A 922,746-nucleotide genomic window follows, 5' to 3' on the forward strand; every position below is an offset into this window, starting at 1 on the left:
TCCATTTTCACCATTTCGAGATAAAACGGTCTGAGTCATTCTTGCTGTATCATTTCGTTTGGTATAAGTACTAAAAATTAAATTAAGAAGGTCTTTGGGCATATTACCGGTCGGATCAGAATACCTCAACGGATTATTATGCACATAAGTATACACATTCTGCGTCAGCGGATTATCAATCTGCCCCTCATACGTATCCTCATTTAAAAACCGTCCCATACTCGGATCATAGTACCGTGCCCGCAGATAATACAGTCCGGTCTCATTGTCATACATCTCTCCGGTGTACTTAAAGGAGTTAGACGTTCCCTCCACCTGGCTAGTAATATTCCCCCACTCGTCATAGGTGTAATTATTCACGACTGTTCCGCTGGTATCGACAATCTGTACCACGTCACCATGGCCGTTGTACAAGTAATAATAATCCTTAGCCGCTTTTTTATCCTTCTTCACCAACACCCGGTCTCCCCGGACAAAGTTTGCCTGTTCTACAATGGTGCCATTGATGAGCTTCTCTTCCGAGATCACTTGACCCTGGAAGTTGTAGTTCACCTGGGTTTCGGTATTCCCCTTGGTTTTCATGGACCGCATTCCATCAGCGTAGTATTTGAAGCTAGTGTTGGTTCCGCCTTTGGTGACGATTGTTAATGTATTCTGCAAGTCATAGGTGTAGCTGGTATTCGCAGAATCCAGACTAAGGGTACTCGTATCGGACAAGGTTAGGCGGTTGCCCCGCACATCATAAGTATACGTCGTTTGTCCGCCGTCTGGGCGGCTGATGGAGATCAGCCGGTTCAGCGCATCGTAGCCGTAATTCGTTGTTTGGGCAGAGGCTCCGTTGCGCGATTCACTGACAGCGACCCGGTTCCCGTTGTTGTCATAGCTGTAGCTGTAACTGGACAGGCTACTGCTCACTTTGGTATTGGTCATCCGCTCCGTCCAGCCCAGTGCCGGGTTGTAGGTGTATTCTGTCTTCAGTGTGCTGCCATCCGTCAGGGTCGGATAGGTGATCGACTTCACTTGATCATTGCCGAAATAGGTGTACTGTGCATTAGCTGATGCTGCCCCAGTCACTGCGGCACTCCCGTTGGCCTGTACCTGAGTCACCCGTGACTGCTGATACGTATAGTTGGTGAAAAAGCCCATGTACTGGTCGCTAATCTGTGTCATTCTTCCCAGCACATCCACCTCGTTACCAATCGCTACGTAGTGGCTTCCAGAACGCCCATAGATCGAACGGGCTTGCCCCAAGCTATCGCTCGTCAACGTCTGGTAAGCCGTCTCCTCCTGATTGAGCAGCGTTTGGATCGTCTGCTTCTTCGGACTTCCATCCCCCGTAATCATGACGGTCTCCAACGTTTGGGCTACGTTGTTGATCTTCCCTTGTATCGTGCTCTTCTTCAGTTGACCCGCTTCATCGTAAAGATACGCGAAGCTGCTGCCATTGCGGTCGGTTTTAGCGGCTAACTGCCCTGAGCTGTTATACGTGTAGCTTTCGTTTTGGGAGGCTGCATCCTGCTTCACGCTGAGTAGACCCAGTTCGTTATACGTTTTGCTGTTCAGCACCTGGGGAGTCCCATTTTTGGCTTGGATTGTCACCAGTGACAATTGCCCATGACCATCATAGTTATAGCGTGTCGTCTGATTCAACGCATCCTTCAGGGCAATTAACCGGCCTAAGGCATCGTATTGATAACTGGTTGTCACGCCATCCTCATTCAGATTACGATTCGGATCGGTGTATCCCGTCACCTGCCCGGCAATGTTGTAGCGATATGATTCGCTGATGGACTGTTGCTTCGTCGGCCAGTCTTTATAGGTGGACACAGATAACTTATTCCCCCAGGGGTCATAGCTCTCCTGGATATAGTTCAGAGTCTGGCCGGTGGTATGGTCCTGAATATAACTGGTCGCGGTGCGAGACCCCGAATCATAGTCGCTGACCATCACATCCCCGCTCGGTGTCGTCGCCCGATTCTGCCGGCCCCAGGAATCATAACTGGCGGTCAGTGCATTTCCTGCGGGATCGATGGAATAGACCGGACGTCCCTGATCATCATAATGATATTGGGTAAACACCCAATTGCTCACGTTCTCATCATAATGCTCTTCCAGCAAGGCGAGACCTAATCCGTTATACAGTACATTTGCATAGGTTTTCATGCTCGTGCCACGGGTAATGTTGTTGACCGTGGTAATGGAATCGACCTTTAATACCTGTGTTCCTGCATTTGTCGCATCGAAATTAGGAGAGCTCCGGTTATAGTAGTTGTAGTCTACGACTTTCTGAACCCGTTCACTCTTGGCGTTGTTTATTTCAGGATAGGTTTCTTTTTTTAATCGCCCTACAGCATCGTATTCATAGGTAACGGTCTGATTGTTGGCCTCGGTTTTCTGAATGACCTGGCCATTGTCTTTATTGTAGAGCATTTTGGTGGTGACAGCTTTTTCGTCAGCGGTCCCGATATTGAACCATTGCTGCTGCTCTGTAGGATACGCATAGTTGTTCTCACTGCCATACCGCACTACCGATTTTGCCACCCGCTGATTATTTGCCCACGTCTGGGTAACGGCCTGTTCCAGCTTATGTTGTCCATCCTCATTCACATAGGTGTAGTCATACTTAGTTTGTTCACCTTTGGCATTCGTAATCGTTGCTGGCCGGCCTTCCGCAGTGTAAGAATATGACTCTGTATAAGGCACGCTGTCTGTTTCATTCTGGTATTTGGATACAGAAGCCGGAAAACGGTAGGTAGGTTCATACTGATAGCTAGTGGTATAGTGCTGCTTCAGATTCGGATTATTCCATTGCTCGGCCGTTAGCGGCTCCGTTTGGCTCTGAACCTGGCCCCAACTTGTATAGGTTGTCTCGGTATATAGATGTTTCGCCGTAGCGTCACTGTCCTGCGCGGCATATTCCGAAATCGTTGTCCGTGTGGGAGACTGGATAAACAACCCGTGGAACGCTGTATTTTCGGTTATTTTCCTCTCTCCGTTACCGGCAACCGTCTCTGAACGAAGGACTCTGCCTTCTTTGTCAAATGTATGGGTCGTACTTAGCCCGTTACTTGGTGTACTACTCATCACCGCGGATGTGGTGCTGTAACGGAAATCATCCGGCAAATGACCTGGGTACTGCTCTGGGGTATTCCCCGTATAATCTCCCGTGTAAGTATACCGGAGTTGCTGATAGGCCTTTCCTCCCATATAGTCACTTCTAGACGTCGCCCGGTATTCTCCAAACGAATCGGAGTTACTCATATGCCGGCTCACATATTCATAATTATACTTCGTGCTGGAATGCGGATAGTTGACTTCACTTAACAGTGCCTCAAAGTTAAATCCGTTATTCGGGATTAGCGTCAGTTGATTATCATAGTTAAAGTACGTGCTTTCTCCTATTGAATTTGTAATGCTAGAGAGAACCGGCTGATACACTTTGATCGCTGGCGCAAAATTTTTCGGGACATCCACAGCTACTCTGCCTTTCGTGAGAATGACCTTCTGAACTTCATTCGTCCCATTCATCACCCGGAGGGTAACCCGTTCACCGTTAAAGGGTTCTTCGTGAAGATTATACTCATAGGTGAAGAGAACCATACGACCCAGCGTATCGGTAATCGAAGACAAGCGACCATTATCAGCATTCGAATACCTAAAAGTGATCGTGTTGCCGAACCTGTCTTTAATACCAAGCAATTTGCCTCTTGAAGAGAAATACTCCCGTTTCATATCCGAATATTCCATGTAATAACTTGATTCGTCTTGCCCGTTATTGAACTGGCCGGAGTACCTCGATTCAAAGATAATCCGTCTATCTTTTCCTTTGTAGTTAATTAAGTAGCTGTAATTGGAGAGTTCATCGCCCTGTTGCCCGATGGCATAGACACTGCCACTTCCGTCATGATAGAAGCTTTGATTCTCTCCCATTTGAACGTATGGGAACTGGAAGGACCACCCATTCCCTAACTCAGGGGTCGCGTATTCATATACGGACTCATTCATCTGCCAGTATTCGCTATAATAGGTTCTATAGATAAAAGGAGTCCCCTGATTAGAGTTGTACATCAGTCCCACATTCAAATCCAGCCCATCCACGCCTGGCAAATGAAGCAGACTTTCTTTCCGGGTCACACTTCCCGCCACAGGATCAATGGTTTCACTGGAGGTATTACGGTCACTGAATTGTGGTTTTTGGACCTGATTGATTTGCGCCTCTATGGCTCCTCTATCAATCACACCCGAGACTGCCGCATCAAATGCGGTAATCGACATCACCGATAACGGATCTGCACTGAAATTCATCTCCGTCTTTGATGGCTCATAGACCGAGGAACGCACTGTGAATCTTCCAATCGCTTCCTGCTGCAGTGAATTCGGGTCGTATACATCTTCTCCAACTGTAGGAACATGGAGCGTCTGCATTTCGTGATCCAGTGTGGCTTGAATGTCTTCCCAGGATGCTTGTTTATCCTGCTTCCATCTCAACAGTTCGATGGCCGTCCACTTCGTCTGCCCCATCACCAGCAGGTTCAGCCAGTACACATCAATCTTGGAGGCTCCCGCTTGAACAAGTTGTTCAATATCTGCTTGTTTCAAGTCTAGATCCTCATTATCAGGTACACTCGACAAGATCCCCTTAGCTTTCAGACCCGTCAGGGCTGGTTGCAACCGTTCTTTCTTCTGAAGAATCTTCTTCTTCAATTGAGTTACAGGCAGCAGGTTGATATCATAAGCATCTTGAGTTACAGAAACAACCTCGTCTGCAATCAAGGGCTGGGAGGGTGCATTCCTTTGGGCTCCTGGTGTTATGGTCGGCTCAGGATTTTGGGGCAGGAATAGATCGGAGGGTCCTGAGGGTACTGGTGAGGGAGACGGACTACCTTTGGCTAATTCTGCTGTGCTTCTGGATGCAGTTGTCATAGCAGGATTAGCTGACGCTCTCCCCATAAGGTTAGGAAATCCGCTAAATAGTATAGCCAAGGATAGGACATAAATGAACAATGATTTTGCTTTTTGGTTAGACTTCACTCTAAAACTCCCCTGTCTTGTGTTAATTATAATGGTAAAAATTTCGTAAATCAGTTCGTTCTAACCCGCTTTAGAATCAAATTCCCATTTGCGTCATAGTCATAGTAAACGGTCTTCCCAGAAGTAAGTTTCACCGATTGAAGTCTTCCAGAGGAGTCATACGTATATGTATTGGTTTTAGAAGGATCAATAACCGTAACCGACTTCACCAGCGTTTCGCCAAACCAGGTTAGGTGCTCCTGCAGCATTTCCCAATCGGTAACATAGGTACCTGGTACAGCAGGAGCTGTCATTGTAAAAGCAAAAGTATACTCTTCACCCGGTCTAATAATGGTGCCGGGAGGCAAATAATAACGTCCTTGGGCAAACGGGTCATTGTCCCCGGCCGCCCCTAATCGGTACATTCCTGGAGCGGTTCCCTCTTCGTACCAGGATGTCTCACCCTCGTTGCGCATGGTTACAGACACATTATAGGTTTGTCCTACTTCCATGGTAGAAGGAATCGTATGTGTGATCACCCTGGCGTTACGTGTCCCCTCTACGACTTGGACATTTTTCGTGAAAGTCTGACCGAACCAAGTGACCCCGTCATGAACCATTCTCCAATCGGTCATATAGGTTCCGGTCTCAGCCGGCGCCTGCATGATGAAAGTAAAACTTTGAACTTCTCCTGGCTTCACTCTTCTTCCATCAGAGATCATTTGCCTGGCATACGCAAACGGATCTTGATCACCTACACCCCCTAAATTATACCAAGTCTCTTTCGACCACGTATCTCCGCCATCGTTGCGGAAGGACAAAGTGACTGGATACTTATGCCCTTTGGCCATGACAGACGGGATATTCTCATCCATCAGTGTAGCTGAACTGGAGGGTATCTTAGAGACAACAGAGACATTTACGGTCACCGTATCTCCAAACCACTCGACATGCTCCTTCACCATTCTCCAATCGGTAATATAGCTTCCAGTTGTGGCCGGGGCGGTCATATTGAAGTAAAAAGTGAAAGATTGTCCAGGGTTGACACCCTGTCTATTAGGGATAAACTTCCTCCCATAAGAAAATGGATCGCTGTCCCCCACTTCACCCAGCCGAAATAGATTCTGCTCTGACCAGACTTCTGAGCTATCATTACGAACCGTCACACTCACTGGATAAGTGACTCCCGCTTGCATCATCGAAGGGATTGTGTGGTGCAGAATTATCGCCCCTCTGCCCGAAGCATGAGTGGTTGAAGGAACCAACACCGCCGAGAAGCTAAGCAGCAAGATGAACAATAGGCTGATTTTATTCCAATACTTTTGCATATTACCTCCAGAGAATTGTCTTATAGGACTTACTCAAATTATTTCGAGACTTTGATCAGATTCCCATTGGCATCATATTCATAACGCACCATACTACCATCTGAGAGACGCATAGAATTGAGCCGACCATTAGAATCATAAAGGTATTCCACCGGAGAATAGGTAGGGTATGGCAGATATAGCTGGGACTGTGGGACAATCTCCTTCAGTTGGTGCTCACCGGACCGCGATAAGCCAAAGGACGCACCGCCCTCATTCTCAAAATACTCAACTCTAATCTCATAATTCTGCCCTTCCATCAGGACAATTGGAAGACTCGTTAATTCACTGGCCTGGGGAATCCACTTATCAATAAGCAACTGACCATTTACCCATAAGCGAACACCATCATCTGAATTCGCGTAGAATGTGTATGTCCCGCTAGATGAAGGGCGGATTAACCCCTGCCATCTGACTGAGAATTTATCTGCTGCCATGCTCGAATCTGGAGACTCATTTCCCCATCCGAAACTCAACCCTCCATCTGTGCGTGTTAGCTTCAGGTCAGTCAATTCCATGTTGCTATAATAATCACCTTTCAGACCTACGCCCGAACTCTCCACTGGAGGATATAATTGACTTTGGGGAATGAACTCCTTCGTCTGGGTAGGACTTTCCCACAAAAGCCCAATCGCTGCTCCGCCCAGATTCTCAAAATATTCAATCTGAATGTCGTATTGATTGCCCGCAACCAGTGGGATAGAGTTGCTGCGGAATTGATCTGACTGATTAACCCATCGATTGAGCACAAGCTTGCCGTCTATCCATAAACGTACCCCATCGTCAGCATTAAGATAAAAGGTATAGTTGTCGCTGTACCTTGGTTTAATGGTTCCTGTCCATCTGGCAGAGAAGGTATCCGGCCCGATCTGGCTATCCGGCGAACCCTCTATCCAATTGAAATTAATGTTTGCATCGGTACGGGTCAGTTTTAACTCATTCATCTCCAGATCATCGTAGTATTCACCTTTTAACCCTACCCCTTGGACATCCGGCAGATGATGCAATTGACTTTGCGGCACAACCTGTTTCACCTGGCTAGCACTTGACCACTGTAAAATCGCTGTTGCTCCCCCGCCATTCTCGAAATACTCCAGACGGATGTCATAGTTGTGTACAGCGGTTAATGTAATGGGCTGGCTTGTCAGTTCACCAGCTTGAGTTATCCACTTATCAAGGATTAAGTGGCCATCCACCCATAATCTGACCCCATCATCTGCTATTACCTGGAACGTATAGGTTTCGCTATATTTAGGTTTAATAGAGCCTGTCCACCTTACTGAAAAAGTATCAATCCCCATGGTGGCATCGGGCGAGCCTAATCCCCAGCCAAAATTCACGTTTGCATCCGTTCGTGTCAGCTTAAGACCGGTAAGGTCGATATTGTCGTAATACTCCCCTTTGAGACCAGTAAGCGACGATTCTACAGGTGGAGTGAATTGTGCCTGCGGCACAACCTGTTTGACTTGGCTGGCACTTGACCACTGTAATATCGCTGTTGCTCACCCGCCATTCTCGAAATACTCCAACCGAATATCATAGTTTTGTCCGGCTTTTAATGTAATAGGCAGACTTGTCAGTTCACTGGCTTGGGTTACCCACTTATCCAGAATCAGACGGCCATCCACCCATAGACGGACCCCATCATCCGCTATAACATGGAACGTATACACTTCGCTATATTTGGCTTTAATGGAGCCTGTCCATCTTACAGAGAACGTATCGGGTTCAATAGACGCATCAGGAGAGCCTAATCCCCAGCCAAAATTCACGTTTGCATCTATCCGTGTCAACTTGTGCCCGTCAGGTTAATGTTATCGTAATACTCCCCTTGTAGCCCGCTGGTACCAGCCGCTGCTGCAACAGAATTACTTTGGTCTGGGGAATACACTAAGCTTCCTCCTGTATAATAAATCAGCGTGAATACGATGAAGGATACTAGAAATCGCTTTAGCATTTTCAATCTGCCCATTTTCCTCTCCATGTGTAATCAATTTGCACCTTCAATCCACAGTAGTCTTCACCAAGTTCCCGTTCTTGTCATAAGAATACCGCACCACTCTATTATCCTGAGTTCTGATCTGCGTTAATCTTCCGCCGCTATCATAGCGATAGGTTGCTAACTGCCTAACGATAATATCATCTATGGAAAGAGCACCCCCATTGCGAATGCCCCATATCAAGTAATAATTTTCCTGCTCTCCAGTGGTAAAAGTAACCGTCTTCACTCCGCTTGATCCGTTGCTATCATTCCAGCTTGTCCAGTTTACAACTTCAACATTGTCCAGCCCCCGCACCAAAAAATAAAAATGCCGGTTAGGATTCTGAGGTTCCATATCAATAGACTTATAAGCAAAACTCACAGTATACGTGGTGTTCTTCTGTAACTTCAATCGGCTGCTATTACTCGCTATCAGATTTGCCCATTCTATCGTTTGCGGGGAATTCAGGTATGCTGAATACATTCCGTTCACTACTTTGGTTGGATCATTGGTGAGGATTCCAGATGCAGGTATATAATCCGTTCCACTATAAGTACCTCTCTCAAAAGATTCACTATCTTTATGAATCGTAATATCGTCTAGCGAGATCACCCCACCCCCACGAATCCCCCAGATCAGGTAGTAATTATCCTTGTTCCCGGTCGTAAATGTTATACTTTTTCTCTTGGTGCTTCCGATGCCTTCATTCCATGTGGTCCAGCCCTTATCTTCTTGGTCATCCATGCTTCTCGCCAAAAAATAAAAGCAGCGTCCAAGGTTCATCGGGTCCATATCCAGCGGCTTGTAAGAAAAGGTTACGGTATAGGTGGTATTCTTTTCGAAGCGGTATGTAGTCGGATCTGTGGTGAGAATAGTCTTCCATTCCTCATTCTGTTGGGATGCAAGATAAGCCGAATATTGCCCGCTGATGACCTTTGCCGGTTCCTTGGTAATCACACCAGAGCCTGCCCGGTAACGAGTGCCTGCAAAAGTTCCCTTCTCAAACGACTCACTGACCTTGGTGATTTCAATATCATCAATCGAAAGTGCTCCACCGGCATGAATGCCCCAAATGAGATAATAGTTATCTTTATTCGACGTGGTAAAAGTTACAGTACGGCTTCCCTTGCTCCCGCTGGCTTCATTCCAGGTTGTCCATCCTTTATCTTCAGCGTTATCTGTGCTCCTTGCCAAAAAATAAAAGTAGCGATTACTGTCTGCTGTAGCTATCTCAATAGACTGATATGAAAAGGTTACCTGGTATGTAGTATTTCGCTCAAACTTCACTTGATTCGAATCAGAGTAGGAAAATTCTTTCCAATCTTCGTTATGTAATGAACTCAAATAAGCTGAATATTGCCCACTCACGGTTAGATTTGGATCATTGGTGATACGGCCGGAGCCCGGCAAAAATGATGTCTGATTATACGTTCCCTTCTCGAAGCCCTCACTCTGGGATGAGACTGCTTTTACGATCTGAATATCATCCAGCGCCAAGCTTCCTCCCGCATGAATGCCCCAAATCAAGTAATAGTTCTCCTTGTTGCCGGTGGTGAACGTTATCGTCCTAATCCCTGTACTTCCGCTTGTATCATTCCAAGAAGTAAAGCCCTTATCCTCTTGACCATCCGTACTTCGGGCAAGAAAATAGAAAAAACGGTTGGAATCCAGCGGCTGCATATCAACGGATTTATACGAAAACGTTACCTGGTATGTAGTGTTCTTCTCAAATTTAACTTGATTGGAATCCGTATAGTTAAACTCCTTCCATACGTCTGTAGAAAGAGAACTCAGCAGAGCTGAGTATTTCCCGCTCACTACTTTTTGCGGATCACCTGTAATTGTTCCTTGAATAGGCAGATAGTTCGTCCCCGAATAAGTACCCCGTTCAAAGGACTCGTTGGCCACTATAATATTCTCTGAAGCGAAGACCTTGCCCGGACTAAATAAAACTGTGAAGATCACAAAGCAAATAAACAAACTGCAAACAGAATATTTGATGCTTTTCAACAAATCCACTCTCCCCCTATACTTCCTCACCCATCATAAGGGAGTTAACCAAGGTTGAGAATGGTTGTATTTTATCGAATCATAACTTGTTTTGTCGATTGAGTAATATTTCAGCCACATTTAGATTTTAGAATTAGACTTTTGGAAAAGGGAGCAATTATCCACATTAAAAAACCACATGGAGTAGATACTCATATGTGGTTCGATATTAAATTAAATTTATCCATACAATATGTCTCATGGTGTCTAATGATTAAACTATTGCAAAGTATAATTTATAGATGGAGTCCATTTGGTAGCATCATACTCATAGTTACCATTTTGGTTGACGATAAAATAGATGGAATCTCCCTTTGTCACATTAATATTCAGGTTCGCCGTCACTCCAATAGCATCTTCGCCTTTTATACTCTGCCAACCTGTTGAGGGCCAAATTTGGGTACTGTTTTTCATGATTTTCACGCGAACCCCGTCCCCTTGCAAGTTAACCGGGTGTTTGGCAACTCTTCCTGCGATGCGTATCGAACCCGTTTGAGGTGCAACCCATTTAAGCACAGCATCATTACCTTCTGGATGCATCCAATCCTTGCTGACGATGTTCCAGTTTTGTTCCCCTCTCCATCTTAATTCAGCCGGGTCCCATGTCATGTCCTTGTATTGGACTCCGTCCCATAGCTGGTAGTACCAGTTGTTCTCTCCTTGTTTGGAACCGAAGGCTGTCTGTAATTCAAAATACGGTTCTCCAGAATTCTTAGATACTAGATTCCCATTGTTATCGTAGAAGTAGCGTTCCGTGTCTCCGGTCAATTCACTTTTTTGTCCCAATCTACCATTAGCATCATAATAGTAGAAGGTAGCCGCAGACGCAGAATTCAAAATAGTGAAAGAAAGCATTAAGAGAACAATTGTGAAAACAAATGGATTTGCAGATAAAAATTTACGCATTAGACTCCTCGATTCTTAGGTTAAAATAGATACTCTTGTATTATTTAGATTTATTGATCCCGAACTCGCTCAGTTGAAAATAAAATCCTCCGTTATCATCGGTACCCAGTTTGGTCGCATATACACGTACATACCGTGCCAAGATGGGAGCATCGAAGGTGAATGTCTTAATATTCCCATTGTTAACATAGCCGGTGTAAGACTGTCCCTTTACGTCTGTCCAAACTTTACCGTCTACGCTGCTTTGTATTTTAAAATCGACCGGAAATCCCAATGTTGCTCTTGGAATCAGTTGAATGCCAGCAATTTTTTGGAGCATACCGGAATCTACAGCTATCCACTCTGTACTTGTTGACGGATAGCGTGCAATACTTGACCACATGGTTGAAGTGTCTTGGTCTACCACTCTAGATGCGGACCAGCCACTTATTGCAGAAGAAGCTGCTACAGTTGACAAATTGACCTTAATCTCAGCAAGCTGAAAATAGTATCCTCCATTATCATCCGTCCCAAGTTTGGTTGCATAAATTCTCACATAGCGGTCAATAACAGGGGCATCAAAGTTAAAGGATTGAACAGATCCATTGTTAATATATCCTGTGTAGGACTGCCCCGGGATATCTGTCCAAGACTTAGCATCGCTACTGCTCTGTATTTTAAAGTCAACAGGAAATCCCAATGTTGCCCTTGGATATAACTGAACTCCTCCTATCATCTGTATGCTCCCAGAATCTAAGACGATCCATTCTGTACTCTCAGCCGGATATCGCGCTATGCTTGACCAGGTTGTTGTAGCATTCTGATCGACCAATCTGGACGCAGGCCACCCATTTATTGCAGAAGACACTGCTACAGTTGACAAATTGACCTTAATCTCAGCAAGCTGAAAATAGTATACTCCATTGTCATCTGTACCAAGCTTTGTAGCATATACCCTTACATAGCGGTCAATAACAGGGGCATCAAAGTTAAAGAATTGAACAGATCCATTGTTAATATATCCTGTGTAGGACTGTCCCGGGATATCTGTCCAAGACTTAGCATCGCTACTGCTCTGTATTTTAAAGTCAACAGGAAATCCCAATGTTCCTCTTGGATATAACTGAACTCCTCCTATCATCTGAGTACTCCCAGAATCAAAAATGATCCACTCTGTACTCTCAGCTGGATAACGAGCTACACTTGACCAGTTTGTTGTAGCATTCTGATCCACCAGTCTGGACGCAGGCCAGCCGCCAGTTGTGGATGAAGTCGCAACGGTAGAAGGGATAATCTTAATTTCAGCAAGTTGAAAATACAATTGTCCGTTATCGTCCTTCCCCAACTTTGTGGCATATACTCTTATGTATCTTGCAATTACCGGTGCTTCAAACTGAAAAGAATGCGTTGAACCATTATTAACAAAGTTGTTATAGCTCTGACCAGGAATATCTGTCCAAGCCACTGCATCGTCACTAGACTGTATTTTAAAGTTAACCGGAAAAGACAGCTTCCCCCTTGGAGTTAATTCGACCCCGCCTACAATACCACTTGTGCCTAGGTCAGCAGCTACCCATTCCATATCGTCTTCGTTACCTCTATTTACACTTGACCATACCGTTGCTGCATTGTTGTCCCTTAGTTTGTAAGGCTCCCAGCCCTCTATACTAGAAGAAGTGAAAACAGTGTATCCTGTAGAAGCAATCTTTCGTTTGAGATTCCCGTTACGGTCATATACATAATAGAAACTATTGTTGTTTGAATCTATTGTGTAATCTAGTCTGCTACCCCCAGAATCATAATGATAGAATGTCGTGTAAAATTGATTATTTCTTTTCCACTTTCAGCAAATTCCCGTTCTTATCATATGTATATTGGATTGTTGATCCGTCCGGCAGAGTAGTACGCAGAAGTTGGCCTGCTGCATTATACTCATACTGAATTTGATTAGGATCCGTACTGACTGCAACACGAACAAAACCTGCTTCCCTGCCGCTTCCCTTAATGATCAAGTCCCCTCTTCCGTCGCCGCTCACATCGCTGAACCATAGATCATTACTATCAATCATTCTACTCCCAGAGTTCCAGGTCCAGTATGGATAGCCACTTCCAGTACTCAGGGAGGCGTACAACCAGCCATCGTTATAACCCACATTTTTCCCTACCGATATCATATCGGCCTTACCATCTCCATTAATATCTGTGAACCACATGGTTCCGCTGTCGTCGATCATTCGTTTGCCACTGTTCCAGGTCCAGTACGCATAGCCTGTTCCATTACTCAATGACACGAACACATATCCAGCATTGGCTGTTCCGGGCTGACCTTTGGATATCATATCGGCTTTGCCGTCTCCATTCACATCTGCAAACCACTGAACATCGTTGTCATTAACCATCCGTGATGCAGATGTCCAGGTCCATGGATTATAACCGCTGCCGGTGCTTAAAGAGACATACATCTGACCAGCATTGGTTGCGCCCGGCTGCCCTTTTGTGATCAAATCAGCCTTACCATCCCCATTCACATCTGCAAACCATGCTGTATCTAGAGAATTGAGCATTTTGATTGAGGACGTCCAGGTCCAAGGCTGATAGCCTGCTCCTGTGCTTAAGGATACGTATATTCGCCCCTCGTTCCAGGCCCCCGCCTGTCCAACTGAAATTAAATCTGCTCTGCCATCCCCGTTCACATCCTCAAGCCACATTGGACTGTGATCATCAAACATACGTACACCAGAGTTCCAGGTCCAAGGCTGGTAGCCATTCCCTGTACTCAAAGAAACGTAGATGACACCGGCATTCCAGGCCCTTGGTTCACCTTTTGTGATAAGATCAGCCTTACCATCCCCATTCACATCAGCGAACCACATCGAACTATTGTCGTCGATCATACGGGAACCGGAATTCCACGTCCAAGGCTGAAACCCCTTTCCGGTGCTTAAGGCAACGTATACAACTCCAGCATTCCAGGCTCCTGCTTCGCCCTTGGAGATTAGATCCTTCTTCCCGTCCCCGTTAACATCCTCAAACCACATCTGACTATTGTCATCGATCATTCGGCTAGTTGTGCTCCAGCTCCATGGGACGTAGCCGATATGCTTATTCAGATTGGAGGCTCCAGCTGCGGAAGTATTTGTACTGATAATAAATGAACAAAGTATAGTGCTGACCAGAAATAGTGTTTTGTGTTTTTTGAAGTACATGTTAGTTTTAAGCCCTCTCTTTAATTGAATGACTTCCTCACTCATCATAATTTACCGCCCCGCACATTTAAACGGTTGTATTTCGTCGAAATACAACTTATATTGTCGATTGCGTACTGTTTTAGTCACATTATCAGAATGGAGACTTCTATAATTTACAGAGATTGCCGAAAAGGCTATAATCCTCTAAGAATTTGATTTAGGGGATAAAAAGAAATGCGTGTAATCGTAAATAAATGTTGTTTGTCCACTTAGCATCCTGTACAGCAGACAACAGCCCGGACCAGCGCCGCACCCATACCAAAACAAAAACCCCGCAGCAGACATCACATCTGCTGCGGGGTTCTCTCCATACAAGTCACTCCAGCCTACTCCGTCTTCCCCCGAAGCAAAGCAATCGCTGCCAGCAGGAAGGAGACCAGGGAGATGCCGAGGGTAATGTAGAGCATCGGCGAGGTGCCGGTGCTGGTGCCTTCCTTCTCCACAATGGCCTGATGCTCGTCCATGGTCATGGTGCCGCTGCCGGACTTGTCTGCGGCACCGTGGCCGTGGCCGCCGCCGGCGCTACCGGAGGCTTCAGCGATGGCGGTGATGGAATGCGGGGATTCTGAGCCGGGTTCGCCGGACCATTGCACGAGGCTGCCATCGGCATAGTGCTGATAGGCATCCCAGGCAATATCGCCTGCAGAGTCCGGGTTCTTGGCTGTGAAGTAGAAGCGCTGGAACTGTCCGGCCTGGATGCCGCCGTCCTTGGCAATCCAGCTTACTTTATTCCCGTCCACTGTTACCTCCCAGCCGGGAGTGGCTTCGTATTGCTTAAATTCCGCGCCTGCCGGAATCCGCAGATCTACCTGGACGGTGGCGCTTTCTTTTTCAGACGGTACTTTCAGGGTATACGTCTCCCAGGCCCCCGTGCTGGACTGTGCAGGACTAACGGTTACGTGGGCGCTCGCCACAGCTGCGAACAACAGTAGTGCGGCGGCTGCCGGTGCGGCCAATGCGGCTATTTTGCGAAACATTCTATTCAATGGAATCTCCCCTTCTCTCTTGTGTATGCCTATCTCTTCCCCGGAAAATCCCGCTCCCGTGAAGCCAGCCCCTGCTCCAGGGCGTATCTTGTGAGCTGCGTACGATTCTGAAGCTGAAGCTTCTGCAGAATGTTCTTCAGGTGATTCTTGACCGTATGCTCGGAGATCCCGAGGGTGGCGGCAATCTCCTTATTGGTGGACCCGGAGGATACACAGCCCAGTATCTCCTTCTCCCGCGCCGTTAATGCCTCCCGCTCCTCCTTGACGGAGGTGAGCGCGAACTCCTTCAGGATCTGGAACGCCAGCTCCCGGCTCAGCGGCACCTCTTCGCTCACAATCGCCAGCAGATATTCGATCCAGGTAGACGGGGCCAGGTTCTTCAGGAGATACCCCTGCGCCCCCTGCTTAAGCGCTTCGAACAGATAAGAGATCTCATCCGACACGGTGACGATGACAATCCGGACATACGGATATTCCAGCTTAATGCGCCGCGTGGTCTCCAGACCGTCCATTCCCGGCATCTCGATATCGATCAGGATCAGGTCCGGCATCCATTGCCCGGTCCAGACGATCGCCTCCGCTCCGCTGGCCACCGCACCGATCACTTCAAACCGTTCATCCAGTCCCACAATCTCGGTCATCGCTTCACGTGCATGCGCATGGTCATCGACGATCAGCACCCGGCAGCGTTCCATCCTGCGCACCCCCTTTTACAATTTCTACAGTGGTTCCGTCCGCTCCTGAGTGAAGCCTAAGCGCCCAGCCCATACTGCGGCACCGTTCTCTCATAATCTGCAGGCCATAGCTGCCGCTCACCGCAAAAGGATCATCATGCTCAATCCCCGCACCGTCATCTGCAACGGTTACACGCCAGCCGTGCTCATTCCCTTGACCTGATACGGATACCCTGCCTGCACGTGTGTGCTTACGCACGTTGATTATCGCTTCGCGAATGCAGGATAAGAGCTCTGCCTGTTCGGCCGGTGTCAGCGCCTGCTCTTCCAGATGCCAATCCAGGGATACCTCGATCATGACTTCTCCGGCTATGGCCGCCAGCTGCTCATGGATAGAACGCTCCAGCGAAAAGCTCTCCGCGCCGCTCACCGGCACCTTCAGATTGGCAATAGCCTGACGTACATAACGGTTAACCTCGTGAACGGTCTTCTTGATCTGATCCACACTGTCCGCGCTGATACCGCCGTCCTTACGGCTGTGCTCCAGCCGGTCGATCCGCACAGAGAGCAGGAACAGGGACTGGGCCATGCCGTCATGCAGCTCTTTTGCCAGCGCCTCCCGTGCTTCCATCGCTCCGGTGGCCGCCCGCTCCTGCTCCAGCTCCCGCTGATTGCGCTCCATGAGGCGAAAGAGCGGCAGCAGCAGAATAATACTGCACAGAAATACCAATACAGGTGTTAAGAAGTTGCCTGTGTCCATGGAGATATACGGCATCAGGAACTGATGTCTCACCCATTCCCAGATGCCGACCATGACCGTTGGAATCAGCAGGATTAGCACTTTAATTCGGGTATACGTCACAGTTCCCTCCCTAATTTCTGTTCGTTATTTTACCATTTCCGGGTGACCGGCGGCATGACTCTTTAGGGCTATGCCCGTCCGCATTTGTTACAGAATTAAGTATTTAAAAGTTAAATCGTCCCCTCGATAGCTCCCATCTTCCTATCATAACAGTTAGCGAAACCATATCCGATAGGTTACACTAGGAGTGACATGCAATCAAGTATACATTCATGCTGACACTATAGGAGAGATAATGAAATGAAACGGATTACGATTCTAATCGCCGACGATGATCCCGAGATTGCCGATCTGATCGGACTGCATTTGGAAAAAGAAGGCTACCACCCCATAAAGGTTACAAACGGCCCGGCGGCGGTGCAGGTCATCCAGTCCAGGCATATCGACCTGGCGATTCTGGATATTATGATGCCCGGGCTAGACGGGTATGAAGTGACCCGGCAGATCCGGGAGCAGCATGGGCTGCCGATTATTTTTGTGAGCGCGAAGACTTCGGATCTCGATAAAATCACCGGTCTTGTCATCGGTGCTGACGATTATATGACCAAGCCCTTCAATCCCATGGAACTGGTCGCCAGAGTGAACGCGCAGCTCAGACGTTCCATGAAGCTTAACCAGCCGGTTACCGAGCAGAAGGCCGTGGTGGAAGCCGGGGGGCTGATCGTTGATCCGGACCGCCGTTCCGTGACCTTGTATGGAAATGCTGTGGAGCTGACGCCGAAGGAATTCGATATCCTGTATTTGCTCGCCAGCTACCCTAAGAAAGTATTCAGCGCCGAGCAGCTTTTTCAGCAAATCTGGGGTGAGGCTTATTATGAAGGCGGGAACACCGTGATGGTCCATATCCGCACCTTGCGCAAAAAGCTGGGCGATGACCAGAGTAAAAATACATGGATCAAAACGATCTGGGGTGTGGGGTACACGTTCAATGGCTAAACTTGTCCGCAGCTTCCGCTTCAAAATGATATCACTGCTGGTACTCAGCATGATTTGCTCCGGCGCTATTACCTTTGTACTCTACAAAAGCCTGCAAATGTATTATACCTCTCAGGTGAAGTATGAAGACAAGCTGACCCGCTTCCGTTATCTGATTGCCGATTTCGGCGACCTGAATTTCTTCCTGATCTTCTTCATCCCGCTGGCGCTGCTGTTCTTCTTCCTGTTCACCAAGCCGTATGCCCGCTATTTCAAAGAAATCTCGCACCATATCCGCCTGCTGGCTAACGGGGATTTCAAAAGCCGGATTCAAATCCATTCTAACGATGAATTCGAGGATATTGCCGCCGATCTTAACCAGGCCAAAGACAAACTCGAAGAAGCGGTGGAACGCGGGGACTTCGCGGAGAACAGCAAGGACAAGCTGGTGCTGAATCTGGCTCATGATCTGCGGACTCCGCTGACCTCTGTACTCGGCTACCTGGATCTGGTGCTGAAGGACGGAGAATTAACCGCCGAACAAGTTAAACATTACACCACGATTGCCTACACCAAATCACAGCGGCTGGAAAAGCTGATCGATGAGCTGTTCGAGATTACCCGGATGAACTACGGCATGCTTACCGTGGAGCAGCGCCCCCTTGATCTGAGCGAGCTGCTGGTCCAGCTGATCGAGGAATTGTATCCTCTATTGGAGAACAACGGGCTGACGGCCCGGATTGAGGTCACTCCGCAGCTCAAAATTACCGGGGACGGGGAACTACTGGCCCGGGTGTTCGAGAACCTGCTGACCAATGCGGTGCGTTACGGCAAAGACGGCCGTTATGTCGATATCCGCTGCTACCCGGAGGGTGAGCAGGTCGTTGTCCAGGTCATCAACTATGGAGACAGGATTCCTGAGGAGGACCTGCCTTTTCTATTCGATATGTTCTATACGGGCGACCGGGCGCGAACCCATCAGGAAGGCAGTACCGGGCTGGGATTGTTCATTGCCAAAAATATCGTCGAGCAGCATCAGGGGACGATCTCCGTACAGAGTGACACGATCCGCACGCTCTTCGAGGTCCGTCTGCCGGGTCTGATCCACTAGTCTGCTCCAGCTATAGCCGAAGTGTTGCCGTCCTTTTAGAAGGACGGTTTTTTTTGCATGTACATTTCAAGCTGGAACACTTTAAGCGGAGACGTTTTAAGAAAAACTTTATCTTTCCCCCACTTCTATTTAAACACACTCCTCTATGCTTAAGTCATTGAAACAAGGAGGAAGAGAACATGAAGAAATGGTTATTGGTAATTGTGATTGCCTTACTGGTCGGTTATGAGTGGATGTCCAGAGATCAAGAGGATGCTAAGGAAGACCTGAATATTAAGACGGTACAAGTCTCTACAGATAAAGGTTCGAAGAATCTGACAGTGATCCCGAAGGGCCAGATCTATCAGGGGAACCTGCTCCTGGTCAACAAGGATTATCCCGTTCAGCCCTCGGGTGTCAGCGCGGATATTGTAAGGCTAGCCGATTATGAAGAGCTGACTTCCGGCTACGTGCTGCTTGATCACAAAACGCTGCTCTCCAAGCAAGTGGCAGAGAAATTCACCAAGATGGTACACGCCGCAGCCGGGGAGGACATCAACAGCTTCCTGATCAGCAGCGGCTACCGGGACAATGAGAAGCAGAAGCAGTTATATGAGGAAAAAGGAGCAGATTACGCTCTTCCGCCCGGATACAGCGAGCATAACCTGGGCTTGTCGCTTGACATCGGCTCCTCCCAAATGGCCATGAGCCATGCCCCTGAAGGGCAATGGCTGCGGGACAATGCATGGGATTACGGCTTCATTCTACGCTATCCTGAGGATAAAACAGATATCACCGGCATCAAGTATGAGCCCTGGCATTTCCGGTATGTAGGACTTCCGCACAGTGTGATTATGCGCGACAAGAACTTTACGCTGGAAGAATACCTTGAATTCCTTAAGGAGCAGAAGTCGATCGCCACTACCGTTAACGGCGTCGAATATCAGATTTCCTATATCGAAGTTAACGGGAACACTCCAGTTCCCACCCCTGACGCCCAGCACATTGAATTCTCTGGCGACAATATGAACGGTGTGATTATGACGGTATATCCTTAATGACTAAGCCATATAACATTACAATCTACAGAAAGCGGTGATCTGAAATGAATCAGGCACACAAGCGGACAAAATACGGTTTGCAGGTACTGTTTACCGTCTACGTATATATTCTGTTCAAAATTATTTTGTTCAAATTCGGTTCGATGGATCTCCCATTTCTATGGCAGCAGCTTCAACACAGCCCGGACCATGTTGCCGCCAGTCTGAGAAGCGGAAATCTGGTCCCGCTGGCCACCTTATCCAATACCTATCACCATCTCAGCACAAGCACTGTCGTTAATTTCCTGGGGAATATCGCCTTATTCATTCCTTATGGCATCTTCCTGGTGCTGTTATCTCCGAATGGAAAAGGCAGCGGCTCCTTCACCGGAGTCCTGCTGTGGTCCTTCGCGTTAAGCGCGGTGCTGGAATGCTCACAAGCCGTCTTCTATATTGGAACGTTTGATGTAGATGATCTTCTGCTGAATACATTCGGCGGGATGTTGGGATATCTGCTGATTCGCCCCATCATGATGATGTATATGACAGGCAGACAAGGCTCCTCCGTCACCCAGAAGTGACGGGGAGCCTTGCTTTCCGTTCGCCCTGCTCACAAGGGAGAGGTATAGCGGCCATATTCGATCGCAAGCTCTGTGAAGCCATTGCCTTCCTGCTTCAGGAAAAAGCTGTTCACACCCTCCGCTCCCCACCAGTTCAGCCCCAGCAGCAATCCGTCTGCTGTATGTGCCGCGAACAGCAGGGAGAACATCTGCGGGTTCACCTCACCGCCGTCATCGACACGCCAGACTGAATATTCATTATCTGTAATCTCAGCAGGATAGTCCTTGAAGCTGAGCTTCCCGTCTTCCTCCAGTACAAGGCTAAACAACATCTCCTTATCTTGTCTTACGAACTGCACCAGATAGAGCTGTCTGTCCGGACCCAGCCCGGCCAGCTTCCAGGCGGACTGGATCTTCCGGCCTTTGGCAGCTGCTACACTCTTGCGAAGCGGATCACCGGCTGCAAGCTGCGGGCCTGCCGGATCGGCGGGCTGAAGCTCCAGCAAGGCTGCCTGCGGAAAGACCGCAGAATCAACCAGATAATAGGTCTCATCCCGCATTGCTGTGTCACCCTCTACCTTGAATAGATAACCGGACATATTCGGAATATTATTCGCCAGCTCACGTCCGTTGTTGTTCTCGTTACCCGTCTGCCATTTCTCCAGCTTCACAGCCAGCACCTGGCCCCCGTTCCCGATGGCAGTGTTCAGGGACTTCAACTGCTCCCCGGCTCCCTCCTCTTCCCTGGAGACGATAATATGACTCCCGGTCTCACTGGCGAATCCGAAGACCGGCTGGAGCTTGGCAGGGTCGAGCAAGGCAGCCGGGGCCGGAGAAGCCGTAGCTGACGCCGAAGCAGTCGGGACCGCACTTGGCGGGCTATCCGTCTGCATTACGGCTGGCGATGGACTGGCGAAAGACGGCCCGTCCGTAGCTGCTGCACTGCTGGCAGCGTCATTGCTATTCGTCCGGGCACACCCGGTCAGGCTAGAAACTATGGCTGCTGTAAGAATAAGACTTCCAGCCGCTGTTACCCCGTGCCGGAAACTGCGCTTCGCTTGATTCATAACGGACCTCCAGTATAATTTAGTCGAAAATTCCCATGCTGAGGTAACGTTCCCCGGTATCGGGCGCGATACATAACACCCGCTTGCCCCGACCCAGGTGCCGTGCCTCCTGCAAGGCTGTCCAGACTGCGGCTCCGCCGGAAGGTCCGAGCAGAATTCCCTCGGTACGGGCCAGTTCTCTTACCATCTCCAAGGCATCCTCATCGGATACCTGCACGATCTCATCGTAAATGGCGGTATTCAGAATCGCCGGCACGAAGCCGGGGCTGGTCCCCACCAGCTTATGCGGCCCGGGCTGGCCGCCGGACAGCACCGGCGAACCCTGCGGCTCCACAACAACCACACGCAGCTCTGGCAGTCGCGCGCGCAACGCCTCGCCGGTTCCGGTGATGGTGCCGCCTGTCCCGGAAGTGGCAATGAAGACATCCAGCCGCCCTTCCATCTGCTCCAGGATTTCTGGCGCGGTGGTGGTGCGGTGAATGTCCGGGTTCGCCCGATTCTCGAACTGCTGCGGTATGAAGCTGCCGGGGATCTCCCGTCCCAGCTCCACCGCCTTGGCAATCGCGCCGGGCATCCGCTCCGCCGCCGGAGTCAGCACCACTTCCGCCCCGTAGGCCTTCAGGATATTGATCCGTTCCTTCGTCATATTATCCGGCATGATCAGGATCGCCTTATATCCCTTCGCTGCTGCGTTCATCGCCAGTCCAATCCCGGTATTCCCGCTGGTCGGCTCAATGATTGTCCCGCCCGGCTGCAGGCGTCCGTCCAGCTCCGCCTGGAGGATCAGATTATAGGCCGCCCGGTCCTTGACGCTGCCGCTGGGATTGAACATCTCCAGCTTTACATACAGCTCCGCATCCTCCGGTCCGGTTACCCGGTTCAAGCGCACAACCGGCGTGCCGCCGATCAGCTCCGTAATATTACTTACTACCCGATTCGTCATGGGTGTGCCTCCTTTGTTTCTGTCCTTATCCTATGCACAATATAACACCCATTGTATAGTTACGGGATAGCATTTGTCGATTTTAAGGAATTGCGGCTGCAACACCGGCAATGTTGTACATTGTGCAGGATTTCCAGCCGCCGAGTAGCTCTGGTCCCCGATTGTTGCACATTTTGCATGATTTCCAGCTTCAGAGTAGCTCAGGTCCACGATTGTTGCACATTTTGCAGGATTAATCAGCAGATTGGGAAGTCTGAGTTCATATTGTTGTAATTTGTGCAGGATTTCCGTTTTGGAGGCTATGCAGAGACTAATTTGTTGTAAAAGATGCAGGATTTCCCGTAGCCAGGCGTGGTATGAAAGATAACCTATGTGGTCGAGTAGTCATGCTGCAATCTAAGCCTAAGGACCCCGCAGCGATTTAGCACAAAAAACCGCCTCTCCCGGACACACGGGCGGCGGTTTTTTGTGGTACGCTGCTTCACAGAAGGCGGTGCTTCGTCCCCCCTACGGATTCACCGTTATAGTGAACGTGGAGGTTGTGTTTTTGATCGGCGTTACTGTGTTCAGGATCTTCAGGTTGTTGAAGACTACATTACCCACCGCCGGGCCTTGGCCGGGCTCTGCCGACTCATTCGCCCAGATACCGACACCGGACTTGGCATCGAAGGCATCTCCGCTCTTGAGGGCACCGGAAATGGTAATGTTCGAGAAGATCGTATCGGCCACAGGGAACTGCGGCGATGAGCCGACATAATTGGTCTGGAACATAATCCCGTGATAGGTCGGGTCCACAATATCCACATCACTCACCCGGATGCCCTGGAACACCTTGGAGGCGGAGAACACCCAGATGGCCGGGAAGGTCTGGGAGCCCCAGAAATGTCCGCCTGCCCGGACGACCGAGATATTCTGGAAGTTCGTCGGCGGCGAAGCGCCGAAGCCATTCATCGCATAACCGAAATCAAGCGAGCTGATCGTAATTCCTGAGTAGCAGAGCGTATCCGCGATGTAGATGTTGCGGAAGGTATTGGCATAACCGCCGTATACCGCTACCCCGGCTGCCCGCCAGGTCAGGATCGAGGTCAGATTCTCATAGACGTTATCCTTCATATCCGAGCCGCCGGAATCAATCGCCGAGAACAACGCGAAGCTGTCATCTCCGGTAGCCCGGGCTTCATTATTGGACACGAGATTATTCGTGCTGCCGTTCGTCATGTTGATCCCGTCGGCGAAGGTGTTGCGGATACGGGAGTTGCGGATCACCATATAATCGGTATTGGCCCCCCAGTACATACATACCTGATGTTCAGTCCAGATATTGTCGATCGTTATGTTCGCCACATTGGAGAAGTCGAACACCTTGCCGGGACCGTCAATCCGTGAAGTATAGTTGCCGAAGTAGGCAAACCCCGAGAAGGTCGAGCCATTCGCTGAATCTGTCGCCCGGAAGCCGATGTCTGTATTCGACTGGTTGAGCGGAGCATAGAACCGGGTATACCACGGTCCGGCTCCGATGATCTTCACTGCCTTGCCGTAGACCTGGAATTTATTCGAGGTCTCATAGTTTCCGGCAGGAAGATAGACACCCGCAAGATTACCCGTTGTATCCATACGGACCTTATCCAGCGCATTCTGCACATCCTGATGTGTGAATCCAAGCGGAACGGTATACTTCGCCGGATCAGGATTGGCGATCGGCGATACCTGCTCCAGGCTCACGAAGTCTATCGCATATTGTGAGGTGTTGGCTGCATCCTTCTGCAGCCGGATCGTGCTGCCTGCCGGAATGATACTGTCGAACATGATGTTCGCTTCATCATAGATATGGCGCGGGGAACCGGCGCTTGGCGAATTGCCCGGACTGGTCTCTGAGCCATAGAGCCAGGCATACTTGGAATTCAAGGTGATGGCTTTGTTAAAGACACCATTAACATAAATATTCAGGGTCGCTGTTGTGCCGTCACCGCTGGCCGAGTCGGGAATAGAGAACCGGGTGACCAGGGTATTCGTACTGGCTTTGGTGGTGAATTCGACATAGCTGCCTGTGGTATTCAGCGTAACGGCCCGTCTGCCTGAAGCTTCACCGGCCAGATCACCGATATTCCGGTTCGGTGCCAGCTTGACCGCTCCGCCGCCGATCACTCCATCTTCTGCCTCATACATATCGTAAGGCATATTGGCCCCGCGTCCGATGTAGAGCGGCTGATTCTGGATGTTGTTGGCCCGTTTTACCGCCAGTTCGTTGCCATCCACGGCAATTTCTGTTTTTACATTATATTTACCGTTCACAGCCGTCCAGGTTCCAAGAGCCACAGGAGCGGTAGTACTTCCGGCAGCAATGACACCGTTATAAGTGCCGGTCAACGTTCTGAGGACCGCGCCGGTCGTAGCATCGGACAAGGTCAGCGTGATGTTATGAGCGCCGCCTGCCGAGGAAGCTGATCCCTGATTCTTGATGGCTAACGCGAAGCTGACCACGTTCCCCCCTGCCGGATTGCTTGGAGACCAACTGACCGGAGAGGCGATCAGATCTGAGCTGGATACCGGATTTACTGTAAGGGCAGAAGGATGCGTATAGCTGTTATTGCCTTCATTCAGCTCTACAACATTGCTCATCTCATCTACCTTGGCGCTTACCGTATAGGTTCCGGCATCCTTGGCACCAACACTGAAGGAGACATTGGCCGAAGCTCCTGCGGCCAGGGTATCCACGGGGGCATATCCGGCAAGAACGGTACCGAGATAAAAGCTGACATTGGTAGCTGCGGATGAGGCAGTGCCGCTATTCTTCACTGTAGCGTTCAGTGTCAGAGAATCTGTCTCTACCGGAGCGGAAGGACTCCATGACATCCCGGTCACCGTCAAATCCGGGTTCGCCCCCGGTGTGCCGATGATCTGGAGCTCCGCCACCTGTCCGGCGCTTGATCCGGAGTTCGCTGTGAATTTCAGCTGCAGCTCACTGACGGTTGCTGTGACCGGAATGGTCACTGTGTTGCCGCTGGCCGGATTGAAGGTATACACAGCTGCCGGTACCAGACTGGAGAAGGTGCCTGTCGACTGATTATGCCCCAGGACTTGAATAGTTTGGGTACGGGTTGACCAGGCTGCTGCCGGATTCAGCTTCACAACTACCGAAGTTATATTGGCGTTTGCACCAAGGTTAACAGTCAGCGTATTCGGATAATCTCCCCCTGCTCCTTCCCAATAGGTCGTGACATCTCCATCATTGGCGTTGGCCGGAACAAAGGTGAAGACGGAGGAGGAAGCATTCACAGCTTTGCCGGTCGCCAGGTTCACGCCGGGACCTGTGGTTGGGGTTGCTGTAGGGACTGGTGTAGATGTTGGCACAGGTGTAGTAGTTGGCGTTGGAGCTACAGTTGGTGTGGTAGCCGGCCTTGCAGTTGGCACAACCGTTGGCGCAACTGTCGGCGCTATCGTTGGAACGGGCGTAGGGGCAACCGTTGCCGTTGGTGCCGTTGAAGCTGTCAGTACAAGCTGATCCAGATTCACGTTCCCGGAGTCGGACGCATCATATTTGTAGGCAATGGTGTTATTTCCGGCAGTTAAAGCCACCACCTCAGCCTGCGTGGACCAGTTGTCCCAGCTTGGCAGATTGGCAAGCGAGGTCTGCTTGACCTTCGTGCCGTTCACGTAGATACTCAGCGTCTTCGTACTGCCTGAGGCATTGGCATACCTCAGAGCTGCGCTGTAATTCCCTGCCGCCGGAGCGGTTACCGAGAAGGTTGTGGCTGCTCCCTGAGTCAGGTAGCCATCTACGAAGGCAGCACCGGTATACCCGCTGTGATCGGTATTCGTCTTGGCCCCGCCGGATAAGGCGGCAGCCTCCGCTTCATAAGTTCCGGGTGGAGAGGCCGTGGTGCCGTACACCTCAATCTCCGACAGCTGCGCTGCGGGCCAGCCGGTGTTGCCCGTGAAGTTGATTTTGACATACCGGGCGGTTGCAGCTGTGAAGTTGATGGTGACGGAGTTCGCACTGCCCGGATTGAAGGCATACCCCGCAGACGCCGCCAGATTGCTGTAAGACGCATCATCCGTACTGCCTTGCACAGACAGCGTTTGTGTTCTGGCTTCCCAGCCCGCAGGCAGCTTCAGTACAACCTGATTCACACTGCTGCTGGCACCCAGATCCACCTTGATCCATTGCGGAAAAGCATTGCTGGCACTCTCCCAGTACGTACCCTGGTTACCGTCATTAGCATTCGCTGCTACATACACATCACCGACTGAGCTTGCGTTGATCGTCTTGCCCTGAGCCAGATTGCCTGCCGCCGCTCCCGTTGCCGGAAATAACGCGAGCTGTCCCACACATAACACAAGCATCAGACCGTACATCAGGAATGTCCTTGCTACCGAAGACCTGGTTCTACTGATCATTTGACAACCACCTCCCATAGATTATGGTGCCACCTTCGAGTATGCGCTTTCATAAAACAAATTATGGTAATAATATAAGATAGAGCCTGGCTCAGGTCGATGGCGTATTCTATGAAAAGTATGTGCGTACATACGGAGCGCTCAGGGAGAGAATGGACCTAACTGAAGTCGGCATACCCGCGGACGGCAGATCCTTTTACAATGAATACAACAACAAGCCACAGCGCAGGAGGAATCAGCTATGAATGAAAGTACCAGGCAGGAGCTATTATCCAAAAACGAAAAATTGATCAACATGGTGATCGAGCGGGCCAAACGGGATTATCCAGAGGAGATTGCGGTGATCGGGCTTACGGGCTCTTACAGTACCGGGGATTATCATGAGAAAAGCGATCTGGATCTGATCATCATCAATAATAACAACCAAGGCTGGGGCATCTCGTCCTGCTTCATTCTGGGGGATATCGGTTATGATATCTACTGCACTCCTTGGGAGACCCGGATCGAAGATCAGGCCGCTCTTGAAAGTCCGATGATCTCCTCTCTAATAGATTTGCAGGTGCTCTACTATGCCAAGCCTGAGGATCTGGAGAAGCTTAGAGGCTACCAGCAGCGGGCGCTGGATGCTCTGGCGAAGCCCATGGGACGCGATTCTCTGGAACGGGCGAAGAAATGGATCGATCTGGCGAAGCAGGAATATGCGAATATTTGTCTTGCGGAGGATAAGGGAGCCGTTAGGCTGGCTTCAGCGGAGTTGGTCTACAATCTGGTGAACGCTTTGACGCATATGAACAATACTTATCTGAAAAGAGGGCTGAAAAGATACCTGGAGGACACCGCAGCTTACCGCTACCTCCCTGAGAATTATGAGAAGATCTATATGAATGTGATCTGCGCGATGACGACGGACGAGATCCGAAGTACCTCCGGCATTCTGCTTAAAAGTATCCTTGATCTATACAGCACCCTATATCAGAAATATGTGGAACAGCCTGTTCCTACCTATGATAATCTGGCGGGCACCTATGAGGAATTATGGTGCAACTACCGCAACAAGATCATTGCCAGCGCTGAAAGTAAGGATGCTTCTTACGCCTTCTACGCCGCCATGGGAGCGCAGGGTCTGCTGGATGAAATGACTGAGTCGCGGGGAACACGGAAGTTTGAACTCATGCAGTATTTTGATGCCGCCAATCTGGATCTGTTCAAGGACCAGTTCCTCCTGGCAATGGACGACTATCTGGAGGAATATCACCGGACCGGCCGGCAGCCCCAGCGTTACGATACTTGTGAAGAGCTGTACCGGCAATATATGAACAAGTAACAGATAAGCAAGACCAAGCCCCCTCCCCCTACGCTGAGATAGGGAGAGGGGGCTTGCCTAATTATACATTGAACCGTGCTACCAAACCTTGCAGCCCTTGCGCCAGCATGCTGAGTGCACTGGCAGAAGAGGCGATCTGTTCCACTGAAGCCATCTGCTCTTGCGATGCGGCGGATACTTGCTGTGTACTTGCCGCTGTGGTCTCGGAGATATGCGTAACGGTGCGGATGGAATCTACAATCTCCTCCGTCGCTGCCGTGATTTCTTCTACCGCACCGGATACCTCCTGAACCTGTCCCGCCAGTGAATCAATCGAATAGCGGATAGCGTTGAAAGACTGCCCGGCCTCTTCTATGATACGGGTTCCGCCCTGCACTTCGTTCATACTGTTCTTCATCACCTTCACTGCATGGTCAGCATCCGCCTGGATTCCAGTCGCCATTTCTGCAATCTGATTGGCGGAATCTGCGGACTGTTCGGCCAGCCTGCGCACTTGATCGGCTACCACAGCAAAGCCTCTGCCGTGCTCTCCGGCCCGGGCCGCTTCTATGGTTGCATTCAGTGCCAGCATATTCGTCTCCGAGGCAATCCCCTTGATCACCCCGACAATGCTGCTTATATCCTGTGAACGATTCACGAAGCCCGTCACCTTCTGCGATAACGCCTGAATGGATTCGTTGATCGAATCCATCTGCCGGACGGCAGATTGCAGGGATAGATCCCCGGCCACCGCATAATCTGCAGAACGCTGGGAAGCTTCCGAGATATCCTGTACACTGGCAGCAATCAGCTGAATGCCGTCCGACATTTCAATAATCGTGTTCATGTTAGTCTGCAGGTCATTCATCTGCATGCCCGCACCACTTGCGACCTCACCCATAATTCCGGCGATCTTCTCGGTAGTTCCGGCGGTCATTCCGCTCTCCGAGGTCAGCTTCACTGCAGAAGCCGCCAGACCGTTCGCAGATAGCTTCACCTGGGTAATCATCGATGACAGATTATCGGTCATTTTATTGAAATTCCGGGCCAGCTCACCAATCTCATCCTTCGTCTGCACACTAAGCTTGCGGGTTAGATCGGCATCGCCGCCCACAATCTCCTGGAGCTGCCTGTTGATATCCTTCACCGGCTTCAGTATCCGTGCGGACAATACGAATGCGATCAACAGAGCCAGTACCACGGATAAGCCTGTAACGCCCATGCTGGTAATCATAGAGGAGCTGCGGTGGGTTGCCGCCTGGCTCTGTTCCTTCATGATTTCATCATGCAGCATCGTCTCGAACACCAGCTGTGAATCGATGATAGTCGTAAGGGAGAGGCTTGTGAACGACTTTTGCGCTTGCGGGAAGTTCCCTTCCTTGGCCAAGGCAAAAGCCTGCTTCAGCACTGTCAGATAATTGCCCCACTCTCCCTCCAGATTCTGAATTCCCGCAAGCTCCGCCTCATTCAGGCCGGCTCCCTTAAGCTCTTCGACTGCGGCTGTAATCTCCGGGATCTTGGCTTCATAAGCGGTTAGATTGGCTGTTCTCTCCTCAGTGGTATTACTCATCACATACCTTGCGGCCAGACCGTCCGCCGTCCGGATCTCATCGGTTAATTTCTGTACCATCGAGAGCTTGCTGTAATTGCGGTTGATCTGCTCTGTAAGCATGGTCACTTTACCCTGAAATATAGTACTGCCGGTAATTGCGAGAATGAACACGATAATAACAGCGGCGAAACCAAACATGATTTTGGCCCGGATTCCTCTAAGTCTGCCCAACATGATAACTACCTCCATTCGATATGTAAGCTCTGCTATGTAATCTCTACGTATCGTACTTCATCATTCTTAAATAAATCTGAAATACGCTGCCGAGCGCACAAAGAAACCTCCATCCCTGTCAAAAGCAGAAATGGAGGTTCTATGAACTACTTCCTATCATCCGGTTCAATCGTACAAATTCCCGTTCGCCAGCAATGCCAGACGTTCTTCGTCCCGCACTATCAGTCGGCCGTTCCTGCGTTCAATAATCCCGTCTTCAATCAGGCGGCGCACTACCCGGTTCAGATGCCGGTAGCTGGTGCCGAGCAGATCGGCGGTCTCAGTCAGCGTGGAGGTGCGAATCTCCTCTACGCGCTGGGCGCCGGTGTTGTCCGCGAACAGCGACATCAGGTAGCTGGCGAACCGGTTCTCCACCGGATAGAGAACATTCATGGCTGAGGTCTGGCCGAGCGTGTACATTTTGTGGCTCAGCTCTCCTACCAGGAAGCGCAGCAGCGCTGTATTGTCTTCAATCTCCCGGAGCAGCAGCTTCCTTCCGGCAACAAGCAGCAGGCTGTCCCCTACAGAGACCACCTCATTCTTAACGGGATACTGGCGCAGCAGCTCCACATCCCCGATCACCGACATCGGCCGGGCGAACCGGACCAGCATCGACTTGCCGTTAGGCAGCAGCGTATGAATCTTCAGCTTGCCCTGCATCAGGAAAAACATATGCTCCAGCCGGTCGCCAACCGAGCAGACTGCCTCTCCTCCGCCGTAACGCCGAAGCTCCATCTGGGCAATGGCGCTGCTGCTGAACATGGCTGTGAGACCATTCTGCTCGGTAAGGCTTCGAACCGCCTCCGGATTTATAATCGATTGCATGAGGTTCTTCTCTCCTTGTGTCATTTCTGCTGAAATTACTGTAACACAAGCCTGAGCACAGAAGCTATTTCTGCGTTACCTCTCCGACAAAATACTCCTCAAGCGCTTTACGCTCCCGGTGGTTCGCCAGATTGAACGACGGCCAGCTCTGCTTAGGCTGAGTACGTTCAGACAGTCTGCTGCGCAGCGCCTCGTCCAGAATCCCCTTCTCCTGCTTGCTGAATTCGATCAGCTCTGGAACCACATCTGCGGAGAGCCCGGCCAGATAACCGGCATCCAGTGTGCCGCTTGCTTCATAACGCTGGATATTCTGCTGCGCAATGATATGATCCATCCCTATATAGTTCATCAGCACATAGGAGAGCAGGCCGAGCACGATGTAACATTTTAGAAGCGGGAAGGGTTCCCGGCTAATCCTTACGGCCGCCAGCACCAGCAGCAATCCGAGGAAGATCATGAAGGCATGCACCAGGAACCGGATGTAGGTGTAACCATACGCCTCTTCATATAAGTTCAGCCGCGAGTATGCAGAATACAGCATGACCATGGAGCATAACACCAGAATATACAGCAGGAGCTGAATCACCCGCTTCAGGATACCTCCAGCTTTGCGCACTGCCAGCAAGGACAGCAGCAAGATCGCGAAGTTAATGGATGTGACCAGAATCAGCTCCAGAAAACCGCTCCGCGCATAGTCCGCATACGTACTGTTCTCCGGCAGAATCCCGTCCCAGGCTCCGAACAGATACGAGAACTGGACACTCACAAACAGCATGTACACTGCATTGATTGCAGTCAGCACGGTAGTGATAATGACCGGGTCATCAAGACCGATCCCCTCCTCCCCTGCTTCAGCTGCTACCAGCTTCTGTCCCATCGCATCAAACTCACTGACCAGAGGAGTTCGGATATAGAATTTACTCTGTACGAACCCCCAGACGAAGCCGAACATGAAGAGGCCGAGCAGCAGAACCCACAGAGCCCGGAAGACCCAGTCCCCCAGCGAAATGTTGTCAAAAATCCCCGGGAGTGCTGACAGCAGCTGACTGAACACTCCATCCGCCGTAGAGAGCAGCGAGATCACGATCAGCAGCAGCGGCACCGAAATCAGCAGGCCGATCATCACCCGCATCAATACCTGCTTGCGTTCATTCGCCATCCCGCCTTTGCCCCGGCGCAGCAGCCTCAGTGCCGTAGCCCAGTTGCGCAGACTTTGCGGGAACAGATGCTCAAATGCCGCGCCGATCAGCGCGATTCCACTCCAGGTGGGCTTACGGTAACTAAGCATATACGTCATATGTAATAGAATAAGCACCGGAATAACAACGAAATTAAGCGCAAAGAAAAACCTGTTGCCAAACAGCATATAGGTCAAGGACAACAGAAATATGGACACCATCCAAACATAGCTGAACCAGTTCTGCTTGCGCAGCCTCTCCTTGGCGAAATAGAGCATAAAAGCATAAAATAAGACCACAAAAATCGGGTAAGAGATCCCCGGCATTTTGTCGTAAAACAGGTACTGATGCACAATTGCAAGCAGAAATGCGGCCAATAAGGCTACACGCCCATGCCCCGGTTTGGATACCGTTTGTTCGTCCATGGTAAATTCCCCCATCTTTTTACTGTCCTATCCTGATTCTAGCTGATAAAATAAGAAGAAAAAGAGAAATATAATAATATTAATTTCCTATTTTATAGATGAGGCAGGAGGAGAATGTCCCAGATGAAGCTGCATAGTCAATTCCTGAAGCTGCATTCGCAGCATGGAGGTCCGGCTGAGATCTCCATCACCCTTGACGAGCTGGCCTTGACCCTTGGCTGCACCCACCGCAATGCACTGCATGTGATCCGCAAAATGGCCGATCTCGGCTGGATCACCTGGACCCCCAGCAGGGGACGGGGACGGCGCTCCAAGCTGGTATTCCTCGCGGCAGCCGAGGATATTGCCCTGGAATCCATGAAGCAAGCCATAAGCAGCAAGGATATCAGCAAGGCGCTGGAGGGCATTCGCAGGCATGCCCGCACTTCATCGCTGCAGGACACGCTGCAAGGCTGGCTGCTGGCCTATTTCGGGCATCATGCTGAGGTGCACAGCGATAAGCGGATCGATACGCTGCGGCTGCCGGTCACCCAGCAGCTCCATACCTTCGATCCGCTCTATATGAATTTGCTGGCGGAGTCATTCGTCTCCAGCCATGTTTTTGACGGGCTGGTCTGCCGCAGCGGTGAACGCGGCAAGGTGATCCCCGGCCTGGCCCATGCCTGGGAGACAGACGGCAGCCGGACGGCCTGGACTTTTCATCTGCGCAAGGAGGTCTTGTTCCATCACGGCAAGGTACTGACCCCGGAGGATGTCGTGTACTCGTTCGAACGGATGATGTCCACTTCGCAGCGCATGCTGTACAGTTATATTGTCAAGGAGATTCAGGAGGTCCAGGCCTTGAATGCCTCTACCGTCCGCATTCTGCTGAAGAAGCCGAATGAACTCTTCCTTCCCTTCCTCTGCACCAGCCGGGCGGCGATTGTGCCCCGCGATCTGGAGTCCATAGGAGAGAATCTGTTTGGACGCAGGCCGGCGGGCACCGGTCCGTTCAAGGTCGTGGAGATGAATGAGGACACCTGTGTGCTGGAGGTGTTCCCTTATTACTTCCAGGGGCGGGCCCATCTGGACCGTGTGGAGATTATCTATGTCCCGTGGAGCCTTAACCGTGAGCCCTCAGAGACCGGCTCTGCCTTCCATATCATCCCGAATCCGTCAGCAGCAGGCGCAGACTCCCTAAGCAGAATCCACTCTGAGTCCTATGTCCGCAAATTCGTAACCTGCAACACGAAGAAAAAGGGACCGCTAAGCGATCCCCTTCTTCGTGCCGAGCTGCTGTCCTGTCTGCACGACGCCCCGAGAGTGCCCTTCCGGCATTTCGCAGCGCCTCCGGCTGAAGTCTTGCAGATTGCCACGATCCCGCAGTATGCCGGAGATGCCGAATACATCGCCGCAAGACTAACGCAGCATGGATATTCCTGCAAGGTGTTATCCGTGTCGCCAGAGGAATTCAAAGGTCCGATCCGCCTGAAGTCCGACCTGATCGTCTTCTCGCTGCTCCGCGACCAGGATGAGCAGCTCCGTCTGTACGATCTGTATCTGACCCTCTCGCAGCACATCGAACCACGCACCCGTGCGGGCATTGAAGGCAGGCTGCGCCAGATCTCGCGGGAGCCTGACGCCTCCGTTCGGGCGGAAGGCTTCCAGGTGATTGAGGATACTCTAACCCGTGACCACCAGCTGCATATTCTGTACGAACGGCCTGCCGAGACCGCTTATCTGCCCTCCGTGCGCGGGGTGACCTTTAACAGCCAGGGCTGGGTCGATCTGCGCCATCTGTGGTTTCCGCCGGAGCTGTAGTGAAGACTCCCAGCAGCACATAGGGTTGGAGACGCCCTACGCTCTGCCGGGCAGATACTCCACCAGCTCCCGGCCTATCAGATTAGGGGAGACCGGCTTCCGGCCAAGTTCCCTTGACCAGATGGAGAGCTGGCCAATGTGATGAATCTCATGCGCTGCAACATGGCGTATCACTTCGCCCCATCTATGCTGGGTAACCTGTCCATCCGGCTTATCCTCCCTTAGAATCCTCCGTTCCAATCCCTCATTCCAGGCCACTACGAAGGACTCCACCTCCGGCCGGAAGCGTGCGTCCACCTCTCTGATTTTCTGCAAAGTATTGTACTCCGTGAAGTCTAAACGGATATCCGGCTTACCTTCCATATCCCGGACCCAGCTTAATTCCACATCCACAATATGCACCAGCGTCTGCAGGATTCCGCCCACTCCGCCAATGCGTGTCTTCACCTGTTCTTCTTCCGGCAGCTCCTCACACCATTGATACCATTCCTCGCGGACCTGCCAGTTATAACGAAATAAGGTTTGCATGGTTGTCCTCCTTTTGACTTGTACACCTAAGAATTGAACTCAAATCTTTTGTCGTCACTGCGGTGAACATTTGGCCCTCCGGCCGCTGCCCAGTTTGGATTTCTTCATTTTAACCGCTATTAGCGGTGGGAATCCAAACACAGCTGTTGCTTACGATGCGAGCTTTCCTTCGGAAAGCTTTCAGGCGGACGCTTTCGCTCCTACAGTTCCAAATTTCCCCTCCGCTTCTTTTGCTTTTCGTTAATTTCATTAGTGCTTCCTAATATCTTACCCTTTCTTGCGCCGGATGCTATAGAATCTCATCGCTGTGGGAACGCCCTTGATTTCCAGCACCCCGCTGTAGATCAACTCCCTCACCCTATGCTCGAAATAAGTATCACCGACATACTGCTCACAGTATCCGATCGCCTCTCCAACTAGCCGTGCTGATTTCAGGAACCCGTCTTCTCCTGGCGGGGGTGTCAGTGAATCCAGCTTCTCCAACAGATAGCCGTCATAATAATCGGCAGGCACCTCCAGCAAGGCGTCCTCTTGCCAGATTCGCAGAGCCCCGGACTGCTCTGCGATCTGCTGCCATTCCCGGGCCAGCCGCATGATATCCGCAGCAGTCAGCCTGCTGGCGTCACCGATCCGCAGAAGCGCTTCCCGGAGCTTGTCTGACGGAATCTCACCGGAATGGCAGTAGTTAATGAAAGCATCCGGCCGGTTGAACAGCTCCTCACAGATGGCCCCGGCATCAAGCACTACAATCTCATTCTGTCTGTTCGCCAGCAGATGAACGGTTAGACGCAGCGCAGTCTGCTCGCAAGCATTGCCGCTGGTCCAGATCACAACCTTGGCCTGTTCGGGAATCTGCTCGAGATTGTCCAGCAGCTCCGTATACTCTCTTTCGCATTCATCAGAGACCGTGAAGTATTCATGGATATGCTGGCGGAACCAGTCGCTGCGCAGTTTCCTCCCTACTGGCGTATCCAACTGCTCCAGCGGACCTATAGCATAATTCTCCCGCAGGATAATCAACTTATGTGTGTCCGTCCAGCCTAGTCCTTTCAGTGCCTGTTTCATACTGCCCCCGAAGGAGTCACCGCAGACGATGTGAATATGGGTGCTGTCAGGAGCAGGGTCCCAGAATGCACGCAGTGCCGGAAGACTCATCAGCGACGAGTACTGGTCAATCAATCTAGCAACCGGCTCCGCCATGCGCTCCTCCAGCGCGCTCTCCAGCAGTTTGCTCTGCTCCTTCAACTCGCCAATTCCCGCCAGAAGCTGCGTCAAGTACGACTTTACTTCCTCATCCCGCAAGGTACTTACTGCCTTTTTAATCGCCAGCATGTCCTTCAACGAATTCACCTCTGATTCAAAATCGAAATTGAAATTAATTTCCGGAGCGGTCGAGCAGGCGCCCTTTTACAAGTAAATAAGCTGGAGTACTCGGTGTTTCGGTTTTAACGGTAACCTCAATCGTTCCATCCTTACGCACAGCCGGTCTTTCACGTTCCTGCGGCGGCAATTGAATCAGTTCATCATAAAGTATATACGCGGCAACATCCGCCGCCCCTTCAGGTACATCCTTACCTGTTATATTCTTCGCCTTCACCGTGAAGCTGCCTTTTGCAGGGTCAAAGGTGTAAGAAACTGGCCGGAACGCATCGTTGCTAATGATCTTCCCTGGTGGGGAAGTGAAGGGTCCGTTCTCATTGTCCTCTAAAGAAAGCTTGATGATATCCGTCTGCATCAGGGTTTCACCCGTCAGAGTGTATAGTTGATTCGCCTGATCCCATTTACTCACAATGCCCAGACGTCCGGCGAGCACACTGACCGGGATGAACATCGAATTCTGCTCCATCACCGGAACCGTGTCCATCGACCCGGCAACCCCGTTAACCGACACAGATTTGGAACCAATGGTGAACTTAACCGTTACACTATCCTTTTCGATGGCAGCCGTTCTAGCCTTGGCATCATAGCTGACCTTCGCCCCCATCAGCTCGCTAATTGAGCGAAGTGGGATCATCGTACGGTAGTTGGAATCCACATATGGCGCCTTTGGTGCTGTATAGAGCACATAATAATCGTTGATTTTCAGCAGCGCAGGGTATTTCTTAGCCGCCGCCTCTACCTTCCCCGGATTCACACCCGTCAACATGGCGAAGCTCAATCCCGCAGCCAGTAAGGCTGTCCACACTTTTTTACCTGTCTTCATCCCAAAAATCCTCTCTTTCCCTCTATTTCATATATTTTTATCATCTTTCTTATTACTCCAAATCCCCTCATCAGTTGCGCCTCTCTAGTAAAATTTAACAACCCACACAGGGAAGCAGTGTCTTTTCGTGACATGCTCTTTCTCAGCTTGAACAAGTAGAAGGCGTTTGAATACTTTCTTGATATATTTATAATTAAAATGAAGTTATTGCAAAGGAGATTAGTGTTATGAGCTATGATATACATATTACAAGAGCACGTCATTGGGCAGAGAACACCGTAGAATTACAGTTTCCGGAGCCGATGAAGGCAATGTGATTGATAAGATAAGGGAGATTGCAATTGAACTTAATGCCAAAGTACAAGGGGATGAAGGAGAATTATACTGAAATTGTCCAGAATTTATACACCGCTCAATGATCTTTCCAGCGAGGAGATAAAGGACCGTCTAAAAAGAAATGACGCCGCTGATCTTCTGACTCTCCCTCTTTCTGTCGGTGAGTACCACCCGAACTGGAAATTCGCTCAAGACATTTGCGCTCAGCTTGCGAATCATGAGTCTGCTGCTATTCGAGCCAATGCTATTTTGGGATTCGCATATATTGCCAGGACGAAAGGGCTGTTAGAGAAACACATCGTTAAACCCCTCGTTCTAAGAGAGCTTCGTGAGAATAAAGAGTATGAATGGAGAATTCTAGATTCTATCGAGGATATTAATTTATTCATGAAGTGGAAGATCGGAAAAAGAATCATATACGAATGCGAGGGATAAACATATTGGGTGTTAATACAAAGGGAAAACGAAAGTTCGTTCATGGCGAAAAGAGTTATTTCTGGTACGTCAAAGAAGATGATGAAGATTACGGACGAATTAAACTATTTATTGTTTCGGAAGATAAAAAATTTAACGTTTCCTATGAAGTTGTGGGATGACAACGTTATAACGCCGGGCCTTGTGAAAACTATAATTGAATGGAGCCTGATGGATAAAGAAAATCTCAATTTCGTGGATTGGGAGGGAAATACACTAACGGGAGGCATTAAATGAAGACAAACAGCAGCGACTAAAACATCCATGCGCCTCCCCACGATAAGCGTATTTGGTCCCCCTTTTTGGGAGGAGTGGCGGAAGGGATGTTTGGAACTGTAGGAGTAGCAGCGGCGGAAAGTCCAAACGATCCCTGGAGCTAAGACTATTCCCAAAGTAAAGCGGCTCCAGCTCAGATGACCACCTGACAATATGCTGCACGGATAATCAGGCTACGATTACTACCCGATGATATGCTTCTTACGAAAGGAGGGATTGCGGTGGAGTGGCTGGAGCGAATGAATCGGGCGATCGGTTATATTGAAGATAACTTAGAACAAGATATTGATTACGATCAAATCGCTAAAATTGCCTTATGTTCGGTTTACCAGTTTCAACGTATGTTTTCATTTGTACTTGATGTCCCGTTATCCGAGTATATCAGGCGCAGAAGACTGACGCTGGCTGCGTTTGATCTAAAGGACAGAAAGAACACTGTGATGGAGATAGCCTTGAAGTACAGGTATGAATCACCGGAAGCCTTCTCCCGTGCATTTCACAATCTGCATGGAATTACGCCTACATTAGCGCGCAATGCCGGAAGTGAGTTAAGAGCCTATCCGCGCATCTCCTTTCAAATCATCTTAAAGGGAGTGACCGGAATGAATTACCGGATGGAGAAACGGGATGCTTTTCAAGTGTACGGGCTGGAGGATATCTACCACTACGACACTATTGCGAATGAAGCGGGCGTAACGATCCCGGAGGTTTGGCAAAATATCTGCAAGAATGGTGAGTTCGAACGTTTAGCCCAATCGGTAAGCGGGGCTTGGAGAGACGAAGGCAATTTCAGCAAGGAACTTGGAGCAGTCTTTGCATTCGATGCCTATACATTCACAAGCAACTCGACCTTCCCTTATTTAATCGGATGCTACAAAGCGCCAGGCAGCCAGGTGAACGGATACACTGTGGTTGATGTTCCCGCAGCTACGTGGGTCGTATTCTCAACACTCCATGATGGGAACGGCAGCGGCAAGTATGATTTGCGGTCTTTGAAGAATCGTATCTTCTCTGAATGGCTGCAAACCTCAACCTATACGATTCTAGATGGCGGTAATTTCGAGATGTATGGTACAAGCGCAGATGGCTATGAATATTGTGAACTATGGTATAGAGTCGGGGAATAGTATAAAATAACCCCACAAAGTGGGGCTTTAGCGTAGGTGGTAACTCAGGTATTTTGCGGGGACCCCAAAACATAAGCGCGGTGGCCGGGCATTCCGGCCGCCGCTTTTTTGTCACCAGAAGTATTTCTGCAAGATTAGTAACATTCACTGGTTTTGAACTAAATGTTGAACATTCATCTCTAATTTAGAATTCATTCGATATAAAATGAGCGTAGCGATTATAGCAATCGCAACCCCAACAGCACCAATCCATGTAATCGATGCAAGCGAGACCGTTTCAATAGCTACCCCGCCTATACCAGCACCCGCTGCCATAGCAAGCTGTATCATCGACTGATTAAGACCAAGCATAACACCTGAGGCTTCGGGTTCAATTGTCGTTAAATGATATTGCTGCGTCGGACCAGATGACCATGCGGAGAACGACCACAACAATAGCACGACCATTACACCAATGAATGTATTCGTCGCCAAAGACAGTAGGATCAGCATTACAATATGGAGGATCAATCCGCTGAATAAGGTTCGGTTAACCCCCCACCGGTCCGTGCTGAAGCCACCGATTTTGGAGCCTATCATGCTGGCTATACCAAATATAAGCAGAGCTCCGCTGAGATATTTATCACTTATGCCCGATACTCCAAGCAAATACGGTGAAAGATACGTATATGCTACCGAATATCCGCCAAGCCAAAAGAAGGTAATCGCGAGTCCCAATGCGACCTTAGGCTTTTGTAGCAAACGTAATTGTTGCCGTAATGGAATAGGTTCATCTCCCTTAACACGCGGGATGGCGAAAGAAAGTATAATCATTGCGATAATCCCTAAAAGGGCAATACCCCCGAACACAGATTTCCAGCCGAGCGTATCCGCTGCAATGCGCCCAAGTGGTACGCCAATGATTAAGGATGCTGTAAAGCCCATTACGACTGTTGCAATCGCGCTTGCTTGTTTACCCTCTGGGGCAATTTTCGCTGCAATGTTTAAGGCGGTAACAACCACTACCCCTGCGCCTATGGCCATAATGATGCGGGCAACTACAAACAATCCATACCCGGGCAAAAGAACAGCGAGAATGTTAGATACCACAAACAAACCTAGACCCGTCATGATTAATTTCCGTCTGTCTATACCTGCGGTTACAGCCATAAGAATAGGAGTAAATATAGCGTAGACTAGCGAAAAAATCGTAATTAATTGCCCGGCGGCGGCAACTGAAACACCAAGAGAAAGGGATACCTTATCTAAAATACCAGACAGAATATACTCGGACGTCCCTACCAAAAAACTAACAATGGCTAAAATATACACCTTCCAGCTTAGCGACATAAAATGATACAGCTTCTTTGATTTTGTCTATTGTACATACAATTCACGAATTATCGATATGATAATTAAATTGACATATCGCGAATTGTCGATGCATAATGCCAAGATAACGCCGAATTCCTGGTAAAGAACTCAGTGTTATCTCTCTTACATATCTGTCATCGTATACTGCGCTAACTGACGTATGGCTTCCTCGTCTCTCTGGTAATACGTAAATTTGCCTATACGTTTTGTGGTGATTAGCCCTGCCCGCTGCAACATCGTAAGATATTGAGAAGCTGTGGACTGAGTCATGTTCAGCTTGTCGGTTATTTGACTTACACAAACCCCGATCTCCTCCATATCCACTCCTTCGTGGGGTTTAAAATGAACGTATGGCTCTTTAAGCCATTGTAAGATCTGTAACCTGGATTCATTCGACAAAGCCTTAAATACATCAATTGGATTCATAATCATTATTATATCGATGATTTGCGATATGTCAATACGGTATCCTTATTAGATTTCTCTTCATTATATCTGTTATTGATTTAGTTAAAGTATGAAGCTGCGTTCGTAGCGAACGTTCAGCGATAGAGCTCTTGCCTTTCCCCCTGCCCTACCCCCACAGTAAGTGAACTTGAGCTTCCCCCTATTTGGGAGGAGTGGCGGAGGGGATGTTTGGAACTGTAGGAGCGAATGCGTCCGCCTTTGTCTCCGGATTTCAACCGCTGGAAGCGGCTTGAATCAAGAAATTTGGAGACAACAGCGGCCGAAAGTCCAAACAATCCCCGGAGCCTCGACTATTCCCAATATAGAGAGGTAACTCCTGTTCACATTACTTCACCGACCCGATCATCCCAGCCACAAACTGCTTCTGCATCACGAAGAACACCAGCGCAGTAGGAATCGTGCCGATTACAATCGCGATCATAATCATTCCGTAGTCCGGGGCATATCCCGAGCCGAGGGTGGAGATCAGCAGCGGCATGGTCTTGGTCTGCGGCGTCTGCAATACGATCAGCGGCCAGAGATAGTTGTTCCAGCTCGACATGAACGTAATGATGGCTCCGGCGGCGTAAGTCGTCTTCATCGTCGGCAGGTAGATGCGCAGGAAGATGCCCAGCTCGCTAAGCCCATCCATCCGGCCGGCCTCCAGCAGCTCCTTCGGGAACATTTTGGTGCTCTGGCGGAAAAAGAAGATCAGGAACGCGGTAGTCACGGTAGGCAGAATGACCGAGACAATCGTATCGATGCCCATCCACGGGAAGACGTTCGAGATCTGGCCGAACATCCGGTACAGCGGAATCATCAGCGCGGCGAACGGAATCATCATCGACAGCAGCAGAATGTTGAATACGATATCCTTCGAGCGGCTGCGGAAGACCTCGAAGCCGTAGCCGGCCAGCGAAGCAATCAGCAGCGCCAGCAGCGTGGTAGTTATGGAGATTTTCGCTGAATTCATCAGAGATAACTGCAGGTCCGTGGTATCCAGCAGCTTGCGCAGATTCTCCAGCAGATGGGTACCCGGCAGCAGCCGCCCGCGGGTGACATCCACCGACTGGTTCGTCGAGCTGACGACCATCCACAGGAATGGAAAGATGGAGACAATGGCCGCGATGCTCAGGAACAGATACATGAAGAAACGTTTACTTTTAGCCATTCTTATCACCTGCCACTTTAAACTGGATGACCGACAGCAGCGCAATCATAATCACGATCGAATACGATACGGTGGCTGCATAGCCGAAGTCTGCTGCATATTTGAACGACAAATTGTAGATGTACTGGGAGATCGTCTGGGTCGCGTTGCCCGGGCCGCCCTTCGTAATATTCATGACCTCGTCGAACAATTGCAGGGTCCCGATGGTTGAGGTAATCGAGGTGAACAGGATGATCGGTTTCAGCAGCGGGACCGTAATTCCGAAGAATTGCCGGGTAGACGATGCTCCGTCAATTTTGGCGGCCTCATAGATGGAGTGATCGATATTTTGCAGGGCTGACAGGTAAAAAATCATATTGTAACCCGTCCAGCGCCAAGTGATCGCTATGATAATGGTGATTTTGGCCCAGAACGGATCGGTGATCCATTCAATCGGGGCACTGACCAGATGGAGCTTCAGCAGCATCGTATTCACCAGGCCATTGCCGGAGAACAAATACTTGAATACCACAGAATACGCAACCAGCGAAGTGACACAGGGCAGGAAGATCGCCGTCCGGAAAAACCCCTTGAATCTCAGCTTGCTGTCATTCAGCAGCACCGAGATAAATAGCGCAAGGATGATCATCAGCGGCACTTGAACAAGCAAATAGATGAAGGTGTTCTTAACTGATACAATAAATGTCTTGTCAGACAGAAGCCGTGAATAGTTATCGAAGCCGGTAAACGTAAGATTGCTGCCCGTTCCCGTCTGGAACGACAGAATGAGTGCCTGAAGCATCGGGTAGAAATAGAAGACGAAGATCAGAATGACCGCAAGCAGGACGAAGGACCATCCGGTCAACACGCTTTTGGTGCGGAATCTTAGTTTGGAATTTGTTTGATGCACAGTGCCCAGTCCTTTCCTGATTATTAATTATTATAAAATAAACCCCGGACGCCGCCCGCCTCCTGAACTCCCGGAAGCTGCAGGCCACGCCCAAGGTTCACGGTGTGCACAACCTAACTATTTAATCTGTGACTCGGCCTGGGCCTGGGCATCGCTCAGCACGCTGTCAATATCCTTGCCGTTCAGATAATTCTGCATCTCTACAATCAGGATGTCTTCAATCGCATACGTGTTGATTCCGTAATTGACGCTTGGGATCTGCTCCGTCCAGGCAGCGAAATCCGATACAACCTTCTGGCCGCTGAAGAATTCATTGGCCTGGCTGTAAGCCTCTCCGCCCGCAGCCGCTTTGAAGGTCCCAATGACACCGATGTCCGTGAGCAGCTTCTGGTACATTTCCACATTCGAGCCGAAGGTCTTCGCCATGAAATCTGCAGCCGTCTCCTTACCATCCACATTCATGACATACCAGGAGCTTCCGCCCAGGTTCGAGGCATGAACGGATTTGTTCACCGTCAGCTTCGGAAGCGGTGCAATGCCCCACTTGCCGGATTGTGACGCTTCAGCCGTAATCGAAGGAGTGATCCAGTTGCCTGTCGGCACGGAGGCTACATCGCCGCTGTTCAGGGCGGCTACGAACTGGCTCCAGTCTGCATGCACCTTGGCTACGTTCGATTCGGTCAGCTCCTTATAGGTTTCAAAGGCTTCCTTAAGCGGTGCATTCCCCGCGATATTCGGCGTCTTGCCGTCTTCCTTCAGGTACCACTCGCCTGCGGATTGAATCATCACCCGGATCAGGCCGAGGTCGTTCGGGTCCAGTGTAATCAGCGCTTTGCCGGTTTTCTCTTTCACAGCTTTGCCGATTTCAATATATTTCTTCCAGTCGATATCCTGCAGATCGGCCAGCTTGTAGCCTGCCTGCTCCAGATAGTCGGTTCTTACATAGAGACCGGTAACGCCGGAGTCAAAAGGAATCCCATACTGCTTGCCGTCCAGGCTGGTCGGTCCGCTTTTGTAATCCGCGAAGTCGGTGCCCTTGATCGAGCTGCTTAGATCGTAGAAGGAATCCTTGTACGACTGCAGGAAGCTCTGGGAACGGTAATCCTCAATCAGCACGATGTTCGGCAGACCCTTGGTGGTTCCGGAATTCAGCCCCGTGTTCAGCTTCTGGATGATATCCGCCTGTGCATATTCCACAATGTTAATTTTTACGTCAGGGTTCGTCTTGGCATATTCTGCTTTAGCCACTTCCAGTGCGGCGATGTTGAATGCAGGGTCCCAAGCCCAAATCGTAATTTCCTTCGCCTGTGCAGGCTCTGTAGCTGCTGTATTCTCTGTCTTTCCCTTGTCCCCAGCAGTATTGCCGGAATTCTTGGACCCGGAGTTCGAGCTGCAGGCCGTAAGCAGCAGCAGGCAAATCAGGACTAACGCAAAGCCTTTTTTCATTGGTAAGCCTCCCCTTTGATGCGCTTTTCGGTATCTCGCTTGAATGTAAGCGCTTATTTATTACATAAGTAATCTTATCACCCGCTCCGTGGGACCCGTTAGAACTTACTTTATGGGGATTGGTCATTTTATCGCCTGATTGTAAGCGTTACCTTATTAAGTATTTGTTCTTTTTTTGGAAAATGGTAATAATCTCACTTCTTCATCAGCGGCAGGCGGATTCGGATCGCAGTTCCCTCCCCCGGCGCACTCTTAATGGTGACTCCATATTCTTCGCCGTACATCAGCACCAGCCGGTCATGCACATTGCGGATACCGATTCCGGTGAACAGCTGGCGCTTCCCAGCCAGGCCGGACATAGGCAGATCAGCCGCTCCGGTATCCATTCCATCCCCGTTATCCACCACCTCACAGAGCAGTGATCCGGCATCCTGGGAGATGAGGATATGGATATATCCGCCGCTTTTCTGCGTAAACGCATGGAAGAAGGCATTCTCAATGAACGGCTGAATAATCAGCTTCGGCAGATGACAGTCCATACAATCCGGGGAGACGAAGAAATTCACCCGGATCCGTTCACCGTACCGCACATGGTTGATGAACACATAGGATTTCAGATTCTCCAGCTCCTGCGTCACCGTAATGCTCTCACTGACATTGCTCAGCGCATTCTGCAGCATCGAGATCAGGGCATGAATCGTATGGACCGCCTTCTCCTGACTGCCTTGCTGCACCAGGAAGTTGACTGAAGCCAGCGTATTGTACAGAAAATGCGGGTTAATCTGATGCTGCAAGGCCGCAAGCTCGGCATTCCGCTGCTCCTTCTGCGTCTCCACCAGCTTCTCGACATATTCATTCAGCTCGTCCAGCATATAGTTATAAGCATGCCCCAGCTCCTGAAATTCAAAGCTCCCTGTAACCGTAATGTAATTGTGGAAGTTACGCTCGGTGATTTTGGACATCTGCCGGGTAAGCAGCGTGAGCGACCGGGTTAGCCTTCTGAAGATCAGGAACACCACGATCAGGGCCACGGCCACGATGGCTGAGCAGAACAGCACGACCATTTTACCGTTGACCATCTGGCCAAGGGCCGTCTGCTTATCGATCAGGTTCACAATGTAGAAATCATAAGACGAGAGGTAATCCGCAATCAGGATCGTGTCGGTGCCCTGGAATTCAATGTTCTGGTAAGCAAGCTGCTGCTCCTCAATCTCCTTCGCCCCCTGTAGCAGATCCCCTGCCTGCTGGCCCATCAGATCACTGCGGTTGCTGGACACAATCATCCCCTGCTTATTCAGGATCACTACATCGTTCCCGGTACTGACAAAGCTCCCGTAGAAGGAGCGGAAATCCTTTTCATGAATTGTGAAAAAAAGCGTCCCGTAAATATCGCCGGTTGTCCGGTCCATCAGCGCTTTGCTGCCTACAATCACCGCTTCCTTCTGCGCCGAATCCGGCATCGTCTCCTCATAGAACTGGTACATCAGCCGTTTCGGTTCAGCCAAAGTATTCCGTGTCAGCTCATGCTGCTGCAGCTCCCGGTCACTCATTAGCAGATTGTTCGTATTGGTGGAGTAGCTGCGGCCGTTTTTGCCCATAATTTTGATCCCGACCTGGTAGGCATCGAGCGTGGACTGAATCTTCTTCATCTGCGTGGTCATATTGTAATAGGTCCGCAGCATCCGCAGAGAGTCCGAGTCCTCCTCAGACAGGAAGGAGCGGATCGTGCCGCTTAGCTGAGTATTATTGGTAGCCGTAACGATCGAATAATGAAAAGCTTCAAAGCTCGCCTTAATCTGGCTGATCACCTTGGAATTCGTAATGCTGAACGTATTCATGAACAGCTTCTCCGACATGCGGACGGTCGTCCAGGAGGAAGCGATGGCTACGGCGATGATGCTGATCAGCATGACGATGAAGATTTTGATGAACAGGCTGTGAAATTTGAACCGCTCCCAGTATCTGCGCATACGCTCTACTCCTGCCCGTAATGCTGACGCCGGTAGCCGCTCGGGGACAAGCCGTAATACTTCTTGAACACTTTGCAAAAATAGCTGTGATCGCCGTATCCGACCATACTACTGATCTCCGCTATGGGTGCCTCCCCGGCCCGCAGCAGCTCTGCCGCCTTGCCCGTGCGGACCGTGTTGAGATGCTCCTTGAAGCCTTCGTGATTGTAGGTCGTGAACAGGCTCGACAGATACGAAGGGTTGAAATGAAAATGACGGGCCAGCTCCGTAAGGGTTAACGGCTCGGCATAATGCTCCTCTATGTACTGGAGCAGCTTCGTCATATTGGCATTGCTGCCCGGTGCAGGCGCTGCCGATGAAGTCAGCTCCATGATCCGGCTCAGGTAATCATTCAGGATCTGCACGGCCTGCTCGGCTGTGCCCGCTTCATCGATGGCCCGGAACAGGCCGTATTTCCCCTCCTCCAGCTCCTGCAGATGGCTGAGCTGATTCGTAATATTGAAGATAATATTGCCCAGGAAGGACTTGAACTGATACACATCCCCGTCTTTCTGGCGGCTGAGCGCATCCACATGCTGATGCAGATCACCGAACGCTTCCGTAAGCTGCTGCCGCTTCAGCTGTTCTGTGAACTGCGTCAGATTGAACTTGGGCAGCGGGGCCTCCTGATCTGGACGTTCCGGCTGGTTGAGCAGGATCTGCTCCGGCCGGAAAAACCGGCACTGCTGTAATCTTGCAACGCTCTCCTGCTGGATGGCCGCCAGCTCGCTGAGCGAGCTGAAGCTCCGGCTGAGCGTCAGCCGTATTTCCGTTTCTTGCCCAGCCAGCGTATCGGCTAACTGGTGTAGAGTCTCCAGCAGCTGCGGCCAATGGGCTTCCTCCAGATTAATCAGCATGAATGTAGTGCCCGAAGACTCTGCGCCTGGAATGATGCACTGCTTCAATCCGGCAACATGCTGGTTGAGTTCACCGGTGATAGAGCTGAAGATGGTGGTGTCATGGACGCTAAGGGCGTTGCTGCTTGCGGCAGCGTAATCGCTGCTACGGTTAATGGCGTTGTTGCTGCTGGCAGCGTGTATAGCTCGATGGCCGCTAGCGTTGCCGCCTGCTGCTGGCTGTGCCGTTTGGGCCGGCTCCCAGCCCAGCAGCGCGTAGCTGTTATGCGGAAGCTGCTGCTTCACATACGCTTCGCTCTCCGGCGGCAGCCGGTAACCGGATATCATCCGGCCGAGCAGGGCATCCAGCGGCTGCGTTTCTGCCTCCGTTTCTTCCCCGGCGCTGCTCAGGCCCGGGATGCGGTCCCGGGTTTTTTGTAACACCTGCAATAAGGCACCGGCTTCCAGCTTCGGCTTCAAAATATAGTCCGCCACCCCATGCTGGAACGTCGAGCGCACATAATGAAACTCGCTGAAGCTGCTTAACACAATCACCTCAGTAGCCGGATAATCGCGCTTCACCAGCCGGGTTAACTCCTCGCCATCCATCACCGGCATGACAATATCCGTAATGATGATATGCGGCTGCAGGGTCTGCAGCGAATTCAGCGCTTCCCGCCCGTTGGCCGCTTCACCTACAATCTGAAATCCTTCCTGTTCCCAGTCCAGCACATACTTAATCCCTTGCCGGACCAGGATTTCATCGTCCACAATCAGCACCTTGCATATCGGATTCATGATTCTCCCCCGCCTTCTCTATTCTTAACCTCTGGCCCTAGCCGCTATGAACGGATTATAAAGCGCTATCATGGAGATGGTCAAACTTAAAATAAGAGCAGGGAAGCTTTCCCAGCTCTTGTCTTTGTTAATTAGCTAATTGCATTTTGTACAGCAGATAAGGATAAAACGTCCTTCAGAATGCATTCTGCTGTATTTGGTGCAACAGATTTTCTCAAAAGTGCTACTTTCAGGCCGAATTCCAACATTCTAATGTATGAACTACAACAGAACGTGAAAATACGATGGTTTCTTGGCTTTTGATTGTACAAAGTACAATAGAGCTGGAACTTAAAGATCCCAGCTACTGCGAATATTCGATGGTTAAGGGTTGGCATACAGCTATGTTACATCAAATTAATCAAGTAAGAATTCCAAGCATCTGCTCTATTGCATCGATAATAACCTGCGGTTTCTCTATATGTATATTATGCCCGCTGCCTTGTGCTTCAACCAGGTGACCATTAGTGGAGGTATGCTTCAGCTCATTTGCCACTTTCCCCAGCTTCTCTCTTATGATCCGCTTCGTATCTTCCGGAGTCCCCGGATAGAAGTCATTGACTATTTCCGATTTGATAACGGTCAATGGAATATCGGTTTGCTTCAGTTCCCTAACCTGATCATAGCCGGGCTGAACATTAGAGAACTCGCTGTGCATGGCCGCTATAGTCTTTTTTTGAAAGGATAATCTCCATAACAGCGCTTGCGTCTGCTTCGAAAAAGGCTTAATGGCAGCAGAGAAACCGGGGAAGCTTCTCAATGCGGATAAGACCTTTAACAATCCGGTTCTGGACAGCAAATCCAGCACCCGATAGAACCTCGCCGCCAAAAGCTGCCCCTTCACATGCTCTTGCGGAAATCGTGCTGTAACTTCATCCTCATGCATCGAATCTACCAGCACCACTCCCGCCACTAGCTCTGGATATCTCCCGGCAAACAGCCTTACATTTAAACCTCCATAGGAATGACCGACCATTAGATAAGGACCTTCCATTCCAGATAGCTGCAACAGCTCATACAACTCAGTTACACACTGCTCATTGGTACGCGGGAACGGTCCTGGCTCACTCCAGCCATAGCCTGCACGATCATATACGATAACTTGGGTGAGCTTAGCAACCTCAGGAGCAACAAGCGACCAGAACAACGCGGAAGAACCACAACCATGCTCCAACACTACTGGAGGAAAGCCTTTGTCCTCACCAATAACACTGTGATACAACTTATGATTTCCTACACTTGTAAGTTTCCCCTGAATCATATGTGTCCCACCCTAATGCGAGCTGAGATGCTTGCGGTACCCCTCGACCTTTTCCTCCCTATACCCCATCGCCTCATAAAAAATATGCGCTTCCTTCCGCTTCTCTCCCGACACGAAAATGATGTAGTAGCAGTCCCGTTCATGCGCAATATCTTCGATCGCAGTCATCAGCTTCTTGCCAAGCCCCTGCCGCCGTGCGCGCGAAGATACGACCACATTCTCAATCACCATGAACGGACGGCAATCCCCCACCAAGTCCTGGCAGACGATCCCCATCAATGAGCCTAGCAACTCCCCGTCGGCAAAAGCACCCAGCAGCACATACCGCTCATCCTCCCGGATTGTCCGAAAGGCTTTCTCCAGCTTCACCGGGTCCGCCCTTCCGCCCATTAATTCATCGTAGAGTGTGTTCAAAGCTTCCAGTGATGCTATTTCGATTTGTTCGATGGTTACCATAGCAGGTCGCCTCCGCGTTCATATTGTTGTGGTGCAATTACTTCATTTCATACATAAATATTTGACCATTACGTGGGTAACGCATCCGTTCTGCCTCGTAGCCCCTGCGCCGGAGCCTGCGGTCTAGAATTTTCATGAACGCACCATGACTGACAATTAGTACACAGCCTTCTTGCGCAGACGCCTCATCATCAATAAGCAGGGAGTCAATTACTTTATCCGCTCGCCGCAGAACAGCTGCTTTGCTCTCCGCTTGAGAAGAATGACCTACCGACCAGAACAAACGTCCAAGCACAAGCCATAGGTTAACCGGCAGTCGCAGTCCGCTAAGTCTAATTGTCTTGAGCCGCGGTGCAGTTACACTAATCTCCCTCAATAGCTCTGTATACACAAATTTTCGAGCCTCAAAATAACTTGCCGTAAGTACCGCCCTCTCCTGATCACTACACAGACAAAGTGTCCAGCGCTGCCCGCCTATCTCATGTTCAGGAGCCTGAATAGGTGCTAATTCATACTCTTGGACCCACTGGTTGAATTGTTCCCCTGTCAGCCAAGTCCGCTGCGGTTTAAGATCTACTTTGAAATGCCTAATCAGTCCCAGCTTCAATCTCCTAATCCCCTACTTCTCATACTTCAGCTCAAACTCCTCACTCTTCCCGTCCCACTCGGCAGTGACTTTAATGACGGAGTCCTCTTTCTCAGCAGATCCATTTCCAGAGGCACCCATTTTCAGCATAGCTACTTCAACAGGCCCTTCGATAGTCTGGCTGCCGCTGCTATGCTTAGCTTTGAACGTATATTTCATCTGTTTAATCGTTTCGAGATCAGACTGGTCGCCTTTGTAACGCAGTACTAAGTTATACCGCTTGGAGCTTTCACTGGTTACTTTATTCTTTTTAGTAATCAGCTTCTCATTTGCCTCCTGCTTATAGACACCTGACCAGGTGTCCCCCTCGCCCTTGAACGTATAGTTGAAATAGGTCGTTTCTGTATTGCAGGACGTCAGCAGCAGTAGCAGAATTACAGGAAGCAACAGCACACGCAGTATCTTCCTCATGGTCAGCCCCCTTTTCCCACAGATTCAATTAGCTTGAACGGGATAGGAATTGCAGTACTGCCTCCACCCGCTCCTCCACTGTAAAATCCCCTTCCAGCCGCAACAGCTCGCCGTTTATCCCAGCCATCCAATCCTCATGCAGCGTGCGGCTGCGGACCTCAGGCCCTGCCGTATCGTACTGCGCCGCCCAAACCATGAACTCCTGTACATCCTCATATTTATCTCCGCCCGGCAGACCCTCATCACCGTATCGTTCATACTCCCGCGCCCGCAGCCGATCCAGACGGACCTGCTCAGGAATCCACAGGAAAATCACCAGATCGAAGGTGTCCCGCAGCGAATCCCCCCAGCCGCAAACCGCACCGGACAGAATCCATGGCTCATTCTGCGCCATGTCAGCCCGCAATCTACTTAGACGCTCTGTTACATCACTTGGCCTGCTGTACTTCTGCTCCCAGAAATAATCGTCACTATCCAATTGAACATGCGGAAGCCTCGCTGCCAGCGCTTTACCCAGGGTACTCGTCCCGGCCCCGGAAGCTCCCATAATATGAATTCTGCGGTACATAAGCCCTCCTGAATGATGAATCATTGTATCCATTTGTATATTTTACCATGCTTCTCCTTATATTTAAACAGCGTAGCCTGTCTCTGAAGGACCCGCAGACGCAAACAAAGCCGCAGCCCCAGGCCACAGCTTGTTTGCCTTTCACCCTCCAGATGCCCAGCCCGCTCCTCAGCTCACATCCGGCGGAATGCGCCGGGCGATGCCGGTAGCGATAGCTGCCTTAATTACAGCCAGACGTACCTGCTCCACAACCTTCTCATTGAAAATGCTCGGAATAATATATTGCTCATTCCGTTCATCCGGGTGAACCACCGATGCAATGGCCTGCGCCGCTGCCAGCTTCATCTCCAGATTCACCGTCTTCGCCCGGCAGTCCAGCGCTCCGCGGAAAATCCCCGGAAAACACAGCACGTTATTAATCTGGTTAGGGTAATCGCTTCTGCCGGTTGCCAGCACCCGGACGTAAGGCTCGGCCAGATCCGGTTCAATCTCCGGGGTCGGATTAGCCATAGCGAACACGATGCTGTCCTGGGCCATGCTCTGCAGATGGCTTACCTGCAAAATCCCTCCCCTGGATACGCCAATGAAGACATCCGCTCCGCGCACCGCCTCATCCAGTCCTCCGCTCAGATTCTCGGGATTCGTACTTTCGGCCAGCCAGCTCCATTCGGCATTGGTGTAGGAAGCGTTCCGGTTCAGTATCCCCTCCTTATCTACCGCGTAGAGCTGCTTCGCGCCAGCCGCCAGCAGCAGACGGCAAATCGATACGCCAGCGGCACCGATGCCGACGACTACGATTCTGGAGTCTGCAATCGACTTTTCCACAACCTGAAGCGCATTCAGCAGACCAGCCAGCGCAACTACGGCCGTTCCGTGCTGATCATCATGAAAGACAGGAATATCCAACTCCGCTGACAGCCGCCGTTCAATCTCGAAGCAACGCGGCGAGCTGATGTCCTCCAGATTAATGCCCCCGAAGCCGGGAGCAACCGCTTTCACGATCTGAATGATTTCTTCCGGGTCCTTAGTGTCCAGACACAGCGGGAACCCGTCAATATCCGCCAGCTGCTTGAACAGCATGGCCTTCCCCTCCATCACCGGCATCGCCGCCTCCGGTCCGATATCGCCAAGCCCCAGCACAGCGGTGCCGTCGGTGACGACGGCTACCGTATTTCTTTTCATCGTCAGGGAATATGCCTTGGACGGATCTTCGGCAATCGCCGTGCAGACTCGGGCCACACCGGGGGTATACACCAGTGACAGATCCTCCCGGTTCTTGATCGGCATCTTCGGGGTAACCTCGATTTTGCCGCCAAGATGGGCCAGGAAGGTGCGGTCGGAGACATTGATGACTTTGATTCCAGGCATATTCTTCAGCACGCTGATAATCTCTTCATTCGCCGCATCCTGCACATTCACGGTCAGGTCACGGGTCGTCACATCCTTGCCGCCACGTATAACGTCAATCGCTACAATATCGCCGCCGGCTGCTGCCAGCCTGGACGCCACATCGCCAAAAGAAGCTTCGGCCTTACGGATTTCAAGCCGGATAATCATCGTTGTTGCAATGGACATAGAGTATGCCTCCCTCATCAGACGAATGAATTCTACCCTCAATATACTACAGTTCACTTGTTGTTCACAATTAAATCCGGGTTAACCGGGAATTTCCCAGTTCTCAGCCAGCTCTAGCAGCTCTGCTTCCGCAGCCTCTTCATCTTGCCCCAATACTTTCGCTTCTATATAGTAGGTGACGGTATCATCGCTCGCTCTCTTGCCGGGACGCTGATAACAGAGCCAATAATAAGTAACTTCAGGGGCTGGATAGACCGCACTCCCCTCCTGGATGAACTTGATCAGTTCCCCTTGGCCTGCCGGTGTCTGCACAGGCTTCCTCCATAGCAGCTCTGTATGGTTAGGAATACTGATATAATTACCCGGACGGCTCTGATCGCCAAGCGTCAGCTCCAGCTGATCCAGAGTCACAGCCGCAAGCCCCTGCAAATACCGCACGGGCTCGTCCTCACTTAGACGCAGCCGGTGTACCGCCGGGGCGGAATCAGATGCTGCAAACCCGTATAGTGCTGCCCCGCCCAGAACGAGGAAGATTGCTGTGGTAAGCACGGTTTTACGTATTTCCGCTCTCATATGAACTCTCCTTTGTAGCCAGTTAGTGTAGGATATCATTGTGTTTCTGAAGTTGAACGGGCACAATAGTAATGGCGCGAAGCCTATGGATTCTTATTTAAGAACAAATACAGCACGGATTAGGAGCGAGAAGATATGACTAACCCTTTTCAAGCATTGGTAGTGGACAAGACAGAACCATTCTCCGTTGAGATCAGACCGGTATCCCTGGAGGAACTGCCCGCCGGTGAAGTGTTAATTAAGGTAGCTTATTCCAGTGTAAACTATAAAGACGGGCTGGCAAGCATCCCGAATGGGAATATTGTGCGAAATTATCCGTTCATTCCGGGGATTGACCTGTCAGGGACGGTAGTCTCATCGAAGGACAGCCGCTTCCGCGAAGGCCAGTCTGTTATTGCCACCAGCTATGGGATCGGCGTCTCCCACTTCGGCGGCTTCAGTGAATACGCCCGCATCCCTGCGGACTGGGTTATTGAACTGCCGGAAGGCTTGACGCTGCGGGAAGCGATGATCTACGGCACAGCCGGATTCACGGCGGCAATGTCTGTACAGGCACTGGAAGCACAAGGCATGACCCCTGATCAGGGAAAAGTGCTCGTCACCGGGGCCACCGGCGGTGTCGGAGGTGCGGCAACCGCCATCCTGGCGAAGCTGGGCTATCAGGTCACTGCCAGTACCGGCAGAACAGATGAAGCCGGTTATCTGCAGGCGCTGGGTGCTGCTGAGGTAATCTCCCGCGAAGAGGTTGCTGGTAGTGCGTTGAAGCCGCTGGACAAGCAGCTCTGGCAGGCCGCAGTAGATTCAGTCGGGGGCGCCCCGCTTGCTGCGGTCCTGAGCAAAACCGCTTACGGCGGCGCAGTGGCCGCAAGCGGTTTAACCGCAGGCACCGCTGTCCCGACCACCGTCCTGCCGTTTATCCTGCGCGGAGTCAGTCTGCTCGGCATCGATTCCGTAGCTTGCCCTATGGAGAAACGGGTCAAGCTTTGGCAGCGCATGGCAGGTGACATGAAACCGGAGATGCTGGATACGCTGGTGGACCGCGAGATTCCCCTTACTGAGCTGCCTGCGGCGCTTCAGGATATTCTCCAGTCGGGCACCCGGGGCCGCGTGCTTGTCCGCTTATCTTAGTCACACTTGATGAGAGTGTAGCAGTATCGATGGCAGTTCGCTTCCGAATCTGGAACGGGCTGCCGTCTTTTTTTTGCATATGTGCCCGGCATCATAAATTAGGCCTTGACCTTGAAGCATACTTCAACCTTTATACTCGAATTGTTCCAGATGAATAGAGTTGGAGGGAGTACAAATGAGAATATTTGAGATTGTAGTCATTGTGGTAATTCCGGCTGTTAAAGCAGGAATGATAGGGGCCAAAAAAAACCGGAGGCTGGATACCCTCATGCTGCTGGTTGTCGTTATAGCTGTGCTGCTGCATGGGGTGCTCGAGAATTATCGTATCCAGATGGCTCCGGCCTACGCCGCAGCGCTGGGACTGTTGACCATACTAGGATTCAGACTTATGAAGTGTGCCCGGACGGGCCAGCCTAAACGGTATGCGAAGCTATGGAAGAGTCTGCTGCTTATACTCGTCCTCCTTCTTTCAGGAGTATCCGTCTATGCGTCCAGACTGCTGCCGATGTTCACCTTGCCAGAACCCACAGGGTCCTATGCCATCGGTACAATAGCGCGGGAGCTGACCGACGAGAAGCGTGAAGAGACACTGACTCCGCAAGCAGGCGGCAAACGTAAGCTGATGGTCAATGTATGGTATCCAGCCGATCCTGACCAGACTGAGGATAAGCCTAAGGAGCATTACCCCTCTGCACTGGGTGAAGCGATCAGCCTTGTATTCGGATTGCCGAAGCAGCTATTCAGTCATGTCACCCATATTCCTACACATGTTACAGACGGAGTGCAGCTATCGGCACAAGAACCCAGCTATCCGGTCCTGCTGTTCTCGCCGGGAATCCGCTCTACCCGATTCCAGAGTATGTCGATTATCGAAGAATTGGTCAGCCACGGCTATATTGTCGTTGGGATCGATCATCCTTATACCTCAGCCAAGGTCACTTACCCGGACGGCGCTTCGGTCTACTACGTGCCTGATCCGAAGTTCAATACTTCCGCAGAGCTCTACAACTACAATGTGAGCGGAATTGCCATCCGTGCAGCAGACGCCAGCTTTGTGCTGGACACCCTGACGGCTTGGAATACCGAAGACCCGAATGGATTGTTCCAAGGCAGGCTGGATCTCAGCCGTGCAGGGATCTTCGGCCATTCCTATGGCGGGGCGACAACCGCCGAAGCTTTAGCCCAGGACAAGCGGTTCAAGGCCGGTGTCAGTCTGGAGGGCGGGTTCTGGGGCAAGGTTGCCCATGAAAGGCTGACGCAGCCTTTTATGTACATGATGTCCGGAACGAGTGCTCAGCATCTTGCACATCCTGAAGCGAGCACAGAGCCCCTGATCTATGAAGAATTTACACCGGATCTGAAGTCGGTCATGAGCCGCAGCACCAGGGATACCTATTATCTGACGGTGGATCATTTCATTCACCAGAGTTTTACGGATATAGCCTTGCTGTCACCCTCCTTATTCGCCAACGGCCTTGATCCGGTGCATACTGTAGATATAAACAGAGCCTATGTCCGGTCGTTCTTCGATCAGTATCTGCTAGATGAGCCGCAGACACTGCTGAACGGTCCGTCGGCCGAATACCCGGAAGTGACCTTTGACCCGGCTTACACGCACAAGAGACCATAAGACAGATAGATATTGAATACAGGAGGGGATGCCAGATGAAGAGAATGACCCGTGGTGAGCTGGCGCGGAAGGCAGGGCTGAGTGCAGCAACCATCCGTTACTATGAAGACAGCGGCATCCTGCCCGCCCCGGAGCGGACCGCTAAGGGATACCGGATCTACTCTGCAGATGTTCTGGTCAAGTTGAAGTTCATTAAGGATGCCCAGTCCCTGGGCTACTCACTGAAAGAAATCCAGGCGGCGCTTGCCCTGCTCGGCTCGAAGATGGATGAAGACACCTTGAAGGAACTCGTCCGCGACAAAATCACCGAAATCGACGAAAAGGTTGCCTCCCTGTATGCTATCCAAAGTATGCTGGCCGGTCTGCTCGAGACCCCGCAGGAGGATATTCAGAATTATCTGCATTCCTTCCAGGTTCCAGATCAGAAACATTGAACGCAGGGAACCCCTTCTTAGCTTACAAAAAAACGGCAGCGTCATTCTGCATACACAGAATACGCTGCCGTTTGTGCTGTGTGGATTTCTGTTATTCGGCTCCAGCCTCATGCACAGCTTGCGGTGGAGCCTGGAAGTAGTGCTGCTGGCGGTAGGGCTGGGCATACGGTTGAGCACAATAACCGTGCACCGCCATCGGCTGGTAGCCGAAGGATTGCGGAGCCTGTTGCTGGTGCATGTAAGGCGGCATGTTCACATTAGCCATCATCGGCGCCATATTGACAGGAGCGGTGTGGGCTCCCTTCATATTCTCGGCTGCCGCCTTCACAGGGGGACAGCAATCCGCAGGCGGACCAATGAAGGTCTGAGGCTTCACCGGAGCGAGTGCTTCCTTAACCAGCGCTTCATTCAGGCAGTAGGTATGTGCCAGCACATTAGCCGGAGTTAGGCTCAGAAGATCCGAGCCGAGGATAACTTCCGGTGTAGGAGCATCGAAGATCGCCAGCAGATGGGTGCAATCCATCGTGGCCACTTCATAATGCCACCAGCCCTGCGGCACATTGGCAACCTGGCCCGGAGTGATCGGAAAATGCAACAGTTCATTGGTAAACGGGTTAATCAGCGACACCACAGCCGCGCCCGAGATACAATACACCAGCTCAGCGGCATTTTGATGATAATGCGGCTCGACTACATTGGATCTGCTGAGATAGATATCGAGCAGCGAGGTATTCTCCAGGGTGTTCAGATTTTTGATGCCCAGCACGTTGATATAATTGCAGTCATCCTTCTTGAATAAGGTGTTGCCGTTCATATCAAACGTAAACTGTGTATTGGGCGACGTATAGTCCATATAAGAGGTCACACATATCCGTCCTTTCCTCGGGGCCGTTTTTATCGTTCTGCTTATAGGATATGTATCCGCCCATGCCCAGGTGACGATGAATAGCTCCGCCGTATAGTAAAATTGCCCCTTAAGCCGAATAATTAGCTGGACTGGGCCTCCAGCTCCTTTCTTGTCCCGGACAAAATAAAAAGACGGAGGGTACACACCCTCTCCGTCTGTTCATGGTAAACCAAAGTTGTCCTTTACCAGCCGCTTCGCTGGATCAATGCTGTAATCTGGGCGATGTGATGGCGGCTGTGCCAGATGTACCTCTCCACTGCGGTATCCAGTGTCATCTCACCAAGACCGCCGCTTACGAAGGTCCGGTCATAATCCTCTGGCTGCAAGGATTCCAGTAAGTTCGCGAATCTGCGGTTAAGCAGTCCGATGAGCTGGAGTGAGGATTCCACAGGTTCGTTGGAAGAATCGCTCAGCTCCGCCCACAGATCCTGTCTGTAGCTTGGAACCAGCGGTGCTTCCTCCGTCAGCCCCCGCTTGAAGCGGAGGTACGCATACATACCCGTATCGGCGAGATGATGTACGACCTGAATCACGGTCCAGCCGCCCGGCCGGTAAGGGGTATGCTGCTGTTCACTCGTTAGAGGCTCAACGGCTGCCCGTAGCTCCTCTGCCAAATGCTTAAAGACCGCAATTGATTCTTCCCGCACTTCTGCTGTCCGGTTCCCCTTAGCGGCGAATCTTCCAATCGGGTATTTTAACAACTCCAGCTCCTGCTCTTCCCCATTGTCGTTCATTTCGCTCACAGCTCCTTTGTTATTGTTCATTGGATATCAGCCCATAGGCCTCTTCCAGTGTTCCCGCTGTAACATCAGGCTTGACTTCAAGCTCCCAGGGCTGACCGTTCCGGTTGAGCCAACAGGACTTGATTCCGGCTCTGGCCGCTCCAAGAATATCTGACGCAGAGTCTCCAATATGGATAATTTGCTCCGGCTCCACCCCATAATGGGCTATCACCTCAGTAAACATACGGTTATGCGTGTCATTCTTATACGACTGATACGTCTGCGAAGTGAACAGTAAGATTGGATAATTCCGGTAGAACTCAGGAAGCATAAGATCATCAGTATCACTTACAATACATACCTGATAATCCCGGCATATGCGCTGTAAGAAGGCCTCGGTGTCATCGTACATTTCAGACAGCCTGTGCTGTGCGAAGAGGTTATCCACTGCCTGCTCACAATCATAATCCAAGCCGGACTCCTGGAATACGCTCTGAAACCCTCTGTAATAAATCTCTCTGCTGCTGATAAAAGTACCCGCCTCCCGGGCTTCGCAGGCTGCGGCATAATAACGGCCCAGCAATTGCTTGCCGAGCTGCAGTGCCCTTGCTTCACTGAAATTCTGCTGGAGAATCGGCCTCCAGACCGCTGCCCGCCTGCTCTCAATATTCACCAGGGTCTGGAACATATCCAGACTAATCACTTTGAATGACTGCATGGACCCGTCTCCTTATCTGATCAGCTATTGAATCTCGCCGTCACGAACACTGCCGGTGAATTCCAGTAGATCGTCACCTCATTCGTGGAATAACTGTCCTCGTGATCCGCGTAACACTGGGCTGCGGGTTTGCGCCGCAAATGCTTCTTCACATATTCATCATGCAGTCCCCGGTCCGGGCCGCCAACCACCAGGCCCGGAACCGGCTCAAGCACATGATCGCCCGCAGACGGGCGGTGATGGGGATACATGACTGCATGTTCGCCGAACCCGCTCACATAGCTGATCCCCAGCACATTGCGGCCCAGCAGGTAATGCAGATGATCCAGAGCACAAACAGCATATTCCTGCTCCCCGCTGAAATGTTCCGCTGCCAGCAGCAGCATGGCATGGTTCATGACCAGCATATTGCTGCCCCAGATATAATCCTGCTCCAGCAGCGAGATTCTGTAGCCGTCATGACGGCTCTGCCGCAGCAGGCGCTCTGCTTCTGCCAACAAGCCCTCTCTTAGCTCTGCATAGAGAGATGGCTCCGTGCCTGCTTCCCCTATGAGCAGATAAGCCAGTGTGCCATAGCCGCCCATATCCCCCCAGCCGAAGCTGTATTTGGGGAACGGCAGCTTGGCAAGCTCAAGAGCTGCACTATGGAACTGTTCATCTCCCGTCGTGCGGAATAGCTCCGCCGCTGCCCAGAAGCGCTCGTCACTGTCTACTTTATCGCCATATTCCCCCGTGGTAATCCCGCGCGGATTGGTGAAGCCCGGCACATGCGGATGCGCAGTCAGCCAGCTCCAGGCAGCCTGTGCGGCTTCCAGACACCGCGCCGCATATGCCTCATCGAACGGCTTGTAAATCCGTGCCGCCATAGCCATCACCCCGGCGAAGTCCCCGGTAGCAGCCGCAGAGACCGGCGAGAAATACAGCTCCGCAGTATCCTCCTCCGGCATCACATCAAGTCCGGGGAAATGCGCTGTAGTCAGCTTGTGGTATACCCCGCCGCTGCCGGACTCCTGCATTTTGAATAGCCAGTCCAGCTCCACGGTGCATTCCAGCAGGACATCCGGCAGGCTGCCGTCACTCTCCGGCAGTGTATGTACACCGGCAAATGCCGCAGGATACAGCTCCCAGGCCAAAAGTAGATCCGCTACGGCCTTCGCACCAGGCCCGGAGTATTTTCCATAGTCTCCTGCATCATGCCACCCTCCGCTGCTGTCTTGTCTCAACCCGGGCTGGCCGATGACTGTACCTTCTGCCAGATGGCAGGCCTTATGCCCCCAGGCTCCCGCATACTCTCCTTCAAGTTCCAAGCCGCAGCGGTAGTAATAGAAGGCTTTCAGCAATCCCCGCTGCAGCTCCTGATACGGCTTGTCTGCAATAACAAATGCAGCGGACTGCTCCCCCTGCGCCCCCTCGATCCGGTACTTCCCGGGTGAGGTAAGCGCCGAGAAATCTCCGCTGCACACACGGCAGCCGCTGGGCTTATCCTCAATATAAGACCCGGTCTGTCCAGTGAATACCACATTTCCGCTTGCTATGTCAATTATATGGTAAAGTGGGGTGTCCCCGGAGAACATAGCCAGCTTATCTCCTCCGCTTGAATAACCCGCCTGGTTCACTGCAATGGTACGAAGACGCTTGTCACTCATCCTGTAGTCGCTCCCTCGATAACTCCTGTATGTATATGTCTTTCTGTCAAACCATCATCTATTCCTTCAACAGCTTAACAAAGTTATCCGGCAGACTGAACTGCTGATTGTTAAGAATCATATCCCGCAACTCGGAGAATGGATCTTCGTCCTCCTGCGAATCCTTGATTTCCTTAATTTCACGGTGCAGCCGCTCCATCTGCAGATCGAGCTCGTACGCCTTGTCAGCCGCATTCTTAAGTTCACGGGTCAGATGCTCGGGAACCGCCTGGCTGTATTTATAGAAAATTTTATGCTCCAGACTGGCCCAGAAATCCATAGCAATCGTGCGGATCTGTACCTCAACACAGACATGCTCCTGACAGTCCGACATGAATACGGGCACCTCGATAAGCAGATGCAGACTTTGATAACCGTTGGGCTTCGGGTTCTTAATATAATCCTTCACCTCAAGCACCTTGAGATCGTCCTGCTTCTGCAGCATGGCGCTGACCTGATAAATATCCGAAATGAACGAACAGGTGATCCGCAGCCCGGCGATGTCCTTAATACTTGCTCTGATCTGGTCGAGGGACAGCTCACTGTTCTTGCGCAGCATTTTCTTCATAATGCTCTCCGGAGATTTGATCCGGGACTTGGTATGCTCAATCGGACTATAGTCGTGAAGGAGCTGGAATTCCTCTTTGAGGATATCAATCTTGGTCTCCATTTCGGCAAGAGCGAACTTGTAAATCATCATAAAGCGGGTAAGCTCGTATTTGAGCTGCTTCAATTTCTCTAACTGGTTGTCGGTATGCATCTTCATTTCTCCTTTATGCTGCTGCACAGAATGACTAGAATCTCTATGCAACTCTTCCATCTCTCATTAATCATAGCCAATCTATGACTTGAATACAAACCTTCCACTGGTCACAGGGACTCCTGCGCGCAACCTCCTTTCTTCTCTCTGCACACGAAAAAAAGCCAAACCGTCCAAAAGGACAGTCTGGCCGTTCATTAAAAGCGGGCGCTGTTGACAGTGCCTCTTCATCCGGTTATTCAGTTAACCACTTCATCAATGGACAGGCTGCGTTCACGCGACAAATCCCGGAAGCCCTCGCCTACTTTGACCAGCGGCTTAAAGAGGTCCAGCGGGTTATTCATGACGATCATACCCACTTCGCCGTTGCTGAGCTGTACATTCTTGCCCACGAAGCTTGGCAGTAAATGGCCGGTCAATGCCTGCACCACCGTCTCATTCAGCTTGCCGAAGCCCATCTCATGCACCTTGCGCAGCACGGTAACCAGCCCCTGCTTGGGACGGTTCGCAGTAGAAGTGGTCAGCGACATATAAATGTTGGCTACCGAAACAATCTGGGCGTACGGATGAATCTCTTTTTTGAGCAGCTGATTCGGATAACCTGAGCCATCCTCGTACTCATGATGCTGGAGAGCTACCAGCGCGGTAACCTCGTCCATTTTGGAGCCGCGGATCAGATCATAGCCATAGAAGGTGTGGCGTGCCAGCTCATCCTTCTCGGAATCCGTCAGCAGACCCTGCTTGTTCAGGATCGACAGGGACACCTGGCTTTTGCCGATGTCATGCAGATAGCCCGCACGGCTGATCTGGTAACGCTCCTCCTTGGAGTAACCCATCCACGCAGCAATATAATAAGATAATAAGCCCACCTGTAATGAGTGGTGATATGTATCGATGTCATCCCGGTCCAGCAAAAGCAGCAGGGAGACAACATCCTTTTGCCCTTCCAGCGTCTCCAGAAGCGGCTTCAGCGTATCATCGACTGCCGACTGCGAGAAGCTGCCCTTCGTCAAGGCTTCCAGAAAAATCGCTTCATAATTTAAAATAGCGAGATCAAAATCATCGTGCAGCCCGTGGCTGGGCCCCGGTTCAGCGTCCGTATACAGCCCGCTGCGCGGCTCGATATCAACATAATCAATTTTGTGCCGGATCAGGATACTAATCTCTTCCCGTTCCACACGCGTCCCCTTGGGGAGAACGTGCAGCCCTACACCATTGAAAGTGTCTGCCATGAGACAATCACCGTGCTTCAGATCCGTGACATGTACTTTCAAGTACCAGCACCCCTTTTGTACTAAATATAAGAACTTACAGGTTTCACACGGTAACTTATCCTTCTATTTCTCGCTGAAACGGATGCCGCCCTTGAAAGGACGGCCAAGCCGTTTCCGCTTGATTAGGAATATTCCGTTATGCTCCACTTGATCATAGTCAACAGACGGTAAAGTAACAATCCGGTGAAAGTCACAAACTCCAAGCAATCTAGTTCTATAGAATCCCTGTCTTTAGACGCCTTTCCATATTCTGTTCAGAGCCATCTGACAAATCTCTTGTATTTTATCCTAATTTCGTTCTCTTCTGCCCAGTACATTAGTCTCTTCCTCACCGCTACCGTGTCTTCTGTGAACCTGAAGCAGAGATTAACCGGGACAATCCATTTGCCTGCAGGCAATATTCCTACTATCGGACCATCTATGTAAATGGCTTTAATCCCTTGCGCGGAGATGCGCTTTTTGCGAATAATAAGCGAATCTGTCCCCCACTGAAGAAGGCCTTCTTTCCGCAGCGCGTTGATAATAATGAAGAGGCAGGCTGCGATGCTGAGTCCAATCCACACCAGTCTGACGTTGTATAAATAGAAATGTCTATCCGGATCGTCTCCATCCGTCCGATTTATAGTATAATCGCTAATGCAGTCCAACATTTTGTTCAAGGGGGATCCATTATGTACGAGCATCTCGTCGTCTTCCGCTTCAATGAGCAATTCGATAAAGGCCAGGAACAAGACCTGTTACAAGCACTGCTGGCGCTAAAAAAGCAAATCCCCGGCATTATTGACCTTACAGCAGGCATTAATGTAACCGAAGAGCAGCAGAATGTCCACGGCTATACGCTGGGGCTCCGCGTGACCTTTGAGAATCAGGAAGCCCTGCGTGAGTACGGGCCGCATCCGGCCCATCAGAAGTTCGTGTCCATGCTGGAGGGAATTCTGGAGAACGTTGTGGTGGTAGACTACCCGATTTAGAACAACTGGTTCACATCGAACAGCACTTTGCCGATCAGCGCATCCTTGTCCACGAACGGAGTCTCCCATAAGTGAGCGTCATAGCTGACGTTACGGTTGTCGCCCAGGAAAAAATAATGGTCTGCGGGAACGGTGACCGGCCCGAAGGTATAGGTCATCGCTTCCTGGAGATACGGCTCGGCAATAGCCTCATGGTTGCGGTACAGCTTGCCTTCCTTGATCTCAATGACATCGCCCGGCAGGCCGATCAGCCGTTTTACATATCTTTTCTGCGCATCTTCGGCAACCGGCGGATGGAACACCACGATATCGCCATGCTTCAGCGAGGTATTCCAGAGCATTTTGTCCACCACAAGGCGGTCGTTAACCGCTATAGTCGGAATCATCGAGCCGGTAGGCACACGCATTGCTTCCGCTACGTAGGTGCGGATAAATAAGGATAGAATAATGCCAATGGCAATACTCGGCACCCACTGCTTCAAGAATTTCTTCAATTTCTTTCACCTCAGATTCGTATAATTAGCCTTCAAAATGCTCAATAATCCGCGACATTTCCAGCTCCGCGTCTATAGCAGAGTGCTTCGGCAGATAAATTACCAGTAAGCCGCCGAAGATCTGCTCCCATTTGCCCCCATGCTCTGTAACCCGCTCCTTGAAGCTGCGGATCTCGCCGGAAGCCGCCGCCTCTTTGCTGAGCAGCCAGGCATACCGGACAAGCCCGGACCTTTTCACCGTCTCAATATAATACGCGATCCCCTCACGCTCACTCACCCGGATAATATCGCCAAGCGCAATCCCCGGGTTAAAAATCGGCGTCTCCTCAATCCGGTAGATATCCTTGTCGACCAGGGTCACATCCAGCACCTCAATCTCCCGGCCTTGCTCATCAAAGCATATATGTAATCCAACTGTCCCCGGCAAAAGCATCCACCCCAATTCTGTTCTGTTCTGTTATGCTATCATTTCATCGCCCGAAGTGACCTCGAAATGATGCCCTCGAGCACCTTCCAGGGAAGCAAGGCCTTGCCGATCATCAAGACCCGCGAGCCCCGGCCAACAGGATAGCGCAGCTTCGGCGCACGTATCGCAGTGATCCGTCCAATCAGATCAGCCACCTCCTGCGGATCGGGAGCCGTCTCAGACGCACGCCGGGAGTACCGCAGTACCTCCTCAAGCCTGGTGTGATACGGGGAGCCTTCATTTCCATGCATTCCCGTAATCCCTTTGTCCCAGATAGGGGTACGGAAGGAGCCCGGTTCAACCAGTACAACGCGGACGCCAAAAGAGAGCATCTCCTGGCGCAGACTCTCGCTGAACCCTTCCACCGCAAACTTCGAGGCGGCATACGGACCATAACCCGGGAATCCGCTCAGGCCGCTGACACTGCTCACGTTAATGATCAGACCGCTGCGCTGGACCCGCATGTGGGGAAGCACCGCCTTCGTCACAGCAACCAGTCCGAAAAAGTTGGTCTCCAGCTGCCCTCGCCATTCCTCCATGCTGACCTCCTCCACGAATCCGCCTACAGCGAAGCCGGCGTTGTTCACCAGCACATCCATTCTGCCGGCAAGCTCAAGACTAGACTGAATGGCAGATGCAATCGAGGCTTCGTCCGTCACATCCAGTGCCTGCAGATGAATGCGCTCCCGTACCCCCGCCAGCTCAGCCTTCTGAACCAGCTCCTTGCTGCGGCTGAGATCCCGCATCGTGGCAATGACCCGGTACCCTCTGCGGGCCAGCGTAATTGCAGTCAGCAGCCCGAATCCGCTGGAGGTTCCGGTAATCAGTGCAACCGGCTCATGCCCCTGGGGCTGGCTTGGATTAGTGTTCATGAGGCACCTCCTTCTAATGATGTGTTGAATGAGTCTCCAATTGCAGCAGCAGATAATTGTTCTTAATGTAGTTGTAACCCGAGTATACAGTTATGACTAATGCACCATACATCAGGGTTAGGTCAACAGGGAAGGAAGTGAACAGGCTAAAGGGCGCGTTGTTCAAAAGAATGGCCGAGATTGCAGCAACTTGCAGGACCATTTTCCATTTGCCGTATTTATCGGCTGCCAATGCTACCTTCTGCGCTGAAGCGGCAATACGGACACCCATCATTATAACTTCCCTCGCTAATATTAAAAAAGCAATCCAAGATGGGATCATGTGCTCACTAACCATTAGAATCAGCGCGGCAGCAACAAGCAGCTTATCTGCCAACGGATCAAGCAGTTTTCCAAAATTGGTAGTCTGGTTATATTTTCTCGCCACGTACCCATCCAGCTTGTCTGTTATAGAAGCTACAATAAAAACTATGGCTGCATAAAAAATACCATGTACATCTAAATATTCCAGGATCGGGAATTGGTTGACCCATGCTTCGGGGTAAATGGGAAAAAGCGCAATGAACAGCGGAATCAGCAATATCCTGAACAAGGTAATACGGTTAGCTAAGTTCATCTTCTGCCTCCAAGTCTCACATTCATGATTACGGCCTACAGCTTCAGCCTCTGAATAAGCGGCATGCCGATCCGGCGGAGCAGCAGCTCCAGGAGGGACCAGCCGCAGCGGTTCAGCAGAGAGGTACCCCGGTCATACACCGCCGAATATTCGGTGGCTCCGGCCGCTCCCCGGTTGCGCTTGAACTGGCCGACGCCCGAGCTTTCGTGCAGTAATAGCTCTCTGCTGCCCGCAAGCCCGATCAGGACGGCGGACAGCATACGGTAGAGTCCTAGGGACTGAGGCAGACTCGTGTCATAACCGAACAATGGCGCCGTCATTGCGCCATCCCGCTCATAGAAGCCCAGCACCGCATCCAGTCTTCCTTCCTTGCGCAGACCGCAGATTTGCAAGGTCCGCCGTTCCAGCGCCAGGGCAATATAGGCTTCGGTGAACTGCGGATTATAGGCCGAATATTTATCGATATACAGCAGTCTGTACAGCTCCACGATCCGGGGAATGTCTTCCTGCGTGATCTCCTCCGGACCAACCTCAGTGTAGCCGTGCTTTGCCAGCAGATTTCTGTCGCGTTTGACCAGCCATCTGGCCTTCGAGCTGGAGGTATTCGGATGCAGCAGATAGATCTGCCGGCTTGGAACGAGCTTGCAGCCATACCCCTGCAGTCTGGCAATGAGTTCTCCCGAGGTCTCACGGCTAAGCGAACGATATATTAAGGTATAACCCGGATAAGTCTGGCGGAGGAAATCGAGTACCGCCGTCAGCTGTTCCGCACTTAAGGCAGGATACAGATTGGTGGACAACAGCCAGTTATTCACCTGAACCACCCGGTTGAAGCGTGCTTGCCGCAGCATCCAGCCCATTCCTGTGAGCATTAGCGACAATAAGCCCTCTAGCAACCGGTTATTGAGCAGGGCCAGCTCCTCACGCGCATAACTGACATAGTGGGTATAGGGTGAGCATACATACGAATTGTCATAGTCTGCTTCGTTGACCGTAATCGGAACGGGCAGACCATCGATGGTCAGCACCTTAACAGTTGTACTCACATTATCGATAAAAGGTTGCGCTCCCCGCTCCAGCAGCGGTGTAAGATACTCCCGGGCATACTGCCCATACTCCGTATCCGGCCAGTCCAGCCCCTGAGCAGAATCGCGGTCATACTGCGTTACCCGGTTCTTCACGGCTTCCAGCTCCTCTCCACACGGCGCAGCTTCACAGTTCCGGGCACGAAGCTGTAGGCGGTAAAAGTCAGCTTCGGAGGGATACAGGATAGCCTGGCGAACAAGCGCGTCAGCTCTGCTGTAATCTGCTGCTCCGTGCCATGATCGGTGCCGGTTCGTGTACGATAGGAGATTTCCAGCTCAGTCAGGCTGTGCTGGATGACCCTGTAATGCTCAATATCTGTGGAAGCCGCCAGCACGGCCCGGGTAACGAAATCAGGGAAAACCGTGACCTGCATGCTCTCTGCCGCATGAGGCAGATAAAGAATATCATCGCAGCGTCCTTCGATCCGCTCAATGGCCGTGAACAGTGAACCACAGGGACACGGCTCCGCCGCTTCGGTCAGAATATCATTCAGGCGGTAACGGACGATGGGCTGCACACTTCTGGAGAAATCGGTCACGATGGGCACGAACCGGCGTGATTGTTCCTCCAGCATTTCTTTTTCGATATGTACAATATCTTCATTGAGATGGAGCGTTCCGTGACTGCAGGTCGCACCGAGGAAACCCTCGGTACACTGATAAGCCTGATGCACCTTCTGCCCGAAGGTTTGTTCAATCTGCTGCCAGTCAAGCGGGTCCAGCACTTCCGCAACCGCAATGATCCGGCGGGGATGCAGCTTCATCTCACCTGATTGCTGTGCCTCAGCCAGCATACGCAGCATGGACGGCGGTGCGATCCAGATATCCGGCTGGTATTCCTTCATACGGGCCAAGAGCTGTGGTAGCGGCTCCAGCAGATCGAAATACCGGAACTGCAGCCGTCCCTGCTTCACAGATTCATACAAATTACTGTTTGCCCGCAGAAAAAATGCAATGCTCGCCCGCTTCCATAGTCCACCCGGCAAAAGCTTTGCCAGCACCGTACCGGTCCAGGCAGCCTGCTCTTCTTCTCCAACGAGAAAAATACCCCGGTTGCCGGAGGTTCCCGAGGATAACCCGACGGTGACGCCTTGCAGCGCAGGCTTGAAGTTCCTGCTGTTCTCCGCTTCATAGGCTTCTGCAAAAGCCTGCTCCTTCGTAATGCCCGCTGTATTGAGCTGATCGAAATTCTCCATCATCTCCGGCTTCCCGATCACCGGGAAACTCCGCCATTCCTTGGACGGAATACCTGCCCACAGCTCCCTGTAGAATTCCGAGCGCTGCCTCACCTTCTCTACATGAAGCCGGATACGCTTCTCCTGCCACTGCTCGAGTGCTGCCCGGTTCTTCCAGCGTCTGCCCCACTTGGTAAGAATATAATGGGTGATCACCAGTCTGATGCGCTTCATGTCACACTTCCCGTTCCCCAGTGCGCAAGCGCCTCGCGGCAATGGCTGGGCACAATCCGAAGCTTAGGAAATTGTTCATGCAGCTGGCGCAGCCGTTCGAAATTTCGGTGGTATTCTGTGCGGCTGGACATGATCAAGCCTGCTGCCGGATGCGGCTTGCGGTTCTCCCGGAACGCCCGGCTCGACCAGACTGTATCTGCGCAGAGCAGATAATCATGCTCGCCGGTGGAGACGAATACGCCAATCATTCCGGCGGCATGGCCTGACAGCTCAACCGCCAGCAGGCTGCCGTCTCCAAGCAGATCATAGGCTTCCGTGAACGGAAGGCCTTGCGGCAGCGCACGCTTCGCCGAAGAATCATCCACAGGAATGGAGCGGAGTCTGAAATCCTCCGGCAGCAGCCCGGGCAGGAATCCCGCCTTCGTCGCCCGCACCGGACCCAGCCCGCTTACGGCATCGTAGGATTTCTGCAAATATATATACTGCGCCTGCGGAAAATCCCGTACCCCGCCGATATGGTCGGCATGAAAATGCGACAGCACCACATACCGCACCTCCTCCGGCGAGATCCCGCCTGCCTGCAACCGCCGAACTGCACTCTCTTCCTCCTTGTAGACAACCGGAGTAATCTTGCGGTATAGGGAGGCCGGCAGACTTGCTGTCTCTTGGAAGAAACGCGCGCTGTAGCCCGTATCGAACAGGATGGGTCCGTATTCCGGATGCCGGATCAGGGCGTAACCTGCCGGGAAGGCAACCGGCTTCAGTGTGCCTCCACGCAGCGTCAGCCGCTCGGGATGCAGGCAATAGCCCGCAGACAGTATAGATAATCCAACTGGAATTTCTGTAATCATTGCTGTTCCCTCCACCATTCTGCAAAGGCACGAAGTCCCTCGTCTGTTGTTATACGCGGTTGATAACCCAGCTGCTCGCGGGCCAGTGTAATATCCAGTGTCTGGGAGATGCCGAGTGCGGCTGCAGAATAACGGGTCAGCAGCGGCTCACCCGGGATAGGCAGCACCTTGTACATCCCCTCCATTAAGGCCGCTGCGGTATAAGCTACCGGGTAGGGCAATCGCCGGGTGTGCAGCGGAAGGCCGAGCAGCGAGAATAGCCGGGTGACCAGCTCCTCGAACCTTAGCGGCTCACCATTGGTAATATTGTAGACGCTGCCGGAAGCAGAGAGCGGGGCTTCACAGCAGAGCAGCATGGCATCGACTACATTCTCTACGCAGGTGAGATCAAGCTTGGCCTGTCCGCCATTCATCAGCGGCACTCCCTTGCTCTCATTCGCTGCCAGCAGCCGGGGGAACAAGGCGTTGTCCAGCGGGCCGAATATGGCTCTGGGCCGGAGCATGAAGGCAGTAAGCCCTTCTCCCGCTGCCTGACGGACAACCTGCTCGGCAATCAGCTTCGTTGCAGCATAAGCATTGGCCGGCCGCCCGGGAAGCGGATCACTCTCCCGGATGCCAAAGCGGGACCGCTGGCTGGAATACACACTGGGCGTGGAGATATGAACCAGCCTTCCTACGCCATGCCGTTTGCACCCCTCAACTATATGGCTTGTCGCCTCCACATTGCATGTATAGAACTCCTTGTATTTGCCCCAGGGTGACGACAATGCTGCACAATGGAACACCACATCCATTCCCCGGCAAAAACTATAGGCAGTCTCCGCGTCACGCAGATCCCCGGACAGGAACACTGTACCTTCCTGCTCCAGCTGCTTTCCCTGCTCCGGGTTGCGTCCCTGCGCGTAGACCTCCCAGCCCATCCTCGCCAGCCTCCGGGCGGTATGCCGTCCAAGAAATCCGGTTGCACCTGTTACCAGCGCTTTGGTCATGCCTCACCATTCCATTCTATATCTTCAGTTAACGCCTCTGTGATCGAGATGCGGTGCCGCCTGGCTGTCTTCCAGGCGGCGTATACGATGCGGAACTGCTCGCGGGCAGGGCGGCGGTCATCCTTGCGGCAGACCACATCTGCTGCTCCAAGCAGCGCTTGCCGCCAGTTGCGGAAGCCCCCGGGTCCCGGCTTCAGCCCGCAGCCCAGCATGGGCAGCGTCAGCATGGCTGTGCGGGCTGAACGCGGGACAATGACTGTTCCGCTCTGCACGAGCAGACCGGGCTTCAGCAGAGCCTCCGTCAGCCCTTCCTCCGGCGTGAACAGATGAATACCGCTTGTTGCGCGCGGATTGCATTCAATCGGATACAGCATCCCATTCTCCGGTTCGATGAAATCGAATCCGATCTGGCCGCTGAAGCCGGTTGCTGCGGCGAACCGCTGCACCCACTCCAGAGCCGCAGGATGCTCCAATGGTTCAAAATACACGCTGGCCCCGCTGCGCCCCGTCCTGTACCTGCTGTCATACGCAGCATGCGCCACAACTGTGCCTTCGTGAATAATACTGTACGTACAAACCGCTCTGCCTTGAATGTACTCCTGGGACACCCAGGGAGCCCCGGCCGATAGTCCTGCTGGAGGCTCGACTTCACCCGAAACGCGACTATGCGGATTAGTCGAAGGGGAGCTTTTACCCGGAAGAATAACTTTAGAGGCAAAGCGGGAATAGGCGGGCTTGTAGACCCGCTGCCTCCCCTTCTCGGCTGCCTGCTTTACGGCTCTCCGCCATTCGTCTGCACTGCTGATCAGCAACGTGTCCGGGATCTTGAAGCCGAGCGAACGGAGCAGGACCATGAACTCCCCTTTATGGTGCAGCCCGGCCAGAATCCTCCGGTCTGATGTAAGTACGCGGCACCCCGTTAGCTGCTCAAGACCAGCAGAGACATAGAAAATCTCCTCACAGGTCGGAATCAGGCAGTGAATGCCCAGTTCTTCTGTTAACGCAGCCAGCCGCTGGACATATGCCTGCGGCTGATGCCTTGGTGCAGGCACCCGGAAGCTGGCCTCGACAGCAGAGGATACACGGCATAGATGATATTCAGCACTTTCTGCCACGTATACCCGGTGGCCAGCCGCCTTGAACAGCCTTGCCAGTTCCAGGGCCACCGGAGCGCGTCCGCCGGTAATCAGAATACGCCGGGCCTCAGTACTCAATAATCATGCCTCCCAGAGACAGCCCTGCCGCTGTGCCGATCAGCATGATCCGGTCTCCGCGCGATATCCGGCCCTGACGGATCGCTTCATGCAGTCCCATCGGGATGGATGCTGCAATCGTATTGCCATGGCCTGCGGTATTGTCGAGGAAGCGGTCCTCGGCAATTCCCAGCTTTTTACGCAGGAGACGCATCGCCATTGCACTGCCCTGATGGGGAATGACCAGCGCGAAGTCATCCATCTTATTGCCTGTGGCGCCCAGCATGTCAGCAATGAAATCCGGAAGCAGCTTGGACGCTTTGCGGAATATAGCCTGTCCATCCATATGGAACAGATAGGGCAGTGCATCCTCTGTTGTATAATTCTGGGGATGCAACCTGGTCCCACCCCCGGCAATCTCCGAATAACGTGCACCGCTGCTGTAGGTTTTGAGCGAAGCATGGAGTATCCGCGAGGAATTGCCGGTCTCTGCAGGTCCGATCACCACCGCCGCTGCTCCGTCTCCGAACAAGGCTGAGCTCTCCTTATCCTGCCAGTTCAGCCCCACCGAGGCAATCTCAGTGGCCACCAGCAGCACATTCTTATACCTGCCCGCTTCGACCATGTAGGACATCACATCAAGCCCCACCAGAAAGCTGAGACAAGTCGCATCGATATCAAAAGCCGGAACACCGGAATCCGCCTGCCCCATGGCCTGCTGAATGAACACGGCGGTACTCGGCAGCGGCTGCTCCTTGGTTCCGCTCGTACACACCAGACAATCGACCTCACTGAAGCTGAGGCCTGCATCGGCGAGGGCCGCTTCAGCGGCTCTTGCACCCATGAAAGAGGCGGTTTCATCTATGCCGGCATAATGGCGGGTGCCGACGCCGGTGATTTTGTTCACCCAGCCCGGTGCTGTGCCAAGGATCTGATCAAGCTCTGCATCACTGACTACACGCTCCGGCAAATATTTGCCTGTTCCTTTTATTTTCACATGTCTAAGCTGCATAAGGCATCTCCTATTCCTGTGAGTACCAAGATGTCGAACATTATATAATATTGTAAACTACAGATACATTCTACTAGATTTTCCGGCTGAGTCATATACAAAAAAGAAGATAAAATTCCCATTCCACGAACTAACGTTCCTAAAAATGCTTGACTATACGGGTTCACCGGGGTTATAGTAAATGCACAATAGCACACGTTAAGCGGGAGAAGCACCTCGCAGGACAGGCAGTTCATGCCTTTCTTGGAGGTGCTTCTTTGTGTCTATTGGTGCCTATTGGCAAATTAACAATCAGAGGAGCTGAACGCAATGTTTAAATTCATGGGTTTGACGAATTGGAGAGGTATGGGAGTTGTTACACCTTTCTCGGGAAGAGCTGTAAGAAGGCTGTTTGTGCTGGTGATACTGCTGTCACTTTGTACATATCCTTTGTCCGGTGTCTCTGCCGATTCCGGGTGGGATGCTGCGCTGGACGAGATTCATAATCTGTATACAGACTATACGGGTCTTCAGGCATCGCTGAAGTCTGACCTCCAGCGGAATCAGGAATTGCGCAAACAGAATAACGCCGCACTTGCCGCAGTGAACAAGCAGCTTCAAGCCACTAATGCTGCCCATCTCGCCAAGCTTAAGGCTGCCTCGGAAGCGGTGCAGAAGAAGCATGCTCCGCTCCTGGACCAGTATACTGCTCTCAGCAAACAGATCACCGCTGCCCGCAAGGTAAGCAATCTGAAGAGTGCCACTGTGCTTGAGTTGAAGCGCAATAAGCTTAAGGCTGCCGCTGCCGCAGCACGGGCTGAAGTGAAGAAGGCCACCTCAGCCTTGGCAGAAGCCAAAGCGTTAACTGCCGCGAAGAACAAGCCGGCTAAGGACGCCCTTGCCCCCGTCACCCTGCTCAAGAAGCAGATTGCCGCCCAGAACAAGCTATTCTCAGCCGCACAATCAGAGAGAACCGAGGCCGACAAGCGTTACAAAGCCGCTGTCCAGGCGGGGGACGCCACCCAGGCTGCCGCTGCAATGAAGCTGTCATATAACCGGATGAAGGAGATCCGTACTATGGCCGGACAATTGTACAACTGGGAGCAACAGATCAGCACGGCACTCCGTGCCGCAGAGCTTAGGCTGCCGAAGTAGCCGAAGCAGCATATTCGTGAGGGTCAGAGCAGCTTCACCAGCCAGGTGATAATGAAGGCTCCCGGTACCAGCAGGGCTTGGCCCAGCAGAGATCCCAGGAAGCGCGAGCCCATCAAGAGTACATAGATCTTCCCGAGCTGGTCACGGTATTCCACATTCTCCGTTGCCTTATGGGTGATGATTCCCAGCTGCGGATCGATGAACACCGTCAGCAGTATCGTTGCTATCCCGTTAATCAGTCCGGATGCCTGGGAAGCAGTGGTGCTGAATTCCGGCAGCAGCTTGGCCGCATACATCGAGGATAATACGCCAACCGTGTAGAAGGCCGTCACGAAGACATTCATCACGATAAAGCGCTTGGGAATTCCAAGATAACGGAAGCTGCTCAGCCTGACCTTCGGTCTGCGGATATATTTGCGCGTATTCTTGAGCTGGCTGACCGTTACACTCGTCAGAAGCTTAGGGATGGAGCCTTCGATCTCAAGCTTGGAAATCACTCTTGCGAATAGTCCTACGAAGGTCGGGAACAAGGCGATAGCGATCAATGTCCCCAGTGAAGAGGCCAGCATAATAATCCGCAGATAGTTGAGCAGCGGGAAGCTGTCGTCAGCTTTGGCATAATCTACGAACTTCGCCGTTAAGGGACCTTGTACCATATTTGCGGTTCTGGAGACCAGCACGATAATTCCAGTCAGGGATAAAGCGATGGCGATCTTGTTCAGCTTCACTCCGGCAAACCGCACCGAATACGACAAGGTCTCCGCCGTATGAATAATCAGTGTCAACAGACATACCACTAATAAGCTGTTCGTCATTTACGGTTACTCATCTCCATATTAAGCAGCATTCGGCAGATGACCGGCATGCTTGTTCCAGATTATTACAGACCGGATCGCCTCACTTAATATATATTCTTCTTCCTATATAATCCAGAATCAATTTTGTAAGATTTGGTCCACCGTCCAGCAGAACAGAATTCCGGCTGTATACCGGACCAGATCCATCCAGAGAAAGCCGTGGCCGAGAATCAAGCTGCCAAGGGTTGTAGCACGAACATGCAGAATCCACTCTGCCTGATAGAGCTGGCTGAACTCAATTCCGAAGCTGAAGCACAGGCTAAGGACCAGCGACATCCATAGCGGATGCCGGATCAGCAGCACACGGGAAGCAAGGTAGATCATCCCTGCCCAGATTGCATCCCCAAAGTGTTCGCTGACAAAGTGCGGCAGCGAGTTCCCGTATGCCCTGGTCCCAAGACCCAGCAAGACGGACAGGAGTACTGCGCCGCAGTAGATCATTCTGGATTGTAAATTCAAAATCCGCAATCGTAACTACTCCTTCATTAATTAAATACATTCTTCATTCCCATATAACCTTGCGCGATGCAGCACCATCCCGCACGAACAGCTTCGGAGGATAAGGGATTGTCAGCCCCGGCAGTTCATCTTCCTTGAAGAATCTCAGCTCCTCCGCTTCTCCGTCCAGGCTCCTGAGCTGACCTTTAACAATGACACATTCAAATACAATAACCGTGTACTCTACCTGATCTCCATTACTATATTCATATCTGAATTTCTCACCGCCGAAGACGCCGATAATCTGTTCAGGCGTAACCATTAAGCCGCTCTCTTCGAACACCTCTCTGCGCAGCGCCCTGGACGGGGTCTCTCCAGGTTCAACCGCTCCGGCAGGCAGACCCCATAAGGTCTCATCCTTTTTGCGGATCAGCAGAATCCGATCCTGTTCATCCCTTACTACAGCTGCTACGGACGGCATCATTAACAGCCCGTTGCCCGCCTTGCCCCGTAGTTCCCGGTAATACTCAGACATTGACATGAAGCTTCCTCCTGACTTGAATTCAATTAGTCCCTATATCCTTCTTAATTCCAGCCTATAGCTCATCCTTGCGGAAAGAAACCGGATGAACCACGAAATCATTCGGCTGATTCTCACAATCCGTCAGCTTAAATCTATGTATCATTTCTGTAATTCTGTCCAAATCCAGCTGATCAAAATGCGTAATCAAGTCCTGCTGGTCCCTGACCAAAGGGACTGGTTTGTTGACTTCCCGTATCAGCAATAGTGAGAGTACTGCAATAAGTAGCGTTTCAAGAATAATAATACCCCGGCTGTATTTGCTGAAAAAGTTGTTCATGTGCCCTCCCGCTCCACGGTTAATGAATAAACCGGGTTAGCACTATATTTGACATGGTTGTATGATATTCCTTGTCTGACGCACAATTGTGATGCAAGTGAATAAAAACTGTTACGAAACAAAAAGCCATGCAACCCAAAAATACCTCCAGACATACGCCGGAGATATCTTTGGTTTTTTTTGTTTTTTTGTATTCACGTTCGTCACTAATTCCTTAGCCTTCGCCAAGCTCCGGTGGCTCCAACAAATGATCCAGCAGTTGCAGCCCGCGGCGGCGGGTGCGGAAGGTCCACAGCAGATCCACTGTGAATACTAGCAGGGCGATGGGCAGTATAGGCATCCATACCCGCTCCATCTGCAGATACAGGAAGTGTACGAGCGGTTGCAAGCCGAAGATACAAGCCACTGACAGTCCCCACCAATACAGCGAGAATTTCAGGCAGATATGCCCTTGCAGCTGAAACGGCATCCCTGAATAATCCCACCATTGTCTACGAAAGATCCCCTTAAGCAGCCAGCCGCTGACAAACTCAACCGTAGAAGGGACAATCAGCGCAAGCAGCAGGAATAATGGAAAGGGAAGCCTAATTTCATGTGCCGCCAGCAGCAGCAGCGGTGCGAAGCCATACATGGGCTTAAATGGCCCTTTGAGGAAGCCTTCTTTCCGAAAGGTCCCCGTGCTGTAGAGGTTATAGCTGCCTTCAAGGATCCACCCCAGAAACGAGTATACAGTGAAATAGAACAGATAGGGACTTGCCGCAGCCACTACACTGTAACTATGCTGTAAAAGTAACGGTGTCATCGTAGTTATTCCCGCCTCCGGTCCCAACTATTTTCCAATTGGAGCTAGTATGTCTCCAAGAACGGGACATTATGACGGGAATATCTGGCGGATCTGCGCATGGCTGACCCTGTTGATTCCTATGCCAGAAAGAAAAAAAGACTGCTCCGTGAGGAACAGTCTGCTACGTGCATTTGTCTTATACCCTATTGCCCTATTTACCTTAATTCTTAGGCAGCGGGTCAGGATGGGCCGTTTCGGCCGGTTTGGCTTCCCAATCATCGGCTTCCGGTTCAATATCCACACCATTCTCCATCTTTTTGCGTTCTGCGAGTGAATCCCCGTCTTTATTCTCCTTGTTGCGGATGTCTGCTTCATTATGGGATTGATCCGACATGTGAATTCCTCCTTGTATGCAAGTTGTACGCGATTTGGATTACTTAGTTATAGTTACCCGCGGACCCCTTTTGCAAACATCCCATCTGAACAAAGCTATTTATTCCTTGTCTTTTCCACTTGCCATTCGGCGGACAGGTCCCGCTTACTCATAATACACACGAAATACAATGTCCTGCTCATAATTCCCGAAGCCGCGCCCGAATAACGTTAAGCCGCCCCGCCTTCGGGTGGTGTCTTCTGCCGTGAACCTGAAGCTCCACTGATCCTGCTGCCAGCCCACCTGATTAATGGTCACTGCCGATATCTGCTGGCCGTCTATATAAGATCCCCCTGCATTAATTCTGAGCACCTTCAGCAGCCCGTACTGGTTCACATCCGATTTCCACCAGGCGGGGGTCAGCCGGCCTCTCATTACGCCAAAGTCACCGGGACTGGTCCATTTGCCAAGCGAAATGCCATTCATCATAAAAGAAATATCCGAAGGCCACTTCTCGTTCACACTCGGCGCCTCCGAGCCGATCTCCATTGAAATCTCAATCTCCTGCACCGTCTGATCCATGAACAGATAATTTGGAACCTTATATTCCGCGTATCCTTTGGCGAACCAGAGAATGCCGGCATCCACCCGCTGCGGGTCCAGGAAATAACGCGGGTCGTCATAATACCCGATCAGCTTCTCGGTGGTGGCAATGCCGCAGGTCGGTGAAGCTTCCAGATCGGTGTAATGCCCGACAGGGACAGAGACCTCGACCACCTTGCGGGCAATTCCTTTGGCCCCGGATAATTTAATCTGCAAGAAATTCGCGGAAAGTGAGCAAAATTTATAAGTCCCCCCGTCGATCCGCTTCATCTGGGAGCTGACGATGCCGGCCTTCTGCAGCTTCGCTACATGCGAGCTGACAATGGCGCTGCTGAGATACAGCCTGCCTGCAATCTCCTTGATATGCATCTCCTCGTTGCTAAGCAGATCGATAATCCGCAGCCGCACTTCGCTGGCAAGTGCTTCATAGACCTTCAGCGATTCGGAATCTGTGGTTAAATACATCGGCGTGGCCCTCCGCGCTCTTTGAATTAGTTATTATATTAATCCTAAAATTAGTTATTGCTTAGTATACCCCGTAATTCGTATCATGTAATCATAAACGGGCTTGAACGATTAGCTATTTCATTAATCTAACACAAAGGAGCTTCTAACTATGAGCATTCAATCCAAGATGATTGTCGACAAAGACTTTAAGCTGGCCGAGGTAGATCCAAGGCTGTACGGTTCCTTCATTGAACATTTGGGCCGGGCCGTGTATGGCGGAATCTATGAGCCGGGACATCCTACCGCTGATGCGAACGGATTCCGCGGCGATGCCCTCCAGGCCATTAAGGCACTACGCGTACCGATCATCCGTTATCCGGGAGGCAACTTCGTATCCGGCTATAACTGGGAAGACGGCGTTGGACCCAAAGAGGAACGGAAGCGCTCTCTTGAACTTGCCTGGTGGGTTACAGAGACTAACCAGGTAGGCACGAATGAATTCGCCGATTGGGCCAAGCTGGCCGGTTCTGAAGTGATGATGGCAGTGAACCTCGGCACCCGCGGGATCGATGCTGCGAGGAATCTGGTCGAGTACTGCAACCATCCCTCCGGCTCTTACTGGAGTGACCTGCGGATCTCCCATGGTTACAAGGCTCCGCACAATTTCCGCACCTGGTGTCTGGGCAATGAAATGGACGGTCCATGGCAGATCGGAGCCAAGACTGCGGTCGAATACGGAAGACTCGCCAATGAGACCGCCAAAGCGATGCGCTGGGTGGACCCTTCCCTGGAGCTTGTCGCCTGCGGCAGCTCGGGCAGCAACATGAGTACTTTTGCCGAATGGGAAGCTACAGTTCTGGATCTCACTTACGATAATGTCGATTTCCTCTCACTGCACACTTACTACAATAACAATGATGGAGACACAGCGAACTTCCTGGCCCAATCGCTTGATATGGATCAGTTCATCGACAGCGTAGCAGCAGTATGTGATTATATCAAGGCTAAGAAGAAAAGCAAGAAAAAGATTTATCTCTCCCTCGATGAATGGAATGTGTGGAAGTCGCAGGGCTCTAGCCGTGCCGAGCAGCACTGGCAGATTGCACCGCCTGAATTCGAGGATGTCTATACCCTGGAGGATGCGCTGGTGGTGGGCTGCTGCCTGATCAGCCTGCTCAAGCATGCAGACCGGGTCAAGATGGCTTGTATCGCCCAGCTCATTAATGTCATTGCACCAATTATGACGGAGGATGGCGGACCGCTCTGGCTGCAGACCACTTATTATCCTTACATGCATGCCTCCATCTACGGCCGGGGAACGGTGCTTCACCCGCTGATTACAAGTGCGAAATATGATTCCAAGGATTTCACCGACGTTCCTTATCTGGAAGCGGTCAGTGTATATAACGAGGAACTGAACGAGGTTACTGTGTTTGCAGTGAACCGCCATCTGAGCGAAGACATGGAGCTGGCGGTTGATCTGCGGAGCTTCGGCGCTGTAGAGGTTATTCAGCACACGGTTCTTGAGCATGAGGATCTTCAGGCGGCCAATACCCGCTCCAACCCGTCGAATGTGCTTCCGCACAACCGGGGAACGGCAGCCGCAGACGGCGGCCGGGTGAGCGCAATGCTTCCGGCTGCTTCCTGGAACGTAATCCGGCTGCGTGTGAACGGCTGATTACTTAAGGCATGCAAGCTTAATGGTACATGACCCATGCGACTAGCGGTCCGGCGATGGAGCCGACAATAGCGCATACGGTCATGGCTACTGAGCTCATGGACACTGACTCCTCGCCGTATTCCAGCGCTTTGGCTGTGCCGAGGGCATGGGAAGCTGTGCCCAGGCCAATGCCGATCCCCGACTCGCTGCGGATTCTGAACAGCTTGATAATATAGGGGCCGCCGATAGCTCCGGTGAAGCCGGCAACCATCACGAACACGGAGGTCAGCGATGAATCTCCGCCGAGATTGCTGGAGATCTGGATCGCTACAGCGGTGGTAATCGACTTGGGCAGAATGGACAGCACATACAGCTTGGAGAAGCCGAGTCCGGCTGCCATCAGCAGTCCGCTGAACATTCCGACCATAAGTCCGGTGACCGTTCCGCCGAGAATGGCGGGAAGGTTCTTCCACAAGACATGCCGCTGTTTGTATAAGGGATAAGCCAGCGATACTACCGCTGGTCCCAGCAGGCGGTTAATCCAGTCGCCGCCGATCATATAAGTCTCATAAGAGATATGGAAGCCCATGAGCAGCACAACAACCGTGAATGTTGCCGTCAGTGCAGGCAGCAGGACAGGAAGACGGTAGCGTCTGTACAGCATGGACATGACCAGATAGATCACCACGTTCATCAGCACGAAGCTGGCAGCCAGCAGAATTCTCATGCTTCCTTCCCCTTCCCGTGGAGATTACGGGCACGGTACGTCCGGCGTGTTAAGCGTTTGACGCTGCGGGCAGCAATCCACTGGCTGGAATGTGCTGTAACAACCATGGTCAGCACACTGCTGATGACAAGAATACCTATCAGGAGCAGTCCTCTTCCGCTGAAGATATCCAGATGGTTCATAATGCCTGCGGTGGCCGGGATGAAGAACATAGGCAGATACGCCAGTATAAAGGACGAGCCGTTCTCGATCAGCTTCACGGGCACAATCTTAAGCAGCAGCAGGACGAACAGCAGCAACAGTCCCACGATACTTCCTGGAATTGGCAAATGAAGAAGTTCTTGCAAATAGTCTCCGGCCAGGAAGAACACATACAGCAGGCCGACCTCGGCGATAATGCGGATGATTTTCATAATGCAGGAATCCCTTCAATCTTGAAATGACGATCTTAAGCAGCTGCTTACCGGCAGCAAGTTGACCTCCTAAGAGTAGCAGAATTTTCAGCAAATTTTCAATAAGTTTTCGACTCTTCTATGTACTTTCATAACGTTTATCGAAAAAAACGGATGACGCCCTGAGGGGCAGCATCCGTTTCTTATTACATTCTCATTATTTAGATTCCTAGATCCACTCTATCACCTGGGAAGCGGTCCGCCGGGTCTTGGCACGCGGCTCGCCGGTCCGGTAGCCGAAGGCTACCATGCAGGCCAGCCCGAAATGTTCAGGGTCCATAATCCCCTCATCAACCAGAAGCTGCTCCATCTTCAGCTTATCGAAGCCTTCAATCGGACAGGAATCGACGCCGATCAGCGCGGCTGCGGTCATCATATTGCCAAGGGGCAGATACGTCTGACGCGCCCCCCACTCGAAGATCGCCCGCTCATTGCCAGCCAGGCCGAAATCGTTTTTCAGGAATGCGCCGAAGACCCGCTGCTTGCCCTCTGCAATCTGAACCGGCAGCTTCTGCACCTCTGACATCATACTCTGAATATATTCCGAGTCAGCTGCCAGATCACGCGGCTGTCTGGCCAGAATAAGCACGAAATGGCTTGCGGTCGGAAGCTGCTTCTGAGCTCCCCAGGCGTATGGCAGCAGCTTCTGCCGGAGCTCCGGATTCTGGACCACTACAAACTTCCAGGGCTCGAAGCCGAACGAACTCGGTGACAGGCGTCCCGTCTCCAGAATGAAGCCGAAATCCTCCCCGCTAATCTTTCTGCTGCTGTCGAATTCTTTGGTCGCATGTCTGTACTCATAGGCCGCCAAAATTTGCTCTTTCGTCATTTGAGTTGCTGTGCTTGTGTTCTCCATCCTCCATACTCCCTTTCTGTGTACCGTTCATGATAAGGAATTGACGTTTTCCTGTTCCCATGCCTATAGTAATGGATATACAACACATTTAGAAGTACGCACATTTTTGTGATGTAGTATACAAAATGATACTAAGGAGCGTGTTCAGTGATGCGCGACCGTAAAGGCGGTTTCGGCACTTGCCCGGACGGCAAGGGCCCTGCTTGTCCTGTAGAATTCACCCTTGATGTTATCGGCGGCAAATGGAAGGGGGTGCTCTTGTACCATATGATGGATTCCACAGTCCGGTTCAATGAATTCCGCCGTATCTGCCCCGGCATCACCCAGCGCATGCTGACCCTGCAGCTCCGCGAGCTGGAGGAGGATGGTGTTGTACACCGTGAGGTCTATCATCAGGTGCCGCCGAAGGTCGAGTACTCCTTGACTGATTTCGGCCGGTCTCTGATTCCGATCATCAAGCTGATGAGAGATTGGGGTCTGGAGTACCAGGCGAAGCAGCAGACTTCAGACAGCCGCCCGCTTGATGCCGGAGTATAGGCGAAGACGCAGAACAAGGATGCAGCAGACCGCCGCATCCTTGTTCAATCATTCCCCAATTCACGGATTCTCAAAAAACTTCTCCGCCTTCTGTTTATGCTCCTCTTTGACCTGTCCGGCAATGGCCCGGATACCCGCAGCCATGACGGCAGCATCATCTGTGAAGCCCAGACCGATCAGCGCATCGGGAATGGCATCGATCGGGGAAATGAAATAAGCCAGCGCTCCAAAGGCAATCCCTTTCGCCCATAGCGGTGTTTTGGCATCCATAGCACAGTAGTACATGGCTATCGCTTCTCTGGTGAAGGGGATTTTACCAGCGGCTTTCTTAGTTTTGCTCCAGAAGCTCTTCTTCACAAGCTCCTCATTCTTCTTGTCATACTCAAAGCTCTCCACCAATACTCCCGCCGGCAGCTTACCTGTCTGATTGTCCATCCGTAATTCCCTCCCGGTGATTAGACTGCCTATACATGGCTTCGCGCCAACTCTTACTATATCTTCACACCATTCCCTCGCTGCTAATCACTGTGGCTTAGAACGCTTCACTCAGGAGCCCAGATGCTCCTGGAAGAACAGTGCCGTCTGTCTGCGCTGGAATTCGCTCACCTCATGCCCGGAGAACGGATAATCCTTAATCTCCTTAGGCGACTCTATCCGGTTATAAGCGGCATAGATCGTCTCTGGCATACATACTGTATCCTTCCAGCCTACGGACATCTGAACAGGGATGGTGAAGCGGTGAGCCAGATTGACGATGTCGAAAAAGGCCAGGTTCCCCAGCACACGCTCCAGATGCTCCGGATAGCGCTTCAGGTAATCCGCAATCTCAGTAAGTGAGCTGGTGGAATTCAGCACTCCGAAATCCAGCCGGCACAGATTAGGAATGTCTGCGGCTACCGCAGCCACGCGGCGGCTGAGCGCCCCTGCCAAGAGCGCGATTCCCCCGCCCTGACTGGCTCCTGTAATCACAATGCGTGCCGGATCAACCCCGGGCAGCTGCGCTGCCGTCTCGATAGACCGGACCGTATCTATAGCTAACGCCAGATAATAGGATTGCTCCTTCTCCAGCAGCCCCTGGCTGATCCAGCCTTTGACTACGCCATGCTCCTGAGGCAGCAGATTGCCGGTCTCCCCTAGCTGTCCACGTACATCTACAGCCAGGACAGTGTATCCAAGCAGCAAGAAATGTGCGTAACGTTCGGGATATCCCCGGTCTCCGGTGTAACCTGGAAAAGTCACAATACACGGCCGGTCCCCCGTGTCCTCTGTAACACCGGCAGGCTGGATATACCAGGCATTGATCGTAGTCTCCCCGTAGCTCATGTAGCTGACCTTGCTCACCTTCATGCCCGGATACGGGGTCTCTTCAGGAGTGAGGGTCACCTCCAGCGGCTGCTCCTCATCTTCTGAGAGCAGCTCATTCCAGAATTCATCAACCGTCTCCCGGTCCAATGTAGGCTCTGGACGGCAGTTCTCAAGCTCTTGCTTACGCACTTCTATTGTATTCATCTCTATTCCTCCTGTGCTCTATGCGCTCTTTAACCTTGCATGTCTATGTAAGCGTCATTAATATTATAGATATAAATTCATAGAATTCCAAAGGAGTTGTTTATTATTCGTTACGGAACGTTGGCGCATACTGCCGGCTGCCTGCCGCTTAAGGAATTGACTGCCGCTCTTCAGACCTACAATATTGATTTCGTACAGCTCGCTCTGTCCAAAGCCATACAGGATATCGACCTCTCCCCGGGCAAGCTGAGTCCCGGACTAGCTTCCTATATCGCTGAGCAATTCGACAGGGCTGGTATCCGCATTGGCGTGCTTGGTTGCTATATTAATCCCATTCACCCCGATCCTGCGGTCCGCCGGGCGGAGATTGACCGCTTCAAGGAGCATCTGCGATATGCCCGCCTGTTCGGTGCCCCTATGGTCGCCACGGAGACGGGAGCACTTTCGACCTTCCAGGAGCTCGACCCTTACCGCTATGAGGAGCTCGGCTGGGATGCCCTTAAGGCAACGGTCGAGGAACTGGCAGAGGAGGCGGAGAAGTGGGGCGTATTCTTAGGGCTTGAAGGCGTCAGCACCCATACCCTGTCCTCTCCGGCCAAAATGCGGCGCATCCTCGATGAGGTACCCTCCAGCTCCATCGGTGTCGTATTTGACCCGTGCAACCTGATCGGTGAAGAGGTCCATCTCCAGGATGAGATCGTCGATCAATCCTTCAGTCTGTTCGGCGACCGGATCATCCTCGCCCATCTCAAAGGAATCTATGAGGACGGCGGACGCATTCGTCACGGCGCTCCCGGAGCCGGGCTGTTCCACACCGCTGAGTTCCTGGACAAGCTTGAGGCGCATAAGCCGATGATCGATGTCTCGCTCGAGGATGTCACTAGTCTGGAGATCCAAGACTGTGTGAACCAGCTGCGCAACCTGCGCAATTCGTGATCATCCTGCCATAACCCCATTTCCTCCAAAAGTACCGCTTAGCGGTACTTTTCGCTTTTCACTGAATAAAATAGTATACCTATCGCATTTTTGCAGGGCGATTGTGCAGAAAGGAAGGGATCACAGATGCGGTTCACTTTCCCCATTCTTACCTTATGCCATGGCGGGGCGCAACGCATGCTCGTGGAGCTTACGAACGGTCTTACGGCCCGGGGCCACCAGGTTGTGATTGTCATGCCGCTGGGAGGGGATGTTTCCTATGACGTCCGTTCCACTCTGCTGATTACCGACTACACGCTGCTCCGTGAATCCGATTTTCCGGTCAGTGATATCATCGTCTCCAACTTCTACACTACGGTTCCGGCCTCACAGGCAGCCAGCCTGAACGGCAAAGGCATGCATCTCCGCCTCTCCCTGTGCTATGAACCTCTTTTTTTGCCGCAGAGCGAGATATCCTTCCCCTCCTACCACATTACCGACAAACTCATTGTCCTCTCGAGATGGCAGCAGGAGTTGATTAGGCTGGGCCACGGAATCAGCGGAAGCATTGTGCCGGTAGGGATCAGCGCATCATTCCGAAACATGAACATCCGCAAGGAGCTTCAGGAGCCGCTGAACATAACAGCGATCCTGCGCAAGGTGGAGCACGGCTTCTCCTGGCACCGCGAGCAGGATTACCTGGTGAATCAGCTGGATATCGTGAAGCAGCACTTCCCGTGGGTCAACATTAATTTCATCAGTCCGCCGGATGAATGCTTTACCTCCGATTCGCTGAGAAGTATGATGGACAGCGGCAAATACCGCTTCTTCACCCCGCTCAATGACGAGGAGCTATGCTATCACTATAACGGTGCTGATATTTTTGTCAGCTCTAGTATTTTCGACACCGGTTCATTGCCAGGACTTGAGGCGATGCGATGCGGGGCGGCGTTAGTCTCCGTCTATTCGGGAGGAAATCTGGAGTATGCCCGCCATGAGGAGAACTGCCTGTTGTCCTACCGGTATGAGAACCGGCTGGCGGCGGATGTGATGCGGCTTATTCAAGATCCCGGACTCCGGAGCCGGATTGCCTCACGCGGTGAGACCGATTCAAAATCATGGACCTGGGAGAACAGTGTTAAAATCCTGGAGCGGACGGCTGCCGCCTTTTTAAGCGGGAACGGTGCGGGGAAAACACGCGTTGGACGCCCTTTTGCAGAGAACGGGTAGGCAGTTCCGAAGAATGAAGATGATAGAAAGCAAAACAGGCCCGGCTTGGAGGAAGCGGCAGGACCTGTTTTTTTTATTACGAATTAGTCATTCCCTCCCCTCTACAACTGAGGGCAGACAACGTCATGGCTTACACCAGGGAGAGTCCCGAGAAATCTATAGGACCTATCAGATTGGCTGAATTCAGCGTAGAGGAATTCACTTGTGAAATCGTCAACGTATAAGTGAAATACCCTGGTGGAAAGTTAAAATCCACATAGGAGAGACTTAGCGGATCATATCGCTGCCCGCCGGACGCCGTTGCCATCAGGGTAAACACGGGTGTTCCCGAACGTAGGATGGTGAGCAACAGATTGGGATTGCCCAGTGTAGTCTGAACACCGACCGTGGCATTGAGCAGGACACTCCCGCCTTGTAAGGTGGCAAGCCCGAATTCGGTCAGCGTATAGCTGGAAGGGGACAGGGGAACAGGTATAGTGATCGATTGACTGAAGCTGTTAATTGCACTTCTGCTGAAATCAATGATTTGCGTCATCAACATGGCCTCCTGGTAACAAATTCACTCTCCATTATTCTATGGGGAATTCAGTCTGCTGACTGGACTAACAACAGGTGATTACAGCCCCCTTAAGAAACCATGACATCTATACATAGGCACGGCTGCACGTATGGTTTACACTGATTGTATATACACTAGGGTTATCGGAGGCGGGAGCATGAACAGGAATGAGGAGCACGACGAGCCCAATGGGTCTCAGTTCAAATATATGGTCAGCGGGGATTCTATCTCCAAGGGCGTTGTGTATGACGAGACCCGAAGCAAATATGTCATTCTGGAGGATAATTATGTCTCTATGCTTCAGGGCAAGCTTAAGGGAGCTATGCGCAACACAGCCAGATTCGGCAATACGCTGATGAAGGGCTTCGGCAATCTGAAGCGCGATGTACTGAAGGAGAAGCCGGATGTGGTGCTGATTGAATACGGCGGCAATGACTGTGACTACCACTGGAGTGAGATTGCGAGCAATCCTGAGGCAGAACATAGTCCCAAGACGGATTTCCCGGCCTTCGAGGGGATGCTGGTGGATATGATTCATTTCCTGAACAATCAGGGGATTACGCCAATCCTGATGAGTCTGCCACCGCTGAATGCGGACAACTACTTCAAGTGGGTCAGCGGCAACAATCCCGATTCCGAAGTGAACATTATGAAATTCCTCGGCAGCGTCACCAAGATCTACTGGTGGCAGGAGCGTTATAACTCCGCTATCCTCAAGGTCGCCGAGAGCACCAAGACGAAGATTATTGATGTCCGGGGCGCCTTCCTGCAGCAGCCGGATTACACTAAGTTCATCTGCCGGGACGGCATCCACCCTAACCGGGACGGCCACCGGATTATCTATGACAAGGTGCTGGAATTCATCCGCACGAGTGAACCTCAGCTGCTGCTGGAGCCTGCGGCAATGCCTGGACATCCTTAGACAATAATAAGCGCTCCCCCAGCCTCGGCGGGGGGAGCGCTTATTGGTGTTCAGAGCTGCTGCAAGGAGACATACTTGTCGCCCAGAAGCTTCTGGAAGTAATTCCGGTTATACAGCATGCTGGGATGGCCGGGGGAATGAAGCAGCGCAGTCTCATTATACCGGTTGGCCCGTTCATGCTGCCCCAGCCGGTCATAACAGAGCGCAAGCTGCAGATTCGGAATCCAGGTGGCGAAGGCTTCATTCTTCATCGCCATAGATTCCGCCTGTCCGGGCAGCTGAAGGGCAAGCTCAAACCAGTAGATTGCCGGGTGAAGCTGGCCCTTCTCCAGATGCCAGGTTCCCAGCCGGCAGCAGCCCTCGGCACGCGGGGCATCATATTGCAGCGTACGGGTGACCGCAGTGAAGGCCGCTTCCTTGTCCCCCAGCGCTTCCAGGCATTCAGCCAGCCGCAGGCAGGCCTGAATATTGTCTTCAATCCAACCCTGCCCGCCGCTGAGGAACAACTCATAATACCGGCAGGCCTCCCTGTGAATTCCGTGGTCACGCAGCTCATTAGCGAAATAATATTGATCGCGTGCAGAGAAGCTCTCCCCTTCCGCTTCCCGTTTGCGGTAGATCCGCAGATTACGGTCCGTGTACGCTTTATCCTTCTCATGGGTCACACAGACGGCACTTGCCAGCGACGGGCCGTACACCTCCAGATATTCATGCACCGGACCGATCCAGCGGAACCCGCACGCCCGGCGGACCAGCCGGTTGCGCCGCAAGGAGGCCGTCACCCTCCCCTCCCCGTCAAAAGCGAGATTATACTGCATATTCACACTGTCCACTTGTTCCGGCAGCGAAGACTTCAGCTCCCTGAACAGCGCCTGATCCTCTTCTCTCAGATAGTCATCCGCATCCAGCCAGAAAATATAATCCCGGGTCGCCTTGCTGAAGGCGTGATTACGGGCAGCGGAGAAATCCTCAGTCCAGGTAAAATCATAAATCGCGGCTCCAAAGGCACCGGCAATCTCCTTGGTGCGGTCTGCCGATCCCGTATCGACAATGACGATCTCATCGACCAGCCCTTCCACAGAAGCCAGGCAGCGGGGCAGGCTCTTCTCCTCATTGCGGACAATCATGCATAAACTGATCTCAATCATGGCAGCCTCCTGAATAAAGAATCCACTAGACTACCATGATATGCAGTGCAGCAACCGGCAAACCCTTGCTCTCACCCAAGGCTGCGGTGCGATTTTGGAGCTTATACTTTTTTTGCGGACTAAGCCGATGATTTTTGTTATAATAAGCAGCATACTATTCATATACAAGAAGGGGACGTTACCTTTGTCAAAAATCATTAAGACATTAACCATTGCCGGCAGTGACTCCAGCGGAGGCGCAGGCATTCAGGCAGACCTCAAAACCTTTGAGGAATACGGCACTTACGGCCTTAGTGCCCTGACTACAATTGTAACAATGGACCCTGACCGGGGCTGGCATCATAATGTATACCCTGTCGATGCTGCCATCGTTGCCGAACAGCTCAAGACGATCTTCGCCGGCGGTCCTGTGGATGCCATGAAGACCGGGATGCTCGGCAGTGTGGAGATTGTTAAGGTTGCTGAACAGGCCCTGAAGAGCAACAAGCAGACCAATGTCGTGATCGATCCGGTTATGGTATGCAAAGGCGAGGATGAAGTACTGAACCCGGAGAGTGCGGATGCCATCCGCGATCTGCTGCTGCCGCTGGCTACGGTGGCTACTCCGAATCTGTTCGAAGCCGGAGTACTCTCCGGTCTCGGCAAGCTGACTACCCTTGACCAGATGAAGGAAGCTGCCCGCTTGATCCATCAGCTCGGCACCCGGAATGTTGTCGTCAAGGGCGGCAAGGCGCTGGGCGGAGACAAGGCGATTGATATCTTCTACGACGGCAGCGAATACCTTGTCCTGGAGACTGCAAAGATCGAGCCTGCCCATAACCATGGCGCCGGCTGCACCTTCGCCGCAGCGATTACCGGCGGACTGGCTAACGGCTTGTCGGTGAAGGATGCTGTGGTGAAGGCGAAGGATTTCGTCTCTGCCGCCATCCGTAACGGATATGCTTTCAATGAATATGTCGGTCCTGTATTCCACGGGGGCTACCGTCTGGAGCAGTAAGGCTGAACGTATAATCAAGCAAGCTAACAACCAGCAGACAAAAACCTCTCTTCCAGGTCGCTGTAACCAGCCATGGAAGAGAGGTTTTTGTTGTTTTTTCAAAAAGAATCCAGATCCAATTCCGGCTTACTTGACGGGCGGTTCCTCCGCAATATGCTTCACGAACTCCAGCATCTTATCCTTGTCCTTGTCATTCAGGACACCGATAATGATGGATTTCGCATTATAATTGATAGGCAGCTCCGAGATGAACGGAGATTTAAGAATATCCACACCGTACAGCTCATTCTTACCCGTGTCCTCATTGACTCCCCACTGCATGCGTGTATCGTCCGCAGCAAGCTTCCCGTCCGCTGTGATTGCCTCCAGATTCTGGAATCCGGTCTGGCCGCCGATCCACTTGACAGTGGCCTCATCCAGAACGAGGATATCCGGTCGGTTCGCCGCCAGCTCCACGACTGCCTTTTGCATATAATTCATGTCCAGTGAATCGGAGCCGTCGCCCGTTCTGGGCAGATAAGTCATCACCGTCTCCACCCGTTTCCACTGCGGGTAAGCCGCGATGATTGCCTTCTCCAGCTCCTCGGTCTTGCCGCTCGTATCCGTGACACCGAAGCTGCCGATGAACATAATCTTCGCATCCACGGGCGGCAAGGAAGCTAGATATTGTCTATGCTGGTAATTGTCATAGAGAGCCTTCCCGCCAAAAATCACCACCAGCAGCCCGATAATGCCGAGGATCACATGTGTTTTGTAAAGCCGCATGAAGGTCTCCCACTTGCTCGCTGTACCGGAGAAACGTCCATACTTGGCAAGCCGATCATCTTCGGCCTTCTGGATCTCCTGCTCATCCCAGGTATCAAGAATCAGCTTGTACGCCCGGAAATCGGCTTCGTAGGCTGCTATCTCTTCCTCTGTGGTCAGGGCGCGTCTTCGCTTCAGGAGCATATCGAACCGCTTGTTCAGTTCCTCTCTGGTTACGGTTTCAGGTAATCCTAACTGCACATACGCTTGCTTCAGGTTCTCGTTCACATTGAATTCTCCTTTGATATGGATGATGCCATAATTCTATATTAACAGACTTCACCCTGTATTCTCCACTCGCACTATAGGCGGGCTGCCATGTCCGGGGTCTCCATCAGCAGAAACTCCATTTCGCTCTCCCCGTGTTGATACACGAAGCTATGTAAAAGGACGAAGCCTGCCTTCTTATACAAGCGGACTGCCCTCAGGTTAAACGCTGCCACCGACAATCTGAAGCGCTTCGCGTCATACGTCTGCTCTGCAAACCTCATCCCCGCCTGCAGGAAAGCCAGTCCATGGCCCTGCCCGGTCAGATCCGGTCTTAGCCCTAAGCCGATATCGAGGGCCGTTCCATCGAGGTAGAGTCCGCTCTCTATCCCTTCCCCCACCTGCGCGTTCTGACCGTAACAGAAGAAACCGATCAACGCTCCATCAGCAGCTGTTACACTAAAATAAGAGCCATCCAGCAGCTCCTCGATATCCTCTGCGGCATCAGCCGCATCCATCATATTGTACAGGGTATATGGCAGCTCGTACCTCCAGTTGACAATCTCTCTGGCCGCCGGCTCATCCATTAACCGGATCTGATAACCTCTGCTTTGTCCCAGGATCACTATAATATCCCTCCTCTCTTTTGTTTTTTGAATTCGGTGGGCGTAAGCCCGGATGATGATCCAGATGTATAAATGCGCTGTCTCTAATTATAGCAGTCTCTAGTCCAGTCCGTGCAGTCCTCTCCACTCTTCCGGCTGCATGCCGGTAATGCGTTTGAACACAGCGCAGAAATAGCTGACATTCTCAAAGCCTGCGCGCTGGGCGATTTCATAGATCCGCTGCCCCCGGCTGCTGAACATCAGCTGCTTGCTCCGGTTGACCCGCTGCTTGTTAATGTAAGCTACCGGCCGTTCACGGACGGTCCGCTGGAACAGCCGGCACAGGTACTGCGGCGAGACTGACGCTACCTCGGCCAGCTCCTTCAGCAGCAACGGGCGGTGCAGGTGAAGCTCGATATATTGCAGCACCGGCTTCATCCGAGCAAGCTCGTTGTCCTCATTCGAGGCCGGAAGCAGGCTGCGCTTCAGATCCAGCAGCAGTCCATACAGCAGCTTGGAACGCTCCAGATTGTCCTGCAGCTCATTGCCCGAGGAGAGGGTTAGCATCTCTTCCAGCGGTGCAAGTATGGGCTCTGCCCGCAGACGTCCGACCCCGGACTCGCGGATTCCGGCGTAGAGCAGCATCTGGGCTGCTTCTCTTCCGTTGAACGAGATCCAGGCCAGCTCCCACTCCCGGCTAAGCGGGGTATAGGAATGGGGAACATCGGGGTAGAGACAGAACAGGTCGCCCGCCCCTGCAAGGTAGGACTTGCCCTTGATATTGACTTCACCCTTCCCGCCGAGGACCTGGTGCAGCTGATAATCCGGGAATCCCGCAGGCCGGGCCATCTCCCCCTGATGCTCCCAATACCCGATGGTCGTGGCATACAGCGGCAGCAGAAGCATATCTTCCATCTCGCAAAAGATCATCGTGCTATCCATAGCGGTCTCCTTCCAGATGCATCTCGCTTTAATCTGTTGTTTCATATTTTATTATAACTGAAGAAAATCATTATATATACCCAGAACATTTACCATCCTATAATATGAATATAACAATATAAGGAGATGTTAACTTGCGCAATAAACTCTCATATCAGCAGCCTGCCAACGGATATCCCGAATGGAACAATAATCCTGAGATTTTTCAATTGAACCGTATAGACGCCCATGCCTCCATGATGTCCTTCCCGGCAGCGGCCGACGCCCTGCAAGGGGACAAAGCTTCCTCATCCCGTTACCAGTCGCTGAACGGAACGTGGAAATTTGCTTTTGCCGAAACACCGGATGCACGGATCAAGGACTTCTATAAGACCGGATACGACGCTGCCGGCTGGGCAGATATCGCCGTTCCTTCCCATTGGCAGTTCCAGGGATATGATTATCCCCAGTACACCAATGTACGTTATCCTTGGGAAGTGTCCGAGCCGGATCTGAAGCCTCCCTTCGCTCCGACGGTATACAATCCGGTAGGCTCCTATATCCGTTCTTTCAGCATTCCGCAGGATTGGGACGGACAACCTGTATTCCTCAGCTTCCAGGGTGTGGAATCGGCCTTTTATGTATGGGTGAACGGAGAACTCGCCGGATACTGTGAGGATACCTTCACACCGTCAGAATTCGATATCACTGCCTACCTGCTTCCCGGCGAGAACAAGCTGGCGGTTGAGGTCTACCGCTGGTGTGATGCGAGCTGGCTGGAAGATCAGGACTTCTGGCGTCTGAGCGGAATTTTCCGCGATGTCTATCTCTACACTGCACCTCCAGTACGGGTAGCCGACTTCTTCGTCCGTACCGAGCTGGACAAGAGCTTCACCGATGCGGAGCTGCAAGTTGACCTGACCCTGGAGAACTATTATAACCGGGTCACCTCCGCACATTCCGTAGAAGTACAGCTCTACGACAGCAAGCAGCAGCCGGTATGGGCAGCGCCGGTGTCAGCCGGATTTGCTTTTGAACAAGAGGGAACTCAGCTCGTTAAGCTGTCCGCAGCCGTGAAGAACCCGCTGAAATGGAGCGCGGAGAAGCCTAATCTCTACACCCTGCTGATTTCGGTGAAGGATGATCAGGGACAGCTGCTGGAAGCGCTCAGCTGCAAGACGGGCTTCCGGACCTTCGAGATCCAGGACGGCCTGATGAAGATCAACGGCAAACGGATCGTATTCAAGGGAACGAACCGCCATGAATTCTCCTGCGATACCGGCCGTGCGCTCTCCAAGGAAGATATGATCACCGACATCAAGCTGATGAAGCTTCACAATATCAATGCCGTGCGGACCTCTCACTATCCGAACCAGTCGGTATGGTACGAACTGTGCGACGAATACGGTCTCTATGTGATTGACGAGACGAACCTGGAGACACATGGCTCCTGGCAATACGGGCAGAAGGAACTGCATGATGGCAACGTTCCCGGCAGCCGTCCGGAATGGCGCGCGAACGTCATTGACCGCTGTAACTCCATGATGCAGCGCGACAAGAACCACACGTCCGTCATCATCTGGTCGCTTGGCAACGAATCCTTCGGCGGCGATAACTTCCTGGCCATGCATGACCACTTGAAGCAAGCTGACCCGACCCGTCCGGTGCATTATGAAGGTACTTATCATTACAGACCTTCGGACGCGGCCAGCGATATTGAATCAACGATGTACATCAAGCCGGATGAAGTCGTGGAGTACGCACTCAGCAATCCCAAGAAGCCGTACATTCTCTGCGAATACAGCCATGCCATGGGCAACTCCTGCGGCGGCCTGCATCTGTACACCGAGCTGTTCGACAAATATGACAGTATTCAGGGGGGATTCATCTGGGACTGGGTGGATCAGGCGATCCGCACAACTACTCCTGAAGGCGTGTCTTATCTGGCTTACGGCGGAGATTTCGGGGAAAAGCCGCATGACGGCAACTTCAGCGGCAACGGGCTGCTGTTCGCGGACCGCAGCGTGACGCCTAAGCTCTACGAGGTGAAGAAATGCTATCAGAATATCGCCATCACCGCCCTGGATCTGAAGAGCGGAAGCTTCGAGGCCCGCAACCACTTCCTGTTCACGGACCTGGCAGACTATCAGCTGAGATGGACGCTGGCTCTGAACGGCGTAGCGGCCCAGGAAGGACAATTGCCGCTCTCCGCAGCGCCTGGCGAAGCAGCCGGCTTCACGGTTCCGCTGGATTCAGCGCTGCTGGAATCTGACAAGGAAGCTGTGCTTACGGTGTCGTTTGTTCAGGAGAGCGCAACCGCCTGGTCTGAGGACGCGCATGAAATTGCCTGGGAACAGTTCGTGTTAAGCCCTTATATTCCGTCCCGCAACCCGGAACTTTCGGGCGGTACCCTGCAAGTGAAGGAACAGGATGGCTTCGTGAACTTTGAGGGCAGCGGATTCGCGCTTGCCTTCGAGACAGCCACCGGCGCGCTTGTCTCACTGAAGTCCTCCGGGAAGGAGGTTCTCGTCGCACCGGCCAGACCTAACTTCTGGAGAGCTGTAACAGACAATGATCTGGGCAACAAGCATCCCGAGCGCTGTGCGGTCTGGAAGGAAGCGTCCTACGAGCGTCAGCTGGCCCGGTTCAGCTGCCGTGTGGAAGGGGGCCTCGGCTTCGTGACTGCCGACTATCTGCTGGGTGCGCTGCCGCAGTCTACCCTGCGTGTTCATTACGAGATTCGTACGGATGGTTCGGTTGAGATCGTACAGGAGCTTAACCCGGGCAGCAGTACCCTGCCGGAGATCCCGGAATTCGGGATGGTCTTCGAGCTGGACAGCAGCCTGGACACGGTCTCCTGGTACGGCCGCGGGCCGCATGAGAACTATTGGGACCGTAAGTCCGGAGCTCCGTTGGGACTGTACACAGGCAAGGTCAGCGAGCAGTTCACGGATTACCTCCGCCCGCAGGAGTGCGGCAACAAGACGGATGTCCGGTATGCTTCCGTCACCGCAGGACGCGAAGGACACGGATTATCTGTGGAGGGCGCGCTGCCGCTTGAAGTCAATGCACTTCCTTGGTCTCCGGCTGAGCTTGAAGCCAGCGACCACGGCTACAAGCTGCCAGCCTCTGACAAAACCGTGCTGCGTGTCAATTACAAGCAAATGGGCGTGGGCGGCGACGACAGCTGGGGTGCGCCAACCCATGAGCAGTTCACGCTGCCAGCCAACCGTCCATATACCTTCAAGTTCAAGCTGACACTTATCTAAGCAAGCATAAGACTTAATACAGAGGGCAGTCCCGCAAGCCGTAAATTGGCTGGCGGGGCTGCCCTATTTTATCTTTTGGGGCTCCTGCAAAGTACCTGAGTCATCATCGAAGCTAAAGCTCCACTTTGTGGGGTTAGTTTCGTGAACAGGCTGGTGCAGATTTATCTTGATAATCCCCGGAAATCCGGCGAGAATGGAGTCATAATCAGTCTCTTATTCGGTCAGGTGAGGAGATATAGGTATGTCAGATACAGCCGCAAGAATCCGGGATGAGATCCTGGATTCTATGACAGAACGATTTGGGATGCATGTCACTGAAGCAGTCCAGATTGATCAGGGCTTCCTGAATCTGAAGTGGAGGCTGGACAGTGATCAGGGCCGTCTGTTCGTGAAGCAATACAGCAAGATCCGTTACCCTGAAGCGCTCACCCGCGGACTGGAGGTCTCCTTAAGTCATCAGGACCATCTATACCTCGAAGGCCTCCCTGTTCCGAAATTATTTTCACACGCGGGGAATTATGTCTTGAGAACGCCTTCACAGGAACGGTACGTGCTGATGACCCTGTGTGACGGGCACAGTATTGCCTCCGGCTCGGCCACGGAGCAGCAAATGTATGCGCTGGGCAGGGTAGTCGGCCAGATGCACAAGCTGCTTAATGCACAGCCTGCTTCTTTGCCGCCGTATTGGGAGGTCCGCAGTCAAGCGTCTATGGTGAGAAATTGGGAGGTACGCTATCTCCAGGCCACCGCCCGGAAGAGCGAGGATACGATATCGGCGCTTGAGCTTCAACGGAGTATTATCGACCGGATGGACACCAGCATCTTCGCGGACTGCGAACGGGGCTGGGGGCACCGGGATTTGTTCGTGGATAATATCCTGTTCAGCGCAGGTCAGGTGGCGGCGATCCTGGATTTCGACAGGCTGCATTTCGTCTACCCGGAGTTCGATGTAGCCCGGCCTATCCTCTCCTGCGCGTTGTCTGAGGGCGGGATCAGGCTCGACCGGGTACGGGCCTTTGTGACGGGCTACCGTGAATATACCCCCTTGCCTGCAAGTACACTCATCCGGTCACTCAAATTAACCTGGTGGAAGGAAGCCGAATGGATTGCCGTGCCCGGGCAGGATGAATTCCCTCCGCTCGTCCGCTTCCGTCAGGAGAATCAGTGGGTCGCGGCCAACTGGGACCGCTTGAATGATATGTTCGCCGGAACCTGAGGGGGATTGTCTTTCGGCAGCTTCTCCCGCCGCCCCGTATAGAATTCTGCTTACCATTCCCCCCGCGGGAGGAATCTGAAGAATTGGGATAGGGCCATTAATCATGGCCTTTTTTTGCTGTATCAGGATGAGTTTATCGCAAGCAGAATAAATTCCCGGAAACAAAATGTGACCGGATGCCGTCCTAAAGGGTGTTATAGATAAAGGAGGGCATAACCTCATGCAGCAACCCATGACCCGGCCGGGCCATCCTGTGATGAAGAGCTACGAACAATATGCAGAAATGCTATACCGGATTGCCCTGGTTCATCTGGGCAGTCGCCAGGATGCCGAAGAGGCTACGCAAGACACCTTCATCAAGCTGATGGAGAAGGCTCCCGTATTCAAAGATGACGAACACCAGAAGGCCTGGCTGATCCGGGTCATCACCAATCATTGCAAGAATCTGCTGGGCAGAGGCTGGCGCAAGCGCGAGGTCAAGCTCGAAGGGGTGGAGCCGGTTACGGCCGATAATCCTGAAGAGCTGGCGGTATTGCAGCTTGTGCTGTCCCTGCCGGTGAAGGTTAAGACTGTGATTCATCTGTACTATTACGAGGATTATCCCGTCCAGGAGATCAGCAGAATTCTGCAGATCAGCGAGTCGGCCGTGAAGATGAGACTTCAGCGCGGTCGTCAGCTGTTAAGACTGGAGCTGGAAGGAGCAGAAACGGAATGAAGGAAGATCAGTTTCGAACCCAATATAAGAAAGCGGTGGATACTATGAGTGCAAGCCAAGAGATGAAGCAAGGATTAGCCGATAAAATGGAACAAAAGCGCCGTCCGCGTAAAATGGTCTATATTGCAGCAAGCGTGCTCGTTGCTGCCGGAATCGGCTTGGCCGGACCAAGCCTGATGAAGCAGCTGGGCGGAACGGCTTCCCCGAATCAAGTAGCCCAGGTAGATCCGGGCACACCTGCGGCAGGGAATTCTGCCGGAGTCTTCATTCCCAAGATCGAGCTGCCGGATAAAAGCTCCGGTGCTGCGGCCGATATGATCGGCCTAGTCGTCTACCAGGGCAATATCTATACCCAGGCTGCGATCCGCATTGAAGCGGCCGATGCAGCAGCACTGCGCGGAGAGAAGCTGGGCCGCACGACCAGCGGGATTGATGAATGGAGCGGCAAGGATGCGTATACGGAGCTGGCCTCGAACATCGGGGAGACGGATATCTATGCGGTCAAAGGATATGATTCCGGCTTCCTGGTCATGTCTTATACAGAGGCAGACGGTCAGGTGTTCGCGGAGCTGTACGAACACACAAACGGGATTACAGTCCATAGCGGTGCCGATCTCATTGGCAAGCTGAACCTGGACGGGCGCATCGCCTCCGCCCAGTGGGAGAGCTTCGACAGCTGGAATAACGGCAAGCAGCAATACCTGCCGCTGCCCGAAGGCGCAGCGCTTGACGGCTTCCTGAGCGCCCTCATGACCGCCAAGCCCCTAGCCGCTGATCCGCTCATGGAACAAGGCATCTATGACCAAGGTGACCGCAAGCTGGTCTACCTTCAGCTGGAAGACAAAACCCGGGTGGAGCTGACCCTGTTCGGCCAGGGACTCGTGCGCTACAGCAATGCTCCGGTATTCTTCGAGGTTGAGCCCGGTGCCTTCAAGGCGCTGTGGGATAGCATGAAGGCGTAACCGGGCAGCTGTAAGGCAGCGGGCGGCGGCCGGATTAACAATCAACTGGCACCCGGGCGGGTCTCATAAGATAATCCAGTTGCAGACGGGGAAGATGCTGAGCAACTCCCCCACCTCGGCGGTGGCTCAACTCTGCCGGCAGCGGAAAATTACCGGCACAGCAATGACGGATAACAAGTGGAAAAATGTATCCTAATTCATCTATTTCTGAAGGATAAAAAGAAGCAAGTGGAAAAACAGCATCTAATATAGTTGGTTTCCTTGATTTGGGTTAAATGAGCTAATTTAAGTGTTGTTTTTCCAACTATTGTCTTTGCGACTCCCCATTCGTCATCAGCAAGTGGACGAAATCCACCTATTTTCCCCTCAAGAAGCAACGTAGTGGGTCCACAACCTAACTATCTGACTCCCTTAACTTTCCGGCTCTCCGGTAGGCTAACATAGCTAACACATTTGAAAGGCCATCCCGGCAGGGATGGCCTTAAGCTTTTACATACCCTTCCATTTCGACCCGATGTACTCCTTGATCTGTTCTGCCAGCACGGCCGGAGGTGTCGAATTGGAGTCAAAAGTTGGCATCGGCGGATCATACTCCGTATCGGCATGGTCCAGCAGCCACTGTGCGAATTCCTCGTGCTGCCTGAGCATATCTTCAGTCCAGATCGCTGCATCCTCCCGGCCCCGCAGGCGGTCATTTCGGGTGGCATCGTCACAATGCAGGTTAATAAAGTGTACTTCACTGAAGGCATCATAAACATCGCATTTCTTGGCGTCCCAAGGCATCATCGTCCCGCAAATAATCGTCCCTCTCCCGGATAACGCAACGGCACGCGCACAATGAAACAGCACATTATACCGGTCCTGATACTCCAGCTTCTTCCCCGTGCTTCCGAAGTTATCATCATCCGTACTGAACAGTACAAATTCCGTCATCTGCTCCCTCAACTCGTGCATGACTGTTGTCTTCCCTACCCCACTTGCTCCGGTGATAATGAATAATGGCAACTTGGTAGTCATATGTCCTCCGTCCTCTCTTCACTCAAATATTCCGATATGTAGCGCTGATCCGCCTCCGAGCTTGTCCAGAAAACCACGGGTGCATGCGTAATGTTCATCCGGCGCAAGGCTATATTCCGGTGGCGGCCATCATTGATTGCAAACTTCCCGCCAGCATAATTTACAATTAACGGAGGCATATCCCACTTGCTATAATAGGCTGTCATCGTCTCTACAATACTGAAGAAACGGGCTTTTTCATCTAATTCAGTCAGATATGAGGGTGCGCCTTCCTCTATTCCGAACCTCGTGATATCTACAACTACCGGCCCTGTGTAGATTCTGGGTTCCAGCAATAATCCGTCTGCCAACACCACATTCTTCCCTTCATTCCGCAAAAAAAGCTGCACCCACTCGTGGGTAGCCCCCCGCCGGGCATATTCCATTGCACAACCAGCCGTCCCGTATATCATCCTGAATGCCTGCCTTTCCTCGTGGGATATCTTCATCATAGCTGTGAGAACAGCAAACATTCTATATCGAGAATAATTTAAGCTATTCCTGCCATATCCGCTCAGTCCGGTCTGTACATAGCATACTGTTTCAGATATTGCTCATCATCGGCTAATTCCGTCATCCAGACAACGACAGGATATTCGCTTACCCCAGCACGATGAAGCGCTTCCAGTAACGGATTATCGCAGTTCAATTCCATTCTCCCTTGCGCAATCTTCGCGATGAGGGGCGGAGTGGCTTCACCCGCTTGAATCTGTTTGGTCCAGTGCATCACCTTTTGCTCAAAACTCTCCCGGTCCACCCTCCATTTCATCCCTCTCTCCGGTCCGCTCGTTCTACTCAGCAAGGAGAGCGGCATCCATAGTGGACCCTCATACGTTCTGTTCATCAGCGCAAGGCCTTCGGAGAAATTCTTGTTGCGGCGGCCGAACAGCACATAGGTATGCACCCACTCCTCCTGCATCCCTGCTTCTGCGTATGCTGCGGCGGATGGTGCTGTGGGATCGTAATCCAGTTTGTTGGTGTCCTTTTTGGAGTATACAATACGTTTAATTGTCTCCTGGGATAAATAATATTCCTTCGACAGCTCAGCGATTGGGGTTCCGTGAAGATACTTATTGTAGATCAGCTGATTGCGTCTGACGAGAACCTGGCGGTAGCCCGAAGCCTCACCCCACGCCTTCTTCTCATCATCCAGCGGAATATACAGCAGCTTGCCCGCCGCATATTTCTTCACTTCCTTAAGCAGCTTCTCCGGCAAAAGCTCCCCGGCATTCTCATATTTCATAGGTTCACCTGCCTGTAGATCAATTACAATTCTAGAGCGCCTTCCACGCGGTATTTCTTCTCCCATTCCGATACATGGCTGGAGTCTATGCGAATCAGCTTCGCCGGAGTATATTCGATAGACGTAGATGAATTAGCCCCGCCGCCGTCCGTCAGGAAGCGCAGCGCTTTAATTCTGCGTACTACCTCTTCATCCGTTCGGATCTCAGCCGCCTCTTCCTCGGACAACACCGGCAGCGGAATATCCTCCCGCACAGTAGTGAACACGCCATTGTTGTCCGTGTAAGACAATTCGGCCGCCAGACTGTACTCCCCGCAAGGAATCGGCTCCCGGGTGAAGATTTCAATATATAGGTCCGTTACTACCAGCGCCTCATTGATCCTTATTCTCCCGCTGCCGTCTTCAACAGCACCACTCAGATCAGGGGACCGGTGAAGCCCTGCCGGAAGGATTAGCTGTAGGCGGATATTTTGTGCAGCGCCGGGCGGCGCGATCTGAAGCCAGAGATGATTCATCCCTTCTTCATGCTCAATAGCAGATTTTGCAAAACGCATTTGGATCATACCTGTCCCTCCTCTTGAAGTAACCGGGTGACGGCCTCAACCATTTTCTCCTTCAGAACCGCAGAGATCCGCGGGCTAACGGAGAGAATTACATCTTCACTGATGACATGCAGCTCACTGTGGAGCATCTGATCCGACTGGTACAGCCGCAGATTATCCCCGAGCTTGATGATTTCGTCTATCGTCAGTTCGGCTAATTTCTCTTGGGCCGAGGCCAGCGTCTCGCCGCTCTTGGACAATACAAGGATCGCCCGTAAATAATGCAAATGACTATCTGTATACGCCCTCTTATTGCCCACCAGTTCAAGCGGCGGCAGCATCCCGATCTGCGTATAGTACCTGACTGTCCGCAGATTCATCTGCGGATCTTCGCGGTGAAGCACCTCAGCTACTTGCTTGGCGGTGTAGGTATTCATTGGATTCTCCTTTCTTAAAAACAAAATAAAGTTACACTTAACTGTATATGTTACAGTGTAGTGTAACTCAATATTGATGTCAATAAGTTACTCTCCTTATATGCTATAATGCCAAAAGGAATCGTGGAACTTCTTGTGAGCATTCATGTAAAAACAGCCTTCACGACTCGTTCAGTCATTATGCACCGGAAAGAGGTCCACAACAATGGATATACGAAAATTACAATACTTCATTGCGGTTGCGGAAGAGCTTCATTTCCATCGAGCCGCCGAGAAATTAAATATGACACAGCCTCCGTTGACCCAGCAGATTCAGGCTCTGGAACAAGAGCTTGGTGTGAAGCTATTTGAACGGAACAAGCGTCAAGTCCGCCTCACACCAGCGGGGTCTGTTTTTTGGGAGGAAGCCACCCGGATCTTATCTCAACTGGAGCGGTCTATTCAAACTGTACGATTGGCTAGCCAAGGCATTATTGGACATTTGAACATTGCATTCATCGGTTCAGCAGAGGGCGGTATCATAGTCGATGTGCTCAAAATATTCCGGCAACGCTTCCCTCAAATACAGCTGAACCTGCTGGAGATGACTTCTGCCCAGCAATGGCAGGCCTTGCATGACGGTACCATCCATATTGGATTCCTTCGCTTCATTGAGCCGGCCAAGAATATTAGTCATTGCAGCTTGATCAACGAAACTCTGGTTGCCGTGTTGCCTGATCAACATCCGCTCGCCAAGCTGCCTGCATTGCCAGTCTCCGCTTTGCGTTCCGAGCCTTTTATCTTCTTTCCGCGTAAGCACGGTCTTCCTTTTCATGATCTGATTATGGGCTTTTGCGCTGAGCATGATGTCTACCCTCAGGTTGTACAGGAAGCCGTGCAAATGTATACCATTGTGAACCTTGTAGCAGCGAACCTGGGGGTTTCCATTGTCCCTTCTTCAGTTTCCGTCTTCCAGCGCAGCGGAGTCGTATTCAGACCCTTTGAAGACAATGTCCCGCCTGTCCCCTTCTATGCTGCCTGGAGAACGGATACGAATCAGGCCATCCTCACTGCATTTATAGAGATTTTACAAGAACATAATTCCAGGTGAAAGGTGAGCGGACAACGTTATTCACCCGGTTTTTGCAGGATCACGCTCAACTAGCCCCTCTAATATTCTGTCAATCTCACTCAGCAAATCAGGTTCAAGACGCACGCCCGAAGCCTTCACATTCTCTTGTACCTGCTCTGGTCTGGATGCCCCAATGATTGCAGCCGACACCTGCGGATTCTGCAGCACCCATGCGATGGCCAATTGCGGCAGTGTCAGCCCCGCTTCGTGTGCAAGTGAGGACAGCCGGGATACAGCCGTAAGAACCTCTGTATGCAGCCACTGGCCAGCCAATCGTTCAAAAAACGGAGAACCCGCTGAAGTCGAAGCACGGGACCCCTGCGGGACAGGTTGATTCGGCAGATATTTTCCCGACAGAATGCCTTGGGCCAGCGGTGACCAGACAACCTGCCCGATTCCTTCCTGCTCAGAAGCCTGGATCACCTCCGCTTCGATCACCCGCCATAACATCGAATATTGCGGCTGGCTAGCCACCAGAGGAACCCTCAGCTCCCGGGCCAACACCGCAGCTTGTGTGATCTGTTCAGCCGTCCATTCGCTGATCCCCACATACAGAACCTTCCCTTGACGCACCAGATCAGAGAAGGCCAGGAAGGTCTCCTCCAGCGAAACCTTTTTGTCAAATCTATGGGCATAATAAATATCTATATAATCCGTCTGCAACCTTTTCAACGAGGAGTTACAAGCTTCCATAATATGCTTCCGGGATAGCCCACGGTCATTAGGTCCTGTTCCTGTAGGGTGACAGACCTTGGTGCATAACTCGATGCTTTCCCGCCGCACTCCTGATAAGACTTGCCCCAGCACCGTCTCCGCCTTCGTATCCGAATATACATCTGCTGTATCAAATGTAGTGATTCCCGCGTCCAATGCAGCATGAACACAAGCTTTGGCTGTGTCATTGTCCACTTGCGCACCATGCGTAATCCAGTTTCCAAAAGCAATCTCACTGACCGATAAGCCACTAGCACCCAATTTCCGATATTCCATCCTTCTTACCTCCTTTTAATAGCCAAAGCGTAACAAATCACTATTAATAGGTGAAATATCTTTTAATGAGTCTTTTGATACGAAAAAAGTATCACAGAGCCATTCACTGTGTTCTCATAGTTGAACCAAGCTCAACATGCAAAGACCCCTCCATTAAATTGGAGAGGCCTTCTTAGTTCTATAGCGTAGCTACTGTCTGCTCATACAACGCCCCATCTACCTCACCGACAAACGGCGTCCACTCCCCCGCAGTATACAACTGCAGCCGGTGCATAGCCCGAGTACATGCCGTATAAAAAAGCTTCCTCTCGCTCTCCCTTTGATACGTCTGCGGGGACGCGTCGTAGATCAGTACGGCATCGAACTCCACGCCTTTGGCAAGATAAGCGGGGATCACCTGTATTCCTTTTTCAAAAGTTGGCGTATTCTTCGTAATCAGCCTCAGCTCCAGGGCGCCACCTTGGGCAGTCAGGCACTCATAAGCTTCTCTGCTCTCTGCGGCCGTCTTCGTAATCACAGCGATGGAGCTATAGCCTTCAGCCTGAAGCTCCGCGAGATCTTTCACGATGCGCTCTGCCTTCAACTCACGATTGTCCAGTTTAGCTAATACCGGCTTCCGGCCCCTCCGTTCAAAAGCCACAATCGCCTCGCCGCCGGGCAGCAGCCGCTTCGTAAACTCCACAATCTCAAAGGTCGAGCGGTAGCTGCGGACCAGCAGGAACTGGCTAGTCTCTTCTTCTCCATAGAGCTTCAGCAGCGGCGAGCTGCTTCCATACAGATTCGTCGCCTGCGTGAAGATCGCCTGGCCGAAGTCTCCCAGCACCGTCATACGGGCACGCGGAAACAGCTTTTTGAGGAACTCATACTGGAACATGGAATAATCCTGGCCTTCATCCACAAAAATATGCCGCACCTGCGTATTCGTCCGCACACCTTCGATTAGCTCTTTTAAATACAAATACGGGGTCGCATCTTCATACCAGAGTGTCCCGCTATCCAGCATCTCCCGGGTCTGCGCACAGATCTCCGGCCATAGCTCCGGCACCTCCGCTTCACCCGTCATTTCCCTGTAGGCCGTTTCATCACTGAACAATTGACGGTAGAGCCCGGCCATGTCGATAAAGTTGAACTTCCTGATCCCCCGTCTCAGCGGTCTGAACTGCTCCTTCACGATCATCTGGGCCAGCAGCTCTTCCTCCCGTTCGGCGAAATCAAAGTCACTCTCATCCTGCTCGCGCTTGTGGACCAGCAATTCCTGAAGGCGGAGGTATTTCTCGGCAAAATCAAACACGCCCCGTTCCCTGTGCAGCATCCGGTATACTTCAGCGTATTGGTCATTGTCGAGGTAATTCATCTCTTCCTCTACCCAGGAGGCTCCCTGCTCCAGCTTTTGCAGTCTGGTCAGCTCTTCGAGCAGCCATTTCTGCACCAGCGTAATCCGGTTAGGCAGACGAATCGAAGGATCAAAGCTGTATAGCTTGCTCTTGATTAGCTCCCCCGAGATTAACACGCGGTCCCGGAAGCGAATGTCCTTGAACAGCATTCCCTCCAGCTTCAGCCACTGCGCATAACCCTGAAGTGCCCGGAGGAAGGCTTCCGACGCCTTATATCCGACTCCCTTGAGACGGGCTTCATACCCCTCTTCCTGCTGAGCGGTAAGCACGTATTCCATCTGATCGAACGAATCTTCAATCCGGTAATCCTGACCCAGCCACGTTTCCAGATATTCCTGAAAGGTCGTCTGCTGCATATTCTCTTCACCCAGCTCCGGAAGAACGGTAGATACATAGCTATTGAACATCGGGTTAGGGGAAAATAACACAATCTGATCCGCCGTAAGCCGCTCGCGGTGTTTGTACAGCAGGTAGGCTACGCGCTGGAGCGCTGCCGAGGTTTTGCCGCTGCCCGCCGCTCCCTGCACAATAAGCATCCGGCTGGTATCGTTACGGATAATCGCGTTCTGCTCGGCTTGAATCGTAGCGACGATGCTTTTCATTTGTGAATCTGCGCCTTTGCCAAGCACCTGCTGGAGCAATTCATCTCCGATGGTAACGCTCGAATCGAACAAATGCTGAAGCTGACCGTCACGGATCTGGTACTGCCGCTTCAGTTCCATCGTGCCGGTGATCCATCCTCCCGGTGTGTCGAAGGCCGCGTGTCCCGGCGGATAGTCATAATACAGGCTCGCTATCGGGGTACGCCAGTCATAGACAATGAAGCTCAGACCATCCTCTTCGATGAAGGAGGACACTCCGATATAGACCTGTTCCGTCTCCTTCTGCCCTTCCTCGTGAAAATCAATCCGGCCAAAATAAGGCGACGGCAGCAGCCGCTGCATATTCTTCCATTGCCGCAGCTTCCGCGCATGACTGCGTTCCCGTTCTGACAGGACTGCGTCCTGCTGGGTAATGGTGAAGAAGCTCTCTTCGAAATCCTCCTCCGTACTCGTATTGACCGTAACCTCTTCCCAAAATCTCCGGCGGATGTCTGTGGCCTGCTCCTTCAGCTGGCCAACCTCTGGCTCCAGGTTTGCGATCCCCGATTTCAGCTTCTCTTTGACCTGCTCCAGCCACTCCTGCTCCTGCTCCCAGCTGCTTACCTTCTCCATCACCTGATCACTCCTCATTCTTGAAATAGTCCCAAACAGGCGGGTTGACAAACCGGATGTCCCTTTGCTATAATTAAAATATAAATAAGATGTGTTACCTCCGATCTAATTCTTGAAAACAGTCAACAGTCTTCTAACATTAGCATATTATTTCTTTGTATGCAATACTTCCTGAATCACAAATAACCCTGGCGCTCGCGCCAGGGTTTTGTTGTTTAGGTGATAACCTGTCCTATTACACAGGCCGCTCAAGCTCAAAAATCTCCCCAATCCCCGCATAGCTATTCCCGGCCAGACGGCTGACCGCCCCTAATGCCACCGGATTAATTCTCCCCTGCCCGTAGATCGCCTCGTCCAGATGAAACTGCACGATCCTGCCAATCAACAGATCATTGTTAGGCAATTCAAGACTATGCTCAAGGACACATTCCATCCGCACCTTCGCTTCCTGAATGCCGGGAACCTTAATGCGCAGACTATCTACAGGCGTCATTCCGGCTAAGGTGACCTCGCTCTTATCAGGCGGCAACGGCGCAGCCGTCATATTCACTTGTCCGACATTCTGCACATCCACAATATGAACTACAAACTCCTTCATTTGCTTGATGTTGCGTGCAGTATCCTTGGACCGCCCCCCGGCATGCTGAATAGAGAGGGAGATCATCGGCGGGTTGGAGGATACGATATTGAAATAACTGAATGGCGCACCATTCAAGACCCCATCCTCCGACAAGGTGGTTACAAAAGCAATCGGACGCGGGATAATCGTCCCAACCAGAAGCTTATAATTATCCCGTTCGGTGCCCTGCTGCGGATCAATAGGGATCATGCTCATGCCTCCTTTTTTAATGTCAAAGCAGATTAGTCAAGCTCTCTTACCGAAACCGGCAGCAGAACTTGTTCAATCTGTCCTCTGTGCGGCTCGTATTGTTCCGGCAGCATCAGACTGGTCCCCATCGTCTCCGGTGTCTCGTCATGGGCAAAGCCCGGAGGATCGGTAGCAATCTCGAACAGAATCTCCCCATGCTCTCTGAAGTAGATGGCGTTGAAATAATTCCGGTCCTGCACCGGCGTTACCCCATATCCATTATCATGCACATAATCCTGCCATTCAAGCTGATCCTGGTCATCCTTCGCTCTCCAGGCGATATGATGGACAGTGCCGACCCCCATTTCACCCCGTGGTACAGCCGTTACCTTCAGCTCAACCACATTGCCCAGATCCGCAGCCGAGCGGTAGCGGGCGACATCGCCTTCCTGCCCCTCGAATGTAAGTCCCATCACCTTCTCCAGCAGCTCCGCCGTTTGTTCAGGTTGAGTGGACAGCAGTGTCGCGCCGCCGAAGCCCTTAATTGCCACCTCCGGTGTTACTCCGCTGAAGGTCCATTCATTACGCTCACCCGCCTCCCGTTCCACCAGCTCCAGATGCAGACCGTGCGGATCATCGAATTCCAGGTACAGCTCCCCGAACCGCTCCATCTCTGTGTAAGCCACCTTGAACGCCGTGAGCCGCTCTCTCCAGAACGCCATCGCCTGGGCCGGAATCACATACGAAGTAACGCCAACCTGGCCCCCGCCGATCTTACCCTGATACGCATCCGCCCACGGGAAAAAGGTAATAATGGTTCCCGGCTTCCCGCCATCATTGCCGAAGTAGAAGTGATACGTTCCCGGATCGTCGAAATTGACCGTTTGCTTCACCAGCCGCAGCCCCAGTACCCCTGCATAAAAGTCCATATTCTCCTGCGGATGCCCGACAATAGCGGTGATATGATGAATACCCATGGTTTGTTTGTTCATTTGAATTGCCTCCTGTTTGTTTGATTTGCCTAAATTATCTTCATATTAAGATATTAGCTTTAATATTATCTTTAAGTTAAGATATTATATGTTCTCACTTTACTTTTTATTGCTCCCCTTGTCAAGCGGATAACAATATTCAATCCTGCACATAGCGCCTGCTTGATTTCCTTGAACGAGTGCCTGAATATGCTCCATCTTCATCCTCCTGAATCAAGCCTGCCAAAATCCCGAAGCAGCTTGGTTTTCTCAATGGCCTTAGCCGCCTTCCACCAGTTCTCGCTGATGGCAAACTCTTTGGCGTACACTTCATTGTTTTGGAACCAGCTCCAATTGATCCCCCATACATCCTCCCCCGGCTTTGTATCAATGAGGTAATCCAGTTCTTGATGTATCCAAGCTTCATTACCCGAATAGAACCTGCTGCCAGGGGAAGTGATATAATTCGAGGGCCGCACACCATAATAAACCCACTTGCAGATGTCCTTTTCAATAGACTCATAGACTAATTTTCTTAAGGTATCCTGTAAAAAATCATACTCCAATATATCTGCTAAGCTACACTGCTGTACGGTGTCCAGAAGAGTGCAGCAGCCTGCTATACCCATGTCCCCATAGTTGTCCAGCGTTTTGAGCTTGTTTATCAGTTGATGTGATACCTGCATGGCTTTTTGGTATATGCTGCTGCCGGGGTCCGTAAAATTCAAGATGAAGCTGACGATTTCTGCCGTGACGCCTATGCTTTCCACCTTGTTGGACTCATCATTGAAGGTCCACCATGGGGCATGCGGGTAATCATTGTTAGACGGAACACTGAAGAACCAGTAATCATTCGAGAAATAGGCCCCGCTTTCAAGAAACCTTATTATCCCTTGCATAATAGGGTGCTTGGTATCGGTATAATTTACATTCCTCAGGATATGGATGGCAGACACGGTTGTATACGGTGAGGAATGTGGATTCCAGCTATCTGCCTCGAGTCCGTTTCCGAAGCCTCCATCTCTATTCTGGTAGTAAGCTAATTCCGCGAGCACCTCTTCCTTACTACCTCTTTCGAACTCATATTTCCAAACGGAGAGTTCAACAGGCCGGGCGTTGCGATGCATCCACTGCCGAATTTCCTCAAATGCCTGCCTGCTTAGCTTCTTACTACCGTTCGGTGTTGTTACTCCAGCGGTTGAGCTTGTGTCTTCTCTGTCAGCTGCCATGATCGGTTTCCTCCAAGGGTTATGAGATTAACTGCCATTTCAAGCCAAACTTATCTTCAATAGACCCGTACATAGGGCTGAAAAATTGTGGCCCCAGCTCCACCACAACCTTGCCGCCTTCCTTAAGCCGTTGGAATACCTGGCATACCTCGTCACCAGACTGGAAGAAGACATTCAGGCATATCATGTTCCCGGCTGCTAGTTTCTCTTGCGTGTCGCTCATGTTGAGCCTTGATCCACAGATTGTGATTTCACTATGCATAACCTGATCATGTATATCCTCTGACACAGGGAAGCTCGGATCCGGCGGGGCATTCCTGAAGTAATCTATGCTGACATCCGTCACATCAAAAACCTGCTGATAAAACTCTATAGCTTCTTTACAATTCCCCGGAAAATGTATCGCTGGTACGATCATTACAAAACCCCTTCCTATAAGGAGCAGCAGGCTATGGGATGAACACGGCTCCATGCGCTAATTGTAAGCTACATTTTGAAGCTGTCATTGTAAAAAACGGACATGTTCTTCAGATAATCCTGCGGGGTCAGACCGCAAAGCAACTTGAAGTCCTTATTGAAATGCGGCTGATCGAAGAACCCGGCCTGTACAGCAACTTCCGTGAACGGCTCTGGCTTATTCTGCAATAGCTTCAGCGCGTAATTGACACGGACTATCCTGGAAAACATCTTCGGGCTGGTTCCAATATGTCTTAGAAACAAACGCCGGATGTGCTTCTCGCTATAGTAGAATTCGGAGGATAATCTCTTAGCGCTTACATTCCCATGCTTGCTAATTATACTGTTCATGATCGCAGAGACGTCCTTGCTTATAGGACGAGCATATAGCCTATGGATGAAAATTCTGTTAACTGTATTCAGCAGCGAATCGATACTCTCCGATTCCAGCAGTATGTCCTCCAGAGCTTGCTTCAGAGTCTTATCCAGCTGGTCCAGCATAAAGGAGGCATCCAGCAATTCGGACTGGTCAGCCTTAATGAAAGGATGCAGTCCGCCCGGATGAAACTCAATCAAAAATAACAGCTTCAGCTTATTAGCAAATGCTCCGACATGGCACACCTTGGTGTTTGTACCCCGCAAACTTGAGATGATGTTATGATGTGTCACCGATAGCACCAGTGTAGAGCTTGCAGACGGCAGAACAGCATACTCATTCGACATTGTCTGCACCGTTGGAGTGGAAATCGTATAGCTAGAGATAAAAGGCCGCAACAAGAGATGCGGGGAGACATACAAAAAATGCTTGTCACGAATGAGAGATGCTCCCTTATAGCCTTCAAGACTAGTTTGAGAAATCATCTGTCGGCCTCCCCCGCTTCATTTTGACGATCCGAAAACAGAACAAAGATAGTTTACATTCGCTAAAATACTTAGGTTAATTAACCTCTTTCTCGTAATAGCACAAGGTCATCTTATCATTGATTTCCCGGGTTTCATTGGTCCTTCTGTAACCCATCTTCTCATACAAGTAGCAGTTTCTTTCCTCTTGCACGATGGTAGCCAGTCCCCAGACTGTAGCGTCAGCATACATTTGCTCGATTTGGGCGAATACCTGCTGGGCTATGCCTTGGCCTTGATATTGCGGCAAGATAAATATTTGGCCTAGCCAATATTTCTGCGCATCTGTCTTCTTGACCCTAATGCTACCTGCTGCGACACCGGCATTCCGGATGATGTAATAATCTACAGAAGCCTGATTAAGCCGTTCCGCCACTCTCTCCACCGTTTCATTGGCTGGGCTTGTCTCATAATCCTGATATTTCTCCAAGAGCGGCATAAAGGCCTGAAGCTGCATCGCATGAATATCCTCTGCATCCCCCACCGTAGCTTTACTTAATGTAACCTCTGACTTTTCCATTGTATGTACCTCCTGGCTTTATACCCTATATACGTAATCCCAATGTTTACCCTTAAGTACGGAGCCAGGCCCCATGTCCCGCTTCTGCTGCAAAATAAAACCAACGCGCTCATACATCCGCTGCGCGGGGATCAGATCATCATTAGTGGTCACCCGAATCTGCCCGACTTCATTCCGCAGGATTCGGTCGACCGCTTCTTGAAGCTGCATGGTGCTGTAGCCTTTGCCTTTGTGGGCAGTCGCAATACAATTATGGCCGATTTCAGCGTATCGGGGCATCTGCCTCGGGTCCCAGGATACAAAACCAATCGCCTTACCATTCAGCACAGTCATGAACCCATATTTATCTGCAATTTGCAGATTGTCAAAGAAAAAGTTATCGAACTCCTGCCAATTCTCCAGACAGCTCTGCTCATACCTGCGGTCGAAGGAATAGGCATCCTTCAAGAATTCAAGCAATGTTCCCCGTTCAAACAGGCTGATCTTACTGAACTCAATGTTCATTTACTCCCCTTCTTTTCTTGGGTTTGGCTACAAAGTTTTTAATACTACAGGTTCCAGTAAAGATAAATCGTACAGGTTGCCACCGCCCGCAGGGCTGTCATTGCGTATATGCTCTTCCAGGCAGAGTCTGCTGCGGTCAGAACGGTACTTTGGGCTATGCGCTAATTGATCCATCAACAGCTTCCAGGAACCTCCAATATCATCACTGCTGTCCAGCTTGGCATATAGCCCGCCGGGCAGGATCATTTCCTTGAAAGGCTCAGGGACGCTGATTCCTTCAGGAATTGTCGCACACATTCCATAGCCATAGGGTTTACCAGCACTACTTGGCATAGGCTTCATATTCCCGCCGAATAACCGCGCCGTGCCCAGAAGATTAGCAGATTCCAGCCAATCCATGATAGGACCCATCGCTTGGTCTTCCGGAGAAACGTCTACCACGATATGAAAGGCTACCCTCATAGTTGGCAGTGTAATCACTTTAAATGTGGACTGCCCGGTTACATTACTCATAAAGACATTCTCCATTTCGCTAAGCAGTTCCTCCTGAATGGAGGTCCTCTTATTGGAAGTATTCAGGTAATCGAGTACCTGTTGTAATTGCTGTCCCATCCGTTCGAGTTCTTCTTGGTGCATTTGTAGAGCAATTATCCTGTTCTGTATAACCTGCTTAAGCACAGGCACAGAACTTTTATCCAAGACAGCCTGTATTTCTCTGATCGGGATATCCATTCTCCGCAGCAGCGCTGTGATCCTGATACACTTAAGCGCATGTTCATCGTAGGTACGCCAGCCGGAAGATACCTCTCTCATACTCTGAAACAATCCTTCCGCTTCCCAGTGCCGCAAGGTACGGCTCGTCAGCCCCAGTTGCTCCGACAATTGCTGTATGGTAACAACAGTCCTGTTCATTTCTCCCTCCTTCCTGTGATCACATCTCTATCCTATCACTTGACGTCACGGCAACTTCAAGGGGCAAATCGTGTATATCCGAAAAAAACCTTCTCCCCCTGCGTATTCTCAGTGATCTTATAGGGGTGGAGCTGGTCATAATAGCGCTGAACAAATTCTCCTTCGCCTACCGGGTAGAGCTCAATATGGACGTTGCCGGTGAATCTGGTGAAGTACAGCTTCCCGCCGGTCAGCTCAAGCTGAATTTTGTCTGCGAGATAGGTTCCGCAGTACGCTCTTAGGCTGGATTCACTGAGCTTAAGCTCAGGATGCCGGTCCGGAGCCTTCACCTCCACCTGATGCATTATCCGCGAGCGCATGGCCCAGTCTGTACTGATTGATGCCTTCATTGTTCGAGAGAATGATAATGCACAGATCTTCAGCGTAAAAATGCTGCATATACGTACAAATCCCCGCAGTCCGAAACAACCGCAGCAGCACCGATGCTGAACTTCTCGTTATAATACGGGCATTTGACGGTTTCCGCGAAGTCTGTGATATAGTTGCTGGATCTGTTCTCAATCACGGCGCCCCCGTCATCCACCATGCTGTTCGTCATACCAAGTGGCAGGAAGAGATGACGATGCAAAAACTCACCGTACTTCTCACCCGAGACATGCTCAATGATCCAGGCCAGCAAATTGTAGTTGGAGTTATTATAATCGTACGCTGCTCCTGCCGGCTTGGTTGGCTTCTTGTTAATGTATTGCCCGAAGAACCTTGTCCGGGAATAATCCAGCCGGTAGTCTCCGCCGAAGAAATCGTTCTCAAAATTATAAAAGTTGTATAGACCGGAGGTATGTGACAGCAAATGATGGACAGTGATCGACTCATCAATGGCAAGCTCTGCCGGGAGATAGAGGCGTGCAGGCTGGTCAACATCCAGCAGGCCCTTATCATGCAGCAGCATGACGGCAAAGGCCGTAAATTGCTTCGACATAGAGGCGAGCGAGAAGCGTGACGCCAGCGTATTTTTAATTCCAAACTCCATGCTTGCATACCCACAGGCCCTCTGAAAGAGCACCTCGCCCTTCCTGATGACCTGAATCACGCCGAACATATCCCACAGCTTCAGGTACTGATTCGTATACTCCTACAGCTTCTGAAACAACCGTTCCCCGTTGATCTGGATATATCTGTACATTCCGGCGCAGACGGCCACCAGAAGCACACCGTATCCCAGCAGGATGAGATTTCCGCCCACCCCAGGAAGAAGCATGAACAGTACGGCGGGAACAGCCAGCGTGAGGACACCGATAATCATCGTTACCAGCACCGACGCACTTTGCTTGATCGCCGCAACTTCACTTGTCCAGTCGAGCTTGGGCAGCTTCAGGTTCACCATAACGCCCAGCAGCGCGGAATAGCAGGCATAGACTACCGGAACGGCCAGCATGAATATACTCTCCATCCACCCGGCTTGCAGGGTATAGGTCAGCAGCCCCCAGCTTACGGCAATCACCGGTAACGTAATGGTGAGATTCACCGCCACCTTGCTGAATACAATCGCCGGTTTGGGCACGGGGGAGCTGGTCAAGATCCACAGATGATTGCCTTCCAGCGAAATAGAGCAGGCTGTTGTACAGCTCAGAACAACGAATAGAGAGATAACCAGCGGACTCAGCGTACTTAGGGAGTCCGACAGCTGCGGGATGTCAAGTATAGTTCCCAGCTGCTTGGAGCTGACGAATAATAAGGAAATGGACATCATCAGGAGCAGCACCATGCCGATCCCTGTGTTCAGCACATAATTGACTGAGCTGAAATAACGCCGAAGCTCCTTATTATACAGGGCTTTGAAGGCTGAATTAGCCTGTAGCGGCTTCATTGTATATCCGCGGCTTGCCCGGCTGGTCATAAGCCCTGTATGAATCGCCTTATACCGGGTCGCCAGCAGGATTGAGAACAGCATGAAGACCAGCACAGACACCGCGATGAAGAAGAGCAAGGCACTTACCCGGTACGAGCAGACCGCGTCAACATACACGGAAGCCGGAGGATACACCTTGAAGATCATATCACCCAAGGCGGCTCCAACATCTGCAATCGCCTGCTGCCCTTGATTGAGCGTGAACGAGCCCAGCATCAGTACAATGATGAAGGCGAACGTGAGGATCATATTCAGGATTTTGCTCGCCCGGAACCGGGACGAGACCCAGCTAATGAGGGTGCCCACAAGCGCAGCCGCTATAATCGGCAGCAGATTAATGAAGAAGAGCGTCAATAGGAAAAACAGGTAGAACAGCACGCCCGGCTTCACATGTATCGCATACACCACCCCCGCCGGAAGCATGACCAGCAGCGTGAAGAACAGATTCATCACATAGAGCTGAAGCACCCGGCTCGCCACCACATGGCTGGTCTTCACGGGAAGCGACATGATCATATCGTAGTCTTTATAACTGAATAATACCCCGCTAGCCTTATAGACCGTAGTGAAGAAGCCGACCAGCGAAGTGACCGCCATCATCACTGCCAGCAATAAGTCCATCCGTCCAAGCTGCTCGAACGACTGCGCCATCATGAAGCTGTACCCGTAAGACACGAATCCTATCATGAGTATCCCGGCTATCATCGCGATGCTGAGCAGCAGCGCCTTCCGTCTCTCCGCAGGGTCCTTCGTATGCAGCGCTTTATTGAGGCCGAAGGAGGACAACAGCTGCAGCTTCGTTAATCTCCAGACATTAATCATGATCGATCAGCTCCATGAATACATCCTCCAGGCTATTCTCGCCCCTGACCTCTTCGGTCTTACCATGGGCAATCAGCCGACCGCCTTTGATGATCGCAATCTTATTGCAGAGCTTCTCAGCGGTATCCAGCACATGCGTGGAGAAGAAAATCGCACTGCCTCTGCTGCACACATCTGCCATGATCGTCTTCAGCGTATGCGCCGCCTTCGGATCAAGGCCGACAAAAGGTTCGTCCAGCACCAGCAGCTTCGGCTCATGAATCAGCGCCGAGATAATGGCCAGCTTCTGCTTCATGCCGTGGGAATACGAGGAGATCAAGTCGCCCAGACTGGCTGTGAGCTGGAAGGCATCGCCGTATTGCCCGATCAGCCGCTCCCGGGTGGACTTCGATACACTGAAGAGATCGCCGATGAAATTCAGGTACTGAATCCCCGTCAGGTGATCGTACAGGTCCGGGTTATCCGGGATGTAGGCAATTTTCGACTTACAGGCTAACGGATCTTTCTTAATTGAGATGCCGTCAATTTCAATCTCCCCTTGTTCAAAATCAAGCACGCCCACCACAGCGCGGATGGTAGTAGTCTTGCCTGCGCCGTTATGCCCGATGAAGCCGTAGATGTCACCCCGTTCAACTTCGAGGCTAAGATCATTCACCGCTTTAGCCCCGCCTTTGTAACTCTTCGTAAAATTCTTGATGGTCAGCATTTCCTCTCACCTCTTCCTTAGTGTTAGAAAATAACTATAATACGAACAGCCCGGGCTAATGGTTCATTTCAATATGAAATCCCAATCTCCCGCATTTTCTATATAATACAAAAAAGAAGACTTCAACCCTGTGAGAGTCTCCGTCTTTTTTAAAGCTATTTATATTAATTTATCGGCAGTCTGCAAGCTGATTTAAAATAATACATAAAGTACACTTTATTCTTAATCAGGTTACCTGATGGTTCTTAAATGCTCTAAAAGTAAGTGGAAGCAATGCTGCTATAATAATAATAGCAAAGCCTGTCATGAACTTATACTCTAGAATTAATGCGCCGAATAGATCAATCACTTCATATGAAGTGATTTTTTTGAAACCATTAAACATATTAGCCGGTAATAAATCCATCAGTTGATTAAACAAACGGCTGCTCTTGCTTGCAGGAATAAAGAATGGACCAATTACAAAAATACCAATTACAATAATAACTGAAAAGGGACTATTCATCCTGCTAGACAGCCATAACGTCAATGCTCCTACCATCAGACAGGCTAAACTACCAATCAAGATCGTCCACAGATATGCTTGAATTACCGTATAGGGGACGGGAGCTAAAAGATCAATGATCTGTACATTGGCTCCCGCGCCTTCAAAACCAAATATCCCCAGAAGAAGAAGTGTGTATAGCATAAGCACTAAGAAGAGTAAGCCTAAAGATAGGATAAAGCCCGCCTTGAGTTTGGCTATAATCACCTTATTTCTGCCATAGCGGGTAGACAATATTATGGCATCGGTGCCCCGCTGATATTCACCAGCAAAGATTGGAGCAAGACATATTCCAGTAGCTAAAGCAATCACTAAAAAGAGATTTTGAAGATTTTGAAATACCTTCTCCCAGCCAGTAACATAATCCATCTGAAAGGGAACGCGGAGTTCTTCGTTCATTGCTTTAAAAAAAGCTTTCTCCTTATTTGAATAATTACCATAAGAATAATCGTAATCTAAATATCCGATCATTTTTTCTATCCGTTTCTCATAAAATCTCTTTGCATCATCCTTATGTAATCTATTCATTACAGAATATTCGTACTGACTTAAGGGTGAAAAGACATACCGTATTAACGTATTGATCTGTTCATCTGGAACTTCATATACAGCATAAGCATGCTGATTTAAATTCCCATTAGCATCAATATTTTTCGGATCAAGCAAAATTTTATTATGGCGTTCAATCGCATTTGCTATTTTTTCCGTTGACAAGGGTCCGGCATGCTGAAGCGCATATTTTTTCCCCAAAGCAATTGCTGCAATTCCTTTAATTTCCTTCCCCGTTTGATCGGTTATGTATGCCCCAGTAAACCTCATGTTGACCAAAAGTAAGACAACAGCCATCACAAGTCCAATGGCGACATAAAACAATTTGCCCCTTGTTATTTTCCGTATTTCAAAACGGGTTAGCGTGTCCATGATTCATCCCCCTATACAACCTGATGCTTTTTGAATGCCCGGTAAGTAAAAGGTATCAGAAGTGCTATAGCAATTATCGAGAACACAACCATTATTTTATACGTTGGAATCAACTGTCCCCCGATATTAAATACTTCATAACCCGTTATCTTTCTATAGCCGTTAAACATATTTCCGGGAAGCATATCTGTCAGATAGCTTAATAGACGACTATTTTTGCTATCGGGAATAAACTGGGTACCTACAAGCAGGACTCCGGCTGCTACAATAACTGAGAATGAATTGCTCATCCGGCTGGAGAACCAAAGTGTCAAGGCTCCTACCATAAGACATGCCAGACTGCCGATCAATACCGCCCACAGGTAGGTCTCAATAACAGTGTAGGGAACAGGGGCCAAAAATTTGATCATTTGTACATGGGCACCCGCACCATCAAATCCAAACACCCCTAAAATCAAAAAAGTGTATATCAAAATCGGAAAAATAATAAGTCCTACAGAAACTATAAAGCTTGCTTTTAATTTAGCAGCAATGGCTTTGCTTCTTCCATAACGGGTAGATAAAACTATAGCATCCGTTCTATTCTGATACTCCCCGGCAAAAACCGGTGCGAGGCTAAACCCAATAACAAAAGCAATAATTAGAAAGAGGCTCGGTAAATTCTCGAATACATTTTCCCAGCCGGTAACGTAGTCCATCTGAAAAGGCACTGGAATTTGCTGGTTCATTTTAATAAAGTAAGCTTTTTCCTTATCAGTATAGTTGTTATCAGAATCATTGCTACTTAAAAACACCTGGACCTTTCCCAGCCGTTTCTGATAAAAATCCTTCATTTCTTCAGGGTTGATTCTGTCGATTAAATAATAATCGTATTCACCTACAGGAGAAAAGGCATACATTATTAAAAATTGAATTTGATTATCCTTCGTATCGTATTTTGCATTTGCTTCGACAGTCATCTCCCCCTTCTTGTCCAGGTTATCAGGATCATGAAGTAAGTCCTGATGCCTTCTTACAGCGGCCTCCATTGCTGCTATAGTTAACGGACCGGCAAGCTGCCGATTGTACTCTCTTTTTAGCCGAATGGCTGTAACTCCATTCACAAACTTTCCATCCTTACCGGTCATTTGCATATTTTCAACCAGTACAATAGATAAAAATAACGCCACCGCTACTAAAATTAAAATTCCTGCATAAAATGATTTTTTACTGATAATCTTTCGCAGTTCAAACCGGGTTAGTATGTCCATGGATCATACCTCCTATTTCCCCTTAGCCGTGACAGCTTCTTCTTCATCCTGAAAATGATATAAATAGAAGTCCTCCAATGAGGGTACGACTGATATCGCCGTCTCGTTCGGTTGATCTGCGGACACAATTCTCAATTCCACCTGATCCCCTTCATGGCGCAAATTGCTTACACAATATCGGGCATTCCATTCCTCAGCATCCCGCAGCGGGACATGACAAGTCCATACGCATCCTTTCATCGTTGCTGTCAGTTGATCAACCGTTCCGCTTTTCATCAACTCCCCTTTTTTCATTACAAGAATTTGATCGGCAATATATTCCACATCGGATACAATATGGGTTGACATAATTACTATTTTATCTCTGGCCAGATCAGCAATTAAATTACGGAAACGGACCCGTTCTTTAGGATCAAGACCTGCCGTGGGCTCGTCCAGTACCAGAATGCGGGGATCATTAAGAAGAGCCTGTGCAATACCCAGCCGCTGCTTCATTCCTCCAGAAAAGGTACGAATTTTCTTCCGGGCCACATCCTCCAGAGCCACTGTGCCCAGTAATTCCCGTGCTTTCCCTTTTGATGCCGCCAAAGTCAATCCCTTTAGCGATCCAACATACCACAGAAACTCCTCTGCACTGAAATCAGGATAATAACCGAAGTCTTGGGGCAGATAGCCAAGCAAGTCACGATAGCGCTCCCCCATGTCACTGATATCCTCTTTATTCATCTGAATCGTACCCGATGTAGGGTTCAGGACTCCGCAGATCATTCGTAGCAGTGTTGTTTTTCCTGCACCATTTGCTCCCAGTAGGCCATAGACACCATTAGAAATCTGGATTGAGATCCCGTTTACCGCTCTTTTAGCAGAAAATTGTTTGCTCACTTGATTTAATTTCAGTTCAAGCATTCCACACTTCTCCTTATAATCACAATTGATCTGTCTACTATAAACTTAATAATGTAATTTCACGGCTGTTTCCAGACTTTTGAAGTTCCTGCTAACCCCTCGAGTCTCGTAGACAATCCCGCCCAAAGAAAGCACCAGTAATATCTGCCAAGATCCGGTTGCTGATGAAAGAAATAAGGATAAGGAAGGAGTAAATGAACAAATAACCTGTGCTATAATCAACAGTCCGCAATATGCCAGACAGTAATATCCACAATTTGTGTTACGAACTCGGTTCATTAACCAAAGGGATCCAAGACATGACACATTGAACGGTACCAGAAGATATAGCAGGAGGCTCACAATCTCCATCTCTATCCAAACGTTCAAGAGAATGGCCAAAATGATCAGACCGATTAGATCCGCAATGCCAAGCAGACTCATGCGCACCAGTGTCAGCTTCTCCAGCCTCCGCCAGGTGCTTAATTCAATCTCCATCATATGACAAGTCAAGGATCGGGTCAGTGTCTGTAAACCCGCAATCACTAATAAAGGAGCAGCAATAGAAGCCAGCATGACAATTTCAATATCTCTGTGAGGTCGATTAACAAATTGATATAGAAGTACGCCCATTCCAGCGACAATTAACAGTTGTAGCATCCAGACTTTCCAACTAATAAAAGAAAGTTGAGCCTTATAAAACTCTGAAAATGAGGTTCTTCGCGTGACCTGTGCTTGTCGCAGCATCTCATTAGCCCCATGAATGGTTTGTTCTACTCGCTTTTGATCAACGGGAAACGAAGGGTAGTCTCTTAGTGTGGTTGTGATGAAATGTTGCTTCTTCTTTTTCAACAAACTCACTCCTTTCTAAATAGTTTCTAAATACAACTAGTCCGCGATTCACCTTATATTGGGCCATGCATACATTTACTCCCGTAACACGGGCAATGTCGCGAAAAGTCATGTCCAGACAGTATCGCATAAAGACCATTTCCCTCTGTTCTTCAGGCAGCAGCAGAAGCAGTTCAGTCACCAGCTGCTCTCCTTCCACTTGCTCTTCAATAGAAGGGGTTTGCCGTGTATACACTTTTTCTGTTTCCTGCACTTGCTCCCAAGACAATGAGCGTCGTTTTTGCAGGTAATCATTACAAAGATTCCGGGCGATTGTGTATAAATAGGCAAGACATTTTCCCGCATGCCTATACTTGTCAATACCTCTGCAGAATCGATAGAAGGTTTCCTGAGTCAGATCTTTTGCTTCTTCCTCACTTCGGACCCTGTAGTAGCAGTACTTCTGAATCCCTGGGTAGTAATGCTCGATCAGCGGTGTAAGATACTGCGTCTCCCCCTCCTGTATTTTTCGGATCCACTCTACCTCATCCACCAAGTTCCCTCCTCTCCTTATTATGTCTAACTGATTTATCCGTAAAAAAATGGAATTATAATGTGACTTTTTCGTGAATCTCCTGAAAAGATTCTTTTTCATATGAATCTGCCTGCATTCTGTACAGATGAGCATACAATCCTTCCTGCTGCATAAGTTCGGCGTGCCTGGAACCGCTGCCAAGAAATCCCCTATTTCTTTTGTCACTAATGTCAGATTTGTGGTCAAGGAGAACGTTATATAAAAAAATATTACTAAGCATGCTTAGTAATATTTTTTCTATCAGTAATTTTGCAGCTTCAGAGGACGTGTTGAACTCAAATATTTTACCATCATATCCCAATCTCCCGCATTTTTGCCGTGATTAAGTTCATGCGGGGCTCAAGCGTCCCTCCGCTGTATTTCGGCAGGCGTATCTCATCGACGATCCGGCCGTCACACATGAACATAATCCGCTGCGTCCTGGCTGCCACAGTGGCATCATGGGTGACCAGCATGATGGCCGTACCTTCTTCATTGATTCCGGACAGCAGGTCCATGATCTCCTCGGCAGCCTTCAGATTCAGCGCACCGGTCGGCTCATCCCCGAAAATAATGCGCGGATTGCCCATCAGCGCGCGGCAGATCCCAGCCCGTTGCAGCTGTCCGCCCGAAGCCTCTGTAATATCACGCTTCGCCAGCTCCGCGATCCCCACCTTCTGCATAAGCTGCTGCGCCTTATCCGTAATCGCCGCAACCTTCCGACGGTTGCTGCGCATCGACGGCAGAATAATATTGTCCAGGATGTTCAGATTCTTCATCAGCGTCGGCTGCTGGAACACGAAGCCCATTCCTGATCTGCGGAGATCGGCAAGCTCATCCTCGGCAAGTATCGCCAGGTCCCTGCCTTCAAAAGTTACCAGCCCCCAGTCGATCCGGTCCATACCGCTCAGTGCAAACATCAGCGTGGACTTCCCTGAGCCTGAGGGTCCCATTACCGAGACGAATTCACCTTCGTGAATCTCGACGGATACCCCGTCCAGCACCTTGCGCTGCTCCTCGCCGGTGCCATATTGTTTGGTTATATTTTCTCCCGAAATGATCTTCTTCATCTGCTTGATCTACTCCTTAATATTGCCGGATATTTGAATTCTACCGATGCCCGATGTGCCGATAACCGCCCCGATGAGTACAGAACCAGTCATGATTAGCGGACACAGCAGATACGCTGAGAGCGGATTCACCACGAACTTGAATGACGAAGCCCCGAAGGAGGAGATTACTGCTCCTGCAAGAATCTGCCCTATGGTGTTCGCCAGCAGGATGCCCAGAGCCATTCCGGTCACAAGTACAAAGATAGAACGCGCATAATACTGTACAGTCAGATCTGAATTCCGGAAGCCCATGGATTTCATGACGGCTATAGGGTAACGGTCCTTAGCTACCAGCATACGCATAAACAGCAGTGTAATCAGTACATTAAGGACCAGCATCACGGCTAGAGCAGCCCATGCAGCCTTACCGACTGAGCTAATGGTAGAGCCGAGGGTCTGCGTCACATATTCCCCGATATCGGACACCTTCGCATAACTGAACCGCTCTGCATATTCACTCACCTTGCTGCTGATCAGCATGGAATCGGCAAGCTCCGCATAAATCACGGCCCACATGGCCTGATCAGAAGTCGTAGTGAAGGTGGCCTTGGCTGTTTTCCCGCCATTGGTCACATCCGAGTAAATCCCGGACACCGTAAGCTCCTTCGCTTTTCCGTCTACGAGCAGGGTCAGGGAATCGCCGGCTTGCTTGCCCAGCTCCTTGGCATTCGCGGCGGAGAGGGCAATCTCATTCGCTGCAGCCGGGCCATGTCCTTCAGCATAGGCCACCGGAAAAATGGAATGGTCGCCCAGCTCAACCTTTATCCGCTCAAGGTCGCCATTGTCCAGCTTCACATTCAGCGCGTGAGTGGTCAGCACCGCAAAGCGGAAGATCATCACATCCTGCTCCATCACCCGCGCAATATCTGCGGCCTTCTCTGCAATATGGTCCGTCTGCTGGATATCCAGGCGCAGATCACTGTCACCGATGCCCATGTATGTAATGAAGCTTGGAGAGGAGATCGTATGATAGAGATTCTGGGGCACAATCATAAGGAAGGAAGAGATGACGAGTACTGCAAGCATAGTTGCATATAGAGCTTTTCTCGACAAGACATCCTTAACGCCTAGATAAACATTCGTGTTCAGCAGCCGGTTGGCGCTCAAGGTAAACCGCCCTGAGCCCGCCCGGGTCTGCTGGGATGTGCCGAAACGGATGGCTTCGACCGCCGAAATCTTCCGGAAACGCTTCAGCACCCTGTTCACATAGGCAACAATAATGAGGAATACGAGCAGTACGCCAAGTATGCCGCAGGCCAGAGCAAGTGCCGGATGCCCACTTTCGCCCATATACAGCCTGATATTCTCAAGCAGCAGACCTCTGAAGCTGAACGATAATGCCAAGCCGAGGATACTCCCCAGAGCTGCTATCGCTGCGTATTTGGCCAGATAGATTCTTTTGAGATCCGAGACGCGCAGACCGATGGCCTTCATGACACCGATCTCCCGGTAATCGCTCTCGATGGTTGCCATGAGGGTGAACCGTATACATAGAAAAGCAATAATAACGACCAGCACGCTCGCCAGCAGGATCACCGCAATCATCAGCCCGTCAGAAATCGCATTAAGCACTCTGAACAGGGGGTACGTAATCACCGGGCCGTTCCCCTCAAGTCCTGCTGCAGTATAGTCGGTTTCGAAGGCTCCCAGCATCGACAGGTCCTTCAGTCTGAACTCAATCAGGTATTCCGTGGTTCCGTACTGCGCCAGCTCCGCATAATCCGCCGGGCTGACGAGGAACCGCTTCGACGAAGCAAGCAGTGAGTTCATCTGTGAATCCCGCAGGAACCCCGCTACGGTGAGACTTGTGTCTCCCACGGTAACCGTCCCTCCGGCCTTGACGGAGCCATCCTTCATATAACTGATCGGGACATACACCTCACCGCCCCGTACATTAATCACATTCCCGTCCAGATCAAGCAGATAATCAAACCTCCCGCTCTGCGTGCTGAAGCCGTTATCCTGAACACTGTCCGTAAGCGTATGGCCGTCCATGACAATCTTTGCACCTTCTACATTGAGGAAGTTAAGCACCTGGTGATCTTCAACCTTGCTGTTCTGCTCTGAAAAAGCCTTGAGCCGGGCTTGATCCAGCTGGCCTGAATGCATCTGCAGGAAATGCGGCGTCTTCGCCTGTGTCATCAGATGATCGATGGCCCCGCTCAGATTGACGACCAGAATGGCTGACAGAGAGACGAGCATGGCTGCAGCCGCTACGAACAGCATTGTCGTGAGTGTAATTCCCTTGCTTGTGCGGATATCTCTGCGGATGATTCGGTAAAACATAATTTACCCCCTGCTCTCAAGACTTGTAATGGATTTGAGCCGATAGATCATGACCGAAGCGGCGCTTAACAGCAGCCCGGCAATGATGATGAGAAGTCCCATCCCCCGCCCGCTGCCTGTGCCGATGATCCGCCCCACACTATCCGCCAGAACTCCGCCGCTTACCAGCAAGGGAGTAAATACGTAGTCTGCCAGCACACCTGCCAGCATATAGGCCGCCACGAAGCCCAGCTGTGAGAGCAGTCCGATCAGTGACCAGGCTCTCCCCTGAACGGAATTGTCGATGTTGGTGCGGACCAGATAATCCAGGGCAGTATTCGTAAAGGGCAGCATGGCAAAAAACATAAAGCCCGCAGCGCCGATCAGCACGATGTTCTCACGCAGTCCGAAGACGGCGATACTGATCCCTGAGCAAAAAAGCGACACTGCCAGCATGCGCACAAAATTCTTTTGTATATGTAGCATTCCTATAATGACACTCGACACCAGCATTCCTGATGCCATGACCGTCTCAAGCGTCCCCAAGACCGCACTGCTTGAGAACGCCAGAATCATCGGCATGGACAAGGTCTCAATGAACCCGATGAAGAAGGTCATGACCGAGGTCATAATCACCAGCACCAATACTCCCCGATTCCCGGAGACTGCTCTCCAGCCTTCTTGAAATTCACGGATAAAGGCCGGTGCCTGCTCCGTCTTCTTGGAGGTAAGACCGCTGCGGACCGCAAGCGTAGTAGGCACGGTTAGAAAAAAAGTACAGATGTCGATAATCAGCAGCAGCTTCACATCAGAGACTGTAAGCAGCAGCCCGGCAATGAGCGGCGAAATCAGATATTTGGCGGAGCCGGCAATCTGCACAAACCCGCTGGCCTTCGTATACTGCTCCTCTGTAAGCAGATCGGTTATCGTAGCCTTATAGGCGGGATCAAGCAATGAGGAGAATACCGAGCTGACGGTCACCCCTAAGCAGATCTGCCACAGCCGTGCGTCTCCATTCAGCAGGCAGACCAGAATATAAATCAGACCTAAGGCAGAGAGCGTATCCCCCACCACCATCAGCAGCCTGCGGTCATAACGGTCTGCTAGCACGCCTGCGACTGGACTGAGCAGCAGTGAAGGCATGAATGCCAGCAGGGTCACCAGCGCCATAGCCGAAGCTTGCCCGGTCTGCTGTAAGGTATAGATCCCCAGCCCGAACGCGGTGAGCCCGCTGCCGATGGCTGAGATCAGCTGCCCCGACCACAGAAACAGGAATCTGCCGAAGCCAGTGCCGGATCTATTCACCTCCATTGCCCTTACCCTCTTCCACTCTGCCCGCTCCGACGAACATCTGCATCACACTCATCAGACTTCCGCTCCCGGCACCGAGCAGCCGTTCCACATTGGAGATGAAGGCCAGAATGCGTGACATTCGCTCCTCCTCCGTCATTTCGACCATATCTTGGTCAAAAATGGTGGTGGCGTAGACCACAACCATCTCCATACATTCATACGGATAAGGCGTATTGAATATCCCCTGCTCTATTCCCTCGCTGATGATGGAGGCCAGAATCGGCGGAACGCCATGAATGACCGCCTTCTGAATCTTTTGATGCATCAGCGCATTCTGCGGCTTGTGGATATGCTCCATAATCTCTGTGCTGCTGCCGTCTCCGCTCCTGATATTCAGCGCCATGACCGCACGGAGAATCCGGTCAATGACGGGTATGCTCTTGTCTTCAGCAATCTGCTGCGCAGCATGAAGGATAGTGGCATTCGTCCGCTCAATCAGCGCGTCCATAATGTCCTCCTTCGATTTGAAATGATAATACAGCGTCCCGCGCGCAATGCCGACCTTGCCCAGAATATCGCCCGTGCTCGTACCGTCGAAGCCCTTCTGCCCGAATAGTTCCTCGGCTACATCCAGAATCTCATTTCTGCGGGCTTCCGCTTCTTTTACAACTCTCATGGTCATGTCTCCTTATGGTGAAGTCGGGATGATCCTAACTTTGGGTGTAACGGTGATTGTGGCTTTGGAGGTAACTTTGACTGTAAGTGTACATGTTGCTTTGGGTGTAACCTTGGCTGTAACCGTAGCTTTATTTGTAACAAGCCCACTCACCGACCGACTGTCTGTCGGTTAGTGATTATAGCATAGCACGCTTGGATGGAACATGGTAGCTTAAATTATTCGCATACATTTGGCCCGCACCCTCACAGCAGCGTTTGTATTCGGTTTTCGCATACCGCAAAGCAGGGATTCTCCATGATTAGAGAATCTCTGCCTCACGCTCGCATTGTGCCAGAACCTTCTCCAGCCCGCTCACCAAGCTTTTGAGCACCATCAGCTTGCTTCCGGAGTCCAGCCGGTAATAGTTGCGGGTGCCTTCTTTGCGGACGCTAACAATTCCGGCCTCTATCAATATTCTAAGGTGATGGGACACGACCGGACGGGAAAAATGGGTGATCCCTCTTATCTCGCCTACACGCATGCCCGGGTCTTGCGGCCCTTGCAGCAAGGCCATCAGGATAGCTTGCCGGGTCTCGGCACCGACCGCGTTCAGCACCTTCAGCGAATTCTTGAATTGAGACGCCAGTTCATCCATAAGCTCCTGATCCATGAAAATCCCTCCTATGTGCTTCATCGTCACGAATCCTATCGTTTCGTTCAGCGGCTCATCCCTGGAGCAGTGACCAGAATCTTGCTGGCCAGGGCAATCATCTGTGCCCGCTCCTCCCCAGTAAGACCATCGGTTACCGCAGTAATCTGCCGCTCGATCTGCTCCCCGACCTCGTGGATGATCTTCCAGCCTGCCGGAGTAGCCCTCACATTGAACGCCCGCCGGTCACTCTCTGATATGGTACGCTCTACCAGCCCTCGGCGCTGCGCCCGGTCAACGAGTCCTGTAATGCTGGATTTGTCGAGGCCCAGATGCTTGGCCAGCTGCAGCATTCCCGGCTCCCGGTCGCGCAGAATCCCCAGCAGACGAATCTGAATGATCGACAGGTCATGCTCCGTCCCTATTCGGGCAAGGATATTCTGCACCAGGAAGGATAGCTGCACAAGGCTGTCTACCATCGACAGATCATCCAGCTTATCCAAAGAATTATCGTAACTGCTCATTGATTTCACTCCGCACTTTTGTATATTTCAGACCTGCTTGCTCCTATTGTACCACAGCAGCCGTTGACTTTGTACGTAATACAAACTATTATTGTTTGTATTCCAAACCTTTTAGTTTGTTCCACAAACCAAAAACACTCACTCGGGTAAATATCCGGGTATATGGAGGCCTATTTATGTACGCTGCTGTTGTAAGATCATTCGATTCAGGTCCGAAATACGAAAAGGTTGAAGCTCCGGCACCTTCAAGAGAACACGAAGCTCTGGTGGATGTGCTGGCTGCCGGATTACATCTCCGCGTCCGGGCACAAGCCAATGGTTCTCACTATACGAGTACGGATGAACTGCCGCTAATCCCAGGTATCGACGGAGTGGGACTGCTCCCGGATGGCAAGCTGGTCTATTTTGTAGCCACCGATAATGCCCTGGGATCTTTCGCAGACCAGACCCTCATCGATATTCGCCGCGCAGTCCCGCTACCCGCAGATGCTGATCCCGTGCTCATCGCCGCCGCGATGAATCCGGCCATGTCCTCCTGGGTAACTCTCCGCCGCCGGGTTCAGGCTAAACCCGGGTTCAAGGTTCTCATTCTGGGTGCTACCGGCAACTCCGGGCAGATGGCCGTGCAGATCGCCAAGCTTATGGGAGCCAGTCAGATCATCGCTGCCGGGCGGAACCCGGAACGTCTGCGTTCGCTTACACAGCATGGTGCAGATGTAGTCATATCGCTTACCGGAGATCCCGGGGCAGCGGCCCGGAACCTCGGCGAAGCCTCAGCTGAAGTTGATATCGTTCTCGACTATCTGTGGGGTGAGCCTGCTACACTCGCCATGCTCCCGATATTAACCCGCCGGTCCGACCGCAGCCGGCTGTTAACCTGGATTCAGATCGGTTCCATGGCAGGTGCGGATGCCGCGATTCCTTCTGCTGCGCTGCGCTCTGCCAACTTCCAAATCATAGGCAGCGGCCAGGGTTCCGTCACGCCAGCCGGATATCTGGCTGAATTCCCAGCGTTGATCCATGCCATTGCAGAGGGTCAGCTAACAGCGAACCCTATCGTTTATCCGCTATCCCAAATTGAACAAGTATGGAAGACTCCGCCGGGCAATCAGCAGCGTGTTGTCTTCGTGCCGCAAGCAGAAACGGATTGCCGTCCTTTTAAAGGACGATAACGTTTCAGCGAGAAATAGAAGGATAATGCATTGCGTGAAACCTATACATTCTTATATTTTAAAATAAGTAATTCCCGAACCCTCCAGGCAAGCTATGTCCGGGTATTGTCAATCTGTGCTACCAAGGTTGTAACTTCTGTTCTTGAACATTCTGGAAAGTAAGTGATAGACTTAGCAGGATATCCTTTTTGAAGGAACCTTTTAAGGAATCATACTTACGCATCATAGAACAGGGGGCCGAGGAGCAGTTGGCGATATATCTGGTAAGACACGGCAAGGATGACGAAGGATATCGCGGCGGATGGAGCCAGCGGGGGCTAAATACCCAAGGCTACAGACAAGCCGAGAAGCTGGGCTGTTTTTTGAGAGAGAATTCGGCATCATTCCCTATACAACGTATAGTCAGCAGCGATCTGCAGCGGGCGCTGGATACAGCCGGCGAGCTGGTAAGAGAGCTAGAATTACCCTTAGAGCGCAGTATGGACTGGCGGGAGATGAACAATGGTGTGATCGCCGGTATGCCGAACGAAATCGTGAATGAACGTTACCCCGGCTTATACTTCTCAGGACTGCGGATGGACGAGCGTTACCCTGACGGAGAGAGTCCGCTCGAATTCTTCACCCGGATTCAAGAGACCTTCACCCGGTTGTGCGAAGAGTATGAGGACAGCGGCCCCGATGATAACATAATTATTGTTACACACGGCGGTGTCATAAATATCATCTATCACATCATTAAAGGGATCGACTGGAATAACCGTGGCAGTAAATTCCCGGCTTCCTATGCCAGCCTGCACAGAATTGAGCTTGTGGACGGAAGATGGAGCCTTTCTCTGGAAAATTATACGGTCTAGCTGCCGCCGCTGACTCGAAGTTACGCAGGCAGCCTAGACCCAATCAACACAACAGCACACGCCCGGCTGCCGAGCTTCTGCTCTCTGCTGCCGGGCGTGTGCTGTTAATAATGCTCAGGACGTATAATTCTGCCCCAGCCCTAGACTGCTTAGCAGCTGTCTATAAGCAATGGAGGTGCGGTCTGCCGGAATATGGGCTTCAGCCTGCAGATCCAGCGGCAGATCCTCCGGCGTCTGCGACTCCACCATCTCCGCATCCTCCTGGAATACCTGCAGATTGAATTTCACCGTGTCCTCTAAGGGCGCATTCTTATCAAAATTCCGCGAGATCGGGCAGAACAGCCGGGTATAACGGGCCGACACCGGAGAAGCACAGTTCAGAATCTTCAGCCTGCCCTCATCCGGGAAATAGACAGTTAGCGAAGCGGCGAACGGTGCGAATACACGGAACTCCCGCAGCCACTGGAAGCCTTCCGGCGCAGGATTCTCCTGCCCTTTGCCATAGTTGCTGACCGTGCTCCAGTATTCGGCCACCAGCTCCGTCTCCCCTTCACGCCACACCTTGTACTGGGGAACCTCTGTATTATTGCGGTCACCGAAGGTTGCCGTATGCACGTAAGCGAAATGGGATACATCAAGGAAGCCTTCCATCTGCCGCCCGGAGGAGCCGGCAATATCGAAGCTCGGGATCAGAATATTAATATAGTCGGGATCATCCCAGGCCGGGAAGGCGGGAATCTGCTCAGGCGCATCTGCCAGGCAGGTCCAGATCAGACCGTAGCGTTCGACGGCCGGATAGACAATCAATTTCAATTTGGGCGAGATTTTGGCGCTTGGATGTGCCGGTACCGCAGTACATTTCCCCTCACAATTATAGCGGAACCCGTGATACGGGCAGACAATCTCCCCGTTCTCCACCCATCCCTTACTCAGCGGAGCTCCCCGGTGAAAACACAGATCCCGGGCAATAACCACCTTGCCTCCGCTGCGGTAGCATACCAGCTTCATATCCAGCAGCTTCACGGCCACCGGCTGATCCTGTACCTCTGCTGCTGTAGCCACGGGATACCAGTACTGGGCCAGAATACGCCAGTCTTCAGGCGAGAAGGTGCAATCACGCGGGAGTTCAAGCTCTGCCTGCCGTTTCTTTTCCTCTATCATGGCTGCCCCACCTCTCCATATATTATAGATACATAAGATTCCTTAATTATATGTCAGAATAACTGACTTGTTGAGTGTATTTTAAGCTAATTCCATCATGACAATCAATTATTTAGCTGAATATTTTGTATTCGAGCCTAAAATCAGCTATTCAATGTTATGCAAAATGACATATAAATTGATTTCTAATACCCACAAAATGCATGATTGACTTTTCGAAGCTGCTGATTATAATAAGGTTATATTCCTTACACGGACTGTTACTGGGCAACCAGGCATGACCGAAAACGATTACATTTTTTTGTAATCCTTTTCGGTCATTTTTATTTGGCGGGAGGTGAGTAAGTATGAAGGTCATCAAAAAAGTGAACAACAATGTAGCTATTGCTATTAATGACAACAATGAGGAAGTGTTTGTGGTTGGCAAGGGCGTTGGTTTCCTAAAGACCCCCTATCAGTTGACTGAAACCGATATGGTGGTGGAGAAAATCTTTGTCGCTCCCAAAAACATCCGCATGTACGACTTGTTGAACAGCATTCCGATTGAGCATATCTATCTGGCGGAAGAAGTCATTACCATGGGCAGCGACATTCTGCATAAGACGTTCAATACCAATCTGCTGCTCACTCTCTCTGACCATATAAGCTTCGCTCTGGCCCGTACCCGTGAAGGTGTCTCCATCAAGAATCCGCTGGAATGGGAAGTGCGCACCCTATACCCGGATGAGACCCGTGTAGGTGAAGCTGCAGTCCGGTTAATTGAAGCTACAGCGGGAGTCCGCCTCCCGGCAGCCGAAACGACCCTGATTGCCTTACATTTTGTGAATGCCCAGGTGGGGTCTGGAGAAATGAGCGATACAACCAAAATTACCACCGTTACCGGCGAGATGCTGTCCATCATCAAATACGCGCTGAAAATTGATTTTGAGGAAGAGTCCATTCACTTCATGCGCTTCGCCACCCATGTCCGCTATTTCATCATGCGGCAGATGAGCGGCAAGTCGCTGAAGAAAGAGAATGAAGCGTTGTTTGAGATGGTAACAGAGAAATTCCCTCGTGAACTGGAGTGTGTGGAGAAGATCGCGGCATTCCTGCAGAACAATTACGGCTGGAGCTGCACCAATGATGAGAAGCTGTATCTGATTCTTCACATTCAAAGGTTAATCTCCAACGACTAGCCGGCTCTGCCCGATAATTGCATACTATGAATTGGACTGTTACTGATTCGATCAGGCATGACCAAGCACACGGGAATGACGATTCCCTTGGCTTGGTCATTTTTTTATTCCCAGACTACTTTATGTAAGGAGAATGGTCATGAACAACAAGGAATTGGCCCAAAATGTACTGGAGCTTGTAGGCGGCGAACGTAATATCTCATCGCTCACCCACTGTGCAACACGGCTGAGATTCGTGCTTAAAGAAGACAGAAAGGCCGATCTGAAGGCGCTGGACCGACTCGAAGGCGTACTGAAGGCGCAGAATGCAGGCGGGCAGGTTCAAGTGGTGGTCGGGAACAAGGTAGATGCTGTGTATGCTGAGCTGCGCAATCTCACCTCGGAGAACCTCCAGAGCGAAGACGGGGATGCAGCTCCCAAAAAGAAACAAAATCCGGTAAATGTGGTCCTTGAGACGATTGCAGGCATCTTCACTCCAGTGCTCCCGGCCTTGATCGGCTGCGGTATGATCAAGTGCGTGGCTACAGTATTGGCAGCGCTAGGATGGATGGAAGGCTCCGGGTTCCTGTCCATCGTCAATATGATTGGCGATCTGATTTTCTACTTCCTGCCCTTCTTCATCGCTGTAAGTGCTGCCCAGAAATTTAAAACCAATCCGTATCTGGCCGTTGCGCTTGCTGCCGGATTAATGCATCCCGTGATTCTGGATGGCGCAGCCAAAATTGCCGAAACCGGCGTGAAAACAATCGATTTCCTCGGCATGCCGATCCTGCTGATGAAATATTCCTCGTCGGTGATTCCAATTGTCCTGGGCGTGTGGGTCATGAGCTACCTCTACCCTGTAGTGGACAAATTCATTCCCAAGTTTCTGCGGGTGCTCTTAACTCCAATGATTGTATTGTTCATCATGATCCCGCTGGAACTGATCGTACTTGGACCGGTCGGCTCTTATATCGGTACTTGGCTGACCGACGGCATCAACTACCTGTATGCAACCGTTGGCGTATTGGCAGGTACGATTCTCGGGTTCTTCAAGCCCATTATGGTTATGTTTGGCATGCATTACGCCATTATGCCGATCCAGATTCAACAGATTGCCAGCATAGGCTCGACCATGCTGCTGCCGGCCTCTCTTGCAGCTAACCTGGCCCAGGCGGGAGCCGCCTTCGGTGTCTTCGTCCTCACCAAGAGCAATACGATGAAATCCGCAGCCGGGTCAAGCGGCTTCACCGCCCTGTTCGGCATTACCGAGCCGGCGATTTACGGCGTCAATCTTCGTTACAAACGGCCGTTCTTTGCCGGGTGTGCGGCAGCCGGAATCGTAGGCGGTTTCTACAGTATTGTTCATGCGAGTGCAAATGCCATCGCCCTTCCGGGAGTCTTGGCCCTGGGAACATATACAGCAGACCGTTACGTCTATATTGTGATCGGGTCCATCGCAGCAGTCGTTCTGGGATTTGTATTCACCTTGCTCGCAGGCATCAAGGAAGATGCGGAAGGGCAAGCCACTACGAAGGCTAAGAAGAACGCCGCTTCGCCGGCAGCCGCTCAGGATGCCACCCCTTCGGCATCCCGCGCTGCGGATACCGCTGGTATGCTGATCGTCAGCCCGATGACAGGTGAAATTAAGCCGTTAGCCGAGGTTGAGGACCAAGCCTTTTCTCAGGAGCTGATGGGTAAAGGCATTGCCATTGTGCCGAGTGAAGGCAGAGTGTACGCACCTTTTGACGGAGTGGTTGAGGCATTGTACAGAACCAAACACGCCATCGGGCTTAAAGCAGCGAACGGCGTGGAAATACTGATTCATATCGGCGTAAATACGGTGAGCCTGAAAGGCAAGCATTTCAAATCCTATGTAGAGCAAGGTCAATCCATTCAGGCAGGCGACCTGCTGGTGGAATTCGATTCCGAAGGAATTATTGCCGATGGCTACCCTACAATTACCTCTATTGTCGTGACCAATATGCAGCAGTTCGCCGATGTACTGACGGCCTCTGATAGCGGTCCCATCCAAGAAAGCGGAGCACTGCTCAAACTGATTCCATAACTCATACCAATCAAGGAGGAACAATATCATGACACAATCTATATTTCCGGAAGGCTTCCTGTGGGGAGGCGCTCTCTCCGCCTGTCAGGCGGAAGGTGCATATAATGTAGACGGGAAGAGTCTGACCATTCCTGATGTGATGCAATTCAATAAGAATAATGATCGTAAAGTAACCAAGCAGTTGAGAATTAACCGCGAAATGATCGAGGAAGCCAAAAACGACCCGGATACGGTTAAATATCCAAAACGCCGCGGCATCGACTTTTACCACACGTTCCGTGAGGATATCGCTCTGTTCGCCGAAATGGGCTTCAAGGTCTTCCGTTACTCCATCGCATGGGCCCGTGTATTCCCGGGCGGAGACGATGCCGCCCCGAACGAGAAGGCATTGCAATTCTACGATCAGGTGATTGAGGAGTGCCTGAAGCACGGCATGGAGCCGCTGATCACCATTAGCCATTTCGATACGCCGATCGTGCTGATTGACAAATTCGGCGGCTGGTATAACCGCAGGCTGGTGGACTTATATGTCAACTACTGCGAGGTGTTATTCAAGCGTTACAAGGGCAAAGTAAAGTATTGGGTGACGTTCAATGAGATCAACATGAGTGTCAAAGCCGGAGCAAAAACGCTCGGAATTATCGAATACGATGCACCGAATTATGAGGAAATGCTGTTCCAGGGGTTACACCATCAGTTCGTGGCAGCCTCTAGAGCGACCAGACTGGCGCATGAGATTGATCCGGGTAACCAAATCGGCAGCATGGTCGCTTACTTCACGACCTATCCGTACACCTGCAAACCGGAGGATGCCCTCCAGATGCAGAAGGATGACCAGATGAAAAACCAGTTCTTCCTCGATGTCTTGAACCTGGGCGAGTATCCTTATTACGCCAAGACGTATTTCAAAGACAAAAATATCACGCTGCACATCGAGGATGGCGATCTGGATAGCATCCGTACACATACGGCAGATTACGTCGGCATGTCCTACTACAATTCCATGATTTCCAGCAGCGATACGGAGCAATTGGAATTGACCGCAGGCAACGTACACAGTGTATATAAAAACCCGCATTTGCCTGAAAATGAGTGGGGCTGGCAGATCGACCCTGTAGGCCTGCGTTACACGTTGAACCTGGTGTATGACCGCTACCACAAACCGGTATTCATTCTGGAGAACAGCTCAGGCTTCTACGACAAGTTAAATGAAGACGGTACTGTGAACGATCCTTACCGCATTGAATTCTTGAGAAAACATATCGAACAGATGGGGCTGGCCATTCAGGATGGTGTCGAAATGATAGGCTATACCATGTGGGGGCCGATTGACATGATCAGCTCTTCTACCTCGGAAATGAGCAAACGTTACGGGTTCATCTATGTGGATCAGGATGACTACGGCAACGGGACGATGAAGAGAACCCTCAAGGATTCCTTCTATTGGTATCAGAATGTTATCCGGACGAACGGGGCCGAGCTGTAAACAGTATGAATATACTACGGTCTGTCCAAAAAATACCTGGCGGTCTGCTCATCGTCCCCATGCTGCTGGCAGCCGCCGTCAACACGGTATTTCCGCAGCTGTTCGGCATTGGTGATCCTACAACCGCTCTGTTTACCTCCAGAGGAACGATGGTGCTTATCGGCTTGATCCTGTTTGTATCCGGGACGCAGTTGGACCTCCGCCTGCTCCCTGCTACACTGAAGCGCGCCGGGGTGCATGTTCTGGCAAGAATCCTGATCGCCTGGATGTTTGGATGGGCATTCGTTTATGGATTCGGCATCGAGGGCTTTGCCGGTATTTCTGCCATTGCCTTCATCGCAGTGCTGACTAGCTGCAATCCGGGCCTTTACCTGGCGCTGATGAATTCCTACGGAGATGAAATGGATCAGGGAGCCTTTGGTATTTTGAACCTGATCGCCGTTCCGGTCATTCCGGTCATGATTCTGAACTCGGCCAGCGAGGCAGGAATTGATTATCTTAGCGTGGCGGCCACGCTGCTCCCTTTTGCCGTAGGTATACTGCTTGGCAATCTTGATGCTAACCTTCAGAGGATGTTTGCTCCGGGAACAGTGATCCTATTGCCATTCCTCGGCATCAGCTTCGGGTCTAGCATCAACCTGAGCCTGGCCTTCCGGTCGAGCTTATCCGGCCTGCTGCTAACCTTACTCTTCTTCCTGCTTTGTCTGCTGCCGCTGGTTATGATTGACCGTCACTTGTTAAAACGCCCGGGGTATGCAGCGGCGGCTACCTGTTCAGTCGCCGGTCTATCGATGGTTGTGCCCGGGATAGCTGCCGGTTTTAACCCGGCTTATGCACCATATGCGGATACAGCTATAGCACAGATTGCTTTTACTGTCATCCTGACTTCCATCACCATACCTTATGTGGTTAAACGGCTGGCTGGAAAAGTGAACTCGGCCGAAGCCGGCCATTAGCTGCAACCAGAGACATAATACCAATTGCGGTCCATTGCCTTCCCAGATTCGGGTCTGCGATTGGGCCGCTTTAATTTTTAGCTAAAAATTTAACTAGGTTTCAAAATTTCACTTGCTTTATTAAAGTTATCAGCTATAATAAAAAACATATCAAGCAAAACAAATTACGGAAAACAAAATTCGAGGAGGAATTACAATGACAACACTTAATATCGGAATTATTCTTGGAAGCACACGCAAGGGCCGCGTTAGCCCGCAGGTAGGCGAATGGGTGAAGGGGATCGCTGATGCCCGTGGAGATGCTAATTACGAAATCGTAGATATTGCTGACTTCAAGCTGCCGCTGCTCGGGGAGAGCGACAGCTACGCTGAAGCTCAGGCTTGGGCAGCTAAGCTGGCTACCCTGGACGGATTCGTATTCATCGTTCAGGAATATAACCACAGTCTCTCCGGTGCACTGAAGAACGCACTGGATTCTGCCCGCGAAGAATGGAACAACAAGGCTGCCGGAATCGTCAGCTACGGCTCCGCCGGTGGCGCCCGCGCCGCTGAGCATCTGCGCGGTATTCTCGGCGAATTGTCCGTCGCCGATGTTCGTGTCCACCCGCTGCTCTCGCTGTTCACCGACTTCGAGAACGGCTCGGTGTTCAAGCCGGCTGACCTGCATGCTGCCAATGTCAATGCTATGCTGGATCAGGTCTTGGCCTGGAGCGGCGCGCTAAAGACACTGCGCCAGTAAGAATTCATTCGAAGCAGTTCCAGATCTATACAAGTCCGAACATGAAGCAAGGGGAATCTCCAGCCAAAGGCTGTGGAGATTCCCCTTATTTGTTTTACATTAGTAATTCTCATAAGTAATTCTCGACCCTTATCGCGGAAGCAGCCGGCTGATCAGCTCTCTGCGGCTGGATACGCCTGTCTTGGCGAAGATGGATTTCAAATGATCCTGTACCGTGTAGGCGGAGATATGCAGCGATTCGGCCAGCTCCTTGGTCGATAACCCCAGCGCCAGCAGCTCTGCCAGCTCCTTCTCCCGCGCGGTCAGGGCGAAGGCTTCGGCCAGCAGCCGGAAAACATCGCCGGAGCGGGCACTTACCAAGGATACGGCGAGCTGTGTCTGCGGGCCGCCAAGCAGGCTTGCGGTAACTGTCAGATACGCCCCGTCTCCAATTGGAAGACTTATTCTTGCCTGAGAAGTCCCGGCTCCGGCGGGCTTCTTCGCGCCGAGCACCCGCAGGCAGACGGCACGCACCGGGCCTGGAAGCTGCCCTTCTTCCAGCTGCTCCAGGTTCCAGATCTGCTTCAGCCAATAACGGGCTGCTGCATTCGCACTGACCGGGACCAGCCGCTCACTCAGCACCAGAATACCGTTATCCTCCGGCACTGCCCGATCCGCTCCGGATACCGGCAGGACAGAAGCATACGCACGCAGACGTTCAGCGATCAGCGGAGCTACCGAAGCCAACAAGGCACATTCCTGCTCCTGAAACGCCGGCTGGCCCAACTGACGGAATAAGGTCAGGAACCCCCAGCAGACCCCGCCTGTGCGCAGCGCTACGCGCAGCTCATCCCCGAATCCGGCGGGCTGCAGCACCTTGCGGTACCGCGCGCTTTTCTCCAGGCTTCCCCCGGTCACTCCGCTTAAGCAGACTGCCGGAATATCCGACACCGCTAACTGCTCATACTTCATATAATCCTCATGCAGATATTCATATTCGAACAATAGCGGATGAACCTCTTCAAGTCCCTGCTCCGTGACTGCCCCTGTGGTTAAAAGCGTGTGCGGGTCTACTGTCGTACAACAGGCCGCAGCGAACGGAACCAGCAGGCGGAGCCTGGCAATTACCGCTTCACGGTACTGCTGTGAATCCAGAACCGGACCACCCCGGACAGGGTCAAGCTGTAATAGGCTATGTACTCCCTTGTTCATCTTCTGTCCTCCCCGAAATCCCACAAATGTGGGATAGTCTGCCGCCCGCCTTAGCAGGATAATGATACGTAACGTTAATTATACCGCAGATTCTGCAATCCACCACGAAGGACGGGAATACTTATGAAAACAGATATTGTAGTAATCGGCGGCTACGGGCATGTCGGGTCACAGATATGCCGGCTACTCGGGGCACAGCACCCCGGCAAGGTCTACGCGGCAGGAAGAAACCTGAACAGGGCCGAGGAATTCTCCCGCAGTACCGGCGGATATGTGAAGCCGCTGTGCCTGTCAGCAGAGAAGCCGCTTCCCCCAGAGCTGCTGGGGAAGGTCAAGCTGGTCGTCATGTGTCTGGATCAGCAGGACACCCGGCTGGCCGAAGCCTGCCTCCAGAGCGGCACCCATTATGTAGATGTCTCGGCAAGCGGAGACTTCCTGACTATGCTGCAAAGGCTCGACCCTGTGAAGCATAAGCTCAAGGCGGCAGCAGTGCTGAGTGTCGGCCTCGCACCGGGGTTAACGAACCTGCTTGCGGCACGGGCTGTCCAGGAGCTGGACCATACAGAGCAGATCGACATCTCGATCATGCTGGGACTGGGTGACAGCCATGGACAGGCGGCTATGGAGTGGACGGTGGACAACCTTGGAGCCGACTTCGAGATTACCGAACACGGCAGACCGCGCACCGCCTCAAGCTTCACGGAGGCTAAGACTGCGGATTTCGGGTTTGCTCTGCGGACGCATAGAGCCTACCGTTTTCCTTTTTCGGATCAGATGACTCTGCCTCAGACCCTTGCCGTACCTTCCGTCTCGACCCGGCTCTGCTTCGATTCACGGAGCATGACCTCAGCCGCAGCGCTGCTGCGCCGCACCGGACTCTACCGTCTGCTGCGTAACCGGACGCTCCGCAACCTCGCGGTCCAGGCGTTCACCCGCTTCCGCTTCGGGTCCGAGCGCTACGCGGTCAAAGTCGATGCCTGTGGCATGAAGGACGGTATACCCGCCTCCAGAGAATACGGAATCACAGGCGTACATGAAGCATCCATCACAGCAGCAACGGCTGCTGGAGTCGCCTTGAGACTCTATGAGTCAGCACCGTCTCCCGGTGTCTATCACATTGAACAGCTATTCTCCCTTGATTCCAACGGGGAACAATGTTCGCTAATCCCTTCCGTCTCCGGCGGAACGGGACCCTCCTTCCGTTATCCGCTGGACGGACTGGCTATCTGGACCCGTTCCGGCCGGCCTTCACATGCTTAAGCTGAGCGACAATAATCACGCTGATAATCACCAGCAGGAACCATGAGCTGATCTTGCCGAAGCCTACCAGCTGCCAGCTCTCGTGCTGGTCCGGGTATTGCCACGCCCCCAGGAAGGTCGCAATATTCTCGGCCAGCCAGATGAAGAAGCCTACAATGGCAAAAGCCAGCACAAGCGGCATCCGGTACGTCTTGCCCTGCACCCGGTAGATGATCCAGGTTCTCCAGAATACCACTACTACCAGGGCTGTCAGCCACCAGCGGAAATCTGGAATATAGTGGTGGGTGAAGAAGTTCAGGTAGATCGCTCCGCCCAGTAGTCCCGCAGCGGCAAGACCCGGCCAGCCGGTCAACTCCATCTTCAGCCTGCGCCAGATCTGGCACATGTAGCTTGCCACACTGGCATACATGAATCCGCTGTACAGCGGCACACCGAGCAGCTTCGCATAACCGGGTTCCGGGTAGGCCCAGGAGCCCATTCTTATTTTATACATCTCCAGCACCAGTCCAATTCCATGAAACACACAGATGACCTTGATCTCATCCAGCGTCTCCAGCCCGCTCCGGTACATCAGGTACTGCACAGTAAGCAGGATCAGCAGAATCAGATCATAGCGGTGGATGAACGGCAGCTCGATTGTGCGGGTCAGGATTAACGTTCCAAAGATCGCTACAGGAAAAATACAGCTCATCGCCTGATGATACCCGAAGTGCAGCAGCCGTGTCATGGTTCTCAATACCATTCCCTCCCCGCTCCCGGTGCCCATTATTCTATAGCATCCGCTGTGTATTCCAGAATATCTCCCGGCTGGCAGTCCAGCGCCTTACATATCGCCTCAAGCGTTGAGAAGCGGATCGCCTTGGCCTTGCCGTTCTTCAGAATGGACAGGTTCGCCATCGTAATTCCCACCCGCTCCGTAAGCTCGGTTACGCTCATTTTCCGCTTAGCCAGCATGACATCAATGTTGATTATAATCGCCATGGTCGTCACCTCAGACTGTCAGATCATTTTCAGATTTCAGTTCAATAGCGTCTTTCAAAAGCTTCTGGAGAACTGCCGCGAACACGGCAATGACCAGCGAGGCAAAAATAAGGATCATCCCGATGACGATGATCCCCGGGGCATCATCCTTCTCCGCCATCAGATAGAACAGCGGCAACCCTATAACGAATATCCCGCTGATGGCCACTGCGCAGTGCTTGATATTCTTCAGCACCTGTACCGAAGCCTCCGAGAAGGCCATGTTCTGGTCAATATACCCCAGCAGTCTGAAGGTCTGATAGAGCGCAATGTAGAAAGGTACCGCCGCCCCGTATAAATCAATCATGACCAGAGCCTTGAGGTACGCATGCTCCGGATACAGCTCGGCTGCAAAGCCGGCGATGGACGGAACCGCAAAGATACACAGGGCCAGTGCACCCATGCCCAGCAGAAGAATCACAGCCTTCAAAAAAGTGGTTGAAGCGGGTTTACGTTTCATCAAGACAAGCACCTCACTCATTAATTGTGAGTTCAATTTAACACAGTATTTATTGTTTATCAATATATTTAGATTGAATAATAATATTTAATTATTGTTTTATCATTGCCGGCAGATGTCAATAAACCGCTGTAGCCCGGCTGACAGGGTCTCGTTCTTGCGTGTACAGACAGCAATATGATTGCTAAGCTGAATGCCCTCCACCTGTACCCGGCATAACTGCTTCCACTCCAAATAGTCCCGCACAGCCAGCGAGGAGATGAAGTTGGCACCATACCCTGCCATGACCGAACGAATGACTTCGCCCAACCCGCTGAATTGCAGGGTCACACGCGGCGGCTTCAGGCTGTAGGTTGTACAGAGCGAGACCAAACGTTCCCGCCGGAAGATAGGTGGCGGCAATGCGCAGCTTCCCCTTCCGTCCCTGGCGGTAATCCTCTACGAACTCCTCAATCCGTTCTTCATAGGTGAAGAGATTGCCTGCCTGCTTCGCCAGCTCTGTCCCGAAGGGAGTCAGCGAGATTCCCCGGCCGCTGGGACTACACAGCGGCAACCCCAAATCCTTCTCCAGCCTCTTGATCTGGCTGGTCACCGCCGGCTGGCTGATCCTCAGCCGGGCAGCCGCCTTCGTAACGCTTCCCGTCTCGGCTACATAATAAAAAAGCCTCAGTGCATGAATGTTCATAAATGCGCTCCTATTCATGGGTTGCATTCATAACTTATACTTATGATTATACCATTAACATATATTAGTATTATGAATGATAATCCTTTATATTTAAAGCAGTTCTAATACACCAATACAAAAACACAACTAACGGAGGGATTCACATGGAAGAACAGAACAAATGGAGCAACGTAGACGCTTATTTCAATGACCGATTATTGGCGGCAGATCCGGTCCTGGATGCTGTGCTGGATGCGAATACAGGGGCCGGCTTACCGGCGATTGATGTCGCTCCGAATCAGGGGAAGCTGCTGCATCTGCTCGCTAAAATGAAGGGAGCGTCCAACATTCTGGAGATTGGCACCCTGGGCGGTTATAGCACCATCTGGCTGGCGCGGGCGTTGCCGGAGACGGGCAAGCTGGTCTCGCTGGAATTCGAGCACAAGCATGTTGTAGTAGCTGAGGATAACCTGAGAATGGCGGGGCTGGCAGACAAGACAGAGGTAATTGAAGGCCCGGCGCTGGATTCGCTGGCGCTGCTGGAAGCCCGGGGCTATGAGCCGTTTGACTTCATCTTCATTGATGCCGACAAGCCTAATAATCCGCATTACCTGAAGTGGGCGCTGAAGCTGGCCCGGCCGGGCGCAGTCATCGTAGCCGATAACGTGGTGCGTGACGGCGAGGTTATTGACCCGGGCAGTGCGGATGACCGGGTTCAAGGCATCCGGCAGTTCATGGAGCTGCTCGCCGCAGAGCCGCGTATAGATGCTACTGCAATACAGACGGTAGGCAGCAAGGGCTATGACGGCTTTGTGTTAGGCATTGTTACCGCTTGAACAATGAACAATAACAGAAATAACCCGCCAAGACTGGATAAGCAATTCATCCATGTTGGCGGGTTATTTGTTGCAGCCTATCGGGACAAGCCCTCAATCACCTGATCGATATTCCACTTAATCATCTTCAGATAGGTGTCTCCGTCTTCGCCTTCCTTAGCCAGAGAATCCGTGAAAATCTTGGAGTGGACCGGCACCCCGGTCTCACGGGAAATCGTCTCCATCGTCTTAGGGTTGACGCTCGTCTCCAGGAATAGCGCCGGAATCTGCTTCTCCTTGATAATGCCGATGATCCGGTTCATCTGCTCCGGTGTTCCCTGGCTGTCCGTGTTGATCTCCCAGATGAAAGCGGACTCGAAGCCATAGGCCCGGGAAAAGTATTTGAAGGCCCCTTCACTGGTGACCAGCACGCGCTTCTCCTGCGGGACCTTGCTCACAGCTTCCTTGGCATACTGATCCAGCTCCGTCAGCTCCTTCACATACGCGGTCTGGTTATCCAGATAATACTGCTTGTTGTCCGGGTCCCTTTCGATCACACGAGCGGTAATGACATCCACATACTTGACCGCGTTCTGTATATCCAGCCAGGCATGAGGGTCAACCTGGGACTCCTTCCCCTTCTCGGTTAGGTACATCGGCGTGACCTCTTCGGAGACGGCAAACGCGGCCGCTTCCTTCTTCGTCACCTTGAGCAGATCCTGGAACCAGCCCTTGCCGGTCTCCAGATTCAAGCCGTTATAGAAAATAAGGTCCGCACTGGAGACCTTGCCTGTATCTGCGGGCAGCGGGTCATACATATGCGGATCTGTGCCTATAGGCACCATGCTGTAGACCTCCGCTTTATCTCCGGTAATATTCCGGGTCATGTCTGCAATGATTGAATACGTGGCCACAATCTGCAGCTTGCCGTCATCCGCTCCCCCCTTACTGGTGTTGGAGCATGCTGCTAGTAGTAGAATGAGTACGGATGCCGATAGTATTTTGACAAAATGGATTGGACTTGTACGCTTGCTGTTCCGGGGTAGCCGCGGCTCCAAAGAATGTTTGGCCCTCCGGCCGCTGTTGTCCCCAGATTTCCTGATGAATACCGCTAATCGCGGTAGAAATCCGGTGACAAAGGCGGACGCTAACGCTCCTACAGTTCCAAAATTCTCCTCCGCCGCTCTCCCCTCTCTATCTGTACCCAGGTTCAATCGGTATCGTCTCATGCTTGCTTCAGTCCTTTCCGCAGAAAATTATTCTTGGGCGATATGATGAATGAAATGCTGAACAGGGTGACGCCTACCAGCACGATTGTTGCACTTGTCGGCAGATTGTAGCGGAAGCTCACGTAAACGCCAATGATCCCCGAGGCTGCCCCTACTGCAGAGGCTAATACAATCATATGCAGCAAGGAATTAGACCACAGATACGAGGTGGCTGCCGGGATGACCAGCATGGCGATGACCAGCACAATGCCAACCTGGGACAAGGAGGAGACGGTCACTACAGAGAGCAGCATCATCAGCAGATAATGATAGAAGCCGGTCTTCAGCCCGTATGCCTTCGCGACCACCGGATCGAATGAGCTGATCAGCAGCTCTTTGTACAGCAGTGCAATAATGGCAAGCACCGCCAGCATGATGATGAAGGATTGCAGCAGCTCGGATTGCGGAACGGCCAGAATGTTGCCGAACAGAATATGAGTGAGATCCAGCCCGCTGCGGGCGAACGTAATCAAGACAATGCCGAGTGCAAAGAAGGAGCTGAGAATGATACCGATGGAGGTATCGCTCTTGATATTGCTGCGGCTGGTGATGAATTGAATGAGAATAGCGGCTAACAAGCCGAACAACGAAGCGCCCAGCAGGATGTTGATGCCCAGAATATATGACAGGGCGACGCCCGGAAGCACCGCATGAGATAAGGCATCACCCATCAGTGACATTTTGCGCAGAACGATGAAGCTGCCGAGCGCCCCCGAGACAATCCCGAGAATAATCGCAGATAACCCGGCGTTCAGGGCGTATACCGGAATATTCAGCAGACTGGATAAGGACTCAAGCATGAACGGCACCTCCTGCCCCCTGGATCATTACATTGCCGAGGGATGTACCGTAAGCTCTGCGGATATTCTCCGTGGTGAAGGTATCCTGCACATCTCCGAAGGCGATTAGCTGCTTATTGAGCAGAATGATTTTGTCAAAATATTCTTCGACCTCATGCAGATCATGATGCACCACCAGGATGGTCTTGCCTTCCTCGCGGAGCTGCTTGAACAGGTTCACAATGATGCGCTCGCTGACCATATCAATGCCCACAAACGGCTCATCCAGGAAAAACACACTGGCCTCCTGGGCCAGCGCCCGGGCGATAAACACCCGCTGCAGCTGCCCGCCGGACAAATTGCTGATTCTCTTATCCGCAAGGTCACCGATCTCCACCATCGCCATGCTGCGCTCCGCAATATTCCGCTCCTTCTTACCTGGTCGCCGGAACAGCTTTAGGTTCGGATAAGTTCCGGTCAGCACCGTATCCTTAACTGTAATGGGAAAAGTCAGGTCAATATCGTTCTTCTGCGGCACGTAGGCGATATTCCGTCTGTACAGGGCAATGTCCTTCCCCTCCGCCTTCACCGTTCCGCTTCTCTTCTTGATCACGTCCAGCAGCGCCTTAATGAATGTGGATTTACCGGCGCCATTGGGCCCGATAATGCCTACCGAATGCCCGAAGGGGATATCGAGCGTCACTCCTTCCAGCGCCGAATGGCCGAAATAATCAACATTTAAACCTTTAATCTGAATCATATGAACACCCCGTCTCTTCTTTGGTCTATCTGGCTAAATTGAACTAATGATTTTTTAGGTTTTGGAATTGGCTGTTCGCCACTTTTCCCTAAACTTAAATTTTTTAGTCCAATCTATATAGCCTATTAACGCGTCTATTGTTTCACATATACACATATGTTTCCCTTGGGAAACTTTTATTCTTATGGATAATATATTTGATCATAGGCAAATTGTCAACGGTAATTTAAATTTCAATTTGTAGGCGTGGCGAGCTTGGGCAAAGTTCAGGGGCACAGGAATCGGTTAAGGGAAGGCGGAGGACGTTCAGGGGCTCCCAGAATATCGAGGGACTACGGGGATTGGAGGGAGCGCGGGCATGCTCAGGGTCACAAGAAGGTACTTGGATACGGAATTTTCTAGTGGATGCCTAAGAGTTTACGGACAACGGGGATGTACAGGGTCCGGAGGCATGTCCACGGGCAGGGCGTCTCCCTCTTAGCTGCAAACAGGTGGAAAAACGTATCTTAATTAGACCACTTCAGGCAAATGCATGGAAACAAGTGGAAATAGTGCAACTAAAATAGTTTATTTGGGCTTCTGCAGCTGAATGGGCTGAAATTAAGTGTTGTTTATACAACTGTTGTCCGGGAAGCGCTCATTCGTTCATCAGCAAGTGGAGGAAATCCACCTAATTCCTTAGGTAAACGTCTTTCTACTACGCGGGAGCATATTGTGTTCTCTTTTCCGCATACATCCAGCTTGCGTGCACCCGCTCCACACCTCCGCATAAGCTAGCTATCATCATATGTGCCTCTGCAATCAACAAAAAAAGCCCAACCCGGCTGCCGCGTGCGCGGACAACCTGATCAGACCGATGGAAGTTGCTCTTTTCACCATTCATACTATCCCCCGCTATGCCTGAAAAATCTCCTCCAGCACACGCCCGTCCCCCGGCACGAACCTCATCCCCAGAATTCGTCCCATCGTCGGGGCGATGTCGACCATCTCCAGATCACCGATGGGATATTCCTGCTTAATCCCTGCCCCTGCGATGACGACATTGCAGCGGTATCCGCTTGCATCCGGGGAGTAGCCATGCGTAGCATAGCGTATACCCTCAGCCTGCAGATCGGTGACCAGCGTGTCCGCCAGCGCCTCATCGAAGCTGTAACCCTGCTGTGCTTCTAGCATGACTTTTGCCACCGGGCTGGCATGGAGTTGCTTCAATGTCTCTTCCGTATATACACTCTCTATTCCTGGTGCACCGTCACGCCTATATTCATCCACCGCCGCCAAGGCCAGCTGCTGCGCTTCCTCATCTCCGGGCTGCACATGCAGGTATGCCGAACCGCCGCCGCTCTGGAAGTAGGCCCTCCAGTGCATGACGCCGTCCTTCTCATAGATCAGCCCCTTAGCCTGCAAAAGATTGTTCAAATGCACCTTGTAGCGCACATTGAACTGACCATGGTCACCCAGCACCATAATCACCGTCTCCTCGCGGATTCCGGCATCCTCTACCGCCTTCATGATCTCACCCAGCCGGTTGTCCATCCGCAGGATGACATCGTCTACTTCCCCGCTATCCGTGCCGTACATATGCTTGGTGTCATCCAGGTCGATTAGATGCATCAGCAGCAGGTTCGGCTTATGCCGCTTAATTGTATCGGCGGCGCATTTCGTGGTGAAGTTATCGAGCTGCGGCTGGGCGATGCCCTGCCTGATCCGTCCGTATTTCAGCTCCAGCCGGGCGCAGTACAGGGGACTGCCGCTTCGCAGTATCTTGAGCGCCTGATTCTCTCCTTTTAGCGCACGGATCTCCGGGATATTATACTGAATCGAGGACTTGCCGCTTACCGGCCAGAGCAGTCCCGCCGTACTCAGCCCCGCCTTACGCGCCGCATCATAGATTGTTGGCACCTGGACCGCCTCCCGGAACCAGAACCAGCGCTGCTCCTCCTCCGGCACGAACGGCTGCAGCGGATTGTTGTGATAGATGCCGTGTTTATCCGGGTAGACGCCGGTAGCGATGGTCGTATGCACCACGTAAGTGAGTGTAGGATAGACACTTCTGAGACGGTTGCTATAGGCACCGCCGGTGATTAGCTTCGACAGATTGGGCAGGCGGCTGGCCATCTCCCAGTGATCTTCAGAGAAGGCATCATAGGAGATGACGATCAGATGCTTGGCTGCCGGGGGTGGTTGCGGTTGCAGTCCAGTAGATTCCATACTATGTCCCCTTTGGCAATGTGATGAAGATGAAGAAGCCGATCAGAAAGAGCGGAATAATCGACAAAATACTGTAGCGGGCATCCCCGCTCAAGGTAGTGGTCAGAGACATTAAGGCAGGGCCGAGAATCGCCGCGAACTTGCCGAAAATATTATAGAACCCGAAGAATTCGTTGGAATTCTCCTTCGGGATGATTTTGGCGAAATAGGACCGGCTCAGCGCCTGAATGCCGCCCTGGGCCGAGCCGATCAGCGCACCCAGCAGGAAGATATGCCACACCGAGCTAATGAAGAACGCTGCGATACAAGAGATCACGTAGGTGAAGATCCCGGCAATAATCAGATTCCGGGCGGAGTAGGTTTTGGCCAGATTACCATAGAGAATCGCGCAGGGAAAGGCAATAATCTGGATGATGAGCAGAATTCCCAGCAGCGTGAAGGTGTCGAGGGCATCTGTGCCGAGGACGGAAGTGGCGTAGGGGACAACCATTTTGATAATCGTATCCACTCCGTCAATATAGAAGAAATAAGCGAGCAGGAACACAAAGACGATGCGGTGCTGGCGGATATTCCTGAAGGTGGCAGCGATACGCTGGAAACTCCGGGCCACAGGCTTCGGCTCAGGCTCGATGTAATATCTCTGCTTCACATCCCGGATCATCGGCACCGTCAGCAGTCCCCACCAGAGCGCCGTAATGATGAACCCGATCTGGTAGCCGATGGCCTTGTCCATTCCCAGCAGGAAGATCAGCAGCAGACTGATGCCGAACGGAATACAACTGAAAATGTAGCCGTAGGCGAACCCTCGGGTAGACACCTTGTCCATCCGTTCATCCTCCGTAATATCCACGAGGAAGGAATCGTAGAAGATATTGGACCCGGCGAAGCCGACCGCTGACAGAATGTAAAAGGCAATAAGCAGTTGCCATAGCCCGCTATCCGGGGACACGAAAGCCAGGGAGGCGGTGGCAAGGATACCGAGCGCAGCGAAAAAAATAAAGAACCGCTTCTTCCGGTCTTTATAATCGGCAATTGTACCGAGAATCGGGCTGAGGACCGCGACCAGAATACTGGCGATGGAGTTGAAATACCCCAGGTCCATGCTGCTGCCCACATTATCGAACATCCCGAAGATAATCGGCAGCAGCGCCGTAGTCACGGCCATCGAATACGCGGAATTCCCGCAGTCGTATAGAATCCACGATCTCTCCTCTTTGCTTAGCTTCATCTCATCTTCTCCTCTTATAACCGATTGTTTCAGTTATATCACGCGAACATATGAAGCATGTTAATGGGATGTAAAATCATTGGCGGATGATTACACAGGAGCAGCTTTAATGATCTTCCCGGTAAGCCCCCGGGGTGCTGCCGGTGTATTTTTTGAACACCTTGTTGAAGTAATGCTTGTTCTCATACCCGACCCGGCGTCCGATCTCGACTACCGGCAGATCCCGGTGGAGGCTCAGCAGCTTCTGCGCTTCCTTGATCCGGGTGGTATTCAGGAAATGGACGAACGTATCACCCGTGACCTTCTTGAACAGGCTGCTAATGTAATTCGGATGAAGGTTCATCAGCTCGGCCAGATGATCCAGGGACAGGTCATTCATATAATTCAGCCGGGTATAGGCAAGAATCCGCTTGGCATGGGGCGGACAGTCCGAGCTGTCCACGGAGGGTAGATTCCGGTTCACCTGACTCAGCAGCCGGGCTACCTCCTCCTTATCCACCGGCTTCAGCAGGTAATCCACTACCCCGTAGCGGAGTGCCCGGCGGGCATATTCGAAGTCATCATGTCCGGTAAGAATAATGAAGCGCTCACATAAACCGTTCTCCTTCGCCTCCTCCATCATCTCGAACCCGTTCTTCTCCGGCATATGCAGGTCCGTTACCGTCACATCCGGCATATATTCCTTCATGATCTGAAGCGCCTCGAAGGCGTCGCCGGCCTCGCGGATCTCAGCTCCGACCGGCGCGGCTCCGCCAATCACCTTCACCAGCCCTCCAAGGATAATCGGCTCATCGTCTACGATCAGAATTCTCATGCTTGCTCTGCCGCCCCTTTCGATAGGATGATGGCCAGGCAGGTCCCCTTGCCCTCTTCACTCTCAAGCTCCAGCCGTGAAGTCCCGCCATAGAATGATTTAATCCGCTCGCTGACATTATACAGGCCCACGCCTCCCTCCGCCTCTTCCCGAGTTTTCACCTCTTCCCCGCGGGATAACCGGGCACGAAGCTGCTGCACCTGTTCTTCAGGAATGCCAAGGCCGCTGTCCGACACGCTGATTCGGATCTCCTCCGCCGTCTCCTTCGCCTGAATCAGGATATGGACCGGCCGCAGCGTCACGGCAGCTCCGTGAACAATACTATTCTCGACCAGCGGCTGGAGGATGAATCTTGGACAGATCAGGGTCTCGGCAGCCACAGCGACATCGACCTCATAGGTAAGTCTTTTTTGCAGCCGCATTTTGTGAATATTGAGGTAGAACACTACAGTCTCTAGCTCTTGGGAGAGAACGGTATGATCGTCTTGGGCGGACAGGCTGTAGCGCATCAGCTTACCGAACCAGTAAGAGATCTCCGCCACTTCCTTGTCGTTGTTCGATTCGGCCAGCATGCGGATGGTCTCCAGTGTATTATAGAGAAAATGCGGCTTGATCTGGGCCTGGAGCACCTTGTAAGCGGCTTCCTTATTGCGCAGCTCGGCCCGGTGGACATTGTTGATCAGCTCATCCATGCGCAGGAGCATCGAATTATAGGTCTCGGTCAGGAAGCTGATCTCATCCCTGCGGCCCGGCTTATCCTCCTTGCTGACCGATTGCTTCAGGTTGTCATCATTCAGATTGCGCATATGTCTGGCGAGGCGGAGAACGCGCTTCGTAATCGTTGAAGCAAGGGTGTAATAGGCAAACGACAATAACGCAAGCAGCACCGCAAATGTCGTAATCATCACCAGCTCCTGGCTCCGGATCGAGTGGAACACCTCGGATACCTTGCCGATTACGGCGACACGCACACCCAGTTCCTTCATATATAGCTGATTAACAATGACCTCCCGGTTAATGAAATACGTCTGCGCTTCTCCCGAAGCCAGTCTGCTCCAGGTGGCATCGTCCACCGCTGCGGGGATACCTGCCCGCATAAGCGGCTCGCCCTCTGCCGGCAGAAGCAGCGCGGTCCAATCCCCTCCGCCTGTTGCCCGGTAGAATTTGCGGATCAGCTCACTGCCAACCCGCAGCTCCAGCAGTCCCACAATCTCGGTAAAGTCATTATTATATATTTTCTGGTAGAATACCAGCGGGGGCGCTTCCACCTCAGGATCGGGAATGATCCATTTGCCCTGTCCCGGCCGCAGCATACGGGTAGCCTCGGCACCCTGTTCGTTCAGCGCCGATAGTTCGAGCAGCCGGTCAGTAATGGGCAGCACGCCCGGCTTGGTTATATAGATTCTGAACGTGTCGATCTCAGGACTGATATTAAGCGATTGCAGAATCACCGGATTGATATAACGGTTATAGGCATATACGCTCTCTGAGTCCGTCTCATAGCTGCCGTCCAGATAGTCTGTGACATACGGGTTGTACTGGAGCATACGCTGGGTGGAATCAATCCGGGCCAGATCCGCCTTCATATTGGCATAGGCCTGCTCCAGTATCTTTTGACGGCTCTCCACAAACTGGCTGCTTACACTGTCATAGATCTTACTATAATAATAGTAGCCAAACGTAACTACAGGAATAAAAATCAGAAAGATATACCCTACTATCATCTTGCGTACAATGCTCACGGCAGACTGTCCCTCCGGTGCCCGACTTGTGTTCTCTAATCCTACCATGAACATGTAAAACCCGGTAGAGACAGGTCTCTACCGGCAGGAATTCGCTTACTTGAACAGTTCTTTCTTCTTCTGATAGGTCGCATTCGCCCAGTCGGTCAGCTTCTGCAGGCCGATGTTCTCTGCGTTCTTCAGCATATTCTCATAGGCTGCTACTGCGGCTTCCTCCGATTCAGCCAGATAGATTTTGACCTTCTCATTTTTGACCATCTCATCGATCTTGGTCTTAATGGTCTTCTCCTGTGAATCCGGCTGGGTCTGAATCAGGCCGAGCTCCGGCTTGTAGATACGGACCGCCTTCAGTTCCATCAGCGCCTGGGTCTTCTGCAGCTCAGGAACATAGGACAGCATACCCTCAGTAACCCCATCGTTATAGAGATACCACCATTTAATCCCGTTGCTGTTCACGAAATCGGCATCGGACGGATTATATTTGAAGTCGGGGTGGCCCTCTTCATTCCAGGTCCAGTGTACCCCTTCGACTCCGAACATCGTCAGCTTCTTGCCTTCATCGCTCGCCAGATACTGAAGGAATTTGATGGAGGCCTCCGGGTCCTTATTCTTCTTGGTGATGAAGGTTCCGGAGAAGCCGAGTCCTGAGCTGACTACCTTGGCATCCTTCGACAATACGCTTGGCAGCATCTTAAAGGAGAAGTTCCCCTGATTGCTCTTGATCTTGATGTTATCGGTATCTGCCGTGGATACAGTATGGCTATGGGCGAAGGCTTTGCCGCCCGTAGCATATTGATCATCAATCTGGTCATTGGCCAGTGCGAAATTCTCAGCCAGGATATAGCCGTTGCGGTACAGGCTATTCATGAACTTGAAGAAGTCCAGCATCTTGGGCTGCCTGATCGCATATTCCACCTTGCCGTCCTGTTCATACCAGCCGTCGAGCAGGGTCTCCGTACCGAACTGGGCCAGGAAATACTGTTCAATCCAGTCCTTGTCCATGATCAGCGGGACCATCTCGGGATATTTCTCCTTGACCATGCCCAGCACCTTGACGAAATCATCCAGGGTCTTGATCGGCGGATTCCCCAGCTCCTTCAGAATATCCTCCCGGACCGCGATGCCCGGGTTGCCGTCGCTGCCTAACGAATATTTACTATTCTTCATCTCCTCCTGGGTCGCAAAGGAGTTCCGCACGGTATAGAACTTGCCGTCATCCATGGTATGAATGGCAATCCGGGTCTTGTCAATCTTGAAATCCGGCGCATATTTCTCAATCAGCTCATTCCAGGAATATGACAGCTTCGAGTCGGATAACCGGTCTATGTTGGAAGAGGTGAACACCAGGTCCGGCAGGTCACCGGAGGCAATCATCAGCGGAAGCTGCTTATCATCGGTAGCGACCGTAACCTTGAGCTTCACTCCTGTCTTCTCAGTAATCATGTCGGCGACCGGGCCCTTCCATTCCGTAACCGGGTACCACGACGCATCGATGAAGAGGCTTAACTCCTTCACCTGTCCGGGCTTGGCCGGCGCATTCCCGCCTGCTGCGGCGTCCGGGCTGCCGGACGGGGCGGGCTGGCCGGTATTTCCCCCGTTACCGCCGCAGGCGGATAACACGACGGCCATTGAGAGTGCGGCTGCAACGATCTTGAAGCTTCTGCTTTTGTTCAAGCTAATCCCTCCATGATTGAATTAATGAGCTGTATGTGCAATGGAACATTTGAACACTGAAGCACTGGCCTAGCCTTTTACCGAACCCAGCATGATGCCATGTACGAAATACTTCTGCAGGAACGGGTACACACAGATAATGGGAACAATGGACACCACCATTGAAGTGACCTGTAAGGAGAAGCTGGTCACACCCGCCGAGGCACTGTTGGCTACCGCCAGCGAATCCATCGGAGAGTTGCTCTTGTTGATGACCTCCATCATGCGGAAGGCCAGCGTACGCAGCTCCTCGGACTGGACGAAATAAGCCGAATCCAGCCAGGAATTCCATTGCCCGACCCCCATGAACAAGGCCATAGTCGCCAGTACCGGCGTTGAGACCGGCAGGATGATGCGGAAGAATATCGTAAGCTCGCCGGCCCCGTCTATATGCGCAGACTCTTTTAGCTCAGCAGGAATTTCGCGGAAGAATGAAATCGCAATGAGCAGGAAGAACGTGCTGAGCATGGACGGGATAATGTACACTGCAAAGGAATTTAACAAACCTAGTGAACGCAGGACTACATAATATGGGATCAGTCCGCCGGAGAAGTACATGGCGAAAACGATCACTGTGAAATAGACCTTGCTGAATAACAGATCTCGATGGGATAGACCGTAAGCGACGATGCTGGTGAGCAGCAGTCCGAGCAAGGTGCCGGACACCGTCCGCAGTACGGAGATCAGAAACGCCTTCACCCACTTGGGATCATCCATGAACACCCGGTAATTCTCCAGGGTAAAGTTCCGGGGCCACAGATACACACCGCCCAGCAGCGAGTCCGAGCCTTTATTGAAGGAAGCAATTAACACATAATAGAACGGATACAGCATCGTGAGCATAATAATGAACAATACCACATAGATCACGCTGTCAAAAACAAAATCCTTCTGCCGCTGACTCTTCAGCATAGCCTTCCCTCCTCTCTCTAAAACAGACTGGAGCCTGACACCCGCTTGGCAATATAGTTACTGGAGAATATCAGCGCTACCGAAATCACCGATTGAATTAAATCTATCGCTGCTGCATAGGAGAACCGTCCGTCGCTTAATCCCACTCTGAATGCGTAGGTCTGGACAATCTCAGAAGTTGGATTATTGATACTGTTGCCTAGCAGGTAGGCCTGCTCGAAGTTGGAGCCCACCAGTCCGCCGCCGAGAATACTTCCGATGGTCAGCACCAGTACAACAACGATGGTTCCCTTCATCCCCGGCAGGGTGATATAACGGATTCGCGCCAGCCTTCCGGCACCGTCAATCTCAGCAGCCTCATACTGGGAAGGACTGATCCCCGATATTGCCGCCAGAAAAATAATCGTCCACCAGCCCATCTCCTTCCACACCGCACTCCCTACCGCCAGCCCCCAAAAGTAATTCGGACTGGTCAGGAAGGCTAGCGGCTCATCCGTGAAGCCCATCGCCATCAGCGCCTTATTGACCACACCGACATCGGCGGACAGAAAGGCATAGGATACGCCAACCACGACCACCCAGGAGATAAAATGCGGCAGATAGCTGATCGTCTGCACAAACCGCTTGAAGGCCATGTGCTTCACTTCGTTCAGCATGATCGCCAGCAGAATCGGCGCCGGGAAGGCGAAGATGACCTTCAGCAGACTAAGGACCAGCGTGTTGCGGACCAGCTTGCCGAATTGATAGTCATGGACGAATTCATCGAAATACCTCAGCCCGACCCAATCGCTGGTGAAGATTCCTTTGATGCCGCCGGAGATGCTGTAATCCTTGAACGCCATCAGAATGCCGAACATCGGAGTATACGCGAAGATCAGCAGATAGATCATGCCTAGCCCGACGAACAAATGCAGTACTTTCTGTTTTTTAAACCGCTTCCATAAAAACGACCGCCGGCCGCCGCCGGTTCCGGGACTTTTTGGCTGTGTTTCCAATTCCATATGCGCTCCTCCCTCTTACCTTCAGTTTACCTGCAAGCCCGGGGACGGCGTAAGCCAACATTCTTAAGAAAGCGTTGTCATTTTTGAATACGCTTCCTTTGTTTATTTGTTGTATTCGTCTTATAGTATAGAAGACAGACTTAAGATTCTAATAACAGAAGCTCTAAGATAAAGGATATAGGTGCCAACTATGAACTCTAGGGAATACGGACTTGGCGAGGGTCCAATGGTAAAAGGGAACGGGTACAAGCCCCCCAATCTGCACAGATGGGGACCCGGCGTCCGGGATGTATATGCGCTGCATTATATCGTAAGCGGCAGAGGTTACTTGAAGACCGGCCAGACGGTACACCCTGTGGAGACGGGCGAGAGCTTCATGATTTTTCCGCAGACGGAGGTGTATTATTATCCTGATCCGCAGGACCCGTGGGCGTATTGCTGGATTGAGTTCAGCGGGGCGGAGGCTCTGCGCTTGCTTGCCATGATTCATATCTCACCGGACCAGCCCGTTGTAACGGCTGCCCCGCAGGATTTCAGGGCTATGTTCGATCAGGTCGAGGGGTATCAACAGGAGCCGTATGCACGGGAGCGCTCGGATGCGGCGCTTCATCTGCTGCTGTCGTATTACATGGAGTCTTATCCGAGTGAGCAGGCCAGTCTCAAGAAGGACTATGTAGGGTCAGCGAAGGCCTATATCGAGAGTAACTATTGGAAGTCTTCCTTATCGGTGCTGGATGTGGTGGAATATGTGACGATTGAGCGCAGTTACCTGTTCCGGCTGTTCAAAAAAGAGACGGGCACCTCCATCTCCGGCTACCTGACCACCGTGCGCATCCGGCGGGCCTGCGAGCTGCTGGCGGAGTCGCGGTTGTCGGTGAAGTCGTTGTCTTACTCGGTCGGCTACCACGACCCGCTGTACTTCTCGAAGATATTTAAGAAGGTTACTTCGTACACGCCTTCACAGTACAGGAAGGGGTATAGGGAGGGGAAGATCATTCTTCCTCCGGCGGATGGGGGTGGGGGGGAGGGGCCATTGTAATCGGTTTTCCGATTACATTTCCAGCTACGCCACCCATCCGGCCGATTGTAATCGGTTTTCCGATTACATTTCCGGCTACGCCACCCATCCGGCCGATTGTAATCGGTTTTCCGATTACATTTCCGGCTACGTCCCCCGCCCGGCCGATTGTAATCGGTTTTCCGATTACATTTCCGGCTACGCCACCCGCCCGGCCGATTGTAATCGGTTTTCCGATTACATTTCCGGCTACGTCCCCCGCCCGGCCGATTGTAATCGGTTTTCCGATTACATTTCCGGCTACGTCCCCCGCCCGGCCGATTGTAATCGGTTTTCCGATTACATTTCCGGCTACGCCACCCATCCGGCCGATTGTAATCGGTTTTCCGATTACATGCAGGTGACACTGTTTATCAGACCAGATCCGGGCTTTGAATGGTACCTATGTACTCGTAGTATGTAACTCGTGGAGATGTCCCTCTAGCTACAGGACGGAATTTCCCCTTATCCACCAGCATACGGCTGTACTTGATAATTGTCGTGTAATGTAACTCAAGCTCTCTCGCTGCATCAACGGGACGAAGGACACGATAGTTACGGATAGCTAACCTCATCAAATCTCGTTCAATTCTGGAATAGGACTTCTCTGTGCTTCTATTAGCAGTTCCTGCCAACAAACAAGAAGACAGAACGTTCCGCAGTGTGTAGAGGACAAAAGACGGATTCTCTTTCATCTCATCCAGCGAGATATAGAGAACCGTGTAGTCCTGTGATTGCAGGAAGAGACCGCGATTCAAGTCCATCCGGTATTTGCTCCGGTCTGTGCCATGCGATCCGTAATCCATTATCTCAAATGCAATACGCGAGGAACCGACCTCCCAAAGCAAATCGATCAAATAGGATCTGCCGCGCCAGTCCTTAACTTCATATTCCGGATGGAGTCCGTGAAAATGTCCGGTAAGTGGCCACCACACACATTCAACGAACAAGCGGTTACCATAGCTATACCCCCGCTTAAGTGCATCGAGCCGCTCCCCCTTTCTTCGTCTCAAATGCTTGCTTAACCATTGGTCATGTTCTTCTGTAAATCCCACTTTAATTCCCCCGCTCAGCAATGAGATTAATCCTAAACGCACAAAACCCCGCCTCCTTCTACAATAAAAGGGAGCGGGGCATTCTTTGCCACGTTTAATATATATTACCAGTGTGCCACTTTTGGTCAGCGAACGCAAGAAGAAGATCACAAGCTGCCTTACGCTCCGTCTGCACACACACAATGTGTTCGGTTTTTCGCCTACATTTGGACCTCACGCCTCCACACTGCCCATCCCACCAAAAAAAGGCTGCTCCCGGCGCGCAGTGCGCCACGGAGCAGCCCTTAAGTAATGCTTTTAATACATACCGCGTGCCTGCTTCAGCTTATTCGGCAGGAACGGGTTCCAGCACAGGCTGGAGATCCAGTTGCAGGTCTGGCTCAACCACACTTTCCGGCTGGATCACACTGTCAGTGATAGTGAGGTCCTGGGCGTCTGTGGTTTCCATCAGGGCTGACGAGCCGCCCAGGTATTGCTTCAGCCACTTCAGGGCAGGGCGCTCTGTACCGTTGGAATTCACCAGATGGGTATTGGCTGCCCAGGTCTGATTCTGGATGTAGCCCCACAGGGTTACGCCCTTAACGGAAGGATGGTTCCAGAGCACAGGGAATTTCTGTTGGTATCTGGCAAGCTGGGTGTTGTCATCACCGGTAATATCCAGCTCGGAGACATAGATTGGCAGGCCTGTTGCAGCAAGCTTACCCAGTACAGTATTCATGGTGCTCACACTAACATTATCCATATTGAAGTAGTGGCACTGAATGCCGATCCCGTCAATCAGTCCTCTGGACTTCAGGTGATTGATAATGGTCACATACTTATCGGCCGCGCTGGGGTCACCGATAATGCCATATTCATTGATGAGCAGCTTGGAATTCGGGAACGCTGCCCGGGCTTGCTGGAAGGACCAGATGACCCAATCCCAGCCGGTGCTTCCGTCACCGCCGATGGCATTGCGATACGAGGGCTTGGCATGCAGCGGTTCATTGACAACATCCACGAAGGCTGACTTGGCCGAATAACGCTGCCCTGCCTGAGTAATGAACGAGCTGATCTCCGCCTTCTGCTCCGCTGCCGGTAAGCCGGCAACCCAGTTAGGCTCCTGGCTACCCCAGACCAGGGTATGGAACTTGAACGGGATGTTTTTGCTTATAGCATAGTTATAGATCATGTCCGCATTGCCCCAGTTCATCTGGTTGCGGTTGCCTTCAATGGCTCCCCATTTGGTGCCGTTCTCAGGGGTGACCTGATTCCAATAAGTGGTGAAGTTGCTGGGAGCACTGCCTGCAATAATATTCCCCAGGAACTTCGATCCGTTGGTAATTGCTGCGCTGGCATTGCCTGCCATCACAGAGGTGAGCAGAACACTCGCTAGGGCGAGCCCGCCCACAACCTTCTTGATTCTATTCTTCAATTGAATACATCTCCTTTTTCGAATTGGGTTCAAATTCAAACAAGCTATTCCAGACGCAGATAATCAAAATCCGCATAGCCGCCCGCTGACTTCGTCGCATAATTGAACAACGCAAACCGGTAACCCATAAAGTGAGGCAGCGTATAAGACATCTGCAGCGTATTCCCTATGGATGTCCAGTTGTTGCCGTCCAGACTATAGGAGAAGTACGCCTTATCCGTCTGATTGGTGAAATCGCAGACCACCTTCAGATAGACTCTGTTCTGGCTGAGCGGCACATTCGCCACTTGAGTCATGGACCCGGAGCTGGCATTGACCATCACTATGGACTTGGAATTGCCGGACATCTTCACACCTACGAACCCGTATTTCGCCTGAAAAGCAGCCAGTCCGGCAACGTCCCCGTCCTTCATTCCGCCCGTCTCCAGAGCCGTGACGCCTGTGCTCTTCGGTCCGAACGTCCGCTGGGTCAGCGTGTTCCGGGCATCCAGCAGACTTGTGTTTACCTTGCCGGTCGTCAGCCGCATGAAGCCTTGGCGCTGAGTCAGCGACCACTTCGAGTTATCAGGATTGTGGTTCCACTGCCAGACCTTAGCCAGCCCTGAGCCTGAAGCAGGCGCCGTGAACTCGTCTGACGCGTACACCTTCTTCACCGGATACCCTTCGGCTGGCAGGTTCAGCGTCCGCGGCGCTTTACCCCCGCTTCCGAAGACCGGCCAGTTACCGGACCAGGTTACCGGCACCAGATACGGCATTCGTCCGACAGCCCCGCTATCCCTGAAGAGCATCGCGTACCAGGAGCCGGAAGGCGTGTCCACGATGCCGCCCTGGGCAATGCCCGAGTCGTTAAGCGACACTTGCCCTGTGTAACCTCCGGTTAAGCTGGTAGAGCGGTAGGTCAATTGGGTACGTCCGCTTCCCGAAGGCCAGCAGATCAGGAACACATAATAATAGCCGTTGATCTTCTGGATATGTGCGCCTTCGGCCTTCACAATGAAGTTCGAACCGGCAATATTGCTGGAATTCGGGATGATCACCTGACTGATTCCGCCGGACTTAATGGCCTTGGCATCTGCCGTCAGCTCAATCAGGCTGATATTATCAACTCCGTACACCAGGAAGACACGCCCATTGTCGAACAGCAGCGACGCATCGTGATAATAGCTGCCCAGGACCGATGAGGTCCACGGGCCATTTTCAATATTGGTAGTCTGATAGATATAAGTCCGGCCGGTTGAATTGGACCCGAAGGACACATAGTAGATCCCGTTATGGTATCTGAGGCTGCTTGCCCAGGAGCCCTTGCCATACTCATTCTGTCCATTGTTCAGATTCTGTGCATCGCCGTTTGCATACGTATCGTAGACATAATTCACGATCTCCCAGTTCACCAGATCATAGGACTTCATGATAGGGACTCCGGGGGTCATATGCATGGTTGTGCTGGTCATGTAATACACATTGCCTACCCTGATGACGTCATTGTCCGGGGCATCGGCATAAATGAACGGATTGGTAAAGGTCGCCGCCGCAGCCGTTGACGGATTGAACAGGATACCGAGCATGAGCGAGATTGCCAGCAAGTACAGCCCTGCCTTTTTAGCCATAATCCCATTCCTCCCGCCCCATTCCCTCGTCACTGGTTCCATTCAATATAATCCACATAGGCATCCCAGCTTCCATTGTCCGTGGTTACGACCAGCTTGACCTCCTGATTGCCGGTGGCATGGGCCACATTGGTCAACGTCTGTACCGAGGGCGTTGTTCCGCTGAAATTGAAGGAGCCAACGTTCACTCCGCCGATCAGCAGATCCACCCGCGCCGTAGAGGAATTGTTAGAAGCCCCCCGGACCGAGAAGTTATGCGTGCCGTAGGCATAATATTGATTGAACTGAGCAGCGTCATCATTCCCGTACAGCGCCACTCCGTTAAAAGGGGAAGTGATCTTGCCCGCATAGGTTCCGCTGAGCGTCATGTCCTCCGCTTCCACCTTGCTCACCGGAGGAGGTGTCGTGCCGCCATCACCGCCCGTCGAGAACTGCCAGTAATCGAAGTTGAACAAATTGCCGGAACCTGATCCGGTGAAGACCAGATAGAGCCTGTGCACCCCTGTCGCATTACTGACCGTGGTCTGCACCTCCTGCCAGGACTGCGCTCCTCCTGTATTAGGAACATTCAGCGTGCCGACCAGCGGGCCGGTTGCGCTGTCGAGCCGGATTTCGATCCGCCCGCCGCCTGTGGCTGAAGCCACATTCGCCTTGAAGCTGGAAGCGCCGGAGCCGAAATCGGCATTGCCCACGGCAACCCAGTCTCCATTGTTAATATTGGTCACATTCATATTGCTGACAGGACCGCCCGCAGCCTGCGTACGTTCCGTTGTAATGCCCGCGTTCCAGCCGATCGTCTCGGCTTCGACTCTGTTATATGGATTCAGATTGGAAATCTGGGCGATGCCCGCCATGTCTCCCTGAACCTCCTGGATGGTTCCGTTCGCATTATGGACCAGCTTGTTGATATGCGGAGAACGGTAGCCTTTGCCGTCACCGAGGACAGCCTTCGCCACAGTCTGAGCGTGATAGACTACATACCATTGGTTGTTGAAGTTAAATACCGCATGGTGGTTGTTGCCGCCTACCCCGAAGAAGGTGTAAGGATTCTTCAGGAAATGTCCGGTGTACGTAAAAGGTCCCATCGGACTGTTGCTGACCATATACCCGATTTCACCTGCCGGATAGGCAGCCGGGTGCGTACCGGAGAAGTTGAAGCAATACGAGTAATAATATTTGCCGCCGTACTTGTGGATGCCCGAATCCTCGAACATATAGGGAGCATCAATAGTGGAGGCGCTTCCAACAATGCTGGTCATATCCGCACCGAGTCTCAGCACGCGGGCTGTCTTGGGACTTGCAACAGATGCAGGGTCCGAAGTGTTGGGGATGCCCCCGCCCGCATACAGGTAGCCGCTGCCGTCGTCATCGACCAGCACCGCCGGGTCAAACAGCCAGGTCACCCCGGACATTCCCGGCGTACTGCCTGTCACCAGCGCTTTGCCCAGCGGATCGGACCATGGGCCAATCGGAGAGTTGGCTGTCAGTACCCCGATGCCTGATGCCCCGTTGGCGAAGTACAGGAAGAACTTGTCCTGTCCGTTGATTTTCTTCACGGCGGCTGAAGGCGCCCAGGAGAGCGAGGCCCATTTGGCAATACCTGCAGAACCGTTAACATTATTGGCTCCGGCTACCGGGATGGCGCCATGGTCTGTCCAGTTCACCATATCTGCCGAAGAGATGACATTGATTTTGTTCAATGCGCTGAAATCATTATCCTTCACGGTTCCGTTGCTGTTATAGACATAGGCATCACTCGACATATAGATATAGACTCTTCCGTTATACGTCAATGCGAAGGGATCGGCACCCAGTTTGTGGTCCATCAGCGGATTGGAATTTCCCGGCTGTTTGGCTGTGGCATTCCCTGCCGCCTGAGCAGACAGCATAGGCAGACAGCCCAGCAGCAAAACAAAGGTCATTGCAAGCACCGAGAGCTTTTTGAACATTGGCATTCTCCTCCATAACAATTTGTGTAAACCCTTTCAATCGGATGCGTTACTTATGCCGGAAGCTCACAATCCTCCCCTCCTATTGAATTACTTGAATGAATCTACTAATATTTGTTATTCGAGATCATCTTAATATACTTCTGCCCAATGAACAATGTAGATTTTTGTTTGAAAAGTTGAAATTTTTTGGTTTTTTGTCTTAATATTTACGGTTGTTGATCTCCATAGCGGCTAACTCCCGGGTGTATATATCCTCCGGGGTCACCATCCGCTTCGGCAGAGTCCGGCCAGCCATAATCTCCTTCACGGCCTGCATGAGCAGGGGACCGAGCAGCGGATTACATTCGACCACAGCGTTGATGCTGCCCGCCATCATCTGCTCGAATGCCCGCCGCGTCCCGTCCACCGACACAATAATAATATCCTCTCCCGGCACAAGTCCGGCCTCCTTAATAGCCTCTACCGCGCCAATTGCCATATCGTCATTATGGGAATAGAGCACCTGCGGCCACTGCTCCTTCGGCTGCTGCAGAAAGGTCTTCATCACTTCATGACCGCCGCTGCGCGTGAAATCCGCTGGAGCACTGAGGGTAATCTGCAGGTTCAGCTGATCGTCAAGCATCTTGCGGAACCCGCGCCCGCGGTCGATGGACGGCGTTGAGCCTACGGTTCCCTGCAATTCGGCAATGCGGATCTCCCCGTTGTGATGGCGCATCTTGTCCCTAACATACTTGGCAGCCTTCACTCCTTCTTCATAGAAGTCAGAGCCGATGAACGTGACATAGAGCGAGCTGTCCGGTACATTCACTGAACGGTCCAGGATAATCACCGGAATTCCGGCCTGCTTAATCTCCAGCAGAATCGGCTCCCAGCCGGTCTGCACCACAGGCGCAATGGCAATCACATCGACTCCGCTGCGGATAAAAGAACGGATGGCTTCGAACTGCTGCTGCTGATCCTGCTCGGCGTTCTTCAGCAGCAGCGTAATTCCCGCCTCCCCGGCGGCTTCGCGGATCGAGGCGGTGTTCGCTTCCCGCCAGGTACTCTCCGACCCGAGCTGGGAGAAGCCCAGCACGATTGGCTTGTTGTCAGCGGCGATCTCCGCTGCCGATGGCAGCAGGCCTGTAAGGGCCGCAGGAGAAGGCCCCTGCATTGGCAGCGCCTGTTGCCCGCCGTTATTCCCGCCACCCGTGCAGCCGCCTGTCAGCATCATTGTTAGGACGAAGAACAACAGCACCAGGCACTCTTTTACCGTTCGCAAGCAGATCCCCCCTTCCGTATGATAGCGATTACAATTATATTGCAAGTGGAAACGGCTTTGCCTTCCTTTTAAAGGACGGTACCGTTTCGGCGAGAAATAGAAGGATAATGTATAGCGTGAAACCTATACATTATTATATTTCAAAAAAATGGGGAGACAAGTATAATTTGTCTCCCCACTCTGCTTATTCTTTTAAAGTCAGCCGCCTGGAGCTTAGCACCCGCTGCAGCAGGATGAAGATGAACAGCAGCAGGCCGATGACAATCTTCGTCCACCAGGAGCTGAGTGTGCCCTCGAAGCTGATAATCGTCTGAATCACACCCTGAATCAGTACCCCGAAGAAGGTACCCAGCACATATCCGACCCCTCCGGTCAGCAGTGTGCCGCCAATGACGACCGCTGCAATGGTGTCCAGCTCGAAGCCAACGGCATGCAGCCCGTAACCCGACAGCATATAAAAGGTGAACACCACACCTGCCAGCGCCGAGCATAGCCCGCTAAGCGTATAGACCAGCACCTTGGTTCTCGCCACGGGCAGCCCCATCAGCAGCGCTGACTGCTCACTGCCACCAAGTGCATACACATTGCGTCCGAACCGGGTATAGTGAGCCGTGAAGATAGCAACTGCTACGACAAGTATAGCGATAACAGCGCTGATGGACAGGAAGCTGCCGCCCGGCAGTGGAATCCGAGTCTGGGCCATGGCGGTATAGAAGGTATTATCGATAGTAATGGTATCGATGCTGATGACATAGCATAAGCCCCGGGCCAGGAACATTCCGGCCAGTGTGACGATGAATGGCTGGATGGCGAAATAATGGATAATCGCTCCCATAATCGTGCCAAATACAGCGCCCATCAGGAGTACCAGCGGGATGACCACGGCGGGCGGCCAGCCCTGCTGCTGCACGAGGCTCGCCGAGACCATTGTGGATAACGCAATCACAGAGCCGACCGACAGATCGATGCCGCCAGACAGAATAACGAACGACATGCCCACCGCCGTGATTAGCAGAAAGGCATTGTCAACCAGCAGATTCATCAGCACCTGAAGGGAGAAGAAGCCGGTGTACCGGAAAGAACCGGCGGTGAACATGACGATGAAGAGCAGAATGGTGACAACAATCGGAATATACTTGCGGTTAAGAGACATGACGGCTCATCTCCTTCTCAGCGGGGTAATGCCGCGACTTCCAGCGGGCGGCAACCGCGGCGCGGAAGGTGTCAGACTGGATCAGGCAGACGGCCAGGACGACACAGGCCTTAACAACCAGCGTAATCTCCGGCGGGACGCCGATCATATAGATGGTGGTGGTCAGCGTCTGGATGATCAGCGCTCCGATCACAGTACCGGTCAGATAGAAACGGCCGCCGTTGAGCGACGTCCCGCCGATGACCACAGCCAGAATAGCGTCCAGCTCATACCAGAGACCGGCATTGTTGCCGTCAGCGCTGGAGACATTCGAGCTGAGCAGCAGGCCGGCGATGCCGGCGCATAGCCCGCAGAACACATAGACGGCCAGTATAACTAAGTGGGCACGGATGCCGGACATCTTGCTGGCGGCCGGATTACAGCCCACCGATTCGATGAACAGGCCGAGGGCCGTCCGCCGGGTAAGCAGCAGGGCAATCACCAGAACCAGCGCTACGACAAAAATAGAGAAGGGCAGCGCAGCAAGTGAACCGGACCCGATATACGCATACTTAGTGCTGGTTACCGTAATAATCTGTCCGCCGGTAATGAGCTGGGCGATACCCCTTCCCGCAACCATCAGAATCAGCGTGGCAATAATCGGCTGAATCCCGGCCCCGGAGACCAGCAGTCCGTTCCAGGCTCCCAGCATCAGGGACAGGCCTGCGGCCAGCAGCACTGAGGTCAGGATCAGCCCCATACTGTTCTGATCCGCTCCCCTGCTGATACTCAAGCATGCGATAGCGCCCGAGATGGCTACTATGGAACCGACCGACAGGTCGATCCCCTTGGTAGCGACTACCAGCGTCATTCCGATAGCTACGAGGATCAGCGGGGCACCGAAGTTCAGTATATCGATCAAGCTGCCGTATAAATGCCCGTCATGGACGGTGATGGAGAAGAAATCCGGCGAATAACACAGGTTGAACAGCAGCAGCGCAGCCAGTACGCACAGCGGCCAGAATAAATGATGCTTCATTACTACGCTCATGATTGGTTCAGCCTCCCGCAATCGCCTGCATAATCTGCTGCTGGCTCATGTCTTTCTCTGATATTTCCTTCACCTTGCGGCGGTCGCGCAGAATGGCGATCCGGTCGCTGACCCGCAGCACCTCCTCCAGCTCCGAGGAGATGAACAGGAACGACATTCCCTGCCGGGAGAGCGTCAGCACCAGCTTCTGAATCTCTGCTTTGGCTCCGATGTCTATCCCCCGCGTCGGCTCATCGAGGATGAACAACTCCGGCTCCGTCAGCAGCCAGCGGGCCAGCAGCACCTTCTGCTGATTGCCGCCGCTGAGATTCTTGATCAGGTGATCCGGGCTGGGAGGATTGATATTCAGCATGCGGATGTATTCTCCGGCCAGCTGCTCCTGCCGCCCACGCGAGATCGTCTTGAACATTCCATCCTTGGCCTGGAGCGCCAGAATAATGTTCTCTCTTACCGTCAGATCGCCGATGATCCCCTCGGTCTTGCGGTTCTCCGAGCAGAAAGCGATCCGCCGTCCTATGGCTTCCCGGGGAGAGTGCACCCCGCCGCCAGTTGACGGCAGGATCACTTGCCCGAAGTCCGGCTTGTCGGCACCGAACAACAGGCGTGCCGCCTCCGTCCGCCCGGAACCCAGCAGCCCGGCCAGTCCGACGACCTCTCCCTTACGGATATTCAGGTCGAACGGCTCGATCCCGCCCCGGCGGCCCAGCCCTTCCGCCCTCAGCAGCTCATCGCCCAGGCTGTTCTTGTCCTGTGCCGCAAGCGTTGGCAGCTCATCCAGCAGATGAAGCTCCTTGCCGATCATTTTGAGTACGAGATCCAGGCGGCTTAGCTCGTTCGCCATGTATTCACCGACCAGCTCGCCGCCGCGCAGAATAGTGACCCGGTCGGAGATTTCATACATCTGGTCCAGAAAATGCGTCACAAACAGGATCGACAGCCCCTCCTGCTGAAGCTTCCTCATAATACGGAACAGCTGATCCACTTCGTTCTGATCCAGGCTTGAGGTCGGCTCATCCAGAATCAGCACCTTCGCCGAGATATTCAGCGCTCTGGCTATGGCAACCAATTGCTGAACTGCAACAGAGTAGCTCTGCAGGGGAAGAGTGACGTCAATGTTCAGATTCATCCGTTCCCGGAGCAGCTCCGCGGCCCGCAGGTTCATCTGCTTCCACTGGATGCAGCCGAACCGCCGCGGCTCCCGGCCGATGAAAATATTCTCGGCCACGGTCAGGTTGGGGCACAGATTCACCTCCTGATACACGGTGCTGATGCCCGCAGCCTGCGATTCCTGCGGGCTGCGCATGGAGATGGCTGTGCCCTCCATTTCCACAAGGCCTTCATCAATTGAATAGACGCCGGTCAGCACCTTGATCAAGGTGGATTTACCGGCGCCATTCTCGCCCATCAAGGCATGCACCTCGCCGGGGAACAGGCGCAGACTCACATCTGTCAGGGCTTTCACCCCCGGAAACCGTTTATGTATCCGGGTCATTTGCAGTATGGGCTGCTGTGTGCTCATAGCTATATCCGCTCCTTATTCTCCATAGACAACCGCTCCGGCGGTTCAAGGACCGCCGGAGCAAGTTTTCTACCCGACTTACTGCTATATAAAACGCACTTAAGGTTTGAACTCGAAGCTTGGTCGTCACTGCGGTGAACATTTGGACTTCCGGCCGCTGTTGTCAACAGATTTCTTGATTTAATCCGCTCTTCGCGGTTGAAATCCGTTGACAAAGGCGGACGCTGCCGCTCCTCCAGTTCCAAATTTCCCCTCCGCTTCTTTTTGCTTTTCGTTAATTTCTTTAGTGTGTCTTATATAGTATTTAATACTGGCGGCTAGGCAAAGCTTCCTTGGCCTGCTCGGAAGTGAAGGTGGTCTCCTCGGTCACGATCCGGGCCTCTACCGGCTTGCCGTCGACCACATCTTTAACTACCTGCATCAGCTGAGGTCCAAGCAGCGGGTTGCACTCAACGATGAAGTTGATTTTACCTTCACTGGCTGCCTGCATGCCGTCCTTCACGGCATCGACAGAGATGATCTTGATATCCTGGCCCGGCTTCAGGCCTGCTGCTTCAATCGCCTGAATCGCCCCCAGCGCCATATCGTCGTTATGGGCATACAGCACATCGATATCCTTATTGGCCTTCAGGAAGGCCTGCATGACTTCCTTGCCCTTGGCGCGGGTGAAGTCGCCGGTCTGTGAAGCAATGACCTTGAGGTGCGGGTTATCCTTAATGGTCTCAGCGAAGCCTGCCATCCGGTCATTGGCCGGAGCAGAGCCTGTAGTTCCCTGCAGCTCCACAATATTAACGTCCTCTGAGGCATCCTTATACTGCTCGGTCAGCCACTTCCCTGCCTTGCGGCCTTCTTCCACGAAATCGGAGCCCAGGAAGGTAACATACAGTGAGGTATCCTTGGAATCCACCGCACGGTCTGTCAGAACAACCGGGATGCCCGCAGCCTTAGCCTCCTTCAGCACCGTATCCCAGCCGGATTCTACTACCGGAGAGAAGGAGATGACATCGACCTTTTGCTGGATAAAAGAACGCAGTGCCTTAATCTGATTCTCCTGCTTCTGCTGGGCATCCGAGAATTTCAGCGTGTAGCCTGCTTCCTTGGCTGAATCCTGAATGGACTTCGTATTCGCGCTGCGCCAGCCGCTCTCCGCCCCAACCTGTGAGAAGCCGAGCGTGATGTCCTTGGCCTCTTTGGTGGCATTTGCCGCCGGCGCCTTCGTTGCTGCACTGTCTGTCTTACCCGCATCCGCCGCCGTGTTCCCGCCGTTATTGCTGCTGCATGCCCCTAACAGGGTCATGGACAGGGTCAGGGCCAGCACAGCCCCCACTTTTCCAAGCTTCTTCATATCTCCTTATTCCTCCCCCTTGACGTTCACCTTGTTCCGGTGTTGTGCCCATTATAGAACGCTTACAGAAGAGCATTATACGGGCAGCCTTTGGCGTTTACTTTCTAATTTTGGGTTTATTCCCTCCGAATAGGTATTTTGGTGTACTTTTTTATTCAAAAGGTGGATATTTTGTTTGCGCTTTCTTTTTTGTTTCGGTATTCCAATATTTGTTATAAAATAGAGTTAGGACCGGCATCTACTCTACTTGTGAAAGGGAATTCCCGATAATGCGGATTACACGCTGGATCTCCTCCAGTCTTAGAGCCAAACTGCTGGCTTTGTTCATAGTGCTGTCCACCATACCGCTGATTGCCGTCGGCCTCATTTCCTACCAGAAATCCTACCAATCCATTTCCAGTCACAGCAAGGCTTCAAGCATGCTTCAGGCCGATATGCTGGGAACGAATATGGACAACCTGTTCAAGGATACCGAGCGTCTGCTGGAGCTTAGCAATAATCCTCAGGTCATCCACTTTCTGTTCTCACAGTCGGAGACCTATCAGGAGGCCAAGGACATTCTGCAGACCTTCACCCTCTACCGGGACACCTACAAGTATGAGAATGTGCTCAACATCAGCCTGATTAATCTGTACGGCAAAGGCATCAGCGAGCGCCGGGGAATCTTCCAGTCGGCCAGCAACCCGCTGCGCAATCCGCATTTTCAGGCATTATCCCAGAATCCGGAGCTGATCCTCCGGGTGCCTCCACCGCTGATTACCGGCTATGACCGGGTAGACGGCTTCACCTACGGGGATGAGGGCGTGATCTCGATTATGAAGGCGGTCAAGCAGCGGATTACACATGAGGTCATTGGCTATATCATTGTGGATCTGAACGATTCCTTCATTAAAGAGTTCTGCGACAAGGTGACGATCGGCACTACCGGATTCTTCTACCTGCTGGACGAGCAGAACAATCCCCTCTATGTCCCTCCTGTGCGGGCGGGGGAGCTGGCCGTTATTCAGGACAACCTGATTCCTGCGGGGGAACGGGGCAGAAGCGGCAGCTTCGTGCTTCAGACGGGCGGACCGCCCCGGTTCATCGTCCATACCTCGTCGCTGGCGACAGGCTGGACGATTATCGGCATAGCCCCGCTGCAGGAGATTGTGGCCGAGGCGAACCGGATCAGGCAGCTGATTATTATCAGCGTGGGCTTAAGCATTATTTTTGCAATCACGCTCCATTATCTGCTGACCCGGCGGCTAACCCGGCCCATCCAGCTGCTCCAGCACAAGATGCGCCTGACCGCAAGTGGCTATCTGGAAGCCAAAGTCAAGCCGGACGGTACCGATGAGATCGCCGATCTCGGGCAGAGCTTCAACATCATGGTCGAGCAGATCAAAGAGCTGCTGGCCCAGAGCATCCGTAAACAGCAGCAGCTGCAAAAGGCGGAGCTGCGGACGCTTCAGGCGCAGATTAACCCTCATTTTCTATATAACACGCTGGATTCTATTGTCTGGATGGCAGAAGCGGGGAATCACGATGGCGTGATCAGGCTGGTGAAGGCGTTATCCGCGTTCTTCCGGCTTAGCCTCAACAACGGGCGCGACTGGGTACAGATCCGCTCCGAGCTTGCCCATGTGCAGAGCTATCTGATTATTCAGCAGATGCGCTACCACGACATCCTGGAGTTCAAGGTGGAGGTGGCGGAGGAGCTGCAGGAGTATCCGATTCTGAATATGACCCTGCAGCCGCTGGTTGAGAACGCCCTCTATCACGGAATTAAGAATAAGCGGGGCAAGGGACTGATCCGCATAGGCGGGTACACCGACGGCGGCACCATTATGCTTACGGTGTCGGACAATGGCATCGGCATTCCCGACGGGCGGCTTGCGGCGCTGCGGGAATCGGTTGAGCAACCCATCCAGTCGGAGGAACCCGAGGACACCGGCCAGGGCGGCTTCGGCCTGCAGAATGTGCATCAGCGGCTGCGGCTGTATTTTGGGCCCGAATATGGTATCCGTCTGGACAGCACGGAAGGCTATGGCACACAGATTACGGTTCGCATACCCAAGAACAGGGGGGTCTAGTGATGAAGAAGATTATGCTGGTGGATGACGAGATCCTGATCCGCGAGAATATCCGGGAATGCATCGATTGGGAGAAGGAGGGCTTCCTCTATTGCGGTGACGCTCCCGATGGGGAGCTGGCGCTCCCTATCATTGAAGCGCAGCTGCCCGACATTCTGATTACCGATATCAAGATGCCGTTCATGAACGGCCTGGAGCTTACCTCTGTCGTCCGCCAGAAATTCCCGCAGATCAAAATCATCATTCTCAGCGGCCATGATGACTTCCAGTATGCCCAGAAGGCGCTGCGTCTGGGGGTGGAGGACTACTGCCTGAAGCCGTTCAGCGCAGCCGACCTGCTACAGCTCCTGCGTAGCGTCAGCGCCAGAATTGACGAGGAACTAAGAATCAGGCACAAATATGCCTACACCCCCGAGAATCTGTTCGCGGATCTGTGCGGAGGCCTGATCAGCACCGCTGCCGCCTACGAAGCGGCGGCACAGCTTGAGCTGCAGTTAACAGCTCCTTACTACGCCGCCGCTATATTTACTCTGCAACCGCAGAATATGGAGCAGTCTCCGGAGCCTCCCCCCGCTTCACCAGATGCAGAGGCGCTGTTAGCGGGTCTGCTGAAGGAGGCGATTGACAGCTTCATTTACAAACGCAGCCGCACAGAGATGGTCCTGATCTATAAAGGCAGTGATCCGGTCCAGATGAACCAGACTCTGGATGACCTGTGCGCGGCTGCGAAGCATCGTCTAAGGGAAAGCTGCGGGCTGGAGCTGTCCGTCAGCCGGGGCAAGGTCTGCGAACGTCTTCAGGGCATCCACCTCTCCTATCTGGAGGCCGAGAATGACCGGATGTTCAAGCAGATGTCCAGAATGCATTCCACCGCCATGCTTGAGGCGTATTATGACCCTAGCGCCCATGGGGTTCTGCTCGACAGAAGCCGGCTGGTCCAGTTCCTGAAGTCAGGCGACCACAGGCAGATGTCCGGCTTCCTGCTGGAGCTGTCCAAGGAGCTTGAGCAAATGAACTGGAACTCAGGATATGCCTGTTACCTGATGAACGATATCACCCTGGAGCTGGTCCAGACGGCGAAGAACGGATTCCGTGCAGCTGCGGGCCACGCCGGCATACTCCAAGAATTGCAGACACAGCTGAAGCAAATCTCCAGTAGTGACGATGGCCTTCAGTATCTCAAACAGTTATACGAGCGGCTATGGGAATGGCGTTCCGAAGGAGCAGACAAGCACCGTGAGCTGATTGACCGGGTGAAGCAATATATCCTTGAGCAATACGACAAGGAGCAGCTCTCCCTGAATGACATCTCCAAAGTGGTCAGGGTCAGTCCCAGCCATCTGAGCAAGACCTTCAGTCAGGCGACCGGGCAGACCATCACGGAATTCCTGACGGCTACACGTATGGACCGGGCCAAGGAGCTGCTGAAATCCACGGGGCACAAAACCTTTGAAATCGCTTATCTGGTCGGCTATAACGATCAGCATTATTTCTCCAACCTGTTCAAAAAAGTAACGGGGATGACGCCCATGGAATTCCGCAGGCAGGGAAATACCGGGGAGCAGCTGCAAACGTTCCGCAGAGGGGCGGGAAATGCGTGAGTGTTAACAGGCTTCGGGGATGGTCCGTGGTTCTCCTGCTGCTGACGGCAGGCTTCCTGCTTGGCGGCTGTCTTAAGGCTGCCGGAGCAACGGATACTCCTCCGATAGGCGCGGGAGATTCCCCGTCAAGCACGAGTGAAGAACCTCCGCTGACCTTCGGCATTATCTACCCTATGGTGAATGCCACTTACGAGATGATCACCGGAAAAGCGGAAGAAGTAGCCCGGAAGCATAACGTGGAGCTGCTGGTGCAAGCTCCCGATGAAGCCAATCTGGAGCAGCAGATCCGCATCATGGAGATGATGATTAAGCGGGGGGTAGACGGCATTGCGATTGCACCGGTGGATTCGCAGGCAATCACCGCCATGATTAACAAAGCGGCCGCCCAAGGGATACCCGTGGTCTGCTTCGAATCGGATTCACCTGCCAGCCGGAGAGCAGCCTATATCGGGGCGGATAACCGGGCAACCGGCACAGTGATGGGACAGACGGTGGAACGTCTGCTAAGCGGCAAAGGAATGATTCTGGTGGAGTCCGGGATGTCCCGGATGCAGAGCACCCGGGAACGTCTGCTTGGACTTGAGGCTTACCTGACTCAGCATACAGACATCGATGTACTGGAGATCCGCCACAATGACGGCAGTGAGGAGCGGGCTGCCGGGCAGCTGGAGCAGATGATCTCAGACCATCCCCATTTCAGCGCGCTGGTCAATCTGGATTTTGTCTCCAGCACCAGCTCTGTCCTGGTCTGGAAGGCCAAGGGTCTGAAGCGTTATAACCTCGCCCTCGGCCTCACCCCTGCCTTGCAGCAGGCGCTGGATAACGGCCAGATTACCCGGGTGATCTCACAGAACGAGCAAAACTGGGGCGAGGATATCATCAACACGCTGCTTCTGCAGGCCAAAGGCTTAGACACAGCCAAATGGATCAACACGGATATTGCGATTATCGGGGAGTAGCCTTTAATAATCTCCGGCGCTCAGCTTCAGAATCGTGCCGGTGGAAGCCGGAATGACATCCGCATAACTCCCCAGTCCGAAATAGAAATCGCCACCCTGTTCCTCGAAGGAACGGGCGAATGTATCCCGGCTGAAGCGGAAGACTTCACTCCAGTCTTCCCCGGCGGCTGCGAAGCTGGCAGCATTTTTGCGGTAAACAACATTCATATATTGTCCTGAGGCTTCCTTCACGTAACCGAGCACATATACCGTCTCCCCGCGCTCCAGAATATCCATTGGCACTACAGCAGAGTCAGGCAACTGTTCCTTGCGCACATTCTGGAAGTTAGTCCCGGCCGAGAACAGTCCCTGGGGGATAGCTTGATGATCGTTATAGATCACCCCTGCAATATAGAGCAGCCGGTCGTTCACCGGGGTCGTACGCAGGAGCTTCAGCCATGGCTGGCCGCTGACACCGGGAACATTCACTTCACCCGCTTTGATAACGAAGCTGAGCCCCGGGAACAACTGGGTACTGGTAAAAGTCAGCTTGGACGTCTGAATCCCCCCGCTGGTGTTCTGCTTGATGGAGGTCATATACCCCTTCTCATTTGCAATTCCCTGGGTCTTCCCTGCCGTAGCCGAGGAAGCGAACAGTGTGTCGCCAAGCTCGAACAGATTGTAAGCACGCATAATACCGTACTGGGAGACCAAGCCGAAGCGGGTCCAGGTTGCTCCCCTGTTCGAAGACACGTAAATCAGAGGCCCTTCGTTAGCACCCAGTGCTGCGTAGAGCTTGCCTTTGTAGTACGCCATGTCGTACACATGGATACCTCCGGGAATGTTCATGTATTGATCCCAGTGATCTCCGTTCAGCCGATAAAAATTCCCGTAAGCCCACCCCGGTACTCTGGAGTCATGCCCGGGAATATACAGCTCCCCGTTCAGCACCTTGAAGGTATCGATCTGCTCATCCATGACATAGACATTGGTGGTCACCTTGCCTGTCGCCGGGTTCGTATACGTAACGTCCTGGACAGAGAATTTATTCTGGGCAAGATCCCAGTAATAGATTGGAACCGGCCCCGCATTGGGCGAAGGCGCATTGTTGCTGCTGTTGCCGTGGCCCAGATAGATTTTGCCGCCAAAAAGCTGCATGTCCCAGACATTACGCGCGTAAGCCGCTTTCTTGAACGGGCTGCCCAGCACTGTAATGGAAGAACTGACGTCCACAGCAGCCGAAGCTGCAGCCTCTGACCCGGTAACCTGTCCACTCTGGACAGGCGAAGCCAGTACCTGCTCCCCTCCTGGATATGATACAGCACCCAGCAGCATAACCCCCGCACACAATCGGCTTATATGTTTTATTACTCCACGCATAGTAAATCCTCCTAATCTTTGGAATGAAGCAATGATAAACTAATTATTTGTAAAAAAGAAGCTGTACAGGAAATATTAGTACTTCTGGTATAACAGCAAGGTAAACGCGTAGCGGCTGGGCTGGGCGGGAAGACCCAGAGTTGCGGGATGCGGGATGCTATGTATTAGAGAGGATGAATAGTTGAGTAATTCAAGCAGTAAACAAATGGAAAAGTGTATCTTAATTCGCCGGTTTCCGTGAAATGTCCGGAAGCAAGTGGATAAACAGCATCTAATTTTTCCAGTTTCGCTACTTTGGATGAAATGGGATAAATTAAGTGTATTTTTTCCAACTGCTATTGTAATAGAGTCTATTGGTTCATCAGCAAGTGTACATTATCCAACTAATTCCGTTCTTGTTAGCCTCCTGTTTCCGGGATCATTAGTATCTGGGTTCGTTCTGTGGGAAGGTACCCTGAAATATGACACTGGTCAGTGATGTGCGGGTTGTGTGCGGTGTAAATCGGGGTTACTGTCTGTGATGGATGTGAAGTATGCGCGGAATGTGCGTGTGACGGAATATGCAGGACGGGGAGTTGGCGCCCTGTGGAGGTATGCGGAAGTTCATACTACTCCAAAAACCCTCCGGCCAGCCAACGTCTATCCCATCTTCCGATGTCTGTAGACGTTGACTGCCATAAGGGTTGTGCTTCTACGTATCTAACTATGGAGTGTTACTTCTGCAATATCCGGAAGATTATGACGGCAGCTTCCGCCCGGGTGGTGGCTGCGGCGGGATGAATGGATATGCCGTCTCCCCGCACGATGCCTTCTCTAACAAGAGCGGCTACACTATTTACGGCATACTTCGCTACCTTACTGCTGTCCGTATAGCCGCTTAAATCTCCGGCACTGCCGCTAACCGTTAATTTGTTCACCGCCTTCAGTGCTCTGGCAGCGATGACCATCATATCCTGTCTGGTGATTTCTCCCTTCGGATTGAAACTGCTTCCGTCTACTCCCTGGATGATTCCCAGCTTCTTGGCAATGCCCAATGCTTCATAATAGTAGGCTCCCTGATTGACATCTGCGAAGCTGGAATCTGCCTCCGCTTCAAGTCCAAGAGCCCGCACCAGCATCAGCACAAAATCCGCTCGCGTGATGTTTTTCCCTGGATTAAAGGTCGTATCAGAGGTTCCTGTGATAATACCCAGCCCGTATAGCGTGTCAATCGCCTCGGAAGCCCAGCTATACTTGGCCTGCACATCCTGGAATGGGCTCGCAGGCACAGGTGTTGGTGCAGGAGTTACAGCTGGTGACGGCGATGGCGACACTACTGCTCCAGGCACAGGGGTAGGCGTTGGTGCTGGTGACGGCATAGATGTCGGCGCTGGTGTAGATATTGGCGTCGGTGTTGGTCTTGTTGTTGGCGTCGGTGTCGGCTCAGACGGGCCGCCGCTGTCTTTTAGCGTAGTTACAGAGAGTGCAGGACCATTCTTGCTCCAGTTCCCTGTCTCGTCCCCCGCCTGCACCGAGAAATGATACTCTGTTCCCGCAGCAAGCCCGGTTACCTTGTACCGCAGCTCTGTTCCTGGCAACGCCACAATCTCCTCAGATCCCCTATAGATTCTATAGGCTGTCACTCCCGTATCGTCGTCAGCGTCCGTCCAGGTTAAGGTAAGTCCGGTTTCTGTTATCCGTGAGGCTTCGAGCCTGCTTCCTGCTGTCCAAGCCGGTGGTGTCGTATCCGAAGCGGGCAGTGTCGTTGCGGAAACCGAAGGTCCATCGGTACTCCAATTGCCGCCGGTATCTACTGCCTCCACTGTGAACGTATACTGCGTATCCGGCTTGAGTCCTGATACTTGCTGACTGTACACAGCCCCGGTTACCGTCTCCGTGTACACGGCATCCGTAACTGTAAGCGGCTTGTCACCGTTTCCATTCGTAATCCGGTAACCAGTGATGCCGCTCTCGTCCGTTGCTGTAGCCGACCATGTCAGCGTCAATCCCTTGCTCGTAATGCCCGAGGCTTCGAGCGTACTTCCTTCTGCCCATACTGGTGGCGTAGTGTCTGAAGTCGGCAGTGTTGTCACCGGAACGGAAGGTCCGTCGATACTCCAATTACCGGCTGCATCCCCTGCTTCCACCTTGAAGGTATACTGCGTATTCGGCATCAGTCCGGTAACCTGATGGCGATATACCGATCCGCTTACGGACTCCACCGGTTCACCGCCGGTTACCACCATCGGTTCCGAATCAACTCCGTTATAGATCCGGTAGCCGGTAACTCCAAGATTATCCGATGCCGCCGGCCACGATAAGGTGACCCCGGTACTGGTAACTTCGGAAGCTTCAAGCTTACTTCCCTCCCCCCATGCCGGTGGAGTCGAATCTCCCTTGCCGCTGAGGGTCAGGCTGCCGAATACCTCTGTCGATTTCGCAGCTCTGCCAAGCAGATCATTCCAGGTGGCTACGCCGATCAGATTGGCTCCGTTTGCGTTATTCACCTGCGCATCGAACCGGATCTGTGTCCCGTTCTCCGGAGTGATGGTTTTGAACGGAATCTTCATTTCCACGGTATAATCCGTTCCGGCGGTTACCGCTGCCGATTCGAAGCCCGGGGAGGTCGCCGGAGTCGAATTACTGAGGAACTTGAAGGACTGCTCTCCGGCATAGTTGACCCGGTATTGCCCATCATCCTCAAGGTACGGCCAGGCGTTGACGCGGTCTTCATCCACGTAGGCCTCTACTGAATCCTGCTTCGTCTTATCTGTATTGTTTTTGCTCAGCTGCTTATCCTTCACCTGGAACAGCACATACAGATTCTCCTCGTCCCACAGCATCCGGGCTGTGCCGGCCGCTTCCGCTGTTGCCATCAGGTGGTTGTCAATTGGAATCTCGGGTGCATTCTTCCAGAGTTCATCGACCGTTCCGTCGATATCCGGTGTGCCGTACAGTGCCGTAGAGCTCCGGGTCTGCGGCGCTGTGTAGAGCGGATGCTCCGCCAGATATTTCTCAGGATCAATAATCGCATAATAGGCAGGCTTCGGCGCCAATGAACCGGTGAACGGCAGCGGGTTCTGGCTGGCTCTCCAGCTTGTGTTGTCCGTGTAACCCCACAGGGTGACACGCGCGATTTTATCGGCATGCTTGTTATAGATCTGGAATAATTGGGCGTACAGGCTCGCCTGCTTCTCCGCCCACTCTGCCGAGAGGGAAGAATTCATCCCCGCCAGCACATCCAGCTCGCTGATGGAAATCTCAACGCCCAGCGAAGCGTACTTCTCAATAGCGGCTTCCACATTAGCCGGACTGGTTCTCATGTCATAATGCGACTGCAGCCCTATCCCGTCAACCAGCAGCTTGCCTGGATGAGTCTGCGCATAACGGTCATTCATCTCTTTGACCATGTCGTAGATCGCATCCCGCTTCTCCGGGAATTCATCATTGAAATCATTGTAGTACAGCTTGATTCCCTTCAAATCCTGGTTGCTGTCCAGCACTTCCCGTGCGGCCAGGAAGGCCTGCTCCACGAAGTCTGGACCCACGGAATAGTACCAGGGCGATTTCCGCAGCGCATCTTTCCAGTCGGATACTGCCGGAGGTCCGTCCTGCATGGCCTCATTGACAACATCCCATGAGATCACCTTATCCCCGTAGTGTTCCATTACGGTCTTGATGTGGGTTCGCATATTCGCAAGCGCCTCACTGCGGGTGAGATAGAGCGGATTACCCGCCTGGTCCTTCAGTGCATTGCCAGAAGCGTCCACTTGCTGGGTAAACCACGCCGGAGTCTGGCTATGCCATACCAGCACATGACCGTGTACTTCCATCCCCATAGCCTGAGATTTGGCAACCATATCGTCAGACCTCGTGAACGTGTAGGTCCCCTTAGTCTTCTGCAGAGCATCCGGCTTCATCTCATTGCCGAAGGTCACGCTGTTGAAGTGATAATTGAAGAACGCATTCTGTCCGTTGCCCGGATTAAGATCACTATTTCCCGGCACATTTCCCAGCAGGAAGCCATTCTTATACACATCCTTGAGCGGAACAATCGTCTGCAGCCCCGTATTCACGAAGCTGAAGTCATCAATATAGTAGGATGCAGCGGCACTGTTAGGACTCTCTACATATAAAGTGACATCCTTGTTCAGATAACGGTACGTTCCCTCCAGCTTCACCCAGTCTCCGCCTGCATTGACCGTCTGAGTGGCTAGACTGACATAATATGGCGTAGTATCATTGACCAGTGCGGTCAGCTTCAGCTGTGCGCTTGCCGGGCTAATCAGCTTCACCCATACTGTTGTTGTGTACTCATTGCCAACTGTGACCATGTCCTTCAGATTGACGGACGGTCCGTCTGAATTAGCAGCTCTGCCTGTAACCTTCAGGGCATAAGCTCCGCCTGGGGTACGATTGGCTTCCTGGGTAGATGTAACCGTTACGCCTGCACTCCCCTTCGGCTTAAAGCCCTGAACCGTCTGATCCTCGAAATCTCTTATCGCCTTAATCCCCGCCACAATGGTAAACGGGTTAACCGTGACGCTGACGCTTCCCTTTGTTACCCTTAGCGTAAATCCGCCGTTCTGGAAGGTAATGGCTGTCGTCACTCCCAGCAGGTGAAGCTCTTCATTTTCATCCAGTAAAAGCTGTGCTTTGGCCATTAGCTTGGCGTTATCTTCACCCTCCACTGCGTTAGGAACGGTAATCCGGTTGCCAATCAGCGCCGCTGCTTGTTCCACAGCCTGCTGATCAGGGCTGAGTTCACCCGCTTCCCCCAGAGTCTTGACCAGGGTCACATTGGAAAAGGTTACTTTGAAATCCGTTACTGTACTGGTATTGGTTCCGTACAACTGCACCTTGGCATACTTGAAGAAGTCCGGGGTATACGTTGAAGGATTCCCCATCGCCAGCCAGGAAGCACCACTGTTCGTGGAGAAATACCCCTGAACCACATTGCCCTCTTTTACAATCCGCAGATAATAGTTGGTGCCACTTAGATTAGTCTGACTCGTATTGTTCGTGAAGGGCTGAGTACCTATTAACCCCGAATTATTCACTTTGATATTGGCGCTTACCTTTCTGGCATTGATTCTGTAAAATTCACCGTTTGTAGTCCGGCTGATGCCAAGTCCTGCTTGGGAATTCTCACCCACCGACGAATCATTAAGCGGTTTGTCTACCGTAAGCTTCGCTGTAAGTGTCCAGTTACCTTCGGCCGAACCCGGCATCTGCAGCATATTATGACTGCCCGGATATTCCGTGTCGCCCTTCAAGGTCTGAATTGCCGCCCCCTCCGCGCTATAGCCAAGGGCAGTCTGCGGATCAGCCGGATTGATGACTTCCCAGCCCGCCGGAAGGCCAGCCGCGAAATCAATGACTTCGTTCGTACTGAAGAAGATTTTATAAGTCTTGATCTGTTCTCCTTTGACGAACCGGACCACTGCCGTGCCTTGCGCACTGTCCGCCTGGGAGATGCTTATGATTTCAGACGGGTCATTGGTTGATGCTGTTACCCTCGGCACGGTGTTCCCGGTAACCGTGTACTTGTATTCATACTTCGCGGCATCGAAGTCAGACGGCTGAACGCCATCCACGAAAATATTGCGCGAAGCCACAGCCTCCGGCGTCAGTGATAGCTGATCGGCGTAGAGAATGTTGGCATCCTTCGCATACACTGCCATCACCACCTTGGCCGTACCCGACGGCTCATCATAGGTAAACGGGGCATTAGGCGTCTCATGCCAGTCCGCCACCTTCACATCCACAGGCTGGAAGGAGCTTAAGCTGAGCGGCCCGCCCTCCAGGATACGTCCGACAAACTTGCCACCGATCCAGTATGCAGGATCACCCGCTTCCCGGGCTGCATAGGGTTCAGGCATATCGCGCCCATTGATCGGGGTCATGCCGAGCTGGGTCCCGTTCTGGTCGTAGTACACCAGGGCCACTTCCACATCACCCGGATGCTCCGCAGCGAGATCATAGCTCTCCGGCCGGCTCATCATTGAGAGGAAGTAACCCTTGAAGTTATAGCTCTCTCCCTTGTTCAGCTTACCGGTAACGTCCTGCCACATTCCGTCATACTGCTGCGCAGCGTCGATGCGGCCAGCAAGTTTGCCGGAACCGGCAACCTTAGAGGTAGAGCTGTTCTTCAGGTAACGGGAGAGTCCCGAGTAGCTCTGAATGGTATCCGCCGTTAAGACGGGTCCAGCGGTAACAGTCTCAAAGCTCCCCTTGTTGTAACGGCCTGTAGACCATTTGTCTGTATTGGAAGCGTTTGCCGTATCAAAATCCCCGTTGAGCAGCAGGTTGCCCGGAATAGATACTGTTGAATTGTTGGCGGCAGTACTCCAGTCGGCATCTCCTGCTCCGAACAGGAAGCGGTCAACGGTGATCGTACCCGCAGTCCCATTCGGTTCGGCGACAATATACAGATCTTTATGGCCGTAAGCACTAAGATCGCCTGTATCGACCATGTCCTGGAATTTGCCGTATACGTCATTGGCCGGTACCGGAATTTCTGCTACGCGCGTCCCTTGGGACAGGATATCGGCGCTATTGCCGACAGCGGTTCCCACCGGAAGCACATATGCGGCCAGCTTACCTCCTTGAGCCGACTTACTCTGGGCGGTCAGATACAGCAAGTGTCTGCGCACAACGCCGCCGTTCGCGGAGCCATCTGCAAAGTTCAGGTTTCTATAGCTGAGGTACCCGCCAGATCCCAGTGTCACTGCCTCATTCGCACGGCCCGCATTACCATCACTGTCGCCTGGCACATTGTTATCATTTCCCTCTGCCTCCAGCGTTGAGAAAATATCACGCTCCCCGTCAAGTCCCTGGTACGAGGCAAATTTGCCTTGGGACGGTACAATAGTGACGATGCTGGCAGACGGGACGCCGATGACGAACTTGCCGCCCGTTACCGGAATCGTGGCCAGCTTCTTCTGATTCTCGCTGCCTGAAGTTCGGAACACGGTTACGCTTGTTGTCCCTGCCGGGAAGTCCTTCAGATTGAATTCAAGCGGCTGAAGGCTGTCATCATTCTTGGCATTCGATACTGTCATCGAGAAATCATTGGTATCCGGGTTCTTGAAGGCGACCACGTTGATATCGGCCGCAGGTACCCGTGTCACATCAAACCGAACATCTCCGGGATTCATAAACCGGGAGAAATGCCCATAGCCGTAAAAGCGCTTGAACAACCGGTATTCACCCGTCAGCGTGCTGATCCGACCAGGCTCCTGCTGGGAGTTGGTCGTAGCGAAGCGGATCAGGTCAGAGCCGTCCGCACCGTTGCTATCCCACATGCTCCACCAGACAAAGCCGTTAAAGCCGGGGTTGCTGCTGAACATATTCGTCAGCAGATTGGACCAGCGCACGGCGTCGTTGATGTTCTGATTGCCGTACCGCTGAGTATAGGCACCGGCCGATCCGTCACTGGTATCCTGATTCATGAATTCGGCCTGCCAGAGCTTATATTTGGTCAGGTACTCGGGATACTTGCTTCCATCCTTGGAGTAATCCAGCGGATTCTGGGAAAAGTCGCCGGTATGGTACAGCTTGTTCTCATCCGTGCCGATCCCGACCGTACCATACAGATGAGTAGTAAATACGTCGAGGTAAGGGTTTTTGTCCAGTGCATTGTCAGGGTCGGTCTGATTGAACACTTCGCCGCCTCTGCTTAAGGAAGCGTTCAGATTGGTGCCGTCCACGGCGGCAAGCTGAGGAATGAAGTCAATGAGCTTGCCGTCCGGATTCTGGATATCATAGAGGGCACCGCCCGGCTGCATCGACTTCTTCAAGGCAGGGCCGATGTAACCACTAATCAGCTCGGTGACATATGCGGCTGACCCGCCCGCGAGGTCAACCTCATTGAAGGGATTGATGTGGGTGATCGGAATTCCATATTGCTCCCACATTCCGCGGATATAATTCACGAGGTAATCCGCATATGCCTGGTAGTAAATTTTCACCACTTTACCATTAATAGTGGCTGTATCACTGCGGACAATCTTGTTAGGGGAGCCTGTCGAGGATTGGCTCATCCAGTAAGGCACCGTCCATGTACAAGCGTAGAACTGCTTGACACCGTATTGCATCGCCTGGCGCATCGTCCAGACCTGATCCACATCGAACAGCTCTTTACGGGTACGCGGCGAGTTCTTAATCACCACAGGATGATCCCCCGGTGCGCTCAGGAGATTGGTCGGGCCTCCATCGTCATTCGCGGCCGGCTGATCCCAGGAAGGATAATCCCATACAAAGTCATGCACAGGCACCAGCGTACCTGGAGCGTGTTCCGGTTCAACAGGCCAGATACTGTCGGTATTGCCATCGTAATAGCGGTTCTCCGCTTCTATTTTGTATCCATATTGCCCGCCCGTTCCACGCAGGGGAATGGCATTGCCTTCAATATCGAAGCCGGGCTTGCTGACATCTGCCAGCAGACCGGTCAGAGGATTGAATCCCGGGCTGGCGGCGGTGGCATTGGCAGTGGTAAGGCCGCCGTTATCGCCGATGATGACCCGGACAATATCGTGGCCAGTGCCTGCTTGTTCACTGAAGGTCAGATCCAGCAGATGCCTGACGGTATCTTGATGACCGGCCGAAGCCAGCTGCAGCATATGGACGGAATCCGTATAAGCATAAGCGGCCCCTACGCCATCCATCCGCTGGTAGGTTTTGTACCAGTCAGCGGTTACCTGCGCCGGGACAGCAATTGCAGGAGCAGCCTGAACCGGGGGGGAAAACGGCACCGGGGTAATCATGCTCAACACCAGAGTACCGCTTATTGCTACTGCAAGTGTCTTTCTCCAGATCTTTTTACTCATTCCGCGTGTTCCTCCTTTTTGTATACGCTTACATCAAATTGCTTGGTTATAGCTTAACAATTCAAAATTAAAATTTGTATGAGACTGATGCACGATTCATTTTAAAATAAAACTAAAAACCTTTGATTTTTAACGAAACGGGAACTTCAGGTATCTTTGGTCTCCTGATAATACAAACGGCTGCACTGTCCTTTAATAAGGACGGTGCAGCCGCAAACGTACCCGTAATCAGCCCTTCACCCCGCCAACCGTCATCCCCTGCACGAAATATCTCTGCAGGAACGGATAGACCATCAGGATTGGAACACTGGCGATGATCGTCATCGTCGCCCGCAGCGAGGTAGGCGTTACCCTCACAGCATTTTCTGCGGATTGGTAGGCGTCAACAGCCCCTCCGGTCGCAGAGGTGTTGGTGGTCTGCAGGATTTTCATCAATTCGTATTGCAGGGTACTTAATTTGATATTGGAGGAGTTGTACAAAAAGACGTCGAACCACGAATTCCATTGTCCCACCGCGACGAACAAGGATACGGTTGCCATTGCGGGAATGGTTAGCGGCAATACCACACGGATAAAGGTAGTGAATTCTCCCGCACCGTCAATCCGGGCCGATTCCAGAATCCCTTCGGGAAGTCCTTCGATGAAAGAGCGGATAATGATCATGTTGAACACGCCGATCACCCCCGGAACAATATAGACCCAGAAGGAGTCTGTCATGCCCAGATTGCGGATCAACAGATATCCGGGGATCAGGCCTCCACTGAAATACATGGTAATGACGAAGAAAAGAGTGACAAACTTGCGCAGCACAAACTCCTGGCGGCTGACAGTGAAGGCCAGCATTGCCGTGCAGAAGACGGATACCGCAGTTCCAATTACCGTGCGCAGCAGTGAAATTAAGGTCGCGTGATAAATCTCCGATTCTCCGAAGATATATTTATAGTTGTTAAAGGTCCACTCGCGCGGCCACAAATAAATACCGCCTCTCACGGCATCATTGGCGTCGTTGAAGGACACGGCGATCATATTGACAAAGGGATACATCGTGACAATCATCAGACAAATCATAAAGATTACATTGCAGATATCGAACACCCGGTCCCCCAGACTGGAGTTCCGTAAGCGGGACGCTTTACTTGATTGCATGACATAAACCTCCTATTAGAATAATCTGCTTTCTCCCATTCTCTTGGCAATATGATTGGCGGAGAAAAGGAAGATAAAGCTGACTACGGTTTTGAATATGCCTGCCGCGGTCCCTAAGGAAAAGCTGCCCATTCCCAAACCATACTTCAGAACGAAAATATCCAGGTTCTCCGAGTATTCCAAATTCATCCCGTTCCCCAGCAAATATTGCGGCTCAAATCCAGATTCAAGAATATTACCCAAGTTCATAATCAGCAGGATAATGATCACCGGCTTGAGTCCGGGAAGCGTAATATTGAGCATCCGCTGAAAGCGGCCCGCCCCGTCGATTTCAGCCGCCTCATATTGGGAAGGATCGATTGATGTAATTGCTGCCAAATAGATAATGGTGTTCCAGCCTACGTCTTTCCATACCTGGGTTCCCGCGAGAATTCCCCAGAAATAATTTCCTTTTCCCATCCACAGCACCGGTTTGTCCAGGAGATGCAGCTTCGTCAGCAGCAGATTGATAATCCCGTCCGGGGATAACACGGTCAGCACTATGCTTGACGCGACAACCCAGGAGATAAAGTGCGGCAAATAACTGATGGTCTGAACCACACGTTTAAACACAATATTTTTAAGCTCATTCAGTAAAAGAGCCAGCGTAATTGCGGTTACGAAGCCCAGGATTAGCTGAAGGGTACTCATTACCAGGGTGTTGCGCAGTACCCGGTAGAAGGTGCTGTCTTCAAACAGAATCCTAAAATGCTTCAAACCCGCCCATTCCTGCTCGGAAAAGCTTCTGGCCGGCTTATAGTTCTGAAAGGCCATGGTCCAACCCCAAATGGGCAGGTATTTAAACACAAACGCCCAGATTACGAATGGAATACACATGAAAGCCAGCGTTCTCTGCTGGATAAGGCGGTTGAAGAATAAATTGGTTTTATTTATGCCACCTCTATTATTCTTAAGGCTTGGGGGTACAGAATTCACTGGTTTCTCCACTTGATTTTACTCCCTTCCGGCTCCTTGCTGATTAATCTCTATATCACCATTTGCCTGCGACGCGGTCCTGTACCTTTTGTGTAATGAAATCCTCATAGGTCTTCTTATCCAGCTTGTTGAGCTGATTCATGTAGTCGTCCCAGTTCTTGCCGAAATTGGCCGGTGTGTCCAGAATCATCGAAGGCAGGTGGTTCCGCTGCAGATCATCTGCTTTGGTGATGAACATCTGCTGGGGCGATCCCTGTTCAAGGGCAATGGACCACGCAGGGAACCATGATCGCTCGTCCGGATTGCTGAACAGCTCACTGAAGGTCTTCACGCCGTATGCTGCAAGGAGCTTCTTATCGCCTTCTGTGTAGCTGAAGGTTGCCACCTCCGGCTGGCTGCCGGGGCCATAAGCGTTGCCGTCCTGCAGAACGGAGGCGTTTCCATAACGGGGCCAGCTGTAATTGAAGTAGTCGAACCCGAATTTCATGCTCTTTTCAGGATCTTCATGCATTTGGCGTTGCTCATCGTTGGCATACGTGAAGCGGCCGTTCTCGTCAATTGCATAGCTCTGGTCCTTGATGCCCCACTGAACCAGAATCTGATTCTCTTCTTTCAGCAGATTATCGAAATACTTGATAATGCGGACCGGATCTTTGGCTTTGACGGTAATGCCTACCCCGTAATTGTTGACAAATCCGGGAGGATCAATATATTGATCCTTGGTCCCTTTATCGAACACGATCGGCAACGATACATAGCGCTTATCATCATTGCCCGCTTTCTTCAGATTGTTGGTTGCGTCCCCAACCTGCCAGGAATAGCTGAAATAACCGAGGACGCGTCCGGAGGTCAGCTTCGCCAGATACTGGTCCTTGTTCATGGTGAAGGACTCCGGATCAACCAGCCCTTCGGCATTGGCCTCATTCAGCTTCCCGATCCACCGCTTCTGATAGTCAGAGCCCGCGACCAGCTTGGCCTCATGGGTCTGCATATCTATGATGGAGCTGCCGTCGTTAGGAGAGCCTGCCAAGTGCATGGCCGGATTCTGGAGGGTATAGAAGCTGCCCTGCTCACCGGCAAGGGTAGCGAAACCGATGGTATCCTTGCCCTCTATCTGCGGGTGCTTTTCCTTGTACTGCTTGATCAGGTCGAAATATTCATCCAGAGTGGTGATTTTAGGGTAATTGAATTCCTTCAATACGGAACGCTGGAGGTAGAACCCCGTCTGGAAGTTAGGCTCGGACAGGTAACCGATATTGGCTCCGTAAGGGAAGAAGTAGATTTTACCGTCCTTCTGTCTGAATTTATCAAAATAAGGGCCATAAACACGCTTGATGTTGGGTCCATACTTCTCAATCAGATCATCCAGCGGAATGAAAGCCCCTGCTTCCATCAGCTTGGCCATTTGGCCGCTGGAATCAATAATGTCAGGGTAATCTCCACTGGCAATCATCACTCCTGCCTTTGTATCGCCATCGCCTACCAGATATTCAATGTTCCAGTCCACGCCGGTTTGTGTCTGCAGTTCTTTCCCGATCGTGGTTTCACTGCCCAGAACCTGCTTCTTCGGCCCGCCGAAGCTGAAATACTTGTACGTAACCGCTGCGTTATCTTCTTTTCCTTGATCCGTGGTACTGTTCGCCGCACTGTCAGACGAGTTCTTGCCGTTGCCGCAACCTGTCAAAGTCGCCGCCAAGACAAGTGCCAAACTAGCGGTCATAATTCTGCTTTTTAACATTTCGACTAAATCCCCCTTACGATTCTTAAATTCCTTCAACGCTGTAAGCACTTACAATATATCAAGTAACCGCTTTCCTGATTACCCGCCAAACCATACCTCATCCTTTGAAAAGCATACCCAATTCCGCCTCGGACGGGCCCCTATCCTGCAAGGGAAGAATAATAACAATTGATGTCCCCCCGCCGCTGCAGGAATTCATTGTGAACGAAAAGCCCTCGGGGTAACACAGCTTCAGGCGGCAATACGCATTCTTCATCCCTACGTGCTCACCGATATCATCGTTATCCTCCAGATACCGGAGCAGTTCCTCCAGCTTGTCCGGGGCCATGCCGGTCCCGTTATCCTCGAAGCTCAAGCTCAGCCGGTCCGCCTGCACGGTGACCGAGATTACGATATTCCCCTTATCCGGGCTTGATTCAATGCCATGAATACTGGCGTTCTCCACGAACGGAAGCAGAATCATCTTGGGAATCCGCTGCCTAAGCGCCGCCGGATCAGCAACAATGCTATATTCCAGCTTGTCGCCGAAGCGGTATTGCTGGATGGTAAGGAAGCTCTCAATCACTTCCAGCTCCTCGCGGACAGTAACATCGTTATGACTCCAGGAGAGCGATTTGCGAAACATTTTGGCCATATGCTGAATGATCTTCGCGGTCTCCTTCTCCCCCTTGATGATACTGCGCATACGGACCGATTCCAGCGAATTGAACAGAAAATGGGGATTGATCTGGCTGTGAAGGGCATGAAGCTGTGCCTGCTGCTGCTTCAGCTCCAGATTCTTCTTCTGAATATCCGCGACATAGACTTCATTAATCAGACTGTGGATCGTTTCGGTCATCCGGTTGAATTCGGCTGTCAGCTGCCCGATCTCATCCCTGGCATCTTCAGGGGGAATCGTCTCGAAGTTCTGGGCCTTCACCTTCTTCATGTGCCTCAGAATCCGCACCAGCCGCACATGAATGGACCTTGACATGACAGCTATGATAATTGTAGGCAGTACAAAGTTGATGCAAGCCAGCCAAATGACAAAGGACCGCGACTTGCGTACCTCCTTCAGCACACTCCCCTCGTCCATAACACCCTTCAGGGCCCAGCCCTCCAGATAATTAATCCCGCTGTACGCTTCAGCAAAGATCCGGGAGCTGCCAGGAAAGCTGATCTCATGAAAATAAATATCCTTCGTAAGGTTCACATTCTCCCCCCCGAACTGCACTCTGCCCTGAGGGTCCACCAGATAGACCTTGCCGTCAAATCCGCTTCCATGAAAAATTTCGTGAATCTGCTCCATATTCAGGTCAATCTTGACGAGCTGCTCGAAGCCGCCGGTATTGTAATTATTCAATCTCTGAATCAGGCTAAACTTCCGGTCTGTATAGACAAAGGTTGGATAGGAAGCAGAGGAGGCCAGGGACCGGGTATACCAGCCGGACTTTCGGATCTCGCCGGTTAACCGCTCCATATAGCCGGAGACTAAGATGGTGGGATTATCCGTATACACCTGATACCAGCGGACCCCCTGCATATTCTGATCGGCCAGCGCGCCCCTCAGGTAAGAATTGAAGGTCTCCACGTATTCCTTTTGGCTGGCAAATTTGCGGGTAATGGTTTTGTTGAAGATGGCGTCGGTATACAGCGAATACGAAAGGCCAACCCCCTGATCAATCGTCACCCGCAGGTCGTTTTTCAGATTACTCAGCGCCATATCCGCGTCACGGATTTTTTGATTTCGTATATTAGAAGTGGTCACATTATAGAACACGACATTCGTCAGCACGATAGGAATAAAGACCGACAGCACGTACATCAGCAGCAGCTTGTCGCGCAGCTTCAGGTAATTCAGGAGGTTCTTCATAGGCCCCCCTTATTCTTTGCCGATCAGCATATTCCGGTATTCAGACGGCGTCAGCTGTTCCAGCTTTTCAAATTGGGTTACGAAATAATCGGCATTCTGAAAACCGACCCTGCCTGCAATCTCATACATTCTCAAATCGCTCTGCCGCAGCAGCTTCTTGGCTTCATGCACTCTAAGCTCCAGGAGATATTCATTGAAATAGACGCCGTAGGTCTTGCGGAATAGACGCCCCAAATAAACTGCATTCATATAAAACATGGCCGCTATACTCTTAAGGCTGATATTCTCGTGGTAATGAGTGTCTATGTATTGCTTGATCGGCTTGATCCCCCCCAGGCTATTCTCTCTGCGGAGCCGCACCATATATTCCGCCGCTTCTTGTATGGCCTGCAGGAAATGCTCCTGCAGCATCGGCAGACTCCACTGCCCATGACCCTGTTCTGCCAGTCCCTTAAGCCGGAGGATTTCCGCCTCGTTGCCGTCCATCGCTGTAATCACGCCAAGAATGCCCGTCATACACCGGGCGAGCGAGCCGGTCACGGCTTGCGGGGTGAAGCGCTGTTCCTGGAATAAGGTGAACATGTTGTTCACCGTCTGCTGATAGTCTGTCATGTTGCCCTCCTCCAGCTCCAGGATCAGCTTGCTTGCCAGTACCGGACTCATATCAAACACGTACAGTGCTTTCTCCCTAATCTGTGCATATGTAATGACTCCAGTATTCTCGGCATATTTGTGCCTTGCTGCTTCGTTAGCCTCCGAATAAGAGCGGTGGACATGGGCCAGCATGTCCACCGGATCACCCGCATACAGGCTCAGCTCTGTATGTAGCCGTTCTATTAGAGCTGTGCGCAGCCGCTTCAGATGAAGCGCAAGTCCGCCGCTTTCGATCCGGTCCAGGCAGAGCAGCATTCCGAACACCCCCGGCTGCTGCTCAAGGACGGGAATGCCGGCTCCTCCCGCTTCAATAGAATGAAGCACCTCCTGGAATTGCTTCAGGGTGACCGGCCTCTCCTGCGGGTCCATATGAAGCTCGGTCACCGTGTAGAGAAATCCGTGTTTACCCTCCAGCCCCAAGGCTGCTGCATAAGGTTCGGCCTCCTCCGGCTGGAGGCTCTCTTGCACCAGTGCTTCCATAATTGCACTTGTCGTTAGATCATCATTGGTCAGCGCGGCAATCCGCTTCCGGCCCATGGCATACGACAGCTTCCGGAGCGCAGCGGTCATCTCCTCTTCATCGATGGGCTTCAAGATGTAATCATGAACCCCGTAGCGCAAGGCCTGCTGCGCATACTTGAAATCGTTGAAACCGCTGATTATGATGAATATCAGAGGCAGTCCAGCCTGTGTATACACACTGCGGATCAGATCCAGCCCATCCAGAGTGGGCATACGGATATCCGTAATCACGAGGTCAGGCTCCAGTTGTTCAATCATCTCCAGCGCTTCAGCGCCATTATTGGCCTCTCCCACAACGCTGAATTTCAACGCTTCCCAAGGAATGATTTCCAGGAGCCCTTTGCGAACATACACCTCATCGTCTACCAGCAACACTTTGAACATGATACCCCTCCTTATTTTCCAAAAAAATCCCGGCCCGTAAACGCACTGTACAAGCTGCTGTTTACAGGCCAGGATAGGGTTGCCTATTGAAACTGGAGTGAATGGTTTCTATTCTGTAACGATTAAGGTAGTGTCGGCTTCGACTTCGGTGTCGGCCTCATAAGTAGTATCCGTTACTGAGCTTTTGCTGCTTCCGAGTGTGGCTACGAAGGTAGTTACACTAAGCGCAGGCAGTTGGGCGGTGAAAGCGCCGTTCGACACATTAATGTTAGCGCCGGCAGCCACCTTCCGGTTGGCGTCGGTAATCCACGAAGCAAAGCTGGAGGCTGTGCCGTTCTGCAGGACGAACCGCTGGCTGACCGCCGAAGTGCTTTTATTAATAGCGACAATAACTGCCTTGTTACTGCCCTTGTAAGCCGAGACATAGACATTGGTATTCGGGTTCTTCGTGGCGTCCACTCTTACATAACCCGGGCGGACGAACTTGGAGAACTGGGCCATGCTGTCCCCGCGCTTGCTGATACTGCCGTCTTCATTCATCGGGCTGTATTGACGGCGGATATACCACCATACATAAGCCTGGAAATCCCCTTCCACCAGCGCATTGTGCATATGGTACGCTACTTCCAGCGCTTCCGGCCACAGGTTGGCCGAGTTGTTATTGCTGTTCGGGTAATAGACCTCGGTCATCCACAGCTCTTTGCCTGCGCCTTTCTGCTTGAAAAGCGGATAGGCAAAGTTGTTCACCTGTGTTCCATACAAATGCGCCCCCAGAATGTCCATATTGGCCAGTGCCTGGGAATCATTCAAAATCGGGTCGGACATATTCTTCAGATATTGAAAGGACTCGGGAGCAATGACCCTGCAGTTAATCGCACCGGCATAATTCTTCATAAAGTTCAGCATTTCGGCAGGCGTCCACCAGGTCCAGGTCTCAGCATAGTCCGGTTCATTCTGCACTGAGATTGCATACAGGTTAACCCCGTTATTCTTCATGTACGTCACGAAATCATTCAGATGCTGGGCGTATGCACCATACTTGTCATATCTGAGCCGCTTGGCTGAGGTATTCCCATTGTGGTTGAAGGTCTCCGTCATACTTGCAGGAGGATTCCAGGGTGAAGCGAAGACGATGGCTCCCTTGGCAACGGCCGCCTTGGCCGTGTCCAGCTCCTTAGACCAGTTGTTCTTGTTATCGTCCACAGAGATTCTCAGAATGGATAATCCCAGCTGGTTTGCCCCGTTGCCGAAGGCGGTCTCCCGCTGTGCCGCTGTCAGATCGCCGATCCAGACCGGATGGTTGATGCCCCCGAATCCGCGGATCACCTGCTTCTGGGCGGACAGATTGACCGTCACATCGCTGGCTGCTGAAACTTTGGGTGGCGGTGGCACCACCAGCATAGACAACATAGTTACCGTTGCCAGCAAGGTACATAGTGATTTTTTAAACGTTGATCTCATTGCTTCATCTCCTTATTATATGATTTCTGCACAACATTCCTGCCGAATCCTGCCTCTGGTCGCACCCCCTGTCTACTGAAGCGGCAGCTGTACCCTGTACAGGCTTGTCCTTTTTCCTTGCAACACTTGCAAGCGCTTCCTATTCCTGTATTATATTAAATAGTTGCTATATCGTCGTTGCATATCAGCGATACTATATTGCGCGGATACCAATAATCCTTATATATCCAATTAGAGGAATGGATGCCATGGAGCAGCTTGCCCAGTATGTGTTCTCCCCGATCCCCGAAGAAATAATCTGCTTCCACAAATCAACCACCACGGAGCAGCTCAGCCCGGCTCAGCCTTACCACCGGCACGATGCCTACGAAATCTACCTGTTCCTGAGAGGCAATACCTATATGTATGTGGAGCAGTCCTGCTATAAGCTCTCCCCCGGCGATCTGATTCTGATCCGTCCAGGTGAGATGCACCGCTGTGTCTGTACCGACAACCAGACCTATGAACGGATCGGGCTGAACCTGAGAAGATCCGCCCTGCGGCGGCTGTCCAGCAGCCGCACGAACCTGATGGCCTGCTTCAACGACTTCCCCTCGGGGCTGAACACGCTGATCCGGCTCTCCCGCGACCAGTGCGCCCTCTATTCCAGACTGGCGGACCAATTGATCCATAGCCTGCACTCCGAGGAGTACGGACAGGATCTGCTGGCCGATTCCTATGCCACCCGGCTGCTTGTATTCATCAACACTCTGCAGCAGTCTTCCGCCGCCCTGCCGCATAATCTCATGCCGGAACTGGTCCGCAAGACGATGGCTTACATCGAGGAGCATTTGCTCGAACCTATTTACTCCGCCCAGCTGGAGCAGGAATTTCATTACAGCGGCAAATATATCAGCCAGCTGTTCAAAGAGCACACGGGACTTACCGTCCGCTCCTATATTGTGGGCAAGCGTGTCTCTCTGGCCATGAGCCACCTTACCTCCGGCAAGAGCGTCGCGGCCGCCTGTGAGCTGTCCGGCTTCAGCGATTACGCCAACTTCATCCGCAGCTTCACCAAGGTAGCCGGGATGTCCCCGGGCAGATACCGGGCCAGTATGCTGTCCTGAGTGCCCGGGCATTCTTTTGAACAAGGTAACGTTAATTATAGCTGTCTTTTCACCTTACGTTCGTCGTAATGTGTGATACTGTATCGTTAGGGTGCTGTCGCTTTTGGGACAGCCCCATATTTTTGGCAGAATATCAGCATTGAGAATTAATAGCGCTACTCGCTGTCCTCCTCCCAGTACTCGCCAACCAGACCTTCAATAATACTGCTGCTGGCCCAAGGCATCAGGCAGAACCAGGTGCTGGCCGGTGAACCGTCACTGTAGGTCTCGGTTACCAGCCCCTCGGAATGGCAGAATCTCTCGGACATCCAGCCCGTCAGGCCGTGATCGAACTCCCGGTCATACCGGTTGTAGGTCTGACAGCCCCAGCCGACGGTATCCAGCATCCGCTGCTTCACATACGGATCTTCACACCGCTTCACATAATAATACAGCTCATCTACCACGCTGCTCGACATAGGATGAATATGCGGATTGGCGACGGAAGTCACGCTTCCCCCGCAGCTCGACCACCCCACCGTGCTTAGCGGCGGCACCTGAACTGGTGAATTGTAAACAAATTTGAAGGTGAACTCGTAAGCAAGCGCATCTCTCATATGATCCAGATACAGCTCATCCCCAGTGAGGGCGTGCAGATATCTGACCGCTCTGATGTACGCCAGAATCCCTTCAGAATCTACCGCCTTATCCGCATCAAGCGGCCCCCCATAACATTCCATCCGTTTCACATAGGTCTCATAATAATGCCGCTCGCTGCGCTTCAGGCTGTCCAGATGCGACCGGTTTCCGGTTAACCAGCTATAGTAGGCTATGGCAGCCATGATCCAGGTCCCGCCGAAGGAATCATATTCAAGCCCGGCACCGGTTCGCTCGGAGAGAATCGTAGGGTATTCACCGTCCGAATTCCGGCTTCGTTCCAGTACGGGGAGAATCTTCCGCACGAAGTCCACCCACTCCTCGTGAACGACATGCTTGAGCCGTTTCTCGTATTCATAGGCCTTCATAATATAGAACAAGGCCTGTCCGCATAGATAAGCGGAATGTCCGGGCGTGCGCATCCCGTCAAACCACCAGCCGTGAATGCTCCATTCCCCGTCCTGATAGGCCTCGTAAGGGAGACCTGAAGCCGGGTTCAGGGAGTTCGCGATGATATTCTCAATGCAGGAGAGGGCCTGCCCGCGCATAGGCTCATCTCCCAGCCGCAGCGCAGCCATCAGCATAGGAGTGGCTACAGTTAGACCGTTTGTCCAGCTGGTGGAGATGATTTTATTGTACCGGTATCCGCCTGTCTCCTTGTCCTCATAGACAAAAGTTGTGTAACTCCGGTCCTCAGGCAGCCACGCATATTGATAGATGGCCTTCGACAGATCGGCCGCAGCGCTCCTGATCCCGCTGCCGGGTCTTGGGGGCTGATAATAGCGGAAATAGATGTCTTCCAGCGCAGCATTAATGCCCAACTCAGACTCAGCCTTGTAGTCATACAAATCCAGCATGAACGCTACTGACTCTGAGGCCGCCAGTTCAAAGCAGTTCTCCTCCAGCGGTGCCCGTTCCTTGACAAGACGCGATTTGATGAACAGAAGCGGAGCATTCTCATACCCCAGCGTATAGCCTACCGTTCCCTTGGCAAGCGAACAGGTGAAGCCGCCATACTGGTAGAACTCCCCTTCATGCCCGGGCCTCCACTGGGACTTCACCCCATCTTGGTGTACAAAGTAAGGGCTGGCACACAGTCCCCATACCTTGCCGTTGTCATATACCAGCGCCGCCGGATGCGATAACCGGTCGCTTCTGACCATCCACCAGGGGGAAGAAGGACGCAAGGGCTGCCCCTCCCTTAATCTCGGAAATTCGTTCGGGACATTCTGCGGAGCTTCTCCCCGGTTGCGGCCATACATAAATGCGGGAAGAAAAAAGCGCGGATCAGCCTTGGCGAACGGCAACTCCACATGAATGACGCCTGACCAAGGCGTGCTGTTCAGATTCGTGATCTGTACATGAGCCTGAAAGGGGTGCCGAGCACTGCCTGTCCCGTCTGTTATCTCAACGGATGCATGTAGTCCATGCCCGTTAAGTCCGGTATATTCAGGATCTTCCTGAGCCTTGCTTCTTGCCGTTATGATCAGTTCCACTATCCTGTCCTCCAGTCTGTTGTAATACGATAAAAGGGTTGCAAATCATATTCCTAAATGCTAGGATAATGTCATTTTAAAGTAGTTCCAGAGAAGAATCATTGCAGGTTCCGCTGTTATTATTGCGCGAAATGATCCGGAGGTTACCCATGAACGAGCCATTTGAGCTTCGCTATGACCCTATCCATAAAGATTACCTCTACCTGCACAGGACAACCACCTATAATATGGGAACCTTCTATCACCGCCATGAAGCGTATGAGCTGTACTTATTTCTGCGCGGCAACGTCAAGTTCTATATTGAGAACAGTTGCTACCACCTGCAGCGCGGAGATCTGCTTGTGCTGAACCCGGAAGAAATGCATCGTTCCTTCAGCCAGGATGAATCGGAATATGAACGGATTACGATCAATCTCCAAAAATCTTATCTGCACCGCCTGTCTACTCCGGCTACCCCTCTATCCTGGTGCTTCGACTACCGCCCGAAGGGTAAGGGCAACATCGTGCATCTGGAGGAAGCCGAGCTTCAGCAGGTTCTCCGGTTGACCGGCGATCTGGAGGAGGTCCTCTCATCGGATGCGTATGGGGCAGATATCCTCGCCAATAGCATGCTTGCTCAATTATTGGTGCTGACCAACACCGTGTTTCATAGATCAAGCATCGTTCCTGCAGATATCATGCCGGAGCTGGTCCGCAGGACCATGGAGTATATTGATGCCCATCTGGGCCAGACCCTCACGCTTGAACAGCTTAGCAGCACCTTTCATTTGAACAGCACCTATATTAGCCGCCAGTTCAAACAACACACAGGCTTAACGCTCCGTTCCTATATCCTGGACCGCAGGATTTCGTTAGCCAAGGCTTACCTCCGCGACGGGCTTAGCCTTACCGAGGCATGTTATCAATCCGGCTTCAGCGATTATGCCAATTTCATCCGCAGCTTCACCAAGGTGGCCGGAGTATCCCCGGGCAGATATGCCAAGCAGGAACTGTAGAACGTCTCGCGGGAAGTGGAGCGGGCGGGAGCGGTGTATGCGGAAGGCGGGACTGGATCATTAGGGCTGGGGATTTACAGATTGCGAGGAGTGTTGCATACAGTTGAGAGCGCGGCGGACTTATACAAGTGGAAATTGTACATCTAATTTGGCGGTAAAGGGGTACGTAAACTAATTAGTTGGAAAAATGCAGCTTGCTCAGCCCGACTTCTGCTAAATCCATCGGATTCCAGGAATTAAGTGTACTTTTTCCAACTGCTTGCTCTCAACCCTCGATTTCGGCAAAATTAAGTGCCTTTTTTCCAACTATATCCGCCCTTCCCTCTTGCTACGAATCACATAAGGCTCCCAGCCAAGCCAGTGGTTATTGTATAAAAAAAGCCTCCCATAACGGGAGGCTTGAAGGGTTGGAGACTTGCAAGCTTCGAGGCTTCGAGGCTTGCAATCTTGAAGGCTTGCAAACTTACATTGCAACTTAAACTCAATCTACTTCTTATACCCAAAATCCGGGATCTTCGTCCATCTCCGGCGCAGCTCGTGCGCTGCCGCCTTGGGCTTGCGGTCACGGGTGAAGATGCCTTTCTTGTTCCCCTGCACCCGGATGATACCCTGGCTGGTGGCAAAGTCGGCAAAATTCCATACCTGCTCGCCCACAAACTCCTGGAACTCGTCAAAGACCTCGTGGTTAGCCTTGTAGAACGCCACCTGATACTCCTCTGTGAACATGATCGGCTCCACATCATGCAGTCCGGCCACGGTATCGGTTCCATATTCGGTCATCATCATCGGCTTGCCGGGGCACCGCCGGCTCCAAGCTTCCAGCTCCATCCGCAGCTTGACCTTCGCTGACTCCAGATCTCCCCCGTCCACATACCAGCCGTAGTAACGGTTGAAGGCAAGCACATCGATCAGCTCAGAGATTCTATCGTTCGCCGGGGATGCCTCAATATGCGTCACCAGGGTCACCGGACGGTGCTGCGGGTCTTCTTCCCGCAGCTGCTCAATCAGCGGCTTGAAGTATTCGTACGCTCCGTCCTCATAAGATGCCGGTTCATTAGCAACATTCCACATCACAACACAGGCATGGTTCTTATCCCGGTTAATCAGCTCCCGGATCACCTGCTGGTGATGCCCGAAGGTCTGGACCTCTGCCCAGGTATCCTTCTTCGAACCTCCTGAGAACATCACCAGGAAATTAAGATCCAAGCCTACCGCCGGGGTCTCATTGATCACGACGAAGCCTTCACGGTCGGCCAGACGCATCACTTCCTCGGCATACGGATAATGCGCCGTGCGGAAGGAGTTGGCCCCGGACCATTTCATCAGATTGAAATCCATAATGTTCGCCGCTTCATCCAGGCCCCGTCCATGGAACGGGGTATCCTCATGTCTGCCGTAGCCCTTGAAGTAGAACGGCTCGCCATTGATCAGGAACTGTCCGTCCCTCACTTCGACCGTCCGCACGCCGAACGGCAGCTCATAGACATCAACCAATTGCCCTGATTGCAGCAGTTCGATTCTCAGGGTGTACAAGTAGGCGTTCAGCGGCTGCCATAGTCTGACAGATGGAATATCCATTACACCGGACGGCTCCGTCCCTGAGCAGACCGCCTTCCCCTCTTCATCTAGTACCGTAACCCGGATATCGGCTTCGCCGGTAATATCAGTACTATATCGGACGGTTCCGTTTTCGCCCTCGTAAGAAGTGACTAAAGTGACGTCCTCCACGAAGGTTCGCGGCGTAGAGTAGATCCGCACCGGCCGCTGCAATCCGGCAAAGTTGAAGAAATCAAAGTTCGGCTGGTTCTTCACCCTAAGCTTCCCGTCCGGCCCTTCGGTCTCCGTGTACAGGCCAACAGGCAATGTGGTGTAATCCACGACATTATGAACAGCCACCGTCAGCCGGTTCGTTCCAGGCCGGATATAGTCATTAATCACGCCCTCGAAGGGAAGGAAGCCGCCGGCATGCTCCATCACCAAGCTTCCATTGATAAATACCTTCGCCTTATGGGTCGCCGAGCCGAAGCGCAGCACCAGCCGTTCATTCAGGATGTTCGCCGGGAGCGTCAGCTCCCGCTCGTACCACACCCAGCCGACATGATTACGAATCTCCGGGCTTACGCCAAGATCATTGTAAGCCGAGGGCACCGCCATTGGGATCGTATCTGTGAGCTTCGATGCCTGCCAGCTCTCGTCCCAGCCGGAGCCATCGTCCAGCTTGAAATTCCATACCCCGCCCAGATCATACAGACTGCGGGTTTCCGTCATTATTGGATATAGCACGGGCAGCACTCCTATCTAATCTGTGATATCTGCTTCTTAGGATTTGGAATCAATAATCTTCTGAATCTTGGTTTGAGCATGCTGAATCGTATCATCAATACTTTGACCGGACAGCAGCATTTTGTCGAACTCCTCCAGCAGCACCTTCTCCAGCTCAGCGTGATAAGGCACTGCCGTAGCTGCAGTAGTAGATTTGGTATTCTCCAGAACATAGAGCAAGGAAGCTTTGTCGATCATTTCCGGGGTCTTGCTGCCTGCAATGATCCGGTCCACCACATCATTCAGATTCGCTTTTTTCCAGGACGGGATATTCTTCCCTTGCAGTACAATCCCTTCAGTGGAGAACCAGCGGATGAAGGTGTAGGCTTCGTCTTTATGCTTGGACTTGCTGTAGATGCTCAGGACATCCCCGCTCACGTTCGATGACATTGGATCTTCCGCTTTCATCTTAGGCAGCGGAGCGAACACGGTCTTGAAGGTAGCTGGAATGGTATCCGTTCCACCAGTCTCCGGGATCAGGAAGGTCCCCGTAACAAGCATACTGGTGTCCTGGTTGAAATATTGCGGTCTGTAGTTCAGCTTCTGGCTGACCACCTCGGAATACGGGGTTGCGGAGCCTTCCGCTTCTCCCCGAAGCCGCAGCTCAAGCGACTTGCGCATGAACGGATTGTCGATATTGGCGGTCTTTCCGTCATCGGTAGTCAGATTGGCATTCACCGGCTGGCCGAAGTTCTGCACCACGTAGCCATATTGAATCCAGCTGTGGAAGTAGGTTCCGTACCGGGTTTTATCGCCCGTTTTCTTCGTCATCGCCTTGGCGTAATCCATGTACTGATCCCAGGTCCAGTCCTTAGGCAGCTCAAGTCCCGCCTCCTTCAGATGATTCTCATTAATAATAACCAGACCCTGGGAGGACTTGCCGGGCAGTCCATAGACCTTGCCGTCAATACTGGTATCGGATGTATATTCGTCCTTGAAATTAATGCTGTCCTTGGCCAGATAATCATCCAGCGGCTCAATCATCCCCAGGCCTGCACGCTGGGACAGGAAGGTCATGTTACTGAACATGAGGATATCCAGATCATCGCCGCCGGCCACCGCAAGGTCCAGCTTCTTATAATACTCGTTGGAGTTGTTGTCCTCCGCAGAGGCGAATTCCACCTTGATGTTCGGATGCTGCTTCTCGAACTCGGCAATGACGATATCCCAGTTGTCCATTTTTTGGGCATACCAGTTGCTCAGCTTAATGGTTACCGCTTGTTCTGCATCTGTTCCGGCACCCGTTGCCGCCGGCTCCTTCTCTGCATTGCCGGCCCCTCCGCAACCGGATACCAGCAGGGATAACAGCGGTACAGCGATGAATAGATTGCGTTTTACTTTTGACATGATTTGGCCCCCTGTAATGTAATTAGTCTAGCCTTTGACACTGCCCATCGCAACTCCCTCAATCACCTGCTTCTGGCCGATCATGAAAATAATTAACAATGGCAGAATGGCGGATACGGCACCTGCCATCATTAAGGAGTAGAACTCGCCGCTGAAATCAGCGAATTTCCGGATGCCCAGCTGCAGGGTAAACAATGAATCGGAACGAAGGAAGATCAGCGGATTCTGGTAATCATTCCAGGTCCAGATAAAGCGGAGAATCATATAGGTAGCAAGGGCTGGCTGCACCAGTGGCATGGCAATCCGCATGAAGATCGTCCAGTGGCCCGCTGCATCAATCCGCGCCGATTCAATAATTTCATCATGGATTCCCAGGAAGAACTGTCTCAGCAGGAAGGTTCCCAGCACGCCGGAGGCGGCAAGCAGCACCAGCCCGAAATGGCTGTCGAACAATCCAAGCCAGCGGTACATGATGAACTGCGGAACCAGAATGGCCTGCGTCGGAATCATGAAGGTGGCCAGGACAACCAGGAAGAGAATGTCCCGCCCTTTGAACTTGATTTTGGAGAAGCCGTAAGCCGCCATAGCAGAAATAATCAGCGACAGCGCTGTAGACATCAGGGTAACCTTCGTCGTGTTCCAGTAATAGAGTGTGAACGGCACGGCTCCCGCCCATACCTGCTTGTAGTTCTCCACCGCATTCCATTTCGATGGAATCCATTCTATCGGATATTTCATGACATCCAGCTCGGGCTTGAAGGAGGCGGAGAGCATCCATAAGAACGGCATGATGAACAGGATGCCCGCAACCGCCATGAAGACGGTGACAATAACACGGTTAAGCTTGATCGATCGCATGTGTATACCTCCTAGTAGTTGACCCATTTCTTTTGTCCGACCCATTGAAACAAGGTCACCAGCAGGATGAGTATCAGCAGAATAATGCCCATCGCAGAAGCATAGCCCGACTCCAGATTGACGAACGCCACCTCGTACAGATAGTAGACAATGACTGAGGTTGAGCCTGCCGGGCCGCCGCCGGTTAACACCATAATCAGATCGAAGACCTTAAAGGACCCGACAACTCCTGTGATAAGCAGGAAGAAGGACGTAGGCGACAGCATCGGCAGTGTAATTCTGAAGAATTGTCTGAGCGGTGAGGCCCCGTCCACATCGGCGGCTTCATACAAATCCCGTGAGATATTCTGAAGGCCCGCCAGATAGATGACCATATTGAAGCCTAGTGAAGTCCACACCATAATAATCATGACCGAGATCAGGGCGAACTTGGGATCAGCCAGCCACATGGGCGGATGCTCGAACCCTATAGATCTGAGAAAACCGTTGATCGGACCATTGTTCGGGTGATAGAGTACTCTCCAGAGCAGGGCGATGGCCACGAAGCTCGAGATGAAGGGCATGAAGTAGATTACTTTGAAAAAGGTTTTGAAATACGTTGCCTTGTTGATCAGCACCGCCAGCACCAGCGCCAGGAACATCGCTACCGGAACGACGGCAATCATGATCAGGTTGTTGTAGAGCGAGCGGTGAAAGGACTCGTCCTGCACCAGCCGGGTGTAGTTATCCAGACCGACAAATTGAAAACCGTCCAGCCCGGATACAAAGTTCCAGTTCGAGAAGCTGATTACACCGGATAGTAGAATCGGAATAATTACCAGCGTTACGGTCAGAATGAGCATGGGGGCAATGAATAAATACCCTGCAATATTGTCGTAAAAGGATTGCTTGCGCATCTTGCTTATCCCGGGGCTGCCGGACCGTTTTGCCGTCCCCTCTTCAGTAATAACCTCCACTTTATCCACCTCTTTTTATGTTTGTAGCTTTATTATAGAAGGGCAAATTTTATTGCACATGCAACGAATTTATCTGTGGTGAAAACTTTGTATAGCATTATTTTTTCTAAATTGAAAAATTTATTGGATGAGCCGAACCGCAGAATCAAGTACCATAAGTCTGTGAAGGTCTACTACTGGAGGGATATTAATGAAAGAAAAGCACAGGCTCAGTCAGCTCTCCTTCCGGCAAAAGCTAATCCTTACCTCCATCGCCTGCCTCGTGATTCCGGCACTGGGAATGCTCTATATTACCAACGTCTATTCCAAGCTGATTATCCGGGAGCACTCCTTGGAGAAATCCACGCAGTCCCTGAGAATTGTCCAGTCGCAGATTGATGTCATCTTCGAAGAAATGGTGTCGGTGTCGAACTTCGTCCATTTCGATCCGGAGATCAAGACCCTGCTGGAGGATGCCAAGACCAATCCCGTAGCTGCGCGGACCCTGACCAGCCGCCTGGAGCAGGTGGCCGGAGACACCATCGATCTGCGGATCACCCTGCTGGACAAGGAAGGACATGCCTATTCCGATTATTCCTTCTATGATTATGATCCCCGGCAATTTCTGAAACGGCGCTGGTTCTCCACTCTGGAGCAGCTCCCGCCGTATGACACCTTATTTATGGGAGCAGAAGACAATTACCTGACCTCCCTGCAGGCTGAGCAGCCGTATATCTTCATGACAGCGCGTGCCTTAAGAGAAGAAACGACTGCCGCTCCCTACGCTTACCTGATTGTCAGCCGCAGCGAGGCTTCGATCCGTGAGCGGTTTGCTTCACTGGAAGAGGATGTGTATCTGCTGGACGAAGAGGAGAACATTCTGTCGAACCGGAACCAGGAGCTGATAGGCACAAGCTTTGACCATCTGCTGCCTGTAGATGAGCTGGTCTTCCCTGACATCGTCAAGTTCAAGGGGGAGAATCAGCTCCTCCTCTCGCTGCCGCTGAAGTTTGCCAGATGGAGACTCATCAGTGTCGCTCCCTATGAGCAGCTAACGGAAAGGTTGAACGGGATTAACCGGACCGGCCTGATTATTCAGACGATATTTGCGGTCAGCTTCTTGTTCGCGCTGACGGTTCTGCTGCGGAGATTCACCAAGCCTGTGCTTGTCCTGGGTAAGGCGGCCCGCCGGGTGGAGGACGGGGATCTCATGGTTCGCTCGGGCATCCGGGGAACCGATGAGATCGGCAGCCTCGGGCACTCCTTCGATAACATGCTGGACCGGGTGCAGCTGATGCTCAGGCAGGTGGAGACGGAGCAGGAACTCAAGCGCCAGGCGGAGATTGCGATGCTGCAGGCCCAGATTAACCCGCATTTTCTATTCAATGTGCTTAGTTCGATCCGGCTGAAGCTGCTGATGAAGCAGGATGAGGAGAATGCTGCGATCGTCGGCTCCCTCTCCGCTATGCTGCGGGCCAGCTTCTCCAGCCGGGAGGAATTCGTCTCCATTGCCAGTGAGCTTGATTTCACGAAGCAGTATATGGAGTTAATGCGGTTCACGATGAGATATCCTACGGAATATGCAGTGCATGTGGACAAAGAGCTGCTGCTGGAGACGGTGCCGCGGTTCATCCTGCAGCCCATTATTGAGAATGCTTACAAGCACGGGTTCTTGCAGGGCGGAGGGCGGGTCGTCATCACCATCCGACTCGTTCAGTCCAGGCTGACCATTACCATCGAGGATAACGGCACGGGAATGGAGGAGCATACGCTCGCAGCCCTGCTTCAGCACATCAGGCAGAAGGATGCGGAGATAGGCGCCCTGAGTGCTGACGGGACGCCAGTGGCAGAGTCCGCTCACGGCATCGGATTAATCAACGTCTACCAGCGGCTCAAGCTAATCTACGGGGAGCGCTTCGAGATGAACATTGAGAGCATTCACGGGGGGCGCACCACCGTACAGTTAATCATGCCCGTGAAGCGGATAGGAGCAGATAACCATGACCTATAAAGTAGTACTGGCAGACGATCATTATCCGGTGTTGGAGTATTTAAGCACTTCGATTCCCTGGGACACCCTCGGCCTTGAACTGGCGGCTTGCTGCTCGGACGGCAGACAGGCCTGGGAAGCCTGCCAGCTGCATCAGCCGGATATTCTGCTTACGGATATCGGCATGCCGGCGATGAATGGACTGGAGCTAATCCAGAAGGCGCGGGAGGTGAACCCCCAGCTGCAGACGATCATCCTGTCCTGCCACGGGGAATTCGAATATGCCCAGAAGGCTGTGAAACTGAATGTGGCCGAATATATATTGAAGGAGAGTCTGCAGATCGATCAGGTGATTGCCGTATTGACGGAGGCGGTGGCCCGGCTGGAGGTGAAGCTGAAATCCCGTAACCACTATCTCCAGATGGAGAAGCTGGTCAGCCAGAACCATGCCGCCATCCGGACCCGATTCATCCGCATGTTCGTGGAGCAGCCGGTCTGGGATGAAGCCGAGTGGTTCGGACAAGCCGAAGCGATGGGCATCAGCCTGCACCAAGGCACCCCGTATCTGCCCGTACTGGCCGTCCCGGAGCGCTCCTATGAGCTGGAACGGCGGTTCGGCGGAGTGGTGAACCTGCAGTTCGTGATGGATAATGTGCTGCAGGAATTCCTGGAGATAGACGGCATTATCCAGTTCTCGCTGACGGAACGGCAGTTCATCCTGTTCATTCCTTTGCCGCATATCCTCGTCCGCAATCTTTATGAGGAGTTCCGTGATAACTTCCGGCATGTCCAGAGAATGGCGAAGCTGCATCTGCGGATGGGGATTTCCTTCTTTTACGGGGAGGCTACTCCAAGTCTGATCGACATTAAGAAGCAGATTCAGGCGCTGCTGGATTCCCATGCCCTGCGCTTCTATACTGCCGAGGGAGCGGTTATGAAGTATGCGCCTGTCCAGACCAGCGGCGAGGACCTGTTCGTGCATTATTCGGAGATCCTCCAGCAGCTAAGGGACTGCATTCAGCAGGAGGACAGCCCGCAGCTTGCGGCCAAGGTCAGGGAGATCAAGCAGTATATCGGGGACCAGAAGTATCCGGTGGAGAGTGTGAAGAGCTGGCTGCTCAAGATGGTGATGGAGCTGGAATTGAAATATGTAGTCATGCAGAACTTCGTCAACAACTTCAACAGTGAGCGGCTCCAGCGCTCAATCCAGGAATTCGAAACGCTGGAGCAGCTCATGGAATGGCTGGAGGACTTCCTGAAGGATAAAATACTCATGCTAAGCTCCATGTGGAAGCAGAATGTCCGCAAAGAAATAGCCGAAGCCAAACGGTATGTAATGAATCATATCAGCGAGAAGGTTGGCATGGAGGAGATGGCGAAGCGTCTGGGCCTGAACCCCACCCATTTCAGCCGGTTATTCCGTCTGGAGACCGGGCTGACCTTCATCGAGTACGTGACCAGGGTGAAAATGGAACAGGCCCGCGATCTCCTGAATCAGACGAATCTGACCATCGTGGAGATCGCGGAGCAACTGGGTTATGACAACGTCAGCTACTTCATCAAGCTGTTCCGTAACTTCTCCGGCATGACTCCGGCGGAATTCCGCAAGTCCTTCTAGACTGGTGTATAACAATAAGCCGGAGGCAGACTCTAAGGGTCCGCTCCCGGCTTGTCCATTGTCTTATTTAGAATTATCGTGAAGTATGATACTCAGTATTTATCAATCTTGTACCAGAACAGAGGCAGCGGGAACCAGCCTACAGGTGCATCCACTGCCATATATCGGCCATGCTGGGTAAGCAGAAGCGTCTGAGCCTGCTGCTTGCTGAGGACAACTGCATCCGGCATGGCAGACCGCTCGACGCTCACGCCCTCTCCGTCCACCCGCGCCGTCACCGGCTGTCCGTCCATGACTGCGGAGAATTCTCCCGGGATAATGCCTGTGGTCTTGTACTTCAGCGTGAGGTAAGCCTTCAGGATGTTGGCGAAATCCAGAATATGATACATATCCGAGTTCTCGGTCACAAAGTCTTCCGCAATGCCGCCAAGAGCCTTATTCAGCGGGATGTCATATTCCGGCGCGTGCAACGTTATTCGCCCGGCTCTGCTGTAAGCCATGTAAGCCTTAATTGTCCGCAGAATATCGTCCGGATTCTCCACTGCGAATTCAGCTATATCATCGCCCGCTTCGTTGACAACCAGATAACCGATCAGCTTACCCTGATCCAGAATGCCGAGTGCCTTTTGACAGAGTGTACCGAAAATCAGCGGCAATTGCTCTAAGCTGCGTTCAACATAAGCAAGCCGCGAGGTGTTCATGTTATGCGCAAATTCTGCTCCTCCTTCAACCTCAAACAGCGGATGGAAGGAGATCCCGGTGTTATCCAACCCTCTTAAGCTGTGGCGCACATTGGCCTCTGTCACGATATACTTGAGCATGACACCGCCAAGCGTGAAGCCGAAATACTCATATCTCTGCCGCTGTCCATATAATACAACCATATCACATGTACCGCGCAGCTCTTCAAGCCACAGGTTCATCAGCGCTTTCATATGCCCTTCGCCGCGCGAACGCGGATGAACGGATACCGTACCCAAGTAGCCGGTGCGCAGCGTATGATCACATACCGTCAGAGACTCTGGAAAAACAGCCACCAGCGCGCGCAGCCTGCCTTGCTCATCCACAGCAACCTTATGCATCGCTGATGAATCTACGCTCTTGTCATACGCCTTGGGCATCAGAATTTCAAAATCAAAGCGGAAGGCAAGGTTGGCCAAGTCTATGTATTCCTCGCGTTCGTGCGGAGCTGCCATTCTGTATTTAACCATTGTGTCCTATCCTCTCAGTCTATATATTCAACTGCCTCCCTGACTATATTCTAGAGGCATCTCCCATCTCCTGCTCAGGTCACTCTGATTTCCGCCGCTTAGCCGCAGCCTCATCAATCGCCTGCTGGATATTGGCCAGTGCGGTCTCCATGGGCTGTCCGGCAAGATACTGGTTGACGCCCTCCAGAATCTTCACCTGGAGCGACTCGGTCGATACCGTATGCGGCCAATAGAGCGTGGCGTCCTCGCGCGTTACCGCAGCGGCAATGGACGAGACCGAATCGCTCCGGTCCGTCGGGGCCGAGATGACCGAAGGCACGGCCAAAGCGCCTGCGGCCAGCTTCTCCTGCGTAGCCCTGCCGTTCATGAACGCCACGAACTGCTTGGCCTCCTCGGGATGCTCCGTCCGCGAGCTGATCACCCGGTACGTGCCGACATTGATGTTCGGCACCGTCCGCACACTGCCCGGCACCATCATGAACCGGATATCCTGAGCCGGATTCCGCTCCTTGATGCTGGGGATGTCCCAGGTTCCGGTAATAATCATGGCCGCCTGCCCTGTGCCGACCAGATCCTTGGCCTGCTCATGCTTCAGGCTCTTCCAGTTCGGCGGCACGAACCCCCGGTCGATAATCTCCCGGTGCTTCTGGATGGCATCCACGAACACCGGATCATGGGTCCGGATCTCCCCGCTCTCCAGCTTCTTCGTCCAGGCGGCATCCGCCCCGTTATCCGACATGATAGACCCCCAGAAGAACTGGGCTGTGGACCACTCCGCATCCATTGCCACCGGAATAAGCCCTTCCTGCTTCAGCTTCACGCAGAGCGCAAGGAACTCGTCCCAGGTGCGCGGAACCTCCAGCCCGAGAGAGTCGAACAAGGTTTTGTTGTAGAGCAGCCCGTCACTGTGCATGACCTCCGGCGCTCCGTATACCCGGCCGCCCACCGTAACCGGCAGCAGGGAGTTCGGGTAGAATTCCTTGAGAAAATCCGCTCCGGTCAGGTCCAGGTACATATCGCTCCGCAGAGCGCGGAATTCCTCGAACAGGCTGGGCGACCACGTATCGAATACATCCACCTTCTCACCGCCAAGCAGCCTGATCTTAATCCCCGCCGTATAATTATTGTTCTGGATGAAATCTGCATCGATCTGGATATGGGGATACAGCTTCTCGAATTCGGCAATCGCATCAAAATACACTTTGCCTGCTTGCGCCGTATCCAGCAGATAGCTGGAGTACCGGAGGATGACGGGTTCACGGATGTCTGCCGCTCCGCCTCCGCCGGACAGCAGGGAAGCGTCTGTACTGCTCCGGGTATCACAGCCGCCAATCGTGAACAGCAGCAGAACAATGCTGACTCCGATACCGGGTCTCCACTTCTTCATGACGCTTCCCCTTCCTTAATCTATTCTCCGTTCGCTTCTGTAACGTTCTTGCCCTATCGTTATATTCTGACCGATCCAATAGATTGCAGTCAACGGACAATCAGAGCTTGCCCCCCGAAGTTGCAATCCCTTCGATAAATTGCCGCTGGAACAGGATGTAGATGAGCAGCATCGGCCAAATCGCCAGCACGGAAGCCGCCATCAGCTCCGGGTAGTCCACGGCGAAGGCGCTTTGAATCTTAGCCAGGGCCGAAGAGAGGGTCGCCGCGTCCGAGCTTGTGTTGACGATCATCGGCCACATCAGGTCCTTGAAGGAGAAGAGGGCCGTGAATATCCCGAGGGCCACCAGACCGGAGCGGACCAGCGGGAGCATAATTCTGGCAAAGGTCTGGCCGATATTGCAGCCGTCGATCTTCGCCGCCTCCTCCAGCTCCTTAGGTAGGCCCATGAAGAATTGTCTCAATAAGAAGGTGCCGAAGGCACTGACCAGCCCTGGAAACAGCAAGGCAAAGATCGTATTGCGCATCCCCAGCGCATCGACCATCAGATATTGCGGGATGATGAAGATCTGGGTCGGCACCATCATCTGGAACAACACCAGACTGAAGCAGAAGTCACGCCCCGGAAATCTTAGTCTGGCAAAAGCATACGCCGCCATCGCGCTGAACATCACCGCGCACAGCACCCTTAGAGCCATCATCGCAAACGTATTCCAGTACAGGATCAGGAAGTTATTCTGCCGCCATACCTCCAGGTAATTCTCCACCCGCCAGGTCTTGGGGAAAAAGATAAACGGATTCATCGAAGTGGACTCCGTAACCGACTTGAACGAGGTCAGCACCATCCAGACGAACGGCAGAATCATCGCGGCTGCTCCCAGGAGCAGCACAAGGTGGGCTAAGATACGGTTAAAGTGTTTATGTTTGGCCATCGTGCCGCCTCCTACATGTAGTTGACCCATTTTTTTTGCGCTCTCATCTGGAAGAAGGTGATGATCATGATCAGCGCGAGCAACACCATTACAATTGCTGAGCCATAGCCCTTATTCGAATACTTGAACGAGTTATTATAGAAGAGATACACAAGTGATACTGTATGGTCATAGGCCGGGTTACTCACATCGATCATCATATAGATGACATCGAACACTTGCATGGCCTGGATAATCGTGGTCACCACAACAAAGAACAGGGTTGGCGTTACAAGCGGCAGGGTGATCACGAAAAATTGGCGCACCCGGCTGGCTCCGTCGATATCCGAGGCCTCGTAGTAGTCCTTCGGGATCTCCTGCAGACCAGCGAGCAGCAGCACCATATTATAGCCGATGACACTCCAGATTCCGATCACCGCGATGGATAAGATCGCTACCCCCGGGTCCGTCGTCCAGTTGACGGCTGGAAGGCCCAGCTTGGATAGCCCGAAATTAATGAGGCCGTAGTGCTGGTTATACATCCAGCGCCATACCATGGTGACTGCCGCAGGAGCGGCGACCATCGGGATGAAATAGATCGTGCGGTACAGCGAGCGGCCCGCGAGCTTGCCGTTCAGCAGCACGGCCACCAGCATGGCGATGGCAATGCTGACAGGCACGACCAGCAAGGTGTAGAGCAGTGTATTACCGACAGCATGCCATACCTGGGGATCATGAATCAGCTTGCGGTAATTCTCCCATCCGATGTAGATATTGCCTCTGCCGAAATCTCCGCTCTTGAAGAAGCTAAGGTAAGCGGTCTGTACTATTGGAATGAAGTTGAGGACCATAAGGCCGATCATCGTTGGCGCGATCAGGAACCAGCCCCAGGACCATTCATTCCAGGTTTTCGCTCCAATTTTCCTCTTGACGGTATGATTCATCTGCGTTCCTCTCCTATCAAACTTGCGGCAGCCCTGAGGCTGCCGCAGGTATATGACTCTTGCTTATTTCTCTTCCGCCAGACTCTCATTCATCACTTTGGCTGCATTACGGGCTGCTTCCTCCACGGTAACCTTGCCGGAGAACGCCGGCTTCAGCGCTTCATAAGCCTTGTCTTCCCAGACAGCCGTTGTATTGGAATATGGACGGATTACACCATAATCCACCATATCGACGAATGCCTTGATGTTGAAGGTCTTGTTCGAATCCACCCACTTGTCAGCTGCACCTTTGTACGCCGAGATGGCAACGCCCAGCTCCGCCTGGCGCTCCTGGCCGCTCTTCGAGCTTAAGTACTCCACGAACTTCCACGCTTCCTCGGGATGCTTCGTCTTGGCATCAATGGCATTGCCAAGGCCGTTATAGATCGAGGCCTGCTTCTCCTTCTTCGGTAGCACAGCCACATCGAAATTCTTCGCCATGAACTCGTTCTCTGTGAAGCCGCTCAGGTTCCACGAGCCGAACAGGCCCATTGCCGCCTTGCCGTTCTTCAGCAGATCAGCCCGCTCGGCATCTCCGTACACCTCAGGGGATAGTCCGTCACGTACGAAGCTTATATAGAAATCCAGCGCTTCGATCGTCTTCGGATCGTCATAGCCTGACTTCTTGTCCGCTGTAATAATGGTGCCGCCGTTCTGATAGACGAAGTTGTAATACCCCTCCTGGTTGTGCATCGGCGCAAGGAAGCCGTATACCCCGTCCTTCGTGAGCGCTTTCGCTGCGCTGTGCAGATCATCCCAGGTCCAGTTCTCATCCGGGTATTTCACACCCGCCTGGTCAAACAGCGTCTTGTTGTACCACAGCCCGATGGTGTCGAAATCCTTCGGTACCGCGTACTGCTTGCCGTTCAGATTGTAAATCTGGTTCAGCCCTTCGGGGTAATTGTCCAGCTTGACGTCAGTGCTCTTGCCGATGCGGTCCGTAAGATCAAGCAGCATGCCGTTATTCGCATAGCGGTAGATCTCATTGGAATGCATCCAGAAGACATCCGGCAGCGAGCCGCCGGTGGCTCCCGCTTCCAGCATCGTCCAATAATCGGACCAGCCGGTCACCTCGATATCGACCTTGATGTCCGGGTTCTTGCTCTCGAATTCATCGGCAATGGTCCGCAGACCCTTCTCCTGATTGGAATCCCAGATCGCGTAGGTCAGCTGGACCTTCTCTCCGCTTGCCGCCTGGGTGGCCGCTGCGGCATCCGTTGCCTCTGCGGGTGGTGAAGCCGATGTACTGCTGTTGCCGTTGCCGTTGCCACTGCCGCAAGCGGTCAAGGTGGCCGCTGCAAGCAGGATGGACAATACGGTTGCTAAGCTTTTTTTCTTCACTAGAATTACCCCCAACTTCCATTTAGGATGTGCTGCATCTGCTGCACCTCCAATAGTAGGTGAAGGGGGCAGGTATCGAAATGGCTGTTTTTTACGGAACATTTCCTTTTTTTGACCAATCCCCGGAAGCGGCAAAAAGTGCACCCGCAGCGGATGCACTTCTTTTACAGACTCTGTTCTTTTTTTGACAATTGCCATTCTAGTACAGCGGCAGATTTATACTGTTGGATGGGGCACTATCCTGCCTGAATGACTACAGGAGTGGGGCCCCCCTTCAGGTGCCCTTCCCAGATGAAGACGGGAGTTGTCCATTTAAGGCGTATTGCCCGGCGTACCGGACTGAGGCGCGCTTATTCTGGTTTAACGTCACCACTTGGGCAAGTAACGGACCTCATGGTGCTTATTCTTGGAATCTCTACTCCTAAACCTCTCGTAGAGAGACGATAAGGGCTACTGTGGACTTCTGTCAAGAAAGTAGACTGTTACGCAACGGATTTTTTAGTGAATTGCTTAGCAAAGCGGGCGGGGGAAAGATACCCCAGTGAGCTGTGCATTCGCTTGCGATTGTAATAGAACTCAATGTATTGGAAAATAGCATCATATGCCTGTTCCGGGTTTTTGAAGCGCGGATTACAGTAGATGAGCTCTTTCTTTAAAATACTGTGCCAAGACTCAATGCAGGCGTTATCGTAACAGTTTCCTTTACGGCTCATGCTGGATTTCATGTGGTATGTCTTTAGTTGGTCGACATATTCTTTTGAGGTATATTGAGACCCTCGGTCAGAGTGGTGCAGTAGGCCCTCGCCGGGTCGCTTCGCCGTGTACGCCGCCTGCAGCGCGTCTAAGACCAGGCTCGTCTCCATATGGTTATACAGCCGCCACCCTACAATTTCTCGCGTGCATAGATCCATGACGCTAGCTAGGTATAAGCGACCTCCACGACAAGGGATATACGTGATGTCGGTGACCCATACGGTATTGGGCTTAAGCACCTTAAACTCTTGGTTCAGTGTGTTTGGTGCAATGGGATTATTATGCTTGGAATCGGTCGTCTGCACTCGGTATGGCTTAGATACAATAGAGCGGAGCTTCATTTCTCGCATGTACACACTCACTGTGCGTTCCGTGACCGTATAGCCTTCCTGATGCAGCAGGCGGGTGATCTTCGGACTTCCATACCGTTTTTGATGGTCGTCAAAATGGTACCGGATTCGCTCCATAACAGCAGCCTTGCGGAGGGCTTGCACACTGGCTTTGGCGTTCAGCCACTTGTAATATCCGCTCCTGGATACCTGTAGGGTACTGCACATCTTCTCCAAGCGAAATGCGGAGCGATGGTCCTTCATAAACTGGAATCTTAATTCCTTGGTTTGCTGAAGATGTGCACTGCTTTTTTTACGATTGCCAATTCTTCCTCTGTATCGGCAAGTCGACTGTCTTTCTCTTGGAGCTGACGGCGCATCTCTTGGAGCTCGGCTTCGAGTTCCCGTACCCGATCCATACTGGCTACCGGTTCATTCTTTAGCTCCCGGTATTTCCCCATCCACTGGTGCAGCGTACTTTTCGGAATGTCCAGCTCTTGCGCGATGTCCCCTATGCTCTTCGTCTGCTCTTGAATGAACTTTACCGTTTGCTTCTTATATTCTTCGTTGTACCGTTGTCGTTTTTCTCCCATAGGGATGCACCTCCGTTGCCCTTATTATCCCTCCGTCCGTTAACTGTCGTCTACTTTCAATTCTAATCCCACTGAGTCCGTTAATCCGCAAAAGGTGGCGTTTTGCTGGGAATAGGGTCTCTCAGGTCCGTTAATCTGATACTGTTCTAGCCCCGGTATTCCTCCGGACTCATCCCGCTCAGCTTCTTGAACAGCTTGCTGAAGTACGCGGTGTTCGGATAACCCACACGCTCAGCAACCTCATAGACCTTGATGTTCCTGTCCCTGAGCAGGCTCTTGGCCTTCTCCATGCGCAGCCGGGTCAGGAAGCTGACGAAGTTCTCGCCGGTCTCCTGCTTGAATACCCTGCTGAGATAGGAGGCGTTCACGTTGATCCGGTCCGCCACGGATTGCAGGGAGATATCCTCCGCATACAGCTGCATGATGAGTTCGCTCGCTTGCTCTGCATAGCTCCGGGAGGATTCGCCTTCCGACATCTGCGCCCTGCACTGCTCCAGATAACTAGCGACGGTCTGGTGCAGCCCCTCCAGACTCTCTTCATGGAGAATGCTCTCGTACACCGTAAGCCCGGCTTCATTCGGCTCGGGAAGCGCCGGGAAGCAGGACAGAATCGCGCCAAGCATCCGTATGTAGGTCGAACGCGCCGCCTGCTTCGTGCAGCCCTCCAGCAGCATAGTATCCTTCAGGCTGTTCAGGAAGGCAAGCGCCCCTTCGCTTCCGCTCTCGGTATCCTGCCTGAACTTCCGCATGCAAGGCTTGTCGATGAACAGCCGCTCCCCCCTTCTCTGACGGCTCCTGGCCTTATCATAGAAGGACAGGCCGCTCCCGCTGGCGAAGAACAGCTCGTCAAGCGCCATGTCCGCCTCCTGATAGGCCTGCTTCAGGCCGCCAAAGCCGGGAGCCGGACCGCTGACGCCGATAGACAGCGTCAGCTTCAGGAAATCCTTCATAGCCGCCTGAATCTTGGCGGCCGCTCGTTCAATCTCCGCGCGGACAATCCGCCCCTCCGGCCCGAGGTCCAGCAGCAGCACATATTCCGCAGAGTTCATCACAATGATCTCCTTCGCCCGCTTGCGCGGAAGAATTTCTTCAAGAATATTGGTGACTGAATAACGCAGCAGCTTCTCATCCTGCTCCACATACTTGCGTCTATGCTGTTCAAAATGGTTAATCCGCAGCTTCAGGAGCACCATCGGCTCATCCGCCAGGCGGATGCGCAGAGATTCGCGGTTAACCCGCACATCCCCGGCGGCCTTGAAGCCGCTGATCAGCTCCTTAAAGAGCGTTTCCTTCAAATACCCGATGCTCTCCTTGTAGGAGCCGGGCGGCATTACGGAGGAGCTGCCTGCGGAGAGGCGGACCGCCCGCTTCTTAACCGTCTCCAGCACATGCACCAGCTCGTGCGGCTTCATATCGCTCTTGATCAGATAGTCCGCCGCCCCGAGCCTGAGCGCCTCCTGGGCATACTGGAATTCCTCCAGACAGCTAAGAATGACGAATTGCCCGCCGATGTCCAGCCGCCGGGCCTCCCGGATCAGCTCCAGACCGTCCATCACCGGCATTTTGATATCCGTAATAATCAGATCCGGCTGGTGCGTCCCTGCCAGTTCCAGTGCTTCGCGCCCGTTTGCGGCCTCCCCCAGAATCGTAAATCCTTCATTTTCCCATTGAATAATCGATTTCAGGCCGATACGCATTAGCAGCTCGTCATCCACGATAAGCACACCCAGCATACTCAATAAGCCCCCTTCCTGTCCCGAATGGGAATTGTGATCACGAATACCGCACCTTGCCCCGGAATGCTCTCGAACGATACCCCGTACGGCTCGCCGTATAACCGGCGTATCCGCTGATGCACATTGGTAACGCCGATGCCGCCGCTGTCCTCTGCACCGCCCAGTCTGCTGCGCAGCTTCGCTGCCGCCTCAGCGCTCATGCCCGCACCGTTGTCTCTGACCGTAACGGTGAGTTCCGCATTCCCGGCCCGCCGGACCTCGATAGACAGCAGCCCGTCCTCCTGGTCGGCAATTCCGTGGAAGATCGCATTCTCGACCAGCGGCTGGATGCTCAGCTTCGGAATCTCCTGCTCCGCAAGCGTCTCCTCCACTTCCGAATGGAACTCGATCCGGTTGAAATACCGCACCTTCTGAATGACTATATAATGGCCGATGTGCTCCAGCTCCTCACGGATCGGCACCAGCCGGTTGTCCGTCTTGGCGGTATAACGGAGCATGGAGATCAGCGCCCCGGTCATCTCAACAATCTTCTCCGACTGCTGCATGGTGGCGATCCATTTGACTGAATTCAGCGTATTATACAGGAAATGCGGACTGATCTGGGCCTGCAACGCGCGAATTTCAGCCTCGACCTTCTGCTCCTGCTCCACGTAGATCCGCTCCACCAGCTGCTTGAGTTCAGCGGACATCTGCTCGAACCGGCTGGCCATGACACCGATCTCATCATTCGAGCGGACCGCCGGGAGATTATCGAATTTCCCTTGCTCCACCAGCGTCATATTGCGGATCAGCTGCTTGATCGGCCGGGTGATCAGATTCGACATGTACACCGAGCTGGCCAGGGCGAACAGGATAAGCACGACAGCAATCGTCCACAGATTCCGCTTCAGGATGTCGCCTTCCACCGCGAGCTCTTCCACGGGCATATACATATAAGTCTTCCAGTTATGTTCCTCAAATGGCGACTGGATCAGAATATAGTCCTTGCCGGATACACGGACAATCTGCCTGCCTGAACCTGCGGCAAGTTCTTCCTCGCGGACCGGGAAAAGTGTCCTGAACGGCTTGCCGATCAGGTTATAATTGTTGTTGAATATAATCATGCCGCTGTCATCGGTAACGGTGAAGGCCGAACGGTTGCCTGCCTCCATCCGCTTGTTCAGCCGGTTGATGAAATCTATGTCTACACTTACCGCCATGACGCCGATCAGCTTGCCGTTCTCCATATCGAAGATTTTGCGCAGATTATAGATCGTCCAATTGCTGTCCGCCTTGGTCTGCAGGTCCAGCCGGGTCGGCAAATCGCGCGTAATATCGTCAGAACGCAGGAATTCGGTGAACCAGTCCTCCTTGCGGGGGTTGTACGTATAGTCGACAGGCTTGTTCGGGGCCACATAGAGGTCGCTGCCGTTCACCAGATTGTAGACATAGATAGAGATGGCGCGGTCCTTCATAGTGATGTAATTCATCAGCAATTGCGTGGCCTGCAGTTCGTTCGTCACGGAGCTGTCGTGCAGATAGTTCTGCACCGGGTAGTTCTCCTGCGAGACCGCTGAGATGTAGCTGTTAATCCCGTAGCTTGCGATGAGCGAAATCTGCTTCGTGTCCCCCAGGAATTCCTCGATGCGGATATTCGACTGTCTCGTCACATCGGCCAGCAGATCCGTATATTTACGTTCAAGCATCTGCTGGGAGGAGATATAGGAGTTAGCGGACAGAATCACAACCGGAATCAGAATGGCCAGCAGGAAAAAGAACAGCATCTTGTTCTTCACGCTCACAAAATGGCGGCTGGGCTTCAAGGTGAAGGGCGCTTTCAAGTCATAACCTCCGGCGGCAGAGTTGGTGGAATACCTTTGTAGAATACCTTTGTAGAATACCTTTAATGATAGACTCCCGGCTGCTTTCCCGCCACCCTGCTCTGCATGTCTTTTTTTTACTCTTTTTGTTCCCTTTTTTACATGTAGGGGGATTACGGGGAAAGGGCTGGCAGGATTCTACGGCTCCCGCCTCAGCTTCTCTGTCTGCCCGCTCCAGGCAGTAACCCAGAGACGTAAAGAAAGGAACAAAAACAGTAAAAAAGCTTGATTTTATAGTAAGGGTCATTCACTTAACATTCTCGGTGAAGCGAACAGCCATGACAGGGAGGTTGCGGTGCCTATGCGGAGATAGTGGAGATAAGTGTTAGTGAATAGAGAATTGTTTCAAGTGCGCAGACCGTTCTATTAGGACAGGTATCCCCAAAAAACAAAAGAGGTGAGTATCTATTGAGGCTATATCTTAAGCGTTCACTGATATCTATACTGGCAATTCTGACTCTCCTGCCCTCCAGTTTGGCAAGCGCTTCCACAGCTCCGTCCGCAGACCCGGTTCCTGTGGAAGATTCTGTATGGGTGACTGATTCGGAGTTACTGACCAATCCGGTTACGGCACCTGATTCCGATGAAGTGCCTGCTTCCCCGGCGGAGCCGGAGGCTGCTGCGGTGGCGGATGCTGCTGCAATGCCGGAGGCTGCTCCTGTTCAGGAGACTGTGCCGGATCAGCTCCAGCTGAAGACCGCTGCTGAGGCGGCCCCGCTGTTCCAGTGGAGCTTCCGCTCCGGGCAGGTGCTTGACCGCACCTCGGTGGTAAACAGCGTCTACCCCGATGCGGCCGCTGAACGCGCCGAGCTTAAGGGAGTAGCTGCCATTGTCTATGACGACCAGCGCGGAGATGTCCTCTCTTTACCCGGCGGCGGGAACGGTACCGCCTGGCTGAAGCTGCCGGATCAGCTCTACAGCAGGATCAAGGATGAACTGTCCATCTCCTTTTGGGCCAACATCGACTCTTCGGCTAACGCCTATAACCGTCTGCTGTCCTCCACAATTGCCGGGAAGGGGCTGAGCAATGCCGGGGTAAGCGGCTGGCAGGACTCCGAGTTCATTATCATCGCCGGGGACGGCACGTTCAGCAACCGGATCTATACCGGCACGAATCCAAGTCAGATTGCCAGCTACAAAGGCGATATCGTCTGGAACCGTAACCCGGCCAAGGGCAAGTGGCAGCAGGTGACCGTCACTATGACCAGCAGCGGGGCCTACGAGGTATACCTGGACGGTGTTCCTGTTGGCATCAAAGGTCTGGATCAGAGCAAAAGCTCATCAGGAGCGACCATGCCCTCCGTTCTGGAGCATTTCTTCTCGCGTGATTATCTGAACGCCCTGAAATTCAATGATTTCGGCAGATCGCTCTATACCTCGGATGGAGATATCAAGGGGAAATTCGACGATCTGCGGATCTACAATATCCAGTTAAATGCCGCTCAGGTAAGCGCACTCTATGCGGCGACGAAGCATGAAGAGAACACTTCAGCCAAGCCGGCCAAAATCTCGGTTGATCTGGCAGACCGCTCGCTCGGACCTGTATTCCATGGCTCTTCCGGCGCACTGTATGCGATCAGCGAGCCGAATGTGCCGGATATCAATACACTCATTCCGATCAAGCCCTCGCATATCTCCCAGAAGCCGCCGAACGGCATCCAGCACCCGACTGGTGACGCGCTACGGGTGTCGGACTATTTCTTCGAGGCCGGCGGGGAAGCTGTCAATATTGTCATGCAGGATTATTATCAGCATTGGTACTATCCGTCCAGAACGGCTGACGAATATATTCAGGAAGCCGTCATTCCGATTACAACAGCTGTCAAGGCCTACAAGCAGCAATGGGAGGCCGCGAATCCGGGGCGGGATGCGGATGCCAGATTCATCTATATCCCGTTCAATGAGCCTGAGCAGAACAATACCCGTTATCCCCAGCTGCTGGCGGATAATCAGACAGGCAAGAATTCAAGAGCCGTATTCAACAGCGACTGGCTGGCGGTAACGAAGAAAATCAAGGAGATTGACCCCGGTGCAGTCATTTCGGGAGTGAATCTAACCCAGTACGGAGCCAAGGTATTCGAGGATTTCATTCCCTACTGCGTAGAGAATGACTGTCTGCCGGACATTATCAGCTGGCATATGCTGTGGGACAAAGCCTTCAACCAGGCTCCCTCGAACGTAGCCACCTTCCGGACCGTGGAAGCAGGGTCCGTGCAGCGCTATAAAGAGCTGTACCCGGACCGGACGGTTCCCTTCCCGATCAAGGTGGACATCAACGAGTATGCCGCTACCTCGGAGATTGCCGTAGGCGGCTCGCTGATTCATTACATCGCACGTTATGATGAGCTGAAAATGAACAGCATGCTGCCGTATTGGAACACGGCCAACTCCTACGGGTCCCTGCTCGCCGGGCAGAACGAGCCTAATGGGGCATGGTGGCTCTACAAGTGGTATGCCGATATGATGGGCGGCGACATGGCCAAGATTGAGGTCATCAACGCGAGACATGAGAAGGACGCCTTCGGCCCCGGCTTGTACGGGCTAAGCTCCATTCAAGACAACAAAAAGCAGGTCAGTATCGCGTTCGGAGGCACACAAGGAGACGGCCAGATCGTGTTCAACAACGTGACCGGCAATGGGAACAGCCCCTCCTTCCTCACAGAAGCAGAAGCGGTGCATATCACCGTATGGCATGCTGGATATACGGGCTTGACCGGATTTCTCGTAGAGCCTACCCAGATCCTGGACCGTGATTATCCCGTCAAGAACGGCTCGGTCACACTGGATGTCAACCTGAACGATTACACCTCGGCGTATTATGCAGTCATTACTCCGGCTGTAGATCATGCCCCGAAGGAGACTTTCTATAAGCGCTTCGAGGCTGAGAATGCGCAGGTGCGGACCAATGTGACCCTGACGGATCACTATCCGCGCAAGAGTACCGGACGCTCCGCCTCGAACGGCCAGTACGTCCAAGGCATCAAGGCTGCGGACAGCCTGGTGAAGTGGACCGATGTTACGGTTCCGGCAGACGGGAGCTACCGTCTGGATCTGATTGGCGGCAGCGGCGCAACCTCCACCCTGCGCAATCAGTCCAATACCGGAGATGCGAATCAGCGCATCAATTCCGAATGGTTCATCAAGATTGACGATCAGCCGGCAACGAAGTTGGTTCTGCGTGCGGATTACAACATGCAGCTGCTGGGAGGCAATACGATCTTTGCCGATCTGACGCAAGGGACACATTCCATCGGCATCAGCAAATACAACCCGGATACGGGAGAAGCAGGCCAGGGCGAATCCACCCTTGACGCAATCGAACTAACGTATAGCGGCTTACCGGGCGCACACCCCAACTACCGTGTGCAGGCGGAATTCGCCGACTACGACCCTGCGCTGGGGTTGTCGAGAGAGAGCAGCCTTGAAGGCTTCGAGGGAGCCGGATATGTGACCGGTTACGGCAGCAGCCAGGACGCCAATACCCGCTTTGTGGTAAGTGTGCTGCAAGACGGCATGTATGATCTGCAGATCCGCTATGCCGCATCTGGCGCGGGCAAAATTCAAATTCAACATGACCGCAAGCCGCTCGTGGATCTGCCTGTTACCAATACCGGCGGACAATGGCAGACTGCTACAGTACCAACCTTCTTACGCACAGGCATCAACCTGGTTGATGTTCGTTCCAGCGCTGCGCTTAGTCTCGATTATATTAACGCAGCCTTCGTCAGCCAGACTTCTGTATATTCCGTTGAGGCAGAGGCGGCAACGGTCGTAGGTACTCCGGCCGGCTCCGAGCTGCCGCTCATCCGTGAGGATGCCTTTGCCAAATACGCTTCCGGCGGCAAATATGTGAACGGTATCACCTCCTTCGACGGAGCAGAGCGGTATCTGGAGCTTAAGGACATCACGGTGTCCAAAGCAGGCACTTATAAACTGGTTGTTACCTACGCGAACGGTGAAAGTGCGGGGACACATGCCTACAACAATGACGTTGTTGAACGGTATGCGCAAGTAAGCGTTAACGGCGGCGAGCCGCAGACCGTCTTTTTCAAGAACACCATCTCATGGCAGCAGTTCGCCACACAGACCTTTGATGTTGAACTGAAAGCAGGCACCAACAGCATCCGTTTCTCCAACAATAATACGTATGACGGCGGCTCCAATCCTTATGGAGGAACCGGGGCACAAGGCTTCACTCCTTACACGGCGGTTCCGCGCCAATACGCGCCTGCGTTCGACCGGTTCGATATTTATGCGCGGCATACGCTTGCGACTGACGGCGGCGGTGATCCTGGCGGCGGCAATAACGGCGGCGGTGATCCTGGCGGCGGCAATAACGGCGGCGGTGATCCTGGCGGCGGCAACAACGGCGGCGGCGATCCTGGCGGCGGCAATAACGGCGGCGGTGATCCCGGCGGCGGCAATAACGGCGGCGGTGATCCTGGCGGCGGCAATAACGGCGGCGGCGATCCTGGCGGCGGCAATAACGGCGGAAGTGGCAACGGCGGTGGCACTTCCGTTGGTTCGGTCACCCCTGTTCAGCCGGAAGCACCAAGCGGCAGCGGCCATTTGACCGTTGAAGCAGAGGTTACAGGAACTACTGCTACAGCCACACTGGATGCGCAGAAAGTAAAAGCGGCAGACCAGATCACCGTCTCGTCTACGCTCGGCACCTTCCACTTCCCTGTAAAAGCGGTTGATACCGCAGCTTGGGGACAGCAATTGGGAACCGGGGATTGGAAGCTTAAGGTCAGTATGACGGTCCTGCCGGAACAGCGGCAGCAAGAGATCCTTCAGGCTGTTCTGGCAGCCCAGGGCAAATTAATCAGCCCTGCCATTGAATACACGGTAACGGCTGAAGCCAACGGACGCACAATCGAGATTCCAGGGTTCAAGGGCAGCTATTCCCGGGGCACCCTGCAGCTCGACAGTCCGGCAGACAGCCGGAATACGACCGTGGTCCGGATCGGGAAGGACGGAAGCTTCACCTTCGTCCCGGCGGTCTTCAACGGCACCGGTGTCACGTTCTATAGTCCGAGCAACGGCACGTTTGCAGTGATTTCAAGCAACAAGACATTCGCGGATATCAAGGGGCACTGGGCAAAGGCATCCGTCGAAAAGCTGGCCTCCAAGTACATCCTGACCGGCTTAACAGACAGCAGGTTCGCACCGGACGCTACCACTACCCGCGCGGAATTCGCTGCGATGATGGTTCGTGCGCTGGGCTACTCCTCCTCTAGTTCGGCAGATGTTGCGTTCAAGGATATCGCCTCCGGCGTGTGGTACACCGGAAGCGTCGGAACAGCCGCAGATCTGGGTCTGGTGCAGGGCGGAACGGACAATACCTTCCGGCCAAACGACATCATCACACGCCAGGAGATGACTGTTATTCTGGTTAAGGCGATGGCCCTTGCCGGCTCTCCGCTCCCAGCTTCAGAGGAGCAACCCGCAGCGTTCAAAGATGCCGAAAAGATCGCGGGCTGGGCGAAGCAGGATGTCGCCAAGGCGGTGCAGGCCGGCCTGATCACCGGGACACCGGCGGGGCAATTCCAGCCGGGTCAATCCGCAACCCGTGCGGAAGCGGCAACCGTCATCCTCCGCTTGCTGATGCAAGCGGAATTAATGAACTAAGCTATGCTATCGACACCATAAAAATCAAGCAGAGCAGCGATTCTCCAATAACAGGAGAATCGCTGCTCTGCTGTTTTTGGTTTATGGAGGCTTGTTTTAGGCGAAGCTCATGCTGCTGCAAGTAATTTATTCCTCGGCACTAGCTTGTATGTTATAATATATTATAAAATGTTATGACATACGTCAGGAGTGATGCAGTGCAATCGCCAGTATTAGCTATTGGAGAACGGTTAAAAGAAATACGAGCAACTAGAAATCTTACACTTGAAGATGTTTCTAAACTTACCGATGTAAGTAAGCCCATGCTTGGACAAATTGAAAGAGGGCAGTCTTCACCAACTATTACAACTCTTTGGAAAATCGCAGTGGGCTTAAAAGTTCCTTTATCTTTATTATTGGAAGAGCTAGAAGAGGAGTGTAGTGTGGTTGATACACTGTCCAAAAACGCTATCCTCGAAGAGGATGGGAAAATGAGAGCCTTTCCTGTTTTTCCTTTTGACCCTACCCGTAACGTTGAAATATTCTATATCGAATTTGATCCCGGATGCCAGCATCCATCTAAAAAGCACCTTGATGGTGTGGAAGAATATGTTTTTGTGGAGCAAGGTATGTTAGAAATGGTAGTCAACAATAAAAAAATTGTTCTAAAAGAAAAGCAAGCACTCCGCTTTCGGGCTAATGTTTCTCATTCCTACAATAATCCCTATCAAGAACCATGTGTTATTTACAACATGATTTTTTACCCAAGAGCATAGGCAGGTTTCATCTATAATCTTCTGAAAAATATTTAAAAATGAGGTGTGATGATTATGGCAATTGAAAAAGTAAAAGATTTTTTCAAGCAATATGGTATGGATTCTCAGATTAAAGAATTTGAAGTATCTAGTGCAACCGTGGATTTGGCTGCATCTGCATTAGGTTGTGAGCCAGAGAGAATCGCAAAAACACTTTCTTTTATGGTAAATGGACAAGCTGTTTTAGTAGTTGCCGCCGGTGATGCACAAGTGGATAACAAAAAATTCAAAGAGTATTTCAAAACAAAAGCAAAAATGCTTTCTCCTGATGAAGCCATTGATAGGGTTGGTCATGCAATTGGAGGTGTTTGTCCATTTGCTATTAAAAACGATGTTTCTGTTTATCTAGACATCTCTTTAAAACGTTTTGAGACAATCTATCCAGCTTGCGGGAGTAGCAACAGTGCTATTGAACTTACAATAAAACAATTAGAACAATACTCTAGTTATTCAGAGTGGATTGATGTATGTAAAGGATGGAATGATTGCACATAAAACTGGTTTCCTTGGTATCTAAGCGCATAGCAAGGCACTGCAGCTCATTTCGCTTCTACAGCTATCTTAGCCAAGTTTTCATCCATGGGGACGCTCTCATAAGTGAATTGGAGGTGCGATTAATGAAACTAATACGTTTAATGAAATCATTCCGATTGTACGAAAAACAGACATTCCAATAGCAGTAATCTATCTCACAACATTAGCTTTCTGGTATCTTGTTGGTTTCATTTTAGATCGACTGTTACAAAAAATAAGGAACAACAAATCCTAAATAAAGGGGCGTCCCAAGCAGCCATTACATGGCTTATGGGACACCCCCTGCTGTTTCGGCTTACTACACCTTGCTAAGGTACACTTCAAACCCAGACAGTGTCGGGCACCAGCGTGATTGATCAATGGTGAGGCGTATATGCCGTGCCGTAACCTCCAGGAATTTGAGAATGCGCTTATGTCCGACAATTGTACATTCACTGAATTTTTTCCAGGAATCCCCGTCCAGATACTCCAGATGAAGCTGCTCTATCCGCTGGCCCGACTGAATATGCTCTTTAAGCACGATAGTATCGAAGGACTGCTCCACATTCAGGTCAAGCTCAATGGAAGCCTGCTCCGTTCCTTCCTTGGGGCACCAGAATGTATCTCTGTTCCCGTCCAGTACCCGGCCGGCCGCATTGGCCTCTCCCGCCGTCTCCGTTGCGGTAGCCTGAGCTCCCGCAGCCAGATTATACTCGAAGGTGGACCGGATTACCTCTCCCAGTTCGGCCATTCGCCGGGCATCGTTCTCATGAATGAGACCGCGCTTGTCGGGCGGAAGATTGAGGAGGAACGTCGAGTTGCCGCCAACCGACTTATCATAGATGTCCAGCAGCTCTTCGAGGCTGCGGACCTGGTCGTCCTCAGCAGCGTGGTAGAACCAGCCGGGCCGGATCGAGGTATTCACTTCCGCCGGATACCAGACGAGCTCCTTCCCGGCGATGGCTTCCCGGCTGCCCAGATTCTCATCGCGGGAGTTGCTGCGTCTGGCGAATTCGCCGTCGTCCACATGCTGCGACTCTTCCTGGATTTTCTCGCAATCCTGCAGCTCTGCCGGAACGACACTCCACTCGGACTCACGGGTATGGCCGGCCTCATTGCCGCACCAGCGGACGTCCGGACCGCATACGGAGATCACCGCGCCCGGCTGCAGCTCCCGGATCACCTCATAATATCCGTCCCAGTCATAGACCTGCTTCAAGCCATTCGGGCCTTCACCACATGCACCGTCGAACCAGACGCAGAAGATGTCTCCGTACCCGGTTAACAGCTCACGTAATTGATCCTTGAGATATTCGTTATACTCCGAAGTCCCGTACCGTCCGTCATGGCGGTCCCACGGAGACAAGTACACCCCGAATTTCAGTCCTCCCTCACGGCAGGCATCCGCTACCTCCTGTACCATATCGCCTTGGCCATCACGCCATGGACTGTGCTTCACGGAATGACCGGTATGGCTGCTGGGCCAGAGACAGAACCCGTCATGATGCTTGCAGGTCAGGATCAGGCCTCTCATTCCCGCCGATTTACACACCTCCACCCACTGTTTGGCATCAAACTCTTCGGGATTGAAGATCGCCGGTGCTTCGTCGCCGAGCCCCCATTCCTTATCGGTGAACGTATTGACGCCAAAATGTATAAATGAATAGAATTCCAGCTCCTGCCAGGCCAGCTGCCGTGGAGAAGGTACTACTTGCGCTGCGTTTCTGATATTATCATTCATCCCTATGCTCCCCTTTGATAGTAGTTTAGTAAGTTACCAGCTCTACCTCATAAGCGCCCAAAGTCAGCGAATCCGCGAAGCGGCTGCCGGACAGCAGCCCGGATGCCTCCCTCTCCAGCTGTATCGTCTGCTCTATACCGGTGGTGTTCACACAGAGTAAAGAGCCGTCTTCCAGGCTGCGTGCGACCACGCCTGAAGGGGTAACCGGACCTTTCTGGATGCCAAGCGCCGGGTACAGCCTATCGAGAAGCAGACTTAGAAAATCGGCATCTGCCGGTATCGCGACATAGATCGCCTCTCCCTTGCCATAACGGTTCCGCGTGACTGCGGGCGACTTCTCGAGTGTATTCGTGAACGAAGCCACAGTCTCTGCCGTGCGGGCTTCCAGTATCTCGTAATAGCTTATCTCAGGCTGACATTCCTGCTCCCCGAGGAGAATAGCCGGCTTTTCCCGTTCCAGATGAAGCTCTGTCTTCTCAAGACCTCCGGCATTCTCCGAAGGCGTATGGCTTCTGGTTCTCATGAAGGCTCCGCTGCGGATGCCGAAGACATCGCTTAGCCCGCCGGGCATCGGGGTATCGAACGCGCGGTTATGCTCATTGACCTTCGCAGCATACGCCGTCATCACAGCGGTGCCTCCTGCCTCAACGAAGGTGCGAATGGCGGCCGCTGAGGCTGCATCCATGACGGCATGTCCCGGCACGATCAGAAGCTTGTAATCCTTGCGCAGACTGCGCAGATTCACAATATTACAGTCCAGATTGGCCCGCTCCAGAGCCTCATAGGCCTCCAGGACTTGCCGGGTATAATCGGTTTTGTAGTAGCTCCGGTTGCCGTCCATCACCTTCAGGCTCTCGTACGAGTAGGCGATGGCAATCTGCGGAGAGGTCTGTCTGGGAAGCCCGCGTTCCTGCAGCAGCTTGAATTCCTCCGCGATTTGTTTGAACTCCTCATACTTCCAGCCCGGCGTGCCGTCATGATCCACCAGACCGAATACATATTGCTCCTCACCGCCCAGCATCGTCCGCCAGGTCCATGCGCAGACAGCCTGAGCCCTGTGGACAAGCGAGAGATAGGCATACATTCTCATGGCCAGGCGCGGGGAAGCGTAGCCTCCGAAGTCGCCAGTCTGGAATTCAAGGCACCAGATGGGCTGGTCAAGCTCGCCAATGCGGTGATCCATGAAGAAGCAAGCGGCGGTCAAGGCCCGTCTGTCCTCGGGATTGGTGCCGGGGTAGAACCCGATACCGGGGAGATCAATGATCTCCTCATATTGCTTCAGATAATCGAACCCATAGCCGGGATTCTCTGACCAGTGATTCGTCGATTCCCTGGCTTCAGGCGCGAACTGCCTGACAATCCGGCTCAGACCCTGCATATAAGCCAAGACTTCATCGGAATAAAATCGCCACATGTCCAGCACCCGTTCCGGCGCGCCTTGAATCTGGCCGGAGACTGGAAGCACGACATCGTGGAAGCTGCTCAATTTGCGCGACCAGCGCTGGGTAGTCCATGCCCGGTTCAACTGGTCTACCGTGCCGTACTTGTCTTTCAGCCAAGCTTCAAAGCGGTCTCTGGCCTCTCTGGAATAGGAAGGCGCTCCCGAGCCCAGTTCATTGCACAGTCCGAAGGCATACAGGGCCGGATGATTCTGGTATTTACATACCAGTGTCTCGGCGAACTTATACGCGTATTCCTGGAAGGCCGGGTGGCCGATATCCTCCATATAGCGTGTTTGCGCTTCCATACGGATGCCGTTTGTATCGGTCCGGTCAATCGCCGGATACTTCTTGTGGAGCCATGTCGGAGCCGGGCGGGTTGCGATATCCAGCACGACCTGTATACCCGCCTCGTGAAACAGATCCATGACTTCATCGAACCATTCAAACGTAAAGTTGCCTTCAGAGGGCTCAAAGCTGTCCCAGCACAAATGCCCCAGCCGGACAACGCTAAAGGATGCTGCCCGCATCCATTCAATATCTTGTGCCCATCTCTCCCTGGACCAGTCATGCGGATGGTAATTCGCTCCTGCATACAACAATCTAATCACCGCCATATAAAAATAGTAAAATACACAAACTATATTAAATGCTGCCTTGATATTATGAAATATAATAAATGAATTAATTCATATAATAAAATGAAAGTAAAATAGAACGGCCAATATATTTGCATGAATCTCGCAATATTGTTATTTATCCCTGGGTCCCATGGGCGATATACTAAACAGCATCACATACAGGGAGGTCAATACATGAAGATAAAGTTTGCGAAGCAGGCGTCTATCGCCCTTGTGGCCGGAGTCCTGATGACAGCTGTTGCCGGCTGCAGTGCGGCATCCGATCCGGGTCAGGCTGCACAGGGAGATCAGGGAAATACCGGGCAACAAGCAGCTACGATTACCTTAGGCCGTGTAGTCGGCTCCGACAACAAATTCAAGAATGGGGAGACCATCGAAAATAATGTCCACACCAAATGGGCCAAGGAGAAGTTCGGCATTGACTTTAAGGTAGATTGGACCGTAGGAACCGGAGATGCTTACACGACCAAGCTCCGCCTTCTGCTTAACTCCAATGAAAAGCTGCCGGATGTCTTCACCCTGAACGATCCGACGCTTGAGAATCAGGTCGTCGATTCCGGCAAGGTGATGGATATCGACGAGGCTTTTGACAAGTACGCTTCGCAGCGGCTTAAGGATCTGTACGCCCAGTACCCCGAAATATGGAATACGGTTACTTATGACGGCAAGCATTACGGCCTGCCCACCTTCAACGCCAACAGCTCTTTCAGCGTGCTCTGGATTCGCCAGGATTGGCTGGATACCTTAGGCCTGAAGGCGCCCAAGACTATCGCGGATATGGAAGCTGTAATGGATGCGTTCGTCAACCGCGACCCTGACGGCAATGGGATCAAGGATACCCTCGGATTATCCCTGTCGCTCAAAAAAGGCGTCACGGCCGTGAAGGACACCTTCATGGTATCCAGCGATTTCCTGTTCGGACAATCTGCTATCCCTACTTACTGGACAGAGGGGCCGGACGGCAAGCTTCAGTACGGCTCTGTTCAGCCTACAGTCAAGGAGGGCCTGATCAAGCTTAGCGAATGGATGAGCAAAGGCTATCTGGATAAAGACGCCGGGATCATGGATGAAGCCAAGGCGGCGGAGAGCTTTGTTCAGGGCAAATCCGGCATGGTCTTCGGCCCGACCTGGATGGCTTCCTATCCGTTCAGTGCGGATATGACCTTTGATTATGTACCGGTTCCCATTCCTGCAGGCATTGACGGAAAAATGGGCTTTGGCAGTGAACCGCAATCCTCCGTCCGCTTCTATTTCAACAAGGATTTCAAATATATGGAGGCCTTCTTCAACTATCTGGACGCCATCATGGGACCCGGCTTCTACGATCCTTCCTCCGAACTGGCTAACGGCTGGGCCGAGGGCTACGACTATGTCATCGAGGACGGCAAACCGGTCTATGACCAGGACAAAATCCCGGGCGGATGGATTGATGTGAAGAAATACACCATCTACGGCAACGACATTCAGACGCCCAAAAAGGAGCTGGAGGTCATGGCCAAGCTCGGCCAGGGCAAAACACCCGAAACCCCTTACGAAATGTATTTCTCGGCCAGACCGAAGAAATGGGCAGAGGCTGCTGCCGTACTGCAGACTTACATCGACGAAGCTTCCGTATTCGATAAATATACCGGCCCTCCGACAGCAACCATGGCCCAGAAGGGAGAGCTGCTCCGCAAAATGGAAAGTGAAGCTTTCCTGAAAATTATTTACGGGCAAGAATCGCCGGATTCGTTCGACAGCTTCGTGGAGAAATGGAAGTCCTCCGGCGGAGATGATATGACCAAAGAGGTGAACGAGTGGTATCAGGCGCTTAACCATTAGAAGACTTTTGCCAAATGAACCTATAGAGGAGTTGTCCGGATGATGGAATGGAAGAAGAGCAAGACGCGATTTACTCGCCAGCTACCTCTTCATTTGCTCATACTGCCATCTGTAATCTGTCTGCTGATCTTCAATTATGCGCCTATGGCGGGGCTTTTGATGGCTTTTCAGGACTTCAAGCCACGGCTTGGGTTCCTGCATTCACCCTGGGTTGGCTTCGAGCATTTTCAATATATGTTTACTTATCCTGACAGCGTGCAGGTCATCTATAACACCCTGCTTATCGCTTCGCTCAAGATCACGGCCAACATTATAGTTCCGATCCTCTTTGCCTTGCTGCTGAATGAGGTTCGCGCGCTGCTGTTCAAACGGTTCGTGCAGACACTCGTGTATCTCCCGCATTTCCTGTCCTGGGTGATTCTGGGAGGGATTCTGACAGATATCCTCGGCAACAAAGGAATTGTCAATCACCTGCTGACGCTCCTTGGCGCCGATACTGTATTTTTCCTTGGAGATGGAACCTGGTTTCGGATCACCGTAGTGGTCAGTGATGTCTGGAAGGAGTTCGGCTTCGCCGCAATTATCTATCTCGCCGCCATGAGCGGCATCAATATGTCGCTGTATGAAGCCGCCGAGATCGACGGCGCAGGCCGGTTCAAGCAGACGCTCCATGTCACCTTGCCGGCGCTGGTTCCCGTTATCCTGGTTGTGGGCACGCTCGCGCTGGGCAATATCCTCAATGCAGGCTTCGACCAGATCTTCAACCTGTACAATCCGCTGGTCTACCGGGAAGGGGATATTATAGATACCTTTGTATATAGGGTAGGTCTCATGAACGGCTCTTTCAGCTTCGCGACCGCCGTCGGCTTATTCAAATCGGTCATCAGCTTCATCCTGATCGTTACGGCTTACCGGCTGGCCTACCGGTTCGGAAATTATCGCATCTTTTGAGTAAAGGCAGGCGGAATCTATGTATCGGAAAACAATTTCTTACCGCTGGTTTACAGTGCTCAACACTGCGCTTCTTGCAGTTCTGGCCGTATTATGTATCCTTCCCCTTGTGCATGTTGCGGCCGTATCCTTCAGTTCCAGTGCGGCGGCTACGGCTAATCAGGTGTTTTTCTGGCCGGTCGGATTCACGGCTGAAGCCTACTCCAGAACACTTACGAATCCCTTGTTTCTGCGTTCCCTAATTCTATCTGTGGAAAGAACGCTCGCCGGAACCCTGCTGTCTATGGCGTTGACCGTTACCGCCGCTTATACCCTGTCGCGTTCATTTTACGGCAGAAGCTTCTACTCCTGGTTCTTTGTCTTCACCATGCTGTTCAACGGCGGCCTGATTCCAACCTATCTGCTGATCACGCAGCTTCATTTAACCAACACACTGTGGGTACTGATTCTGCCGTCTGCGGTGAACGTGTTCAATACCATTCTGATGATGCAATTCTTCCGCGCCATTCCCAAAGAGCTGGAGGAGGCGGCAAGCATTGACGGGGCGGGTTATCTGAGGTCTCTGATCACGATCTATCTTCCCTTGTCGCTTCCCTCCCTGGCCACCTTATCCTTGTTCTCGATGGTCTGGCATTGGAACTCATGGTTTGACGGGCTGATCTATATGACTGATTACCGGCAGTATCCGCTGGCGACATTTCTGCAGACGATCATTCAGAGCGGCGACATGCGCAACACGAACATTGACCCCAGTCAGCTGAAAATTCTGTCGGAACGCACGGTGCGTTCTGCGCAAATCCTGATAGGAGCATTGCCGATCCTGCTCGTCTATCCGTTCCTGCAGAGGTTCTTCGTACAAGGGTTGACGATGGGCGCGGTTAAAGAATAAGATGAGCACAAAACTTAGGAGTCAGAAGCAGATGGGCAACAAGGAACGTAGTCTCTTCTCCAAGCTGGTCGGCTCGCTGGTGTTATTATTGCTGCCTGTTCTGATCTTGTCGGTGTATTCGAGCAGAGTCAATGAGAATGTCATCACCAGCCAGATCAAACAGTCGGGCATCAGCAGGCTATCTACCTTAGCCACACAACTGGACAGTATTATTACGCAGCTGGAGACCTTCACCTACCTCCTGATCCGTGATCCGAACGTCATTGAATTTCAGGATCTGTCCCTGCTGAACTCCAGCTACTACGAACAAATCAGCCGCAAAAAGCTCATTCAGGATAAGCTGTATCTGCAAAGCGCCTCGACGGAATGGATCAATGAAATCACGGTCTATTCGCCGCGTTCAGGGCAGACCATATCTACGGTCAACGGAACCTCCTATGATCTGGAGCGTCTTCAGCGGCTGAGCAAGGACAACTGGAATTTCATTATGGATGACGATCACGGAGATAAACAGGGCACGGTCATCCACTTGACCTTTGAACCCTACCAGTCCAGCAGCGGCATCGCCAGAGCCAATTCGATCATCGAAATCAGCTTTCACATGAACCATGTGATCCGGATGCTGGAGCAGTTTCAATCACAGGGAATCGGGGAAGCGCTTTTTTATAAACCTGATGACATCTTCTTATCCACGCCCTCTTGCCCGCCTGAGCTTCTCCAGGAGGCTGTATCCGCCTTAAAGCGGACGCAGCTGACGCATGAGGGCAATATTACTCTGGATGTCAGCGGAATTTCCTACCTTCTATCCTATTCCGATGTGCAGGTGCTGGACGGGTATGTGGTCAACATTGTGCCTTTATCCGAAATTCTGACGCCACTTAGGGTAACCAACCGGTTCGCCTATCTTGTCCTCGGACTGATCCTTATCGTGGGTATTGCCTTATCGTGGCTGCTATACCGGAATGTTCAGGTCCCGCTGCGCGCTCTGGTCAGAGGGGTTCAGCTCATCAAGATGGGACAATACAAGACCAGAATTCCGCTTCAGGCAAATAACGAATTCCGGCTCATTGTATCCAGATTCAATGAAATGTCGGCGCAAATTCAGCAGCTGATCGAGAATGTGCTGGAGCAGCTGCTGCTCACGCATGAAGCTGAGCTGAAGCAGCTGCAGTCACAGATTAATCCCCATTTTCTGTATAACAGCCTGTCCTACGTGATCAGCATGACCAAGCTGGAACGGAAGGATGCCGTGCTGCAAATGGCCTATCACCTGTCCGATTACTACCGCTATACGACCCGGTTGGAGAATCAGGCAGTGAGGCTGGCGGATGAGCTGAAGAACGCTGCCGATTACCTCAGCATCCACCGGATGCGGATGAGCCGCATCCGCTACAGCATCGAGGTGGCGGACCTCATGCGGGACCTTGAAGTGCCCCGGCTGATTCTCCAGCCGATCGTCGAGAATGCGCTGATTCACGGGATTGAAGCCCTGGAGGGCCCCGGGAGGATAACGATTAGCGGGAGCCTGGACGGCAGCGGATATTCGTTGATAGTTGACGACAACGGCGGTACTATGACCACTGGCCGGCTTCAGGAGCTTCAGCAGCTGCTTGCGAACCGGTATGGAGAACGGCCGGAAGCCTGCGGCCTGCTGAATGTGCACCGGCGGCTCCAGCTCCGGTACGGGGCGGATTCAGGGATGAGGCTGTCGGTCAATGCGGACTCGGGACTGCGGGTAGAGCTGTACTGGACAGAGAAGGCGGTGGAGAATGAAGCTGTTAATCGTGGATGATGAAGAGCACTTAGTGGAGAGCATGACCGCAAGCATTGCCTGGGAGACGGCTGGCATTACCAGCGTATTCTCTGCCTATTCCGGCAAGCAGGCTATGGAGCAGATGGACAAGAACGCCGCAGACATTGTGGTGACCGATGTCCGTATGCCCGGCATGAACGGCATTGAGCTGATCCGGGCAGTCAAGCAGAAGTGGCCGAGGACAGTTAGTATTCTGCTTACCGGCCATGCCGAATTTGAATATGCTCAGCAAGGGCTGAAAGCTAAGGCGGCACATTATTTCCTCAAGCCTGTGAAGGATGAGGAGTTGCTAGCTGCCGTCTCTGATGCGGCCCGTGCGCTGCAGGCAGAACGGGAGCAGATGACTGCCTACGTGCAGTCGCAGGCAATGGTTCACCGCAATCTGCCTATCCTGCGCTCCAACCTGCTGAACCATCTGATCCAGGGACGCATGTGGACTGAACGCAAATTGACAGAGCAGCTCCAGTTATACGGCCTTCCAATCGGATTAGGCGATACGATCTCCCTGATTCTGATCCGCATCGAGGACCCGCAGAAGCGCTACGATCCGTCCGATATGTCGCTTCCGGGCTTCGCTGTTACCAATATCGTGGAGGAGCTGGTGTCCCAGCACTTCAAAAGCTGGAGCTGCGAGGATGTATACGGCCATCTTCTGTTCATTGTGAACGGCGGCGGGGACGCAAGCGGCCGTCAACTGGAACAGACCGCGGATGAGATGAGGCAGATTGTCAGCCGGTTGCTGCATCTCACGGTCTCGGTCATTCTCTCCCCTTCCGGCACCTTTCCGGCCAGTGTGGAGGAGCTGTATCAGCGCTGCGTAGCCACGGTCCGCTCGCAGATCGGCTACGACAACGACTTCGTCGTTCAGCTCGGCGGTCATCATATCAAACCGGCCTCCCTGGTGGTCGCTTCCCTCTACTCGCCTCCCTTGTTTCCGCATCTGCTTGAGGCCGGGAACTGGGAGGCGGCAAGAGAGAAGCTCCAGGAGGTGTTGCTGGAATGGGGCACGAAGTATAGCGGCTCGCATGAGCATTTATCGGAGATTGTTTACGCCTTGAAGTCCGCGTTCTCCTACTTTGTGCATAAGAACGGCGGTCTGCTGACAGACTACCGCCTGCATACGCCGCTTGATATCAGGAGCATCGGAGAACTGGAGTACTGGGCAACGGGCTTGCTGGACAGACTTCAGCATGAGATGAACACCGAGCTGTCCGCCTCCCGTCACTCCGTTGTCGCACAGATTCATCAATTCGTACAGGAGCATCTGTCGGAGGATGTCTCCCTTCAGGCTATCGCCGAATATGTATATATGCACCCAACCCATGTATCCAAGGTCTTCAAGCGGGAGACGGGAGAGAACCTGTCCGATTACCTGCTGCGTCTGCGGATGGAGAAGGCTGTATTCTTGCTGAAGGACAGTAAATACAGAGTTTATGAAATAGCGAACCGTCTGGGATATAAGAACCCCACGTATTTCATCAAGGTCTTCAAGGAGCATTTTGGCGTCACACCCCAGGAGTTCAGGGAGAGCACGCTTCTCTAATTGAGATCCCGGTAATTCTGGGGAGTCATGGCTTCGATTTTGCGGAACGTGTACACGAAATGACTGCTGTCCAAAAAGCCCACCAAAGAGGCAATCGCCTTGACGGTGAGCTTTTTGTCGTTGATCAGGTACTCCTTGGCCTTCTGGACCCGCAGGTGGATCAGGTATTGATACGGACTCATTCCTGTGGTTCTCTTGAACAGGTAGTTCAGCCGCTGTGAGCTGATGCCGGCATACTCCGACAATTGCGCGAGGCCGAAGGCCGGGTCGGCATAATTCTCTTCCAGAAAACGGATGAAGGGCAGCATTCGTTCCGTATATTGGGAGAAGGAGCGCTGATTGTCCACCTGCCCGTATCTTTTGAGGTCCATCAGAAAACGGTATACAAAAGCGGAGCCGTCCATCCCGTTGAAATCGAAGCTCTGTCTCGCCAGATTCCGGCTTCTCTTATGCAGAGCAGACAGCCGTGATCCGGGTTCCCAGCCAATTACTGTGGAAGTCGGTAAGCCAAGAGAAGATACAATGAAGGGAGCAAGGTTCCCGTTAAAGGTAATGTACCAGGTGGACCAAGGGTGTGAGCGGGTTACATAGCGGTGTGGAGCCTGGGGCGGCAGCAGAATACCCTGATTGGACGCAAGAGTGACAGTTGTATCCGAGATTTGGAATTGTCCTTCCCCTCCGGTCGTCTGCAGCCAATGGTAACAGTGATAGCCCTGCGGACGGCTGAACTCCTCCTGCCATTCATTCCACCCCATCGTCTCGATGAACAGGGGCAGCGAACGGTCCAGGGAGGTGACGAACATCTGCTTCATGTAGTGTTCCATTCCATCACAACTTTCATTTTATTATATAGTAATTGAATTATACCTGATGTTCCTGAGTTCAGTCATCCTGCTCTATATGCCAAAAACCCCCTACCGGCAAGCACGCGGTCCGCAGCAGTCTGTCCGCTGCTGTCTTCCGGTGTCTGCCAATAGAGGGTCATGCAAGGGTACAACTAACGGAACAGCACACATTTCCCCGATTCCCTGAAGTACTTGATCAGCTTCTCAATCGGCTCACGGCCGCATTTCAGCTGCTCGCCAAGACAGTCGATGCACAGGAAATCCTGGGCATTGCGCGTGACCAGCTTCAGGTAAATCGCCACATCATCGGTCATTAAGGGGACGCCGCATTGTCTGCAGGTTCTGCTCATGCTCATACGCTTCTCTTCTTTCTTATCTCTAGACCAATGAGACCAATTTCGCCCGCACGATCAGACAATCATGGGCCGGAACGACCGGAGCGAACCGTTCTCTGAACACCCCAAGCTCCTTCTGCTCCCAGCAGTCATACAGCGACAGCGATTTGCCGGAGGCATATGGAAGCCCGAAATCCCAGAATTGCAGCGACATCTCTCTTTGACCATCACTCAGATTGAAGAATCCGATCGCGAGGTCACCATCCGCCAGCACTTTGACCAGCATGAATACTTCATTAGTATGGAACCACTGCGGCTCAGGCTTAATGCGGTAAGCTCCGCGGCCCTCGATATCCTGGTTGATGGCAATCAGATCCGGGTTCAGCAGAATGTTCTTGGTAGCTTCATTCGCCTTGCGGATGTCACTGCCGATCATCAGCGGAGAGCCCAGCAGGCTCCACAGCGAGAAGTGCGTCTTGTACTCCACATCCGTGCAGCCGCCGATCTGGCTGCCGATGAAGTCGCTGTTGCTGCCCCCGTACATGCCGACTACCAGCATATCCAGATCGTTATGGCAGTAGGCCCCGGTGTAGGCGGCTTTATCAAGCTGTGACAGCGCCAGCGTCTTGATCGATTCCCAGCTGTCTTGGATATCGCCGGTGGAACGGTACATATGCGCGCCGGATTCACGAATCCACTGGTAGACGTTATCTTCACCCCAGTTACATGCGGAGAAAAGAATATCTCTTCCGCAGTTCTTAAGTGCGAGACTCATCCGCTTATACAGCAGCTCCCCCGACATATGTCTGGGTTTGAAGCAGTAGTCATACTTCAGGAAGTCTACACCCCATTCCGCCAGCGATGCGGCATCCTGGAATTCGTGCTCGAAGCTGCCCGGATAACCTGCGCAGGTATGCGTTCCCACACAAGAGTACATCCCGAACTTCAGTCCCTTGGAGTGAATATAATCTGCAACCGCCTTCATTCCGTTCGGGAATTTGTCCGGGTCAGCCACCAGCTTGCCATCCTTGTCCCGTTCCTTCAGGCTCCAGCAGTCGTCAATGACAATGTATTCGTACCCTGCATCCTTATAACCGTCCGCCACCAGCGTATCAGCCGCTTCCCGGATCAATTGCTCATTGATATCCCAAGTAAAAGTATTCCATGAATTCCATCCCATCGGCGGCGTTAAGCCGAGCTGTTGCTGTTTGTCCATCATTCGTATTCATCCTTTCGCATTATGACAGGAATTGATCCCTGGGAAAATGCTGTATTATTTATGTATTTAAACACATCCGCCCCTTGTAATCTATAGCTTGACGTTGCTTTCATATGGATGAATGTTGCTTTTCTTATATAATGAGTGAGAGAGTCGAAGGTGTAAAGATCTTGGTTTGTTTTATGCGGATTGTGATGCTTGTGGGCGCATATGCAGCAATTTCGACGGGAGTGGGCGGGAGTAAGTGTTGTTTTTCCAACCGTTGCTGTAGGAGAAGCCTTCCATTCATCAGTAAGTGTATAAAAGGCAATTGTTTCCCTCCGCACATTTCCGCCCGGCGCTCCAGCCTCCGCCACCCGTCTCCCGCGCCTCCGCACACGCCCGATGTAATCGGTTTTGCGATTACATTTCGCCCGCACGCCTCCGCAGCGCTAAATGTAATCGGTTTTGCGATTACATTTCGCCCACATGCCTCCGCAGCGCCGAATGTAATCGGTTTTGCGATTACATTTCGCCCACGCGCCTCCGCAGCGCCGAATGTAATCGGTTTTGCGATTACATTTCGCCCACGCGCCTACACACACGCCCGATGTAATCGGTTTTGCGATTACATTTCGCCCGCACGCCTCCATCCTGCCCAATGTAATCGGTTTTTCGACTACATACGGCACTCGCACCTCCCGCACGCTCAAAAAAGCCCCCTTTCCCCGCGCGGCAATCCGGTACTGTCCCGGACCGCCCTGCAGATGGAGAAGGGGGCTCTTACCATAAAGCTCTAGTTCACCTGGACCAGCTTCCATTGCTGGTGCAGGTCGCCGCGGTAGAGGTTCTGCTGGAGCTTCGCGCCGTCTGCGGTGGAGGCTCCTGTGACTTCGACTGCCTTGTTACTGTTCACATTGAGAATGCTCCAGTAGCCGTTGCTCAGCTTGATGAGCCGGAACTGCTGGGCGGTGTTGTTCAAATCCTGCATCAGTTGAATGGCTTCGCCGTTATTCTTCGACCCGTTACGCACATCCATCACCTTGTTGTCAGAGGAGTTCACACTGCGCAGCCGGTAAATATTATTGTACGTGCCCATATCCGTGACTGTCCATTGCTGAGCCAGCGCGGTGTTCTCCGGCCACTGCTGGAGCTGAAGGGAGTTCGTATTCTGCCCGTTCGGAACATCAATCGCTTTGCCTGACGCCCGGTTGATCAGCTTATACTTCGCATTGTTGGTGACTCCGTTCCACACCCCGTTCCAGGGGTTGAACTGTGCCCGCTCGTAGTACCATTCGAAGATAAAGCGCGCCATGCCGTCGCGGACCGTATTGCCGTCATAGAGCAATCCGCCGTCCGGATCGGCGAAGGAGCTTTTAGGACCGGGGTCGAGCAGGAAGCCGTTCATATGGACGGCAATGCTGACATTGCCGGCGGCAGTGAAGATCGCTTTGGTATTCTTGCCGAAGCCTGCGTTCGTACCGTTGAACAGATCCCAATATGAGGAGTCGCCCGGCTGATTCTTGAACCAGGTGGTTTCAGTAATATTGATCGGGTAAGCATCGGCCGCTGGCTTGATGCTGCTATCCCAGATCTGCTGAAGTGAATTGAAATTGTCATACGCGCCATAGCCCGGGTACCAGTGAACGGCATACCCGTAATTGTTAAGCGGATCGGTCAGCGGACTGGATGCCGTCAGCTGATAATGCTGATCCCAGCCTAGTCCTGAAGCCCAGATCACATTGTCCGCGCCCTTGCTGCGGATGGTCGAGATCATCGAGTTCTGGAAGTTCTTCAGCGAATTCCAGAACGCCGCGAAGTTCGGCTGGGAGGGATTTCCGCCCCATTGTCCGTTCACATCGCTCAGCACCGGCTCGTTCACCAGCTCGAACATCACATTATCCGCACTCTTGAGGCCAGGCTGTGAGGCCAGGTAACCCCAGATCTGATTGAACTTGTCCAGATTGGCCTGGGTGGTCGCCTTATTGTCCAGCAGGGTGAAGTCCAGCCCCAGCGTGACATACAGCCCCTTCGTCTTCGCATACTCTACATAAGGAATGATCAGATTCTGGGTAACTGCCTGAAGGCCCGCGAAGTTATACGTTCCTGCTGCGACATCGCCCATATCCTCCCGGTCGATGAACAGGCGAACCTGATTCGAGTACCAGCCGTGGCTGTTGCCGTATTTGCCGGAGGTGCTGGTGAAGGTATCCGTGATCTCCTTCAGGTACTCCAGAGTAGCTTTATGCCGGTTCCCGCCGTTGCGGTTCAGATAATAATTGCTGTTCTGATAAGTCCAGTAAGCCCCGGTAGGCTGATGCCAGCCGCTAAGCAGCACAGGCTGCCCGCTGCTGTTCACCAGCTGATTGCCGCTTACATGCAGCTTGGGAACAGGCGAACCCTCCCAAGCGCTTGCAGGGCCGCCGCCGGACTGCATCGGCGTCAACAGCAGGGCCAGCATCACCAGCAACTTCATGGATAAGCTTAACTTCCTTTTTCTCACAGATACCCATCTCCTTCTCATGAACGTGAAATCGGCGGATGCCGTCTTAATGAAAGCGAATACATCTGAATTGTACTCTGCGCGGAGACGGGCGGAAACCTGTGTGATTATAGTTGATAGACTTACAGATTATAGTTAATACACTAACAAATTATAAATTTATATGCAGAGACTCCCTGTATTCCTGGGGGGTCATTCCCGTCATTTTTTTGAAGAACCGGGTGAAGGAATGGTGGGCTTCATAGCCGACAAACATGGCTACATCGCGGATTTTGAGCACTTCATTTCCCAGGAGCTCCTTCGCCTTGACCGCCCGGCATTGATCGATGTACTCTGACAGGTTAATGCCCTGCTCCTGCTTGAAGAAGCGGGACAGGTACGACGGATTGAAATAATGGAGCTCGGCCAGCCGCACCAGAGACAGGTCTTCGCCCAAATGGCTGTGGATATAATCGCAGATCCGCTCAATGACCTCCGAGGAGCGTTCCTTCTCGGCTGTGCTTCTCCGTTCGAAGAGATCTGAGGCCAGCCTCTCCAGATAATAGATGCCCTCCCCAAGGGACGAATGTTCGTCCAGCCGCATCAGCTTGCCGTATTCATTGACTAGGCTGTAGAGCTCCGAGCGGTTCATATGGGACAGCAGCACAAGGGCAACCGTATAATACAGCTCGGCCGCTTCTTCCACAGAGACGCCCGAATGAATGCCTTCCCGGATTTCCTCCAGCGTCTCCGCGAACCGCTCCCGCCGTCCGGCATCCAGATGGGCCGCAAGATTCTCCACCCGCTGGTGAAGCCGGACCCCCGTCTCACGGATTACGTCAGGCTCGGGCGGTCCGCTGCGGTCAATCTGCACCATAGAGATGCCGTCCCCGATCTTCATCTGCTGCAGCCGGTGAAGCCGCTCGTAATGGCGGCCGGTCTCTGTCCAGGCACAGGCTGAACCGCTGACGGTAAAAGCAACCGGCAGGCCCAGCGTCTGCCGGCAGGAATCCTGAATCATCTCCAGCGTTCCCTCCAGATACCGTGCGAAATTCCCGCCGAAGGCAGCCTCAGCATTATGCAGAGGCTGCAGCAGCCACAAGAGATCCCCGTGTCTGTCAAGCATCCAGACATGCCGGGTCATTTCCGCCAGATAGGAATTCCAGATCAGGCGGGAAGAGGTCAGAAGCTCGCGCCGGTCCATGTAAGAGATGCCTTCCGGGTATGTAGGCCGTCCAAGAACGAGCATCACCGGGGATTCTGCCTTAAGAGTGATGCCCAGCTTGCTGAAATCTGCACGTAACGTGTCCGTATCCGCACACAAGGCCTGACTGTCCTGAAGCAGATGGCGGAGATACTCGCCCTGCGCCGCCGTCTCCATGGAATCACGCTGCTCCCTGGACTGCTCCAGCAGCTCACTCAGCATATTGCCCTGCTCAATCTCCTGCAGCACCTCCTGCACCGTCTCAATAATCTTGTCGAAACCTTCCGTCTTCAGCAGATAACGGGCCCCGGGAAGCTGCAGCGCACTATAGGCGTAATCGAATTCGCTGTAGCCGGTCAGAAAAACAATCCGCGACCGCGGCCAAAACTCCCGGATCTGCTCAGACATCTCCAGCCCGCTCATGCCGGGCATGCGGATATCCGTCAGCACAATATCGATCCGGGTGCGCGAGAGCCACTCCAAGGCTGCTTTTGCCGAATAGACCTTGTAGACATCAAGCTTGTCCGGAAGCAGCTGGTTGAACGCCTCGTATAAGCCGTCCGTTATAATCTCTTCATCATCAACGATCAATAGTCTGTACAAGACCTTCACCTCCCGTGAGCCTGATCCGGATTGTAACCCGGAGGCCGTTCAATGTGCTTCTGTACAGGAACAGGCCGCTGCCTTCCCCGTAGATTAACTGGATGCGCCGGTGAATATTGCTCATGCCGGTGACTTCATGCGTGCCGCCGTTCTGATTCAGCCGCCTTCTCAAGGTCTCGATCCGTTCATCGGTCAACCCGCTTCCGTTATCCTCAACAATAATGCGGATCTCCCGTTCATCCTGTTCAAAAGAAACCCGCAGCTCCCCATCCTCCGCCTGCTTCTCCAGACAATGCTCATAGGCATTCTCGATAATCGGCTGGAGAATCAGGCGCGGAACCCGCAGCTCCTCCATGGCTTCCGGCAGCTCATCGAACTGAACCTGAATGCGCCTGGAGAAGCGCATCTTCTGAATCTCCGTGTACATCCGCGAATGGCGCGTCTCCTCCGCAAGCCGGACATTATCCTCTCCGTTACGGGTGATGAACCGGAAATATTCGCCCAGCATGCCCGCGAACTCCTCAATCCGGGAACTGTCCCCCTGCTTCGCCAGAGCGCTGAGAATGAAGAAGCTGTTATACAGGAAATGCGGGTTGATCTGCGACTGGAGCTGCTTCAGCTCCGCCCGCTGCATCATCAGCTTCTGGGTGTAATCCTGGTCGATCAGCATTCGCAGCCTACTGAGCATCTGGTTGAACCGGAGATACAGATAGCCGAATTCATCCTTGCGGCCATGGTCAATCTGAATATCTAGCGAGCCGCTCTCCATCCGCTTGAAGCTGCGGATCAGCACAAGCAGCGGCTTCTGGACGAACTTATAGGTCGCGTAAGAATAGATCAGCACCGCCAGGAAGGATACCGCCGCGAACAGCCACGCCCAGACCACGAACTTGGTCAGCGGGCGCTTGACCGCCTTCTCCGGCAAATACGTGGCAACAGCCATCCCCAGCTTGTCGGAGGTGAAGCTGTCGATATGATACCGGATCCCGTCCAGCTCCCAGTTGTACAGGTTCCCATCATCAACCGCCTGGTGATAGCTCTCAATCAGCTCCGGGGAGCTGTTCTCTGTACCGAGTGCATAATCTGTCAGCCGTGAGACCAGCAGTGAGCCGCTTTCTTCGTACGCGTTAATCGACCGGAGCGAATCCCTCAGCTTCTCGTTGTCCAGCTCAATCTGAACGATGAACAGCGGCGGCTCATTCTTCCTGCCGCTGGATTGGGTAACGCTTAGCTCCAGGAAGTTGTTCCAGTTAATCAGCCGCCCTTCTTTTCTAAGATCGACGGTCTGGAAGAAATTGAACTTGCTGCTGTCAAACTGATCAATGCCGTTCATCGCGGACAGCGTCTTGTTAATGGTACGGATATGAACGAACACATCGCCGATATAGGCGCTGCTGTTCTTCAGGGAGGTGAGCCGCTGCGTGATGTAGTTCAGGCTCTCCCGCTTCTGAACATCATCCATGTAATTCCAGGTGACAGCAATCTTGTTCAGCTCGGTATCCTGGGCAAGATCATACTGCTGGATCTCCATCCACTCCACCTCGCGGTTCAGGTCCTCCAGATAATAGGTTAATTGCGACAGAGTCGCTCTGGACAGGTCCTGGCTTGCATTTCTGTAGCTCCAGTTGTAGAGGTAGAGTCCAAGCAGCAGAATCGGCAGAATAATAGCCAGATAAGTGACAACCATCCGGATAAAAATAGTGTGGCGCATCGACACCGCAGGAAACTTAAGCACGTGTACCGCCTCCATTGCTCTCCTCATGCCCGATCATTTGCCGCTCCCGCCCTTCTCTGCATACCAGTCGTTGACCTCAGCCGTAATCTGCTCGCCGCCCAGCTTGTTCCACTGTGCCACGAAATTATCGAACTCGCTTATCGGTCTGCCCTGAATGATATCAAGAAAGGCATCAATCTGAAGATTATTTAGAATATTCTGCTTCTCGATCATCGTCTCTGTAGGTGCACCGACGAAGCTCTCATAGAGCAGCTGAGATTTGCGCTCATACCCGTCCAGGATGGAAAAAGCGCCCGAAGGCCCATACGTCCGCTCCCAGCCCCAGCCTGTCTCGCTGTCCGCACCTCCGGCCTCGTAAGCGGCAATCCGCTTCTGGATCGTCTTCGCTTCATCCTGAAGCAAGGAGGCGTCGCCGGTACGCCGGAAGGTCTCCAGCTCCCGGAAGGCCTCCAGGTTCTTCTGCACCGGAAACGGCGTCACCGGCGACAGCTTCCACACCGCCTGCGGAGCGTTATAATACCGTTCCACCTCACTCGTAGTCCCCCAGTTCTTCTCCAGATGCAGGTTAATCAGCTTGATCAGTGCTTCAGGATGCTGGACGCCTTGCTTGACCGCCAGGAACTGGTTGGTGCTGAACGGAAGCGGCACCTTCGGCGCGGCCCCGGACTCCGAGACCAGCGGGAAGGCCTGCCACTCGGCCTGCGGATTATGCTCACGGCTGACCTGCACGAGGAAGGAGCCCCACTGCTCCCCGTACATCATTCCGACCTGCTCTTGCTCAATCCAGTCACTGGCCTTGACCCCGTCCTTGAAGGCGAATTCCCTGTCAATCTGTCCCGTCCGGTACAAATCCTGAAGCACCTGCAGGGCATGCTTGACCTCCGGCTGGATACCTCCATAGACCAGCTTGCCGGTCTTGTCCTTAATCCAGATTCCTGGATAAGCACCATAACCGGCCATAAATCCGGTAAGTCCCATGACCGGGTCCCACAGATATTTGGTTGCCGCAAGGCCGTAGGTATCGTGCCTGCCGTTACCGTCAGGATCTTGCTGCGTAAACGCTTTCGAAATAGCCAGCACCTCTGCCATCGTCTGCGGCGGCTGCATGCCGAGCCGCTCCAGCCAGTCCGTCCGAATCCACAGGAACATCGCGCCCTCAATGGAGGAATTGGTCTCAGGGATCGCCATAAGCTTGCCGTCAAGGGTAGCCGTCTCGAACGGACCTGTCCCTTCCTCGCTCAGCACCTTGCGGGTTAACGGGGTTGCATACTCGTCATAGACTCCGCTCAGGTCCTGGATCAGCCCTGCATTGCTCAGCACCCTGAGCTGTGAAGCATTCACCCGCACAATATCAGGGATATCCCCGGAGGCCAGAGATACCCCCAGCTTACGGGAGTAGATGGAGCTCCACTCCGTCCAATCATAAGTAATCTTAATACCGAGCACCTCTTCATACAGCTCGGTCCAGCGGTTATGCTCCAGCGACTCCCCCGGCAATTCCTTCAGTATTTCTTCCAGTGCATCGTTGTTCTCACGTACGAACGACAGCTGAATCGGCGGATCATATTTGCTTAGACCCGGCTCCTCATAGAGCGGAGCGCTCCCCGGCTGTCCCTCAGGGACCGGAGAACGCTCCGCAAGGCTATCGCCCCTCTCACAAGCGGTCAACAGTTGTACGGCCATGCACGCAGCGACAGTCCAGGCCATTGTGTTCTTGAATGTTATGGGCACCAGTTGCAACCTCACTTTGCAAGATTATTACTACCAGAATATTATATTATCCCGGCAAAAATAAAGGAATTGTAAGGTGCAATTCTTGTTTGGCTTACCCGTTCTTTACCAATCAAGTGGAAACGGCTTTACCGTCCTTTTTAAGGACGGTACCGTTTCAGCGGGAAATAGAAGGATAAGTTATCGTGTGCAACATATAAATTCTTATATTTTTAGAAATCGGTGACCGCCTGGAAGGCCGGTTTGGGCTGATGCTGCCTGTCGAACAGCATCGGGGCCTCGGTCCGCTCGGTCGGGAAGGTGCTCAGCCAGGTATGATCATCCGCAATGCCCCAGAACATGACCCCGCTTACAAGCTCCTTCCGGTCTCTTAGAGCAGCGAATATCTCGCCGTACCGCGCTGCCTGCCGCTGCAGGATATCCTCAGGAACTACAGGGCCGACATCGCTGAGATCATTATAGATATACAGGCTCATATCCAGCTCGGTGATCTGATTATCCAGGCCCAGGGAATGGAACTTCTCCATGGACTGGATAATGCTCTCCACCGAAGGATACTCCAGATTAATATGGGTCTGGTGGCCAACCCCGTCAATCGGCACTCCCTTCGCCAGCATATCCTTGACCAGCTCGTAGAGCCGGTCCCGCTTCTCCGGACTCTCTGTGCCGTAATCATTGATGTACAGCTTAAGCTCCGGTCCTCCAGCCTTACGGGCCGCCCGGAAGGCGGTCTCAATGAATCCGGTACCGGTAATCTTGTACCAGTCGCTGGCCCGCATACCGTCAGGGTCGTTCGGCTCAATCACCTCATTCACTACATCCCAGGAGGAGATGTTGTCCTTGTAACGGCTGACAACAGCGGTGATGTAGCTGTCAAGCCGCTTCAGCAGCAGCTTCTTGTTCGCTTCGCGCCTCGCCGCATCGGTCTCATCCGCCATCGCCCGGCCGGCTTCATCCCGGAAGAACCACTCCGGGGTCTGGCTGTGCCACACCAGGGTGTGGAAGCGCAGCCCCATGCCGTTCGCCTTCGCGAAGGCGACGATCCGGTCGGCCCGTTCCCAGGTGAAGGTGCCCTCAGCCGGCGCAATCGCATCCGGCTTCATGGCATTCTCGGCCACTAACCAGTTCACATGCCGCTTCAGCAGCTCTGCCGTGGCTCCTTCTGTCTGGTCCGGCTCCACCGCGGCGCCTATGGGGAAGTAATCCGCATAGGCTGCCGCCAGCGGTGCGGCCTCCTGCTGCACCGGAGCTTCCGCCGCAGCTTCAGCCGAAGCTGTAGCGGAAGCTGCCGGAGTCCCGGCAGGTGAAGCGGCCGGGGATGACACTGCACTCTCCTGCGGCTCCGGCGAGGGGGCAGCCGGAGCCGCATCCCCGCCAGAAGCGGAGCAACCGGATAACCCTAGAAGCGCCGCTGCGAAGACTATACTCCGTGCCAGTCTGGCCGGAGTGCTTGTTCTGTTATTTTGGCGCACAGTCATCCTCCTTCTATGGTTAACCGACAATTCCGGTACGCTCAATACTCTCTACGAAATACCGCTGCACGAACAGGTAGATAATGATCAGCGGCAGAATCGCCAGCAGAATCCCTGTATCCTGAACCATGCTGAGGTAGAACGGATCGGCCTTGGAATTGGCGCCGTCCTCCAGCAGAATCTGCAGATTATACGGCAGCGAGCCGAGCTGGGTCGCCATCACCTTGCTGGATGTCAGATAGGTCGTGGTGAAGAAGCTGTCGTTCCATTGCCACACAAACGAGAAGAGCAGCACCGTAACAATAGACGGTATCGCGTTAGGCAGCATAATCCGGTAGAAGGTCTTGCCTACCCCGGCCCCGTCGATATAAGCCGCTTCCTCCACCTCTTTGGGAATCCCCCGGAAGAACTGCCGGAAGATGAAAATGTACAGCCCCGCCTTCAGCGAGTTCGCCGTAGCAGAGGTTAGAATAAACGGCCAGTAGGTGTTGAGCAGATTCACCGATTTGCCGGTCAGCAGCGGAATCAGCCCCATCAGGCTGAAATCCTTCAAATTCAGGTAGACCGGAATCAGAATTGTGATCGGCGGAACCAGAATGGTCAATATGACTCCGGCGAACAGCAGCTGGCTTCCCTTGAACTTCAGGCGGGCGAAGCCATACCCTGCAAGCGCGCAGGAGATGGCGGTCAAGATCGTAGTCAGTGCCGACAGGCTGAAGGTATTCAGCAAGGCCTGCCAGTAATCCATAATTCCAATCGCTTTGACGAAATTGTCGAGCGTGTAATTCTCGGGAAGCCAGACGACAATCGGCGAATACAGATCGCTCTTGGCCTTAAAGGCCGTGGATATCTTCTGGAGCACCGGATAGAGGATCACGAACGACAGGCCTGCAATGAGCGTCAGCCGCACGAAGGACCATACCCATTTCTTCCAGTGTTCGAGCGACAGTAAGCGGGTCGCATGCATTAGTCCCATCCTCCCTTTAATCATAGTAGAAGACCTTCTTCGAGATCAGATAGCTGCTGACGGCCAGAATTAAGGCCACTGCGGCGAAATACAGCCAGGCCATCGCAGAGCTTAGACCGAAGTTGAACTGGGTGAAGCCGGTCTCCCGGATCAGGTCAGTCATGGCGTTATTCGAGAAGGAATCAATAATCGTATAGATAGAATTTACCAGAATGAGCGGGCTGACCATCGGGAAAGTGATTTTCCAGAAGGCCTCATAGCCGGTTGCCCCTTCCATCTTGGACGCCTCATACAGCTGCGGCGAGATGGTCTGGATGCCGGCCAGGAAAATCAGAATCTGTACGCCGGACTGGCTCACAATACTATAGATGCGGCTCACGGCGCTGGTCAGATAGTTCACTACCCATTCGCTTAAGCCCGCGTCCAGCATCAGCCCCTCCAGCTCGAAGGTGCCAAGTCCCTGAATCGCTCCCGCACCGGCATTCTGATCGTTGACCGCCTGAATCAGGCTGGTGCTCTCCAGGCTCAAAATGACTCCGGAGGCCAGAATGACAGGCAGGAAGAAGATCGAGCGGGCCAGCGAGCGGCCGATGAATTTCTGATTCAGCAGCACTGCCAGAAACAGGCTGAAGATCACGATCAGCGGCACATTGATGACCATATTCATAATGGCATCGGCCAGCGAGCGGTTGAATTCGGTATTCACCGTCAGCGCTTCCACATAATTCTGGAAGCCGCTGAAATGAACAATCAGTCCGTCGGAATTGGCCTGCACCGAGCTTAAGCTGTAGCGCAGCGAAGACAACAACGGAATCAGGAAGAAGAAGATGAACCCCAGCAGCCAGGGCAGCACATAGAAGAAGCCCATTAATGCCTTTTGCTCATTGTAGGATCTGCGGTCCAGTCTAAGTATGGATTTCAAGATTGCTCACCACCCGTAATATAGCTTTCGGCCTCAACCGTCCGGCCCTCTGCAAGGACTGCGGTCTTATTGTAGTTGACGATGACAGACATCCCGTTACCGTAAGTGCTTTTATAGACACCGTCTGCCAGCTTCTCATGACCGGTCAGCCGCTGATGCTGAACGTTCTTCATCACTCCGTTCACTTCGGTGTATATCTCAGCCGCCTGGTCGATCCACTGCTCATAATGGACCGCATACAGGTTATCGAAGTCGGTATCTTTCACCTTGTAATTAGGCGCATACATCCATTCATAATAGAGGCCGGAGCCATACTCCAGGCTCTTCAGGATATATTGCCTTGGATTCGTGAACGTGGACAGGTTAAAAGGCTTGCCGGTGTAATTCACATATCCCCGCACCACCATCGGATAGAACGGAATCTCCTCATCCTCCAGCTTGAACCGGCTGCTGGACACCGGAGCATCCGTAATGTCAGAGAGATACGGAAGGGCGTAGGCATTCCCGCCGTCCGCGAGAATGCGCATGGACGCTCCGGTGATCTTCTCCAGCGACTGGACCGATATCTGTTCGGACGCAGACCGGTCAATCTCCTGGTTCTTGCGGAAATCGCTGTTCAATTGATCGGCCATATCCCTTAGCGAGATGCCGCCGGTCTGAAACGGCGCTATCTCCTTCAGCGTGGCATCGACATATCCGCCGATCCTGCTTGGCGAAATAATATAGGCTGGGGTAAAGGAACGGTCCCGCCGGTTCAAGGCCATATTGTATGGATAGACGGCTGCCGGAATCTCACTGAGCATCCGGGAAGCCTTCTGGTTAATCCGGAAGCCTGAGGTCTGGTTCGCCCGCAGCAGTGCCACGTCAGGGAAGAGCTCAATGTCTTGCTCCTTGGCGTATGCTGCCAGCCGGTTCAGCCCCTTGCTGCCGCCGATTGCCTTATCCACCGACAGCCGGTCCGGCACCTTGTGATCCAGGCCCCGGTTGAACCAACCGGCATATTTCAGCCTGATATTATCAATGCCGCGCTGCTTCATCTGCTTCAGAATGCTCTCGGCCTCTTCGAAGGTGGTCAGTGCCTCCAGCGATTGATAAGGAATGCCCAGGACATGCTTGGTCTTCGTGATTCCGCCCACCAGCTCCAGATAGAACGGCGTATTCATAGGTGCTTCTGCGGAAGCGGCCGGTTGTGCCTCAGGCAGTCCGCCATGCTTCGCCAGATAGCTCTGGTAATAACGCGCCATGCCCGGATAGGAAGCTTCCTCTCCGCTCAGGAACGCATAACGGACAACGTAATCTGTCTTGGGCGGCTCCTGCTGGAATTTCGGCAGGGTGCGGTTCTGATCGCTTGACGTCAGGGTAAGATCTCCCTTGGCAATCAGAGTAAAGCTCGGATACACATAGTTGTATCCGTTCAATCTGCCGCTGGTATCTGCGTTGATGGTGGCAAGAGAAGCCCCTTGTTCAATAATGCCCAGCATGGCGCCTTCCTCCCGGATCAGGCCGAACACCGGCAGCTTGACCTCCTGCTGCTGCGCATAGGCATCCGTGGTCTCCATCGTCCCGTCCACACCATACACCGCCTGCTTATAAGCGGGATAACGGGTCTTGCCGTTGTTGAAATGAATCAGCGCTCCTGAGCCGTCCGGCACCAGGATGGACCCGGAATCCTTGCTCCCTCCGGCACCCAGGAAGCTCAGCAGGGAGATGTCATTCACCGGATAATCCGCAGGATAGCGGATATCCGCTGACGGAACCTTGACGACCAGCTGGTCCCCGTCCAGGGCATATTCAATGGCGAGCTGGAAAATACGCGGCGCAGGCTTGGTCTGGCTGAGGTTGTTCTCGGCGATATCCTGCTGCAGATCCTCCTCGGTATATCCCGCCTTCTCGAAGCCCTTCAGCGTCCGCTCCAGCTGAAGCCCCTTCAGCGCTTCATCGTTTCGCGTATAGACTCCGTTCTCCTCATCGAAGGTGTAGGCAATTTTCATCGTCCGCTGCCCGGTCTTATCCATCTTGCTCATGATCTTCTCCTCGAACCGCTCCTTGCCCATCTTCATCGGCAGGTCCTCCGCTGTTGCAGCGGTCGTTCCGAACTGGTAGAAGACCTTGACGCCCTCAGGCGTCAGTTCCAGCTTCATTTGCTTATGGGCCACGCTGTCCGTATATGAATTCACAGAGCTGACCTGACCCAGGTTGTTATAGAAATCCAGCTTGAGCTGCGCGGACAGCAGGTCTTTATTATCCCCGCTGGCCTTGGCATCCGCTTCACGGTCCAGCGGGTTGCTGTACCAGACCGTCCCGTCCGACAGATTCTTGACGGCGATCCCTCCGGTAGCTTCATCCATGAACAGGCGGAGCTGCGCGTTCTCGAGCACACCTGTCATCCCGCTCACCCCAGTATCAGTGAAGGCAGATTTCAGCGCGCTCCCTTCCGTAAAGGACACTTCAAGATTCGGTTCATGCCCGCTGGCCTGGCTGTCTGAACTTGATGCCGAACAGCCAGCCAGCACACTCATACTGAAGAGAATCGAGAGCAGCATGATTAACGGCTTCCTCATTCCCGGTCCTCCTCCTATCTCCTCAAGACAATTTCTTGGTATATGGTCGAGACGAATGCAATCATCTGCTGAACCAGACTGAAGAACAGCAGGGTCAGGAAAGCCATGAAGGCCATAGCGAGCAGCGTCAGCAGAATCGTCCCGATCGTTTTGGACGGGGAGAACTGATGAACGGTCATAATGCCCACATACAGCAGCAGTCCCGACCAGAGGATGGCAAAGTTTTTGAAAAAGTAATAAAAAGAGCTCTCCTGGGCCGAGATGAAATTGCTGATCCAGATCCATGGGAAATTAATCAGCACGATCGGAAGCAGTGCGAAGCAGGTGGTAATAAAAATCTCCACGAACTTCCCCTCCCCGTCCATCAGCGTGGTCAGCGACCAGTTCGCCACACACCAGAACAGAACAGGAACCAGCACATAGACCGCTTCCAGCAGGCTGTTCAGATACCGCGGATTATTCATGTTTACCAGGAATCCGCTGTATTGATCGCCCAGAACATTCGTCAGAATCAGCATAAACAGAATGCCGAAGGAGATGATCAGACTGGTTTTTTGACTGCGTTCATATTTGAGGTCCCAGTATCCGTTGAACGGATGAACCATCACATACAGCGGATGTTGCAGCGCTTCTCTGTTCAATGGAGCTCCACCTTCTTTCTGGCCTTCATTTTCCGGTACATTCTCAGGCCCAGCCATAGGGCTAACAGTGCGATCAGAGCCGTCATAATGGTGGAGAAATGTCCCCGAAGCACTTCTTTACGGTAGAGCAGGAACGCTTTGGAATAGTTGGTCCGGTCCATGCTGCGCTCGAAATACTCCGCCGATTCCTTGTACTCGCCTTGCCGCAGATACGCCTTGCCTATACCCGCATATGCATATTCCATATTCGCATTCAAGTTGACGACCTTGCTGAACTCCTGGGAGGCCAGCTCCTCATCACCGTTATAGTAGCTGCGTACTGCACTGTTCAGCGTTCTTCCGTACTCTGTGGTCTGGAATACCGTAATCTCACCCAGTGCCTGGTCCAGCACCAGAATATCGTCACCGCTATGCTCAATGGCAACCGGAGTGTTGAATTCGCCCAGACGGTTACCGATTCCGCCGAAAATGTACAGCAGATAGCCGTCCCCGTTGTACGTGAACACCCGGCCCCGGCTGGCATCCAGCACTGCGTATATTTCACTGTCGCTCACATCAATATCCACGAGCCGCGGGGCACCGCCTGAGCGCGTGGAGTAGAGCAGATCACCGCTGGGCTTGTAATAGCCCTCTCTCCGCAGAATATCTGCTCCCTGCGCATTCAGCTTCTTGATCGGGTCCCCGTAATCGTCACCGTTGGTAGCGTACAGAAAGCCTTCGTCATTAATGTCCAGATTCGTGAACTCGGTTGGCGTATACATGACCATCTGCTCGCGCTGCGCCTTGGTGGAGATCGATTTCCAGAAATACTCCACCGCATCGACATGCACCCGGTTCGCGCCAATGAACGATTTGAACACACCATCCGCCCCGAATTCCATGAATCCGTCGAAGACGCCGGCTGACATCACATAGATGCGGTCCGCCTTGTCTACAGCAACACGGACAGGCTGAAATTCAAAGTTCGCCTGCAATAGCTCGGACTTCGGGGCTTCAATGATCCCCACAGCCTTGAAGCTGCTGTCGAGATGGACGATACGCTTATTGCCCGTATCCGCGACATATACTTCCTTCTGCTGCGTCACATAGATACCCTGCGGATTGTTGAACTTCTCCGCCTTCCCCTTGAACTGGAATGCGTCTACCGCCTTGACGGATTTGTAGTCCTGATCCAGTATTACAAACCGGTTATTTCCGCTATCCAGAACATAGATCTGCTTATCCGCCGTAACCTGAATATCCTGCGGATTGTTGAATGGGCCCGCACCGGAGCTGGCACCCGTGATGAGCTTAGTAGCCTCGTAGGCGGACGGAGCCGCCACCGCATTCCCCCAGTATGAATAATTGTAGGAAGGGGCTGCGCTCTCTGCCAGGGCCAGCTCTCCGCCAAGCCCCAGACTGACCAGGCAGCACAAGGCCAGCAGACCGGTTCTCAGTTTCTTTATCCTTGCGACCATTGTCACCGTTCCTCCTCTCTACTCTTTCATACCGGATGTGGCCATCGTCTGGATGACACTGCTCTGTGAAATAATGAACAACAGAATCGGCACGGTCATCAGCAGCAGAGCGACTGCCGCTCCGACCCCGGCACGCGCAATCCCGCCTTGGATGACCTGGCTGAGTGCGTAGTGAAGTGTCTTCAGGTTCTCACTGTAGATGAAGCTTCCTCCATCGGTACCCCACAGCGCCGGAAATTGCAGAATCATCAGCGTCAGCCAGGCCGGCTTCACATTCGGCATTACGATTTGCCAGAACACGCGGTACTCGTTCGCACCGTCGATTTTGGCCGCCTCAATCAGTGCATCCGGGATCTGCTCCATGAACTGCTTCATCAGGAACAAACCTAGCGAGAAGGCCAGTGACGGCACGATAATCGCCGCTTGGGTATTGATCCACCCCAGCTGTGACATGACCAGATAGTTCGGTATTGCCGTAACATGCGGCGAGAACATCAGGGACAGCACTACAATTTTGAACAGGACGCTTGAGCCCGGGAATTTGAACTTGGCCAGCGGATACGCCGCTGCCGACGCCAGCAGGATATGTCCTGCGGTTCCTACCAGTGTGATCAGCAGTGTATTCGCAATGTATCTGGTGAACGGCACCCAGGAATTGCCCATGATCACCATCAGATCGGTGAAGTTCTCCAGCGTCGGGTTCCGCACCAGGAATCTCGGCGGGAAGATGAACAGCTCATCCAGCGGCTTAAAGGCATTGTTCACCGTGTAGATCAGCGGAAGAACCATGAACGCACCGAAGCCCAGCAGCAGGCCGAAGAGCATAAAGCTGACAGCAAAGGACCGGTTCAGTCTTTTTTGAGGGCGAAGGGCCCCTATCACTCTTGAATACAGGGTCATTCACCCACCTTTCTGAGCAGCTTCTGGGTCATCATGTTAGTTCCGAGCATAATTGCGAAGAGAATGGTAGCAATAGCAGAGGCATAGCCCATCTCAAAGCGCAGTGTCCCGTAATCCATCAGATGCGTTACCACCGTATGTCCCGCATAGTTGACGCTCGGGAAGCCAGCAAGTGCAATGGAAACCTCAGCCACCGCGAAGGAGGCGGTAATCTGCATGACCGCGCCGAACATCAGCTGCGGACGCATGGACGGCAATGTAATGAACCACAGCTCCTGCCAGCGGTTCCTGATCCCGTCCATCGCTCCCGCCTCGAACAGCGTCTGGTCCACGGTCTGAAGTCCGGCGATGAACGCCAGGAAGCTTGTGCCGAGACTCAGCCAGAGCTGCACAATAATGACAATGGCGAGAATGTACTTCTCGTTCTGCAGCCATTGAATCGGCTCCAGCAGCACCCCGATCTTCATCAGGAAACCGTTGAGATAACCATAGCTGTCTCCCGAGAAGACGATCAGCCATATGAAGAACACATTGCCCGAGATGGAAGGCGCATAGAAGACCAGCGTCATCAGCGACCGGACAAAGGGCGACAGCTCATTGATCAGCCAGGCGAACAGGAAGCATGCAATATAGCTTAACGGGCCTGTGATGACAGCGAACAGAAAGGTGTTCTTCAGCGCGATCATGAACACATCATCGCCCAGCAGCAGCCTGGAATAGTTCTCCCAGCCTATGAATCTCGGCGTCTCCAGCATATTGAAGTAGAAGAAGCTCAGCCCGAAGGAGACGACCACCGGGATCACCGTGAACAGGAAGAAGATGATCATATAGGGACTCATCATGAAATAATAATGCTTGCTCTTCTTGATATCTTTCCATAGTTGCGCCAGGCGGGATTCCTTGAGCGGACCGCCAGCCAGCCCTTGCAAGGCTGGTTCAGTGGTATTGTGTATTTGTACCATCAGCTTGCAGCCTCCAACCTAATACGGAAGTTTGAATTCCTTCCGTTTGATCTGAATTTCATCGTTAATGTAGATCAGATAATCCGACAGGGCTTCACGCGGATTCACCTTCCCGTTGACCACCTTGCGGAACGCATTGTCCAGATGCCGGCCTGTGAAGTACCCGCCCGGAACCTGAGGGTTACCCTTCACCCATTGCCACTGGCTCTCCAGCTCCTTGTAATCCTTCACCGGCCACGGCAGCTCCTCCAGCGCTTCAATGTTCGCGGTCGGATAACGTGCCGCCGCGCCCATCAGCCCTTCCATTTCCCGGCCGTACTGGACCTGCGTGTCCTTGTCTGTCCACCACTTCATGAATTCCCAGGACGAATCCTTGTCCTTGGCATTCTCCAGCAGCATGACGCCGGTTGTATGGCTGGCCACGCTATGGTCCACCGTGCCGTCCGCCTGCTTCGTTCCCGGCACCACTGTGAATTCCCACAAATTACGGATTTCCGGCGCCATTACCGTCAGGCTGTTATAGATGGTATAATCGGCAATCCCGATCGGGATCTCGCCTGTACGGAAGCGGTTCGGAAAGTCCACCTTCACCGGGAACTTATAATTGGTATAGAACTGGGTCCACTTGTTAAATTCACTCATGGAGGTCTCCGAGTTCAGCGCGCTTCGCTTCTGGTCATCTGTGTAGAGCTGCCCGCCGTTCTGATAGAGCAGCATGGTGAAGGCCGCATTGGGCACCAGCGTCGCGTTGTTCAGTGTATCCTCCAGCGGAAGATAGAACTCCAGATTATGTCTCTGCAGAACAGAGACCACATTGTAGACTTCCTCCCACGTAGCAGGCGGCTCCAGGCCAAGCTCCTGCAGAATATCCTTCCGGTAAAAAAGCATCGGGAAGATCTGCTGCTCAGGCAGCCCGTAGACACTTCCGTTGTACTTATAAGGCGTAAGCGCACTGTCCCGGAAGCGTTCAGCCACTTCTTTGAAGTCGGCGAACTGGGACAGATCGGCCGATGCTTTGCGCATCGCATAGTTCACTGGAAGGTCCTCGCCAATCTGCATGGCTACATCCGGCCCTTCGCCCGCCAGGGTTGCCGGCAGCAGAATGTTCGGAGGTACCAGCCGCAGCGCCACGGAGATGCCCGTATCCGGTGTAAAGGTATCGTCAATCATGCTCTTCATCACTTGAGCCTGATCCCGGCCGGTCGAAATCCAGACCGTAATCGCCTTCTGGTTCTTCGTCACGTTACCGATACTGTCGTAGTCTTCGGTATACGAGGCTCCATAGGCTCTCAGCTCATGCTTCAGCTTCTGGAGGAAGGTCGCCTGTGCAGACGGAAGGGGCTTATCCGGCGCCGAGACCACCAGCGAATCCAGTGTTAGCGGCTGTTCCCGCACGCTAAGAATCCAGGTCCCCAGACCGCCGACATTTGTCTTGAAGGAGACCAGCCGTTTGGCTACCGTATCCGGGTGTTTAGCCATATCTTCCAGCTGGGTGACCATCGAGTACAGCACTGATACCTTATCGCTGCGTTCTCCGGTGGCCTGCTCCAGATATTCGCCGACACTGCGGATTATCTCCGCTTGCTCCCGGAATACCTTGGTCATCTCCGGTATCCGTTTCTCCAGCTGATAGTCGCGGAACTTATCCGGGTTATTGGAGGTAATCGCCAGAATATTGCGGTACATTTCATTCAAGGTCAGGACACTGGACTGGATGGTGCGGACCAGCGGCGCGATATCGCCCAGGGTCACGGTCAGTCTCAGCTTGTGCGTCCCTTGTGTAAGATGGAACAGGTAAGGCTCTTCCCCGCCGAGTACATTCATCTGCCAGCCGGGAGAGTAATTGAAGCGGATCTGCTTCATCTCGGTGAACGGATATTCACCGTCAATGGTCAGGCTGCGGTTGGCATAGACGCCCCGGAGCTGATTCTGCTTCTCCTTGAGCGCTATCCGGTACAGACCTTCTTCAGGGACATCAATCTCCCATTCGATCCATTGCCCCGGAAGCTTCCAGTTCACCCCGCCGATGGTGTTGATCCTTAAATTTGAGACGGCATAAGGAACCACTGCCGGGCTGGAGCGGTCGGATAACGGGTATAAGGTCGGTGAGGATTTGGCGGATGCCGCTTCGGCCTGGACCTCGATATAAGGCTCTTTTACCGGCTGAAGGCCCTTAGTCTCATACTGCTGCTTAGCCTCTGCGTAAGACTGCACTGTCCGGTCCTGGAACAGCTCAATATAATCAATGGCCATCGGCTCACGGAGCGCGGTCAGCGACAGGGTCTGGTTTCCCTGCTCCAGATAGAAGGCATATGGCTCCTCATAGAAGCCTTCACTGTCCGCAATGACCGTGGACTGCCACACCGGCTGCTCCACCTGTCTGGGGCGCAGATCATTGCCGCGGTCATCCTGCTTAATGACCTCTTCACGGTTCCCCCAGACCCGGTCGAAGAGCAAGGTATCCGCTCCCTTGAAGGGCACCTGCCCGTTAATGGAGAGGGAACGCTCAACCGACGAGCTTTTACCTTCCACCGGATAATAATGAACCCGGAGGTTATACAGACCGGATTCCGGAACCGGCACCTCCCAAGAGATGGTTCCCGATTCCGGAGTAATGACTGCTGTTCCGTCAAGCCCCTCGAATTGCTGCTTCACCTCAAAGGCATCTCCGCTGCCAGGGGAATACATCTCCCCTTCGATGCGGATCTCCCGGTCAGGGCGCGGAGCGTCCCCGTGTTGCTTCAGATAGGCTTCATAGCTGCCTTCTGCGGCGTCCTGCGCGGCTGCCGTGAACTTGCCTTCTGCGGGAGAGTCGGAATGCACAGGCTGCCCCGAGGAATTAAATATCCAGATCGTCCCGGCCAGCAGGACAACAACCAATATAATCGCTATGTTCCTGATTCGAATATTCAACGTACTCCTCCCCTTAAGCGATGGATCATAAGTTGGTATATTTCAAGCTCCAGCTTAATTTCAGCAAGAATGGGAACAACAGTCCGCGGGGGACTGTTGTTCCATGCGGGTATCCGTTTATTTTTTGTAGACCGCGTCTACAGAAGCCTGAACCTTCGCCTTGTACTTCTGAATGACAGTAGATGCCGAGGTTCCCTTCTTAAGCTCGTCAATCATCTCGTAGTACGGCATGGTCGAGAAGGTGTTATGGTTCGTTAACAGCATGCCGCCTTCGACCAGCTTGGCGTTGTTGATATCATCCTCATTGTCATACGTACTCTCCAGGGAAGCCTGCTTAGGATAATCGTAGATCGACTCGATATCGTTGATCTTCTCCCAGATATACAGCAGCTGGTCCGGATTCTCGGCCTTCTTCGGGATCGTCAGGAACTGGACATTGGATTCCACACTGTGGTATTCGGTAGCATTAGGCCCTTTTGGAAAAGGAACAAAGCCGATGTCATAGTCCTTCATATCCGTCTTGAAGCCGTTCGCCTCATAATCTGCTCCCGCATACATCAGTGTGTTCCCCTGGCGGAAGAACTGCGCCGGTTCCTGCCAGTCCCCGCCTTCAGTCGGCCGCGCTACCTTCTCAGCACCCAGCTTAGCGATGAACTTGAAGACCTCCAGCAGCTTGGGATCATCGAGATTCTGTTTGTCCTCAATGGTCAGATCGGTCTCATTGGAGGCCATTGCCATCTCCAGGAACCCGCCTGAGGCCAAGCCCCAAACATCAAGTTTTCCGTTGTTATCTGTATCCTTGTTCGCTTCTTTGGCGACTTGGGTGAAGGTCTCCCAGTTCCAGTTATCCTCATTCACATATTCCTGGAGCGGCTTCATGCCCAGCTTCTTCATCAGAGTGCGGTTATAGAATACCCCGCTGATCAGGTTGCCCGCATTCTCCGAGAAGCCATAGCCCCGGCCCTCATATTGCGAGAATTCCGTAGTCATCCGCTGATTGAAGGCATTCTCATTCTTGGTGTACTCGTCAACCGGCCAGAACATATCCTGCTTCGTCAGCACCGGAATCATATATCCCTTGCCCATTCTGACAATATCGCCAAGCGGTTCACCGGCGACCAGTGAAGCCACTACCTTCTTCTGGTATTCACCGAAATCCAGCGCTACATATTCAACCTTGAAATTATGCTTGGCCATCAATTCCTTCAGATTCTTCGAGCGCTGGATATTGTCAGGATTGTCCTCGGGAATCTTCATATCCCACCAGGAGACAATCTTGATCGTTCTGCCGCCCATATCGAAATCCTTTTCCGGTGTAGCATTGCTCGGCTCTGCAGCCTCTGTAGCTTCCGCAGTGGCTTCAGCTGCCGGAGCCTCCGTGGCTGCCGCCGGCTGGGCTGATGCTCCCCCTCCGGCGTTCCCGCCGTTCCCTGCTCCGCCGCCGCAAGCCGTTGTTGCAGCTAATAACAACATACTAATGAATACTGACATTACTTTTTTTGCCCGCATGATCTGTCCCCCCAAGTATGAATGACTTACCTCGAAAGTTTAGCGCTTACATTTTCAGGCAGCAACCCGTCTAACTTCAGGTGTTCACCTGTCAAATTATAGGTCGGGTCCGCAAGTCCTTATCCACCGGGCAACCGGATTTCGATCAGGTAAACAAATGGAGCCTGGTGCAAGAATTGCACATTGTAGCGCCCGGCTCTGTTGCACATAATGAATGAAGTAAGCTTAACTTCTCTCTGAAAGCGGGGTCTTCATGTTGTACAGAATCTTATGTGTAGAGCGAAACCGTCAGGTGCGGGAGATCGCTTCTTATATGGCAGGGAGCAGACTTAAGAATTTCATTATTCATGCGCATGCTGATTATTCATCCGATATTCTGCGGCTGATCCGCAGCGAGGGGATATCACTGGTTCTTCTGAACATCAGGGACGCCCATGCGCCGGGCATGAGAGTCTGTGAGCAGATCAGGCAGGGAAGCTCCGTTCCGATTATCCTGCTCGGAGGCAGCGGGGATTTCGGGCTGGCGCGCCAAGCTTTACTCTATAATGTAAGCGATTACTTGACAGACCCGGTGGACCCGGCTGAGCTGGGCGGAAGTCTGGAGGCGGTTAGGCGGTTACTGGCCCCGGCCGGCAGACCGGCTGCTGCGGAGCAGGATTATGCGGAGTTCCCCCTTCAAAAAGATCCGCCCTCCCCGTCTCCAATTGTCAGTACGATCAAGCAATATGTGGATGAGCAGCTCCATCGTAATATTACGCTTAAGCAGATTTCCGACTCCTTGAACTTCAATTGCGCTTATCTTGGACAGAAGTTCAAGCAGCAGGAGAATATGTCCTTCAACGAATACCTCCTGCGCCAGCGGATGGAGAAGGCCAAGCTGCTGCTGGAAACGACCGACATGAAGATCTATGAGATTGCAGACGCTGTGGGGTATTCGGAAATCGACTGGTTCTACAAAAAATTCAGAGAATACACGGGAACCAGTGCCAATGAATACCGCAAGCAATGCTTCGTCATTGCCTGAGACAGAGGGGGTAGAGGGAGCGGCCTGTACGAAATCTGGAGCAAGGCTCTGAATAAGTACGGCCTCTGCCTGCCAGACCATAGAAGCGCTGCTCCCCGTCCATTTGATGAAATCAGGTGTTAAAACCCCTCATTTGGCTCATCCGCCCACTTTTTCCGAATTAAGGTGCACTAATACCCCTCATCACTCTCTGGGTTTCCGTTTAGCCTCTCGTACTCCTTTCTTCCCACTCCTATAAAGTCCCGTTTTGTCTGCGCCCCTTGCTTCTCTCGCTCCCCCTCCCATGCACTTTCCCTTCTCGTCCGCGTTTCCTTCACCTGACAATAGATCAATAATTGGTGAGGATCGGTCATTGTAGGAAGATAGACGATAACTTATTATAGTTTCATACATGAAAGCGTTATCAATTGCTCCGAATTTGCTTTTCATTGCTTTTATTATGAAGGGGGATGACAGCCAGACAAGTTACTCAGGATTGCTTGCCCCGGCTTAGCTTCAGGAAGCAATCATACAAAGAGAATACGATGAGGAGTGAAACAATGCGCAGCCAGAGCATGAGAAGCAATTCGTTCCGGAAATTCCTTTACATCTCTCCCTTTATGCTTTTACTCGCTGTCTTTGCCTACTATCCGCTCTATGGATGGGTATATGCATTCTTTGACTACACCCCGCCTATCCCATTGTCACAATCCGAGTTTGTCGGCTTCAAATGGTTTCATTCCCTGGTTGAGAATCAGGTCAAGATCGATCAGCTGATGCAGGTCATCTGGAATACCTTCGGCATCAGCGGACTGGGTATCCTCTTTTCCTGGCTCCCGATGATCTTCGCCATCTTCCTGACCGAGATCAAGGCGGTACGTTTCCGCAAATTCATCCAGACGGTCACCACGCTGCCGAACTTTATCAGTTGGGTGCTTGTGTACTCCCTCGCCTTCTCCATGTTCTCCAGCGAAGGGATGGTCAACGGCTTCCTGCATATGACCGGGCTGACCGATTCTCCAACCATGTTCCTGCAGAGCTCTGAGCATGTCTGGTGGACGATGTGGGCATGGGCTACCTGGAAGACACTCGGCTGGTCCGCCATTCTGTACATCGCGGCCATCATGGGCATCGACGAATCGCTGTATGAAGCGGCTTATGTAGACGGGGCTACACGGATGCAGGTTATCCGCCATGTCGTATTGCCAAGCATGATGCCAACCTACTTCGTCCTGCTGATGCTCCAGATTGCAAGCTTCCTGAACAACGGATTGGAGCAGTATTTCGTCTTCCAGAATGCGTTTAACAAGGACACTATTCAGGTTCTTGATCTATATGTGTATAACCTCGCCATGGGCGGCGGCAGCTATTCTGTCTCTGTTGCGATCAGTATGCTGAAGAGTGTAATCAGCGTGGTGCTTCTCTTTTCGGTGAACGGGCTGTCCAAAATGCTGAGAGGAGAGGGCATTGTATGAGTGACAACCAGACCAGTCTTACTCCAAACACCCGTGAGATCGATATCACCAAAAAAACGGTCAAAATGCAGGTCAGCGCTACCGATAAAATCATCTCTACTATTATCTACATCCTGTTCTCACTGTTCGCCTTCATCTGCGTTTATCCGTTCTACTCGATCATTATCAATACGATCAGCGCGAACGACCTCAGTGCCAAGGGCGAAATTATTTTCTGGCCGAAAGGGATTCATTTCCAGAATTATATCGATGTGTTCAAAATCCCGGGTCTGGGCAATGCCTTTATGATCTCTCTCGGCAGAACAGTAATCGGTACGTTACTGACGGTCGGCGCCTCGGCCTTCCTCGGATTTATGTTCGCCCAGGAGGACATGTGGGGCAAGAAGTTCTGGTACCGCTTCACCATTATCACGATGTTCTTCAACGCCGGGATTATCCCTTGGTATCTGACCATGAGATCGCTGCATCTGACGGACAACTTTCTGGCTTATATTCTTCCGTCCGTTGTTGCTCCTTTCTTCATTATCCTGGTCAAAACCTTCGTCGAGGCAACACCAAAGGAGCTGCAGCAGGCGGCAAGCATTGACGGCGCAGGAATCTTCACGATTTTCTATAAAATCATCCTGCCGATCAGCAAGCCGATCCTTGCAACCGTTGCCATTTTCTCCGCGGTCAACCAGTGGAACTCCTTCCAGGATACGCTCCTGCTGGTAACGGACAGTAAGCTCTACAGCTTACAGTTCATACTGTATAACTACATCAATCAGGCCAGCTCATTGTCCACCATGGTCAACCTGCAGAATGCCGGCTCAACGGCGATGGCTACTCTGGCGACCAAGCAAACCTCTACCTCCATCCGCATGACAGTTACCATTATCGTAGTCGCACCTATTCTGCTGGTATATCCGATCTTCCAGAGATTTTTTGTCAAAGGAATTATAATTGGCGCCGTGAAAGGCTAACGGACCTGCGCCATTATGATACATTAATCATTCGGGGGGCTACACATGAAAACACACATTAAGCTGGGCAGAAAGTCCGCGCTGTTACTAGGGACGACCATCCTGCTGGTAACAACGGCGCTAAGTGGTTGCAGCGGTAATTCCAACAATGGAGGAGCTGCTGCGGGGACGGCCGAACCCGGAACACCTACTGAGTCATCCGATCCGGGCACAAGCAAAGGCATCGATCACAGCAAACCTCTAACCATTACGGTATTCGACAACGCAGCTAACTATCAAGGCGAGCAGACGGGATGGTACGGCAAGCTGCTGAAAGACAAGTTCAATATCACACTGAACATTCTGGCTCCGCAGGTAGCGGGTGACCAGCTGTACAAGACCCGCTCGGCATCCGGTGACCTCGGCGACCTCCTGATTATCGAGAACAGCCAGCTCGAGGAACTGATTCCGGCAGGCATGATTATGGATCTAACCGACATGATTAAGAACACGGAGCATCTGTCCCAATATGTAGACAATCACTTTAAGCCGTTCAATGTGGCCTTCGAGAAGCAGAATCCGGACGGTAAAATCTATGCTCTCCCGGCCTTCACCGCCGATACTTCGCCAACGACCTTTTCGGAAGAGCTGCCTTACTCCAGCCCGATTATGCCTTGGGATTATTACAAGGGAATCGGCGCGCCGAAGCTGAATAACCTGAACGACCTGATGACAGCCCTGAAAGACATGCAGGCTAAATATCCGAAGACTCCGGACGGTAAGCCGATTGTTCCGATTACGCTGTGGAAGGACTGGGACGGCGGAAGTATGGAGAATGTCCGGTGGCTGAGCAACTGGTATGGCTATGAGCAGCCGAACGGCACGACAACGATTCAATTGAACGCCAAAGGCGATATTGTTCCGATCGTGGACGACAACAGCATGTACAAGAAGATTCTGCAGTTCTATTATGACGCTAACAAAATGGGTCTCGTCGACCCCGACTCCCCTTCCCAGGACTGGAACAAGGTATCTGAGAAGCTGACCAACAAGCAGGTGCTGCTCCTGTGGTACTCCTGGCAGAGAGGCTTCTACAACACGATTGAACGCGGCAACCAGGGTGACGGCAACGTAGCCGTTCCGATCGGCGATACCCATCTGATCCAGAACAGTGATGCTTACTTCGGGAACGGCAGAGTGTTCGCCATCGGCTCCAAAGCGAAAGAACCGGAAAGAATCATGGAACTGATGGACTGGATGTCTTCACCGGAAGGCCTGCGTTACTACACCAACGGCTTCGAAGGCTTCAACTATGAAAAAACACCGGACGGCAAATTCAAGCTGACCGAAGTCGGCCAAACTGCATTCCAGGAAAACACCCCGGTCCCTGCTGAATACGGCGGCGGCGGTTACCAGGATGGCCAAAGCAAGGTCAACTCGATGATTATGAGTGATTTCGTGACCGACCCGGAAACCAAAGAATTCTACAACAGTACCTACTGGGCTTCCACCATTGAAGCGAACAAGACTGCACTGACTACAGATTGGCAGAAAACCTATGACGCCACTACTCCGACCGAGTACTATACGAAGAACAACATGATCGACATCGTGCCGAACATCAACACGAGTCTTGGCTCCGATTCCTCTGACGTCAAGAACAAACGCAGCCAGATCTCGGATTATGTCAAGAACACCTCCTGGAAAATGATCTTCGCCAAGGACCAGGCCGAATTCGACCAGCTCTGGACCAAGCTGAAGAGCGATGTCGAAGGACTCGGCTGGAACGATGTCTTCGCCGTAGACAAGGAAAGAGCAGACAAAATCGTTAAAATGCGTGCCGATGCGGTTGCTAATAAGTAAGCAAATGAACGTTACTGCGTAAGCTGTAAAAGTAAAAGAAGAGGCAGCCCCGGAGCCATGGAGATGGCTTGGGGCTGCCTTTTTTTGAGTTTCAGTGTGTTAAGAGACACTAAAGATTAGGACTGAAAGCATCATCGTCACTGCGGTGAACATTTAGACTTCCGGCAGCCCCCTACACCAATTAGAAAATAAGCTGAGCGAACTGATACAAGCCGTTCTTCCAGACCGGCCAGTCATGGTCGCCCTGCTCTTCTACCCAGATATGCGGCACGTTATGCTCTATGAAGTAAGCATGGGTGCGGTCGCTGACATACTTCAGGCTGTCGAGGTCTCCGCAAGATAACCAGAGAAGGTTAAGCGCGTCCGCTACCTTCTGCGGGTCGGGTGCCAGCAGCTCAGACTCCTTCGTGTTAGGTGCCGGAGAAAAGGCTCCTACCCACGCGAAGCGGTCCAGGTTATTCAGACCCATGTTGAGTGATTGCCCTCCGCCCATGGACAACCCGGCCAGCGCACGGTACTCCCGGTCCGTCAGCACGGAATAATTCGCTTCAATATAAGGGATCAGATCGTTCAGCAGATCAGACTCAAAGGTTGCAAAGGCTTCCAACTTATCAGGCGCGAAGATGTCGCCTTCAGCACGGTCATTCTGCATCGCCCGACCGTTCGGCAGCACAACAATCATCGGCTTCAGCTTGTGATCAGCATACAGATTGTCCAGGATAATCTGCGGTGTGCCGTGAGTGTACCATTCGTTCTCATCTCCGCCGATACCGTGCAACAGATATAAGACATTATATTTCTCTGTGCTGGAGTAGCCAGGTGGTGTGTATACTCTAGCCTTCCGGGTGTTGCCAACGGTTGCAGAGGGATATTCAATTATCGTGATCTTACCACGCTCGATCCCTGCTCTCTCCTGATCATATCCCGCTGCTTGTGTTGTATACTTCTGATGGTTCATGTCCAAAGCTGCTCATTCCTCTCATAGATTATATGTATATCCCAACACTTTGTTTATTCGATAAACTAAGTGTGGAATCCTGCTCAGGAACCTGCTGCGCAAAAAAATATATGGAGCATCGAAATCCATCAATAACACCTGTACGGACTAGATTTGAGGTTCATACACATACGAATGCATTGGAATGATCTCCACCGGACGCAGAGATTGATAGAGGGCATTAGCCTCAGCAGAAAAACCCGTAATGTAGGCCATTGTCACCCCTTGCTCTTTCAGCCGCATGAAACATGCTGTAATCACCGCTTTGCCGAAGCCGCTTTGCCGGTAATCCGGGTGGGTCCCAATCGTCTCTATAACCGCTATCCCGTTATCCTGATCCACGAACCCGAAACAGAAGGCAATATGCCGGCCCTTATCATCAACCACAGAGAAATCAAGCTCCGCCTTATAGGACTTTAGATCTTTTCTCCAGTACTCTATGCTCCCTACATTGGAATTCCCGGGAGAGAAGGTCTGCTCAATCAGTTCACTCTTCGCGCCTTCGTCTGTCCCTTCCGCCATGCAACGGATATAGAATCCTTCTTCCAGATTCAAAGTGTAATCCGTATGCGCAAGATCGTATCTTCGGGTATTCCCGATATGAGAATCCTGCACAAATCCTTGATCTAATAATGCCTGAACCTCCAGACCATAGGGATAGCAATCGGTGTTGAGCTTCTTTTTCCCCTCGCCCCATACATTCCGGGTCCATTCCACCATCTCGCCTGCCAGCTGCGGATAATCCGGGTGGACAATTAAGCTGAAGAAGCTGCCTCCGGATTCGGAAATGAACAAGCCTATGATCTCACCAGCTTCATTCTTCCATAGGTGTGCATTCTGCTCCTTGAAATTAGGGTCTGCACTCTTGGACTTTTCGTACCGGTTCCAAAACTCGAATCTGACGAATTCCCAGGTCTGAAGCTTTCCCGTCAAAGTTACCATTTTTCTCAAAAAGGCATGAACGTTGTTGAAGTTCTCCTCGGTGTCTACGTACTTTTCATTGAATGCCTTCATCTACTCATCTCCATTCGGCTCTCATCATTTCATCCTTCTTCCATTATATGTAGAGCCACTTCCCCTTTGTAGGCAAAGATCTGGTAGGATCATTTATTACATTGCTTTGTATAGAACAAATTCACCCTGCGGGTGAAGGATGCTTTGTGCCTCATTGTATACTGTGACTTAGGCCGCATTGCTGCATTTCTTGCAGGATTTCTTTAAAAGGGTACGGGCTGCGGAGACGGGGCCCCATCCCTCAGAGCAGCCGCACCGATTGTGGTCGGTTTTTCGACCACATTCGGCCCGCGCCTCATTGAGAGGGCATTTACGCACAGATAGCCGCAACTCATAAATGTCTTTAAAAAACACAAAAGCCCGTCCCTCACGGACAGGCTTTCAAGTATTCTAACTTACAGTACAATCTTCACCGGACTGTTCTCCGATAATTCAAACGGTCCGGGCGTCACATTCGAATCCGGGCGCTGCTTACCGAAGAAGTCGCGGTCGAACCGGTACGCCGAGCCGTCCGGCTCCTCGTAGCGCATCTCGGCGTGATAGCTTCGGCCCAGCAGATTCGTGGTGACCACGGTAGGCGCTGCGGCACGCAGCAGCTCAGGGCTCACAATATGCACCTGCACCTTGCCGGAAGCCGGATCAACCTCAATCTCAAGACCCTTGTCGGCATAGACCTTCGCGTTCGGCTCATGTGTACCCGGCACTGCATCTTTCAGATACAGATTGCCGTGGATGGCTACAGGAAGGGCCATCTGTTCAGGATGAAACGGCTTCCCGGAATCAATCATCGCTTTGATCTCTTCCTTGTTGTATTCCCACCACTGCTTATGCAGCGCATTCGGGTGCTCATCATAGCCGCCCAGTCCAACAGGATGCAGATAACAGCGGGAATTATCCGGGATACCATCCATCACCCGTTCACCGTTATCGTTAAGCTGCTCTCTCGGGGCCAGCGGCAGATGCTCGAAGAACGTCATCGGCACTACCTCATTGTCCTTGTCCTCATCACGCAGGAAGATGTTGTTATAATATCGGTCATCACCGCCTGTGAAGTTGCTGTAACCGGCAATCGCTGTCTCATGCGGCATATGGTACGGCGTATAACGGGTAAGCTCGGGGCGCACCACGAACCTGCCAGCGAACAGATTATGGACGAACGCGCCGCCCTGGGCCATATTGCGGAAGTTCATCGGCGACAGGAAGAGGTTGTGATCGACCATATAAGGACCGTGGCATACCTCCATGAAGAAATCTTCTGACAAATTGTCAAAAAACACATTCCGGCTGATACGTGTGCCTTGTGCCTGCCAGTCCAGCCATAACGCCCGGTAGGAGCTGTAAATGACATTGTCGCAAATCTGGGTATCCAGTGAAGCATGAAGCTTGATTCCGCCGACCTCTGCCCCGTGGAAAATCCGTTTATGATGAATATTATAAATCCGGTTCTGGAGAATCTGGCTGAAGGCCCCGCCCAAATGGCCGACAACCCCGGCCTGCTCACAATCATGAATTACATTATTGCGGACGATATGACTTCCGATGTTGTCCTTATGCCAATCCTGGCGGAGTGCGCGGAAAATAACCTCCTGCTCCCGCTGCGTCCCACCCTTCATCCGGCCATTCGACCACTCGTTATGCCCAGTCGAGATTTCCTTGCCCAGGCTCACCCCTGTACATTTGGACTCGCAGATGTGGTTGTCCTCAATGATCCAGCCCTTGCTCCAGTGGGGTCCGATCAGCCCTTCCTGCAATGCCGTTGGCGGTGCCCATTGAGGAGATGCCTGGCGTAGCGTAAAGCCCTTGACGGTTATATAACCCCGTCCCGTCTGCTCCGGCCAGAAGCAATAAGGGCGAACGCTGATCTCCACATTCTCCCGGCGCGGGTCCTTGCCCCCGAAGCTCGCCCAGATCCTGGTGGAAGCCAAGCCTACTTCTGCATACCACTGGAGCAGAGAGTCCGCCGGGTACTTGGCCTGCGGCCATACCTGGGGATCGCGCAGCTTGGTAACGCTATCACATTCATACAGCGATTTGCCGTCGAGATAGACCTCCCCCAGATGCGGCTCGAACGCCCCTTCGAACAGCCAGTCACCATATAATTTTTCTTCAAAAGGATTGCGCACAGCAAACAGGCTGTTCGGCACTTCTGTACTCCATACACCGTCCCCTTCCTCTCGCCAGTCTGCCACCGGCTCAGCGCCTGTGATGACGACTTCCCCGTCCCCGGCAGCCTGATAGACAATTCTCTGATCCTCTGTTCCTCCGTTAGCCGGGTTCACCCATTCCCTGTATGTCCCCGCATGAACGGTGACCGTATCTCCAGGCTCCGCCAGCGCCGCAGCGCGGGATATGGAACGGAAGGGCTTGTCTGCTGTACCGGGAGCCTGATCGCTCCCTTGCATTGCAACATGATATTCCATATGATAATCCTCCTCTTTCTTGTATGTCATTTGGACATTTTAAATGAATATTCTATATTTTGCTATAGCCTTGTATACAACCCTGATAGAAAAGACCGTGCAGGAGCGGGTGCACCATAATAATCGGCACAGATGCCACAATCGTCATGGTTGCCCGAACGCGGACATTGGCGTGACCGCAGGGGGTCCCGGATGACAAGGAATATTATAGAGTTAGGCGGGCCAGGATTCTAGCCTACGATGACTTGCATGGATACCTGCTTCAGGCCCGGATTCAGGTCCTTCTCCTCGGTGAGATCCAGAACTGGAGCACCATCAATGTCAAAATGCACGCGCCGCAGGCCGGAGCTTCGCGGTCCCTCGATTCCCGGTCTGGCGTGGTAGGCGTTCCAGATCACCCCGTCCTCGTCCGTCACATAGGAATTGTGGCCAGGCCCGTATTCCCCCGGCACACTTCTGGAGGTCAACAGCGGATAATTGCCCTTGGTCCAGCTGTTAATATCCAGCAGATCTGCCCCCTTGTCTGCGGTCAGCAGACCCACCACATAAGTAGCATCCACCGCTGCACTGGCGAAAGTCACGAACAGCTTGTCATCAGTGTACAGAGCAAACGGACCTTCGTCCACGAACGTATGGTTATTGGCCCAGCCGTAATCCGGCCGGGTCAGCAGCACCGGATCACTGGTTAGCTTCCACGGCTCCTGCGGGTCAATCGTGGCGATGTAGACCCAGGCTCCCAGATCCACCGGCAGGAATTGGCGCTCCGACCATGCGGCATAGAGCTGGCCGTTCCAGCGAATGACGGTCATATCCAGCGAGATTGTTTTGCCTGCTTCACACAGATAGCTTCCGTCCTTCTTCACTACCCGGCGGGGCCTGGACCAGTCCGCAGCATTCATAGGGTTTCCGCCCGGACTCAGTTTCATCACATGTGATTCCTCATGGAAGAACTCGCCGGGTGTTGCGGCATGGAAGATATACAGCTCTTCTTCAATGATATGGAGTTCCGGTGCCCACAGCAGGCCGCCGATCTCTTCATACGTGGAGGAATCAAGGATCAGGGATTCCTCGGCTGTCACCAGCCCGGGAATTGTATCGGCTTCCCTAATATACAACGTATGTTCCTTATCCGCGTCATTAGTCGCAATGAAATAGTATTTCCCCTTCCACTTCGCGATGCAAGGGTCCGCACGGTTAAGTGCAATCGGGAATGGAAAGTGATCCTGATGGATCTCCCCGGAGATGCTGTAGGTTCCGGCCTTGTCCCAGTTGATGGCATCCGTGTTCCAACGGACTTTTTTGGCAGCCTGCGTTCCATCACTGTATAAGGCCGTTGCCCGGACCGCCTTCACATCATCAACCGATGCCGCATTTACATGGTCCGGTACTACGACAGCAATGTTCTCCGGCACCGTAAGCTTGCAGAAAAGTCTGCGGGCTATCTCGGCGGAGACAGCGATCCTATTACGCGGCTGGATTCCCTCGATATCAGCCTGCACGGCTTCCAGCGTGAATGGCTCCGCTTCTACCGGTGCTGAGACATTCGTGAGGCTCAGGATGTCGGCAGTGAAATTCTCATAGCCCTGGCCCTGCCCGTCTATCCATTGGATCAGGTAACCGTTCCGCTCCGGGTCATAGGTGCAGGAGACATCGCTTACATGAGTGCCCGCCTTAAGCTCCACCAGTCCAATCTCACTGTATTGCAGGAGATCGGCTGATGAGAACAGCAACACCTTCCCCATGCTTTGTTCATCTACTCCCCCGTCAGCCTCGGTACGCACAGCAATGACGCCGAAATTCCCGTCTGCCAAGTAGAAAAGATACGGCTGCTTCAGGCTTTTGGCCCGGAGCGTCCCATCCACATTCTCCGTCGCTTTGGCGAACAGGATACCCGAGTTATGATTCAATGCCTGATACTGGCCCCCATCGGTCTTGTAAGCCAGGTGCATACTGTAAGCCAGCTTCGAAGCATACACGATATCCTCCTGCGGCAGCCTTGTATAACAAAGGATATCTTTCCGATCTTCGTTTTGTTGTGGTATCATGAATTCATAATCTTCCTTCCTATTGATAATTTCTAATAACTATAATTACACACTGTTTAGTCAACCTTCAGATTTACTCTTATGTCCACTACAAATTATAGAGATTCACTGAAATACTAACAATGATATTTACTGACCATTAATTGATCTATCCGAAGAAAGGAGAAGCCCATGCCCACAATTCACTACGTGGAATACGATGCCGCACATCCGGCTAATTTCGTCTACAGTATCCCCAAAGGACTGGACGCCTGGCTTCTTGTCCTGACCCAGACTCCGGCGGTGTTCGAAGTGGACGGTGAATTGAAGGAATTTCCCGCTCACTCTGTCGCTCTGTATCCTCCAGGGCACAACATCTATTACCGCGCCTGCTCCAAAAGATATGTCAACGACTGGGTCCGTTTCGATGCGGATGAATCGTATATCACTGAAAGCGTCCTGCCGCTGGGCAGCCCGTTCTCCCTGCCCGACCCCGGATATTGCCATCAGCTGTTCCAGCTGCTGACGCTGGAGAACTCGTTCCAGAACGATTACCGGGAACTGTCCATTGACTACCTGTTCCGCCTCTTGTTCAACAAGCTGTCCGAAGCGTCCCAGGACAAGCTGACGCCGCAGTATTATAATCTGCTGGAGCTTCGCAAGACGCTGTACAGCAATCCCGGCCACCCCTGGACCGTATCCTCGATGGCCGGATATCTGCACATCAGCACCGGCTACCTCCAGACCATCTACAAGTCCGCTTTCGGCATCTCCTGCATGGAGGATGTCATTCAATGCCGGATTCGGCTGGCCAAGGAGAAGCTCGGCTTCGGCCAGCACAAAATCGCCGAGATCGCCGCTCTCTGCGGCTACGCCAATGTCGAGCATTTCTGCCGCCAGTTCCGGCAGCTTACCGGCTTCTCTCCCCGCGCCTACCGGGAGCGGCTGGCTTCCAAACAACCGCTGATTCGGAAGGGGGAATAGCGGGAGTGTAATAGGGTCGGAGTTAGTTAGGAGTATGGCAAACGGTATGTGGAAATGTGAATACATCGTTGCTCCAACTATCGGCAATCTCTCGCCACCGCCCAATGTGATCGGTTTTTCGATTACATTCCATCTTCGCGCCTCCGCCAAACCAAATGTAATCAGTTTTTCGATTACATTCCATCCTCGCGCCTCTGCCACGCCCAATGTAATCGGTTTTTCGACTACATTCCATCCTCGCGCCTCTGCCACGCCCAATGTAATCGGTTTTTCGATTACATTCCGCTCTCACGCCCCACGCGGCCCAAATAGAACGGTTTTTCGCACGGGGGTATCCCAGTAAATCGTCCGCCCTTTGATTTGTATATGTAGTGTTGACGACTACAGCATCATTTAGAATGGATGCGACGGATGCCACCCACTTATTTTCATTCCTGGGGGTGACAAGGCCTCTGTCTTGTCATGTCTGTTTTTCGCATACATTTGGCCCATACGCACCCGCGCCACCCAATGTGTTCGGTTTTCCGCATACATTCGGCCCACATAACAGAGCAGCGACCCTCCACTATCAGGAGAATCGCTGCTCTACTTAGCTTGTACAGTTGTGAACAATGCAGAGTGAGTATAGCCATAATTAATGCCCTACACTTCTTGCATTATATTTTCCGCCTTACTCCTCAGCCCCGCCAAGCAACGGCAACACGGCCCCGTCCCGCACAAACAGCGGAATCTGATTGAGCGGCGCGTCCACCATAATAGCCTGTCCGCCGGCATAGGCAGTGCCGGTATAGACATGGGTCCACTCTGAGCCGGACGGGAGGTACACCTTGCGTGCCCGTTCACCTTCGCCCAGCACCGGGGCGACCAGCAGATCGGGACCGAACATATACTGATCCTCGATATCCCAGGCAGCCGGGTCCTGAGGGAAATCATAGAACAATGGACGCATAGGCGGCGTGCCCTTCTCATGTGCAGCCTCCATCAGCCCGCGGATGTAGGGCTTCAGCCGCTCCCGCATCTGCATGAACTCCTTGAAGATGACATACGCCTCATCCCCGTAGCTCCACACCTCATTATCCGAGCCGCTTCCGCATACGCCCCCGCCCCGTGTTCCGGTAGGCTCAACAAAAGGCGAACGGTCCCCGTGCAGTCTAAATACCGGTGAGAACGCGCCATACTGGAACCAGCGGACCATCAGCTCCCGGAAGGAGGCGTCTGCCGGATTACCGCCGTGGAAGCCGCCGATGTCGGTGGTCCACCATGGAATCCCGGCCACGGCCATATTCAGTCCGGCCCGCACCTGAATGCTGAGCACCTTGAAGCTGGAGTGAATATCTCCAGACCATACAAGCGCCCCGTAGCGCTGGCTGCCCGCCCAGGCGGTACGGACCAGATTGATAATATTCTCCTGGCCTTCAGCGGCCATGCCGTCATAGAAGGTCTGGCTGTATTTCATCGGATAGATATTGCCGATCTGCTTACTGGAGCCGATATGATAACGGTAGATATCATGGTCATAGACCGTCAGCTCCGGCTCCGCCTCATCGAGCCAGAAGACCTTGATTCCTTTGTCATAATAATTCTGCTTAATCAATCCCCACAGGAACTTGCGGGCCTCCGGATTAGTCGCATCGAAGATCGCGTTCTGGCCGAGGAACTGGAATTGTGTCCGCACCCCGCGGTCCGAGCGCAGCAGGTACCCTTTTTCCAGCATCTCCTTATAATTCTCGCTCTCCGTCTGGACAGTCGGCCAGACCGAAACCATCAGCTCAATGCCCAGCTCCTGCAGCTCCTGCACCATCGCCTCCGGATCAGGCCAATATTCCGGGTCGAACCGCCAGTCTCCCTGATTCGTCCAGTGGAAGAAATCAATGACGATAACGTCAATCGGCAGCCCCCGCCGTTTATGTTCCCTTGCCACCTCCAGCAGTTCCTCCTGCGTACGGTAACGGAGCTTGCATTGCCAGAACCCCATACCATAATCCGGCATCATCGGCACGGTTCCCGTAGCCTTGGCATAAGCCTCCTCGATCTCGGCAGGCGAGTCACCGGCAGTGATCCAATAATCCAGCTGCTTGGTTGACGGGGCTGTCCATTCGGTCACATTCAGACTGAAATGCGCTTGTCCGATCGCCGGATTATGCCACAGGAACCCGTAACCGCTACTTGACAGCACGAACGGAATGCTGATCTGGCTGTTGCGGTGGGTCAGCTCCAGCGAACAGCCCTTCAGATTCAGGAAGGAGTGCTGATACTGGCCCATGCCGTACAGCTTCTCTTGCGGGTCCGCTTCCAGCCGGAGCTTCACGGAGAAGTCACTGCTGCCGGGGATGGCGCTTAGCTCTCTGCCTCCGTATTTTAACTGATAGGTATCCTCCGTCTCGTTAAGGAGCAGCTTGCCATGCTGGTTATAGAAGAAGATCTGTCCCTTGTCCGTTATTTCCGCCCGGATATTCCCGTTTACAATCGTTGCGCGCTCTTTGGTAATCGATATATGACTCAGCGTCTGCACAGCAGGCAGAAGCGCCCACTTCTCATCGGTAATCTCCGCATACGAAGCCCGGATACGCAGCGAATGCTCTCCCCAAGGCTCTATCCAGACTCTCTCATGATCATATTCTCTGATTAGTCTGCCATTCTCTTCACGAAACATAGCGCGATCCCTCCAACAGTTCTATAATAAGGTTGCAACCACATTATAAAGAGTGCAAAGCCGCTATACTATACATAAAAGTACGCATCTATCATACGATATTACGATTATGTGGAGGGATTAAGATGAGTGGAGCGTTCGAGGACAAGCCTTATCCATGGAAAAAAGAGCACACGGAAATTCCCGAGGGCCTGTTCCCCATCAATGTATTTCATATCTGCTTTCCGGACCGCAGTATTATTCCGCCTCACTGGCATGACCATCTCGAATGGATTCTCGTTACCAAGGGCCGCTTCCGCGTCCAGGTCGGCCCCCACTCCAGAGAGCTGGTGCAGGGTGAGCTTGCCTTCGTCAGCCGTCCGCAGATTCATGCGGCCTACCCGACAGAGGATGGCAGTGAGCTGTATGCGGTTGTCTACAACGAAGCGCTGCTGAACGGAATGCGGGACCTGACTGAGCTTCAGCATATCCGGCCGCTGCTCTCCGGTGAAATCCGGCTTCCTGCCTTCTATGGGTCGGACCAGCCGGTTACCCGCCAGATCAGAGGATGCATCGAACAGATTATTTACAGCTACCAGAGCAAGAGCCCCGGGTATGAATTATGTATTAAAGGCGGCCTGTTCTCTTCCCTGGGTCTGGCTTATCCCCTGGCCGAGTTCACAGCACCGCCTTCCAAAAGAGACCGGCAGGAGACGGGCATCCAGCCCCTGCTGATTCACCTTAGCAACCATTTCCATGAACCGCTGACCGTGGAGGAGGCCGCACGGATCTGCTGCGTGACCCCCAACTACTTCTGTCATCTGTTCAAAAAGAACACCGGCAAGACCTTAATCGAATATGTGAATATGCTGCGGGTGCATGAGGCCAGCCGCCTGCTCCAGCTGCGCCGGCATTCGATTCAGGAGGTGGCTTTCCGGGTCGGGTTCACGGGCCTGACGTATTTCGGAAGAATATTCAAGCAGCATACATCGATGACACCCAGCGAATATGCTTCCCATTTCCAGACCCGGTCTTAATCCTCTCTGTGATAACGGAGATAATCGAAATCGGCATAGCCCCCCGGCTGCCGGGTCGCATAATTGAACAAGCCGATCCGGTAGCCCATGAAATGATCCAGCTTATATTCCATATGCAGCGTCTGCCCGATGGGGTGCCAGGCCTCACCGCCTCCCGAGTAGAAGAATCGGGCCTCGTCCACACCATCCTTGAAGTTGAACTCAATCCTGAGGCAGATGCGTTCACCCGCGAACGGGATACTCTCCACCACTTCAACGCCATCTTCACCCTGGATACACATATCCACGGTGAACTGTCCCTGCTCTCCGGCGGCGACCTCAACCGTGCCGTACCCGGACTGGAGAGCAACCATGCCGGCCCGGTCCCCTTCATTCATGCCGCCCAGATACATCATCGTCTCGGCACTGCAAGCCGGACCCTCCGTCCGCTGGGTCAGCGTATTGCGCGCCGTTACGACACTATCAGCTGCCTTGCCTGTACGCAGCCGCAGACAGCCCGGCCGCTCGGTAACCGACCATAGCCCGTTATCGGGATTATGGTTCCATTGCCACTGAAGCGCCAGCCGGTTCTCCGTATACTCGAACTCATCGCTGATTACAAGCGCCTTCGGCTCCCCGGCGGGAAGCTTCGTATCGAAGGCCAGCAGAGCCTTGCCGCCATCCCCGATCACCGGCCAGTCGTTCTCCCAGCTCACAGGGAACACGCAGGGAACGCGTCCAACTGCCCCGTGATCCTGGAATAGCACAGCGTACCAGTCGCCGTCCTCAGTATCGACCAACCCGCCTTGCGCTACACCGCGATTCTCGTAGCCCAGGTTATCGTCCAGAATAACCTTGCGCTCGTAAGGACCCAGCAGCTCCCGGGACCGGTAGCACAACTGGCGTCTGCGCATGTTGCCCTCTGCCGGCCATTCAATGAAGAACAGATAATAGTACCCGCCGCGCTTATGGACGTGGCAGCCTTCCATCCGCAGCATGATTCCCTTCCGCTCGCCTTCCAGCAGCAGCTGCTCCGTTCCGTGGCGCATCCATCCGGTCAGGTCCTCATTCAGCTCCCGTATGCGGATATCCCCGTTCCCGTAGATCACATAATTGCGGCCGTCATCATCCAGCAGCAGTGCCGGGTCATGGTGCAGGTCCGGGATGACCGAACGCTCCCACGGTCCATGCTCAATATCCCGGGTCTGGTAGATATAGAACCGGTCCGTATCATTGGAGGAGAAGCATACGTAATAGATTCCGTTCTTGCATCGCAGCGAGGCAGCCCAGGAACCGCCGCCGTATATGCCTTCGCCGTCCTCCAGCCGGAAGGCCGGAGTGTCCTCGAAGGTATCAAAGACGTAACTTACAATCTCCCAGTCCTTCAGATTCACCGATTTCATAATCGGGCAGCCCGGCATGGAGTGCATGCTGGTGCTGACCATATAGAACACCGGGCCGGCCCGGATGACATCCACATCCGGGACATCTGCCCATATCACTGGATTGGTAATGATGGCTGTATTCAAAGTACCCGCCCCCTTGATGTTAGTTATGCTGTGGTGTGAATTGCCAAGAAGCCAGCTTGAACAAGCCCGTATCGCTCTCTCCTGCGAATACCAGATGGAGGTTGTGCACTCCCTCCGCTCCCTGGACCCCCGTCTTCAGCTCCAGCCATTCCTGCGAGCCGTCCGCCGCCGGAACCGTCAGTCTGCCGATAACCGGACCCGCCGGCTCATCCAGGTGCAGCTCCAGCACGCCGCCCGCTTCCAGGCTCAGGACTGAGGCCTGGAACGAGCCGGCTCCGCTACCGAAGTCTATCCCGGAAAGTCCGATCCAGCCGCCGTGCTCCACATCCGTTACTGCCTGAACTCCGCCCTCGGCCAGGTATTCTGTCTTCACCCCTGCGCTCCAGCCCATCGTTGCCGCCGGAATACGCTCATACGGGTTCAACGTTGCAAGCTGCTGCACACCTTCGTAATCCGCATGGATCTCCGGGATGGACCCGTCTTCATTATGAGTCAGGCGGTTAAGATGTGTGGAGCGGTAACCGTTCGCAATCCCTTGGGCCTTGGACAAGGTCTGGGCGTGATAAGCAATATACCAGCTGTCATGGAATTGGAAGACCGCGTGATGGTTATTCCCGGATACGCCGAAGAAATGTCCCGGATTCTTCAGGATCGTGTGGTGATACGTCCAGGGACCCATAGGATGCTCACTGGTCATATAGGCGATCTCTCCCGCAGGAGGGCTGCCTTCCGGCCGTTCCCCGTCATAGAAGTTCGAGCAGTAGGTATAATAGTAGACTCCGTTCCATTTATGGATTCCGGCATCCTCGAACATGAACGGGGCCGGAATCACTTTCGCGCTGCCCACCACGCTGGTCATGTCCTCACCCAGCGGCATCACCCGTGCTGTGCCCGGCTCGGCGAACTGTCCTTCCGGGACGCCGCCTCCGAAGTAGATATACCCCTTGCCGTCATCATCCAACAGCACCGCCGGGTCGAACAGCCAGGTAACATCCTCTACCCCAGGTGTAGAGCGCAGAATCAGTGCCTCCCCGATCGGGTCCACCCATGGACCCACCGGACTGTCACTCGACAGAACGCCGATGCCGCTGGCATTATTGGCGAAGTAGAGGAAGAACTTGTCCTTGCCGTCAATTACAGTATGAAGCGCTGCCGGTGCCCAGGACTGGGTTGCCCACTTCGCTGCACCCTCCGGTCCGGCTACGGCTATCGTACCATGATCGGTCCAGTTCACCAGGTCAGCGGATGAGATTACGGTAATCGTATTAATGCTGCTGTAGGAGTTCTCCTTCACCACACCGTTCTCATCATACTCCAGTGCATCATTAGTCATATACAGATAGACTCTGTCTCCGAATACCAGGGCATAAGGATCGGCTCCGTATCTGTGTGCTACCAGCGGATTGCCGCTTGGCGGTACCTTGCCGGTTGCCTGCTTCAGTTGAGTTGTCATGTGATTCCCTCCAGATATAATAAGGTGTCGAGCTTGAAATAATATTAGGATTGCAGTGCGGCCAGTTCGGCCAGCCGGGTGAATGAAGCCTTCGGCTGCTTCTGCTCATCGAACAGGAACGGCCAGTTCTTGCGTCCCCGGACGGGGAAGCCGTCCAGCCAGGTATAATCATCGGCCACGCCCCAGAAGGTCACCGAATCAATGGAGTCTCTGAATTCCAGCAGTAGGGCGAAGATCTCGGCATAACGCTCCTCCTGAAGCTTCAGCATTTCAGCTGTTGGCGCTTTCAAATCCGTGCGTTTGTCGTCATGACGGAACACGGAGAGATCCAGCTCGGTAATGTGGATCTTAAGCCCCAGTGATGCGTAGAGCTTAAGGGCACTACGAATTTCCTCAATGGAAGGGCCGTAGATATTCCAGTGTCCCTGCATTCCGATTCCGTGAATCGGCGTATTCTGGTCCAGCAGGCTGCGTACGAGCTTGTAGATTTTGCCGCTTTTGACAGGATCGGTCTCATTATAGTCGTTGTAGAACAGCAGCGCTTCTGGGTCTGCCTGATGTGCCATTTCAAAGGCCTGGCGAAGATAATCCTCGCCGATGATCTCAAGCCACCGCGTATCCCGCAGGTACTGGTCTGTTTTATCCTCAATCGCTTCATTTACTACATCCCAGGCGTACGCCCGTCCCCGGTAACGGCCCACTACTGTGTTAATGTGGGTCTGCAGGCGGGTAAGCAACTTCTCTCTGCTGCAGGTTCCGCCTTCCGCATCCTGGAACATCCAGTCTCCGGTCTGGTTATGCCACAGAAGCGTATGCCCCCGGACACCGATCCCGCGCGACTCTGCGAATTCGAAGATACCGTCCGCAGCCTCGAAGGTAAATTTGCCTTCCTGCGGCTGAACCAGAGCCGGCTTCATCTCATTCTCGGCGGTGATGCTGTTGTAATGCTTCGCGATGAAAGGACCCTGGGCAGCTATAATGCTGGTACTGACGGCAGCCCCTATTTTAAAGGCCTCCCGGAACATTTCATGTAATGCAGGAATTTCGCTGCTGGCTTGCTTCATTTTTGCTAACCTCCTGTATTGGACAACATTTTTTGGGACAACTCTCTCTATCATAACGCATTTGTATGCGTTTACCATCACCAAAGTAAATAGATGGACCCCAAATAAATAATTGCACCCTATTTCTGATTTCCCTGAGCCTGTAAGCGGAACTGAACGGGCTTCAGCGCCGTCCGTTTCTCGAACTCTCTTAAGAAATGGTGATAGTGTACGTAACCGACGCTCTCCACAATGCTTCTGACTGTGTCCTGAGTGTCAACGAGCCGCTGCTTGGCCGCTTCAATCCGCAAATTATGAATATATTCAAGAATGCTGATACCGTGCTTTTTAATGAAGGCCTGGCCCAGGTACACCGGATTAATATAGAAATGCTCAGCAATCTCTTTTACCGTCAGATGCTCTGCGTAATGATCTCTCAGGAAGCATTCAACGCGGATCAGCGGATGCTCGGAGTTACGCTCCTTGTGCTGGCGGATATAGTTCATACTGGTTCCCAGCGCCGTCTCCAAGGTGACCTGCAGGTCTTCCAAGGACCTCGGCTCGGTTCTGAAAAAATCAAGCGTGCCGATCCACTGATCGTCCGCGCCGCCGAATTCCTTCAGCAGCTCCATGCTCCGCAGCATGATATCCATGCCCGTCATCTGGACGACTCCCGGATCTGTCCGGTTCTCCTTGAACACACTGAACAATTCGCTCAGCTTCTCTGCGGCCTTCTGCTCCTGCAGCCGCTCCACTGCGCTGATAATCTCCTCAATCAGCTCTGCGGAAGGTAGCGTGTAATTCACCTGTCCCTCAGCTTCACTGGCCGAGTCCACCGGGCCGCATTCATCCGAATAGAAGTAGTGGCGGGCCGCAGCGTCTGCCGCTTCGCGGTAGGAGACCGGCAGCTCGCGGAGGGAACGCACACTTGGCCCAATGCTGACCGAGCCCTTTACCCCGCTGCGGGTCAGTCCGGCGTATAGCTGCTCCGCCAGTCCAGCCGCCGCCCCCCCCGAGCTCTCCACGACCAGCCCGGTCTGATCCCCGGGCAGATCAATGAGCATCGCACCGGCCGGTGCGGCCAGCTCCCGGCACAGCTCCGTAATCCGGCTGCTATGACCCTCCACATGCACATACGTCCACCCAGTGGCCGCCTCATCCAGGCGGTCCATCTGCTCCGCTGCTTCTTCATCCGGCTCCGCCCAATGCCCTTCAAGCATGCGCGCGATCGCGAGCGGCAGCAGCCGGCTGGACAGCATGCTCTGCTGCATGGTCTGCTTAAGGCGCAGCTCCAGCTCATCCGTAATGTCCGTAAGCACCTTATCCCATTCCGCATCCATGGCCGGCTTCAGCAGGTAATGCCTTACCCCGTATCTGATGGCTGTTCTGGCATACTCAAATTCGCCATAGCCGCTAAGCACGATGAAGACCGGCTGCTCCATATCAAGGCTGCGTACGCGCCGGATCAGCTCAAGCCCGTCAATCTCGGGCATGCGGATATCTGTAATCACAAGATCGGGCGAGCTGCGGATAATGGCAGCCAGCGCCTCCTCCCCGTTCTCACAGGCTCCGCATACCTCGAAGCCCAGCTCCTCCCAGTCGGTCAGCGTCCGCAGCCCCTCTAAGGCAATCGTCTCATCATCAGCAAGCACTACTTTATACATGAGCTCCCTCCCCTATCGGAACCAGACTCAAATCCTCGGGAATCTGGATGGTAATGACCGTTCGTTCGTACTCGATGCTCTCAATGCTGAATCCAGCCCTGCCGTCATAGTACAGCATTAGGCGTTTATACACATTGCGAAGCCCGACATTCTGTCCCGTATCCTCCTCTGTCTCCAGATGGGACTTGATCCATTCCAGCTTCTCCTTCTCAATTCCTTTGCCGTTATCAGTCACCATAATCAGCAGACCTGTCTCATTCCGCGAAGCAGACACGTGGATTTCTCTTGCCCATTTGACCGACTGCAGGCCATGCTTGCAGGAATTCTCCACCAGTGCCTGTATACTCATCTTGGGAATCCGGCAGTTCAGCACCTCAGGCGCAATATCCAGCACATAAGAGAACCGGTTCTGGAAGCGGAACTTCTCAATCTGCAGATACATCTCGACGAAGGATACCTCCTCCTCCACCGTAATCAGATCATCCTTCCAGCTGAGCAGCCTGCGCATAATCAGGGCCAAGTTGCGGATGACATCGGTAACCTGTTCATATTTATACTTCTTACAGATGACCAGGATCGCATTCAGCGTATTAAAAAGGAAATGAGGGTCCACCTGGCTCTCCAGATATTTCAGCTCCGCCCGTACCCGTTCCAGCTCCAGATCCTTCTTCTGGATCTCCAGCTTATAGACATCATTGATCAGATTGCGGATTTTGCCGGTCATCAGATTGAAGCTGCGGATCAGACCTCCGATCTCATCCTTCCCTTCGTACATATCTATGCTCTCGAATTGTTCATATTTGACCAGTTTCATATGCTTGTAGAGCAGCCGTACCCGCAGATTGTAGGAGCGTATAATCACGATCATGAGCAGCGTGGGAATGATAATCGTCAGCAGGACCAGAATCAGCGAGTTCCTGAGCGCGCGGTCCATCTCATGGCTGATCTTACGCCCTTCCGGAGTTCCTACCAGCTGCCACCCCTTGGTGTAGGCCGCACTGCTGAGCGCCCGGACAATCTGCTTGGAAGGCTGGTCAAGACTGGTGTCCACATTCAGCAAGGCACTCGCATCCAGCGAGGAGAAGGAACGGTCCGAAGCCAGCACGACCCGGTTCTTCTCATCCAGCAGCTTGAAATCCAGATAGTCACGCTCCTTCTGGAACAGCTCCTGCATGTTGTTCAGCCGCAGATCAATCCTCAGATATTTCGTGTAGGGCTGGCCCGTGAAGTTATCCAGCTTGCGGATCAAGCTGACCAGCACCTCCTGCTGCGGCGGATTCAGCGGGTTGGTCCCCTGATAAGAAGTCAACAGCACCTTATTGGAGCTGCTTGAGATTTTGCGGTACCATTCACTTCTCTTATCTGCGTCCGACAGAATGAAGTAACTGTTGCCGTTCTGAATCGTCGGATTAGAGGTGTATATGCCCATCCAGTAGATATAAGAATGAAGATTGCTGTACTGCCGCAGCTTGTCCTTCAGAGAATCATTATAAACATCATAATAAGCCTCATTATCCGGATAGGCGTAGTCCATCATCTCCATATAAGGCCGGTCCGCAGCCACCGTGTTGCTGATCGCCACGCATTCGTTCACGATCTGCATCAGGTCATAGGCCACCCGGTCTACCGAAATCTCCAAATTCCCCCTCTCCCGTGCCTCCACATTACGGCTGATTTGCACATAAAAGAGGGCATTGATACTAAGTATGGGGACAAGCACGCACAGTAAGTAGATGAACAAAAACTTATATTTGAGCGGAATATCATTGATGAAGGCAGATGGCTTCCGGTTATTCTTCATGCAGGCCCCCTCCTCCCTCTTGAATTAACTCTTCTTGTACACGGAAGGTGTAACTCCGTTAAGCGCCTTGAACTTGGCGGCGAATACATCGGCGTCTGAATAGCCCACTCTGCTTGAGATATCGGAAATCCCCATATCGGTCCGGCGCAGAAGCTTCTTCGCCTCTTCAATGCGGTATTCATGAAGATAATCGTTAAAAGAGCTGCCGTAGTATTTCTTGAAGCGTTGTCCCAGGTAGGCCGAGTTCACATGCAGGTGCCCCGCAATATCCTGCAGCTTCAGCTTCTCCTGATAATGCCCGCGGACATACTCTATCGCTGCGGCCACGATCTGATCCTCTGCCCTGCCGTCCGCAGCCGCAGCGAACCACTCTGCAGCCTCGCACAGCTCCTCCTCTATCTGACGCTCAAGCAGCGGCAGACAATTGGCCGTATGCCGGGACGGGAACCATTTCTGCACCCACTGCGCATAGTCTCCCCCTCTGGCAGTAATTTCACGTAGCAGTTCTGCTTTGATATTCGCGAGAAACGCGTCGATCCATGAGCTGGAAGCCACATCCGCCGAGAAAATCTTGAACACCTCGCCAAGCTGATCCGTGAGATGCCGTGCCTTCCCTTCGGTGACGGATTGCAGCAGCGATCGTCTCAGCTCTGCCGGAAGCATGGCCATCTGTGTCTTATCCTGCTTCTCGAAGAAGCCGGCTCCCCCGCGCCCCGGCCCATCCGGTCTGCACAGCTCAGCAGCCAGCGCCTCCTGGTATGCCGTCTTCAGAGCCTCCGGACCCTGATGCTGAAGACTTGCTGTGAAAAAGACCGCCGTGCTGTACAGCGGCCGCATCTCCTCCATCCACCGGGTAAGCAGTGCCTGGTCAAGCGCCGGTCCTTCCTGCGGGGACACCAGCAGATAGCCGTGCTTTCCGCTGCCTGCGGTGAACGGATAGACCGCGAGGCTGAGCAGCCGTTCCTTGCTTCTCATGGCGGCGAGTTGCTCACGCATATGAACGCTGTCCGGCGCTGCTCCATGGACCAGAATACAGCATAGCCGCGAGGCGGGGGAGATTCCCAGCGTCTTCAGCCCCTGCTCCCGCTCCTCCTCCGTATTCTCCCGCATCAGGAGCCGGGATACCATATCCTCCTGCATCAGAGCCGAGAGCGCATCACGCCGAGAGGACGCCTTGCGTTCCTTAAGGATCTGTTCCGTGACCGTCCGCAGCGCCTCTGTCAGCTCCGTTTCATCCAGCGGCTTGGTCAAATAATTGGATACTCCGTATTTCAGGGCCCGCTTGGCATACTCAAAGTCAGCATAGCCGCTAAAAATAATAAATTTCGGCTGGAATTCGCTCTCAGAGGTTCTTCGGATGAGCTCAAGTCCGTCGATGACCGGCATCCGCACATCGGTGATGACCAAGTCAGGGCGGGTGGTGCCAATCAGCTGCAGCGCATCCTCCCCGTCCAGCGCCTCGCCGCATACTTCATAATTTAATGCCTCCCAGTCGACCAGGAAGCGGAGCCCTTCCAGCATAATCGGCTCATCGTCAGCAAACAGTACCTTAAGCATGGGCTCACCATCTTTATATAAGTTATCATGTGCAACATTAAATTCTTATATTTGAACAGGAGAAACCGCTTCGGCTGCACCGAAACGGTTATAATATACATATTTCCCTTATATAATACATAGTGACAATTACTCTTTTACGCTACCCAGGTTCAATCCTACCACGAAATACTTCTGCAAGAAAGGGTAGACGAACAGAATCGGAACCGCTGTAACGATCGTAATGGCTGAACGCATGGAGGCTGGCGTAACCAGCGACTGGACCTGATTGTTCTGGCCTCCCGCAAGCATCGACGGATCATTGTTCGTACTCATAATGGAGCCGAGCATCTTCATCATTTCGTATTGCAGCGTGCTAAGCTTGATATCCGAGGAGGCATAGAGGAATGTGTCAAACCAGGAATTCCATGAGCCTACCGCGATAAACAGTGCAACAGTTGCCAATACAGGCGTACAGAGCGGGAAGATGATTTTCCAGAAAATTCTGAATTCTCCTGCCCCGTCAATCTTCGCTGATTCGGTAAGGCTGAACGGAAGCCCGCGGATATATGTCCGCATGATAATCAGGTTGAACGCGCTGACCAGACTCGGCAGGATATAGACCATGAAGTTATGCAGCAGGCCCATATTCTTGATCAGGAAGTAGTTGGGAATCAGTCCGGCATTGAAATACATGGTCAGGATGAACAGCAAGCCGATCTTTTTGCGGAAAATATATTGCGGCTGCGCCAGTGCATAAGCCAACATCGTTGTAAGGAATACACCGAGCACCGTTGAAATTATAGTACGGGATACCGAGATAAATGCAGCATGATAGATTGTTCCTGATACAAAGACCGCCCGGTAATTCTCCAGCGTCCATACACGGGGCCAGAGGTAGATTCCCCCGGTAAGCGTGTCACTGCCGTCATTGAAGGATACCGCCAGCGTCTGGAGGAACGGATAGAGCGTGACAGTAACCACAAAGAGCATAAATATCGTGTTGAACGTATGAAATACAACCGGCTCAATCCGGCTTGAACCTTTGGTCCTGGCTTTCATATGGGCTTCCTCCTCTATAGTAATCGCTCTTCGCCGAGGCGTTTTGCGACATTGTTTGCGATGAATACGAGAATGACACTGACAATCGTTTTGAAGATCCCTGCCGCCGTAGCCAGCGAGTAGTTACCCATGGCCAGACCATACTTCACTACAAAGATATCAATGGTTTGCGAATAGTCCACAGTAAGTCCGTTGCCCAGCAGATATTGAAGCTCGAAGCCGGCATCCAGAATATGTCCAATGTTCATAATCAGCAAAATAACGAATGTAGCCTTGATTCCCGGAAGCGTGATATAACGCATCTTTTGAAAACGTTTCGCGCCGTCAATGGAAGCTGCCTCGTACAGGGAAGGATCAATGGAGGTAATGGCCGCCAGATAGATGATCGTGCCCCAGCCCACCTCTTTCCATACGTTCGACGCCCCGATGATGCCCCAGAAGTATTTCCCTTCACTGAGCCACATAATCGGATCTTTAATCAGGTGAAGCTTCATTAGAACGACATTGACAATCCCGCCATCGATGGAGAGTGAAGTGGACACAATCCCTGCAGCGATAACCATGGACAGAAAGTGCGGCAAATAAGAAATCGACTGAACTGCGCGCTTGAAGAACTTGAGCTTGATCTCATTCAGCAGCAGAGCCAGACCGATAGCCGTAACCGTACCCAGTACAAGGTTAATGAAACTCATGGCAATGGTATTGCGAAGTACCAGCATAAAGGTATCATCAGAGAATAAAAACTTGAATTGCTGTAAGCCTACCCATTCCTGCTGGCCAAAGGACACCGCCGGGCGGTAATTCTGAAAAGCCATAAGCCAGCCCCAGATGGGAACATAGTTGAAGATAATCAGATAGAGTGCAATAGGCACGGACATAAAAATAAGCTGTTTCTGTGTTTTCAGTGTTTTCCAGCTTAGACTCACACCGATTTCCGGATCGATTTTGCTTTTTCGGGTCTTCTGTTTTTTGACCTGTTTGTCCAGTACGGCATCAGACATGTTGTATTCCCTCCTGTAAAAATCATTCTCTCCACGCTGTCCTATTCACGCATTCTTATTTAGGAAGAGCGGGAAACAGCATTTCCCGCTCCTATTTCTGTACTGAATGGTTTATTTAACGCTCCATTTTTCGATACGCTGCTGAATGCCCTCATTCATCCGGTCTTCATAGGCCTTGATGTCCAGCTTGTGGATTCTGTCCACATAATCCTGCCACACGCCTTCGAACTCAGCAGGGCTGGCCATAATGGCTTTCGGCAAATACTTAATCATGAGGTCATTCAGTTTGGACTGTGCGAGCTGGGCTGGTGAACCATCCTTAAGCACGATGGAATACGCAGGGAAGTAGATATTGTTCTCTTTCGGTTCCTTGAAGAATTCGGACCATGATTTCTTGTTGTACGCCTTCAGAATCTTCTGGTCGTAAGGCTTCAGGCTGTCGAAGAATTCCTGAGGCTGTGTACCCGCATCTGCTGAGTTACCGTCGCTGTACGTACCTTGAATCTTAGGCATGTAACCGAACATCCCTGTGATTTTGTTGGCAACCTGCCAGCTGGTCTTATCCGCATTCGCACGTTGCTCAGGTGTACGGTAGAAGGAACCGTCTGCGTTCACTTCATAATCTTCGCCTTTCACGCCCCATTGAAGCGTCTTCTGCCAATCCTCGGTGATCATCTTATCCCAGAATTTGATAATGCGGACAGGGTCCTTGGCATTGATCGAAATTCCGAATCCGCGGTTAGTACCAACCGCTCCGCGGTCACGATACCATTCTTCTGCGCCCGGATAGAGCAGAGGGAAGCCGATATACGTATTTTCCAGCTTGCCTTGGGAGATCAGGGATTTCTCGCCGTCCTGGAAGTTCCAGTGCTGGTCGAACATCCCGATGACCTTGCCGCTTGCAACCTTGGCCAGATACTGGTCATAGTTCTGTACGAACGCTTCTTTATCCATCAGGCCTTGAGCGTTGATATCATTAAGCTTCTTGTAATAGGTCTTAGAGATATCCTTGTCGGCAAAAATCTGTGCTACATTGTTATCTACAATAACGGCTCCGTCATTCGGATGCCCCGACAGATGCTCTGGGGGATTCTGCAGCGGGAACACGCGCCAGTCGAAGTTGAGTGATTCGAATCCGATCATGTCCGGGTGTTTTTCTTTATATTTAGCAATGATGTCGAAATACTCATCCAGGGTCTTAGGAGTAGGGTAGCCCATTTCCTCAAGCACGCCTTTTTGCAGCCAGAAGCCTGGTCCCTGATAAGTAGGCTCAGTAATTTTACCTTGATAAACGCCATAACTTGGCAGAACGTAGATGTGGCCGTCACTCTCATCCTTGATCTGGTTCCAGACCGCACCGTAATGCTTCTTCAGGTTAGGAGCGTATTTCTCAATCAGATCCTCAAGCGGAATGTATGCCTTGGCATTGATTAATTTGTCGTCACCCGACATGATGTCCGGGTAATCGCCCCCGGCAATCATGACCCCGAGCTTCTGCTGCAGGTCGCCGACCAGGAATTCCTGGTTGAAGGTGATTCCGGTCTCATCTTTGATCAGCTTCAGAATCTTATTGTCAGGCGTTGGCTGTTGTGCGGGACCGTTCATGAATACCGAGAACGTTACCGGAGCCGTGTCGTCTCCGGCTGCTGCCGGGCTTGCGTTGGTTCCGCTGGTGGTATCCTTGCCTGCAGTATCCTTACTTCCGGTGTTGCTGGTGTTATTGCTTGATCCACAGCCTGTCAGTGCCAGTGTGAGTGCTAATACACCGGCCGCAGCGGCTGCTGCTGAACGTTTTGCCGTTTTGTGCATGTTGTTATGCCTCCCCTTTTTGGCTAATCGCTTATGCTTCTAATTTCTCCTGGTGACAACTTTAATTATACGTTTTCAGAATGCGCTTACAATTCATAGAATATAGGTCTTCCCCCCTATAAATTCATAAAAAGAAAACGGTTGCTTGAATCGCGGCAGCGGAATTGCCGTTGTGGGTGGGGGCGTGGTGCCTGCGGGGGTTCGGCTTCTGGCTGCTTTGCAGACGCGGTGTTATTCAGTGGATTCTGATGCACTTGTGCGCCTCATTCACGCTGGAGCTCGCTTTCGGCGGATTCGGGAGCACTTGTGCGCCTCATTCACGCTGGAGCTCGCTTTCGGCGGATTCGGGAGCACTTGTACACCTCACCATTAGGCTCGTCCTTTGCGCACCCACCCGCACCTACGCCACTGCCAAATGTAATCGGTTTTTCGATTACATTTGGCCCACACTCAACGTTCTAGCTAACCACACCAAAAAGGATTGGCACAAATACGCCAATCCTACATAACTATATTATCCTATTCGTCAACTAGCTATCCTAAAGTTACTCTACCCGGTGAAGGTATAAGAATGCCCCGCTTCCCCGGTGAAGGACACCGGAGCCAGCCCCGGGCCTTCCAGACGGCATAGGCCGGATACCGTACAGGTGACCACTACTTCAGTAACGAGCCCGTCTGACCAAGTGAAATCGAGGGTATAGCCGCCTCTTGCCCGCAGTCCTTTGACACTGCCCTCATTCCAGTCGGCAGGCAATGCAGGCAGCAGTCTGATCCTATCTGTATGACTCTGCAGCAGCATCTCAGCGATGCCCGCTGTTCCTCCGAAGTTCCCGTCAATCTGGAACGGCGGATGATTGTCGAACAGGTTAGGCAGAGTCGAATGCTCCAGCAATGCCCGCACATTGGTATACGCCTTGCCCTCATCCTGCAGTCTGGCCCAGAAGTTAATGATCCAGGCCCGGCTCCAGCCGGTATGTCCGCCGCCGCTGGCAAGTCTGCGTTCCAGCGTCGTACGGGCTGCTGCCGCCAGCTCTGGCGTATGCTCCACCGTGAAGGCATCCCCCGGATACAGCGCAAACAGATGCGAAATATGCCGGTGCCCTGGCTCTACCTCTTCATAATCCTCCATCCATTCCTGAACCTGGCCGTATTTACCGATCTGAGGCCCCGGCAAACGGTCCAGCGCTGAGCGGAGCTCTTCGCGGAATACCTCGTCCCGGCCGATAATCTCCGAGCTCTGGACACAGGCCTTGAACAGGGCTTCAATGATCTGGAAGTCCATAGAGGCTCCGGCGCACAGCACACCTGATTCCCCGCCGGGAAGCTGGTATGTGTTCTCCGGCGAGACGGACGGGCAGGTAATCAGCCGGCCCGACTCATCCTCTATCAGGTAATCCAGCAGGAACTGTGCAGATTCCTTCATCGTCTCATAGGCATTCGCCAGATACTGGCGGTCCTGGCTGAACCGGTAATGCTCCCACATATGCAGACACAGCCAAGCTGCTCCCAGCGGCCAGAACGATGCTGGCAGATACGTATCCTGAGGAGCAGTATCTGCCCAGATGTCCGTATTGTGGTGTGCCGTGAAGCCCCCGCAGCCATACATGACCTTCGCAGTCACCCGTCCAGGCTCACGCATCCGTTCGATCAGATCAAACAGCGGCTCATGGCATTCCGCCAGATTACAGAGTTCAGCCGGCCAGTAATTCATTTGCGCGTTAATGTTAATCGTGAATTTGCTGTCCCACGCCGGGGTGAAGCTGTCATTCCAGATGCCTTGCAGATTCGCAGGCAAGGAGCCAGGACGGCTGGAGGCAATCAGCAGATAACGGCCATATTGAAAATAAGTCGAGATCAGTCCGTGGTCTTCTCCCCCCTGCCGGAACCGATTTAGCCGTTCACTGGTCGGCAGTCCGCTCAGCTCCGGGTTCTCCGGGAGCGTCAGCGAGGTCCGGCCGTACAAGCTGCGGTAGTCCGCAACATGGCGGGCAAGCAGCTTGTCATAAGGTACGCTACTCAGCTCTTCAAGCTGCCGCTTGGCATACAGCGCCGGATCGGGATAGCGGAACGTGGTTCCTGCAGCAATCAGCAGCGTAACCGAGCTTGCCCCCTCCACCAGCACATATTCACCAATGTTGCGGCAGGTCCCGTCTTCTGTGACGGCCTTCAATGCAGCAGCGAAGGAGCTTCCCCCGCGCCCGCCGCATTCTCCGCCCATCACCAGTCCGCTGTCATTCCATTTCTCGGTCTTCTCCAGCATTCTCCAGTTCTGGCGGTTGAATCTGGCCTTCAGGGAGATTGCGTTCTTCCGGTCAGAGGTAATCCGCACCACGATGGCTTGATCCGGGTAGCTGGCGAACAGCTCACGGGTATAGCGGACTCCGCCGGTCACATAACTCACCCGGGATACGCCGGATTCGAGATCTAGCTCACGCTGATAGTCAACAGCAGGCTGCTCATGTCCGCTGAATGACAGCAGCAGGTCGCCAAGCGGCAGATAATGGCGCTGCGCTTCCGGCAGCCCCACCATCGTCATGGCCGCCAGCTCCTCCGCCTCCCGCAGCTTGCCTTCCAGAATCAGCTGGCGGAGCTTCGGCAAGTGGGGCAGCGCATCTTCATTGTTGCGGTCACGCGGACCTCCGTACCAGACGGAATCCTCATTGAGCTGCAGCTTCTCCTCAGCCACCCTGCCAAAGATCATCGCCCCCAGCCTGCCGTTGCCTACCGGCAATGCCTCATTCCATTCCTGTGCCGGCTCTGTGTACCATAACCGCTGGCACTGTTCCGTGCTTGTCATCGCTTTTCCGCTCCTTCGCTGTTAATTCAGTTCCACCAATGCCTTGATCACCTTGGATTCAGGATTCAGCCAGCTCTCGAACTGCAGGGTCATCTCCCCGAAGGAGCAGCGGTGGGAAATATAGCGGTCCACATCAATGTAACCGTCCCTAATTGCGCTAATTACCCGCTCGAAGTCCTCACGGGTCGCATTTCTGCTGCCCTGCACCGTCATCTCGCGGGCATGGAAATCCGGGTCGCTAAAGGTAATGTTCCCTTTGACCAAGCCGACATAAGTCAACGTACCGCCATGCCCAACCAGTCCGAAAGCCCCTTCCATAGAGGAGATGTTGCCTGTGGAATCAATGACATGCGGCAGGAAGTTGCCCTCCGTCAGCGCCGATAGCTGCTCCTTCGGCTCCTTCAAGGCGCTTACCGTATGCTCCGCCTGCGCCCAACCCTTGCAGAAGGCCAGACGTTCATCGTTGACATCCATCGCAATGACCTTCGCCCCAGCGTACCGGGCCATGGCCATCACGCCCAGTCCGATCGGGCCTGCGCCGATCACCAGCACCTGATCCCCGGCGCTGATACCTGAGCGCCGAACCGCATGGGCACCAATCGCCAGCGGCTCCAGCATGGCCGCCTGATCCAGCGTCAGCCCGTCTGTCTTCAGCAGATTACCTACAGGCAGACTCACCCGTTCCCGCATCCCGCCGTCCAGATGAACACCGAACACTCTCATTTTCTGGCAGCAATTCGTTTTACCGCTCAGACAAGCCCGGCACTCTCCGCAATGCAGATACGGAATGACACTGACCTGGTCACCGGCGCGAAGCCCTTGCGGGTTGTCGCCAATGCGCTCAATAATCCCGGACAGCTCATGTCCCAGCACACGCGGATACGTGAAATAAGGCTGATTGCCCCGGTAGGCGTGCAGGTCTGTACCGCAGATTCCGATGCGGCGGATGCTTACAACCGCTTCCCCGTCCAGCAGCTCCGGCTCCGGCAGATCCTCGCGGAATACGAACTTTCCGACTTCCTCACAAATAATTCCCTTCATTATAAGCGCTCCCCGTTCCGGCTCTGTGCTTCATTCCACTCCGGATGTCCGCTCGGCCAGGTCGCCCCGTCGATCGGCTTCAGAATGTCGCGCACCTCTGCCAGTAATTGTTCATTGATCGGCTCTTCGGTCCATTTAATATTGTTGCGGATATTCTCCGGCGTTGCCGTACTGACCAAGGTGGTTGGAATCTGCTCGTTCGCCGTGGAGAACTGGACCGCCAGCTTGGCGATGTCTTCCCCCTTATCCCTGCAATATTCAGCAGCACGCTGACACGCGGCCTGAATCTCCGCTCCCGCCGGGTGCCAGTCCGGCACCTTGCGGTTGCTGAGCAGCCCCATCGAGATGGGCGACGCATTCATCAGCCCCGTGCCGCTCTCCTCCAGCAGCGGAAGGAGCCGGAGCAGTGTGGTATCGTTGAGCGAATAATGGCAATAGGACAGAATGACATCAAGCTTAGTCTGCGGCAGCACCTTCTCGAACACACTCAGCGGCAGGCCGCTGACGCCGAAGTAACGGATTTTGCCTGCCTGCTTCAGCTCTTCCAGCGCCGGAATCCCCTCCTCCATCACCTGCGTAAGCGAGCCGAATTCAACATCATGCAGCAGCAGAATATCCAGGTAATCCGTGCCCAGACGGCCCATGCTCTCTTCCGCGCTGCGGATGATCCGCTCTCTGGAGAAATCGAATTCCCCCTCACCGTAACGTCCAGCCTTCGTACTCAAGATATACTTGTCACGCGATACCGTCTGGAGTGCCTCTCCCAGCACCGTTTCCGCTTTCATCAGGCCGTAGTATGGGGAGACGTCAATGAGGTTAATGCCCAGATCAATCGCCGTATGAACCGTAAGGATGGCCTCATCCTTCGGAACCTCCCGGAACACGCTGCCCAGCGAAGAGGCCCCGAAGCTTAATGCTGAGACCTCCAGTCCCGTATTGCCCAGCTTTCTGTATTTCATATCGCTCAACCTCCTATAATTAGTGAAGCTATATAACAGACACTTAAGTTTTGAACTTGAAGCTTAGTCGTCACTGCGGTGAACATTTGGCCCTCCGGCCGCTGTTGTCAACAGATTCCTTTGATTTTCCCCCGCTATTCGCGGATGAAATCCGTTGACTGCTGATGCTTCCGTAGCGAGCTTTCCTGCGGAAAGCTTTTAGGCGGACGCTACCGCTCCTACAGTTCCAAATTTCCCCTCCGCTTCTTTTTGCTTTTCGTTAACACCTTAGTTCTGCTTATCCAGCTTATAAAATCTAGCAGCATTCGCTCCAAACACCGGCTCCATCTCTTCCGCAGACAAGCGGTCTTGCAGTGCTGTGCGCAGAATCCCCACAACCTCCTCATAGGTTGCCGCCATCAGGCACACAGGCCAGTCGCTGCCAAACATCACCCGCCCGGGTCCGAACAGCTCCAGCACGGCACTTACGTAAGCAGTGAAATCCTCCTGCTTCCAGCCCTGCGGATCAGCCTCCGTAACCATCCCGGACAGCTTGCAGTAAATCCCCGGATACTTAGCCACCTCCGCCATCAGGCTTCGCCACGGCTCTAATTGGCCCGAAGCAATCCTCGGCTTGGCCAGATGATCAATAACTCCCCGCAGTCCCGGAACCCGTTCCAGCATCGCAATGAGCTGCGGAAGCTGATCGGCCAGCACCAGCAGGTCCACCGGTACATCCCGCTCCGCAAGATATGAGAGCGCTTCTATATATGGCCGGGTCAAAAGCACACCGGGGTCTGCCATCTCCTGAATCATCACCCGCAGCCCGGTGAACTTCGGATGTCTGCTGAGTCGCTCGAATTCTGCCTGGAAGGAAGGGCTTGCAAGATCCAGCCAGCCAATGACACCCGCGACAGACTCCGCTTGCCCGCTGAGTTCCAGAATGTATTCCGTCTCCTCCACAGTCGGCGCAGCCTGTACCACAATGGTGCGGCTGATCCCATGCTTCGTCAGCTCCGGCTCCAGATCAGCAGGCAGATAATCCCGGAACAGCACCGGAATCTCCGGCGTAATCCATCCATAATCATCCCTGTCTATCTTCCAATAATGCTGGTGAGCATCAATATACATGATAACGCCTCCATTCCACCTTATTGTAAACATCCGATAAAGGAATAAAAATAGCTAAAACAAACAAATCTATACCTTATTTTGATATGATGTGGGTAAGAATGCAGAGATATAACTCAGGGGGAGACTTCATGGAACCGATCCGCAGGCATTTTGACCATCAATTGCCAATTACGCTGCTGCTGGACTATAAGGAAACGAAAAGCCCGCAGCGCGAGCTGCCCGACCACCAGCATGACTGGTACGAATTCATCTACGTATACGGCGGCAAAGGAAGCTTTTTCATCGATCAAACCTTTTATGAGATGCATCCGGGCGACATCATTGTTGTTCCCGGAAACACGGTGCACCGGGGATTTCCCGACAATGAGGAGCCGGTGACCTCCTCCGCCCTTTTTTTCAGCCCGGCTCTGATCCATAACCATACCTACAGTGAGTCTTATCCCTATCTGAAGCTGTTCGACGCTGCCAAGACCAACAAGCAGTACAAGTATACCCTGTCTCCAGAGCATGCTGAGATTCTGCAACATGATATCGATGCGATCCACCGGGAGCGCGAGCAGAATCAGCCGGACGGCGGGCAGGCGCTTACGCTGCTGCTTCACCTTACCCTGCTGCATCTGAACCGCTACTGTCTGCCGCAAGCCGCCGAGCCGGTTGCTTCAAATCCCTTGCTGCCGGAGTGGTTCCGTGAGGCGCTCAGCTATATCAACGATCATCTGGTTCAGCCGCTGGAGCTAAGCTCCCTGGCTGCACGGGCCTCGATCTCACCGGCCCATTTCAGCCGGGTCTTCAAGCAGCGTCTGGGCATGAATGTGACGGATTATATTGCCACCAAGCGGATTTTTGCCGCCAAGGACAGCCTGCTGCAATCAAGCTATACCATCGAGCAAATTGCCATGGCCTGCGGCTTCGAGAGCCTGCCCCACTTCTACCGTACATTCAAAAGAATCACCAGCATGACACCCGCCGCCTACCGCAAGAGTAACAGAGCCTAGTAGAGCTTCTCTATTTAGCTTACAAAACGTTCAAGTTGGTTACAATGCTCAGCCTTAGCTCTGAAGATCCTCCTCGCGGACGGTTACAGCTTCCCCTTCATAAGTGACAATGCAGCTTCCGGCATGCCCCGCCAGCTCTACGGCAAATTGCCTTACCTCCTGCATTCCGGCATAGTCTCCGGCCCGCTTCCCGATAGTCAGGCTGCGGTCCGCTTCACACCAGCTCAGCTCGATCATGGCATAGGAGCCGGTCTCATAGTTATAATTATCGCCTTCATCTTCATACAGGGTGAAGGCTGCATCCTTCCCGCCGTATACCTTGAGCCTCGTCACCGCCTCCGGCTGTTCATCCGTATATTGAACATCGGGGCCGAGCGGAACAATGGACCCGGCGCGGACATACAGGGGAAGCGTCTCCAGATCTGCTTTTGCTACAATCGTCACGCCGCCATCCAACCGTTCATCGCTCCAGTAATCGTACCATTCGCCTTCAGGAAGATACACACTGCGCTGCTTAAGTACTCCTTCAAGCTCACGGGAGCCGGGACCGTAATACATGGCCTCTGTCACGGGAGCCACCATGAAGGCCGGACCGAACATGAACTGATCGGCGATGGCATGGACCTGCACATCCTCCCGGTAATCGAAGGCCAGCGCACGGAACATAGTATAACTGCGGTGTGCTACAGCTCCGGCGAGGGAGTAGATGTATGGCATCAGCCGGTAACGGAGCTTCAGGTATTTCACCAAGGTATCATACATCGGCTCACCCTCCTGGCCGAACTGCCAGATCTCTCTCGGCGTATCCGTGCCATGCGCACGGAACATCGGCAGGAAGGCCCCAAGCTGGAACCAGCGGACATATAGCTCCCGGTAGCCCAGATCCGCAACACCCTCGTCATAATCCCCGCTCCAGAACCATTGCTCCTTGTGATTCTTCACGAAGAACGCTCCGATATCCAGCGTCCAGTATGGCGAACCGGTCAGGCAAAAGTTAAGGCCGTCTGCAATCTGCTTCCTCAGCGTCTCCCAATTGGCGGCTATATCACCAGACCATGTAATCGTGCCATAGCGGTGCTGCCCTGCGAATGCGGAGCGTGTCAGATTGATTACCCGCTTCGCTGAGGTCGCTGCACGCTGGCCTTCATAGATTCCTTTGGAGTGCTGCATGGAATAGGCATTGATCAAGCCCGGATCGAGATACCGCTTCGATTCTGCCGTATTAATCAGCAGCCGCTGCTCCGGCTCCGGCTTGACCGCCCCCTTCCAGTCCGCTTCGAACGGCTCGGTGCAATCGCACCACCAGGCATCAATGCCGTGGGCGAACAGCCCTTCGTTGGCCTGCTTCCAGTACAGCGCACGAGCCTCCTCCGAGAAGGCGTCATACGTCGCCTGATTGCCGAGCAGGAAACCGCGTGCCTTCATCTCTTCATGATTCTCCCCGCCCGCGCCCATAATCGGCCAGATGGATACCATCAGCTTGGCGTTCATAGCGTGCAGGCTGCTCATCATCTGCGAGGGATCGGGGAAGCGCTCAGGATCGAAAGTCTTTTGCCCCCACAGATTCCCCGTCCAGGACTGCCAGTCGAGTACGATACAGTCGAGGGGAAGCGAACGTTCACGATACTCTTGTACGATGGCAAGCAGTTCCGCCTGGGAGACGTATCTTTCCTTGGACTGCACATACCCGAAGGACCACTTCGGCAGCATCGGCGCTTCTCCGGTCAGATAGCGGATTCCCGCCGTAATCTGATCGAATTCGGGTCCATAAATGAAATAGTAATCCATCTCTTCATCCGCATCACTCCAGAGGTACGAGCCAAAGGCATCGTCATGAAAAGTCATATAAGACCCCGAATCTACCAGAATCCCGTAGCCGCGTGTAGACACCAGTACCGGTACAACCGCCTTCATATTCTGCTGGTACAAGTATTGCTGCCGTCCCCGGAGGTTCATCATCCCCTCTTCATGGGAGCCAAGTCCGTACAGGGCCTCCCCTTCCTGCCATTCGAATTCCAGCTTCGTATGAAAAGCCTCCCGGTCCAGCCTCCGGTTAACGCCCTCCGCTCTGGCACGCAGCCCATCAGCACCCTGCCCAGTCTCTACTGTGTCTGCTGAAGCATCGAAGACAGTATGATAGACCTCTGTACGCTCCAGGGTTTTGCCGCCTCTGGCCGGCTCCCGTGTCAGCAATGTGCCGTCCGCAGCTCTGTAGCTGAAGGCACAGGTCTCTTTATCCACTTCAATCGTTAGCTGCGCCGTTGAGATCTCCAGATGACCGGGCAGCTCTGTGACATTGTACTCTACGTTCTCTGCCGCTGGCCGGCTCACCACCATCAGACTCTCTTTGCCGCTCAGCCCAGCATTCAGAGTATAGCGGATTCTGGCAATCTCCGGCGTACACCAGCCGATATGCATCATTCCCTCACTAGTCTCCAGCCTTACACCAGCCTCGCCGGATTGAACAGTTATCAGTTTCACAATGCTTCCACCTTTCCTTATGACTTCCTCTGATGATAATGATATTATTATTGGTATCGGTTCATCTAGCATATATTTACGCGATATCAACACAATATAGCGATTCACAGGAGGGCATCATGTACGAACACCGTTACCGGGAGAATAAGCTGCACGGGCAGCCGGAATTTCCGCTACATATCTACCGGGTGGAGCATCAGGCCCGCGTGCATTCCATTCTTCCTGTGCATTGGCATAACGAAATGGAGATTATCTATCTGGCGGAAGGCCTCGCTACCTTCCATATCGAGAGCCGTGAGTTCGACATCCAGGCTGGAGATGCCCTGATCGTTCATCCCGGTGAACTTCATTCAGGCATGGACACCGCTATGGGCGGCACCTGTTATTATTCCATCGTGTTCAAAGGCTCCTGGCTGTCTTCACCGCAGCCCGACCGGGTACAGGAGCTGTTCCTGGACCCCGTCCTGCAAGGGTCGGTCCGGCTTCCCGCTCTATTATCTGCTGCAGATGCTGCCCACTCCCCCTTACTTCTGCTGATCAGGGAGCTGCTAAGCCGCTATGAGCGTAAGGCCGGGGCATACGAAATGGGTCTGAAGGCGCTCTTGCTGCTATTCATCGCGGACAGCTATCAATACGGGCTGACCGGGCTGAACCCGGCGGCGGAGACCCGGCACGGCCGGGAATATAACCGGCAGATCCGGGAGGTGCTGAGCTATATGGAGGCACATTCCCGCGACCGGCTGGAGCTGGATCAGCTTGCCTCTGTCGTAGCGCTGAGCCGCTCGCATTTCTGCAAGTTTTTCAAGGCTCAGACGGGGATGCGCCCGATGGAATATCTGAACTATATCCGCATCAGCCAGGCGGCCAGTCTGCTCCGCAGCGGATCATACAATGTGCTGGAGGCTGCACTGGAATCAGGCTACCAGCATGTCAGCTACTTTTCCAAGTGGTTCAAGCATTATATGAACATGACGCCCTCAGAGTACAAGGCCCGGTATTCTTCAGGCGTGTAGTGTCCGGGGCATTACTCCATTACCATCTGGTGTGGGCGGGAGCGGACAACAAATAGGCCCCGCCCTCTACGAGCTAGATTACTAGGCAAGAGATTTCTTGCACCTGGCTGCAAGCCATGCGGACTCAGATGCCGCTATCTTCCTGAAAACCGAAGAAATGAGCTTTTCACGGACTCAGTGGCCGTTAATTAACTGTTTCTGTCTCATTTGGCTTCCATATCGCCCATTTAAGGTCCACTGAGTCCGTAGCTCGTGAATAATCACACTTTTGGACAAAATAGCGGCACCTGTGTCCGTGCACTACTCCAGATGTTGGAGCTAAGGCTTAAGTTGCAAATGAGAGGAACCCTCGCTGTCTTCAACTAACTATCCTCCATCCAATAGAGCAGCAGCGCCTGAGAGAGTTCTCGGGCGCTGCTGCTTGTCATGCTCTATTCCATTCCATCCCGTCCCGCCCGCGACCGCTTAAGCTAGTGTAAACGATGCAAACTGCGCGCCGCCGCCCCCGGTATACGTGAAATACAGCGCCTGAACACCGTCCGGAATCGTCACTTCCGCAGCATATTCTTTCCAGACATTCGTAAAGCCTACCGGAATAGAAGCAAGCGCAGGCCCGTCCCAAGCTGTCTTCACCTGGAACTCACCATGGCAATATCCCCGCACCTTGATGGAGACCCGGCTAACCCCCTTGCAGTCAAAATACTTGAACCCCGCGGTCGCCGACTCCGTCATATTGGCAATATAGCCAACCTCTTCCTCGCCGTCTCTGCCGTCCTGGGTAATCTTCGGGAACCGGCTGTCCATCCAGGCACCCATCTTGCCAAACCCTCCGGTATACATCTCCTGATCCTTGGTGAACAAATGACAGGCCAGGCAGGCCGGATATTCTCCGCGTCCTTCCAGCGGGCCGCCGTTCGGGCCGGAGGTTGTAATCTCCACCTGCGGGATGGTGCCGTCTTCACGGAACGTAATCGGCTCGATGCAGCCCTGGCGCGAGAACGCGGTCCCGTTGGTATGCCGGTGATAGAAGATATACCACGCTCCATTAACCTCCACGATGCTGCCGTGGTTATTGCCGCCGTAATACATCGTCCGGTCCGCAGGCTTATACGTATCGATATGCAGATCACAGTTGCTCACAATGACTCCCTGATACACGAAATCCCGGGTAGGATGACTGCTGGTGGCATAACACAGCTCATGCATGGAGATGGAGGAATAGATCAGGTAGTAGATATCTCCTCTTTTGCGGATGGAAGGGGCCTCGAAGAACTCATAGCCCTCGAAGCCGGTTCCCTGGCTGTAAGGCTGGCTCGGTGCCACGAACACAGGCTCTTCAATAATCGTCAGCATATCTGGACCCAGTACGGTAGCCATCGCGCCGTGTCTGGACTTGTCGCCGTATCCGCAGAAGCCGGTGTACAGGTACGTGGTGTCGCCTTCGGTCAATACCCCCGGGTCAAACTGCGGCTCATCGCCTTCCCGTTCGCCCAGACGCGTGCCGTCCCCGTAGGTTACATAGCCGTAGAATTCATATTTGCCGCCCGGCTTATCGCAGACCGCTACCGATACGGCAGAAACCTTGTCCAGTACATAGTAGAGATAGTAGCGCCCGTCCGGTCCCTGCGTCACATCCGGTGCATAGAGACACATGCTGCCTTCCGGGTTGAGCGGGTCATCTGTCGTCTTGTAGATCACCCCTTCATACTGCCAATCGCCCAGATTGTCCTCCGGCGCTGACCAGCAGACGTAGTCGTTCAGACAGAAGGCGTGTCCATTGAACCGGTCATGCGAGCCATAGACATATACTCTTCCTTCAAAAACATAAGGTTCCGCATCCGGCACGTACTCCCAGGAAGGCAGGTATGGGTTGAATCCTTGTTGTTGTGTTGTCATTCTATAATCCTCCTATTATTTATATATAGATTGAACTAATGATTTTGATGTTTTGGGATGAGCCGTAACTCCAGAGAAGTTTTGGACTTCCGGCCGCTGTTGTCACCAGATTTCTTGATTCAACCGCTTTTCGCGGTAGAAATCCGGTGACAAAGGCGTTCGCTACCGCTCCTCCAGTTCCAAAACTCCCCTCCGTCACTTTTCCCTTAAATTAAATGCTTAAGTTCAATCTATATAGATTGTAGTTGTAAGTTGGCACGACTAAGCAAGCACCGTCACCTGCATCGTGCAGTCGGCGTAATCCGGATGTACATCTCTCTCCCCGGCCACATCGAGCAGTGGAACCCCGTTACTGTTGTAATGGACTCTGTGGATCGCCGAGCATCTCGTTCCATGCTTCACCAGTTGCTCTTCCCCGTGGTAGAGGACTAGCGTTGTACCATCTGTATCCTGGAAAAAGGAATTATGCCCCGGACCGTACACCCCGTCCAGCGAATAATAAGAAAGTGCCGGCGTACCCGCCTTGCTCCAGGCACCGGCATCCAGAACATCGCCGCCCCGTGGAATGCTTAACCAGCCTACCGCATAGGTATATCCCGTTGCCGCCCCGCCGGAATAGGCAATATACACGGTATCTTCCGTAAGAAGCGGATACGGGCCTTCGTTATTGATCGTGCCCTGAACATTCTCCCAGCCGAGCAGCGGACGCGACAGCAGCACCGGCTCACTGGTTAACACCGCCGGGTTCGCTTCATCTACCGTGGCGATGTACAGCATAGAGCCGGTATCCAGCGGCGTTCCGATCCCTTTGCGGTAAGACCAGACTACACAGGAGGTGCTGTCTGCCTTGAAATAAGTCATATCCAGCGTAATGCCGTCTGCGGCCAAAGGAGTTCCGTCCATTCGCTTCGTCCGGACCGGCGTGCTCCAATCCCCGGCCTTCATAATATCACCGCCGGGGTTCAGCTTCATAAGATGGCATTGCGGTCCCCATACCTTACCGCCAACGGCGAACAGGATGTACAGCTCCCCGCCGATGACATGGAATTCCGGCGCCCAGAAGGTCTGGATGAAATTCAGCTCCTCATTCAGGTCCAGTATAACGGCTTCCTGGAAGCCCGGAACGAATAAGTCCTGCAAGGTATCTGCCACGCGGACATAGATGCCGATATTATTGACATTGTCGTTGGTAGCCAGGAAGTAATACCTGCCGTTCCAAGGAAGAATTACCGGGTCTGCATAGCCGCTTGCCAACGGGAACGGCAAGTCATATGTGACTACTTTTCCATGTATGGTATGCGTTCCCGGCAAGGTGAAATCAATCTCTGCGGTGTCCCAAGCTACCTGCTTATCGGCAGTGGAGCTGTCAGAATACAGCGCTGTGGCTCTGACCTTCGCCAATTCGCCTGCGGAGCGGACACTGACCTGTTCCGCTACGCGAATACCGGTGTTATACACCGGGGTCCAGGCAGCCTGAACCTTGCGGCCGGCTGGACCATCCACTGTCAGCACATTCCCCGGACGGGTTCCGGGCAGCGGTCTTGCGGGCTGCTCTACCGTGTATGCTTCTGCAGGCTCCGGTGGCGAGATCCCTTCCGGCTTCCACAGGTCAGCCAGCCGGTTCACATAATAGTTGCCGTCGTTGTCCTGCCAGCGGATCTCATATCCGCCGGTACTGTCCAGTGCGCAGACGGCTTCTTTTACATAGCGTTCTTTATCCAGCCGGACAAGCCGCTGGGCATCGAAAGTCACCAGATCCGGCGAGGTCCACAGCAGAATCTGCCCTCTGCTCTCCCCGTCATCCTCCCCCGAGGCGTCAACCCTTACGGCAATAATCCCGAAAGCACCATCCTGTGTGCGGAACAAATAGGGATTTTTGAGTCCTTTTTCATGGATCACATTCTTCTCATCCACGGTGGCCACGGCAAATAATAGGCCATAGTTCCGGTTAAGCGGCTGAAATCCGTTATGATCATCTGTGCAGGCCATATGAACACTGTTGCTGAGTGACCCGGTGTAATCCTGGTTCGGTATGCGCGTATAGACTGTAAGCTTTATTAGCTCTGACACCTCATTCATAGCTCTATCACCCTTACCTTGTTATTCATCTTGCAGCATGTCCCTACCAGTATAGAGAAGCTTTTGGCTTGAAGTCCATGACATATAGACACCTAAGATTGATCTATCCTTAGATTATGGGCCGGAGCCGGAATCGTCTATAAATTATCCGGAAAACGCTTTAATCTCTATACCGCCGCTTATGGTATACTTGGGCAAAATAAAATTCACCTGGAGGATGTTATGATGAATACTACAGAGGGCTCTTTTTATACAGGAGAGTACAGAAATCTGTTCCTTGAGAACGGACTGCGTCCGGAGGCGATTCAGCAGCGGCTGGAAGATACCTGGAACGAAATGTTCTACGGCGCCCCTGATGTACGGCTCTACCATACTATGGATGACGATAAGGGATATATCATAGATACAGGCAATACCGATGTGCGCACAGAGGGCATGTCGTACGGGATGATGATGGCGGTTCAGATGGATAAAAAGGAGGAGTTCGACCGGCTCTGGAAATTCGCCAAGGTCTTCATGCAGCATACGGAGGGCCGTTATAAGGATTATTTCGCCTGGCATTGTAAGCTGGACGGCACCCGTCTGTCGCAAGGACCTGCCCCGGACGGAGAGGAGTTCTTCGCGATGGCCCTGTTCTTCGCTTCCAGCCGCTGGGGTGACGGGGCCGCGCCGTTCAATTATTCCGAGCAGGCCAGAAGCATTCTCCGCGCCTGTGTGCACAAGGGAGAAGACGGGGAAGGCGATCCGATGTGGGACCCCGAGACCCGGCTGATTAAGTTCATCCCGGAGACTCCGTTCAGCGATCCCTCCTATCATTTGCCGCATTTCTATGATCTGTTCGCCCTGCAGGCGGATGAAGCAGACCGGGCATTCTGGAAGGATGCGGCCGCCAAAAGCAGAGCCTATCTGCACAAGGCCTGCCATCCCGAAACCGGACTGTCGCCGGAATACGCCAATTATGACGGGACTCCGGCTGAACCCCAGCCGCATGGCGACTACCGCCACTTCTTCAGTGACGCATACCGGGTCGCCGCCAACATCGGGCTGGATTATGAATGGTTCCGCTGCGATCCTTGGCAGGTAGAGCAGTCTAACCGCATTCAGGCGTTCTTCCTGGGCATCGATCCGGCTGATTACCGGCGGTATACGATTGACGGCCAGCCTTTTGACGAGCTGTCCCTGCATCCGGTCGGCCTGCTGTCCACTCTGGCAATGGCCTCGCTCGCTGCTGACGGACCGGATGCCGGGCACTTCGTCAAGCTGTTCTGGAACACCCCGCTGCGCACTGGAGAACGGCGCTATTACGACAACTGCCTGTATTTCTTCACCATGCTGGCGCTGAGCGGGAATTATCGGATTTATATGTAAAAGAAACTAACTAAACTGGCCTCTCTGTCCTCCATTGGCCTACTTCTGACGGAGCCGAGTGAAATCAGGGGCGCTTGTGCTCCTGATTTATTCATTTCGTCCCCACTAGGCAAATCCAGGTGCACTTCTGCTCCTCATTCGCTCACTAGACCCTCATCCACCATATCCAGGCACTCCTTTAGCCCAAGTCCAGCATCACCAAAGGGATTTATCCCTCATTTTCTCTCCTCAACGAACAATCGCTCCCCCGGACGATGGAGGCAACGCCATCCATCCCGAAGGAGCGATTATTTCTTCCTCAATTCCCCCTATTCGTTCCCACCACTTCACCCGCCAACCACATCCGCTCGGTATTCCTGCGGCGTGGTTCCGGTCCATTTTTTGAATACCCGGGTGAAGGACTGCGGGGTGACGTAGCCAATCAGCGAGCCGACCTCGGCGACCTTGAGCTCCCCTCTGCGCAGCAGCTCCTTGGCCTGGCGGACGCGCATATCCTCGATATACTCGGACAGATTGATTCCCCGTTCCTGCTTGAACAGGCGGGACAGATACGAGGGATTGAAGTGGATCACATCGGCCAGACGGACCAGCGACAGGTCCTGGTCGAGATTCTCTTCTATATATATGCAGATCCGGTCGATGACACCTGCTGCCCGCTTCTGCTCCCCGCTCTTCCTGACAGAGAACAGCAGCTCTGCCGTGTCCCGAAGATATTGTAAGGCTTCGCCCAGCGTCCGGTAGACCTCAAGCTGCATCAGCCCGCTTGCCCCAATCTCCCCGTCGGCTTCCCATCTGTTCGTATACGACATGAGCATCAGGGCAATGGTGTAATACAGCTCAGTCAGATAAGGATTGCCCCGCGTGCATTCCTGCCCTGCCGGTTCAGCCATCTCCCCGAACAGCCGGAGGAACTCCTCCTTGCGGCCCGCCTCCAGATGTGCAGCCAGCGTCTCCACCTTGTCACGCAGGAAGCGGTCACGCACGGTATCCGGCACTGCCGCTTCATTCAGCTGCACCTTCTGCACCATCCGCTCCCCGTCCCCGGCCCGGTAATGCTGAACCTGCCTCGCTTTATCGTACACAAGCGGAAGCCTGGACCAGGCAGACTCCTCCCTACTAAGCGTGATGGCCATCCCGACCTCCAGCGATTCCCGGCACGACTGCTGAATCAGCTCGAAGGTGCCTTCCAGGAATTTAATCATCTGCTCCAGATCCTCCGGCTGCGAAGCCTCTCCCGAACCACCCGGCTGAATCAGCCAGATCAGGTCACCGTACCGGTCGATGACCCCAAGGCTGACCGTCCGCTCCTTCAGCAGCTTCTCTGACAGGAACTTCACCGCGAGCGCCGTCTCCCGGCGGTCCATATACGTGCGCGAGGATTCAGGATCACTGATGCTGCCCAGTGCGATCAGCACCGGCCGCGAAGCATCCAGCGGAATGTTCAGACGGACGAAGTCCCCGGCCATATCCTGATCCGCCTTGACGCTGTGAATGAGATGGCGGAAATAATCGCCCTGCGCCAAGGTCTCCAGCGTGTTAAGCTGCTCCTTGGATTCACGGATCAGATCATTCACCTGCATGGCGTCGTTCAGCTCCTGGAGCGCACGCATTACCGCCTCAATCAGCTTCGGATAGCCTTCATTCTTGAGCACATATTGGACACCCGGAGCCTGAATCGCCTGGTAGACATAATTGAAGTCGCTGTGTCCGGTCAGGAAGACGATTTTGCATTGCGGCCAGCTCCGGCGGATATGCTTCATCAGCTCCAGCCCGTCCATCTCAGGCATGCAGATATCAGACAGAACAATGTCCACCCGGGTCCGGTGCAACAGATTTAGCGCTTCGTGGCCCGAATAGGCCTTGTAGATGTCCAGTTCAAGCTCCATTTTGCCGAAAATAACCGCCAGGCCATCTGTGATAATCTCTTCATCATCAACGATAAGCATCCTGTACACCAGCATTCTCACCTCCAGCTCTAAGAAGAATGGTTACCCTTAGTCCGCCCAGCTCACTCCGGTCCGCCAGCAAGCCGCTCTCTTCCCCGAAGGTAATGCGGATGCGCCGGTGAATGTTCACTAGACCCGTTGTCTCCGCCTGCTCCCGATAGACATTAAGGGACTCTTTCAATTGCACTAGCGTATCATCACTCAGCCGGTCCCCGTTATCCTCTACGATAATGCGGATGTCCGGTCCTTCCTGTGCGAAGCGGATAATGATCAGGCCCTCCATGGATTTCTTTTCCAGGCTGTGCTTGAACGCGTTCTCAATAATCGGCTGTACAATCAGCCGCGGAACGGACACCTTCTTCAGCTCCTCGGACAAGGCATCGAACCGGACTCCAATTCTGCGGGAGAAACGCATGGCCTGAATCTCTGTATACATTCTTGCATGGTGAATCTCCTGCTCCAAGGACACCAGGTCGGAAGCGTTACGGGTGACAAACTGGAAGTATTCGCCGAGCATCGTAGTAAGCTGTTCGATCCGCTCGGTATCACCGGTCTTCGCCATCGTGTTCAGAATGAAGAAGCTGTTATACAGAAAATGCGGGTTAATCTGTGACTGCAATTGCTTCAGCTCTGCCCGCTGGGCCATAATCTTCTGCTTGTAGACCTGATCGATCAGGGAATGCAGATTGCTCACCATCTGGTTGAAGCGGCTGTACAGATAACGGAATTCATCCTTCGACTCATGCTGGATATGAATATCCAGATCGCCCTGCTCCATTCTCCGGAAGCTCTTCACCAGCGTCAGCATCGGCTTATGAATGAACTTGTAGGTTGACAGCGCAAAAGCAATGATGATGGCAAGCGCAGCCACACCAAACACCCAGGCCCAGGTATAGAATTTGCTAAGCGGATTCTTGATAATATCCTCCGGGATGATCCGGTAAATGGACAAGCCAAGCTCCTGCGAGCCGGTCTGGACGATGTAATAAGGCGCGCCGGCGATCCTCAGCCTCTCCCCGGATGCCACCGTGCGGATATCCCGGGCGTACTGGGAAGGTTCCGCCCCTGCCAGCTCGCCGGTCATGCTGTATAGCGCGAATCTCGCACTATCGGAGAGCAATAGCGTTCCACTGCCGGGATACGTATTGAATTGGCCCAGCGCCGCCCGCAGCTCTTGGGTGTCCAGCTCAATCTCTACCGTCAGCAGCGGTTCCGCCCCCTTGATGCCCCGCTGCTTCATCGCACTAAGATACAGACCACCATCCCACTCAATCACCTGGGAACGGCGGTCCCCGAAGACCGAGCGGATCTCGCGGAAGCGCTTCAGTTCAATCTCACGCACGCCGCCGACCGATGAGATAGTCCGGCCTATAGTCATGATATGAACCCTGACGTCCTTAATATACGTACTGCTGTTCTGCACGATGAACAGGCGTTTCATCAGCGAATTCAGATTCTCCGTGCGGTCAATGGTCGGCAGCGTCTCCCAGGTCAGAGCCAGCTTGTTCAGATCCTCATCCTCCAGCAGACTATACTGCAGCAGCTTCATCCGCTCGATCTCATTCTCCATATCATTTAAGTAAAAGACGGTCTGGGCGCTGGCCGAGCTTCGGATATCGCTGCTGGCCGTTTGCATAATCCATTGATACAGATAAGCGGCGAAGACAAGAATAGGCAGCATAATGAGCAGAAAGGTCACAATCAGCCGCAGAAATATCGTATTGCGCAGTGAGTAATCCTTTTTGAACAATAATCCCAGACCCCCAGCAATCATTTTCACCATTATAGCCTGAATCCGGAGGGAGCCGCAGGCTTATGCATAACTTCCGGGTGGTTAACCTTTGACACTGCCGAGTACAATTCCCTTCACGAAATATTTCTGCAGGAACGGATACGCCAGAATAATCGGCAGGGAGCCGAGGAAGATCTGGGAGGACTTCAGCGTCCGGTCCGAGATCAGCGCCAGATCAAGCATGGCATCACGCGACATATTCGACAGGTTCTGCTGGATGACAATCGTCTGAATATAGCTTTGCAGCGGATAGTTGGCCGGATTCCCCATAAGCAGCAAGCCGTCGAACCAGCTGTTCCAGTGCTCCACCATCGAGAATAAGGCCAGGGTTGCCAGCGCGGGCTTTGAGATCGGCACGAAGATGGACCAGACCGTCCGGAAGTGGCCGGCCCCGTCAATCAGCGCCGCCTCTTCCAGCTCCTTCGGAATCTCCCGGAAGAAGTTAAGCAGCAGCACTACGCTGAACACTGGAACTGCGCCGGGCAATACCAGTGCCCAGATGGAATCGAGCAGGCCATACTCCTTGAGTGTGGTATACCAGGGGATCAGCCCGCCGTTGAACAGCATCGTGACGAAGAAGGCCCAGGCATAGACGCTGCGGAACCGCAGAGCGTGCGATTCCTTGGATAGCGGGTAAGCTACAAGGATCGTTAACAGAAGATTCAGCGGCGTGCCGATGCCGATCCGTGTCAGGGAGACAAGCATCGACTGCCAGAATTCAGTCCGGCTCATCGTATACATATACGAGGCGAACGTGAAGTCTACCGGCCAGAGCCTGACATACCCTGCGGAGGCTGCAGCACTGGAGCTGAAGGACACCGCTATAATATGAATGAGCGGCAGGATACAGAGCAGTGAGACCAGAATCAGAAAGGTTGCGTTGAGTACCGCAATCCCGTCAAAGCGTTTTTTGGGGCGAATGGGAGTCCATTCCTCCGGTTTGGGCGTTAGCTGTTGCTCCAAGGGTACTCCCTCCTCTAGAAGATCCGGTATTTGGCAAAACGGTAAGCCAGGAAATACGAGCTGGAAATCAAGGTGAGCGATATGATCGATTTAAAGAAGCCGACGGCAGTCGCTACGCCGTATTGGGCGTCCAATAGACCGATCCGGTAGACGAAGGTATCCAGGATATCCCCGCTCTCATAGACCTGCGGACTGTATAGATTGAAGACCTGATCGAAGCCCGCGTTCAGCAGTTGTCCCAGACTGAGTACCGACAGCAGGACGATGACCATACGTATGCCCGGAATAGTAATATGCCAGGTCTTGTGCCAGCGGTTGGCGCCGTCAATGGTAGCTGCTTCATATAACCCGGGATCAATGCCCGTTATAGCCGCCAGATATACAATCGTTCCGTAGCCGAAGTTCTTCCACACATCCGAGGCAATCAGCGTGAAGGGGAACCAGTCATTGTCGCCGAGGAAGAAAATCTTGGAGACACCGAACCATCCGAGGAATTCATTCACAATCCCGCCCGATGGAGACAGAATATCAATCAAGATGCCGCCAAGCACAACCCAGGACAAGAAATACGGCAGATAAATCGCTGTCTGCACGGACCGTTTAATCACATTACTGGCCAGCTCGTTCAGCAGAATTGCGAACACCAGCGGAATAATCAGGCCCAGAATCAGCTTGAGACTCGAAATAAACAGCGTATTCCACAGCACCTGTGTGAAGCTTGGCAGGTTCATCACATATTCAAAGTTATCCAGGCCCACCCACTTCTGATCCCCGAACAAGCCCTTGGCAGGGATGAATTTCTGGAACGCGATCATGACACCGGCCATGGGGACGTAGGAGAACAGAATGATCATCACCAGTCCCGGCAAAAGCATCAAATGAAGCGGCAGTTCTTTTCGCAGTTTTGCTCTCATCGTTATCCTCCACATCTGCAGGGCAAGAATGGAATGGAGGAAGAAAAGGTCGTTTTCTTCCTCCAGGGGCGCCTTATTTCTTAGTCGCTGCGTACCATTCGTTGACCTCTTGCGTAATTTGATCGCCGCCCAGCTTCTTCCAATCCTTCACGAACTGGTCGAACTTATCGATAGGATCACCCAGAATGATTTTGACAAACATTTCATTCTGCTGCTTCTCAAGCGTTGTCTTGCGCTCAACCATGGTCGGAGTCGGAGCGCCGACGAATTTCTCCTGCAGGAACTGGTCATTCTTGATATACTGGTCGGCTATTCCCATGGAGCCTTGTTCTCCATAGATCCGTTCCCAGCCCCATAGGGAGAAGCCCTCCGTTGAACCTGATGCGAAGGACTCCAGCTTCTCCTGGATCGTCTTGGCTTCGCCCTTCAGTGTAGAGAAATCACCGGCCTTGCGGGCGGCATCAATCTCACGGAACGCGTCTACGTTCTTCGTGACCGGATACGGCGTAACCGGAGACAGCTGCCAGACACTTTCCGCTTCCGGCGGTGCATAGTATTTATCGAATTCAGCCGTCTCACCCCAGTTCTTCTCCACATGCAGATTGAATAATTTGATCACCGCTTCCGGGTGGGCGGCACCCTTCTTGACTGCGAAGAAGCGGGTTGTGCTGAATTTGAGCGGCACCTTCGGCGTGTCGCCCGATTCCGAGACAATCGGGAAGGCCTGCCACTGGGCTTTGGGGTCATTGTCACGGTTAAGCTGCAGCGGCCAGATGGAATTCCATTGCTCGCCGTACTCCATCCCGATCTTGCCGGCTGAGATCAGCTCGGACACCTTACCGCCGTCCTTCACGCCGAACTCCTGATCCAGCTGTCCCTTCTTCGCCATATCCTGCAGCACCTGAAGCGCTTTCTTCACCTCCGGCTGAATGCTGCCGTAGACCAGCTTGCCGCTGCCGTCATCCACCCAGATGTTCGGGTACGCATTGTATCCGGCCATGAAACCTTCCAGTCCCATGGCTCCGCCCCACAGATCCTTGGTAATACCGAGGCCATAGGTGTCTTTTTTGCCGTTGCCGTCGGGGTCCTTACCGGCGAACGCTTCAGAGATCGCCAGGACATCCGCCATCGTCTTCGGCGGCTGCATACCTAGCTTCTCCAGCCAGTCGGTACGAATCCAGATGTACATCGACCGTTCAATCGAGGATTCCAGGCTCGGAATAGCCATCAGCTTGCCATCGAAGGTCGCGGCATCGAACACACTCGTTCCTTCTCCCGACAGCACCTTCTTGGTGAACGGGGAAGCATACTTTTCATATAACGCCGTCATATCCTCAAGCTGGTCCGAATCGGCCAATTGCTTAAGCTGGGTGGCGTTGACCGGTGTTACATCCGGCAGATCCCCGGAGGCCAGGGTGACATTAATTTTCTGCAAGTATTGATCCGAGGTCTGGCTCCCCTTTACAATCCAGTTATATTTGATCTTGATGCCGAGCTGATCCTCATACAACTTGGTCCAGCGGTTGTTATCAATCGTCTCGTCCTTCAATACGCCAAGCACGTTATTCTCTACCACATCGCTAAGATCTCTGACGAACGACAACTCAATCGGAGGATCGTATTTGCCGAGCGGACTCTCATCTACAGCTGCACTTGGCTTCGGATCATTACCGGCTGCCGCTTCCTTTCCTTCGTTACCGGATTCCAGCTTACCCGAGCATGCGGATAACAGCAGTGCAGACAACAACAGGATGGAAGTACTCTTCAGTAAGCTCTGACCTTTTCTTGTACCTGTGTTCATAGTCAACCCCCAGTTCAATTATTGTGGTCTTTATTTGGTTACGCTTTCATTATGGGGGAGGCGCCTATTTATTGACAACGCTCACATCTTTACTTCACTTATCCGGCATTGACAAAAACAGAAAAAAACCATGCTATAATTAAGCATGGTTGCCGGAAGGAGTACGGAAATGGCCCTTATTCACTATGTCGAGTGCAATACGATACACGCCTCTAACTTCGTTGTAGATGTTCCCGCTGGTGCGCACTGGCTCCTGGTCATTACCAAGACTCCGGCGCTATTCTGGGTGCATGGCGGACTCCAGCAATACCCTGCCCACAGCGTAGTTCTCTACCAGCCGCAGCAGAAAGTGTATTATCAGGCATGCGGCGGCCAGTTCATTAATGACTGGATTCGCTTTGAATCCAATGAGCCTTATGTCACGGAATCGCCGCTTCCCCTAGGTATCCCTTTTGCGCTTAGCGACCCTGACTATTGTCAAAAGCTGCTTGAACTGCTCGTCAGCGAGCACCATATGGGCGGGGACTGCAAAGCCTCCTCCATCGATCTGCTCCTGCGCGCGCTGTTCAACAAGCTGTGGGAATCCTATTTCCAGGACAATATTACCCCGCAATACTATAAGCTGCTGAAGCTGCGCACGCTCATTCAGACGAACCCCGGAGAATACTGGACCGTGGCCAGAATGGCCGGTGTGCTTGAGATCAGTCCAGGCTATCTCCAGAGTATCTACAAAAAAAACTTCGGACTCTCCTGCATGGAGGATGTCATTAACAGCCGCGTCCGCATGGCCAAGGAATACCTCGTCCACAGCTCCGAGAGCATCGCCGATATCGCAGCACGGTGCGGCTATCCGAATGTGGAGCATTTCTGCCGGCAATTCAAGCAGGTGACCGGGTATACACCGCGAAATTACCAGAGACAGGCCAGAGGTTAGATATATTTAACTAATGATTTTTATGTTTTAGGATTGCCGTGACTCCAGAGAAGTTCTGGACTTCCGGCTGCTGCCCTTCTGCAGATTTCTTGATTTATAACTTAAACTTTTTACCGCGCGCTTCCTGCGCTTCTCAGCTCAGACCGGGCTGCCAGCCTTCTTGAAATACTGCTGCACCAGAAAATTCATAATCTCGCCCGGCTGTTCTCTGGAGAACTCAGCCTTGTCTGCGAACAGCATCCCGTAAGGTGCTTCCGGGGTGTACGGCTCCCAGCGCGGCAATTCTTCGCCTGTGGAATCCTTGCCGTTCGGGTCACCAGTGCAGATGAAGTGTGCGGTGTAATTGCACATCTGGCGGGCCAGATCGTAATGCTTGCCGACAAACGGCCGCCAGCACTTAGCCAGCGTCTCGAAGAAGAACCACAGATCCACCGAGTGGAAGGTGCCCGGGTTATCCCATCCCGGAATCTCGGCATCGAAGTTATAGTAATAGAGCGGCGTTTCGCTTCCGGTATCCGCATTCGCCTGCCCGGCGATACGGATGGCGTATTCGATCCCGCTGACCGCTGACCGCTCCGCCGCTTCCTGAACGGCATCCGGGCGTGCGCCGCTAAGCCTCAGGAAGGTCTCCTCATCCTCCCCGAACATGTCTGCCGCAAGCTGCTTGAGCTCCTCGTAAGACTGCACATTCGGAGTGCTGAAGAACTCGGAGGAGGTATGGCCGAGCATAACCGGCACCTTCAAGCGTCTATTTTGCACGAACAGATCGAACGGATTCCCCACTTGGAACTTCTGGTCGGCAACAGTCCCCCAGAAGCCGCCAAGCGCCACTGCCTTGTCCCGCAGATAGGCTGCATCCAGCTTCCGCGCTTCCGCAAGAGTGGATACACCCAGATACTTGAAGAACTCGATGCCGTCCTTCTCCGCCTCCTGCAGCGTACCCCGGAGCGGCGGCAGCAGGGTTCCCGGATACAGCTTCGTGAAGATACCGCTTTCAACAATCGCCCGTTGAAACAGTCCTTCATTCTGCGGAGAGGTAAGCTGGCTCATGACACTGCCGCCGCCCGCTGACTGTCCGCCGATAGTAATGTTATCCGGGTCGCCGCCAAACGCTGCAATATTGCGCTTCACCCAGCGGGTTGCCGCCTGTTGGTCAAGGTTGCCGAAGTTAGCGGGCGACTCCGGCGATTCCGCCGTAATCTCAGGATGGCAGAGGAAGCCGAAGATATTCAGCCGGTAGTTAATCGTCACAACTACAATTCCTCTGCGGGCAATCCGTTCGCCGTCGAATTCCATCTCTGCCGGATGACCCACCTGCAGCCCGCCGCCGAAATACCATACATAGACGGGAAGCTTCTCGTCCGCCTGCTTGGCCGGGGTCCATACGTTCAGGTACAGGCAATCCTCACTCATCGCAATATCAGGCTCCACCGCCCATTCACGGGTATAGATATTGTTATCATCCAGCTCCTGTCTGACCTGCATGGAGACCGGTGCGAACTCGTGGGCTTGCAGCACACCTTCCCAGTCTTCAGCAGGCTGCGGTGCCCGCCAGCGGTTCTCGCCTACAGGCGGAGCAGCAAACGGTATTCCCTTGAAGCTCGTAATCCGCGGATCGGCTGCGGGCAAGCCTTTTACCGTACCGTTCTCCACATTGACCACTCTAAGCATATTACCGTCTCCTTTACATCCACATAATTGCTTACCCCCAAATTCTAATAGAGCCCCTGCCCCAAAACAATGATCTAAGCAGGATCATAATTGATATATCCTAACATACCGGTACACGCCAATAACCCCCTCCGGGTGGAGAGGGTCTAATTGAAATAATTGTTAATAACTACTGATTAGAAGCCGAGGCTTCATCACTCTTCACACAGTCAATGGCAACTACAATCGCGATGATGATCGCCTCCAGCTCCTCACTCAGCACTTGCACACTGTAGCTGTCGCCCCAGGTGAACCACTTCTTACTCACTTCTCCGACGACGGCCCCGCGCTGCAAAACCTGGAAATCCATGTCCCACCAGTTCCCGTATACCTCAATATCCGCCGAATCTATCGAATAGCGCGCCTTGAAGAACGACAGCTCCTTCTTAATCGTCAATACCTCACGGCCATCCACTTCCACGAAGAACTTGGGCAGGAAGCTGAACACCTTCTTCGTAATCTGCGCAACTTCCCTTCCGCCGGCATTCATAACCGAGAAGGTCTTGGGAATCCGCATGAAGCTGCCCTCCACGTAATACACATCCTGCTCCTGCTCATTCTTCACCGTGAACTTCTCGCCTATGCTGAATACCTTTTGCTTGATGTAGAGTTGTTTCATGGTGTGTCCCCTCCAATCTTCTTTATATTTCTTACCCGCAAACGGAGATATAACTCTAGCTTAACCCTATTTTGGCTAAGGTGCATGTGCCTTTTTTAACTAAATCGCAGCAATTTAATGGCACATCATATAATGCATATCCGCCAAATTCACCGGAAAGACCTGATCGGCTTCGGCCGTGAGCTGGACGGCGCCGAGAATATCTGCATCCTCTGGAATCGGCCCGTCTCTCTTACCATTCAAACGTCACTGTAACCTCTGTTCCTTCACTTAGAGTGAATAGAATATATTTCCCCCGTGAGTCCTGCACCACATCCGCCCTCTCCCCGTTGATCCGGGCCTCCGTCCAAGGAAGTCCCGCGCTTAACCGGATGACATTGTCATTCCTGTGGGAACGCAGTACCAGATGCACCGATTTTGCAGGAAGATTCCAGGTTAATGTCTTGACTTCAGCCCAGGTTCTTGCCATAAGCCCATGTATGGAACCCGTCAGCCAATCGGAGGGCAACGCTGGCAGGACCTCTATTTCGCCTGTATTTGAGAATAACAGCGCTTCATTAACAGCTCCCACGGTACCGAATAAGGTATCCGTACAATAACAGTTGCATCTTCTGTTAGTATCATGATCTGTCATTAAGGAGCTGTAATAAGCCGCATCGCTCATCATTGGCAGAAGTGATGCGAGTACTCCGTCACCATTTTTCAACCTGGCTTGCACCAGTGCCTTATGCATCCAGCCGTGCCCTGCTGTATCATCGCCGGTATTCAACCGGTCTCTATTATCAATCGCTATCTTCGTTGCCCGTGTCAGCGCAGGATCGGTTTGTGTCTCATAAGCAGGCCATGCCGGATACAGATGGCTCAAATGACGATGGTTGTTATTTTCTGTGTATTCATTCATTGCCCATTCGCGCAAAGCACCATCGTAGTCATATTTATAATCCGGCAGCAGCTCAAGTAATGCCATCCACTTAGCGATAGCTGCTTCATAACCCTCGCGTTTGACTTCCCTTTCCATTGCAATAACCATAGAGAGACCATCCCGTGCAGCTGATATATCCATCGTGGCATTCGCCGTAATGGTGCTGTTATACCCGATAGGATGGTTTTCCGGAGAATATGCAGGAATAATCATGTATTTCTCTCCCGGATTCAACTGCGCTTTTCCCTGCTGATAACAGGCCTTCCCGTTAATATCCGTGTAATATTCCGGTGTGCAGATCTGCTCCCAAAAGTTGGCCTGCCTGGTAAGCAAGGGGAGCAGGACATCTGCTGCAAGATCCAGATAACCTTTGTCCAGCAGCTGGGTGAACTCCTCATCACTCATGCCTCCATCTTGTACACTCAGAATGGGCTGAAGCTCATGAATCCGCATCTTATCATGAAGGGGTATCTGCTGATTCCCGTAGCATTGCCAATATTCATAAATGGGCACAAGGCACCAGCTTGCCCCGGCATTCCAGTATTCAAACGGATAATCATTGTCATATTCGACATGCATTGCCCGGTCCCCGTCAGAGTTAACGGAGACCTGAATTGCATCGTGCATCCCGTATGCCATCCGCGCATTAGCTTCAAAGTCGGGAGTATTCCGGAGGAAAAATGTAATATACCCGAGCGGCGCTTGAGTTAAATGACCAGTATTCATGGCAGCCACCTGCAGATTCACATTGGCATCCAGCGTATAAATCCCCCGCCAGCCAGGATTCCACTCCCCGGTCCACATTCCATATAAGCGTGGTGCGCTTGAGCCGCTGCAGCAGATCAAGGCATATCTCCCCTGGTTGTATACCTGCTCCAAGAAAGCATGATGGATTCTCGTTCGGGACGCCTTCTGCGTGTTGATCAACGTTACATTGTCTGCGGACTTGTCGCCTTCATCGCCTGCAAGAGAGAAACGTACGGCGTTAAATTCTGCGGCGTGCTTCCGGGCATGAGGCGCAAGGGCTGTATTGTAATCGAAGATGCCCGAAGCGTCCTGATATTTTACCGCAACAGCATTCGTATTCTGCAACAGACCATCAACGATAGCATAGCTCGTCTGGTCTGCAAAATCACCAATCTTACCCAAATTAAAGGTCCGGTCCGACTGCGTAATTAAGTACACGGCTTCCGCACCGGTCACTTGAATCGCCGGATTCTGGTCTGCTCCGACATTCATCAGTTCATTCGTGTCTGCAAGCAGCACTCTCCTGCGTGTTCCATTAATGACCACAACCCGGGTCAAGCCGGCGTATCCCCCATCGGCCAGCTCGCTTCCCGGGTAGGAAGGGTAATGGGCCACCTGTGCGATATAGTCCGCATTCGGATCAACCAGCTTCTTGTATTGGAGTGCTGTCACCTCGGTCGCCCCATCCTGCGCTTTGTACATCCCCGAAATGTCATCAATCGAAATGATCATGTTGATCTTGGTACCGGCCGACGATTGCGAGATCTTCGTAACCGATACATTGTCTTCCCTGGACGTAAAAGAGGTTCGGATCCACTCGCCGCCTTCATCGGAGTAGCGCACGCCGGTTTCCGCTGTCTCATAGTTGGTCCATCTTTCATAACCGGACACGGTTCCCTTATTCATGGCGCTTAACCGGAGCTGGTGCCCCGGATGAAAGCTGTAGAGAAAGGTTCTTGCCCTGGTAGTCCCGTCCGCAAATGTAATCTTCCATTGATCATTAAGCTGGAAGACATTTCTCCTGGCCTCGGCCAGCTGTCCGGTCAATTCTTCCGGAATCACTCGCGGATCGCCAGACGGATAGTTGAACCACATATATTGATAAATAAAGCTGTCCTCATACGGCGCTCCCGATGTGACATATCCGTTCTCCCCGTTTCCGCTGACCATTCCGTCCCGCCATGCCCGGCCGGGATTGGACGCTGGGATCTCCGTATAGGTGCTGGCATAATTCCCTTGTTCGTACAGGCGTATAGATTGCAAATCATTCTTCATGCGATAATTCTCCCTCCCCCTCATTTGCCTCTATTATAAAGAAGACCTGGCTTCAAGCGGCATTCACAGAAACGACAGATTCCTGCTTCGCATGTCGCAATTTCGCAGATCTGTTATAATGGGGGCACAGCCTTGAATGAGGAGCGGATAACCCATGAATTTACCGCCGATTCACCTGGAGAATATGAACCTGAGGATTACTGTCGGAGGACTAACACTGAATGTGCCCTATATACTGTTCGGCACGTTTCACCGTTCTTTTCCCGAGCATATCCACAGCAAACGAAGCTATGAACTGCATTATGTCCCGGAAGGGCAAGGTACGCTGATCGCGAACGGCCACAGTTATCCGGTCACCCCCGGCACCTTGTTCATGACAGGACCTGATGTCGTCCATGAGCAGATTACGAATCCTTCAGACCCCATGTCGGAGTACTGTATCTGCTTCGAGCTGCTGGAACATAAGCCGGCCCGGGATCAGAAGCTTGATAGCATCACTGGAGCATTCGTACAGACAGCATTCTGGATCGGCCAGGATACACAAAACCTGATGCCGTTGTTTGAGCAGCTATCCTTCGAGACTACCCGCAGATTCATCGGCTATCACCGGTATGTAGGCACCCTTCTCGAACAGATTATCCTCAAGCTGATCCGGAACTACAGGGGTGACCAGCCGGATGTCTCTGTCCCACAGGCCCCCCTGCAGACACTGGACGACACCCGGCTGGCTGCCATCGAACACAGCTTTCTGTATCAATACCGCTTCATTACCGTACAAGGGCTGGCGGACACCTTAGGCTTAAGTGTTAGACAGACGGAAAGAACGATCAGACAATTTTACGGCATGACGTTTACTCAGAAACGTACTATGGCCCGGTTAAATGCAGCGGCTCATTACCTGACCATGACCGCCATGACCATCAGCCATATCGCAGAAACGGTCGGTTACTCGTCGCTTGAGCAATTTTGCTCAGCTTTTAAGATACAGTATGGAATGCCTGCGGGCAGGTACCGGTTATTACGTTCTGCTCAAATCTAAACATAGTATGAATAAGCAAGGATTATAGGTATTGACAATTTGTTGAAGCGATAATAACATATGTTACATAACAATTGTTATTTTTATTTTTTTGTTGAAGGAGTTGAGAAAAATACCGCCAAAAGCAGAAGTTACTCGAGAAGATATCTCCCTTGCAGCATTCGAACTAACCCGCCAAGCCGGATTTGAAGTGCTGACAGCCAGAAATATCGCGGTAAAGCTAAAATGTTCTACTCAACCTGTCTATCGGTTGTACAAGAATATGGAAGAGGTCAAGGAAGACATATACAAACGTGCTGTTGATTTCGCATTAAATGAGATCAAAAAATACAACAATGAGAAGAATGAACCAGCAATGAACTTGGCAGTAGGTTGTTTATTTTTTGCTCAAGCTGAGAAGCATCTGTTCCGATTGTTATTTTTATCTGAGTACAGCAGTGACTACACCAGGAATAATGATGATCTGCTCACAGAAGAGATATATCAGGCATTCCTCCAGTTAGATCCTGAGCTATGTAGGATGAGCAAAACAAAAGCCAGGGAAATGTTTAAGAAGCTTTCGGCATATTGGCTCGGAATTGGAGTTATGATCCACATGGACTCGCAGGAACTAACCATTGACGACGCGATAGTCATGCTTGAAGAAATGTATTCTATATTGAAATGTAGTGTACTTTCTAAAAAATAATTACTGAAGAGGAGAATCATGATTACATTTCTGACTCATTATTATAGACAGGGTGATACACCGTTCCGCAGCCTATCTGCATTAAGTGATTCTGATGCAATTCAAGTTATGGAGTCTTTATATGTAGATAACCCGGTAGCCGATAGATTCAAGGAACCTGCCCAATATTTGTATAATAGACGGCAAGCTGAACATTGGGTAATGAGTGAATTCATAGCACAAGGGGGAAATCCCCAAGAAAATTATCCACTCTACGCAGTGCTGGGCTACTCTCAATGGATGGAAGATAACTTGTCTGCCCTTGAATTAAGCAGAGTTCGTGTTCCTCTCAGTGTTTTTTCGCACCAGGATATCAGCTTCACTTATCCCGATAGCATGGTTACCTATTGGCTGGGAGCAGATAAGGAATCTGCTCATTACCAATCACAGTATCATGGGAAAATCTTTACTCTCTCCGACTTAGAGATGTTAGAGGATATTTACGGTGTACCAGAGAATAAAGGCAGAACTTCACTTTGGGAAGGTATGGGCCCTTATATTGAATACATCGAAGCTCAAATCTGGAATCCACAGCCACTTTACGATTACTTAAATTCAAAATCATTTTAACTAAACTTAAAACACGACAGCATCAAATTACATGCTGTCGTGTAAATGTGAATGAGAATTCACTATTGCTCTCCAATCATCTGCAGCTCAATCTGCTTCATACGGTACAAGTAGCCCTTTTGCTCCATTAGCTCCGCATATGAACCTGTTTCGATGACCCTGCCTTGCTCCATGACGATAATCCTGTCCATACCTTCCAGTCCGGTAAGCCGGTGGCAAATGAGCAGTAAAGTATCTCCGGCGGACTGTTCGTAGAGATGGGTTAACACGCGCTCTTCCGTTACATAATCCAGCGAAGAGGTCGGTTCATCCAGCAGCCATAACCGCCCTTTGCGGAGCATAACCCGCGCCAGAGCCAGACGCTGCTTCTCGCCGTCGGACAGGTTCTCTCCTTTTTCGAATACAACATCGGTTAATGCCACATCCGGCAGTTGGGCCTTCGCGAGAGCTTCTAACAATGCTTCGTCAGACTGTTCTTCTCCATTCAGCAACAGATTGTCTCGAACCGTTCCGCGGAAAAAATGACTTTGCTGCAATACGACATTAGAGGCTTCCCAAATGCCTGTCTCATCCAACTCTTGTACCGAAACACCGTTTAAACGTATGTCCCCGGATACAGGCGTGCGCAGTTTGAGCAGCAGATCAACTAGGGTTGATTTGCCGGACCCGCTCGGTCCGACCACTGCCGTTCTGGAGCCTGCCGTGAGCTGCAGCGACACCTCTGTCAGCGCGGGCCGCCACTCCTCTTCATATTGGAACGTAACGCCGGACAGCTCCACCGAGACAGCATATCCTGCCGGCAGGGTGCGGCCCGGCTGCACAGGTAAGTCACCGGCAGGCATTACGGTTTCAGTCAGCCTTTTGGCCGCGTGCTCGCTGTCTTGCTTATAGACAGGCAATGTAGCCATGGCCGCTGCTTCTTCGAACACCGTCTGTGAGGCCATAACAAGCATCGCTAAGAATACGCCTGCCAGCGCACCTTCCATAATTAGATAGGCCCCTAGCGTCAGTACACCCCAGGAGATAAAAAATGTGACAAAGGTGTGCATCGCCTGTCCGCGTAACAGATGGCCTGCTGCACGCTGCTGCTCTGCTGTCAGTGCTGCCGAAGCCGCCTGAAGCTGCTGCTCCCGCTGCGGCAATTGCCCGTACACCTTCAGATCGCGGTAGCCATACAATACCTCGGTGACTTCCGTTGACAGCAGCGCCCGCTGCTTACGGACGCGGCCGTGTATCGCCCGCTGGCCCAGCAGTACGATTCCCGGTACAACCCATGCGGTCAGCAGCATTCCTGTTACAAACAAGCAGGCCATCCAGAATGAATAGGAAGCACTGAACACCATGGTTGCCAGAAACACCGTGATGACGATCACCGGCGGATAAGCAACACGCAAAAAATAATTCTGCAGGCTCTCTACATCCCCGACAATCCGCGCAAGCAGATCTCCGCTGCGGTTCTTATTCAATATACCGGGCGTTAACGGGATCAGCCGGGCAAAAAAGCCTGTGCGCAAACGGCTAAGCATGGAAAAGGTAGCTCTGTGCGAATACAGGCGTTCCCCGTAACGGCTTGCCGCGCGGAGCAGACCCAGCAGCTTGACCAGCGCGGTAAGTACGATCAGGGTATAGAGCGGCGGCATGAAGACCGTCTGTGAAATCAGATATCCGCTCGCGGAGAAGAGAGCCACACCGGCTGCGCCGGCAATAAACCCTCCCAGAATCGACAGGAGAATATCCTTACGCTCTGCTATCATGGCCTTGGACAACATCGCCAGCTCGTTCATGCTGAACCTCCTTTTCGCTGCATATCAACCATCTCGGCATATTGCGGCACACATTCAAGGAGCTCCTCGTGAGGTCCTGCCGCCGTCAATACTCCATGGTCCATAAACAAAATGTGATCCGCTTGCCGGATCGTATATAACCGGTGTGCGACTGTAATCATCGTGGCATTTTTGGCCAGCGCTGTTATGGAGCTTTGCAGGATTTGTTCGGTCTGCAAGTCGAGGCCTACTGTAGGCTCATCGAACAAGATCAGAGCCGGACGTTTCAAGAATGCCCGCGCCAAAGCAAGCCGCTGCTTTTCCCCTCCCGACAGTCCCCTGCCGCCTTCCCCGACGTAAGTGTCCAAACCCTGCTCTAGCCCGGCAACAAGCGCTACAAGTCCCGCTTCCTCTGCGGCCTGCCTGATTTCTTCCCTGGAGACCTTACGTCCGGCACCGATGGCAATATTCTCAGCAAATGTCCCGGCAAAAATATAAGGATGCTGTGTAATGTAGCTGACCTGCTCAAACCACGAGTCTTCCTCCCACTCTGTCAGCGGGCTTCCATTCACCAGCACTGTCCCGGATACCGGCTTCAGCAGTCCGGCAATGAGATGGAGCAAGGTTGTTTTGCCCGAGCCACTGTGCCCGACAATCGCAACATGCTCTCCCGGTCCTATGGAGACGGGTCCGGCCTTAAGCTCAAATGAACCGGGTGCATAATGGAAATGCACCTCATTCAGCGCAATGGAGGGCGGCATCTTGAAAAGCTTGGCTGAGGACTGCCCGCCCCCTTCCGGCTGTGCACCGGTGCCGCTGCCTATTTCCGCAAGCATCTGCTCCACCTTACGGACCGCCCCCATACTGGTCCGCCCGCTGTGAAAAGCGGTTCCTGTATTCTTGAGCAGGTTAAAGAACTCGGGAACAAGCAGCAGCACAAGAAAGGCCGTGTGGAACGGCATCGATTTGAATACGAGCAGTTGAATAGCCAATTCAAGGGCAACAATCCCGATGCTCAGCATGACGATGGATTCCAGCATAAAAGTATTCGTAAAGGCAACCTTCAAAATATCCATGGTCGCGTCACGGTAACCCAGGCTGCTGCGCTCAATCTGCTGCTGCTGGCGGCGGGATTGTCCAAATATTTTCAACGTCACGAGCCCTTGAAGCGAATCCAGGAACGTACCGGAGAACTCTGCAAGCTGCGCATATTTCTCTTCGGATTTGTTCTTCGTTTGCAGTCCCACCAGAATCATAAACAGCGGGATGAACGGTGCCGTAAACAGCAGAATGAAGCCGGTATTCGCATGTAAAACAAACGTAACCGCCAGAATCAGAACCGGGATGATCGCTGCTTCCACCATCCGCGGCATGTAGTGACTGAAATAGCTGTCCGCCTCGTCCACTGCATCCAGAGCCACACTGACCTTCCCCCCTGTCTGCCCCCGCAGCGTTGAAGGCATGGAGGCACGGGTAAGCTTCTGCAGCACGGCTGAACGCATATTTGCCTTAGCGGCGGCTGCCATAGCCAAGCCTATTCTTCCATTTCCGTATAACAGCAAAGTGCGGATCGCCATCACTGACAGCAGAAGAGCGAGCAGCAGAGCAACCGAGGATAAGGAAGCCTTCTCCACGAACACCCGCTGGACCGCTTCCGCCAGCAGCCCGGCCTGACTTACAATCGCAATGCCGAGCATGAGCGACAGGAGGGTCAGCATAACAAGCCGTTTTCGTTGCCCCGACATTTGCTCAGCGATCAGACTTGTTTTGCTCTTCATTTATTTCTTTCCTTTCACATAGTCTGCGTCAAAGAGGAACAGCTTGAACACCAGAATCAGGGAAGGAATGAGCAAGCACATACCCCCGATGAACACAATGACCAGCGCCAGACCCATAGCCGGTGAAGTGATGCTGTTCTCAAGCGTAATGAACGGGTCCAGAATATAAGGATATTGCCCGATTCCGTAAGCGAAGAAGGCGCATAGGAATTGCAGCATGATGCTTATGAACGCCAACCCGTAACGGCGTCCGCTGTACAGCAGCCACATGGCAAGCATGAAGAAAGCAACAGACAGCGCAAGCAGCCACCATAAATCCATCATATTTTGAAAATGCCGCTCATTGTGCTGGCCCAGATAAATAAAGGCCGTCAGCGCGATAACAATGGTCGGCGTGCTCCAGAACAGCGCATAAGTACGCATAAGCTTCAGCGCGGGTTGATCCTCTGCCCGGGAAGCATAAAAGGCCAAAAAGGAGGCGCTGATGAACAACACAGATACAATCGCCAAGCCTACAATGCTCCAGGATAACGGGTTAGTGAACAATGCCCAGTAATCCAGAGACACGGTCTCTCCCCGCTTAAAGATAAAGCCGCCTTCCGACAGGGTAAGTGCCACTGACAAGGACGCGGGAATCAGCAGGCCCGAAGCGCCGTACAGGAACAGATATACGATGTTATTCTTGGAGCCGTAATTCTCGAACGCATAGAACGAACCGCGGATCGCGATCAGGATAAGCGCAATGCTTCCCGGAACAAGTAGCGCCGAGCCGTAATAATAAGCGGTATCCGGGAAGAAGCCGACAAGTCCAATATAAAAAAAGACGAAAAAGACATTCGTAATCTCCCAGACCGGCGATAAGTAGCGGGAGATCAAACGGTTAATCAGATGATCCTGCTTCGTCAGCCGGGCATAAAAGGCAAAGAACCCGGCTCCAAAATCAATAGAGGCCACAATTAAATAGCCGTATAAAAACAGCCAGAGCACTGAAATTCCAACCAGCTCATAACTCATTTTGCGTGCTCACCCTTTACTGTTGATTTGCCGCCGGGATGCTGATTCCACTTCTCCATCTCGGTTTCTGCCGGATTGTCCTTGAACATGCGCCGCAGCACAAGCACACATACCGTGCCTAACAGGATGTACAGCAACAGGAATACAAAAAACAGGATCCTTACGCTCGGTGATGTCGTAGCCCCCTCTTCTACACGCATGTATCCCCTTAAGATCCAGGGCTGCCGCCCGATCTCAGCGTAGAACCAGCCTAGCTCGACTCCCAAAAAGGCAAGCGGTGCGCCTAACGCGATCGCGCGAAGCAGCCATTTGTTATGCTCATTGCGTTTTTTCCAGAAGACAAACAGGAAGTACAGGAATGAAATGCCTAATAGGGCAAACCCGACACCGACCATCAGATCGAATAAATAGTGAACCAGGAGCGGCGGCTGCTCATCCGCAGGGAATTCATTCAGACCGGTCACCTCTGCATTGAAATCGCCAAAGGCGAGGAAGCTGAGAAATTTGGGAATGTGCAGTGCGCCCAGCACCTCATGCTCGGCGTTAAGCCACCCCATCAGAATCAGATCGGCTCCGCTTTCCGTTTCAAAATGCCACTCCGCCGCAGCCAGCTTCTCCGGCTGATGCTCAGCCAAAAATTTCGCCGACGTATCTCCAGCCAGAGCGTTCAGCAATCCAAACACCATCACCACAGCCATCATCAGCTTCAGCGCTTTTTTATGGTATTCCGAGACTCCCTTTCTGAGGAGTGCAAACGCGGCGATACCCGCCAGCAGTGCGGCTCCGGTCAGATAGGCAGAGCTTAAGACATGGAACACCTTGGAGAACGTCGCTGTATTCAGCATCGCCTCCACCGGATTCACCGCTGTGAATTGCCCTCCGGCCATAGCAAAGCCCTCAGGCTGATTCATGAACCCGTTTACGGTCGTGATAAAAACAGCGGACATCCCGGCACCGGCAACAATCGGGATCGTAAGAAGCCAGTGGATATACGGCTTCTTGAACCGGTCCCAGGTGTAGAGGTAAATGCCCAGGAAGATCGCCTCAAAAAAGAAAGCAAACACTTCCATAAATAACGGGAGCGCAATCACGTTACCGGCCAGCTTCATGAAATTAGGCCAGATCAAGGCCAGCTGCAACGAAATCGCCGTACCGGTCACCACGCCCACGGCCACAGAAATGACAAACCCGCGGGCCCATCTCTTGGCCATCAGCGTGTAGTGAGGGTCTTTTTTGCGTATGCCCATGAATTCAGCAATGGCGATCATCAGCGGAACCCCAACGCCAATTGTTGCGAAAATAACGTGGAACCCCAGTGTCAAGCCTGTCACCAGTCTGCTCCACAGCACGGTATCGATGCCCATTACGTTAGTGCCTCCTTATAAAAATCGTGGATATTTTGAATTATTATATCTTTAATTTTAAGTAAATCGGCTCCGGTCACCTTTTTGCCTTCAAACGTTCATGAAAGCATCAACTCTTTATTACATCTTGGTGAATACAGCCGAAACTACTCTATCGGGCTATTGTTTGATAGAGAATAACATGCTACGGGACTGTCCAGTAATAAAAACAGCGGCAATCTAAGACTCAATAAATAAAGTCTTAAACTGCCGCTGATCCTATCAAGAGCAGAATCCCCTCAGACCGGACTGCCAGTCTTCTTGAAGTACTGCTGCACCAGAAAATTCATGATCTCGCCGGGTTGTTCTCTGGAGAACTCCGCCTTGTCTGCGAACAGCATCCCGTAAGGTGCTTCCGGGGTGTACGGCTCCCAGTGCGGCAATGCTTCGCCTGTCGAATCTTGTCCGTTCGGGTCGCCGGTACGGATGAAGTGGGCGGTATAATTGCACATCTGGCGGGCCAGATCATAATGCTTGCCGACAAACGGCCGCCAGCACTTGGCCAGCGTCTCGAAGAAGAACCACAGATCCACCGAGTGGAAGGTGCCCGGGTTATCCCATCCCGGAATCTCCGCATCGAAATTATAGTAATAGAGCGGGGTTTCGCTTCCGGTATCCGCATTCGCCTGCCCGGCGATCCGGATAGCGTGTTCGAACCCGCTTACCGATGCCCGCTCCGCCGCTTCCTGAACCGCATCCGGCCTTGCGCCGCTAAGCTTCAGGAAGGTCTCCGCATCCTCCCCGAACATGTCCGCCGCAAGCTGCTTGAGCTCCCCGTAGGACTGCACCTTCGGAGTGCTGAAGAACTCCGAGGAGGTATGGCCGAGCATAACCGGCACCTTCAAGCGTCTATTCTGCACGAACAGATCGAACGGATTCCCCACCTGGAACTTCTGGTCCGCAACGGTGCCCCAGAACCCGCCAAGCGCTACTGCCTTGTCCCGCAGATAGACCGCATCCAGCTTCCGCGCTTCCGCAAGTGTGGATACACCCAGGTACTTGAAGAACTCGATGCCATCCTGCTCTGCCTCCTGCAGTGTCCCCCGGAGCGGCGGCAGCAGGGTTCCCGGATACAGGTCCGTGAAGATACCGCTTTCAACAATTGCCCGCTGAAACAATCCTTCGTTCTGCGGAGAGGTAAGCTGGCTCATGACACTGCCGCCGCCCGCTGACTGCCCGCCGATGGTGATGTTGTCGGGGTCACCGCCGAACGCAGCAATGTTGCGCTTCACCCAGCGGGTAGCGGCCTGCTGGTCAAGGTTGCCGAAGTTAGCGGGCGACTCCGGCGATTCCGCCGTAATCTCAGGATGGCAGAGGAAGCCGAAGATATTCAGCCGGTAGTTAATCGTCACCACCACAATCCCTCTGCGGGCAATCCGTTCGCCGTCGAACTCCATCTCTGCCGGATGGCCCACCTGCAGCCCGCCGCCGAAATACCATACATAGACGGGTAGCTTCTCGTCCGCCTGTTTGGCCGGGGTCCATACGTTCAGGTACAGGCAATCCTCGCTCATCGCAATGTCAGGCTCCACCGCCCACTCACGGGTATAGATATTGTTATCATCCAGCTCCTGTCTGACCTGCATGGAGACCGGTGCGAACTCGTGGGCCTGAAGTACACCCTCCCAGTCTTCGGCAGGCTGCGGTGCCCGCCAGCGGTTCTCGCCTACAGGCGGAGCAGCAAACGGTATTCCCTTGAAGCTCGTAATCCGGGGATCGGCTGCGGGCAAGCCTTTTACCGTGCCATTCTCCACATTGACCATTCTAAGCATATTACCGTCTCCTTTACATCCACATCGTTGCTTACCCCCAAATTCTAATAGACCCCTTGCCCCAAAACAATGATCTAAGCACGGCCGTAATTGATCTATTCTAACATGCTTGTGCTCCATACCACCTTTGTAGTAACATATTCGTATGTCCCGCTACCCACTTTATATTGATTACCGTCAGGCAGTCTAATGTCAGCTGTACAGTTTCCAGGAACTTTAATGATATAGGTTACTTCATGCCCTTTTATTTCCCACCCGCTTGTTACTTTTCCATATACACTTGAATAAGTAAGCTTGGCATAGTTCAACTCGCTGCATGGTGTGGGTTTAATGACAAAATGGTTCTTTTGACCAGAAGTATTTATACCGCAAAGACCACTAAACAACCATTCACAGCAAGCCCCCTTTGAATAATGGTTAAGCGAGGCATCCGGTGTCCAGTTCTCCCACATGGTTGTTGCTCCGTTGATTACCTGATACATCCAGCCCGGATTGTCCGGCTGGGTTAACATCCTCCAGGCATCCTCTGTATATCCATACTCACTTAGGATTCCCAATACAAATGGAGTGGATAAAAAACCGGTGCCGATTTTATGTTTCCGTCTTCTTGTTAATTCAACAAGTTTTTCCACCAACATTCCCTTGTCTTTATCATTCACCAGATCCAGTGCAACCGGTCTGACCAGCTTGGCCATTCTTTCAGTTTCCAGAGCTTCTTTGCTTATAAAATAGTGCTGATACGCCTCTTTAATCTTCTGTGAAATCTCCGCGTATTCTCCCGCTTCCTTGTGCTTTCCCAGATGCTCGGCCATCTCAGCAAGGCATTTCAGGGAGTAGGCCAGATAGGCTGAGGCCTCTTCCGGTCTTGGATACAGTAGAGCCATCTTGCCTTCCGTGCCTTTGGGTTCACTCCATTCTCCGAAATGTCTGCCTTGTCCTACAATGTAGGCTCTGTGTTTATTAGAAGCCGGAAACTTTAAAAAGGAGAATATATTATACTTTCCTAACCTAGTCATGAAGAATTCAATCCAGCGTACCATAGAATCGTAATGCTCTTTCATAACACTGTCATCCCCATAGCGCTTCCAATAACGATAGGGTATCAATACGATAGCATCCCCCCACCCGCTGGACCCCTCCACGGACAATGAATTGCGGAAGTTGCTGACTCTCGGAGTAATGTTATACACCAACCCGTTCTCGGCCTGTTCGTCACATACATCCCGCATCCATTTTCTATAAAATGCAGCCTGATCCATAAATATCGTGCCTGTATCAAAGAATAGCTGTGCATCCCCGGTCCATGCAGCCCTCTCACGGGTAGGGCAGTCGGTTGGCACATCCATAAAATTCCCTTTCACACTCCATAAAGTGTTCTCCACAATTTTGTTGATTCCCTCATTGGAGCAATTAAACTCAGCCGTAACCTCCATATCCGAATATACGGCAATTGCCGTAAAAGCGTCAGGCTTAACCTCACCCGGCCAATTTTGCACCAAAGCGTATTGAAATCCCTGGATGCTAAACTTTGGTTTATAATATTCTTCACCATTGCCACTACAGATATATTCGATTTTTTGCAGGTGTGATTTCGTATATTCTCCATCATAGGAGATATTTTTTATCGTAAAATTCCCTTCATCATTTAACTTTTCTCCCATAACCATTGTTATTTTATGACCCTTAGGCGCTTTCACAAAAAATTCAACATAACCTGCTATATTCTGTTTAAAATCAAGAACAGTCTGTCCATCTGGTGTTCTGATCACTTCAGGCCGAAGTCGCTCCTTTTCTACAACAGGAACATTATTAGAACAACAAACCACACCGTTATATGAGGTTTCCAAGGCAACAGAAGAATAAGTTGGCTTCCTCCATGCTTCAACAATCTCTCCATCCTTCATATCAGCATAGCAGATGGGTCCATCATTACTCCAAGTGAAGCTGTTATCGGAAGTAATGATCATCCTATTTCCTTCATCATCTGTGATTTCCAGCTGTGCCAGGAGTTTCGGTTCGTACCCAAACACTTTACTCCCCCCAAAGACCCCTGCCTTACTGGCGTACCATCCATCCCCCAATTCAATCTCCATCGTGTTCTGAGCGGACAGCAAATCCTTAACATCAAAGGACTGATAATGTGTACGGACATCATAATTGGTGGAGCCTGGCGTGAAATATTGATTTCCAACACGTTTTCCATTCAGCTTCGCTTCATAAACTCCATTCGCAGTAATGTATAATCTGGCTTTTACAATTCCTCCGGGGGTCTGAAACTCTTTTTTAAAGCAATCCACCGGATAACGGACTTTCTTTTTTTTACTGTGAACGTAATTCCCCATGATCCACTTGGCCTTCCAGTCCGCAGGCTGCAGCAGACCCATTTCAAAAAACGCCGGTTCACTCCAAGGTCCTGCTTCCCCTGATTCATCATAAAGCTTCACTCGCCATGATACGATATCCCGGCTATTCAGTGCAGTCGTTATCCTGGCCGACATTTCACCCGTTTCTATCTTGTCACCTGTAGATATCAAATCTCCGTTAATTTCCAATTGAATGACATAGGCAGATTGTTTAATTCCGTCTGCAACATTCCACATCAAACGCGGTGAAGTGATATCGATTCCAATAGGGTTCAACAGATATTCAGTCTTTAAATTCACTGCATGAATCATGATATTAACTCCTTTTCCTTACATACTATTCTCCATTTCTTTCTCTGAGCTCGCTTACAATTTGAGGGTGTCTCTTCTCCAGCTTCCAAAAGAGCATACACACAAAAGAAATAGCTGCTAAAATAATTGGCAGATAAATGCTAATCATTAAGACTCCACCGATTGCCGAACTGGACTGCTGAGCTGCCGCTCCATCAAAACCGGTCGCACCCAGTATCCACCCAATGCCGGAAATGCTCAGAGAATTTGCTAAAAGCGTAGCTATACCAACCAGACTCATCATCATCCCAGGTACACGGATACCGCTTTTCCACTCCCCATAATCTATAGTGCTGTTTACAAGAACTGTAATTACCGCTGCTAATGGTATAGACCCTATTCCGGAGATCATAAACCCTAAGAAGGCAAGGGGTACGCTGCTTGTATCCATTAGACGAATGAATCCGCCTACTATTCCAAATATCCCCCCACAAGCCACGATCCATCGAACACCTATCTTTTTGACCAGAGCCGGAAGAAACACAAAGACTAGTATTGCTGGAGCCGCACCAACCATTGCCAGCACACTCTGCAGCTTTATATCTCCGAGAATATAGCGGGCATAATAAACACTGGTTGCATTATTCAAAGAAAGAGTAGCGGTTACTACGAAAAGGACTAGGCAAGAAACAAGGAAATATGGATTTCTCAAAATGGATTTCATTGCATCCTTAAAGGGAACCTTCTTTTCAACGCCTTTCTCATCACGGTTAATCGTCTTTACATTCTCATGTGAAGTCCTGAATTGATTGAACATAAGCAAGGAAGCTACGACTATCAAGACAGTGGTGACGATAAAATATGCCCGTTGATCTCCCCCCATTAGCTCAACAACTGGCACATAGCCTAAAGTTACAACCATAGCCCCACCAATGGTGCCTAATGCTCGCCCTGAGCTCATCTTTGTCAGTTCCAGCGGGTTTCGGGTTGCCATTGGTATTAATGAACCTGAAGCCGAAGTGAACATGGAGGTTCCTACATTGAACAGGATTATGCAGGCACCCGCCCATAACATTTTGCTGGACAGCTCAAGACCTTCCGGAATGGAAAACAGCAGCATGAGGGGCAATGCCAGAGGCAGGATAGATCCCGCTAACCAGGGTCTTACCTTGCCATGTCTGGAGTCGAATTTATCAATCATTACTCCTGTAGCAAAACTTGTTACCGCGCCAAGGATAGATCCAATCAATATCAGAGTGCCTAGCAGAGTACTATCTAAATGAGCAATAGTCGTTAAATAGTACATGGCAAAGGAACTAAACAGAATTGCAATTAGCGAATTCCCAGCCAGTCCCAGGCTATCGCCGATCAGTTGCCCTTTTCGAAGTTGTAATGGGATATCATCACCAGGACCAACAGGCTCTATAGTCCGTCCTTCCTTTACATCGTTTTCTGCAATCATCTTAAATTCCCCTTATGATTTGTATTGGTTGTATTTTTGATCAAATCAAAACTGATCAGATCTAGTTTACCCTTTCCTTCAAAAGTAAAATAAAGCGGATATACCCTGTTAAGCGAAGTCATTTCCCCTTCAAAATGCTTCCATTGCTCAGATGAGGAGACCTCTATCTCCGCTACGGCCTTTCCGCCCAGTTCGGTTGAGACCTTTACTTTTCCAGTCGCATTTCCGCGTGTTACAATCCCGATCCGGTTCGTGCCTTCAAATTCAAAATACTTAAACCCGGCAGTTGCACCATTCCTGAAATTTGATATATATTGATTGGAATTCCCCTCTCTGTCTTCGCCTTCCTGAGTAAGATATGGGTGCCCTTTTCCTGTCAAGAATAAGAGAAACGATCCTCTGGCGCCTTTCTTGCTCATAAGGTTACAGGCAATTCCTGCTTCATAAGTCCCTTCACCCTTTAATGGCTTTCCATTTAATCCGCAAGATGTCATTTCAACCTGCTTTATTGATCCATCCTCTTCAATTACAATTTTCTCTGCACAGGCTTGCCGGGAATACGGATTTTTATTGGTGTGCCTATGATGGAATATATACCACGTACCATTAATCTCCACTAAACTTCCATGATTATTACCGAAGTAGTTTAACGCTTCTTTCTTCTGTCTGCCATTCAAGTAAATATCCGCATTGGATATAATTGTGCCGCCATACTTGAAGTCTCTGTCCGGGTACTGGCTAGTAGCATAACAAAGCTCATGACTATGCCTTGATGAATAAATAAAGTAATACGTACCCTTGATCTTGCGGATTGAGGATGCCTCAAAGAAATGATGGGACCCGAAGCCCTCTTCCTTCCTGTCCAGAACTACCTTTGGACCCTCTTTCACCGTCAGCATGTCACTTTCCAATTCCATTACAAAGGCTCCCACTACTTTTCTGCCTGAGTAACTGTTGACAACTGGAGGATTATATCCGGAATATAAGTAAACCCTTTCATCGTCATCTACCAGAACAGCAGGGTCAAACTGAATATATTCTCCCTTATCAGAACCAAGGACATGACCAGCTTTATCCTGCACATGACCATAAAACTCATATTTGCCTGCAGGTGTATCACATACTGCTACTGATAAAATATGTGTGCCGCTCAAACTGTAATATAGATAGTACCTCCCATCTACACCTCTTGCGACATCGGGAGCGTAAAGATAATGATTTCCTGTTTGTTTGCTCAATGGATCTTGGACTTTGTCATAAATTACACCTTCATACTTCCAATCTCCAAGATCGTTAACGGATGCGGACCAGCCTACATAGTTGTTCATACAGTAAGTTGTGCCGTTAAATTTGTCATGTGACCCGAAGACATATATTCTACCGTCAAAAACATACGGCTCAGGATCGGGAATGTACTCATAGCTTGGAATAAATGGATTGTACGCTTGCTTTTTCATGGCTTCCCCCTACCCCAAATCTTATAAAATTCTTTTGATTAATGTATAAAGTAAAACAGGAATCAATTTGCACCGATTCCCTATTTACAGTACGTGCTTTAAATTGTATGAATAAAGCATCTGGCTGCCGTTAATCCGTCAGTTGTTACTTCGACTGAAATTTCTCCAGCGCACCCATTGCTGCGGATGACCGCCAGTACCTTGCCTTTGAATAATTGTCTATGATTAGCCGTGAATGACTCTTCAGTTACTGGATTACCAGAACCCAGAGCTATTAAGTCACCAGTCCCTGATACATTAAAATAGATATCATTTTCTGCATAACTTATTAAATCACCGTTCCCGTCTACTACTTCCGCAGTAATATAAGCTAAATCCCCATACTCAGCTTTAATATTCTCCCGATCCACAGTAAGCCTTACAGCTACAGGAGCGCCGGTAGTCTTCAGGGTTTCTCTCCCCGACTCAATTCCATCTATATAAGCAATAGCCTCGATTATACCTCCGCTGTAGATAACGTCAAAGCTTGTTTTCAGCTTCACCGCAGCACCCGCAGGTTTTCTCCCTTGTGAGATGCCATTAATCACTAACTCTACTTCATCAGCATCGGAGTATACATTCACACTAGTCGGCTTGCCTTCGTATTCCGGATAACTCCAGTGATTCTCAACGGGTTCCCAGCCCCAGGGAAGGTGATTAATTTGCTTTCCATACAGTTCAGGCGGCAAAACGCCAATGTATGGTTTATTTCGGTTCCCCCACATAATATCCCGGAAATAGGACTGGGGACGCTTGAATCCGCATACATCCATGTCACCGACATTAGCGTAAAACCACGGATAACTAGCCCCAAGAAAACCAGCTTCCTTATCGATTTCCACTCTGCCTATACCAACCTCGCCGAGATAGTCTATGGCTGTCCACACAAAATCTCCGGCTACGTTCGGATTATTCATTGTGGAAATCCAATTATCATATTGTGTGTGAGGATAAGATTCTGTACCCACAATTATTCTATTAGGAAAACGGATAGCATCGTATTCATACCTTGAATTAAGGTAGTTGTAACCAACGACATCTACGTCTTCCAGAAATTCCTCCGTTCTATCGCCCCAACTGTCATTGTCAGGATCGACACCGTTTCCCGCAAGATTCGCCCCTAAATTCCCCATAGCCATATTAATGGCAACATCTTCCATAAGTCCGCAAACTGCTAAACTTACAGGTCTGGTGGAATCTAGTTCTCTGGCATATTGAATAAGCTTCTTTGCCCAAGCGTAGCCCTCTGACTGACCATCCCGTTCCATGATCTCATTTCCGACACACCACATGATAACAGACGGATGATTATAATCCCTTAAGATCATAGAGCCCAAATCCTCCTGCCAATCCTTCTCAAACCACAGGTGGTAGTCATTAGCACTCATACCTACTCGCCACACATCGAAAGCCTCGTCAATGACCAATAATCCAAGCCTGTCACAGGCATCCAGAAATGCGGGTGAAAAAGGATTATGGGCCAGCCGCACTGCATTAAATCCTGAAGCCTTCAGCAATTCAGCTTTGCGTTCCTCTGCCCTGTCATAACTGGCCGCACCCAGGGGGCCATGGTCATGATGGACGCTCCCTCCCTTAAGCTTCATACTAACTCCATTTAAGCTGAAGCCATTCTTCGGATCAAAGGATATGCTGCGGATACCCATGTTACTTTGGATAGTATCAACAACTTCCCCGCCTACAGACACTTCACAAATCATCTTATACAGATTGGGGACATCGGTGCTCCACAGCTTAGGATGATCTACTGTTATCAGGGTATCCGCTAATTTCTCTTCACTTTGAGCCAGTGTTACCTTTGCGGTACCTTCTGCTACTTGGTCAGAACCATAGTATAATTTGAAGACAGCTGTTGCCTCTACATCACGGTCTTCCGCATTCGTAATCTTCACGCTGGCATCCACTATCGCGAGTTCAGCACTAACCTCTGAAGTAGACACCTGTAAGTCCCAAGGCTTCACATGAACCTTCTCTCCCGTATGCAGCCATACATGTCTATACATCCCGGTCCCTTGATACCATCTGGCACTTGGCTTGGCACTGTCATTTACGATAATGATTATTGTATTCTCACCAGGCTGGAGCTTCGTTGTTAGATCAACTATGAATCCCGTATAGGCATAATGGTGGGTAGCTATCAAATCCTTGTTTAAAATCACTTCCGCTATGCCACACACGCCTTCGAATTCCAGGAGAATGTGCTTACCGACTAATTCATCAGTGAAGCTGATAGTCTTCTTGTAGTAGACAACACCTCCGGAAACAAAACCTTCTCCACTTCCTGAAGGGTTGTTGGCATTTCTAGGCTTTGCTATGCATGCATCATGCGGTAAATTAACCGGTTGCCAAGGCACTAGAGCAGCCATCTCCAATGGCATAAAACCATACTCATGATATTCCCAGCCACTATCAAAAAGTTGTTTGTTCATTAGGCTCTCCTTTGATTACCAAATATCAATAGCTGTTACACTGTGGGGTTCAACAGCAAGCTCAAGGATCCATTCCACGCTTGGAAGGGACTTCAGTTCAAAAGGGGTACTAATCATGTCAGCAGCCTGGAACAATTCCTGCAGCTGATGCTGTGTAGGATATACCGGACTGCCTTGCTCCAGCCATTTTGCTTTTGGATTGGCATGAAACTCATCGATAACCCGAATTGTTGCTTGTTTCCCTGTTAAATCACCCTTAAATGTAATGTAAACCTCCATAAATGGCTTCATCCCGATACTGAGAAGGAAATCAATGAGGGAATGCTTCTGTATTCCCCAATTCATCTTACCTTTATTTATCTAATGGGTTAATGGATAGGATTAGCCAGTAATCTTGAATAGGATGAAACAATAGACTAGACTAGATTTAGGTCGAAATGTGACACAGGAGGTTACCGTGCTTACAGAAAAGATGGATCACATACTTCAGGTATTAACAAATTTAGAGGAGTTCTACAAAGAAAACTCCGACGGTAAGCTATCCTTACAGGAATATTCAACTTACACCAAATTTCTATCCAGTAATTATATTAAGAAAAATAAATTAATCCGCGTATATTGGCCCCAATATTCTGAACCAACCCCTAAATACATTACCGGTTTAACGGAACTGGATGAAAATATGCTTATTTTGGCAGACCTCAACATGGCCATAACCAAACATATCAATTTCTCTCTTGATCTCATGCACTCCAATAACTACTTTCAGTGCATCTATATTCATAAAGGCAGCGGGATTCTTACACTGTCAAATAAGACATTTCAGTTGTCAGAGGGAGACCTGTTTGTTATGCCCCCCGATACAATGCATTCCATAAAAATGTTAGATGGAAGTATTTGTATTTATGTGATGATAAGACGTAAATATATTGATTCTGTTTTTTTTGAATTATTCCACCATAATCCTCCCCTGATTAGTTTCTTTAACAAAGTACTTTTCGAAGAAACCAAGCAGGAATCGAACTATATCCTCTTTCATACTGGCGATAACGATGATGTAAGAGAAACCATGCTACGCTTATTTAGTGAATACTTATGGGGAGATGAATTCCGAAACCAGATTATGGAATGCTACTTGAAGTTATTGTTTAGCTTCTTGTTTCGCCACAAGCAGTCTGACATTGAAACCCCAACTTCATTTTCAAATATTGAACTGCATTTCAATGAAATTATGAATTATATAAGAAAAGACTTCAGATCAGCAACTCTATCGTCAGTAGCCGAATACATGCATCTAAGCAAACAGTACATCTGCAGGATTATACAACAGGTATCCGGCACTAGCTTTTCCAAGCTGTTAATGGATGTAAAATTAAGAAAAGCGGTCCAGTATTTAATGGAATCCAATCTGAAACTCGAAGATATTGCGGATTACACAGGTTTCTCCGATGTCTCCCATTTTAGCCGCACATTTAAGACTCATTATGGTCTTTCACCATCGAAGTACCGAACGCAGAGCAAGGTCCAGCTGTAAATAGCAAATAAAAAAACAACCCCGGGATGGAGGTTGTTTTTTGGGTTCATCAGTAATCTGCTAGATTGCCCGGGCGACTTCATGGGCTTCACTTACAGCATTTTTATTTAACTGCGACATCTAATTCTGATACAATTTTTTTATACTCGCGTCCATCCTCCTTACCTTGAATCGGGTTCCACACTTGGGCAAAGAACGGTTCCCGCTTCGCACGCTCTTTGTAATTCCAGCTCTCCTGTTCGCACTGCGGGCAGAAATGTCCGCCCTCTAGGACCAGCTTGGGACTGGCGCTGAAGGTATGTCCAAACGCACATTTGAAATCAAGCTGCCCCGTCCAATCTCCCGTTGTCATGTCCGTAGAGAGACATTCACCACCGCGGAATTCCGCTGCCCCCCTCATATCTTCAATATTTAATTGCGAAGCCGGCTGATCCTCATCGTAACCATGGTCAAGCTTGATGGCTTGGTCCCACTGGGAGAAGCCCTTCATTTCAGACAGCTTGGCAGGAATAGCCTCCCAGTTCTGTTTGTTGCCCCAAAAAGCGTCAATTTCCTCAATGGCATTGTCTTCAATAAAACGCAGAGTTCCGCGCTTCTTCAAAGCCTGCTTTTTCATCGTCCGCTTAATCATTGCCCCCATGAATTTCTGCCCGCCGGGCAGCTTTGTGATGACCTTCGCAACGGGTACAAGTGCCCCAAGATTATCGAGGTAGCATTGATAGAAATACTCCATGGAGTCACGGCGGAAGTGCAAATAATTCTCCAGCTTATCGGAGTCCAGATAGTATTGTCCATGAAAGTTCCTCGTTGCATACCATTTAGGGTCGATCACATGATCGAGATTCGTTATACCAAGCTTGCCATAGAGCACCCGGTACATGTCCAGTGTACTGACCCGGCAGCTTTCACCCCCGCCAATGTTGTAAATATGCTGCCAGAAGCCTTGATCCAATTCTCCGTCAATATCCTGAATGCACAGATTCCGCATTAAGCGTCCTGAATCCCGGTCAGACACGTATTCCAGTACATTGTCCAGACAATTATGGAACATAATCGGATCTTGAATCTTGCTCATCTTCGGACCCATAATCCCCGTCTGCCGGAGACTCACCCAATAGCTTAGTCCTGATTCAATGACCATACGCTCGGCAGCAATCTTCGATACCGCATAGTAATCATAGACACTTGGCTTAAGCGGGTCTCCCACACGCCCCCAATGAATTGGCGGCATACGGTCACCTGTTTGTGCAACTGTACCTATACTTACCAAGCGGGTGATCCCGGCACGGCCGCTTTGCTTAATGGCATCGATGATGTTTCTCGTTGAACCATAATTTATCCGCATAGCCCGTTCGGGGAATTCGTCAGCCGCTGGAGATACAAAAGCAGCAATGTGGAGTACAATATCTGCTTCCTTTACACATTCGTAGACCAGGTCCCTATCGAGTAAATCACCGTAGACAACCTTAACACCTTGTATTCCCTCATATGCTTTCAGGTTCTGACGGCTGTTAGGATGATCTAAATCGAAGAGTATTAACTCGCATTTTCCCAAATCGTTTATCAGCAGCTTCAGCGTTTCATTCCCCATGTTACCCGCTGCACCTGTGATCATGACCCGTTTTTTCTCCATCCTCATTCACCTTCATCATCATTGTATTGACAATTCATTCGTCTACCTTCAGAATACAGACACAGTGTCTATTTAACAACCATCAGTCTATCGTCAATTTGCTGTAATCTGGACACTTGCGTGGATTGTGTCTATTGTCATAAATAAATTTTTCATGGAGGCGATACCGCAATGAATCAACGGGAACGATTAACCAAGTTGCTCTTGAAGCAAAGTCTGATTCGCCTGCTACAAGACAAAGAGATAAGTCAGATCAGTGTGAAGGAATTATGCACTTCTGCAGGCATCAATCGGTCCACCTTCTATTTGCATTATGCTAATGCATACGAGTTGCTTGATAATGTAGAGCAAGAGATTATTGACAACACTAATGAGTACCTGATCAAAATAGAAGCCAGTGAAAGTGCAGTCACATATATCTTAGCTTTTCTAGATTACATCAAAGGAAATGAAGAACTCTTCACCGTTATGCTGTTCAAAACAAATGATGATGTGTTCTTCCCAAAGCGTTTGCTTAATGAAATACTTATGAGCATTGACAATCACCTTCAGCTTAAGATTCCTGAAGATATGAAGCCTTTTACTTACGCATATTTAGTGAATGGAAGCTTAGCCATCATTAAGGAATGGATACGGACAAAATTCACAGTATCAAGCCATGAGCTGGCTCAGCTCATTTGCGCTTTGGATGATCATGCTTTAATGGCCTTTAAGGCTTCTGATAAGAAGTGATAATTGGGAAGCTTCCAACGCAGCTCTTGCAGCCGCACCTTAGCCGTTATATTTAACGCGGCATCCTTCTGTATACGCCGTGCTTCCATCCTTGGCCGCTGAAAACAGGCTGTCAGGATTCAGTTCCCCTTTCAAGTCCAGATAAACTGTATACACCTCTTCCTCGATACGATATAACGGGATGAATTTTACCGGATGGCCAAGTAGGTCAACCACCTCAAATTCCAGCAGCTCACTTGGAAGTCTGGTGAATTTACTATTCATAGTAACCGCTGAAAGGTCCTGCAAATGCGCAGCTTGACCCATCTGAGCGAGCAAGATGCTGCCATACATCACTGCCGCACGATTCTCAGAGCCTTTTAGCGGAACTAAATGCAGGGAGGCATTGATGTCAATTTCAATCGTATCCTGATCATAGAATACACGCTCAATAATGAAGTAGTTATTCTCCTTCTTAGGGGAGCAGGGAACCGTGTTGATTTTAACAGCTTTGACTGCATGCTCCTTGAATATCATCCGAAATTCAACAGGTTCGGCAACTTGAATGGTAATTGTCGAGGTTGACCCATCAGGGAAAGCAGTTTGCTGAGTAATTGCAGCATTCTTTTCCTTCCAGATTACACTTGAAGAGATAAAAGCATTCAGCAGCAAGGCATCCCCGTTTTTAAACCAAATATTTCTTTGGAGCTCACTCATAGCTTCAATTCCAGATGCCGTACAGCACCAGAAGGAATCGTACGGCGTGCTGAAATTTTTGACGGCGGAGCTCCCCATAGGCTGATGATACTGGGATAACCCGGTTTGGCTGCTCGAACTGTTTAGGATCGCGTTATATTTCAGCGATTCCAGATGATCCAGATATTCTATGGAAGCAGACCACTTCAACAACTGTTCCAGGATCCTTTCGGTATTGTGTGCACAGCAGCTCTCGCTTTCGCCGCCGGTCAATGCATCTTCCAACTTGTTATATTCCCCCCAATGTTCTGACTTCTCCGATACTTTATCTTTGATAAAAGCCGTTGCTTTCGAGCTGTTATTGCCATTCGCAAATGTTCTTCCCTTCAAAAAATCATAGAAATTCAAAGACGCCGACTTGTACTTCTCCTCCCCCATAAGGTTATAACGGTGCATCGCAGCAAGAACCATGGGTAAGTGAGTGTTGGCATGCAGGTTATCAAGTACATCCTCACCGGCTGCCAGGGGCTCCAGGAAATAATCCCGGTCGAACAGCTTGGCCAGCTCAAGGAGCTGGGGATCTCCTGTGATCTCATGCAGGGTGTACAAGGCGTCGCCAATCCCCCCGAATTCGTTCACCGGATTCAGCTTCGTACAACGGAGTATCCCGTCAATTTTCCACAAGGATAACTTCTCGAATCGTCTGCGTATATAATGCGCCAGGTTCAGGGCCAGGGTCATGGCTTTGGAGCTGCCGAGACAGATGTGACAGTCCACCAGTCCCTGTATGATTTTGTGCAGAGTATAATAGGGCGCCCATACATTCCTGTTCTCTTCGAACTCCAGAATATCGAGTGTATCTTCTTCGAAGGCACTCAAATACCCGTTTGGCTTCGCACATAACTCCATAATATCAATAATCTCAAGTGCTTTTGCCTTCAAAACCTCATCCCGGTCCCCAAATCCGAATTTGGCACAAGCCGACAGAAAATGCCCGGCTAAATGTCCCCGGAGGCCAACCTCCACGGCTTCCCATCCGCCCAGGGGCTCTGCAGAAGACACCATTCCCGCATTGATTCTAAATGTGTGCATAAGCCGGTTCGTATCAAACTCAGTAATATACTTTTTAACGAGCGCTCTGCGGCACGCAAAATCCCCGTCAGTCAGCCCTACTTCATCCAGACCAAAGTTAGCATACAAGCTCGGACACCTCAGTTTCTATAAAATAATAGTGCAGCGGAGAACTCTGCATCTATATTTTATAATGCCGGACATCTATAATTGAATTCATCACCTTTGGTTAACCTATACTATTTTCAGATTTTGTATCTGTTTATGTAAGGAGGATAAGGCATGCACAACAACGTGATATTACACTTCGATAAAGTATTGAACGTACAAGATTTGGGTTCCCATAGGACTGAAAGCTTATATACGCATCCTGACAGGAGGCTGGAGTGGGAAGTTTTCCTCTATTTGGCCGATGGGCAAATGGAGGTCTGGGAGGAAGAAACGGAGTATCTCATCCGCAAGGGAGAATTTCTGTTCCTGAAAAGCGGTCTGCATCACTGGGGAGAACCCCGCACACCTGCGGGCACTTCATGGTACTGGATTCATTTCTTCTGTAATTCCGAGGGAGAAGCGGAGCAGAACAGTAATCCATTAAAAGGAAAACCATTATTAGAAGAATTCCGTAAGTGCATTACACTTCCCAAGCACGGAAGGATCTCACACCCCGAGAAGCTCGAGAAGCAGCTGAAAGCCGCCGTTCAACTGTACAATACAACAGATCCGCTCCGCACCATCACGCTAAGCCTGCAAACGATGGAGCTGTTCATCACTCTCTTCAGGCAGTCTCTTCACCAGTCCCCGCTGAGCAAGTCGGACCGGACGGTAAGCAGAATTATCGAATTTCTTGAACAAAAGGACAGCTACACCCTCAATTCACAGGAGCTTTCCGCTTCTCTGGAGATGAATTACAGTTACTTGTGTGAAGTCTTCAAACATAAAACAGGGAGCACCATCCAAATGTACAATGCCCAATTCTTCATGGACAAAGCAGCAGGAATGATGCGCAACACAAATCTGAATGTCTCCGAGATCAGCGAGCGGCTCGGCTTCAACTCCCCCTTTTACTTTAGCCGGGTATTCCGCAAAGTGAAGGGCTGCTCCCCCTCAGAGTATATGAGCAGGATTTATTGAGAAATTGTATGGAGAGCTTGTTGTGTCTATTACACGCGGCTTTTCGAACGAACCCTGGAAATTGAACTCCGCGTCCTCCTTAGAGATACAGCCGGGAAGCCCCGGCTGTATCTCTGTCTTATTCACCTGTATCAGCGAATTGCTTGATGCGCTCGCCCACTTGATCACGAACCCGCTGGAAGACTGCCCACCTGGTTCCCCCGCCTCCTAATAAGGAATTCAGCGATCAACTATTATTTTACAGACGTTTCCTTGCTTTCTTCCCCCAGCACCTTCAGGTCATCCTGAACGCTTCCCTTCCATAAGGGCACTCCGGAACGGTAGGCAGCCCGGCCATTTAAGTGACCTGCTACCGGTGAAGTGATGAATACAAATACAATCGCCAGCAGAAGCTTGACATTAACCGTTCCGTCTTTGAACCAAAAGTACAGGAAACCTCCTGTCAGCAAACACAATACCCCGAAGGTTGCACTTTTGGTAGCCGCATGTGAACGCAGATAGACATCGGGCAGCCGGACTAAGCCGAAGGCACTTAAGCCGCAGAAGACTGCACCCATTACCACAAGAATAGAGCTAATCAGTTCACCTGTCATTGGGGTTCCCTCCATCCTCTATAACGGCTCCCCGTTCAATATATCTGGCCAGTGCCGTAGTACCAATAAACGTCAGAATTCCGATAACCAGAATGACTTCTATAAAATCCTGGGTATCCAGCAGCATACTGAAGACGGTTATCATAGCGAGTACATGAATGCCGATCGTATCGAGTGCGGCAACCCTGTCGGAGCGGGTTGGCCCTTTCAGGAGACGGAACAGGCAGGCCAGCATCGCCAGAGCCAGAATGATCATGGCCACGGTTAGCATAACTGGGATCATTAACGGGTCACCTCCCTGATCGCTCGTTCGAAGGTGCCTCTAATCTGCGTGACCAGCAGCTGTGCATCTTTAATATCAATAGCATGAATGTACAGCGTCTTGCCATCCTTCGACACATCAAGAGTCAGGGTTCCCGGTGTCAGACAAATCAGGCACGAGAGCAGTGTGACCTCCCAGGGCGTGGCCAAGGCAGTCTCATAAGCAAAGATACCGGGACGTATAGCCAGTTTTGGACGGATGATATGGCCAATGACCACGAAATTCGAGACCGTAAGTTCACGGGCAAAGATCAGCAGAAGCTTCAGTACAGCCCATATACGTATGAGATAGAAGGTCCGGGGCTGGGACCTGGATTTCCTAAATAACAGTAAAAGTCCGATGCCCAGCAGATAACCTACTAAGAAGCTTGAGCCAGAGCCATTGTTATTGATCGCCATCCACAGAAAGGCAATCAACAGATTAAACAGGAATTGTAAGGCCATATTCACTACTCCTTCATTATGGCTTCAATATATAGCGCAGGTGAAGCCAGAACCTCGCCAGCCTGCGATACATAAGTATACACATACTCCGCTCCGATCCCCATTGCAATCACAAGCAGCAGCAGGCCGGCAGCCACAGCCGAAGCAACCTTCAAGCTCACCTTAGGCTGCTCTTCCTTGGGTTCATTTCCCCAGAAGGCCAGCCTGAACACCTTCATCAGGGAGAACAGCACCAGAAAGCTTGATCCCAGACCAATGAGGGACAGCGTCAGCATCCCCTCGGACAACGCTCCACGGAGGATCATAATTTTGCCGGCAAAACCGCTAAGCGGCGGAATCCCCACCAGGGCGAGCGCCAGAATAAAAAACATCCAGCCGAGGAGCGGATACTTTCTGATCATCCCGCCCATACTGCCTAGCCGGTCAGTTCCGGCTGCGGATATAATCATCCCGCCCAGAATAAACATAAGTCCCTTGGCCAGCATATCGTGCAGCAGATAGAAGACTGCCCCATTCATTGAATCTGCAGTCCCTGCAGCAAGCCCAAAGGCTACAAATCCAACGCTGATAATGACGTTATAATTCAGAATCCGCGGGATATCCCTATAAGCCACTGCCCCCAGGCTGCCCAGGATCATGGTAGCAGCAGCCATCCAGGCGATCCAGTCATGAGTGAAGCCGGGATCGTTCACGAACAACAACGTGAAGGTGCGGATGATTGCATAGAGTCCTACTTTGGTCAGCAGGGCACCGAACAACGCTCTGACAGCCGCCGGAGGTGCACTGTAGGACCCTGGAAGCCAGAAGAACAGGAATAGTCCTGCCTTCAGGGAGAATACAATCAAGAACAAAACAGCAATCACATTAAGCACGCCGCCTTGTCCCGCTTCAGCGATACGCTGGGACAGGTGCGCCATGTTGAGCGTTCCTACCGCTGCATAGAGATAAGCTACCGCAGCTACGAACAGTGTCGAGGATACGATATTAATAAGCAGGTATTTCGACGTTTCTCTTAGCTGAAGCTTGGTCCCACCGAGTGAGATGAGCGCATAAGAAGAAATCAGCATGACCTCAAAAAAGACAAACAGGTTGAAAATATCCCCCGTAAGAAACGAGCCGTATACCCCGACCAGCAAAAACTGAAAGAACGTATAGTAATAGAACCGCTCCCGCTGCTCTCCAATACTGCTGAAGGAGTAGCACAGAATCGCAAAACTGACGATCGAAGCCATCGTTACCAGCAATACAGCAAACATATCACCTACAAATACAATGCCATACGGAGGAGCCCAGCCCCCCATCTGCAGGGTCAGTATGCCCTCGGAGTGGACACGTGTAACCAGCAGCACCGCAATCAGAATGTTAAGCAGGCCGCTGAGCGCACTAATCACGCGCTGAAGCCGGATCTTCTCTTTGAGAAAAATCAGGATGACAGCCGTAGCCAGCGGAATGAGAATCGGGAGCACCAATAGATTACTCATTCGTTGTCCTCCTTAATGCTGTCCATTTCATCAGTACCCCGCGTCTGATAAGACCGGTATGCGAGTACGAAAAAGAAGGCTGTGACCCCAAAGCTGATGACAATGGAGGTTAGAATCAGCGCCTGCGGCAGCGGATCAACATAGGTATCCGCCTTGCCTAGTACAGGGGCTGCCCCCCTTTTGAGCCCGGCCATCGTGAGCAGCAGCAGATGGACTCCATGCGTCAGCAAGGAGGTTCCCAGCACAATGCGCAGCAGGCTTTTGGAGAGAATCAGGTAAACACCGATCATGAAAAGAATTCCGACCGCTACCGCCATTACGAGTTCCATTTCTTCTCCCCTCCGATCGATAAAATGATGGTCATCGTCACGCCGACTACGGCCAGGAATACACCAAGGTCAAACAGGACAGCAGTCGCCAGCTCCGTATCCCCAAGTACAGGCAGATGGAAGTGGCCGAACGTGTGACTTAGAAAAGGAGCGTCAAACAAGAATGAACCTGACGCTGTCAGAATAGCCAGCATGAGCCCGGAAGCTGTAAGCAGCCGGTAATTCACAGGGAGCACCTTACGTACCTGATCCATTCCAAATGCGATTGCAATGAGCATAAGCGCAGCAGAAGCCATCAAAGCCCCGATAAAACCTCCCCCGGGATGATTATGCCCGGCAAAGAACAGATACAGGGAGAATATCAGAATGACAAGGACAATCCCCTTGGAGATCGTCTGTAGAATCACATCATTGCTGCGCAGCGGCAATAGTTCTGTCTTGGCGGGCTCCAGCGGCGGCAATTCCGTCTCCATTCTCAGATGAATCAGACCATAAATGGCCAGTGAGGCGATGCCAAGCACCATGATTTCAAACAAAGTATCAAACCCGCGGAAATCTACCAGGATGACGTTGACCACATTCTTTCCGCCAGCCCGGTTGTAGCTTTCCTTCAAGAAAAACTCGGAAATCGGTTCAAAAGGACTGGTACCCATAGCCGCCAGAGCAATCAACGTCATCGTGATACCAGCTCCAGCCGCAATAATCAGATTGGGCAGCTTAAAGCGCAGAGGCTCCTTCTGCTTCTTCAGCTTCGGTAAATACCGGAAACAAAGAAGGAACAGAATGACCGATACGGTCTCTATAATCATCTGTGTGAGTGCAAGATCCGGTGCCCGGAAAAGAACGAAGAGCAGCGTCACCATATACCCCACACCACCGGTGAAAAGAATCGCGCTCACACGTGACTTGGCAAATGGAACTGCAAAGGCAGCCAGCAGCATGGCTGCTACAACAGCCAATTCATAAAAAGACAATGAGGCATACTGATCCATACCAAAGCTAATGCCCTGCTGCCGCAACAGAACTGTGAGTGAGGAAATGATGAAAAAGCTGAAAATATAGAGCAGGTAATGGCGACCCGAACCAGTCATATAAGCATCGGTTAAGCGTCTTGAACCATTCTCGAGCAGTCTTAACGAGAAGTCATACATACGGCTCAGTGCATTGGTTCCGCCGGCTTCACGGTCTAGAACACGTAACCGGGTATAGATTCTAAACAACAGCGTACCTGCTGCTATAACACCGAGGGTCATGAAGATTTCTGGTGTCCATCCATGCCAGAAATGAATAGAAACCTCAAAGGCTTCTTCCGGTGCGAGCAGCCCCGTATGAATGGAAGACATCGCCGGTTCAATCAGCGTGGCAGAGACCAGATCAGGGAAGAAAGCGAACACTACTGCAAGTGAAATCAGAATCACGGGTGACAGTAAGAGACCCAGTGGAGCTTCATGCGGAACTTTATCCAGTTTGTCTTCCCTCAGCTTGCCGCGGAAGGTCTTGAAGACAAAGATCATGCTGTATACAAAGGTAAATACACTGGCAATCCAGGCAATCACCGGAAAGAGCTGTGTCCAGTATCCTGAGCTCAGGATGTCAAACTCCCGGATATTGAGTACAGAAGTGAAGAACATTTCTTTACTAAGGAATCCGCTGAATGGCGGCAATCCGGCCATAGAGAATGTCCCGATCAATGCGATAGAGAAGGTGACCGGCATGAGAGACATAAGCCCTCCAAGCTTGCGCAGATCACGGGTACCCGTCTCATGGTCAATGATGCCCACAACCATAAACAGACTGCCTTTAAATACAGCATGGTTAATGAGATGAAAGAGCGCAGCTGTAGTAGCCATCGTATAGAAAACCGCATCCCCCGTACCGGTAAAGAAGGCTGCCGCCGACCCGAGTCCTAGCAAAGACATGATCAAGCCGAGTTGACTGATCGTGGAGTATGCAAGTAAGGCCTTGAGATCGGTTTGCCGGATGGCTTTGAACGACCCATAGATCAGAGTTACCAGTCCTGTGACAGAAACCAGCCAGAACCACTCGGATTGTCCGGCATACAGCGGGGTGAGCCGCGCTACCAGATAGATCCCCGCCTTAACCATGGTCGCCGAGTGAAGATACGCACTGACCGGAGTCGGCGCTTCCATGGCATCAGGCAGCCAGATATGGAACGGAAATTGGGCGGATTTCGTAAAGGCTCCCAGGAGAATAAGCAGCATGGACGGGATAAACATTCCACTTTCTGTTAAGGTCCCTGCCTGTGCAATAATCTCGCGGATACTATAGGTGCCGGTCATTACATATAGCAGATTGAATCCAGCAAGCATCGCCAGACCGCCGAACACCGTGATCAGCATGGACTTCATTGCTCCATAGGAGGATCTTTCCCGGCGGTGCCAGAAGGCAATGAGCAGGAACGAAGATATGCTCGTCAGTTCCCAGAACCCGTACAGCACCATCAGATTATCTGACAGCACCACTCCTAACATGGCTCCCATGAACAGGAGCAGGTATATATAAAACTGGCGGATTCCCTCCATGAGCTTATCGAGATAATAAATCGAATATAGAACAACCAGGGCACCCATTCCGGTAATCAGCAGGACAAAGAGCAAGCTGAGCCCATCCAGCACGAGCGAAATATTTACCCCAAAGGACGGCATCCAAGTGATACTGTTCACAATAGGCTCTCCTGCCCGGATGGCTGGAATTCTCGTCAGGAAATAAATAAAGAGAGCTGCGGGAAGGGGCAGAGCGATCCAGCCCAAGTGAAACCGTTTATTTTGCTTCAGCAGCAGCATTAGCGCAGCAAGCAAAAACGGAAGCAGGATAATCATATGCAGCAAGGCTTAAGCCCCCTTTCTAGTTTGTATAATCCTCTTAACGGGGCTTCACCCATTCGTTCTGTACAATTCTCAAATATTGCGCTTCGCCGTTGCTGACGATTTTGAACAGGCCGGTATTGAAATCTGTATCAAGCTCACGAAAGAAAACCCCCTTCATGGCTTCATTCCCATCCGGTTCATCCATAAGGATATGGCGGTCGCCTTCTTTGACCAAATAAGCAGAGAACCCTTGCTCATGGGACTGCTCGAGCAGCTCCGGATACCGCTGGACCGCAACGATATGAAGATCAATCGGACCCATCCGCTCCAGCAGCTCATTAATGAAGCTTCCCCGTGTAATCTCCTGCCACAGCGTTTGGCTTGACTGTCCGAGTACAATTTGTGTAATTTTGTTATCCTTTGCAGTCTCCACAATCACATCAACCGTTTTTTTGCCGTTACATTTGCGGATCACAAATTGTCCGCCAGCCTCCTTGGTCTGATGCTCCCAGCCAGACAAGTACTGCTGCTTCTCCCTGTTGTATTCATTCTCCCCGGATGCATCTACAGTGAGTACCATCAACGGGGCATTGAGCAACCTGGCCAATTGTCCTCCCCGCTGTATCAACCGCTGCCCGTGCGGCCCATAATGCACACACACCATGATGCTCTCATTGTTCATTTCCATTTCCATTTCAAACCCTCCACAGCAGTAAATTTATTCCAGGTAAAAAACACAAAAAGAGCCCGCTGTTGGCAGGCTCCTCCGGTTAACTCCGTATACAATTATTGCAATTATATAGTCATCGAAGGCGAAAGTAAAGGCAATTTGCGGTGAATACTCATGGAAGCCTCAGGGGAGGCTGTGTGAAAAGGAGGAATTCCTCATGTTAATACGTAAAATAATATGCTGCATTTCCCTGTTCGCCGCTATGTTACTACTTGGCTGGAAAATGGATAAGTTATTAACTCCTAATACGGCAGTACCGCAAACAAGCAGCTTTTCCTTTGAAGAATTTAGTTTCCGTACCGAAAGCTTCACTGATCCGGTTCCCATTAGCGTACCCTATCTCCCCCGGGAATATGTTAGAATCAGACTAAACCCGTGAAAAGAATGGCAGCAGATACAAAATCTCATATCTCCATAACCTGAGCCGTAGCGTTAGTTAAATAAAAATACAAACAGTCCCGATGAAATATAAAAGACTCTCACCGGGACTGTTTATATAGTTTGTTGCTTGCTTTATAAAAATAAAATTTTATTGTAATTGTGGTGGATCACCAAAGCTGCAAAAAAAGAGAGTTAATACCCTTAATCTATTAGGAATGATGGCTCACCAAAAATGAAAAAGCGGTTACTCCGTCTTTAAAAAATCCTAAAATGGCTCAAAGAAAGCGCAAAATCCCGCTGATGAAAAAACAATACCATATGCATGATATTCATCATAATACAATGGAGGTTTTGTCAAATGAATTTTATGCATATGAAAAGTTTTCCCCACCATCTTGTATATCCTTTATTTATTCAGAAAGGCTCATGGCTACACAAAATTGGACCGTCCAACAATTCGTTACTATTGTACATTTTATATATATGAGGTGCATTTCCAAACTGATCCTTCATCAGATTACGTGTCTTTTCTTGCTTATTTTGAGGAAGAAGGTAAAACTTTTCGCCGCCGCAAGTTCTTCTAACTGTATCGACGATATTAAATGCATTCTCCACAATAAAATTATCTTGATAATACATGTCATCTTTGTTGTAATAATATATCTTCATAAGGAAACCCAAGATTAACGACGATAATTTATAAACATAAACGGAATCATTAAGAATTACCTTCTCTACGATTTCTATTCTTCTTGAGTTAAGCTTCTTATAATTAATTTGTTCAAAATTAAATGCACTATCAATCACTGGTGTTTCAATAGAAATAATCTCTTTGTATTTTTTTCCATCCAATGAAATTCCTTCGTAAATAGTCTGTCCATATTTCTCGTGATTATGGTAATATTTACTTCTGTGATTTTTTATATTTGAAAACCTTGACTTCCTATATATTGGTTTTCTAAATACATAAGAGTAATCACCAAATACTGCTGAAAGATCGTTCAGACAAGCTTGTTCATATGAAATCTTATAACAAGAACTTTTCTCTGAAAATGCTTCAATTGAATTTATAGTCCACTGCAATCTATTTCGCCAAAAAACTGCAAAAACAAGAGGGTGCGGAGAGCTATCTTCATAATTTTTAAGTACTTCATATGTATTTTTTAACAATTCAAAGCTTTGCTTATTTCCATCAACTAATTTAACTTCTACAAGAATTTTTTTTAATTCTCTTTGAGATCCAACCTCATAAGTGATTTCATAATCCGGTGTCTGTAGATTTTGCTTCGAAACTTCAGGATATTGTTCTTGTCCTAAAGGAGTAATTAATCTTACCCACGGAAGTAGTGAAAAAATTCTTCTGAAAAGCTCTTCAGCAGAATAGCCTTTAGAAAAATTATTATACCTCGATCGTATTTTCTCATCAGAAACCGTTGCATCTAATAACTGTTGTATCATTTCGTCTGAAAACGGATTCTGATTGTCTCTCGCTGCTTTAACTATATCAAAAACATGCCTAACACCTTGAATTGGATTCGTCATAAAAACTCCTTTCAGTCCTTTTAATAAACACTCGATGATACAAATATACAATCAAAAGAATCGCCCAATTATTGTGCGATTCTTTTGATTTACATATCTATAGTGGGCAATATTAATGAATAACTTGATCATTGTTATGATCATCAGCATTAGGATACTTTGGGTACACTAGTACATCATTAGATACAACTTCAAGTGAAATCCCTTTACTGATCTGCTTTTTTAACTCGGCTGCTTCTTGATTCCAATCAACCGCAGGACCACCTTGAACTTTAATAACAATTTTCCCTCTCAAACGATTATTTCTTTCGTTTAAGTCCCAAAAGATCTCATTCAAAATAAGGGTATCATCAGTTATATCATCCAACCATTTATTAATTATAGGGGATATCCTTTTTGACATAACATTATTTTTTCTCTTTTGAGCATATGCTTCTCTAACAATCACCATCGAATACGATAACCATGTTATTAAAAGAATACTGCAAGGTAATATTCCAAGAAGAAGGTGTTCTCTTGAGCTTCTTAGCACGTACCCAATTAACCAAAAAAGGACCCAAGTACCTTCAGCTATAGTGAAGTACTGTAACAATCTTGGAAATGAACTAATAAGATTGAATCGCTTTTTATTAATTATAAGATTATCAAGGATTAAAAGACCGAAAAAGGGTACTCCACCAATGATATATAGGATCCAAAAAACTACATTATCTCCCATAACTTCGGCCCCTTCCTTACTGGATTTTAAACTCCTTGATCTTTAATGGGCTAATACGAGATGCAGTGTCTCTAAATTCAAATTTTATCTTATTAACTTCCTTCGGCAAAGATTGTACAGAAATTGTAAATGAATATAGACCTTTTTCATCATTTGAAACAGTTGCTTCTTGTGTGTCCATTGTAGCATCCTTTGCAGGTAAATAGGTATATTTCACATGTGGTTTTAAATATTTTTCTCGATTTCCTTCAGAATCAAAAACCATAAATGAAATTTGCACTTCTTCCTGTTCTCTGTTTATTATTTCTGAATGATAATCCAAATAAACATCATATTTTGGTATTAACGCAATATTGTACATAACATCATCATAATCAAACACAATATTTTTCGCATTCCGTGGTAATTTTTCAAAAAGTTCCTTTTCGGAACTACCAATACTTACTTTTACAAGATCATCAGGGCTTTGAGGGAAATACTCGTTCACCTCTCCGATTGTATTATTTAATTCAATACCCCAAATGAACTCTGTAATCGCAGTAAAGTCAAGATCAATGGTTTTCCAAGCCGAATGCGTTTCAAACTTATTAGTTGCTTTCACACTTATTTTTTTCACATCTTTAAACCTAAGTTCCAAAGGTTTATTATATTCCTGTACTTCTTCACTATCATTAAGCTTATAAACAAAACTGTAATCCCACAAACCGTGATAATAAGGTTGGAATTCAACGTTTAGTTCAAAGTCAGGATGTAGTTTAATTAATGTTAAAATTTCAGGGATTTTAGATTCAACAGAAAAATCTCTGGATTTTATTTTTTCCACATTATCGTAAATATCTCGAGAGTAGTAAGTAACAATGTTTTTCCCGGCAACAATGTCCCTTCCGAGTATTAACTTAGTGGGATTATTTTTAAATCTGACTTGCGGTCCATCATTAATAGAATACAACGTTTCGAGAATAGTTGTGTCATTTGCTCCTTTTGCTGAAAAATTTATTATTACTCCATCGTGTGAGAAATACTTGTTCCCACTTTTTTCAGATACTTCTTTCAATAAGCATCTTGTTGTAGGAGCCTCATTTGGATTATCTACTTGACTTGGCACAATTACTCCTTCAACTTTAAATGACTCCCCTGTATTGGCAACAGATACAACTTCTGTTTTGGGTTCTCCTGTTGTATCGAAACTTATTTTAACAGTTGCCTTACTTGCCGGTTCAACTTCAATTGATGGATACTTCTTCACAACGGTCTCCTTACCACCACAAATGCTTATTGTTTCTAAGGAAGTTAGACCTTCATCATAGGGTTCAATTGTGAGTTCAGTGGCAACTTTATCGTTGTATATTACATAAGTAACATCCCCAACACGATGTGATGTAAATGCATGAACTGGTTCATCAAAAATATCAATTTCTTCTTCAATAGCCACTTCGACTGGACACGCAATTCTTTGGGCGACCCAATTCATCCTTTTCGTATAATTCTTGGTTAACCCTGGAGTATTAGCGTAGTCAAAGCCAAAGAGGATATTTTTAATCCAGTTATGAACTACTTGTAATTGTGTTACCCCTAAATGTGTCCCTCTTACATGAGATACCTCTGTATTATATATTGGATCTGGAGTTGCATAATCAACAGGAACTGTCTCATCACCATCGGTTACATCTGCATAATCTTCATCGAAGGAGGATAGTCTAAAGGATTCGAATGTTCCATGATCATGGCCAATCATATGATAATGTTTAATGTCTTCAGGCCATGGATTTCTTAAAGAATCATGAAGATCCTTATTAAGGATATGCGCATCCTTAACGTTGCAACCCTGTTCAGACAAAAAATTAAATATTTCTGCCCATCTTAATTGCCTTTTATCTTTTTCCAATAGTTTTCTAGTGCTTAGCATCTGTCTTGATGGTAACAGTTGGTATACGCTGGGAAAAGTCTTTGCAACTTCGGCAATGACCTCAGGATCCGGAAAGCACCGTTTTTCAAGACCATACATAATCGCTATATAGGCATCCGGAGAACCATGCCATGGGGTTGCTAACGTAATTACTTTGGTAATATTAGGTTTGTCTTCTCTACCCATCGCCCACTGACAATAGCTATGAGTTAGCAAACCTCCCATGCTATGAGCAATAACAATAATTTCATCACCTAAGAAGCCTGAGAGAAATTCGTCTAGCTTCATTCGGTTATCTTCAATATTAATTCGCCAGTCGTATCCAAACTCTTCATAAGAATAATCTTCATTCTCTTTTTCAATAGAACTAAGAAAGTTCATTATCGGACTGTAAACTCGGGCTTTCTTCACAAAGTTATGTATAAAAAAAACACCATTTTCCAGTGGTCGCCCAGCTGATATCTTATTAGGTAGGGCAGGGTCAAATTTCAACCGCTTAAGATTTTTATTTTTGGGACTATGCCACCTCTTATTCGTTTGTCCTTCAAATAAAGTAGAACCCATTATTCCAGGAATAAACACTAAACGTTTCAACGAACATTTCCCCTTGTATATAAAATTGTCTGTCTCTCACATATTCTATAATTTTATGACAGTTATTATGTTTTCTATTATATAGTACAAAATACCTTCTTTTTCGCATAAAGTGTTAAATTTAAATGTCACTCCATCATATAAATCCTGATTAGAATGGCTATATACATCAATAAAAGGAACTTTGGAATAAACTCATCGTATTTATTATGACAAGTTAGTGGAGGTAGAATTATGAATAAAAAGATTAAAAAGAAAAAGACTGCAGCTTATCAGTTCAATCACAAAGAGATGCCATCCGCAGCAATACATATACTTAAGGCCAGAAAAAAGATGGCCCACTTTCAAGATCGATTGTTAATCATTGCACAATGGGATAGAATGTTACGCCTACCGCTCGCCCGAAAGATCCTTTCACCAATTGTTGTTTTACCTGGAATTATCTCGATTTTCAATACAACACTAATTTTCTTAACCAGAAAACCGTATGCATTAGAATCTCATTTTCAGATTATAGATCAGCTACTAAAATTCAACCTGATTTGTTTACTCATTTTGAAGTCTAGCGGTCTTCTCCCTTTTGTCCCTCTCATTTTATTGATTGGAATATTTCAACTACTTCAAAAAGACGTAGTCATAGGGTCTGAAATTCGTAGTAGATCTACTCGGAATAAAAACATTGCACTATTATGGAATTACTACGTCATGTACAACACTACGAAGTACTTTCCACTGTTTCTTCAAACATCTTTAAGGGGAGCTTTACTTCTTAGCGTGGCAATAACAATTATGTGGTTGTTAGGAATAAACCGATTCCAAAAGTCCTATGGCTCCTTTAATCCAGAACAATTGCTTAAGAGAAACGAGAGAAAAATAAATAGAAGAAGAAGAAACAAGAAGTTAAATTAAATGTATTTAAATAGATGTATTCCAGTTTAATGTCTCAATAAGTAGTCGAACAATATACTGTCCCTATACTTTTCTTCTCTTTCTTTTGAGCAGCAACCAGTCAGTAATTATCCGGAGAATCGAGGTCAGTATGATAAAAGGAAAGGTCAATGACTGTACCAGGAGTTGCATAAATTGCTTCAAATCATCAGACGTCATTTTTGGGTAATCTAAAATGACATACTGGAAGAATGTATAGTTTCGATTTAATTAGGCCGAGTGCTATAGCGAAAATAGTTCTTACAATATCTAATGCAATCTTTATATTTTCCATAAATATATCTGACCATTTTGTTCTCTGGCCTTGTAGAAAAAACATGATCGCATATACGATAGTAATAGCGATAAAGGGAACACTCATATTTAATTTACCAGTGATTGCACCAAATACAAGGACAGAAGACAAAGCGATAATCAAAGGCAGCACTAAATATGTAATGAATGCCATCATTAATATATTTGTACTTAAGTATAACTTGTAATTTACATATGTAATAATTGTCATTATAGCTATCCATAAAACTAACCCTTGACTGAAGCTTGAATTCCCCCTCAGTATATCAGCTGAAATAATGCTACCCATTACCAAAGCGTATACATATATCAATAAATGTTTGCTTTTTATCATAGCAGTTAGACTCTTTTTTATATCAATAACTGTATTCAAATTAACTCCACCTTAATAATATAGATTTTAATAATTTTAACTACAAGTGGCTCTTCCATATCTATATAATTGAAATTCAAAAGGCCTAACATGTTTAATGTCAGGCTCTTTTCGTTATAAAATAGCGAATTAAATCCATGATAATTTTAGATCGAACGGTCAATCTAGTACTTTCATCAAAGGTTACACACAAGTTAGGTTTAATATCCATATTTGCGCATCCCCTTCTAAAATTATATTTTAAATGCAAATTGGTACTTAGGTTCATTCCTGCCTTCGTAATTATAAAGATGAACATATGGCCACATACTTTCATTAATACAACGACCTAATTCAACAGCTAGTCCAGCTGGACCAGCATAAAATAAATGAAGGTCCTTATATTTATTTGTTACATGCAGTTTAAATACATTTTCATAGAAAAGCTTCTTTATTACTTCAACATCATCGGCATACAGTACTCTATCAGGCCTCGGATCATCAATCTTAATATTAAATAAATCAAATTTCTGTTCAGCAATAACAGCCTTAACATCTTCTAAATTAACAATACCACTAAGTCCAATAGTGACCACTAAAGTTTTATTTTCACTTGAAATTATTTCAATCTCAGGTTCAAGTCCACTCTGAATTTCTTGAGGTGAACTTAATACCCAGTTTTGATTATTACGGTCATATTGATAGACCGTCAGTGGAGTCGTGTCTGTCAATAAAAAACCAATATGGATTAACAAAGGAATATGGGAAAGTGGAAACATCTCAACTCTAGTTCCTGAATGCTGTCTTGTTGTTAAACGATAACTCTTCATAAGCTCTTCATTATTTCTCTTTGCCAACTGCCAGGATTCCGGTGTGAAGTCTGTGAATTCCTCTTGATACTGCATAGACGCTACCAAGAAACTCTGTAGCTCTCTGCTAATGACAATTTCGTCAATAGGTCCGCCTTTGGTTTTATGAAGAAAAGCAATTGACTTTTGCTTTTTAGATAATTGCGATTTCACCCATGCTTCGTGTTCTTCTTTCATTTCGTAAAGAAGAGAAGGTGGATAGAGGTCCTTAGATCCCTCAGCATCAATAATTTTATGATGCTTTAAACAAGTAAGCATAAGGTTAGGTACTTCATCCACATTAAATTCCGTTATCCCATACTCACTTCTATATTCATTTCTTGGTCCTTTTCCTCCATGACTAATAATATGAGCTGCGTTCGAGGTATTTACATTGATACCATTGATCGTAAAGATAAGTTCCTCTTCGCAACCCCGTATAGCACAGATGCCACCTGAATTCCCCCAAAGAGCAAACTTGTCTGGGTCACTAAGATTTTTTCGGGTCATATATCCATAGTCTCCTTCTCTAATAATTCTAAGGGAATGATTTGATTTAGCTTCTTATTCCCTTGCCAAATTCTAATTCGTGTGATTCCTACAATAATAAATAAAAAGAGGTTAGATTCAGTAATGGTCATGAACATAACACGATGCCAGTTTTTTAAATCAATATCTGAAGGAGAGGGGTCATTCTCGGGATGTGTATGCCACTCTCCTACATAATGGCATGTGCCGCTACTTTCTTCATAAACAAGATTTAAAACCTCTTGATGATTTTTCACACTTCTATGAAAATATGTTCTTTTTCTAATATCACCTTTCATAGGTACAGATAGGTCATCAATTACAATATCATTTGAATCAATAATAAAACGACCAAATAACATACCACCTGCTTCAGCATCTGTACGCTTTGATTGGCAGTATGAATTCATTATTTTAAGTGGTTCTTCTGATATCTTCACTCGGCCCTCATTAGGTGCTGAAAATACTAAACTTTTCATTAGATCTTCTCTATATACGCTTATGGCATACTGGACAACTGTCGTCCTTATAGTGATACCTATAAGTGTATAAATCCTCTACAGTGGATTTTAAATATCTGCTCGAAAGTTTATACCCTGATGATAAAAATTCTTCTGCGTTCCCCTTCCAAGATAATAGAGGATTATCTTCTTCCTTCCCCATCAATACATTCACTGCCAGCCTTGTTGCAAGTACAGCAGTTTGTACAGCATCCAGCGAACTGAAAGGAGTAAAAGCCGAAGAGCAACCTGACATCGTTTTCACGAAATTTTGCCCTGATTGTGCAAATGAAGCTTTATTTACCATCGGCCCGTATAAGGTCTCTCGATGTAATAAACATTTGAAACATCCAGTTCTATTTTTATTTAACGTCAGTAATGCATGTCCTCCTATTCCTAAGGGGTCAAGCCAAGTAAACACTGTCGGTGGTGCACTAATCTCATCCTGAAGAAACTTGTTAATGAATACTTCACCGCTCGAATCCCCTGTTGCAACTATAATCAAATCCACTTCACTTATATCAATTAGTTCCTCAATCAGTGCTTCTTCTAGTGTGTTAGGAAGCTCATAAACTTGAACATGTGGAAACTTTGCCTTGATTTCTTCTGCTAATGCCCTTGTTTTCATAGAAGGTTGAGTACTTACTTGTTCTTTATTTTTCGCACGCAAATATACCTTATCAGCGCCTAATTCATTTCGATAAATATTATCCAAGCTAAGCACATCAGGATCAATCAGAGTGAGTTTATTAACACCACTTCGTATAACTTCCATAGCAATACGGCTTCCCACTGATCCAATTCCGGCAATAACTACATGCCTGCTGGACATAACCGGAATTGCCCCGCCTCTAATTCTCATGTAATCGACATTGTGTCTAAAAAAGTGGATTGGAAGTAACTTTGTATTACCTGAAAAATGGTGTAACGGGTGCATCCAGTACTTTAGGTGACTCTTTCTTCTGTTTGGTCTTCCCTTATACTTGTTTAGCGTGAAGTTAAAGCCTATCAAAGTTGTATTTCTATCCACATGAGGAATTGAAATGACTATAAATCCTGGATTGGTACTTATTAATTTGTTCCTCAACAATTTGTATATCTTGTTTTTATTCCCTACGTTTATGTGATTAAAGACTACATCCCTAAGCTTAGAGGCAGTCCAATTATCATCATATCCGGGGGGATAAATTCCATCGTGATTTTCAAGAGGAATATATATTCCTGTAAAAGGCTTGGCATCCTTGAAATCTTGCTTTAGAACTTTCTCAAAGTGTCTTTTAGCTTCTAATTGACTATCAGATGCTAGAAGCGTCTCCCTATGGCCCTTCACACTTTTCCAAACAGTGATTAATTTTACTTTATCATTTAGGTTCATTATAGAGTCAGAAAGTATTATATTAGGTTGACCTAACCAATAACTTTCGAACTCTTTAATGAAATCAAATCTATTTTCGCCACTCTCCCCTTTCTCCAGTGTAGAAATACTTAATTTAATTGATTCAAGAAGTAGATCTCCAGGGAAATCCTGATCAAAAAAAACTCCCTCTTGTTGAACAAAACAGATTTTTCCGTTCTTTTCAACATGAGGGATGAATCCAAGGCAATCATAATTTTGAAGAAAAATTTCAGGAAGTTTCCTCGGAAATTCGTCTGGAATTGATAGTAATATAGGTACGCCTTTGTTATTAACTATAACAGTTCCTTTTAAGACATAGCCATTTGGTTCATTAACTTCCATTCTTTCTAAGTCAGTAATTAGGTCTCTTCCATATTCTTGAAGAAATTCAAAATAGATTTCCATAAATTCACCTATGCCGAATCGTTAGAAGTACCAATTACCCTCGACTGTGTCTTCCCAGTAGTGGGCTTAGGCGGGATTGGAAAATCATCACCAAATTGCTTTTCAAGTATTTCTGCCGCCTTTACTGGGTCAACTTCACTTTTCGCTTCTTTGAGAGCATCCTGTAGCTTTCCTAACTTCTCATAAAAATTAGTCATTTGATGATCAGTCATTTTTACAAACAAATCATTATACGGAGATAAAGGTAGCAATATTTCCATACAATAATCAACGATTAATTTACCTTCATTATCAAATGAGTATTTAGGACTAAATTTCCCCCGTATCACCGAAATAAACTTTTCAAGGGCTGCTAAATCATCATATTTTTTCTTTTGTTCAAAAAAATCGTAATTATACGAAGTAGTGAAATGATGATATGCACAAATTGTTAAAGCAATACCAGTCGGTTTTCCTGCACTGCCTGCTGTGAACTTATGATCTTTCCATCTTTTAAGAAAGCGAATTATGCGGCGAAATTGCTTGCGGTCATCAGCATCATCAAAATGCTCTGAAATAAGTTCTATTAAGTCTTTAGGATTTGATTCTTCCCATTTTTTATTTTCTTCCTTACTACCCGGTTTGCCTTTCGCTAAATAAACTTTTCCATCGTTATTATTCACTGCATAAATAGTTACATCAACATGGAACTTCGATTCCCTGTTCTCCTTATATGTAACTGTTACGCATGGATTCTTGTAGCACACCTCATCAGTGTGGTTAACCAATGCATCGTACACCCATTTTTTTGCTGCCATAGGTTTAATATCATCCTTAGACATATCAAACCATAGACCAACATCAATGTCATATTCACCAGCTAGGGGTATGATTCCAGTAGCCATTGCATAACTTCCCTGGTTGAAGTGCGTATAGCTTTTTGCATCAGAGGAAATTTTGTGACTCAGACGATTTAAAATGATATCTCTCTTCTCTTTTAGCTTGGCATTCTCATCATCAATTTTCAACTTTATTAAATCATGAAACTCTATAAACTCTTTTTGGAGATTTGCCATCGTTATACCTCCATATTTTAATAAGAACCTGCAACACAAACAATTGTTCCCATTTATTGAATTATAGCAAATATAATCAGTTACTTCAACTACATATAGTGTTCTATTTACTTTATACACTATATATTGTTTAGTTTTATTTTTTCTAATGATCTAAAAAGATAGTCAGTCTATAATTGAATGTTTTTTAGAAATTCATGAAAGCCCTTGTATTCATTAAATAAACAAAAGAACACGGCAACATAATGAAATATATTGTCGTGTTCAAGATGTTGAAAGGTAAAAAATAATTATGCATAAATATTCAAATTCCATTGAATTATGGAATTTCAGTGCATTGAATTCTGTTACAATTCCATTTAATTATGGAATTTCACAATTTTTAATTAATCATGGAATTCAAGTCCGCCCTCACCCGCACCGGCTATACCCACAATTCCCACAAGTCTTACAGCCCTCAATATTAATCAGCGAGGCGCTGCCGCAGGAAGGGCAAAGATCCCGCGAAGCGGTGGCGTGGCTATGTGCGTCATGACCGCCGTGGCTATCGTTGGTAGCCGCCGCAGGAACCGTGGATTTCAGCTCGGCGTTCAGCGCCTCGTTGAAATCAAGCTCCAGCGTTGCTGCGATTGGCGCAGGAATATGATCGTCATGGGCGTTATTCAGCACATGGGTCTCCAGGGCCTTCGCCACCGCGTCGGCGATGGACTCGACGCGGTTCGCACCGAAGCCGATGGCGCCGGAACCGCCGATGCCCTTGAGGTGCTTGATCAGCAGGCCGACCTTCTCACCGTGATCTCCGTAGCGCAGGAATAGCGAGCAGACGCGGCCCAGGGCTTCCGCCATGGCGAAGACGTCAGAGCCAGCCTTGCCCACATTCAGGAAAATTTCGGCCGGGATACCATCAAGATCGTTGATCGTGATATACGCCATGCCGAACGGCGTGTTGATCTTATAGGTCGCACCGCGCAGCACCTGCGGACGCTTCTTGTATTGCTTGTCTACTCCGCTGGTCCCCGGCTGTAGACCCGGAGCAGCTTCCATAGTCATTGGTTTTGCCGTGACATTAACCGTAGCTTCCGGTGCTGCTTCCTTGGCTTCCACTGGCTTAACTTCTGCCGCAGTATCCTTCTTCTCTTCCTTCTTCGCCGTCTCCAGCACCTGCACATCACGGCTGCCGTCACGGTAGATCGTCACGCCTTTGCAGCCCAGATCAAAGGCCATTTCATACAGCTCGGCGGTCTCTTCCACCGTGAAGTCAGACGGGCAGTTCGCGGTCTTGGAGATGGAGCTATCCACCCAGCGCTGAATAGCGGCCTGCGCCCGGATATGATCCTTAGCGGACAGGTCCATCGAGGTGACGAAGTAGTCCGGCAGTTCCTCTCCCGGATGGGCTTCCAGCCATTCCTGGGCAATAGGTACGAATTGCTCGTCATAGCCGAGACGGCTCTGGCGGAAATATTTGAAGGCGAAATACGGTTCGATTCCTGTGGAGGTGCCGACCATAGTTCCCGTGCTGCCGGTAGGGGCCTGGGTAATCACAGTTACGTTACGCATACCATGTTTGCGGATCGACTCGCCCACTTCCGGGTAGACCTCGGTGATATTCCGCATGAAGCCGCTCTGCAGATATTTATCCGTGTCGAAGGCCTGGAACGCCCCCTTCTCGCCAGCGATCTCGGCAGAAGCCAGATACGCCTCGCGGGCCATGAAGCCGTAGAGCTTGTCCAGGAACTCCAGGGATTCGGGACTGCCATAACGGATATTCAGCTTGATCATCAGCTCAGCCAGACCCATGGTGCCGAGACCTACGCGGCGTTCGAGCTTCTGGTTGGCTTCATTTTCCGGGAAATGATATGGTGTCTTGTCGATGACATTATCCAGGAAACGAACGGAATAACGGGTCGTTGTCGCCAGATCTGCCCAGTCCACATCGTGGTTCTCCGCATCGTAGAACTTGGAAAGATTGACGGCGGACAGGTTGCACACGCCCCAGCCGGGAAGGCCTTGTTCACCGCAGTTATGAGCAACAACACCACCAGCTATCAGCGAGTGCGTAACAGGCTCAGTAATATCGTATACCGTCACAACCTCGCCTGCTTCGATACCAACGACTTTGGAGATAAACTTTTCATTTTTGCGGGAAGGCCGGGCAATGCGCTCCAGTGCTTCTTGTTTTCTGGTAATCAGCTTGAAGCCGATCTTATTCTTGAACTCCAGGATGTTGTTGCCGCTTAAGATAAGCTCATAGAATCCGCTGTGTTCGTCGTTATAGATTGAGCTGTTAATTCCGAAATTAAGCAGCAGCAACTGAACGCCTTGAAGAAGTTTCTTTGAAGCTGAGGTCAAGCGGACAGTAGGATGCATCTCATCTCGGTCATATACTGTTCCGTCTGCGGAGAATAATCCTTGCAGGAACGCTACAACAGTCTGGCGTGAAGCGGTATACACCGCAGCCGGAACCTCTTTGTCGGCGGCTCTAACTGCCTTGACTTCGAGTTCCTCAAGTTGTTCAATGACCCAATCCTCACCAAGTGTATCCTTAGCCGCGAACCCGCCCTCACCGGACTGCAAATAAACGCAATCGTCTGCACTCAGAGTCTGAGCCTCTTTCCAGCCGGAGTCAGTAAATAAGCGGTGTTCAGGCGTTACGGACAGCTCCACCCCATTTTGCAGCGAGATCTTCAAGGTTTCTCTGGTCCCGGTTGGGAACACTGTCGCCCGTCTCATCTGTAGACCTGGAACTTCATAGCTTCTTCCGCCAACCACTTTGGCCTGCTCCACCAGTCTCGAATCGGTTCCCACCAGGAAGGATTCCGTTCCGACCTTCTTATACAGCTCTTCAATGGTTAAGAGACCGTATTCCGTTGCAATCCGGGTGTCCGGGTGGAAGCACGGATTGGTACAAATGATTGGATTGAAATACCAGCTATTCGACATCTGATTATAATACTCCATGAAAACAACGCCCGGTTCTGCGGACTTCCAGGCCGATTCGATAATCGTATGCCAGATATCGCGTGCTCTGACGGTGCGGTAAGGGATGACGCGGCGGTTGTCGGACTTCCATTTATCCAGATCGCCGTCCCAGAGGGTGTCGTAATCCGGATCGGTGGTATCCGGGAAGACCAGCTCCCAGTCCAGATCCTCCTTGACGGCCTTCATGAAGCCATTGCTGACGCAGACCGACAGATTGGCATTGGTAACCTGGCCCATCGTCTGCTTCACGGTAATGAAATCCAGCACATCCGGGTGCCAGTCGTTGATCATCAGCATCAGCGCGCCGCGGCGGCTCCCGCCTTGTTCAATCAGTCCGGTTGTATAGCTGAACAGGCCGCCCCAGGACACGGAGCCGCTGGAGGAACCGTTCACCCCTCTGACAATGGCACGGCGCGGGCGCAGCGAGGACAGATTGATGCCTACCCCGCCGCCGCGGGCCATAATCTCGGTCATCTCGGAGAGTGTCTCCATGATGCCGCCCCGGCTGTCTTTGGGAGATGGAATCACATAGCAGTTGAACAGTGTAAGCTCCTCGCTGGCTCCGGCCCCAGCCGCAATCCGTCCGCCGGGAACCAGCTTCCAGTCATCCAGAATCGAGCGGAATTTGCCTGTCCATTCTTCCTGAAGCCCGGGAGTCTTCTCCACGGAAGCCATCGCTGCCGCAAGGCGGTCCCACATCTCCTCCGGCGTCTTCTCAATGTTCAACGTCAGCTTTTCCACATCCGACTGCACCAACTCGCCGCTGCGGGTTTTTACCGTAACCATCCGGCCTGTACGCTCTACAATCTCGCCAACCTCCTTGGTTGGGAACTTCGGATCATCCTTCGTCAGGACAAGTACTACATCGCCTACCTTGGCATTATTGCTGTCCGCGTCCTTCCAGGCATAACGGTCCAGGAATATTTTCTCGCTCAGACCCTCTAGACGCTTGTTGTGTTCCACTGTACTCAATAGCAAAACCTCCCAGGATATAATAGGTCATGCTTCCGGCGGCTGGGCAGCCGCAGCCTGCTTGTCCGGCGGAAGCTCCTCTTGTCAATAACAAACAGCCGAAAAAATCCGCATACCCGCTAAATTTCATGCTTTTGTAACAATATATGGTGTGCGTTAACTTTTAAACTATACCACATGTTGTGGATAGAGGTCTTTTTTGAAAAAGCAGCCCCAGGCAGGAATAACGGAAAAACAGGAAAAGAAAGGCTCATTTCCTCCCTCTTTCTCGTTTTTTTGCAGACACTGGAACTGAAAGCTTTCAAGGCGGATTACAGCGTTCCTCTGTGAATTCCATACCCCTCTGGTTATGAAATCTCTCTGAAACGAGCATACTACTGCTACGCATTTCGATATGAAAACTGCGACGGAGGAGGCTGCAACATGACGCAATTATTCCGCAATTCCTTGCCCCAAGAGAAGGTAACTTCTGCGCCGCTGCTGCCTGTTCCTTTATCTTTTGAGCGCAACTGGCTGCATGATCTGGAATCTAGACTGGATAAAGGGGGGCCGTGGGGCGACTGGCGCTTATCCCGCCTTGCCGTGCAGGGAGAGCAGTCGGGCCTCGTTACCAGCTTCGATGAGCTGCAGTGTATGAAGCATCTGTCCGGGCTGTCTCCGCTTCCCCATCAGCTGGATACGGCACACAAGGTGCTGTTCGAGATGTCGGGACGGGCGATTCTGGCCGATGAAGTCGGACTTGGCAAGACCATCGAAGCCGGGCTGGTGCTGAAGGAGTATCTGGTGCGCGGGCTGGTGGGCAAGGTTCTGATTCTGGTGCCGGCCTCGCTTGTCCTGCAATGGGTGCGGGAGCTGAATACGAAGTTCGGAATCTCTGCCGTAGCACAAAAGAAAGCCTATTCCTGGGGCAATGACATTGTCGTCGCCTCGATGGATACGGCCAAGCGTGACCCGCATAAGGAAATGCTGCTGAGCCAGGAGTACGACATGCTGATTATCGACGAAGCCCATAAGCTGAAGAATAAGAAATCGACGAATTATCTGTTCGTCCAGCAGCTCCGCAAAAAGTACTGCCTGCTGCTCACCGCCACCCCCGTGCAGAACGATCTCGGCGAGCTGTTCAATCTGATCACGCTGCTGAAGCCGGGCCAGCTGGGGAATCAGGGCGATTTTGCTACCAATTTCGTGGTGGATAAGCGCCAGCCCAAGAACGAGGGTAAGCTTCGGGGCGAGCTGTCCAAGGTTATGATCCGCAACCGCCGGGGCGAAGGCCCGGTGAATTTCACCAAGCGCAAGGTGCGCAATATCCCCCTAACCCTCTCCGCAGAGGAGAAGGCGCTGTATGACGGCGTGACCGCTTTTGTCAAAGAACAGTATCAGGAGGCGGGCGGCAATCTCAGCAGTATGCTCTCCCTGGTCACCCTTCAGCGTGAGGTGTGCAGCAGCCGGGATGCGGTGTTCGTCACGCTCGTGAATCTGATCAAGAAGCTGCCGGCCGATTCGCCGAAGCGCGAGCGGATGATGGGGTTGCTCCAGACGATCCGTACAGTCAAGACGAATACCAAGGCAGAGAAGACGATGGAGTTAATTCAGCAAATGAACGAGAAGGTGATCGTCTTCACCGAATACCGGGCCACGCAGGAGTATCTGCTTCAGTATTTCCGCGAGCATGGACTGCAATGTGTGACGTATTCGGGCGGGATGAACCGCGGCAAAAAGGACTGGATGATGGACCTCTTCCGCGGACGCGCCCAGGTGATGATTGCCACCGAAGCCGGCGGCGAGGGGATCAACCTGCAGTTCTGCCACCATATGATCAATTTCGATCTGCCCTGGAACCCGATGCGGGTCGAGCAGCGGATCGGCCGGGTCCACCGGCTGGGTCAGGAGAATGATGTGGTCATCTATAACCTCTCCACCGAAGGGACCATTGAAGAGCATATCCTCCACCTGCTGCATGAGAAAATCAACATGTTCGAAATGGTCATCGGCGGGCTGGATGTCATTCTGGAACGCTTCGAGAAGAAAGAGTCGCTGGAGAAAAGCCTGTACAAAATCGTCCTTGAAGCCCGCACGGATGAGGAGCTACGCAGCAGTCTCGATGATATTGGCGATACCCTCAGCGAGCTGACCCATGCTGATCTGGATGAAAGCGAGGTGGCTCCTTGATGCTCTCGCCCGTGGAAGTACGCAAGCAGGTCATGGATTATCTGGAAGCAACCGAATGCACCATTCTCGAATCCTCTCCGCTGCATGTGACGGTGAAGCTCTCCCCGCGCGCGGACCGGATGCTGACGGACCGCCCTTATTATTGGGGCTTCGTGGAGCGCACCGGCGTAGATCCCGAGACCCTGAGCTTCAGCTTCGTCTTCGACCCGCAGAAGTACGATGAACTGGCCGCGCAGGCTGCGGCGCCTGCGGCCCGCCCGCGCGGCGGGGCCAGCCGCCCGGCAGGGGCGGGAGCGCCGCCGGGTCTGGCCGGGGCGGCGGATGCCGAAGCTGCTGCGGAGCCGCTCGGCGCAGCGCAGGCACCGGGATCTGCGCTGCCGCCCGGGGTCTCTGCTGCGCCGGAGGACAGCATCCTCGCGCGGTACTTCGGCATCGTTCCGGCGCTGCCGCGCCTCGGACCGGGCATGATCCGCCGCGAGGATGTGACCTACGGCAGCAAGCGCCTGCGGCAGATCTGGTCGGCGGCACGGGACGAAGGCCGGTGCCTCCAGCTGTTCGAGGACCCTGGCCTCAGACAGCGGACCACGCTGTTCTCGGCCGCCTACGAGCCATGGCTGGCGGTCTGCTACAAGGTCGAGATGACCTGTGACCTGAAGCGGGAGGAGCTGCATTTCATCGCGGTGTCGTTAACCTCCGGGCTGATCGTCCCGGACTTCGAGGCCCGGCTGGCCGGCAAGGAGCTGACGCCCCGGCTGCCGGAGAACATTCATGTCCAGCCGTTCGAGCTGGGGATTACGGACGGGGCCGACCGGCTAGAGGGATATCTGACCTCGAAGCTGGCGCTGCTGGATTACACCTGGGCGGAAGAAGCGCGCGAACGATTGGAGCTGGAGCTTAGCATCGTGGACATCTACTACGCGGAGCTGCTGAAAGAACCGGAAGAAGAGAAGCGCCTCGCCATCCTGGAGCAGTACAACCGCCGCCGCCAGGAGACCTCGTGGCAATATGAGCCGCAGATTGCAGTTTCTGCCGTAACATACGGATTGTTTCATCTGCGCAGCACATAGAATGCGACCTGGTCCGCTAAAAGCAGGCAAAAAAACAGCGAAACTCCCGCCGCCTGGCGCGACAGCAAGCAACAGCCTTTTCAAGGCTTGTCCCCTACAATGAACAGTAAGAAGCGTAAATCCCCTCTATACAGGAAAGGTGACTGAACCTATGAATATCACTGCGAGGCAGAAGGGCTTCCGGCGGCGTGGCCGCCTGCTCCTCTGTCTGATTCTTGGCCTGACTCTGTTGGCTGCCAGCGCCTCCTCTCCCCAGGCGCTAGCGTCAAAAGCCAGCCGACTGAGCGTGACGCAGGCCGTCACGCAGGAGGTTCTTCCGGGACTGGAGATGAAGCCGATTCCAGCGCCGGAAACGCTGCAGGCCTTCACCCGCCAGACGATTAGCCAGCTCTCGGCGGATGCTCCGTTTAAGGAATGGAAGGATGCCGGCACGGAGGTCTACCCTCTTGGTCCGGGAACGCGCAGCTGGCTGGTCAATGTGATGCACAGCGGTCAACGGATCGGCTATCTCATTATCTCCGCTGCGGATCAGGGCGGCTATCTGCTTAGCGAATACGGAGCCGGAACCGATGGTCTCCCTTACAGTATGACTGAACTGCGCCAGTATCTGGTGCAGCAAGGACTGATACCCTCTAATTCTTCAGGTGCCATCGGGGTTACGGCGCTCTATGCTCCAATGCTGCCTGTCTGGAAAATCACTACGGAGAACAGAACGTTGTATCTGAATGCTACCGTTCTGGAGACGCTGCCCTGGAGTCAGAGCCAGGCTGAGCATATTCTTAATGCTGCACCGGAAGCCTCAGCCATGCTGTCCTCCGGCCCGGGCCAGGCGCGCACTCCCCAGCCCGCTCTGCGGAGCGGCGGAGAGGATGACCCGTATGCCGATCTGCTGTGGCTGACCGCACCCGGGCTGAAGACGTTGAACGGAGCAAGCCTGAGCGCTCTGCTTCAGGAGCGGGGCAGTCTCGCCTTCCAGTCCCCGGGGCACAACGATACCCTGGGCGCGCCATTCATGATTACAGGCAGTCAGAGCTGGCTGAAGCCAGGCGCTTCCCGGGACCAAGGCAGCACTGAAGCCGCCGTAGTCTATGCCGCCGCCGGTCCCGGTGGCATCCGCTATCTCCCGCTTAGCGCCCTTCAGAAGGCAGGCACCTTCCACAAGCTGCCGGTGCAGCTGCCCGGGGGAGCCACGCTGGGCTCGGCTGTTCTGCCCGGCTCAAGCCGGTAGACTGGCACTGGCCAGAATTCCTGCTCCATACTGAAACAGCCTTCCCGGGTGCCGCCTGCACGACGCCACTTGGGAAGGCTGTTTGCTTATACACCTAAATTCTACTCAGCGTCCGCTTTCTCCAGATTCAGGTGCATTTATACACCTGAATTCCTCTCAACGCCCGCTCACTGCTGAAGCGCTACTCCTTACGCTCCCCTCCCCGGCTCCATTTGCTGCGCCACACGGACCAGGCGAGCGGCAGCGTGCCGAACCATTTTTCCGCCCACGGCTGCTTCTCTGCCTTTCGCCTAGCATGGACAGCGCGAGGGTTCTCAATGTAGACGACTACCTTTTCCGTAATATACTTCACCAGATCATCTCCGCCGGATGCCATCTCATACACCTCCCAGGTGAGTGCCGGGGCGGGCTCCCGCCCCTTGACCTTATGCCTATAGTGTGCTCAAATCCTCCGATCTCTAAACCGGAATCCGAAGCTTCGTATAGGTTAGGCCGTTAAGGCACAATCTAACAAGACTACACCTGTATAAACCGTCATTAAGTACAAGTAGCTGTTGATTATTCCGGCAGGGAGGTTATTCACTTGAGACAGTCAGAAGCATTAGAGCCCCATACGGCTACACATTCCCATCATTCAAAAGAGCAGCCTGAGCTGAGATCCGGGCGGCGGCTTAAGCGGATCATAGCCGCAGCAAGCGTTCTGCTCATGTTAACGGCAGGAGACACCGCAGTGATTCACGCGGCTGCCCCCCGCACTAATCCGCAGGCAGAGCAGCCCGGACAGCGCCAGCATATGCTCGGCCATGACCAGCGGATCATTCTGATTGATGCCGGCCATGGGGGGATTGACGGCGGAACCTCCTACGGCAGCATTCTGGAGAAAGACATCACCCTCGCCATCTCACGCCGCCTCTTTCTCCTGCTGCGTGCAGATGGCTTCGATACGATTCTGAACCGGACTGGCGATTATGCGCCCAGCGATGAGAATCTGTGGCTGAGGAACAGATCCCGGCATTTACGCGATCTGGCCCAGCGCAAGGAACTGGCAGAGACGCTTCCGGCCAATGTCGTGGTCAGCATCCACATTAACTGGGCGAAATCCCCGTCCAAGCATGGTCCGCTCGTCCTGTACCGCCAGGAAGGGCGCAGCTTCCTGCTGGCCCGGACCATTCAGGATCAGCTCAACCAGCTCTACGGAATGAAGAATGATCCTGTCCGGGGCAAGCCCTTCTACCTGCTCAACAAAATAACCGCCACAACGGTGATCGTTGAGGCGGGATTTGTCAGCAGTCCGGCTGACCGGGAGAAGCTCTGTACACCGAAGGGCCAGGAAGAGATCGCCGAAGCCATTGCGAACGGGATCGCTGCCTACCTTATGGAAGTGTAAGCCGGGAATTCCACTTCCATTCCTCACGGACCAGATCGGAGATGCCGACGAATTGCACCTTGTCCTTCATTCCGGCAATGCCGCTGCGGATGCCCGCGGCGGTCTCTTTGCCCTGGATGCCGACATGACCGATGGTGACGCAGAACTTCTGACTCAAGGCCCGCTCCTGCACCAGCTTCATCTGCTTCGCCACATGACTTGCCGAATGCACATCATCCAGGAAAATATGATTCTCCACCGGCGGCATTCCCAGCTCCCGGGCCATCCGTCCCGCGACTGAACGGTAATTGGTATGGCTGTCTACGAAGAATAGACCGCGCTCCTTGCAGACCTCCAGCACAATACCCATGACCCGTTCATCTCCGGTCACCTTGGAGCCCATGTGATTGTTGATTCCAATCGCATAAGGGACATTATCGAGCGCTGCCTCCACCCGCCCCCGGACCTCGGCGTCATTCATGCTGGTCAGCACGGCCCCCGGCCCCAGCCATTCCGGCTTGCCCTGGCGCGGCTCCATCGGCAGATGGACCAGCACATCGAAGCCCAGCTCATGGGCGCGCCGGGCATCCTGCTCACTGGAGCGCAGGAATGGCATGACCGCGACGGTGATTTTGACGGGCAGCTTGAACATTTCCTCTGTCCCGCGCATGCTGTTGCCGAAATCATCGATAATGACCGCCACACGGCTGAGCGATGGTTGCTGCTGATTCCCGGCTGTCCGGTTGCCCGATACGCTGCTCCCTCTGCTATCCGCAGGTGCGGGTGTTGAAAGTGCCGTGTCTGCCTGTGCAGCAGACACGGCAAGCGGGGCTGACGGGATTAGCGCCGCTGACATAATCACAGCTGCGGCCAAGGAATATAGAAGGACACGCTTTGCTCTGTGGTTGCTTGTATTCATACTGGAACACCTCCTTCGTGATTGAACAATTGTACTCATTGTTTGGTTCACGAAGGGTAAATATGTACGGAGCGCTTACGCAATTATTAACAATGGGATGCGGATACGGCACGGGCGGCCTGTCAGCATTTAATCCCTCCGCTTCGCATTAACCCTCACTCTTTAGCTTTGGCTTTACGTCCTCTTGGCATCTGCTTACGGTCTCCGGTCAGCTCGCAGGTCTGCGGGCCCAGATTTCCCTGCTCTATTTTGACGTCAATGAAATCAACAATCTGCTGCAGCGATGCGATCTGCTCGATAATCTTCTGCCGGTGATTCAGAATCATCACGTGGAGCTCAGGATACTGAGACAGGTCTGCATCCAGAGACAAATCCAGATAGGGCCGCATGTCGTCCAGCGACATTCCTGTTTTTTTGAGGCATGTCACCAGCAACATCCGGTTCAGGTCCGAATCGCTATAGATGCGGTGGCTGTTCCCTTTGCGCTTCGCCCGGGGCAGCAGCCCAATCTTCTCATAATACCTTATCGTATCCTCAGACATACCCGTCCGCTCCGCCGTTTCCTTAATCGAATATCCCTGCTGGAGATCTGCTTCCGCCAGACTCATAGAATCACTCCGTTTCACTGGTCTAATGGTGCCTTCGTTCTATTATATAACTTGGAGCTGGCTCCAAGTCAATGACACATTTTATCGCTTGACTTGGACTTGGCTCCAAGTTATACAATGAGCACCATTCACCACTTTCCATGTAAAGGAGTAACCAATATGAGACGATCACATCCCCCGCGCACCGCGCTGATTACCGGAGCCAATCACGGCATCGGGCTGGCCCTGACCCATAGACTTCTGAACGAAGGCTGGGAGGTTATTTCGCTGATCCGCTCTGCTTTTGCTGAAGATGATCCGCTTATCGGGCAGGCGCTCAGCAGCAGACAGCTGCGAATTTATAAGGCGGATTTAAGCGATTTTGGCCAATTGCGGAGTGCATTGCAGGACATTAACCGCCACGAAGCGTATATTGACCTCCTGTTCAACAATGCCGGGGGCAGCTTTCCCGAGTTATTCTTGTCCAAGCAAGGACGCGAGCTGCATTATGAGCTGCAGACGGTGGTCCCGTATATCATTACGATGGAGCTGAAGCCGCTCCTGCTGAAAGGTACACTTCACACAGTCGTGAATACGTCCTCCAACGCTTTTATGATGAAGCGCAGCTTCGACCCGGCTTCGCTGGAGCGCCCGGCGAAATTTCAGATGCTGACTGGCCCGTATGCCGACACCAAGCGGGCCATGTCCTTGTGGACGGAGGCGGTGGCCTCTGAGCTTGCAGCAGAAGGCATCCTTATCCGCAGCGCGGATCCCGGAGGCAATAACACCCTTCGCAGCGGCAAAAAATCAGGCATCCCCTTCTGGCTGCGGCCGATTACGCGCATGTTTTTCCCGGCGCCAGCCCACGGCGCAGGCTTGCTGTATCAGGCGGCCCTCGGCGAACACAGCGGCAGGTCCGGGGTGTTCCTGCACAAGAACCGGGTCACCCCGCTGAAATTCTCTGAGCACGGCAGCACCATTCTGAAGAACGTGCACTCCATATATGAGCGGGAATTCGTTCAGACGGACAGCGCACAGTAACGGCCTCTGCCTGCAGCCATTGCGGGTATCCGGCACGAAATCAAGCCACAGCCCCTCCATCCGGAGAGCTGTGGCTTACATGCGCTGCATTATTTTGTAACTGTAAACTATTGTTCCTGTGGCAGCTCCGCCATCCGCCCGAAAGCCCGCAGCAGCCGCAGGTTCTCAATGACAATATGCGCCTTCCACCAGTTCTCACTGACGGCAAATTCCCGTTCATACCCCGCCCAGCCCCAGGTCAGGTCCCAGATTCCTTCGGAGTTCCGGGTCTCCAGCAGATAATCCAGCTCCTGATGCAGCAGCCCGCCAAGCTCTGCATATTCAGGGCTATGCGGCGAATGGATGAACACAGACGGCCTGCAGCTATACCCGTTCCATCCACCCGCATCCCGGCTGATTAACTGCACACTCTGCACCTTGAGCGCTTCTCTTAGTGCAGCGTAAGGGAACTCCTCCTGCAATTCTGCCCAAGCGATACATTCCAGCAGGGTGGCCACGCATTTCAACGGATGCATCTCAATCACAGGGTCATGCAGGAAAAGCTCCGTCAGCTCACGGGCAATCCTTAGTCCGGTGGCATACAGCCCGCTATCCTTGGGAGCAGCCTTCAGAATGAATCCGGCCAGAATAGCTGTCGGGTTATACATACTGTGGGAAGTACTGTCCGAGCTTGTATGCCACCAGGGGGCATGAGGATAATCGTTATTGGAAGCTACGACATTCTTCCATGTGCGGCCATCCATATCCACACCGCTGTCCAGGTATTTCAGAATTCCCTGCACCAGCGGATGCCCGTTATCTGCAAATTCCAGCTCCAGCAGCCTCTCTACCGCCGTAGCGGTCTGGATGGGCGTGGAATTCGGATTCCACGCGTCCGCTTCCAGGGCATGGCCGAAGCCCCCATCCTCATTCTGATAGGCGGACAGCGCTTCCAGTACCGGCGCAGACCCGCCGCCCTCAAAGTGAAATCTCCATCGCGCCAGGTCCAGCGGACGGGCATTGCGGTACATCCAGCGCCTGATTCCCTCATACTCCTCCAGCAGCAGCTTCATATACACTCTCCTTATATTCCTATATTGTTATCTTTCCTACTATTCTAAGAGTTTTCCAGTATAATACAAGTAAATTCCCTGCTTGAATTTTCACTGCCCAAAATCCAACTAATCCCGGTATGATACAATAAAAACTACCTCGACGGACTAAAGGTTACTTTAACGGGTATACATATATATGGAACGATTTGGCTAACAGGTTAGGCTATGCGGGAATTCATGAAGGAGGGTCCTATGAACAGCACTTCCGGCAGTAGAAGCGGCACTTTCAAGTTCATCAAGCAGCTATGGGTGAAAATCAACGACGATGATGTCCAGGGCATCGCTGCGCAGCTGACCTATTATTTAATCCTGTCCCTGTTTCCTTTTCTCATCTTCATCATGACCCTAATCGGGTATGCGAATATCTCCCTGGAGAAAAATATAGAGCAGCTGGAGCAGATCATGCCCGCCGAAGCCATCTCTATCATAGAAGAGATTCTGCAGGATGTATCCGCCGGACGCAGCCAGACACTGTTATCCTTCGGGATGCTGGCTACCCTGTGGGCCGCCTCCAAAGGAATCAATGCCATCATCAAGGGGCTGAACCGTGCCTACGAGATTGACGAGAGCAGAGTGTTCTGGAAAATCCGGGGGATCGCCCTGCTCGCAACCTTGACGATCGGGTTCGTCGTACTGCTCAGCATTCTGCTATTGGTCCTTGGCAGCTGGCTCAAGACGCAAGTCTTCCTGCTGGTTGACCTTCCCTATGGGTTCCAAAAGCTCTGGGATCTGCTGCAATACGCGATTCCGCTGCTTGTGATGTTCATCGTCTTCACCCTGCTGTACTGGATTGCTCCCAGCCGCAGACTGGCGCTGCGGGAGGTTATGCCTGGGGCGTTGTTCACCACCATCGGCTGGATTACGACCTCGATTCTGTTCTCGGTATACGTCAATCAATTCAGTGATTTCTCCAAAACCTACGGCAGTCTCGGGGGCGTAACAGTGCTGCTAATCTGGCTGTACATCAGCTCTTTTATCATCCTGGCCGGAGGCGAGATCAATGCCGTGCTGCTGAACCGCAAGGTGAAGAGTATGCCCTTCAGCTCCTTCAAAGGACAGAAGCTCCCATGAACCCCTCCCTGATTGATGCCATCACCAAAAGCCCGCTCCGCACCGCCTTCTATCATTTCACCCGGGCAGTGAATCTGCCCGCCATGGCTGCCCTTGACGCCATTTATTCCTCTGCGGTGCTGAGCCCCGCTCATGCAGCCGGAGTGCGGCGGAGTGCGGCGCACCGGGTAAGCTACGCCGGGCAAGCCGCGACTCTGAATGCCCATCTGCGCATTACGCCTGAGGCAATGGCTCCTGGGACAACGGCGGAAGAGTTCCGCCGCTGCCTGGACTGCCATGTGTTCCTGTGGCCGACCTGGCGCGACTGCCTCGCAATGGCTGCGATGTATTCGCGCAGAGAGCCGGGTGAGGTCTTCGCTGTGCTGAAGCTCGATGCCCGCAGCGTCCTGGCGGGTCACTACGCCCGCGTCAGGCTGTCCAAATACGATTCCGGCAGCTCCCCCAGGTTCCCGCACCGCATGTCATACCGCAAGAGCTGCGCTATGCTGCTCCCCCTAGCCGAATTCATGTCCTCCACCGGACAAGCTATCCCCGTCAAGCCTTCGGAGATTAAAGAGGTGCTGGTTGAGAGCAAGCTGGCCCCCATCAGCCAGTATGTACAGACGGTCTACTGTTCACAGCCGCAGCTTGTGCCTGAGCTCTGGCAGCCATTGTGCCAGCCTCTGATTCTTTCGCCAAGCTAGTGCCGCTGCCCCTTAGCTTCCTCACAGAGGTTGAATTATATGTCGCATCGTGATATAGTCACACTATGACATAGTCACATCATGACATATTTTCTTTTTGCCGTGACATGGCACAACGAATTGACGAAGCAGGTGAACACGGTGTCCGCAGCGCAAAAGGTTCTAAAAAAGTACGTGCCCATGACCGAGACGGCGTTCTATATTCTGTTGGCCTTAACCAAGCCGCGCCACGGATATGGAATTATTAAGCATGTGGATGAGTTGTCGGAAGGACGGCTCCGGCTGGGCTCCGGTACAGTGTATGGAACCTTGACCAAGATGAATAAGGATGGACTGATTACCGTATTTGCCGATGAAGAGAGAAAGACGGTGTATGAGGTGTCTGAGCTGGGGAAGGAAGTCATGCGCGCTGAAATCGGCAGATTAAAGGAACTTCACCGCAACGCCGTCACCAGTGAGGAGGAATTTCAATGAGAACTGTATTTCGGCCCTTTTGGAGCTATGATCTCCCGGGGACAGAAGCCTGGTTGGCCGATATGGCCGGCAAGGGATGGCGTCTGGAGGAATGGAGCTTACTGCTGCGGCGCTTTACCTTCCGGGAGGCTGAGCCCATCCGGCTAACTTATCAGCTGGCTTATCATTCAGCCAAGCATTCATCCATGTCTCCTTATCTTGCCGCAGAGGGATGGAGCAAGCCGCTGCAGCAAGGAAAGTGGAGCCTGTACGAGAATGATAGGTCACCGTTACAGATTAGCGCCTATCCTTCACGTAAGGATGTCCTGAAGCGAAACCGCATCATCTCCTATCTTTTCATGGGAATCCTGGTGTATTTGCTGCTCATTGCACTTATTCCATTGCTTGTACTGGGGCTCACCTTCAATCAGGATACTCCAGTGCGTATTCAGCCAAGTCCGATGTGGGCTGTCACCTGGGTTGCAGCAGCGGGAGCCCTGGCCCTGCTTGTTCTTGCAATCTACTCTATAGTGAAGCTCCAGGCTGCCAGTAAGGTATTTCTGCCAAACCATCAGGACTTGAAGAAGGCTCCCGGACCACAGAAGCCTGCCGGCACTACGATGGCTCGGATGAAGTTAGGCTGGATGTACGCCCCTGACCGGCTGGAGCAATGGCTGGAAGACAAAGAGAAGCAGGGATGGAATCTCTATAAAGTAGGCTTCGGGGGAACGCGGTTCCATTTCAGTAAGGGCCGTCCGCGCCGCATGACCTATCACGCCGACTATCAGGTCATTGCCGATGAAGGATATTTCGAGCTGCATCAGGAGGCTGGCTGGACGAGGCTCTACAGCTCTCCCTTCTCTCTGCAGAAATGGACCCTCTGGAGCCGGGAGGAGCAGAACGCTGCGGAGCAGCAGGAAATCTATAGTGATCCGGTCCACCGCCTGAAGCAGGCACGTAAAGTCGCCATCAGCTATACCCTGCTGTTCCTGCCCATGATCCTGCTCTACAGCTTTAATCTGTCGGCCTTCATTGATGGCATGCTACGGGGTGGAATCACCGCTTTCCAGGCGTGGAACACTTCAATTATGTTCCTTTCCATTCTGCTCTTCGGCTCGTTCGCGGGCAGAACCTGGCTATATTACCGGCGGCTCAAGCAGGAATAGGAGCTATATCATTTCTTATATCACAACAAAAGGCGTATACCGGAAGTCCTCCTCCATAGAGAGTGGCTTTCGGTATACGCCTTGAATCTTTACAGCGTGTATGATCAGAAGAATTGCGGGTACTGCCCCGACATGCTCTGGACCCGGTCCAGCAGTGTATTGGAATGCTCCATCACGACCTTGCGCATCCCTTCCACATCCCGCTTGCGGGTAGCCGCCACCATCTTCACATGCTTATCGATATCGGACGGCTGCACCCCCTCCATCTTCCCATAGAGCAGACGGATACGATTGTAATGGGATGCTACCTCTTCGATGGTAAACCAGGACAATTCCTCCCCGGCCGTCTGGAAGATCAGCTGATGGAACCGGTTGTCCTTAATATAGAATTCTCTGAAGTATTTCTTGTCCATATATTTCTTCTGCTTATTAATCAGTTCCTGCATCGTATCTGCTACCAGCTCGCTGCACTTGCGGATGAACTCATCGATCACCGCAGATTCAAGCGAGGTGCGGATGAACCACTCCTCACGGACCCGTTGCAGATCGATCTTGGAGACTACGGTTTTGCGCTGAGGATATATTTCCACCAGTCCTGACTGTTGAAGGCGGACCACTGCTTCCCGTACCGGAGTACGGCTGACGCCATAGCGTTCAGACAGCTTCTGCACACTGACATCCATTCCCGGCTCGAGCGTCATATTCATGATGTCTTCTTTTATTCTATTGTAAGTTACATCATTCAGTGAATTACTGTTATTCATAATCTTCAACGGCTTCCCTACACCTTCCCTGAACTCACTCCTAGTACATCACGGGTTATTGTCTCCGCACTGGCTGAATCGTAGCTGTAATACAACAGAACATCCAGAATAAACGGCGAGTATCGCAGTCTGTTCAGCTCTTGTGTAAAAGCCATGGCTCCAACTTCACTTAAGGTGCGTATTGTAGAATAATTCTTCAGGCCCAGCAGCTTCCATAGCAGAATGCGCTCGGTCCGGGTGTATATGTCCTGTGCAAACCGGTCTTCTACAAAATGATAAATTTCGTGGCCAAGGATAGTATTCATTATACCAGCTTGCCGAAAAAGTTCAACTAGACCAGGCCCCGCCTCCCGCACCTGCTCAGCCGCTCTGCGCAAGGGTTCCTCCATGATTTCGATCCGGTCCGGAGGGGTGTAGGAGGCGAACAGCACACGCTTGCCGGTCATGAGCGCATCCTTGAATTCCAGCTTCAGGTTCATACGTTCAGCAAGCACCCTGACATCACGGGTCCCATATTCAAGTATCATCCGCTGTGCATATTCTATGCCGCAAGCTCTGGCCTGCTTCAGCATTTCCCGCTTCGTCTCCGGCGAAATACGCCGGTTCAGAATATCTCTCGAGAAGGCATACATTCCCCAAGCTTCATGGTCAACCTCCAGTAATGGATACAGCAGCTCTCCCAGCTTCGTCTGTACTTGCATACGTCCTCCTGTCTACACGCTCTTCCGCGCGGCTCTTAGCTCTGCTTGATATTCGCCGCCACCACAATAACCTCCGTGTCCGGCTCGAACGTGGATACCTCGATGTCCATCAGCAGCTCCAGCTGTTCGAAGTCTGATGCGGTAAAGTCCATCACACGGGCACCGATACACAGGTAAAAGTCAGGCCTTGCAATCAGCTCCGTCTGATACACAGCCATTACCTCCCACAGCTGCTTAACAGCACTCAGGTAGTCACCCGCAGTGGTCTTAAGCGCCATAGCCCGGCCTCTCTGCACTTTGATGAAGCCCTTAGTGTCCAGGATGCGGACTGCCCCGGCTTCACCGGCTTTATCCATCTTTTCGCCGAAAATACTGACATACCGGGTCTTCTCCAGCAGCTTGGTCCGTTCAAGCGGGATACGCATATCCTGGGCAGCCAGCTCCCGCAGCTCGGCCTCATCGCATTCCTTCAGCAGCTCGGTCGTCTTAACTTCAGTAGAACCGGTAGCGATAGCTGTCACCTTGGAGGTCTGTGGATCAATATCGATATGAATCTCGATGCTCTCCGGTGTAGCCCCGCTCTGGATGGCCTTGTTCAAGGCTTCCATCTTCAGGGCGGCAATCACTTCCTTGGACGGGGACGGAATAATCCGCTCCACCACATCCCGGACCATCGACAGGGCGACACCTATCGAAGAGATAACCTCTGCATTCTCGGGGATGCTGTATTTCAACCCCATTTTCTCCGAAAAATAGACAATCAGCGAAGCCGCTCCGCCGCCCACGCCGACGAGGGAGATCTGATCCTTCTCCAGCTTGTATTTCTCAGCCAGCGCCAGGATGATCGGCTCGATCTTGGCATAGGCCTTCTCCATAATCTGCTTGGCAATATCCTCTACCGTTGTTCCGCAGTAATCCGCCAGCGCCTGCATCGCTCTTCGGGCCGCTTCCACATTCCCGTAGGAGAAATGCTCCGGCTTCACCAGTCCCAGCACATTCGCTGCGCAGGAGTTCGTGATCGTCACCCGTTCCCCGTTCTCCAGCCGGATGGCCACATAATCAGCAGGATCACCCGGCTTTGGTGAGAAGAATTCGACCTGCGCTCCCTTGATCTTGTCCGGGTCGGTGAATACGGAGTAATCCAGACCGCCGATATGCGCCGATCTGGGTCCGACATCGACCACTCCGCTTTTGTCCGCCCGGATCATGGACCCGCCGGCCACGCCGAGCACCCGGACATCCAGTGAATTGACATAGGTCGGATGGCCGCCGACGATGGAATAGTCGATGGCCGGGCGGCCGTTTTTGATCACACCGATATTGGTAGTCGTGCCGCCGACCTCGAAATATACCCCGTTCGAGGCTCTCAGGTACATCAGCGAGCCCATGACCGAAGCCGCCGGTCCCGACAGCATCGTCAGCACAGGCCGTTTCTTCATCTCACTGATCTCCATGACGCCGCCGTCGCCTCTCATGATCATCAGCGGAACATGGACCCCGGCCCCGCGCACAGAGTTCTCAGTGGAATTGGCGGTATCCAGCATCTTCGGCAGAATGCTTGCATTGATCGCAGCCGTCCGCGTTCTCCGGGTAAGCCCGTATAATTTCGTAATGTCGGAGGCCATGGTGGTCGGCATCCCTTTTTTCTCCGCTTCGATATAGACCAGTTCTTCGGGCCGTCCGTTATCTACGCCAAAAGCCATCGAAGGCACTATCACCTGTGCCCCCTGCTGCTTCAACTCGTCGATGACCGCCACGACGGAGGCTTCGGACATTTTTTTAACATTCAGGAAGCTGTTGTAGATCTTGATCTCCTTACTATTGCCCAGATCGATATTCTGCAGCTTGGTCTGCCGCTTGGCGAGCCACCCCTCCAGACCGCCCTTCGCCAGGCCAATGATGCCCACCTGGGCAATATCGCCCTCGATCAGCGCATTCGTTGCCTGCGTCGTACTGTGGGCCACGAACACTACATCCTCCGGACGGATATTGTTCTCCTCCAGGCAATTCTGGAAGCATTTCACCACACCTGCGGCTACGCCTGTGGCATGATCATGCGTCGTCTTGACGGACGATTTCCCGATAATCTCATGTGTCGCATTATCAATCGCAACTGCCTTGGTATGGGTTCCCCCCACATCGATACCCATTCTAACCATTGTACTCATATGATTTCTCCGTTTCTCTTCATTAATAGTGTGCTACACCAGATTGCCGTACATAAAGAATACAACCGCACAGAGGATAATCCCGATGATCCAGCCGGTAGGAATCGACATCTTCATGTATTCCTTGGCCGGAACCTTCGTATAGCCGAAGCCCCAGGCAACCCAGGACTGCGTAACGTCCAAATGCTGCGGTGCAACGGTAGTAATGGCGAACAGCGGATAGAGGAATTGCACCGGCCAGGCGGCAGTCGCTACGACCACAGCCAGAATCGCGGAACCGGAGCCGACGAGGTTCATCGGGCCGCGGAAGAAGCCGAGCGGTGTCAGAATGGCGAAGACAATACACAAGAGCAGCGCGGTCTGCGGCATTGCGCCATCCAGCAGGGTTTTGAAATACGGGGAAGCATAGGTAGCCGCATTATTGAACATCGACAGTGTGAGCAGGAAGCCGATCATCGGCGCTACATCAATGGCTCCGTCCGCGAACTGCTTCGACAGCATTCTGCAAACGCTTGCAAAACCACCCTTCAGCTTGCCGCAGGTCAGCAAGGCGAACAGGGCGGCGAAGATAAATCCAAAAATGATCGGAACCTTGAGCACCACCACACCTACTACCGGCAGAATGATCGAGATCCAGGAGATAGCAGGTGCATCTACAGTAGCTCCGCTATCCGGTGTGGCCGCCCAGGCCCGTGAGAGCTTCCGGTTCATCATCACGTTAGATACCACAAGAACCACGATCAAAGATACAGCCATCGCAATCATGCCGAATTTGAAATATGTATTATAGTCGTAGCTGGCATAACTTTCGTTGGCTGTTGCAAATATCGCCTGATATTGCTTAAAGTTCACGATATTCCCGAAGATTCCCGCCATGATCGAGCCCATGAAGGAGAACAAGGCAATCGGTGAAGGAATCCCGAGCGACAGCATGATCGGCAGCACGATGACAGCAATGGAGATTACCGGGCCGATCCCCGTCATGGATGTGAAGATTACAGCGGTAACGATACATAGCAGAGACATGGTGATTCTAGGTTTGTCTCCTCCAAGCTCAACGACCTTACGGATCAGCGTAGCGGCAATCCCGGTGTCGATCAGGACTCTTCCGAAGAAGGCGCCGAAGAAAATATTAACCAGTATCGCCTTCCCGTAATTCTCAGGCCCCGTCTGGAACACATTCGTCAGTACGTCAATGAAGGTCTTACCCTCCATCACGGAGGTAGGATGAATGCTATTTCCGATCAGAGCAATCGAGGTCCACAGCACCGACATGACGAAGAAGCCAACCATGAGGTTATACCCCTTGACGCAATACCACACCAATCCAAAAAATGATAAGACCATAATGAAACCGATTACAACATTAGCCACATCCACAAAATAACCTCCTGAAGTAGGATAAATGAGTTAACATGCTAACATGCTATTTGGGTATACTGACATGTTAGTTTGCCACGTGAAAATATTAACATGCTACTTCATTGGGCGTCAATACCCTTCTGCATGTTATTTCCAAACACTTCAAAACGCAAAACAGAGGCTGCAGATGTGATCCCTCCTGCGCCTCTGTTCACTTCAAGCTCTTCAGTTATGATTGTTAATCACCTGGTCACGATACTTCTGAAATTGCTCCCAGGATTGCTCCGCTGCTTCAGGCTGATCAAAGTCGATATAGCCGGAATCCGATGTATCCAGCGCAAAAGCCTCCAGTGTCTTACAGACCAACCGGATCGTCTCCATCACCGCTCCCCCGCCCCGGACATGCAGCATGATGGAATCCACGAGCTCCTCATCGCCTGTGTTGAACTCAATCGAAAACCCTTCGCCCTCAAGGACGCCCCAAGCCTTATCCCGGTAATCCAGGTTCGGAAGGCGGCGGGTCAGCTTCTCAATGATTTCATCACGTTGCCCCAGGGGAGGCACTGGGGGCTGCTCTTCCTCCGGCGCTTCAAAATCGTATTTCGCTTTCATAATAAATACATCCCAGCTCATGGTTGCTCACTCCTTGGTTTAATTGAAGCAGAATTAGTTGTACAGGCAGTAGTTATGTAATACACTTAACCATTTTTCGCAGGCTTTAATTGTACAGCATGCGACTATCCGGTAGCAGCCAATTTATGCTTTCATCCGCCGTTCTGCATAGATAGAAATTCCGTCAGATCATTCTGTAGCCGCACAACCTCCTGATTCGCAGCATACGCATAATCCGGCATCATCATATCCTTAACCATGTTCGTGCGCAGCCAGGCAATGAAGAGAACATCCAGCATGAAGCTTGGGAGTTTGGGGACTATTTTAAAAACGGGCGGATCAACAGCAATACCCGCTTTGCGGATTGCCCTTAGATACGCTTTTAAAGTAACTGTTATTTTGCGTGCAGTCTTTCTGGTTCCCGGTGTTATAGAGTTAATCTCCTGATTGCCGGAATACAAACCGCCCAGTAGAGCAATGTCTGATACAGAATGAGTAATTAGATATGCCTGCATATCCTTTTTTATAGCGTAGGGAAGCTTGGCGGCTTGAAATACTTGTGAGAGCTTTACGATGCGCTCTGTCACTGCGCCGTTCATTTCTCCAAATGAAGTAGCCACTAGAAACTTGGGCATGAACCGGGCGTACAGGACCCCATCTTTGATCTGTCCGCCGAAGCCCGGAAATGCCGGTAAAAGTCTATCCCCTACAATCCCAAGCCACGAAGAAAATCCAATCGGACTATTGGTCATCGTAATGATATTCGGGCTTTGGTTATCTTTTAGCGCTAACAACGCGGATTCGGCCCGGTCATAACGAACGGTAACGAAAATAAAATCGTAAACATCATCATTTTCGAGTGTATCAATGACCTTCACCGGAACCGTTCTGACTGTACCTTTGTCATTATATTGCAGGCCTTTTTCTTGTAAACGTCTGAATCTGTCCGAACGTGCAAACAGACTAACATCATATCCCGCTTCCATAAACTTCATTGCGTAAATACTCCCGATGACACCTGCACCGAAAATTAAAATTCTGACGGGCTGTGCTGCCATTTCAATTCCCCCTGGCTACTCGTATTCCTTTGAATCATCCAACATCGTGTTGCATGATATGATCATAAAGCTTTAGAATTCCCTGATCAATCATCAATATCTTGCGATGTGTCGGATGGTAGCCCTCCAAGATACCTTCAGCCTCGTAGCTGCTTCTCTAAGGTTGACAGGAATACTTCCATGGATTCACTGATATCAATCTCCATCCGCTCCGACAGAATAATAAGCCACCAGATACACTCGCTAAGCTTATGCTCCAGTTCAGGCCGGGTATCACCACCTTTGGGCCAACGCTTCTGCTCAGACATTGTCAACCGTCCAACTAACGCGGCATCTGTCAAAAAAGCAAGCGCATCCTCTTCCACACTCCACTCTGTCCCATGATGCTGCTCCAGTCTGTGATAGCGTTCTCTTATAACGAGAGAACGCTCAATCATTTCTTTAAAGCTCAGCCCCTTCTTCATTTCGTCCATTTTGTTTAACCTCCTCCTGGTTCATATTGTTGCTACAGCATTTGCTTAGCGGACATAACGGTTATTTCCAGTACCCGGGTGACAAAAGCATATTTCCGCTTCATGTCATCAAATTCAGCGCCGGAATCAAAAAACCGGGCAATCCCCTCATGCTTCAGAACTTCGTGAAATGTATTAGTTAGCAATTAAAATGAAATAAATTCATCGCTGGAGCACCATGGCAACGCCTAAGCGGTTGTTGACGAAATTTATTTTCAACATTAAGATCTAATTATGATAATAATTTTCAACATGGCGACCCGGGAGGAAAGAACAGATGACGACAACACCAGAACAAAATATCAGCGTAACCAACAGGCCGAGCAGAGAACAGCTTGAACAGATTTACGATATTTTAGATGAATGTTTTGCCGTAGGCCGGGGGTATTTCCAGGAAAGATTAGACCTCGACACCTCATATGACCCGGATACCACATGGTTTGCGACGGTCGGCGGCAAGGTTGCTGCCAATGTTCAAATCTTTCCCCTCTCCATCAGAGTCGGCCAAGCGGTCTTGCACACGGGTGCCATGGGCAGCGTCGCTGCAGATCCCAATTATCGCGGCATGGGGCTGACACACAAAATTCTTGCTGCACAAACAGACTACATGAGAGAAGCCGATTATGATATAAGCTTACTTCTGGCCAGCAAGCATGCATTTTATGAGAAGGCCGGCTGGAGACTAATTCCTGAGACTGCTTACGCTGTTGAAAATCAGGCGTGGGGCGGGCAGCCGGACGGTTACGCAATTATACCCTTTGAGCCCCGTTATCTTGATGATATCCGTGGTATTTATGAACAATTCAATCAGAACCGCACCTATACCGTAGTACGTAATGAAACCTACTGGAAGGATCTGATCCGCTGGCCGGAATGGAACAAGGCGGACTGTCTGCTGCTTCAGCATCATCATAAAATTGTCGCTTATGGCATTATAGAAAAAAAGGACACCGAACAGGTATTTATCAACGAATTCATATACCTAGATGAAGCAGTTGACGGCGCCCAGTACTTATTTCATGAATTATGCCGTCTCCGGCCGAATGCCAAGCACATCATGGCGATGCTCCCTGAGGATCACAAGCTATATGCCTATTATCAGCAGCTTCAGGCAGAGCCCGTTCCCATCCATATGGCAATGTGGAAAATGATCAACCTGTATTCTACCTTCCACAAGCTTCAGCCTGAACTGGAGCAGCGCCTTAACGGCAATGACCAGATGGCAGAACAGGAGCTGTTCATAACGCTGCAATGCGGGGAGGACAAGATCAGCCTCGACTACCGCCAGAAGCGGCTTTCCGTTTCCGAGAATAGTCAGGCCGGGTCCCGGATATCCATAGAAGTGGATGAGCGGGATCTGATCTCTTATATCATCTTCGGCTATTCTGCGGAAGGCGCAGCTGAAGCTGGGGCCTCTGCTCGACATGCTGATATTCTGCAGGCCCTGTTCCCGAAGCAGCAGGCCGTGTTTTATTTAACCGACAAATTTTAACCGGTACATTTTGGCTGATAGCTGGTTTACTAAAAGAAAAAAGGGTGTGCCGCAAGTCCAAAACTGCCGGACTTATAGCACTCCCTTTCTTTGCTTCATTCATAGGATTACCCGTTACTCATTTTTGATTTCCCAAGCAGTACCGCACCATAGGCAGCATTATGAACAGGCATAATCAGTTGGGTCTTCGGGTAGCTGCGGACAAGCTTCCGCTCTAATGCCTCTCTTACAAAACGCGATTTCTGCAGCACACTTCCGGCAATTGCAACCTTGCTCTCATATAATTCCAGCCGCTCAATCACAGGCACCACAAGCTCAAACAGACGGGCTGCACATTGCTCCGCCAGTTTTAGCGCCCGGGCATCCCCGAGCCCGCATGCTGCCGTCATCACCGGGGCGAGCGCTGCAATATCTTTTTTCGTTGTGTTTTTGTCGTAGACAAAACCTATCACCTCTTGCACCGTACCAAGTCCAAGCTGCTTATAGACCAGCGCCGGAATCATCGTATCCGCTATTCTTCCGTCCTCTGCCTGAACCAGCACGGACAAGAGCTCACGTCCGATATAGTAGCCGCTTCCCTCATCATCAATCAGATGGCCAAAGCCTCCTGTGCGGTGCCGCTCTCCTGTTTCATTAACTCCGAAGCAAATGGAGCCTGTACCGGCAATGAGAATAATGCCCTGCATCGCATTCTGGGCTCCATATAGTGCGGTTTCCTGATCACCGGTAATCGTTAGCGGCCCTCTATAGCCGTTATCTCTCACCTGTTGCTCCAAAAAATCGGCTACTGCCGGATTGCTTACGCCTGCCGCTCCTATACATACATGAAGAACTTCCGCAAGGCTTGTGCAGCAGGACCTGATCTGATTAAAAATCTCCCCGAAAGCAGCAGCAATAGCCCCGGCATCACCGCCATTATAATTAATAGGCCCAACGGAAAAGGATAGTACAGGCTCTTCCTGATCTTCATGAGTAACAATGACAGCTGTCTTGGTGCCGCCCCCGTCCATGCCAACAATAAATGCCATACTGATGTCCCCCTATAGCTGAATCGTAATACTGGCAGCAGGTGTAATCTCACCATTCAGGATGGGGATAAGGGACTTGAACGCATCTGGAGTATATTCAAAGGCGGCAATGCCGCAAAACCCGCCTTCGATTAAAGCTAAATCATACGGCCGACCGAGTGTAATTGCCGTTACTTTACAGTTTGCTGCCACAAGCTTCTGCACAAGCGCCAGCTGGCCTGTATTTTCACGCGCATTGAACAGCCCGATAACCACATGCTTGTACCCTTCAGCCTTTTGTAGCACTTCGCTAATCTGCTCCTCGTCCGGATCAATACTGATCAGCTCATACGCTGCAGCAAAATGCTCACCCATATACTGCGGGAAACTAACCTCCTGATTCACACTGCTGGAGGCCAGGTCGGTCCGGTAGGCATAGGAGCCCACAAACAAGACCTGCCCATCCCCTGCCTGAACGGGCTGGGTCTCACCTTTAATCAGGCAGATCGTTTCCGTACGCATCAGCTCGTTCGCCCGGCGGTGAACTTCGCAGCCCACGATCCCGTAATCCGGTTCCCCAACATGCGTATAGCGGGCTTTATAGGCTAAAATTTTGGCAACAGCTGCATCAATAACCGCTTCATCCAAATCACCCGCCGCTACAGCTTCTTCTATTAAATGAACCGCTTCTTTAACCGTTGCAGGCGTGTGACTGATGAATACCAGATCAATCCCTGCTTTAACGGCTTCGAGTGCACCTTTTGCCGTCCCGTAATAGCGTTTAATCGCATCCATTTCCAGACAATCGGATACAACCAGCCCCTTAAATCCCAATTTCTCTTTAAGCAGCTCTGTAATAATGGTATAAGACATTGTTCCCGGCACGCCGGACCTTTCGATTAGGGGGAATAAAATATGTGCGCTCATGATGGCCTGGGCACCCTGCCCGATGGCAGCCTTAAACGGCAGCAGCTCAAGCTGCTCCAGCTCCTCCACCGTTTTGTTAATGACAGGCAAGCCAATGTGTGAATCGACATCAGTATCCCCATGACCGGGAAAATGCTTCAGCGAGGACATAACGCCGCCGTCGAGCAAGCCCTTCATCATTTGAATCCCGTACTGCGATACCGTCTCCACAGAATCCCCGTAAGAGCGGATGTTGATCACTGGATTGAGCGCATTACTGGTAACGTCCATCACGGGCGCAAGATTGAAATTAATGCCTAATGCTTTTAGCTCCCGGGCCGTTATTCTCCCCGCTGCATAAGCATTTTCAGGGCGTCCTGAAGAGGCAATGGCCATGGCTCCGGCTACATTCGTCGCGTCCTTGGGCATTCGGGTCACCCGGCCGCCTTCCTGGTCAATCGTAATGAAGCCCGGAATGCCTGCATGTGTGGTGAACCATTGCTGCAGTTCAGCAACAAGCCCGCCTAATTGATATTTATTGTTGATATTATGTGAGAATAAAATAATATTCCCGATCTTGTACTGCTCAATGACTTCCTTCAGCTCAGGGGACATCTCCGTTGACGGAAAGCCTGTTACGAACATTTGCCCGATTTTCTCACGCAAGCTCATTTCTTCTATCGTTCTCATCCGCTGCTCACCACCCGCTAGTAATATAAATGATACTGCTGCTTCATTTGTGCAAATTGCCTGCTGTCCTCTGCGAACTGTTCGAACACTTGCTTAGCCTGAATATTCTTTGTCCGGTAGACGCTGCTTCCGCCCAGCAAATCAATAAAAGGACGTGAGCCCTCCTTCACGGGAGGCAGAAATGCAAAGGGCTCAAACATGTCCCTGATCGTAAATAATAAGGTTACGCCAACCTCTAACGGCTTGATCACCTGGCGATCTGTAATGTATAATTGAACGCCGCCGCACAGCTCTCCAGAATGCTTGGAGGCCGTTGGCTTGAAATGAACCGGACGAAAATACACGCCTGGAAGCCGCAATGCGTTCATCTCATCTGCCAGCTGCTGCGCCTCAATAAAGGGAGCTCCAATCATTTCAAAGGGGAAGGTTGTACCCCTTCCTTCGGAGCAGTTGGTTCCCTCAAATAAACAGGTGCCTGTATATAATAACGCTGTTTCATACCGGGGGATTCCCAGTGAAGGATGAACCCAGGTCAAGGCTGTATCCGGGAAGGACATGCTCCGTTCCCAGCCTTCCAGACGAACGACATGAAGCGATGCCTTCCAGTTCATCTGATCATTGGCCATGACAGCCACTTCACCTGCGGTCAGGCCGTACCGGACCGCCAGCTCATAATTCCCGACAAAGGACTTGAAGCCGGGCTGTAGGATATTTCCTTCCACGTTCACCCCGTTCAGCGGATTCACCCGGTCGAGAACAACAAATTCCACACCTGCCGCAGCACAATCCTCAAGGGCATACAGCATCGTATAAATGAAGGTATAATACCGTACACCAACATCCTGGATATCATACACAAGGATATCTACCTTCTCCAGCATTTCCTTTGTTAACCGTTTGGAATCTTTGCGGTACAGGCTGTAGACCGGAACATTTGTAAGAGGGTCCGTATACGTCTCCACGCATGCCCCTGCATCCAGATCTCCGCGGACACCATGCTCAGGCGAGAACATGGCCGTAAGATTACAATTCTCGTGTAATATCGTAATGGTGGATCTGAAATCTTTGGCAAGCCCTGTCGGCGCTGTAATTAACCCCACACGTTTACCTTCAAACAAATGAAGATACTTCTTAATAGAATCAATCCCGTTTAATACCATATCACGCAAGCCCCGATTGTCTGATTTTCATCGTCTCGGCAGGGACCATGAAGGCTTCGGCATAAGTTTTTCTTGCTTCACAGCCCCGGACAACGGCCAACGCTTTATAGTAATCCATATATTTAAAAGATTTGCTGTTCGTCACAAACCAATGCCGGCCTAACGCCTCAATCCATAAATCATAAGCCGCCTGATCGAAATCCACGTATACGTAAGGGACATAGTCTACAGCATCTTCCCAGTTTTCGGAATAATACAGCTTTGCTGCAAAATGAGCAGGAAGCTCACGTTCAAAAGAGGGCTGGCTGGCAAAAAACCTTGCATCGTTCACGATATAATGGGTCAGTGCATGATCCTTATGCATGCTGTTTTTCCAATGGGTGATGATCATGTCCGGCTTCACGCGGCGGATCACATCGCAGACCTCCATCCGAATCTGCTGATTGTCAGGCAGCTCTCCGTCACAATAATCAAAAACAACGGCTTCACCGCCCAGCATATCCGCAAAACGCTCAGCCTCTTTGATTTTTTGCTGACGGTACTCTTTCATATCCTGCCCGGCCGGTACGCCTCTTTCACCAGGAGTTAAAGCCAGGGTTACGATACGGTCTCCTCTCAAGCTATGGCTGGCCAGTACACCGCCGGACGCCAATTCTACATCCCCAACATGCGCTCCAATCGCTAAGACTGTCAGCTTTCCGCTCATCCTTACAGCTCCCTCCGCAATATGGCAAATTGTTTCTCAATCTGAAACCCTGCTTGTTGATAGATTCGAAGAGCCGGGTTATTGCTGCCAGTAAACAAAGAGATATATTGACAGCCTGAAGTCTGAAAAGCTTCTACCATCCGGAAAAACAAGACACTGCCTAGACCATGTCCCTCATACTCCGGGTGTACCCCGATCCCGCAAAAAAATGCCCGGCCATCCGGTTCGACCATAATTGGACCTGCAAAACCTATAACCTCACTGCCATGAACAGCCACCACAAGGGGTTCACCATTCTTTACATGCGCAGCTACATCCTTTTCCCACTGCGGATTCCGCAAGGCAGCAAGCATGGCATCAAGCCCTTTATGAACAGCGGGGGCATAATGAGTAACCTGATAGCCTTCTCTGCTTGCTTTGCTTTCTTTGCCGGCAATATCTTCAGGAACACTAAAGTCACCCAGCTTCAGGTACATGCCGCATTGTGTCGCCCGGTCTGCATACCCTCTGGCGATTAAAGCATCGTATAACGGCTGGTCTTTACTAATACCCGGGGCATTATTGTGTTCATGCTGCGGTGCGCTGGGAATCGTCCATTTCAGCTTAACAGGGTTAAAGAACAGGACCTCCGCCTGACTTTTCCCAAGCTGCTGAAACCTTGTTTCCATGCGCAGCACAAAGGCATCGTACAGCTCTAAAGAAGCGGCACCCGGATCGATAATTACGGTCGTAATATAGCCCGCCACATCGCCGAGCGGAAGATCATCCCCGCTGCAGCCAGCTGCAAAACCGGCAATCCCTTGTTCATTACAGCCTACCCACATACACTCCGCATCAAAATAAGCATGATTTATGAATGTGTCCTGAAAATCCTGCTCTGTAAACGGCTTGTAGTCATACTTCGTAGCCTCCCGGTTCCAGAGCGCTACCACTCCAGAAAGATCTTCCATGGAGAAGAGTCTGATTTGCATTATTCAAACCCCCTGTGTTCCGGGTAGGGCCAAGAAATTTTGCCCATGACTACCGGCCGGGAAGCTCCGGTTACCTGGGGGATATTATTCGGCAGACGTTTCATCGTATGATAAGCCAGCACAGCAAAAGCAACGGCTTCCTTGGCATCGCTGTTGCCGCCAATATCCTCCTGTGTCAGCACCTGCACTCCGAAGGGAGCAAATAACTGCCGCAAATCACGCAATAACGTCAGGTTATAGCTCCCGCCGCCGCCAACCAGCAATCGCTGAGCCTGATGCTGCGGGGCAATATACCGTTCATAGCTGTCGGCAATGCTCCATGCCGTCAAGCGTGTTGCCGTGGCAATTACATCCTCAGCTTTCCAGTGATGCTCCTCCATCAACTGAAGTATTTGGGCAACATATTGTTGTCCAAACCGTTCTCTGCCCGTCGATTTCGGGAAAGGCATACTATAATACTCATCCTGCTGCATCCATTTCAAAAGCTGATCAATAACCTCACCGCCCGCAGCAATTTCACCGCCGGCATCCATCGTCATTGGCGCGAATAAATGGGACACAAGACCATCAATAATCATATTCCCGGGCCCTGTATCGTAAGCATACACCTCTTCGGAAGAAGCATTTGCAGGAAGAACAGTTATATTCCCTATTCCTCCAATATTCTGCAGAAGTGATGTTTTCTCCGGATGGTTAAACAATAAATATTCAGTAAAAGGCACCAGCGGCGCCCCCTGTCCATCCATTGCCATGTCAGCAACCCGAAAATCTGATATGCAGGGAATGCCCGTCCGGTTCGCTATCACTGCACCTTCCCCGATCTGCACCGTACAGTGCAGGTTATAGCCGTCCATCGTCTTCTCTTCCGGTGCATGGTAGATCGTTTGGCCATGTGATCCTATCGCAAATATTTGGGAAGGCACAAGTCCGCAGTTGCGGATCACCGACACTACTGCCCGGGCGTATAATTCCCCAAGCCACATGTTCATTGCGCCTACTTTATCCACCGTAGCCTTGGAAGGATCAAACAGCTCGAATATCGAGCTTCTGACATGCGCGGGAAACGGAGTGTTCTCAAAAGCCAGCAATTCCGTCTCTATTCCGTACTCTTTGTCCGGCCTAGACGAAAGTTTAATTACCGCTGCATCAATACCGTCTACCGATGTGCCGGACATCAGGCCAACCAGATAGGTAACCTCTACTTCAGCCGGGCCGCCCATTACCCTTTCACCGCTCCGACGGCTACTCCTTCAAGGAAATACTTTTGTAAGCTGAAGAACAAAATAAACATCGGAACGGCAGAAATGGTTGCCCCGGCCATCATAGGTGCAAAGTAAGTGGTGTTCGCAAAACGGAAGTTTTTGAGCCCCACCTGAATCGTCTGCATATCCATCGTGTTGGTAACCAGGAACGGCCAGAAGAAGTCATTCCATGCTGCCATAAACGTTAGAATCGCCAGCACGGCCATAACCGTTTTGGACAGCGGCATAATGATATACCAGAAGATTTTAGGCTGGGAGCAGCCTTCGATTTTGGCAGCTTCAATAATTTCCACCGGAATGGAAGACATGAACTGCTTGACCAGAAAAATGTTATACACCGTGACAATGCTTGGCATAATCAGCGCTGTATACGTATTTTGCAATTCAAAAATATTGACGATCAATATATACAGCGGAACCTGGGTGACTTGAGTAGGGATCATCATGGACCCCAGCAGAATAGCGAACAGAATGCCTTTTCCTCTAAATTTCATTTTGGCAAAAGCGTATCCTGCAAGCGTGGCGAAAAATACGTTGGATACCGTAATACAAGCTGCTACAATAAAAGAATTTTTTAACCAGTCCCAGGAATGGGCGCTGAAGTTAAAAAAGAATTTATAAGACTCGAAGGAAATCTTCGACGGGATAATCGAATAGCTCATAGCGCCAGCTTCTACCGGATCACCGAACGAGGAAATGATCATAAAGTATATCGGGAAAATGGTCGCTGCGGCAAACAGGAGAAGGCATGTAATGATCAGACCATTACGGGCGAACAGAGACCCTTTGCTTTTGATACTATTGTTGAACAACCCCATAGGTTTCTGCCCCTTTCCTAGTATTCTATGTCTTTACCTAAAATCTTAAATTGAACGAATGAGATCAGGGCAATAACCGCTGCCAGAAGTAAGGATTGGGCCGCTGCCTCACCAAACTCGAAATATGTGAACGCATTGTTAAAGATCAACAATCCTACCATAGTTGTGGCATGGTCCGGTCCGCCGCCTGTCATCAGATAAGCGTTCTGGAACACCTGGAAGGAACCAATGGCCCCTGTAACCAGCAGGAATAGCGTGGTTGGCTTAAGGAAAGGGATGACAATAAACCGCAGCTTTTGCAAAAATGTCGCTCCATCAATGTCAGCTGCTTCATAATAACTGTTATCAATACTGAGCAATGCAGCCAGATAGATAATGATCGCTGTACCATGACTTGACAGCCAGGACATTAATACAAGTGAAAACATGGCCGTTGCACTGGAACCAAGCCAGTTCTGATTACTGATTCCAAAAAATCCAACCACTTGATTGGCAATACCTGATTTTAACGGATCAAAGATCCACAGCCATACGACAGCAAGCGATACCCCTGAAGCTACAGCCGGCAAATAATACACTGCTTTGAATATAGTTTGTGTTCTTTTCTTAAAAGGCATAATCAGAATGGCCACAAGGAACGACAGCAAAATATTAAATGGAACGGTTAACAGCGTATAGACTAAGGTATTCTTCAATGCTTTCCAGAACAGCTCATCTGAAAAGGAATTGACGAAGTTCTCCAGGCCGACATAAGTGGACCCTAACGGACGATATTCCTGCAGGCTGATTATAAAGGCATTGATTACCGGATAGGCAGTAAATAAAGAAAACGCGATAAGTGCTACTGCGATAAACGCGTATCCCCAGCCAGAGTCACTTTCGAGCTTCAGCTTCTTTCTTTTGGTCAACATTTGATTCATTGGGCCGCACCTCTCTTCTTCAAAAAAATACCTTCTGCTTGCTTACATTCAGAAGGAAAGCTGTACGTCTAAGCTTCGTACAGCTTTCACTTTACAGGCCAGTCTATATGGCAATCTAGTCCGCGACCACACCATCTTCACCGAAGGATTTGACGGCAGCTGCTTTAACTGCATCATACATCTCTTGCGGGGTAATCTCATCGGCAAGCAAGGCCTGCAGTTTAGGAATGATCACTTCTGTTTCAATTTTGAGCGCTTCAGCAGCCTGCTCCGTAGGAATATCTGTACGGGCCGGGAGCGCTTTGGCCATCATAGCTTGACCTGCAGCAACGTTGTCTTCGTTACGCGGGAACTTTTCAAGCACTTCTGCCTTACGTGCAGACTCGGTAATTGGTGTTAAGAACAGCTCATTACTGTAGTTGGCAGCAATCGAACCGGAGGACAGGAAGTTCATCGCCAGGGCAATATTTTTGATATGCTCTTCTGAAGGCTCTTTTTTACCGCGGAGTGCGATATAACCATCCACTATGGAAGTAGGGATATAATCGGCACCGTTGAAGGTTGGTACCGGAAGTGAAATGTAATCCACTTCGATAGAATCCGCAACAGCTGATCCATCGTTCGCTTTAATTTTCTCATTGTTCAGACGGGCGGAGTTTTCAAATGCCGACAAGCCTTTACCGGTGATCATCGTTTGGCCGGTCAGGAACATATTCCAGCGTTTGCCGGCATCGATGGAGCTTAGCTCTTTAGGCATAGAACCATCGTCGATCATTTCACGGATCGCTGTCAGCAGGCCCAGGAATTTTTTGCTTGTATACGTGTATTTGAGGTCATTGTCGAAGTAATCCGGCAGACCTGCCGTTTTAGCAAGAATCGCCAGGTAATCTTTAGAGGTTACACCGGATGTCGCGAATACGAAACCGTAACGGCTGGTTTCACCTTTATCATTTTTTACTACGCCTTTTGCAATAGCTTTCCGGAACTCATCATAGGTCCAGCCGTTTTGCTGAACACTCTTCCAGTCAATTCCGGCTTCTTCAAGGAATTGTTTATTACCGCCGATCGTGTGGATTTCCATATACGCCGGCAGGCCGTACTGGGCGTCACCCAATTGAAAGTATTTCATTGGAACTTCGTCATAATCCGCTTTAATTTCGTCAGATAGGACTGGGTTCAGATCGATTAGTACATCTAGTGCTGCATATTTCGAAAGTCCGGATGCACCGATCCAGGCAATATCCGGAGGGGAGCCTGCATTGACTTGTGTATCCAGCTTTTGTGTCATATCTTCCCAGCTGGCCGGTTCGATTTTCAGCGTCAAATTAGGATGCAGTGCATTAAATTCTTTTTCCATATCAGCAAAACGGGCCTGGTAATTAGCCGATACCGGAGGTAATAATGCGGTGATCGTATCTTTTCCCGCACCGCTGCTGCCTGTGTTTCCGGAGTTTGAAGAATCCGCAGTGTTATTTGCTTTCCCTCCACAGGCGGATAACAGCGACATCATCATGATTGCGGACAAAAGTAGCTTTGAACCGTTTCTTTTTTTCATCGATAGCAGCCTCCTTAGTTTTCAAAAGCATCCATCCGGTGATTCCATTTCCTGCGCCTTAATTCAATGATAGGATCGCTTGTTTCAGGCGTCCTCCATTGGCTTCAAGCGCTGCTTCTGCCGCCTTTGCGTCTAACCCCGTTTTAATCATCATGATGGCCAGCTTACAATTCATTCCTGCCTTTTCAAGCGTCTCTGAGGCGGCTTGGGTGTCTACACCCGTCGTATTCATAATAATGCGGAGGGAGCGGTCTACCAGCTTGAAATTGCTGGCTTTTAAATCAACCATTAAGTTGTTATACGTTTTACCTAACTTGACCATAGTACATGTGGTCAGCATATTAAGCACCAGCTTTTGAGCCGTTCCCGCCTTTAACCGGGTCGAGCCGCTAATGACCTCCGGTCCTACAACAGGTGAAATACAAATATCTGCAATGGGTTCAAACTTGGAGTCCTTGTTGTTGCACACCCCGATGGTAGCTGCCCCAAGCTCCTTCGCCTTCGCCAAAGCTGCAATCACAAATTTGGCACTCCCGCTTGCCGAAATGCCTATAACTACATCCTGGTCTGTCACCCCGATGCTTTCGGCTAATGCGGTCCCTTCCTCCTCATCGTCTTCACAGCCTTCAACCGCACTCCGTAAAGCAATATCACCCCCAGCGATATATCCTTGTACCATGGAAGGATCTGTACCAAAGGTAGGAGGACATTCGGAAGCGTCCAAAACACCCAATCTTCCGGATGTGCCGGCTCCTATGTAAAACATTCTCCCGCCAGCAGACAGCCTGTGGTGCAGAATATCTACCGCCCTTGCAATCTGCGGGATTTCGTTGGCGACGGCTGCGGAGACCAGAGCATCCTGCTGATTCATTAACTGGACCATTTGTTCAGTCGTACATTCATCAATCATCAGGGTGTCCGGATTTACGGCCTCTGTGGTTAATCCCGCAAGGTAGTCATTCATAGTCATCCTCCTTCTGGTTAAATATAAATTACAAATATCTAACAACTTGTGTTAGAATACCATACATTTATTAATTTTATACTAATGTATATCCCAAAAATCGTCAATAGATTTTGAAATAAAATTTTATTTATGAGTATTATTCCGATTTTTTATTTCATTGTCTTGCATAATCAGTTATATCACATTTATAAAGCGCTTACAATATACAATTTCCACTTTTGTCAAACGTTATTATCACTCCTTCTGCCGTATTCTTGAAAAACGAATCATCAGATTCGTCAAAACCAATCATTTGATGATGCAGATAATCTGACATGGCTAAGGGAATTAAAAAAGCATTGACCGATGATCGATCAATGCTTCCTCCAAATCCATTCACTTGTCAGAACTTAATATCTGAGTTTTTTCTTCAAAATATTATGCGTATTGGTCAAAGAGGTTTTTACCTGCTCGTATTCTGCACTGGCAACCCCGGCAAACAGGATGTCGATGATCGTCAGCATTGCAATACGCGAGCCCATGGCGCCGCTGCGGATCGTTATTTCAGGGGTAGATATGCTAAGAACAATATCCGCCCGCACTGCAAGCTCACTTTTGTTGTACCGGGTAACCGCAATACAAGTCGCTTTATTCTTCTGGGCAATGATCAGGGCATCGATAATGTCACTGGTTGCACCAGAGTTCGAAACAAAAATGGCCACATCATCTTTGCCGAGTAAGGTTGCTGCAGTAAGCTGGCTATGGCCATCCGTATAAGCATGACACATCTTGTTAATGCGCGAGAATTTCTGTTCCCCGTCCATACACACGATTCCTGATGCCCCTATGCCAAAGAAAACAATTCTTTTGCTATGGCACAGCACTTCTACTGCTCTTGCAATCTCTTTCCGGTCAACCACACTAAGTGTGTCCTCAATGGATTTCATGTTATTAAGTGAAATATTTGAAATAATGGTCGAGAGCTCGTCACCCGGCTGAATATCTGTATATTGGGCCTTTGCATCCTCATCACGGGAACCCAAAGAAGCCGATATACTCACAATAAAATTGCGGTATCCGCTGTAGCCCATTGTTTTACAGAACCGCAGGACTGAGGCATCACTTGTTTTACTCGATTGGGCCAATTCCTTAATGGATAAATGGGGAATCTCTTCTTTGTTCTCCAGAATATAATCCCCGACCAGCCGTTCAACCGGAGTAAAGCTGTCCCGCATTTCACGAATCTTGATTAATATATTGTCATTTAAATTCATAATCTACCTACTCAAGATTTATTGAATATCATAGATATTATCATAAACAATACAGGTGGCCCATTTCAATAGCAAAACCATATTGGCACACTTAATTCCTATTATCAATCAGAACTAACCAATCAAACAAAAAGCTCCTGAACCGTCAAAAAGACGGATTCAAGAGCTGATTCATTCTTAAGGTAATGCGGTCAAGAGGACTCGAACCTCCACGATATTGCTACCACTGGCACCTGAAGCCAGCGCGTCTGCCAATTCCGCCATGACCGCATATTCAGTTGACTTGCTTGCGCAGTCACAAGATAGATCTTACCATGCCGGAATTATGAAGTCAAGTTTATTTTAATGTAAATTTCGTTCCATAAATTGCAAGTAAAATATTGCTTTTATTTGCGGATCCGGTGTATAATGAGAACAAAGGTTCGCATACTATAAATGAGGTGATTTATAATGGCGATTACCAAGAGACACCCCCTAAATACACCAACAATCCCTGAGAATATAACCAAAGATGAATTGTCCCTGGTCAGAAGCTATCTGCTGCTAACGTTTATTCATAAAGTATTTGAACGGGACTGCCGTGCCATCGGCAAGAGCGGTCTGTTCAAGACTCCCCAGCTCTACATGGAGCTGGTATCCAGCGCTACCAAGAAGACATCCCTGATGCTGCAGGAGGTTACCCGCGAGCTGACCGTGAGTCAGCTCAAGATCAGCACTGTGCGCCAGGATCAGCGCGGAGTTACCGCCGAGTATAACTGCCGGGGCTATGTTGGCGAGATCCATATTCTATGGCCCGGCTTCCGTAATGAAATGATGCAGCGTATGCGCGCCTACCTCGGACTGGGTGCCGAGCTTGCCTCTGTCCTTCCCCGGGAAGAACAAGTCGAACAGTTGGCCATGTCCATCTAAGCCGCACCTTGTAATGGATTGTACTGCTGACATAAGAGCCTCGTCCTATTCTGGACGAGGCTCTTGGTGCGGGTGCAGATCAATATATGATACGTTGACGGGGAGTGGTTTGATTAGACTTTGTCGTCTGGAGTACAGGTACAGGTAGCTCCACGCGAGCAATTGTAATCGGTTTTTCGATTACATTTGGAGCAGGTGCCTCCACGCGAGCCATTGTAATCGGTTTTTCGATTACATTTGGAGCAGGTACCTCCGCGCGAGCAATTGTAATCGGTTTTTCGATTACATTTGGAGCAGGCACCTCCGCGCGAGCAATTGTAATCGGTTTTTCGATTACATTTGGTCCAGCTACCTCCACACGACCCATTGTAATCGGTTTTTCGATTACATTTGGTCCAGCTACCTTCGCGCGAGCCATTGTAATCGGTTTTTCGATTACATTTGACCCAAGTGGCACCCCGGCCCTTTCCTGCCGTTAACCGGCACAATGCTTTTCCTTACTTCACAACCTTCTCGAGCTGCTTCGATCCTGCCTCCGGGAACAGCTTCGCCGTATGCTCCATGATTCGCTCCCTGGAAGCCCCGGGCTGATCGTTGTAACGTGAAGTCACATAGTCTGCTCCGAATACATGCTCACTCACGGCATAACGCCCGATTCCCCAGCCGTAGGGACGGCCATGCTTGTCCTTCTTATAGTCGAATTTGCTGGCTGTAATGTAGGTCTGCATCTGAAGCAGCGTCATGGCTGTGTCGAAGCCCTTGGCACCTTTGGCCGCGAAGCCGGACAGTCCTTTGAGGTCACTGGAGAGCAGCCCCTCCTCATGCTCCAGCAGCACATCCATGATTCGTTTGCTGGCCATGGAGGCCAGTCCGTCATCATATCTGGCATCGAAATCATAACCGTCCCGGCGGTAATTGGCGAAGTCCGGATACCATTCTCTGCTGATGAAACCAGCCTTCTTGTTAAAAAGCTTCGCATAAGCGATCTCGCCCCCGGCCGCAATCTCCTCGCGCCATTCCCACGGCCCGATTATATCCTTCACGAACCAGTAGCCCGCAGGCGTGCATTCCTCCAGAGAGAAGCCTGCGATCTCACAGCGGAACAAGGGCAGGTACCCGATCTCCCGCACCAGCGCGGCCAGTTCCCCGGCATTCTTTATAACCGGCAGCTTCATAATTGCCCTCCTGGGTGGTAGGTCCAGCCCCCGTCTCCGTGGTAAATCATCTGCTTGCTCATCCCGCCATCGATTGTAATATTCTCGCCCGTTATGAATCCCGCAGCCTCACTGCACAGGAACAGCACCATGGCCGCGATATCCGCCGGAGTTCCGACCCGTCCCGCAGGATGCTGCAGCCGGTCAGGCTCTGTATGAACCGGCTCCGCCGATTCCTCTGTACCGTGATAAGCGGTGGTATCAATCCAGCCCGGGCTGACGGCATTAACCCTGGCCTTACCGGCCAGACTTACACTAAGGGCGTGGGTCAATGCACCGATTCCGCCTTTGGCCGCAGTATAACTCTCGGTATCCGGCTGCGACATCCGCTCCCGGCTGGAGGAGATATTCACAATAGAAGCTCCTTGAGCAAAATACGGCTTAAGCCGCAGCGTCAGATAATATGGCGCTGTCACTCCGATCCGCTGCACATACTCGAAATCCTCATAGCTGCACTCGGACTGCAGCCCTTTACGGCTGATACAGGCATTGTTAATCAGGAAATCCACCCGTCCGTAGCGGCTGATTACCTGTGCGGTGAAATCATCCAGCACGGACTGCTGCGCAATATCGCCCGCATAGAAGAACAGCCGCTCTGTGCCATACCGCTCCTCCAGCCAGCGCCCGGCGGCTGAATCCGTATCGATGCAGGCAACCACTGCTCCGGCCTTCAGTAATTCCCCGGTGATGCAGCGCCCGATTCCGCCCGCCCCGCCGGTGACGATCGCTATTTTATTATGATGGCTCATCGTGGCCTCCGTTCTCCGCTCATTCTGGGGTATAGGCTTCCGGTCTGGGTTCGCTCACCGGCTGATACAAGTATCTCCGGTCCAGCTTCACCACATGCTTGTTCGGACGCCGGATCATCACCTGGGTCTCGTCCCAGGCCAGCACGATCCCTCTGATATCATTGCTCGCCAGCCCGTCGCGCACGACTCTTACCCGCTCACCGGAAATCCGGTAGGCATCCAGTTGTTCATCGCTGATCATAATTCTCTTTCCCCTCTCTAGCCTTAGCTTGTCCAAACTTAACCTGAATCCGGTCATGAAAAAGACCCAAATGAGTATCATCCGGGTCTAGTTACGTTTCAAAGCAATCTGTATGTCTTATGAAGTTCCTATATCAGCGCTTCATTCTTCTCAAACCAGAAGTCAAGAACTTTAGCGGACATCACACGTTGTTCCAGATATTCGACCTGATGCTCTGTGAATGTCTGTCTCCAGCTGAACGACAGCTCTTCACACAAACTTGTGATTGTCAAAAGCTCTGACCAAGCAACATAACGTTTGTACCAGAAAAACTGAGGATGTTCGATCATATAGGGATACAAATCGTCGAACTCCGTGTGTTTGCAATCCAGCGCACGTTCGAAGTGATCCTTAGCCTCGGTTAGTTTATCAATAAAAAATTGCTCTGTCACCGGTTCATTCCCCATTGTGACGCCTCCTCTCTCATGTCTAATTTTTATTATAAAGGAAAACTTATAGGGTGAAAAGCAGATGTTTGAAAAATAGGCTATGTTCCTGTTATTGTCACTTACACCTTATCCAAAAACGATGGTCCCGTCATTAAGGGAGGTAATATCAACAAGGGATTCCAGACGGATTCCCTGTTCGCGGATCGTGCGGGCACCGGCCTGGAAGCTTTTTTCGACCACTACGCCAAGGCCCACCAGTTCGGCTCCTGAACGCTGGATAATCTTAATCAGGCCGCGGGCCGCGTCGCCGTTGGCGATAATATCATCGATGAAGAGGATTTTGTCATCCTCCGAGATGAACTGGCGGGACAGCATGATGTCCGTAACAATTCCTTTGGTAAAAGATGGAACCCGTTCGCAAAGAGCATCGGGATCAGCCAGCAGCGTTTTTTTGCGGCGGGCAAACACCAGCGGCACTTTCATCTCATACGCGGTGGCAAATGCCACGGCAATCCCCGAGGATTCCACAGTCACTACGCGAGTAACTCCAGCCTCAGCAAATCTGCGGGCAAATTCCCGTCCCATTTCCATCGTCAGCATCGGATCGACCTGGTGGTTAAGCAATCCGTCCAGCTTCAGCACCTGATCCGAGACGACTACGCCTTCCTCCAAAATCCGCTGTTTCAATAATTCCATAATTGTAAACCTCCATTACCCTTTATAGACGTTCCACCGAAATCGCACCTGTTCGTCCAGGCGGAAGTCATGTCCCTCTGTTCCTCATCATAACCTGTACTATGCGGACTACACAAGGCTATATCCTTGCAGGCCCCGCGATTATAAACTTCGCAGCATTCATAAGGAGGCTAAGCATGAAGTCACATGTCCGCACATTACAGATCGCTTTCACTTATATCGGCACCATTGTCGGCGCCGGATTCGCTACCGGCCAGGAAATCCTCCGTTTTTTCACCAGATACGGCCACTGGGCGCTGCTGACGATTCTATTCTCTGCCGCTCTCTTTATCTGGCTGGGCACCAAAATGATGATCATCGCCCGGAAAATCTCTGCTGACTCGTATGAGGATTTCAACCGCCACCTGTTCGGAGCCAAGGCCGGGACCATCATCAGCCTGTTTACCATGATTATTCTGATCGGGGTGAATAGCATCATGCTGGCAGGCGCCGGGGCGATCTTCAAGGAGCATCTCGGCCTTCCCTATCAGGCGGGGCTGCTTCTGACTATCCTCGGATCTTACTTGCTGCTGAAGCGCGGCATTTCCGGCATTCTGCAGATCAACAGCCTCGTGGTGCCCCTGATGCTTACTTTGTCGCTAATCCTTGTCTGCAATACGCTGGGCGTTGCGGGAGCCGAACGCTTCCTCTTCCTGCCCACCGATTACAGCAGCATCAACGCCTGGATCTCTCCGCTGCTCTATACCTCGTTCAACCTTGGCATGGCCCAGGCTGTGCTGGTTCCGCTGGCCCGTCATACGGATGACGAACGTGCGCTGGTGCGCGGCGGTATTCTGGGCGGAGCGGGCATCGGGTTCATGCTGCTGGCAGCTCATTTTGCCATGAGCTCGCAGATGCCGGGCATCCTGCAGTTCGAGATTCCGATGGGAAGCATCGCCATCCGGCTGGGTCCGGTGGTGCAAATGATTTTTCTGCTGCTGATCTTCATGGAAATCTTCAGCACCTTCGTCGCGGGTATCTACGGGGTAAGCGTACAGCTCCAGCAGCGGCTCCCCGTCGCCCCTGCGCTGGTCGCCCCGCTGCTGATGCTGATCTGCTATGTGTTCAGCCAATTCGGCTTCAGCTCGCTGCTGGGCATCTTCTACCCGATCTTCGGCGCGCTGTGTCTAATATGGGTGGTCATGCTGGTGCGTTCCCCCATGTCTCCGCCGCCAGGGCAGGGCAAGCCCCCAGCAGGAGGAGCGGGCGGCAAAAAGCAGGGGATTACGATTGTCAGCATCAAGCCTGCGATCCGGACTACACGGAAATAACTGCTGCCGCAGGGATGATGCCCGCCACAGCTTCGGCGACATGGCGGTGGCAGGTCATCATGACGATCTGCCGGGAAGCCGACAGCTCGCCAAGGAGAGCCAGAGCCGCGTGAAGCCGGTGTTCATCGAAGTTAACGAACAGATCATCGAAGAACAGCGGCAGATTCACCTTGCTGCTCATCGTTTCTGCCAGTGCCAGCCGGATCGCCAGATACAGCTGCTCCGCGGTTCCCCGGCTGAGCAGCCCGCTATCCAGCAGTCCGGCATCTTTATGTTCAGCCTTCAGCTCCTTATGCCCCAGCGTCATCACGATCCGGCGGTATTCCCCGTGCGTGAGCTTCGAGAAATACACGGAGGCCAGTTGCAGCACCTGAGGCTGCTTCTCCTGTTCATAGATCCGGCGCGTCCGGCCCATCAGCTCGGCGGCCAGCACTGTTACCGCATATTGCCCGGCCAGGTTACGCAGTGCCGCCCGCTGCTCCTCCAGCTGCTGGAGGGCAGTGTCTTCCTTGCCGCGCTCCGTCAACGCTTCCCGTTCCTGCAACAGCTTGCCGCGCTGCTCAAGCAGTGCGCTCCGCTCCTCTTCAAGCTCGGCCGCCGCTTCTTCCGCAGCCTGACGCTCCTGCTCAAGCCGCCCGGCATCCAGATGCTCCAGCAGACTAAGCAGCTCCGCCCGGCCTTCGTCATCCCATCCGCTGAACATCGCCAGCTCCGCTTGACGCACGGACCGCGCAACCTCTATCCGTCTTAGCCACGCAGAGGAACGGCGCAGGAACTGCTCTCCGTTCCCGGCACCGCCTTCCTCCAGCAGCTTCGAGCACCGCAGGTTCAATTCCGTCTGCTCTCTGTGATTCGCTGTCAGTTCCTCCCGGACTTCAGCCAGCCGCGCCTCCACACTCTCTCTGCGCAGCAGCTCCGCCTTCAGCTGATCCCACTCCCGCTTCCGCAGCTCCAGCCAGGTTAAGAGGGCGGCTGGGGTAGGATGATAGGCAGTAGGATTGGTGGCGGGTCGACGATGCTGATCAGTAGACTCGGTAGCGGGTAGCTGGTGCTGTTCAGTAGGTTTGCTAGGTGATGGCGTCTGATAAGCAGATAAATCACTTGCGGATAGCAGCTGCTGGTCAATTGACGCGGTTGCCGATAGCGGATGCTGCTCTGTAGACTCCCTAGCGCGCTGCGATTGCTGCTCAGCTATATAGGGAATAGTATCTGGCCGGCCGGTCCCCGCAGCTGCAAGCAGCTTCAGCCCTTCCTGCTCATATAGCGCACATTCCGCCGCCAATCCGCTAAGCCGCGCAGACCATTTGGCCTCCTGGCGCAGCAGCTCATGGCCCTGCTCTGCCAGGGCGAAGATATCCGGCAGGCCGTCCGGCGACAGCCCTTCGGGGAGTCTCCGCTGACGCAGCCATTCTTCGTAGCGTGCCGCCAGCTCTGTGAAGCGGGCCTCCGCTTCCTCCAGCTCGCCGGTCAGCACCTGCTCCTGTCCGCTCAGCTGTGCAAGCTCCGTCCGGCAGGCCTCGACCTCAGCGGCCTGCCGGTCTACGCGCTGGCGCCAGGTGCCCCAGGCCTCCATCAGCCGGCGCAGCTCGCGCATCCCGGCCTCCAGCCCGCTGGCGTCCGGGCTGTTGCCGGTTGCTGCGCTGCCGCGCTCCCCGGCAGCGAGCAACTGCCCGCGCAGCCGCAGCATCTCCGCTGCGGCCTTGCCCGCCTCCCCGCCGCCCGGCTCCGGCGGGGAACTAGCCGCCCCCGCTGCGCGCAGGGCGGCCCAGAGCCACAGGTCCGCTGCGGCCAGCAGGCCGAGCGCGGACCACGCGCTGACCGGCGGCGCGCCGGTCAAGAGCAGCGCAGGCGGCAGCAGCAGCGTAAGCGCTGCGACCGCCTGCAGGAAGCGCCGGTAGCGTGCCGCCCGGCGCCCGTTCGCGCCGGGGCGGCTGCCCCCGGCGGTATCCCCGCGGCGCGAGGCTGACGCGCCGCCCTCCAGGCCGAGCTGCGCTTCGCGCCAGCGCTCGGCGGCCTGCTGCAGCTCGTCCCAGAGCTGCACCAGTTCACGCGGGCTGTGCGGAGCTAAGCCCGCGAAGTCCGCCGCGCCGCTGGCGTGCTCCTGCGCCAGCAGGCGCTCGGCCGCCTGCAGCGCAGCAGCGGCGGCGGCCTTGCGGGCGCGGAGGCTCAGCAGCTCCGCGCCCCGGGTCTCCATTTGCCGGTCATACCCGGCAAAGGAGGCGGCGTAACGCCGCGCGGCCTCGCGGTCTGCGGCGGCCGGGGTGAAGCCCGCAAGCTCTGCGGCATCCCAGCCTGCGCCAATGCTGCGCAGCAGGCGTTCGAGCTGCTCCTGCAGAGCCGTCAGCTCCGCCTGAATCCGCTGCTGCTCCGCCCGCTTGTCCTCATAGCTGCTGCGGCTGCGGTCCAGCGCTTCGAGCGCAGACCCCTGCTCCGCAAGCAGAGGATCAGGCGGATTCGCCGCAAGCTCTGCGGTAAGCTCCGCCGTAAGCCGTTCCAGCCGGAACGCTGCACCCTGCAAGCTGCGCAGATCGGCTTCCAGTGACCTCCAGCGTTCCGCCCCGTTATCCGGGAACGATGCAATCACAGGAAGCTCCTCCAGCTCCAGCCGGCCTTCGCTCCATTTCAGCCACAGCTCCCGGATGTCCTGCGCCTTGCGCAGCTTCATCAGCCTTGCTCCGGCGAGCTCGCGGTCCAGCTTCATCTGCTCCAGCTGCTGCTCCGCAGCTTCCAGAGCCAGGGTGTTCCCGTTATATCTCGGCAGATAAGAGCGGCTCTCCGCTACCTCCTGCTCCAGCTTCCCGATAGACTGTAGAATTCTGGCCGCCTCCTGGACCTTGCCACGCGGCTTGTAGAGCTTCTCGGCCTCCTGGACCAGACGCTTCTCGGCCCGCATAATCTCCCCGCCGCCGCCCATCCCGGCATGGAACAGGTAGCTGCTCATTTCCCCGGACTGCAAGGCACCCAGCTCCTGCAGCTCGTCAAGCGAGACAGCGAACAGCTGGCGGAACATGCTCCGGGAGATGCCGCCAAGCAGACGCCGCTCCAGCTCCGCCTGATTCAGCTCCTCCGTGCGGCCATCCGGATGGAGGATGGCAATATGCAGCTTCTCCGCTCTGCCCGGCCCGGCGCCACCGGAAGCATACCGGCGGATGGTCCATAATGCGCCGGACTCGTCCCTTGCTTCCAGCACCCCGCCGTGCGTCCCTCCTTGCAGCGGCTCGTACCGTTCAGCCGGATTCCCCCGGCCGGGGATGCCGTACAACATGGCACGGATGAACTGCAGGGTCGTGCTTTTACCAGCCTCGTTGCGTCCGAACAGAACCGTGACCCCTTCATTCAGTCCGATCTCCCGCTGAGCCAGCCTTCCGTAGCCGCCTATCCGCAATGAATCGATCTTCATTCCTCTACCTCCCCGCCTGGCTGTCCATCGCCATCTCCTGCATGCGCAGCAGAATACGCCTTGCCTTCTTCCTCAGCATTCAGCAGCGTCCCGCCCTCTTCCAGTCTGCTCAGCAGGGTGATTCCCAGCTCTGCTGCACCTCTCAGCCATTCCTGCTTCTCTTCGGCTCCTACGGATAACAACAGCCTGCGCAGCTCCTGATTCTCCATCAGCGGTCTCAGCGCAGTAGCGACCAGCTCGTCAAGCTCTGCCGCATTCCCGCTACTGCGCCCGGCAAGCCGCAGCATTTCACCCAGGAAGCTGTCCTCCAGAAGCAAGTGTTCCCGGTCAACCGCAAGTCCCGTTTCGATGGAGAAGCCTTCCGTCCAGACCAAGCCCGCATATTCCTTGCGCACCGCGCGCACAGTTTCCCGCCGCTGGAGCTCGGTGAGCAGATCATCCGCCGCCCCCTTTTCAGCCAGCACCTTATGTATTTCGCCCCGCCCGGTCAGACGGAACCTGACCACAGACATCATCTGCGGAGTCTCTCTGCGGATATCTTCCACTGCATTCTCTACAGCTAGGGTCCACTCTGCCTCGTCAGCCAATCCTTCAATAGAGAGCTCGCGGACCTGCCAGCGTACACTGTCCAGTTCATGGAAATCCAGCCGGGCGGCACCCTCTGCACTGACATCCACCGTATAACAGCCTTTTGGCCCGGTCTCCTTAATGCTTCTTCCTTGAATGTTGCCCGGATATACGATAGGCGGATGCTCATGGAGAATACTCCGCTTATGAATATGCCCCAGCGCCCAATAGTCATAGCCTCTGCCGATCAGATCCTTCCGGGTGCACGGGGAGTACGTCTCATGCTGGAGATCCCCGTCCACATTGCCGTGCAGCAGGGCGATGTGGAACAGGCTGCTGCCCGGCTGGCGGCTGAAGCGCAGAGCTGTATTCTCTGTCACTTTGGAGGTCGGATAGGAGATGCCGCTAACCACAGCTACCTCCCGTCCGTCTTCCCTGCGGCGGGCAGTAACGCGCTCCGGCTCACTGCCGCCGAATACCGTAACATGGGCAGGCGATGCCGAGCTAAGGCGAGGGCCGTCCAGCGGATCATGGTTACCGTGGATCAGGAATACCTGAATCCCGTGGCGTCCGAGTTCCTCCAAGGCCTCCCGGAACCGGAGCTGCCCCTGAAGCGAAGCATCCGAGACATCGTAGACATCGCCGCTAATCACCACGAAATCCACCTTTTGCAGGATGGCTACGCCAACAAGCCGCCCGAGGGCGGCAAAGGTGGACTCCCGGAGATAGGAGCGGATATCCTGCGGGAGATGGACCAGACCGGCGAACCGGCTGTCCAGATGCAGATCCGCAGCATGCAGGAAACGAAAAGGAATCATAGCCTCACCCCTTCATTCCCGGCTGGAACTGCAGATAGGTTTTCTTCAGTTCATTGGCTACACGTGTCAGGGAATAGAGGCTCTTTGCTTTATCCCAAGCCGAGCGCGACAGCTCATAGCGGTAGCCGGGGTCAGTGATTACTTTTTCCAGAGCATCTGCCAGTCCCAGTTCATCATCCGGATTCACCAGCAGCCCGTTCACCCCGTCCTCAATCTGCTCGGGAATGCCGCCCACATTCGTCCCGACCAGCGCCAGACAGCTCAGCGCAGCCTCGGCAAATACCGAACCGAACGCCTCCGCCCGCGAAGGCAATACAAAGATATCGAAGAACGGCATGAATTCCTCAGGATGCAGCGTATAGCCGTAAAAAATAGTCTCATTATATATACCCAGCTCCTGCGCAAGCCTCTCCAGCTCCGCCCGGCTCGGTCCGTCACCGATAATATGCAGCACATATTCATGCCCCCGCTTCTTCAGCTCGGCACAGGCCTTGAACAGAATATCGATGCCTTTGGCCGGCACCAGACGGGTAACCGTGACCAGCTGCGGAATGTCATTCTCATGCGGGACAGGCTTGAACCGCTTCTCATCGAATCCGTTCGGGATCACTCCGATGCTGTCCGGCCGCTCAATATAAGGAGTCATATAATCAGCAAAAGCACGCGAAACCGTCATCAGCCGGTCACTCACATGCTCCAGCTCCCGGTAAATGGCGACCAGAAACTGATGCTCAAGCCCCCCCTCGCGGATCAACCCGTTCAGAATCAATTCACGCTCATAGCTGGAGTGCAGCGTCTGAATCAAGGGGACATCCGGATAAATTCTCTTCATCGCCAGACCCGCAATCGGATGATGGGCATGGATCAGATCATAATTTTTGCTCATGCGCAGCTTGGTCCACCAGATATAATCCCGGTAGGTCTGAATGTATTTTTGTACAACCGGACTTTCCCCGTACACGGTCCAATCGAAGGTCTCGAAGACAATGTCTTCACGTCCCTTGCCCCGGATGCGCTTCGGCAGCCAGAACAAATCCATCTCCCAGCGGCTCGAGCGGAAGCGTTCCTGCAGATAAGGGATCATAGAAGATACACCACCGGGCTGCTCCGGCGGGAAGAATAGCGCTTGCAGCAAGTTCATATTGGTACATCTCCCTTTACAATTGCCCTATTTACGGTGAAGGCCGGCAATTATGATATAGTTGTGTATATGTACAATAATAAATACGGGTACAGCTACAGGTATAGGTACGCTAAGGTTCCATATCCTAATTTTATCGGTATCCACCCGAAACAGCAACTAAGATGACAGCTTTACTTATCTTGGATTTTGACTAGAGGAGAATGAAAGATGAATGAAGAACGGCTGCCTGCCGCTTACACCGCTAACATTAGAGAGATGCTGGGGGATACGGCGGACGCTTTTCTGGAGAGCTATCTTGCTAAGCGGACCCAGGGTCTGCGGTTCAATACGTTAAAAAGCAGTGCACCTTCCGGCCGCGCCGCAGCGGAGCAGGCAATCGCACAATTCGGCCTGTCACAGGTAGCATGGTGCCCATCAGGTTTCTACTATGAGGAACCGGTTCGGCCGGGAAGACATCCTTATCATACCGCCGGACTATATTATATTCAGGAGCCCTCCGCAATGTCCGCAGCCGAGCTGCTGAAGCCGCTTCCCGGAGAGATCGTACTCGACCTGGCGGCCGCTCCCGGCGGCAAAACCACCCATATCGCCTCACTGATGCAAGGTCAAGGGCTGCTCATCTCCAATGAAATCCACCCGGAGCGGGCCAAAATCCTGGCCGAAAACGTCGAGCGGCTCGGCATAAGCAACACCCTGGTTACCTCCGCAGCTCCCGGTGATCTCTCCAAAAGATTCCCTGAGGTATTCGACCGCATTATGCTGGACGCGCCTTGCTCCGGCGAAGGGATGTTCCGCAAAGACCCTGCAGCGATGGACGAATGGTCCCCGAAGCATGTGGAGATCTGTGTAGCCAGACAGTGGGATATTCTGCAGGATGCGTATCTGATGCTGAAGCCTGGCGGTCATATGGTCTATTCGACCTGTACCTTCAACCGCCAGGAGAATGAGGAGACGATGGAGCGCTTCGTGCAGACCTATCCCGAGATGGAGCTGATCGTTACGAAGCGGCTGTGGCCGCATCTGGAGCGGGGTGAAGGGCATTTCGTGGCTCTGCTCCACAAGGCTTCTTCCGCTGACCAGACAGAATCCACTCCACGTAAAAGCAAAGGCAAGCGCGATGAACGCGGCAGTAACGGCCCGAAGACAAGTTCTACGCTTAGGGAGGCCTATCAACAGTTCATGAGCTGGTCGGAGGCAGAGCTGCCCGGATTCGCCGGACACGGTGTACCGCTTCTCTTCGGCGAATCCCTGTATTTGCTGCCTGAGGCATTCACTGAGCGGTTGCACACCGGGATACTGGACGGGCTCAAGGTGCCGCGTGCCGGACTTCATATTGCCCATCTCAAAAAGAACCGGATTGAGCCTGCCCACGCTCTGGCCATGGCTCTCCGGCCGGATCAGGCGGCGCGCAGTTATGATATGTCTGCGGATGGCCCGGAGATCCAGGCCTGGCTGCGCGGCGAGAGTCTGCCGGTTCCGCCAAGCCTGCACGGCTGGACGCTGGTAACCGTAGACGGCTTGCCCGTAGGCTGGGGCAAAGCCAGCTCCGGCCAGCTCAAGAATCATTTGCCCAAGGGTCTGCGGATTCTAAAAGCCCATCTTGACGAGGTTTAGGCAGTTGACCAGTTCATGAAGCCTCCCTACGCATATGATGTCATTATCCCATGGCAGTCCGCCGGACTTAAGCGGCGGCAAGTGGGAACAGACATGAATCAAGGGAGGAATCAGACATGGGTGCAGGTGTAGGCTTCACTTCGACCGGTGCGATTTTGGTACTCTTCATATTGCTCGTAATCATTTCCCGTTCGTTGTTCGTCTAATTCCGCTATAAGCAGCACAGCACACGGACCTCAAGCAGCCCGCTCCCTTTTATGGGGGCAGGCTGCTTTTTCGATTCTCCTGATCGCGGGTAATAATTCTAAAATATGGAATTTTCACTTAAACCATACCTGTTATAATGGAGGTGATTATTTATATTAGAAGTATCGGAGGGATTACTCTGAAATTGTCTAAAAACAAGACTATGATTGTGTGCTCTGCGGTTGTAGTTGTCATGGTTATCATAATAATGCAACATTTCCCTACTCAAGAGAAACTCTCCGACTATACCGTTGTAAATGATGGTGTTGTGCTAACTAAGCAATTTAGTATCAGATCCAAAACTGCACAACAAAACACATCAGCAGTAGGATCGATTTTTGTGTGGGGCGAAAAAGCAATGGCCAAGCGCATACGAATTGTTACTTCGTTTGAAATTGATCCTAAAGATTTCGGCGGAATGACTATCTACATTCCGAAGAAATGGTATATCGCCAACATTCTAAGCAATTTCCCTGAGAATCAAAAAACATCACTACAGCCATTTACTTCCGAAACTGATATGAACCTAGGTAAGGAGTGGAGAAATAAGGTTGAAGTCGGTGTAACAAATCTACAAAATCCGGCAGGCGGTGGAAGTGGAATGATAATTATTGATCTAGTATCCGATAGCAAAACAATTTTACCTTCGGAAAATTTCAACATTATGGTTTCCGTTGGCTCCGATACCAAAGGCGGCGTAAGGTCGGTAGGCGTCAATTCAATTAAAATCCCAATCTCTGTGAAAGCTGAGATCTCTGCTCCCGAATCTTCAGGATCTAACCTATACAGCATTAACTCGTCAGTGGAATTAGTCAACCGACATTGCTGATACAAGTATTCAATTATGCAACGAAATTTCCAGTCACTGAATCAGAAGCTTAAGCGAAATTCAATTATCATTGTCGGACTTGAAGTAGAGTAGCTTCTTAAAAGCTTAAAGCGGCAAAAAAAGGGCGATTCTCCGTTATTGGAGGATCGCCCTTTTGCATTTTTGGTTGTTCGCTACTTAGCAAGAAGATTAGATATGCTGAGTGTTCAAGCAGTCAGCAAGACAAACAATACTTCACCAGTGCATCGCGCACGCCGTTCGCATTATTGGTGCCGGTGATCACATCTGCGGCTGCTTTGACCTCCACCGGAGAGTTATCCATCGCCACACCCAGACCGGCATAAGTCAGCATGGAGATATCATTATAATAGTTGCCGATCGACAGCACCTGTTCTTGCGGGATGCCAAGCTCGGCTGCCAGGTGCTTCAGGGCATTGCCTTTGGAGGATTCCGGGTGCATCAAATCAACGAAGAACTCTCCGCTGCGCAGAATATTGTACTGCTCTCCCCAAGTAGCCCACTCCCGCTGCGCTTCATCCAGAATATCAGACTGCGTGAACACAGTGAATTTCACAATCGGTTCGCGGAACTCATCCCAGGCCGGAAGAGATGCAGGCATAATGCGGAAATGCTCATACATAAAGTGGGCTTCCTTGGTCAGGTTCTCCACATTGTCCACATACATCTCAAACGCAGTGTTCACATCAAAATGGATATCGCGCTCGCGGCAATAGGCAATGTACGGGTCCAGCCCTCTGGCGTCCAGCCCATACTGGTGCAGTACCTTACGGTCCTTTACACTCACCGTAGCCGCTCCGTTATGGCCCAGCACATACCCCGACAAGCCCATCTCCTCCATAAAAGGAATCGAATTCTGCGGACTGCGTCCTGTGCAGAGTACAATCTGCCCGCCCTGACGCGTAACCTCGGCAATCGCCGCTTTGTTCTCTTCACTGAGTTGATGATCATCATTCAGCAGTGTTCCGTCTACATCCAGTGCAATCAGTTTGTATTTCATACCCCATCATCCTATCTCTGTATAGTATACCGCCAGGCATTTCCCTGCTTCACCATTCATTGGCAGCTCATTGAGATCAAGCTGCTCCCGGCGTACCTAATCCCTATAAACTAAGCTTCTGTTTAACGGACTCCAAAGACGCTAATTCGGCACAAAAGGTTATTTTAAGCGTCTAACGGACCCGAGTGTACTTATCTCCTCACCAGTGGTTGAAATTACGCCAAATAGCTGCCAATAAAGGCCGTGGAGTCCGTGAACAGATGAAAATCAGCCTTTTTGCCGAAATAAGCGCATCTTAGTCCGTTACGGGCAGTCAGGCAGTCGGGCAGTCGGGCAGTCAGAGGTGTATGCCCTAACGCTTCAGCAGCTCCAGCTCACGGGCCGTGAGCTCCCGGCAGGCTCCCTCAGGCAGAGTCTCATCCAGCTTCAGTTCGCCCATTGACACCCGTTTCAGGAACACTACCTTCTTCCCGACAGCCACGAACATCCGCTTCACCTGATGGAATTTGCCTTCCGTAATGGTGAGTGAGATATACGACAGCACGCGGCTGCCCCGTTCTCTGCTTAGAATGCTAAGCTGCGCGGGCAGGGTCACATAACCATCCTCAAGCGTAACGCCCTCGGCAAAAGCAGCCACATCCGCTGCATCGACTTCACCCTCGACGGTAGCCTCATAGGTCTTGGGGACATGCTTGCGCGGGGACAGCAGCTCATGTGCCAGCTTGCCGTCATTCGTGAGCAGCAGCAGACCCACGGTATCCTTATCCAGCCGACCGACCGGGAACGGCTCGAACAGCGCATGCTCCTGCTTCAGAAGATCCAGAACCGTACGGTCCCGTTTGTCTTCGGTGGCGGATAATACGCCCGGCGGTTTATTCATCATCAGATAGATGAATTCCCGGTAGAGGACCGGCTCCCCGCCAACCTCTATGCGGTCCTGCTCCGGGTCTACATGGAACCCGCTGTCTTTGACGACAGCTCCATTTACTGTGATCAGACCCTGCTTGGCCTGCTTGCGGATATCGCTGCGCGAGCCGATCCCCATGTGGGACAGCACCTTGTCAATCCGTTGCTTCTTATTCGCAGTTGCTCCTGTAGCCATACTCTAAGTCCACCTCCAGCCTGCGGGATATTCGTTCTTCAGTAGTCCGTCCTGCCATTTGCCCCAACCCACGCTGAAGCCGTCGATGCAGACGAGGGTATAGCCTTTGTAAGCATGTCCTTCCTTAATCGACAGGCGCTCTGCGGGGATCGACAAGGTCTCCCCCTTCAGGTAGGACACCGCTTCTCCGCTGGCGCTGGATAGCGATACCCAGCGGCTGCATTCCTCAGGACGCAATGCTGTAGCGAGCGGATGACCGGGAACGAATCTGCCGCTCTTGATCTGCCCCACATACCAGCCCGGCCGAACCGTCTTCAGACCATCCAGCCCTTCACGCGGCAACGGAGAGATATATAGATGGTCGCCGAACCATATCGCATGTCCGGGCGGCTGTGTCCCCAGCAGCTCTTGAATAAAGTCTGCATAGACCGCGAACGCTATCGCTTCCCCGCCAGTTCGCTGTGACTGCGGACCTGGACCCGTTCCGGCTCTACCAGAGCCGGAGCCGTGTCCAGATCCGCGTCCTCCCTTGCCGCCCCGGCCGTGATCTGCCCTGCCGGGAACTGCCTTACTGTGAAAGTCTGTTTTCGCAGCCTTGCTCCGGGGTGCGGCAGACAGACTTCTCTCTCTCTTATCATTTCTTGCTTTTACATTCTCTAAAGTGTCTGTCACCGTAGCTCCATTCTCTGCGGCCCCGGCCTCAAATGCCTCTCTCGCAGGTCCGCCACTTCCGTCATGGCGCAATACCGCCATGAAATGCCCTTCCCCCTTGACCTTATGCGGCCACAGCCGCGCCGCACCCGGCAATGGGCCGAGTCCGGCAGCGAACGGACCGGTTCCGCCTACGGGAACCAGCGAGAACTCAGGATGCCCGGACAGGAATCCGGCAATCATCTCCTCGTTCTCCTCCAGAGCGAACGTGCAGGTGGAGTACACCATAGTACCGCCGGACTTCAGCGCTGAAGCAGCGGCCTGCAGAATTTCCCGCTGCATCTCCGCATATTTGGCCGGTGTCCCCGGCTCCCATTGCTTGACCATATCCTCGTCCTTGCGGAACATGCCCTCTCCCGAGCAGGGGGCATCGATTAGAATCCGGTCGAAGAACCCCGGGAAGGCCGCCGCAATCCGCTCAGGGCTTTCGTTGAGTACAATGCCGTTCCGTACTCCGTACAGCTCCAGATTCTTGGCGAGCGCCTTCGTCCGTTCAGGATGCAGGTCATTGCTGACCAGCAGGCCTTCGCCCTGCAGCTTGGCGGCAATCTGGGTAGACTTGCCGCCCGGGGCTGCGCACAGATCGAGCACCCGGTCCCCCGGTTGAACGTCCAGCAGTTCAACCGGGGCCATGGCACTCGGCTCCTGAATATAGTACAGTCCCGCATGATAATAAGGGTGCTTGCCGGGTCTGGCTCCCTCTCCGGTATAGAAGCCCGAAGGGCACCAAGGAATCGGCTCAAGGGTGAAGGGGGAACGCTCCCGCAGCCCGTCCAGCGTTATTTTCAGTGTATTGGCACGGATTCCCCCGTAGGGTGACTGCTGATAGGTATCTGCGAATTGCTCATATTCCGGTCCCAGCAGCTCTTTCATACGCTGCGCGAAAGCTCCGGGCAGTTGTGCTGTCATGATGCCTTCCTCCCGCTCAAATAATCAGGAACACCCCTGCGGGTGCTCCTGTTGTACCTTACTATAGTCAAGCGCCACCCGGGCTGTGCCTGGGTCTGTCCGGCCGCTGCGGCCCGCGCCGCTGGGGCAGCACAGGCGGAGTAGACTCAGCCGCCAGCCTGACCTCTTCCTCCAGCACAGGGTCTACGATGCGGATTGTGAGATCATAATAATCAAAGGACTGATCGTTGTAAGCCTCCAGACGGGCAACATACTCCCCAGCTTCCCGGACCAGCTTCGCCAGATCAATACCCAGCGTCACCGCCGGATATCTGCCCAGTACCTCATGAGACTGCTTCAGCAGAATCAGGCCACCGCGCACATTGGTATTACGGAAATGGTACAGCCCGACTGCCACCTGCAGCAGAGCTTTGTATAACGGATCACGCTGCTTCTCCAGCCATAATTCCTCAAGCACCTCATGACATTCGAAATAATCCCTGTCCCGGTTGAAGTAAATGAGGTAGGCCAGATAGAGCGGCTCATAAGCCATCCGGCTCGCTGCCCTTCTTGGCATTCGAGAGCAGCTCGCGCACATGGTCCAGCAATTCCTTCATTGCATCCATATCCTGAGCCTGCCAGATCGCATTGAACCGTTCCTGGCTCTCAATCGCTTCATTCACAAGATGATAGAAATACAGCTGATGAATGGCCTTCAGCAATTGGGTCGTCATGTTCGAGTTCTCCTCGAAGGTCTTCTGGGCCTCCAGAATCTCTTCCCGGATGCTCGACATCTCGCTGTCCAGAATGGAAGCCGCTTCTGCTGCCGTCTTCAGGCGCACCCGCATTTCATCGGGCAGGCTCTCCCGGTATTTATAATTCAGCGAATGCTCAATGGTTGCCCAGAAGTTCATCGCCAGTGTACGGATTTGAATTTCAGCCAGTACAATCTTTTGACCCAGCGCAGTCTGTACCGGATACCGGATGATCATATGGAAGCTGCGGTAGCCGCTTTCCTTATAATTGGTAATGTAGTCCTTCTCATATAATACTTCAAGGTCCTTGCGGGCGCGGATGTATTCCGCCACTCTGCGGATATCCTCGACGAACTGGCACATAATGCGAATGCCGGCGATATCCTCGATGCCCGTTTCCAGATCCTCCATTTTTACGTTTAACCGTTTGGCCTTCTCAAGTATGCTAGACAGCCGCTTCACACGGCCGGTAACGAATTCAATCGGAGTATATTCTTCCCTTTTCTTGAGTTCGGAGCGCATCGTCTTGAATTTAACCTTCAATTCCTCCACCGTTTGTTCATAAGGAAGCAGAAAAGTTCCCCAGTCCCTGACGTCCATCGCCTTGTCCTCCTGTCCATTCATCCTTCAGTGATGATCAGCGCCTACCGCATCAAGGAGCCGCTGGAAGCCGTCCCGCCGCAGCAATTGCCGTAATCCGGCATGCACTCTACGGTTAACCTCCGGCCCTTCATAGATGAGTGCTGTATAAATTTCGACCAGACTGGCGCCCGCCCGTATCTTATCGTAAGCATCCTGGGCTGTAAAAATCCCGCCCGACCCGATAATCGGCAGCTTGCCGCCAGTCTGACTGTAGATTCTGCGGATAATCTCTGTAGAACGTTCGCGCAGCGGCTGGCCGCTCAGCCCGCCCGTTTCACCGGCTTTGTCGCTCTGCAGCCCTTCACGGGAGAGTGTCGTATTGGTGGCAATAATGCCGTCCATTCCGGCTTCCGTGATGGTATGTACCATATATTCCAGCTCAGCGTCACTGACATCGGGAGCGATCTTGACCAGCAGCCCCTTCGTGATGCCCGTCTTCACCCGCTGCAGCTCCATCTCTTCCTTAACCTCGCTAAGCAGGTTCGAGAGCTCGCTGCCATGCTGAAGACTCCGGAGATCCGGGGTATTCGGCGAGCTGATATTAACCACAAAAAAATCACCGTACGGATACAGCGTACGGATACACTTGCGGTAATCCTCATGCGCCAATTCATTCGGGGTGGCCTTGTTGCGTCCGATATTGACCGCCACCGGAATTCTGCGCTTCTTCAGCTTCTTGAGGCGTTCAGCCATGGCCTCCGCGCCTTCATTATTGAAGCCCATCCGGTTAATGAGCGCCTTGTCGGGCAGCAGCCGGAACAGCCGGGGACTGTCATTGCCGGGCTGGCCTACCGGAGTTACCGTGCCTACCTCCATAAATCCGAAGCCGATCGAAGAGAACCCTCCTACCGCTTCCGCATTCTTATCCAGTCCTGCCGCTAAACCCACAGGGGTCGGGAAATGTACCCCGAACAGGTCCACTGCAAGATCAGCCGTCTCAGGAACCCCGTACATCAGGCGCATGGCTGCGCTCCCGCCGGGAACTAGATCTGCTTTATTCAGTCCGCCGATGACGAGATGATGCGCCGTCTCCGGGTCCATTTTAAAGAAAATTGGTTTACCAAAATGTCGATACAGCACCGTTCTCGCTCCTTCAAGGGAACCACAATTGACATAACGACTCCCGTATCTATAGGTTTCTTCTTAATTTTATCCGTTTCCGGGGGAAAAGAAAAGTTTTTTGCCGCAGCGATTGTCCCCGCCCTGCCATACTTCCTTGACGCCGCCGCCAATTCTCACAGATTCCCCGTAATTTCAATTCCGTCTGCGGTCCGCAGGTGATTCCTTGCCCAGCCTATGAACTGGTTCAGGAAATCCTGTAGTTCAGAGTCTCTAACCCGCTGCTGCTCAAGCTCAGACAAGATGGACTCCCACAAGCTCTTCGGAATAGGATTCTCCCAGCAAGGGTCCAGCGATGTCTGCTCTTCTCCAGTGAAGGGATTCGTTACAGGGAACACCCTGCCCACCGCAGGCTTAAGATACTCGAAGTCCTCTTCATACATAAACAGCATCTCTTCCGGTGCACTCCCGCCCTCTTCCATGTTCATATCATACCGGGAAAAGGTAAACCCTATATTCCTCCGGGGACCAGCATAGCGGTATAGCAGCACCGGAATTTTGCTTTTGGATCTGCTTGCCATGGCAGCATCACTCCTGTTTCTGTGTTCTTCAAGCTCCAGCATAAAACCTTCCTTATAATACTCCAGCCGGTATTCCTGTGTATAGACTAAGGCTTCGGCGATCCATTCCTGCCGCAAGAGATTGCAGCTAGACTTGTCTTTTCATCCAGACTAGAATAGAGGAGCGGGCACAAGTTCCATGCACCGCCGGCAATCCTCACATGTAAGGGTTATCACAGACTAAGAGAGAAAGAAGGGTGACCTAATGTCAACCAAACGTAAGCCTCCTACACTCCAGCAGAAAAAAGAAGAAGTGAACCGCAAAGCCATTCTGTGGATCAGCGCCAGTCTGGTACTGCTGATTGCGCTTATCGCCGTTTTATTTGTCGTTGTCGGGAATTAGTTCAGCCAATGGTACACTTTATGGGGGTTGGTCTGATTACGGGGCGAATCCGAAGGGAAACGTTCCTCCGGTACGACCAGCTCCTCAGGCAGAACCCCTTGACTGATCAGAACCTTCGTGCCCATCGGCACCATCGCGAACAGCTCCTCGACATCCTTCCGGCTCATCCGGATACACCCCAGCGACTCATCCTTGCCGATGCTATCCGGCTCATTCGTCCCGTGAATTGCATAATTACTGTCCGAGAGCTGCATGCCGCGGCTGCCGAATTCCCCGTTATCGCGCCTGTTCGGGTTCACGACCTTGTCCTTAATGAAGAACTCCCCTTCAGGGGTCTTATCTCCGCCGAGTCCTACGGCATAATTCCGCAGAATCACATTGCCGCTGGTGACCGCCAGACGGTGGTTTTGCTTATCTACAATAATAGCAAGCGGTTCTCTGAAAAAAAGCTTCTCCCCCGGCCCCGCCGCCGGACGTCCACCGCCCGTCTGCTCGTGCCCGGGAGTACCTGACTCTTGGCCACCAGACGGCTGTGGTGATGCAGAGAGCAGCGGCGCCTCTCCTCGTGCAGTGGCCCGCAGCGGTGCGAAGGCTTCCTTCATCAGCGGGGTAATGCCGCCCAGCACGTTCGCCGGGAACGGCTTCACTAATTCCTGTACCGCTTCGGGATAAGTCCCCTTGCTGCTCTTGTACGCACGCAGCGCACTCCAGAGCACAGCCAGCTCCTCCTGCTGCTTCTGCCAGCCCAGCCCCTGCTGCTTGAGCTCCGCCGGATCCGGCGGCTGGCATGCGCACGCTGCCGGATTATAGGACTGATAGACTATGCGCCCTTCTCCGCTCTTGGCAAGGGTAGCCTCCAGCGGCAGCCCCTTCTTCCACAGCAGCCATTTGCCCGAGCGCTTCATACCGAGCAGTGCGGTGGCGGAAGGCGTCTTCGCCGACTTCAGGATGGCTGCCAGGCCCCCGCCCCCTGCAGCAGCATCCGCCGCTACCGCCGTGAAATCCAGACTTGCCGGTTCTTGCGGACTTACCTGTGTCTCTTCGGCTGTCTCCGGCAGCACGGCTGAGATATTCGCGACCGGAGCAGCTGCCCCCTTACTGTCCGGCAGAATTCCCGGTGCGACGGCAGCAGGAATAAGCATGAGCAGCAGCAGCATTAGAGCCAGAAGCACCCGGCGCTTCCTGAGCCCCGCAGTCTGCCGTTCCCGGGCCGATTCCAGCAGCCCTTCCTCGTACTGCTGCAGCATATCCGCCGGCACCTTGCTGCGTTCAAATGCCTCATACACTTCCCCGGCCTGATTATAGCAGTAATTCGCTTTTCCATACTGCCCGTTCTTATAGTATTCCTTACCAAGCAAGTACCATGCCATCTTATTATCCGGATGCATCTGTACATAGGCTTTTAGATGCTGAGCATTCTTCATGTTGGCCTCCACTATCGGTGGTATGGTTATGTATTCGTATGTACCTTCTATTGTATATCGGCAGTGGATGCAAAAAAAGACACCTCAAGCCGCATTTATCGCGGTCAGGAGATGTCTTTATGTAAGAAGGCAGAAGCTTAGCCCTCTTTGTTGAAAGGTGCATCTGCAATCTTAATGGAGTCTGTAGGGCATCCGTCAGCTGAATCCTGCAGGTCATCGAACAAGTCGTCCGGAATCACTACATTACCGTGGTTGCCGTCGTTCTCATAGATCACTTCTGCCAAACCTTCATCATCATAATCAAAAATATCAGGGGCCGTCGCGCCACAAGCACCACAAGCGATGCATGTGTCCTTCTCGACCCAAGTGTACTTAGCCATTTTTTCTCTGCCTCCCGCTTAACTATACAGCCTGCAGTCGCAGCCTGTTATTTTTCTCATATTAATATAAATAGGATACAATTTCAATGAATTTTCAATGTGTTGACATTATTGCCTCATTCTCTGCGATGCTCCAGGCGGCTGATGACGGGCCTTAACTCAGTCTATATCCTTGTCAGCGCCGCCCAGATTGTCCTTCTGCAGCGAGGTGCCCCGCTCCTTATGATTACGCAGCCGCGCCGAGTGGCTGTCGCTCAGCATCCCTGCGGTCAGCACTGCATTCTCGCCGAATTTATTGCGCAGCATATCCATCGCTTTATTGAGCGATTCCTTCTTCGGCTGCCGTTCGTAGTCGAACAGGTCCAGCTGAATGGCCGACTCCTCTTTGGGTATCAGCCCCTGGAGCGTTACCCCCAGCAGCCGTACCGGCTTGTCGCCCTTCCAGTGGCGCGCGAACTGGTCGCATGCCACCTTATAGATGTCCTCGGCGCTCTCCGTGGGAGCCTCAAGCTTGCGGGAGCGGGTAATCGTCTTCATATCCGGCGTGCGGATCGTCAGCTGTACCCCCGCTGCAACCAGCCCCTGCTTCCTCAGCCTCCGCGCAACCTGATCGCTCAGGTTCAGCAGAATCGGGCGCGCCTCAGCCAGCCCTACCACATCATGCGGCAGCGTGGTTGTATGGCCGATGGATTTGCTCTGCTCCCGCTCAGGATTCACGATCCCGTGATCAATCCCGTTCCCCGCCCGCTTCAGCCAGGCGCCCATGACGCCGAAATGCCCGACCAGCATCGCCTCGTCCGCAGCCGCCAGCTGTCCGATGCTGTAGATACCCAGCTTTCGCAGCTTCTCGGCCGTCTTGCCGCCAATGCCGAACATCTCATTGCACGGCTTGTCCCACAGCACGGACTGCACATCGCGCAGCCGCAGCACGGAGATGCCGCTGGGCTTCTTCAGATCAGAAGCGATCTTCGCCAGCAGCTTGTTGGGGGCAATCCCAATGGAGCATGGCAGACCCAGTTCCTCCATAATCCGCCGCTGCAGTGCCTCTGCAATCTCCAGCGGCGTTCCAAATTGGCGGGAGCCGGTGATATCCAGATAACACTCGTCTATCGAGACCGCTTCGAGCAGCGGAGTATAGCTGTAGGCAATTTGCATAAATGCATTCGAGTACTTGCGGTATAGATGGAAATCCGGCTTAATAAGCATTAAGGAAGGACAAATCCGCAGCGCCTTCTGCACCTGCATGCCGGTGGAGATGCCCAGCCTGCGCGCGGCGTAGGAGCAGGTGACGATAATACCTCTTCTAGCCTCCACGCTGCCCGCCACTGCTGTCGCCTTGCCTTTATATTGCTCCGGATCTTCCGCCTCATGCACAGAGCAGTAAAAGGCATTCATGTCCACATGCAGAATAACCCTGCCGCTTGCCGGATAATATTGATCCACGCTCTGCATGGTATCCACCTTCTTATCTTCGGGGTTCCATTGTTATTGTCAGCATACCTCTACCCCGGCGGGAGGTCAACTTGCCAGAGAGCCGCTTGTGACAGCGGGGTGAGAAAAGTTCTTTGTTACTTTCCCGCGTAAAAATGCTATAATATAAAAATTAATTTCCTATGCGAAGGCTAATAACACTTTTAGGAGGACACTCATGTCTAAGTCTATCTCCATCTTCGATACCACCCTGCGCGACGGAACACAAGGCGAGGGGATCAGTCTGTCGGCGGATGACAAGCTGAAGATTGCCAGGAAACTCGACGATCTGGGTGTCCATTATATTGAAGGCGGCAATCCGGGCAGCAACAACAAGGACATCGAATTTTTCAAAAGAGTCCAGGAGCTTCATCTGAATGCCAAGATTACCGCATTCGGTAGCACCCGGCGCAAGAACACGGTGACTGAGCAGGACGAGGGGCTGCAGCGGATAATTAACGCCGGGGTTCCGGCGGCTACCCTGGTGGGCAAATCGTGGGATTTCCATGTTCATACTGCCCTGCAGACCACTCTGGAAGAGAACCTGTCCATGACCTTCGACTCCATCTCTTATCTGAAGCGCAAGGGGCTTGAGGTCATCTTCGACGCAGAGCATTTCTTCGACGGCTTCAAGAACAACCCTGAATACGCCGCTGCTGTTCTCACCCGTGCCCGCGAGGCCGGAGCAGATTGGCTGGTGATGTGCGATACGAACGGCGGCACCTTGCCGCATGAGATTCATGATATTGTGACAAGCATCGGTGTGCTGCTCCCGGAAGCATCGCTCGGTATTCATACACACAACGATTGTGAGCTTGCGGTTGCCAACACCCTAAGCGCAATCGGCGCCGGTGCCCGGCAGGTCCAGGGGACCATTAACGGCTACGGAGAGCGCTGCGGCAATGCCAATCTGTGTTCCATCATTCCAACACTGCAGCTGAAGATGGGCTATCACTGCATCCCTGGTGATTCCCTCCCGCAGTTAACCAACACGGCCCGGTTCATCAGCGAGGTCGCCAATGTGAACATGCCGGTGAATCAGCCTTATGTCGGCACAGCCGCTTTCGCCCACAAGGGCGGCATCCACGTATCCGCCATTTTGCGCGATTCACGGACGTACGAGCATATTGCCCCTGAACTGGTCGGCAATAAGCAGCGCGTCCTGGTCTCTGAGCTTGCCGGACAGAGCAATGTGCTGTCCAAAGCGCAGGACATGGGACTCAGTCTTGATCCAAGCAGCGAGCAGGCGCGCAAGGTGATTGACAAGATCAAGAATCTTGAACATCAGGGGTATCAGTTCGAAGGCGCGGATGCTTCGCTTGAATTGCTGCTCCGGGAAGCGACCGGCGAGACCAATGAGCTGTTCACCTTCGAGTCGTTCAAGATGCTGGTTGAGAAGACCGCCGGCCGCCCTGTCGTCTCCGAGGCCTTCGTCAAGCTGAGGGTCGGCGGCGAGAGCCTGTACACAGCCGCCGAAGGCAACGGACCGGTCAACGCGCTGGATAATGCGCTGCGTAAGGCGCTGCAGACCTACTTCCCTCAGCTTAAGGATATGCACCTCTCCGACTACAAGGTCCGTGTGCTGGATGAGCAGGATCAGACTGCCGCAAAGGTCCGCGTGCTAATCGAATCCAAGGACTACAGCGACACCTGGAGCACCGTAGGCGTATCCAGCAACGTGATCGAAGCGAGCTGGGAGGCTTTGGTCGATTCCATGCGTTATGCCCTTCTGGGACAGATCTCACTGGACCAGGAAATTCCTGCCAGCAGTGAACCAAGAGGTCTGGTCAATCACTGACCTCCTTGGCTTCGCTCTATGCACTCCACAAAGCCCTCCGATGCGGTGAACTTTCTCCGCACAGGAGGGCTCTTTATTTTGCGGCTGATCGCCTGTGCTAGGAGCCGGTCAGCGCGATAATCTTTTTTTCCAATTCCTCAGCGCTCAGAACCCCTAGAATAATCTCACTGATGACACCGTTCTTATCAATTAACACATTGGTCGGGAACACCGCCCCGTTATACTTGTCGAAGATCTGGCCCTTCAGATCATACATCACCGGGAAGGTCAGCATGTACTTCTTCACGAAGCGTTCCGCATTAGGCTTATAGTCCTGGCTGGTCACGTTAATTCCGTATACATCCAGCACCTTGCTGTATTTCATAGCCAGCTTATTCAGCTCAGGAGCCTCCTGCCGGCAAGGATCACACCAGGAAGCCCAGAAGTTAAGAATGACCGGCTTCTCCCTTGCCCCATCGACCCCATATTGCTTATCCCCTTCCTGTACTGTAAAAGGAGGCGCTTTGAGTCCGGCGGAGGCACCAGTCTCCGGTTCCGCCGTCTGCTCCAGGACCGCAACCGCTTTAGGCTCCGATTTCACTTTATGTTCTATGGCAAGAACGGCCAGAAAAACAATCAAGGCCAGAATTGTTACATTCCGTTTATGGACTGCTTTCATTGAGTTCAGATCCTTTACATGGAGGATTTTCCTCTATTGTACCCCCACTTGCTCCAGTTTCAAACGTTATTTACATAAAAAAGAGGATTCCGTCAAAGACGAAATCCCATGAAGAGAGAGGGGTAAAGCTGACAGCGGCCAGGGAAGCCTCCGGCTGTTCAGACCGGACTCTTCCGTACAGCAGAGGCTGGGGAAGCTTCTGCGGCCCGGCTGGCGCAGGAGACCTGCGGACAGCTGCTGGTGCTGCCGCAGCGGGTGGCATGTGTATTGGCCCTTAGGCCGACACGCAACGTAGCGCCTGACCCGCCGCCGTCCTGAAATACCTTAATTAAGCCCCCGCTTTGCAATGCAATCCGGCCAGTCTTACACAATAGCCCTCATGTCCTGCTTAGATAGGCGTACAAGTCGCCTAGTGTATCCACCTGGTTCTTTTGTAAGATCTGGCGGATGTAAGCAACCCACAACTTCGCCGTCATCTTGGCATCCTCCAGCGCATGATGGCGGCCCTCAATAGGAATCTCATGGATCGCCAGCAGCTCATCCAGCGTGTAATTGCTGCGGTGCGGCTCCAGCCAGCGGGCCAGCATCATCGTATCAAGCACCCGGTGGGTCAACTGGACCTTGGAGGTCTTCCATAAGGCAGCGTTCAGGAATGCCTTATCATGGGCACTTCCGTGCGCCACCAGCACCCGCTGTCCGACGAAGGACATGAAGTTATGCAGGCCATCCATCAGCGGCGGAGCAGCGGAGGTCATCTCTGCTGAAATTCCGGTCAGTCTCGTAATATTGTCAGGAATCGTTGCCCCGCAGTTCACCAGTGTATAGAAGCATTCCTCTGCCTTGATCTCTTCCCCTACTACCCGGATCGCCCCGATGGACATAATCTCGTCCCCTCCCTGGTGGGAGAAGCCTGTAGTCTCAAGATCGAATATTACCGTCTCCAGTTCAGACAGGGGAGTATGCAGCACTTCGGGACGCCGTTTCTCGCGCATCAGAGAACGGATAAAGGCCATTTGCTGGGCGGTCTGCTGCGCCGATTCTCCGCCTCTCATGGAAGCGATGGCAGAGGGCATTCCGCCTTGCCGCAGATTATTCCAGAATCCTCCGCCTTTGCTCGGCTCCTTCATAGCTGTCTCCTTTCCGCTGACCGGAGCTGCCGCTGCAGCGCCTTGTGCAGGCGTCTGATCAGCAGCAGGCTTTCCCGCAGCTCCGCCCGAAGCTGCTTATTCTTCAGATCATTCTCCGCATAATAATCACTGCTCACGAGCAGGCCGTCTGTCACCGTAAACGGTGTATTCACCCGCATCCTGAGCGCTGTCAGACAAGCACGCCTGATCTCCTCCAGATGCTGATACTGCTCCAGCTTAGCCAGCTCATCCAGCCGCTTCAGTGTCGAAGATGCTTCGATTCCATGGAGCAGCGACAAGTGCCTGACAATATTGACAAGCGGAATGTAGAGGCCATATTTGACATCGAAACCGCCGGCATTATCACCGAACCGTTCCGTGAGCACCTGCCCCAGCAGGTTCAGCGTTGCCTTATGGCGCACTGTATTGCGAAGTACCGCCATCGTCAATTTGCTGTTATCCGTGAATCCGTTATGCAGGGCTTCCCGCCACTGCGCAGACAGCGTCTCACTTCCCGCTACATGCCGCATATCCGAAGCTATAATCAGGTACCTCACAGGCTCCCATTCGAGTTGCTCCATCCAGTCTGCCAGTTGGAGCTTCCAGTCAGCCAGTGACTTCCGCCAGAGCGGCTCAGAGCACATGACCCTGCCCTCACACTTCTCATAGCCAATTGCCTCAAGAACATCCGACAGCATGCTGCCAAAAGCTTCGAAATACCTTTTCCGCTCACCCTCCAGCGCTTCCTCAACAATCAAGCCGTTATCCTGATCGCTCCATAGCGTAGCTTCCTGCCGGCCCGCACTGCCGAATACAATAAAGGAATAGGCGCAGGGAGGCAGGCCGTAGCCCGCCTCCTTCATCTGCGCCTCACATATCCGTACCGCCGTCCCGGCAAGCTGGTCATGCATCGCATTGACCCGGTGCATCCATTCCTGAACGGGAATCACGCCCAGCTGCTCCAGCAGCGCTTGTTGACAAGCGGTACGCCTCCTCTTGAGCTCCTCCGGCGAACCGGCTGTTACGATGGACAAGTAACTTTCTTCTTCGTTCCAATCTGCTGCCTCCATCGAAGCCACTCGGTCCGCCTCCCTGCCTGAGTAAAGATATTAGTGTTTGAGGGTTTTGGATTCTGATTCACTGATCAGCTTCATTTGCTCAGGATAACCGTAAGTACCGTGCTCACTGATATCCAGACCCATCAATTCTTCTTCTTCCGTTACACGGATACCCATAACCATCTTCATTACATACAGGATGACGAAGGACATCACGGCTACGAACACGAACGTTCCGACTACACCAAGCGCCTGCACGCCGAGCTGATGGAAGCCGCCCCCATAGAACAGACCGGCTTTACCTACAAGTGCGCCTTTTTCAATCAGATCAGGTGCTGCGAAGAGGCCTGTAGACAACGCCCCCCACATACCGGCGATACCATGTACAGAGAAAGCATAGATCGGATCATCCAGTCCTGCACGCTCCAGCCACTGTGAAGTCATGAAGGTGAAGGCACCGGCAACGAGACCGATAACAATGGCTGCCCAAGGCTCTACGAAGGCACAGGCACCGGTGATGGCAACCAGGGCTGCAAGTACGCCGTTAAGCATGGCCGGAATGTCGGATTTGCCGAAGTACAGCCAGGAAGCTGCCAGTGCTGCCAGACCGCCTGCCGCCGCTGCAATGTTAGTAGTCAGTGCTACGTGTCCGAAGAATCCGCCCATAGGAGACAACGCGCTGCCCGGGTTGAAGCCGAACCAGCCGAACCAGAGAATGATAACCCCAAGCACAGTGAATACCTGATTATGTCCCGGAATAATAACCGGCTTGCCTTCTTTGTTGAATTTGCCAAGACGGGGCTTAAGAAGAATGGTCGCCACTACAGCCGCCGTTGCACCTGTAAGATGGACTACTGTAGAACCTGCATAATCCTGCATGCTCAGCTCTGCCAGCCAGCCGCCGCCCCATACCCAGTGGGCTACAACCGGATAAATCACAACCGAGAAGAGAATTCCGAAGATAATGTATACGCTAAGCTTAGCACGTTCAGCCATACCGCCGGACACAATCGCCAGGGAGACTGCCGCAAATGCCATTTGGAACAGGAATTTCGTATTTAGTGTAACATCGGAGAAGGCCAGGGATTCGAATGCAGAGGCGGCCGAATCGCCGCCGTAGAAGAAGCCTGTAGTTCCAAAGAAGCTGTTGCCGTTACCGAAGCCAAGACCAAAGCCCAGTGCCCAGAAGCACAAGCTTGCAATTGCCAGTGTCAGTACCGTCTTACCGGCCACATGACCGGCATTCTTCATCCGGACCGAACCGGCCTCAAGTAATGCGAATCCTGATTGCATGAAGAATACAAGGATAAATGCCAGGAACGTAAATGCTGTGTCGAGTCCGATCTGCAGATCCGGTGCTGCCGGACCCTCTGCTGCGAAGGCGCTGACCGGATAGATCATCAGTGTAATCATACCCAGGAACATCATCAACATCTTTTTTTTCATAGTGTACCCCACTCCCCAATGTTATATTTTCTAACAAAGCGTGAAACTCTTAATGTCATTATAATCAGAAGTCAGGTAAATTGACAAGACTATTTTTTTGAATGTTCTAATTTAATTTTGGAAGCTGTGCCATTCTGAACCCAAGGCCCCCTCCCGAGCACGATTACCGGTAACCTGCCAGGATTAACGCGCTTCCTTACGCATCAATTATGCAAACGCATACAGTCAACAGAGCTTTCTCCTACGTTTCATACTGTATTTTTATTAATGTCTATTAGTAAACATGCCTTTTATTATCCCTTGATCACACCACACCACACTCTCCGCCCACCGCGATCCTGATGTTTTCCAGATGTGCTTGGCGCTTAATCATATAACACGTTATGTCATGTTTCAAATGAATTCTTCCCCTCTAAGGAATATCCTCGCTTCGATTGCCTCCCAATCATCTTTATGAAAAGTCAGCATATACTTTAAAGTAAGCGTCACGTTTGACTGTACGGTTTCCAATTTGATATGATTATTTCACGCAGGAAATAGCGAGGTGAGATAACTTGGAGATATGACCCTTTACCGGATCGGAGAGCTGGCCAAAGCGGCCGGCATCAGTGAACGCACCATTGATTATTATACGAAGCTTGGACTGATTACACCGGAATCCAGGAGCATGAAGAATTACCGGCTCTACAGTCATGAAACCTTAGTCGTTCTGAAACGTATTAATCAGCTTAAGCAAGAGAAATATACATTGGAAGAAATCAAATCCCTGATGGGCAAGTGGAATGCAGCCACACCTGAGGCTGAAGTCTCCGGCAAGCTGGTCCAGCTTGAGCTTCAGATGCAGCAGCTTGAACGGGAAGTGAAGGCCCTGGAGCCCGTGATAAGCGGTTTGAAGCCCGGTCAGGCCAACCGGGCACTGGCAGCACTGATTCCTCAGGGCGTCGCCTGTATGGAAGCGATCCGGCTTCTGCTGACGCAGGGGCCTCCAATGTAACAGCTTGTAATTTATAATGGAGGAATGAGCACCTATGATGCCACTAATGTATGTATTGTTAGCTGTCGCTTTTATCTTTTCTGTATGGGCCCAGTTCAGGGTCAAGGGCAATTTCAAGAAATGGGCCAAGGTGCCGAACATGAACGGCTTAACGGGTTACGAAGCAGCCCGGCGTATGCTGGATGCCAACGGACTTTACGATGTTCCCATTGAACCGGTTCAAGGAACCCTCACAGACCACTACGACCCGATTAACCGCGTTGTGCGGCTGTCGGAGCCTGTATATTATGAAAGCTCCATCGCAGCGGTCTCTGTCGCTTGTCACGAGATCGGCCATGCGATTCAGCATAAGGAGCATTATCCGATGCTGGCACTGCGCCACCGGATGTTCCCGGTCGTGAACTTCGCTTCCGGGGTCGCTCCCTTCATGCTGCTTGCAGGCTTCATCTTCAGCTCGCTCAACCTTATTGGGCTCGGTATTATCTTCTTCTCTGCCGCAGTTGCCTTCCAGCTGGTCACGTTGCCTGTTGAATTCAACGCAAGCAGCCGTGCGCGCCAGATTATGGTACAGCAGGGCTTCATCCGCAATGATGAAGAGCGCGGCGTAGCCAAGGTTCTGAATGCCGCAGCGCTCACCTATGTTGCTGCAGCGCTGGTATCCCTGATCGAACTGATCCGCTTGATCCTGATGTTCCTCGGCAACCGCGATTAAGATCTATATGACTACACAGACAATACCCCGGTCGGCTATGAGCCGACCGGGGTATTGTCTGTGTGTCTGTCTTTGAAATAGGTAAGCAGGAAGTTACGGAAGGACTGGGCGACCAGCGGCAGCTTGCCTTCTGCCCGGTGAATCAGACCCACGGTTCTGGTAATCGTAGGCTCCACCACCCGGACCTGCGCAGGCTGCATCGGGTTCGTCTGGTAGAGCGCCATCTCCGGCAGCAGGCTTACTCCCATCCCGGCAGCTACCAGCCCGCGGATCGTATCGGTCTCCCCGCCTTCAAAAGCAATCTGCGGCTTGAACCCTGCCGCAAGGCAGGCCTGCCACACAATCGGCCGTAGTGAGTAGCCTTGGCTGAACAATACGAATTTCTCGTCCCGCAGCTGCTCCAGCCGGATCACTTCTTCGCTGGCAAGCGGATGATTCTGCGGCAGAATGGCGAACAGCTCCTCGGTCATGACGATATCTCCGGCCACATGTCCCACATTCTCGGGGAACGGGGAGATGAATGCCAGATCCACCTCTCCAGAGATCACATCCTTGATTAAGGATGGATAGGCTCCCTGCTTGAAGCGGAATTTTACATGAGGATAATGGCTTCGGAACTCCGCCACAATTGAAGGAATCAGATGAGTCCCGAGGCTGTGCGGGAAGCCGATGCGGATCTCACCACGCTCCGGGTCAAGGAATTCATGCACCTCCGCCACAGACCTGTCGAGTTCATTCAGGACCGACTCCACTCTTTTGCAAAAGAGCTGCCCTACAGGCGTAAGCTGCAGGTTTCTCCCCTTCTGCATGAACAGATCCACCCCCAGCTCCTGCTCCAGCTGATGAATCTGGCGGCTCACCGCAGATTGTGCGACATGCAGCTCCTCCGCTGCTCTGGTGACATGTTCCTTCTGGGCAACCTTCAGAAAATACTGCAGCTGTCTAAGCTCCACGATTACACCCTTCCTTATCGCCGGTTTCGTTTGAATACACGGATGATTAGCCCATAGATGAAGAATCCGGCGATCAGGCCGCCGATATGAGCCATATAGTTGATATATGGAGTGGCAAAGGACATGATAATCCCCATCACCAGAAGTCCATAGAGTGTCTTGCGCGAGCCCTCATCCATCATCGCCCTCTGGAACAACGCAATATAGAGGAATGCGCCATAGACGGCGTAGATCGCTCCCGAGGCCCCTACAGAAACAATCCCAATCTCCACAGTCCCGTGGCTGACAACTCCAAGCAGATTAGCAATGAAGCCTCCGCCCAGATACAGCAGCGCATACCGCCACCAGCCCATTAGCCGCTCCAGCGGCGGGGCGAACACAAGCAGCGAGAAGCTGTTGAAGAACAAATGGGCGAAGCCGTTATGCAGGAACATCGCAGCCGCGTAGCGCCACAACTCATCCTTTTCAGGTCCCACATTGACTGTAGCCCCATACTTCACCAGCGTGTACAGGTTGGTGGAGCCGCCATTCAGGGACAGCACGATGAACATAACCACGTTGGCCAGAATCAGCGCACAGGTTACAGGATAATACCGGAGATAACTTCTCCACTTCTCATACCTTATAAAAATCATAACACCCATCCTTTTATGTATGTTGTCCAGCTCGACATCCAGCTTCTAAAAAGATTATAATTTATTCTGGCAGGTACATGCCAATAATGCAATTCAAGGAGGAAACAAGGACATGACGCAAGAAAGAACAGGCGTAGCCACTTTTAAGGGCAACCCCATCACTCTGGTAGGCCCGCAGCTGAAAGCCGGAGATCCCGCACCGCAATTCACGGTAAGCAAGAATCTCCTGGAAGATGTTACTCTTACAGATTACGCTGGCAAAATCAAGCTGATCAGCGTTGTACCTTCCCTGGATACCGGTGTGTGCGATGCGCAGACCCGCCGTTTCAACAGCGAGGCCGCCGGTCTTGGCGATGATGTAGTCATCCTCACCATCAGCACAGACCTTCCTTTCGCCCAGGCCCGCTGGTGCGGCGCCGCAGGCATCGACAGTGTAATCACCCTGTCCGACCACAAAGAGACTTCCTTCGGACAAGCCTACGGCGTCCTGATCAAGGAATTCCGACTCGACATGCGCTCCATCTTCGTTGTAGACAAGAACGACACTTTGGCTTATGTCGAGTATCTCGGTGAAATGGCTGAGCACCCGGACTACGAAGCGGCGATTTCCGCAGTTAAAGCTCTGCTGTAAGATTGACTGACAGCACTGATATGTTATACAGCATCCAAGCCTATAGATGTCCACATTTTTGAAAAAAAGCGGCAGAAGGTCTTCCTTCTCCGCTTTTTGCGTATGATGATCAATAAGGATATCCGTGCCCGGAACAGGCTGTCCCACTCCCGGAAACCGCATACAATCCCGGCAATACATGCCCGGATTCTCGTCCTCAATCCACCTTATATTTGCCCAGCTTCTTATCCAGAGACTGATACAAACGCTGAATGACACGGTAATTGGCACCCAGATCGCCAAGCGAACCTCTGGATGCTGAATATATATCTACGGCACAGCGTACGGGCGTAGTGCTTAGCACAGATACGGTAATATCCAGCGAGCGGCCTAACGCCGTTCTTTTCTCCAGGGTAATCTCCCCTACAGACTGTACTTCATGCAAGACCTTAAATCCAGGAATTTTCTTCAGCGTTGCGGATACTTCATCCCACGCCTTGTCTCTTGAAAGATTGTAATAACGCGTTTTCAATGCCGGATCTTTGGCACGGTCGCTTGTTCCGTCATGACTGCGAAATAAACCGACCAAGGTTCTTTTCAACGACAAAATTCTTCCCCCTCTTCAAATCCCAAGTTCACTACCCTAAGTGTAACACTCTTGTCCGCGGAACAAAAGGGCATTGCTCACTTTAGCCTTGAAAAAGGCACCCTCTACCCGCAGTAAGCAGGTAACAGGGTGCCTTGTCAATTCCATTAGAAAACCCGCCTATGCCGTCCGGCTGCAGTGTCTTCTGAACCTGCTAGAGCAGGTGGGTGACCGCAGAAGTCGTTTTTGAATTCCCCAGGTCATATAGACAGGGCTGTTCAGCCGCGCTTCATGTAGATCTCCCAAGACATTATCATTGGTTCAAAACAACGAGCAACCATAACGTACATCGCAGGATTTATAAACATTATAGTGCGTTTTGACGAAAAAGTAAACCTGTATACGCTTTATTTAACGCCGGAATGATTTTCTGTTGACATTACTGCCCGGATGATCAAAGGAATGTTAAGTCCGCTTGAAATCCTTACCGGCGTCCTTATCTCTGTTATCTTCATCCTCGTCTTCGTCATCATCGTCGTCATCGTCGTCATCGGACGCAAGACCTTCATTCTCAGCCGCTTCCAGCGCGGCCTGTTCTTCAGCCAGCTTCTTTTTCTCCACCTGTAGTTGCAGCTTATTGTATGTAGCGAAGAAATTAAAGAAGGCAAGCATAGCAACCAGCGTGGGAATACAAATCACGTATAGAACGGGATACCGCAGACCTATATAGAGTAGAACGCCTGAACCAATCAACGTCGAGAACACACGGATCGGCCGGGCGATCGTGAGCAGAATCGAATTGGTTACCACTTCCTTGAACGTCATCTGGTAGTGAACCACGATGGAGAAGAAGTTAAACATCGATACGAACAAAATAATCATCAGCACCAGCATCAGGATACCGACGATCTTGAAATTCGGCATTTGCGTCATGTATACGGTCACATCAACGTACATCACGACAAACAGCAGGGTGTAGATAAGCCCTCCCAGCATGCTTTTCAGATAATTCTCTTTGTACCCCTGAAAAAAAGTGCGGAATGTACTTACATCGGTATTGCCCATTACCCATTTGCGCACCACTGTGAATAACGCCGACGTCGCCGGAAATACAGTGAATGGCGCGAATACACCAAGTACCCAGTTCAGCATAATCTGCTCATTCGGTCCGCCTGCTTCTGAACCCAGCATGAGGATCTTCATAATTCCTGCGAACAGGAACGGTATCGAACACAATGCCCATAAAATATTGCTGAAGGCGATGCGTGAGATCCATTCCGTGATGCGGTATATACCGCCCATTGCTCCTTTAAACTCCAATTCCCTTCCTCCTGTCTATCTTATGCATACTGCGTATCTTAACTATACCTGTTTGTACTGGACTTTTCCAGCGCCCAAGTTTACAAGTTCTAGGTAAGTGTCTAAGCAAGCTCTGCAATACGTCCATATATTACATTGTAACCACAACAAATCCCCCATGCTCAAAGGAGGTTGACCTCATGTCTGCACCTGGCTGCTGCAATCCCTGGACTTCCACTGGAACAATTCTCGTGCTCTTCATCCTGCTGGTCATTATCAGCCGTACCTTCATCTAAGCGAATCCACAGTAAAAAAGAAGACGGGAACCGGTAACGGTTGCTCGTCTTCTTCAAGGTGTTCTGTTATGGCTTAAGCGTCAAAATCCTGCTTGGCCGGGCGTGTGCTTGTGCTGCTCGGACGCGAGGATGGTCTTCCGTCTGTGTTACGGCTCGCTCCATCACGGTTGCCTTTGTAGCCGCCCCCGTAGCTGCTGCCGCTTCCGCTGTTGCCGCCATAGCCGCTGCTGTAGCCGCCACGGGTGCTTCCGCCGCTGCTGGCGTTGTCACGATTTCCGCGATAGCCGCCGCCGCTTGCATTGTCACGGTTACCGCGATAGCCGCCACCGGAGCTAGAACCGGAACCTGAACGGTTGCCGCCATAGCCGCCGTTAGGCTTACGCCCGCTGCGGATGTCATTCTTGCCGCCGCGGCGCTTGGCACGGATCGGATCTTCAGGAGTCAATTCAATTTGCGCATCCTTATTGTCGCCGGTAAGAAGCTTCATAGCTGCGGACAGCAGCTGTACAGAATCATATTGCTCCAGCAATTGAATGGCAATTCCTTTATATTCATTCAGTTCACCAGTCTCAACCATTGCCAGCAGACGTTCAGCAGTAATGCGCTGTTTGCCTTCAATAGCCTCGGCCATTGTAGGAAGCGGTTTACGGGTAATGCGGTGACGGGTAACGCGTTCGATCAGGTGCAGGTGATCCATTTCGCGCGGAGTTACGAAGGACCAAGCCGTTCCTTCTTTGCCGGCGCGGCCTGTACGGCCGATACGGTGTACATAGCTCTCCGGGTCCTGTGGAAGGTCGAAGTTGATTACATGCGTTACGCCGGATACGTCCAGGCCGCGTGCAGCTACGTCCGTAGCAACCAATACATCAATGCTGCCGTCGCGGAATTTGCGCATTACAGCGTCACGCTGGTTCTGCGACAAGTCGCCATGCAGGCCGTCAGCGGAATATCCGCGCTTCTGCAAGCCTTCAGCAAGCTCGTCTACCCGGCGCTTCGTGCGGCCGAATACAATTGCCAGATCTGGCGATTCCATGTCAATCAAGCGGCTAAGCGCTTCGAATTTCTGGCGTTCAGGAACTTCAACATAAGCCTGGTCGATAAGCGGTGCGCTAATCTGCTTAGGAATTACGGATACATGCTGCGGGTTCTTCAGGAACTGCTGGGCAAGGCGTTGAATGTTAGGAGGCATAGTAGCCGAGAAGAGCATGGTCTGACGTTCTTCAGGAACGAGCTTGAGGATAGTCTGGATATCCTCCATGAAGCCCATGTCGAGCATTTCATCGGCTTCATCCAGTACGATCGTCTGAACATCATCCAGGCGGATGGTCTTGCGGTTGATATGGTCCAGGAGGCGTCCTGGTGTACCAATGATAATCTGTGGTTTTCTCTTCAGTCCGCGGATCTGGCGGCCGATATCCTGCCCGCCGTAGATAGCCAGTGAACGAAGTCCTTTGAAGCGGGTCAACTTACCGATTTCTTCAGCGACCTGGATGGCAAGCTCACGAGTTGGCGTCATTACCAGTGCCAGGATTTTCTCTTCTTCTCTTGCGATCTTGGAGATGAGGGGAATCCCGAAGGCTGCGGTTTTACCTGTACCCGTCTGTGCCTGTCCGATAAGATCCGATCCGGCCATGGCAAGCGGGATAGCCTGCTCCTGGATTGGTGTTGCTTCCTCAAATCCTAGCTCTGTGATTGCTTGAAGTACTTTTGGCTCCAAGCCGAATTCTGCGAATGTTTTCAAATTATTCATGCTCCTTCTATACAGTGGACATTCCACATGCTTGTCTGTATTCTTAAGTAGCGGTAAACACATTTATAGGCTGTCCAATCATGCCGTATTTCCTGCATGGTTTAGCGCGTATTGGGACAAAAAAATGTCCTATGATCAGGCCACTACTTACACCTGACAATTGCAGCTTCGCATTCTAAGCAATGCAAAAATACCATTGTAACGTCCTACTCAAGAATATCCTATACATTATATCACAAACCCAATCAGGAATACCAGTGTATTCCTTACTTTCATTACTTACATGACACTCACACTATACTTCAGAGGTGAATTTGCTTGGTTAAACTAAGATTATTCGGGAGCTTTCTTGCCGTTCTTTTCGGGTCAGCGATGATCGCAAGCGGCTTTAATCTGTTCCTGATCCCCCACAGACTGCTCAGCGGAGGCGTATCCGGCCTTGCCATGCTGGCCGGTTATTTTACTCCTTTTAACATCAGCTTACTGTATTTACTCTTCAATATCCCGCTGCTTGCTGCCGGATGGTTCCAGCTCGGCCGGAGATTTATCATTCTGAGCATTGTCTCTGTAGGAGCAACAACCTGGTTGATGACAGTCGTGCCTGTCGTTCAGGTGTCCTCGGATATGCTGCTCGCCTCTGTATTCGGAGGGGTGCTTGTAGGTGTCGGGGCTGGTGTATCCTTCCGCGTAGGAGGCTCCTCGGGCGGCTTCGATATTCTGGGCTCTATTATAACACGGTACCGGGACTTCCCGGTAGGCAGTGTGCTGGTCGGCCTCAACGGTCTCGTCATTCTTGCTGCGGCTTATTTTGACGACAACTGGAATCTGGCGCTTGCATCTATGGTGTCTATTTACGTCACTGGTAAGGTGGTCGACCTGATCCATATCAGCCACATCAAAGTTACCGTGTACATCATCACCAACCGGACTGATGAGCTGCTGCAGCAATTGCTGGGCCTTCAGCGCGGAGTTACAAAATTCAAGACAGAAGGTGCTTATTCTCATGTGGAACGGGACATGCTAATGACAGTGACCACACGGTATGAGCTTGCAGAGCTGAAACGCATTATCAAAACAAGCGACCCGCAGGCTTTTGTGAATATTGTTGAAACAGTCGGTGTGATGGGCTCTTTCCGCAAACGGTAATTCATAAGAAAATGCTTATCCGTTCAAATTATGTTATATTATAGCTACGCAGGACCTTAACAATTTCATGAAGATTGTGATTTACCCTCTTTTTTCCAGGCACTTCGTTTTTCCGGGTGGACCCTGAATTCTGATTCAGTTCGATTCGAAAAAGGAAAGGGTGATTGTTGTGGAAATGGAAACGGTAAAACTGTCAGCAATCGTCATGAGGTGGTATCCGGATATGATACCGTTCCTGAAGCAGGACGAACTCAATTCTGTAATCGTACTGCGTGACGGTCTGAGTATTCTGGAACCGGCAGATGCTATGGATATCATCCATTACAGCATTTGCGAGCATCAGAATTCTGCGTATCTTCATTGAGCAAGCTGCCCTAAAGAGCAAGTTGTAATAGTTGCCGCCCTGGTCATTGGCCTTCGTGCCAGTCCGGGGCGGCATTTACTTTTATATTCAGCGGTTCAAAATCTGTACATCCCGTTTATAAACAACAAGAGCGGAAAGATGACATCAAAAAATTACGGGTATTGTTACAAGTCTGTTCTTTTTGGGTGCATCCGTTACCTTATACTTTATAAGGAATGTACATAAAGGGAGCGAATAAGAAATGAATATCACCTGGGCTTTACTGATGATGGCACTGGGAGGCGTGGGTGTCCCGAATCAAGGACATGAAGCCGATGTGGCAGCAGTACTGCAGAGCGCCATGAATCCCCCCATCGTCTCAGAACACACAACGAATCCGGACGCAGCAGCATCACCGAACGGCGGCGGCACTGCCTCTCCTGCACCTTCACCAAGCGCATCGCCGGAGACAGCACGTATTGCCGATCCGCAGCCGGATGCTCCCAAGGTTAAAGGGATATACGTGACTGCCTACAGCGCCGGGGGCGCACGGATGGAGACACTGCTTGCCCTGCTGGACAAAACTGAGCTCAACTCCATGGTCATCGATATTAAGGATGATGCCGGATATATCACCTACAAGACGGACAATGCTGAGCTTCAGCAAATGGGACATCCCCAGCCGTTCATAGGGGATATCAACAAGCTGATGACCCGCCTGAAGGAGCATGATGTATACCCGATTGCGCGGATCGTAGTATTCAAGGATTCAGTACTCGCCAAGAAGAACAAGGAATTATCCTTCGTCAACAAAGACGGCTCTGTCTGGGCCAACAAGGGCGGAGACAGCTTCGTCAATCCTTATAATGAAAATGTGTGGAAGTATAACGTAGACATTGCCAAGGAGGCCGTTAAGCTTGGGTTCAAGGAAATCCAGTTTGACTATGTACGCTTCCCTGAAGGCTTCGAGAAGCGTGCGGACACTCTGAAATACACCAAGAGCGACAGACCGCGCGTGGAAATCATCGCCGACTTTGTCAAGTATGCCAAAGCTGAGCTGGCCCCGCTGGGAGTTCGGATCTCTGTGGATATCTTCGGCTATGCCGCCTCGGTACCTGCTGCAGAAGGCATCGGCCAGGATTTCGTGAAGATCTCCAAGAATGTTGATGTCATCAGCCCGATGGTCTATCCGAGCCATTATTCCACCGGCTGGTTCGATGTGAAGGATCCGGACAAAGACCCTTATGCTACAATTAAGGGCTCAATGGTCGATACACACAAGAAGTTGAATCCGCTAGGCAGCTTCAAACCGGTGATCCGCCCATGGATTCAGGATTTCACCGCCAGCTGGCTGGGCAGCGGGCATTATGTCAAATACGGCAAGAAGCAGGTTGAAGATCAGATCCGTGCCTTGAAGGATCAGAATATCGACGAATTCCTGCTTTGGAATGCCAATAACCGCTATACCGCCGATGTGAAATACGACCAATAAGCTTTCTGCAATTATCCGGATGTATCTATAGCCGCAAGATATCCAGAGCCCGGCAGCTGCCGGGCTTTTTACTGGGACTATTTACACTGGGAATATAAGTATCTAAAATTAAGATAACGGGGCATTGATAATTATGAAACAGACTTCCTCCATTAAACAAAAGGCCGGGCAATTCCTGCATATATTGCTTCCGATTCTGATTACTCAAATTGCCTTGTCGGCCATTACCTTCTTCGACACCAATATGTCCGGCAAATTCGGTACGAATGATCTGGCCGGCGTAGCCATCGGCACAAGCTTGTGGATTCCGATCCAGACAGGCCTCAGCGGTATTCTTATGGGGATAACGCCCATTGTGTCTCATCTCCTCGGCAGCAAGCGGGGCAAGGATGTGGCTAATCAGGTAATGCAGGGCATTTGGCTCTCCCTGATCGTATCCGTGCTCGTGCTGATTCTTGGCAGCCTCGCTCTCACACCGATCTTGAATTTCATGAATCTGGAGCCTGCGGTACGCAATATTGCCTTCCGCTTCCTCGGTGCCATCTCCTTCGGCATTATCCCGCTGTTCGGCTACACCGTTGTCCGCAGCTGCATTGATGCCCTGGGCCAGACCCGTGTCTCCATGTTCATCACCCTGATTGCCCTGCCGGTCAATGTGGGGCTTAACTATCTGCTGATCTTCGGCAACTTCGGCTTCCCCCGCCTTGGCGGAGTAGGCGCAGGCGTTGCCTCTGCGATCACGTATTGGGTCATCTTCCTGATTGCCCTGGTCTTCGTCTACCGGGCCGAGCCTTTCCGTAACCTGCAGATTTTCCGTAAATTTCACGCGTTGTCCCTGGTAAGCCTCAAGGAGTTGCTGAAGATTGGTGTGCCGATCGGCTTTTCAATCTTTTTCGAGACGGCGGTGTTCTCGGCTGTAACCCTGCTGATGAGCCGCTTCGATACCATTACAATCGCTGCCCATCAGGCCGCCATTAACTTCGCATCCACCCTCTACATGATTCCGCTGAGCATCTGCATGAGTCTGACGATTCTCGTCGGCTTCGAGAGCGGATCCGGCCGGCTGAAGGATGCACGCCAGTATGGCATTATGGGCATTGGTACGGCGGCTGTCCTCTCCCTGCTCACAGCACTGGTGTTGCTCTTCGCCGGGAATCATGTGGCCGGGCTGTATTCGGATGACCATGAGGTTATCTCGCTGATCCAGCATTTCCTGATCTATGCGATCTTCTTCCAGATCTCCGACGCTATCGCAACCCCGACCCAAGGCGTGCTGCGGGGATATAAGGATGTTAATCCTGCGTTCGTCATCTGCTTCATTGCCTATTGGGTGATCGGTCTGCCCGTCGGATACGTGCTCGCCACTTACACTGAGCTTGGGGCCTACGGCTACTGGATTGGCCTCATTACGGGCCTTGGAATCGGTGCAATCCTGCTGCTGGCCCGGCTCGTCAGGGTGCAGCGCAGATTCGCCCCGGAGAAGGCATAATTCCCCACAGCAAAGTGAAGCTATAGCTTCAATGTATACTCAATTCTTGTATGGTAATAAAAACAGCCACAGACATTCGGGAGATCCCCTTCGTCTGTGGCTGTTCTTCATCACCGGCTTTTTACAAGCAGATCCACCGCTTCCTTAATCACTTGCTCAGGGGAATTCCCCTTCGCCAGCTCTTCCTGGATACAGTGCTCCAGATTGTCTCCGATCACTGCACCAATAGAACGGTCTACAGCTGTCCGGATCGCTGTCAACTGAGTCACAATCTCACGGCAATCCTTGCCTTCCTCCAGCATCCCCAGCACTCCCCTTACCTGACCTTCAATACGTTTCAAGCGGTTGGTAATGGCTTTATCATATTCCACTGTCGATCAGCTCCCTCTAGATAAATAAGTTCACGCCGGAGTCCTCGGCAGCTCCAAGATAGCTGGCAACACCGCCGAAATCCACACCTTCAATCAATTCCTCCTGCTTGATGCCCATGATATCCATACTCATTGTGCAGGCCATCAGCTTAACCCCCGCATGCAGTGCGCCCTGCATCAGATTCTCCAGGGACTCCACATTCTTGCGGCCCATCGTATAACGGATCATTTTGGCGCCAAGCCCGCCCATATTCATTCTGGATAAAGGAAGCTTCCGCGTTCCCTTCGGCATCATCAGGCCAAACATCCGGTCGAGAGCATTCTTCTTCACCTGCGGAGACTGCCCCCGGCGCAGAACATTAAGCCCCCAGAAGGTAAAGAACATGGTTACCTGCTTGCCCATCGCTGCAGCGCCTGTTGCAATAATGAAGGAAGCAATGGTTTTGTCCAGATCACCGCTGAATACAATCATCGTGGTTCCTTCGGAGACTTCTGCCTGTCCCGCCGGTACTGCGGCTCTGTCTGCCGGGTCTTGTCCCTTGCGCACCATTGCCTGAACCTTGCCTCCGGATACATCCACAGCTTCCAGCGTATTCCCCGTCTTACTGCACCACTGCCTGATATCAGCGGCAAAGCCGAAATCCGTTGCAGTGATCTCTACCCGCTGGCCTTCCTCCATAGAACGGATAGTCTCATATACTTTGAGTATAGGGCCAGGGCACTGTAATCCGCAAGCATCCAGCAAGAGCGGCGCCTTACTGCTAAGCTGTTCCTGGATATGGACTATACTGGCGGGAGACGAGTCCTCTTTTTTCAAAACCGGTGCTTCTGTCTTCCCGGAATCTCCAGTGTTATTCCTTCTTGCCATTGCTGCGTATGTTTTGTAGCCTCCGTCAACGTTTCGTACTGCATATCCATATTGAATTAACATCCGGGCAGCAATGTAGCCGCGTAGCCCTACCTGACAGGATACGGCGATCTCCTGATCCCGCGGAATCTCTGCAAGCCGGTCTCTCAGCTCAGCCAGAGGAATATTGATAGAACCGGGTACATAACCGGCTAACCGCTCTACTTCGTCTCTGACATCAATGATAAGACCGCCACTGCGGGCGAATTCGTCCACTTCATGCCATTGCAGATTGCGGACGAGTCCTTCTATCAGATTGGAGGCAACATAACCCGCCATATTGACCGGATCTTTGGCCGAGGAATACGGCGGCGCATATGCCAGCTCCAGATCCGCCAGCTCATCAGCCTTAAGCTTGCTGCGGATAGCGGTGGCAATGACATCGATTCTTTTGTCGACACCGGCACTTCCGACCGCTTGCGCTCCATAGATCTCTCCGGTCTGCGGGTTGAACAGCAGCTTGAGCGCTATCGGTGCAGCACCGGGGTAGTAACCGGCGTGGGAATTCGGATGGATATGCACAGCTTCAAAGGGAACGCCCAATGAACTAAGCGTCTTCTCATTATTTCCGGTCAGCGCAGCCGTCATATCGAAGAGCTTGATAATCGCAGTACCTAATGCTCCCGTATACGAGGCTTGCCGGCCATTGATATGATCAGCGGCCAGACGCCCCTGACGGTTGGCACCCCAGGCAAGGGACACCATGGTATCGAACCCCTGAACACGGTCCTTCACTTCAATGACATCTCCAACAGCATAGATAGCCGGATCACTCGTCTGCAGTGAAGCATTCACCTTAACAGCCCCCCGGATGCCCAGCTCAAGTCCGCAGCTTCGTGCCAGGTCATTCTCAGGACTGACCCCGATCGCCAGAATAACCATATCCGTGCTAAGCTCCCCGCCGGAGGAGAGGCGAACCAGACGGCCTTGTTGTTCAAAAGCCTCTACGCCCTCATTCAGCCGCAGCTCGACCCCATGCAGACGCATATGCTCCTCCAGCGGACGAACCATCTCCAGGTCAAGCGGGTTCAGAATCTGCTCCCCCCGGTCAATTACTGTTACGGCAAGCCCCCGTTCCCGGAGATTCTCAGCCATTTCAAGGCCGATAAAACCTGCTCCAATTACAGTGGCATGCCGGGGCTGACGGCTGTCCACATATGCCTTGATACGGTCTGTATCCGGAATATTCCTTAAGGTAAACAGGTTATCAGCCTCGTTAATACCCGGAAAAGGAGGAACAATCGGCTTAGCCCCGGGAGAAAGTACAACAATATCGTATGGAATCTGCTGTGTCTCTCCTGTCGTTACATTGCGGCAGTACACCTGCTTGCGTTCGCGGTCAATCTGTGTCGCCTCAGTAAAGACTTTCACATCGATATTGAAACGCGCCTGTATACCAGCTGGTGTCTGCAGGAACAGTTTATCTCTTGAATCAATAGTCTCGCCTATATAATAAGGCAAGCCGCAATTGGCAAAGGAAACATGCTCTCCCCGTTCCAAAATAATAATCCGGTCTTCTTCATTTAATCTTCTTAAGCGTGCAGCCGCCGACGCCCCTCCGGCAACTCCGCCAATAATGACTATCGTTCTACTCATTCTAATTCCCTCCTATTTGCATACCCCTATGGGTATCATAATATACGGGTGGGGGTATACTGTCAAGTCAAAAAAGAGCAGCCCCTTCCGGTGATGGAAGGATTGCTGCTCCGCTGAGAGTTGAAAATCGTATGAATCCTGTGTGTTCTTACTGGGATAACCGGGAAGCCAATTCGTACAGCTCGATATTGAAATCCTTCTTCGTGTTCACTACCTTGTCGATATCGGTAAGAACCAGTTCCCCTTTAATAATCCCGCATGCCTTGTCTGATTCGCCTTCGATCAGCTTACGAACCGCGAAATCAGCCAGACGGCTGGCGAGGTTACGGTCTCCTGGTGTTGGAGTCCCTCCACGCTGAATGTGTCCCAGTACCGTAACACGGGCATCCAGGGAAGCATGGCGGTCTTTGAGTGCCTGAGCAACATCCTCACCCTTGCCGACGCCTTCAGCTACAATGACAATACTGTGACGTTTGCCGCGTGCGAAATTATCCTTCATCCGGTCAGCTACCTCATTCAGGTCATAAGGCATTTCCGGCACCAGAATCGTCTCCGCCCCGGAAGCAAGGCCTGCATGCAGAGCGATATCTCCACAGTGACGACCCATAACCTCTACGATGGAGGAACGTTCATGGGAAGACATGGTGTCGCGCAATTTATTGATCGCATCCACTACTACGCCTACGGCAGTATCGAATCCAATCGTATAGTCTGTGAAAGAGATATCATTATCAATAGTTCCCGGAAGAGCCATCGTCTTGATTCCCAGCTTACTGAGTTTGTTGGCGCCATGGTAAGAGCCGTCTCCGCCGATAACAACCAGACCGTCGATACCAAGCTCATTCAGAATGTCAGCACCCTTCTGCTGGCCTTCCGGCTTCATGAACTCCAGACAACGTGCAGACTGCAGAACGGTACCTCCGCGCTGGATGATATCTCCGACACTGCGCAGATCCATCGGGAAAATGTCGCGGTTCAGCAGGCCCTGATACCCGCGCTGAATGCCGAATACTTCAATTCCGAAGTAGATCGCGCTGCGGACAACCGCACGCACTGCGGCGTTCATCCCCTGGGAGTCTCCACCGCTGGTTAATACTGCGATTTTTTTTACGTTTGACATTCTGTTAGTTCCTCCTTAAATTTGTGCCGGTTTCTCCCCTTACCCGGAGAAGACCCAGCAGCATCTAATACATGTGTTTGCGTATCCAGCGGCTGTTGACGAAGAAGAAGAGTCTGGTCAGCGGACTATTCTTCATCAGCCTCCGGGATACCGAGCGGACCTCCTGCTGCTCACTAACCTTGGGATCGGATAAATACAGGGCCAGCAGTCCTTCGATGATCATACGGTGCATGGAGTTCTCGGGAAGACTCCGGACATCCTTGCGGGCCCACTCCACAATGGAAGCGATCCGGTTCAGCATCATATCCGTATTCTCATAATAATTGCAGAAATTGAGATCACCGCCGGCCCGGTCTTCATCCTGATCAATCAGATAATCCAGCATGATATGCAGACCGCACACATGCGGAAAATAAGCAGCACGAATGGATGATGAGGCCACTGTACTTAGCTTAGGATCACAAGACGCCAGAAAAAGCATGAATACGCCCAGGGTTGAACCGGTTGCGGCCGCAAACTCATTCCACTGGAGATGAGGCGCCCGGTGCCCTTCCTTTTCCCACCATTCCTTGAGGGCAGCTTCTCTAAGCTCCGGGTGAATGTGCTTATAGACCTGAAGGTCGGTGTACAATACGGCCAGATTATAGACCTCTTCAGCAGCAGCACCGTATCCGGGTAGCCGGGAGGTCATCTCCTGGCATTTGCGGACCAGTCTGTGCAGGTATCCGCCGTCATTCTGTTCCGTGCGCAGCGCGTAATAGTTCACAGGCTCTGCGCCGGGGGTAACAGCATCCAGCATGGACTTATGCAGCAGCCGGAAATCAGCCGGGTCAAGCGAAGTACTGCGGTCACACAGGTTGTCCAAATAATCACTGATCGTCTGATAAGCAACAATTAGCGGAATCAGTATATGTCTCATCGACAAATTGCCGGCGGCATAGATTCCGCCGCCTTCGCAATGAAACTGCTTCGTTTCAATGCTGGCAAGCGCTTGCTTGCGGAGCTCGGGATCGGGAATTCCTTCTGCATCCTTGCGCCAGGAATCGAGACATGATCGCACTTCCGGCAGCACGTACTTATAGACTCTCTTCATGAGTCCAATAGGACCGCGCGGACTACGGTTACGGCCTTGCTCAAATTCATTCAATGACAGTGCCTCCACATTGTTGTCTCCTTATCCAAATCATGATTATTATAATATGCAGAGCGGATTTGTACAAACAACAAAATCACTTTCGCAAACTCTTGAAAGATTCAGAAAATCGATATTTTACGAAACCCCCGGCTTCTCCGCTTTATGCTATACTATACTTTTCTATATCCCGAAGGAGTGCACAATCATGAATGCGAGGCGGAGCGGCGGCCAGTACAGTGATCAAAACTGGCTGCGATCCTTTATGTTTACGCTGTACGGCACCAGTGTGCTGGTTGTTTCTTATTTCCCGTTATTTTATGCCCACCTGGGCTTCAGCAGTCCGCAAATGGGTCTGCTCTACTCCGTAGGCCCGTTAATCTCAATTCTCTCTAACCTGTTCTGGAGTATGATGAGCGACCGGCTGGGTACCGTCCGTAAGATTATGGCCCTCCTGCTTGGAGGCCAGCTGATTACCGCCATTATTCTGGCCAGAGCCACCGATTTTTCTAGTGTCATGCTTATTTTGTCCTTTTTCTATTTCTTCTATTACCCTGTCTTTCCGCTGGCAGATACGATGGCTATCAAAATAGCCCAGCGCCACGGACGGAATTTCATCGCCATCCGTGTATTCGGCTCGCTCGGATACTCCTTCTTCGCCCTTACAATCGGCTATGTACTCAGAACACTGGGACCTCAGTACAGCGTAGCGATTTGTATTGTGATTGTCGTAACAGCGCTGCTGATCACGGTAGGGCTGAAGGATGTGAAGCGAACCGAAGCGGCACCGCGCTCTGTAGAGAAGGAATCTATAGACAAACCGCTGAAGGGCTCCGGACTCCGGGAGATTCTGCTGCAAAAGGAAGTGCTGTGGTTCTTCGGCTCTGTCTTCCTGCTGGCCATCGGCTACCGGATGAATGAGGCCTTCCTGACGATCAGCCTCAAGGGCATGAATGCAGGAGATGAGATTGTGGGCTGGGCGCTGCTGGCTTCTGCGCTCAGTGAGATCCCTATCTTCTTCCTGCTCAGCAGATATGGCGACAAGTTCAAGGAGCTGCCGCTGCTCGCTTTTGCCAGCCTGATGTTCACGCTGCGCTTTCTGTTCATGTCGCTGGCCCAGGAGCCGGGTACCGTGGTTGCCATTCAGGCCATGCACAGTATTTCGTTCGGCATTTATTATGTAACCGCCGTCCGCTACATCACCCGGATCATCCCTGATCACCTGCGGGCAACCGGAATGGCACTCTTCACCGTCGTATGGTCCAGCGGCGCAGGTCTGCTCAGCGGCACCTTCGGCGGGCTGATCTACCAGGATGCCGGCCGGTTTGTATTCTATCTGGTTGCTACCGGCTTCTCGGTTCTGGCCTTCATCGGCTTCCTGTCCAAGCATCTGATGGACCTCGGGGGCGGCGCAGACCGTCCGCTGCGGCGTAAGAGCAAGACCCCGCTCTGACTGATTATGAGCGGGGAAGGATATATCCACACCGGACGTAAATCATAATTTCCTAATCAATAAAAAAACACAGCCCCCGGAGGAACTGTGCTGCTCAAGCTGCCTGATGCTACTTATGCCAGTGCGTGCTAGATCAAATATATATATTGCGGCTGACAGAAGCTCTGCCTTGGCCGTATTTTATAATTTAACTACGTTTGCTGCCTGTGGACCACGGTTACCATCAGTAACATCGAATTCTACCGCTTGGCCTTCGTCCAAAGTCTTGAATCCGTCGCCTTGAATTGCTGAGAAGTGAACGAATACATCTTCGCCGCCTTCAACTTGAAGAAAACCATAACCTTTTTCTGCGTTAAACCATTTTACTGTACCTTTCAAATGAACAACCTCCTAAAAATACCGCCATATATGGCGTATGCTTACATTATACTCTTTCTATACTTGTAAAGCAATCCATCTTTTCCCTGATTTCATGATTTAATTTGCTTTTCCCTTCTCCGGTGCGTTATCATTGACCCAAAAGCCAAAAATCGCCAGGGTGGTAATGATAATGATCAAAAAACATGAAATATACAAAACAGACAAATGGAACATGATGACGGTGGAGGTTCAGGGACGTTATATTATCCTTCGTGAAATCTCTGACCAATGGGGAGAAGAAACGCATACCTTCATGAGCCGTCCGGCTATGATGCAGTGGGTGAACAACCGCTTCAATAAAGAATCCTACAAGGATAATGAAGAAGAGTACAAGAATATCATCGCAGCCTTCAAACAGGTGTAGCCCGGCATGGATAATGAAAGTCTTGTCATTTATGTAGTAGTCGTCCTGTGTCTGGGTGCCGTACTGATTATGAGCAAGGACAAAATGCCCCCGCGCATGAAGCGCGGGATGGCATTGACCGCAGTCATCATGATTGCGCTGGCTTTTGTCTTCATTATTTATAGCCTGCTCACATAACTTCATCTGTAAGCACACTTATGATTTAATAAACATGAATTGGCAGGGCATACTAAGCAGACTTTGAGAATCAGGAGGCTGCCGTCATGTCCGTTACCGCCAAATCACTCCCGCTCCTGCTTGCGCTCAGCCTGCTGCAAGGAACTCTGTCCTCAGCGCTCCTGCAGGCGGAGAGCAGCCCAGCCGCATCCCATCTACCGAGGAGGATTTCTATGGAACAATTACCTAAGAGAAGTGAAGTGCCCGCCGAGAACCGCTGGAAGCTTGAAGATATGTTTGCTTCAGAGGAGCAGTGGGATGCCGAATATAAGGAAGTGAAGGCGCTCATCACAAGCGCTGCCGCCTTCCAAGGGAAGCTGGATTCTCCCGAAGCCCTGAAGAAATGCTTCGAGCTGGACGATAAGCTGTCCCTGCTGACTGAACGTCTCTATGTCTATGCGCATATGCGCCAGGATGAGGACACAGCGGCTCCGAAGTATCAGGCTCTCTCCTCCAAGGCCAAGAAGCTTGGCGTTGAAGCGGGTGAAGCTCTTTCTTTTGTCACACCTGAGATTCTGGCCCTGCCTGACACCACGCTGGACCAGTTCATCGCCGACCCTTCACTCTCCGACTACACCTTCACCTTGACTGAAATGAAGCGCGAGAAGGCCCATGTCCTGTCCAAAGCGGAAGAAGCGCTGCTGGCTCAGGTCAGCACGATCGCCCAGGCCCCGCAGACTGTATTCAGCATGCTGAATAATGCGGATCTGAAGTTCCCGAAGATTAAGAACGAAGAAGGCAAGGAAGTCGAGCTGACGCACGGAAGCTATATTCAATTCCTCGAAAGCCCGGACCGTGAGGTCCGCAAGAACGCCTTCAAAGCGGTCTACGAAACTTACGGCAAGCAGAAGAACACCATTGCCGCCACGCTGAGCGCGAATGTGAATAAGAATGTCTTTTACTCCCGTGTGCGCAAATATCCTTCCGTGCTGGAGATGTCGCTCTACGGCGACAATATTCCGAAGGAAGTCTACACGAATCTGATCGATACGATTCACGAGAGTCTGCCGCTGATGCACCGTTATATGAAGCTGCGCCAGAAGCTGCTCGGGGTAGATGAGCTACATATGTATGACTTGTTCGCTCCGCTTGTGGACGAATATAAGCTGGATATTACTTTTGACGAGGCCAAGAAAATTACCAAGGAAGGCCTGAAGCCGCTCGGCGAGGACTACCTGAGTGTTCTGCAGGAAGGCTATGACAAGAGCTGGATCGATGTCTACGAGAACGAGAATAAACGCTCCGGCGCCTACAGCTGGGGAGCTTACGGCACCCATCCTTACGTGCTGCTGAACCATAATGACAATCTGAACAGCATGTTCACACTGGCGCATGAGATGGGTCACGCCCTGCATTCCTACTATTCGGACACCGCGCTGAAATACCGGGACGCACAGTACACTATTTTCCTGGCGGAGGTTGCTTCTACTACCAATGAGGCGCTGCTGATGGATTACCTGCTGAACAAATCCACAGATCCGAAGGAAAAAATGTACCTGCTCACCTATTATGCCGACCAGTTCCGCACGACGGTATTCCGGCAGACGATGTTCGCTGAATTCGAAAAAATCATTCACCAGCGTGCTGAAGAAGGCGAGTCGCTCACACCGCAGGATCTCTCGGCCATCTACTATGACCTGAATGTCAAGTATTACGGCAAGGATATGGTGGTCGATCAGGATATTGAGATGGAGTGGGCACGGATTCCGCATTTCTATAACAGCTTCTATGTCTATAAATATGCTACCGGCTTCTCGGCGGCGACGAGCTTCGCCAAACAGATCCTGGATGAAGGCAAACCGGCGGTTGACCGTTACCTCGGCTTCCTGAAGAGCGGCGGCAGCGATTATTCCATTAACATCCTGAGCAAGGCCGGGGTGGATATGTCGTCTCCTGAGCCGATCCGTGAAGCCATGAGCGTATTTGAGAGCGTCATTGAGCAGATGGAACAGTTGACCAAGTAAGCCAGAAGGCTTAGTATTACAGTAATCCCTTGCCCCTTGCGGGCAGGGGATTTATATTGTCACACACCGAAACTAGGAGGAAGAAATATGAAATTTCAATGGTCACTTATATTAGGCTTGTTCTTTGCCTTGTTAACCGCTGTATTCGCAGTCATGAACGTAGATCCGGTTCCGGTGAATTTCGGCTTTGACTTTGTCAGCATCCCGCTGATTCTCGTCATCCTTGGCTGCGCGCTGATTGGTGGCGTGGTGGTAGGTTCGTACGGGATTTTCCGCCAGTATAAGCTGCAGAAGCAGATTAAGAGCCTGAATGCCGAGCTTGCCAAGCTGCGTGACGGGGGAAGTATTAATATGGAGCCTATCCCTGCTGAGAGTGCTCCTTTTACTCCAGAAGGATCATCCCAGCTGTAACCCATAGACGAATAGGAGGAACTGTCCTTGCTTAACATCCAGCCCAATGAAGAATATATTCTGAATCTGCTCAAAAAACTGCTCGACACCCCGAGCCCCAGCGGCTTCACCGCCCAGGTGATGGCTCTGGTGGCCGAAGAAGCGGCAGCGCTCAGTATTCCGCTTACCTGGAATGAAAAAGGCGGCGCGATACTCACCGTACCCGGACTTGATCCTTCGCGCACAATCGGCATCAGCGCCCATGTGGATACGCTCGGTGCCATGGTCCGCTCCATTAAGTCTAATGGTACCCTCCGCTTAACCTCTGTAGGCGGATTCAGCATGAACAGCATTGAGAATGAGTATTGCATCATCCATACCCGCAGCGGCTTAACTTATACCGGTACGATCCTGACCAGTCATCCATCTGTGCATGTGTATGCTGATGCCCGTGATTTCAAGCGTGCGGAAGAGAATATGGAGATCCGGATTGATGAACTGGTCTCCACCAAGGATGATGTGCTGAAGCTGGGGATTTCGGTAGGTGACTTCATTTCGTTCGATGCAAGGGCGGTGCTTACCCCCAGCGGATATATCAAATCCCGCCATCTGGACGACAAAGCCAGTGTAGCCGCCTTATTCGGGCTGCTGGAGAGCATCCGGCGCGAAGGCTGGAAGCCGCTGCACAACCTATCGCTGCTCATCTCCAACTATGAAGAGGTCGGTCACGGCGCTGCCTGGATTCCAGGGGAGATCAATGAGATGATCGCTGTGGACATGGGCGCGATGGGCGATGACCTCAGCTGCAAGGAGACGGATGTCTCCATCTGTGCCAAGGATTCCTCCGGCCCGTATGACTATGCCATGACCAGCCGCATGATCGAGCTGGCCAACGGTCTGGCTATTCCATTCGCGGTCGATATCTATCCGCAATACGGCTCTGATGCTTCTGCTGCGCTGCGCGGCGGAAATAACATCCGGGCCGCACTGATCGGACCGGGCGTACACGCCTCCCACTCTATGGAGCGTACCCACAAGCAGGCTGTGCTGAATACCGCTAAGCTGCTTGCGGCTTATGTTGGGGCGAACTGATCGGGCTGCTCGCCACGGCGGGTCACTTTCTATAGCAACACGACCTGGATATTAGTAAACAAGTACAAAAGGCAGCACCAGCTCATTTCAATAGCTGGTGCTGCCTTTTTAGTAGACTATATTAATCTTGACCAGGCCGAAATGTTGCAACTATTGCAACCTGGCCCGCCCATAATTGGACATTTGCAGGGATTCCTGCATAAACTGCAACAATTCCCCTACCCATCGGCTCCGGTGAGGATTTATCCTGCATTTTGTGCAACATTTGCGTATTAGAGCTAAGATAACGAGCGAGATCTTGCATTTTGGGCAGGATTTTCGCATAACCCTCTGACCTTGAGGATTAGAGCTGCGATGACGAGTGAGATATTGCATCCCCCGGTTAAGGCCATACCTGCTCCAGCTTGTCCGCATAATACTTGATGGCCTTATGGTAATCCCGGATACCGGGATCAGCCGATGTATCGGCAAGCAGGTTAAGCAACAGTTCCATCGCCTCTGTATGCGCACCGAGATTATGCAGCGTCATGGCCAGAAAAGCCTTGAATTCCACACGCTGCGGGAATTCAAGCGTACCCTTCTCCAGCAGCGCACGGGACTCTGTATACTGCCCCAGCGTCCGGTACGTGCTGCCCAGGCCCAGCATCGCGCCTGCCTTCTGCTCCGCATCCGGAAGCCCCAGGGCAAGACTCTGCTCGTAATAAGCTACCGCCTCGCGTTCCAAGCCCAGCACATCATGCGTCCATGCCAGCTGATAATACAGTTCGGCATTACTCCCGTCTGCTGACAGTAGCTCTATCAGCATGGTCCTTGCTTCTTCTGCCCGGCCAGAGGACCGGAGCTGCACAGCAGCTTCTATCGTATGAGTCACAGCCACTGTCCCCTCCTTCTGCACCGCGGTGTTACTTACCCGCGATCTTCTCCGCCAGCTCACTCAGATACGTCCAGCGCTCCATCAGACGCTCCAGCTCTGCCTCGGCCAGCCGCTGCTTCTCCACCAGCTCCTGCAGCCTGCCGGAGTCGGCAAAGGCCGCTTCCATCTGTGCCGAGATATCTGTCAGATGCTGCTCCGCCTGTTCAATGGCCGCGTCGATTCCCTCGTACTCGCGCTGCTCCTTGAAGGTGAATTTCAGCTTCTCGCGCGGCGCTGACCCGGCCTGAGCATTCCCGCCCTGCTCAGCAGCGGCACCAGCCCCGCTGGCACTGCGGCTGGAGCCGCCTTCTGCCTTGCCGGAGTTCCCGCTGCCGGACGGGACGTTCTTCGCCAGCCACTCTTCATATTCACTATAGTCCCCGACATGCAGGCGGATCCCCCCATCCTCGAAGGCAATCAGCTTATCCACAGTACGGTCCAGGAAGTAGCGGTCATGCGATACGGTGAAGACTACGCCGGGAAATTCATCAAGGTAATCCTCCAGCACAGCGAGTGTGCCGATATCCAGATCATTCGTCGGCTCATCCAGCAGCAGCACGTTTGGCGCTCCCATGAGGACACGCAGCAGGTAGAGACGTCTTTTCTCGCCGCCGGACAGCTTGGAGATTGGCGTCCACTGCATCGCGGGCGGGAACAGGAAGCGCTCCAGCATTTGCCCGGCGGTGATGACACTGCCGTCTGCGGTCTTGATGATCTCCGCTTCTTCCTTCACATACTCGATCGCCCGCAGGCTGAGATCCATGTCCTGATGCTCCTGGGTGAAATAGCCCAGCTTCACGGTTGTCCCGAGCTGCACCTCACCGCTGTCCGGGGTAAGCTTACCGGCAATCAGGTTAAGCAGCGTGGACTTGCCGCTGCCGTTCTTGCCGACAATCCCCACCCGGTCCTGCGGCACAGCAATATAATTCAGATCCTTGATTAAGGTCCGGCCGTCCAGCGATTTGGTGAGATCCTGAATCTCAATGATTTTGCGGCCCAGTCTGGTGGAGGCTACAGAGATATCCATAGATGACGCCGATGCGCCTCCCGTGCTCTCCTTGAGCTTCTCGAAGCGGTCGATCCGCGCCTTCTGCTTCGTGGAGCGGGCCTTAGCCCCGCGGCGAATCCAGGCCAGCTCGGTGCGCAGCAGATTCTTGCGCTTCTGCTCGGCCGAAGCCTCCCGTTCTTCACGGTCTGCCTTCAGCTCCAGGAACCGCGAATAGTTCGCTTCATACCGGTACAGATTCCCGCCGTCCAGCTCAAGCATTACACTGGCTACCCGTTCCAGGAAATAACGGTCATGCGTTACCATCAGCAGAGCCCCGCGCCGCTTCTGCAGATACTGCTCCAGCCAGGCTACGGAATCCGTATCAATATGGTTGGTAGGCTCATCCAGAATCAACAGCTCCGACGGTGTAATCAGTGCCGCCGCCAGCGCTACGCGCTTGCGCTGTCCACCGGAGAGGCTCTCCATCCGGGCATCGAACCGGGTAATCCCCAGCTTCGTGAGGACCGTCTTGGCCTCACTCTCCAGCTGCCAGGTGCCGGCGGCGTCGATGGCCTGTCCAATCCGGACAAGCCTGCTCTCCAGCCCTGAGTCTCCCGGATTCTGCTCCAGAAGAGACATCACCTCCATGTATTCCCGCATCGTCGCAAGCTCCGGGTCCTCTCCGGCAAATACCTGCTGCAAGACCGTATTTCCAGGCTCATAAGGCGGATTCTGGGCCAGAAACTGCACCCGCACATCATTGCCGATATTAATTTGCCCTTCATCTGCTGTATCGAGCCCGGCGATAATCTTCAAAAAGGTTGATTTTCCCGTGCCATTGACGCCAATTACGCCTATCTTATCCCTGTCGTCCATGCCAAAGGAGGCATCACGGAACAGGGTTTTCTCCCCGTAGCTCTTGGAGAGATGTTCCACCGTCATAATATTCATCAGTTGTCCTCGCTTGCCTTATATTTTGAAACCGGAATTGGCTGTTCTCCTTTAAGATTCAGCTTCAGCAGGGAAGTCCCCCAGCGCCGAATCCAGGCTGCCCAGTGCCCCAGTGATAAAGAGCCTGGCCGCAAATTTCGCCCGCTTATCCGCATCTGCCTCGGCAAACTCAGGGTCGAACAGGATGTCCATCTTCAGACGGTCCAGAATCCCGATATACGACTGCGCCATCAGCTCAGGCTCGGTAGCCCCGCCTTCCAGCAGCACCTTCACCACAGCCTGCATATAGGCTTCCATGAACTGCGCCATATAAGCCACCAGCTCAGGGTTATTGTTAGGCGCACGGAAGAACAGCTTCGTATGCTGCTTGCGCTCATAGTAATAGAACAGATGATGCTCTGCAATAACGGAGAGCTTGTCTGTCAATGCGGAGCGGGTCCTCAGCTTGCCCTCAAGCTGCTCAAGGAAGCCTTCACAATCGCGGCGGGTAACCGCCATGAAGAGCTCCTCTTTGCTTTTAAAATATAAATAGACCGTACCCTTGGCAATGCCGGCACGTTCGGCCACTTCCGACATCTTCGTTTCATAAAAGCCGCCTGAACCGAAAAGCTCATAAGCGGCATCCAGAATAGCTGCATGTTTGTCTACGGATGCACTGCTCAACGGTTCACCTCCCAACCCATAAAATCCAGCATGTTACCGGATAACGCAACGGCCGGCTTAACCTATGGCCGTCCTTATCCTATGTAACTGATATAACTGACCAGCAGCGCTACAGCACCGCCTATTATAGAACTTACAGCATTTACAGTGTCATTGTCCATCCAGCGCCAGCCCCTGGCGTATTCCGTAGGCTTCCCGCAGTGCATAGAGGCTTCGACCTCGCGGCCGCAGACCGTGCAGCGGTTCATCCGTTGCACGGTAGCACCCAGAACCGAGTCGGCAAAAGCTCCTGCAAGCCCGCCCAGCAGTCCGGCCAGCACCAGCAGCCAGAAGGCATGCGGTGTCATGCCGGAGGCCGCCCGCAGCAGCCAGGAGGCTGCGCCGATGAGCGCCCCTCCCGCAGCCGCGGCCAGCGTCCCTGGCAGGGATACGCCGCCGGAGGTGCCTGCCTGCAGCACCTTCCCGGTCAGCACCGACCGGGGAGGCTTCCGGGCCAGCGTGCCGATCTCTGTCGCCCATGTATCCGAGGTCACGGTAGCCATCACCCCAATGAACAGGAAGCTCCAGAGCTCCAGCGGATAGACCGCGTTCAGCAGAACGGCCAGCATCCCAAGTCCGCCGTTGGCGAAGACCTGGCCCGCGTCGCGGCGTCCGGTTTTATCATACGTGGCCTCCAGCTCTGCCTTATTCTCATGATGCAGCTTCGACAGCAGGGTTGAGGAGATGAAGAACACGAGCAGGATACCGAACCAGAACAGATTCCCCGCACCGAAATAGATCGTCCCCATCATTACTGCCGCCACCATCCCTGATAAGCTAAGCGACTGCTTCCAGTAAGCGGCCCCGGCAACCAGCAGCGCACCGCAGGCCCCGATCAGCCATTGCAGCACTTCAAGTCCTGAGAGCATCGCCTTAACCGATCAGGCAGGTGCCCATGAGGCGCGCGCCCCAGAACAGCTCGAACGAATCTCCTGCTACTACGGGACCTACGCCGGCTGGAGTTCCGGTGAAGATAATGTCGTCTTTGCCCAGCCCGTAACGGGCGGCAATGAATTCAACGATTTTTTGCAGGGAAAAAATCATGTTCTTCACGTTCCCGCGCTGAACCTCAATTCCGTTCTTGCGGACGGTGAAGTCGGTGGCCTCCAGCTCCTCTTCCTCAGGCAATGCCATGTACGGGGTCAGCGGAGCTGCGTTCTTGAAGCCCTTCGCGGCTGTCCACGGCAGACCCTTGCGCTGCAGATCATTATGCACATCACGGAGCGTGAAGTCGAGGCCCAGCGCCATGACATCCACCAGCTCCTGCACACTCATCCCCGGCACGTAATCACGCGCAATGCGCAGCACCAGCTCCCCCTCGTAATGAATCAGTCCGGCGTCCTTGGGCAGATGGATGATCGCTTTATCCAGGGCCACAGCAGCATGAGACGGCTTCAGGAAGATCAGCGGCTCGGCAGGCACCTTGTTGCCCAGCTCCTCCGCATGTAATTGATAGTTGCGTCCTACACAGTATACATTATTGATCGCACTGCTCATTGTTCCTTCAGCTCTCTTCCTCTATGAATTGATATTCATACTGCAATGCTGCAATCCTTATTAGGCCTTCCAAAAGAGTTCGCCCCAAATATCCGGACGGTTCGTACAGATCATAATATCGGAATGAATCTCCGACAGGCGGCGCATCTCCTTGCCCTTGTTCAAGGTCCAGGCCATCACCTGCACCCCGCGTTCAATCAGGGATTTGGCCAGAACCGGGCTAAGCCGGTCGAAGCTGATGGATAAGAAGGAGCAGCCCAGCTCACTAAGCTTACCCGCAGGGTCGCCGGATCTGGAGTCATAGATCAGCCCTGTATGGAACCGCGCGTCCAGCTCCTTGATCCGCCGCAATACACCGGCATCGAACGAGGTCAGCACCACTTCCTCGCGCATTCCCTTGGCATTCACCAGATCAATGACCGCCTGCGCAAGACCCGGATACATCTCACCCACCGTCTTCAGTTCAATATTCAGCCGCAGCCGGCCTGACGCCAGAGCGAGCACCTCTTCAAGAGAAGGCACACGCTCTCCGCGAAAAGCACGCCCTTTCCAGCTTCCCGCATCCAGCCGCCGCATGTGTTCATAATCCATATTCTTCACCTTGCCGTGTCCGTTGGTCGTACGGTCCAGGGAATAATCATGGATGACCACGGGGACCCCGTCCTTCGTCAGCTGCACATCAATCTCCATCCAGCGTACAAAAGGCAGCGCAATCGCCATCCGCACAGCGGAGAGTGTATTCTCAGGAGCTTTGCCGGAAAAACCGCGGTGGGCTACACACATATTGTTCATCATTGATACGCACCTCCGGTTATTTCACCGCTTGGGTTACGGTACCGTCATTGCGGACCTTGATCAGGCCGGAAGAAATAGACTGTATTCTGTGCAGCAGCAGCTGCCCGTCAGCATCATTCATCGGCACCGGCTGCGCCAGCTCGGCATCCATCGGCTTCAGCTTAAGAGAGCATTGCCCCTGCTTGCTGCATTCCGCCTGGAATACCGCCGTCTCCCAAGTAGCCGGGATGGAGCCGCGAGTGAAAATAAAGTTGCCTGTGCTGTAAGCGATCCATTTTCCTTTATATGGCTCAATTCCCTGCAGCACGTGCGGATGACCCCCCATCACAAGATCCGCTCCGGCATCAATGAAGTTATGTCCGAGCGCCTGCTGGGTCTTGTCATACTGCTCCATCCGCTCCCGTCCCCAATGGACGACGACAACGACAACATCGGCCTTTTGCTTGGCTGCGGCAATCGCCTTGAGCGCTTCCGCACTGTCATACACCGAGGCAAGGCCGGGCTTGCCCGCTTCCGCCTTCCATTCAATCACCGGCATCACCCGTGTGAAGCCCAGCAAGGCAATCTTAATTCCATTACGTTCGAAATACTGCGCCGAATATGCCTCCTGGCTGTTCCGCCCTGCCCCCACATGAGGGATTCCGCGCTCGCCCAGATGCTTCAGGGTGTCCAGCAGTCCTTCCTCCCCCTGATCCAGCGTGTGGTTGTTAGCCAGATTGACAGCGTCCACACCGGCGGCTTTGAGCGCATCCAGCGCTTTCGGCGGGCCCTTGAACACAAACTGCTTGTTCTTGGCCCCAACCCCGCGTGTAGTAATCGGAGTTTCCAGATTGACTACCGTCAGGTCATCCTTTTTGAACATTCCATCCAGGGCGCTGTAGGAATAATCGTAGCCCTTCTGCTCCAGCAGTGCGCCTGCTTTTCCGCTGAAGATGATATCTCCGGCAAAGCTCAGCTTCACCGTGCCGCCGGAGGTATTCTCCGGCAAGCCTGCGACCAGCCCGCTGCTGCTTCCCGTTGTGGCCTGCGGCGCATCCGTTGGGGTTGCCTGATCCGTTAGCGGCGGTGTAGGCGTAGCCGAGGCTTCCGTGGCCGCCGCAGGCACTGGAGAAGCCTCCGGTGTCTCCTCCGGAGCAGGCTCAGCAGTGGCTGTAGCCTCTGTCCCTGGCGCTTCCTCTGTAGGGACGGCTTCTGTAGGGGTTTCTGTAGGGGCTGCCGCCGTTGCAGCAGCTTCCGGTGAAGGCGAGGTAACGAGCGCCGCTTGCGGAGCAGCAGAGCCCTGCGGGTCCTTGTCGTCCATGAATGAATAAGCGAGCGCAGCGGTAATCATCAGCAGCAACGCCACATTGACCCACGCCCACACCCTTCTGCGCCGTCGCCTGCTATGTTGTCTCTTGCCTTGTCTATTGCCTGATCTCGGCGGATACATGAGTGCAAGTAATCTCCTTTACCCTTAAAGTGTTTCTATTATAGCATATCTATCAGCTGCCGCTCCAAGCCGGGAACGGAACCATTTACTAAATAACCCCGCAAAGTGGGGCTTTAGCTTCGATGATGACTCAGGTGCTTTGCGGGGGAGTCCCATATCTAAAAACGGTGGAGCGCCACTGCTCCGCTCCACCGTTGCTTTTATACTGTAGCTCCCGCCGGTTCCGGCAGCTTCGGGAGGCTGGTTGCGGCACTCTCAGCCGTAAGCTTCGCCTGCTTGATGCAGTCCGGCATCCCGATGCCGTCATAGCCTGCGCCAAAGGCATAGACCCCCGGCAGCTTCTGCGCCAGCTCGCTGCGCAGGCCGGCAATCCGGCCGGGATGGCCGACCGGATACTGCGGCATGGACGACCTCAGCCGGGTGATCTCTGTGAACAGCGGCGCTGCGGTGATCCCCATAATCTCCTTCAGGTCCTTGCGCACCAGCTCCGCCAGCGCGTCATCCGGCAGCTCCACATTCTGTTCATCCCCCGACCGTCCCACGTAACAACGCAGCAGTACCTTATCGTCAGGGCTCGTATGCAGCCATTTGGTAGAGGTCCAGGTACAGGCGGTGATGTTCCGCCCTTCCTTACGCGGAACAAGGAAGCCCGATCCATCGTACTCGGTAACGATATCTTGCCTTGTGAACGCCAGAACAACATTAGCTACTGATACATAGTTCACTGCATCCAGCGCCGAGACATCCACATGGGGACGCAGCAGCTCTGCGGCTGCAAAGTTCTGCACTGTAATATAGATGTCGTCTGCTTCCAGCAGCTCACCGCCCTCAAGCTCCACCTCATAACGGACAGCGCCGGAAGAACCGGCGCCTCCCAGCACCCGGATGGACTTCGCTCCTGTCCCCGTGATTTGCCGGACATCCTGCAGATCATGGATGAGCGCATGCACAAGACTTTGCAATCCTTGACGGAAGGTGAGGAAGGCACTTTTCTTCGTCCCGGTATGAGTCTCCACCGGCTTCCTGCCGGTCGTCATTCCACGGATCAGGCTGCCGTACTGGCGCTCGACCTCACCGAACTGCGGAAAGGTCGCCTGAAGGCTGATCTTGCGCATATCCCCTGCATAGATTCCTGCCAGCAGCGGCTCCGTCATATTCTCCAGCACCTCTGTACCAAGACGGCGCTCAATCAGATCGCCAAGCGACTCATCCTCAGCACTGCGGCGGGGCGGAAGTACGAAATCCATCATCGCCCGCATTTTGCCGCCGAAGGAGACCAGTCCGCTCTTGAGGAAGGGCTTCAGCTCGGTCGGAATGCCCAGTACAAGACCGGCAGGCATCGGATGAAGCTTGCCCCGCTGCAGGATGTAGGTCTTCTTGGCGTTCGGATTCGTGCTTACCAGCTCATGGTCCAGCTCGAGTTCCCTGGCCAGATCGCTCATCGCCGTCTTGCGGGCCAGGAAGGAATCCGGGCCCTTCTCAATCACGAAGCCATCACGGTGCAGTGTTTCGATTTTGCCGCCAAGGACCTTGTCCTTCTCAATAAGGGTAATCTCCGGCTGTACGGCCGCCTCACGGTAGAACTTGCGGATATAGAATGCGGCGCTGAGCCCGCTAAGGCCTCCGCCGATAATAACTACCTTGCGGGGTGATGCGGTCATGGCAGATTCACCTTCAACTGGTTCGCCTTCGTACGCACCACATCGCTGAGCACCGTCATATAAGCCGGATCACTGTTCAGCGAGTCAATCCGCAAGAGACGCATATCGAGCTCGGAGGCAAGCTGCTGCGCTTCAATATCCAGATCGTACAGCACCTCCAAATGGTCGGAGACGAAGCCGATCGGGGCTGACAGCACGTATTTCACCTGACTCTCGGCCAGTTCACGCAGCGTATCAAGAATATCCGGTCCCAGCCAAGGCTCAGCCGTCCGGCCCGCACTCTGCCAAGTGAACTGCCAGGATTCTACCCCTGCCTGTGCAGCAATCGCCTGAGAGGTCTCCAGCAGCTGGTCACGGTACGGATCGCCCATCGCCAGAATGCGTTCAGGAAGACTATGTGCACTGAACAGCACGCGCACTTCCTCGCGCGACGCTCCGGTCTCTTCGAACTCGTCCAGCTTGGCAGTCACTCTCCGGCTAAGCACATCGATCAGCTCGGGATGCATATGGTAGTTCTCTACGAACTCCATATGAATGCCGCAGGCTTCGGCTTTTTCCTTGGCGCGCTTGATATAGGTCCCTACACTCATCACAGAGTAATGCGGAGCCAGCACGATGCCAATCGCCTGGGTAATACCGTCCCGGACCATAGCCTCGACACCATCCTCGATGAACGGTCTGGCATGCTTGAGACCCTGGTAGCAGACATACTGGATCTGCCCGCTGTTCAGCTTAGCCTGCAAGGCTTCCACCTGACGGTCCGTATTCTCTCTAAGCGGAAAAACCCCGCCGACAATCGCCTTATAGCGGTCCTTCAGCTCTTTGAGCTGCTCAGCTGAAGGAGCGTTCCCCCGGCGGATATGCGTATAATAAGCCTCTACATCCTCAAGACTCTCAGGCGTGCCGTACGACATCACGAGTACTCCAATTTTGTTGGCCACGGTTTCCATCCCCTTTTATGAATAATTAACGTCCTATACAGCAAAGAGAGCAGCAAAGGCTGCTGCCATCTTGATGCTATTTCTTCAACTATGCCAGCGGCGGTGCCGACTGTTTCATTGCCGCTGCTGAATACTCATGCACATAATCCGTTAATTCCTTGAGCGTATCGAGTGAAGCTTCAGGGAATAATCCATGTCCCAGGTTAAAAATATACCCCGGTCGCGTAATGCCTTCATCGATCAGTTCCTTGGCCCGGGCTTTGAGCATATCCATCGGCGCGGTCAGCAGATATGGATCAAGATTGCCTTGAACCGCATAGCCTCCGCCGAGTCTGCGCCGTCCTTCGGTGATGCTTACCCGCCAGTCCAGTCCGATCACATCGGCCTGCAGCTTGGTCAAGCTGGGGAGCAGCTCCCCTGAGCTGACACCGGGGAAGTAGATCTTCGGAACCTCCAGATCGGACAATTCGGCAAAAATCCGGGTGATCGTAGGCAACACATACTGCTCGAAATCACGCGGAGCCAGCGCCCCGACCCAACTGTCGAACAGCTGGAACGCCTTCCCGCCGCTGGCGACATGGGCGCGCAGATAGGCGATAACCATATCGCCCAGCTTCTCCATCAGCTTCTCCCACACCTGAGGCTGGCTGAACATCAGCTCCTTGGTGCGGTGATAGGTCTTGGACGGTCTGCCTTCGATCAGATAACTGGCGATGGTGAACGGAGCTCCGGCAAAGGTAATCAGCGGAACGTCCAGCTCCTTATCCAGTATGGCGATGGTCTCCAGAATATGGCCCAGGTCGCCTTCCACATCAATCGGCTTCAGCCGGTCCACATCGTTTGCAGAGCGGATCGGATTCTCGATAACCGGCCCGATATTCTTCACAATGTCAAAATCCACACCGAGGGAGGCCACCGGATTCATGATGTCAGAATACAGAATCGCTGCGTCCACGCCCAGCTTGCGCACAGGCATCAGGGTCACTTCAGCCGCAAGCTCAGGCTGCCTGCAGATCTCAAGCAGCGAATATTTCTCCTTGATCGTACGGTAGTCGGGATCATACCGGCCAGCCTGCCGCATGTACCATACGGGGGTGTACTCCGTGTTCTGCTGTCTGCAGGCACGGATAAAAGTGTCGTTGTAGGTCATGATAAGATCTCCATTAGATTTGATAGATTGCTGTGAAAAACACATATCATTATTATGCCCCTTTTGTAAGCGGCTAACAACCGCATCACCCAAAAGGGAATGACAATCCCATGACATTACTATGACAAGTGTTGCATTGTCCGGCTGAAAAACTATGATATACTGATATAATGTCAATTTTTCGTGAACACTGTATCTTTGAATCCCCTGAAAGGAAGTGAAAGCACTTTGAAGAATTGGGAGACCTGGAAAGTCAACCTCATGGTGCTTTGGTTCGGCCAGTTTCTGGTGAATGCAGGCATGACTATGATTACCCCGTTTCTGTCGCTTTATCTCGCCAAAGATCTGGGGGTGACCGGCGACCGCGCGATCGGGATGTGGGCCGGGCTTATTTTTGCCGCCAACTTCTTGACCTCGTTCATCTTCCAGCCGCTCTGGGGCAAGCTTGCCGACAAATACGGACGCAAAATTATGCTCCTGCGCTCCAGCTTCGGCATGGCGATTGTTATTGTGCTGATGGGCTTCGCCCAGTCCCCGATGCAGCTGCTGCTGCTCCGGCTGCTGAACGGAACCATCTCCGGCTTCAACCCCGCCTCTGTCGCGCTGGTCTCAGGCACCACACCGAAACCGAAGATGGGCTTCGCAATGGGTCTGATGCAGTCCGGCGCGGTAGCCGGAACGATTCTGGGGCCGCTGATGGGCGGCTTACTGGCCGACTGGATCGGGTTCCGCCCGATTTTCTATGTGGTCGGCGCGCTGCTGTTCGTTGCTTCATTGCTGGCGTTATTCCTGGTCAAAGAGAAATTCGACCGGGCAGAAGCAGCACAGGTGCCTCAGGTATCCGTGCTGGAAGGCTTAAAGGAACTGGCGAAGGTGCCGCAGCTTCCCGCCCTGTTCGGCGTGACCTTCCTGCTGCAGTTCGCCATGGTCAGCCCCATGTCGCTGCTACCGCTCTATGTAGAGAAGCTGCACGGCACCACCGTGGACCTTGCCTTCTGGGCAGGTATGGTCAGCGCAGTCACCGGTATCTCGAATATGCTCGCTTCGCCGCTGCTCGGCAAGCTCAGCGACAAGGTAGGGGCGCACCGGATACTGACCTTTGCGCTGATCGGCGCCGCTCTGTTCCTGATCCCGCAGGCGTTCGTGACCAGTGTCTGGCAGCTGATTCTCGTCCGCTTCCTGATGGGCGTCTTCATGGGCGGCCTGCTGCCTAGCGTCAACGCCCTGATCCGCTCCTATACGCCTGACGGCAAGGAGAGCCGGGCATTTGGCTTCAACAGCAGTACACTCGCGCTCGGCAATATGCTCGGTGCGGTGATCGGCGGATTCCTGTCCGGTTATATCGGGATTGAGGGCCTGTTCATTGTCTCCGGTGCATTCCTGCTGATCAATACGGTCTGGGTGCGGATCAAGCTGTACAAGAAGACTGAACCCCGGCTATTCCGTTAACAGGCTGCTTCTCTTATGGGCGGGATAACTGGTGTATGCGGTACGAGCGGTACGACTGGCATGAACGGTATGGCCGGTGCGGTCCAGGCTATTTCACCATCGCCAGCGCCAGGCCGTCATAGGCAGGCAGCAGTGTGCTGGTCAGGCGGGGATCGCCCGCAATCATCTCATTGAAGCGGCGCATGGCCTGGACTGCCGGTCCGTTCTTCTCTGAATTGAGCGTGCGTCCGCGCAGAAAAATATTGTCCCCGGCAATAATCGCCCCCGGCGAAGCAAGCCGGATCGCATATTCCAGATAATTCGGATAGTTCTCCTTATCGGCATCGATGAAGAAGAAATCATACCTGTTCCCCTGTGCTTCGAGCAGCTTCAGGCTATCCAGTGCAGGGCCGATCCGGTATTCCACCCGATCGCCGAAGCCCGCCTGCTGCAGATGGCTCTGTGCCAGCTCTGCATAGTCAGCCTTAAGCTCCAGAGACGTCAGACGGCCTTCCTGCGTGAGTCCCCGGCACAGACAGATTCCGCTGTAGCCGCCAAGCGCTCCGATCTCCAGCAGGTTTGCTGAGCGGGAGAGGGACACCAGCATCGTCAGCAATCTGCCGTAGCCCGGGGCAATGGACACCTCCGGCATGCCGCCCGCCGCGATGGCTGCTTTTACTTGGAGCAATAATTCATCTTCTGTATATAGCTGTTCGCTGTACTCTTCCTGATTCTGCATATGTATTCTCCTCTTGAATGGGTGTGTGTGCCTGCGGACAGGCATTGTGCAGAACTCTTCCTTACCCTATACTGTAAGCTGAACGTTCTGCAGGTCAGATGACAAACCATATAAATTGAACTTGAAAATATACAGGCAGGGAAAAGTGACGGAAGTGAATTTTGGAGCTGTAGGAGCGGCAGCGTCCGCCTGAAAGCTTTCCGCAGGAAAGCTCGCTACGGAAGCATCAGCAGTCACCGGATTTCTACCGCGAACAGCGGTTTAAACAAGAAATCTGGGGATGGGCAGCGGCCGTAAGCCCAAAACTTCTCTGGAGTCACGACGATCCCCTACTGAAAAACTTACAAGTACAATTTATATAGTTACTCTTATTGTACTGGCTATACGTATTTATCCACAAGTTAAACGGAGTTGAGCGCACTTGGGCAAATTACAATTGATCGCCACCGCCCCCATGGGGCTGGAGGCTGTAGTAGCACGCGAATTAAACGAGCTGGGTTATGAGACCACGATCGAGAACGGACGGGTCCTGTTCAGCGGGGATTACATCGACATCTGCCGCTGCAATCTGTGGCTGCGTACCTCGGACCGTGTACTGGTGAAGATGGGCCAGTTCCCGGCCCGGACCTTCGATGAGCTGTTCGAAGGAGTGAAGGCAATAAATTGGGAGGACTGGATTCCCGAGAACGGCGAATTCCCTGTAGAGGGCCGCTCGCATAAATCTCAGCTGACCAGCGTACCTGCCTGCCAAGGGATCGTCAAGAAGGCCATTGTCGAGAAGCTGAAGCTGTCATACCACACCGAATGGTTCCCGGAGAACGGGCCCCGGTATGTGGTAGAAGTGATCCTGCTGAATGATATCGCGCTGATCACCCTGGACACCACCGGCCCGGCCCTGCACAAGCGCGGCTACCGCCGCCAGGCTACGGAAGCGCCGCTGAAGGAGACGATGGCTGCCGCTCTCATCCAGCTCAGCCGCTGGAATGGCCATCGTCCGCTCTATGATCCTTGCTGCGGATCAGGCACGATTCTGATCGAAGCCGCGATGATTGCCTGGAATATCGCGCCGGGGTTGCGCCGCTCCTTCCCGTCCGAGCACTGGCCGGAGATTCCCCAGCGCCTGTGGGAGGAAGCCCGCGAAGAAGCCTTCGATGCGGTGCGTGACGATTACCCGCTGCAGCTGACCGGAACGGATATCGATCCGGCGGCGATTGAGATCGCCGAAGCGGCGGCGAAGAGCGCCGGACTCTCCGGTGAGATCACGTTCAAGCATATGGCGGCGGCGAAGGCCCGGCCGGAAGGCGAATACGGCTGCATCATCACCAACCCGCCTTACGGCGAGCGGATCAGCAATGACAAGGAAGTGGAGAAGCTGACCCGCCAGTTCGGCGAGATGATGCTCTATCTGCCCACCTGGTCCTTCTTCGCCATCAGCCCGTACAAGGAGTTCGAGCAATACTACGGACGCAAGGCGGACAAGCGCCGCAAGCTCTACAACGGCCGGATCGAATGCCAATACTATCAATACCTGGGGCCGCTGCCTCCACGGAAGTAGGCAATATTCAGTCTAAGAAGCCTTAAGTCCCATGAAGCACTCTGTGCTTGCGGACTTAAGGCTTTTTTGCGTTTGCGGGGCCAATTTTCATCGGTTTTTCGATTACATTTGGTCCGCACACCTCCACGCTGCGCATTGTGATCGGTTTTCCGATTACATTTGCCCCGCGCACCTCCGCACACCAAAACAACCCCCGCAAATAACGCGGGGGCTGTGCGATGCTGCAGGGCGCAGCAGATCTGAATTACTTCTTCTCCACCGGCCGTTTGACGAAGGCTTCCGCTTTGGCCAGCACCTCGTCTTCCGTCGGTCCGCTGATGTAGCGGCCGTTGATGTAGACAAACGGGCGTTTGCCGCACGGTCCGCAGTAGGAGATGCAGCCTGTCTTGATCTCGGCATCCGGTGCCATCTTCAGCAGCTTGGGCACGATGCTTTTCATTTTGATATGATTGCACTCGTCACAAATTCTAATATCGTTAGCCATGAAGCAACCCTTCTTTATGTCCGTAAAATACGGGCGGATCAATTAGTGATCGCCATGATTTCCTTTAGACGGATTAGTAATCACAAAACCTTCTTCCGGCAAGTACAGATAATCAATCTTCACACCGTCCAGCAGCGGCTGGTTCGGATCAAGAATCACATCGATATCCTTGTCGGTGGAGACCACAACATCGTTCTCCTTGGGCGTGTCCAGATCCAGTCCGTAGTGGGCATGGTCGCCATGGGCATGTGTAATCGCTACACGAAGCTTAAGCTCGCTGTTGCCTTCAAGTTCCATGGTCTTCTTTATCACTTTAGCCGCGTTGCGGGTAATTTTGACGTTCATTCGATTCCATCTCCCAGGCCTCTATATTTTAAATACTCAATAATTCATTTTAAGGAATACTGGAGGATAAAGCAACCATTAGGAGATGGACATCCACAGTTAAAGGAGCAATCGTCGCTAAAATGTCATCTTCCGCTGTGCAGCGCTGCGTATTTACGGTCCATCCGCGAGACGAACCAGCCCATCAGCAGCATCGTTACGCCAATATCGTCAACCGGTACAAACGGCATGATATCGGGCAGCACCCAGTACAACAGCACCGGAATAGTGAACAATAGCTTGTCGGCCATAGCCACATTAGGCGAAACGATATAATGCCAGGAGCTGCGGAATATATGAGACCATTGTTTGAGTGACAACAGTTTTCTGAATTTCATGAGTTATGCCTCCCTGTGTAATCTGTGTAAGCAGCAAAGGACACCGCCGCTAAGCACCTGTAAAAGGATTGCGGCTGTGCCCTTTGCTGTTATCTTACGCGAATGCGCAGGATTCGTTTCGCTTTTAAGTAGAATTTTATCGAATTCTCCCGAACCGGACCAACATTCACTCCGTCACCTTAACATCGTCGATCCGTGCGGTGCTGGAATGCATCCGCAGTCCGATCTTCCCTCCGGCCGGCTGCGCCGCCGTATCGGTCCACTGGATCAGCTGGGTACCGCCCGCAGATGCCGTAATCGTACTGCCGCTTACCGTCACCTTCAGCTCAGTCCACTGGCCGGGCGTGACGGCAAAGCTTACGCTGCTGACCATCGTGAGCGTTCCGGCTGTTTTTTTGAACAGCTCCGCCTTGTCACCGGAATCATTCAGCCGGAACATGTAATAATTGGAAGCATCCGCATACCGGAACAGCAGGCCGGCGTTGGCGAAGGTATTCAGCAGCTTGACTCTAGCCGAATATGTGTAATTCCTCCAGGAGGCGTCGCCTGTATAGGCAAGCGCTTCTCCTGTCCCGGAGTTCTGTGATAGAGCCTTCGTGCCGTCATCCTCCACACTCCAGGCTCCCCCAGAAGTCGTCCATCCGCTGGAATTGCCATCCTCAAAATCATCCTGGAACAGCGTAACCGGCGGTGTGATCGTACCCTGGAATTCAAATGCTCCGATATCCGGCACGCTGTTATACAGCGGATTCCCGAAGAAGTCCTGTCCTCCGTTGCCTGTAACCGCCGCCCCGGCATTGATCAGCGGAGAGGAGAGCGCAAGCTTATAGCCGTCTGCCGAATCAAGTCCTGTGGCCGTGCCGGGACTTACGAATCCGGGGTTGCCTGTGATTTTATTGGGATCGCTCGGAACATTTGAGTTCAGCCCGTAGAAGCTGTTGTGATCATACGTCATTCTGGGGCTGTTCGTGTATTGTCCGCTGGCACCATTATAAAAGATATTGTTCGTGTAATAGGCCATTCCTGTATTGCTCGCATGGGTCAGCGCCTTATTCTGCGTTCCCGAACGATAGATGATGTTGTTGTAGACATAGAGATTGCCCCCGCCGTTCACCAGATGGAACACCCCGTTAGCGTCCTTATCGTTCTGGCTGATATTATAGCGGAAAATATTATTGTTCGTGTTGTTCATGACCAGCAGGGTACCGCCCTCATTGTCATAGCTGAAATTGTACTGGTAGATGCTGTCGTGCACCTCGATGTCGAAGTCCCAGGGCTGGCCGTCTCCACCCAGCATCCGGGTATCGGAGGCCTCGTTGTACTGGAAAATAGCACCCTTCGTATAATAAGCCCACTGCGCCGCAACGACAGTGATATCCTCAAGATAGTTGACGATGGATGTGTTCACATCGCAGGCTTCTCCGATGGACTTCGTCTTGTTGTATTCGATCAGCGGCGAGGCGCCGGCTCTGACCAGGATGCCGTCCCGGTGGATCTTCTCCACCACATTGCCCCGGATGACCACACCCCGGAAGGCGTCGAACTTATGTGTCCAGGCACTGTTGAAAAAAGCATCCGTCATCGTCTGTATCCCCGTGTCCGCCACGTTAATGACCGTATTGTCCTCGATCAAAATATCTTCCCAGGTGCTCTCAAGTGCTGTATTGGCTCCCCGGGCATGAAAGTTGATGCCGCCTGTGCGGCGGTCTGTGCCGAAGATATCGTGGATGTCGAGATTGCGGATATACATATGCCGGAAGTTCCCAGCCCCTGCTCCTTCGCCTACGACCAGCACGCCGTTTCTGCGCATATCTGTAGGCTGCTGTCCGCTTGTAATCTCCAGATTGTTGATCTCCCAGTAAGAGACATTGCGCAATCTGACCCCGAAGCCTTCACCGCCCACTGCGGTGTTGCCGAAATCAATCACCGGCTTGGCTCCGCTCCCGTAGCGGTCTACCGTAATCGGATTCCCCTCTGCGCCTGAGCCCTTGAGATCCAGATACTGCTCCTTCCATATACTGCCTGCCTTGAGCAAAATCCGGTCCCCCGGGCTGAAGGTCACGCTGTTGACTTTGCCCAGCGTCTTCCAGGCTGCCGCTTCACTGGTGCCGGAGCTATTGTCACTGCCCTGGGCAGCATCGACGTAATACGTGGTGCCTGCCGCCTCTGCAACCGGACCCGATATTCCTGAGATAAGACTGAACAGCAGAAAGCCGATGATACCAAGCAAGGTCAGCCTGCCCGGCCTGCCTTGTCTTGATCTATGCTTCATACGATACCTTGTCATTCGGATCACACTCCCGCAGATTAGTCATAAAGCGGCCCAGGCCTCACCCAGCCAGGCTCCCTGCTGCACCAGCCCGTTCTGAAGCTTGGCGAGATCCACCTTCCGGCTCTGTCCCTCCGCTTCGGCCGCCATCGCCGCCGCCATACCCGCCGCCTGCCCCATGGCGAAGCAGTTCGGCATCACACGCAATGAGCCTTGCACGACACGGTCCGAGGAGGCGGCGCGCCCCGCCACCCATACATTGTCCAGGCCCACCGGCAGCATGCAGCGGTAAGGGACACCGTGCGACTTCCCGGGCGGAAGATGGTGGATATGCATCGCCCCGCTGCTGCGGGCCATATGAATATCGATGAAGTAGCTGTTGCGGGCAATATCATCCGGGAAGGAAGCCATATTCATGAAATCCTCCTGGGTCAGCACGTAATCGCCCACAATCCGCCGCGTCTCGCGGATACCGATCTGCTCCCCGGTGGACACCAGATGGGCCTGTTCAAATCCGGGTACATAAGCCCTGAAGAATTCCAGCTGACGGTGAACCAGTTGGCGTCCCTCTATGGCGCCCCGGGTCAGATCCTCTGCACGGGAGCCGTCAATGCCGAACACATGGCCGAAATTCACACCGACCAGATAATCGGCAATCCAAGCCAGGCCTGAGACGGAGTCCCGGCCCTGCGGCAGCTTCCCGTCCGCCTGCGCCTGCTGGACCGCCTGATGAATCTGATCGGTGTCACCGCTTTCATTCCGGTATTCTTCAAAACGCTGCCGGTCCACATTCGCCAGCAGATAGCATATGGTCGCGGCCTGAAGCTCGCCGGATTCTCCGCCCTTATGGAACGGCGCTCCCGCCAGAGCGGCCAGATCTGCGTCCCCTGTCGTATCAATAACCGTTCGGGCGCGGACCAGACTCCGGCCCGACTTGTTGACGATCACCACGCCCTCAATGCTTCGGCCGGTCTCATCCATCACCGTCTGGCTCGCCACGGTATGGAGCAGCACTTCCGCTCCGCTCTCGGTGGCAGCCTCGTCGTATACACGCTTCAGCACCTCCGAGTCGATGGGCACCCAGTCCAGCTCCGCCCCGAAGCGCTCGCGGAACTCCGGCTCACATCCGGCCTTCATCCGGTCAAGCAGCTCTAAGCCAATACCGCGCACGACAGCCTTCTCCCCGTCGCTGTAAGGACAGAAGGCCGGCACCAGGGCAACGGTGCCCATGCCGCCCAGGAAGCCGCGCTGCTCAATCAGCAGCGTCCGCGCCCCGCTGCGGGCCGCAGCTATCGCCGCCGCCACACCGGCAGGCCCGCCGCCCGCAACCAGCACATCCACCTCGCGGGATACCGTGATCTCCTCCGCAGGCAAGGTAAATACAGTTCTCTTCATCGTTCTTCCTCCTTGAAGCTATACTTAGTACTCCTCACCATTATAAGAAGGCGGAGGCTGCAACAGCGTGCAGACTGATTGCCTGTTGCAGTGGACAGTTTTGACCTTTATGGCTTGGCGTCATCCGTGGATGGCTCTCTGCCCTGCTCCTCCACCGGACCGCCCTTGAATTCGCTGGGATTCCGGCCGCTATATTTCTTGAACACCTTGGAGAAGTACGCCCGGTCGGAGAAGCCGAGGGTATAGGCGACATTCTCGACGGTCTCCTGCGGGCGGGCCAGCATGGTGATGGCCATATTCATCTTGTACTGGTTCACGTAATCGGTGAAGTTCACGCCGGACAGCTTCTTGAAATAGCGGGAGAAGTAGCTGGCATTCAGATGCAGATGCTCTGCCATGTCGGTAGAGGTGACCATCCGGTCCACATGCTCCTCCAGAAACTCATCCACGGCCTGAAGTCGGATATCCTTCTCCTCAGCAGCTGCGGGGGCCAGTGTATGCTGCCGCCACAGATGCCTCAGCTCCCGCTTGGTCAGGCTGGCCGCCTCCCCGATATGAACCGTCTGCTCCAGCTGCGTGAAGAAGTCCTCCTCGGCCAGCCCTCCGGCTTCGAAGGCCAGCTGGCGCACCAGATCCCCGCAGGTCTCCTTCACCAGCCGGGGCAGCAGCCGCTCTGCCGATGCCTGCTGGGTCCACTGATTCACAGCCAGATCAATCCAGGCGGCCTGTTGATCAAGAAGCGCCAAAGACAGCATACCGCGTTCCTTTTCCCCGCGCCGTTCTAATGTCTGCCCGAAATCCGCATGCTCCTCAAGCAAAGATACAAGCTTCACTGACTTATAAAAGTTATTTTCCCGGCAATCCGTAAATGTCTTGTATAACACATCGAAGCTGCGGACCGGTACACAGGACTCCGAATAGAACCCCCGCAGGGTAATCTTCAGATACTGCTCCACCTTATCCTGTACCGCCTGCATGAATTCAGCCAGCTTGTTCTCTGTAACGCCGGGGTCCGCCACATTCCAGACCAGATAAATATCGGCGTCCCTGCTCATAATCGGTGTAATGGAAGCCTCAGCAGCAGACAGCTCCAGTGCAATATTGTTCACGGCTGAATGGATCAGCGGAATATCCTTGTACCGGTAACGCTCAGTGACAGATGCGGCATCCATATGAAGGAATCCATGACGCAGAAAGGGGTGCTTCCAGGAGATGCCCAGCCGTTCACCGAACTCCAGGGTATTCTCCTGGCCCGCCGCACCCGACAGCAGCTGCTTCAGGAAGCTCTGCTTCAGCACTTCCTTATTGCGCTCAATCGCCTGACGGAAGGAGTAGCGCTCCAGCAGTTCCTCCCGGCTTTTGAAGCGGCTCATCGCTTTGGCGAGACTGCTCTTAAGCTGCTCAGGCGACAGCTCATCCTTGATCAGATAATCATCCGCCTCCAGTTGGATCGCCCGCTTCGAGTAATGGAAATCCTCATAGCAGGTCAGGAAAATCAGGCGAACCTCCGGCTTCGTGATCCGGAAGGCATCCGCCAGCTCCAGCCCATCCATCCCCGGCAGCCCGATATCCACAATCACAATATCCGGCAGTGTGGTATGGAACTGCTCCAGTGCATCCTCACTGCTATAAGCCGAAGACACCAGCTGCAGATCCAGCCCGAGCGGCCCGAGCAGATATTCCACATATTCCAGCATCGGGACATCATCGTCAATCAGCATCAGGGTCATCAAGGGGAACCGCCTCCTTCTCCCGGGTCACTGGGATATATAGGGTGAACGTCATGCCATCTTCATCTTCTCTTGCCTGCGCGCTCAGCCGTGCGCGATACCCGTACAATACCTGCAGACGGCGTGCCGTGTTGACCAGCCCGACTCCTTTTTCCGGCCAGAGCGCAGTGTCTTCACTTCCTTGCAGACGTCGGTTCAGGCGCTGGAGCTTATCCTCCGGCATCCCGCGGCCGTTATCGCTGATGCTGATGCGCAGCAGATCCGACTCGAACGCTGCTTCGAGCCGGATCGCCGGATGGTCCGGACGGGCGGAGAAGCCGTGACTGATTGCATTCTCGACAATGGGCTGGAGCAGTAGCCGGGGCAGCATCACAGCACCTTCCTCCTCTCCCACCTCGCATTCCCAGGCGATATCCAGACGGTTGCGGATCTGCATCACCTGCACATAGCTGCCCAGCACCCTGCATTCCTCCGCCAGCGCCAGCGGCTTATCCACATGCACATACACGCGCAGCAGCTTCATGAGCGCATCGATCATGGCGCCATGCGCCGGGTCCCCGCTCAGCAGCAGATCCACCTTGATCGAATTGAGCGTATTCAGCAAAAAATGAGGCCGGATCTGCGCCGCCAGCGCCTGAAGCTCCAGCTGCCTTTTCTCCTCCTGCTCACTCTCGACCTGCTGCAGCAGGCCGTTCATATCCTCCAGCATCTGATTGAAGGCCGCCGACAGCACCGCCACCTCATCCTTGCCCTTGACGGGTATCCGCACCGCACGGTTGCCGCCGACATACTGCTTGACGCTGGCCCGCAGCAGGCTGATCGGCTTGTTCATATATCCGGCCCACAGCATGGACAGGACCAGAAACGCCAGGAAGAATAGTCCAATCAGCGAGATTGACACCAGAAACTCCCGGTTGATATGGCTGTCGATGGAGCTGCGGGGCGTCTTGCTGGTCAGCAGCCAGCCGACCTTGGGAATACGGACCTCACTGACCAGCAGCGGGCCTTCATCTGCATTAGCCGCTTCTCCGGTGACAGCAATGCTTCTCCCCTTCTGGTCAACCAGCGTGAGCCTGCTTACCGCATTGCCTGTGTCGAGCAGGCTGCGGAAGTAGTGGCTTGGAATGCCTACATACAACGTGGCAAGCTTGTCCTGATTCAGCGGGTCGGTAATGAAGCGTACCGCATAATAATAATCCGGTGCAGCGGGGGTGCCGCCGTAGGGGAACCATTGCAGCGACACTTTTTCCCGCTCATCCAGCCTGCTGCTCTCCTTAAGAAGCTTCTCAGGCAGTACAGAGAACACCGGAATATTCTGGTTGCCGATCAATATCCGGTTCTCCCGGTTGACCAGCATGATCTGAAGATCAGCATCGAGCGACTGCACCGACAGGATATTGGCCGTAGTCTTGAGCTTGTTGTAATGGGTATACACTCCGTAATTTCCGAAGCTCCCGGTATTTTTGAGATAACGCAGACTCTCCAGCACGGCCGGATCATAAGCCTCAGAGAAATACACCGAGACAAACGAGATGCTGTCCACCGTTTTTTCCATTTGACTGCCGATGACCTTAAGTGTCTCCTCATTCGAACGGGCGATCTTCTCACTCACATTCTCCCGCACAGAGGTATACGACCAGAACGTAACGACAACAAAAGGCAGCAGGATCAGGATCAGGAACGTGTATTGCAGTCTGCGATGGAAGGAAAAACGGCTTAACCATTTCATAAGAATTCCACCCCGCACTGTAATGAAAGCTTCAACGTCCCTATTATAATCCAAAATCCCTGCTGCCTTTGCACTTCATCCGTTATTTCTGATTGGCAGAAACTACCTTCTCGACTTCCGCTGTCATCTCATTCTTGACCTCATCGAAGCTGCGGTTATCCAGGATGAAGCTGGCGAAGCCGTTCTCCACAATCGCTTTCAGTTCGCTGCCGTAGGGCACGCTGAAGGTGTCCGGCATTTTAATATTCGGATCGAACAGCGTCTTGGAGAGGGAGGCGGTATCGATCAGGTCTGTATTTTCCCCGAAAAAGCTGTTGATCAGCTCCGCTCCGTCCACGCCCTTGAACGAAGGAATCTCCTTGGTGAACTTGTAGGCTTCCTTGGACATCCAGCGGATGAAGTCATACGAGGCTTCCTTATTCGCTGATTTCGCGCCCATGGCCAGGCCGCCGCCGGAGATATTCGTCATGCCCAGTTCCTTACTGTCCACCGAACGCGGCAGCGGAGCGTACATGCTCTGGAACTCATGCGGGAATTTCTCCAGGTTCAGCGCCGCCCGGACAGCATAGCTTGGCACGGCCAGCATACTGGCATTTCCGGCAAAAAACTGCTGCAACACATGGTAGTTCGAGGCCAGCACATCGGCATACGGCTCAGCGCTCTTATCTTCCTTCTCCATCGTGCGGCGGAGGTTGAAGAAGTATTCGAAGGACGGATCGTCAAAAATCGGCTTCAAGTCTGCGCTAAGCTGCGGATGCGGCTTCTCGGTGTATGCGATAATGTTCGGATATTCGCCCCAGGTGTGGAAGTACGTTCCGAAGTGCTCGGGTGTCGTCAGCTTCTTGGCATACTCACGGAAATCATCCCAGGTCCAGCCCATCTCCGGCAGGGTCAGCCCTGCGGCTTCCAGATGATCCTTGTTGAAGACCGTCAGCCACTGCGTGGAGCTGGGCAGAATGCCGTAGACCTTGTCGTCCAGCTTCAGCAGCTTGGAATATTCATCCTCGGGTTTGATGCTCTCCTGTTCAAAAAAAGAGTTAAGCGGTTCCACAACTCCCCGCGAAGCGCGCTCCAGCAGCTCATCCTCGTTACCGGTCATAAAGACATCGACCACTTCGCCGCCTGCTACCAGGATGTCCAGCTTCTTCATGAAATCCGTACTGTCGCTGTTCTGGACCAGGGATTCATATTCCACTTCGACTTTATCCTGAGCTTCGTTGTAAGCCTGCACGGCCTGGTAGATCGGCTCTTCCGGCTTATCGGCCTTGAAGGTGTAGAATTTGATCTTGGCTTTGCCTGCGGGCTGGGCTGTGCCGGCGGTTCCGGCAGACGGATCAGCCGAGGCTGGTGCATCGGTTGCTGCTGAGGTGTTGCCCCCATTCCCGCCGCAAGCGGTGACGGAGAGCATGAGGAGCATACTGGCAAGCATTAATGGTAGTTTTTTCAAAGCAATTCCCCCTTGATTTGTTGTCTGCAGGCTCATTATACAATCTAAGCTTTGCGCACACCGTGTACAGCTATGCGGTGTGCGCGTACACTTTTTTGACCTTTATCCTTTGACCCCGCCGATGGCAATCCCGTTAATGACCTGCTTCTGGAGGATCAGGAACAGCACCAGCAGCGGCAGAATCGCGGCGACGGAGGCCATCATCATGACGGAGATCTGTGTACCGAATTCCTCCTTGAAAAATTGCATCCCGAGCGGAATCGTATACAGCTTGGTCGAATTCAGCATAATCAGCGGCCCCTGGTAATCATTCCAGGTCCAGATGAACTTGATAATCCCCACTGTTGCCAGAATCGGACGGCTCAGCGGCAGCACCACGCTCCAGAAAATCCGTAAGAACCCGGCGCCGTCCAGCTCTGCAGCCTCCAGCATATCATTATGAATCCCGATCATGAACTGGCGCAGCAGGAAGGTGAAGTAGCTGGAGAACATCCCCATCAGGATGAGCGCGGCGTGAGAGTCGTAAAGGCCCAGCTCTTTAATCATAATATAGCGCGGCACGAGCGTTGCCTGCTCTGGAATCATCATGAACGCCAGCATCAGGGTGAAGATCAGAGCTCTGCCCTTGAAATCCAGCTTGGCGAGCGCATACCCGGCCATGGCCGAGATGACGATTGTCGCCAGGGTGGAGATCAGGGCGATTTTGAGCGAGTTCATATAAAATAATCCGAATGCCACATCACCCATCCATACCGCCTTGAAGTTAGAGATCAGATTCCAGTCGGTGGGAATCCACTGAATCGGGAAGGTCCAGACCTCCTTCTCCGTCTTCGAGGCCGCCGACAGCATCCATACCAGCGGCATCAGGAAGAATACCGAGCACAGGGCGAACAGGACCGTGAAGATCAGATTGCCGGGCTTAAGTTTTTTCATTGTCATTGCCTTTCGTTCCTTTCGCCTTGGACTAGTAATGGACCTTGCGGTTCTGGGTTATCCAGGTAATGGAGGTCACCAGCATAATGATCAGGAACAGCACCCAGGACATCGCGGAGGCATAGCCCATTTTGAAGCGCTCGAATCCTTCTTCGTAGATCTGGTACACGATCACAGTGCTGGAATAGTTAGGCCCGCCGCCGGTCAGGAACTTGATCATATCGAAGATTTTGAAGGAAGAGATCGTGCTCGTTATGGCCAGGAAAAAGGTGGTCGGCCCCAGCAGCGGCAGCGTAATCCGCCGGAATTGTCCGATCCCGCTGGCCCCGTCAATCGTCGCCGCCTCATACAGCTCCTCGGGAATATTCGTCATCCCCGCCAGGAAAATAATCATCTGATAGCCCAGCAGCTGCCAGACATAGATAATCATAATGGCAATCAGCGAGAAGCTGGTATCGACCAGCCAGCGCGGCGGTTCGGATACTCCAAGCTGCATCAGGATCTGATTGACCGGCCCCTTGGACGGATGGTAGAGCGCTTGCCAGACTGCGGCGATGGCTACCGTGGAACAGATATAAGGTACAAAGAAGGCAACCTTAAAGAACGTCTTGGCGTACAGCTTCTTATGGATCAGCGCCGAGAGCACCACCCCCAGCAGCATCGTGACCGGCACCGTGCCGACAGTAAACAACACATTATTCTTCAGGGCCAGCAGGAAGCGGTTGTCCCTGAACAGTTCAATAAAGTTATCTAGACCGACAAAGTTAATCGCCGACAAGCCGCCGACCAGGTTCCACTCCGTCAGGCTGAGGAACAGGCTGAACAGCAGCGGGAACACGGCGATGACGAGCATCCCGATGACCTCCGGCGCAATGAACAGCCATCCGGCTAGCTGCTCCCGTCTCTTGCGCGTCCAGTAGGTTCGCGCTGCGGGCTTAACGGTCTTGCGGGTAACGGCAGATTGACTCATCGCGCGCTCCCCTCAGCTGCTGCGCCGCAGGAGGCCGTCAGCGGGCTTTTACAACTAACTAATGCATATGTTTCGTACTCCATCTCGCCCTCACTTTCCCGGCAGACACTTGGGCTGTCCTATAAGCCTAGGCCGCCTGCCGCTCATCTATACGCTAATTTTAGCAAGAGACCCGGAGGAGTACGGTATAGCTTTCATACGGGTTGATGTGTATTATTTTGACTCTTGGGGGGATGGGGATGGCAGAGTTGGATGGATGGGAGTGGGTATGTTGGGACGTGTGGGGCTGGGGAGGTGGGGAGGTGGGGGATTGACTTTGGCTGGGTGGTTGGTGATGGAATGATGGGGATTGATAATGGGTGCTGATGAGTGGATTACTTGCAGGTTGACAGCAGGGAGTTGGGCTAGCATTGGAGGTGTGAAAACTAACTTTGGGGTTGGGCAGCCTGATCAGCATACTCAGAGGGATTTATACACTACATTTACTCACCTGGCCCACTTTTGAGGAATTCAAAGGGATTTATACACTACATTTGCTCGCCTGGCCAACTTTTGAGGAATTCAGAGGGATTTATACACTACATTTACTCACCTGGCCCACTTTTGAGGAATTCAGAGGGATTTATACACCACATTTGCTCGCCTGGCCCACTTTCAGGGAAATCTAGGGCACTTTTGCTCTTCATTTCCTCATCTAGCCAAACCTAACCCACTTTTGCTGAAATTCAGGGGCACTTATGCACCTCATCCCACGCAAAAAAAGGATACAGCCGCAAAGCATCAATTGGTCAGGATTGCGGCCGTGCCCTTTGCTGTTATCTTACGCAAATTTGCAGAGATTGTTTCATTTTTATTTCAAATTTGACAAAATCGTACTGAGAATTAGGCCTGTGTCCAGCGCCATATCCTCAAAATCAGCCACGGGCAGCGGATTCTTGCCCACTCCCAGCTCAACGGTGAAGCCCGGCTTGCGGAAGCGCTCGATGAACCAGTCCTTGTAGCCGGCATCGCTGCCGGTCAGCTCCACCGCCCGGTAGCCGCTGGCTGCCGCCAGCCGGGCCGACCATTCTTTACTCTCCGGCGGCTCATAGCCCCGGTAGTTCCAGTAGATCTCAGCCCCCTGGCTGTGCAGCGAGACGGCCGCATCGCCTGGAACCCGCTCGGCCAGCGCCCCCAGCGCCGCCGCCTCCGGCTCACTGAGCGGTGCCGGGCCGCTGTAATCGCGCGGAGCCGGGCCGGGCACCTGCCGCCGGTCACGTTCCTCTTCCCAGTGCGCGGGGAACTGGTCTCCCAGATCGACGCCGCGGATGTTCGCCTTCCAGTGCCTGAAGCTGCGCCTGCCGCAGTTCCACCTCATCAGCTGCGCATAATGAGGATGGTCCGGCATCGCCCCCTCCTGCACCAGCTCAACGCCGTCGGGATTCGCCATGGGCACAGCCCAGAGCGTCCAGTCCCGGTGCCAGTCCGCAGGCTGACGCCCATGCCAGTCCGCACCTGACGCATAGGCAGCGGCATATTCTTCAAGGAAGCGCATCAGACAAGGGGCCGTCAGCCACTCATTGGCATGCAGCGCAGCATTCACATGCAGGTGGCGCGGGCCGCTGCCGATCCGCAGCAGGCGAAGCGGCTTGCCGAGTACACTGTGGCCTATAACTTCGCTGCTGACACAAGAATAGCGGGCTGCAAGTCTTGCAGCATCCGCCTCTATCTCAGCCGGTCCGTATTCCCCGCGCAGATAGACCTCTGTCCCCCTGGTGACTGCCGGAATTACCAGCACCTTACCCGGCAGGCAGATGCGTCCCGAGCTTATCCCGGGATTCAGCATCTCCAGCTCATCTACGCCCACCCCGAACAAGGACGCGATGCTCTGCGCATCGTCCCCCGCCTGCACCGCATACCGCTTGCGCGGTGCAGACGGCAGGAACAGTACCTGGCCCGGATATAAATAGGGCTGGCTTCCAGCCCATGGATTTCCTTGAATGACGTGCTCTGGTGTCAATCCGTGTCTTGCGGCGATACGGCTTACGGTATCTCCTCTGCGGGCAATGTATTGCTGCATAGGTCTCATCCTCCCGGCCCTCTTGTGCCGACGTCCCTTACATCCTGCGTGATGACATGCGGGACCCGGCCCTCATGCCTAGTATATGAGCAGCAACAGCGGGTCATGTGGAAATGTAACAACTTGGAGGTTTGTCCCTATTCAGTTCGCCGCTGTAATGCTATCATCCTACAGAGTGGATACTTGCCATACAACGGGCGTCCGGCTGATCTGCTCTCCCAGCCAGTCCCGGGCGATCCGCTGGAAGATCTCCGCATCTCCGCTGCAAAAGAACTGGTGAATCGGACTCTCATCCCCGCGCGCCAGCTGGCCCTTATCGTAGAGGATGGTGCTGATCTCCCGCGCCGTCTCATCGGCCGAGCTGATCAGCTTGACGCCCGGCCCCATCACCTTGCCAATCGGCTCGACCAGGAACGGATAATGGGTACAGCCGAGAATCAGCGTGTCAATCGGCTCGTACTTGATGCCGTTCAGTGATTCAGCCACCGCCAGATGGCTCTCCTCCGAACGGAATAACCCCTGCTCCACGTAGGGAACAAGTGCCGGGCAAGCCTGGCTGACCACCTGAACAAAGGGAGACAGCTGCTTCAGCGCCGCCGTATAGGCACCGCTTGTAATCGTACCGATAGTCCCGATCACGCCGACCTGTCCGCTCTTGGATGCGCTGATGGCAGCGCGGGCACCGGGGTGAATGACTCCGATCACAGGAATGGCTACCTTGGCGGAGATATAATCAAGAGCTGCTGCTGTTGCTGTGTTGCAAGCAATGACGATCATTTTAGGATTAAATTGAATTAAGTAGTCCACGATTTGTTCAGTGAACAATTTCACTTCCTCAGTGGAACGGGGTCCGTACGGGGCTCTTGCCGTATCGCCGAAATAGATGATTTTCTCCCGGGGGAGCTGTCGCATCACTTCCTTGACAACGGTCAATCCTCCTACACCTGAGTCTAATATTGCTATTGCCTGCTGCACGAACACACCGCATCCTTTAACTCGTTTTGTGTAGCTTATGTAAGGCTGGAATAATGTGTACCAGGATTTCATCCCCAATTGCAGATAATACTCCATTTACGGGTTCAGTTCAAGTAGGGAGCTAGAGGAGCCACAATACAGACCCGCCCGAAGCATGCCGTAACACACAAAAGCCGCCTCCCGCCTGTGCAGCGGAAAACGGCTCCATTCCTTTTACATCAAGCTTAGGACAGCTTCCCTGCGGTCTTGCCGTCCTCGATAGCCTCAGCTACAGCTGCATCTGTGCCAGTCACAGCTTCGATCTCAGCCTCCACCACTGCCGCTTCCTCAGCAGCCTCATATGCAGCCACCTCGTCGCGTACAGCTTCCACTGCATCGGTAACTTCCACAGCCTGCTCCGCAATGCCGCTTACGGTAGCCACATCTGCTTCTTCCACCGCATCCTTGACGGATTTGCTCCATTCCTTGACTTCGCTTACTACGGAGACTACTGCTTCTTTCGCCTTACCATAGATCTCTGTAGTTTTCTCGCTGGCCTGGCCGGCAATCACCTGAACCTTATCCACCGCATCCGTTGTGCCTTCGGCAATATCCTTGCGCAGCTCCTTACCCGGCTTAGGGGCGAACAGCAGCGCTGTCACCGATCCTACAATACTGCCGGCAAGTACGCCCCAGAGCAAGCTTTTGCTATCTTTTTTCATCATCAATCTCTCCTTTGGATTCTATTGTGCCTCTGCCCGGCCACCCGGGCGATCGCCTATTTCTGCTATATCATAAGCATAGAGAGGATGTCCTGTGACTGCTCAGCCCTTGATTTCGGAAGTTTTCTGCCTGGGATTCGGCGTAATTGCATAACGGCAGCATTGGCCGCCTTCCGCCATACACTCACTGCGCGTCACCTTCGCCTCCAGCAGCTCCTCGAACAAATGCTGCTCGCACTGGCAGGCCTTGCGGTACTGGGTAGCCACCTGACGGATGGGACAATTATACTCCCGCAGTGTGTATGAGCCGTCCTCTTCCTTGCTCCACTCCGCCATATAGCCCCCGGCATTCTGAATCGTTGACAGCTCTGCAACCCGTTCCTCCAGCTCACGGCTCTGCATCACCTTACTATAATGGGCAAGCATCCGCCGCTTGCGGCCTTCAAACAGCATATTGACCGCATCCGTCCCGCTCCCGTGGTCCAGCTCCCGCAGCAGCTCCAGTGCCAGATTGTGATAGCTTTTGGGAAAATGATCCTCCGCCTGCTCGGTAAGCGAATATACATGCATCGGACGTCCCATGGCCTGGCGCACAACCTTGGTCTTGGCAAGGGACTCCTGCTCCAGCTGAAGCACATGGCGGCGGACACCCATCTCGGTAATTCCCAATTCCTCAGCAAGAGCGCTGATCGTCAGCGGACCTCTCATCTTCAGCAGCGTCATAATCATCCGCCGGGTTGAACCGCTCTCCTGACTCTTCTTCGCCATAAAGGACCTCCTTTCTGTCTGTATGCACACAGCCCCGGCTTCAGTTAGCCCGTGACCCCGCTGCCCAGCTCCTGATCCAGATACCTGCGAACCTCGCAGGCGAACTTCTCCAGAATATCCGGCAGCGTCCGGGTCATGGGGTGCAGCTTCTTGCGTTCCCACACGAAATAATCCTGAACCAGCGGCTTACGCAAAGCGACCAGCGAAGTCAAATCCTCGTAGATCCCGCTGTCTCCCAGCACCTTTTCCTCATGAATAATAGATATAATATCCTCGTAGCTTCCGGCATCACGCATAATGAACCCGTCAATCAGGCAGCTGCCCACATCCGTCACGACTTCAACGGCCAGATGTAAGCACCGTTCCTGCACCAGACCCAGTAGCGTACTGCCATCCCAGGAAGTAGCTGCATATGCTAGACCTTCGTTAAGATCAGGGATCTGTTCAAGGATAACTTCTATTTGCTTCCGGTTGACATAATACACAGCTGACCCTCCACCCTGCGGTATATAGTGACCTTCCTTAACATGAACTGCCGTTATTTCCCCCGTCTGCCCCGGCGCTTCAGCCAGAACACCATCACAACACATGCCGCCATAAAAACAATCAAATACGTCAATGCTTCCATCGGATACTCAAGCTCGCGCATTCCGCTCACCGCTTTCCGTGATTAATGGATTCCAGCCTTGTAAGTACGTGCCGTCTCAGATCTCGTAATCGACCGCTACCGACAGCTCCTTGACCTCATTGATATGGGCAATGACTTCCTTGTGGGCCGGATGCACCTGATACGCCTGCAGATCCTCCATCGAGGCCACAACCGTGACCAGGGCAATATCGAACGAACGCTCCGAGTGAATCAGATCGGCTCCGACTTCAATGGACAACAGCTGCGGAATTCTTCCTTCCATATTACGGAGGACTGCAACAGTCTCAGCGACCTTGTCCGGGGACCGGTCCTTTAATTTGAAGAAAACAATATGCTTGATCATCTATCCCGCTCCCAGTCTGTTTAATGTGAAATGGATTACTCAAAATATATCATAAACCGCAGCATTACTGAAACAATCTTGGTTCATGACCAAAACAGGAGCTTTGCACTCTGGACGAATGCCGTGATGAAATGGTAAAGTCATAACAGTTAAACTAGATGATCCGTCACTTCATTAAATCAGTACACCCGGAGGTATTATGGCTAAAAATCAGCAAGAAACACATAAAATTCAGGCCTGGTCTCTGATCAACCGCAAATATCTTGGACAAGGCGTACGGGTCAAAAGATTTCGCCGCCCCAAACGCAGCCAGATCCGCAACCGCGTTCTGCTGGCCATCCTGATGGCCAAGGACATGAAGCTCTCCCGGCTTGCAGAAGAGCTCTCCGTCTCCTCACGCAGCGTAAGCGCATGGGTATATGAAGGACGTATTCCCTCCAGAACCAATCTGGACAAGGTCTGCCGCCATTTAGGCTATCCGCCCCATATCCTGTTCAATGAAGCTCTTCTGCGGCAAAGTCCGATTGTGTGCCAGCCGACCCCATCCCGTTTCATGAAAAGAACGCTCGCCCATTCACCGCAGCACAACGCGATTCTGACCGGACTCTGCATGGTTTATGATTTCTCCGTCACCGATGTCAGCATCTGGATCGGCGTCCATCCCGGCACCTTCCGCAAGTGGCTGCACCATTGTCATCTGCCTACCCTGGCGCTTCAGGAGAAAGCCGAGAACTTCTTTCGCATTCCCCGGCATATCCTGTTCGCCGACTGCGAGCTGCATTAACTTCATTTAATAGGAAGCCGCAGGAAGAAGAGGGAACACCCACAGCATCAGGTTCACAGTAGGGTCCTTCCCGCCGCAGGGAGGGGCCATGTTGACGTTTCTTTCGCAGAAGGCAGTTACCGTTTGAGCGCAAGGATCGTTCTTAGTATGTATTCATGAGTCCCGCCCTGCGGACTCTGTAGCGATTCGGTAAAGGAACCTGTCTCCAGAATCTCCGTCCCGGCAAAATGCTCACGCAAATCGGCATCGCTGAAGAAGTGGGCATATTTATTCTCTTTATATTCAAAAGTGCCCGGCTCCAGCTCTCGTCCGCAGCCTTTATGGGGGTCTTCATCGGAGAAGCTGGTGAAATAGAGCAGCCCTCCGGTCCTGACCTGACTGAGACTGGCCTCAATCAGCCTGCGGCGGTCCCCGGCGAGGAATAAATGCAGAACATCGTAGCAGTAGACGGCATCCACAGGCTGCCCCAGCTGCGGCTCCAGTGCCGAGCCTGCAATAAAGCTAGTTCCCGGGTCCCATGCTGCGCCCAGCTCCAGCGCCGGCTCACTTAATTCTATGCCGTATACTGTAAAATCAGCAGAGAACACCTTGGTATTCCGCCCATACCCGGCACCCGGAACCAGTACAGTGGATACTCCTGCCTCCTGGAATTTCCGCTTCGCCCATTCTGCCGACGGACTTGGCTCACTGCCCCAGATCATCCCCTCCTGCGCAAATCTTTTACTCCAATACTCGGTCATGCAGCTCCTTCTTTCCTGCCTTAGAATAGGTATCTATGTAGTTCCAGCTTCTCTATCATAGTCCACTCTGCCCGATCCGGCAAAGTCTTTGGACACAGCAAAACGGCTGTCTCCTGTAGCACAGAGAGATCAGCCGCCTTGCCTTTATAGCATCTATGAAGTCAACAGCCTACCAGCTGGACTTGGTAACGCCCGGAATTTGGCCCTTATGGGCCAGCTCCCGGAAGACGATCCGGGATATCTTGAATGTACTCAGATAGCCACGCGGTCTGCCGGACACGCTGCATCTGTTCTTTTGGCGGGTGGCTGAGGAATCCCGGGGCAGCTTCTGCAGTGCCATTACATCGCCTGCCGCCTTCAGCTCTCTGCGCTTGTCAGCGTACTTCGCCACCAGCTCCTGCCGCTTCTGTTCCTTCACAACCTTTGATTTCTTGGCCACTATAGATCAGCTCCTTCGTTCTTATTCGTTCAGCGCCTGGATCAGCGCTTCAAGATTCTGCCGCATCAGACTCAGGTAATCCAGATTATGGGCAGCGTCTTCCTCTGTTAATCCTTCGATTGGATTCAGCAAGGCGGTCTTGGCTCCTATTTCCTGGGCAATAGTATCAGCGACACTGGAGGAGACCAAGGTCTCGAAAAAAATCGTAGTCACCTTATTCGCCTTGGCGAACTCCACAATCTTGGCCATCTGTGCAGCAGACGGCTCCTGCTCCGGCGACAGCCCGGCAATCGGCACCTGCGTCAAGCCATATTGCTGTGCCAGATAACCAAAAGCGGCATGCTGCGTAATAAAGTCCTTGCGCTTCGTGTTCTGAAGCCCGGCTCTGAAATCCTGATCCAGCTTCTCCAGCTTGGCGATATAAGCATCGCTGTTAGCGTGGAAGGCAGCAGCATTTCCGGGAAATGCCGCGGAGAGTGCTGCTTCAATGGTCTTAACCTCCTGGATAGCCATCACCGGGTCCAGCCAGACATGCGGATCGAGACCGCCATGGTCGTGATCATGGTCGTGGTCAGCTTCTCCCGCAGCTCCCTCTTCATGGCTGTGCTCATGCTCATGCTCGTGCTCATGTTCATGCTCTGTTCCTTCGATAATCTGGAGTCCTTTACTCGCCTCTATCGTAATCAAATCACTTCCGGCAGCACCGTCCACAATCTGCTGCGCCCAGCCCTCCATGCCTGCGCCATTATAGACAAGCACATCTGCATCCGTAATATCGGCCATATCCTTCGCCGTTGGCTCCCAGTCATGCGGCTCGACTCCGGGCGGGACCAGCACCTCCACATTGGCGAGGTCACCGGTAATGCTTTTCGTAAATTCATACATCGGATAAAAGCTAACCTTAATGTTCAATTTATCTGCTGCGGGTACAGATGAAGCTTCGGCCGCAGCCGATGGTGAAGCCGCCGGACTACTAGACGCAGCTTTCGTCGCAGTGTTGTTGCCGCAGCCGGAGATCACCAGCATGGCGGTCAGGGACAAGGCGGCAAGATGACGGATTCTGAATGTGAATGTGGACTGTGCGCTCGAATTGGATATTGCTATGGATTTGAATTTCAACATATGTTCTGAGACCCCTTTTCTTCATTGGCTTTGGAGGAATACAGGCTCCGGCGGCTTTGCAACCGGATCAGCTTCTGTACGGTAATGGCAGCTAGCAGAAATACCAGCAGAATGAGTGCAATCGTGCCTCCTGGAGGCGTGTTGATATAGTAGGAAGCTGTAAGCCCGCTGAACACACCGGTCAGCCCCACGCCGACGGAGATCATTATGGCTGCCGTGAAGCCCGATGCAATCCGCAGCGCTATAGAAGCGGGCAGCACAATCAGAGCGGATACGAGCAGCACACCCACCACCGGCATAGCTGCGGCAACGGTCATGCCGGTTAGGACGGCGAACGAGAAGGACAACCACCCGGTACGTACACCGCTGATAGCGGCCGTCTCTTCGTCGAAGGTCAGGCTGTACAATGGGCGGCGCAGAATGATGAAGTAGAGAAGACCGGCTGCGGCCACCACGGCGATCAGCTTAAGCTGAGTATCACTTACGGCAACGATGGAGCCGAACAGATAGGAGCTGAAGCTCTTGGTCAGATTCTGCTTCAGGCTCATCAGAACGACGGCCAGCGCCAGGCCGGAGGTCATAATAATAGCAACCGGAAGCTCGCTGTATGTACGGTAAGAGCGGCGCAGCTGTTCAATAATCAGCCCTCCTGCTACAGCTACAGCGAATCCGCTCAGAGCAGGATTCCATCCCAGTACGGAACCCAGTGCTACTCCGGCAAGGGAGACATGAGACAGCGTATCGGCCATCAGTACCTGCCTGCGCAGCATCAGGTAGACTCCCAGCAAGGGTCCAATCAGCCCGATCAGGCCTCCTGCCCAAAATGCGCGTTGCATGAATTCGTAACCAAGCATGTCCAGCCCTCCTGCTCCTTGCGTTCCAGCGTAATCACGGTATCCAGATAGGAACTTGTCTCTTCCAGGCCGTGTGTAACCATAATGACGGTTCGTCCGTGGCGGCTGACATAATGCCGCATCAGCTCATAAAATCCGGTGCGGCTGGCAGCATCCATCCCGGTTACCGGTTCATCCAGTACCAGCACCTGCGGCTGCTGGGCCAGCGCGCGGGCGATACAGATCCGCTGCTTCTGCCCGCCGGACAGCTCACCGATTCTCCGGTTACGGTACTCCCACATCTCCACCTGCCGCAGGCTGCTCTCGACCAGCGCCTCCTGTTCCTTAGTGAAGCGGCGGAACAATCCCAGCCCTGAATAACAGCCGGAACGGACCAGCTCAATCACCTTGCTCGGAAATCCGGCATTGAAGGAGGCTACCTGCTGCGGCACATACCCGATTGTAAGCCTGCCCCCTCCGGTAATTTCCCGGTTCAGCGTAACCGTTCCGCTCCAAGGTTTCAGCAGGCCCAGCATCAGCTTCAGCAGCGTGGTCTTCGCTGCCCCGTTCGGACCGGTAATCCCAATGAACTGTCCGGCCTCCAGATCCAGCGACAAGCGGTCAATGACCGGCTCATCCCCGTAACCGAACACCACATCCCTGATGGATGACAAAATCATCGTTCCTCCCCCTTTCTTTCCGGCACGTTGTGGCACTGCCGTGCTTGCTCCGTGCCTGATTCCGTGCTTGGTCCTACGGCTGCGTCTATTGTTAGACACTTGTAATTCGGCCCAACCCTGTTCCACGGATTAAACAAACGAAGTATTAATTATTATTCGTAATATTTACGATTACGTTTCAACTTCATTGATATTATCGTAATCATTACGATTTGTAAACTGAAAACTGCAAATTAATCGTAATCGCACTGATTAACCTTATTCGATCCGAGTTTTTCGCTTACATTCGCCTTTGTCCACGCGCCTTCGTAGCGCCTAATCCTTATACAGCACAAAGCCGGAATCCGCACAAAGGATTCCGGCTTTGCAGACTATCATTTACAGAAGCAGCTATTCCTGTCCGGCAGCAAGCAGTTCCTCGACAGGCCAAGGAAGCGGGTTGTTGAATGCCGTCCAGTCCTGCTTCATCTCCTCTGCAGTCAGCAGGCAGCGGTCCAGGCGGGCTTCGATATCCTCGCGGTTCATCTGGACTCCGATGAAGACGATCTCATTCAGCCGGTCTCCCCACTGATCGTCCCACTTCGCCAGCACATCCGGCTCCGCAGCCAGCACCTCCTGCTGCTGCTCCTCCGGCAGGGTAGCCAGCCAATAACCGGCGGGTCCGAACTGGATGGACGGCCCTGCCTGGCTGATGGTCGCTGCCAGATCACCGCTGGCTGCCAGCCAGACCAATCCTTTTGCCCGGACAACCTCGGAGGGCCAGTTACTGAAGAAGAAGCTCAGCCGCTGCGGGTGGAATGGTGCTCTCCGGCGGTAGACGAAGGAGGTGATGCCGTATTCCTCAGTCTCCGGTGTGTGTTCCTCTTTGGCAAGCTCGGCGATCCAGCCGGACGACTGGCTGGTCTGTTCGAAATCGAACAATCCCGTATTCAGAATCTCGGATAGCTCCACTTGTGCGTTCACCGTACGGATAATCTTCGCCCGCGGCTGAAGTCTGCGCAGAACGGCCTCCAGCTTGTTCAGCTCTGCTTCCTCCACCAGATCGCACTTGTTGAGCAGCAGCACATCACAGGTCTCGATCTGATCGATCAGCAGATCGACGATATCCCGGAAGTCGCCTTCACCGGCCGTCATATTGCGGTCCAGCAGACTGTCGCCCGAGGCGAAATCATGCCAGAAGCGGTTGGCATCGACCACCGTAACCATCGTGTCCAGCCGGGCCAGTTCCGTCAGGTCGATATCCAGCTCAGGGTTCGGGTAAGTGAAGGTCTGGGCCACCGGGACCGGCTCGCTGATGCCGGAGGATTCGATCAGTATGTAATCGAAGCGCCCCTCCGAGGCGAGATGATTCACTTCGCGCAGCAGGTCATCGCGGAGGGTGCAGCAAATGCAGCCATTGGACATCTCCACCAGCTTCTCCTCTGTGCGGGAGAGGCTGCTGCCGGATTTCACCAGATTCGCATCCACATTCACCTCACTCATATCATTGACGATAACGGCTACCTTCAGGCCCTCACGGTTATGCAAAATATGGTTGAGCAGTGTAGTCTTGCCGGAGCCAAGATATCCGCTTAGTACTGTTACAGGAATTTTGTCCATTGTAGTCTCCTTGTACATTATATTTTCAGAATAACGCTGCTAAACAGCTTAGCGGGTCTCCCGGTGCAGTGTGACACGCTTCAGGCGCGGGCAATATTTTCTCATCTCCAGACGTTCCGGTGTCGTTCTCTTATTCTTCGTGGTGGTATAGTTGCGGTCGCCCGTCTCCGTACAGGCCAAAGTAACGATTACTCTCATTTCAATCAAGCTCCCTTCTATTTAATCGTAATTATTACGATTTACACATTCTACACGCTCCATCCCTCCGCTGTCAACAGCTGTCCCCGAACATTTCGGCTCTCTTAGATTAGTGTTCTTTCCTGAATAAGCTTGACGTATAGATGGAATTACAAGCGGAAGCGGCTTGGCCGCCTTCTTATGGGGACGGTACTATTGGAGCGGGAGAGTGAGCCATGAAGATACCTGTGATTATACTTAGCGGATTTCTGGGGAGCGGAAAGACAACCCTGCTGCTGAGTCTGCTGAAGGAGAGCAAGCGGAGAGGGCTTAACCCGGGGGTAATCATGAATGAGCTGGGCGCAAAGGATGTGGATGGCTATATCCTGCAGGAGAGTACCGGCACAAGTGTGGAAAAGCTGCTGGACGGCTGCATCTGCTGCAGCCGCAAAGAGGAGCTGCCGCGCAGCCTGAGCGCCCTGCTTATGCGCCGCCCGGACATCATCTACATCGAGCTTACAGGGGTAGCTGACCCGGATGAGATCGCGAAGTCACTGCTGGCACCCTCGCTGGCAGACCGGCTGCAGCTGCACCACGCCATTACGCTGCTGGATGCAGAGAATACACTGGAGTACAGCAGCCGCTTCTCGTCCGACAAGCAGCTCGTCCGCACCCTGCGCAAGCAGATCACCACCGCTGATCTCATCATCGTCAACAAAAGCGATCTGGTAGAACCGGAGACTCTTTGGAAGATTGAGAAGATGGTCTCCAAGCAAAATTCGGAATCCGAGATTGTCTTCACCCACTACAGCCAGATTAATCTCGCTCCGCTGTTGACAGGCATCGCCGTACGCGGATATAAAGGCTCTGCTCCCCGGCGCGGCCCCGGCAATATCAGCGGCGTCACCCTCCAGCGGATGAACACGGGCAGTAACAGCGGCGGCAGCATAGCGGCAGTACAGGAGCCTGAACTCGGGACGGACGCCTCTTTTTCCCAAGTCGCAGCAGTGACGTTAACCGTTCCCCAGGCATGGGCCGGTAGCCTCCGGCAGGAGGAGCTGGAGCAATTTTTGCGGCAATGGGGCTACAGTCTGCTCCGGGCCAAAGGCCATGTGCGGCTTGCAGGCCGGGATTCCGTGCAGCTGGTACAGCTCGCGGGTAACCGCATCTCCTGGGAGGCTTCAAGCTACCCGGGCCAGCCTTATATCGTCTGCATTGGCCTGAATCTGGACGAGAAGGCAATCAGCCGCAGCTGGGCGGCCTTATTCAGCTAAGCCCCCTGTGCGGGAAGGAGCCGATAAACCCTTGACAACCCTTACTCGGATTAAAATATTGCCGCTGCTCTTTTCCGCCGCTTTTCTGCTCACAGCGGGCAGCCTGTGGCTGCCCGGGCATCTGAGCCTGCTGGACAACGGCTATGTCGACACGTTCAAAACTGCATTCCTCGGCATTCTGCTGGAGGCCTTGCCGTTTGTTCTGCTGGGCGCGTTGCTCTCCTCCCTGCTCCGCGTCTTCGTGCCGGACGAGCTGATCTCACGCTGGATTCCTCGCCGCGCGGTTCCGGCGATTCTCTTCGGCTGCCTGCTCGGGATCCTCTTCCCCGTCTGTGAATGCGGGATGATTCCGCTCGTCCGCCGCCTCATGCACAAGGGTATGCCGCTCTACGTGGCCATCGTCTTCATTCTGTCCGGCCCGATTCTCAATCCGGTCGTCTACGGGGCCACCCTAACGGCCTTCCGCTCCCATCCGGAGTTGGCCTACACCCGGATGGGACTGGCTTTTGCCGTAGCGGCATGCATTGGTCTGATTATCTACGGCACCGTCCGCAGATCGCCGCTGCGCCTGTCCATCCGCCGGGAGGGAAGCGAAGAGCAGCATGGCACACTACGCGGGGGCCGGGCGGCGGCGGTCCTGGTGCATACGTCGGATGAATTTTTTGAGATGGGCAAATTCCTGATCATCGGCTGTCTGCTGACTGCGGGCATCCAGACCTTCATGAATCAGAGCAGCCTGTCCGCCATTGGAGACCGTCCGCTCGGCTCCTACGTGTTCATGATGGGACTGGCCTTCGCACTCTCGCTCTGCTCTACCTCCGACGCCTTCGTTGCGTCCACCTTCCTGCATACCTTCCCGGCCGGGGCGCTGCTCGCCTTCATGGTGCTGGGACCGATGCTCGATTTCAAGAACGCACTGATGCTGCTCTCGCTATTCAAGACCAGATTCGCCCTGTACCTGTTCTTTCTCATTGCCGCGGCCGTCTTCACCGGCTCCGTGTTCGCTTCATTCTGGCTGTAGCTGCCCCCAAATCCCGAATATCTGGAGGAGGATTTGCATGAATAGCTCCGGAAGCATCCGGTTTCACTATGTACTTAGGGCGGTTATTCTGCTCGCCTTCGCCCTCTATATCGGACATCTGGTCCAGCAGGACGCCCTCCATTATTACGTTGCGCCTAAGCTGGCCCGCTGGATCCGGTTATGCCCGGTTCCGCTCTCTCTGATGGCGCTCAGCCTCGGGCTCCAAGCTGTGCTTGGCCGAAGCTCCGCCCTCTGCGACTGCGAGCACCGCCTGCCCCGCTCACTCCTGGGCAGCTCAGCGCTGTACAGCCTGTTCCTGTTTCCGCTGCTGCTCGGCTTCCTGCTGCCCGACCGGGCACTCGGCAGCGCCGCAGCGGCCAAGAAGGGCCTTGCCCTGTCCTACACTGCAGTAGAGTCCGTCACCGGGGCAGGCTTCACGCCGGCCAACCCCTATGAGGCCGAATTTGCAGAGCTGGCAGGACAGCTCTACAGGCAACCCGTCATCCCTGTGTTCCCTGAGATTTTCTCGGAAACGCTGGGCGCCCTTAATCTCTACAAATCGCAGTTCGAGGGCAAGGAGATCTCCGTATCCGGCTTCCTGTACCGTGAGCCGCAGGGGTCCGGCCAATCCGGCTATGCAGTCAGCCGCTTCCTGGTTCAGTGCTGTACGGCAGATGCCACCCCCTTCGGTATTCTTCTTACGCCGGGTACACAAATAAGCCTGCCCGCCGATACCTGGATTGAGGTTCGGGGCAAGCTTAATGTGACGCTCCATGAGGGAGTAGAGACGCTGCAGATCGCTCCGCAGAGCATAACCGCAGCGGCAGCACCGTCCACACCTTATGTGTACACGAACGCCGATGCCGCAGCGGCTTGGAAAGAGCTGCAGCCTTAACTAGATGACCGCGTCGAGCGCATCGTCATCCTCCAGCGAAGACTCCGGGTTCGAGATCTCCACCAGGAGACGGGCCGGAATACAAATAATCTGCTGCTTCGGCCTGGAGATGAATCCCATATCCAGCGCAATGGTGAGCGTGGCATCGGAATAGGTCATCTGAATGCCATAATCGTATACCTTCAGCGTATTGTGACCATATTTGGTGCGGATATCAATAATCTGCTCTTCCTTGGTCAGCTGTACAGTCTTGTAGGCATTGCCGTTCACGGTGATTACAGCCTCCAGCTCCCCTTGCTTATACGGATGATTGTGGTTAGAGAACCACTTGTAGCCGTAGATGGAACCGGAGGCCAGCAATACAATGAGAATCAGCAGGAAATCTCCGCGCTTCATCGTTTTCACTCTATTGACCCTTTCGCTTGCCATTATTTATTCGTAATATTTACGATTTATATAATAGTAATGCAGACAAGGGAAAGCTGTCAACGTGAATAGCGCTTGCTTTGCCTGCCAGCTATCCGGCCTTTTATATTACAAGACTATCTGCGGATGCTGCCCGACCATTCCCTCAGCACTCTGTCCAGCTCTTCTCCACGGATCGGCTTGGGGATAAAGTCCTGCATCCCTGCCCGGAGGCACATCTCTTCATCTTCCTTCCGGGCAAAGGCAGTGGCGGCAATAATCACCGGGGACAGCCCCATCGCCTCGCGGATCTGCCGGGTCGCTTCAATTCCGTCCATGCCCGGCATCTGAATATCCATGAACACCAGATCATAATGCCGGGACCGTACAGCTTCCACCGCCTGCTCCCCGTTCACTGCCAGGTCAGAGGTGTAGCCGCGCTTTTTGAGAAAAGTCTGCAGGATCTGCTGGTTCACCGGATGATCCTCCGCGACAAGGATAGACAACGGGCCGTATTGACCCTCGGGATGATCCAGATTGAAGATTCCGCCCTTATACTCCTGAGTGGCAGCAACTCCTGTCAGCAGTGCTTGGCCCGGCTCCTCCACCGAATACATCACGCCGATGGTGAAGTAGAATTCCGAGCCCTCCCCTTCGACGCTGTTCACACCGATAGCTCCGTCCAGCAGCTCGACCAGCTTCTTGCTGATCGCCAGCCCCAGTCCCGTCCCGCCGTACTTGCGGTTGATCGAAGGGTCCAGCTGGGAAAAGGACTGAAATAACAGGTTCTGGCTGCCCTGCGGAATGCCTATACCGGTATCGGTTACCGAGAACCTCAGAATCAGTGAGCCCGGCTCCCCGGCAGCCTCCAGCTTCACACAGACGCTAAGCTCGCCTTCTTCCGTGAACTTGACCGCATTGCCGACGAGATTCACCAGCACCTGTCTCAGCCTGGTTTCGTCGGTGATGATAACAGCCGGAATACCCGGCTCAATATGGCTGCGCAGAATTAGCCCTTTCTCCTGGATACGCGGATAGAATAGCTCACATACATTTTGAACAACCTGCCGGATATCGACCGGCTGAAGATCCAGCGTCATCATACCGGATTCAATTTTGCTGAAATCCAGCACCTCGTTGAGAATATGTACCAGCGCGGCACCGCTTTTATTGATAATCTGGGTGTAATACTGCTGTTCCTCCGTAAGCTCCGTTCCCGACAGAAGATCGGCCATCCCGATAATTCCATTCATCGGCGTACGCAGCTCGTGGCTCATAATCGCCAGGAACTCCGACTTGGCCCGGTCAGCCTTCTCCGCAGATTCCTTGGCACGCTCCACGGCCTTCTCCTCGGTGATATCCCGGAAGACCACCACAGCCCCCTTATGCTCTCCGTTATCATATAGTGCCGTCATCCGGTATTTGACCAGGAAGCTGGAGCCGTCCTGACGCCAGAAGATCCCTTCCTGCTCCTGCTCATAAGAGAGCTTGGTCTTGAGCAGCTCCGCCAGCGTCCGGTGTCCCCCGGGATACAGCTCACCGTCCATCCAGGTCTGCGCTATCGTATGCAGCTTGATATTGCCGGCCAGCTCACCCGGGTTATATCCGAGCATGACCGACGCAGCGGGGTTGATAAATACAGTCTCCCCCTCCAGATTCATGCCAAAAATCCCCTCAGATACAGAGTTCAGGATCAGCGCATGCTCGTAGCTAAGCTTCTCGATCTGCTCCAGATACCGCTTAGGCTCTGTAATATCACTGGTAATGGCGAATACGCCGACCACTTCAGAATCAATGAGCATAGGGACATAAATCATCCCTACCTCCACCCTCTCGCCGTCGTGACGGATCACCCGGGTATCGAAGGTCTGGGCCATGCCTCCGGCTGCCGCCAGAAACCGCATATTCACATGCTCCAGCTCATCCTCTTCAATAATCTCACAGTAACTGGAATGCATCAGGGTCTCCCTGCTGTATCCTGTCAGCTGCTCCAGACTGGCATTCATTGACTGTATGTATCCCTGCAGATCCATGGCACTGATGGCAGACGGGTTATATTCGAAAAGCGACTTATACCGGTTCTCGCTCTCACGCAGCTGCTCCTCCATACGCTCGCGCTCGGTCACATCCTGCACCATACCGCGGATCAGCTGAACCTTACCGGAGGCATCCAGGATCACCTCCCAGTGTGCGTAGAGAGACTTACGCTCCTCACTACCCTTCACTCTGAAAATCGCCTCGCCCTTAGACCCGGACTTCAGCGTATAATGCAGCTCTTCGCGCAATCTGTCCAGGTCCTCCGGCACTACACAGTCAAACAATTGAGCATAATGAATCACGGTATGATTTCCGCAATTCCCGCCTAATTCAAAGATAGCCATCAGCTGGCTGGAGGCGATCAGCTGCTCATGTACGGAATTCCATTCCCAGGAGCCCATTTGTCCCAGCTCCTGCGCGGCAGCCAGCATATCTTCAACCTTCTTCCGCTCGGTGATATCATGGGCAATCGTCAGGATCTGCCGCACTTCACCTTCACGGCCCCGCACCACCTGAAAGGAGCTCTGGGTCCAAAGATAATGGCCGTCCTTATGCCTGACCCTACGTGTAAAGGTGTCACTGTCGGAGTAGAGCTTCCCCGGCTCGGTCATTTCCAGCGCATCCGCTTCATGGTAATATTCCGTTTTGTTGCGGCCGATCATTTCGCTTGCCGGATAACCCAGCAGCGATTCGACTGACGGGGAGACGTAGCGCAGCGTTCCATCGGGATCGGCGAATGAAATCATATCCGGGGTGTGCTCCGTAATCAGCTCGAAGAGCTGGTGATCTTCCTCTATCTTCTTCTCCGCCATCTTGCGCGCGGTAATATCAGTCATCTCCGCAACCAGATGGGAGGGACTTCCAGTCTGTTCATCAATGATCAGAAAAAGATGCAGGGCAACCCAGAGCATCTCACCATTCTTATGTACGAACCGCTTGTCGGTATCTACAGCCATATCAGGACTGTTTATTAAAGCATTCATAATCTGCCCGTGATCCAGGGTATACCCTTCATCCGGAAAGACGATATCCTGGTAACGCAGCTCCTTGAGTTCGGTCTCGGTGTATCCAAACATCCCGCAAAGCGCAGGGTTGGCCATGAGCATAGTACCATCCGTAATGGCTACTGCCGCATATCCTATTGAGGACCGCAAGTACAAGTGCTTAAATAGTGTGTCGGACAAAGCTAGAGCCTCCTCTGAGAAAATGGGGGACATAATTTAGTAACATTATACCTTTATTTCGGAATTTATGCTCCAGACCTAAAGTCCCGCTAATGAAGATACACAGGGCAAGCTTGCCGCTGGAAATGTGCATATCCACACACAAAATAACCCCACAAAGCCATCCATGCCGCTGACGCGGCACCACAGAAAATGGAAATGGGGAAGTAAAGTTATTTCCAGGGTAGGCTTCGCAGTATTTTGGTACATGAAATAAATAATTTGGGTGATTGCCGGACTGGGCGTCTCTTATATTGCCAAAAAGACACCTATTCTGCTGATTGCGGACTGAGTGGCCGTTATTGGGTCTAGACGAACCGAAAACAAGAGCAAATAAGTTAGTTAAAAGCACCTCAGTCCGCCGAGCGTGCAGAATAGCCCAAACGTCTGAAATAACGGCCTCCCAGTCCGCATGGATTGCAGTAGCATGGATGATGTATGGCTGCGATAGGCAACAAAACTACTGAATTCTACGTACGTACCCAAGACTTTACAAAATAACCCCACAAAGCCATCCATGCCGCTGACGCGGCACCACAGAAGATGGAAATGGGGAAGTAAAGTTATTTCCAGGGTAGTGGGGCTTTAGCGTAGGTGATGACTCAGGTACTTTGCGGGGACCCCAAAACATATAAATTCTACAAGTGGAAACGATACCGTCCTTTTAAGGACGGTATCGTTTCAGCGAGAAATAGAAGGATACTTTATCGTGTGCAACATATAAAGTCTTATATTTTCAAAAAAACCGCCCTGGTCACTTTCATGACATCAAGGCGGCGGTTATAGGTTAGTCCAGTCTCCTGCGCGGTAGCCAGAAGGCACAGAAGAGTACCAGCGTCAGCGATAGACCGGCAAGCAGCCACTTGCCGTTATCCCATGGCTCTTTAAGCAGGCCGAATAGGTAAAAGGGCCCGGTCAGCTTGCCCTTGGTGGTGAAATCCAGCAGGTACCAGGAGAATCCGGCAATATATCCAGCCGAGAGGTTACCGGCCAGAAGAGTGGCCGTCAGACCGGCTGACCCGATCACAATGGCGGTGATTGCCGTCCCTCCCACCATCGGCCACAGCTCAAAATCTGCGCCGCTTCCATGTATCCATGTGAACAAAGCAGCAACTGCAAGGAAGATATAGAGAGCGGTAAGCAGCCAGCGGAACAGAAACAACGGAAGATGACGTACCCGCTTGGCATACAGTACCTCCTGGATGCCTCCATCCTCCAACAGACCTAGATGAGGGTAGACTATCAGTCCCAGCAGGCTGACTAGGAATTCTCCCAGCTTCGCAACCTGGAGCCTGTCCATTAATACAGGGTCTATGAATATCGGTACGGCTGCCAAAAGTACCGCTGACAACAACCAGGAATAATGCACTGTCAGCTTGAGGTTGTAGCGGGCGAGCGGAGCGATGATCTGCCGGCTCATCTCAGTGCTCCGGGCGCGGAGACTGCAGGAGTCCGCTTCGTCTTTTTCCTGCCAAGTGACTGTGCCGAATCCAGACGGCTGCGGTTTCTTTCCCAGAGCCAGGCTGCTCCGGCGGTCAGAAGAATGGCCAGCAGCAGATAAAAGCTGCGGTTAAGGGCAATCTCATCTGCCCAGCCCTGATACAGATTATAGTCATTAGGTGAATTGAAGCGGATGAACAGCCGGTTCAGCCCATAGGAGCCCATAAGCGGCAGTACGGATACGAACCACCAGACGATCTGCAGGGCGATCGGCACAATGCCCCGGCGGAACAGCATGGAGCCGAACATCCCGAAGGATACCGAGATCCATAGGGTGGGCAGCAGCCACCAGGCCGTATAACTGAGAAAGGTCCCTATGGCCTGCGCCGTCTGACCTGTAAGCCCAAGCGTATCCACCGTCTGCCAGCCCCCGATGACAGCCAGAATGAGGTAGACCAGAGAGAGCATGATCCCTTGGGCGATAAACTTAGACCCGACATATACCCACGGGGAAACCCTGCGGCTGTAGATCAATTCATTCATCCGGCTGGAACGGTCCCGCAGCAGCAGGAAGGCAGACAGAAAGACCGGGAAGATCCCTGCCGGCAGTGACATATAGTCACTGAAGTAACGTGCGGCTCCGGGCAGCAGTTCCCCCCCGTCCACCTTCGCATTATACTCCGCAAGCTGCGCTTGCTGTGCCTTCATGGCTTCGTCTACAGACGTTATAGCATAACCGTAGTTACTCAGCCCTTGCTGATACATACTGCTTCCGCCCAATTCGCTGTTCAATGCCTCAGCGATCTGGTAAACCTCATCCATGGTATATTGGCCGGGGTCCTTCAGGACTTTATCCAGCTGCGAGATTGCAGCAGTGAAGGCCGCCTTCTCTCCCGCATCCAGCTCCACCTCCATCGGGAAGCCCAGCCTGAGCTTCTCACCGGTTCCCGCATTCAGATCCCGCTGCATATGAATCTTCATCTGTTCAGCCAAGCTGCGGGTATCCCCCGGAGTAGCCCAGCCGTAATAAGGCTGTTCCGCAATCCCCATATTCTGCGGCGTATTTATTACAGGAGGGCCGAGCTCTCCCCAGGTCTCCTCCGTAGCATAAGAAGTGAAATAGAAGAACACGCTGGCGATCACAAACAGATAAAATACCAGGCTGCGCAGCGTCATGCGCATCTCCTTGCCAATCAATGCCATCATACGAACGATTCCTCCCTGCGCATCAGGTGGAGATATGCATCTTCGATGGACGGTGCGGTCTGCTGCGCCCCGGCAAAGGGCTGCTCCCCGGCCAACACCCGGACCCGCATGCCTGCACCCTCCGGCACGGCCGACAGTACCGGGAAGCGGTCGCGGTCCCGCTCCCACTGCGCCCGGTCCAGCTCAGCGATCCAGACACGGCCGGCCGCAGCGGCGGTAAGATCGCCTATTCTGCCGTGATACCGCAGACTTCCCTTTTGCAGTACAGTCATCTGCTCGCAGGTGGACTCCACATCTTCAACGACATGCGTGGAGAGGAGAACGACTCTCCCTTCGGCGAACCGTCCCAGCAGCCGCCGGAACCGTATGCGCTCCTCGGGGTCCAGCCCCGCTGTCGGCTCATCGACGATCAGCAGCTTTGGCTCATGCACCATGGCCTGGGCTACGCCCAGCCGCCGCTTCATCCCGCCGGACAGCGCCTTGACCTTCGTCCGGCGCTGCTCCATAAGGTTCACTTGCTCCAGCAGATCATCTATTCTCCGCTTCCGCCCGGAACGGCCGCCTATCCCGGACAGCAGCGCAAGATAATCCATAGCCTCATAGACAGTCATTCCGGGATAGAAGGCAAACTCCTGTGGCAGATAACCGACCATCTCACGCACCCGGGCTTTATCCTGCAAGGGAACCCCGCCTATCTCTACCGTTCCTGAGCTTGGCGTTAATAGGGTGGCGAGCAGCCGCATCAGCGTAGTTTTGCCTGCCCCGTTCGGCCCCAGCAGGCCGTGAATGCCCTCGCCAACCCGAAAGCTGATATCCTGCAGTGCCGTCTTGCTTCCGTAAGTCTTGGTCAAATGATTAATGATTAGCTCCATTTCATCTCTCTCCCTTTCCTGCAACTCCCGTTCAACCGTCGTTCTCCAGACCCCACAGCAATTCAAGCTTCTCGATCAGCAGACCTGCTGTAATCAGAAGGAGCGACAGCGCAACACAAAGCCACTGATCCACCTTACCGATCCAAATCATCAGGGCGAATATGGCTGTAACGATTGTGATGCCTGAGACTGTAAGAATTTGGCGTCTGGCCAGCACCTTGCGGTTATGCAGCACTCTCTGTGCTTCACGCTTGTCGTATTCCAGCAGACGGGCCTTGCGGTAGACCTCATCCAGAAATAACTGTTCCTGTTCCGTTGACTTCACAATCCCACTCCTCCTTCTCGTAGATCTGCCTCAGCTTCTTGCGCGCCCGGTGAAGCAGCACCTTGAAGCTCACTTGATTCCGGCCCATCACTGCGGCCGCCTGTTCATAAGACATCTGTCCCACATCCACCAGATAGACTGCCTGTCCGTAATCGGGCTTCATCTGATGCAATCTTCTTCGCCATTCCACATCCTCTTCCCGGATGATAGCCAGCCGTTCAGGATTCCCCTCATCCGGGTTATGTACGCTGCTGCTCTCCGCCGTATACGGCAAGCTCTGCTGCCTTGCACGCTTACGGACCGAGTCAATGCTCTTGTTGCGGAGAATGGTAAACAGATAGGTTTTGAAGGATGCCCGGTAATCATACTTCTCCGGGTACACCAGCAGATAGGCGAAGCAGTCCTGCGCCAGATCCTCGGCGGTATGATAATTCCCGGTCAAGTGGTACGCAAACCGCACAGCAGGCTCCCGGTATTGCCGGACCAGCCATTCAAACGCCTCCCGGCTCCCTTCCGCGAACCTGATTAGCACCGCCTCTTCAATCAGCAGAGAAGCCGCCGCCTCATCCTCCGTCACCTGATCCACTGCCACAAGACCTTCTCCTCGCTCACTTTCGCTCCCGTTCGTCTCACACGCCTCCTCTCCTGCTCAGCCGTCTATTGCTTATTCGTTCAAGTAAGGCAAAAGGTTACAGTTTGTCCGTGAAAAAGAACAAAATCACCCTAACGGGTGAATGATGCTGATACCTCATCGCTTTCTGGTGACACACATTCAGCCCATATGCCTTTTTGGCTACACCTTGTAGCCGGTTTTCGCATACGTTCTGAAGTGTTTCTTCCTTTCCTGGCGGTGCTCCGCCTATCTCTCGCCAATTCTGAGAGTTTTCTTTCACGGACTGCGGAGCATGGGGCCCATCCCTCTTCGCGGCAATACATCTTACTATCGCAAAAGAAAATCATAATCTACTAAATAATAAAAAACGGTTCAACCATCCTTACTGGCTACACCGTTTCATAAAACTTGCAGAATATTCGACAAATATCTTCATTTGAAGGCATAATGATTCAATACATACAAAATGGAGGATTCATCAATGCAGAATTTTGTCCACTTATCTGAAGGTTATTTAGATTATTGTCAATATCAGAAAAGATTAGATTCCAAAACACTGAAGGCATATAGAATTGATATTGCGCAGTTATTACAGTATATCAAAGGGAGCGATGGCTGTTTAAGTAAAATAAATCTGTCAAATTACGTGATTAGCCTTCACAATATTTTCAAACCCAAAACCGTAAAACGGAAAATCGCCAGTATCAAGGCATTTTGCAACTGGATGGAGTATGAGGAATTCATTGCAAGCAATCCATTTTCAAAAATGAACCTGAAATTTCATGAGCCGCACATCCTACCCAAAACCATACCACTGGATGTAATAAAAACTTTACTTCAGTCAGCGTATCAAGAGTATGAAATGAATCATAAATCTCCTTATAAGATGGCTACCTGCTTGCGTAATATTGCCGTCTTAGAGCTTTTATTCGCAACAGGTATGCGTGTTTCCGAGCTTTGTTCATTACAATCGGATAACCTGAATCTGCCCGACAAACAAATCCGGATCTATGGCAAAGGTTCAAAAGAGCGGATGATTACCATCAGCAATTCTGACGTACTCTCAGCATTACATAGATATAAACTGGCTTATAGCGAGCAAATTGAAAATGTCGGATTTCTCTTTGTGAATAGACTTAACCATCGCCTTTCAGAGCAATCCGTCCGATTCATGATTAAAAAACTCGCATTAAAGGCCAAGGTGCAGCAGCACCTAACGCCACACATGTTTCGGCATTCCTTTGCAACGCTATTATTGGAGGAAGATGTGGACATTCGCTACATCCAGCAGATATTAGGGCATAGTTCAATAACAACAAGCCAAATTTATACACATGTCTCAACCAAAAAACAGAACGATATACTCAGTCTTAAACATCCGCGAAATCGTGTTTCTATCAATTCATAGGAACTACAGGTTATGCCAGCTTCACCCTGCTTTTATTGCTCTTTATGAAGGATAATTACATATTATCCTTCATCTATGAATATAGTAACACGGTATTTTGTATGATTCACTAATTTTCCCAATAAAACGACATATTTTTACTTGTCAGGGAGGGGAATATGTCTTTTTCTTGTCGAAAATTAATTATGCAGCAGAAACGCAAAAAATAACCCTTCCGAAGAAGGGCTATTGAGTAATGCGGATGCGGTCAAGAGGACTCGAACCTCCACGATATTGCTACCACTGGCACCTGAAGCCAGCGCGTCTGCCAATTCCGCCATGACCGCATATTATGTAATTCAGTGATTCAATCACCGTAATTAAGAATATACTCTCTTTGGCGGGGAATTGCAAGCATTTTAATATTTATTTCTGCAGGGTGGTCATCTTCAAGCCAATACCTTGAGCACATCCGAGATCTTCCGCTGATGCGACAGCACACCGTAATTCATCCAGGCCATGAAGTCCACCTCGTATACACAGCGGTTGCGCACCGCAGGCAAACCTCTCCAAAGCGGGGTATCGAGCAGTTCCCTGCCTTCGCCCTCCTGGAGGTCAAAGGTAATGAACAGATGATCTGCGCTCAAGCCAGCCAGCTCTTCAGAGCTGAGATTCACACGCTTCTGTCCGCGGGTAAGCTGCCGGACCAGGGGATGCCGCTCTAGTCCCAGATCATCGTATAGTACCCCCGCTGCATAGCCCAGATGCTCGCTCCCATACAGGGTAATCCCGCAGGCGGAAATCCGCAGCAGAGCTGCCGTCTGCCCCCGGACACTGCGGCTGAGCAGCCGTCTGGCCTGGCGGGCCTGCTGTTCATATTCGCTGATCACCTCCTGCACCCGTCCCGTTCTCCCGAAGACAGCCGCTGCGCTGCGGAGCGTGGCACGCCAGTCCTCCTGGTAGAACGGAAGCCGGAACAGCGGGGCGACCCGTCTGCATTCCCCGAGCTGCCAGCGCTGGAAGCCGTCATCCAGCATGATCAGCTCAGGCGAGTAACGGCTGAGCCCGTGCCAGTCTCCGCTTGAGATATCGAACGCCGGTACCTGATCCAGCCCGAGGTATTCCTGCTTGCCCCACTTGGCATGGCAATACTGCACAACCGGAGTAATGCCGAGCGCCAGCAGATAATCCTCCAGAAAAGGGGCAAATACCCGGACGCCCTCCTGATGGAGGCTTCTATATTGTCCGGGAGTCACCCCTACCGTTCTTTTGAAGCGCCGGTTGAAATAATACTCATTGCTGTAGCCCGCAGCAAGTGCGACCTCATGCAGCCGGTCCCGGGTGAGCAAAAGCTGCTGCTGTGCCCGTTCAATACGCAGCCCGTTCAGGTGCTCCAGAGGAATCCGGCCGGTAATCTCTCTGAAGATCTGCGTATAACGCGCACGCCCGATCCCGGCAATCTCAGCTAATTGTTCAACAGTTAACGGTTCACTGCAATGCTCTTCCATATAACGGATTGAATCTTCCACGGCCTCACGGTCGTCCTTAGGCTTCAGTACCGGAGCATTCGCCCGCATCAGCAAGAGCAGCAGCTCCTGGAACCGGGTCTGGGCCGCGAACCATTCCATATCCTCCTGGCGCTGGAAGCTATAATAGATGGAGTCCAGCAGCAGGGCACACTGTGAGAACGGCCGGCAATCCAGATATCCCGGAAGGAGTAAATATTCTCCTTGTCCCTCCTGTCTCTTGTCGCCGGTAAGAAGCTTACCCTGCCCTGCCGGGATCAGCCTGAACTCCAGCTGGTACCAGCTGATCCCCTGCTCCCCGGCCTGAATCCGGTTCAGCGATCCGGCTTCGATCAGGAACCCGGCCCCTTTTTGCAAAGAATATCTTCTGTCCTCTGCCTTCAGCCACCCCTGCCCTTCGGACACAATGATTAGAGTACGCTCCTGATAGACTGCGGTCTGATCCTTCCGGGACGAGGAGCGTGTAACTACTTCTATATTCATCAGGCTGTGGAGCAGCCTTCTCTTGGTGTGTTCCTGCAACTGTTCCGTCATACTGCCGCCCCTCCTGACTGAGAATCATTATCATAGACTCAAGTGTAAAACAAAAAAGAAGATCTATCAACCTTGCGGATAGACCTTCTTTTTGCTCATAGTCTCACTATCATTCATCGCTGAATTACTTCACCATTACTTTAAGCAGATCATCCAGCTTCATCTGATTGGCTGTAATTGCGCCCGACTGCCAGTGGGAACGCTCCATCCGGTAGATGTTGCCGTTCTTCACCGCAGACAGGTTCTTCCAGAGTGGCCCGTCCAGCATCTTAATGGCTTCCTGGTTCATCGCACTGTCCCAAGCGCCATTGTCAGGGAATATAATGATATGTTCCGCCTCAAGCTCCGGGATAACTTCTTCAGAGATGATCGCCTGATAGTCCGTCATCTCGGCAGCCATAAGGACAGGTGTCAGACCGAATTGATCATAGATCATGCCGGTATAGCGGTTTTTGACTCCAAAAAGAGCAAAGGTCTTGTCCGCAACATTCAGCCGGATCACCGCCACCTTCTCCTGGCCCAGCGCCTGCTGCAGCGCGGCTTTGCCGTCCGCGACCTTCTTGTCGTAGTCCGCGAGTACGGACTTCGCCTTATCCGGGATGCCGAGTGCCTCTGCTATGGCTGTCAGGGTCAATCTCGAATCCTGGAGCACAGCCTCCGGCAGGCGGTAGGTAGGCGCTACCTTGGAATATTGCTCATACCGCGCCTCATCCGCTCCGCCGTCGGCAATGATCAGATCCGGGCTTTTCTCAAGCAGGGCTTCAATGCTTCCGGTAATATCGTATTCCGGCACATCCAGATTCAGATAATCCTGCTTGCCCCAGCTTGGATGGTACCATTGCACAACCGGGGTTACGCCGAGCGCCTTCAGATAATCCTCCACATAGATACCCGCCACCCGCTGAGGGTTGGCCGGAATTTCCACCTCCCCGAATTCCCCGGTTACCGTCCGTGTTGCTCCTTCTGAAGCTGCCGCTCCGCCAGTCTCCGCAGGAGCTGCGCTGGCAGCCGCCGTATTCCCTGTCTGGACGTCCTTGCTGTCCGCAGCTTTATTATTCGTTCCGCAAGCCGCGATAGCGGACATCGCCAGGATCAGTACTGCAGTCCAAACAATTTTCTGGCCCCTATTGTTCATGTCTCTCTTCACTCCTGTGTCTAATTTCATTGATAATCATTCTCAGATGATCTTAAACACAATAGTAGCATGCCATGATCAGCTTACAATGCACTTTCTCTGCGAAAATCTTATACAAACTTGTCACGCCCCGCCCCCATACCGGCTGCGAACAGCAGTAAGCTTGCTAAGGCAAGCAGCGCAAGCGGTACATTCCAGCTCCCCGCAGCATCATGCAGCAGGCCAAACAGTGCAGGTCCTGCCGCCGCCAGCAAATATCCGGCAGACTGTGCCATCCCTGACAGCTCGCTGGCCTCCTGTGTGGTCCGGGTGCGCAGGCTGAAGAACATCATCGCCAGACCGAAGGCGAAGCCCCCGGCAATCCCTATGCAGATAGCCCATAATGCCATCAGCGCAGTACTGCCCAGCCAGACGCCAAGGATGCCAGTGATAAACAGAACCGAAGTAATCACCACCGGCAGCCGCTGGTTCTTCATCCTTCCCACCCAGAGCGGTACGAAGAAGGTGAACGGCAGCTGGGCCAGCTGCATCAGCGAGAGAATCCAGCCGGCATGGCCGGCAGACATCCCCCGCTCCCCGAGGATCACCGAGAACCAGGCGATCAGCACATAATAGAGCAGGGATTGCAGCCCCATGAACAGCGTAACCTGCCAGGCTAGCGGGGAGCGCCAGACCCGTGCCGCTGAAGAGGAGGCAGTGTCTGCCTGCCCCGCGCCCAGACTCTTCAGCTGCGGAATCCAGAAGATCGTAGCCAGTGCAGCAATCATGAACCAGAGCGCCAGCGTCCCTCTCCACCCCAGCCCCGCACGGGTGGCCAAGGGAACACTCAGCCCCGAAGCCGCCGCTGCACATATGTTCATGGACACGGTATAGATTCCGGTCATCAGACCGATGCGGTGCGGAAATTTACCCTTGATCAGTCCCGGCAGCAGTACATTGCAGACGGCAATCGACAGACCGATCATCGCCGTACCTGCGAAGAAGGTTACCGTGCCGGAAGCCGAACGGACCAGAATTCCCATGGACAGCGTGAGCATGGCCAGCATCAGGATATTGGGCAGTCCCAGCTTGCGTGCAAGCCGGGGCGCGAACGGTGACAGCAGGGCAAAAGCCAGTAAAGGCAAAGTCGTAATCGCTCCCGCCAGAGTATTAGACAACCCCAGGTCATCCCGGATCATCTTCAGCAGAGGTCCGACGGAAGTGAATGGAGCGCGCAGGGCAGCAGCCACACAGATGATTCCGGTGACGAGCATCCAGCGGCTGCGGATATGTGCAGCAGATGCGGACAAGGCCGGGCTTGTCCTCTTGTTCTTTTCACGGCCGGACTTCATGTTGTACCTCCAGGATCGCAGCAAAACACCCGTCAAGCCTGGAGCTTGTCAGGGAATAGCCGCTATATGTATTACACCCTTCAACCCAGGCGCATTATTTCATTATATCATATCGCTTGCCGGAGCAGTCTCCCGGAGCCAGAAAACAACCCCACAAAGTGGTCTTTAGCTTCGAAGATAATTCAGATACTTTGCGGGGGCTCCAATCTTAAAAAAACCGCCGGTCAAGTGACCGGCGGCAGTGCAGCAGGTGAAACAGAATTAGAGACAGAAGGATTTCGTGATGATTACGAGCAGGATGAACAGAACCAGGATTGCGCCTGTGGAAGTGAAAACTCCGCCGTATCCTCCAACATTTTCGCCCATGTTAACTCCTCCTTTATACCTGAATACTGTTAAAATATGTATAAACCATACCCTTGGTATGGGTTAAACGGCAATCAATTCCGCAGTATATTTCAATTTTTACGATTCTCACCGTTGACAAAACATGTAACCATCTTTAGTATCCTAAGCAGAAGGTTTAATTGAGAATCACTCTCAGTAACCAGATACATAACCTATTACAGAAAAGAGTGAACAAGAGATGCTGCGTCGTTTTTTCTCCTATTACCGTCCTTATAAGAAGCTGTTTGTCCTTGACTTCACCTGTGCGGTGGGTGCGGGCCTGCTGGAGCTTGCTTTTCCGGTGGCTGTCAATAAATTCATTGATGACCTGCTGCCGGGCCAGAACTGGTCGCTGATTCTGATTGCCTGTGTCGCCCTGCTCGCCATCTACGCCTTGAACACGGCAATGAACTATATTGTCACCTACTGGGGTCATATGCTGGGGATCAATATTGAGACCGATATGCGTAAAAAAATGTTCAACCATATTCAAAAGCTCAGCTTCCGCTTCTTCGACAACAACAAAACCGGTCATTTGCTCGGCAGAATAACCAATGATCTTAACGATATCGGCGAAGTTGCGCATCACGGGCCGGAGGATGTATTCATTGCGGTCATGACGCTGGTCGGCGCCTTCTTGCTGATGGCAGATATCAATCTCAAGCTGGCGGTAATCACATTCATCATCGTGCCGATTATGGCCTGGGTCATTATTTATTTCGGACGCAACATGACGGACACTTATCACCGCTTATTCGGCAACGTCGGGAATTTCAACGCCCGGATTGAGGATAATGTCGGCGGAATCCGCGTGGTCCAGTCTTTTGCCAATGAAGAATTCGAGAAAGAGCTGTTCGCTGTGGATAACCAGAAGTTCCGCGAGACCAAGCTGATGGCGTACAAGCTGATGGCCAAAAGCTTCTCGGTCAGCTATATGATGACCCGTCTGATTACTGTTGTGGTGATGGTATGCGGCGCCTGGTTCTTCATTCAGGGCGAACTTGCAATCGGTGAATTCGTCGCCTTCATACTGCTGGCTAACGTCTTCTTCCGGCCGATTGAGAAGATTAATGCGGTTATTGAGAGTTATCCGAAGGGAATTGCCGGATTCAAACGGTATCTGGAAGTCATCGACACCGAGCCGGATATCGCTGACAAGCCGGATGCGGCAGAGGTGGATTCGCTTCGCGGGGATATCTCCTTCAGCAATGTCAGCTTCGGGTATGAAGCAGAGCGGACCGTGCTGAAGGAGATCAGCCTGAAGGTAAATGCCGGGGAGACCATCGCTTTCGTTGGCCCTTCCGGTGCCGGGAAAACCACGATCTGCAGCCTGCTCCCCCGCTTCTACGATGTAACCGGCGGCGCAATCTCTATCGATGGAATGGATATCCGCGACATGAAGCTGAACTCGCTGCGCAAGCAGATCGGGATCGTACAGCAGGATGTGTTCCTCTTCTCTGGCACGATCCGCGAGAATATCGCCTATGGCAGACTGGATGCCGGGCTTGATGATATCTGGCAGGCGGCCCGCCAGGCTCATCTGGAAGAGCTGATTAACAGCCTCCCAAATGGGATGGAGACTGTAATCGGCGAACGTGGCGTGAAGCTGTCCGGCGGACAGAAGCAGCGGCTGGCTATCGCCCGGATGTTCCTGAAGAATCCGCCGATTCTGATTCTGGATGAGGCTACCTCGGCACTCGATACCGAGACTGAAGCAGCGATCCAGCAGTCACTGGCCGACCTGTCGGTAGGCCGTACCACGCTGGTCATTGCCCACCGCCTGACGACGATCAAGAATGCCGACCGCATTATTGTGGTGAATGAGGACGGCATCTCCGAGGAAGGCCGCCACGAGGAGTTAGTGAACGCCGGAGGCACCTACAGCCGCCTGTATCAGGCGCAGTATAATGCTTAGAATATCGAAGAGTTAAGTGCAGAGCAGGAATCTAGCAGCTGGTTATTGCTGGTCTATATACAAATGAAACCCTTCCGTGACGCAACCTTAGGCTGCGCGGAAGGGTTTTTTGTTCAGATAACACTCGACACTTCGGATAGTTGCGACACCAGAACCGTTATGTGCAAATCTTGCTCAGTTTTTCCCGTCTTACGGACTCCAGAGCGCTTATTGCCCAGATAAATGTCCGAATGAGCACGTTTTCAGGCAAATAACATCTCTGGAGTCCGTTAGCTACGCAAAAACAGGTTTTTTCGCCGAATAAGGTCACTGGAGTCCACATGGCTCCTGACTTAGTAGAAACCAAGTGTCACCGGCCTGGCTTATGTCTTATGCTGCTCCAGCTTATTTCTTGGCAATATGACATTTCAGCAGCTTGCCTTTGACCGTAGTCTCCTTCATCGTCTGTAGTACAAGCGGTCCCTTACCGTTCAGAATATCGACGTAGGTCACGTTATCCTGAATCGTGATGATCCCGATGTCCTCAGCCGTGATTCCCTCAAGCTTCGCAATGGTGCCGACAAAATCCACCGCGCGGAGCTTCTTTTTCTTGCCGCCATTGAAATACAGCTTCATGATATCCTGGTTCATGACCTCGGTTTTGCCCGCTTTGCGGACCTGCTGCTTGCCCAGCTTCTGGTCGAAGGCCGGTTTGGCATAGGCCACTGCATCGTCCGACGGAGCCTTCATGACCGGCAGGCTGAAGCCGATATAGCCTTCGATTTCTCTAACCCATTTGTGTTCATTCGGCGTCACGAAGGTGATCGCTTTGCCGCTTTTACCTGCGCGGGCGGTGCGGCCGGTACGGTGGACGTAGCTCTCTTTTTCCAGCGGGATATCGTAGTTAATCACATGGGTGATGTTCTCGATATCAATTCCTCTGGCCGCAACGTCGGTGGCAATCAGATAACGGAACTGGCCGCGCTTGAAGGCATTCATTACCTCGAACCGCTCGTCCTGCTCCATGCCGCCGTGGATCTTGTCCACCGGATATTCGAGGTCAGCCATCCCGCGGAAGAGGGCGTTCACCTGCTCCTGGGTCCGGCAAAAAATAATACAGCTATCCGGGTTCTCCACCGTCAGCAGATCGCTGAGCAGCCCGAACTTGGCAGCTTGGACAACCTCAATCAGTGCATGCTCAATCGATGCTGTCGTAATTCCGCTGGCTTCAATCTCAATATCCACCGGCTCCGTCATATATTTCCGGCACAGATTCTTGATTACTTCCGGCAGTGTCGCCGAGAACAGCATCGTTACACGTTCCTTGGGCAGCTGCTTAATAATCTTCTCGATCTGCTCGATGAAGCCCATGCTGAGCATCTCGTCCGCTTCGTCGATCACCAGATACTGTATGCGGCTCAGGTTCAGCGTACCACGCTCAATATGGTCGAATACACGGCCCGGCGTGCCTACAACGACATGCGTCTTCTGGGTCAGCTCCAGCTTCTGCGGGGCGAACGGCTGCTTGCCGAACAGCGCTACCGCCTTGATCCGCTTGAAACGCCCGATGTTCGTAATATCCTCTCTCACCTGCTGGGCCAGCTCCCGGGTGGGAGTCAGCACCAGCGCCTGGGGTTTGTTCTCCGCCCAATCGGCCAGCTCGCAGAGCGGGATGGCGAATGCTGCGGTTTTGCCGCTGCCGGTCTGGGACTTGACGATCAGATCCTGCGCCTTCAGCGCCACCGGAATAACCTTCCGCTGCACCTCTGTAGGGTCCGTGTACTTCAGAACCTCCAGCGCGCGGATAATCTCCTCATTCAGACCATAATCACTAAACTTCACTTGTACTTCACTCATTATCTACTCAACCTCTTCTATGCTGATTGTTCCGGTGGGGGCGGGACCTGCCCGCGTTCCATCATTCTTGCGCATACCTTCATTATAACAGCTACTCCGCCCCTTGATTCCATTCCTTATAGAATTGCTCCAAAAAACTAAGCATAAACTGATGCCTCTCCTCCGCAAGCTGCTTGCCGTAAGCGGTGTTCATCAGATCCTTCAGCTTCAACAGCTTCTCATAAAAATGGTTGACAGCCGTCCCTTTGGAATAATCCCGGTATTCCTGCTGCAGTGATTCGTCACGCGGAGGGATCGCCGGATCGTAGACCGGCCGGCCCTTGGCTCCCGAAAAGACCATAGTCCGCGTGATCCCGATAGCCCCCAGGGCATCCAGACGGTCCGCATCCTGGACCACCTGCCCTTCCAGCGTTGACATGGGCTCGCCCCCGCCGCCGCTGAAGGACATTGTGGCGATGATCTCCATAATATGCTTACGCGCCGCTTCATCCGGCAAATGTCCGTCCAGCCAGTCACTCACCTTGAGGAGCCCCGCCTCCTTGGAAGGATTCAGCTTCTCGTCTGCTACATCATGCAACAAGGCGGCTATGGTACAGATTACCACATTGGCCCCTTCCATTCCGGCAATCAGGGCTGCCGTATTCCGCACCCGGCTCAAGTGAAACCAGTCATGTCCGGTGGTGTCCTGGCCTAATTGCTCCTGCGCAAAATGCTCCGCTGCTGTGATCAGCTCTGTATCATTCATCATGATTGCTCCTTCGCGATAAAAAATGTTACTCTTGCGCCGCTGCTCCCCATCCGCTATAATGTGCTGTAATCCAGCCGGAAGGGAATTGATTCCTATGAACCGCTTGTCCATCATAACGAATCAGCTTCATCATCACAAGCAGCGTTAGCACACCTGAATTCATTCAGGGAGGGCTAACGCATTTCGCGTTCGACCTCCCTGCGGCATAGATAAGCGCGCAGGACCATGAGGTCCGGCGCGTTTTTTATTTTACTGGAAACTATAGAACAAGGGAGCTGCTTAGGATGCAAAATATTAAAGGAACTTATGATTATTTCGGCCGCGAACAGGCCATCCGCCAGAAGGTACGGACTACGCTGCAGGAGCTCTTCGAGCTGTACGGCTTCGAATCGATGGATACCACTATGCTGAATGAGCTGGAGCTGCTGACCTCCAAATACGCCGGAGGCGATGAAATTCTGCGCGAAATGTATCAACTGGCCGATCAGGGCGGGCGCAGGCTGGGGCTGCGTTACGATCTGACGATTCCTTTTGCCAAGGTGATTGCCTTAAATCCGGGGATTGAATTCCCCTACCGCCGGTATGAGATCGGCAAGGTATTCCGGGATGGTCCGGTCAAAAAAGGCCGCCTGCGCGAATTCCTGCAATGTGACGCCGATGTCGTCGGTATTGCCGGACCACAGGCGGAGGCAGAGCTGATGCAGCTCGCCGCAGAGGTGTTCCGCAGACTTGGGATTCCGGTGGTGCTGAAGTGGAACAACCGCCGCTTCCTGGGCGAGATCCTGGGGGCAGTAGGTGTGCCGCAGCAGGAGCAGCTCTCGGTGATGCTCACGCTCGATAAGCTGGCTAAGATCGGCAGCGGCGGGGTTCTGGGTGAACTGACGGACAAACAGCTAACCGCTCAGACGGTTACGCTGATCTCGGAGCTGCTGGAGCTGCCAGACCCGGGGTTCCGAGAACTGGTAGAACGGTATAAGCTGGACGGGCAGCCAGGCACGCTCGAAGTGCTTGCCTTGCAGCAGCTGGTGGATGCGGTTGGACTTGCGGATATGTGCGTCTTCGATCCTTTTTTGTCACGCGGGCTGTCATTCTATACAGGGACTGTATACGAAATCTTCGATGCCACAGGCGGCTACTCGTCCAGTCTGGGCGGCGGCGGGCGGTATGATGCCATCATCGGCAAGCTTGTCGGGCGTGAGGATATTGAATACCCTACCGTCGGGATCTCCTTCGGTATGGAGTCGATCATGGCACTGCTGGGCGAGCGCCCGGCAGATACGGCGGACCGTTCCGGCGTGCTGATCGTTCCGATCGGCGGATATATGGCACAGGCGCTGGCCGCCGCAGCTAGCCTGCGTTCCGCCGGTATCCGGACCACGGTGGACAGCGGCTTGCGCAAGCTCAAAAAAACGCTGGCCACAGCTTCAGCCAAGGGCATCCGCTACGTGATCATGATCGGAGAGAGCGAAGCTGCGGAGCTGAAGCTGCGGCTGAAGGATATGGAGCTGGGGAGCGAGGAACTGGTTACGGCGGTGGAGGCGGTTCAGTTGATTTCGATATGATTCTGGTGGGGCAGCCCAGGATGAGTTATATCTCTCCCCTGGGCTGCAGCGGTTAAACTCAGAAAAGTACGCATTGTTGTATTTTTTGCAGGAATACCAGCAGTTCAGCAACTGAGGAACATACATTGTTGTATTCTGTACAGGACTTCCTTAAGCATGATGTTGAGGAACGCACAATGTTGTACTTTGTGCAGGATGCTGATTAGTCGTACTCAAAAAATGCCGCCTCCTTACGCAAACTGTGCTTTACTCTATTATCACAGGTTCAATTCTCTTGAACAAAAACCTGGAGTCCGCCAGATACTCTCTAAGATAGGCCAGCGCATACGGCTGTTCCTCCCGTAAGCTGGGGAGTTCGTCCGGATTAGAGATGTGATGGCTATAGTTTCCGATCATGATCTTGACAAAGAAGCATTCCAGCTTCCGTTCATAATCAGGCTCCAGCGCACGGACGCTGCTATATCCTCGAATCAGGCTCCTGCGCTGCTCCGTGGAGAGCTCCAGCAGAGCAGCGGCCAGATCATGGAGGTAGAAGCCGTAGCCGCAGAGGCCGAAATCGATGGCACGCGGCTTGCCTTCAGCGAACACCACATTCCCGCCGTGCAGATCACCGTGGATCAGGCCATAGCTGCCGGGGTCCGGCGTCATAGCATCGAGTTCACCAAGGATTCTTATAGCAGCCGCCTGATAGAGCGCCCATGAAGCTTGTGACACCATAGCCGTATGATACTTCTCCAGCTTGTCCCATTCCTTGCGGAAGCTGTCCGCTCCCCAAGCCGGACGGGTGAACTCTGCTGAGGGAACAAACTGTTCACCCGCTTCATGCATCCCGGCCAGCATAACGCCTACAGCGTATAGCTGCTCATCCGGCAGATTGCCCGCTGAATGCTCCCCTTCGACCCAGCGCATCAGGGTGACATAGTTAAGCTGCTGCGCTTCACCGCCAGCTTCACTTCTAGTCTCCAGGATATAACTGCCGCTTGAATCGGGCAGCCCTTCGGGAACAATCAGGCCTGCTGTCTGACTGAGATGTCTGAGCCATTCCAGCTCCGACAGAATCTCCTCCCGGCTGCAGCGTTCGCCATGTATCCGCAGCAGCAGCTTCTGCTTGTTTTCCGTCTCAATCTTGAACGTGATACTATCGGATTCCTTGATATATTCAATTTTTGTCCAATCTAATTCGTATGCCTTGAGCGCCTGGAGTACTATATTCCTTGTTGCTGCTTCTATTTTCATCTGCCTGTCTCCTCCTATGAATGTCTACATTCATTATAGGGTCGGCGGTGGCGGCGGACATAGATAATAGACAGGTATAACCTGACTTTTGCACAAAAAGAAAAGGCTGCTCCAAAAGTCATGACGCGACTTTTTAGGACAGCCCTCTTCGTTAAGGGTGGATCAGCATGAGTGGATGAGTGCTTGTATGCTTGTGTGGACGCTGCGATTGTATTTTCTGCAATAGATTATGATTTAATCGGTCTAAAAACTCATTCTGCTGTATTTCATACAATAGATTTCTGCATATATGCTCCAAAAGGCCGCCTGTGCAAAATTCTACTGTACAGAGTGCAGTAGATGCTATTTTTCGAGGGGGATTAGAGGTATCTAGTGTACATAATGCAATCGAAGCCAGCCTAGGCTGAATCTCACAAGCAGAAATGGCTACGTTACGCGCCCTTAGACCTCTACCCTCTCTGCTTGCTTCCATACACAATCTTCTTGATGCTGTCGCCCGACAGGCAGAATTGCTCCGCCAGTTCGGTTACGCTCAGACCGCTGGCATAATGCTCACGAATGGACTGGTTCCGGGCGCTTAAGTAAGATCTGCCGCCTGAATTCTCCCCCCACCGCTTGCGCTGTCCCTCAGGCTTCGGGATATAGAGCATCCCGCCCTGCATATATTTCTGAATCTCCTGCAGCAGCTGCTGCGGTAATACCAGGTCTGCATTTACATATTTCATATAGCTCCGCTCCTCTTAAGTTATTCAACTTATCAAGGCAGCAAAGTCTATAGCACAGAACCTTATCCGGCCAAACGTTACAGCGGAGAATGGCTGTCCGCTCTACACAATAACCGCTGTCTGTTGATCCATAGACTTTGCGTAGAGCTGAGCATTAATCTTGTCATGATGCGTCCTCCTTCCAGTATCTAACATAGCTTAGATTGACTATAGCATACCAGTATCGGTCTTTCAAAAAAAAGGGACCCCGCCAGCGTCCGGCGGGGTCAAAAGTTATATTAAAGGGGGGTATGTGAGTACTATACCCCCTCAAGCTTAAAAACAGATGAAGCCCAGGTAAAGATCTGCTGAAACGAGCTTAGATTATAAATTTCTCTACCAGCTGTTGCATCTCCTTAGCACTCTGCGTATTCTCGTCGGCCATTGTGGCTTCATGGAAGGTCTTCTCCACAATGTCCGCCGTCTTCTCGGCGATATCCTGCACCCCGATAGCCCCCTCGTTCACGGTAGCTGCCACTTCGTTGACGGCGATGGCGATGCTGGAGACGGTCTCGTTCAGATGATCGGCCGCTTCCTCGAACTGGTTCATCAGCCCGTTAATCGTGGAAGCATCCTCATTATACTGCTGGCTGACCTCGGTCAGGCGCTCATAATCTCCCAGCACATTGCGGTCGATGAAGCTCAGTACGGCCTCGGAATGCCGGGTCATCTGCTCCACGGAGGCATAGACATTTTTGACCACCTCTTGAATGCCTGACGCCGTCTCGGAGGACTTCTCCGCGAGCTTGCGGATCTCCCCGGCTACTACGGCGAAGCCCCGGCCCGCCTCGCCTGCCCGCGCGGCTTCAATCGCCGCATTCAGCGCCAGAAGGTTGGTCTGGCTTGTAATGGAGAGGATCGTATCGGCCAATATATTGATCTCGTGAATCGCTCCTGATTGCTCAATAGCCTGCTGCATCTCACTGCGGACCGAGCTGTAGATCTGCTTAGCGTTCTCTGTGGACGTCACTGCATCATGCTGAAGCTCCAGGGCCCGCTGCGTAATCTGGCCCGATACATCCGCGCCTTCTTTTACCTTAGCGCTGATCATTCTGACGTTGTTCAGGGTCTCGTGGATGGCTGCCGTCATCTCCTCGGTAGAAGCCGCCGTCTCCTCCATCCCTGCGGACAGCTCTTCTGTCGTGGCTGAATTATCATGCGCATTCTCTCTGACCTCGTTCGACAGCTTCTCCAGCGTCTCGGCATTGTCCAGCACCTTGGAGGAGATCGCAATCAGACTGCCCGCCATCTCACGCAGCGCCGCACGGGTACGGAACATAGCCTTGGCGATGGTTCCTGTCTCGTCTTTACTTTTAGTCAAATATTCATATTGATGATCATACTTGAGATCCAGCTCTGCCGTGCGGTTCACCAGCTCCGTGAGCTTGATGATCGGCGAGGAGATCCGGGTTGCCACCGTAGTCCCGATCAGCAGAGTGAGCAGCAGGCTCCCGAGACCCAGCAGCAGAATGAAGTTCGTCATCTCGCTTACCGGCTGCAGCACCTCGTCCACATCTCCGGTCAGCACCAAGGTCCATTTCGTCTCCGGGAGCACGGTGAAGGCGGCTTTTTTCTTGGCCCCCTCGAAGGTGTATTCCACAGTGCCATCCGCAACCGTCTCCCCCGCCTTCACCCGCTCGACCACGGCTTGAATGGATTTGTTCTCCACCGGTGAACCGATCTTCTTCTCGTCGGGATGGTACAGCGTATTTCCCGTTTCATCCACCAGGTAGGCATAAGATGAAGGGGCACCCGCCACCTTGGCATCAGCCAGATAGGTCACCAGACTGTCCGCCCTGACCGCCGAAGCGACGAACCCGATCATCTGCTCTCCGCTCTTGACCGGATGGACAAAAGCCAGAATATAAGCCCCTGTTGACTTGGATTTCAGCGTCTCGCTGATTACAGGTTTGCCGGTCTTCAAGACATTCTTCGTATAATTTCTGTCGCTGAAGTTGGCGCCGACCAGCTTGGTATCGCTATCCGCAACCGCCGTTCCCTTCAAATCAACCACAAACATATGCTCCAGGTTGCCTGCATCCTTCACCAGACCCTGAAGCTTCACATTCACTTGATTCTGCAGGGGATTTCCCGCGCTTAATCCGGTATTTCCTGCCTGCGTCAAAAGCTGCACAATCTCGTTATCCCCGGCTACCAACTGCATACTCCGCTTCTCTTTATCAATCATGGCAGCAATGGTCTGCGCTTTATTGGTGTTCGCCTGTTCCATGGAAGATTCGGTCAGATTCATGATGGTGCCTGTAGATTTGGTATACGTAAAAATCCCCATTAATGCTGTAGAAATAAGTGTAACGACAATCATCATAACCGATAGCTTCATTCGAATCTTCATGATCTTCTACTTCCTTCCGCCCTTTTCTAATGCACTAGCTTCTAATCAGCCAAAATGCTAACTTTATTACAATAATTATCGGATTTTCCTCAAAAATTATGAATATTCTTTGTAGTATTTTCAGAAATATTATCGTTTTTTGTCGAATCGTAACCTATTATATTTATCTTCGTGAAAACACATTGTATTCGGTTTCTGTGAAGATACGTCTGGCACAACCTGTGATAAACACACGGCCATAGTGACACATATAGTCCAATTGTGATCGGTTTTTCATCCATCTGGCTCAAATGCCTTCGCGGCCAACTGGTGCCTGCTTATCCACGACAGGCGCAAATCATAATTTACCAAATAGCAAAGAACCGCCCTCCTCAACAACCGCATACAGCGGTTGATTTAGGAGAAGCGGGTTCGCATTCCGCATATGAAGCTGGTGTTCTACTACATGCCCGGGCTGTCCGGCGAAGCTGAGGCACCAGTCGGCACTGCTACCGGCCTGACTTGCTGCTGCCGCCGTCTCACTCTGCTACGGATGAACATACCCGAGCAGGCAGCCAGAATCTGCTGGAACAGCATTCCGGAGATTACGGGCAGCGCCACGGCTGGCGGGAAGTAGCGCACAGCCAATACTGCGCCTGCACTGAGATTACGCATGCCGGAGTTGAACTGCACGGCCACGGAGCTCTCATGATCATAATGCAGGCGGTGCGAGACGAATGCTCCAATAACGTAGCCAAGCGCGACCGTAACGAAGGTAACAGCGATAATCAGCACGAGCTTGCCGTCCGGATGCTTCAGATACCGGGCAATGCTTGCCCCGTTGATCGAGACCACGGTGAACAAGCCCACCTTGACAAACGGGGCCAGCGGCGGACCGCAGGCCGTGCTGATCTTGCCTTTGCTGAATTGATTCAGCAGCATTCCCGCTACGGATGGCAACACCACCATCCAGAGCAGACCCCGCATCATCTCACCGGCATCCATCTGTACGCTTGCGCCCATCAGCACATATAGGGTAGCGGGTACAATCAACGGCGATAACAACGTATCGATCAGAATCAGCGCCAGCGTAAGCGCGATATTCCCGCCATGCATGGATACCCAGACTACACTGACCACCCCGGTTGGAATCGCGAACAGCAGCACATACCCTGTAACCGTATAAGGATCGCCCGGGAAAAACAGCATCGCGGCCAGCCAGCCGATCAGCGGCATTACCACATGCAGGATCACCAGCAGAAGAATCAGCTTCTGCGGCTTGACCAGCACGGCAAGCAGATCCCGAAAATTGGATTTCAGACTGCCAATCAGCGTCATACCCGCAAAAATCCATGGCACCAGCCAGGTTAACGGAAGCAGCAAACTCTCGTTAAGCACACCGACCACAATGGCTGCGGGTGTAAGCAGCGGCATGATCCGCTCCAGTACACGGTTGGATGATACTAATCCGCGTCTTACTGCACCAAGCATGTATCTCATCCCTCCATGTATTCTATGCCATCATACGCCGCTGCACTGACTATCTCTGCTGCAAGGTCCGTTAACGGAGCTATACTCCTTGCGGGAACAAGGCGTCCAGCGCCGGGCAAGGCCGTTTCTCCAGATAGTCCGACAACGGTGCCGGCATATTACTGTACAAGTCCTTAAGCGAAGTTCCGTTATAGATATTGCCGATAATGACCGGGTGGCACAGCTCGGAGATCAGAATGTCGCCGTTGCCGTGCAGATGAAGCTGCTTCATGCCTTCAATACAATGCGGGAAGTAGACGCCCGGCTGCTCCTCGAAGCCCATTGCGTCCATGAACCGGTCCATACAGGTGAAGTAGAGAGTGGTGTCCTCCGGCTTCCGCGCAATCAGTTCATTGACGGCATTCTTCAGCTGCTCGCGGGCGGCAATCGCCTTCCAGCCGGTATGTCCCATGATAATACTATTCTGGATTTCATGCGTTCTTACGCCCATGGAGTAGACATGCTCGCTGATTTCCTGCATATGATCCTGAGTCTCATTGAACAGCAGTGTCTCCAGCACGACATTCACGTTTGTTTTGGCAAACATAGTGATGTTCTCTCTGATTTTGTGATAGACACTAGGATGAATATTATAATACCGCGAGAAGCCTTCAGCCGTGGTGAAATTAAAAGAAATATGAATTGTCGTCAGACCTGCGTCCACCAGTTGCCCGATCCGCTGCTCATTCAGCAGACTGCCGTTCGAGTTGAGCTGGGTCTGAATCCCCCGGGAAGTGCAGTATGCCACAATCTCCACGCAATCCTGAAACTTCAGCGTAACCTCTCCGCCCGACAGGCGCACACGCCTCAGATTAGGCAGCTCCTCCAGAATGCGGATGACCTCCTTACCGTCAAGGGTCTGGCCGTCATTTCTATTGTAAGCGCAGCAGTAATCACAGCGGAAATTGCAGTTCGAGGTCACGCCGACTTCCAGCCCTTCCAGCTCGTAAGTCATCGGCTTATCCAGTTCCAGTGCTTTATATTTCGTACTCATATTCTATAGTCCTCCTTGGATATGCAAACATTCGCAATAAAGTTAACTATAGAATTATACAGGTTAGCCCGGAAGGTTAATGTGACATTTGATATTTGATCTTTGCAAAAAGACTGCTGCACGGTTATAGGTTCACCGTACAGCAGTCTTCATTAAGATAGATTAACCTGCTACAGCTCGATAGCTTCTCCCATCCGGTTCAGCACCGGCTGGCCGATGATCCCCAGACGCCAGACCGCAATTCCCTTAAGGCCATAACGCTTAGCCAGGCCGATCTTGGCATTGACGGAGGCTTCGTTCTCACTGTAGACCGATATCCCGAGAATCAGCTTCTCCTTGCTGACCTGATCAAGTGCCAGCCGGATGCTCTCATCGACCTTATTCATCGGCTCCGGCCCGGTCTCCCCTTCGTAGGCATACGCCATAATGACCAGATCGTCCGCAAGTGTCCCCAGCGTCTTGTAATCATACCCCTTGTAGGAGCTGTTCAGCGGATGCAGAATGACGGTCAGCTTGAGGCTGGCGGCACGGGCGGCTGTGGAGAGATTTTTGACAAAAGCGTTATATTGGCTCTGCACCAGCGCCTTATCCCCCGTCAGCCCCAATCCTTCCAGATCCAGTCCGATGCCCTTGAAGCCCTTCTGCGAGGCTAAATCAACGATACTGGCAATCGTCTGCTGCTGAAGCTGCGCGTCCTCCAGATTCTTGCTCAGCTCCAGTGACGAGTCACTGGAATAGATCATCAGGTAGGGAGCGGTCCCTCCCGCCGCAGCATTCTGCACAATCGACTCCGGCGTAACCTCGCCTGCCGCCTCCGGCCACCAGAAATCCTTGCCGGTGGTGGTGAACTGGCCGTTCTTGTCAATCCGCGCCCAGCCAAAAGCAACCGCATCGAAGCTTGGAATGAGCGAGACCTCACTGTAGGCCTTCTGTGCGTAGAAGCCCAAGGTATACATGTCCCGCTTCGGGGAGGTAATGGATACGGTCTTGGACGCCTGATCCCAGGAGGCAGCCGCCCCGAACTGCTGGCTGAAGAATTTGAGCGGAAGCATCGTCGTCCCGCGGATATCCTGCGGCGCTACCGCAAGCTTCACTCCGGTCCCGTTCACGACAGCATTTTTGCTGCCGAGAGTCAGGACCACAACGGTTGGAGCACTGCCAGCTGCGTCCTTCCGGGTGGCTGTGATTTTGCGGGCCTTCTGATTCCATTCCACCTGAATTCCCAATGCTTCAGAGATGGCGCGGAAGGGCACCATAGTCGTCCCGTTCATCATGACCGGCTCTACCGGGAACGGCAGCGGATAACCGTCCAACATGATACTGACACCCGCAGGCGCAGCATGGACCTCACTTGCCGGAAGTGCCGAGAGGCTGCCGAGTGAGATCGTTACGCATAATACTATTTTGGCCAGATGCTTCATATAAGTAAGTTCCCCATTCTCTTAGATAGATTGTGAATCTCTCAACCTTACATCCCCTACTATTCTAGCAAACTAGATAAATATAGCAAATGAAGGTATTGTAACCATTGCAGATTCACCCGTCCGGGGTTCCCTTAACACCTATATGAACACGCTCAAAAAGACACCAACCGCCCGCTCAGCATCCACCTCTACTGCCACTTCGATGAATTCGCCTTCTTTGGGCTGTGCCCGCAAGTCTGCTACGACCATACCGGAGGTGAACGCCCCCTGATGCTCCACACGGACCTTCATCCGGCGGCAGGTTACCAGATCCGGCTGCAAGGCAGCCATCAGGGCCAGCGGATCATGCAGCGGAGCGCTGTTAATCAGATAGTTCGCCTCGCGGTAAAATTTAAAATAATACGCCAGCGACTCTTCCATGAAGTCAATGACCGCCTTATTCTCTTCCCGTCCATGGTGCTTCAGCAGCTCCAGATGCTCAGAAGTGATCCGTGTCTGCAAGGTCACATCCAGCCCGATCATCATTACAGGCAGCCCTGAGGTGAATACGCGGTCAGCCGCTTCCGGGTCGCCCCACAGATTGGCCTCGGCCACCGGCGTGACGTTACCAGGCTTAAAGACCGTACCTCCCATAACCACTACCTTCTTCAGCTTGGAGGTCAGCTGCGGGTCCAGATCCAGTGCCAGCGACAGGTTGGTGAGCCGTCCAAGCGTCACCAGCACAATCTCTCCCGGATTCTCGTCCGCCATCCGCACAATGAACTCCGCTGCCGTCTCTTGAACCGGCACCTGCCGGGCGGGAGGAAGCTGAACGCCGCCAATGCCGTTCTCCCCGTGAACATGGGTGGAGAAGCCGGTTAGCTCGCGCACCAGCGCCCGTGAAGCTCCCAACGCTACCGGTATTTCATAGCCCGGAGCCGCAAGCTCAAGCAGCCGCAGCGTGTTATCCGCTGCCTGCTGCACATCAATGTTGCCGAACACCGTCGTAATCCCCTCGACCACTACCCCCGGCGCCCGGAGCGCATACAATATCGCCAGTGCATCGTCTATTCCTGTATCACAATCGATGATGATTCTAGTTGTGCTGTTACTCATTTCTATCTCTCCACTCCCTATATTTACTTTGCTCTCTCAGCTTATTCGCACTGATCATCTTAACATGGGGCTACCTGCGGCTCAATATGGTTTGTACACAAGCAGAAACGGCTAGGCCGTCCTTAAGAGGACGGTATCCGTTTCAGCGAGAAATAGAAGGATAATTTATCGTGTGAAACATACAAATTCTTATATTTAAACAAAAAATCCGCCAGCCTCATTAGGCGACGGATTCTTCATAACAGATTATCGGGTTACATAAGCGGCCGCAGCCTTCACGAACCGCTCCAGCGCTTCGGCCAGCAGAGAGCGCGGGCAGGCGAGATTGATCCGCAGATGGCCTTGGCCTTCCGCTCCGAAGACGGAGCCTTCATTGAAAGCCACCTTAGCCTCACGGTACATCAGCTGCTTGAGCCCGTCCGCATCCAGCCCAAGGGCACGGCAGTCGATCCACAGCAGATAGGTGGCTTCGGGCTGCATCGGCTTCACCTGCGGCAGATGCTCGGCAAGGTAAGAGACGGCGTAATCAGCATTGCCGTTAATGTGCAGGATCAGCTCATCCAGCCATTCTCCCCCTTCGTTATATGCCGCTTCCACAGCCTCCGGCGAGAAGAATGCCGACATATGCAGGCTGAGCGTCTTAATCTTATAGTCGAACTTCCGTTTCAGCTCCGGGCTGGAGGTGACGATATAAGAGGTCTGCAGCCCAGGCAGATTGAAGGTCTTGGTAGCCGCCAGTGTGGTCAGCGTAATGTCTGACAATTCTGGAGACAGGGAAGCGAACGGAATATGCTTGTGTCCGGGCATGATCATATCGCAATGAATCTCATCCGAGATCACCGTTACCCCGTACCGCAGGCATAGCTCGCCCAGACGCAGCAATTCCTCCCGTTCCCATACTCTGCCGCCCGGATTATGCGGACTGCACAGCAGCAGCAGCTTCGCGCCGCCGGCCATCAGCTCTTCCAGCTGGGCATAGTCCATGACATAACGGCCTGCTTCCAGCTTCAACGGATTCACCGCCACCTTGCGGTCATTCATCCGGATCACATCATAGAAAGGATAGTAGACCGGCGATTGCAGAATCACCTGGTCGCCCGGCTGGCTGAACAGCTCCACAGACAGGCTGAGGGAGGTTACAATCCCCGGAGAATCCGAGATCCACTCCTCCTGAATCTCCCAGTCATGGCGTCTGCGGTACCAGCCGGCAATCGCCGCTTTGTAAGAGTCTCCCGTCACGCTATAGCCGTATATTCCTGACTGTACGCGGCGCAGAATCGCTTCCTGTACCGCAGGAGGGCTCGCAAAGTCCATATCTGCTACCCACAGCGGAAGAATCTCCTTGTCTCCGAACAGCTTCTCGGACTGGTCCCATTTGTAGGAACGGGTATTGCGGCGGTCTATGATACGGTTAAAATCATACTTCAACTAAAATCACCCATCCTTTCTGCTTGTCCGTACATTGTACCATGGGCAAAGACATCCGGCATCCTGATTCCATCCGCCAGGCACGCTTCAGCTTCCCTGACGCAGCCGCTCCAGAGACTGGCCCAGCCGGACCTCCTCCAGCGGCTTCAGCACATAATCCACAATATCCTGGTCGAAGGCCCACAGGGCATGCTGCTTCGTCTCTGTGACCACCACAATCTGAATATCCGGCAGCCTTTTCTTCACCAGCTCGGCTACGACGACTCCTTGGTGGCCGGGCAGCTGAAGATCCAGAAACAGCACATCGGGCTGCAGCAGAACAATCCGGTCCACAACATTCTCGGGATAAGCAGACATGCCGATCACATTCACCTTGCCTGTATGCTGAAGCATCGATGACAGCTTATAGAGATCCTTCTGATTCACATCCAGCAAATAGGCCTTAATCACCCGGGTTCCTCCTCCTTCCATACGGTGAATTGCGGTTACAAGAGCAGCCCATACATTCTAATTTTAAAAAAATTGCTGTCCCCGCGTTTTCAACGAAACGCCTGAGGACAGCCATAGTCGGTATTATATTGCAGCCGCAAGTGTAAGCTGCTTCTGGTAATGCTTTTAGTTGAAGGAAGCCGGCAGCAGGCTGCGCAGATCCTCCATATTCACAATCAAATGAATGTTATTCATCGTCCGCAGGGAACCAGAGATAATACCCGCCAGCTCGCCGTGCGTATCCAGCAGAGGCCCCCCGGACATTCCGCTTGCCACCTGGGCCGAGGTTAGAATCCTGCTTCTGCCGTTAATGTCAGCTGCCGGAGTGTTGACAATCCCCTCCGTGATGATCGCTGTATTCTTGAGCGGATACCCGAGGGCATACACCGCTTCACCATGTCTCAGCTTGTCCCCCCGCAACGGCAGATAAGCATAGGCATTATCCTTTTGCTTCATCGCAGCGGGACTTGGCAGTTCAAGGATGGCCACATCCTTCAGCTCGTCGGACTTCATGACTTTAATCGGACTAATCACCGTTCCATCTGCCATGACTCCTTCAATGCGCTGTGCGTTTTTGACCACATGATACGCCGTTGCTGCGGTACCGGCCGGAGACAGGATCATTCCTGTTCCGGTGGAGCTTGCAGTACCGTCGCTTTTCAGCACACGCAGATAAAAAATCGCCTTACTCGCTATTCCATAGCTTTGTTCAGCGCTAAACGCCTCAGGTGTATCCGCACTGGTGGTACCTGAATAGAAGAGTATCGCCGAGATCAATGAGAGGACCAGGCTTACGGCAAGCAGCTTTGTTTTCATCCGCCGAGCTCCTTCACTTATGAATTTCTGTTATTTCACAACCGACATGATGTCTTTGTAAGCCCAGTGGGTAGCCGGAAGGTCTTTGAACCGTGCAGCGGTTACCGTCAGCTTCTTCGTGCCGGCAATCCGGTTGATCAGCACTACGGCCTGTGCACGGGTAATCGGTGTTCCCGGCTTGAAGGTTCCGTCTGGGAAGCCTTGCACATATCCCGCCTGCGACAGGGCATTCACGTATTTCTCTGCCCAGTGGCCGCGGAGATCCTTCTGCTTCGTAACGCCTGCCCCGGTCACATCAAGCTTCAACACGGTGGTCATGATTTTGGAGAACTCGGCTCTGGTTAAGCCCTTCGTTCCGCCGAATCCGCCTTCCGGGAAGCCTTCAATAATGCCGGCCGAAGCGAAGAATCCGGTCAGACCTTCATTCTCGGCATTGACATCATTGAACAGATTGCCTACATTCACTTCTTCCATATCGAGCAGCGGTGCAAGGGACTGGATCAGCTCATATCGGGTAATTGCAGCGTTCGGCATGAACAGGCCGTTCGGATAGGCTGTCATATACTTGATCTCGCCGCTGTTACTCTTCAGGCTGTACTTCGCATTCTCCACCGCATACTCGATGGTAATAACTTTATCGTCTTTGTCCGTAATCGCTTTGATCGTCATACTCTTGGTAATCAGCAGCTCACCGGTGTATTTCGTGCTCTTGGTAGTCGGAATGCTGCCGTCCGTTGTGTAATAGATCGTCTGCCCTTCTGGAGCCGTCAGCGCAAGCTTGCTGTTCTTAGCAATCTTGACTGGAGCTTCACTGTCACCAGTTACTGTTGATGTTCCAGCAACCGCGGTAATCGCGGGAGCTGCCGGTACAGGTGCCGGGCTCGGAAGCGGAGCTGCCGGACCAGGGCCACCTCCAGGGCTGGTACCAGGGCCCGGATTAGTGCCGGGATTAGGGACTACAAGCGTCCAGGTCCAGGCTGCAACCGGACTGTACTCTTTCCCAGGAGCAATGGTAACGGCTCTAACCGTTGTTGTGCTCTTAAGATCGATAGGTCCGCTGTACATCTGGGAAGTCTCAGTAGGTGTTGTACCGTCCAGTGTATAGTAGATGCTTCCTCCCTGTTCACCTGTTGCCAGCTCCACCTTCACTTCAGTGGTGAAATTCTTATCTGCTGGAGTTGCAGTTGGTGCAACTGCTGCACTCGGGTACTGAAGTGCTGCTGTATTAATAGCAATATTTCTGCTCTGTCCTCCAGCGGTTGCTTTCAGCACTGCACTGCCGCCTGATATCAGGCTGCCGGTTGTACCGTTCACTACAGCCTTGGACGGATCAGCGCTCCAGGAGAGTGCTCCGCCGCTGCTCATGTGGAATGCCGAACCCACGCGGTTAATCAGATCCTGCGGGTTCAGGATAACAGCGGCTGAAGCCAGTGTCCCTTCGGTTGTTCCGTTAAAGGATGCAAGTACTGGATAGAAGGTGTTCTGGGCTGTCCAGACTCCGGCATCCAGGCCTGCCGGCAGATTCGCACCGGTCAGCTCTGTGCCGAGAAGTCCCATTGCACCGCTGCTGGCTCCAGCTACTGGCTGGCCATTCAGATTATAGTAAGCAATATTATTCTTCAGCATTTGTCTGTTGAACAAGGAGCCGCTGATCGTGGCATTGTCCGATTTCTGTCCGGCAATCCCGCCGAAGAAGGCCTGCAGCGGTTGAATCTTGCCCTTCACTCCAGCCTTCACTTCTCCGGTATTCAGGGAAGAAGTAATGGAGCCGCTCTCTGCCAGACCGGCAATTCCGCCAGCCCATGCAGTAGACATGCCTTCGGCGAGAACTGTGGCGGCAGAGTAGCTGTTCTTGATCTCTCCAGCATTCAGTCCGCTGATCCCGCCAGCGATTGCCTGGGCCGAAGCTACACGGATATCGCCATAGACAAGCGATTCAGTGATGGAGCCTTCCGCACTGTTCTCACCGGCAATTCCGCCTGCGGCCAGTGCAGATGAACCATCAATGTTGCCCTTCGATACAGCCTGGTGAATCACACCAGCGTTGCTTCCGGTAATTCCGCCAATCCGGCCTGCTCCGGCAAGCTTCACTCCTTCATTCGTGACCTTCTCCAGAGTGCCCTGATTCACACCAGCACCCCCGCCTGCGGCAGCACTGCCAGCCACGGAACCGCTGACCTTCACATTCTGGATGACTGCACCTGTGTGGTTGATCCCGGCAGCAATACCTGCATTTACTGCGCCAAAGAGCTCTGCTCCGGTAAAGTTCACATTCAGGAGCTGTCCACGATTATCCTTGATGAATCCGGCGGTTTGCTGGCCGGAGGCTTTCAGCGAAAGTCCGTTTAGCGTATGGCCTTGACCGTCGAACACGCCTGTGAAGCTGTCGAATGCCGTCCAGTAGCGTCCGGCAAGATCGATATCCGCACTGAGCAGGATCGTTGCCAGCTCCGGCTTGTCTTCAGCCGTTCTGTTGAACAGCTTGTAATAATCCAGTCCAGTCTCGTTATAGAACATGACTGCCCCCGCCAGCTGCAGCGGCGTCTGTACTGTAATGGCCCCATCCGTCAGGTCGTTCAGGAAGGTAGTATCATAGTCGATACTCCAGAGTCCTGAAGCCAGCGGATTAACTGCTGCTGTATTTACGGCTGCTGCGGCCGCGCCTGTGTTACGTCCTACAGCAGCCAATGTGCCTGTATAGGATGAACTAATGATTTTACCGTCCCGGAAGTTGTAGCCGACCAGTGCGCCAGTAGAGACATTATTGCCTGCTACCGCAACCGTGATCTGCGGCACATTCGCGTACACACTTGTAAGCGTTCCGTCATTATAACCGGCAAAGCCGCCGTTGTATGAACGGGTCGAAGACTTCACTCCGACAGTAGACAGCTTATTCTGCAATGCGTAAGACTTGCTGATGCTGCCGCTTCTCTCCACGGATGCTGCGAAACCGCCGCTGCGTGTGTCGAAGCCGGTATTGCTGATGTCACCGGATGCATAGGAATCTGTGATCGAGTAATGATCTACAGACCCGGCGAATCCGCCGACATAGGAGCCTAATCTGCCGCTGACATTCAGCTTGCCTGTGGCATAGGAATTCTTGATTGCTCCCGCAGTTGTACCGTTCTCACCCAGGAGTCCGGCAAAACCGCCTGCATACATCGTATTATCCTGATTGGTATCTGTGATCACTACCGGAATATCCGTATGGGTATTCGTAATCAGGACATGATCGGCCATTCCGATCACCCCGCCGACGCGTGTATTCGGTACCGATTCACCCAGTGTAACCGCCGATCCGATAGTGATGGACTGTCCTGAGCCGGAGATGACTTTACTGTAATGAATCTCTCCGCCGTCTCCCCAGCCGACAAGTCCGCCGGCATTAATTACTCTGCTGTTATCCGTGTTCACACCGCTTCTGACAATGGTATCCACAATGATACCGTTACTGTATCCGGCTACTCCGCCTGCACTCACGGTATTGCCGCCGGTTACCTTCAGACCGGAGGCAACCTCTGAGCTGTAGATGGAGGCATCCGTATTCTTGCCTGTCAAACCACCTGCATAGAGGTCAGCACGATGGTCTGTTCCGGTGACTGTGATCTGTCCATCATGAACCTTAGCAATGTAGATCCCTTTATACAGCGGATATGCCTTGCCAAAATCAAAGCCCTGATTGATATCCTGGGCTGAGATCGTTCCGGCGATCCCGCCGACAGTGGCCTCACCGCTCTTCGCCGCAGCTTGAAGCTCAGGTGACGAATCTGCGTTGTAGATGATGGAGTTATCACTCTCTCCCACAATACCTCCGGCAGTGATCACCTCACCGGCAGCCTGCAACGAAGCCTTGAACTTGGCGTCATTGATCGCCGTCCGGGAAGCTGATCCGGCAATCCCGCCGAGCACAGCCTTCAAGCTGTCGCTGGTCGTAGCCAGCTTCACGCCTGACACTGCTGCACGTTCAAGATCGAAGCTGCTGCTGTTATCTGCAGAACGGGCCAGCATTCCGCCGAGTCTGCCTTCCTTCGCGCCCACAACACCGCCAGCCGTACCATTAGCTGTCAGCTGCACACCGCTGCCGGAGCCGGTTACTGTAACATTGCGGATGATGTTCCCTTGATCGGATTGACCGATCATACCGCCAAGGCTGGAGCCAAGCCCCCGCGCTTCCAGGGTTCCGTCTGCAAAGCTCACGGTCAGCCCTTCAGCTTGACCGCTCTGGTAATGTCCAACCAGTCCGCCAACAGTGGCTTCCATTCCTGTTGAAGAGATCCGGTATCTTGAGTTCACTTCAAGGGCCAGGCCTGTCACATTACCATTCTGAACTCCGATAATTCCGCCGATAACAGCACGGTCAGCCGCACTGCCGATGCTGCCGTCCTTATCGTGAATAACATAAGTGTCAGCTGTAATATCCGCTGTGTTGTCGCCGATCAGACCGCCGGCGATACCGCCTTCAGCTACCGTCTCAATCCGGCTTCCGCCGTCCAGCGTAAGCTGCAGACCGGCAACACTGCCTGAGTTCTGGCCGATGATGCCGCCAACAATACTGCCGCTGACCTTCACGCCGCCAAGCAGCTTAAGGTCGACATTCTTGACTGTACCCAGATTCGTCCCGGCCAATACGCCGGTGTAGCCGTTGCCGCCAACCGCGAGCGGCTCAAGGTTCATGTTCTGCACTGTAGCAGTAGCTCCAATGATTCCGAACAACCCGGAATGCGTGTATACCGGCTGCAGGGTCAGGCCGTCGATTAGCAGGCTTTTCCCGTCGAACATTCCTTCAAACGGATTAGCCTCTTTGTCACCGATAGGCACCCACTGCTTGGATTGGATATGGATCGGATTCAGCACGGTCACCGTTCTGTCCTTGAAGCTGAATTGCTCTACACCGGCAATGGTGCCGTTGACAATTCCCGCCAGACCGGCAAGCTCAGCCTCCGAGGTGATCTCGAAGCCGATTGCATCCTTATCCTTCGTGTACCAGTTGATATTGGCATTTACGTTATTGCCGTTGTCTCCGCCGCCGGTATTGGCAGTGCGGTTGACTTCAGGATAGCGGTATGCCGCGCTCAGCGAGCCGTATTTCCAGGCTCCCTCGAAATCCCAGCCCGACAAGCCCGGGAATACCGTTCTGTCCTTCAGTGTCTCCGACAGAATAGTGGTCAGCCGGACATGCACATTCAGCCAGCGGTGATTGCCCTCTGCGAAATCAGGCAGATCGCGGTTGATATTCAGTCCTTCATCTTTAATATAGTAGGATTTATAGAGCAGTTCTTTACTTGCATTATCATAACGTCCGGCGAAACCGCCGGCATAAGCGGTCTTTTTCTCCGCTACATTAACCTCTGCTGCTGAGTAGACGTTGCTTATTTTACCGTTTGTAATTCTGCCAACGAAGCCGCCGGCGTAAGAATTATCGTTCGCAGCGTTAACACTTTTCGCTACATAGGAATTCTTGACCGTTCCGCCGGACAGCTCTCCGATCAGACCGCCGACAATGGTATAGACTTTGTTCGCTGTAACCTTGGAAGCGGAGTAGGATTGCTCCACCGTACCGGCTGTATTTCTGCCGATCAGTCCGCCCAGGTAGACCGAACCGCTTGATGTTCCTTGGGCATTGCCCGTCACATCAATATCTACATAAGAGCCAATGACTGCACCAGCATTGCTGCCTACTAATCCTCCGGCATGTGTGCCTGTCCCCTCAATGGTCAGGTTCGCATTGGAATACGTGTAATAGAGTGTTCCTGAAGCCGTGTTCACACCGGCCAGACCGCCAATGAGGGAGGAATTGCCTCTGGAGATCACCGAGATTTTATCGGTAATGCTGTTGTTGGCAATCAGCGTACGGTTCTCACCGACCATACCGCCCACAATGGCATTTGAGGAGGTAGCTGAGACCGTACCCAGTGTCCGGGTATTCTGAATCGTGCTGACCGAGGTTGCAGGACTCAGCACCGGATCAATACTCTGGGCCGCATTGAGGCCCACAATGCCCCCGGCATAAGAGGACAATGCACCGTCGTTAGCCTTCAGATTCAGACCGCTGATATAAGTGTCCACAATAATGCCTGTAGCACTGCCGTGGTTATATCCGGCCACCCCGCCTGCTGTAGCGCGCGGCGCGTTAATGGTCAGACTCACCGCTGATCCTACCAGACGTTCCAGCCTGGAGGACTCATTGTAGCCTACAATCCCGCCAATATAAGCATCTGCAGCCGCTGGCCCCGCCAGAATCAGCATATTCTCCACATTGATCTTTTTGCTGTCACTGCTGATGCTGCTGTTCGTAAGGGTGCCTGCCAGACCGCCGACAGACGGCTTCGCCGCTTGCGCCTGGATAAGCATCAGAGCGCCATTTTCCGCGTTCACTTCCGGCATTGTAATATCTGTCGTTGCCGCTGCTCCAACGATCGCTCCAGCTTTGGCATCCGCCGCTGTCAGCGTAATCATCGGTTCAGCACCGGGAACATTCAGTACAGCAGATGCAATGCCTGCACGTGCTTCAGGCGCCGATGCTCCTTCGGAATGTCCGGCGATTCCGCCCGCTAACGCACGGACACCGCTGGCTTCAATAGACAACTGGGTCACTGTAGCGTTAACCAGCTGTCCGGCATTGAAGCCGGTATTCCCGCCAAGCTGGTTATCCGCACCACTTGCAGTGATAACTACATTCTCTGCATGATTGTAAGGAGTGGCTGCGGCCGAATGGTTCTCGCCGAACATACCGCCGGCTTTTACCGAAGCGCCTGTAGCCTTAATCTCAATACGATTCGTGTGCCCGTTGAACTGGGCAGCCGAGTTATGCCCTGCGCCGCCGCCGAAGCTTACCTTGTCGGCCTTCAGTTCTGTAACGATATCCTGGACATCTACAGGCACAGCTACAGTACCGATTACCGCATCAGCAGTCAGCTTGCCTGCTACGCCGCCGATTGTATATCCGCTGGTTCCGGCTTCATTCAGGAAGCTGATCCGTGCAGCTTTACCGCCGTTCAGCGTCAGAGGCTTGGTGTTCAAGCCTACAAGTCCGCCAAACGTGACATTATACTGCCCGTCTGCCGCACCTGCTACCGCAGCCTGGAGCACCAAGGTGCTGTAGCCTGCCGATTCAGCATCTCCCGCAATAACTCCGGTTACCGTTCCCTGTGCATTACCGGCAATCCCGCCGACAACGCCGCCAGCCGAAGTCACTTGAAGCGTTGCATATTTAATAGAAGAATTAGTCACGGTTCCTTCCAGATAACCGGCGATTCCGCCGATGGTACCATCGGAAGTGATATTCAGATGACCCGCTGTAGTCTTGCCGGTCACTGCCGATGCAATGGTTCCGCCGATTTCGTAACCAACGGTACCACCTGTGTATACATCCGCAGTACCATTAACCTTCAGTTCGCCTGTGGAAGAGGTCTGGGTGATGTTCCCGCCTGCATCATAACCGGCAATCCCGCCTGTGTAGACTCCTTTACCGCCGTTAACTGAGATCAGCTTTCTATTCTCGAATACTCCTGCCGTAGCGTTGCTGGTAACCAAGCCGCCTGCGGCATATCCGACGAATCCGCCGGTAGCTACATTCTCTGCGCCTGTTGCTGTAATCTGCTGAATATTCGCATAAGGATGCGTCCAGGTGAATTTGCTGCCGGTATATCCGGCAATCCCGCCTGTATATACGTTCTTGCCGCCGTTATTGGTAACCGGCGCTGTATTTACAAAGGTAATGGAAGCCGCTTCGCTTGCTACCGTACCAGTTGCACCAACCAGTGCCCCGGCTGCCGAGTTCACTGCCGCAGCTGCATTAACGGTAACTGCACCATTATTGGTAGTCATGTTGGAGAACACGACGGTGTTGTCTACTTTGCCGACAATCCCGCCTGCCGCAACCTGATTCCCGCCGGCAATGGTAACTGCCGCCGTATTGATGATTGGAGTATCTTCATCATTTAGACGAAGCGATCCTGTCGTATGCCCTGCGATCCCGCCCGCGGTGAGCACGGAACTGTCCGTCCCCTGGGCAAGAATCGCTCCATTGTTGACCACTTTTTTGATGATAATGCCTCTGGCGTCACCATAGCCCAACATTCCGCCAACATCGGCTGAACCATACGCTGTCACCGCTGCGTTATTGATAGAGTTCGAGATCATCCCTTCGCCCATCCCGACAATACCGCCCGTGTAGGAGTGGTACAGAGAAGCGTCCGAAGTGATATTGATCTGGTTAGTAATGTCAAAAACAATGCTGCTGCCGCTCATTTTACCTACGGCAGAGCCGGCATAGACATCATAGGTTACACCGGTCACAGAGATGGTGCCTGATTCAAAAATCAGGCCGCCTACTGTACCGCCTACCATGTTCCCTACCAGACCCTGGTAAGAACGGTTCGCTACTACATTCAAACCGTTAATCTTCTTCATTAATCCGCCTTCCGTGATTAATGTTCCCCGGAAGGGATGCTCGGCTGTACCGATTGGCACCCACTGGTAAGCGGAGAGATCCAGGTTGCCGGTAATCTCCATAATTTTACCTCTTAGACCGTTTACGGTACCTTCATTGACGAGCTTGGCTACACCTGCCAGCTCTTCAGCAGTCTTTATTTTGAAGGTATCATTCGTTGGCACGTACCACTCGGTCCTAGCCGCGCTGTCCCAGGTCTGCGGATCAGCCTTGGCCATGATGCCTCCGGCAACTGCGGCAACGACAATTACCGCCAGTGCTATTAGATAACCTATCCATGATTTTCGCTTCAAAGCCATATTGACACCACCTGAATAGTATTGTGACTTAAGGATTTCCCAGAGAAGTGTGCCCGCCCGCTTGCGAGCGAACGGGCACATCCTTGTTATTGCTTGGCTGTAATGAACTGATCAAGCCGGATGGCAATGGCTGCCGCCTGCTCACGCGTAAGCGGAGTGGACGGGTTCACCTTATTGCCTTCTCCGAGAATAATGCCGTTCTTGATGCTAATTGCCACTGCTTGTCTTGCCCATGCCGGAACCTTGCCCTTGTCAGTGAAACCGCTGAGGATCGAAGTGACTTCGTCCTCGCTAAGTTCACTGCCCGGATTAACCTGATTCAGCAATCTTCCGAGCATCGTCATCGCTTCAACTCTTGTCAGCGTATCCTTAGGCGCATACTTGCCGCCTTCAAGACCAGTGACAATACCCAGCTCTGTAGCAATGGAGACGCTACGGTTATACCAGCTGCTGGCGCTGACATCACTGAAGCCTGCCGAAGCTGCCTGCTTGTTCATGAGACCTGCAACACGCAGCAGAATGGTTGGATATTCTGCCCGGGTCACTTTGCCTGCCGGATCGAACAATTCCGCAGATTTCCCTAGAACGAACAGCTTGGCGGATGCCGCAGCGATGCCTTCCTTACCCCAGCCTGAAGGCATATCCTTGAAGGTCTTCAGGTTGCGTATGAAGAAGAGGCTGCCTTCGCCCGTCAGCTGTACATTCACTGCCGTGCCGCTGCTGTCAAGCTTCCACGGTACCGTTGTCCAGTTGCCGTCTTTATCCTTAAGCACCATGGCCGTAATCTCCTTGGCCGCAAGCGGCGCAGGAATGGCAATCTTGGCTGCAAGCGCCGGCGTCCAGCTGCTCTTCAGCAGGTTAACGTTCACCGTTACGCCTTGCCCTGCCGCCATCAGCGTGAAGCCTTGCTGATCCGCAATTGCCTTCATCGCCTGCTGGTCAGCAGTACTATTACCGCCAATGCCGATAGTAAGTCCGGCGGTTACACTTGCAAGATTCTCAGGATCAATGACCAATTGGCCCATAGGAACTTCAATCACAATCTTCTTCTTCGCAGTCAGCTGCTGCTGAACCACACTCTGGTCTACACGGATACTGAATGCTTTGGCATTCGGATCGGTGGAGCTTACTGTGAGGTCACTGCCTGCTGCAGCTTCTTTATCCGTAATCCGGACGATAGCCGTAAGTCCATCCCACTCTGCTGTCACGGCCTGGCCGTTGACGGTAATCTGGGCTGCCTGTTCCGGTGCTTGTTCTTCAACAACTCCCGGTACGGCAGCGCCGCCTCCACCGCCAGCACCGCCTCCACCGCCTGAACCACTGCTAGTCCAGACCGATGCAGCTACACTGCCGGAAGCCTTAACCAGCTTGTCCACAGAGGTACGCTTAGCCAGCACAATGGTGGCACCTGGATGAGCAGTTACTATACCATCGAGGGGAAGCAGACTCCATGAGCTTACATTATCTTTATATATCAGTACTTCAGGACTTGACGAGAAGACCTTGTAAGCGATCTGCTGTCCAGTCATATCTCCGGCGGAAGTCACCGTAATCTTCGTGTGGTTGTTGTCTCCGCTAATCGGAGAAGATACGGCTTGCACAGTTCCTAATTTTTTGGTATCCGGAACAGCTACAGTTGCCGCAAGCATGCCCTTAAGCGTTACACCCTCGGACACCTTATACTCTGCCTCAATCAGGCTGGAGCCGGTGGCAAGTGCGGTAACATTGCCTTTGGCTGACAGAGATACCGCATCACCTACAGCAACTTCATAAGTCAGGTTATCCAGATCCTTACCGGTAACCGGCTCTTCCTTGAATTTCGGCTTGCCATTGTCATCCTTGCCATCCGAAACCTTGAGATAAGCCTGGATTTGGCCTGCCGCACCCGGTGTCAGCGTCTCCGCACCCTTCAGGATCAGGGCAACCGGTACTTTGAAGCCGGCATTGGTAATATCCACAACCGCTGTGTTCTGATTGCCCGCTTCGTCCTTAGCCACAATGCTGAGGGCTACGGAAGGGTCAGCCGAGTTAATCTTCACAGTTCCGTTGAAATCACCGTTTAACGAGTCCACGGTAAGCGGAGCAGAAATCTCAACATCCTTGTATTTCCCATCCGGCTGTAACTGACTCACAGTATAAACTGCGGCCAGCTTCGTTCCTGTAGTTGTTGTTCCGGCTACTCGAACGGCACCCTGTTCAGTACGTTCACCCGTTACCGGCTCTGTGAGATACAGCACTGGTGCGATCGTATCTACCGTCAGATACAGCATGGTTACTGAGATATCCTTAGTTGCCGTATTTCTGGCCCTGAGTTCAATCGCATACGGCCCGTCCGTCTGGAACTGGTCAAGATTCAGGATGCCTTCGCTTCCGCCGCCGGCCTTGTTCGTCAGGGCTACAGTCGCAATGGATTTGTCAGCATAGAATGCTTCCACCGTTACATTGGACTGTTTGGAAGAGAGCGTCAGCTTCTGCTTCGTTTCATTCGTTAACAGGTTCACGTAGTTCCCGGAGGAGGCATCTACCGTCCCCGATGAACTCAATACCGTCAGATCCGGCAGATTCGGAGTTGGCAGCAAGGTGCTGCTGCTCTCCCGCCGCTCGGCATAATGATAGTTCTGATGCTTGTCGGCATCCTCGGTTGGAACCGTTGCGGCACTGACGCCGATGACGTAATTCTTCTTCACTTCCAGGCCGACATATTTCACCTTGCTCAGATCAATCACTGAGCCTTCAAGGCTGCCCTTATAGACTTCATCTGTTGTAGATACAGCCTTCCAGCCGCCAATCAGCAGACCTTCGTATTTGCCTGTGGATGCATTCCAGTAAGGCTTAAGCTCTTGTTCGGTATACAAAAGCTCTCCAAACGGAGCATATTCACTCAGTTTGCCTTCAGCATCCAGCTTCGCATCGACCACGTAGCTATGCTCGAAGCCGCTGTGTCCCCATTTCTTCGCTCCCGGCTTGAAGGAGAGTGAGAACAATCCGTTGCCGGCAGGCTCAACCTCGACATCACTGACACTCTGCGGTGCCAGCGGATCAATGACTTCAAAGCGCTGCGGCGAAGTCTTCGTCCCGAAGTTCGAGCTGGATTTCAGCTCGGCGCGCAGGTAGTAATTGCCTTGTCTGAGCAGCCCGCGGATATCCTCGGGATTGCCCATCAGTGTTACATTGGTGACATCGATCACTTGGCTGCCGCTCGTGATTCCGCCGCTAACCGAGCCGCCGGCTCCGACTGGTACATCCTTGGCGATCAGCATACCCGGATCACCCGTCTGCAGAATCTCTTGACCATTCAGCATTTCCTTGCGGTTCGTCACCGCATCCTCAGCCAGATACAGGTTCACTGTATCGCCTTCGGCTGCGTTAGCCACTTTCCAGGAGGCTGTGAACTTATTCGCATTGGAGCTGTCCTTTGCCAGGTTGACTTCACCCAGAGTAGGCAGAGTAGGAACGTTCAACAGCTTAGTGTCAACCGCCGAGACGGCTGTCAGCTTCCAAGTGCCGCCCTTTGTGGCTTCATTCTCAGGAATAATGATATAAGCTCTGCGAATATCCACTTCATTGTTCAGTCTGGATGTATCCCCAGATTTGAAGCTTGCAGGAATATATTGTGTAAAAGCATTTGCCGTAGGATCAGTATTCGTGTTATCGAACTTCACCGGATAATTTTTGCCTGACGCATCCTGCAGCTTGAATTCCGGCATTTCCTTGCTGCTGTACTCCATCTCAATGATTGCATTGCCGGCTACGCCGTCCATCGGAATCTCATGGATTCTGCCGCCGTTCTTGACCGTAATGCCGCCTACGCCGACATTGACCGATCCGTTCTCGACATATTTGACGCCTTCTTCTACTTCGCGGTAGATAATTTCCTGGTTCTCATCCTCGGTAGCTACCTTGGATGTGGCCAGCGTCTGTACTCCTGCACCAATTACCATCAGGCGCGGTCCAAGCTCAGGATCATCCACCACCAGATGGATCATGCCTTCCGGCAGCTGATCGGTCGATGTGCCGAATTCGATGCCTCCACTCCAGTAATAGGTGATGCCTAAGGAGATGAACAGAATACCGATGCTGCCCCAGACCTTGTCATTGTTGACCCCAAGGAACATACTGGACAGCGGCATGCCGCCGACAACCGGTACATCGTTCGGAATCTGCACCTTAGAGCTGATATAGCCTTCAAAATCCGTACGGTTCTTCTCCAGATTCTGTCCGACGAAGATACCCGCCTTCCCGATGATGATATCCCATCCGCCGATATCCATCTCTGCTTCCACGCGCACGAACCATGGGGTTACCCACTGCGCTTCGAGCAGCGCTTTGGTCAGCATTGGAAGCCGGTCATCTTTCTCCGCATCGGCTTTGGCAGCGAAATCAAGCTTGCCTTCCACCTTAAGGCCGGTACGCTTCACCGTCAGGTCCACATCGCCGAAGAAATACGCCGGAGCAATCCCGAACCGCATGCCTACGCCTGCTTGAATCGTCAACGGGAACGGGTCTTCTGCTGTGCCGCCAGCAATGGTGTCCGCCAGTTCACGTACAGCTCCCCGTATTGCTGTCAGGTATGTTGCACCCGTCACCAGGATACCCGGCTGCGGAAGCTCTGCCCCGAAGGCAATCACATCCGGAAGAATCCGGCCGTCTTTTACTTTTTTGAGCGAGAATTCAATCTCCACGCCCATCATATTCTTCAGCTGTGCTGCGAACTCCAGGCCGTATTCATTACCGATCCCCTTGCCCTGCACCGCGTGTTTGATCGTAACTTTACCGCTTGGTTTATCCGGGCCCTTCTTTTTGTCCGCGTCCTTCTTCTTATCCGGTCCGAACAAGCCCATCTCCTGATTGAGATCGAAGCCCAGAGAGGCATCAACGCCATAGAAGCCGGCACTGTTGAAGATGACATTCTTAATTTCGGAGTTAATGATCTTCAGGGACAGCGAGCCGCCGAAGGAAATCCCATTCTCTCTAAGAATGAAGTCATTGAAGGAGAAGCCAAAACCGTCGATCGAGAAGCTTGGTGCTCCGAACAGAGACTGCTTGTTGAAGTACACATCCTCAATCATGACCTGGCGCAGCGGATTCAATCTGTCGCCCACGCCGCCGACAGCCCATTTCAGACTGCCGTTCTGGCTGTCGTCTTCCGGATTGCCGTCATTGCCTTTCTCATCCTTCTTATCGTCATCTTTGCCTTTATCATCATCGTCTTCCTTCTCCTTAGGATCGAAGTCCTCTTCTCCAAGCGACTTGTTGAAGCCGTTGAAGAAGTCGAGCGTCCATTCGCCTTTATGGAAGACGAATCCGCTGCTCGCTACGCTCAGCGTTCCTTCACCCTTGATGAACAAGGTATCCAGGAAAGGAAGATCGCCGGGAAGGGTGTTGCCGAAGATATCCAGCTTACCGCGTACAAAAGACAGGTCCTTACCTTTATAAGCTACAGCATCATTAATAATTGCCGGTTCTGTCTTGGTATCCACGATGACCTGCTCTTCGTCACCTGTGCCAACCTGCTTGATCATACCGCGGACAGTTACCAGAATCTCACGGTCGAATTTCGGGTCCTTGGCTTCCGCTTCTTCCTTGAATTCCTCAAAGTCCTCTTCCGTTGCAAACAGCTTGTAAGCATACATCGGAGTCTCCTTCAGCGCTTCTTCATCCATAAATTCACTGATATCGAATTTCGGATCAACTGCTTTGCTCGCTGCGCCGAACAAGGCCTTGGTTTTCTTATATTCGGTAACAGCCTTGTACAGGAACGAACCGTCCTTGAAAGGCTTGCCCGGGAACAGAGAGTTCAGCTGATCCACGAGCTCATCCTTTACAGAAGCACCGTTCGCAAGGCCGCTGATATCCACAGCTTCCTTGTACACTGCCATTACTCCCGCTTCACGGATACGCGTGTCATTATTATCGGTGACCAGGAAGGATTGCGGAGTCGTCATATCATAGAGAGCCGCTACCTCCTCATCCCCGCCGGCATCACCTTTGTAATCAATCTCCACCTGGTATTCACCGAGCGGCAATTCCGGTCCAAGCCCGGCTTCCAGCACATTGCCGCCTGAATCCACCTGGTCACCGCCGCGGTACGTAATCCGCATGGCGCCGGAGAATCCGTCATCGGTCGGCTGCATCACCACTGCATCCTGAACATTGACTTTGTACCGGTTACCGTCTGCCTTATTCTTGAGGTACAGGTCAAAGTTCGGAGCGGTCGTTGCATTGCCCGTATTGTAAGCTTCAATATTCGACAGATTGACCGTCAGATATTTCACATCTGTGCTATACAGCTCTGCCGGAGCGAGTGCATAGGAATACGTAGCGGTTGCTTCTCCCACCGGCGGCAGGAGAATGAAGTTGGTACGGGTCGATTCATACTGGGCTTTAATACCCTCATCCTTGACGCCTTCGATTTTGCCTTGCGTTTCCGGGCTTCTCGCGGAGATCATATACTCCCGGGTAACCGGCCAAGGTCTGCCTTTGGCTTGAACGCGGAAGGTCGCAGTAATCGCGTCACCCGGCTTGTACTTCGGCTCAATGCCCATCGCCGCTTCATCAGGTGTGGCTGACTTTTTGAACTCCAGCATTTTACTGCGGGAATTCTCCAGGACCGGATTCCCGTTTGCATCCAGGACAGTTTCTCCCTTTTCATTCTGCCTGACGAAGCTGAGGCCGCTCTCCAGGGTCATCTCTACTTCAATTTTGGAGTGCTCCATATTGAAAGCCTGAAGGTTCTCTACTTCTGCTATAACGTCGAAGACACCATTTTTCTCATATTTCGTCGGTACGCCTCCGCCTTCAACCGGCTCGGTAGCCAGTTGCTGTACCTGATCTACATAACGGATCGAGAACACTTTATCCGGGGCTGTGAGTTCACCCAGGCCGTATACGGTCTCGAAGCTCTGGAAGCCTCCCGGTGCCAGCTTCTCCGGGTTCCAGTAGAAGGCAACGGCGGAATCCGCCGTACCGAAATCATTGGTATCTCTGGTGAAGTCCAGATTCGGATTAATTTTATAATCCCATTTCGTATTCGCCAGGCCGTTCCAGTGCCCGACGATCATTTCATCCACAATATTAATATTCTGTTCGGCAAAGTTATTGAAGCCGTAGGCCACCACATTGGTTGCCTGAGGATTCGTCAGATCCAGCTTGTCACGCATCACCCAATAAGCAGGAATCTTGAAGTAAGCTCTATCCTCAAACGGAATGCCCGGATCATCCTCCGGATTATGCACCAGCTTCCGCTCTACCTGCAGCGGTGACTTGTAGGCTGTGCCAATCTGGAACTGTGGTCCGTCGTTACCGCCGACCATCGTATCCAGCAGAATCCGGCTGCCGATCTGCACCTGCGCCCCGCTCTTGTTATTCACTTCATAGCGGATGTTGACGTTACCGGAATTCACAGCATCTTTGCTGTCGGTGTAGAGCATCAGAATCTGCTTGATCTCTACGCCCTTCATCTTCCAGATCATCTCCAGCTGCTTGGTGCCGTTAGAATTCTCCACCACTTTAGGTGCAGTAGTCTCTGAATAATGGCTGCTGTCGAACTTGTATTTATTGCCGTAAATATAATCCGTTCCGTCGATCCGGAACGTCGTGAACGACGTCTCCGGGTCATCCCCCTGGAACAGCAGATTAACATTATTGTCGTTCTTGCGGATCGGTTGACCCTCTACAGTGCGAATACCGTAGCGGCCTGTTTCGTTATCCACAGTGACCTTAATAAACTCATTCTGGATCATGGTTGTCTTGGTACTGCTGGCCGCCTCAACGAGAGCATGGAAGCTCTCGGAGGTGGACAGAAATACCATAATTAAGGTGAGCATTACCGCTACTGTGCGTTTCAACAACTTCACCAAGTATTCCCCCTGTTCTTGTTTCAACTATTTCAGATTGCCGACAAAGAAGGTAGCAAATTCGCGGTCCCGCTCCTGGGTTCTCACCACAATCGTGTACCAGCCTGTTTTCGGGAAGGTGACCTTGAAATTACTGCTCACCAGCTCAGCATAAGTCAGCTTCTGCTTCACCAGCTTCAGCTGTCCTTCGCGGTACAGACCAGGGTAATACAGAATGTCGAACGTTCCTGCCTGATTGACCTTGTCTACTCCGCCTACCTTCATCAGGTTGAAGCCGGATACCTTGAAGGTAATGGTGTTGGTATTGAACAATGCGGATTCGCCGGATGAAGCCGAGATTAAGGTATCGTTACCGAACACCAGCAATCCGCCGTCCTTCACGACCACCACATCCTGATAGACCACCGTCTTATTGCCTACCTGATCAACTGCTGTGTAAGCTACGCGCTGGCGTCCAAGCTTGCTCAGATCCAGCCCGCTGACCGATACTTTCAGGTTAGTCTCAGCCGATACATTATCAGATACGGTGAACCCGCCGAGATCCGTACGGAAGCTAAAGTCTTTCTTGTTCTGAACGATCCCTACTGTTTCCTTGTTCAGTGTCAGCTCAGGTGCTGTGTTATCAAGTCCTGCAATGGTCACTGGAACCTTGTTCACATTGCCCAGCAGATCTGAGATGGCAATGACTGCTGATCCGCTGCTCTCAAAAGCACGCGAGTAGCTGTACGTTCCATCCGCTTTACTGATCTGGTTCGTATAGGCGGCTCCATCTGAAATAGGTCTTACGCCTGAGAACATTTGGTTAGGGGCAGCAACTGTGCCGCTAAGCGTAACCTTCACTTTGCCTTTGGCATATTTCTGTCCGCCGATGGTAACAATCTGATCGGCCGGAACCGCTTTGCCTTCGGCATCTACAAAGGTATAGGCCACTTTGTCCGGTACTGGCGGTGCAGAGAGAATATTCGTTACCTTCTCTTTGATAACTGTTGTATTGCCGTACACATCCACCACAGTGAATGAAGCTGTTCCATTCTCCATGAGTGTAATGCTCTTATCGGCACTGATAATGTTGAACGCTTTAGCCGAAGCATCCGCCTTCTCTACCGTAACCGTAACGCCGGTGGAGAACAGCACATTGCCGCTGTTATCCTTCAGGGTGCCGAAGGTCTGGCTTCCATTCTCGCCATATTGGTAGGAACGGACCACTTTCACCCTAGGAACTTCCTTGTTAATGTTCGCAACCGTTGCTTCAACCTTATTGACATTTCCGGCAGCATCCTTAATTTCGAATTCGAACTTGCCGTTCTCCGTGAAGGTGTAGGCGGTCTTGCCGCCATTGTTCACCACCGTCACCGGCTCAGAGGTGCTCTGGAGAAGCGCAACCACATTACCGTTCGTACTCTCCATGTATGAATATTCAATGGTTCCTTCAGGCTTAGTGCCGTCAATATTCTTCACGACCAGATACAGAGTATCTGTCCGGTCCGGATCACTAAGATCGGTCAGATCGAAGCTGTAGTAACCATTCTCGTAGATCTTGAAAGAATTCCCGGTCCGTACAGGCACCGAAGGGTTAATCTTCGACGGCATTACGCGGATACCCGGCGGGACCGTGATCTCAATATCCGCACCAACCTTGGCATTAACCGGGCTGTTCACGCTGAGTGAAGCAAGCGCATAGACCGGCTGTACACTGGTAGAAGCTCCATCGACATCAAGCTTGGCCGGTTTGCTGATCAAACCTCCCGGCGTTCTGTACTTCACCCACACCTGAAGCTCCTCAGGCTTACTCGTCGGAACCTTCACTGCTACGAAGTTGGTGTACGGCTTCCAGTTCAGCCAGCTCACACCGTTATCCGGTGATACTGAATATTCATAACCGGTCTTGTCCTCCGTTTCGAGACTCAGCTTCACAATGGCCGTGTAGCCGTCCGCTGTATCACCGGACAGATAGATCAGAGAAGACTTGGCATCCGACACCGGCGCATCCGGCTTGGTCGTTGCCGAGACTTTGAAGGTTCCTGCACTTGCCTTGATCGTGCTGTTACCTGCTCCGTCAACTGCGAGTACATATAGGCGGAACTCAGAGATTTCTCCCGATTTCAGTGATTGGTCATCGATGGAGACTGAGCCGCCTGCCGGGACATCTGCCCATTTTGTCGACGACTCTGTAGGTACTTCTGCGCCTGCTTCTTGTTTGACCCATTGATATTTGCTGACCAGTCCTGTTTTGCTATAGAACTCTGACACGCTGATCTTCGTCTTCTGCAGCGGCAGCGGGTAAGCAATACTATCAGGGCTGAAATACACTACCGGTGCTTCATTGTCAAAATAATAAGCCTTCGAGTAGTAGTACGTTTTGTCGCTGTGCTTCACCATAAGATGAATGTATTGCGTTCCGTTTAATTTTAATTTTTCAGCAGGAATGACATAGCTGTAAGTGGCTTCACTTACAGAAGCGCCAAGGCCCTTGGCTGCCAGCTTGGTATCGGGGCTGGCCTCTGGCGAAGCAGCAGGCGTCGCTGCCGGTTCAGATGCTTCGGCTGAAGCAGCAGGTGTTACTGCAGGCTCGGCACTGTGATCCGGTGCCGGAGTCTCTTCCGCTGGAAGCGGGGTCAACGATGGCTCTACTGGCCCGGAGGACAAGAACTTCATAAGGGCCACTGGCCCGATATTTGCTGTAACTTCCGGCTCGACCGGAGAGTTCGGCTCTGCTGGCGCTCCAGGCTCCGCCGGTTCGGCTCCATCTTCAAGCAGGCTTTTCTCAGACAGTAGGGACATGCCGGAGGACTTGGAGACCTCAAGCCCAGTGAATTTACTATCATTATCTGGACGAATGGAGCTGTCGCTGATGGCATAGCCCACATAATCCGGGTGCACACCGCTGATCTCGAAAGTAACATCATGACTCTTCACATAGTTAGGATTGGCTTCCGGTGTGAACTGTGTCGGAATTGCCGCCTCAGAACTCACGACTACCGCTCTTTCCTGCGGTGTCTTGACCGTCTCATTGCCCGCTTTATCCAGCGCCTTCAGATAGAGCCAGTAGGAGCCGTCCTCATCAATATCCTCGTAAGTAGACCGGGTAACGGTCGAACCAGTGTATGGCGTATCTGCCCACTTGCCGGATGCCGGAGAATCCCCGTCTTTTACCCATTGGTACTGCACGCTGCTGACTCCGCTATGCGGGTCCTTCACCAGAGCCTGTACCGTGGCGGTATCCTCGCCGGCCATCGTAATCGCAGGTCCCTGGTTGTCCAGCTTCAGAACGCCTACTTCATGCTTCCAGTTCGAATCGTCTTTCTTGAAATCTTCAAGCGGCCAGACACTCAGATCACCGTATTGTCCTACCGCGGCCATTGCCTGATTATCGGCGTAGAAGGTCTTATCCGCCTTTTCGCCTGGTGCCTCTGCGTACCAAGCATCATACTGTGCCTTATGAGTAGCCACATACACTTTTTTCTTCTCGTACTGCATCAGCTCTCTGGCGGAATCCCAGGACATATCGGCTGTCCAGGTATGCAGGTACCACTCCCCGCTGTTCCCTTCCTCGAAGGCTTCCGCCGGAGGAGCGAGCAGGTTCGTTTTGTTATTCACTACTGACAGCTCTACATTCTCGAATTCTCCCGAATACAGCTCATCCGACGGCTGCTTGGCAGATAGTGCATAACGCTTAAGCGCTGCATAATGATCTCCGGCTACACCGGCGAACGGATCAGCCTTATCCTGGCTCCACCAGTAGTACACCAGACCCACCGAAGGCGAGGCTTCCGCACTCAGATTCGAAGGACGGTAGATTCCGCGGCTCGGCCGTTCCGTACCACGGTCAGGAACGGTAGGATCAAGATGCGGCACTTTAATGGAAGGATCGTTGGCGTCAATCGTAACCTTCCCTTTTTTGGCATATTCCTGATCAGTAGCGCCGCCAGTCTCGAACCGGTAACCGATCACCGGCTCCGTATTGTCGATGAACAGGTTCGCCCAGTCAATCTTGGAGTTGGCGAGTGAAAAGTCACTACCGTAAGGATTGATCTTCTCTTCATGGATTCCATCGAAGTTTGCAGGCTGAATCATCAGGTTCCCTGCGTAATCCTGAATGACATCGGTATCCATCTGGATCGGCTCACTGCCACCCTTGGCATCATTAGATATAGCCACAGCTTTGAGGAGCGGGGTTTCCACCGTTTTGCCGTCAGGCACAGTCATGCGGAAGCTCCAATTCGGTGTATTCCGGCCTGCAACATAATAGGCTTTCATTCCGTTATTGAAGAGGATGAAGGTTTTCTTCTCCTCCCAGCCGGTTTTGGCAATGGCCTCTTCCGTCATCTGGAGGGTGAAGTCAATCACATCTCCCTTATTGAGCGTAACCCCGGTCAGAATCTCCGGTTGAATGCCGTTCGCGGTCTTGGAATACTTCGGACGCACAGCATCGACAATGACGCGGAAGCCGCCCCGGTCGAAGTCAAACGGATTCCCGCTCTTCCGGTCCAGCCAGGCATTGCTGCCGCTGCTCGGTACAGTGTTGAGATTGACAACCGCTCTATTTCCTGCCGCATCACTAAGCTCGGCTTTCTTCAATTTATTATCCAGCGACAGATCCATCTGCGCTCCGCCGGTGGTCCCGCCGGTAATTAAGGGTCTCAATGGAAGGTTGCCGCTGTTGTGAAAAGGAACTCCCGTATATCTGTAGGCAATTTTTTTCTGGTAGGAATCCAAACTTTCCTTGGTATTGGTAAAGCTTGTATTCTGCAGATACTGCTGCTCTCCGGCTGCCGGAAGTCCTGTGCCCGGATCATTAACGAACAGCTTTTGCCGCAAGAAGTAATCAGAATTTGCTGTCACTACCGAAGTCGGTCTGACCGGCTCGCTGAAGTTGTAGCTGAGCGTGATATTCTCGTCTCTTTTGACATACAGCTCTTTCTGGTTAATATTCTCGTTAAGCCGTTCTGCACCGTTGCCGGTGAAGGTATAGTTATCAATTACCGGACGCTTGAGATCCTGGAACTTAAGGTAGAATCCGCGTACACCGGCTGCTTCACCGTCGTCGTCGCCTTCGCCCCAGACCCTAATGTTAATAATAGAATCAGGTTTGATGAGGGCCTTAGCCGACTTGTTATACCGCTGGCTGCTGCCGGTCCGTTCATTGATAATATCTTTTCCGTCAATGTTTACTGTAATTTCAGAATGGCGCGTCCATATGAACCCGGAGTGACGCCGCAGCACGGAAAATCCTGTAAGCATCTCAGCATGCCCGCTCTCGGCCATATTTTTTAGAATCGGGTTATCTGCTACCTTCACCTGGAATCGAACCGTGGTCTTTTTATCATTGACACCGGCAAAAATATCACCCTTGGCCCAATCATATTGGGCATTTGCACTTGTCTCTGTCTGCTTGAAGCCTTCCACCTGGTTATTGAAAAAGTTAATAAACGTATTATCTGCGGGGTAGGACAGATTCCCTACATGGGCTCCGCTCTTGAATGTAACCTCAAAATCATCACCCGCAGCCTCTGCCAGTCCGCTAAAGGAACTGGGTATTAACGATAACAACATGCTAAGAATCAAGCTTAGCGAGGTATATCTCTTCAATCTCCTGCTCATTAACAATTGATGCTCCCCCTTATTCATTCATCAAGTCCTGTCCGGCGTGCAGCAAGCTTCGCTGTAGTCTGGATTCACTCCCTGTGCTTCCGCATTCTCCTCTCGCCCTGCCCTCCCGTGGACAAAACATACGCGTCATAAACTACCTATTTTTTCATATCTGCGTTTATTCTATCAGGCAGCTCTAAACAAACTCTTAACAAATCTCGACAAAAGCTGCGTCAAACGCCTCGAAATAAGGTTAATATACTCGAAAAACGAAAAAAGTCCTGGGATTTTTGAAAAAATGTCTAAAAAATAAAATAAACCGCACTGATCTGGCTCAGTTACGGTTGGTTTGGTATGTCTTTGTTATGGATTTCGACAGGTTACTCTACCATGCCAAAAGATAGTATATGAAATTTAATAGCTATCCCTAAAACTGCTAGACTTCTAAGCATTTCATTGGAAAGCATAAAGCCCATCTGACCATAATCTGATCTCATGTAACTATTGATACTTACTTCGTTATACTCATCGATCATTTCAGTAATTGTTTTTAAGTTCGGAGTTAATTGCTGAAGAAGTTCAAGAATATCTTCCGGTTCACTTTGCTCTGTTGGTGACAAGTGTAACTTGGTACTGATCCCGTCAAAATCTAAGTTATCACCACGAACGATGAACGAGAAACTTCCTTTCACATAGCTCACCACCTGTTATCTTGCAAATTCTCCAGACGAATACCAAAGGTTTGAAAAGCTTTCTTAAGATCCTCTTCCTCGTCTTTCCCGCATTGAAAAATGAAGTTTATCAGAGCAATTGCTCACAGCTTATCTGTTCAACCTGCAGACCTCTGAAGACGGGTAATATTCTGTCCAGATACCAGCTAAAATCAGTGATGTCGGTATCATCTTGTACTATCATTTTCTATGCTTATTGAAGCCGATATCGAAATAGGGTTCTCCTCCTATTTATAAATTTATTGTTTCTCTCATTAAAGTAAAAAACAGCCCCCAGATCATCAATGAACTGTGACCCAATTTGAGGACGGTTTAAAAGAAATACCCTAGAGCTAGCTCGCAAGGAGATGACTTCTGAATTCGTCAGGAGTCATCTTTTTTAATGTCCATTGGTATCGCTCGGAGTTATAGTAGGCAATATATTCCGAAACACGAGCCCTGACTTCCGTAAGATTCTGACAATCTCGAACGCTCATTTCATCTTTCATGTGCCCAAAGAATGACTCCATTGATGCATTGTCCCAACAGTTCCCTTTACGGGACATGGACTGTTGAAAACCTGCCTGCTCCATTTGGAGACGAGTTTTAGGATGCGTGTAGTGCATGCCCTGATCGGAGTGGAAAATGGCTTCTGGATGAAGGTTTCCATCCAGCCGTTCCAGCAGGCGCCGAATGGTCTTTTCAACGAGTGGTAACTCTAGTGTCCCTGCTACACAGTCGGCAAGAATTTGTCTTGTTGCTCCATCTTTTACGCACGATAGATAAGCCCACTGTCCGTTTCCGTACCGCAGGTACGTGATATCGGTTAGAAAGACTTTCTCCGGCTCTTTCTGGTCAAATTGGCGTTTCAGTAAATTGGCACAGGTCTGATGCTCCTGCGTAGCCTTTGCCATCTTACGGTACGGGTTCGCTTGCCGTATGGCCGCGACAAGGTTAAACTTACGCATTAATCGGCGAATCTTCTTGTGGTTCATGGTGACCCCGCTGAGATGCTCCAAACGCATCTTAATCACCAAAGCGCCAGCTCTTCCTTGTAAGGCGTCGAAGTGTTGCTTAATGAGAACAAGGTCACGCTCGTCGTCGGCTGTACGAAGTTGGCGTCTTTGCTCGGAGCCCAGCCATCTGTAATAGCCACTGGTGCTCACGGCGGCGACTTCACAGAGATAACGCGTCATGCGGTTGAGTCCATGGGCTCTCAGGGTGTGATAAATGATCTCGTAGCGCTCCGAAGGGGTTAAGGTCTTCCTTTGTTCCGTTCGAGCGCTTCGAGCTTTTTTAGAAAGTCGACCTCAGCTTCTAGTAATTTGATCTTCGCCTTTGCGCGCTTCAGTTCTTCGTCAGCAGACAAGGGACTCGCAGGCTTTCGCCCAGCGCTGCCTTTGCCACGCCGTTCTTCCAGTAGTCCAAGTTCACCATATTTAGCAAAGCTATCTCTCCAGCGTTTCAAACTATGCTTTGGTTTTTTAGAACCGATGAGATCCAGGTCAAAGCCCGCCCTAAGAAATATTTCTGACGGGGGTGTCCCCTCGTTGTAGGCCTTCACTGCCGATAACTTAAACTCAGCAGTATACGAAATATTCGTCTCGGATACTCGCTGAACATTTGGATTCTTCTCTAATCTTCTGATGCTATCCTCCGTAAATAGGGTTCGATTTAAGTTTCCCACAGCCTTATCCCGCTCCTTTTCCAATATTCTGATTAAAACACAAAAGACCCACAAGAAGGTCACTTTTTTCAAAGTGTCTTTCTTGTGGGTCACAGTTCATAATTCTGTGCTGCTTCTTTACATCAACTATTTTATTTTCTTTGGGGTAAGCTCTTCTGGTTTATAGTTCCACCAATTACTTTGTTCATAATAAATCGTTTTGGCCCAGTACTCTGGACCTTCATGAAATACAATATGATCTTCAGAAGTGTGATCCATTCCTTTCCAGTTCAAATTACTTAAATTCCCATTCCTTCAAGTCCACGCCCCTCTCGAATTTTTTTGCGGACAATTTATAGATAAGCGATGTATATTAGAGTTACAAAAAATTTTGAAAAATCGGTAAGTAAACAAAATAACAAAAGAACAGGTCAATTACGGTGGTATCTTACCATAATCAACCTGTTCAATGAAATGGATTACATAGGTTATTTTGTTATTGGTTAAATATTGGGTTCATTATTCGGTTAACATATTTAAAAACTCATCAAAGCTATTACTTGTAAAATAAGTTACAGGGTCTAAATCTGAAGATTCTTCATGATTCCAAACGCAAACAGATGGCTCTGTTTTATCAGTATTCCTGTAGTCTAAACACACAAAGTCACCTGCAAATAACACGGCTATTGGCAACAACTCAGTACCTACTAAATTTTCGTCTGAAACAATTCTCTCATCTAACTGAGTTCTAACTACTCCTATATCGTAGAATTCATCATCCCTCTCCCCGGTTACCTTCAAGATGCATAAAAACCTATCAATTGCATAACTATGGTTGTTACACTTAAAACTATCTTTTACAGGAGAAGCACCATTAAATTTTTTAATAAATTCTTTATATTCATCCGGCAATTTAATTCTCCACTTATATTCTTTTTCAGTCAGCAGAACATCATCCGGCAATGGATATATTATAGTTTCATCCTTAACTTCCATTTCTCTACCTCCTAAAAAATATTATCTCGGAGCGTCAGCCCACATACCTGCCGTCCGCCCACCATTATGAGGTGTAATATTGTGAATACCGAATGGAACAAGTTCCATTTTACCAGGGATTTCCGTATGATGCCACGTCATTCCTTTTCTCGTGCCACCTATCTGCTCATCTAACCAACTAAACTGTTCTTTATCCGATAACTTCCAAAATTTTTCTGGTAGCTCAACAGTTTCTTCAACTACATTTGCACCGGCAAAATCAGCAAATCCATATCTCATTCCATCAACTTTTGTAACTTTTATTTCTGGAATATGTCCATTCGCTACTGCGATTTCTTTTATCTTTCTTTTTTGAGCAGCAGACAAGCTATCCCCACCAGGGATCGTATCATCCCAAGACCAAGGTTTGTTTGAGTCAACTTGTTCTTTGTATATTTTTGCATAATCATCAATTACTTCATTAAATTTCTTATTCCCATTTAAAAACTCATCTATATTTTTTAGATTCGCTTTCCCCCTACCCTCACTCCGCCACACCTGCCCCGGCACTTCGACCGTGCCCGGGCCACCCGGGGTTGCCGGGATTAACCGGTTCGGGTAAGGGTTCATTCCTGGGAAATCCCAATTTTTCAGAACATCCGGCACTTTCTTCACCGCATCAGTCAGCGGGTCCATTACCGCGTCGGCCAGCTTGCCGACCATGCCGCTCTTGGCGATGGGTACGCCCGGGACGAGAATGGAAGCGGCGTTGCCGAGCATTTCGGCTTTTTGCTCCGGGGTGCCTTCATTGAAGTCATGATACATGGCTTTGGCTGCATCCACCAGAACTTCGGGGTGATTGACGAGATAGTTCACCTTGTCGATCGTCTCCTGGGTCGTCTTCTCCGGGTCAATGACGAAGTCGAATGCGAACTTGGCGGTGTCCACCACCCCCATTACTGTAGATTCGATCAGACCGCCGACAAAGGCCCGGGTGACCTGATCGGCCTGCACCACTTTTTTGCGCCATTCGGTCATGCCGTACGTGTCTTCCAGCCAACCGTAATAGGCGGTATACATGACTTCGGAGTGTTTTCTGGGATCATAGACCTTCTCCTTGAAATAGGCAAAGGTAGTCTCATTCTCTTTGTTCTTTGCGGTGATCGGCGTGCCGTCCGGCAAAGTCATCGGCGGCTCATGGAGCCGCTTATATTCTGCCACCTGACGTTCCAACTCGCGAATCTGTTCCGCTCTAATCACCGCTGCTTCAATGTCCTTATAATTACTCTTCGACCACGCGCGGTATTTCTCATTCACCAGCCCCAAGGCGATAGCGAACCGCAGCTCATCACTGGCTGGCACCGCCGATCCGTCCGTTAACAGCGGATTATACGTGCAGGCCGATAAGGGGGAGCCCTTGTATTGCGTCCGCAGGTCAGTCTTTACATAAAATCCCGGGTCCACGCCCAGCTTCTGCAGCCGCTCCCGCTGACGCTCTGCATGCTCATTCGCGGACTTCATATAGCTCTTGTTCCCGTACTTCTCATAGACAGAGTACGCCGCTTGGCTCCGTCCGATTTCCCGCAACGCTTCGGCAATATTGGACAATTGCTCCCGTGCCTGCTGCTGTTCGGCGGGACTGCCGGATTCTCTCTGCTGGAACAGTTCAGAGATGACTGCATCTGCTGCAAAAGACTGCAGTTGTCTGTCCACCGAAGCGTCCCTGACGTTCCGCAGCAAATCCTGAATCATGCGGCTAAGCGTCGGCGGATGACGAAGGACATCCTGAATTCCGTGCGCGGCCTGATCCCGTATGCCTTGCAACCACCGGCTGAACAGGCTGCCTGCCTTCTTCCAAGTGAAGGCTGGTGTAGCCTTTAGCAAACTCTGCGCCTTCGTCTCGGCAGCTTGATATTGCCCGGCCGCCCAGCGTAACGCCGATTGCTTGCGCTCTATCTGGTCACTAAGCGACTGTGCCTCCCTTGCCAACTCCTGCAGCAACCGGACGGCCTCGCGGGAGGGAGACTGCACATAACTTTCCGGGTAAGCAGCCTGCACCGAACGAACCTGACCGCCAACGCTTCTGTCCATTCCCGTGACCTGCTCCTCCAGTATACGATTCAAGCGCTTCAGTCCCTGCTCCTGCTCCAGCATACGCTTGATGTCCACCTGCTGCTGCATGGTTCACCTCCAGAGATGCATCAGTCATACAATGAAATTATAAATTCCGAAAGTGTATCACTAACTTTCCTGAAATCAGTTAGATCCAGACTTTCATCATAATGATACACAGACGGATTATCACTCTCATCCAAGTTAAAATACCAAAACATATATCCTTGGTGCATCATAAATACAAACTGATTATCTGTTAATTTTTTCGGGAAATTATTCTCATCCAGTAGTTCAACTGCCCATTCCTTAAGTTCTGATATATATTTCATTGAATAAATAAGTTAAGGGGAGTTCTTTGGTTGGTATTAGTTTCTTCAATCTTAAAATGTCATCTTCATTAGATATAAATCTACTTATAAAACAAATTGGAAAGAGCTTTGTAAGTTTATCAAGTGTTCAATGAAGATATTATCCTCTCATCTGCTCCATTAACCACTTTTTAATATCATCACCTTCCAACCTTATTGGTTTCTCTTCTGTTCCAATAAAAATATGTTTGGCAGACACTTCATCAATTCCGTATATTTCTTCAAAACTAGTGCCATAAAGAAGTGCTCCATCAAGTAGAGCGTTTGTTATATCAACATTAGAAAACTTTGCATAGCTTAAATTTGCTCTTCGAAATGATGCTCGCCTCAAGTCAGATTGAGATACATTAGCAAAGCTAAGGTCTGTATCATCAAAAGACGCTTTTATAGCTACACAATTTCTTATATCTGAATGTTTTAGGGATGCGTAATCAAATACTGTTTTACTCAGTGTGCATTCTGAGAAAGTCGTTCTTTCGAATGAGGTACTTAAAAAATAGCAATCACTCATATCATTATTTGTCAGAAACGAATTGCTCATATTTGACTCTACAATCTCTGAACAACTCAGGTTCATCCCTGTAAGATTCAGTTGTTTTAGTTCTTCATTCACAATTTCTAATTTCTCTCCAATACTACCATCCGATTCTGCCCATTTATGATGTTTTAAAAAAATATTATCATCCATGTAATACTTCCTTTCGCATACTTTATGGCCACCATAGCAATTTATCACTTAATCCTAATTCTTTCACTGCTTCGCGTACTTCGTCTATATGTTCTGGGAACATTTTTGATGAATCGATGATAACATTCTCACCTTTTGAAAGAGATTCTTCTATATCAGCAATTGCCTTTTCCAGAGTATAACCCTTTGGTGCAAATTTTGAATACCAACCTTTAACGTCCCACTTTATACCTGTTGCATCAATAAATTCTGCACCTGCTGGATTGCTATCTCTAACAATAGGACCAGGTAGGTCTCCTCTCGCCTCTAACTCTAAACCTGCTAGTCTCTCAACTTTTGATTTTTCGTTTATTTTAAAGTTTTTTGCTGGATCTTTTGCCAAACTTTCATACTCTTCTGGTGACCTAGCATAGTATCTTCCCTTATCTCCATACTTGTCTGTCAATTCTTTATAGTAATCCGGAGCAGTTTCTCTAATTTTGTCTAAGCCAGCTTTTGGTCTCCCCTCACTCCGCCACACCTGCCCCGGCATCTCAACGGGGCTTGGACCGCCCGGCATTGCCGGGATTGACCGGTTCGGGTAAGGGTTCATTCCTGGGAAATCCCAATTTTTCAGAACATCCGGCACTTTCTTCACCGCATCAGTCAGCGGGTCCATTACCGCGTCGGCCAGCTTGCCGACCATGCCGCTCTTGGCGATGGGTACGCCCGGGACGAGAATGGAAGCGGCGTTGCCGAGCATTTCGGCTTTTTGCTCCGGGGTGCCTTCATTGAAGTCATGATACATGGCTTTGGCCGCATCCACCAGAATTTCAGGGTGATTGACGAGATAGTTCACCTTGTCGATCGTTTCCTGGGTCGTCTTCTCCGGGTCGATGACGAAGTCAAAAGCGAACTTAGCGGTGTCCACCACGCCCATGACTGTAGATTTGATCAGGCCGCCTACAAAGGCTTGGGTTACCTGATCGGCCTGCACCACTATTTTGCGCCATTCGGTCATACCGTAGGTCTCTTCCGCCCAAGCATAATACGCGGTGTACACGGCTCCGGTATGTTTACTGGGATCATAGACCTTGTCCTTGAAATAGGCAAAGGTCGTCTCATTCTCTTTGTTCTCCGCTGTGATCGGCGTGCCATCCGGCAACGTCATCGGCGGCCCATGGAGCCGCTTATACTCTGCCACCTGCCGTTCCAGCTCGCGAATCTGTTCCGCTCGAATCACTGCTGCTTCAATGTCATTGTAATTACTCTTCGCCCACTCGCGGTATTTCTCATTCACCAGCCCCAAGGCGATGGCGAACCGCAGCTCATCACTGGCTGGCACCGCGGATCCGTCCGTTAACAGCGGATTATAGGTGCAGGCAGATAAGGGGGAGCCCTTGTATTGCGTCCGCAGGTCGGTCTTCGCATAGAAGCCTGGGTCCACGCCCAGCTTTTGTAGCAGCTCCCGCTGATGCTCCGCATGTTCATTCGCGGACTTCATATAAGTCTTGTTCCCATACTTCTCATAGACAGAGTAGGCTGCTTGACTGCGTCCGATTTCCCGCAACGCCTCCGCAATCTTGGACAACTGTTCCCGCGCCTGCTGCTGTTCAGCGAGACTGCCGGATTCTCTCTGCCGGAACAGTTCAGAGATGACTGCATCTGCTGCAAAAGACTGCAGTTGTCTGTCCACCGAAGCATCCCTGACGTTCCGCAGCAAATCCTGAATCATGCGGCTCAGCGTGGGCGGATGACGAAGGACATTCTGAATGCCACGCGCTGCTTGGTCGCGTACGCCTTGCAGCCACCGGCTGAACATGCTGCCTGCCTGCTTCCAAGTGAAGGCCCGTGTCGCATGAACCAGACTCTGCGCCTTCGTCTCGGCAGCTTGATATTGCCCGGCCGCCCAGCGTAACGCCGATTGCTTGCGCTCTATCCGGTCACTAAGCGACTGTGCCTCCCTTGCCAACTCCTGCAGCAACCGGACGGCCTCGCGGGAGGGAGACTGCACATAACTTTCCGGGTAAGCAGCCTGCACCGAACGAACCTGACCGCCAACGCTTCTGTCCATTCCCGTGACCTGCTCCTCCAGTATGCGGTTCAAGCGCTTCAGTCCCTGCTCCTGCTCCAGCATCCGCTTGATGTCCACCTGCTGCTGCATGCTTCACCTCCAGAGTACTAATCCGCCGTCTAGTTATTCAAGTCGTCGAACATGGAGCCTTTTACCGTTACCGTCATGCCGTCAAGTGTCGTAATACCTTGAATGGAGCCTAACGTGCGATAAGCCAGCTTGCTCTTGCCAAGCTCCACATTCCCAACCGACACTTTAATCGGATACTCACCGTCCGCCATATTGGCGTGGGTATACAGATAGCTGTTCTTTGGGTTGATCACAATCGTGACGCGGGTCTCTTCCGTAATCTGATACATGTTCTGCCCGTCTTTTACGAATTCCTTATACTCAAAAGCCGTATTGCTCCCTGCCGTAGAGGACTGGCTATAGCCCTCCATCACCTTTTTCCAGTATTCATGGGTATCGCCCTTTACGTCCTGTGAATGCTCCAGCTCCACTACCTTTTTGCTGTAACGGCTGCCATCTGTACTGCGGTCCATTACGGCCAGCAGCACTTCACCATTCACACCCTTTGGACTCGCGGCAGTCAGTATGCCGGTTTTACGGGCAAACCCTCCGCCCTGCTTGGCAAGCGGCTCATTGCTCAGGTTCACGGCAATCTTTTTGTTGTTGATATAGATCAGATCATTCTCATAACGGAACGAATCAATGACCCGCTGCACCAGCTCTTTATGATCCTCGGTATCGTCCTTGACCGGCTTGTACACTACGGTCTTTACCTTGAAGGAATAGGACCCTGCCGGGTTAAAATAGTAGCCCGACTTCACCGGATAATTGAAGCGCTGCAATTCCCGGTCCGTGGCGAACACCGCTTTATCATAGCCAGCTTTACCCGCTTGTCCTTCTTTGGCCGCAGTCCGTGAAGTCTGGTATTCTTGGCGCTGCGGAAGGTCTGCACTCCATGCAATGTCGCCCATACCTTGCTGCGTGAACGAACGCTTGTATTGCCCATTTACAGCTACAGCCTGATAGGCTTGATTATTCTTATCTAAATGGTACATCCAGCGGATGACATCCACCGGATACGGCTCGGTTCTCCACAGCAGCTTCTTGGATAGAGAGGTCCCGGTGTTCTGCTCGATCTTACTATCTACCACAGGCTCTGGTACTTCCTTGCGTCCATGATAGAAATACATCTCATAGAGCTTCCGGTCCGTTCCCTGCGGGAAGCTGGCGGTTGCCGTATCAGTTACTGTCCGTGTGGTGCAGGTACCATTGCTGCAGCTCGTCACGTCATACTTATAGGTTCTTTGGACTCCGCCCTGGAAGTCCACCCGGCCTTCTTTCACGGCAGGGGAGTATGGATTAGCCGGATTCAGCCATTTGCCATGCTCAGGGTCATCGCCGAAATCCTTCCGGTCAATCACCGCGCTGACGATGGGCTGGCGCGTAATACGACTCCCCGGATCATCCACCACAGGATTGCCCGAAACATTATATTGCCGGAATACATCCGGGGTCGCATTGGTCACATGCAGTTGTCCGGTAGCATTGTTGATCCAGCTTCCGCGGGGTAAGTACAACTGGGCAACTAACGGTGCACCGCCGTAGATCGGGAATTCCACCTGCCGGGTCAGCACATTATAGCCCAGCGGCTGCGGCTTCAGCAGCTTGACGGCGATCGGATGCGAATCGAGCACGTTATTAGCCAGTTGCTTCTCCTTGGGGGTCTTCCCCTCCGGGTTCACACTGAACTTAATTCGCACCTCGCTGTCCGGCATTTTGAAGCTGGCTTTCAGCAAGCGCTCCCCGTTCTTGGGAATGACGAGCTCCCCGCTCCCCTTCTGCGCATGACCGGTGAACATCAGCTTCGCCGAAGAGCTATTGATGGCCTTGCCTGTACTCACCTGAATAATCTCCCAACGGAAGGGGGTCTTAATCTCTTCAGGAAAAGATGAATCCACCCGGATCTGTACTTGCACCTGTTCACCGGTCTGCGCCTGCAGCGGCAGCTGCTCGAATTCAGCCTTCAAGTCGTATTCCTGCTCGACTAATGCCAGTGGTGCAATCGGAATGTCCAAATACGTGATATTCCCGCTGTTATGGGAGATATAGACGGTTCCATACCCCCACGAGAAATACGTAGGCGGCTGAAGCACATGAACATAGTCAATCCACTTCCCTCCCTTGGAAGGAGTGGCGTTATTGGTATATACCTTCTTATCTTGAAGCTCTTTATTCTGATTGCGGTACATGAAGTCCTTATACGTATGGTTGCCGCCGTATTCAATATTCAAGCCCTCGATAATCGCCTGCTCGAAGGTCCCGTCCGTGAGATAGGCGGTGAGCTTAGGGTTGTTAGTGTTTTGGTAGCGGTCAAATTTATTTGTATTAACTTTGAATTTTTGCTGAACGGCATCATCCTCCCAGGATTCCTTAATCAGGGAGAGATTCTGAATCTGCGTGCCGCTCCACCCGGCGAACCAGGGAACATTCTCTGTCGGTATAGAATCTCCTTCCCGGGTATAGCCGGAATATTCATAGAGCCCTCCGTCCAATTGGGTGCCATGACTGGTCCCGTAGACGATTTCATAGTAACGTTCGGCACCTGAAGCAATCCTTTTTTGCAGCAGATCCTTCCGGTAGCTGCCCTTGGAGGTCTCCTCCTTGAAGTAATCCTTCACACCATATAAGTCCAGGTAATCTTCGTTGGCGAATTTCAGCACTTCGGCCGGAGTGGCCGGCTTCCCGCGTGCATCCGAATACGTATCCATTTGGAAGACGGCAGCGACAAAAATGACCGAAAGTATGGCTAGAACCAGGGCTTTCTTCATCCATCTACACCTATTTTCTGTATATAGTAAAAACCAACGCGTTATATTCGGTAGATGACACATTAATTTTGTATTTTGCATCTTCAAATGTTCTAAAGGGCAGGTTATACTCTACTGTCTTCTTGGGAGCAACATAGGCCAACATGGCATCTACAGTAGCCGGCTCAATCTTTTGCCGCATAATCGCTTCCGCTTCCTTCATTTGCATGGCATAATCGGCACCCTCGATCTCGAAATCGACCAGAATGACAAGCACGGCCTTGCCCTTGGGAGGATTCTCAGTAGAAGAATTAACCTGAAGCATAGAGCCTGTATCCGTATAATAAGTGAATCCGTTAGATGTCTTAGGAGTGCCCTTAGCGGGTGCGGAGCTGATCACAGGCGTCTTGCCATCCGTAGAAATATAAGCGGTGCTGACCCGCTGATCCCAGTTCACGCCTACGCCCAGTCCTTCGCTGACAAACTTCAGCGGCACGAACGTTCTGCCATTCTTCATCAGGGCGGCGGTATCCATCGTTTTCTTGGCGCCATCCAGCGTAAATTGCCGGTTCCCAATGACCAGCACCAGCTTCTTGCCATTGAGTTCCACCGTTACGGTGTTGGAAGCGGGAGTCCAGCCTACCTTCGCCCCCAGTGCTTCACTCACGAAACGGACCGGTACCTGCACCCGGTTCTGCTTATCGAGAAACGGCTGGGCATCCGGGAAGCTGATTTTGGAGCCGTCTACCACCACCCGGACAGACTGGGCGGCATGTGCCGATACAGGCAATAGCGAGATTAGCAGTAATAGGGCTGTAAGCCAGATTGTTATTTTTTTCATTTTTATATCCTCCTCAAATGGGGTTGTGACAAGATTTATCTTTACTCCTTCTACTGGCGCTGCAGAATTACCGGCTCTCCGTCTAACTCTATCTTAATTACAGGATCGTTGATCAGGGTGCCCATGAAGCCGAAGGCGTGCCAGGCTCCGCTTGCCAGTACAAGGTCTGAACTCTGCTTACGGCTGTATTGAGTCAAGAGCGGTTCCAGGTCTTTGCCTGTAAAGGGCACCACCTGCTCTGCTCCGTTACTGCTGTCCGAGACTGTAATCGAGCTAAGCTTAATCTCCTGACGCGAGCCTGCCAGATCCTCTGCATACAGATCGAGTCCAACTTCAAGTGAACGTTCATCCGATGCATCTGTAATCGCGGATAGGAAGGCATATTCATCCTCTTTGCCGCGCAGCTGGTTCATCGCAGCTTTAAATTTCTCATTCCCCGGCGTAGTTGGCGACAGAATCGCCATCAGATGCACACCCTGCGTCGAATAGCCGGTATAGATGACAGAGTCATTCAGCAGCGGCTGAACCTGTTCTTGCTGATCCAGCATCTCCTCCACTTCCGCATCGCTGAGCACGATGGACAGGATGCTCTGCAGCCCGCGAATCCGGTCAGAGGCCAGTACGGCGGCCATCAAATCATCAGAGTTTTGCTCCACCTTCTGCATATTGGCCTGAAGCTCTCCATACAGCTTCTCTTTCAGTGCAGTGCCTTCATGATCTCCGGCAGGCTTCACCTGATCATAGCTCTCCGTAACGGGACTATTCGTCTGCCATTTATACGAGGAGACACCCCAGCCGCCAACCTTCTGTTCCTGCAGCCATACCGTGAAGTAATGATCCTTCATTACATACTCCAGGACCCGGCTTCCATCGTCAGCCCCTTCATAGGTGTGGAATTCCTCCCCATACAGCCGGAGCACTTCTGCTTCCGCATCCCCTGCCTTAAGGCCTGCTGTTGTGGGGGATTCATCCGTCACATCAATCCTGTAGAGCCGCTCATGCTCATCAAAGGTAAAATCAGCTTGGTCCGTCATAACGGTACGGTGTCCCTGATTCCAATCGGCGGGATCACCGGCATTCTCAATTTCATTGCTGTCGTCCATGCCTTCAGCTTCCAATTGTTTGCGCACTTCATCCAAGGTCATTCCCAGTTGGAACATGCCATCTTCTCCATTCTTCTGCTCATCGGCAATGACCTTCTTAGCCGGGACTGCTGAAGGACTTGGAGCAGGGGTTTCGATTGCCTGACTCTGCGTGGCAGTCTGACCCGTTTCATGGGCTGGAGCCTTATCTGTCCGTGCGCAGCCTGTAATCATAAGTATTGTGCTGAGGCTGATGATCCAGAACATTTTTTTCATTTTGCCGTTGCCCCTTTCCGAGTGTTGCTGCTGCGCCTGCTTCACTTCTATGTCTGAACCATCACTTTCATGATGTCTGATATTCTGAAGTTATGTATAACAAGCATAGCCGCGCCGGAAGCCTATGCTTCCGGCCGCCTATACCTATATTCCGCCTGCTTCTATCTGCGAAGCTGGCTGGCAATATCACGATCGCTTTGCTCCTTGATCTCTGCTACCTTGTTCAATTGCATACTGATGCCATTCACACACTCGACCAGTTTGTCGAGCGACGGCTTCAACTGGTTAAATTCCTCAATGAAGGCCTTGGAGGATTCACCTTGCCACCATGCTTCAGCAGCTTTGATCTCACTATCCAGCTTGTTGATGATATCTTTAGCACTTTGGCCTTTAGCTTTAATGGAACTGGCTACACTTCTAGCCTGCTCAGGACTGAACACCTGTTTCACCATTCGATTCACCTCCCTTCGTGGAATCTATTGCCGTTACTTCTTCCTCGCAGCGGCTGCGGCCAGCGCGCGGCGGGCCTCTTCTTCCGCCTTCGCCTTCGCCCTGCGTTCATCGTCAGCCCGCTGGACAGCGCCCGCCAGGGCCTGCAGCTGATTCTGCAGCTCCCGCATCTGTCCAAGCAAACGGGTTACATCCCGGGTAATCTCCTGATACTCGCTGCGATAAGTATCCCCGGCTCCGCCCTTCCACCAGCTGCTGCTCTGAGCGGCACTGCTGTCATTCTTACTCTGCTCCCGGCGGATATCCTCCGCCGCACTGCTTACATTTCCTGACTGCCGGCGGATTTCTTGCGGCGTAGGCAACAAGCTCACCTCCTCAAATGGGTCCATTCGAAGGCCCTAAGTAGCCGTGCGGATACCCGAGTATTTATTCTTCATAATCAGGTAGCCATCCCCCGGCTCCAGCTCCTTCTCCTTCTCACCGTAAGGCAACCGGACGTTGAACAGATTCTGATCCTTCAGGCTGCCCAGCTGAAGTCCGCATTGTTCCTCGCGGATCGCCTTTCCGAGTCCGTCCCAGTTCCCGGCCAGCTCCGACGTGTTATCTCCAGCAATAACGGCAACCTTAAGCGCCCGTTCCTGCTTCACCATTCGTTCCAGCAATTCTTTCAAGGCATAGAGATCACCATTCGTGAACTCCGTAAGCCGGTCAATGACGAAGACGATACGCGGCCATGAGGTATACAGCTCTGCGGCTGCACCGCCGCTGCTCTTGACCTCCAGCAGGGAGCGGCGTCTGCCCTCAAGCTCATTCTTGATTTCCTCTGCAAAGGCATACATATCATCGACGGCTGCCAAATCCGTTACACCGGGCTGCCCCAGCACACTGTAGATTCCCATGCTCCCCGAATCAAGCGCATAGACGGCTGTCTTCCCAGACTGTCTCAGCAACTGTGTGACCCAGGATACCAGCAATGTACTTTTACCGGACATAGGATCTCCGGCTACCATGACGATAGGTGTTGTGTCCAGATCCAGGACGGCAGGCTGAAGGTCGTTATCTGATAGTCCAATCGCCAGCCGCCCTTCCGGCAGTGCACAAGCCTCATTCAGCTTACGGATATCAATGGAAGCCGGCATCACCGGAATCCGCGGCGCTTCCGTTAACAGCCCGGTGTCTGCCTGTTTACGCAGGTGAAGTATCCACTGCTCCACTCCTCCATGCTTCTGCTCTGGCAGGAGCGGCAATGCCGTCTGGAACTCCAGCGGAGGCTTGCTGCGCACAAGTCCCCGGCCGGCCGCGCGTGATGGCTCCAGGCCTTCCGTACGGCCGACAATCATTTCATATTCGCTTTTCTCTGTCATCTGCAGGCTGATGGCATTCTTGAAATTGATAGCGAATTTATAGCGTACAAGCGAAGCATTGGTAGCCGTAACCACCATGTAGATTCCATATTTGGTCCCTTCCCGCGCTAGCACCACCATCTGCTCATCCAATTCCTCATAGGTCTCCGATAAGGCGAAATAGTTGTCAATCACAAGCACCACTGACGCCAGCTTGCCGATCCTTGCCCGGTAATCGGCAAAGCCGTCCGCCCCGCTGTCTTCAAAAATCCGCTTGCGCTCATTCATGGTGCGGAACAGAAACTTAGTAAACTGGAGAATAGTCTTCTCCTGCTCCAGCGTCATCACACCCCCGCAATGGGGCAGCGCTTCAAGCGCTTTGAACGAAGAGCCTCCGCAATCCATCAAGTATAGATGTACGTCTTCCGGTGAATACCGGTAAGCCGCTGACAAACATAAGGTTCTCAGCAACACCGTTTTGCCCGTGCCCGGCGCACCGTAAATGAAGAGATTGCCCTCCCCGGCCAAATCAAGCATCAGCGCTTCCTGCCTTTGCCCGCGCGGGTCATCTACAAGACCAACAGGGATACTCAGCGTCTCCTGGACGGACGGCCAGCCGCCGGCTTCCTCCCAGCCCCCGCCAGCCTTATACAATTCCGCTAAATGTACCGATTCAGGCAGCGGAGGATGCCAGGGTCCGGGGAGCGGGTGAACGTCTGCGCTCCGGGCAGAAGCTGCCAGCGATTTGACCACGCTCTCCAGTTGGCTTGGCACCTCCATCTCAGGCAGCTTCTCTTCATCCAGCGGATAGATCTGCTCCTGTTTGCCGTTGAGCTGCAGCCGGTAAATGCGCTTGTGCCGGAGGTGATGCCTTTGCACGTTGCCAGGATCATACATCGCTCCAGAGTAAGCCGACTGGAACATCTCAAAGATCTCGTCATTCCCCACCTGGATAAACGCCCGCCCCGGCTCCTTGATCATGGCCGCATCCGGACGCTTAATAACATCCTTGCTGTCCGCTTCATCCTGGACCTTCAGGCAGATCTTGAATTTGGCATTGCTCCAGATCTGATCATCCACGATTCCTGCCGGCTTCTGCGTAGCCAGGATCAGATGCACCCCCAGGCTTCGGCCTACTCTCGCGGCACTGACCAGTTCCTTCATGAAGTCGGGCTGATCCTGCTTCAGCTCCGCGAATTCATCGGCGATCATGATCAGATGCGGGATAGGCGTCATGCCGCGTTCCATGCCTCCGTTATAATACAGCTTCTGATAGCGGTCGATATTGTTGACCCCTTGTTCAGCGAACAGCCGCTGGCGGCGCAGCAGCTCGCTTTTGATAGAGAGCAGAGCCCGGTTCGTCTCATTCCCGCCCAGGTTGGTAATCGTCCCCACCAGGTGCGGAAGCCCCCGGAATACATCGGCCATCCCGCCGCCTTTGTAGTCAATCAGGACAAAGACCAGGTCATGTGGATGATAGTGGATCGCCAGCGAAATAATCAGGCTCTGAAGCAGCTCGCTTTTGCCTGAACCCGTGGTCCCGGCAACCAGGCCGTGGGGGCCATGCCCGCTCTCATGCAGATCCAGACGAAATGCGGTTCCGCCTGCGCGTACACCGATAGGGACACCCATTCCCCTGAACGTCTTGTTGCGGCTCCAAATGGACGGGAAATCCAGTTCCTCCACGGTACGGACCCCCAGCATGTCCAGCAGTGTGACCGAAGCAGGAAGAGCAAACGCTGCTCCCGTAGACCGCAGACGCAGAGGGGCCAGCTTACGGGCCGACTGTTCAAGCGTTCTTGTATTCACCTGATCGGGCACGAAGGTCAGCTTGACTCCCGATATTTTGTCCGCGAGTTCAGCACTCTTACTGTTCATATGGATCACTACGCGGCTGTTCATCGGAAGATAGGCTTTATTGGCTGCAATGAACATCGAGGATACGCCAAGCCGGGAATTCCCGTTATAGAGATAATTGTAAATAGGTTCATTCTCCAGCAGCGAAGGATCTTCGATGATAAAGACATAATGCGGATGCAAACTCCCGGGCACCGTGCGCAGCTCCCGTTCTCTCAGAATCTCCTGTAATTCACCCAGTACAGGGTGAGCCATGGGCCTGCCGCAGAGCAAGTAACGGGTGGTGAAGTCTTCATTCCACACATGGGGCAGATGCTTCAGCCAGCTCCAATCTTCAACACGTTCTTCCGGCACCAGCAGCACGAGCTTCACATCATCGTATCCGTGATGCGTCACCAGCTGCAGGACCATTTGCTGCAGCAGATGCCGGGTTCGCTCTGCCTCTCCTGCGAGGCCGCAGATTTCAGCTTCCAGCAGGTTAACCGTAACCGGTGCATCAGGAACCTTGGCGAACTCCAGCGCCAGCCGGTGCGGCTCCATCAGCAGCGGGTCATTCTCCAGCACGACTGCCTGCTTGTTGTATACAATACGTAAGGCGGACGGCACACTGCCTACCCCCAGCCGCAAGGAGAGAAAATCCTGGTGAACCGGCGTCCGTTCCCACAGCTTGCTGTCATGCTGCTGAAGTCTATGCAGACAAGCTTCAGGCTCCGGGTTCATTTCGTGCAGCGCCTTGCTCTGCTGAGTCCGGGCCAGGGACAGCTCGGTACGGACATCGGCAATATATTGCAGATACTTCTGCTCCCGCTCCTTCTTCTGCCGGTTATACTTACGGATCTGCGACGCTGCACCCGTGAAGGAGAACAGAAGCGTGGTTACCGTCATGGCAATGGAGAGCATCATATACATAGACTGGGCTGTCAGTGCCAGCAGCACGGTAATGACGAGCATTACGGCAGGGGGCACCAGCAGGGCCATCCAGGCGATCTCCGGTTTAGCATACGCATGCGGAGGATTCGGAATTTCCAGTTCACCGCCAGGCATATCCGGCAAAAATCTGGGCTGGCGGCTGAATTCGTATACTTTTGCCATCTTCATCCCCCTTAACGGCTTCTGTCTGCCTCAAAGCGAACCGCTTGTCCGCCTGACATGGGCATGGTGTACCACAGCTCTTGATGTACGAAGAACAGTTGCCCGTCTGCCTTATGCACGCGGTCCGCACGCTCTCCATACATGCGCAGGCTCTCACCAGACTTCAGATCCAGCCTATAGATCGATCCGTCATTGCCCGCATTGCAGCAGTAGATGTAACCACCTTCGCTGATCATGCTGAGCGGAATCAGATCCGGGTAGGCTTCCTGCTCACCGGACAGCGGATCAAGCAGCGTCAAGGCATATCCGTTCGTCAAATCCGCATACAGGAGCCGCGCTCCGCAAGTTTGCAGATAAGCAGCGCCTCCCTCAGTCAGCCGGGCAGAGCGGTTACCCTCCAATGGACAACTGTAGATCCCTTGTGCGCAAGTATAATAGAGCTGTTCTCCCAAGATCGTATAGCACTGCACCACACTGTCCGTAAGGCGTTCGGGCTTGCGTCCATCCGGCAGACAGCGGTACAATCTTCCATCCTTTTCATTAATGTAAAACAGCCAGCCTGCTCTGAGCCTGATCTCACGGCAAGGCTCATGCAGCACCACCATAACCTCTTGCGTTCCCGTATCCACTCTAACCAGGGCATTGCCACGGCTCTGGTCACTGGCGAACAGCAACCCTCCCGCTTCATTCATGAACCAGAGAATTCCCGGCAGCCTTTCAGCTCCTCCTTCATCCCGGTTCAGTATGTAAGTTCCGGGTTCCGGTTCCAGCGTCCCGCATAGATCCGTTATGTAGAACACACCCGGAGTCTGTAAGAGGAGTCCGCCGCCTGCAATATTATCATTCATGCTGTCATTCCTCTCCTATCAGCGTCAGCAGCGCGCCGTGGCTGACACCCTCTTCCTCAAGTGAACGTGCGCTCTCCAGAATACGGCCCAGCGGCTCTGCCTGCAGTCTCCTTCTCTGCGGCTTCTTCAGCGCAAGCGGCTCCTCCAGCATCTCCAGCAGTTCAGATACCGGGATTTCCGAGGGCAGCTTCAGATCGGCTTCCACCGTTCCTGCCTTCAGCGTAACCATCACATATTCCATAAGAATCCTATCCTCCGTTCCCTAGTTCTTCACAGAGAGTACGGTCATCCGCTCGCCTGTCATGACGAAATCCACATCCTGCCCGGCTTTCCGGGCCAGCCGTAAATATCTGGTCTTGAACACATAAGGGACTTCCGCCAGGACATGCACTTCAGTGGTTTCCCGCCCATTCCATGCCTCAGGCTCATGTCTAAATTCAAGGGTTACCTGTATCGCCTGCTGCTCCCCTGCGAAGGTTAGCTGACCTCCATCGTTGCTTGTAAGCCCGGCTTTCATCGCTGCACCGAACGCTTCAGCGAAATACTCCGCGAAACGTTCTTCATCCACCTCCGCATCTAGCCCCCGCAGCTTCTCATAGACCAGACTCCGGTCCTTGGCAGAACGCAGCGCGTTATTAAGCGCCGTACTCAGCACAATCTGCTCGCGTGAAATATTGAACACTTCGGTCAGCGGTGCAATCAGGATGGACAGCATCACAGCGATCAGAATGGACACCGCGATTGTTCTCAAGTCCTTCAGTCCCCGCTTCTCATCTCAGTGAGTTAATCGAAATAATAGTCCAGATCCTTATAATGCTTCAGCCCGACTGAGGTTAGCGAAAAAAACACGGGAATCTCCGTGCGGATCTCTTCCCCCCATAGCTTAACGCTCAGCGGATAAACTGCGCGTACCGTGACCGTCACGGGCTCTCCCCGCTGGCGGTAGGGCTTCTCCAATTCGGTCGCATTGGCATAGACCGTCTCGTCATCGTTCCCGACGGCCCTGCCCTTATCTTCATTAAAGGCTTCGACCTCGATCTGATCCGGATGCTCCCGGTAGATCGGCCGCTCCTTCAGACGCTTCAGCGCATCATCATAATAGGATTGCTTGATGTAATTATCGCCGGCAGCAACCTGTGACAGGTTGAAGGTCTCGATGACCAGCGTCATGTACCATGGGAAGAAGAACACCAGATTGGTGAACACCATAATGCTGGCTGCCACCACAATCGCGACCAGAAAGGATTTTGCGACTCCCCGCATAGCCGGTGTACCTCCTTCGGATTACTGTGTGAATTTCTCAATCTGATTCATGAACAGTTTCCAAATATCACCGATCCAGGTTCCCAGATTGTCTTGCACAATTACGATAGCCGCACCGATTATGACAATTGCTGCTACAGTAATTGCAATCTGCTTCACCCCGATATCCCCGCGTTCTTCTGTCCAAAAGCTCTCTTGACTCTTCTTAGACTTAGCCACGTTCTGCGAATTCTTCTCCATATTATTCAACCTCCGAATGTAAAATTTATTGAAACATTTGCAGTGAACCTCTGACCAGGAACAGATAATAAATGGCAATGTACACGAACAAGATGATAATGAGTATCCATTGGATTCGTGCATTGCTGCGCTCACGCTGCAGCAGTTCCTTCTCCAGCGCTTCCACCCGGAATTGATTGACCTCATTCTTGAGGTACACCATCTGGGAGACATTGTCATAGCCTCTAAGGCGGGTCTCCATGATATCGCAGAACTTGATCACATAACGCATAGGAACCCGTTTCTTAAGCTGCTTCAGCGCATATTCCTCGCCGTATTCAATATTGTCCAGCATCACACCCAGCTCTTCGGCCATATCCTGGCCCGCATGGGGAAGGTAATCACGAATCACATCCGCCAGATAGATATTGATGGATTTGGAGTACTGGTAGTAGACCATGCTGTAAAAGGCAGGGAAATCAAGCGAGATATTGCGGTTCTTCTTCTCGATCTGTTCTTCAAGGCTCTTCACCGGATAGATCCAGCCCAGCAGAATGAAGATGGCGGTCACACAGCCGAGCAGCCGGTTGGCACTGCCCAGCACAAGGGTCAGCAGCATTCCGCCCGAGGCATAGAGCAATTGATTCAACCGAATCTCCTCCGGCCGGACCAGCAGCTCCAGCCGGTCTATCATCTTGCGGAAGCGGATGCGGTCAGCTGTGCCCACAAAGCCTGTCATATATTTCAGGGCAAAGTTCTTTTTGTACAATGCTACCCGCTGCTTCAGCTGCGTGCTTTTTCGTTCGTTCATGAACCGGCGTGCGCGCTTCTTCTTTCGTCCGCTGACCGGCTTCAGCATGGGCAGGAGAAACAGCTTAATCAAATACAGAATGGACGTTAAGGCACACACCTTGGCGATAAAGATCATTTACGGTCACTTCCTCCCCCAAGGTTACCCTGGAGCGCCTGGGTACGGGCGAAGCTCAGACAGATCACACAGATCATCATGGTGTTAATCAGCTTCCCGGCCTGTGTGTACAGCATGAACTCGCGAAATCCGTCAATGGACAGGGCGTAGATGAAGAACAGCAGTACGATGACGGTTTTCATCAGGAAATCACGGTTCATTTTGCGGAAAATCGTCTCCTTACGCGCATTGATCTCCCTCAGCACCGCATTCTCATCTACAATATCCAGGAAGATGTCGGCCATTCCCTTGCGTTCGTTATATTCAAACACAATCGCTTTCTTGGTAAAATCATCGAACTTAGGACCGAGCTGGCGGTTCAGCAGGGTGATGGCCTGCCTGAAGCTGTATCCGTTATTCTCGCAGTTATCTATGAACTGCCGGAGATAGACCCGGATGTTAGGGCTGATGTATTCATCACTCTCCATCACCTTCTTGATCGCGACCAGCACGCCGTCCCGTGCCAGCGGACAGATCAGATCCTCTGCGTCCATAATATTTTCGATATCCTGGGCCCGTATAATCTTGGACTGCATCACGAACCAGGTCATCAGGCCGACAAAAATGGAGATGGTTACGACTACCGACAACGTTACGCTATTCATGAAGAACACAATGACCACGGCTACCAGCGCGAAAGAAATGCAGAGCAGAGAAGTGAAGCTCTCCAGGGTAACCGGGAGGTTGAAATCCAGAATCAGTCCTTCCACCAGCCGATTGTATTTCGCGATCGGGCTCTCCTTCCGCTTGACGATACGCTCCCGCTTAATCCGGGCAACGTAACGCTTGGTATTGTATTTACCAAGATGGTCAGCTACCGTATCCAGCAGATCTAACAGGCGGTGAAGAGAGCCCTCGAAGAAGCGGACCTGGAAGATCGTATTGAACAGCACGAAGGCCGCAGCGCCGAGCAGCAGACTAGTGAGTAAGTTCACATTCATCGAATGCATAACCCTCCGTTTCGTCCTCGAGGGGCTCCCGGGTGAGGAATTCAAACCGGCTGCGCTTAATGCCGGCCTTGAGCATAGATTCCTGGGCACGCAGGGATAGCTTGCCCACCCGCTTGTGCCGCCCGATAATTTGGACCACCCTTGTGCCGCCCGCCTCCTCCACCACATCATCATAGATGAACTTATAAATCGGATTGATCAGCGGCTTCAACCCTTCTGACCCCAGAATCTCAGATATCGAAGTGACCTTGCGGGTTCCGTCAGCCAGCTTCTCCTGGTAGATTACGAATTTGACTGCACTGCAGATGTTGCGCAAGGCAAGCTCAGCCGGTTCATTGGACACCATCAAATAGGCAGTCAGGAAGCGGTAGATCGCCTCCTCATCCCCTTCGGCATGAAGTGTGGTGAAGAAGTAATGCCCCGTCTGTGCCGCCCGCAGCGCAGTCGCGAATTCACCCGGGGTCCGCAGCTCGCCCGGTCCGATCCAATGCGGAGACTGCCGCATCGCATTAATCAGCAGGTTCTCCATCGTAGCCGGACTGGCATCATCCTCTTCAGGCACGGATTCGTACTGCAGCACATCATTGATGATGGGGCCGAATTCTCCCCCTTCCCGGCGGTGCAGCCGCATCTCGGAAGGATTCTCAATCGTTATGATCCGGGAGAGCGGATGAATCTGCTTCACTAACACCTCATTCAGCGTCGTTTTACCGCTGCCGGTTGGCCCTACAGTAATCCATGACTGATCTGCCTTGGGAATCAGAGAGAGCAGCCGAAACATATTGACAGAGAAGCTTTGTTCATGAATCATCATGGCGGGAGTAAGACTTTTTTTGCTGAATTTACGGATGACAAAAGCAGGCAGCTCATAGGGCGAGATTTCCGCATGTGTGGCATTCACCCGGTACCCTTCCACCGTCCGGGCATTCACCATCGGAACCTTCGGTGTTAGGCGCATCTTGGACACTCCAATTAACTTCGATATGATACGCTCCATATGTTCGCGGTCTGTGAAATGCTGGTCCCAGCGCAGCGTTTTACCGCCGGTCTCCACGAAGATCTGTTCCGGCCCGTTGGCCCGGATCTCGTCAATTTGCGGGTCCTCCATGGCCTCGGTTATCGGGCCATAATGCGTGATTTCGTTAATCAGCGCATTCTTTAAAGACTGCAAACCGCCATACCCCTCCACACTAGGCTTCTGGGAATCGACGAACTCCATAATATACCCCTGGGTCATTTCCCGTTTGCGGATCGGGTCTCTCTCCCGGCGGAAGGCATTCGTTGCTGCCTTGCTAATGTATTTCTGGCATAATTCCAGCGCTTCCTCGAAGCTGATGGTGGTGTATTTATTTTTGAGTGCATCCATATCTTCCTCTTGCGTGCTGTGGTGCGAGAACTTCTGCTGCATTTCACTTACTTTTGCCCGGGTTAGCAAGGCTCAGGCCTCCTTCACTGATTAATAATGGAATCCCGCAAACGGTTCATTTCCTTCATGAATGCCTTATTTTGCAGCGGATGATCTTTAACATATAGCTTGCCGTCCTGGGTGTACGCCGTTGCGGCCTTCACGAAGGGCAGCGCTGCTGCGATCTGAAAGCCCATCTGCTTAAACACCTTATAGTCCAGCCCGATCTCATGCAGGTTCATCATAATCACACTGGTGAACTTGGCTGTGCTGATGCCAATGGAAGCGGCAAAGTCCAGCAGCTTGGTCATATTGCCCGGCGCCTCGATCCGCTCGGCTGCTGTAAAATATCCGATATGGCAGTGCTTCATCGCCCCCGTGCAGAATTCGAGTGGAGGATTATATGGAATGTCCAGCAGGATAATATCGAACATTCCCTTAAGTGTGGCTAATACCTGTTCAATATGCGCGAAACCAAATTCGAAGTATTCCTCCAGCAGATCATAGGGACTGGGGGAGAGCAGATACAGGTTCTCTTCTGAAGTAGAAGCAATATCTTCACGCATATCCGCTTTATCGCTTTTGAGCACCCGGATCAGCCCTTTTCCTCTGGCGGGAGGGTCTACACCAAACAGATAGTAGAGGTTCGGATTGAACACTTTAAAATCCACGATGCAGGTGTTGAAGCCTTGCTGCGCCAGCAGATAGCCTAAATTGCCGATCAGCATGGCCTGATCTGTCCCTTCACAGGCCGGCAAGAAACCAATAACACTATAGATCAGCGGGCTGTCCCGAAACTCGGCTCCGACCAGCTCCTTGGAGGATATCTTGCGGAAGATGCTCTCCAGTTTTTTTACTTCTTTTCGATCCATGATTCCACCTCATTTTGCAGTGTAGGCAGCTCATCCATAATTACCGTGCTGCCGCTTCTGCTGAGCATCGTAATCAGAAAGCTTTTGCTGTCCAGGCTTTTGTATTTGGCATACTTGTTAATCTCCTCACCTGAGCCTTCCAGCAGCAGAGCCTTGGGCTGAATGCTCTTCAGGAAATCGTCGCTGCGCATAACCTCCTGCCGCTTGTCCTCGCTCAGCTTCAGCACTTCCTTGTATACCTCATAGATCGAATGACTGTTCGCGTTGAGCATATCCTTGATGACGATACTGTCGAACAGAATCTCGGTCTTCGTAACGGAGGACTGTGAGGGGTTGAATACGGCATTGGGATTGCCTCCTGCACCGGAAGCTGCAGCTTCTTCCACATTGTAAGACACCCGGATACGGACACGGTCTCCCGGCATCAGAATGTCTCCGCCAGCCTCAAGGAAGTTGTAGGGCAGGGTGAGGACTTCCTGCTTCTCACCCAGCTTATACAGCCATTCATTCTTGACCGGCTTCTCATCCAGCAGCTGATCCTCATACAGCACACTATTATCCCGAATATAATATTTCGTGAACTTGCCCAGTACTTCAGGGAGCTTGTCCGCCAGCACCATATCGGATGTATACTCTGTGCGGATAATGTTATAGGTCTCCACTTGCTTCTCTGTCAGCACCGTAAAGGCGGGCAGCCCTCCCTTTTCTGTGAGCCGCAGCACCTCTACCGTATCACGGGCATCCTGGCTGGCGTTGGTGATGACTATGTATGAAACGACAATGACGATCAGACTGAACAGTACTGCAACTATTCGTTTCAACAGGTTCCGGTTGGGAGCCACATTTTTTACACCTCTGATATCCATCTACCCCGAACCCTCCATCAATCTAAGAAGTATGGTGCCGAACGCCCGCTCGAACGCCGGTCCGCTGTTCACAATCGGGATATCACTTTCGATCTGCTGGTCAAATTCGGCACTGGCAGGCACGTAGCCGGCCAGTGCCGGTTCGTACCGGAAGCTGTCACTGAGGCCCGAGCCGAGCAGCTCACCGACCTTCTCCGGGGTAAACAGGTCACCGTGATAACGGAAGCTGTGATTATAGCGGGTGACAATCACTTTGGTCTTGGCATTGAGATAGGCGGCAGAATCCCGTTCAAGCACTAATTCAATATTCCGCAGGGTGCTTAGCACCGAATACAGGTTGTTAGGAACACACAGTCCGAAGGTATCCATATGAATCAGCGCACTCTCCATCTGCCGCATGGCATCCAGGGGAAGATCGAGTACGACAAGGTTGAAGTTATTCCGCAGAGCCGATAACAATCCGGCCAGCTTCTCGCTGGTGTAGAATTGCTGAATCGCCCGCTTGTCCTGGAATCCGTAGCTGAGTGTAGTCATCCACAGATTCCCCTGAACAGGAAAAGCATTGGTCCTGTAATCCTGCGGCTTCGCCAGCATCCGGATCAAAGAACTCCCCAGATGCTCATCCTTGTGCGCCTGTTCATCAAATCCGCTGAAATACAAGTTAATCCCTCTGTATTCAGTATCCATATCCACAAGAATAGTGTTCAGTCCGCGTTTTGCAGCTTCTGCCGCCAGATTGACCGCGGTGCTCGTCAGCCCGCTGCCCCGGTGTCCGGTCACCGCCACGACCCGGCTCATCCCCCGGCTGATGTTCGCCAGCTCCCGGGAGAGCGGGTCAGTGGACTGGATCGCTTCTGCATCCTTCCCTTTGGAACGGAACCTGTCCAGAAAAGAACGCTTCTTGCCCTTCAGCTCACCCGGTTCACTCTCCCGGGCTGGCGTGAAGCGCATTTCTAGGCTGCCTGATCCTAACCCATTATTCCTCTGACGATCTGCAAGCTGTGCCAAAGCCTGCTTCACCAATGCGATTGGCAGCCTGGGCGTATGATATTCAAGAACGCTGAGCCCCAGATATTGTCTTGCAAGCGATGACCAGGCTTCTCTCTGACCCGGGTCTCTCGTTAATATAATTACCGGAGTGTCTTCCCGTGCCTGGGATAGATGCTCTAACAAAGTATGAACAGACTCCTTGTCAGCAGCCAGTCCGTCCGGCAATCCTTCGTCTGTAATCACAACAGCTTCCGGTCCGGGAAGGGTGGAATTCTGCAATAATCCGGCGGCTTCCCGGACCCGCAGGCTCCCGTCATTCATCGTGGTCCACGGATCTGCGATATGGGCAGTGATGTACCCGTGAGCTGTACCTGCGAGTAGAAGTACCCTCATTTTCAATCCTCTTTCATTGTGAATTTGCCTGGTATAGAACCCCGGCCTTCAGCCTTGACACAATACGGCACATCATGAGAACATTTTCCATAAAACGACTAATAGTGCAGAGCACAAAACCCAGCACAGCACACAGAATCCGAGGCGGTGTCCTATATGAAACTCCTATTGTTATCCAGCCTTATGCTAATACTGATCTTATGTAGCTTAAGTGATATCCGCCGGCGCAAGATTCCCAATATGCTGACAGCCTTAATTCTGGGAGTGGGCATTCTTCATATGATCCTGTACGGGTCTCTGCTGAACTCGCTTAACGGTTTGCTTCTTCCCGCCGCCCCCCTTCTTCTCTTGCGCAGGTACTCCCGTTCGATTGGAGCAGGAGACATTAAGCTAATCTCGGCTGTAGGGGTATGGCTGGGAGGACTCCTCAATCTGGCCCTGTTCGGTGCGGCTTGTCTGTTATGTGCTGCGGTTCTGCTCTTGAAGCGGACCTACCGGCAGGAGTTTCCCGGCTCCGTGCCCTTCGCTCCTTTTCTTACTGTTCCAGTCATTCTGACCGTGTTAATTATGTATTAACTTGATTTGATTTAGCTTTTTTCAATTGGTAATATTTCCTTCTGTTTTTAATTAATCCAATGGCAGGTGATTTGAAACAGGCCCTATTACCCAAATTAAGGTGCAAATGCGAAATATTATACAGACCTATAGACAGCATAATTTTCCGGCGAACCGCTTATTATGATGTAGATCAATCGAACTAAACGTTCGTCCTAACGAAAAAGAGCGTTCCACAGTCTCTATCGGCTGTGAAACGCTCTTTATTTGTAAATAAACACTTTATGCTTGTGCCGCCCGCTGCCCGATCGTCCGTCCTACCTGCTCCAGGATCGCAGACACCGAAGCCGGGTCCTTCACATCATACTCGTCAATGTTCAGGCGCAGCACCGGGCAGGCGCTGAATTCGTTGATCCACTGGGAATACCTGCCGTGCATATGCTCCCAGTAGGAGACGTCAGTCTGGATTTCCATCTCGCGCCCGCGCTCATTGATCCGGGTCAGGATCGAAGGCAGGCTGCCTTCAATATAGATCAGCACATCGGGATGCGGGAAGTATGGCGTCATCACCATAGCCTCGTAGAGGCTGGTATAGGTTGCGTAATCTGTCGGGGACATGGTGCCTTGGTCGGCGTGCATTTTTGCGAAAATCCCGGTGTCTTCATAAATCGAACGGTCCTGCACGAACCCGCCGCCCAGCTCGAACATCTTCTTCTGCTCCTTGAAGCGTTCCGCCAGGAAATAGATCTGCAGGTGGAAGCTCCACCGCTCAAAATCGTGGTAGAACTTCTCCAGGTACGGGTTATGATCCACCTGCTCCAGCGAGGTCTGGAAATTCAGGCGCTGCGCGAGTGCTGCGGTCAGCGTCGACTTGCCGACGCCTACGGTACCGGCTACCGTGATAATTGCATTGTCCGGGATGTTGTAACTATTCATTTCATAAGCTCCTTTACTTGCTGCGTGATGGCGGTGAAATCTTCGGGATTCTCCACGAAATCCACCTGATTTCCGTCGATGGTGACGATTACGGTGGACGGTTCGCGGCGGGCCAGTGAGGCCATCGCATCGTCATAATCCTCAATTAACTGCTGGAGGTAGGCAGGGGCAATGATCTCTTCGAAAGTACGCGCACGCTTGGCAATCCGGGCCAGCAGCGTATCCAGATCCGCCCGGATATACAGAATGATGTTCGGTTTGGGGAAATCATCGGTCAGAATATGATAGATCTCCCGGTATTTGTCCCGTTTCGATCCCTTCAGCGTCCGTTCCCCGAAGATCAGATTCTTGTAGATATGATAATCCGAAATGACCGGCTTCCCTTGATCTATGTACTGCACAGTCGTGTCTTCCAGCTGCTTGAACCGGTTGCAGAGGAAGAACATCTCAAGCTGGAAGCTCCAGTCGTCCATATTCTGATAGAACTTGTCCAGAAACGGATTCTCGTCGACAATTTCTTTAATGACCGGAAGCTGCAATTCACTGGCGAGCATGGTGGCGAGGGTGGTTTTACCGGCTCCAATCGGGCCTTCCACGGCTATAAAAGGTGCATGTTTCATTAACGCTAATTTCCTCCTCAAGTACGGACAATTCCAAAAAACAGACTAAATTATTGTACCACAGGAGCGCCGCCAAGAACGGTTAATTTTCAAAGAAACTTTTCAGGGCCAAGCAGCGTCTATATTCAAGGTAATATATTCTTTATTTACCTAATTCAGTAGTTTCCTAAGAGAGTAGAGGATATCATGAAGAAAAAAAGAAATTTGCTGGTGAGCATGGTAATGGGGTTGACAGCGTGTCTGGCTCTTTGGACTCCCGGGGCTGCAACAGCAGCAGCTAGTGGCGGTGGCTCCGGCATCTCGTCCTACGGACCCGACTATCTGATTAAGGATGACGGTACCCTGTGGGTCTGGGGTGAGACGAAGTCCGTACCTACGCAGGTACACGGACTAAGTGATGTACAAGCTTCTTTCCCGCTATATTACAGTGCAATGGTAGCCACCAAGGATGGCTCGGTCTGGAAGTGGGAGAGCAACGCCCGCACTATGGCCATCGAAGTTAAGCCAGTGCCGGAATTGAAGAATATAACCAGTTTCCAAAGAGTATACCCCCGTCATTTGGCAGTCACCGGAGAGGGTACGGTATATACTTCAGTTACGTCAACTGACGATAATACGACTCCTCCGTTTGCGCCTGTTCCAGGCCTGGATCACGTTGCAGCTATCTCTCAATATTCCGAGAGCAACAAGCTTAACAATAAGGTTAGCAGCTGGAAGCGTTATCTGTTCTTGAAGACAGACGGGACGGTCTGGACCAGTATTGACGAACTTGCCACTTTTACACCCGTTGCCAATCTGAAGGATATTGTTCAGCTCGAACAGAATTATGCGCTCAGCAAGGATGGCAGCGTCTGGAGCTTGCCCGTCCAGGATAGTTATGACCCGCAGACCTATAGTGACCCGGTGCAGATAACTGCAACCCCATTTTCCGGCTTAAAAGATATTCAGGCACTGTACAACAATGGCCGCAGCCGGCTCGCGATTGACAAGCAATCCCGTCTATGGTTCTGGGGCTCCACGGTCACCGGATATTCGGATGGAACCACGTATCAGGATGAACCCGTTCCGGTTGTCTTCTCAGGGATCAGCAAGGTGACCGATGCCTACATCGTTGAACAATCTATTGTCGCCCTGACCTCAGACGGCAAGGTCTATGCGGCTTCGATTGCTGCTGAGCTTATGTCGCCGAATGCAAAGTTCACCTTGCTTGCTTCCGATATTCAGTCGATGAAGGGCGACAGAAGGCATATTATTATGCAGAAAAATGATGGCACGCTCTGGGGCTGGGGTGTAAACAAGAATGCTCAGCTCGGATACGGAACCTATGAATTCAGCTATAAGCAGCCTGTCCCGATGCAGAAGCCGATCTCCGTTACCCTGAATAGCGAATCCATCGCCTTCACGAACGGAGTAATTACCCGGGGCGGACAGAATTTCATTCCGCTGCGTTCGCTGTTCACTAAGATGGGAGCTACTATCGGTTATTCCATGGACAAAGTGGTAACGATCACCGGTACCGCTGCCGACAAAACCCCGCTAACCATCGTCATCAAGACCGTGAACGGAGCTACCACCGTAAATGGTAAAAGCGTCACTCTGGCAACACCGCCATTTGTAGTTAATGGTACCGTCTACCTGCCGCTGCGTTTCATCAGCGAACAGCTCGGCGCCAAGGTCGACTGGCTGCCGCAGGAGAGCAGAATTGCGATTAGTATGAAGTAATAAGGAGCTTGGAGGAACAAGATCCTTTGCTGAGTTACAAGCTGTCATAAAAGAAAACTAGGGTTCGTGATAAAATCCAAATGTTGTACATTATGCAGGATTTCCATTGGCGGGTAAGGAGTAGCGGGAAGCGGGGATCGAGTCTTAAACCTACTATATAAATTGAACTAATGATTTTTATGTTTTGGGAATAGCCGTGACTCCAGAGAAGTTTTGCACTTCCAGCCGCTGCCCTTCTGCAGATTTCTTGATATATACCGTTCTATCCGCCCACCCAAAAAGCGCCCCCTCAGCCTAAGCTGAGGGGGCACTTCTATTATAACTATCTATTTATTGTCATCAACCGGTTAAGACAACCGGCCGCTGAAGTCACTATATTCGAACTCGCGGATCACCTTGAGGCCTTCTTCTTCATTATAAGAAGCGATGGCCGGGAGGTTGACGCCGTTGAACATGTGGTTCTTCACCATGGAGTAATGCGCCATGTCGGTGAAGATCAGCTTATCGCCGTATTTGAGCGGCTCCGGGAAGGAATAATCGCCAATAACATCCCCCGCCAGGCAGGTCATGCCGCCCAGCCGGTAGGTGTAAGGGAATTCGCCCGGTTCTCCGGCACCGATAATGCCCGGACGGTAAGGCATCGCCAGCACATCCGGCATATGGCATTCCGCCGAAGTATCGAGAATCGCGATGTCCATGCCGTTATGCATCGTGTCGAGTACCGTTGCAACCAGATAACCAGTGTTCAAGGCAACGGCCTCTCCCGGCTCCAGATAGATCTCCACGTTGTACGTCTCTTTCATATGCAGAATGCACTTGATCAAGGTGTCGAGATCATAGTCAGGACGGGTAATATGATGCCCGCCGCCGAAGTTCAGCCATTTCATACCGTGCAGATATTGCCCGAACTTCTCTTCTACGACCTTAAGCGTACGCTCCAGCGTATCCGAGTTCTGTTCGCACATGGTATGGAAATGCAGACCGTCAATGCCGTCCAGCTCGTCCGGCCGGAAGTTCGGCAGGGTTACGCCCATACGGGAGAAGTTGTAGCAAGGATCATACAGCGGCACTTCAATCTCGGAATACTCCGGATTGACGCGGATGCCGCAGCTAATCTGCTTCGGTGCGTTCTGCACGCGCTGCTTGAACCGGCTCCACTGGTCGAACGAGTTGAATACCATATGATCGCTGTAGCGAAGCAGTTCATCGAACTCGCGGTCGATATAAGCGGGTGCATAGACATGCACCTCTTTGCCCATCTCCTCGAAGCCCAGCCGGGCTTCGAACAGGGAGCTGGAGGTTACGCCATGCAGGTATTTGCCGACCAGCGGGTACATGGCGTGCATGGAGAAGCCTTTTTGCGCGAGAAGAATCTTGGCTCCGCTCTGCTCCTGCACGTAATTGAGTGTCTCCAGGTTCTTCGTCAGCAGACGCTCGTCCACGAGATAGGCAGGAGACGGCAGATTGCTGATATCAATATCGATGTCCTTGTTCTTCATGGCCATGCGCCTTAATCCAGCAGCGTCGGCGAGAAATCTTCTTGCCAAGGCAGGCCGTGTTTGTTAAGAGCATCCATGAACGGATCGGGATCGAACTCTTCGATATTGTGTACGCCCGGCTTGTTCCAGATACCTTTGATAATCATCATTGCCCCAATCATCGCAGGAACGCCTGTAGTGTAGGAAATGGCCTGTGAGCCAACCTCTCTATAGCACTCTTCGTGATCGCAGACATTATAGACATAATAGGTCTTAGGCTGGCCGTCTTTGGTTCCTTGAATGATACAGCCGATATTGGTTTTACCTTTGGTTCTTGGTCCCAGGGAAGCCGGGTCAGGCAGAATGGCCTTCAGGAACTGCAAAGGAATAATCTCTTTACCTTCATAATTGATCGGCTCAATAGAAGTCATGCCGACATTCTCAAGCACCTTCAGGTGGGTCAGATAGTTCTGCGAGAAGGTCATCCAGAAGCGGATTTTCTTCACGCCAGGGATATTAACAGCCAGGGATTCCAGCTCTTCATGGTACAAAAGATAGATGTCCTTCGGACCGATCTCCGGGAGATCGTATACTTTCTTCTCGGACAGCGGCGCTGTCTCAATCCACTCGCCATTCTCGAAGTAACGCCCGTTCGCTGTGATCTCGCGGATATTAATCTCAGGATTGAAGTTGGTCGCAAACGGATAACCGTGGTCGCCCGCGTTCGCATCCACAATATCAATCGTATGGATCTCGTCAAAATAATGCTTCTGCGCATAAGCCGTAAATACACCGGTTACGCCAGGGTCGAAGCCGCTGCCGAGCAGCGCTGTAATTCCGGCCTTCTCGAATCTTTCCTTGTAAGCCCATTGCCAGGAATATTCAAACTTCGCAGTATCCTGCGGTTCGTAATTCGCTGTATCCACATAGTGCACTCCGGTAGCCAGGCAGGCATCCATGATCGTCAGATCCTGGTAAGGAAGAGCCACATTAATCACGACATCCGGCTGGAAGCTCTTGATCAGCTCAATCACTTCTTCCGTATTGTCAGCATCCAGCTTGGCCGTAGAAATCTTAGTCAGGCCCCCGTCCAGCTTCTCCTTGAGCGCATCGCACTTCGACACCGTACGGCTGGCAATGCAGATCTCTTCGAATACATCCGGGTTCTGGCAGCATTTATGAACAACAACGCTCGCTACACCGCCAGCGCCAATAATTAACGCTTTTCCCAAATTAATAACCCCCTAATTATGCTTAAGTTATTAGTTATTAGCCTTGCTGCTCTGGAACAGGCTACATCCTATGAAAAATCAACAACGCTGATTATACAGAAACTTTCTCAATAAATCAATAAAATCCGACAAAAACTGTGATCTTCCGTGTAAAATCTGCAGTTTTCTACATTAATACTCTGTAATTCACTTCATTACACTGAAATCCTTCGTTTTCCTTCGCTTTTAACCTTAATAAATTGAATCCCAGCTTAGGGCTCCGTCCACATGTCAGTCCATCAGGCCAACCGGATAATTATATCACAACGGCGGTGTTGTTCAACTTTTTTATTTCAAATTTAAGCAAGGCCAGCCGGACAAAAGTGCAAATGAGGCACATTATAATAACTTACCCGTTTTTCGCTGCCGTTAACTGATCACTGTAAAGGTCACCCAATGTTAACTAATGATCCGGTCCATCCGTGTATTATGCGTAACCCTGTCTATCCCATACCTCTGTCATACTTGAGCGTTGCGGGATTGGCGGAATCTCATCGCAGACGGCGGCTGCCCGCTGAGCTGCTTGAAGGCTTTGCTGAAATGAAACTCATCGCTGTATCCGCAGGCGGCCGCAATCTCCTTCAGGGTTAGCCTGGTGTACAGCAGCTGCTTCTTCGCGTGCTCATAGCGGATTTCACTTAAATACCCTTTGGGACTCTTGTGCAGATATTGCTGAAAAAGACTGCGTACATACGAGGAGGATATACCGTAGCGCACCGCCAGCTCATGGATCTGCAAGGGTTCACTGTAGCTGCGCTCAAGCTCCTCCTTCATCCGTACGAACAGTTCATATCCCTGTCCCCGGTCAGGATTACCGCTATCCTTAGCCTGAAATAATTCGTACAAAAGCTGATAGAGCAGCGCCTGGGTCTTAAGCTGGCTGCCGGGACTGCCGGGAACAAAATCGCCGGCAATCCGGCGGAACAACTCACCCAGCTGTCTGCCCGGCTCCCTCCCCGGCTTCAGTTGAAACGGCAAGGGCAGTTCATGAAGCGGCTCTACCCTCCCCTGATTGTCCGCTGAAGGCGACAACGTATACAGCGAGAGCAGGATCATGGTGATGCCCAAAGGCTCCCCGCCTCCGCTGCTCATCTCCATGGACAGTCCCGGCCGCAGATAGAACAGCATGTCCGGTGACACCGGATGCTCCGCTGTGTCTGTCCGGAACACTCCCTCCCCCTCCTGAATCCAATACAGGCTGTGGACATGTATATTCTGACGGATATCCCTCCAGTGCGGGAAGGTGGTCTTGTCATGAATCCAGTGGATATCTATCACCAGATTCTGCGGAATTCCCTCCATATAATAGCTCCTCCGTTTCTCAGCCTGCCATTTACCAGGGATTCAATACTGAAGCGTTTTTGACATACCAATTCTGTTCATTATACCATGCCACTCCCCTGCATTCATTGCTACACTTAGGACATTAACGGCTGGAATGATGAAGGAGAGATACCAAATGACTGAATCCCTGTCCACCCCGGCACAAGCCCTGGATTACATGCCTTGGATTGGCCTGTCCGAGCAAGAACGGCTTAAGCAGGACCGGCACCAGAAGCAGCTTGCTGCGGATTATCCCTGCAACTTCGGGGAAGCCTGCTTCGTCTCGCCGCAAGCCATTGTGCTGCCGGATCAGCTGGCGCTCGGTGACCGGAGCTACATTGCCGGAGGTGCGATTGTCCGCAGCACACGGCTGGTCACGGGCAGTGACTGCTCTATCAACAGCTATAGCATATTGTCAGGCGATATTACCATGGGGAATGGCGTGCGGATCGCTTCCCATGCAAGTCTATACGGCTTCAATCACGGCTATGCTGTGACGGATGTTCCGGTCTTCCGCCAGCCTTTGACAGTCAAGGGCATTGTCATAGGAGATGATGTGTGGATCGGGGCTAATGCCGTGATTCTTGACGGAGTGCGGATCGGGTCGCACAGCATTGTTGCAGCGGGGGCGATAGTAACCCGCGATGTTCCAGCTTACAGCATTGTCGGCGGCAACCCGGCCAAGCTGATCCGCAGCCGTCTGGCCGGGGAGACAGCGGTAACAGATCATAAGGAGGATATGATAGTGAGGAAGATGGAACTTGCAGGCAAACTCGCAAAGCATATGACGGATGCTTCGGGACAATCCTCTGGACATGGAGTAGATGGGGCAGCCGCTCCTAACCCCCTATACAAACAGTTGCTCAGTTTCAGCAAGCAGGTGCAGGAGCAGCTGACTCCCCTGCTTGCGTTCTACTCCGAAACGATAGAGGGAGAGAACCTGTTCCGGGACCGGCCGGGAGCGGGGCGGACTGTACGGGCCTACTGCGATGCCGTGGAGATCGCTGCGATGTTCGGCAATCTGCCGCCTGGCTGGACGAAGGAGGAGCTGATCGCTACATTAGAGCAGTTCCAGGATAGCCGGACCGGATTATTGCCCGACCCGTGGTCGCCGCCCGGGCCGGAGGATCAGCCGGAGCTGTTAGCCGATCATCTCTCGCGTTATCATCTTCTCGCTGTAGGCTACGCGCTTGAGGTGTTAGGTTCTGCTCTGCCTTATCCCGTTGCCGTGGCCGAGAATATGGATACCGCCACACTGTATCAGCAGCTTGATAGTCTGCCCTGGGGGGACAATGCCTGGGGCGGCGGCGACTGGATTGATTGCTATGCTACCGGGCTGTATCACAATCTGAAGTCCTTTGGCTCCGGCAAGCGCCCGGATGGTCTGTTCGGCTGGCTGGCGACGCATTGCCGCCGGGACTCCGGGCTGTGGGGTCTGCCTACTGCGGAGGAGGGCTGGCTGCAGCCGGTGAACGGCTTTTACCGGCTTACACGCGCTACCTATGCCCAGTTCGGCCTGCCCCTGCCTTACCCGGAGCAGAGCATCGATACCGTGCTGGCTCACAGCCGGGACCGCCGCTTCTTCCGCCTGGACGCGCTGAATGCCTGCAACGTGCTGGATGTCGTCCACCCGCTCTGGCTCTGCCTGAAGCAGAGTGATTACCGGCAGGCGGAGATTCGCGCCTGGGCAGAGAAGCTGCTCGGCGAAGTGCTGCCCTTCTGGGTTCCCGGAAGCGGCTTCGCCTTCCAGCTGTCGCGCCAGCAGGAGACCGGCCTGCAGGGCACGGAGATGTGGCTGAGCATCATTTATCTGCTGGCCGATCTGTGCGGGTTAAGCTCCTCTCTGGGCTACTCCCCGAAGGGAGTACACCGCCTGGAGCCCGCCTTCTCGTTATCCGTATAAACGCAGCTTGCGCCCACAAGGCGGCTTGAACTTATTTTCATAAGTGGAAACGGCTTTGCCGTCCTTTTAAAGGATGGTACCGTTTCAGCGCAAAAACCCCGTCGTCTCCGCTCGTTCTGAGCAGAGATGACGGGGTTTTGTTCGCTTTTACATGCAGCTTCCGATTATTGCCCGAAGCCGACGCGCGGACGCTCGCGCTCCTTGGTCTGCAGCTCTACTGCCCGGATCGAGGTAATGGGAATGTAGAGGGTCTGATACTCCGTACTGTATTTCACGAACCGTTCATCCAGCTCCTCCAATACGCCTCCTCTAACACTTGTACCATCCAAAAAATGAATATGAACTTCCTGTCCCTTCAGCGCTTCCAGCATGCTCTTCCTCTCCTTCGTCTTACAAATGTGTGATGATAGTGTCAATAATTCCGTATTCCAATGCCTCCTCAGCCGACATGAAGTAATCCCGGTCCATATCCTTCTCCACCTTCTCCTTCGGCTGGCCGGTCCGCTCAGCAGTGATCACGACAATCTTCTCACGGATCTGAAGAATACGTCTGGCGCTGATCGCAATATCGCTGGCCTGCCCCTGCGCCCCGCCATGCGGCTGATGGATCATAATCTCGCTGTTCGGCAGGGCCGATCTTTTGCCAGTGGCTCCCGCAAGCAGCAGCAGTGAAGCGAACGAAGCAGCAAAACCGGTACAGATCGTGTTGACTTGAGGTTTAATTACCTGCATCGTATCATAAATACCGAAGCCTGCGGTAGTTGAACCTCCCGGGCTGTTGATGAACATCTGAATATCCTTATCCGGCTCATCGGCCGCGAGGAACAGCAACTGCGCAATAATGCTATTAGCCAGCCCGTCATCAATTGCCGCACCCACGAATACAATCCGGTCCTTCAGCAGCCGGGAATAGATATCATAGGAACGCTCTCCTCTGACCGTCTGTTCTATCACATAGGGTATTACACTCATTCTGGTATGCCTCCTCTGATCTGTTTTAGTGTGGATACCCTGTAAACGGGTTGCCTGCGCGAAAAGATACGGAAAGCGGAAGAGGTGCGGAAATAGCGGGGTGCGTATCTTTTACATTGTGCCATTCGTTTATATAATAGAAGCAACGCAACCCATCGAAGGAGAGGGCTACTATGACGATTCTTGAACATCACCGGACACCGGATACGATAGCTATGGATACAAGACATCTTCAGGAGCTGGGAGCAACGCTGCAGCGCTACTGCCTGTCGCTCACCCGCTCCCGCTTCGATGCCGATGATCTGGCGCAGGAGACCTGGGCCAAAGCGCTCGGCTACCGCAAATTCACCATCAGCCCCAATCCCGAAGCCCTGCTGCTGCGGATTGCCAAGAATACCTGGATTGACGCTTCCCGCCGCCGGGGGTCGCTCATCCGTGCCATGGAACGGTCCGGAGTGTCATCCGATCCAGCTTCTGCAGCGGCAGCCCTAGAGGAGCTGACCGGGACGGAGCTGACCTTTCAGGCGCTACTCGCCCATCTCTCGCCGCCGCAGCGGACCGCCTGGGTCCTCCGCGATGTGCTGGGGTATTCAGCCGCCGAGTCCGCCGGACTCTTGGCAACCACGGAAGGAGCAGTCAAAGCAGCGCTGCACCGTGCACGTCAAGCCTTGAGCAAGGTCCGGGAGGAGCTGATCCAGCATGAAGGTCCCGCGCTTCCGCAGGATGCTGATTACCGGGGTTATCTGCGGGCGCTGGCTGAAGCCTATGAGCAAGGGCAGGTTCCAGTATTGCTGGAGCTGCTCCGCCAGGAGAACGCCGGGGAGGTAACCGCTGCTGTAAGCAGCTTTACCATTCAGTCCGTGCATTCCGTGTATACAGACAACGCAAGATACGCCTATACCCATGGAGCGCCTGCATCAGGCGGACTTCGGATGGCTGCATAATACCGATGAATGGAGCAGCGGCTCTGCTCTGACTATAACTTAGGAGAGTGATCCCATGAAGAAGGTGCTTGTGCTTGGAGGGACGAGATTTTTCGGCAAAAGACTGGTGGAGCTGCTGCTCCAGGACCAGGACAGCGAGGTCACCATCCTGACCCGGGGGCTAACTGAGGATACCTTCGGTGAGCGTGTTACCCGGCTGGCTGTGGACCGGACGGATGAAGCGGCGCTTGAGCAGGCTGTCGGGGATACCCAATGGGATATCGTCTACGATAACATTTGCTACACGCCGGATGAGGCGGCGGCAGCTGTGCGGATCTGGACAGGGCGAGCCAAGCGGTATATCCTGACTTCCAGCTTATCCGTGTACGATCCGCAGCCGGAGGCGCTGGCTGAAACGGACTTCGATCCTTGGCATTATCCGCTGAAGCCTGGCGGAAAGACGGAAGTCAGTTACCAGGAAGGCAAAAGGCAAGCCGAAGCGATTCTGCTTCAGACAGCGGATTTCCCGGTGGCTGCGGTACGTTTTCCGATTGTGCTGGGCACGGATGATTATACGCGCCGGCTGCATTTTCACATCGAGCATGTTCTGGCGGGAAGGCCGGTTGGCATCCCTAATCCGCAGGCGGAGATCTCGTTCATCCGTTCGGACGAAGCGGCTGCTTTCCTGCATTGGCTGGGCCGGGAAGGCTCAGCCGTTACGGGGCCGGTGAACGCCTGCTCGGACGGCACCCTCACCATTGGCGGCGTCATCTCCATCATCGAACAGATCACCGGAAGAACGGCTGTCGTCCAGAGTGAAGCGGCGGAGGCGGATCAATCGCCTTTTGGCATCGGAGCATCCTGGTTCATGGATACGTCAAAAGCCCGCAACGCGGGCTTCAGCTTCCTGTCCTTATCAGAGTGGTTCCCGGAGCTGGTCTCGTCGCTGACCCATTCACTTCGCCAGGACCAGTAACTCCTCCTCCAGCTCTTTGGAGATCTCTTTTGGCGGTTCGTTCACAAGCGTACTCAGGCCGGGCGCAGGCTTATCCTGCAACGGTATTCCCGCAGGCAGGGGCCGGTGAATTCCGGCTTCCGCCTTTTTTTCCGGCTGTTTAGTTAGCTTTGTCTGCATCTCCCGCTGTGGCTTGGGCTGGATGTTCGCAGCCTCCGATATTTTGAACACATTAATCTCCCGGAACAGCCGCTGCGAGATTTCATTAATCTCCCCGGCCTGCCTTGCAATGTCCCCGATGGCCTGATCCTGCTGGATGCTGGAAGCGTTAACCTCCTGAACTCCGGCCGCCGTCTGCTCAGCTACAGCCGCAACAGAATGTACAGATTCGGCAAGCCGCGAATTGAGGGTACGCGTCTGTTCCACCTTGTGGTGAATTTGACCGATCTGTGTGCTGATGCCTGTAATCGATTCGTTGATAGCTTCGAACGAGGCCAAGGTCTGCTCTACCTGATGATCCTGCTGCTCCAGATTGTCCCGGGTCTCCATCATATGCCCTTGGAAATCCTCCATACCGGCCCCAAGCTCCTGAATAATCCTGCTGATGAGCACCGAGGAGTCATTCGTCTGCACGGACAACTGCCGCACTTCATCGGCAATCACGGCGAAGCCTTTGCCTGCTGCTCCAGCCCTCGCTGCTTCAATCGCGGCGTTCAGCGAGAGAATATTCGTCTGCTTCGAGATTTCGGTGATCGAATGGGTAATGCGCGAGATATCCTTGGACTGGCTCACCAGCTTGTCCAGCGCCCCGTACACCTTGCTGATGGACACCCGGGAATGCCGGGAGCTCTGGCGCAGCGCCGTAACGGTATCCGAGCCCTGCTGTCTGTTCCGGTTAGCGGCTTCACTCGTAGTCAGCATCACATCCGTATAGTCAGTAATCTCCTGAACCCCGCAAGCCAGCTCCTCCAGGAGTTGTGTGCTCTGCTCCGACTGGCTGGCCTGCTGGTCTGCCCCAAGCGAAATCTCCTGTATGGTTCTGACAATATTCTGGTTCGTATGCGCTGTAACCGCCGAAGAACCCTTAAAAGATTGTGCGTAATCGGCAAGCGAGCCTGCCGCAGACAAGGTCTGCCGCAGCATCTCCTGTACCCTGCCGACCATATGGTCGAAATGATGGCTCAATTGTCCCAGCTCGTCATTGTACGGGGAGTTAATCTGCTGCCGAAGATCGCCCTCCGCGATCTGTCTGAGCGCCGCCTGAAGCTTGCGCACCGGTGACAGGAACGAGCGGATCAGCAGCCAGGCGAGCACCAACATGAACAGAGAGACTGCAATCGCAGCATACATCACGATGGATACCGTATCATCCAGCAGCGCGAAGGAGACCCCCTGGGCCTGATCAGCATTGGTAGCGGCAGCGGTATACAGCTCACCGTTAGTCTTCAGCATGTCCTGATTCAGCGCAAGCGCTTTTGTATGTATACCATCTATGGTCTCCAGTACACTCAGCGGGTCAAGGGTCTCGTCCGACATCGTCGTTACCAGTTCCTTCATTAGAGCGCCATATTCTTTTGCTTGTGCAGACAGCAGCTTATAGCTCGCAGAAGCAGGCGTACCCAGCTCAAAATTTACCTTGGCCAGCTCCGTGGACAGCTGCTGCTGCTTCTCCTTCAAGGGCTCTGCCTGCTCCAGGTCACTGGAATCCGCCAAGGAAGTCTCCGCACGGTTCAGCTCCTGCAGCTGCTGGGTGATGGTTGAGACCGTAATTCTATTCTCCATTTCGCTCTTCTGCCGTTCCATGGATCGCTCGACCTGCTTGATTTTATGTCCCTGGTACATAGCCACGCCCAGAAAAATAAGCGTAATCGCCGAGAAACTCAAAATCAGCTTCCATTTCATCGAAAAGTGCAGCAGATTCCCCTTCAAAAGTATCATCCCTTCATATCCAGCCTGATTTTGCAATAGGTATATTCTGCTAATACTCTCTCATTGTAAAAGCCGGATATTAATTGTCCTCCTAAGTTATGTATGCGCAGCGTAAAGAATCTGTTGCGAAACTGTTAACAAATGTGCAGAATTTAAGGAAATAGGCCCAGGCAGATGGAGCCACCGGACGCACTTGATAGACTCAGGCTGAAGGCTAAAAGCTGAGGGCTGAAGGCTAGTGCTGCCGGAAATATCGTTGACAGAAGGGTAGATAGAGTAACTATGGGTACGGATAACAGTGACAACAGGCTTGCTGCAACATCGAGGGAAGAATTAAGAGATTGGCTGATCGCGAATAGCACCACGGAGGGCTCTTGCTGGGTAGAGGTCAGTCTGAAGCCGCTTCCGGGGACGATACTGTATCTGGACGTCGTGGAAGAAGCACTGTGCTTCGGCTGGATTGACGGGGTGAAAAAGGCGGCGGCTGACTCGAAGCTGATACAGAGATTATCTCCGCGCAGCAAGCGTAGTTCATGGACCGAGCTGAATAAGGAGCGCGTGCGAAGGCTGGAGAAGCTGGGCCTGATGCGCGATGAGGGACGGCGAAGCCTGCCTGATATGGATGCCGGAGCATTTCGAATCGATCCCGTGATTGAACAGAGCTTGAAAGCGGACGAGCAGGTGTACCGTCATTTCCTGGCCTTTCCGGCGCTGTATCAGCGGGTGCGGATCGACACCATTCAGAGCTATATCCGCCAGCCGGAGCTGTTCGAACGCAGATTAGACAAATTCATAGAGAATACCCGTATGAACAAAATGTACGGAGAGTGGCATGACAACGGGCGTCTGCTTGATTATTAGTTCGGTTAGATTATTAGTTCTGTTAGTGAGTTTGATTTCGGACATCAAATTAAATCTATATAGTTGGAAAAACGTTAAGCCTGTTGATTACCCAAAAAAAGGTAGCAAAAAGGCCGCCATTTCGATAAAGTGTTTGTACCCCTACAAACCTTCCGAAACGAGGCGGCCTCATGAAAAAGTCTACTTCAATTTCAAACATTCTGCAATTGGTGATTCCCGAGGAAAAACTACGTCCGATTCTGGAAGAATTAAACTATATTGATGTTGCGCGTAAATTTACCGTGTATGATTTGTTTTTGTTTCTAGCTGAAGCAGCGTTTCAGCAGTGGGACGGGTACCGAGACGGCGCGCAACGGATGTCCCTTCAGGGACAACGTGCGGTGAATTATTCGACGCTTTCCAAAAAGGCTAAAGAGGTTCCTTTCTCCTTATTTAAGCGTCTATTGAAACTCATGATAGGGCTCTGTAATCGGAAGGCCAAGCGGTCACTCGGTATTCCGAAAGAACTGTTAATCGTGGATTCAACCACCATTTCGGTCGGTCAAGGCCGCTTGCCTTGGGCACAAATTAAAGGCAGAAAAGCAGGCGTTAAGCTGCATGTCGGATTACTTGGGGACTCGAATGAATTGCACAAAGTGACGGAGACCCCGGCTGTACAGCATGATTTAAACAGTTGCGCCTTCCTGCTCGACAGCCAATATATTTTGGTGGCAGACCGCGCTTACGGGAAGCACAAGCTGTTTGACAGCTATCAAGAGAAGAAAGAGCGGCAATATTTTGTCATTCGGCTTAAGGATAACACCACGCTCGTGAATCCGGTCCCGCGCCTGCGAAATCGCCCATTTGAGGGAAGTATCGAGCAGGATTTGACGTGCCAATTAGGAAAGGTTAAGGCGCTCAGCAAGAATCAGTTTCGGGTGGTGATTCTTAAAGATCCTAAAGGGAATCCCGTCATTCTTGCGACAAATCTGCACTGGCACTCCCCCGAAGCCATAGCAGACATCTATAAGAAACGTTGGCAGATTGAAGTATTTTTTCGTTGGATTAAGCAGCATTTAAACATTCCCAAGTTATTTGGAACCACAGAAAATGCAGTATATGGGCAGCTATACGTGGCTTTATTGGTGTATGTGTTGCTAAAGTTTCTGTTTGAACAGGGAAATAGTACTGTGCATGTTAGCGCTAGATTAACGTTCGCCGAGTTTGATCGATTATTTACGCTGCAAAAGCTACCTGTGGAGTGGAAGATTTATTTAGCTCATGTTACTGACATTATCACCAAAATATAGGTAATCAACAGGCTTAGAAAAACGTATCTTAGTCTAGGGCATTCGGAGCGTTCGCGGAAATTAATTGGATTTATGACATTTATTTTCGTGCAAACTCCCTCTATGGCTCTGATGCCAGCATATTAAGTGCCTTTTTTCCAACTACGACTCACTGTGCCCCCTTCCACCTCTGAACAAGTGCCTAAAATCCAACTATTCCCTGAGGCAGGAACTGAGGTTGATGGTGAGGTTGGTGCTGAGGCAGGAACTGAAGTTGATGGTGAGGCTGGTGCTGAGGCTAACGCAGATACATATATTGATGCTGATGCAGCTACTGTTCCAGGCCCTGGCGCAAACGTTGACGCTAGTGCGGACATAGTGCGGGTGTATGCGAAAAACCATACACAATGTGCTGCACGAAGGCGAACGGGGCCGATGTATACGGAAAATCGAATATATTTACTATTAATGTTACTGGCGTGGTGCAGACGCTGGCGCAACAGCCATACCCATGCCCACCATACCCAGCCCATACCGTTCTCGCCCTCTGTAATCGCTCAATTTGAGCGATTCACTTACATATCAAAATAAGCCCCCGTAACCGGAGGCCTGACCACACCTTAACCGTCCCTCCGCTCAGTCCCGGCGGTACACCCAGCCACCGGCCTGGCACAGCGCCGCCAGCGCAAGCCCGCCGCCGCCCGGCCCGGTGGGGCGGATCAGCGCCAGATCGGCCGGTGCCCCGGCCGCCAGGCCCGCCGCCGCAGGCAGGGCCATGAAGCCTGCCGGGCGCACGGACGCCATGTCCCAGGCGTCCGGCAGCGCGGCCAGGCCCGCGGCGCTGAGGCGCGCGATGTGGCGCAGCAGCATCTGCGCCGAGCCCGCCAGCAGCCCGGGCTCGCCGGCGAGATGCAGCCGGCCCGCCGGGGTCAGCACAACACGGCCGCCGACCGGCGTGTCGTAGCTGCCGGGCGGAAGCCCGGCCAGGGCAACGGCATCGCTGACCAGCAGTGCCCGCTGGCCCTTGACCTTCATCGCCACCTTCAGCACCTCCTCCGGGAGGTGGAAGCCGTCGGCGATCAATGTGCACCACAGCTCGTCCTCCGCGAGCTGGGTCCACAGGTAGTTCGGATGGCGCGGCAGCATAGCATGCGCGCCATTGCCCAGATGCGTGGATAGCCGCGCTCCGGCGGCAACCGCCCCGGCAATCTGCGCGGCATCCGCTGACGTATGCCCGATGGAGACGGTGATCCCCTGCCGTACGCAGTGGCGGATGAACTCCGCACTCCCCTCCCACTCGGGGGACAGCGTCACGATGGCTAGGCGCCCGCCGGAGGCCGCCTGCCACTGATCGAGCAGAGCCGCGTCCGGGGGCCGGATATGCTCCAGGGCATGTGCCCCGCGCGGACCGTCCTCCGGCGAGAGGAATGGGCCTTCCAGATGGATGCCCTTGATTGTCGCCGCGCTGGCCTCATCCTCGTCACAGGCCCGGGCAATCGCCCGCATCGCTCCGAGGATGGTATACGGCGCGCCGGTAATCACCGTAGGGTAACAGGCGGTCACCCCCTCCCGCCATACCGCACGGACCGCCTTCTTGACATCCTCTGCCGTCAGCGCCGGATGATTGAAATCATGTCCGCCATAACCGTTGATCTGCAGATCCACCAGCCCCGGAGCAACCAGCGGCAGCTCGGTCCGCTCCTCCAGCGTCAGCTGCATCTCCAGCGGTTCGATGGCAGCAATCAAGCCCTCCTCCACAGTAAGCCGGACCGGCTCACCCGTCCGGTAATGCAGCGCCTCCAGCTTCATGAAAAGACCTCCCCGAACGAGTCCGTGTCTACGAACATCCGGCAGTCTCCATGCCCCCGCAAGATGGTGGACGGACATGCCGTAGAGACGGATTCATGCAGCGTACGGGTCACCGCACCGCGCTTGGAAACGCCCGGCACCATGCAGAACAGCCATTGCGCGGACAGCAGCACCGGAATCGTCAGCGTCAAGGCCTGCTGCGGCACTTCTTCCAGGCTGTCAAAACACCCGTCATTCACCTGCTGCCTCCGGCAGATATCATCCAGGTCCACCAGCTTCACAGGAAGCGGATCAGCGAAATCGGCCACCGGCGGATCATTGAACGCCAAGTGGCCGTTCTCCCCAATGCCAAGACACACTATATCGATAGGCGCTTCTGCCAGCAGCCGTCCATAACGCCTGCATTCCGCTTCCGCACCTGCGGCAGGATTCAGATAATGAACCGTACCCGGCCGTACCTTGTTGAACAGTGCCTTGCGGAGAAAGGCACCAAAGCTCTGCGGCGAGTCCGCCGCAAGGCCGGTATATTCATCCATATGGAACGCGGTAATCCGGCTCCAGTCCAGATCCTTCGCAGCGGCAAGCTCGGCAAGGAATTCATTCTGCGAGGGGGCGGCGGCGAAGATGATCCGCACCTGCGCTTTGGAGGCCAGCAGCGCCCGGATGGCCCCCGCCGCCTCAAGTCCGGCAGCAGCTCCTAGCTGTGCACGGTTTTGGTATACTCGGACAAGCATAGCACCCGACAGCTCGGTATGAATCGGTTTGATAGTCAGCATGGGTAGTGCCTCCTTGCTTCAGGGGGTTGTGCGGAACGGTTGCCTTCCTCTCCCCGGAATTCTCCGGGCGTAGCTCCTGTATGCAGCTTGAACAGCTTCGTGAAATAGCTCTTGTTCTCATACCCGAGCCGCTCGGCAATCTGCTCCACGCTTTGCGGAGACTGGTCCAGCCATTCCTTGGCCTGCTCCATTTTGATATGGGTGACGTAGTGGATGAAGCTCATTCCGGTCTCCTTCTTGAACAGACGGCTGAAATAGCTCGAATTCAAATGCGTATATTCCGCCACCTCCTCCAGGGTGATCTTCCGGTTCAGATGGCGGTCTACATATTGCTTCACCTTCTTAATCTCTTCCCGGCGGGTCTCCTGGTACATCTCGCGGATATAAGGAAGCCGTTCGTAGAAGAAAGCCAGGGACCATCTCTCCAGCGTTCCGATATCGTCAATGTCCGCCAGGGTATCATGCAGCAGCTCCAGCGAAAAAGTGGACTGAAACTGCTGCCGGGCCATCAGCCGCATCTGATTGTCATAGAGCAGCTTGAGCATCCATTCCTTCACCTGGCGCGGGGCATAACGCTTATGGCGGATGTGGTCCATCCATTTGGCCAACAGCTCCGCAAGCCTGTCCGCTGATTCCTCCAGGAAGGCTTCGCGGATCTCGTGCGCAGCTTCGGCGTATCGGGTGAACAGGTCCTCCTCTGTGAACGGCGGAAGCTCCTTCAGCCCGGCCAGCTCGCCCGGATTCAAGTAGAAGGCATACTCCCGGCCTTGGGTTATCAGTTCTATCACCCCCTCGCGGAAATGCCCGCTGCCCCGAGGGATACACAGGTATTGAAAGGACGCCCTCACTCCAGGCACGGCTTGAATGACTGAGCGCAGCCTGCCCAGCATAGAGATATGTCCGGCCTCTGCTCCGTTCCCCATACCGCCGGTGAACACCAGTACACAATCACGGCCGCTGTAGGGCAGACATAGAACAACATTGTTATCCTGGTCCACAGCCTCAGCCGCTGATGCCACCAAGGACATCCGCACAAGCTCCTCCCCTGGAGCCTCCCCGCTGTCTCCGCTGATCCGGCAGAGCACAGCGACATGGGCTGTGAGCTCAGGCTGAATGCCCAGCTCGGCAGCGTCACTCTGCCACTCGTTGTCCGGCAGCTCCCGGGCCGTGATCCGCGTAAGCACCCGTTGCTTCAGCAGCCCCTTTTGATGCTCGGCCATACTTTTCCACTTCATCGTCTGAGCCTTCTCCTCGTCCCTGCGGTGCAGTTCCCCGCCCAGCTCCCGGAGCAGGGTGGTGATCAGCTCTCTGCTCATCGTCTCCTTCAGAATATAGTCGCTCACCATCAGCTTGACCGCCTGCTGCGCGTAGGTGAAATCATCCATGCAGGACAGCACCACCACGCGCACCTCCCCGCTTCGCAGCTTCAGCTCGCGGATCAGCTCCAGACCATCCATATACGGCATGCCAATGTCTGTAATCACAATATCCGGCATGTCCGCCCCAGCCTTCTCCAGCGCGACCAGACCGTTCTTGCAGGCCGAATGCAGCGTGAATCCAAGCTCGTCCCAGGGAATCATTGCCGACAGAAAATCCAGTACCGGCTGATCATCATCCACCAGCATTACGCTATACATCACTACCACGCTCCCTTTCCTTAAGCTTGATCCGGAATCTGCCCGGGCAGCACGAACCGGGAGGTTGTCCCCTCGCCGGGCCTGCTGTCCATCGTAATCTGGAAGGCTGAACCGTAAGTCAGATAGAGTCGCTCATAGACATTGGACATTCCGATATGGGCCAGCCTGCCAGGCGGCATCGCTTCCTTGCCCGGCGGCTTGGAGCTTAGCCCGGCGCGCAGGCGGTTCAGAGTGACCTCATCCATCCCCTGACCGTTATCTTCTATCTCAATGAACAGCTCGTGATCCTGTGTCCAAGTTCGGATCAGAATACGCCCACCCCCTTGGCGCAGCCCATGAATATAGGCATTCTCAATGACCGGCTGCAGCAGGAAGCGGGGGATACGGACGCTAAGGCTCTCAGAGGTACAATCTGTATCCAGCGCCACCTCCTCGGACTGGCGGAAATTAAGCAGCTCCACATAGCTCCTGACAATATGCAGCTCATCATGCAGCGTAGTATATTCATCCCGCTGTTGAATCGTCATACGCAGCAGCCGGGAGAGGGAGAGCAGCAGCTCCGCATTCTCCTCATCTCCCCGCATCATAATGCGCAGACGGATCGAGTTCAGAATATTGAACAGGAAGTGGGGATTGATCTGAGATTGCAGCATCGCCAGCTCCGCCTTGCGCTTCTGTGCCTGCTCTTCCTTGATCTGGATAACCATCCGCTCTACCCGGTCCAGCATGTGGTCGAAGGATTTGCCCAGCCGCCCGATCTCATCATAGCCGCGAACCCCTGAACGGAGGCCCAGCTCCCCCCGGTCCACCCGCGCCGCCACCTGATCGAGCCGGATGACCGGCTTCGTGAACTGCCTGACCAGCAGCACCAGAATCAGCAGGAAAAAAGCACCCGACACCACCTGCACCGCCGTACTCCAGCGGTGGGTCGCACTGATCCGGCTGACCGCCTCGCGGTAGGGCGACAGGCTGACAATCCGGTAATTGCCGTAAGGGATCTCCAGACTGCTGAGCAGATACTGCTCCCCCCGGTAATCGATGAAGCTGGAATCGGCGGCAGGCTTCTCGGCATCCACCAGTGAGAACGGCTGGCCCAGCAGGGACTTGTCCCGGGCGGCAGTTACCGTTCCATCCGGTGCAATCAAGAGGGTCTGCTGTCCCTTTCCGCTATCACTCAAGATCTGGCTGATCCGGCTCTCGTCGATACTGATCATCACCGTAGCGTAGGTTGAACTGGAGGATAGCTTGAGATTGCGGGCAATCGTAAGCACCTGCGGGCTGCCTGCCGCTGCGGTCGGAATATAATTATCAATTACGCCTGCCCAGTACAGCTCGAAGGCAGGCTGCTTGCGGGCGGTATCCATCCAGGGCTGCTGGAGCAGTGCCCCGACATCGAGCTTGGCGTAGGAATAGTTGGAGTAATATTGCCCGTCCGAGGTAAGGACGGTAACGAACGTTTTTTCCATCATGGAGGTCACGCTGACCAGCTTGTCGGTCACCTCTTTGAAGTCCAGGATATGCCTCGCGGTATCCGGCTGATGCAGCTTGCTGCGCTGCCAGTTTTCTTTGAGAATGAGTGTGATGCCGGGATCGAACTGGATATAATTCGCCACCAGCACCATATTGCTGAAGAGGTTCGAGATGTACAGGCTCTCCTGCTCCAGCGAACGGCGTTCATTCTGAATCACCTGGGAGCGGAGGATATGCTCTGTGTAGGAATTGGAAATATACAGGGTAATAGAGGCGGGAAGCAGCAGACAGAGCAGGGAAGCGACGAGCAGCTTATTGCGAAAACCGAGTCTCCATCCTCTTGGCAGCAATGGCAATCCCCCTTCACAATCAGTCTATCGTGTCTATGCTTCTATCATATCAGCTTTCCGCCTCCAGCAGCTGATTTCACCACAGGATTTCAGGTGAAATCCGGCCGTTCAGCCCTTCCAATTTTTACTTGTTGGCATCTACAATCTTCTGCAGCTCCGACTGTGCTTTGCTGATCGTAGTCTCCAGATCCTGCTGTTTCAGAATGAACAGCTCGGTTTCTTTGGTAAACGCCGTCTCCAGCTCGCCCTGGTAAGTCGGCGGCACACTTAAGGGAGCAGGCTTCGCATTCTTGATCACATAGGCAAGTGAGGTTCCGTCAATCTTGTCCGGGCTCATGGCCTTGGTTTTGACGCCTGCAATGAACTGGTCCACATCCTGCTTCTTCCAGGCGGAGTATACATTCTGCATCTGCTCGCCTTCTGTGGAGTACCAGCGGATGAAATCATACGCTTCCTGCGGATGCTTCGACTTTTCCAGAATCCCTACGTAGTTGCCGTTAGCAATACTGACCCCGCTAGGTTCTCCTGCACTGTTCGAAGGCATCGGCGCGAACGCGGTGGTGAACGTAGCCGGGAACTCCTCCGACCCGCCTGATTCACCGATCATCCAGTTGCCGGTCACGATCATCGCGGCATGTCCGGTGAAGAACTCCGAGCGGTAGGCGAGCTTCTGGGAGATGGTATCGGCATACGGCACGGCTACTCCGGATTCCTCAGCCTTATTGCGCAGCTCCAGAGATTTACGGATGCCCGCGCTGTCGATATTTAAGGCGCCGTTATTGACCAGATTGTTGTCCTTCTCCTGGTTGATGATTCCCAGCTCCCAGTACATGGCCCAGGTATGGAAATAGGTGCCGAAGGTCTTGGAGGGGCCAGTGCCGCTGGTCAGCTTGGCTGCGTAATCAAGGTAGTCGTCCCAGCTCCATTCGGTGGGAACCGCTAACCCTGCCGCATCCAGCTTGTCCTTGTTCAAGAGGACAAAATAATTCTCAAGCGTATCCGGGAGTGCATAGACCTTACCGTCCACGGATGGATCAATTGTGTATTCGTCAGCCAGCGTGATCCCTTCCTTGCTGATCAGGTCATTGAGCGGAGCCAGCAGGCCAAGTCCGGCACGCTGTGAATAGTCGGTGGCTCCGGGCATGAATACTACATCCAGGTTCTCGCCGGAGGCCACGAGCAGATCCAGCTTTTTCATGCCAGCCACAGAGTCCCCGTTGTCGGCAAGCTCGACATATTCCAGGGTGACGCCCGGATGAGAATCCTCATAGGCCTTCAGCACAGGCTCCATATCCGCCGCAGGGGACCAGTTAGCAACCTTGATTGTTACCGGCTCAGCGGAAGGTGCGGCACTCTCCCCCGCCTCCGGTACAGCCGTGCTGCCAGAAGTGGGAGATGCACTATTGTTGCCCGAATTGCCACAGCCTGCCAAGGCTACCAGAAGCACGACGATCCATACCAGCGCGAACACATTCTTTTTCATCAATAACACCCCTTCTAATGTGGTTTACATCCGGTTATGCAACTTCCGGGAACTTGCCGGCCTTCACCCCTTCACCCCCCCTAAGGAGATGCCTTCGATCACCTGCTTCTGCCCGAGGATGAACACAATCAGCAGCGGGACAATAGCCGAGACCGAAGCCGCCATAATCAGCGAATAGAAAGCGCCATTCCGGTCTGCGAAGGCATTCATGCCAAGCTGTAGCGTGTAGAGCGTCTTACTGTTCAGGAAGACCAGCGGCGTCTGAAAATCATTCCAGGTCCAGATAAACCGCAGAATCGCATACGTGGCAATCGCGGGACGGACCAGCGGGAACAGGATGAAGGTGAAGATGCGCAGATGCCCCGCACCGTCAATCTGTGCCGATTCGATATATTCGTTCGAGAGCGAAGCGAAGAACTGGCGGAGCAAAAAGGTGCCCAGCACGCTGAACCCGCCCAGCAGGATCAGGCCCAGATGCGTATCGTACAGGCCCGTTGAACGGAAGATGATGAACAGCGGCACCAGTGTGGCTTCCGCAGGAATCATATAGGTTGCCAGCACGAGGACGAAGAGTGCATTTCTGCCGGGAAAGCGGATTTTGGTGAAGCCGTAGGCCGCCATGCTGGACACCCCCACAGACAGGAGTGTGGTGAGCGCCGTGACCTTGATTGAATTCCAGTAATAGAGCGTGAAGTTGGCTTTGCCGAACCAGACAGAATGATAGTTGAAGGACGCCCGCAGGGTCTGCGGAATCCATTCAATCGGATACTTGAAGACATCGGCCTCCGGCTTAAGCGAAGCGGACAGCATCCATATAAAAGGGAGCAGAAACACGATACCCAGCAGCGCCATGATCAGGGTGATGATGGCTTTTCCTAAGGTAAGATTGCCCATTCTCACAGGTGTAGGCCTCCCTTCTCTAGTAATTGACCCAATAGCGCTGCCCCAGCCACTGCAAGCCGGTAATGGCCAGCACGATGACGAACAGAATCATAACCATGGATGAAGCATACCCGGTCTGAAGATCGACGAAAGCCGTCTGGTACATGTCATATACGACAACAGAGGTGGAATGGGCCGGTCCGCCGTCCGTCAGCACCTTGACCAGCGCGAAGGATTTGAAATTGCCGATAATCCCGGTCACCAGCAGGAAAAAGGTGGTCGGCGTCAGCAGCGGAAAGGTGATCGAGCGGAACTGGGCCAGCTTCGAGGCGCCGTCGATCGTCGCCGCTTCATACAGATCGGCAGGAATATTCTTGATTCCGGCGATATAGATAATCAGCGAGACCCCGAGGTCGATCCAGATCATCAGCAGCATGACTGAAGGAAGCGCATACGACGGATCGGCCAGCCATTTGGGCGGATTGTCCACGCCGAGCGCTGACAGGAAGCCGTTAACCGGACCGTACGAAGGATGGAAGAGCACCTGCCACACGACCGCTACCGCGACGACACTGGAAATCTGGGGCATGAAGTAGATGACTTTAAAAGCCCCCGGCGCGTACACATGACTGGTGATAATCACCGCCAGGATCAGCGCGATCCCCATTCCGGCTGGTACAGCCAGCAGCATTATGAAGTTATTGCCCAGCGACTTCAGGAATACCTCATCCTGCAACAGCTGTCGGAAGTTATCGAAGCCATTGAAACGTATCTTGTCAAACCCGGTGACGAACGACCATTTGGTGAAGCTGAGCACGAAGGAGAATATCATAGGAATTAGCGTAAATACGAGCACACCCAGCAGCATGGGACCGGTGAACAGGTACCCCATCCCGGCTTCCAGCCGTTTTCTTTTTCTGCTGCCGGCACTTGGTTTCTCACGGGACTGCGGTAAGGCAACTGATGTCTTCAATGGCTCTGTCCCCCTCTTGCGTGATCTTATCTCTCATTATAGAAGGGTAAGGCAATAGCGCATAAGCCACGATCCTGACCCGTTCGGAAAAATTTTTACCTGCCGAAGACGGGAGCTGTCCATTAGAGCATTTGGCCCGGCATCACGGACTGAGGCCGCTTATAGCGGATAGTTGTCCATTAGAGCGTTTGGCACGGCATCACGGACTGAGGCGCGCTTATTGCGGAGGATAGTCTCCACTTGGGAAAGGGAACGGACCCCATGGGCCTTATTCTTGGAATTTCTACTTTAAACATCTTATAGAGAGAGGATAAGCTCCACTCAGTCCGTTAACCCGCAAAAAGTAGCGTTTTCCAGGGAATAGGGTCTCTTAGGTCCGTTAGGAGCAAACTCGACCGGCCGGTGCAGTTTCATTGTACTGAACCTCCGGGATCAGACCCTGTTCACAGAATTACATCTGTTGCACCTCTATGACATCCGGTTGGCCAAATCAGTCAAAAACAGTCCCGATTTGCGCAAAATAGTTGATTTACTCGGGTAATCTGCTTTGTTATCTTCTAGGCAAGCACCAGCTTATGCTTACATCTAGGTTTACGCTTCCGAAGCCAGTTTGGCGAAGAGACCCAGGGAGCTTATGCTTACAAAACTTTTAGGAGGGATAGTGATGAACGTGAAGTCAGATATTATGTCCGCTTATATGGATACTATTGTTGAACTGCTGAATGAGATACGGAGTGAGCCGCAGGACAAGCTGCTGGAGGTGGCAGAGCTGCTTGCGGATCATATCGCACAGGACAAGCTGGTCTACCTCTACGGACCGGGGGGACACTCCAATATGAATGCCACCGAGGTCTTCTTCCGTGCCGGCGGACTGATGCATATCAGCGCCATCTTAGATGAAGGAACAATGATCTCGAATGGCGCCCTGCGCTCCATGGCGGTTGAACGCACTCCCGGCTATGGCACATTGGTGATCGAAGACAACCGGCTCGGACAAGGCGACATTCTGATCATCGCCAATGCTTACGGGATCAACACAGCCTGTGTCGATGCCGCTCTGGAAGCACGCCGGCGGGGCGTGATCACGGTTGCGGTGACCTCCGTCGGCCATGCCGAGGCTACGCCAGCGAATCATATTGCCCGCCACCCTTCGGGACAGAATCTGTATGCGCTCTGCGATTATGTCCTGGACAGCAAGGTCAAGCCCGGTGACGCTGCGCTGCAGATTGACGGTATTGAGCCGAAGATGGGCTCCACTTCTACCTTCGCTAACGCTTTTCTGCTCAATTCCCTGATGATGACTACTGCCGCCTGCCTCGGGGCAAAAGGGATCGAGGTGCCGGTCTGGCGCAGCGGCAACGCCCCGGGCGGGGACGAGTGGAATAACCGCTTCATCGAGCGCTTCAAGGGCCGGGTACGCTGGCTATGAGCCTGCAGCTGATTCCAGCCCCTCAGGTGGTGCAGAGCCGTGGACCGGAGCCGGTCACCGTGCTTCGCGGCTGGACGGTGCAACTGCACCTCCCCGGGGAGGATGTCCGGCTGCTCACGGCAGCGCAAAGGATATTCACAGAGGTGACGGTGCGTACTACGTATGACGGCAGCGGTGTATTCTCCCTGGTCACAGAGGGTACCCCGCTCAACCCGCTGCTGGCCCGCCGGATCGAGGGCAGGCATGACGGTTACGTGCTGATTACCGATAAGGGCCGGATCGAGCTGTATGCGCTTAGCGCCCCGGGCCTGTTCTATGGACTGAAGACACTGGAGCAACTGCTCCAGAGCGGCGGAGGGACCGTGCCTGCGCTGACGGTTGCCGACTGGGCTGATCTGCGGCTGCGCAGCGATTATCTGGATCTACGCACGGTTTATCCGACCTATGAACATCTGCTGGAGTATATCGCGGAGCTGGCCGATTATAAGATCAATACGCTGATCATCGAATATGAGGATAAGCTGCCGTTCCGGGAACTGGCCTTCCTGCGCCATCCTGAGCTTGCCTTCACGGAGGAAGAACACCGGCAGCTGCTCAGAGCGGCACATGACCACTTCATTACCGTCATTCCGAAGCAGCAGTCCTTCGGACATCTGGAATATATCCTGAAGCATCCGGCCTACATCGGTCTGCGCGAGGTGCCGGAGACCGTATCGGAGCTGTGCCCGCACCGCGCCGGCTCCTTCGAGATGATGGCAGGAATTCTGGAAGAGGTGGCGGCCCTTCATCCGCACAGCCGCTATCTTCATCTCGGCTGTGACGAGGTCTGGACGCTCGGCACGTGCCAGGACTGCAAGCGCTCCGGGCTTACTCCCGAGGCTTCGTTCATCCGCTTCGTCAATCAATTGGCGGAGAAGACGCTCAGCCTCGGCAAACAGCCGATGATCTGGCATGATATGATCATGCAGGCTACGGCAGAGGAGATTGCAGCGCTTGACAAGCGTGTGATCGTGGTCGTCTGGATCTACGGCGGACACCGGATGAAGGCGGATGCCCGGCAGATCCTCCACAAGCTGCGGGATGCGGGCATCCAGACCCTTGGCGCTTCGTCTGTCCGCTGCTGGGACGATAACGGCGACCAGAATTATCCGGTGATCCATAACCGGATCAAGAATGTGCAGGACTGGATTCAGCTCGCCCGTTCCGAGCAGCTGGAGGGCATTATTCATACGAACTGGGGTTGCCCGTTCTCGTTAGGCAGCCCCTACGGATTGTTCGAGACCTCGCGTTATCCGGCTTTCTACGCTGCGGAGCAGAGCTGGAATGCCGGAGCGGAGACCGGAACCTTCCTGACACGGTTCCTGCACCAGTTCCACGGCCTGCCTGCGGACCGGTTTACCGGGGAAGAATGGGCCGATTATGCGGTAACCGACTATTACGCGTTGATTCCGCAGCTCCTGCCGGAGGTGAGGAAGAACCGCTTGACCGCAGAGCTGATCGATGCCATGATCCAGTATGAGCTTCCGGCACAGCGCCGCTCGCCGCTGCATACCTTCCTCTTCCGGGGAGCGATGTCACCGGGCAGCGAGGAAGTGATGACCTTCCTCCGGGACAAATACCGGAGCGGCTACGGCGATCTCCGGCGGGCCAAGCTAAGAATGCAAAGCGTGCTCGCCGGGCTGCTTGTGCCGCAGATGGCGGAGCTGTTCATCCGCTCCCGCTTCTACCGGCCTGAACTATTCGAGGCCAACCTGCAAGCCATGATGACCGATCTTGAGACCATAGAACAGAAAGAGGGGGATAGCTGATGCCAGATATGCTTGTGAAGCTATACGATCTGCCGGACAACGGGGTGCTGCTGGAGCGTCTGCGGGGACAAGGCATTGTTATTAAACGGGCGATGACCGGAGATAAGCAGGCCATCGTCGATTTTGTCGGCCGCCATTTCACGGAGAGCTGGCGGAATGAATGCGAGACGGCCTTCGCCCATCTGCCCGTTCACTGCTACATTGCGGTGAAGGAGGGCAAGGTGATCGGCTTCGCCTGCCATGATGTCGTGGTGAAGAACTTCTTCGGCCCGACCGGGGTGCTGGACGATTACCGGGGACTGGGCATCGGGAAGGCGCTGCTGCTGGAATGCCTGTCCGCGATGCACCAGTGCGGCTATGGCTATGCCATCATCGGCTGGGTCGAGGGCGCACTGGCCTTTTATGAGAAAACCGTCGGTGCGATAGCGATCCCTGACTCTTTTCCCGGAGTATTCCGTGACCTGATCAGCATGGAATGAATATGATTTGTTTTGTGTAAGCACACAGCAAACAGCGGCAGCCGGGACATCTCCATCCCTGACTGCCGCTGTTTGCTGAGTTATTTTCTGGCCAAATGCAGGTCTATCGTATCATAAATCGTCAGCACATCCCCACTCTTCAGGATCGCTGCTCTGATCTCTTCCTCTAACAGCAACCTCACCGCTGCGGGCATCGCTCTGTGATCCGAATAGGTATTCAGCAAGCCGATATAATCCGCTGAGGAGAAGGCTCTCTTCAGATGATACAGCTTCAGCTCAACCTCTCTGAATCCGTAGGTATGCAGACGCTGCGAGACCGCATTGTACCTTGCCGTGTCGTGCTCAATTAACGGGGGACTTCCGGGCCTGAACTTGCGGTATATCTGCTGGAGCTGCTGATGTAATTCATCGTCTGCTCGTGCGGCAAACGGCCGGTTCCAGAATAACGCCAGTGCGCCGCCGTCCTTCAACAAGCGCAGGACCTTCGGGTGTCCGGTCTCCTCTGGAATCCAGTGAAAGGCAGTGCCTGAATAGATGAGATCGACACTGTTTTCCCGGGCTGTAAAGTCCTCAAATGAAGTATGGTGCACCTTGAATAGGCTAAAATCCCGGAACTTGGATTGTGAATACTCCGCCAGGTTCTTCCCCAGCTCGACCGCCGCCAGCTCACATCCTGTCTCCAGAATAGGCCGGGTCGCCTGACCTGTTCCAATGCCGATTTCAATAGCCCTCCTGCCCGGTCCGATGCGAGAATACGCGATGATGTCCTGAAATAATTTCCCGCAGTAGACCGGCCTCCATTTATCATAATTCACTGCATCCTCGTTGAAGGTTAAGCGCTGATCCACATGTACACCTCTATCAATATATAGTCGGCACCATCCCTCCATCCATACGGATGGGAGAACCTTTAAAGGCCGCCGCATAAGGACTGCATACGAAAGCAGCCAGCCTGCCGATTTCCACCGGCTTGATGAAACGCTGTAATTCTGATTGCGGCAGATTGGCCGCCATGAATTTCTGCTCTTTTTCTGCAAAAGTTAAATTTTCGTCAGGATACATTCCCTCAATGATGTGATGCACTTTTTCAGAGAGTGTTGGTCCGGGCATGATGGTATTCACCGTAACCTCTGTTCCTGCTGTCACTTTAGAGATACTTTTGGACAGGGACAGCAGCATGGATTTGGTCATCGCATATTGAGGCATTTGTCCCGAGGGCATGACAGCCTCTTCGCTGGCAATGAAGATCACGCGGCCATAATTTCTGCTCAACATTCCAGGTAAATATAATTTCGTTAATCCGTTTGCAGCCAGCACATTCGTGCGGAAATACTTCTCCCAGATATCATCGTCCACATCCTCATACTGCATCAATTCATAAATGCCCATACTGTTGATCAGAATATCAACGCTGGGGAATTGGGCGAATAAGGCTTGTCTTTGTTCAGGATCGGCAATATCGGCTGCGGCATTCTGAGGAGCGGTGGCCGGGTAATTCAACTTCAATTCACGGACAATCTGTTCTACCTCTTCCCTATTCCGCCCATTGACCAGCACGTTGACGCCTTCCTTGGCAAGCTCTATCGCGATAGCTTTTCCTATACCCTTCGTTGATCCTGTAACTAGCGCTGTTGTATGGTGTAATCCCATCTCCATAATGCACTTCTCCTTATTCATTCCTTGTTGTGTTGCGGATAGTGATTATATTATCTTGTTGGGATCGTTCAGTAACTAGCACCTTACGCCAAGCTTCTTGCCGGACACGCCAAAAGTTACAGCTCAGCAAATTCGTGCATTCAGGTGTTCCGCACGCCACTGTGAAGGTGTAACCCCTTCCCAATGGCGGAAGGCACGGAAGAAAGAGTTCTGATCCTCATACCCGGTCAGATACGCCACCTCTTTAAGATCAAGCGAAGGATTTGCCAAGTATTCCCGTGCCTGCTCATGTCTGACTTGTGTCAGAAGCTGCTTGAAGGTCGTATTCTCGTCAGTCAGCCGGCGCTGCAAGGTTCGCCCGCTCATCGTAAGCTCCTTCGCAACTGTCTGGAGGTCGGGGCATCCACCTGCGAGACAGTGTGCAATGATCACCTTGACCCTCCCGGATACGGAGAAGCTGCCAAGCTGTTCGTCGAGTGAGCGGTCCAGTGCGGGAGCAAGAATCTCCAGCAGTTCTTTGTTATAAGAAACAAAGGGAAGGTCCAGATGGCTTTGCAGCAGGGTCAAGCGGTTATACTTCCCGCCTGTTTGAATCGCGCAGCCGAAATAAGCTTCGAGCACTTGTTCATCGCCCATGGAGTAGACAAATTCGGCAGCATGCGCCTTCAAGGGCTGCCCTGTCCCCTTTCTTCCAAGCTCCAAGAGAAAAGCCAGCGTGATCCCCGCCAGCACCGGCGGACCGGGCAGCCCTGTAGGCCCCCACTCTAGTTCTATGGTACACTGCCCGTTCTCCTCAGTCATCCGCAGGCTTTCGGGCGGACACATCTGTTTGTACCTGACCATGCGGTGCAAGGCATCGCGGTAGTCACGGGCGTGATAAGTCGCTAATACGGCGGGGGGATACTGCGCGGTGTCAAAGGCGGCCGCAAGCCTGGTGATGCCTGAAGCAAGATCCCCGGCGAGCTCGGAATACGCCTGCCAGATTGCGAAATATTGGGCAGTGGTAACCGTGGCTTCTGTTGTTATCGTTACAGGGAGCTGCGCCTGGCGGGCTACGTCGCGGGCAGCAATCCCCAGGCGGCTTATTCCTGTCCAGAATCCCGGAGGCATTTTAACGCGTTCAGAGGAACGGGACTTCATAGGTATGGGCCTCCTTTTGCCAGTTGCATATTACAGTGTTATGGTTGTCTTAAGGCCATATAAGAATACTCTTGTGCCCGTGATCATGTCTACCTTAATGTACGGCAATGTACAGCTCTGCCTAATTTCACACATATTTCTTATTTTGTTTTAACATATAGGCATTACAATGGATTCAGAATATTACTGCACGGTATCCATCATAACTAGTAGGAGGATCAATCATGCCCAATATCTGGATGCATATTGAATTCGGCCAGCAGCTGGCCAGAGAATTCAGCAGCCGTTTCCCGTGTCTCCACCTGCTGGAGCAGCAGCCTCTCTATCATCTTGGCTGTCAGGGTCCGGATATTCTGCTGTATCACAGCTTTCTCCCCTGGAGCAAGGATGCGGGGGCGCTTCATCTCGGCGATCTGATGCATTCTCGCAGCTGCGGGCCAGTACTTATTGACTTCTGGGAGTCAGCGCGGAACCTCGGCGGAGCTGAGGGCGATCAGGCCCGGCTCTACTTCCTCGGCTTCCTCACCCATCATCTGCTCGACCGCAATCTCCATCCCTATATTAACTGGAAAGCGGGCTATCAATACCGCGATCATCAGCGGTTCGAGATTGACCTGGACACTTTGTTCATGAAGCGGCTGCACGGGATGAACACCTGGGAGCACGCTGCCTGGGCCACAATTGACACAGGTGCCCGGCTGCCTGAGCCGGTTCACCGAATCCTTCACACTACGGCCCTTAAGCATTACCCGGAAGCGATGGCCCGGTTGCCTGAGGAGATCTGGCAGACCTCTTACCGCGATATGGTGCTGGCCCAGCGCTGCCTGTATGACCCGAAGGGCTGGAAGAAGGCCATCACCTGGGGCCGGACCCGCCTGCTGTTCTCCCGCAAGCTTACCGCCCGTGAGGAGCAGCTGGATTATCTAAATGAGCGGCACTCTGAATGGCGGCATCCCGCACTTTATTCCGAGGTCCGTACAGAATCGGTGTGGGAGCTGTGGGAAGCGGCCCTTGTTGAAGGACGTACGGTGCTCGGAGCGCTTGCCGATTGGCTGGAGAGCAAGGAGCCCGCTGCGGCAAGGCGTAAGCTGGAGCAATTCGCCCAGGTGCTGGGCAACCGCTCCTACGATACCGGCAAGGATTGCAGCATGAATCTGCAGAACCAATACGCGGAGCCGATCTGGACAAGTCTGCCGGGGAGTTGAGTGGGGAGCGGGGAATGGAGCGCGGGTACGGTGGAATGGGAACGGGGAACCAGGGAAAGTTGCCGGAAGGAGTATCGGGTATTGAGTACGCGTACGGTACGGGGACGGTAAACGGGGACGGGGAGCCGCCAACCTGGAACGTGAATCGGTAAACGGTATCCTACCAAAGTCTAGTGGACATCCGTATTACCGTTGCACTCTATTCCAGCTGAGCAGACGGGTGCCTGCCGCAAACCATTGGAAAAACGCATCTTATTTCGCCGGTTTCTCAAGAATATCAGGTAACAAGTGGATTTTGTACATTTATTCCAGCTACTTTTCACTACTTTGGAGGATATGTGCGAATTAAGTGTTATTTCTCCAACTGTTGTACCAGCAGAGGCCCTTCGTTCTTCAACAAGTGTACAAAATCCACCTATTTCCCTTTACAGTAACTCCTTGCTTGTCCGAACGCCCCCTCCTTCCCCCGCATCAGCCGAAAATAACCACAAATCCATCCATCCCGCTGGCTCTAGCTCCGATACCTACTCAGGTACTTTGCGCAGAACAGAGCACAGAACAAAATCATCCTACGGACGAATAAGATTACCTTCGCGTGAACACAATGTATGCTGTTTTCCACATACATTCGACCGTGTGCCTGCTAGCGAGCACAATGTATATTGTTTTTCACATACATTCAGCCTTCAGTCTCATTCAGCATCAAAGTTATTCTTTTTCACAGCAGCAGGAAACTATAGTTTCCTATATAATCATAAAAACACCCGGTTCCCCGGGCGCTCAGCACAATCTATACATTATCCTTCTGTCAGACAGCATTCCAGCTTACAGCGGATCATTCGGAAGAATCTCGGGCGGGGCCGGCGGCACCATATCCGGCTGCTCCGGCGGTGCGATTTCGGGATGCTTCTCCGGCACAATCTCCGGCGGGATCACAACCGGCTCCGGGAGGATATCCGGCTTCACATCAGGGACAACCTTCGGCGGAACCTCTGGCGGCAGATCTTTGCTCATCTCCTTATACCTCCTTCATTCCTGATACCTCCTGTATACCCGCTCCACGCTTCCTTTAACCTTATTGCCCTAGTCCTCTACGGTCCTCCCTGGTCTTCCCTGTAAAATCCCCTCTTCATGTGAGATGTTTAACCTGCGGTTGATCTCCAAGTAATAGTTGGTTGTTAAGATCAAGGCAACAAGATTACTGGGAGGGATACCGATGCGTCTGGCTCTATTCACGGACACTTTTCTTCCGCAGACTAATGGCGTTGCCCGTACACTCGGCCGGCTGACCGGCCATCTGCAACGCCGGGGAATCGATCATCTGCTGTTCACTCCAAAATCCGCCCCGGAGAGCAGCTACCCCGATCCCGTCAGACCCGTGGCCAGCATCCCCTTTTCCCTGTATCCCGAGTGCAGGCTGGCCCTGCCCGGCATGTCCTCCATGCAGAGTGAATTAACTGCCTTCGGCCCCGACCTGCTCCATCTCGCCACCCCGTTCAATATCGGCTTAACCGGCCTCCGGTATGCCCGCAAGCAGCAGCTCCCCCATGTAGCCTCCTATCACACCCACTTCGACCTTTACCTCGAATACTACAAAATGAGAAGAATCCTCCCGCTCTACTGGAAATACATGAAGTGGTATCACCGGTCCTGCGATGCCGTCCTGGCTCCTTCCCGCGAAACCCTAATCAGCTTGCGCATGGAGGGCTTCACCCGGCTGCGCCTGTGGTCCAGGGGCGTGGACTGCACCCTCTACTCGCCAGAGAGACGAAGCGAAGAAGTGCGGGAGCGTTATGGCAAGGGCGCAGCGCTGATAATGCTCTATGTCGGACGGATTGCCCCGGAAAAGGATCTCACCACCCTCCTTCAGGCCATGCCGCTCCTGCCGGAGTCCGTGCGTGTAGCGGTTCAGCTGGTGATTGTCGGCGATGGCCCGCTGCTGCCTGAGCTGAAGTCGCAGGCACCGGACAATGTCACCTTCACCGGTGCCAGACACGGCGAAGAGCTGGCAGAGCTATATGCCTCCGCCGATCTGTTCGTCTTTCCCTCCTGCACGGAGACCTTCGGCAATGTCGTGCTTGAAGCTATGGCATCAGGGCTTCCTGTTATCGCCGCAGATGCTGGCGGAACCCGGGAGCTGGTCGCACCCGGTGTCACCGGCATGCTGTTCGAGCCGCGAAGGCCTGCAGCAATGGCAGAGCAGATCTGCACAGCCGCTGCCGGGCACCTGCTGCGGAGCGCAATGGGCCGCGAAGGGCGGCGCCAAGCTCTAGAGCGCTCCTGGGAGCAGATTTTTGACAGACTGATTAAGGATTATGAAGAAGTCATCGAGCGCCGCAGGATCAAGAATGAAGCAGGGATTTACACCGCCTGATCCGCTGTCTGCCCGCCTATGAAGACTAAGCGTTCCTGGGATCACGGGAATGCTTTTTTCCATTGTTCACGGTTTCTCCCCATCGCTCTATTGACCATTGGAATAATGACTTATATTATACACATATACAATAATCCAAAATATGGAATTCAGTCAGGCGGTGATCCCTTGAAGCCTCTCACAACGATTCGCAGTCATCTTGAGGCTTATCTCTATTCCCGGCAGTTGTCCATCAACCAGTTCTCCGTTCAGTCCGGCGTTAATTCCGGCACCTTAAGCCGTATCCTTAGCGGCCAGCAGCCGATTGCCATGAACCACCTGAAATTGATTACCCGGGGCATGTCATTGCCGGAGGATCATTTCTATAGCATGTATGTCGATGAGTGCTTCTTATATTCCGCACCAACCTGGCGGCGGCTGCGCCCCTTCATTCTGAATTCAGCAGAGCTGGGGCGGCTGGACTGTATTGAGCTTGTAGTCAAAAATCTGCTGGACAACCTGATCTACGCTCCGATGCTTTTTGAAGTGGCCGAGGACTTGTTCCAGGAGCATCACTGGCAGGCGGCGGCCATCTTGTACAAGAATATCAGCGCAAGCGAGAAGTATCAGCATTCCGAGCGGCTGGCCCTCTGCCAGTACCGTTTGTTCCGCATTGCCCTCGGAGACAGCCAGATCCTCAACCTACAGGCTGCTCTTTTGTTCGAATGTTATATTGAGCGGCTTGATGTGCCGGATCAGCTCGATGGACTGAAAGCTCTGATGCATGTCTATTACTCACTGCACAAGTGGGACAAGGTGGACGCGCTGGCCCAGGAGATGCACCGTCTTGCCATGCTCAGCTACCACCATCTGCACCGGTCGCAGCGCAGGGACCGCCAGGATAAATGTCCGGAAAAGCCGGTATTCTTCTATGCGCTGTATTCGCATCTGATGCGGGCAAGTGTGTGCGAAGAATTCCGGGACTATAAATCGGCGCTGAAATACGTAGCTCTATATATGGATAGGAGCTGGATACGCGAAAAAGGGGAAGACACCCGGCGCATCCTGGACCAATTCCAGGAGTGGGGCACTGCCAACACCCTCCTCTACCGGATGATGTCCGGCGAGCATGGAGTGCTGCCTGAATATGTGGCCTATATTGCTCCGCATGCCAGTGAGATTTTCGTAGCCCTATATCATATTGTAATCTCAGCCAACCGCTTCTCCTGGAATGTCGATGAGGTGCTTGAACAGTTCCCTTCCTATATCCCTTACCGGACCAACCTGAAGGACTTCGGGGAGCTTCACAACCAGCAGATCCTGGCTGACCAGTACTCTACCTTTCTCGCGGAATTAGCCAGCTATTATTTACGCAATCACCGCCCGGAAGGAATGGGATTCCTGCTCCAAAGTCTGGAATCTTCTGCTAAAATAAAGAGTGATAGCATAATCATTAAATGTGTGAATCTGTTTGAACAATTCCGGCATCAAGCCACTGAGGAACAGACAGAACAATACAGACTTCTGATTGGAGAGGTGCAAGAATCCAATGATAAGAAAAATGATTATGCTTCTAGTTTCATGTAGCTTGGCGTTTATAGCCATTCAGCCCCTGGGGGGTTATGAATCTGTTACAGAGGCTACTGTACAATCCGTGGTTCAGCCTATGGGTCACGGGACGGGGGACGGCTGATCCAGCAGCGGCCGCACCCGCAGAAAGGATGATGAACATGAAGATCAAACGGAGGATGTTAGTCCTCGCCGCACTCGCACTGGCCTTGACCGGAGGAGCTCAAGCCGTTCCGGCTTCGGCCAAGCCCTCCCCGGGCGTGCAGCTCCAATTAACCTATAACAGCGGAAGCGGAATATCGGGCATGGCCGGCGGCACCGCACAGATCAAGAACGGGATCTCTTATATGCCGGCTAACCTGGTCACAATCATGGGCCTTGAGGTCAAATGGAATAATGCGGACAAAACTGCCACCTTCAGCGGGTGGAACAAAAGCTTCAGTATGAAGCTTGGTCAATCCACCGGCGTACTGGACGGGAAGAAGGTCTCCCTTGGAGGCACACCTTATATGGCTGATAAGCAGCTGTATGTGCCCGTCAAGTTTGTGGTAGCGGCTCTTGAAGGCGGACCCGTAAGGTGGGATGCCGCCACCAATACGATACGGGCCAACGGTCTGCATATGTACCGCGGTTATTCAGAAGTGTTCGACGGCGGAGTGTACTCCCTGTCGCTGGACAGCGGGGAGCTGTATCTGACTACGAAGCAGAACACCAAGCATAAGCTTGCTGTTCTCGGCAGAGGACTGGATGTAGTAGATTTCACCTTCGAGCGTACACCTGCCGGTCTGACGCTGCTTCAGGTCGTGAATTCGTATGGCGAGCCTCATGTGCATGCAGTGTATTACACTTATCTAGTGAAGAATAACAGTGTAATCCGCCAGGGACATACGAATATCCATACCTCCTTCGGCACAGCCCCGGTCTGGGCTGACGGCAAGCTGATATTCAATGACGGCCGCACGTTAAGACTCATTGAGGATGGAACCGGAGCGGTCAGCGAGACCGTAGATATACCGAAACTGCTGGGCACCACTGTAGCCAAGGATGTCTACTATAATGTCGAAGCCCTCTACCCGGATGTTCTGCTGGTCCGCCCTACAGACACCGCATTCCTCACCCTTGTTGACCGTGCTACCGGTAAGCAGACTTTGTTATACAAGCAGCTGTTAAGTGCGGAGCGCCAGCGCGAGGTAGAGCAGACCGACTTCATGTTCCCGGGGGACTATATCTACTTCACCGGACGCACAGACAATGTCTTCACCTTCAACCTCCACAGAATGGACGGCAGCCAAGACATCATCAAGACCTACACATGGCCAGGCAGCCAGAACTGAGCAGCTGCGCTTCATATTCAAATGAGCTCGGTTTTTCTGTGAAAATACGTCTCTTGCGATAAACACACGACCTGCGCGGCGCCTCCAGTCCAATTGTGGTCGGTTTTTCGATTACATTTGGTCCGCTCGGCCTCCACGCTGCGTATTGTGATCGGTTTTTCGATTACATTTGGTCCGCACACCTCCACGCTGCTCATTTTTATGCTGAAGTTGTGCCTTGAAAGACATGTTTGTTTTCGCATATATTTTCCGCCACGACAAAAAAACGCATAAAAGTCATTATTATCATAAATGACGTTTATGCGCCTAACATCCAACAGCCACCAAATGAAAGACAGGGCGTCTACAAACGCCCCTGCCTTTTCATTCTCCGCGCTATTCTTCTCTCTCTTCTTCGTTCTCTTCTTCGTTTACGGTCCTTACGGTAGAGCAGGAGATCCAGTATAACTTCGAAAAGCACCCCGAATAGCTCAGCCATACAACCCCTCTTTTCAGCGGTTTCAGCGGTTATGGAATGGCTGCTTCACTCCCTACGGCCGCCGCAGTCCACCCAAGCTTGCTCCCTCACTAAATACCCGTTCAATCCTCTGCTGCACCTCGGGGTCAGGAATTAACGGCGGCGCCTGATGCGGCTTCACCCGGGCATCAATGATCACATTATCACAAGCCCAGTGCTTATGCTCTACCGTGCTGTTCACCCCATGGATGTCATGGGACGGATTGCTGCGGGTGAAGGTCGCCCACAGGAAGTTGTTCAGCGACTCCGACATGAAGCTGCTGTCATCGCACAGAATAATCATCGGGCAGGAATCAAGCGCCCCCTGTGCTGCAATCGCAGCGCTCAGGCCGGAGATTTCCTCTGCCGCCGAGGAGTAATCCTGGAACGGCTTCCCCTGCATGGCGACAATCCCCGGCATAATCATGGCCGCCGGCCCCCAGCCCTGGTCCACCCGCTGAAGAACCTCAGGCACCCCAGTACACAAGCTCCGCTTCTGTTCCCCAACGGCTGCGAAGACTACCTTGCTTCCGCTGTTGATCCCGGTGCCGGAATAATCCAGTGTATCGATCGTTGTGTTCGTCTGGAAGTGAATATCGCGGCGCAGATTGATCCGCTCCAGGATGTAGGTCAGGAACCCGGCGATATCATGCGTGCTGACCGGCTTGTCCTCTTCTGCCGTGATGAACAGATATTTCGCCAGACTAAGCTGGCCGGTTCCCAGAATCCGGTTGCTGATCGTCAGCAGCTCCGCAGGCTGCTTAAGCTGCTGATAAGGGGTATACCGCTCACTGCCGATTGCGAACAGCAGCGGGTGCACTCCCGCAGCATCTATCGCATGTACTTCCTTCACGCCGGGAATCTCCGAGCGGATCGCACCGCCGGTCAGCTCATGGATGAGCTCTCCGAAGGCAGTATCCTCCTGTGGCGGACGGCCGACCACCGTGAAGGGGAAGATAGCCCCTTTTTTGGCGTAAACCTTGTGTACTCTCATCACCGGAAACGGGTGAGTCAGGCTATAATAGCCCAGATGATCGCCGAACGGTCCCTCCGGCTTCGTCTCCCCGGGATGAATCTCTCCGGTAATCACGAAATCGGCGTCGCTGCTGACGCAGAAGCCGTCTACATAGCTGTAGCGGAAATGACGCCCCGAGAGCAGCCCGGCAAAGGTCATTTCACTTAGGCCCTCCGGCAGCGGCATCACCGCCGAGAGCGTATGCGCAGGGGGACCGCCGATGAAGCAGCTAACCTTAAGCGGCTCGCCGCGTCTGTTCGCGTGGGCCTGATGAATGCCGATGCCGCGGTGAATCTGGTAATGGACGCCCACTTCCTTATTCTGCTCATATTCGTTGCCGCTAAGCTGAATACGGTACATCCCCAGATTGGAGTTCATAATGCCCGGCTTATCGGGATCTTCGGAGTACACCTGCGGAAGCGTAACGAACGCCCCTCCGTCGCCCTGCCAGTGCTTAATCTGCGGAAGATCGGAGATTTGAATCTCCTCGAATCCGGCCGGCACACCGCTGCCCTTCTTAATCGGCAACGCTTTGCGCGCAGCAAGGCCTGTCCCGATATACCTTAAGGGCTGCTTGAGCGCCTTCATGGGATTGCTGCGCAGGGCGATGACCGCCTGCGACGAATCCCACGTGTCGCGGAAGATGAACTTGCTGCGCTCAATCGTTCCGAACAGATTCGAGACCGCACGGTACTTCGAGCCCCGTACCTTCTCGAACAGCAGAGCGGGACCGCCTGCCTCATAGACCTTCATATGTATCGCCGCCATCTCCAGATGCGGGTCCACCTCTTCATGTATGCGAATTAAATGCCCGTGCTTCTCCAGGTCAATAATACATTCTTCCATATTACGATATGACATGCTTCTACTCCCATTCTCTCAAGAATATGAACCTCTTTATTATCAATGAGTGTGTCCGTCAGGTCAATTGCCGCCAGGGCAACCTCTCCAGTTTTCACAGATATTCTTGCCTTCTTCTGTGGAGAGCCATTATTATACTTGTAAACCGGACGGCTCCGGGCAAACATTCGGCAAGCAAAGGGGACTAACGCAATGATCATCAAAAAGGTAACCTGGCTGGAGCTCTTCTACGATCTGCTGTTTGTCGCTGCGGTCTCCAAAGCCAGCCATGTGCTGCTGCATGTAGAACACGAGACCCTGTCTCTTGAGACACTGGGCAAATTCGTACTGATCTTCATTCCGATCTGGTGGGCCTGGGTCGGCCAGACGCTCTTCGTTAACCGCTATGGTCAGGATACGGTGATGCACCGGATTTTTCTGATTATCCAGTTGTTCTTCGTATTGATTATGACAGCCAGCCTGTCAATAGATTTCGATGCCAACTATCTGCCGTTTCTGATTGGCTATCTCGGACTCCGGATCATGACCGCGGTCCAGTATCATTATAGCCATTCCAGAGAAAGCGAGCATCTGCGGAGCACCGCCCGCTATCTGGGATCACGCTTCTGGATTGGACTTGCGATTTCGGCCTGCTCCCTGTTCTTCGATTCTTGGCTGCGGTATGCGGTACTGTACGCAGGAATTATGCTGGACATCATTCTCCCGCTGACGGGACGGAGGATTCTGGTGAAGACGCCCCCCAATACCCATCATCTGCTGGAGCGCTTCTCCCTGTTCGCCTTGATCCTGCTCGGCGAATCCGTGGTTAGCATCCTCGCCGTGCTGCAATCCAGCCGCTGGACCGGGCCATCTGTCGGCTTCGCTGCGCTCACCTTTGTGCTGATCATCGCCATATGGTGGCAGTATTATGACAACCTGGAGAAGAAGGTCGATATGCATATCCAGACTGCCGGACAGACCATTATCTACGGGCATCTGTTCATCTATCTGTCGCTATGTATGCTTGCTGCGTCAATCCAGCTATTATTCTTGGATCAGCTTCATTATGGGCAGATGCTGAACCTGTTGTTCGGCTCCGCGCTGCTCTACTTCGCTTCCACGGCACTGGTCTTCCAGGTCTACAGGCATAAGCAGCACCGGCTGGGAATGAAGCCGCTGGCAGGGCTGACCGCCATTCTGGCCTGCTTCTATGTGGTGGATCTTGTAGTCCATGTACCGAATGTCCTGATCATGGGCGAGCTGGCTCTGTTCTTCGCGCTGTACGCCAAAATTACTGCCTGACCCGGCTGCCCGTCAGCTCTCAGGCACTGGCCCCATCTATTCGCTCTGCACGCCAAGAGGCTGCACCAGAGGTCATTGCCCGCCTCAGGTACAGCCTCTTCCGTTCGTCTTACTGGCCTGTAAATTCAATCTCATCGTACTCATAATAAGCCTGTAGGATCTGCTGCCGGTCATCCAGGAACAGCTGGTCAGCCACGCCGCTGACCAGTCTAGGAATCGCATTCCGCAGTCCCGAGATGGCCGATGCCGATAACCCGCAGCTGGCCAGTGCGGAATAGTTGAATACGAATAAGCCATGCAGCAGCTTGCGGCCTGCTTCGTCCCGGCTCTGAAGCGCAAAGCCTGGGCTAAGGTAAGGGTGCGCATCCAGCAGCGGATTCGCTGATCCCGCAGGCGCGGTGTACCGGTCGCTCCAGCGGGCAATATGAGGCTCCACCTGCCGCAGCTCCGGCCGCAGGGCAGGATCGCTAAGCAGGCCCGTGCTGACGATCAGATAGTCGAAGCTGAACTCTCCCGCGGGCGTAGTCACCACCGCCTGCTCCCCCGAAGCCTCCACCTTCAGCCACGGCGAGCCGAGGTGCAGCCGGAAGCCGGGCCATGCCGCTGCACGGCGGAAGGTATCGCTTGTCGGCGGCTGATTATACTGGAAGAAATGCGAGATCACTGCATATTTGTCCGCATCCGCCAAGGCATGGAACCGCTCAATCATACCTGAGCCCTCCATCTGGCGGATCGGGTTCACCCCCGGAAGCTGCGCCCGGCGGACGAAGACCTGGGCCTCAGCCGCGCCCTCCTGAAGCGCGTAATTGGCATTGTCGAAGGCGGACGCCCCGCCGCCGAGAATCCCCACCCGCTTGCCGCGCAGGGCAGCGAAGTCAATCTGCCGGGAGGTATGAGCGTACAGGCGCTCCGGCAGGTGATCTGCAATCATCGGCGGAACATGCCACTGCCCTCCGCCTTGAATGCCGGTAGCCAGCACCACCTTACGGGCCAGCAATGTTCCGGCCTGCCCACCCGCTCCTGTAACCTGCAGACGGTAGATTCCATCGTCACCAGGCTCGACCAGCATTAACCGCACCTCGTTACGTACCGGCAGCTTCAGAATCTGCCGGTACCAGCGCAGATACTCCATCCACTGCCCGCGCGGGATTTTGTCCACCTCACACCAGGCCTCTGCCCCATGCTGAGCCTCCCACCAGGAGCGGAAGGTCAGCGACGGAATACCGAGATCAATCGAGGTCAGAGCTTTGGGCGTACGCAGCGTCACCATCCGGGCATAGGTCTCCCAAGGCCCCTCCAGCCCGTCACGATTCTCATCGATAATCAGCAGATTCGAGATCCGCTCGCGCAGCAATCCAAAAGCCGCACCAAGCCCGCTCTGGCCCCCGCCCACAATGACGACATCATAGACATGGCCTTCGTCATGCTCCACAGGGCGAACCCAGTCCGCGCCGCCATAGGCGAGGTAAGAGAGATCCGTGTTCACGCGTTCATTCAAGGCTTCCAGGCTCATCATTCCTCAGACCTTTCCGGGGCATCTTCAGCTCATAGCTGCTGCTCGCTTTGTATCCTATTCCACTATCCCTGATATACATCTATGGCGATATTATATAGGGTATGCCCCCGCTTTTGAATATTGATGGAAGGTTTATTGTCATAAGAGCTGAATTCGGCGGACGGGATTGTACATGGAGCCAATATTTTAGCATTAACTCCCCTTAACGCTTGACAAAATAACCCCACAAAGCGGGGCTTTAGCTTCGAAGATAACTCAGGTCCTTTGCGGGGGCTCCAAAACATATAAATTCCAAAAAAAGCCGCGCCCAGCAGCCCTCCGGCCTGGAAACAGCTCTTTCATTCAGTCATTTATAGCTGCAATGTAGTCATTCCGCATTCAGGAGTGTTGTCGTTCCCTTGATGCCCATAAAGCAGCGCGCCCTTAATGAATCCGGGCGCGCTGTTGTTATTAGAAGCGTGCTACAAAAAACTCGCGGTTCGACGGGACGAACTTCTGTGTGCGCTGCACATTATCGGCGTCGATAATTCGGAGCGTGTAGCTGACTGTTGTCAGCGTACTGATCGTATTAAACTGTGCGACGCCGAATTCATCGAACTGAGCCGTGATCACAGTGCCGGAGCTCCGGGTCAGTGTAGCCGTCCAGCCCTGCGTTTCGTAAGGCACATTGTTATTGTTCACTGCAAGCACGATGAAATTATTAAGCACCTGTCTGATCCGCCGTCTCTTGGGTCTTACTACCGCCGCTGCTCTTGCTTTTTTAGCCATCAATTGACGTTTTGCCAGCAATGCTTTCTTCTCTGATTCTTTCATTTGCTTCACCACTTTCTATTGGAATACAGTAGTAAATGCAAGAGAAGAATCAGCCGAAACGCGCTATTGCCTGTTATTCACATAAATGTATCGCTGTACTTCATTCATGGTTTCGTACCCACGAGGCAGCTGGCCGCATACACTGCTTCATAGAGGTGATTACATTATGAAGAGTAAACCATCATGGGTCAGGCGTCACACCGCCAAGCTCAACCGGCCCCTGAAGCATAAGATCCGCAGAGCCTATTCCACTGCTGCTACAAAAGCTGCTATACCGGTGATTATACAGTTCAGACAACCGCTTACTCCGGCGCGGCTCCGCGAACTAAGGAAGCACCTGGGACGGCATGTCCTCCCGGTCAAACATCATCTGCGGCTGCATCAGGCCGTGGCTTCACAGGTATCCCTGAAATGTCTGGAGCACGTATGCCGCTGGAATGGAGTCCATAAAGTCTATCTGGACGGCATTAAGAAGGCTACGCTCAACATTGCAACTCCATCCATAGGCGCTACAGCAGTTAGACGCTCAAGAGGGCTTACCGGCAAAGGCATCAACATCGCTGTGCTCGATACCGGAGTCTATCCGCATCCCGACCTGACCCGGCCGGTGAACCGCATTCTGGCGTTCAAGGATTATATCAATCACCGGAAATGCCCGTATGATGACAACGGACACGGCACGCATATCACCGGGGATGCCGCCGGTAACGGCTGGTCCAGCCGGGGCAAGTACCGGGGACCCGCGCCGGAAGCGGGAATTGTCGGAATCAAGGTGCTCGATAAGTATGGGGACGGCTATGATTCTACCATTATCAAGGCAATTGAATACTGCATCACCCACCGCAAAAAGCTTAAGCTGCGCATCCTCTCCATGTCCTTCGGCGGACCGGTGGCTCCGCATATCAAGGATGACCTTCTTGTCCAGGCCGTTGAAAAAGCCGTTAAAGCCGGCCTCACCGTAGTCATCGCCGCCGGCAATGCCGGCCCTGGGCGCCGGACCATTGAGTCCCCCGGGATCAGCCCCTCCGCGATCACCGTCGGAGCTGTCAATGACCGCCGGACGCTGACGCAGAAGGATGACCGGATCGCTGTCTATTCCAGCCGCGGGCCTGCTCCCGGCGGCAAGGTGAAGCCGGATCTGGTCGCCCCCGGCGATTCAGTGATCTCGCTGCGCGCCCCCGGCTCCCGGCTGGTCCGTGAATTGCCGCGCAATAAGGTCGGCAAGCGGTATTTCAAGCTGTCCGGCACCAGCATCTCCACGCCCATCGTGTCCGGGGCCGCCGCGCAGCTGCTCCAGCTTGCGCCTTGCCTCACCCCGCGCCAGGTGAAGCTCTTGCTGAAGCGTAACGCTTTCCCTCTCCGCCTGAAGCCAAATACCGGCGGCAGCGGGGAGATCGACGTACGATTCCTGAAGCGCCGCTGCTCCCCCAAGAAACCCCACAAAGTAAGACTTTAGCTTCGAAGGATATTCAGGTCCTTTGCGGGGACCCCAAATCAAAATAACAGGCCTGGTAACCGCTCCTTATGCACGGGGAGCGGTTACTCCTCAGCCAGCTGCGGCCATAGCTGGCGCGCCCAGGCTAACAGCTTCTCGTCTTCTCCATATCTTCCTATGCACTGGAAGCCGAGCGGCAGGTCTTCGAGCGTTGCCGCAGGCAGACTGACCGTGGGCACTCCCGCGAAGCCCCAGACCGCAGGCATCCCTGCCCAGCCCGTATTCCGCTCCTCGATCTTCGGCGCTGTTCCTCCCTGGGCCGGAGAGACCCACAGGTCGATTCCTTCCTGTTCCATAAGCTCCATCAGATCACGCCGCAGCTCCCGTTGCCGGGTGCGGCACTGCTCCAGCTCCTCTTCCGGAATCTGCTGTCCTCTAAGGATCGCTTCCTGCACGGGAACGCCGTATTCTACTCTATGCTCCGCGAATCTATGTCCATGCTCCCGTGCCAGCTCACCCTCAATGAAGCGCAGCATGGCATTGCCGTAGATGAGTTCATCCTCCCATGGCATTTGGACGTAACGGACTTCATATCCAAGCTGTTCAAGCCCTGTGATCTGAGCCTGGAACAACCCTTTGACTTCCGCGCTCATCAGCTCCATATAGACTCCCTTAGGGATACCCAATACCGGCTTACGGGGGATTGGGGCAGCAGGAGCTTCCCAGTCCGGGACAAGCAAGGCTGCTGCAGCCTCCATATCAGGCAAATTCTGTGTGAAGAACCCTACCGTGTCAAAAGACGGCGAGAACAGCAGCACCCCATCCAGCGGAACCCGGCCATAGCTGGGCTTGAACCCGACCACTCCGCAAAAGGATGCCGGGGCGATCACCGAACGCAGCGTCTGTGTGCCCACAGCCAGCGGACAGAGCCCCGCAGCCACCGCAGCGGCAGAGCCTGCACTGGAACCGCCGGGAGTATGCGCGGTATTATGCGGATTACGCGTAGCAATGGGTCCGTTGTAGGCAAATTCCTCGGTCACCGTCTTGCCTGCAATCACGGCCCCGAGAGCACGCAGCTTAGTGACCAGAGACCCCTGGGCACCTGCTAACAGCTCAGCGGATAGCTGCGATCCCGCCCGGGTCGGCAGACCGTCCACATGCAACAGATCCTTAATGGCTACAGGAATGCCAAATAGGGCCGGTTTACGCTTATCTCCGCTGTAGGTACTTTGCAGCAGAGCTTTTTCCGAATCCAGACGCCCTTCAACCTCATCCTCAGGAACAAACGCGTGGATATACGGCTCAAGCTGTCTGTAACGCTCCAAGTACGGGTCAAGCACAGTTTCAGGTGAATATCCGGGCTCATGAATCCGGCTCATCATTTCTGTCAGGGATACTTTGTGAAGCAGCATAAGATCATCTCCATGGAAGATTATGTATAGCATTCGGCTTATTACGTTTCATCCTGCAAAAGGTAACAGAAATTCCCAAGATTTTTCATTCTCATGCTCAAAAAGCCACCCGGGCCGCTCCCCCCCCCCAAGATGGCTTTCATGCTCCCTAGCACAAGAGCTTCCTAAAGTTCTTCGTTTGTTTGATCTCCGCCCTGTTTATATTCATTCAGCTTCTGATTAAGCTGCTTGGCTTCCCGTTTCCCGTCGATATGCATCATCGCGTACACCATACTTTTGACCACCAGAATGACAATGACGAACGGCACCAGCACTCCTTTATCCATCAGAGGGCCGTCCGCGAACTGCCATAGCCAGAGAATCACCAGTACATCAGCGAGGATGAAGCAGAGATAGAAGCTGATTGTCTGCACTTTGGGATCTACCTCATACGTATTCACCAGCGCATACCGGAAGCAGGTAAACGCCGCAGCTCCCAGGAACAGCTGCACCAGCAGCGAGCCCCGGATCATCTCCGTAGCATTCAGAGCCAGCACAACCGCCGCAAGCACCATCAGACCCCCGCAAGCCACAAGCAGATCCTTCACGAACAAAGACACATACTTTCTCGTTGTAATCATGAGTTTTCCTCCTATTCAAGTCTTGACAGCACAGCTATAACCCTAACTTCTGTTTGAGCACCGGGACGTATTGTCTGGAGATGTGGACCTTCTCACCGTTGTGCAGCAGCGCCTCGTATCTTCCATAGAGCACCGGACGGAGCGACTCAATCTTGGCCACATTCAGGATGCTGGATTTGGAGGCCCTGAAAAAATCGCCAGACTCATACTCCGTCTCCAGCTCATACAGCTTCAGCCTCGACTCATACACCTTCTCCTGGCAATAGATGAACACCTTATGATCCACCGCCTCGAAATAATAGACGTCACGCGGTTGGATGATGTGCATCTGTAGCCCGGTCATACCAATCAGCTTCCTGGGGCCTGCGTTCACCGAGTAGATCAGCGCCAGCAAGGCTTCATCCGGGTCATTGCACCTGAGAATAATTTCAGGCTCACCGCCCTCCGGAACCTGCTCAATCGTGATTTTCACCGCCACCGCCTCCTGCCTTCTCCCCTACATTTACAGTATATTTTTGTAAAAAGACTTATACAATGGCCTTTGCGCAAGCTGCACTCTAGCTGCTTCAAGCTGCAGGTTTGACAGGTCCAATTCCTTGGTTGTATCCCTACAATAAAAGGTGTCGATTAGAAAATAAAATACAGTATAATAAACGGTATAGGTCGTGAAGAACACGCCGCCTCAATAGAACGTTTATCTGGAGCTTGCCTCTGGATACGTTGTATCGGGGCGGCTTTTCTTATGTTCGGGTTCACTGCGAATGCATGGCCAATCTACTGTAAAGGGGGAAGCTGTATTGTCAAGATTCGAGCAGCACTATGATGAATGGCTGGAGGATCAGATTCATGCGGAGACAGGTTCCATACGTTTGGAGTTTCTCAAGAAGGGCTTGGGACATGAGACAGTGGAATTCCTGCGCTCGGTTTGGTTTCCTGCTGTCGGCAATTTCAAGTCATTATTTGCGGAATGGGAGGTCCGTGATTTCAACAACGGTTATCGATATTTGGATCTGGCATACATGCCAGGTGGCGCCAAAGGCGGAATTGAAATTCAAGGCTTTGGCCCCCATGCGCGGGACCTTGATGTCAGACGGTTCAAAGACTTATGCAGACGGCATTGCCTGTTAGCACTGGACGGCTGGACCTTCCTGCCCATCGCCTATCCGTCTATTACAGAAGAGCCGCAGCTCTGTCAGCAGCTCGTGCTTGCGTTCATTGGCAGATTCGCTGCTACCGATGTAGCTGCATCCTTATCCTGGCTGGAGGCAGAAACCGTCCGTCTGGCCCGGCGCGTTCTGCGTCCGCTGACTCCGCTGGAGCTCGCCGCGCACCTAAGGGTATGTGACCGTCAAGCCAGACGCATTCTTCATCATCTCGTTGATCTCCAGATCCTCGAGGTTGCCAGTGGTTCAGAGCGGGTTCGCACGTATAGACTCCGGGTCTAACTTTGGTAAGGACCGCTAATCTTGACTCCCCCACTGTGGGTGGACGAGTTGCCGACGCGGATGTGCGTGAGCCCGATGTTGCTGGTGTGCACGAGCCTGATGTCGCGGATGTGTACGAGCCTAATGTCGCGGATGTGCACGAGATTGATGTTGCGGATGTGCGTGAGCCTGATGTTGCGGATGTGCGTGAGCCTGATGTCGCGGATGTGCGTGAGCCTGATGTTGCGGATGTGCACGAGCCTGATGTTGCGGATGTGCACGAGCCTAATGTTGCGGATGTGCACGAGCCTGATGCGCGGATGTGCACGAGCCTGATGTTGCGGATGTGTACGAGCCTAATGCGCGGATGTGCACGAGCCTGATGTTGCGGATGTGCACGAGCCTGATGTTGCGGATGTGCACGAGCCTGATGTTGCGGATGTGCGTGAGCCTGATGTTGCGGATGTGCACGAGCCTGATGTTGCGGATGTGTACGAGCCTAATGCCGCGGACTGAGAATCCGCTATTTAGCCGAAATTGTTACTTATTCGCTTGTTCGCGGACTGAGATTCCGTTACCCGCCTTAGAAGTCACCCAAAGAGCCTGTATGAGCAGCAATAACGGATTGTCAGTCCGCCAAAGGTCCATTCGGCCCTGAAAATCCACATTAGCGGAATCTCAGTCCGCCCCGCCCTCCCCAACCGCAAAAAACCGCAGATCAGCTCTGCGAGTTTTTGGAATATTTGATTTTGCGACGAGCTCGGGGTAGCTAATGTACACGAGCCTGATGTCGCGGATGTGCACGAGATTGATGTTGCGGATGTGTACGAGCCTGATGTTGCGGATGTGTACGAGCCTAATGCCGCGGACTGAGAATCCGCTATTTTGCCGAAATTGTTACTTATTCGCTTGTTCGCGGACTGAGATTCCGTTACCCGCCTTAGAAGTCACCCAAAGAGCCTGTATGAGCAGCAATAACGGATTGTCAGTCCGCCAAAGGTCCATTTGGCTTTGAAAATCCACATTAGCGGAATCTCAGTCCGCACACCCCACCCCTAACCGCAAAAACCCGCAGATCAGCTCTGCGGGTTTTTGGAATATACAATTTTACGGATGCTGTCGATAGATAACCCGTATTGCTCACACAATTGGTCCAACTCTGCACCTTCATGGAAGCGGCTACGGATCTCAGCATTGCGGACTTTATAGTAATCGGCTGCCCCTGAGCTTTCGCCCCATTTTCTGCGTTTGCTCTTGCAGGTCGGGATATACAGGGCTTCCCCTTGAATATATTGCTGAATCTCCTTCAGCAGGTGGTCTGGCAACAGCTTTGCTGCATTTACACATTGCATATCTGGCTCGCTCCTTAAAATATATTAATCTTTTAAGGGCAAAGCCTGTGTAAATAACTGTATTATTTAAAACATACTTCAGGCGAATAAATCCGCTCCATGCCAAGCTTTCGCCTTAGTTATTTCACAGGCTTTGCATGGAGCGTGCCGTTCACATACTGACTCATCCGAAACATGGGTCATCACCTCCCCGGGATTCAATAATTGGTGCAGATTAACTATATTCTAAAGTAATTTCCATATCGGTTCAACAACGGATGTGCGCGGTGCCGGGAGCATAGCGTTTAGCTATAATCAAATATTACCGGAAGAACATTAGTTTTTTGCGGGCGCCGATTATATAATAGGATCTATATGGTAAAGAAAGGATGCGATACAGCAAATGAAATTCACAGAATATGTATACGAACGCCCGAATGTGGAGCAATTCAAGCAGGAGTTCACCACTCTGCTGAAGGACCTGGAGACAGGCAACCTGGAGGAGCAAAAGGCTGCCGTAGCAGCAATCAATAAGCTGCGCAGCCGCTTCGATACGATGGAGACCCTCGTGAGTGTCCGCCACTCCATCAATACGGAGGATGCATTCTACAAGGCAGAGCAGGATTACATGGACGAGACCGGACCGGTGATCCAGGAGTACATCACGGATTACAACAGAGCCCTCGTCAACTCCAAGCACAGAGCCGAGTTCGAGCAGGAATGGGGAACACAGCTCCTAAGCCTGGCCGAGATTTCACTGCGTACCTTCAGCCCTGAAGTAATTGAAGATTTGCAACTGGAGAATAAGCTGTCCTCCGAATACTCCCAATTGATTGCGTCCGCCAAAATCATGTTCCAGGGCGAAGAACGCACGCTGGCACAGCTGATTCCATTCGATTCTTCCACGGACCGTGAAGTCCGCAAAGGCGTATTCGAAGCCCGTAATGCCTTCATGGCAGAGCATGAACCCGAATTCGACCGGATCTATGACGAACTGGTGAAGGTCCGGGCGGGAATCGCTGCCAAGCTGGGATACAAGAGCTTCGTGGAGCTCGGGTATGACCGGATGGGACGTACCGATTACAATGCGGACATGGTTGCGAACTTCCGCAAGCAGGTGCATGAGCATATCGTGCCGGTTGCCGGGAAGCTGAAGCAGCGCCAGCGCGAACGCCTACAGCTGGACGGACTGAAATTTTACGATGAGGGTATTAAGTTCAATTCCGGCAACGCTACCCCTAAGGGAGACCCGGACTGGATCGTGGCGAATGGTGCGAAGATGTACCAGGAGATGTCCCCGGAGACCGGTGAATTCTTCACCTTCATGCAGGAGAACGGGCTGATGGATCTGGTCAGCAAAAAAGGCAAGGAATTCGGCGGCTACTGCACCTACTTCAGCGACTACCGTGCTCCGTTTATTTTCTCCAATTTCAATGGAACCGCCGGGGATATCGATGTGCTGACCCACGAGGTCGGGCACGCGTTCCAAGCGTATTCCAGCCGGAATATGGAGGTTCCTGAATATACGTTCCCGACCTCCGAAGCCGCTGAGATTCATTCGATGAGTATGGAGTTCTTCGCCTGGCCATGGATGGACCTGTTCTTCAAGGAGGAGGCGGACAAGTACCGCTTCAACCACCTGGCGGACAGTCTGGAGTTCATTCCTTACGGTGTATCTGTCGATGAATTCCAGCATTTTGTGTACGAGCATCCGGAAGCTACGCCGCAGGAACGCAAGCAGGCTTGGCGGGACATTGAACGGAAATACCTGCCGCACCGTGATTATGACGGTAATGCATATCTGGAGCAGGGCGGGTTCTGGCACAAGCAGGCCCATATCTTCCGTCTTCCGTTCTACTATATTGACTATACCCTGGCCCAGCTCTGCGCCTTCCAGTTCTGGAAACGCTCGAACGAGGACTTCACCTCGGCCTGGCCGGATTATCTGAAGCTCTGCCAGGCGGGAGGCAGCCGCTCCTTCACGGAGCTGGTGAAGCTTGCCGGATTAACCTCCCCGTTCGAGGATGGCTGCATCGGCTCCGTCATCGGAGAGATTGAGGGATGGCTGAACAGCATAGACGATAAGGCACTGTAGGGACTGGGATTCATACACCAGATACAATTAAGTTTCCATGCACCATCAAGCACAGCGTCAACTATAAAGGGGTTGTCCCAAGTAGCCACTTCATGGCTTCGGGACAGCCCCTTATTTTGAGTTGGATTGGCATGAGCACGCTCTCTTATTTCTTCTTCCGCTTTTCAGCAGCCTGCTGCTGGTTCTCTGCCACTCTGAATTTGACGATTCTGGCAATGAGATCATAGGGGAGCGGCTCCTTGATGGGGAACTGTACCGACCCTTTGGCCCCTTTATACTGCGCCAGTTCCTCCTTGAAGGCTTCGATTCCACTGGGTGCCGGGTAGAATCCGATGTGATTCTTGAAGGCGGCGATATGCACCAGATTCTTATGCAGGAACCAGGTCGGCATCTGGTAGCTGATCTTCTCCACGGCCTCTGGTGCAGCTTCCGAAATGACCTTACGCAAGCTCTGCAGAAGCTCCTGGACCTCCGGTGCAAAGTCCGCAATATATTGGTCAACCGTTTCATAGGTAACTTTGTTCTTTTCCACTCCGGCTTCATCTCCTTTAGGTTGGTTCAAAGATCTTCAAACCATTGCAGGCATACCGGAATGAATCCGGCATAATCATTCAATGCTTGCAGGGTAGGCAGCACCTGACTCGTTCCAAGCTCCCGCTCGGTCGCATCCGGTCCTTCCAGGCCCAGAGACCGCCGGAGGCTATACTCCAGCCAGCCTATTTTGCCGTGGAAGCCGCTGCTTAGCACCTCTGGCCAGGGATCAGTAATTTCTCCCCCTTGATTACGGTAAGCATGGATTACTGCACAGAAATCTGCCTTGCGGATGTGACCACTCTCAAAGTCTGACCAATAGAGCGCCACTTCCATCAGCTCCTGCGCCGGGTTAACCCAGCCTGCGGCCTCCCAGTCAATGATCACGGGCTGGCCTTCAGAGTTCCACATTACATTCTTCGGGTCCAGATCCCGGTGGCTGATGACTATGTTCCCGCTAAGGACCGCCATAGCGGCATTGACCTGCTTTTCATAGCAGCTTAGCTTATCCAGATTAGCCTTAAGGGGTGAAGCCCATGGTAGGCCCATAGCTTCGCCCTGCAAGGCATACCCTTGCCAATCTGTCCGTAATTCCTCCGCTGTGCTGTCCCTTTGAAGCTCGTTGTGAAGAGGAGCGAAGTCCGCTGCATGGATGTCAGCCAGAGCTTGTCCGATCAGAATGCATTGCTCCAGCCCCGCTTCAGCCGCAGAGATGGAACGGCCTTCTATCCAAGGGAACAGCAAATAATATTGCCCATCCGCTTCATGTATACAGCTTCCCTCATTCAGCAGTGCAGGAAGTGCGTTCACTCCCTGGCTGCGGGCCAGTACAGCTACCTTCTCGGCTGCAATCATATTATTCATCACAGCTTCCTTCCGCATCAGCTGCGGGTTAAGCGCCTTCACTGCATACTCTGCCTGATTCGTGGTCACACGATACATCCGGTGGAGGAAACCGCCGGAGATTTGCTCCGGCACACCACTCAGTAAGCCCAACTTATATGTAGCACACAGCTTTTCAAAATTCAATGTGTAATTCGTAAGCGTCATGATCCATCTGTCCTCCCGGCATAGAACTTTAAATATTCGTCCATGTGCCTCTTCCAATAGTCCCCGTCATGCTGGCCTGCTCTGAGGTGATATTCTACCGGCACGCCCTTCTCCTTAAGCAGGGTATACAGCTGCTCCGTGCCTTCATAGAACCGGTAGCTATCCTCCGCCCCGCAGTCCAGGTAGATACTCAACTTCGATAAGTCCCTGTTCTGCGCCAAAAGAAGCGGGTCACGCTCCTGCCGCAGCGCTTCCGTCGGATAGAGAAACTGGACCAGGCCGTTCTCGCCTCCGGCAAGAGACCAGTCATCCAGGAACAGCGCCGGGCTATGCCCGCCAACCCTGCTATAGACATCGCTATGCAAAAACGCCGAATGCAGGCTGATAAAACCTCCCATCGATATACCGCCAATATAGCGGGAACCGCGCTCAGCCAGAGTTTTGAAATGTGAATCTGTATACTCCACAACATCCTTGACCAGATAATCCTCATACCGTTCACCGCCCAGCGCTGCGGGATCACCTGGATTAACTACAGCATTCAGCCCATAGCTGTTGTCCATCTGGGGAGCGACGATAATGAGCGGCTCGATTTGACCGGTCTCAATCAGTCGTTCTGCATTCTGCTGAAGGTTCAGTCCGTCAAAAATATCCGTCTCCCGGCTGCCGTAGCCATGGATGAAATAGAGAACCGGATAACGCTGAGAGGCATTGTACCCTGTAGGAAGATAGACACTGAGCCGCATCTCCCGGTCCAGGGCCTCACTGTGAAAAACCAGATTCTGTACGCCCGGGCTTTCCAGCGGTGCCGTCTCAACCTTGTCTGCTGCCCCTTGAGGGTCTTCGCCTGAGTTCCGCGAACAACCTCCCAGCACTATACACAGTATGATCAGAAGCAGATACAGCCTGGAGCTTCGAGAACCTTTCATATCGACCGCCTCCCGTTCTCCGCCACAATCGTAGCGCTTACAATTAACAGTACCACAAATCTGGGTATTTATAGTAGTACAATTATACCGCTTGGCTGCGGCCTGTTTGTCACTGGTTGGCCTAACTGATATGTGTTTTAATAAAAATCAATCGTTTTTCCGGTTAGCTCCGTCTTACTTATGAAAACATATTTAAAGGACGACTTCTTCCATAGACCAACACAATAAGGAAGAGGGGATGGTGAATGGGGGGAAGACAATGAAAAAAGCCAATACAGCAGATCTGGCGCTGATGGATGAAGAGGTGTTCTTCGAGCGGCTTGCAAGTGAACACCGTAAACTGTATGCGCTCGCGTACAGCTATCTGCGCTCAGAAGCAGATGCCCTGGAAGCGGTGCAGGAAGCCTCGTGCCGGGCCTGGATGAAGCGTAAACAGCTTAAGAACGAGCAGGCCTTCACACCGTGGCTACTCCGGATTACCATCAACTGCTGCATGGATGAGTTAAGGCGTAAAAAACGCGTCGTGCTGGCGGAGAAGCTGGATGAGAAGGAGACCCAGGAGATGAGGAGCAGCGACCGTCTCGATCTGGAGCGGGCGATGAGCCGGATCAAGCCGAAATACCGGCATGCCGTGATGCTCAAGTATTACCAGGATATGACGACCACTGAAATTGCCAAGGTACTGAATAAGCCCGAAGGCACGATCAAAACCTGGCTGCGTGAAGGACTTAGGCTGTTACGGAACTATTTGTGAGCAAATCGGAGGTGACAGAAATGTTGGAAAAAGAAGAGCGTGTCCTGAAACAGGATGCCCATGAGGTCCATCTTCATGCAGAGGAGATTCAGGAATTGAAAATTTATAATGCTATGCGCAGTGGAATGACGCAAGGGAAAAAACGCAGCAAACGGCGTTTCTATTCCTATGGGGCCGGCGCCGTATTAGCCGCGGCCGCAGCCATTTTTGTGCTTGTCTCATCTATCGGCTTGCCATCTGGAGGTATAGACGATTCCGGCCTCAGCGGTTCAGTGCAGGCGGCCAGCACCAAAAGCTGGAATAATTTTGCGGACTATCGCAAGCATCGCTTAAATAACGCGCTGGTTGGCGACATCCTGGAACGAAATCTGGTCATACCGGTCCGTCAAAGCGCAACAAACAATGGGTACCGTATGGATGTGGATGGCGCCGTCACGGATGGCCGTAAAGTGTATATCCTGTTCAGCGTGCACAACGATACGGATCAAGAAGTTAATCCTGGGCATACGAAATTTCAATTCGGTGATTTCGAGGTTCCAGATCCACATCGGGGCGCAGTCCTGGAAATGGCGTACGATAGCGACTCCCGGATTCAGCCAGGCGGGAGCAAAGATTTTATTTATTCCACTAATTATCCGGCTTCCATCACTGATTCCAAGGAGGTGAAGTTCACTTTAATTCTCACCGGAACGTCCAACCAAGCACTCGCTTCCAGCAGCAACAAGTATCGGACCAGCCTTGAGGTATCGTTCGGGCTTGATCCGTACAGATTCAAAGACCAGGAGCACACATTGCCTGTGAATCGCACGCTTACCGTGGATGGGCAAAAGATCAAAGTGCGCCAAGTACAGTATACTCCGTTCAATACTTATGTCGATCTGGAGTATGACAAGGCGAACACCAAACAGATTTTCAGCCTGCTGAATCCTGTTCTGACCGCAACAACCGGGAGTCAAACCGAGAAATTAGTTTATCCGGGCAGAATCATGGCCGATAATTCCGAGGTGTACAAAGACACCTCGCAGGCCACGCTGGTGTTCAGGCATACCGAGCTTAACCAGCCGGACTCCACCACGCTAAAGATTGCCGGTATCTCGGCGCTGGAGCCGGACCGTATGAAATTTGTGGTCGATCTGAACAAGCAGCAGGTGATTGAAGCACCGGCAAACGACTGGGAAATGGTCACATCCAAGGAAAAACATCATGCAACAGCGGCAGAGATTCTGCTCCGGCGTAAGGTGACCCATCTGTCTTATTTCACCGATTCGCAAGGGGCGGTACAGGCGGAGAACATCGGCGCACAACTGGCTGACAAATTCACCGATGCGAACGGCCAAGTGCATAATAGAACGAATCGGGAAACGCCACTAATCGACTTCGGCGGCACCATGATCTCTAGAGATGGTACGGGAACCAGTGAGATTAGTTTATCTTTTGACAGTCAAGCTGCAGATTATCCGCAGCCGCTTACCCTATCGGTAGAGCGTATCTGGAATCCAATTGTGGAGACACACAGCATTGAGCTGTTCGCGAAGAAATAGAAGCTTGCCGCAAACAGCAAGAAGCCCCGCCCAGCCGACAGGCTTGCGGGGCTTCTCCCTTTCTTAAGCCCTTTTGCAGCAGTATAAGCGTTCCACTGCCCTAATTAATCTTGGTCAGCTGCCACTTCTGCGCATCGGTTCCGTTATCTGTCCATTGCTGCACGACCGCTCCGTCTGCTGTTGAGGAGTTCGAGACATCCATAGCCAGCCCGCTGGCTTTGGAGATCAGCTTATAATATCCGCCGCCCACATCGATGATGCTCCACCGCTGGGCATTGCTTCCATTGTCATTCGCTTGCTGAAGCTGGACTCCGCTTGCCGTGGAGGCATTCGGCACATCCAGCAGCTTTCCGCTATGCATCGCTGTAAGCTTGTAGAAGCCGTCTCCCGTGCTCTCCACTCTGAATTGCTGATTGGCCGCGGTATAATTGGTCCACTGATGCACTTTGGCCCCGTCTGCCGTAGAGACATCCGCCACATCCAGTACTTTGCCGCTCGCCTTGTTCATCAAGGTGTAGACTCCCCCACTGACAATGCCGCTCGAAGGCGCACCTGCCTGATATAACCTCACATAATCCACAAGCATCTGTGCCGGGAAGGGGGTGGACCCGTTCGGAGCGCCCGGCCAGTTGCCGCCTACCGCGAGGTTCAGCAGCAGGAAGAACGGCTTCTGGAACTCCTCTGTATTGCCGGTTCCGTTCTCAATATAGAATTCATTGAACTGGTTGCCGTCCACGAACCATCTGATGTACTTCGAATCCCATTCCACACTGTATACATGGTATTGGGAGAAGTCCAGATTACCGGATACCCTTCCGAATTCGGCATGGCCGCCTGCATCCCAGTGCACCGTGCCGTTAACGGCTGCGTTATTGTTCACCCGCTCCATAATATCGATCTCTCCGCAGGCCGGCCAGCCGGGCGGGGTGTTGATATTGGAGCCGAGCATCCAGAACGCAGGCCATAATCCTTGGCCTGAGGGCAACTTGATTCTGGCTTCGATTTTGCCATAGGTGAAATTCTTGAGTCCCTGTGTCTTAATCCGTGCCGAGGTATAATTCATGCCTTCATAGGATTCTTTCTGCGCCGTGATGACCAAGTTCCCGCCGGTTACCTTCAGGTTCTGTGAACGGTTCGTATAGTATTGCAGTTCATTGTTGCCCCAGCCGCCGCTGCCTGTGCCCGTCTCAGCCGTCCAGTTGGCGGTGTTCAGCGAGGAGCCGTCGAACTCATCGCTCCAGGCCAGATTCCAGGTTGCTGCGCTTGCACTCCCCGCAGGGACCAGTGCGATGAATAACGTGAACAGCATGAACAGACTTAAGAATTTACCTCTTTTAAGCATTATTGCCCTCCTCTATTGATTTCAAAATGGCCAGCCTTATTTCAATGCACGCGTACGTTCGTGCAGTTGAAACCTTACCCAACCGGTTTCGAACATGGATATTGGCAGCGCCTTCTTCTGCTACATCCCATATATATCGTTTTTGCTTCCCGGAAGAACCAGAAATTTGACAATTCAGCGAACCTGGAGGAAAGGGAGGGGGCGTCCTTTCGTAAGACACTGCCTCATCAAGACCAAACACAGCAAAAAACCGCTCTCCAACGGAGGCGGTTCATGCTTTTGCAAAGATGATACCTTGATTGCCGTACTACTCGAGTCCGTGCTCTTCGCGGATCTTATACATCCCTTGCACGAGCAGCTCCGAAGGATCACGGTTAAGCTGCAGATGCGTCAGTAACAGATGGAGCGGGATAGCGCATACGTTATTACCGTCCGTAATTGCAGGGAAGCCTGCTTCAAAGACCGGTCCATGCTCCTCGTTCCAGGCCAGTCCGGCATGCACCTGCTCCGGTGCGAACTCCTCCGTTACAGCGGCGATACACATCGGAACCAGCACATTATCGACAGCGGCCTTGGCTTCCTCTTCACTGGCGAGCGGCTTAGGCATGGAGTTGCCTCCCTTGGTCTTCATCAGCTCGTGGAAGAAGGAGGCCATCCAGATCTCCGGACTGTTGCCGGACTGGAACCGGGCAGCCAGCTCACGAAGGAAGAAGCCGCAGTAATAATCAGCGTTATCTTTATCCTTCACACGGAATACAAATACCGGGCCGTAGTTGTCCAGGTTCAGCACCTGTCCTTCCACATCGCTGAAGCTCATTTTGAGCGCTACAATGCCGTTATGAAAAACAGCCTTGAGCAGCTCATTCCAATTCTCTTCGGTCATGGCCTGCCCGGCAGCTTCCGCTTCACCGTTCACCGGCTCATTCGTGGTCTCATTGGTTGTTTCGTTTGTCATAATTAATTTCACCCCACTTTCTATCATACCATCCTATTGAACAAGGTAACATACCATATCTCTCAGGCGCAAATGGAAAGCTCTGCCGGACCCGGATGTATGTCCTTATGCGCAAGTGCTATACTAGACAGGGAACAGTAACCATCTCATTTTGCAGAAGGGAATGAACCGAACCATGAATACTGAACAATTGGACCGGATTCACACGGGCCAAGGCTTTATAGCTGCTCTGGATCAGAGCGGAGGAAGCACCCCCAAAGCACTGCTGCAATACGGTATTAAGGAAGACCGTTATTCAGGGGACGAAGAGATGTACACCATGGTTCACAGCATGAGAACACGCATTATTAAGAGTCCCGCCTTTAACCGGGAGCATATTCTAGGTGCAATTCTGTTCGAGAACACGATGGACCGCCTCATAGACGGGCAATATACCGCCGATTACCTGTGGGAGCAGAAGGGCGTCGTGCCTTTTCTCAAAATAGACCAGGGACTGGCCGCTCCTCAGCACGGAGTCCAGCTCATGAAGCCTATCCCCGCCCTCGATGATCTGCTGAAGCGGGCAGTCAGCAAGCATATCTTCGGCACCAAAATGCGCTCCGTGATCCATGAGGCGAACCCTGAGGGTGTCCGGCAAGTCGTGGAGCAGCAGTTCGAGCTGGCCCGGCAGATCGCCGCCTTCGGACTGGTTCCGATTATTGAACCGGAAGTAGATATCCTCAGCAAGGACAAGCAGGAATCAGAGCAATTGCTGAAACGGGAACTGGCAGCCCGATTGTCTGAGCTGCCAGATGGCGTGAAGGTCATGCTCAAGCTGTCGATCCCGACAGAGGATAATTTATACAGTGAGCTCGCCGCAGATCCCCACGTGGTTCGGATCGTAGCCCTCTCAGGAGGGTATACCCAGGCTGAAGCCAACGAGAAGCTGGCCCGCCAGCATGGAGTAATTGCCAGCTTCTCCCGCGCTTTGTCCCAGGGTCTCAGCGATCAGCAGACGGAAGAGGAATTTAACAGTACCCTCGCTGCGTCGATCCAGGCTATCTATGAAGCTTCGATTACTTAAGCCCTCTGGCTCGCTGCCTGTTCTCTGGTTTCATAGATTGGCAGACTTAAGCCCCCGGCCATAAGGCACGGGGGCTGTTAACTGTTGCCTAAGCTTGTAACATCATTAGACTTGCTTCAACCGCTTAATTCCCTCCCGCACCCTAGGCGCTACCTCTGTCCCGAAGAGGCGGATGGCCTGCATCACCTGGGCATGCGGCATGGAGCCGTGCGGGACATGCAGCAGGAAGCGGGTGATCCCTACATGCTCGTAGAGGTGGATGATTTTGCGGGCAACCGTGTCTGGGTCGCCCACATATAGAGCACCGTCAAAGCTGCGGGCGGCATCGTAATCCGCACGATGATACGAAGGCAGCCCTTTCTCTGCCGCCCGGACATTCGTCCGTGCATGTGTTGACGGGAAGAAACCCTCTACCGCAAGTTCGTCCGTCTCCGCAACATAACCATGTGAGTGTGAAGCAATTGGAAGCTTGGATACATCATGCCCCGCCTTGGCTGCTGCCTCCTTATAGAGCCGTACATGCATGGCATAATCGGAAGGGTTCACATTGCCGATAATCGCCAGGGCAAAGGGCAGACCCAGGGTACCCGAACGGACCGCAGACTCCGGAGTTCCCGCACTCGCAATCCATACGGGCAGCGGATTCTGCTCCGGGCGCGGATAGATCTCCAGATTCGTAATCGCCGGACGGTGCTTGCCGCTCCAGCTCACCTTACCGGGCTCCCGCAGCTTGAGCAATAGGTCCAGCTTCTCGTCAAACAGCTCTTCATAGTCCTTCAGATCATAGCCGAACAGAGGAAACGACTCGGTGAACGAGCCCCGGCCCACCATGATCTCAGCACGCCCCCCCGATATTCCGTCCAGTGTTGCGAAATCCTGAAATACCCGAACCGGATCGGCTGAGGACAGAATCATGACCGCACTGGTCAGGCGGATTCGGGTCGTCAGCGGTACAGCGGCCGCCATCAGCACAGCAGGCGATGAAGCTGCAAAATCAGGCCGGTGATGCTCACCCACGCCGTATACATCCAGTCCCACCTGATCCGCAAGCACGATCTCCTCCACCACTTCGCGCAGCCGCTCCGCATGGCTTAGAGTCACTCCGGTATTCACATCAGGTGTTGTCTCGACAAAGGTGCTTATTCCAAGTTCCACGTATTGTTCCTCCTAGAAGTCAGTAATCTTTATATTCTAAAACTAAATAGTCAAATATTCAAAGAAAACTTTAACCCGCAGCAAACAGGGCGCCCCGGCTGTGTCAACAGCACGTGAGGCACCCTGTTTCGTGTTAGCTGGCTAATCGTAGCCGCTCCCGCTTATTTCACCAGCTCCTCCAGACTGCCAAAGGCACCGGAAGCCGACTTCAGCTTGGATTCGCCTCCGACCACGCAGAAGTAATTCTGCTGCGTTACCGCCTCAAGCAGACTGGCACAGCTCCTGATATCCCCGGCAGTGGCCGACAGAATTTCATTACGCTCCTGCTGAAGATCTTCCGCAGTAATCTGCTCGAAATAATGCCGGTCCGCCTGACGGCCTGTGGCGCCGGGACTCAGCGGCTGGTCCAGCATGGCCAGGGTTCCGATAATCGCCCGCTCCATTTCCCCTTCATCTGCCGAATATTCTCCGGCAAACTGAGAGGCCCGGTCATAGACCTCCAGCGTCTCCAGCAGGTTCGGATCACGGTAGGAAGTGAACAGGATTACCCCGTCGCGGCGCAAGAGCAGATTGCCGCCATACGCACCGCCCTTGACCCGGACCGTATTCCAGAGGTAGGTCAGGCTGAGGATCTTCTTAAGCACCTGCAGCTTGCCGGAATAGGCGAAGCCCAGCTTCTTGTAGTCATAGCCTTTGACTACATACTGCACCTGGCTCGCGGACATGAAGCCTTCATTGACCGCCTGCCCCTGTGCAGATAAGAGCGGCTGGGAATTCACCGCCCGGCTGCTCAGGTCCAGCTCCTGCACATGTGTTGCGAATTCCGTATACGAATCCGCCGTACCGGTGATGGAGAGCGTCAGATTCTGCGTATTGAATAACAACCCGCAGATTTCCTTCAAGGTATCCGCAAGCCCCTCCGCCTGCTGGTCAATGGTGCGGGCAAGCTCCTTGACGAAGCGGTAATATGCCACGCCGCCAAGCTGCTCCTCATACATCCCCCGATCCGAGAAATAGGACAGCACCCGGCTGGCTGCAATCTCATTGCCTTTCTGCGTCAGCATCGCCTCCATCCCGGAGGCTTCGCGGCGGACAATCTCCTGCAGCTTGGACAGGTTATCCAGATTGCTGCCGTAGAGCAGCTCGTGCAGCAGCTTCAGGGAACCGCCGATGTTGCCCTGCATGACCTTGATCCGCGCGCTGAATTTGGCCTGATAGCTGCCTTCCGCAGCCTTCCCGGCCCCGAACACTTCATTCTGAAAACGGATACCCCCGGTCGAAATTCCGATCTCACTGGTCAGCTCCTCAATACTGTAGGCTTCCGTCTCCAGCTGTCCGAGCACTCTGGCCAGCAGCTCCAGATAAGGAATCTGCTGCGCTGCAAGCACGCTGGTGTCCCAATACAGCTTGATATAGGCGATTGCACCGGCAGCTACTTCATGATGCAGCACCTTAATCCCATCCAGCACAACCTCCATTGTGGGTACCCCGGCCGGAGCGATAGGGTTAATATCCTGCAAGGTCAGCTTCGGCAGCTTCTCCAGCTCTTCAGCGGGGTCAGGAGTGTTCTGCCGGGCCAGCAGCTTCTGCGTGCTAAGCACCAGCTCATCCAGCTGGGCCGGGGCCAAAGACGCTTTGTATGACGCCAGACGGCTGCGGACCGCCGCATCCTTTTCCCCCGCAAGAGTCTGAGAGGGCTGGAGGACAACGACACTACAGTGGTTACTGTTCAGCAGGTAGGTCTCAATCAGCCGCTCGAAATAGCGGCCCGAACTTTGTTCACGGATCGCCGTAAGTGCCGCTTCGTACTCCAGATACGTGGACGGCAAGCCGTCATACAGCCAAGCCTTCATGACTTCCATATTGTAGGTGAGACCCTTCGGATATTGGCTGAAATCGGCTTCCCGCAGTTCAAATTCCTTGCTGTTCACTGCAGCCAGCACCAGCTTCTCATCCAGTCCGTCTGCTGCAAGGCGGCTCAGCGTCGCTCTAACCAGATTCACGAATTCTTCCTTGGCCTCAGGGTTAGAATGTGTCAAGGCAATACCCAGCATAGGCTGAACCATACTATCTGAATAAAAAGCAACCACATCCTTGCCCAGGCCGCTCTCCAGCAGCGCTTGCTTCAGCGGGGCCGCGTTGCTGTCCATCAGCATGCTTTTCAGAATGGCAAAAGCCAGATTCAGCTCACGGTCCATAGAGGTTCCTATTACATAATTCAAGCTCAAGTATGTCTTGTCTGCAGCCGTTTCCGTCTCCAGAATGGGATACTCCGCCGTAAGCTGGGTAATGCCGACCGGTGCCTGTAGCGGAATGGAGGTGTCCATTGCCTTGCGGGTATAGCGGCTGAGATATTCTTCATGGATAAACTGCAGCCGTGCTTCGATATTCAAATCGCCATAGAGATAGAAATAACTGTTCGACGGGTGATAATAATTCCGGTGCGCCTCCAGAAACTGCTCATAGGTCAAGGCAGGGATATACTGCGGATCACCGCCGGAGGAGTGACGGTAGATCGTACCCGGGTAGAGCGATTTTTTGATCCGGTCAATCAGCACCGTCACCGGCGAGGAATATGAGCCCTTCATCTCATTGTAGACGACGCCCTTATAGATCAGCTCATCTCCGGAATGCGGCAGCTCATAATGCCAGCCCTCCTGCTCGAAGATCTCCGGCTGACTGTAAATATTCGGTTGAAAGACGCTGTCCAGATAGACCTCCATCAGATTGGCAAAATCCTGGTCATTCTGGCTGGCTACCGGATACATCGTTTTGTCGCCAAAGGTAAAAGCGTTCAGGAACGTCTTCATCGAGCCCTTCAGCAGTTCCACGAACGGTTCCTTTACCGGGAATTTGTCCGAGCCGCACAGAACCGAATGCTCCAGAATGTGAAACACTCCCGTGCTGTCCGCAGGCGGAGTCCGGAACGTAACACTGAACACCTTATTGTCATCCTGATTCTGTACATAGAGCAGCCGTGCGCCACTCTGCTGATGCTCCAGCGTGTATACGGAGGATTCAATTTCCCGTATGTACTCCTTGCGTATCACTTGAAACCCGGAATAGACCTCACCTGCTATTAAGCTGCTCATATCTTTCCCCTCCTTAGTTCAGGGCTGCCCTGATTCCATGAGCTTATCATATCCGGGGTTTCCGGTTCCACTATGAGCTGCATAGAGGCCCGGGCTAACGGATGCAGCCCCTTGCTCTGACACTGCGAAATTCTAGACCCGGCTCAATCGCTCAACCGCCTGCGGCTCATCTGCTACGAAAAATATATCCTTCCCCTGGTTGCATTCATAGATGAAATCACGCAGACTGCGGCTGGTATAGCTGCTGAAATCACCCACTACCGCTACCTTTACCTGATAGTTAATGAACTTCTGGAGAATCTCACCGGCCAGCCTTGTCTTGAGGTCGAAGAACTCCTCGTTCAGCAGCGCCTTATGGATTACAATCCGGTCACAGTCCGTCTCATATCGAACCGTTGCCAACAGATCCAGCGCGCTCTGGACATCCCACACCACGGCCTCGTTGCCGCTCACAACAGCGATGATTCTGCCGCCAGCTTCTATAGTTGTTATGTTCATGGTTATAACCTCCTGATCGAATATGGTAGAATATGCGGATAGCTTATAACAGCAGCAACTGAATTGTACAGCAAAGGATGGATAAAGATGAAGCTTAGTATGAATTGGATTACACTCAGGGTACGCAATCTGGAGGCTTCCCTTGATTTCTATCACCGGATTCTAGGGCTTCCTGTGGAGCGCAGATTCGAGAGCAGAGGGAAGCAGATCGTCATGCTGGGGATAGAGGGGCAGCCCAAGCTTGAGCTCATAGAGGGAAGTGATCCGCCGTTGAAGCCGGAATGCGGAGTGTCTGTAGGGTTCGAGGTCGGGTCGCTGGACGAGGCTATGGCGGAGCTTAGCAAGGAAGGAATCCCGGTAGCCCGCGGCCCCATCGCGCCGAATCCCAGCCTGCGCTTCTTCTATATCCTGGACCCCGATGGCTTCGAGGTGCAGCTTGCAGAGCATATGTAGCACCGTTCAGATGGGAATAACGTAACGTACGAGCGTGCATGTTTGTTATACTTCTGTCATTTAGTCCTCGTTCAGCCGTTTCAGGTGCACTAGTACCTTATCCTATTTGAAAAATGGATAAGCTTGTGAAACTCAAGGGTTCGTGTAGGGAAAACCTATCCACCCCAGAGTTTAACGGACCGGAGAGACCTTATTCCCACAAAAATGCCACTTTTTGCAGCGTAACGGACTCAGGTGACCTTATCGTCTCTTTATGAGTCGTTTCGGAGCCGAAGTGCAGGGTATAAGGTCCTTGGGGTCCGTTACTCGCCCAAGTGACGACTTTCTTCCCGAACAAGAGTGACTCAGTCCGTTACGCCAAGCCAAACACCCATGAGGAACAACCCCCGCTTGAGAAGGGGGGAATTTAAAGGGAAAACGGAGTCTACTCCACTCTTTTGAATCTGATACTCTACCAGTGCCAGTGTCATTAAGCTAAGGCGCAGGGCGTACACATCTCTTCACTTCGCCTGGGCCAAGGCCAGCATGTAATTCTGAATGCAGGCTTCAACCTCCGCGCGTTGTTCATTCAACCGTGGAAACAGCCCGGTATCCGTGTAGCCGATCAGGTGCAGCAAGCCCACGAACCGCCACTCGTCCGCCTCTTTCGGCTTGCCGGCTTGCAGTCGTTCGTCTACTTCTTCCACTTCCCCAATGTCTGGATGATGTTTGCCGCAATGCAGGCATTGAAACAGGCAGCCAGCCATTGCTCACCTTGCCAACTGGTGTAGCCGGGCGTCCGGCTGAACAGCTCCTCGATTTTGGCCGGATCATCCACCTTGATGTCTTCCGCGTCCTGAATAAAACTCCCGGCGAATTTCTCGGCGGCAGCTCCGCTGCATTGACAGGTATTAGCGCCCTGCTTGAGCAATGGGCTGTCATAGAAATGGGGGGGGACTTAAAGGCAGGTCGTGTCGTCATCCTCCTTCTCCTCTGCTCTGATTACTTTTGATTCACTGCATCGCGCACCCGTGCGAAGCCATCCGTAAGCTCGCCTTTTGCCGCTTTCGCTTTCTTCTCCAGCTTTTCTGTGCTTCCCCAGACCAATTCGGCAATATGCCGGGCCTCGTGCGGCTCAAGGGTTGCCAGAATCCCGGCGAGCGCTTGCAGATTGCTTGCTGTTTCAAACGCCGGGCCATGCTTGGTAAATTTTCCATCCTCGCAGGCAAGCAGACAAGCCGTTATCGCCGGCAGCGTGGCTTCGTCAACTCCGAACCGGTGGATAAAAGCCGCAGTAAAGGCCGCTTGCACCGATTGATGCTCGCTGTCCACCACCTTCATATATTCCTGCACCAGCGGATAATAGCGCGGGCCCGTTAACCCAAGGCCAAATACGGCATAGGTTCCAGGCATACAATTTTTCTCTCCTTCGGTATCCTCATACCACTCAAATTCGACCATCGCCAGCCTTGCGTATGCCTCAAGCTTGGGATGCAGTTCCTCGTATTGCAACGCATTGGCAAAAAAACGGTGGGTTTGCGATTTGGCCAGACCGGGAACGTCCACTGCCTGCTTAACCGAAGATTTCAGCTTGATTTGGTAGCTGCGGAAGAATCCCAGCGCGTGCAGGTTCGAGATATAATCCAGCCCTTTGCCGTAGCTGCCCGCACACTCTTCCTTGATGCGAATGGTGATCGTGGAGAACACATCATGCGCCTGGCATTCAAGCTGCTGATCTTTATAGTGAATGGCATCGACGGGAAGCGTGCCGCTGCCCTCCTTGATCACCCGCGCCGCCTGCGCATAATCCAGCTCCTGCAAACGCGCCAGTAGATCGAGTCCTCTCTGCCGGCTGTAGTTCGGTTCATACTTGATGATCATGATGGCCGTTTGCAGCACAAGCTCCAGATGCTCTTGATCGATCGACGCCTTATCCACATCTGCTTTAAGCGTATATTCTACCGCTCCCCACTTGGGCTTGACCTGATGATAGTAGGCCGGCAGGAATTCTTCCTCTACCCACACGGTAAAAGCGCGGATAAAGTTGCCGCGGTGCTCCTTCAGCTTGGCCGGATTTTCCTTATTACGTTCCATCACCAGCTCATAGATGCGCAACACAAAAGCGGAATGAAGCTCCGGGAACAGCAGCGGATCAACCAGGTGCCGCGCCAAAAAGAAGCTTTCCAGCGGATCGGTCGGATAAGCATGATTCTCCAGCTTGGCGATATACGCTTGGATGTTCTTCAGCAGCAGCCCGCGTTTGCGCTCATTGATCTTATGCAGAGCCGGAAGAATCCCAACATCAGCAAGCTGAAGGCTTACCTCAAGATGATAATCCATCAGGGGATGGTCCGCATAGGCTTGCAGTATTCCACCAATCCCCTCCGCCAGCAACGGAATCAACACCGTCTCGGCTTGCTGCCGGGTAATGGGCGGGTCCAGCGGATGGATGGGCCGTTCAAATTCCGCTGAGCCATAATCACTTATCCAGGTAGACAGCTTAAATTCCCCTTGCTCCACCTGCAAATACAAGAGGTCATGGATACCGGCCTGCAGCGAGGTGCGGTTAACCGCTTCCTGGATCGCCTTCCCCTTCTCCTCCTCACTCTGCTGCAGCCATTCCGCTACAGCAGCCGTGATCTCCGCCGCCAATGTGTGAATCTGATTCATTTCCGTCAATTCGAGTCACCTCTTTAGATTATGTAGAGTTATGTAGGGTTCTGTACATTTTATCTATTACCCATCATCTTGGCTGCTGTACCCATTGCCAGGCTGCTATACGACAAACGAGATGAGGAAAATCAAGCCGTCTTTATATGAATATGAGATCAGCAACTTCGCGACATAGAAAAAAGTGACGCTAGGGGCCGGTTGGCTCTCACTCCACAACCTGCTGAAGCAAGCATTGAATGAACATTAAACGCAAAGGAGCGATCCTCGAATAACGGGGAATCGCTCCTTTCTTACAATTTAAGCTTTTAAGATAGTATGGGATTTATTCCCATACTTGGTGTATCTACTTTTTGGGAGAGCCCCCACATTTGCTCGCTTAGCCCGCGTTCGGCCGATTCAGGTGCACTTGTGCACCTCATCCGGGCCACCATACCTACGCGCCAGCAAATGTATGCTGTTTTTCGCATACATTCGGGCCACACGCCTACGCCGCCACTTATCCACAAGAGAAGGAAATCAAAATTCCCCATACAGTAAAACAGCAAAAAAACGGCATTTCTGCCGTTTCTTAAGGGATGGACTCTCAGGGGCTCGAACCCTGGACAAATAGATTAAGAGTCTACTGCTCTACCAACTGAGCTAAGAGTCCGTATGGTGTCTATGTATGATTCTTCTAGACGATGATCTCTAAGCTGACTGCGTCCGCTCAAAAGTACTTTCATAGTATACTTTTTTTGAGCGGGCGTTGTCAACTGTTTTATTGAAACTTTCTCACACCAGCCTATGAACCGCTGTCTACACGCGATTCTTCCGCATCATCACCACATATACGGGGAGTCCAGCAAGCGTGATGCCAATCCCTATAAGCGAGCGCAGCGGATCACTGATGATCGTGCTGGCCAGAATATAGAGACCTCCTGCTACGCCGAGAATCGGGGTGAACGGGTAGAGCGGCACACGGTAGCGGCCCTGCTCGCGCGGCAGCTTCCTGCGCAGAATGAATACACCGAACACGCCCATGGTGAAGAAGATCCAAAGCACGAACACCAGCAGATCGGTCAGCGTATTGAAGGTTCCCGAGAAGATGTAGACTACCGCCAGCACACTCTGAAAAACAAGCGCATTCGCCGGTGTCTGAAACTTCGGATGAATGCTGCTCAGCACCCGGGAGAACGGAAGCTGACCCCGCTCCCCCATCGCCTGCGGCACCCGCGCTGCGGTCATGAGATAACCGTTCAGCGCCCCCAGCACGGAGACGATAATGCCTGCCGTAATGAAAGCTCCGCCGCCGCTCCCGAACAGCGCCTCTGCCGCATCGGCACCCGGCGTCGGGGACGAGACAATCTGGTCGTAGGGCAACGCCTTGAACACGGCAATGTTGAACAATACATACACGGCGATGACAAAAATAACGCCTATCGAAATGACCTTCGGCAGCGTCCTGGCCGGGTCTTTGATCTCTCCCGCCATATTGGTTACGCTGATCCAGCCGTCATAAGCCCAGAGTGTGCCGAGCACCGCAGCCCCGAAGCCTGCACCCGCAGCCGCTGTACTGATGCCGCCGAAGCCGGGAGCCAGATCCGAAAACAGCCCGACGCCCACAATGCCCGCTACCGGAATCAGCTTCCCAACCGTAGCCACCGTCTGAATGATCCCGCCGAACTTCGTCGCTATAACATTCATTAACAGAATGAAACCCAGAATACTCACGGCAAGCAGCTTCTGCTGCCATGCATTAAGCGGCAGGAAGTAACCGGAATAGGTAGCAAAAGCAATCGCCAGCGCCGCCACTGAAGCCGGATAGGAGATCACCGCCTGCACCCAGCCGAGCAGATAACCGAACACTCCGCCGTACAATTCACTTAAATAAGTATATAGGCCACCCGACTTCGGAATGGCAGCCGCAATCTCCGCCACACTCAGCGCCGAAGCCAGCGTAATAATCCCTCCAACTCCCCAGGCCAGAATACTGAGCCACGGGCTGCCCGCATTATTCAATACAATTCCGGGCTTCAAAAAAATCCCCGATCCGATAATCATCCCGACCACCAGGGCCAGCGCTTGCATGAACGTAATGCTTTTCGTTAACGGCTTTGTTTTCATGATGACATTCATTGTCCTTCCGTTCTGTGAAATATTTATCATGCTTTTATTTCTCTATTTGTCCTGTTCACCCCTCTTTTTGAGCCGGAGAAATTGGTTATAAACCAAACTTCCCATTGTAACTAACACTATATGGAAGATATACTGGAGCCTGGGCGCATTTCCCTGGGCATAACTGGTTCGCTCAGCGCTACAACCTTCGAGGAGGCATATACTTTTATGCTATACACTCCAGGCATTACCGACTGCTCACCGGCAGAGGTGGATTATGACGCTACAAGAATCGGGGTATTGCATACCCACTTCCAGCAACTGATCGATGAGAACAAGATTCAAGCCGCCTCCTATTGTATCTCCAGATACGGCAAGACGTTCATGCACGGCGCCATCGGCCCCCTTTCCTACCGCGAGGAGCGGACAGAGCCGCTGTTGCCGACTACCGTTCATAGAATTGCTTCAATCACCAAAGCCATTACCTCCGTGGCCATAGCCAAGCTTGTGGAGGATGGCGTGCTCCGGCTGGACCTTCCCGTCGGCACTTTTCTGAAACCGTTTAACGTGGAGCCTTTTGCCAAAATTGATATCTACAGCCTGCTGACCCATACCTCCGGCCTATTCCCCGACTGCGCAGGCAGCATGATTCCCTATCACAAAAGCTATTGGCAGCTCATCGGCGAGTACTTCGACAGCTACAGGCCGGAGGACGGGGAGCCGGACTGGATCACCGCCGCGCTGAGCTGCGGCGTGAATAAGAAGGTAGGCGAGGAATGGCAATACTGCTCCTTCGGCTTCTGTATTCTTGGCGAGATTATCAGGAAGGTGACCGGTATTCCTGCCGAGCAGTACATAGAAGAACAGATTCTGAAGCCGCTCGGCATGAAGGACACGATGTGGGAGCCGACGCCAGAGCTGGCCCGGCGCTTCATTGTCCGCAACGAAATGCGGGAAAAGCAGTTGAATGAACTGGCCCAGGGCATCCAGCCGGAAGTCTCTGCGGCAGATAAGCTGTGGGAGAGCGTGTCCAGCACGGGCGGAGGCCTGTCCTCCACACCGGCTGACCTGATCCGCTTCGCCAACATGCTGCTGGGCATGGGCCGACTGGGCGAGACCCGCATTCTCGGCCGTAAAGCCGTCGAGAAGCTCACCACCCGTACACTCTACGGGGTTCCCGACTACTGCTGGGGCAATGATGTCAAAGACCGGAGCTACGGCATTGGACTGGATATGCGGAAGGGTCCCGCCTTCTTTTACTCCGAGGGCAGTTATTTCCATGAAGGAGCCGGAGCCTGCTGTATGGTGATGGACCCTGCCGAGCAGCTTGCTGCGGTATGGTTCGTGCCGTTCAAGGACGATAACTGGTACGCGGAGGCGCTGTTCAATGTCACCAATATTATCTGGTCAGGCGTGATCTGATGAACCGCCTTAAGCATAACTGGAGGATCTGCCGCTCCGTAGCGGCGGTAACCTATAAGGAGTGGAGTGCCTACCGCACCCACTCCCTGGTGTCCGTAATCGTCGGTCCTGTCTATTTCATGGTGCAATATTTCATCTGGACCGCAGTCTATGGAGGGCAGGCTACACTGGGCGGGCTTGATCTCCAGCAAATGATCCGCTACTTCGGGGCAACGGCGCTGATTGGCTACCTGATCATGGATTTCGCCGACTGGAATCTGTCGATGCTTGTCCGCACCGGCAAGTTTCTGACCTTCCATCTGCGTCCGGTCGATCACCGTTCCTTCGCGCTGTTCCAGAAGCTCGGACACCGCTTCCTCGGCTTCGTGTTTGAATTTCTGCCGTGCCTGCTGATTTTTATCTTTATCTTCGGCATCGATATGCGGCCGGCAAGCCTGCCGTGGACCATAGTGTCCGTGCTGCTCGCTTTTCTGATGAATTTCTATGTCAACTATACGATTGGCCTCACCTCCTTCTGGCTGGTGCAGTCAGGGGGCATACGTAGCGCGTTCATGCTGGTGTCGGGGATTTTCTCAGGTGCGCTCATTCCGCTGGATTTCTTCCCGCACTGGCTGCAGGTGACTCAGTTGTTCCTGCCATTTCAATACATTGCTTATATGCCTGCCATGGTGTTCACCGGCCATTATTCACTCGGCGGCCTGGAGTTATCCATCCCGGAGGCTGTCGGCATGCAGGGAGCGGCTGTGCTGGTAATGTTCGGGTGCAATGAGCTGGTCCGCCGCCGGGCCATGAAGCAATTTACCGCGGTCGGCGCGTGAATGAATGCCCCGAAGAAAGGAACATTCTTGACATGAAAAGGTATGTAGAGGTATACAAGCAGTGCATGTACTCCGCCGTGCAGACGGCTTCGGCTTATAGGATGAACTTCATCGTCAGCAGTCTGATTACCCTCATCGGTAATATACTGTTTCCGCTGGTGACCCTGCTGATCTACCGGGCAGGCACCAGCTTCCCCGGCTGGAGCTTATACGAGGTCTTGTTGATCCAGTCCGTATTCACGATGTCCAGCGGCCTCTCCAGCCTTGTCTTCGGAGGGGTCATGTGGACCACCATGTCGCATGTCCGGGAGGGCAGCTTCGAGGTAGTGCTGCTTAAGCCGCTGAATCCGCTGTTCTACCTTGTGGCTACGACCTTCTCCACCGAAAGTGCCGGGCTGTTCCTGGGCGGAGCGGCGTTATTCGTGTTCTCCGCCTGGCATGTAGGCGCAATTCCGGCCTTAGCCTGGCTGCAATTCGCAGGCATGTTCATCGCCGGAACGGCAGTTCTGGCCGGATTATCGCTGATGATGGCGGCAATGTCGTTCAAGTGGGTGGGCAATTCACGGATTTCCGAGCTGGCCGACAGTGTACTGAGTGTCGGCAAGTATCCGTTGCCGATCTTCCCGAAGGCGGTGCAGGCGGCAGCGACGATGATCATACCTGTCGGTATGGTCGGCTTCCTTCCGGCCTCCGCACTGCTTGGCCGGGTACAGGCCGGTGATTTTATTGCTATTCTGCCTTGCTTTATCTTTCTCTGGGCAGGCATGTGGGTATACCGGCATATGATCAGATTGTACGAGGGGGTTGGCGGCTGATGCCGGTTATAGATGTGAAGCATTTAACGAAGACGTACACCACTTATAAGCGGGGCGCAGGCATGGGGCAGACCTTCAGGAGCTTCTTCAAGCGTGAGGAAGTCTCGGTCCAGGCTGTGAACGATATCAGCTTTGCCATTGAGCAGGGCGAAATCTGCGGCATGCTTGGCCCCAACGGGGCCGGCAAATCGACGACGATCAAAATGCTCTGCGGCGCACTCTACCCGACAAGCGGGGAGATTTCGGTTCTCGGCTATTCCCCGGCCCGTGACCGGAAGCGGTATGTCGGCAAAATCGGAGCTGTCTTCGGCCAGAAATCCCAGCTCATCTGGGATATTCCGCCCATCGACAGCTTCAATATGAACAAGGCCATCTACGGAATCTCCACCCCGGATTTCAATCATCGGCTGGAGGAGCTCGCGGCGCTGCTGGAAATCTCCCAGGTCATTGAGAAGCCTACCCGGGTGCTGTCGCTGGGCGAACGCATGAAATGCGAATTCGTCATGGCGATGCTGCACCAGCCGGACATCCTGTTCCTGGATGAGCCGACGATCGGGCTGGATGTGATCGCCAAGGTCAAGATCCGCGAATTCATCCGCCAGATGAACAAGAAGCTGAATATGACCTGTATCCTTACTACCCATGATCTGGAGGATGTGGAGGAGCTGGCGCACCGGGTCATCGTCATTAACCATGGCGAGAAGGTGTTCGATGATTCGCTGCAGCGGCTCAAAGTCTTTCTGGGAGAGAAGAAGCAGGTCAGCTTTACCTTTGTAGAGTCTGTGCAGAACACCCCCTTCGACAACGATTACACCAAGGTGGTTGAGCGCCCGTCCGACTTCCAGATTACGCTGGAGGTGGACACCGCCCGCATCTCAATCAGCGATTTTCTGGAGAATATCTCCCGCAAGCATGGCTTCTCGGATATTTCGGTCAAGGAGCTGCCGATCCAGCAGGTGGTCATGAATATTTATGAGAGCGCACAAGCATAAACCGACAAACAGCCTGAACCGTCACATTACCGTGACGGCTCAGGCTGCTTTTTTCCAGGCATTTATTAGCTCTTATGGACAAAGCAAATCTCTCTTAGGCAGCTCCGGCTTACTTCCCGGCAGCAAGCTCAGACGCAAGCTTCTCTGCCCCGTCAAAGATGGAATAGCTGTAGCCCCAGAACTGGTTGAAGTCAATCTTATAGATCGCTTTGTTCTGGATTGCCTTCAGACTCTGTAGTGACGGATCGGCATAGAACGCTTTTATCGACTGGTCAGCATCAATACCGCCTGTGTACACCGAGATCAGCAGGACATCCGGGTTGGTCGCGATCAATTGCTCCTTGCTGATCTCACCGGTCACATCCGCGTAGCTGTTGGTCAGTCCAAGCAGTCCCAGCACATCTCCCGCAAAAGTATCCACGTTCCCGCTATAGACAGCTATTGCGCCGTTGCCTCCGTCAGATACATAAGCGAAGGTCTTGGCGCCTGTGGCTGCCGCTCCCTCCTTCAGCTTCGCCGCACGCTCCTTCAGCTCTGCGATATATGCCGTGGCCTTCTCCTGCACATCAAAGATCTGGCCTAGCTGTTCAATATCCTTGTACAGGCTGTCCAGTGTTGCCCCTTGCAGGCTGGTGCTCTGCACGAAGGTCTTGATGCCCAGCTCATTGAGTCCGCCTACCGTCCCGACTCCCCAATCCGCATCTGCGAACAGGCCGCCGCGGCCCATCACCAGATCCGGGCCTGCGCCTACAACGAGTTCTTTGCTGGCATAGTCCTGGGAGATGACAGGAATCTTCTTGAACTCTTCCTGAACCGCCGGATCGCCTGCACCGTAGAGAGCCGCAACCCCGACCATTTTGTCGGTAAGCCCCAGCTTAATCAGCAGTTCAGCCGCACCTTGGGTATTCGCTACTACCTTCTCAGGAGCCTTATCGAAGGTCTGCGATTTAGTCGTCCATTCGGTGCCTTCCCCGTTATTCGTATGGTTCTCAACAGTAAGCGGATATACCGTCTTGGCCGCCGCAGGTGCAGTCTCCGCCGGTGCGGGACTGGCCGATGCAGGTGCAGCCGTTGCCGCTGCGTCCTTTGTATTGCTTGTGCTTGATGAACAAGCCGCCAGCATAACTGTCATCACCAGAACCGCCAGCAGCGGTACATATCGTTTGAATATTTTCTTCATTCTTTGGTTCCCCTTTTCTGTATGTATGTTAGTTATCCTGCGGGTAGGGCATTAAGCCCATAGCCTTGCAGGGGATACCTCCGTAGAATATAGAAAGTTGGACAGCATGTCAATGAGAATTATTATCATTGACAATCGTTCTCAATATCCTTTATATTTAAAAACATGTTACGATATTCTGCTCACAGTGTCTTCTGATGAGTCCGTCTATACTAATCTTTTAATGTAAAGGAGCCTTCTCATTGTCATGCATACTGATCTAGCCGTACCTTCACAGCCTAAGCAATCTCTCATTCATTCCCGTTACGGCTTCATGGCTGTTATAGGCGTCCTGTTCATTATCACCCTGCTGTCTGCCGGGGCTGCGGTCTCCTTCGGCCAGGTGGATATTCCTGTCTCCCAATCCTACCGGATTCTGCTGCATCACATCACAGGCATTCAGATTGGAGATATGCAGGAGCTGACGAACGGCTCGTTCGTAGATATTATCTGGAAAATCCGCTTCCCTCGTGTCCTGATGGCGATGTTCATCGGCGCCGGACTTACGCTGTGCGGGACGATCATGCAGGCGGCGGTACAGAATCCCCTGGCTGATCCATACATACTCGGTATTTCCTCCGGCGCTTCGCTGGGTGCAACCTTCGCCATCCTGATCGGCTTCGGCTCGATGGGGCTGCTCGGCCAGTCGGGAGTCGCCTTCTGGGCTTTTGCAGGGGCGGTTGGCGCTTCTCTGCTGGTCCTCACACTCGCCAGTGCGGGAGGCAAAATGACCTCCGTCAAGCTGGTGCTGGCCGGAATGGTCATTAACGCTCTATGTACCGCTTTTGCCAACTTTATTGTCTATTTCGCGAGCAATGCCGAAGGCATCAAGACGGTTACCTTCTGGACGATGGGCAGCCTCGCTGCATCGAGCTGGGATAAGCTCCCGCTGATCTCGATCACCGTCCTGCTCGCCGTTATCCTGTTCCTCTCGCAGTTCCGTGTGCTGAATGCCATGCTGCTCGGAGATGAGGCGGCGGTTACGCTGGGCATTCATCTGGGTGCCTACCGTAGAGTCTACATGATTCTTACGGCACTGATTACCGGAGTTATGGTAGCAAGCTGCGGGATGATCGGCTTCGTGGGACTGATTATCCCCCATCTGGTGCGGGGACTGGTGGGCTCGGATCACCGCAGGCTACTGCCGGCGTCGATTCTGTTCGGAGCGATCTTCCTGATCTGGACGGACGTCATTGCCCGGACCATTGTACCGAATGTAGAGCTGCCGATCGGGATCATTACCGCCCTCATTGGCGCACCGATGTTCATGTACATGCTGATTAGAAAAGGTTATGCCTTCGGAGGGAAAAGCTGATGAATCTGAATGTTGAACGGCTAAGTGTCTCTTTCGGTGAGGCGAAGATTGTACAGGAGGTCTCGCTAAGGGTTCAAAACAAGCAATTCGTCGGCCTGATCGGCCCGAACGGCTGCGGTAAATCGACGCTGCTCAAAAGCATCTACAAGGTCATCAAGCCCCGTCAGGGAGATGTCTTCCTCTCAGAGCTTAATGTGATCAAAGCCAGCCCTAAGCTTGTCGCCCGGAAGCTGGGCGTAGTCGGCCAGTTCAACGAGCTGAGCTTCGACTTCACCGTACGTGAGATGGTGGCGATGGGCCGGACGCCCCACAAAGGCATGCTGGAAACGGACAGCCAGCAGGATGCTGACATTGTCTCGGCCGCACTCCGCAAGGTCAATCTGGAGGGGCATACAAGCCGCAGCTATAACTCCTTATCCGGCGGCGAGAAGCAGCGTGTCATTCTGGCGCGTGTGCTGGCCCAACAGCCGGAATTCATGATTCTGGACGAACCGACCAATCATCTGGATATCAAATACCAGCTGCAGATTCTGAATATTGTCCGAAAGCTGGATATCGGCATTCTCGCTGCCCTCCATGATCTCACGCTTGCCGCTGAATACTGCGACTATCTGTATGTCATGAAAGAAGGCCGGGTTGCCGCCTGCGGGAAGCCCGAAGATATATTGACGAAGGAATTGATCGGCGAGGTCTTCGATGTAGCCTGTGAGACCTACCGCAACCCCGTCACCGGGGCACTGGGCATTGCCTATCTGGAGACAAGGTAACTCTTCAGCTAGAAATTATAGATCTTCTACAACCTGCGGCTCATTGCCCGCAGGTTTATTCTTTTTTCAGGATGTTGAAACTATTCTCACCCCTTGACGGTCTAATGTTCAATCAAGTGCTTCTAGAAGCCCATAAAGGAGTGAACGAACTGAAAGCCCAGTCGCCAGTACCACAACCATTCGCTGAACTACTTCAAGACTGCCGGAACAACCTGTTCCGTAAGGCATACTGTTATGTTAAAAACGAGCATGAAGCGCTAGAAATTGTCTCGGAGGCTACCTATAAGGGGTATCTTGCCTTCGGACGGATGAAGACACCGCAGTATTTCGAGACCTGGATGACCCGGATTGTCATCAACACCGCTATTGACCATCTTAACCGAAACAAACGGGTGACTTACATGGAGGATCACCCGCAGAGCTATACCGGGGATGAGCATGCAGTTCCACTGGAAGAGAAGCTTGATCTGTACCAGGCTCTTGACAGACTACTGCCGGAAGAGAAGGCGTATATTATCCTGAAATTTTTTGAGGATCTGCGCTTCAGGGACATGGCGGACATTCTGGAGCTGCCGGAGAACACCGTCAAGACCAGGTTCTACAAGATAATCGGCAAACTGAAGGCTCACTTAAAGGATGGGGAGGTCGAGGGAATATGACAGGAAAAGACCGCTATGCACAGATTGAAATTCCCGCACAGCTTGGAGACATTCTGGAGGCAGCGCAGAGAAAGGCAGTGGCCCGGAGAAGAACAGTCCGGCTGAAACGATACAGCTCGCTGGCCGCAGCCATCATTGCCTGCCTGCTTGTCGTTAATATTCCTGATGTAGCAAACGCCCTGTCTAAGGTTCCCGTAGTCGGGAGCATCGTGAAGGTGCTGCAATTCGGGACTGGAGGCGAGCGTACCGACGGAGCTGCCGTGAGCACCGTTACTGCAGAGGATACCATCCGCATAGTATTCGATCAGGAAGGCGGTACAGCCGTAAGTGTGCCTTCCTATGCAGTCGACCAGAGGCAGGCTCCGAACCGTCTGATCTTCACCTTTAACGGTGTCCGCAGCTTCGATTACGATGCGCTGGAGCAGGATATCCTGGCCTCACCGCTGGTCAGTGATGTGTACAGAAATATCATCCTGGATGATTCCGCCATGCGGTTCGTGGTTGAACTGAAGGAAGGCACCCGACACACCCTTACCGAGTACAGCAATCCGGGTACGCTTGAGCTGAAGCTGACAGCAGAGGGAAAGGCCTCCGCACCTAAAGAAGTCTACTATGTACGCAGTGAAGGAATGCCGCAGGGAGAATCACTGGCTATCCTGGAAGAGATCTATCTGGATGACGATGTTACCTTCCTGAAGACAGCCTCTGGTGATTTCGCCGCTGTCATCGGCGGTTTCGCCACCCGTGAAGAAGCTGAGCAGAAGCTCGCAGCAATCTCCGCGCGTGAAGACTATGCCGGGAACCTGCGCGTGGATAGCTGGATGAGCAATGGACATCCGGACGATTGACCGCATTCCCACAGGCAGGTTGTGAAGCAGCGGCCGCTTTTCATGCTTTACCCCATCCACTTTTTAAGGAGGGGCCAGACATGAAGGCGGCCTTTTTGTGCGGCCATTGCAGCTTCAGATGAAATTCCCTCTATACACCTGATGGGTGATCGCTCATCGTTACGGACTTATATGTAATGTATATGTCATTTATATGTATTGTATAATCACATATAATTAATTTTTATTAAATTTTTATGCATGTTTATGAATTTATTTTACATAAAAGTAAAATTATCATTTTGACAATTATAAAAAATGTCATATATACTTACACAGAAATCAAATTAAGAGGAGGTCACTTATGAATCTTATGCACAAAAGAAGTCTAAGTCTCTTTACCACTCTGTTGGTTCTCTTCACCATGTTATCCTTCCCTTCTATCACGAAGGCCGCCGAAGTCACCACACCCGGGAGAATTATTCCCAATGTCGTAGTGGTCGGTGTCGGAGGAACCATTACCTCCACTTCTCCTTCCAGAGAGCTGTTTCAGACGTATGGCACGCCAAAGGTATCCATTAATGATATCATCCAAAGACTACAGCCCGAGCTATCCAAAATAGCCAATGTCACCAGTACAGAGCTAAGCAATATCAGCTCGGCGCAAACCACCTCCAAGGACTTATACAACCTTACCATCGCTATCGACAAGGAACTGGCCAACCCGGCTGTTCATGCTGTAGTTGTTACTACCGGCACCAACATCATGGAAGAGTTGGCTTACTGGACTGATCTCACTGTCCGCAGTCCCAAGCCTGTTATCTTCACCGGGTCCATGCGACAATCCAATACGATCTCCTTTGACGGAGAAGCTAATCTGCTGAATGCCATCCGGCTGGCTGCAAGTCAGAAAACCACTTACTATGGTACAGTTTTGATGATGAACGATGAATTCTTTGCAGCCAGGGAAGTTACCAAGACGGATGCGCTGCGCCTGGATACCTTTGACGGGGGCCGGTACGGCGCTCTGGGAACGGTAGATGAGAACCGGATTCGTGCGGTTCGTGCGCCAGCCCGCGTCAGGGATGCCGGAACAGAGAAGTGGAAAACTCCTTTTGATCTCAGTACGATCCAGCCGGAGGATTTGGCGAAAGTCGATGTTGTGTATAGTTATACAGAAGCCTCCGCTGCGCCCATTACGGCCTTGGCTAATGAAGGGGTTAAGGGGATCGTAACTGCGGGTCACGGCGCAGGAGGCATCTCCACCGCACAGCAGGCAGCCCGTACGGCGGCTATCGAGAAGGGTGTCTTATTCGTAAGTGCAACACGCGCGGGTTCAGGCGCAGTATATGACACTGGCGCCAAAGGTATCATCGGTGCAGGCGATTTACTCCCGCAAAAGGCAAGAATCCTGCTTCAGCTGGGCCTTACCTTCTCCAAGGACCAGGAGCAGATCCGCCAGTGGTTCTCTACCATTGGAATGCCGGATTACGATATGAGCAAATAATAACCGGCAGCTCTACAACTGACATTCAACTAGAAACATTTTGAGCGAAAATACAGAGCAGCGAGCCTCCAATCACAGGAGAATCGCTGCTCTGTTTAGCTTTTACTGTTATAACATATGAGTGGATCAAGTCAGATCAGATCCGGCAAATACTCTTCCTTCATTTCTTATCTTCACACACTCATTGAACCGAACCTGCTACCTGATTCAACTGGTCTAGCAGCTCGGGCAGCAGTTCCTCGTTCATCTCCCCTCCAACAAGGGACAAGAACGTGCGCAGCGGCAGATCCCGGAGCATGGCAGCCATCATCTCAGATGAAACGGCGTCGGAGGGTGCAAATCCCGTCTGCTTGTTTCTGTTTCTCAGCTGCTCAAGAATCGGTGCGGTCTTCGGATTGGCCATCAGCTCTCCAATCGTTGTATTGCGGTGAACCGGTGCGATGATTTCTTGCGTGGATTGAACTGTCACAGAAGTCCGGCTTGCAATATCCCGGGAGGAACTTCCGATCAGCAGTTCGAACTCACCTGATTCCACGTGCCAGTCGCTCAGGTCAACGTTGTAATAGGCAAAGCTCCGTTTATTTAGCGTAAACGTTACCGTCTTCGTCTCAAAGGGCGCTAATTCTACCTTCGTGAAGCCCTTCAATTCTTTCTCCGGACGAATAACGCTGGATTCCACGTCGCGGATGTACAGCTGAACCGTCTCCTTGCCGGACCGGCTGCCCGTATTCTTCACATCTACGCTGACTTGCAGCGTATCCCGGTCCGTAATCTCCTTCGAGGCCAGCTTCAGATTGCTGTATTCGAACGTTGTATAGCTCAAGCCGTAACCGAAAGGGAATAGCGGCTCGATATCCTTCGCTTCATAATACCGGTATCCGACGAACAATCCTTCCCGGTACTCAACCCGATCCCTTTCCCCTGGAAAATATGGATGTGACGGATTCTGCTTCACATGCTTAGGGAATGTCTCGGCCAGCTTTCCGCTTGGATTCGCGTCGCCGAACAGCAGGTCGGCGATAGCTCCCCCCAACGCCTGTCCGCCCAGGTATGCTTCCAGCACCGCCTTTACCCGCCCGAGCCAAGGCATAACCACCGGGGCTCCGTTGCTCAGCACCACTACGATATTCGGCTGGACGGACGCGACTTGTTCGATCAGGCGGCATTGATTCGCCGGCAAGTCCAGATGCTTCCGGTCGTAGCCCTCCGATTCATACCGGTCAGGCAAGCCGATGAACAGAACAACGGTTTGTGCTTCGCCCGCGATTCGCTTCGCTTCGTCCAGCAACACCTCATCACTGTCATCCCTATCCAGATCATAGCCTTGTGCGAAAATTATCTCTGCACCTTCGCCTGCCGCTTTCCTGATCTCCTCTTGAATCGAATCAAGCCTGGTGGGATTCACGTGAGAGCTCCCGCCTCCTTGATAACGTACCCGCTCCGACAACGCGCCGATGATTGCAATCTTACCCTTCTTCGCCAGAGGCAGCAGCTGATCCTCATTCTTCAGCAGCACCATCGTCTCCTGCGCGACTTCACGCGCGAGCCGGTGGTGAGCCTCTTTATCGTATGCAGTACCCGACTGCTTCTGGTCAGCAGCCTTGAAAATAACCGTCAACAGTCTCTCCACCGAACGGTTCAGGACCTCTTCATCGAGCTCCCCGCTTTCCACTGCCGCTATGATCTTCTTCTGCCCGATTCCATGGCTCGACGGCATCTCCAGCTCCATACCTGCAGCAACGCTTGCAGCAGCTTCGTTCACAGCCCCCCAATCCGACACCACGATTCCCTCATGGCCCCATTCTTCCTTCAGGATAGAAGTTAATAATGCCTCATTCTCGGAGCAATAGGTTCCGTTCACACGATTGTAAGCAGACATGACCGTCCAGGGTTGAGCTTTCTTCACAGCGATCTCGAAGCCGGTCAAATAGATTTCCCGAAGCGTCCGTTCATCTACGATTGCATCTGCCGTCATACGGCGATGCTCTTGGTTGTTCACGGCGAAATGCTTGATCGACGAGCCGATCCCCTGACTCTGTACGCCCTCAATATGTGCAGATGCCAGTTCGCCGGTCAGATATGGATCTTCGGAGAAGTACTCGAAATTCCGGCCGCACAGCGGCGAACGCTTGATGTTCGCACCAGGGCCCAGCAGAATTGAAACCCCTTCTGCCTGAGCCTCCTTCCCCAGCGCTTCCCCGACGCTGCGAATCAATTCCCGGTTCCATGAGCTTGCCAATCCCGCCGCTGACGGATAGCAGGTTGCCGGCACGCTTTGGTTCAACCCTAGATGATCTGCCGCTCCAGCCTGCTTCCGAATGCCATGCGGACCGTCCGTCATCATAATTGAAGGAATGCCGAGACGCAGAACCGCCTTCGTCGTCCAGAATGTATCTCCGGAGCATAGTCCCGCCTTCTCTTCAAGCGTCAGCTGTTCCACGATTTCACGGATATTTCTCCCCATAAACTTCTCCTCATTTCTGTTAAATGGTAGGCTATTCCTTAGCCCTGTGCCCTCTTAAGAATGACTTTGAGAAGATACCACACGTTCTTCTCCAGACGAACCCGCTCAATTCTTCCATCATTCACGCCATTCACAATGGGGAGAACATACGTGTCGTCGTTCGTACCAGGCGTCATCCAGCAATTCCCCGCCTGCACAGCTTCAACAATATCTGCGGTTTCATAAGAACCCCAATCCGTCATGACATACCCGCCAAATCCGAATTCTTCCCGGAAGATGCCTTGAATCATCTCTTCGTCGGCGGCTGCAAACACACCGTTCACTGCGTTATACCCGGTCATGATGGAATCCGGCTGATGGACTTCAAGCGCCACCTCGAAGGCTTTCAGATAGATTTCTCTCAGTGCTCGCTCCGGGATCAAGCTGTGATTGCGGTTGCGGACTGTCTCGCAGTTGTTCGCAACAACATGCTTCAAGCAGCTGGATACCCCGTGTTCCTCCAGACCTTTGCTGAAATAACCTGCCATCATGCCTGTAAGGTAAGGATCTTCGGAGAAGTACTCCGGATGACGGCCGTTAAGCGGATTCCGGTGAATATTCATCCCTGGAGCGAGGATCATATGAATGTTATTTTCCGTTGCTTCCTCGGCTATGACTCTAGCTACTTCATAGGATAATGTCGTATTCCATGAAGAGCATACGACAGTACTGGTCGGCATCCCTATATTCGGTTGTCTCAGATTAACCCCGCTGTTGCCGTCGGCGACTACAAAAGGCTTCATATCATGGCGGTCCAGCAGGAATACCCTTCCGGCCTCGCCCTTCTCATGCATGCCCCAGCCGCTGGATCCGCACACAGACAATCGCGCCAGCTCTTCGTCTGAAAGCTGCTTCACAAAGCTGTCCAGCTGCTCCGGCCGCTGTATCACATCCGTATATTTAATGATGGTGTCCGGTACTTCTGCGGCAACCGGCAACTTATCTTGATATTTCGGACGATTCGCCTTCGGCGTAAGCTCAGTAGCATCCGTCTTTAACCCGGAGAAGACCCCTTGGGGATAAGTCGCTTCGGGATCAAGCTTCGACAGCGTCTGAATAGGAACTGGCGGGACCATTCGGTTAACGACTTTCTTCAGCGTACGATTCTCTGCGAGCTCGAATTCTCCGGCTTTTTGCACATGCATCACTGATGTACCCGCCCAGATGATATAGCGGCCTTCTTCCATCAGCCAGCAAGCCGTATCGGGGTCGAAGGAAGCATAACGGATAATAGGTATATGGCAAATGATCTCCTGCGTTTCACCAGGCTTCAAGGCTTCCGTCTTGGCAAAAGCAATCAGCTTACGGAACGGCTTCTCCAGCTTTCCATCCGGTTCTTCTGCGTATACCTGGACGACCTCTTTCCCTGAGGTATTTCCTGTATTCTTAACCTGAACCTTCAATGTCGTTCCCTCTTGGCCATATTCCAAGCTGCTGATATTCAGGCCAAAGGTCGTATAGCTAAGCCCGAATCCGAAGGGGTAGGCTACCGCTTTCCGGAATGTCTCGAAATAGCGGTATCCCACATAGATATCCTCTTCATAATAAGTGTCTACAAATTGAGGCAAGCTGCTGTTCAGAACCGGCTTCCCGTCCACAGCATCATAGAAATTCCGGCTTGACGGATGATCGTAATAGTCATAGCTCCATGTATCGGGCAGCTTGGCTGAAGGATTAACTCTTCCGTCAAGAATTTCAACCAAAGCCAGCCCGCTGAACATCCCGGCAAATCCGCAGTTGATCAGCGCCTTGATGTTATACTTCTCCACCCAGGCCATATCCATCGGATACCCCGAATTCACAATTGCAATCGTCTGTTCAAAGGTTCCGGAGACAGCTCTAATCATTGCTTCCTCGTCGGAAGACAAGTAATACTGGCCCGGGACGGCACTATTGTCCTGATTTTCTCCGGATCTCCTGGAGATCACGATCAGGGCAACCTTAGACTGCCGGCAGGCGGATTCCAGAATCTCCTTGTCAGGCAGCGTTTCTATCCCGCTCTCATATAAGGCCTGAACTTCAGAGTTTAAAGTGAACCCGCTGTGCTCTTCGATAGCCCGTATCAAGTTGATCAGGTACCGGGGGTTGATTTTACCCGCACCTACAGCACCTGAGCGAAAATCAAACAAGCCGGTACCGAACACATTTAGCAGCTCTCCCTTGCTCAGCGGAAGAATATTGCCTTCGTTCTTAAGCAGCACAATGCCCTCTCTGGCAGCTTCCAGCGCCACCTGGTCATGCTCTTCATATCCGGACACGGGTTCTTTACGGGGCAGAGTCCTAACGTTGATCTCTTCCGGTTCCATCATAATTCCTGTCATATCAACGAATCCCTCAATACGAACCTTATACCCCTTTCCATACTCCCGCATGATGTGGCGTACAGGTAATCCAAGCACTTGTGTGTTTTTAAATTGTGTAAATGTACGAAACCAGACTATGTCCAGCTCGATATCATTCACAGTGACTTTCCCCTTTATGGTCTCGTTCATTGTCCTGCTGAGCGGAAGAACTATGCTTCCGGCATAGCTTGGGTCGAACATTGAAAATTGTCCATCCACTTCATCTATATCAAAAAAAACATCACCTTGTGTCATGACAACAGGAACTTCTCTCTCCATTTCAATTTTCTCCTTCACAGATGTTTAGGATCGCAACGCGGAAGCGTCCAGTCCAATATATGGGTTCAATCTCAATCAAAACGGCCCTGGGATTTATTGCCAAGGCCGTTACACCATATTATTTTACAGCATCATACCATTCGTTAACTTCCTTCGTGATTTCGTCACCGCCGGAGGATTTCCACTTACTCACGAACTCATCGAAAGCTTCCACCGGCTTCTTCCCATATAGAATTTCGGTATAAGTGTCCATTTGAAGCTTCTTAAGCAGCTCGCTTCTGGATAACATCGTGTCTGTAGTTGGCCCCTGGAAATATTCAGGCACATCCGCAGACGTTTGTTCAGAGATTACAAGCAATGCCTTTCTTGTAGTCATGTCCAATGGACTAATATCACCCGATACGATCCCGACATTCGCCAAGACAGCCAGATCATTATTGGTCAATTTCTCACCTCTAGCCAGTTTGAGATCAACTGCCAACATTTTAGATGGATACATGGCATAGCCGCCTGTCAGCGTATACTTGTCCGTCCCTATTTTGCCGCCGGGAATATCCTTGGTATCAGCGGTAGCCTTACCATCTTTGATTACATAGTCGTAGCCCTCTTGGTAACCTTTGAAGATAAACGGATCGTCACTTTCATAAGCGGAAAACATCTTATTCTGGTAGTGGAATAAGGCTTGAAGCGCTTCATCCGAAATATCCTTGCTGATCAGGATAACACCGTTATAATTATCGCTGACAGTTCTCATATTCGTGCCATCGACCCCTTTAGGCAGCGGGTACGAGGTGAACATTGCATTCGGATTCGAGCCAAGCCCCAGCGCTCCCGGATAGGTCATAAACCAGCTTTGGCCGCCAATGATTCCAACCTTCCCCGCAGCAACCAGCTCCACCATTTTATTGATATCATGAAGCGCGACATCACTTGCAATATAACCCTTGTCTTTCCATTCCTTCAGCTTCGTTAACGCTGTCTTCACTGCAGGTTGAACAGATCCATTTTGAAGCTTGCCGTCTTCTCCCGGGTACCATCTTTCAGGAATCGCGCCAAACAATCCATAAATCCAGGAGGCATCTCCGATGGCATAACCACTAACTTTATCCTTCATGCCGAACGCCAGCGCAACCGAATCCTTCTCTCCGTTGCCGTCAGGGTCTTGGTTCGCGAAGGCATCCATGACCTGCTCCAATTCCTCAACGGTCGTGGGAGCCTTCAAATTCAGTTTATCCAGCCAATCTTGGCGAATCCACATTGCAGATTGGGTGCCCATCGATTTGTTGATGATCGGAATGCCGAATTTTTGTCCATTTCTGGTAAACGGCAGCCATGCCGTTTCACTCTCAGCCATCGCTCCCTTCCAGACCGGAGAGGCATACTTCTCAAAAGCAGCCCCCGCATCCAGCACTTTGCCGGATTCGATAAACATGTTCGCAACATCTTTATCGTAGACGACGAATACATCCGGTAATGTATCATTGGCAGAAAGCATCAGCTTTAGCTTCGTATTGTATGACCCATCCGCCATTGCAGATCCCCACAAGGTTTCAATATTGACTCCAAGCGTATCTCTAGCCCAGCGCGTGTGTACATTATCAGACCAGCTCTCTCCTTCTCTGAAGCTCCCGGTCGGATCCTCAGCTCTGATCGTTTTTATGGTGACCGCAGGCTCAATCTTGCCGTTTACGATGTTCAACTCCGCTCCGGCCGTGCTCTTCGGACTTGCTGCATCCGAGTTTTTGTCTTGCGCGGAGCAAGCCGTCAGTGCTCCTAACATGAGGACTGCTGCGAGTAATGCTGACAACTTCTTTCTTGTGTGATTCATACCGAACCCCCTGTAGTTGTTTTCTTTCTTACTCTTTGATTATAAAATCGCTTTCACTCCACAGATATAACGCATTCTTAACTTCAGATAACCTGATCCAAACATAGGTGTCAATTATCCAGCCGAAAGCTTGCCTCTTGAACATCCCTTGAATTCGGACCCACATAAATCTTGAAATCGCCGGTTTCCGCTTTGAAGGTAAGATCCGCGGCATAATATTTCAGGTCCTCTTCCGTAATTACAAAACGGATTTCCCTGCTTTCACCTGGGCATAAGCATAGCTTTTGGAAGCCCTTCAGCTCCTTGACCGGTCGGACGACGCTGCCGCAGATGTCCTGAATGTACAGCTGAACGATTTCTTCACCCTGAGCCTGCCCCGTATTCGCAATTGTAACTTGAACGGTCAGACTGTCTCCTCGCTTCAGTACGTGCTTATCCAGCTTAATCTCCGAATAGTCAAAGGTAGTATAGCTTAACCCGAATCCGAACGGATACAGCGGATCATTGGAGCCATCCAAATATTTGGAACTGAAGTGCTTCTCCGGTGATGCCGGTCTTCCCGTATTGAAATGATTATAGTAGACCGGAATTTGACCTGCATGTCTCGGGAAGCTCATCGTCAGTTTTCCCGAAGGATTATACTGGCCGAATAACACGTCGGCGATAGCATGTCCAGCTTGGGACCCCAGAAACCAGGACTCCACGATAGCGTTGACATGGTGTTCGAACCAATCCAGTATCAAAGGACGCCCATTCGTTAAGACCAGCACCGTCGGCTTGCCGAGCTTCGCTATCTCTTCGGCCAGCTTCAATTGAACTTCCGGGAGCGTAATATTCATACGTGAAGCGGCTTCTCCGCTCATTCGGCTGGATTCCCCCAACGCCAATACGATTACATCCGCTTCTTCAGCAACCTGCAGTGCGGCCTCATACCCACCGTCAATGGGCTGGTCAACTGCGCAGCCGTCCGCAATGAGCACACGTCTTCCGCTAACGGCTTCCGTTACACCTTGTTCCAGGGTGACCGTTGCATTCCCATGTCTCGAGAATTGCCACGTACCCAGCAGATCCTTGGTTCTTGCGAACGGACCGATCAACGCAACCGTACCGGAACTTGCTTTCAATGGAAGAACTCCGTCGTTCTTGAGCAGCACGATCGATTTACGCGCAAGCGCCCTGCTCTCCTGCAGATGTTCCTCAGAGAACTGACACTCCAGTGCTTTCTTCGGCCGGATATACCGGAATGGATCATCCATAATGCCGATTCTATATTTGTAGGTGAGAATACGCCGGACTGCCTCATCCAGCTGCTCTTCCTTCACGATGCCTTCCCCGATCAATTTCGGTAATTGGTTCGCAAATGCACGAGTTACCATCTCGATATCCATCGTAGCATCAAGCGCCATTCGGGCAGCTTCGGCCTCATCCTCGGCGCAGCCATGAATCGAGATTTCTTCGATAGCCCCATAGTCGGAAAGCAGGATGCCATCGAAGCCGAGCTCGTTCCTGAGCAAATCCTTCATCAGGAACTTGCTTCCAGCCGCCGGAACGCCTTGATAAATATTGAATGCATTCATGACCGAGCCGGCACCGGCCTGAATTCCCGCTTGGAACGGAGGCAAATGAACATTCCTTAGCGTGCCTTCCGAGATATCGACTGTATTATAATCACGGCCGCCCTCCGCCGCACCATAGGCGATAAAATGCTTTAAGCAGGCAATAATCGTGTCCTGATCAAATAGGGAATTGCCCTGAAAGCCTCTTACTTGTGCTTCTGCAATCCGGGCGCCCAAATAAGGATCTTCTCCTGCACCTTCAACGACACGGCCCCATCTCGGATCACGCGTAATGTCTACCATCGGGCCATGATTATAGGTAATGCCTGCGGAGGAAGCTTCTTTTGCCGCAATCGCGCATGCCCGCTGAATTCCTTCTGTATCCCAACTGCAAGACCAGGCGAGTGGCACCGGAAAGATGGTCTGATGGCCGTGAATGACATCGGCATTGAAGAATAACGGGATGTTATGCGGTGATTGCTCAACAGCAATACGCTGCAGCTCAAGCACACGGTTGATATCGAAAGCCCCGAGAATGGAACCGGCCTTCCCCTCTGCAACGAGCTTCTCCGGCGGTTCAGAAGCAACCTCCTCCCCAAACGAGAAGTCCGACGCCAGGCACTGGCTCATTTGCCCCACTTTCTCTTGCAAGGACAACTGGCCGAGCAGTTGCTCCACAGCTGCCGCAATACTCTCCTCTGTTCGTTCCACGACTCCAGTCATACGATACTGGTCCAGTTCTTGTTCTAACAAATCAGTCAAAGATGTCCCTTGGCCACGCTCTCCCGCCAAGGAAAGGGTTCCAAAAGTTGGAAGCTTAAGGGTTCCTGTGAACTTATTTTGTGAGAATATCAGTTCAAGGTAAGCCTCCCCCTCCTGCAGGGACTTCGCTCTCCCGGATGCCCGCAGACCGCTGCCTTCCACTGTAACGTGATCGAAATCCAATGCTACCGGGAAGGATTCCACTACTGCCGATATGGAATACTCTCCATTTGTATCCTTTATGCTGAAAGTAATTTTCAGCTTGGCAATCTTCGTTTCCACTATCGCATGCCATGTTCCTATCATTCTCGTGACCTCCACAATATCCATGATTTTGTGCTTACTCCTTGACCGCCCCAATCACCAAGCCCTTCGTAAAGAACTTCTGCAGCACCGGATAAATGAGCAGGATGGGCAGCGCTCCAACCAGAATTTGTGCAGAACTGATCGAACGGCTGTTTAATTTGGCAATGTCTGCAGCATTATTCCCGTTCACCATCGGAACGGCGATAATCGTCTTCAGGAACGAGCTAAGCGGAAGATTATCCGCCTTCATATAGATCGAACCGGCAAGCCATTCATTCCAGTCATGAACAACCGTGAACAATCCAACCGTCGCAAGTACCGGAAGCGAGAGCGGCAAGAACAATTTCGAAAAAGCCTGCCAATGATTGGCACCATCCATGAAGACCGCTTCTTCCAGCTCCTTCGGTAATGCCTTGAAGAAGTTCATAATCAGGATTAAATAAAAGACATTCACCAAGCTTGGAAGCACAAGCGCCCAAATGGAATTGTAGAGCCCCACCTTGGTCACAACCAGGTAAGTGGGGATCATCCCTCCATTAAAGAGCATAGCGATGACGAAAAAAGCTACAAACGCTTTATACCCGGCAATTCCGCCCCTTCCCCCTTCTTTCGATAAAACATATGCCGCCAAACAATTGATCAGCAGGCCCAGGGACAAGCTTAGAAAGACCCGCTGCATGGATACCCAGAGGGAGTGCAGCAAACGGGAGTCGCCCAGCGTTTTCTCAAAAGCGTTAAAATTGAGCCCAATAGGCCAAAACGTCACCTGGTTCGACAGAACAGCAGGGCTTGAACTCAATGAAATGGATACGACATGGATGAGCGGCAAAATACAAATCGCCGCCAGAAACAGCATGAAGATATTATTTATGGAATAAAACCATCGTTCTTTCCTTGTAGTAGCATGCATATGATACGCTCCTTAGAATATTTTGTAGCCTGCCACTTTATAGGCCAGCCTATAGCCTCCGATGATCAAGAACAGGCCGACAACAGACTTGAACAACCCAATTGCCGTACCAAAGCTGAAGTTGCCGCCAATCAAACCGATTCGGTAAACGAACGTGTCGATAATATCTCCTTTTCCATACACCAGAGAGTTATACAGGTTAAATACCTGATCGAATCCGGCATTGAGCACCTGGCCCAGCGACAGCGTAAAGACTACACAAATCGTGGGCAGAAGTGACGGAAGCGTAATACTCCGCATTTGCCGCCACTTCCCTGCCCCGTCCAGCTGCGCTGCTTCGTAAAGGGCCGGGTTAATCCCTGCCAAAGCCGCAATGAAGATAATCGATCCATACCCGAATTCCTTCCATACCTCACTCGATACCAGAGTAAACAAAAACCAGTTATTATTACCAAGGAAGAAGATCGGTTGCATACCTAATGCCTGAAGCAGCCGGTTGACCAGCCCGTAATCCGGGTTCAACAATTCAATGAAGATACCTCCAAGCACGACCCACGACAGGAAGTGGGGAAGAAATACCAGAGTTTGAACCGCACTGCGTACAAATTTTACGCGCACCTCATTGATAAGCAAGGCGAAGGTTAACGTTGAGATCAATCCGAAGATCAGCTTGAGCACTGAGATCCGAAGTGTATTCCAGATCACCTGAACACTGTCCGGATACTCGAACAGGAACTTAAATTGATCGAGTCCAACCCATTTGGAGCCTGTCATGCCCAGATAAGGTTTGTAGTCCTGGAACGCCATGACAAGGCCTCCCATGGGTGCATAAACAAATATAGCGGTTAGCACAACAGCAGGAAGCAGCATCAAATAGAGATGCCAGCTGTCATTTCTGTGCACTTTTTTCAGGCGCACCGCTTTCTTGGATGAAGTGTTAATGTAGGTTTCCATAAGCTCCCCCTGTGAAATGAATTTCTATTGTCTCCTTTATTGTAAGACTCCTAAACTCCATACAGATATAGCGCGATCCAAAGGTGAATAACGCGATCTTAATATCCGCTCCGGAGGACATTGTAAAAAGACATAAGGAATCCTACAATGGGTGTACACCAGTCTATCTAATGAAGGAAAGATGCCTCATGTTCAAGCAGTACCGGACATTCTATACGATGCTTTCGCTCATCCTGCTATCCACAGTCATTGTGATGGTTATGTACACAGTCACCATTAATACCAGTCTTACCACCGTGAAAGAGGATATCAAAACTAACAATTTGAACAGGATGCGTTTTCTAATACAGAACCTGGATCATAACGTAGGACAACTCTCCATGGTAGCTACCGCGCTGGAGACGGATTCCAAGGTCGGCCTGCTGCCCTCCGTCGATCTAATGGACAAATATGATCAAATTAAATTGATTCAGGATCTGACGGACAAAATGAAGCTGCAAAGCTTCTCTGAAGGATGGAACAATCAGATTTCCATCTATTCTTCCCTGCTGCATCAATGGATCGGCTCCCCATCCTCCGACAGCAGCCCTCCGCAGGCTACGCCGGATAATCAATGGACATTGGAGACACCATCCGGGCAGTTCGTTGCTTATAGGATTCATCCGTCGTACTCCATTCGGGTCACTTTCCCCCGGGACAATCTTCTTGCTATGCTGAGCAGGTCCGATAGCAGCAATAATAATTCGTTCTTCTACCGCAAGGGTGACCCCGTTATTCTAAGCGGCTACTCGGGCGAAGACCAAGTGAACGAGCTCTTGCCGCAGCTGCTGCCTCTCCTGAACAATCGAATGGAAGGCTCTGAAATCATAACGGTAGGCGGGATCGGATATATGGTCAATTTCCTGCAATCCGACAAGCTGGGGTGGTACTTGGTAGATTATCTGCCATTGGACGAAGCACTGCGGCCTATTGAGAGAACCCGGAATTACTTCTACGCCGCTTGCGCTATGCTCTTTATGGGCGGCGTGGTAACAGCACTGTTCCTGTACAGGAAGGTACAAATTCCGATTCTCGAGCTGCTTAAGGGCGTGAGACTGCTGAAGCACGGAGATTTTTCGCACCGGATTGTAAGACGCAGCCACAACGAATTCGATTATCTCTATATTAACTTTAACGAGATGGCCGCGCAGATCGAGGACTTGATCGAGAAGGTATATAAGGAGAAAATCATGTCGCGGGAAGCCTTGGTTAAACAGCTGCAAGCGCAAATCAATCCGCATTTTCTGTATAATTGTTTGTTCTTCATCGACAATATGACGCGCCTCGGCAATGACGAGGCTGTCACCGCGATGACGCAGAATCTCGCTCAATATTTCAGGTACACCACCCGGCTGGACAAGCCGACGACGACACTGGAGAAGGAATTGGGAGTCGTCGGGAACTACTTAAACATTCTGTGTCTGCGCATGGAACGTTTGAATTACGAAATCAGGGTGCCCGATTCGATGAAGCTGCTGTCCGTACCGAAGCTGCTGGTGCAGCCTCTGGTGGAGAACAGTGTCATTCACGGGATTGAGAAGAAGCAAGGCGAGGGGCTGATCCGGATTACCGGAATCGAAGACACCGGCCATTACCAGCTCATCGTTGAGGACGACGGCATTGGAATGTCGGGCGAAAGCATCCAACAATTGATGACACGTATCAAGCAGCCACCCGGGGAGGAAATGGGCTGCGCGTTGTGGAATATCGGGCAGCGCATGCAGATTTATTTCGATGCGCCCTCCCGCATGGAGATCGAACCCAGCACTTTAGGCGGCTTATGTGTTATTCTGCATTGGCCCAAGAGGAAAGATTAGGAGGATGGCCCCGTATGTATCAATTACTTATTGTCGATGATGAAACATCAGTTGTCGATAGCTTAGCACTTACCATTCCATGGGAAGAATACGGCATTGAAGAGGTGCACCGGGCTTACTCGGCCCAGGAAGCACTCCAGACCGCGACGAGACATGCTATTGATATCATTATTACCGATATTCGTATGCCGGAGATGGACGGTCTTGAGCTCATCGAACGCATCCGGCATTTCTCCCGCAAGATCAGGTGCATCATCTTATCCGGACATGACGAATTCGAATATGCCCAGAAGGCGATTCAGTATGGAACACTCCGTTACTTGTTAAAACCGGTTGACATCGCTGCCTTGACGCATGCCGTCGGGCAGGCGATAACCGATATTGAGCTGGAATGGGCCGAAATCAGCTCCTTCCAACGGATTAAACATACGCTGCACGCCAACAAGCCACTGCTGCGCAGCCAGTTGCTCACAGACCTGCTCCAGAACAAACCGATGCAGACCGACATATTGGAGGAACGCCTGGCCATGCTTGATATCTCGTTCTGCCCGGGCGACTCCTATATGCTGATGCTCATCCGGTTGGAGGAGGATTTCTCCAGATACAATCTTCAATCGCTGTCCCTTCTGGAGTTCGCTGTCGGCAACATCACCGAAGAGGTGTTTCAGGAGCTCTTCGAGCTATGGCATTGCAATACCGAGCAAGGCTATCTTGTTTTTCTGATCAAAAGCAACGAAGCGCCAGACCTTTCGCTAATCGATTCTTATGCGGTCAAGGTACAAAACAACGTGCAAAAATTCCTGTCAGGCTCCCTTTCGATTTGTCTAAGCAACATCCAGACATTCCCTGAGAACATATCAGAAACATACCTAGCCTCTGTATCCTCACTTATAAGAAATGTCGGCAAAAATAAAAGCTACTTCATTACAATTGACGAATCCGAGTCACAATCGCAAGGGCAAAACCTCAACCATTTGCACCTCCCCCCTCTTCTTCCTTCCTTACTGGAATCGGAAAACTGGGATGAGGCCCTTGCCAAGATCGGCCGGATTCTGTCCGTGAGCGAGCTTGACAACGAACCGACACATGACCAGTTATTTACAACTCTTCTATATCTATCATCCTCCTTCGCCGTGACGTTCTCCTCCGGGGAAGGAGATGTGGAAACCCAGCTCGGTGAAGAGTTCTACCTGCTCCTGCGGAAGAAATCGCAGCTTTCAAGACAGCGAATTTTCCAGTGGGCCGAGAAGCAGATCGCTGCCTTGCGCGCAAAGGCCTCCCGTCAGGTTGAGGATTCCCACCAGAAGATCGCCTCCAAGGTTCGGACATTCATCCAGGAGCATCTTGCCGAAGGGATCTCCCTTCAGACGGTTGCAGACCATGTGAAGCTGCATCCTGTATATTTATCCAAAGTGTATAAGACCGTGTCCGGCGAAACAATCGGCGATTATTTGTACCATACCCGAATGGAGCGGGCCGTTCACCTGCTGCGCAGCACCGACCTCAAAATTACGGAAGTCAGCGGGCAGCTTGGTTTCCTGGCTCCTCCCCACTTCATTAAAATCTTTAAGAAGCATTATGGCTGTACGCCGCAGGAATACCGGAACAAGTGAATGCATTGTCCGTTTCCCATCGTTCAGGCAGGGCTCAACCCGCATCATTATACCTCAGCCTGCGGATCGACCAGACTGACAGAACTACAAGGTACACTCCATTCATCAGAAAGAATAGCAGATTCTCCATAGCCGTCAGTCCGCGCTGGGTAAGCACGCCCATGCCAATGGTCAGCAGCGAGTATGGGAACAGCAGCCCCAGCTTCAGCACATACAGGCCCAGGCCGACAAAAACCGCACACAGACTGATTCCGATGGGTGTGGCAAAGCTGCGGATACGGATGGACAAGCCGAGCTGCAGGGCAGCAATACTCAGCGAAGCCACCCAGCCGCGCAGGGTCCACAGGATGATGTCCTTTGGAAATGCCCCCGTCAAAGACAGCATCTGTCCTGCCGCCCAATACATTAGAAGGAATAGCGTCTGCGCTCCGGCAATCAGCACGCCCACAATAACAAGCTTGGCTATAAAGAGACTGGTTATGGATACCGGAGCAGCCAGGATCATGTTCCAGTTCCGGTTCACATGCTCCAGCCGGCAGACAAACGCGCAGCAGATGGCAATCAGAATCGGCAGGAAGAACTCTCCATAAAATAAGCTTACCTGAGTCCATAGACTATACCACTCTCCCTGCAAGGCCTCCCGGTTCATCACAAAATTAGCACAGCCGATCATCAGGCTGACCACAGGCAGACTGACCAGCACCAGTCCCATCCGCGAGCGGCGCAGCTTGGGCCATTCGGCAGCAACACTTCTAAGCATAAGTTCTCCTCCTTAGACCGATTGTTTGGAGACATGGGTATTCCCGGCAACATACAGAACCAGTGTCAGTATCAGAGCTGCACTTAACTGAATCAGAGGCATGCTTCCGGTAACATAGGTTCCTGATGAAGCCTTATACACATAAGTCACCGGACTGAGATCCAAATAATAAGACCAGACGATTAACTGACGGACAGCGGCAGGGAACAAGCTTGCGGTCGTCCCCAGGAACCCGCCCAGCATGCCAAGACACAGGGCAAATGCCTGATTCTTCACCGCCAGCGATATCCATTGCTGCATCGCAATAATCAGCAGACTGGCAATCAGAGTACCCGCAGTGAACTGCAGCAGCAGGCCTGCCGGAAGCGGTTCTGCGAGTCTATGGAACATACCGAAGCCGGCAATAAAAACAACCTGGGCCAGAATGCCGTAAAGGATCAGACTTCCGGCACAGACGAATTTGGCGGCATACACCGTCTGGCGTCCGACAGAAGTAGTCATCAGCATTTTCCAGGTATCCCCTTTATGCTCCATGTCGCAAATCCTTGACACCACAATCGCCGACAGAATCGGCAGGAACAGCCCGTTCATGGACGAGAGGCTGAAAATCAGCGCTTCCCAGGTAGCATTGTCCGCACTCCGCGAGATCGAGATGCTCATGGACATGGCCGCCCAGCCCAGCTCGGCGGCCAGAAAGAGCGTCAGCATCGCCCACACTTTTCTCCGCCGGATTTTGTAGTATTCCAGGAACAAGGCTTTCATCACAGACTCCGCTCCTTTCCGGTGAGATCCAGGAAGATATCCTCCAGGCTCTTCCTCGACTCCACGATCCGGCTCACAGCAATCTGGCCGGACACCAGAATCTCATTGACCCGGGCCACCTCAGAGTCCGGCATGGCGCTGAACACCAGCTGCTGCTCCTGCATTCTGGGCCTATACCCGTGCTCCGACAATATCCGGACTGCCCGGGCGGGATCATCGATCCGAAAGTGAACCGCCGCCCGGTTCTGCGCCTGAAGCGCAGCCATCGCCCCCTGGAACAGCAGCTTGCCGTCACTGATGATGCCAACCGATGTAGCAGTCTGCTCAATCTCCGACAACAGGTGGCTGGATACCACAATCGTCATGTCATACTGGGCAGGCAAGGATTTAATCAGCTCCCGGATCTCTCCGATCCCCGCAGGATCGAGCCCATTCGTAGGCTCGTCCAGAATGAGCAGGCTCGGGAAAGCCAGCAAGGCCATAGCCAGACCCAGGCGCTGCTTCATTCCGAGTGAATACTGCCCGGCAGGCTTGTGCCGGTGATTGTCCAGCCGGACAATCTGCAGTACCTTATCGATATTCTTGGCGGGAAGGCTGCGCAGCCGCTGCATTACCCGCAGATTCTCAAGCCCTGTCAGATGACCGTAATAGGAAGGCGACTCGATCAGCGAACCCGTCCGGTTCAGAATCTCCAGCCGGTGGTTCCGCAGCTCTTGCCCGAACAGCTTAACGGTTCCTTGGGTGGGTTGCACCAGTCCCAGCAGCATCTTGAGCGTAGTCGTCTTCCCTGCTCCATTCGGACCAAGGAAGCCAAAAATCTCTCCCTGCTGCACCTTCAGATTTACCTGATCCACCCGGGGCGTTCCTCCATAGGTCTTGGTCAATTGCTGTGTCTCGATAATTGGATGAGTGTTCATAGGTTTGTATTCAGCTCCATTTCTGCCAAGTCGGCTCTTGCTTCCAAGCATATAGGCCTTCCCTTGCTCCAAGCTGAAGATAACCTTACGCCTACCTTAAATACACCGGTTCCTCCCATTCTTCACTGCCAGATCGTGTATACTGATTCATGGGTGATGACGATTGAATACAATGAAGAACCGCAAAATAATGATCGTTGAGGACGAGCCAAAAATACGTGAGATGATCGAGCTCTTTTTACGAAAAGAAGGGTATTACCGCATATATGCGGCTGGAGATTATAGCAGTGCCCTCGCCATGTGCCGCCAGGAAAAGCCGGATATCGCCATTCTTGATGTGATGCTGCCGGACGGGGACGGGTTCTCGCTTCTCTCCGCCATACGCACCTTCTCTGATATGCCGGTCCTCTTCCTGTCGGCGCGCGGTGAAGATGAGGACAGACTGCTGGGACTGGGCCTTGGGGCAGACGATTATATCGTCAAGCCATTCCTGCCAAGGGAGTTAATGCTGCGTCTGACGGCTGTGCTGAAGCGGGTATATGCGCCCTCCGTTCCGGAGCGGCTTCCTGTCTTCAGGTCGGGGGAGCAGGTGGTGGATCTGGACAGCGCTGTGGTACGAAGAGACGGCCAGGAGCTGCCCCTGACGGCTAAGGAGCACGCCATTCTGGTCAAGCTCTATGAGAACCGCGGCCGGATTGTGACCAGCGATGCCCTCTGCCTGGCGGTATGGGGCGACGACAGCTACGGGTATGAGAATACTTTAATGGTACATATCCGGCGTATCCGCGAGAAGATCGAAGCAGACCCTTCGAAGCCGGTGCAATTGCTGACGGTTAGAGGGCTTGGGTATAAGCTCATAGTGCAGGAGGCGCTCTAATGGACAGTGCGGTCCGGATTTTACGCAAATTCGTAGGCTCCACCCTGCTGGTCTCTGCGCTCCTGCTCCTGTTCAATCTGATTCTGCTCGGCTCGCTAATCTTCAAGGAGACCCATCAGGAGGCTTCGCCGGAGAAGGTCGTAAGGGAAATATCCTCAGATCTGCAAGGGTCAGACGGCAAGTACTCCCTTAATCCCAAGGCGGCCGCGCTGCTTCAGCAGAACCGGGCCTGGGCCATGCTGCTGGATGCCGGAGGCAAGGTAACCTGGAGTGAGCAGCTGCCGCCGGAGATTCCGCACGCTTACAACATGATAGAGGTGGCGAAGTTCTCACGCTACTACTTGCTGGAATATCCTGTGTATATGTGGGAGCATCCAGAAGGACTTCTTGTCGTAGGCTATCCTAAATATTCATATGAAAAATATCAGCTCGGATACATGACAGACTGGCTGCGCTCCCTTCCCTTAAGAGTGCTGCTGCTCCTGATCTGCAATGTGGTACTGGCTGTGGCCCTCTCCTTGTTCATCGGCACCCGGCTGATCCGCAATATCCGGCCCCTGATCAACAGCATTCATGCCCTGGCCAAAGACAAGCCGGTTAACCTGGAGACTGCCGGACTCTTCAGTGATTTGTCCGAGAGCATTAATTCGGCTTCCGCTACCCTGCAGACCCGGAGCTCGCAGCTGAAATCACGGGATGAAGCCCGCTCCAACTGGATCGCCGGGATCTCCCATGACATCCGCACCCCGCTCTCGATGATCCTTGGCTACGCGAGCACTCTGGAGGAACAAGACAACCTGACCGGAGAGCAACGCCAGCAGGCTGCCATCATCCGCCGCCAAGGCGAGCAGCTAAGGTCGCTGGTGAGCGACTTAAATCTCGTCTCTATGCTGGAGTATGACATGCAGCCGTTACAGCTTAAGCCGGTCCGCTTATCCGCTCTGGCCCGGACCGTGGTATCCGACTTCCTTAATAACGGCCTGGAGGAGCGGTATACGATTGACCTCTGCCTTACAGATGAGAGCCTGCAGGTGATGGGCGATGAGAAGCTGCTGTACCGTGCGGTAAGTAATCTGGTCCAGAACAGCATCCGGCATAACCCGGATGGGTGCCGGATTGTGGTTAGCATCCTCCGCAGCAAGGAAGACTCCTGTTTCGCCTTGTCTGTAACGGACAATGGTCAGGGTGTTCCGGCGGAGCACTTGCCGGAGCTGGTCCTGCTGCCTTACTCCGGGAAGCGGACCCGCCCCGTCCGGCAGGGCCACGGGCTTGGCCTCCCGATGGTCGCCCGCATTGCCGAAGCCCATAAAGGCAAGCTTGTTCTGGAGAACAACACCGGCCACGGACTGCGGGCCACCCTGCAGTTTCCCCCTTTGGCGTGAAGACGGATTGATAACGAATAGAAGAGCCTCTTGCGGCGCAAGAGGTTCTTCCATTTAGGCTAAAATCCTCTCTCCAAGATTCCCCATTTTCTGCTATGCTAATAGAAATCCAAAGTAGAAGCAGGAGGCGCGCAATAGAATGGATGCATTTCAGTACGAGCTTACATCTGAGACAGCTATCAACTTGAGATATGAGTATGGAGGTGAATATTTTACATTCAACCTGTTCCGGGATGACAGCGGGTGGGTGCTACATCCGTTTGACGGGATGCTGCTGAGGAATCAGGCAATGTGTACGCTGGTTGCGCAGGAGCTGTTCAAGCACAAGCCTTTTCAGGTGATGCTGGCCAAGGAAGGAATTCTGTTCACCGACATACGCTCCACGGTCAATCTGGATAATGTCAGCGCGCCGGTTGCCGCACGCAATGAACGCGAGTCACGCGGTAATCCTGCAGACGACCTGATGGAATTCGTTCAGCAGCACTCGATTGAAGAGGTCATTGACTACGAATGCAAGCTGGTGGGGAGCCGTATCTCCTTTTACCAAGAAATTCTACAGCGCATGTTCATGGACAACCTCGGTCCCTCGGACCCCGAGTTCCAGAAGATACAGGATATTGTACGGATCTACGAGCAATCCCTGGAGCGCCTGACGGATCTGAATGGTCCCAATCTGGATACCGGAAGCCGGGGCAGATTCTGAGTCTGCCACCCGCACTTATACATGCTTGAACTACTCATAGGAAAGGCTGGTACTCATGACACTTGAGCTTATCAAGGGGCAAAAATGCAGCTTAACCAAAGACAATCCTCTACTCGGCCGCATCATCGTAGGCATGGGCTGGAATGAGGCAAGGGCTGGGGTCGAGATTGATTTCTCCGTTTTTTTACTTACCGCGTCGCAGAAGGTTGCAACAGAGAAGGATCTTATTTTCTATGGCAATCCTGCGGCCCCGGACCAGTCTGTAGTGATATTGCCGCCCGCGCAACGAGTCCATAGCGGACCCGCTGACAATACACAAATTGCTGTAGAGCTTAGTCTAATTCCTGCGGAGGTTGAGCGGATTGCCTTTGCCCTGACGATCTATGAGGCAGAATCAAGACAGCAGAGCTTCTCGCTGCTCTCCGATCCCTATCTGCGCATTATGAACGCTGCGGATGGAACGGAGCTCCTCCAGTACCGCCTGGGCGGCGGTTATTCCGTGGAGACTGCCATTGTGGCAGGGGAGATCTACAGATATCAGAACGAATGGAAATTCAGCGCGGTCGGCTCCGGTTATGCGGGAGGCTTAGCCGCGCTCTGCCACAGCTACGGAATACAGGTCAAGGACATCCTGCCCGTTGTTCAAGCTTCCAGAACAGCCGAACCTGCCCGCAACTCCCCCTTTGTTCTTCCGGAGCTGCGGTCACGGCCTAAGCCGGTCGATTCATTGCCTCCCGCAGCACCAGCCGCTCCTTCCGCTCCTTCCGCTTCGCCCTTGAACCCGGACACCATCGTACTCAAGCGGCACGGGGAGACCCTCCGCCTCCAGCAGGGAGCAGGAGCCGCAGGAGAGATTCTTATCAATCTTAAATGGCTTCAGACTCCATCCTCCGGGTGGTTCGGAAGCAGAGGAATTGACCTGGATCTGGGCTGCCTGTTCGAGCTGAAGAACGGCCTTAAAGGTACGGTCCAGGCGCTTGGCGAATCGTTCGGCAGCTTGAACCGCCCGCCTTACATCTCGCTGGACGGGGATGACCGCACCGGCTCCATCGCCACTGGCGAGAACCTGCGGATTAACGGCCATCACCTGTCCGAGATCAGCCGGATCGTCATCTTTGCTTTTATCTATGAAGGCGTTACGAACTGGTCACAAGCCGGCGCCGTTATAACCATCTGCCAGCAGGGCGGGCCGGAGATCAAGGTGCAGCTGGACGAGCATAACAACGATAAGGGAATGTGCGCCATTGCCATGCTTCACAGCCAGCCGGATGGTAGCTTCAGCGTGGAACGGCTTGTGGAGTATTTCAGCGGACACGAGGAGCTGGATCAGCGTTACCACTGGAATCTGCGGTGGGAGCCCGGGAGTAAGTAGGCAGCAAGTAGCGGCCAGCATGATCAGGAACAACGTCCCCTGGCAGGCGGATGATACCGCCGATAGTGCTGAGCCACCTTCTGCCGGACCAATGTGGTCGGTTTTTCGATTACATTGGGCCCACTCGCCTTCGCGGCGGACCAATATTGCATTCAGCTCAGCACAAAACAGCCCCTCCACCGTCTTCTGACGGGGAAGGGCTGTTGGTGTATTCATTATTCTGCAGAATGATCTACAGAAGCTGCCTGGATGCTGCCGAATGCCCAGTAGCTCGCCGGGACATCTGTCCATTTCTGGACTGCGCTGGTCAGCGGAGCGATATCAAGGGCACGGTTAACGATGGTTACCGCTTCTGCACGCGTTAACGTCTGGTCTGGACGGAACGTGCCGTCTTCGTAACCGGTGATCATGCCAGCCTGGGACATCCGCTCAACGGCTGCCTGAGCCCAGTGTCCGGCAATATCGCTGAAGCCTGCCGCATGGTCTTGTGCGCTTGTAATCAAGCGGGACAAGATGGTCGCCATTTCAGCTCTTGTAATCGTCTGGTTAGGCTTGAAGCTGCCGCCCCCATAACCTTTCATGATGCCGCTTCGCGTCACTTGACCGATTGCTTCTGCCGCCCAGTGTCCGGCAGGAACATCGGAATACGCTACGCCAGCAGTAACTGCGGACTGGCTGAAGGTGCGGGCAATGATGCTGGCCGCTTCTGCCCGGGTAATGCTGTTCCCTGGCTTGAAGGTGCCGTCGGCATAACCCGTCATATACGCCTTCACCTGTACCGCAGGATCTTGTGCAAGTACAACGGTAAAGGTACTGAATTTGCTGATGCTAAATTGAATGCCTGACTTTCCGGTCTGGCCGAAAGGTACGATCTCGCCCTTGACCAATTCTTTGGTGCCGTCGCTGTGCTGGATAAAGACCGCAAGTGCCTTCAGTTGCTCCGCAGTTAACGAAGTGTTATTAAGCGGTAATACCAGCGTAACCGGACGGCTCTGCAGATTGGTCTCAATCGTTACAGGACGGCTTACCAACGTAACTGTAGCACCGCGGGATACACTCTGCACCTGTGCTTTTGCAAGAGCTTCAACCTCTGCGCTCTGCTGCGATGTCTTCAATGGAACGAGGTTGAAGTAAATATCTGTACCGAATCCAGCCATCGAGCTGCCCGGCACCTTCACCTCAGCATTCACTGTGAAAAGATCCAGCATAATCTGATTATCAGCAAATTGCTTGCTGGAAGTTACCGGAATGGTCAATCTGGTTCCAGCCACCTCATCATTCTTATCAGGCACGATGATTTTGGCAATATTAGACCCGGCAGCCTTAAGCTCATTGACCGCGCGAATCGCTTGCTCCAATGTGAACGTAAGAATGTCACTCTTCACACCATTTGCATCCTTAGTGCGGGTAATGACAACGGAGGATACCATGGAGCCTTGAGCGGCGCCGTTCTCAACGTTCGCACTAATGCTTTCAGTCTGCGGGGTAGGTGTCGGTACCGGAGCCGGGGCTGCCGGTCCTGGTCCTGGACTACCTGGTTCTGGAGTACTGGTTGGCACCGGAACAGGAACTGCCGAGAAGCTCCAGACCTTACTATCGGCAAGTCCTGCATAGCTGTTACCTGATTCATCTGTAAAAGCACCCGGCTCGATCAGCACATAATAGCTGCCGCCCTGCTTAAGCAGGCCGTTCGTGTTGATACTGACGGTTGAGTTCGCAATCGAAACTAGCGTCTTATCGTCCGCTTTAATCGACTTAACGACCTCACCGTTCTCTGCATTTACAATCTCAATATTACCTTTTCCAGCAAGCACATTCTCGTTAAAAGTCAGTGAGAGCGCAGCAGATACAGGTACATGCGTTGCACTGCCTGCCGGACTGTAAGAGGTCACTACAGGCGCTGCTGTGTCTGGTGCACTGGTAGTCACAAACCGCCAGGCGTTAATGCCTGCAATGCCGGCATAACTGTTGCCCGCGTTATCTGTAAATGCTCCCTCTGTAACCCGTACAAAGTAGCTTGTCCCATGCTCCAGATTATCCGCCGGGTTGATGGTTACTACATTGTTCAGGATCGTTACCCTGTCCGAAAGGGCAGGGATCACCACTACCGGATGAATATCATCGGTGCTGCGGAAAATCTCAATAGTACCCGCTGCTGCCCGTACATTTTCGCTGAAGCTAAGGACCAGATTCGTGTTCACTGCCACTTCGGTGGCCCATGGCTCCGGTGAATATGTGATCACCGTTGGCGAGATCCGATCCGGTGCATCAGTGGTTGTGAACTGCCAGACTGTACTCTCCGCATTACCGGCATAGCCGTTGCCTGCGAGATCAGTAAATGCCGCGGCTCCAATCTGTACATAGTAACTCGCACCATACTTCAGATCATCCGTAGGGTTAATCGTCACTACATTGCTGTGAATAGTTACATTCCCGGAAGCTGCAGGAATCGTCGCTACCGGTGCATGATTCGCACTATTGTAAATGACGATATTGCCTTCTCCAGCCTTTACATTCTCACTGAAGGTAAGCTCCAGATTAGCTCCAATAGCTACACCTGTTGCACCATTCGCAGGTGTGTACGTGTTCAACACAGGTGCAGTTGTATCCGGCGCAGCCGGGGTGCTGAACTGCCAGGTTGTACTGTCCGCAATTCCGGAGTAGAAGTTGCCGGATAGATCTGCGAAGGCATCTCCTGTAATTCTCACATAGTAGCTTGTACCATACTCCAGATGTTGAGCCAGGTGGATGGTTGCTTTGTTGTTCAGAATGATTGCTTTGCTGGCAGCAATAGTAGCTACCGCTTTGTCGGAGTCAGGGCTGTAGATCTTAATGCTGCCTTCCCCTGCCCTTACATTCTCGCTGAAAGTAAGCTCCAGATCACTTCCAACCGCTACATCTGCTGCACCGTTCGCAGGCGAGTATGTGCTTACGATTGGGGCTGTCGTATCCGGCCGGCTGGTTGTTGTAAACCGCCAGGTGGTATTGTTCGTGATACCGGCATAGCTGTTGCCTGCCATATCCGTAAATGTACCATTATCAATCATCACATAGTAGGTCGCACTGTAAACCAGATTCCCCTGGTGATTGATCGTTACTATATTGCCGTCAATGGTTACATCATCGGAGCTGACAGGAATTGTCGCGGCCGGGTTAACACTATTGACACTATTGTATATCTTAATTTGCCCTTCACCCTTCTGTACATCCTCATTGAATGTAAGAGTCAGGTTGGTGCCGATCTCTACATCCTTTGTTCCACTCTCAGGAGAATAACTGCTCACCACCGGTGGCACAGTATCAGGCGCTTCTTCTGTGGTGAACTGCCAGGTGTCCTTGTCCGAAATACCTGCATAAGAGTTAGAGTTTTCTGCTAGGTCTTTGAAAGCTCCGTCACTAATGATTACATAGTAGGTTGTACCATATTCCAGTTTTGAATAAGGATCAATCGTTACCACCTTATCAAGAACCGTAACCTCGTTAATCTGAATGACTTCTACCGGATTAACTTCATCCGTACTTTTGTAAATCTCAATGTTTCCGCTATCCTTCGTTACTGGCTCATCGAACGTAAGCGTCAGATTGGCGTCAATAGCCACTCCCGCCGCCCCCTGCTCAGGGGAATAATCGATAACGGTTGGAGCGGTCTCATCTGCTGGTCCAGCAACAGTCGTGAAGCTCCACTCATCCGCTGTAATCGCTGCATTGCCGCTTCCACCATTAGTGAAAGCATCCGCGTCAATGGTTACAGCATATTTCATACCTGGATCGAAATTTTTGCCCGGATTAATCGTTATCGTATTGGTAGCCGGATTTACCGTTACTCTGCTGGTATCATCCGCCGGGATGATTTCAACCGGAGCAGACAGATCCGCAGCCTTGAAAATTTTAATATCAAAGCCGTCTCCACTGGCTGCCGTCACCGGCTGATTAAACATCAGCTCCAGATTTGCATCTACTGCTACATCGGTATCATCATTTCCCGGAGTCAGACTGAGCACCCGCAGAATGTTTGGAACGGCATTGGACTCAATGATCACACCAGTTACACCCACAGCGATAAAGCGGTTATGGTTCTGATTAAATGCGATTCCATTAAGGGTTGCTGTCGTACCTGTATTTTCAGGCTTCCAATTCTGCCCCATATCACTAGTAGAGAAAACCTTACCGCCGTCTCCTGCGGCCATAAATACCCCGTTCCCGTAAGCCACTCCGTTCAGATTCACTTTAGAATCCTGGGTCTGCTCAACACCCTTCTTACTTTCGGGAGAGATAATGATGGTTCCCGACGCCCCGACAGCCATGAACATGCCACCGCCGAAGCTGATGCCCTTTAAATTTTCGGTTGTTTTGCGTGTTACCTTAGTCCAATCAGATCCATCTTCGGACATTACCACTGTACCGTTATCACCCACAGCTACAAACGTACCGTTGCCGTAAGCCACAGCGTTCAGATTCGCAGTAGGGTCTGAGTATACTATATTCCAATCAGGGTCGTTGTCATCTTTCTCCATGATAAATCCTGAATCTCCAACAATAACTAATTTATCATTGCCATAACTGACTCCATTCCAGTTCATACCGAAGGATCCATCGGAGGGTGTCCAGGACACGCCATTTGTTGACGTTAGGAGGATCCCATTGGCACCGACTGCAACATATTCGCCATCTGTACCCGTATGAATAACATCATTCAAATTCTTGGTCACACCTGATTCGCGGTCTGTCCAGGTCATGGAACTGCTTAATGCACCAATTTCCCCTTCATTGCCCACCATTACTGTCCCTGTGCCTACAGCTACAGCATTTAATGTAATTCCTTCTGGTGCCGTATCTAGTGTAGTCCAGCTTGCCGGGCCTGTATCTGTTGGACCAGGACCTGCATATACCGGAAAGGCCCCGGTCCAAACCAAGCTGACCGTGAGCAGCAACGAGAAATATTTTTTCAATCCCTTACCCTTAAACAATGTATCGCTCCCCCTTGTTCATTCATCCTGTGCGCTATATTGCAAATTCTGCTGGAGTGTAGCATCTGCCCCCTTAGAAATTTCATATCTGGGCTCCATTCTAGCAGACCGCTCTAAACAAACTCTTAACAATTCTCGACAAAAACCGATTCATCAGGACCTAATTGGGGTATAGCTCTAAAAAAAATGAAAAAGTCCTGAATTTTCTAAAAAAAATAGCAAAAAATAGCACTTTGAGCTTTCACTCATAAGTGCTATTTTTATTATCAGTCTCTATGGCTATCCTATGAACAAGGGGAGTGTTACCTGTGAGCATGATTGTACGGCTTAAAGTAATTAGATCAACGGAGAAGCCAGCAGTACCGCCGCTATAAAAACAAGCTCAATCGCTAGACGTACCGGCAATTTCGGGACCGGCTTGCCGCCAATCATCAATTGATTGCGGGCAGCATAGATATTGGCGGGGAGCATGGCGGTCAGCAGCACAACCAGACACACTGCGGCCGCCAAGGAAACAGCAGGCAGCAATAATCCAATAGCCCCGGTAATCTCCAGCATTCCGGTAACCGTCACAATCCATTCCTTCCCCGGGAAAACAGGCGGCACCATTCTGACTAAATCCGGCCGCCGCCGTCCCCAGTGAGCCGAAGCTCCGAGCAGCAGCATCACAGCTATGGCCCATTGAAGGGCGGTTTGCCAGTCATTCCAATACTGGAGGCCCAGCAGACCCACTCCCCGGAACAGCAGAAAGGATGCGATGAGCGCATAAAAAGGAATCATTTAACCTCTCCCCTTCTATCACTTGATAATGCTTCATCTTCATTCTTCAGAATACCAGCCATGAACTCAGATACCTCTCTTGCAGAAAGGGACTCGTCAGAGGGACGCATGGAGGCCCGCACCCGCAGACCCAGTGACAACAGAACGAACAGCTCCGCCGTCTCATCAGGATTCACTGTTTCTTTGATCACTCCATATTTCTGTCCCGTGCTAATCCATTGTCTGGATACGGATACCGACCGCTCATGAAATTGCTTAAGCACCTCCGCTACCGCCGGCTCATTCTCCTTGCCCAGCAGGTATAGAAGCACCTTATTAGTCGCTTCATGGCTGTCCTCAAGACCGGCCAGACTTCTTGCGATCGCCAGCATCGGCCCCTCGAAGGCTTTGTCCAGTCTGCCTGCCACTTCCTCCTCGAAACGATCATTCACAGCATCAAGCCGCTCCTCCAGGACCCAGGCAAAAATCTCATCCTTGCTTTTCACATAATGAAAGATCGCCCCCTTCGACAATTGCGACCGCTCCATGATGTCCTTCAAAGTAATGGCGTGACAGCTTTTGTCCCGTAGCAGCTCCTTGGTAGCCTCCAACAGCTGCCGGATTGTCTGCTTGCGGCGGTCTGCATTCTTCACAGAACTGCCCCTCCTTTGGTTAAGCTTGGGTGATGTTATAAGTTAATTTCATTATATATACCGACCATCGGTTTGTAAATTGGTGTATGAAATAAAAAAGAGCCCGTAGATTCCGGGAACCAGCGGATTGGTTCCCCCGATTTGCCCTCCGAATCCCGAGCCCTTGATGCGCTATAGCTCTATGTAAGATCTTTTCGTTATAACGGCTCTCTTTACTGTTACATCTGCTCATCCTCTTCGTACTCTTCCTCTTCAAAATCACCATACTGTTCAGGCGCCTCGTCCTTACTCTTCGTAATCATGGGCAGCTTCTGTCCCGGCTTCACTTCTGTTTCGCCCAGGTATTGAACAATCATTCTCCACTCATCACCATAATCAAATAAGAGCAGCATCTTTTGTTTAGGCGAATGAAAGACTTTACTGATTTTCGCTTTTTGCACTCCAGGAAACTTACTCCCCGCACCCGCATCTGCAAATGATTCATAGCCTTCCTCAGAGCGTGCCCAATTTGTGAGGTTATCATAGAACCCAAAGGCATGATCCAGATCAAAATCAAAAGATTCAATCGTAACTGCCGCAAGATCGTACAACGATGCCTTTGCAGAAATAGCAATCTTCCGGGTAGGCCGTCCACGCACCGCACCGTTCCAATCGCTCAAGGTCACTTTAAATAATCTGGCTTGATCAATCTTAGTCATACAGCTCTCCCCTTTTATTCAAAACAGTTAAATTTCAGAGATCCCGGAGGTTCAAACACGTTAAGGATTAATAAGAGGAATGCCATACTCATCTCCAACAAAGCTCATATCATGATCACGCGAAACTAATCCAAGATGATACTCTATTGCAGTTGCAATAATTAAAGCATCAGGGGTTTTGAGTTTTCGCCCTATCGCCCGCTGTTCTCTTTTTAAATCCCCAGCTTTTTGTGCAATTAGCGAGGTAACATCAAGACATCTCCGCGAATTAAATAATTTAATTCCTTTCAAACGTAATTCAATGTTTAAGCCACTGAATACCTCACATTCACTAATGACTGAAAAATACATATTCATTTTGTCTTCTTTGGCTTGACAGGCAAAAGACATCGCGTCAGGTTACCCTGCCAAAAAAGAATAGCAATGTTGGTAAACCTCATCGGACAGTTCTTTTGCTTCGTTAGGAGTGAGCATACCTTCGGATTCAAGGATATCGTCAATTGAATAATCATCTTCAACTTCGATTGTATCATTATCAAGATTGATTTTAACTTTACTTTGGGTAATATTCATTTTTTCTAGAATCGAACGGAACTCACGAGCCGTTTGTTTATCCATTCTTTTGGGTACAGACATATCTTTGTCAGCCTCCTATGAGGTTTTAAGGGTAGTATATCATCCAAACATTAATTAAAAAAAGAATGTTGCGTGCCGTATCGCCCTTTCTCTTCTAAATCAGAAGTAGAGCGGTCTGATCCAGACCTCCATGTGAAATGTGTTACATGTTACCTTCAAATAGAGGATATACATCTCAAAGAATGTTGGGGAGGCAACTGCATTATGCAAAAGAAACACTGGGGGTACAAAGGATTTCTGCTGGCTATGATCACTATGCTGGTAATCTCACTCACGGGCTGTAGCAGCTCTGCGAACAAGGGGACAGAAGTAACTCCGCAGAATGTTGAGAAGCAAGCGGCGGCGGCAGCGACAAGTCAAATGGCGGGGGCGGCCCCTTCTGCTCAGGGAACTGCACTCTCCTTCAAGCCGGGGAAATACACAGCCAAGGGCAACGGAAAGAACGGCCCGATCGAGGTTGAAACGGAATTCACCGAGACCGCAATCAAAAACGTTAAGGTGTTGAGCCAGAGTGAAACGGAAGGCATCGCTCAAGGGCCGCTCAAAATTGTTCCCGAAAAAATCGTCAGCGAACAAACCCTGGCCATTGATGCCGTCTCCGGCGCTTCTATGACCACTAAGGGTATTCTGGACGCGGTGGAAGATTGCGCCAAGCAGGCAGGCGGGGATCTGACCGTCCTGAAGCAGGCCAAGGCCACTGCCGAGAATAAGGAAGTAGAGGAGATCACGGTGGATGTAGCCGTGGTAGGTGCCGGTGCGGCTGGTACAGCTGCGGCGCTTGCCGCCGAAGACAGCGGAGCCAGCGTCGTACTGCTGGAGAAGACAGCTGCACCTATGGGAGCCGGCACTATGGCCGGAGGCATGTTCGCAGCCGATTCCCAGCAGCAGAAGGACAGAAAACAAACGGTCAGCAAGCAATGGCTCTATGAGCAGTACATGGCAGCCTCCGATGGCTACATGAACTCGCTGCTGGTCCGCACCATTATTGATGAAGCCGGCAAGACAGTCGACTGGCTGAACGCCAGCGGCGCCAAAATGACCCTGGTGGATGCCGGTACCGGCTTTGCCTTTGAGCATATCGGGATGCCCGCTACACTGCACGGCTACCAGGAGGGCGGCACAGTGGCAATCAAGAAGCTGATCAAAACCTTTGAATCCAAATCGGGACAGGTTCGCTTCAGTACTCCTGTGACTGAGCTGCTGACAGACTCTAACGGTGCGGTAACCGGCGTAATGGCCAAAAAAGAGGATGGTTCTCATCTGAAGGTGAATGCCAAGGCCGTGGTCATTGCGACAGGCGGTTTCGGTGGAAACAACGAGATGATGGAGAAATATTTCGGCAAAAAATTCACTCCGGGACAAATCGCTACGAATACAGGCGACGGAATTCAGATGGCCTGGAAAGCAGGTGCGGATGAATACGGAATGACCTCGACCCAGTATTTTGCGCAAATCTTTACGCCTGAAGAGATCGCTAAGCTAGCCCCAATCAACAAGGATTGGTACAGCCTGACCAAATTCAGCGAGTACCCGAACCTGAGAGTGAACACGCTGGGCCAGCGCTTCTCGGATGAGACCAAGGTTACCCTCTTCGCTGTACACGGCGCTGAGATTCACATGCAGCCCAAAGAGACGGAATTCCTGATTCTGGACTCCGCCATGCTGAACACCATCAAGAAGAAGGGCCTCGCTGCCATCGAGCCGCATTTCTCTAAATGGAAGGGCAACCGGCAATTCTACATGGAATTCAATGAACCGAATGACACGGATGTTATTCTTGCAGACGAGAATAGACCTACGGACTACACCCCTTTGCTGGATTCCATGAAAGAGACCGGTGTTGTCCATAGAGCAGATTCACTGGAGGCGCTGGCTCAGAAGATCGGTGTGGACAAGGATACCTTCCTCGCTTCCACCAAGCAGTACAATACGGCCATTGCCCAGGGCAATGACCCTATGTTCTTCTCCGACACGAAGCGGCTGGTTCCGCTCAAGCAAGGTCCTTATTATGCCATTAAGTATGTCGGACGCAACCTCGGAACGCTGGGCGGCGTACGCATCAATGAGAAGATCGAAGCGACCGATTCGGACGGCCGGGCCATCCCTGGACTTTACGTCGCCGGCGCTGATGCGGGCGGGATGTACGGACAGGCTTATGTTGATTTTGAAGGCGGTACACTTGGCTTTGCCTATACCTCCGGCCGGCTGGCCGGTATCCATGCTGCGGGGTACTCGCATAAGTAATTAGACAACGAATTGCACAATTGTTAAAAAATCGCCCTACCTTTACCCGGTATGGGCGATTTTTGCTGATTCTCCTGAATTGGATTCGGATTATAATGAAGCAAAACTATTAAGGGAGTCTGTGCATCATGTTAGATATTCTCGCACTGCTGGAGTGCTATAACACCTATGATCAGGATGATATTTACTTTGATGTTGCCAAAGCTATGCTGGAGAACTATAACCAGCTTCAGACTTCAAGCATACAGGAATTCGCTGAGTCCAACCACATTTCTGTCTCTACGGTCAGCCGCTTCATGCGGCAGATGTATTATGACAACTTCTCAAGCTTCCGGATGATCTATGATAAGTCGCCTCTGCAATATCAATATGACGGCAAATACTATCCTGCAGTGAAGGAAGAGGACATAGATCCGGTAGCCTATGGCGAGCTGCTGGCCGAGAAGATTAAGGCAACCACCAGCCAACTGGATGAACAGGCGATCACTTCGCTGCTGTCCATGATCGAAACCAGTGACGAGATCGTTTTCATCGGCATTCCCTTGCATTCCGAGATATGGCGGTTGCAGGTGGAGCTGGTGCTCCTGGGCAAAAAGACCAAAGCGTTCATCGACCCCAACTATCAAGTCAATGCCGTTGACAGTGTGAACGAAAAGTCGGCGGTCATCAGCTTGATCTATATGCCGCAGTATAATCTTCATCAGGTTCAGCAGTTGAAGAAAGCCAAGGAAAAAGGCGCTCGGACTGCCTGCATAGCTCACGTAAGGCTACAAGGTATAGAGAACATTGTTGACCTGTCGCTGCAATACGAAGGCACCGGCACACAAGTAGACAGCCTGCTGATGCAGGTACTGCTCAACTACATTGGACTTCGCTTACGGAACAAGCTGCTCTTAGGGAAGCGATAGAGGTAGGTCATTTATGAATCACGATTATTATGTGAATTGCATCACTCAGGGAATGGACAAATATTTGCATACCCTGGCGTTGGCAGAACATATGCAATATCATCAGGGGGAGGTGGAATGGATTTCTCCTTTGCCTGGCTTCGCCGGCCCCTCACTGGTTTTTAAAGTATCTCTTGAGGAGGATGCAGCAAGCGAGCATATTGACAATCTGCTGCCTGACTTGAAAACAGGAGCACTTCCAAAAATATGGTTTATCCCGCCAAGCTCCAAGCCTGCAAACCTAACCGCTATCTTAGCCTCTAAAGGATTCAGGGATTTATCCGATCCTGAAAAGCCTGAATGGGGTATGGCGCTAGATTTAGCAACACACCTTAACTTGCCGCAGGCTAATCCGCGACTACATATACACAGGGTTACGTCTTCGTCTGAATTTGCATTATGGATTGATGTGGTGAATGAGGCGCTGCATGGCTGGCCTATGTTGAATCAGGCATATTACGAATTTTGGCTTTCACGCAGCGAGCTATCTTTTTATCTTGCTTACCTGGATGGTGTTCCCATAGCTACCTCGGCTGCCATGCAGACCGGCAATCAGGCATCCATTGAGTTTGTATCTACCCTGCAGCCGTATCGAAATCAAGGTGCTGCAAGCGCTCTGTGCCTCAAAACCCTCCATGATTTACATAACGCAGGTGTACATACAGCAACCTTGAGAGCAAGCCACGAAGCCAATGCGCTTTATATAAAGCTTGGATTTAAGCCTTATTTTCAAACCATAGTTATGTCTTATGAAGAATAGAACGCCTTTTTCCCCATCGCCACTTACGCATCCATTTCTTACCGAATATTTCACTGAGAATAACAGAAGTAATCAGGATTACAAAAAAGAAGCCTCTTATTGATTCCTGGATTTGTAGCGCTATAATAAGAAACATAGGTTGTGAAGCACACGCCGCTTTTAATGCTCTGCCCTTCCAAGTTAGATTCTTGGAGAAGGTTGAGTATTGAGGCGGCTTTTTTGCGGGAAAAATAAACACTCAGTTGAGTGTACGAGGAGGAGTACGGATGCCGCGATTTGAGCAGCAGTACGAGGAATGGTTAGATAGCAATCTGAAGAATGAGAGCAGCCACAGGCGAAAGGAGCTGCTCGGCAAAGGATTAGGCCACGGAACAGTTGAATTTCTCCGCAAAGTATGGTTTCCGGCAATCGCTAATTTCGATCATTTGTTTCCAGAATGGGAAGTGCGCGATTTCAATAACGGGTACCGCTATCTGGACTTGGCTTATATGCCTGGAGATGCAAAAGGCGGGATTGAGATTCAAGGATATGGACCTCACGCCAGAGATCTGGATGTCAGACGATTCAAGGATTTATGCCGCCGGCATTGCTTACTGTCCCTTGATAGTTGGACTTTTCTTCCTATCGCTTATCCTTCAATTATCGAAGAACCCAAGCAATGTCAGCAATTGGTGTTGTCTTTTATCGGCAAATTCATTGCGACGGATGTTTCTTCCACATTAACTTGGCTGGAAGCGGAGACCCTTCGTTACGCAAGACGTCTGCTCAGAGCATTCACACCTTTGGAGCTTGCTAAGCATCTCAAGGTAACGGATAGACACTCCAGACGAATTCTGCATCATTTGGTTGAACAGCAGTTACTGGATGTTGCTGGAGGACAGCAGCGTTATCGAACATATCAGCTTAGAGTTTAACGTGTGTTTAGGCGCATGAATTATAAAGCTGATGTGGCAAAAACACTTGAATTCCGTGGCTGTGAGCGTGAGAAGTAGAGGTATCAATCAGCTGTAACGGACCGAGGAGCGCCTATTTCTACAAAAAGCACAATTTTACCAAGCTTACGGACTCAGATGGCGCTATTACTAGATTTCATCTCATATATGGATGGTGAAGAAGCAATAAGCGCGATACGGTCCGTTAGCCCTTTTAATTATGCTGAATAGAGAACATAAGGGCTGTGGGGTCCGTAGCAATCCTTTAGACACATTTAGAACCGAAGGATACCGACGGAAACCATATTTCGCAGTTGGGGTTCGGGGTCCGGGGGGGGCGCGGCTCGAGAATGGACCTCAAACCCTTGCGGTTCCCCCACTTAGTCATCCGCATCCCCTGAAACAGCAAAAAAGAACGGCATCTCTGCCGTTCTTCATGTGATGGACTCTCAGGGGCTCGAACCCTGGACAAATAGATTAAGAGTCTACTGCTCTACCAACTGAGCTAAGAGTCCGTATGAAATTGGTGGAGCCAAGGGGGATCGAACCCCTGACCTCATCGCTGCCAGCGATGCGCTCTCCCAGCTGAGCTATGGCCCCATGTTTTTACAATTTAACCAATTTAGAATTACATTATGTATTCTAAAATCTGATCTGAGCGATAAGCTCAAGCCGCTTATTCATCAATGTGTTTCGTAGGCGACTTCTATATAATACAGAAATCTGCTTTCAGTGTCAACACTTTTTCGAAATTAATTTTGATACAAGATGCTCCACCCGGGAACTGACCTCTCAACCTCAAGGCCAGCCCCTGTACTCCAATCGAACCCTTCTCTCCTAAGCAGCGAAGCTTACAGCCCGTCCAGCTCCTCCGTGTTCTTGGAGAGCAGTCCCTTCAGTTCCTTCATGAACATGTTAATGTCCTTGAACTGGCGGTACACGGATGCGAAGCGGACGTAGGCTACTTCGTCGACAGGATAGAGCTGCTCCATGACCAGCTCGCCGATCTGGCGGCTCTCGATCTCGGCGAGGGCGATGCCGCGCAGGCTTTTCTCCACCTCGGATACCATGACCTCCAGGCGCTCTACAGGGACCGGACGCTTCTCGCAGGCACGGATCAGACCGCGGAGAATTTTGTCACGGCTGAACTCTTCACGGCTGCCGTCTTTTTTGATCACAATCAGGGGGGTCTCTTCAATCATCTCGAAGGTGGTGAAACGGCGGCTGCACAGCTCGCATTCCCGCCTGCGGCGAATGGACTTATTCTCATTGGCCGGTCGCGAGTCCAGGACTTTGGTATTGGTGTGGTCGCAGTAAGGGCATTTCATAAGCTTCTTCACTTCCTCATCATTAGAATGGGTTGGCCCGGCCCCTTGATACACAAGGGCTATGCGGGCATCATTTAATTTCCAGAAAACACCGTTTATTTGTTGTTATGAATCTGACATGTCCGGCGCATAATACAGTTACCAACCGATAGGAGGTGAACAGCAATGAGCCAAAATAACAACTCCAATAACCTGGTAGCTCCAAACTCACGCGGTGCCTTGGAACAACTGAAATATGAAGTTGCCCAGGAACTAGGTATCACCCTCTCCCCAGACGGATACCAAGGCAATAAAACTTCTTACGAAAACGGTTCGATCGGTGGTTACATCACTAAACGTCTTGTAACCCTGGCTGAACAGCAATTGGCAGGTCAGTACAAATAATAACCTGTTAAGCGCGACATAAGCTTGCCTAAGAAGTATCGAACGGCCTCCGGCCGTTTGATGCTTCTTTTTACATAACAGCAGCAGAAGTAATAAGCACCCTAGAACTCACTGTAGAGCTCGGTGTATTGATCATAATAATAAATCACACGCTGCACGTAGTGACGCGTCTCACCGAACGGAATGTCCTTCACAGAGGCTTCTGTCCCGTCCCACTGCCCTTCATCCAGCCAGCTCTGCACCTTGCCGGGTCCGGCATTATAGGCGGCGATGACCGCTATACGGTTGCCGTCGAACTGCTTGGACAGCGTAGACAAATACCAGGTGCCCAGTTCAATATTGGATGAGGGCTCTTCCTTCAGCCGCTCCAGCGACACGTCGGGGAGCTTGGCCTTTTCGAGCGCCCACTTAGCGGTATCCGGCATAAGCTGCATGAGTCCCAGCGCGCCTTTTTTGGATTCGCGTCCGGTCTTATAATTGGTCTCCACACGGATAATGGATGCCACCAGGAACGGGTCCATCTCATACGTCCGGCTGTGCTGGCGGATCTCTGCTTTATAATGAATAGGATAAAACCATGACATCCAGTTGGAGCCGAGAAACAGGATCGCGGTGAAGCCGATAAACAGCAGCAGCAGGACTCTTTTTTTGCGCAGCCACTTCATCATATCAGGCCCAGCCTGTCCCACAGCCGGGCAACCTGAAGCTCTGCAGACTCCGGATCACCGCTATTGTCGATCACATAATTCGCTTTCCTGCGCTTCAGTTCAATATCCATCTGCGACCTCAGCCGGTCCTCAGCCTGTTCCAGCTTCATTCCGCTGCGCTCCATGAGGCGGGCTAACTGAACCCTTCTCGGAACATAGACCACAATAATCTGCTCAAACAAGGAATCCAGCTCTGATTCGTAGAGCAGCGGAATGTCGACAATGACCAGCCGCTGCGGATTCTCCTGCTCAAGCGCATACATTCTGTCCTTGATCTCCTTGCGGATTGCTGGATGGGTCAGGTTATTCAATGTCTTGAGCCCCTCCGGGTCCCGGAAGACAATCTCGCCAAGCCCCGCCCGGTCCAGCGAGCCGTCAGGCAACAGGATGCGGTCTCCAAAAGCCTCCACCGCTGCCGCCAGCACCGGATGTCCGGGGAGCATCACCTCTCTGGCGATGACATCGGCGTCCACCAGTGCAGCTCCCTTGCGGACAAACAGCGCAGACACGGTGCTTTTTCCCGAAGCTATGCCTCCGGTTAAGCCTATAATCATGTACTCACCTCATAATAACTTCATTATACCCATTACAATTAATAATATCGCGGGCAGCGCAGCCGCATGCTTCATCCAGTAGCTGCCGGATAATCGTAGTCCCGTCTTCATCCCCAGCAGCAGAAAGGTTCCGCTGAATACAGCGATCATCAGCGAGGTGGACCACGGGCTGAATCCGAGCAGTGCCGCGCCGAGACCGGCCCCGAAGGCATCCAGCGATAACGCGATCCCCAGAATCATAGCTTCCATGGAGGAAATACTCCCCGAGGCATCCATATCAGCGGAAGACGGCGTGCGGAGAATCTGTATCACCACGCCCAGATGGCGAAGCTCCAGAGAGAATACAGCCGGCTTCAGCTCTGTCTCAGCACTCTGTGCGGCAGCAGCCGTCTCCAGCATGGTCTCCTGCCTTGACGCAGTCTCTTCCTGCTCCTTTTCCTTCTGCGTCAGCATCTGGAACAGGGACCAGCAGCCCATTAAGACGAGAATAACCGCTCCGACACTGGAAGCGGCATTCGGCGAGACTACCTTGGCCAGCAGCACGCCGACCTGCATAGAACCATAAATGACGACCCCTGAACAGAGCGAAATAATGATAATGGAGAGCAAGGGGATTTTCATTTTACGCAGTCCATATGTAATGCCTACACCAAATCCATCCAGACTAAGCGCAAACGCAAGCAACAGCAAAGACAACAATGGGCTCAGCACCCGCAATCCCTCCCGTGAAGAACCGGAGCCGGAGCTCCGTTTCGCCGTAATCAGCAATCTTCACACATTATATGGGCGGGACGGGCAGTAAGTGCCTGCCTTTATACAGAACGGTTATACCTCAGGTGTAACTAGCCCGGAAACGGGCGGTAAATGCAGCGCTGACTCTAAATAAAAATTACAGAATCACTACAGGTACGGGCTGGCAGGTAGGACAATAATGCGTTCCCCGTCCGCCGACCACGCTCTTCTCAATCAGCGTGCCGCAGTTGGCACACGGCTGATCCTTGCGTCCGTAGATCTTGTGCTGATCCTGATAGCTCCCGCTCTCCCCCTGGCCGTTGACATACGACTTCACGGAGGAGCCTCCGGCATTCACCGCTTCCGTCAGTGTTGCGACAATAGCATGGTGCAGTCTGGCCAGCTGATCCTCCGAGAGGGACTTCGCGGTCTCCTCCGGGTGGATGCCTGCACGATGCAGGGACTCATCTACATAAATATTGCCGATACCTACTATATATTCCTGATTGAGCAGCAGCGGCTTGATCTTGGTGCTCCGCTTCGCGACAATCTCTTTGAACCGCTCCAGCGTGAAATCGGCATCCAGCGGCTCCTGCCCCAGCTTGTTCAGCGGCTTCAGCTGCAGATCCTCTCCCGGCTGGAACAGATGCATCGTCCCGAATTGGCGCACATCCGTATAACGCAGCTCAGTCCCGTCCGTGAAATGGAAAATAACATGCGTATGCTTGTCCAGCAGCTCGCCCTCACGGTACACGCCGTAACGGCCCTCCATCCGCAGATGGGAGACCATCACCAGCCCGTCAAAGACGAACCGCAGGAACTTGCCTCTTCGTTCAACTGTAACCACACTATGGCCTGCCAGCATATGGGCGAAGGCCTGAATATCATCCGGGCGCTGAATAATCCGCGGCAGCCGGACGGTGACATGCTCTATCTGCTTGCCTGTAATTAACTCATTAAGTGTTCTTCTGACTGTTTCGACTTCCGGCAATTCCGGCATCATGGCTCACCTCCACTCCATTATACCGGATATCTGCCATGTGCGGGGAGCCTATTTCGCTTCGTACCAGTTGCTGCCATAACTTACCTCTGCCTTCAGCGGAACAGACAGCTGCAGCGCTCCGGCCATCACCTCGGGCAGCAGCTGCTTCATCTGCTCCAGCTCCTCCTCCGGCACCTCGAACACTAACTCATCGTGTACCTGGAGCAGCATCCGGCTCTTCAGGCCGCGCTCATGCAGCGCCCTATCCATATGAACCATGGCCAGCTTGATAATATCCGCAGCGGTTCCCTGAATTGGCGTATTCATCGCCGTACGTTCTGCGAAGGACCGCAGATTGAAGTTCTTCGCATTGATATCCGGCAGATAACGGCGGCGCTCCAGCAGCGTAGTTACATACCCCTGTTTACGGGCCTCGACTACGATGTCATCCATGTAACGGCGCACACCTTGGAATACCTCGAAATACTGCTCAATGAACCGGGCCGCTTCCTTACGCGGAATGTTCAAGTTCTGCGACAGGCCATAATCGCTGATGCCGTACACAATCCCGAAGTTAACCGCTTTGGCGGACCGGCGCATATTACTGTCCACACTCTCCGCAGGAACGCCGAATACGTCCATCGCAGTCTTGGTATGAATATCCATATCCTCGACAAAAGCTTCCTTCATCCGCTCATCACCCGAGATATGCGCCAGCACACGCAGCTCGATCTGCGAGTAATCCGCCGCCAGAATCGACCAGCCCGGCTCGGAGGGCACGAATACCTTACGGAGCTTGCGGCCCTCTTCGAGCCGGATCGGAATATTCTGCAGGTTCGGGAACTGGCTGCTGAGCCGGCCCGTAGCAGCAATCGTTTGCCGGTAGAAGGTATGCACCTTGCCTGTCTCCGGCGAAATTTCCTTCATTAAACCTTCGACATACGTAGATTGCAGCTTGGCCAGGGTGCGGTATTGCAGAATCAGGCGCACGGCGTCATGATAAGGCGCAAGCTTTTCCAGTACCTCGGCATCGGTCGAATATCCGGTCTTCGTCTTCTTCACAACCGGCAGACCGAGCTTCACGAACAGAACCTCGCCCAGCTGCTTCGGAGAATTCAGATTGAATTCGGTTCCGCAGGCGGCGTAGATTTCAGTGACCAGCCGGGAGATCTGGGCTTCGAATTCCTTACCGAGCTGAATGAGATCGTCCTTATTCACAGCGATGCCCTGCTTCTCCATATCGGCGAGAATCCGTGACAGCGGCATCTCCAGGTCCTGGAACAGACCGGTCATGTCCGTCTTGTCCAGCTCCTCCTGCTGCTTCTGCACAATGCCAAGCACAGTCGCACTTTTGCGGGCGACATGCTCACCGAGAATCGCAAGCTCAGGAATTCTATATTTGGCCCCTTTGCCGAAAACATCCTCATCCGGCGACAAGCGGGGCAGGCCGTATTTCGTGGTCAGGTCATTCAGATTCTGGCTCGCTTCAGTCGGGTCCAGCAGGTAAGCGGCCAGCTGAACATCATTAGCGGCTCCGGCAAAAGCAATCCCCTGCCAATGCAGCGCCAGATCGGCACGGTGCAGATCATACCCGCTCTTCGGCGCCTGCTCGTCACCGAGCCAGTCCCGCAGGGGGGCTGCCGAGGGACTCTTCAGCAGGGCAAAAGGCACAAAGTAATGCTGCTCCGGCGAAGACAGCCCGAGGCCGATCACTTCGGCACGGTGCGGGTTCTCCCCGTTAGATTCCACATGCAGAGCGGAGATGCCCGGCAGTGCCTGTACCAGCTTCTCTATTCCGGCTTCATCAACGATTGTAATCGTAAGCTCTGCCGCTTCCACCGCAGCGGGGCCGGACAGGCTGCCGTCTGCCGCATGGGAATAGGCGCTGAGCGACAGGCGCTCCAGCAGGGACTTGAACTCCAGCTTCGCCAGGGCAGGGCCCGCCGTATCGGCAACAATACCGCTGAACACCATATCCTCCCAGGTATGTTCAAGCGGAACCTCACGGTAGATCGTCGCTAATTTTTTGCTCATGATGGCGCTGTCCGCATGCTCTTCCAGCTTCTCCTTCATCTTCCCCTTCAGCTCACCGGTTCCGGCCAGCACGCCCTCCACCGATCCGAACTGCTGGAGCAGCTTAAGCGCTGTCTTCTCCCCGACTCCCGGCACCCCGGGAATATTGTCGCTGGCATCGCCCATCAGCCCCTTCAGATCAATGATCTGCTCAGGGGTGAGATCATATTTATCGCGGATCTGCTTAGGCCCGTACAGCTCCACATCCGTAACTCCCTTACGCACCAGTGCGATGGTGGTATGCTCGGAAGCCAGCTGCAGCATATCCTTATCCCCCGACACAATCATCACCTGACGGCCGGCGGCATCCGCTTCCCTGGAGATGGTGCCGATAATATCGTCAGCCTCGTAGCCTGCAATCTCGAACTGCGGAACTCCCAGACCCTTCAGCAGCTCCTTGAGCAGCGGGAACTGCTCGGACAGCTCCGGCGGGGTCTTCTGGCGTCCGCCCTTATAATCTTCATAGCCTTCATGCCGGAAAGTAATCTTTCCCGCGTCGAAGGCCACAATCATATGTGACGGTTTATGCTCCTCCAGCAGACGGAGCAGCATCGTCGTGAAACCGTATACCGCATTCGTCTGCTGTCCCGCTGTATTCGTCAACGGCGGCATGGCGAAGAACGCCCGGTAAATGATATTATTTCCATCAATGAGTATCAGCTTGTCCACACTAGCACCTCGCCTTTTTCTTGCTTTCTCCTTACATAGTACCATATGCTCTGCACCAAGACGAAATGGCTCTGCCACGAATCGCCGCTTTATGCCAAAATAAAAAACAAGCCCCCGGAATGAAGGCTCGCCTCTGGCAGTCTATACTGTTATTGGTTCAAATCCGGACGTTTACCTGTAACCAGATACACTACACTCTCGCCAATATTCGTGGCATGGTCGGCAATCCGCTCAATGTAACGGCCAACCAATGTGAGCAGCATCGCCTGATTCACTGTTTCAGGCTTCTGAACCATATAAGTGTACAGTTCGTTAATCATCGCGCTGTATAGGCCATCGACCTGATCGTCATCCTGCGCCATTTTGTAGGCCAGATCCGTATTCTCGTCCAGATAAGACTGAATAGCCTCCGTGGTCATGATCGTAACCAGCTCAGCCATGCGCGGAATATCCACAAGCGGCTTAATCAGCTGCTGTCCCTGGATGCGCATCGTTACCTTGGCTACATCCAGTGCCAGATCACCCATACGCTCCAGATCGCTGGAGATTTTGAAGGCTACAATAATGCGGCGCAGATCCTTCGCCACCGGCTGCTGGGTGATGATCAGCCGCGAGCCGATCTCCATAATCCGGTCTTCCATGGCGTTCAGCCGCAGGTCCGCTTTGACAATCTCCTGCGCCCGTGCCGTATCAAGGGTCTGCAGGGCCAGTACCGCACCGTCGAGTGCATCCGTTACATGCTCGCCCATCTGCTGCAGCAGGGAGCGCAGTTCTTCCAGATCTTTATCGAATTCTTTTCTGCGAATCATATCGAAAGTGATCCTCCTCACAAACATTTGGTCATATCGGGTGAACAAGAGTGAACCTAAGACTTACCAATCAGCCAATCTTAGCCGAAGCGGCCGGAAATATAGTCTTCTGTGCGGGAATCCTTAGGGTTCGAGAACAGCAGCTCCGTGTCCGCAGCCTCCACAATAACACCGTTCAGGAAAAATACAGTGCGTCCCGATACCCGGGCGGCCTGATGCATATTATGCGTGACCATTACAATCGTATACTTATCCCGCAGCTCCTGGACCAGCTCCTCAATCTTGAGTGTGGACACCGGGTCTAGCGCTGAAGTCGCCTCATCCATCAGCAGAATATCCGGCTGTACGGCAAGGGCTCTGGCAATACAGAGACGCTGCTGCTGGCCACCGGACAGGCTTAAGGCAGACTTCTTGAGGAAATCCTTCACTTCCTCCCAGAGCGCAGACTGGCGCAGGCTTTGCTCTACAAGGACATCCAGCTCGGCCTTGCTCTTCACACCATGCAGGCGCGGGCCATAAGCCACGTTATCATAGATCGACTTGGGAAAAGGATTGGGCTGCTGGAACACCATCCCCACCTGCTTTCGCAGACTCTCCACTTCGATCTCGTCGCTGTAGATGTTTTTGCCGCCGATATTTACTTTACCTTCAATACGCGTTCCGGGAATCATGTCGTTCATACGGTTAAGGGTACGCAGCAGTGTGGATTTCCCGCAGCCGGAGGGTCCGATAAAAGCGGTCACCTGCTTCTCCGGAATCTGCAAATCCACGTTCTTCAGGGCATGGAATGACTCATAGTAGAGATCTAGCTTCTCTATGTCAATGATGGATTTCATTAGTTTCTGTTGTCTCCTTCTCATCATCTTCGTTCCCCATGATAAGCTTTCAGTGTAAATAGAGCTCCAGAGAATTGTTAACGCAGTGTAAAAATCCTTGTGTAGTAAGACAGGTGTCGGAGGAGAAGGTGCTTATCTTGTGAAAAGAACACCGCCATATTAGATGACAGGTGTTCTCTTCTTGTTGACGACCAGTTTGTAACCCACCCCGCGGATGGAATCGATATGCACGGATTCAGGGTCAAGCTCCAGCTTCTTGCGCAAGGAGCTGACATGCACATCAACGGTACGCTGGCCTCCGATATAGTCGAAGCCCCAGACCGCATTCATCAGATCATCCCGCGTCAGAACGACGCCCGGCTTGCGGGCCAGATACAGCAGCACTTCAAATTCCTTCGGCCGCAGATTGATGCTCTGTCCGCCCAGCGAGACTTCATAACGCTCGGGGTAGATCTCCAGCTGTCCGAGAATAATCGTCGATGCAGACACCGCCGTCTCGGGCGGAGCTTCTTCGGCAATGCCGGAGATCCGCCGCAGCACTGCGCTGACCCGGGCAAGCAGCTCGGATACGCCGAAGGGCTTCGTAATATAGTCATCCGCCCCGGACTTCAGCCCGCGGACGACATCCTCCTCCGCATTCTTGGCCGTCAGCACTATAACCGGTGTGCGGATGCCTTGTCCACGCAATTTATCCAGAATGTCAATGCCGTTCATGCCGGGCAGCATCAGATCCAGTACGATCAATTCAAAAGGTTCTCTAGTCGCACGGTCATATCCTGCCGTTCCATGATCCTCCACCGTCACCTCGTAGCCTTCCTGTGTCAGATTATAAGACAGCAGCCGGGCCAGTGTCGGTTCGTCTTCAATGACAAGCAATCGTTGTGCCATAGGTTCCCCCGTCTTTTCATAGGTTATTAATTTTACAAAACTGCACACATGCACATCATAGCACCACAATGTTAACTTAGTGTAAAATCATAAATTTATTCTCTATTAGACTCCGCAGGGTTATTGATTCTCTTCCTGAAGCAGCGGCAAATCCAGGATGAATGAGCTGCCGATGCCCAGATCGCTCTCTACGTTAATAGACCCGCGATGCAGCTCGACCAGATGCTTCACAATGGATAGACCGAGGCCGGTTCCGCCGGAGCTTCTGGAGCGGGCTTTGTCCACCCGGTAAAAGCGTTCAAAGATCCGGGGCAGATCCTTGCGCGGAATCCCCATCCCCGTATCACTGACTGTAAAGCGTACGCTCTCGGTGCCATCCTTCTTCTGGATGCTCACTGCGGTCACTCTGACATTGCCCCCGTCCTGGGTGTAATTGATCGCATTGGAGAGCAGATTCATGAAAATCTGGCGCAGCTTGTCTTCATCTCCCTCAATGAATAGCTCCGCAGGCACATCCGAGCTGAGCGTAATCTTCTTCTTCTCCGCTACCTTGCTGAGCGTCTCCAGTACGGAGCCGAAGAATTCGATCAGATGAACCGGGGAGCATTCCAGCTGAACGCGTTTGGATTCGATTTTGGACAGCTCCAGGATATCGCCGATCAGGCGGTTCAGCCGTTCGTTCTCATCGTAGATAATCTGCAAAAACGAACGCGCCGTCTTCTCATCCGTAACGCCCCCGCCCAGGAGGGTCTCGGCGAAGCCTTTTACCGCAGCGACAGGGGTCTTCAGCTCATGGGAGACATTGGCGACGAATTCGCTGCGCATTTTCTCAAGTCTGCGGATCTCTGTAACCTCCTGAAGAAGGAACAGCATCCCCCGGGAGCAGCCGTCCTGGATCATCGGCACCCCGTCCAGACGCACAATCCGCTCCACCGGATTATAGATGCTGCGCTCCTCGTGAATAGGTACACCTGCGGACACTCCATCATCAATCAGCCGGGTCAGCTCATAATGATGCTTAATCTCCTTATAAGAATGTCCGGTCATCTCGCTGTGCTTCACATCGAGCAGCCGTTCGGCGGCCCGGTTGAGCAGGGCAATCTCCCCTTCAGCGTTAATCATCACGATGCCGCCGGTCATATTGTCGAGTACACTCTGCAGCAGGTCCTCATTGTCGCGGATGGTCTTCAGTTGGGCCTGGAGACTGTCGGCCATCGCGTTGATGGCTGTAGCCAGCTGGCCGATCTCATCCTTGCGCTTCATGGGCACCCGGGCATCGTAATCAAGATCAGTAATCCGCCGCGCCACTCTGGTGATCTGCTCCAGCGGTGAGGTCATACTGGAAGCCACCTTGTAGCTCACCAAGGTTGCGGCAATGAACAGCAGCACCAGCCCCCCTGCCATGATCATCCACGCCCGGTTCAGTCCTTCGGATACGGTATCTAGCCCCATCGATAGCCGGATATACCCGTCAAAGCCCTGATCCGAAGACACGGAACCTGCCACATACATCATTTCACGGTCTAATGTATCACTGTAACGGATCGCACGGCCAATCCCTTCCTTCGCGGCCAGCAGCTCCTCTTCGCGGGTAGAGTGGTTGTCCATCTCGCGCGGATTCTTCTCCGAATCCCCAATGACCCGGCCTTGCTTCGTAATGAAGGTGACACGTGATCCGGTCAAGACGGATATCCTCTCTGCCTGTTCTGTATAGTAGTTCAGGGCATCCGGGCTGCTGGTATCCATGAATGAGAAGGTGCCGGAGAGCAGCTTTATTTCCCGGGACATGTTTTCTTCCAGCACGGAAATATGCGAATCCTTGAACAGCTGAGCCATGGTGATCCCGGCCCCGGTCATTGATATTCCTATCAATGCCATAAGTATGATGGTAAGTCGAATGCGGAATGGTTTCATCTGCGGCGGTCCTCTTCCCTCGTGTAAATGTCCATGAGAACACTCTACCTGCATTTTCGCCAAAATACCAGTTCCGGCGGCGATTATCAACGGGGTGTAAAATGTGGGCTCAGCGGGATGCGGGGGCTGGGAGGAAGCGCCAGGCAGGATTGGGATATTAAGTCGAGGGAGGAGCGATATCTGAGATCCAAGAGCCTGGGCCGAGGATGGAGCGCTGTGGGATCTATAATGGACGCTCCGCAAACGGACCGTTGTTCCGATCGCTGTTGTGTCCAGATTTTTATTATTTTTACCTGATCGGTGAAAATCCGGACACAAAGGCGAACGCTGCCGCTTCTCCACAATCAGTCCGCCCGCTGCGCTGTTTGAGAGTGGGAGTTACAGTAAACCTTGTATACCTCAAACCCCCGCATACATTTAGCTCGTGCACCCTCGCTCCAGCGCATTGTAATCGGTTTTCCGATTACATTTGGCTCGCTCACCCCCGACCGGAGCATTGTAATCGGTTTTCCGATTACATTTGGCTCGCTCACCCCCGACCGGAGCATTGTAATCGGTTTTCCGATTACATTTGGCTCGTTTACCCCCGACCGGAGCATTGTAATCGGTTTTTCGATTACATTTGGCTCGTTCACCCCCGACCGGAGCATTGTAATCGGTTTTCCGATTACATTTGGCTCGCTCACCCCCGACCAGCGCATTGTAATCAGTTTTTCGATTACATTTGGCTCGCTCACCCCCGACCGGCGCATTGTAATCGGTTTTTCGATTACATTTGATCCGCTTACCTTACCAACCAGAAAACGCCCTCCTAAATGGCGACCCACCATTTAGAAAAGGCGTTACTGCTTGTTACTTACAAGCTACAAGCGCTACTGATCCTTCCAGCGCTGCACACTTAACGTCACCGTCTGTGCACCACCTGCGGGCGTAAGCGTACGGTTCGCAATGTCCGCTCCGCTGGAGGCAGTCTCTACCGTGCCCCAGCTGCCGCGCGTCAGCTTATACGTCACGGCGCTGCCTGCCGGAAGGTTAACGGTGATGGAATAGACGCCGTCACTGCCACGGGTCAACAGGTAGGCCGAATCTGCCGCATTCCAGCTGTTGAACGAACCCGTAAGATAGACCTGAGCATTCGCTGGAGTCGAACCCGGAACGCTAACCCGGAAGGTTACGCTGTCTGCCTGCGGTTCCCCGGAGGTCAAGCTTCCCCCAACCAGACTCGAGCTGCCGCTACCAAAATGATAGTTATTCCCGCCATTGTTATCCCACGTCCCGCTGCCGTTATTAAAGGCTGCGGTCAGGCCCGTGGCGCTGCCGAGCGGAAGGGTAATGGACTTGTAGCCGCTGAAGGCAGAGGTCTGCATCTGCACACCCGGTGAAGTCGTCCAGGTGGTTGCGCCGTCCAGCTTGTAATGGATATAGGAGTTACTGAAGGCCGTATTCTTGTAATAGATCGTAGCGGTGTTGCCTGCCGGTGTGGCGGTTGGCACAGGTGTCGCCGTTGGTGCTACGGTTGGTGATGCTGTTGGAGTTGCGGTCGGCGCTACAGTTGGTGTAGCAGTCGGTGCTACGGTTGGTGCCACCGTAGGCGTCACGGTCGGTGCTACGGTTGGTGTAGCAGTCGGCGTTGCCGTTGGCGTTACCGGACCGCCTGCCTGGATATTGCCTGTAGGCGTATAGGTCCAGGTGCCAGTGCCGAACAGATAATTGCTGCCGCCATTGCTGTCCCAGGTGCCGCTGCCGTTATTGAAGCAGGCTTCGAGCTGGGTGGCTGCGCCGATGTTAATGGTGACTTTGTTATAACCTGCTACCTCGGCGGCCGGAATGGCTACACCCGGAGATGTCGTCCAAGTCCCACCGACTGGGCGGTAATGAATGTACGGATTGGTGTAACCCTGCTTGTAGTAGATTGTCACACTGTTACCGGCAGGGGTAACGATCAGAGCGGCTGCGCTGAAGGCCGACAGATTCATGGCGGCATCATACGCTTTTACCGTATAGGAATAATTCGTGCTGCCTACAAGTCCGTTATCTGTAAAAGAGGTCGTAGCCGAAGTCCCGATCTTCACTCCATTGCGGTAGATTTCATACCCGCTCACCCCGACATTATCGGTGGATGCTGACCAGGACACCAGCGCGCTGGAGGCATTCTGTACAGTTGCTGTTACATTTCCCGGAACACTTGGTGCTTGCGTATCGGTTACCGGCTGTGTTTTGGAGTAGATTTTGGCCGAATTGGCGCCTAGTGTAATTGTAATTTGCTTACCGGTAACACCGCCCGCCTGCACGGTCACAGTATCGGAGGGGTTCAGTTGGTTCACCAGAACCGTACCTGCGGTAAGCGTGCTTTCGGCGCGCAGCGGCAGCGTCACAGTCTGTGATCCGCCGGATGCATTACTGAATGCGGAGATGACCTCCTGGCCGACATTCATGCCGGTGTCAATCCGCCGGGAGAAGGCGTACAGATTCTGTGCGGACCACATTTCGCGCTGGGTGCCGGTGCGCAGGGCCGGGTTGTTTTTGCGGATCTCGTTCAGCTTGGCTACATGCTTGAAGGTACTGGCATTCTCATTGAAATAATTCTCCAGCACATTGCCGTTTACATCCCGCTTCACCATCGACCAGCGGTTCCACGTATCAGCGATGCCGCCCGTCATGATCTGCCCGTTGCCGTTGCCCTTGTTCTGCTCCGTTCCCTGGAAGACCACAGGCGTTCCGCGCACGGTGAAAATAAAGGACAGAGCATTCTGCAGCTTCTCAACACTGCCCCCGGCCTCGGTCAAGAAGCGGTTGCGGTCATGATTGTCGATGAAGGTTACCATATGGTTGGCGTTGCCGCCGTAGTAGGAATCTTGAGCCAGGGTGCCTTTAATATTCGCGTCAAAAGACTGCCCGTACGCGAAGCTGTTCAGCACGGAGAAGAACAACGGGAAGTCGAGCATTCCCCACTCCTTATTGGTACCGACCCAGCGGGAGACGAATTCGGCATTGCCGTCAAAATTCTCCCCAAAAGTATTCACGCCCAGCAAATTCTGCAGCTCGCCGATATCGGTCGGCTTCATCAGCTTGGCTGCATCGACCCGGGCACCGTCTGCTCCCGTATAGTCAAACCAGCCCTTGATCGAGCTGAAGATGGCCTGCTTGGCGGCAGGAACATCGAAGTCGATATCATCCAGACCGCCCAGATCATGATTCTCCAGATAATCCTGGGCCCACTGATCGTACCGTCCATCGGCAAGAGACCAGTTAATGTCCCCATTGTGGTGATACCAGGCCGGATTATTGAATGGAGCAGCAGGCTGCAAGGAAGGGATATCATAATAAGCCTGAGTGCCCAGCATGTAATCGCCGATGTGGTTGGGAACGACATCAATGATCACCTTAATTCCAAGCGCATGCGCGGAGTCTACAAGCTCTTTCAGCTTTTCTTTGGTGCCGAAGTAAGGGTTGGCCTTGTTCGGATCTTTGACATTGTAGCCGTGGTAGGCAGTGTTCTTGCCTGTACCGTTGTTCTCACGGTTAGTCATCTGCGGCTCGGCTACCGGTGAGATCCAGATCGCGGTATAGCCCATATTGTGAATATACGGGAGCTTGTCAATGACCCCCTGCCAGTCGCCGCCCTTCATGTAACGGAAATCCTCCTCGGAGTTCTCCCCGTAGCGTATAGCCGCACCTGTTGCATTATTCGAAGAATCCCCGTCATGGAAGCGGTCAACCATAATCTGATAAATCGTGTCATTCTCGGTTACTGTTCCAATGCTGGCTGCTTCCACCTTAGCTTGCGGCAGGACAAACAGATTCATCATGATCGACAATACCGTGGATGTGATTAGAACGGGAACAAGCAGGCGGTTACGTTTTCTTTTCATTCCTCATCTCCCTCTCATGTAAAACCGAATGCAACACTTTGGAGCCAGCGGATACTCTTGCCGTCAATAACTTGAGCTTTGCTTCAGCTTGATAGTGCATAGGCTGATACTGACTGCTTAGCAGGAGCTTAGCTAGAGCTTAGTAAGAGCTCACGGATGCTTAGCTATAGCTTGCTAATGCTTGGCTAAACAATTTGGCTAGAGCTTACATATGCTTAGCCAGACAGTTTGACTAGAGCTCAGCTAGAGTGTGCTAATGCTTAGCTAGATAGTTTCGCTAGAGCTCAATTTCACAGCTTCAGTGTAACAGTGGGGAAACCGGTTTCCCCACTAAAAATTAACATGTCCCTGTATGCGCTGTCAAGACATATAAATCAAACCTGCCGCCAACCCTTATCCCATATAGGATAACCGCTCTGCAAAAAACACAAAAAATAGTATTCAGCATAAGCTCATACCTGGAAGGAACCATCTGGGAAGCTGTTTTGGTCCCGTGCCACCCTCTTCCTTTGCTGGTATGATCAACTCGAGGCGGTTGGCGGATTCAGGGGCATTAGTGCTCTTCAGCTACTCTTTTCCCCGGCTACTCTTTGCCCCCAGCAAACTCTCAGCACCTTCAGAGGGATTTATCCCTCTCATTTCTGCATCTCGCCCACTTTCAGCGCCATCAGAGGGATTTATCCCTCTCATTTCCGCATCTCGCCCACTTTCAGCGCCATCAGAGGGATTTATCCCTCTCATTTCTGCATCTCGCCCACTTTCAGTGCCATCAGAGGGACTTATCCCTCTCATTTCCGCATCTCGCCCACTTTCAGTGCCATCAGAGGGATTTATCCCTCTCATTTCCGCATCTCGCGCACTTTCAGCGCCACCAGAGGGATTTATCCCCCTCATGTGTCCTCTCATTCCCCTCCCAGCCGACTTCCGCTTAACGCAGCAGTGTTCCTGCTGATTCCGCCTCCTCATCCGCAAAATGGGTTGCCCTACGCAATTTCCGCAATCGCCAAAAAACCTCCTTCACCGATATGAAGGAGGTCTAGTCTAACGGGATATCCAGCCAGCTTATATTACAGTTTGTTAGATACTATCGCGAAGCAGGAACAATCTACTCAATTACTTAAACACCGGCTCGCGGAACTGGGCGAGCTTGGCGGCGGAATCCTTTTCGACATCAGCATGCAGGCTGTTGCCGTGCGCATCCATGGTGACGATGGCTGCGAAGCCGTCCACCTGCAGATGCCACATGGCTTCAGGAATACCGAATTCCATGAAGTCTACCGCGTTGACCTTCTTGATACATTCTGCGTAATACTGTGCTGCACCGCCGATTGCATTGAGGTAGACTGCGCCGTGCTCCCCTAAGGCTTGGAGGGTCTTGGGTCCCATACCGCCTTTGCCGATTACGGCGCGGATACCGAATTTTTTGATAATATCGCCTTGATACGGCTCCTCGCGGATACTGGTTGTCGGGCCAGCCGCCTTCACATGCCAGCCTTCGTCATCCTTCAGCATGACCGGGCCACAGTGATAGATGACGGCACCGTTCAGATCGACAGGGGTGTCGTGATCCATGAGGTATTTGTGCAGGGCATCGCGGCCGGTGTGCATCTCGCCGGAGAGGATCACCACATCGCCGACGCGCAGGCTGCGGATATCCTCCTCGCTGATCGGTGTGCTCAGGCGGATCTCACGCGAGCCGCCTGAGCCAGCGGAGGCTGCCGCAGCTGGTTCAGAGGCTGCCCCGTTCCCCGAGACAGCCGCACCCGAAGCTGCTTCACCCGTACCCGATACAATAGCCGGTGCCGCAGGAATCGTAGCATCCTCTGGCACCACGCCGGAAGCCGTCCCTTCTGCCGCTGCTACACCCACAGGTTCAGCAACAGGCTGCGGTGCAGCTTCCCCTTCAACGGATATCCCGGTGCCGCTCTCATACAGCCATTCCTGAATGTCACCGGTAGCCGGATGGACCAGAATGCCTTGACGGCGGAAGGCCCAACAGTTATAAGCCACAGAGACGAAAAAGCTGGCTGGCAGCCGGTTCATTACTCCGATTTTGCAGCCCAGCAGCGTCACTTCACCGCCGAAGCCCATCGTGCCGATTCCGAGCTTGTTGGCATTCTCCATAATGTAATCCTCCAGCTTGCCCAAATCTTGGGTAGGATTCACATCCTCGACCTTGCGGAACAACTGCTTCTTCGCCAGCTCATAGCCCGTGGTACGGTCACCGCCGATGCCTACGCCAATGAACCCTGCACTACAGCCCTGACCCTGCGCCTGGTACACGGAATGCAGAATGCACTTGCGGATACCGTCGAGGTCGCGTCCGGCTTTGCCGAGTCCCTCCAGCTCTGCCGGAAGGCTATACTGGATGTTCTTATTCTCGCAGCCGCCGCCCTTCAGGATCAGCCGGACGTCAATGCTCTCTTCCTCCCACTGCTCGAAGTGAATCACCGGAGTGCCTGCCCCCAGATTATCCCCGCTGTTCTCGCCGGTTAGCGAATCCACGGAATTGGGACGCAGCTTGCCGTTCTTCGTAGCGCGGATAATTGCGCTGTGAATATCCTTCTTCATCTCTATCTGATTCACGCCCACCGGCGTATGGATTATAAAAGTCGGCATCCCCGTATCCTGGCAGATCGGCGAAATTTGCTGCTCCGCCATTCCGATATTCTGCGCTATCGTGGTTAGTGCCAGTCCGGAGCGTGTCGCCCGGTCTTCCAGCGCCCGCCCTCTAGCCACCGCCCGGCGTACATCACCCGGCAGGTTCGTGGAGGTCTCTACAATCAAATTATAAATGCTCTCTTCAAAATGCTGCATCTTCATTCAGTCTCCTCTCCATCTGGTTCAAGCGGCCCTAACTCTGGTACAATTAGTTACTATAATAGCACATTAAGCTGCTCATGAAAGGGGTTACCTCAAAATTGAACTACCATTTCTCCGCCTATCTCTACCGGCTGCAATATATCCAGCGCTGGAGCCTCATGCGCAGCACCGCCCCGGAGAACGTGGCGCAGCATTCGTTCCAGGTCGCCTTGCTGGCACACATGCTGTGCACCATCGGCAATGCCCATTTCGGCCAGTCGCTGAACGCCGACCGCGCATCCACGATGGCGCTGTTCCACGACGCCACCTTATCTATACATAATTGCACCTAAATCAAACTGCACATAATAGAATTGATATTTGACAAGAAAACAGCCTGAAAACCTGGAGTTCTTTCAATTTCTATTCATTAAGTCATTGCACATAAATCTTGTTTTCTAGTAGTCTTTATAAGAGTAATACCCTAGCAATAATATATGGTCATTTAAATGTGGGGGAAGTGGGGAAAGAAGAAATGAAGAATGTAGTTCCTTTCAATATAGATGAAAACATTAAATTTGTAGCCGAACCTGTTTGGATAGACTGGATAAGATTGAGGAACAAGAAAGAGCCTGAAAAAAAACAACTAATGGTGATATGTTTAAAAGACATGGAGTCAGATAATAAAGTTATACACCCATTATCCGAATTTATTTTATCGTGGTATAGCAAGCAATTTAATACAATGAGAAAACATTGCATGACAACGGTCTCATTCTTAAACTTCGTATTAATTCGAAAAAAAGAATTTAAGATCAATTCATTAAATGAGTTACTCTTTTCACATGGAAATCGTTTTTTAAACGAAATGACCTCTTCAGGTAAAACCTTTGAAACCGTTAAAGATGCTGAAAGAACATTAACAAAATTTTTTCATTTCTTATCCAAAAAGAATTCACTCCTTCATATCCCCTCTACTTCATTCCATAAGGAAACTGGCCCTTATGGCTCTTATCTGTCTTCACCCTTTTCACCAATATATCCTGGAGTAAAAGCTAAAGAAATTGAACATTTTTTACCTCCACAATTTTTGCCACTGTTTTTTGAAATTGCATTAATTGAAGCCAATCCCATACTTCTCGGGATTTACTTTCAGATGTTTGGTGGTTTGCGTGTAAGTGAGGTATTAAATATTACGCGCCCTAGCATAAAACGTAAGCTTACTGGAGAAATGGTTGTTAGTTTAAATTTACGTAATCTGAGAAGTGATTTGAGAACTGCTAACGCCGCTGTAAAAAGACCTAGACAGCAAAGAATCTATTCAGTTAATGATTGGCTAGAACTTTTTTACGAAAATCATATCAATACCTACAAATCTACAGATGGAAGCGGTGCACTTTTTGTAAACAGAAATGGACAAGCAATGACAGAAAGCACCTATAGACAATATTTTAACAAAGTAAAGACAAAGTTTATCCAAAGCCTTAAAACGGGAAACCTTGATGAAATCATTCTCGGAAATCATCTAGAAAAAATAAAATGGTCAACACATATTGGTCGTGGCACCTTTTCAAACCAACTCGCAGAAATAGCCGAAAACCCTTATGACCTTTCGCAACCCAGAGGGGATAAAAGCTTAATGTCTTCATTGAGCTATTTGTCAGGAACACAAAGAATGAAGACTAAAATGCTAGAAAAATTTCAAAATATGCATACAAATTTCATTCCTATTCTAATCGAAAGAAAAAAAATGAAAAATGATACGGAGGAACGATAAATGTTACCAGAAGGTTATATTAGTTTATCTGAATTAAGCCGAAAATGGGAACTTAGCCGAAATGTATTATTTCCGTACGTGAGATCTTGTAGCAGTGTAATTAAAGTTAAGAACTCTCTGTACATATCATTTGAAGACGCCGAGGCATACGAAAAAAAGCACTTGCAAAGAAGAAAACCAATTTTAGAAGAGCCCTATTTAAGTGGAGAAGTTTTGAAAAACTGGCTGATCGAACATGGTTGCACAACAAAATCTGTAAAAAACAACTACCAAAAAATAATTAAGGCAGGGCTAATTAGTGGTGGTAAGTTGATATCCAAATCATATATTTTTCCAGAGCGAGAAATTTCGAGATTTTTTGAAGAATATGAAGTCGTTACCATCTACACGATGGATAATCAATTAACGAATAATCGTACCATAAAGCCTAAAAATCATCTTAGTATTCGTGAAGTATCTATGAGGTTAGGAATAAATTTTGGGAGTGTTTATAAAATAATAGACAAAGGGAAAATTAAAAAACCCGTAGAAGTTCTAGGTTATAATTACATACCCATCAATGAAATAATCCGTTACGAAAATGAGAAAAAAAATGCCAATATTGAAGTTACAGTCCCCTGGCTTTTAAATCGTTTAATAACTGAAATAGATCGAATTAGCGCGGGCTGCACATCAGAAGAAAACAAGAAATTATATATTACTTACTCAACTTTCGCACCTGGAATATTGTCATAAACCGTTGAGGGCGTAAGAAGGATTCAATATATTGGTCTCTATTGACAAAAAACACCTTCTTGTTTGGTATCATGGAAGTGTCGAATCAACCATGCCAACAAGAAAGGTGCGTAACACTATGGTACAACAACATTCCCTGTCTGAACAGTCTCGCTTTTCCAAACTTTTTGCTTCGCTCCACATCGGGAAAGCCTTACGGCACGCAGGCATTTCCAAATCCTTTGGTCTTTCGAGTCTAGCGGTTTTTCAAATCGTTTTCTCTTTGGTCTTCGAAGGAAAGAACTGGTTTCGACTTCTGGAAAGTGACCGTAGAGCAGATCTTCCCGGCAAAGATGTCATCTATCGATTTTTGAATCAAGCTTCTTTTGCGTGGCGGCGCTTTTTGCAAACCTTAAGTCTTCGCACCGTGCAGGGTTTCGAATCGCTTATTTCATCTACGCGTGTACGAGTGTTCATCATCGACGATTCCGTTTTGAGCCGAAACCGGAGCAAAAAAGCAGAGTTACTGGCACGAGTCTTTGACCATTCCACGGGCAAATTTACCAAAGGTTACACCATGCTAACCCTGGGCTGGTCGGACGGTTTTAGCTTCGCTCCGCTTGACTTTGCCATGCTGTCTTCAGCTAAACTGGCCAATCGGTTGTGCGAAATGGCTTCGAATCTCTCGAAACGCAGCAACGGGTACAAACGTCGAATGGAGGCCTTTTCTCGGAAGCCGGATGCCGTTGTTGCCTTGCTGGAACGGGCTTTACGTGCAGGATTCACCGCCGATTACGTACTCATGGATAGCTGGTTTACGCAAGCTCCACTGCTTCGTCAGCTCACAGGCAAAGGCCTCGCTGTGATTGGTATGGTCAAGGAAATGAAACAGCGCTATCTGGTTCAAGGCAAGCGAATGACGCTAAGTGAAGTTTTTCAAAGCCTTCCGAAGTCCAATTCAAAAGACATCAAAGGCTCCGTCATCGTACACACGACCTGTGATCTGCCCGTGAAGCTTGTTTTTGTCCGTAACCGGAATAAAAAACGGGAATGGCTGGCGATTTTAAGTACAGACGTAACGCTGGATGCTGCTGAAATTGTACGAATCTACGGTATGCGCTGGAGTATAGAGACTTTTTTCAAAGTCACCAAAAGCTATTTGAAACTGGGTACCGAATTTCAAGGCCGTTCCTTCGACCAATTGATCAGTCACACAACGATTGTGTTCAGCCGTTATTTGGCAATGGAATACGAACGGCGTCAATCGAGTGATGACCGGACACTGGGAGGACTCTTTTTCCTCTTTGCAGATGAAGTTCGCGATCTGGACTTCCAGACCGCGCTTCAGCAACTCATGAGTTTATTTCTCGAAATGTCAGAGGCCAAAACCAAGAAGAACAAAACAGCTGTTTTTTGTCAACTACAAGATTGGATCTCTAGTTTACCCAGCTATATCAAGGGTTTGTTTGGAGATTTGTGCTGCGAAAGTTGAGTTACTTATTGTTCAACAAAAATTAAAAGTAGCACAGCCTCAATTAAGAAAAAACGTATTAAAACAAGTGAGTACATTCTTGCTTTTGAGAGATGCATCTCCAAAATAACTAAACAAAATTATCAAATCTCTGATCAAGAACTTAAGGAAATAATGGTCGGAGATAAAATCACTGCTGGACAAAAAGAGCTCGTCTCTGATTTTATAAAATACTGTGACAGCTTGAATAATATAACACGTACAACGAATATTGCCGTCAGTCGGTTATCCTCCAAAACAAATTCTAAGGAGGATTCAATATATACTCCTGAAATATATCTCGCATACATAAATGAGATCATGAATATTGAGAGGCTAACACCGTTAGCTATACGCGTTCAATCAATAGCAAACACTTGGCTATACATAATAATGCATCTGTCAGATCTTTGGAGATCATCAAGTATCATTGATGACCTTCCTATAATTGAAATTGAAGAAATTAATATAACTTCATTTTCATGGTTTAAGAACAATACATTGTCTATAGACCAAGCTCAAATCATTGTAAATCAAGTTCAATTAAAGGTGAAAAACTCAATTGCAAGTAAAAACAAGGCTGTTTTATACTTCCATGTTATCCCTGAGCTGGCTGTTCCGTTTGCAACTGCGGCCGTATTATGTGAACTACATCGACGGCAGAAAGAACAAAAGCTTCTGCTACATACCCTAAGATCAGGTTTAGTTAAAAAAGTACGTGATAAATTTTTTTCAAGACATGATCTCTCCAATTCTTTTCAATCAATAAAAATGAATCGTAGCACATCAACCTACTTATTTTATTCGGTATTGGAGGAGGATGGACCAGATTCAGATATAGCACTTGAACTCACAAGCATGTTACGGTCACATAAAAAACTAACCTCTACAGAAATATATCTAAACAATACTAACAAAGATGGGTCTATTAATAGAGTTTCGATTAATGTTTTCAGACGCGGTCATTTTGGATGGTTATTCAATTACATTGTATCAATGGCTTCGGAAACATCTCCTACATCACATCGGTTGGAGCAGAAAACTTTGCAAATTGAAGAATTGCGAAGAAGGCTTAAACCCTATGAAATTGAAGCATGGGGTAAATTTATAACTGAAAAAAAAGAAAGAGACAGATCAGTTATTGCCGAATTATCTGCCATGCCACAAGAATATTTCAAACAGTTAGTAAAAAAGATTTTACTTGGTAAAATGCCGTCACGACAAGAGAATGGGCAGTGCCTTGTACATCCAAAGTGTAGTTTTACAAATAAACTTAAATGTATGGATTGCAAATATTTTATCCCTCAGTCCTATATGCTAATTGAAGCAGTGGAAGAACTCAAACGTATCTCTCTTTCACTAGAAAACTCAAAGTATGATGCAATTCGAGAACGAGATTCTAAATTATTCTTGTACATTTTCATCTTATTTAATGAGGCATACCAAGCGTTGGGTAAAGAATATGTGGATTCGTTTCTCGCGAAAGAAGAATTTACAAGAATAGTTAAAAAAACATCCGAGTTTCTCAAGCTACCTGTACAATAAAAAGATTAGAGGTGAATAAATTGAAAATCCGCAACAAAATTGACTCAAGCGGAGTTACAACTGTACATGTTGAAAGAAAAATCATTTATAGCCCAGAATATCTGGATGAGATGAAATCAGCCTTTGAAACGTTTAAAATCTTGAATATATTGATTGCAGAATCTTTTGAAGCATTAGAATGGGGATATGTCACCCCTATTTATAATAATCCATATCGTATTATTTTTGATTTAGAGGTTTATAAAGAACTGAATTTAGTGTTACGCATATATGCCATTGCGAGAATCATAAACAAAATATCGCCTGCAACTGTTGCTCTGGAACAACGTTATTTAAAACGTATCATTATGAAGACGAATGGATTTAAGAATTCCGAACCACTGAAAGCGATTTTAAATTCAGTTTCTAAACCAGAAGCCTCAAGAATCGCAAGATCCTTGAAAGTATTCCTTAGCTTTTATCCTCTTAGTGATAATCAACATCAGTATAATGAAATAATTGAAAGTACTCCAAGTTACTCACACGAAAATCGTTCACTCCCTGACTTTCAAGATGTCTTGTTTTTTGATAATTGCATTGATGATTATTTCTTCAACTCTGACAATATAGACACAAGAAGATACCTCCCCATTTTACTATGGTGGAGATTAACGAACACCCTACCGATGAGAATCAGTGCATTCTTATTACTTGATTTTGATTGCATCAAAAAAACTGAGGATAATTTATACTGGCTCAAAACAAAACGAATTAAAGAAGAGATGATTAGTTTAGAATCAGTAGAAGGTGATGAAATTCAGGGGTACCCTGACGAAACATATCAAATTGATGCAAGAACATACAACTTAATACTTGATTTCAAAAACTTAATTTCATTTCTAAACATTGAATCTAAATATCTGTTTTCCATTGAATTTTACCTAAAGATAGTAAAACCGAATTCAAGAGTTAATCCAGAAAAGGCGCCTCGAATGGATCGTTCTTTCTTTAATCCTTTACTTCAGAAATTTCAAACAGAAATTATAAAAGAACGATATGGTCATGAATATAATACAGCATTAAGACCTGGAGATACTCGACATTTGGCAATCATTAATCTCTTTCTTCAAGGCTTTAATCCCCTTTCCATCGCCCGTATGGCGGGTCATAAGAGCATAATGGCACAGGAAGGCTATTATAATCATGCTCAGCATTATACAGATTCTTTTATTTACCATTTAGCTTCGAAGAAGTTTGAAGATCACTTGAAACAAAAAAGTGGCCATGGAATCATTGGAAATGCAAGAACTGCTTATGATAAGGGTAGAGTTGTCTCGGAAATGTCAGTTGTCGATTTAAAACAAGTGGACTATGGATATTGCGGCGATAATTCGGATCAGTTCCCCAATAACTGCGCAGAAGATTGCCGTTATTGTAGTTTCTATATTTTCAAACCTAATTTAGATGACTTTGAAAAAGGTACAGAGTGGCTTTCAAGTTATTCCCGAAATTTAGGATCACTCGTTGAAAGAACACTTAAAGAAATATTTCAAATAGGAAAACAGGTAAACAAAATAAATCAGGTTAAAGTGGATCAAACGCTTACAGCTAAAGCTACTTACCTTTCCGCCTTAATGGAACACAAAGCAACTGTTGATGCAAAATCTTTGGAAGCAGAATGGTGATGATAATCAATGGATAGTCAAATTAAAACAACTCAAAAGAACAAAAGAAGACGTGGACGTACAGAAGAGTACCCTGTAGAAATGTTGAAACAATTAGCATTAGAGGTCAAAGAAAAATCGAACGGGGCAAAACTCACAAATTTAAAATTAGAGAAAGAAACAGGGATTGGGCGAAATACGTGGAGTCGAAAATTATCTGACTTTATTGATGAACTAAATAGCCCTGTTATGGGTTACAGGAAACTAAATAATGAAGATGATGTTTATTTACCAAGTATAGCAAGTATAATCGAGGCGTATGGCGATAATAAAAGCGAACTCATGAATAAACTGATGGACGTTGAACAATTATATCAAAAGCTTTACGGAGATCTAGTTGAACGGGAACGCGAAGTGAAAGATTATCAAAAATTAAAAGAAGAGGTTACAAAACTACGCTTGGATGTCCAAAAATACAAAAAACAAGCTTTCCATTATGAAGCCCTTTACAAACAGTTTGTTCTCTCAAGCACTTTCGAACATCTACGTAATGAACAAGGAATCTCAGAGAATGTTATTGCGTTTGAGAAAAATGTCCCTGAGAACACAAAACTAAAAAATTTAAAATCGTTCTTCCCAAATAATAATGAGCTTTCTCTGCCCAATGTAAATTCCGAAAAAGGCAATGCAAATTTAGATTTCTTAAAAAATATCGCTCCAGATTTACTGGATGACGAATAAAAAGGATTGATATTCTTATGAAAAACGGAAAATTCACCAGCACTATCTTACAAATGCAATACGTTCCGAGATGGAGTGAATATGCTCCACGATTTAAGGATAATGCAGCAAGCCATAGTTTTCGATGCGCTGCTATCGCAATATTAATCGGAATTATCGAGGAAAAAGTATTTAATAATCCCGTGGACAAACTATCGCTTGTTGCAAGAGCACTGCTTCATGATCTAAATGAAACTGTAACCTCGTCCATAAAACATGTTACAAAGAAGGACCCTTTGGTTGAGGCACATATCAAATCTTTGGAAAAAGAAGTCAGCCAAGATATCGTTTCTTATCTGTCAAAATCTTTACGCCCATATTTTCATGATTTTATTGTCAACGCAGAGGATGATTCATATTTGGGACAACTTGTAAACGCTATTGACGAATTTGACGCCATGTTGTTCTGTCACCGAGAGGATATTTCTGATAACAGCCCATACTTCCATGAACAATTCATCTATTTCCACAAAAAAATTCACCAATCTCGCCTGCAATCCATTAAATGGTTGGTTGAAGGATTTGATAAGCGTGAAGGCTTGTATGAATTTATTGGCTATATCCTAAATCTTGATACCGTCGAACGTTGGAACGGAAACTTTAATTTAATCCCTGACAACGATGCAACTCACTCTTTTCGCGTAGCAGCACTTTCGTTATTTAACGGATTGCTCGAACAAGAACGATTTGGGAAAACGGAAATTGATGTATACAGTTTGGTTTGCAAATCAATTTTGCATGATCTTGTCGAAGTAATTAGCGGTGACGTAATTTCAAAAATTAAAAAATACACTGAAGATATCAAAAGATCTTTTGAGTTATACGAGAAGGAAGTCGCAAGTTCCATGGTGAAAAAGCTTCCTCCACTTTTTCACGAAGCAATACATGAATTCATGGTGGAGTGCAAAAACGATACTTATGAGGGAGAACTTGTGGATATTGCTGACAAGATTGATGCATTGATCAAATCCAACTTAGAAATGCGCAATAATCCACACTATGCTAGCACTTATTTTGAGCAATTAACAAGTATTCAACATCGTTTTGAAAATCCTTGCGTTATCTTCTTCCTCGCATATATTCTGCATGATCTGACTTACTCAAGTTTTATTCGGTAACGACACTTGCATTTAAGGCCACTTCAAGTAAAGTGGCCTTAAATACGAAATTAAAAACTATAATCATTAAAAATACTCATTATGAAACGTCCTCTCCATTCAACCCAGATAAATAAATGTGATTTAGCACTGTCTTTGGACAAGATTCCCATCAAAATGAGGACAACGTGTTCCATCGCCCCATGGACTAGATAGACTTGTAATAACAATATTAAAAGCAAAAGCATAATTAAATCCTGTAAATATAATCATTTGCAATTTTTACTAATGCAATCAATTATCATTATTTCATCTAGAACTACTTATGTTCTTTGTTTTGATGTTAGTAATATTTGTACATGTACAATTAATTACAATTTGATGACTTTACTTATAGATACCTACGTTAATATATACAAACACAATTCCACTTAATTATAATTAATTCGCCTATACCTCAATTCGAGCTAGATATCTATTTATACTATTGCATACAAAACTACTTGTATTTTTTATTGTGAAATTGTAATTACATCAGTAAACATATTATACATTTATTTACGACTTCACTTTTCTAATAATATTAAAATCAAATTCTCATGTGGTTTCAAATAATTCTTGATCTACTACTTAATTAGCTCTCTTAACTTAGGTTAAACTTAAATCAGAGTGTTGTATAGAAAAACCACTTATACCTATATATACGCTTATCTATAAATCTGTTCTCACATGCATATATAAATCATTTTATGCTTTCACATCTGCAATTAATATTAGGTTTGCGTATACTGTTAGATACACGATTATCAATAAAATCATTTCCACTTATATATCAGCTATTATTTAAATTACCCCCTATATAATTTATAGCAGATACAGTTATTTAATAGAGCACATAATCAGTCATGTCTATACTTATACATTAACTGTTACTCTTGTACTTGCACTTGCAGTTATAATTACAAGTATTTATGCTTACATATAACTATCACACTTAGCAAAACATTTTTGAATATACCTGACATAAACAAAGAAACACCCGTAAAAAATGAGTACTCCTAATAGATTAACCACTACTACAAAGTTTAAATTCAGTCCAATCTATCAAGTAATTGATTTACTAATTCAATTGAGGATTCCCCTAATATCTGATAATAAGTCATGCGGATCGTTACCACCGCCAAAAATATAGTAACAATTTTCAAGATAACTGTTCTGCACTGTAATGAGAAATTCGTTTGAATTGTTAGATTTCCACAGTCGTATCGTTTTCACTAACGATTCAGAATGACGGTATGTTTCATTAACGAGAAACTCTGTATGGGCTACAACGCTCTCGACCCAGGTTTTCCTAGTAAATAAAGAGCGTTTATTCGAAAGTCTAGATAAGCAATCAACCTGTTATTTTCAGTTGTAATCAGTGCATGAATGCATTGATAAAATCCCCAATAATCCGAGGGATTCCACCGTACTCCTTCAACTGTTGGTATGAGAAATATAAAAAGTACAACACGACAAAAAACAAGGCTATGCGAACCCATTTCGGTAATAATTCATTGAACACCCAGAGCGCCCACTTCAGCATTCCCACAACAAGGGCTTTCATCAACCCAGCAACTTCGTTTAAAATCGTCTTTGTGAGTTGTGTGGACTTTTTCTTAGCTAATTTGCTAGCTAAGTATTCTAATAACACCATAGACTTGCTCCTCTCGATTTACATATGCTGAATTACGCGCTCGATATCCTCTGCTTCGATCGTCATTAAATCACTGGCTCCTATTCGGACCAAGCGGTTATTCTGCTCCATACGTACTTTATCGAGCAAATTTCGGGCCCAGCGGCCATTCCCCTCTAGTCCTTCCGCCTGAGCGGATAGAGCAGCAACTCGCTCCTCTAATGCCTCTACAGCGTCAGCCGTAAGTACAAACTGCTTAGACGCAAACGAACGCTTCACAATTTCAACTATCTCATGCGCATCATAGTCGGCAAAGCCAAAGCGAAATGGGATTCGTGAACTCAGGCCAGGATTTAGCGAAAGTAAATCCTGCATTTCCTTGCTGTATCCTGCCAATATGACCACGAGTTCGCCTCTGTGGTCTTCCATGGCCTTGACGAGGACATCGATGGCCTCGCGGCCAAAATCGTTCGGCGAATCGGTTTTGGCCAGTGCATAGGCTTCATCGATGAAGAGGATACCGCCTTTTGCTTTGGCAATCAGTTCTCTCATATTGGCCTCGGTATGACCGATGAAACGACCGACGATCCCTGAACGATCTGTTTCTACCACGTGACCGTTCGTGAGTAAGCCTAGTCCATTCAGGAACTTCCCGATAATGCGTGCGACCGTCGTTTTGCCTGTACCTGGCGATCCTTCAAACAACATGTGCATGCTTATGGCTTCGGTCGATAGCCCTTGCTGTATTCGTTTTTGTTCCACTTCCACGTGATGGAGTATGCTTTGGACTTGTTCTTTAAGCGAAGTTAACCCCACCATGGCCTGAAGCTCTTGCATCGCTTCGTCACGGAGCTCGCGCTTTCCGATAGCCGCATGATTGATCTCTTGATCCCCATACTTTCGCGGCATACCTGCGGCCAGCCGCAGATCGTCAGGCAAGATTTTGCCGACATACCGATCGGTGTTTTCCGCTGACACGCGTACATTGTGTTCTTTAACGATACGTTCTACAAAGTTTCGTGCCCAGCGGCCATTCCCTTGAATTGCTCCATTACGGTGGCAGAAATTCACAATCCCTTGGATTTCATCTTTGATAAAGCTACAATCATAGCCCTTTGCTTCCAGCATGTGCAGCGCAATTTGCGACAGCTCATGCGGCGTATAATCGGCGAAAGCAAAGGCGTACGATACCCGAGAGCGGAAGCCCTGGTTCATATCGAGGAAACGTTCCATATCGCTAGCGTAACCCGCCATAATAACAACAATATCTTCTCGATAATCCTCCATCGCCTTGATGAGCACATCAATGGCTTCCTGGCCAAAATCACTTGGCGAGTCGGATTTAGCCAGCGCATACGCCTCATCGATAAACAAGACCCCGCCCCAGGCCGCTTCCAACAAATGAATCATTCTCTCTTCTGTCTGACCGATATGCGTTCCGACAATACTGGATCGATCCGCTTCGATCAATACACGCTCTTCGATCAGATTCAGCCCATAGAGCAAATCGACCATGATACGCGCCATTTCCGTCTTGCCTGTACCTGGCGGCCCTGAAAAGATCATATGTAAGGTGGGTTTCGTAGAAGCAATCTTTCCAAGTCGCTGGGTAATCAAATGGCCATGCATATGCTTCATAAAGCTTTGAATTTCGGCCTTGAGTGGGGCTAACCCCACCATCTGGTCGAGCGCCGCTAACGCAGCATGTAGAACTTCCTCTCGATCTTCAGAGACCTCGTTTTCGTCTTCATTATCTTCAATATACTCTTCTTCGTCTCCGTACTCTTCATCATCTATCGCCTCTTGAAGGATGGGCGGTTCAGGTACTGCAAGAACAGCAGCAGCGGCTGAAACACGCTGAACAGGGCGTGTAGGCTGCGTGTAAACCTGTACAGGCGTTTCCACCTGAGACTGCTTGGTAGCTTGATAGGTAGCCATTCTCGCGCGGTTCACAAACCGCGCAAAGAGCCAACCTCCGAACAAGACCAGCAGGCCTCGCCAGCTAAGTGCAATGTGCTTGATCCCCTCATAATAAAAAGGATAAAAAATGACGTCCCATCCCTTTGTGATCAGCGGCACCTTGCCGATAAGCGTAACCGCGAAACCATACATCACAATCCAATACGAAAGCATACAACCTGTAATATAGACGGAGTCTAGGTTTTGATATCGCTGGCGCATAATTGCAACGATAACTGCAACGCCTGCGGCAAGCCCTGCGATCGACAAGCCAAAGAGGCCACAAGCAACACTAAAAGCAAAACAACCGTAAGCAATAATGGCACAAATCTCCGCCACTTTTCGCGGGAGAGAAAGACCTGTTAAGAACAGCAAAAAAGCAGTCGCGCCATAGCAGAGAAAAACGACTTCAGCATGATCAACAGCGGGATCGCTGGAAAACGCACCTAGTACAGCCATAAATGCATAAATAGCAGTTAGGATTAAAATGATTCGATTTAATAGGTTAAGTGTACGATCCATCTCTTTTCTCATTTTTTATACACTCGCGTTTGCGCTAATGTCTTGCTTTGTGACTCGAATCGTTTGGAGTTCTTTGATGTTTCGATAAATCGAGAACGGCGCGATCGCCCAGCCTAAAGACAACGCCAAGACAGCCTTAAAGTAAGGAGCTGCTATAAACTTTCCAAAGAACGAGTAGCCCCAAGGCACACTCAGCCCGAGATAACCGTAGCCGATGGCTCCCGCTACACCCGATGCTCCTGAGTGGACTCCGACATAGACGCCAATAATTGCAAAAAGTACGGATACCGCAAAACTAATAATCACTCGCCGTTGCGCTAACTCATTATTCGCAAGTAAACATTGCTCGCAGAGCATCAGCGAAAATCGTTCCGAACACTCGCCACACAGACCCTTTCCACACTCTTGACACTGCGCCACTGCACCCATTCCATGATGTTGGTAACACTCCACCTAAAGTCCCCCTTGATTGCTTCCTTAGTTTCCCAGATATTTTAACATATTGTTCCTATAAGGTACTATAACTAATTTTGTTCCTATCAGTACGTTTTTGAGTCCGTGTTAATTCTTTAGACTCAAAGTAAGGGAGGGACGTATGAATATCTTGGAAACGATTGGACTACGGATTCGAGAATTACGACTAGACAAACAATGGACGCAGGAAAAGCTCGGTGAAGTAATCGGAGTATCATATAGTTATGTCGGCAGAATTGAACGGGGACAGAAAAACATCTCGCTTCAAACCTTAGAAAAAATCGCTAAAGCCCTAGAGGTGAATGAAGCGGAATTCTTTACATACTCCCATACTGAAAAAATCAATCCAAGTGAAAAAATGAGAGAGATCCAAGAAATAAACTTCATGCTATACAAGCAGGATCTTCAATCGATTCTAAAAATTAAGCCTGTTTTACAGGAGATGTTAAAACAGATGAAAAAATAAGCACTTGGCAGCCGCCAAGTGCTTATTTTTTCATCATGGTATTCTCAATAGATCAAGAATATCACTCCCTTTAACCGTGATATCAATCTCTTTGAAATCTATGGATACCACAATATCTTCATACTCTACATCATTCGATCCAGTTGTATTAAAAGCTTTATCACTTATGTATATTAATCCTTTCCGTTCCAAGTTCCATAAATAAGTTACCAGTTCAGTATAATTCTTTATATTTGAATATTTTCCTTTAAAATCAGTTAACTTCAGTCCCCTACTTGTTGACATAGCAAGTTGTTTCAAAGCATATTTATCGAGGTCTGACAGATCCTCTAGAATCTCACGATATTCTTCAATAAGAACGAATCCTTTGTGAGTCATACTTAAATCGTCAAGGCTGGATTCATATCGGATTAGAGTGTTTTTCACTAAAAAGATGGAAATGTTCTCATTTTCTTTTTTATTTAATCCTATTAAATTTGCCAAAGTATACTTTGATGCTACCTGATATTTATCTCCGTCGAGCATTTTATACAGATGCGCAAGATATTGCAGATATTCCCCTTGAACTGGGATCTCAGTTATTATTTCTTCAGAACCAAATAAAGTGGGTTGAGTCTGAACTTGTGACGACACAGCTTTCTTTACTCTCTGTTGTGAACTAGCAACTCTATTTTTCAGTCTTATATTTTCTTCTTTCAAATTTTCAAAATCTGCGCCTGGAACCCATCCATGCAGATTGGGGTAACGATCCAAGATTTCGTTGAGCGCACCATGTATTGCTAACTTTATATCTTTGGTATCTACAAACATTTTTGCAATTCGACTTAAAACCTCAGTTTTAAACTCTTTCCATTTTTGATAATACTCGCGCTCAATAAAATTAATATTCTCTTTTCCTTTGCGCTCAATCGCCTCATCTGAAATTACAATGGCAAATCTAGGTTTGCTTACTTGACCAGCATAGTCGTATTCCCAGTGAGTGTAGCTCTTCTGAGTCGATGGTTCTAGGCTACCATAACGTGCACCCAGTATAAGCAAGTAAACATCAGATTCATCAATCCAGCGCTGATTTCTTGGTATACGAAATGAGCAAGATCTCTTCGGGCTTTACACCCTTGTGTTCCACTAAATACTTCACCTTACCCGCAATCGTAAGCGTCTTCCCACTACCTGCTCCAGCTAGCACCAAATTACTATCCTCATCGGTGATAACAGCAACCCGCTGCTGGGCATCTAGGGACTTTCCATCAATATCGCTAAGCAATTCTTCAGCTTCTAACAACTCTCTCTGGATGAACTCCTTGTTCCAATCCGATCGAAACTTGGTTAGGCCTCTATAAACATTGATGCTGTTGGTAGTCGATTGGGAGATCCCACTGACATCCCCTGAGCTGAAGTAGTCAAACGTTTCTTTATACTGAGAAGCCAGTTTCCCAGCTACAGAGTGTGTGAAATATTCCTTACGAGCATTCTGAACATCCAATAGAAATGCCGCAGCTCGTTCCGTTTGTGCCGTAATCTCTTCATTGAATTGCTCAGTGGTAGAGCATAGATTGGAATACATTCTCCAATATTTTTCTTTTTGCGTTTAAAAAAGGGCCTTTATATTCTCATATCGAGGATCGATATTACGTTCGTTGGGTACTGCCTTAAAATAGATATCAAGTAAAGGGTTAAGAGCGTAGGGAAGGTCCTGCGTATAATAATGATGCAAGTGTTTTGAGGTCGCATTCGTGATTTGCTCTTCAGAAATATAGAATCTCTGCGAGGATATTTCTTTAAACCGTTTCTGCAATCTTACATCTGAACCTGCATTAAGCTTTATTTGATATTCAAGCTGTTCCAACATTTTATTCCATTTATGATTTTTAAAATAAGTTGTTATCCATGAAATCAAATTCATACAAATTACCTTTCGTAAATCAAATATTTTAGAGAAACTCCACAAAGGGAAATTCAATAATAATCATATTTAAAAAAAGACTCCGTTATCTCGCAACGAAGTCCAATTATAATTTAGCTATCTACATCAGAAAAAATATCATGTTGGTTCGGAAGTTGTAGACTAAGTTTCTCTTTAATAATTGATAACCAGTCACCATTTTCATTGTCATTATCTAATAATTGTTCTTGCACCAGTTTAAGAGCCTTTTGATGACTACAATCTAATTCATCCTGAATTCCTAGAACCATTTCGGATAAGATATCCTCAACCCCACCAGCATCATATACGAATTGTAATTTTTGAATTCCTGCACTTACATAATCATTTGCAATCTCAAACTGATTGGACTTTTCATCTTCAACTTCGTCTGCTAATTCCAAGATATCTTGTTCAGCATTTTTGAACATTTCATCTAATTCAGTCTGTTTTTCAAGCGTCCATAGATTGTGTTGGATCAATAAGGCTTTCATTTCATCGACTGATTTTTGCCATTCAGTATGATGATCCCATATAGCCTGTTCTGACGTTTTATCTATTAAGTCATATTCTATATCTTCTTCTAGCTTTTTATACGCAAGATCAATTCCGTTTTTATTGTAATACTCCAATAAGTTCAATACTTTTTCTTCGCCTAGGATTCCCCTTATAGCATTTGTTCCAAATCCTAGATCAAAGTTCTGAGTAGCTATATTCTCTATATTTTCTTCAACAGTTTTTCTGACACTACCATCAAGAATATTCAATTTCAATAATCTATTCGCTAAGTCATAAGCAGCAATGTGCTGTATTTGAGTATAATTATTGGTTGTTAAATATGCCCATAAATTCAAATTTGCTGTGTTAAACCAAATTAAAAATTCATCACTGGTATGATAAGCAAAATATTCCGACAAACTCGCACGTTTAAAATAAGAATAATCCATTAGATCACTTGCATCTTTGATTGACTCACTGTAAGTTTCAAATAATTTTTCAACAAGAAGCGGCCAATGATTTTTTGCTACAAAGGCACGTTTGTTTTCTTCTTCTTCGTTAGAAGTTTCATCAATCTCATCTTCGTTGCAAGAAGTTTCATCAATTAATGAATTAAAATCTCCAAGATTTAAGAACACATCCATTCTATTTTTATAAAGCGGTGTAATTGCTTCTTTCATACTTAAATGATACGGGTACCAAACTTCAAAACCATTATGTATTACAGTTTTTACAAAGCTCTTATTTAGATGGTCTAATGCTATATTAATCTGAGGGTAGTCAACATTGAAATATTTAAATATGGTTTTATTCGCTGAGTTTAATGGCTTAATTAAGCCCTCTTTCTCAAGGAATACCGATAAAAGTGCCGCGCGATCATTTATGCTCAATTCATTAAAGATTTTTTGAAAATATTTTATTGGTTTACGAAAAAAATCTTCTAAAGAATCTTGATTTATAACTAAATCATTATGAAATTGGTTAATTCCAAGCCTTCTTGCAATCTCAGGCTTAAATTCTGGCAAAGCCGCTAAACCTTTTAGAAAAGGTTTTAACAATGTTTTTTTCTCGGTTGGCAAATCACCATGCTTTATATGTTTGTATAGAATTTCTTCCGCTTCTTCGCCACTATAGTTATCAAGCTTAACTATAATTTGCTTTCTATTTTCTAACGTCCCAAATAAAAATGGAAATTCTATAATAGAATCTTTTTCTTCTGAAATCTTATTGAAAATATATTCTCTAGTTGTAAAAATAACTTTAGCTCCACTGTCAATAGCTTTGGCTAGCTTAGAAAAAATATCTTTGTTACACTTTTGATGTCTAATCTCATCAATAGAAGTATCACCAAAAACATTATCAAAGATAAATACTTTTTTTAATCTGCCTGCTCTATACTTGTTTTCAAATTGATCTAGAGTGAGGATAATTGGTTCATATTCTGGATTTTCAGATAATAGTCGATTCGCTAAGGCAAAAGAAAGTTCAGTCTTTCCTGACATAGCCTCCCCTTGTATCATCACAAATCCCAATTCATCTAAAAATTTATAAGAACTATCAAAAAATTTAGTATATACATAATGATTATTATTCAATCTCCAATTTTCTAATGTATCTATGGTATCGAGAACTTCATTAGAAACAGCATCAATCCCCAAATATTTTTCTCTTAAATCCTGATGTTTATTTAATTCACTTGAGATCAAAGCGTTTGAATAGTAAATAAATTCGCTACCCACACTTTGGCATAATTGTTTACATTTTGTTATTTCTTCATCAGAAGGGGTGAAATTAAGAAAGGCAACGCAACAAGAATCTTTAACTTTTTCAAGTTTTATAAGTTCTTTTAAACTTTTTTCTAAATCCTCTTTTACTTTATTTGGTTTTTTATCACCAGTAGCTTGTATATATACTGTAGTGCCATTGACACGCTCACAATAAGCATCTGGCGTACCTTTACGAGTTGAAGAGGACCCTTCATATATCCCATAAGGTTCAATGCCTCCCCAGTCGCTATGTAATCTTGGCAATAAATCAACCGCAAGTCTTTGAAGTGGACCGCCACTTAAGTGTGACAATGCCATTTCAGTCAAATTAATTTTCATTTCTCCACTCCTTTATAAACATTAATTCAGAGATAATTTAGCCAATATGGCCTATTATAATCCAATTTATTCCTATGGTATAGATCAACCTGAGATTCCAAATATATGTTTTTATAAAACATGATATGGTCTATAATTTTATAAGGCTGGTTCTTTAGTCACAAAATAGCAGAGGAGTCTTTGTATGAAGTCACCCTATATTTCACGCATAAAGATAAAAAACTTTCGAAATTTTAAGGATATAGATGTTTCGCTGAGCCATAAACAAGTAATTATCGGCGAAAACAATATTGGTAAAACAAATCTCATCCGTGCCATTCAACTTATTTTAGATCCTCGACTGAGCGATGCTGATCGACAACTGGTAGAATCCGATTTTTTTAATGGCCTGGAAAGTCCCATGAAAAACGGAGAAGAAATTGAAATTTCAATTGAAGTACAAGGGTTTGAAAATAATAAAACTCTCCTTGCTGTTTTATCAGATGCAACTGTCTCCAAAATACCCCCAACCTTAAGACTTACCTATCGGTATTATCCCATTAAAAGGGATGATGGTTCTTATGATTATATGTTTACTATTTACCAGGGTGAGGAAGAAACTACTCTATTTACCCATCGGCAAAGAAAGTATTTTAATATTCGAGTCATTAGTGCACTTCGAGACGTTGAAAGTGAAATGAGAAACTCAAAAAAATCACCAATTACAGAACTCTTGAAGGAATATGATTTTGATAAAAATGAATTAGAAGTAATTACTCAGAACTTAAAATCACATAGTAATGAGCTACTAACCATGGATGAAGTTCAAGACCTAGTGTTCAATATTAATTCAAGATTCAGTAAAGTCATTGGAGTCCAACCTGATTCCGAGCTTCACCTTGAAACAATGGATTTCAATCCCAACCGCATCTTAAATACACTAAAATTAATGATGGGACAAAACAAAAGACCCACAAGCGAAACAAGCATGGGTTTAACCAACATTTTATATATTTCCTTAATTCTTCTTTCACTTGAGGACAAAACTGTAGCAAGCTATCTTAAATCAAGTCATTATCATGCTTTACTTGCTCTCGATGATTCGGAAATCGTTGAACAATCTTATGAACAAACATCCAAAGGGAACTATACATTGAAGGATGCAATTAAAGAAGATACATTTACTCAGTTGTATGCTTTTATGGATAATTCCAGTCAAAATCCAAAAGGATTCACTTTACTCGCGTTAGAAGAGCCTGAAGCTCATTTACACCCAACACTTCAACGCATTATTTACAAAGATGTCATGCATGGGGATTCCTCCATTCTAATGACCACACACTCTCCACATATAACATCAGTAGCCCCTATAGAATCCATTGTGCATTTACGCTGGACAAATGGCGGAACCCAAGTAACGACTGCTTCTAATGTAGGATTATTGCCCAATGAAAAACTGGATTTAGAACGATATTTAGATGTGAAACGAGGAGAATTATATTTTGGAAAAGGAGTTATTTTAGTTGAAGGAATCGCAGAAGAATATTTAATTCCTCAATTAGCAGAGCTTTTGGAAAAACCGCTCGATTTGAAAGGAATCATGGTTTGCAATATTAACTCTACTAATTTCACTCCATATATTAAATACTTAGACAAGCTAGGGATTCCCTATGTTTGTATAACCGATGGTGACTACTATATAGATGTAATTGATACCCAAAAAAATGATGGATCTGCAATTAGAAAATTTCATACACTATCTATTAAAGGCACGAATGCACCTGACTCATTTGGATATTTAGGAAATGAAAATGCAATAAACATTTTAACCTCATTAAATAAAATCACTCTCGCTGAAATTCCTACTGATGATTTCTCTGACCAAGACCTTATATTGAATGAACATGGATTCTTTATTGGGACTTATACCCTTGAAATTGATATTATGGGTAAATGTGTGTCTGATACAAAAGCTCAAAAAGTGATTTATGTTACTTTTAATGAATTAACGCTGGGTGGTCAACAACAGCAGGCAAACTTCAAATCAGAACTTGAAAATGGAGATTATTATGCTTGCCTTAGAAAAATTGAAAATAGTGATAATGGAATTGGGAAAGGCCGTTTCCCTCAGCGGCTCTCAACAAAGTGCTTAAAGACTCACATTCCTCGCTACATAGAATGGGCTATAACAAATATATATGAAAAAGTAGATGCGTAGGATGAGTTATTATAAAGAAAAACTTGATGAAATAAAAAGAGACCCACATCAGTTTGCAGCCTATAATTCCCCTAGTAGTACTGTCGTTATTGCGGGACCTGGAAGCGGTAAAACTACAGTGTTAACATTGAAAATTATGAACTTGCTTCAAGAAAAGATATCAGCTCCTAGAGGCCTCGCTTGTATGACGTATAACAGAGCAGCGGCCAAAGAATTTAATGATCGACTACATTCCTATGGTTATAAAGAAAGAACGAATGTATTTCTAGGTACTGTTCATTCGTTCTGTATTGCTGAAGTCATAAAACCATTCGCTCATCTTTTTGATTATTCTATTCCTATGCCATTAAAAATCATTTCGCAAAAAGATAAGTTGCGGATTTTTAATGAGGTGCGTACGACTTTGAACTTAGATCCTCGGGATTTGTCCATCGAAGAAATGGATAAAGAGCGGACCTTGGGTATAACGGGATTAAGTAGAGTTAACGTTCCACGTTATGATACAGCACTTTTGGCTGCTGTAGATTACGAAACTAGACTACATGCCTTAGGTAAAGTAGATTATATCGATATAGTCAAATACGCCACCTTAATTATTCAGAATGAAAAGTATGTAAGAGATTGTTTAGAAGCTAAATTTCCGTGGATTTTAATCGATGAATACCAGGACTTAGGGAAGCCATTACATGAGATGATACTTTCCATATTCAACTCAACAAATATTAAAATCTTTGCAGTAGGTGACCCTAATCAGTCGATCTATAGTTTTAATGGAGCGATCCCTCATTATCTCCTGGAGTTATATGGTATGCCTAATATAACTTCCATAAGATTATTAACCAATTTCAGAAGTAACCAAGGAATCATTGATGCATATCAACTCGCCTTGCCACAAGCAAGTGTTGCAAATTATAGAGCAGGTACTAGAATTGATGAAGATGCTGAATTCAATTTTGTTACCTGCTCAAGGGGCATAGAAGACCAGTTTAAGGAAGTAGTTCAATCAATTATTCCAAATTGCCTTCAGGAAGGTATTCCCTTCAATGAGATCTGCGTTTTGGTTGGAAATAATAATTATGCCAAACGACTAAGCGAACTATTTCAGAAAGCCGATATTCCTTATTACCTTAATAAACGTAAGGATTTCGAAATTACAGAAATTGTTAGCTGGTTAATTCGATGCGCTTCTTGGAGTATTGATTTAGGAAACGATTCATTTACCAAATTGTACGAGTTCTGGGCTAATTTTCTCCTTCAACACAACGGATACTCTATATTGGACAGCTTAATGGAAAAGAAAGTATTTTACGATGCCTTATGTACAAGTCAACAACACTCTGAAAGCCTTTCTCACTGGCTTGTCTGGATCGAGGAAAAGTTGTCTTTAAAGAATACCTTAACAGACTCTGCTGCTTACCCCGATGAAAAGGATAATCTAACTACATTAATGGAGTTAGCGACAAATGGTGAATTCAGTGAATTTTCCGTTGAAAAGTTTGTGAAAATCTTAAAGCCTGATAATCAGGTGACGATTTCAACCAGGCATAGTTCAAAGGGTCTTGAGTTTGAAGTTGTTATACTTTTAGGGTTAGAAGAGGATAACTTCCCTTCCTATTGGAGCATAAAAAGTGTTGATCCTAACAAGATGGAAGAAGAGTACAGAGTGTTTTTTGTTTGTATCAGCCGTGCTAAAAGAGTGTGTTATTTAGTACGCTCTTTGACAGAAGAAAACAAGTATGGACGAGTTTTTAATAAGCAGCCTTCTAGATTCTGGATGATGCTTCACGATGTTTACGGAAACTGATATTGTAATTATCCAGATAGGAAAAAGGAGCTGAAAACATGCAACAATTACCTGAAGTTTCTTCTTTACGTGAAGCTGTGCAAACTGTTATATCCAGCAACAAAAAAGATGGCTATCCTCCTACCCGTTTTATTCAGATTACAAGCGTTAATGACGCTGAGTTAACGGGTGTATGCAGCAAAGTGATCATGAAGCCCGAGTCCTTAACAACTCTGTACATTGCCATTTGTGGAAACCACCCCGAATTACTCACAATAGAAGATTTTATTGCTGTATATGGTGAGAACTGGGGTTTCCATACCGACATTATTAAAGAAGCTCAACGTCGTCGAAATCAATTCGATGAATGGGCTAAACGTACACGTTATTTTCAATAGTTTTCAGTATATAAAAAATCACGGGCAATTTAAATCGCTCGTGATTTTTTATATACTTTCATGCCTTGATTTACAAAGAAAAAGTGACATCTATCGTCCTATTACTCTACTTTAACTATCCAATACGAAAAAACAATAGACAATCCAATAAATAGTCGATAACATAAAAACCAGGTAGAATATTGCGTTTTGTACTAATCCAAAACAGATTTTATGAAATTAACAGTTGGGGGCTTTTCTATGTTAACTCAAGATATTCAAGATCAGTTAAGCGCACTAATAGAACCTGAAAAAGGAGAATTAATCAATCTTATACATGATATCGTTTCAGATGTAGAGATTAGAAAAAAGCTGGTTCCATTTTACAGTAAACTCAAGCTATTATCATCCACTCAAAAGGACGATTTCTTTAATAATATTGAATCATTTATACATGATAAAGATATTCAAAGTAAGCTTTTCCAATTACAACAGGTACTAGCTGGATTGCCGATTTTACGCAGGGAACGTTTATTTCGACATTTTCAATTATTATCTACTGACCAAGAACTTGATAATATCTTTTGGGAACTTTCAGCAGTTCGTACTGATCCGAAAGACAACAAACTGACTCGTGAAAAAGTTTTAGATCGAATTAAACGTTATACAAAAGCTTCTCTAAAAAACTATCGTAAAAACACATTATCAGAATTCAAGCCTGAAGTGACACAAAACATGTTAATTCATGTTGACTTCACTGGTATAGGTGGAGAACATGATATGCCTCACTACGCGATAGTCTGGAATGTTGATCCGAAAAGAGATAACGTTTTAGTTATTCCTACAACAAGTTTAAAAGAAGATAAGAAATTCTATACACATTATTTTTCGGTTGGAAAGATCGATTTCCTTTCTGAGGAAACTGTTGTGATGCTCGACCAAACAGTTTCTATTAGCCATAAACGGATCTTAAGTGAAACTTTTATAAATCCTCAGGGTGTTAGAACTGCTGTTACGATCGACTTGCATCAGGAACATAGGATAAAAGATGGCATCAGAGCTACATATTTAGATCAAAAAACTTTATACTGGTATCTCTATAATAATTTTCGAAAGTTCATTCCTGAAATGGAAAATGAGGAAGTGCAATTTAATCATTTATTAAGACCTTTTATTTTAGTTAGTAACGATCCAGAGAAATTAGTCTACTCACTAATTGATCAACCTCACATTCATTATCAAGTTTTTTGGAGACGATCTACGGTTATTGCCACTCAAAGAACTCAACTTTTAGAAAATTGGTGTTATGCTTTAGGCAGCCATCAGCGTAATCCACAAACAGGTGTCAGAGGCAATGTATTGACCTACCGTAGAGATGAAGTGATTAGTGCATACAGTAGTATGATTGCTGCTTCAGATCGTAGTTAATTATTTTTTTAAAATATATGTTGCATTTCACCCTTATTAGGGATATAATATGTTTAGAAAGTCAAACGCGCGCTCAGGGACCTGAGCATTGTTAGAAATAAATTAGAGCATTCCTAGGGATCTAGGTAAGAAAATGAGTTCCGTTATTTTTCTAACGGAACTCATTTTCTTTTGGTCTATCATAAGGTTTATAAATCATTTGTTCACCGCATACTGGACAGAAAATGCTTGTTTTATTAATACTATTGAACATATTTGCATTTTGAACCGCTGCTTTTAAATTCGTCGCTGCAAGGACTTCAATGTAAGTTTCACTCTCACAATTTGAATTTACACAACTTAAAAAAACCCCATATCGCCCCATATAAGTCAGCACCTTTTTGAGTAATATTATGCTCTTCACATATAATATGTTTCTTATTCGTAAATATTAACGCATATATTAAACAATTATTTAACATCAACTGGATTTATTATTAAATTACCCAGTATCGCAAGTAAATATGTCTTGTTTTCTCACCCACCTTTTCTTTAACGATAAAAAAAGGATAATTGCTCAAAACCCTAATATTGCATGCAAAAAAATTATATCGATCACTCACCTACTCACTCTAATGCGTAGGTTTTTATTATCACGGAGAGAATTTCCTCTGTTAACTTCATTATCACTTACACTGATACGCAAGGAGTGAATCGACATAATTCCATATAATTTCAATATAAAAATGGATTTGCGTAATGACTGGCATAACTTTCTGAAATCACAATTTAAAGCATACACTTTTTTAAAAAAAGAGGATTACAATAGCTTATCTCTTGATGAAGTTAGCTTAGTTTACTTCAATTGGTCTCGTCTTCTTATTCAGCCAGTTAAAAGAAATGTTCATTACTCCAAAGAATTCAAATGCCCAAAAGCAATCAAAAAAAGGTTAGAGAAGGTAGTTCAAAAAATACAATTGGGTCAGAATTTAATACCGCACCAAACACGCAGCCTGAAAAACCTTTATTTTAAAGACCCCCTCTATTTTGACTGGGGAATTCAACATCTGCATTTAGGAGATACGATTGAAGCAGATGGTTTTGTTAAGCGAGAAAAAACTAATGCTTTAAATGATTATTTACTATACGCGTCTTTTACAGAGCAAGATGCTTTTCTAGTTCAAATTATGGATCACGCTTCATTTAACAAACAAGAATTAGCAAAAATAATTCATCGAAACTGGCCTAAAACAATAGAACGTTATAAAATTAATGGATTTTCACCATCAGCTCCAATTATTACTGATAAAGATATAAATTATTTTAGAAAATCAGGGGCATCAATCTTTATTGAACTTGATGATAATGCCGTTTATGGTCCAATGGGCGGAGGAATTAGTACTAATAGAACTAGCGAAAATACAATTTACCAAAGTGATTTTTTCCATTTTAGGATTGATAAAATCAAACAAGAAATTTCTAATAATATCTTTAAATATGCTAATCATGTACGGGAAACTGTAGGTCATATACCAACTGAGATGGAGTTTATTTTGAATATTGATATCAAAAACAATTTTTCTGTTTACGAAAAAAATTCTAATATTAACTTTCGGTTTGAAGGCTTTTAATTGAATTAGAAGTCACTTAGCCTATCCGATCAAGTTCTAAGATAAATTAAGTTGGCCAATCACTAATACCTATTACAATTATTACAATTATTACAATTATTACAAATGATAATAAATCACCAAATGGCGCTTAAGCATAAAAGGACTCATCCTAGAATAAAATTTGATGCAATGCAACTGCGCTGGCTTTTATATAATCATCGGATAAGAGAAATTTTCGTTTATCGGTGAAACCCACTCTCGAATTTATCACACGAAAAATCCTTCCCGTGCATAGGAAGGATTTTTTAATCAAATATAAGGGCTAATGAAAAGTCTGAGCGTAATCCATTTCATAAAATTCCTTATGCAATTAAGTAGTTAAACGATGTGCGAATACTTATGCATTATCACTTTAGAGTTTTTGCTCAATTTCCTCGGTGAATTTGTAGAAAGCATTCTGCAACAATGGAATTACTCCGTTTTCTCTTTCTAAATATCCGACCCAATCCCCCTGTAGGAAATGATTTCCGTGTGCCAATCGTTCATGAAAAATATCATAATAACTCTTCGCATTATTTTTAGCAGATGTTAAAAGCAGTTCCAATTCTTCTACAGACATAATCTGTGGTCTCAACGAAAATAAGTACTCCACGGTGCCATTTTCGGATTTCATATTGGGAAGAATGTTATTGTCGTAATACCACTGTGCATTTGCCATATACAATTGTTTATAGGTAACAACGGCCGCGATTACTTTCTTATTGTGATGTTCGCCAATAAGAGGTTCAAACACTCCGCTGTGAATTAAATTAACCGCTGAACATAGTTGGTCAAATCCGTTGCTGATTTTTCGAGATGAATTATCAGATTTCATAGAATTCTCGGTAGCGATATATGCACTGTATTAAATACCCTTGCATTCAATCAAGAAAATGTAATCATCAAACACCAGCATAATATCACAGATTTTTTTGTCTGTCAGATTTCTAAGCTGCTTCTCTGTAAAAACATGCTTATGGGGTAAGAACTCCTTAAGCAGCGTAATAATGTATCCCTCAAAGTGATGGCCAAACTCCATTCCAAAATCGCTTTGGATATCTTTTTTACATAGATCATAGATCCCATTAGTAGCCTTTTCCATAAACAATTCTTCATGAATGATTAAGTAATCAGTTTCATTGAGTTTAAGCATCGGCTTTTCCACAAATACGCCTTGAAGATAGGTTTCGTAAAATAGAGAAAAGGTCTGCCCAACCTTATCATCAATTAGGCGATTAAATTCTTTGATCTCCACAGGTGAGATGGAATTAAGGTAAAAGAACGTGTTCATGGTCTGCTCAGAAGCCAGGCGTTGATACAATTGTAAAAAACGAGGCAACGGAATACCTTTACCCTGTTTATATATCACCGATGAGATGGAAAAGCCAATTTGTAGCCATTCTTTAAAAGAGATTCCATATATATCCATCACGTATTTTTCACTTTTCGGATAATGCTTTTCTGTAAATAACAGAATCGCCCTGCCAATGGAATTAACTCCTTGACTACGCTGAGCAAAAAATTGTTGCCGTTGTAAATTGATAAAAAAGGGCTCTACACCATCCTCTTTAGTTAAGAAGTACTCAGCAACAGGGTCAAAATATTGTCTATAATGGTTAAGCACTTGTTGTAACTTTTTTTCAGTCAGGACTTCAGTTCGGTTTGTATTATAAAATGCACAATTGGCTTGAATTGAATGAAGCAGGAAATGAATGGGATATCGCCCCATTAAACGATGATTTTGAAAAGAGTCATGTATCTTCATTGAAACTGCTTCAGCGTATTGATCTGGCGGGAATTTCTTCAGCATGGATTCGAGGCGCTCACGGAATCGCTCTGCTTTGAATTTCATTGAAATTGCATTATCCACAAAGGCACTTCCTATTCCGTTTGTAATCAATCCTTAAAAAATATATCTGCTAAAACTGCTGATCATATAAGCAATTACAGAATAACATTTATTGTTGCTGCTCTCTTTAATTAATTTTTATGCCTTTCATTCACTTCTCTAATTTGGTTTCTAATTATTAATGGTTCAATCCTTTCTCTTGTTCGCTCATGAATAAAATCTTCATCAAAACCTAGTTCTTTAAGGATATAGTATTCAAGAATACTACGAAGTAAATGATATGCTTCTATTAAATCATTTCCTTTAAGAGCTTTTTCTTCTTGTCTTAAATTATAATGAGTGTAATAATTTCTAGTGTCCGCAATTACCTTAGGAAAATCTCTATGTTTTATCCTAGAAGTATAGAAATGAAACTTGAAATCTGCCGTTAACAAGTCGGCTAATCTACTTCTCAGCGCAATTCCTTTATGGCTTCCCTCCAGAAGGAATTTTCTATCACTCTCTTTATACACATCTGGTCTAATTGCAATTACTGCTTCAACTCTTATTCTAAAATCCGCCAATGTTCCGTTGCATAAAAATCGGGAATGATAAGTTTCTAATGCCTGAATCATATTTAGAAAATGGCGACTAGCCGATAATTCCTGATTATACAAATCATCAATGTACAACTCGATTACGGGCTCTATGATTGTTGATGACTTCTGCCAATGTGAAAAATCGGCGTTTTCAGATAATTCATTTAAATTGAAAAGATATTTTGTATTACTTTCGTCATTTTTTTTATTTGTTTTATTTAAGCTTCGAGTTAATGCATGAACTATCTCTATAGGTCTTATTCGGGTCCTCTCATCATCAAACTCCCATATGATGGCTGGTGATTCTGCAATCATTTTATTAAATTCGAGTGGCAAGCCTATTGCAATTTCAATAATTCTTTTCATTTTCATAACTATATCTATAAACCAATTCAATGTATGAAGTGATTCAGACTCGACTGTAAGGTATGGAGTTTGCTCCAATACAATTTTTTCTTTCATCAGATTAAAAAGTGGATAGTTGTAAGTTAAATAATATGACAGGGTATATTCTTCACATGTATAGATTTCTATCGGGTTTACATTTTTCAATTCAATGAGCACATTATCCTTGCCAGCATCAGGCATAATATAGTTTGATACATTACCCCATTCAATTATTTTAGGAATACTGAGTTTTATTTTTGAAAACACTACATTTTCCTTATGATCAAATGAAACACCTTCTATCATATACTTTGCTTGGTATCCGTATATATCTTCAGTGCCAACCTTACTCTGCGTTGATATTCTTGAACAATCAATAAGAGTGATTTTTGCTCCATTAATTGTAGTTCCCTTAATTAAAGGAATTTCAATTGGTAATTGAAGGTAACCCTTTGGAGCACCATGGTTAGGTATTCGAATGTAAATAACAATCCCACCTGCATCTCTATTTAAATAAAGATCTCCATGATACTGAGTAATATCGTCCTCAAATGTCCAGTATCCAGATGCTGAAAAATTAACTTGCATTAATATCCCCTCCAATTACACTATTAATATCGCTCAACAAATTGTAATACAGTTAAACAATAATTTTTCTTGAGCATTGGGTTGTCGCCACTTCCCATTCTAGTTTATTTTAATTTATCGTCCGAGCACCTCATTTAATTCAGACAAGACTGGGATAACATTATTCACTCTACTCGCCACTCATTCAAAGCGGTTTATCAAGATTAAGGGGTGTTTCTTTTGGAGATTATTATTCCTACACTTAGAGTGACTTTTAGCAAAGAACAATTACACGACTGGATAAACGGGGATCGAGAATACTGTAAGGATTCATATTGCAGGAATTTAACAGGCTCAAAAGGGTTTGGCGAATATATTGCGGGAAAATTTTACGAATCATTAGATTATCGATGGATTCATCACGATTTTAATCTTTTAGGCGGAAACAAGCCAGGTAAATATCCAGAAGCCGAAACGATATTACGCAAACACTTCGGAGATGTACGATACGAGAGTGGTCGAGGGTACTATCCAGCTTTTTCTCAATTTGTGAAGGCTGAAGAACCCGATCTTTTGATTTACAAACCTGATTTCTCCGAGATCCGATTCGCTGAATGTAAGAGGTTGGACACACACGACAAATTACGAGAGAGCCAGATCAGAGGCTTAGCCCTTTTGAGTTTATTATTTAACTGCACCGTTGAGGTAATCGAAATTGTCGATGAATCCAAAACTCAGCTTAATGAACCTCAACCTGTGCTGTGGAAGTTTTAGTCAACCAGACTCAAGATGTAGTCGTTCCAAGGACTCACCAAAGACGTAATTTAGCCTTCGTGCCGATCTTAGTTTAGAAGATCTCCAAATGTACTGTGTTGATCAAAGTCCATTGTAGGAGAAAATTAGGCATTAACCAATGATCAGTTGATAAGTTATCGGGCTCCGTTAAGTAGATGTCTCAGAAGGGATTATATAATTTTACGCGAATTACAAGCTGCGCCCCTATGATGGGAATATAGCTAAGAGGGTATACATAAATGAAAACAAGTCAATTTAGAAAGTTAATCAAGACAAATCTAGCGCCCGCATTACATGAAGTTGGTTTTTCAGGAACAGATCATCATTTTGTTAAAGTTGACAACAACCATGTAATACACGCTATTGTTATCCAGGCTGATAAGCATGGTGGCTCTTGCGTTGTTGAGCTAGGGGTTCATTTCGATTTCCTTCCAAACCCTTTGGGGGAATTTATTCCTGCCAACAAACTAACCGTCTATGACTGTGAATTCAGAACCCGATTAGTTCATCAGCTAACCTGGTTTCAGTCAAATGTTCTACGCAAAAAGAAAAGTGAAGCTTGGTTTCGATATGGCGATACAGAAGATGAGTCAATGGCTGTAGTACATAAAATGAAAGAAATGATTGTTCGTCAGGGGACAAAGTACTTCGCTCAATTCAATGATTCCCCTCATGTAATAACCTCGATAACAACGAACGAGTTATCTCACCGTACGAAGATACTAGACAGCTATGGAGCGCCTTTGGATTTAAGATTAGCCTTGTTAATCGCACGAACACATGCTTTTCTCGGAAATGCTGTAGAAGCCGCCAATTTCGCTCATTGGGGACTTGAAAACATCGGTAACGCAACAGGGTTAATTCAGGATTTCACAGAACTAGTTGATTAGACTAAGGGGTAGTTTAACATTACCACAAGGAGGATGGATGTGTGTTCATTAAGTGAAGACTACCAATATCATAAAAGTTACTTTATTGCTGGGAACCCTTGGTTACCAATAATTACTATTGGTATTTTAATTATTTCCATTGTAATTATCTACAAGTTATTAACTCAACTTTCGCAGCACAAATCTCCAAACAAACCCTTGATATAGCTGGGTAAACTAGAGATCCAATCTTGTAGTTGACAAAAAACAGCTGTTTTGTTCTTCTTGGTTTTGGCCTCTGACATTTCGAGAAATAAACTCATGAGTTGCTGAAGCGCGGTCTGGAAGTCCAGATCGCGAACTTCATCTGCAAAGAGGAAAAAGAGTCCTCCCAGTGTCCGGTCATCACTCGATTGACGCCGTTCGTATTCCATTGCCAAATAACGGCTGAACACAATCGTTGTGTGACTGATCAATTGGTCGAAGGAACGGCCTTGAAATTCGGTACCCAGTTTCAAATAGCTTTTGGTGACTTTGAAAAAAGTCTCTATACTCCAGCGCATACCGTAGATTCGTACAATTTCAGCAGCATCCAGCGTTACGTCTGTACTTAAAATCGCCAGCCATTCCCGTTTTTTATTCCGGTTACGGACAAAAACAAGCTTCACGGGCAGATCACAGGTCGTGTGTACGATGACGGAGCCTTTGATGTCTTTTGAATTGGACTTCGGAAGGCTTTGAAAAACTTCACTTAGCGTCATTCGCTTGCCTTGAACCAGATAGCGCTGTTTCATTTCCTTGACCATACCAATCACAGCGAGGCCTTTGCCTGTGAGCTGACGAAGCAGTGGAGCTTGCGTAAACCAGCTATCCATGAGTACGTAATCGGCGGTGAATCCTGCACGTAAAGCCCGTTCCAGCAAGGCAACAACGGCATCCGGCTTCCGAGAAAAGGCCTCCATTCGACGTTTGTACCCGTTGCTGCGTTTCGAGAGATTCGAAGCCATTTCGCACAACCGATTGGCCAGTTTAGCTGAAGACAGCATGGCAAAGTCAAGCGGAGCGAAGCTAAAACCGTCCGACCAGCCCAGGGTTAGCATGGTGTAACCTTTGGTAAATTTGCCCGTGGAATGGTCAAAGACTCGTGCCAGTAACTCTGCTTTTTTGCTCCGGTTTCGGCTCAAAACGGAATCGTCGATGATGAACACTCGTACACGCGTAGATGAAATAAGCGATTCGAAACCCTGCACGGTGCGAAGACTTAAGGTTTGCAAAAAGCGCCGCCACGCAAAAGAAGCTTGATTCAAAAATCGATAGATGACATCTTTGCCGGGAAGATCTGCTCTACGGTCACTTTCCAGAAGTCGAAACCAGTTCTTTCCTTCGAAGACCAAAGAGAAAACGATTTGAAAAACCGCTAGACTCGAAAGACCAAAGGATTTGGAAATGCCTGCGTGCCGTAAGGCTTTCCCGATGTGGAGCGAAGCAAAAAGTTTGGAAAAGCGAGACTGTTCAGACAGGGAATGTTGTTGTACCATAGTGTTACGCACCTTTCTTGTTGGCATGGTTGATTCGACACTTCCATGATACCAAACAAGAAGGTGTTTTTTGTCAATAGAGACCAATATATTGAATCCTTCTTACGCCCTCAACGGTTTATGACAATATTCCAGGTGCGAAAGTTGAGTTATTAAGAAAGAAACATTGAATAGTTTCAGTTGCAATTGAACTTCAGTAACGATATTGGGTTAGAGTTTCCTTGGTTGCCATTTTTTGTTCAGCAAACGCGCTGGATAGCGTAGGAAAATCGTTAAGTTGGTTAAAGCTCCAATTCCATTCAGAGACCTGCAATATATTTGGGTAATATAGAAACATTTCAGAGCACACCACTTGGTGGGCAGAACATTATGGGGTGACTAAATGAGGCATGCTTACGCTAAAATAGACGGCACTATATTGCATGAAGGTCGTTACATTAATGCTGATCGATTCTATGAAGACTTTGCATTATTGATTACCGAACAAGGATTTTCTCATATGAATATGGATTTCCTAACCCCTTATCCTATTTATAAGTGGTTGACACGTTATTTTCATGGTTGGGCAGCATTTGAATCTTTGGATGGCACTAAAGGATTTATTGATTACAGCCATCAAAATTCTATCTATTTAGATTTTGATGGATTTGCTAGATTTTCATCTGATGGAGTAGCCTCTTATAGTAAAAACGGTCTAAGTGGAATCATAGATCAGTCTGGAAATATAATTTTAGACCCTACCTACACCAGAGTCGATGTATTTTCGGAAGGTTTTGCACTAGTAGAAATAGATTCTAATTTCGGCTTTCTTAACACTAAAGGTGAAGTTACTCACCCAGCAGTATGGAATAATGCCCTATTCTTCAAAAATGGTCTGGCGGCCGTATCTAATTCCAATAATAAATGGGGTTGTGTAAATACAAACGGAGATTTAGTGATTCCAACGAAGTATTCTTTCCTTGGAGCATGCGATGATGAAAGAATCTGCTTCCAAAAAGGGAGAAAATATGGATTTTTAAATATGGAAGGGGAAATAGTCATCCCTCCTATATTTGAAGAAGTGGATGGATTTTCTGAAGGATATGCAGCAGTTCAAGTCAATAAAAAGTGGGGAATTATTGATACCAAGGGTGATTTCATTGTAGAACCCGCATTAGAAATGGCTAGACGCTTTTACCATGGGTGCAGCATTATTGTAAAAGATAACACTGTCGGATTATTATCACCTAATGGTGAAATGACGATGTATCCGCAATTTCATTACGTTGACTACCCCTATAAAGATATAATGTCAGTGGTATTGGAGTAGTCTCTTTATTATACTACGTTAAGGGATACGCTATGAGGAAGGTAACCATGCAAATGTTTATTTTAAGATAAGCGTCTCTCCATAGCATACTCGTTTTTGAAAGAGGGTTACTTCCTCAGAGTATTTATCATCGGCAGGATCTAACGGCGAACATTAGTTCAATGGCAACAGCGGCGACCAAGACTTGGGTAATAAAGTCTTGGTCGCCGCTTCTTCTGTTCTTGATGAATATCCTTCCGAACATTCTTTAATTTCAAACGCAAATAATAACTATCGTTACTTGAATTGCCGATGAGCTGTATCTGCTTATTATTTGATTTTTCTCACATAGATGATCCCCTATCCATATGTCTACAGTGACACCAATTCGGCCTCTGATTAAAATCATATGTTCGTTATCTAACTCGTATTTCCATATTGAGTTCGTCTCATTTTGTGGATAAACTCATGAGAACATGCGTACTTACAGTGAAAATCCTGTGGACAAGCTGTTAATAAAAAAAAGTATTTACAAACACAATATATTGGGTTACCATTTATTTGAAAGCACAACATATAGATAAGGAGGTGTCGTAATGGCTAAATCTAGTTCACAAAAAACTTCAAGTTCCAAAATGTCTACTGTTGCTTCGAAAGCACTCCAAAGCAAACAAACTAGCAAACTAACCAAGTCTTTAGCTGCCAGCGTTCTATCGCAATCCAAATAATGTTAAATACTCAAAAAGGAGTGAGTCTATGAGTAAAACACTTAAGATTAGAGTCGGCGGATCGAAGTCACAAACCAAAAATGATCTAAAAAAGTTTGAACGTGAAATCTCACGTGAAGTAAACAAGCAATTTGATAAATTAATAAAAAGAATGAAGTAAGCATCATAACCTAAATTTCTCCTCCTTCAGATGCGGGTACATCTGAAGGAGAACTCTTAACTTCCAGGTAACACCAACTAATTAATTCTCGATCAATTCTATCGAGTTAATTCCCTCCCGAATCACATATACCCCATTTCCAAGAGTGGTTCTTAATCATATATTCATACTCTTCTTTTCGAAAATAACCATAGCTTCTACACATAAGGTTTATCATACAAAAATAATTGTAAAGGTTGTGATCCAGATGGTAAAAGTAACTGGCGTTAAAGAATTGAACAACAGATTGAATCAAATAACTAAAGGTGCCCAGGAACTTGGTGCTCAAAAACAAATGTCCTTTGATGAGCTCTTCCCAGATTCCTTTATTCAGAAACACACCCCATCTGAAAATATCTCTGATTTTCTAGGAGGCGTTGGCGTTAAATCAAAAGAAGACTTTGCGGCCCTTCCGCAGGAGGACTTAGAGACCTATGTTCGTTCTACAACGAAATTTTCGACGTTTCATGAAATGTCCCAGGCTGCTCTTGCTGAAGTCGTATATAAAAGATTAGGCTTTTAGTTTGACAGTAGACAAGCCCCTGCATAACAGCATGGGCTTGATCTACTTAAGAGCGACCTTCGACTTTAAATAATGCATTACAATACGTTCCGTCCTCTACATAATGAATAGAACTGCACTTGATTTTGATTATAGAAATGATGAACCAGAATTGAGTTAACGGGCTCAACACTTCCAATATGTGTTAATGTTAACTTACAATAATAAGGGAAGCGAAAAATGGACTAAGGAGCGAGTCTCATGACATCAGTCACACAAAGGATTGCACAAATTAAGCAGCCTTATGGGGGCTACCTGAAACCAAAAGATTTTGATGAAATAATATTCGATGATGGGATTAAACTCTACCCTGAAGAGAATATTAATGCGGGTTTAGTCGGAACAGCCGTTGATTATCTGACTCGTTATACAATGGGGACTCTTGCCGACCAGGCATTTGATATTTCACTATTTGGTGCATCAATTATTGACGAAAAAGAGAACGCCGATTTCTTACTCTCTAGAGTTCGGGGGCTGGATGATTTATCAATAAGATCTGCATGTAAACTTGTGGGGTATGATGTATGCGCTAGAGTGGGGATTATCGGATATAAGAATGCAGATGATATCCATGCAGACGAAAAAACAGTTATCAATATTCGCACCATGGTGAACCGTAGTCTTGCCTTTTTTGAACAACATGGGCCAATTATCAAAGAAGGCTTCACTTTTGAACTCGGGTACACACCTACGGTTACTTCAGGCGATGGAGACTATCTAACCGAAGATACCTTATGGGATTTCAAAGTCTCAAAAAACAAACCAACGACTGGACATACTTTGCAATTATTGATGTATTATATTTTAGGTATTCGTTCAATACATAGTGAGTTTCATGATGTGAAGAAATTAGGTATCTATAATCCAAGGTTTAACAAAGCATATTTGCATGAGATTTCAAAAATTGATTCTTCGTTGATAAACAAGGTGGCTGCTGATGTTGTAGGTGTAGAAGCAAATATTATTTGAGGGGGATTCGTTTGAAGAAAGGACTTATTGTGTTATTGAACGGAGCCTCAAGCTCAGGAAAGACAAGTATTTGTATGGAACTAAAAAAACAGCATGCGTTCCCATTTCATCACCTGTCCTTTGATGATTTTTCTGGTAGCTACAATGATTTTATCAATAAGACATATCCAGACATTAAACTTACACGAGTATTGGAAGATCATGTTGTCTCAGAGATCCTTTTTGATCCCATCACCTCAGTGTGTACTACGCGACCATTAAATTGTTTTCAGAAATGGGGCTGAATGTCATCGTTGATACCATAATTTATGATGATAAGCGCTTTAATGAATTTCATGATCTGCTGATGGATCTTCCTACATTGTTTGTAAGTGTATTGACTCATAAGAAGAGAACATATTAGAGGAGATCGAGCACTTGGATTAGCACTTTACCAGTACGACATAGTAAATTCTTTTAATGAATATGACCTAGAAGTCAATACGGAAAGGTTGAGTCCAATTGAATGTGCCGATAAAATATTGAGGTTTATAAATCACGGTCTGTCAGACTCGGTATTCAAGAAATTAAGCAGAACCAATCCTACCATAAAAAACGCTGCATTGAACTTTCGGTCAGATTACGCTAATATGCCAGTTTTAACGGATTCATGATGAGGTAATTTGATTTTTCCAAGGAGTGGAGAATAAATGAAATTGTTCCTGTTCCCTTACCTTCGGTATAAATTCGTCAACGCATATGTAGACAAATTAGGTAACATGTATTTGGTTTCAACAAGTAGGTCTAAGAAGTTAGGATCAACCGAAATAGATTATATAAATGTTTTAGAATCTGGCTATTTGGATTTTGAACTGCAAGAGAAGCTTATTGATTCATTCAAGAACTGCAATTCCCTCAAACCTCAGGAGGACATAACCAAAGACACCGTTATGGGGAGATTCATGGGTTTTAAAACATACTCGCGGGCCGTTAAGGGTTTAAAGCTTATTGAAATCTCCTGGTACTACAATCAAGGTTATGTAATAACGCCCACTGAAAAGAAGAAAGGACATGGATATATACATTTAGATAAACAAAAAATAAATTCAAATGAGGATGCTTTAGCTGCTGCTGTGAGAAGAGGAATTGATGCTTCGAGAATCACTAGTGAGTGAGGTATCATATTCAATTAACGGGGGAACATTAGTCCAATGGTAACAGCGGCGACTAAAGCTTATTTAATTAAGCCTTGGTTGCTGCTTTTTTTAATTGAATTATACCGTTCTTACTAATGAAGAATATCCTTACGTACAATATGTACGTTTGTACGCAAATAATAACTATCATTACTTTGAATTGCTAATGAGCTGTAGCTACTTATCATTTGATTTTCCCATACAGATAATTCCCCATCCATATGTCTACAAGGGCATCAAATAACATTACACTTTTTAGTTCGGCGTCGGTTGTGATGATTTGTTTAGTCATTTTCCAATCGCCCCCCTTTACGCATGAACAAAGGACGCTTAAGGAGCAAAACAGCAGGCGTACCACTAAGACTCATATCTTTCCTGTTGTAACCTTTCTTGAAGTTTATTATCAGTAACGAGCCATTTACTTTTCATTACATTTTTTGACTAGAATATATATAAATAAAATCCAAGATAATGATTTTATTTAATCAGTATCTTGGATTTTATTTAATCTTGCTTATGAAGATAATTTAACTGCCAAAAAAAATATTATCTTTTCTTCCTTAAAGACCTTGAGACAGTTGGTTGACTCGTATCTAACACGAAACCAATTTCATCTTGACTCAGCTTATGATTATTTTTAAGTTCTTGCATAAGATTATTTCTTTCTTCCTTTGTAGGATTACTCGGAACAGTTATAAAATTCATGCTCTTTATTCCCGAAGGTGATGACTTACCAATCATGGTGTTGCCATCATAACCAGCAGCTTTTATTTTTTCGGTTCCATCTGTACTTTGTTCATAGCTTATCTTTTTTGTATTTACATCTTTTTTCAAATGTTCGATTAAGTTAATAAGTTTACCCGCGTTAAAAAGTTCAATTTCCCCCATGCTCAATTCCCTCCGCCTTTAAAATTCATCTTCTTCATCAAATCCATATATTTCATCTTCATCTTTGATTTGTCCCAATAGAACGATTTCTAGAATTTCGTTATACACTTCTAAGCGAGCATTTATATAAGGTTCAAAGTAATGATGAACACCATCATTAATTATCAATTTTTCACAAATAACAACTTCTTTTTCAATAGAGGTAATTTGATATTGTAGAAATTCAACGAACATCGAGATTCTATTAGCAGAAAATAATTTCTTCTTGAAGTTAATTTTATCTTCTTTTTTTATCTCGAATAGGATATTCATGTAAGTCTGAATACTTTGCAGTGCACTATATCTTCCGTGATTAGCTGCTTGTTCGTCTCCTTGTGATAAAAAATATATTATTTGGTCTTTATCGCGTTTAAGTTCTTTTTTATTTCTCTTTATATATTTAATTAATTTCCATACTCTACTTCCTCTCCACGGCTTCAGATTCAATTCTAAATACATACTTCCATCAAACAAAATCGCACCCCCCAATATAACATTATTTATCATTTTGTTAGTTATGGAATATATCATTCGTTATAATTATATACAAATTCTTTTATACAATCAATATGCATTTTCGGAAATCTTATTTGAAAATCAGTACTTCCATATGTATTTCAAATAAATATTGCTCCAGAACGATATGAAACAAGTCCTATGAATTATTTCATTCTCATTGCTACATATAATTGTATATTTAATCGTAATCACCAGTTTGGAATTGCTAAATATTGTGGGAATCCGCACATTTCATATGCAATATATTTAATACAGGTTTACAATAAATACTACATATGCTAAAATCAATCCTGTATATAATATTTTTAATACGAGGTGAAAAAAGTGCCTATATCAAAATCCGAGGCTGGAGCTCGCTTAGGGGTTAAACAACCATCTATCGATCATTTAATTAAACAAGGACGTTTAGATGTCGTTAGTGTTACTACAAGCCATACTGTTAAAGATAAGGTTACCGAGAAATCTTTATACACAGAGCTTGCCGAACGCCATCGTTTATTCGGGAACGCACTTTCACTAACTGATGATAGTGAGCAATGTTTATGTGGATGCGGGGCGAAAACGAATCAAGGTAAATATTATCTTGCAGGGCATGATCAAAAGTTAGAAGGCATTATTAAGTTTTTTCTCATTAATGGAAACTCACTTGATCATCAGTTGGCTGTTTCACTGGCGATGTCTCGTAATATTAATATACATGCTTTGCTGACTCGCGGATTCTAACTCAAAATTTAAAATTCAAAGCATCATTACCAGTTTTTTGGTTCGTTGAACCAGATGCTACTTTGTTGAAAAGGAGAATTTAAATGATACATGTTTTCACAAACTTAATTATTTCACCACCGTAATAGAATAGGAACAGTCCGTCGATGAAAAAAGAAAAGGCAGGCACTAGACTTGATAACCTATGAAATAGAGCAGCGGATTAATTTCGGAAGAACAAAGCGACTGCCTGTGCAGCCGCTTTTTCGGGGTGGGCGAAGTAGCTTGCAAGTGATACGATAATAAAAACAGTCATTGTGGCTAGGAGGATTAGTATGGCTGCTAATAAATCTCAGAATAAAATTCAGCATTGGGTACCACAGTGCTACCTTCGCTACTGGTGTGATACGGATATTCCTGAAAATTACACACCATACGTATGGCTGTACTCAAAGGACTGGAGTATACAAAAACCCAAAGCACCCGAGAATATTTTCGCGGAAAGTGAATTATATACCATCGATATGCCGAATGGAGAACGTGATTTATCCATTGAACACAAACTTTCCAAACTCGAAACCACATACGGACAGGTCGTTTCAAAAATCGTAAAAAATCAATCCATTACTCCTGATGAACAAGCCGATCTCTGTCTGTTTTTATCAGCGATGCACGAACGAACGCCATTCCAAAGAGATCACTGGAAAAAACAATGGAGTGGTATGTACTCAAACATGAACAGAATGAAAAAGGAGATTGAGGAAGCTTCCCCAAAGCGTAGAGCAAAAATGACCAGTCTAGGCCGTTTATCACACGGGCCGACATTGTCGATGGAGGATGTTAGGCGCCGTGCTGAAAAACCTCTTCAAGAAATGATGGTGCCGAGGGTTTCATCGCGGGCGTCCATACTCACGAGGATGAACTTATCCATTTTATACTCGATAAGCAAAGCAAGATTTTTAACGTCTGACAATCCAGCTGTTATCTTTGATCCTGAATCAAACAAACGGCATTGGATGTACGAAGGGGGAATACAGTTTGAAACTGTTGAAATCACCCTACCACTCACCCCTAAGCATACGTTATTGTTAACCTGGAAGGAGCTCCCTCAGTACATCGAAATCACGAGAAAAAAGGTTGAGTTATTAAACCAACGGAATTGGGCCTATGCTCGTAATTTTGTTGTTGGCAATTCGAAAATAGACAAGCCTTCGTGGGTTCCTGAACAAGTCGATTTTGACTGAGCGAATTATAGATAAAGAATAGAATATACAATAGCGAAAGCTACGCTAACATAAATAAGGGTTTCAAAATGAAGAATTGGAAGTTTATCACGCCACGTATGCCCAAGTTCTTTGGATACCCATTTCGATTGCATAACATAAAAGAATCCAATATGAGTCAGCCAATTCCCCATAACAACTTGTTTGGATATAGAGATATGACTAACTTCTTGGGTAATTGCATCAATTCGGGCGATGTATGTGGAAAAATCGCTAGAATCGCTAAGGGAGTCTACTTCCAGATAAATTCGACGTAGTTCATTAAACAAAACCAATAATTTTTTTCCAACAATATTATATTCCTCTTTCGGATCACTTGATAGATCAACTACAAAAGCAATTAGACCTATGCTTAACAGTACGACTGAGATGAGCTGTTGATTGTCTGTAGAGACGGTCTTGTACTGTTCCAGAAGCTGAAATACACCTATGATCATGGTAAGCAGACTCACTGCTTTTGGAACAATACGTAGAACATCATAAGTCACAAAATGTTTCTTTCCACCAAATCCGACATTATAGGCAGTTAGAGCAATATAATGCAGTACGTTATTTTTGTTCAATCAATATCACCCCGTATAATAAGCTCCAAATATTTGCTTCCACAGGCTATCGTCCTCATCTTGAGCTGCCTTTTCAGCTAAATTGAATGCAGATTGAGCCTTAAACTCAAACGCTCCTGTCCGCCAAACATACTGCCCACTTCCTTTAGCTTTCCAGTAAACCTGTTCCCTGTCCTGTATCGACAGATATTTGAAAAAATCCCTCGCCATCCAATCATACCAGTTATAGGATTTATCGTTATATTCCCAATTATCCATAAACTGCATGGCAAGGGTTTCGAGAAGCATACCTGTAATAGGTACATCATAACGGACTTTCCACGCCTTCATCATACGGACCAAATGCTCAACCTTCTTATTGTATTTCTTGTTGTATTCATTAATCGCAAATATCTCGGCAACAGGGTTGCATATTCTCCATTGCCCACCGTCATTGGAATCTGGATATGTATAGGTTTCATTTTTGTTTAAAAATGCAGGAACAATTTCAAATCGAGTACCATCGCTAAAGTTAACGACAACAACTTGTCCATCTCCGCCGACATCTGTTAATGGATACGTATTTTTAACCGCTAATTTTACTTGTTGTAGTAATGCGGATTGTCCATTGCTACGGTAAGCATTAAATTTTGCATAAGTATCATAAGGGAGTACCATTAACATGTCTACATCGCTAAATCCTTTAATAGCCGTACCTCGTCCATACGATCCAACATACCGTGAATTTCTTGTGGTGGAATCCAAACCCCAGAAAGCTAAGTTTAAGCGGCGTGTAATTTTGTGATAACGATCTGACACAGTAAGGTGGTTGGTGGTACGTAAATTGCCTACCAAAGATTCGAATTTATGTCCGATGTACAACAAAGCCCCTCCCTATAAATCATTTTCGTACAATTCCATAATAGCAAAAACACCCCCTGCAATATAGAAATAATTTCCTATAGTTTAAAAGTGTAAAATAGGAGGAATTACACCTCGGATTTTACCTTTAACCACACAGTCTAGCTAAGCGCCAAATACTCTTAGTGTAATCAATTGTTTTATTTTGACAATTGTATATCAATAACATAAAGTCGTAGTATAAATCACTACTAAAGAGGGTATATTTTATGAGTTTTGAAGCGACTGTGCTACAAGTTTTGATTGCTTCTCCATCAGATGTAAGGGATCAGCGAGATGAAATTGAAAAACAAATTTTTGAGTGGAATAAACAGTATGCTGAGGAATTGAATATTGTTTTACTTCCAAAACGTTGGGAAGATGTAGCCCCAGCGTATTCCACTGATGACCCACAACAACTCTTAAATGAAAAGCTAGTTGGAAAATGTGATATTCTTATTGGAGTTTTTTGGACAAAGTTAGGTACACCAACTGCAAGATATGGATCTGGCACACTTGAGGAAATCAGTGTTTGCATTGAAAAAGGGAAAGAAATCATGCTTTATTTTTTGATTGACGATATACCAATGGATGTTATTGCTTCTGAAGAGAAACAAAAGGAATTCAATAAAGTTCAGGCTTATAAAAGAGAATATGGACATAAAGGCCTTTATTCATACGAAACTGCAAGGATTAAAGAACACTTGTATGAAAAGGTTAACGATTTTAAAAAGAAAAGCGGAGCAAGTAACAGTGGATACGGACCACAACAATCGGTAGTCATTGACGAAAAACCAGAAGAACTCGTAAAAGTACCAATTATCAGAGGAACTGCCCCAAAAGAATCTTCCATTAATTTTTCTAGTTTACTCAAGGACGGCGGATTAAAGCCTGCCGAAATCCTTTTACTTGGGTATATACTTGATACTGGTGATAGAAATTTCGGATATCGCGGGATGGCTAAAAATACCATTGAGAAAATTCAGAAATGGGAAATCGATCTAAATTTAATAAGGTCTTTATCAACGGAGTATGAAACCGTTATCAAAAATCTCGCTGCTCGAAACATTTTAGAAGAAGAACGTACAGGCCCAGGTAATGTCAGGTTGTATAGCTTACCTATATATTTATTTAATGAGCTATGTAAACTGCCTCCTAAATCGAAACACAGAATCGATGAATTTATAGACGGTTATGTTAGAATTAATTAGTCGATAAAAAAAAGCGGATAAGAAATCAGTTTTTATAATAGCTAGAAGTTGGGTTCCGTAAGCTGTTTATATATTGTATATGAGGCACTTGATGTATATGAAAAATTCAGATTAATGAAATTGACTGCATTGTATGTACATTAATTTATTTAGGTGCAACATTATTTAGTCTGTTTCTCCGCTTGAAATCAACAAAACCCCGACTTTTCGTATTTATGTGCAATCATTTTTATCCAGATAAGCCTGCGAGGTCTTCACCGGCGACATCGCCACGCCGGTGAAGCATAACAACTCGCGTCTGCTGTCCAGCTTCCGCGAGATGGAGCAGGTGGCCGCCGACCGGCTGGCGGCCATGATCCCGCCGGAGCTGAGCGCAGTCTACGCGCCGCTCCTGCAGCCGCACACCAGCCCGCCCGGCTCCGAGGATGCCGGACTGCTCCGCTACGTCAAGGCAGCGGATGTGCTGGACGCTTACCTGAAATGCGTCTGGGAGGTCGCCGCAGGCAACCGCGAATTCGCCGCCGCCCGGGAGCAGACCGCCGCGAAGCTGCATGTGCTGGAGATGCCGGAGATGGAGTATTTCCTTGAACACATGGCTCCGGGCTTTGAGATGTCACTGGACGAGCTGTCTTCAAGCGCGAGCCAGGGACAATCCGCAAGAGAGCCTGAATCTATAGAGTAAGTAGAGTATGGCATTCGCATAACGTAGGTCCCCAGCTTTGGCTGGGACACTAACGGTTTGACCCGCGTACCTCGCGCTGGCACATTGTATTCCGTTTTCCGCATACATCCGGCCCACGCGCCCTTGTGATACAAGAGAAGTCAGCACGTTGCAGCCTAGAACGCTTATACAATGCAAATAACCCGCCTCATGGCGGGTTATTTGCATATGTCGGCTTACGTTTGGCCAGGTTAGCTCCGGTCTATTTAATTTAAGTTAAAGGAAAAAGGGCGGAGGGGAATTTTGGAACTGGAGGAGCGGTAGCGACCGCCTTTGTCTACGGATTTCAACCGTTAAAAACGGCATAAAATCAAGAAATCTGTAGACAACAGCGGCCGGAAGTCCAAAACTTCTCTGGAGTCACGGCTAATTCCGAAACATAAAAACATTAGTTCAATTTATATAGCCTGTTCCGTTTAACTTACATCCAGTTTAGTCAAATCAAACTAAGTCACATCAGCTTGCCTACCTCATCCCAAGCGGCTCGGACAGGATATCCCAGTCCTTGAATACCGGCTGGAGTCCTTGCGACCGCAGCATCTCGGCCATCTCGGCCACGCTGCGGTTGTCCGAGATTTCAAACTGCGGGGTGCCCCCTTCGAGGGAATGTCCGCCCACTTCGGTGGATACCCCTGCGGACATCTTCGTGATGCCGAGCTGGACCAGATGATCGCGCAGAGCGGCAGGCTCGCGTGTGGACAGTGAGATGCCGGAGCGCGGCAGGAACAGGCGGTAGGCCAGGATGATCTGCACCAGCGCCCGGTCGGTTACGTTGCTTGCCGGATTGAATTCGCCTAAGTAAGGCCGGAATCTGGGAATCGACAGCCCGATTTCGCATTCCGGGTACTTGTCCTGCAGATACCTCGCATGCAGCGCAGTCGCCAGCGCCTCCTGCCGCCATTCGTACATGCCGAGCAGGGCCCCGATATTCACTGAACGAAAGCCCGCTTGGCAGCCCCGCTCGGGAGCGTCCAGCCGGTTGCGGTAGACGCGTTTGGGTCCTTTTACATGCAGCGCTCGATAAGTCTCCTGGTGGTAGACCTCCTGGTAGAGCGTCAGACCGTCCACGCCGGCTTCCCGGAGTTCAGCATATTCGGCTGTCGAGAGCGGATTCACTTCAATGCTGACAGAGGAAAAATAGCGGCGCAGCACATTCACGCAATCCCTCACATAACCGGCCGGGCTGTCTCTCCGGGATTCCCCGGTCAGGATCAGAATATGGCGCAGGCCCGTGGCTGCGATGGTCTCTGCTTCCCGGGCGACCTCCTCCAGCGTCAGTTTTTTGCGTGGAAAATCATAGATAGAACTGAAGCTGCAATACGTGCAGTGATTCACGCAGAAATCTGCAAGATACATCGGGGTAAACAGCTGCATCACATGGCCGAAATGCGTACGCGTCAACCGGTGCGCCTTCTGTGCCATCTCCTCCAGATAAGGCTCCGCTGCCGGTGACAGCAGGGCCATCAGCCCTTCTTCATCCACCTGCTCTGCACGAAGCGCGCGCTTCACATCCTCTGCCGTATAACGGCTCCATAGCGTCCCGTAAGGAAGCTGCTCCAGCCGGGCCATCGTCTCATAATAGCTCATAACCGTTCCTCTCCTCCCTATTCCATCTGTCAGGCCAAGAATCCGGTCAACGGTGAAGAGGCTGCCGCCGTCTCCTCCACAGGGCCCAGTCCGGCGAGATAAGCTTTGCGCCCGGCGGATACCGCTTCACGGAAGGCTTCTGCCATCAGCAGCGGATCTGAGGCGGTAGCAATCGCTGTATTAAGCAGGACCGCTGCGGCTCCCATCTCCATCGCCTCGGCCGCCTCGGACGGTCTGCCGATTCCGGCATCCACGATCACCGGCAGATCCGTCTCAGAGATCAGAATCCGGATCAGCTCCTTGGTCTGCAGCCCGCGGTTGGAGCCAATCGGCGCTCCAAGCGGCATTACGGCTGCGGCCCCCGCTGCCTTCAGCCGCAGGGCTGCGGACAGGTCAGGACTCATGTAAGGAAGCACCACGAAGCCCTCTGCTGCCAGAATCTCGGTCGCCCGGATGGTCTCGGTATTATCCGGCAGCAGATATTTCTGGTCGTTGATGACCTCAATCTTCACCCAATTCCCCAGCCCCGCCGATCTCGCCAGCCGGGCAATCCGTACCGCCTCTTCTGCGGTGCGCGCACCGGAGGTATTGGGCAGTAAAGTCATGTGGGAAGGAATGTGGCTGACAATATTGTCACTGCTCTCCGGGTCCACCCGGCGCAGGGCAACGGTAATGACCTGTGAGCCTGATCGCGTAATCACCTCGGGTATGAGGGTGTTGCGGCTGTATTTTCCGGTGCCAATGAACAGTCTGCTGGTTAGAGTCACTCCGCCAATCATCAATGGGTCTTGCATGTTAACGCCTCCTGGGATAAGTTTTCGTGTTCAGCCTCCGCCTACAAAATGAACCAGCTCAATCCGGTCCCCTTCATTTAGTAACGCATCGCCATAAACCTCTCTTCCGGCAAGCTCGCCGTTCAGCTCGACAATCACCAGCTTCCCGGCCCACTCGGGCCGGGCCAGCAGATCCGCCAGCGTCCGGCAGCTCTCTTCCACCCTCTGGCGGGTACCGTTAACGGTCACATTCATGCCTGTTCACCTCCTGCTGTGCCCTGTGCTTGAGCCATATCCAGCGCTTCAGCCAGCTCTGCTGCCCTGTGAACCGCTGCCCTGTACGCCCGGGCCGCTGCCACCGGGTCCGGGGCTCCGCAGATCCCCGACATGACGGCAATGCCTGCTGCCCCTTGGGCTAACACCGCCTCGGCATTCCCCGGGGTAATCCCTCCAAGCGCAATCAGCGGGATGCAGCTCCAGCGGACGGCCTCTGCCAGCTGCGCAAGTCCCCGTGCCTGCTGTCCGGGCTTGCAAGCCGTCGGGAATACATGCCCGTAGAGGCAGTAGTCTGTTCCCTGCCTTCCAGCCTGAGCCGCCTCTTCCTGCGAGTGGACCGATCTGCCGATCCGCAGACCCGGTGCAAGGCCGCGCACTGCGGCTGGCGGGAGGCTATGCCAGGCTAACTGTACACCGCCTGCCCCGGCGGCCAGGGCAACATCGATCCTATCATTAATGACCAGCTTCGATGGCGGTACTCCGGCCTGAAGCATCTGCTGCGCCGCCGCCAGAAGTTCGCGGGCAGGCATGGATTTTTCGCGGAGCTGGATATAATCCACCATAGAATGCACCGCCGCGGCCCATTCAGCCAGCGCTTCAGGCGGCAGCCGCCCATCCGAGACCGCATGAATTTCGTACAACGCCCTTCCCCTCCCGTCTGTTCCAGCTCACTCTGCACCACTCCACAACACAAAAAAGACCGCCCCCCGTAAAGGAAGCAGTCTGGAATAGAAACAGGAATACCGGCACTTGCCGTATACCCCCGCTGCAATATTCGTTCTCCACTTCCCTACGCTGGTATAAACCAGATCAGGTTCAAAGGGTCCGGACACTACGTCCGTCTCAGCCTTGCGGCACCCCTAGTGATCGTTCTATGCGGTTGTTTTGTCTTGCTTGTTGTATATTAGCATATTATTCCTGTCAGGGCTATTCTTTCGTAGATTTTACTTCAATTACAAAAACCACAGATGAACTCCCTTCTGAAAATTTACCATCCTCGGTTGTCCAGAATGCTGATATGCCATAGTAATAAACGCCTTGTTCTTTTGGAGCATTAAAAGAGCCGTTCTGCAATGGAATTTGCACTTCTTTATCATCGACAAATTGCTGAACGGTTAACCCGCCGGGTGCCGGTTTATAAGCAAAAGCAACATGGATCCCCCCCTCAGGGGCTATAACAGTGGGAGTAACCCCCTGTACCATGGATTGTCCTCCTATATAATCCGCACATCCTAATTTCCCCCAGCAATAGCTGCCTTGGGTAACCGGAATTTGGGTTTTCCCGGAAGTAACAAGGGGTAGCGGCGGTGATTCCTGCTTAATTCTAACCCCAATGCTTTTTGCCTTTCCTTCCAATCTTGTATTTGCCACAAGTCTCCCTGCAAAAGGAGTCAAGTAAATGAACACTACCAGAAAAACTAAAATCCCCGCTGCAGATAGAATGATTCCTTTTTTTCTAAGCATCCCAATCCCCTTTCATATCCAATTATCTAAATAGACGGAATTATATTGTAATAGTTACAAGCGCTGAAAAAAAGCCTGCCGGCAAGCGGTTAGGCTTTTTTAAAATAGAATTTATATGTTGCACACGAATCTGCATCCAGCACCCATCAGCCGTTCACAACCTCGCCGCCGTTCACATGCATCACCTGTCCGCTCACATAGGAGGAATCGTCCGAGGCCAGGTATACATAAGCCGGTGCCAGCTCTTCAGGCTGTCCCGGGCGCTTCATCGGCTGGGTGCCGCCGAACTCACTGACCTTCTTCGCGTCAAAGGTTGAAGGAATCAGCGGGGTCCAGATGGGTCCGGGCGCTACCGCATTCACGCGGATGCCCTTATCGGCCAGATTCATCGACAGCGAACGGGTGAAGCTGAGAATCGCTCCCTTGGTGGACGAATAGTCCAGCAGCTGCGGGCTGCCGCGATACGCCGTGATGGAGGTGGTGTTAATGATCGTAGCGCCTTTTTTAAGATGAGGCATCGCTGCCTTAGTCAGATAGAACATGGAGAAAATATTCGTCCGGAACGTACGCTCCAGCTGCTCCGCTGTGATGTCCTCAATATGGTCCTGCGGATGCTGCTCCGCTGCGTTGTTGATCAGGATGTCGAGCTTGCCGAGTCCTTCAACGGTTTGACGAATCAGGCTCTGACAGAAGCATTCGTCCCCGATGTCGCCGGCGATCAGAATACAGGTTCTGCCCTCCTGCTCCACCTGGCGCTTGGTCTCCTCCGCATCCTCATGCTCGTTCAAGTAGGAGATCACCACATCCGCGCCCTCCTTGGCAAAATGAACGGCAACCGCACGCCCGATCCCGCTGTCGCCTCCGGTAATGAGCGCAGCCTTGCCCAGCAGCTTGCCTGCTGCCTTGTACGCCGGTGTCTCAAACTCCGGGAGCGGGTTCATCTCACTCTCAATTCCCGGGCGTTGATCCTGTACCTGCGGGGGCAGGGTTTTGACAGGTTGTTTGTTAGTGTCTGGCATAATCCATTCTCCTTTCGCTGTCCACAGTAATGTTGATTAATCATGTTAGCATGGCTTAAGGTCTGGTGTTTATGCATCAGGCAGTGTGCCTGCTTGGCTGTACGTTATGTTACTTACCACACTTGGCAGCCGCCCAAACAACCAATGTTCATTCCCGGCTGTCACGGATTTCTCTGGGGAGAGCCGGATAGTGAAATGATCTTACGGTATGTAAGGAACTTTTCCTAATCGAATATTATCTATATCCGCTAGGGGGAAAGCCCTATACTTTGTGAGGAAAGACAACTACCTTAACGGAGAGGACGCTTCCACCATGGGAAATGAGCGCATCTTGCTGGTGAACGGAACGGTAATCGATGGAACCGGACGGCCGCCGCTGCATCATACAAACATTGAGATTGTTAATGGCCGCTTCGGCACCATAACACAGCAAAGTGACATTAACGGGAGAATCGGGCATGACTCCGCAACAACAGTGATCGACCTTGAGGGTCTGTTCATTTTGCCGGGGTTTATTCACACCCATGCCCATACCAGCTTCAAGTACATACAGAATGAGCCGCTGCACGGATATCATACGGAATATTTGGCCGCGTGCCTAGCAGAAGGAATTACTACGATCCGCGATGAGGGAATGACTACGGCAGCATCGATTGACGATGTAGTCACACATACGCGGCAGCTGGAGAGCGGTGCTTTTCCCAGAATTCTTACGTCTGGCAAGGTCTTCACGGCTCCAGGCGGTTACGGTGGTCAGGAGCCTATCGGAGTAGGGAGTGCAGAGGAGGCGCGGCTTAAGGTTCGTCAGGTTTTGGGACAAGGAATACATTTCATCAAAACAGCGCTGGAAGACGGCTACGATCCTGCTACCGCCGGACTGCCCCAGCTGAATCAGGAGATTCTTGAAGCGATCTGCCAGGAGGCCCGGAGCATGGGCACTTACGTATCTGCTCATGTTACAAGTGCACGTAATCTTCAAGTTCTGGTGGATGCAGGGATCAGCGATGCTGCGCATATGATTTACGACCGGCTGGACGATCAACTGATAAGGCAAATGGTGAGCAGGAGCATCCGAATCGTTCCCACACTCACCGTACTCCAGATGTTCCAGGACAAATTCGGAGCGCCGCTGCTGGAGCAAGGCCTGGATAATCTCTGGAGATTTATTCAGGCGGGCGGGGAGATTGGCCTGGGGGATGATTTTATCGAAGAAGCTCCTCCGTGGTACAGAGCCGGTATGCCGTGGAAAGAGATCCAGCTGTTAGGACAAGCCGGCCTCTCCCCGATGCAGATTATTGTGGCTGCCACTTCATCCGGTGCCAAGATCTGCAGGCTGGATCATGAGCTCGGTACCATTGAGACAGGCAAGAGGGCCGATCTATTGGTCGTCGGGGGCGATCCGCTAGCGGATATTAACAACCTGCGTCAGGTCAGCTGGGTAATGAAAGACGGCAAGATCGTATCGAAATCATACTAGCAGGAGGTTTTGCAAAATGAACGCAAGAATCACATTATCTCCGGTCACCCCGGACGATATCGATTTCATCACAACGCTTGAAACCCGCGCCTCACTCTGGCCCTTCGAGGATATGATTCCAACCGACAAGGATGCAGTGCGAAAGACTGTGGCGGAACGAATCTATAGCGACTGGCACAAACAATTCGTGATCCGGCTCGCCTCCCCGGAGGCAACCCCTGTCGGGGAAGTGCATATACACTGGTACGTAAAAGAGCGCGAGAGCTGGGAGCTGGGCTACAGCCTTTTCCCTGAATACCGGGGGCAAGGCTACTGCACCGAAGCGGCGCAGTTGGCCTTGAAGCTTGCTTTTCAAGAATGGAAGGCCCACAGAGTCGTGGCTATGTGCAATGAATACAATACCTCATCCATCCAGGTGCTGGACAGGTTAGGGATGGTCCGCGAGGGGGTATTCCGGGAAGAAATACACTGGAACAACCAGTGGGTCAACCAATACTTTTATGCAATACTGGACCGGGAGTACCTGGGGCGTAAAGGGATATAGAACCAGATCGGGGAACGAGGCTGAGACCTAATGCTACCAGCCGTTGGGAACAATCTCCAACAATGTGCTTCCAGACATACGAAACAGCCCTGGAGGCCGAGGCTTCCAGAGCTGTTAGCACCACACTGCCCATCCGGCAGCAGGTTAATTAGATAATTGTGTTGTACACCATGAAAAAGATCATGACGACCAGCGAGACCATCAGCAGCAGACTCATGGTACGGATCTTGGCAGTCTCCGCAGAGACATCACGGTTCTCTCTCATGCCTGCCGCAGCGAGGCGCAGAGGCTTGGTCATAATCCCGCCGAACGCGAACATAGCCAGCAGAAGCACCGTAACAATGATCATCCAAGGTACAGAATACTCGCCCTTAGTCATCATGTAGCCGCCGGTCAGCAGCTGAATCACAAGCCCGTATTGGGCAAAACGGTTGAATCCGCCGATTGCACTGAGCGTGCCTTCCTTCGCCGGGGAGGACAGCTTAGCCGTCCCGCTTAAGATAAACGGCAGCACCAGATAGAAGCCAAGTGCCAGCGTCCCGATCATATGCAGAAAAAAGAAAACATGACCCATCGTAATCTCCTCCTATTTCAATTTGAGGGGCTCCGGCAGATGCCGGGGTTACATGGTTACAGAGGAAGTCACCGCGCGGACCGAATCAGCGGACTGGTCGAGCGCCGCCTGTTCCTCCGCCGTAAGCTCCAGTTCAAAAATCCGCTCAATCCCCTCCGCTCCCAAAAGCACAGGAACTCCCATGAACAGGTTCTCATAGCCGTATTCACCCTCAAGCAGAGCGATTACGGGTATGATCCGTTTCTTGTCCTTGAGAATGGCCTCCGCCATCTGAACCAGGGATGCTGCCGGAGCATAATATGCACTGCCGTTGCCCAGCAGACTGACAATCTCACCGCCGCCGACGCGGGTACGCTGCACAATCTCTGCGATGCGGGCTGCCGGGATAAGCGTCTCGATCGGAATACCGCCTACGCTGGAATAACGTACTAACGGCACCATATCGTCGCCATGGCCGCCCAGCACGAAGCCGCGTACATCCTCTACCGATACATTAAGCTCCTGAGCGATGAAGGTGCAGTAGCGGGCCGTATCCAGTACCCCGGATTGTCCGATTACGCGGTTCTTGGGGAAGCCGAGCGCATGATAGGCCACGTATGTCATGGCATCCACCGGATTGCTCAGAATAATCACAATGGACTCTGGAGCCACGCGCTTCACATTCCCGCAGACCGATCTGACAATGTTCGCATTGGTGTTGACCAGATCCTCACGGCTCATGCCGGGCCCCCGGGCAACCCCTGCGGTAATAATAACGATGTCAGAATCCGCTGCATCCTCATAGCTTGAAGTTCCGGTAATCTGAGCATCGAATTTCTGCACGGGTCCCGCTTCGAGCATATCCAGCACCTTGCCCTTGGCCTGCTTCTCAAGCTGGGGAATGTCCAGCAGTACCACATTGCCAAGTTCCTTCTGGGCAAGCATAAGCGCCGTGGTCGCGCCGGTGAATCCGGCACCTACGACAGTGATTTTTGAACGTTTGATCGCCACGGTAGCCCTCCTAACCTGATGATAGTCTGCAGGCGGCTACATAGATATAAGCTACACGGATGTGCAGCTTATATCTGTAATATTTACCGGCCCGGCCTGCTTACAGATGGTTGATGATCTCGTCAGCAAAAGCAGAGCATTTCAGCTCAGTCGCGCCTTCCATCTGGCGGGCAAAGTCGTAAGTAACCGTCTTGTTGTTAATTGCTGTACTCATTCCCTGGTAGATCAGGTCAGCTGCTTCCTGCCAGCCCAAATGCTCAAGCAGCATTACGCCGGAGAGAATAACAGAGCCCGGATTCACTACGTCCTTATCAGCATACTTAGGTGCCGTACCGTGTGTAGCTTCAAAAATAGCATGTCCCGTAATATAGTTAATATTCGCTCCAGGAGCAATACCGATGCCGCCGATCTGGGCAGCCAGTGCGTCGGAGAGATAGTCACCGTTCAGGTTCAGCGTCGCAATGACATCGAAGTCTGTCGGGCGTGTCAATACCTGCTGCAGTGCAATGTCCGCAATAGCATCCTTCACGATGATCTTGCCTGCTGCTTCGGCTTCCTTCTGGGCAGCATTCGCAGCAGCTTCACCGTCGCGCTCCTTGATGACATCGTACTGGTTCCAGGTGAAGACCTTATCGCCGAACTCCTGTTCAGCCACTTCATAGCCCCAATTCTTAAAGGCGCCTTCAGTGAACTTCATGATGTTGCCTTTGTGTACCAGGGTCACGCTCTTGCGTCCGTGCTTGATCGCATACTCTACTGCTGAACGAACCAGGCGCTTCGAGCCTTCCTCGGATACAGGCTTGATACCGATACCCGATGTTTCCGGAAAGCGGATTTTGTTCACGCCCATTTCCTTCTGGAGGAACTCGATAACCTTCTTCACTTCGGCAGAGCCTTCCTGATATTCAATACCCGCATAAATATCCTCTGTATTCTCACGGAAAATAACCATATCCACCAGCTCAGGATGCTTCACCGGAGAAGGAACGCCGTCGAAGTAGCGCACCGGGCGCAGACATACGTACAGGTCAAGCTCCTGGCGCAGCGCCACGTTCAGGGAGCGGATCCCTCCTCCGATTGGAGTAGTCAGCGGGCCTTTGATTGCCACAATGTACTCGCGGATCGCTTCCAGCGTGTCGTTCGGCAGCCATTCACCATATGTATTGAAGGCCTTCTCGCCGGCAAACACTTCGTACCACGCAATTTTCTTCTTACCGCCGTAGGCTTTCTCTACAGCTGCATCCAGCACCCGCTTGGAGGCTTTCCAAATGTCACGGCCTGTCCCGTCACCCTCGATGAATGGAATGATCGGCTGATCCGGAACCAGCAGCTTGCCGTCTTCGATTGTAATTTGTTCGCCTTCTGTGGGCAGATCGTATTGTTCCAGTTTCAACATTTGTAGATATTCCTCCTAAAAGTATGATGTATAAGCATTCATATCATTCATTGTACTAAAGGGGTAGAGCAGCCTGCAAGGGCCGCCCTCCCTGCCGCCCTGTTATCGCTCGTCTACAGGGACGTACTTCATGTCGGACATGCCTGTATATTCCGCACGCGGACGGATGATACGGTTGTCTTCGTACTGCTCCAGAATGTGCGCCGTCCAGCCCGAGGTGCGGCTGATCGCGAAAATAGGGGTGAACAGCTCCCGTTCAATCCCCAGCTGTGTGTAGACCGATGCCGAATAGAAGTCGACGTTCGGTTTCAATCCCTTTTGGCTGGTAATCAGCTCTTCCACCTTGACGGACATGTCATAGAGACTGGTGTCATTCTTCATCGTGCCCAGCTCGCTGGACATCTTCATCAGGTGCTTAGCGCGCGGGTCGCCGTTCTTGTAGACACGGTGTCCGAAGCCCATAATCTTCTCGCGGCGCTCCAGCTTGCCCTGGATATACGGCTCCACCGCATCCAGACTGCCGATCTCCTCGAGCATCTTCATTACGGCTTCATTCGCGCCGCCATGCAACGGCCCCTTAAGCGCCCCGATCGCCGAGGTCACACCGGAGTAAATGTCGGACAAGGTCGCAACCGTTACCCGCCCTGCAAAAGTCGAAGCATTCAGCTCATGGTCGGCATGCAGCACAAGCGCCGTATCCAGCGCCTTGACGGATACCGCATCCGGCTCTTTTCCCCACAGCATGTAGAGGAAGTTCTCGGCGATGGTCAGGCCGGCCTTAGGGGCTACCGGCTCCAGGCCTTTGCGGATGCGCGCCAGTGCGGCAACTACAGTCGGAATCTGCGCCTGCAGCTTCAGCGCCTTGGTCTGGTTCGCTTCCTTGCTCATATCATCGGCGGCTTCATCGTACAGCGCCAGACTCGATACGGCAGAGCGCAAAGCGGCCATGGTGTTGGCTTCCTTGGGATACAGCTTCATTTGAGTGAGCACCTGCTCCGGGATCGCAGCGTGTGCACTGAGGTCGCGCCGCAGAGCTTCAAGCTCCGGCACCGTTGGCAGGCTGCCGAACCACAGCAAATAAGCAGTCTCCTCAAATGTGGCATGGTCCGCAAGATCGTCAATATCATAGCCGCGGTAAGTGAGCACTCCATCTACGATAGAGCTGATTGAGGAGGTCGTTGCAACAATGCCTTCAAGTCCTTTAGTAGCTGTCATAGTCTCTCTCTCCTTTGCCAACAAGAGTATATAGTGCCGCTTCAAACCTCATGTAAACATTTACATTTCCAAGTATTACAACTCTCTCTGAAAAAAATTCAGAACCGGCTCAGAAGATTGCAACTAAATTTCTGCTCTTTAACCTTTAATTATCATACCGGATTTTGACGGTTATGTGAACAACGTGGAAGCTTTACAGGACATCAAATGATTTTATCGGAGGGATAGAAAAAAACGAACGCAAAATCTGTTTCATGAACACACTTCCAGGTTATGGATATACCCGCCGTCTGCGCTTTTCTGGCGCTGTTAGTCTTTTCACACCCCCTATGAATATATATAAGACGAGCCGTTATTTCTGGAATCCGCCAGAGTAGGAGGGACCGAAGATCGATACACTTGTGCTTAAAAGAATGCTGCGCGGCCTCTGGGTCGTGCTTGCTGCCGCCCTGATTCTGCTGGCTGTATATGTACTGCTGCCGCTCCTCTACCCCCTGCTGATCGCCTGGCTGCTGGCTTATCTTATGCATCCGCTCGTCCTGATCCTGAAGGGGATGAAGCTCCCCGGCTGGCTCGCCGTATCCCTCTCGCTGCTGTTCTACATCGGAGGCATCGCACTTGTCTTGACCGCTCTCATCACGCGGCTGGTCAAAGAGCTGATCGGGCTGCTCCAGACCTTCGATCTTCATACTGATCAGTGGCGGGAGCTGCTGCTGTCCCTGAGCCGTAATGCCAGCATTCAGAATATTATTAACCAAATCAACCAGTTTTACCACGACAACCCGGGTTATCATGCCACCATTGACAGCAATATCAACCGGACCACTGAAACTGTCGGCCAAGCCGTGACGCAGATGATTACCGGATTCTTCAATATCATCCTGAAGCTGATCTCCTCGCTGCCTAGCCTCGGCACCATCCTGATTGTTATCGTATTGGCCGCCTTCTTCCTCAGCACCGGCTGGGAACGGCATAATGCCAAGCTGACTGCCTTGCTCCCAGCCCAGCTGCTAAGACCGGTGTCGGAGATCTGGAAGGACTTGCGCAAGGCACTGTTCGGCTACATCCGCGCCCAGCTGGTGCTGATCTCTGTAACGGCGGTAATTGTGATCATTGGCCTGCTGCTGCTGGGGGTCAAATCAGCCTTCGCCATCGGCCTGACCATCGGCATCGTCGATCTGATTCCTTACCTGGGCGTCGGTATCGTCATTCTGCCCTGGGCCTTGTATTCGTATATGACCGGGAACATGGCGCTGGCCATCGGGCTGCTGGTGCTCTACGGCGTCATCCTGATCACCCGCCAGGTGCTGGAGCCCAAGGTGCTCGCCAGCAGCATCGGCGTCGATCCGCTCGCTATGCTGATAGGCATGTTCGCCGGCCTTCAGCTAATGGGCATGCTCGGCCTGATCCTCGGCCCGGTGCTGCTCGTTATTCTCGACGCGTTCGCCCGCGCCGGCGTATTCCGCGCCCTGCGCACCTATATCCTCAGCGGCAGGCTGCATTAGGGGGGGCCGCTCCAAACAAACTTTGCCCACTCCCCCTCCGTTACTAATTGCCAGTGCCTTCCCTCTCCAAGTGGCTAATCCCCAGTGCCTTCCCCGAAACTAGTTGGATAAACGTATCTTACGTTGAAGCTTTCAGAGCTTTTTGGAGTAACAATTGGAAAAACGTCACTTAATTCTACGAATTCCGCCTATTGAAGAGAATCTCAGCCTAACAAGTGCTGTTTTTCCAACTAATACCTGAGGATACCTCATTCGCACATCAGCAAGTGTATAATTTCCAACTATCTCTGGCTGAGCTGCCCCCTCCGCCCTCCCTCCCACTGACGCCAAATAACCCCACAAGATGGGGAGTCAGTTTCGATGTACACTCAGGTATTTTGCGGGAACCCCGGAACATACAAATTCTGATCTACCCAAAAAGGCATCCAGCCGCAGCACCTGCAACTGAACACCTTTTGGCAAGCCTGATTACTCCATTGTACTCCTAAGCGATCCTTGCAACTCCTTATTACCCGCCAGCAACCGCCGGCCTGCTCTATCTCTCTCCCCGCCTACCTGCGGTAGAAGGTGAACGTGCCGTTTTTCATCTTCTTCTCGATCCATTTCAGCAGAAAAACCCGGTAGAGCGGCCGGGTCAGCGGAAATACCAGAGTAAAGCCGATCAGATCCGTGACAAATCCCGGCAGAATCAGCAGCAGACCGCCGAAGAAAATACATAAGCCGTCCAGCATCGTCCGTCCGGGCACCCGTCCCTCCTGCATATGTGTTCTGCTGTCCTGCAGCACCTTCTTACCTTCGAACCGCATCATTAGCAAGCCGATGACTGAAGTAGCCAGCATGATCAGCAGCGTCTTGGGCGCTCCAAGAAAACTTGAGACATAGATGAAACCGAATAATTCCACGGCCGGGACTGCAAATAGGGCGGCCCACAGCCATTTGTTCCTGATCATACTGCTCCTCCTTCTTCCTTACATTAACGCTATTCTTCTTCCTTCAGCGCAGCCAGGATGGCCTGGAACAGCTCAGGCTGTGCCCTGTCGATCCGCACCGGCCTCCACTCCCCGTTCAGCCATACGTGGCTCGTCGAGCCGCTGACCAGAAGCTCGCCTGCGGTCCGCTCCTGCCCTTCCTGACCCGCCGCCATCCGGCGGATTTCATATTCATACACAACCCTCAGAGCCGAGAAGGTGGTTAACCGCGCATACACGGTAATAAGATTATCATATCGCGCGGGGCTTTTAAATTGCAAATCTGCAGAGGTTACCGGCAACAGCAGACCGAGCCCCTCCAGCATCCGGTAGTCAAAGCCCAGCTCACGGAACATCTCCGTACGGCCGCACTCAAACCAGATTAAATAGTTGGCATGATAGACCACGCCCATCTGGTCGGTCTCCTGATAACGTACACGGATGGAGGTACTGTGCCAGCGGCTGGCCCATCCCGGTTGATGCGGATTCATATTCATGCTCCTTTCTATAATACAGCCTATCCGGCAGCCGGCAGCCCGCTAAGCACCGACCCCGCCGGATGCAGACTTCAGCGGCAGCTTGCGGCGTGAGCTTCGGGCGACATAGACCAGCAGGGCCGCGCCCGCAGCCGCACTAATCATGCAGGAGAGGTTCATTAGCCCGACCCCGCCCTGGTTCAGCAGCATCCCGTTCAGCAGATTGCCCAGAATCCCGGCTAACCCGGAGAATACGATGTTAAACACACTTTGCCCGGTCGCCTGCATCTCCGCTGAGGTAATCTTCGATACATATTCAACCGCCGCGATATAAAAGAACCCGAACGAGAGGCCGTGAAGCACCTGTACGCCGATCATGACAGAAGGGTACGGGAAGGCGACCTGGATGCCCCAGCGCAGCACATAGATTAGCGCACCAAGCAGCAGCGTCCGCTCCATGCCGAGCCTGCGGATGACCTTGGAGGCGAAGAACATAGAAGGCACATTGGTAATCGACGCCAGGAACAAGGCGATTCCGGCAGTGCCGGTCGATCCGCCCACCGACTGGAAGGCAATGACAAAAAAGGTCCCGAAGGCCGTCATGGTCTGGTTGACCAGAAAGCTTCCGCCTAAGAAGGCCAGGAAGATGCGGTTGCCGAGCAGTTTTTTGATCCCCTGGGAGAAAGACTGGCTCATCATATGATTCTCCTCCGCCTGCTTGGGAAGAGTGAAGGCAATCACTACAGCGACGCTATTCAGCAGCAGAAACGGCAGCCAGATGGTCGATACAGAGAACTTGGATACATACTGCCCCCCCGCAATGGCCCCTACGGCGGCGCCTATGCTCATCATCATGCGGATGCTGCCGTAAGTGGCTCCGGCCCTGTTCGCAGCCGCTATGGCGTACGAGTCGGCTATAGGCGCCTGTGTAGAGGAGAAGATCGTGGACACGGTATACACCAGCATCAGCACGATAAAATATTCCGAACGGTACAGGACCGCAAGCACCGCCGGAACCGCCACACTCAGAATCAGCACCAGCCGCGCCTGGTTATACCGGTCGGAGACCATTCCCCATAAGGGCTGGACACAGATGGCGATCAGCGTACCTATAGCCATCAGCAAGCCGATCTGGCTGACTTCAAGTCCGTTTGATTTCAGCAGCAGCGAGAGGTAGGAGCCGAAGGAACCCCCGGCCAGTCCCAGAAACAGATAGAACCCGCGCAGCTTTGTTATTTTTTCCATGGGGATTACAAGTCCTCTCTCATTCTTTTTAACAGAATACCCAACCTTCATAGCCGCCTGCTGCATTAAATAGAGCACAACCTATTATGAGGCGGTGGACAAGTGGGCCAAGTCAATAGATTAACACGGAGCAAACCCTGTCTGAAGGATAAACTCAATACGGGCAGAGCCGCCAGTTCCGGCTTCGGCTGGACATCAAGCAACTGGAGCGGTTATGCCATTTCCGGCAAAAAAGGCAGCTACCGGCAGATATCTGCCGACTGGATCGTCCCTTATGTAAAGCCTACGGTAAAACCTACGTTCTCCTCGGCCTGGATCGGCATCGACGGCTTCAAGAACAGCAGCCTGATCCAGACCGGCACCGGCCATGAGTCGGTGAACGGCAAAGTCCGGTATTATGCCTGGTGGGAGATTCTCCCCGCCTCCGAGACCGTCATTCCTCTTCCCGTCTCCCCCGGCAACCATATGCGCGCTTCCATCGTCAAGCTGAGTCCCGGCAAATGGTGCATCACCCTGCGCAATCTCAGCAAATGCTGGGTTTTCCGCACGGTACAACGCTATAACGGACCGCAAAGCTCTGCCGAATGGATTGTCGAAGCACCCCAAGTGGGATTCGATATCGCTCCGCTGTCCAAGTTATCCACAGTCTGCTTCACCTGTTGCCAGGTCAATGGACGCAGCCCCAGACTGAAGGTCACAGACGGCGGCGTTATGATCCAGAATAAGAGGCTGCTGGCCGTGCCTACTCTCCCGCGCTCTTGCGGAAGCGCCTTTTCGGTCAGACGGATCTATCGTAAAAGTCCCCCTGCCGTGTATTCCATGAACCCTATTTATACGACTCCCTGACATACTGTTCTGCTCCAAACACTCAGGTCCAATATATCCATTTGCATCCCTGATATCAACCTGTATCTTAATATTCCGGGAGAGTCCACTTATCAAAAAAAGAGCAGCGGCAATCAAGCGCCACTGCTCTTATCATTATATCTTATTCGTGCTGCAGAAGCTCTTCCAAATCCTAGTCGGCTGGAATCGTATCTACCTTCACCAGGTTAGTGGAACCGGAACGTCCAAGCGGGATACCTGCAGTGATGACTACAAGATCGCCGGCTTTAACCAGACCGGAAGCCTTACCGCCGTTAAGAGCTGTTTCCAGCAGTTCGTCAGTAGAATGAGCTTCAGGACCGAATACAGGAGTTACGCCCCATACCAGCGCCAGTTGACGCATTGTTCTTTCTTGGGTAGTAACAGCAATGATCTGTGATTTAGGACGATATTTGGAAACCACGCGTGCAGTGTGGCCAGTTACAGTCGAAGAAATGATCGCTTTAGCATTCAGATCCAGAGCGGAGATCGCTACGGATTGGCTGATCGCTTCAGTTACAGTAGTTTCTTGAGCAATCTGCTGCTTCATGAAGATCTCACGGTGGTTCAGAGCAGATTCTGCTTTCTCAGCAATACGGGACATAGTCAGTACGGATTCTACCGGATATTTCCCGGCAGCAGTCTCACCGGACAGCATGATTGCATCTGTTCCGTCGAAGATTGCGTTCGCTACATCACTTGCTTCAGCGCGGGTTGGGCGCGGGTTACGCTGCATGGAATCCAGCATTTGGGTAGCTGTGATTACCGGTTTGCCGGCGATGTTACACTTCTGAATCATCAGCTTCTGAGCCAAAGGTACATCTTCAGCAGGGATTTCTACACCAAGGTCGCCACGGGCAACCATCAGGCCGTCGGATACTGCCAGGATCTCATCCAGGTTATCGACACCTTCCTGGTTCTCGATCTTGGAGATGATCTGGATGTGGGAAGCATCATGCTTCGCAAGCAGTTCACGGATTTCCAGAACGTCGCTGGCTTTGCGTACGAAAGAAGCGGCAATAAAATCAATGTCCTGTCCGATCCCAAAAATGATATCATTGGTATCTTTTTCCGTAATACCCGGCAGGGAGATGGATACTCCTGGTACGTTAACACCCTTCTTGCTCTTGATCGTACCGCCGTTAACAATACGGGTCTTGATTTCAGTGCCTTGAATGTCGACAACTGTTAGGCCGATCAGGCCGTCGTCGATCAGGATCGTTGATCCTACTTGAACATCGTTAGGCAGGTTGTTGTAAGTGATGGAGATACGGTTATGGTCGCCAAGGATCTCTTCCGTAGTCAATGTCAGATACTCATCCTGAACCAGTTCAATCGGTTCTACTTCCAGCTTGCCAGTACGAATCTCCGGTCCTTTGGTGTCGAGCAGGATGGCAACAGTCTTGCCAAGTTCCTTGGATGCTTGACGGATCGTGTTGATCCGGGCTCCGTGCTCATCAAAATCGCCGTGGGAGAAGTTCAGACGGGCCACATTCATACCAGCCAAAATCAATTTTTTGATATTCTCCAACGATTCACTTGCAGGTCCGATCGTACATACAATTTTACTTTTCCGCATTAGGTTTTCCTCCGTTTTTTCGTTCTCTCTGTCTCGCTTTTTCCAACTACAAAATCTACTATAAGGCTTGCTCTCTGTATAGGAACTTTATCACATGTAAAGACATGCACGTTTTATTGCGCCCTTATGAATATTACTGCATGTTGAACACAAAATCAATGTTAGTGCCTGTTTTTGCTGTAAATTAAAGTCGAATAATATAGGATGGCCGATAAAAGAAAAATCATCCCGCAGCAAGCACAGGATGATTAAAATGGGATTAATTGTATAATAGGTCTTGTCCCATCCGCGGGCTGGAATAAGCTGGAATATGTTAAAAAGTGCAAACCCGGCGGTACCGGCCATGCCGCTCATTCCCTAGAGAAAAGCTTACGCTTACTCCATAATCTGCGCTTCATCCTGATCGGAATCCTGCTCCAGCACCGACTCGGAAAACTCGCCGATTTTGCGGAATTTCAGGTAACGGTCTTCCTTCAGCGCAGCAGCATCCATGCCGGACAGCTCCTGCAGGTGACGCCAGACCGTGTCCTTAACCGCCTCTGCTGTAGCTTCGTAATCCCGGTGCGCACCGCCTCTGGGCTCTGCAATAATCTCCTCGATGACTTCCATCTCCAGCAGATCGGTGGCCGTAATCTTCATGGCCTCCGCGGCCTGCTCCGCCTTGGTGGCATCCTTCCACAGAATCGACGCGGCTCCGTTAGGGGAGATCGCCGAATAGATCGCATTCTCCAGCATCAGCACGCGGTTGCCCACGGCCATCGCTAAAGCTCCGCCGCTGCCGCCCTCGCCGATAATCACGCAGATGACCGGCACGGCCAGCTGGGACATCTCGAACAAATTACGGGCAATCGCTTCCGATTGTCCGCGTTCCTCTGCGGTATTGCCAGGGTAAGCCCCCTTGGTATCGACAAAGGTGATGATCGGACGGCCGAACTTCTCCGCCTGCTTCATCAGCCTCAGTGACTTGCGGAAGCCCTCCGGATGGGCGCTGCCGAAGAAGCGCAGAATATTCTCCTTCGTATCCTTGCCGCGCTGCTGCCCGATAACGGTCACAGGCCGGCCGTTCAGCTTGGCGATTCCGCCGACTACCGCAAGATCGTCACCGTACAGGCGGTCACCATGCAGCTCGATAAAGTCCGTGAAGATAAGCCCGATCAGATCCAGCGAGGTCGGGCGTACGTGATGCCGGGCCAGATGCATCTTCTGGGCCGGGGATATATTGGAATAGATCTCATTCTCCAGCCCGCTGTAGCGCTCCTCAAGCCGGGCTACCTCATCGCTGAAATCAATGCCCTTCTCTTCACCGAACTGCTTGAGTTCGGCGATTTTTTTGCGCATTTCTACCAGAGGCATTTCAAAAGGCAACTCTCCTGCCAACCTAAAATCCCCCTTTCACATCATGCAGTTCCAGCAGCTTCGTGAGTGTGGAGCGCATTTCCTTACGGTGCACGACCAGATCCAGCTGTCCGTGCTGCAGATTGAACTCTGCCGTCTGGAAATCCTCCGGCAGCTTCTGGCGGATCGTCTGCTCGATGACAATCCGTCCGGCAAAGCCGAATACCGCTCCGGGCTCGGCAATAATAATGTCGCCCAGGCTGGCAAAGCTCGCCGATACCCCGCCGGTGGTCGGATCAGTAATGACGGAAATGTACAGGCCGCCCGCTTCACTGAACCGGGCCAGTGCGGCGCTTGTCTTCGCCATCTGCATGAGACTGAGAATGCTCTCCTGCATTCTGGCCCCGCCGGAAGTGGAGAAGATCAGCATCGGCAGTGCCCGCTCTGTCGCTTCTTCCACCGCTCTTGTAATTTTCTCGCCCACCACAGATCCCATGCTGCCGGTGAAGAACTCAAAGTTCATCACGGCTACAATCACCGGATGTCCGCCGATACTGCCCTGCCCGGTGATTACAGCTTCAACCTGTCCGGTTTTGGACTGCTGCTGTTCCAGCTTGGAGGCATAGCCGGGGAACTTCAGCGGATCAATGGACGCCATCTCGCTGTCGAACTCAATAAACCCTTCCGGATCCAGGATCATCGCAATCCGTTCGGTCGCATTCAGGCGCATATGATAGCCGCAGGACGGGCATACTTTCAAATTCTTCTCCAGTTCCTTGCTGTACTGGATCGTTCCGCATTTGGCACACTTGCTCATAAGGCCTTCGGGAATCTCCCGCTTAGGGCGCTCGCCTTCTGCCGGTCCGCCGCTTCGCTCCAGACGCTCTGAAGGAATAGTCGCGTACTTCCGTTTTTTCTGAAATAAATCTTTGAACAAGGGTCGCACCTCTTCAGCCGTTTATTTGCGTAAATAGCAGCTTGCCGCTGTCATGAATGCTCTTGAATCTCTACGCCATACTCTTCAGGGATGCAGAATCAGATTAAGGACCTCCTGCACTTCTTCAAGCTCTCCCGAAGGAACCAGAATCTCAAACTGCTGCTTGGACATATTGATGGGACGGCATTTAATCAGAAATCCTTCTTCCGTAAGCTTCCTCTGGATCATCTCCGCCACTTTGGCGGTCGGCGCTATATAGATTACCGTCCACATGCCCTGCAAGGCCTCCCTAATCTCGAATCCAGCCGTATCCTGAATATAATGAAATTATGATAACACAGTTTTCTTTTTTCCCGCAAGCAAGCCCGGCAGGAAGGACTCAGGACCGGGAGGCCGCATACAGCGCATCAGGAGCAGCCGTTATTCGGTCCCGGTTACATGGGGATATACCTTCGCACCCTCATGCCCGTGGGCGATCCGGGCTGAAGCTGCAGCCGCAATTCCGGCCACAAGATCATCCAGAAATACATGAATGCTCCCCTTATCATCATTCAATTTGCCGATAATTCCAAGCTTTATTTTATCCAGGTAGCCGAAGCTGGTCAGCCCGATCATTCCATACACGCTCGTGATGCCAAGCGCCAGCGTCTCGTCCGCCCCGTAGAGCGATTCATCCGCTTCCATTACCGCCTGAAACGGCTGGGGCAGCAGCTTCTTCTCGGCTAACTCATCCAGAGCAATCCCGGTCATGAGCGTATACTGGACCTCTCTTTTGTTCAGGACCGACTTGACGCTGCTCAGGCACTCCTCCTGTGTTAAGCTAGGATAATAGACCGATTGCAGGATATAAACGATCTCCGCGATCGAGTCCAGTGATACTCCCCGGCGTTCCAGCAGCTCTTCCGCCATTTGATAGGACATGATGTCATTCCCCTTCCGCACAGGGCAATGCCCCGCTATGATTTAGCTGAACTTGAGAGTGAAGCCTGACAGATTCATAAGTTCACTCTATTGGTTCCCTAATGTATGCGGAAGAGGGGACAAATGTGCTAAAAAGATCAGTGTATCTATGGCGCGATTATAGTGTAGCGGGTATGCTCAAGTGCATTCGGTACAACTAAATCGTCTGATTTGCGATGGCGTGAAGGTAATCATGCCCAATGTATGCGATAAACCGAACACATATAGTAGGTGGTATCGCTTTACTGATCCATCCATAAATTTAATTCTGACGCTGTACTAGGATAGCTTGGCTGCTCTTATTTCAGACGGACGGTTCCGGCACCCAGCATCTCTTCAATGGCTGCGAAGAGCTCCTCCGAGGGCTCGATCCGGTAGCTGTCGCTCAGCGCAAGCACCTTCTGGTTGCGCTCGTAGAACAGCAGCGTCGCTGCGGGTCCCGGATGGGTCTGCAGCAGCGCCTGGAGGCGCGGCAGCAGACCCTTCAGCTCAGCGCCCGGCGTGATCTTAATGAAGACACGCTGGGCGCTGGGCGCTGAGCCTGCGAAGCGCCCAGCGGCGGGGTCCTGCCCCGTGCGCAGCGGGGCAGGGCTGCCCGGCCGCGCGTCTGACGCGGCCGGGGCCCCAGGCGCGGCCTGCGCAGAGGCCGCGGAAGCGCGCGCACCGGGCGGATGTGCCGCCGGTGTGCGCGTGCCCGGTGCAGCGGCAGCGCCAGCTGCACCGCCGGGCCGGGCGCCGGAGCCACCGGCGCCCGTGCGGGCTGCAGGAGCGGCCGCAGGCGCTCCTGCGGGGGCACTGCGGCCCGCGCCGTAGGCGGGCCGGGACCCGGCGCTGCGGCGCTGCAGCAGGCCGCGCACGCTGTCCGAGGTGAGCGGAGCTACCTCCTCGGCCAGCAGCTTGAAGCCCTCGTCCTCCTGCTGCACCTTGGCGCGCAGGGCCAGCAATGCGCCCTTCTCAATCAGGGCGCGGCTGCGTTTCCACACCTCAGGGAAGAGTACGACCTCGCAGCGCTCGATCTGGTCTTCCCACTCCACAAAAGCCATCGCCTTACCGGCTTTGGTCGTGATCTCCTTCAGCGACACGACCATACCGGCCGTCACGGTCATACTCTCATCCGCTGCTTCGCCAAGATCCATCAGCTTCTGCATTCCCGGCTCCTCCAGCAGCCCCGCATGATCATCCAGCGGATGGCCGGAGAGATAGAGCCCGAGCAGCTCCCGCTCCAGCTCCAGCTGCTGGGTTCCGCTGAACCTCGGAATATCCGGGTAGCGGATCTCCCAGTTCGGTGTCTCGATCAGGTCATCGAACAGCTGGATCTGCAGCTCATCGCGCTCCTTGCGCCATTTGGCCGCCGCGTCCACCGTCTCATCGAGCATCGCCAGCAGCTGCGCCCGGTGTCCGGGCAGCGTATCGAAGGCTCCAGTCTGCAGCAGCGATTCAATCACGCGCTTGTTACAGACCCGCAGATCGACCCGGCGGCAGAAATCGAGCAGGCTGTCGAACGGGCGCTCCTTACGGACTGCCATAATGTTCTCTACGGCCTGCGTGCCGACATTCTTCACCGCAGCCAGCCCGAAGCGGATATTCCCGCGGCCTTCGACGGGCACCGGAGTGAACAGCACCCCGCTCTCGTTGACATCCGGCGGCAGTACGCCAATCCCGGACCGGCGGCATTCCAGGACATATTCCGCCACCTTGCGGTGGCTCCCCATCACAGCAGTCAGCATAGCGGCCATGAACTGCACCGGATAATGCGCCTTAAGATAAGCAGTCTGGAAGGCCAGCACCCCGTAAGCGGCCGCATGCGCGCGCGGGAAACCGTAGTTGGCGAACCGCACGATCATATCATAGACCGCATGGGCATCCGCTTCGCTGTAGCCCTGTTTCAGACTGCCCTCCACGAAGTGGCTGCGCTCCTGATCCAGCGTCTCCCGCTTTTTCTTGGACACCGCACGGCGGAGCAGGTCCGCTTCGCCAAGCGAGAAGCCGGCCATCAGCGAGGCAATCTGCATGATCTGCTCCTGGTAGACGATAATGCCGTACGTATCGGCCAGAATCGGCTGCAAATCCGCATGCGGATAGACGACCTCGAACTCCCCATGCTTGCCTCCGATGAATTTCGGGATGAATTCCATCGGACCCGGCCGGTACAACGCCACCACCGAGACGATATCCTCAAATCCGCTCGGCTTGAGGTCCTTCAGCACCCGCCGTACGCCTGCAGATTCCAGCTGGAATACGCCGGTGGTCTCGCCTGCTCCCAGCATCTCATAGGTGAGCGGATCGTGATCCGGAATGATGCGGAAATCCGGCACGCTCCCGGTCATCTCCTTCACCCATTTCATGCAGCGTTCAATAATCGACAAGGTCCGCAGGCCGAGGAAGTCCATCTTGAGCAGCCCAACGCTCTCCAGATGCTCCATGGAGTACTGGGTCAGCGCCGTGCTCTCATTGCCCGCCTGGAGCGGAACAGCATCGGTCAGCGGACCCTTGGAGATGACCACGCCAGCCGCATGCGTCGAAGCATGGCGCGGCATGCCCTCCACCTTCATCGCCATATCCAGCAGTCCTCTGGTCTTCGGATTCGTCTCATAGAGCGCCTTCAGCTCAGGCGAGCTCTCCAGCGCACGGGTAATATTGATGCCGAGCTGGCCCGGAATCAGCTTCGCCGCCTTGTCCACCTCGTTATACGGCAGATTCAGCGCCCGGCCCACATCACGGACAGCAGCCCTGGCCGCCATCGTACCGAAGGTGATGATCTGCGCCACATGCTCCTTGCCGTACTTGTCCACCACATAGGCAATGACCTCATCGCGGCGTTCGTCGCTGAAGTCGATATCAATATCGGGCATCGTGATCCGCTCAGGGTTCAGGAACCGCTCGAACAGCAGATTATATTTCAGCGGGTCCACATCGGTAATCTTCAGCGTGTACGCGGTGAGACTTCCTGCGGAGGAACCACGGCCCGGACCGGTAACAATACCGCTGCGGTGACAAAAAGCGATAAAATCCCACACGATCAGGAAGTAATCGCTGAACCCCATGTTTTCAATGACTCCCAGCTCGTAGTCGAGCCGCTTCTCAGCTGTCTCCTTCTGCTCCGGCGATTCCCAGAGCGGAGTATCCGCATAGCGCTGCTCCAGCCCGCTGCGGCACAGCTCGCGAAGGTAAGCAGCGGCATCCAGCCCTTCAGGCAGAGGCGAGAATTCGGGGAGAATATGATTGCCGAACGTCAGCTCCAGATTGCACGCTTCAGCGATCCGCTGCGTATTCTCTATCGCCTGCGGCACATGCGGAAACAGTGCAGCCATCTGCTCCCCGCTTTTGAAGAACAACTGGTCTGTCCCGATCTTCAGCCGGTCCTCATCGTCCACGGATTTGCCTGTGCCGATGCAGATCAGCACATCCTGGACCTCGGCATCCTCCTTGTCCATATAGTGGACATCATTGGTCACTACCAGCGGAATGCCGAGCTCTTCAGCAAGTGCTATCAGCTGCGGATTCACCCGCTTCTGCTCGGCAATCCCGTGATCCTGAAGCTCCAGATAGAAGTCGCCTCCAAAAATCTCCTTATACCGAAGCGCCGCCTTACGCGCCTCCTCCTCCCGGCCATGCAGCAGATGCTGCGGTACTTCACCGCCCAGACAGGCACTTAGGCAGATAATGCCCTCGGCATGTGCTGCCAGCGCCTCCATATCGATACGCGGCTTGTAATGCTGGCCCTCCAGATGGCCGATGGAGATCAGCTTCATCAGATTCCGGTAACCGGTCATATTCTTCGCGAGCAGAATCAGGTGATAGATCGGCTGATCCTTGCGGCTCCCGCGCTCACGGCGCGAGCCTGCGGTCAAATAAGCCTCACAGCCGATAATCGGCTTGATTCCCTGCGCCCGGCAGGCTTTATAGAAAGGGATGGCCCCGTACATCACACCATGATCTGTCAGCGCCAGCGATGTCATGCCGTATTCGCCGGCCCGGCGCACGAGATCTGTAATGCGCGCCGCCCCGTCCAGTAAACTGTATTCGCTGTGCACATGCAAATGCACGAATGGGCTCATATTCCCCACTTCCCTTCAGCTCCAAATCAAAACATAAGATGAAACTATTTTATCATATTAGAGGGGGACCCGCCCATAGAATGGATTAAGAGCATATGGACAGGCAAAGGAAGGCCGCCGCCTGATCTAAGGAAGGAGCTTTTTATGGATATTTTCTTAAGCAAGGCCGTCCTCGATTTCTTCATCGCGTTCGGCATAGTGCTGGGTGGAGCGATGCTGGGCGGAATCGGCGCCGTCGTCTCTCTTCAACCGCCAACCGATACCATGCTGGAAATCGCAGACCGGATTAAGATATGGGCACTGGCTGCCGCTGTAGGCGGGACCATCGACCCGATGCGGGTCATTGAAAGCAATATGCTGGGAGGCAATCTCTCTCCGGCTATCAAGCAGATTCTCTATCTGGTGTTCGCCTTCCTGGGCGCTCATATGGGCAGCGAGCTGGTCAAGTGGGTATGCGGCAAGTAGAAGCGAAGGGGTGACAAGATACATGCGACTTCCGCCGTTTGACCGCTACCGCCGTTTCTCGCAGATTGCTGCTGTGTTTGTGCTGGGGATGATAGTAGGAGCCGCCCTGTACAACGCGATTTATAACATGGGCTATAACATACTCTGGCTCAACAATCAGGATCTGCGGCTGGAAATTGAACAGTACCGGAATGACATTCTCACGCTCAAAAAGTACAATAATACCTCCACCGTGATCCGGGAGATTAAGGTGCGCAGCGAGGACAGTAAGATCAAGGATAGTGCCGCGGCGCTGGACCCGGTAACAACCAAGGAGGTCCTCAGTAAGCTGGCGGGTGATCTGGAGCCGTTGCGCGGGCGCAGCATGTTCGATATCGATTCCGACGGCAAGCTGGCGCGCCTGCTGCTGGACAGCAAAATCTATCTGGCCCGCGAGAAGGAATACACCGTCAAAATCCGTACCATGCTGGTGATGGAGGGCGTGCTGCAAATCTGGGTGGAAATCAGTCCGTATAAGCGCAGCTGAGCCGCAAAACATGATACAATAGTGGACAAATCACAATCACAGGATACAGAGTGCCCGGCTGAGGCTACGCTGACTGCCCGGTCTTCCACAAAGGAGCTGCCGTTCATGATTATGTTCATTAAGTATCTGCTGTTTGCCCTGCTGGTTATCTTCATGGTATGCGCCGCCGCGTACAGCATCTCTTCCCGCAGAACCGCTGACCCGCTTATCCAAGGCACCAGACGCTCGATCATGAATATGCTGCTGGGCGGAATGCTGGTCACGCTTTCATTAATGTCGATGTTCATCTTCCGCGGCTCGACGCTTAACGTGGTCATTGAGGCTGCTTTTCTGCTGCTGGGCCTGTTCAATATTTTCTCGGGACTGCGCAGCTTCAGTTACTATAGCCGGATGCGCAGCAGAAGCTGAGGGTGCAGCCCGCCGCCCATACAAATAGACCAGTAGCCCATCCTGATTGCCTGCAGGACAGCCCTGGTCTATTTAATATTTTCCCGAAAATGAATCCTCGTTCATCGTCAATCTCATCGTTATTCGTCCAGCATTATCCGCTCATCACCAGTCACTCATCCCCGCTACCCGTGGTCAATCGACTGCAGCATCAGAACGGCCTTGGCTACAATGGTATCCATATAGCTGATCTCGATCTCCAGCTTGCAGGTGCGGCGGCTGATCTCCAGCAGCTTCGGCATGACGGTGATGGAATGCTCAATCTGTACCGGACGGATGAAGTAGGTGGACATATTGTCCAGCACATAGTCGTTCCCGGTGATGTCCTTGGCTGCTTTGAAGGCGGACAGGGTCATCAGGGTGGACAGAACCCCTTCCGAGATCGTTCCCAGATCGGTCGCCATCTGCGGGGTAATGAAGCCGTGGAAGAACAGCCTGCCCTCCTCATCCCGCTCATCCGCGAACCCGTTCCAGATCAGATGATCGAACGTCTCTCCCAGCTGCGGCTGATTGCTGGCGTCACGCAGGCTCTGCAGCACTTCACGCCGGGTGACCGATCCTACCAGCTTGCGGTTGCGGTCCACAATGGGCAGAAAATCGATCCCCTCCCACATCATAATCTGCGCCGCCGAAGCCAGCGAGGTCTGGAGTGCAGCGGTGACCGGACTGCGCACCATCGCCTTTTCAATAATTTGCCCTTCGCTGAGATCCTCCACATCACGCCGGCCTACAATCCCGATAACCCGGTTCCACTCATCGGTGACCGGGAACCGCTGCTCACCGCTGGCCTGCGCCAGTTCACGCAGCTCTCCTACGGTGCTGGAGATTTTGAGCGTGTTCAGCCGCAGCTTGCCCTCCACAATATCCTCTACCAGCATGATCTTCTTCTTAATCAGCCGGTCAAAGATCGCACGGTTAATCATCGAAGCCACCGTAAACGTATCATGTCTGGATGAGATGACCGGCAGGTCCAGCTCATCGGCCAGCGCTTTGACCTCGCGGCTGGTGCCGAAGCCCCCCGTTACAAGAACCCCGGCCCCCTGCTCCAGCGCAAGTGAGTGCACATCATCGCGGTTCCCTACGATCAACAGGCTGTCGGCATCGATGTACCGGATCATGGCATCGACCTTCATCGCACCGATCACATATTTATGAAGATGCTTGTTCAGACCCTCTGCTCCTCCAAGCACATGCCCCTCAACAATATCTACAACATCCCCGAAGGTTAACTGCTCGGAAATATTACGCGGCTTCTTCTCCACCCGGACCGTGCCAATCCGTTCCTTGGTGATGACGATGCCCAGGTTCTCCGCTTCCTTCACCGCACGGTAAGCCGTGCCTTCGCTGACCCCCATCTCCTTCGCCAGCTTGCGGACGGAGATCTTGGTTCCCACCTTCAGACTCTCAATGTGCTGCAGCAGTTGTTCATGCTTTGTGATGTTATCGCCTTGACCTTCCAACTGTTACACCCCCATACCCCGATCTGTACTATTCTGTACCCATTATACATGCTGCCCGTACCGGAGTACAGCAGGTTACACTGTATCTTTCAAAAGTTATGACAGCCGGGAATATATATATAACACCGGGCAACTTACTCCCGGCAGGATAGGCACGCACAGGTAACCCCCGGTCCGCCGCAATGGCAAACAGGGGGTACTTTTACACCATTGGCTCTATACCTGGACTATGATCTCTGCGACACCCGGCCTTCTTCGTTCCACTTGCCCTGCCACTGCGCCAGCTTGGCCTTACGGACGGCATCCAGACGCTTCTGCTTCTCTTCATCCACTCCGATAATGAAATGCAGATGCGAGGCAATAACCAGGAACGCGAAGACACACCAGACGATACCGAAGCCGAGCACCCAGCCGGATCCATTCTGAAAAGACAGCTTCGGCAGCGCGTATAACAGCATGGCCAGGGCAATCAGCAGATACACGGAATGCTTGAATTTACTTTTTTTTCTCATTGCAGGACCGCTCCTTCGCTCTACAGGATTGTTAGAATGAATCTATATCTCTATTCTATGAACCTGCAGCCTGAAATATGAGACAAGCTGCGTAATTTTTCAGCAGGATGACAATGCCTTGTTAGCAGATTCTATCCTGCATGGCTCGGGTATGAGATGATATATAGCGAAGGAGGAATGACCTTGAATCCCATTTATAGCCAGACCCGGTACATCGCCCGCAAAAAAATATTTTCTGCACTGGGCGGAAAACTACATATCTCGGGTGATTCGGGGGAGCTGCTGCTATTCTCGGAAATGAAAGCGTTCCGGCTGAGAGAGGACATTACACTGTACCCCGACGAGACTATGGGGAGGGAGCTGCTGCGGATTAAAGCGCGCAAGATTCTTGATATCAGCTCAACCTATGATGTGTATGATATGGAGACCGGGGAAACGGTGGGTGCACTCCGCCGCAAAGGCCTGAAGTCTCTCATCAAGGACGAGTGGGCTATCCTGGACACGCAGGATAACGAGATCGGCACCATAAAGGAGGATAATGCCTTCCTTGCGCTGCTGCGCCGCGCGGTTGCCATTATTCCGCTGAAATATAACTTGGAGATCGGAGGAATGGTGATTCCTGCCTTCCGGTATAACTTCAACCCGTTTGTCACCAAAATCACTGCCGATTTCTCAAAGGACACCCACGGCAAGCTGGACCGCCGTCTCGGGATGGCCGCTACTATTCTGCTGTGTCTGGTAGAGGGCAAGCAGGATTAACAGATTGTAGCCCACTGTAATCATGGAGCGGCAAAATAAAAAGGGTGATTCCAGAGCCGTATGGCCCTGAAATCACCCTTTTCCTGTATCACAAGTGGAAACGGCATTGCCGTCCTTTTAAAGGACGGTACCGTTTCAGCGAGAAAGATAAGGATAATTATAGCGCGAAGCATATAAATTCTTATCTTTGAACATATCCCCGATGCGCTGCCGGTGCCTATTGGGCGCCGTACATTTGGGACAGGCTGTCTGTGATGATTTTGTTCACATCTTCGATAACCACACTAAGGCGGCGCTCTGCATCAAATAGACGGCGGATGCCCAGGTTCAGGTTAAGCACCTCGAAGAGCTTCTCCATCTTCTCCATGTCCTCCTGCGGAGGCATGTCCCCGCTCATCATCCGCTGCTGCAGCTCAATCTGGCTCTGGCGGAAGTTGTCAAGCATCTGCTTGCTCTCCGGATCTGCTTCGATCACCTTCATTGCACTGGTAATATCCGATACCTCACTGCTGTCCTTAATGGCACGCGCCAATTCATGCGCCTTGTCAATCACGTTCATTCTATTTCCTCCTCCAAGTGATGTTCGTCTCTGCTTCGCTACAAAGCCCCCGCTCATTCAGCAGGCAGCGGTCTATGCCTGTCCAGCAGCCAGTCCCGGGGGCTGTCCGCGCCCAAATTTGGCAGCCGTGCAAGTTCTGCCCGGGCATGCCTACTTCCTTCTGTGCTCCCGCCCTCCGGTCCGGACACGCCCGCCAGCCCCCTGGCTGCCGGCGATATTAATCCGCCCGGCACGGCTTTTTCGGGAATAGGTCAATCACCAAGGGTCAGATGTCTCCATATGATGAATGATATGTAACCCTCAAGATTCATATTGCCGGCACCATGCTTGCCTACCGGAAGGAGATTCACGATGTCTAAGCTAAAGATCCCGGTTCAAACGGTCCACTCGGGCATCCTGCAGGAAAATGCTGTAATGCTAGGCGACAAATCCATGAAGAGGCTCAAAATACCGGCGCACGGAACCATTCAGCTGAACTTCGGCTCTTTCCGGCAGGAGGTTACTGTAATTCCTGTCCCCAAATCCGACAGCCTGCGTGTAAGTGAGGCACTCGGCCGGCGGCTTGGCTTAAGACAGCGCTTGACGCTTAACGCTTCCTACAGCACCGGCAGCCGCATCCTGCGACTGGGGCCGATGATTGGCGTCCTGGTGAGCCGCGACCATCCAGAACAGCCAGAGCGGGTCTTCGGCCAGATCACCATGTTCTGCCGGGAGCTGACTCATGCCTGCCATGCACAAGGCGCCTATGTCTATTTCTTCACCCCGGAAGCGCTGGAATCACGCACCACTACCATCCAGGGCTGGGTCTACGATGAGGGCTGGCGGAAGCTGAGTCTTCCTGTTGCCGATGTGATCAACAATCGGCTGACCACGCGAAAGGTAGAGAATAAACCTAGCGTACAGCATTTTTTGGCAGATGTAAAATCCCGCTACGGAACCCACTTCTTCAACGAAAAGTTCCTAGACAAGACAGAGGTATTCGAGGCGCTGGCGCTGGACCCCGCCCTGCAGCGGTACTTGCCCGAATCGCATGCCCTGAACGGCTTCGCCATACTCAAAAAAATGTGCAGCAGCTATCCCAGCGTGTTCCTGAAGCCGGTACGCGGCAGCCTCGGCAAAGGCATTCTGCGCATTTCCAAGGAGGAAGGCGGCGGCTATCGGCTGCTGTCCACTACTCCGATGGGCACACGGAAGCAGAGCTATTCCAGTCTGGCGAAGCTATTTCAATCCATTGCCCCCAAGATGAAAACCACCCGCTTCCAGATCCAGCAGGGTCTCTCCCTGATGGAGCTTGGACGGCGGCCGGTCGATTTCCGGGCACTGGTGCAGAAGAACGGGACCGGCAAATGGGGCGTCACCTCCATTGTGGCCCGGACCGCCGGAAGTAATCATTTCGTCTCCAATCTTGCCCGCGGCGGTACGCTCAGTACGGTCAAGGAGGCCGTCGGCAAAAGCAGTCTTCCATCCGGTGTCAAAGAAAGCACCCAGGTTCAGCTGCCCAGAGCGGCGCTAGCCATTGCAAGAGGGGTTGAGACCTACATTCCAGCTCATTTCGGTGAGCTCGGCATCGACCTCGCGCTTGACCAGTCCGGCCGGATCTGGCTGCTGGAGGTCAACTCCAAGCCGTCCAAGAACGACAATACACCCCTGAATGACCAGAAAATCAGACCCTCAGTCAAGCAAATGATTCTATACTGCCGTTATCTGGCCGGGTTATAAGGAGGACATCATGACCACAACAGCAATGGGGTTCCTTGGCATTATGACAGGCCGTCGCCACGGGATTCCTCCCATCGCAGAGCCGGAGTTCTGCAGTCATCTCTGCCGTGCGGCCCCGCTGTATGAGCTGAAGGTCCTTGTTTTTCATCCGGAGGATGTGGCGGCGGACGGCTCCTATGTCCGCGGATATCAATGGCAGAACGGACAATGGGAGCCTGCGCAGGCTCCGGCGCCAGACATTCTCTATAACCGCTGCTTCTACCGCACACCGGAGGAGAAACGAGCAGCATCGGCTGCCCTGTCTGTATTGACCCGCTGTCTGCCCTGGTCACGCGGGCTTCCTGATAAATGGGGAGTCTATGAGATTCTGCGGCGCAACCCCGCTACTGCCGCCCTGCTGCCGGAGACTGAGCTATACAGCAGCCGTGAAGCGCTTGGCAATATGCTCGCCGGAAGGGAATACGGCGTTTTCCTGAAACCCCGGACCGGCTCCCACGGCAAGCGCACCCTGCATGCTGTACTGCTCGGCAGAAGCGAAGGCGGCGGAGTGAAGGTGCGGGGCAGAGACCGGGATAACAAAACTTTTCAATACGTTTTCGGTACGCTGGACGAAGGTCTGGACTGGATCGGCCGCTTCATCGGCCAGCACCGCTATATCATACAGCCTTACCTGCATCTCACCGGCAGCGGAGGACAGCCGTTCGATGTACGTGTGCTGATGCAGAAGAACGGCACCGGTGCCTGGACCCTGACCGGCATGGCCGTCCGGCTCGGCACCCGGGGATCACTGACCTCCAATCTGCACGGCGGAGGCACGGCCGTTCCCACGCTCCCCTTCCTGCTGGACGAATACGGCGCGGCAGGAAGAGACCTGCTGGAGGAGCTGACCCTGGCGTCTGCGCTCCTGCCTCCGCTGCTGGAAGAATCCTGCGGCAGACTAGGAGAGCTGGGCCTAGATTTTGGCATCGATGCCGGAGGGAGACTCTATCTGCTGGAAGCCAATACCAAGCCAGGGCGCACGGTGTTCCGGCTGACGGGCGACCGCCGGGCTGCTAGACTCGCCGCCGAGAACCCGCTGCGATATGCGCGCCATCTGCTGCTTACCTCAAGCAGCCATCACAATCTGCCTCCCGGGCAGCTCCGTTCACACGGGAGAATGATATCTATGGTTCCAAAGGAGGATTCATAAATGGGTCTCACTTTTTGCAATGTCCATTTCACCAAGCAACCTGATCGAGTAGTATATGTCTCGGGTGAACTGATGAGAAGCCTGAAATTATCCGGCAAGAAAAATATCCGCCTGCGCCTCGGAAAAGATGCCATCCCGGCCACCATCAAGCCGATCAAGCGAGCCGGCAAGCACCTCTTCCTGGCCTCGGGCGTCAAAAGCGCCATCAAGGTCCCGAAGTCAGGCGGTATCTACCTGCGCAATCTGCAGAATGACGAGGTGCAGCTAGGGCCGCTGGTCGGTGTGCTCTCAGACGGACCCTCCTCCGCATCTCAGCCCTTCGGCTCCCGCACCGGCTTCATCAAGCAGCTGCTGCGCGAAGGCAGCAACAAATGCTACATCTTCGCCTTCATGCCTCGGGATATCGACTGGCAGCAGGAACAGGTCAACGGATATTTTCTGACGGCAAGCGGCCGCTTCGAGCGCAAGCTGGTGCCCCTGCCGGATGTCGTCTATAACCGCCTGCCCAGCCGCAGAGCTGAGACCTCCCCATACATCAACCAGTTGCGCGAGCGCTTCGGACGCAAGAAGATTCCGTACTTCAACTGGAGCTTCTTCAACAAATCGGATGTCTACCGGCTGCTGGAGAATGACGGGGCAGCGAACCGCTTCGTGCCTGAAACGCACAGTAACCCCAGCTCCGAACAAATGCGGGATATGCTCGACCGTCACCACTTCGTCTATTATAAACCCTCGGCCGGCAGCCTGGGACACGGTATCTACCGCCTAACCTACCTGCCGAAGAAAGGGTACTTCGCCCGTTACCGCAGGAGCGGCAAGAATGTGCTGCTGCGCTTCACGACCTTCGACAGCCTGATGCGCATGCTGCGGGGACGCCACGGGCAGAGCATGCAGAACTATGTGGTCCAGCAGGGCATCCGCCTTATTGAGATCGACAACTGCCCGATTGATTTCCGCTTCCATATGCACAAAAACGGCAGCAATCAATGGGTCGTGGTCGGGATCGGTGCCAAAAAAGCCGGACGGGGCAGTGTCACCACCCATCTGAAGAACGGCGGAGCGCTACTGACCCCGCAGCAGGCCCTCGGCCGTGTGTTCGGGGCCAGATCAGATGAAGTGCTCCAGCGCGCCAAGACCACTGCCGTCAAGCTCGCAGAATCCCTGGAGATCCAGCACCGCCATCTGCTCGGAGAGATCGGGTTCGATCTCGGCATTGACCAGGATGAGGATATCTGGATGTTCGAGGCCAATGCCAAACCGGGACGCTCTATCTTCCGCCACCCCTCCCTGCGCGCTGAGGGCAAAGCTTCCATTGAGCACATCCTGGAGCATTGTCTGTATCTCAGCAAATTCCGCAGGAGGGATGACTTGTGAACAGCCGGATACCCGATCCCAGCAAACCCGTAATCGCCATTCTGACTACCAGTGACCGGCTTAAGCAGTTCCGCGGCAACCGCAATAACTTTCGCGACATTATCCGTACTGGCAGAGAAATGGGCTATATGGTCTATGTCATCACGGTCCGTGACCTGAAGCTGAATGAACAGATCGTGACCGGTTATGTACCCTCCGCCAGCGGGAAGATCTGGTATGCCCTTCCTGTTCCTCTGCCGCAGGTCATCTATAACCGGATTCCCAACCGCGAGGAGGAGGAGAAAGCACCGGTCGCGCGCAAAATTGCCGAGTGCCTGGAGCATCCCGAGATCTCGCTGTACAATCCGAGCTTCTTCAATAAATGGAATCTCTTCGAGTGGCTCAAGGAATCCAAGGCCACCTCAAGGCATGTGCCCAAAACCCGCCGCCTGCGCAGCGCAGCGACCCTAACCGCGATGCTGAAGAATCACGAGAGCCTCTATCTCAAGCCGGAGAAGGGCAAGGCGGGCAAAGGTATCATGCGGCTGGGATACCGGCCGGACACTCTCCTTCCCTACCGGCTGCAGATTCAGAGCGGCAAAAAAAACACGACCTACAAGGCCGCGTCTGTCGAACGGCTGTGGGCCCGGATCGGCCGCGAAAAAGGGTCCGCCCGCTATATTGTCCAGCAAGCGATCGTGCTTGCCGGACACCGCGGCCGCCCCTTCGATCTGCGGGTGCTGCTGCAGAAGAACGGCCGGGGCGCCTGGGCGGTAACCGGCATCGGTGCCCGGCTGGCCGGGGCCCGCAGCATCACCACCCATGTGCCGCGCGGCGGCAGCATTGAAGACCCCTCCAGCATGCTGGAGGGAACCTTCGGACCCGAGCAGGCAGAGGTTATCCTGAAGAATGTCTCTACCACGGCGCTGCTGGTTGCCCGGCAGATTGAGCGGGCTTCCTCCAGCATGCTGGGCGAGATGTCGATGGACCTCGGGGTCGATGAAGAAGGCGGAGTATGGTTTTTTGAAGCCAATTCCCGACCGATGAAGTTCGACGAGCCGGCCATCCGCAAGCTGTCACTCGAACGCATTTTCCAATACGGCAATCATCTGTCCCGCCAATCCAAATAATCCATTATCCGTCAAAGGAAGTGACACCATGCAGATATCCTCACTCTACGACAGCAATCCCGTACAATGGGAATCCAGGCGAACCGGATTGCTTGAGTTCCTGAGGGAGTATGGGGAGCAGCGGATTACACTTCGCGGGTGCAGGAGGCTGGCCCGGCTGACACCGGATCAGCTCGCCCTGCCGGGGGTCTCCCTGCTCGTTGCCACAGTCCGGGGTCAGAACGGCCGCCAGCTCGCAGGCGTTAGCTTCGTGTCCGGCTTCGGCAAGGAGGCCTGTGTAGTCGCCGTTCATCCCCTGTACCGGAACAGGCATACGGGCACAGCCCTGCTTGCTGCACAGCTGGAGCGCCTGGGGCAGCTGGAATGCCATGTCGCCTGCGACAATGCAGCCAGCCTCAAGATGTGCTTCAACATCGGCCTTGCCGCTGTTGACCTGGTTACCGGCCCTACAGGCAAGCCCACCTTGCTCTTACGTTCCCCGGGGAGCGCAGTTGATCCCGCCATTCTCCCGCAAGGAGGTGAACTCCTGTGCCAGAGCCCGTCCTAGGCATCCTCACCCTGTATCTGAACGACGCCAAGCAGCTCGAAGAGAAGAGTGTATACCGGAGGATGATTATCGAAGGCAGCCGGATGGGATTGGATGTGTTTGTGTTCACCCCGGCAGATGTACATGTCAGCAAGGACCTGATCAATGCTATGGTTTATGATGTCAAAAGCGGAGTATGGTCGCGGAAATGGCGCTCCTTCCCGAATATGATCTATGACCGCTGCCGGATTCAGCGCAGCCAGCGCTTCCAGCAGCTGCTGCGCTTCCGCGCGCGGTACGACCATCTAACCTTCCTGAACCGCCCGCTGCGCAATAAATGGACGGTTCATCAGACCTTCTCCCAGCGGAGCCGCTTCCGGCCCCATATGCCGGAGACGCTGCTCTACCAGTCCTCTGCCGATCTGCACCGGATGCTGAAATCCAGCCCCGTTGTCTATGTGAAGCCGATCAACGGCACCGGGGGGCGCGGCATCCTGCGGATCGAACGCCAGCGGGAAGGCAAGTCTCTCTTCGATATCCAGGGACGCCGCCAGAGCCGCCAGATTATCGCCCCGCGCAAGGTGTCGCTGAACCGGCTGGAGACCATCGTCCGCCAGTGGTGCATCAGCGGTAAATTTCTCGTGCAGCAGGGCATCCCGCTGCGGCTGCCCAGCGGCCGGTTCCACGACTACCGGATGCTGGTGCAGAAGAACGGTCAAGGCAACTGGGAGTTCACCGGCATGGCCGGCCGGGTGGGCGCCGCCCGCAGCGTCACCTCGAACCTGCATGGCGGCGGGCATGCCATGAAGGCGGAGACGCTGCTGAAACAGTGGCTCGGCAGCGAAGAGCGGGCTGACAAGGCCATGCGCACAGCCGAGAAGCTGGGGATCGAGGCTGCCGCCTATCTCGAAGACAGCTTTGGTGCTCTCTGCGAGCTGGCCCTGGATCTGGCCATCGACCGCGAGGGCAAAATCTACGTGCTCGAGGTCAACCCCAAGCCCGCCCGCGAGGTCTTCGCCCGCTCCGGCGACAACAGCACCTACCACAAAGCGCTGGTCCGCCCGCTGGAGTACGCGATGTGGGTGTATAAGAATAAGAACACGCCTAGTTCTTCTAAGGTGGTTGAGGAGTAGAAGAAGCCCATTATACGCAAAATAACCGTCTCCCTGAGAGTATCAGAGGGCGGTTATTTTGTAGACGGAGTTTAATCCGCCTATATACATAGATGAGGTGTACCGTTATTATGCTCGTTATGCAGCTTTCAGAGAAGCTTACTGGAGTAATCTATTTTAAGCCAAACTTTTTTATCTTGAACTTAATCTTTCTTATCAATGTTAAATACTTTCAACTTTTCATCAGGCTTGAAATCTACACAATTACTAAGCACTATTGTGTAAAAATCATTGGTTTCTTCTTTTTCAATTTTCTTACAATAATAAGTCATTCCTTTTCCTGAACTCAATGCATCTCTGCTGTTGTCAATGCTCCAAGTGATTGTCTTACCCTCAGTATATACATCATTAATTACAAAGCCACTATCAATAGGCTGAGGAATTAACATTAAATAATCGGATTTTTCATGATTAAAATTATCTATAAAGTTATCTATCTTTTTTAAGTCATTGTTGTCAAAATTAAATAAAATAGGAAGATGACTTGACTCACTTATGTTTTTATCTTTCTCAGTTAAAGTCTTCATCAACAAAAACACCAATAAAATAACCAATAAACTATTTATCACTAATGCAATTCGGTTTAATTTATTCATAACATCTCTCCTTAGAGGATTTTTCAGGAATTATTTACACAAAAATTAACCTGTAAATTATAGGAGATAAACTTGTTTCATAGAATGTTTTATTTTAGAGCTGCTACTTTAAAGATCTTACTTCCCCTTTGACCATCTTCATAAGTAAGTACTAATCGGCGCACCTCCGTACCAAACCACCCTCGTTCGTCTTCTGTTGTAGACGGATAGCGTAAAAAAATAAAGAAACATAATGTGTTACTGTGTATAAGTCGCCACCTCCAATAGAAAAGACTATCCCTACACCTAAAAACCAAATGCCTACTCCCATTGCTGCGCTTAACGCAATAAAAAACAAACTCATTATCACTGTATTCTGCTTTGGCGTGGTTAATCTAAATTCCGGAGGTAGAAAAATTGAGAAAGACACTTCTCCTACTGATACCGTTGTTGTTATTATTGGTCCTTTTATTCTGCAGCACTAATAAACGCAATCCAAATATTTATCTTATTCCAAAAAATTATGTGGGTTGGGTACAGATTATTTATGATCAAGAGGAGTTTAACGCTATCAAACAGGATAATGGTAGAAACATTTTTACCATTCCTGAATCTGGAGTATTAAAAACATCCACTCCAGATGTTGAATATGGGATGTCTTTCGAAGAATTTTATTACTATGATGAACAAAATAAGCAGCAAAAATTAGATGTGGATCAAATGATCCACGGTCACACTATAGGCGACGGAGAGTCGGTTAGTAGTTCCGGTAAAATCGAGGGGCCTACGGTGCAGAGCTTTTTTGTAGGAACAGAAGCTGAGCTTAAAAATACTCCTGATCCTGGTTATCCTGATGAACTAATGAAATAAGGAGTTTAATCCGCATGACTGCTTAGATGAAGTGTACCGCTATTATGCTCCTTAAGCAGCTTTGAGAAAAGCTGGCTGGAGTAATCTATCTTACGCTCAGGCAAATCGCCGGTAAGTATAATTTTCAACATCTGAAGCAGACGCTTGCCCGTTAATTCCCTAGGCCCGGAAGACCATTGTCTGATACTGGGGTATAGATAGATCAACCCGCTGTAACGAAAGGCTGCTCGCAATCTTTCATAAAAATCAGCATAGCTGAGGGAGACACCGTTTGCGATAAGTTTGTTGTAATACCCTGTGGCATCTTCATAGTTGAAATAACTGACCAGATCGATATAAAAAGGGGCGTAATGACACCACCCGAAATCAATAATATACGGCTCTCCCTTATAATCATGCACATGTGAACCATCTACCGGCTGCAAATCTCCATGCGTAAGAGTCAGGCTGTCCTTCTCACCATACAAAGAAGCCATATCACGCGCAAAAGTGTGGGCTTTCTCACGCAGTAATGGCAGATAAGCGCCAAATTCCCGGCTAAAATCCGGATTTTGCACAGTTAGCGCTTCAAAATGATCCACCGACAATGTCGTAATGAAATAATCCTCCCAATACTTACGGTCAGCGCGGGGAAGCCACGGCATCTCAGAACCTCTACACAGATTACGGGCATGGATTCTTGCCAGTGCCTCTGCAACTCTTGGTGTCCAATTCAGGCCTAGCGGAGGCGTTTGGATCTTCCCCAAGTCCTCCATCGCCATCCACTTAGGCTCATCTGTCTGGATATCCGGTGAAAAGGCTGCTGGCGTGTTCCGGTGGCCTTGGTCAGTTAACCTTTTCATAGCCAAACGTTCTTTCAGCGCCGCTTTTTTAAAGATCACACTTCCCCTTTGACCCTCTTCATATGTAACTCCTATGCGGCGCACTTCCGCACCAGACCACCCGCGTTCGTCTTCTGTCATAGACCCTTGCTCCAAATGAAGGACCTTTCCTCGCCCTAGTACATCAGCTAAACCTTGTGCAGCGAGGAGCATATGAGGTTCCACATTAATTCACCTGCCCTGCTAAAATTATGCTTTGACAAGCCAAGCTGCAATGAAGAACAAAAGAACGTGGTCCCAATACAAATAACAAGCAAAAGAAGCACAAGACCTTAAACTTTTTGATATTGAAATAAAACAATAGCTCTCTATAATTTTTCGCGCTTACAGTTGAGGCATAGGCCGTTCCATTAGGGACCAATACGCGGTTGATTTCAGAGAAAATCTTCTTGTGGTCCTGAAAATGGTACAGCAGATGGTTCGCAATCAAAACCTCAAATGAATGGTCCGGCCAAGGCATCTTCTCAGCATCAACGATTTCATATTCAAACCGCTCTAGCGGATCATGGATATTCCCTTTTGCCGTTTCAATCATCCCTCTTGAGGCATCAGTCAAGACAATTTCTGATCTAAGCGGAACTTCACTCAGTTTTTTCGCCCACAACACACCTGTTCCGCAACCGATTTCTGCAATCTTCATACCCTCGGTAAGTCCCAAATGCTCAAATACCCATTCATGCCAATCCTTCTTAAGTTCACAATACTGATACAGCTGTATTCTTGCATTCAAGCGGTGTTCATTGGAATACTGGTCTTCAGAAAATTTTTGGACATGTGAAAATAATTCATCTCTGTTCATTAACTGTATATACCTCCTATTTTCTCTTTGAGCTTTTTATTTTACTCAAGCAGCTCGCTCAAATTCTCAGAAGTAAACTCCCGCTCCATCCCCTTGATCTCTTCCAGTGTATACCTTGACGTCTCGCCTTCAGAGACAACGATAGTATAGCCTAGCTCTTCAATATAACCGGCGGCGGTCTGCTCATCAGTCTGTTCCCCAGGAGTGTTCTGGTTATTGTTACAGCCAACCACGGCCAGCAGCACGAGACCTAGAACAAGGGAAAAAACTGCATATGTACTTAGTTTTTCCATGTAGATAATACTATCATAAATTACTTTATTTAGGATGTTTAATCTTGAAACTTGCGAACCATTAATTACACACCTTGTATAACGAATACACCTATTGTATACTCCAATTAAAGGAGCGATGACATGCGAAAAATAAAGAAAATCACATTAATCACAGGGTTAGGACTAATGAGCCTGATTGGGATTGCTGTTCTTGCGGTCAACGCTTTTGTAATCCAAAGACCGGTCACTGTAACCCCTGTCATCGCTGAAGCGAAGCCATACGAGTGGAATAAGGTGAAACTGGGCGGAAATACCGTTTCCAGTGATGGATCAGAGTATTTCATGTGGACTAAGCGCGGTGAGAGCAACAACTGGATCATCTTCTTTTCCGGCGGCGGGGTCAGCTGGGATGCCCGGAGCGCTGCCCACCCCATTAAAATTATGAACTTTATTAAAGGCGGGGATACAGGCAACTATTTCGCTGACATTCCGTTCTATATGCTGACTTTGCTGGGCGGGATGATGGATACGGACAACCCGGATAATCCGTTTCACGGCTGGAATGTGGTCTACCTCCCTTATTCAACAGGTGACTTCCACATTGGTAACCGCACCGTTACCTATCCGCGAAAGGACGGGAGCACCTTCACCATGCGGTATAATGGGCGCACTAATGTGCGCAGCAGCCTTGACTGGATCTATGCGAACGTGGTTAAGCCGGGTAAGCTGCTGATTGCAGGCGAGAGCGCCGGGGGATTCGGGTCCGCCTTCTGGGCGCCCGAGATTGCTTCACATTACCGGGATGCTGAGATTTTTCAATATGCGGACAGCTCCTTCCTGAAGTCAGATAAGTGGCCGCAGGTGATGGCGCAGGAATGGAACTCGGATTTCACTGCAAACTTCGGGTATGCGCCGGAGGCAGATATTATCGGGGCTGCTTTTCGGGCAAATGGCCGGCTGCTGCCAGCAGGTACGGTGCTTTTACAAGCCTACTCGGTATACGACGAGATTCTGATCCACTTCCAGAACAAGATTAACGACCACAATGGTCCACGGGACCAGAAGCTCATTAAGGCGTGGTCAGAGGAAATGCGGCAGTCGGTAGCTGCTCTAGCGGCCACGGTTCCTAATTATTATTACTATCTGACCGACTATGGGCTGAATGCAGCCAACGGGACCACCCCGCACACTTTTTCCACCCGGGAGACCTTCTATCAGGCGGAGCAGGATGGTGTGAAGCTTGTGAAGTGGCTGGGGGATGTGGTCAATCAGCAGAATCGCTATTCTGTAGGCAGCGAGTTTTTGGAGGCGTCGGCAACCGCTCAGGAATAGATCCAGCAGCAATATTTTCGTATGAAGACAGGAGAGAGGATCATTGAATTTACGTGAAAAGCAAATGCAAATGACCAAAGAGCTCATTAAGGAGGCCGCGCTGGGCCTATTCTGTACTCAGGGGATCGAACGCACGGATATGACACAGATCGCCGGACAAGCCGGGGTCTCCCGCCGCACGTTGTACCTTCATTATAAGGACAAGGAAGATTTAGCCGCGGAGCTCTATGTCGATAATCTGGAGCAGATGTTTGGACAGCTGCTGTTTGATTTTGATTTTGCCCGGCCTATTCCCTCCCTGGAGAAGATTCTGGATCAATATCTGGCGCTTAGAGAGCATGAGGAGGCGTTGATCTATTATGATGCTATTTTTGGAGTGTATTACAGCACCCTGTCCAAAGATCCGGCGGAGTTGCCTGATTTCAAGAGAGCTATGGAGGTCTGGTATGCCCGGTACATAAACCTTGAGACCGCAGCGGTGGCTCCTGAGCATCAAAAAAAGTGGCTGGACCTTCTGCAGAAGTCCACCCACCTGTATTTCATGTATTTACAAAAAGCGGTTATTCTTACCCGACAGCGGGGCGGTTCAGTTACCGGGGAAGACCGGGCAGCGGACCGGCAATTCAAGGATTTCATTATGGCTGGCGTACGGGCAACCTGACTATAATCGTCGTGCCTACTCCTGCCGCACCGTCTACCTCAATACTGCCCTGATGCAGGGAGACGATTTTTGAAACAATGGCCAGTCCCAGACCGTTCCCGCTATTACTTCCATTCCGCGACTTGTCTACTGTATAGAATCTTTGGAACACGGCGCCCCACTCTTCCGGGGAGATCCCGATGCCATTATCGCTGATAGTGACGGCAACTTCGGCTGCACTGTGGTCTATACGGATGCTGATCTTCCCGCCTTCCGGCGTGAACTTGATGCTGTTGCTGAGCAGATTCATCCATACCTGCTTCAGCTGATCTTCATCCCCTGTTATATGAACAGCTTCCGGCAGTTCCAGATCAATAATGATGCTCCGGGCTGACCACTGCGGCTCACAGGTCACCACGATGGTTCTGATCTGCTCGTCCAGCCGGAAGGTGACTGCCGTGAAGGGGTGATGCTCGGAATCCAGGGAAGCCAGCTTCAGCAGATTATCACTTAGCCGTGACAGACGTCCGCTCTCCGCAATGATGATATCCAGATAGTCCTTACGTTCCTCTTCGGCAATTAGATCATTGCTCTGCAACGCCTTGGCAAAACCGGATATGGAGGTAAGCGGTGTCTGGATTTCATGGGAGACATTGGAGACGAAATCCTGCCTCATCTGCTCCAGCTGCTTCAGTTCCCCCGCCATCTCCACATAGCTCTGGGTCAGCTCCCCGATCTCATCCACACGGTTCATTCTGAGATCCACTTCGAAATCACCTTTGGCCAATCTTCTGGTGGCATTCGTCAAAGCCTTGATTGGCTCCACCAGGTATCTGGCAGCGACAACAATACATACACTTCCCAGCACAAGCACCAGCAGCAGCACAAAGAGTACCAGCCGGTTGACAAGATGTTCGTTCTCGGCAGAATACTGCAGGAACATCGCCCGCCACTCCCCCTTGAGCATGAAGGGCATCCCGATGAACGTATCATCATCTTCCGTGGAGGAACGATAGACTTTACCCTGCAACACTTGCCGGACTGCCTCTGGGGTGATGGTCACAGCCGGACTATCCGAGAGCCCGTAAAAGGTATGTTCTCCGGACGGATGGTACAGGTGAATAGGATGTGCGGATACCTTAACCATACTATTCAGGAACTCGTCCGTATCTGCAGGCTTGGCGTCATCATAGCGGTGAATAATCTCCCTGCCCACTGTGAACATCTCGTTCTGTCCCTCATAACTTATCTGCTTCTGAAATACATACAAACCGATGAAAAAGGAACAGATCAGACTAAAGACAATAATGCCAAGAAACGTGAGAATGATCCGGACATACAATGTCTTGATCATGGCTCAGGGATCAGCCGGTATCCCAGGCCACGGGCGGTTTCAATCTGAAAACCCTCGCCATTGCCGCTGAACTTCTCCCTCAGCCGGCTGATATGTACATCTACAGTCCGGCCGTCCCCTTCATAATGGAGTCCCCAGACTTGCTGAATGAGTTGTTCTCTGGTGAAGATCTGCCTGGGGTGACTGACCAGCAGAAACAGAAGATCAAATTCCTTCAAGGGCAGCGTGACCGGTGCCCCGCCGCGTGTAACCTGAAAAGTCCGGCGGTTAAGCACCACATTGCCGAGCTGCACGGACTGGGAAGTAACTACCAGTGAGCGTTTGAGCAGCGCTTTTACCCGCATCACCAGCTCCACCGGATCAAACGGCTTGGTCAGGTAATCGTCCGTTCCGAGCTGAAACCCTTTGATTTTGTGGGCGGATTCCGCTTTGGCCGTCACCATGAGGAGAGGGAGATTGGCATCCGAACGCCTGATTTCCCTGCACAGCTCCCAGCCGTTCAGTCCCGGCATCATAATATCCAGAATGACAAGATCGATCTGTGTGTCCTCTATGATGGACAAGGCCTTGGTGCCGTCCCCGGCTTCTTCGAGGTGGAACCCTTCCTTTCGCAGATATAGATACATCAGCTTTCGGATATTGTCATCATCATCCGCGATAAGTATTGTAGCCACGGTCATCCTTCTCTCTTAAGCGTTATCCAAACTGCCAGCCGAGCAGATTCCAATAGTAGAAGAAGATTGTTAGTACGACAGCCGAAAGCGTCACTAACGTATAATGCACCCGCTTCAGGACGGTCCAATACTTATTTTTCCAGACCAGTACAGCCGAGACCAACATTGCCAAGGTCAAGCCCGCCATAATGATTGGCATAACCAGACTGACAGACAGTAAAGGACTGATACCGCTGAGCTTCTGCATAATGTCCATGGACATTATAATCATAAACAGAGTGATAAAAGACAACAGTGCCCAAACGGAAGTTCCCGCCGATAACCGGATGGCCCGCTTTTCCGGGAGCGTCATCGCCTTGAACCTGCGTCTGAAGAAGATAGGTCCAGGCAATGCCGTTAGGAAAATGAATCCTACGACACCAAGCAGGATGAGCCAAAACTTGCTCTGATCCAAAAGCGGCGTACGCTCGAGCGGCATCTCCGGAGCCATGTCCAGGAGCATATGTGTCACTGTGCCGGACTCATCCGTAAGGAAGCCGATCTGATCAGTCCCTTCCTCCAGCTGGAACAGGTTAGGAGCGATTGCTCTGTACAGCTGTTGTTCACTGCCGCTTCCCAAGGATATCTTGTTATCCACAACCGTAACATTCAGCTGGGCAAAAAAGTTAAAGAACTTGTCAATATCACTTATGTTGCGGCGTGTAAATTGATAGGAGCCGGCATATTTCTGCACGGATTCCGCGGAAGCGGAGAATTCCGGCTGCTTCACTTCGGAAGCGGGATAATACCGGTTGAACAAGGCCTGGACCAGATGGGTCGCAGCTTCACTGCCTTGACCGCCATTGTAGGATAAGAAAATCCCCAGCTGCTCGGCAGGTGCAAGATACAATTCCGTATTGAACATGGGATCGGAGCCGCCATGAGAGATTAATCTTACCCCGTTCACCCGCTTCTCTGCGAATCCGAGAGCTACTCCCGGCAGACGCTTATCGAGCTGGAATGCCGTTGAATGCATGAATGCAGCAGTCTCAGGCTTCAGAATCTGACCGTCGCCATATTTCCCGTTCTGCAGATGCGCGATCATGAAATGGGCCATGTCCAATGCAGATACGGTGCCCGAGCCGGCAGGACGAAATCCGCCCTCGAAGGTAGGTATGCCTGGCATAAAGCTGCCGTTCTCGCTATTATACCCTACTACTTGGTAAGGGATGAATGACTTCGGCAATGGTTCCACGACCGTCGAATGCTTCATGTTCAGCGGATCGAAGATATTCTTCTGAATATAATCATTATAAGGAATACCGCTGACGTCCTCCACGATCATCCCGGCAAGCGTGGCTCCATAGTTAGAATAGGCACTCATCTCACCGGGCGGTCTGATCCGGGCGAGCATATGTTTATTGAGTATCTCCGAGATGGAACCGGGCAATCCGGCAGGATCAGTGACGATCTGATAACCGACTCCGCCCTCTTCAAAGCCTGCTGTATGGGTCATCAAATGACGCATGGTAATGGGTTCAGGATAAGTGGCAGGAATCTTCACGGACTTCAGGTAGGTGTTAATGTCCGTATCCAGATCAATCTTCCCCTGTTCCACCAGCTGCATCACGGCTGTCCAGGTGAACAACTTGGTCGTTGAAGCGATTCGGAACATGCTGGTGGCAGGGTCAACCGGAGCCGCTTGCTCCAGATTGGAACTGCCGTACCCCTTGCCCAGAATGATCTTCCCGTCCTTGACGATGGAGATGACGGCTCCCGGAATTTGCAGCCGGTTCATATACTCTTCCATCATACCATCCACAAAGGCAGTCAGGCCTGCCGTATCCTCAAGATTGGCAGGTGCTTCAATCCGGGACCCCAGTGAAGCAGCTTGCCCTGTCTCCGCCTTGGCATGTTTCCCGGGAAATATAAGGCCTGCGCCTAACCCCAGCACAGCCAGCATGGCCATACCGGCGATCAGCTTTTTTTTCATGAATATTAACATTATTACCCTCCGCATCATCTGTCTATTTAAGGTTGAACTTCATCCGCCTAACACTTATAGAGATTATCAGAGTAGTGTGAATGGAACGTTAACAAAGCATCAGCTATAATTATCGGAATGAAGGGTCATCACCCGGAACAGCAATACAGACCAAACCAGAATCAGACAATACTTCCGTGACAAGTTATGTAACAGGACTGACCATTGAAGAACCGTCTCCCTCAGCGAGAAATAGAAGGATAATTTATCGTGTGCAACATATAAATTCTTATATTTAAAAAAAAAAAAACGAAAAGCTTCTCTGAATGGAAGTTCTTCCTTTTTTCATTTCATGTAGGTCTCTCTGGACTGCATAAGGGGGATGTGCTGGAATAGGAGGCTCTGCTCCAATACGAAGACATACTTCTACCTCCTAATGTTGCAGATTTTGCAACTTAAGTTCATGTAGACTTGGGCTGGGGGAGAATTGTTGCAGAAAATACAGGATTCTTCTTGCACCGCCGCTTGGATGAGAGGAAATCCTGCTGTTTGTGCAACAATTTGCGACTAAGGCCATTTTAATTGAGTAGAATGTTGCATTATGTGCAGGATTTCCAAGCTTCAGCGTGAGCCCCTTCACCCCTCTTGGTTAATGAAAAAAAGGGGGATTACCGCCGGATGTGGGGCACGTCCGGGGTCTGTACACTAACAGGAATTGTTCGGGAAACGGCTGGCGAATGGATGTACGCACAAAACGGGAGAGAGAAGGTTCTCTATCTATTTTATTTAATTCGAGATAGCTGGGGGGAAGGATAGAATGGTTGATATCAACGACAATTTTTATCGGCATGTGGGGGTCTATGGAATTTGCGTGGCTGATAACTGTATTTTGGTTATTCAAAAAATCTTAGGTCCCTACACAGGAAAATATGATTTACCTGGTGGCCGGTTAGAAAAGATGGAATCCTTAGAGCAAGGAATCACAAGAGAATTCCGTGAAGAAACAGGGCATACCGTTCGAAAACTTAAAAATATTGGAGTGTGTGATTTTTCTGTGATATGGACATTACAAGATAATACAGTAGAAAATTTACATCATATTGCTATTGTATATGAAGTTAACGTTGATTCAGAAGAGAGACCTTATACCATTGAATCGTTTGAAGGACAAGATTCAAACGGGGCTATTTGGCTGGCTCTTGATGAAGTAACTTCTAACAATTCATCCCCCCTCGTATTGCAGGCTATTGAATGGATACGTACTGGGACTATTCCTGTTGCGAGTGGTTCATTTGATTATAGAAACTTTAAATCGTAAAGGAGCGAGTCGGGAAAAATGCTGCAAGCCCAGCGGGACGGCTTAATTAAGAAAAAGCGCCTCACCGGGCGCTTTTCTTGTACCATAATCTAAATATAGCTGTAAGACATATAACAATCAGGATTAAATCAATTTGTACTAATGGACTGTGTTAATTGCATAGTAGTTAGGCAAGTATCATCGCTCTCAACGGTGGAAATCTCGGACTGGGCTTGTTTGCCTTCATGAGTGATCGTCATCCGGTAGTTCTGGTCGCGCGGGAGCCAGAGGTCGATGAAGCCGTTGGACTGGGATTTTACGGACTTGTTCATCACTTCCTTGCCTTCGGCATCTTCGATGTATACGTCAAATTCCTGGTCCGTCAGCTCTCCCTGGCAGCCGGTCAGGCTGTGCGTCGCGCAGGGATGCGTCTTCTCCACATAGGGGGCCACAGACAGGAAAAATTCATTCTCCGGCAGATCATAGGTTACTTCCTTAGGACCGCCGCTGTCCACGATAAGCTGGGTGGAGGTAATGGAGGCGGACTCGGAGGTCAAGGCACGCGAGCTGTAATCCGCCACCATTTGCTTGATATTTTGACTGGATGCTGCCTGACTGTCCGGCTGGGTGCTGACCGCTACTTCCCGGTTATCAGCCGTTTTACGACCCTCGTTTTCCGCATACCAAAAGATTCCAACCGCTACAATTGCTGTGCATGCACCAATCAAGATTTGTTTTCTCATATTCCGTATATTCATCTCCTTATGGAATGTAATGCTTCATATAGAATAGGGCTCAATAGCCCGTCTCTTCCCGCAGATCATGCTCCATGAACAGAATATCACGTTTCATTTCCTTCATGCTAGCTCTGGAGATCCGTCCGGCCTCGAACATCAGCTGAATGTGGTCACGTTCGAGCTGAATGCCCGCGCGGGACAGCTCGTGCAGCGACTCTTCGAACTCCCTCTTTGTAGCAGAGATAGACTCCTGACGGGTCAGTCTGAGCCGCCCCCGCTCATAACGAAGAATCAGGGAGCTAATTACCTCAGGCTCCATCTCCCCCGTATTCTGCAGCTCTCTCAGCTGTTCAAGAACGTAAGCGAAAATCCCGGACTGCAGCCGGTTCGATTCCTCACGCCGCTCCTGTGCGTTTAAGCGGACCTGCTGAATGACACCTGTGATTTCTTCCCAGCTTTTGAACGGAATCAGGTCATTCTTGTACTGCGGATCACGAGTGTATATGAACAGCTGCCGGTTCAACCGGTTCAGATAGCGGTAGGCCGTGTACGGGTTCACATCATGCTGCTTGAGCGCATGCATGATGTATTCCCGCTGCCACTTGAGCGCTGTCACCCCAAGCTTCCGTTCCATTTCCTCAGCGTCTTCATTCTTCTTCAGGAGGCGGATTCTGGCATTATAGGTGCCGGTCAGATGATTCAATGCCATGCGGGACTGATCTGTAGCCTGCTCCTGTAGACCGGCAACTACGTTGCGCAGAATTTCGATTTTGGCCTCGGCCTCCTCGGCATTATGCTCCGCTTCATGATCTGAGCCAAGCAGCAGCGGCAGCAGAAAGTTAGACGCCAGCAAGGTCCACAGAATGACACCCGCCGCCAGGAAAATAATCAGGTCCCTCGCCGGAAAGTAGGAGCCATCATCCAGGAAAAACGGCAGTGACATCGTACTCGCCAGGGTAATCGTACCTCGCACCCCCGACAACGTGAGAATGAGCGCCTTTTTGAATTCCAGCTTCCAGGGTCCCCGCGGCTCCTCGCCTTCGGGAATATCCATGACCAGCATCCAGATCAGCCTCAGACCTAGGACAGCAGCGGTTAATAGCAGGGTATACAAGATAACCTGGACATTTCCTATACCCGGATTGTTCCAAACTGTCTTAATAATCTCCGGCAGCTGGGTACCGAGCAACAGGAACACCAGACCGTTCAGGACAAAGATAATGACCGCCCAGGTACTTTTGGACACGACGCTTAGCTTGGCTACCTCAGGATTCATCTGCTTGTAGCTGAAGGAATGGGCGATCCCTGCACTGACCACCGCCAGAATGCCATTGACGCCCAGCTCCTCAGCGGCCATAAAAATAGCAAACGGCGTCAGGATCTCAATCAGCATATGTAAGGTGACATTCTCCATCCCGAGCCTGCGCAGCCACCGGACGATCCCGTATTTAATGAACGTGAGCACAAGGCCCAGCACCACACCGCCTAACGAGATGCCAATAAAGCTCAGGCTGGCCGTTTTGAAAGAGAAGGCGCCTGTAACCATAGCCGCAACTGCAAATTGAAAGGATACCAGACCCGATGCATCGTTAATCAACGATTCTCCTTCGAGAATCTGCATCGTCTGATGGGGAATTTTTACTTTTTGCTCCAGTGCGCCTACAGCGATCGCATCCGTAGGGGCCAGTGCCGCAGCCAGCGCAAAAGCAGCAGCCAGGGGCAATACCGGCAGCAGCCAGTGCAGGAAATATCCCAGCACTCCTACCGTTAGAAAAACCAGTCCCAGCGCCAGCAGCAATATTGGCTTTTTCAGCTTCCATAAGGCCACTTTATCGGCAAGCCTGCCGTCATTGAACAGCAAGGGGGCAATGAATAATAGCAGGAACAGCTCCGGGTTCAGCTCCAGCTCGAAATGCAGGGGCAGCCAGGTCAAGGCCATACCCAGCGCAATCTGAATAATCGGCACGGACAGCGACGGGATGAACCGGTTCACCAGATTAGACAGCGACACGGCTGCCAGCATCAACAAAATATACTCAAATAATTCCAATCGGACAAACCTCCATCTCTGCACTTGCTTGTGCAGATACTAAATTACGTTATGTATTTAAACTCAGTATAAACGATCTGGGAGGAAATATCCTCTTGGCGGCTGCTATTGATTACAAACAAACGGTTAATGTACGGGCATCGATAAACCATTTATTGCTGCCCACCCAGGTGCCAGCGTATAATTAACACAGACGAAGAACGTCCCAAGCCATCGCTGGCAGAGGGGCGTTCTTTTTTTGTTAACATGAAAGAGGAGGAAATACATATGGAGTTTGAAAAAGCGCATCAACTGCTATTGGACCGGCATTTGTCTATCCGATCAGGGGAGCGAAGAGGCCGGTTGTCACGGGGGCACCAGTATGCTGAGAAGCTGATGCTGCGCAATGTCTGGTGGCCGCTATTCGGCAATCTGGATGACCTGCATCCTGAATATGAAATCTATGACTGGAACCGTAAATCACAGTTTCTGGATGTTGCCTTTCTCCCGTCCTACGGGAAATTCGGTCTGGAATGTGACGGTTATCAGAGCCATGTGAGGGATATGGACCGGGAGAAATTCAGTTACTCGCTTAACCGTGATACATTCTTGAGCGGAATGGGCTGGAGAATCATTCACTTTTCCTTCGATGATGTACAGAACCGCCCGGAAATCTGCCGGATGCTTCTGCAAATGGTCATTACCCCTGCCTTGCTCCGTAACCCGTCCGGGCAGTCCCTCTCACCGCTGGTATGTATGTTATTACGAGCCGGTTGAAGGATTATCCGATTGGTTTCTGTAATGGTTAGGGGTACGGGGAGCTCGCCCGCTGAGGAGCAAAGTAGGTTTGTTAAGTAGATTAGGTGAGGTGGGGTGCGGCAAGGTGCGGACACGGCAGGCATACAGATAGTGTTGTAGTAAATGCAACATGCAGCATGGATACTTAGGTGTGAAGGAGGATTGCTGCAGTAAATACAAGAATTCTTCTGCTGCATCGCTTGGATCGCGAAGAATGCTGTCTTTTGTACAACATTTCCCGATAATAGCCATCTGAGAATTAAGCATGTTGCATTATGTGCAGGAATTGACAGCTTAACATCGCTTTACAGGAAAAACCGCCCTCGCCCTTATAAAAGATCGGGCGAAGGCAGTCTCATGACCTGATTGCAACCGGCATAACTCCAAGTATCGTACGACGGATTACAGCTCAGCTGCAATGCTGTTATCATACAACGCAATCAATTCATCGAATGATGAGATAATGACATCCGAGCCCTTCAGCTCATCCTGCCGCCCGAAGCCGGCATAGGCGCAGCCGATAACGGTCTGTCCGTTGCCCTTGCCCGCCTGTACATCGGAGGAACGGTCCCCGACCATCCAGGCGCTGCCGATCTTGTGATTATCCAGCAGAAGGCCGAGCAGTTCGGTCTTGGTTGCCGTTCCCGAGCCGCCTGCGCTGTACAGCCCCTCGAACAGGTCCTTCAGCTCGTGCACGACTACGATGCTATGGATATAATCCTCCAGCCCGTTGCTGGCGACGAACAGCTTCACTCCACGCGCGTGCAGGGCACGCAGCGTCTCGACTACCTTAGGGTACAGAACCGTCCCTCCGGCCTCCAGCCCTTCAATCTCCAGCTGCAGTAGCAGCTCATCCGCCCGGCGGTGTACCGCCTCATCCGCTTCCGGCATTACGTTCTTCCAGATATCCGCAAGCAGCATGCCTAGACTGCCCAGAATGCGCTCCTCAGGTGGAGTCGGGCCGGAATGCAGGCCTTCTTCCCGCAGGATATCGAACATTTTATGATAGGCGGGCAATAACAGGCTCTCTGTCTGGAACAGCGTACCATCCATATCGAATACGATGGCTTCCGGCTGGTTTAAGTTCGGCAGCGGTCTGTTGCCCGCCTGTGTCTGTTCTTCGTTGCTCATGAGGTAAATCATCCCTTCCAATTGTTCTTCGGTCACACGCCCTAATGATATAGGAAGCCGCAGATGTTGTCTACGAACCCCTAATCACAGAAAGGGACCGCAGTGCAAACACATAGCGTGCTTACACTGCGGTCCCTTCTGTTCATACTGCATACTGCCTCAGAACCTTAACTTATACGTTGTCGAAGCTTGAGATCAGTTCATCGAGAACATCTTTACTGACCATTTTACCCTTGAAGTTAATCAGGTTCTCGGCACTTCCGGAGAAGATGCAAGTAGGTTCATATTTTCTGAGAATGATCTTTTCGCCGTCCACAAAAATTTCGAGCGGATCCTTTATGTCAATTCCCATTGTTCTGCGGAGCTCAATCGGAATCACAATACGTCCCAGTTCATCTACTTTTCTTACTATGCCAGTTGCTTTCATCATTATGCATCCTCCCTTGAAATAACACTTGGATCATCATTCGGTGTTAAAAGCTATCAAAGCTTCTAATAAGTAGAAATGATTACTCTATAATTGCATTGTAAAGTGCTATTTCTTTCCTGTCAATTTTATTTCTACATCTTTTGATATTTATCGACAAAAAATTCGACAAAGTTTAGAGTTTTTTCGACAAAACTATAACTGAAACCGTTTTATATCCATTTTATTCTTTTCATTCTATTTTTGCCCGGAATCCTGCAGGAGTATGGCTGAAGCAGTTCTGCTCTTAGCTTACGGCTGCTCCTTTGGAACTATGCTCTCCCCTCCTTACTTGACAAAAAAGATATATAATCTATATATTTTACTTAATATACGATATTGGAGTGTTTCCATGAGCAAAGAAGCTGAGAAAGAGCAAGCCGTCTATACCGTCATGGAGCATATGGCCAGCGTGCAGCAGAAATCACAGGCGTTCATAGACCGGATTACCAAAAAAGGATCACTCTCGCAGAACCAGATCATGCTGTTGTTCCTTCTGCACCTCACAGGCTCCCTTAATATTACGGATATCTCAGAGCGGCTTGTCATTACGCCGGGAGCCGCTTCGTTCATGTGCGATAAGCTGGAGGATCTGGGATACATCAAGAGAGTGCGCACGAAGGAAGACCGCAGAGTCGTGAATATTGTTCTCACCGGACCAGGCAAGCAGCACATCCTTTCTCTGTTCGACACCTTTGCATTGACTGACCTCGACAAAATCTCCTCCACCCTCCAAAGAATCGATGATCTGATGGGCGGAATGTTAGAGTAACACCAATAGCTATCCTTTAAGCACAGACTGCATTTCCCTTAGGGAAGTGCAGTTTTTTTGATAGAGAACAAATATTGATTATATATTTTATTTGATATATATTATAGTTACTAAAATATTATAAAACGGCGGTGAACGAACCTATGTCTGCACTGAACCCGACACCTGCGCCCAATAAACCTCTTAAAATCAACGGCTCCCGGATCTGCCGGGGGGATATGGACGCCTCCCATGTGGAGGTGCTGGGACACCTGCATGTCAGCGGGAGTTTGACCACAGCGCGCCTGAGGCTTAGAGGAGAATGCTCCATAGGGTTGTCTTGCAATACACAGGAGTTGAACAGCTTCGGCAGTCTGCGCGTTCCTGAACTCAGGGGCGTGAGCATCACGTCCAACGGATACTTATCTGTTACCGGTAAGGCTGCCGCAGAAGAATTCCAGGCTGAAGGCTGCGTACGTATAGACCGCTTATCCTGCATGGGCACCATCCGCATCAAGCTGGGTGCATTGTGCAAGATCAGACACATGACCTCTGAAGGTGATATTATCGTGTCCCCCTCCTCCAGACTGCTCCCTATGCCGCTGAGCCCTTTCCGCAAGCTGCGCTGTGAGATCATTGAAGGGGCTGACCTCACCCTGTACCGGACGCAGGCAGACCTTGTGTGCGGACAGAATGTTACACTCGGGCCGGGATGCTCTATCCGGGAGGTCCGTTACCGGGAGATACTGACAATTCATCCCCTTTCCCAGATAGGCAAGATTATTCACATGAATACATAAAGATGGAGGTACACGACATGAAATCTTCTTCCTCTGGTGCAATGCCCAACCTGCTGAACTATCTGGCAAAAGGATTCGTCATCCTCTTTGCCTTGCCCGTGCTGGGCGTCTGGGTGGCCGGGAGCTTCATCTGTGCCATCATTGCTCCGATAGCGGGCTTACTGCGGACCTTCGGAGTCAGTGCCATAGGGATGAATCTGACCCCTTCCTATTCGGTCCCCGTCTTTCTCAGCCTACCCTTCAGCCTAGTTCTAGCGTTCCTCCTTCTCTTGTCCTTTTATTACACACGCCGTTTGCTGCTGAAAAGCCTAAGCTTCATCAAGTAGCAGAAAAAGGGGTATTTCAGCAGCCATTCTCCGGTGCAGAAATACCCCTTTTTGCATGCAAATCACCCCGTATCAGCTTTCAGCCTCTTCTTGGCGGGCGAAGCAAGCCCTACGAACGAAGCTCGAAGAGCCTCGCAGTCTTGCCAGCGGGCAGCGTAACGGTCAAGCTGCCTTCTACAGCGTCCCAGCTCCACTGCGACCCGTGCGCCTCAGGATACGCACACCGGGCCTCCGCCTCGCGGCTCCTCAGCTCAGGAATGGGCAGCGTAACCGCAGCCGCTTCTCCGGCAATCCGCCATACAGCAATATAGCGGATGTCCCCATGACGGAGGCCGAAGCTGACCCATTCCCCTCCACTGTCAGGCAGACCGAGCGGCCAGAAGGCGAAGGCTTGCGGAATGTGGGCACGGATAGACTTGTAATAATCCAGCGCCTCCTTCACCAGCGCCCGGCGTCTTGGCGTTAGCTCGGCCAGATGGCCGCTCTGATGAACGCGAAGCAGCAGCGAGTTAACCATGTTGAAAATGACCTCTTCATCGTCACCTTCGCGCAGCGGATACGACCAGACCGCCGATTGCTCGGGAGTCAGTGCAGCCGGAGAGCCTGCGGCAATGGCAGCATACTTCACATAATCCTCCTGGTCGCTGGTGGACTGGATGCTGTGGCGGCTGAGCATGGCGTAATCCATCCGCATCCCGCCGCTGGAGCAGTTCTCAATGACGAGCTGCGGATAACGGGCGAAGATGCTGTCCAGCCAGGCCAGATAAGCGCGGTTATGCTGCAATAGACCGTCCCCGAAGCTGTCTGCCTCCGTCTCCGTACCAATGCCTGCATTGATGTTATAGTCCATCTTGATATACCCGATGCCGTATTCCTCCACCAGCCGGGCAATCACGCTGTCGGCATGCTTAATAACCGCAGGGTTACGGTAATCGAGCTGATAGCGGCTGCGGTCCTTGACCCGCTTGCCATGGCGCATGAAGAACCAGCTGTCGCCGGTCTCCGCAAGCTTCGGACTGTTGATGCCCATCACCTCCAGCTCCAGCCACAGACCCGGAATCATCCCCTTGCTGCGGATCACATCCAGCACGTACTTGATGCCTTCCGGGAAGCGCTCAGCCGAAGGCGCCCACTCCCCGACCCCGTCCCACCATTCACCGGGAGCATACCAGCCCGCGTCGATGCAGAAGTATTCACAGCCGACTTCGGCAGCAGCATCAATCAGCGGCAGCAGCTTCTCCGTTGTCGGGCTTCCCCACAGACAGTTCATGTAGTCGTTGAAAATCACCCGCAGCAGCTCATTATCCTCATTCGGTCTGCGGATCAGCCGCCGGTATGCGGTAAGCTGCTCTGCCGCCTCTCCGAATCCGCCCTCTACTATACCTGCGGCCACCGGCACAGAGGTGAACGCTTCGCCAGGGGCAAGCTTCAGCCACCAGTGATTGTCATGCTCCGTAGGTCCGCTGACCAGCAGTGTAAGCTGATCTCCCTGATCCGTCAGCTCCCAGTGCCAGGAGCCGTTATGTTCAATCTGCCAGAACAAGCTTGTCCCGCTCTCCTTGTTGCGCAGCACAGCCATTGGCAGCAGCTCCGCCGCTGACCAGGACCCGGTATTGCTGGCGGCAATCCGCTTCGAGCCACGGTCGGCGAGATGGGACATGCCCAGCTCTGGAAGACTGTAGCTTTTCCACTGCAGCTCACTCTGCCACCCGCTGTGAGCAATACTCACTTCAATCTTGTCATTACGGTCTCCGTTGCCCTCCTTGTCCACTCCTGTAAGTGCAAACGAAGACAGATACTCCACAGCCGCTTCCGCATCGCCTTCATTACGCAAGACTGTCCAGGCCCGCACAATCTGCACACCAGTATAGAACTGATAATGCTGTACTGCCTTCACACCCGTCAGCGGATCAGCCAGCGTAAGCTCCAGCTTCCGTCCCAGCGGATTCACCGTGTCCTTATGCCCGTCATACACCATGCGCAATCCCGGATAAGACGCACGGTGTGTCCGCCCGTGATATTCCGCCCGGTCTTCCCCCGACAGCTGCAGCTCCAGCAGCCGGAAGCTTGCCTTGTGCTTGTCTTCTATGCTCCCTGCTTCCAGCGGCGCTGCGCCAAAATGCAGCAGCCGCACATCCTGCTCCGCTGTAATTTCTATTGTAAGATAAAGCCCGTTCTCGGCTATGTCTATTAGCCTGCTGTCCATGTCTATTTGGCCTCCTTGCAAATATTCGTGACTCTTAATCTCTTAATCTCTTATCCCTTAATATCTCCGCTCTTCCTGCTTCTCCCGATATTGAGACCTTCTCTTCTATTCGTAACTCCTAATTTTCCTGCGGTGCTCGTGTAGGTGGCGAAGTAACGGAGGGAGGTTTGGAATTGGAGGAGCGACAGCGCCCGCCTTTGTCTCCGGATTTCAACCGCTACGAGCGGTATAATCAGGAAATCTGGAGACAACAGCGGCCGGAAATCCAAAGCTCACGCAGTTACGTCCAGCCACATACACCCCCCACCCTGAAATCTGCGTTACATAGAAAGAAGACCCCCTCAGTAATAAAGCTTACTTCGGAGGCCGCTAAGGTCAAACCAAAATTTTATTCCGCAGACCCGAATTGAATCCAAGCCTTCTGAATTTCATCAATCGCCTGATCCTTCGTCTTGCTGCCGCCGATATAAGCCTGCATAAGCTCCCCGAATTTCTGGTGGAACGTATCCAGGGAGTAGTTCACCGAGAGGTCGCCGGATTTCTCCGTCTTCAGGATTTCTTCCATTTCCTTAGGCATCTGCAGGTCAGGCATCGGGGCATCCTTGATTGGAGGAATGACCTTCGCTACGTTAGAGAACCAGCTCTTCCCGTAATCGGAAGTATAGAGCCAGTTGAAGAACTCAATCGTTTCCGCTGCTACCGCAGAATCCTTATTGATCCGCAGTGCCTGGTCGGCACCGGTGATAATTTGGGATTGTTCCGGTTTGTCACTGACAGGGTACCCGGCGATGCCGAGGTCAAAGTCAGGGGTGATTTTCTTAATCGCTTCTTCATCCCATGCGCCTTTACCGGTCATGAATGCTGTTTTGCCCAGGGCGAAATCACTGACCTCTGCATTGCTGTCACGTTCAAGCGGCTTGTCTGTTCCGTGCTTAACGGTTGTATCAATGAAGCTGAAGAAGTTATCGCTCAGCACCGGATGATCCTTGAAGGTCGTCTTCCCGGCGATGAAGTCTGCTACGAGCGTCTTTGCATCGGTTCCGGCATCGGTCGCGGCAGCGTCTACGAAGTGCTGGAAGATATGCTTCCATACCCACCACTCTTTATAGGCGTTGGCGAAGGGTGTGATGCCCTTGGCTTCAAGCTTGGTGATCGCATCATCCATTTCAGCAGTAGTCTTAGGCACTTCCGTGATGCCGGCATCCGCCAGCAGCTTCTTGTTGTACATCAGGACGAACAGGTTGCCCTTCACCGGCAGTCCGAGGACTTTGCCATCGGTAGAGCTCATGTTGGAGCGGACGGCATCCGTCATCGCTGCGGCCAGCGGCTCATTGGTCAAGTCAGCGCTGTATTCGGCAAAAGTATCGATATCCCCGCCCGCCGTGGTCTGGAACACATCCGGTGTGCTGCCGGCGGCAATTTTGGATTTCAGCACCGTATTGTAGTCTGCTTGCATGATTTCCAGATTGATCGTAACATTCGGCTTCACCTTCTTGTATTCCGCAATATAAGCATTGAAAGCATCTGTGTATTCGGGAGAGGCGGTGAACATATTAATGGTGACGGGCTTGGCGGAATCCGTTGGTGTATTGCCTGCTCCGGCTGTTCCACCTGTGTTGTTAGCGGTATTATTGGTGTTATTTCCACCGCAACCGGCCAGCAGTCCGCCCACCAGCAGCAGACTCGCAGATAATGCCATGAATCGTTTTAACATGATGTTGCCCCCTTTTTCCTTATGCATCTTGTGGTCTTGCTCATCATTCTAAATAAAAAGAAAAAGGATAAGAAGGTACATAAGTGAACTGATGAGGGTAAAAAAGTGTCCATGTAACCGTTTCACTTTTCTACCCCTGGCAGCCGCAGCCGGAATTCAGAAGGGGAGCAATCATAGTAATTGCGGAATGCCTTGCTGAAATAGTTCTTGTCCTTATACCCCAGCATTTCAGAGATATCCTGAATTTTGAGGGCAGGATCGGCCAGCAGTGCTGTGGCTTTGTTCATCCTTACCTTTTGCACATACTCGTGAATGCCGTAGCCGTATTGTCCCTTGAACAGCTTCATCAGATACTCTCTGCTCAGGAAATATTGTTCCGTGAACATCGATATCTTAATATCCTCGAAATAATGGTTATCAATATACGCCTTAATATTCTCCAGCACACTGCTGCGGTCTCCGGCTACCGTCCGGCTGATCTCACCCGCATAACGGTCGAAGATATCGTTAAGCACGCCGGCAAACTGCTCAAAGGAGGCGAAGTCGCTAAGGATGCCCAGGGATGACAGGCTGCTGTCCTTCCCGCTGCGGATCTGCGGCGGCATAGCATCCAGCTCTGCAGCAATCTCGCCCAGCAGCAAAAGAAAGCCCTGTAGCGTCCGGTCCGCCTCCCCGAGCGTGAAGCCTTCCGTCTCCTGGCATTTGCGGATGAACTCGCTGAGGATGCTGCGGGCATGGTTCACATTCCCGCCCTCCAGCGCGCTGCGGATCTGCGGCATCCTCCCGGTCAGGGAGGGATTATCCCGCGATACCGGATTCACTGCTCTGCCTTGTGCGATCAGGCTGCCCTTCAGACTGAGCAGGTCAATCGCATCTAGTGAGGCTTTGGCCTGCTCATAGGAGACGGCAATGCTGAGCGAATCGCGGCAAGGCTCCCCGATTCCGCCTGCACAGAGGATTCCGAACAGCTCCTTCAAGGTAGCGGCTGCTTTCTTCATATGGTGCAGCGACAGGAAGGCCGCATCTGCTTCATAACCGCCCTTCATGGTGAAGATGGCAATGAATTCGCGCTCCCCCTTGGTGCTGGCGAAGCTGAACGACTCGAACTGCCCGTCCGTGTTCTCGTTCATGACATTCGTTACGGCAAAATGCAGCAGATCCCGGTCCCCATGGAATCTTTCCTTACGTACCTGTTCCAGATTAAGCATCCGCAGCAGGCCGACAGCGAAGTGGCTGGCCGCCCCGTCCGCCCCGATCAGCGGGAGAAAGGCCTCATTGGACTGGGTCTTGAAGCTCCGGTCAATGATGGACAGATACATCTTCTCCTTCAGCTTCGGCAGCGACATATTGAGCGTAATATTGCGGTTAATGAACTCGCTCTCCCGTTTCCGCTTGGCCTCCAGCACCCCCACCGCCTTGCGCAGCGCATGGTTAAGATCTGTGCGGTTCACCGGCTTCAGCAGGTAATCCACCACCTTCGAGCGGATAGCCTGGCGCGTATACTCGAAATCATTATAGCCGCTGATCACAATCAGCAGCAGCTCCGGGAATTCCTGCTCGGCAATCTGCAGCAGCTCGGCTCCGCTCAGCTCCGGCATTTTCATATCAACCAGCACCAGATCGAACCGTTCGCGGCGCAGCAGCTCAAGGCCCGCCTTCCCGTCCATCGCCTCCCGCACCTCGCTGACACCGAGGCCCTCCCAATCCCCCAGAATGTGAATCGCTTCGCGCAGCGGCTCCTCATCATCAATAATCAGCACTCTATACATGTTGTCCTACTCCTCCCCGCGGCAGCCGCATATCCATTCGTGTTCCCTGCTCCGTGCTATGAATGACCAGACCCGACTCATCTCCATACAAAAGCTTCAGCCGGGTATTCAGATTCTTCAGCCCGATACTCTCCATACCGTCCTCTTCGGCCGTGTCCGCTGCGCGGTCCTCCCACTGCATCTGAAGGGAGCTCAGCACCTGCTCCAGCCGTTCTCCGCTGATGCCCGGCCCATCGTCCAGCACGGAGATCACACTGTGTGTGCCGGTGATATGCGCCTCAATGGTGATGGTAACCGTATTCGATACCTTTTCCAGCGCATGCTTGATGCAGTTCTCCACCAGTGTCTGGAGCGACAGCTTGGGGATTCTCAGCTCCATCAGGCTCTCATCCCAGGCGTACACCACTTGCATCCGGTTCCCGAACCGCGCCTTCTGCAGCGCCAGATAACGTTCGATATGCCGCAGCTCCTCCCTTGCCTGCACCACATCCTTGCCGCTAATGCAGTATCGCAGGGTCAGGGCCAGGTTGTCCACCATCTCGACAATATCATCGTTGTTGTTCTTGAGGGCCTTAGTTGAGATCGCCTGGAGTGCATTGTACAGGAAATGGGGATTAATCTCGGCCTCCAGCGCTTTTAAGACGGCGTTCTTTTCAACAATTTTCATTTTGTAGCGTTCATTGATCAGCTCATTCGTCTTCTCGACCATTTTGTTGAAATGGCGCGACAGGTAGGCGATCTCATCCTTGCCCGCAACCGTCGCCTGCGCATCAAAGCTCCCGGTGCTGAACCGCTGCATCTGGAGCGACAGATTCTTCAGCGGATGGGTGATCCGGTTCGAGGTGAAGCTGACCAGCACCACAGAGACGATCAGGAACAGCAGGCCAATCGCCACACTTAACGTTCGCGTCGTTGTCGCTGCCTCATAGATTTGGGTGTAGGGAATCGGCTTGACGAGCTTCCAGCCTTCCTTTTGGCTGATATCGTAGATTACGAGGTATTTCTGCCCCTTGCCGGGCCAGGTTACGCGCCCCTTCTGCTCCGGTGTCAGCAGCTTCGCCAGTCCCGCCTCCTTGCTCTCCCGGTAGAATTCCTTGTCATCCACCTTGAAGGGCTCCCCGTCCGGGCTGATATACATCAGATGCTCTCCGGTGCTGAACGGGATATCCCGCATAATCTCATCGGTCACGGATGAGTTCAAATATAGCGATAATACCGCCTGCGGCTCGCGTGACACGATGGAGCGGATCAGACGGTGATAGCCCATGAACACCTTGCCCCGGTTAACGGGGTAATCGGCGCTGTTCACGCTGGCCGGCTGCTCCTCCACGAACGACTGATAGGAACGGTTATACGGACTCTTAAGCGCCCGCTTATACCACGGCAGGTCATCAATAGGCGGATGCTCGGATACCCGGACGGTGATGTTATAGTTCTCCTTGGTGACATAATAATACTTCTGCTCCTTGATTACATAGAGGTAGACCGCCTCCAGATCATTGCGTGAAAAATACAAATTCCGCAGATAATCCTCCACGTACATCCGGGAGCTGTAGTCTTCCGATTCATGCAAAAGCGCATAATTGAACTCATCGTAGGAGATCTGCGGCAGAGACAATTGCTCAATCCCGCTCAGATAACTCTCCAGATTCCGTCCGACCAGGAGCAGGTTATTGCTGGTACTAGCAATGCTGTTATCGACCGATTCCCGCTGCAGCATGCTATAGGATATGTAGGTGAGTGAACTGACCACCAGGATGATGATAATCGTAAACAACAGAATCAGCTTGTTAGCCAGGCGGCGGGACACCCGCGCCAGTAAAGGCTCGATCAGCTTAACCCACACTTTTCTCATGATGCTCTCCGCTCTCCCCGCTGCCGGTTTTGGGAACTTTTCCGGCCTCCGCAGTCCGTTCACCTTTTTACCCTTAACTGTACTCTTAAATCCATTTTTGACGATACCGGTCTGCTCTATAATACACAATATAGACTAACCGGAATGGTTAAGTGTGGCAAGCCAGGCCTAATTCTCCCACCCTATAACTCAAGAAGAGGTGCATCCATGTTAAAAACACCCGGCAAAAGATGGCGCGAGAAATTCGAATTCGGAATCTTTACTCTCCCGGTTCTGATCTGTATCGCTGTAGCCTTCTATATTCCCTTCGCCATGACCATCCGCTATTCAATGACCAAGTGGAACGGGATTTCCAAGCACCCCAAGTTCGTCGGGCTGGATAATTTCAAACAGATCTTCTCCGGCGATACCAACTTCTCGGATGCCGCCTGGTTCACGATTAAATACGCGGTGCTCTATATTATCATAGTCAATGTGCTGGCGATTCTGCTGGCGGTGCTGCTGGACATGAAGCTGAGAAGCACCTCCTGGCTGAGAGCAGCCTTCTTCATCCCTTATATCCTCAGTCTGGTCATTGTCGGCTTCATCTGGAAGTTCATCTTCATGCAGGGCTTCAACTCGCTGGGCGAGAGCACCGGCTGGGCAATCTTCGATCTAAGCTGGCTAGGGACACCGGGACTCGCCTTCATCTCCATCCTGGGCGTATCCATCTGGCAGTCGATCGGGTTCTATCTGGTCATCTACATTGCCGGTCTGCAGTCTGTGCCTGAAGATCTCAAGGAAGCTGCTACAGTAGACGGTGCCGGACCGCTGAGAAAATTCTTCAGCATTACGCTGCCGCTGCTTGCCCCATCGATCACGATCTCTGTGTTCATGGCGCTCACCAATTCGATCAAGGTATTCGATGTCATCCTGTCACTGACCGGTGGGGGGCCCGGCGGAACTACGTATAGTATCGCTTATGATATCTACCGGGATACGTTCCAGAACAACCTGTACGGCTACGGTACAGCCAAAGCGCTCATTCTGTTCCTTGCCGTGCTTGCCGTAACGATCATCCAGCTGACCGTCTTCAAACGGAGAGAGGTAGAGGCCTAATGACAACCAACCACAACAAGGCAGGCAAGATCATCCTGGAGGTTATTCTGGTCCTCTTGTCTCTGCTGTTCCTGTACCCGCTATTCCTGACGATTATCAACTCGCTCAAAAGCTTCGGCGAGGTCATGACTGATGTCATCGCCCTGCCGCAGAAGCTGACCTTCAGCAACTACGCCTATGTCTGGGAGTTCATCAACTATCCGCGGCTGTTCCTGAACAACTTCATCATTACAGGTGTCGGCCTGCTCGGTATCGTATTCATCTCCTCCATCGCCGCCTATAAGCTGGCCCGGACCAAAACCAGATGGAGCGGTGTCCTGTATTTCCTGTGCATTATGCCGATGCTGATTCCGTTCCAGTCGATCATGCTGACGGTCCTCCAGACCGCCAAGAACCTCAATCTGTCGGAGAGCACGTGGGGACTGGGTCTCCTGTATTGGGGCTTCGGCGCTCCGCTGGCGGTGTTCATCTATCACGGCTTCGTGAAGGGTATCCCGACAGAGATTGACGAGAGTGCGACGATTGACGGCGCTTCCGGCTTCCGCCTGTTCTTCAGCGTGATCTTCCCGCTGCTGAAATCGGTCACCACGACCATTGTCATCATCGATGTCATGTGGATCTGGAATGACTTCCTGCTCCCGCTGCTGATGGTCAATGGTTCGCCGGAGACGAAGACGTTAACGCTGGCCGCTTACACCTTCGTGGGCCAGTATACCTCAGACTGGCAGTATGCCATGACCGCTATGGTAATGGCGGTGCTGCCATCGATCGTAGTATTCATCTTCCTGCAGAAATACATTGTGAAGGGCGTTGTCGCAGGGGCGGTTAAGGGCTGAGGCTGAGCCGTATGATGTATCTGTCCCTGTAAGTGGCTTGTAAACCGCAAAAAAGGAGCATATGCTGTAGCCTCTGGCTGCAGCGTATGCTCCTTTTTTGTCCGATTTTCTTACATTATTAATCACTATATGTAACAGAGAGCGAGCCTCCATTCACGGAGACTCGCTCTCTGATTCAGTAAAAATCTCTGTTTGTAATTGTAATTAATTTCTTCACATCAGCCCTGAGAGCCTCATCAGCTTCTCAATAATAGTCACTGCCTCGGCTCTGGTTGTCCGATCAGCTGGAGCCAGCTGCGTAGCGCTTCTTCCAGATACGATTCCTGCATTGAGAGCTGCCGCAAAGCTGTTCTTGGCGAACTCGGCAATACTTCCAGCATCGGTAAAATTCTTCAGCAGCTGTTCATCACTAGCATCCGTAATCTCGGTTTGCATACCTGTGAGCTTCATGGCTCTGAATAGAATCACCATCATTTGCTGGCGGGTAATGGGCTCCTGTGCACCAAAGCTGCCGTCCGGGTAACCGGATACCAAGGCGTACTCAGATGCAGTTTCAACATAAGATGCGTACCAGGCTCCAGCACTCACATCACTGAAGTGCTTGGCGTCTTCTGCACTATTTCCGCCAAGACCCAGTGCCTTCACAATCATAGCAGAGAATTCAGCTCTGGTGATGCTGCGATTCGGTTCAAAGCTCGCTTCACCTACACCGCTCACAATCCACCGGCGGGTCAGATCTGCAATGGCTGCCCGTGCCCAATGCGACTCCACATCGCGGAAAGGGGTTTCTGTCCGGGCCGTGACTACGCCAACCATGCCGCTTCCAGACAAGCTCTTGATCACTGCCGCCATAGTTCCGGCATCACCAGTGATTCGGGTTGGCAGCGGGTTGACACTTCCATCAGCCGCAACGCTCACCCCGATTGCTTTTGAGCTATCCACTGTCTGAGGTAAAGTAATCGTCCGTTCCACGTAAGCGTTCAAACGATTAATCTCCTTCTTCTGATCTCCATAGGTATAAACGGCGCGGAATACCATTGGCTTCACAAGGAAGGAATACAGACCGGCTTCACTTACTTGCTCTACAAGCTTCGTCTCCTGTTCATCCGTTGAGGCAATCTCAAGATTCAAGACCGCTTGCTCCGCTGCCGATTCATCCAGTAGCACAGCCGGAACACTGTAGACCACCATTCCGTTATCTACCCGGATCACCGATTGATGCTTGGCCATCAGCTTAACCAGCTTGCCAGTCAGCTCCACTTTGTTCACATCAGCATTCTTTTTGAAGAAGAATGTAATTTCTGCTGAACCTTCTGTATCCAGAAGCAGCTTTGTAAGAGCGGCCTCATCAACCACAATGGTAGTGGTTACTCTGCCGTTCTCAGTTGCGTCATTGGCTTGAGCGACAGATTTGGCTATCCCGTTCACCAGGATGTCGAAAGGAGGAGCCTCACTCGGCGCTGTATTAACTCCACTACCCGGATTTCCTCCACTGCCACCGCCACCACTGTTGCCACTGTTGCCACTGTTGCCACTGTTGCCGGAATCCGGTGCTTTTGTTTTTGTGAACTCCGCAATAAGCAGCCTACTGTCATTCTTGCCCTCTACCACCGTTATCGCCTTGATTACAGCGGAGTCGCTGAGCCGGACAGGTGCCTTGTACAACGGCGACACCTCAGAAGGCGCCGAACCATCCATTGTGTAATGGATCTGGCCGTCTGCTTCAGTGCTGATCAGCACCACCTCTGTCTTATCCTTAAACTCAAGCGCCGTAGAGCTTGTCGGTGCAGCCGCTGTTTCAGTGTAAGCCAGCGGTATTCTGTTAATAACAATATAACGACTCTGGCCATCCTTCGTTGCAGTCAATTGAATCGGGCCTGCTTCGCCCTGGGCCGTCCAGCGAATGGCAGCATCAGAAGTAGTGGTGTAGCTTCCGCTCACTTTAAACGCCGTATCCCCATCCTTCAATACAACTGCAACGGTGGACAGATCGCTGTCCAGAGAACCGGAGAAATACGCAAGTTGCGGATAGAACCCCTGAACTGCTCTCCATACAGAAGTGCCCAACCCCGTTGGCAGCGTCCCCCCTGTCAGCAGTGAGGTGCCTATTCCCTCCGCTTGCCCCTTCACTCCTATGATCTTGCTTCCCTCCGGAGTGTAATAGGCAGCCGGAATCTGAAGCATTTGTGCATCAAAGAAATTGTGGAGCAGAGTCATTGCGGCTCCGGTCTGGCCGGCGATACCACCGGCGAAGGTTTTGCCCTTAACCAGCTTGCCGTTGACATTGGCCGCAATCTGTCCGCCATTGACAGATCCGTTAATCGTGCCTGCCTCTGCATACCCGGCGATGCCGCCCGCCCGGGCAGTTTCTTTTCCGGCAGCTTCTACGGTTCCTGTGTTATAGCTATCAGCAATGATACCTGAGCTATCTCCGGTGACGCCTCCCGAGCTTGCATGCTTTGCATTCACGGTAACATCGGAGTAAGAGAAGCTTACTTTAATAGAGCCCTCAGCTTCATTCTGCCCGGCAACCCCACCAGCGATGCTAGTTCCGTCAGGATCGGAAGCATTGACAACAGCTTTTGTATAGGAGGACTCAACACTTCCCTCGTTACGTCCTGTGATGCCTCCCGCTATAGAAGAGGAAGTGATGTCCGTCAGACCTTTTACAGCAGCATCTTTGATCTGCCCATTATTGCTGCCTGCGGCTCCGCCGGCATTAGATGTGCCCGCAGCCTTCAGGTTCTCTACAATAATGCCGGTTAGCAGTCCCTCATTAACACCGGCTATACCTCCGGCCACCTTACCCGATACGCTGCCGCCGCTTACGGCCACATTCTTAATCATTCCCTGCGGATGGTTCACACCAGCAGCTGCGCCTGCACTAATCGCTCCGGATAATATGACATCCTGTAGCTTCAAATTCATGATACTGCCGTAATTCTCAGCGATTAGACCAGCGTGTTTCAAGACTTCAGCATGATAATTCAAGCCTGAGATAACATGCTCTTGGCCATCCAGTACACCCTTGAAGCTTGCCACAGGCAGCCACGGCTTACCAGCCAGCGAAATATCTGCAGTCAGGGTGATGCGATCAATCTCCGTTAATGCTTCTGCTCCAGGATCAAACAGTGCATACACAGACTCTCCTTCATCGTATAGAAGCGCTAGTCCCGCCAGCTCCTCGGCAGTCCCTGCCGAAAATGCAGTCTGATTCTTGCCGGCACGGGTAAGCATATGCAGATCAGGCGAGAACCGCCAGTCCGACATATCCATGAGCTCCGGAGCACTCTGCTGCACTCCATAGGCAAAGCCCCATACCGGCTGACTGCCCGAGAAATCCCAGCCCTCCAGCTGACGATATCCGGCAAGCGGCAACTCTTTCAGATGATTGTTCTGCCCGTCGTTGCTTGCATCGTGTCCGATAGGGGACAGTTTTCCTTCATAATAAGAATTCTCTATGAGACCGTTCCGGAAATTATAGCCGATAAAAGCTCCCATGTAGGAGTTGGAACCGCCAGCAATAGCTGAAACCACGGACACCCGTTCATACACCCGCGCCAGGCTGCCATCATTGTATCCGGCAAAGCCGCCAGCGTAGGATCGGGTTGCCCCATTGCTTCCGGCAACATTGACCTGTTCCTGGGCAGCATAAGCATCTTCGATTTCGCTCCCAGGATAAATAACTCCGGCAAAACCGCCGCCTCTGGCATCAAAGGCCGTGTTAGACACATTTCCCGAGGCGTAGGCCCGTTCAATACGATACTGATTGACCGTGCCGGCGAAGCCGCCAGTGTAGACCCCAGCCGCCCCGCTCACTGTAACCCGGCCTGATGCTTTTGCCAATGAAACCCTGCCGCTTCTACTCTCTCCCAAGAGACCGGCAAAGCCGCCGGCGTAGATGGTGATATACGGATTAGCACTGTCCATCTGAATATCCGGAGTAGCCGAAGAAGCGTAAATATCCGTACCGTCCGCCAGTCCAATGAATCCGCCGATATGAGCAGCCGCTTCCGTTCTTCCGGCTGCGACGCTCTCCCCAATAACAATCGCCCTGTGATCTGGCGCTTCTGCATGAGCATAGGAAATGCTGCCACCGGACGACTGTCCCACCAGGCCCCCTACATTATAGTTTGTGCTATCTTCTGCCTGCATACGGCTTCCGGTGTCAATTCCGGCTAGCCGGCTGTCCTTGACATAGCCGACTGCACCGCCAGCCGCTACAGTCTTCGCTCCACTCAGTTCAAGAGAAACTGAGGAGGAAGAATTATACAGAGAGACAGAGTCCAGCTTACCGGCAATGCCGCCGGCATACAGCTCTGCCTTCTGACCTGCCGCGTCAATGGCAATTGTACCTGAAGTAAGCTTCGCTTCATATATACCCGGATACAGCGGCACCAGTAGTCCGAAATCCAAAGGAGTGTCTCTCTTCGATGATTCCATTGTTCCGGCAACACCCCCGGCTACAAGTACACCAGACGACGCACTGGCCTTAATCTGAGGTGATGATTCCATCTTGTACAGAATAGAGTCCTTCGCCTGACCGGTAATACCGCCAGCTATAGCCCCGTTGCCTGTTGCCAGGAGGGTTCCGCTGAACACCGCCCCCTTCAGCGCGGCATCGGTCAGCTTGCCGGCAATACCGCCCACAATTCCGCCTTCACTCGGAGAGGTTATCGTCACATCCTGAACTTCTACCGTCTCTATTTCAAACGTATTGTTGCCAAGTCCGGCTTTAACACCGGCGATACCGCCGGCTGCCGCACTTGCCGCGATGACTGCACCTGGAGCCTGGTCACCTTGCACTTTGGCATTACGGATCACATGTCCTGTTGCCGAGCGGCCAAATACTCCTCCGGCAACGGAACCCTCAGCAAGGGCCTGCACTTTTCCACCCGCCAGGTTGATGCTGAGGCCATCTGCTGTCCCCGATTCTGCCACACCAGCCAGACCACCGGCAGCGCTGTCCTCGCCTATCGCCATGATTCCCCCGCCATCCTGTACGAGAAGGGATAGTGTGGCCAGGTTACCATTCATTCGCCCTGCCAGACCGCCCACAGCCGCATTGTCGCCTGTTGCTTCAATGTTTCCTGCCGCCAATTTCAGGCTGCTGTCGTCCAAGCTGGAGAGGTTATCGCCGATCAGTCCGCCAACATATGCGCCGCTCTCGGCACTGGACACCTTGCTTCCTCCACTGACCGTCATCGACAAACCGGAGACCTGACCTTCATTGCCTCCAATAAGACCTCCGGCTGCCGTCCCACCGTTAATCTCCGCGCCGCCTAACAGGCTTCCCTCCGCCTGTTCGACTTTACCGAGATTGAGTCCCGCCAAAGCTCCAGCATAGCTGCTGCCGGTTATTGAAAGGGGGGCTACTGAGACTTGCCGGACAACAGCTTCGCTGCCGATGACGCCGAATAATCCAGCATAATCTCCTTTGGTAACCTTGAAATCACTAATTAAGTTATGATTGCCGTTAAACGTTCCTTCAAAAGCATGGTTGACATCCGCCCCGATAGGCGTCCACCGCGAGGCTCTAATGCTAACAGGTCCCACCACGTTTATCGTTCTGCCGATGAAATTGAACGTTTCGACTGCTGCTGCCTTACCGTTTACAATCGCCGCCAGTCCCGCCAGCTCATCTCCCGTCTTGATGGTAAACCGCAGTGCATCAGGATTCTGAGTATACCAGTTCAAATTCATGCTGGTAGAATCATTTCCTTCATCGTCTGCGTCAGCGCTCAGGCTCAGCTCCGGGTACTTGTAATTTGCACCAGTTAAGCTATACCGCCACGGTGAACTGCCGAATGTCCAGCCGGATAGAGCAGGAAATGCTGTACGGTTAGCAAGCGCCGAAGAAAGAATCGGACTTAGACGGGCATAATTGTTCAATTCATTGAAGGTACCGCCGCCAAAATCTAAGACTCCCCTGTTGATCGACAAGCTCTCATCCTTAACATAGTAGGTATCCTGAATGAGCTTCTTGTTGGTGCTGGCGTAGTAGCCTGCAAAGCCCCCGGGATACGCGCCTTTGTCTCCGGTGATTCGTCCGGCAGAGTAGCTGCTTGCTACCGTTCCTGTTGTTATCCGTCCGATCAGACCACCGCTGTACGAGCCCTTTCCGCTGGCCGACACATCCTTGCCCGCGTATGAATCGACGATGGAACCCGAATGTTCGCCGATCAGACCGCCTACATATATATAGGCCCCGTTGCCCGTTACTTTAGACATGGTAAAGCTCTTCTCCACGCTTCCGCTGTTTCTGCCGATCAGACCGCCCAGAAGGGCGTAGCTGCCCGCTGTACCGGCAAGAACGCTATTCAGATCAGTTTCGAAATAGGAGGAGACGACCCGGCCAGTGTTCTCTCCGATCAGTCCTCCGGTAACACTAGATATGCCGCCGGAAGAAAGAACCGCATTGGAAGACATGTAATAGATCGTTCCGGTATTTCTGCCGGCCAGACCACCAATCAGACCGTTGCCGCCGTCAGATAGAACGGGAAGCTGACTACCCAAGCTGTTCTTGGCTATGAAGCCCCGGTTCTCGCCGACGAGCCCCCCCGTCACTGAAGAAGCTCCATGTACCGTGATGCTCCCGCTCAGCTTGCTGCTTTGAATGGAGCTGATTGAAGAAGCAGCAGCCACTGCAGGATCTTCATCGCTTCTGACATCATTCAAGCCGACCAAGCCACCCGTAATTGAGGAAGAGGCTGAAGACGACAGCACCATCGACAGAGCACTCATCAGGTTATCCTTGAGCACTCTGGAAGCTCCCGGGTCATTATAACCGGCAACGCCACGATTATAGCCGGCAACTCCGCCTGTGGTTGTTCCGGCTCCTTTTAAAGTAAGCTTGACAGTAGAACCCGACACCTGCCCAATCGAACTCGCGATGTTGTATCCAACAATGCCGCCTGCATACAGCCCGGTTGCCGTTTCCGTCCCGGTCAGAAGAAGATTCTCAGCCGCTGGAGCCGCCGCGCCGCCGCCGGTGAGAACAGAATTCTCAGCCCGTCCGGCCAAGCCCCCGGCCTGAACCCCGCTGCCGGACACATTCAGCACGGCATAGTCCGGGAGAACCCCCCTGACAACGGATTGTTCAATTTCACCGCCGGTAATCTGGCCGACCAGACCACCGATCCTGCTGCCATCACCCCGTGCATTCAGCACCGGACTCTCCACAACCACCCGACGAACCGGGGAAGCATTACCATCGCCCACAATTCCGCCTATCCGTGAACCGCTGGCAGATTTCGCAGTGGTAACGCTCAGACCCGATACATTACTGTCTGTTCCATTCCCGCTCACATTGGCCCCCGCGCCGGTTGCTCCGGCAACTCCGCCCACAGCGGTGTCTGTGCCTTCTGCGGACAGCCGCAATTGGCCGATCCCCGGAGCAACAACAGGGTTAATGATGGCAGCCGATGTAAATCCAGCCACGCCGCCTATCCGGCTGGAATTGCCGCTGGCCGTGATAGTTAGGTCCATCGCAGTTATTCCTGCCAGCCGGCCGCTGTTGCTGCCGACAATCCCGCCCAGGTCCGAATGATCCCCCTGAGCATGGATTGAAATCCCGGATACCGCCTGCAAGGCATCGGAATCAAGCTCCATGCCGCCCTCGCCCATTACACCTCCGATTACATTGCTTGCAGCAGCTGAAGCAATCTTTATATTCCGGACGACAATGGGTACTCCATGCACACTTGCCGTGGCTTGTGAAGAAATCTTACCCGCCAGTCCGCCTAGTCTGGAGCGGAGGGCATGCGAATCTGCGGACAGGCTGATTCTGTTGACTGCTGCTGTACCCATCACTAAAGTACCCCGGCCATCGCCAACGATTCCACCCGCCGCAGAATCGGCTGCTGCCGTGATGATACGCAGACTGTCAGTATCTTGCGAATTGGCATCGCCTATGTGCGCATCCGTGATCCGTCCGAGAGCCGTGCCCGCGATACCGCCCGCTGACCCTCCAGCTCCTGAGATGCTGACCTCTGTATACTTAACTGCTGCGGACTGAATGCTGCTGTCCGCATATCCGGCCACGCCGCCGGCATTGCCGCTCGACTGGATCAGAGCCGGAGCCTTCGCCGTGCCGCCCACTGCCGCACCAGCGATCACACCACCGCCCGTCATATACCCGGCCACACCGCCGGTATATACACCCGCGCCTCCGGCCGCCTTAATCCCGCCGGTGAATACAGTACTTTCGATTACACCACCCAGCCCGTAGTATCCTACAATGCCGCCGGTATACACCTGACTGTCGGCGCCGGGGACTATGGAATCCACAGTAATGTTACCGCCATAGGATTCACCAGCTATTCCCGAGTCACCATCCAACGCTTTTCCGACAAAACCGCCGGTATACATTCTGCTGGCTGCTGTAACCTCAATATCTCCTTCGCTGTAGACATTGCCCGCCGCCTTATGATAGTTACGGTTACCAATAATCCCTCCGGTGTGCACATCGGAGGCCGTGCCCGTTACAGTTATATGTCCGGTATTGCCATATGCTTCAGCTGTATTGCTGTGGAACAGAAGGCGATGGCCTGCGAAGCCTACCAATCCTCCTGTATACACCCCGTTGCCTGAAGCTTCGACCTGAATCGCCGCCTGATTCCTGGCGCCTGCCTGGAATGCAGTGCTCCCTTCCACCTTGCCGGCTATGGCTCCGGTGTATACCTCCGACGAGCCGACGGAAGTTACAGGCGTATTGTTAAGTATGCTGTTCCCCCAGGTGAAATCGCCAGCCACACTGCCGACAATACTGCCGGTGTATGTCCGCTGGCCTGCCTTATTGGTTATGGCAGGTGCAGTCTGCACAAAGGGGATAGATACGTTCAGGCCCCCGGAATTCTCGTATGCACCAACCAAACCGCCAGCTGCTACACCCGCAGTCGCGGCTCTGGAATTCACGAGAATCTCTCCAGAGTTCGAGGTCTGTGTGGAGAAGGTGACGAAGGCATCCGCCCCCACCCGGCCCATAATCCCGCCGGCTGAACCGCTCCCTATATCTGTTAGCATAATCCGTCCGCTGTTGCGCATGAAGGTCTCTTCGTCAGCCATGAGCAGCGGCGCGGACGCCAAGCCGACGATCCCGCCTGCATCAGCTTGGTATACACTTCCGGTGACGCTTATCGGACCGGTGTTCTCGCTCTTCTTCAGCGTCAGACTGCCGTTGGTTACAGCCGCAACGCCTCCAGCCATGCCCCAATGCGCACCGCTGAGCGCGATACTGCCGTGATTGGCTACATTAGACAGCATCCCCGAGCCGCTGCCGACGATTCCACCGGCATACACATTCCCGGTGACTGTTCCTGCGACCTGAATAGAAACTTCGCTGGTCACGTCCAGGATCATGCTGTCTTCATCCATATAACCAGCGACTCCACCTACAGCTACATCGCCGGAGACCGTAGTCTGAATGCTGCCCGACAGCGTAAACCGGCCGACTGTGGCTCCGCTCATACGGCCAACCAGCCCTCCATACACACTGTCCGTAACTCTCAGACCCGTCAGCTCCGGGCTATGCCCGGCCTGACCGATAAGAATTCCTCTGAATGGATGCTCTCCGGTGCCAATTGGCATCCACTCGTAGTCAGCAAGTGACAGGGGACTGGAGACTGCAATTTGCAGTGTTTTGCCTTTGAAATCGGTAGTTCCGTCATTGACCAGCTTGGCAACTCCCGCCAGCTTGGCCGCGGAATCGATGATATACGTAGAATAATTGGTTTCATACCAACTTGTATCTGCATGGTCGCTCCAGCTTCCGCCGCTGGCCTCCGCCGGTTTCCCGGCAGGCAGCAGGGGAATCAGCAGCAGCGCACAGCATAACAGCTTGATCCATTTTTTTGAGAATAACATAGGTCACCTTCCTGCTCTCTGAATAGTATTGCCTCTCCCGCACTCCTTACGGATTGCCTACGGGCACCAGATCACTCAGTCTGATTGCAATAGCCGCGGCCTGGGCACGGGTAAGCTCGCCGCCTGGAAGAAGGAAACTGTCCTGTCCTGAGATCAGGTTCTGCTTGACACATAGGGCAACTGCAGCTCTTGCCCAATCCGGAATAGCATCCGCATCCTTGAACTTCGCCAGAATAGCATCAGCCTCCGCCTTCGTGATCTGCTCGTTCAGCCCAAGCAGCTTCACGGCCCGGCCGGCTATGACCATGGCCGACAGACGGGAAATCTCCTCATTCGGGTGGAACGTCCCATCCGCGAAGCCGGTAACCAGCCCGTTCTTGACGGCAATGGATAAAGCCCGGCTATACCAGCTATCCGCCTTCACATCAGCAAAAGCAACCTGCTCCTGCTGGTTCATTAGCCCAAGCACCCGAAGTAATACTGCAGGATACTCTGCACGGGTAATTCTGCTGTTTGGCTCAAACCGGTCCACAGAGCGGCCCTGCATGAACAGCTTTGCGGCCGCATCCTGAACGGCCTCCTTAGCCCAGTGGGAGTCGCTCACGTCAGTGAAGGCAGGATGCTTGCTGATAAAGCCAATACTTCCGTTCCCGGTTAAGGTCAGAGTAACAAATACCTTGTTGCTGATAATATCCAGGGACCAAGGCACCGTAGTCCAGCTGCCCTTGCTGTCACGCAGCACTACTGCTGTAATGTCTTTTGCCGCTATCGTCTCTGGCAAAGCTACCTTCGCTGCAACCGAACGGTTCTTGTAAATACCTGTCTCCTGAATGTCAAGGGTGACACCCTCACCGTCGCCCAGCAGCTTAGCGTTCAATGTCTTGGCGATTTTCGCCAACTCGGTCTTCTGGCTGCTGCTGTTCTTGTCGATGGCAATCTTCAGATCTTCGCCGGTTGTTAACGCCGCACCGGAAGGGAAGGACAACTCTGCAAAAGGCAGAACCATCCGTATCCATTGCCCGCGCTTCGCCGCCTGTGCCAGCATTTGGCGATCCATAGCGAATTCATATCCGCTGACCGCTTCATCTTTGCCTTCAATCAGCAGCGTCTTCGATGAGCTGTCACTATTGTCTGTGATTCTGGCAAACAGACGGTTATCCCGTTTTTCGGCCTGAACTGAAGTGCCTCCTACGAGAACGCCGGAATTACTGCCGCTTTCGATACCGCCGCTGGCCGCACTTCCACCGCCTGCGCCGCCACCACCGCCGGCACTTCCGCCACCGCCAGTTCCGCTGCCACTATCTGACCACAGCACCGCCGGCATTAAGGCAGAGACCGCCAGGGCCTGCTTACCGCCGTCCGGGAGCTTGGCAACAGCTATACGGTCACCGTTGATCACGGGAATCACACCATCCTCAGGAAGAAGTGTCCAGCTGCTTACATCATCTTTGTAGCGTGGAGCAGCCAAAGCAGTGTCTGCCGCAGGATATACCTTGTAGACCAGCTTGGCGTCGCTCATATCTCCTGCCGCCAACACATTGACTTTCGTGGATGTTGCTTTCCCGGTGACAGCCGAGGTATAAGCCTTGATCTCGGTTACTACATTGATTACGGTCATTCCTTGAAGCGAAGTGCTGTCCGACAGCTTATAGTCTGCGGCTACAATCGCTGAGCCTTCGGCCAGTCCCTTGACCCTGCCGTCCCCGGATACTTCGGCAGCTTCTCCTGTATACAGGGAGTAGGTCAGCTTCTCCAAATCACTGCCCTCAACAGGCACTTCCTTGTACTGTGCCTTGCTGTTAGCATCCTTGCCGTCAGGCACTCTCAGGAAGGCTTCCAGCTGCCGGCTATCTTTAACCCCAAGATTTGTCACTTTCCGAATAACCAACCCGACCGGCACCTGATATACGCCATTGGTCAGGACGACTGAGGCACTGTTACTGTTGCCTGCGCGGTCCACAGCCTCAAAGGATAAATCCAGCGTTGGTTCGCTTCCAGTGATGGTTACCTCACCGTCAAACCGTCCGTTTGTGCCTACTGACACAGGCTGTCCGTTCACCTTCAGCGCAGCATCATTGCTTGTCTGTCCGGAGACTCTGATCTTCCCGCCTGCTGTTCGTGTTCCTGGAAGCGGAGTATCAATGTACAGAACCGGATCGATAGTGTCTACGGTCAAATACAGCATCGTAATCGAGAAATCACCGGTCGTCTTGTTTCTCGTCCGTAGTTCCACAGCATAAGTGCCATCTGTAGTAAAGGTCGAGAAGTCCAGCGCTCCGGCACTGCCGTCTGCAAGCTCTACTGTGCCGAGCGACTTGCCGTCATAGCTCGCCTCTACCTCCACATTCTGCTGGTTGGAACTTAATTTAACGGTCTGTTTCTTGTCGCTGCTTAGCACCTCTGCATAAGCGGCGGTTGCCGTTCCCAGCCGGGTTGAACCAGAGCCCTGAATAGACAAGACAGGCTTGGCCGGAACCGGGAGCAGCGTGTTTACCGTATCCGTCCGCTTGGCATAATGCAGATTCTCATTCTTGTCTGCAGCCTTGTCCGGCTTTACAGCCGCAGATACGCCAACTGTATACTTCTCTCCAGCCTTCAGCCCCTTGTACTTAAGCGAATCATCGGCGACCGCCTTGCCCTCCAGGCTGGAATGATCCACCTGGCTAGTCTTAGAGGTTGGCGTCCAGCCGCCAAGCCGGATCCCCTCGTATTTACCGCTCTGCTCATTCCAGTACGGCTGTAACTCCTTCTCAGTGAACAGAAGGGAGCTGAAATTCTCATACTCTGTAAGCCGTCCGTCCTGCTGCTGAAGTACCTCTATGCTGTAGCTATGCTCATAACCGGTCTGTCCCGGCTTCTTCGCCGCTGGCTTGAAGGACAACTCGAAATATCCGTTACCCGCCGGTTTAATTTCTACGTCAGTAGACTCGGCAGGAGCAAGCGGGTCGACCAGTCTGAACTTGTCAGCGCTCGTCTTCGTACCAAAGCTGGTCGACGAATGAAGTTCTGCCCGCAGATAATAATCTCCCTGGGCCATCAGGCCTCTGATATCTTCGGTTGCTCCAAGTAACGAGACTTGAGTAGCGTCAATCCGTGTGCTGCCCGAAGTGAAGCCGCCGGATGTCCCGCCTCCTTGATCTACCTTCAGATCCTTAGCAATCAGCACGCCGGCATCTCCTGGCGCTGTAATCGCTCCGTCCGAGGATACGGGAGGCAGCACTGCATCCTTCGTCAAATATAGGTTGATCGTATCGTCCGGCTTGGCACTGGATACCTTCCAGGAAGCGGTGAAGGCATTCGCGTCTGCACTGTCCTGATCCAGTTTGACCTCATCCAGCTTGGACACCTCGGGGATATTGAACAACCGCGTGTCTACCGTCTGATCCACGTACAGCTTCCACGTCCCGCTGCCGGCCCGGCTGGCAGGAATGGCAATATAGGCTTTACGGACCGTTTCGTTCTGCCCTGCAATTTCCTGTGTAAATGTATTAGCGTTCGGATCATTCGCTTTGCGCTCGTCGAACACGATCTTATAATCGCGGCTGTTATTATCCTTCAGTACAAGCTGCGGCATAGAATTACCGTAATACTGTACTTCCAGAATGGCGTTGCCGCTTACTGCCGACATCGGAATTTCGTGAAGCTTACCATCGTCGGTTACCTTGATGCCGCCGATACCCACATCCAGTGTTCCGTTGTCAAGAAGACTCACGCCATCAGCGACACTATGATACTCTATCTCATGCTGCATATTTTCCTTCGTTACCCATGACGTAGCTACGGCCTCTGCTCCCTGGCCGAATACGACCAGCTTAGGTCCGGTTTCCGGGTCCTGAACCTGCAAGTAGAGTAATCCGTCCGGAAGCTTCTCACCGGAGGTGCCGAATTCAATATCGCCGTCAAAATAATAAGTTACACCTAGACTGATGAAGAGTATAGCGAAGCTTCCCCACATTTTGTCATTGTTGACACCCAGTGATACACCGGCAAGCGGCATTCCTCCAACCATGGGCACATCAGATGGAATCTGTAGCTTCGCCCCTACGAAGCCTTCAAAGTCAATCCGGTTCTTGATCAGATTCTCCCCCACGAATAGTGAGGCTTTGCCGATAATCACATCCCAGCCAAGAACGTCTACCGTTGCGGAGGCGCTGACGAACCACGGCGTCATCCACTGGGCTGCGATCTTGGCTTCGGTCAGCATAGCCAGCTTCTCTGATTCAGGTGAAGCGCTGTAGTCCATTTTGCCGACCAGCTTGATTCCTGACTTCTTAAGCGTCATGTCTATACTGCCGTAGAAGGTGGCCGGCTGTACACCGAAAGTGATATCCGCACCGGCCTCAAGCGTCAGCGGCACATCGCCTTCTCCGGCAATCGTATCCGCCAGCTCACGGATGGCCCCACGTATGCCGGTCAGATAGGTTGCGCCTGTAATTAGAACGCCCGGATCGCCCAGTTCCGCCTTGAAGCCGATGGTATCAGGTAGAATCCGTTTATCCGCCACCTGCTTGAAGGCAAGCTCAACGCCAACACCTACGCTGCTAACGGTCGCATCGAACTTCAGGCCGTACGTATTGGACACACCCTGGGCTTCCTGAACATAATGGACGATCGTAATCTCCCCGGATGGCTTATCGCCCTCTTCCTCATCTCCCTCTTCCGATTTGGAGATCAGTCCGATATCCTCGTTCAGATCGAATTTCAGGCTCGTATCAATGCCTACAAAACCTTTATCGTTAAAAATAACATTCTTGATCTCCGAATCCAGAAGCTTCAAATTAATATCGCCGCTAAACGAAATGCCTCCAGGGCGCAGGATATAATCATTGAACTTCATGGCGAAGCCGTTAACGGAGAAGCTCGGAGCCGCGAACAGGCTTTGCCGGTTGAAGTATACATCCGGAATCATCAGCTGCCGCAGCGGATTCAGCCGCTCGCCGAGCGTACCGGTTGCCCAGGTAAGAGCACCGTTAAGCGAGTCGTCTTCCGCTCCTCCGCCCTCATCTTCTTTCTTCTGAGCGTCTTCCTCATCTGCTTCTCCTTCATCATCTCCGCTATCCTGGTCCTCTTCGGATGGGGTCAGAGACTTGCTGAAGCCGTTAAAGAAATCAAGCGTCCATTCCCCTTTGAAGAAGACGAAGCCGCTGCCCGCGACACTCAGCGTACCTTCACCTTTAACGCTCAAAGTATCGAAGAAGGGTGTACTGTCTGTGTCAATCGCCTGTTTAATGCTCAGTACATCGAGCTTGCCTTTTGCAAATACCATATCCTTGCCTTCGTAAGCCACTGCATTGTTGATAATGGCAGGCTCGCTCTTCGTATCCACCACATACTCGGCGTCTTCCCCTCTGCCGATCTGGTTAATCATCCCACGTATTTCCAGCAGCACCTCATCACCTGGCGCTTCCTCCTCATCACTGCCCGTACCGCTCTCCTCTTCTGCAAGACTCTCCTTGAATGCCTTCAGATCCTCTTCACTCTCGAAGGCCTCCAAATGGTAAGCAGGAGTCTCTTCCGCCTGGGCCAGATACTCCCCGCCGAATTCAGGATCTGTCACTTTAGCGCTTAGGACCATGGCATTCATGGCAGTAGCAAAGGCCGTCTTCATCCCTGCATATTCAGCCTGTCCAGGGAATGTGTATCCGGGGAACGCTTCTTTATAAGCTTCCTCCAGCTCACTCTTGTTGCTGTTGTCATACGGAGTCGTCAGGTCAAATGTTCGCTTGACGACAGCCAGAATACTCGCCTTTTTAATCCGAGCCTCCTCATTGTCACTCACCACAAACCGCTGAGTCGTGGTCAGATCATACAGACCGGCCGTATCCGCAGAGTCCTTATAGTCGATCTCGGCCTGATATTCACCCAGTGGCAGATCAGGTCCCAGGTCCTTCTGTTCCTTACCTGCATCATCCTTGAGGATGTTGCCGTCTCTATCCACTAATTCACCGGTACGGTAAGTGATTCGCATATCTCCTGCCAGCCCGTCATTTGCAGGCTGGAGAATAACCGACTGCTTAACCGGAACCTTGTAGCGGTTGCCAGTGGCGATTTCTTTGAGATAGAGATCGAAGTTGGGAGCCGTCGTCTCATTCCCGGTATTGTACGCTTCAATGTTGGACAAGCTCAGGGTAATATACTTTACATCTGAGGTATATACCTCTTGCGGCGACATCGCATACACATAGGTTGGTGTAGCTGTGCCGACAGGCGGGAGCAGGACAAAATTAGCCTTGCTCGACTTATACTGCGCCTTGACCGTTTCATCCTGGATGCTCTCTACCTTGGCTTCCGTCTCCGGACTGCTGACACTCAGCAGGTATTCCGGCGTTGTCGGCCAGGCCCGTCCCGTGGCAATAACCTTGAAGGAGGCCGTAACCGTCTCTCCAGGCTTGAACTTTGGCTGTATGCCTTGCTCGGCCTCCGCCGGTGTTGCTTCCTTGCGGAAAATGGCACTCTGGGAATTGCCGGTTCTGGTCATGATCTTCCCGTTCGCATCCCGCTTGATCTTGCCATTCGTATCCAACTCAACAAATTTGAGTGAATTATCAAGCTGCAGACTGACATTGATACTCGACTGCTCCGTATTGAAGGCTTCGAGATTTTCCACTTCGGCAGTGATATCAAAGATACCTTCGTTCTCGTAGCCGCTGCTGTCCTCCAGCGTCGCAAGCTGGTTCACCGGATCAATATAACGGATAGAGAATGCCTTGTCCGGCTGCACAATTTCCCCAAGGCCGTATACCGTTTCATAGCTGTGCTCAGCACCTGCCTTGATGGCGTCAGGGTTCCAATACAAAGCAACCGCTGAATCTGCCGTACCGTAATCGTTCGTGTCCGTCGTGAAATCCAGATTGGGATTAATCTCATAATCCCATTTGCTGTTAGCCATTTTGCTCCAGTGACCCACTACCATTTCATCCACGATATTCATATCGTTCTCAGAGAAATTGTTAAATCCGTAGGCCACTGCATGGGTTGCCAGTGGGTCGGTGCTGTCATATTTGTCCTTCATGACCCAATAAGCCGGCAGCGTATAGAGTGCTTTCTCGTCTTCGCCAATGCTTGAAGGAAGCTTATCCGCGTCTACCAGTCTCCGCTCTACCTGCAGAGGCGTTTTGTAGACCTTGCCCACTTGAAAGGCTGGTCCGTCGTTGCTGCCCACCATTGTATCCAGCAAAATCCGGGAACCGACCTCTACTGTGGCGTCCGTGTGATTGACAACCACATAGCTTACATTCACATTACCGGCATTCATGAGGTCCGATGTGTTCATATACAGCTTAATAATTTGTTTGATCTGAATGCCCTTAATCGTCCATACCGTTTCGATCTGCTTGGTTCCATCTGTGTTCTGCACAATATGGGGGGGACTGATCTCAGAAAAGAAATCTGCAGCGAACTTGTAAGGATTGCCGAAGATATAATCCGTTCCGTCAATCCGGAAGGTCGTGAAGGAGGTCTCCGGGTCATCCCCCTTGAACATCATATTAATATTCTGATCCTTCTTGCGGACCGGCTGGCCGTCTACTGTGCGGATGGCAAACCGACCTGTATCATTATTGACCGTTATCTTGACAAGGCCATTGCTCAGAACCGTTGTATCTGGTTTGCCGATGTCTTCTGCTAACGCCGAGACAGGTGAACCAAAGGCGAGGAGCACTACCAGTAGTACTGTGATCGCCTGCTTTAATCCTCTCATCAATCTTGACTCCTTCATTCTTGGAATTTAATTGCTTATGATTCCAAACCGCCGATAAAGAAGGTAACGATCTCCCGTTCTCTCTCCTGGCTTCTGACGATAATCGTATACCAGCCTGTCTTCGGGAAGACGACCTGGTATTGATTCGCCGTCAGCTCTTTAAGCGGAATCTCCTCGGCAATATATTTCATCTGCCCCTCCCGGTACAGTCCGGAGTGGTACAGAAGAGTGTATGTCGCCTGCTCATTGACAAGCTTTTTCCCGTTCACGCTCATCTTGTCATAGCCGAGCACACTGAAGGTAATCCGGTTAGTGTCAAACAACACGGTTTCCGCCAGGCTGGAGGACAGCACTTGTCCATTTCCCGTAATTAGCAGCCCGTTAGCATCCATAACCACAACCTGCTGTGTGATGCTCGCCTTATTGCCCACCTGATCCGTTACGGTGTAAGTAACTGTCTGCTTGCCTGACCGGGTCAGATCTAGCTTGCTAACCGTAACCTTCAGGCTTCCTTCGGCAGATACGTTATCCCGGGCGGTGTAGCCGCCAAGATCCCGCAGCGGATCAAAATCCTTCTGACCTTGGAGTACAGTGGTCACCGCGCGCTTCAGCGTGATCTCCGGTGCTGTGTTATCCAGCCCATCCACCTGAATGGAGGAAAGAACGGTACGGCCCAGTAGATCGCTCAGCACCGTTCTGGTGCTGCCGTTGGCATGATAGATGGCTGAATAGGAATAGTTGCCGTCTACACCGCTGATCTTGTTGGCATAGCCATTCCCCTGAATCACTGGTACAGCACCTATGAACATCTGGTTAGGCTCATCGATATGCCCGCGTAGCGTCACTTTCACCGCACCTTTGGCATAGGTCTTGCCGCCAATGACAACCCGTTTGCTTGAATCCAGCGGCTGCCCGTTCTCGTCGACATATTCCATGGTGATCGCAGGCTGATCCAGAGCAGCAGCAATGTGGGTGATATTGTCCTCCAGAGCCGCAGTATTTCCCTGCGGGTCCTGCACGACGATCCGGAAGGTACCGTTCTGGAGCAGGACCGCCGGATTCTTACCCTGCACTACCTGGAAGCTCTCCCTTTCCGGGGAGCTTGTCTGTGCCGACAGCACAACGCCCGCAGCCAGCACAACATTTCCTTGATTATCCAGCAGGGTCTTGAAGAACTTGGAACTGTTCAGCCCATAGGCATAGGTCTTGATCAGCGAAACCTCCGGCGGAGTTCTGTCAATGTTGGACACACTTGCCACAACAGAGCCCATGTTCCCCGCTTCATCCTCAATTTCGAAAGTAAATGAACCATTATCTTTGAAAATGTAGTTGTCTCTTCCGCCATTGTTCACGATGCGAACCGGCTCAGAAGCAATAAGCTTGGCGGTAACATTCCCCCTGGTTGGACCGGTGATATTGTACTCAACGACTCCCTCCGGCGGGGTTGAGTCGATGTTGCTCACTACAGCCAAGAGCTCCGCAGTGCGCTCCGGGTCACTCAGGTCTACCAGATCAAAGGTGTAGAGGCCATTCTGTGTAATGGTGAAATGATTGCCCTTTACCCGTTCCGCAAGCGCCGGATTATCCGCTGCAGGTGTGACTTTAACGCCTGTAGCTACGGAGATGCTAAGCGAAACACCACCGCTCTTGGTGGGCTTGAACGTACTGTAAGAAGCCAGAGCATGCAGCGGATCAGCCGCCGCATCGTAAGGGCTAGTATCAATGGCTACCGGACTGCTCTCCACTCCTGAAGGGGAACGGAATTTCGCCTTCAGCTGCAGCTCCCCTGGATCGGCCTGCGTCACGTTAACCTGCACAAAGTTCGTGTACGGCCTCCACACACTCCAGGTAGCACCATTGTCACTGGAGACGGAATATTCAAATCCGTCCTTGGATACACTCTTCAGATCCAGCTGTAAGGTTGCCTTGCCTCCTCCGCCCGCGGTGCTCTGAAAGGCAATCAGATCGGATTGCAATACCTCTACAGGCGAGGTATCCGCCTTGAACAAACGGAAGACTCCGGTGTGGGTAACAGCCTCATTGCGGAGTCCGTCCCTGGCAAGTACATACAGGACAAAACCTGCCGATGTGCCCGGGGCCAGCTGACCGCTGTCAATGACGGCCTTACCGTCATCTGGAAGCGGGCTCCAGCCGGAGGAGGACTCATCCGGCGGAGCGGCATTCTCAGGTATCCACTGGTACTGGACAAACATGCCGGACGCGGCATATTGATCCGTTGCCGTGACAAGCACCTTATAGGCAGAACGAGGATAGCTTACACCGTTCAGACTGAATGTCACTTCCGGAGCAGCATTGTCAAACCGGTACAACGAACTGTATTCATAATAGCGGCCAGTCATTTCCTCCTTGACCTTAACATGCAGGTACTGCTCTCCATTCAGGCCGTAAACTGCTGTCACAACACTGCTGTAGACAGATTCCGTAACACTTTCGTCCTTGTCGGCAACCTCCATTGTCTGATAGAGGTTATCCGCTGGACGGGCTGCAGAAGGGCTGAAAGCGTACTGCAGCTCCTCAACATTCGTTCCACTGACGGTAACCTCAATGTCACGGCTCTGGATATAGGCTTCCGAAGCTTCAGGAGCGAAGGCGATACTGACCTTATTCGTAGAGTCGACCACGGCTGGCTCACTCATCTGATATTGTGCCTTATTCCCTGCACGGTCGCAGGTTCTCAGGTACAGAATATACTCTCCATCTTCAATTACATTGTTCAAAGTTGTTACCATCCGATCAGCAGGCATAGCCCGCCAGTCCAGCTCGCTAGGTGACAGCCCGGTCTTGACCCACTGAAATTGCAGCGAATCCGGGTCAATACCGCTGTGCTCATCCGAAGCTTCCACTATGGCTTTAACCTCCGCCGTATGGTTGATGCCGGAGATGGATGCTCCAAGAACTGGTGCCGTATTGTCTAGCTGCATGGCCGTCTTATCGTAAATCCAATTGGAATCGTCATGCTTGAAGTCTGCCTCTGTCCACAGTGACAGATCACTATAATCGCCTACTGCTTCGAGAGATTTACCATCGGCATAGATTTCGGCATCTGCATCGGATGCATCCTTATGACTGGCCTTATACTCATTGATCCAACCGTTATAAATGCTGGCATAGCTGGTTTTGTATGTTTTCATTTTCCCATATTGCATCAGCTCCCGGGCTGTATCCCAGGTCATATCAGCTGCCCAGGTATGCAGATACCAGGTGCCGCTACCCTCTGCAGTGGTCGCCTGGGCGGGAGGCGATAATAGATTGGTGCTGTTATTGGCCACCATCAGATTGAACTCCCCCAGCTCACCGGGATATAAGCCTTCCCGGGGCTGTTGCCCTGTCAGAGAATAGCGCTTGACCGCCGCGAACGCGTCGGCTTCCTTCCCGTCCAGCGGATCGTTCGGGCTCTGGCTCCAGTAATAATAGACTAGGCCTAGTCCGGAGGAATCTACTGAACTGCCGGTCATGTTCAGTGGCCGGTAGATGCCGCGGCTTGGGCGGGTTTGTCCAGCCTCGTCTGGATCAAGCGCCGGAGCAACCACTCCGGGATCTTGGGCATCAATCGTAATTCTGCCTGATTTAGCCCACACTCGATCCGTTGCACCCGTGACATCGTAGACATAGCTGAAATTCGGGTCCGTGTTATCGATGGACAGCTTAGCCCAGTCAATCTTGGTGTTGGGCACCTGCTTGGAAGGGTCTGTAGGTGCAGGGTTCGCCGACTTACTGGTATTGACCGGGTCCAAGAGCAGATTTCCGGCGTAATCCTGAATCACACCCTTGTCCCCGTAAGCAGGCGTATCGCCGGCCCTGGACGAATGGGTTAGAGCTATAACTTTTAGCAGCGCCACATCCAGATCGTCCTCCGTTACGGTCGCACGGAAGGTCCATAGCGATGAATTTTCGCCCTTCACATAATAGGCCTTCATACCATTGTTGAAGTACAGGAACAACCCGTCAGCCGACAGCCCCTTCCTCGCGATAGTCTCCTCCGTCAATTGCACCTTGAAATCCAGAGTATCGCCTTTGTTCAGCGTGCTTCCTGTGACAATATCAGGCTGAATGCCGTTGGCAACGAAGCTGTATTTCGGCGGTACTGCGTCAACGATCAGCCGGAAGCCATCGTTCGCGTTGCCTGGATCGATCGTTGCATCGAACGGATTAACCGCCTTGCCGCGAATGAAGGAATCCCCTGCTGAATCAGAGGCCCTCTGACCGAAATTGCTGACAATCAGCGGGTTACCCGCAGCATCGTGGAAATCGGCATCGATAATCTTCTGCTTCAGTGACTTGTCGTTCAAGTTGATTCCTGACGGAAGCGCACTCAGCTCACCGCCGTTCATAATGGGTAAATTCCCCGTATGCTGGTAATTGACCGCCTCATAGGCATAGCTTAGCTTGTTCATATATTGGGTCCAGTTCGTTGAGGCGGGCAGCGTCATACCTTGGTTATCGCCTGCTGCAGGCAGCCCTGTTCCTGCCGGATTAGTGAACAGATTGTGCAGGTTCAGATCGGAAGCCTCGCCAGAATACGCCTTAAGCGGTTCACTGAACGGGTAGGTCAAATCCATCTTGTCCCCCCATTTCAGCAGCAGCTCATTCTCTTCAATAGTGGCATTGTCACGCTGCGTGCCATTGGAATCGAAGACGTAGTCATTGATGGTTGGAGCGGTAATATCGCGGAAATATAAGTGAACACCGACCATAGTCGCGGTTCCGTCCACTACAATGTTGATGTTAATGACATCATTCGGATCAAGGGTTTGCCAACCAGTGTTAAACCTATCATCATCGCCCTCGCCGTATTTGTGGTACCCTGACACACTGGTCGAAATTTCGGCACTCACAAAATCGTCATCAGATTCATATAGATTACGTACAAAAAAACGGAATTGTCCCTGACCGCTCAATGCAAGCTGCTTTAGCGCGGGTATTTGAGAGACTCTAATCTCCCCGTCGAAGTCATCATCAACTTTATCCGTACCATAGAGGTCTCCCTTATCATCCATCGAAAAGGATACACCTTGAAGAGGCGACTGCTTCGATCTCTGAAACCACATAAAGGCGTCATACTCACTAGCATCTGAGCCTCCATCAAACTCGTTGTCATTGGGTACCTGGGGATTGGAGGCTATGGTGCTCTGATTATAGATTGTCGTTCCGTATATATTCACATCCTCGTAGCGTCCCGCTGCCTCCGCCCGCTCTGCTCCTGACCATGGCACCCCCACTGTCAGCATTGCTGTAGCCAGTATGGCGGACAAATATTTCTTCGCCCATTTGTTCATGCATACACCTCTTGTAGGAATTTTGGTTGCTGCTCTTTCTATGTAAAAACATCGCCGGAGCTATCTGCCTCTAGACATGTGCAGCTCGGACGTTGTATTACCGTTGGCTACCCTCCTGACTGACAATCAGCTTCAGCGTTTCTGCATCCACAGCCAGATGAATGCCGCTCATCGTGCGGAGAGAACCTGAGAGTAGCCCCGCTGCATAACCCTCCTGATCAACCAGTGGCCCTCCGGACATACCGTTGACCAGCGTTGCCGACACCAGAACACGCTCTCTCCCGTTAATAGGAACGCTAGGCGCATTCACTATTCCTTCGGTTATGATCTTCGTCCCTTTCATGGGATATCCGATGGCAAACACTCTCACTCCGTGCTTAACCGGCCCTGTGCGCAAGGGCAAATACGGATAAGGACTCTCCTTGCCCGCAGCAGGCAGCTCCAGCACCGCCGTATCCGCCGCTTCATTCTGAGCCCGAATTCTGCAAGTAACCTCGGAGCCGTCATTCCCTACACAGCCAAGCCGCGATGCGCCGACCACCACATGATACGCAGTCAACGCTGTACCGTCAGGCTGAATCAGGAAGCCGCTGCCCACATCCTTCAACGTACCGTCCTCACGATACGCCCGCACATAGAGCACCGCCTCCTCCGCATAGGAATAGATGCTCTCTGCATCGTACCGGATCGGCGTCTCCGCCTGGGAGATCGACGTGCGGTCCTGCAACAGCAATACGGCAAAAACCGCCAAAATGACTGCTCCTACCTTTGTCCGCATTAGGCCACCACCCTTTCTAAACATGACTTTGGTCACACTCCTATGCTTCATTATAGAAACATATTCTCTCAAATTTCTCTCAAAAATGAGTCGACGATGTCGAACAGGGTCACAAAATGGGGTACGGGAAGCAGAAAAAACCGTCAGCCATAATCTGGTTGACGGTCCTTGTTTTATATATCGTTCAGTACTGCTTGTCACTCCCTATTCTCATTTACGAGCTCTTTCATTTCGCGGGGCGGGGCAATTCCAAACTCTTTGCAGTATCGGTTCTCAAATTCAGAATAATGTCTAGTCATTTTCTCCCGCTTGCCGCTCGATACGTATACTTTCATCAACAGGAGGTTAATATTTTCGTCGAATGGATATAACGTCAGATACGCACTTAAACGCTGCTCCGCACTTTCCCAATCCTTACGGGCCAGACACAGCCTGCCTAAATTTTGAGCCATAGACATGAATCGCTTGCTGTACTCTTCTTCTAGACGGTGCTTCCAGAGGTAGTCCTTCCTCTCAAACAGATGTCCTCTATACAATGCGCACAAGCTATCCAGATGCGATATATCTTCCTGGGCATCGGATCGAGCAGGGACATAACCTTGAAACTCCAATAGATCATACGAGGTCACAAAAGTCTCCAGTTGATAGCCCTGTCCTGTTTTCCCCACATCCAAACCAAGTTTATGTTCCTTCAAAAGCTTCTTCAGCCGATAAATTGTATTATGCAAATTATGTACGGCACGCTCCTCATCCATCTCCGGCCATAAAGCTTCTACCAATTGCCACTTTTCCGCCTCCTGATTGGGATAACACAGCAGGTAGGCGAAAAGTTCCTCCGTCTTACGTGTAGGCCAACGAACCAGCATGCCCTGGGAATTGCGAACCTCGAAGCTGCCAAAGCAGCGGATGGAGACCCTATTCTTTGGGGTAACGACAGCAGACTGATTCATTATCTTCAGAAGACGATCCGTAATCCGCTGAACACTGGCTGGTGTAATGGGCTTGAGAATATAATCAAAAGCAAATACATTAAAGGCTTCCAGAGCATATTCCTTATAGGCCGTAGAAAATACAATCCGTGTCTGCTCACAACATTCATTTATTCTATGGGCCAACTCCAAGCCCGACAATCTGGGCATCTCAATATCCAAAAACGCAAGATCAGGCTTAAGGGAGGGCAACGCCCCCAGCGCTTCGAAGGGATTACTGTACGCACCCACAATTTGTAAATTCGGATTCCTTCCTATCAATACCTTCATTAACTCAAGGATGGGTTTCTCATCCTCAACAACAACTACTCTGAACAAATCGTCCATCTCCCTTTACCAGTGACTATATAAATTTTCATGTGGATACTTAGTAATGACCTTTGACTACCTATCATCAGAGCCTCCGTGGCTAACAGGCAAATAGATCATTACCTGCGTCCCGCTGCCTTCCCCGGAATGAATCGTTAAGCTGGCTCCAGGTATGGCATCCAGACGTTTGCGAATATTATGAATGGCTATACTGCCTTCCAGCTTACCCTGTCCGGTTAACTGATATAGCAGGTCATTGGGTATGCCGACACCGTTATCTTCTATAGTAATCTTCATATAACCATCACCCGCTTGAATCTTGACGGACACTCTGCCTTGCTCCTCCTTCTCGAACAATCCATGCCGGATTGCATTCTCTACAAAGGGCTGGATGCAGAGCGAAGGAATCAGGGCAGCCCCCAGCTCCTCATCCACCTCACAAATATAATCGAAGCGCTCCCCGAAACGGGCCTGTTCAATTTCCACATAGGCTTGAACCAGCTCCAGCTCACGGTACAGAGGAATCACAAGTGTAGAACGGTCCATATCCAGAATAAAACGGATGTATTGGCTGAGCATCGTTAATAGATAAGCGGCTTTTTCTCCATCTGTATAACAAAATGAGATAATACTGCTCATGGCATTATACAGAAAATGCGGTTTGATCTGGGCTTGATGAAAAGCCTGCTCATTGCGTATCGCTTCCTGTATCGATGTCTTCATGGCAAGCAGCGTGTGAATCCGGGCAATTAATGTCTCTCCCTCAAACGGCTTGGTCACATAGTCATTTGCCCCGGCCCGGAAACCGAGGGCAATATCCTTAGGCGTGTCTTTGACGGTAGCGAACAGGATCGGCAGATCAAGGATGGAATAGCGGCTGCGCAGGGTCCGGCATAACTCAATGCCTGAAGTGCCGGGCATCATGATATCCAGAATAACAAGGTCGATATTCGGATACTCCTGCATTTTGATTAACGCTTCCTTGGCAGAGAAGGCCGAAACCACATTATATTCCTGCCTCCGGAGAATATGGAGCAGTGTATGAATGTTGGAGGCTTCATCGTCCACAATCAGTATCGTCTGCCCGTCATGCTCCAGTACATCTAACACTGTATAATCAACCGGCGCATGCGGTATATATGCTGCAGTTGCAGCGGCTTCCTGGTATTCAGGAATACGGTCCACCTTCGGAAGCGTAAATAACATTCGTGTTCCCTTGCCCTTCTCGGACCAGTCCACCCGAATCACGCCGCCCATCCGTTCCACAAGCTTCCTGCTGATATACAGACCCACCCCCATCCCGGTGTATCCGTCCTGTGGCAGCAGCTTCTCCACCTGCTCAAAATATTCAAAGATAGCAGAATAGTTCTCTTCTGCTATCCCCGTTCCTGTGTCCTCCACCTTAATGGTGACTTCATTCCCGGCTACACTTGCTGTAATTTGAATCGATCCGTATTCCGTATGTTTCATTGCATTATGGATTAAATTATACATCACCTGCCGCAGCCTGCTCTCATCCGCGAGTACCCAAACATCGGCTTCAACCTGGTTGAGGAGCTGCACCTGTTTTCCAGCCAACTCGAATTGAAGGACGTCAAAGACGATTTGCACGGCTACTCTAAGATCAACCACCGTCTGCTGCAGCCGCAGCTCTCCATGCTTCAGACGGCTGACATCGATCAGATCCTGGATCAGCATCGACAGCTTCGTGGAGGTGTCCTTAATCAGCCACAGATTCTGCTTCTGGCCTGCATGCAGATTCTCCTCCTCGTTCTCCAGTAAGTAAGAGGTCATATTCATAATTCCATGAAGCGGTGTCTTGATCTCATGCGAGGTGTTCATCAGGAATTCATCCTTAAGCTGGTTCGCCGTCCATAGCTTACGGGACAGAACCTCTGTTTTGGCGTACGCATTCGAGAACCTTACTGCAAGCAGAATATTAATGAGAACAATGAATGCTATGACTCCACATCTTCCTATAAAATTGCTATGCACGACATTCTCGGAATAGAGGCTGTCATTCATCAGATAGATCATCAGCGCAGTGCCTCCGCCAATGAACAGCATCAGCTCCGCTCGGTCTGCCACCTGACTCTGCCTGCGGATATACAAATACACCATTCTCCCTACAATTGCGAACACAACAAGCCAGAGATAGAGTATGAAGAAATATTTCACACGAATATGCACCGCATACGGCAATAGCACAATCATCGCAAGATACACTATAAACGGTGTAAGAATTAGCTTCAGCCTGCGTAGCGACATCAGGTGCGACTCCACGGTACAAAAGAAAACAATAATCAGTATCCCGCTAAGAAATTGGCTGAAATCCAGCAGCTTATACGAAATATCAAAGGGAACATGCGGCAGGAGACGCTGAAACACCTTTTCCCCATACAAGGAGTTCTGCAAGGCTAGAAACAGCAGGAATAATCCGCTAAGCAAATATTCCTTCTCTTTGCGCCCAACAAAATAGAAGCTGAGGTGATAGGCGCCGAACATGGCCAGGATTAGAATGATTCCGATATCAACACCGAACTGAATCATACTTCTACGGGAAATATTCTCTTGTTCTCCAAGAGTGAGGGAGTTAACAATGCCTCCGGTAACAAAGTTGTAGTTAGAGACTTGTATCACGATGTCGAGCTTCTTGGAATTCGGATGAAAAAATACCGAGTACGGTGTATTTCCGGGTTGAAAGACGTCTGAATCTAGAGCAGGAAGACCGCTGATCCCCTCCTCTCTGCCGCCAACAAACAGGCGGTGGGACATCCGGATGCTATTAATTTTTAAGCCAAGTATATCATCGGTATCCTTTAACAAGACCTGCAAACGGTAAGTGCCTGAACCCATTCGGCTCATACCGCCTTCCAGACTTTTGCCGCGCCAGGTACCAGGAACCTCCAAGTAAGCCGGCGGATCATGCAGACCTTGCCTGAAATCCTCAGAGCTCAGCAGCTTATCTTCATAAAACTCCCATTCACCATCCAATTTCACCAATCCCTGCTTCACAAGGTCCCATGAGGACAGATCCAGGACTCCTTTGCGCGCCTCCACTCCACTCTGAGCGATCTGGGTCTGTGAGATAATCATAAAGACTAAAGCAAAGATAATGACAAAAAATATACTGCTGCCCAACAATCTGCGGATATTTACCTTTCTCAACAAACAGCCTCCAGTACAAATGATCGATGTTATCATTCTAACTTAATGCACTCCCAAAAATCTCGCAAATGAACCAGAAAAAAAGCACCATCCAGCGGAGCTTCCTGGACAGTGCTTCCTTCTTGCATTATCTTGTTAGTCCGATCCGGTACACCGGCTCTGCCGTCACACTATGGAACACCGCAACCGATTCGCCTTCGAACACCTTCTCCACAGCCATGGCGGCATCGTCGGCCAGCTTGACAGCACCGGTGCGGCGCGGCGTGGTCTCCAGTACGATCTCGCCCCGGCGCAGCACCTCCCGGAACCGGGACAGACCGATTTCCCACGGCAAGCCGTTATAGAAATGGTCGTGGAACAGCTGTCCGGCAGCGAAGGCATAGCCCACATTTCCTGTATAGTCGATGCTCAGCAGTACTTCTTCTGCGCTCTCGAGGATATCCTCAGGTAACTGGAGGACAACCTTGTGGTCCTGAATCCGGCGCATCGTAACGGCGACTTCCTTCTGCGGAACCTGTACCTCATAAGCCTGGAACCAGCCATCCTGTCGTCCATTGACCGTTGCATCCGACTGTGCGGTATTCCACTGCGCTGCCTCCCCAGTTCCGCCCGCGTATTCACGGAATGTGAATGCATGCTGCCCCTGGCTGATGAATTCCATCCCGCCTGGGGTCGGAACCGGAGGAACCGGTGAGAATATTATGCGGTTCTGACGGTTCTGGCCGTTCTCCTCAAGCTCCCACAGAGTCACAGCTTCACGGGCGCTCATGGCATAGATACGGACTTCTCTGGCTCCGTCCCGCCGGATCACAATCATAGAAGATTGATCATGCGGAATCAGCACATTATAGCCGCCGTTCTCTGCTACGTCCCCGGCATCCACAGTCACATCAAGTATGCCAGAAGCCGTATCGATCTGGAATTCACCGTTGACACCCTCCGGCATAGAGAAGAAGTAGGTGGCTGCTTCCTCCGTTTCAATAGCCGTTACAGGCTGAGCTGTGGCAGCCTTAAGATTGAGACCATCCAGTGCGAAGTTGAACGGCAGCAGAAAGGAAGCCTTGGGCTGCACCGTCAGCTTGCTCCGCTGCGGGAAGATCAGCGTCTCCTCTCCCAGCTCTACCGCAAACACAACCTCCTCGTGTGCATCCATCTCCACATGGTCCTGATAGTTATTGACGAACAGGAACCCGGACTTGCCGTCCGTGCGGACGGCATAACGCAGCGTATGCGCATCCTCCGGCGTAATTGCTTCTGCCCCCTCGGGCAGCACAGTCGCCATAGGTGCCAGCCTGTCTGCGAACCGGCGCAGGAAATAATGCAGCGGACGAAGCAGATGATTCGACTCACGGATCTGGCCGAATTCGCCAATCGGCGCCTGGAAGTCATAGGTCAGCTTCGGGGTAGTGCTCTCGTTCAGGTATCCCGTTCTTCCCACCGGATTCGTTCCGCCATGGAACATATAATACCCGATGAAATTGCAGCCCCCGGCAAGCTTCATTAATGTCATGGCAATCACGCTCTCCGGCTCTACCTGGAAGCGGGACAGATACCAGGTCTGCATGCCGCCGCCCATCTCACAGCAGGCGAACGGGTATTTCGTCCGCGGGTACGGCGGATTGAATTCGCCGCCCGGTGCCTGCTCATCATGGAAGTTCACGAATACATATTCCGGCGTCGGCTTCTGGACCTGATTCGGATCACTGATGCTCCATGGAGTATAAGCATACCCGCCATATAGCGGAAGCACCTCATCTTCCAGGAACGGCGCCTCTCCCCAGCCGGTGCTGGTGTAGATCGGAGCGATCAGACCGGAATCCACCGCAACCTTCTTAAGCAGACGCATATGCTCCGAACCCGCTTCGCCGCTTGCTCCGCCGCTGAGATATTCGTCTCCCTGCTTCGCAGTTTCTTCCCAGAGTGCGGCCGCAGCATTCAGCTCATTCTCCAGCTGGATGCCGATCACCGGGCCGCCATCCTTGAACATCAGCCCGTCGGCCTGAGTGCCAATCTCCCGGAACAGGCGGTCCACATACTTCAGGTAGCCCTCATCACTCGAGCGGACATCGAATTCACGCCCGAACAGCCAGTCCGGCAGTCCGCCGTTACGGACCTCGCCATGACAGAACGGACCCACACGCAGGATGACGTATAGTCCATTATCCCGGCACAGCTCCACGAACCGCCGGAGATTGCGGTTGCCCGCCCATTCGAAGACGCCTTCAAGCTCTTCGTGATGATTCCAGAAAATATAGGTCGCAACCACATTGATTCCCGACAGCTTCAGCTTGCGGATCTCGCTCTCCCAATCTGCCTCAGGGTAACGGGAATAATGGAATTCGCCGCAGATTGCGAAATAGGGCTTGCCGCTCAGCTCCATATAATAATTCGTGAAGCTGAGCTCATCCCCCTGAGGACTGGTTCCGCCCAGCCGTAGCGTAGACGGGTAGATATTCTTGGGAGACACATGAGCCTGAATCGTATACTTCATGAGAATTGCTCCTTTGCCGAAATGTATGATTCATGTACAACCTATACCTATAATTTCATAAAAACTGCCCCAAAGCTAATGCTTTGGAGCAGCCCGTAAGCTTATGCTGTTATTTCTGCGCTGCGAGGAACGCATCGATCTGTTTCTGCATTTCAGTCTGAACCTTATCCAGACCTGCTGATTTCAGCTGCTTGATCAGGTCTGCCTGGCCTTTAGCCAGATCATCGATCAATCCATACTCCAGCGGAATCGAATAACGCAGCATCACGTTGCCGATGTTAGCCACTTCGTTCTTCACTGGTGTAGTGTCGAAGACGAAGGTTTCGAGCGGGAAGTGATAGATGCTGGACTGCCAAGTGTTGAACATATCGTCCGCTTCCTTAGGATAAGCTGCATCCTGACGGTTCAGCGGGGAGTTCCAGCCCCAGTTCGAGAAGCCTGTGTAGTTAGCGGCAGCAGGACCGGCGGTGTACTTCTTGTCGCCTTCCGGATTGTAGTTGCTTCCGGCGATACCGTACATCGTCAAATCATGAATTTCTTTGTCATTCTGCAGTAAATCGAGCAGCATCAGGGCGCGCTCAGGATTCTTGGATGTAGCATGCACAGACATCCCGTTCTGCGTCGAGATCGCAGCAATTTTCTTTTTGCCCGGGGTAAGGTCAGCAATGGCCAGCTCCACATCCGGTTTGTCACGGCGCATTTCAGCCAGGTTAGCAGCTACAGTACCCAGGTTGTGTGCATAAGAGGACACCTTGCCTGCTTTAATATCCTGCCATACATCGTTTTTGTTGCTGACTACGTTCTTGGACCATGCGCCGTTATCGGCCAGGTCTTTGTAATATTGAAGCAGGGAAGTGAATTCCGGTGTGTCATAGATATTAAAGACTTTGCCGGAAGCATCATCCAGCTTGTATGCCAGCGGCAGCAAGCTTCTGTCTACGATTTTGAAGTTGTTGTTCTGCTCCAGCAGCGTTTGATCCAGCTCATGGAATTTCCAGCCGTCTGCCGGCTTGGCTCCATAGGCAGTAATCCCTTTTTCATCCTTGGCAATCGCCTTCAGGTATGTTGCGTACGATTCAGGACTGTTGATTTCAGGCAGGTTATGCTTTTTGCGCAGATCCTCACGGTACAGCACCACTTTGTCGGTTACTTCAACATTGTTGTTTGGAACCATGAACAGCTTGCCGTCCACTTTTGCCTGATCCCAGTTCACTTTCGGCATAGCTTCCCAGGTCTGCGGCATATACTTGGTCAGCATATCATCCGTCAGTTCCAGGAATCCGCCCTTCAGCGCCTGATCGTTATAGAAGGCCCAGTTCGCTGTATACACGAGATCGAAATCTTCGTTCGCCGCGAATTTCAGCGGGTATTTCTGGGTCCAGTCGGACCAGTCGAGGAATTCAGTTTCTACAGTAGCATTGATTTTTTCCTTAAGCTTGGTGTTCAGTTCTCCGAAGACCTTATCATAATCCCCAGGCTGCGGCCCGAGCAGAATCATTTTGAGCTTCACTTCTTTGGAGGTGTCCGGAGCGCCGGAATTTGTTGCTCCTTCCGATGTTGCTGGAGCCTTAGTGGCCTCCGCTCCTGTATTTGCGTTATTATTGCCGCCACCGCATGCACTGAGGACCGTCCCTAGTGCCATCATCGTAGCAAGCGTTACTGTAAGTTTCTTTTTCTTGTTCATCATGACCGATATTTCCCCCTTAAGTAATAGTTGCTTAAGTCTTATATTGATAACCAGGTTACCCTGTGATCATCCTTTGACTGCACCAATCGTAAGTCCTGTTACAAAATACTTCTGGATGAACGGATACGCCAGCAGGATCGGCCCTGTAGCCACAATCGTCATGGCCATCTTCAGACTTTCGGTTGGCAGGTCCGTGTTGACTACCGCACCGGAAGCCATCATCGCCTTACGCATTCCATCCATGTTGCCTAACATTTTGTAGAGATAGTACTGCAGCGGCATCAGCTCCGACTTAGAGATGAAGAGCAATGCGTTATACCAGTCATTCCAGTAGGCCAAGGCAATGAACAGACCAATGGTCGCCAGGGCGGGCTTGGACAACGGTACAATTAACTGCATGAAGATCCGGAAATCGCCGGCTCCGTCAATTTTGGCGGATTCTGTAATCGCATCCGGGATGCTGCTCATGAAGGACTTCATGACAATAATATAGAAAACGTTCATCATCATCGGCAGAATCAGTACAAGAAGCGTATCCTTCAGATGCAGATAGTTGATGATCATCAGATACCATGGAACCAGACCGCCGCTGAACAATGTAGTGAAGAAGAAGAAGAAGGAGAAGCGGCTGCGCCATTTGAAATCTCTCCGGGACAGCACGTAGGCTGTCATTGACGTCAGGAACAATCCGACGATCGTACCGATGGCTGTAACGGAGATCGTCACGCCATACGCTCTGAGCATCTCAGCCGGATACTTGAACAGCAGGCTGTACGCTTCTGTCGAGAAGGCGGTCGGGAAGATCTGGAACCCTTTCTCAATAATCGCGCTCTCCTCGCTCAGAGAGGAAGAGATAACCAGAATGAACGGGAAGATACAAAATATAGCCAGTACGGTAAGGGTTACGTATCCGATTATGGATAGCACCATCTTGTCCCGGCCCGCAGGCTTTCTGCGTACTTCCGGTGATTGAATATTAGCAGTGGTTGAACTCATCGGGCATTACCTCCTTGTCCTAGAATAGAGCGCGATCCTTGTCGTATCGGCGTACTGCGTAGTTGGCCAGCATGATGGTTGCGAAGCCGAGCAGAGATTGGTAGAAGCCGGCTGCCGCAGACATCCCGATTTCATTGGATGTGGTCAGCGAGCGGAAGACGAAGGTGTCGATTACGTCTGTGGATGAGAACAGCAGGCCGTTGTTGCCGACCATATTGTAGAACATCCCGAAGTCTCCGCGGAAGATATTACCGATCGCCAGCAACACCAGAATGATGACGGTTGGCATCAGATTCGGAATCGTAATTTTCATAATACGCTGGAAAATATTCGCGCCGTCAATTTCGGCGGCTTCATACATCTCGGTGTCAATGCTTGTAATCGCGGCCAGATACATGATCGTTCCGTAACCCAGTGTCTTCCACGCGGATACGATGACCAGAATGAACGGCCAGTAGGCTGCCGTATTGTAAATATCGATTGGCTGCATCCCCAGTCCCTTCAGCAGCACATTGACTGTACCTACATCAAAGTTGAACAGGTTGTACGCAATCGCGCCCACAACAACCCAGGAAATGAAATAAGGCAGGAACAATACCGTTTGCGTCAGCTTGCGGAACCATTTGCCCGCTACCTCGAACAGCAGGATAGCTGCGAAGATCTGCAGCCCGTTGTTCACAACGATGAATGCAATGTTATATAGCGCTGTATTTCGGGTTACGCGCCAGGCGTCACCGGAATCAATGAAGAATTTGAAGTTGTCCAGTCCGTTCCATGGACTGCCGAATACCCCGCCCGTATAATCAAATTGCTTGAATGCCAGCACAATGCCCGACATGGGCAGATAAGCAAATAGCAGAAAGAACAATACTGCCGGTGTCAGCATAAGAAGCAAGGATCTGTATTTCTTGACGTCATCCCAGAATCCGTGTTGTTTCTGTTTCATCTTGAATCCCCTTTCCCATTCCCATTTCTCTATAGCCTTATTATAAATAAGCGTCCATCTGGTGTGGATTAGGGCTATCAACTAAAACTAATACTTTTTCAACGATCCGTTTAAATATATATACTTTCCAAAAAAACAAAAAACGTTGCCTCTGATTTGAAAACCAGTGCTGGCAACGTTTGGTAAACAAAGCTTATATCTTCTGCTTCTTGCGGTATTCCCCCGGCGTCATGCCGGTGATCTGCTTGAATTGACGGTTGAAATAAATGATATTTTTATAGCCCATCCGTTCGGCTATCTCATAGATCTTAAGCGTCGGATCACTCAGCAGCTCGAACACTCTGCTTGTCTTGCGTTCGTTGACGTATTCACTGAAAGGAACCCCGTATTCCTCCTTGAACAGGAAACCCAGATAATTCGGGGTGAAATCGAAGTGGGCGGCTACCTCCTTCAAGGTGATTTTCTTCTCCAGATTCTCCTCCACATAATTCATAATCTCGTCGATCAGCTTGCGCTTCTGCCGTTGCCGCTTCACATACAGCAGCTCCGACAGCTCGAAGAATCTCCGTCTCATCCACGACAGGATATCGTGAATCGTCTCGAACTGGAACAGGATGTCCGGCTGATGAGACTCCCACTGGAGCAGCTCATACAGATTCTCATTCTGCTGCTGCAGGTCCGCATGCAGCTTGGAGGTGATACGGATAATCAGCTCATAGACATCCTTCTTGCCGGCGTTCGTGAACAGCTCCAGCAGATGATCGTCAATCGCCACCAGATCGTACTGGATGATAGCCTCCAGCAGCTGCACAACAGTCTGTTCAATCCTGGCCCCCGGCGTCCCGCGCGGGGAGGACTCCAGATTGTCGCGGATCAGCCGGTTCTTGCCCAGCAGCCACTTCGCACTGAGTGCAGCCGTTGCCTGCTGGTAGGATTCATGCAGCCCCGCCTCATCCTGGGCGTAACGTCCGACCCCGATGGTTAAGGTGCAGGGGGAGCTCCCGGCCATCTGCTTAATCAGCTCATCCAGCAGACTGAGGAAGCTGTCCGGCGGAAGGCTGCACAGAATAACGAACCGGTGATGATGGACAGGAATCAGCGTTCCCAGCTGGGTGCTCTCTACGAACGCTCTGATCAGTCCGGCCATCTGCCGCGTCTTGACACGCGCATCCTCCTCGGACAGGTCTCGCATTTTCCATTCCAGATCATCGATCTCAATAATCGCTGCAGCCGCCCCCTTCATGAGCAGCGGATTCAGGGCACTGCGCAGATGCTGCTCCGCCGGCTCAGGCGATGCATCCTCGAACCAGCGCAGAATCAGCTCCTTGTTCACCAGAGACAGCGCCTCGGTGAAGGAGCGGTTCTTCTCCCGTTCCTGTTCCAGAGCAGCAGACAGAGATTCGAGCATATCGTAGAGATCCTTGTCTTCTACAGGCTTCAATAAATAACCGGAGGCATTGATCTCAATCGCTTCCTTGGCATAACTGAAATCTTCATGGCCGCTGATGAAGACAATTTTGACCTTCGGATGGATGACCTTGGCCCGGCGCGCGAATTCCGTCCCCGTCATAATGGGCATCCGTATATCGGACAGGATGATATCCACCCGCTCCTGCTCCATAATCTTAAGCGCATTGAAGCCGCTGTTCGCCGTTCCTACCACTGCAAGATCCAGCGGGCTGGACAGGACTCTGCGCCGCAGCCATTCCAGATCAATCGCTTCATCGTCAACCAGCAATACATTGATACTCATCGCAATTTTGTCCTCCTGTATGTGTAACTGACCCCTATGTCTTACAGCTCCTCATCACCCTGAAGCCCGGCAGGAAGCAGCAGCCGCACGGTTGTCCCGCCTCCATAGAAGCTGGCAATCGTCACTCCGTACGCATCGCCGTACCTGAGCTTAATCCGCTCATCCACATTTTTCACACCATACCCGCCTGACTGGCTCGGCCCCTGCATCATTCGCTTGACCACCTCGGGGCGCATGCCGATCCCGTTATCGATTACCTTAAGTTCAATATTGTCCCCTACCCGCTTGCCGGTCAGCCGGATGGCAATGGTCTCACCGAACCAGGCATGCTTGAATATATTCTCCACAAAAGGCTGAAGCAGGAGCTTGATCACCTGCATATGCAGAATCTCCTCGTCCACATCCACGTGCAGCGTGAAGGCATCCGCATATTTGACCCGCTGGATCTCCAAGTAAGTAGCCACCTGGTCCAGCTCCTTTTCCAGTTCAATATAGACATTGCCCTGATTGAGCGTCAGCCGGTAGAACCGGGACAGCCCCTGAACCATCTCCGTGACTTTGCCGATCTCCCCGAGATTAGCAAGGCTGCTGATCGTAGAGAGCGTATTATAGAGAAAATGCGGATTAATCTGTGCCTGCAAGGCCTCCAGCTCCGCCTGCTTCTTCTGGATTCCCTGCACATACACACTGTTGATCAGCCCCTGGATGTTGGAGGCCATATCATTGAAGGAATCCGCGATCTGCACGAATTCATCATTGCCGGAGAAGCGGATGCGCTTCTGGAAGTTCCCGTCCTGGAAGGAACGCACCAGGCCTACGATCCGGCTCATTTTGCGGCCCGATATCCGTGCCACCAAATACCCGATCAGGGTCATGACCAGAAAGCTCAGACTGCAGACCGCAATAATCACACGGCGCAAACGTCCGGCATCCTGGGTGAGATATTTATGCGGAACCATCGCTTCAATAATGAAGTTACTGCCCGGAATCTGCTCCTGCAGCCTGAGGAAGCTCCCCTCTCCGCTGCTATTATTGGCGGGACCCCGCTGGAACAGAACATCCCCGGTGGTCTCCTCCACCAGCCGCAGCGTAATTCCTTCCTCCAGAGGGAAGGTATCGAAGCCGCCGAACAGGTCCTCCAGCGATACCGTAATCCGCACATACCCGATCAGCGACTTGTAATCACTGAAGTTGACGAGTCTGCGCACATGTGAGAGATTGCCCAGCTTCTGGTCCGTATCAATCTGCAGCCATAAATTATCACGCTTGGAATCCTTCAGCGACCGGTACCATGGACTGCCTATAATATCGTCCAGCGGCAGAATGTAGTAATCGCTGGTAATAATCGGATCATCCAGATTATCACCCGACACAATGTTCAGATCAGCGTTCGGGGTGTAGAGCATGAAGCGGATCTTGTTCCCGAACAGCTGCAGCGGTGCGGTAATCTGGGGAACAATCTCGTCAAGCATTGTCAGATAGATCTCAAACGGCGTCCCCTTCAGCTCCAGCGCACGCTGGAACGGCTGACTGCCGAACAGGTTGTCCGACATCCGCTGAATCTCATCCATCTGATAGCGGATATTGTTCCTCGACTGCTCCATGCCTGTACGGATGTTCGACTCGGCCATCTCTGTCCGGGAATCGGTCAGCATGGAATAGGAGATATAGCCGATGAACACATCCGTAAGCAGAACCAGCAGCAGATAAGGAATCATCATTTTATAGGTGAAAGGCATGTATTTCTTAAGCTTGGGCATCATTCACTGGACATCCTCTGCATGGAATTCGTTATAGCTATTCTACTCCGAAACGGCACTTATGATAATACCAGGAACACGTCAAATAGCCCAGGGAGGATTAGGAAGCTGCTCCCCGGGCTTATATATTATGGCTCTGAATCGTTTCAGGCTAACTTACTTCACAGCTTCTCGCTGACTGCCCCGCCCGCTGCAATCTTCGCATTGAAGGAGAGCTGGTTCAGCTTCTTGATGGTTTCTTTATTGTAGGCATCCCCCATGAAATTCGGCTGGCCCCCAATGATTTTGACCGGTGTAATGCTGCTGGTTACCCCTGACGGGTTAATGGTGAAGTTAACCAGCATGGAATGCAGGGTCTTGTCTCCGCCCCGTGTAGAACGGTTGAACACAAAGTTGCCCAGTGAATAATAGATCGGCTTATGCTTGTAATATTCAATACCCATCAGACAATGACTGTGCGCGCCCAGGATGATATCTGCTCCGCTGTCGATCATCTGCTTGGCCAGCTTCCGGGCATACGCCTCAGGATAATCCTTGAATTCCTGATTCCAGTGAATATATACAACCGTATAATCATTATCCTTGGCAGACTTCTTAATCGCACTCAGCAGCGGCTCTGCCGTATAAGCTGAGGCTGCTCCCGGGCTGTTCTTGCCTGCATACCAGGAGGGGCTGGGCAGCACACGGCTTGTACCCAGAACGGCAATCCGCTTGCCCTTGACGGTCTTGACATACGGTTTGAACGCTTCTGCGATATTTGCACCCGCACCGGTGTGCCCAATATTGTTCTTATCCAGATGAATCAGCGTATCCAGCATCGCGGTCCGGCCGTAATCCAGAATATGGTTATTAGCAACGGTGACACCGTCGATTCCCGCTTTGCTTAATCCCGCAAGTGCCGCCGGCTTGGAGCGGAAGGCGAACGTCTTGCTGGCCGCAGCCCCGCGCACGGAGACCGGAGTCTCCAGATTGGCAAAAGCAAGATCTGCCTTCTGCAGTACCGGCGCTACCTTGGCGAATGGGAAATCAACACCATATTTGGCAATCTGGCCGCCGACAAAGCCATCCAGCAGAATATCCCCGGCAAACGTAAGGCGGATCTCATCCTGCGGGGCAACCCCCTTGGCGCTTATCCCCGCGGCAGGGACCAGCAGAAGCAGAATCATGAATATAACAGCATATCTGCGCAAAGTTCTCTAGCTCCTTTTACTAATGTAATATAATAATGACTGTGACTAGGAAATATAGAACACAACGCAGCGGTTAGCTTCACCTCATCCGGTTCCAGGGCAAACACCTCAGCGTCGGAAAAGTGCCCGATATAACTTATCGATATCCAGCTTGGGCCCGATTTCGTGCAGGCTCACTTCTTCCGTCCGGATCGACTGAAGCAATTCAGCATGTACAGCCAGATAATTGCCGATCATCCCCATGAGATTGTCTCCTTCTTTCTTCTGCCCTTGAAGCTATTCTACTACAATGGAAGGAAACAACCAAATGATGGATGAACTTTGCTAGATTTGCGCTTTTTTGAGCACTGCCCGGAAGCAGCTCAGGCCGCCCCACTGGTCTGTACGCACGGCATCTGCCGGAAGATTGAAATCCGTCTCGCCCCAATACTGAAATCCGGCCTGGAGCAGAATCTCATTCATCCGCGGCAGGTTTACGGTCGGATGATCAAAGGTCAGCACCAGCAGTCCTTCCCCATTAAGCGTTCTATGAAACTCACGGACGGCCAGTACTGCTTCCTGCACAGACAGATGCTCCAGCACCGAGATACAAAAAATCGTATCAAAGCTCTCATCCTCATAAGGCAGTGAGGTCAGATCAGCCTGGGCTAAGTGCAGCCTGTTCACAGGTCCGGTCTCCACCTGACGGGCTGCAGCTGCTCCGGCATCCTCGGTGATATTCTGCATAATCGCTTCATGCGACAGAATCCGGGCATCCTTATCACAGGCATAGACCTCAGCGCTATGCTCGGCAAGATAGAATTTGAGCGGATGAGAGATTCCGCAGGCTGCGTCCAGTACCACATCATGCGGTGAGATGAAATGCGTACACCATTCGTATTCATACGGACGGCTCCACCAGGCTTCCGGCAAATCATAAATCAGCTTGTCACGGCGTGCATCGGTATTCACAAAAAAACGGGAGACGTAAGGATGTGTCGGCATGGCCAGGACTCCTTTACTCGTGGGGATTTCGGTAGTGAGAGTATATTCACGAATCCCGGTTTCATGCTATAACCTCGCAGCAGCCTGACATGGGTATTATTTCGTAAGCTGCATAAAGTAGACCCCTATACCCAGATTATAAATGGCATGGGCAATGATGGATGGAATTAACGAATCCGTAAAATAGAACAATACAGCAAATATCAGACCATTAATGAATACTAATCCGTAAGCCAAACGTACCCCTTTGTACTGAGGGATATGAATAATCCAAAATAAAAAAGTACTTATACCGATTACAATGCCATCAAAAATAGGGCCATGACCGATAAACAGTCCAATTAATACGCCCCTGAAGAATAATTCTTCTACAATTCCTCCGCCCAGTGAGCTGACGGCAATGCCGCTTGGAGTTCTCATGATATTACGTATAATTTCCGTACCTTCCGACTGAGGAAGCACCGTTTTTGTTGTTATGATAAGACCAACCGAGATAAGCACTACAATCGTACCCACGATTAGTCCCAGCAAGGTAACTTCAAGAAAAGACATGTCACTTGGAACAAACAAGGACTGGATAAAGGGAGTGATTTCACCCCACCGGAAAATTGCAACGAGTGCTGCGCCTAAAACCAAAAACGGCACTAAACCTAACCCAATCTGGATCAGCCATTTATAATGCTGCCGGGTACTTAATTCACTCAATTTCTATTCTCCCCTTCCTTCGAACTGGTTGTTATAAAAGGCATGAATCGCTTCACCGAAAAATTCCGCCATATCATCAGGCAACAAAGCCCTCAGAATCTCTGACTGTTTGTCCAAGCTCCGCTCTGATTGAAAAAGCTCGTTCACAGATAAAGGAACAAGGTCTAACACTTCCTGTAGCTCGTGTTGTACCTCTTGACTCTCAGGACGCAGTCCAATGTCAATGGATGTCTGAAAAAAAGACAATAACCTCCGGTTTAAGAGATCGAACGCTGGCTGTTGCTGTTTGTTTTTGGGCATGATTTTATCCACCGTGGTTGCAGGAAAGTATTGTTGTAAAATCATTCTTTGATCTTCTTCTAACCGGATCGCATTCATGAGCAACATCAGCTCTTTATTGTTCAAATTGCCCGTTTCATTCATTACATTCTTAATCCGGGCTATCATTTCCAAGGATTCGTTTATTCTATTTCGCTTATCACGAAGCACCGCTTCCTGCATTTCCACCATTTCTCCAAAAGAATAAGCAGTCTCTTCAAGCATTTGTTTGATTTCAATCAGTGGCCAGCCCATAGTCTTAAGCAACTGTATGTTATAGAATTTCTTGAGATCATCTCTAGCATAAATTTTCTGATTGGCGTCGTTTTTCTTCCCAGGAACAAGAAGCCCGATTTTCTCATAATATCTTAGTGTCCTTATCGTCGTATCGACAGCGCTGGCGAATTGACCGACCGTAAGCTCCATATAATCCCCCCCAGGTATTACCGTTTTAGATTTATAAGTACTGTGTTTTTTATTATAAACTGTGACGTAACGTCCTACTCAATACCTAAGATTCAAGGTGGATCAATCCGCAAGCAAAACAGGTGCTACCCGTTAACGGACAGCACCTGCTCAGCGTAATCTATAGGACTTGTATTTATAAAATCTACTTATACATAATAGCTAAGCAGCTTCGCATCAACGCCATGCCTTGCAATCAATCCGTCCAGCATCTTGGACCAATCCTGGTCAACTGTGCACAATTCTGGATGGGCTTCGAACCAGGCAACCGACCGCTTCACGCCTTCCGTGAACGGCAGGGTAGCCTGGAAGTCAGGCACCAGACGTTTGATCTTGCTGTTGTCGAACACACTGCTGACCGCCTGATCCCCGATCAGCCCGTCCGCCGTTCCCGCCGGGGTATTCGCAGCGATGAAGTCTGTAGACATGTGTACCACCTTCGGCTCACGGCCTGCGGCCTCCCCAATGGCCGCATAGATCTGATTCCAGTTCAGCACCTCATCCGAGGTAATATGAACCGCTTCTCCAATCGCTTCCCGGAGTCCCAGCAAACCAACGAAGCCTTTGGCAAAATCCGTATTATGCGTCAATGTCCATAGAGAGGTGCCATCGCCATGAATTACGAGCGGCTGTCCCTTGCGGATGCGTTCCACCAGGGACCACGGATGGCTCCAGCTGGTCAGCGCCGCCGGAATGGCTGTATCTCCGTAAGTATGGGAAGGCCGGACAATGGTCACCGGGAAGCCGCTGCTCTGATACGCTTCCAGAAGCAGCTCCTCGGAAGCAATCTTGTCCCGGGAATACTGCCAGTACGGGTTCACCAGCGGAGTCTCTTCGGTAATCAGATAATTACGCTGGGGCTTCTGATACGCGGAAGCCGAGCTGATATAGATATACTGCCGCGTCTTGCCAGTGAACAGGTCAATATCTGTCTGCACATGCTCCGGCGTGAAGGCAATCCAGTCGACTACAACATCGAACTCATACCCCTTCAGCGCCTCGGCTGCCTGCTCCTTGTCACGGATATCACCGTGTATCACCTGTGCACCCTGCGGCACGAAGCTGCTGCGCTCTCCACGGTTGAACAGATACAGTTCTATTCCCCGTTCCACTGCCAGCCGGGAAACCGCCTGACTGATAAGTCCCGTTCCTCCGATAAATAGAACCTTCATCTGTATCCTCCCTCTCTCTTAACCGATAATTTCATCAATTCGTGCCAGTATATCCTCATTTAGCTCAATGCCCGAAGCCTTCACATTCTCCTCCACCTGCTCAGGGCGGCTCGCGCCGACCAGGGCACTGGATACATTAGGCTGGCGCAGAATCCAGGCCAGTGCCAGATTGCCTACGGAGATATCCAGTTCAGCGGCAACCTTGCCCAGCTCCTGAACCTTTGTAATCTTCTCCTCCGTAATTCCTTTGCGCATCCAGTCCAGCCGGGCAGCCCGGCTGTCTGCCGGAATATCGGAGGCCGAGCTGTACTTACCAGTCAGCAGGCCTTGAGCGAGCGGGGAGAACACGACTTGTCCGATTCCTTTGCGCAGTCCAAGCGGGATAATCTCCTTCTCGATATAACGTTCAAACATATTATAGACCGGCTGATTGACCACGATATGATCCAGCAGATACCGGTCGGCAACTGCAAGAGCTTCGGTCATCTGCGCCGCTGTCCATTCACTGACTCCCACATACAGCACCTTGCCTTGACGGACCAGATCATCAAGCGCCCGCAGCGTCTCTTCGATCGGGGTCTCCGGATCATACCGGTGACAGTAGAGCAGATCCACATATTCAGCACCCAGCCGCTTCAGGCTGGCATGGCATTGCTCGGTAATATGCTTCCGGGACAGGCCGCGGTCATTGGGTCCGTCACCCATTACCCCGAACACCTTAGTCGCCAGCACGTAGGATTCCCGCGGATAGCTGCTTAGGGTAGCTCCAAGTACCTTTTCCGCCGCCCCCTTCTCATAGACATTCGCGGTATCAAAAAAATTAATGCCCAGGGAGTAAGCGGTTTCAATGGCCTTAACGGCATTGTCCTGCTCCACATATCCTCCGTAGGTCAACCAGCTTCCCAGGCTGATCTCACTGACCTTAAGTCCGGTCCCACCTAATCTGCGGTATTTCATTAATCCCTTGCTCCTCTCTGAATCCGGCGTGTCCCACCAACCGGTTACTATATGCACCTATCCATTCTAGAACAATTTGGTAGAAATAGAAAGCGGAGCGGACGGCTCTACCGTTCCACTCCACTTCTGCAGATAGAGTCCAGGTGAACATTCAGTACCCGGATCACACGTTGTTTATTCATCCGGTCAGGCTCAAGCATGGCATGAAGGGCCAAGCCGTCAATAAGGGCATACAACCGTTCGGCTTCATCGTCCTTATCCAGCCCCTGATTGAAGAGAGCATGCTGATCCAGATAGTCCATAATTTGGACGATCAGCGGATAGATCGCATCATTAAGCTCAGTAGCTCTTTCCCCGCCAGTCTTGAGATGGAAGGTAAACGCGAACCATACCTCCATCTCAGCCATGCTGCTGTCGTCGGTAGGGAGCAGCTCCAGCAGCACCTTCAAAATCTGCTCCCGTGGAGGAAGCTCCGACTGCATAATATCCACAATTCTCGCTGTTACGCGCTCCTTTACCAGATTCATAGCAAACTCCAGCAATTCCTGCTGAGTAGAGAAATAATGGCGCAGCGCGCCCAAGGATACACCCGCTTCGGCAGCAATATTACGTACCGTAGCCCCTTTGATTCCCCGCCGGATAATGACCCGCCAGGTAGCTTCAGCAATATTCGATTTTCGTTCGGAATGATCTACAATTTTTGGCATGCCCATATTGTAGCATACCCGAAATGATAAGCACAATTTAAATAATACGATTGTATTATTTAAATTCCGCTGTTATACTTCGACTAAGCTATACTTACTATCAACTATAACAAGGGGTGCTATATGAATCTGGTTGCATGGGCGATTGTTACCTGTGAAGTGTTGTTCTGGGTGGTCATTCTTGCAGGCTTTACAGCGCGTTATATCTTCAAGCGGTCTACACTGGGACTGATTTTGCTGGCGATGACTCCGGTCCTCGATATCCTGCTGTTACTGATCTCCGGCGTGGATTTGGCACAAGGCGCTACCGCTACGACAGCACATGCGCTTGCAGCCGTGTATATTTCCGTATCCATTGTATTCGGTAAAAGCATGATCGCTTGGGCCGACGCACGCTTCCGCTACTATGTTACCAAGCAAGGCGCGAAGCCGGCCAAGCGTTACGGCATGGATCACGCCAAGCATTATTTCCAGGGCTGGGTGAAGCATTTACTCTCTTTTGTGCTCGCTGCCGGCATTCTCTATGGTCTCATAATCTGGATTGACGATGCCGCCCGCACGGAAGCCCTCTTAAGTATCCTGACAGTATGGTCCGTGGTGGTCGGTATTGACCTGATCATCACTGTTACTTATTTCATCTGGCCCCGACAGGCCAAAGGTTCAAGCTGAGCCGGCTTATACGCCGGCTCTTATATTTTTCACCGTCCGCTGCTCCAGTAAGAAATTCTTGTATATTCTATCCCCGCCATCGCCGGTAGGGGCTTGGGCCAACAACCCGACCTTGACCGTGTCTCCCGCCGGAAGAGTAAAGAAACGCATCATATCAAAGCGTACACCGTCGGTCGAATAATGAAAAGCAAAGGCATTCCCGGATCTGGCGGCCTGCAGCCACACCTCATTGCCCTCAATATTGCAGCCATTCGCATCATCCGAGGTCTGGTTCGTAACTACGCTGACCACCGCATGGGTATCGAAATCGGTCAGCTCAAAGCAGGCCTTCGCCCAGACCGACAGGTCCTGCATAATCATAATAGAAGAAGAATCGTACGTGTCCCGGAAGTCATGACTCACCTTCACCCGCAGCACGAAATCCCCGGATACTTCAGTATAGAAAAACGGCGCATTCGTCAGACTCTCAGGAGTCAGCCCTTCTTCCGCAACCGCCCCATTATTGCAGAAAAAATCACTGTTAGCAGTGGCTTCTATTATAATACTGTCATCCTCAAACCTGATGTTCCCCTCATTCATCCATTGGTACGCTGCGAAATCCATCTTAGTCATTTGGTAATCCTCCTATGTTTGGATATTTCTAATTAATTGCAAAGCAATCACATCCTATAGCAAAATGGAAAAATAATATATAGCAATATTTTGACAGACTCTTGAAATTGACAGACTCTTGAAAATTACAAGTCAATGTCCTGGTGAACAATGCCGGGATTCAGCAGCACTTCAATGTACAGACAGCGGATGTGAGGAAACATTGGGCTGATTTCAATTAGGAAATCACCACCAACCTTGAAGCCCCTCTACATCTGGCTATGCTGTTTGCTCCATTATTCGCAGCTCAGGAAGCCGCAACCATCATTAACGTGACCTCCGGCCTGGCCTTTACTCCGTTTGCCATCGCACCCATCTATTCAGCAACCAAGGCGGCCCTTCATTCGTTCACAGTGTCTTCAGCTCTCATCTGAAGTAAAAATTGCAATTGGAATAATTAGCTGCGTTCGTATTTAAATCGTAGACAACTGCCTTACCCTCCGCTTTACCTTGTTAGAAAAAGAGCAGCCCCGATTAAATGGAGCTGCCCATTTCTGCTCTGAAGCTTTAGCTTTATCTATTTATCTTACTCCTCACCCGCTTCAACAAGCTTATCCATGAGCCGTACAATCATCACTACAGCTTCAGCGCGGGAAGCAGATTCCTTTGGTTTGAAGGCGCCATTGCCTTTCCCTGAGACAATTCCTGCATTAGCGAAGGCATTAATTGGCTCTGCAGCCCAGCTTGCCGGGAGGTCAGAGAATGGTGCCGGTGTGCCGGGAACATAGCTTGTAAGACGCGCCAGCATAGCAACAGCTTCCGCGCGGGTGATCTCCTGCTTGGGGTGGAAGGAACCATCGGCGTATCCCTGAATGACTCCATGCTGTTGAAGCGCCGCAAGTGCCATAGAAGCCCAATGCCCATGCGTATCAGAGAATCCGGTCCCCTGCGACCCCGTGAGACCAAAAGCTTTTGTGAGCATTACAGCAAACTCAGCGCGTGATACTTTGGCTTCAGGATGGAATGAACCATCCGCGTAACCCGTTATCATCCCCATCCGGGCTGCACGATCAATGAATGATGCACTCCACAGAACGGCAGGTACATCCTGGAACTTGACAACTGCAGCCGTCCGGCTTTTTGCAACGATAGATTTAAGCGTATCTAAGTCCAAGGTGTCTTTCAGGACAGGCCTGGTTACCGTTGGCTTTGCGGGACCGGCAGTTATAGCCGGTGTTGGTGCCGGTGTCGTCGTTGCTGTTGGTGACGGTGTTGCTGTCGGTGTTACCGCCGGCTTTGGTGCTGGCGTTGCTGCCGGTGTTCCTCCCGATTGTGGCGTTGGCGTTGGTGTCGGCGTCGGCGTTGCCACCGGTACCGTTCCGCCCTCAACCACGATGGGAATCGCAATGGTTAAGCCGCCGAAGGAAGCAGTAATCGTTACCCCGCCCCCCGCTGCAATCCCCGTAATGATCCCCTTGTCCGATACCGAGGCAATTGAAGGATCTGAAGTCGTCCAATGGACCTGATCTGTAACCACTGTACTTACTCCATTGTCATATACCGCCGTAATCACGGATGCTGCTTGTTTGTTCACCTGCAAGGTGTGTGTACCAGGATCGGCGGTCAGCTTCAGCAGTTTAGGCAGCGTACCTTCTGTCTGAACAGTTACCGATAACTTCACCGGCGGCAGGTTGCCGTAATTCGCCTGGATGGTCGCCTCGCCAACTCCAACGGCATGAATAACGCCCTCCGCGTCTACTGTAGCTGCCTGTTCATTAGAAGATGTCCATATGGCTTGATTCGTGACATCGGCAGTGGAGTTATCGTTATAAGTAGCCGTAAGCACCGTTGCGTGTTTGTCGCCGACATTCAGCTTCAATTCGGCCGGGGCTACGGCCACGGAAGTCACTGTCCGCTCATCCTTTTTCACAATCGTATAGTTGTCAATGAATTCTGCGCTTTGCGTAGTTCGGGCTTGGATTACGATCTTATCATGGCTCACCTGAATGGCCGAATAGACTGGAACATCCTCGTCAAACATGAAATCCAGATACTCGTATTTGCTTCCATCGTAGAACTTCCAGCCAGACGCCCCGCCGTCCAGATAGACCGTACCTTGCTCTCCGCTTGGCAGCGGCTTGCCTTTGCTCATCGGATAGGTCCGCGCATATACATGGTCATGGCCTTCCAGCACCAGATCGACCTTCAATTCTTCGAGTATAGGAGCAAAATAAGTCTGTGTGTATTCAATCAGATTGCCGCGCCCATCTTCGGTATGATAGGCAGGTTTGTGGAACATGACAATCTTCCATTTTTTATGACTGCTCAGAAGATCCTCGCGCAGCCACTCCGCTTGCTTGCCCATCGTGACTTCGTCTGCTTCAGAGTTCAGTACCACGAAATGCACCTCTCCTGAGTCGAACGAATAGGCATACTCCTTCTGGAGCTCAGGTCCGTTAACAGGAAGCCCCAAGCCTTTGGCGAAAATGTACTTTCCTCCCCCTTTTACATCATGATTCCCCATGGCATACGCTGAAGGAACAGAGGAGGAATAGACCGAGGAGGCTTGCCAGAACTGGTTCCATTCATTCAAAACCGCCCCATCATCGACCATATCACCGCCATGCATAACGAACTGGGTATCGGGATAATTAGTGAGCGCATTCTTGATCAATTGTTGATAGGTCTCCAGCCCGTTATCCCCTTTGGTATGCGAATCGGTTACAAATACAAAAGAAACGGGCTTGTCCGGCGCAGCCTCCACCGTCTTATAATTGGACCAATCGCTCCAATGGCCTTCGTAGCCAACTCTGTAATGATAGCCCGTACCCGGCTCAAGACCCGTGACTAATGCGTTATGAAACTTGATTTCGCCCATAGGTCCGCCTGCAACCTCAGGAATGACCTCCACCTCGGAGAGCGCGCGCTGCGTAGCTGCTTTTGCCGGAGCATTCGTCAGATCACTATCCACCCAATCACTATCTTTCATATACTGGATGTAAGCTTCTTGAACAGTCGGCGCGGTCTGCCACCCTACACTCATCATCGTCTTCATATCTTCGGTTACAAAGGTCTGCACATATTGCGGATCTGCCCCGCCAAACGGAGCTACAACATTCATACTGATACTCTCGCTGGTACCGCCATCCTTGACAGCCTGCACGCTCCAAGTGCCAATGGCAAGGTTAGTCAGGGACGTATGGATCTCTCCCTTGGCATCCGTCAAGCCCAATCCTGTGGTGAAATCACTCTGCTCCACGTCTGCGGATGAGATGTATCCCGCCTTGCTGCCATCCGGCAAATACACCTTGATGAATCCGGAGGCACTGCCTGTTGTGGCGAACATCCGATCCCCTTTCGCTACGGCGAGCAGCACAGCGGTCGAAGGATCAGCTTTTTTTAAGATATCGGAGCTGTTAGCAGTTACAGTCACATAGGTCTGAGGACCGCTTGCATCAGTGAAATCAATCCCGGCCCCTTCTACAGGTTCTCCGGCACGGGAAGTGACGGTGATGATGCTCTGTGTCTGTAGACCTGATCCCTTGATGCTGAGCTTGTAAGGAAACCCGATCTTATACCTAAGCGGGGAGGCTAAGGAAGGAACTGGCGTCCCGCTTTCATACCCGAAACTGCCTTCCACCATGGCCATCTGCTTAGCCGTCTCGCCGCGTTCCATTTTCGCAGACCGGTTCACTTCAAAATCAATACTTGCCAGAGCATCCGCCTGATCCCCTTGCAGTCCCTCTGCGCTGACTTCAACATAGCCGCCTGAATTATCGAGAGTCGTCTGCACATGGCTGAGGCCGGAGCGTGCAGTAATCACATTTGCCTGTAGTGTCTCTGGATCGAACTTGATTCTGGCATGGAAGCTCTTGGCTTCGCCTACGTCCGCCGCCTTCAGCTTCAGCCGGTAGGTCTCATTACTGACAGCCTCCTCCGGGGCTTCCAAGGTAAATCTGGCTCCATGCTCAATCTGAAAAGCATATTCAGCCGCTGCCGGATTGCCGGCCCTATCCTTCACTTCTGCCAGCACTTGATGATAACCTCCGGCCAGCGGAAGCGCCGGGTGATAGGTAATCTGCTTAAGATTCAGATCATAGGCATAAGTTGACGGTGCCGCAGCCTGACCATCCACCGTTAACCGGATGGAGTCCGGATCAATGCCCGACTTGGCATCCTCCGCTGATAGAATAAGGTCAGAGACAGGAGCCCTCAAGGTTTGATTAGGAGCCGGTGCCGCTGGAGTTAACACTGGAACATCCATATCTTCATTAATGGGCTCATCATAGATCAGTCTGACGTCATCAATCCAAATCGAGCCTTTATTCTTTTTGCTCATTTGTCTTTCTTTCATCTGGAAGTAGAAGGCCAGTGTACCCGGCATGGTCAGGTCTGAACCTATATCCGCCTCAACATACTTCCAGCCGCTCCAGTCGATCCCGGTCTCTTCACTCCTGATTTCATACGTTTTGGATTTGCCGGTGGAAGAAACATAGAACTTGGAGGTCAGGCCATGACCTTCCTGATTGGCATATACCCACATCCCGATTCTCTTAGGCGTTCGGCTAGATAGCGGAAGCTGAGTCGCCGGACCCACGGCAACCTGAGAGGGGTTATCGGTTATGCCAATGAAGTCATAATCAATCCGCAGGGACTTCGCTCCGCTATGTACGTATTTCGGATTCGTCTCCAGCGCCAGGCTACCGCTATGAATGCGGGCACTGTCAAAGGTTAGGTCCGTCAAGCTCACCTGTTCAAAATCCTCTACCTTCACGATACCGCTGGGTTCCGCCGCATCCCCAAAGGCAGTCGGTAACGGAGATAGAGCAGGGGTAAGGATGGGAAGCAGAACCGTCATAGCCAAGATCCCGCTTAATACTTTCTTTACAAATGGATGATTACTCACGAACTTTCACGCTCCTTGTTGTCTGTTCTAGTAGACAGCATAACGGCGTAATATGTTCGTAGAGTCATCACAATGTAAACATATTAAATTTTATTGTATTAGACAGCAATCCCCTTCAGGTCCGGGGAGATCCATAGCTCGGCCCCCGTTGCCTGCTGAACGTCTTCTACCGTCAGACCCGGTGCAATTTCCATCAGCATCAGCCCCTGGCCCGGGATCACCTCAATGACCGCCATTTCAGTGACAATCGTGTTTACGACATGTACCGCCGTCAGGGGGAGCTTGCAGTCTTTCACAATTTTCGGCTGTCCGTCCTTGCTCACATGATCCATGGCGATAATGACCCGTTTAGCCCCGACTACCAGATCCATAGCTCCGCCCATGCCCGGTACTTTTTTCCCCGGAATCATCCAGCTTGCAAGATTGCCCTGCTCATCGACTTCAAGCGCACCTAGCACAGTAATGTCCACATGCCCCCCACGGATGATCGAGAAGGAGACCGCGCTGTCAAAATAGCAGGCTCCGGCTATCGTGGTCACGAAGCTGCCGCCAGAATCTATACAATCGATGTTTTCTTCTGACTTCGCCGCTTTGGGGCCGACTCCAAGTATTCCGTTCTCCGCCTGTAACATAATCTGGACATGATCAGGAATATAGTCTACCGCCAGGGTCGGCATACCGATCCCCAGATTCACCACATCGCCGTCCTTGAACTCCTGGGCGATTCTTCTCACAATGAATTCCCGGTTATTCATGCGTATTCCCCGCCTTTACAATGGCATCAATCAAGATTCCCGGGACATTGACATGATTGGGATCAATCTCCCCGAGCTTCACATAATTATCTACCTCAGCTACTACATAATCCGCTGCCATCGCCATGACGAAATTGAAGTTCCGGGAAGAGCCGTCGATCACCAGATTCCCCGCCTCGTCCGCCTTATGGGCCCGGATTAGTGCCACATCTGCATGGAGAGGCAGCTCGAGTAAATAGTCCCTCCCTTCAATATCGAGCTTCCTCTTACCTTCCTCTACAATCGTCCCTACTCCTACAGGGGTTAACACACCACCCAGCCCCGCTCCACCAGCCCGGATTTTCTCAGCTAACGTGCCCTGCGGATAGAGATTCACCTCCGCTTCTTTGGTCATCAGCAGCCTTCCCGTTTCCGGGTTGGAGCCGATATAGGAGGCATAGATCCGCTTGACCCGGCCGCTTTTGACCAGCTTATAGATCGATAATTCCGGGGTGCCGGTATCATTGGAAATTAGCGAGAGCTGACCGGCTGACTGCGTCTCGACAAGCGCACGCACCAATTCTTCGGGGTGGCCTCCAGCCAGAAAACCGCCGACCATCACGGTATCTCCATCCTTCACCCTCTTCACGGCGTCTTCGGCAGAGATTAATTTGTTTATCATAGATTTCAGGCTCCTTGTTTATTATTGGAGAAAAGCTGGCTACTGGATGATATAGTCATGAATGACTTTGCCGTAGGGCAGCGTTAGATCAGCAATGAAATGCTTTCCCCCGCGGTACGTCTTCACCGGCAAATCGGCTACAGGGGCATTCACATGGGGAATCAGGCTTAAGCGGGCCGGCCCGGTCCAAGCGCCTTTTACGTGAACATCTTCAAGAGTGTAGGCAACCAGCTGCGCAATCTTGGGGGTCCCATCCACATCGGGAATCAGCTTCAGATTCACTTGGGTTTTGGCGATAGCTCTAGCAGTGTCCTCTATATCCAGCAGATTTTGCTTGTAAGGCATCGTTCCCACGGCCACCAGGACATCGTTATAATATAGCGTGCCGGTCAGCGTCTCTGTACCTGCAACTGTCAGGCGGGGAGAGGCCCACTTTTTGGGGAACCCCCAGATCTCCCGTCCTCCCAGAATGGCAGGCGCATTATTCAGATACATCTGAGCCACAAAATTGCACGGCTCCCCCTGAAAGGTACACGGAATCACGATCCCGCTCTCCTCATAGCTTCCCAGGCCCGACGAATCGGGCATCTTGATCCATTCATAAGACACGGTGTTACTTCCATCCGGCTGCAAGGGTTCCGGGACCGCCTGTCTGATCGCAGCAGGGTCAGATTCATAAGTGATGACCATAAATTCACGGTCAATGAAGCGGTAGGGCGGACGCCCGTAACCTGGACTGGCCGCAGGCATGGATTGCAGCGATAGCACCTCTTTTGCATTCATAATGATCTTAAACTCCCTTTCTGTCATAGTTGTGTTAATAACGTGCGTTCTCAACTAGCATGGCAATGCCCATCCCCGTTCCGATGCACAAGCTGGCTATACCGTAATGCGACGATCTCCGTACCATTTCATGCACCAGTGTAACTAACACTCTGGCTCCACTTGCCCCGACAGGATGTCCAATCGCAATAGCGCCGCCGTTGACGTTCACCTTCTCAGGGTTAATCTCAAGCTCATGTAATACCGCGATGGCCTGTGCCGCAAAAGCTTCATTAATCTCGAACAGATCGATGGCATGAAGAGGAATGCCCTGGTCCTTAAGCAGCGACTTAATGGCTCTTACCGGACCCATCCCCATATACGCAGGGTCTACGCCCACCAGTGAATAGCCCTTAATATAGGCTAAAGGCTCTACCTCTTGCTCCTTGCATTTGTCTTCCGACATGACCAGCACAGCCGCCGCTCCATCATTGATCCCCGAAGCATTCCCGGCAGTCACTGACCCGTTTTCCTTAAAAGCAGGCTTCAGATGAGCAAGCTTCTCTTTGCTGACCTCTCCTCTTACATGCTCATCCTCCGCGAACCAGACTGTCTCCTTTTTGATTTTGGTCATCACGGGCACAATCTGCTCGGCAAAAACCTGGTTCCGTTTAGCTTCGGCGGCCTTGATCTGGCTGTTGTAGGCAAACTCATCCTGCTCCAATCGCGAAATATGATATTTTTCGGCAATGTTCTCGGCAGTAATGCCCATATGATATTTATTGACCGGACAGGTCAGGCCATCTGCAACCACGGTATCTATCAGCTCGCTGTTTCCAAGCTTATAGCCGTTTCTTGCATTTCTCAGCACATAAGGGGCATTCGACATACTCTCCATCCCTCCGGCCATGAGGATACTCCCTTGTTCAGCCCGAATAGAGTTGTAAGCTAAAGCAACGGCATGAAGCCCTGAACCGCAAACGGTATTAATGGTTGTTGCAGGTACTTCAATCGGAATACCAGCTTGCAGCGCCGCCTGTCTGGCAGGATTCTGACCCTCGCCCGCCTGTAGAACATTGCCCAGATAAATCTGCTCCACTAAAGCAGGCTCTACATGGCTTTGCTGAAGGCAGGCGGTCATTACCTTTGCTCCTAATTCCGTAGCACCAAGTGTCGAAAGTCCGTTGTTAAATGAACCAACTACAGTCCGTAAGGGTCTAACCAATGCAACTCTGTTCACGAAATCTCACATTCCTTTCTGATGGTATTAGACTTACATGCGGGTATTTATCACGATGTATGAGAGAGTATGCGTTACGGCTTAGATCGGCTTAATCAGTTTGATTAGCTTGATCGGCTCAGCCGCCTTGATCGCCTTCCTCCGTCTGATTATTTGGTATTTATTTACATATTCAGTGTAAGCCTAGAAGCTGGTTTCCTCAACGTTCAAAAATATACATAATTTTACATACAATTACCTCTAGGCCCTTGTACACTCCCCCAACGAGGTCATACTATCATTTCCTTTGATATTCTGGTTATTATTGGTTATTTCAGAAAATCACATGAAAAAACGCCTCCAACCCTTGCTTGGGTCTGGAGGCATTTTTTGCAGCTCTCTTAGCATATCTCTTCTTATTCCGTTTTTTGGAGCCCTGCTTACATCAGCTTCTTAATCTCTTCCACCGGTAACTCCACAGCCTTGGACACCGCTTCCGGAGTAAATCCATGAAGCAGTAACTTACGGATAATCTCTGCTTGGCCCTTTTCTATGCCTTTCTCTATGCCTTGTTCTATTCCTTCAGCTATACCCTCTTCATATCCCCAACGCTTCCAGGCTGGCATGAGTTCCATAATCGCTTCACCCTCCTCCGGGTATTGTATCATTAACTCTTTTATAATCTCTTCATCCTGGTCCCGGTCCGGTTTAAAATATAAATCTGCTACTGACATCACAAGCGCCAGCCGACCTTGATCGAGTCGTGTCTTCAGCTTCATGAACATGCGCAGAAACTCCCGGCGTACTTCTATTGCTTCTCTTGTAGTATACCCCATCTTAGCTAGTAACGCAGCAGCTACTGCATTGTCTGAATCAATAAACCGGCGCCAGTTCTGCTTACGCAATTCCACCTTGAGAAACTGGAAGCGCAGAATCTGGTGCTCAGGAATAACCATCTCCAAGGTGTCCTGCTCTTCTCTGATCTCATCTGAAGTGAAAATGGCAATTGGAATAATCAGCTTATGTTCTTTGCGGTAGCGCTCGAATAAGCGGCTGAAGTAAATAAACATCCGTTCGTGAAACTGTGTGTCCCGATACGACTGCGGCTCCAGATGAATCAAAATATAACCGTCCAGTCCTTTATAGCGGATTTCCAGCAGCAGATCCAGCTCCCGCGCTTCCTCGCCAACAATATCGACCAGCAATTCCTGCATCAGAAACCGGGTTTCACTATAGTCCAGCATCGAATCTAGCTCAGGGAAAAACAACTCAATGAATTCCTGAAAGAACGTCTCCAGCAGCTTCTTAAAAGCCTCATCATGCGGTAAGGGGATTTTAGTCGCCTCCTGTTATATTTTGCTTGTTTCTTGTGAGAATATCCCATTTTAATGGAATTAAATATAACAAAAAGCACACATGTTCGTGTTTAATGTAAAAAGAGCCGCAGATGTTGCTCCTGTGGCTCTTCTTATCAAACTATCTATTTAGATTTATGCATGCATCAACGCTCAAAACACCCGCTTCTTATCCTTCTCCTCAATCAAAATCTGCACCGATTCCTTGAACCGGATCGCATGAATGATCTCCCGCTCGCGCAGGAACTTGAGGCTGTCCTGCAGATCCACATCGTCGGTCATGTCAATCAGCCACTGGTATGTAGCCCGGGCCTTCTCCTCTGCGGCGATGTCCTCATACAGGTCAGCGATTGGATCACCCTTGGCCGCAATGTAGGCAGCTGTGAACGGAACACCGGCAGAGTTGTTGTAGAACAGCGCATGATCCCGCTGCGCATAGTTCGGGCCTAAGCCTGCGGCTTCCAGCTCCTGCACCGAGGCGTCCTTGGTCAGCTTGTAGATCATAGTGGCAATCATCTCGAGATGGGCGAATTCCTCAGTGGAAATATCCGTTAGTACACCAATTACCTTATCGGGTATAGCATACCGCTGGTTCATATAACGCAGCGCCGCAGCCAGCTCGCCGTCCGCACCGCCGTATTGCTCCATCAGATACCGGGCCATCCGCACATCACATTTGCCGACACGCACCGGGTATTGCAGCTTTTTCTCATAAATCCACATTCGTGAACTTCCCCCTCCTTAAGGCTATTTCATTCCCGGCTTCATGCCTTAGACTTGCCAAGGCCAGGGACTCTCGCTCCATTGCCATGGAGCCTTGGAATAGGCTCGGCCGAAATTCTGCAGCGGTCCGTATAGCTCCTGGAACTGGTTCGCCAGCTTGGTGCGCTCATACGTCAGCTGATTGAACTGTTCAATCGCCTTCACATCCTGCGGATGAGTATCCAGGTACAGATTCAGCTCTACGAGTGCAAAATCAAGCACCTGCAGCTGCTCCAGCATCTCGTAATAACGGGGCTCGCAAGGATTAGCTTCCATAGCCTACTTCCCTCCTTTGAACTTGGACTCATAAGGGCTGTATAGCGATGGCCATAACGTTCCATGCTTGAGCGCCTCCGGCAGGGAGAACTGCGGCAGATTCGGGGGCTGAAACGTGACGAATTGGTTCGGCGGCACAACGTACGTCTTGAACGGCACCGGCGGACAAGGATCAAACGGTCCCCTGTACGGTGTCCATACGCGATCCTGGGAGTTCAATGATCATTCCTCCTCGTAAGGTTTTGACGGCATTGCCTGATGAATGTCCAGATCTCTGATCGTTACCTTCGTAACTAACTTATGACGGTCCAAGGGTCATCATTCCTGCGCAACAAAAAAACAGGGCCCCCAAAAGCCCTGCAACCCGGCCTCTGAAGTCCCTGCTATATTTGAAAATATGAGTTACACTTCTGCTTACTCCTTCGCATCTTCCCGGCCTTCCGCATCCTCTTCAGGTTCTGGCGAAGGCTCGCGGTGGATGTTGATCCGGGTGATCCGTAGCCGGGTGGACTCCTCTACCTCGAAGGTAACGTCGCCAACCACTACCTGTTTACCTTTGGACGGGTTGCCCTCCAGCTCCTTGAACAGCCAGCCACCGATGGAATCCACCTCGTCATCCTCAATCACGACGCCCGTAAGATCGTTGACGTCTTCAATCAGCATCCGTCCTTCCACGGAGATGTAATCCCCGTTGCGCTCCACGCTGGGGCGCTCATCCTCGAACTCGTCATGCAGATCGCCGACGATCTCCTCCAGGATCTCTTCAGCGGTCAGCAGCCCCGCAGTTCCGCCGTACTCGTCAACGACCAGCGTCAGCTGGGCCTTATTCTTCTGCATCAGCCGCAGCGCATGGCTAATCTCCATCGATTCCGGCACGTTCAGAATCGGACGGACCAGCGAAGCCAGATCATTCTGCTGCTCCGGCGGGGCGAACAGCAGATCCGTGATATGAATGAAGCCGATAATCCGGTCCTTATCTTCTAAGGCCACCGGATAACGCGAATGCTTCGTTTCCGTAATGATTCGCATGTTCTCCTCCAGCGGAAGATTGCTGTATAGTACATCCATATCGGTACGCGGCAGCATCACCTCACGGGCCAGCAGGTCCGAGAATTCGAAGATGTTATCCATCAGCTTCATTTCATCCTGATCGATCACCCCGCTCTTCGCGCTCTGATTCATCAGAATGCGGATTTCCTCCTCCGAATGGGCAGCCTCGGCTTCACTGGCCGGCTCCACGCCGAACAGTCTCAGCAGAGCGTTCGCAGATGCATTCAGCACCCAGATGAAGGGCAGAAACAGATTATAGAAGAACATCAACGGTGCGGACAGCAGCAGGGCTGAGCCTTCTGTTTTTTGAATAGCCAGAGATTTCGGTGCCAGTTCCCCCAGCACAATATGTAAGAAGGTAATAATGGAGAAGCCGATAATCACAGATACCGTAGAGATTAACGTCTGGTCAGTAACACCGATCTGGTACATCAGAGGCTCCACCAGGAGTTCCGAGATCGCCGGTTCCCCGACCCAGCCGAGTCCAAGAGAAGCAAGTGTAATCCCGAACTGGGTGGCCGACAGATACGAATCCAGCCGCTTGTTGACCTTCAGCGCATATCCGGCCATTTTGTTGCCTTCGCTGACCAGCTGGGTCAGACGGGATTGTCTGACCTTGACCAGAGAGAATTCCGCCGCAACAAAGATACCATTTAATAATACGAGCACCAGAACGAGCAAAAGATTAAGCACTAATCTTCCTATTTCAAATTCCGTATGCACTATAATAACGCCCCATTTCTACAAGGTGATCGCTTTTCTGGTTTTGAAATCGACCCCGGGATAATACATATCGGCCACGAGCAGGTTAGGTCCGCAGCAGCCTGCTGCATCACAATAACAGTTCACTTGCTGATTCAAGGGATGCTTAGTCTGCCACTCGGTGAAAATGTCATCCAGCTTCGAGTTGCTGATATTACCAAAGGCGGATATGTCAGCGAAGTCCGTTACAAAGACGTCGCCCGTGAACAGGTTCACATTGACCCGGTTTCTTCCGTCCGGATCATTACGCAGCGTTACATTCTTCTCGCTGCGCAGTCTGCCGAGCAGCTGCTGGTCTTCCTCCAGGAAGCTGCAGGCGAAGAACGGCAGCGTGCCAAACAGCATCCACATCTCCGGGTCACGATGATCCAAGAGGGAATGAATCGCAGTATTCATCTCCCGGAGCGACAGCACAGGCAGCTTCGAGGCGAAGCTGGATGCGTACATCGGGTGTACCTCATGACGTCTTGCCCCCATGTCCCCAATCAGCCGGTGAATCTCGGGAAGCTTGGTGTGCGTACGGTAATTGATCATCGACTCGGCAGAGATCAGCATTCCATCGCTGCTCAGCCGGCGGGAATTCTCCAGCATCGTGTCGTACAGCCGGTAGGCGGCCTCCTTCGAGACCGGGTGACCGCTGTTCGCAAAGCCCACCTCGTGGAAGTCATCACCGTTCACATAGTTGAACGAGATATGCATAACGTCCAGGTAAGGGAGCAGCTGCTCATAACGGGAATATGGCATAGTCAGATTCGAGTTGATCTGTGAACGGATACCCCGCTCCCGTGCATATTTCAGCAGCGGTACGATAGTATTCTCCACCGTCCCGGCACGGAACATCGGCTCCCCGCCTGTAATGCTGATGGTCTGCAGGTGCTCCACCTCCTCCAGACGCTTCAGCATCTGAGTCAAAGGCAGTAGCTCTCCCTCTTTCATCGTGAGACTATCGCCGACGGCGCAATGCTCGCAGCGCATGTTGCATAGATTCGTGACCGTCATCTCTACACTGGTCAGTACATGCTGCCCGTATTCGCGGAGTGAAGTAATCGGGTCCCACGGATCATACTCCGGCGACAGCTCTTTTACAGGAATTATAGATGATGATGGCTCTAATATACTCATTTCTTAATGCTCCTTTAATGCTTATTCCTTATTATTAACCCAAAACAAAAGAAAAAGAACGATAACTTAAGCTATATCATACCACGACTACTCAAAAAAACAGCAAGGCGGAGAATATAGCTCCGCAATTCCTGCAGATACCCTATTCTCTCCTCGCTGTGCAGAACACCTATCCGGTACTTTTCACTACAGGTTCTCCCCCGTCCGTCACATCCACAATGACTACAGAGAGGGCTTTGCTGAGATCACGTTCATAGGGGGTAACCGTTTCGCCTTCGGGTCCGTTCAGCACCCGGACAACAGGCCGATGCGGCGTGCTGGGATCAATCTTGACCACCACACCGCTCTCGCCGGAGCTGAGCTTCACCGTAAGGCCCAGCGGATAGATGGCCACGCGGTCTCTGAATAACTCCAGCTGCTTCTGCTCATACAAGGTTCCCGAGCCGACATACAGCGCTTCTACCGCCTGATGGGGCAGCATGGCTTTTTTGTAGATCCGGTTGGAGGTCATTGCATCATAGGAATCCGCTACCCCCAGCCATTTCGCATATTCATGGATCTGCGGACCCGTCAGGCCGCGCGGGTAGCCGGAGCCATCAATCCGTTCATGATGCTGCAGGGCACAGTGGGCCGCCAGCAGAGGAATATTCGGCTCTTCCTTGAGGATACGGTATCCGATCTCGGTATGCGCCTGCATATGACGGAATTCCTCTTCGCTGAGCATACCGGGCTTTTGTACAATTTTGACAGGAATCTGTGTCTTGCCGATATCATGCAGCAGTGCACCTAGCCCGATGACCCGAAGCTCTTCTTTGCTGTAGCCATGGGCAATGCCAAGCACCAGCGTATACAGGCATACGTTCAGGGAATGGACGTACAGATAATTGTCAGCCGTGTGCATGTCAAGCAGCATGATCATCGGATCCTCCTGCAGGGACATGTCGTCGAGGATGGAATCCATCACCTTGGAGAACTTCTTATCCAGATGATAAAAGCCCTTGGTAATCCCCGAGGCGCCGGACATCTGCTGAAACTGGTTCCGGATCACCTTGAGCGCCTGATTGCGCGTCTCATCCTGCAGCATTCCGGGAATCACAATATCCTCCGTGAGCGAATCCTCAATATAGATATAGCCGATATCGATTCTGGCAAGCCGCTTGATCAGGGGATCGGTAAGCTCCACTCCGTCCGCGAGCAGAACCAGCCCTTCATCATTATATATTTTTTTACCCAGCTTCATTCCCGCCTGAAGCCGATTGACGGATACTAGACGCACCTTGGCTCACTCCTGCCTTTAAACGGTAAAATTGCTTTTTTGTGATGCCAAGCTGAGAATCAACGCATAATAAACAGCCAGAAGGCGGCTGCAAGGATAAAGCGGTAGATGGCAAAATGCGTCGGTCTGATCTTCTGGATCATTCTCATGAACAGAACTACCACCACATAGGCCACGATGAAGGAAATAATGAAGCCGATGACAAAATACCCGATCGTCTCGCTCGTGAAATTCTTGTACGAATCCAGCAGCTCATACCCCGAGGCCGCGCACATAATCGGAATCGCGATGAGGAAGGAGAAGTCGGCCGAAGCCTTGTAGCTCACCCCGCTCAGCATCCCCCCGGAAATGGTCGAGCCGGAGCGGGAGAACCCGGGCCAAAGGACGGAAATAATCTGAAATAGTCCGATCGAGAGTGCCTGCCCGTAAGACAGATCATCCAGATCATGCGCGGTCACGCGGATCTTGCGTTTGTTGACCCATTCGGCAATGATCATCAGAATACCGCCTGCTACCAGCGCCCAGAGGACGGTCGATGCCCCGAAGAGGCTTTTGATAAAGTCCCTTGCAAAAAAAGCTACAGCGAGCGCAGGCACAATGCCCAGCAGCACATGAATCAGGTTCAGACGGGCTGCCGGCATTACGCCCCCTCTGTCTCTGCGGCCGAAGCCGAGCAGATTCACAATCCGCTGGCGGTAGACCAGCGCAATGGCCAGAATGGCCCCCAGCTGAATCACAATCTCATACGTCTTCATAATCGAATCCTGCTCGTTAAATCCCAGAAGCTTAGTTGTTAGAATCATGTGTCCCGTCGAAGAAACCGGAATAAACTCCGTGATTCCTTCCACAATTGCCAGAATAATGGCTGTAATTGTATCCATATTACTCCTCCTGATCTAGTCAATGAAACCTGGTAATGCGTTAACTGTCAATTTGATAAAACATGGTGTGGATCATCAGGTGGATTGCCTCTCCCAGCGAACCGCTTCACACTCATCCAGACTCCCCGGCCGCTGCAGCTCCATCCGCAGCAGATCGCGCAGGAAATGAGGCAACAAATATACCGCCTCCCGGCCATTAGCTATACTCTCATAGCCTGTACGGAACGTAAACATATCCAGTGTGCCAACACTATATACCTTGGTATCCTCCAACTGCTCCCCGCCGGCAAAAATCGCAATACCGTTATCATAAGGCATGACCCTTGGATCGTACAAGATTTTTAATCCGTCCACAGCCAGGGTCCCCAGTACCTCTCCCCGGAAGCCGTATCCGTAGATGACCTTATTCCGGAACTCTGCCATCAGGCTCTGTTCCAGTGCAATACGGATATCCTTGCCTGTCAGCTGTACAATACAGGGATTAATCGGAGAAGGACATAGGGCATGCAGCATGCCTGCGGTGATATTGCCCTCCGGCAGCGGGCCGAGCAGCTGGCCTGTATTAACGAGCGAGATGGGGCTGCCTGTGAACTGGCGGACTGCCTGTGCCAGCAGGTTGCCAAAAGGAGACTCCCCCTGCAGATCCAGCGGCAGCATGCGGTCGCAGATGGCAACCGTCTCCTCCAGGGCCTCACGGCCGCGCTGCAAATGGATCGCTGCCGCCGGAGCAATAAGCTCCTCTGTCAAGGCAGGATCAACTTCCGTGCAGCCTCCTTCAGCCAGGTGAAATACTCCGTCAGGCTGCTCCCGCTCGAAGACCACCCTTCCGGCGTACCGGCCGAATTTGCCGGCGCCGCATACGGCTGTCCCGTTAATCATCTGCGGCTGCTCCAGCATATGGTGGGTGTGCCCGCCCAGAATGGCATGCACACCTTCCAGCTTCTCTGCCAGCCTCTGGTCTGCGGGCAGCCCCAGATGAGACAGAATGATCACAATATCCACCTGTGGGGCAAGCAGCTGAACCTGTTCGCGCAGCGCCTCTTCCGGGTCCAGCACATCCCAGCCGAGCAAGGAATAGAAGGAGGTGAACGCCGCCGTCGCACCAGTCAGTCCAATCTTGATCCCGTCCTTCTCCAGAACCGCGCGGCGCTGCATCCAGTGAGGCGGCTCACCGGTGGCGGACTCCAGGAAATTGCAGCATACCACATGACACTGGATGCCTGTGAATATGGCTGAGAGCATCTCCTTGGAGAAGGTGAGGCCTTCGTTATTACCGATGGTGACTGCATCGTATCCGGTCAAATTCATAATATCGATGTTTGCCTGTCCCATCGTGCCTTCCGTCTCTACAGCGGCGCGGTCCATATGATCGCCGATATCAAGCAGCAGGACCGGCTCCTCGCCCGCCGCTGCCTTCATCGCGGATATCACTGCCGCGAGCGGACTCATCATTTCAAAGTGGCTATGTATATCATTGGTATGAATAATGGTTAATCTTTGCGGCCCAGGCTTCATAAGCTGGCTTCCCTCCCACTTGTACAGCCGTTTATAAAGTAAGCGGCAGGCTTGTTCTGTTCTAGAGTTAGCATAACATTTTCAGACTCAATATGGTATATTGTAATCATTATAAGCTGTCCTAAGCTTAAGTCCAGGAAGGGTGAAGAACGCATGCATATCTCTATCCGTCTGTTCGCCGGTCTGGCCGAAATTATCGGCTCCTCCACTCTGGTCTTCCACGCCCATGAGTCCCCTGTAACAGCAGGCCGGCTGAAGGAACTCCTCTCCGCTTCCTATCCCGATGCCGCGCCGCAGATCAGTGTATCTCTGGTGGCCGTTGATCAGGAATATGCGCCTGATGATACGGATATTACCGAAGGCTCAGAGGTTGCCTTCATTCCACCTGTGTCCGGCGGTTAACCGGACCACTCCCCTTCCGCGAATCTGCACAGCTTCAGAGCAGGGTAGGACCAGCGGGTTGCACAATCTGCAAGCTACAATCAGTACTCTTACACCATTGAATATTGCGGACTTTGTTGCTATGCTGTAAAAAATTGCTATAGTAAGGTGGCCTATTCATTGAGAGTGCACGTGATGGATCTTAAACCGGGTGATCATCTGCGGATGGATACCTTCAGCTCCCGCGGGCTGCATGTACTCCCTAAAGGATCACGGCTGCAAATGGAGGAAATCGCCAAGCTGATACAGCACGGCGTTGATTATGTAGATATTGAAACGGTACAGGAAGAGCCCGCCCCTTCCAGCCGGACCTCAATCATTCAGGCCGCAGCCAGCAGCTTCGATACTACGATTGACGGTTTTGAATCTCTATATATGGAAGCGCTCAGCAAAGGCAGCTTCAATCAGTCCGTGGTGGATGATATTCTTCAGCCGATGTTGTCCACGCTGGACAAACATAAGGACGTAGTGACCCTCCTGCTCCTTCTGGACCGCGAAGATAATTATACCTACAATCATTCCCTTCAGGTAGGCATGCTGTCCTATTATCTTGCCTCGTGGCTTGGTTATTCTAAGTCAGAGTGTTACGAGATCGGGCGTGCGGGATACCTGATTGATATCGGCAAATGCCGTATCTCCCCCGCCATTCTGAACAAGCCCGGCAAATTAACACCTGATGAATACGAAGAGATCAAATTACATACGGTTTACGGGTACGAAATCATACAGAATTCCATGAACGATCCTTTCACAGCTCTGGTTGCCTTGCAGCATCATGAACGCGAGGACGGCTCCGGTTATCCTAAGCAGCTGACCAAGACAGATATTCACCCTTACGCCCAGATTACAGCTGTTGCGGATATTTACAGCGCTATGACCACTCACCGGGTCTATCAGTCCAAGCAGGAGCTGATTTCCGTTCTGCGTGAGATCAACTCCCTCAGCTTCGGCAAGCTGAACGGCAAACCGGTCCAGGCCTTCATCAATCATCTGATGCCTAACTTCATCGGCAAGCGCGTTCTGCTGAGCACCGGTGACATGGGTGTTATTGTGATGAACAACCCGCTGGATGTCTTTCGTCCGCTTGTACAGAGCGAAGGCAGGTTCCTCGACCTGTCACGCGAACGCAAAATTGCCGTCGTTGAGATTTACATGGAGTAGCCTTAACTGAGCATTTTCACACGAAAGGGCTGTCCCGAGTGAGCCATTAATTGGCCAAGCCGGGACAGCCCTTATTCGTGGGTAATATGACAGTAGCCATAGCCCCAATAATTTTACCGGATGAGTGTGAGCAGCAGTTCGCCGCTAGGCACTTCTGTCCCTGTGCTCTTAAGCACATCAAGGTATTGTGCCGAGTTGGTGACAATCACCGGTGTCGCAGTTACAAATCCGGCTGCACGGATGGCTTCAAGGTCAAATTCAAGCAATAGCTGACCCTTGACCACCTTGTCGCCTTCCTTCACTTTTTTGGTAAAATGCTGACCCTTAAGCTTCACGGTATTGACACCGACATGAATCAGCAGCTCCGCACCGCTATCCGAAGTGATGCCGATGGCATGTCCTGTCGGGAATACAGTAGTTACCGTACCGTTCACAGGGCTGGTTAAGATACCGGAAGAAGGCTCAATGACAATACCCTTGCCCATAGCGCCGGAAGCAAAAGCTTCGTCAGGCAGGGTGCCCAGCGGATGCAGCGTCCCCGCCAGCGGGCTTACAACCAGTTCTTTATCAATCAACGTAGGTGTGGTCGTACCCGAGGTTCCTCCTGGGCTAACGGATACAGCAGCATCTGTCTCAGGCTCCTTGTAGCCAAGCACCAATACCAGTACAGCAGCCAGTACAAATGCTACCAGGATACCAATGACTACCCAGACAAATCCGGTGCCGAAATATGTCGGCAGGGCCAGCAGACCCGGCAGCGAGAAGGACAATGCTCTTGCGCCGCCTGTTGCAATAATTGCCCCCCCGATAGCGCCGGAGATACAAGCATAGATGAACGGTTTCTTGAGCTTCAGGGTGACTCCATAAATTGTTGGTTCAGTAATCCCAAAGACCGCAGATAGTGTAGAAGAACCGGCGAGCGCCTTAAGCTGCGGGTTCCGCGATTTCAGGAAGACACCGAACACCGCCCCGGCCTGCGACAGAACGGCCGCACTGAGAATAGGCAGCATGGTATCCTGTCCCAATGTAGCAATATTGCTGAGCATGATCGGCACAAAGCCCCAGTGTACACCAAAGATCACGAATACTTGCCAGAAAGCCCCGGCAATAGCTCCGGCCACAAGCGGACTTAGATTGTAGAGCCAGGTATAGCCGGAGGCCAAGCCGTCACTGATCAGGGAGCCTACAGGTCCGAAGGCCAGGAAGGTAAGCGGAATAACAATGAGCAGCGCGAACATGGGAACGAGAATATTCCGCACGGACTCATGAATGAAGGAACGGAACCAGCGTTCCACATACGACTGCACCCATACCGCCAGAATAATCGGGATCACGCTGGAGGAATAGTTGATCAGTACGATCTTGATTCCCAGGAAGTGCAGCGGGTCAGGCGAGCCTACGGCCGCAATGACTGCGGGATATATCAAGGCTCCGGCTATGGCAATCGACACGAACTGATTCGCCTTGAATTTGCGCGCAGCCGTAACCGCCAGGAAGACAGGCAGGAAATAGAATACGCTGTCGGCAGCCGCATTAAGGATCATGTAAGTACCGCTGGTAGCGCTAATCCACTCCAGGGACAGAATCAGAGCCAGCAAGCCCTTGAGAATCCCCGCCCCGGCCAGTGCTCCCAGAATCGGCGAGAAAATACTCGAAATGATGTCCACCGCTTTACCCAGAACTCCGGTGCTCTCTGAGCTCTCGTCACTGCCGCTTTTCTCCGCATCCTGAAGCGAGGTTTCCTTCATAATCTGCTCGAATACCTGGCTGACATTATTACCGATAACCACCTGGAATTGTCCGCTGTTCTCGACTACTGTAATGACTCCCGGCGTTTTTTCCAGCGCTGCTTTATTGGCTTTGCTGTTATCCTTCAGCTTGAATCTTAAGCGTGTGGCACAATGGAAGACAGAATTCACATTTCCTTCTCCGCCAACGAGTGTGATAATTTGTTTGGATAAATCTTTATTGCTCATTTGGGTTTGCTCCTTTTGAGATCTGTAATATAAGCATCGCTGCAGAGGCGAATGATGCCAGCGTATTCTATTTGTTCCCCTCTGCAAACAAGAAAAACCTGAACTCAAGACAAAAAAGACGTTAGTACACGCTTTTTTGCCATCAGTTCAGGTTTTGCCTGCATGACCAGTTACACCCTGACAGATGATATGAAATTTAAAATATTGTAGTCTTGCGTATCTTACGTGTTAAATGCTACTTGTTACTCCAGGTTATTGCGTTCCGTTACACGCTGAATGTGAATCGTCAAATAGACATATTCATCCTTACTGAGGCTCTGGCCATGGGATTTCTCCAGATATTCATTGATCTTGCCAACGCATTCGAAAGCCTTAACATAGGTTAGCCTCACCTGGTTGTACAGGAACTCTTCCCCGCTGTTATTGGTCTCCTTCTTCATCACCCGCATGGAAAAATACTGCAGATGGGTCAGGAACCGCGAGTAGTTAAGCGAGGTCTCGTCCAGCACCACCTTATAATGATAGGTAACGATGTTCAGAATATTCTGAACAATCTCCGTCATCTTAATCGTCGATCTTACCTCGGTACCATCCATTCTGGCGTTGACCAGGTGGAGGGCAATGAACCCGGCTTCATCCTCACCCAGCGAGAGGCCGGTGGTCTGTTCAATCATCTTCAGGGCATCCAGCCCGATCCCGAATTCCTTCGGGTAAAAGCGCTTGATCTCAAACAGCATCGCATTCTTCAGCTGAATCCCCTTCTCAAAACGCTCCAGCGCAAAATGGATATGATCCGTCAGCGTTAGATAGAGATTATCGTTCAGCTCCGTGTGCAGCACTCCACTCGCGTAGGTGACAATGCCGCTGGCCAGCTCCAGGTGAGCCACCGGAATATCATTCAGCAATTCAGTCAGCCGGGCAGTGAATTCATTCTCATTCAGCAGAAAAATCTTATCCACCTTGGCAGGATCAACATAATCCCCCGCCACCTTATTGAAGGAAATCCCTCTGCCCATCACAATAACCTCCTTGCCCTTCTGGTTCTTGGTCAGGAGCACATTATTGTTCAGCACCTTCTCGATAATCATCTCTATTTCACCCCCTGACACATAGTTTGTACAAAAAAAGCCTAAGTTGATCCCAATATCATTCATAAAATGATACTCGCATCAGCTTAGGCATTGCCCGCGTTACCGGTCACAATCCTTTATTACTGCTATTGTAGCATAAATAAAAGCGATTTCAAGAACTTTTTTATTCTAAAGATCTGAATATTCATATTTGGCTTCATTCCGGTTTGAAACCGTATCTCCAGGGTCACGCTAATAGCAGACAGGAATACAAGGAGGAGATATGATGCTTGCAGTTCATCAGCGCCTTGCCGAGCTGTACACCCTGAGTCTGAAGCGTCCGCTGGCTCCGGCGGAGCAAGACGAGCTTCAGCACTGCCTGCATGCCAACACCGTCTACTGCTGGGAAATGGCCCGCCTCCAGATTGAAGCCCTGCTGGCAGCGGATACTCAAGATACCCAGTGGCAACAAGAGATCAGCGCTCAGCTGCTGGAGGTCCGGGTAAGCGGGAAGCCGGGGAAACGGCCTTGACGGGAACTTTTCACCCCTTCCTATAATTCCCAGTATTAAAAAACAGCAACCCATCCCCATCGGGGCCAGGCTGCTGCATCTGCTTCTACAAGAAGCGGAACTGTGCTTCAATTAGTCCGTTATAAATACCGTCGTGCTTAGTCAGCTCGGCATGATTGCCTTCTTCCTTAATCTCGCCGTGATCCAGCACCACAATCTTATCCGCATGACGGATGGTCGAGAGCCGGTGGGCAACGATGAAGGAGGTCCGGCCCTGAAGCAGCAGCTTCAGCGCTTCCTGAATCTTGATCTCCGTCTCCGTATCAATGCTGGCGGTCGCTTCATCCAGAATCAGAATCCGCGGATCGGCCAGCAGCGCCCGGGCGAAGGAGAGCAGCTGGCGCTGTCCCATGGACAGTGCGCTTCCCCGCTCCTCTACTTCAGTATCATAGCCGGCAGGCAGCTTGACGATGAAATCGTGGGCGTCTACAGCCTTGGCGGACGCCTCAATCTCTTCGTCCGTGGCATCCAGCCGCCCGAAGCGGATGTTGTCGCGGATCGTTCCCGAGAAGATGAAGGTATCCTGCAATACAATCCCGATCTGTTCGCGCAGGCTCTGGAGTGTAACATCGCGGATATCCCGTCCGTCAATGGTAATGCCACCGCTCTTGATATCATAGAACCGGCCGATCAGGTTGATAATCGTGCTTTTGCCGGAGCCGGTATGTCCTACGAGTGCAATGGATTGGCCTGCGTGGACATCCAGATTAATGCCCTTGAGTGCCGCACGGCCCTTCTCATATTCAAACACAACATTATCGAAGTGAATATCTCCCTTAATCTTGGACAGCGGGGTCGCTCCCGGCTTATCCTGAACGGCAGGCTGCTCATCGAGATACTCGAAGATCCGCTCTGAGGAAGCCATCGCAACGAGCAGCTGGTTGTACATCTGTCCCAGCCGGTTGATCGGGTCCCAGAAGTTGCTGACATAACTGCTGAAGGCGACCAGGAAGCCGACCGTAAGCTCTCCCGATTGAATTAGGTAAGCCCCGAACCAGAAGAGAATCATCGTCCCGAAGCCGCCGGTGACTTCAATGATCGGACCGAATGCCTGGTTCATGGCTGAGGCCTTGTTCCACGACTTCCGGCTGTCCATATTCATGGCATCGAAATAATGCATGTTCTCTTCTTCCTGCGTGTAGGCCTGGGTGACGCGAATCCCCTGAATCGACTCATTCAGATGGGAGTTGATCCGCGAGTTCTTCATACGCACATCCTGCCAGGCAATACGGATTCTCTGCCGCAGCTTGGTCGAGATCAGGAACATAATAGGCACCGTAATCATCACGGCCAGCCCCAGCTTCCAGTTGATCAGCAGCAGAATAATCATAATGCCCAGCAGCTGCACACAGTCAATCATTAGATTGACGACCCCGTTGGTGAACAAATCCTGCAGCGAGTTAATATCATTGGTCACCCGGACCAGGACGGATCCGGCCGGACGTTTATCGAAGAAGTTGAAGGACAGCTTCTGGATATGCCGGAACAGGTCCGATCGCAGATCATAAATCACCCGCTGGCCAATCACATTCGTATATTTGATTCGGTATACGCCCGCAATCCATTGAATCAGATACAGAATGATTACACTAGCCGTTAATGTGTAGAGCAGCGTCAAGCTGGTGTTTCCGTCTTTTGGAGCAATCGCTTTATCAATCGCCATACTGGTCAGGAATGGAACCGTCAGCTTGGTAATCGTACCCAGAATCATCATAATTGAGACCAGCGGCAGCATCTGCCTCGCATATGGCTTCATATAACTGAATAAGCGGGTGAACTGCTTCCAGTCAAAAGCCTTGTCGATCACATCATCATCTTTATAGATAAAACGTTCTTCAAGTGTCTGTTCTTCAACCTTACTGTTGTCGGTATTTAATACGCCGTCAGCGGTCTGCTTGGAGGTCTCAAGACTCATGCCGGATCACCCGCCTCTCGCTTCATATCCCTGGCTAAATAATCGGCATACTGAATCCGGTACACATCCTGGTAAGGTCCCGGGACCGCGATCAATTCCTGATGGGTGCCCTGCTGGACCATTCTCCCTTCATTCATGACAATGATCTGATCGGCATGGCGCAGGGAGGAGATCCGGTGGGCAATAATCAAGGTGGTCCGTCCGCGCATAACCTCCTGGAACCCGGCCTGAATCTCATGCTCTGTCTCCATGTCCACCGCACTGGTGGCATCATCCAGAATAAGAATCCGCGGATTCTTGAGCAGTGCGCGGGCGATGGCAATCCGCTGCTTTTGGCCGCCCGAGAGACCCATTCCCCGCTCACCGACTACCGTATCGTAGCCTTCCGGCATCTCCATAATAAAGTCATGCGCCTTCGCCAGCTCGGCGGCACGGATGATCTCATCCATGCTGACATTCTTCAGTCCATAAGAGATATTATTGCGGATCGATGAGGAGAACAGGAAGGTCTCCTGGAATACCGTCGATATTTGCGAGCGCAAACTACGGACCTGGAACTCGCGGATATCCACGCCATCGAGCTTGATACTGCCCTGATTCACATCATAAGCACGCATCATCAGCTGGGTAATCGTGGATTTACCGGAACCCGTTCCGCCAAGGAATCCAATGACCGCACCAGGCTCCGCATGGAAATGAATATCCTTGACTGCCGGCATTTTGTTGCCATAAGCGAAGGTGACATGATCGAACTCCACCTCACCCTTCACTTCTGCCGCTGCAAGCTCGCGGGCATTGTCTTTATCCCGGACATCGATTGTCTGATTCAGCACTTCCAGCACACGTTCGCCGGAGGCCTTCGATTGGGTATAGTTATTGATGTGGAACCCGAGTCCCCAGACCGGACCGATGATGTACCAGATCAGGCTGAAGAACGCAACCAGCTCACCCAGCGACATCTGCTTGTTGATAACCAGCGTACCGCCGACACCCAGCAGGATTGCTACACTGACCGACGCCAGCAGCTCCATGAACGGGAAGAATTTACTCCACAGCTCAGCTGCAAAAATCTGATTATCTTTATAACGTTCATTACGGTGTGAGAATTTCTCAACTTCGTAGGCCTCTCTGGCAAACGATTTGACCGTTCTTACTCCGGTGACATTCTCCTGTACAGCCGTTGTCAGGGAACTTAACGCCAAGCGCATCTCCTGAAAGGCCGGGTGAATCTTGGATTCAAATCTGAGTGCAACCACCGCCAGAACCGGCATTGTGATCAGAGTAACCAGCGTCAGCTGCCAATTGATGGTGAACATCATAATGGAGCCGAACAGAACCATGAAGAACACATTCAGCAATTGGGCAAATCCGAAGCCGATGAACATGCGGATTGCTTCCAAATCCCCGGTCAGCCGGGACATCAGGTCACCTGTCTTCGCCGTATCATAATACCGGAAGGACAGAAATTGCAGCTTCTCGTAACAGGCATTGCGCAGCCGGTAAGCCAGGAAATTCCCCAGCCGTCCACCGAAAAATCCATGGGCAAACTGCAGGCACGCCTTGACAATAATGACAGCAAGCACACTGAGAGCGAGTACGGGCACCTCAGTAAACTTTAGGGGAATAATAACATCATCGATCAATCTCCTTAACAAATTGGGGGTAATAAGCCCCACTGCAGTTGCGGCCGCCAAACATACAATCGACAGAATCAGATAGTGCAGCTTCTCCCGATAAAAGCCCCGCAGTTGCCTGAGAACATCCATATCTCTCCTCCTTAAAGCTTTACGAAGTAAAGCTGGCTCCGTAAGCATAAACTTGGTCTCTAAATATCGCACCGTAAGCCAGTTTTTTTAGCGCTTCCAATTTAGTGACTTTAAGCAGTTTATCATCCCTAATTTAATGCGGCAAAGGGGAGAAACCACCGTTTTCCCTCTTTTTTCGGAATAAACCGGGCTTAAGCAGGGGCTAAAGGACGCCCGTCGTTTTAAATGCTGCTATTTCCTCGCAAATACTGCTCAATTAAGATATAGCAAGATTCAACAATACGAAGCAGCTTTTTGGAAGCCTAATAAAAGGTATTTTATGTATTTTTATTGCGAATTGGCCTCTGAAGAGGACTGAAATTCCGCTAATCGGGAAAATCAGCAATATTTACTCAGCAATCGGACTCAGATTCCTTTATTTCACAGACCGACCCTGCTTTAACACCCCTAAAGACAAAATAACGGAACCTCAGTCCGTTTCAGCACCAAACTGAGCTTTTTTGAAGAAATAAGAGCTTCTCAGTCCACCTCATCCTTACTACAAAAAAAGCTCAAACACTCCTAATAGAAGACAAAAGTGCCCACAGCGCTTTGACCAACCTGCATCAAAGTTCTGTGGACACTCACTAAATATATCTTTGAGTATTGGAAGAAGCTCCCGGTTACCCGATGCTTCCTTCCATTTCGAATTTTATGAGACGATTCATCTCAACCGCATATTCCATCGGCAGCTCCTTGGTGAACGGCTCGATGAAGCCCATGATAATCATCTGCGTGGCATCAGCTTCGGAGAGACCGCGGCTCATGAGGTAGAATAGCTGCTCCTCAGATACCTTGGAGACCGTCGCTTCGTGCTCAAGCACAATGTTATCGTTCATGATCTCATTGTAAGGAATCGTGTCCGAGGTGGACTCGTTATCCAGAATGAGCGTATCGCATTTGATATTGGATTTCGCGCCTTCTGCCTTGCGGCCGAAGGAAGCAAGTCCACGGTAAGTGACCTTGCCGCCGTGCTTGCTGATCGACTTGGATACGATGGTTGAGGTGGTATCCGGTGCCAAGTGGATCATTTTGGCGCCTGCATCCTGATGCTGATTCTTGCCCGCTACCGCGATGGACAATACAGAACCCTTGGCTCCACGGCCTTTAAGAACAACCGCAGGATATTTCATAGTCAGCTTGGAGCCGATGTTGCCATCTACCCATTCCATCGTAGCATTCTCTTCGGCAACCGCACGTTTGGTAACGAGGTTGTAGATGTTCGGTGCCCAGTTTTGAATGGTGGTATAACGGACACGAGCGTTCTTCATGCAGAGAATTTCAACCACTGCACTATGCAGAGAGTTCGTGCTGTAGATCGGGGCAGTACAGCCTTCAACGTAATGCACGAAGCTGTCTTCGTCTGCCAGAATCAGAGTACGCTCGAATTGTCCCATATTCTCGGAGTTGATGCGGAAGTAAGCCTGCAAAGGAACTTCACACTTCACACCCTTCGGAACATAGATGAAGCTGCCTCCTGACCAAACGGCACTGTTAAGTGCGGCGAACTTGTTGTCTGCAGGCGGAATGATTGTGCCGAAGAACTTCTTGAACAGCTCAGGATGATCACGCAGTGCGGAATCCGTATCTGTGAAGATCACACCCTGATCCTCCAGGTTCTGCTGCATGCTATGATAGACTACCTCAGATTCATACTGTGCAGAGACACCGGCAAGGAACTTCTGCTCCGCTTCCGGAATTCCCAGCTTGTCGAAGGTCTCTTTGATCTCGGAAGGTACCTCCTCCCAAGTCTTGCCCTGCTTCTCGGAAGGTCTAACATAATATTGGATATCCTCGAAATCCAGATCATCCAGATTGCCGCCCCATTTCGGCATTGGCATCTTACGGAACTGCTCCAGGGATTTCAGCCGGAATTCCAGCATCCATTCCGGCTCGTTTTTGATTGCGGAGATTTCCCGGACGATTTCTTCCGTGAGTCCTTTACCAGACTGAAATATCGACTTGTGCTCGTCACGGAATCCGTACTGGTATTCCTCCATATCAGGCGCTTTCTTAGCCATGGTGTCAGCCTCCTTGTGTGTAATATTATTTTATAAGCTTCTTTGCGTATCTATGCCTTTGCGAAGCGCGTTCCAGGCCAGAGTGGCACATTTGATCCGCGCCGGAAATTTATTAACACCGGACAGGGCTTCAATATCTTCGTAGTCACCGAAATCTGCTTCCTCACCCTTCATTAGAGAGGAGAAGCTGTCGGCCATCTCAAGCGCATGCGCTATCGATTGGCCCTTGACCGCTTCCGTCATCATCGAAGCCGACGACATGCTGATTGAACAGCCTTCGCCGCTGAAACGGGCGTCCTGGACGATCCCATCCTCCACCTTAAGCTGAAGCGTAATGCGGTCGCCGCAGGTAGGGTTATTGAGCTCAATCTTAAGTGCGTCATCTTCAAATGAGCCGCGATTCCGGGGATTTTTGTAATGATCCATAATTACGCGTCTATATAAGTCATCCAAGTTCATAGCTGAAATACTCCTTTGCCTTAAGTAAGGCTTGAACCAGCGCATCTACATCTTGTTCAGTGTTGTACAGGTAGAAGCTCGCCCGGGCGGTGGAGCTGACCTCCAGCCAGCGCATGAGCGGCTGGCAGCAATGATGCCCCGCGCGGACAGCCACGCCTTCCGCATCCAGCACGGTGGCCACATCATGCGGATGAACATCACCCAGATTGAAGGTGACTACCCCCACCTGACGGTTGCGGGGACCATAGATCGTCAGATCACTGACCTCCGACAGCCGCTGCTCCGCATATGCTGCAAGCTGCATTTCGTGGCGGTGAATCTCATCCATCCCGACCTCCTGCAGGAAATCAATCGCTGCTCCTAAGCCGACGGCACCAGCAATAATCGGTGTTCCGCCTTCGAACTTCCACGGCAGCTCCTTCCAGGTAGACTCATACAGCCCGACATCATCGATCATCTCGCCGCCGAATTCAACCGGCTCCATAGCTTCCAGCAGCGCCTTCTTGCCGTAGAGAGCACCGATACCAGTAGGTGCAAGCATCTTGTGCCCGGACAAGGCGTAGAAATCGCAATCCAGTTCCTGCACATCCACCTTCAGATGCGGTGTGCTCTGTGCACCGTCCACCACAATTACTGCACCGTTCCGGTGGGCAATCGCTGCAAGCTCTTTGATAGGATGAGTAACGCCCATGACATTGGATACATACGCAATGGCTACGATCTTGGTCCGGGCAGTAATCGTCTGCTCGGCATCCTCCAGCGTGATCGTACCGTCCTTTTGCAGCGGCAGGAATTTCAGGGTAGCCCCGGTGTTCTTGGCCAGCTGCTGCCAGGGAATGAAATTGCTGTGATGCTCCATCTGGGTAATCACGATCTCATCCCCTTCCTTCAGGACGGAAGGACCGTAAGAGGAAGCTACAATATTGAGCGCGGTCGTTGTCCCGCGTGTGAAGATAATTTCCTTCACACTGCGGGCATTAATGAAGTTCTTCAGCTTCTCGCGGGCACCTTCATACGCATCGGTTGCCCGGCTCCCCAGGGTATGCACCCCGCGGTGTACGTTGGCATTATCCCATTCGTAGTAAGACTTGACCGCCTCAATGACCTGGCGCGGCTTCTGTGAAGTGGCCGCACTGTCCAGGTAGACCAGCGGATGGCCGTTGATCTTCTGGTTCAGGATGGGAAACTGCTCCCGGATCTGACTGCTAATCATTGGCCTAACTTCCTTTCCACAAGAGATTGGAGCTGATTGCGCAGTCCCTCCAGTGGAATTTGCGATACAACAGGTGCAAGGAAGCCGTATATGATCAGTGTTTCTGCGTCATGCCGCGATAATCCCCGGGACATCAGGTAATAGACTTGCTCGTAATTGACCTGTCCTACGGAAGCGGCATGGCCTGCGGTTACATCATCTTCATCTATAAGGAGGATCGGGTTGGCGTCTCCGCGCGCTTTGGGGCTTAGCATCAGAACCTTCTCTGTCTGCTGTCCGTCAGCTCTGGTAGCGCCCTTCTCAATCTTCGTAATTCCGTTAATAATCGAGGTTGCTGAATCCCGCATAACAGCACGCGTGATCATGTCACTTGGTGTATTTCTGCCGAAGTGCTGGGCTTGTGTAGTATAGCTCAGCTTCTGCGAACCGGAGCCTACAGCAATGACCTTCGCATCTGAGCTTGAGCCGTTGCCTTTAAGCACCGATTTGGTATCGCTGGCTGTATCTCCATAGTTCATCTCACCGATGATCCATTCAATGGTGCCGTCATTCTCCACAACGGCGCGGCGGTACGTCACATCCGTTGTATCCTGTCCCAGCTGATGTACGGTAGCGTATCTCACAGTGGCACCTGCACCTACGAATACTTCAACGGCTCCGTTATGCAGACCCGCTTCAGTCTTATCGGATACGTAGTTATCCACGTAGGTCAACGAACTGTTAGTATCGGCAACAATCAGAATATGCGGTACAAAGGCAGCTTCAGCGTCATCCGTGAGCAGAACCGCCTGCAGCGGAGTCTCGATGACAACATTCTTCGGAACATAGAGGAATACCCCGCCGTTCCATAGTGCTGCATGCAGTGCGGCGATGGAGTGCTCTTCCGGCAATACTGCCTTATGCAGATAACGCTGAACAAGGTCTCCATGCTCTCTGACTGCAGTCTGCAAATCGGTGAAAATAACACCTTGCGCAGCCAGCTCCGGAGCCAGGCGGGCATATACAGCCCCTGAATTCCGTTGAATAATCAGGCTGCCTTCCTCTTGTCCTTCAATCAGCCCGGCAATAGAAGCCGGTGCATCTTGAAGTGCCGCCAGCGCCTGGCTTGGCTTGTATTCCCCGTAGTTGTTGATATTCCAGCGGTCAATCCGTGTCTTCTCCAGCTTCGGCAGGTCAAGCCCTGCGGCAAGCTCCAGAGCCTTCAAACGGCTGTCCTTCAGCCAGCCCGGTTCGCCGCTACTCTGCGATTGTGCGCCGAGCTGCTGTGCATCCACGGGAAGAATGGTTTGCGTCGTCATAAGTGGTTTCCTCCTTCCAGCGTTTCTAAGCTTCTTGTCCTACAGTTTCGTCTTCGATGCCGAGTTCTTCCTTAATCCATTCATAACCATCAGCTTCCAGTCTGTGGGCCAGCTCAGGGCCGCCGGATTTCACAATCCGTCCCTGCATCATGACATGCACATAGTCGGGCTTGATGTAATTAAGCAAACGCTGGTAGTGGGTAATAATCAGGAATCCGCGTTCCGGGCTGCGCATGGTGTTCACACCATCGGCAACAATTTTGAGTGCGTCAATATCAAGGCCGGAGTCAATTTCGTCAAGAATGACGATCTTAGGGTCCAGCATCATCATTTGCAGAATCTCGTTACGCTTCTTCTCCCCGCCGGAGAAGCCTTCATTCAGATAACGGTGCAGGAATTCAGGGTTCATATCCAGTTCTTTCATCTTGGCTTCCATCTGGCGGATGAAGCGGATCAGTGAGATCTCACTGCCCTCTTCACGGCGCGAGTTAATCGCACTGCGCAGGAAGTCGGAGTTCGTCACTCCGCTGATTTCACTTGGATATTGCATCCCGAGGAACAACCCGGCGCGGGCGCGCTCATCCACTGCCATCTCAAGCAGATCCTCACCTTCAAGCACAGCTGTGCCTTCTGTAACAACATATTTCGGGTGACCCATCAACGCGGAGGCCAGCGTACTTTTACCAGTACCGTTCGGTCCCATCACGGCGTGAATTTCTCCGCCCTTCATCTGAAGGTTAATCCCCTTCAGAATTTCTTTTCCTTCAATCGTCGCTTTCAGTCCCTCAATGACAAATTCTGCTGCCATAATTATTATTCCCTCCATTGATCGATTTGCGAAATCAGAAAGTTGTATTGTCACAGGTTAACCCTGATTACAAGCAATTAGATTTTATATCACATTATAATTATTATAAAGTGAATCAGGATGATTATCAATGATTCTCACTAATTTTATTACATCGGCCCTTTTTTATCAAATTAATTAATGGTTATCTTCACTGCGGGAATAGGAAAAACGGAATTTGAATACCGCTTATGTTCCCCCGCTTCAAGTACTGCGACGATCCGTTCCAGCGGACGAAGCCCGAAGGACTCACACAGCTTCCGGTCATAGACCCATTCCGGAATCCTGCGGCGCAACTGCCACCCTTCAGACCGGGCCAGCAGTTGAAAATTCTGTATTAGGCTGCACACCGCGGCATAATCCTCGTCCTGCTTGTGCGGGTCCGTCTCTTCTCTGGCTACGACCAGCAGAAACGGCGGTGAAGGTGCCTCTTCAGAGAACTGCAGTTTGCCTGATGCCTCTGTCTTATCACCCGTCACATAGATGAACCGCCAAGGCTCCCGCATGCCATCATTCGGCGCCCAGACCGCCTCGTTCAGCAGCCTAAGGACATTGTATGCAGAGAAAGGGGCGGCATCCTCAAGCTGGCGGCTGTCTTCCCCGATAATTGTCCATTTCCGTTCTGCCGGTGTTCTTTTTCGTCCTCGCGGCGCTTTGTCGAAGGAGCCGATTTCCAGTATCCCCGCAAACCGCTCTCCTTCACGCCAGCCGATGAGCTTATAGAACGATTCGCTCAGAATCAAGGGATCCGTGTACCACAGCATCCCCAGCCCCTGTTCCCAGCCCAGAAGCTGAACCGTTTGCATGATGCTGCAGACCGCCGCGTAATTCTCATCCCGCTGCCGCTCCGTGCCGGCGGACTCGGCGATGAAGATTACATGAGCGGGAGTACCCGTGATTTGCCTTCTTAGAAGATCTGTCATGCGGGCAGGAAGGAGCTTCCCGAGCCGGCCGCCCGTCACCTTCGCCATCATGGATTCAGCCAGCTCTTCACGGGACTCGGGAGTACCGAAGTAAAGACAGCGCCAGTGCGGCGTTCCTTCGGACTCGTATAAGCCAGCCGCCTCATTTACCAAGGAAATAATCCGTTCTTGTTCAACCGGTGCAGCGCTGAATCTCCGAATGGTCCGCCGTTCCCTAACCGTTGTGGACACATCCTTCATCTTCATCCCCCCAAATATCGTTTGGCATTCAATATTTTATATTGTTTACCAGTTAACTATATTTTGAAAGAAATACGATGTCAATCTTTATTATTTAATTTTATAATCAGCAAATATAATAAATAACTTGTCTGAATAGTTAGTTTACACGTTAATAATTTTAAGTTAGAATAAAGGTACTTTGCAGAAAGGAGCTAAGCCCTATGCATTCCTCTGAAGGACTTAAGCGGCTGCTGTATGACCGTTTTCTCCACTTCTCCCATTTAGTTGAAGAGACTTTCGCAACCGAAATGGATGTATTTACTGATCTCACACGGAAGAACGGGATTACTCTCACTTCAACCAGCTTGACCAGCATTCATGTCATCGACTGCATCGGCAATCAGGAGCCTGTCAACAGCACTACCATTGCGGAGAGCATGAAATTGTCCAAGGCGAGCATCACTAAGATCAGCACCAAGCTTCTCCAGGATGGCTGCATTAAGCGGAGCCGGATGAATGACAACAAGAAAGAAATCTACTTCAGCCTTACTCCTAAAGGCAGACAGCTCTTTGAACTCCACGCCCGGATGCACGAGAACCTGGAGGAGAAATTCATTGAGAAAATGGGTGAATTCTCGGAACCGGAGCTGCAGGCTTCACTGAAATTCATTCAAATGATGATTGATGAGAATAGAATGCTCCCCCTGAATCTTAGTGAATTCGAGTAGAAAGGGCTACGCTGCCCTTTTAAAGGGGATCATGCGAAGCACATGAATCCTTATATTTTGAAAAATAAATAAAGCCTCCCTTCAGGGGAGACTTTATTCCTATATTCAAATCATTGTGCTACTTCTCCCGCAATCAGCCCAGGAAAGCGCGCAGCATCCACTGGTTCTTCTCCAGATCCGTGCGGATCTTAATGAACAGGTCTGCTGTCGGCTGGTCGCTGATTTCTTCTGCCAGCTCGATGCCTTCTGTCAGTTCTTCCGCTACTGTAGCGAAATCCTCAATCAGTGCCTGAACCATACCGCGGGCATCTTCTTTGCCTGTGGCTTCCTGAATGGTAGCCAGTTCCAAATATTCTTTCATAGTTGCTGCAGGGCTGCCTTTGATGCTCAGCAGGCGCTCAGCCACCTCGTCCATTTTGAGTGTAATATCATCGTACAGCTCTTCGAACTTCACATGCAGGGCGAAGAACTGCTCACCCTTCACATACCAGTGATAGTTATGCACTTTCACATACAATACGTTCAGGTTGGCAACCTGACGGTTCAGTACCTGTTCCAATGAAGCGGTGTTCACTTTGTTTGATGCTTTAGCCATGAGATGATCCCTTCCTTATCCATTAAATTTAGCCGGCTGCTTGTCCATTGTCCGGCCTTGCAGTTGTCTATTCTTCATTTACCCTTTTGCCTGGAGGGCGAAACAAGCATGACCCCGGGTAAGCCCTCATCCCCGCCACCAGATTCAAGCTTCTGTCCTACCCCGTAGGATGAACCAAGCAGTCGCCGGTTATGCTTAATGATACGGCTCAAAGACAGAATAAAGTCAGCCAAGGGGCTAGGAAGCTCCTTGGCTGACTACACATCGCTATGCATCTTACATCATTAGCAGCAGGGCCTCTGCACCGGACATGCCCGGAACAATTCCCAGCTTCTCTGCTTCTATAGTTACAGACTCCAGCGGCGCGGCCAGCAGCTGAGTAAGCGTGCGCACCCCGACAGCCCTTGCCGCAATAATCTTCCGGTCGCTCAGCACCTCATTCAACAGTCCAATATCCAGCGCCCCGCACATGATATATCCCTTGTCTGTACTGATGCTGAGCAGCGTAGTTTTGGGCAGCTTCACCTCAACACCCACCAGGACATGGTCGCCCACCTGCATAGGCTCTAACGTTACCATTTGCAGCACCTCCTTCTTTTCACATTCACGTTGTAGGTTATGCTTGCGGTTCAGAGCGCGTGTGGACGATGGTCCTAGTTCATAGAGAAATTGGAGGGTCGGAAGTCCTTATTTCTATGCAGGAGGGTATATAATTTCCGCTTATTTAGTGGTATAGTTTATATACTAATTTAAATTAAAGAAATCGTGACTAACGATTAAGCTGGGGGATTAATGGATAAGAAACTACAACACACCGACGGCAATTATCTATTCAATGTCGACATCCTGATTAATGCCCGCACGAACCCGCTTGCGCTGCAGTTCCTGCTTGAAATATTGAATGCCAGCGACAAAGTCACGGATTTCAACATTAACTCCGGGCTGGAGCTTGGAAGAGCCATTGATCATCTGCTGAAGTCTGCAAAAATGGCTTTGAAGAATGACGGCTTCACACCTGCTCCGGTGCAAGTGAAGTTGCCGGAGAAGCCGGCTGACCCTCCGGCGGCAGCCAAGCCTGCAGAGAAACCAGCAGTCAAGAAGCCAGCAGCAGCACCGGTAGAAACTCCTGCTGATGTATTCGGCAAAATCAGGCAGTACATTCAGAATAACCAGCTGGTCCGGCTTCGTGCGAACCGGCATGGCAAGCAGGTGTCCATGCCCTGCCGCATTCTGAATTTTGACGAAACCGAGAATTCGCTGAGTGTATACCATGTGGACGAGAAGCAGGTCTACACATTCAAGCTTAATGAAATTGATGAATTTCTGTAAGACGAAGAAGCACCCCCTCCGGGGTCCGGGGGCGGGTGCTTCTTCGTCTTACCGTTATTGTGGTGGATACATGCTCCGGCCGCACTTCACTTCTTGCGCGGGAAGGCCTCCAAGGCGAGACAGATCCAGCCCGCAATGAAGCATACGCCTCCAAGCGGAGTGATCGCTCCGAGAACCTTGATACCGGAAATACTGAGAATATACAAGCTGCCCGAGAACAGGATCACCCCGGCAACCATCAGCCGCCCTGCCCAGCGCAGACGTACACTTTCGCCCCACTGCCCTGCGGTAAGCCCGATTAGTATCAGGGCCAACGCATGGAACATATGATACTGGACGCCCGTCTCGTATATCTGCAGATAGTGCTCACTGATTCTAGGCTTCAGAATATGCGATCCGAACGCACCGATGGCAACGGACAGCATACCCAGCAAGGCTCCCCAGCCTATCAATCTTCGTTGCATGGATATACAGCTCCTCCTTCCCTGAGTTGAACTTCTCCTATCTTAACGTATCTGCTTCGCCTTTTGCCAGCCGCGTCATTCTGAGCGTATGTGCACTGACTGAAGACTTGCATTTAGAGCGGTGTTATGATGAAGTGGTAGTAATAACCTATTACATCCCAAGGAGTGCAGCCCATGGATTATCATTCACCGCCCAAACCGGACAACGCCGCAACCGAACCTGCAAGATGGGGCTCTTCGGAACAAGATACGAACACTGATTATGTATACCAGGAGAACAAACGCGACTATAAGCACTCCGGCCCCGGTATCGCTTCGTTCATAATTGCTCTACTCACACTGGTCTGCTATGCCGTTACCTTCGTGTATGTAGGGGCGCAAGCGTCTTCTCTGATGAATGAGCATAATAAACTGATTGCCGATTCAGCAGAAACGATCATGTATCTGGGGCTGATCATGCTGATCCTGGTCGCAGTGAATATCATCGGGGCGGTTACCGGCATTATCGGCCTGACCCTGCGCAGACGGCGCAAGGTATTTGCTGTCATCGGCACCATCATCAACGCCGGCTTCCTGCTTCTGTTCATGCTTCTGCTATCCGTTGTTCTGGTAAATGCCGGAGCGTCCTAAAAACTAGTGTACAGCAAACACAGCATATCCCCTTGAACAGGGACATGCTGTGTTTTGTTGTGGAGCCATGTATGCAGGCCTGGACGCTTAGATCTCGAACTCTTCGCTTGAATCGGACAGTCCGCCGTTCTGCACTCCAGAGCTGTTGGCTACCGCAAGCACGTATACCTTATACTTGGTGCCTTTGATAACCGGGTTACCGTTAATATCTCTGGCTGCAGCTGCTATAGAGAGATTGCTTCCGTTAGGGACTGCTGATCTGTAATAAGACGACTGCACGTTAAGGGCCTCAGTTGTACCGAAACTCTGCTTGGACGGGACTACGAATACCCGGTATTCGGAAATATTCGACTCACGGGCAGACTTGATGAAGTTAACCGCAAGTTTGCCGTTATCCATGCCGTAAGTCACATTCGTCACGGAGGTGACGGGAAGCTTAGCCGATAACGTAATGGCTGCCGATCCCTCCGACAATATGTTAGCTCCCTGGTAGGTGCCGTTTCTGACAGTCAATACATATACCCTGTAGCTGATTCCCGGCTTGATGGCTGCGCCGCGTACGTCTTTGGCTAAGGCATCGAGCACCTGATTGGTGCTGTCCCCGGAGGTAGCTGCGGTAGTATAAGTCCCCGCATTGTTCGCATCCGACAAGCTGAAGCTGCTGTAATAATTCATAGGCACCACCAGAATCCGGTAATGGCTGATGTAGGATTCGTCTGCGGCATGATTGAAGGCTACTCTCAGATCACGCCCATCTCCATAATCATTCACATCACTCACACTCAGATTCGATATGGCACTGAGGCCGGAGGTATTCACCAGCGTAATCGCCGGAGAAGCAGCAGATAGCACATTCGAGCCCGAATTGTTCCAGTTGCCTGCCGCGAGCACATACACTCTGTAGCTGGTTCCGTTCCTGATCAGGGAACCGCGCACATCTCTGCTGGAGGAGCTCAGAATCTGTTCGGTATACGTTCCTGATGTGTTTACCGCCGTATAATTCGCACTGGATACGTTATTCGCATCATTTAAGCTGAAGCTGCTGTAATAGTTCGCAGGCACAACCAGAATGCGGTATTGGCTGATGTTGGTCTCGTCTGAGGCATGGTTGAAGGTAACCTTCAAATCCCGCCCGTCATTATAATCATTCACATCGGTCACATTCAGGTTAGATACCCCTGCATTGGCGAGTATAAGAGCCGCCGAAGCAGGTGACAGCACGTTATTCGCTGCATTGCTGCTGTCAACCGCCAGTACATATACCCGGTAGCTGACACCCGTCTTGATCTGCGCTCCATCTGTATCTCGCGAGCCGGAGGAGAGGTTCATGCTGATGTTGTTCCCTGTCTTGTTGATCTGCGTGTAATTGCTGCTGGAGACCGCATTAGCTCTGCCCAGATCAAAAACCTGGGAATTCGACGCTTTGACTACGAAGATCCGGTAAGAGCTTATCTTACTCTCATCGGCCAGCTTGTTGAAGCTGACGGAGAGATCCCGGCCGTCCCCGTAATCACTGGTATCCGTTGCCTGGACGGTGCCCAGTGCCGGAACTGCCTTGTTCTGCAATGTAATAACGGCAGATGCACTGGAGAGGGCACTGGTGTTATTACCTTTGCCGACTGTCACTACATATACGCTATATCCCTGATTATTCTTAATCAGGTCACCGTCGATCGTTCTGGCGGTTGCATTCAGCTTCACAACAGGATTCGCTCCTGTTACCAGAGCAACGGAGTAGTTATAGGACCCTACTGCCAGTGCAGACGACAGATTTAGTGTGGTGCCGTTCTTGGTGATAAGCACGCGGTAATGATCTACCAGCGATTCGTCGGCCGCACGGTTGAAGCTGACCTGCAGATCCCGGCCGTCTCCATAATCGCCGATATCCTGGGCGGTTACCCCCGATACCGGAGCCGCATTCCCGCCTACCGGAACCGGAGTGGTGATCGTTACAATCTGCGCAGCCGGATTCCAGCCGACCTCGCGGCCGAGCGCTTCACTGACGAACCGGGTAGGCACCATTGTGCGGCCCTTCAGATTCTGCCCCGGCACATCCAGGCTGACTGCCTTATTGTTGATTGTTGCGATCTTGGAGCCAATCTTCAGTACAATCGTTGTATCATTCTGGGAAGCAGTTACTGTCTGTGTCTTTTGATTCCACTTGATGTCGGCATTGAAGGCTTCAAAGATAGCCCGCAGCGGTACCATGGTCCGTCCGTTCACCATTACCGGCGGTTGATCGGTGGACAAGGTCACTCCATCAATAATAACTTTGATGGGTTTTGCTGCTGCCTGGGCAGGGGCCTGAAACAACATCGGGAACACCAATAATCCTGCTACAATCGAAATCCATAACTTTTTCACAAGCTCACCCTCCCGAAATAGGAAACATCTCTCATTTTTCTATCTCTTTGACGCAAGCTGGGCGGAAAAAGTTTCTCTCAAAACCGGTTACAAAAAAATAACCTTTGGAGCGGGCTCCAAAAACGGCAAAAAGACTGCTACAGGAGGATACCCATGGGGTATTCCACCATTGCAGTCCTGGTTCCGGACACCCTGCCGAATCAGTCCGCTTTGGTCAGACTGGACAATACCCGCTGAATCACGACAGGATCTTTTCCGACTATTTTTTCCACATAAGTAAATACTACAGGCTCATCCATCTCAAGCCCTTCCGGCGCATCCTCTGTACCTGCACCGAGTTCAAAGGCCGTCGGCCCTTCCTCTGTCACAATCTCCACGGAATGGGTATCCATCTGCCCGACATAAGTGCCTGAGCCCTGAATCTTCACAGGCTCTGCGGCTGCGGAAGGACTAGACTTAAGCACCGGACTGGCGAGAGGTACCGCCGCTGTCTGTACAGGGATATCCGTAGAGCCTGCCGAGGACGATGCTCCGGGGGCTTGCGCCGGGCTGTTCCCGCCGCAAGCCGTCAGGGTGAGCATCAATACAGCGATTCCTGTCATAGCGGATAGCGTACGCTCTAGTCTCATGATGTGTACCTCCTCTGTTGGTTGTGTGCTGCTTACCTTACCTATGGATTACCCCATAAGCCGGGTAGTGTAAACTTGCCGTTACGGGCTGGGCATCAGCCGTACGCACAGAAGCGCCAGACTAATATAATAGATGAAGAGCCTTATTCAGCATTTGAAGGAGTGGTATCCTTGAGAATCGATATCGGCTGCGGCCCCGGCAAAGAGTCCGGGTATCTGGGAATCGACCGCACACATTACCCCGGGGTGGATATCGTCTGCGATATTTGCGAAGGAATCCCCCTGCCCGACAATACGGCCGAATTCGTGATGGCCAGCCGGGTCATGCCTTATGTGAACGATCTGTTTGCAGCGATGTCAGAGATTTATAGAATAAGCACGCACCAAGCAGTTGTGTGTGTCCTCTCACCCTATGCCCATAGCTTCCCGCATGCCTCCAACCCTATGTTTAAGCAAAAGTTCGATGAGTATACCCCCCGTTATTTCACCGGCCGCTTCTTCCAGCCCTATCAGAGCCCGCTGTGCCCGGAAATCCCGGATTATCCCGTACCGCTGCCGCCGTTTGACTTCAGACTGCTGCGGATGGAGCTGTTCTATCAATATCCGTATGACGACAATCTGTATGATACGGAAGAGCTGGAGGTTCTGAAGACGCTGCAGTCCAATGTCATCCATGAAATTATGTACCACTTCGCCGTCATTAAGCGGGAGATTACCGATGAGGAACTAGAGGCGATGAGCCGGAAGGTGCTGCCTGAGCCACAGGCGCTGCTGGAGCGCCGGCTTCGGCTGCAGAACAGGAAATACATGTTATGAAATTCGGGATGGACATACAAGATTGCCCAAAACGGAACATAGGCTAATACAACACAAGCAAGATGGCATATCGGCTCACACAGGAGCCGGTCTGCTTTTTTTTTGAAAATAGAAGAATTTATTTGTTTCACATGATAACTTATCCTTCTATTTCTCGCTGAAACGGTACCGTCCTTTACAAGGACGGTAAAGCCGTTTCCACTTGCTGTCAGAGCTTCTATTCAAAAGGAGGTGAAAATTATTCCTCTAGTCGTTCGGTCTACGGTTAATGCAACAGGCGCCATCACTTTCACAGGCAACACGCTGGGACTAAGCCGCTCTGAAACTGCCGGTGTACCGGGTACACAGGACAGTATCGGAGGCTTCTCTACGATTAATACAGCTTCTGTATACGGCACCTATCCTGCTGGCACTACCAGTCTATATCAGAGCAACAGTTCAGCAGCCATTCTGGTTCTCCCTGCCGGAAGCACAGTTCTGTATGCCGAGCTGATCTGGGGCGGTTCCTATGTTAACGGTACCGTCAATCTCACTGCGGCAATCAACAACCCTGTATCCTTCACTACACCGCTAGGGAACACGGTCAGTGTAACCCCCGATTCAGCCACAGCCAATTCGGTGGATCTGGGCGGGGGTGCACTCGCATATGTCCGTTCCGCAAATGTCACCAGCATCATTCAAGCCTCCGGTGCCGGAACCTATGTCACTGGCGGTGTAGTCGGAACTATTGTAATTCCCGGAGATTCCACTGCCAACCATGCCGGCTGGACACTTGCTGTCATCTACCAGAATCCGTCGCTGCCCTTCCGCAACATGTCCCTGCGCGCAGGCGCTGTCCTTGTCCAAGCCTCCTCGGCCCCGGTGGTCACCACCATTACCGGCTTCGCCACACCTGTTACCGGCGCGCTGGGCGGACGTATCCAGTTCAGCGCCCAGGAAGGAGATGCCAACCGCTCGGGAGACCAGGCGCTTTTCGGCCCTACCTCCACCACTCAGGTCGCCCTCTCCGGGCCTAACAATTTTGCCAATAACTTCTTCGCTTCGCAGATTAACAATGATGCCGGCAATCTGAATACGACCGGTACGTTCGGCACCCGCAACCAGACCAACGGCAGTCCGGGCTCCAACATTGTCGGGGGGCGGCAGGGCTGGGATATCACGAATGTGGATGTCTCTGCGCGTCTGGTCAATAACCAGTCCTCTGCACTCCTGACCTTGACTACTTCAGGCGATGCGTATGTCGTTAACGCCAACGGGCTGCAAATTGACATCAATGCGCCCAAGATCTCCTTGACCAAAAGCGCCAATGTCGCCGGTACCATCGTTGGCGATCTGGTCACCTACACCGTAACGGTCAACAATACCGGTACGGCAAGTGCAGCCAGTGTTGTATTGTCGGATACTTTACCGGCAGGTCTTACTTTTGTCGCAGGAAGCGTGGTGGTTGCCGGTGTTTCCAGGCCGACTTATGATATAACCTCCGGCATCCCGCTGGGATCACTGGCCCTTGGCACTTCTATAACGGTTACCTATCAAGCCAGGGTAACTTCCTTGCCTAATCCGCAGTTTGTTCCCAACACAGCCACCGCCGCCTTCACCTTCCAGAGTGTGGCCGGAGGCCCGATTGTGAGCGGGGTTATTCCATCCAATACACAATCGCTGCCGGTCTATTCTCCGGTTCTCGGCATTGTCAAAAGCGCCAATACTTCCAACGCAACCGTCGGAGACCAGATTCTCTACACCCTGCAAATCTCCAATACCGGCAATATCGGCGCCACGACAACGCTCACGGATAACATCCCTGCCGGCAGCTCCTATATCCCGGGAAGCTTCACGGTAAACGGTACGCCTGTGGCGGGTAATCCCGCCGCCGGGATCGCCATCGGCACCATCGCGGCGGGAGGAAGCTCTACAGTCCAGTTCCGTGTACTGGTGAACAGTCTGCCTTCTCCCCCGCAGCTGGTGGACCAGGCTACAGCCGCCTATACCTTCCTGGTTCCTGACGGGCGGACTGTGAACGGTACGGCCGCCTCCAATACGCTCACCATACCTGTAAGACTGCCTAATGTCGCCCTAGTCAAAAGCGCCAGCTTCCCGGATGTCGCCGCAGGCGATACCCTGCAGTATACGTCTGTGGTTACTAATAACGGAATCGTCGCCGTCACGAATGTTGTGCTCTCTGATCCGATACCAGCAGGCAGCACTCTAGTGCCTGGAAGTGTGGTGGTGGCGGGAACTGCCCGGCCAGCCGCTGATCCGGCTTCGGGGATATCCGTAGGCACCATTGCGCCAGGGGCCAGTGTAACAGTAACCTTCCAGGTGAGTGTCATCTCTGTGCCGGGAAGCGGCCAGCTCGCCAACCAGTCATCGGCCTCTTACAGCTCGGGGACCTTCAACGCCATCACACAGTCCAATACAACCCTCACCCCTGTGTACCAGCCAATAATCGGTATTGTCAAAAGCGCCAGCCCCAACAGCGCCACGGTTGGGGGAAATGTGCAGTACATCCTGCAGGTACAGAACACCGGCAACCTCGCAGCAACGGTAACCTTAACTGACACGATTCCTGCCGGGTCTGCCTTCGTCGCCGGAAGCGTCACAGTGAACGGCGTGGTCCGTCCGTCAGATTCTCCGGTAAGCGGAATTCCGCTCGGGTCCGTAGCACCGGGAGCCGCCTTGACCGTAACCTTCCTGACCACTGTTCAATCCCTGCCGTCTCCGGCAACCTTGACGGACCAGGGCAGCAGCAGTTACACCTATCAGTTGCCCAGCGGACGCTCTCTGTCCGGTGGAAGTGTATCCAATACGGTAACTATTCCAGTCTCTGCTCCGAACATCACGATTCTCAAAAATGCCAATCTCACCTCAGTGGCTGTAGGCGAATATCTTACCTACACCGTCTCTGTATCCAACCCCAGCGGCGTAGCTGTTAACAATGTAGTGCTGTCTGATCCGGCTCCGGCAGGCAGTGCCTTTGTAGCAGGAACTGTCACGGTGAACGGGACGGCCGTACCCTCTGCCAATCCAAATGCCGGGATTGCTCTCGGAACACTTGCTGCGGGTGCCACAAGCATCGTTGTCTTCCAAGTGAATGCCAACTCTATTCCAAGCCCGCCTCAACTGAGCAACCGGGCCAGCGCATCCTTTACGGCCGGCTCATTCAGCGGAGCAGCCCTGTCCAATACAGTGTCTACTCCGGTCTTCATTCCAGTCATTGGACTGGTCAAAAGCTCAAGCCCTGCGCAGGCCTCTGTCGGCAGTCTGCTCTCCTTCTCCATCCTGGCCAGCAACACCGGCAATATCGCGGCAATGCTGAATCTGACCGATGCCCTGCCGCCGCAGACGGTATTCGAGACCAACAGCGTAAGTATAGGCGGGACCCCGTTACCTGGGTATAGCCCATTAACAGGCATTCCGGTGGGGCCGCTTGCTCCCGGAGACAGCGTCGTAGTCAGTTTCCTTGTTACGGTTATTTCGCTTCCCCCAAACCAGCAGCTGCCTAACTCGGCAGCTGCATCCTATACTTTCACCCTGCCGGATGGGCGTCAGCTTGGCGGTAACACCGTGTCGAACACACTTACGGTTCCCGTCTCGGCACCGAATGTCAATGTTGTCAAAAGCGTCAATGCCATTGATGCCGTGACCGGCGACATCCTTACCTTCACCTCCGTGTTGACGAATAACAGCATTACCTCTGTCAGCAATATCATTCTCAGCGATCCCTTGCCAGAGAATGCAGCGTTCCTTCCCGGAACCGTAATTGTCGGCGGCGTCTCCCAGCCGTTGTCAGTTCCGTCGGCCGGCATCCCAATCGGCAGCCTGGGGCCTGGAGCCTCCGTTGCCGTCACATTCGAGGTGAGAATAACCATGCCGATTCCTTCACAGGTGAATAACCAGTCCACCGTCAGTTTCACCTCCGGGGTCTTCTCCGGCTCTTCATCGTCCAACGTCACCACCACACCGGTCACACAACCGCAGATCTCCCTTGTCAAAAGCGCCAGTGACCTGAACGCCACAGTAGGCGATACGGTCATCTATACCATTGTGGTCAGCAATAGCGGTAACCTTGCAGCCAATGTTACGTTAACCGACAACATCCCGGCGGGTACTACATTTGACCCCAACAGCGTCATTGTCGGCGGATTCCCTCAGCCGGGGGCTGCACCGGATACCGGAATCACTGTTGGAACTGTAGCTCCCGGTGCCAGTGTATCTGTCAGCTTCACGGTCTTCATCGTGTCTCTGCCTTCACCGCAGCAGCTTGTCAATCAGGCAAACGCCACCTATACCTTCACTCCGCCTGACGGGCGGCTGCTCAGCGGAAGTGCCGTCTCCAATACCGTGACCATCGCAGTCTCCGCCCCCAATCTGGCGGTGGTCAAGAGCACAACCTCCACCTCCGTTGCCCTTGGGGATACCATTTCCTATTCCGTGAACATCACCAATAACGGGATGGACCCTGTCAACAATGTCGTGCTCAGTGATCCAACACCGGGCGGGGCCACCTTTGTGCCGGGCAGCGTATCGGTGAACGGAGTGCCTTTTCCGAATGCCAATCCGGCCTCAGGGATTACTATCAGTACGCTTGCCTCCGGGGCTAGTGCCGTCGTCTCGTACAGTGTCACTGTCACCTCTGTACCCGGGGATGCCTCCATAGACAATCAGGCTACAGTTACTTACACCTCAGGTGTATTTAGCGGATCAACCTTCTCCAATCCCGTCGCAGTGCCTGTCTTCCAGCCCAATATCGCTGCGGTCAAAACAGCCAATACCGCCAATGCAACGGTCGGCGATACCGTAACCTACACCATAAATGTCACCAATACAGGCAACTACGGAGCAAGCCTTACAGTAACGGACAACATTCCAGCCGGCACCACCTTTGTAGACAATAGCGTGCTGATTGGCGGGCTGCCTCTGCCGCAGGCTAATCCCTCCACAGGAATTGCTGCCGGAACTATCGCTCCGGGGGCCACTGTAGCTGTCTCGTTCTCGGTGGTAATCACTTCACTGCCATCGCCGCAGCTGCTGGTGAATCAGGGAACGGTTGCTTACAGCTTCACCTTGCCTGACGGAAGAACCCTGGGAGGGTCGGTGCTCACCAACACCCTGACCATCCCTGTCTCGAACCCGAATCTGGCTGTCGTCAAAACCACCGCAACCACCGCAACCAATGTGGGCGACACCATCACTTATTCCGTGACCCTGACTAATAACGGTATTGCTGCGGTTAATAATGTAGTATTCACAGATGCTCTGCCTGCCGGTACCGCCTTTGTTCCGGGCAGTGTGCTCGTAGACGGCGTGTCTCGCCCTGCTTCTTCACCAGCTACCGGGGTGACCATAGGCAGCATCGCTCCGGGCGCTTCTGTAACGGTGGCCTTTAACGTAACGGTTACGTCTCTGCCGGCTTCAGGTGTACTGAACAATCAGTCATCCGTCAGCTTCACTTCCGGCGCCCTGTCCAGTGTAGCCTTCTCGAACATTGTGACCACTCCGGTCTTCCAGCCGGTTATCGCTGCAGCCAAGAGCTCCAGCTCTCAGAATGCAACGGTAGGCGATACCATTGTCTATACCGTTAATGTCAGCAATTCAGGGAACTATGCGGCATCGGCCACGCTGACTGATACCATTCCCGCAGGTACAACTCTGGTTCCGAACAGTGTACTGATTAACGGCTTCCCTGCTCCGGGTGCAGATCCCGCTACCGGAATCCCTCTGGGCAGTGTTGCAGCCGGTGCATCACTGACCATAGTATTCTCTGTAGTGATCGACACGCTGCCAGCCAGCCAGCAGCTCAGCAATCAGGCCATTATCGCCTTCAACTATACGCTGCCTGACGGACGCGTCTTCAATCAGTCGGCCAGCTCGAACATCAATCTGATTCCGGTATCGTCGCCGGATGTCCTGGTTGCAAAGAGCACTACTGTAGTCGATGCAGTCCCGGGGGATACCGTTACGTACAGCATCGCAGTCACCAATAACGGAATTGCACCGGTTAACAATGCAGTGCTGAGCGATCCGATTCCGGCCGGTTCTTCCTTTGTAGCCGGCAGCGTGGTCGTGGACGGCACTCCGCTGCCGGGAGGCAACCCTGCGAACGGGATCTCGCTCGGCACTATCGCCCCTGGTGCAGTGGTCCAGGTCACCTTCAATATTCTCGTCAACAGTCTTCCTAATCCGGCCACACTGAACAATCAGGCTTCGGTCAGCTTCACCTCCGGTGCATTCTCCGGCGCCTCTTATTCCAATAATCTGATTACCCCGGTATTCCAGCCGATTATCGGTGTCCTGAAATCTGCGGATACCACTAATGCCACGGTTGGAGATACTGTTACTTATGCACTCAGCGTCACCAATACAGGTAATCTTGCGGCAGTCGTCACCTTAACCGATTCTATCCCTGCAGGAGCTGTTTTCATACCGAACAGTGTACTGGTTAACGGCCAGCCCGTTCCCGGCGCTGATCCGACTACCGGAATCAATCTGGGTACAGTTCCAGCGGGTGCCACAGTTACTATGCTCGTCACCCTGCAAGTTACGCTGGCTTCCCTGCCTTCACCGCAGCAGCTGGTGAACCAGGCGGCGGCAACCTTCACCTTCACGCCGCCTGATGGACGTCTGCTCTCAGGCTCTGCACTGTCGAATACACTCGTCATCCCGGTCTCCTCACCGGATGTAACAGCAGTGAAGAGCACACCAGCTGTCGATGCGGTTGTCGGCGATATCATCACCTATACGATTGCCGTAACCAACAACGGCATTGTTCCCGTCAACAATGTGGTCCTTGTTGACCCGATCCCGGCCGGCAGCCAGTTCGTTGCAGGCAGCGTAACTGTGGATGGCACTCCGCGTCCCGGAGCAAATCCGGGCACCGGTATCGTGATCGGGACGATCGCCCCGGGAGCTACCACAACGGTAACCTTCCAGGTTCAGGTCATCGTCATATGACAGACGGCTCACGGCTCCAGCCTGTCGTAAGTAATCAGTCCATGGTTCTATACAGCTCGGCAGAGGGCGCTGACTCGGTTACCTATTCCAATACCGTCAATACGCTTGTGGTGGGCCCGGTATTATCACTGCAAAAGCAAGCAGACCGTCTGAGCGCTTCTCTGGGGGAGACGCTCGTCTACACTGTGACCGCCAAGAATAGCGGCAATACCGGGGCGGTTGTCACCATCACGGATGTGCTTCCCCCAGGCGTCTCGTTCATTGCCAATAGTGTGCTTAGAGACGGAGTCCCCCTTCCGGGGGTCACTCCGTCTTCCGGTATTCCCCTTGGCCTGCTCGCCCCCCATTCGGGAGTCAGTATCGCCTTCCAGGTCATTGTCATCTCGCTTCCGCCTTCACTCGCGCTGCATAACAGGGCGGTTGGCACGTATTCCTTCAATACACCTGAAGGCAGAGCGGTGAACGGGGAGGTCCGCTCCAACCCGGTCAGTGTCTCCCTGCTGTCTTACCAGTTGTCCTCCCTGCTCTCGGCCAGCACTCCAACTACCTTCATAGGAGATGTCGTCACCTATACCCTCCAGCTCAGCAATGAAGGGACCCGTCCGCTGACCGGAGTCATTGCTACGCTTCCCGTTCCGGAAGGTACCTCCTTCCTTGCCGGAAGTGTTATCGCAGCCGGGATTTATCAGCCTGAGGCCAACCCGGCTTCAGGCATCGGGCTGGGTTCGCTCCCTGCAGGCTCAGGCGTCGAGGTCTCCTACCGGGTCCGGGTGAGCTCCAATCCTTCAGGATCGGTGATTCTGGCGAGTGCACAGATCTCTTATGAGGCCAACGACAACAGTACCTCCACCACAAGCAACTCGGTTCAGATTACGGTCATCCAGCCTGGATTATCGGTAAACCTGAAGGTTGATCTCTACAGCGTAGCGCCCGGCGACAACTTGCGGTACGAGTTCACTGTACAGAACAGTGGCAATCTGGCTGTAAACGCGCTGCTGACGGACGCCATACCGCCAAGCGTACTGTTCGTCTGGGACAGCGTCCGTATTGACGGGGTTCCCCAGAAGGGAGTCCGTCCCGGGGGCGGAATCCCGCTGGGCACCTTACGGGCAGGCGCTGTTGCTGTAGTTGATTTTCTCGTATCTATTCCGGGTGCCACCGATATCCGCCAGACGCCGGCTATTCAGAATCAGGGGGTGGTCCAGTATACCTTCTCCCTGCCGGACGGGCGTAATGTAGGGCAGCTCTCCCGCTCCAATGCGGTGACCACGTTGCTGTTCACGCCCATCATTTCCATTCAGATTGAGGGCGAGCCGCCCGTTGTCGAGCCTGGAGGCATCGCGGAATTCAACATTTACGTGTCCAATAGCGGGAATTATCCGGCTGAGGTGTCAGTGATCCGGATTGTACCGCAGGGTACAGTCATTGATCCCGATATCGTTACCATAAGCGCCATCACTGTACCCGGTACGCCGTACAGCGGAACCGTTACTCTGGGAACGCTGGAAGCGGGGCAGACTTCCACACTCACTTATTTTGTCAAAATAAATACCGATTATATGGGCAAGGATCTTCAAGGCTCTACGGCCGCCCTGTATCTGTTCACCATCGACGGACGCAGGTACTCCGGCGAAGCCCGTTCTAACAGCTACAGGCTGCTCATTGAAGAAATCAGTGAATAATACAGCTCACATATCCCCCATCTCCCTGAATATACTTTAGTTACAACCTGCTGCTTCGTCTTAGTCTCCGTAGTGACAATACCGAATAACACAGTCCATGGGAGGTGGTCATCCTTGTCCCAGCCGTCCGGTCCATACGCTTTTGTCGTCTCCAAAGAAGACTGGTCCCTTCACCGCAAAGGCCATCAGGATCAGGAGCGTCACCAGCAAAAGGTCAGAGAAGCCATCAAGGGCAATCTGCCCGATCTGGTTACTGAAGAGAACATTATTTTGTCGGGCGGCAAGCAGATTGTGAAGGTGCCGATCCGCAGTCTGGATGAATACCGGATTATCTATAATTTCCGCAAGCAGAAGCATGTCGGCCAAGGAGATGGCGAGAGCCAGGTAGGCGATGTCCTCGGGCGTGATTCCCAGTCGGCCCAGCCGGGCAAAGGGGATAAGGCGGGCGATCAGCCCGGCGCAGATACCGTTGAAGCCGAGGTCGATCTGGAGGATCTGGAGGATATTCTGTTCCATGACATGGAGCTGCCCCATCTGAAGCCGAAGGATAAGGAAGAAATTGAGGTCAAATCGATTGTCTTCAATGATATCCGCAAAAAAGGCATGATGTCCAACATCGACAAGAAGCGAACGTTACTTGAGAATCTGCGGCGCAATGCCAGCAGCGGCAACCCTGGAATACACAGCATCAGCCCCGATGATCTGCGTTACAAAACCTGGGATGACATCACGGTCCCTCACTCGAATGCCGTGATTATTGCCATGATGGACACCTCGGGCTCCATGGGCACTTTTGAAAAATACTGCGCCCGCAGCTTCTTCTTCTGGATGACCCGCTTCCTGCGCCGCCAGTATGAGAAGGTGGATATTGTGTTCCTGGCCCATCATACGGAGGCCAAGGAGGTCAGCGAGCATGACTTCTTCACCCGGGGCGAGAGCGGGGGGACAATCTGCTCCTCGGCGTACCAGAAAGCCCTGGAGATTATCGACAGCCGCTATCCGCCTGCCAAGTACAACATCTATCCCTTCCATTTCTCGGATGGAGATAATCTGACCTCCGACAATGAGCGCTGTGTCAAGCTGATCGGCGAGCTGCTGAAGCGCAGCAATATGTTCGGCTACGGTGAGGTGAACCAGTACAACCGCAGCAGCACTCTGATGTCCGCCTACCGCCACCTGAAGCAGGAGCAGTTCATGCATTATGTGATTAAGGATAAGAAGGAAGTGTATCAGGCGCTGAAGGCTTTTTTCGGCAAAAAGGAAATAGAAGCCTGAGCACCTGCTCTCCGGATTGACCATGGAGCGAGTGCAGCGCGCAGATTCATATTGTAATGAGATCCCCTGCAAACCGTGCGAACGGCGGGCGGGGGATTTTTAATGCGCGGAATCCAACTGTGCTGCAAAAGTCTGTTGACTATTATATCGCCAGCCGATATAATCAATGTATCGGTTGACGATATAACGTCAGATGTTATAACGTCAGATGCTATAACGCCGAAGGATATAAATGAAATTCCCGGTCTGTGGAATGAGACACAAAGATTCGCGATAAGGAAGGTGATGGCATTGTCGGGCAACAATGAATACGGGGCGCTGACCGAAGGCGTCTATTATATCCTCTTGTCCCTGCTCACCCCGATGCACGGCTACGGCATTATGCAGAATGTAAAACTGCTGAGCAATCAGCGCGTGGAACTGGGGGCAGGCACGTTATACGGGGCGTTAAGCACGCTGGTGGAACGGGGCTGGATCAAGCTGCTGGCCGGTGGAGAAGATTCCCGCAAGAAGGAATATCAGATTACGGAGCTAGGCAAATCTATCGTCCAGAGTGAAATGGTAAGGCTTGACGAGCTGCTCACAAATGGAAGAAAGCTACTGGGAGGCGAAGTGTAATGAGTCAAGTGGTACGCAAATTTTTCATAGATTTCGAGAAGGAAGAAGCGTGGCTGAATGAAATGTCGGCCAAGGGATTGGCACTGGTGGAGCATTCTTGGGCCCGTTATGTATTCGAGGAGAGCGCCAAGGGGGAGTATATTTACCGGATTGAGCTGCTTGAGAAGGACCCTAAGGAGGAGGCCGGCTACTTGCAATTCATGGAGGAGACCGGAGCCGAGCGTGTGCCGTCCGGGACCCCTACCAAAGCCAATCGTGCATTTATGAACCAGCGCTGGGTGTTCTTCAGAAGGAAGGCCTCGGAAGGCCCCTTCCAGATCTATACCGATGCAGATTCCAAAATCAAACACTATCAGAGAATCTACAAAGTCTATCTGGCCCTCGCGTTCATGGAGCTGATCATCGGCTCCTTCAATATCATGCTGATTATGCTGAACTCTTCCTCTAACATCTACAAAATCAACCTTATCGTAGGAGTGTCCGTTATCATTCTGGGCCTGTTCTTCCTGTGGCTCAGCCTGCCTCTCCGCCGCAAGATCGCGCGGCTGCAGCAGGAGAAGCTGATTCGGGAGTGAGGGGTTACTTTACAACCTCGCTAACCCGTGGAAGTAGCAGAACCAGCACTCTACAGCAGGACTAAAACTCTTTAGCAGAACCATACTCTGCGGGTTGCAAGTGCCCCCACTAACAGCAGCCAACAATTGGAAAAATGCATCTTATTTCATAAATTTCTTACGATTAAAGAGAATTAAGTGGAAAAACAGCATCTGCTGCCGCCGATTTTGCTGCTTTCGGAAGATATGCAAACATTTAAGTGTTGTTTTTCCACCTCCTGCAGGAGAATCGATGGCGTAAAGTAAGTTGTGTACCAAGATTTGGAGCCTAGTCAGGCACCAAAAAAGTAGGGTATCCTCGGGATTGCGAAACCACCAAGGAGGAACCCTACCAATGAATATTTTACCCGAAAGTTCGCTGAATAATCTATTTGAAAAACTTGTTAAAGATTTTGTGAAAGACAACATGGAACGCCTGTTGCGCGCCGAAATCCAGGGGTTTATGGAGAGTGAAGAAGCCGGCGCCAGCAATAGTCGCAATGGCTACTATACGCGAGACTTACACACGAAATATGGCCATATCGAGGATCTTCAGGTGCCCCGGGACCGCCAAAGCCTTTTCCAGACGCAGTTGTTTGAGCCGTACCAGCGGCGGGACGGATGGTTAGAAGAGGCCGTCATCCAAATGTATAAATCGGGCATGGGTACGCGGGATGTGGCCCGGTTCATTGAAAGTATGTTTGGTAGCCACTACTCCCCAACCACGGTCAGCAATATTACGGCTACAGTGCTGGACGATATCCACCAGTGGCAAAAGCGGCCACTGAGCAAACGGTATTCTGTGATCTATTTAGATGGGCTGTACGTGAAGCTGAAACGGGGCACGGTTCGTGGTGAAGTGGTCTACTTTGCGATGGGAATTGACGAGGAGGGACAGCGTCAAATTCTCGGGTTCTACGTGGGTGGCCAAGAGAGTTCGAATGGCTGGCGGGAGGTACTCAAAGACCTGTACGACCGCGGAGCGCAGGAAGTCCTGCTGGGTGTGTTTGACGGGCTACCGGGACTGGATGCGGCGTTTAAAGAGACCTATCCTCAGGCGGATGTACAGCATTGCGTAGTGCACAAAGTGCGGGCCACGTTTCATAAAATTCGGGTGGAGCACAAAACCGATGTCATGGAGGCGTTGAAAACCGTATATACAGCACCGGATGAAGTGGTAGCCCGGGCTAACTTTGATACGGTCAAAGCGAAGTGGAACAAGCTGTATCCGAAGGAAATGAGGTCCTGGGAGGAACAGTTATCCACACTCCTGACGTTCTACAACTATCCGCTGTCGATCCGTAAAGCGATCTACACGTCGAACCCCATCGAGCGGATGAACAAGGAAATCCGCAAGCGTCTGAAACCGATGAACAGTCTGACAAACATGGATGCCGCAGAGAAAATCGTGTACCTGGAGATGCTGGAATACAATGAACGTCATGCAGGGCGGGTCGCCCAAGGCTTTGGAGTGGATGCCGTTAAAAAGAAGCTAAAAGAGCTATTCGAAACACGCTACCCCTCTTTGCCCACACCGGAAGAGGCGTAGCAGATAAATCCAGTTTCTGGGAGTCGGGGTTCCCCCTCCCCCCAGAAACACTACATCCCAACCCGTAACCCGGGGGAGGCACTTCTACTCTTTTACACAAACTTCTTGACGCTACCGGAGAATCGTCGATCCGTTCGATAACAAGTGCCCAAAATCCACCTATTTCCCCATTACGGCAAGCAGAGCAGTTTTTCGCTTACATCTGGCCCAAACGCCTAACCTGAGCACATTTTGTTCGGTTTTTTGCATACACATACGCCCGGACCCTGCCCGCTCGCCCCACACCTCCACCTCTACCAACATAAAGGGCTATCCCAAGCAGTCATTTCATGACTTTGGGACAGCCCTCATTCCAATATTTCTTCGCTTCGTTAGACTGATGCCTGCTCCGCTTACTTCACCTTCTCGCGGTCCTTGCCCTTGTCAGACTCCCCGGCGTTCTTGTTCGCGGCCTCGCGGTCCTGCATCATCTCGTCTACCGTCTTCACCTTCAGTCGGGCCGCACCTTCGTTGCCGGCATTCGTCGGGATCAGATCACCGGAGGCGAGACGTTCCTTCGCTTCTGCAATAGCTGCGCTGTACTGCGGCAGCCACTGTTCTCCGGCCACCAGCATCTCGTCAACCATCTGCCAGATCTCCTTCGGATTGCAGACGGCGCCGACCAGCGGGTCCATCATGAATGCCTGGCGCAGCAGCTTGTCGTCCCCATGCACAGCTGCTTCTACCGCCAGTCGCTGCACGGAGATGCTGACGTTGCAGACCGCCGCCAGGCCGAGCGGCAGGTCGCCGACCAGCGGCATCGAGATGCCGTTGCGGTCCACGTAGCCCGGCGCTTCAATAATAGCATCATCCGGTAGATTGGAGATGACGCCCTTATTCACCATGTTGAAGTGGCCTCTGTACACGCGCCCGGTCTCCAGCCCTTCGATAATATACGAGCCGCGCTCCTCTCCGCGCTTCTCCGGGATGTACTCCAGCGCCGGGTCTTTCATCCAGTTCGGGAAGTCCGTCTCGAACCAGTTGCGGCCTTCCGTGCAGACCCGCAGGTAACCGCCTGTCTCTCCGTTAATCCATACGTCCAGATCGATCCAGTCCATGATTTCATTCGGGCGCTTACGGTACCAGGGCACATATTCGCTCAGGTGTCCGTTCGACTCCGTGCTGTAATAGCCGAAGCGGCGGAGCATATCGATCCGCACCTTCTCGGTACGGCTGTACTCAGGGTGCTTCTCGAAAGCCTCCAGCAGACCTGCCGTCAGATCCTTGCCTTCATGCTTCGCAGAGATGTACCAGGTCTGGTGATTGATCCCGGCACAGATAATGTCCACCTGCGACTTCTCCAGGCCGTACACCTGAGCGATTTGCTGATGTCCATGCTGTACGCCATGACAGAGCCCGATGGTCTGCACACCGCCGTATTTATTACAGGCCCAGGTCAGCATAGCCATAGGATTCGAGTAGTTCAGCAGCAGCACATCCGGAGCAGCTGTCTCGCGGATATCGCGGCAGATCTCCAGCATCTCCGCAATCCCGCGCTGCCCGTACATAATCCCGCCTGCGCACAGCGTATCTCCTACACACTGGTCCACGCCATACTTCAGCGGAATATCCACATCGGTAGCGAAGGCCTCAAGGCCCCCCATACGAATAGTACAAAATACGTACTTGGCATCCTTGAGCGCTGCTCTGCGGTCCGTAGTGGAAGAGATGGTGATATCCAGACCATTCTCCTGAATATCCCGCTGGCACAGCTCAGTGACCATGTCCAGGTTATGGCTGTTTATATCCATGAAGGAAACTTCGATATTACGGAATTCCGGCACAGTCAACAGGTCGCGCAGCAGTCCGCGGGTGAATCCGATACTGCCTGCCCCGATAAAGGTTACTTTAAAAGACATAATAATCATCCTCCGGCAATGAATTATTGACTCCTCTTCATTGTAACAAGGGGACTGCCGGAAGCGTAACCAATATCATGACCATTTTGCAGGTAACCTGTCAACTATCCTAACTTTCTGCATATCATACCCATCCCGGGTTGAGCACGAAACTATCCTTCACTCCAGTAGTGGCGTTCGATAGAGTTACGGTATTCGATAGGAGTACAGCCTGAATACTTCTTGAATAACAGATGAAAATACTGCCTGCTGCTGATCCCCACATAGTCGGCAATCTCCGCTACCGGAATCTCGCCCTGAACCAGCAGCATCCGGGCCTTCTCCATACGCAGCTGGTTCAGGTAGTCCGTCAGGGTCTGCCCTGTGTGTGTCCGGAAGATACGGTGCAGATAGCCCGGATGTACATTCACAGAGAGCGCGACCTCCTTAACCTGGATGCTCCGGTCATAATTCTGGTGCAGGAACTCGATCGCCCGCCGCACATAGAGCTGTGAGGGCTGCTTGCTGGACGGGAGCGACTCCACGCGCAGCCGGGCCAGACGCAACAGCAGCTCCGCAAAGAGCAGATGCACCATGCTGCTTCCCTTCCGCTCGCGCTGATCCAGCTCCAGCACCAGCGCCTTCAACACATGGAAAACCTCCTCCTGATCGGACAACACCAGACTATCGAATGGATGCCGCAGCAGCTCTGCCAGCACCTCCTCCTCCCGGGCCAAGCTGCCAATGGACGGAACTACGCCCCCATATTCGGTAAAAGCAAATTCTACGTTTAGCATCCGGCATGAGGAGCCCTCTTCCACAATCAGCCGGTGCGGCACCTCCGCATCCAGCAAAATCATCTCTCCCCGCTTCAGCCGGAAAGATGTGTCACCGCCCGCTTCATCCCTCACCTCCACTACACAGCTGCCCGAGATGAGATACATGATCTCGGTGGAGTTGTGATGATGGTAAGCCATCGTATAATTGCTCCATTGCTTGTAGTAGTACGCCAGAAAGTGCGGGCTGTAATCCCTCTCCAGCAATCCCTGCTCAAAAAGACTCCCGTTCATCTCCGCCACACCGCCCGCCTCCCCTCTGCCAATATTGATAGCACAAGTGTATCGCTTGAGCGCAGGCAGGACAAGAAGCGAGTTGTCCCCTCCCCCCATCCACAAGCCTACGCACCCCTCGCCAGCCGATTGTGATCGGTTTTTCGATTACATTCCGCCACCGCTCCCCTCGCCAGCCGATTGTGATCGCTTTTCCGATTACATTCCGCCCACGCACCACCGCGCCAGCCGATTGTGATCGCTTTTTCGATTACATTCCGCCCACGCACCTCTCGCCAGCCGATTGTGATCGCTTTTCCGATTACATTCCGCCCACGCACCACCGCGCCAGCCGATTGTGATCGCTTTTCCGATTACATTCCGCTTACATGCCTTCATACCAGTCTGGAGCTTACATGCCCAGGTTCCCCTGCGCAAAAAAACAAGAGCAGAAGGCCCGCGCCCTCTGCTCCCGTTCATCATCCTCAGTGGATTCTTGTCAATATTCCATTCACCAGACTATACACCCCGCCGCCCTCTATCTCTTCGGGCTGTCCATTCAGCAGGTAGATGCCGGTCTCTTCGTCAATTCCGTAATTCGGCAGCTCGCCGAAGGTACGGACCGCTGTCCGTAAATGCTCTTCCTCATCCCACTGGGTGAAATGAACGGATAGCAGCAAATCAGGAATCAGATGGAGGCCCTTGCGGTGTTTGAATTGTCTGCTCTCATTATCCCTGGCGGAAATTACGCAGCACTCCGGGCTAATCAAGGCTCCTGCCGAGAATCCCGCAACCGGTATTCCAGACTCATAACGCTGCCGGATCACTTCAGCGATAGGGGTATCCACAATGAGGTCGGCATACAGATCCGTATCCCCGCCCCCGATGACGATCCCGCCGCAGGCCCGGAGGCTCTCTATAGCAGTATTCACCTCAGTAGACTTCAGCGGCAGATAACAGAATTCGGCTATCCCCGCATCAGTCAGCGGCTGCATGCAAGCAGCCATATAATCCGGCCAGTCTTCTCCTTCTTCAAATAATACAGCGACTGGTCCTGCTGCCATCACGCTTACGAACCTCCGTGCCAGACCACGGGTAAATGGCGGACCGCCGCCGTTCAGAAATAAATGCTTGTCCATGACATCACCTTCAGTATTCAAGATATCCTGCATCTAACCTCATCCATCTTATAGAAAAGTGCAGGTTCCCGCAATACGCGCTTCCACACCCGCTCTCCCTTCATCCTTTTATCCCTTCAGCCCTTAACCCTGAAAAGAAATCATCGACTGCTTCAGCTGCTCCGCCAGCTCCTCCAGCCTGTGCGACAGGGCGACCAGCTCCCTGCTGACCGTGAATTGCTGTGAGGACATAGACGCCACCTCTTCCGTAGAGGCGCTGGTCTGCTGCACTACCGAGATCACACTCGCCATGGATTGTCCCAGCTGCTGCTGGTATTCGGCCAGCTCGGAGACCGCCGCCGAGGATTGGTTCAGAACTCCGCTGAACTCCTCCATCTCGGCCCTTACACTCCCGAAGATGAGAGAGGATTCCCGGACCAAGGCCAGCTGGCTGTCAAACATCGGCGCAGCCTCACTCACAACCTTGACCGTATTCTCGATATGGCCGCTGATCTCCTCGGTAATCCGGGAGACGGAGGCAATCGACTCGCTCGATTGATTGGCCAGCCCTCTGATCTCGTTGGCAATGACAATGAAGCCTCTCCCGGCGGCACCGGCGCGCACGGCTTCAATCGATGCGTTCAGCGCCAGAATATTCGTCTGCTTGTTCATCGCAATCATCGGGGAGAGGATGCTGCGGATCAGC

The 922,746-nt window shown here is 51.6% G+C and carries 742 protein-coding genes, 5 tRNA genes, 1 other RNA gene, 8 pseudogenes and 1 riboswitch (2 of these 757 running past the window's edge); of the genes and pseudogenes, 217 read left to right on the top strand and 539 right to left on the bottom strand.

Annotated features, from left to right (window positions below; all coding sequences use genetic code 11):
- From MKX42_RS20735 to MKX42_RS20785, 11 genes are all read right to left on the bottom strand, one after another.
- Nucleotides 1-4,599, bottom strand: the 5' portion of a protein-coding gene (locus tag MKX42_RS20735) for an RHS repeat domain-containing protein (RefSeq protein ID WP_340754186.1). 510 nt of this gene lie to the left of the window's left edge; 4,599 of the gene's 5,109 nt are visible here — the first part of the coding sequence; it begins with the start codon at nucleotides 4,597-4,599; its stop codon lies off the left edge, out of view.
- A 482-nt stretch (nucleotides 4,600-5,081) separates the two neighbouring features.
- Nucleotides 5,082-6,338 carry an NBR1-Ig-like domain-containing protein gene (locus MKX42_RS20740; RefSeq protein WP_340754187.1) on the bottom strand — a complete coding sequence of 419 codons (1,257 nt, stop codon included), beginning with the start codon at nucleotides 6,336-6,338 and terminating at the stop codon, nucleotides 5,082-5,084.
- Nucleotides 6,339-6,376: 38 nt separating this feature from the next.
- Entirely contained in the window at nucleotides 6,377-7,831 is a 1,455-nt protein-coding gene (locus MKX42_RS20745) for a PA14 domain-containing protein (protein WP_340754189.1), read from the bottom strand.
- 48 nt (nucleotides 7,832-7,879) lie between these two features.
- Nucleotides 7,880-8,170 (bottom strand): PA14 domain-containing protein, encoded by a 291-nt coding sequence (locus MKX42_RS20750; protein ID WP_340754191.1) that lies wholly within the window; start codon nucleotides 8,168-8,170, stop codon nucleotides 7,880-7,882.
- A gap of 210 nt (nucleotides 8,171-8,380) precedes the next feature.
- Nucleotides 8,381-10,369, bottom strand: coding sequence for an RHS repeat protein (locus MKX42_RS20755; protein ID WP_340754194.1), 1,989 nt, complete (start codon nucleotides 10,367-10,369; stop codon nucleotides 8,381-8,383).
- Between the two features lie 258 nt (nucleotides 10,370-10,627).
- Nucleotides 10,628-11,314, bottom strand: a complete 687-nt coding sequence (locus tag MKX42_RS20760) for a hypothetical protein (protein ID WP_340754196.1) — start codon at nucleotides 11,312-11,314, stop codon at nucleotides 10,628-10,630.
- Nucleotides 11,315-11,354: 40 nt separating this feature from the next.
- Nucleotides 11,355-13,061, bottom strand: a complete 1,707-nt coding sequence (locus tag MKX42_RS20765; RefSeq protein WP_340757750.1) for a discoidin domain-containing protein — start codon at nucleotides 13,059-13,061, stop codon at nucleotides 11,355-11,357.
- A gap of 58 nt (nucleotides 13,062-13,119) precedes the next feature.
- Complete coding sequence (locus MKX42_RS20770; RefSeq protein ID WP_340754198.1) at nucleotides 13,120-14,547, bottom strand: FG-GAP-like repeat-containing protein; 1,428 nt, start codon at nucleotides 14,545-14,547, stop codon at nucleotides 13,120-13,122.
- A gap of 320 nt (nucleotides 14,548-14,867) precedes the next feature.
- Nucleotides 14,868-15,518, bottom strand: a complete 651-nt coding sequence (locus MKX42_RS20775) for a DUF1775 domain-containing protein (protein ID WP_340757751.1) — start codon at nucleotides 15,516-15,518, stop codon at nucleotides 14,868-14,870.
- A 38-nt stretch (nucleotides 15,519-15,556) separates the two neighbouring features.
- Entirely contained in the window at nucleotides 15,557-16,222 is a 666-nt protein-coding gene (locus MKX42_RS20780) for a response regulator transcription factor (protein WP_340754200.1), read from the bottom strand.
- On the bottom strand, nucleotides 16,191-17,063 hold the full coding sequence (locus tag MKX42_RS20785; protein WP_340754202.1) for a sensor histidine kinase: 873 nt from the start codon (nucleotides 17,061-17,063) through the stop codon (nucleotides 16,191-16,193). The genes MKX42_RS20780 and MKX42_RS20785 overlap by 32 nt, the downstream gene beginning before the upstream one ends.
- Nucleotides 17,064-17,303: 240 nt before the next feature.
- Between MKX42_RS20785 and MKX42_RS20790 the strand changes: the two genes are divergently transcribed.
- From MKX42_RS20790 to MKX42_RS20805, 4 genes and pseudogenes are all read left to right on the top strand, one after another.
- Nucleotides 17,304-17,999, top strand: a complete 696-nt coding sequence (locus MKX42_RS20790) for a response regulator transcription factor (protein ID WP_340754203.1) — start codon at nucleotides 17,304-17,306, stop codon at nucleotides 17,997-17,999.
- The gene (locus tag MKX42_RS20795) at nucleotides 17,992-19,089 is read left to right on the top strand and encodes a sensor histidine kinase (protein WP_340754204.1); all 1,098 of its coding nucleotides are present in this window, start codon (nucleotides 17,992-17,994) and stop codon (nucleotides 19,087-19,089) included. Before MKX42_RS20790 ends, MKX42_RS20795 begins: the two co-directional genes overlap by 8 nt.
- A 233-nt stretch (nucleotides 19,090-19,322) precedes the next feature.
- Nucleotides 19,323-19,973 (top strand): annotated as a pseudogene (locus tag MKX42_RS20800) (M15 family metallopeptidase); the annotation flags it as partial.
- Between the two features lie 200 nt (nucleotides 19,974-20,173).
- Nucleotides 20,174-20,689: a VanZ family protein gene (locus MKX42_RS20805; protein ID WP_209992249.1), complete on the top strand. Its 516-nt coding sequence runs from the start codon at nucleotides 20,174-20,176 to the stop codon at nucleotides 20,687-20,689.
- A gap of 29 nt (nucleotides 20,690-20,718) precedes the next feature.
- On the opposite strand, the gene MKX42_RS20810 is transcribed toward MKX42_RS20805, so the two are convergent.
- The 3 genes from MKX42_RS20810 to MKX42_RS20820 form a co-directional block, all read right to left on the bottom strand.
- Nucleotides 20,719-21,735: a hypothetical protein gene (locus MKX42_RS20810; RefSeq protein ID WP_340754208.1), complete on the bottom strand. Its 1,017-nt coding sequence runs from the start codon at nucleotides 21,733-21,735 to the stop codon at nucleotides 20,719-20,721.
- 19 nt (nucleotides 21,736-21,754) lie between these two features.
- Nucleotides 21,755-22,678: a cysteine synthase A gene (cysK, locus tag MKX42_RS20815; protein ID WP_340754210.1), complete on the bottom strand. Its 924-nt coding sequence runs from the start codon at nucleotides 22,676-22,678 to the stop codon at nucleotides 21,755-21,757.
- A 507-nt stretch (nucleotides 22,679-23,185) separates the two neighbouring features.
- Nucleotides 23,186-27,076 carry a galactose-binding domain-containing protein gene (locus MKX42_RS20820; protein WP_340754212.1) on the bottom strand — a complete coding sequence of 1,297 codons (3,891 nt, stop codon included), beginning with the start codon at nucleotides 27,074-27,076 and terminating at the stop codon, nucleotides 23,186-23,188.
- Nucleotides 27,077-27,317: 241 nt separating this feature from the next.
- Between MKX42_RS20820 and MKX42_RS20825 the strand changes: the two genes are divergently transcribed.
- Nucleotides 27,318-28,400 carry a nucleotidyltransferase domain-containing protein gene (locus MKX42_RS20825; protein WP_340754214.1) on the top strand — a complete coding sequence of 361 codons (1,083 nt, stop codon included), beginning with the start codon at nucleotides 27,318-27,320 and terminating at the stop codon, nucleotides 28,398-28,400.
- A 61-nt stretch (nucleotides 28,401-28,461) separates the two neighbouring features.
- On the opposite strand, the gene MKX42_RS20830 is transcribed toward MKX42_RS20825, so the two are convergent.
- The 3 genes from MKX42_RS20830 to MKX42_RS20840 all read right to left on the bottom strand — a co-directional run bounded on the left by MKX42_RS20830 (nucleotide 28,462) and on the right by MKX42_RS20840 (nucleotide 32,632).
- A complete protein-coding gene (locus MKX42_RS20830; RefSeq protein WP_340754216.1) occupies nucleotides 28,462-30,165 on the bottom strand; it encodes a methyl-accepting chemotaxis protein in 1,704 nt (567 codons plus the stop codon).
- 165 nt (nucleotides 30,166-30,330) lie between these two features.
- Nucleotides 30,331-31,029: a Crp/Fnr family transcriptional regulator gene (locus MKX42_RS20835; RefSeq protein WP_339224458.1), complete on the bottom strand. Its 699-nt coding sequence runs from the start codon at nucleotides 31,027-31,029 to the stop codon at nucleotides 30,331-30,333.
- 64 nt (nucleotides 31,030-31,093) lie between these two features.
- Nucleotides 31,094-32,632, bottom strand: a complete 1,539-nt coding sequence (locus MKX42_RS20840; protein ID WP_340754218.1) for a DUF4153 domain-containing protein — start codon at nucleotides 32,630-32,632, stop codon at nucleotides 31,094-31,096.
- A 123-nt stretch (nucleotides 32,633-32,755) separates the two neighbouring features.
- Between MKX42_RS20840 and MKX42_RS20845 the strand changes: the two genes are divergently transcribed.
- On the top strand, nucleotides 32,756-34,432 hold the full coding sequence (locus MKX42_RS20845) for an ABC transporter substrate-binding protein (RefSeq protein ID WP_340754220.1): 1,677 nt from the start codon (nucleotides 32,756-32,758) through the stop codon (nucleotides 34,430-34,432).
- Nucleotides 34,433-34,468: 36 nt separating this feature from the next.
- Here the strand turns inward: MKX42_RS20845 and MKX42_RS20850 are convergent, their stop codons facing one another.
- From MKX42_RS20850 to MKX42_RS20860, 3 genes are all read right to left on the bottom strand, one after another.
- Nucleotides 34,469-34,960 carry a DinB family protein gene (locus MKX42_RS20850; RefSeq protein ID WP_340754222.1) on the bottom strand — a complete coding sequence of 164 codons (492 nt, stop codon included), beginning with the start codon at nucleotides 34,958-34,960 and terminating at the stop codon, nucleotides 34,469-34,471.
- A gap of 267 nt (nucleotides 34,961-35,227) precedes the next feature.
- Nucleotides 35,228-36,292, bottom strand: a complete 1,065-nt coding sequence (locus MKX42_RS20855) for a DUF1835 domain-containing protein (RefSeq protein WP_340757752.1) — start codon at nucleotides 36,290-36,292, stop codon at nucleotides 35,228-35,230.
- A gap of 43 nt (nucleotides 36,293-36,335) precedes the next feature.
- On the bottom strand, nucleotides 36,336-37,163 hold the full coding sequence (locus MKX42_RS20860; protein ID WP_340754224.1) for a copper amine oxidase N-terminal domain-containing protein: 828 nt from the start codon (nucleotides 37,161-37,163) through the stop codon (nucleotides 36,336-36,338).
- Between the two features lie 390 nt (nucleotides 37,164-37,553).
- On the opposite strand from MKX42_RS20860, the gene MKX42_RS20865 reads away from it, so the two are divergent.
- The gene (locus MKX42_RS20865) at nucleotides 37,554-37,934 is read left to right on the top strand and encodes a hypothetical protein (RefSeq protein ID WP_340754225.1); all 381 of its coding nucleotides are present in this window, start codon (nucleotides 37,554-37,556) and stop codon (nucleotides 37,932-37,934) included.
- 536 nt (nucleotides 37,935-38,470) lie between these two features.
- The gene (locus MKX42_RS20870) at nucleotides 38,471-39,376 is read left to right on the top strand and encodes an AraC family transcriptional regulator (protein ID WP_340754227.1); all 906 of its coding nucleotides are present in this window, start codon (nucleotides 38,471-38,473) and stop codon (nucleotides 39,374-39,376) included.
- A gap of 144 nt (nucleotides 39,377-39,520) precedes the next feature.
- Here MKX42_RS20870 and MKX42_RS20875 read toward each other — a convergent pair whose 3' ends face one another.
- From MKX42_RS20875 to MKX42_RS20940, 14 genes are all read right to left on the bottom strand, one after another.
- Entirely contained in the window at nucleotides 39,521-40,705 is a 1,185-nt protein-coding gene (locus tag MKX42_RS20875; protein ID WP_340754229.1) for an MFS transporter, read from the bottom strand.
- Nucleotides 40,706-40,852: 147 nt separating this feature from the next.
- Nucleotides 40,853-41,155: an ArsR/SmtB family transcription factor gene (locus MKX42_RS20880; RefSeq protein ID WP_340754230.1), complete on the bottom strand. Its 303-nt coding sequence runs from the start codon at nucleotides 41,153-41,155 to the stop codon at nucleotides 40,853-40,855.
- A gap of 367 nt (nucleotides 41,156-41,522) precedes the next feature.
- Nucleotides 41,523-42,347: a carbohydrate ABC transporter permease gene (locus MKX42_RS20885; protein WP_076074067.1), complete on the bottom strand. Its 825-nt coding sequence runs from the start codon at nucleotides 42,345-42,347 to the stop codon at nucleotides 41,523-41,525.
- Nucleotides 42,340-43,236 (bottom strand): carbohydrate ABC transporter permease, encoded by an 897-nt coding sequence (locus tag MKX42_RS20890; protein ID WP_340754232.1) that lies wholly within the window; start codon nucleotides 43,234-43,236, stop codon nucleotides 42,340-42,342. The genes MKX42_RS20885 and MKX42_RS20890 overlap by 8 nt, the downstream gene beginning before the upstream one ends.
- Nucleotides 43,237-43,353: 117 nt before the next feature.
- Complete coding sequence (locus tag MKX42_RS20895) at nucleotides 43,354-44,682, bottom strand: ABC transporter substrate-binding protein (protein WP_340754234.1); 1,329 nt, start codon at nucleotides 44,680-44,682, stop codon at nucleotides 43,354-43,356.
- Between the two features lie 194 nt (nucleotides 44,683-44,876).
- A complete protein-coding gene (locus tag MKX42_RS20900; protein WP_340754236.1) occupies nucleotides 44,877-46,652 on the bottom strand; it encodes a sensor histidine kinase in 1,776 nt (591 codons plus the stop codon).
- A 5-nt stretch (nucleotides 46,653-46,657) separates the two neighbouring features.
- Nucleotides 46,658-48,325, bottom strand: coding sequence for a response regulator transcription factor (locus MKX42_RS20905; RefSeq protein WP_340754238.1), 1,668 nt, complete (start codon nucleotides 48,323-48,325; stop codon nucleotides 46,658-46,660).
- A 400-nt stretch (nucleotides 48,326-48,725) separates the two neighbouring features.
- On the bottom strand, nucleotides 48,726-49,625 hold the full coding sequence (locus MKX42_RS20910; protein ID WP_340754240.1) for an alpha/beta fold hydrolase: 900 nt from the start codon (nucleotides 49,623-49,625) through the stop codon (nucleotides 48,726-48,728).
- A 12-nt stretch (nucleotides 49,626-49,637) separates the two neighbouring features.
- A complete protein-coding gene (locus MKX42_RS20915) occupies nucleotides 49,638-50,081 on the bottom strand; it encodes a GNAT family N-acetyltransferase (RefSeq protein WP_340754242.1) in 444 nt (147 codons plus the stop codon).
- 37 nt (nucleotides 50,082-50,118) lie between these two features.
- Nucleotides 50,119-50,688, bottom strand: a complete 570-nt coding sequence (locus MKX42_RS20920; RefSeq protein ID WP_340754244.1) for a histidine phosphatase family protein — start codon at nucleotides 50,686-50,688, stop codon at nucleotides 50,119-50,121.
- Nucleotides 50,689-50,700: 12 nt separating this feature from the next.
- Nucleotides 50,701-51,138, bottom strand: a complete 438-nt coding sequence (locus MKX42_RS20925; protein WP_340754246.1) for a hypothetical protein — start codon at nucleotides 51,136-51,138, stop codon at nucleotides 50,701-50,703.
- A 28-nt stretch (nucleotides 51,139-51,166) separates the two neighbouring features.
- A complete protein-coding gene (locus tag MKX42_RS20930) occupies nucleotides 51,167-51,706 on the bottom strand; it encodes an AAA family ATPase (protein WP_340754248.1) in 540 nt (179 codons plus the stop codon).
- A gap of 168 nt (nucleotides 51,707-51,874) precedes the next feature.
- Nucleotides 51,875-53,281: an NAD-dependent malic enzyme gene (locus tag MKX42_RS20935; RefSeq protein ID WP_340754250.1), complete on the bottom strand. Its 1,407-nt coding sequence runs from the start codon at nucleotides 53,279-53,281 to the stop codon at nucleotides 51,875-51,877.
- Nucleotides 53,282-53,362: 81 nt separating this feature from the next.
- Nucleotides 53,363-53,854 carry a hypothetical protein gene (locus MKX42_RS20940; protein WP_340754252.1) on the bottom strand — a complete coding sequence of 164 codons (492 nt, stop codon included), beginning with the start codon at nucleotides 53,852-53,854 and terminating at the stop codon, nucleotides 53,363-53,365.
- A gap of 135 nt (nucleotides 53,855-53,989) precedes the next feature.
- On the opposite strand from MKX42_RS20940, the gene MKX42_RS20945 reads away from it, so the two are divergent.
- From MKX42_RS20945 to MKX42_RS20955, 3 genes are all read left to right on the top strand, one after another.
- A complete protein-coding gene (locus MKX42_RS20945; protein ID WP_340754254.1) occupies nucleotides 53,990-54,982 on the top strand; it encodes an acrylyl-CoA reductase family protein in 993 nt (330 codons plus the stop codon).
- Nucleotides 54,983-55,157: 175 nt separating this feature from the next.
- A complete protein-coding gene (locus MKX42_RS20950; protein ID WP_340754255.1) occupies nucleotides 55,158-56,612 on the top strand; it encodes an alpha/beta hydrolase family protein in 1,455 nt (484 codons plus the stop codon).
- Nucleotides 56,613-56,647: 35 nt separating this feature from the next.
- Complete coding sequence (locus MKX42_RS20955; protein ID WP_340754257.1) at nucleotides 56,648-57,046, top strand: MerR family transcriptional regulator; 399 nt, start codon at nucleotides 56,648-56,650, stop codon at nucleotides 57,044-57,046.
- Nucleotides 57,047-57,137: 91 nt separating this feature from the next.
- Here the strand turns inward: MKX42_RS20955 and MKX42_RS20960 are convergent, their stop codons facing one another.
- From MKX42_RS20960 to MKX42_RS20985, 6 genes are all read right to left on the bottom strand, one after another.
- Nucleotides 57,138-57,911, bottom strand: a complete 774-nt coding sequence (locus tag MKX42_RS20960; protein ID WP_445669336.1) for a cupin domain-containing protein — start codon at nucleotides 57,909-57,911, stop codon at nucleotides 57,138-57,140.
- Nucleotides 57,912-58,135: 224 nt separating this feature from the next.
- Nucleotides 58,136-58,687, bottom strand: a complete 552-nt coding sequence (locus MKX42_RS20965) for a YfiT family bacillithiol transferase (RefSeq protein ID WP_340754260.1) — start codon at nucleotides 58,685-58,687, stop codon at nucleotides 58,136-58,138.
- 19 nt (nucleotides 58,688-58,706) lie between these two features.
- Nucleotides 58,707-59,393 (bottom strand): HAD family hydrolase, encoded by a 687-nt coding sequence (locus MKX42_RS20970; protein ID WP_340754261.1) that lies wholly within the window; start codon nucleotides 59,391-59,393, stop codon nucleotides 58,707-58,709.
- A gap of 20 nt (nucleotides 59,394-59,413) precedes the next feature.
- Complete coding sequence (locus tag MKX42_RS20975; protein WP_340754263.1) at nucleotides 59,414-61,039, bottom strand: glycoside hydrolase family 9 protein; 1,626 nt, start codon at nucleotides 61,037-61,039, stop codon at nucleotides 59,414-59,416.
- 58 nt (nucleotides 61,040-61,097) lie between these two features.
- A complete protein-coding gene (locus MKX42_RS20980) occupies nucleotides 61,098-61,838 on the bottom strand; it encodes a GTP pyrophosphokinase (protein ID WP_340754267.1) in 741 nt (246 codons plus the stop codon).
- Between the two features lie 239 nt (nucleotides 61,839-62,077).
- The gene (locus MKX42_RS20985; protein WP_340754269.1) at nucleotides 62,078-63,112 is read right to left on the bottom strand and encodes an HD-GYP domain-containing protein; all 1,035 of its coding nucleotides are present in this window, start codon (nucleotides 63,110-63,112) and stop codon (nucleotides 62,078-62,080) included.
- A 671-nt stretch (nucleotides 63,113-63,783) separates the two neighbouring features.
- Here MKX42_RS20985 and MKX42_RS20990 point away from each other — a divergent pair.
- Entirely contained in the window at nucleotides 63,784-64,083 is a 300-nt protein-coding gene (locus MKX42_RS20990) for a Dabb family protein (protein WP_340754271.1), read from the top strand.
- On the opposite strand, the gene lepB is transcribed toward MKX42_RS20990, so the two are convergent.
- The 10 genes from lepB to MKX42_RS21040 are packed head-to-tail and all read right to left on the bottom strand — an operon-like array spanning nucleotide 64,080 to nucleotide 73,070.
- A complete protein-coding gene (gene lepB, locus MKX42_RS20995) occupies nucleotides 64,080-64,577 on the bottom strand; it encodes a signal peptidase I (protein ID WP_340754273.1) in 498 nt (165 codons plus the stop codon). The two genes, MKX42_RS20990 and lepB, sit on opposite strands and share 4 nt — an antisense overlap.
- A gap of 25 nt (nucleotides 64,578-64,602) precedes the next feature.
- The gene (locus MKX42_RS21000; protein ID WP_340754275.1) at nucleotides 64,603-65,004 is read right to left on the bottom strand and encodes a DUF4265 domain-containing protein; all 402 of its coding nucleotides are present in this window, start codon (nucleotides 65,002-65,004) and stop codon (nucleotides 64,603-64,605) included.
- Nucleotides 65,005-65,042: 38 nt separating this feature from the next.
- A complete protein-coding gene (locus MKX42_RS21005; protein WP_340754277.1) occupies nucleotides 65,043-65,915 on the bottom strand; it encodes an SDR family oxidoreductase in 873 nt (290 codons plus the stop codon).
- 13 nt (nucleotides 65,916-65,928) lie between these two features.
- A complete protein-coding gene (gene pgsA / locus MKX42_RS21010; RefSeq protein ID WP_340754279.1) occupies nucleotides 65,929-66,531 on the bottom strand; it encodes a CDP-diacylglycerol--glycerol-3-phosphate 3-phosphatidyltransferase in 603 nt (200 codons plus the stop codon).
- A 35-nt stretch (nucleotides 66,532-66,566) separates the two neighbouring features.
- Nucleotides 66,567-67,712, bottom strand: a complete 1,146-nt coding sequence (locus MKX42_RS21015; protein ID WP_340754281.1) for a GNAT family N-acetyltransferase — start codon at nucleotides 67,710-67,712, stop codon at nucleotides 66,567-66,569.
- The gene (locus tag MKX42_RS21020) at nucleotides 67,709-69,025 is read right to left on the bottom strand and encodes a F390 synthetase-related protein (RefSeq protein WP_340754282.1); all 1,317 of its coding nucleotides are present in this window, start codon (nucleotides 69,023-69,025) and stop codon (nucleotides 67,709-67,711) included. The genes MKX42_RS21015 and MKX42_RS21020 overlap by 4 nt, the downstream gene beginning before the upstream one ends.
- The gene (locus tag MKX42_RS21025; RefSeq protein WP_340754283.1) at nucleotides 69,022-69,876 is read right to left on the bottom strand and encodes an MBL fold metallo-hydrolase; all 855 of its coding nucleotides are present in this window, start codon (nucleotides 69,874-69,876) and stop codon (nucleotides 69,022-69,024) included. Before MKX42_RS21025 ends, MKX42_RS21020 begins: the two co-directional genes overlap by 4 nt.
- Nucleotides 69,873-70,865 (bottom strand): NAD-dependent epimerase/dehydratase family protein, encoded by a 993-nt coding sequence (locus MKX42_RS21030; protein WP_340754286.1) that lies wholly within the window; start codon nucleotides 70,863-70,865, stop codon nucleotides 69,873-69,875. The genes MKX42_RS21025 and MKX42_RS21030 overlap by 4 nt, the downstream gene beginning before the upstream one ends.
- Nucleotides 70,862-72,079 (bottom strand): ATP-grasp domain-containing protein, encoded by a 1,218-nt coding sequence (locus MKX42_RS21035; protein WP_340754288.1) that lies wholly within the window; start codon nucleotides 72,077-72,079, stop codon nucleotides 70,862-70,864. The genes MKX42_RS21030 and MKX42_RS21035 overlap by 4 nt, the downstream gene beginning before the upstream one ends.
- Complete coding sequence (locus tag MKX42_RS21040) at nucleotides 72,069-73,070, bottom strand: beta-ketoacyl-ACP synthase III (protein ID WP_340754290.1); 1,002 nt, start codon at nucleotides 73,068-73,070, stop codon at nucleotides 72,069-72,071. The genes MKX42_RS21035 and MKX42_RS21040 overlap by 11 nt, the downstream gene beginning before the upstream one ends.
- A gap of 309 nt (nucleotides 73,071-73,379) precedes the next feature.
- Here MKX42_RS21040 and MKX42_RS21045 point away from each other — a divergent pair, with 309 nt between their 5' ends.
- Nucleotides 73,380-74,204 carry a hypothetical protein gene (locus tag MKX42_RS21045; protein WP_340754293.1) on the top strand — a complete coding sequence of 275 codons (825 nt, stop codon included), beginning with the start codon at nucleotides 73,380-73,382 and terminating at the stop codon, nucleotides 74,202-74,204.
- A gap of 23 nt (nucleotides 74,205-74,227) precedes the next feature.
- Here the strand turns inward: MKX42_RS21045 and MKX42_RS21050 are convergent, their stop codons facing one another.
- The 7 genes from MKX42_RS21050 to MKX42_RS21080 all read right to left on the bottom strand — a co-directional run bounded on the left by MKX42_RS21050 (nucleotide 74,228) and on the right by MKX42_RS21080 (nucleotide 78,584).
- The gene (locus tag MKX42_RS21050) at nucleotides 74,228-75,019 is read right to left on the bottom strand and encodes a lipid II flippase Amj family protein (RefSeq protein WP_340754296.1); all 792 of its coding nucleotides are present in this window, start codon (nucleotides 75,017-75,019) and stop codon (nucleotides 74,228-74,230) included.
- A 120-nt stretch (nucleotides 75,020-75,139) separates the two neighbouring features.
- Nucleotides 75,140-75,529, bottom strand: coding sequence for a ribosomal maturation YjgA family protein (locus MKX42_RS21055; protein ID WP_340754297.1), 390 nt, complete (start codon nucleotides 75,527-75,529; stop codon nucleotides 75,140-75,142).
- A 34-nt stretch (nucleotides 75,530-75,563) separates the two neighbouring features.
- Nucleotides 75,564-76,040: an NUDIX domain-containing protein gene (locus MKX42_RS21060; protein ID WP_340754299.1), complete on the bottom strand. Its 477-nt coding sequence runs from the start codon at nucleotides 76,038-76,040 to the stop codon at nucleotides 75,564-75,566.
- Nucleotides 76,041-76,095: 55 nt separating this feature from the next.
- Complete coding sequence (locus MKX42_RS21065) at nucleotides 76,096-76,359, bottom strand: hypothetical protein (protein WP_340754301.1); 264 nt, start codon at nucleotides 76,357-76,359, stop codon at nucleotides 76,096-76,098.
- A 214-nt stretch (nucleotides 76,360-76,573) separates the two neighbouring features.
- Nucleotides 76,574-77,161 (bottom strand): putative ABC transporter permease, encoded by a 588-nt coding sequence (locus MKX42_RS21070; RefSeq protein ID WP_340754303.1) that lies wholly within the window; start codon nucleotides 77,159-77,161, stop codon nucleotides 76,574-76,576.
- Nucleotides 77,162-77,363: 202 nt separating this feature from the next.
- A complete protein-coding gene (locus MKX42_RS21075; RefSeq protein WP_340754305.1) occupies nucleotides 77,364-77,537 on the bottom strand; it encodes a hypothetical protein in 174 nt (57 codons plus the stop codon).
- A gap of 144 nt (nucleotides 77,538-77,681) precedes the next feature.
- A complete protein-coding gene (locus tag MKX42_RS21080) occupies nucleotides 77,682-78,584 on the bottom strand; it encodes an ArsR/SmtB family transcription factor (RefSeq protein WP_340754307.1) in 903 nt (300 codons plus the stop codon).
- Nucleotides 78,585-78,735: 151 nt separating this feature from the next.
- On the opposite strand from MKX42_RS21080, the gene arfA reads away from it, so the two are divergent.
- Complete coding sequence (gene arfA, locus MKX42_RS21085) at nucleotides 78,736-80,244, top strand: arabinosylfuranosidase ArfA (protein ID WP_340754309.1); 1,509 nt, start codon at nucleotides 78,736-78,738, stop codon at nucleotides 80,242-80,244.
- Between the two features lie 19 nt (nucleotides 80,245-80,263).
- Here arfA and MKX42_RS21090 read toward each other — a convergent pair whose 3' ends face one another.
- The 3 genes from MKX42_RS21090 to MKX42_RS21100 form a co-directional block, all read right to left on the bottom strand.
- A complete protein-coding gene (locus MKX42_RS21090) occupies nucleotides 80,264-80,953 on the bottom strand; it encodes an LrgB family protein (protein ID WP_340754311.1) in 690 nt (229 codons plus the stop codon).
- Nucleotides 80,950-81,366, bottom strand: a complete 417-nt coding sequence (locus MKX42_RS21095) for a CidA/LrgA family protein (RefSeq protein WP_340754313.1) — start codon at nucleotides 81,364-81,366, stop codon at nucleotides 80,950-80,952. Before MKX42_RS21095 ends, MKX42_RS21090 begins: the two co-directional genes overlap by 4 nt.
- Before the next feature lie 208 nt (nucleotides 81,367-81,574).
- A complete protein-coding gene (locus MKX42_RS21100) occupies nucleotides 81,575-82,261 on the bottom strand; it encodes an NAD(P)H-dependent oxidoreductase (RefSeq protein WP_340754315.1) in 687 nt (228 codons plus the stop codon).
- Nucleotides 82,262-82,411: 150 nt separating this feature from the next.
- On the opposite strand from MKX42_RS21100, the gene MKX42_RS21105 reads away from it, so the two are divergent.
- A complete protein-coding gene (locus MKX42_RS21105; protein WP_340754317.1) occupies nucleotides 82,412-82,798 on the top strand; it encodes a winged helix-turn-helix transcriptional regulator in 387 nt (128 codons plus the stop codon).
- Nucleotides 82,799-82,858: 60 nt separating this feature from the next.
- Here the strand turns inward: MKX42_RS21105 and MKX42_RS21110 are convergent, their stop codons facing one another.
- Nucleotides 82,859-83,233, bottom strand: coding sequence for a YkvA family protein (locus tag MKX42_RS21110; RefSeq protein ID WP_340754318.1), 375 nt, complete (start codon nucleotides 83,231-83,233; stop codon nucleotides 82,859-82,861).
- A gap of 111 nt (nucleotides 83,234-83,344) precedes the next feature.
- Nucleotides 83,345-84,307, bottom strand: a complete 963-nt coding sequence (locus tag MKX42_RS21115; RefSeq protein WP_340754320.1) for an acetylxylan esterase — start codon at nucleotides 84,305-84,307, stop codon at nucleotides 83,345-83,347.
- 96 nt (nucleotides 84,308-84,403) lie between these two features.
- Here MKX42_RS21115 and MKX42_RS21120 point away from each other — a divergent pair, with 96 nt between their 5' ends.
- A complete protein-coding gene (locus MKX42_RS21120; protein WP_340754322.1) occupies nucleotides 84,404-85,243 on the top strand; it encodes a sugar phosphate isomerase/epimerase family protein in 840 nt (279 codons plus the stop codon).
- A 126-nt stretch (nucleotides 85,244-85,369) separates the two neighbouring features.
- On the top strand, nucleotides 85,370-86,452 hold the full coding sequence (locus MKX42_RS21125; protein WP_340754324.1) for a glycosyltransferase family 4 protein: 1,083 nt from the start codon (nucleotides 85,370-85,372) through the stop codon (nucleotides 86,450-86,452).
- Between the two features lie 130 nt (nucleotides 86,453-86,582).
- Here MKX42_RS21125 and MKX42_RS21130 read toward each other — a convergent pair whose 3' ends face one another.
- On the bottom strand, nucleotides 86,583-86,987 hold the full coding sequence (locus tag MKX42_RS21130; RefSeq protein ID WP_340754326.1) for a hypothetical protein: 405 nt from the start codon (nucleotides 86,985-86,987) through the stop codon (nucleotides 86,583-86,585).
- 181 nt (nucleotides 86,988-87,168) lie between these two features.
- Between MKX42_RS21130 and MKX42_RS21135 the strand changes: the two genes are divergently transcribed.
- A complete protein-coding gene (locus MKX42_RS21135; RefSeq protein WP_340754330.1) occupies nucleotides 87,169-87,933 on the top strand; it encodes an SGNH/GDSL hydrolase family protein in 765 nt (254 codons plus the stop codon).
- A 50-nt stretch (nucleotides 87,934-87,983) separates the two neighbouring features.
- Here the strand turns inward: MKX42_RS21135 and MKX42_RS21140 are convergent, their stop codons facing one another.
- Nucleotides 87,984-89,081, bottom strand: coding sequence for a glycosyltransferase family 2 protein (locus MKX42_RS21140; protein ID WP_340754332.1), 1,098 nt, complete (start codon nucleotides 89,079-89,081; stop codon nucleotides 87,984-87,986).
- 184 nt (nucleotides 89,082-89,265) lie between these two features.
- Between MKX42_RS21140 and thiD the strand changes: the two genes are divergently transcribed.
- The gene (gene thiD / locus MKX42_RS21145) at nucleotides 89,266-90,078 is read left to right on the top strand and encodes a bifunctional hydroxymethylpyrimidine kinase/phosphomethylpyrimidine kinase (RefSeq protein WP_340754334.1); all 813 of its coding nucleotides are present in this window, start codon (nucleotides 89,266-89,268) and stop codon (nucleotides 90,076-90,078) included.
- Nucleotides 90,079-90,204: 126 nt separating this feature from the next.
- Here thiD and MKX42_RS21150 read toward each other — a convergent pair whose 3' ends face one another.
- The 3 genes from MKX42_RS21150 to MKX42_RS21160 form a co-directional block, all read right to left on the bottom strand.
- On the bottom strand, nucleotides 90,205-91,110 hold the full coding sequence (locus tag MKX42_RS21150; RefSeq protein ID WP_340754336.1) for a hypothetical protein: 906 nt from the start codon (nucleotides 91,108-91,110) through the stop codon (nucleotides 90,205-90,207).
- Nucleotides 91,111-91,184: 74 nt separating this feature from the next.
- On the bottom strand, nucleotides 91,185-91,715 hold the full coding sequence (locus MKX42_RS21155; protein WP_340754338.1) for a GNAT family N-acetyltransferase: 531 nt from the start codon (nucleotides 91,713-91,715) through the stop codon (nucleotides 91,185-91,187).
- 99 nt (nucleotides 91,716-91,814) lie between these two features.
- A complete protein-coding gene (locus MKX42_RS21160; RefSeq protein ID WP_340754340.1) occupies nucleotides 91,815-92,636 on the bottom strand; it encodes an AraC family transcriptional regulator in 822 nt (273 codons plus the stop codon).
- A gap of 134 nt (nucleotides 92,637-92,770) precedes the next feature.
- Here MKX42_RS21160 and MKX42_RS21165 point away from each other — a divergent pair, with 134 nt between their 5' ends.
- The 4 genes from MKX42_RS21165 (at nucleotide 92,771) to MKX42_RS21180 (ending at nucleotide 98,777) form a co-directional block, all read left to right on the top strand.
- Nucleotides 92,771-95,884: a glycoside hydrolase family 2 TIM barrel-domain containing protein gene (locus tag MKX42_RS21165; protein WP_340754343.1), complete on the top strand. Its 3,114-nt coding sequence runs from the start codon at nucleotides 92,771-92,773 to the stop codon at nucleotides 95,882-95,884.
- A 241-nt stretch (nucleotides 95,885-96,125) separates the two neighbouring features.
- Entirely contained in the window at nucleotides 96,126-97,100 is a 975-nt protein-coding gene (locus MKX42_RS21170) for a phosphotransferase (protein ID WP_340754345.1), read from the top strand.
- Nucleotides 97,101-97,320: 220 nt separating this feature from the next.
- Nucleotides 97,321-97,815 (top strand): RNA polymerase sigma factor, encoded by a 495-nt coding sequence (locus MKX42_RS21175; protein WP_340754346.1) that lies wholly within the window; start codon nucleotides 97,321-97,323, stop codon nucleotides 97,813-97,815.
- On the top strand, nucleotides 97,812-98,777 hold the full coding sequence (locus tag MKX42_RS21180; RefSeq protein WP_340754348.1) for a hypothetical protein: 966 nt from the start codon (nucleotides 97,812-97,814) through the stop codon (nucleotides 98,775-98,777). The genes MKX42_RS21175 and MKX42_RS21180 overlap by 4 nt, the downstream gene beginning before the upstream one ends.
- A 489-nt stretch (nucleotides 98,778-99,266) precedes the next feature.
- On the opposite strand, the gene MKX42_RS21185 is transcribed toward MKX42_RS21180, so the two are convergent.
- From MKX42_RS21185 to MKX42_RS21205, 5 genes are all read right to left on the bottom strand, one after another.
- The gene (locus tag MKX42_RS21185; RefSeq protein ID WP_340754350.1) at nucleotides 99,267-99,794 is read right to left on the bottom strand and encodes an AAA family ATPase; all 528 of its coding nucleotides are present in this window, start codon (nucleotides 99,792-99,794) and stop codon (nucleotides 99,267-99,269) included.
- The gene (locus tag MKX42_RS21190; RefSeq protein WP_340754352.1) at nucleotides 99,791-100,246 is read right to left on the bottom strand and encodes a hypothetical protein; all 456 of its coding nucleotides are present in this window, start codon (nucleotides 100,244-100,246) and stop codon (nucleotides 99,791-99,793) included. Before MKX42_RS21190 ends, MKX42_RS21185 begins: the two co-directional genes overlap by 4 nt.
- Nucleotides 100,247-100,347: 101 nt before the next feature.
- On the bottom strand, nucleotides 100,348-101,076 hold the full coding sequence (locus MKX42_RS21195; RefSeq protein ID WP_340754354.1) for a CD3324 family protein: 729 nt from the start codon (nucleotides 101,074-101,076) through the stop codon (nucleotides 100,348-100,350).
- A 23-nt stretch (nucleotides 101,077-101,099) separates the two neighbouring features.
- Nucleotides 101,100-101,639 carry a hypothetical protein gene (locus tag MKX42_RS21200; RefSeq protein ID WP_340754356.1) on the bottom strand — a complete coding sequence of 180 codons (540 nt, stop codon included), beginning with the start codon at nucleotides 101,637-101,639 and terminating at the stop codon, nucleotides 101,100-101,102.
- Nucleotides 101,636-102,055 (bottom strand): MerR family transcriptional regulator, encoded by a 420-nt coding sequence (locus tag MKX42_RS21205; RefSeq protein WP_340754358.1) that lies wholly within the window; start codon nucleotides 102,053-102,055, stop codon nucleotides 101,636-101,638. Before MKX42_RS21205 ends, MKX42_RS21200 begins: the two co-directional genes overlap by 4 nt.
- Before the next feature lie 205 nt (nucleotides 102,056-102,260).
- On the opposite strand from MKX42_RS21205, the gene MKX42_RS21210 reads away from it, so the two are divergent.
- Entirely contained in the window at nucleotides 102,261-103,145 is an 885-nt protein-coding gene (locus tag MKX42_RS21210) for a LysR substrate-binding domain-containing protein (protein WP_340754360.1), read from the top strand.
- 21 nt (nucleotides 103,146-103,166) lie between these two features.
- Here the strand turns inward: MKX42_RS21210 and MKX42_RS21215 are convergent, their stop codons facing one another.
- From MKX42_RS21215 to MKX42_RS21335, 25 genes are all read right to left on the bottom strand, one after another.
- A complete protein-coding gene (locus tag MKX42_RS21215; protein WP_340754362.1) occupies nucleotides 103,167-104,156 on the bottom strand; it encodes an aldo/keto reductase family protein in 990 nt (329 codons plus the stop codon).
- Between the two features lie 178 nt (nucleotides 104,157-104,334).
- The gene (gene helD / locus MKX42_RS21220; protein WP_340754364.1) at nucleotides 104,335-106,764 is read right to left on the bottom strand and encodes an RNA polymerase recycling motor HelD; all 2,430 of its coding nucleotides are present in this window, start codon (nucleotides 106,762-106,764) and stop codon (nucleotides 104,335-104,337) included.
- 235 nt (nucleotides 106,765-106,999) lie between these two features.
- Nucleotides 107,000-107,593 carry a flavin reductase family protein gene (locus tag MKX42_RS21225; protein WP_340754365.1) on the bottom strand — a complete coding sequence of 198 codons (594 nt, stop codon included), beginning with the start codon at nucleotides 107,591-107,593 and terminating at the stop codon, nucleotides 107,000-107,002.
- Nucleotides 107,594-107,625: 32 nt separating this feature from the next.
- Nucleotides 107,626-108,564, bottom strand: coding sequence for a ring-cleaving dioxygenase (locus MKX42_RS21230; protein WP_340754368.1), 939 nt, complete (start codon nucleotides 108,562-108,564; stop codon nucleotides 107,626-107,628).
- A 200-nt stretch (nucleotides 108,565-108,764) separates the two neighbouring features.
- Nucleotides 108,765-109,772 (bottom strand): hypothetical protein, encoded by a 1,008-nt coding sequence (locus MKX42_RS21235; protein WP_340754369.1) that lies wholly within the window; start codon nucleotides 109,770-109,772, stop codon nucleotides 108,765-108,767.
- A 19-nt stretch (nucleotides 109,773-109,791) separates the two neighbouring features.
- On the bottom strand, nucleotides 109,792-110,190 hold the full coding sequence (locus tag MKX42_RS21240) for a VOC family protein (RefSeq protein ID WP_340754371.1): 399 nt from the start codon (nucleotides 110,188-110,190) through the stop codon (nucleotides 109,792-109,794).
- A 68-nt stretch (nucleotides 110,191-110,258) separates the two neighbouring features.
- Nucleotides 110,259-111,089 (bottom strand): helix-turn-helix domain-containing protein, encoded by an 831-nt coding sequence (locus MKX42_RS21245; RefSeq protein ID WP_340754373.1) that lies wholly within the window; start codon nucleotides 111,087-111,089, stop codon nucleotides 110,259-110,261.
- A 76-nt stretch (nucleotides 111,090-111,165) separates the two neighbouring features.
- Nucleotides 111,166-111,648, bottom strand: coding sequence for a GNAT family N-acetyltransferase (locus MKX42_RS21250; protein WP_340754375.1), 483 nt, complete (start codon nucleotides 111,646-111,648; stop codon nucleotides 111,166-111,168).
- A gap of 18 nt (nucleotides 111,649-111,666) precedes the next feature.
- Nucleotides 111,667-112,152: a GNAT family N-acetyltransferase gene (locus MKX42_RS21255; protein WP_340754377.1), complete on the bottom strand. Its 486-nt coding sequence runs from the start codon at nucleotides 112,150-112,152 to the stop codon at nucleotides 111,667-111,669.
- A 27-nt stretch (nucleotides 112,153-112,179) separates the two neighbouring features.
- A complete protein-coding gene (locus MKX42_RS21260) occupies nucleotides 112,180-113,064 on the bottom strand; it encodes a MerR family transcriptional regulator (protein WP_340754379.1) in 885 nt (294 codons plus the stop codon).
- 56 nt (nucleotides 113,065-113,120) lie between these two features.
- The gene (locus tag MKX42_RS21265; protein ID WP_340754380.1) at nucleotides 113,121-113,453 is read right to left on the bottom strand and encodes a hypothetical protein; all 333 of its coding nucleotides are present in this window, start codon (nucleotides 113,451-113,453) and stop codon (nucleotides 113,121-113,123) included.
- A 29-nt stretch (nucleotides 113,454-113,482) separates the two neighbouring features.
- On the bottom strand, nucleotides 113,483-114,094 hold the full coding sequence (locus MKX42_RS21270) for a serine hydrolase domain-containing protein (RefSeq protein ID WP_340754382.1): 612 nt from the start codon (nucleotides 114,092-114,094) through the stop codon (nucleotides 113,483-113,485).
- Between the two features lie 102 nt (nucleotides 114,095-114,196).
- A complete protein-coding gene (locus MKX42_RS21275) occupies nucleotides 114,197-115,795 on the bottom strand; it encodes a hypothetical protein (RefSeq protein WP_340754384.1) in 1,599 nt (532 codons plus the stop codon).
- Nucleotides 115,788-116,501 (bottom strand): ABC transporter ATP-binding protein, encoded by a 714-nt coding sequence (locus MKX42_RS21280; RefSeq protein WP_340754386.1) that lies wholly within the window; start codon nucleotides 116,499-116,501, stop codon nucleotides 115,788-115,790. The genes MKX42_RS21275 and MKX42_RS21280 overlap by 8 nt, the downstream gene beginning before the upstream one ends.
- Nucleotides 116,502-116,727: 226 nt before the next feature.
- Nucleotides 116,728-117,966 carry a hypothetical protein gene (locus tag MKX42_RS21285; protein WP_340754387.1) on the bottom strand — a complete coding sequence of 413 codons (1,239 nt, stop codon included), beginning with the start codon at nucleotides 117,964-117,966 and terminating at the stop codon, nucleotides 116,728-116,730.
- Nucleotides 117,967-117,977: 11 nt separating this feature from the next.
- Nucleotides 117,978-119,216, bottom strand: coding sequence for a hypothetical protein (locus MKX42_RS21290; protein WP_340754389.1), 1,239 nt, complete (start codon nucleotides 119,214-119,216; stop codon nucleotides 117,978-117,980).
- A 12-nt stretch (nucleotides 119,217-119,228) separates the two neighbouring features.
- Nucleotides 119,229-120,122, bottom strand: a complete 894-nt coding sequence (locus MKX42_RS21295; RefSeq protein WP_340754391.1) for an ABC transporter ATP-binding protein — start codon at nucleotides 120,120-120,122, stop codon at nucleotides 119,229-119,231.
- Nucleotides 120,123-120,167: 45 nt separating this feature from the next.
- Nucleotides 120,168-120,953: a hypothetical protein gene (locus MKX42_RS21300; protein WP_340754393.1), complete on the bottom strand. Its 786-nt coding sequence runs from the start codon at nucleotides 120,951-120,953 to the stop codon at nucleotides 120,168-120,170.
- Nucleotides 120,889-121,485, bottom strand: coding sequence for an RNA polymerase sigma factor (locus MKX42_RS21305; protein WP_340754396.1), 597 nt, complete (start codon nucleotides 121,483-121,485; stop codon nucleotides 120,889-120,891). Before MKX42_RS21305 ends, MKX42_RS21300 begins: the two co-directional genes overlap by 65 nt.
- 332 nt (nucleotides 121,486-121,817) lie before the next feature.
- Nucleotides 121,818-122,576, bottom strand: a complete 759-nt coding sequence (locus MKX42_RS21310) for an ABC transporter ATP-binding protein (protein WP_340754398.1) — start codon at nucleotides 122,574-122,576, stop codon at nucleotides 121,818-121,820.
- Nucleotides 122,577-122,585: 9 nt separating this feature from the next.
- Nucleotides 122,586-124,904: an ABC transporter permease gene (locus MKX42_RS21315; protein WP_340754400.1), complete on the bottom strand. Its 2,319-nt coding sequence runs from the start codon at nucleotides 124,902-124,904 to the stop codon at nucleotides 122,586-122,588.
- A 3-nt stretch (nucleotides 124,905-124,907) separates the two neighbouring features.
- A complete protein-coding gene (locus MKX42_RS21320) occupies nucleotides 124,908-126,194 on the bottom strand; it encodes an MFS transporter (RefSeq protein WP_445669337.1) in 1,287 nt (428 codons plus the stop codon).
- Complete coding sequence (locus MKX42_RS21325) at nucleotides 126,181-126,852, bottom strand: TetR/AcrR family transcriptional regulator (protein ID WP_340754402.1); 672 nt, start codon at nucleotides 126,850-126,852, stop codon at nucleotides 126,181-126,183. The genes MKX42_RS21320 and MKX42_RS21325 overlap by 14 nt, the downstream gene beginning before the upstream one ends.
- Before the next feature lie 301 nt (nucleotides 126,853-127,153).
- A complete protein-coding gene (locus MKX42_RS21330; RefSeq protein WP_340754404.1) occupies nucleotides 127,154-127,504 on the bottom strand; it encodes an ArsR/SmtB family transcription factor in 351 nt (116 codons plus the stop codon).
- Nucleotides 127,505-127,551: 47 nt separating this feature from the next.
- Nucleotides 127,552-128,007, bottom strand: a complete 456-nt coding sequence (locus tag MKX42_RS21335; protein WP_340754406.1) for a MarR family winged helix-turn-helix transcriptional regulator — start codon at nucleotides 128,005-128,007, stop codon at nucleotides 127,552-127,554.
- A 176-nt stretch (nucleotides 128,008-128,183) separates the two neighbouring features.
- On the opposite strand from MKX42_RS21335, the gene MKX42_RS21340 reads away from it, so the two are divergent.
- Nucleotides 128,184-129,179 (top strand): quinone oxidoreductase family protein, encoded by a 996-nt coding sequence (locus MKX42_RS21340; protein ID WP_340754408.1) that lies wholly within the window; start codon nucleotides 128,184-128,186, stop codon nucleotides 129,177-129,179.
- Between the two features lie 188 nt (nucleotides 129,180-129,367).
- Nucleotides 129,368-130,033 carry a histidine phosphatase family protein gene (locus tag MKX42_RS21345; protein ID WP_340754411.1) on the top strand — a complete coding sequence of 222 codons (666 nt, stop codon included), beginning with the start codon at nucleotides 129,368-129,370 and terminating at the stop codon, nucleotides 130,031-130,033.
- 114 nt (nucleotides 130,034-130,147) lie between these two features.
- Here the strand turns inward: MKX42_RS21345 and MKX42_RS21350 are convergent, their stop codons facing one another.
- Complete coding sequence (locus tag MKX42_RS21350) at nucleotides 130,148-131,194, bottom strand: aromatic ring-hydroxylating dioxygenase subunit alpha (RefSeq protein WP_340754412.1); 1,047 nt, start codon at nucleotides 131,192-131,194, stop codon at nucleotides 130,148-130,150.
- 347 nt (nucleotides 131,195-131,541) lie between these two features.
- Here MKX42_RS21350 and MKX42_RS21355 point away from each other — a divergent pair, with 347 nt between their 5' ends.
- The 5 genes from MKX42_RS21355 to MKX42_RS21375 all read left to right on the top strand — a co-directional run bounded on the left by MKX42_RS21355 (nucleotide 131,542) and on the right by MKX42_RS21375 (nucleotide 137,600).
- Nucleotides 131,542-132,372 carry a PRD domain-containing protein gene (locus tag MKX42_RS21355; RefSeq protein WP_339313765.1) on the top strand — a complete coding sequence of 277 codons (831 nt, stop codon included), beginning with the start codon at nucleotides 131,542-131,544 and terminating at the stop codon, nucleotides 132,370-132,372.
- Between the two features lie 139 nt (nucleotides 132,373-132,511).
- Nucleotides 132,512-134,419 (top strand): beta-glucoside-specific PTS transporter subunit IIABC, encoded by a 1,908-nt coding sequence (locus tag MKX42_RS21360; protein WP_340754414.1) that lies wholly within the window; start codon nucleotides 132,512-132,514, stop codon nucleotides 134,417-134,419.
- Between the two features lie 28 nt (nucleotides 134,420-134,447).
- Nucleotides 134,448-135,905, top strand: coding sequence for a glycoside hydrolase family 1 protein (locus MKX42_RS21365; protein WP_340754416.1), 1,458 nt, complete (start codon nucleotides 134,448-134,450; stop codon nucleotides 135,903-135,905).
- Nucleotides 135,906-135,910: 5 nt separating this feature from the next.
- Nucleotides 135,911-136,861 (top strand): 2-keto-3-deoxygluconate permease, encoded by a 951-nt coding sequence (locus tag MKX42_RS21370; RefSeq protein WP_340754419.1) that lies wholly within the window; start codon nucleotides 135,911-135,913, stop codon nucleotides 136,859-136,861.
- Between the two features lie 196 nt (nucleotides 136,862-137,057).
- Complete coding sequence (locus MKX42_RS21375) at nucleotides 137,058-137,600, top strand: NADPH-dependent FMN reductase (protein WP_340754421.1); 543 nt, start codon at nucleotides 137,058-137,060, stop codon at nucleotides 137,598-137,600.
- 129 nt (nucleotides 137,601-137,729) lie between these two features.
- On the opposite strand, the gene MKX42_RS21380 is transcribed toward MKX42_RS21375, so the two are convergent.
- Nucleotides 137,730-138,791 carry a LuxR C-terminal-related transcriptional regulator gene (locus MKX42_RS21380; protein ID WP_340754423.1) on the bottom strand — a complete coding sequence of 354 codons (1,062 nt, stop codon included), beginning with the start codon at nucleotides 138,789-138,791 and terminating at the stop codon, nucleotides 137,730-137,732.
- 123 nt (nucleotides 138,792-138,914) lie between these two features.
- Between MKX42_RS21380 and MKX42_RS21385 the strand changes: the two genes are divergently transcribed.
- Entirely contained in the window at nucleotides 138,915-140,051 is a 1,137-nt protein-coding gene (locus tag MKX42_RS21385; RefSeq protein WP_340754424.1) for a saccharopine dehydrogenase family protein, read from the top strand.
- Here MKX42_RS21385 and MKX42_RS21390 read toward each other — a convergent pair.
- From MKX42_RS21390 to MKX42_RS21405, 4 genes and pseudogenes are all read right to left on the bottom strand, one after another.
- The gene (locus tag MKX42_RS21390; protein ID WP_340754425.1) at nucleotides 140,014-140,787 is read right to left on the bottom strand and encodes a DUF817 domain-containing protein; all 774 of its coding nucleotides are present in this window, start codon (nucleotides 140,785-140,787) and stop codon (nucleotides 140,014-140,016) included. The genes MKX42_RS21385 and MKX42_RS21390 overlap by 38 nt on opposite strands.
- Nucleotides 140,788-140,816: 29 nt before the next feature.
- Nucleotides 140,817-141,032: a helix-turn-helix domain-containing protein gene (locus tag MKX42_RS21395; protein ID WP_036729893.1), complete on the bottom strand. Its 216-nt coding sequence runs from the start codon at nucleotides 141,030-141,032 to the stop codon at nucleotides 140,817-140,819.
- Between the two features lie 10 nt (nucleotides 141,033-141,042).
- Nucleotides 141,043-141,531, bottom strand: a complete 489-nt coding sequence (locus tag MKX42_RS21400; RefSeq protein ID WP_036729895.1) for a DUF2975 domain-containing protein — start codon at nucleotides 141,529-141,531, stop codon at nucleotides 141,043-141,045.
- Nucleotides 141,532-141,633: 102 nt separating this feature from the next.
- Nucleotides 141,634-142,216, bottom strand: a pseudogene (locus MKX42_RS21405) (LysR family transcriptional regulator).
- A gap of 146 nt (nucleotides 142,217-142,362) precedes the next feature.
- Between MKX42_RS21405 and MKX42_RS21410 the strand changes: the two are divergent.
- Nucleotides 142,363-143,034 carry an O-methyltransferase gene (locus MKX42_RS21410; protein ID WP_340754426.1) on the top strand — a complete coding sequence of 224 codons (672 nt, stop codon included), beginning with the start codon at nucleotides 142,363-142,365 and terminating at the stop codon, nucleotides 143,032-143,034.
- A gap of 77 nt (nucleotides 143,035-143,111) precedes the next feature.
- On the opposite strand, the gene MKX42_RS21415 is transcribed toward MKX42_RS21410, so the two are convergent.
- From MKX42_RS21415 to MKX42_RS21460, 10 genes are all read right to left on the bottom strand, one after another.
- Nucleotides 143,112-144,029 (bottom strand): metal ABC transporter substrate-binding protein, encoded by a 918-nt coding sequence (locus MKX42_RS21415; RefSeq protein WP_340757755.1) that lies wholly within the window; start codon nucleotides 144,027-144,029, stop codon nucleotides 143,112-143,114.
- A 209-nt stretch (nucleotides 144,030-144,238) separates the two neighbouring features.
- A complete protein-coding gene (locus MKX42_RS21420; RefSeq protein ID WP_340754428.1) occupies nucleotides 144,239-145,081 on the bottom strand; it encodes a metal ABC transporter permease in 843 nt (280 codons plus the stop codon).
- On the bottom strand, nucleotides 145,074-145,817 hold the full coding sequence (locus tag MKX42_RS21425) for a metal ABC transporter ATP-binding protein (RefSeq protein WP_340757757.1): 744 nt from the start codon (nucleotides 145,815-145,817) through the stop codon (nucleotides 145,074-145,076). Before MKX42_RS21425 ends, MKX42_RS21420 begins: the two co-directional genes overlap by 8 nt.
- 897 nt (nucleotides 145,818-146,714) lie before the next feature.
- On the bottom strand, nucleotides 146,715-148,028 hold the full coding sequence (locus tag MKX42_RS21430) for an alkaline phosphatase family protein (RefSeq protein ID WP_340754430.1): 1,314 nt from the start codon (nucleotides 148,026-148,028) through the stop codon (nucleotides 146,715-146,717).
- A gap of 1 nt (nucleotide 148,029) precedes the next feature.
- Nucleotides 148,030-149,256, bottom strand: a complete 1,227-nt coding sequence (locus MKX42_RS21435; protein ID WP_340754432.1) for an MFS transporter — start codon at nucleotides 149,254-149,256, stop codon at nucleotides 148,030-148,032.
- 106 nt (nucleotides 149,257-149,362) lie between these two features.
- Complete coding sequence (locus MKX42_RS21440; protein WP_340754434.1) at nucleotides 149,363-150,070, bottom strand: response regulator transcription factor; 708 nt, start codon at nucleotides 150,068-150,070, stop codon at nucleotides 149,363-149,365.
- Nucleotides 150,067-151,812 (bottom strand): sensor histidine kinase, encoded by a 1,746-nt coding sequence (locus tag MKX42_RS21445; protein ID WP_340754436.1) that lies wholly within the window; start codon nucleotides 151,810-151,812, stop codon nucleotides 150,067-150,069. Before MKX42_RS21445 ends, MKX42_RS21440 begins: the two co-directional genes overlap by 4 nt.
- A gap of 96 nt (nucleotides 151,813-151,908) precedes the next feature.
- Nucleotides 151,909-153,486, bottom strand: coding sequence for an extracellular solute-binding protein (locus MKX42_RS21450; protein ID WP_235192010.1), 1,578 nt, complete (start codon nucleotides 153,484-153,486; stop codon nucleotides 151,909-151,911).
- 69 nt (nucleotides 153,487-153,555) lie between these two features.
- On the bottom strand, nucleotides 153,556-154,437 hold the full coding sequence (locus MKX42_RS21455) for a carbohydrate ABC transporter permease (protein ID WP_209992353.1): 882 nt from the start codon (nucleotides 154,435-154,437) through the stop codon (nucleotides 153,556-153,558).
- Nucleotides 154,438-154,454: 17 nt separating this feature from the next.
- Nucleotides 154,455-155,438 (bottom strand): ABC transporter permease, encoded by a 984-nt coding sequence (locus MKX42_RS21460; RefSeq protein WP_340754438.1) that lies wholly within the window; start codon nucleotides 155,436-155,438, stop codon nucleotides 154,455-154,457.
- A gap of 190 nt (nucleotides 155,439-155,628) precedes the next feature.
- Here MKX42_RS21460 and MKX42_RS21465 point away from each other — a divergent pair, with 190 nt between their 5' ends.
- On the top strand, nucleotides 155,629-156,477 hold the full coding sequence (locus MKX42_RS21465; protein WP_340754440.1) for a helix-turn-helix domain-containing protein: 849 nt from the start codon (nucleotides 155,629-155,631) through the stop codon (nucleotides 156,475-156,477).
- On the opposite strand, the gene MKX42_RS21470 is transcribed toward MKX42_RS21465, so the two are convergent.
- The 10 genes from MKX42_RS21470 to MKX42_RS21515 form a co-directional block, all read right to left on the bottom strand.
- Nucleotides 156,431-156,820, bottom strand: coding sequence for a hypothetical protein (locus tag MKX42_RS21470; RefSeq protein WP_340754442.1), 390 nt, complete (start codon nucleotides 156,818-156,820; stop codon nucleotides 156,431-156,433). The two genes, MKX42_RS21465 and MKX42_RS21470, sit on opposite strands and share 47 nt — an antisense overlap.
- 49 nt (nucleotides 156,821-156,869) lie before the next feature.
- Nucleotides 156,870-157,592 carry a hypothetical protein gene (locus MKX42_RS21475; RefSeq protein WP_340754444.1) on the bottom strand — a complete coding sequence of 241 codons (723 nt, stop codon included), beginning with the start codon at nucleotides 157,590-157,592 and terminating at the stop codon, nucleotides 156,870-156,872.
- 283 nt (nucleotides 157,593-157,875) lie between these two features.
- A complete protein-coding gene (locus MKX42_RS21480; RefSeq protein ID WP_340754445.1) occupies nucleotides 157,876-158,964 on the bottom strand; it encodes an endo-1,4-beta-xylanase in 1,089 nt (362 codons plus the stop codon).
- A gap of 44 nt (nucleotides 158,965-159,008) precedes the next feature.
- Nucleotides 159,009-160,571 (bottom strand): glycoside hydrolase family 43 protein, encoded by a 1,563-nt coding sequence (locus tag MKX42_RS21485; protein ID WP_340754447.1) that lies wholly within the window; start codon nucleotides 160,569-160,571, stop codon nucleotides 159,009-159,011.
- Between the two features lie 29 nt (nucleotides 160,572-160,600).
- The gene (locus MKX42_RS21490) at nucleotides 160,601-162,520 is read right to left on the bottom strand and encodes a carbohydrate-binding protein (RefSeq protein WP_340754449.1); all 1,920 of its coding nucleotides are present in this window, start codon (nucleotides 162,518-162,520) and stop codon (nucleotides 160,601-160,603) included.
- Nucleotides 162,521-162,722: 202 nt separating this feature from the next.
- Entirely contained in the window at nucleotides 162,723-163,784 is a 1,062-nt protein-coding gene (locus tag MKX42_RS21495; RefSeq protein ID WP_340754451.1) for an ABC transporter substrate-binding protein, read from the bottom strand.
- A 184-nt stretch (nucleotides 163,785-163,968) separates the two neighbouring features.
- Nucleotides 163,969-164,937 carry a galactofuranose ABC transporter, permease protein YjfF gene (gene yjfF, locus MKX42_RS21500; protein ID WP_340754454.1) on the bottom strand — a complete coding sequence of 323 codons (969 nt, stop codon included), beginning with the start codon at nucleotides 164,935-164,937 and terminating at the stop codon, nucleotides 163,969-163,971.
- Nucleotides 164,927-165,967 (bottom strand): ABC transporter permease, encoded by a 1,041-nt coding sequence (locus MKX42_RS21505; RefSeq protein WP_340754456.1) that lies wholly within the window; start codon nucleotides 165,965-165,967, stop codon nucleotides 164,927-164,929. Before MKX42_RS21505 ends, yjfF begins: the two co-directional genes overlap by 11 nt.
- A gap of 7 nt (nucleotides 165,968-165,974) precedes the next feature.
- Nucleotides 165,975-167,486, bottom strand: a complete 1,512-nt coding sequence (locus tag MKX42_RS21510) for a sugar ABC transporter ATP-binding protein (RefSeq protein WP_340754458.1) — start codon at nucleotides 167,484-167,486, stop codon at nucleotides 165,975-165,977.
- 304 nt (nucleotides 167,487-167,790) lie between these two features.
- Nucleotides 167,791-168,831 carry an ABC transporter substrate-binding protein gene (locus MKX42_RS21515; RefSeq protein WP_036729933.1) on the bottom strand — a complete coding sequence of 347 codons (1,041 nt, stop codon included), beginning with the start codon at nucleotides 168,829-168,831 and terminating at the stop codon, nucleotides 167,791-167,793.
- Nucleotides 168,832-169,100: 269 nt separating this feature from the next.
- Between MKX42_RS21515 and MKX42_RS21520 the strand changes: the two genes are divergently transcribed.
- From MKX42_RS21520 to MKX42_RS21530, 3 genes are read left to right on the top strand one after another with little or no spacing between them, the layout of a single operon-like run.
- On the top strand, nucleotides 169,101-170,903 hold the full coding sequence (locus MKX42_RS21520) for a cache domain-containing sensor histidine kinase (protein ID WP_340754460.1): 1,803 nt from the start codon (nucleotides 169,101-169,103) through the stop codon (nucleotides 170,901-170,903).
- Nucleotides 170,904-170,905: 2 nt separating this feature from the next.
- Complete coding sequence (locus tag MKX42_RS21525) at nucleotides 170,906-172,504, top strand: response regulator transcription factor (protein WP_340754462.1); 1,599 nt, start codon at nucleotides 170,906-170,908, stop codon at nucleotides 172,502-172,504.
- On the top strand, nucleotides 172,501-173,463 hold the full coding sequence (locus MKX42_RS21530; protein WP_340754463.1) for a sugar ABC transporter substrate-binding protein: 963 nt from the start codon (nucleotides 172,501-172,503) through the stop codon (nucleotides 173,461-173,463). Before MKX42_RS21525 ends, MKX42_RS21530 begins: the two co-directional genes overlap by 4 nt.
- 3 nt (nucleotides 173,464-173,466) lie before the next feature.
- Here MKX42_RS21530 and MKX42_RS21535 read toward each other — a convergent pair whose 3' ends face one another.
- The 8 genes from MKX42_RS21535 to MKX42_RS21570 form a co-directional block, all read right to left on the bottom strand.
- Nucleotides 173,467-174,822, bottom strand: a complete 1,356-nt coding sequence (locus MKX42_RS21535; RefSeq protein WP_340754464.1) for a hypothetical protein — start codon at nucleotides 174,820-174,822, stop codon at nucleotides 173,467-173,469.
- Nucleotides 174,823-175,535: 713 nt separating this feature from the next.
- On the bottom strand, nucleotides 175,536-183,632 hold the full coding sequence (locus MKX42_RS21540) for an endo-1,4-beta-xylanase (RefSeq protein WP_340754465.1): 8,097 nt from the start codon (nucleotides 183,630-183,632) through the stop codon (nucleotides 175,536-175,538).
- A gap of 228 nt (nucleotides 183,633-183,860) precedes the next feature.
- Nucleotides 183,861-184,778 carry a carbohydrate ABC transporter permease gene (locus tag MKX42_RS21545; RefSeq protein WP_340754466.1) on the bottom strand — a complete coding sequence of 306 codons (918 nt, stop codon included), beginning with the start codon at nucleotides 184,776-184,778 and terminating at the stop codon, nucleotides 183,861-183,863.
- Nucleotides 184,779-184,793: 15 nt separating this feature from the next.
- A complete protein-coding gene (locus MKX42_RS21550; RefSeq protein WP_340757759.1) occupies nucleotides 184,794-185,711 on the bottom strand; it encodes an ABC transporter permease in 918 nt (305 codons plus the stop codon).
- A 97-nt stretch (nucleotides 185,712-185,808) separates the two neighbouring features.
- Nucleotides 185,809-187,491 carry an ABC transporter substrate-binding protein gene (locus tag MKX42_RS21555; protein ID WP_340754467.1) on the bottom strand — a complete coding sequence of 561 codons (1,683 nt, stop codon included), beginning with the start codon at nucleotides 187,489-187,491 and terminating at the stop codon, nucleotides 185,809-185,811.
- Nucleotides 187,492-187,591: 100 nt separating this feature from the next.
- Nucleotides 187,592-189,346, bottom strand: a complete 1,755-nt coding sequence (locus MKX42_RS21560; protein WP_340754469.1) for a cache domain-containing sensor histidine kinase — start codon at nucleotides 189,344-189,346, stop codon at nucleotides 187,592-187,594.
- 9 nt (nucleotides 189,347-189,355) lie between these two features.
- Complete coding sequence (locus MKX42_RS21565; RefSeq protein ID WP_340754471.1) at nucleotides 189,356-190,906, bottom strand: response regulator transcription factor; 1,551 nt, start codon at nucleotides 190,904-190,906, stop codon at nucleotides 189,356-189,358.
- Between the two features lie 108 nt (nucleotides 190,907-191,014).
- The gene (locus tag MKX42_RS21570) at nucleotides 191,015-192,367 is read right to left on the bottom strand and encodes a glucuronoxylanase (RefSeq protein WP_340754473.1); all 1,353 of its coding nucleotides are present in this window, start codon (nucleotides 192,365-192,367) and stop codon (nucleotides 191,015-191,017) included.
- Nucleotides 192,368-192,615: 248 nt separating this feature from the next.
- On the opposite strand from MKX42_RS21570, the gene MKX42_RS21575 reads away from it, so the two are divergent.
- Complete coding sequence (locus MKX42_RS21575) at nucleotides 192,616-193,473, top strand: AraC family transcriptional regulator (RefSeq protein WP_340754474.1); 858 nt, start codon at nucleotides 192,616-192,618, stop codon at nucleotides 193,471-193,473.
- A 155-nt stretch (nucleotides 193,474-193,628) separates the two neighbouring features.
- Here MKX42_RS21575 and MKX42_RS21580 read toward each other — a convergent pair whose 3' ends face one another.
- Nucleotides 193,629-195,605, bottom strand: a complete 1,977-nt coding sequence (locus MKX42_RS21580) for a hypothetical protein (protein ID WP_340754475.1) — start codon at nucleotides 195,603-195,605, stop codon at nucleotides 193,629-193,631.
- Between the two features lie 149 nt (nucleotides 195,606-195,754).
- Here MKX42_RS21580 and MKX42_RS21585 point away from each other — a divergent pair, with 149 nt between their 5' ends.
- Nucleotides 195,755-196,600 (top strand): AraC family transcriptional regulator, encoded by an 846-nt coding sequence (locus MKX42_RS21585; RefSeq protein WP_340754476.1) that lies wholly within the window; start codon nucleotides 195,755-195,757, stop codon nucleotides 196,598-196,600.
- A gap of 486 nt (nucleotides 196,601-197,086) precedes the next feature.
- Here MKX42_RS21585 and uidA read toward each other — a convergent pair whose 3' ends face one another.
- The 4 genes from uidA to MKX42_RS21605 are packed head-to-tail and all read right to left on the bottom strand — an operon-like array spanning nucleotide 197,087 to nucleotide 202,023.
- Nucleotides 197,087-198,883: a beta-glucuronidase gene (uidA, locus tag MKX42_RS21590; RefSeq protein WP_340754477.1), complete on the bottom strand. Its 1,797-nt coding sequence runs from the start codon at nucleotides 198,881-198,883 to the stop codon at nucleotides 197,087-197,089.
- Between the two features lie 36 nt (nucleotides 198,884-198,919).
- Nucleotides 198,920-200,269 (bottom strand): ABC transporter substrate-binding protein, encoded by a 1,350-nt coding sequence (locus MKX42_RS21595; RefSeq protein ID WP_340754479.1) that lies wholly within the window; start codon nucleotides 200,267-200,269, stop codon nucleotides 198,920-198,922.
- A gap of 27 nt (nucleotides 200,270-200,296) precedes the next feature.
- Nucleotides 200,297-201,127: a carbohydrate ABC transporter permease gene (locus MKX42_RS21600; protein ID WP_340754481.1), complete on the bottom strand. Its 831-nt coding sequence runs from the start codon at nucleotides 201,125-201,127 to the stop codon at nucleotides 200,297-200,299.
- 11 nt (nucleotides 201,128-201,138) lie between these two features.
- A complete protein-coding gene (locus MKX42_RS21605) occupies nucleotides 201,139-202,023 on the bottom strand; it encodes a carbohydrate ABC transporter permease (RefSeq protein ID WP_081751333.1) in 885 nt (294 codons plus the stop codon).
- A gap of 250 nt (nucleotides 202,024-202,273) precedes the next feature.
- On the opposite strand from MKX42_RS21605, the gene MKX42_RS21610 reads away from it, so the two are divergent.
- Both MKX42_RS21610 and MKX42_RS21615 read left to right on the top strand, forming a co-directional pair.
- On the top strand, nucleotides 202,274-204,073 hold the full coding sequence (locus MKX42_RS21610; protein WP_340754483.1) for a sensor histidine kinase: 1,800 nt from the start codon (nucleotides 202,274-202,276) through the stop codon (nucleotides 204,071-204,073).
- A complete protein-coding gene (locus tag MKX42_RS21615) occupies nucleotides 204,063-205,670 on the top strand; it encodes a response regulator transcription factor (protein WP_340754485.1) in 1,608 nt (535 codons plus the stop codon). Before MKX42_RS21610 ends, MKX42_RS21615 begins: the two co-directional genes overlap by 11 nt.
- Before the next feature lie 92 nt (nucleotides 205,671-205,762).
- On the opposite strand, the gene MKX42_RS21620 is transcribed toward MKX42_RS21615, so the two are convergent.
- From MKX42_RS21620 to MKX42_RS21660, 9 genes are all read right to left on the bottom strand, one after another.
- Complete coding sequence (locus tag MKX42_RS21620) at nucleotides 205,763-206,881, bottom strand: GNAT family N-acetyltransferase (RefSeq protein WP_340754487.1); 1,119 nt, start codon at nucleotides 206,879-206,881, stop codon at nucleotides 205,763-205,765.
- Between the two features lie 79 nt (nucleotides 206,882-206,960).
- The gene (locus MKX42_RS21625; protein WP_340754489.1) at nucleotides 206,961-208,268 is read right to left on the bottom strand and encodes an ABC transporter substrate-binding protein; all 1,308 of its coding nucleotides are present in this window, start codon (nucleotides 208,266-208,268) and stop codon (nucleotides 206,961-206,963) included.
- 100 nt (nucleotides 208,269-208,368) lie between these two features.
- On the bottom strand, nucleotides 208,369-209,199 hold the full coding sequence (locus MKX42_RS21630; protein WP_340754491.1) for a carbohydrate ABC transporter permease: 831 nt from the start codon (nucleotides 209,197-209,199) through the stop codon (nucleotides 208,369-208,371).
- Between the two features lie 11 nt (nucleotides 209,200-209,210).
- Entirely contained in the window at nucleotides 209,211-210,122 is a 912-nt protein-coding gene (locus MKX42_RS21635; protein ID WP_340754493.1) for a carbohydrate ABC transporter permease, read from the bottom strand.
- Nucleotides 210,123-210,185: 63 nt separating this feature from the next.
- Nucleotides 210,186-211,502, bottom strand: coding sequence for an ABC transporter substrate-binding protein (locus tag MKX42_RS21640; protein WP_340754494.1), 1,317 nt, complete (start codon nucleotides 211,500-211,502; stop codon nucleotides 210,186-210,188).
- A 482-nt stretch (nucleotides 211,503-211,984) separates the two neighbouring features.
- Complete coding sequence (locus MKX42_RS21645) at nucleotides 211,985-212,848, bottom strand: IS3 family transposase (RefSeq protein WP_339311273.1); 864 nt, start codon at nucleotides 212,846-212,848, stop codon at nucleotides 211,985-211,987.
- 11 nt (nucleotides 212,849-212,859) lie between these two features.
- Complete coding sequence (locus tag MKX42_RS21650; RefSeq protein ID WP_340750981.1) at nucleotides 212,860-213,177, bottom strand: transposase; 318 nt, start codon at nucleotides 213,175-213,177, stop codon at nucleotides 212,860-212,862.
- A gap of 146 nt (nucleotides 213,178-213,323) precedes the next feature.
- Nucleotides 213,324-214,910, bottom strand: coding sequence for a response regulator (locus MKX42_RS21655; protein ID WP_340754496.1), 1,587 nt, complete (start codon nucleotides 214,908-214,910; stop codon nucleotides 213,324-213,326).
- A 2-nt stretch (nucleotides 214,911-214,912) separates the two neighbouring features.
- Complete coding sequence (locus MKX42_RS21660) at nucleotides 214,913-216,733, bottom strand: sensor histidine kinase (RefSeq protein ID WP_340754498.1); 1,821 nt, start codon at nucleotides 216,731-216,733, stop codon at nucleotides 214,913-214,915.
- Between the two features lie 447 nt (nucleotides 216,734-217,180).
- Between MKX42_RS21660 and MKX42_RS21665 the strand changes: the two genes are divergently transcribed.
- From MKX42_RS21665 to MKX42_RS21675, 3 genes are all read left to right on the top strand, one after another.
- Nucleotides 217,181-222,403 carry an S-layer homology domain-containing protein gene (locus tag MKX42_RS21665; RefSeq protein WP_340754499.1) on the top strand — a complete coding sequence of 1,741 codons (5,223 nt, stop codon included), beginning with the start codon at nucleotides 217,181-217,183 and terminating at the stop codon, nucleotides 222,401-222,403.
- 197 nt (nucleotides 222,404-222,600) lie between these two features.
- On the top strand, nucleotides 222,601-223,158 hold the full coding sequence (locus MKX42_RS21670; protein WP_340754500.1) for a helix-turn-helix domain-containing protein: 558 nt from the start codon (nucleotides 222,601-222,603) through the stop codon (nucleotides 223,156-223,158).
- Nucleotides 223,159-223,212: 54 nt separating this feature from the next.
- Nucleotides 223,213-223,692 carry a YbaK/EbsC family protein gene (locus tag MKX42_RS21675; RefSeq protein ID WP_340754501.1) on the top strand — a complete coding sequence of 160 codons (480 nt, stop codon included), beginning with the start codon at nucleotides 223,213-223,215 and terminating at the stop codon, nucleotides 223,690-223,692.
- A gap of 337 nt (nucleotides 223,693-224,029) precedes the next feature.
- Here MKX42_RS21675 and MKX42_RS21680 read toward each other — a convergent pair whose 3' ends face one another.
- On the bottom strand, nucleotides 224,030-225,451 hold the full coding sequence (locus MKX42_RS21680; protein ID WP_340754503.1) for an alpha-L-fucosidase: 1,422 nt from the start codon (nucleotides 225,449-225,451) through the stop codon (nucleotides 224,030-224,032).
- A gap of 25 nt (nucleotides 225,452-225,476) precedes the next feature.
- The gene (locus tag MKX42_RS21685; protein WP_340754505.1) at nucleotides 225,477-227,492 is read right to left on the bottom strand and encodes a beta-galactosidase; all 2,016 of its coding nucleotides are present in this window, start codon (nucleotides 227,490-227,492) and stop codon (nucleotides 225,477-225,479) included.
- Between the two features lie 213 nt (nucleotides 227,493-227,705).
- Between MKX42_RS21685 and MKX42_RS21690 the strand changes: the two genes are divergently transcribed.
- From MKX42_RS21690 to MKX42_RS21710, 5 genes are read left to right on the top strand one after another with little or no spacing between them, the layout of a single operon-like run.
- A complete protein-coding gene (locus tag MKX42_RS21690; RefSeq protein WP_340754507.1) occupies nucleotides 227,706-229,352 on the top strand; it encodes an extracellular solute-binding protein in 1,647 nt (548 codons plus the stop codon).
- A 39-nt stretch (nucleotides 229,353-229,391) separates the two neighbouring features.
- Nucleotides 229,392-230,303 (top strand): ABC transporter permease, encoded by a 912-nt coding sequence (locus MKX42_RS21695; protein ID WP_051477977.1) that lies wholly within the window; start codon nucleotides 229,392-229,394, stop codon nucleotides 230,301-230,303.
- Nucleotides 230,304-230,322: 19 nt separating this feature from the next.
- Entirely contained in the window at nucleotides 230,323-231,192 is an 870-nt protein-coding gene (locus tag MKX42_RS21700; protein WP_036724892.1) for a carbohydrate ABC transporter permease, read from the top strand.
- Between the two features lie 31 nt (nucleotides 231,193-231,223).
- Nucleotides 231,224-232,984, top strand: a complete 1,761-nt coding sequence (locus MKX42_RS21705) for a sensor histidine kinase (protein WP_340754508.1) — start codon at nucleotides 231,224-231,226, stop codon at nucleotides 232,982-232,984.
- Nucleotides 232,962-234,548 carry a response regulator gene (locus tag MKX42_RS21710; RefSeq protein WP_340754509.1) on the top strand — a complete coding sequence of 529 codons (1,587 nt, stop codon included), beginning with the start codon at nucleotides 232,962-232,964 and terminating at the stop codon, nucleotides 234,546-234,548. Before MKX42_RS21705 ends, MKX42_RS21710 begins: the two co-directional genes overlap by 23 nt.
- Here MKX42_RS21710 and MKX42_RS21715 read toward each other — a convergent pair.
- The 17 genes from MKX42_RS21715 to MKX42_RS21795 all read right to left on the bottom strand — a co-directional run bounded on the left by MKX42_RS21715 (nucleotide 234,545) and on the right by MKX42_RS21795 (nucleotide 258,985).
- The gene (locus tag MKX42_RS21715) at nucleotides 234,545-235,372 is read right to left on the bottom strand and encodes an AraC family transcriptional regulator (RefSeq protein ID WP_340754511.1); all 828 of its coding nucleotides are present in this window, start codon (nucleotides 235,370-235,372) and stop codon (nucleotides 234,545-234,547) included. The two genes, MKX42_RS21710 and MKX42_RS21715, sit on opposite strands and share 4 nt — an antisense overlap.
- Before the next feature lie 173 nt (nucleotides 235,373-235,545).
- The gene (locus MKX42_RS21720; protein ID WP_340754513.1) at nucleotides 235,546-235,749 is read right to left on the bottom strand and encodes a hypothetical protein; all 204 of its coding nucleotides are present in this window, start codon (nucleotides 235,747-235,749) and stop codon (nucleotides 235,546-235,548) included.
- A gap of 22 nt (nucleotides 235,750-235,771) precedes the next feature.
- A complete protein-coding gene (locus tag MKX42_RS21725) occupies nucleotides 235,772-236,947 on the bottom strand; it encodes a glycoside hydrolase family 27 protein (protein ID WP_340754515.1) in 1,176 nt (391 codons plus the stop codon).
- 775 nt (nucleotides 236,948-237,722) lie between these two features.
- Entirely contained in the window at nucleotides 237,723-239,429 is a 1,707-nt protein-coding gene (locus tag MKX42_RS21730) for an RICIN domain-containing protein (RefSeq protein ID WP_340754517.1), read from the bottom strand.
- Between the two features lie 151 nt (nucleotides 239,430-239,580).
- Nucleotides 239,581-241,215, bottom strand: a complete 1,635-nt coding sequence (locus MKX42_RS21735) for a response regulator (protein ID WP_340754520.1) — start codon at nucleotides 241,213-241,215, stop codon at nucleotides 239,581-239,583.
- Complete coding sequence (locus MKX42_RS21740; RefSeq protein ID WP_340754522.1) at nucleotides 241,193-242,950, bottom strand: sensor histidine kinase; 1,758 nt, start codon at nucleotides 242,948-242,950, stop codon at nucleotides 241,193-241,195. The genes MKX42_RS21735 and MKX42_RS21740 overlap by 23 nt, the downstream gene beginning before the upstream one ends.
- A 33-nt stretch (nucleotides 242,951-242,983) precedes the next feature.
- Nucleotides 242,984-244,657, bottom strand: coding sequence for an extracellular solute-binding protein (locus tag MKX42_RS21745; protein WP_340757761.1), 1,674 nt, complete (start codon nucleotides 244,655-244,657; stop codon nucleotides 242,984-242,986).
- 236 nt (nucleotides 244,658-244,893) lie between these two features.
- Nucleotides 244,894-246,153, bottom strand: coding sequence for an endo-1,4-beta-xylanase (locus MKX42_RS21750; RefSeq protein ID WP_340754524.1), 1,260 nt, complete (start codon nucleotides 246,151-246,153; stop codon nucleotides 244,894-244,896).
- Between the two features lie 19 nt (nucleotides 246,154-246,172).
- On the bottom strand, nucleotides 246,173-247,120 hold the full coding sequence (locus tag MKX42_RS21755; RefSeq protein WP_340754526.1) for a carbohydrate ABC transporter permease: 948 nt from the start codon (nucleotides 247,118-247,120) through the stop codon (nucleotides 246,173-246,175).
- A 16-nt stretch (nucleotides 247,121-247,136) separates the two neighbouring features.
- Nucleotides 247,137-248,042 (bottom strand): carbohydrate ABC transporter permease, encoded by a 906-nt coding sequence (locus MKX42_RS21760; RefSeq protein ID WP_340754527.1) that lies wholly within the window; start codon nucleotides 248,040-248,042, stop codon nucleotides 247,137-247,139.
- Nucleotides 248,039-250,603: a DUF5696 domain-containing protein gene (locus tag MKX42_RS21765; RefSeq protein ID WP_340754529.1), complete on the bottom strand. Its 2,565-nt coding sequence runs from the start codon at nucleotides 250,601-250,603 to the stop codon at nucleotides 248,039-248,041. Before MKX42_RS21765 ends, MKX42_RS21760 begins: the two co-directional genes overlap by 4 nt.
- Before the next feature lie 14 nt (nucleotides 250,604-250,617).
- Nucleotides 250,618-251,244 (bottom strand): YIP1 family protein, encoded by a 627-nt coding sequence (locus MKX42_RS21770; protein WP_340754531.1) that lies wholly within the window; start codon nucleotides 251,242-251,244, stop codon nucleotides 250,618-250,620.
- Nucleotides 251,241-252,701 (bottom strand): hypothetical protein, encoded by a 1,461-nt coding sequence (locus MKX42_RS21775; RefSeq protein ID WP_340754533.1) that lies wholly within the window; start codon nucleotides 252,699-252,701, stop codon nucleotides 251,241-251,243. The genes MKX42_RS21770 and MKX42_RS21775 overlap by 4 nt, the downstream gene beginning before the upstream one ends.
- A gap of 18 nt (nucleotides 252,702-252,719) precedes the next feature.
- Entirely contained in the window at nucleotides 252,720-253,601 is an 882-nt protein-coding gene (locus MKX42_RS21780) for a carbohydrate ABC transporter permease (RefSeq protein ID WP_340754536.1), read from the bottom strand.
- On the bottom strand, nucleotides 253,598-254,563 hold the full coding sequence (locus MKX42_RS21785) for a carbohydrate ABC transporter permease (protein ID WP_209992410.1): 966 nt from the start codon (nucleotides 254,561-254,563) through the stop codon (nucleotides 253,598-253,600). The genes MKX42_RS21780 and MKX42_RS21785 overlap by 4 nt, the downstream gene beginning before the upstream one ends.
- 18 nt (nucleotides 254,564-254,581) lie before the next feature.
- On the bottom strand, nucleotides 254,582-257,476 hold the full coding sequence (locus tag MKX42_RS21790; RefSeq protein WP_340754539.1) for an extracellular solute-binding protein: 2,895 nt from the start codon (nucleotides 257,474-257,476) through the stop codon (nucleotides 254,582-254,584).
- A 117-nt stretch (nucleotides 257,477-257,593) separates the two neighbouring features.
- On the bottom strand, nucleotides 257,594-258,985 hold the full coding sequence (locus tag MKX42_RS21795; protein WP_340754541.1) for an ABC transporter substrate-binding protein: 1,392 nt from the start codon (nucleotides 258,983-258,985) through the stop codon (nucleotides 257,594-257,596).
- Between the two features lie 253 nt (nucleotides 258,986-259,238).
- Between MKX42_RS21795 and MKX42_RS21800 the strand changes: the two genes are divergently transcribed.
- From MKX42_RS21800 to MKX42_RS21815, 4 genes are all read left to right on the top strand, one after another.
- Complete coding sequence (locus MKX42_RS21800; RefSeq protein ID WP_340754542.1) at nucleotides 259,239-260,009, top strand: helix-turn-helix transcriptional regulator; 771 nt, start codon at nucleotides 259,239-259,241, stop codon at nucleotides 260,007-260,009.
- Nucleotides 260,010-260,533: 524 nt separating this feature from the next.
- Nucleotides 260,534-261,463: an ABC transporter permease subunit gene (locus tag MKX42_RS21805; protein ID WP_340754544.1), complete on the top strand. Its 930-nt coding sequence runs from the start codon at nucleotides 260,534-260,536 to the stop codon at nucleotides 261,461-261,463.
- Entirely contained in the window at nucleotides 261,460-262,425 is a 966-nt protein-coding gene (locus tag MKX42_RS21810; RefSeq protein ID WP_340754546.1) for a carbohydrate ABC transporter permease, read from the top strand. The genes MKX42_RS21805 and MKX42_RS21810 overlap by 4 nt, the downstream gene beginning before the upstream one ends.
- 45 nt (nucleotides 262,426-262,470) lie before the next feature.
- Nucleotides 262,471-264,267, top strand: coding sequence for a hypothetical protein (locus MKX42_RS21815; protein WP_340754547.1), 1,797 nt, complete (start codon nucleotides 262,471-262,473; stop codon nucleotides 264,265-264,267).
- A gap of 181 nt (nucleotides 264,268-264,448) precedes the next feature.
- Here the strand turns inward: MKX42_RS21815 and MKX42_RS21820 are convergent, their stop codons facing one another.
- From MKX42_RS21820 to MKX42_RS21835, 5 genes and pseudogenes are all read right to left on the bottom strand, one after another.
- Nucleotides 264,449-265,225 carry an alpha/beta hydrolase gene (locus MKX42_RS21820; protein WP_340754548.1) on the bottom strand — a complete coding sequence of 259 codons (777 nt, stop codon included), beginning with the start codon at nucleotides 265,223-265,225 and terminating at the stop codon, nucleotides 264,449-264,451.
- Nucleotides 265,226-265,372: 147 nt separating this feature from the next.
- Nucleotides 265,373-266,278 (bottom strand): GNAT family N-acetyltransferase, encoded by a 906-nt coding sequence (locus MKX42_RS21825; protein ID WP_340754550.1) that lies wholly within the window; start codon nucleotides 266,276-266,278, stop codon nucleotides 265,373-265,375.
- A gap of 395 nt (nucleotides 266,279-266,673) precedes the next feature.
- Nucleotides 266,674-268,698, bottom strand: a complete 2,025-nt coding sequence (locus MKX42_RS21830) for a right-handed parallel beta-helix repeat-containing protein (RefSeq protein WP_340754552.1) — start codon at nucleotides 268,696-268,698, stop codon at nucleotides 266,674-266,676.
- 52 nt (nucleotides 268,699-268,750) lie between these two features.
- Nucleotides 268,751-268,858 (bottom strand): annotated as a pseudogene (locus MKX42_RS33470) (carbohydrate ABC transporter permease); the annotation flags it as partial.
- A 70-nt stretch (nucleotides 268,859-268,928) separates the two neighbouring features.
- Nucleotides 268,929-270,743: a family 43 glycosylhydrolase gene (locus MKX42_RS21835; protein ID WP_340754554.1), complete on the bottom strand. Its 1,815-nt coding sequence runs from the start codon at nucleotides 270,741-270,743 to the stop codon at nucleotides 268,929-268,931.
- 171 nt (nucleotides 270,744-270,914) lie between these two features.
- Here MKX42_RS21835 and MKX42_RS21840 point away from each other — a divergent pair, with 171 nt between their 5' ends.
- Complete coding sequence (locus tag MKX42_RS21840) at nucleotides 270,915-271,706, top strand: helix-turn-helix transcriptional regulator (protein ID WP_340754556.1); 792 nt, start codon at nucleotides 270,915-270,917, stop codon at nucleotides 271,704-271,706.
- A 670-nt stretch (nucleotides 271,707-272,376) separates the two neighbouring features.
- Here MKX42_RS21840 and MKX42_RS21845 read toward each other — a convergent pair.
- A complete protein-coding gene (locus tag MKX42_RS21845; RefSeq protein ID WP_340754558.1) occupies nucleotides 272,377-274,359 on the bottom strand; it encodes a glycoside hydrolase family 31 protein in 1,983 nt (660 codons plus the stop codon).
- A 125-nt stretch (nucleotides 274,360-274,484) separates the two neighbouring features.
- On the opposite strand from MKX42_RS21845, the gene MKX42_RS21850 reads away from it, so the two are divergent.
- Entirely contained in the window at nucleotides 274,485-275,375 is an 891-nt protein-coding gene (locus tag MKX42_RS21850; protein WP_340754560.1) for an AraC family transcriptional regulator, read from the top strand.
- On the opposite strand, the gene MKX42_RS21855 is transcribed toward MKX42_RS21850, so the two are convergent.
- From MKX42_RS21855 to MKX42_RS21915, 13 genes are all read right to left on the bottom strand, one after another.
- The gene (locus MKX42_RS21855; RefSeq protein ID WP_340754562.1) at nucleotides 275,372-276,883 is read right to left on the bottom strand and encodes a glycoside hydrolase family 43 protein; all 1,512 of its coding nucleotides are present in this window, start codon (nucleotides 276,881-276,883) and stop codon (nucleotides 275,372-275,374) included. The two genes, MKX42_RS21850 and MKX42_RS21855, sit on opposite strands and share 4 nt — an antisense overlap.
- 19 nt (nucleotides 276,884-276,902) lie before the next feature.
- Entirely contained in the window at nucleotides 276,903-278,336 is a 1,434-nt protein-coding gene (locus MKX42_RS21860) for a glycoside hydrolase family 43 protein (RefSeq protein WP_340754563.1), read from the bottom strand.
- A gap of 44 nt (nucleotides 278,337-278,380) precedes the next feature.
- A complete protein-coding gene (locus tag MKX42_RS21865) occupies nucleotides 278,381-279,400 on the bottom strand; it encodes an endo-1,4-beta-xylanase (RefSeq protein ID WP_340754565.1) in 1,020 nt (339 codons plus the stop codon).
- A 119-nt stretch (nucleotides 279,401-279,519) separates the two neighbouring features.
- A complete protein-coding gene (locus MKX42_RS21870; protein WP_340754567.1) occupies nucleotides 279,520-281,043 on the bottom strand; it encodes a response regulator in 1,524 nt (507 codons plus the stop codon).
- Nucleotides 281,036-282,844, bottom strand: a complete 1,809-nt coding sequence (locus MKX42_RS21875; RefSeq protein WP_340754569.1) for a sensor histidine kinase — start codon at nucleotides 282,842-282,844, stop codon at nucleotides 281,036-281,038. The genes MKX42_RS21870 and MKX42_RS21875 overlap by 8 nt, the downstream gene beginning before the upstream one ends.
- A 24-nt stretch (nucleotides 282,845-282,868) precedes the next feature.
- Complete coding sequence (locus tag MKX42_RS21880; RefSeq protein WP_340754570.1) at nucleotides 282,869-284,401, bottom strand: response regulator transcription factor; 1,533 nt, start codon at nucleotides 284,399-284,401, stop codon at nucleotides 282,869-282,871.
- A 129-nt stretch (nucleotides 284,402-284,530) separates the two neighbouring features.
- On the bottom strand, nucleotides 284,531-285,442 hold the full coding sequence (locus MKX42_RS21885) for a carbohydrate ABC transporter permease (protein ID WP_340754571.1): 912 nt from the start codon (nucleotides 285,440-285,442) through the stop codon (nucleotides 284,531-284,533).
- A 14-nt stretch (nucleotides 285,443-285,456) separates the two neighbouring features.
- A complete protein-coding gene (locus MKX42_RS21890; RefSeq protein WP_060866616.1) occupies nucleotides 285,457-286,443 on the bottom strand; it encodes an ABC transporter permease in 987 nt (328 codons plus the stop codon).
- A gap of 111 nt (nucleotides 286,444-286,554) precedes the next feature.
- On the bottom strand, nucleotides 286,555-288,252 hold the full coding sequence (locus MKX42_RS21895; RefSeq protein WP_340754573.1) for an extracellular solute-binding protein: 1,698 nt from the start codon (nucleotides 288,250-288,252) through the stop codon (nucleotides 286,555-286,557).
- 550 nt (nucleotides 288,253-288,802) lie between these two features.
- Nucleotides 288,803-291,049 (bottom strand): glycoside hydrolase family 95 protein, encoded by a 2,247-nt coding sequence (locus tag MKX42_RS21900; RefSeq protein WP_340754574.1) that lies wholly within the window; start codon nucleotides 291,047-291,049, stop codon nucleotides 288,803-288,805.
- Between the two features lie 21 nt (nucleotides 291,050-291,070).
- Entirely contained in the window at nucleotides 291,071-292,090 is a 1,020-nt protein-coding gene (locus MKX42_RS21905; RefSeq protein ID WP_340754576.1) for a zinc-binding alcohol dehydrogenase family protein, read from the bottom strand.
- Complete coding sequence (locus tag MKX42_RS21910) at nucleotides 292,090-293,049, bottom strand: aldo/keto reductase (RefSeq protein ID WP_340754579.1); 960 nt, start codon at nucleotides 293,047-293,049, stop codon at nucleotides 292,090-292,092. Before MKX42_RS21910 ends, MKX42_RS21905 begins: the two co-directional genes overlap by 1 nt.
- A gap of 267 nt (nucleotides 293,050-293,316) precedes the next feature.
- A complete protein-coding gene (locus MKX42_RS21915; protein WP_340754581.1) occupies nucleotides 293,317-294,159 on the bottom strand; it encodes an amidohydrolase family protein in 843 nt (280 codons plus the stop codon).
- A 131-nt stretch (nucleotides 294,160-294,290) separates the two neighbouring features.
- Between MKX42_RS21915 and MKX42_RS21920 the strand changes: the two genes are divergently transcribed.
- Nucleotides 294,291-295,157 carry an AraC family transcriptional regulator gene (locus tag MKX42_RS21920; protein ID WP_340754584.1) on the top strand — a complete coding sequence of 289 codons (867 nt, stop codon included), beginning with the start codon at nucleotides 294,291-294,293 and terminating at the stop codon, nucleotides 295,155-295,157.
- A gap of 54 nt (nucleotides 295,158-295,211) precedes the next feature.
- Here MKX42_RS21920 and MKX42_RS21925 read toward each other — a convergent pair whose 3' ends face one another.
- Complete coding sequence (locus MKX42_RS21925) at nucleotides 295,212-297,638, bottom strand: glycoside hydrolase family 31 protein (RefSeq protein WP_340754587.1); 2,427 nt, start codon at nucleotides 297,636-297,638, stop codon at nucleotides 295,212-295,214.
- Nucleotides 297,639-297,757: 119 nt separating this feature from the next.
- On the opposite strand from MKX42_RS21925, the gene MKX42_RS21930 reads away from it, so the two are divergent.
- Nucleotides 297,758-298,651, top strand: a complete 894-nt coding sequence (locus MKX42_RS21930) for a helix-turn-helix transcriptional regulator (RefSeq protein ID WP_340754589.1) — start codon at nucleotides 297,758-297,760, stop codon at nucleotides 298,649-298,651.
- 465 nt (nucleotides 298,652-299,116) lie between these two features.
- Here the strand turns inward: MKX42_RS21930 and MKX42_RS21935 are convergent, their stop codons facing one another.
- Nucleotides 299,117-300,547 (bottom strand): family 43 glycosylhydrolase, encoded by a 1,431-nt coding sequence (locus MKX42_RS21935; protein ID WP_340754591.1) that lies wholly within the window; start codon nucleotides 300,545-300,547, stop codon nucleotides 299,117-299,119.
- A 261-nt stretch (nucleotides 300,548-300,808) separates the two neighbouring features.
- Nucleotides 300,809-302,626: a family 43 glycosylhydrolase gene (locus MKX42_RS21940; RefSeq protein WP_340754593.1), complete on the bottom strand. Its 1,818-nt coding sequence runs from the start codon at nucleotides 302,624-302,626 to the stop codon at nucleotides 300,809-300,811.
- Between the two features lie 225 nt (nucleotides 302,627-302,851).
- Between MKX42_RS21940 and MKX42_RS21945 the strand changes: the two genes are divergently transcribed.
- A complete protein-coding gene (locus MKX42_RS21945) occupies nucleotides 302,852-303,994 on the top strand; it encodes a glycosyl hydrolase family 8 (protein WP_340757762.1) in 1,143 nt (380 codons plus the stop codon).
- A 326-nt stretch (nucleotides 303,995-304,320) separates the two neighbouring features.
- Here the strand turns inward: MKX42_RS21945 and MKX42_RS21950 are convergent, their stop codons facing one another.
- From MKX42_RS21950 to MKX42_RS21970, 5 genes are all read right to left on the bottom strand, one after another.
- On the bottom strand, nucleotides 304,321-305,955 hold the full coding sequence (locus MKX42_RS21950; RefSeq protein WP_340754595.1) for a response regulator transcription factor: 1,635 nt from the start codon (nucleotides 305,953-305,955) through the stop codon (nucleotides 304,321-304,323).
- Nucleotides 305,927-307,690, bottom strand: a complete 1,764-nt coding sequence (locus tag MKX42_RS21955) for a sensor histidine kinase (protein ID WP_340754597.1) — start codon at nucleotides 307,688-307,690, stop codon at nucleotides 305,927-305,929. The genes MKX42_RS21950 and MKX42_RS21955 overlap by 29 nt, the downstream gene beginning before the upstream one ends.
- 84 nt (nucleotides 307,691-307,774) lie before the next feature.
- The gene (locus MKX42_RS21960) at nucleotides 307,775-308,653 is read right to left on the bottom strand and encodes a carbohydrate ABC transporter permease (protein ID WP_340757763.1); all 879 of its coding nucleotides are present in this window, start codon (nucleotides 308,651-308,653) and stop codon (nucleotides 307,775-307,777) included.
- 56 nt (nucleotides 308,654-308,709) lie between these two features.
- Nucleotides 308,710-309,609 carry an ABC transporter permease gene (locus MKX42_RS21965; RefSeq protein ID WP_209992448.1) on the bottom strand — a complete coding sequence of 300 codons (900 nt, stop codon included), beginning with the start codon at nucleotides 309,607-309,609 and terminating at the stop codon, nucleotides 308,710-308,712.
- Nucleotides 309,610-309,682: 73 nt separating this feature from the next.
- The gene (locus tag MKX42_RS21970) at nucleotides 309,683-311,410 is read right to left on the bottom strand and encodes an extracellular solute-binding protein (RefSeq protein ID WP_340754600.1); all 1,728 of its coding nucleotides are present in this window, start codon (nucleotides 311,408-311,410) and stop codon (nucleotides 309,683-309,685) included.
- A gap of 169 nt (nucleotides 311,411-311,579) precedes the next feature.
- Between MKX42_RS21970 and MKX42_RS21975 the strand changes: the two genes are divergently transcribed.
- Complete coding sequence (locus MKX42_RS21975) at nucleotides 311,580-312,344, top strand: helix-turn-helix transcriptional regulator (RefSeq protein ID WP_340754602.1); 765 nt, start codon at nucleotides 311,580-311,582, stop codon at nucleotides 312,342-312,344.
- Nucleotides 312,345-312,482: 138 nt separating this feature from the next.
- Here MKX42_RS21975 and MKX42_RS21980 read toward each other — a convergent pair whose 3' ends face one another.
- The 4 genes from MKX42_RS21980 to MKX42_RS21995 all read right to left on the bottom strand — a co-directional run bounded on the left by MKX42_RS21980 (nucleotide 312,483) and on the right by MKX42_RS21995 (nucleotide 317,617).
- Nucleotides 312,483-314,015 carry a carboxylesterase/lipase family protein gene (locus tag MKX42_RS21980; protein ID WP_340754603.1) on the bottom strand — a complete coding sequence of 511 codons (1,533 nt, stop codon included), beginning with the start codon at nucleotides 314,013-314,015 and terminating at the stop codon, nucleotides 312,483-312,485.
- Nucleotides 314,016-314,184: 169 nt separating this feature from the next.
- Complete coding sequence (locus MKX42_RS21985) at nucleotides 314,185-314,673, bottom strand: LURP-one-related/scramblase family protein (RefSeq protein ID WP_340754605.1); 489 nt, start codon at nucleotides 314,671-314,673, stop codon at nucleotides 314,185-314,187.
- Between the two features lie 114 nt (nucleotides 314,674-314,787).
- A complete protein-coding gene (locus MKX42_RS21990) occupies nucleotides 314,788-314,916 on the bottom strand; it encodes a hypothetical protein (protein WP_340754607.1) in 129 nt (42 codons plus the stop codon).
- Nucleotides 314,906-317,617, bottom strand: a complete 2,712-nt coding sequence (locus MKX42_RS21995; RefSeq protein WP_340754608.1) for a glycosyl hydrolase family 95 catalytic domain-containing protein — start codon at nucleotides 317,615-317,617, stop codon at nucleotides 314,906-314,908. The genes MKX42_RS21990 and MKX42_RS21995 overlap by 11 nt, the downstream gene beginning before the upstream one ends.
- A gap of 154 nt (nucleotides 317,618-317,771) precedes the next feature.
- Here MKX42_RS21995 and MKX42_RS22000 point away from each other — a divergent pair, with 154 nt between their 5' ends.
- The 3 genes from MKX42_RS22000 (at nucleotide 317,772) to MKX42_RS22010 (ending at nucleotide 319,953) form a co-directional block, all read left to right on the top strand.
- Nucleotides 317,772-318,656 (top strand): AraC family transcriptional regulator, encoded by an 885-nt coding sequence (locus MKX42_RS22000; protein WP_340754609.1) that lies wholly within the window; start codon nucleotides 317,772-317,774, stop codon nucleotides 318,654-318,656.
- 103 nt (nucleotides 318,657-318,759) lie between these two features.
- Nucleotides 318,760-319,344, top strand: a complete 585-nt coding sequence (locus tag MKX42_RS22005) for a TetR/AcrR family transcriptional regulator (RefSeq protein ID WP_340754610.1) — start codon at nucleotides 318,760-318,762, stop codon at nucleotides 319,342-319,344.
- A gap of 18 nt (nucleotides 319,345-319,362) precedes the next feature.
- Nucleotides 319,363-319,953: a hypothetical protein gene (locus tag MKX42_RS22010; RefSeq protein WP_340754611.1), complete on the top strand. Its 591-nt coding sequence runs from the start codon at nucleotides 319,363-319,365 to the stop codon at nucleotides 319,951-319,953.
- Between the two features lie 62 nt (nucleotides 319,954-320,015).
- Here the strand turns inward: MKX42_RS22010 and cydC are convergent, their stop codons facing one another.
- The 10 genes from cydC to MKX42_RS22060 form a co-directional block, all read right to left on the bottom strand.
- Complete coding sequence (gene cydC, locus MKX42_RS22015; RefSeq protein WP_340754612.1) at nucleotides 320,016-321,737, bottom strand: thiol reductant ABC exporter subunit CydC; 1,722 nt, start codon at nucleotides 321,735-321,737, stop codon at nucleotides 320,016-320,018.
- Nucleotides 321,734-323,494, bottom strand: coding sequence for a thiol reductant ABC exporter subunit CydD (gene cydD, locus MKX42_RS22020; RefSeq protein ID WP_340754614.1), 1,761 nt, complete (start codon nucleotides 323,492-323,494; stop codon nucleotides 321,734-321,736). The genes cydC and cydD overlap by 4 nt, the downstream gene beginning before the upstream one ends.
- Nucleotides 323,495-324,508: a cytochrome d ubiquinol oxidase subunit II gene (locus MKX42_RS22025; RefSeq protein WP_209878021.1), complete on the bottom strand. Its 1,014-nt coding sequence runs from the start codon at nucleotides 324,506-324,508 to the stop codon at nucleotides 323,495-323,497. It abuts the gene before it with no gap.
- Nucleotides 324,505-325,872 (bottom strand): cytochrome ubiquinol oxidase subunit I, encoded by a 1,368-nt coding sequence (locus tag MKX42_RS22030; protein WP_209878019.1) that lies wholly within the window; start codon nucleotides 325,870-325,872, stop codon nucleotides 324,505-324,507. The genes MKX42_RS22025 and MKX42_RS22030 overlap by 4 nt, the downstream gene beginning before the upstream one ends.
- Before the next feature lie 278 nt (nucleotides 325,873-326,150).
- Complete coding sequence (locus tag MKX42_RS22035; RefSeq protein ID WP_340754616.1) at nucleotides 326,151-327,683, bottom strand: carboxylesterase/lipase family protein; 1,533 nt, start codon at nucleotides 327,681-327,683, stop codon at nucleotides 326,151-326,153.
- A 95-nt stretch (nucleotides 327,684-327,778) separates the two neighbouring features.
- Nucleotides 327,779-330,358 carry a family 78 glycoside hydrolase catalytic domain gene (locus tag MKX42_RS22040; RefSeq protein ID WP_340754618.1) on the bottom strand — a complete coding sequence of 860 codons (2,580 nt, stop codon included), beginning with the start codon at nucleotides 330,356-330,358 and terminating at the stop codon, nucleotides 327,779-327,781.
- 25 nt (nucleotides 330,359-330,383) lie between these two features.
- Nucleotides 330,384-331,799, bottom strand: a complete 1,416-nt coding sequence (locus MKX42_RS22045; protein ID WP_340754620.1) for an MFS transporter — start codon at nucleotides 331,797-331,799, stop codon at nucleotides 330,384-330,386.
- On the bottom strand, nucleotides 331,796-333,256 hold the full coding sequence (locus MKX42_RS22050) for a family 43 glycosylhydrolase (protein WP_340754622.1): 1,461 nt from the start codon (nucleotides 333,254-333,256) through the stop codon (nucleotides 331,796-331,798). The genes MKX42_RS22045 and MKX42_RS22050 overlap by 4 nt, the downstream gene beginning before the upstream one ends.
- A 98-nt stretch (nucleotides 333,257-333,354) precedes the next feature.
- Entirely contained in the window at nucleotides 333,355-335,742 is a 2,388-nt protein-coding gene (locus MKX42_RS22055) for a glycoside hydrolase family 2 TIM barrel-domain containing protein (RefSeq protein WP_340754624.1), read from the bottom strand.
- A 15-nt stretch (nucleotides 335,743-335,757) separates the two neighbouring features.
- Nucleotides 335,758-336,021: a GH39 family glycosyl hydrolase gene (locus tag MKX42_RS22060; protein ID WP_340754626.1), complete on the bottom strand. Its 264-nt coding sequence runs from the start codon at nucleotides 336,019-336,021 to the stop codon at nucleotides 335,758-335,760.
- Nucleotides 336,022-336,199: 178 nt separating this feature from the next.
- Here MKX42_RS22060 and MKX42_RS22065 point away from each other — a divergent pair, with 178 nt between their 5' ends.
- A complete protein-coding gene (locus MKX42_RS22065; protein ID WP_340754627.1) occupies nucleotides 336,200-337,276 on the top strand; it encodes an AraC family transcriptional regulator in 1,077 nt (358 codons plus the stop codon).
- A 103-nt stretch (nucleotides 337,277-337,379) separates the two neighbouring features.
- Here the strand turns inward: MKX42_RS22065 and MKX42_RS22070 are convergent, their stop codons facing one another.
- Nucleotides 337,380-338,909 carry an NAD-dependent epimerase/dehydratase family protein gene (locus tag MKX42_RS22070; protein WP_340754629.1) on the bottom strand — a complete coding sequence of 510 codons (1,530 nt, stop codon included), beginning with the start codon at nucleotides 338,907-338,909 and terminating at the stop codon, nucleotides 337,380-337,382.
- 171 nt (nucleotides 338,910-339,080) lie between these two features.
- Between MKX42_RS22070 and MKX42_RS22075 the strand changes: the two genes are divergently transcribed.
- Nucleotides 339,081-339,641 carry a TetR/AcrR family transcriptional regulator gene (locus tag MKX42_RS22075; protein WP_340754630.1) on the top strand — a complete coding sequence of 187 codons (561 nt, stop codon included), beginning with the start codon at nucleotides 339,081-339,083 and terminating at the stop codon, nucleotides 339,639-339,641.
- A gap of 39 nt (nucleotides 339,642-339,680) precedes the next feature.
- Here the strand turns inward: MKX42_RS22075 and MKX42_RS22080 are convergent, their stop codons facing one another.
- Complete coding sequence (locus MKX42_RS22080; protein WP_340754631.1) at nucleotides 339,681-341,516, bottom strand: beta-L-arabinofuranosidase domain-containing protein; 1,836 nt, start codon at nucleotides 341,514-341,516, stop codon at nucleotides 339,681-339,683.
- 153 nt (nucleotides 341,517-341,669) lie between these two features.
- Here MKX42_RS22080 and MKX42_RS22085 point away from each other — a divergent pair, with 153 nt between their 5' ends.
- Nucleotides 341,670-342,518: an AraC family transcriptional regulator gene (locus MKX42_RS22085; RefSeq protein WP_340754633.1), complete on the top strand. Its 849-nt coding sequence runs from the start codon at nucleotides 341,670-341,672 to the stop codon at nucleotides 342,516-342,518.
- Between the two features lie 233 nt (nucleotides 342,519-342,751).
- On the opposite strand, the gene mnhG is transcribed toward MKX42_RS22085, so the two are convergent.
- The 10 genes from mnhG to MKX42_RS22135 form a co-directional block, all read right to left on the bottom strand.
- Nucleotides 342,752-343,111 (bottom strand): monovalent cation/H(+) antiporter subunit G, encoded by a 360-nt coding sequence (gene mnhG, locus MKX42_RS22090; RefSeq protein WP_081751132.1) that lies wholly within the window; start codon nucleotides 343,109-343,111, stop codon nucleotides 342,752-342,754.
- Nucleotides 343,101-343,394 (bottom strand): Na(+)/H(+) antiporter subunit F1, encoded by a 294-nt coding sequence (locus MKX42_RS22095; protein ID WP_036725027.1) that lies wholly within the window; start codon nucleotides 343,392-343,394, stop codon nucleotides 343,101-343,103. The genes mnhG and MKX42_RS22095 overlap by 11 nt, the downstream gene beginning before the upstream one ends.
- Nucleotides 343,394-343,876, bottom strand: coding sequence for a Na+/H+ antiporter subunit E (locus MKX42_RS22100; RefSeq protein ID WP_036725030.1), 483 nt, complete (start codon nucleotides 343,874-343,876; stop codon nucleotides 343,394-343,396). The genes MKX42_RS22095 and MKX42_RS22100 overlap by 1 nt, the downstream gene beginning before the upstream one ends.
- 5 nt (nucleotides 343,877-343,881) lie before the next feature.
- Nucleotides 343,882-345,357 (bottom strand): Na+/H+ antiporter subunit D, encoded by a 1,476-nt coding sequence (locus MKX42_RS22105; RefSeq protein WP_340754634.1) that lies wholly within the window; start codon nucleotides 345,355-345,357, stop codon nucleotides 343,882-343,884.
- Complete coding sequence (locus MKX42_RS22110) at nucleotides 345,354-345,686, bottom strand: Na(+)/H(+) antiporter subunit C (RefSeq protein WP_036725033.1); 333 nt, start codon at nucleotides 345,684-345,686, stop codon at nucleotides 345,354-345,356. Before MKX42_RS22110 ends, MKX42_RS22105 begins: the two co-directional genes overlap by 4 nt.
- The gene (locus MKX42_RS22115) at nucleotides 345,674-348,526 is read right to left on the bottom strand and encodes a Na+/H+ antiporter subunit A (RefSeq protein ID WP_340757764.1); all 2,853 of its coding nucleotides are present in this window, start codon (nucleotides 348,524-348,526) and stop codon (nucleotides 345,674-345,676) included. The genes MKX42_RS22110 and MKX42_RS22115 overlap by 13 nt, the downstream gene beginning before the upstream one ends.
- A gap of 43 nt (nucleotides 348,527-348,569) precedes the next feature.
- The gene (locus MKX42_RS22120; protein WP_340754637.1) at nucleotides 348,570-349,208 is read right to left on the bottom strand and encodes a universal stress protein; all 639 of its coding nucleotides are present in this window, start codon (nucleotides 349,206-349,208) and stop codon (nucleotides 348,570-348,572) included.
- An 831-nt stretch (nucleotides 349,209-350,039) separates the two neighbouring features.
- Nucleotides 350,040-351,167: a hypothetical protein gene (locus tag MKX42_RS22125; protein ID WP_340754639.1), complete on the bottom strand. Its 1,128-nt coding sequence runs from the start codon at nucleotides 351,165-351,167 to the stop codon at nucleotides 350,040-350,042.
- Nucleotides 351,168-351,279: 112 nt separating this feature from the next.
- Nucleotides 351,280-351,885 (bottom strand): hypothetical protein, encoded by a 606-nt coding sequence (locus MKX42_RS22130; protein ID WP_340754640.1) that lies wholly within the window; start codon nucleotides 351,883-351,885, stop codon nucleotides 351,280-351,282.
- A gap of 16 nt (nucleotides 351,886-351,901) precedes the next feature.
- Nucleotides 351,902-354,385 (bottom strand): lipase family alpha/beta hydrolase, encoded by a 2,484-nt coding sequence (locus MKX42_RS22135; RefSeq protein ID WP_340754642.1) that lies wholly within the window; start codon nucleotides 354,383-354,385, stop codon nucleotides 351,902-351,904.
- Between the two features lie 234 nt (nucleotides 354,386-354,619).
- On the opposite strand from MKX42_RS22135, the gene MKX42_RS22140 reads away from it, so the two are divergent.
- A complete protein-coding gene (locus tag MKX42_RS22140; protein WP_340754643.1) occupies nucleotides 354,620-355,294 on the top strand; it encodes a hypothetical protein in 675 nt (224 codons plus the stop codon).
- A gap of 187 nt (nucleotides 355,295-355,481) precedes the next feature.
- Here MKX42_RS22140 and MKX42_RS22145 read toward each other — a convergent pair whose 3' ends face one another.
- The 6 genes from MKX42_RS22145 to MKX42_RS22170 form a co-directional block, all read right to left on the bottom strand.
- Nucleotides 355,482-356,000, bottom strand: coding sequence for a hypothetical protein (locus tag MKX42_RS22145; protein ID WP_340754645.1), 519 nt, complete (start codon nucleotides 355,998-356,000; stop codon nucleotides 355,482-355,484).
- 233 nt (nucleotides 356,001-356,233) lie between these two features.
- A complete protein-coding gene (locus MKX42_RS22150) occupies nucleotides 356,234-357,337 on the bottom strand; it encodes an SAVED domain-containing protein (RefSeq protein WP_340754647.1) in 1,104 nt (367 codons plus the stop codon).
- On the bottom strand, nucleotides 357,334-357,834 hold the full coding sequence (locus MKX42_RS22155) for a Mov34/MPN/PAD-1 family protein (protein ID WP_340754649.1): 501 nt from the start codon (nucleotides 357,832-357,834) through the stop codon (nucleotides 357,334-357,336). Before MKX42_RS22155 ends, MKX42_RS22150 begins: the two co-directional genes overlap by 4 nt.
- Before the next feature lie 10 nt (nucleotides 357,835-357,844).
- A complete protein-coding gene (locus tag MKX42_RS22160) occupies nucleotides 357,845-359,656 on the bottom strand; it encodes an E2/UBC family protein (RefSeq protein ID WP_340754651.1) in 1,812 nt (603 codons plus the stop codon).
- A gap of 8 nt (nucleotides 359,657-359,664) precedes the next feature.
- Entirely contained in the window at nucleotides 359,665-360,711 is a 1,047-nt protein-coding gene (locus MKX42_RS22165; protein WP_340754653.1) for a nucleotidyltransferase domain-containing protein, read from the bottom strand.
- Between the two features lie 411 nt (nucleotides 360,712-361,122).
- Nucleotides 361,123-364,662 (bottom strand): LAGLIDADG family homing endonuclease, encoded by a 3,540-nt coding sequence (locus tag MKX42_RS22170; protein ID WP_340754655.1) that lies wholly within the window; start codon nucleotides 364,660-364,662, stop codon nucleotides 361,123-361,125.
- Nucleotides 364,663-365,085: 423 nt separating this feature from the next.
- Here MKX42_RS22170 and MKX42_RS22175 point away from each other — a divergent pair, with 423 nt between their 5' ends.
- The 3 genes from MKX42_RS22175 (at nucleotide 365,086) to MKX42_RS22185 (ending at nucleotide 369,126) form a co-directional block, all read left to right on the top strand.
- Complete coding sequence (locus tag MKX42_RS22175) at nucleotides 365,086-366,831, top strand: DEAD/DEAH box helicase (RefSeq protein WP_340754658.1); 1,746 nt, start codon at nucleotides 365,086-365,088, stop codon at nucleotides 366,829-366,831.
- On the top strand, nucleotides 366,831-367,898 hold the full coding sequence (locus MKX42_RS22180; RefSeq protein ID WP_445669338.1) for a YqhG family protein: 1,068 nt from the start codon (nucleotides 366,831-366,833) through the stop codon (nucleotides 367,896-367,898). Before MKX42_RS22175 ends, MKX42_RS22180 begins: the two co-directional genes overlap by 1 nt.
- Before the next feature lie 151 nt (nucleotides 367,899-368,049).
- Entirely contained in the window at nucleotides 368,050-369,126 is a 1,077-nt protein-coding gene (locus MKX42_RS22185) for a hypothetical protein (RefSeq protein WP_340754661.1), read from the top strand.
- A gap of 181 nt (nucleotides 369,127-369,307) precedes the next feature.
- On the opposite strand, the gene MKX42_RS22190 is transcribed toward MKX42_RS22185, so the two are convergent.
- On the bottom strand, nucleotides 369,308-369,502 hold the full coding sequence (locus MKX42_RS22190; RefSeq protein ID WP_076078497.1) for a YqzE family protein: 195 nt from the start codon (nucleotides 369,500-369,502) through the stop codon (nucleotides 369,308-369,310).
- A gap of 207 nt (nucleotides 369,503-369,709) precedes the next feature.
- Here MKX42_RS22190 and MKX42_RS22195 point away from each other — a divergent pair, with 207 nt between their 5' ends.
- Nucleotides 369,710-370,513, top strand: coding sequence for an N-acetylmuramoyl-L-alanine amidase family protein (locus tag MKX42_RS22195; protein ID WP_340754663.1), 804 nt, complete (start codon nucleotides 369,710-369,712; stop codon nucleotides 370,511-370,513).
- Here MKX42_RS22195 and MKX42_RS22200 read toward each other — a convergent pair.
- Complete coding sequence (locus MKX42_RS22200) at nucleotides 370,500-371,411, bottom strand: divergent polysaccharide deacetylase family protein (protein WP_340754664.1); 912 nt, start codon at nucleotides 371,409-371,411, stop codon at nucleotides 370,500-370,502. The genes MKX42_RS22195 and MKX42_RS22200 overlap by 14 nt on opposite strands.
- 155 nt (nucleotides 371,412-371,566) lie before the next feature.
- Nucleotides 371,567-372,019, bottom strand: coding sequence for a MerR family transcriptional regulator (locus MKX42_RS22205; protein WP_076078487.1), 453 nt, complete (start codon nucleotides 372,017-372,019; stop codon nucleotides 371,567-371,569).
- A 159-nt stretch (nucleotides 372,020-372,178) separates the two neighbouring features.
- Here MKX42_RS22205 and MKX42_RS22210 point away from each other — a divergent pair, with 159 nt between their 5' ends.
- Complete coding sequence (locus MKX42_RS22210; RefSeq protein ID WP_340754665.1) at nucleotides 372,179-373,039, top strand: SDR family NAD(P)-dependent oxidoreductase; 861 nt, start codon at nucleotides 372,179-372,181, stop codon at nucleotides 373,037-373,039.
- Between the two features lie 107 nt (nucleotides 373,040-373,146).
- Here the strand turns inward: MKX42_RS22210 and MKX42_RS22215 are convergent, their stop codons facing one another.
- Nucleotides 373,147-374,091, bottom strand: coding sequence for a hypothetical protein (locus MKX42_RS22215; protein WP_340754667.1), 945 nt, complete (start codon nucleotides 374,089-374,091; stop codon nucleotides 373,147-373,149).
- A 234-nt stretch (nucleotides 374,092-374,325) separates the two neighbouring features.
- Here MKX42_RS22215 and MKX42_RS22220 point away from each other — a divergent pair, with 234 nt between their 5' ends.
- From MKX42_RS22220 to MKX42_RS22235, 4 genes are all read left to right on the top strand, one after another.
- The gene (locus MKX42_RS22220) at nucleotides 374,326-375,204 is read left to right on the top strand and encodes a YihY/virulence factor BrkB family protein (protein ID WP_340754669.1); all 879 of its coding nucleotides are present in this window, start codon (nucleotides 374,326-374,328) and stop codon (nucleotides 375,202-375,204) included.
- On the top strand, nucleotides 375,201-375,887 hold the full coding sequence (locus MKX42_RS22225; protein ID WP_340754671.1) for a DUF7002 family protein: 687 nt from the start codon (nucleotides 375,201-375,203) through the stop codon (nucleotides 375,885-375,887). The genes MKX42_RS22220 and MKX42_RS22225 overlap by 4 nt, the downstream gene beginning before the upstream one ends.
- Nucleotides 375,888-376,067: 180 nt before the next feature.
- Nucleotides 376,068-376,361 carry a PadR family transcriptional regulator gene (locus MKX42_RS22230; protein ID WP_340757765.1) on the top strand — a complete coding sequence of 98 codons (294 nt, stop codon included), beginning with the start codon at nucleotides 376,068-376,070 and terminating at the stop codon, nucleotides 376,359-376,361.
- Nucleotides 376,358-377,506 (top strand): DUF2812 domain-containing protein, encoded by a 1,149-nt coding sequence (locus MKX42_RS22235; RefSeq protein ID WP_340754673.1) that lies wholly within the window; start codon nucleotides 376,358-376,360, stop codon nucleotides 377,504-377,506. The genes MKX42_RS22230 and MKX42_RS22235 overlap by 4 nt, the downstream gene beginning before the upstream one ends.
- A 104-nt stretch (nucleotides 377,507-377,610) precedes the next feature.
- On the opposite strand, the gene MKX42_RS22240 is transcribed toward MKX42_RS22235, so the two are convergent.
- From MKX42_RS22240 to MKX42_RS22270, 7 genes are all read right to left on the bottom strand, one after another.
- Nucleotides 377,611-378,270: a GntR family transcriptional regulator gene (locus tag MKX42_RS22240; RefSeq protein ID WP_036725153.1), complete on the bottom strand. Its 660-nt coding sequence runs from the start codon at nucleotides 378,268-378,270 to the stop codon at nucleotides 377,611-377,613.
- A 17-nt stretch (nucleotides 378,271-378,287) separates the two neighbouring features.
- On the bottom strand, nucleotides 378,288-378,971 hold the full coding sequence (locus MKX42_RS22245) for a hypothetical protein (protein ID WP_340754675.1): 684 nt from the start codon (nucleotides 378,969-378,971) through the stop codon (nucleotides 378,288-378,290).
- Between the two features lie 35 nt (nucleotides 378,972-379,006).
- Entirely contained in the window at nucleotides 379,007-381,139 is a 2,133-nt protein-coding gene (locus MKX42_RS22250) for a hydantoinase/oxoprolinase family protein (protein WP_340754677.1), read from the bottom strand.
- A 33-nt stretch (nucleotides 381,140-381,172) separates the two neighbouring features.
- Nucleotides 381,173-382,519, bottom strand: coding sequence for a citrate transporter (locus MKX42_RS22255; RefSeq protein WP_083684870.1), 1,347 nt, complete (start codon nucleotides 382,517-382,519; stop codon nucleotides 381,173-381,175).
- 207 nt (nucleotides 382,520-382,726) lie between these two features.
- Nucleotides 382,727-383,134 carry a hypothetical protein gene (locus tag MKX42_RS22260; RefSeq protein WP_340754679.1) on the bottom strand — a complete coding sequence of 136 codons (408 nt, stop codon included), beginning with the start codon at nucleotides 383,132-383,134 and terminating at the stop codon, nucleotides 382,727-382,729.
- A 131-nt stretch (nucleotides 383,135-383,265) separates the two neighbouring features.
- Nucleotides 383,266-384,171: a ketopantoate reductase family protein gene (locus MKX42_RS22265; RefSeq protein WP_340754681.1), complete on the bottom strand. Its 906-nt coding sequence runs from the start codon at nucleotides 384,169-384,171 to the stop codon at nucleotides 383,266-383,268.
- A 137-nt stretch (nucleotides 384,172-384,308) separates the two neighbouring features.
- Nucleotides 384,309-384,644: a MazG-like protein gene (locus MKX42_RS22270; RefSeq protein WP_340754683.1), complete on the bottom strand. Its 336-nt coding sequence runs from the start codon at nucleotides 384,642-384,644 to the stop codon at nucleotides 384,309-384,311.
- A gap of 316 nt (nucleotides 384,645-384,960) precedes the next feature.
- Here MKX42_RS22270 and MKX42_RS22275 point away from each other — a divergent pair, with 316 nt between their 5' ends.
- A complete protein-coding gene (locus MKX42_RS22275) occupies nucleotides 384,961-386,175 on the top strand; it encodes a GNAT family N-acetyltransferase (RefSeq protein ID WP_340754685.1) in 1,215 nt (404 codons plus the stop codon).
- Between the two features lie 107 nt (nucleotides 386,176-386,282).
- On the opposite strand, the gene MKX42_RS22280 is transcribed toward MKX42_RS22275, so the two are convergent.
- From MKX42_RS22280 to MKX42_RS22335, 12 genes are all read right to left on the bottom strand, one after another.
- Nucleotides 386,283-387,203, bottom strand: coding sequence for an N-acetylglucosamine kinase (locus tag MKX42_RS22280; protein ID WP_340754686.1), 921 nt, complete (start codon nucleotides 387,201-387,203; stop codon nucleotides 386,283-386,285).
- Between the two features lie 12 nt (nucleotides 387,204-387,215).
- Nucleotides 387,216-388,778, bottom strand: coding sequence for a glycoside hydrolase family 3 protein (locus MKX42_RS22285; protein ID WP_340754687.1), 1,563 nt, complete (start codon nucleotides 388,776-388,778; stop codon nucleotides 387,216-387,218).
- Between the two features lie 17 nt (nucleotides 388,779-388,795).
- Nucleotides 388,796-389,938 carry an exo-beta-N-acetylmuramidase NamZ family protein gene (locus MKX42_RS22290; RefSeq protein ID WP_340754689.1) on the bottom strand — a complete coding sequence of 381 codons (1,143 nt, stop codon included), beginning with the start codon at nucleotides 389,936-389,938 and terminating at the stop codon, nucleotides 388,796-388,798.
- Between the two features lies 1 nt (nucleotide 389,939).
- The gene (locus tag MKX42_RS22295) at nucleotides 389,940-390,644 is read right to left on the bottom strand and encodes a PIG-L deacetylase family protein (protein ID WP_340754691.1); all 705 of its coding nucleotides are present in this window, start codon (nucleotides 390,642-390,644) and stop codon (nucleotides 389,940-389,942) included.
- A 2-nt stretch (nucleotides 390,645-390,646) separates the two neighbouring features.
- Entirely contained in the window at nucleotides 390,647-391,615 is a 969-nt protein-coding gene (locus MKX42_RS22300) for a GNAT family N-acetyltransferase (protein ID WP_340754692.1), read from the bottom strand.
- On the bottom strand, nucleotides 391,615-392,835 hold the full coding sequence (locus tag MKX42_RS22305) for an anhydro-N-acetylmuramic acid kinase (protein WP_340754693.1): 1,221 nt from the start codon (nucleotides 392,833-392,835) through the stop codon (nucleotides 391,615-391,617). The genes MKX42_RS22300 and MKX42_RS22305 overlap by 1 nt, the downstream gene beginning before the upstream one ends.
- The gene (locus MKX42_RS22310; protein ID WP_340754695.1) at nucleotides 392,835-393,695 is read right to left on the bottom strand and encodes a carbohydrate ABC transporter permease; all 861 of its coding nucleotides are present in this window, start codon (nucleotides 393,693-393,695) and stop codon (nucleotides 392,835-392,837) included. Before MKX42_RS22310 ends, MKX42_RS22305 begins: the two co-directional genes overlap by 1 nt.
- Nucleotides 393,696-393,712: 17 nt before the next feature.
- Nucleotides 393,713-394,615: a carbohydrate ABC transporter permease gene (locus tag MKX42_RS22315; protein ID WP_340754697.1), complete on the bottom strand. Its 903-nt coding sequence runs from the start codon at nucleotides 394,613-394,615 to the stop codon at nucleotides 393,713-393,715.
- Between the two features lie 115 nt (nucleotides 394,616-394,730).
- A complete protein-coding gene (locus tag MKX42_RS22320) occupies nucleotides 394,731-396,170 on the bottom strand; it encodes an ABC transporter substrate-binding protein (protein WP_340754699.1) in 1,440 nt (479 codons plus the stop codon).
- Between the two features lie 58 nt (nucleotides 396,171-396,228).
- Entirely contained in the window at nucleotides 396,229-397,134 is a 906-nt protein-coding gene (murQ, locus tag MKX42_RS22325) for an N-acetylmuramic acid 6-phosphate etherase (protein ID WP_340754701.1), read from the bottom strand.
- 392 nt (nucleotides 397,135-397,526) lie between these two features.
- Nucleotides 397,527-398,390 carry a MurR/RpiR family transcriptional regulator gene (locus MKX42_RS22330; RefSeq protein ID WP_340754703.1) on the bottom strand — a complete coding sequence of 288 codons (864 nt, stop codon included), beginning with the start codon at nucleotides 398,388-398,390 and terminating at the stop codon, nucleotides 397,527-397,529.
- A gap of 186 nt (nucleotides 398,391-398,576) precedes the next feature.
- Nucleotides 398,577-398,660: transfer RNA gene (locus tag MKX42_RS22335), tRNA-Leu, on the bottom strand.
- A 180-nt stretch (nucleotides 398,661-398,840) separates the two neighbouring features.
- On the opposite strand from MKX42_RS22335, the gene MKX42_RS22340 reads away from it, so the two are divergent.
- On the top strand, nucleotides 398,841-399,299 hold the full coding sequence (locus MKX42_RS22340) for a hypothetical protein (RefSeq protein ID WP_340754705.1): 459 nt from the start codon (nucleotides 398,841-398,843) through the stop codon (nucleotides 399,297-399,299).
- A 497-nt stretch (nucleotides 399,300-399,796) separates the two neighbouring features.
- On the opposite strand, the gene MKX42_RS22345 is transcribed toward MKX42_RS22340, so the two are convergent.
- The 5 genes from MKX42_RS22345 to MKX42_RS22365 all read right to left on the bottom strand — a co-directional run bounded on the left by MKX42_RS22345 (nucleotide 399,797) and on the right by MKX42_RS22365 (nucleotide 402,627).
- Complete coding sequence (locus tag MKX42_RS22345) at nucleotides 399,797-400,474, bottom strand: AlkZ-related protein (protein WP_340754707.1); 678 nt, start codon at nucleotides 400,472-400,474, stop codon at nucleotides 399,797-399,799.
- Nucleotides 400,471-401,262 (bottom strand): SDR family oxidoreductase, encoded by a 792-nt coding sequence (locus MKX42_RS22350; protein ID WP_340754709.1) that lies wholly within the window; start codon nucleotides 401,260-401,262, stop codon nucleotides 400,471-400,473. The genes MKX42_RS22345 and MKX42_RS22350 overlap by 4 nt, the downstream gene beginning before the upstream one ends.
- A 19-nt stretch (nucleotides 401,263-401,281) precedes the next feature.
- Nucleotides 401,282-401,503, bottom strand: coding sequence for a hypothetical protein (locus MKX42_RS22355; protein ID WP_340754711.1), 222 nt, complete (start codon nucleotides 401,501-401,503; stop codon nucleotides 401,282-401,284).
- 128 nt (nucleotides 401,504-401,631) lie between these two features.
- Nucleotides 401,632-401,949, bottom strand: coding sequence for a hypothetical protein (locus tag MKX42_RS22360; protein WP_340754713.1), 318 nt, complete (start codon nucleotides 401,947-401,949; stop codon nucleotides 401,632-401,634).
- A 108-nt stretch (nucleotides 401,950-402,057) separates the two neighbouring features.
- Nucleotides 402,058-402,627, bottom strand: a complete 570-nt coding sequence (locus MKX42_RS22365; RefSeq protein ID WP_036725092.1) for a xanthine phosphoribosyltransferase — start codon at nucleotides 402,625-402,627, stop codon at nucleotides 402,058-402,060.
- A 176-nt stretch (nucleotides 402,628-402,803) separates the two neighbouring features.
- Between MKX42_RS22365 and MKX42_RS22370 the strand changes: the two genes are divergently transcribed.
- Entirely contained in the window at nucleotides 402,804-403,937 is a 1,134-nt protein-coding gene (locus MKX42_RS22370; protein WP_340754715.1) for a YkvI family membrane protein, read from the top strand.
- Here the strand turns inward: MKX42_RS22370 and MKX42_RS22375 are convergent.
- The 3 genes from MKX42_RS22375 to MKX42_RS22385 are packed head-to-tail and all read right to left on the bottom strand — an operon-like array spanning nucleotide 403,924 to nucleotide 409,863.
- Nucleotides 403,924-407,337, bottom strand: coding sequence for an AAA family ATPase (locus MKX42_RS22375; RefSeq protein WP_340754717.1), 3,414 nt, complete (start codon nucleotides 407,335-407,337; stop codon nucleotides 403,924-403,926). The genes MKX42_RS22370 and MKX42_RS22375 overlap by 14 nt on opposite strands.
- A complete protein-coding gene (locus tag MKX42_RS22380; protein ID WP_340754719.1) occupies nucleotides 407,334-408,722 on the bottom strand; it encodes a metallophosphoesterase family protein in 1,389 nt (462 codons plus the stop codon). Before MKX42_RS22380 ends, MKX42_RS22375 begins: the two co-directional genes overlap by 4 nt.
- Nucleotides 408,723-408,726: 4 nt before the next feature.
- Nucleotides 408,727-409,863 carry a glycosyltransferase family 4 protein gene (locus MKX42_RS22385; RefSeq protein ID WP_340754720.1) on the bottom strand — a complete coding sequence of 379 codons (1,137 nt, stop codon included), beginning with the start codon at nucleotides 409,861-409,863 and terminating at the stop codon, nucleotides 408,727-408,729.
- Nucleotides 409,864-410,073: 210 nt separating this feature from the next.
- Between MKX42_RS22385 and MKX42_RS22390 the strand changes: the two genes are divergently transcribed.
- The 3 genes from MKX42_RS22390 (at nucleotide 410,074) to MKX42_RS22400 (ending at nucleotide 412,555) form a co-directional block, all read left to right on the top strand.
- Entirely contained in the window at nucleotides 410,074-411,480 is a 1,407-nt protein-coding gene (locus MKX42_RS22390) for an RsmB/NOP family class I SAM-dependent RNA methyltransferase (protein ID WP_340754722.1), read from the top strand.
- Nucleotides 411,481-411,596: 116 nt separating this feature from the next.
- Nucleotides 411,597-411,686, top strand: a complete 90-nt coding sequence (locus tag MKX42_RS22395; protein WP_143803672.1) for a sporulation protein YjcZ — start codon at nucleotides 411,597-411,599, stop codon at nucleotides 411,684-411,686.
- A gap of 185 nt (nucleotides 411,687-411,871) precedes the next feature.
- Nucleotides 411,872-412,555 carry a hypothetical protein gene (locus MKX42_RS22400; protein WP_340754723.1) on the top strand — a complete coding sequence of 228 codons (684 nt, stop codon included), beginning with the start codon at nucleotides 411,872-411,874 and terminating at the stop codon, nucleotides 412,553-412,555.
- 214 nt (nucleotides 412,556-412,769) lie between these two features.
- Here the strand turns inward: MKX42_RS22400 and MKX42_RS22405 are convergent, their stop codons facing one another.
- From MKX42_RS22405 to MKX42_RS22435, 7 genes are all read right to left on the bottom strand, one after another.
- Entirely contained in the window at nucleotides 412,770-413,573 is an 804-nt protein-coding gene (locus tag MKX42_RS22405; RefSeq protein ID WP_340754724.1) for a Cof-type HAD-IIB family hydrolase, read from the bottom strand.
- Between the two features lie 352 nt (nucleotides 413,574-413,925).
- Nucleotides 413,926-414,675: a pseudouridine synthase gene (locus MKX42_RS22410; RefSeq protein WP_340754726.1), complete on the bottom strand. Its 750-nt coding sequence runs from the start codon at nucleotides 414,673-414,675 to the stop codon at nucleotides 413,926-413,928.
- Nucleotides 414,676-414,678: 3 nt separating this feature from the next.
- Nucleotides 414,679-416,295 carry an RsmB/NOP family class I SAM-dependent RNA methyltransferase gene (locus MKX42_RS22415; RefSeq protein WP_340754728.1) on the bottom strand — a complete coding sequence of 539 codons (1,617 nt, stop codon included), beginning with the start codon at nucleotides 416,293-416,295 and terminating at the stop codon, nucleotides 414,679-414,681.
- Nucleotides 416,296-416,362: 67 nt separating this feature from the next.
- Complete coding sequence (locus MKX42_RS22420; RefSeq protein ID WP_340754730.1) at nucleotides 416,363-416,851, bottom strand: DUF309 domain-containing protein; 489 nt, start codon at nucleotides 416,849-416,851, stop codon at nucleotides 416,363-416,365.
- A complete protein-coding gene (locus MKX42_RS22425) occupies nucleotides 416,817-417,629 on the bottom strand; it encodes a GTP pyrophosphokinase (RefSeq protein ID WP_036725183.1) in 813 nt (270 codons plus the stop codon). Before MKX42_RS22425 ends, MKX42_RS22420 begins: the two co-directional genes overlap by 35 nt.
- Before the next feature lie 27 nt (nucleotides 417,630-417,656).
- Nucleotides 417,657-418,751: a quinone-dependent dihydroorotate dehydrogenase gene (locus MKX42_RS22430; RefSeq protein ID WP_036702182.1), complete on the bottom strand. Its 1,095-nt coding sequence runs from the start codon at nucleotides 418,749-418,751 to the stop codon at nucleotides 417,657-417,659.
- 155 nt (nucleotides 418,752-418,906) lie between these two features.
- Nucleotides 418,907-419,311: a hypothetical protein gene (locus MKX42_RS22435; RefSeq protein WP_340754731.1), complete on the bottom strand. Its 405-nt coding sequence runs from the start codon at nucleotides 419,309-419,311 to the stop codon at nucleotides 418,907-418,909.
- 244 nt (nucleotides 419,312-419,555) lie between these two features.
- Here MKX42_RS22435 and MKX42_RS22440 point away from each other — a divergent pair, with 244 nt between their 5' ends.
- The gene (locus MKX42_RS22440) at nucleotides 419,556-419,693 is read left to right on the top strand and encodes a hypothetical protein (RefSeq protein ID WP_340754733.1); all 138 of its coding nucleotides are present in this window, start codon (nucleotides 419,556-419,558) and stop codon (nucleotides 419,691-419,693) included.
- On the opposite strand, the gene MKX42_RS22445 is transcribed toward MKX42_RS22440, so the two are convergent.
- The 3 genes from MKX42_RS22445 to MKX42_RS22455 all read right to left on the bottom strand — a co-directional run bounded on the left by MKX42_RS22445 (nucleotide 419,690) and on the right by MKX42_RS22455 (nucleotide 422,949).
- On the bottom strand, nucleotides 419,690-421,117 hold the full coding sequence (locus MKX42_RS22445) for a L,D-transpeptidase family protein (protein WP_340754735.1): 1,428 nt from the start codon (nucleotides 421,115-421,117) through the stop codon (nucleotides 419,690-419,692). The two genes, MKX42_RS22440 and MKX42_RS22445, sit on opposite strands and share 4 nt — an antisense overlap.
- Nucleotides 421,118-421,254: 137 nt before the next feature.
- Complete coding sequence (locus MKX42_RS22450) at nucleotides 421,255-421,497, bottom strand: ferredoxin (protein ID WP_036702186.1); 243 nt, start codon at nucleotides 421,495-421,497, stop codon at nucleotides 421,255-421,257.
- A gap of 159 nt (nucleotides 421,498-421,656) precedes the next feature.
- On the bottom strand, nucleotides 421,657-422,949 hold the full coding sequence (locus MKX42_RS22455; RefSeq protein ID WP_340754737.1) for a DNA polymerase IV: 1,293 nt from the start codon (nucleotides 422,947-422,949) through the stop codon (nucleotides 421,657-421,659).
- A 196-nt stretch (nucleotides 422,950-423,145) separates the two neighbouring features.
- Here MKX42_RS22455 and cimA point away from each other — a divergent pair, with 196 nt between their 5' ends.
- Nucleotides 423,146-424,765 (top strand): citramalate synthase, encoded by a 1,620-nt coding sequence (cimA, locus tag MKX42_RS22460; protein WP_340754738.1) that lies wholly within the window; start codon nucleotides 423,146-423,148, stop codon nucleotides 424,763-424,765.
- 97 nt (nucleotides 424,766-424,862) lie between these two features.
- Here the strand turns inward: cimA and MKX42_RS22465 are convergent, their stop codons facing one another.
- From MKX42_RS22465 to MKX42_RS22485, 5 genes are all read right to left on the bottom strand, one after another.
- The gene (locus MKX42_RS22465) at nucleotides 424,863-425,423 is read right to left on the bottom strand and encodes a TlpA family protein disulfide reductase (RefSeq protein ID WP_340754739.1); all 561 of its coding nucleotides are present in this window, start codon (nucleotides 425,421-425,423) and stop codon (nucleotides 424,863-424,865) included.
- A 70-nt stretch (nucleotides 425,424-425,493) separates the two neighbouring features.
- Nucleotides 425,494-425,685 (bottom strand): hypothetical protein, encoded by a 192-nt coding sequence (locus MKX42_RS22470; RefSeq protein WP_340754742.1) that lies wholly within the window; start codon nucleotides 425,683-425,685, stop codon nucleotides 425,494-425,496.
- Between the two features lie 115 nt (nucleotides 425,686-425,800).
- Nucleotides 425,801-426,550 (bottom strand): exonuclease domain-containing protein, encoded by a 750-nt coding sequence (locus MKX42_RS22475; protein ID WP_340754744.1) that lies wholly within the window; start codon nucleotides 426,548-426,550, stop codon nucleotides 425,801-425,803.
- Nucleotides 426,547-427,620 carry a DUF294 nucleotidyltransferase-like domain-containing protein gene (locus MKX42_RS22480; protein ID WP_340757766.1) on the bottom strand — a complete coding sequence of 358 codons (1,074 nt, stop codon included), beginning with the start codon at nucleotides 427,618-427,620 and terminating at the stop codon, nucleotides 426,547-426,549. The genes MKX42_RS22475 and MKX42_RS22480 overlap by 4 nt, the downstream gene beginning before the upstream one ends.
- A gap of 39 nt (nucleotides 427,621-427,659) precedes the next feature.
- Nucleotides 427,660-429,054 carry an ammonium transporter gene (locus MKX42_RS22485; protein WP_340754746.1) on the bottom strand — a complete coding sequence of 465 codons (1,395 nt, stop codon included), beginning with the start codon at nucleotides 429,052-429,054 and terminating at the stop codon, nucleotides 427,660-427,662.
- 562 nt (nucleotides 429,055-429,616) lie between these two features.
- Between MKX42_RS22485 and MKX42_RS22490 the strand changes: the two genes are divergently transcribed.
- Both MKX42_RS22490 and MKX42_RS22495 read left to right on the top strand, forming a co-directional pair.
- Entirely contained in the window at nucleotides 429,617-430,048 is a 432-nt protein-coding gene (locus MKX42_RS22490) for a MerR family transcriptional regulator (RefSeq protein ID WP_340754748.1), read from the top strand.
- 34 nt (nucleotides 430,049-430,082) lie between these two features.
- Nucleotides 430,083-430,760: a zinc metallopeptidase gene (locus MKX42_RS22495; protein ID WP_379256841.1), complete on the top strand. Its 678-nt coding sequence runs from the start codon at nucleotides 430,083-430,085 to the stop codon at nucleotides 430,758-430,760.
- Nucleotides 430,761-430,795: 35 nt separating this feature from the next.
- Here MKX42_RS22495 and MKX42_RS22500 read toward each other — a convergent pair whose 3' ends face one another.
- A complete protein-coding gene (locus MKX42_RS22500; RefSeq protein WP_340754749.1) occupies nucleotides 430,796-431,713 on the bottom strand; it encodes a LysR family transcriptional regulator in 918 nt (305 codons plus the stop codon).
- Nucleotides 431,714-431,727: 14 nt separating this feature from the next.
- Nucleotides 431,728-432,348: a rhomboid family intramembrane serine protease gene (locus MKX42_RS22505; protein WP_340754750.1), complete on the bottom strand. Its 621-nt coding sequence runs from the start codon at nucleotides 432,346-432,348 to the stop codon at nucleotides 431,728-431,730.
- A gap of 112 nt (nucleotides 432,349-432,460) precedes the next feature.
- Here MKX42_RS22505 and tpx point away from each other — a divergent pair, with 112 nt between their 5' ends.
- Nucleotides 432,461-432,979 (top strand): thiol peroxidase, encoded by a 519-nt coding sequence (tpx, locus tag MKX42_RS22510; RefSeq protein WP_340754751.1) that lies wholly within the window; start codon nucleotides 432,461-432,463, stop codon nucleotides 432,977-432,979.
- 196 nt (nucleotides 432,980-433,175) lie between these two features.
- On the opposite strand, the gene MKX42_RS22515 is transcribed toward tpx, so the two are convergent.
- From MKX42_RS22515 to MKX42_RS22525, 3 genes are all read right to left on the bottom strand, one after another.
- On the bottom strand, nucleotides 433,176-433,565 hold the full coding sequence (locus tag MKX42_RS22515; protein WP_340754753.1) for a DUF1499 domain-containing protein: 390 nt from the start codon (nucleotides 433,563-433,565) through the stop codon (nucleotides 433,176-433,178).
- 148 nt (nucleotides 433,566-433,713) lie between these two features.
- Nucleotides 433,714-433,905, bottom strand: a non-coding RNA gene (ssrS, locus tag MKX42_RS22520) — 6S RNA.
- Between the two features lie 104 nt (nucleotides 433,906-434,009).
- Nucleotides 434,010-434,864 (bottom strand): YesL family protein, encoded by an 855-nt coding sequence (locus MKX42_RS22525; protein ID WP_340754755.1) that lies wholly within the window; start codon nucleotides 434,862-434,864, stop codon nucleotides 434,010-434,012.
- Between the two features lie 179 nt (nucleotides 434,865-435,043).
- Between MKX42_RS22525 and MKX42_RS22530 the strand changes: the two genes are divergently transcribed.
- Entirely contained in the window at nucleotides 435,044-435,139 is a 96-nt protein-coding gene (locus tag MKX42_RS22530) for a hypothetical protein (RefSeq protein WP_036702210.1), read from the top strand.
- Nucleotides 435,140-435,212: 73 nt separating this feature from the next.
- Here MKX42_RS22530 and MKX42_RS22535 read toward each other — a convergent pair whose 3' ends face one another.
- Complete coding sequence (locus tag MKX42_RS22535) at nucleotides 435,213-436,880, bottom strand: DEAD/DEAH box helicase (protein ID WP_340754757.1); 1,668 nt, start codon at nucleotides 436,878-436,880, stop codon at nucleotides 435,213-435,215.
- Nucleotides 436,881-437,207: 327 nt separating this feature from the next.
- Between MKX42_RS22535 and MKX42_RS22540 the strand changes: the two genes are divergently transcribed.
- From MKX42_RS22540 to MKX42_RS22555, 4 genes are all read left to right on the top strand, one after another.
- Nucleotides 437,208-438,035 carry a YitT family protein gene (locus MKX42_RS22540; protein ID WP_036702214.1) on the top strand — a complete coding sequence of 276 codons (828 nt, stop codon included), beginning with the start codon at nucleotides 437,208-437,210 and terminating at the stop codon, nucleotides 438,033-438,035.
- A 175-nt stretch (nucleotides 438,036-438,210) separates the two neighbouring features.
- A complete protein-coding gene (locus MKX42_RS22545; protein ID WP_171718441.1) occupies nucleotides 438,211-438,399 on the top strand; it encodes a hypothetical protein in 189 nt (62 codons plus the stop codon).
- Between the two features lie 241 nt (nucleotides 438,400-438,640).
- Entirely contained in the window at nucleotides 438,641-439,870 is a 1,230-nt protein-coding gene (locus MKX42_RS22550) for a putative glycoside hydrolase (protein ID WP_340754759.1), read from the top strand.
- A gap of 133 nt (nucleotides 439,871-440,003) precedes the next feature.
- Nucleotides 440,004-441,359: an MATE family efflux transporter gene (locus MKX42_RS22555; protein ID WP_340754761.1), complete on the top strand. Its 1,356-nt coding sequence runs from the start codon at nucleotides 440,004-440,006 to the stop codon at nucleotides 441,357-441,359.
- Between the two features lie 110 nt (nucleotides 441,360-441,469).
- Here MKX42_RS22555 and MKX42_RS22560 read toward each other — a convergent pair whose 3' ends face one another.
- The 4 genes from MKX42_RS22560 to MKX42_RS22575 form a co-directional block, all read right to left on the bottom strand.
- A complete protein-coding gene (locus MKX42_RS22560; protein ID WP_209990974.1) occupies nucleotides 441,470-441,730 on the bottom strand; it encodes a metal-sensitive transcriptional regulator in 261 nt (86 codons plus the stop codon).
- A gap of 16 nt (nucleotides 441,731-441,746) precedes the next feature.
- Complete coding sequence (locus MKX42_RS22565) at nucleotides 441,747-444,233, bottom strand: CoA-disulfide reductase (RefSeq protein ID WP_340754764.1); 2,487 nt, start codon at nucleotides 444,231-444,233, stop codon at nucleotides 441,747-441,749.
- Nucleotides 444,234-444,381: 148 nt separating this feature from the next.
- Nucleotides 444,382-445,353 (bottom strand): 6-phosphofructokinase, encoded by a 972-nt coding sequence (pfkA, locus tag MKX42_RS22570; protein WP_036702222.1) that lies wholly within the window; start codon nucleotides 445,351-445,353, stop codon nucleotides 444,382-444,384.
- 64 nt (nucleotides 445,354-445,417) lie between these two features.
- On the bottom strand, nucleotides 445,418-446,500 hold the full coding sequence (locus MKX42_RS22575; RefSeq protein WP_340754766.1) for a tetraprenyl-beta-curcumene synthase family protein: 1,083 nt from the start codon (nucleotides 446,498-446,500) through the stop codon (nucleotides 445,418-445,420).
- Between the two features lie 193 nt (nucleotides 446,501-446,693).
- Between MKX42_RS22575 and MKX42_RS22580 the strand changes: the two genes are divergently transcribed.
- The gene (locus tag MKX42_RS22580) at nucleotides 446,694-447,938 is read left to right on the top strand and encodes an MFS transporter (protein ID WP_340754768.1); all 1,245 of its coding nucleotides are present in this window, start codon (nucleotides 446,694-446,696) and stop codon (nucleotides 447,936-447,938) included.
- A 180-nt stretch (nucleotides 447,939-448,118) separates the two neighbouring features.
- Here the strand turns inward: MKX42_RS22580 and MKX42_RS22585 are convergent, their stop codons facing one another.
- On the bottom strand, nucleotides 448,119-448,316 hold the full coding sequence (locus MKX42_RS22585) for a cold shock domain-containing protein (protein WP_036725228.1): 198 nt from the start codon (nucleotides 448,314-448,316) through the stop codon (nucleotides 448,119-448,121).
- 172 nt (nucleotides 448,317-448,488) lie between these two features.
- On the opposite strand from MKX42_RS22585, the gene MKX42_RS22590 reads away from it, so the two are divergent.
- The 5 genes from MKX42_RS22590 to MKX42_RS22610 all read left to right on the top strand — a co-directional run bounded on the left by MKX42_RS22590 (nucleotide 448,489) and on the right by MKX42_RS22610 (nucleotide 452,384).
- Entirely contained in the window at nucleotides 448,489-448,722 is a 234-nt protein-coding gene (locus MKX42_RS22590; protein ID WP_036702226.1) for a hypothetical protein, read from the top strand.
- Between the two features lie 6 nt (nucleotides 448,723-448,728).
- Complete coding sequence (locus MKX42_RS22595; RefSeq protein WP_340754769.1) at nucleotides 448,729-448,899, top strand: hypothetical protein; 171 nt, start codon at nucleotides 448,729-448,731, stop codon at nucleotides 448,897-448,899.
- A 212-nt stretch (nucleotides 448,900-449,111) separates the two neighbouring features.
- On the top strand, nucleotides 449,112-450,902 hold the full coding sequence (gene pepF / locus MKX42_RS22600) for an oligoendopeptidase F (RefSeq protein ID WP_340754770.1): 1,791 nt from the start codon (nucleotides 449,112-449,114) through the stop codon (nucleotides 450,900-450,902).
- Between the two features lie 87 nt (nucleotides 450,903-450,989).
- Nucleotides 450,990-451,313: a LapA family protein gene (locus MKX42_RS22605; protein ID WP_340754771.1), complete on the top strand. Its 324-nt coding sequence runs from the start codon at nucleotides 450,990-450,992 to the stop codon at nucleotides 451,311-451,313.
- Nucleotides 451,314-451,340: 27 nt separating this feature from the next.
- Complete coding sequence (locus MKX42_RS22610; protein WP_340754773.1) at nucleotides 451,341-452,384, top strand: M42 family metallopeptidase; 1,044 nt, start codon at nucleotides 451,341-451,343, stop codon at nucleotides 452,382-452,384.
- 382 nt (nucleotides 452,385-452,766) lie between these two features.
- Here MKX42_RS22610 and MKX42_RS22615 read toward each other — a convergent pair whose 3' ends face one another.
- The 10 genes from MKX42_RS22615 to hemE form a co-directional block, all read right to left on the bottom strand.
- Entirely contained in the window at nucleotides 452,767-453,255 is a 489-nt protein-coding gene (locus MKX42_RS22615; RefSeq protein ID WP_340754775.1) for a tetratricopeptide repeat protein, read from the bottom strand.
- 31 nt (nucleotides 453,256-453,286) lie between these two features.
- Nucleotides 453,287-455,236, bottom strand: coding sequence for an ABC-F family ATP-binding cassette domain-containing protein (locus MKX42_RS22620; protein WP_340754777.1), 1,950 nt, complete (start codon nucleotides 455,234-455,236; stop codon nucleotides 453,287-453,289).
- 51 nt (nucleotides 455,237-455,287) lie between these two features.
- Nucleotides 455,288-455,899, bottom strand: a complete 612-nt coding sequence (locus MKX42_RS22625) for a TetR/AcrR family transcriptional regulator (RefSeq protein ID WP_340754779.1) — start codon at nucleotides 455,897-455,899, stop codon at nucleotides 455,288-455,290.
- A 74-nt stretch (nucleotides 455,900-455,973) separates the two neighbouring features.
- Nucleotides 455,974-456,786 carry a DUF92 domain-containing protein gene (locus tag MKX42_RS22630; protein ID WP_340757767.1) on the bottom strand — a complete coding sequence of 271 codons (813 nt, stop codon included), beginning with the start codon at nucleotides 456,784-456,786 and terminating at the stop codon, nucleotides 455,974-455,976.
- Between the two features lie 25 nt (nucleotides 456,787-456,811).
- A complete protein-coding gene (locus MKX42_RS22635; protein ID WP_340754781.1) occupies nucleotides 456,812-457,435 on the bottom strand; it encodes a fumarylacetoacetate hydrolase family protein in 624 nt (207 codons plus the stop codon).
- 60 nt (nucleotides 457,436-457,495) lie between these two features.
- Nucleotides 457,496-458,227, bottom strand: a complete 732-nt coding sequence (locus tag MKX42_RS22640; protein ID WP_340757768.1) for a glycerophosphodiester phosphodiesterase — start codon at nucleotides 458,225-458,227, stop codon at nucleotides 457,496-457,498.
- 19 nt (nucleotides 458,228-458,246) lie between these two features.
- On the bottom strand, nucleotides 458,247-459,659 hold the full coding sequence (locus tag MKX42_RS22645; protein WP_340754783.1) for a CapA family protein: 1,413 nt from the start codon (nucleotides 459,657-459,659) through the stop codon (nucleotides 458,247-458,249).
- A gap of 200 nt (nucleotides 459,660-459,859) precedes the next feature.
- Nucleotides 459,860-461,320 carry a protoporphyrinogen oxidase gene (gene hemG / locus MKX42_RS22650; RefSeq protein ID WP_340754785.1) on the bottom strand — a complete coding sequence of 487 codons (1,461 nt, stop codon included), beginning with the start codon at nucleotides 461,318-461,320 and terminating at the stop codon, nucleotides 459,860-459,862.
- Nucleotides 461,317-462,261, bottom strand: a complete 945-nt coding sequence (hemH, locus tag MKX42_RS22655; RefSeq protein WP_340754787.1) for a ferrochelatase — start codon at nucleotides 462,259-462,261, stop codon at nucleotides 461,317-461,319. The genes hemG and hemH overlap by 4 nt, the downstream gene beginning before the upstream one ends.
- Nucleotides 462,262-462,349: 88 nt before the next feature.
- Nucleotides 462,350-463,411, bottom strand: coding sequence for a uroporphyrinogen decarboxylase (gene hemE, locus MKX42_RS22660; RefSeq protein ID WP_340754789.1), 1,062 nt, complete (start codon nucleotides 463,409-463,411; stop codon nucleotides 462,350-462,352).
- A gap of 228 nt (nucleotides 463,412-463,639) precedes the next feature.
- Between hemE and MKX42_RS22665 the strand changes: the two genes are divergently transcribed.
- Nucleotides 463,640-464,860 (top strand): MFS transporter, encoded by a 1,221-nt coding sequence (locus MKX42_RS22665; protein WP_036725253.1) that lies wholly within the window; start codon nucleotides 463,640-463,642, stop codon nucleotides 464,858-464,860.
- An 88-nt stretch (nucleotides 464,861-464,948) separates the two neighbouring features.
- Here the strand turns inward: MKX42_RS22665 and MKX42_RS22670 are convergent, their stop codons facing one another.
- Nucleotides 464,949-465,578 (bottom strand): O-methyltransferase, encoded by a 630-nt coding sequence (locus MKX42_RS22670; protein WP_340754791.1) that lies wholly within the window; start codon nucleotides 465,576-465,578, stop codon nucleotides 464,949-464,951.
- Between the two features lie 421 nt (nucleotides 465,579-465,999).
- Between MKX42_RS22670 and MKX42_RS22675 the strand changes: the two genes are divergently transcribed.
- On the top strand, nucleotides 466,000-467,133 hold the full coding sequence (locus MKX42_RS22675) for a THUMP domain-containing class I SAM-dependent RNA methyltransferase (RefSeq protein WP_340754793.1): 1,134 nt from the start codon (nucleotides 466,000-466,002) through the stop codon (nucleotides 467,131-467,133).
- A gap of 244 nt (nucleotides 467,134-467,377) precedes the next feature.
- Here the strand turns inward: MKX42_RS22675 and MKX42_RS22680 are convergent, their stop codons facing one another.
- From MKX42_RS22680 to MKX42_RS22755, 16 genes are all read right to left on the bottom strand, one after another.
- Nucleotides 467,378-467,617, bottom strand: coding sequence for a DUF1450 domain-containing protein (locus tag MKX42_RS22680; protein WP_340754794.1), 240 nt, complete (start codon nucleotides 467,615-467,617; stop codon nucleotides 467,378-467,380).
- A gap of 42 nt (nucleotides 467,618-467,659) precedes the next feature.
- Entirely contained in the window at nucleotides 467,660-467,962 is a 303-nt protein-coding gene (locus tag MKX42_RS22685; RefSeq protein WP_036702251.1) for a HesB/IscA family protein, read from the bottom strand.
- 125 nt (nucleotides 467,963-468,087) lie between these two features.
- Entirely contained in the window at nucleotides 468,088-468,339 is a 252-nt protein-coding gene (locus tag MKX42_RS22690; RefSeq protein ID WP_340754796.1) for a hypothetical protein, read from the bottom strand.
- 166 nt (nucleotides 468,340-468,505) lie between these two features.
- A complete protein-coding gene (locus MKX42_RS22695; protein WP_340754798.1) occupies nucleotides 468,506-470,626 on the bottom strand; it encodes a family 16 glycoside hydrolase in 2,121 nt (706 codons plus the stop codon).
- 24 nt (nucleotides 470,627-470,650) lie between these two features.
- Complete coding sequence (locus MKX42_RS22700; RefSeq protein ID WP_340754800.1) at nucleotides 470,651-472,003, bottom strand: FAD-dependent oxidoreductase; 1,353 nt, start codon at nucleotides 472,001-472,003, stop codon at nucleotides 470,651-470,653.
- A 107-nt stretch (nucleotides 472,004-472,110) separates the two neighbouring features.
- Nucleotides 472,111-473,733, bottom strand: a complete 1,623-nt coding sequence (locus MKX42_RS22705; protein WP_340757769.1) for a helix-turn-helix domain-containing protein — start codon at nucleotides 473,731-473,733, stop codon at nucleotides 472,111-472,113.
- The gene (locus tag MKX42_RS22710; RefSeq protein ID WP_340754802.1) at nucleotides 473,714-475,462 is read right to left on the bottom strand and encodes a sensor histidine kinase; all 1,749 of its coding nucleotides are present in this window, start codon (nucleotides 475,460-475,462) and stop codon (nucleotides 473,714-473,716) included. Before MKX42_RS22710 ends, MKX42_RS22705 begins: the two co-directional genes overlap by 20 nt.
- A gap of 82 nt (nucleotides 475,463-475,544) precedes the next feature.
- A complete protein-coding gene (locus MKX42_RS22715) occupies nucleotides 475,545-476,909 on the bottom strand; it encodes an ABC transporter substrate-binding protein (RefSeq protein WP_340754804.1) in 1,365 nt (454 codons plus the stop codon).
- A gap of 102 nt (nucleotides 476,910-477,011) precedes the next feature.
- Complete coding sequence (locus MKX42_RS22720) at nucleotides 477,012-477,848, bottom strand: carbohydrate ABC transporter permease (RefSeq protein ID WP_340754805.1); 837 nt, start codon at nucleotides 477,846-477,848, stop codon at nucleotides 477,012-477,014.
- A gap of 25 nt (nucleotides 477,849-477,873) precedes the next feature.
- Nucleotides 477,874-478,812 (bottom strand): carbohydrate ABC transporter permease, encoded by a 939-nt coding sequence (locus MKX42_RS22725; RefSeq protein WP_340754807.1) that lies wholly within the window; start codon nucleotides 478,810-478,812, stop codon nucleotides 477,874-477,876.
- 850 nt (nucleotides 478,813-479,662) lie between these two features.
- The gene (locus MKX42_RS22730) at nucleotides 479,663-480,871 is read right to left on the bottom strand and encodes a M14 family metallopeptidase (RefSeq protein ID WP_340754809.1); all 1,209 of its coding nucleotides are present in this window, start codon (nucleotides 480,869-480,871) and stop codon (nucleotides 479,663-479,665) included.
- A 168-nt stretch (nucleotides 480,872-481,039) separates the two neighbouring features.
- Nucleotides 481,040-481,846: a glutamate racemase gene (gene racE, locus MKX42_RS22735; protein WP_340754811.1), complete on the bottom strand. Its 807-nt coding sequence runs from the start codon at nucleotides 481,844-481,846 to the stop codon at nucleotides 481,040-481,042.
- 224 nt (nucleotides 481,847-482,070) lie between these two features.
- The gene (locus tag MKX42_RS22740) at nucleotides 482,071-482,550 is read right to left on the bottom strand and encodes a YtxH domain-containing protein (RefSeq protein ID WP_340754813.1); all 480 of its coding nucleotides are present in this window, start codon (nucleotides 482,548-482,550) and stop codon (nucleotides 482,071-482,073) included.
- A gap of 99 nt (nucleotides 482,551-482,649) precedes the next feature.
- Nucleotides 482,650-483,315, bottom strand: a complete 666-nt coding sequence (locus MKX42_RS22745) for a helix-turn-helix transcriptional regulator (protein ID WP_340754815.1) — start codon at nucleotides 483,313-483,315, stop codon at nucleotides 482,650-482,652.
- A gap of 44 nt (nucleotides 483,316-483,359) precedes the next feature.
- On the bottom strand, nucleotides 483,360-483,800 hold the full coding sequence (locus MKX42_RS22750) for a DUF86 domain-containing protein (protein WP_340754817.1): 441 nt from the start codon (nucleotides 483,798-483,800) through the stop codon (nucleotides 483,360-483,362).
- Nucleotides 483,801-484,019: 219 nt separating this feature from the next.
- Nucleotides 484,020-484,307: a Dabb family protein gene (locus MKX42_RS22755; protein WP_036702274.1), complete on the bottom strand. Its 288-nt coding sequence runs from the start codon at nucleotides 484,305-484,307 to the stop codon at nucleotides 484,020-484,022.
- 199 nt (nucleotides 484,308-484,506) lie between these two features.
- Here MKX42_RS22755 and MKX42_RS22760 point away from each other — a divergent pair, with 199 nt between their 5' ends.
- The gene (locus MKX42_RS22760; protein WP_036702276.1) at nucleotides 484,507-485,091 is read left to right on the top strand and encodes a helix-turn-helix domain-containing protein; all 585 of its coding nucleotides are present in this window, start codon (nucleotides 484,507-484,509) and stop codon (nucleotides 485,089-485,091) included.
- Between the two features lie 116 nt (nucleotides 485,092-485,207).
- Here the strand turns inward: MKX42_RS22760 and MKX42_RS22765 are convergent, their stop codons facing one another.
- The 7 genes from MKX42_RS22765 to rpmG form a co-directional block, all read right to left on the bottom strand.
- Entirely contained in the window at nucleotides 485,208-485,831 is a 624-nt protein-coding gene (locus MKX42_RS22765) for a class I SAM-dependent methyltransferase (protein WP_340754819.1), read from the bottom strand.
- Between the two features lie 169 nt (nucleotides 485,832-486,000).
- Complete coding sequence (rpsN, locus tag MKX42_RS22770; RefSeq protein WP_076078385.1) at nucleotides 486,001-486,270, bottom strand: 30S ribosomal protein S14; 270 nt, start codon at nucleotides 486,268-486,270, stop codon at nucleotides 486,001-486,003.
- 21 nt (nucleotides 486,271-486,291) lie between these two features.
- Nucleotides 486,292-487,296 carry a metal ABC transporter substrate-binding protein gene (locus tag MKX42_RS22775; RefSeq protein WP_445669383.1) on the bottom strand — a complete coding sequence of 335 codons (1,005 nt, stop codon included), beginning with the start codon at nucleotides 487,294-487,296 and terminating at the stop codon, nucleotides 486,292-486,294.
- 89 nt (nucleotides 487,297-487,385) lie between these two features.
- A complete protein-coding gene (locus MKX42_RS22780; protein ID WP_445669339.1) occupies nucleotides 487,386-488,246 on the bottom strand; it encodes a metal ABC transporter permease in 861 nt (286 codons plus the stop codon).
- Nucleotides 488,198-488,905 (bottom strand): metal ABC transporter ATP-binding protein, encoded by a 708-nt coding sequence (locus MKX42_RS22785; RefSeq protein WP_076078376.1) that lies wholly within the window; start codon nucleotides 488,903-488,905, stop codon nucleotides 488,198-488,200. Before MKX42_RS22785 ends, MKX42_RS22780 begins: the two co-directional genes overlap by 49 nt.
- Before the next feature lie 390 nt (nucleotides 488,906-489,295).
- A complete protein-coding gene (locus tag MKX42_RS22790; RefSeq protein WP_340754822.1) occupies nucleotides 489,296-490,504 on the bottom strand; it encodes a GTP-binding protein in 1,209 nt (402 codons plus the stop codon).
- Nucleotides 490,505-490,552: 48 nt separating this feature from the next.
- Nucleotides 490,553-490,702: a 50S ribosomal protein L33 gene (rpmG, locus tag MKX42_RS22795; protein WP_036725285.1), complete on the bottom strand. Its 150-nt coding sequence runs from the start codon at nucleotides 490,700-490,702 to the stop codon at nucleotides 490,553-490,555.
- A gap of 215 nt (nucleotides 490,703-490,917) precedes the next feature.
- Here rpmG and MKX42_RS22800 point away from each other — a divergent pair, with 215 nt between their 5' ends.
- Genes MKX42_RS22800 through MKX42_RS22810 form a run of 3 tightly spaced genes read left to right on the top strand, consistent with a single transcriptional unit; the run spans nucleotide 490,918 to nucleotide 493,871 of the window.
- The gene (locus MKX42_RS22800; RefSeq protein WP_340754823.1) at nucleotides 490,918-491,955 is read left to right on the top strand and encodes a CobW family GTP-binding protein; all 1,038 of its coding nucleotides are present in this window, start codon (nucleotides 490,918-490,920) and stop codon (nucleotides 491,953-491,955) included.
- 31 nt (nucleotides 491,956-491,986) lie between these two features.
- Nucleotides 491,987-492,976, top strand: coding sequence for a permease (locus MKX42_RS22805; RefSeq protein WP_340754825.1), 990 nt, complete (start codon nucleotides 491,987-491,989; stop codon nucleotides 492,974-492,976).
- A gap of 37 nt (nucleotides 492,977-493,013) precedes the next feature.
- On the top strand, nucleotides 493,014-493,871 hold the full coding sequence (locus MKX42_RS22810) for a TIGR03943 family putative permease subunit (RefSeq protein ID WP_340754827.1): 858 nt from the start codon (nucleotides 493,014-493,016) through the stop codon (nucleotides 493,869-493,871).
- On the opposite strand, the gene MKX42_RS22815 is transcribed toward MKX42_RS22810, so the two are convergent.
- From MKX42_RS22815 to MKX42_RS22845, 7 genes are all read right to left on the bottom strand, one after another.
- Nucleotides 493,872-494,267 carry a NusG domain II-containing protein gene (locus tag MKX42_RS22815; RefSeq protein WP_340757771.1) on the bottom strand — a complete coding sequence of 132 codons (396 nt, stop codon included), beginning with the start codon at nucleotides 494,265-494,267 and terminating at the stop codon, nucleotides 493,872-493,874.
- A 146-nt stretch (nucleotides 494,268-494,413) separates the two neighbouring features.
- Nucleotides 494,414-497,497, bottom strand: a complete 3,084-nt coding sequence (locus MKX42_RS22820) for a PAS domain S-box protein (protein ID WP_340754829.1) — start codon at nucleotides 497,495-497,497, stop codon at nucleotides 494,414-494,416.
- Between the two features lie 826 nt (nucleotides 497,498-498,323).
- Nucleotides 498,324-498,956, bottom strand: a complete 633-nt coding sequence (locus MKX42_RS22825) for a hypothetical protein (RefSeq protein WP_340754831.1) — start codon at nucleotides 498,954-498,956, stop codon at nucleotides 498,324-498,326.
- Nucleotides 498,953-500,182 carry an ABC transporter permease gene (locus MKX42_RS22830; protein WP_340754833.1) on the bottom strand — a complete coding sequence of 410 codons (1,230 nt, stop codon included), beginning with the start codon at nucleotides 500,180-500,182 and terminating at the stop codon, nucleotides 498,953-498,955. The genes MKX42_RS22825 and MKX42_RS22830 overlap by 4 nt, the downstream gene beginning before the upstream one ends.
- Nucleotides 500,179-501,054 (bottom strand): ABC transporter ATP-binding protein, encoded by an 876-nt coding sequence (locus tag MKX42_RS22835; protein WP_340754836.1) that lies wholly within the window; start codon nucleotides 501,052-501,054, stop codon nucleotides 500,179-500,181. The genes MKX42_RS22830 and MKX42_RS22835 overlap by 4 nt, the downstream gene beginning before the upstream one ends.
- Before the next feature lie 31 nt (nucleotides 501,055-501,085).
- Entirely contained in the window at nucleotides 501,086-501,379 is a 294-nt protein-coding gene (locus MKX42_RS22840) for a hypothetical protein (protein ID WP_340754837.1), read from the bottom strand.
- Nucleotides 501,342-501,971: an RNA polymerase sigma factor gene (locus tag MKX42_RS22845; RefSeq protein ID WP_340754839.1), complete on the bottom strand. Its 630-nt coding sequence runs from the start codon at nucleotides 501,969-501,971 to the stop codon at nucleotides 501,342-501,344. The genes MKX42_RS22840 and MKX42_RS22845 overlap by 38 nt, the downstream gene beginning before the upstream one ends.
- Nucleotides 501,972-502,473: 502 nt before the next feature.
- On the opposite strand from MKX42_RS22845, the gene MKX42_RS22850 reads away from it, so the two are divergent.
- Entirely contained in the window at nucleotides 502,474-503,400 is a 927-nt protein-coding gene (locus tag MKX42_RS22850) for a tyrosine-type recombinase/integrase (protein ID WP_340754842.1), read from the top strand.
- Nucleotides 503,401-503,642: 242 nt separating this feature from the next.
- On the opposite strand, the gene MKX42_RS22855 is transcribed toward MKX42_RS22850, so the two are convergent.
- From MKX42_RS22855 to MKX42_RS22875, 5 genes are all read right to left on the bottom strand, one after another.
- Nucleotides 503,643-503,726: transfer RNA gene (locus tag MKX42_RS22855), tRNA-Leu, on the bottom strand.
- 102 nt (nucleotides 503,727-503,828) lie between these two features.
- On the bottom strand, nucleotides 503,829-505,439 hold the full coding sequence (locus MKX42_RS22860) for a helix-turn-helix domain-containing protein (RefSeq protein ID WP_340754844.1): 1,611 nt from the start codon (nucleotides 505,437-505,439) through the stop codon (nucleotides 503,829-503,831).
- Nucleotides 505,440-505,563: 124 nt separating this feature from the next.
- Entirely contained in the window at nucleotides 505,564-506,574 is a 1,011-nt protein-coding gene (locus MKX42_RS22865) for an ABC transporter substrate-binding protein (protein WP_340754846.1), read from the bottom strand.
- A gap of 110 nt (nucleotides 506,575-506,684) precedes the next feature.
- A complete protein-coding gene (locus tag MKX42_RS22870) occupies nucleotides 506,685-507,905 on the bottom strand; it encodes a CynX/NimT family MFS transporter (protein WP_340754848.1) in 1,221 nt (406 codons plus the stop codon).
- 261 nt (nucleotides 507,906-508,166) lie between these two features.
- On the bottom strand, nucleotides 508,167-508,271 hold the full coding sequence (locus MKX42_RS22875) for a YjcZ family sporulation protein (protein ID WP_218639650.1): 105 nt from the start codon (nucleotides 508,269-508,271) through the stop codon (nucleotides 508,167-508,169).
- A 220-nt stretch (nucleotides 508,272-508,491) separates the two neighbouring features.
- On the opposite strand from MKX42_RS22875, the gene MKX42_RS22880 reads away from it, so the two are divergent.
- Nucleotides 508,492-510,207 (top strand): ABC transporter ATP-binding protein, encoded by a 1,716-nt coding sequence (locus MKX42_RS22880; protein ID WP_340754849.1) that lies wholly within the window; start codon nucleotides 508,492-508,494, stop codon nucleotides 510,205-510,207.
- A gap of 384 nt (nucleotides 510,208-510,591) precedes the next feature.
- On the opposite strand, the gene MKX42_RS22885 is transcribed toward MKX42_RS22880, so the two are convergent.
- Together MKX42_RS22885 and MKX42_RS22890 are read right to left on the bottom strand one after the other, a co-directional pair.
- Entirely contained in the window at nucleotides 510,592-512,043 is a 1,452-nt protein-coding gene (locus MKX42_RS22885) for a DEAD/DEAH box helicase (protein WP_340754851.1), read from the bottom strand.
- Nucleotides 512,044-512,134: 91 nt separating this feature from the next.
- Nucleotides 512,135-512,788: an HD domain-containing protein gene (locus tag MKX42_RS22890; RefSeq protein WP_445669384.1), complete on the bottom strand. Its 654-nt coding sequence runs from the start codon at nucleotides 512,786-512,788 to the stop codon at nucleotides 512,135-512,137.
- 287 nt (nucleotides 512,789-513,075) lie between these two features.
- On the opposite strand from MKX42_RS22890, the gene MKX42_RS22895 reads away from it, so the two are divergent.
- Nucleotides 513,076-514,353, top strand: a complete 1,278-nt coding sequence (locus MKX42_RS22895) for a histidine--tRNA ligase (RefSeq protein ID WP_340754854.1) — start codon at nucleotides 513,076-513,078, stop codon at nucleotides 514,351-514,353.
- Nucleotides 514,354-514,599: 246 nt separating this feature from the next.
- On the opposite strand, the gene MKX42_RS22900 is transcribed toward MKX42_RS22895, so the two are convergent.
- The 37 genes from MKX42_RS22900 to MKX42_RS23085 all read right to left on the bottom strand — a co-directional run bounded on the left by MKX42_RS22900 (nucleotide 514,600) and on the right by MKX42_RS23085 (nucleotide 575,762).
- Nucleotides 514,600-515,589, bottom strand: coding sequence for a phosphotransferase enzyme family protein (locus tag MKX42_RS22900; RefSeq protein ID WP_340754856.1), 990 nt, complete (start codon nucleotides 515,587-515,589; stop codon nucleotides 514,600-514,602).
- Nucleotides 515,590-516,038: 449 nt separating this feature from the next.
- Nucleotides 516,039-516,314, bottom strand: coding sequence for a CD3324 family protein (locus tag MKX42_RS22905; RefSeq protein WP_340754858.1), 276 nt, complete (start codon nucleotides 516,312-516,314; stop codon nucleotides 516,039-516,041).
- Between the two features lie 358 nt (nucleotides 516,315-516,672).
- The gene (locus tag MKX42_RS22910; RefSeq protein ID WP_340754860.1) at nucleotides 516,673-518,706 is read right to left on the bottom strand and encodes a methyl-accepting chemotaxis protein; all 2,034 of its coding nucleotides are present in this window, start codon (nucleotides 518,704-518,706) and stop codon (nucleotides 516,673-516,675) included.
- Between the two features lie 441 nt (nucleotides 518,707-519,147).
- Nucleotides 519,148-520,176 carry a bile acid:sodium symporter family protein gene (locus MKX42_RS22915; protein WP_340754862.1) on the bottom strand — a complete coding sequence of 343 codons (1,029 nt, stop codon included), beginning with the start codon at nucleotides 520,174-520,176 and terminating at the stop codon, nucleotides 519,148-519,150.
- A 79-nt stretch (nucleotides 520,177-520,255) separates the two neighbouring features.
- A complete protein-coding gene (locus tag MKX42_RS22920; protein ID WP_340754864.1) occupies nucleotides 520,256-521,209 on the bottom strand; it encodes a radical SAM protein in 954 nt (317 codons plus the stop codon).
- 170 nt (nucleotides 521,210-521,379) lie between these two features.
- Nucleotides 521,380-522,630, bottom strand: coding sequence for a stalk domain-containing protein (locus tag MKX42_RS22925; RefSeq protein ID WP_340754866.1), 1,251 nt, complete (start codon nucleotides 522,628-522,630; stop codon nucleotides 521,380-521,382).
- Between the two features lie 141 nt (nucleotides 522,631-522,771).
- Nucleotides 522,772-523,728: a nucleoside hydrolase gene (locus MKX42_RS22930; RefSeq protein ID WP_340754867.1), complete on the bottom strand. Its 957-nt coding sequence runs from the start codon at nucleotides 523,726-523,728 to the stop codon at nucleotides 522,772-522,774.
- A gap of 246 nt (nucleotides 523,729-523,974) precedes the next feature.
- A complete protein-coding gene (locus MKX42_RS22935; protein WP_340754868.1) occupies nucleotides 523,975-525,156 on the bottom strand; it encodes a MalY/PatB family protein in 1,182 nt (393 codons plus the stop codon).
- Between the two features lie 87 nt (nucleotides 525,157-525,243).
- Complete coding sequence (locus MKX42_RS22940; RefSeq protein ID WP_340754869.1) at nucleotides 525,244-525,606, bottom strand: LytR/AlgR family response regulator transcription factor; 363 nt, start codon at nucleotides 525,604-525,606, stop codon at nucleotides 525,244-525,246.
- A gap of 165 nt (nucleotides 525,607-525,771) precedes the next feature.
- A complete protein-coding gene (locus MKX42_RS22945) occupies nucleotides 525,772-526,461 on the bottom strand; it encodes a S1 family peptidase (RefSeq protein ID WP_340754871.1) in 690 nt (229 codons plus the stop codon).
- 30 nt (nucleotides 526,462-526,491) lie between these two features.
- Nucleotides 526,492-535,212: a chitobiase/beta-hexosaminidase C-terminal domain-containing protein gene (locus MKX42_RS22950; RefSeq protein WP_340754873.1), complete on the bottom strand. Its 8,721-nt coding sequence runs from the start codon at nucleotides 535,210-535,212 to the stop codon at nucleotides 526,492-526,494.
- An 86-nt stretch (nucleotides 535,213-535,298) separates the two neighbouring features.
- Nucleotides 535,299-543,068 carry an S-layer homology domain-containing protein gene (locus tag MKX42_RS22955; RefSeq protein WP_340754874.1) on the bottom strand — a complete coding sequence of 2,590 codons (7,770 nt, stop codon included), beginning with the start codon at nucleotides 543,066-543,068 and terminating at the stop codon, nucleotides 535,299-535,301.
- A gap of 27 nt (nucleotides 543,069-543,095) precedes the next feature.
- A complete protein-coding gene (locus tag MKX42_RS22960) occupies nucleotides 543,096-548,669 on the bottom strand; it encodes a hypothetical protein (RefSeq protein WP_340754876.1) in 5,574 nt (1,857 codons plus the stop codon).
- Between the two features lie 368 nt (nucleotides 548,670-549,037).
- On the bottom strand, nucleotides 549,038-549,349 hold the full coding sequence (locus MKX42_RS22965) for a hypothetical protein (RefSeq protein WP_340754878.1): 312 nt from the start codon (nucleotides 549,347-549,349) through the stop codon (nucleotides 549,038-549,040).
- Between the two features lie 371 nt (nucleotides 549,350-549,720).
- Nucleotides 549,721-551,054 (bottom strand): IS3 family transposase gene (locus tag MKX42_RS22970; protein WP_445669382.1). Its coding sequence is split into 2 segments (ribosomal slippage): nucleotides 549,721-550,673 and nucleotides 550,673-551,054, totalling 1,335 coding nucleotides; the frame shifts between segments, so codons are not numbered across the junction.
- Nucleotides 551,055-551,552: 498 nt separating this feature from the next.
- Nucleotides 551,553-552,029, bottom strand: coding sequence for an SMI1/KNR4 family protein (locus MKX42_RS22980; RefSeq protein ID WP_340754880.1), 477 nt, complete (start codon nucleotides 552,027-552,029; stop codon nucleotides 551,553-551,555).
- A gap of 21 nt (nucleotides 552,030-552,050) precedes the next feature.
- Complete coding sequence (locus tag MKX42_RS22985; protein ID WP_340754882.1) at nucleotides 552,051-554,189, bottom strand: HNH endonuclease signature motif containing protein; 2,139 nt, start codon at nucleotides 554,187-554,189, stop codon at nucleotides 552,051-552,053.
- A 20-nt stretch (nucleotides 554,190-554,209) separates the two neighbouring features.
- A complete protein-coding gene (locus tag MKX42_RS22990) occupies nucleotides 554,210-554,452 on the bottom strand; it encodes an SMI1/KNR4 family protein (RefSeq protein WP_340754884.1) in 243 nt (80 codons plus the stop codon).
- Between the two features lie 139 nt (nucleotides 554,453-554,591).
- On the bottom strand, nucleotides 554,592-555,179 hold the full coding sequence (locus tag MKX42_RS22995; protein ID WP_340754885.1) for a pentapeptide repeat-containing protein: 588 nt from the start codon (nucleotides 555,177-555,179) through the stop codon (nucleotides 554,592-554,594).
- Between the two features lie 22 nt (nucleotides 555,180-555,201).
- A complete protein-coding gene (locus MKX42_RS23000) occupies nucleotides 555,202-557,322 on the bottom strand; it encodes a hypothetical protein (protein WP_340754887.1) in 2,121 nt (706 codons plus the stop codon).
- 29 nt (nucleotides 557,323-557,351) lie between these two features.
- A complete protein-coding gene (locus tag MKX42_RS23005) occupies nucleotides 557,352-560,069 on the bottom strand; it encodes a hypothetical protein (RefSeq protein ID WP_340754888.1) in 2,718 nt (905 codons plus the stop codon).
- Between the two features lie 10 nt (nucleotides 560,070-560,079).
- Nucleotides 560,080-560,889: a copper amine oxidase N-terminal domain-containing protein gene (locus tag MKX42_RS23010; protein WP_340754889.1), complete on the bottom strand. Its 810-nt coding sequence runs from the start codon at nucleotides 560,887-560,889 to the stop codon at nucleotides 560,080-560,082.
- 50 nt (nucleotides 560,890-560,939) lie between these two features.
- On the bottom strand, nucleotides 560,940-562,247 hold the full coding sequence (locus tag MKX42_RS23015) for a hypothetical protein (RefSeq protein WP_340754891.1): 1,308 nt from the start codon (nucleotides 562,245-562,247) through the stop codon (nucleotides 560,940-560,942).
- Between the two features lie 161 nt (nucleotides 562,248-562,408).
- Nucleotides 562,409-562,699 carry a WXG100 family type VII secretion target gene (locus MKX42_RS23020; RefSeq protein ID WP_036702412.1) on the bottom strand — a complete coding sequence of 97 codons (291 nt, stop codon included), beginning with the start codon at nucleotides 562,697-562,699 and terminating at the stop codon, nucleotides 562,409-562,411.
- Between the two features lie 33 nt (nucleotides 562,700-562,732).
- The gene (locus MKX42_RS23025; protein WP_340754893.1) at nucleotides 562,733-563,059 is read right to left on the bottom strand and encodes a WXG100 family type VII secretion target; all 327 of its coding nucleotides are present in this window, start codon (nucleotides 563,057-563,059) and stop codon (nucleotides 562,733-562,735) included.
- 36 nt (nucleotides 563,060-563,095) lie between these two features.
- Nucleotides 563,096-566,989 carry a type VII secretion protein EssC gene (essC, locus tag MKX42_RS23030; RefSeq protein ID WP_340754895.1) on the bottom strand — a complete coding sequence of 1,298 codons (3,894 nt, stop codon included), beginning with the start codon at nucleotides 566,987-566,989 and terminating at the stop codon, nucleotides 563,096-563,098.
- An 11-nt stretch (nucleotides 566,990-567,000) separates the two neighbouring features.
- Complete coding sequence (locus tag MKX42_RS23035; RefSeq protein WP_340754897.1) at nucleotides 567,001-567,837, bottom strand: DUF5050 domain-containing protein; 837 nt, start codon at nucleotides 567,835-567,837, stop codon at nucleotides 567,001-567,003.
- A gap of 4 nt (nucleotides 567,838-567,841) precedes the next feature.
- A complete protein-coding gene (locus MKX42_RS23040; RefSeq protein ID WP_340754900.1) occupies nucleotides 567,842-568,078 on the bottom strand; it encodes an EsaB/YukD family protein in 237 nt (78 codons plus the stop codon).
- 21 nt (nucleotides 568,079-568,099) lie between these two features.
- A complete protein-coding gene (locus tag MKX42_RS23045) occupies nucleotides 568,100-568,588 on the bottom strand; it encodes a hypothetical protein (RefSeq protein ID WP_340754902.1) in 489 nt (162 codons plus the stop codon).
- Between the two features lie 32 nt (nucleotides 568,589-568,620).
- Nucleotides 568,621-569,100 (bottom strand): hypothetical protein, encoded by a 480-nt coding sequence (locus MKX42_RS23050; RefSeq protein ID WP_340754904.1) that lies wholly within the window; start codon nucleotides 569,098-569,100, stop codon nucleotides 568,621-568,623.
- Nucleotides 569,101-569,121: 21 nt separating this feature from the next.
- On the bottom strand, nucleotides 569,122-569,340 hold the full coding sequence (locus MKX42_RS23055) for a hypothetical protein (RefSeq protein WP_340754906.1): 219 nt from the start codon (nucleotides 569,338-569,340) through the stop codon (nucleotides 569,122-569,124).
- Between the two features lie 25 nt (nucleotides 569,341-569,365).
- Nucleotides 569,366-570,247: a hypothetical protein gene (locus MKX42_RS23060; protein WP_340754908.1), complete on the bottom strand. Its 882-nt coding sequence runs from the start codon at nucleotides 570,245-570,247 to the stop codon at nucleotides 569,366-569,368.
- Complete coding sequence (locus tag MKX42_RS23065; protein ID WP_340754910.1) at nucleotides 570,244-571,227, bottom strand: hypothetical protein; 984 nt, start codon at nucleotides 571,225-571,227, stop codon at nucleotides 570,244-570,246. Before MKX42_RS23065 ends, MKX42_RS23060 begins: the two co-directional genes overlap by 4 nt.
- A complete protein-coding gene (locus MKX42_RS23070) occupies nucleotides 571,205-572,671 on the bottom strand; it encodes an ATPase, T2SS/T4P/T4SS family (RefSeq protein ID WP_340754911.1) in 1,467 nt (488 codons plus the stop codon). Before MKX42_RS23070 ends, MKX42_RS23065 begins: the two co-directional genes overlap by 23 nt.
- 14 nt (nucleotides 572,672-572,685) lie before the next feature.
- Entirely contained in the window at nucleotides 572,686-573,513 is an 828-nt protein-coding gene (locus MKX42_RS23075; protein ID WP_340754912.1) for a hypothetical protein, read from the bottom strand.
- Complete coding sequence (locus tag MKX42_RS23080; RefSeq protein WP_340754914.1) at nucleotides 573,495-574,379, bottom strand: hypothetical protein; 885 nt, start codon at nucleotides 574,377-574,379, stop codon at nucleotides 573,495-573,497. The genes MKX42_RS23075 and MKX42_RS23080 overlap by 19 nt, the downstream gene beginning before the upstream one ends.
- Nucleotides 574,380-575,762: a hypothetical protein gene (locus MKX42_RS23085; protein ID WP_340754915.1), complete on the bottom strand. Its 1,383-nt coding sequence runs from the start codon at nucleotides 575,760-575,762 to the stop codon at nucleotides 574,380-574,382.
- Nucleotides 575,763-575,918: 156 nt separating this feature from the next.
- On the opposite strand from MKX42_RS23085, the gene MKX42_RS23090 reads away from it, so the two are divergent.
- Nucleotides 575,919-576,338 (top strand): prepilin peptidase, encoded by a 420-nt coding sequence (locus MKX42_RS23090; RefSeq protein WP_340754916.1) that lies wholly within the window; start codon nucleotides 575,919-575,921, stop codon nucleotides 576,336-576,338.
- A 261-nt stretch (nucleotides 576,339-576,599) separates the two neighbouring features.
- Here the strand turns inward: MKX42_RS23090 and MKX42_RS23095 are convergent, their stop codons facing one another.
- Both MKX42_RS23095 and MKX42_RS23100 read right to left on the bottom strand, forming a co-directional pair.
- Nucleotides 576,600-577,253, bottom strand: coding sequence for a deoxynucleoside kinase (locus MKX42_RS23095; RefSeq protein WP_340754917.1), 654 nt, complete (start codon nucleotides 577,251-577,253; stop codon nucleotides 576,600-576,602).
- Nucleotides 577,250-577,873 carry a deoxynucleoside kinase gene (locus MKX42_RS23100; RefSeq protein WP_340754919.1) on the bottom strand — a complete coding sequence of 208 codons (624 nt, stop codon included), beginning with the start codon at nucleotides 577,871-577,873 and terminating at the stop codon, nucleotides 577,250-577,252. The genes MKX42_RS23095 and MKX42_RS23100 overlap by 4 nt, the downstream gene beginning before the upstream one ends.
- Before the next feature lie 186 nt (nucleotides 577,874-578,059).
- Here MKX42_RS23100 and MKX42_RS23105 point away from each other — a divergent pair, with 186 nt between their 5' ends.
- On the top strand, nucleotides 578,060-579,595 hold the full coding sequence (locus tag MKX42_RS23105) for a stalk domain-containing protein (RefSeq protein WP_340754921.1): 1,536 nt from the start codon (nucleotides 578,060-578,062) through the stop codon (nucleotides 579,593-579,595).
- A gap of 347 nt (nucleotides 579,596-579,942) precedes the next feature.
- Here the strand turns inward: MKX42_RS23105 and nspC are convergent, their stop codons facing one another.
- The 3 genes from nspC to MKX42_RS23120 all read right to left on the bottom strand — a co-directional run bounded on the left by nspC (nucleotide 579,943) and on the right by MKX42_RS23120 (nucleotide 583,646).
- The gene (gene nspC, locus MKX42_RS23110) at nucleotides 579,943-581,079 is read right to left on the bottom strand and encodes a carboxynorspermidine decarboxylase (RefSeq protein WP_340757773.1); all 1,137 of its coding nucleotides are present in this window, start codon (nucleotides 581,077-581,079) and stop codon (nucleotides 579,943-579,945) included.
- A gap of 26 nt (nucleotides 581,080-581,105) precedes the next feature.
- Nucleotides 581,106-582,305, bottom strand: a complete 1,200-nt coding sequence (locus MKX42_RS23115; RefSeq protein ID WP_036702452.1) for a saccharopine dehydrogenase family protein — start codon at nucleotides 582,303-582,305, stop codon at nucleotides 581,106-581,108.
- Between the two features lie 498 nt (nucleotides 582,306-582,803).
- A complete protein-coding gene (locus MKX42_RS23120; RefSeq protein WP_340754923.1) occupies nucleotides 582,804-583,646 on the bottom strand; it encodes an AraC family transcriptional regulator in 843 nt (280 codons plus the stop codon).
- Nucleotides 583,647-584,211: 565 nt separating this feature from the next.
- Here MKX42_RS23120 and MKX42_RS23125 point away from each other — a divergent pair.
- Nucleotides 584,212-584,359 (top strand): annotated as a pseudogene (locus MKX42_RS23125) (DapH/DapD/GlmU-related protein); the annotation flags it as partial.
- A 1,375-nt stretch (nucleotides 584,360-585,734) separates the two neighbouring features.
- Here the strand turns inward: MKX42_RS23125 and MKX42_RS23130 are convergent.
- Together MKX42_RS23130 and MKX42_RS23135 are read right to left on the bottom strand one after the other, a co-directional pair.
- Entirely contained in the window at nucleotides 585,735-585,941 is a 207-nt protein-coding gene (locus MKX42_RS23130) for a hypothetical protein (protein ID WP_036702456.1), read from the bottom strand.
- A gap of 19 nt (nucleotides 585,942-585,960) precedes the next feature.
- Complete coding sequence (locus MKX42_RS23135) at nucleotides 585,961-586,578, bottom strand: ATP-dependent Clp protease proteolytic subunit (protein WP_340757774.1); 618 nt, start codon at nucleotides 586,576-586,578, stop codon at nucleotides 585,961-585,963.
- Between the two features lie 137 nt (nucleotides 586,579-586,715).
- Here MKX42_RS23135 and MKX42_RS23140 point away from each other — a divergent pair, with 137 nt between their 5' ends.
- The gene (locus tag MKX42_RS23140; protein ID WP_340754924.1) at nucleotides 586,716-587,486 is read left to right on the top strand and encodes an RNA polymerase sigma factor; all 771 of its coding nucleotides are present in this window, start codon (nucleotides 586,716-586,718) and stop codon (nucleotides 587,484-587,486) included.
- Nucleotides 587,487-587,541: 55 nt separating this feature from the next.
- The gene (locus MKX42_RS23145; RefSeq protein WP_340754926.1) at nucleotides 587,542-588,441 is read left to right on the top strand and encodes an NAD-dependent epimerase/dehydratase family protein; all 900 of its coding nucleotides are present in this window, start codon (nucleotides 587,542-587,544) and stop codon (nucleotides 588,439-588,441) included.
- Here MKX42_RS23145 and MKX42_RS23150 read toward each other — a convergent pair.
- Nucleotides 588,421-590,358, bottom strand: a complete 1,938-nt coding sequence (locus MKX42_RS23150) for a methyl-accepting chemotaxis protein (protein WP_340754928.1) — start codon at nucleotides 590,356-590,358, stop codon at nucleotides 588,421-588,423. The genes MKX42_RS23145 and MKX42_RS23150 overlap by 21 nt on opposite strands.
- A 273-nt stretch (nucleotides 590,359-590,631) precedes the next feature.
- On the opposite strand from MKX42_RS23150, the gene MKX42_RS23155 reads away from it, so the two are divergent.
- Nucleotides 590,632-591,210: a YdeI/OmpD-associated family protein gene (locus tag MKX42_RS23155; protein ID WP_340754929.1), complete on the top strand. Its 579-nt coding sequence runs from the start codon at nucleotides 590,632-590,634 to the stop codon at nucleotides 591,208-591,210.
- Between the two features lie 170 nt (nucleotides 591,211-591,380).
- Nucleotides 591,381-592,499, top strand: a complete 1,119-nt coding sequence (locus MKX42_RS23160; protein WP_340751609.1) for an IS4 family transposase — start codon at nucleotides 591,381-591,383, stop codon at nucleotides 592,497-592,499.
- A 615-nt stretch (nucleotides 592,500-593,114) separates the two neighbouring features.
- On the opposite strand, the gene MKX42_RS23165 is transcribed toward MKX42_RS23160, so the two are convergent.
- The 7 genes from MKX42_RS23165 to MKX42_RS23195 all read right to left on the bottom strand — a co-directional run bounded on the left by MKX42_RS23165 (nucleotide 593,115) and on the right by MKX42_RS23195 (nucleotide 601,777).
- Complete coding sequence (locus tag MKX42_RS23165; protein WP_340754931.1) at nucleotides 593,115-594,287, bottom strand: N-acetylglucosamine-6-phosphate deacetylase; 1,173 nt, start codon at nucleotides 594,285-594,287, stop codon at nucleotides 593,115-593,117.
- Nucleotides 594,284-595,063 carry a glucosamine-6-phosphate deaminase gene (locus tag MKX42_RS23170; protein ID WP_340754933.1) on the bottom strand — a complete coding sequence of 260 codons (780 nt, stop codon included), beginning with the start codon at nucleotides 595,061-595,063 and terminating at the stop codon, nucleotides 594,284-594,286. The genes MKX42_RS23165 and MKX42_RS23170 overlap by 4 nt, the downstream gene beginning before the upstream one ends.
- Nucleotides 595,057-596,700 (bottom strand): response regulator transcription factor, encoded by a 1,644-nt coding sequence (locus MKX42_RS23175; RefSeq protein ID WP_340754935.1) that lies wholly within the window; start codon nucleotides 596,698-596,700, stop codon nucleotides 595,057-595,059. The genes MKX42_RS23170 and MKX42_RS23175 overlap by 7 nt, the downstream gene beginning before the upstream one ends.
- A gap of 20 nt (nucleotides 596,701-596,720) precedes the next feature.
- Complete coding sequence (locus MKX42_RS23180) at nucleotides 596,721-598,520, bottom strand: cache domain-containing sensor histidine kinase (RefSeq protein ID WP_340754937.1); 1,800 nt, start codon at nucleotides 598,518-598,520, stop codon at nucleotides 596,721-596,723.
- Between the two features lie 124 nt (nucleotides 598,521-598,644).
- Entirely contained in the window at nucleotides 598,645-600,003 is a 1,359-nt protein-coding gene (locus tag MKX42_RS23185; RefSeq protein WP_340754939.1) for an ABC transporter substrate-binding protein, read from the bottom strand.
- Nucleotides 600,004-600,066: 63 nt separating this feature from the next.
- Entirely contained in the window at nucleotides 600,067-600,897 is an 831-nt protein-coding gene (locus tag MKX42_RS23190; RefSeq protein WP_340757775.1) for a carbohydrate ABC transporter permease, read from the bottom strand.
- Between the two features lie 25 nt (nucleotides 600,898-600,922).
- Nucleotides 600,923-601,777, bottom strand: coding sequence for a carbohydrate ABC transporter permease (locus tag MKX42_RS23195; RefSeq protein WP_445669385.1), 855 nt, complete (start codon nucleotides 601,775-601,777; stop codon nucleotides 600,923-600,925).
- A gap of 745 nt (nucleotides 601,778-602,522) precedes the next feature.
- Here MKX42_RS23195 and MKX42_RS23200 point away from each other — a divergent pair.
- Genes MKX42_RS23200 through MKX42_RS23210 form a run of 3 tightly spaced genes read left to right on the top strand, consistent with a single transcriptional unit; the run spans nucleotide 602,523 to nucleotide 605,574 of the window.
- Nucleotides 602,523-603,287, top strand: a complete 765-nt coding sequence (locus tag MKX42_RS23200; RefSeq protein WP_340754942.1) for an SIS domain-containing protein — start codon at nucleotides 602,523-602,525, stop codon at nucleotides 603,285-603,287.
- Entirely contained in the window at nucleotides 603,284-605,095 is a 1,812-nt protein-coding gene (locus tag MKX42_RS23205) for a family 20 glycosylhydrolase (protein ID WP_340754944.1), read from the top strand. Before MKX42_RS23200 ends, MKX42_RS23205 begins: the two co-directional genes overlap by 4 nt.
- Nucleotides 605,095-605,574 (top strand): GNAT family N-acetyltransferase, encoded by a 480-nt coding sequence (locus MKX42_RS23210; RefSeq protein WP_340754947.1) that lies wholly within the window; start codon nucleotides 605,095-605,097, stop codon nucleotides 605,572-605,574. Before MKX42_RS23205 ends, MKX42_RS23210 begins: the two co-directional genes overlap by 1 nt.
- An 80-nt stretch (nucleotides 605,575-605,654) precedes the next feature.
- Here the strand turns inward: MKX42_RS23210 and MKX42_RS23215 are convergent, their stop codons facing one another.
- The 3 genes from MKX42_RS23215 to MKX42_RS23225 form a co-directional block, all read right to left on the bottom strand.
- Nucleotides 605,655-606,422 (bottom strand): class I SAM-dependent methyltransferase, encoded by a 768-nt coding sequence (locus MKX42_RS23215; RefSeq protein ID WP_340754948.1) that lies wholly within the window; start codon nucleotides 606,420-606,422, stop codon nucleotides 605,655-605,657.
- A gap of 13 nt (nucleotides 606,423-606,435) precedes the next feature.
- Nucleotides 606,436-607,230 carry an SDR family NAD(P)-dependent oxidoreductase gene (locus MKX42_RS23220; protein ID WP_340754950.1) on the bottom strand — a complete coding sequence of 265 codons (795 nt, stop codon included), beginning with the start codon at nucleotides 607,228-607,230 and terminating at the stop codon, nucleotides 606,436-606,438.
- Between the two features lie 123 nt (nucleotides 607,231-607,353).
- Nucleotides 607,354-608,370: an AraC family transcriptional regulator gene (locus MKX42_RS23225; protein WP_340754952.1), complete on the bottom strand. Its 1,017-nt coding sequence runs from the start codon at nucleotides 608,368-608,370 to the stop codon at nucleotides 607,354-607,356.
- A 224-nt stretch (nucleotides 608,371-608,594) separates the two neighbouring features.
- Between MKX42_RS23225 and MKX42_RS23230 the strand changes: the two genes are divergently transcribed.
- On the top strand, nucleotides 608,595-609,575 hold the full coding sequence (locus MKX42_RS23230) for a zinc dependent phospholipase C family protein (protein WP_340754953.1): 981 nt from the start codon (nucleotides 608,595-608,597) through the stop codon (nucleotides 609,573-609,575).
- 825 nt (nucleotides 609,576-610,400) lie between these two features.
- Here the strand turns inward: MKX42_RS23230 and MKX42_RS23235 are convergent.
- Nucleotides 610,401-610,589, bottom strand: coding sequence for a hypothetical protein (locus MKX42_RS23235; RefSeq protein ID WP_340754955.1), 189 nt, complete (start codon nucleotides 610,587-610,589; stop codon nucleotides 610,401-610,403).
- Nucleotides 610,590-610,791: 202 nt separating this feature from the next.
- On the opposite strand from MKX42_RS23235, the gene MKX42_RS23240 reads away from it, so the two are divergent.
- From MKX42_RS23240 to MKX42_RS23250, 3 genes are all read left to right on the top strand, one after another.
- Nucleotides 610,792-611,949, top strand: a complete 1,158-nt coding sequence (locus MKX42_RS23240) for a glycosyltransferase family 4 protein (protein ID WP_340754957.1) — start codon at nucleotides 610,792-610,794, stop codon at nucleotides 611,947-611,949.
- Between the two features lie 168 nt (nucleotides 611,950-612,117).
- Complete coding sequence (locus tag MKX42_RS23245) at nucleotides 612,118-613,515, top strand: transcriptional regulator (RefSeq protein WP_340754958.1); 1,398 nt, start codon at nucleotides 612,118-612,120, stop codon at nucleotides 613,513-613,515.
- 35 nt (nucleotides 613,516-613,550) lie between these two features.
- Nucleotides 613,551-614,831, top strand: coding sequence for a copper amine oxidase N-terminal domain-containing protein (locus tag MKX42_RS23250; RefSeq protein ID WP_340754960.1), 1,281 nt, complete (start codon nucleotides 613,551-613,553; stop codon nucleotides 614,829-614,831).
- Nucleotides 614,832-615,361: 530 nt separating this feature from the next.
- Here the strand turns inward: MKX42_RS23250 and MKX42_RS23255 are convergent.
- On the bottom strand, nucleotides 615,362-617,203 hold the full coding sequence (locus MKX42_RS23255) for a UbiD family decarboxylase (RefSeq protein ID WP_340754962.1): 1,842 nt from the start codon (nucleotides 617,201-617,203) through the stop codon (nucleotides 615,362-615,364).
- A 192-nt stretch (nucleotides 617,204-617,395) separates the two neighbouring features.
- Between MKX42_RS23255 and MKX42_RS23260 the strand changes: the two genes are divergently transcribed.
- Nucleotides 617,396-618,484 carry a low temperature requirement protein A gene (locus tag MKX42_RS23260; RefSeq protein WP_340754964.1) on the top strand — a complete coding sequence of 363 codons (1,089 nt, stop codon included), beginning with the start codon at nucleotides 617,396-617,398 and terminating at the stop codon, nucleotides 618,482-618,484.
- Nucleotides 618,485-618,593: 109 nt separating this feature from the next.
- Here the strand turns inward: MKX42_RS23260 and MKX42_RS23265 are convergent, their stop codons facing one another.
- Together MKX42_RS23265 and MKX42_RS23270 are read right to left on the bottom strand one after the other, a co-directional pair.
- Nucleotides 618,594-619,997 carry an NAD(P)/FAD-dependent oxidoreductase gene (locus MKX42_RS23265; protein ID WP_340757776.1) on the bottom strand — a complete coding sequence of 468 codons (1,404 nt, stop codon included), beginning with the start codon at nucleotides 619,995-619,997 and terminating at the stop codon, nucleotides 618,594-618,596.
- 453 nt (nucleotides 619,998-620,450) lie between these two features.
- Nucleotides 620,451-620,813 carry a hypothetical protein gene (locus MKX42_RS23270; protein ID WP_051478024.1) on the bottom strand — a complete coding sequence of 121 codons (363 nt, stop codon included), beginning with the start codon at nucleotides 620,811-620,813 and terminating at the stop codon, nucleotides 620,451-620,453.
- A gap of 166 nt (nucleotides 620,814-620,979) precedes the next feature.
- Between MKX42_RS23270 and MKX42_RS23275 the strand changes: the two genes are divergently transcribed.
- Complete coding sequence (locus tag MKX42_RS23275) at nucleotides 620,980-622,269, top strand: S8 family peptidase (RefSeq protein ID WP_340754966.1); 1,290 nt, start codon at nucleotides 620,980-620,982, stop codon at nucleotides 622,267-622,269.
- Between the two features lie 83 nt (nucleotides 622,270-622,352).
- Here the strand turns inward: MKX42_RS23275 and MKX42_RS23280 are convergent, their stop codons facing one another.
- The 3 genes from MKX42_RS23280 to MKX42_RS23290 all read right to left on the bottom strand — a co-directional run bounded on the left by MKX42_RS23280 (nucleotide 622,353) and on the right by MKX42_RS23290 (nucleotide 624,752).
- On the bottom strand, nucleotides 622,353-623,660 hold the full coding sequence (locus MKX42_RS23280) for an amidase (protein WP_340754967.1): 1,308 nt from the start codon (nucleotides 623,658-623,660) through the stop codon (nucleotides 622,353-622,355).
- Between the two features lie 164 nt (nucleotides 623,661-623,824).
- Nucleotides 623,825-624,280, bottom strand: a complete 456-nt coding sequence (locus tag MKX42_RS23285; RefSeq protein WP_340754968.1) for a hypothetical protein — start codon at nucleotides 624,278-624,280, stop codon at nucleotides 623,825-623,827.
- 34 nt (nucleotides 624,281-624,314) lie between these two features.
- Nucleotides 624,315-624,752: a LytTR family DNA-binding domain-containing protein gene (locus MKX42_RS23290; RefSeq protein WP_340754970.1), complete on the bottom strand. Its 438-nt coding sequence runs from the start codon at nucleotides 624,750-624,752 to the stop codon at nucleotides 624,315-624,317.
- 325 nt (nucleotides 624,753-625,077) lie between these two features.
- Between MKX42_RS23290 and MKX42_RS23295 the strand changes: the two genes are divergently transcribed.
- Together MKX42_RS23295 and MKX42_RS23300 are read left to right on the top strand one after the other, a co-directional pair.
- The gene (locus MKX42_RS23295; protein WP_340754972.1) at nucleotides 625,078-625,725 is read left to right on the top strand and encodes a transcriptional regulator; all 648 of its coding nucleotides are present in this window, start codon (nucleotides 625,078-625,080) and stop codon (nucleotides 625,723-625,725) included.
- Nucleotides 625,726-626,073: 348 nt separating this feature from the next.
- Entirely contained in the window at nucleotides 626,074-626,220 is a 147-nt protein-coding gene (locus tag MKX42_RS23300) for a hypothetical protein (protein ID WP_340754974.1), read from the top strand.
- 560 nt (nucleotides 626,221-626,780) lie between these two features.
- On the opposite strand, the gene MKX42_RS23305 is transcribed toward MKX42_RS23300, so the two are convergent.
- The gene (locus MKX42_RS23305) at nucleotides 626,781-627,056 is read right to left on the bottom strand and encodes a CD3324 family protein (RefSeq protein WP_340754976.1); all 276 of its coding nucleotides are present in this window, start codon (nucleotides 627,054-627,056) and stop codon (nucleotides 626,781-626,783) included.
- Nucleotides 627,057-627,438: 382 nt separating this feature from the next.
- Between MKX42_RS23305 and MKX42_RS23310 the strand changes: the two genes are divergently transcribed.
- The gene (locus MKX42_RS23310) at nucleotides 627,439-629,130 is read left to right on the top strand and encodes a M3 family oligoendopeptidase (RefSeq protein ID WP_340754978.1); all 1,692 of its coding nucleotides are present in this window, start codon (nucleotides 627,439-627,441) and stop codon (nucleotides 629,128-629,130) included.
- A gap of 145 nt (nucleotides 629,131-629,275) precedes the next feature.
- On the opposite strand, the gene MKX42_RS23315 is transcribed toward MKX42_RS23310, so the two are convergent.
- From MKX42_RS23315 to MKX42_RS23325, 3 genes are read right to left on the bottom strand one after another with little or no spacing between them, the layout of a single operon-like run.
- On the bottom strand, nucleotides 629,276-629,662 hold the full coding sequence (locus tag MKX42_RS23315; RefSeq protein WP_340754979.1) for an iron chaperone: 387 nt from the start codon (nucleotides 629,660-629,662) through the stop codon (nucleotides 629,276-629,278).
- 26 nt (nucleotides 629,663-629,688) lie between these two features.
- The gene (locus tag MKX42_RS23320; RefSeq protein ID WP_340754980.1) at nucleotides 629,689-630,711 is read right to left on the bottom strand and encodes an aminoglycoside phosphotransferase family protein; all 1,023 of its coding nucleotides are present in this window, start codon (nucleotides 630,709-630,711) and stop codon (nucleotides 629,689-629,691) included.
- Nucleotides 630,708-631,640, bottom strand: a complete 933-nt coding sequence (locus MKX42_RS23325) for an alpha/beta hydrolase (protein ID WP_340754983.1) — start codon at nucleotides 631,638-631,640, stop codon at nucleotides 630,708-630,710. Before MKX42_RS23325 ends, MKX42_RS23320 begins: the two co-directional genes overlap by 4 nt.
- A 259-nt stretch (nucleotides 631,641-631,899) precedes the next feature.
- Here MKX42_RS23325 and MKX42_RS23330 point away from each other — a divergent pair, with 259 nt between their 5' ends.
- Together MKX42_RS23330 and MKX42_RS23335 are read left to right on the top strand one after the other, a co-directional pair.
- Nucleotides 631,900-632,394, top strand: coding sequence for a sigma-70 family RNA polymerase sigma factor (locus tag MKX42_RS23330; protein WP_340754984.1), 495 nt, complete (start codon nucleotides 631,900-631,902; stop codon nucleotides 632,392-632,394).
- 20 nt (nucleotides 632,395-632,414) lie between these two features.
- On the top strand, nucleotides 632,415-633,935 hold the full coding sequence (locus tag MKX42_RS23335; protein ID WP_340754985.1) for a DUF4179 domain-containing protein: 1,521 nt from the start codon (nucleotides 632,415-632,417) through the stop codon (nucleotides 633,933-633,935).
- A gap of 100 nt (nucleotides 633,936-634,035) precedes the next feature.
- Here the strand turns inward: MKX42_RS23335 and MKX42_RS23340 are convergent, their stop codons facing one another.
- Together MKX42_RS23340 and MKX42_RS23345 are read right to left on the bottom strand one after the other, a co-directional pair.
- Complete coding sequence (locus tag MKX42_RS23340; RefSeq protein ID WP_340754987.1) at nucleotides 634,036-635,277, bottom strand: RICIN domain-containing protein; 1,242 nt, start codon at nucleotides 635,275-635,277, stop codon at nucleotides 634,036-634,038.
- Nucleotides 635,278-635,584: 307 nt separating this feature from the next.
- A complete protein-coding gene (locus tag MKX42_RS23345) occupies nucleotides 635,585-636,232 on the bottom strand; it encodes a hypothetical protein (RefSeq protein WP_339255161.1) in 648 nt (215 codons plus the stop codon).
- A 175-nt stretch (nucleotides 636,233-636,407) separates the two neighbouring features.
- Between MKX42_RS23345 and MKX42_RS23350 the strand changes: the two genes are divergently transcribed.
- Nucleotides 636,408-637,295, top strand: coding sequence for a fructose bisphosphate aldolase (locus MKX42_RS23350; protein ID WP_340754989.1), 888 nt, complete (start codon nucleotides 636,408-636,410; stop codon nucleotides 637,293-637,295).
- A gap of 105 nt (nucleotides 637,296-637,400) precedes the next feature.
- Here the strand turns inward: MKX42_RS23350 and MKX42_RS23355 are convergent, their stop codons facing one another.
- From MKX42_RS23355 to MKX42_RS23365, 3 genes are all read right to left on the bottom strand, one after another.
- On the bottom strand, nucleotides 637,401-638,450 hold the full coding sequence (locus MKX42_RS23355) for an Atu2307/SP_0267 family LLM class monooxygenase (protein WP_340754991.1): 1,050 nt from the start codon (nucleotides 638,448-638,450) through the stop codon (nucleotides 637,401-637,403).
- A gap of 161 nt (nucleotides 638,451-638,611) precedes the next feature.
- Nucleotides 638,612-641,542: an insulinase family protein gene (locus MKX42_RS23360; RefSeq protein ID WP_340754993.1), complete on the bottom strand. Its 2,931-nt coding sequence runs from the start codon at nucleotides 641,540-641,542 to the stop codon at nucleotides 638,612-638,614.
- A 132-nt stretch (nucleotides 641,543-641,674) separates the two neighbouring features.
- Nucleotides 641,675-642,040, bottom strand: coding sequence for a DUF4180 domain-containing protein (locus tag MKX42_RS23365; RefSeq protein WP_340754995.1), 366 nt, complete (start codon nucleotides 642,038-642,040; stop codon nucleotides 641,675-641,677).
- Between the two features lie 87 nt (nucleotides 642,041-642,127).
- Here MKX42_RS23365 and MKX42_RS23370 point away from each other — a divergent pair, with 87 nt between their 5' ends.
- Entirely contained in the window at nucleotides 642,128-642,493 is a 366-nt protein-coding gene (locus MKX42_RS23370; RefSeq protein ID WP_340754997.1) for a VOC family protein, read from the top strand.
- 500 nt (nucleotides 642,494-642,993) lie between these two features.
- Here the strand turns inward: MKX42_RS23370 and MKX42_RS23375 are convergent, their stop codons facing one another.
- The 5 genes from MKX42_RS23375 to MKX42_RS23395 form a co-directional block, all read right to left on the bottom strand.
- Nucleotides 642,994-643,179 carry a hypothetical protein gene (locus MKX42_RS23375; RefSeq protein WP_340754999.1) on the bottom strand — a complete coding sequence of 62 codons (186 nt, stop codon included), beginning with the start codon at nucleotides 643,177-643,179 and terminating at the stop codon, nucleotides 642,994-642,996.
- Nucleotides 643,167-643,403: a CbrC family protein gene (locus MKX42_RS23380; protein ID WP_340755001.1), complete on the bottom strand. Its 237-nt coding sequence runs from the start codon at nucleotides 643,401-643,403 to the stop codon at nucleotides 643,167-643,169. The genes MKX42_RS23375 and MKX42_RS23380 overlap by 13 nt, the downstream gene beginning before the upstream one ends.
- 71 nt (nucleotides 643,404-643,474) lie before the next feature.
- Nucleotides 643,475-645,142 carry a DUF6138 family protein gene (locus MKX42_RS23385; RefSeq protein WP_340757777.1) on the bottom strand — a complete coding sequence of 556 codons (1,668 nt, stop codon included), beginning with the start codon at nucleotides 645,140-645,142 and terminating at the stop codon, nucleotides 643,475-643,477.
- A gap of 579 nt (nucleotides 645,143-645,721) precedes the next feature.
- Nucleotides 645,722-645,794 (bottom strand) — tRNA-Lys (locus MKX42_RS23390).
- A gap of 146 nt (nucleotides 645,795-645,940) precedes the next feature.
- Nucleotides 645,941-647,248, bottom strand: coding sequence for an APC family permease (locus MKX42_RS23395; RefSeq protein ID WP_340755003.1), 1,308 nt, complete (start codon nucleotides 647,246-647,248; stop codon nucleotides 645,941-645,943).
- Nucleotides 647,249-647,467: 219 nt separating this feature from the next.
- On the opposite strand from MKX42_RS23395, the gene MKX42_RS23400 reads away from it, so the two are divergent.
- The 4 genes from MKX42_RS23400 to MKX42_RS23415 are packed head-to-tail and all read left to right on the top strand — an operon-like array spanning nucleotide 647,468 to nucleotide 651,286.
- A complete protein-coding gene (locus MKX42_RS23400; protein ID WP_340755004.1) occupies nucleotides 647,468-648,661 on the top strand; it encodes a serine hydrolase domain-containing protein in 1,194 nt (397 codons plus the stop codon).
- Complete coding sequence (locus tag MKX42_RS23405; RefSeq protein ID WP_076085067.1) at nucleotides 648,661-649,479, top strand: ABC transporter permease; 819 nt, start codon at nucleotides 648,661-648,663, stop codon at nucleotides 649,477-649,479. The genes MKX42_RS23400 and MKX42_RS23405 overlap by 1 nt, the downstream gene beginning before the upstream one ends.
- A 32-nt stretch (nucleotides 649,480-649,511) precedes the next feature.
- Nucleotides 649,512-650,294 carry an ABC transporter permease gene (locus MKX42_RS23410; RefSeq protein ID WP_340755006.1) on the top strand — a complete coding sequence of 261 codons (783 nt, stop codon included), beginning with the start codon at nucleotides 649,512-649,514 and terminating at the stop codon, nucleotides 650,292-650,294.
- Nucleotides 650,294-651,286, top strand: a complete 993-nt coding sequence (locus tag MKX42_RS23415; RefSeq protein WP_340755008.1) for an ABC transporter ATP-binding protein — start codon at nucleotides 650,294-650,296, stop codon at nucleotides 651,284-651,286. Before MKX42_RS23410 ends, MKX42_RS23415 begins: the two co-directional genes overlap by 1 nt.
- Nucleotides 651,287-651,395: 109 nt before the next feature.
- Here the strand turns inward: MKX42_RS23415 and MKX42_RS23420 are convergent, their stop codons facing one another.
- Nucleotides 651,396-652,466 (bottom strand): ABC transporter substrate-binding protein, encoded by a 1,071-nt coding sequence (locus MKX42_RS23420; protein ID WP_340755009.1) that lies wholly within the window; start codon nucleotides 652,464-652,466, stop codon nucleotides 651,396-651,398.
- Between the two features lie 247 nt (nucleotides 652,467-652,713).
- Here MKX42_RS23420 and MKX42_RS23425 point away from each other — a divergent pair, with 247 nt between their 5' ends.
- The 5 genes from MKX42_RS23425 to MKX42_RS23445 all read left to right on the top strand — a co-directional run bounded on the left by MKX42_RS23425 (nucleotide 652,714) and on the right by MKX42_RS23445 (nucleotide 657,580).
- Nucleotides 652,714-653,820: a FecCD family ABC transporter permease gene (locus tag MKX42_RS23425; RefSeq protein WP_340755011.1), complete on the top strand. Its 1,107-nt coding sequence runs from the start codon at nucleotides 652,714-652,716 to the stop codon at nucleotides 653,818-653,820.
- Nucleotides 653,820-654,587, top strand: coding sequence for an ABC transporter ATP-binding protein (locus tag MKX42_RS23430; protein ID WP_340755013.1), 768 nt, complete (start codon nucleotides 653,820-653,822; stop codon nucleotides 654,585-654,587). The genes MKX42_RS23425 and MKX42_RS23430 overlap by 1 nt, the downstream gene beginning before the upstream one ends.
- A 140-nt stretch (nucleotides 654,588-654,727) precedes the next feature.
- Complete coding sequence (locus tag MKX42_RS23435) at nucleotides 654,728-655,246, top strand: sigma-70 family RNA polymerase sigma factor (RefSeq protein ID WP_340755015.1); 519 nt, start codon at nucleotides 654,728-654,730, stop codon at nucleotides 655,244-655,246.
- A complete protein-coding gene (locus MKX42_RS23440) occupies nucleotides 655,243-656,094 on the top strand; it encodes a hypothetical protein (protein ID WP_340755016.1) in 852 nt (283 codons plus the stop codon). Before MKX42_RS23435 ends, MKX42_RS23440 begins: the two co-directional genes overlap by 4 nt.
- Before the next feature lie 343 nt (nucleotides 656,095-656,437).
- Nucleotides 656,438-657,580 carry an asparaginase gene (locus tag MKX42_RS23445; protein WP_340755018.1) on the top strand — a complete coding sequence of 381 codons (1,143 nt, stop codon included), beginning with the start codon at nucleotides 656,438-656,440 and terminating at the stop codon, nucleotides 657,578-657,580.
- Between the two features lie 181 nt (nucleotides 657,581-657,761).
- Here the strand turns inward: MKX42_RS23445 and MKX42_RS23450 are convergent, their stop codons facing one another.
- The 5 genes from MKX42_RS23450 to MKX42_RS23470 form a co-directional block, all read right to left on the bottom strand.
- Nucleotides 657,762-660,044 carry a beta-glucosidase family protein gene (locus MKX42_RS23450; protein ID WP_340755019.1) on the bottom strand — a complete coding sequence of 761 codons (2,283 nt, stop codon included), beginning with the start codon at nucleotides 660,042-660,044 and terminating at the stop codon, nucleotides 657,762-657,764.
- 38 nt (nucleotides 660,045-660,082) lie between these two features.
- A complete protein-coding gene (locus MKX42_RS23455; protein ID WP_340755021.1) occupies nucleotides 660,083-662,704 on the bottom strand; it encodes a glycoside hydrolase family 3 protein in 2,622 nt (873 codons plus the stop codon).
- A gap of 118 nt (nucleotides 662,705-662,822) precedes the next feature.
- Nucleotides 662,823-664,532 carry a sugar ABC transporter gene (locus tag MKX42_RS23460; RefSeq protein ID WP_340755023.1) on the bottom strand — a complete coding sequence of 570 codons (1,710 nt, stop codon included), beginning with the start codon at nucleotides 664,530-664,532 and terminating at the stop codon, nucleotides 662,823-662,825.
- Between the two features lie 110 nt (nucleotides 664,533-664,642).
- Nucleotides 664,643-667,156, bottom strand: coding sequence for a glycoside hydrolase family 3 N-terminal domain-containing protein (locus tag MKX42_RS23465; RefSeq protein ID WP_340755024.1), 2,514 nt, complete (start codon nucleotides 667,154-667,156; stop codon nucleotides 664,643-664,645).
- A 34-nt stretch (nucleotides 667,157-667,190) separates the two neighbouring features.
- Nucleotides 667,191-667,685, bottom strand: a complete 495-nt coding sequence (locus MKX42_RS23470; protein WP_162174691.1) for a carbohydrate ABC transporter permease — start codon at nucleotides 667,683-667,685, stop codon at nucleotides 667,191-667,193.
- Nucleotides 667,686-667,707: 22 nt separating this feature from the next.
- Here MKX42_RS23470 and MKX42_RS23475 point away from each other — a divergent pair, with 22 nt between their 5' ends.
- A complete protein-coding gene (locus MKX42_RS23475; RefSeq protein WP_340755025.1) occupies nucleotides 667,708-668,034 on the top strand; it encodes a hypothetical protein in 327 nt (108 codons plus the stop codon).
- Nucleotides 668,035-668,078: 44 nt separating this feature from the next.
- Here the strand turns inward: MKX42_RS23475 and MKX42_RS23480 are convergent, their stop codons facing one another.
- Nucleotides 668,079-668,978, bottom strand: a complete 900-nt coding sequence (locus MKX42_RS23480; RefSeq protein ID WP_340757779.1) for an ABC transporter permease — start codon at nucleotides 668,976-668,978, stop codon at nucleotides 668,079-668,081.
- Nucleotides 668,979-669,208: 230 nt separating this feature from the next.
- Between MKX42_RS23480 and MKX42_RS23485 the strand changes: the two genes are divergently transcribed.
- Together MKX42_RS23485 and MKX42_RS23490 are read left to right on the top strand one after the other, a co-directional pair.
- Nucleotides 669,209-670,876, top strand: coding sequence for a sensor histidine kinase (locus tag MKX42_RS23485; protein WP_340755026.1), 1,668 nt, complete (start codon nucleotides 669,209-669,211; stop codon nucleotides 670,874-670,876).
- Nucleotides 670,877-670,890: 14 nt separating this feature from the next.
- Nucleotides 670,891-672,489: a response regulator gene (locus MKX42_RS23490; protein ID WP_340755027.1), complete on the top strand. Its 1,599-nt coding sequence runs from the start codon at nucleotides 670,891-670,893 to the stop codon at nucleotides 672,487-672,489.
- Nucleotides 672,490-672,523: 34 nt separating this feature from the next.
- Here the strand turns inward: MKX42_RS23490 and MKX42_RS23495 are convergent, their stop codons facing one another.
- Genes MKX42_RS23495 through MKX42_RS23505 form a run of 3 tightly spaced genes read right to left on the bottom strand, consistent with a single transcriptional unit; the run spans nucleotide 672,524 to nucleotide 674,928 of the window.
- Entirely contained in the window at nucleotides 672,524-673,249 is a 726-nt protein-coding gene (locus MKX42_RS23495; RefSeq protein WP_340755028.1) for an ABC transporter permease, read from the bottom strand.
- A gap of 12 nt (nucleotides 673,250-673,261) precedes the next feature.
- Nucleotides 673,262-674,014, bottom strand: a complete 753-nt coding sequence (locus tag MKX42_RS23500; protein WP_445669340.1) for an ABC transporter permease — start codon at nucleotides 674,012-674,014, stop codon at nucleotides 673,262-673,264.
- Nucleotides 674,011-674,928, bottom strand: coding sequence for an ABC transporter ATP-binding protein (locus MKX42_RS23505; protein ID WP_340755029.1), 918 nt, complete (start codon nucleotides 674,926-674,928; stop codon nucleotides 674,011-674,013). Before MKX42_RS23505 ends, MKX42_RS23500 begins: the two co-directional genes overlap by 4 nt.
- Nucleotides 674,929-675,100: 172 nt before the next feature.
- Here MKX42_RS23505 and MKX42_RS23510 point away from each other — a divergent pair, with 172 nt between their 5' ends.
- The 4 genes from MKX42_RS23510 (at nucleotide 675,101) to MKX42_RS23525 (ending at nucleotide 679,262) form a co-directional block, all read left to right on the top strand.
- Complete coding sequence (locus MKX42_RS23510; protein WP_445669386.1) at nucleotides 675,101-675,805, top strand: response regulator transcription factor; 705 nt, start codon at nucleotides 675,101-675,103, stop codon at nucleotides 675,803-675,805.
- A complete protein-coding gene (locus MKX42_RS23515; RefSeq protein ID WP_340755032.1) occupies nucleotides 675,805-677,187 on the top strand; it encodes a sensor histidine kinase in 1,383 nt (460 codons plus the stop codon). The genes MKX42_RS23510 and MKX42_RS23515 overlap by 1 nt, the downstream gene beginning before the upstream one ends.
- 139 nt (nucleotides 677,188-677,326) lie before the next feature.
- The gene (locus MKX42_RS23520) at nucleotides 677,327-677,890 is read left to right on the top strand and encodes a hypothetical protein (RefSeq protein ID WP_340755034.1); all 564 of its coding nucleotides are present in this window, start codon (nucleotides 677,327-677,329) and stop codon (nucleotides 677,888-677,890) included.
- A 55-nt stretch (nucleotides 677,891-677,945) separates the two neighbouring features.
- Nucleotides 677,946-679,262 carry a TerD family protein gene (locus MKX42_RS23525; protein ID WP_340755036.1) on the top strand — a complete coding sequence of 439 codons (1,317 nt, stop codon included), beginning with the start codon at nucleotides 677,946-677,948 and terminating at the stop codon, nucleotides 679,260-679,262.
- 215 nt (nucleotides 679,263-679,477) lie between these two features.
- Here the strand turns inward: MKX42_RS23525 and MKX42_RS23530 are convergent, their stop codons facing one another.
- From MKX42_RS23530 to MKX42_RS23555, 6 genes are all read right to left on the bottom strand, one after another.
- Nucleotides 679,478-684,229, bottom strand: a complete 4,752-nt coding sequence (locus MKX42_RS23530; protein ID WP_340755037.1) for an Ig-like domain-containing protein — start codon at nucleotides 684,227-684,229, stop codon at nucleotides 679,478-679,480.
- A 336-nt stretch (nucleotides 684,230-684,565) separates the two neighbouring features.
- Nucleotides 684,566-685,009 carry a DoxX family protein gene (locus tag MKX42_RS23535; protein ID WP_340755039.1) on the bottom strand — a complete coding sequence of 148 codons (444 nt, stop codon included), beginning with the start codon at nucleotides 685,007-685,009 and terminating at the stop codon, nucleotides 684,566-684,568.
- Nucleotides 685,006-685,641, bottom strand: a complete 636-nt coding sequence (locus tag MKX42_RS23540) for a TetR/AcrR family transcriptional regulator (protein ID WP_340755041.1) — start codon at nucleotides 685,639-685,641, stop codon at nucleotides 685,006-685,008. The genes MKX42_RS23535 and MKX42_RS23540 overlap by 4 nt, the downstream gene beginning before the upstream one ends.
- A 218-nt stretch (nucleotides 685,642-685,859) precedes the next feature.
- Nucleotides 685,860-686,339: an IS1096 element passenger TnpR family protein gene (locus MKX42_RS23545; protein ID WP_340755042.1), complete on the bottom strand. Its 480-nt coding sequence runs from the start codon at nucleotides 686,337-686,339 to the stop codon at nucleotides 685,860-685,862.
- A gap of 60 nt (nucleotides 686,340-686,399) precedes the next feature.
- The gene (locus MKX42_RS23550) at nucleotides 686,400-686,729 is read right to left on the bottom strand and encodes a PIN domain-containing protein (protein WP_340755044.1); all 330 of its coding nucleotides are present in this window, start codon (nucleotides 686,727-686,729) and stop codon (nucleotides 686,400-686,402) included.
- A gap of 9 nt (nucleotides 686,730-686,738) precedes the next feature.
- A complete protein-coding gene (locus MKX42_RS23555) occupies nucleotides 686,739-686,975 on the bottom strand; it encodes a hypothetical protein (protein WP_340755045.1) in 237 nt (78 codons plus the stop codon).
- A 204-nt stretch (nucleotides 686,976-687,179) separates the two neighbouring features.
- Between MKX42_RS23555 and MKX42_RS23560 the strand changes: the two genes are divergently transcribed.
- The 4 genes from MKX42_RS23560 (at nucleotide 687,180) to MKX42_RS23575 (ending at nucleotide 691,840) form a co-directional block, all read left to right on the top strand.
- The gene (locus tag MKX42_RS23560) at nucleotides 687,180-689,219 is read left to right on the top strand and encodes an FAD-dependent oxidoreductase (RefSeq protein WP_340755046.1); all 2,040 of its coding nucleotides are present in this window, start codon (nucleotides 687,180-687,182) and stop codon (nucleotides 689,217-689,219) included.
- Between the two features lie 128 nt (nucleotides 689,220-689,347).
- Nucleotides 689,348-690,127: a MurR/RpiR family transcriptional regulator gene (locus MKX42_RS23565; RefSeq protein WP_340755048.1), complete on the top strand. Its 780-nt coding sequence runs from the start codon at nucleotides 689,348-689,350 to the stop codon at nucleotides 690,125-690,127.
- Nucleotides 690,128-690,140: 13 nt separating this feature from the next.
- Nucleotides 690,141-690,926: a GNAT family N-acetyltransferase gene (locus tag MKX42_RS23570; protein ID WP_340755049.1), complete on the top strand. Its 786-nt coding sequence runs from the start codon at nucleotides 690,141-690,143 to the stop codon at nucleotides 690,924-690,926.
- 266 nt (nucleotides 690,927-691,192) lie between these two features.
- A complete protein-coding gene (locus MKX42_RS23575) occupies nucleotides 691,193-691,840 on the top strand; it encodes a transcriptional regulator (RefSeq protein ID WP_340755050.1) in 648 nt (215 codons plus the stop codon).
- A gap of 460 nt (nucleotides 691,841-692,300) precedes the next feature.
- Here MKX42_RS23575 and MKX42_RS23580 read toward each other — a convergent pair.
- From MKX42_RS23580 to nrdR, 3 genes are all read right to left on the bottom strand, one after another.
- Nucleotides 692,301-692,373 (bottom strand) — tRNA-Lys (locus MKX42_RS23580).
- Nucleotides 692,374-692,382: 9 nt separating this feature from the next.
- Nucleotides 692,383-692,458, bottom strand: a tRNA-Ala gene (locus MKX42_RS23585).
- Between the two features lie 251 nt (nucleotides 692,459-692,709).
- A complete protein-coding gene (gene nrdR / locus MKX42_RS23590; RefSeq protein WP_340755051.1) occupies nucleotides 692,710-693,186 on the bottom strand; it encodes a transcriptional regulator NrdR in 477 nt (158 codons plus the stop codon).
- 165 nt (nucleotides 693,187-693,351) lie between these two features.
- Between nrdR and MKX42_RS23595 the strand changes: the two genes are divergently transcribed.
- Nucleotides 693,352-693,570, top strand: a complete 219-nt coding sequence (locus MKX42_RS23595; protein ID WP_036695868.1) for an alpha/beta-type small acid-soluble spore protein — start codon at nucleotides 693,352-693,354, stop codon at nucleotides 693,568-693,570.
- A gap of 101 nt (nucleotides 693,571-693,671) precedes the next feature.
- Here the strand turns inward: MKX42_RS23595 and MKX42_RS23600 are convergent, their stop codons facing one another.
- The 11 genes from MKX42_RS23600 to MKX42_RS23650 form a co-directional block, all read right to left on the bottom strand.
- The gene (locus MKX42_RS23600) at nucleotides 693,672-694,235 is read right to left on the bottom strand and encodes a lytic transglycosylase domain-containing protein (protein WP_340757783.1); all 564 of its coding nucleotides are present in this window, start codon (nucleotides 694,233-694,235) and stop codon (nucleotides 693,672-693,674) included.
- Complete coding sequence (gene coaE, locus MKX42_RS23605; RefSeq protein WP_340755053.1) at nucleotides 694,235-694,831, bottom strand: dephospho-CoA kinase; 597 nt, start codon at nucleotides 694,829-694,831, stop codon at nucleotides 694,235-694,237. The genes MKX42_RS23600 and coaE overlap by 1 nt, the downstream gene beginning before the upstream one ends.
- Before the next feature lie 9 nt (nucleotides 694,832-694,840).
- Nucleotides 694,841-695,542 (bottom strand): sporulation membrane protein YtaF, encoded by a 702-nt coding sequence (gene ytaF, locus MKX42_RS23610; RefSeq protein ID WP_340755055.1) that lies wholly within the window; start codon nucleotides 695,540-695,542, stop codon nucleotides 694,841-694,843.
- A 178-nt stretch (nucleotides 695,543-695,720) separates the two neighbouring features.
- On the bottom strand, nucleotides 695,721-696,563 hold the full coding sequence (mutM, locus tag MKX42_RS23615; RefSeq protein ID WP_340757785.1) for a DNA-formamidopyrimidine glycosylase: 843 nt from the start codon (nucleotides 696,561-696,563) through the stop codon (nucleotides 695,721-695,723).
- A 51-nt stretch (nucleotides 696,564-696,614) separates the two neighbouring features.
- Nucleotides 696,615-699,287 carry a DNA polymerase I gene (gene polA, locus MKX42_RS23620; RefSeq protein ID WP_340755056.1) on the bottom strand — a complete coding sequence of 891 codons (2,673 nt, stop codon included), beginning with the start codon at nucleotides 699,285-699,287 and terminating at the stop codon, nucleotides 696,615-696,617.
- 149 nt (nucleotides 699,288-699,436) lie between these two features.
- Nucleotides 699,437-700,096: a phosphate signaling complex protein PhoU gene (gene phoU, locus MKX42_RS23625; RefSeq protein WP_340755057.1), complete on the bottom strand. Its 660-nt coding sequence runs from the start codon at nucleotides 700,094-700,096 to the stop codon at nucleotides 699,437-699,439.
- Nucleotides 700,097-700,176: 80 nt separating this feature from the next.
- The gene (gene pstB, locus MKX42_RS23630) at nucleotides 700,177-700,932 is read right to left on the bottom strand and encodes a phosphate ABC transporter ATP-binding protein PstB (RefSeq protein WP_036695861.1); all 756 of its coding nucleotides are present in this window, start codon (nucleotides 700,930-700,932) and stop codon (nucleotides 700,177-700,179) included.
- A 159-nt stretch (nucleotides 700,933-701,091) separates the two neighbouring features.
- Nucleotides 701,092-701,820: a response regulator transcription factor gene (locus tag MKX42_RS23635; protein ID WP_036725566.1), complete on the bottom strand. Its 729-nt coding sequence runs from the start codon at nucleotides 701,818-701,820 to the stop codon at nucleotides 701,092-701,094.
- 120 nt (nucleotides 701,821-701,940) lie between these two features.
- On the bottom strand, nucleotides 701,941-703,734 hold the full coding sequence (pnpS, locus tag MKX42_RS23640; RefSeq protein WP_340755058.1) for a two-component system histidine kinase PnpS: 1,794 nt from the start codon (nucleotides 703,732-703,734) through the stop codon (nucleotides 701,941-701,943).
- Nucleotides 703,735-704,606: 872 nt separating this feature from the next.
- The gene (locus MKX42_RS23645) at nucleotides 704,607-707,606 is read right to left on the bottom strand and encodes a carbohydrate binding domain-containing protein (RefSeq protein WP_340755059.1); all 3,000 of its coding nucleotides are present in this window, start codon (nucleotides 707,604-707,606) and stop codon (nucleotides 704,607-704,609) included.
- A gap of 1,113 nt (nucleotides 707,607-708,719) precedes the next feature.
- Nucleotides 708,720-710,423 carry a fumarate hydratase gene (locus MKX42_RS23650; protein WP_340757787.1) on the bottom strand — a complete coding sequence of 568 codons (1,704 nt, stop codon included), beginning with the start codon at nucleotides 710,421-710,423 and terminating at the stop codon, nucleotides 708,720-708,722.
- Nucleotides 710,424-710,527: 104 nt separating this feature from the next.
- Between MKX42_RS23650 and MKX42_RS23655 the strand changes: the two are divergent.
- From MKX42_RS23655 to MKX42_RS23690, 8 genes and pseudogenes are all read left to right on the top strand, one after another.
- A pseudogene (locus MKX42_RS23655) lies at nucleotides 710,528-710,737 on the top strand (YfbR-like 5'-deoxynucleotidase); the annotation flags it as partial.
- Nucleotides 710,738-710,943: 206 nt separating this feature from the next.
- Entirely contained in the window at nucleotides 710,944-712,185 is a 1,242-nt protein-coding gene (locus MKX42_RS23660; RefSeq protein WP_340755060.1) for a hypothetical protein, read from the top strand.
- The gene (locus MKX42_RS23665) at nucleotides 712,186-712,920 is read left to right on the top strand and encodes a hypothetical protein (RefSeq protein ID WP_340755061.1); all 735 of its coding nucleotides are present in this window, start codon (nucleotides 712,186-712,188) and stop codon (nucleotides 712,918-712,920) included.
- A gap of 118 nt (nucleotides 712,921-713,038) precedes the next feature.
- A complete protein-coding gene (locus MKX42_RS23670) occupies nucleotides 713,039-714,391 on the top strand; it encodes an IS4 family transposase (RefSeq protein WP_340755062.1) in 1,353 nt (450 codons plus the stop codon).
- A 153-nt stretch (nucleotides 714,392-714,544) separates the two neighbouring features.
- Nucleotides 714,545-715,954 carry a hypothetical protein gene (locus MKX42_RS23675; protein ID WP_340755063.1) on the top strand — a complete coding sequence of 470 codons (1,410 nt, stop codon included), beginning with the start codon at nucleotides 714,545-714,547 and terminating at the stop codon, nucleotides 715,952-715,954.
- Between the two features lie 20 nt (nucleotides 715,955-715,974).
- A complete protein-coding gene (locus MKX42_RS23680) occupies nucleotides 715,975-717,618 on the top strand; it encodes a hypothetical protein (protein ID WP_340755065.1) in 1,644 nt (547 codons plus the stop codon).
- Between the two features lie 9 nt (nucleotides 717,619-717,627).
- Entirely contained in the window at nucleotides 717,628-718,338 is a 711-nt protein-coding gene (locus tag MKX42_RS23685) for a hypothetical protein (RefSeq protein WP_340755067.1), read from the top strand.
- Nucleotides 718,339-718,355: 17 nt separating this feature from the next.
- The gene (locus tag MKX42_RS23690; protein WP_340755069.1) at nucleotides 718,356-719,495 is read left to right on the top strand and encodes a YfbR-like 5'-deoxynucleotidase; all 1,140 of its coding nucleotides are present in this window, start codon (nucleotides 718,356-718,358) and stop codon (nucleotides 719,493-719,495) included.
- A 1,396-nt stretch (nucleotides 719,496-720,891) separates the two neighbouring features.
- Here the strand turns inward: MKX42_RS23690 and MKX42_RS23695 are convergent.
- The 3 genes from MKX42_RS23695 to MKX42_RS23705 are packed head-to-tail and all read right to left on the bottom strand — an operon-like array spanning nucleotide 720,892 to nucleotide 724,083.
- On the bottom strand, nucleotides 720,892-721,170 hold the full coding sequence (locus tag MKX42_RS23695; RefSeq protein WP_340755071.1) for a hypothetical protein: 279 nt from the start codon (nucleotides 721,168-721,170) through the stop codon (nucleotides 720,892-720,894).
- A gap of 18 nt (nucleotides 721,171-721,188) precedes the next feature.
- Nucleotides 721,189-723,630, bottom strand: a complete 2,442-nt coding sequence (locus MKX42_RS23700) for an AAA family ATPase (RefSeq protein WP_340755073.1) — start codon at nucleotides 723,628-723,630, stop codon at nucleotides 721,189-721,191.
- Between the two features lie 15 nt (nucleotides 723,631-723,645).
- The gene (locus MKX42_RS23705) at nucleotides 723,646-724,083 is read right to left on the bottom strand and encodes a hypothetical protein (RefSeq protein ID WP_340755074.1); all 438 of its coding nucleotides are present in this window, start codon (nucleotides 724,081-724,083) and stop codon (nucleotides 723,646-723,648) included.
- Between the two features lie 142 nt (nucleotides 724,084-724,225).
- On the opposite strand from MKX42_RS23705, the gene MKX42_RS23710 reads away from it, so the two are divergent.
- Nucleotides 724,226-724,570 carry a helix-turn-helix domain-containing protein gene (locus tag MKX42_RS23710; protein ID WP_340755076.1) on the top strand — a complete coding sequence of 115 codons (345 nt, stop codon included), beginning with the start codon at nucleotides 724,226-724,228 and terminating at the stop codon, nucleotides 724,568-724,570.
- Nucleotides 724,571-724,603: 33 nt separating this feature from the next.
- Here the strand turns inward: MKX42_RS23710 and MKX42_RS23715 are convergent, their stop codons facing one another.
- The 3 genes from MKX42_RS23715 to MKX42_RS23725 form a co-directional block, all read right to left on the bottom strand.
- Nucleotides 724,604-725,608, bottom strand: coding sequence for a hypothetical protein (locus tag MKX42_RS23715; RefSeq protein ID WP_340755078.1), 1,005 nt, complete (start codon nucleotides 725,606-725,608; stop codon nucleotides 724,604-724,606).
- 16 nt (nucleotides 725,609-725,624) lie between these two features.
- Complete coding sequence (locus tag MKX42_RS23720) at nucleotides 725,625-726,134, bottom strand: UvrD-helicase domain-containing protein (RefSeq protein WP_340755080.1); 510 nt, start codon at nucleotides 726,132-726,134, stop codon at nucleotides 725,625-725,627.
- Nucleotides 726,135-726,586: 452 nt separating this feature from the next.
- Nucleotides 726,587-729,094, bottom strand: coding sequence for an nSTAND3 domain-containing NTPase (locus tag MKX42_RS23725; RefSeq protein ID WP_340755082.1), 2,508 nt, complete (start codon nucleotides 729,092-729,094; stop codon nucleotides 726,587-726,589).
- Nucleotides 729,095-729,278: 184 nt separating this feature from the next.
- Between MKX42_RS23725 and MKX42_RS23730 the strand changes: the two genes are divergently transcribed.
- The 5 genes from MKX42_RS23730 (at nucleotide 729,279) to MKX42_RS23750 (ending at nucleotide 736,489) form a co-directional block, all read left to right on the top strand.
- Nucleotides 729,279-731,291 carry an ATP-dependent nuclease gene (locus MKX42_RS23730; protein ID WP_340755084.1) on the top strand — a complete coding sequence of 671 codons (2,013 nt, stop codon included), beginning with the start codon at nucleotides 729,279-729,281 and terminating at the stop codon, nucleotides 731,289-731,291.
- Between the two features lies 1 nt (nucleotide 731,292).
- Nucleotides 731,293-733,095: an ATP-dependent helicase gene (locus MKX42_RS23735; protein WP_340755086.1), complete on the top strand. Its 1,803-nt coding sequence runs from the start codon at nucleotides 731,293-731,295 to the stop codon at nucleotides 733,093-733,095.
- A 38-nt stretch (nucleotides 733,096-733,133) separates the two neighbouring features.
- Entirely contained in the window at nucleotides 733,134-733,472 is a 339-nt protein-coding gene (locus tag MKX42_RS23740) for a hypothetical protein (RefSeq protein WP_340755087.1), read from the top strand.
- A gap of 240 nt (nucleotides 733,473-733,712) precedes the next feature.
- Nucleotides 733,713-734,879: a hypothetical protein gene (locus tag MKX42_RS23745; protein ID WP_340755090.1), complete on the top strand. Its 1,167-nt coding sequence runs from the start codon at nucleotides 733,713-733,715 to the stop codon at nucleotides 734,877-734,879.
- Between the two features lie 725 nt (nucleotides 734,880-735,604).
- Nucleotides 735,605-736,489 (top strand): hypothetical protein, encoded by an 885-nt coding sequence (locus MKX42_RS23750; protein ID WP_340755092.1) that lies wholly within the window; start codon nucleotides 735,605-735,607, stop codon nucleotides 736,487-736,489.
- A 394-nt stretch (nucleotides 736,490-736,883) separates the two neighbouring features.
- On the opposite strand, the gene MKX42_RS23755 is transcribed toward MKX42_RS23750, so the two are convergent.
- The 3 genes from MKX42_RS23755 to MKX42_RS23765 all read right to left on the bottom strand — a co-directional run bounded on the left by MKX42_RS23755 (nucleotide 736,884) and on the right by MKX42_RS23765 (nucleotide 739,912).
- Nucleotides 736,884-737,345: a hypothetical protein gene (locus MKX42_RS23755; RefSeq protein ID WP_340755093.1), complete on the bottom strand. Its 462-nt coding sequence runs from the start codon at nucleotides 737,343-737,345 to the stop codon at nucleotides 736,884-736,886.
- 30 nt (nucleotides 737,346-737,375) lie between these two features.
- Nucleotides 737,376-738,380 (bottom strand): hypothetical protein, encoded by a 1,005-nt coding sequence (locus MKX42_RS23760; protein WP_340755094.1) that lies wholly within the window; start codon nucleotides 738,378-738,380, stop codon nucleotides 737,376-737,378.
- Nucleotides 738,381-738,490: 110 nt separating this feature from the next.
- Nucleotides 738,491-739,912 carry an ApeA N-terminal domain 1-containing protein gene (locus tag MKX42_RS23765; RefSeq protein ID WP_340755095.1) on the bottom strand — a complete coding sequence of 474 codons (1,422 nt, stop codon included), beginning with the start codon at nucleotides 739,910-739,912 and terminating at the stop codon, nucleotides 738,491-738,493.
- 210 nt (nucleotides 739,913-740,122) lie between these two features.
- On the opposite strand from MKX42_RS23765, the gene MKX42_RS23770 reads away from it, so the two are divergent.
- Together MKX42_RS23770 and MKX42_RS23775 are read left to right on the top strand one after the other, a co-directional pair.
- Nucleotides 740,123-740,665, top strand: coding sequence for a hypothetical protein (locus MKX42_RS23770; protein ID WP_340755096.1), 543 nt, complete (start codon nucleotides 740,123-740,125; stop codon nucleotides 740,663-740,665).
- Between the two features lie 260 nt (nucleotides 740,666-740,925).
- Nucleotides 740,926-741,576: a DUF4304 domain-containing protein gene (locus MKX42_RS23775; protein WP_340755097.1), complete on the top strand. Its 651-nt coding sequence runs from the start codon at nucleotides 740,926-740,928 to the stop codon at nucleotides 741,574-741,576.
- A gap of 164 nt (nucleotides 741,577-741,740) precedes the next feature.
- Here the strand turns inward: MKX42_RS23775 and MKX42_RS23780 are convergent, their stop codons facing one another.
- Nucleotides 741,741-743,093 (bottom strand): IS4 family transposase, encoded by a 1,353-nt coding sequence (locus tag MKX42_RS23780; RefSeq protein WP_340755062.1) that lies wholly within the window; start codon nucleotides 743,091-743,093, stop codon nucleotides 741,741-741,743.
- A gap of 382 nt (nucleotides 743,094-743,475) precedes the next feature.
- Here MKX42_RS23780 and MKX42_RS23785 point away from each other — a divergent pair, with 382 nt between their 5' ends.
- From MKX42_RS23785 to MKX42_RS23820, 8 genes are all read left to right on the top strand, one after another.
- Nucleotides 743,476-744,402, top strand: a complete 927-nt coding sequence (locus MKX42_RS23785; RefSeq protein ID WP_076215228.1) for a WG repeat-containing protein — start codon at nucleotides 743,476-743,478, stop codon at nucleotides 744,400-744,402.
- Nucleotides 744,403-744,977: 575 nt separating this feature from the next.
- Nucleotides 744,978-745,109: a hypothetical protein gene (locus MKX42_RS23790; protein ID WP_340755098.1), complete on the top strand. Its 132-nt coding sequence runs from the start codon at nucleotides 744,978-744,980 to the stop codon at nucleotides 745,107-745,109.
- Between the two features lie 407 nt (nucleotides 745,110-745,516).
- Nucleotides 745,517-745,831, top strand: a complete 315-nt coding sequence (locus MKX42_RS23795; protein WP_340755099.1) for a hypothetical protein — start codon at nucleotides 745,517-745,519, stop codon at nucleotides 745,829-745,831.
- A 240-nt stretch (nucleotides 745,832-746,071) separates the two neighbouring features.
- Nucleotides 746,072-746,839 (top strand): hypothetical protein, encoded by a 768-nt coding sequence (locus tag MKX42_RS23800; RefSeq protein ID WP_340755100.1) that lies wholly within the window; start codon nucleotides 746,072-746,074, stop codon nucleotides 746,837-746,839.
- Between the two features lie 11 nt (nucleotides 746,840-746,850).
- Nucleotides 746,851-747,123 (top strand): phosphotransferase-like protein, encoded by a 273-nt coding sequence (locus MKX42_RS23805; protein ID WP_340755101.1) that lies wholly within the window; start codon nucleotides 746,851-746,853, stop codon nucleotides 747,121-747,123.
- Nucleotides 747,114-747,242, top strand: a complete 129-nt coding sequence (locus MKX42_RS23810) for a hypothetical protein (RefSeq protein ID WP_340755102.1) — start codon at nucleotides 747,114-747,116, stop codon at nucleotides 747,240-747,242. The genes MKX42_RS23805 and MKX42_RS23810 overlap by 10 nt, the downstream gene beginning before the upstream one ends.
- The gene (locus tag MKX42_RS23815; protein WP_340757788.1) at nucleotides 747,238-747,492 is read left to right on the top strand and encodes a phosphotransferase-like protein; all 255 of its coding nucleotides are present in this window, start codon (nucleotides 747,238-747,240) and stop codon (nucleotides 747,490-747,492) included. Before MKX42_RS23810 ends, MKX42_RS23815 begins: the two co-directional genes overlap by 5 nt.
- A gap of 36 nt (nucleotides 747,493-747,528) precedes the next feature.
- Nucleotides 747,529-747,993, top strand: a complete 465-nt coding sequence (locus tag MKX42_RS23820) for a hypothetical protein (protein ID WP_340755103.1) — start codon at nucleotides 747,529-747,531, stop codon at nucleotides 747,991-747,993.
- 567 nt (nucleotides 747,994-748,560) lie between these two features.
- Here MKX42_RS23820 and MKX42_RS23825 read toward each other — a convergent pair.
- Together MKX42_RS23825 and MKX42_RS23830 are read right to left on the bottom strand one after the other, a co-directional pair.
- Nucleotides 748,561-748,902 carry a hypothetical protein gene (locus tag MKX42_RS23825; protein WP_340755104.1) on the bottom strand — a complete coding sequence of 114 codons (342 nt, stop codon included), beginning with the start codon at nucleotides 748,900-748,902 and terminating at the stop codon, nucleotides 748,561-748,563.
- A gap of 18 nt (nucleotides 748,903-748,920) precedes the next feature.
- Entirely contained in the window at nucleotides 748,921-749,415 is a 495-nt protein-coding gene (locus tag MKX42_RS23830) for a hypothetical protein (RefSeq protein ID WP_340755106.1), read from the bottom strand.
- Between the two features lie 369 nt (nucleotides 749,416-749,784).
- On the opposite strand from MKX42_RS23830, the gene MKX42_RS23835 reads away from it, so the two are divergent.
- Both MKX42_RS23835 and MKX42_RS23840 read left to right on the top strand, forming a co-directional pair.
- Nucleotides 749,785-750,183, top strand: coding sequence for a hypothetical protein (locus MKX42_RS23835; protein WP_340755107.1), 399 nt, complete (start codon nucleotides 749,785-749,787; stop codon nucleotides 750,181-750,183).
- Between the two features lie 314 nt (nucleotides 750,184-750,497).
- Nucleotides 750,498-751,406, top strand: a complete 909-nt coding sequence (locus MKX42_RS23840; protein ID WP_340755109.1) for a DUF4238 domain-containing protein — start codon at nucleotides 750,498-750,500, stop codon at nucleotides 751,404-751,406.
- A 5-nt stretch (nucleotides 751,407-751,411) separates the two neighbouring features.
- Here MKX42_RS23840 and MKX42_RS23845 read toward each other — a convergent pair whose 3' ends face one another.
- Both MKX42_RS23845 and MKX42_RS23850 read right to left on the bottom strand, forming a co-directional pair.
- Nucleotides 751,412-752,008 (bottom strand): SLATT domain-containing protein, encoded by a 597-nt coding sequence (locus MKX42_RS23845; protein ID WP_340755111.1) that lies wholly within the window; start codon nucleotides 752,006-752,008, stop codon nucleotides 751,412-751,414.
- A 6-nt stretch (nucleotides 752,009-752,014) separates the two neighbouring features.
- Nucleotides 752,015-752,869: an SMODS domain-containing nucleotidyltransferase gene (locus MKX42_RS23850; protein ID WP_340755113.1), complete on the bottom strand. Its 855-nt coding sequence runs from the start codon at nucleotides 752,867-752,869 to the stop codon at nucleotides 752,015-752,017.
- A 248-nt stretch (nucleotides 752,870-753,117) separates the two neighbouring features.
- Here MKX42_RS23850 and MKX42_RS23855 point away from each other — a divergent pair, with 248 nt between their 5' ends.
- Together MKX42_RS23855 and MKX42_RS23860 are read left to right on the top strand one after the other, a co-directional pair.
- Nucleotides 753,118-754,098 (top strand): hypothetical protein, encoded by a 981-nt coding sequence (locus tag MKX42_RS23855; RefSeq protein ID WP_340755114.1) that lies wholly within the window; start codon nucleotides 753,118-753,120, stop codon nucleotides 754,096-754,098.
- 256 nt (nucleotides 754,099-754,354) lie between these two features.
- Nucleotides 754,355-754,780, top strand: a pseudogene (locus MKX42_RS23860) (YfbR-like 5'-deoxynucleotidase); the annotation flags it as partial.
- 504 nt (nucleotides 754,781-755,284) lie between these two features.
- Here the strand turns inward: MKX42_RS23860 and thiH are convergent.
- The 6 genes from thiH to MKX42_RS23890 form a co-directional block, all read right to left on the bottom strand.
- Entirely contained in the window at nucleotides 755,285-756,406 is a 1,122-nt protein-coding gene (gene thiH, locus MKX42_RS23865; protein WP_340755116.1) for a 2-iminoacetate synthase ThiH, read from the bottom strand.
- Between the two features lie 29 nt (nucleotides 756,407-756,435).
- Nucleotides 756,436-757,200 (bottom strand): thiazole synthase, encoded by a 765-nt coding sequence (locus MKX42_RS23870; protein ID WP_340755117.1) that lies wholly within the window; start codon nucleotides 757,198-757,200, stop codon nucleotides 756,436-756,438.
- A 30-nt stretch (nucleotides 757,201-757,230) separates the two neighbouring features.
- Nucleotides 757,231-757,434, bottom strand: a complete 204-nt coding sequence (gene thiS, locus MKX42_RS23875; protein ID WP_340755119.1) for a sulfur carrier protein ThiS — start codon at nucleotides 757,432-757,434, stop codon at nucleotides 757,231-757,233.
- On the bottom strand, nucleotides 757,431-758,096 hold the full coding sequence (locus MKX42_RS23880; protein WP_340755121.1) for a thiamine phosphate synthase: 666 nt from the start codon (nucleotides 758,094-758,096) through the stop codon (nucleotides 757,431-757,433). The genes thiS and MKX42_RS23880 overlap by 4 nt, the downstream gene beginning before the upstream one ends.
- A 129-nt stretch (nucleotides 758,097-758,225) precedes the next feature.
- A riboswitch (TPP riboswitch) is annotated at nucleotides 758,226-758,327 on the bottom strand.
- A gap of 55 nt (nucleotides 758,328-758,382) precedes the next feature.
- Nucleotides 758,383-758,919: a hypothetical protein gene (locus MKX42_RS23885; protein WP_340755122.1), complete on the bottom strand. Its 537-nt coding sequence runs from the start codon at nucleotides 758,917-758,919 to the stop codon at nucleotides 758,383-758,385.
- A 146-nt stretch (nucleotides 758,920-759,065) separates the two neighbouring features.
- Nucleotides 759,066-759,938: an SDR family oxidoreductase gene (locus MKX42_RS23890; RefSeq protein ID WP_209872520.1), complete on the bottom strand. Its 873-nt coding sequence runs from the start codon at nucleotides 759,936-759,938 to the stop codon at nucleotides 759,066-759,068.
- A gap of 313 nt (nucleotides 759,939-760,251) precedes the next feature.
- Here MKX42_RS23890 and MKX42_RS23895 point away from each other — a divergent pair, with 313 nt between their 5' ends.
- Complete coding sequence (locus MKX42_RS23895) at nucleotides 760,252-761,415, top strand: amidohydrolase family protein (protein ID WP_340755124.1); 1,164 nt, start codon at nucleotides 760,252-760,254, stop codon at nucleotides 761,413-761,415.
- 16 nt (nucleotides 761,416-761,431) lie between these two features.
- Nucleotides 761,432-761,959, top strand: a complete 528-nt coding sequence (locus MKX42_RS23900; protein ID WP_340755126.1) for a GNAT family N-acetyltransferase — start codon at nucleotides 761,432-761,434, stop codon at nucleotides 761,957-761,959.
- 148 nt (nucleotides 761,960-762,107) lie between these two features.
- Here MKX42_RS23900 and MKX42_RS23905 read toward each other — a convergent pair whose 3' ends face one another.
- From MKX42_RS23905 to citZ, 4 genes are all read right to left on the bottom strand, one after another.
- Nucleotides 762,108-762,533: a hypothetical protein gene (locus MKX42_RS23905; protein ID WP_036695834.1), complete on the bottom strand. Its 426-nt coding sequence runs from the start codon at nucleotides 762,531-762,533 to the stop codon at nucleotides 762,108-762,110.
- Between the two features lie 48 nt (nucleotides 762,534-762,581).
- Nucleotides 762,582-763,523, bottom strand: coding sequence for a malate dehydrogenase (gene mdh / locus MKX42_RS23910; RefSeq protein WP_340755128.1), 942 nt, complete (start codon nucleotides 763,521-763,523; stop codon nucleotides 762,582-762,584).
- Nucleotides 763,524-763,623: 100 nt separating this feature from the next.
- Complete coding sequence (icd, locus tag MKX42_RS23915; RefSeq protein ID WP_036725590.1) at nucleotides 763,624-764,919, bottom strand: NADP-dependent isocitrate dehydrogenase; 1,296 nt, start codon at nucleotides 764,917-764,919, stop codon at nucleotides 763,624-763,626.
- A 102-nt stretch (nucleotides 764,920-765,021) separates the two neighbouring features.
- Complete coding sequence (gene citZ / locus MKX42_RS23920) at nucleotides 765,022-766,134, bottom strand: citrate synthase (RefSeq protein ID WP_340755129.1); 1,113 nt, start codon at nucleotides 766,132-766,134, stop codon at nucleotides 765,022-765,024.
- 389 nt (nucleotides 766,135-766,523) lie between these two features.
- Here citZ and ytvI point away from each other — a divergent pair, with 389 nt between their 5' ends.
- Nucleotides 766,524-767,639 (top strand): sporulation integral membrane protein YtvI, encoded by a 1,116-nt coding sequence (gene ytvI, locus MKX42_RS23925; protein WP_340757789.1) that lies wholly within the window; start codon nucleotides 766,524-766,526, stop codon nucleotides 767,637-767,639.
- A gap of 551 nt (nucleotides 767,640-768,190) precedes the next feature.
- Here the strand turns inward: ytvI and MKX42_RS23930 are convergent.
- Genes MKX42_RS23930 through MKX42_RS23940 form a run of 3 tightly spaced genes read right to left on the bottom strand, consistent with a single transcriptional unit; the run spans nucleotide 768,191 to nucleotide 770,328 of the window.
- On the bottom strand, nucleotides 768,191-768,589 hold the full coding sequence (locus tag MKX42_RS23930; RefSeq protein WP_036695825.1) for an FxsA family protein: 399 nt from the start codon (nucleotides 768,587-768,589) through the stop codon (nucleotides 768,191-768,193).
- Nucleotides 768,590-768,618: 29 nt separating this feature from the next.
- Entirely contained in the window at nucleotides 768,619-769,098 is a 480-nt protein-coding gene (locus MKX42_RS23935; RefSeq protein ID WP_340755132.1) for an acyl-CoA thioesterase, read from the bottom strand.
- Nucleotides 769,099-769,146: 48 nt separating this feature from the next.
- Nucleotides 769,147-770,328, bottom strand: coding sequence for an MFS transporter (locus MKX42_RS23940; protein WP_340755133.1), 1,182 nt, complete (start codon nucleotides 770,326-770,328; stop codon nucleotides 769,147-769,149).
- 102 nt (nucleotides 770,329-770,430) lie between these two features.
- Between MKX42_RS23940 and MKX42_RS23945 the strand changes: the two genes are divergently transcribed.
- On the top strand, nucleotides 770,431-771,174 hold the full coding sequence (locus tag MKX42_RS23945; RefSeq protein ID WP_340755135.1) for a G1 family glutamic endopeptidase: 744 nt from the start codon (nucleotides 770,431-770,433) through the stop codon (nucleotides 771,172-771,174).
- Nucleotides 771,175-771,346: 172 nt separating this feature from the next.
- On the opposite strand, the gene pyk is transcribed toward MKX42_RS23945, so the two are convergent.
- The 6 genes from pyk to MKX42_RS23975 form a co-directional block, all read right to left on the bottom strand.
- Complete coding sequence (gene pyk / locus MKX42_RS23950) at nucleotides 771,347-772,771, bottom strand: pyruvate kinase (protein WP_036725599.1); 1,425 nt, start codon at nucleotides 772,769-772,771, stop codon at nucleotides 771,347-771,349.
- A 375-nt stretch (nucleotides 772,772-773,146) separates the two neighbouring features.
- Nucleotides 773,147-774,148 carry an acetyl-CoA carboxylase carboxyltransferase subunit alpha gene (locus tag MKX42_RS23955; RefSeq protein ID WP_340755136.1) on the bottom strand — a complete coding sequence of 334 codons (1,002 nt, stop codon included), beginning with the start codon at nucleotides 774,146-774,148 and terminating at the stop codon, nucleotides 773,147-773,149.
- A 1-nt stretch (nucleotide 774,149) separates the two neighbouring features.
- On the bottom strand, nucleotides 774,150-775,043 hold the full coding sequence (accD, locus tag MKX42_RS23960) for an acetyl-CoA carboxylase, carboxyltransferase subunit beta (RefSeq protein ID WP_340755138.1): 894 nt from the start codon (nucleotides 775,041-775,043) through the stop codon (nucleotides 774,150-774,152).
- A gap of 84 nt (nucleotides 775,044-775,127) precedes the next feature.
- Entirely contained in the window at nucleotides 775,128-775,316 is a 189-nt protein-coding gene (locus MKX42_RS23965; protein ID WP_036700684.1) for a hypothetical protein, read from the bottom strand.
- 147 nt (nucleotides 775,317-775,463) lie between these two features.
- Entirely contained in the window at nucleotides 775,464-775,964 is a 501-nt protein-coding gene (locus MKX42_RS23970; protein ID WP_036700686.1) for a phosphatidylglycerophosphatase A family protein, read from the bottom strand.
- A 338-nt stretch (nucleotides 775,965-776,302) separates the two neighbouring features.
- On the bottom strand, nucleotides 776,303-780,061 hold the full coding sequence (locus MKX42_RS23975) for a DNA polymerase III subunit alpha (protein ID WP_340755139.1): 3,759 nt from the start codon (nucleotides 780,059-780,061) through the stop codon (nucleotides 776,303-776,305).
- Between the two features lie 144 nt (nucleotides 780,062-780,205).
- Between MKX42_RS23975 and MKX42_RS23980 the strand changes: the two genes are divergently transcribed.
- The 3 genes from MKX42_RS23980 to MKX42_RS23990 all read left to right on the top strand — a co-directional run bounded on the left by MKX42_RS23980 (nucleotide 780,206) and on the right by MKX42_RS23990 (nucleotide 781,460).
- Nucleotides 780,206-780,526, top strand: a complete 321-nt coding sequence (locus MKX42_RS23980) for a YtrH family sporulation protein (RefSeq protein WP_209993411.1) — start codon at nucleotides 780,206-780,208, stop codon at nucleotides 780,524-780,526.
- A gap of 22 nt (nucleotides 780,527-780,548) precedes the next feature.
- Nucleotides 780,549-781,052 carry a hypothetical protein gene (locus tag MKX42_RS23985; RefSeq protein ID WP_340755141.1) on the top strand — a complete coding sequence of 168 codons (504 nt, stop codon included), beginning with the start codon at nucleotides 780,549-780,551 and terminating at the stop codon, nucleotides 781,050-781,052.
- 105 nt (nucleotides 781,053-781,157) lie between these two features.
- Entirely contained in the window at nucleotides 781,158-781,460 is a 303-nt protein-coding gene (locus MKX42_RS23990) for a YtpI family protein (RefSeq protein WP_340755143.1), read from the top strand.
- Nucleotides 781,461-781,624: 164 nt separating this feature from the next.
- On the opposite strand, the gene MKX42_RS23995 is transcribed toward MKX42_RS23990, so the two are convergent.
- Together MKX42_RS23995 and MKX42_RS24000 are read right to left on the bottom strand one after the other, a co-directional pair.
- On the bottom strand, nucleotides 781,625-782,959 hold the full coding sequence (locus MKX42_RS23995) for a DRTGG domain-containing protein (protein WP_340755145.1): 1,335 nt from the start codon (nucleotides 782,957-782,959) through the stop codon (nucleotides 781,625-781,627).
- A 227-nt stretch (nucleotides 782,960-783,186) separates the two neighbouring features.
- The gene (locus MKX42_RS24000) at nucleotides 783,187-783,471 is read right to left on the bottom strand and encodes a hypothetical protein (protein ID WP_340755146.1); all 285 of its coding nucleotides are present in this window, start codon (nucleotides 783,469-783,471) and stop codon (nucleotides 783,187-783,189) included.
- A gap of 177 nt (nucleotides 783,472-783,648) precedes the next feature.
- Here MKX42_RS24000 and MKX42_RS24005 point away from each other — a divergent pair, with 177 nt between their 5' ends.
- Nucleotides 783,649-784,230: a hypothetical protein gene (locus MKX42_RS24005; RefSeq protein ID WP_340755147.1), complete on the top strand. Its 582-nt coding sequence runs from the start codon at nucleotides 783,649-783,651 to the stop codon at nucleotides 784,228-784,230.
- A gap of 217 nt (nucleotides 784,231-784,447) precedes the next feature.
- Here MKX42_RS24005 and MKX42_RS24010 read toward each other — a convergent pair whose 3' ends face one another.
- Nucleotides 784,448-784,789 (bottom strand): YlbF family regulator, encoded by a 342-nt coding sequence (locus MKX42_RS24010; RefSeq protein WP_036691219.1) that lies wholly within the window; start codon nucleotides 784,787-784,789, stop codon nucleotides 784,448-784,450.
- 351 nt (nucleotides 784,790-785,140) lie between these two features.
- Here MKX42_RS24010 and MKX42_RS24015 point away from each other — a divergent pair, with 351 nt between their 5' ends.
- From MKX42_RS24015 to MKX42_RS24040, 6 genes are read left to right on the top strand one after another with little or no spacing between them, the layout of a single operon-like run.
- On the top strand, nucleotides 785,141-786,508 hold the full coding sequence (locus MKX42_RS24015; protein WP_340755149.1) for a YheC/YheD family endospore coat-associated protein: 1,368 nt from the start codon (nucleotides 785,141-785,143) through the stop codon (nucleotides 786,506-786,508).
- 10 nt (nucleotides 786,509-786,518) lie between these two features.
- Nucleotides 786,519-787,697: a YheC/YheD family endospore coat-associated protein gene (locus MKX42_RS24020; protein ID WP_340755151.1), complete on the top strand. Its 1,179-nt coding sequence runs from the start codon at nucleotides 786,519-786,521 to the stop codon at nucleotides 787,695-787,697.
- Nucleotides 787,698-789,071, top strand: a complete 1,374-nt coding sequence (locus MKX42_RS24025) for a YheC/YheD family endospore coat-associated protein (RefSeq protein ID WP_340755153.1) — start codon at nucleotides 787,698-787,700, stop codon at nucleotides 789,069-789,071.
- A complete protein-coding gene (locus MKX42_RS24030) occupies nucleotides 789,068-790,180 on the top strand; it encodes a YheC/YheD family endospore coat-associated protein (protein WP_340755155.1) in 1,113 nt (370 codons plus the stop codon). The genes MKX42_RS24025 and MKX42_RS24030 overlap by 4 nt, the downstream gene beginning before the upstream one ends.
- 28 nt (nucleotides 790,181-790,208) lie before the next feature.
- Nucleotides 790,209-790,727 carry an N-acetyltransferase gene (locus tag MKX42_RS24035; protein WP_340755157.1) on the top strand — a complete coding sequence of 173 codons (519 nt, stop codon included), beginning with the start codon at nucleotides 790,209-790,211 and terminating at the stop codon, nucleotides 790,725-790,727.
- Nucleotides 790,709-791,839 carry a YheC/YheD family endospore coat-associated protein gene (locus MKX42_RS24040; RefSeq protein ID WP_340755159.1) on the top strand — a complete coding sequence of 377 codons (1,131 nt, stop codon included), beginning with the start codon at nucleotides 790,709-790,711 and terminating at the stop codon, nucleotides 791,837-791,839. The genes MKX42_RS24035 and MKX42_RS24040 overlap by 19 nt, the downstream gene beginning before the upstream one ends.
- A gap of 182 nt (nucleotides 791,840-792,021) precedes the next feature.
- Here MKX42_RS24040 and MKX42_RS24045 read toward each other — a convergent pair whose 3' ends face one another.
- Complete coding sequence (locus MKX42_RS24045) at nucleotides 792,022-792,474, bottom strand: hypothetical protein (RefSeq protein WP_340755161.1); 453 nt, start codon at nucleotides 792,472-792,474, stop codon at nucleotides 792,022-792,024.
- 396 nt (nucleotides 792,475-792,870) lie between these two features.
- Between MKX42_RS24045 and MKX42_RS24050 the strand changes: the two genes are divergently transcribed.
- A complete protein-coding gene (locus MKX42_RS24050) occupies nucleotides 792,871-793,323 on the top strand; it encodes a DUF6843 domain-containing protein (RefSeq protein WP_340755163.1) in 453 nt (150 codons plus the stop codon).
- A gap of 5 nt (nucleotides 793,324-793,328) precedes the next feature.
- On the opposite strand, the gene MKX42_RS24055 is transcribed toward MKX42_RS24050, so the two are convergent.
- The 3 genes from MKX42_RS24055 to MKX42_RS24065 all read right to left on the bottom strand — a co-directional run bounded on the left by MKX42_RS24055 (nucleotide 793,329) and on the right by MKX42_RS24065 (nucleotide 795,296).
- Nucleotides 793,329-794,285, bottom strand: coding sequence for a hypothetical protein (locus tag MKX42_RS24055; RefSeq protein ID WP_340755165.1), 957 nt, complete (start codon nucleotides 794,283-794,285; stop codon nucleotides 793,329-793,331).
- An 85-nt stretch (nucleotides 794,286-794,370) separates the two neighbouring features.
- Nucleotides 794,371-795,003 carry a class I SAM-dependent methyltransferase gene (locus MKX42_RS24060; protein ID WP_340755167.1) on the bottom strand — a complete coding sequence of 211 codons (633 nt, stop codon included), beginning with the start codon at nucleotides 795,001-795,003 and terminating at the stop codon, nucleotides 794,371-794,373.
- Nucleotides 795,004-795,044: 41 nt separating this feature from the next.
- Entirely contained in the window at nucleotides 795,045-795,296 is a 252-nt protein-coding gene (locus tag MKX42_RS24065) for a hypothetical protein (protein ID WP_340755168.1), read from the bottom strand.
- 123 nt (nucleotides 795,297-795,419) lie between these two features.
- Between MKX42_RS24065 and MKX42_RS24070 the strand changes: the two genes are divergently transcribed.
- Together MKX42_RS24070 and MKX42_RS24075 are read left to right on the top strand one after the other, a co-directional pair.
- On the top strand, nucleotides 795,420-796,610 hold the full coding sequence (locus tag MKX42_RS24070; RefSeq protein ID WP_340755169.1) for a pectin acetylesterase-family hydrolase: 1,191 nt from the start codon (nucleotides 795,420-795,422) through the stop codon (nucleotides 796,608-796,610).
- Nucleotides 796,611-796,653: 43 nt separating this feature from the next.
- The gene (locus tag MKX42_RS24075) at nucleotides 796,654-797,271 is read left to right on the top strand and encodes a TetR/AcrR family transcriptional regulator (protein WP_340755170.1); all 618 of its coding nucleotides are present in this window, start codon (nucleotides 796,654-796,656) and stop codon (nucleotides 797,269-797,271) included.
- Here MKX42_RS24075 and MKX42_RS24080 read toward each other — a convergent pair.
- Genes MKX42_RS24080 through MKX42_RS24090 form a run of 3 tightly spaced genes read right to left on the bottom strand, consistent with a single transcriptional unit; the run spans nucleotide 797,246 to nucleotide 801,262 of the window.
- Nucleotides 797,246-798,604: a sensor histidine kinase gene (locus MKX42_RS24080; RefSeq protein WP_340755172.1), complete on the bottom strand. Its 1,359-nt coding sequence runs from the start codon at nucleotides 798,602-798,604 to the stop codon at nucleotides 797,246-797,248. The genes MKX42_RS24075 and MKX42_RS24080 overlap by 26 nt on opposite strands.
- Complete coding sequence (locus tag MKX42_RS24085) at nucleotides 798,601-799,278, bottom strand: response regulator transcription factor (RefSeq protein WP_340755174.1); 678 nt, start codon at nucleotides 799,276-799,278, stop codon at nucleotides 798,601-798,603. The genes MKX42_RS24080 and MKX42_RS24085 overlap by 4 nt, the downstream gene beginning before the upstream one ends.
- Before the next feature lie 22 nt (nucleotides 799,279-799,300).
- Nucleotides 799,301-801,262, bottom strand: a complete 1,962-nt coding sequence (locus MKX42_RS24090; RefSeq protein WP_340755177.1) for a serine hydrolase domain-containing protein — start codon at nucleotides 801,260-801,262, stop codon at nucleotides 799,301-799,303.
- Nucleotides 801,263-802,058: 796 nt separating this feature from the next.
- Between MKX42_RS24090 and MKX42_RS24095 the strand changes: the two genes are divergently transcribed.
- The gene (locus tag MKX42_RS24095) at nucleotides 802,059-802,559 is read left to right on the top strand and encodes an NUDIX hydrolase (protein WP_340755179.1); all 501 of its coding nucleotides are present in this window, start codon (nucleotides 802,059-802,061) and stop codon (nucleotides 802,557-802,559) included.
- Nucleotides 802,560-802,687: 128 nt separating this feature from the next.
- Here the strand turns inward: MKX42_RS24095 and MKX42_RS24100 are convergent, their stop codons facing one another.
- Both MKX42_RS24100 and MKX42_RS24105 read right to left on the bottom strand, forming a co-directional pair.
- Nucleotides 802,688-803,281, bottom strand: a complete 594-nt coding sequence (locus MKX42_RS24100; RefSeq protein WP_340755183.1) for a CueP family metal-binding protein — start codon at nucleotides 803,279-803,281, stop codon at nucleotides 802,688-802,690.
- Nucleotides 803,282-803,333: 52 nt separating this feature from the next.
- Complete coding sequence (locus tag MKX42_RS24105; protein WP_340755184.1) at nucleotides 803,334-805,325, bottom strand: Na+/H+ antiporter; 1,992 nt, start codon at nucleotides 805,323-805,325, stop codon at nucleotides 803,334-803,336.
- A gap of 267 nt (nucleotides 805,326-805,592) precedes the next feature.
- Here MKX42_RS24105 and MKX42_RS24110 point away from each other — a divergent pair.
- A pseudogene (locus MKX42_RS24110) lies at nucleotides 805,593-806,033 on the top strand (hypothetical protein); the annotation flags it as partial.
- A 471-nt stretch (nucleotides 806,034-806,504) separates the two neighbouring features.
- Here MKX42_RS24110 and MKX42_RS24115 read toward each other — a convergent pair.
- Complete coding sequence (locus MKX42_RS24115; protein WP_340755186.1) at nucleotides 806,505-807,233, bottom strand: HAD family hydrolase; 729 nt, start codon at nucleotides 807,231-807,233, stop codon at nucleotides 806,505-806,507.
- A gap of 172 nt (nucleotides 807,234-807,405) precedes the next feature.
- Complete coding sequence (locus tag MKX42_RS24120) at nucleotides 807,406-807,663, bottom strand: AbrB/MazE/SpoVT family DNA-binding domain-containing protein (protein WP_036692891.1); 258 nt, start codon at nucleotides 807,661-807,663, stop codon at nucleotides 807,406-807,408.
- Nucleotides 807,664-808,051: 388 nt separating this feature from the next.
- On the opposite strand from MKX42_RS24120, the gene MKX42_RS24125 reads away from it, so the two are divergent.
- The 3 genes from MKX42_RS24125 to MKX42_RS24135 all read left to right on the top strand — a co-directional run bounded on the left by MKX42_RS24125 (nucleotide 808,052) and on the right by MKX42_RS24135 (nucleotide 809,576).
- A complete protein-coding gene (locus MKX42_RS24125) occupies nucleotides 808,052-808,471 on the top strand; it encodes a MarR family winged helix-turn-helix transcriptional regulator (RefSeq protein ID WP_340755189.1) in 420 nt (139 codons plus the stop codon).
- A 143-nt stretch (nucleotides 808,472-808,614) separates the two neighbouring features.
- A complete protein-coding gene (locus MKX42_RS24130; protein ID WP_340755191.1) occupies nucleotides 808,615-809,250 on the top strand; it encodes a hypothetical protein in 636 nt (211 codons plus the stop codon).
- A gap of 17 nt (nucleotides 809,251-809,267) precedes the next feature.
- Nucleotides 809,268-809,576, top strand: coding sequence for a hypothetical protein (locus MKX42_RS24135; RefSeq protein WP_340755192.1), 309 nt, complete (start codon nucleotides 809,268-809,270; stop codon nucleotides 809,574-809,576).
- Nucleotides 809,577-809,685: 109 nt separating this feature from the next.
- On the opposite strand, the gene MKX42_RS24140 is transcribed toward MKX42_RS24135, so the two are convergent.
- From MKX42_RS24140 to MKX42_RS24155, 4 genes are all read right to left on the bottom strand, one after another.
- On the bottom strand, nucleotides 809,686-811,782 hold the full coding sequence (locus tag MKX42_RS24140) for a glycoside hydrolase family 36 protein (RefSeq protein WP_340755194.1): 2,097 nt from the start codon (nucleotides 811,780-811,782) through the stop codon (nucleotides 809,686-809,688).
- Between the two features lie 388 nt (nucleotides 811,783-812,170).
- Nucleotides 812,171-813,496: an ABC transporter substrate-binding protein gene (locus tag MKX42_RS24145; protein ID WP_340755196.1), complete on the bottom strand. Its 1,326-nt coding sequence runs from the start codon at nucleotides 813,494-813,496 to the stop codon at nucleotides 812,171-812,173.
- 122 nt (nucleotides 813,497-813,618) lie between these two features.
- Nucleotides 813,619-815,265, bottom strand: a complete 1,647-nt coding sequence (locus MKX42_RS24150; RefSeq protein WP_340755198.1) for a response regulator transcription factor — start codon at nucleotides 815,263-815,265, stop codon at nucleotides 813,619-813,621.
- On the bottom strand, nucleotides 815,258-817,120 hold the full coding sequence (locus MKX42_RS24155) for a cache domain-containing sensor histidine kinase (RefSeq protein ID WP_340755200.1): 1,863 nt from the start codon (nucleotides 817,118-817,120) through the stop codon (nucleotides 815,258-815,260). Before MKX42_RS24155 ends, MKX42_RS24150 begins: the two co-directional genes overlap by 8 nt.
- A 207-nt stretch (nucleotides 817,121-817,327) precedes the next feature.
- Between MKX42_RS24155 and MKX42_RS24160 the strand changes: the two genes are divergently transcribed.
- Both MKX42_RS24160 and MKX42_RS24165 read left to right on the top strand, forming a co-directional pair.
- Nucleotides 817,328-818,218, top strand: coding sequence for a carbohydrate ABC transporter permease (locus tag MKX42_RS24160; protein WP_340755201.1), 891 nt, complete (start codon nucleotides 817,328-817,330; stop codon nucleotides 818,216-818,218).
- The gene (locus MKX42_RS24165) at nucleotides 818,218-819,054 is read left to right on the top strand and encodes a carbohydrate ABC transporter permease (protein ID WP_209993458.1); all 837 of its coding nucleotides are present in this window, start codon (nucleotides 818,218-818,220) and stop codon (nucleotides 819,052-819,054) included. The genes MKX42_RS24160 and MKX42_RS24165 overlap by 1 nt, the downstream gene beginning before the upstream one ends.
- Nucleotides 819,055-819,267: 213 nt before the next feature.
- Here MKX42_RS24165 and MKX42_RS24170 read toward each other — a convergent pair whose 3' ends face one another.
- The 20 genes from MKX42_RS24170 to MKX42_RS24265 form a co-directional block, all read right to left on the bottom strand.
- A complete protein-coding gene (locus tag MKX42_RS24170; RefSeq protein WP_340755203.1) occupies nucleotides 819,268-828,918 on the bottom strand; it encodes an S-layer homology domain-containing protein in 9,651 nt (3,216 codons plus the stop codon).
- 46 nt (nucleotides 828,919-828,964) lie between these two features.
- Nucleotides 828,965-836,617: an S-layer homology domain-containing protein gene (locus tag MKX42_RS24175; RefSeq protein ID WP_340755205.1), complete on the bottom strand. Its 7,653-nt coding sequence runs from the start codon at nucleotides 836,615-836,617 to the stop codon at nucleotides 828,965-828,967.
- 35 nt (nucleotides 836,618-836,652) lie between these two features.
- A complete protein-coding gene (locus MKX42_RS24180; RefSeq protein WP_340755208.1) occupies nucleotides 836,653-841,914 on the bottom strand; it encodes a hypothetical protein in 5,262 nt (1,753 codons plus the stop codon).
- A gap of 97 nt (nucleotides 841,915-842,011) precedes the next feature.
- The gene (locus MKX42_RS24185) at nucleotides 842,012-842,692 is read right to left on the bottom strand and encodes a S1 family peptidase (RefSeq protein WP_340755210.1); all 681 of its coding nucleotides are present in this window, start codon (nucleotides 842,690-842,692) and stop codon (nucleotides 842,012-842,014) included.
- Between the two features lie 197 nt (nucleotides 842,693-842,889).
- Nucleotides 842,890-843,999, bottom strand: coding sequence for a response regulator (locus MKX42_RS24190; protein WP_340755212.1), 1,110 nt, complete (start codon nucleotides 843,997-843,999; stop codon nucleotides 842,890-842,892).
- Nucleotides 844,000-844,065: 66 nt separating this feature from the next.
- Nucleotides 844,066-847,158, bottom strand: a complete 3,093-nt coding sequence (locus tag MKX42_RS24195; RefSeq protein WP_340755214.1) for an ATP-binding protein — start codon at nucleotides 847,156-847,158, stop codon at nucleotides 844,066-844,068.
- Between the two features lie 127 nt (nucleotides 847,159-847,285).
- Nucleotides 847,286-849,649, bottom strand: coding sequence for a beta-galactosidase (locus MKX42_RS24200; protein WP_340755215.1), 2,364 nt, complete (start codon nucleotides 849,647-849,649; stop codon nucleotides 847,286-847,288).
- A 109-nt stretch (nucleotides 849,650-849,758) separates the two neighbouring features.
- The gene (locus MKX42_RS24205; protein ID WP_445669387.1) at nucleotides 849,759-851,333 is read right to left on the bottom strand and encodes an extracellular solute-binding protein; all 1,575 of its coding nucleotides are present in this window, start codon (nucleotides 851,331-851,333) and stop codon (nucleotides 849,759-849,761) included.
- Nucleotides 851,334-851,402: 69 nt separating this feature from the next.
- A complete protein-coding gene (locus MKX42_RS24210) occupies nucleotides 851,403-852,332 on the bottom strand; it encodes a carbohydrate ABC transporter permease (protein ID WP_340755219.1) in 930 nt (309 codons plus the stop codon).
- Nucleotides 852,333-852,351: 19 nt separating this feature from the next.
- Nucleotides 852,352-853,278: an ABC transporter permease gene (locus MKX42_RS24215; RefSeq protein WP_340755221.1), complete on the bottom strand. Its 927-nt coding sequence runs from the start codon at nucleotides 853,276-853,278 to the stop codon at nucleotides 852,352-852,354.
- A gap of 193 nt (nucleotides 853,279-853,471) precedes the next feature.
- Entirely contained in the window at nucleotides 853,472-855,031 is a 1,560-nt protein-coding gene (locus MKX42_RS24220) for a response regulator (protein WP_340755222.1), read from the bottom strand.
- Nucleotides 855,032-855,072: 41 nt separating this feature from the next.
- Nucleotides 855,073-856,794 carry a sensor histidine kinase gene (locus MKX42_RS24225; RefSeq protein WP_340755223.1) on the bottom strand — a complete coding sequence of 574 codons (1,722 nt, stop codon included), beginning with the start codon at nucleotides 856,792-856,794 and terminating at the stop codon, nucleotides 855,073-855,075.
- A gap of 158 nt (nucleotides 856,795-856,952) precedes the next feature.
- Nucleotides 856,953-857,957, bottom strand: coding sequence for a CapA family protein (locus MKX42_RS24230; protein WP_445669388.1), 1,005 nt, complete (start codon nucleotides 857,955-857,957; stop codon nucleotides 856,953-856,955).
- Nucleotides 857,958-858,089: 132 nt separating this feature from the next.
- Nucleotides 858,090-858,224 (bottom strand): hypothetical protein, encoded by a 135-nt coding sequence (locus MKX42_RS24235; protein ID WP_340755226.1) that lies wholly within the window; start codon nucleotides 858,222-858,224, stop codon nucleotides 858,090-858,092.
- An 81-nt stretch (nucleotides 858,225-858,305) separates the two neighbouring features.
- The gene (locus MKX42_RS24240) at nucleotides 858,306-858,965 is read right to left on the bottom strand and encodes a class I SAM-dependent methyltransferase (RefSeq protein ID WP_340755228.1); all 660 of its coding nucleotides are present in this window, start codon (nucleotides 858,963-858,965) and stop codon (nucleotides 858,306-858,308) included.
- A 96-nt stretch (nucleotides 858,966-859,061) separates the two neighbouring features.
- A complete protein-coding gene (locus MKX42_RS24245; RefSeq protein ID WP_340755229.1) occupies nucleotides 859,062-859,670 on the bottom strand; it encodes a CPBP family intramembrane glutamic endopeptidase in 609 nt (202 codons plus the stop codon).
- Nucleotides 859,671-859,673: 3 nt separating this feature from the next.
- Nucleotides 859,674-860,414, bottom strand: a complete 741-nt coding sequence (locus MKX42_RS24250; RefSeq protein WP_340755230.1) for a MerR family transcriptional regulator — start codon at nucleotides 860,412-860,414, stop codon at nucleotides 859,674-859,676.
- A 188-nt stretch (nucleotides 860,415-860,602) separates the two neighbouring features.
- Nucleotides 860,603-861,625, bottom strand: a complete 1,023-nt coding sequence (locus tag MKX42_RS24255; protein WP_340755231.1) for an SDR family oxidoreductase — start codon at nucleotides 861,623-861,625, stop codon at nucleotides 860,603-860,605.
- Between the two features lie 18 nt (nucleotides 861,626-861,643).
- Nucleotides 861,644-862,582 (bottom strand): aldo/keto reductase family protein, encoded by a 939-nt coding sequence (locus tag MKX42_RS24260; protein ID WP_340755232.1) that lies wholly within the window; start codon nucleotides 862,580-862,582, stop codon nucleotides 861,644-861,646.
- 107 nt (nucleotides 862,583-862,689) lie between these two features.
- Nucleotides 862,690-863,289, bottom strand: a complete 600-nt coding sequence (locus tag MKX42_RS24265) for a TetR/AcrR family transcriptional regulator (RefSeq protein WP_340757790.1) — start codon at nucleotides 863,287-863,289, stop codon at nucleotides 862,690-862,692.
- 123 nt (nucleotides 863,290-863,412) lie between these two features.
- Between MKX42_RS24265 and MKX42_RS24270 the strand changes: the two genes are divergently transcribed.
- A complete protein-coding gene (locus MKX42_RS24270) occupies nucleotides 863,413-863,958 on the top strand; it encodes a hypothetical protein (RefSeq protein WP_340755233.1) in 546 nt (181 codons plus the stop codon).
- A gap of 6 nt (nucleotides 863,959-863,964) precedes the next feature.
- Here the strand turns inward: MKX42_RS24270 and MKX42_RS24275 are convergent, their stop codons facing one another.
- Nucleotides 863,965-864,570, bottom strand: coding sequence for a DUF1349 domain-containing protein (locus tag MKX42_RS24275; RefSeq protein ID WP_340755235.1), 606 nt, complete (start codon nucleotides 864,568-864,570; stop codon nucleotides 863,965-863,967).
- Between the two features lie 128 nt (nucleotides 864,571-864,698).
- On the opposite strand from MKX42_RS24275, the pseudogene MKX42_RS24280 reads away from it, so the two are divergent.
- Nucleotides 864,699-864,968: pseudogene (locus MKX42_RS24280) on the top strand (SDR family NAD(P)-dependent oxidoreductase); the annotation flags it as partial.
- Nucleotides 864,969-865,135: 167 nt separating this feature from the next.
- Here the strand turns inward: MKX42_RS24280 and MKX42_RS24285 are convergent.
- The 14 genes from MKX42_RS24285 to MKX42_RS24350 all read right to left on the bottom strand — a co-directional run bounded on the left by MKX42_RS24285 (nucleotide 865,136) and on the right by MKX42_RS24350 (nucleotide 881,851).
- Nucleotides 865,136-869,455 carry an S-layer homology domain-containing protein gene (locus MKX42_RS24285; RefSeq protein ID WP_340755237.1) on the bottom strand — a complete coding sequence of 1,440 codons (4,320 nt, stop codon included), beginning with the start codon at nucleotides 869,453-869,455 and terminating at the stop codon, nucleotides 865,136-865,138.
- Between the two features lie 98 nt (nucleotides 869,456-869,553).
- On the bottom strand, nucleotides 869,554-870,210 hold the full coding sequence (locus tag MKX42_RS24290) for a 3-oxoacid CoA-transferase subunit B (RefSeq protein WP_340755238.1): 657 nt from the start codon (nucleotides 870,208-870,210) through the stop codon (nucleotides 869,554-869,556).
- Nucleotides 870,203-870,871: a CoA transferase subunit A gene (locus MKX42_RS24295; protein ID WP_340755240.1), complete on the bottom strand. Its 669-nt coding sequence runs from the start codon at nucleotides 870,869-870,871 to the stop codon at nucleotides 870,203-870,205. Before MKX42_RS24295 ends, MKX42_RS24290 begins: the two co-directional genes overlap by 8 nt.
- A 39-nt stretch (nucleotides 870,872-870,910) precedes the next feature.
- Nucleotides 870,911-871,654 (bottom strand): acetoacetate decarboxylase, encoded by a 744-nt coding sequence (locus MKX42_RS24300; protein ID WP_340755242.1) that lies wholly within the window; start codon nucleotides 871,652-871,654, stop codon nucleotides 870,911-870,913.
- 34 nt (nucleotides 871,655-871,688) lie between these two features.
- Nucleotides 871,689-872,873, bottom strand: a complete 1,185-nt coding sequence (locus tag MKX42_RS24305) for an acetyl-CoA C-acetyltransferase (protein ID WP_340755244.1) — start codon at nucleotides 872,871-872,873, stop codon at nucleotides 871,689-871,691.
- 419 nt (nucleotides 872,874-873,292) lie between these two features.
- Entirely contained in the window at nucleotides 873,293-874,186 is an 894-nt protein-coding gene (locus tag MKX42_RS24310) for an Rpn family recombination-promoting nuclease/putative transposase (RefSeq protein ID WP_340757791.1), read from the bottom strand.
- Between the two features lie 174 nt (nucleotides 874,187-874,360).
- Nucleotides 874,361-874,930, bottom strand: coding sequence for a manganese catalase family protein (locus tag MKX42_RS24315; protein ID WP_036692823.1), 570 nt, complete (start codon nucleotides 874,928-874,930; stop codon nucleotides 874,361-874,363).
- 48 nt (nucleotides 874,931-874,978) lie between these two features.
- A complete protein-coding gene (locus MKX42_RS24320) occupies nucleotides 874,979-875,245 on the bottom strand; it encodes a spore coat protein CotJB (protein ID WP_036721463.1) in 267 nt (88 codons plus the stop codon).
- A 3-nt stretch (nucleotides 875,246-875,248) separates the two neighbouring features.
- On the bottom strand, nucleotides 875,249-875,464 hold the full coding sequence (locus MKX42_RS24325) for a spore coat associated protein CotJA (protein ID WP_036692819.1): 216 nt from the start codon (nucleotides 875,462-875,464) through the stop codon (nucleotides 875,249-875,251).
- A gap of 195 nt (nucleotides 875,465-875,659) precedes the next feature.
- Nucleotides 875,660-877,018 carry a hemolysin family protein gene (locus MKX42_RS24330; RefSeq protein WP_445669341.1) on the bottom strand — a complete coding sequence of 453 codons (1,359 nt, stop codon included), beginning with the start codon at nucleotides 877,016-877,018 and terminating at the stop codon, nucleotides 875,660-875,662.
- Between the two features lie 18 nt (nucleotides 877,019-877,036).
- Nucleotides 877,037-878,179 carry a radical SAM/CxCxxxxC motif protein YfkAB gene (yfkAB, locus tag MKX42_RS24335; RefSeq protein ID WP_340755246.1) on the bottom strand — a complete coding sequence of 381 codons (1,143 nt, stop codon included), beginning with the start codon at nucleotides 878,177-878,179 and terminating at the stop codon, nucleotides 877,037-877,039.
- A 169-nt stretch (nucleotides 878,180-878,348) separates the two neighbouring features.
- Nucleotides 878,349-879,455: an HD-GYP domain-containing protein gene (locus MKX42_RS24340; protein WP_036692813.1), complete on the bottom strand. Its 1,107-nt coding sequence runs from the start codon at nucleotides 879,453-879,455 to the stop codon at nucleotides 878,349-878,351.
- A gap of 59 nt (nucleotides 879,456-879,514) precedes the next feature.
- Nucleotides 879,515-880,336: an undecaprenyl-diphosphate phosphatase gene (locus tag MKX42_RS24345; RefSeq protein WP_036692810.1), complete on the bottom strand. Its 822-nt coding sequence runs from the start codon at nucleotides 880,334-880,336 to the stop codon at nucleotides 879,515-879,517.
- A gap of 75 nt (nucleotides 880,337-880,411) precedes the next feature.
- Entirely contained in the window at nucleotides 880,412-881,851 is a 1,440-nt protein-coding gene (locus tag MKX42_RS24350) for a bifunctional metallophosphatase/5'-nucleotidase (protein WP_340755249.1), read from the bottom strand.
- Between the two features lie 153 nt (nucleotides 881,852-882,004).
- Here MKX42_RS24350 and moaD point away from each other — a divergent pair, with 153 nt between their 5' ends.
- Nucleotides 882,005-882,253, top strand: a complete 249-nt coding sequence (moaD, locus tag MKX42_RS24355) for a molybdopterin converting factor subunit 1 (protein ID WP_340755251.1) — start codon at nucleotides 882,005-882,007, stop codon at nucleotides 882,251-882,253.
- Between the two features lie 159 nt (nucleotides 882,254-882,412).
- Nucleotides 882,413-883,453, top strand: coding sequence for an HD-GYP domain-containing protein (locus MKX42_RS24360; protein ID WP_340755253.1), 1,041 nt, complete (start codon nucleotides 882,413-882,415; stop codon nucleotides 883,451-883,453).
- A gap of 113 nt (nucleotides 883,454-883,566) precedes the next feature.
- On the opposite strand, the gene MKX42_RS24365 is transcribed toward MKX42_RS24360, so the two are convergent.
- The gene (locus tag MKX42_RS24365; RefSeq protein ID WP_340755256.1) at nucleotides 883,567-885,429 is read right to left on the bottom strand and encodes a beta-glucoside-specific PTS transporter subunit IIABC; all 1,863 of its coding nucleotides are present in this window, start codon (nucleotides 885,427-885,429) and stop codon (nucleotides 883,567-883,569) included.
- A 242-nt stretch (nucleotides 885,430-885,671) separates the two neighbouring features.
- Nucleotides 885,672-886,517 (bottom strand): BglG family transcription antiterminator LicT, encoded by an 846-nt coding sequence (gene licT, locus MKX42_RS24370; RefSeq protein ID WP_340755258.1) that lies wholly within the window; start codon nucleotides 886,515-886,517, stop codon nucleotides 885,672-885,674.
- Nucleotides 886,518-886,782: 265 nt separating this feature from the next.
- Here licT and MKX42_RS24375 point away from each other — a divergent pair, with 265 nt between their 5' ends.
- Nucleotides 886,783-887,031: a DUF7667 family protein gene (locus tag MKX42_RS24375; protein WP_340755260.1), complete on the top strand. Its 249-nt coding sequence runs from the start codon at nucleotides 886,783-886,785 to the stop codon at nucleotides 887,029-887,031.
- A gap of 85 nt (nucleotides 887,032-887,116) precedes the next feature.
- Here the strand turns inward: MKX42_RS24375 and MKX42_RS24380 are convergent, their stop codons facing one another.
- The 8 genes from MKX42_RS24380 to MKX42_RS24415 form a co-directional block, all read right to left on the bottom strand.
- Complete coding sequence (locus MKX42_RS24380) at nucleotides 887,117-888,985, bottom strand: ABC transporter ATP-binding protein (protein ID WP_340755262.1); 1,869 nt, start codon at nucleotides 888,983-888,985, stop codon at nucleotides 887,117-887,119.
- Entirely contained in the window at nucleotides 888,982-890,751 is a 1,770-nt protein-coding gene (locus tag MKX42_RS24385; RefSeq protein WP_340755264.1) for an ABC transporter ATP-binding protein, read from the bottom strand. Before MKX42_RS24385 ends, MKX42_RS24380 begins: the two co-directional genes overlap by 4 nt.
- 662 nt (nucleotides 890,752-891,413) lie before the next feature.
- A complete protein-coding gene (gene sufB / locus MKX42_RS24390; RefSeq protein ID WP_036721442.1) occupies nucleotides 891,414-892,811 on the bottom strand; it encodes a Fe-S cluster assembly protein SufB in 1,398 nt (465 codons plus the stop codon).
- A gap of 30 nt (nucleotides 892,812-892,841) precedes the next feature.
- Nucleotides 892,842-893,270 carry a Fe-S cluster assembly sulfur transfer protein SufU gene (sufU, locus tag MKX42_RS24395; protein WP_339313364.1) on the bottom strand — a complete coding sequence of 143 codons (429 nt, stop codon included), beginning with the start codon at nucleotides 893,268-893,270 and terminating at the stop codon, nucleotides 892,842-892,844.
- Nucleotides 893,257-894,483, bottom strand: a complete 1,227-nt coding sequence (locus tag MKX42_RS24400; RefSeq protein WP_340755266.1) for a cysteine desulfurase — start codon at nucleotides 894,481-894,483, stop codon at nucleotides 893,257-893,259. The genes sufU and MKX42_RS24400 overlap by 14 nt, the downstream gene beginning before the upstream one ends.
- Nucleotides 894,480-895,781, bottom strand: coding sequence for a Fe-S cluster assembly protein SufD (sufD, locus tag MKX42_RS24405; RefSeq protein WP_036721436.1), 1,302 nt, complete (start codon nucleotides 895,779-895,781; stop codon nucleotides 894,480-894,482). The genes MKX42_RS24400 and sufD overlap by 4 nt, the downstream gene beginning before the upstream one ends.
- A 25-nt stretch (nucleotides 895,782-895,806) precedes the next feature.
- A complete protein-coding gene (gene sufC, locus MKX42_RS24410; RefSeq protein WP_340755267.1) occupies nucleotides 895,807-896,589 on the bottom strand; it encodes a Fe-S cluster assembly ATPase SufC in 783 nt (260 codons plus the stop codon).
- 173 nt (nucleotides 896,590-896,762) lie between these two features.
- The gene (locus tag MKX42_RS24415) at nucleotides 896,763-897,791 is read right to left on the bottom strand and encodes a nitroreductase family protein (RefSeq protein ID WP_340755269.1); all 1,029 of its coding nucleotides are present in this window, start codon (nucleotides 897,789-897,791) and stop codon (nucleotides 896,763-896,765) included.
- Between the two features lie 203 nt (nucleotides 897,792-897,994).
- Here MKX42_RS24415 and MKX42_RS24420 point away from each other — a divergent pair, with 203 nt between their 5' ends.
- Nucleotides 897,995-898,501, top strand: a complete 507-nt coding sequence (locus MKX42_RS24420) for a MarR family transcriptional regulator (RefSeq protein ID WP_340755271.1) — start codon at nucleotides 897,995-897,997, stop codon at nucleotides 898,499-898,501.
- Between the two features lie 133 nt (nucleotides 898,502-898,634).
- Here MKX42_RS24420 and MKX42_RS24425 read toward each other — a convergent pair whose 3' ends face one another.
- Both MKX42_RS24425 and MKX42_RS24430 read right to left on the bottom strand, forming a co-directional pair.
- Nucleotides 898,635-899,096: a Dps family protein gene (locus tag MKX42_RS24425; RefSeq protein WP_036692784.1), complete on the bottom strand. Its 462-nt coding sequence runs from the start codon at nucleotides 899,094-899,096 to the stop codon at nucleotides 898,635-898,637.
- A gap of 276 nt (nucleotides 899,097-899,372) precedes the next feature.
- On the bottom strand, nucleotides 899,373-899,675 hold the full coding sequence (locus tag MKX42_RS24430) for a YunC family protein (protein ID WP_340755274.1): 303 nt from the start codon (nucleotides 899,673-899,675) through the stop codon (nucleotides 899,373-899,375).
- Between the two features lie 213 nt (nucleotides 899,676-899,888).
- Here MKX42_RS24430 and MKX42_RS24435 point away from each other — a divergent pair, with 213 nt between their 5' ends.
- Nucleotides 899,889-900,425 (top strand): hypothetical protein, encoded by a 537-nt coding sequence (locus MKX42_RS24435; protein ID WP_340755276.1) that lies wholly within the window; start codon nucleotides 899,889-899,891, stop codon nucleotides 900,423-900,425.
- A gap of 86 nt (nucleotides 900,426-900,511) precedes the next feature.
- On the opposite strand, the gene MKX42_RS24440 is transcribed toward MKX42_RS24435, so the two are convergent.
- Nucleotides 900,512-900,889, bottom strand: coding sequence for a DUF423 domain-containing protein (locus MKX42_RS24440; protein ID WP_340755278.1), 378 nt, complete (start codon nucleotides 900,887-900,889; stop codon nucleotides 900,512-900,514).
- A gap of 174 nt (nucleotides 900,890-901,063) precedes the next feature.
- Between MKX42_RS24440 and MKX42_RS24445 the strand changes: the two genes are divergently transcribed.
- The gene (locus tag MKX42_RS24445; protein WP_340755280.1) at nucleotides 901,064-901,519 is read left to right on the top strand and encodes a hypothetical protein; all 456 of its coding nucleotides are present in this window, start codon (nucleotides 901,064-901,066) and stop codon (nucleotides 901,517-901,519) included.
- An 87-nt stretch (nucleotides 901,520-901,606) separates the two neighbouring features.
- Here MKX42_RS24445 and MKX42_RS24450 read toward each other — a convergent pair whose 3' ends face one another.
- Both MKX42_RS24450 and MKX42_RS24455 read right to left on the bottom strand, forming a co-directional pair.
- Nucleotides 901,607-903,883: a copper amine oxidase N-terminal domain-containing protein gene (locus tag MKX42_RS24450; RefSeq protein ID WP_340755282.1), complete on the bottom strand. Its 2,277-nt coding sequence runs from the start codon at nucleotides 903,881-903,883 to the stop codon at nucleotides 901,607-901,609.
- 200 nt (nucleotides 903,884-904,083) lie between these two features.
- On the bottom strand, nucleotides 904,084-904,512 hold the full coding sequence (locus MKX42_RS24455; protein ID WP_340755284.1) for a hypothetical protein: 429 nt from the start codon (nucleotides 904,510-904,512) through the stop codon (nucleotides 904,084-904,086).
- Between the two features lie 171 nt (nucleotides 904,513-904,683).
- On the opposite strand from MKX42_RS24455, the gene MKX42_RS24460 reads away from it, so the two are divergent.
- From MKX42_RS24460 to MKX42_RS24490, 7 genes are all read left to right on the top strand, one after another.
- Complete coding sequence (locus tag MKX42_RS24460) at nucleotides 904,684-905,328, top strand: methyltransferase domain-containing protein (RefSeq protein ID WP_340755285.1); 645 nt, start codon at nucleotides 904,684-904,686, stop codon at nucleotides 905,326-905,328.
- A 240-nt stretch (nucleotides 905,329-905,568) separates the two neighbouring features.
- Complete coding sequence (locus tag MKX42_RS24465) at nucleotides 905,569-912,279, top strand: DUF7507 domain-containing protein (RefSeq protein ID WP_445669389.1); 6,711 nt, start codon at nucleotides 905,569-905,571, stop codon at nucleotides 912,277-912,279.
- The gene (locus MKX42_RS24470; RefSeq protein WP_340755289.1) at nucleotides 912,276-913,961 is read left to right on the top strand and encodes a hypothetical protein; all 1,686 of its coding nucleotides are present in this window, start codon (nucleotides 912,276-912,278) and stop codon (nucleotides 913,959-913,961) included. The genes MKX42_RS24465 and MKX42_RS24470 overlap by 4 nt, the downstream gene beginning before the upstream one ends.
- Before the next feature lie 114 nt (nucleotides 913,962-914,075).
- Entirely contained in the window at nucleotides 914,076-915,236 is a 1,161-nt protein-coding gene (yhbH, locus tag MKX42_RS24475) for a sporulation protein YhbH (protein WP_340755291.1), read from the top strand.
- Between the two features lie 285 nt (nucleotides 915,237-915,521).
- The gene (locus tag MKX42_RS24480; RefSeq protein WP_340757793.1) at nucleotides 915,522-915,854 is read left to right on the top strand and encodes a PadR family transcriptional regulator; all 333 of its coding nucleotides are present in this window, start codon (nucleotides 915,522-915,524) and stop codon (nucleotides 915,852-915,854) included.
- Entirely contained in the window at nucleotides 915,854-916,429 is a 576-nt protein-coding gene (locus MKX42_RS24485) for a DUF2812 domain-containing protein (protein ID WP_340755293.1), read from the top strand. The genes MKX42_RS24480 and MKX42_RS24485 overlap by 1 nt, the downstream gene beginning before the upstream one ends.
- Before the next feature lie 373 nt (nucleotides 916,430-916,802).
- The gene (locus tag MKX42_RS24490; RefSeq protein WP_339249823.1) at nucleotides 916,803-917,996 is read left to right on the top strand and encodes an IS256 family transposase; all 1,194 of its coding nucleotides are present in this window, start codon (nucleotides 916,803-916,805) and stop codon (nucleotides 917,994-917,996) included.
- A gap of 392 nt (nucleotides 917,997-918,388) precedes the next feature.
- Here MKX42_RS24490 and MKX42_RS24495 read toward each other — a convergent pair whose 3' ends face one another.
- The 4 genes from MKX42_RS24495 to MKX42_RS24510 form a co-directional block, all read right to left on the bottom strand.
- Nucleotides 918,389-919,894 carry an alpha-glucosidase/alpha-galactosidase gene (locus MKX42_RS24495; RefSeq protein WP_340755294.1) on the bottom strand — a complete coding sequence of 502 codons (1,506 nt, stop codon included), beginning with the start codon at nucleotides 919,892-919,894 and terminating at the stop codon, nucleotides 918,389-918,391.
- Between the two features lie 152 nt (nucleotides 919,895-920,046).
- Nucleotides 920,047-920,943, bottom strand: a complete 897-nt coding sequence (locus MKX42_RS24500; protein ID WP_340757794.1) for an AraC family transcriptional regulator — start codon at nucleotides 920,941-920,943, stop codon at nucleotides 920,047-920,049.
- Between the two features lie 464 nt (nucleotides 920,944-921,407).
- Nucleotides 921,408-922,061 carry a Type 1 glutamine amidotransferase-like domain-containing protein gene (locus MKX42_RS24505; RefSeq protein ID WP_340755295.1) on the bottom strand — a complete coding sequence of 218 codons (654 nt, stop codon included), beginning with the start codon at nucleotides 922,059-922,061 and terminating at the stop codon, nucleotides 921,408-921,410.
- Nucleotides 922,062-922,184: 123 nt separating this feature from the next.
- Nucleotides 922,185-922,746: the 3' portion of a methyl-accepting chemotaxis protein gene (locus MKX42_RS24510; protein ID WP_340755296.1), read on the bottom strand. The gene runs 1,520 nt beyond the window's last position; 562 of the gene's 2,082 nt are visible here — the last part of the coding sequence; its start codon lies off the right edge, out of view; the stop codon is at nucleotides 922,185-922,187.

The organism is Paenibacillus sp. FSL R7-0204 (assembly GCF_038002225.1).
Taxonomy (GTDB): domain Bacteria; phylum Bacillota; class Bacilli; order Paenibacillales; family Paenibacillaceae; genus Paenibacillus_AQ.

Coding starts and splice junctions, on each gene's coding strand:
- MKX42_RS24000 (WP_340755146.1), bottom strand. CDS start 783,471: ATGAGAAAAAAAAGTAAATTCAAGCATTCCGTGTATCTGCTGATTGCC.
- MKX42_RS20880 (WP_340754230.1), bottom strand. CDS start 41,155: ATGAATCCAATTGATGTATTTAAGGCTTTGTCGAATGAATCCAGGTTA.
- MKX42_RS22120 (WP_340754637.1), bottom strand. CDS start 349,208: ATGGAAATGGAAATGAACAATGAGAGCATCATGGTGTGTGTGCATTAT.
- MKX42_RS22530 (WP_036702210.1), top strand. CDS start 435,044: ATGTCTGCACCTGGCTGCTGCAATCCCTGGACTTCCACTGGAACAATT.
- MKX42_RS21725 (WP_340754515.1), bottom strand. CDS start 236,947: ATGATGGACAAACAGCAACAGCTCGGCTTAACGCCGCCGATGGGATGG.
- MKX42_RS22050 (WP_340754622.1), bottom strand. CDS start 333,256: ATGAAAAAGCAAGCGTACAATCCATTTATTCCAAGCTATGAGTACATT.
- MKX42_RS21135 (WP_340754330.1), top strand. CDS start 87,169: ATGAACAGGAATGAGGAGCACGACGAGCCCAATGGGTCTCAGTTCAAA.
- hemE (WP_340754789.1), bottom strand. CDS start 463,411: ATGACCTACAACGACACTTTTATCCGTGCCTGCAGACAGCAGAACACG.
- MKX42_RS23785 (WP_076215228.1), top strand. CDS start 743,476: ATGAGGCATGCTTACGCTAAAATAGACGGCACTATATTGCATGAAGGT.
- MKX42_RS21625 (WP_340754489.1), bottom strand. CDS start 208,268: ATGAAGAAGTGGAGACCCGGTATCGGAGTCAGCATTGTTCTGCTGCTG.
- MKX42_RS23050 (WP_340754904.1), bottom strand. CDS start 569,100: ATGCGGGGAGTCGCAAAATCCTTTCTGGTCGCGATTGTGGTGGCAGCC.
- coaE (WP_340755053.1), bottom strand. CDS start 694,831: ATGATTATAGGCTTAACCGGAGGCATAGCTTCGGGAAAAAGCACCGTG.
- MKX42_RS22420 (WP_340754730.1), bottom strand. CDS start 416,851: ATGCCAAGAAGGGCAGCGAGCCGGATGGCTTATGAGCCGCTCTATCTG.
- MKX42_RS22990 (WP_340754884.1), bottom strand. CDS start 554,452: ATGAAATATATATCAGAACTTAAGGAATGGGCAGTTGAACTACTGGAT.
- pfkA (WP_036702222.1), bottom strand. CDS start 445,353: ATGTCAAACGTAAAAAAAATCGCAGTATTAACCAGCGGTGGAGACTCC.
- MKX42_RS21605 (WP_081751333.1), bottom strand. CDS start 202,023: ATGCGCAAGCAATCCTTTTACGACAATATTGCAGGGTATTTATTCATT.
- MKX42_RS23035 (WP_340754897.1), bottom strand. CDS start 567,837: ATGAATGATAATATTGCAGGCGGCGGACTCCTCTTACAGACTCCGGGT.
- MKX42_RS22700 (WP_340754800.1), bottom strand. CDS start 472,003: ATGAAGAGAACTGTATTTACCTTGCCTGCGGAGGAGATCACGGTATCC.
- MKX42_RS24200 (WP_340755215.1), bottom strand. CDS start 849,649: ATGAAGTATACGATTCAGGCTCATGTGTCTCCCAAGAATATCTACCCG.
- MKX42_RS21785 (WP_209992410.1), bottom strand. CDS start 254,563: ATGGTACAAATACACAATACCACTGAACCAGCCTTGCAAGGGCTGGCT.
- MKX42_RS21140 (WP_340754332.1), bottom strand. CDS start 89,081: ATGATTGAGATCAGTTTATGCATGATTGTCCGCAATGAGGAGAAGAGC.
- MKX42_RS22950 (WP_340754873.1), bottom strand. CDS start 535,212: ATGGCTTTGAAGCGAAAATCATGGATAGGTTATCTAATAGCACTGGCG.
- MKX42_RS22260 (WP_340754679.1), bottom strand. CDS start 383,134: ATGAGCTGGGATGTATTTATTATGAAAGCGAAATACGATTTTGAAGCG.
- MKX42_RS21780 (WP_340754536.1), bottom strand. CDS start 253,601: ATGACCCTGTATTCAAGAGTGATAGGGGCCCTTCGCCCTCAAAAAAGA.
- MKX42_RS23410 (WP_340755006.1), top strand. CDS start 649,512: ATGAAAAGGTATGTAGAGGTATACAAGCAGTGCATGTACTCCGCCGTG.
- mnhG (WP_081751132.1), bottom strand. CDS start 343,111: ATGACAGGTGAACTGATTAGCTCTATTCTTGTGGTAATGGGTGCAGTC.
- MKX42_RS22085 (WP_340754633.1), top strand. CDS start 341,670: ATGCACAACAACGTGATATTACACTTCGATAAAGTATTGAACGTACAA.
- MKX42_RS21595 (WP_340754479.1), bottom strand. CDS start 200,269: ATGTCAAAAGTAAAACGCAATCTATTCATCGCTGTACCGCTGTTATCC.
- MKX42_RS21325 (WP_340754402.1), bottom strand. CDS start 126,852: ATGAGAGTTGTAAAAGAAGCGGAAGCCCGCAGAAATGAGATTCTGGAT.
- MKX42_RS22250 (WP_340754677.1), bottom strand. CDS start 381,139: ATGAGTACAATGGTTAGAATGGGTATCGATGTGGGGGGAACCCATACC.
- MKX42_RS24255 (WP_340755231.1), bottom strand. CDS start 861,625: ATGAAGGTTCTATTTATCGGAGGAACGGGACTTATCAGTCAGGCGGTT.
- MKX42_RS21935 (WP_340754591.1), bottom strand. CDS start 300,547: ATGACAACACAACAACAAGGATTCAACCCATACCTGCCTTCCTGGGAG.
- MKX42_RS22025 (WP_209878021.1), bottom strand. CDS start 324,508: ATGAGTTATGAGCTGGTTGGAATTTCAGTGCTCTGGCTGTTTTTATAC.
- MKX42_RS20955 (WP_340754257.1), top strand. CDS start 56,648: ATGAAGAGAATGACCCGTGGTGAGCTGGCGCGGAAGGCAGGGCTGAGT.
- MKX42_RS20840 (WP_340754218.1), bottom strand. CDS start 32,632: ATGGACGAACAAACGGTATCCAAACCGGGGCATGGGCGTGTAGCCTTA.
- MKX42_RS22945 (WP_340754871.1), bottom strand. CDS start 526,461: ATGAAAACAAAGCTGCTTGCCGTAAGCCTGGTCCTCTCATTGATCTCG.
- MKX42_RS23090 (WP_340754916.1), top strand. CDS start 575,919: ATGAAACTCCTATTGTTATCCAGCCTTATGCTAATACTGATCTTATGT.
- MKX42_RS22295 (WP_340754691.1), bottom strand. CDS start 390,644: ATGAGCGGAAAGCTGACAGTCTTAGCGATTGGAGCGCATGTTGGGGAT.
- MKX42_RS23220 (WP_340754950.1), bottom strand. CDS start 607,230: ATGGAGATGGGATTACACCATACAACAGCGCTAGTTACAGGATCAACG.
- MKX42_RS22985 (WP_340754882.1), bottom strand. CDS start 554,189: ATGCAGCAGCAGGTGGACATCAAGCGTATGCTGGAGCAGGAGCAGGGA.
- MKX42_RS22550 (WP_340754759.1), top strand. CDS start 438,641: ATGAATATCACCTGGGCTTTACTGATGATGGCACTGGGAGGCGTGGGT.
- MKX42_RS23450 (WP_340755019.1), bottom strand. CDS start 660,044: ATGGGGAGAAATATCCGTGAAATCGTGGAACAGCTGACGCTTGAAGAG.
- MKX42_RS21190 (WP_340754352.1), bottom strand. CDS start 100,246: ATGATATACGGGACGGCTGGTTGTGCAATGGAATATGCCCGGCGGGGG.
- MKX42_RS24500 (WP_340757794.1), bottom strand. CDS start 920,943: ATGAACGGGAGTCTTTTTGAGCAGGGATTGCTGGAGAGGGATTACAGC.
- MKX42_RS22995 (WP_340754885.1), bottom strand. CDS start 555,179: ATGGATGATAATATTTTTTTAAAACATCATAAATGGGCAGAATCGGAT.
- MKX42_RS21840 (WP_340754556.1), top strand. CDS start 270,915: ATGCCCACAATTCACTACGTGGAATACGATGCCGCACATCCGGCTAAT.
- MKX42_RS21245 (WP_340754373.1), bottom strand. CDS start 111,089: ATGATTTCTCAAACTAGTCTTGAAGGCTATAAGGGAGCATCTCTCATT.
- MKX42_RS20930 (WP_340754248.1), bottom strand. CDS start 51,706: ATGTACCGCAGAATTCATATTATGGGAGCTTCCGGGGCCGGGACGAGT.
- MKX42_RS22130 (WP_340754640.1), bottom strand. CDS start 351,885: ATGGGAGATAATGTAGTTTTTTGGATCCTATATATCATTGGTGGAGTA.
- MKX42_RS21470 (WP_340754442.1), bottom strand. CDS start 156,820: ATGGGTGGCGTAGCCGGAAATGTAATCGGAAAACCGATTACAATCGGC.
- MKX42_RS20915 (WP_340754242.1), bottom strand. CDS start 50,081: ATGGTAACCATCGAACAAATCGAAATAGCATCACTGGAAGCTTTGAAC.
- MKX42_RS21700 (WP_036724892.1), top strand. CDS start 230,323: ATGTATCGGAAAACAATTTCTTACCGCTGGTTTACAGTGCTCAACACT.
- MKX42_RS24505 (WP_340755295.1), bottom strand. CDS start 922,061: ATGGACAAGCATTTATTTCTGAACGGCGGCGGTCCGCCATTTACCCGT.
- MKX42_RS23185 (WP_340754939.1), bottom strand. CDS start 600,003: ATGAAAAAGAATGTGTTCGCGCTGGTATGGATCGTCGTGCTTCTGGTA.
- MKX42_RS20950 (WP_340754255.1), top strand. CDS start 55,158: ATGAGAATATTTGAGATTGTAGTCATTGTGGTAATTCCGGCTGTTAAA.
- MKX42_RS21285 (WP_340754387.1), bottom strand. CDS start 117,966: ATGGACACGCTAACCCGTTTTGAAATACGGAAAATAACAAGGGGCAAA.
- MKX42_RS22605 (WP_340754771.1), top strand. CDS start 450,990: ATGAAATTTCAATGGTCACTTATATTAGGCTTGTTCTTTGCCTTGTTA.
- MKX42_RS20780 (WP_340754200.1), bottom strand. CDS start 16,222: ATGGAACGCTGCCGGGTGCTGATCGTCGATGACCATGCGCATGCACGT.
- MKX42_RS24385 (WP_340755264.1), bottom strand. CDS start 890,751: ATGGATGTTCTCAGGCAACTGCGGGGCTTTTATCGGGAGAAGCTGCAC.
- MKX42_RS21340 (WP_340754408.1), top strand. CDS start 128,184: ATGTACGCTGCTGTTGTAAGATCATTCGATTCAGGTCCGAAATACGAA.
- MKX42_RS23520 (WP_340755034.1), top strand. CDS start 677,327: ATGGATGCATTTCAGTACGAGCTTACATCTGAGACAGCTATCAACTTG.
- MKX42_RS21525 (WP_340754462.1), top strand. CDS start 170,906: ATGAAGAAGATTATGCTGGTGGATGACGAGATCCTGATCCGCGAGAAT.
- MKX42_RS21265 (WP_340754380.1), bottom strand. CDS start 113,453: ATGAAGGCATCAATCAGTACAGACTGGGCCATGCGCTCGCGGATAATG.
- MKX42_RS21985 (WP_340754605.1), bottom strand. CDS start 314,673: ATGAAACAACTCTACATCAAGCAAAAGGTATTCAGCATAGGCGAGAAG.
- MKX42_RS22075 (WP_340754630.1), top strand. CDS start 339,081: ATGAATCAACGGGAACGATTAACCAAGTTGCTCTTGAAGCAAAGTCTG.
- MKX42_RS23190 (WP_340757775.1), bottom strand. CDS start 600,897: ATGGGCAATCTTACCTTAGGAAAAGCCATCATCACCCTGATCATGGCG.
- MKX42_RS21045 (WP_340754293.1), top strand. CDS start 73,380: ATGTTTAAATTCATGGGTTTGACGAATTGGAGAGGTATGGGAGTTGTT.
- MKX42_RS21385 (WP_340754424.1), top strand. CDS start 138,915: ATGAAAACAGATATTGTAGTAATCGGCGGCTACGGGCATGTCGGGTCA.
- MKX42_RS20905 (WP_340754238.1), bottom strand. CDS start 48,325: ATGAATCCGATATGCAAGGTGCTGATTGTGGACGATGAAATCCTGGTC.
- MKX42_RS21270 (WP_340754382.1), bottom strand. CDS start 114,094: ATGGAGTTTGGAATTAAAAATACGCTGGCGTCACGCTTCTCGCTCGCC.
- MKX42_RS22900 (WP_340754856.1), bottom strand. CDS start 515,589: ATGAAAATAGAAGCAGCAACAAGGAATATAGTACTCCAGGCGCTCAAG.
- MKX42_RS24160 (WP_340755201.1), top strand. CDS start 817,328: ATGTTAAAAACACCCGGCAAAAGATGGCGCGAGAAATTCGAATTCGGA.
- cimA (WP_340754738.1), top strand. CDS start 423,146: ATGTCTAAGTCTATCTCCATCTTCGATACCACCCTGCGCGACGGAACA.
- MKX42_RS22380 (WP_340754719.1), bottom strand. CDS start 408,722: ATGATTCCTTTTCGTTTCCTGCATGCTGCGGATCTGCATCTGGACAGC.
- MKX42_RS23040 (WP_340754900.1), bottom strand. CDS start 568,078: ATGGAATATGTGATGGTTACGCTGAAGGCAGGAACGGTGGAAGCCGAT.
- MKX42_RS22100 (WP_036725030.1), bottom strand. CDS start 343,876: ATGGCCTTACAATTCCTGTTTAATCTGTTGATTGCCTTTCTGTGGATG.
- MKX42_RS23065 (WP_340754910.1), bottom strand. CDS start 571,227: ATGAATGTGAACTTACTCACTAGTCTGCTGCTCGGCGCTGCGGCCTTC.
- MKX42_RS20980 (WP_340754267.1), bottom strand. CDS start 61,838: ATGCATACCGACAACCAGTTAGAGAAATTGAAGCAGCTCAAATACGAG.
- MKX42_RS23165 (WP_340754931.1), bottom strand. CDS start 594,287: ATGAAGCTGGAGGCGCTGCATTACCGGACGGGTGAGCCGGTCCGGCTT.
- MKX42_RS24125 (WP_340755189.1), top strand. CDS start 808,052: ATGAGCAAAGAAGCTGAGAAAGAGCAAGCCGTCTATACCGTCATGGAG.
- MKX42_RS23505 (WP_340755029.1), bottom strand. CDS start 674,928: ATGAACACTCATCCAATTATCGAGACACAGCAATTGACCAAGACCTAT.
- MKX42_RS22640 (WP_340757768.1), bottom strand. CDS start 458,227: ATGAACAATATGTGTGTAGCCCACCGCGGTTTTTCCGGCAAAGCTCCT.
- pgsA (WP_340754279.1), bottom strand. CDS start 66,531: ATGAACTTAGCTAACCGTATTACCTTGTTCAGGATATTGCTGATTCCG.
- MKX42_RS21365 (WP_340754416.1), top strand. CDS start 134,448: ATGACACAATCTATATTTCCGGAAGGCTTCCTGTGGGGAGGCGCTCTC.
- MKX42_RS24270 (WP_340755233.1), top strand. CDS start 863,413: ATGAATCTGGTTGCATGGGCGATTGTTACCTGTGAAGTGTTGTTCTGG.
- MKX42_RS23455 (WP_340755021.1), bottom strand. CDS start 662,704: ATGGAGAGAGAAGTTCCTGTTGTCATGACACAAGGTGATGTTTTTTTT.
- MKX42_RS24185 (WP_340755210.1), bottom strand. CDS start 842,692: ATGCGGACAAAGGTAGGAGCAGTCATTTTGGCGGTTTTTGCCGTATTG.
- MKX42_RS20965 (WP_340754260.1), bottom strand. CDS start 58,687: ATGAACGACAATGGGGAAGAGCAGGAGCTGGAGTTGTTAAAATACCCG.
- MKX42_RS21195 (WP_340754354.1), bottom strand. CDS start 101,076: ATGAAATATGAGAATGCCGGGGAGCTTTTGCCGGAGAAGCTGCTTAAG.
- MKX42_RS23145 (WP_340754926.1), top strand. CDS start 587,542: ATGAAGAAGGTGCTTGTGCTTGGAGGGACGAGATTTTTCGGCAAAAGA.
- MKX42_RS21125 (WP_340754324.1), top strand. CDS start 85,370: ATGCGGTTCACTTTCCCCATTCTTACCTTATGCCATGGCGGGGCGCAA.
- MKX42_RS24165 (WP_209993458.1), top strand. CDS start 818,218: ATGACAACCAACCACAACAAGGCAGGCAAGATCATCCTGGAGGTTATT.
- MKX42_RS22875 (WP_218639650.1), bottom strand. CDS start 508,271: ATGGGCGAAAATGTTGGAGGATACGGCGGAGTTTTCACTTCCACAGGC.
- MKX42_RS22160 (WP_340754651.1), bottom strand. CDS start 359,656: ATGGAAATCTATTTTGAATTTCTTCAAGAATATGGAAGAGACCTAATT.
- MKX42_RS21510 (WP_340754458.1), bottom strand. CDS start 167,486: ATGAGCACACAGCAGCCCATACTGCAAATGACCCGGATACATAAACGG.
- MKX42_RS21400 (WP_036729895.1), bottom strand. CDS start 141,531: ATGAAACGTAAACCCGCTTCAACCACTTTTTTGAAGGCTGTGATTCTT.
- MKX42_RS23010 (WP_340754889.1), bottom strand. CDS start 560,889: ATGAAAAAAATAACAATCTGGCTTACAGCCCTATTACTGCTAATCTCG.
- MKX42_RS22825 (WP_340754831.1), bottom strand. CDS start 498,956: ATGAGCCGGCAGATCATCGCTCCGCTCGCCCGCTACAACCTCAAGCTG.
- MKX42_RS21675 (WP_340754501.1), top strand. CDS start 223,213: ATGGCAATTGAAAAAGTAAAAGATTTTTTCAAGCAATATGGTATGGAT.
- MKX42_RS21185 (WP_340754350.1), bottom strand. CDS start 99,794: ATGACTACCAAGTTGCCATTATTCATTATCACCGGAGCAAGTGGGGTA.
- MKX42_RS22865 (WP_340754846.1), bottom strand. CDS start 506,574: ATGAACAATAGGGGCCAGAAAATTGTTTGGACTGCAGTACTGATCCTG.
- MKX42_RS24455 (WP_340755284.1), bottom strand. CDS start 904,512: ATGAGACTAGAGCGTACGCTATCCGCTATGACAGGAATCGCTGTATTG.
- MKX42_RS22365 (WP_036725092.1), bottom strand. CDS start 402,627: ATGGAATTATTGAAACAGCGGATTTTGGAGGAAGGCGTAGTCGTCTCG.
- MKX42_RS21585 (WP_340754476.1), top strand. CDS start 195,755: ATGAACGAGCCATTTGAGCTTCGCTATGACCCTATCCATAAAGATTAC.
- MKX42_RS23765 (WP_340755095.1), bottom strand. CDS start 739,912: ATGCAAGTTAATTTTTCAGCATCTGGATACTGGACATTTGAGGACGAT.
- MKX42_RS21005 (WP_340754277.1), bottom strand. CDS start 65,915: ATGAACACTAATCCAAGCCAGCCCCAGGGGCATGAGCCGGTTGCACTG.
- MKX42_RS24430 (WP_340755274.1), bottom strand. CDS start 899,675: ATGGTAACGTTAGAGCCTATGCAGGTGGGCGACCATGTCCTGGTGGGT.
- MKX42_RS21630 (WP_340754491.1), bottom strand. CDS start 209,199: ATGGCCAAACATAAACACTTTAACCGTATCTTAGCCCACCTTGTGCTG.
- MKX42_RS23490 (WP_340755027.1), top strand. CDS start 670,891: ATGTATCAATTACTTATTGTCGATGATGAAACATCAGTTGTCGATAGC.
- MKX42_RS23735 (WP_340755086.1), top strand. CDS start 731,293: ATGAGTTATTATAAAGAAAAACTTGATGAAATAAAAAGAGACCCACAT.
- pnpS (WP_340755058.1), bottom strand. CDS start 703,734: ATGAAACCATTCCGCATTCGACTTACCATCATACTTATGGCATTGATA.
- MKX42_RS23990 (WP_340755143.1), top strand. CDS start 781,158: ATGATTATGTTCATTAAGTATCTGCTGTTTGCCCTGCTGGTTATCTTC.
- MKX42_RS21280 (WP_340754386.1), bottom strand. CDS start 116,501: ATGCTGACCATCAAGAATTTTACGAAGAGTTACAAAGGCGGGGCTAAA.
- MKX42_RS22265 (WP_340754681.1), bottom strand. CDS start 384,171: ATGGCAGCACAGCCCGTCAGAATTTTAATTTTCGGTGCAGGTGTCATC.
- MKX42_RS23740 (WP_340755087.1), top strand. CDS start 733,134: ATGCAACAATTACCTGAAGTTTCTTCTTTACGTGAAGCTGTGCAAACT.
- MKX42_RS21910 (WP_340754579.1), bottom strand. CDS start 293,049: ATGAAATACAGAAAGCTGGGCAATACGGGACTGGAGGTCTCAGCATTA.
- MKX42_RS22745 (WP_340754815.1), bottom strand. CDS start 483,315: ATGGCGAAGAAGAGTCAGGAGAGCGGTTCAACCCGGCGGATGATTATG.
- MKX42_RS23600 (WP_340757783.1), bottom strand. CDS start 694,235: ATGAAGTGGCTGCGCAAAAAAAGAGTCCTGCTGCTGCTGTTTATCGGC.
- MKX42_RS23970 (WP_036700686.1), bottom strand. CDS start 775,964: ATGTCCTATCAAATGGCGGAAGAGCTGCTGGAACGCCGGGGAGTATCA.
- MKX42_RS22210 (WP_340754665.1), top strand. CDS start 372,179: ATGAGACGATCACATCCCCCGCGCACCGCGCTGATTACCGGAGCCAAT.
- MKX42_RS24380 (WP_340755262.1), bottom strand. CDS start 888,985: ATGAGTCTTGAGACCTCCAAGCAGACCGCTGACGGCGTATTAAATACC.
- phoU (WP_340755057.1), bottom strand. CDS start 700,096: ATGATTCGCAGAAAAGAATTCGATAAAGATCTGGAAGAACTGCGCTCC.
- MKX42_RS21650 (WP_340750981.1), bottom strand. CDS start 213,177: ATGGGAGAAAAACGACAACGGTACAACGAAGAATATAAGAAGCAAACG.
- MKX42_RS23325 (WP_340754983.1), bottom strand. CDS start 631,640: ATGAAAGGTTCTCGAAGCTCCAGGCTGTATCTGCTTCTGATCATACTG.
- MKX42_RS23940 (WP_340755133.1), bottom strand. CDS start 770,328: ATGGAAAAAATAACAAAGCTGCGCGGGTTCTATCTGTTTCTGGGACTG.
- MKX42_RS21690 (WP_340754507.1), top strand. CDS start 227,706: ATGAAGATAAAGTTTGCGAAGCAGGCGTCTATCGCCCTTGTGGCCGGA.
- MKX42_RS21635 (WP_340754493.1), bottom strand. CDS start 210,122: ATGAATCATACCGTCAAGAGGAAAATTGGAGCGAAAACCTGGAATGAA.
- MKX42_RS21380 (WP_340754423.1), bottom strand. CDS start 138,791: ATGAACAAGGGAGTACATAGCCTATTACAGCTTGACCCTGTCCGGGGT.
- MKX42_RS23430 (WP_340755013.1), top strand. CDS start 653,820: ATGAATCTGAATGTTGAACGGCTAAGTGTCTCTTTCGGTGAGGCGAAG.
- MKX42_RS23485 (WP_340755026.1), top strand. CDS start 669,209: ATGTTCAAGCAGTACCGGACATTCTATACGATGCTTTCGCTCATCCTG.
- MKX42_RS22275 (WP_340754685.1), top strand. CDS start 384,961: ATGACGACAACACCAGAACAAAATATCAGCGTAACCAACAGGCCGAGC.
- MKX42_RS24440 (WP_340755278.1), bottom strand. CDS start 900,889: ATGCAACGAAGATTGATAGGCTGGGGAGCCTTGCTGGGTATGCTGTCC.
- MKX42_RS22045 (WP_340754620.1), bottom strand. CDS start 331,799: ATGATTGCAGAAAACGATGTAAAGGAAGGACGGACTATAGAGCCTGTT.
- MKX42_RS24260 (WP_340755232.1), bottom strand. CDS start 862,582: ATGAAATACCGCAGATTAGGTGGGACCGGACTTAAGGTCAGTGAGATC.
- MKX42_RS22565 (WP_340754764.1), bottom strand. CDS start 444,233: ATGAGTAGAACGATAGTCATTATTGGCGGAGTTGCCGGAGGGGCGTCG.
- MKX42_RS22370 (WP_340754715.1), top strand. CDS start 402,804: ATGAAGTCACATGTCCGCACATTACAGATCGCTTTCACTTATATCGGC.
- MKX42_RS21870 (WP_340754567.1), bottom strand. CDS start 281,043: ATGTATAAAGTAGTGCTTGCTGATGATGAGACGATTGCCTTAGAGGGG.
- MKX42_RS22425 (WP_036725183.1), bottom strand. CDS start 417,629: ATGGACGTCAGGGACTGGGGAACTTTTCTGCTTCCTTATGAACAAACG.
- MKX42_RS22010 (WP_340754611.1), top strand. CDS start 319,363: ATGATTACATTTCTGACTCATTATTATAGACAGGGTGATACACCGTTC.
- cysK (WP_340754210.1), bottom strand. CDS start 22,678: ATGACGAATCGGGTAGTAAGTAATATTACGGAGCTGATCGGCGGCACG.
- sufC (WP_340755267.1), bottom strand. CDS start 896,589: ATGGCAGCAGAATTTGTCATTGAGGGACTGAAAGCGACGATTGAAGGA.
- MKX42_RS23565 (WP_340755048.1), top strand. CDS start 689,348: ATGTTAGATATTCTCGCACTGCTGGAGTGCTATAACACCTATGATCAG.
- MKX42_RS23695 (WP_340755071.1), bottom strand. CDS start 721,170: ATGGTGTTATTAGAATACTTAGCTAGCAAATTAGCTAAGAAAAAGTCC.
- MKX42_RS24010 (WP_036691219.1), bottom strand. CDS start 784,789: ATGAACGTGATTGACAAGGCGCATGAATTGGCGCGTGCCATTAAGGAC.
- MKX42_RS23795 (WP_340755099.1), top strand. CDS start 745,517: ATGGTAAAAGTAACTGGCGTTAAAGAATTGAACAACAGATTGAATCAA.
- MKX42_RS21180 (WP_340754348.1), top strand. CDS start 97,812: ATGAAGGAAGATCAGTTTCGAACCCAATATAAGAAAGCGGTGGATACT.
- MKX42_RS23305 (WP_340754976.1), bottom strand. CDS start 627,056: ATGCAATGTGTAAATGCAGCAAAGCTGTTGCCAGACCACCTGCTGAAG.
- licT (WP_340755258.1), bottom strand. CDS start 886,517: ATGATTATCGAGAAGGTGCTGAACAATAATGTGCTCCTGACCAAGAAC.
- MKX42_RS22290 (WP_340754689.1), bottom strand. CDS start 389,938: ATGGTATTAAACGGGATTGATTCTATTAAGAAGTATCTTCATTTGTTT.
- MKX42_RS23790 (WP_340755098.1), top strand. CDS start 744,978: ATGGCTAAATCTAGTTCACAAAAAACTTCAAGTTCCAAAATGTCTACT.
- MKX42_RS21560 (WP_340754469.1), bottom strand. CDS start 189,346: ATGAAGAACCTCCTGAATTACCTGAAGCTGCGCGACAAGCTGCTGCTG.
- MKX42_RS20855 (WP_340757752.1), bottom strand. CDS start 36,292: ATGCTGGCGATTAAAAAGGCAGTAAGTACCTTGCGGGATGAGGAAGTA.
- MKX42_RS24425 (WP_036692784.1), bottom strand. CDS start 899,096: ATGGCTAAAGCATCAAACAAAGTGAACACCGCTTCATTGGAACAGGTA.
- MKX42_RS24480 (WP_340757793.1), top strand. CDS start 915,522: ATGGCATTGTCGGGCAACAATGAATACGGGGCGCTGACCGAAGGCGTC.
- MKX42_RS22785 (WP_076078376.1), bottom strand. CDS start 488,905: ATGATTTTGTCATCCATCAGGGATGTGGTGTTCGGTTACGGGGATGAG.
- MKX42_RS21020 (WP_340754282.1), bottom strand. CDS start 69,025: ATGAAGCGCATCAGACTGGTGATCACCCATTATATTCTTACCAAGTGG.
- MKX42_RS22215 (WP_340754667.1), bottom strand. CDS start 374,091: ATGAAGCTGCTGCTGGAGGAGTATGAGGGAATCAGGCGCTGGATGTAC.
- MKX42_RS22450 (WP_036702186.1), bottom strand. CDS start 421,497: ATGGCTAAGTACACTTGGGTCGAGAAGGACACATGCATCGCTTGTGGT.
- MKX42_RS22340 (WP_340754705.1), top strand. CDS start 398,841: ATGGCGATTACCAAGAGACACCCCCTAAATACACCAACAATCCCTGAG.
- MKX42_RS20805 (WP_209992249.1), top strand. CDS start 20,174: ATGAATCAGGCACACAAGCGGACAAAATACGGTTTGCAGGTACTGTTT.
- MKX42_RS24235 (WP_340755226.1), bottom strand. CDS start 858,224: ATGGGGATGATCGGCAATTATCTGGCTGTACATGCTGAATTGCTTCAG.
- MKX42_RS21350 (WP_340754412.1), bottom strand. CDS start 131,194: ATGATAGAGGAAAAGAAACGGCAGGCAGAGCTTGAACTCCCGCGTGAT.
- MKX42_RS23895 (WP_340755124.1), top strand. CDS start 760,252: ATGGGAAATGAGCGCATCTTGCTGGTGAACGGAACGGTAATCGATGGA.
- MKX42_RS21540 (WP_340754465.1), bottom strand. CDS start 183,632: ATGAGTAAAAAGATCTGGAGAAAGACACTTGCAGTAGCAATAAGCGGT.
- MKX42_RS23420 (WP_340755009.1), bottom strand. CDS start 652,466: ATGAAGAAAATATTCAAACGATATGTACCGCTGCTGGCGGTTCTGGTG.
- MKX42_RS22780 (WP_445669339.1), bottom strand. CDS start 488,246: ATGCTTGGTTACGAATTCATGCAACGCGCATTTTGGGCAGGAGGCCTG.
- MKX42_RS20770 (WP_340754198.1), bottom strand. CDS start 14,547: ATGATGAGTGAGGAAGTCATTCAATTAAAGAGAGGGCTTAAAACTAAC.
- MKX42_RS21705 (WP_340754508.1), top strand. CDS start 231,224: ATGGGCAACAAGGAACGTAGTCTCTTCTCCAAGCTGGTCGGCTCGCTG.
- MKX42_RS21090 (WP_340754311.1), bottom strand. CDS start 80,953: ATGAGAATTCTGCTGGCTGCCAGCTTCGTGCTGATGAACGTGGTGATC.
- MKX42_RS22490 (WP_340754748.1), top strand. CDS start 429,617: ATGACCCTTTACCGGATCGGAGAGCTGGCCAAAGCGGCCGGCATCAGT.
- MKX42_RS23200 (WP_340754942.1), top strand. CDS start 602,523: ATGAACGTGAAGTCAGATATTATGTCCGCTTATATGGATACTATTGTT.
- pepF (WP_340754770.1), top strand. CDS start 449,112: ATGGAACAATTACCTAAGAGAAGTGAAGTGCCCGCCGAGAACCGCTGG.
- MKX42_RS24320 (WP_036721463.1), bottom strand. CDS start 875,245: ATGGAAGCTAATCCTTGCGAGCCCCGTTATTACGAGATGCTGGAGCAG.
- MKX42_RS21865 (WP_340754565.1), bottom strand. CDS start 279,400: ATGAAGCAAGCCAGCAGCGAAATTCCTGCATTACATGAAATGTTCCGG.
- MKX42_RS22230 (WP_340757765.1), top strand. CDS start 376,068: ATGACCGAGACGGCGTTCTATATTCTGTTGGCCTTAACCAAGCCGCGC.
- MKX42_RS24495 (WP_340755294.1), bottom strand. CDS start 919,894: ATGTCTTTTAAAGTAACCTTTATCGGGGCAGGCAGTATCGGATTCACC.
- MKX42_RS23700 (WP_340755073.1), bottom strand. CDS start 723,630: ATGGATCGTACACTTAACCTATTAAATCGAATCATTTTAATCCTAACT.
- MKX42_RS21230 (WP_340754368.1), bottom strand. CDS start 108,564: ATGAACAAACAAACCATGGGTATTCATCATATCACCGCTATTGTCGGG.
- MKX42_RS23345 (WP_339255161.1), bottom strand. CDS start 636,232: ATGACAAACGAAACAACCAATGAGACCACGAATGAGCCGGTGAACGGT.
- MKX42_RS21080 (WP_340754307.1), bottom strand. CDS start 78,584: ATGTATTTAACCACAGATTCCGAATCGCTGAAGGTCTATGAAGCACTT.
- MKX42_RS24295 (WP_340755240.1), bottom strand. CDS start 870,871: ATGATAAACAAATTAATCTCTGCCGAAGACGCCGTGAAGAGGGTGAAG.
- MKX42_RS22860 (WP_340754844.1), bottom strand. CDS start 505,439: ATGACGGAACAGTTGCAGGAACACACCAAGAGAAGGCTGCTCCACAGC.
- MKX42_RS21555 (WP_340754467.1), bottom strand. CDS start 187,491: ATGTTAAAAAGCAGAATTATGACCGCTAGTTTGGCACTTGTCTTGGCG.
- MKX42_RS21620 (WP_340754487.1), bottom strand. CDS start 206,881: ATGGTTAAATACAGAATGGCAGCTCCGCACGAACGCGAGGAATACATA.
- MKX42_RS22410 (WP_340754726.1), bottom strand. CDS start 414,675: ATGGCTACAGGAGCAACTGCGAATAAGAAGCAACGGATTGACAAGGTG.
- MKX42_RS23645 (WP_340755059.1), bottom strand. CDS start 707,606: ATGAAAAGAAAACGTAACCGCCTGCTTGTTCCCGTTCTAATCACATCC.
- MKX42_RS24215 (WP_340755221.1), bottom strand. CDS start 853,278: ATGAAACAGAAACAACACGGATTCTGGGATGACGTCAAGAAATACAGA.
- MKX42_RS22810 (WP_340754827.1), top strand. CDS start 493,014: ATGAATAGCTCCGGAAGCATCCGGTTTCACTATGTACTTAGGGCGGTT.
- MKX42_RS21890 (WP_060866616.1), bottom strand. CDS start 286,443: ATGTCTGATGCCGTACTGGACAAACAGGTCAAAAAACAGAAGACCCGA.
- MKX42_RS21310 (WP_340754398.1), bottom strand. CDS start 122,576: ATGAAGAAGATCATTTCGGGAGAAAATATAACCAAACAATATGGCACC.
- MKX42_RS23095 (WP_340754917.1), bottom strand. CDS start 577,253: ATGAATAGTTACAACATCCCGGACAATGCAATTATCACGGTAGCCGGT.
- MKX42_RS21930 (WP_340754589.1), top strand. CDS start 297,758: ATGTACGAACACCGTTACCGGGAGAATAAGCTGCACGGGCAGCCGGAA.
- MKX42_RS21710 (WP_340754509.1), top strand. CDS start 232,962: ATGAAGCTGTTAATCGTGGATGATGAAGAGCACTTAGTGGAGAGCATG.
- MKX42_RS21965 (WP_209992448.1), bottom strand. CDS start 309,609: ATGAGAGCAAAACTGCGAAAAGAACTGCCGCTTCATTTGATGCTTTTG.
- MKX42_RS21255 (WP_340754377.1), bottom strand. CDS start 112,152: ATGAACATTGAGTTCAGTAAGATCAGCCTGTTTGAACGGGGAACATTG.
- MKX42_RS21970 (WP_340754600.1), bottom strand. CDS start 311,410: ATGAACACAGGTACAAGAAAAGGTCAGAGCTTACTGAAGAGTACTTCC.
- MKX42_RS20820 (WP_340754212.1), bottom strand. CDS start 27,076: ATGATCAGTAGAACCAGGTCTTCGGTAGCAAGGACATTCCTGATGTAC.
- MKX42_RS24275 (WP_340755235.1), bottom strand. CDS start 864,570: ATGACTAAGATGGATTTCGCAGCGTACCAATGGATGAATGAGGGGAAC.
- MKX42_RS23780 (WP_340755062.1), bottom strand. CDS start 743,093: ATGGTACAACAACATTCCCTGTCTGAACAGTCTCGCTTTTCCAAACTT.
- MKX42_RS22320 (WP_340754699.1), bottom strand. CDS start 396,170: ATGAAAAAAAGAAACGGTTCAAAGCTACTTTTGTCCGCAATCATGATG.
- MKX42_RS22415 (WP_340754728.1), bottom strand. CDS start 416,295: ATGACAGCACAACTGCCCGGAGCTTTCGCGCAGCGTATGAAAGAGCTG.
- MKX42_RS24220 (WP_340755222.1), bottom strand. CDS start 855,031: ATGAGTATCAATGTATTGCTGGTTGACGATGAAGCGATTGATCTGGAA.
- MKX42_RS22850 (WP_340754842.1), top strand. CDS start 502,474: ATGCAGAATTTTGTCCACTTATCTGAAGGTTATTTAGATTATTGTCAA.
- MKX42_RS20825 (WP_340754214.1), top strand. CDS start 27,318: ATGAATGAAAGTACCAGGCAGGAGCTATTATCCAAAAACGAAAAATTG.
- MKX42_RS23775 (WP_340755097.1), top strand. CDS start 740,926: ATGAAAACAAGTCAATTTAGAAAGTTAATCAAGACAAATCTAGCGCCC.
- MKX42_RS21095 (WP_340754313.1), bottom strand. CDS start 81,366: ATGAAAATCATCCGCATTATCGCCGAGGTCGGCCTGCTGTATGTGTTC.
- MKX42_RS22815 (WP_340757771.1), bottom strand. CDS start 494,267: ATGAAGCGCGGAGATTTCCTGCTGATTCTCATTGTATTGCTGGCCTCC.
- sufU (WP_339313364.1), bottom strand. CDS start 893,270: ATGAACTTGGATGACTTATATAGACGCGTAATTATGGATCATTACAAA.
- MKX42_RS21535 (WP_340754464.1), bottom strand. CDS start 174,822: ATGCGTGGAGTAATAAAACATATAAGCCGATTGTGTGCGGGGGTTATG.
- MKX42_RS22680 (WP_340754794.1), bottom strand. CDS start 467,617: ATGGCTAACGATATTAGAATTTGTGACGAGTGCAATCATATCAAAATG.
- MKX42_RS23900 (WP_340755126.1), top strand. CDS start 761,432: ATGAACGCAAGAATCACATTATCTCCGGTCACCCCGGACGATATCGAT.
- MKX42_RS23460 (WP_340755023.1), bottom strand. CDS start 664,532: ATGAATCACACAAGAAAGAAGTTGTCAGCATTACTCGCAGCAGTCCTC.
- MKX42_RS20910 (WP_340754240.1), bottom strand. CDS start 49,625: ATGATTCAGGGGAAACTTACAAGTGTAGGAAATCATAAGTTGTATCAC.
- MKX42_RS22670 (WP_340754791.1), bottom strand. CDS start 465,578: ATGCAGAATCAGGAAGAGTACAGCGAACAGCTATATACAGAAGATGAA.
- MKX42_RS23555 (WP_340755045.1), bottom strand. CDS start 686,975: ATGTCTGTACCCAAAAGAATGGATAAACAAACGGCTCGTGAGTTCCGT.
- MKX42_RS22495 (WP_379256841.1), top strand. CDS start 430,083: ATGATGCCACTAATGTATGTATTGTTAGCTGTCGCTTTTATCTTTTCT.
- MKX42_RS21205 (WP_340754358.1), bottom strand. CDS start 102,055: ATGAATACCTACACCGCCAAGCAAGTAGCTGAGGTGCTTCACCGCGAA.
- MKX42_RS24445 (WP_340755280.1), top strand. CDS start 901,064: ATGGATTATCATTCACCGCCCAAACCGGACAACGCCGCAACCGAACCT.
- MKX42_RS23935 (WP_340755132.1), bottom strand. CDS start 769,098: ATGAATCCGCATCAACCGGGATGGGCCAGCCGCTGGCACAGTACCTCC.
- MKX42_RS23060 (WP_340754908.1), bottom strand. CDS start 570,247: ATGATCTTTATCGCCAAGGTGTGTGCCTTAACGTCCATTCTGTATTTG.
- MKX42_RS21645 (WP_339311273.1), bottom strand. CDS start 212,848: ATGAAGGACCATCGCTCCGCATTTCGCTTGGAGAAGATGTGCAGTACC.
- MKX42_RS21565 (WP_340754471.1), bottom strand. CDS start 190,906: ATGTTCAAAGTGTTGCTGGTAGACGATGAGGTGTATGTTCGCAAAGGG.
- MKX42_RS22465 (WP_340754739.1), bottom strand. CDS start 425,423: ATGAAAGCAGTCCATAAACGGAATGTAACAATTCTGGCCTTGATTGTT.
- MKX42_RS23335 (WP_340754985.1), top strand. CDS start 632,415: ATGTTGGAAAAAGAAGAGCGTGTCCTGAAACAGGATGCCCATGAGGTC.
- MKX42_RS22925 (WP_340754866.1), bottom strand. CDS start 522,630: ATGAAGCATCTGGCCAAAATAGTATTATGCGTAACGATCTCACTCGGC.
- MKX42_RS22405 (WP_340754724.1), bottom strand. CDS start 413,573: ATGAAATACAAACTGATTGCACTGGATGTAGACGGAACACTGCTGAAT.
- MKX42_RS22000 (WP_340754609.1), top strand. CDS start 317,772: ATGAATTTACCGCCGATTCACCTGGAGAATATGAACCTGAGGATTACT.
- rpmG (WP_036725285.1), bottom strand. CDS start 490,702: ATGAGAGTAATCGTTACTTTGGCCTGTACGGAGACGGGCGACCGCAAC.
- MKX42_RS24415 (WP_340755269.1), bottom strand. CDS start 897,791: ATGAAGGATGTGTCCACAACGGTTAGGGAACGGCGGACCATTCGGAGA.
- MKX42_RS24130 (WP_340755191.1), top strand. CDS start 808,615: ATGTCTGCACTGAACCCGACACCTGCGCCCAATAAACCTCTTAAAATC.
- MKX42_RS23930 (WP_036695825.1), bottom strand. CDS start 768,589: ATGATCAGGAACAAATGGCTGTGGGCCGCCCTATTTGCAGTCCCGGCC.
- MKX42_RS22390 (WP_340754722.1), top strand. CDS start 410,074: ATGAATGAAGAACGGCTGCCTGCCGCTTACACCGCTAACATTAGAGAG.
- MKX42_RS21945 (WP_340757762.1), top strand. CDS start 302,852: ATGAATACTACAGAGGGCTCTTTTTATACAGGAGAGTACAGAAATCTG.
- MKX42_RS23330 (WP_340754984.1), top strand. CDS start 631,900: ATGAAAAAAGCCAATACAGCAGATCTGGCGCTGATGGATGAAGAGGTG.
- MKX42_RS21850 (WP_340754560.1), top strand. CDS start 274,485: ATGAGTGGAGCGTTCGAGGACAAGCCTTATCCATGGAAAAAAGAGCAC.
- MKX42_RS22710 (WP_340754802.1), bottom strand. CDS start 475,462: ATGAAATGGTTAAGCCGTTTTTCCTTCCATCGCAGACTGCAATACACG.
- MKX42_RS23570 (WP_340755049.1), top strand. CDS start 690,141: ATGAATCACGATTATTATGTGAATTGCATCACTCAGGGAATGGACAAA.
- MKX42_RS23470 (WP_162174691.1), bottom strand. CDS start 667,685: ATGATCCCCACTTACCTGGTTGTGACCAAGGTGGGGCTCTACAATTCC.
- MKX42_RS22915 (WP_340754862.1), bottom strand. CDS start 520,176: ATGCTTGGTGCAGTAAGACGCGGATTAGTATCATCCAACCGTGTACTG.
- MKX42_RS21225 (WP_340754365.1), bottom strand. CDS start 107,593: ATGATCCCTATTGATCCGCAGCAGGGCACCGAACGGGATAATTATAAG.
- pyk (WP_036725599.1), bottom strand. CDS start 772,771: ATGCGGAAAAGTAAAATTGTATGTACGATCGGACCTGCAAGTGAATCG.
- MKX42_RS21860 (WP_340754563.1), bottom strand. CDS start 278,336: ATGACAACTCAACTGAAGCAGGCAACCGGCAAGGTACCGCCAAGCGGC.
- MKX42_RS22095 (WP_036725027.1), bottom strand. CDS start 343,394: ATGATCCCAGTTATGCTAACCGTGGCCATGATCATTCTGGCTCTGGCG.
- MKX42_RS20760 (WP_340754196.1), bottom strand. CDS start 11,314: ATGCGTAAATTTTTATCTGCAAATCCATTTGTTTTCACAATTGTTCTC.
- MKX42_RS23235 (WP_340754955.1), bottom strand. CDS start 610,589: ATGAGCAAAGATCTGCCGCCAGAGGTTCCGCCGAAGGTTGTCCCTGAT.
- MKX42_RS22220 (WP_340754669.1), top strand. CDS start 374,326: ATGAACAGCACTTCCGGCAGTAGAAGCGGCACTTTCAAGTTCATCAAG.
- moaD (WP_340755251.1), top strand. CDS start 882,005: ATGCATATCTCTATCCGTCTGTTCGCCGGTCTGGCCGAAATTATCGGC.
- MKX42_RS23120 (WP_340754923.1), bottom strand. CDS start 583,646: ATGGAGGGAATTCCGCAGAATCTGGTGATAGATATCCACTGGATTCAT.
- MKX42_RS21680 (WP_340754503.1), bottom strand. CDS start 225,451: ATGAATGATAATATCAGAAACGCAGCGCAAGTAGTACCTTCTCCACGG.
- MKX42_RS20740 (WP_340754187.1), bottom strand. CDS start 6,338: ATGCAAAAGTATTGGAATAAAATCAGCCTATTGTTCATCTTGCTGCTT.
- MKX42_RS23255 (WP_340754962.1), bottom strand. CDS start 617,203: ATGTCATATCGTAATATGGAAGAATGTATTATTGACCTGGAGAAGCAC.
- MKX42_RS23150 (WP_340754928.1), bottom strand. CDS start 590,358: ATGATACTTTTGAAGGGGAATCTGCTGCACTTTTCGATGAAATGGAAG.
- MKX42_RS20830 (WP_340754216.1), bottom strand. CDS start 30,165: ATGTTGGGCAGACTTAGAGGAATCCGGGCCAAAATCATGTTTGGTTTC.
- MKX42_RS22310 (WP_340754695.1), bottom strand. CDS start 393,695: ATGGGGTTGTTCAACAATAGTATCAAAAGCAAAGGGTCTCTGTTCGCC.
- MKX42_RS23350 (WP_340754989.1), top strand. CDS start 636,408: ATGAATACTGAACAATTGGACCGGATTCACACGGGCCAAGGCTTTATA.
- MKX42_RS23210 (WP_340754947.1), top strand. CDS start 605,095: ATGCCAGATATGCTTGTGAAGCTATACGATCTGCCGGACAACGGGGTG.
- MKX42_RS23885 (WP_340755122.1), bottom strand. CDS start 758,919: ATGCTTAGAAAAAAAGGAATCATTCTATCTGCAGCGGGGATTTTAGTT.
- MKX42_RS24140 (WP_340755194.1), bottom strand. CDS start 811,782: ATGGACAGCAGGCTAATAGACATAGCCGAGAACGGGCTTTATCTTACA.
- MKX42_RS21070 (WP_340754303.1), bottom strand. CDS start 77,161: ATGACACCGTTACTTTTACAGCATAGTTACAGTGTAGTGGCTGCGGCA.
- MKX42_RS23725 (WP_340755082.1), bottom strand. CDS start 729,094: ATGAAAATTAATTTGACTGAAATGGCATTGTCACACTTAAGTGGCGGT.
- MKX42_RS22225 (WP_340754671.1), top strand. CDS start 375,201: ATGAACCCCTCCCTGATTGATGCCATCACCAAAAGCCCGCTCCGCACC.
- MKX42_RS23080 (WP_340754914.1), bottom strand. CDS start 574,379: ATGGATATCAGAGGTGTAAAAAATGTGGCTCCCAACCGGAACCTGTTG.
- MKX42_RS23975 (WP_340755139.1), bottom strand. CDS start 780,061: ATGAGCCCATTCGTGCATTTGCATGTGCACAGCGAATACAGTTTACTG.
- MKX42_RS23890 (WP_209872520.1), bottom strand. CDS start 759,938: ATGCCAGACACTAACAAACAACCTGTCAAAACCCTGCCCCCGCAGGTA.
- MKX42_RS20860 (WP_340754224.1), bottom strand. CDS start 37,163: ATGAAGACAGGTAAAAAAGTGTGGACAGCCTTACTGGCTGCGGGATTG.
- MKX42_RS23965 (WP_036700684.1), bottom strand. CDS start 775,316: ATGTGGACGGTAATCTATATAGCGCCGACCGCCAAAGTGGCGGAGATG.
- MKX42_RS21275 (WP_340754384.1), bottom strand. CDS start 115,795: ATGATTAATGTCTGGAGATTAACGAAGCTGCAGCTGTTGTCCTCCTTC.
- MKX42_RS21175 (WP_340754346.1), top strand. CDS start 97,321: ATGCAGCAACCCATGACCCGGCCGGGCCATCCTGTGATGAAGAGCTAC.
- MKX42_RS22620 (WP_340754777.1), bottom strand. CDS start 455,236: ATGAATATTATGACGGTGGAACATCTCTCCAAGAGCTACGGGGAGAAA.
- MKX42_RS23405 (WP_076085067.1), top strand. CDS start 648,661: ATGAACCGCCTTAAGCATAACTGGAGGATCTGCCGCTCCGTAGCGGCG.
- MKX42_RS21115 (WP_340754320.1), bottom strand. CDS start 84,307: ATGAATACAATAGAAGTGCGTAAGCAAGAGCTTGAGAACTGCCGTCCA.
- MKX42_RS21845 (WP_340754558.1), bottom strand. CDS start 274,359: ATGTTTCGTGAAGAGAATGGCAGACTAATCAGAGAATATGATCATGAG.
- MKX42_RS22960 (WP_340754876.1), bottom strand. CDS start 548,669: ATGAGCAGGAGATTGAAGAGATATACCTCGCTAAGCTTGATTCTTAGC.
- MKX42_RS22930 (WP_340754867.1), bottom strand. CDS start 523,728: ATGAGTAACAGCACAACTAGAATCATCATCGATTGTGATACAGGAATA.
- MKX42_RS23635 (WP_036725566.1), bottom strand. CDS start 701,820: ATGGCACAACGATTGCTTGTCATTGAAGACGAACCGACACTGGCCCGG.
- MKX42_RS21330 (WP_340754404.1), bottom strand. CDS start 127,504: ATGGATCAGGAGCTTATGGATGAACTGGCGTCTCAATTCAAGAATTCG.
- MKX42_RS24115 (WP_340755186.1), bottom strand. CDS start 807,233: ATGAGCAACGAAGAACAGACACAGGCGGGCAACAGACCGCTGCCGAAC.
- MKX42_RS23225 (WP_340754952.1), bottom strand. CDS start 608,370: ATGAAGTCCCGTTCCTCTGAACGCGTTAAAATGCCTCCGGGATTCTGG.
- MKX42_RS24065 (WP_340755168.1), bottom strand. CDS start 795,296: ATGGAAAAACTAAGTACATATGCAGTTTTTTCCCTTGTTCTAGGTCTC.
- MKX42_RS23820 (WP_340755103.1), top strand. CDS start 747,529: ATGAAATTGTTCCTGTTCCCTTACCTTCGGTATAAATTCGTCAACGCA.
- MKX42_RS21995 (WP_340754608.1), bottom strand. CDS start 317,617: ATGAAGAATGATTTGCAATCTATACGCCTGTACGAACAAGGGAATTAT.
- MKX42_RS22185 (WP_340754661.1), top strand. CDS start 368,050: ATGAATATCACTGCGAGGCAGAAGGGCTTCCGGCGGCGTGGCCGCCTG.
- MKX42_RS21200 (WP_340754356.1), bottom strand. CDS start 101,639: ATGATCCAAATGCGTTTTGCAAAATCTGCTATTGAGCATGAAGAAGGG.
- MKX42_RS23595 (WP_036695868.1), top strand. CDS start 693,352: ATGAGCCAAAATAACAACTCCAATAACCTGGTAGCTCCAAACTCACGC.
- MKX42_RS22115 (WP_340757764.1), bottom strand. CDS start 348,526: ATGATTATCCTGCTTCCGTTTTTGCTTGCTGCGCTAATGCTGCTGCTG.
- MKX42_RS22155 (WP_340754649.1), bottom strand. CDS start 357,834: ATGAAAAGTTTAGTATTTTCAGCACCTAATGAGGGCCGAGTGAAGATA.
- MKX42_RS22580 (WP_340754768.1), top strand. CDS start 446,694: ATGAATGCGAGGCGGAGCGGCGGCCAGTACAGTGATCAAAACTGGCTG.
- MKX42_RS23285 (WP_340754968.1), bottom strand. CDS start 624,280: ATGATTACAACGAGAAAGTATGTGTCTTTGTTCGTGAAGGATCTGCTT.
- MKX42_RS23545 (WP_340755042.1), bottom strand. CDS start 686,339: ATGACTAAGATTGATCAAGCCAGATTATTTAAAGTGACCTTGAGCGAT.
- MKX42_RS21905 (WP_340754576.1), bottom strand. CDS start 292,090: ATGAAGGGAATTATTTGTGAGGAAGTCGGAAAGTTCGTATTCCGCGAG.
- MKX42_RS24150 (WP_340755198.1), bottom strand. CDS start 815,265: ATGTATAGAGTGCTGATTATTGATGATGAGGAGCCGCTGCGCGAAGCG.
- MKX42_RS23730 (WP_340755084.1), top strand. CDS start 729,279: ATGAAGTCACCCTATATTTCACGCATAAAGATAAAAAACTTTCGAAAT.
- MKX42_RS23175 (WP_340754935.1), bottom strand. CDS start 596,700: ATGTATAGCGTAATGCTGGTGGATGATGATCAGCCGGTACTGGATTTT.
- MKX42_RS22455 (WP_340754737.1), bottom strand. CDS start 422,949: ATGCAGAGCGTGGATCAATATTATCCGGCAAGCGGCAGGGTTATTCTG.
- MKX42_RS22800 (WP_340754823.1), top strand. CDS start 490,918: ATGAAGATACCTGTGATTATACTTAGCGGATTTCTGGGGAGCGGAAAG.
- MKX42_RS24210 (WP_340755219.1), bottom strand. CDS start 852,332: ATGAGTTCAACCACTGCTAATATTCAATCACCGGAAGTACGCAGAAAG.
- MKX42_RS23515 (WP_340755032.1), top strand. CDS start 675,805: ATGGACAGTGCGGTCCGGATTTTACGCAAATTCGTAGGCTCCACCCTG.
- MKX42_RS24025 (WP_340755153.1), top strand. CDS start 787,698: ATGGGTCTCACTTTTTGCAATGTCCATTTCACCAAGCAACCTGATCGA.
- MKX42_RS23675 (WP_340755063.1), top strand. CDS start 714,545: ATGGTCGGAGATAAAATCACTGCTGGACAAAAAGAGCTCGTCTCTGAT.
- MKX42_RS23240 (WP_340754957.1), top strand. CDS start 610,792: ATGCGTCTGGCTCTATTCACGGACACTTTTCTTCCGCAGACTAATGGC.
- MKX42_RS21820 (WP_340754548.1), bottom strand. CDS start 265,225: ATGAACCATCAGAAGTATACAACACAAGCAGCGGGATATGATCAGGAG.
- MKX42_RS23825 (WP_340755104.1), bottom strand. CDS start 748,902: ATGGGGGAAATTGAACTTTTTAACGCGGGTAAACTTATTAACTTAATC.
- MKX42_RS21335 (WP_340754406.1), bottom strand. CDS start 128,007: ATGAGCAGTTACGATAATTCTTTGGATAAGCTGGATGATCTGTCGATG.
- MKX42_RS23195 (WP_445669385.1), bottom strand. CDS start 601,777: ATGGGGTACCTGTTCACCGGTCCCATGCTGCTGGGTGTGCTCGTATTT.
- MKX42_RS22730 (WP_340754809.1), bottom strand. CDS start 480,871: ATGCAGCAATACATTGCCCGCAGAGGAGATACCGTAAGCCGTATCGCC.
- MKX42_RS22070 (WP_340754629.1), bottom strand. CDS start 338,909: ATGGAGAAAAAACGGGTCATGATCACAGGTGCAGCGGGTAACATGGGG.
- MKX42_RS22740 (WP_340754813.1), bottom strand. CDS start 482,550: ATGATGAAAAAAGATAGCAAAAGCTTGCTCTGGGGCGTACTTGCCGGC.
- MKX42_RS23985 (WP_340755141.1), top strand. CDS start 780,549: ATGCGACTTCCGCCGTTTGACCGCTACCGCCGTTTCTCGCAGATTGCT.
- MKX42_RS23395 (WP_340755003.1), bottom strand. CDS start 647,248: ATGAAAACAAAGCCGTTAACGAAAAGCATTACGTTCATGCAAGCGCTG.
- MKX42_RS23745 (WP_340755090.1), top strand. CDS start 733,713: ATGTTAACTCAAGATATTCAAGATCAGTTAAGCGCACTAATAGAACCT.
- MKX42_RS20900 (WP_340754236.1), bottom strand. CDS start 46,652: ATGCGCAGATACTGGGAGCGGTTCAAATTTCACAGCCTGTTCATCAAA.
- MKX42_RS23710 (WP_340755076.1), top strand. CDS start 724,226: ATGAATATCTTGGAAACGATTGGACTACGGATTCGAGAATTACGACTA.
- MKX42_RS21215 (WP_340754362.1), bottom strand. CDS start 104,156: ATGGAATATCGGAAATTGGGTGCTAGTGGCTTATCGGTCAGTGAGATT.
- MKX42_RS21105 (WP_340754317.1), top strand. CDS start 82,412: ATGCGCGACCGTAAAGGCGGTTTCGGCACTTGCCCGGACGGCAAGGGC.
- MKX42_RS22165 (WP_340754653.1), bottom strand. CDS start 360,711: ATGGCAAATCTCCAAAAAGAGTTTATAGAGTTTCATGATTTAATAAAG.
- MKX42_RS24365 (WP_340755256.1), bottom strand. CDS start 885,429: ATGAGCAATAAAGATTTATCCAAACAAATTATCACACTCGTTGGCGGA.
- MKX42_RS23560 (WP_340755046.1), top strand. CDS start 687,180: ATGCAAAAGAAACACTGGGGGTACAAAGGATTTCTGCTGGCTATGATC.
- MKX42_RS22375 (WP_340754717.1), bottom strand. CDS start 407,337: ATGAAGATCGATTCATTGCGGATAGGCGGCTACGGAAGGCTGGCTCAG.
- MKX42_RS22300 (WP_340754692.1), bottom strand. CDS start 391,615: ATGCAAATCAGACTCTTCTCCATGGAAGATCTTTCTGGAGTGGTAGCG.
- thiH (WP_340755116.1), bottom strand. CDS start 756,406: ATGAGCTATTATGAGACGATGGCCCGGCTGGAGCAGCTTCCTTACGGG.
- tpx (WP_340754751.1), top strand. CDS start 432,461: ATGACGCAAGAAAGAACAGGCGTAGCCACTTTTAAGGGCAACCCCATC.
- MKX42_RS21420 (WP_340754428.1), bottom strand. CDS start 145,081: ATGCTTGAGTCCTTATCCAGTCTGCTGAATATTCCGGTATACGCCCTG.
- MKX42_RS22355 (WP_340754711.1), bottom strand. CDS start 401,503: ATGATCAGCGATGAACAACTGGATGCCTACCGGATTTCCGGTGAGCGG.
- hemG (WP_340754785.1), bottom strand. CDS start 461,320: ATGACCGCATCACCCCGCAAGGTAGTTATTATCGGCGGAGGCCTTAGC.
- MKX42_RS22695 (WP_340754798.1), bottom strand. CDS start 470,626: ATGACAAGGTATCGTATGAAGCATAGATCAAGACAAGGCAGGCCGGGC.
- MKX42_RS24300 (WP_340755242.1), bottom strand. CDS start 871,654: ATGAATGCAAAAGAGGTGCTATCGCTGCAATCCATGCCTGCGGCCAGT.
- MKX42_RS21315 (WP_340754400.1), bottom strand. CDS start 124,904: ATGTTTTACCGAATCATCCGCAGAGATATCCGCACAAGCAAGGGAATT.
- MKX42_RS21810 (WP_340754546.1), top strand. CDS start 261,460: ATGAGTGACAACCAGACCAGTCTTACTCCAAACACCCGTGAGATCGAT.
- MKX42_RS23670 (WP_340755062.1), top strand. CDS start 713,039: ATGGTACAACAACATTCCCTGTCTGAACAGTCTCGCTTTTCCAAACTT.
- MKX42_RS21485 (WP_340754447.1), bottom strand. CDS start 160,571: ATGGCTAAAAAGGCAGGGCTGTACTTGCTGGCAATCTCGCTCATGCTC.
- MKX42_RS24015 (WP_340755149.1), top strand. CDS start 785,141: ATGTCTAAGCTAAAGATCCCGGTTCAAACGGTCCACTCGGGCATCCTG.
- MKX42_RS24240 (WP_340755228.1), bottom strand. CDS start 858,965: ATGCCGACACATCCTTACGTCTCCCGTTTTTTTGTGAATACCGATGCA.
- MKX42_RS23280 (WP_340754967.1), bottom strand. CDS start 623,660: ATGCTGCTTCACAAAGTATCCCTGACAGAAATGATGAGCCGGATTCAT.
- MKX42_RS23650 (WP_340757787.1), bottom strand. CDS start 710,423: ATGCAGCATTTTGAAGAGAGCATTTATAATTTGATTGTAGAGACCTCC.
- MKX42_RS24490 (WP_339249823.1), top strand. CDS start 916,803: ATGAATATTTTACCCGAAAGTTCGCTGAATAATCTATTTGAAAAACTT.
- MKX42_RS23385 (WP_340757777.1), bottom strand. CDS start 645,142: ATGAATCAGATTCACACATTGGCGGCGGAGATCACGGCTGCTGTAGCG.
- MKX42_RS23160 (WP_340751609.1), top strand. CDS start 591,381: ATGAAAAAGTCTACTTCAATTTCAAACATTCTGCAATTGGTGATTCCC.
- MKX42_RS24420 (WP_340755271.1), top strand. CDS start 897,995: ATGCATTCCTCTGAAGGACTTAAGCGGCTGCTGTATGACCGTTTTCTC.
- MKX42_RS21825 (WP_340754550.1), bottom strand. CDS start 266,278: ATGAAGGCATTCAATGAAAAGTACGTAGACACCGAGGAGAACTTCAAC.
- MKX42_RS23840 (WP_340755109.1), top strand. CDS start 750,498: ATGGCTGCTAATAAATCTCAGAATAAAATTCAGCATTGGGTACCACAG.
- MKX42_RS21465 (WP_340754440.1), top strand. CDS start 155,629: ATGAACTCTAGGGAATACGGACTTGGCGAGGGTCCAATGGTAAAAGGG.
- MKX42_RS21375 (WP_340754421.1), top strand. CDS start 137,058: ATGACAACACTTAATATCGGAATTATTCTTGGAAGCACACGCAAGGGC.
- murQ (WP_340754701.1), bottom strand. CDS start 397,134: ATGAATGACTACCTTGCGGGATTAACCACAGAGGCCGTAAATCCGGAC.
- pstB (WP_036695861.1), bottom strand. CDS start 700,932: ATGAAATCCATCATTGACATAGAGAAGCTAGATCTCTACTATGAGTCA.
- MKX42_RS21720 (WP_340754513.1), bottom strand. CDS start 235,749: ATGAGCATGAGCAGAACCTGCAGACAATGCGGCGTCCCCTTAATGACC.
- MKX42_RS21765 (WP_340754529.1), bottom strand. CDS start 250,603: ATGAGGAAGCCGTTAATCATGCTGCTCTCGATTCTCTTCAGTATGAGT.
- MKX42_RS23105 (WP_340754921.1), top strand. CDS start 578,060: ATGAAGAAAAAAAGAAATTTGCTGGTGAGCATGGTAATGGGGTTGACA.
- MKX42_RS24205 (WP_445669387.1), bottom strand. CDS start 851,333: ATGAACAAGAAAAAGAAACTTACAGTAACGCTTGCTACGATGATGGCA.
- MKX42_RS23855 (WP_340755114.1), top strand. CDS start 753,118: ATGAGTTTTGAAGCGACTGTGCTACAAGTTTTGATTGCTTCTCCATCA.
- MKX42_RS23130 (WP_036702456.1), bottom strand. CDS start 585,941: ATGCTGGAAGCGCTGAAGGGACAGGAAGTTCATATTCATTTTTTGGAT.
- MKX42_RS21455 (WP_209992353.1), bottom strand. CDS start 154,437: ATGCTGAAGAGTCAGCGGCAGAAGGATTTTGTTTTTGACAGCGTGATC.
- MKX42_RS22475 (WP_340754744.1), bottom strand. CDS start 426,550: ATGAAGGAGCCGAGCAAAGGCGGAGGATTCTGGAATAATCTGCGGCAA.
- MKX42_RS22140 (WP_340754643.1), top strand. CDS start 354,620: ATGAATAAAAAGATTAAAAAGAAAAAGACTGCAGCTTATCAGTTCAAT.
- MKX42_RS21695 (WP_051477977.1), top strand. CDS start 229,392: ATGATGGAATGGAAGAAGAGCAAGACGCGATTTACTCGCCAGCTACCT.
- MKX42_RS23265 (WP_340757776.1), bottom strand. CDS start 619,997: ATGAGCCTGGAAGCCTTGAATGAACGCGTGAACACGGATCTCTCTTAC.
- MKX42_RS24230 (WP_445669388.1), bottom strand. CDS start 857,957: ATGATTCTGCTTCTGCTGGTCCCTGCCGCGGGGATAAGCGCCAAGGGG.
- MKX42_RS21520 (WP_340754460.1), top strand. CDS start 169,101: ATGCGGATTACACGCTGGATCTCCTCCAGTCTTAGAGCCAAACTGCTG.
- MKX42_RS22235 (WP_340754673.1), top strand. CDS start 376,358: ATGAGAACTGTATTTCGGCCCTTTTGGAGCTATGATCTCCCGGGGACA.
- MKX42_RS22505 (WP_340754750.1), bottom strand. CDS start 432,348: ATGATTTTTATAAGGTATGAGAAGTGGAGAAGTTATCTCCGGTATTAT.
- MKX42_RS22350 (WP_340754709.1), bottom strand. CDS start 401,262: ATGAGCCATCATAATAAAATAGCGATCGTCACCGGCGGGGCGGGCGGA.
- MKX42_RS23415 (WP_340755008.1), top strand. CDS start 650,294: ATGCCGGTTATAGATGTGAAGCATTTAACGAAGACGTACACCACTTAT.
- MKX42_RS23550 (WP_340755044.1), bottom strand. CDS start 686,729: ATGTCTTTTGCCTGTCAAGCCAAAGAAGACAAAATGAATATGTATTTT.
- MKX42_RS21050 (WP_340754296.1), bottom strand. CDS start 75,019: ATGACGAACAGCTTATTAGTGGTATGTCTGTTGACACTGATTATTCAT.
- helD (WP_340754364.1), bottom strand. CDS start 106,764: ATGGAGAAGGTAAGCAGCTGGGAGCAGGAGCAGGAGTGGCTGGAGCAG.
- MKX42_RS20895 (WP_340754234.1), bottom strand. CDS start 44,682: ATGAAAAAAGGCTTTGCGTTAGTCCTGATTTGCCTGCTGCTGCTTACG.
- mutM (WP_340757785.1), bottom strand. CDS start 696,563: ATGCCGGAATTGCCGGAAGTCGAAACAGTCAGAAGAACACTTAATGAG.
- MKX42_RS21030 (WP_340754286.1), bottom strand. CDS start 70,865: ATGACCAAAGCGCTGGTAACAGGTGCAACCGGATTTCTTGGACGGCAT.
- MKX42_RS22485 (WP_340754746.1), bottom strand. CDS start 429,054: ATGAAAAAAAAGATGTTGATGATGTTCCTGGGTATGATTACACTGATG.
- MKX42_RS22385 (WP_340754720.1), bottom strand. CDS start 409,863: ATGAACTTGCTGCAAGCGCTATTCTTCCCGCCGGAGCAGCCCGGTGGT.
- MKX42_RS24170 (WP_340755203.1), bottom strand. CDS start 828,918: ATGTTATTCTCAAAAAAATGGATCAAGCTGTTATGCTGTGCGCTGCTG.
- MKX42_RS21490 (WP_340754449.1), bottom strand. CDS start 162,520: ATGTTCAAAAAGCTCTCGGTGCTTGCAATGACCTTTGTTTTGCTGCTG.
- MKX42_RS20940 (WP_340754252.1), bottom strand. CDS start 53,854: ATGAGAGCGGAAATACGTAAAACCGTGCTTACCACAGCAATCTTCCTC.
- MKX42_RS22445 (WP_340754735.1), bottom strand. CDS start 421,117: ATGAAGAATGCTCAGCATCTAAAAGCCTATGTACAGATGCATCCGGAT.
- MKX42_RS20885 (WP_076074067.1), bottom strand. CDS start 42,347: ATGGCTAAAAGTAAACGTTTCTTCATGTATCTGTTCCTGAGCATCGCG.
- MKX42_RS21915 (WP_340754581.1), bottom strand. CDS start 294,159: ATGTATATTGATGCTCACCAGCATTATTGGAAGATAGACAGGGATGAT.
- MKX42_RS24290 (WP_340755238.1), bottom strand. CDS start 870,210: ATGAATAACCGGGAATTCATTGTGAGAAGAATCGCCCAGGAGTTCAAG.
- MKX42_RS21575 (WP_340754474.1), top strand. CDS start 192,616: ATGGAGCAGCTTGCCCAGTATGTGTTCTCCCCGATCCCCGAAGAAATA.
- MKX42_RS20875 (WP_340754229.1), bottom strand. CDS start 40,705: ATGTCGCTAAGCTGGAAGGTGTATATTTTAGCCATTGTTAGTTTTTTG.
- thiS (WP_340755119.1), bottom strand. CDS start 757,434: ATGAATGTGACCGTTAACGGTACCCGCCAGAGGGTGGAAGAGAGCTGC.
- arfA (WP_340754309.1), top strand. CDS start 78,736: ATGAGCATTCAATCCAAGATGATTGTCGACAAAGACTTTAAGCTGGCC.
- MKX42_RS23980 (WP_209993411.1), top strand. CDS start 780,206: ATGGATATTTTCTTAAGCAAGGCCGTCCTCGATTTCTTCATCGCGTTC.
- MKX42_RS22060 (WP_340754626.1), bottom strand. CDS start 336,021: ATGGAGGTTTACATTACATTTAAGGGTGATTTAACAGGGAAACAAGCA.
- MKX42_RS21755 (WP_340754526.1), bottom strand. CDS start 247,120: ATGCATGCGACCCGCTTACTGTCGCTCGAACACTGGAAGAAATGGGTA.
- MKX42_RS20790 (WP_340754203.1), top strand. CDS start 17,304: ATGAAACGGATTACGATTCTAATCGCCGACGATGATCCCGAGATTGCC.
- MKX42_RS21745 (WP_340757761.1), bottom strand. CDS start 244,657: ATGGCCTGGACTGTCGCTGCGTGCATGGCCGTACAACTGTTGACCGCT.
- MKX42_RS23270 (WP_051478024.1), bottom strand. CDS start 620,813: ATGAAAGAATCAGAGAAGAAAGCATTGCTGGCAAAACGTCAATTGATG.
- citZ (WP_340755129.1), bottom strand. CDS start 766,134: ATGACAGCTACTAAAGGACTTGAAGGCATTGTTGCAACGACCTCCTCA.
- MKX42_RS23000 (WP_340754887.1), bottom strand. CDS start 557,322: ATGCAGCAGCAGGTGGACATCAAGCGGATGCTGGAGCAGGAGCAGGGA.
- MKX42_RS22645 (WP_340754783.1), bottom strand. CDS start 459,659: ATGTATCCGCCGAGATCAGGCAATAGACAAGGCAAGAGACAACATAGC.
- MKX42_RS24400 (WP_340755266.1), bottom strand. CDS start 894,483: ATGATTAGCAGTCAGATCCGGGAGCAGTTTCCCATCCTGAACCAGAAG.
- MKX42_RS21940 (WP_340754593.1), bottom strand. CDS start 302,626: ATGAATGAGGTGTCAGAGCTAATAAAGCTTACAGTCTATACGCGCATA.
- MKX42_RS20935 (WP_340754250.1), bottom strand. CDS start 53,281: ATGTCCATTGCAACAACGATGATTATCCGGCTTGAAATCCGTAAGGCC.
- MKX42_RS22910 (WP_340754860.1), bottom strand. CDS start 518,706: ATGAAGATTCGAATGAAGCTATCGGTTATGATGATTGTCGTTACACTT.
- MKX42_RS21040 (WP_340754290.1), bottom strand. CDS start 73,070: ATGCAGCTTAGACATGTGAAAATAAAAGGAACAGGCAAATATTTGCCG.
- MKX42_RS22555 (WP_340754761.1), top strand. CDS start 440,004: ATGAAACAGACTTCCTCCATTAAACAAAAGGCCGGGCAATTCCTGCAT.
- MKX42_RS22305 (WP_340754693.1), bottom strand. CDS start 392,835: ATGGGCGGCCCGGCTGAAGTAGAGGTTACCTATCTGGTTGGCCTGATG.
- MKX42_RS22890 (WP_445669384.1), bottom strand. CDS start 512,788: ATGAATGATACAGAGCTGATCACAGCAGCGGAGCATTTTGCGCAGGAG.
- MKX42_RS21435 (WP_340754432.1), bottom strand. CDS start 149,256: ATGAAGCTAAGCAAAGAGGAGAGATCGTGGATTCTATACGACTGCGGG.
- MKX42_RS22905 (WP_340754858.1), bottom strand. CDS start 516,314: ATGAAATATGTAAATGCAGACCTGGTATTACCGCAGCAGCTGCTGCAG.
- MKX42_RS23340 (WP_340754987.1), bottom strand. CDS start 635,277: ATGCTTAAAAGAGGTAAATTCTTAAGTCTGTTCATGCTGTTCACGTTA.
- MKX42_RS21545 (WP_340754466.1), bottom strand. CDS start 184,778: ATGCAATCAAGTAAAGCGTCCCGCTTACGGAACTCCAGTCTGGGGGAC.
- MKX42_RS22040 (WP_340754618.1), bottom strand. CDS start 330,358: ATGATTCATGCAGTGAATTTAAAGACTGAATATCTGTTGAACCCTATT.
- MKX42_RS21460 (WP_340754438.1), bottom strand. CDS start 155,438: ATGGAATTGGAAACACAGCCAAAAAGTCCCGGAACCGGCGGCGGCCGG.
- MKX42_RS21360 (WP_340754414.1), top strand. CDS start 132,512: ATGAACAACAAGGAATTGGCCCAAAATGTACTGGAGCTTGTAGGCGGC.
- MKX42_RS23660 (WP_340755060.1), top strand. CDS start 710,944: ATGAAGAATGTAGTTCCTTTCAATATAGATGAAAACATTAAATTTGTA.
- MKX42_RS22480 (WP_340757766.1), bottom strand. CDS start 427,620: ATGGAGGCAGCAGATTGGAACGAAGAAGAAAGTTACTTGTCCATCGTA.
- MKX42_RS22725 (WP_340754807.1), bottom strand. CDS start 478,812: ATGAGTCAATCTGCCGTTACCCGCAAGACCGTTAAGCCCGCAGCGCGA.
- MKX42_RS21235 (WP_340754369.1), bottom strand. CDS start 109,772: ATGGCAGCTGACAGAGAAGACACAAGCTCAACCGCTGGAGTAACAACA.
- MKX42_RS24265 (WP_340757790.1), bottom strand. CDS start 863,289: ATGCCAAAAATTGTAGATCATTCCGAACGAAAATCGAATATTGCTGAA.
- MKX42_RS22105 (WP_340754634.1), bottom strand. CDS start 345,357: ATGAGTAATCTATTGGTGCTCCCGATTCTCATTCCGCTGGCTACGGCT.
- MKX42_RS24375 (WP_340755260.1), top strand. CDS start 886,783: ATGATGCTTGCAGTTCATCAGCGCCTTGCCGAGCTGTACACCCTGAGT.
- MKX42_RS21800 (WP_340754542.1), top strand. CDS start 259,239: ATGTTGTACAGAATCTTATGTGTAGAGCGAAACCGTCAGGTGCGGGAG.
- MKX42_RS22330 (WP_340754703.1), bottom strand. CDS start 398,390: ATGAATTTAAATGACAATATATTAATCAAGATTCGTGAAATGCGGGAC.
- MKX42_RS21610 (WP_340754483.1), top strand. CDS start 202,274: ATGAAAGAAAAGCACAGGCTCAGTCAGCTCTCCTTCCGGCAAAAGCTA.
- MKX42_RS22200 (WP_340754664.1), bottom strand. CDS start 371,411: ATGAATACAAGCAACCACAGAGCAAAGCGTGTCCTTCTATATTCCTTG.
- MKX42_RS24155 (WP_340755200.1), bottom strand. CDS start 817,120: ATGAGAAAAGTGTGGGTTAAGCTGATCGAGCCTTTACTGGCGCGGGTG.
- MKX42_RS21210 (WP_340754360.1), top strand. CDS start 102,261: ATGGATATACGAAAATTACAATACTTCATTGCGGTTGCGGAAGAGCTT.
- MKX42_RS23425 (WP_340755011.1), top strand. CDS start 652,714: ATGCATACTGATCTAGCCGTACCTTCACAGCCTAAGCAATCTCTCATT.
- MKX42_RS24090 (WP_340755177.1), bottom strand. CDS start 801,262: ATGTTAATATTCATGAAAAAAAAGCTGATCGCCGGTATGGCCATGCTG.
- MKX42_RS22440 (WP_340754733.1), top strand. CDS start 419,556: ATGTCAACCAAACGTAAGCCTCCTACACTCCAGCAGAAAAAAGAAGAA.
- MKX42_RS23075 (WP_340754912.1), bottom strand. CDS start 573,513: ATGGATCGAAAAGAAGTAAAAAAACTGGAGAGCATCTTCCGCAAGATA.
- MKX42_RS24095 (WP_340755179.1), top strand. CDS start 802,059: ATGGTTGATATCAACGACAATTTTTATCGGCATGTGGGGGTCTATGGA.
- MKX42_RS22755 (WP_036702274.1), bottom strand. CDS start 484,307: ATGATCAAGCATATTGTTTTCTTCAAATTAAAGGACCGGTCCCCGGAC.
- MKX42_RS22595 (WP_340754769.1), top strand. CDS start 448,729: ATGGATAATGAAAGTCTTGTCATTTATGTAGTAGTCGTCCTGTGTCTG.
- MKX42_RS24080 (WP_340755172.1), bottom strand. CDS start 798,604: ATGATCAAGACATTGTATGTCCGGATCATTCTCACGTTTCTTGGCATT.
- MKX42_RS22880 (WP_340754849.1), top strand. CDS start 508,492: ATGCTGCGTCGTTTTTTCTCCTATTACCGTCCTTATAAGAAGCTGTTT.
- MKX42_RS22110 (WP_036725033.1), bottom strand. CDS start 345,686: ATGGAACTCGTAATGGCGGTAGCGGTCGGAATTCTTTTCATGATCGGT.
- MKX42_RS24485 (WP_340755293.1), top strand. CDS start 915,854: ATGAGTCAAGTGGTACGCAAATTTTTCATAGATTTCGAGAAGGAAGAA.
- cydD (WP_340754614.1), bottom strand. CDS start 323,494: ATGAAGAGCAAAACAAGTCTGATCGCTGAGCAAATGTCGGGGCAACGA.
- MKX42_RS21775 (WP_340754533.1), bottom strand. CDS start 252,701: ATGGTCGCAAGGATAAAGAAACTGAGAACCGGTCTGCTGGCCTTGTGC.
- MKX42_RS23720 (WP_340755080.1), bottom strand. CDS start 726,134: ATGTATTCCAATCTATGCTCTACCACTGAGCAATTCAATGAAGAGATT.
- MKX42_RS21655 (WP_340754496.1), bottom strand. CDS start 214,910: ATGCTGGGTGTGCTTATCGTGGATGACGAGCTGCTAATGCGTATCGGC.
- MKX42_RS22395 (WP_143803672.1), top strand. CDS start 411,597: ATGGGTGCAGGTGTAGGCTTCACTTCGACCGGTGCGATTTTGGTACTC.
- MKX42_RS22635 (WP_340754781.1), bottom strand. CDS start 457,435: ATGAGCAGTGCGATCAATAATGTATACTGTGTAGGACGCAACTATCAA.
- MKX42_RS22270 (WP_340754683.1), bottom strand. CDS start 384,644: ATGGACGAAATGAAGAAGGGGCTGAGCTTTAAAGAAATGATTGAGCGT.
- MKX42_RS21570 (WP_340754473.1), bottom strand. CDS start 192,367: ATGAGATCAACGTTTAAAAAATCACTATGTACCTTGCTGGCAACGGTA.
- MKX42_RS21075 (WP_340754305.1), bottom strand. CDS start 77,537: ATGTCGGATCAATCCCATAATGAAGCAGACATCCGCAACAAGGAGAAT.
- MKX42_RS21130 (WP_340754326.1), bottom strand. CDS start 86,987: ATGACGCAAATCATTGATTTCAGCAGAAGTGCAATTAACAGCTTCAGT.
- MKX42_RS22870 (WP_340754848.1), bottom strand. CDS start 507,905: ATGAAGTCCGGCCGTGAAAAGAACAAGAGGACAAGCCCGGCCTTGTCC.
- yfkAB (WP_340755246.1), bottom strand. CDS start 878,179: ATGAGTATATTAGAGCCATCATCATCTATAATTCCTGTAAAAGAGCTG.
- MKX42_RS22315 (WP_340754697.1), bottom strand. CDS start 394,615: ATGAATCAAATGTTGACCAAAAGAAAGAAGCTGAAGCTCGAAAGTGAC.
- MKX42_RS24020 (WP_340755151.1), top strand. CDS start 786,519: ATGACCACAACAGCAATGGGGTTCCTTGGCATTATGACAGGCCGTCGC.
- MKX42_RS20795 (WP_340754204.1), top strand. CDS start 17,992: ATGGCTAAACTTGTCCGCAGCTTCCGCTTCAAAATGATATCACTGCTG.
- MKX42_RS20945 (WP_340754254.1), top strand. CDS start 53,990: ATGACTAACCCTTTTCAAGCATTGGTAGTGGACAAGACAGAACCATTC.
- MKX42_RS22360 (WP_340754713.1), bottom strand. CDS start 401,949: ATGGGGAATGAACCGGTGACAGAGCAATTTTTTATTGATAAACTAACC.
- MKX42_RS20775 (WP_340757751.1), bottom strand. CDS start 15,518: ATGTTTCGCAAAATAGCCGCATTGGCCGCACCGGCAGCCGCCGCACTA.
- MKX42_RS24180 (WP_340755208.1), bottom strand. CDS start 841,914: ATGAACAAATGGGCGAAGAAATATTTGTCCGCCATACTGGCTACAGCA.
- MKX42_RS22030 (WP_209878019.1), bottom strand. CDS start 325,872: ATGGGCATCGATACCGTGCTGTGGAGCAGACTGGTGACAGGCTTGACA.
- MKX42_RS24225 (WP_340755223.1), bottom strand. CDS start 856,794: ATGATGCCCAAGCTTAAGAAATACATGCCTTTCACCTATAAAATGATG.
- MKX42_RS22705 (WP_340757769.1), bottom strand. CDS start 473,733: ATGACCCTGATGCTGATTGACGATGATGTCCCGATGCTGGAATATGTG.
- MKX42_RS21615 (WP_340754485.1), top strand. CDS start 204,063: ATGACCTATAAAGTAGTACTGGCAGACGATCATTATCCGGTGTTGGAG.
- MKX42_RS21795 (WP_340754541.1), bottom strand. CDS start 258,985: ATGCGGGCAAAAAAAGTAATGTCAGTATTCATTAGTATGTTGTTATTA.
- MKX42_RS23870 (WP_340755117.1), bottom strand. CDS start 757,200: ATGCAAGACCCATTGATGATTGGCGGAGTGACTCTAACCAGCAGACTG.
- MKX42_RS22690 (WP_340754796.1), bottom strand. CDS start 468,339: ATGAAATTCAGAAAACTGTTGTCACTCAAACAATGGTCTCATATATTC.
- MKX42_RS21505 (WP_340754456.1), bottom strand. CDS start 165,967: ATGAGCGTAGTAATGAAGCATCATTTATTCTGGCCGCTGTGCGTACTG.
- MKX42_RS24135 (WP_340755192.1), top strand. CDS start 809,268: ATGAAATCTTCTTCCTCTGGTGCAATGCCCAACCTGCTGAACTATCTG.
- MKX42_RS23360 (WP_340754993.1), bottom strand. CDS start 641,542: ATGAGCAGCTTAATAGCAGGTGAGGTCTATTCCGGGTTTCAAGTGATA.
- MKX42_RS23440 (WP_340755016.1), top strand. CDS start 655,243: ATGACAGGAAAAGACCGCTATGCACAGATTGAAATTCCCGCACAGCTT.
- MKX42_RS22685 (WP_036702251.1), bottom strand. CDS start 467,962: ATGAACGTCAAAATTACCCGCAACGCGGCTAAAGTGATAAAGAAGACC.
- MKX42_RS21100 (WP_340754315.1), bottom strand. CDS start 82,261: ATGGAGAACACAAGCACAGCAACTCAAATGACGAAAGAGCAAATTTTG.
- MKX42_RS21875 (WP_340754569.1), bottom strand. CDS start 282,844: ATGAAGAATAACCGGAAGCCATCTGCCTTCATCAATGATATTCCGCTC.
- MKX42_RS22590 (WP_036702226.1), top strand. CDS start 448,489: ATGATCAAAAAACATGAAATATACAAAACAGACAAATGGAACATGATG.
- MKX42_RS23205 (WP_340754944.1), top strand. CDS start 603,284: ATGAGCCTGCAGCTGATTCCAGCCCCTCAGGTGGTGCAGAGCCGTGGA.
- MKX42_RS20925 (WP_340754246.1), bottom strand. CDS start 51,138: ATGAGGAAGATACTGCGTGTGCTGTTGCTTCCTGTAATTCTGCTACTG.
- MKX42_RS23100 (WP_340754919.1), bottom strand. CDS start 577,873: ATGAAACATGCACCTTTTATAGCCGTGGAAGGCCCGATTGGAGCCGGT.
- MKX42_RS21290 (WP_340754389.1), bottom strand. CDS start 119,216: ATGGACATACTAACCCGGTTTGAACTGCGAAAGATTATCAGTAAAAAA.
- MKX42_RS21805 (WP_340754544.1), top strand. CDS start 260,534: ATGAGGAGTGAAACAATGCGCAGCCAGAGCATGAGAAGCAATTCGTTC.
- yjfF (WP_340754454.1), bottom strand. CDS start 164,937: ATGTCTCTTAACCGCAAGTATATTCCGATTGTTGTCACCATTCTGCTC.
- essC (WP_340754895.1), bottom strand. CDS start 566,989: ATGGCAAAAGTATACGAATTCAGCCGCCAGCCCAGATTTTTGCCGGAT.
- MKX42_RS21880 (WP_340754570.1), bottom strand. CDS start 284,401: ATGCTTAAGGTACTGTTTGCTGACGATGAGCCGATTATGCTGGAAGGG.
- MKX42_RS21600 (WP_340754481.1), bottom strand. CDS start 201,127: ATGCGATCGATCAAGCTTAACCGTGTTATTGTCACCGTCTTCATGGCG.
- MKX42_RS22055 (WP_340754624.1), bottom strand. CDS start 335,742: ATGAACAAACAACTTTTTGATAGTGGCTGGGAATATCATGAGTATGGT.
- MKX42_RS23690 (WP_340755069.1), top strand. CDS start 718,356: ATGAAAAACGGAAAATTCACCAGCACTATCTTACAAATGCAATACGTT.
- MKX42_RS23005 (WP_340754888.1), bottom strand. CDS start 560,069: ATGAAGAAAGCCCTGGTTCTAGCCATACTTTCGGTCATTTTTGTCGCT.
- MKX42_RS23525 (WP_340755036.1), top strand. CDS start 677,946: ATGACACTTGAGCTTATCAAGGGGCAAAAATGCAGCTTAACCAAAGAC.
- MKX42_RS23365 (WP_340754995.1), bottom strand. CDS start 642,040: ATGAACATAACAACTATAGAAGCTGGCGGCAGAATCATCGCTGTTGTG.
- MKX42_RS22175 (WP_340754658.1), top strand. CDS start 365,086: ATGACGCAATTATTCCGCAATTCCTTGCCCCAAGAGAAGGTAACTTCT.
- MKX42_RS21895 (WP_340754573.1), bottom strand. CDS start 288,252: ATGCACAAAACGGCAAAACGTTCAGCAGCAGCCGCTGCGGCCGGTGTA.
- MKX42_RS21815 (WP_340754547.1), top strand. CDS start 262,471: ATGAAAACACACATTAAGCTGGGCAGAAAGTCCGCGCTGTTACTAGGG.
- MKX42_RS24045 (WP_340755161.1), bottom strand. CDS start 792,474: ATGAATAAATTAAACCGAATTGCATTAGTGATAAATAGTTTATTGGTT.
- MKX42_RS21835 (WP_340754554.1), bottom strand. CDS start 270,743: ATGATACCACAACAAAACGAAGATCGGAAAGATATCCTTTGTTATACA.
- MKX42_RS23755 (WP_340755093.1), bottom strand. CDS start 737,345: ATGAAATCTGATAATTCATCTCGAAAAATCAGCAACGGATTTGACCAA.
- MKX42_RS21065 (WP_340754301.1), bottom strand. CDS start 76,359: ATGAACAACTTTTTCAGCAAATACAGCCGGGGTATTATTATTCTTGAA.
- MKX42_RS22980 (WP_340754880.1), bottom strand. CDS start 552,029: ATGGAAGTTAAGGATGAAACTATAATATATCCATTGCCGGATGATGTT.
- MKX42_RS24345 (WP_036692810.1), bottom strand. CDS start 880,336: ATGGATACAATTACAGCCATTATTCTGGCAATTGTGGAAGGAATCACG.
- MKX42_RS21025 (WP_340754283.1), bottom strand. CDS start 69,876: ATGATTACAGAAATTCCAGTTGGATTATCTATACTGTCTGCGGGCTAT.
- MKX42_RS22180 (WP_445669338.1), top strand. CDS start 366,831: ATGCTCTCGCCCGTGGAAGTACGCAAGCAGGTCATGGATTATCTGGAA.
- MKX42_RS22035 (WP_340754616.1), bottom strand. CDS start 327,683: ATGCTTAGAATGGTCAATGTGGAGAATGGCACGGTAAAAGGCTTGCCC.
- MKX42_RS21110 (WP_340754318.1), bottom strand. CDS start 83,233: ATGGACAATCAGACAGGTAAGCTGCCGGCGGGAGTATTGGTGGAGAGC.
- MKX42_RS20810 (WP_340754208.1), bottom strand. CDS start 21,735: ATGAATCAAGCGAAGCGCAGTTTCCGGCACGGGGTAACAGCGGCTGGA.
- MKX42_RS24005 (WP_340755147.1), top strand. CDS start 783,649: ATGACCTTGAATCCCATTTATAGCCAGACCCGGTACATCGCCCGCAAA.
- MKX42_RS21515 (WP_036729933.1), bottom strand. CDS start 168,831: ATGAAGAAGCTTGGAAAAGTGGGGGCTGTGCTGGCCCTGACCCTGTCC.
- MKX42_RS24070 (WP_340755169.1), top strand. CDS start 795,420: ATGCGAAAAATAAAGAAAATCACATTAATCACAGGGTTAGGACTAATG.
- MKX42_RS21950 (WP_340754595.1), bottom strand. CDS start 305,955: ATGCTGGTGTACAGGATGCTTATCGTTGATGATGAAGAGATTATCACA.
- MKX42_RS21160 (WP_340754340.1), bottom strand. CDS start 92,636: ATGGATAGCACGATGATCTTTTGCGAGATGGAAGATATGCTTCTGCTG.
- MKX42_RS23140 (WP_340754924.1), top strand. CDS start 586,716: ATGACGATTCTTGAACATCACCGGACACCGGATACGATAGCTATGGAT.
- MKX42_RS23275 (WP_340754966.1), top strand. CDS start 620,980: ATGAAGAGTAAACCATCATGGGTCAGGCGTCACACCGCCAAGCTCAAC.
- MKX42_RS22830 (WP_340754833.1), bottom strand. CDS start 500,182: ATGATGGCATTGATTGGCAAGGAGATGCGCATGACGCTGCGCAGCCTG.
- MKX42_RS22790 (WP_340754822.1), bottom strand. CDS start 490,504: ATGGACAAAATTCCTGTAACAGTACTAAGCGGATATCTTGGCTCCGGC.
- MKX42_RS22125 (WP_340754639.1), bottom strand. CDS start 351,167: ATGACGAATCCAATTCAAGGTGTTAGGCATGTTTTTGATATAGTTAAA.
- MKX42_RS23475 (WP_340755025.1), top strand. CDS start 667,708: ATGACGAAAAAAGCTACAAACGCTTTATACCCGGCAATTCCGCCCCTT.
- MKX42_RS24055 (WP_340755165.1), bottom strand. CDS start 794,285: ATGACAGAAGACGAACGCGGGTGGTCTGGTGCGGAAGTGCGCCGCATA.
- MKX42_RS23170 (WP_340754933.1), bottom strand. CDS start 595,063: ATGCTGACTATCAAACCGATTCATACCGAGCTGTCGGGTGCTATGCTT.
- MKX42_RS22835 (WP_340754836.1), bottom strand. CDS start 501,054: ATGGAGCTAATCATTAATCATTTGACCAAGACTTACGGAAGCAAGACG.
- sufB (WP_036721442.1), bottom strand. CDS start 892,811: ATGGCTAAGAAAGCGCCTGATATGGAGGAATACCAGTACGGATTCCGT.
- icd (WP_036725590.1), bottom strand. CDS start 764,919: ATGTTGAAACTGGAACAATACGATCTGCCCACAGAAGGCGAACAAATT.
- MKX42_RS23535 (WP_340755039.1), bottom strand. CDS start 685,009: ATGATTCCTTTTTATGCGCTCATCGCATCCTTTCTGCTGTTCCGGGGA.
- MKX42_RS21980 (WP_340754603.1), bottom strand. CDS start 314,015: ATGCTTAGAGTGGTCAATGTGGAGAACGGTACGGTAAAAGGCTTGCCC.
- MKX42_RS21885 (WP_340754571.1), bottom strand. CDS start 285,442: ATGAAAGCCAGGACCAAAGGTTCAAGCCGGATTGAGCCGGTTGTATTT.
- MKX42_RS23750 (WP_340755092.1), top strand. CDS start 735,605: ATGGATTTGCGTAATGACTGGCATAACTTTCTGAAATCACAATTTAAA.
- MKX42_RS23495 (WP_340755028.1), bottom strand. CDS start 673,249: ATGCTTAGAAGTGTTGCTGCCGAATGGCCCAAGCTGCGCCGCTCGCGG.
- MKX42_RS21920 (WP_340754584.1), top strand. CDS start 294,291: ATGGAACCGATCCGCAGGCATTTTGACCATCAATTGCCAATTACGCTG.
- MKX42_RS23055 (WP_340754906.1), bottom strand. CDS start 569,340: ATGGAGAAGAATTCGCAGAACGTGGCTAAGTCTAAGAAGAGTCAAGAG.
- MKX42_RS23510 (WP_445669386.1), top strand. CDS start 675,101: ATGAAGAACCGCAAAATAATGATCGTTGAGGACGAGCCAAAAATACGT.
- MKX42_RS23575 (WP_340755050.1), top strand. CDS start 691,193: ATGCCGCGATTTGAGCAGCAGTACGAGGAATGGTTAGATAGCAATCTG.
- MKX42_RS21410 (WP_340754426.1), top strand. CDS start 142,363: ATGGAAGAACAGAACAAATGGAGCAACGTAGACGCTTATTTCAATGAC.
- MKX42_RS23400 (WP_340755004.1), top strand. CDS start 647,468: ATGCTATACACTCCAGGCATTACCGACTGCTCACCGGCAGAGGTGGAT.
- sufD (WP_036721436.1), bottom strand. CDS start 895,781: ATGACGACGCAAACCATTCTTCCCGTGGATGCACAGCAGCTCGGCGCA.
- MKX42_RS23250 (WP_340754960.1), top strand. CDS start 613,551: ATGAATCTGTTACAGAGGCTACTGTACAATCCGTGGTTCAGCCTATGG.
- MKX42_RS21440 (WP_340754434.1), bottom strand. CDS start 150,070: ATGAGAATTCTGATCGTAGACGATGAGCCGATTATCCTTGGAGGGCTG.
- MKX42_RS21715 (WP_340754511.1), bottom strand. CDS start 235,372: ATGGAACACTACATGAAGCAGATGTTCGTCACCTCCCTGGACCGTTCG.
- MKX42_RS23465 (WP_340755024.1), bottom strand. CDS start 667,156: ATGATAGGAACATGGCATGCGATAGTGGAAACGAAGATTGCCAAGCTG.
- MKX42_RS21260 (WP_340754379.1), bottom strand. CDS start 113,064: ATGAACAGGACTGTTGTTACCATACAGCAATTGTCGGAGCAACTGGGG.
- MKX42_RS23310 (WP_340754978.1), top strand. CDS start 627,439: ATGAAATTCACAGAATATGTATACGAACGCCCGAATGTGGAGCAATTC.
- MKX42_RS23370 (WP_340754997.1), top strand. CDS start 642,128: ATGAAGCTTAGTATGAATTGGATTACACTCAGGGTACGCAATCTGGAG.
- MKX42_RS20975 (WP_340754263.1), bottom strand. CDS start 61,039: ATGAGTGACAAGCGTCTTCGTACCATTGCAGTGAACCAGGCGGGTTAT.
- MKX42_RS21975 (WP_340754602.1), top strand. CDS start 311,580: ATGGCCCTTATTCACTATGTCGAGTGCAATACGATACACGCCTCTAAC.
- nrdR (WP_340755051.1), bottom strand. CDS start 693,186: ATGAAATGCCCTTACTGCGACCACACCAATACCAAAGTCCTGGACTCG.
- MKX42_RS22720 (WP_340754805.1), bottom strand. CDS start 477,848: ATGACAATGAAAAAACTTAAGCCCGGCAATCTGATCTTCACGGTCCTG.
- MKX42_RS24145 (WP_340755196.1), bottom strand. CDS start 813,496: ATGTTAAAACGATTCATGGCATTATCTGCGAGTCTGCTGCTGGTGGGC.
- MKX42_RS21320 (WP_445669337.1), bottom strand. CDS start 126,194: ATGGAGGTGAATAGATCCGGCACTGGCTTCGGCAGATTCCTGTTTCTG.
- MKX42_RS23260 (WP_340754964.1), top strand. CDS start 617,396: ATGATCATCAAAAAGGTAACCTGGCTGGAGCTCTTCTACGATCTGCTG.
- MKX42_RS23445 (WP_340755018.1), top strand. CDS start 656,438: ATGAATCTTATGCACAAAAGAAGTCTAAGTCTCTTTACCACTCTGTTG.
- MKX42_RS23800 (WP_340755100.1), top strand. CDS start 746,072: ATGACATCAGTCACACAAAGGATTGCACAAATTAAGCAGCCTTATGGG.
- MKX42_RS22885 (WP_340754851.1), bottom strand. CDS start 512,043: ATGAGTGAAGTACAAGTGAAGTTTAGTGATTATGGTCTGAATGAGGAG.
- MKX42_RS24120 (WP_036692891.1), bottom strand. CDS start 807,663: ATGATGAAAGCAACTGGCATAGTAAGAAAAGTAGATGAACTGGGACGT.
- MKX42_RS22150 (WP_340754647.1), bottom strand. CDS start 357,337: ATGACCCGAAAAAATCTTAGTGACCCAGACAAGTTTGCTCTTTGGGGG.
- MKX42_RS24060 (WP_340755167.1), bottom strand. CDS start 795,003: ATGAACAGAGATGAATTATTTTCACATGTCCAAAAATTTTCTGAAGAC.
- MKX42_RS23685 (WP_340755067.1), top strand. CDS start 717,628: ATGGATAGTCAAATTAAAACAACTCAAAAGAACAAAAGAAGACGTGGA.
- MKX42_RS23230 (WP_340754953.1), top strand. CDS start 608,595: ATGCCCAATATCTGGATGCATATTGAATTCGGCCAGCAGCTGGCCAGA.
- MKX42_RS21170 (WP_340754345.1), top strand. CDS start 96,126: ATGTCAGATACAGCCGCAAGAATCCGGGATGAGATCCTGGATTCTATG.
- MKX42_RS24315 (WP_036692823.1), bottom strand. CDS start 874,930: ATGTGGATTTATGAGAAAAAGCTGCAATACCCGGTGCGTGTCGGCAAA.
- MKX42_RS23665 (WP_340755061.1), top strand. CDS start 712,186: ATGTTACCAGAAGGTTATATTAGTTTATCTGAATTAAGCCGAAAATGG.
- MKX42_RS23320 (WP_340754980.1), bottom strand. CDS start 630,711: ATGACGCTTACGAATTACACATTGAATTTTGAAAAGCTGTGTGCTACA.
- MKX42_RS21060 (WP_340754299.1), bottom strand. CDS start 76,040: ATGTCAATGTCTGAGTATTACCGGGAACTACGGGGCAAGGCGGGCAAC.
- MKX42_RS22245 (WP_340754675.1), bottom strand. CDS start 378,971: ATGCAAGTACAGACGAAGCTGGGAGAGCTGCTGTATCCATTACTGGAG.
- MKX42_RS21830 (WP_340754552.1), bottom strand. CDS start 268,698: ATGGAATATCATGTTGCAATGCAAGGGAGCGATCAGGCTCCCGGTACA.
- MKX42_RS22470 (WP_340754742.1), bottom strand. CDS start 425,685: ATGCCACCCGCTGCGGCAGCACCAGCAGCTGTCCGCAGGTCTCCTGCG.
- MKX42_RS20990 (WP_340754271.1), top strand. CDS start 63,784: ATGTACGAGCATCTCGTCGTCTTCCGCTTCAATGAGCAATTCGATAAA.
- MKX42_RS21370 (WP_340754419.1), top strand. CDS start 135,911: ATGAATATACTACGGTCTGTCCAAAAAATACCTGGCGGTCTGCTCATC.
- MKX42_RS24350 (WP_340755249.1), bottom strand. CDS start 881,851: ATGAAGCCTGGGCCGCAAAGATTAACCATTATTCATACCAATGATATA.
- MKX42_RS23155 (WP_340754929.1), top strand. CDS start 590,632: ATGGGTACGGATAACAGTGACAACAGGCTTGCTGCAACATCGAGGGAA.
- MKX42_RS22205 (WP_076078487.1), bottom strand. CDS start 372,019: ATGAGTCTGGCGGAAGCAGATCTCCAGCAGGGATATTCGATTAAGGAA.
- MKX42_RS24250 (WP_340755230.1), bottom strand. CDS start 860,414: ATGGAGCTTACGGTCGGTCAATTCGCCAGCGCTGTCGATACGACGATA.
- MKX42_RS22895 (WP_340754854.1), top strand. CDS start 513,076: ATGCAAAATATTAAAGGAACTTATGATTATTTCGGCCGCGAACAGGCC.
- MKX42_RS20970 (WP_340754261.1), bottom strand. CDS start 59,393: ATGCAGTCATTCAAAGTGATTAGTCTGGATATGTTCCAGACCCTGGTG.
- MKX42_RS23085 (WP_340754915.1), bottom strand. CDS start 575,762: ATGAGGGTACTTCTACTCGCAGGTACAGCTCACGGGTACATCACTGCC.
- MKX42_RS24470 (WP_340755289.1), top strand. CDS start 912,276: ATGACAGACGGCTCACGGCTCCAGCCTGTCGTAAGTAATCAGTCCATG.
- MKX42_RS23810 (WP_340755102.1), top strand. CDS start 747,114: ATGGGGCTGAATGTCATCGTTGATACCATAATTTATGATGATAAGCGC.
- MKX42_RS22240 (WP_036725153.1), bottom strand. CDS start 378,270: ATGAATAACAGTAATTCACTGAATGATGTAACTTACAATAGAATAAAA.
- MKX42_RS22345 (WP_340754707.1), bottom strand. CDS start 400,474: ATGAAGCTGCCGGTTATAAAGAATGCCGGGGAACTGGCCGCGCTGGTG.
- MKX42_RS23905 (WP_036695834.1), bottom strand. CDS start 762,533: ATGGGTCATGTTTTCTTTTTTCTGCATATGATCGGGACGCTGGCACTT.
- MKX42_RS22775 (WP_445669383.1), bottom strand. CDS start 487,296: ATGCTGGTGATCTCCGGCTGCGGCAACAACACTGCGACGAAAGCTGCG.
- MKX42_RS21250 (WP_340754375.1), bottom strand. CDS start 111,648: ATGGAAAAGTCAGAGGTTACATTAAGTAAAGCTACGGTGGGGGATGCA.
- MKX42_RS24100 (WP_340755183.1), bottom strand. CDS start 803,281: ATGAGAAAACAAATCTTGATTGGTGCATGCACAGCAATTGTAGCGGTT.
- MKX42_RS21430 (WP_340754430.1), bottom strand. CDS start 148,028: ATGGAATCTACTGGACTGCAACCGCAACCACCCCCGGCAGCCAAGCAT.
- MKX42_RS21900 (WP_340754574.1), bottom strand. CDS start 291,049: ATGACAAGCACGGAACAGTGCCAGCGGTTATGGTACACAGAGCCGGCA.
- MKX42_RS20845 (WP_340754220.1), top strand. CDS start 32,756: ATGAAGCTGCATAGTCAATTCCTGAAGCTGCATTCGCAGCATGGAGGT.
- MKX42_RS22920 (WP_340754864.1), bottom strand. CDS start 521,209: ATGAGTACGAAATATAAAGCACTGGAACTGGATAAGCCGATGACTTAC.
- MKX42_RS21295 (WP_340754391.1), bottom strand. CDS start 120,122: ATGCTTGAACTGAAATTAAATCAAGTGAGCAAACAATTTTCTGCTAAA.
- MKX42_RS22280 (WP_340754686.1), bottom strand. CDS start 387,203: ATGGCATTTATTGTTGGCATGGACGGGGGCGGCACCAAGACAGCTGTC.
- MKX42_RS22190 (WP_076078497.1), bottom strand. CDS start 369,502: ATGGCATCCGGCGGAGATGATCTGGTGAAGTATATTACGGAAAAGGTA.
- MKX42_RS24435 (WP_340755276.1), top strand. CDS start 899,889: ATGGATAAGAAACTACAACACACCGACGGCAATTATCTATTCAATGTC.
- MKX42_RS20835 (WP_339224458.1), bottom strand. CDS start 31,029: ATGCAATCGATTATAAATCCGGAGGCGGTTCGAAGCCTTACCGAGCAG.
- MKX42_RS22545 (WP_171718441.1), top strand. CDS start 438,211: ATGGAAACGGTAAAACTGTCAGCAATCGTCATGAGGTGGTATCCGGAT.
- MKX42_RS20850 (WP_340754222.1), bottom strand. CDS start 34,960: ATGCAAACCTTATTTCGTTATAACTGGCAGGTCCGCGAGGAATGGTAT.
- MKX42_RS23020 (WP_036702412.1), bottom strand. CDS start 562,699: ATGGTGAAACAGGTGTTCAGTCCTGAGCAGGCTAGAAGTGTAGCCAGT.
- MKX42_RS21395 (WP_036729893.1), bottom strand. CDS start 141,032: ATGGCGATTATAATCAACATTGATGTCATGCTGGCTAAGCGGAAAATG.
- MKX42_RS21355 (WP_339313765.1), top strand. CDS start 131,542: ATGAAGGTCATCAAAAAAGTGAACAACAATGTAGCTATTGCTATTAAT.
- MKX42_RS23015 (WP_340754891.1), bottom strand. CDS start 562,247: ATGAAAAAAATGTTCTGGATCATCAGCCTCAGCACAATACTTATGATT.
- MKX42_RS22435 (WP_340754731.1), bottom strand. CDS start 419,311: ATGGCAAGCAGATCCAAAAGCAAAATTCCGGTGCTGCTATACCGCTAT.
- MKX42_RS21240 (WP_340754371.1), bottom strand. CDS start 110,190: ATGATCGTACCAGCGATACATTTTCCGGGGAATTGTAAAGAAGCTATA.
- MKX42_RS22285 (WP_340754687.1), bottom strand. CDS start 388,778: ATGAGAACGATAGAAGAAATGAGCTTGCGTGAGAAAATCGGGCAAATG.
- MKX42_RS22760 (WP_036702276.1), top strand. CDS start 484,507: ATGGCTAAAAATCAGCAAGAAACACATAAAATTCAGGCCTGGTCTCTG.
- MKX42_RS24035 (WP_340755157.1), top strand. CDS start 790,209: ATGCAGATATCCTCACTCTACGACAGCAATCCCGTACAATGGGAATCC.
- MKX42_RS22765 (WP_340754819.1), bottom strand. CDS start 485,831: ATGACCGAGTATTGGAGTAAAAGATTTGCGCAGGAGGGGATGATCTGG.
- cydC (WP_340754612.1), bottom strand. CDS start 321,737: ATGAACGAGCTGGCGATGTTGTCCAAGGCCATGATAGCAGAGCGTAAG.
- MKX42_RS24175 (WP_340755205.1), bottom strand. CDS start 836,617: ATGAGAGGATTAAAGCAGGCGATCACAGTACTACTGGTAGTGCTCCTC.